At 58.2% G+C, this 919,741-nt stretch carries 818 protein-coding genes, 3 tRNA genes, 55 pseudogenes, 3 riboswitches and 1 other annotated feature (2 of these 880 running past the window's edge); of the genes and pseudogenes, 424 read left to right on the forward strand and 452 right to left on the reverse strand.

Annotation, left to right across the window (positions count from 1 at the left end; translation table 11 throughout):
• The 3 genes from F0P97_RS28005 to F0P97_RS11670 all read right to left on the reverse strand — a co-directional run.
• A protein-coding gene (locus F0P97_RS28005; RefSeq protein WP_420093902.1) for a type IV toxin-antitoxin system AbiEi family antitoxin domain-containing protein crosses the window boundary here: on the reverse strand, positions 1-556 show its 5' portion. It extends 479 nt beyond the left edge of the window; only the first 556 of its 1,035 coding nucleotides appear in the window; its start codon is at positions 554-556; its stop codon lies off the left edge, out of view.
• A 126-nt stretch (positions 557-682) separates the two neighbouring features.
• Positions 683-1,624 carry a hypothetical protein gene (locus F0P97_RS11665; RefSeq protein ID WP_182286845.1) on the reverse strand — a complete coding sequence of 314 codons (942 nt, stop codon included), beginning with the start codon at positions 1,622-1,624 and terminating at the stop codon, positions 683-685.
• A 1,133-nt stretch (positions 1,625-2,757) separates the two neighbouring features.
• The gene (locus F0P97_RS11670) at positions 2,758-3,357 is read right to left on the reverse strand and encodes an FMN-dependent NADH-azoreductase (RefSeq protein WP_182286846.1); all 600 of its coding nucleotides are present in this window, start codon (positions 3,355-3,357) and stop codon (positions 2,758-2,760) included.
• Positions 3,358-3,467: 110 nt separating this feature from the next.
• Between F0P97_RS11670 and F0P97_RS11675 the strand changes: the two genes are divergently transcribed.
• Together F0P97_RS11675 and F0P97_RS11680 are read left to right on the forward strand one after the other, a co-directional pair.
• Positions 3,468-4,379, forward strand: coding sequence for a LysR family transcriptional regulator (locus F0P97_RS11675; RefSeq protein WP_182286847.1), 912 nt, complete (start codon positions 3,468-3,470; stop codon positions 4,377-4,379).
• A gap of 208 nt (positions 4,380-4,587) precedes the next feature.
• A pseudogene (locus F0P97_RS11680) lies at positions 4,588-5,039 on the forward strand (NADPH-dependent FMN reductase); the annotation flags it as partial.
• Positions 5,040-5,261: 222 nt separating this feature from the next.
• Here F0P97_RS11680 and F0P97_RS11685 read toward each other — a convergent pair.
• Entirely contained in the window at positions 5,262-6,026 is a 765-nt protein-coding gene (locus F0P97_RS11685; RefSeq protein ID WP_420093903.1) for a LuxR C-terminal-related transcriptional regulator, read from the reverse strand.
• Positions 6,027-6,617: 591 nt separating this feature from the next.
• Here F0P97_RS11685 and F0P97_RS11690 point away from each other — a divergent pair.
• The 3 genes from F0P97_RS11690 (at position 6,618) to F0P97_RS11700 (ending at position 8,421) form a co-directional block, all read left to right on the forward strand.
• A complete protein-coding gene (locus F0P97_RS11690; RefSeq protein WP_232538210.1) occupies positions 6,618-7,241 on the forward strand; it encodes a hypothetical protein in 624 nt (207 codons plus the stop codon).
• 76 nt (positions 7,242-7,317) lie between these two features.
• On the forward strand, positions 7,318-8,058 hold the full coding sequence (locus tag F0P97_RS11695) for a hypothetical protein (protein WP_182286848.1): 741 nt from the start codon (positions 7,318-7,320) through the stop codon (positions 8,056-8,058).
• A 30-nt stretch (positions 8,059-8,088) separates the two neighbouring features.
• Entirely contained in the window at positions 8,089-8,421 is a 333-nt protein-coding gene (locus F0P97_RS11700) for a hypothetical protein (RefSeq protein WP_087866358.1), read from the forward strand.
• A 201-nt stretch (positions 8,422-8,622) separates the two neighbouring features.
• Here F0P97_RS11700 and F0P97_RS11705 read toward each other — a convergent pair.
• A pseudogene (locus tag F0P97_RS11705) lies at positions 8,623-9,293 on the reverse strand (transposase); the annotation flags it as partial.
• Positions 8,900-9,016, reverse strand: a sequence feature (AL1L pseudoknot). It overlaps the preceding pseudogene by 117 nt.
• Positions 9,294-9,606: 313 nt before the next feature.
• On the opposite strand from F0P97_RS11705, the gene F0P97_RS11710 reads away from it, so the two are divergent.
• Positions 9,607-10,824, forward strand: a complete 1,218-nt coding sequence (locus tag F0P97_RS11710; protein WP_182287183.1) for a GGDEF domain-containing protein — start codon at positions 9,607-9,609, stop codon at positions 10,822-10,824.
• Between the two features lie 648 nt (positions 10,825-11,472).
• Here the strand turns inward: F0P97_RS11710 and F0P97_RS11715 are convergent.
• A complete protein-coding gene (locus tag F0P97_RS11715; RefSeq protein WP_087866357.1) occupies positions 11,473-13,002 on the reverse strand; it encodes a catalase in 1,530 nt (509 codons plus the stop codon).
• A 131-nt stretch (positions 13,003-13,133) separates the two neighbouring features.
• Positions 13,134-13,609: pseudogene (locus F0P97_RS11720) on the reverse strand (transposase); the annotation flags it as partial.
• Between the two features lie 371 nt (positions 13,610-13,980).
• Here F0P97_RS11720 and F0P97_RS11725 point away from each other — a divergent pair.
• Entirely contained in the window at positions 13,981-14,256 is a 276-nt protein-coding gene (locus F0P97_RS11725; protein WP_087866356.1) for a hypothetical protein, read from the forward strand.
• A 284-nt stretch (positions 14,257-14,540) separates the two neighbouring features.
• Here the strand turns inward: F0P97_RS11725 and F0P97_RS11730 are convergent.
• From F0P97_RS11730 to F0P97_RS11750, 5 genes and pseudogenes are all read right to left on the reverse strand, one after another.
• Positions 14,541-14,669, reverse strand: a pseudogene (locus tag F0P97_RS11730) (transposase); the annotation flags it as partial.
• Positions 14,670-15,155: 486 nt separating this feature from the next.
• Entirely contained in the window at positions 15,156-15,608 is a 453-nt protein-coding gene (locus tag F0P97_RS11735) for a DUF4231 domain-containing protein (protein WP_182286849.1), read from the reverse strand.
• Positions 15,605-16,747, reverse strand: coding sequence for a nucleoside phosphorylase (locus tag F0P97_RS11740; RefSeq protein WP_182286850.1), 1,143 nt, complete (start codon positions 16,745-16,747; stop codon positions 15,605-15,607). Before F0P97_RS11740 ends, F0P97_RS11735 begins: the two co-directional genes overlap by 4 nt.
• Positions 16,744-17,193, reverse strand: a complete 450-nt coding sequence (locus F0P97_RS11745; RefSeq protein WP_182286851.1) for a response regulator — start codon at positions 17,191-17,193, stop codon at positions 16,744-16,746. Before F0P97_RS11745 ends, F0P97_RS11740 begins: the two co-directional genes overlap by 4 nt.
• Positions 17,190-20,177 carry a hypothetical protein gene (locus F0P97_RS11750; protein ID WP_182286852.1) on the reverse strand — a complete coding sequence of 996 codons (2,988 nt, stop codon included), beginning with the start codon at positions 20,175-20,177 and terminating at the stop codon, positions 17,190-17,192. The genes F0P97_RS11745 and F0P97_RS11750 overlap by 4 nt, the downstream gene beginning before the upstream one ends.
• Positions 20,178-20,830: 653 nt before the next feature.
• Here F0P97_RS11750 and F0P97_RS28010 point away from each other — a divergent pair.
• From F0P97_RS28010 to F0P97_RS27535, 7 genes and pseudogenes are all read left to right on the forward strand, one after another.
• The gene (locus F0P97_RS28010; RefSeq protein ID WP_420093911.1) at positions 20,831-21,310 is read left to right on the forward strand and encodes a hypothetical protein; all 480 of its coding nucleotides are present in this window, start codon (positions 20,831-20,833) and stop codon (positions 21,308-21,310) included.
• Between the two features lie 473 nt (positions 21,311-21,783).
• A complete protein-coding gene (locus F0P97_RS28015) occupies positions 21,784-22,125 on the forward strand; it encodes a Mov34/MPN/PAD-1 family protein (protein WP_420093912.1) in 342 nt (113 codons plus the stop codon).
• Between the two features lie 341 nt (positions 22,126-22,466).
• Positions 22,467-22,850, forward strand: a complete 384-nt coding sequence (locus F0P97_RS11760; RefSeq protein ID WP_182286854.1) for a helix-turn-helix domain-containing protein — start codon at positions 22,467-22,469, stop codon at positions 22,848-22,850.
• Between the two features lie 248 nt (positions 22,851-23,098).
• Positions 23,099-24,613: a site-specific integrase gene (locus F0P97_RS11765; RefSeq protein WP_182286855.1), complete on the forward strand. Its 1,515-nt coding sequence runs from the start codon at positions 23,099-23,101 to the stop codon at positions 24,611-24,613.
• Between the two features lie 26 nt (positions 24,614-24,639).
• Positions 24,640-26,676 (forward strand): integrase, encoded by a 2,037-nt coding sequence (locus F0P97_RS11770; protein ID WP_182286856.1) that lies wholly within the window; start codon positions 24,640-24,642, stop codon positions 26,674-26,676.
• On the forward strand, positions 26,654-27,148 hold the full coding sequence (locus F0P97_RS11775; protein ID WP_232538214.1) for a hypothetical protein: 495 nt from the start codon (positions 26,654-26,656) through the stop codon (positions 27,146-27,148). Before F0P97_RS11770 ends, F0P97_RS11775 begins: the two co-directional genes overlap by 23 nt.
• A 144-nt stretch (positions 27,149-27,292) precedes the next feature.
• Positions 27,293-27,456, forward strand: a pseudogene (locus F0P97_RS27535) (IS3 family transposase); the annotation flags it as partial.
• A 596-nt stretch (positions 27,457-28,052) separates the two neighbouring features.
• Here F0P97_RS27535 and cpaB (F0P97_RS11780) read toward each other — a convergent pair.
• From cpaB (F0P97_RS11780) to F0P97_RS11790, 3 genes and pseudogenes are all read right to left on the reverse strand, one after another.
• Positions 28,053-28,649 (reverse strand): annotated as a pseudogene (cpaB, locus tag F0P97_RS11780) (Flp pilus assembly protein CpaB); the annotation flags it as partial.
• Between the two features lie 32 nt (positions 28,650-28,681).
• Complete coding sequence (locus tag F0P97_RS11785) at positions 28,682-29,272, reverse strand: A24 family peptidase (protein WP_182286857.1); 591 nt, start codon at positions 29,270-29,272, stop codon at positions 28,682-28,684.
• A gap of 874 nt (positions 29,273-30,146) precedes the next feature.
• The gene (locus F0P97_RS11790) at positions 30,147-31,340 is read right to left on the reverse strand and encodes an MFS transporter (RefSeq protein WP_182286858.1); all 1,194 of its coding nucleotides are present in this window, start codon (positions 31,338-31,340) and stop codon (positions 30,147-30,149) included.
• A gap of 133 nt (positions 31,341-31,473) precedes the next feature.
• Here F0P97_RS11790 and F0P97_RS11795 point away from each other — a divergent pair, with 133 nt between their 5' ends.
• From F0P97_RS11795 to F0P97_RS11805, 3 genes are all read left to right on the forward strand, one after another.
• The gene (locus F0P97_RS11795; protein WP_182286859.1) at positions 31,474-32,754 is read left to right on the forward strand and encodes an XAC2610-related protein; all 1,281 of its coding nucleotides are present in this window, start codon (positions 31,474-31,476) and stop codon (positions 32,752-32,754) included.
• A gap of 154 nt (positions 32,755-32,908) precedes the next feature.
• A complete protein-coding gene (locus F0P97_RS11800; protein ID WP_182286860.1) occupies positions 32,909-35,134 on the forward strand; it encodes a TonB-dependent receptor in 2,226 nt (741 codons plus the stop codon).
• 16 nt (positions 35,135-35,150) lie between these two features.
• Positions 35,151-37,004 (forward strand): enterochelin esterase domain-containing protein, encoded by a 1,854-nt coding sequence (locus tag F0P97_RS11805; RefSeq protein WP_182286861.1) that lies wholly within the window; start codon positions 35,151-35,153, stop codon positions 37,002-37,004.
• A 91-nt stretch (positions 37,005-37,095) separates the two neighbouring features.
• On the opposite strand, the gene F0P97_RS11810 is transcribed toward F0P97_RS11805, so the two are convergent.
• The 5 genes and pseudogenes from F0P97_RS11810 to F0P97_RS11825 all read right to left on the reverse strand — a co-directional run bounded on the left by F0P97_RS11810 (position 37,096) and on the right by F0P97_RS11825 (position 41,934).
• Positions 37,096-38,745, reverse strand: coding sequence for a zinc ribbon domain-containing protein (locus tag F0P97_RS11810; RefSeq protein ID WP_182286862.1), 1,650 nt, complete (start codon positions 38,743-38,745; stop codon positions 37,096-37,098).
• A gap of 65 nt (positions 38,746-38,810) precedes the next feature.
• Positions 38,811-39,473, reverse strand: coding sequence for a hypothetical protein (locus tag F0P97_RS11815; RefSeq protein WP_182286863.1), 663 nt, complete (start codon positions 39,471-39,473; stop codon positions 38,811-38,813).
• 5 nt (positions 39,474-39,478) lie between these two features.
• Positions 39,479-40,018, reverse strand: coding sequence for a zinc ribbon domain-containing protein (locus F0P97_RS11820; protein WP_232538256.1), 540 nt, complete (start codon positions 40,016-40,018; stop codon positions 39,479-39,481).
• A gap of 177 nt (positions 40,019-40,195) precedes the next feature.
• Positions 40,196-40,402, reverse strand: a pseudogene (locus F0P97_RS27905) (zinc ribbon domain-containing protein); the annotation flags it as partial.
• A 353-nt stretch (positions 40,403-40,755) separates the two neighbouring features.
• Complete coding sequence (locus F0P97_RS11825; protein WP_182287185.1) at positions 40,756-41,934, reverse strand: metallophosphoesterase; 1,179 nt, start codon at positions 41,932-41,934, stop codon at positions 40,756-40,758.
• A 139-nt stretch (positions 41,935-42,073) separates the two neighbouring features.
• Between F0P97_RS11825 and hrpA the strand changes: the two genes are divergently transcribed.
• Positions 42,074-46,120, forward strand: coding sequence for an ATP-dependent RNA helicase HrpA (hrpA, locus tag F0P97_RS11830; protein WP_182286865.1), 4,047 nt, complete (start codon positions 42,074-42,076; stop codon positions 46,118-46,120).
• A gap of 38 nt (positions 46,121-46,158) precedes the next feature.
• Here the strand turns inward: hrpA and F0P97_RS11835 are convergent, their stop codons facing one another.
• Entirely contained in the window at positions 46,159-47,085 is a 927-nt protein-coding gene (locus F0P97_RS11835) for a LysR family transcriptional regulator (RefSeq protein WP_182286866.1), read from the reverse strand.
• 176 nt (positions 47,086-47,261) lie between these two features.
• Between F0P97_RS11835 and F0P97_RS11840 the strand changes: the two genes are divergently transcribed.
• The 6 genes from F0P97_RS11840 to F0P97_RS11865 all read left to right on the forward strand — a co-directional run bounded on the left by F0P97_RS11840 (position 47,262) and on the right by F0P97_RS11865 (position 56,444).
• Complete coding sequence (locus F0P97_RS11840; RefSeq protein ID WP_182286867.1) at positions 47,262-48,098, forward strand: alpha/beta hydrolase; 837 nt, start codon at positions 47,262-47,264, stop codon at positions 48,096-48,098.
• A gap of 181 nt (positions 48,099-48,279) precedes the next feature.
• Positions 48,280-49,521 (forward strand): efflux RND transporter periplasmic adaptor subunit, encoded by a 1,242-nt coding sequence (locus F0P97_RS11845; protein WP_182286868.1) that lies wholly within the window; start codon positions 48,280-48,282, stop codon positions 49,519-49,521.
• A gap of 22 nt (positions 49,522-49,543) precedes the next feature.
• On the forward strand, positions 49,544-52,774 hold the full coding sequence (locus F0P97_RS11850; protein WP_182286869.1) for an efflux RND transporter permease subunit: 3,231 nt from the start codon (positions 49,544-49,546) through the stop codon (positions 52,772-52,774).
• A gap of 12 nt (positions 52,775-52,786) precedes the next feature.
• Positions 52,787-54,250: an efflux transporter outer membrane subunit gene (locus F0P97_RS11855; protein WP_182286870.1), complete on the forward strand. Its 1,464-nt coding sequence runs from the start codon at positions 52,787-52,789 to the stop codon at positions 54,248-54,250.
• A gap of 197 nt (positions 54,251-54,447) precedes the next feature.
• Entirely contained in the window at positions 54,448-55,848 is a 1,401-nt protein-coding gene (locus F0P97_RS11860) for an MBL fold metallo-hydrolase RNA specificity domain-containing protein (RefSeq protein ID WP_182286871.1), read from the forward strand.
• Positions 55,849-55,925: 77 nt separating this feature from the next.
• Positions 55,926-56,444, forward strand: a complete 519-nt coding sequence (locus F0P97_RS11865; RefSeq protein WP_182286872.1) for a hypothetical protein — start codon at positions 55,926-55,928, stop codon at positions 56,442-56,444.
• Here F0P97_RS11865 and F0P97_RS11870 read toward each other — a convergent pair.
• The gene (locus tag F0P97_RS11870) at positions 56,441-56,953 is read right to left on the reverse strand and encodes a pyridoxamine 5'-phosphate oxidase (RefSeq protein WP_182287186.1); all 513 of its coding nucleotides are present in this window, start codon (positions 56,951-56,953) and stop codon (positions 56,441-56,443) included. The two genes, F0P97_RS11865 and F0P97_RS11870, sit on opposite strands and share 4 nt — an antisense overlap.
• 182 nt (positions 56,954-57,135) lie before the next feature.
• Here F0P97_RS11870 and F0P97_RS11875 point away from each other — a divergent pair, with 182 nt between their 5' ends.
• Positions 57,136-58,824: a long-chain fatty acid--CoA ligase gene (locus F0P97_RS11875; protein WP_182286873.1), complete on the forward strand. Its 1,689-nt coding sequence runs from the start codon at positions 57,136-57,138 to the stop codon at positions 58,822-58,824.
• 17 nt (positions 58,825-58,841) lie between these two features.
• Here F0P97_RS11875 and F0P97_RS11880 read toward each other — a convergent pair.
• The 8 genes from F0P97_RS11880 to F0P97_RS11915 form a co-directional block, all read right to left on the reverse strand.
• Positions 58,842-58,937 (reverse strand) — tRNA-Sec (locus tag F0P97_RS11880).
• A 184-nt stretch (positions 58,938-59,121) separates the two neighbouring features.
• Entirely contained in the window at positions 59,122-61,047 is a 1,926-nt protein-coding gene (gene selB, locus F0P97_RS11885) for a selenocysteine-specific translation elongation factor (protein ID WP_182286874.1), read from the reverse strand.
• A gap of 95 nt (positions 61,048-61,142) precedes the next feature.
• Positions 61,143-62,582: an L-seryl-tRNA(Sec) selenium transferase gene (selA, locus tag F0P97_RS11890; RefSeq protein WP_182286875.1), complete on the reverse strand. Its 1,440-nt coding sequence runs from the start codon at positions 62,580-62,582 to the stop codon at positions 61,143-61,145.
• Between the two features lie 89 nt (positions 62,583-62,671).
• A complete protein-coding gene (gene fdhE, locus F0P97_RS11895) occupies positions 62,672-63,637 on the reverse strand; it encodes a formate dehydrogenase accessory protein FdhE (protein ID WP_182286876.1) in 966 nt (321 codons plus the stop codon).
• Positions 63,638-63,719: 82 nt separating this feature from the next.
• Positions 63,720-64,346 carry a formate dehydrogenase subunit gamma gene (locus F0P97_RS11900; RefSeq protein WP_003066500.1) on the reverse strand — a complete coding sequence of 209 codons (627 nt, stop codon included), beginning with the start codon at positions 64,344-64,346 and terminating at the stop codon, positions 63,720-63,722.
• Positions 64,343-65,272: a formate dehydrogenase subunit beta gene (gene fdxH, locus F0P97_RS11905; RefSeq protein WP_182286877.1), complete on the reverse strand. Its 930-nt coding sequence runs from the start codon at positions 65,270-65,272 to the stop codon at positions 64,343-64,345. The genes F0P97_RS11900 and fdxH overlap by 4 nt, the downstream gene beginning before the upstream one ends.
• A gap of 12 nt (positions 65,273-65,284) precedes the next feature.
• Entirely contained in the window at positions 65,285-68,350 is a 3,066-nt protein-coding gene (fdnG, locus tag F0P97_RS11910; RefSeq protein WP_182286878.1) for a formate dehydrogenase-N subunit alpha, read from the reverse strand.
• A gap of 233 nt (positions 68,351-68,583) precedes the next feature.
• A complete protein-coding gene (locus F0P97_RS11915; protein ID WP_182286879.1) occupies positions 68,584-69,759 on the reverse strand; it encodes an AI-2E family transporter in 1,176 nt (391 codons plus the stop codon).
• Positions 69,760-69,979: 220 nt separating this feature from the next.
• On the opposite strand from F0P97_RS11915, the gene F0P97_RS11920 reads away from it, so the two are divergent.
• From F0P97_RS11920 to F0P97_RS11940, 5 genes are all read left to right on the forward strand, one after another.
• Positions 69,980-72,859 (forward strand): 2-oxoglutarate dehydrogenase E1 component, encoded by a 2,880-nt coding sequence (locus tag F0P97_RS11920; protein WP_182286880.1) that lies wholly within the window; start codon positions 69,980-69,982, stop codon positions 72,857-72,859.
• A 63-nt stretch (positions 72,860-72,922) separates the two neighbouring features.
• Entirely contained in the window at positions 72,923-74,167 is a 1,245-nt protein-coding gene (gene odhB / locus F0P97_RS11925; protein ID WP_182286881.1) for a 2-oxoglutarate dehydrogenase complex dihydrolipoyllysine-residue succinyltransferase, read from the forward strand.
• 81 nt (positions 74,168-74,248) lie between these two features.
• Positions 74,249-75,676, forward strand: a complete 1,428-nt coding sequence (gene lpdA, locus F0P97_RS11930; protein WP_182286882.1) for a dihydrolipoyl dehydrogenase — start codon at positions 74,249-74,251, stop codon at positions 75,674-75,676.
• A gap of 151 nt (positions 75,677-75,827) precedes the next feature.
• Positions 75,828-76,925 (forward strand): cell division protein ZapE, encoded by a 1,098-nt coding sequence (gene zapE, locus F0P97_RS11935; protein WP_034352349.1) that lies wholly within the window; start codon positions 75,828-75,830, stop codon positions 76,923-76,925.
• A gap of 67 nt (positions 76,926-76,992) precedes the next feature.
• A complete protein-coding gene (locus tag F0P97_RS11940; RefSeq protein WP_182286883.1) occupies positions 76,993-77,754 on the forward strand; it encodes a hypothetical protein in 762 nt (253 codons plus the stop codon).
• Between the two features lie 106 nt (positions 77,755-77,860).
• Here F0P97_RS11940 and F0P97_RS11945 read toward each other — a convergent pair whose 3' ends face one another.
• Positions 77,861-78,634: a PP2C family protein-serine/threonine phosphatase gene (locus F0P97_RS11945; protein ID WP_182286884.1), complete on the reverse strand. Its 774-nt coding sequence runs from the start codon at positions 78,632-78,634 to the stop codon at positions 77,861-77,863.
• A gap of 136 nt (positions 78,635-78,770) precedes the next feature.
• On the opposite strand from F0P97_RS11945, the gene F0P97_RS11950 reads away from it, so the two are divergent.
• Positions 78,771-80,855 (forward strand): ATP-dependent DNA helicase, encoded by a 2,085-nt coding sequence (locus F0P97_RS11950; RefSeq protein WP_182286885.1) that lies wholly within the window; start codon positions 78,771-78,773, stop codon positions 80,853-80,855.
• 51 nt (positions 80,856-80,906) lie between these two features.
• On the opposite strand, the gene F0P97_RS11955 is transcribed toward F0P97_RS11950, so the two are convergent.
• Positions 80,907-81,698, reverse strand: a complete 792-nt coding sequence (locus F0P97_RS11955) for an outer membrane protein assembly factor BamD (RefSeq protein ID WP_003069900.1) — start codon at positions 81,696-81,698, stop codon at positions 80,907-80,909.
• 240 nt (positions 81,699-81,938) lie between these two features.
• Between F0P97_RS11955 and dnaE (F0P97_RS11960) the strand changes: the two genes are divergently transcribed.
• The 3 genes from dnaE (F0P97_RS11960) to clpA all read left to right on the forward strand — a co-directional run bounded on the left by dnaE (F0P97_RS11960) (position 81,939) and on the right by clpA (position 88,424).
• Entirely contained in the window at positions 81,939-85,472 is a 3,534-nt protein-coding gene (dnaE, locus tag F0P97_RS11960) for a DNA polymerase III subunit alpha (protein WP_182286886.1), read from the forward strand.
• A 199-nt stretch (positions 85,473-85,671) separates the two neighbouring features.
• Positions 85,672-86,037 (forward strand): ATP-dependent Clp protease adapter ClpS, encoded by a 366-nt coding sequence (gene clpS / locus F0P97_RS11965; protein WP_034349666.1) that lies wholly within the window; start codon positions 85,672-85,674, stop codon positions 86,035-86,037.
• Between the two features lie 62 nt (positions 86,038-86,099).
• The gene (gene clpA, locus F0P97_RS11970) at positions 86,100-88,424 is read left to right on the forward strand and encodes an ATP-dependent Clp protease ATP-binding subunit ClpA (RefSeq protein ID WP_182286887.1); all 2,325 of its coding nucleotides are present in this window, start codon (positions 86,100-86,102) and stop codon (positions 88,422-88,424) included.
• Between the two features lie 156 nt (positions 88,425-88,580).
• On the opposite strand, the gene F0P97_RS11975 is transcribed toward clpA, so the two are convergent.
• From F0P97_RS11975 to cyoA, 9 genes are all read right to left on the reverse strand, one after another.
• Positions 88,581-88,832 (reverse strand): hypothetical protein, encoded by a 252-nt coding sequence (locus F0P97_RS11975; RefSeq protein WP_182286888.1) that lies wholly within the window; start codon positions 88,830-88,832, stop codon positions 88,581-88,583.
• Between the two features lie 79 nt (positions 88,833-88,911).
• Entirely contained in the window at positions 88,912-89,232 is a 321-nt protein-coding gene (locus F0P97_RS11980; RefSeq protein ID WP_232538217.1) for a polymerase, read from the reverse strand.
• A 260-nt stretch (positions 89,233-89,492) separates the two neighbouring features.
• Positions 89,493-90,029 carry a response regulator transcription factor gene (locus tag F0P97_RS11985; RefSeq protein WP_182286889.1) on the reverse strand — a complete coding sequence of 179 codons (537 nt, stop codon included), beginning with the start codon at positions 90,027-90,029 and terminating at the stop codon, positions 89,493-89,495.
• A gap of 15 nt (positions 90,030-90,044) precedes the next feature.
• Entirely contained in the window at positions 90,045-91,346 is a 1,302-nt protein-coding gene (locus F0P97_RS11990) for an ATP-binding protein (RefSeq protein ID WP_182286890.1), read from the reverse strand.
• Between the two features lie 121 nt (positions 91,347-91,467).
• Entirely contained in the window at positions 91,468-92,256 is a 789-nt protein-coding gene (locus tag F0P97_RS11995) for an SURF1 family protein (protein ID WP_182286891.1), read from the reverse strand.
• An 8-nt stretch (positions 92,257-92,264) separates the two neighbouring features.
• Entirely contained in the window at positions 92,265-92,681 is a 417-nt protein-coding gene (cyoD, locus tag F0P97_RS12000; protein ID WP_182286892.1) for a cytochrome o ubiquinol oxidase subunit IV, read from the reverse strand.
• The gene (cyoC, locus tag F0P97_RS12005; protein ID WP_182286893.1) at positions 92,682-93,314 is read right to left on the reverse strand and encodes a cytochrome o ubiquinol oxidase subunit III; all 633 of its coding nucleotides are present in this window, start codon (positions 93,312-93,314) and stop codon (positions 92,682-92,684) included.
• Positions 93,307-95,313, reverse strand: coding sequence for a cytochrome o ubiquinol oxidase subunit I (gene cyoB / locus F0P97_RS12010; RefSeq protein WP_182286894.1), 2,007 nt, complete (start codon positions 95,311-95,313; stop codon positions 93,307-93,309). The genes cyoC and cyoB overlap by 8 nt, the downstream gene beginning before the upstream one ends.
• 62 nt (positions 95,314-95,375) lie before the next feature.
• Positions 95,376-96,431, reverse strand: a complete 1,056-nt coding sequence (gene cyoA / locus F0P97_RS12015) for a ubiquinol oxidase subunit II (RefSeq protein ID WP_182286895.1) — start codon at positions 96,429-96,431, stop codon at positions 95,376-95,378.
• 338 nt (positions 96,432-96,769) lie between these two features.
• Between cyoA and F0P97_RS12020 the strand changes: the two genes are divergently transcribed.
• Positions 96,770-98,110: an MFS transporter gene (locus F0P97_RS12020; RefSeq protein ID WP_182286896.1), complete on the forward strand. Its 1,341-nt coding sequence runs from the start codon at positions 96,770-96,772 to the stop codon at positions 98,108-98,110.
• A 116-nt stretch (positions 98,111-98,226) separates the two neighbouring features.
• On the opposite strand, the gene F0P97_RS12025 is transcribed toward F0P97_RS12020, so the two are convergent.
• Positions 98,227-99,225, reverse strand: a complete 999-nt coding sequence (locus F0P97_RS12025) for a Bug family tripartite tricarboxylate transporter substrate binding protein (protein WP_182286897.1) — start codon at positions 99,223-99,225, stop codon at positions 98,227-98,229.
• Between the two features lie 188 nt (positions 99,226-99,413).
• On the opposite strand from F0P97_RS12025, the gene F0P97_RS12030 reads away from it, so the two are divergent.
• Positions 99,414-100,325 (forward strand): LysR family transcriptional regulator, encoded by a 912-nt coding sequence (locus F0P97_RS12030; protein ID WP_003055493.1) that lies wholly within the window; start codon positions 99,414-99,416, stop codon positions 100,323-100,325.
• Positions 100,326-100,471: 146 nt separating this feature from the next.
• On the opposite strand, the gene F0P97_RS12035 is transcribed toward F0P97_RS12030, so the two are convergent.
• Positions 100,472-101,260, reverse strand: a complete 789-nt coding sequence (locus F0P97_RS12035) for an IclR family transcriptional regulator domain-containing protein (RefSeq protein WP_182286898.1) — start codon at positions 101,258-101,260, stop codon at positions 100,472-100,474.
• Positions 101,261-101,440: 180 nt separating this feature from the next.
• Here F0P97_RS12035 and pobA point away from each other — a divergent pair, with 180 nt between their 5' ends.
• The 4 genes from pobA (at position 101,441) to F0P97_RS12055 (ending at position 104,851) form a co-directional block, all read left to right on the forward strand.
• Complete coding sequence (pobA, locus tag F0P97_RS12040; RefSeq protein ID WP_182286899.1) at positions 101,441-102,616, forward strand: 4-hydroxybenzoate 3-monooxygenase; 1,176 nt, start codon at positions 101,441-101,443, stop codon at positions 102,614-102,616.
• 198 nt (positions 102,617-102,814) lie between these two features.
• Positions 102,815-103,594: a 2OG-Fe dioxygenase family protein gene (locus F0P97_RS12045; RefSeq protein WP_182286900.1), complete on the forward strand. Its 780-nt coding sequence runs from the start codon at positions 102,815-102,817 to the stop codon at positions 103,592-103,594.
• A 189-nt stretch (positions 103,595-103,783) separates the two neighbouring features.
• Positions 103,784-104,257 (forward strand): hypothetical protein, encoded by a 474-nt coding sequence (locus F0P97_RS12050; RefSeq protein WP_182286901.1) that lies wholly within the window; start codon positions 103,784-103,786, stop codon positions 104,255-104,257.
• Positions 104,258-104,413: 156 nt separating this feature from the next.
• The gene (locus F0P97_RS12055) at positions 104,414-104,851 is read left to right on the forward strand and encodes a universal stress protein (RefSeq protein ID WP_182286902.1); all 438 of its coding nucleotides are present in this window, start codon (positions 104,414-104,416) and stop codon (positions 104,849-104,851) included.
• Positions 104,852-104,917: 66 nt separating this feature from the next.
• Here F0P97_RS12055 and F0P97_RS12060 read toward each other — a convergent pair whose 3' ends face one another.
• The 16 genes from F0P97_RS12060 to F0P97_RS12135 form a co-directional block, all read right to left on the reverse strand.
• Positions 104,918-105,433 carry a bacteriohemerythrin gene (locus F0P97_RS12060; RefSeq protein WP_182287187.1) on the reverse strand — a complete coding sequence of 172 codons (516 nt, stop codon included), beginning with the start codon at positions 105,431-105,433 and terminating at the stop codon, positions 104,918-104,920.
• A 139-nt stretch (positions 105,434-105,572) separates the two neighbouring features.
• On the reverse strand, positions 105,573-106,556 hold the full coding sequence (locus tag F0P97_RS12065; protein WP_182286903.1) for a Bug family tripartite tricarboxylate transporter substrate binding protein: 984 nt from the start codon (positions 106,554-106,556) through the stop codon (positions 105,573-105,575).
• Positions 106,557-107,079: 523 nt separating this feature from the next.
• Positions 107,080-107,844: an SDR family NAD(P)-dependent oxidoreductase gene (locus F0P97_RS12070; protein WP_182286904.1), complete on the reverse strand. Its 765-nt coding sequence runs from the start codon at positions 107,842-107,844 to the stop codon at positions 107,080-107,082.
• Between the two features lie 93 nt (positions 107,845-107,937).
• Positions 107,938-108,651: an ABC transporter ATP-binding protein gene (locus tag F0P97_RS12075; RefSeq protein ID WP_182286905.1), complete on the reverse strand. Its 714-nt coding sequence runs from the start codon at positions 108,649-108,651 to the stop codon at positions 107,938-107,940.
• A complete protein-coding gene (gene livG, locus F0P97_RS12080; RefSeq protein WP_003079486.1) occupies positions 108,651-109,418 on the reverse strand; it encodes a high-affinity branched-chain amino acid ABC transporter ATP-binding protein LivG in 768 nt (255 codons plus the stop codon). Before livG ends, F0P97_RS12075 begins: the two co-directional genes overlap by 1 nt.
• 55 nt (positions 109,419-109,473) lie before the next feature.
• Complete coding sequence (locus F0P97_RS12085; protein ID WP_182286906.1) at positions 109,474-110,712, reverse strand: high-affinity branched-chain amino acid ABC transporter permease LivM; 1,239 nt, start codon at positions 110,710-110,712, stop codon at positions 109,474-109,476.
• The gene (livH, locus tag F0P97_RS12090; protein ID WP_182286907.1) at positions 110,712-111,635 is read right to left on the reverse strand and encodes a high-affinity branched-chain amino acid ABC transporter permease LivH; all 924 of its coding nucleotides are present in this window, start codon (positions 111,633-111,635) and stop codon (positions 110,712-110,714) included. Before livH ends, F0P97_RS12085 begins: the two co-directional genes overlap by 1 nt.
• Before the next feature lie 96 nt (positions 111,636-111,731).
• Positions 111,732-112,853, reverse strand: coding sequence for a high-affinity branched-chain amino acid ABC transporter substrate-binding protein (locus tag F0P97_RS12095; RefSeq protein WP_182286908.1), 1,122 nt, complete (start codon positions 112,851-112,853; stop codon positions 111,732-111,734).
• 351 nt (positions 112,854-113,204) lie between these two features.
• Positions 113,205-113,867, reverse strand: coding sequence for an RluA family pseudouridine synthase (locus F0P97_RS12100; RefSeq protein ID WP_182286909.1), 663 nt, complete (start codon positions 113,865-113,867; stop codon positions 113,205-113,207).
• A 20-nt stretch (positions 113,868-113,887) separates the two neighbouring features.
• Positions 113,888-116,068, reverse strand: coding sequence for a PAS domain-containing hybrid sensor histidine kinase/response regulator (locus F0P97_RS12105; protein ID WP_232538219.1), 2,181 nt, complete (start codon positions 116,066-116,068; stop codon positions 113,888-113,890).
• 244 nt (positions 116,069-116,312) lie between these two features.
• A complete protein-coding gene (gene gcvP, locus F0P97_RS12110; protein ID WP_182286910.1) occupies positions 116,313-119,216 on the reverse strand; it encodes an aminomethyl-transferring glycine dehydrogenase in 2,904 nt (967 codons plus the stop codon).
• Between the two features lie 90 nt (positions 119,217-119,306).
• Positions 119,307-119,858, reverse strand: a complete 552-nt coding sequence (locus tag F0P97_RS12115; protein WP_182286911.1) for a MolR family transcriptional regulator — start codon at positions 119,856-119,858, stop codon at positions 119,307-119,309.
• Between the two features lie 47 nt (positions 119,859-119,905).
• A complete protein-coding gene (gene gcvH, locus F0P97_RS12120; RefSeq protein WP_182286912.1) occupies positions 119,906-120,280 on the reverse strand; it encodes a glycine cleavage system protein GcvH in 375 nt (124 codons plus the stop codon).
• Between the two features lie 123 nt (positions 120,281-120,403).
• Positions 120,404-121,540 (reverse strand): glycine cleavage system aminomethyltransferase GcvT, encoded by a 1,137-nt coding sequence (gene gcvT / locus F0P97_RS12125; protein WP_182286913.1) that lies wholly within the window; start codon positions 121,538-121,540, stop codon positions 120,404-120,406.
• 64 nt (positions 121,541-121,604) lie between these two features.
• Positions 121,605-121,730: riboswitch (glycine riboswitch) on the reverse strand.
• Between the two features lie 18 nt (positions 121,731-121,748).
• A riboswitch (glycine riboswitch) is annotated at positions 121,749-121,857 on the reverse strand.
• An 88-nt stretch (positions 121,858-121,945) separates the two neighbouring features.
• The gene (locus F0P97_RS12130) at positions 121,946-122,536 is read right to left on the reverse strand and encodes a hypothetical protein (protein WP_182286914.1); all 591 of its coding nucleotides are present in this window, start codon (positions 122,534-122,536) and stop codon (positions 121,946-121,948) included.
• A gap of 12 nt (positions 122,537-122,548) precedes the next feature.
• Complete coding sequence (locus tag F0P97_RS12135; protein ID WP_182286915.1) at positions 122,549-123,631, reverse strand: MBL fold metallo-hydrolase; 1,083 nt, start codon at positions 123,629-123,631, stop codon at positions 122,549-122,551.
• Between the two features lie 150 nt (positions 123,632-123,781).
• Between F0P97_RS12135 and F0P97_RS12140 the strand changes: the two genes are divergently transcribed.
• From F0P97_RS12140 to F0P97_RS12150, 3 genes and pseudogenes are all read left to right on the forward strand, one after another.
• Positions 123,782-124,129, forward strand: coding sequence for a hypothetical protein (locus tag F0P97_RS12140; protein ID WP_182286916.1), 348 nt, complete (start codon positions 123,782-123,784; stop codon positions 124,127-124,129).
• Positions 124,098-124,277 (forward strand): annotated as a pseudogene (locus F0P97_RS28020) (RHS repeat-associated core domain-containing protein); the annotation flags it as partial. The gene F0P97_RS12140 and the pseudogene F0P97_RS28020, both read left to right, overlap by 32 nt.
• A gap of 356 nt (positions 124,278-124,633) precedes the next feature.
• Positions 124,634-125,035 (forward strand): hypothetical protein, encoded by a 402-nt coding sequence (locus F0P97_RS12150; protein WP_182286917.1) that lies wholly within the window; start codon positions 124,634-124,636, stop codon positions 125,033-125,035.
• Positions 125,036-125,127: 92 nt separating this feature from the next.
• On the opposite strand, the pseudogene F0P97_RS28025 reads toward F0P97_RS12150, so the two are convergent.
• Positions 125,128-125,268: pseudogene (locus tag F0P97_RS28025) on the reverse strand (DUF7706 family protein); the annotation flags it as partial.
• Between the two features lie 666 nt (positions 125,269-125,934).
• On the opposite strand from F0P97_RS28025, the gene F0P97_RS12160 reads away from it, so the two are divergent.
• From F0P97_RS12160 to F0P97_RS12185, 6 genes are all read left to right on the forward strand, one after another.
• The gene (locus F0P97_RS12160; protein ID WP_232538221.1) at positions 125,935-126,276 is read left to right on the forward strand and encodes an RHS repeat-associated core domain-containing protein; all 342 of its coding nucleotides are present in this window, start codon (positions 125,935-125,937) and stop codon (positions 126,274-126,276) included.
• 221 nt (positions 126,277-126,497) lie between these two features.
• On the forward strand, positions 126,498-126,659 hold the full coding sequence (locus F0P97_RS28030) for an HNH/ENDO VII family nuclease (RefSeq protein WP_420093913.1): 162 nt from the start codon (positions 126,498-126,500) through the stop codon (positions 126,657-126,659).
• 11 nt (positions 126,660-126,670) lie between these two features.
• Complete coding sequence (locus F0P97_RS12170) at positions 126,671-127,261, forward strand: hypothetical protein (RefSeq protein WP_182286920.1); 591 nt, start codon at positions 126,671-126,673, stop codon at positions 127,259-127,261.
• A 135-nt stretch (positions 127,262-127,396) separates the two neighbouring features.
• Complete coding sequence (locus tag F0P97_RS12175) at positions 127,397-127,696, forward strand: hypothetical protein (protein ID WP_182286921.1); 300 nt, start codon at positions 127,397-127,399, stop codon at positions 127,694-127,696.
• A 22-nt stretch (positions 127,697-127,718) separates the two neighbouring features.
• Complete coding sequence (locus F0P97_RS12180) at positions 127,719-128,327, forward strand: hypothetical protein (RefSeq protein ID WP_182286922.1); 609 nt, start codon at positions 127,719-127,721, stop codon at positions 128,325-128,327.
• A gap of 450 nt (positions 128,328-128,777) precedes the next feature.
• Positions 128,778-129,134 (forward strand): Imm8 family immunity protein, encoded by a 357-nt coding sequence (locus F0P97_RS12185; protein WP_182286923.1) that lies wholly within the window; start codon positions 128,778-128,780, stop codon positions 129,132-129,134.
• A gap of 61 nt (positions 129,135-129,195) precedes the next feature.
• Here F0P97_RS12185 and F0P97_RS12190 read toward each other — a convergent pair whose 3' ends face one another.
• Positions 129,196-129,393 carry a DUF7706 family protein gene (locus F0P97_RS12190; RefSeq protein ID WP_182286924.1) on the reverse strand — a complete coding sequence of 66 codons (198 nt, stop codon included), beginning with the start codon at positions 129,391-129,393 and terminating at the stop codon, positions 129,196-129,198.
• 89 nt (positions 129,394-129,482) lie between these two features.
• Between F0P97_RS12190 and F0P97_RS27545 the strand changes: the two genes are divergently transcribed.
• The 7 genes and pseudogenes from F0P97_RS27545 to F0P97_RS12215 all read left to right on the forward strand — a co-directional run bounded on the left by F0P97_RS27545 (position 129,483) and on the right by F0P97_RS12215 (position 132,178).
• Positions 129,483-130,055 (forward strand): hypothetical protein, encoded by a 573-nt coding sequence (locus F0P97_RS27545; RefSeq protein WP_232538222.1) that lies wholly within the window; start codon positions 129,483-129,485, stop codon positions 130,053-130,055.
• Positions 129,998-130,477, forward strand: coding sequence for an RHS repeat-associated core domain-containing protein (locus F0P97_RS27390; protein WP_232538223.1), 480 nt, complete (start codon positions 129,998-130,000; stop codon positions 130,475-130,477). Before F0P97_RS27545 ends, F0P97_RS27390 begins: the two co-directional genes overlap by 58 nt.
• On the forward strand, positions 130,441-130,683 hold the full coding sequence (locus F0P97_RS28035; protein ID WP_198424714.1) for a hypothetical protein: 243 nt from the start codon (positions 130,441-130,443) through the stop codon (positions 130,681-130,683). The genes F0P97_RS27390 and F0P97_RS28035 overlap by 37 nt, the downstream gene beginning before the upstream one ends.
• A gap of 12 nt (positions 130,684-130,695) precedes the next feature.
• Positions 130,696-131,127, forward strand: coding sequence for a hypothetical protein (locus F0P97_RS12205; RefSeq protein WP_182286926.1), 432 nt, complete (start codon positions 130,696-130,698; stop codon positions 131,125-131,127).
• Positions 131,128-131,276: 149 nt separating this feature from the next.
• Positions 131,277-131,439: pseudogene (locus F0P97_RS28040) on the forward strand (RHS repeat-associated core domain-containing protein); the annotation flags it as partial.
• Positions 131,431-131,820: a polymorphic toxin type 30 domain-containing protein gene (locus tag F0P97_RS27550; protein WP_269780133.1), complete on the forward strand. Its 390-nt coding sequence runs from the start codon at positions 131,431-131,433 to the stop codon at positions 131,818-131,820. The pseudogene F0P97_RS28040 and the gene F0P97_RS27550, both read left to right, overlap by 9 nt.
• 76 nt (positions 131,821-131,896) lie before the next feature.
• Complete coding sequence (locus tag F0P97_RS12215; RefSeq protein WP_182286927.1) at positions 131,897-132,178, forward strand: hypothetical protein; 282 nt, start codon at positions 131,897-131,899, stop codon at positions 132,176-132,178.
• A gap of 80 nt (positions 132,179-132,258) precedes the next feature.
• Here F0P97_RS12215 and F0P97_RS12220 read toward each other — a convergent pair whose 3' ends face one another.
• Positions 132,259-132,450, reverse strand: coding sequence for a DUF7706 family protein (locus F0P97_RS12220; RefSeq protein ID WP_182286928.1), 192 nt, complete (start codon positions 132,448-132,450; stop codon positions 132,259-132,261).
• A gap of 207 nt (positions 132,451-132,657) precedes the next feature.
• Between F0P97_RS12220 and F0P97_RS12225 the strand changes: the two are divergent.
• A pseudogene (locus F0P97_RS12225) lies at positions 132,658-133,325 on the forward strand (IS5 family transposase); the annotation flags it as partial.
• 159 nt (positions 133,326-133,484) lie between these two features.
• On the opposite strand, the gene F0P97_RS12230 reads toward F0P97_RS12225, so the two are convergent.
• From F0P97_RS12230 to F0P97_RS12250, 5 genes are all read right to left on the reverse strand, one after another.
• On the reverse strand, positions 133,485-135,098 hold the full coding sequence (locus F0P97_RS12230) for a DHA2 family efflux MFS transporter permease subunit (RefSeq protein ID WP_269780127.1): 1,614 nt from the start codon (positions 135,096-135,098) through the stop codon (positions 133,485-133,487).
• A 15-nt stretch (positions 135,099-135,113) separates the two neighbouring features.
• Complete coding sequence (locus F0P97_RS12235) at positions 135,114-136,424, reverse strand: HlyD family efflux transporter periplasmic adaptor subunit (RefSeq protein ID WP_182286929.1); 1,311 nt, start codon at positions 136,422-136,424, stop codon at positions 135,114-135,116.
• Between the two features lie 151 nt (positions 136,425-136,575).
• A complete protein-coding gene (locus F0P97_RS12240) occupies positions 136,576-138,060 on the reverse strand; it encodes an efflux transporter outer membrane subunit (protein WP_182286930.1) in 1,485 nt (494 codons plus the stop codon).
• Positions 138,061-138,121: 61 nt separating this feature from the next.
• Positions 138,122-138,697: a MarR family winged helix-turn-helix transcriptional regulator gene (locus F0P97_RS12245; RefSeq protein ID WP_182286931.1), complete on the reverse strand. Its 576-nt coding sequence runs from the start codon at positions 138,695-138,697 to the stop codon at positions 138,122-138,124.
• A 218-nt stretch (positions 138,698-138,915) separates the two neighbouring features.
• Positions 138,916-139,386, reverse strand: coding sequence for a CopD family protein (locus tag F0P97_RS12250; RefSeq protein ID WP_182286932.1), 471 nt, complete (start codon positions 139,384-139,386; stop codon positions 138,916-138,918).
• 154 nt (positions 139,387-139,540) lie between these two features.
• Here F0P97_RS12250 and F0P97_RS12255 point away from each other — a divergent pair, with 154 nt between their 5' ends.
• On the forward strand, positions 139,541-139,789 hold the full coding sequence (locus F0P97_RS12255; protein WP_182286933.1) for a hypothetical protein: 249 nt from the start codon (positions 139,541-139,543) through the stop codon (positions 139,787-139,789).
• A 105-nt stretch (positions 139,790-139,894) separates the two neighbouring features.
• On the opposite strand, the gene katG is transcribed toward F0P97_RS12255, so the two are convergent.
• Together katG and F0P97_RS12265 are read right to left on the reverse strand one after the other, a co-directional pair.
• Positions 139,895-142,096: a catalase/peroxidase HPI gene (gene katG / locus F0P97_RS12260; protein WP_182286934.1), complete on the reverse strand. Its 2,202-nt coding sequence runs from the start codon at positions 142,094-142,096 to the stop codon at positions 139,895-139,897.
• Positions 142,097-142,439: 343 nt separating this feature from the next.
• A complete protein-coding gene (locus F0P97_RS12265) occupies positions 142,440-142,982 on the reverse strand; it encodes a PAS and helix-turn-helix domain-containing protein (RefSeq protein WP_003055436.1) in 543 nt (180 codons plus the stop codon).
• Between the two features lie 74 nt (positions 142,983-143,056).
• Between F0P97_RS12265 and F0P97_RS12270 the strand changes: the two genes are divergently transcribed.
• From F0P97_RS12270 to dnaE (F0P97_RS12295), 6 genes are all read left to right on the forward strand, one after another.
• Positions 143,057-143,758: a CoA transferase subunit A gene (locus tag F0P97_RS12270; RefSeq protein WP_182286935.1), complete on the forward strand. Its 702-nt coding sequence runs from the start codon at positions 143,057-143,059 to the stop codon at positions 143,756-143,758.
• A 9-nt stretch (positions 143,759-143,767) separates the two neighbouring features.
• Entirely contained in the window at positions 143,768-144,406 is a 639-nt protein-coding gene (locus F0P97_RS12275) for a 3-oxoacid CoA-transferase subunit B (RefSeq protein WP_012838252.1), read from the forward strand.
• A 197-nt stretch (positions 144,407-144,603) separates the two neighbouring features.
• The gene (locus F0P97_RS12280) at positions 144,604-145,956 is read left to right on the forward strand and encodes an HD-GYP domain-containing protein (RefSeq protein ID WP_182286936.1); all 1,353 of its coding nucleotides are present in this window, start codon (positions 144,604-144,606) and stop codon (positions 145,954-145,956) included.
• Between the two features lie 283 nt (positions 145,957-146,239).
• The gene (imuA, locus tag F0P97_RS12285) at positions 146,240-147,163 is read left to right on the forward strand and encodes a translesion DNA synthesis-associated protein ImuA (RefSeq protein WP_182286937.1); all 924 of its coding nucleotides are present in this window, start codon (positions 146,240-146,242) and stop codon (positions 147,161-147,163) included.
• 1 nt (position 147,164) lies between these two features.
• Complete coding sequence (locus F0P97_RS12290) at positions 147,165-148,685, forward strand: hypothetical protein (protein WP_182286938.1); 1,521 nt, start codon at positions 147,165-147,167, stop codon at positions 148,683-148,685.
• Complete coding sequence (gene dnaE / locus F0P97_RS12295; protein ID WP_182286939.1) at positions 148,678-152,088, forward strand: DNA polymerase III subunit alpha; 3,411 nt, start codon at positions 148,678-148,680, stop codon at positions 152,086-152,088. Before F0P97_RS12290 ends, dnaE (F0P97_RS12295) begins: the two co-directional genes overlap by 8 nt.
• Before the next feature lie 22 nt (positions 152,089-152,110).
• Here the strand turns inward: dnaE (F0P97_RS12295) and F0P97_RS12300 are convergent, their stop codons facing one another.
• Positions 152,111-153,019, reverse strand: coding sequence for a LysR substrate-binding domain-containing protein (locus tag F0P97_RS12300; RefSeq protein ID WP_182286940.1), 909 nt, complete (start codon positions 153,017-153,019; stop codon positions 152,111-152,113).
• A gap of 114 nt (positions 153,020-153,133) precedes the next feature.
• Between F0P97_RS12300 and F0P97_RS12305 the strand changes: the two genes are divergently transcribed.
• From F0P97_RS12305 to F0P97_RS12345, 9 genes are all read left to right on the forward strand, one after another.
• Positions 153,134-154,114, forward strand: a complete 981-nt coding sequence (locus F0P97_RS12305) for a Bug family tripartite tricarboxylate transporter substrate binding protein (RefSeq protein ID WP_182286941.1) — start codon at positions 153,134-153,136, stop codon at positions 154,112-154,114.
• On the forward strand, positions 154,111-155,358 hold the full coding sequence (locus F0P97_RS12310) for a CaiB/BaiF CoA transferase family protein (RefSeq protein ID WP_182286942.1): 1,248 nt from the start codon (positions 154,111-154,113) through the stop codon (positions 155,356-155,358). The genes F0P97_RS12305 and F0P97_RS12310 overlap by 4 nt, the downstream gene beginning before the upstream one ends.
• On the forward strand, positions 155,355-156,584 hold the full coding sequence (locus F0P97_RS12315) for a CaiB/BaiF CoA transferase family protein (RefSeq protein WP_182286943.1): 1,230 nt from the start codon (positions 155,355-155,357) through the stop codon (positions 156,582-156,584). Before F0P97_RS12310 ends, F0P97_RS12315 begins: the two co-directional genes overlap by 4 nt.
• A 25-nt stretch (positions 156,585-156,609) precedes the next feature.
• Positions 156,610-157,119 (forward strand): MaoC family dehydratase, encoded by a 510-nt coding sequence (locus F0P97_RS12320; RefSeq protein WP_182286944.1) that lies wholly within the window; start codon positions 156,610-156,612, stop codon positions 157,117-157,119.
• 79 nt (positions 157,120-157,198) lie between these two features.
• On the forward strand, positions 157,199-158,191 hold the full coding sequence (locus F0P97_RS12325) for a Bug family tripartite tricarboxylate transporter substrate binding protein (RefSeq protein ID WP_182286945.1): 993 nt from the start codon (positions 157,199-157,201) through the stop codon (positions 158,189-158,191).
• A gap of 14 nt (positions 158,192-158,205) precedes the next feature.
• Positions 158,206-159,363: an acyl-CoA dehydrogenase family protein gene (locus F0P97_RS12330; protein ID WP_182286946.1), complete on the forward strand. Its 1,158-nt coding sequence runs from the start codon at positions 158,206-158,208 to the stop codon at positions 159,361-159,363.
• Between the two features lie 14 nt (positions 159,364-159,377).
• The gene (locus F0P97_RS12335) at positions 159,378-160,415 is read left to right on the forward strand and encodes an acyl-CoA dehydrogenase family protein (RefSeq protein ID WP_182286947.1); all 1,038 of its coding nucleotides are present in this window, start codon (positions 159,378-159,380) and stop codon (positions 160,413-160,415) included.
• 30 nt (positions 160,416-160,445) lie between these two features.
• Positions 160,446-161,234: a crotonase/enoyl-CoA hydratase family protein gene (locus tag F0P97_RS12340; protein ID WP_182286948.1), complete on the forward strand. Its 789-nt coding sequence runs from the start codon at positions 160,446-160,448 to the stop codon at positions 161,232-161,234.
• A 276-nt stretch (positions 161,235-161,510) separates the two neighbouring features.
• A complete protein-coding gene (locus tag F0P97_RS12345; protein ID WP_182286949.1) occupies positions 161,511-163,061 on the forward strand; it encodes a methyl-accepting chemotaxis protein in 1,551 nt (516 codons plus the stop codon).
• 183 nt (positions 163,062-163,244) lie between these two features.
• Here F0P97_RS12345 and F0P97_RS12350 read toward each other — a convergent pair whose 3' ends face one another.
• Together F0P97_RS12350 and F0P97_RS12355 are read right to left on the reverse strand one after the other, a co-directional pair.
• On the reverse strand, positions 163,245-165,458 hold the full coding sequence (locus F0P97_RS12350; protein WP_182286950.1) for an AsmA family protein: 2,214 nt from the start codon (positions 165,456-165,458) through the stop codon (positions 163,245-163,247).
• Positions 165,459-165,487: 29 nt separating this feature from the next.
• Positions 165,488-165,922 (reverse strand): LysR substrate-binding domain-containing protein, encoded by a 435-nt coding sequence (locus F0P97_RS12355; protein ID WP_232538224.1) that lies wholly within the window; start codon positions 165,920-165,922, stop codon positions 165,488-165,490.
• A 257-nt stretch (positions 165,923-166,179) separates the two neighbouring features.
• Between F0P97_RS12355 and F0P97_RS28045 the strand changes: the two genes are divergently transcribed.
• From F0P97_RS28045 to F0P97_RS12385, 6 genes are all read left to right on the forward strand, one after another.
• Complete coding sequence (locus F0P97_RS28045; RefSeq protein WP_371878534.1) at positions 166,180-166,311, forward strand: hypothetical protein; 132 nt, start codon at positions 166,180-166,182, stop codon at positions 166,309-166,311.
• 124 nt (positions 166,312-166,435) lie between these two features.
• Positions 166,436-167,353, forward strand: a complete 918-nt coding sequence (locus tag F0P97_RS12365; protein ID WP_182286951.1) for a pseudouridine synthase — start codon at positions 166,436-166,438, stop codon at positions 167,351-167,353.
• A gap of 105 nt (positions 167,354-167,458) precedes the next feature.
• Positions 167,459-168,007 carry a TetR/AcrR family transcriptional regulator gene (locus tag F0P97_RS12370; RefSeq protein WP_182286952.1) on the forward strand — a complete coding sequence of 183 codons (549 nt, stop codon included), beginning with the start codon at positions 167,459-167,461 and terminating at the stop codon, positions 168,005-168,007.
• A 1-nt stretch (position 168,008) separates the two neighbouring features.
• Complete coding sequence (locus F0P97_RS12375) at positions 168,009-169,784, forward strand: MFS transporter (protein WP_182286953.1); 1,776 nt, start codon at positions 168,009-168,011, stop codon at positions 169,782-169,784.
• 29 nt (positions 169,785-169,813) lie between these two features.
• Positions 169,814-171,043 (forward strand): HlyD family secretion protein, encoded by a 1,230-nt coding sequence (locus F0P97_RS12380; RefSeq protein ID WP_182286954.1) that lies wholly within the window; start codon positions 169,814-169,816, stop codon positions 171,041-171,043.
• Positions 171,040-172,488 carry an efflux transporter outer membrane subunit gene (locus F0P97_RS12385; RefSeq protein WP_182286955.1) on the forward strand — a complete coding sequence of 483 codons (1,449 nt, stop codon included), beginning with the start codon at positions 171,040-171,042 and terminating at the stop codon, positions 172,486-172,488. Before F0P97_RS12380 ends, F0P97_RS12385 begins: the two co-directional genes overlap by 4 nt.
• 44 nt (positions 172,489-172,532) lie before the next feature.
• Here the strand turns inward: F0P97_RS12385 and F0P97_RS12390 are convergent, their stop codons facing one another.
• The 3 genes from F0P97_RS12390 to F0P97_RS12400 form a co-directional block, all read right to left on the reverse strand.
• On the reverse strand, positions 172,533-173,246 hold the full coding sequence (locus F0P97_RS12390; RefSeq protein ID WP_182286956.1) for a ribosomal protein L7/L12: 714 nt from the start codon (positions 173,244-173,246) through the stop codon (positions 172,533-172,535).
• A gap of 37 nt (positions 173,247-173,283) precedes the next feature.
• A complete protein-coding gene (locus tag F0P97_RS12395) occupies positions 173,284-174,048 on the reverse strand; it encodes a YwqG family protein (RefSeq protein WP_182286957.1) in 765 nt (254 codons plus the stop codon).
• Between the two features lie 126 nt (positions 174,049-174,174).
• Entirely contained in the window at positions 174,175-174,957 is a 783-nt protein-coding gene (locus tag F0P97_RS12400) for a type 1 glutamine amidotransferase (RefSeq protein ID WP_182286958.1), read from the reverse strand.
• A 218-nt stretch (positions 174,958-175,175) separates the two neighbouring features.
• Between F0P97_RS12400 and F0P97_RS12405 the strand changes: the two genes are divergently transcribed.
• The gene (locus F0P97_RS12405) at positions 175,176-177,089 is read left to right on the forward strand and encodes a potassium transporter Kup (protein ID WP_182286959.1); all 1,914 of its coding nucleotides are present in this window, start codon (positions 175,176-175,178) and stop codon (positions 177,087-177,089) included.
• A 51-nt stretch (positions 177,090-177,140) separates the two neighbouring features.
• Here F0P97_RS12405 and F0P97_RS12410 read toward each other — a convergent pair whose 3' ends face one another.
• Entirely contained in the window at positions 177,141-177,470 is a 330-nt protein-coding gene (locus F0P97_RS12410) for a carboxymuconolactone decarboxylase family protein (protein ID WP_182286960.1), read from the reverse strand.
• 213 nt (positions 177,471-177,683) lie between these two features.
• Between F0P97_RS12410 and F0P97_RS12415 the strand changes: the two genes are divergently transcribed.
• The 3 genes from F0P97_RS12415 (at position 177,684) to F0P97_RS12425 (ending at position 182,989) form a co-directional block, all read left to right on the forward strand.
• Positions 177,684-179,357, forward strand: coding sequence for a VRR-NUC domain-containing protein (locus F0P97_RS12415; protein WP_182287191.1), 1,674 nt, complete (start codon positions 177,684-177,686; stop codon positions 179,355-179,357).
• Positions 179,354-181,762 carry an ATP-dependent DNA helicase gene (locus F0P97_RS12420; RefSeq protein WP_182286961.1) on the forward strand — a complete coding sequence of 803 codons (2,409 nt, stop codon included), beginning with the start codon at positions 179,354-179,356 and terminating at the stop codon, positions 181,760-181,762. Before F0P97_RS12415 ends, F0P97_RS12420 begins: the two co-directional genes overlap by 4 nt.
• 99 nt (positions 181,763-181,861) lie before the next feature.
• Entirely contained in the window at positions 181,862-182,989 is a 1,128-nt protein-coding gene (locus tag F0P97_RS12425; protein ID WP_182286962.1) for a suppressor of fused domain protein, read from the forward strand.
• Between the two features lie 81 nt (positions 182,990-183,070).
• Here F0P97_RS12425 and tsaA read toward each other — a convergent pair whose 3' ends face one another.
• Positions 183,071-183,553: a tRNA (N6-threonylcarbamoyladenosine(37)-N6)-methyltransferase TrmO gene (tsaA, locus tag F0P97_RS12430; RefSeq protein ID WP_182286963.1), complete on the reverse strand. Its 483-nt coding sequence runs from the start codon at positions 183,551-183,553 to the stop codon at positions 183,071-183,073.
• Positions 183,553-183,978, reverse strand: coding sequence for a TOBE domain-containing protein (locus F0P97_RS12435; RefSeq protein ID WP_182286964.1), 426 nt, complete (start codon positions 183,976-183,978; stop codon positions 183,553-183,555). The genes tsaA and F0P97_RS12435 overlap by 1 nt, the downstream gene beginning before the upstream one ends.
• A 145-nt stretch (positions 183,979-184,123) precedes the next feature.
• On the opposite strand from F0P97_RS12435, the gene F0P97_RS12440 reads away from it, so the two are divergent.
• Complete coding sequence (locus F0P97_RS12440; RefSeq protein ID WP_182286965.1) at positions 184,124-184,657, forward strand: GNAT family N-acetyltransferase; 534 nt, start codon at positions 184,124-184,126, stop codon at positions 184,655-184,657.
• A gap of 478 nt (positions 184,658-185,135) precedes the next feature.
• Here the strand turns inward: F0P97_RS12440 and F0P97_RS12450 are convergent, their stop codons facing one another.
• Positions 185,136-186,053: a crotonase/enoyl-CoA hydratase family protein gene (locus tag F0P97_RS12450; RefSeq protein ID WP_182286966.1), complete on the reverse strand. Its 918-nt coding sequence runs from the start codon at positions 186,051-186,053 to the stop codon at positions 185,136-185,138.
• Positions 186,054-186,192: 139 nt separating this feature from the next.
• Between F0P97_RS12450 and F0P97_RS12455 the strand changes: the two genes are divergently transcribed.
• A complete protein-coding gene (locus tag F0P97_RS12455; RefSeq protein ID WP_182286967.1) occupies positions 186,193-186,825 on the forward strand; it encodes a TetR/AcrR family transcriptional regulator in 633 nt (210 codons plus the stop codon).
• A gap of 30 nt (positions 186,826-186,855) precedes the next feature.
• Complete coding sequence (locus F0P97_RS12460; RefSeq protein WP_182286968.1) at positions 186,856-188,505, forward strand: AMP-binding protein; 1,650 nt, start codon at positions 186,856-186,858, stop codon at positions 188,503-188,505.
• Positions 188,506-188,763: 258 nt separating this feature from the next.
• On the opposite strand, the pseudogene F0P97_RS12465 reads toward F0P97_RS12460, so the two are convergent.
• Positions 188,764-189,161: pseudogene (locus F0P97_RS12465) on the reverse strand (choloylglycine hydrolase); the annotation flags it as partial.
• Positions 189,162-189,264: 103 nt separating this feature from the next.
• On the opposite strand from F0P97_RS12465, the gene F0P97_RS12470 reads away from it, so the two are divergent.
• Positions 189,265-189,675, forward strand: a complete 411-nt coding sequence (locus tag F0P97_RS12470) for a hypothetical protein (RefSeq protein WP_182286969.1) — start codon at positions 189,265-189,267, stop codon at positions 189,673-189,675.
• Between the two features lie 172 nt (positions 189,676-189,847).
• On the opposite strand, the gene F0P97_RS12475 is transcribed toward F0P97_RS12470, so the two are convergent.
• Both F0P97_RS12475 and F0P97_RS12480 read right to left on the reverse strand, forming a co-directional pair.
• The gene (locus tag F0P97_RS12475) at positions 189,848-191,479 is read right to left on the reverse strand and encodes an ATP-binding cassette domain-containing protein (RefSeq protein ID WP_182286970.1); all 1,632 of its coding nucleotides are present in this window, start codon (positions 191,477-191,479) and stop codon (positions 189,848-189,850) included.
• A gap of 169 nt (positions 191,480-191,648) precedes the next feature.
• Entirely contained in the window at positions 191,649-192,566 is a 918-nt protein-coding gene (locus F0P97_RS12480; protein ID WP_182286971.1) for a LysR family transcriptional regulator, read from the reverse strand.
• Positions 192,567-193,004: 438 nt separating this feature from the next.
• On the opposite strand from F0P97_RS12480, the gene F0P97_RS12485 reads away from it, so the two are divergent.
• Together F0P97_RS12485 and F0P97_RS12490 are read left to right on the forward strand one after the other, a co-directional pair.
• The gene (locus F0P97_RS12485) at positions 193,005-193,427 is read left to right on the forward strand and encodes a VOC family protein (RefSeq protein WP_182286972.1); all 423 of its coding nucleotides are present in this window, start codon (positions 193,005-193,007) and stop codon (positions 193,425-193,427) included.
• A 115-nt stretch (positions 193,428-193,542) separates the two neighbouring features.
• Positions 193,543-194,172 (forward strand): DUF2625 domain-containing protein, encoded by a 630-nt coding sequence (locus tag F0P97_RS12490; RefSeq protein ID WP_182286973.1) that lies wholly within the window; start codon positions 193,543-193,545, stop codon positions 194,170-194,172.
• 88 nt (positions 194,173-194,260) lie between these two features.
• On the opposite strand, the gene F0P97_RS12495 is transcribed toward F0P97_RS12490, so the two are convergent.
• The 3 genes from F0P97_RS12495 to F0P97_RS12505 all read right to left on the reverse strand — a co-directional run bounded on the left by F0P97_RS12495 (position 194,261) and on the right by F0P97_RS12505 (position 196,402).
• Complete coding sequence (locus F0P97_RS12495; RefSeq protein ID WP_182286974.1) at positions 194,261-194,800, reverse strand: DUF1697 domain-containing protein; 540 nt, start codon at positions 194,798-194,800, stop codon at positions 194,261-194,263.
• Between the two features lie 316 nt (positions 194,801-195,116).
• Positions 195,117-195,865 (reverse strand): IS5 family transposase gene (locus F0P97_RS12500; protein ID WP_420093890.1). Its coding sequence is split into 2 segments (ribosomal slippage): positions 195,117-195,538 and positions 195,538-195,865, totalling 750 coding nucleotides; the frame shifts between segments, so codons are not numbered across the junction.
• Between the two features lie 147 nt (positions 195,866-196,012).
• Positions 196,013-196,402: a hypothetical protein gene (locus F0P97_RS12505; protein WP_232538225.1), complete on the reverse strand. Its 390-nt coding sequence runs from the start codon at positions 196,400-196,402 to the stop codon at positions 196,013-196,015.
• Here F0P97_RS12505 and F0P97_RS27820 point away from each other — a divergent pair.
• Positions 196,383-196,517 (forward strand): hypothetical protein, encoded by a 135-nt coding sequence (locus F0P97_RS27820; RefSeq protein ID WP_269780128.1) that lies wholly within the window; start codon positions 196,383-196,385, stop codon positions 196,515-196,517. The two genes, F0P97_RS12505 and F0P97_RS27820, sit on opposite strands and share 20 nt — an antisense overlap.
• 269 nt (positions 196,518-196,786) lie before the next feature.
• On the opposite strand, the gene F0P97_RS12510 is transcribed toward F0P97_RS27820, so the two are convergent.
• The 4 genes from F0P97_RS12510 to dsrO form a co-directional block, all read right to left on the reverse strand.
• Complete coding sequence (locus tag F0P97_RS12510) at positions 196,787-197,461, reverse strand: hypothetical protein (protein ID WP_182286976.1); 675 nt, start codon at positions 197,459-197,461, stop codon at positions 196,787-196,789.
• 731 nt (positions 197,462-198,192) lie between these two features.
• Positions 198,193-201,399: a tetrathionate reductase subunit A gene (locus tag F0P97_RS12515; RefSeq protein WP_182286977.1), complete on the reverse strand. Its 3,207-nt coding sequence runs from the start codon at positions 201,397-201,399 to the stop codon at positions 198,193-198,195.
• 107 nt (positions 201,400-201,506) lie between these two features.
• Positions 201,507-202,547: an NrfD/PsrC family molybdoenzyme membrane anchor subunit gene (gene nrfD / locus F0P97_RS12520; RefSeq protein WP_182286978.1), complete on the reverse strand. Its 1,041-nt coding sequence runs from the start codon at positions 202,545-202,547 to the stop codon at positions 201,507-201,509.
• A 13-nt stretch (positions 202,548-202,560) separates the two neighbouring features.
• Positions 202,561-203,409 (reverse strand): sulfate reduction electron transfer complex DsrMKJOP subunit DsrO, encoded by an 849-nt coding sequence (dsrO, locus tag F0P97_RS12525; protein ID WP_420093904.1) that lies wholly within the window; start codon positions 203,407-203,409, stop codon positions 202,561-202,563.
• Between the two features lie 593 nt (positions 203,410-204,002).
• Here dsrO and F0P97_RS12530 point away from each other — a divergent pair.
• Genes F0P97_RS12530 through F0P97_RS12540 form a run of 3 tightly spaced genes read left to right on the forward strand, consistent with a single transcriptional unit; the run spans position 204,003 to position 205,117 of the window.
• On the forward strand, positions 204,003-204,314 hold the full coding sequence (locus F0P97_RS12530) for a DUF883 domain-containing protein (RefSeq protein ID WP_003079290.1): 312 nt from the start codon (positions 204,003-204,005) through the stop codon (positions 204,312-204,314).
• Between the two features lie 25 nt (positions 204,315-204,339).
• Positions 204,340-204,741: a phage holin family protein gene (locus F0P97_RS12535; protein ID WP_182286979.1), complete on the forward strand. Its 402-nt coding sequence runs from the start codon at positions 204,340-204,342 to the stop codon at positions 204,739-204,741.
• A gap of 1 nt (position 204,742) precedes the next feature.
• Positions 204,743-205,117, forward strand: a complete 375-nt coding sequence (locus F0P97_RS12540; RefSeq protein ID WP_182286980.1) for a hypothetical protein — start codon at positions 204,743-204,745, stop codon at positions 205,115-205,117.
• A 72-nt stretch (positions 205,118-205,189) separates the two neighbouring features.
• Here F0P97_RS12540 and F0P97_RS12545 read toward each other — a convergent pair whose 3' ends face one another.
• Positions 205,190-206,248, reverse strand: a complete 1,059-nt coding sequence (locus tag F0P97_RS12545) for a quinone-dependent dihydroorotate dehydrogenase (RefSeq protein WP_182286981.1) — start codon at positions 206,246-206,248, stop codon at positions 205,190-205,192.
• A gap of 34 nt (positions 206,249-206,282) precedes the next feature.
• Between F0P97_RS12545 and rpiA the strand changes: the two genes are divergently transcribed.
• Complete coding sequence (gene rpiA / locus F0P97_RS12550; protein ID WP_182286982.1) at positions 206,283-206,981, forward strand: ribose-5-phosphate isomerase RpiA; 699 nt, start codon at positions 206,283-206,285, stop codon at positions 206,979-206,981.
• A 118-nt stretch (positions 206,982-207,099) separates the two neighbouring features.
• On the opposite strand, the gene F0P97_RS12555 is transcribed toward rpiA, so the two are convergent.
• The 5 genes from F0P97_RS12555 to F0P97_RS12575 all read right to left on the reverse strand — a co-directional run bounded on the left by F0P97_RS12555 (position 207,100) and on the right by F0P97_RS12575 (position 214,479).
• A complete protein-coding gene (locus tag F0P97_RS12555) occupies positions 207,100-207,798 on the reverse strand; it encodes a glutaredoxin family protein (protein WP_232538226.1) in 699 nt (232 codons plus the stop codon).
• 213 nt (positions 207,799-208,011) lie between these two features.
• Positions 208,012-210,063 carry a M3 family metallopeptidase gene (locus tag F0P97_RS12560; RefSeq protein ID WP_182286984.1) on the reverse strand — a complete coding sequence of 684 codons (2,052 nt, stop codon included), beginning with the start codon at positions 210,061-210,063 and terminating at the stop codon, positions 208,012-208,014.
• 195 nt (positions 210,064-210,258) lie between these two features.
• Positions 210,259-211,113: a bifunctional methylenetetrahydrofolate dehydrogenase/methenyltetrahydrofolate cyclohydrolase FolD gene (folD, locus tag F0P97_RS12565; RefSeq protein ID WP_182286985.1), complete on the reverse strand. Its 855-nt coding sequence runs from the start codon at positions 211,111-211,113 to the stop codon at positions 210,259-210,261.
• Between the two features lie 148 nt (positions 211,114-211,261).
• Positions 211,262-211,915, reverse strand: a complete 654-nt coding sequence (locus F0P97_RS12570; RefSeq protein WP_003055354.1) for a response regulator transcription factor — start codon at positions 211,913-211,915, stop codon at positions 211,262-211,264.
• A complete protein-coding gene (locus tag F0P97_RS12575) occupies positions 211,912-214,479 on the reverse strand; it encodes a PAS domain-containing sensor histidine kinase (RefSeq protein WP_182286986.1) in 2,568 nt (855 codons plus the stop codon). Before F0P97_RS12575 ends, F0P97_RS12570 begins: the two co-directional genes overlap by 4 nt.
• A gap of 310 nt (positions 214,480-214,789) precedes the next feature.
• On the opposite strand from F0P97_RS12575, the gene aceE reads away from it, so the two are divergent.
• The 5 genes from aceE (at position 214,790) to F0P97_RS12600 (ending at position 222,915) form a co-directional block, all read left to right on the forward strand.
• A complete protein-coding gene (gene aceE, locus F0P97_RS12580) occupies positions 214,790-217,504 on the forward strand; it encodes a pyruvate dehydrogenase (acetyl-transferring), homodimeric type (protein WP_182286987.1) in 2,715 nt (904 codons plus the stop codon).
• 18 nt (positions 217,505-217,522) lie between these two features.
• A complete protein-coding gene (aceF, locus tag F0P97_RS12585; RefSeq protein ID WP_182286988.1) occupies positions 217,523-219,214 on the forward strand; it encodes a dihydrolipoyllysine-residue acetyltransferase in 1,692 nt (563 codons plus the stop codon).
• A 115-nt stretch (positions 219,215-219,329) separates the two neighbouring features.
• Positions 219,330-220,205 (forward strand): hypothetical protein, encoded by an 876-nt coding sequence (locus F0P97_RS12590; protein ID WP_182286989.1) that lies wholly within the window; start codon positions 219,330-219,332, stop codon positions 220,203-220,205.
• Positions 220,206-220,299: 94 nt separating this feature from the next.
• The gene (lpdA, locus tag F0P97_RS12595; RefSeq protein WP_182286990.1) at positions 220,300-222,138 is read left to right on the forward strand and encodes a dihydrolipoyl dehydrogenase; all 1,839 of its coding nucleotides are present in this window, start codon (positions 220,300-220,302) and stop codon (positions 222,136-222,138) included.
• A gap of 300 nt (positions 222,139-222,438) precedes the next feature.
• Entirely contained in the window at positions 222,439-222,915 is a 477-nt protein-coding gene (locus F0P97_RS12600; protein ID WP_182286991.1) for a GFA family protein, read from the forward strand.
• A 141-nt stretch (positions 222,916-223,056) separates the two neighbouring features.
• On the opposite strand, the gene F0P97_RS12605 is transcribed toward F0P97_RS12600, so the two are convergent.
• The 3 genes from F0P97_RS12605 to F0P97_RS12615 all read right to left on the reverse strand — a co-directional run bounded on the left by F0P97_RS12605 (position 223,057) and on the right by F0P97_RS12615 (position 226,645).
• The gene (locus F0P97_RS12605; RefSeq protein ID WP_182286992.1) at positions 223,057-224,415 is read right to left on the reverse strand and encodes an MFS transporter; all 1,359 of its coding nucleotides are present in this window, start codon (positions 224,413-224,415) and stop codon (positions 223,057-223,059) included.
• 766 nt (positions 224,416-225,181) lie between these two features.
• A complete protein-coding gene (locus F0P97_RS12610) occupies positions 225,182-225,538 on the reverse strand; it encodes a zinc ribbon domain-containing protein YjdM (protein ID WP_182286993.1) in 357 nt (118 codons plus the stop codon).
• 195 nt (positions 225,539-225,733) lie between these two features.
• A complete protein-coding gene (locus F0P97_RS12615) occupies positions 225,734-226,645 on the reverse strand; it encodes a LysR family transcriptional regulator (protein ID WP_182286994.1) in 912 nt (303 codons plus the stop codon).
• An 88-nt stretch (positions 226,646-226,733) separates the two neighbouring features.
• Here F0P97_RS12615 and F0P97_RS12620 point away from each other — a divergent pair, with 88 nt between their 5' ends.
• Both F0P97_RS12620 and F0P97_RS12625 read left to right on the forward strand, forming a co-directional pair.
• Positions 226,734-228,128, forward strand: a complete 1,395-nt coding sequence (locus F0P97_RS12620; RefSeq protein ID WP_182286995.1) for an MFS transporter — start codon at positions 226,734-226,736, stop codon at positions 228,126-228,128.
• Complete coding sequence (locus F0P97_RS12625) at positions 228,088-228,489, forward strand: DUF4440 domain-containing protein (RefSeq protein ID WP_182286996.1); 402 nt, start codon at positions 228,088-228,090, stop codon at positions 228,487-228,489. The genes F0P97_RS12620 and F0P97_RS12625 overlap by 41 nt, the downstream gene beginning before the upstream one ends.
• A gap of 9 nt (positions 228,490-228,498) precedes the next feature.
• Here the strand turns inward: F0P97_RS12625 and F0P97_RS12630 are convergent, their stop codons facing one another.
• From F0P97_RS12630 to F0P97_RS12640, 3 genes are all read right to left on the reverse strand, one after another.
• Positions 228,499-230,355: a DUF2201 family putative metallopeptidase gene (locus tag F0P97_RS12630; protein ID WP_182286997.1), complete on the reverse strand. Its 1,857-nt coding sequence runs from the start codon at positions 230,353-230,355 to the stop codon at positions 228,499-228,501.
• Between the two features lie 6 nt (positions 230,356-230,361).
• Positions 230,362-231,429 carry an AAA family ATPase gene (locus tag F0P97_RS12635; RefSeq protein ID WP_182286998.1) on the reverse strand — a complete coding sequence of 356 codons (1,068 nt, stop codon included), beginning with the start codon at positions 231,427-231,429 and terminating at the stop codon, positions 230,362-230,364.
• 88 nt (positions 231,430-231,517) lie between these two features.
• A complete protein-coding gene (locus F0P97_RS12640) occupies positions 231,518-232,456 on the reverse strand; it encodes a LysR family transcriptional regulator (protein WP_182286999.1) in 939 nt (312 codons plus the stop codon).
• A gap of 177 nt (positions 232,457-232,633) precedes the next feature.
• Here F0P97_RS12640 and F0P97_RS12645 point away from each other — a divergent pair, with 177 nt between their 5' ends.
• The 5 genes from F0P97_RS12645 (at position 232,634) to F0P97_RS12665 (ending at position 239,406) form a co-directional block, all read left to right on the forward strand.
• Positions 232,634-233,977: a DUF3100 domain-containing protein gene (locus F0P97_RS12645; protein ID WP_182287000.1), complete on the forward strand. Its 1,344-nt coding sequence runs from the start codon at positions 232,634-232,636 to the stop codon at positions 233,975-233,977.
• A 15-nt stretch (positions 233,978-233,992) separates the two neighbouring features.
• Positions 233,993-235,168: a M20 aminoacylase family protein gene (locus tag F0P97_RS12650; protein ID WP_182287001.1), complete on the forward strand. Its 1,176-nt coding sequence runs from the start codon at positions 233,993-233,995 to the stop codon at positions 235,166-235,168.
• A 402-nt stretch (positions 235,169-235,570) separates the two neighbouring features.
• Positions 235,571-236,854 carry a cation:proton antiporter gene (locus F0P97_RS12655; protein WP_182287002.1) on the forward strand — a complete coding sequence of 428 codons (1,284 nt, stop codon included), beginning with the start codon at positions 235,571-235,573 and terminating at the stop codon, positions 236,852-236,854.
• Complete coding sequence (locus tag F0P97_RS12660; RefSeq protein ID WP_182287003.1) at positions 236,844-238,004, forward strand: YbdK family carboxylate-amine ligase; 1,161 nt, start codon at positions 236,844-236,846, stop codon at positions 238,002-238,004. Before F0P97_RS12655 ends, F0P97_RS12660 begins: the two co-directional genes overlap by 11 nt.
• A 172-nt stretch (positions 238,005-238,176) precedes the next feature.
• Entirely contained in the window at positions 238,177-239,406 is a 1,230-nt protein-coding gene (locus F0P97_RS12665) for a GGDEF domain-containing protein (RefSeq protein ID WP_182287004.1), read from the forward strand.
• A gap of 6 nt (positions 239,407-239,412) precedes the next feature.
• Here F0P97_RS12665 and F0P97_RS12670 read toward each other — a convergent pair whose 3' ends face one another.
• The 3 genes from F0P97_RS12670 to F0P97_RS12680 all read right to left on the reverse strand — a co-directional run bounded on the left by F0P97_RS12670 (position 239,413) and on the right by F0P97_RS12680 (position 241,480).
• Positions 239,413-239,727: a DUF2322 family protein gene (locus F0P97_RS12670; protein WP_182287005.1), complete on the reverse strand. Its 315-nt coding sequence runs from the start codon at positions 239,725-239,727 to the stop codon at positions 239,413-239,415.
• 61 nt (positions 239,728-239,788) lie between these two features.
• On the reverse strand, positions 239,789-240,541 hold the full coding sequence (locus F0P97_RS12675) for a hypothetical protein (protein WP_182287006.1): 753 nt from the start codon (positions 240,539-240,541) through the stop codon (positions 239,789-239,791).
• A gap of 87 nt (positions 240,542-240,628) precedes the next feature.
• Positions 240,629-241,480, reverse strand: coding sequence for a DUF2167 domain-containing protein (locus F0P97_RS12680; protein WP_182287007.1), 852 nt, complete (start codon positions 241,478-241,480; stop codon positions 240,629-240,631).
• 214 nt (positions 241,481-241,694) lie between these two features.
• Between F0P97_RS12680 and F0P97_RS12685 the strand changes: the two genes are divergently transcribed.
• From F0P97_RS12685 to F0P97_RS12695, 3 genes are all read left to right on the forward strand, one after another.
• On the forward strand, positions 241,695-242,534 hold the full coding sequence (locus tag F0P97_RS12685; protein WP_182287008.1) for an aldo/keto reductase: 840 nt from the start codon (positions 241,695-241,697) through the stop codon (positions 242,532-242,534).
• 320 nt (positions 242,535-242,854) lie between these two features.
• The gene (locus F0P97_RS12690) at positions 242,855-244,075 is read left to right on the forward strand and encodes a CynX/NimT family MFS transporter (RefSeq protein WP_182287009.1); all 1,221 of its coding nucleotides are present in this window, start codon (positions 242,855-242,857) and stop codon (positions 244,073-244,075) included.
• A 166-nt stretch (positions 244,076-244,241) separates the two neighbouring features.
• Positions 244,242-245,996 carry an amidohydrolase gene (locus tag F0P97_RS12695; protein WP_182287193.1) on the forward strand — a complete coding sequence of 585 codons (1,755 nt, stop codon included), beginning with the start codon at positions 244,242-244,244 and terminating at the stop codon, positions 245,994-245,996.
• A gap of 48 nt (positions 245,997-246,044) precedes the next feature.
• Here F0P97_RS12695 and F0P97_RS12700 read toward each other — a convergent pair whose 3' ends face one another.
• The 6 genes from F0P97_RS12700 to F0P97_RS12725 all read right to left on the reverse strand — a co-directional run bounded on the left by F0P97_RS12700 (position 246,045) and on the right by F0P97_RS12725 (position 251,196).
• A complete protein-coding gene (locus F0P97_RS12700; protein ID WP_232538228.1) occupies positions 246,045-247,115 on the reverse strand; it encodes an FUSC family protein in 1,071 nt (356 codons plus the stop codon).
• Between the two features lie 115 nt (positions 247,116-247,230).
• On the reverse strand, positions 247,231-248,643 hold the full coding sequence (locus F0P97_RS12705) for an APC family permease (protein WP_182287010.1): 1,413 nt from the start codon (positions 248,641-248,643) through the stop codon (positions 247,231-247,233).
• A gap of 283 nt (positions 248,644-248,926) precedes the next feature.
• Positions 248,927-249,421, reverse strand: a complete 495-nt coding sequence (locus tag F0P97_RS12710; protein WP_182287011.1) for an EVE domain-containing protein — start codon at positions 249,419-249,421, stop codon at positions 248,927-248,929.
• A gap of 29 nt (positions 249,422-249,450) precedes the next feature.
• Entirely contained in the window at positions 249,451-249,843 is a 393-nt protein-coding gene (locus F0P97_RS28050; protein WP_420093905.1) for a hypothetical protein, read from the reverse strand.
• Between the two features lie 279 nt (positions 249,844-250,122).
• Positions 250,123-250,374: a GlsB/YeaQ/YmgE family stress response membrane protein gene (locus F0P97_RS12720; RefSeq protein ID WP_003079200.1), complete on the reverse strand. Its 252-nt coding sequence runs from the start codon at positions 250,372-250,374 to the stop codon at positions 250,123-250,125.
• A 195-nt stretch (positions 250,375-250,569) separates the two neighbouring features.
• Positions 250,570-251,196, reverse strand: a complete 627-nt coding sequence (locus F0P97_RS12725; RefSeq protein WP_034349623.1) for a C40 family peptidase — start codon at positions 251,194-251,196, stop codon at positions 250,570-250,572.
• A 375-nt stretch (positions 251,197-251,571) separates the two neighbouring features.
• Between F0P97_RS12725 and F0P97_RS12730 the strand changes: the two genes are divergently transcribed.
• Positions 251,572-252,174, forward strand: a complete 603-nt coding sequence (locus tag F0P97_RS12730) for an isochorismatase family protein (protein ID WP_004340903.1) — start codon at positions 251,572-251,574, stop codon at positions 252,172-252,174.
• Positions 252,175-252,272: 98 nt separating this feature from the next.
• Here the strand turns inward: F0P97_RS12730 and F0P97_RS12735 are convergent, their stop codons facing one another.
• A complete protein-coding gene (locus F0P97_RS12735) occupies positions 252,273-252,608 on the reverse strand; it encodes a VOC family protein (protein ID WP_182287013.1) in 336 nt (111 codons plus the stop codon).
• Positions 252,609-252,691: 83 nt separating this feature from the next.
• Positions 252,692-253,498, reverse strand: a complete 807-nt coding sequence (locus F0P97_RS12740; protein ID WP_182287014.1) for a helix-turn-helix domain-containing protein — start codon at positions 253,496-253,498, stop codon at positions 252,692-252,694.
• Between the two features lie 180 nt (positions 253,499-253,678).
• On the opposite strand from F0P97_RS12740, the gene F0P97_RS27555 reads away from it, so the two are divergent.
• From F0P97_RS27555 to F0P97_RS12760, 4 genes are all read left to right on the forward strand, one after another.
• Entirely contained in the window at positions 253,679-254,104 is a 426-nt protein-coding gene (locus tag F0P97_RS27555; protein ID WP_232538229.1) for a hypothetical protein, read from the forward strand.
• 255 nt (positions 254,105-254,359) lie between these two features.
• Positions 254,360-256,252, forward strand: a complete 1,893-nt coding sequence (locus tag F0P97_RS12750; RefSeq protein ID WP_182287015.1) for a propionate--CoA ligase — start codon at positions 254,360-254,362, stop codon at positions 256,250-256,252.
• Between the two features lie 202 nt (positions 256,253-256,454).
• Positions 256,455-257,843, forward strand: coding sequence for a phosphomannomutase/phosphoglucomutase (locus F0P97_RS12755; RefSeq protein WP_182287016.1), 1,389 nt, complete (start codon positions 256,455-256,457; stop codon positions 257,841-257,843).
• A gap of 18 nt (positions 257,844-257,861) precedes the next feature.
• Positions 257,862-259,166, forward strand: a complete 1,305-nt coding sequence (locus F0P97_RS12760) for a 3-deoxy-D-manno-octulosonic acid transferase (RefSeq protein ID WP_182287017.1) — start codon at positions 257,862-257,864, stop codon at positions 259,164-259,166.
• A gap of 80 nt (positions 259,167-259,246) precedes the next feature.
• On the opposite strand, the gene F0P97_RS12765 is transcribed toward F0P97_RS12760, so the two are convergent.
• The 6 genes from F0P97_RS12765 to F0P97_RS12790 all read right to left on the reverse strand — a co-directional run bounded on the left by F0P97_RS12765 (position 259,247) and on the right by F0P97_RS12790 (position 267,162).
• Positions 259,247-260,713: a TolC family outer membrane protein gene (locus F0P97_RS12765; RefSeq protein ID WP_182287018.1), complete on the reverse strand. Its 1,467-nt coding sequence runs from the start codon at positions 260,711-260,713 to the stop codon at positions 259,247-259,249.
• A 72-nt stretch (positions 260,714-260,785) separates the two neighbouring features.
• Positions 260,786-261,133 (reverse strand): rhodanese-like domain-containing protein, encoded by a 348-nt coding sequence (locus F0P97_RS12770; RefSeq protein WP_182287019.1) that lies wholly within the window; start codon positions 261,131-261,133, stop codon positions 260,786-260,788.
• A 116-nt stretch (positions 261,134-261,249) separates the two neighbouring features.
• Positions 261,250-261,960: a protein-L-isoaspartate O-methyltransferase family protein gene (locus F0P97_RS12775; RefSeq protein ID WP_182287020.1), complete on the reverse strand. Its 711-nt coding sequence runs from the start codon at positions 261,958-261,960 to the stop codon at positions 261,250-261,252.
• Positions 261,961-261,982: 22 nt separating this feature from the next.
• Positions 261,983-265,237, reverse strand: coding sequence for an efflux RND transporter permease subunit (locus F0P97_RS12780; protein ID WP_182287021.1), 3,255 nt, complete (start codon positions 265,235-265,237; stop codon positions 261,983-261,985).
• The gene (locus tag F0P97_RS12785; RefSeq protein WP_182287022.1) at positions 265,238-266,524 is read right to left on the reverse strand and encodes an efflux RND transporter periplasmic adaptor subunit; all 1,287 of its coding nucleotides are present in this window, start codon (positions 266,522-266,524) and stop codon (positions 265,238-265,240) included.
• 365 nt (positions 266,525-266,889) lie between these two features.
• Positions 266,890-267,162, reverse strand: a complete 273-nt coding sequence (locus F0P97_RS12790; protein WP_182287023.1) for a helix-turn-helix domain-containing protein — start codon at positions 267,160-267,162, stop codon at positions 266,890-266,892.
• A 157-nt stretch (positions 267,163-267,319) separates the two neighbouring features.
• On the opposite strand from F0P97_RS12790, the gene F0P97_RS12795 reads away from it, so the two are divergent.
• Positions 267,320-268,132 carry a hypothetical protein gene (locus tag F0P97_RS12795; RefSeq protein WP_182287024.1) on the forward strand — a complete coding sequence of 271 codons (813 nt, stop codon included), beginning with the start codon at positions 267,320-267,322 and terminating at the stop codon, positions 268,130-268,132.
• A 102-nt stretch (positions 268,133-268,234) separates the two neighbouring features.
• A complete protein-coding gene (locus tag F0P97_RS12800) occupies positions 268,235-268,525 on the forward strand; it encodes a hypothetical protein (protein ID WP_182287025.1) in 291 nt (96 codons plus the stop codon).
• A 196-nt stretch (positions 268,526-268,721) separates the two neighbouring features.
• Here F0P97_RS12800 and F0P97_RS12805 read toward each other — a convergent pair whose 3' ends face one another.
• The 5 genes from F0P97_RS12805 to F0P97_RS12825 form a co-directional block, all read right to left on the reverse strand.
• Positions 268,722-270,146, reverse strand: coding sequence for a UvrD-helicase domain-containing protein (locus F0P97_RS12805; protein WP_182287026.1), 1,425 nt, complete (start codon positions 270,144-270,146; stop codon positions 268,722-268,724).
• Positions 270,133-271,869, reverse strand: coding sequence for an ATP-dependent nuclease (locus F0P97_RS12810; RefSeq protein WP_182287027.1), 1,737 nt, complete (start codon positions 271,867-271,869; stop codon positions 270,133-270,135). The genes F0P97_RS12805 and F0P97_RS12810 overlap by 14 nt, the downstream gene beginning before the upstream one ends.
• A 315-nt stretch (positions 271,870-272,184) precedes the next feature.
• The gene (locus F0P97_RS12815; protein ID WP_182287028.1) at positions 272,185-273,162 is read right to left on the reverse strand and encodes a relaxase/mobilization nuclease domain-containing protein; all 978 of its coding nucleotides are present in this window, start codon (positions 273,160-273,162) and stop codon (positions 272,185-272,187) included.
• Positions 273,162-273,494, reverse strand: a complete 333-nt coding sequence (gene mobC, locus F0P97_RS12820; RefSeq protein ID WP_182287029.1) for a plasmid mobilization relaxosome protein MobC — start codon at positions 273,492-273,494, stop codon at positions 273,162-273,164. The genes F0P97_RS12815 and mobC overlap by 1 nt, the downstream gene beginning before the upstream one ends.
• A 1,148-nt stretch (positions 273,495-274,642) precedes the next feature.
• On the reverse strand, positions 274,643-276,010 hold the full coding sequence (locus F0P97_RS12825) for a site-specific integrase (protein WP_182287030.1): 1,368 nt from the start codon (positions 276,008-276,010) through the stop codon (positions 274,643-274,645).
• A gap of 38 nt (positions 276,011-276,048) precedes the next feature.
• On the opposite strand from F0P97_RS12825, the gene msrA (F0P97_RS12830) reads away from it, so the two are divergent.
• The 3 genes from msrA (F0P97_RS12830) to F0P97_RS12840 all read left to right on the forward strand — a co-directional run bounded on the left by msrA (F0P97_RS12830) (position 276,049) and on the right by F0P97_RS12840 (position 279,497).
• Positions 276,049-276,603 (forward strand): peptide-methionine (S)-S-oxide reductase MsrA, encoded by a 555-nt coding sequence (gene msrA, locus F0P97_RS12830; RefSeq protein WP_182287031.1) that lies wholly within the window; start codon positions 276,049-276,051, stop codon positions 276,601-276,603.
• Between the two features lie 91 nt (positions 276,604-276,694).
• Entirely contained in the window at positions 276,695-277,201 is a 507-nt protein-coding gene (locus F0P97_RS12835) for a hypothetical protein (protein WP_232538230.1), read from the forward strand.
• A gap of 160 nt (positions 277,202-277,361) precedes the next feature.
• Positions 277,362-279,497 (forward strand): TonB-dependent receptor domain-containing protein, encoded by a 2,136-nt coding sequence (locus F0P97_RS12840; protein ID WP_182287032.1) that lies wholly within the window; start codon positions 277,362-277,364, stop codon positions 279,495-279,497.
• Positions 279,498-279,559: 62 nt separating this feature from the next.
• On the opposite strand, the gene F0P97_RS12845 is transcribed toward F0P97_RS12840, so the two are convergent.
• Complete coding sequence (locus tag F0P97_RS12845) at positions 279,560-280,639, reverse strand: tyrosine-type recombinase/integrase (protein ID WP_182287033.1); 1,080 nt, start codon at positions 280,637-280,639, stop codon at positions 279,560-279,562.
• A gap of 143 nt (positions 280,640-280,782) precedes the next feature.
• Positions 280,783-281,430, reverse strand: coding sequence for a pyridoxamine 5'-phosphate oxidase (pdxH, locus tag F0P97_RS12850; protein WP_182287034.1), 648 nt, complete (start codon positions 281,428-281,430; stop codon positions 280,783-280,785).
• A gap of 34 nt (positions 281,431-281,464) precedes the next feature.
• Between pdxH and F0P97_RS12855 the strand changes: the two genes are divergently transcribed.
• A complete protein-coding gene (locus F0P97_RS12855; RefSeq protein WP_182287196.1) occupies positions 281,465-282,097 on the forward strand; it encodes a nucleotidyltransferase family protein in 633 nt (210 codons plus the stop codon).
• 125 nt (positions 282,098-282,222) lie between these two features.
• On the opposite strand, the gene F0P97_RS12860 is transcribed toward F0P97_RS12855, so the two are convergent.
• On the reverse strand, positions 282,223-282,834 hold the full coding sequence (locus F0P97_RS12860) for a superoxide dismutase family protein (RefSeq protein WP_182287035.1): 612 nt from the start codon (positions 282,832-282,834) through the stop codon (positions 282,223-282,225).
• A 102-nt stretch (positions 282,835-282,936) separates the two neighbouring features.
• Positions 282,937-283,566: a gamma-glutamylcyclotransferase gene (locus tag F0P97_RS12865; RefSeq protein WP_182287036.1), complete on the reverse strand. Its 630-nt coding sequence runs from the start codon at positions 283,564-283,566 to the stop codon at positions 282,937-282,939.
• Between the two features lie 299 nt (positions 283,567-283,865).
• Between F0P97_RS12865 and F0P97_RS12870 the strand changes: the two genes are divergently transcribed.
• Positions 283,866-284,390, forward strand: coding sequence for an OmpA family protein (locus tag F0P97_RS12870; protein WP_182287037.1), 525 nt, complete (start codon positions 283,866-283,868; stop codon positions 284,388-284,390).
• A 78-nt stretch (positions 284,391-284,468) separates the two neighbouring features.
• Here the strand turns inward: F0P97_RS12870 and F0P97_RS12875 are convergent, their stop codons facing one another.
• The 3 genes from F0P97_RS12875 to F0P97_RS12885 form a co-directional block, all read right to left on the reverse strand.
• Entirely contained in the window at positions 284,469-284,996 is a 528-nt protein-coding gene (locus F0P97_RS12875) for a nuclear transport factor 2 family protein (protein WP_182287038.1), read from the reverse strand.
• A gap of 145 nt (positions 284,997-285,141) precedes the next feature.
• A complete protein-coding gene (gene gloA, locus F0P97_RS12880) occupies positions 285,142-285,558 on the reverse strand; it encodes a lactoylglutathione lyase (RefSeq protein WP_182287039.1) in 417 nt (138 codons plus the stop codon).
• A gap of 365 nt (positions 285,559-285,923) precedes the next feature.
• Entirely contained in the window at positions 285,924-286,103 is a 180-nt protein-coding gene (locus tag F0P97_RS12885) for a ClbS/DfsB family four-helix bundle protein (protein ID WP_182287040.1), read from the reverse strand.
• A 121-nt stretch (positions 286,104-286,224) separates the two neighbouring features.
• Between F0P97_RS12885 and F0P97_RS12890 the strand changes: the two genes are divergently transcribed.
• Positions 286,225-286,413 carry a hypothetical protein gene (locus F0P97_RS12890; protein ID WP_182287041.1) on the forward strand — a complete coding sequence of 63 codons (189 nt, stop codon included), beginning with the start codon at positions 286,225-286,227 and terminating at the stop codon, positions 286,411-286,413.
• 68 nt (positions 286,414-286,481) lie between these two features.
• Here the strand turns inward: F0P97_RS12890 and F0P97_RS12895 are convergent, their stop codons facing one another.
• The 4 genes from F0P97_RS12895 to F0P97_RS12910 all read right to left on the reverse strand — a co-directional run bounded on the left by F0P97_RS12895 (position 286,482) and on the right by F0P97_RS12910 (position 292,927).
• A complete protein-coding gene (locus F0P97_RS12895; RefSeq protein ID WP_182287042.1) occupies positions 286,482-287,135 on the reverse strand; it encodes a hypothetical protein in 654 nt (217 codons plus the stop codon).
• A 1,469-nt stretch (positions 287,136-288,604) separates the two neighbouring features.
• Positions 288,605-289,684 (reverse strand): hypothetical protein, encoded by a 1,080-nt coding sequence (locus F0P97_RS12900; RefSeq protein WP_054075960.1) that lies wholly within the window; start codon positions 289,682-289,684, stop codon positions 288,605-288,607.
• A 1-nt stretch (position 289,685) separates the two neighbouring features.
• Entirely contained in the window at positions 289,686-292,382 is a 2,697-nt protein-coding gene (mobH, locus tag F0P97_RS12905; protein WP_003062550.1) for a MobH family relaxase, read from the reverse strand.
• A complete protein-coding gene (locus F0P97_RS12910) occupies positions 292,379-292,927 on the reverse strand; it encodes a hypothetical protein (RefSeq protein WP_003062548.1) in 549 nt (182 codons plus the stop codon). Before F0P97_RS12910 ends, mobH begins: the two co-directional genes overlap by 4 nt.
• Positions 292,928-293,616: 689 nt before the next feature.
• Here F0P97_RS12910 and F0P97_RS27560 point away from each other — a divergent pair.
• The 22 genes from F0P97_RS27560 (at position 293,617) to F0P97_RS13020 (ending at position 317,306) form a co-directional block, all read left to right on the forward strand.
• Complete coding sequence (locus F0P97_RS27560; RefSeq protein WP_224651141.1) at positions 293,617-294,228, forward strand: HNH endonuclease; 612 nt, start codon at positions 293,617-293,619, stop codon at positions 294,226-294,228.
• Positions 294,229-294,437: 209 nt separating this feature from the next.
• On the forward strand, positions 294,438-297,434 hold the full coding sequence (locus F0P97_RS12920) for a TrlF family AAA-like ATPase (RefSeq protein WP_003062544.1): 2,997 nt from the start codon (positions 294,438-294,440) through the stop codon (positions 297,432-297,434).
• 556 nt (positions 297,435-297,990) lie between these two features.
• Positions 297,991-298,494, forward strand: a complete 504-nt coding sequence (locus F0P97_RS12925; protein ID WP_003062543.1) for a hypothetical protein — start codon at positions 297,991-297,993, stop codon at positions 298,492-298,494.
• Between the two features lie 2 nt (positions 298,495-298,496).
• Positions 298,497-299,861, forward strand: coding sequence for a hypothetical protein (locus tag F0P97_RS12930; RefSeq protein WP_224651044.1), 1,365 nt, complete (start codon positions 298,497-298,499; stop codon positions 299,859-299,861).
• A gap of 3 nt (positions 299,862-299,864) precedes the next feature.
• The gene (locus tag F0P97_RS12935) at positions 299,865-300,395 is read left to right on the forward strand and encodes a hypothetical protein (RefSeq protein ID WP_003062539.1); all 531 of its coding nucleotides are present in this window, start codon (positions 299,865-299,867) and stop codon (positions 300,393-300,395) included.
• A 1-nt stretch (position 300,396) separates the two neighbouring features.
• Positions 300,397-300,936, forward strand: a complete 540-nt coding sequence (locus tag F0P97_RS12940; protein ID WP_003062537.1) for a PFL_4695 family integrating conjugative element protein — start codon at positions 300,397-300,399, stop codon at positions 300,934-300,936.
• 178 nt (positions 300,937-301,114) lie between these two features.
• On the forward strand, positions 301,115-303,346 hold the full coding sequence (gene traD, locus F0P97_RS12945; RefSeq protein ID WP_003062535.1) for a type IV conjugative transfer system coupling protein TraD: 2,232 nt from the start codon (positions 301,115-301,117) through the stop codon (positions 303,344-303,346).
• Positions 303,343-304,119, forward strand: coding sequence for a TIGR03747 family integrating conjugative element membrane protein (locus tag F0P97_RS12950; protein ID WP_003055200.1), 777 nt, complete (start codon positions 303,343-303,345; stop codon positions 304,117-304,119). Before traD ends, F0P97_RS12950 begins: the two co-directional genes overlap by 4 nt.
• Positions 304,120-304,142: 23 nt before the next feature.
• Positions 304,143-304,457, forward strand: coding sequence for an RAQPRD family integrative conjugative element protein (locus F0P97_RS12955; protein ID WP_003055199.1), 315 nt, complete (start codon positions 304,143-304,145; stop codon positions 304,455-304,457).
• An 18-nt stretch (positions 304,458-304,475) separates the two neighbouring features.
• Positions 304,476-304,718, forward strand: a complete 243-nt coding sequence (locus F0P97_RS12960; protein WP_003062529.1) for a DUF3262 family protein — start codon at positions 304,476-304,478, stop codon at positions 304,716-304,718.
• Between the two features lie 26 nt (positions 304,719-304,744).
• Positions 304,745-305,128: a DUF2976 domain-containing protein gene (locus tag F0P97_RS12965; protein ID WP_003055198.1), complete on the forward strand. Its 384-nt coding sequence runs from the start codon at positions 304,745-304,747 to the stop codon at positions 305,126-305,128.
• A gap of 1 nt (position 305,129) precedes the next feature.
• On the forward strand, positions 305,130-305,558 hold the full coding sequence (locus tag F0P97_RS12970) for a TIGR03750 family conjugal transfer protein (RefSeq protein ID WP_003055197.1): 429 nt from the start codon (positions 305,130-305,132) through the stop codon (positions 305,556-305,558).
• Positions 305,558-306,298: a PFL_4703 family integrating conjugative element protein gene (locus F0P97_RS12975; protein ID WP_087865117.1), complete on the forward strand. Its 741-nt coding sequence runs from the start codon at positions 305,558-305,560 to the stop codon at positions 306,296-306,298. Before F0P97_RS12970 ends, F0P97_RS12975 begins: the two co-directional genes overlap by 1 nt.
• 5 nt (positions 306,299-306,303) lie before the next feature.
• Positions 306,304-307,392, forward strand: coding sequence for a TIGR03749 family integrating conjugative element protein (locus F0P97_RS12980; protein WP_003062523.1), 1,089 nt, complete (start codon positions 306,304-306,306; stop codon positions 307,390-307,392).
• A 7-nt stretch (positions 307,393-307,399) separates the two neighbouring features.
• Positions 307,400-308,818 (forward strand): TIGR03752 family integrating conjugative element protein, encoded by a 1,419-nt coding sequence (locus F0P97_RS12985; RefSeq protein WP_003055194.1) that lies wholly within the window; start codon positions 307,400-307,402, stop codon positions 308,816-308,818.
• Positions 308,805-309,290 carry a TIGR03751 family conjugal transfer lipoprotein gene (locus tag F0P97_RS12990; protein WP_003055191.1) on the forward strand — a complete coding sequence of 162 codons (486 nt, stop codon included), beginning with the start codon at positions 308,805-308,807 and terminating at the stop codon, positions 309,288-309,290. The genes F0P97_RS12985 and F0P97_RS12990 overlap by 14 nt, the downstream gene beginning before the upstream one ends.
• Positions 309,287-312,136: a conjugative transfer ATPase gene (locus F0P97_RS12995; RefSeq protein ID WP_003055189.1), complete on the forward strand. Its 2,850-nt coding sequence runs from the start codon at positions 309,287-309,289 to the stop codon at positions 312,134-312,136. The genes F0P97_RS12990 and F0P97_RS12995 overlap by 4 nt, the downstream gene beginning before the upstream one ends.
• Positions 312,133-312,579, forward strand: a complete 447-nt coding sequence (locus tag F0P97_RS13000; protein WP_003055187.1) for a TIGR03757 family integrating conjugative element protein — start codon at positions 312,133-312,135, stop codon at positions 312,577-312,579. The genes F0P97_RS12995 and F0P97_RS13000 overlap by 4 nt, the downstream gene beginning before the upstream one ends.
• 62 nt (positions 312,580-312,641) lie before the next feature.
• Entirely contained in the window at positions 312,642-313,871 is a 1,230-nt protein-coding gene (locus F0P97_RS13005) for a TraU family protein (protein ID WP_003062520.1), read from the forward strand.
• A 20-nt stretch (positions 313,872-313,891) separates the two neighbouring features.
• Positions 313,892-315,274 (forward strand): integrating conjugative element protein, encoded by a 1,383-nt coding sequence (locus F0P97_RS13010; RefSeq protein ID WP_087865399.1) that lies wholly within the window; start codon positions 313,892-313,894, stop codon positions 315,272-315,274.
• Complete coding sequence (locus F0P97_RS13015; RefSeq protein ID WP_003055181.1) at positions 315,271-315,684, forward strand: hypothetical protein; 414 nt, start codon at positions 315,271-315,273, stop codon at positions 315,682-315,684. The genes F0P97_RS13010 and F0P97_RS13015 overlap by 4 nt, the downstream gene beginning before the upstream one ends.
• 5 nt (positions 315,685-315,689) lie before the next feature.
• Positions 315,690-317,306, forward strand: coding sequence for a conjugal transfer protein TraG N-terminal domain-containing protein (locus F0P97_RS13020; RefSeq protein WP_182287043.1), 1,617 nt, complete (start codon positions 315,690-315,692; stop codon positions 317,304-317,306).
• A gap of 7 nt (positions 317,307-317,313) precedes the next feature.
• Here the strand turns inward: F0P97_RS13020 and F0P97_RS13025 are convergent, their stop codons facing one another.
• Both F0P97_RS13025 and cadR (F0P97_RS13030) read right to left on the reverse strand, forming a co-directional pair.
• A complete protein-coding gene (locus F0P97_RS13025; RefSeq protein ID WP_224648078.1) occupies positions 317,314-317,583 on the reverse strand; it encodes a hypothetical protein in 270 nt (89 codons plus the stop codon).
• A 253-nt stretch (positions 317,584-317,836) separates the two neighbouring features.
• Complete coding sequence (gene cadR, locus F0P97_RS13030; RefSeq protein ID WP_003079129.1) at positions 317,837-318,256, reverse strand: Cd(II)/Pb(II)-responsive transcriptional regulator; 420 nt, start codon at positions 318,254-318,256, stop codon at positions 317,837-317,839.
• 186 nt (positions 318,257-318,442) lie between these two features.
• Between cadR (F0P97_RS13030) and F0P97_RS13035 the strand changes: the two genes are divergently transcribed.
• The 4 genes from F0P97_RS13035 (at position 318,443) to F0P97_RS13050 (ending at position 324,937) form a co-directional block, all read left to right on the forward strand.
• A complete protein-coding gene (locus tag F0P97_RS13035) occupies positions 318,443-321,370 on the forward strand; it encodes a heavy metal translocating P-type ATPase (protein WP_003079126.1) in 2,928 nt (975 codons plus the stop codon).
• Complete coding sequence (gene lspA / locus F0P97_RS13040; RefSeq protein WP_003062512.1) at positions 321,360-321,866, forward strand: signal peptidase II; 507 nt, start codon at positions 321,360-321,362, stop codon at positions 321,864-321,866. Before F0P97_RS13035 ends, lspA begins: the two co-directional genes overlap by 11 nt.
• 87 nt (positions 321,867-321,953) lie before the next feature.
• Positions 321,954-322,757 (forward strand): undecaprenyl-diphosphate phosphatase, encoded by an 804-nt coding sequence (locus F0P97_RS13045; protein ID WP_003055168.1) that lies wholly within the window; start codon positions 321,954-321,956, stop codon positions 322,755-322,757.
• Positions 322,758-322,987: 230 nt separating this feature from the next.
• The gene (locus F0P97_RS13050) at positions 322,988-324,937 is read left to right on the forward strand and encodes a cytochrome c/FTR1 family iron permease (protein WP_003062510.1); all 1,950 of its coding nucleotides are present in this window, start codon (positions 322,988-322,990) and stop codon (positions 324,935-324,937) included.
• Between the two features lie 349 nt (positions 324,938-325,286).
• Here the strand turns inward: F0P97_RS13050 and F0P97_RS27565 are convergent, their stop codons facing one another.
• The 7 genes and pseudogenes from F0P97_RS27565 to F0P97_RS13080 form a co-directional block, all read right to left on the reverse strand.
• Positions 325,287-325,352 carry a hypothetical protein gene (locus tag F0P97_RS27565; RefSeq protein ID WP_224651146.1) on the reverse strand — a complete coding sequence of 22 codons (66 nt, stop codon included), beginning with the start codon at positions 325,350-325,352 and terminating at the stop codon, positions 325,287-325,289.
• Positions 325,353-325,384: 32 nt separating this feature from the next.
• Positions 325,385-325,678: pseudogene (locus tag F0P97_RS27570) on the reverse strand (IS3 family transposase); the annotation flags it as partial.
• Positions 325,679-325,820: 142 nt separating this feature from the next.
• The gene (locus F0P97_RS13060) at positions 325,821-327,464 is read right to left on the reverse strand and encodes a phosphoethanolamine transferase (protein ID WP_003062506.1); all 1,644 of its coding nucleotides are present in this window, start codon (positions 327,462-327,464) and stop codon (positions 325,821-325,823) included.
• A 191-nt stretch (positions 327,465-327,655) separates the two neighbouring features.
• On the reverse strand, positions 327,656-328,003 hold the full coding sequence (locus F0P97_RS13065; RefSeq protein ID WP_003079124.1) for a DUF4148 domain-containing protein: 348 nt from the start codon (positions 328,001-328,003) through the stop codon (positions 327,656-327,658).
• A gap of 207 nt (positions 328,004-328,210) precedes the next feature.
• Positions 328,211-331,384: an efflux RND transporter permease subunit gene (locus F0P97_RS13070; RefSeq protein WP_054075962.1), complete on the reverse strand. Its 3,174-nt coding sequence runs from the start codon at positions 331,382-331,384 to the stop codon at positions 328,211-328,213.
• 13 nt (positions 331,385-331,397) lie between these two features.
• On the reverse strand, positions 331,398-332,747 hold the full coding sequence (locus tag F0P97_RS13075; RefSeq protein WP_034349613.1) for an efflux RND transporter periplasmic adaptor subunit: 1,350 nt from the start codon (positions 332,745-332,747) through the stop codon (positions 331,398-331,400).
• A 22-nt stretch (positions 332,748-332,769) separates the two neighbouring features.
• Positions 332,770-334,047 (reverse strand): TolC family protein, encoded by a 1,278-nt coding sequence (locus F0P97_RS13080; RefSeq protein WP_081007852.1) that lies wholly within the window; start codon positions 334,045-334,047, stop codon positions 332,770-332,772.
• A gap of 175 nt (positions 334,048-334,222) precedes the next feature.
• Here F0P97_RS13080 and F0P97_RS13085 point away from each other — a divergent pair, with 175 nt between their 5' ends.
• Positions 334,223-334,915 carry a heavy metal response regulator transcription factor gene (locus tag F0P97_RS13085; protein WP_003062499.1) on the forward strand — a complete coding sequence of 231 codons (693 nt, stop codon included), beginning with the start codon at positions 334,223-334,225 and terminating at the stop codon, positions 334,913-334,915.
• Entirely contained in the window at positions 334,912-336,306 is a 1,395-nt protein-coding gene (locus F0P97_RS13090; protein WP_087865782.1) for a heavy metal sensor histidine kinase, read from the forward strand. Before F0P97_RS13085 ends, F0P97_RS13090 begins: the two co-directional genes overlap by 4 nt.
• A gap of 181 nt (positions 336,307-336,487) precedes the next feature.
• On the opposite strand, the pseudogene F0P97_RS13095 reads toward F0P97_RS13090, so the two are convergent.
• Positions 336,488-337,159 (reverse strand): annotated as a pseudogene (locus F0P97_RS13095) (IS3 family transposase); the annotation flags it as partial.
• 64 nt (positions 337,160-337,223) lie between these two features.
• Between F0P97_RS13095 and F0P97_RS13100 the strand changes: the two are divergent.
• A protein-coding gene (locus F0P97_RS13100) for an IS3 family transposase (protein ID WP_182287044.1) occupies positions 337,224-338,320 on the forward strand; the annotation gives its coding sequence in 2 pieces (ribosomal slippage) (positions 337,224-337,479 and positions 337,479-338,320; 1,098 coding nt in all).
• A gap of 18 nt (positions 338,321-338,338) precedes the next feature.
• On the opposite strand, the pseudogene F0P97_RS13105 reads toward F0P97_RS13100, so the two are convergent.
• A pseudogene (locus F0P97_RS13105) lies at positions 338,339-339,217 on the reverse strand (IS3 family transposase); the annotation flags it as partial.
• A 282-nt stretch (positions 339,218-339,499) separates the two neighbouring features.
• Between F0P97_RS13105 and F0P97_RS13110 the strand changes: the two are divergent.
• Both F0P97_RS13110 and mntP read left to right on the forward strand, forming a co-directional pair.
• A pseudogene (locus F0P97_RS13110) lies at positions 339,500-340,296 on the forward strand (IS5 family transposase).
• Positions 340,297-340,301: 5 nt separating this feature from the next.
• Positions 340,302-340,470: riboswitch (yybP-ykoY riboswitch) on the forward strand.
• 20 nt (positions 340,471-340,490) lie between these two features.
• Positions 340,491-341,059, forward strand: a pseudogene (gene mntP, locus F0P97_RS13115) (manganese efflux pump MntP).
• Between the two features lie 696 nt (positions 341,060-341,755).
• On the opposite strand, the gene F0P97_RS13120 reads toward mntP, so the two are convergent.
• The 6 genes from F0P97_RS13120 to F0P97_RS13140 all read right to left on the reverse strand — a co-directional run bounded on the left by F0P97_RS13120 (position 341,756) and on the right by F0P97_RS13140 (position 346,128).
• Complete coding sequence (locus F0P97_RS13120; RefSeq protein ID WP_046462816.1) at positions 341,756-342,157, reverse strand: diacylglycerol kinase; 402 nt, start codon at positions 342,155-342,157, stop codon at positions 341,756-341,758.
• Positions 342,126-342,860: a phosphatase PAP2 family protein gene (locus F0P97_RS13125; RefSeq protein WP_003069798.1), complete on the reverse strand. Its 735-nt coding sequence runs from the start codon at positions 342,858-342,860 to the stop codon at positions 342,126-342,128. Before F0P97_RS13125 ends, F0P97_RS13120 begins: the two co-directional genes overlap by 32 nt.
• Before the next feature lie 148 nt (positions 342,861-343,008).
• On the reverse strand, positions 343,009-343,392 hold the full coding sequence (flgB, locus tag F0P97_RS13130) for a flagellar basal body rod protein FlgB (RefSeq protein WP_003069800.1): 384 nt from the start codon (positions 343,390-343,392) through the stop codon (positions 343,009-343,011).
• A gap of 182 nt (positions 343,393-343,574) precedes the next feature.
• Positions 343,575-343,727, reverse strand: coding sequence for a double zinc ribbon domain-containing protein (locus tag F0P97_RS28055; RefSeq protein ID WP_223305788.1), 153 nt, complete (start codon positions 343,725-343,727; stop codon positions 343,575-343,577).
• Complete coding sequence (locus F0P97_RS13135) at positions 343,655-343,837, reverse strand: hypothetical protein (protein ID WP_003069802.1); 183 nt, start codon at positions 343,835-343,837, stop codon at positions 343,655-343,657. Before F0P97_RS13135 ends, F0P97_RS28055 begins: the two co-directional genes overlap by 73 nt.
• A gap of 59 nt (positions 343,838-343,896) precedes the next feature.
• Complete coding sequence (locus tag F0P97_RS13140; protein ID WP_003055024.1) at positions 343,897-346,128, reverse strand: heavy metal translocating P-type ATPase; 2,232 nt, start codon at positions 346,126-346,128, stop codon at positions 343,897-343,899.
• Between the two features lie 76 nt (positions 346,129-346,204).
• Between F0P97_RS13140 and cadR (F0P97_RS13145) the strand changes: the two genes are divergently transcribed.
• On the forward strand, positions 346,205-346,651 hold the full coding sequence (gene cadR, locus F0P97_RS13145; protein WP_080944588.1) for a Cd(II)/Pb(II)-responsive transcriptional regulator: 447 nt from the start codon (positions 346,205-346,207) through the stop codon (positions 346,649-346,651).
• A 79-nt stretch (positions 346,652-346,730) separates the two neighbouring features.
• Here cadR (F0P97_RS13145) and F0P97_RS13150 read toward each other — a convergent pair whose 3' ends face one another.
• On the reverse strand, positions 346,731-347,120 hold the full coding sequence (locus F0P97_RS13150; protein WP_182287045.1) for a CzcE family metal-binding protein: 390 nt from the start codon (positions 347,118-347,120) through the stop codon (positions 346,731-346,733).
• A gap of 251 nt (positions 347,121-347,371) precedes the next feature.
• Here F0P97_RS13150 and F0P97_RS27575 point away from each other — a divergent pair, with 251 nt between their 5' ends.
• On the forward strand, positions 347,372-349,132 hold the full coding sequence (locus F0P97_RS27575) for a phosphoethanolamine transferase (protein ID WP_228744756.1): 1,761 nt from the start codon (positions 347,372-347,374) through the stop codon (positions 349,130-349,132).
• A gap of 22 nt (positions 349,133-349,154) precedes the next feature.
• On the opposite strand, the pseudogene F0P97_RS13160 reads toward F0P97_RS27575, so the two are convergent.
• A pseudogene (locus F0P97_RS13160) lies at positions 349,155-349,594 on the reverse strand (transposase); the annotation flags it as partial.
• 130 nt (positions 349,595-349,724) lie between these two features.
• Between F0P97_RS13160 and F0P97_RS13165 the strand changes: the two are divergent.
• Positions 349,725-350,785 (forward strand): annotated as a pseudogene (locus tag F0P97_RS13165) (IS110 family transposase).
• Between the two features lie 309 nt (positions 350,786-351,094).
• Here F0P97_RS13165 and F0P97_RS13170 read toward each other — a convergent pair.
• The 3 genes and pseudogenes from F0P97_RS13170 to merR form a co-directional block, all read right to left on the reverse strand.
• Complete coding sequence (locus F0P97_RS13170; RefSeq protein ID WP_003067087.1) at positions 351,095-351,433, reverse strand: copper-binding protein; 339 nt, start codon at positions 351,431-351,433, stop codon at positions 351,095-351,097.
• A gap of 23 nt (positions 351,434-351,456) precedes the next feature.
• Positions 351,457-353,064 (reverse strand): annotated as a pseudogene (locus tag F0P97_RS13175) (efflux RND transporter permease subunit); the annotation flags it as partial.
• A 54-nt stretch (positions 353,065-353,118) separates the two neighbouring features.
• The gene (gene merR / locus F0P97_RS13180; RefSeq protein WP_001166628.1) at positions 353,119-353,574 is read right to left on the reverse strand and encodes an Hg(II)-responsive transcriptional regulator; all 456 of its coding nucleotides are present in this window, start codon (positions 353,572-353,574) and stop codon (positions 353,119-353,121) included.
• Positions 353,575-353,645: 71 nt separating this feature from the next.
• Between merR and F0P97_RS13185 the strand changes: the two genes are divergently transcribed.
• The 9 genes and pseudogenes from F0P97_RS13185 to F0P97_RS13225 all read left to right on the forward strand — a co-directional run bounded on the left by F0P97_RS13185 (position 353,646) and on the right by F0P97_RS13225 (position 360,998).
• Complete coding sequence (locus tag F0P97_RS13185; RefSeq protein WP_001294660.1) at positions 353,646-353,996, forward strand: mercuric transport protein MerT; 351 nt, start codon at positions 353,646-353,648, stop codon at positions 353,994-353,996.
• A 15-nt stretch (positions 353,997-354,011) separates the two neighbouring features.
• Positions 354,012-354,287 (forward strand): mercury resistance system periplasmic binding protein MerP, encoded by a 276-nt coding sequence (gene merP, locus F0P97_RS13190; RefSeq protein ID WP_000732276.1) that lies wholly within the window; start codon positions 354,012-354,014, stop codon positions 354,285-354,287.
• Positions 354,288-354,314: 27 nt separating this feature from the next.
• On the forward strand, positions 354,315-354,722 hold the full coding sequence (gene merC / locus F0P97_RS13195) for an organomercurial transporter MerC (protein ID WP_000522993.1): 408 nt from the start codon (positions 354,315-354,317) through the stop codon (positions 354,720-354,722).
• A 38-nt stretch (positions 354,723-354,760) separates the two neighbouring features.
• Complete coding sequence (merA, locus tag F0P97_RS13200) at positions 354,761-356,443, forward strand: mercury(II) reductase (RefSeq protein ID WP_003055149.1); 1,683 nt, start codon at positions 354,761-354,763, stop codon at positions 356,441-356,443.
• Between the two features lie 17 nt (positions 356,444-356,460).
• The gene (gene merD, locus F0P97_RS13205; protein WP_001277463.1) at positions 356,461-356,826 is read left to right on the forward strand and encodes a mercury resistance co-regulator MerD; all 366 of its coding nucleotides are present in this window, start codon (positions 356,461-356,463) and stop codon (positions 356,824-356,826) included.
• On the forward strand, positions 356,823-357,059 hold the full coding sequence (gene merE, locus F0P97_RS13210; protein WP_003055146.1) for a broad-spectrum mercury transporter MerE: 237 nt from the start codon (positions 356,823-356,825) through the stop codon (positions 357,057-357,059). The genes merD and merE overlap by 4 nt, the downstream gene beginning before the upstream one ends.
• 65 nt (positions 357,060-357,124) lie before the next feature.
• Positions 357,125-357,337: a DUF3330 domain-containing protein gene (locus tag F0P97_RS13215; protein WP_000993245.1), complete on the forward strand. Its 213-nt coding sequence runs from the start codon at positions 357,125-357,127 to the stop codon at positions 357,335-357,337.
• A 129-nt stretch (positions 357,338-357,466) separates the two neighbouring features.
• The gene (locus F0P97_RS13220) at positions 357,467-358,027 is read left to right on the forward strand and encodes a recombinase family protein (RefSeq protein ID WP_003055107.1); all 561 of its coding nucleotides are present in this window, start codon (positions 357,467-357,469) and stop codon (positions 358,025-358,027) included.
• A gap of 2 nt (positions 358,028-358,029) precedes the next feature.
• Positions 358,030-360,998, forward strand: a pseudogene (locus tag F0P97_RS13225) (Tn3 family transposase).
• A 52-nt stretch (positions 360,999-361,050) separates the two neighbouring features.
• Here F0P97_RS13225 and F0P97_RS13230 read toward each other — a convergent pair.
• Together F0P97_RS13230 and F0P97_RS13235 are read right to left on the reverse strand one after the other, a co-directional pair.
• Entirely contained in the window at positions 361,051-361,437 is a 387-nt protein-coding gene (locus tag F0P97_RS13230) for a type II toxin-antitoxin system VapC family toxin (RefSeq protein WP_003055100.1), read from the reverse strand.
• Positions 361,437-361,652 carry a DUF2191 domain-containing protein gene (locus F0P97_RS13235; RefSeq protein ID WP_003055097.1) on the reverse strand — a complete coding sequence of 72 codons (216 nt, stop codon included), beginning with the start codon at positions 361,650-361,652 and terminating at the stop codon, positions 361,437-361,439. Before F0P97_RS13235 ends, F0P97_RS13230 begins: the two co-directional genes overlap by 1 nt.
• An 85-nt stretch (positions 361,653-361,737) precedes the next feature.
• Here F0P97_RS13235 and F0P97_RS13240 point away from each other — a divergent pair, with 85 nt between their 5' ends.
• Positions 361,738-362,562 (forward strand): SprT-like domain-containing protein, encoded by an 825-nt coding sequence (locus tag F0P97_RS13240; RefSeq protein WP_003055094.1) that lies wholly within the window; start codon positions 361,738-361,740, stop codon positions 362,560-362,562.
• A gap of 314 nt (positions 362,563-362,876) precedes the next feature.
• Here the strand turns inward: F0P97_RS13240 and F0P97_RS13245 are convergent, their stop codons facing one another.
• The 5 genes from F0P97_RS13245 to F0P97_RS13265 all read right to left on the reverse strand — a co-directional run bounded on the left by F0P97_RS13245 (position 362,877) and on the right by F0P97_RS13265 (position 370,016).
• A complete protein-coding gene (locus F0P97_RS13245) occupies positions 362,877-365,381 on the reverse strand; it encodes a heavy metal translocating P-type ATPase (RefSeq protein WP_182287046.1) in 2,505 nt (834 codons plus the stop codon).
• A gap of 284 nt (positions 365,382-365,665) precedes the next feature.
• Positions 365,666-366,592, reverse strand: coding sequence for a copper homeostasis membrane protein CopD (copD, locus tag F0P97_RS13250; protein ID WP_003071641.1), 927 nt, complete (start codon positions 366,590-366,592; stop codon positions 365,666-365,668).
• A gap of 4 nt (positions 366,593-366,596) precedes the next feature.
• On the reverse strand, positions 366,597-366,983 hold the full coding sequence (gene copC / locus F0P97_RS13255; RefSeq protein ID WP_003078546.1) for a copper homeostasis periplasmic binding protein CopC: 387 nt from the start codon (positions 366,981-366,983) through the stop codon (positions 366,597-366,599).
• Positions 366,984-367,093: 110 nt separating this feature from the next.
• Positions 367,094-368,065, reverse strand: a complete 972-nt coding sequence (locus tag F0P97_RS13260; protein WP_003055078.1) for a copper resistance protein B — start codon at positions 368,063-368,065, stop codon at positions 367,094-367,096.
• Between the two features lie 25 nt (positions 368,066-368,090).
• Positions 368,091-370,016 carry a copper resistance system multicopper oxidase gene (locus F0P97_RS13265; RefSeq protein ID WP_087863794.1) on the reverse strand — a complete coding sequence of 642 codons (1,926 nt, stop codon included), beginning with the start codon at positions 370,014-370,016 and terminating at the stop codon, positions 368,091-368,093.
• 365 nt (positions 370,017-370,381) lie between these two features.
• Here F0P97_RS13265 and F0P97_RS13270 point away from each other — a divergent pair, with 365 nt between their 5' ends.
• Together F0P97_RS13270 and F0P97_RS13275 are read left to right on the forward strand one after the other, a co-directional pair.
• Positions 370,382-371,065, forward strand: coding sequence for a heavy metal response regulator transcription factor (locus F0P97_RS13270; protein ID WP_003062229.1), 684 nt, complete (start codon positions 370,382-370,384; stop codon positions 371,063-371,065).
• Complete coding sequence (locus F0P97_RS13275) at positions 371,066-372,469, forward strand: heavy metal sensor histidine kinase (protein ID WP_003081341.1); 1,404 nt, start codon at positions 371,066-371,068, stop codon at positions 372,467-372,469.
• Between the two features lie 40 nt (positions 372,470-372,509).
• On the opposite strand, the gene F0P97_RS13280 is transcribed toward F0P97_RS13275, so the two are convergent.
• Positions 372,510-372,794, reverse strand: a complete 285-nt coding sequence (locus F0P97_RS13280; protein WP_003055071.1) for a heavy-metal-associated domain-containing protein — start codon at positions 372,792-372,794, stop codon at positions 372,510-372,512.
• Positions 372,795-373,091: 297 nt separating this feature from the next.
• Here F0P97_RS13280 and F0P97_RS13285 point away from each other — a divergent pair, with 297 nt between their 5' ends.
• From F0P97_RS13285 to F0P97_RS13305, 5 genes are all read left to right on the forward strand, one after another.
• The gene (locus F0P97_RS13285) at positions 373,092-373,436 is read left to right on the forward strand and encodes a DUF4148 domain-containing protein (RefSeq protein WP_182287047.1); all 345 of its coding nucleotides are present in this window, start codon (positions 373,092-373,094) and stop codon (positions 373,434-373,436) included.
• Between the two features lie 920 nt (positions 373,437-374,356).
• Entirely contained in the window at positions 374,357-375,589 is a 1,233-nt protein-coding gene (locus F0P97_RS13290) for a TolC family protein (RefSeq protein ID WP_003080381.1), read from the forward strand.
• The gene (locus F0P97_RS13295; RefSeq protein ID WP_003080380.1) at positions 375,586-377,106 is read left to right on the forward strand and encodes an efflux RND transporter periplasmic adaptor subunit; all 1,521 of its coding nucleotides are present in this window, start codon (positions 375,586-375,588) and stop codon (positions 377,104-377,106) included. The genes F0P97_RS13290 and F0P97_RS13295 overlap by 4 nt, the downstream gene beginning before the upstream one ends.
• Complete coding sequence (locus tag F0P97_RS13300) at positions 377,103-380,285, forward strand: efflux RND transporter permease subunit (RefSeq protein WP_034359533.1); 3,183 nt, start codon at positions 377,103-377,105, stop codon at positions 380,283-380,285. The genes F0P97_RS13295 and F0P97_RS13300 overlap by 4 nt, the downstream gene beginning before the upstream one ends.
• A gap of 11 nt (positions 380,286-380,296) precedes the next feature.
• Positions 380,297-380,635, forward strand: a complete 339-nt coding sequence (locus tag F0P97_RS13305; RefSeq protein ID WP_003075106.1) for a copper-binding protein — start codon at positions 380,297-380,299, stop codon at positions 380,633-380,635.
• Between the two features lie 231 nt (positions 380,636-380,866).
• Here the strand turns inward: F0P97_RS13305 and F0P97_RS13310 are convergent, their stop codons facing one another.
• Positions 380,867-381,835 carry a tyrosine-type recombinase/integrase gene (locus tag F0P97_RS13310; RefSeq protein ID WP_232538231.1) on the reverse strand — a complete coding sequence of 323 codons (969 nt, stop codon included), beginning with the start codon at positions 381,833-381,835 and terminating at the stop codon, positions 380,867-380,869.
• Between the two features lie 216 nt (positions 381,836-382,051).
• Here F0P97_RS13310 and F0P97_RS13315 point away from each other — a divergent pair, with 216 nt between their 5' ends.
• Genes F0P97_RS13315 through F0P97_RS13370 form a run of 12 tightly spaced genes read left to right on the forward strand, consistent with a single transcriptional unit; the run spans position 382,052 to position 394,218 of the window.
• Entirely contained in the window at positions 382,052-382,813 is a 762-nt protein-coding gene (locus F0P97_RS13315; protein WP_003075104.1) for a DsbC family protein, read from the forward strand.
• Positions 382,810-383,382, forward strand: a complete 573-nt coding sequence (locus F0P97_RS13320; RefSeq protein WP_003075103.1) for a hypothetical protein — start codon at positions 382,810-382,812, stop codon at positions 383,380-383,382. Before F0P97_RS13315 ends, F0P97_RS13320 begins: the two co-directional genes overlap by 4 nt.
• A gap of 2 nt (positions 383,383-383,384) precedes the next feature.
• Entirely contained in the window at positions 383,385-384,281 is an 897-nt protein-coding gene (locus F0P97_RS13325) for a hypothetical protein (protein WP_224648116.1), read from the forward strand.
• Positions 384,282-384,288: 7 nt separating this feature from the next.
• Positions 384,289-384,870 carry a lytic transglycosylase domain-containing protein gene (locus F0P97_RS13330; RefSeq protein ID WP_003055011.1) on the forward strand — a complete coding sequence of 194 codons (582 nt, stop codon included), beginning with the start codon at positions 384,289-384,291 and terminating at the stop codon, positions 384,868-384,870.
• Positions 384,871-384,878: 8 nt separating this feature from the next.
• On the forward strand, positions 384,879-385,682 hold the full coding sequence (locus F0P97_RS13335; protein WP_224648119.1) for a TcpQ domain-containing protein: 804 nt from the start codon (positions 384,879-384,881) through the stop codon (positions 385,680-385,682).
• On the forward strand, positions 385,679-387,469 hold the full coding sequence (locus F0P97_RS13340) for a hypothetical protein (protein ID WP_003055007.1): 1,791 nt from the start codon (positions 385,679-385,681) through the stop codon (positions 387,467-387,469). The genes F0P97_RS13335 and F0P97_RS13340 overlap by 4 nt, the downstream gene beginning before the upstream one ends.
• A gap of 7 nt (positions 387,470-387,476) precedes the next feature.
• Complete coding sequence (pilO2, locus tag F0P97_RS13345; protein ID WP_003055006.1) at positions 387,477-388,820, forward strand: type 4b pilus protein PilO2; 1,344 nt, start codon at positions 387,477-387,479, stop codon at positions 388,818-388,820.
• The gene (locus F0P97_RS13350) at positions 388,807-389,259 is read left to right on the forward strand and encodes a hypothetical protein (RefSeq protein ID WP_003055003.1); all 453 of its coding nucleotides are present in this window, start codon (positions 388,807-388,809) and stop codon (positions 389,257-389,259) included. Before pilO2 ends, F0P97_RS13350 begins: the two co-directional genes overlap by 14 nt.
• Positions 389,260-389,269: 10 nt before the next feature.
• Entirely contained in the window at positions 389,270-391,060 is a 1,791-nt protein-coding gene (locus F0P97_RS13355; RefSeq protein ID WP_149356094.1) for an ATPase, T2SS/T4P/T4SS family, read from the forward strand.
• Positions 391,060-392,184: a hypothetical protein gene (locus F0P97_RS13360; RefSeq protein WP_003055000.1), complete on the forward strand. Its 1,125-nt coding sequence runs from the start codon at positions 391,060-391,062 to the stop codon at positions 392,182-392,184. Before F0P97_RS13355 ends, F0P97_RS13360 begins: the two co-directional genes overlap by 1 nt.
• A complete protein-coding gene (locus F0P97_RS13365) occupies positions 392,159-392,803 on the forward strand; it encodes a prepilin-type N-terminal cleavage/methylation domain-containing protein (RefSeq protein ID WP_232538232.1) in 645 nt (214 codons plus the stop codon). Before F0P97_RS13360 ends, F0P97_RS13365 begins: the two co-directional genes overlap by 26 nt.
• Before the next feature lie 44 nt (positions 392,804-392,847).
• On the forward strand, positions 392,848-394,218 hold the full coding sequence (locus tag F0P97_RS13370; RefSeq protein ID WP_182287048.1) for a type II secretion system protein: 1,371 nt from the start codon (positions 392,848-392,850) through the stop codon (positions 394,216-394,218).
• Positions 394,219-394,619: 401 nt separating this feature from the next.
• Here F0P97_RS13370 and F0P97_RS13375 read toward each other — a convergent pair whose 3' ends face one another.
• From F0P97_RS13375 to F0P97_RS13500, 26 genes are all read right to left on the reverse strand, one after another.
• Complete coding sequence (locus tag F0P97_RS13375) at positions 394,620-395,696, reverse strand: CAP domain-containing protein (protein WP_003054996.1); 1,077 nt, start codon at positions 395,694-395,696, stop codon at positions 394,620-394,622.
• A gap of 298 nt (positions 395,697-395,994) precedes the next feature.
• Positions 395,995-398,388 (reverse strand): DEAD/DEAH box helicase, encoded by a 2,394-nt coding sequence (locus tag F0P97_RS13380; protein ID WP_003054995.1) that lies wholly within the window; start codon positions 398,386-398,388, stop codon positions 395,995-395,997.
• Positions 398,389-398,489: 101 nt separating this feature from the next.
• On the reverse strand, positions 398,490-399,005 hold the full coding sequence (locus F0P97_RS13385; RefSeq protein ID WP_232536002.1) for a hypothetical protein: 516 nt from the start codon (positions 399,003-399,005) through the stop codon (positions 398,490-398,492).
• Positions 399,006-399,146: 141 nt separating this feature from the next.
• The gene (locus F0P97_RS13390; RefSeq protein WP_003054993.1) at positions 399,147-399,398 is read right to left on the reverse strand and encodes a hypothetical protein; all 252 of its coding nucleotides are present in this window, start codon (positions 399,396-399,398) and stop codon (positions 399,147-399,149) included.
• Positions 399,391-399,738: a hypothetical protein gene (locus tag F0P97_RS13395; RefSeq protein WP_003054992.1), complete on the reverse strand. Its 348-nt coding sequence runs from the start codon at positions 399,736-399,738 to the stop codon at positions 399,391-399,393. Before F0P97_RS13395 ends, F0P97_RS13390 begins: the two co-directional genes overlap by 8 nt.
• 222 nt (positions 399,739-399,960) lie before the next feature.
• On the reverse strand, positions 399,961-400,257 hold the full coding sequence (locus F0P97_RS13400) for a hypothetical protein (protein WP_232536003.1): 297 nt from the start codon (positions 400,255-400,257) through the stop codon (positions 399,961-399,963).
• 845 nt (positions 400,258-401,102) lie between these two features.
• The gene (locus F0P97_RS13405) at positions 401,103-402,230 is read right to left on the reverse strand and encodes a DUF6094 domain-containing protein (protein ID WP_003054986.1); all 1,128 of its coding nucleotides are present in this window, start codon (positions 402,228-402,230) and stop codon (positions 401,103-401,105) included.
• A gap of 77 nt (positions 402,231-402,307) precedes the next feature.
• The gene (locus tag F0P97_RS13410) at positions 402,308-402,868 is read right to left on the reverse strand and encodes a hypothetical protein (RefSeq protein ID WP_114862565.1); all 561 of its coding nucleotides are present in this window, start codon (positions 402,866-402,868) and stop codon (positions 402,308-402,310) included.
• A gap of 101 nt (positions 402,869-402,969) precedes the next feature.
• Positions 402,970-403,203, reverse strand: a complete 234-nt coding sequence (locus F0P97_RS13415; protein ID WP_003054981.1) for a hypothetical protein — start codon at positions 403,201-403,203, stop codon at positions 402,970-402,972.
• Positions 403,204-403,417: 214 nt separating this feature from the next.
• Positions 403,418-403,702 carry a hypothetical protein gene (locus tag F0P97_RS13420; protein WP_003054979.1) on the reverse strand — a complete coding sequence of 95 codons (285 nt, stop codon included), beginning with the start codon at positions 403,700-403,702 and terminating at the stop codon, positions 403,418-403,420.
• Positions 403,703-404,152: 450 nt separating this feature from the next.
• A complete protein-coding gene (locus tag F0P97_RS13425; protein WP_003054976.1) occupies positions 404,153-404,827 on the reverse strand; it encodes a DUF3275 family protein in 675 nt (224 codons plus the stop codon).
• 388 nt (positions 404,828-405,215) lie between these two features.
• Positions 405,216-405,950 (reverse strand): DUF3577 domain-containing protein, encoded by a 735-nt coding sequence (locus F0P97_RS13430; RefSeq protein ID WP_034400598.1) that lies wholly within the window; start codon positions 405,948-405,950, stop codon positions 405,216-405,218.
• A gap of 348 nt (positions 405,951-406,298) precedes the next feature.
• A complete protein-coding gene (locus tag F0P97_RS13435) occupies positions 406,299-407,357 on the reverse strand; it encodes an ArsO family NAD(P)H-dependent flavin-containing monooxygenase (protein ID WP_054076097.1) in 1,059 nt (352 codons plus the stop codon).
• 62 nt (positions 407,358-407,419) lie between these two features.
• The gene (gene arsH, locus F0P97_RS13440) at positions 407,420-408,136 is read right to left on the reverse strand and encodes an arsenical resistance protein ArsH (RefSeq protein WP_034400448.1); all 717 of its coding nucleotides are present in this window, start codon (positions 408,134-408,136) and stop codon (positions 407,420-407,422) included.
• A complete protein-coding gene (gene arsC, locus F0P97_RS13445; protein WP_003053833.1) occupies positions 408,123-408,554 on the reverse strand; it encodes an arsenate reductase (glutaredoxin) in 432 nt (143 codons plus the stop codon). Before arsC ends, arsH begins: the two co-directional genes overlap by 14 nt.
• A 25-nt stretch (positions 408,555-408,579) precedes the next feature.
• The gene (locus F0P97_RS13450; RefSeq protein ID WP_003053837.1) at positions 408,580-409,869 is read right to left on the reverse strand and encodes an arsenic transporter; all 1,290 of its coding nucleotides are present in this window, start codon (positions 409,867-409,869) and stop codon (positions 408,580-408,582) included.
• Positions 409,870-409,993: 124 nt separating this feature from the next.
• Positions 409,994-410,500, reverse strand: a complete 507-nt coding sequence (locus F0P97_RS13455) for an arsenate reductase ArsC (RefSeq protein WP_003053840.1) — start codon at positions 410,498-410,500, stop codon at positions 409,994-409,996.
• 6 nt (positions 410,501-410,506) lie between these two features.
• Positions 410,507-410,992 (reverse strand): ArsI/CadI family heavy metal resistance metalloenzyme, encoded by a 486-nt coding sequence (locus F0P97_RS13460; protein ID WP_003053843.1) that lies wholly within the window; start codon positions 410,990-410,992, stop codon positions 410,507-410,509.
• A 13-nt stretch (positions 410,993-411,005) separates the two neighbouring features.
• A complete protein-coding gene (locus tag F0P97_RS13465) occupies positions 411,006-411,329 on the reverse strand; it encodes an ArsR/SmtB family transcription factor (protein ID WP_080553873.1) in 324 nt (107 codons plus the stop codon).
• 380 nt (positions 411,330-411,709) lie between these two features.
• Positions 411,710-413,320 (reverse strand): PAS domain-containing methyl-accepting chemotaxis protein, encoded by a 1,611-nt coding sequence (locus F0P97_RS13470; protein ID WP_182287049.1) that lies wholly within the window; start codon positions 413,318-413,320, stop codon positions 411,710-411,712.
• A gap of 34 nt (positions 413,321-413,354) precedes the next feature.
• Entirely contained in the window at positions 413,355-415,856 is a 2,502-nt protein-coding gene (locus F0P97_RS13475; protein ID WP_232538233.1) for an EAL domain-containing protein, read from the reverse strand.
• Between the two features lie 601 nt (positions 415,857-416,457).
• Positions 416,458-416,892, reverse strand: a complete 435-nt coding sequence (locus F0P97_RS13480) for a hypothetical protein (RefSeq protein WP_034400596.1) — start codon at positions 416,890-416,892, stop codon at positions 416,458-416,460.
• A 107-nt stretch (positions 416,893-416,999) separates the two neighbouring features.
• Positions 417,000-417,986 carry a hypothetical protein gene (locus F0P97_RS13485; protein WP_003054969.1) on the reverse strand — a complete coding sequence of 329 codons (987 nt, stop codon included), beginning with the start codon at positions 417,984-417,986 and terminating at the stop codon, positions 417,000-417,002.
• A gap of 111 nt (positions 417,987-418,097) precedes the next feature.
• Positions 418,098-418,343 carry a hypothetical protein gene (locus F0P97_RS13490; RefSeq protein ID WP_003054968.1) on the reverse strand — a complete coding sequence of 82 codons (246 nt, stop codon included), beginning with the start codon at positions 418,341-418,343 and terminating at the stop codon, positions 418,098-418,100.
• A gap of 64 nt (positions 418,344-418,407) precedes the next feature.
• Positions 418,408-419,151: a hypothetical protein gene (locus F0P97_RS13495; protein ID WP_003054966.1), complete on the reverse strand. Its 744-nt coding sequence runs from the start codon at positions 419,149-419,151 to the stop codon at positions 418,408-418,410.
• A 77-nt stretch (positions 419,152-419,228) separates the two neighbouring features.
• Complete coding sequence (locus F0P97_RS13500) at positions 419,229-419,666, reverse strand: hypothetical protein (protein WP_003054965.1); 438 nt, start codon at positions 419,664-419,666, stop codon at positions 419,229-419,231.
• Positions 419,667-419,918: 252 nt separating this feature from the next.
• Here F0P97_RS13500 and F0P97_RS13505 point away from each other — a divergent pair, with 252 nt between their 5' ends.
• Both F0P97_RS13505 and F0P97_RS13510 read left to right on the forward strand, forming a co-directional pair.
• Positions 419,919-420,215: an H-NS family nucleoid-associated regulatory protein gene (locus tag F0P97_RS13505; protein ID WP_003054963.1), complete on the forward strand. Its 297-nt coding sequence runs from the start codon at positions 419,919-419,921 to the stop codon at positions 420,213-420,215.
• 101 nt (positions 420,216-420,316) lie between these two features.
• Positions 420,317-421,312 carry an IS5 family transposase gene (locus F0P97_RS13510; protein WP_182282812.1) on the forward strand — a complete coding sequence of 332 codons (996 nt, stop codon included), beginning with the start codon at positions 420,317-420,319 and terminating at the stop codon, positions 421,310-421,312.
• Positions 421,313-421,363: 51 nt separating this feature from the next.
• Here the strand turns inward: F0P97_RS13510 and F0P97_RS13515 are convergent.
• From F0P97_RS13515 to F0P97_RS13575, 13 genes are all read right to left on the reverse strand, one after another.
• A protein-coding gene (locus tag F0P97_RS13515; RefSeq protein ID WP_182287200.1) for an IS3 family transposase occupies positions 421,364-422,742 on the reverse strand; the annotation gives its coding sequence in 2 pieces (ribosomal slippage) (positions 421,364-422,250 and positions 422,250-422,742; 1,380 coding nt in all).
• 175 nt (positions 422,743-422,917) lie between these two features.
• The gene (locus tag F0P97_RS13520) at positions 422,918-424,768 is read right to left on the reverse strand and encodes a DEAD/DEAH box helicase (protein ID WP_059441057.1); all 1,851 of its coding nucleotides are present in this window, start codon (positions 424,766-424,768) and stop codon (positions 422,918-422,920) included.
• A 149-nt stretch (positions 424,769-424,917) separates the two neighbouring features.
• Positions 424,918-425,202, reverse strand: coding sequence for a hypothetical protein (locus F0P97_RS13525; protein WP_003065071.1), 285 nt, complete (start codon positions 425,200-425,202; stop codon positions 424,918-424,920).
• Between the two features lie 54 nt (positions 425,203-425,256).
• Positions 425,257-425,583 (reverse strand): hypothetical protein, encoded by a 327-nt coding sequence (locus F0P97_RS13530; RefSeq protein ID WP_003054957.1) that lies wholly within the window; start codon positions 425,581-425,583, stop codon positions 425,257-425,259.
• Between the two features lie 27 nt (positions 425,584-425,610).
• Positions 425,611-426,057: a single-stranded DNA-binding protein gene (locus F0P97_RS13535; protein ID WP_003054955.1), complete on the reverse strand. Its 447-nt coding sequence runs from the start codon at positions 426,055-426,057 to the stop codon at positions 425,611-425,613.
• A 66-nt stretch (positions 426,058-426,123) separates the two neighbouring features.
• Positions 426,124-426,744 carry a hypothetical protein gene (locus tag F0P97_RS13540; protein ID WP_230630078.1) on the reverse strand — a complete coding sequence of 207 codons (621 nt, stop codon included), beginning with the start codon at positions 426,742-426,744 and terminating at the stop codon, positions 426,124-426,126.
• Positions 426,689-427,813: a PFL_4669 family integrating conjugative element protein gene (locus F0P97_RS13545; RefSeq protein ID WP_003054951.1), complete on the reverse strand. Its 1,125-nt coding sequence runs from the start codon at positions 427,811-427,813 to the stop codon at positions 426,689-426,691. Before F0P97_RS13545 ends, F0P97_RS13540 begins: the two co-directional genes overlap by 56 nt.
• A 28-nt stretch (positions 427,814-427,841) precedes the next feature.
• On the reverse strand, positions 427,842-428,294 hold the full coding sequence (locus tag F0P97_RS13550; RefSeq protein ID WP_003054949.1) for a hypothetical protein: 453 nt from the start codon (positions 428,292-428,294) through the stop codon (positions 427,842-427,844).
• Positions 428,295-428,455: 161 nt separating this feature from the next.
• Positions 428,456-430,213, reverse strand: a complete 1,758-nt coding sequence (locus F0P97_RS13555; protein ID WP_003054947.1) for a hypothetical protein — start codon at positions 430,211-430,213, stop codon at positions 428,456-428,458.
• Between the two features lie 12 nt (positions 430,214-430,225).
• On the reverse strand, positions 430,226-430,672 hold the full coding sequence (locus F0P97_RS13560; RefSeq protein ID WP_003054945.1) for a hypothetical protein: 447 nt from the start codon (positions 430,670-430,672) through the stop codon (positions 430,226-430,228).
• A gap of 49 nt (positions 430,673-430,721) precedes the next feature.
• Entirely contained in the window at positions 430,722-431,345 is a 624-nt protein-coding gene (locus tag F0P97_RS13565) for an STY4526/YPO1902 family pathogenicity island replication protein (RefSeq protein WP_003054944.1), read from the reverse strand.
• A 16-nt stretch (positions 431,346-431,361) separates the two neighbouring features.
• Positions 431,362-433,050 carry a hypothetical protein gene (locus tag F0P97_RS13570; RefSeq protein WP_230630075.1) on the reverse strand — a complete coding sequence of 563 codons (1,689 nt, stop codon included), beginning with the start codon at positions 433,048-433,050 and terminating at the stop codon, positions 431,362-431,364.
• Positions 433,051-433,065: 15 nt separating this feature from the next.
• On the reverse strand, positions 433,066-433,959 hold the full coding sequence (locus F0P97_RS13575; protein ID WP_003054942.1) for a ParA family protein: 894 nt from the start codon (positions 433,957-433,959) through the stop codon (positions 433,066-433,068).
• Between the two features lie 683 nt (positions 433,960-434,642).
• Here F0P97_RS13575 and F0P97_RS13580 point away from each other — a divergent pair.
• Positions 434,643-434,837 (forward strand): integrase catalytic domain-containing protein, encoded by a 195-nt coding sequence (locus F0P97_RS13580; protein WP_232537920.1) that lies wholly within the window; start codon positions 434,643-434,645, stop codon positions 434,835-434,837.
• A gap of 535 nt (positions 434,838-435,372) precedes the next feature.
• On the opposite strand, the pseudogene F0P97_RS13585 reads toward F0P97_RS13580, so the two are convergent.
• A pseudogene (locus F0P97_RS13585) lies at positions 435,373-435,540 on the reverse strand (transposase); the annotation flags it as partial.
• Positions 435,541-435,652: 112 nt separating this feature from the next.
• Here F0P97_RS13585 and F0P97_RS13590 point away from each other — a divergent pair.
• Both F0P97_RS13590 and F0P97_RS13595 read left to right on the forward strand, forming a co-directional pair.
• Positions 435,653-435,877, forward strand: coding sequence for a hypothetical protein (locus tag F0P97_RS13590; RefSeq protein ID WP_182282813.1), 225 nt, complete (start codon positions 435,653-435,655; stop codon positions 435,875-435,877).
• The gene (locus tag F0P97_RS13595) at positions 435,874-436,803 is read left to right on the forward strand and encodes a VOC family protein (protein WP_182282814.1); all 930 of its coding nucleotides are present in this window, start codon (positions 435,874-435,876) and stop codon (positions 436,801-436,803) included. The genes F0P97_RS13590 and F0P97_RS13595 overlap by 4 nt, the downstream gene beginning before the upstream one ends.
• Positions 436,804-436,945: 142 nt before the next feature.
• Here F0P97_RS13595 and F0P97_RS13600 read toward each other — a convergent pair.
• Together F0P97_RS13600 and F0P97_RS13605 are read right to left on the reverse strand one after the other, a co-directional pair.
• Positions 436,946-437,319 (reverse strand): annotated as a pseudogene (locus F0P97_RS13600) (IS5/IS1182 family transposase); the annotation flags it as partial.
• A gap of 235 nt (positions 437,320-437,554) precedes the next feature.
• On the reverse strand, positions 437,555-438,538 hold the full coding sequence (locus F0P97_RS13605) for a DNA-binding protein (RefSeq protein WP_182282815.1): 984 nt from the start codon (positions 438,536-438,538) through the stop codon (positions 437,555-437,557).
• A gap of 391 nt (positions 438,539-438,929) precedes the next feature.
• Between F0P97_RS13605 and F0P97_RS13610 the strand changes: the two genes are divergently transcribed.
• Entirely contained in the window at positions 438,930-440,036 is a 1,107-nt protein-coding gene (locus F0P97_RS13610; RefSeq protein ID WP_182282816.1) for a site-specific integrase, read from the forward strand.
• Here F0P97_RS13610 and F0P97_RS13615 read toward each other — a convergent pair.
• A complete protein-coding gene (locus F0P97_RS13615) occupies positions 440,006-440,926 on the reverse strand; it encodes an alpha/beta hydrolase (protein ID WP_182282817.1) in 921 nt (306 codons plus the stop codon). The two genes, F0P97_RS13610 and F0P97_RS13615, sit on opposite strands and share 31 nt — an antisense overlap.
• Before the next feature lie 352 nt (positions 440,927-441,278).
• Here F0P97_RS13615 and F0P97_RS13620 point away from each other — a divergent pair, with 352 nt between their 5' ends.
• Positions 441,279-442,214: an OmpP1/FadL family transporter gene (locus F0P97_RS13620; RefSeq protein WP_232537921.1), complete on the forward strand. Its 936-nt coding sequence runs from the start codon at positions 441,279-441,281 to the stop codon at positions 442,212-442,214.
• A gap of 53 nt (positions 442,215-442,267) precedes the next feature.
• Here the strand turns inward: F0P97_RS13620 and F0P97_RS13625 are convergent, their stop codons facing one another.
• The 6 genes from F0P97_RS13625 to scpA all read right to left on the reverse strand — a co-directional run bounded on the left by F0P97_RS13625 (position 442,268) and on the right by scpA (position 450,668).
• Positions 442,268-442,732, reverse strand: coding sequence for a VOC family protein (locus tag F0P97_RS13625; protein WP_182282818.1), 465 nt, complete (start codon positions 442,730-442,732; stop codon positions 442,268-442,270).
• Positions 442,733-442,801: 69 nt separating this feature from the next.
• Positions 442,802-443,614 (reverse strand): YdcF family protein, encoded by an 813-nt coding sequence (locus F0P97_RS13630; protein ID WP_182282819.1) that lies wholly within the window; start codon positions 443,612-443,614, stop codon positions 442,802-442,804.
• Positions 443,615-443,759: 145 nt separating this feature from the next.
• Complete coding sequence (locus tag F0P97_RS13635) at positions 443,760-445,808, reverse strand: acetyl-CoA carboxylase biotin carboxylase subunit (RefSeq protein ID WP_182282820.1); 2,049 nt, start codon at positions 445,806-445,808, stop codon at positions 443,760-443,762.
• 27 nt (positions 445,809-445,835) lie between these two features.
• Positions 445,836-447,371: an acyl-CoA carboxylase subunit beta gene (locus tag F0P97_RS13640; RefSeq protein ID WP_003065036.1), complete on the reverse strand. Its 1,536-nt coding sequence runs from the start codon at positions 447,369-447,371 to the stop codon at positions 445,836-445,838.
• 80 nt (positions 447,372-447,451) lie between these two features.
• A complete protein-coding gene (meaB, locus tag F0P97_RS13645) occupies positions 447,452-448,441 on the reverse strand; it encodes a methylmalonyl Co-A mutase-associated GTPase MeaB (protein WP_232537922.1) in 990 nt (329 codons plus the stop codon).
• A gap of 52 nt (positions 448,442-448,493) precedes the next feature.
• On the reverse strand, positions 448,494-450,668 hold the full coding sequence (gene scpA / locus F0P97_RS13650; protein WP_182282822.1) for a methylmalonyl-CoA mutase: 2,175 nt from the start codon (positions 450,666-450,668) through the stop codon (positions 448,494-448,496).
• 122 nt (positions 450,669-450,790) lie between these two features.
• Here scpA and F0P97_RS13655 point away from each other — a divergent pair, with 122 nt between their 5' ends.
• From F0P97_RS13655 to F0P97_RS13675, 5 genes are all read left to right on the forward strand, one after another.
• Positions 450,791-451,426 carry a GntR family transcriptional regulator gene (locus tag F0P97_RS13655; RefSeq protein WP_182282823.1) on the forward strand — a complete coding sequence of 212 codons (636 nt, stop codon included), beginning with the start codon at positions 450,791-450,793 and terminating at the stop codon, positions 451,424-451,426.
• Between the two features lie 120 nt (positions 451,427-451,546).
• Positions 451,547-453,091 (forward strand): MHYT domain-containing protein, encoded by a 1,545-nt coding sequence (locus F0P97_RS13660; RefSeq protein ID WP_182282824.1) that lies wholly within the window; start codon positions 451,547-451,549, stop codon positions 453,089-453,091.
• Between the two features lie 76 nt (positions 453,092-453,167).
• Complete coding sequence (locus tag F0P97_RS13665) at positions 453,168-455,117, forward strand: AMP-dependent synthetase/ligase (RefSeq protein WP_182282825.1); 1,950 nt, start codon at positions 453,168-453,170, stop codon at positions 455,115-455,117.
• Between the two features lie 325 nt (positions 455,118-455,442).
• On the forward strand, positions 455,443-455,673 hold the full coding sequence (locus F0P97_RS13670; RefSeq protein ID WP_182282826.1) for a hypothetical protein: 231 nt from the start codon (positions 455,443-455,445) through the stop codon (positions 455,671-455,673).
• Between the two features lie 246 nt (positions 455,674-455,919).
• Complete coding sequence (locus F0P97_RS13675) at positions 455,920-457,542, forward strand: sensor domain-containing diguanylate cyclase (protein ID WP_232537923.1); 1,623 nt, start codon at positions 455,920-455,922, stop codon at positions 457,540-457,542.
• Positions 457,543-457,685: 143 nt separating this feature from the next.
• Here F0P97_RS13675 and F0P97_RS13680 read toward each other — a convergent pair whose 3' ends face one another.
• The gene (locus tag F0P97_RS13680; RefSeq protein ID WP_182282827.1) at positions 457,686-458,159 is read right to left on the reverse strand and encodes a hypothetical protein; all 474 of its coding nucleotides are present in this window, start codon (positions 458,157-458,159) and stop codon (positions 457,686-457,688) included.
• A gap of 362 nt (positions 458,160-458,521) precedes the next feature.
• Here F0P97_RS13680 and dusA point away from each other — a divergent pair, with 362 nt between their 5' ends.
• The 3 genes from dusA (at position 458,522) to rsxB (ending at position 461,852) form a co-directional block, all read left to right on the forward strand.
• Positions 458,522-459,556 (forward strand): tRNA dihydrouridine(20/20a) synthase DusA, encoded by a 1,035-nt coding sequence (gene dusA / locus F0P97_RS13685; protein ID WP_182282828.1) that lies wholly within the window; start codon positions 458,522-458,524, stop codon positions 459,554-459,556.
• Positions 459,557-459,726: 170 nt separating this feature from the next.
• On the forward strand, positions 459,727-461,160 hold the full coding sequence (locus F0P97_RS13690; protein WP_182282829.1) for a polyhydroxyalkanoate depolymerase: 1,434 nt from the start codon (positions 459,727-459,729) through the stop codon (positions 461,158-461,160).
• Between the two features lie 29 nt (positions 461,161-461,189).
• On the forward strand, positions 461,190-461,852 hold the full coding sequence (gene rsxB / locus F0P97_RS13695) for an electron transport complex subunit RsxB (RefSeq protein WP_182282830.1): 663 nt from the start codon (positions 461,190-461,192) through the stop codon (positions 461,850-461,852).
• Between the two features lie 89 nt (positions 461,853-461,941).
• Here the strand turns inward: rsxB and F0P97_RS13700 are convergent, their stop codons facing one another.
• Positions 461,942-463,435, reverse strand: coding sequence for a methyl-accepting chemotaxis protein (locus F0P97_RS13700; RefSeq protein WP_182282831.1), 1,494 nt, complete (start codon positions 463,433-463,435; stop codon positions 461,942-461,944).
• Between the two features lie 189 nt (positions 463,436-463,624).
• Here F0P97_RS13700 and dapC point away from each other — a divergent pair, with 189 nt between their 5' ends.
• The 5 genes from dapC (at position 463,625) to prmB (ending at position 469,307) form a co-directional block, all read left to right on the forward strand.
• Positions 463,625-464,830: a succinyldiaminopimelate transaminase gene (gene dapC / locus F0P97_RS13705; RefSeq protein WP_182282832.1), complete on the forward strand. Its 1,206-nt coding sequence runs from the start codon at positions 463,625-463,627 to the stop codon at positions 464,828-464,830.
• Between the two features lie 81 nt (positions 464,831-464,911).
• Positions 464,912-465,745 (forward strand): 2,3,4,5-tetrahydropyridine-2,6-dicarboxylate N-succinyltransferase, encoded by an 834-nt coding sequence (gene dapD / locus F0P97_RS13710; RefSeq protein ID WP_003054847.1) that lies wholly within the window; start codon positions 464,912-464,914, stop codon positions 465,743-465,745.
• 199 nt (positions 465,746-465,944) lie between these two features.
• Positions 465,945-467,114 (forward strand): PilT/PilU family type 4a pilus ATPase, encoded by a 1,170-nt coding sequence (locus tag F0P97_RS13715; RefSeq protein WP_182282833.1) that lies wholly within the window; start codon positions 465,945-465,947, stop codon positions 467,112-467,114.
• Between the two features lie 49 nt (positions 467,115-467,163).
• Positions 467,164-468,363: a succinyl-diaminopimelate desuccinylase gene (gene dapE / locus F0P97_RS13720; RefSeq protein ID WP_182282834.1), complete on the forward strand. Its 1,200-nt coding sequence runs from the start codon at positions 467,164-467,166 to the stop codon at positions 468,361-468,363.
• Entirely contained in the window at positions 468,360-469,307 is a 948-nt protein-coding gene (gene prmB, locus F0P97_RS13725; RefSeq protein WP_182282835.1) for a 50S ribosomal protein L3 N(5)-glutamine methyltransferase, read from the forward strand. The genes dapE and prmB overlap by 4 nt, the downstream gene beginning before the upstream one ends.
• 78 nt (positions 469,308-469,385) lie before the next feature.
• Here prmB and F0P97_RS13730 read toward each other — a convergent pair whose 3' ends face one another.
• From F0P97_RS13730 to F0P97_RS13740, 3 genes are all read right to left on the reverse strand, one after another.
• Positions 469,386-470,249 (reverse strand): class I SAM-dependent methyltransferase, encoded by an 864-nt coding sequence (locus tag F0P97_RS13730; protein ID WP_182282836.1) that lies wholly within the window; start codon positions 470,247-470,249, stop codon positions 469,386-469,388.
• A 59-nt stretch (positions 470,250-470,308) separates the two neighbouring features.
• A complete protein-coding gene (locus tag F0P97_RS13735) occupies positions 470,309-471,259 on the reverse strand; it encodes a MerR family transcriptional regulator (protein ID WP_232537925.1) in 951 nt (316 codons plus the stop codon).
• Between the two features lie 104 nt (positions 471,260-471,363).
• Positions 471,364-472,224 (reverse strand): ferritin-like domain-containing protein, encoded by an 861-nt coding sequence (locus F0P97_RS13740; protein ID WP_182287203.1) that lies wholly within the window; start codon positions 472,222-472,224, stop codon positions 471,364-471,366.
• A gap of 185 nt (positions 472,225-472,409) precedes the next feature.
• Between F0P97_RS13740 and F0P97_RS13745 the strand changes: the two are divergent.
• The 5 genes and pseudogenes from F0P97_RS13745 to F0P97_RS27825 all read left to right on the forward strand — a co-directional run.
• Positions 472,410-472,670: pseudogene (locus F0P97_RS13745) on the forward strand (LysR family transcriptional regulator); the annotation flags it as partial.
• Positions 472,671-472,692: 22 nt separating this feature from the next.
• A pseudogene (locus tag F0P97_RS13750) lies at positions 472,693-473,079 on the forward strand (AMP-binding protein); the annotation flags it as partial.
• Positions 473,080-473,096: 17 nt separating this feature from the next.
• Positions 473,097-473,228, forward strand: a pseudogene (locus tag F0P97_RS13755) (acyl-CoA dehydrogenase family protein); the annotation flags it as partial.
• Between the two features lie 56 nt (positions 473,229-473,284).
• Positions 473,285-475,333, forward strand: coding sequence for an ABC-F family ATP-binding cassette domain-containing protein (locus F0P97_RS13760; RefSeq protein ID WP_182282838.1), 2,049 nt, complete (start codon positions 473,285-473,287; stop codon positions 475,331-475,333).
• Between the two features lie 179 nt (positions 475,334-475,512).
• On the forward strand, positions 475,513-475,635 hold the full coding sequence (locus tag F0P97_RS27825) for a hypothetical protein (protein ID WP_256493583.1): 123 nt from the start codon (positions 475,513-475,515) through the stop codon (positions 475,633-475,635).
• A gap of 432 nt (positions 475,636-476,067) precedes the next feature.
• Here the strand turns inward: F0P97_RS27825 and phbB are convergent, their stop codons facing one another.
• From phbB to F0P97_RS13775, 3 genes are all read right to left on the reverse strand, one after another.
• Complete coding sequence (gene phbB, locus F0P97_RS13765; protein ID WP_003064980.1) at positions 476,068-476,805, reverse strand: acetoacetyl-CoA reductase; 738 nt, start codon at positions 476,803-476,805, stop codon at positions 476,068-476,070.
• 260 nt (positions 476,806-477,065) lie between these two features.
• Positions 477,066-478,247 (reverse strand): acetyl-CoA C-acetyltransferase, encoded by a 1,182-nt coding sequence (locus tag F0P97_RS13770; RefSeq protein WP_003064978.1) that lies wholly within the window; start codon positions 478,245-478,247, stop codon positions 477,066-477,068.
• Between the two features lie 145 nt (positions 478,248-478,392).
• Complete coding sequence (locus F0P97_RS13775; RefSeq protein WP_182282839.1) at positions 478,393-480,285, reverse strand: PHA/PHB synthase family protein; 1,893 nt, start codon at positions 480,283-480,285, stop codon at positions 478,393-478,395.
• A gap of 204 nt (positions 480,286-480,489) precedes the next feature.
• On the opposite strand from F0P97_RS13775, the gene F0P97_RS13780 reads away from it, so the two are divergent.
• On the forward strand, positions 480,490-480,804 hold the full coding sequence (locus tag F0P97_RS13780) for a hypothetical protein (RefSeq protein WP_182282840.1): 315 nt from the start codon (positions 480,490-480,492) through the stop codon (positions 480,802-480,804).
• On the opposite strand, the gene F0P97_RS13785 is transcribed toward F0P97_RS13780, so the two are convergent.
• Together F0P97_RS13785 and maiA are read right to left on the reverse strand one after the other, a co-directional pair.
• Positions 480,721-481,638, reverse strand: a complete 918-nt coding sequence (locus F0P97_RS13785) for a polyphenol oxidase family protein (RefSeq protein ID WP_182282841.1) — start codon at positions 481,636-481,638, stop codon at positions 480,721-480,723. The genes F0P97_RS13780 and F0P97_RS13785 overlap by 84 nt on opposite strands.
• A 10-nt stretch (positions 481,639-481,648) precedes the next feature.
• Positions 481,649-482,314 (reverse strand): maleylacetoacetate isomerase, encoded by a 666-nt coding sequence (maiA, locus tag F0P97_RS13790; protein WP_182287204.1) that lies wholly within the window; start codon positions 482,312-482,314, stop codon positions 481,649-481,651.
• Positions 482,315-482,476: 162 nt separating this feature from the next.
• Between maiA and F0P97_RS13795 the strand changes: the two genes are divergently transcribed.
• The 3 genes from F0P97_RS13795 to F0P97_RS13805 all read left to right on the forward strand — a co-directional run bounded on the left by F0P97_RS13795 (position 482,477) and on the right by F0P97_RS13805 (position 486,643).
• A complete protein-coding gene (locus F0P97_RS13795) occupies positions 482,477-483,172 on the forward strand; it encodes a fumarylacetoacetate hydrolase family protein (protein WP_182282842.1) in 696 nt (231 codons plus the stop codon).
• A gap of 138 nt (positions 483,173-483,310) precedes the next feature.
• On the forward strand, positions 483,311-483,871 hold the full coding sequence (locus tag F0P97_RS13800; RefSeq protein ID WP_182282843.1) for an NUDIX hydrolase: 561 nt from the start codon (positions 483,311-483,313) through the stop codon (positions 483,869-483,871).
• Positions 483,872-484,168: 297 nt separating this feature from the next.
• Positions 484,169-486,643, forward strand: coding sequence for a putative bifunctional diguanylate cyclase/phosphodiesterase (locus F0P97_RS13805; protein WP_182282844.1), 2,475 nt, complete (start codon positions 484,169-484,171; stop codon positions 486,641-486,643).
• 76 nt (positions 486,644-486,719) lie between these two features.
• Here F0P97_RS13805 and F0P97_RS13810 read toward each other — a convergent pair whose 3' ends face one another.
• The 6 genes from F0P97_RS13810 to F0P97_RS13835 all read right to left on the reverse strand — a co-directional run bounded on the left by F0P97_RS13810 (position 486,720) and on the right by F0P97_RS13835 (position 493,466).
• Positions 486,720-489,233 (reverse strand): YgiQ family radical SAM protein, encoded by a 2,514-nt coding sequence (locus F0P97_RS13810; protein WP_182282845.1) that lies wholly within the window; start codon positions 489,231-489,233, stop codon positions 486,720-486,722.
• 236 nt (positions 489,234-489,469) lie between these two features.
• The gene (locus tag F0P97_RS13815; protein ID WP_182282846.1) at positions 489,470-490,009 is read right to left on the reverse strand and encodes a PepSY domain-containing protein; all 540 of its coding nucleotides are present in this window, start codon (positions 490,007-490,009) and stop codon (positions 489,470-489,472) included.
• Between the two features lie 215 nt (positions 490,010-490,224).
• On the reverse strand, positions 490,225-490,413 hold the full coding sequence (locus F0P97_RS13820) for a DUF2783 domain-containing protein (protein WP_182282847.1): 189 nt from the start codon (positions 490,411-490,413) through the stop codon (positions 490,225-490,227).
• 12 nt (positions 490,414-490,425) lie between these two features.
• Positions 490,426-492,123 carry an FAD-dependent monooxygenase gene (locus F0P97_RS13825; RefSeq protein ID WP_182282848.1) on the reverse strand — a complete coding sequence of 566 codons (1,698 nt, stop codon included), beginning with the start codon at positions 492,121-492,123 and terminating at the stop codon, positions 490,426-490,428.
• 187 nt (positions 492,124-492,310) lie between these two features.
• A complete protein-coding gene (locus F0P97_RS13830) occupies positions 492,311-493,195 on the reverse strand; it encodes a helix-turn-helix transcriptional regulator (protein WP_182282849.1) in 885 nt (294 codons plus the stop codon).
• A 103-nt stretch (positions 493,196-493,298) separates the two neighbouring features.
• On the reverse strand, positions 493,299-493,466 hold the full coding sequence (locus tag F0P97_RS13835) for a hypothetical protein (protein ID WP_182282850.1): 168 nt from the start codon (positions 493,464-493,466) through the stop codon (positions 493,299-493,301).
• A 176-nt stretch (positions 493,467-493,642) separates the two neighbouring features.
• Between F0P97_RS13835 and F0P97_RS13840 the strand changes: the two genes are divergently transcribed.
• Positions 493,643-494,239 carry an IMPACT family protein gene (locus F0P97_RS13840; RefSeq protein WP_182282851.1) on the forward strand — a complete coding sequence of 199 codons (597 nt, stop codon included), beginning with the start codon at positions 493,643-493,645 and terminating at the stop codon, positions 494,237-494,239.
• 46 nt (positions 494,240-494,285) lie between these two features.
• On the opposite strand, the gene F0P97_RS13845 is transcribed toward F0P97_RS13840, so the two are convergent.
• The 3 genes from F0P97_RS13845 to F0P97_RS13855 form a co-directional block, all read right to left on the reverse strand.
• Positions 494,286-494,435, reverse strand: coding sequence for a hypothetical protein (locus F0P97_RS13845; protein ID WP_003064948.1), 150 nt, complete (start codon positions 494,433-494,435; stop codon positions 494,286-494,288).
• An 81-nt stretch (positions 494,436-494,516) separates the two neighbouring features.
• Positions 494,517-495,005, reverse strand: a complete 489-nt coding sequence (locus F0P97_RS13850) for a DUF6882 domain-containing protein (protein WP_182282852.1) — start codon at positions 495,003-495,005, stop codon at positions 494,517-494,519.
• Positions 495,006-495,094: 89 nt separating this feature from the next.
• A complete protein-coding gene (locus F0P97_RS13855; protein WP_182282853.1) occupies positions 495,095-495,994 on the reverse strand; it encodes a LysR substrate-binding domain-containing protein in 900 nt (299 codons plus the stop codon).
• Positions 495,995-496,169: 175 nt separating this feature from the next.
• On the opposite strand from F0P97_RS13855, the gene F0P97_RS13860 reads away from it, so the two are divergent.
• The 5 genes from F0P97_RS13860 to F0P97_RS13880 all read left to right on the forward strand — a co-directional run bounded on the left by F0P97_RS13860 (position 496,170) and on the right by F0P97_RS13880 (position 499,550).
• Positions 496,170-496,853 carry a LysE family translocator gene (locus tag F0P97_RS13860; RefSeq protein ID WP_182282854.1) on the forward strand — a complete coding sequence of 228 codons (684 nt, stop codon included), beginning with the start codon at positions 496,170-496,172 and terminating at the stop codon, positions 496,851-496,853.
• A 132-nt stretch (positions 496,854-496,985) separates the two neighbouring features.
• Positions 496,986-497,567 carry a peroxidase-related enzyme gene (locus tag F0P97_RS13865; protein WP_182282855.1) on the forward strand — a complete coding sequence of 194 codons (582 nt, stop codon included), beginning with the start codon at positions 496,986-496,988 and terminating at the stop codon, positions 497,565-497,567.
• A gap of 116 nt (positions 497,568-497,683) precedes the next feature.
• Complete coding sequence (locus F0P97_RS13870; protein ID WP_182282856.1) at positions 497,684-498,247, forward strand: YceI family protein; 564 nt, start codon at positions 497,684-497,686, stop codon at positions 498,245-498,247.
• The gene (locus tag F0P97_RS13875; RefSeq protein ID WP_182282857.1) at positions 498,244-498,966 is read left to right on the forward strand and encodes a YceI family protein; all 723 of its coding nucleotides are present in this window, start codon (positions 498,244-498,246) and stop codon (positions 498,964-498,966) included. The genes F0P97_RS13870 and F0P97_RS13875 overlap by 4 nt, the downstream gene beginning before the upstream one ends.
• Complete coding sequence (locus F0P97_RS13880) at positions 498,963-499,550, forward strand: SRPBCC family protein (RefSeq protein ID WP_182282858.1); 588 nt, start codon at positions 498,963-498,965, stop codon at positions 499,548-499,550. The genes F0P97_RS13875 and F0P97_RS13880 overlap by 4 nt, the downstream gene beginning before the upstream one ends.
• A 103-nt stretch (positions 499,551-499,653) precedes the next feature.
• Here the strand turns inward: F0P97_RS13880 and F0P97_RS13885 are convergent, their stop codons facing one another.
• Positions 499,654-500,190, reverse strand: a complete 537-nt coding sequence (locus F0P97_RS13885) for a YcxB family protein (RefSeq protein ID WP_182282859.1) — start codon at positions 500,188-500,190, stop codon at positions 499,654-499,656.
• 369 nt (positions 500,191-500,559) lie between these two features.
• Positions 500,560-502,038 carry an RtcB family protein gene (locus F0P97_RS13890; protein WP_182282860.1) on the reverse strand — a complete coding sequence of 493 codons (1,479 nt, stop codon included), beginning with the start codon at positions 502,036-502,038 and terminating at the stop codon, positions 500,560-500,562.
• A gap of 75 nt (positions 502,039-502,113) precedes the next feature.
• Here F0P97_RS13890 and F0P97_RS13895 point away from each other — a divergent pair, with 75 nt between their 5' ends.
• Entirely contained in the window at positions 502,114-502,686 is a 573-nt protein-coding gene (locus F0P97_RS13895; protein ID WP_182282861.1) for a hypothetical protein, read from the forward strand.
• Positions 502,687-502,749: 63 nt separating this feature from the next.
• Here F0P97_RS13895 and F0P97_RS13900 read toward each other — a convergent pair whose 3' ends face one another.
• The 7 genes from F0P97_RS13900 to F0P97_RS13930 all read right to left on the reverse strand — a co-directional run bounded on the left by F0P97_RS13900 (position 502,750) and on the right by F0P97_RS13930 (position 510,176).
• A complete protein-coding gene (locus F0P97_RS13900; RefSeq protein WP_182282862.1) occupies positions 502,750-503,139 on the reverse strand; it encodes a thiol-disulfide oxidoreductase DCC family protein in 390 nt (129 codons plus the stop codon).
• Entirely contained in the window at positions 503,136-503,681 is a 546-nt protein-coding gene (locus F0P97_RS13905; RefSeq protein ID WP_182282863.1) for a DUF4166 domain-containing protein, read from the reverse strand. Before F0P97_RS13905 ends, F0P97_RS13900 begins: the two co-directional genes overlap by 4 nt.
• Complete coding sequence (locus tag F0P97_RS13910) at positions 503,681-504,793, reverse strand: saccharopine dehydrogenase family protein (RefSeq protein WP_182282864.1); 1,113 nt, start codon at positions 504,791-504,793, stop codon at positions 503,681-503,683. Before F0P97_RS13910 ends, F0P97_RS13905 begins: the two co-directional genes overlap by 1 nt.
• Before the next feature lie 94 nt (positions 504,794-504,887).
• Positions 504,888-506,210: a sigma-54-dependent transcriptional regulator gene (locus F0P97_RS13915; protein WP_182282865.1), complete on the reverse strand. Its 1,323-nt coding sequence runs from the start codon at positions 506,208-506,210 to the stop codon at positions 504,888-504,890.
• A gap of 13 nt (positions 506,211-506,223) precedes the next feature.
• Positions 506,224-508,086, reverse strand: coding sequence for a sensor histidine kinase (locus F0P97_RS13920; RefSeq protein ID WP_232537927.1), 1,863 nt, complete (start codon positions 508,084-508,086; stop codon positions 506,224-506,226).
• Between the two features lie 62 nt (positions 508,087-508,148).
• Positions 508,149-509,444 carry a dicarboxylate/amino acid:cation symporter gene (locus F0P97_RS13925; RefSeq protein WP_182282867.1) on the reverse strand — a complete coding sequence of 432 codons (1,296 nt, stop codon included), beginning with the start codon at positions 509,442-509,444 and terminating at the stop codon, positions 508,149-508,151.
• 309 nt (positions 509,445-509,753) lie between these two features.
• Complete coding sequence (locus F0P97_RS13930; protein WP_182282868.1) at positions 509,754-510,176, reverse strand: acyl-CoA thioesterase; 423 nt, start codon at positions 510,174-510,176, stop codon at positions 509,754-509,756.
• A gap of 257 nt (positions 510,177-510,433) precedes the next feature.
• Between F0P97_RS13930 and F0P97_RS13935 the strand changes: the two genes are divergently transcribed.
• The 4 genes from F0P97_RS13935 to F0P97_RS13950 all read left to right on the forward strand — a co-directional run bounded on the left by F0P97_RS13935 (position 510,434) and on the right by F0P97_RS13950 (position 515,466).
• Positions 510,434-512,137 (forward strand): electron transfer flavoprotein-ubiquinone oxidoreductase, encoded by a 1,704-nt coding sequence (locus F0P97_RS13935; protein ID WP_182282869.1) that lies wholly within the window; start codon positions 510,434-510,436, stop codon positions 512,135-512,137.
• Between the two features lie 541 nt (positions 512,138-512,678).
• Positions 512,679-513,647 carry an ABC transporter substrate-binding protein gene (locus F0P97_RS13940; protein ID WP_039050780.1) on the forward strand — a complete coding sequence of 323 codons (969 nt, stop codon included), beginning with the start codon at positions 512,679-512,681 and terminating at the stop codon, positions 513,645-513,647.
• A gap of 116 nt (positions 513,648-513,763) precedes the next feature.
• A complete protein-coding gene (locus F0P97_RS13945; protein ID WP_003054767.1) occupies positions 513,764-514,648 on the forward strand; it encodes an ABC transporter permease in 885 nt (294 codons plus the stop codon).
• Between the two features lie 23 nt (positions 514,649-514,671).
• Positions 514,672-515,466: an ABC transporter ATP-binding protein gene (locus tag F0P97_RS13950; protein WP_003064901.1), complete on the forward strand. Its 795-nt coding sequence runs from the start codon at positions 514,672-514,674 to the stop codon at positions 515,464-515,466.
• A gap of 197 nt (positions 515,467-515,663) precedes the next feature.
• On the opposite strand, the gene F0P97_RS13955 is transcribed toward F0P97_RS13950, so the two are convergent.
• The 4 genes from F0P97_RS13955 to F0P97_RS27590 all read right to left on the reverse strand — a co-directional run bounded on the left by F0P97_RS13955 (position 515,664) and on the right by F0P97_RS27590 (position 517,655).
• Complete coding sequence (locus tag F0P97_RS13955) at positions 515,664-516,569, reverse strand: tyrosine-protein phosphatase (protein ID WP_182282870.1); 906 nt, start codon at positions 516,567-516,569, stop codon at positions 515,664-515,666.
• A 267-nt stretch (positions 516,570-516,836) separates the two neighbouring features.
• A complete protein-coding gene (locus F0P97_RS27580; RefSeq protein WP_232538288.1) occupies positions 516,837-517,082 on the reverse strand; it encodes a hypothetical protein in 246 nt (81 codons plus the stop codon).
• Positions 516,983-517,396 (reverse strand): sigma 54-interacting transcriptional regulator, encoded by a 414-nt coding sequence (locus F0P97_RS27585; protein WP_332839858.1) that lies wholly within the window; start codon positions 517,394-517,396, stop codon positions 516,983-516,985. Before F0P97_RS27585 ends, F0P97_RS27580 begins: the two co-directional genes overlap by 100 nt.
• Positions 517,311-517,655 carry a sigma 54-interacting transcriptional regulator gene (locus F0P97_RS27590; RefSeq protein ID WP_232537929.1) on the reverse strand — a complete coding sequence of 115 codons (345 nt, stop codon included), beginning with the start codon at positions 517,653-517,655 and terminating at the stop codon, positions 517,311-517,313. Before F0P97_RS27590 ends, F0P97_RS27585 begins: the two co-directional genes overlap by 86 nt.
• Before the next feature lie 14 nt (positions 517,656-517,669).
• Between F0P97_RS27590 and F0P97_RS27595 the strand changes: the two are divergent.
• From F0P97_RS27595 to F0P97_RS28060, 3 genes and pseudogenes are all read left to right on the forward strand, one after another.
• Positions 517,670-517,813, forward strand: a pseudogene (locus F0P97_RS27595) (ABC transporter ATP-binding protein); the annotation flags it as partial.
• Between the two features lie 537 nt (positions 517,814-518,350).
• Positions 518,351-519,826, forward strand: coding sequence for an amino acid permease (locus F0P97_RS13965; protein WP_182282871.1), 1,476 nt, complete (start codon positions 518,351-518,353; stop codon positions 519,824-519,826).
• 53 nt (positions 519,827-519,879) lie between these two features.
• Positions 519,880-520,121: pseudogene (locus F0P97_RS28060) on the forward strand (hypothetical protein); the annotation flags it as partial.
• An 89-nt stretch (positions 520,122-520,210) separates the two neighbouring features.
• On the opposite strand, the pseudogene F0P97_RS13975 reads toward F0P97_RS28060, so the two are convergent.
• The 12 genes and pseudogenes from F0P97_RS13975 to F0P97_RS14030 form a co-directional block, all read right to left on the reverse strand.
• Positions 520,211-521,517 (reverse strand): annotated as a pseudogene (locus F0P97_RS13975) (IS5 family transposase).
• A 116-nt stretch (positions 521,518-521,633) separates the two neighbouring features.
• Positions 521,634-522,089, reverse strand: a pseudogene (locus F0P97_RS13980) (IS5 family transposase); the annotation flags it as partial.
• A gap of 64 nt (positions 522,090-522,153) precedes the next feature.
• A complete protein-coding gene (locus tag F0P97_RS13985) occupies positions 522,154-522,741 on the reverse strand; it encodes a UbiX family flavin prenyltransferase (protein WP_182282872.1) in 588 nt (195 codons plus the stop codon).
• 50 nt (positions 522,742-522,791) lie between these two features.
• Positions 522,792-523,454 carry a LysE family translocator gene (locus F0P97_RS13990; RefSeq protein WP_232537930.1) on the reverse strand — a complete coding sequence of 221 codons (663 nt, stop codon included), beginning with the start codon at positions 523,452-523,454 and terminating at the stop codon, positions 522,792-522,794.
• Positions 523,455-523,466: 12 nt separating this feature from the next.
• Complete coding sequence (locus F0P97_RS13995) at positions 523,467-523,703, reverse strand: hypothetical protein (RefSeq protein ID WP_182282873.1); 237 nt, start codon at positions 523,701-523,703, stop codon at positions 523,467-523,469.
• 11 nt (positions 523,704-523,714) lie between these two features.
• On the reverse strand, positions 523,715-524,455 hold the full coding sequence (locus F0P97_RS14000) for a B3/4 domain-containing protein (RefSeq protein WP_182282874.1): 741 nt from the start codon (positions 524,453-524,455) through the stop codon (positions 523,715-523,717).
• Complete coding sequence (locus F0P97_RS14005; RefSeq protein WP_182282875.1) at positions 524,452-524,736, reverse strand: chorismate mutase; 285 nt, start codon at positions 524,734-524,736, stop codon at positions 524,452-524,454. Before F0P97_RS14005 ends, F0P97_RS14000 begins: the two co-directional genes overlap by 4 nt.
• Before the next feature lie 36 nt (positions 524,737-524,772).
• Complete coding sequence (locus F0P97_RS14010) at positions 524,773-525,426, reverse strand: flavodoxin family protein (protein ID WP_182282876.1); 654 nt, start codon at positions 525,424-525,426, stop codon at positions 524,773-524,775.
• A 35-nt stretch (positions 525,427-525,461) separates the two neighbouring features.
• Positions 525,462-526,853, reverse strand: a complete 1,392-nt coding sequence (locus F0P97_RS14015; protein WP_182282877.1) for a UbiD family decarboxylase — start codon at positions 526,851-526,853, stop codon at positions 525,462-525,464.
• A 21-nt stretch (positions 526,854-526,874) separates the two neighbouring features.
• Complete coding sequence (locus F0P97_RS14020; RefSeq protein WP_182282878.1) at positions 526,875-527,234, reverse strand: cupin domain-containing protein; 360 nt, start codon at positions 527,232-527,234, stop codon at positions 526,875-526,877.
• Positions 527,235-527,254: 20 nt separating this feature from the next.
• Positions 527,255-527,866: an anthranilate synthase component II gene (locus tag F0P97_RS14025; RefSeq protein WP_182282879.1), complete on the reverse strand. Its 612-nt coding sequence runs from the start codon at positions 527,864-527,866 to the stop codon at positions 527,255-527,257.
• Complete coding sequence (locus F0P97_RS14030; RefSeq protein WP_182282880.1) at positions 527,863-529,326, reverse strand: anthranilate synthase component I family protein; 1,464 nt, start codon at positions 529,324-529,326, stop codon at positions 527,863-527,865. The genes F0P97_RS14025 and F0P97_RS14030 overlap by 4 nt, the downstream gene beginning before the upstream one ends.
• Before the next feature lie 192 nt (positions 529,327-529,518).
• On the opposite strand from F0P97_RS14030, the gene F0P97_RS14035 reads away from it, so the two are divergent.
• The 8 genes and pseudogenes from F0P97_RS14035 (at position 529,519) to F0P97_RS14065 (ending at position 538,755) form a co-directional block, all read left to right on the forward strand.
• On the forward strand, positions 529,519-530,967 hold the full coding sequence (locus tag F0P97_RS14035) for a PLP-dependent aminotransferase family protein (RefSeq protein WP_182282881.1): 1,449 nt from the start codon (positions 529,519-529,521) through the stop codon (positions 530,965-530,967).
• Positions 530,968-531,291: 324 nt separating this feature from the next.
• A protein-coding gene (locus F0P97_RS14040) for an IS5 family transposase (RefSeq protein WP_182282882.1) occupies positions 531,292-532,291 on the forward strand; the annotation gives its coding sequence in 2 pieces (ribosomal slippage) (positions 531,292-531,834 and positions 531,836-532,291; 999 coding nt in all).
• Positions 532,292-532,353: 62 nt separating this feature from the next.
• Positions 532,354-532,470 (forward strand): annotated as a pseudogene (locus tag F0P97_RS27600) (IS5/IS1182 family transposase); the annotation flags it as partial.
• 195 nt (positions 532,471-532,665) lie between these two features.
• Positions 532,666-534,042: a DUF1329 domain-containing protein gene (locus F0P97_RS14045; RefSeq protein WP_182282883.1), complete on the forward strand. Its 1,377-nt coding sequence runs from the start codon at positions 532,666-532,668 to the stop codon at positions 534,040-534,042.
• A gap of 480 nt (positions 534,043-534,522) precedes the next feature.
• A complete protein-coding gene (locus F0P97_RS14050) occupies positions 534,523-536,238 on the forward strand; it encodes a SulP family inorganic anion transporter (protein ID WP_182287206.1) in 1,716 nt (571 codons plus the stop codon).
• 40 nt (positions 536,239-536,278) lie between these two features.
• Positions 536,279-537,073: a GGDEF domain-containing protein gene (locus tag F0P97_RS14055; RefSeq protein ID WP_003074940.1), complete on the forward strand. Its 795-nt coding sequence runs from the start codon at positions 536,279-536,281 to the stop codon at positions 537,071-537,073.
• Between the two features lie 4 nt (positions 537,074-537,077).
• The gene (locus F0P97_RS14060) at positions 537,078-537,929 is read left to right on the forward strand and encodes a MinD/ParA family protein (protein ID WP_042438298.1); all 852 of its coding nucleotides are present in this window, start codon (positions 537,078-537,080) and stop codon (positions 537,927-537,929) included.
• A 52-nt stretch (positions 537,930-537,981) separates the two neighbouring features.
• Entirely contained in the window at positions 537,982-538,755 is a 774-nt protein-coding gene (locus tag F0P97_RS14065) for a sulfurtransferase (protein ID WP_182282884.1), read from the forward strand.
• 134 nt (positions 538,756-538,889) lie between these two features.
• On the opposite strand, the gene F0P97_RS14070 is transcribed toward F0P97_RS14065, so the two are convergent.
• From F0P97_RS14070 to F0P97_RS14080, 3 genes are all read right to left on the reverse strand, one after another.
• On the reverse strand, positions 538,890-539,444 hold the full coding sequence (locus F0P97_RS14070) for a flavodoxin family protein (RefSeq protein ID WP_182282885.1): 555 nt from the start codon (positions 539,442-539,444) through the stop codon (positions 538,890-538,892).
• A 179-nt stretch (positions 539,445-539,623) separates the two neighbouring features.
• The gene (locus tag F0P97_RS14075) at positions 539,624-540,031 is read right to left on the reverse strand and encodes a DoxX family protein (RefSeq protein ID WP_182282886.1); all 408 of its coding nucleotides are present in this window, start codon (positions 540,029-540,031) and stop codon (positions 539,624-539,626) included.
• Between the two features lie 69 nt (positions 540,032-540,100).
• Complete coding sequence (locus F0P97_RS14080; RefSeq protein ID WP_182282887.1) at positions 540,101-540,802, reverse strand: pirin family protein; 702 nt, start codon at positions 540,800-540,802, stop codon at positions 540,101-540,103.
• Positions 540,803-540,923: 121 nt separating this feature from the next.
• Here F0P97_RS14080 and F0P97_RS14085 point away from each other — a divergent pair, with 121 nt between their 5' ends.
• The 4 genes from F0P97_RS14085 to trmB all read left to right on the forward strand — a co-directional run bounded on the left by F0P97_RS14085 (position 540,924) and on the right by trmB (position 544,975).
• A complete protein-coding gene (locus F0P97_RS14085; protein ID WP_182282888.1) occupies positions 540,924-541,862 on the forward strand; it encodes a LysR family transcriptional regulator in 939 nt (312 codons plus the stop codon).
• 133 nt (positions 541,863-541,995) lie between these two features.
• Positions 541,996-543,111, forward strand: a complete 1,116-nt coding sequence (locus F0P97_RS14090) for an NAD(P)/FAD-dependent oxidoreductase (RefSeq protein ID WP_182282889.1) — start codon at positions 541,996-541,998, stop codon at positions 543,109-543,111.
• 41 nt (positions 543,112-543,152) lie between these two features.
• A complete protein-coding gene (gene gluQRS / locus F0P97_RS14095) occupies positions 543,153-544,211 on the forward strand; it encodes a tRNA glutamyl-Q(34) synthetase GluQRS (protein ID WP_182282890.1) in 1,059 nt (352 codons plus the stop codon).
• A gap of 29 nt (positions 544,212-544,240) precedes the next feature.
• Positions 544,241-544,975: a tRNA (guanosine(46)-N7)-methyltransferase TrmB gene (trmB, locus tag F0P97_RS14100; protein WP_003074922.1), complete on the forward strand. Its 735-nt coding sequence runs from the start codon at positions 544,241-544,243 to the stop codon at positions 544,973-544,975.
• Positions 544,976-545,217: 242 nt separating this feature from the next.
• On the opposite strand, the gene alaS is transcribed toward trmB, so the two are convergent.
• A complete protein-coding gene (alaS, locus tag F0P97_RS14105; RefSeq protein ID WP_182282891.1) occupies positions 545,218-547,842 on the reverse strand; it encodes an alanine--tRNA ligase in 2,625 nt (874 codons plus the stop codon).
• A gap of 210 nt (positions 547,843-548,052) precedes the next feature.
• On the opposite strand from alaS, the gene F0P97_RS14110 reads away from it, so the two are divergent.
• Positions 548,053-548,346 carry a hypothetical protein gene (locus tag F0P97_RS14110; protein WP_182282892.1) on the forward strand — a complete coding sequence of 98 codons (294 nt, stop codon included), beginning with the start codon at positions 548,053-548,055 and terminating at the stop codon, positions 548,344-548,346.
• Between the two features lie 52 nt (positions 548,347-548,398).
• Here the strand turns inward: F0P97_RS14110 and F0P97_RS14115 are convergent, their stop codons facing one another.
• Together F0P97_RS14115 and smpB are read right to left on the reverse strand one after the other, a co-directional pair.
• On the reverse strand, positions 548,399-548,797 hold the full coding sequence (locus tag F0P97_RS14115; RefSeq protein ID WP_182282893.1) for a DUF4259 domain-containing protein: 399 nt from the start codon (positions 548,795-548,797) through the stop codon (positions 548,399-548,401).
• 103 nt (positions 548,798-548,900) lie between these two features.
• Entirely contained in the window at positions 548,901-549,374 is a 474-nt protein-coding gene (gene smpB / locus F0P97_RS14120; RefSeq protein ID WP_003054725.1) for an SsrA-binding protein SmpB, read from the reverse strand.
• A gap of 159 nt (positions 549,375-549,533) precedes the next feature.
• Between smpB and F0P97_RS14125 the strand changes: the two genes are divergently transcribed.
• Together F0P97_RS14125 and F0P97_RS14130 are read left to right on the forward strand one after the other, a co-directional pair.
• Positions 549,534-549,986 (forward strand): type II toxin-antitoxin system RatA family toxin, encoded by a 453-nt coding sequence (locus F0P97_RS14125; RefSeq protein WP_182282894.1) that lies wholly within the window; start codon positions 549,534-549,536, stop codon positions 549,984-549,986.
• Positions 549,979-550,344, forward strand: coding sequence for an RnfH family protein (locus tag F0P97_RS14130; RefSeq protein WP_182282895.1), 366 nt, complete (start codon positions 549,979-549,981; stop codon positions 550,342-550,344). Before F0P97_RS14125 ends, F0P97_RS14130 begins: the two co-directional genes overlap by 8 nt.
• An 85-nt stretch (positions 550,345-550,429) precedes the next feature.
• Here the strand turns inward: F0P97_RS14130 and F0P97_RS14135 are convergent, their stop codons facing one another.
• A complete protein-coding gene (locus tag F0P97_RS14135; RefSeq protein ID WP_182282896.1) occupies positions 550,430-550,933 on the reverse strand; it encodes a DUF4124 domain-containing protein in 504 nt (167 codons plus the stop codon).
• A gap of 97 nt (positions 550,934-551,030) precedes the next feature.
• Between F0P97_RS14135 and guaB the strand changes: the two genes are divergently transcribed.
• The 5 genes from guaB to F0P97_RS14160 all read left to right on the forward strand — a co-directional run bounded on the left by guaB (position 551,031) and on the right by F0P97_RS14160 (position 556,466).
• Positions 551,031-552,506, forward strand: coding sequence for an IMP dehydrogenase (gene guaB, locus F0P97_RS14140; protein WP_003074909.1), 1,476 nt, complete (start codon positions 551,031-551,033; stop codon positions 552,504-552,506).
• A gap of 98 nt (positions 552,507-552,604) precedes the next feature.
• The gene (locus F0P97_RS14145; protein ID WP_182282897.1) at positions 552,605-552,877 is read left to right on the forward strand and encodes a type II toxin-antitoxin system Phd/YefM family antitoxin; all 273 of its coding nucleotides are present in this window, start codon (positions 552,605-552,607) and stop codon (positions 552,875-552,877) included.
• Entirely contained in the window at positions 552,874-553,314 is a 441-nt protein-coding gene (locus F0P97_RS14150; RefSeq protein WP_182282898.1) for a type II toxin-antitoxin system VapC family toxin, read from the forward strand. The genes F0P97_RS14145 and F0P97_RS14150 overlap by 4 nt, the downstream gene beginning before the upstream one ends.
• A 32-nt stretch (positions 553,315-553,346) precedes the next feature.
• On the forward strand, positions 553,347-554,963 hold the full coding sequence (gene guaA, locus F0P97_RS14155) for a glutamine-hydrolyzing GMP synthase (protein WP_182282899.1): 1,617 nt from the start codon (positions 553,347-553,349) through the stop codon (positions 554,961-554,963).
• A 309-nt stretch (positions 554,964-555,272) separates the two neighbouring features.
• The gene (locus tag F0P97_RS14160; RefSeq protein ID WP_182282900.1) at positions 555,273-556,466 is read left to right on the forward strand and encodes a tyrosine-type recombinase/integrase; all 1,194 of its coding nucleotides are present in this window, start codon (positions 555,273-555,275) and stop codon (positions 556,464-556,466) included.
• A gap of 137 nt (positions 556,467-556,603) precedes the next feature.
• On the opposite strand, the gene F0P97_RS14165 is transcribed toward F0P97_RS14160, so the two are convergent.
• Entirely contained in the window at positions 556,604-556,876 is a 273-nt protein-coding gene (locus F0P97_RS14165; RefSeq protein WP_182282901.1) for a hypothetical protein, read from the reverse strand.
• Between the two features lie 238 nt (positions 556,877-557,114).
• Between F0P97_RS14165 and F0P97_RS14170 the strand changes: the two genes are divergently transcribed.
• A complete protein-coding gene (locus tag F0P97_RS14170) occupies positions 557,115-557,525 on the forward strand; it encodes a LexA family protein (protein ID WP_182282902.1) in 411 nt (136 codons plus the stop codon).
• A 140-nt stretch (positions 557,526-557,665) separates the two neighbouring features.
• Here the strand turns inward: F0P97_RS14170 and F0P97_RS14175 are convergent, their stop codons facing one another.
• Entirely contained in the window at positions 557,666-559,735 is a 2,070-nt protein-coding gene (locus F0P97_RS14175) for a hypothetical protein (protein WP_182282903.1), read from the reverse strand.
• 372 nt (positions 559,736-560,107) lie between these two features.
• On the opposite strand from F0P97_RS14175, the gene F0P97_RS14180 reads away from it, so the two are divergent.
• Both F0P97_RS14180 and F0P97_RS28065 read left to right on the forward strand, forming a co-directional pair.
• The gene (locus tag F0P97_RS14180) at positions 560,108-560,899 is read left to right on the forward strand and encodes a Rha family transcriptional regulator (RefSeq protein WP_182282904.1); all 792 of its coding nucleotides are present in this window, start codon (positions 560,108-560,110) and stop codon (positions 560,897-560,899) included.
• Positions 560,900-561,229: 330 nt separating this feature from the next.
• Positions 561,230-561,358 (forward strand): annotated as a pseudogene (locus tag F0P97_RS28065) (restriction endonuclease); the annotation flags it as partial.
• A gap of 176 nt (positions 561,359-561,534) precedes the next feature.
• Here the strand turns inward: F0P97_RS28065 and F0P97_RS14190 are convergent.
• A complete protein-coding gene (locus tag F0P97_RS14190; protein WP_182282906.1) occupies positions 561,535-561,687 on the reverse strand; it encodes a hypothetical protein in 153 nt (50 codons plus the stop codon).
• 169 nt (positions 561,688-561,856) lie between these two features.
• On the opposite strand from F0P97_RS14190, the gene F0P97_RS14195 reads away from it, so the two are divergent.
• On the forward strand, positions 561,857-562,411 hold the full coding sequence (locus F0P97_RS14195) for a hypothetical protein (RefSeq protein WP_182282907.1): 555 nt from the start codon (positions 561,857-561,859) through the stop codon (positions 562,409-562,411).
• A 2-nt stretch (positions 562,412-562,413) separates the two neighbouring features.
• Here the strand turns inward: F0P97_RS14195 and F0P97_RS14200 are convergent, their stop codons facing one another.
• From F0P97_RS14200 to F0P97_RS14305, 23 genes are all read right to left on the reverse strand, one after another.
• Positions 562,414-562,905, reverse strand: coding sequence for a hypothetical protein (locus F0P97_RS14200; protein WP_182282908.1), 492 nt, complete (start codon positions 562,903-562,905; stop codon positions 562,414-562,416).
• A complete protein-coding gene (locus F0P97_RS14205) occupies positions 562,902-563,372 on the reverse strand; it encodes a lysozyme (protein ID WP_182282909.1) in 471 nt (156 codons plus the stop codon). Before F0P97_RS14205 ends, F0P97_RS14200 begins: the two co-directional genes overlap by 4 nt.
• Positions 563,369-563,686 (reverse strand): hypothetical protein, encoded by a 318-nt coding sequence (locus F0P97_RS14210; protein ID WP_182282910.1) that lies wholly within the window; start codon positions 563,684-563,686, stop codon positions 563,369-563,371. The genes F0P97_RS14205 and F0P97_RS14210 overlap by 4 nt, the downstream gene beginning before the upstream one ends.
• An 18-nt stretch (positions 563,687-563,704) precedes the next feature.
• Positions 563,705-563,941 (reverse strand): hypothetical protein, encoded by a 237-nt coding sequence (locus F0P97_RS14215; RefSeq protein WP_182282911.1) that lies wholly within the window; start codon positions 563,939-563,941, stop codon positions 563,705-563,707.
• Positions 563,938-565,833, reverse strand: coding sequence for a hypothetical protein (locus F0P97_RS14220; protein WP_182282912.1), 1,896 nt, complete (start codon positions 565,831-565,833; stop codon positions 563,938-563,940). The genes F0P97_RS14215 and F0P97_RS14220 overlap by 4 nt, the downstream gene beginning before the upstream one ends.
• The gene (locus tag F0P97_RS14225; protein WP_182282913.1) at positions 565,833-566,228 is read right to left on the reverse strand and encodes a hypothetical protein; all 396 of its coding nucleotides are present in this window, start codon (positions 566,226-566,228) and stop codon (positions 565,833-565,835) included. The genes F0P97_RS14220 and F0P97_RS14225 overlap by 1 nt, the downstream gene beginning before the upstream one ends.
• Positions 566,225-567,952: a hypothetical protein gene (locus tag F0P97_RS14230; RefSeq protein ID WP_182282914.1), complete on the reverse strand. Its 1,728-nt coding sequence runs from the start codon at positions 567,950-567,952 to the stop codon at positions 566,225-566,227. The genes F0P97_RS14225 and F0P97_RS14230 overlap by 4 nt, the downstream gene beginning before the upstream one ends.
• A 1-nt stretch (position 567,953) precedes the next feature.
• A complete protein-coding gene (locus tag F0P97_RS14235) occupies positions 567,954-569,132 on the reverse strand; it encodes a hypothetical protein (RefSeq protein WP_182282915.1) in 1,179 nt (392 codons plus the stop codon).
• Positions 569,133-569,148: 16 nt separating this feature from the next.
• Positions 569,149-569,538 (reverse strand): hypothetical protein, encoded by a 390-nt coding sequence (locus F0P97_RS27605; protein ID WP_232537931.1) that lies wholly within the window; start codon positions 569,536-569,538, stop codon positions 569,149-569,151.
• A gap of 12 nt (positions 569,539-569,550) precedes the next feature.
• Positions 569,551-572,742, reverse strand: coding sequence for a hypothetical protein (locus F0P97_RS14240; protein ID WP_232537932.1), 3,192 nt, complete (start codon positions 572,740-572,742; stop codon positions 569,551-569,553).
• Between the two features lie 12 nt (positions 572,743-572,754).
• Positions 572,755-573,138 carry a hypothetical protein gene (locus tag F0P97_RS14245; RefSeq protein WP_232537933.1) on the reverse strand — a complete coding sequence of 128 codons (384 nt, stop codon included), beginning with the start codon at positions 573,136-573,138 and terminating at the stop codon, positions 572,755-572,757.
• A complete protein-coding gene (locus tag F0P97_RS14250) occupies positions 573,138-575,885 on the reverse strand; it encodes a phage tail tape measure protein (protein ID WP_182282916.1) in 2,748 nt (915 codons plus the stop codon). Before F0P97_RS14250 ends, F0P97_RS14245 begins: the two co-directional genes overlap by 1 nt.
• A 109-nt stretch (positions 575,886-575,994) precedes the next feature.
• Positions 575,995-576,792, reverse strand: a complete 798-nt coding sequence (locus F0P97_RS14255) for a hypothetical protein (RefSeq protein ID WP_182282917.1) — start codon at positions 576,790-576,792, stop codon at positions 575,995-575,997.
• Positions 576,793-576,827: 35 nt separating this feature from the next.
• On the reverse strand, positions 576,828-577,241 hold the full coding sequence (locus F0P97_RS14260) for a hypothetical protein (protein ID WP_182282918.1): 414 nt from the start codon (positions 577,239-577,241) through the stop codon (positions 576,828-576,830).
• Positions 577,242-577,246: 5 nt separating this feature from the next.
• Entirely contained in the window at positions 577,247-577,567 is a 321-nt protein-coding gene (locus F0P97_RS14265) for a hypothetical protein (protein ID WP_182282919.1), read from the reverse strand.
• A 2-nt stretch (positions 577,568-577,569) separates the two neighbouring features.
• On the reverse strand, positions 577,570-578,613 hold the full coding sequence (locus F0P97_RS14270; protein WP_182282920.1) for a major capsid protein: 1,044 nt from the start codon (positions 578,611-578,613) through the stop codon (positions 577,570-577,572).
• 28 nt (positions 578,614-578,641) lie between these two features.
• Positions 578,642-579,028 (reverse strand): head decoration protein, encoded by a 387-nt coding sequence (locus F0P97_RS14275; protein ID WP_182282921.1) that lies wholly within the window; start codon positions 579,026-579,028, stop codon positions 578,642-578,644.
• Positions 579,029-579,057: 29 nt separating this feature from the next.
• Positions 579,058-580,476: a S49 family peptidase gene (locus F0P97_RS14280; protein ID WP_232537934.1), complete on the reverse strand. Its 1,419-nt coding sequence runs from the start codon at positions 580,474-580,476 to the stop codon at positions 579,058-579,060.
• A complete protein-coding gene (locus F0P97_RS27610; RefSeq protein WP_232537935.1) occupies positions 580,473-582,089 on the reverse strand; it encodes a phage portal protein in 1,617 nt (538 codons plus the stop codon). Before F0P97_RS27610 ends, F0P97_RS14280 begins: the two co-directional genes overlap by 4 nt.
• A 2-nt stretch (positions 582,090-582,091) precedes the next feature.
• Positions 582,092-582,217 (reverse strand): hypothetical protein, encoded by a 126-nt coding sequence (locus F0P97_RS27830; RefSeq protein WP_269780040.1) that lies wholly within the window; start codon positions 582,215-582,217, stop codon positions 582,092-582,094.
• A gap of 238 nt (positions 582,218-582,455) precedes the next feature.
• Positions 582,456-582,902 carry a very short patch repair endonuclease gene (locus F0P97_RS14295; protein WP_182282922.1) on the reverse strand — a complete coding sequence of 149 codons (447 nt, stop codon included), beginning with the start codon at positions 582,900-582,902 and terminating at the stop codon, positions 582,456-582,458.
• A 21-nt stretch (positions 582,903-582,923) separates the two neighbouring features.
• Positions 582,924-584,033: a hypothetical protein gene (locus F0P97_RS14300; RefSeq protein WP_182282923.1), complete on the reverse strand. Its 1,110-nt coding sequence runs from the start codon at positions 584,031-584,033 to the stop codon at positions 582,924-582,926.
• Positions 583,993-585,522, reverse strand: coding sequence for a DNA cytosine methyltransferase (locus F0P97_RS14305; protein ID WP_182282924.1), 1,530 nt, complete (start codon positions 585,520-585,522; stop codon positions 583,993-583,995). Before F0P97_RS14305 ends, F0P97_RS14300 begins: the two co-directional genes overlap by 41 nt.
• 337 nt (positions 585,523-585,859) lie before the next feature.
• Between F0P97_RS14305 and F0P97_RS14310 the strand changes: the two genes are divergently transcribed.
• A complete protein-coding gene (locus F0P97_RS14310) occupies positions 585,860-586,627 on the forward strand; it encodes a hypothetical protein (RefSeq protein ID WP_182282925.1) in 768 nt (255 codons plus the stop codon).
• Between the two features lie 124 nt (positions 586,628-586,751).
• Here F0P97_RS14310 and F0P97_RS14315 read toward each other — a convergent pair whose 3' ends face one another.
• The gene (locus tag F0P97_RS14315; RefSeq protein ID WP_182282926.1) at positions 586,752-587,534 is read right to left on the reverse strand and encodes a Rha family transcriptional regulator; all 783 of its coding nucleotides are present in this window, start codon (positions 587,532-587,534) and stop codon (positions 586,752-586,754) included.
• Positions 587,535-588,429: 895 nt separating this feature from the next.
• Here F0P97_RS14315 and F0P97_RS14320 point away from each other — a divergent pair.
• Positions 588,430-589,599 (forward strand): reverse transcriptase family protein, encoded by a 1,170-nt coding sequence (locus F0P97_RS14320; RefSeq protein ID WP_182282927.1) that lies wholly within the window; start codon positions 588,430-588,432, stop codon positions 589,597-589,599.
• Complete coding sequence (locus F0P97_RS14325) at positions 589,586-589,816, forward strand: retron Se72 family effector protein (protein ID WP_182282928.1); 231 nt, start codon at positions 589,586-589,588, stop codon at positions 589,814-589,816. Before F0P97_RS14320 ends, F0P97_RS14325 begins: the two co-directional genes overlap by 14 nt.
• Positions 589,817-589,910: 94 nt before the next feature.
• Here F0P97_RS14325 and F0P97_RS14330 read toward each other — a convergent pair whose 3' ends face one another.
• The 8 genes from F0P97_RS14330 to F0P97_RS14370 all read right to left on the reverse strand — a co-directional run bounded on the left by F0P97_RS14330 (position 589,911) and on the right by F0P97_RS14370 (position 597,184).
• On the reverse strand, positions 589,911-590,234 hold the full coding sequence (locus F0P97_RS14330) for a Mor transcription activator family protein (RefSeq protein ID WP_232537936.1): 324 nt from the start codon (positions 590,232-590,234) through the stop codon (positions 589,911-589,913).
• A 51-nt stretch (positions 590,235-590,285) separates the two neighbouring features.
• A complete protein-coding gene (locus F0P97_RS27615) occupies positions 590,286-593,441 on the reverse strand; it encodes a terminase gpA endonuclease subunit (protein WP_232537937.1) in 3,156 nt (1,051 codons plus the stop codon).
• On the reverse strand, positions 593,438-593,986 hold the full coding sequence (locus F0P97_RS14345) for a hypothetical protein (RefSeq protein WP_232537938.1): 549 nt from the start codon (positions 593,984-593,986) through the stop codon (positions 593,438-593,440). The genes F0P97_RS27615 and F0P97_RS14345 overlap by 4 nt, the downstream gene beginning before the upstream one ends.
• A 136-nt stretch (positions 593,987-594,122) precedes the next feature.
• Positions 594,123-594,671 carry a hypothetical protein gene (locus F0P97_RS14350; protein ID WP_182282930.1) on the reverse strand — a complete coding sequence of 183 codons (549 nt, stop codon included), beginning with the start codon at positions 594,669-594,671 and terminating at the stop codon, positions 594,123-594,125.
• Positions 594,664-595,452, reverse strand: coding sequence for a helix-turn-helix domain-containing protein (locus F0P97_RS14355; protein WP_182282931.1), 789 nt, complete (start codon positions 595,450-595,452; stop codon positions 594,664-594,666). Before F0P97_RS14355 ends, F0P97_RS14350 begins: the two co-directional genes overlap by 8 nt.
• 13 nt (positions 595,453-595,465) lie before the next feature.
• Positions 595,466-595,807 (reverse strand): hypothetical protein, encoded by a 342-nt coding sequence (locus tag F0P97_RS14360; protein ID WP_182282932.1) that lies wholly within the window; start codon positions 595,805-595,807, stop codon positions 595,466-595,468.
• Between the two features lie 71 nt (positions 595,808-595,878).
• Positions 595,879-596,712 carry a hypothetical protein gene (locus F0P97_RS14365; RefSeq protein WP_182282933.1) on the reverse strand — a complete coding sequence of 278 codons (834 nt, stop codon included), beginning with the start codon at positions 596,710-596,712 and terminating at the stop codon, positions 595,879-595,881.
• A gap of 1 nt (position 596,713) precedes the next feature.
• A complete protein-coding gene (locus F0P97_RS14370) occupies positions 596,714-597,184 on the reverse strand; it encodes a phage regulatory CII family protein (RefSeq protein WP_232537939.1) in 471 nt (156 codons plus the stop codon).
• A 61-nt stretch (positions 597,185-597,245) separates the two neighbouring features.
• Here F0P97_RS14370 and F0P97_RS14375 point away from each other — a divergent pair, with 61 nt between their 5' ends.
• The 3 genes from F0P97_RS14375 (at position 597,246) to F0P97_RS14385 (ending at position 598,181) form a co-directional block, all read left to right on the forward strand.
• Positions 597,246-597,521 carry a hypothetical protein gene (locus F0P97_RS14375; RefSeq protein ID WP_114863923.1) on the forward strand — a complete coding sequence of 92 codons (276 nt, stop codon included), beginning with the start codon at positions 597,246-597,248 and terminating at the stop codon, positions 597,519-597,521.
• 75 nt (positions 597,522-597,596) lie between these two features.
• The gene (locus tag F0P97_RS14380) at positions 597,597-597,830 is read left to right on the forward strand and encodes a hypothetical protein (protein WP_182282935.1); all 234 of its coding nucleotides are present in this window, start codon (positions 597,597-597,599) and stop codon (positions 597,828-597,830) included.
• Between the two features lie 144 nt (positions 597,831-597,974).
• Entirely contained in the window at positions 597,975-598,181 is a 207-nt protein-coding gene (locus F0P97_RS14385) for a hypothetical protein (RefSeq protein ID WP_182282936.1), read from the forward strand.
• Here the strand turns inward: F0P97_RS14385 and F0P97_RS14390 are convergent.
• A complete protein-coding gene (locus tag F0P97_RS14390; RefSeq protein WP_182282937.1) occupies positions 598,162-598,545 on the reverse strand; it encodes a hypothetical protein in 384 nt (127 codons plus the stop codon). The genes F0P97_RS14385 and F0P97_RS14390 overlap by 20 nt on opposite strands.
• Positions 598,538-598,672, reverse strand: a complete 135-nt coding sequence (locus tag F0P97_RS27835) for a hypothetical protein (RefSeq protein ID WP_269780042.1) — start codon at positions 598,670-598,672, stop codon at positions 598,538-598,540. Before F0P97_RS27835 ends, F0P97_RS14390 begins: the two co-directional genes overlap by 8 nt.
• Between F0P97_RS27835 and F0P97_RS14395 the strand changes: the two genes are divergently transcribed.
• Positions 598,671-598,928: a hypothetical protein gene (locus tag F0P97_RS14395; protein WP_182282938.1), complete on the forward strand. Its 258-nt coding sequence runs from the start codon at positions 598,671-598,673 to the stop codon at positions 598,926-598,928. The two genes, F0P97_RS27835 and F0P97_RS14395, sit on opposite strands and share 2 nt — an antisense overlap.
• Positions 598,929-598,976: 48 nt before the next feature.
• Here F0P97_RS14395 and F0P97_RS14400 read toward each other — a convergent pair whose 3' ends face one another.
• Complete coding sequence (locus F0P97_RS14400; protein ID WP_182282939.1) at positions 598,977-599,213, reverse strand: hypothetical protein; 237 nt, start codon at positions 599,211-599,213, stop codon at positions 598,977-598,979.
• A gap of 67 nt (positions 599,214-599,280) precedes the next feature.
• On the opposite strand from F0P97_RS14400, the gene F0P97_RS14405 reads away from it, so the two are divergent.
• Positions 599,281-599,943, forward strand: a complete 663-nt coding sequence (locus F0P97_RS14405; RefSeq protein WP_087082932.1) for a S24 family peptidase — start codon at positions 599,281-599,283, stop codon at positions 599,941-599,943.
• Positions 599,944-600,160: 217 nt separating this feature from the next.
• Here the strand turns inward: F0P97_RS14405 and F0P97_RS14410 are convergent, their stop codons facing one another.
• The gene (locus tag F0P97_RS14410) at positions 600,161-600,745 is read right to left on the reverse strand and encodes an HNH endonuclease (protein ID WP_182282940.1); all 585 of its coding nucleotides are present in this window, start codon (positions 600,743-600,745) and stop codon (positions 600,161-600,163) included.
• A gap of 542 nt (positions 600,746-601,287) precedes the next feature.
• The gene (locus F0P97_RS14415; RefSeq protein ID WP_182282941.1) at positions 601,288-601,509 is read right to left on the reverse strand and encodes a hypothetical protein; all 222 of its coding nucleotides are present in this window, start codon (positions 601,507-601,509) and stop codon (positions 601,288-601,290) included.
• 448 nt (positions 601,510-601,957) lie between these two features.
• Here F0P97_RS14415 and F0P97_RS14420 point away from each other — a divergent pair, with 448 nt between their 5' ends.
• The 3 genes from F0P97_RS14420 to F0P97_RS14430 all read left to right on the forward strand — a co-directional run bounded on the left by F0P97_RS14420 (position 601,958) and on the right by F0P97_RS14430 (position 604,136).
• Complete coding sequence (locus F0P97_RS14420) at positions 601,958-602,947, forward strand: hypothetical protein (protein WP_182282942.1); 990 nt, start codon at positions 601,958-601,960, stop codon at positions 602,945-602,947.
• Positions 602,948-603,050: 103 nt separating this feature from the next.
• Complete coding sequence (locus F0P97_RS14425; RefSeq protein ID WP_182282943.1) at positions 603,051-603,752, forward strand: hypothetical protein; 702 nt, start codon at positions 603,051-603,053, stop codon at positions 603,750-603,752.
• Positions 603,753-603,779: 27 nt separating this feature from the next.
• Positions 603,780-604,136 (forward strand): hypothetical protein, encoded by a 357-nt coding sequence (locus tag F0P97_RS14430; protein ID WP_182282944.1) that lies wholly within the window; start codon positions 603,780-603,782, stop codon positions 604,134-604,136.
• Between the two features lie 15 nt (positions 604,137-604,151).
• Here the strand turns inward: F0P97_RS14430 and F0P97_RS14435 are convergent.
• A protein-coding gene (locus F0P97_RS14435; RefSeq protein WP_182287200.1) for an IS3 family transposase occupies positions 604,152-605,530 on the reverse strand; the annotation gives its coding sequence in 2 pieces (ribosomal slippage) (positions 604,152-605,038 and positions 605,038-605,530; 1,380 coding nt in all).
• Positions 605,531-605,620: 90 nt separating this feature from the next.
• Here F0P97_RS14435 and F0P97_RS14440 point away from each other — a divergent pair.
• The 8 genes and pseudogenes from F0P97_RS14440 to F0P97_RS27620 form a co-directional block, all read left to right on the forward strand.
• Positions 605,621-605,860 carry a hypothetical protein gene (locus F0P97_RS14440; RefSeq protein WP_182282945.1) on the forward strand — a complete coding sequence of 80 codons (240 nt, stop codon included), beginning with the start codon at positions 605,621-605,623 and terminating at the stop codon, positions 605,858-605,860.
• A gap of 133 nt (positions 605,861-605,993) precedes the next feature.
• Positions 605,994-606,224 carry a hypothetical protein gene (locus F0P97_RS14445; RefSeq protein WP_182282946.1) on the forward strand — a complete coding sequence of 77 codons (231 nt, stop codon included), beginning with the start codon at positions 605,994-605,996 and terminating at the stop codon, positions 606,222-606,224.
• The gene (locus F0P97_RS14450; protein WP_182282947.1) at positions 606,178-606,435 is read left to right on the forward strand and encodes a hypothetical protein; all 258 of its coding nucleotides are present in this window, start codon (positions 606,178-606,180) and stop codon (positions 606,433-606,435) included. The genes F0P97_RS14445 and F0P97_RS14450 overlap by 47 nt, the downstream gene beginning before the upstream one ends.
• Positions 606,428-606,625: a hypothetical protein gene (locus F0P97_RS14455; protein WP_182282948.1), complete on the forward strand. Its 198-nt coding sequence runs from the start codon at positions 606,428-606,430 to the stop codon at positions 606,623-606,625. Before F0P97_RS14450 ends, F0P97_RS14455 begins: the two co-directional genes overlap by 8 nt.
• 9 nt (positions 606,626-606,634) lie before the next feature.
• Positions 606,635-606,868 (forward strand): hypothetical protein, encoded by a 234-nt coding sequence (locus tag F0P97_RS14460; protein WP_182282949.1) that lies wholly within the window; start codon positions 606,635-606,637, stop codon positions 606,866-606,868.
• A 57-nt stretch (positions 606,869-606,925) separates the two neighbouring features.
• Positions 606,926-608,782: a DNA cytosine methyltransferase gene (locus tag F0P97_RS14465; RefSeq protein ID WP_182282950.1), complete on the forward strand. Its 1,857-nt coding sequence runs from the start codon at positions 606,926-606,928 to the stop codon at positions 608,780-608,782.
• Between the two features lie 56 nt (positions 608,783-608,838).
• Complete coding sequence (locus F0P97_RS28070) at positions 608,839-609,042, forward strand: AlpA family phage regulatory protein (protein ID WP_182282951.1); 204 nt, start codon at positions 608,839-608,841, stop codon at positions 609,040-609,042.
• A 252-nt stretch (positions 609,043-609,294) separates the two neighbouring features.
• A pseudogene (locus F0P97_RS27620) lies at positions 609,295-609,441 on the forward strand (transposase); the annotation flags it as partial.
• Between the two features lie 767 nt (positions 609,442-610,208).
• Here F0P97_RS27620 and F0P97_RS14480 read toward each other — a convergent pair.
• A complete protein-coding gene (locus F0P97_RS14480) occupies positions 610,209-610,427 on the reverse strand; it encodes a DUF7661 family protein (RefSeq protein ID WP_003064031.1) in 219 nt (72 codons plus the stop codon).
• 284 nt (positions 610,428-610,711) lie between these two features.
• Here F0P97_RS14480 and F0P97_RS14485 point away from each other — a divergent pair, with 284 nt between their 5' ends.
• Entirely contained in the window at positions 610,712-610,894 is a 183-nt protein-coding gene (locus tag F0P97_RS14485; RefSeq protein WP_182282952.1) for a hypothetical protein, read from the forward strand.
• A gap of 202 nt (positions 610,895-611,096) precedes the next feature.
• Positions 611,097-611,849, forward strand: a complete 753-nt coding sequence (locus tag F0P97_RS14490; protein ID WP_182282953.1) for an SDR family oxidoreductase — start codon at positions 611,097-611,099, stop codon at positions 611,847-611,849.
• 158 nt (positions 611,850-612,007) lie between these two features.
• Here the strand turns inward: F0P97_RS14490 and F0P97_RS14495 are convergent, their stop codons facing one another.
• The 3 genes from F0P97_RS14495 to F0P97_RS14505 form a co-directional block, all read right to left on the reverse strand.
• Complete coding sequence (locus tag F0P97_RS14495; RefSeq protein WP_182282954.1) at positions 612,008-612,187, reverse strand: hypothetical protein; 180 nt, start codon at positions 612,185-612,187, stop codon at positions 612,008-612,010.
• 472 nt (positions 612,188-612,659) lie between these two features.
• Entirely contained in the window at positions 612,660-612,974 is a 315-nt protein-coding gene (locus F0P97_RS14500; protein ID WP_182282955.1) for a hypothetical protein, read from the reverse strand.
• Between the two features lie 229 nt (positions 612,975-613,203).
• Entirely contained in the window at positions 613,204-614,067 is an 864-nt protein-coding gene (locus F0P97_RS14505; RefSeq protein WP_182287209.1) for a DMT family transporter, read from the reverse strand.
• Between the two features lie 324 nt (positions 614,068-614,391).
• Here F0P97_RS14505 and F0P97_RS14510 point away from each other — a divergent pair, with 324 nt between their 5' ends.
• The 5 genes from F0P97_RS14510 (at position 614,392) to F0P97_RS14530 (ending at position 617,893) form a co-directional block, all read left to right on the forward strand.
• Positions 614,392-614,580: a hypothetical protein gene (locus F0P97_RS14510; protein ID WP_232537940.1), complete on the forward strand. Its 189-nt coding sequence runs from the start codon at positions 614,392-614,394 to the stop codon at positions 614,578-614,580.
• 403 nt (positions 614,581-614,983) lie between these two features.
• The gene (locus F0P97_RS14515) at positions 614,984-616,186 is read left to right on the forward strand and encodes a sensor domain-containing diguanylate cyclase (RefSeq protein WP_182282956.1); all 1,203 of its coding nucleotides are present in this window, start codon (positions 614,984-614,986) and stop codon (positions 616,184-616,186) included.
• A gap of 250 nt (positions 616,187-616,436) precedes the next feature.
• The gene (locus F0P97_RS14520) at positions 616,437-616,964 is read left to right on the forward strand and encodes an NUDIX hydrolase (RefSeq protein ID WP_182282957.1); all 528 of its coding nucleotides are present in this window, start codon (positions 616,437-616,439) and stop codon (positions 616,962-616,964) included.
• Positions 616,965-617,251: 287 nt separating this feature from the next.
• The gene (locus tag F0P97_RS27840; RefSeq protein WP_256493655.1) at positions 617,252-617,377 is read left to right on the forward strand and encodes a hypothetical protein; all 126 of its coding nucleotides are present in this window, start codon (positions 617,252-617,254) and stop codon (positions 617,375-617,377) included.
• Positions 617,378-617,467: 90 nt separating this feature from the next.
• The gene (locus F0P97_RS14530) at positions 617,468-617,893 is read left to right on the forward strand and encodes an NUDIX hydrolase (protein ID WP_182282958.1); all 426 of its coding nucleotides are present in this window, start codon (positions 617,468-617,470) and stop codon (positions 617,891-617,893) included.
• 190 nt (positions 617,894-618,083) lie between these two features.
• Here F0P97_RS14530 and F0P97_RS14535 read toward each other — a convergent pair whose 3' ends face one another.
• From F0P97_RS14535 to F0P97_RS14545, 3 genes are all read right to left on the reverse strand, one after another.
• A complete protein-coding gene (locus F0P97_RS14535) occupies positions 618,084-619,601 on the reverse strand; it encodes a PepSY domain-containing protein (protein ID WP_182282959.1) in 1,518 nt (505 codons plus the stop codon).
• Positions 619,602-619,612: 11 nt separating this feature from the next.
• Entirely contained in the window at positions 619,613-621,799 is a 2,187-nt protein-coding gene (locus tag F0P97_RS14540; RefSeq protein ID WP_232537941.1) for a TonB-dependent receptor, read from the reverse strand.
• Between the two features lie 90 nt (positions 621,800-621,889).
• Positions 621,890-622,249 (reverse strand): DUF2946 family protein, encoded by a 360-nt coding sequence (locus F0P97_RS14545; RefSeq protein WP_182282960.1) that lies wholly within the window; start codon positions 622,247-622,249, stop codon positions 621,890-621,892.
• A gap of 133 nt (positions 622,250-622,382) precedes the next feature.
• Here F0P97_RS14545 and F0P97_RS14550 point away from each other — a divergent pair, with 133 nt between their 5' ends.
• Together F0P97_RS14550 and F0P97_RS14555 are read left to right on the forward strand one after the other, a co-directional pair.
• Entirely contained in the window at positions 622,383-622,661 is a 279-nt protein-coding gene (locus F0P97_RS14550) for a hypothetical protein (protein WP_182282961.1), read from the forward strand.
• Entirely contained in the window at positions 622,658-623,476 is an 819-nt protein-coding gene (locus F0P97_RS14555; protein ID WP_182282962.1) for a nucleotidyltransferase domain-containing protein, read from the forward strand. Before F0P97_RS14550 ends, F0P97_RS14555 begins: the two co-directional genes overlap by 4 nt.
• A 37-nt stretch (positions 623,477-623,513) precedes the next feature.
• Here F0P97_RS14555 and F0P97_RS14560 read toward each other — a convergent pair whose 3' ends face one another.
• Positions 623,514-624,140, reverse strand: coding sequence for a LysE family translocator (locus tag F0P97_RS14560; RefSeq protein WP_182282963.1), 627 nt, complete (start codon positions 624,138-624,140; stop codon positions 623,514-623,516).
• Positions 624,141-624,374: 234 nt separating this feature from the next.
• Between F0P97_RS14560 and F0P97_RS14565 the strand changes: the two genes are divergently transcribed.
• Positions 624,375-624,638 (forward strand): GNAT family N-acetyltransferase, encoded by a 264-nt coding sequence (locus tag F0P97_RS14565; RefSeq protein WP_232537942.1) that lies wholly within the window; start codon positions 624,375-624,377, stop codon positions 624,636-624,638.
• A 232-nt stretch (positions 624,639-624,870) separates the two neighbouring features.
• Complete coding sequence (locus tag F0P97_RS27625; RefSeq protein ID WP_232537943.1) at positions 624,871-625,461, forward strand: polysaccharide deacetylase family protein; 591 nt, start codon at positions 624,871-624,873, stop codon at positions 625,459-625,461.
• Positions 625,462-625,860: 399 nt separating this feature from the next.
• On the opposite strand, the gene F0P97_RS14575 is transcribed toward F0P97_RS27625, so the two are convergent.
• The gene (locus F0P97_RS14575) at positions 625,861-627,405 is read right to left on the reverse strand and encodes a PAS domain-containing methyl-accepting chemotaxis protein (protein ID WP_182282964.1); all 1,545 of its coding nucleotides are present in this window, start codon (positions 627,403-627,405) and stop codon (positions 625,861-625,863) included.
• A gap of 287 nt (positions 627,406-627,692) precedes the next feature.
• Between F0P97_RS14575 and F0P97_RS14580 the strand changes: the two genes are divergently transcribed.
• Together F0P97_RS14580 and F0P97_RS14585 are read left to right on the forward strand one after the other, a co-directional pair.
• Positions 627,693-628,466 (forward strand): MHYT domain-containing protein, encoded by a 774-nt coding sequence (locus F0P97_RS14580; protein WP_182282965.1) that lies wholly within the window; start codon positions 627,693-627,695, stop codon positions 628,464-628,466.
• Between the two features lie 225 nt (positions 628,467-628,691).
• On the forward strand, positions 628,692-629,090 hold the full coding sequence (locus F0P97_RS14585; RefSeq protein WP_182282966.1) for a BLUF domain-containing protein: 399 nt from the start codon (positions 628,692-628,694) through the stop codon (positions 629,088-629,090).
• Between the two features lie 110 nt (positions 629,091-629,200).
• On the opposite strand, the gene F0P97_RS14590 is transcribed toward F0P97_RS14585, so the two are convergent.
• The 3 genes from F0P97_RS14590 to F0P97_RS14600 all read right to left on the reverse strand — a co-directional run bounded on the left by F0P97_RS14590 (position 629,201) and on the right by F0P97_RS14600 (position 632,163).
• Positions 629,201-629,521: a DUF2750 domain-containing protein gene (locus tag F0P97_RS14590; RefSeq protein ID WP_182287211.1), complete on the reverse strand. Its 321-nt coding sequence runs from the start codon at positions 629,519-629,521 to the stop codon at positions 629,201-629,203.
• Between the two features lie 446 nt (positions 629,522-629,967).
• The gene (locus F0P97_RS14595; protein WP_182282967.1) at positions 629,968-630,390 is read right to left on the reverse strand and encodes an Imm10 family immunity protein; all 423 of its coding nucleotides are present in this window, start codon (positions 630,388-630,390) and stop codon (positions 629,968-629,970) included.
• Between the two features lie 831 nt (positions 630,391-631,221).
• Positions 631,222-632,163 carry a LysR family transcriptional regulator gene (locus F0P97_RS14600; protein ID WP_182282968.1) on the reverse strand — a complete coding sequence of 314 codons (942 nt, stop codon included), beginning with the start codon at positions 632,161-632,163 and terminating at the stop codon, positions 631,222-631,224.
• Positions 632,164-632,205: 42 nt separating this feature from the next.
• Between F0P97_RS14600 and F0P97_RS14605 the strand changes: the two genes are divergently transcribed.
• Positions 632,206-633,498 (forward strand): Zn-dependent hydrolase, encoded by a 1,293-nt coding sequence (locus tag F0P97_RS14605; protein ID WP_182282969.1) that lies wholly within the window; start codon positions 632,206-632,208, stop codon positions 633,496-633,498.
• 165 nt (positions 633,499-633,663) lie between these two features.
• On the opposite strand, the gene F0P97_RS14610 is transcribed toward F0P97_RS14605, so the two are convergent.
• Positions 633,664-634,194: an O-acetyl-ADP-ribose deacetylase gene (locus F0P97_RS14610; RefSeq protein ID WP_182282970.1), complete on the reverse strand. Its 531-nt coding sequence runs from the start codon at positions 634,192-634,194 to the stop codon at positions 633,664-633,666.
• A 1,038-nt stretch (positions 634,195-635,232) separates the two neighbouring features.
• On the opposite strand from F0P97_RS14610, the gene F0P97_RS14615 reads away from it, so the two are divergent.
• The 3 genes from F0P97_RS14615 to F0P97_RS14625 all read left to right on the forward strand — a co-directional run bounded on the left by F0P97_RS14615 (position 635,233) and on the right by F0P97_RS14625 (position 638,925).
• A complete protein-coding gene (locus F0P97_RS14615; protein WP_182282971.1) occupies positions 635,233-636,498 on the forward strand; it encodes an alpha/beta fold hydrolase in 1,266 nt (421 codons plus the stop codon).
• A gap of 158 nt (positions 636,499-636,656) precedes the next feature.
• Positions 636,657-637,751 carry a porin gene (locus F0P97_RS14620; protein WP_182282972.1) on the forward strand — a complete coding sequence of 365 codons (1,095 nt, stop codon included), beginning with the start codon at positions 636,657-636,659 and terminating at the stop codon, positions 637,749-637,751.
• Between the two features lie 394 nt (positions 637,752-638,145).
• The gene (locus tag F0P97_RS14625; RefSeq protein WP_182282973.1) at positions 638,146-638,925 is read left to right on the forward strand and encodes an alpha/beta fold hydrolase; all 780 of its coding nucleotides are present in this window, start codon (positions 638,146-638,148) and stop codon (positions 638,923-638,925) included.
• A 125-nt stretch (positions 638,926-639,050) separates the two neighbouring features.
• On the opposite strand, the gene F0P97_RS14630 is transcribed toward F0P97_RS14625, so the two are convergent.
• Both F0P97_RS14630 and F0P97_RS14635 read right to left on the reverse strand, forming a co-directional pair.
• Complete coding sequence (locus F0P97_RS14630; RefSeq protein WP_182287212.1) at positions 639,051-639,626, reverse strand: DinB family protein; 576 nt, start codon at positions 639,624-639,626, stop codon at positions 639,051-639,053.
• Between the two features lie 216 nt (positions 639,627-639,842).
• Complete coding sequence (locus F0P97_RS14635; RefSeq protein WP_182282974.1) at positions 639,843-640,247, reverse strand: VOC family protein; 405 nt, start codon at positions 640,245-640,247, stop codon at positions 639,843-639,845.
• A 138-nt stretch (positions 640,248-640,385) separates the two neighbouring features.
• Here F0P97_RS14635 and F0P97_RS14640 point away from each other — a divergent pair, with 138 nt between their 5' ends.
• On the forward strand, positions 640,386-641,732 hold the full coding sequence (locus F0P97_RS14640) for a PLP-dependent aminotransferase family protein (protein WP_182282975.1): 1,347 nt from the start codon (positions 640,386-640,388) through the stop codon (positions 641,730-641,732).
• Positions 641,733-641,875: 143 nt separating this feature from the next.
• On the opposite strand, the gene F0P97_RS14645 is transcribed toward F0P97_RS14640, so the two are convergent.
• Both F0P97_RS14645 and F0P97_RS14650 read right to left on the reverse strand, forming a co-directional pair.
• Complete coding sequence (locus F0P97_RS14645; RefSeq protein ID WP_182282976.1) at positions 641,876-643,048, reverse strand: MFS transporter; 1,173 nt, start codon at positions 643,046-643,048, stop codon at positions 641,876-641,878.
• Entirely contained in the window at positions 643,045-644,238 is a 1,194-nt protein-coding gene (locus tag F0P97_RS14650) for a serine hydrolase domain-containing protein (protein ID WP_182282977.1), read from the reverse strand. The genes F0P97_RS14645 and F0P97_RS14650 overlap by 4 nt, the downstream gene beginning before the upstream one ends.
• A gap of 116 nt (positions 644,239-644,354) precedes the next feature.
• Here F0P97_RS14650 and F0P97_RS14655 point away from each other — a divergent pair, with 116 nt between their 5' ends.
• Positions 644,355-645,245 carry a LysR family transcriptional regulator gene (locus F0P97_RS14655; protein WP_182282978.1) on the forward strand — a complete coding sequence of 297 codons (891 nt, stop codon included), beginning with the start codon at positions 644,355-644,357 and terminating at the stop codon, positions 645,243-645,245.
• A 99-nt stretch (positions 645,246-645,344) separates the two neighbouring features.
• On the opposite strand, the gene F0P97_RS14660 is transcribed toward F0P97_RS14655, so the two are convergent.
• The gene (locus tag F0P97_RS14660; RefSeq protein WP_198424697.1) at positions 645,345-646,247 is read right to left on the reverse strand and encodes a LysR family transcriptional regulator; all 903 of its coding nucleotides are present in this window, start codon (positions 646,245-646,247) and stop codon (positions 645,345-645,347) included.
• A gap of 97 nt (positions 646,248-646,344) precedes the next feature.
• On the opposite strand from F0P97_RS14660, the gene F0P97_RS14665 reads away from it, so the two are divergent.
• Both F0P97_RS14665 and F0P97_RS14670 read left to right on the forward strand, forming a co-directional pair.
• Positions 646,345-647,448 (forward strand): NAD-dependent epimerase/dehydratase family protein, encoded by a 1,104-nt coding sequence (locus F0P97_RS14665; protein WP_182282980.1) that lies wholly within the window; start codon positions 646,345-646,347, stop codon positions 647,446-647,448.
• Between the two features lie 701 nt (positions 647,449-648,149).
• Positions 648,150-648,545 (forward strand): YkvA family protein, encoded by a 396-nt coding sequence (locus F0P97_RS14670; RefSeq protein ID WP_182287213.1) that lies wholly within the window; start codon positions 648,150-648,152, stop codon positions 648,543-648,545.
• 631 nt (positions 648,546-649,176) lie between these two features.
• Here F0P97_RS14670 and speG read toward each other — a convergent pair.
• On the reverse strand, positions 649,177-649,692 hold the full coding sequence (speG, locus tag F0P97_RS14675) for a spermidine N1-acetyltransferase (protein ID WP_034374547.1): 516 nt from the start codon (positions 649,690-649,692) through the stop codon (positions 649,177-649,179).
• A 108-nt stretch (positions 649,693-649,800) separates the two neighbouring features.
• Here speG and F0P97_RS14680 point away from each other — a divergent pair, with 108 nt between their 5' ends.
• Positions 649,801-650,673, forward strand: a complete 873-nt coding sequence (locus tag F0P97_RS14680; protein ID WP_182282981.1) for a LysR family transcriptional regulator — start codon at positions 649,801-649,803, stop codon at positions 650,671-650,673.
• A 143-nt stretch (positions 650,674-650,816) separates the two neighbouring features.
• Here F0P97_RS14680 and F0P97_RS14685 read toward each other — a convergent pair whose 3' ends face one another.
• On the reverse strand, positions 650,817-651,335 hold the full coding sequence (locus F0P97_RS14685; protein ID WP_182282982.1) for a GNAT family N-acetyltransferase: 519 nt from the start codon (positions 651,333-651,335) through the stop codon (positions 650,817-650,819).
• A gap of 14 nt (positions 651,336-651,349) precedes the next feature.
• Here F0P97_RS14685 and F0P97_RS14690 point away from each other — a divergent pair, with 14 nt between their 5' ends.
• Together F0P97_RS14690 and F0P97_RS14695 are read left to right on the forward strand one after the other, a co-directional pair.
• Positions 651,350-651,970 (forward strand): LysR substrate-binding domain-containing protein, encoded by a 621-nt coding sequence (locus F0P97_RS14690; RefSeq protein ID WP_256493677.1) that lies wholly within the window; start codon positions 651,350-651,352, stop codon positions 651,968-651,970.
• Positions 651,971-652,321: 351 nt separating this feature from the next.
• Positions 652,322-652,762, forward strand: a complete 441-nt coding sequence (locus F0P97_RS14695) for a hypothetical protein (RefSeq protein ID WP_182282983.1) — start codon at positions 652,322-652,324, stop codon at positions 652,760-652,762.
• A 105-nt stretch (positions 652,763-652,867) separates the two neighbouring features.
• Here the strand turns inward: F0P97_RS14695 and F0P97_RS14700 are convergent, their stop codons facing one another.
• Together F0P97_RS14700 and F0P97_RS14705 are read right to left on the reverse strand one after the other, a co-directional pair.
• Positions 652,868-654,274, reverse strand: coding sequence for an IS30 family transposase (locus F0P97_RS14700; protein ID WP_232537945.1), 1,407 nt, complete (start codon positions 654,272-654,274; stop codon positions 652,868-652,870).
• Positions 654,275-654,485: 211 nt separating this feature from the next.
• Positions 654,486-655,424, reverse strand: coding sequence for a DMT family transporter (locus F0P97_RS14705; RefSeq protein ID WP_182282985.1), 939 nt, complete (start codon positions 655,422-655,424; stop codon positions 654,486-654,488).
• Between the two features lie 51 nt (positions 655,425-655,475).
• Here F0P97_RS14705 and F0P97_RS14710 point away from each other — a divergent pair, with 51 nt between their 5' ends.
• Positions 655,476-656,360, forward strand: coding sequence for a LysR family transcriptional regulator (locus F0P97_RS14710; protein ID WP_182282986.1), 885 nt, complete (start codon positions 655,476-655,478; stop codon positions 656,358-656,360).
• Between the two features lie 168 nt (positions 656,361-656,528).
• Here the strand turns inward: F0P97_RS14710 and F0P97_RS14715 are convergent, their stop codons facing one another.
• On the reverse strand, positions 656,529-656,762 hold the full coding sequence (locus tag F0P97_RS14715; RefSeq protein ID WP_182282987.1) for a hypothetical protein: 234 nt from the start codon (positions 656,760-656,762) through the stop codon (positions 656,529-656,531).
• 168 nt (positions 656,763-656,930) lie between these two features.
• On the opposite strand from F0P97_RS14715, the gene F0P97_RS14720 reads away from it, so the two are divergent.
• From F0P97_RS14720 to F0P97_RS14735, 4 genes are all read left to right on the forward strand, one after another.
• Positions 656,931-658,322: a PLP-dependent aminotransferase family protein gene (locus F0P97_RS14720; RefSeq protein ID WP_182282988.1), complete on the forward strand. Its 1,392-nt coding sequence runs from the start codon at positions 656,931-656,933 to the stop codon at positions 658,320-658,322.
• A gap of 240 nt (positions 658,323-658,562) precedes the next feature.
• Positions 658,563-660,221 carry a sensor domain-containing diguanylate cyclase gene (locus F0P97_RS14725; protein WP_182287214.1) on the forward strand — a complete coding sequence of 553 codons (1,659 nt, stop codon included), beginning with the start codon at positions 658,563-658,565 and terminating at the stop codon, positions 660,219-660,221.
• Between the two features lie 119 nt (positions 660,222-660,340).
• The gene (gene hchA / locus F0P97_RS14730) at positions 660,341-661,189 is read left to right on the forward strand and encodes a glyoxalase III HchA (protein ID WP_182282989.1); all 849 of its coding nucleotides are present in this window, start codon (positions 660,341-660,343) and stop codon (positions 661,187-661,189) included.
• A gap of 1 nt (position 661,190) precedes the next feature.
• Positions 661,191-661,910: a PA1136 family autoinducer-binding transcriptional regulator gene (locus F0P97_RS14735; protein ID WP_182282990.1), complete on the forward strand. Its 720-nt coding sequence runs from the start codon at positions 661,191-661,193 to the stop codon at positions 661,908-661,910.
• A 116-nt stretch (positions 661,911-662,026) separates the two neighbouring features.
• On the opposite strand, the gene blaOXA is transcribed toward F0P97_RS14735, so the two are convergent.
• The 3 genes from blaOXA to F0P97_RS14750 all read right to left on the reverse strand — a co-directional run bounded on the left by blaOXA (position 662,027) and on the right by F0P97_RS14750 (position 664,234).
• Positions 662,027-662,827, reverse strand: coding sequence for a class D beta-lactamase (blaOXA, locus tag F0P97_RS14740; protein ID WP_269780044.1), 801 nt, complete (start codon positions 662,825-662,827; stop codon positions 662,027-662,029).
• A 200-nt stretch (positions 662,828-663,027) separates the two neighbouring features.
• Positions 663,028-663,444, reverse strand: a complete 417-nt coding sequence (locus tag F0P97_RS14745) for a VOC family protein (protein WP_182282991.1) — start codon at positions 663,442-663,444, stop codon at positions 663,028-663,030.
• Between the two features lie 268 nt (positions 663,445-663,712).
• Complete coding sequence (locus F0P97_RS14750; RefSeq protein WP_182282992.1) at positions 663,713-664,234, reverse strand: DMT family transporter; 522 nt, start codon at positions 664,232-664,234, stop codon at positions 663,713-663,715.
• Between the two features lie 98 nt (positions 664,235-664,332).
• Here F0P97_RS14750 and F0P97_RS14755 point away from each other — a divergent pair, with 98 nt between their 5' ends.
• The 4 genes from F0P97_RS14755 to F0P97_RS14770 all read left to right on the forward strand — a co-directional run bounded on the left by F0P97_RS14755 (position 664,333) and on the right by F0P97_RS14770 (position 668,390).
• Complete coding sequence (locus tag F0P97_RS14755; protein WP_034396589.1) at positions 664,333-665,256, forward strand: LysR family transcriptional regulator; 924 nt, start codon at positions 664,333-664,335, stop codon at positions 665,254-665,256.
• Between the two features lie 128 nt (positions 665,257-665,384).
• Positions 665,385-665,726 (forward strand): hypothetical protein, encoded by a 342-nt coding sequence (locus F0P97_RS14760; RefSeq protein WP_182282993.1) that lies wholly within the window; start codon positions 665,385-665,387, stop codon positions 665,724-665,726.
• A gap of 148 nt (positions 665,727-665,874) precedes the next feature.
• Positions 665,875-666,207 carry a hypothetical protein gene (locus F0P97_RS14765; protein WP_182282994.1) on the forward strand — a complete coding sequence of 111 codons (333 nt, stop codon included), beginning with the start codon at positions 665,875-665,877 and terminating at the stop codon, positions 666,205-666,207.
• Between the two features lie 590 nt (positions 666,208-666,797).
• Positions 666,798-668,390: a glycosyltransferase family 39 protein gene (locus tag F0P97_RS14770; protein ID WP_182282995.1), complete on the forward strand. Its 1,593-nt coding sequence runs from the start codon at positions 666,798-666,800 to the stop codon at positions 668,388-668,390.
• 75 nt (positions 668,391-668,465) lie between these two features.
• Here the strand turns inward: F0P97_RS14770 and F0P97_RS14775 are convergent, their stop codons facing one another.
• On the reverse strand, positions 668,466-668,942 hold the full coding sequence (locus tag F0P97_RS14775) for a GNAT family N-acetyltransferase (RefSeq protein WP_182282996.1): 477 nt from the start codon (positions 668,940-668,942) through the stop codon (positions 668,466-668,468).
• Between the two features lie 972 nt (positions 668,943-669,914).
• Here F0P97_RS14775 and F0P97_RS14780 point away from each other — a divergent pair.
• The 9 genes and pseudogenes from F0P97_RS14780 (at position 669,915) to F0P97_RS27640 (ending at position 675,743) form a co-directional block, all read left to right on the forward strand.
• Positions 669,915-670,595: a hypothetical protein gene (locus F0P97_RS14780; protein WP_182282997.1), complete on the forward strand. Its 681-nt coding sequence runs from the start codon at positions 669,915-669,917 to the stop codon at positions 670,593-670,595.
• Positions 670,596-670,824: 229 nt separating this feature from the next.
• Positions 670,825-671,319, forward strand: a complete 495-nt coding sequence (locus F0P97_RS14785; protein WP_182282998.1) for a MarR family winged helix-turn-helix transcriptional regulator — start codon at positions 670,825-670,827, stop codon at positions 671,317-671,319.
• A complete protein-coding gene (locus F0P97_RS14790) occupies positions 671,316-672,089 on the forward strand; it encodes a DNA alkylation repair protein (RefSeq protein ID WP_182282999.1) in 774 nt (257 codons plus the stop codon). Before F0P97_RS14785 ends, F0P97_RS14790 begins: the two co-directional genes overlap by 4 nt.
• Positions 672,090-672,099: 10 nt before the next feature.
• Positions 672,100-672,438 carry a DUF6616 family protein gene (locus tag F0P97_RS14795; RefSeq protein WP_182283000.1) on the forward strand — a complete coding sequence of 113 codons (339 nt, stop codon included), beginning with the start codon at positions 672,100-672,102 and terminating at the stop codon, positions 672,436-672,438.
• Positions 672,439-672,717: 279 nt separating this feature from the next.
• Positions 672,718-673,128 carry a LexA family protein gene (locus F0P97_RS14800; protein WP_182283001.1) on the forward strand — a complete coding sequence of 137 codons (411 nt, stop codon included), beginning with the start codon at positions 672,718-672,720 and terminating at the stop codon, positions 673,126-673,128.
• Between the two features lie 324 nt (positions 673,129-673,452).
• Positions 673,453-673,866 carry a hypothetical protein gene (locus F0P97_RS14805; RefSeq protein WP_232537946.1) on the forward strand — a complete coding sequence of 138 codons (414 nt, stop codon included), beginning with the start codon at positions 673,453-673,455 and terminating at the stop codon, positions 673,864-673,866.
• Between the two features lie 92 nt (positions 673,867-673,958).
• A complete protein-coding gene (locus F0P97_RS14810) occupies positions 673,959-675,068 on the forward strand; it encodes a type I restriction endonuclease (protein WP_182283003.1) in 1,110 nt (369 codons plus the stop codon).
• A 14-nt stretch (positions 675,069-675,082) separates the two neighbouring features.
• Positions 675,083-675,241, forward strand: a pseudogene (locus F0P97_RS27635) (Rha family transcriptional regulator); the annotation flags it as partial.
• Positions 675,242-675,380: 139 nt separating this feature from the next.
• A complete protein-coding gene (locus F0P97_RS27640; protein ID WP_232538289.1) occupies positions 675,381-675,743 on the forward strand; it encodes a hypothetical protein in 363 nt (120 codons plus the stop codon).
• Positions 675,744-675,801: 58 nt separating this feature from the next.
• Here F0P97_RS27640 and F0P97_RS14820 read toward each other — a convergent pair whose 3' ends face one another.
• Together F0P97_RS14820 and F0P97_RS14825 are read right to left on the reverse strand one after the other, a co-directional pair.
• Entirely contained in the window at positions 675,802-676,236 is a 435-nt protein-coding gene (locus F0P97_RS14820; protein ID WP_182283004.1) for a hypothetical protein, read from the reverse strand.
• 134 nt (positions 676,237-676,370) lie between these two features.
• Entirely contained in the window at positions 676,371-676,928 is a 558-nt protein-coding gene (locus tag F0P97_RS14825; protein WP_182283005.1) for a DUF1003 domain-containing protein, read from the reverse strand.
• A 228-nt stretch (positions 676,929-677,156) separates the two neighbouring features.
• On the opposite strand from F0P97_RS14825, the gene F0P97_RS14830 reads away from it, so the two are divergent.
• Entirely contained in the window at positions 677,157-677,609 is a 453-nt protein-coding gene (locus F0P97_RS14830; RefSeq protein ID WP_182283006.1) for a universal stress protein, read from the forward strand.
• A gap of 170 nt (positions 677,610-677,779) precedes the next feature.
• Positions 677,780-678,235: a universal stress protein gene (locus F0P97_RS14835; protein ID WP_182283007.1), complete on the forward strand. Its 456-nt coding sequence runs from the start codon at positions 677,780-677,782 to the stop codon at positions 678,233-678,235.
• Positions 678,236-678,241: 6 nt separating this feature from the next.
• On the opposite strand, the gene F0P97_RS14840 is transcribed toward F0P97_RS14835, so the two are convergent.
• The 6 genes from F0P97_RS14840 to F0P97_RS14865 form a co-directional block, all read right to left on the reverse strand.
• Positions 678,242-678,391, reverse strand: coding sequence for a hypothetical protein (locus F0P97_RS14840; RefSeq protein ID WP_182283008.1), 150 nt, complete (start codon positions 678,389-678,391; stop codon positions 678,242-678,244).
• A 617-nt stretch (positions 678,392-679,008) separates the two neighbouring features.
• The gene (locus tag F0P97_RS14845) at positions 679,009-679,617 is read right to left on the reverse strand and encodes a DUF4337 domain-containing protein (RefSeq protein WP_182283009.1); all 609 of its coding nucleotides are present in this window, start codon (positions 679,615-679,617) and stop codon (positions 679,009-679,011) included.
• A gap of 312 nt (positions 679,618-679,929) precedes the next feature.
• Positions 679,930-681,150 (reverse strand): ISL3 family transposase, encoded by a 1,221-nt coding sequence (locus F0P97_RS14850; RefSeq protein WP_182283010.1) that lies wholly within the window; start codon positions 681,148-681,150, stop codon positions 679,930-679,932.
• 134 nt (positions 681,151-681,284) lie between these two features.
• Positions 681,285-681,536, reverse strand: a complete 252-nt coding sequence (locus F0P97_RS14855) for an RNA recognition motif domain-containing protein (RefSeq protein WP_182283011.1) — start codon at positions 681,534-681,536, stop codon at positions 681,285-681,287.
• Between the two features lie 60 nt (positions 681,537-681,596).
• Entirely contained in the window at positions 681,597-681,869 is a 273-nt protein-coding gene (gene infA, locus F0P97_RS14860; RefSeq protein WP_003077320.1) for a translation initiation factor IF-1, read from the reverse strand.
• Positions 681,870-681,900: 31 nt separating this feature from the next.
• Entirely contained in the window at positions 681,901-682,119 is a 219-nt protein-coding gene (locus F0P97_RS14865) for a hypothetical protein (RefSeq protein WP_182283012.1), read from the reverse strand.
• A gap of 403 nt (positions 682,120-682,522) precedes the next feature.
• On the opposite strand from F0P97_RS14865, the gene F0P97_RS14870 reads away from it, so the two are divergent.
• The 6 genes from F0P97_RS14870 (at position 682,523) to F0P97_RS27660 (ending at position 684,602) form a co-directional block, all read left to right on the forward strand.
• Positions 682,523-682,705: a hypothetical protein gene (locus F0P97_RS14870; protein ID WP_182283013.1), complete on the forward strand. Its 183-nt coding sequence runs from the start codon at positions 682,523-682,525 to the stop codon at positions 682,703-682,705.
• Positions 682,706-682,775: 70 nt separating this feature from the next.
• Positions 682,776-683,141 (forward strand): hypothetical protein, encoded by a 366-nt coding sequence (locus F0P97_RS14875; protein WP_232537947.1) that lies wholly within the window; start codon positions 682,776-682,778, stop codon positions 683,139-683,141.
• A 70-nt stretch (positions 683,142-683,211) separates the two neighbouring features.
• Positions 683,212-683,439 (forward strand): excisionase, encoded by a 228-nt coding sequence (locus F0P97_RS14880; protein WP_182283014.1) that lies wholly within the window; start codon positions 683,212-683,214, stop codon positions 683,437-683,439.
• Positions 683,440-683,523: 84 nt separating this feature from the next.
• Entirely contained in the window at positions 683,524-683,760 is a 237-nt protein-coding gene (locus F0P97_RS27650; RefSeq protein ID WP_232537948.1) for an Arm DNA-binding domain-containing protein, read from the forward strand.
• Positions 683,761-683,907: 147 nt separating this feature from the next.
• Positions 683,908-684,069: a hypothetical protein gene (locus F0P97_RS27655; protein WP_232537949.1), complete on the forward strand. Its 162-nt coding sequence runs from the start codon at positions 683,908-683,910 to the stop codon at positions 684,067-684,069.
• 38 nt (positions 684,070-684,107) lie between these two features.
• A complete protein-coding gene (locus tag F0P97_RS27660) occupies positions 684,108-684,602 on the forward strand; it encodes a tyrosine-type recombinase/integrase (protein ID WP_232537950.1) in 495 nt (164 codons plus the stop codon).
• Between the two features lie 365 nt (positions 684,603-684,967).
• Here the strand turns inward: F0P97_RS27660 and F0P97_RS14890 are convergent, their stop codons facing one another.
• On the reverse strand, positions 684,968-686,128 hold the full coding sequence (locus F0P97_RS14890) for an IS30 family transposase (RefSeq protein ID WP_003054631.1): 1,161 nt from the start codon (positions 686,126-686,128) through the stop codon (positions 684,968-684,970).
• A 607-nt stretch (positions 686,129-686,735) separates the two neighbouring features.
• Between F0P97_RS14890 and F0P97_RS14895 the strand changes: the two genes are divergently transcribed.
• Genes F0P97_RS14895 through F0P97_RS14910 form a run of 4 tightly spaced genes read left to right on the forward strand, consistent with a single transcriptional unit; the run spans position 686,736 to position 693,529 of the window.
• Positions 686,736-688,184: a metallophosphoesterase gene (locus F0P97_RS14895; RefSeq protein WP_003054629.1), complete on the forward strand. Its 1,449-nt coding sequence runs from the start codon at positions 686,736-686,738 to the stop codon at positions 688,182-688,184.
• Between the two features lie 5 nt (positions 688,185-688,189).
• Entirely contained in the window at positions 688,190-689,929 is a 1,740-nt protein-coding gene (locus tag F0P97_RS14900; protein ID WP_003054628.1) for an ABC-three component system protein, read from the forward strand.
• Positions 689,922-690,485 (forward strand): ABC-three component system middle component 1, encoded by a 564-nt coding sequence (locus tag F0P97_RS14905; RefSeq protein WP_003054627.1) that lies wholly within the window; start codon positions 689,922-689,924, stop codon positions 690,483-690,485. Before F0P97_RS14900 ends, F0P97_RS14905 begins: the two co-directional genes overlap by 8 nt.
• Positions 690,482-693,529, forward strand: coding sequence for an AAA family ATPase (locus tag F0P97_RS14910; protein WP_034400560.1), 3,048 nt, complete (start codon positions 690,482-690,484; stop codon positions 693,527-693,529). The genes F0P97_RS14905 and F0P97_RS14910 overlap by 4 nt, the downstream gene beginning before the upstream one ends.
• A gap of 367 nt (positions 693,530-693,896) precedes the next feature.
• On the opposite strand, the pseudogene F0P97_RS14915 reads toward F0P97_RS14910, so the two are convergent.
• Positions 693,897-694,847: pseudogene (locus F0P97_RS14915) on the reverse strand (IS481 family transposase); the annotation flags it as partial.
• A 342-nt stretch (positions 694,848-695,189) separates the two neighbouring features.
• A pseudogene (locus F0P97_RS14920) lies at positions 695,190-695,579 on the reverse strand (IS110 family transposase); the annotation flags it as partial.
• A 315-nt stretch (positions 695,580-695,894) separates the two neighbouring features.
• On the opposite strand from F0P97_RS14920, the gene F0P97_RS14925 reads away from it, so the two are divergent.
• The 5 genes from F0P97_RS14925 to F0P97_RS14945 all read left to right on the forward strand — a co-directional run bounded on the left by F0P97_RS14925 (position 695,895) and on the right by F0P97_RS14945 (position 700,872).
• Positions 695,895-697,169 carry an aromatic ring-hydroxylating dioxygenase subunit alpha gene (locus F0P97_RS14925; RefSeq protein ID WP_182283015.1) on the forward strand — a complete coding sequence of 425 codons (1,275 nt, stop codon included), beginning with the start codon at positions 695,895-695,897 and terminating at the stop codon, positions 697,167-697,169.
• Positions 697,170-697,210: 41 nt separating this feature from the next.
• Positions 697,211-698,197 carry a Bug family tripartite tricarboxylate transporter substrate binding protein gene (locus F0P97_RS14930; RefSeq protein WP_003054623.1) on the forward strand — a complete coding sequence of 329 codons (987 nt, stop codon included), beginning with the start codon at positions 697,211-697,213 and terminating at the stop codon, positions 698,195-698,197.
• A 3-nt stretch (positions 698,198-698,200) separates the two neighbouring features.
• On the forward strand, positions 698,201-698,980 hold the full coding sequence (locus F0P97_RS14935) for an SDR family NAD(P)-dependent oxidoreductase (RefSeq protein ID WP_003054621.1): 780 nt from the start codon (positions 698,201-698,203) through the stop codon (positions 698,978-698,980).
• 4 nt (positions 698,981-698,984) lie between these two features.
• Entirely contained in the window at positions 698,985-699,962 is a 978-nt protein-coding gene (locus tag F0P97_RS14940) for a PDR/VanB family oxidoreductase (RefSeq protein WP_003054619.1), read from the forward strand.
• 121 nt (positions 699,963-700,083) lie between these two features.
• Complete coding sequence (locus F0P97_RS14945) at positions 700,084-700,872, forward strand: IclR family transcriptional regulator (protein WP_003054617.1); 789 nt, start codon at positions 700,084-700,086, stop codon at positions 700,870-700,872.
• Positions 700,873-701,133: 261 nt separating this feature from the next.
• Here the strand turns inward: F0P97_RS14945 and F0P97_RS14950 are convergent.
• The 3 genes and pseudogenes from F0P97_RS14950 to F0P97_RS14960 form a co-directional block, all read right to left on the reverse strand.
• A pseudogene (locus tag F0P97_RS14950) lies at positions 701,134-701,217 on the reverse strand (IS5/IS1182 family transposase); the annotation flags it as partial.
• A pseudogene (locus tag F0P97_RS14955) lies at positions 701,217-701,433 on the reverse strand (IS3 family transposase); the annotation flags it as partial. The pseudogenes F0P97_RS14955 and F0P97_RS14950, both read right to left, overlap by 1 nt.
• A gap of 67 nt (positions 701,434-701,500) precedes the next feature.
• The gene (locus F0P97_RS14960; protein WP_050874090.1) at positions 701,501-702,265 is read right to left on the reverse strand and encodes an IclR family transcriptional regulator domain-containing protein; all 765 of its coding nucleotides are present in this window, start codon (positions 702,263-702,265) and stop codon (positions 701,501-701,503) included.
• Positions 702,266-702,374: 109 nt separating this feature from the next.
• Here F0P97_RS14960 and F0P97_RS14965 point away from each other — a divergent pair, with 109 nt between their 5' ends.
• Genes F0P97_RS14965 through F0P97_RS14985 form a run of 5 tightly spaced genes read left to right on the forward strand, consistent with a single transcriptional unit; the run spans position 702,375 to position 707,024 of the window.
• Entirely contained in the window at positions 702,375-703,343 is a 969-nt protein-coding gene (locus F0P97_RS14965; RefSeq protein WP_003054610.1) for a Bug family tripartite tricarboxylate transporter substrate binding protein, read from the forward strand.
• Between the two features lie 14 nt (positions 703,344-703,357).
• Positions 703,358-704,599 carry an aromatic ring-hydroxylating dioxygenase subunit alpha gene (locus tag F0P97_RS14970; protein ID WP_003054606.1) on the forward strand — a complete coding sequence of 414 codons (1,242 nt, stop codon included), beginning with the start codon at positions 703,358-703,360 and terminating at the stop codon, positions 704,597-704,599.
• Positions 704,596-705,060 (forward strand): aromatic-ring-hydroxylating dioxygenase subunit beta, encoded by a 465-nt coding sequence (locus tag F0P97_RS14975; protein ID WP_003054603.1) that lies wholly within the window; start codon positions 704,596-704,598, stop codon positions 705,058-705,060. Before F0P97_RS14970 ends, F0P97_RS14975 begins: the two co-directional genes overlap by 4 nt.
• The gene (locus F0P97_RS14980; RefSeq protein ID WP_003054601.1) at positions 705,057-706,004 is read left to right on the forward strand and encodes a PdxA family dehydrogenase; all 948 of its coding nucleotides are present in this window, start codon (positions 705,057-705,059) and stop codon (positions 706,002-706,004) included. The genes F0P97_RS14975 and F0P97_RS14980 overlap by 4 nt, the downstream gene beginning before the upstream one ends.
• A gap of 9 nt (positions 706,005-706,013) precedes the next feature.
• Entirely contained in the window at positions 706,014-707,024 is a 1,011-nt protein-coding gene (locus tag F0P97_RS14985; RefSeq protein ID WP_003054599.1) for an FAD-binding oxidoreductase, read from the forward strand.
• Between the two features lie 686 nt (positions 707,025-707,710).
• On the opposite strand, the gene F0P97_RS14990 is transcribed toward F0P97_RS14985, so the two are convergent.
• The 4 genes from F0P97_RS14990 to F0P97_RS15005 form a co-directional block, all read right to left on the reverse strand.
• On the reverse strand, positions 707,711-708,691 hold the full coding sequence (locus tag F0P97_RS14990; RefSeq protein WP_003054597.1) for a Bug family tripartite tricarboxylate transporter substrate binding protein: 981 nt from the start codon (positions 708,689-708,691) through the stop codon (positions 707,711-707,713).
• Between the two features lie 91 nt (positions 708,692-708,782).
• A complete protein-coding gene (locus tag F0P97_RS14995) occupies positions 708,783-709,556 on the reverse strand; it encodes an enoyl-CoA hydratase/isomerase family protein (protein ID WP_003054596.1) in 774 nt (257 codons plus the stop codon).
• Between the two features lie 7 nt (positions 709,557-709,563).
• The gene (locus tag F0P97_RS15000; protein WP_003054594.1) at positions 709,564-710,643 is read right to left on the reverse strand and encodes an acyl-CoA dehydrogenase; all 1,080 of its coding nucleotides are present in this window, start codon (positions 710,641-710,643) and stop codon (positions 709,564-709,566) included.
• A complete protein-coding gene (locus F0P97_RS15005; protein ID WP_003054593.1) occupies positions 710,640-711,779 on the reverse strand; it encodes an acyl-CoA dehydrogenase family protein in 1,140 nt (379 codons plus the stop codon). The genes F0P97_RS15000 and F0P97_RS15005 overlap by 4 nt, the downstream gene beginning before the upstream one ends.
• Positions 711,780-711,877: 98 nt before the next feature.
• Between F0P97_RS15005 and F0P97_RS15010 the strand changes: the two genes are divergently transcribed.
• Positions 711,878-713,047: a CaiB/BaiF CoA transferase family protein gene (locus F0P97_RS15010; RefSeq protein WP_003054591.1), complete on the forward strand. Its 1,170-nt coding sequence runs from the start codon at positions 711,878-711,880 to the stop codon at positions 713,045-713,047.
• Between the two features lie 9 nt (positions 713,048-713,056).
• Entirely contained in the window at positions 713,057-713,674 is a 618-nt protein-coding gene (locus F0P97_RS15015; RefSeq protein WP_080553882.1) for a TetR/AcrR family transcriptional regulator, read from the forward strand.
• 45 nt (positions 713,675-713,719) lie between these two features.
• Here F0P97_RS15015 and F0P97_RS15020 read toward each other — a convergent pair whose 3' ends face one another.
• The 6 genes from F0P97_RS15020 to F0P97_RS15045 all read right to left on the reverse strand — a co-directional run bounded on the left by F0P97_RS15020 (position 713,720) and on the right by F0P97_RS15045 (position 720,357).
• Complete coding sequence (locus F0P97_RS15020) at positions 713,720-714,676, reverse strand: tripartite tricarboxylate transporter substrate binding protein (protein WP_003054587.1); 957 nt, start codon at positions 714,674-714,676, stop codon at positions 713,720-713,722.
• Between the two features lie 117 nt (positions 714,677-714,793).
• Positions 714,794-715,756: a tripartite tricarboxylate transporter substrate binding protein gene (locus tag F0P97_RS15025; RefSeq protein ID WP_003054585.1), complete on the reverse strand. Its 963-nt coding sequence runs from the start codon at positions 715,754-715,756 to the stop codon at positions 714,794-714,796.
• A 206-nt stretch (positions 715,757-715,962) separates the two neighbouring features.
• Positions 715,963-716,949: a Bug family tripartite tricarboxylate transporter substrate binding protein gene (locus F0P97_RS15030; RefSeq protein ID WP_003054584.1), complete on the reverse strand. Its 987-nt coding sequence runs from the start codon at positions 716,947-716,949 to the stop codon at positions 715,963-715,965.
• Positions 716,950-717,010: 61 nt separating this feature from the next.
• Positions 717,011-718,183 (reverse strand): CaiB/BaiF CoA transferase family protein, encoded by a 1,173-nt coding sequence (locus F0P97_RS15035; RefSeq protein ID WP_003054583.1) that lies wholly within the window; start codon positions 718,181-718,183, stop codon positions 717,011-717,013.
• A gap of 20 nt (positions 718,184-718,203) precedes the next feature.
• On the reverse strand, positions 718,204-719,178 hold the full coding sequence (locus F0P97_RS15040) for an acyl-CoA dehydrogenase family protein (protein WP_003054582.1): 975 nt from the start codon (positions 719,176-719,178) through the stop codon (positions 718,204-718,206).
• Between the two features lie 9 nt (positions 719,179-719,187).
• The gene (locus tag F0P97_RS15045; RefSeq protein WP_034400553.1) at positions 719,188-720,357 is read right to left on the reverse strand and encodes an acyl-CoA dehydrogenase family protein; all 1,170 of its coding nucleotides are present in this window, start codon (positions 720,355-720,357) and stop codon (positions 719,188-719,190) included.
• Positions 720,358-720,546: 189 nt separating this feature from the next.
• On the opposite strand from F0P97_RS15045, the gene F0P97_RS15050 reads away from it, so the two are divergent.
• Positions 720,547-721,470 (forward strand): LysR family transcriptional regulator, encoded by a 924-nt coding sequence (locus F0P97_RS15050; protein WP_003054580.1) that lies wholly within the window; start codon positions 720,547-720,549, stop codon positions 721,468-721,470.
• On the opposite strand, the pseudogene F0P97_RS15055 reads toward F0P97_RS15050, so the two are convergent.
• From F0P97_RS15055 to F0P97_RS15065, 3 genes and pseudogenes are all read right to left on the reverse strand, one after another.
• A pseudogene (locus tag F0P97_RS15055) lies at positions 721,467-722,428 on the reverse strand (IS481 family transposase). The gene F0P97_RS15050 and the pseudogene F0P97_RS15055 sit on opposite strands and share 4 nt — an antisense overlap.
• A 172-nt stretch (positions 722,429-722,600) precedes the next feature.
• Positions 722,601-723,134: a hypothetical protein gene (locus tag F0P97_RS15060; RefSeq protein WP_003054578.1), complete on the reverse strand. Its 534-nt coding sequence runs from the start codon at positions 723,132-723,134 to the stop codon at positions 722,601-722,603.
• A 17-nt stretch (positions 723,135-723,151) separates the two neighbouring features.
• Positions 723,152-723,403 (reverse strand): hypothetical protein, encoded by a 252-nt coding sequence (locus F0P97_RS15065; RefSeq protein ID WP_182287330.1) that lies wholly within the window; start codon positions 723,401-723,403, stop codon positions 723,152-723,154.
• Positions 723,404-723,842: 439 nt separating this feature from the next.
• Here F0P97_RS15065 and F0P97_RS15070 point away from each other — a divergent pair, with 439 nt between their 5' ends.
• From F0P97_RS15070 to F0P97_RS15090, 5 genes are all read left to right on the forward strand, one after another.
• Positions 723,843-724,268 (forward strand): hypothetical protein, encoded by a 426-nt coding sequence (locus F0P97_RS15070; RefSeq protein ID WP_003054574.1) that lies wholly within the window; start codon positions 723,843-723,845, stop codon positions 724,266-724,268.
• Positions 724,269-724,452: 184 nt separating this feature from the next.
• Positions 724,453-725,046 carry a hypothetical protein gene (locus F0P97_RS15075; protein ID WP_150106959.1) on the forward strand — a complete coding sequence of 198 codons (594 nt, stop codon included), beginning with the start codon at positions 724,453-724,455 and terminating at the stop codon, positions 725,044-725,046.
• Positions 725,043-725,501 carry a hypothetical protein gene (locus F0P97_RS15080; RefSeq protein ID WP_003054572.1) on the forward strand — a complete coding sequence of 153 codons (459 nt, stop codon included), beginning with the start codon at positions 725,043-725,045 and terminating at the stop codon, positions 725,499-725,501. The genes F0P97_RS15075 and F0P97_RS15080 overlap by 4 nt, the downstream gene beginning before the upstream one ends.
• A gap of 1 nt (position 725,502) precedes the next feature.
• The gene (locus tag F0P97_RS15085; protein WP_003054570.1) at positions 725,503-725,973 is read left to right on the forward strand and encodes a hypothetical protein; all 471 of its coding nucleotides are present in this window, start codon (positions 725,503-725,505) and stop codon (positions 725,971-725,973) included.
• A gap of 316 nt (positions 725,974-726,289) precedes the next feature.
• Positions 726,290-726,553: a hypothetical protein gene (locus F0P97_RS15090; protein ID WP_003054568.1), complete on the forward strand. Its 264-nt coding sequence runs from the start codon at positions 726,290-726,292 to the stop codon at positions 726,551-726,553.
• A 3-nt stretch (positions 726,554-726,556) separates the two neighbouring features.
• Here the strand turns inward: F0P97_RS15090 and F0P97_RS15095 are convergent, their stop codons facing one another.
• Complete coding sequence (locus tag F0P97_RS15095) at positions 726,557-726,856, reverse strand: hypothetical protein (protein WP_150106958.1); 300 nt, start codon at positions 726,854-726,856, stop codon at positions 726,557-726,559.
• A 204-nt stretch (positions 726,857-727,060) separates the two neighbouring features.
• Positions 727,061-727,866, reverse strand: a pseudogene (locus tag F0P97_RS15100) (IS5 family transposase).
• A gap of 1,218 nt (positions 727,867-729,084) precedes the next feature.
• On the opposite strand from F0P97_RS15100, the gene F0P97_RS15105 reads away from it, so the two are divergent.
• The gene (locus F0P97_RS15105; RefSeq protein ID WP_003054554.1) at positions 729,085-731,547 is read left to right on the forward strand and encodes an EAL domain-containing protein; all 2,463 of its coding nucleotides are present in this window, start codon (positions 729,085-729,087) and stop codon (positions 731,545-731,547) included.
• Between the two features lie 329 nt (positions 731,548-731,876).
• Here F0P97_RS15105 and F0P97_RS15110 read toward each other — a convergent pair whose 3' ends face one another.
• From F0P97_RS15110 to F0P97_RS15130, 5 genes are all read right to left on the reverse strand, one after another.
• Complete coding sequence (locus F0P97_RS15110; protein ID WP_050873545.1) at positions 731,877-733,610, reverse strand: methyl-accepting chemotaxis protein; 1,734 nt, start codon at positions 733,608-733,610, stop codon at positions 731,877-731,879.
• Between the two features lie 210 nt (positions 733,611-733,820).
• On the reverse strand, positions 733,821-736,334 hold the full coding sequence (locus F0P97_RS15115) for a PAS domain-containing sensor histidine kinase (RefSeq protein WP_003054552.1): 2,514 nt from the start codon (positions 736,332-736,334) through the stop codon (positions 733,821-733,823).
• Positions 736,335-736,346: 12 nt separating this feature from the next.
• Complete coding sequence (locus F0P97_RS15120; RefSeq protein ID WP_182283016.1) at positions 736,347-737,168, reverse strand: ABC transporter substrate-binding protein; 822 nt, start codon at positions 737,166-737,168, stop codon at positions 736,347-736,349.
• 39 nt (positions 737,169-737,207) lie between these two features.
• Positions 737,208-737,984, reverse strand: a complete 777-nt coding sequence (locus F0P97_RS15125; protein ID WP_003054550.1) for an HD-GYP domain-containing protein — start codon at positions 737,982-737,984, stop codon at positions 737,208-737,210.
• Positions 737,981-738,355 carry a response regulator transcription factor gene (locus tag F0P97_RS15130; protein ID WP_003054549.1) on the reverse strand — a complete coding sequence of 125 codons (375 nt, stop codon included), beginning with the start codon at positions 738,353-738,355 and terminating at the stop codon, positions 737,981-737,983. The genes F0P97_RS15125 and F0P97_RS15130 overlap by 4 nt, the downstream gene beginning before the upstream one ends.
• A gap of 111 nt (positions 738,356-738,466) precedes the next feature.
• Between F0P97_RS15130 and F0P97_RS15135 the strand changes: the two genes are divergently transcribed.
• The gene (locus F0P97_RS15135) at positions 738,467-739,078 is read left to right on the forward strand and encodes a helix-turn-helix domain-containing protein (protein ID WP_034401015.1); all 612 of its coding nucleotides are present in this window, start codon (positions 738,467-738,469) and stop codon (positions 739,076-739,078) included.
• Positions 739,075-739,797: a response regulator gene (locus tag F0P97_RS15140; RefSeq protein ID WP_003054546.1), complete on the forward strand. Its 723-nt coding sequence runs from the start codon at positions 739,075-739,077 to the stop codon at positions 739,795-739,797. Before F0P97_RS15135 ends, F0P97_RS15140 begins: the two co-directional genes overlap by 4 nt.
• 197 nt (positions 739,798-739,994) lie before the next feature.
• Here F0P97_RS15140 and F0P97_RS15145 read toward each other — a convergent pair whose 3' ends face one another.
• Complete coding sequence (locus F0P97_RS15145; RefSeq protein WP_003054544.1) at positions 739,995-741,662, reverse strand: methyl-accepting chemotaxis protein; 1,668 nt, start codon at positions 741,660-741,662, stop codon at positions 739,995-739,997.
• A gap of 468 nt (positions 741,663-742,130) precedes the next feature.
• On the opposite strand from F0P97_RS15145, the gene F0P97_RS27915 reads away from it, so the two are divergent.
• Positions 742,131-742,286 (forward strand): diguanylate cyclase, encoded by a 156-nt coding sequence (locus tag F0P97_RS27915; protein WP_301280875.1) that lies wholly within the window; start codon positions 742,131-742,133, stop codon positions 742,284-742,286.
• 716 nt (positions 742,287-743,002) lie between these two features.
• On the opposite strand, the gene F0P97_RS15155 is transcribed toward F0P97_RS27915, so the two are convergent.
• The 4 genes from F0P97_RS15155 to F0P97_RS15175 all read right to left on the reverse strand — a co-directional run bounded on the left by F0P97_RS15155 (position 743,003) and on the right by F0P97_RS15175 (position 749,151).
• Positions 743,003-744,319 (reverse strand): L,D-transpeptidase family protein, encoded by a 1,317-nt coding sequence (locus tag F0P97_RS15155; protein WP_003054542.1) that lies wholly within the window; start codon positions 744,317-744,319, stop codon positions 743,003-743,005.
• Between the two features lie 35 nt (positions 744,320-744,354).
• Positions 744,355-745,590 carry a tetratricopeptide repeat protein gene (locus tag F0P97_RS15160; protein ID WP_003054540.1) on the reverse strand — a complete coding sequence of 412 codons (1,236 nt, stop codon included), beginning with the start codon at positions 745,588-745,590 and terminating at the stop codon, positions 744,355-744,357.
• Positions 745,591-747,132: 1,542 nt separating this feature from the next.
• Positions 747,133-747,468: a hypothetical protein gene (locus F0P97_RS15170; protein WP_003054538.1), complete on the reverse strand. Its 336-nt coding sequence runs from the start codon at positions 747,466-747,468 to the stop codon at positions 747,133-747,135.
• Between the two features lie 198 nt (positions 747,469-747,666).
• Positions 747,667-749,151, reverse strand: a complete 1,485-nt coding sequence (locus tag F0P97_RS15175; RefSeq protein WP_182283018.1) for a hypothetical protein — start codon at positions 749,149-749,151, stop codon at positions 747,667-747,669.
• Positions 749,152-749,381: 230 nt separating this feature from the next.
• Between F0P97_RS15175 and F0P97_RS15180 the strand changes: the two genes are divergently transcribed.
• From F0P97_RS15180 to F0P97_RS15275, 20 genes are all read left to right on the forward strand, one after another.
• Positions 749,382-749,894 carry an OmpA family protein gene (locus F0P97_RS15180; RefSeq protein WP_003054534.1) on the forward strand — a complete coding sequence of 171 codons (513 nt, stop codon included), beginning with the start codon at positions 749,382-749,384 and terminating at the stop codon, positions 749,892-749,894.
• A gap of 331 nt (positions 749,895-750,225) precedes the next feature.
• Positions 750,226-752,070 (forward strand): peptidase domain-containing ABC transporter, encoded by a 1,845-nt coding sequence (locus F0P97_RS15185; protein WP_034400545.1) that lies wholly within the window; start codon positions 750,226-750,228, stop codon positions 752,068-752,070.
• Positions 752,067-753,461, forward strand: coding sequence for an HlyD family type I secretion periplasmic adaptor subunit (locus F0P97_RS15190; RefSeq protein WP_003054530.1), 1,395 nt, complete (start codon positions 752,067-752,069; stop codon positions 753,459-753,461). The genes F0P97_RS15185 and F0P97_RS15190 overlap by 4 nt, the downstream gene beginning before the upstream one ends.
• Positions 753,462-753,658: 197 nt before the next feature.
• Positions 753,659-755,167, forward strand: a complete 1,509-nt coding sequence (locus F0P97_RS15195) for a TolC family protein (RefSeq protein ID WP_232537951.1) — start codon at positions 753,659-753,661, stop codon at positions 755,165-755,167.
• Positions 755,168-755,256: 89 nt separating this feature from the next.
• A complete protein-coding gene (locus tag F0P97_RS15200; protein ID WP_003054527.1) occupies positions 755,257-755,442 on the forward strand; it encodes a Flp family type IVb pilin in 186 nt (61 codons plus the stop codon).
• A 12-nt stretch (positions 755,443-755,454) separates the two neighbouring features.
• The gene (locus tag F0P97_RS15205) at positions 755,455-756,024 is read left to right on the forward strand and encodes an A24 family peptidase (RefSeq protein WP_003054526.1); all 570 of its coding nucleotides are present in this window, start codon (positions 755,455-755,457) and stop codon (positions 756,022-756,024) included.
• 140 nt (positions 756,025-756,164) lie between these two features.
• The gene (gene cpaB / locus F0P97_RS15210; protein ID WP_003054525.1) at positions 756,165-757,223 is read left to right on the forward strand and encodes a Flp pilus assembly protein CpaB; all 1,059 of its coding nucleotides are present in this window, start codon (positions 756,165-756,167) and stop codon (positions 757,221-757,223) included.
• 198 nt (positions 757,224-757,421) lie between these two features.
• Positions 757,422-758,825 (forward strand): type II and III secretion system protein family protein, encoded by a 1,404-nt coding sequence (locus F0P97_RS15215; RefSeq protein ID WP_003054524.1) that lies wholly within the window; start codon positions 757,422-757,424, stop codon positions 758,823-758,825.
• A gap of 23 nt (positions 758,826-758,848) precedes the next feature.
• Positions 758,849-760,384: an AAA family ATPase gene (locus F0P97_RS15220; RefSeq protein ID WP_003054523.1), complete on the forward strand. Its 1,536-nt coding sequence runs from the start codon at positions 758,849-758,851 to the stop codon at positions 760,382-760,384.
• Between the two features lie 7 nt (positions 760,385-760,391).
• Positions 760,392-761,714: a CpaF family protein gene (locus tag F0P97_RS15225; protein ID WP_003054522.1), complete on the forward strand. Its 1,323-nt coding sequence runs from the start codon at positions 760,392-760,394 to the stop codon at positions 761,712-761,714.
• Complete coding sequence (locus tag F0P97_RS15230; RefSeq protein WP_003054521.1) at positions 761,711-762,664, forward strand: type II secretion system F family protein; 954 nt, start codon at positions 761,711-761,713, stop codon at positions 762,662-762,664. The genes F0P97_RS15225 and F0P97_RS15230 overlap by 4 nt, the downstream gene beginning before the upstream one ends.
• 65 nt (positions 762,665-762,729) lie before the next feature.
• A complete protein-coding gene (locus tag F0P97_RS15235) occupies positions 762,730-763,746 on the forward strand; it encodes a type II secretion system F family protein (RefSeq protein ID WP_003054519.1) in 1,017 nt (338 codons plus the stop codon).
• A 1-nt stretch (position 763,747) separates the two neighbouring features.
• Positions 763,748-764,863 carry a tetratricopeptide repeat protein gene (locus F0P97_RS15240; RefSeq protein ID WP_150106957.1) on the forward strand — a complete coding sequence of 372 codons (1,116 nt, stop codon included), beginning with the start codon at positions 763,748-763,750 and terminating at the stop codon, positions 764,861-764,863.
• A gap of 19 nt (positions 764,864-764,882) precedes the next feature.
• Positions 764,883-765,320 carry a DUF3613 domain-containing protein gene (locus tag F0P97_RS15245; RefSeq protein WP_150106956.1) on the forward strand — a complete coding sequence of 146 codons (438 nt, stop codon included), beginning with the start codon at positions 764,883-764,885 and terminating at the stop codon, positions 765,318-765,320.
• Between the two features lie 19 nt (positions 765,321-765,339).
• On the forward strand, positions 765,340-765,858 hold the full coding sequence (locus F0P97_RS15250; protein ID WP_034400541.1) for a TadE/TadG family type IV pilus assembly protein: 519 nt from the start codon (positions 765,340-765,342) through the stop codon (positions 765,856-765,858).
• Between the two features lies 1 nt (position 765,859).
• Entirely contained in the window at positions 765,860-766,330 is a 471-nt protein-coding gene (locus F0P97_RS15255) for a TadE/TadG family type IV pilus assembly protein (RefSeq protein WP_003054514.1), read from the forward strand.
• Positions 766,331-766,428: 98 nt separating this feature from the next.
• Positions 766,429-768,600, forward strand: a complete 2,172-nt coding sequence (locus tag F0P97_RS15260; protein WP_003054512.1) for a pilus assembly protein TadG-related protein — start codon at positions 766,429-766,431, stop codon at positions 768,598-768,600.
• Positions 768,601-768,641: 41 nt separating this feature from the next.
• The gene (locus F0P97_RS15265) at positions 768,642-770,027 is read left to right on the forward strand and encodes a sigma 54-interacting transcriptional regulator (protein ID WP_003054511.1); all 1,386 of its coding nucleotides are present in this window, start codon (positions 768,642-768,644) and stop codon (positions 770,025-770,027) included.
• A gap of 122 nt (positions 770,028-770,149) precedes the next feature.
• On the forward strand, positions 770,150-771,406 hold the full coding sequence (locus F0P97_RS15270; RefSeq protein ID WP_003054509.1) for a glycosyltransferase: 1,257 nt from the start codon (positions 770,150-770,152) through the stop codon (positions 771,404-771,406).
• Between the two features lie 515 nt (positions 771,407-771,921).
• Positions 771,922-772,386 (forward strand): RrF2 family transcriptional regulator, encoded by a 465-nt coding sequence (locus F0P97_RS15275; protein ID WP_003054506.1) that lies wholly within the window; start codon positions 771,922-771,924, stop codon positions 772,384-772,386.
• A 724-nt stretch (positions 772,387-773,110) separates the two neighbouring features.
• On the opposite strand, the gene F0P97_RS15280 is transcribed toward F0P97_RS15275, so the two are convergent.
• The 18 genes and pseudogenes from F0P97_RS15280 to F0P97_RS15365 form a co-directional block, all read right to left on the reverse strand.
• A complete protein-coding gene (locus F0P97_RS15280) occupies positions 773,111-774,079 on the reverse strand; it encodes a glycosyltransferase (RefSeq protein WP_003054500.1) in 969 nt (322 codons plus the stop codon).
• Positions 774,079-775,005, reverse strand: coding sequence for a hypothetical protein (locus tag F0P97_RS15285; protein ID WP_003054498.1), 927 nt, complete (start codon positions 775,003-775,005; stop codon positions 774,079-774,081). Before F0P97_RS15285 ends, F0P97_RS15280 begins: the two co-directional genes overlap by 1 nt.
• Complete coding sequence (locus F0P97_RS15290; RefSeq protein WP_003054495.1) at positions 774,998-775,627, reverse strand: PIG-L deacetylase family protein; 630 nt, start codon at positions 775,625-775,627, stop codon at positions 774,998-775,000. The genes F0P97_RS15285 and F0P97_RS15290 overlap by 8 nt, the downstream gene beginning before the upstream one ends.
• Entirely contained in the window at positions 775,614-776,516 is a 903-nt protein-coding gene (locus F0P97_RS15295; RefSeq protein WP_003054494.1) for a glycosyltransferase family 2 protein, read from the reverse strand. Before F0P97_RS15295 ends, F0P97_RS15290 begins: the two co-directional genes overlap by 14 nt.
• A complete protein-coding gene (locus F0P97_RS15300; RefSeq protein ID WP_003054492.1) occupies positions 776,513-778,135 on the reverse strand; it encodes a carbamoyltransferase in 1,623 nt (540 codons plus the stop codon). The genes F0P97_RS15295 and F0P97_RS15300 overlap by 4 nt, the downstream gene beginning before the upstream one ends.
• 1 nt (position 778,136) lies before the next feature.
• On the reverse strand, positions 778,137-779,021 hold the full coding sequence (locus F0P97_RS15305) for a hypothetical protein (protein ID WP_034400534.1): 885 nt from the start codon (positions 779,019-779,021) through the stop codon (positions 778,137-778,139).
• Complete coding sequence (locus tag F0P97_RS15310) at positions 779,018-780,412, reverse strand: LOG family protein (protein ID WP_050785734.1); 1,395 nt, start codon at positions 780,410-780,412, stop codon at positions 779,018-779,020. Before F0P97_RS15310 ends, F0P97_RS15305 begins: the two co-directional genes overlap by 4 nt.
• Positions 780,390-781,082, reverse strand: coding sequence for an NAD(P)H-dependent oxidoreductase (locus F0P97_RS15315; protein WP_003054485.1), 693 nt, complete (start codon positions 781,080-781,082; stop codon positions 780,390-780,392). Before F0P97_RS15315 ends, F0P97_RS15310 begins: the two co-directional genes overlap by 23 nt.
• Before the next feature lie 533 nt (positions 781,083-781,615).
• Positions 781,616-781,795 (reverse strand): annotated as a pseudogene (locus tag F0P97_RS15320) (IS30 family transposase); the annotation flags it as partial.
• Between the two features lie 59 nt (positions 781,796-781,854).
• Positions 781,855-783,163, reverse strand: a pseudogene (locus F0P97_RS15325) (IS3 family transposase); the annotation flags it as partial.
• Positions 783,164-783,282: 119 nt separating this feature from the next.
• Positions 783,283-784,893 (reverse strand): PAS domain-containing methyl-accepting chemotaxis protein, encoded by a 1,611-nt coding sequence (locus F0P97_RS15330; protein ID WP_182283019.1) that lies wholly within the window; start codon positions 784,891-784,893, stop codon positions 783,283-783,285.
• A 34-nt stretch (positions 784,894-784,927) separates the two neighbouring features.
• Positions 784,928-787,429 (reverse strand): EAL domain-containing protein, encoded by a 2,502-nt coding sequence (locus F0P97_RS15335; RefSeq protein ID WP_182283020.1) that lies wholly within the window; start codon positions 787,427-787,429, stop codon positions 784,928-784,930.
• Positions 787,430-788,134: 705 nt separating this feature from the next.
• Positions 788,135-788,290 (reverse strand): hypothetical protein, encoded by a 156-nt coding sequence (locus tag F0P97_RS28075; RefSeq protein ID WP_172671687.1) that lies wholly within the window; start codon positions 788,288-788,290, stop codon positions 788,135-788,137.
• A 19-nt stretch (positions 788,291-788,309) separates the two neighbouring features.
• The gene (locus F0P97_RS15345; protein ID WP_003054465.1) at positions 788,310-788,546 is read right to left on the reverse strand and encodes a hypothetical protein; all 237 of its coding nucleotides are present in this window, start codon (positions 788,544-788,546) and stop codon (positions 788,310-788,312) included.
• A 219-nt stretch (positions 788,547-788,765) separates the two neighbouring features.
• Positions 788,766-789,725, reverse strand: coding sequence for a CobW family GTP-binding protein (locus F0P97_RS15350; RefSeq protein WP_003054463.1), 960 nt, complete (start codon positions 789,723-789,725; stop codon positions 788,766-788,768).
• A gap of 8 nt (positions 789,726-789,733) precedes the next feature.
• The gene (locus F0P97_RS15355; protein WP_003054461.1) at positions 789,734-790,516 is read right to left on the reverse strand and encodes an IclR family transcriptional regulator; all 783 of its coding nucleotides are present in this window, start codon (positions 790,514-790,516) and stop codon (positions 789,734-789,736) included.
• Positions 790,513-791,628: a zinc-dependent alcohol dehydrogenase gene (locus F0P97_RS15360; RefSeq protein WP_003054457.1), complete on the reverse strand. Its 1,116-nt coding sequence runs from the start codon at positions 791,626-791,628 to the stop codon at positions 790,513-790,515. Before F0P97_RS15360 ends, F0P97_RS15355 begins: the two co-directional genes overlap by 4 nt.
• Positions 791,625-792,911, reverse strand: coding sequence for an aromatic ring-hydroxylating dioxygenase subunit alpha (locus F0P97_RS15365; protein ID WP_003054454.1), 1,287 nt, complete (start codon positions 792,909-792,911; stop codon positions 791,625-791,627). The genes F0P97_RS15360 and F0P97_RS15365 overlap by 4 nt, the downstream gene beginning before the upstream one ends.
• A gap of 199 nt (positions 792,912-793,110) precedes the next feature.
• On the opposite strand from F0P97_RS15365, the gene F0P97_RS15370 reads away from it, so the two are divergent.
• Genes F0P97_RS15370 through F0P97_RS15380 form a run of 3 tightly spaced genes read left to right on the forward strand, consistent with a single transcriptional unit; the run spans position 793,111 to position 795,985 of the window.
• A complete protein-coding gene (locus tag F0P97_RS15370) occupies positions 793,111-794,010 on the forward strand; it encodes a tripartite tricarboxylate transporter substrate binding protein (protein ID WP_050785733.1) in 900 nt (299 codons plus the stop codon).
• 18 nt (positions 794,011-794,028) lie between these two features.
• Positions 794,029-795,018 carry an ABC transporter substrate-binding protein gene (locus F0P97_RS15375; RefSeq protein ID WP_003054448.1) on the forward strand — a complete coding sequence of 330 codons (990 nt, stop codon included), beginning with the start codon at positions 794,029-794,031 and terminating at the stop codon, positions 795,016-795,018.
• Between the two features lie 10 nt (positions 795,019-795,028).
• Positions 795,029-795,985: a PDR/VanB family oxidoreductase gene (locus tag F0P97_RS15380; RefSeq protein ID WP_003054445.1), complete on the forward strand. Its 957-nt coding sequence runs from the start codon at positions 795,029-795,031 to the stop codon at positions 795,983-795,985.
• A gap of 209 nt (positions 795,986-796,194) precedes the next feature.
• On the opposite strand, the gene F0P97_RS27680 is transcribed toward F0P97_RS15380, so the two are convergent.
• The 3 genes and pseudogenes from F0P97_RS27680 to F0P97_RS15395 all read right to left on the reverse strand — a co-directional run.
• The gene (locus F0P97_RS27680; RefSeq protein ID WP_034400986.1) at positions 796,195-796,815 is read right to left on the reverse strand and encodes a hypothetical protein; all 621 of its coding nucleotides are present in this window, start codon (positions 796,813-796,815) and stop codon (positions 796,195-796,197) included.
• A 1,268-nt stretch (positions 796,816-798,083) separates the two neighbouring features.
• Positions 798,084-798,935, reverse strand: coding sequence for a hypothetical protein (locus tag F0P97_RS15390; RefSeq protein ID WP_003054440.1), 852 nt, complete (start codon positions 798,933-798,935; stop codon positions 798,084-798,086).
• 91 nt (positions 798,936-799,026) lie between these two features.
• Positions 799,027-799,575: pseudogene (locus F0P97_RS15395) on the reverse strand (transposase); the annotation flags it as partial.
• Between the two features lie 410 nt (positions 799,576-799,985).
• Between F0P97_RS15395 and F0P97_RS28080 the strand changes: the two are divergent.
• From F0P97_RS28080 to F0P97_RS15405, 3 genes and pseudogenes are all read left to right on the forward strand, one after another.
• A pseudogene (locus F0P97_RS28080) lies at positions 799,986-800,111 on the forward strand (IS3 family transposase); the annotation flags it as partial.
• A gap of 204 nt (positions 800,112-800,315) precedes the next feature.
• Positions 800,316-801,290 (forward strand): IS110 family transposase, encoded by a 975-nt coding sequence (locus tag F0P97_RS15400; RefSeq protein WP_003054435.1) that lies wholly within the window; start codon positions 800,316-800,318, stop codon positions 801,288-801,290.
• 25 nt (positions 801,291-801,315) lie between these two features.
• A pseudogene (locus F0P97_RS15405) lies at positions 801,316-801,769 on the forward strand (IS3 family transposase); the annotation flags it as partial.
• Between the two features lie 212 nt (positions 801,770-801,981).
• Here the strand turns inward: F0P97_RS15405 and F0P97_RS15410 are convergent.
• Together F0P97_RS15410 and F0P97_RS15415 are read right to left on the reverse strand one after the other, a co-directional pair.
• Entirely contained in the window at positions 801,982-802,983 is a 1,002-nt protein-coding gene (locus tag F0P97_RS15410) for a PDR/VanB family oxidoreductase (RefSeq protein WP_003054430.1), read from the reverse strand.
• Positions 802,980-804,227 (reverse strand): annotated as a pseudogene (locus F0P97_RS15415) (Rieske 2Fe-2S domain-containing protein); the annotation flags it as partial. The pseudogene F0P97_RS15415 and the gene F0P97_RS15410, both read right to left, overlap by 4 nt.
• 10 nt (positions 804,228-804,237) lie before the next feature.
• Here F0P97_RS15415 and F0P97_RS15420 point away from each other — a divergent pair.
• A pseudogene (locus tag F0P97_RS15420) lies at positions 804,238-804,468 on the forward strand (IS5/IS1182 family transposase); the annotation flags it as partial.
• Between the two features lie 97 nt (positions 804,469-804,565).
• Here the strand turns inward: F0P97_RS15420 and F0P97_RS15425 are convergent.
• A complete protein-coding gene (locus F0P97_RS15425; RefSeq protein WP_003054426.1) occupies positions 804,566-805,690 on the reverse strand; it encodes a porin in 1,125 nt (374 codons plus the stop codon).
• 304 nt (positions 805,691-805,994) lie between these two features.
• Between F0P97_RS15425 and F0P97_RS15430 the strand changes: the two genes are divergently transcribed.
• Both F0P97_RS15430 and F0P97_RS15435 read left to right on the forward strand, forming a co-directional pair.
• Positions 805,995-806,156: a hypothetical protein gene (locus F0P97_RS15430; RefSeq protein ID WP_003054425.1), complete on the forward strand. Its 162-nt coding sequence runs from the start codon at positions 805,995-805,997 to the stop codon at positions 806,154-806,156.
• A 141-nt stretch (positions 806,157-806,297) separates the two neighbouring features.
• A pseudogene (locus tag F0P97_RS15435) lies at positions 806,298-806,948 on the forward strand (transposase); the annotation flags it as partial.
• A gap of 139 nt (positions 806,949-807,087) precedes the next feature.
• Here F0P97_RS15435 and F0P97_RS15440 read toward each other — a convergent pair.
• From F0P97_RS15440 to F0P97_RS15475, 8 genes and pseudogenes are all read right to left on the reverse strand, one after another.
• The gene (locus F0P97_RS15440) at positions 807,088-807,600 is read right to left on the reverse strand and encodes a MarR family winged helix-turn-helix transcriptional regulator (RefSeq protein WP_003054420.1); all 513 of its coding nucleotides are present in this window, start codon (positions 807,598-807,600) and stop codon (positions 807,088-807,090) included.
• A 332-nt stretch (positions 807,601-807,932) separates the two neighbouring features.
• Positions 807,933-808,646: pseudogene (locus F0P97_RS15445) on the reverse strand (IS3 family transposase); the annotation flags it as partial.
• 192 nt (positions 808,647-808,838) lie between these two features.
• Entirely contained in the window at positions 808,839-810,017 is a 1,179-nt protein-coding gene (locus F0P97_RS15450) for a Gfo/Idh/MocA family oxidoreductase (RefSeq protein WP_034400531.1), read from the reverse strand.
• Entirely contained in the window at positions 810,014-810,985 is a 972-nt protein-coding gene (locus F0P97_RS15455; RefSeq protein WP_003054414.1) for a PDR/VanB family oxidoreductase, read from the reverse strand. The genes F0P97_RS15450 and F0P97_RS15455 overlap by 4 nt, the downstream gene beginning before the upstream one ends.
• Positions 810,986-810,998: 13 nt before the next feature.
• Positions 810,999-811,976, reverse strand: coding sequence for a Bug family tripartite tricarboxylate transporter substrate binding protein (locus tag F0P97_RS15460; protein ID WP_003054412.1), 978 nt, complete (start codon positions 811,974-811,976; stop codon positions 810,999-811,001).
• A gap of 31 nt (positions 811,977-812,007) precedes the next feature.
• Positions 812,008-812,997 (reverse strand): ABC transporter substrate-binding protein, encoded by a 990-nt coding sequence (locus F0P97_RS15465; protein WP_034400529.1) that lies wholly within the window; start codon positions 812,995-812,997, stop codon positions 812,008-812,010.
• Positions 812,998-813,001: 4 nt separating this feature from the next.
• Positions 813,002-814,321 (reverse strand): Rieske 2Fe-2S domain-containing protein, encoded by a 1,320-nt coding sequence (locus F0P97_RS15470; protein WP_003054408.1) that lies wholly within the window; start codon positions 814,319-814,321, stop codon positions 813,002-813,004.
• A gap of 39 nt (positions 814,322-814,360) precedes the next feature.
• Positions 814,361-814,846, reverse strand: a complete 486-nt coding sequence (locus F0P97_RS15475; RefSeq protein WP_034400981.1) for a hemerythrin domain-containing protein — start codon at positions 814,844-814,846, stop codon at positions 814,361-814,363.
• A 175-nt stretch (positions 814,847-815,021) separates the two neighbouring features.
• On the opposite strand from F0P97_RS15475, the pseudogene F0P97_RS15480 reads away from it, so the two are divergent.
• Positions 815,022-815,321: pseudogene (locus F0P97_RS15480) on the forward strand (IS3 family transposase); the annotation flags it as partial.
• Between the two features lie 42 nt (positions 815,322-815,363).
• Here F0P97_RS15480 and F0P97_RS15485 read toward each other — a convergent pair.
• Both F0P97_RS15485 and F0P97_RS27685 read right to left on the reverse strand, forming a co-directional pair.
• Positions 815,364-815,633: pseudogene (locus F0P97_RS15485) on the reverse strand (IS3 family transposase); the annotation flags it as partial.
• Between the two features lie 59 nt (positions 815,634-815,692).
• Positions 815,693-816,185: pseudogene (locus F0P97_RS27685) on the reverse strand (IS5 family transposase); the annotation flags it as partial.
• A 39-nt stretch (positions 816,186-816,224) separates the two neighbouring features.
• Here F0P97_RS27685 and F0P97_RS15495 point away from each other — a divergent pair.
• Both F0P97_RS15495 and F0P97_RS15500 read left to right on the forward strand, forming a co-directional pair.
• Positions 816,225-817,163: pseudogene (locus F0P97_RS15495) on the forward strand (IS481 family transposase).
• 117 nt (positions 817,164-817,280) lie between these two features.
• Entirely contained in the window at positions 817,281-818,228 is a 948-nt protein-coding gene (locus F0P97_RS15500) for a LysR substrate-binding domain-containing protein (RefSeq protein WP_003054394.1), read from the forward strand.
• Between the two features lie 493 nt (positions 818,229-818,721).
• On the opposite strand, the gene F0P97_RS15505 is transcribed toward F0P97_RS15500, so the two are convergent.
• The 3 genes from F0P97_RS15505 to avs3a all read right to left on the reverse strand — a co-directional run bounded on the left by F0P97_RS15505 (position 818,722) and on the right by avs3a (position 826,497).
• On the reverse strand, positions 818,722-819,489 hold the full coding sequence (locus F0P97_RS15505; protein WP_003054390.1) for a hypothetical protein: 768 nt from the start codon (positions 819,487-819,489) through the stop codon (positions 818,722-818,724).
• Between the two features lie 83 nt (positions 819,490-819,572).
• The gene (avs3b, locus tag F0P97_RS15510; RefSeq protein WP_050873614.1) at positions 819,573-820,259 is read right to left on the reverse strand and encodes an AVAST type 3 anti-phage proein Avs3b; all 687 of its coding nucleotides are present in this window, start codon (positions 820,257-820,259) and stop codon (positions 819,573-819,575) included.
• The gene (gene avs3a, locus F0P97_RS15515; RefSeq protein ID WP_182283021.1) at positions 820,237-826,497 is read right to left on the reverse strand and encodes an AVAST type 3 anti-phage nuclease/ATPase Avs3a; all 6,261 of its coding nucleotides are present in this window, start codon (positions 826,495-826,497) and stop codon (positions 820,237-820,239) included. The genes avs3b and avs3a overlap by 23 nt, the downstream gene beginning before the upstream one ends.
• 1,135 nt (positions 826,498-827,632) lie before the next feature.
• Between avs3a and F0P97_RS15520 the strand changes: the two genes are divergently transcribed.
• Positions 827,633-828,130 (forward strand): HAD domain-containing protein, encoded by a 498-nt coding sequence (locus F0P97_RS15520; RefSeq protein WP_034400525.1) that lies wholly within the window; start codon positions 827,633-827,635, stop codon positions 828,128-828,130.
• A gap of 87 nt (positions 828,131-828,217) precedes the next feature.
• On the opposite strand, the pseudogene F0P97_RS27690 reads toward F0P97_RS15520, so the two are convergent.
• Together F0P97_RS27690 and F0P97_RS15525 are read right to left on the reverse strand one after the other, a co-directional pair.
• Positions 828,218-828,746, reverse strand: a pseudogene (locus F0P97_RS27690) (transposase); the annotation flags it as partial.
• Positions 828,747-828,816: 70 nt separating this feature from the next.
• A complete protein-coding gene (locus F0P97_RS15525) occupies positions 828,817-829,161 on the reverse strand; it encodes a helix-turn-helix transcriptional regulator (RefSeq protein ID WP_322518407.1) in 345 nt (114 codons plus the stop codon).
• A 157-nt stretch (positions 829,162-829,318) separates the two neighbouring features.
• Between F0P97_RS15525 and F0P97_RS15530 the strand changes: the two genes are divergently transcribed.
• From F0P97_RS15530 to F0P97_RS15560, 7 genes and pseudogenes are all read left to right on the forward strand, one after another.
• Positions 829,319-829,564: a hypothetical protein gene (locus F0P97_RS15530; protein WP_172671685.1), complete on the forward strand. Its 246-nt coding sequence runs from the start codon at positions 829,319-829,321 to the stop codon at positions 829,562-829,564.
• Entirely contained in the window at positions 829,488-829,808 is a 321-nt protein-coding gene (locus F0P97_RS15535) for a hypothetical protein (RefSeq protein ID WP_003054379.1), read from the forward strand. Before F0P97_RS15530 ends, F0P97_RS15535 begins: the two co-directional genes overlap by 77 nt.
• A 63-nt stretch (positions 829,809-829,871) precedes the next feature.
• Positions 829,872-830,915: a hypothetical protein gene (locus F0P97_RS15540; RefSeq protein WP_182283022.1), complete on the forward strand. Its 1,044-nt coding sequence runs from the start codon at positions 829,872-829,874 to the stop codon at positions 830,913-830,915.
• Between the two features lie 144 nt (positions 830,916-831,059).
• Positions 831,060-831,665, forward strand: coding sequence for a hypothetical protein (locus F0P97_RS15545; protein ID WP_182283023.1), 606 nt, complete (start codon positions 831,060-831,062; stop codon positions 831,663-831,665).
• Positions 831,666-831,709: 44 nt separating this feature from the next.
• Complete coding sequence (locus F0P97_RS15550) at positions 831,710-832,081, forward strand: hypothetical protein (protein WP_003054372.1); 372 nt, start codon at positions 831,710-831,712, stop codon at positions 832,079-832,081.
• A gap of 96 nt (positions 832,082-832,177) precedes the next feature.
• Positions 832,178-832,510, forward strand: coding sequence for a helix-turn-helix domain-containing protein (locus F0P97_RS15555; RefSeq protein ID WP_034400519.1), 333 nt, complete (start codon positions 832,178-832,180; stop codon positions 832,508-832,510).
• Positions 832,511-833,011: 501 nt separating this feature from the next.
• Positions 833,012-833,411: pseudogene (locus F0P97_RS15560) on the forward strand (transposase); the annotation flags it as partial.
• A 62-nt stretch (positions 833,412-833,473) separates the two neighbouring features.
• On the opposite strand, the gene F0P97_RS15565 reads toward F0P97_RS15560, so the two are convergent.
• On the reverse strand, positions 833,474-833,809 hold the full coding sequence (locus tag F0P97_RS15565; protein ID WP_003054368.1) for an H-NS histone family protein: 336 nt from the start codon (positions 833,807-833,809) through the stop codon (positions 833,474-833,476).
• A 293-nt stretch (positions 833,810-834,102) separates the two neighbouring features.
• On the opposite strand from F0P97_RS15565, the gene F0P97_RS15570 reads away from it, so the two are divergent.
• The 8 genes from F0P97_RS15570 (at position 834,103) to F0P97_RS15605 (ending at position 843,234) form a co-directional block, all read left to right on the forward strand.
• Complete coding sequence (locus tag F0P97_RS15570; RefSeq protein ID WP_003054366.1) at positions 834,103-834,804, forward strand: hypothetical protein; 702 nt, start codon at positions 834,103-834,105, stop codon at positions 834,802-834,804.
• 23 nt (positions 834,805-834,827) lie between these two features.
• Entirely contained in the window at positions 834,828-835,082 is a 255-nt protein-coding gene (locus F0P97_RS15575; protein WP_150106955.1) for a hypothetical protein, read from the forward strand.
• An 80-nt stretch (positions 835,083-835,162) separates the two neighbouring features.
• Positions 835,163-835,600, forward strand: a complete 438-nt coding sequence (locus F0P97_RS15580) for a hypothetical protein (RefSeq protein ID WP_003054362.1) — start codon at positions 835,163-835,165, stop codon at positions 835,598-835,600.
• Positions 835,601-836,204: 604 nt separating this feature from the next.
• Complete coding sequence (locus F0P97_RS15585) at positions 836,205-838,703, forward strand: DUF3854 domain-containing protein (RefSeq protein ID WP_003054360.1); 2,499 nt, start codon at positions 836,205-836,207, stop codon at positions 838,701-838,703.
• A 159-nt stretch (positions 838,704-838,862) separates the two neighbouring features.
• Entirely contained in the window at positions 838,863-841,163 is a 2,301-nt protein-coding gene (locus F0P97_RS15590; protein ID WP_003054358.1) for a DNA polymerase, read from the forward strand.
• A 57-nt stretch (positions 841,164-841,220) separates the two neighbouring features.
• The gene (locus F0P97_RS15595) at positions 841,221-841,574 is read left to right on the forward strand and encodes a hypothetical protein (protein WP_150106953.1); all 354 of its coding nucleotides are present in this window, start codon (positions 841,221-841,223) and stop codon (positions 841,572-841,574) included.
• A 74-nt stretch (positions 841,575-841,648) separates the two neighbouring features.
• On the forward strand, positions 841,649-841,879 hold the full coding sequence (locus F0P97_RS15600; RefSeq protein ID WP_080553877.1) for a hypothetical protein: 231 nt from the start codon (positions 841,649-841,651) through the stop codon (positions 841,877-841,879).
• Between the two features lie 65 nt (positions 841,880-841,944).
• A complete protein-coding gene (locus tag F0P97_RS15605) occupies positions 841,945-843,234 on the forward strand; it encodes a tyrosine-type recombinase/integrase (protein WP_182283024.1) in 1,290 nt (429 codons plus the stop codon).
• A 225-nt stretch (positions 843,235-843,459) separates the two neighbouring features.
• Here F0P97_RS15605 and F0P97_RS15610 read toward each other — a convergent pair.
• Positions 843,460-843,533: transfer RNA gene (locus F0P97_RS15610), tRNA-Gly, on the reverse strand.
• Positions 843,534-843,789: 256 nt separating this feature from the next.
• Complete coding sequence (locus F0P97_RS15615; RefSeq protein WP_182283025.1) at positions 843,790-844,032, reverse strand: hypothetical protein; 243 nt, start codon at positions 844,030-844,032, stop codon at positions 843,790-843,792.
• Positions 844,033-844,043: 11 nt separating this feature from the next.
• On the opposite strand from F0P97_RS15615, the gene F0P97_RS15620 reads away from it, so the two are divergent.
• Positions 844,044-845,222 (forward strand): COX15/CtaA family protein, encoded by a 1,179-nt coding sequence (locus F0P97_RS15620; protein WP_182283026.1) that lies wholly within the window; start codon positions 844,044-844,046, stop codon positions 845,220-845,222.
• 24 nt (positions 845,223-845,246) lie between these two features.
• On the forward strand, positions 845,247-846,152 hold the full coding sequence (gene cyoE / locus F0P97_RS15625) for a heme o synthase (protein ID WP_182283027.1): 906 nt from the start codon (positions 845,247-845,249) through the stop codon (positions 846,150-846,152).
• A gap of 287 nt (positions 846,153-846,439) precedes the next feature.
• On the opposite strand, the gene F0P97_RS15630 is transcribed toward cyoE, so the two are convergent.
• The 4 genes from F0P97_RS15630 to F0P97_RS15645 all read right to left on the reverse strand — a co-directional run bounded on the left by F0P97_RS15630 (position 846,440) and on the right by F0P97_RS15645 (position 850,834).
• Complete coding sequence (locus F0P97_RS15630) at positions 846,440-847,417, reverse strand: c-type cytochrome (RefSeq protein ID WP_182283028.1); 978 nt, start codon at positions 847,415-847,417, stop codon at positions 846,440-846,442.
• A gap of 17 nt (positions 847,418-847,434) precedes the next feature.
• Entirely contained in the window at positions 847,435-848,154 is a 720-nt protein-coding gene (locus F0P97_RS15635) for a c-type cytochrome (RefSeq protein ID WP_182283029.1), read from the reverse strand.
• Between the two features lie 182 nt (positions 848,155-848,336).
• Positions 848,337-850,160 carry an ATP-binding protein gene (locus tag F0P97_RS15640; RefSeq protein ID WP_182283030.1) on the reverse strand — a complete coding sequence of 608 codons (1,824 nt, stop codon included), beginning with the start codon at positions 850,158-850,160 and terminating at the stop codon, positions 848,337-848,339.
• Positions 850,160-850,834 carry a response regulator gene (locus tag F0P97_RS15645; protein WP_182283031.1) on the reverse strand — a complete coding sequence of 225 codons (675 nt, stop codon included), beginning with the start codon at positions 850,832-850,834 and terminating at the stop codon, positions 850,160-850,162. The genes F0P97_RS15640 and F0P97_RS15645 overlap by 1 nt, the downstream gene beginning before the upstream one ends.
• Positions 850,835-851,072: 238 nt before the next feature.
• On the opposite strand from F0P97_RS15645, the gene F0P97_RS15650 reads away from it, so the two are divergent.
• From F0P97_RS15650 to F0P97_RS15660, 3 genes are all read left to right on the forward strand, one after another.
• Positions 851,073-852,440 (forward strand): prolipoprotein diacylglyceryl transferase family protein, encoded by a 1,368-nt coding sequence (locus tag F0P97_RS15650; RefSeq protein ID WP_182283032.1) that lies wholly within the window; start codon positions 851,073-851,075, stop codon positions 852,438-852,440.
• A 23-nt stretch (positions 852,441-852,463) separates the two neighbouring features.
• Positions 852,464-853,342, forward strand: coding sequence for a thiol:disulfide interchange protein DsbG (gene dsbG / locus F0P97_RS15655; RefSeq protein WP_182283033.1), 879 nt, complete (start codon positions 852,464-852,466; stop codon positions 853,340-853,342).
• A gap of 76 nt (positions 853,343-853,418) precedes the next feature.
• Positions 853,419-853,769, forward strand: coding sequence for a hypothetical protein (locus F0P97_RS15660; protein ID WP_182283034.1), 351 nt, complete (start codon positions 853,419-853,421; stop codon positions 853,767-853,769).
• Positions 853,770-853,818: 49 nt separating this feature from the next.
• Here the strand turns inward: F0P97_RS15660 and F0P97_RS15665 are convergent, their stop codons facing one another.
• The 6 genes from F0P97_RS15665 to F0P97_RS15690 all read right to left on the reverse strand — a co-directional run bounded on the left by F0P97_RS15665 (position 853,819) and on the right by F0P97_RS15690 (position 865,777).
• Positions 853,819-854,865 (reverse strand): patatin-like phospholipase family protein, encoded by a 1,047-nt coding sequence (locus F0P97_RS15665; RefSeq protein ID WP_182283035.1) that lies wholly within the window; start codon positions 854,863-854,865, stop codon positions 853,819-853,821.
• Between the two features lie 30 nt (positions 854,866-854,895).
• Complete coding sequence (ligA, locus tag F0P97_RS15670; RefSeq protein WP_182283036.1) at positions 854,896-857,022, reverse strand: NAD-dependent DNA ligase LigA; 2,127 nt, start codon at positions 857,020-857,022, stop codon at positions 854,896-854,898.
• 64 nt (positions 857,023-857,086) lie between these two features.
• Positions 857,087-858,436, reverse strand: coding sequence for a cell division protein FtsZ (locus tag F0P97_RS15675; RefSeq protein ID WP_182283037.1), 1,350 nt, complete (start codon positions 858,434-858,436; stop codon positions 857,087-857,089).
• Positions 858,437-858,473: 37 nt separating this feature from the next.
• Positions 858,474-862,001: a chromosome segregation protein SMC gene (gene smc / locus F0P97_RS15680; RefSeq protein WP_182283038.1), complete on the reverse strand. Its 3,528-nt coding sequence runs from the start codon at positions 861,999-862,001 to the stop codon at positions 858,474-858,476.
• A 252-nt stretch (positions 862,002-862,253) separates the two neighbouring features.
• Positions 862,254-862,583, reverse strand: a complete 330-nt coding sequence (locus F0P97_RS15685) for a YnfA family protein (RefSeq protein WP_087864405.1) — start codon at positions 862,581-862,583, stop codon at positions 862,254-862,256.
• A 50-nt stretch (positions 862,584-862,633) separates the two neighbouring features.
• On the reverse strand, positions 862,634-865,777 hold the full coding sequence (locus tag F0P97_RS15690; RefSeq protein WP_182287216.1) for an EAL domain-containing protein: 3,144 nt from the start codon (positions 865,775-865,777) through the stop codon (positions 862,634-862,636).
• A 552-nt stretch (positions 865,778-866,329) separates the two neighbouring features.
• On the opposite strand from F0P97_RS15690, the gene F0P97_RS15695 reads away from it, so the two are divergent.
• The gene (locus tag F0P97_RS15695) at positions 866,330-866,830 is read left to right on the forward strand and encodes a flavodoxin family protein (protein WP_087864409.1); all 501 of its coding nucleotides are present in this window, start codon (positions 866,330-866,332) and stop codon (positions 866,828-866,830) included.
• A 171-nt stretch (positions 866,831-867,001) separates the two neighbouring features.
• Entirely contained in the window at positions 867,002-867,640 is a 639-nt protein-coding gene (locus tag F0P97_RS15700) for a TetR/AcrR family transcriptional regulator (protein WP_087864406.1), read from the forward strand.
• Positions 867,641-867,769: 129 nt separating this feature from the next.
• Here the strand turns inward: F0P97_RS15700 and F0P97_RS15705 are convergent, their stop codons facing one another.
• The 5 genes from F0P97_RS15705 to F0P97_RS15725 form a co-directional block, all read right to left on the reverse strand.
• Positions 867,770-869,209 (reverse strand): efflux transporter outer membrane subunit, encoded by a 1,440-nt coding sequence (locus tag F0P97_RS15705; protein WP_087864407.1) that lies wholly within the window; start codon positions 869,207-869,209, stop codon positions 867,770-867,772.
• The gene (locus F0P97_RS15710) at positions 869,206-872,373 is read right to left on the reverse strand and encodes an efflux RND transporter permease subunit (protein ID WP_182283039.1); all 3,168 of its coding nucleotides are present in this window, start codon (positions 872,371-872,373) and stop codon (positions 869,206-869,208) included. Before F0P97_RS15710 ends, F0P97_RS15705 begins: the two co-directional genes overlap by 4 nt.
• A gap of 18 nt (positions 872,374-872,391) precedes the next feature.
• The gene (locus F0P97_RS15715; protein WP_182283040.1) at positions 872,392-873,690 is read right to left on the reverse strand and encodes an efflux RND transporter periplasmic adaptor subunit; all 1,299 of its coding nucleotides are present in this window, start codon (positions 873,688-873,690) and stop codon (positions 872,392-872,394) included.
• A 288-nt stretch (positions 873,691-873,978) separates the two neighbouring features.
• On the reverse strand, positions 873,979-875,412 hold the full coding sequence (locus F0P97_RS15720; protein WP_182283041.1) for an MFS transporter: 1,434 nt from the start codon (positions 875,410-875,412) through the stop codon (positions 873,979-873,981).
• On the reverse strand, positions 875,405-876,604 hold the full coding sequence (locus F0P97_RS15725; protein WP_182283042.1) for a multidrug effflux MFS transporter: 1,200 nt from the start codon (positions 876,602-876,604) through the stop codon (positions 875,405-875,407). Before F0P97_RS15725 ends, F0P97_RS15720 begins: the two co-directional genes overlap by 8 nt.
• Before the next feature lie 266 nt (positions 876,605-876,870).
• Here F0P97_RS15725 and F0P97_RS15730 point away from each other — a divergent pair, with 266 nt between their 5' ends.
• On the forward strand, positions 876,871-877,431 hold the full coding sequence (locus tag F0P97_RS15730) for a DUF1566 domain-containing protein (RefSeq protein WP_420093914.1): 561 nt from the start codon (positions 876,871-876,873) through the stop codon (positions 877,429-877,431).
• 46 nt (positions 877,432-877,477) lie between these two features.
• On the opposite strand, the gene F0P97_RS15735 is transcribed toward F0P97_RS15730, so the two are convergent.
• The 5 genes from F0P97_RS15735 to F0P97_RS15755 form a co-directional block, all read right to left on the reverse strand.
• On the reverse strand, positions 877,478-878,383 hold the full coding sequence (locus F0P97_RS15735; RefSeq protein WP_034380838.1) for an SDR family oxidoreductase: 906 nt from the start codon (positions 878,381-878,383) through the stop codon (positions 877,478-877,480).
• A 206-nt stretch (positions 878,384-878,589) separates the two neighbouring features.
• On the reverse strand, positions 878,590-879,606 hold the full coding sequence (locus F0P97_RS15740) for an NADP-dependent oxidoreductase (protein ID WP_182283043.1): 1,017 nt from the start codon (positions 879,604-879,606) through the stop codon (positions 878,590-878,592).
• Positions 879,607-879,738: 132 nt separating this feature from the next.
• On the reverse strand, positions 879,739-880,161 hold the full coding sequence (locus tag F0P97_RS15745; protein WP_182283044.1) for a PaaI family thioesterase: 423 nt from the start codon (positions 880,159-880,161) through the stop codon (positions 879,739-879,741).
• A 126-nt stretch (positions 880,162-880,287) separates the two neighbouring features.
• Positions 880,288-881,079 carry an SDR family oxidoreductase gene (locus F0P97_RS15750; RefSeq protein ID WP_003062433.1) on the reverse strand — a complete coding sequence of 264 codons (792 nt, stop codon included), beginning with the start codon at positions 881,077-881,079 and terminating at the stop codon, positions 880,288-880,290.
• A 209-nt stretch (positions 881,080-881,288) separates the two neighbouring features.
• The gene (locus tag F0P97_RS15755) at positions 881,289-882,005 is read right to left on the reverse strand and encodes a methylated-DNA--[protein]-cysteine S-methyltransferase (RefSeq protein ID WP_182283045.1); all 717 of its coding nucleotides are present in this window, start codon (positions 882,003-882,005) and stop codon (positions 881,289-881,291) included.
• A 116-nt stretch (positions 882,006-882,121) separates the two neighbouring features.
• On the opposite strand from F0P97_RS15755, the gene F0P97_RS15760 reads away from it, so the two are divergent.
• From F0P97_RS15760 to F0P97_RS15780, 5 genes are all read left to right on the forward strand, one after another.
• Positions 882,122-882,427 (forward strand): hypothetical protein, encoded by a 306-nt coding sequence (locus tag F0P97_RS15760; protein ID WP_012838710.1) that lies wholly within the window; start codon positions 882,122-882,124, stop codon positions 882,425-882,427.
• A gap of 131 nt (positions 882,428-882,558) precedes the next feature.
• A complete protein-coding gene (locus F0P97_RS15765) occupies positions 882,559-883,515 on the forward strand; it encodes a class I SAM-dependent methyltransferase (RefSeq protein WP_182283046.1) in 957 nt (318 codons plus the stop codon).
• Positions 883,512-884,513, forward strand: coding sequence for an alpha/beta hydrolase fold domain-containing protein (locus F0P97_RS15770; protein WP_182283047.1), 1,002 nt, complete (start codon positions 883,512-883,514; stop codon positions 884,511-884,513). The genes F0P97_RS15765 and F0P97_RS15770 overlap by 4 nt, the downstream gene beginning before the upstream one ends.
• 175 nt (positions 884,514-884,688) lie before the next feature.
• Positions 884,689-885,129, forward strand: coding sequence for a nucleoside deaminase (locus tag F0P97_RS15775; RefSeq protein ID WP_182287218.1), 441 nt, complete (start codon positions 884,689-884,691; stop codon positions 885,127-885,129).
• 96 nt (positions 885,130-885,225) lie between these two features.
• Positions 885,226-886,458 (forward strand): cyanate transporter, encoded by a 1,233-nt coding sequence (locus F0P97_RS15780; RefSeq protein WP_182283048.1) that lies wholly within the window; start codon positions 885,226-885,228, stop codon positions 886,456-886,458.
• A 64-nt stretch (positions 886,459-886,522) separates the two neighbouring features.
• On the opposite strand, the gene F0P97_RS15785 is transcribed toward F0P97_RS15780, so the two are convergent.
• On the reverse strand, positions 886,523-887,668 hold the full coding sequence (locus F0P97_RS15785) for an AAA family ATPase (protein ID WP_182283049.1): 1,146 nt from the start codon (positions 887,666-887,668) through the stop codon (positions 886,523-886,525).
• Positions 887,669-887,740: 72 nt separating this feature from the next.
• A complete protein-coding gene (locus F0P97_RS15790) occupies positions 887,741-888,577 on the reverse strand; it encodes an RNA ligase family protein (RefSeq protein WP_182283050.1) in 837 nt (278 codons plus the stop codon).
• A 552-nt stretch (positions 888,578-889,129) separates the two neighbouring features.
• On the opposite strand from F0P97_RS15790, the gene F0P97_RS15795 reads away from it, so the two are divergent.
• The 4 genes from F0P97_RS15795 to phnE all read left to right on the forward strand — a co-directional run bounded on the left by F0P97_RS15795 (position 889,130) and on the right by phnE (position 894,694).
• Positions 889,130-891,106, forward strand: a complete 1,977-nt coding sequence (locus F0P97_RS15795) for a choice-of-anchor I family protein (RefSeq protein WP_182283051.1) — start codon at positions 889,130-889,132, stop codon at positions 891,104-891,106.
• A 225-nt stretch (positions 891,107-891,331) separates the two neighbouring features.
• Complete coding sequence (locus F0P97_RS15800) at positions 891,332-892,210, forward strand: putative selenate ABC transporter substrate-binding protein (RefSeq protein WP_182283052.1); 879 nt, start codon at positions 891,332-891,334, stop codon at positions 892,208-892,210.
• Between the two features lie 76 nt (positions 892,211-892,286).
• Positions 892,287-893,129, forward strand: a complete 843-nt coding sequence (locus F0P97_RS15805; RefSeq protein WP_182283053.1) for a phosphonate ABC transporter ATP-binding protein — start codon at positions 892,287-892,289, stop codon at positions 893,127-893,129.
• Positions 893,120-894,694: a phosphonate ABC transporter, permease protein PhnE gene (gene phnE / locus F0P97_RS15810; protein ID WP_182283054.1), complete on the forward strand. Its 1,575-nt coding sequence runs from the start codon at positions 893,120-893,122 to the stop codon at positions 894,692-894,694. Before F0P97_RS15805 ends, phnE begins: the two co-directional genes overlap by 10 nt.
• Before the next feature lie 165 nt (positions 894,695-894,859).
• Here phnE and F0P97_RS15815 read toward each other — a convergent pair whose 3' ends face one another.
• The 7 genes from F0P97_RS15815 to F0P97_RS15845 all read right to left on the reverse strand — a co-directional run bounded on the left by F0P97_RS15815 (position 894,860) and on the right by F0P97_RS15845 (position 902,178).
• A complete protein-coding gene (locus tag F0P97_RS15815) occupies positions 894,860-895,315 on the reverse strand; it encodes an Lrp/AsnC family transcriptional regulator (protein ID WP_003054244.1) in 456 nt (151 codons plus the stop codon).
• A 5-nt stretch (positions 895,316-895,320) separates the two neighbouring features.
• A complete protein-coding gene (locus tag F0P97_RS15820) occupies positions 895,321-895,602 on the reverse strand; it encodes a hypothetical protein (protein ID WP_182283055.1) in 282 nt (93 codons plus the stop codon).
• Positions 895,603-895,686: 84 nt separating this feature from the next.
• On the reverse strand, positions 895,687-897,066 hold the full coding sequence (locus F0P97_RS15825) for a cytochrome c (RefSeq protein WP_182283056.1): 1,380 nt from the start codon (positions 897,064-897,066) through the stop codon (positions 895,687-895,689).
• A gap of 12 nt (positions 897,067-897,078) precedes the next feature.
• Positions 897,079-898,848: a GMC family oxidoreductase gene (locus F0P97_RS15830; protein WP_182283057.1), complete on the reverse strand. Its 1,770-nt coding sequence runs from the start codon at positions 898,846-898,848 to the stop codon at positions 897,079-897,081.
• A gap of 3 nt (positions 898,849-898,851) precedes the next feature.
• Complete coding sequence (locus F0P97_RS15835; protein ID WP_182283058.1) at positions 898,852-899,550, reverse strand: gluconate 2-dehydrogenase subunit 3 family protein; 699 nt, start codon at positions 899,548-899,550, stop codon at positions 898,852-898,854.
• A 448-nt stretch (positions 899,551-899,998) separates the two neighbouring features.
• Positions 899,999-901,465, reverse strand: coding sequence for a sensor histidine kinase (locus F0P97_RS15840; RefSeq protein ID WP_182283059.1), 1,467 nt, complete (start codon positions 901,463-901,465; stop codon positions 899,999-900,001).
• Entirely contained in the window at positions 901,462-902,178 is a 717-nt protein-coding gene (locus tag F0P97_RS15845) for a response regulator transcription factor (RefSeq protein WP_182283060.1), read from the reverse strand. The genes F0P97_RS15840 and F0P97_RS15845 overlap by 4 nt, the downstream gene beginning before the upstream one ends.
• Before the next feature lie 177 nt (positions 902,179-902,355).
• On the opposite strand from F0P97_RS15845, the gene msrB reads away from it, so the two are divergent.
• The 5 genes from msrB to F0P97_RS15870 all read left to right on the forward strand — a co-directional run bounded on the left by msrB (position 902,356) and on the right by F0P97_RS15870 (position 906,515).
• Positions 902,356-902,847: a peptide-methionine (R)-S-oxide reductase MsrB gene (gene msrB / locus F0P97_RS15850; RefSeq protein WP_182283061.1), complete on the forward strand. Its 492-nt coding sequence runs from the start codon at positions 902,356-902,358 to the stop codon at positions 902,845-902,847.
• 13 nt (positions 902,848-902,860) lie between these two features.
• Positions 902,861-904,693, forward strand: a complete 1,833-nt coding sequence (locus tag F0P97_RS15855) for a cytochrome c biogenesis protein DipZ (protein ID WP_182283062.1) — start codon at positions 902,861-902,863, stop codon at positions 904,691-904,693.
• A gap of 4 nt (positions 904,694-904,697) precedes the next feature.
• Entirely contained in the window at positions 904,698-905,438 is a 741-nt protein-coding gene (msrA, locus tag F0P97_RS15860; RefSeq protein ID WP_182283063.1) for a peptide-methionine (S)-S-oxide reductase MsrA, read from the forward strand.
• Positions 905,439-905,701: 263 nt separating this feature from the next.
• Positions 905,702-906,196, forward strand: coding sequence for a nuclear transport factor 2 family protein (locus F0P97_RS15865; RefSeq protein WP_182283064.1), 495 nt, complete (start codon positions 905,702-905,704; stop codon positions 906,194-906,196).
• Entirely contained in the window at positions 906,174-906,515 is a 342-nt protein-coding gene (locus F0P97_RS15870) for a glutathione S-transferase (protein ID WP_182283065.1), read from the forward strand. The genes F0P97_RS15865 and F0P97_RS15870 overlap by 23 nt, the downstream gene beginning before the upstream one ends.
• A gap of 82 nt (positions 906,516-906,597) precedes the next feature.
• Here F0P97_RS15870 and F0P97_RS15875 read toward each other — a convergent pair whose 3' ends face one another.
• A complete protein-coding gene (locus tag F0P97_RS15875; protein ID WP_182283066.1) occupies positions 906,598-907,236 on the reverse strand; it encodes a TetR/AcrR family transcriptional regulator in 639 nt (212 codons plus the stop codon).
• 140 nt (positions 907,237-907,376) lie between these two features.
• On the opposite strand from F0P97_RS15875, the gene F0P97_RS15880 reads away from it, so the two are divergent.
• From F0P97_RS15880 to F0P97_RS15910, 7 genes are read left to right on the forward strand one after another with little or no spacing between them, the layout of a single operon-like run.
• The gene (locus tag F0P97_RS15880; protein WP_182283067.1) at positions 907,377-908,714 is read left to right on the forward strand and encodes an NAD(P)/FAD-dependent oxidoreductase; all 1,338 of its coding nucleotides are present in this window, start codon (positions 907,377-907,379) and stop codon (positions 908,712-908,714) included.
• Complete coding sequence (locus F0P97_RS15885) at positions 908,711-909,463, forward strand: DUF1365 domain-containing protein (RefSeq protein ID WP_182283068.1); 753 nt, start codon at positions 908,711-908,713, stop codon at positions 909,461-909,463. The genes F0P97_RS15880 and F0P97_RS15885 overlap by 4 nt, the downstream gene beginning before the upstream one ends.
• Complete coding sequence (locus tag F0P97_RS15890; RefSeq protein ID WP_182283069.1) at positions 909,460-910,734, forward strand: SAM-dependent methyltransferase; 1,275 nt, start codon at positions 909,460-909,462, stop codon at positions 910,732-910,734. Before F0P97_RS15885 ends, F0P97_RS15890 begins: the two co-directional genes overlap by 4 nt.
• On the forward strand, positions 910,731-911,321 hold the full coding sequence (locus tag F0P97_RS15895) for a chalcone isomerase family protein (protein WP_182283070.1): 591 nt from the start codon (positions 910,731-910,733) through the stop codon (positions 911,319-911,321). The genes F0P97_RS15890 and F0P97_RS15895 overlap by 4 nt, the downstream gene beginning before the upstream one ends.
• An 18-nt stretch (positions 911,322-911,339) precedes the next feature.
• Positions 911,340-912,629 carry an MFS transporter gene (locus F0P97_RS15900; RefSeq protein ID WP_182283071.1) on the forward strand — a complete coding sequence of 430 codons (1,290 nt, stop codon included), beginning with the start codon at positions 911,340-911,342 and terminating at the stop codon, positions 912,627-912,629.
• Positions 912,626-913,186, forward strand: a complete 561-nt coding sequence (locus tag F0P97_RS15905; protein WP_182283072.1) for a DUF3833 domain-containing protein — start codon at positions 912,626-912,628, stop codon at positions 913,184-913,186. The genes F0P97_RS15900 and F0P97_RS15905 overlap by 4 nt, the downstream gene beginning before the upstream one ends.
• 5 nt (positions 913,187-913,191) lie before the next feature.
• A complete protein-coding gene (locus F0P97_RS15910; protein WP_182283073.1) occupies positions 913,192-913,983 on the forward strand; it encodes an SDR family NAD(P)-dependent oxidoreductase in 792 nt (263 codons plus the stop codon).
• Positions 913,984-914,198: 215 nt separating this feature from the next.
• Here F0P97_RS15910 and F0P97_RS15915 read toward each other — a convergent pair.
• The 8 genes from F0P97_RS15915 to F0P97_RS15950 all read right to left on the reverse strand — a co-directional run.
• Positions 914,199-914,273 (reverse strand) — tRNA-Val (locus F0P97_RS15915).
• A 16-nt stretch (positions 914,274-914,289) separates the two neighbouring features.
• Positions 914,290-915,021, reverse strand: coding sequence for a DNA polymerase III subunit epsilon (gene dnaQ / locus F0P97_RS15920; RefSeq protein WP_182283074.1), 732 nt, complete (start codon positions 915,019-915,021; stop codon positions 914,290-914,292).
• Positions 915,022-915,180: 159 nt separating this feature from the next.
• Positions 915,181-915,519, reverse strand: coding sequence for an ISC system 2Fe-2S type ferredoxin (gene fdx / locus F0P97_RS15925; RefSeq protein WP_003054218.1), 339 nt, complete (start codon positions 915,517-915,519; stop codon positions 915,181-915,183).
• Positions 915,520-915,534: 15 nt separating this feature from the next.
• Positions 915,535-917,394, reverse strand: coding sequence for a Fe-S protein assembly chaperone HscA (hscA, locus tag F0P97_RS15930; RefSeq protein ID WP_182283075.1), 1,860 nt, complete (start codon positions 917,392-917,394; stop codon positions 915,535-915,537).
• 94 nt (positions 917,395-917,488) lie between these two features.
• Complete coding sequence (gene hscB, locus F0P97_RS15935; protein WP_182283076.1) at positions 917,489-918,007, reverse strand: Fe-S protein assembly co-chaperone HscB; 519 nt, start codon at positions 918,005-918,007, stop codon at positions 917,489-917,491.
• A 147-nt stretch (positions 918,008-918,154) separates the two neighbouring features.
• Positions 918,155-918,478, reverse strand: coding sequence for an iron-sulfur cluster assembly protein IscA (gene iscA, locus F0P97_RS15940; protein ID WP_003054214.1), 324 nt, complete (start codon positions 918,476-918,478; stop codon positions 918,155-918,157).
• Between the two features lie 4 nt (positions 918,479-918,482).
• A complete protein-coding gene (gene iscU, locus F0P97_RS15945; RefSeq protein ID WP_003054213.1) occupies positions 918,483-918,878 on the reverse strand; it encodes a Fe-S cluster assembly scaffold IscU in 396 nt (131 codons plus the stop codon).
• Positions 918,879-918,912: 34 nt separating this feature from the next.
• Positions 918,913-919,741 carry the 3' portion of an IscS subfamily cysteine desulfurase gene (locus F0P97_RS15950; protein WP_182283077.1) on the reverse strand. The gene runs 392 nt beyond the window's last position, so the window shows 829 of its 1,221 coding nt (coding positions 393-1,221); the start codon falls outside the window, past its right edge; the stop codon is at positions 918,913-918,915.

The following is a 919,741-nucleotide window of genomic DNA, read 5'->3' on the forward strand; positions in this document are numbered from 1 at the left end:
CTTGAGTTTCTTGGAGCGCAAAATTGGACGACCCCCAATAGCGCGCCGCAGACAATAGGGCCACGTAGTAGCTGGGCTCGATTCGCCTGAGGCAGTCGTCGATCCACCAAGTGACAGGCGGAGCACCATAGTGTGCTTGTTCAGCCGGCACAATAAGGTAGCCCGCTGGTCGTCGTGTGGCTAAGGTGATCAGCCCTTCCTGAGCGAGTCGGTAGAGGGCTTTCTTCACTCTAATGCTGTCGCCGTCTTGGCCTACGAGTCTGCCGAATTCTTCTGGCTCGAAAAAGTAACGGGCTGCCGATTGAATCTTCCTGATGGCCGCTTTCGCGGTGAGGGGTTCAGACCAAGAATCCTTGGAGCTCTCGGTATGAATTTTTTGCATGGTTGCTAAGGGCACGTTCTGAAGGCACAGCCCAATCCGCTGATTCCGACGGCTGAGCTCGATCAGAAGAGACAAGTTGTGGGCTATTGGTGGTGAGGATTCTTGGTAACTTGACCTAACGCATCGTAGGGCGGTCTCGATCAAATGCCGCCTATCCTGGGTCTCCGCCTGCATAAATCTCTCATACCTAGCCTTCAAATTCGAAGCAGATGAAGGACCTTAAATGCTCGCCATCGTACCTACGATAGTCTGTCAGTTTGAGGCGCTTGAGCGCTAGAGTGGCAAGATAAAGATGAACGCCTACCGAAGTGCATTGACTTCGGCGGACAGTATGTTGCTTCGAGCTTCAGCCACTTTGTATGCCTCGATAAGTCTGTTGAAGAGCGCAGAAAGCTCCTGAGATAACTTGACAGTCGCTTCATCCACTACTTGCACCTGTTGGCATTGGGAAACGTATTCCGGCGCCAGTGGTCCGTTAGGATCCAGCTGATTGCATAGCTCTTTTGCCTGTGCAAGGCTTCGGACCACCTGGTCCCTGGCAGCGTTGGCACTTGAGATCGAGTTTTCTACTTTTAGCTGGGTGCCGTTTAGATCCTTCGAGACCAGCCGGTCCATGGCATTAATGACCTGGATTCTTGCCACGCTGTTGGGCAAGGATCGAGCATGCACAGCCATCTTTTCCTGCTTGGCAAGCACGGCGCTGTAATGGGCGGGGATCTTGCTCAGGGCGGTCAGCGTATCGGTGCCTCTGATCTGGAATTCTCGAGCACGGTTAAGGGCTGCGTTTATGTTGCTCAAGCCAGACTTGGCACGCGCGGCGTCGCCAGCTTTCTTTGCGCGGGCAGTAAGCTCGGAGATCACCGCTTGCTCTTCGCGCTCGGACGATGCAATCAGACTACTTTGAAGACCCTCGCCGCCCGCAAACTGGATGCCCGTGTTTGTTCTAGTCCCGGAGAATGCGAGAGTCCCGCCTTCAAGCCAATGTCGATCAATCCGGCCTACAACTTGGTTACCATGGGCCGCCCCTGATACAGGGGCATCAAGAATGATCTTTGTGTCGGATTCCGAGACAGATATCTGTCGATGTCGCCCAAAAATGCTTCCCTCTTTCGTCTCCATCAGTTGCAGGGATGTGTAGTCGTTATTGTTTCCTTGCCCTAGGTACAGGCCCGACCAACTGGCAGCCATCGCTGGAGCTGCGGCACAAAGCAGTGAAACGATGGCGGATTTGAAGGGTGTCATGAGTCAGTCGATCCAATGACGGATACAGATTGTTTCTAATCGTATCCTATCGAGAGGATTGCGTCACATCATGTTCCTGCTACTACATTCAGCAAGCTTATGGGCTCAATTGTCCAAGGTGCGAGCAGACAAATCAGTCATCGCTGCAATTGCATACGCAAACAAGAATCAGGCACTCACAAACGCCTACTCCGGTTGAATTGACCACCCGAAACCGAATGATTTGACATGGAGCGTGTCTAGTGCGCCCCAAGCGCTGGATATAGACCAAACTCTTAGCCCCGTTCAAAGCCTAAGGAGTGCTATTACCGAGAATCAGAAAATGGTTCCATAGGGGAGTCATGTTGACAATGAAGATACTCTTGGATACATTTTGAATGCAGTTCAATCGAATTGCGGGCAAGTTGGCGCCTGCTAGTGCATTCGCCGGACTTTCCATGTCCGACAAGGCAAAGCCAGAGGTGCAGTACAAATCCACGGCTAGATGAACTCCTGGTGTTGATTTCCACCCAGAAGTGACCCACTAGCCCCCGGCGGGTCAGTTATGCGTGGAAATTAACAATCCACCGCCGCTTGAAGCCAGGAGCGCCGCTCGTTGTCATGCATCTGAGCTTTGATCAGGAGTCTGAACTACGACGCGTCTGGCTTTCGCGCTACGCAGCATTTGCGGCCTCTTCGGGCGTAGACCCTGCAAAGGCTCAAGCAGGTGCACGAGCGGTAGGTGAGCGGCTCGAAATCCTGTCACCGATACAGGACGAAGAACTGATGCGCAAAGCCGGCTTTAAGAGCATTTCCTTGTTCTACGCAGCTTTTACGTTCCGTGGGTGGGTAGCCTATGCCTAGTAATTGTCGCGGTTGGGGCTGCCTAACCAGTTGGTCAAGCCGACACCCACAAGTGGCGCTTGTGGGGGCTCTCCGTGCTCCGCACTCCGGCGCGTCTTATCGCAAGCGCTGAATGTCTGCTTCTTGATCCTACCAGCGGCGGCTCATGGCGGATCTGCGACTGTCGCTGACCGACCCGTTGCCGTCGTTTGAGCTTTGCTTGTCTACGTCTGCCGTGTAGTGTCAGGGGGGGCTATCTCACGTTGCTGTGAAAAAGTACTCCGATGGAGTGCTTTTTGTTTGCGTTTCGCTCAGGCCGTAAGTTCGGCGATCTGCGCATGGGCGTTGGCCATGCCTTGTTCTACGCCATGCGGGCGGATGTCCATGCCTTCCGCGTAGACGAATTCCACCTCGTTGATGCCCATGAGGCCGAGCACCGAGCGCAGATAGGGCGTGACGGCGTCGGTCATCTGCCCCAGGTGAATGCCGCCGCGCGAGCTGAAGACTACGGCGCTGACGCCTTCCACCAGACCTATCGGATAGGTTTCCGTGTAACGGAAGGTCTCGCGGGCGCGGGCCACCAGGTCGAACCAGTTCTTCAGTGCCGTCGGCACGTTCAGGTTGTACATGGGAGCGCCGATCAGCAGTAGGTCGCTGGACTTGAGTTCGGCGATGAGTTGGTCGGACAGCGCCACCCCTTGCTGGATACGCTGGCTGGAGTTTTCGGCACCGCGCAGGGCGTGGAACAGCTCGTCGTCCAGCACAGGCAGGTTCATGCCGGGCAGGTCGTGCACCACCACTTCATCGACATGGCCACGGGTCTTGCGCTCGGCGAGGAAGCTGTCGATAAGGTGGTTGGTCCTGGAATGGGTGCCGTTGATGCTGGACTGAAGAACGAGAATTTTGCTCACGGAAGTGCTCCATGCAGAGAAGTTTTATTGATGCATCAAGCTTATCAAGATCTTTTTGTCGCCGATGGTGATAGTATTTCCCGTAATTGGTTCCAAAAAAGATTCAATACATGGCTGGTAGCTTGAGCGGCATCGACGTTTTCGTGACCGTGGTCGAAGCCGGCAGCTTTGCCCAGGCGGCGCAGAGACTGCATATCACCCGCTCTGCGGTCGGCAAGAGCGTGGCCCGCTTGGAGCAGCGCCTGGGCGTGCTGCTGTTTCACCGCACCACGCGCAGCCAGAGTCTCACCGAGGAGGGCTCGCTGTTCTACGACCACTGCCTGCGAGCGCTGGAGGCGTTGCGTATCGGCGAGGCGGCATTGGAAAGAGGAAAGGGCCATGTCAACGGCCGACTGAGGGTTTCCATGCCGGTGCTGTTCGGGAATTTGTACATCGCGCCCATCCTGCTTGAGCTGGCGAGAGAGCATCCTGGGTTGACGCTGGAGCTGTACTTCAGCGATCGCATGGTGGACTTGGTGGAAGAGGGTCTAGACCTGGTCATCCGCAACGGCGTGCCGCCGGACAGCGGCGATCTCGCGGCCCGCCGGCTGGGCGAGCACCACATGGTGTTTTGTGCTGCGCCGTCCTATCTGCAAGGCCATAGTGAACCCGCCACGTTGCACGACTTGCAACAGCACGACGGGCTGGCCTATACCCGCCAGGGACGGGTGCATGACTGGCAGGTGCTGGTTGATGGGCAGGTGAAGGCCATCCGGCCCAAGGCCCGTTTTCAGATGGATGACTTGCGTGCCATCACCGACGCCGCGATTGCGGGCTTCGGCATTGCCTGGCTGCCATCATGGCTGGCACGCAAGCATCTGGACAGCGGCGAGTTGCGTGAAGTGCTGCCGGGCCAGCTCAGCGTGTCCTATGTGATCAATGCGCTGTGGCCGTACACCGTGCATCTGCCGTTGAAGACGCGACTGGCGGTGGATGAACTGGTGAAGAAGCTGCCACAGCGCCTAGCAGTGGCTGAAGGATAGGTTTCTTGCTCGTTCTGGAATCTTTGATTCGCCAATTTAGACCGCAAGCGCAAGATATGGCCATGCTGCATGGTGTGGTCTGCATTACGTTTGGCAACATCGGGCAGCCCTGTGTGATGCAGACGATCTTGGAGAAACTGGATGAATTAACAGAGCAAATCTCGGCTCCAAGATCATGCCGATTAGCAGCCTGGTCACGCTCCTCTTGCTGCATGTGCTTGCCAAGAAGGGCACGACCATTGGCTGGATCTCTCCCGAGCGTCGCGGTGCGATGACCAGTATTCTCAAAGCGCAGATCGACTGGATTCCCTTGTCGGTTGGCGCGGTACGACCGACGCAAGGCAAGACACTGGCGGTGATGCACGTCTCGGGGGCTCACAGTCCTTCAATGCTGCCAATCAGGTGCGTGTACTGGCTCGCTTGATGCGCATGATCACTATTCCGAATCTGTCATCCGTAGCCAAGGCGTTCGCGGAGTTCGATGAGGCTGGCCGAATGCAGCCGGCTTCGTATTACCAGAGGGTGGTGGATGTGATGGAAGAACTGATCAAGTTCACTCTGCTGACGCGAGTCTGTGCAGACTACTTAGTGGATCGCTATAGCGAGCGCCGTGAAAGCGCCGAAGAACTGTCCAAGCGAGTCAATCAACGTAGCATTTAAAGGAGTTCGAGAGATCACATGTCAAAGCACGTCAAGTGTTGCTGAACAGGTCATCCCTATAGATGAGGTGTCGGCACGGACTGCTCTGTCAAAGCCGATGCTTTACAAGCTCTTGCGGCACGACAAGTTTCCTCACCCTGCACCGATCAAAAATATTCAATCAAAGAATATCTGTAAGAATAATTCCATTTATCTCGAACTTAAAATTCAGAAAAAAAGAGTTTAAATGATACCGGTCAGCATCGCATATCTAACAGCTTGTGCTCTGGTTCTTACCTGCATTTTTCCGTAAATATTTTTTACATGCGTTGCCACAGTCAATGGGCTGATTTCCAGGTAGGACGCAACCTCTTGGGTGCTTTTCCCTTGAGCTATCAATTTCAATATATCTATTTCTCTTTCAGTCAGCGACTCGAATTTTTTATGCGTGAAGATTTCTTCTCCATGCATGGCTGCATTGAATATTTTGGGGATGATTTTCTTCGCCACCCGGGGAGATATCGCAGCCCCACCATTGGCTACTTCCAGCACAGCCTGCAAATAGCTGCCAAACCATGAATTCTTCACCAGGTATCCAACAGCGCCTCGCTTAAGAGCATCCATGGCCGCATCATCGTTTTCACTTGCAGAAATTGCGATGCATAGCACCTCAGGCCTTTTTAATTGAATCGACTCAAGCAGCTCAGCTCCTTGGCCTTCGCCAATGGACAGGTCGATGAGGAGTACATCGAACTCTTGAGAAAAGACGTTCTTGCGAGCCTCTTTGTAGCTGGAAGCCTGTCCTACCAGAAGAGTGCGCGGGTCACGCATGAGTTCCTGCGCGATCACGTTCCTGATGTGTCTGTCTTCATCGACCAGAAAGACTCGCACAGGTTGGCTCTGCTGACCTTTCATGTCGGACGGCCACATGCCACCGAAGGCAATAGATGCGCCTTCAGCTCTGCCGACGTCAGACCGCGAACTCATAGATGCGTCGGATAGATACATGTGACACCCCAGCAGATAGATAGATTGGTTGGCAGTCACGCGAAAAATAAAATCTGCTTTATTTAAAATCCACAAAAAACAATTAAAGAATAATTTTGTTTAAGTTTTTACATTTTAAAACTCTAATATATGGTACTGATTTCAGTAGAGGCGTGAAAAATAGATGTAAACCCTTTGTTCTTGAGGCAATAGATAAATAAAATAAAAAGAAATATAGATTACTTTTGTTAACACTGTAAGAATTTTTCCATGGTTGCTATTTATTCAGTAGCGCACCATGCAGATAAAACAATAACGCAATCATTTTTTGTTGAATTTATTTTGTTAAGAAAATATTTCTAAACAGGGTATTACTGTTTCTGAGTCATTTTCTGAAACTGGCCTCACCGAACGCCTGTTTTGGAACGTAACCAAGCACTCCAGAACTTGTTGACGGTTAACAGGGGCCTTTTGCATATCTACAAATGGTCTTTTGCTCACACACACTCTTTCTTTCACTTGTCTGAAAACTCGCTATTTAAAGGAACGATCATGAAAAAGTCTGTGATTGCCATGGCGGTTATTGCGTTGGCTGGTGTTGCATCTGCTGCTGTGAGCAGCTCAAGCATTGCAGCCACAAACACGACGTCGAGCGCATCGTCTGCCACGCTGTCGGGTGCGGCTAGCTCGGGTAACGGAAGTGCGCTGAGCATGAATAGCGCAACCTCCGGTGCAACGTCGAATGCAAACGCTGCTGGCGGCGCGATCGGCGCAGGCGGTTTTGGCATCGGTGGGGCTGCTGTCGGTGGTAGCGCAACTACTTTCGGTAATGTGAAGAGTCTTTCCGCTACCTCCGGCAACGGTGTTGCGGGCGGCGTAGCGGCTACCAATGCCAATGCGGGCTCGGCTGCTGCTGCCGGCTATAACGCAGGACCCGTCAACGGCACTGCCTTCGGCGGCGCCTCTTCTCAGACCGCGAATGTTGCTGCAACTGGCGCCGGCCCTGGCGGCGGCCTGGCTTACATCAACAACAATGCTGGTACCACCTCTGGCTACAACGCCACATCGGGAGCCGTTTCCTCACCTTGGGGCTCGTTGACCAATACCACATCGAACGCAGGCTCTGTGGGTACCGTCCACCAGAATGCCGGGGCATGGGGTAATGCCGGCTACCTCTCTAACGGCGGTGGCACCTCCGGTACTGCTGGTGCAGGCTCAACGGCCAATGCCAACTAAGGCAGCTATCCCAAGATAGTTGTGCTTGTCCCGGGCCTGGCTGGTTGGTCAGGCTCGGGCAACGTAGGAGCGAAGCATGAAATTCTCAATAGCTCTGTTAAGTCTTTGCGTTCCTTTGTGCAGTTATGCGCAAAGTGCCGACAGCAGCGCGCAAAGCTCCTCTAACTCTTCATCCGTAGGGGCACAACAGAATCAGTCGGTCACCATTGTCAATCCAGTTGCTGCTCCGGCAGAAAGTCGATCTGTCGCCACGATGGAAAGTAGATCCACTTCGACCTCCGATCAAAACATCACAACGAGCGGAACAACAACCCAGAACCTGAATAACACAGTGTCCGGAACGTCCAAGAACATTGTGGAGTACAGCGGCACCTACACCCTGAAGAACGTTCCTAGCGTGAGCGGACCCAACCTCACAACCAGCAATGACACCTGCATGGGCAGCAGCAGCGGCAGCGCCAACGGCCCTGGCTTTGGCGTGAGCTTCGGCACAACCTGGACGGACGAGCATTGCAAGCGCCTGAAAATGAGCCGTGAGCTCTGGAACAAGGGCATGAAGGCCGCCTCGCTGGCGATGGACTGCATGGACCCGGCAGCGCGCGTGGCCCTGGAGATCACGGGTTCGAAATGCCCTCAATCCATGACCGCAGATGAGCGCCGGAACAACTACGGGCCGGATGCTTCGGCACAAGGTAGCCCAACTCCTACTGCGCCCCCTTCAGAGGCTCAGTCAAGCTTTGCGCCTGAGGTCACTCGCCCCACGGCTATCACCTCTGTGATGGATGACCCACGTACAGCACGGCTGTATGGCAATTAGTGGGCGTGATTCCTAATCTAGGAGGCCGCTATGGGCAAGACTCTAGCTCTTTTAGCGATTGCACTATGCTGCGCTTCGTCTTTGGCTGCGCCCGATTCCAGGGCCATCAATGAACCGTTGAGCATTCAACGCCAGATCTTCGGAAGTGGCGAGCAAGGTGCAGCAGGCTCGCAGCAAGCCGAGCCAGTGGGCGACTATGGCGTCTGGCATGTGCCGCAGTACTTGCCTGGCTATCCGACGGCTGCAACGATATGGCCTCGCGCTATCCCTGTGAAATGCAAGGACGGGCAGTGCGAAGGCTATGTGATTACCCCGCAGATGGGGCCAGGTGAGTACCTGTTTTTTGTGCCTACAAGCGAATAGGCTGCACAGGGCCACAGCACTCCATGAGTGCTGGCTGCAACTCACCTAACAAGGGCGGGCTTCGTGCCGCCCTTGTTGATTTTGCTCTGCAAATACGCTGTCACTCAGCACCGAAACAGCCCAAGTATGACTTCAAGCTTAAAGACTTCCTGGTCGCTTCAGCTAAAGCGCCCCGGCTTTTGAGGAGGCTGTTTGGTTAAAGAGCGGACACGGTGCTTTGGCATCACCGGCGGTGGTGCACGACCTTGCCGCGCATCACACCATGCAGCCCCAGCTTGCGAATCAATCGCTCAACCGTGCAACGAGTCACGACAACGCCTTCGCGTGCAAGTTGCCGCCACACCTTGTTGGCGCCATAGACCTGCATGTTGGTCTGCCAGACATGTGCAATTTGTGGCATCAGCATCTCTTCGCGATGAGCGCAGGCACAGCGCTTATGTGGCTCGCGCAGCAGCGCCACATGCCTTCGATATGCCGACGGAGCGACCTGCAAGACCTTGCAGAGCGGCTCGACTCCGAAGGCATCACGATGCTTGTCGATGAAGGCCTTCAGGGCTTGAGGCAGCGGTCGAGCTCCGCCTGGGCGAAAAGCGCACTGGCCAGCTTCAGTATCTCGTTGGCCTGCCGCAGTTCTTTGACGTGGCGTTCAGCTCCTTGATCCGCGGTGCCTCGCTGGTCGTGACATTTTCACGCTAGCCGGCATCGATTTCAGAGCGCGTGACCCATTCGTTCAAGGTCTGCGGCACGCAGTTGATCTTTGGCGCAATGAACTCGATGGTCGTCCACAGCGATGGGCACTCCCCACGATGCTCATGCACCATCTTCACTGCCCGCTTACGGACTTCCGGCGAGAACTTGCTTGACTTCTTCATGGCTCAATCCTCTCAGAGTGCTGAGCCTCCTCAAAAGTCGAGGCGATCCACTCCAAGATCTATACCGATTCCCCCTTATGCCTTCTGAAGTAGACATCAACATGTTGACTCCAAGTCGTCAGCAAATGCAGAAATCGCAATTTTTGCGACCTAAAGTCAAAAAGTGAACTGTCAAAGGTCACAAGAATTTGTTACTTTCTGCGCCACAAGGCTAGTCACTTCCACACGGCCTGATGCTTTTGCGTTTGGCTTGGATTTGAGTTTTGGTCAGTTGGCACATCTGGTGGCAATCCTTATCGAAGGGGCTGAGAGTATGCACACAAGCAATGACTATATCTACGTGCTTATGCCATCGCTGCTCTTGCTCTTTCTAGCTGGCTTACTGGGTGTGTGCTGGATAGTTCAACGCCAACAGCGCTTTTTGCTTTGGCTATGTGCTGCTTACTTGCTGACGGCATTGTCCCTTAGTACTCGCAGTGCGCTGAAGCTAGAGACTTCAAATCATTTTGTGGCGCTCGTTAGCACACTGTTTCTGGCGGGGGCCTGGTGTCTAGCCAAAAGCTTTTCAGTTCGTCGAAATGTGTTTGTACCATCGGAGCCAAATGCATTGTTATGTGTCCTAGCGATGGCATCGTTTTACTATTTCGACCAGATTGACCCCAGTTTGGTCGGGCGACTGCATGCTGTCAGCATTGGAGGAGGCCTGATCCTATTAATGCCAGTCTCGGCAGTCCTGAAAAGAGGCCGCTCCAGTGACTGGCTAGACCAGGCGCTCTTATGGACATACCTCTCTAACGCCGTAGTCACTATCCTACGTCCCACACTTGTGCTGAGCTTGGGGGCTTCAGGCCTCAACGATGCCATGCAATTCAACTCCACTTACTGGACTACGACGTTGATGAGCATTTTGTTTTTTGCACTGCTCTTCACAGTGCTGATCTGCGCCTCAACCGCCAGAGACACAGTCGCCAAGTTACAAACTGAGCGCGACTTTGACATGTTGACCCAGATTCTGAATCGGCGGGGGTTCCATGAACTGGCACAGCGTAGGCTTGCGGATCAGCGCCTTTACCCTATGGCGATTCTCGTCGGCGATATCGATTACTTCAAACGAATCAACGACAACTGGGGGCATGCTAAAGGCGACGAAGTGCTACAGCGCGTTTCCGCGGTCATGCAACACAATGTGCGTAACCAGGATCTGCTGGCTCGTGTTGGAGGCGAGGAGTTTGTGATGCTGTTGACCCGAATTGATTTGCAGGGGGCAGAGCAAGTCGCCAAACGCATTGGACGAGAACTAAGGCACGATCAGGGAGGCGTGCTTCAGGGCGCTGTGGTGACGATGAGCTTTGGTCTCACTTCGATTACAAGAAAGGATCAGCTGGAAGGCGCACTGAAGCAGGCTGACCAGTTGCTGTATAACGCTAAAAATGCAGGGCGTGATCGTGTGCATGTAGAGGGCCGTTTTTACCCTGACATTAGATTTGAAGACACCAATCTTAATGACTACACCGTGCCGTCACTGCTATAAGCGCTTGGCAAAGCGAAGGCGAGAGGTGTCTCCGTAAACGCAATGCATCACTAGATTGGAAGTTTCCTCGACCACCTGCGCTAGTTGTGGTTGACCAAGCATTTTTTGATAGCGAGTATGTTCAGCCAGAAGCTGTGAGCCGCCATATTTTCATGGTGAGGTGGATGTCGCTTAAAACTTGGAAGTTCAAGCAGTCATCCCAAGAGACCTTCGGCACTCGATAGTGAGTCCTGGCAGGCCGTAACGGTGCTTATGTGCCACATCAATGGCAAATCGATCTATCCTCCAATCTCGCCCAACAATCGTTTCAGCTCACCTCGACAGAGACCCCGCTGGTAATTCTGCTGTCTCATGGCTTGGCGCTGGAGGACGCAGCAAGAGAGCTATGTATTCGCCTTAATACCGCAAGGGCTCGCTTGTACTCCATCTTCTCCAAGATTGGTGCCCGCTGCTAGAGCGAACTGGTACGAATTTTTCTCGATAGCGTGGTTTGATTAGGACGTGGAGTTGTTGCATAGATCGAATTTAAAGTGTGTCTTTCCACGCAAGACTGACACGCTGGGGATGCAAATAGCAAGACCCTGACGCCTCATACAAGACGCTCACTTCAAGCGCCTTGTATAGCCGCCAACTTTTAACTTAGGTTCGCTACGCTGGCAGCGCTACCAACGCGCTGCCGTACATGGGGTCGTCTTTTTTCGAGGCCAGAGCGGCAGTTAGATCGATGCCGAGAGCCATGGCTACGCCGGCGCCGTATGCTGGATCAGCCGCGTGGCAATTCCGGATGTGACGAAGCTTGATAAATTCAGGCGCATCACCCATCGCACGGCCGGTGTTGCCGAAAAGTGCTTCCTTCTGGCTGTTGCTCATCAAGCGGAATAACTTGCCAGGTTGCTCAAAGTAGTTGTGGTCATCCTTGTCGTAGCTCCAATGGGCGGCATTGCCTGTGAGCTTGAGTGGCGGCTCCATGAACTCAGGCTGACTTTGCCATTGTCCGAAGCTGTTAGGCTCGTAGTGCGGTAAGCCCCCGTAGTTGCCATCTACTCGACCTGGGCCATCGCGGTGGTTGCTGTGCACAGGGCAGCGAGCTTGGTTGACTGGAATCTGGTGATAGTTTGCCCCTAGGCGATAGCGTTGTGCATCGGCGTAGTTAAAGAGGCGAGCTTGAAGCATACGGTCAGGGCTAGCACCGATACCCGGAACCAGGTTGCTGGGAGCAAAGGCCACTTGCTCGACGTCGGCGAAGAAGTTTTCAGGGTTCTTGTTCAGCTCGAACTCGCCAACTTCAATAAGTGGGTAGTCGCCCTTGTACCAAACTTTCGTCAAGTCGAAAGGGTGCAGAGCGTACTTCTCAGCATCAGCCTCTGGCATGACTTGGATGGACATAGTCCACTTTGGATATTCGCCGCGTTCGATAGCGTCGTAGAGGTCGCGCTGATGGCTTTCGCGATCCTTGCTGACCAGCTCGGCCGCCTCAGCATCGGTGAGGTTCTTAATACCTTGCTGAGTCCGGAAGTGCATCTTGACCCAAAAGCGCTCGCCCGCCGTATTCCAGAAACTGTAGGTGTGCGAGCTGAAACCGTGCATGTGACGGTAGCTGGCAGGGATACCACGGTCGCTCATTACTACTGTCACTTGATGAAGGGCTTCGGGCAAGAGCGTCCAGTAGTCCCAGTTATTGGTCGCGCTGCGCATGTTCGTGCGTGGGTCACGCTTGACGGCCTTGTTAAGATCTGGGAATTGCCGAGGATCACGAATGAAGAACACGGGAGTGTTGTTCCCCACCATGTCCCAATTACCTTCTTCGGTATAGAACTTGAGGGCAAAACCTCGAATGTCGCGCTCGGCATCTGCCGCGCCGCGCTCGCCTGCCACCGTCGTGAAGCGGGCAAACATTTCCGTTGTCTTTCCCACCTCACTGAAAATTTTGGCGCGAGTGTACTGGGTGATGTCGTGCGTGACCGTGAATGTACCGAAGGCGCCGGAGCCTTTAGCGTGCATACGGCGTTCAGGAATAACCTCACGAACAAAATTTGCCAAACGCTCGTTCAACCATAGATCCTGCGCTAACAGCGGTCCACGAGGCCCCGCGGTAAGGCTGTCGCGGTTAGTAGAAACTGGTGCGCCGAAGTCGGTGGTCAAGTGAGTTACAGGGCACTTCTTAGTGTCATCACTCATACAGTTCTCCTAGCTGGTTGTGGGATCCAAAAAAATATAGGTCAAATGCAGTCGTGTCCAATATCGTTTTCATCTACCTGAAGGTGACAGCCTAAGTCGTAATTTACGTCTCGACGAACCTCCATCTAGCAGTCGTGCCTGTTGGCTCTGTTGACGAGGATCGCCAGCGGGATGCCTCTGGCATCTAGAACGAGGTGGCGCTTGGTGCCAAGCTTGCCTCGGTCCGTCGGATTGGGACCCGTTTCATGGCCCCCCAGGGGCTTGGTACTGAGGAGCCATCAATGCTGGCCCGATTCCACTCGATCTGGTCATGTACATGCAAGCGAGTCAGCATGGCCTAGTGAAACCGCTCACAAATAACCAGCAGCGTTCCAGTCGTGCAGGCGCCGCCAGCAAGTCATGTCGCAGCCGTATCCAAAGGATTGGGGAAGGTATTCCCATGGAATGCTTGTTTGCAGCACGAACAGGATGCTGTTGAGGGGGGCTTCATCGCTGACTGTGAGCTTGCGCGCACGGCCTTTGGCAGGAGGCACAAAGGCTGGGAGCAGGGGGGCTGTCGCCACTGTTCTTTGCTTACGGGGCGTCGTGCGACGAGGGCAGTGAGCATAACTGCTTTGCAGGGGCTATCGACGAAGTGGTGTTGGCCACTCTTACTCGGGGGCATAGGCTATGCACGCCACCATTCCGCATCTCATCTTGAGTTTATGGACTAGCTTGCGGTGACCGGCGATTTGAAAGGTAACGTCTTGGCCTGATCTTGAAGGTAGACTGAGACTCTACATGGTTTAGAGCCGCCTTAGCATCCTTTGATACAACTCCTTGATAACATCTAGTGGTGCGCTAGGCAAAGTGTGTTCTGGGCTTTGGATAGGCGCGTGTTTGCGATGTAAGTGCTGGAGGCTGCGAGGCGTGTGCATGCGCCCATTTACTACGATGCAGGTTCTTGTTCAAGCATCGAGTACCAGAAGGAAAAATTACATGACAGAGACGGAAGAGTTGCAAGCGCAAATCGAAGCTTTGCGGATGCTTGTAGTGAGCCTAATAGCGCAATCACCCACTGATGCACTTATCGCGGATGTAAAAAGTCGCTTTGATAATTGGGAGTACATGAACCCTCCCGCCGCCAGCGGTGATGGCTACCATGATCTGATGCTTACAGAAAGGGATCGCGCCCTTCAGTCCATGCAGATACTCAGGAAGCAATACGGCGAGCGAAGTGCTCAAGTGAGGCTTGACCTCCAAACCTCCTTGTGATGAGACATGAGAAGCATGTTAGGCACGTAAACTAAGAGTACCGATGGCACCCACGGCACTTGTACCGGGCTCTTGGGCGCTTCATTGTTTCGGGGCGATGAGACCACCCAGCAGTACTCATCACTTAAGCAACTCAGAATCAAGTCCAGTGGTGTGTGAGTACCATCAACAGACTGCTGTTGTATCGATCTGCTGATGAACTGCGACAGTCGAAACTCGCATCTGAGGCGTTTTCTACGTGATTGCTACAAGGTAGGATGCATCAGTTAGCTGTTTTGAGAGCGCCATGCCCTCAGCCGCGTCTCGTGCACATCTAGGTCGCGCTCAGCTTGCGTCACTGCAACGCCTCGCACGGCCACCAGCTTGACCGTTTCAACCTTGAATTCCCGGCTGAACTGCTGTCTCGTTCCCATAAACCACCTCCTGTTTCATTTTCCACCTTAACAGGGTGTCTTTTAAACCGGCAACAGTCCAGTTTTCTTAGCTGGATGTAGAGCATCACCAGGCGGATGCGATCCTCGTATGAATACATGAACTACCTCTCAGTAGCCCAAGATTTCATCCCCATCTCCGGTGCTATTCCAATAGCGTCGGTGTGCTCATCAGCTTCGCCATCGATACAAGAAGTGACGCAAATGGGCTTACGCAGTTATTATTGAAAATTTTATTGTGAAGGAAGAGGGTGTCTCGGATTTTAAGGTGAATAGTCTGAATTATACGAATAGCCTATGAATTCGGTGGTGCTTAAATCACACAGGGATGATTCGCTCGAGATAAGAGAGAATAGTTAATAGTATTATATGTGCTACACGACATCAAATAAATATCTGGTTATCCTCTCTGGCTGGGATAACTCGGATATAAGGAATTTTTATGAAAATACAGAATTAATCTGGAATTTAGGTAGTATGTTCAGATTCTTTTTTCATTACTGATTCAGGATTGGGGACTAATGGAAGCCATCGATTATGTGTATCCCAGGCGATTGCACGAGTCGAGTCAGCCAGTAGACGATTGTTATCTGATTCAGTGCCATTGAATTCTCCGAGATTGAAGTTGTATTTGCATAGCACATCTTCAATTTTCTTCTGGCTATCTCTATAAATTGCCCATAGATGCTGTGGCTTCCTGAGTTGTAGCCATGCAGTACTTGCGGCAACTATTAGAGATAGGCTTGAGGGGATTATTTTCCCCATAACGATACCTTCTCCGAGCATCACAAACATAGGGCTAAGCAAACTAAATAAAACAATGATTGAGAAGCAAAATAGTGACTCCCTTTTATTGTGATCTGCCTTCTTCCTATAATGAGCTATAGCGGAATTGGCAAGACTAACGGCATCGATTTTCATTTGGTGGCCTCAAAATGTTTTTTGAATGCGGATATCATGAAGTTCGCAGATATAAAGCTTCCGTAAGCATGCAAATCATCATTCTTCTCAGTTCCGCAAAGGTCGACTACGGTTTTTGCACATATGCAGGCTGGCGTGCATGTAGATAATTCCGCTGCACGCTGTATAGCATAGACCTCCATATCCAGCGCAGTTACTTTACGGTGGATCAATGCTACTTGCTGCAAGTAAGTATCGCTTGCTATTACCGCGGATCCACTTGTGAATATGCATACCTCCGGTGAGGTTTCAACTTTTGGTTTCTCGCCAGTAAATCCTGCCTCAAGGCTGCTAACAAGTTGATTTGAGGCCGCAAGTGCCCTCAGACGCACGAGAGTCAGGTGATCGGTAGAGACTTGATAAGGCTCATGTAGGAACCCATCAGATGACCATTTTCCTGACTGATATTCGTATGACATGCTTGATATAAGCAATTGTCCAAGATTCGTACGTTTCTCAAAGCCACCGCAGATACCGCTCATGCCGATTAAGGTTGGCCGAAATCGCTCTATACAAATAGCCGCAGTTATGGCCGCATTGACTAGCCCCATTTGCGGTAGTAATACTGCCGTTCCGCGGCGTCCATCAAGTGTGAAATCTAAGCAATCAATACCTGCTCTAATTACTGGTTGGCAATTAAGCAGCGTAGCATACGGGTTTCTTTCTTCTTGCAAAGCACAAAATACAACAAAATCAAATCGAGTATTCTTGCGCAACTGAACAAGTAAGTGGTCGAGGGTAGATTGCCAACTACGCTTATCTTCATAATTTGCCAGGATACAGCCATTCGCTTCATACATGCTTCTTAGCTCGGGAAATTCATCCGGGTGCGAGCTGATTGCAAGCAAGAGGGCATCGACCTTGCCAGCCTTAATTATTGACTGAAGAATAGCCTTTCCGTTAGGCTGAGCCTCTCCCCCATCTACATATGGAAGATAGAAGTCAATGATAAACAATCCAATTTCTGAGCCTAAATGAGCGGAAAAATCCGTCATTGTTTTCGCGTACAAGATGTCCTTGGCTGATATGCCTTTGGATTCCAGATATTTGGAAATAACGCGACGCTTCTTCTCATTATCCTCAATCAGCAGAATTTTCATAGACTGGCTCTCAGTATAGATTTTATTTTTTGAAGAGTTGCCTTTGATTTGTAATGATAAAGAACGGCCCCGATAACATTTTGGCTATACTTTTGTTTAATAATCTTGGGTGAGTCTTTTAGTTTTACCTTGGCGCCACCGATGTAAAAATCAGGATATTGAGTAACAATAATTATATTTGTCACTCCACCTTTGAGTTTTAACGCTCTGAGGACTTCAATGCCACCTTGAGCTTGATCATGACCTTTTTGTCGATCATCCGCACTTTCTCCAAAAGTAGAGAGAGCCATATCCAGTACGATTAAATCGTACTTTTCGCTCATAACGTTAAGAACCGCCTGACTGACGCCATCAACGATCTCAGGGGTTGCATGAAAAACTTCATTAATGCACTCGACTAACTCGTCACGCTTATGAGGTTCATCCTCAACAAGTAGAAGTTTCATGGTTTCTCCTCTGTTTCGTTCTTTTGCGCAGCCAATTCCCCTCTGATTGAGAACCCTAAGCTAATTCTCGAATCCGTAGGATCGGGGCTGCATCGCAAGGTGTGATAGCCCTCACTAGTGCGTGTGATGAACTTAATTTTTTTGATACCTGTGTAGCCTTCTGTGACCATATCTGCGCTGGTCTCAATCGCATTAACTGCCTTCATAATGCGATCTTGTGTTTCAGAGAATTTATCTTTTGGCACAGACGAAATGATATCGACTGTTACACTTTCTAGGGCGGTGGAAATTCCTATCGGATTCGAGTCTACGACGACTTGAATTGGGGCATCGCCAGCCCCATGCTTGACAGCATTTTGCAGAAGTACGGCTACGCAATCGTAGAGACGATGCACACTAATTCCAGTATATTTGGTTTCCACCGAATTTCCGCTGAAGGTCAGAGGGAGCGTTCGATTTAGATCATTGCTGATAATTTCACATAGTTCTCTAACCGATGCTGATATATATCCGGTTTGGGGAACTTGGAACCAGTCGGCTACTTTCTTGAAAATATCATTGACTGCCTCATGGAGCTCGGCCTTCATCTTGTTTTCAAGTATTCCGTAGAAACCTGAAAAATATTTGTCAATTGACGCATTAGCTTCGCGCAATAACGTTGTGCGAATGAACCTTGCCGCATTTTCAAGCTGTGGTCCAATCTGATTCCAGCAATATGCTATAACCAGCTCATTCATTAACTCTCGACCACCTGCTGTTCGCAGTGTGTTTACAAGGCTCCTCAAATTCTCCTTAGTGACAGAGTCTTCTAGGTCTAACGTTGATCGGAATAACGAGGAATTTGATTTAAATTGAAGATAATCTTTTTTTAGTTTTGTGATAATTCCGCGATAGGATTCCATCCACGCTGCGACGGTATTTCGCATATTTGCGTTGGTCATTACCGCCGTGTACTGAGGATTCGTTAGAACAGAATCTATTGAATCTGTTGTCACTCCATCCAACGTATTGTGTCGTATTCTTCGGCCAAGATACGACTGAATACCGAATTCTGGGTTTAAGCAAAATTGTTCGAATGCATCCTCTGCGATTTGAGTAACTAAATACTCGTTTTGACTGTTAAGTCGAATTATTACAATGCCTTCGTCGTTAGCGTTATCTCCTCCGAGTGAGGATATCTCGGCCTCTACCTGGGGATATAGTGAGCGATATTGCTCTGTAGAAACGGTGGGGTTAGTGTCAAGCCATTTCTTCATTGCAACACTATCCACATACATCCGGCTACTGTCGAAGTATTGTTGAAGCTTCGCGACTTTTGTTCTAGTTGTAATAGAATCGGCTTCAATAAAATATTCAATTCGATTTAGTTTGTGACCAACGGCTCGCAGAATATCACTTCGTACACTCGATGCTTGTGATACGTTCTTTATCAGTGAATAAAGCTTTTCAAGTGTCACTTCATCGAGACTGCCAACAATATAATTGGCTACTTGAGGGGAGTCATTAAGCAAATACTCAATAAAGTTGAGGATGTCTCCTTTGTGCTCGGCTTTTACGTGAGATACAAGATCTGTTCTGAATTCAAAATCTACATCCGGGTCTACAGACTTTTTTCGATAGAGTGCTAATGCCAATACCCCAACCAAGCTTTTCGCTTCAGCAGGTGCAGTTGTATATAAAGCACGCATTTCCTCCTCTGTGAGAAGTGCTTCCAAACCTACAGTATTTTCAAAAATGAAACGAATTTCATCTTTGGTAAGTAGTAGCATATTTGACCTGTTTCCCAAGAATCGTAGGAAGAGGTAAGTTCTATAGAAAGGATCGAGTGTTATCGGAATTGACTCATCGACAAAAGATAGATCAGGCGATAAAAGCAGACCCTTATTTTCAAAAGGCACAGAAATCTCAAAGATCTTTCCGTCGACAATTTCAGAAAGCAAGCGAGCACCTATGACTTTATCCATGCGATTTCTGAAAACAGCTATATTTTTTCTTTCTAAGAAAGCCGCAGAAACTCTGTAAAGTTCAAGTGTAGGGTAGCTGTCTATATTATTCTCTTCATAGTGCTCCGTTACTAGAGCACCATTACTCTCGCTCTGAGAGAATGCAATTAGTTCTGATAATGCCGCATTGACTGAACTATCAAGTCTATTTTCGATCTCGATGTGAGCAAGCTCATAATCTGGCAAATTTAGGACTACGATGAGTGAGTAAATTGCATCTATAAGGCTCGATTCCGTCGCACGCAGAAGATATCCAGAGAGATCTTCATAGTCTAAAGGAGTAGGTGCAAAATTGCTTAAAGATATTGCTTTTCTAATATCCCCCTCTACTCGACCGACAAGTCCACTGACTCTTCTCCTGGCAACCAAGAAAAGGGATATGCGCGAGCTAATATTCTCTAGGGCACTGAAATGAAAACCTGGACTCTCTCTGTGCGATATATCGTCTTCTATTTCGTTGACAATATCCATTTCGCGAGCACTTAAATCACGGGCGCTGCGAAGATATGCAAGCTTAAAAGATAGAAAATTTGATGCACCAGTTTTACCGCTAAGAGACTTTATTGCCGTCAAAGCATCTATTGAGCTCATCGACTCGATAAAAACAAGAGAGCGAATGTGCTCTATAAGTTCGAGCGCGTGTTTTTTGTGAGAATTAATATAACCAAGGGTATAGCAAAGCTCACTTCTCCAAATTAATGGAGGAAATGATGTTGTGCGGAATATTTCGTCACTTTTCTTTTTGTGGTTATTATTTTTCTTATTTAGAAGACCATGGGGACCTTTTAACAATGCTCCAATCACCATGCTGTCTCTGCTTGTGCAGCCTTTGCGAATGGACTGTGCGTCTTGAGCTCCCACTTCTGGTTTTGAGCAATAACCTCTCAGCAAATTTCTCTTTTCTTTACTATTAATTTGAGAAATAAGCTTGTATACCTCGGCAGGGCGCCACGCTTTTTTGCTTGAAATGTTCGAGTTCATTGCGCAAATTCTTCCCATGTTTGTGCACTAGATTTCTGCTTACCTAGCTGTCCGATTTCAACCACCAGTACACCGACTATTTTGTGACCTGTAACTCATTGTATGCGTGATCCTGTACGACCACGCGTCAAGACCTAGACAGCCGAATTTGAAAAATCGAGAATTGCTCTTTCAGACCAGAGAGGTCTCCAGCAATGCCATGGCATTAATCTTCATGATCTTGAGTGCTCACTTACGGACTTCACTGCGAACGTGCGCCAATGACCTCCTCAAGGTTCCTTGGAGCAAATCCTGTGTGGGAGCCATACAGCGGCAGAGAATAGTCAGACTTGTCGCAACTCATAGAAGTGACATGCTGAGCGGGCTATCGATGGCGGTTTCGATAATTTCGATAAACGTTTGAGTGCCTCTCAACGTGAAGTTGCTGGCACCAAGGCCGCCGTCTTGGCTGGCCAACTACAGCTACGCACAGCGTGCCTCAAGTCAACTCATCTTGTAGGCGGATGCAATTGCGCTCCTTCAGGAGCCGCTTGGCAGGCGAGCTCCTCATCGACCTGACCTTGTTATGCCTGATCGTGGCGAAGAGTCGATTCGCTTGGTCGGGGGGCTGAGCGTGTAGTTCGCCCTATGATGAAATCAACCAGCTATGGATGATGGATACCTGTGTCTCAGGTGAAAGACTTGCTGAGGCGCTTAGGCATCTGCGCGCACGTGGTTTCAAGCCCACCTGCAATCGGCACAGAATCAGGTCATTCGAAGGGGCGCGTCAATGCAAAGGGGATCCATCAGAATCCGGTTTGATATCTGGGACTGGGATTTCTTGGAGTACCCAGCAATCACCATTCTCGATTGATCAGCTGACTTTCCATCCTAAGTTCCACACTTGGATGAAAAGGGACCGCTGTGCTACTTCGCACATGGCTCGAGTGTGTTGGGTCAATACGATCCAGCTTCAGAGCTCACGCACCAATTTCCTTATAGCAAGGTCAACGCTCGCATCGATAACGTGCGCGATGTGTATGACCTTTTTGGCCTTGACCTGGCCATTGACGCCACTGGCGAAGAGTTGGTCAGTGAAATGGTCAACGCCAGGCGCGTGCGATCTGGCCTCAACACACCTGTCGTTCATGTGAGGATTCGTGGTAACGGCGAATGCGTGCAGACTTTCTGGACGCAAGGTGAATCTTATGCATGCTTCCGATGCCTAGTGCATGCCGGGCACAAGAACTACCGTGAGGAGCGATACCCTGTCTTAAAAGGGGAAGCTCAGCGTAATCGATCGGGTGTGGTGGCTTCACCCCATACGCCGTAAACGCTCCGATGTCCGCAGCAGCTTTGTGTATGGAGGTCGTCGTTGACTGGCTCCAAAGAGGGCACACTAGTCCACGGTTTCGTACCCGTGCAATGGCAAACGCTAATGTGTATGGAGTGAAGGATCAGGATGTAGCGCGTCTGCCGGCCTGTCCGGCTTGTGGAAAAGAACATGCTGTGCCCGCTACCGTTCGGGAATGATGAAGCAAAGCTGCTTGTGGAAGATCCTCTACTGGCAAGCTTGGCACCATATAGACAGCTCGCTTCATTCGAACCAGAGGCGGGAGGGATCCTGATGGGCTACAGGAGAGGTGCTCACATCCACATCACTGAAGCTACGTTTCCATCGAAGGATGATGTTAGAAACCGATTCAGATTCTTCCGGCACGCGAATCACCATCAAAGCATTGCTCTTCAACGATGGGAAGATACGGATAGAACTCTCGACTATGTCGGCGAGTGGCACACCCATCCAGAAGATGCTCCTGTGCCGTCGCACATTGACCTGAAGCATTGGCGCGAGATCGCTGTTGGCAGGCGCTGCCCAATGGTCTTTGTGATCGTTGGCCGGAGGAGCAACTGGATAGGAGTAGGTCATTTCGACCAAATCCACCAAGTCTCCCCGCTTCAAAAATAGCGAAAGCAAAAAAATATCTATAACAACGGAATTGTTACACAGCTTAATTTTCTAATAAACCTATAAATGCACGTTTGTGCAAATTTCTGGTGAATTTTTATAGTCTGTATAAGCTTAAATAGATGTTTGTCAATTAAGTTAAGTTACAGTTTAAATGCTAAAGTTTGATATATGCGATTTCTGGCTATATCAAATATCCATGTGCGTCAATAAATAACATTGACATCCTGAAAAAGATTGCTTAGTCTCCCGCGGTCGTAATAAGGGAGTATTTGATGCGTGTGGTCTTTATAAAAATAGTCTTGCTGAAAAAGTACACGTTCTGAAAAGCCGGGGGGGCCGTGAATCAGTTCAGTAAGTTTTTGCGAGATCTACGTATCAAGCGTGGGCTAATGCAAAAGGACGCCGCACACCTGCTTGGCTATGAGTCGAGCTATCTTTCGGCCTTGGAGCGTGGTTCCAGAGGCCTCCCCAAACAAGAATTCTTCACACGCCTGGTGCGTACATTAGAGCTGGATGAGGCAGAGCAGGTTGCACTCAATGAGGTGCTGCTGCAATCCCGACGGCAAATGCCCATACCGGAGACCACTAGCCGGGATGAGCAGGTCCTGTTGACCAAGCTACAGGCTAAGTTGGGTTGCTTGCAACCGCTTCAGATCCAAATCATCACCCTGGTTCTCTCAATGCCAGCTGCGTGCGCGCACACCACGGAGGAACTTTCATGACATAAACGAAAAGCGAGCCCGAAGGCCCGCCTCTCGAGGGTACCTATTGATACCACGTCCGCAAGCAAAGTATCGATTCCCTTCTGCCAGGCGTCAAGCCTTCCCCCCCACACCTTTACCGTTTTTCGCTAGTTTTTTAACTCGCGATGTTTTCCTGCGCCCAGATTTTTTGTGGTAAGGGAATAAAAGAATATATACGCGTGCTGGCGTAGGAGTAAGGCTATCCGGCCCGCGGAGGAAAGTAATGTATGCAAGATGCACTTAAAAATAATAATGAGTCTCCGGATGATTGGCACTTATCGAGTGCATGTCGCACGCGAAGTGGCGTAATTTTTGACGCAACTGCTGATCTTTGGGATTACCGTGATGGGTTAACTAACGTAAAAATAAACTTTGAGAAAATTAATGCTGCTGATGATTTCTTTAAAAGAGCCTTAAAAAGAGTAATGGCATCGGTTGCGATGGTCAACGGACCGGAAACTGTTGTGCTCTATTTTGACGCTGCTGTTGGATTTTTGTGCTCTATATATCAGTTCAGAGAGAGAATTAATGAAGTCAGTGGTGAAGATTTCTTGAGGTATAAGCTCTCACAGACGAATAACAGGGTTTCTTTGACTGTAAGGTCTGTTCTAAAAAAATGGGGGGAATTGAGTATAGGTGGTTTCTCAAAAAATTTGCTGCCGACATTGAATAACATAAGAATAAATTCCCCAAATTCTGGGGTGGCTGTTGCTACAAAGGATCCTTTAACTGGTCCATTTACAGACTTCGAGTTTGAGTCGATAAATAATGCAATGGCTAGAGAGTACGCAGATGGGGGAGTTTCGGTCACAACATACACAATGGCGCTGATTTTTATCGCGACAGGAGCTAGGCCTGTCCAGATAGCTGCAATGAAAGTTAAAGACGTGAAGGTTGTAGATTTGGGGACTGGGATAGATTACAGCATTGATGTACCACGAGCAAAGCAGAGGCGTGAACCGCGTTCGGAGTTTAGAAATAGGCCGTTAATAAAATCTGTCGGGAAACTAGTAAGTTTATACGCGGAAGCGGTTCGGTCTAAGTTCTCAAAGATTATGGATGATCCTCTTGAAGCACCACTGTTTCCTGGATATCAATGCAAAACTTCGGCTAAAGCTGGGTTTGCTCATCATCGTTTGTCGTCGTCAATTAGCCAAACTTTCAACAGAATAATGAGAAGATTAAAGGTCATATCAGAACGAACTGGAGGGCCGATTAATATAACCGCCATTCGATTCCGAAGAACCTTCGCGACGCGTGCTGCTCAGGAAGGGCACGGTTTGCTAGTAATTGCAGAGCTGCTAGATCACTCGAGTACAAGACATGCAGGCATCTATATTGACACACGCCCGGACATCGCGGAACGTATTGATAAGGCGGTCGCTTTAGAGTTGGCTCCCATTGCGCAAGCATTCGAAGGAAAAATTATTGTTGGCGATATGTATGCAGCAAGGAAAGAAGATAAATCCAGTCATATCCGCGACCTTCGGATTAGCAACTCACCTTTAGCGTCATGTGGGCAGTACGAATATTGCAATATGTGTGCCCCGGTTGCATGCTACACCTGTAATAGCTTTGAGCCTTGGTTGGATGGTGACCATGAGGCTGTATTAGATTACTTGCTGAAGAAACGTGGCACACAACTTAAAGAAATAGATGCTCGTATTGCAACCGTTAATGATAGAACAATTATTGCTGTGGCTCAAGTAGTTAATTTGTGCAGGCACCAACGCAGTATTTGAATCGTTTCTCAAAGGTCAGAGTAAAAATGAATAGTAATGTCATCCCATTCGTTCCAAAATCGGAGAAGGCAACGCTTGAAAATCTGGAGCAATTTGTGGCTTACTGCAAAGAGCAACTGTCCTCTCTGGGAGGAGATGTCGATTTTTATAGCAATATTTGGGATATATCAACATGGTTGAAAAAGAAAGGTGACAGCCATCGCGTAAGTATCCATTTCTGGAACTGGGAAAATAGGAATTTGAGAAATGATGGTTTGGTTTCTATGGCGGAGCCACTTTTATCTTTCGTTAAATCTTACTTTATATATAAATTTTTCTTAGGCGCCACGAGGAAATCGAATGCGATGTTGGCGGCTTTTCGGGTTCTGGAATTATCTTTGCTCGACGTTACCGGAAGTGCGAATCCAAATGATATTAATCAAACTGTGTTGAATCACGCTGCACAAATACTGAAGTCTAACTATTCCGAGGGCTCTGCATACGATTGCGGGAGGATCCTTTGCGCAATTAATAAGCTTGCATCCGATTACAGATTGCTCAAGGCGCCTAGCTTGTGGCGTAATCCGTTATCGCCTGATAAGGGATACTTGATTAGAGTGGGGAAGGAATATGAGAGAAGACGAAAGAGGAAAATACCTTCTCCTGCCGCTTTCAACGCACTAGGGGAAATTTTTCAAATCGGAAAGGCTCCAGATGACATCCTAGTCTCCTCAGTGTGTGCTCTTCTTTGCAGTGCTCCAAGTCGGATTGTCGAGATAACATTATTGCCATCCATATGTGAAGTTTATGATGTAGATCCTAAGACGGGAGATAAGGTATATGGAATACGTTTCTTGCCGGCTAAAGGTGGATCACCAATGGTTAAGTACATTGCCCGACCTATGTATAACGTGGTGAGAGAAGCAATAAAAAGGATACGTAATTTGAGTGAGCCTGCTATTGAAATTGCAAGATGGTATGAAAAAAATCCGTCGAAGCTTTTCTTGCCTCCTGAGCTTGAGCATCTCAGAGGTAAAAGAGACTTGAGCATGAGTGAAGTTGATAAAATAGTTTTTTTTGAAGCAACAAGGAATGTTAATAGAGGTAACCAATGGGTGAAACTAAATTTCGTACCTAGGTTTAAGAAGGATTCCGACAATAAGTTTTATGCGGATTTCTCCGATGTGGAGAAGGCTATTATAAAGATGTTGCCAAAAAACTTTCCATTTTTGAACAAATTAAGTAAGTTGAAATATAGTGAAGTTCTTATGTTGGTTAGAAAGAATGAGCTCAGTTCTAGGAAGTCTACCTACCGCTGCATGATTCATCAAATTATTGCGCAGGATATAGGGAATAGAATTTCTCGAGAATCCGAAAACAATCTGTTTAAGAAATATAGTTTCACCGAGGATGATGGGAGTGAAATTCTGGTGACTACACATGAATTTCGTCACTATCTAAATACAATTGCTCAGATTAATTTTATGGATCAGCTAGATATTGCACGCTGGTCAGGTCGAAAAAATGTTTACCAAAATGGCTACTATGACCATGTTTCAAGTAGAGAAATAACTGAAAAAATCCGTTTGGCTTATCTTGGGGAGGCTGCTGCGATTGGACCTATCACTAGTCTACATAAGGTTTCCTTAATTCGACGTGATGAATTCGCTTTGCAGAGAATTCCAACAGCTCATACCACAGCTTATGGATATTGCGTACATGATTACTCAATGTTGCCATGTCAGCTACACCAAGACTGCATGAACTGTGATGAGCAGGTATGTATAAAAGGGGAGGGGGATTGTAAGGAGGAAAATATTCGGGCCTTGAGAAGCGAGACTGAATTATTGCTAGCAAATGCTAAAGAGTCCCTCGGTAACGATGTATATGGTGCGGACAAGTGGGTAAGACATCAGCAATTGACACTTGACCGATTGAACAGCCTCTGCTCAATTCTAGATGACCCTAATGTCCCTGATCAGGCCGTTATTCGCCTCGACGATTCTCTGACTCAAGGTGTGATTGAACAAGCCATGGAGCGTCGTGCAATTGATCTGATGCATGATGAAGATTATGAGAGATAAGTCGTGGTCGCGTGCGCGGAATCTGAGTGATCTGGATATTAAAGAAATTGTTGATATTCTTGACGGTTGGGAGGGGAAGTTGAGTTGGGATTTGCTAGTTGAATCAATCAACAAGCGCTTAAATCAAAGGTACACTCGTCAAGCATTAAATAATCATAGCCGAATTGCTGATGCCTTTAAGCTAAGGAAGAGGAGCTTGTCTGCTCAGCCAATCAGGCAACGCTTGCCCATTGCCGCGGCTAAAATCGTCGATCAAGAAATCGATGTTATTCTTCAGCATAATCACTATCTTGAAGCCAAAGTACAAAGACTTGAAGCGGAAAACAATAGGATTCAGCAGCGACACGTACGTTGGGCCTACAACGCTGCTCTTAGGGGCCTGAATATGCATTTTCTGGACAGACCACTGCCGGTCATTGATCGTCAACAGACAGAGGTGACAATGGAGTCCCTTTCGAAGAAAACCCGATGAGTTTCTTCCGTGCTCGTTGTCTTTCGGGCGCATGATCCGTGCTAGCTATCACAGTTAGCTAGCTCAGTTCGTGGTGACAGTTACTCCAGATTGTCCCTCGGACTTGTTCACGTTTTGCTGGAGCGGCTATGTGGCAGATCGCAAAGCCCGAAACCGATCACCATGCCTTATGTTGCCAGCAGAGCAACGGCATGGCGTAAAGCATCGTCAACACCTTCAAGCGCGACTACATATGTCGCATCGATCTAGGTGATGCGCCGATGGCGCTGGCTCAATCGCCGCGTTCGTTCGAGTACTTTAACGAGATCTAGCCGCATTCGATTTTGAAGATGATGTCGCCCAGGGAGTTCTGATGAGTGCAGAGTCGCCCCGCACATGAGGGCCAACTTAGTGATTGAACTGTGTCCGAAACTACGGGAGCAAGATCAGCTACTTGCAAAGGCCGTGAAGTTCAAAGCTGTCACTTGACCTTTCTTGTCTTTCTGCAACAGGTTCTTGTCATCGAATCTGGTTCAGCGCAACGACTGGTGGCAGTTTGCTCGGAAATGCCAAAGGGTTCGGGGTAATGACTTTGCTGGTCAATCAGGGCCACCGACGATGGCGAGGCTCGTAATTCCTTGTCTATGGGGGAGTGCTTGGCTGGAGCGATAGCAGCTCCCCTACGTTAAAGCGAAAAGGAGCCAAGCCTGCTTCTAGGACCGCTCAGCATCATAGATATTTGTCACGGGGCCCGTTCGGAGCCGATAACTGTCACATCGCCTCCAACCGCGAGCGACATTTTCTTTTTGTAAACAAGTCCGCTGTAGTCGTCCAGTTGTTGACATAGGTGTTGGCGTGGGGCGTGCTATCGATAGTTCTCTCTAGACAAGTCGGCCTTGTTTACATAAATTTATGAACATAAGAATTTCTCGGCATCTTCGGGGCTCAGCTCGAGAGTGACGGCGCTCACCACCTTGGGCTTGGTTTCGTCGCGGTCGGCTTCCTGGGCCACGGCCAGGACCAGCACGTTTTCAAGTACGGTCTTGCTGATCTGGCGCGAATCCTCCATCCTGCCGGCCTGCTCCTGCTGGGCGTTGACCACCACATCCACGTAGTTGCCTGGCAGGGCGAAGCCCGCCACACCGACCACATCGTTGACGCGTACCGTCATGGCCCGCTTGCCCGGAGCGATGACGGCTGCCAGTCCGCCCTTGGTGCCGACCGGCGCCAGCTTGCCTTCGAGCACGGCCTCGCCGCGCAGCACGCCGACCTTGACCACTCGGTCCTGCAGCTGCTGCATGTCATGGAAGGCGCCATCGGGTATGGAGCCCCGCGGCCAGTCCACGGTGTTCAGCATGTTCGGCAAAATCTTGCCGCCCAGTGGAATGTCGGTGGCAGCAACGACCACCTTGTCGGCGTCCAGGCTGCCGCGCTGGGCGACCCAGTTGGCTGCATAGACTGCAGCCGCCAGACTGGCCAGTACGGCGAGGACAAACAGACCCAAAGCTTTGAGGTTTTTCATGGGAGGCTCCTGCTATGCCGTGATGTAAGTGACTAGACCCAGGTGAACTGTCGAGCGACCAGGAACGCCAGGGTTCCCAGGGCGATGCTGACGCCGTAAGGCAGCTTGCCTACCGAATGCGCCGAGCTGGAGCGGGCATCGGGAGCGATCCCTGCCGCGACATTGATGTAGAGCAGCTGGACGGCCTCGGCAGAGTTGCGCAGCAGCCTGCCGGCCATGCGGTGCCAGAGTGCGTAGCTGATGGCGGCTACACCGCCGGTGATGAAGACAAAGATCACGGCCTGCCAGGTGGCCTCGGGTCCGATAAAGCTGCCGACCATGGCCATCAGCTTGACGTCGCCGCCGCCCATGGCATGCAGCAGATACAGCGGCAGCATCATGACCAGACCCAGCGCCATGCCGCCCAGCGCCCAGAAAAAGCCGCCGCTATGGGGGTGGTGGGCCAGCAGACCATAGAGCAGGGCCAGGGTGATGCCACCAAAAGTCAGGCGATTGGGGATGCGCCGTGTGCGCAGATCGCTGATGCTGGCAGCCAGCAGGAGCAGCAGCAACATCAGCGAGCGCGGCTCGGTGAGCAGGCCGGCCATCAGCTCGGATGCTGCGCTGAGTTCGGAAGATGTCATGGTCAAACTCCAGTCCTGTGTTCAGCGAATCCTGTCCGGGCCTCAGAGTTGACGCTGGCTGTCTGCTGCGTTCAGCTCATCTGACTGGTTTCTGCAGGATCCGGGCGATATGTGACTAAATACAATTTCTCTATCAACTTCATTCTTTTGTTTAATTTTGTGGAAATACTATTCCTATAGAAATCACTTATCAATATTGGATCTCGTAAGGATTTTTCTAATCTGCATGAGATGCAAATGTGACGCCGTTGTAGGTTGCGTAAGCAGTGGTCTCATGCGCTTGCTGACGCAGATCGGTCTGCAGTGGGTGCCGGCTACAGAGGGTGCTCGCAAGGCCTTGCCCGGAGCTCGCTCAGAGGAGCCGGGGAGGCACAAGAGACGCTGCATGGCTTGAAGAGAGGCCGGGTCCGATGGAGCCTGGCGGTGCCTGTGGCCAGGCCGGAAGGCGCTGAAATGCGTTACGGGCGTTACGGGCGTTACCCATGTTCCGGGGCCTGAAGTGCCCGCTGCTGTATTGCGTGGCAGGCCCGGGGCGTCGGCATTACGGCCCGGGGCAAGGCCGTCGTGGGACTGAGTAGCCGCTTTTAGGGATGAGGCCGGGGTAGTCCTCGGCAAGCTGCAGCCCGGCAGCTTGCCGGCATTTCCTCCTGGCCTGCCGGTGGCGGTCTTGAAGACGGTTTGCTGAGAGCGCTGATCCGGTCTTCAGGCAACACCCGCTCGGTTCATTCACAGGGGATGTGTTGCTATATAAAATATAGCTTATAGCGCTTTTCCTGAATGGATTTCATCGTTGAAATAACTCTATTTCATTGATCGCAATGCGATACAAGCTTCTATTTTGATAGCTGTCTGAGGCGGAAAAATCGGCACAGCTTCAGGCGTTTGTCCTGCGCTGGCTGTGCAGGCCCAGCAGCACCAGCACGACGGCTACCAGGGGCAGCATGCCGATATTGATGCCGTTCCAGCCGGCGCTGTGCAGCAACTGCCCTGATCCGAACGAGGCCATGGCCACCGTGCCGAAGACCAGGAAATCGTTGAGTGCCTGCACCTTGGCGCGTTCCGAGGGACGGTAGCACTCGGTCAGCAGCGCCGTGGCACCGATGAAGCCGAAGTTCCAGCCCACGCCCAGCAAAATCAGCGAACTCCAGAAGTGGAAGATATCCAGGCCCATCAAGGCCAGCACGCCGGCCGCGCCTATCAACAGCAGGCCCAGAGCTGTCACGGGTCGCTTGCCATAGCGCGCAATCAGCTTGCCGGTAAAGAAGCTGGGTACGAACATGGCCAGCACATGCCATTGGATGCCCATGGCGGCTTCGCCCACGCTGTGGCCGCAGCCCACCATGGCCATGGGCGCAGCGGTCATCAGGAACGCCATCAGTCCGTAGCTGACCACACCCGCCGCGCAGGCCACGACGAACCGGGGCGTGCGGGCAATTTCGCCCAGCGGCCTGGCGTCGTCAGCCACGGCCTGTTTGCTCTGAGGAGGCGGCAGACGCAGGCCCATGAGCAGGGGCAGGGCCAGCAGGGCCAGCACCGCCTGGCTGTAGAAGCTGCCGGCAAACGGGGTGGCAGGCAGGGCGTCGCGCGTCCAGATCACCACCTGCGGGCCGATGATGGCGGCAATCAGGCCGCCGATCATCACGCGCGAAATGGCCTTGGCCTGTTGCGCGGGCTCGCTCACCATATCGGTGGCGGCGAAGCGGTAGCTCTGCACGCAGGCCGCATAAAAGCCGGCCAGCGCCGTGCCGATGCAGAAGGTGACGAAGTCGCTGTGAGCAATGCCCTGAGCGGCGACCACGCCGGAGATCACGCCCAGAATGGCTCCCAGCACATAGGCCGCGCGGCGGCCCATGCGGTTCATGATCCAGGCGGCCGGCAGGGTGGATAGCGCCAGCCCGAGCTGGTAGATGCTGACCGGCAAGGTGGACGCTGTGGGGTTGGACGACAGCTGCTGCCCGACCAGACCGCCCAGCGAGATGATGATGGGCGGAGAGGCACCTCCCAGGGATTGGGCTGCGACCAGCAGGCCCATATTGCGGCTTTGTTGTGTGTTGTTGTCTGATTGCATAAATCGCTTTGGCTGTCCATGCTTGTACGCAGATTTGTCACATCTTGCAGCATTCATATTGGCCGCACATTAAAAGGTTTGCTGCGGGCATGATGCAGTCACGAATCTGGTGATCGAAGTGAATGGGAGTGATATGACGCTGAAATGCCTGACTGGCCGGGCTGCGGGCCTGAACATCGCTATGGCGCTCATGGGCTGGGCGTCGATGGTGTATGCCGAGACGGCAGAAACCCCGCATGACGCGGTGGTCTGGTCGGCCAGCTATCGCGGCGAGATTGCCGGCAAGGCAGTCAAGCTGGAGCTGTGGCGGCTCGATGGCGCCGTCGGGGGAAGCTATTGCTATGAACCCTGCAATCGGCCCGGTGCAACACTTGACCTGGAAGGCTCGGCAAGCGGACAGCTGACCGAGACCCCGATGGCTGGAGCAAGCGATCCCAAGCCGTCTGGCCGCTGGTCGCTGGCGGCTTTGCCGGGCATGGCGCCGCCGCGCCTGCAGGGGCAGTGGCAGTCCATGGATGGCAAAAAGCGCTGGCCGGTCCACCTGCTGCGCCAGCCCCCGGCTTTCCCCCATGCGTTGAATTACGAGCTGCGCCTGCTGATGAATCAGAGGCTGCGCTCCCTGGCCGACTGCGGAGAACATACGGATCTGCAGGTTTCCGCCATTCAGGTCTATGAGCAGGGAAGCCTGAAGCAAAGCCTGCCGACCGCCGCCGTGGGCAGTTGCTGGCTGGTGCAGCCGCGCTGGGTGGATGCGAATTTTGACGGCTGGCCGGATCTGACCCAGGCGCTGGACCTGCCTGCCGGGCCGAATATTGCGCACCGCACCTGGCTTTACGACCCGAGTACGCAGAAGCTGGTGCTGGGGCCGCAGTCCCTGCAGGACATCAGCTCACCCGCCTTCGATGGCAAGGCCAAACGCATCTATAGCGAATGGCGTGCCAGCTGCTGCAGCCATGGCGTGGACATCTATGCTTGGAAGCCCGCGGGGCTGGAGCTGGTCGAGCAGGCCGAAAGCCATATGCTGCCGGTGCGCAAGGGTGGCAAGCTCATGGCCTGCTATCAGATGCCGGACTATGCGCAAGGCCATGTGTACTGGCCTAGCGGCCTGTACCAGCGCGGCGGCGAACTGAGTCTGGGGCAGGAGCCTACTGCCGACTGGTGCGATGCCGATCCCGCTGCCACCATGGGCCAGAACCAGGTACAGGTACTGGCCGAGCCCAGAGCCGGACAGCCACCCCGGGTCCTCAAGACCTATGGCGCAAGCTACCGTAAGGTCGATACGCCTCAAGGTGCCCGTTACTGCCCCGATATCGCGGTCTTCGATGCCGATGCCCGCAAGGTGGTGCGTGTGCTGATGAGCGAGAACGCCGAGCAGGACTGCGAGACGGAAGAGCCCGCTAGGACTCAGCCATGAGAACGGATTATCGCTATGCAGAGAAATAGATTGTTGCTATTGTTTTGAGAGGTTTTGCTTGTTATACAATCCATCCAATTGAGATTCATTCTCGATAAGCCTTAGCCACGCACTTCGTTTTAGCCATAGGAGATTGATCGAAAACGAGGTCTACATGGCAACCCCAGTTCGTGGCGGTGCAGGCAAGGCGCCGTCGGCTTCAGCGCTCGCATCCACGCAGTTTGCTCCATTCGTGCATTGGCTGTCTTCTGCGGCGTGCCGCAGCCCCCGCTCAGCCGTGGGGCTGGCAGTGTTGGTGGTTTTGAGTGCGGGCGCCCAGGCGCAGTCCCAGACGGCCGACCCGAAGGAAAAGCGCCTGAGCGAAGTCACGGTTTCCGGCAAACAGGACGGCAGCGCTCTGCCTGCGCTGGCCCCTGGTGCTCAGGTCGCCAAGGGTGCAGGCCTGGGGCTGCTGGGCAATGTGGATGTGATGGATGCTGCTTTCAACATCACCGCCTACTCCGAAGAGCTGATCCGCGACCAGAATGCGGCCACGGTGGCTGCCGTGCTGGAAAACGACTCTTCGGTGCGCTTCTCCACCAGTACCGGCCATGTCAACGAAAACTATGTGATTCGGGGCTTCGACGTCAATGCCAGTGAAGTGGCGTTCAACGGCCTGTATGGCCTGGCACCCGACAGCCATGTGCCGACCGAGATGATCGAGCGCGTGGAACTGCTCAAGGGCCCCGGTGCGCTGCTCGGCGGCATGGCTCCCAGTGGAGCGGTGGGAGGCGTGGTGAATGTGGTCAGCAAGAAGCCGCTGGCCGATGATCTGACGCGGCTGACCACGACTTTCACCTCGGGTTCTCAGTTGCAGGAGCATGTGGATGTATCGAGGCGCTTCGGCCCCGAGCGCCGCCTGGGCATACGCTTTAACGGCGCGCTGTCCAGCGGCGAGACCGAGGTCGACGACCAGAAGCGCCGTCGCCGTCTAGGTGCCGTGGCGCTTGACTATCAGGGCGATCGCTTCACGCTGGGACTGGATGCCTATCACTACAAGGTGAACCTGGACAACGGCAGCCCGGTGATGGTGAGCTTTGGAAAGATGAAGAATCTGATCGGCGCGCCGGATGCCAGCAACAATCTGTTCCGCGGCGTCAACACCGAAGTGGAGAATAAATCGGTGGCACTGCGCGGCAGTTTCGAGCTGAGTGACAGCTGGCAGCTCTACGGCAGCCTGGGCAAGGCCTGGCATGACTATGCTGGTCAGCCCACAGGCACGCGGGTGGTGCTCAATGCCGTGGGCGACGGCTCTGCCGTGGGTCAGACCTATAACCTTCAGGGCTATACCAACAGCACGGCGCTGGATGCGGGTTTGCGTGGCCGCTTCAAAACCGGCGATGTGGGCCATCAGCTGGTGTTCTCGTTCAACGAGCTGCAGCAGCAAAGCGGGCGCGCGCTGCCCATCGTGGTCAGCAGCAGCTACACCACCAATATCTACGATCCGGTGCTGCCGATTCTGGCCGGACCGCGCAATGCCGTGCGCCAGGAAAACGACAATGTGATCCGCAGTTTCGCCGTGGCCGATACTCTGAGCCTGCTGCAGGACAGGCTGCAGCTGACGCTGGGCGCACGCCACCAGCGCGTGAATCAGAAGATGAAGGGCTACGACGAGAGCGCTGTGACTCCCATGCTGGGTCTGGTGGCCAAGCCCTGGGGTGAGGATTTGTCCTTCTACGCCAACTACATCGAGGGGCTGAGTCCCGGTCTCGAGGTCGGCTCCACCTATGCCAATGCAGGCGAGACATTCGCTCCCTACAAATCCAAGCAGATGGAGGCGGGCGTGAAGTGGCGCCGCGCAGGCTGGACGAATACGCTGTCTCTGTTCCAGATCGAGAAGCCTTCGACCACCATCGATACGGCGGCCAATACCCTCAAGCTCAATGGCGAGCAGCGCAATCGCGGCGTGGAGTGGAATACCTTCGGTGCCGTGAGCTCCAGTTTGCGCGTATTGGGCGGCATCACGTACCTGCAGCCCAAGCTGACCAGCACCCAGGGCGCCAACAACGATGGCCATGATGCTTTCGGCGCAGCGCGCTGGGCGGCCAATCTGGCGGCAGACTGGGATGTGCCGGGTGTGGCCGGTCTGGCGCTGAACGCACGCATGGTGCATACAGGCAAGCAGTGGGTCAACTCGGCCAACACCTTGCGTGCACCGAGCTGGACGCGCTTTGATGTCGGCGCCCGCTACACCACGCGCGTTGCCGACAGGAAAGTGGTCTTGCGCGGTACGGTGGATAACGTCTTTGGTCGCAACTACTGGGCTGGAGCCTTTGCCGACAACTTCCTGACCGTGGGCGCCCCGCGCACCGTGCGCATCAGCGCTGCGGTGGACTTCTGAGGCGGAGGACGCATCAATGCATGGAAATCATCAAGGGTTGCCGGTGACGGTGACGGGCCACAGGCCATCGGGCAAAGGGCTGCGCTCCCTGCTTGTTCCAGGTCTGCTGGCTGCGGTCAGCGTCGGCATCGGCGGCCAGGCCGGTGCGGCCCGGCCCTTGCCGGCCGACACCGCTCAGAGCGCGGCCAAGGCGGCCTCTTTGCTTTCGGTGCGGCAGCCGCTCTCCGGCCGGCTGGTGCCGGGACAGAAGCTGAGCCTGCAGCTGGAGGCACCGGCCGGTGCCGTGGTGCGTGGCAATCTGCAGGCGTTGGGCGTGGTGCTGGATGTGGAAACGCCTGACGGACGCCATCTGCGGCGGCTGAGTCAGGGCGCAGGCGTCGATCACGCATTCACCTGGCAAAGCCGGGGCAAGGCGAAGGAGCGTCTGGTGCTGCGCGCAGAAAATTCCCAGCCTTATGCATCGTCAGCAAGCGGCATGTCGGCGGCGCAGGGCGGGCACAGCGTTGCTCCGACTTATGCTGCGCCCAGTCCTGGCGCCTACGAGCTGACGATCACCCAGGTGCTGGCGCCGCTGGCGGTCGACCATGCGCCGGCAGTAGAGCTCGAACCAGAGCCGCTGCGCAGTCCCAGGCTCAAGGCCTTGGAGGCGCGGCTGGCGCAGGGCGGCGACAGCCGCAGCTTCTGGCAGGAAATGGAACGCGAGGGCACGCCGCTGATCGAGCCCTGGGATGCGGAGCACCAGCTGGTGAGCTTTGTCTGGCGCGGCGCACGGCAGTCGGTGCGACTGTTCGGCAGTCCCTCGGGCAATCATGAGCCGCTGCAGCGCCTCGGAAGCAGCGATGTCTGGTGGGCCAGTTTCGTCATGCCCAGGGATGCACGCCTCAGCTATGGTTTTGCGCCCGATGTGCCTCAGGTCTCGGCCGATACCATGATTCAGCGCCGATCCATTCTGTCCACCTTGCAGCGCGACCCTCTCAATCGCCAGAGCTGGGGGCGGTCTGCGGATCTGCAGGCGGTGCAGGATCGCTTCGACGGGCGCTCCGTGCTGACACTGGCCAAGGCGCCGCCACAACCCTGGAGCCAGACCCGCGCCAGCGTGCCAACCGGCCAGTTGCAGCGTCACTGGCTGGGCAGCCAGGCGCTGGGCAATGGGCGCGACATCTGGATCTACAAGCCGCAGGGCTGGCAGCAGGCCGATGCGGCTGGGCGTTCCCTGCTGGTGCTGTTCGACGCCCAGGCCTATCTGCGCCAGGTTCCCACGCCCGCCATCATCGACAATCTGATGGCCGACGGCCTGCTGCCTGCAACAGCCGTCGTGCTGGTGGCCAATGGCGCAGGCGACGCGCGCAGCAGCGAGTTGCCGCCCAACCCGGTGTTTGCCGACTTCATGGGCAAGCAGCTCATGCCCTGGCTCAAGGCACAGGGCATAGCGGCAGGGGCCGAGCGCACGGTGATTGCAGGATCGAGCTATGGCGGCCTGGCTTCAAGCTATGTGGCGCTGCGTTATCCGCAGTGGTTTGGCAATGTGCTCAGTCTTTCGGGCTCCTACTGGTGGGCACCCAAGGGCGAGGCCCCCAATTGGCTTGCTCGCCAGTATGAGCAAACACCGCAACTGCCCATTCGCTTTTACTTTGATGCCGGCCTATATGAAGGGGCTCGCGGTGGTCAGGCAGGCATACGCGAAACCAGCCAGGAGCTGGGCGATGTGCTGCGTGCCAAGGGCAACAAGGTCGTGCAGCGTGTGCACAGCACCGGTCATGACTATGTGCACTGGCAGGGGGCGCTGGCCTGCGGGTTGCTGGCGCTGACGGGGCGTGAACCTTCGAGCGAGAGGCTTAAGGAGCAGGTCGCACAGTCCTGCGGGCTCTGAGTCCGGGAGGTACCAAAAAAGGGGCCTGAGGCCCCTTTTTACTGGGCCTGCAGCACTTGCTGGTGAAGCGCTGCAGGCTTTCACACAGCTTCTACCTGAGCTTGTTGCCGCATTCACCGCAGAACAGGTCATTGGCTGCCACGGGGGCTCTGCAGGCGGGGCAGCTTGGCGCTGCCGGGGTCTGGCGGGCTTTCTCGGCGGCCTCCGCTTCGGCGCGGACCCGGGCCGCTTCACGCTCGGCGGCCTGCTGTTCGGCCTGTGCCTTCAGACGCTGGGCCTCGGCCTGCTGACGCGCTTCTTTGGCAGCCTGGGCTGCGGCTCGTTCCTCAGCGGCCCTTTGCTGTGCCGCGCGCTCTGCGGCCTGCGCTTCAGCCCGCTGGCGTGCGGCCAGTTCCTGGGCTTCGGCAGCCTCGGCTTCAGCCTTCAGACGGGCTGCTTCGGCCTCGGCACGCTGGCGTGCTGCCTCGGCTTCGCTGCGCTGACGGGCAACAGCCTCTTCAGCGCTCTGACGTGCCTTGTCCGCCGCATCGGCGGCGGCACGCTCGCGCGCCTGCTGTTCGGCAAACGCCTGTTCGGTGGATGCCGCTGTGGCGGCAGTCAGACCTTCGGCCGCCGTTGCTGCGGCGCCTGCGCTGGCATTGCTGTCGGTGCCGGGCGGGGTGTCGGTGGCGGAGGGCTTGGCCGTGGCTTCCTGCAGGCGCTCGCTGGCAGCCTGCTTGGCGCGCTCGGCGGCAGCCATGGTGCGTTCTGCGGCAGCCATGGTCTGGGCCCTGGCTTCCTCGGCTTTTTTGCGAACATCGCCAATCAGGCTGTCCAGTGCACCCTCGGCCTCGGCTGGGTCCACGCTTTCACGAGCCTGCAGATAGATCAGATTCATGCCCATGATGGCCACCTGGGCCAGCAGTGCGCCCACCACGCAATAGAGAACGCCCAGGCCGGCGATGAGGCCGGTGCTGCCGCCACCCATCATGCCCATGGGATTGAAGCCGCCACCGTAGCCACGGCCGTAGCCGCCACCCATGAACATGCCGGCCATGGAGCCGCCATCTCCGGTAATGCTCATGGCCATCCCGGTCAGTGAAACGGTGGCTGGCACCAGTCCGGCAAACAGCATGAAGCAGACCAGGCCCAGAATGACATAGAGCACGACTTCCATCAGCACTACTTCGACCAGGCGCTTGCGCGCGATGCTCAGCACATTGGCCAGTGCAGCCTTGACGGACAGGCCGCTCCACAGCGCAGGACCCATCAAGGGACCGATGACCCAGATCATGGCGATCAGCAAGGCTGCGGCGACCAGCACCAGAATCGGGTGGGCCACAAAGGCCAGAATGCCGCCGAGCACGGGAATCTTGCAGATGAAGTAAATGACGGCAGCCAGCAGGTAGTAGGCCAGCGTGGCAACAAATATCGCCAGGCCGACCAGCAGGAATTTTGGAAGGCACAGCAGGCCGGCCGATGCCGCCGCCGAGAAGGAGCGTACGGGCTCGTTTCTGGCCTTGTCCATGAGCATGATGCCCACGCCCGAAGAACCGGCCAGCAGCGCGATGACGGACGCCAGCATGAAGATCAGGTACATGAAGAAGCCGGCCTTGACCAGCATCCAGGCCGCGCCTGCTATCAGTGCGCCGGTCAGCAGCAGTGTCAGAAAGCACAGCAGCAGCGGTCGCCACTGAGTCAGTCCTTCGGCGGCTCTGGCAAGAGTGCCAAAACGTATTTCTCCCAGGGGTTGCTCTCTCATTTTTCGTCCTGTCTTGTGGTTGAGGCTGGCTGCTCCGGCACGATGAGCCGCTGGCTCGCCGGGTGTCAAAGCTTGCCGCGGATCTCGCCGGCTTCGATGGTGTAGCGCTCCACGCCCGCGGGCAGACCAGTGTCAATCTTCTTGATGACAGTCACGGGTTTGCCACCCTTGGACTGGGTGGTTCCTGTGGCGGTATTCACACGCCCGGCCCTGACATCCTCGTCGGACTGATCGACCACGATGCTGGATGAGCCCCGGTTGTCGGCCAGTTCATTGGCCAGTTCCTTGAGCACATTCATGGCCTGGGTATATTCCTTGCGGCCCTTGGCGGCCAGGGGCATCTCCACGGTCAGTGCGGAGAAGCTGCGCATCTGGTGTGCCTGTCCCGACTGCCCGTCGGCAATGCTGACCGTCCTGGTCTGCACCGGACCGGCCACGGCACGTTGTTTGGCCGGCAGCTTCTGCATGGCCTGCACGGCCTGGGCCTGCATGCTCTGTGCTTGCTGGGTTTCCCGATCCAGAGCGGCCTGGAGACGCGCAAAGCGCTCGTTCTGCCCGCCAGAAACAGCGGTTGCGGGCGCGCCGCTGCCAGGGCCGCAACTGGGGTCTGCAGAATTGGTGACGCGCGAGAGCATGCAGCTCAGCGATGTGGATGCATCTTGCAAGGTGGCGCAGCCGCCAAGCAGGGTTGCGGCGCAGGCGAGCACAGTGAGTTTGAGTTTTTTCATGGCTTTCAATCCAGCAGGTCATCCAGTGATGGCGCGGTGTTCTTCTTGACTGGAGGTGTTCTTGCAGGGGCCGGCATGGGCGGTTTGCCCGATGCCGGAGCTGAGGGGAGCTCCGGGCTGGCTGCTGGCGCGGGGGTGACGCTGACAGTGTCTGGGGTCGTCACCACGGGGGCGACTGCGGTGGCGGGCGCGTTGTCTACGGCGCCGGCAATCGTGGCATTTTCGGCCGGCGTCGTTGGTGTTGCGGTACTGCCGCCCAGCGGGCCGACCAGGGCGTCGGCCTTGGCCTTGTCTTCGGGCGAAATCCCATCCTTGCCGGCTTGGGACGCACCGGATGCGCTATTGCCCGCGCCAGTCAGGCCCTTCATGTTGCTTGCCATCATCACACCGCCCGCAATGGCTGCAACCAGCAGTGCCAGCACCACCCATTTGATCCAGGCATTGCTGCCGCGCACCGGCTCCTGGGGAAAGGCCGGTGTGCGGTCGTTGCGCGGCGCAAATGCGGCAGGCTCCGGCTGTGGCGGCCTGGGTGCGGGTGTATCCATGGGCTCGATCAAGGGCGGGGCCAGGCTTGCGCCGGCAACCGTCTGCGAGGCGCCTGAAGTCATGGGCGGCGCAGTTGCCACCGCAGCAAGGTTAGCGTCGGGGCGCTCGAACACCATGCCGCATCGTGTACAGAAGCGGGCCTCGGGTTTGCAGACAGCCTGGCATTGGCTGCAGATTTTTTCAGCAGCAGTGATTGTCACTTCCGGTTCTTGTCTGGCGCCGCAGCTCGTGCAGAACTTGGCATTGGGAGAGAGCGGATTGCCGCATTGGGAACAATTCATGGTCTGCAATCGAGAAAAGAGTCCGCTGGAATGGCCGCTCGGAAGCATTGCTTGGAATATGGGCCGGTTTCTGCGCATCGGCATGGACCGGTACGGACCCATGAAAAATGATTTGTATCTTAGCGGCGCATTTGCCGCGACCTGTTGGATCGCTTTACGGGAATGTAAGCACGCGCGGCTTTGACAGCTTTTTGTCAGGCGCGGCAATCTATGGATGGGGTCTTGGTTAATGAGACTGCGCGCAGAGTATCAAGGGTTCTTTGGCGTAAGTGACTGATTTGAAAAGAAGGCAGTTAATCAGGTGCCTTATGGAAGCCTGGACTGCCAAGAAAAGCTCAAATCTCGAAATCTGTTTGATTTTTGCAATTGCTTCAAATGGTTGAGAGTGTTTTGCACTGCAAAGATTTCAACGAGATACAGGCCTCGCTGAACCTCGGATGCAGCCAGGCCGGTAATCACTGCCGCGCAACCAGCGTCAGCAGCTCGATTCGCGGTGCCACGCCAAGGCGTATGGCAAAACCGGCCCACAGACCCGCGCCGCTGCTGACCAGCAGTTTCATATTGCCGATCTCATATTCGCCGCGCACAAAGCCGTTGTTGACGGGAGCCACCAACCAGCGATCCATACCCAGGATCAGTCCGCCGTGGGTATGGCCCGATATCTGCAGATTAACGCCCTTGGCCGCGTTGTCGTGCGCGAATTTGGGCTGGTGTGCGAGCAGGATATGAAACGCTGCCCCTGCCTTGCGGGCCTGTGCTGCAACCGCATCCACATCGGGTGGGATACCTTCGGCGACCTCGGGGTCGGCGTTGTTGGGCGAGGTGCGGCCGAACACCGGGTCGCCGATGCCGGACAGGGCCAGCTTGCTGCCCTTGATGTTCAGCAGCTGCATGCGGTTTTCAAGCAGACTCAGGCCCAGGCGGCGGAACTCGGCCATCCAGGCGTTGTAGCCGCTGTAGTACTCGTGGTTGCCCGGTGCCGCCCAGACGCCGTAGCGTGCGCTCAAGGCGGCCAGCGGCGCCACATGGGCACGGCTGGTGGCGACATCGCCGTCCACCATATCGCCGGGCAGCACGATCAGGTCGGGTGTGGTGGCCAGGGTGCGCTGCACGATGGTCTGCACATAGCTTGCATCGTTGACCGGGCTGGCGTGGATATCGGCCAGCACGGCAATGCGCAGGCCCTGCAGGGCGGCTGGCAGGTTTCTGACCGCGATCTGCTGCTCATGCACCCTGGGCGGCTGCAGGGCGTTGAAGACGCCGATGGCGCTCAGGCCGCCGGTCGCGATCACAGCGGCCGTGGTGAGAGCGGGAAGGTGCAGCAGCTGCGCCAGGCCGGTACGGCCCATGAGCCGGGCGAGGAGCCACAGCAGGTCGCGCAGCAGCACGAACAGCGCCAACATCAGCAGCATGGCCAGAATCCAGCCGCCGGGAACCTGCAGGCGCGCCACCACGGCGTAGGGCAGGGCATTGGTCTGCACGGCCTTGAGCAGCAAGGCGGGAGCGATGCCCAGCATGCTCGTGATCAAAACTGCCAGCAGGCGTGCCAGACGGGACGTGCCGTTGAGGCTGGAGACAGGCCACCAGAGCCAGAGAGCCAGAAGAGGGATGACGAAAGCAGCAGTCGAAACCATGGACAGCGGAGAAACCAAAATTGCCGCGAGCATAGCAAGCGTTGCCGCAGCCACCGCAGGGCCTTGCATATCGCGCGGCACGGCTGCTTTTGCCATCACTGCGCAAGACTGGTCAAGGACGGGGATAATCCCAGCCCTTATGTCTTTGAAGATCAACTTCCCCGAGTCGCTCCCCGTATCCAGCCGTCGCCAGGAAATCATGGAGGCCATGGATCGCCATCAGGTCATCATCGTCTGTGGCGAGACCGGCTCGGGCAAGACCACGCAGCTGCCCAAGATCGCACTGGCGCTGGGCCGGGGCAGGCTCAATGCCGCGCCCGATGCCAATGGGCAGGTGCGTGGCCATCTGATCGGCCATACCCAGCCGCGCCGCATTGCCGCCAGCTCGGTGGCCAAGCGCATTGCCGAGGAGCTGAACACGCCGCTGGGCGAAGTGGTGGGCTACAAGGTGCGCTTTCAGGACACGCTGCAGAAGAACGCCTCCGTCAAGCTGATGACCGACGGCATCTTGCTGGCCGAGACCCAGACCGATCCGCTGCTCAAGGCCTACGACACGCTGATCATCGACGAGGCGCACGAGCGCAGCCTGAACATCGACTTTCTGCTCGGCTATCTCAAGCAGATCCTGCCCAAGCGCCCAGACTTGAAAGTGGTGGTGACCTCGGCAACCATCGATGCCGACCGCTTTGCCAAGCACTTCGAATCGAAGAGCGGTCCTGCGCCTGTGATCATGGTCTCGGGTCGTACCTATCCGGTGGAGATGCGCTATCGCCCGTTCGAGGGCGAGAAGGACAAGGATCTGAACGACGCCATTGCCGATGGCGTCGATGAGCTCTGGGCCGGCGGCAAGGGCGGCGATATCCTGATCTTCCTGCCCGGCGAGCGCGAGATTCGCGAAGCCGCCGACCATCTGCGCAAGCATCTGCAGCACTCGCCCACGCTGCGCAGCGCCGAGGTGCTGCCGCTGTTCTCGCGCCTGTCGCAGGCCGAGCAGGACCGTATCTTTGACGGCCATACGGGGCGGCGCATCGTGCTGGCCACCAATGTGGCCGAAACCTCGCTCACGGTGCCGGGCATTCGCTATGTGATCGACGCCGGTACGGCGCGCGTGAAGCGCTACTCCTTCCGCAGCAAGGTGGAGCAGTTGCTGGTCGAGCCGATCTCGCAGGCCGCAGCCAACCAGCGCGCGGGCCGTTGCGGCCGTGTGGCCAACGGCATCTGCATTCGCCTGTATGACGAAGAGAGCTTCGCCAGCCGCGACCGCTTCACCGACCCCGAAATCCTGCGCTCCTCGCTGGCCGGCGTGATCCTGCGCATGAAGTCACTGGGTCTGGGCGATGTGGTTCATTTCCCCTTCCTCGAAGCGCCCTCGGGCCGCGCCATTGCCGACGGCTATCAGCTGCTGGCCGAGCTGGGCGCGGTGGACGATCACGGCCATCTGCTGCCCATGGGCAAGGAGCTGTCGCGCCTGCCGCTGGACCCGCGCGTGGGCCGCATGATTCTGGAAGCGCGCGAGCGCCGCGCCCTGGCCGAGGTGCTGATCATTGCCTCGGCCTTGAGCGTGCAGGACGTGCGCGACCGGCCCATGGAAGCGCAACAGCAGGCCGACCAGGCACATGCCAAGTTCGACGACGAGAAAAGCGAATTCAGCGGCTATCTGCGTCTGTGGAAATGGCTGTCGGATGCGCGCGGCGGCAAGGTCGTGGCCAAGAGCCGCAAGGAGATGGCGGCCCAGCATGCGCCTGCGGCCAAGCTCAATGCGCGCAACCAGGCCTTCCTGCCCGTCAGTCAGCGTGCCAGCGGTGCGCAGGTCGAGGGTACGGTGGAGGAGCGGCTGGCGCTGTTCAACCCCGCCGAGCAGGCCGACGAGGCCACGCACAAGATCAGCAACCGCCAGTGGGAGCAGCTGCTGCGCCAGAACTTCATCAATATCCGCCGAGTGCGCGAGTGGCGCGATATCCATTCGCAGTTGCTGACCGTGGTCAAGGAGCAGAAATGGCTGCTCAACAACGAGGCGGCGGGCTATGAGGCCGTGCACCTGTCGATGCTGTCGGGGCTGCTCGGCAATATCGGCTACAAGGCCGAGGAAAGCGAGAGCTATCTGGGGGCGCACGGCATCAAGTTCCACCCGCACCCCGGCGCCCACCTGAGCAAGAAGCCCGGCCGCTGGATCGTGGCGGCCGAGCAGGTCGAGACCTCGCGCCTGTACGGCCGCGGCATTGCGGCCATAGAGCCGCAGTGGCTGGAAGAGGTGGGCGGCCATCTGCTCAAGAAGCAGCTGCTGGATCCGCACTGGAGCAAGAAGCAGGCCGATGTGGTGGCGCTGGAGCGCGCCACGCTCTACGGCCTGGTGGTCTATAACGGCCGCCGCGTCAGCTATGGCCGCGTCGATCCGCACGAGGCGCGCAATCTCTTCATCCGTCAGGCGCTGGTGGAGGGCGAGTGGGAAACCCAATGGCATTTCCTGCCCGCCAACCTCAAGCTCATGCGCAAGGTCGAGGAGCTGGAGCACAAGAGCCGACGCCAGGACGTGCTGGTCGACGACGAGCTGATCTTTGCCTTCTACGACCAGCATCTGCCCAGGGATGTGTACAGCGGTGCGACCTTCGACAAATGGTTCCGCGCCGAGAGCAGGAACCAGCCCGAGCTGCTGCGCCTGTCCAGGGATGAGCTGATGCGGCACGAGGCCGCCGGCATCACCACGGACAAATTCCCCAAGACCGTGAAGCTGGGCGGTGCCGATTGCAGCGCCAGCTATCTGCACAGCCCTGGTGATGCGCGCGACGGCATCACGGTCACCGTGCCGCTGTTCGTGCTCAACCAGGTGTCGGAGGAGCGCGCCGAGTGGCTGGTGCCGGGCATGCTCAAGGACAAGATCCAGGCGCTGCTCAAGAGCCTGCCCCAGCGCCCGCGCAGCCGTTTCGTGCCGCTGCCCGAGAGCGCGGCACGGCTGGCCGAGCTGTTCACGCAGAACGAGCGCTGGGCCCAGGGTGGGCTGATCGACGCCTTGCTCAAGCAGGTGCAGGGCGAGACTTCGCTGGATGTGAAGCGCGCCGACTTCAAGCTGGATATGCTGAGCCCGCACCTGTTCATGAACTTCCGCATCACGGACGAGCATGGCCGTCAGCTGGGTCAGGGCCGCAATCTGGGGGCGCTCAAGGCCGAGTGGGGCGCCAAGGCACGCGGTGCGTTCCAGGCACTTGCTTCATTAAAGATAGCTTCTGGCGTAAGTGATACAAGCGTTTCAGAGTCAAAGATATCTGAAAGTGATAAAAATAAAGCGCAAGCAGCTCCTGAAAATGATAAGGCTGTGGCGGGCAAGCCGGCCCAGTCTCATGACGCGCGCTACAAGGACTGGAGTTTCGGCGAGCTGCCCGAGCTCATGGAAATCAAGAAGGGCGGCACCACGCTGATCGGCTTTCCAGCCTTGATCGACCATGGCGACGCCGTCGGCATCGAGGTCTTTGACGAACCCGAAGCCGCTGCCGCAAGGCACCGCGTGGGTCTGCGCCGCCTGTTCGCGCTGCAGATTCGCGATGCGCTCAAGTATCTGGAAAAGAACATTCCCGATCTGCAGAAGATGGCCGTGGCCTATATGCCGCTGGGCACGCAGGAAGAGCTGCGCGGCCAGATCATCGACGTGGCCATTGACCGTGCCTTCCTGCAGGAGCCGTTGCCGAGCAACGAGGCCGACTTCAAGCAGCGCGTGCAGGACGGCCGTGGCCGCCTGACGCTGATTGCCAACGAGGTGGCTCGCATGTCGGCCACCATCCTTGCCGAGTACGCGGCCGCCGCGCGCAAGATCAAGGACACCAAGAACGCGCCGGAGGCCACCAAGGACGCGGGCGAGCAGCTGCAAAAGCTCATGCCCAAGAACTTCATCGCCGTGGCTCCCTGGGCGCAGCTCGGCCATTATGCGCGCTACCTCAAGGCGATTACCTCGCGCCTGGACAAGTACCGGGCCGATCCGGCGCGCGATGCCGCCAAGCTCAAGGAGCTGCTGCCGCTGGAGCAGCGCTACTGGCGGCTGGTGGCCGAGCGCAAGGGGCAGATCGATGCCCGCATGCAGGAGTACCGCTGGATGCTGGAGGAACTGCGCGTGAGCTTTTTTGCCCAGGAGCTGCGCACGCCCTATCCGGTCAGTGCCAAGAGGCTGGACAAGGTCTGGGCGCAGCTGCAGCAGTGATGCCGGCCTGACGGCCTGGCAAGTGCGGCCCTGCCTGCCTAGGCGGGCCGGCTTTCGCCCTGCAGCAGCGGATTGCGCGAAAACAGCTCCACCACCCAGTCCACAAAGGCGCGTACCTTGGCGCTGAGGTGGGAGTTGGGCGGATAGACCACGTAGATCGGCAGCAGGGGGTGCTTCCAGTCCTCCAGCACGCGTTGCAGCTGTCCGTTTTCCAGGTACTTGTGAATCTGGAAGCGGCTGAGCTGTCCTATGCCCTGACCGGCAAGGATGGCGCTGATATAGGCATTGCCTTCGTTGATACCCAGGTGGGCGGGACTGGCGATCTCTATCACTTCGCCGCCCTTGTGGAACTCCAGCGGATAGCGCCGCGCCGAGACCGGGGAGAAATAGATCACGTTGCGATGGCCGGACTCCAGATCGCGCGGATGCCGGGGCACGCCGTGGCGCTGCAGATAGTCGGGGGCGGCAACGGTGATGAATTCCAGATTGCCGATGCGGCGTGCCACCAGGGACTGGTCGGCCAGCTCGCCGCCACGGATCACGCAGTCCACGTTGTCGCTGATCAGGTCCACGGTGCGGTCGCTCACGCCCAGATCGATCTGTATCTCGGGGTAGCGGGACTGGAACTCGCTCAGATGGGGAATGATGAGCAGACGCGCCACCGTCGTTCCCACATCCACGCGCAGGCGCCCGCGCGGCGTGGTGCGCGCCTGGCTGACGCTGGCCTCGAGATCGTCGAAGTCGGCGAGCAGGCGCACGGCACGGTCGTAGTAGGCCGCACCATCGGCGGTCACGGTGACGCGACGCGTGGTACGGTTGAGCAGCTTCACGCGCAGGCGCTCTTCCAGCGCCTGAACGTTCTTGGTCACACTGGCTTTTGGCATATGCAGCGAATCGGCTGCACGCGTGAAAGTGCCGGCTTCCACGACCCGCGCGAAAATACGCATGGCCTGTATCTGATCCATGGGATCTCCTTGTCCTCGCGAAAACCCGGACTCGCCGAGGATGCGGGATTCTCACACACAGCTCACCCCGTCATTGTTCGAGAATTGGAAACAGTGTGGCCGCGTTTGCGGGGTTTATGCCGTCAATTGCTGTTGCTACATTTCTGTTCCATCACCCGGTCCTGTCCGGAAAATCCATGTCAAACACCAAAGCCACCGCATTGCAGCCGATTCCTCATACCGACACCACGATTTCCGTGGCCGACGGTGTGCAGGCCGATGTGCGCATATACGGCGGCAAGCGACGCGGCGAAGTGGTCCCGCTGGTGCTGCATTTCCATGGCGGCGCCTTTGTGGCGGGGGATCTGGATAACGGCTGCACCGTCGGCAGCTCGCTGGAGGCGGCCGGGGCCTGTGTGGTGTCGCTGGCCTATCCGCTGGCACCCGAGCATCCGTTTCCGCGTCCGCTGGAGCTGGGCTACGAGGTGCTGCTGTGGGCCTACAAGCAACGCACCAAGCTGGCCGGCAAGGGCGCTCCGCTCTATCTGGCCGGTGAAGAGGCGGGCGCCAATCTGGCGGCCGGCGTCTGCATGATGGCGCGCGATCAGCAGCAGCCGCCACTGGCCGGGCAGATTCTGATCTCTCCCATGCTGGACCCTTGCTCGGCCACGCCTTCGCAGCGTGCCGCCCAGGGCGAATCCGTCGAATGCAAATGGGCTTCGGGCTGGTGCCAGTACCTGGGCGAGCCGCATGATGCGGAGCACCCCTATGCGGTGCCGGCGCGGGCCCGCCGCCTCGCGGGACTGCCGCCGACGCTGATTCTGGTCGGCGAGGCCGACCCCATGCGCGATGAGGCACTGAACTATGGCGCGCGGCTGGAAGCTGCCGGCCTGAGCGTGTTTCGCCATGTGTTTGCAGAAGCGGGGCAATGGCCGCAGGCGCTGCTGGAGCAGCCGCCCGAGTCCTGCCCTTGCGCCGCGCAGTTGCAGGAGCAGCTGCGCCAGTTTTTCGAAACCACCCGATGTCGGTTCTGAGCTGATCTTGCCCTGCCCAGATCGCTGACCTGATCCGTCCCTGTGGGTCGGACGCAGCACGGCTGCGCTTTTTTTCTTCTCTTCCTCATTCGATTCCTGGCCTGAGCGCTGGAAGGGATGAGTCATGCCTGCCGCCGAAAGAGCCGCTACCGCTTTCAACCCTTGAACCAAAGACATTGCCATGAACGAGCACTCCAAACTCTCCAATCGCCGCCGGTGGGCCGCCGCCGGCGTCGCCGCTGCCGTGATCGCCACGACCGCCGCCATGCTGGGCCTGCAGGCATCGCACGCGGAAGCGCCGGCTGCGCAGGCCGCCGCGCCGGCCGTGCCGGTCTCGGCAGCCCAGGTTCTGCAGCAGGACGTGACGCTGTGGAATGAATTCTCCGGCCGCCTCGAAGCAGTGCAGCGCGTGGATGTGCAGCCGCGCGTCTCGGGCGCAGTGCAGGCCGTGCATTTCAAGGAAGGTGCGCTGGTCAAGGCCGGTGATCTGCTGTTCACCGTGGACCCGGCTCCCTATGTGGCAGAAGTCGATCGCGCCGAAGCCCAGGTCGTTGCCGCCAAGGCGCGCATGGCTTATACCCAGAGCGAGTCCGAGCGCGCCACGCGTCTGTGGGACGAGCGGGCGATCGCGCAGAAGGAATACGACGAGCGCGTGAATGCCCGGCGCGAGGCTGATGCGAATCTGCGCGCCGCCCAGGCGGCGCTGCAGACCGCCAAGCTGAATCTGGGCTACACCCAGGTCAAGGCTCCGGTGAGCGGGCGCGTGGGCCGCATCGAGGTCACGGTGGGCAATCTTGTGAGCTCGGGAGCCGGAGCGCCGGTGCTGACCACCCTGGTGTCGGTGGACCCGATGTATGCCAGCTTCGATGCCGACGAGCAGATCGTGGCCCAGGCGCTGCAGGGTCTGCAAAGCGCAAGCCAGGGACGCAGCACGCGTGCGCTGATTGAAACCATTCCCGTGCAGATGGGTGTGGGCACCAGCGGCGGCACACCCTATGCCGGTCATCTGCAGCTCATAGACAACCAGGTCGATGCCAAGAGTGGCACGGTGCGTGTGCGCGCCGTGTTCGGCAATGTGGACGGCACGCTCATGGCCGGCCAGTTCGCGCGGATCCGCATGGGTCAGCCACAGACCACCCAGGCCGTGCTCATCAACGAGCGCGCCGTGGGCACGGACCAGAGCAAGAAATTCGTGCTGGTGATTGGCGCCGACAACAAGGCCGAGTACCGGGAGGTGCAACTGGGCGCGCCGGTGGACGGCCTGCGCGTGGTCACTTCCGGCCTCAAGGCCGGCGAGCGCATCGTTGTCAACGGACTGCAGCGTGTGCGCCCCGGCGTGGTGGTCGCGCCGCAGGACGTGCCCATGGACGCCAAGGCCGAGCTGGCCGACGGCCGCGGCGCCGCCAAGCAGCCCACGGTCTGAGAACCCTTAATCCTCCGACACCATGAACCTTTCCCGATTTTTCATCGACCGCCCGATTTTTGCGGGTGTGCTGTCGGTGCTCATCTTTCTCGCTGGCCTGATCGCCATGCGAACGCTGCCGATCTCGGAATATCCCGAGGTCGCTCCCCCTTCGGTGGTGGTGCGAGCCCAGTACCCGGGCGCCAATCCCAAGGTGATTGCCGAAACCGTGGCCACGCCGCTGGAGGAATCCATCAACGGCGTGGAAGGCATGCTCTACATGGGCAGCCAGGCCACGACCGACGGCGTGATGACGCTGACCGTGACCTTCGCCCTGGGCACCGATCCCGACAAGGCCCAGCAGCTGGTGCAGAACCGCGTCTCCCAGGCCGAGCCGCGCCTGCCCGAGGAAGTGCGCCGCCTGGGCATCACCACGGTCAAGAGCGCGCCCGACCTGACCATGGTCGTGCACATGGTCTCGCCCAACGGGCGCTATGACATCGACTATCTGCGCAACTATGCCGTGCTCAATGTGAAGGACCGTCTGGCGCGCATCCAGGGCGTGGGCCAGGTGCAGATCTTCGGTGGCGGCGACTATTCCATGCGTGCCTGGCTGGACCCGCAGAAGGTGGCGCAGCGCGGTCTATCGGCCGCCGACGTGGTGGCCGCCATCCGCGGACAGAACGTGCAGGCCGCGGCCGGTGTGGTCGGCGCCTCGCCCGGCCTGCCCGGCGTGGACATGCAGCTGTCCATCAATGCCCAGGGCCGTCTGCAGACCGAGGAGGAGTTCGGCGACATCATCGTCAAGACCGGTGCCGACGGCGCCGTGACGCGCCTGCGCGACGTGGCGAGGCTGGAGCTGGGCGCGGCCGACTATTCCCTGCGCTCCCTGCTCAACAACGACCCCGCCGTGGGCATGGGCGTGTTCCAGGCCCCGGGCTCGAACGCCCTGGAGATCTCGGCCAATGTGCGCTCCACCATGGCCGAGCTGCAAAAGCACATGCCCGAGGGCGTCGAGTTCCGCATCGCCTACGACCCCACGCAGTTCGTGCGTGCCTCCATCAAGTCCGTGGTCCAGACCCTGCTGGAAGCCGTGGCCCTGGTGGTGGTGGTGGTGATTCTGTTCCTGCAGACCTGGCGCGCTTCCATCATTCCGCTGCTGGCCGTGCCGGTGTCGGTGGTGGGGACGTTTGCCGTGCTGCACCTGCTGGGCTTTTCCATCAACGCGCTGAGCCTGTTCGGCCTGGTGCTGGCCATCGGCATCGTGGTGGATGACGCCATCGTGGTGGTGGAGAACGTGGAACGCAACATCGAGGCCGGTCTGTCGCCGCGCCAGGCTACCTACCGTGCCATGCAGGAGGTGAGCGGGCCCATCATCGCCATCGCCCTGGTGCTGGTGGCCGTGTTTGTGCCGCTGGCCTTCATCAGCGGCCTCACGGGCCAGTTCTATCGACAGTTCGCGGTGACCATCGCCATCTCGACGGTGATCTCGGCCATCAACTCGCTGACCCTGTCGCCTGCGCTTTCCGCGCTGCTGCTGCGCGGCCACGATGCTCCCAAGGACGCACTGACACGCGGCATGGAGCGGGTGCTGGGCGGCTTTTTCCGCCGCTTCAATGCCTTGTTCCGCCGCGGCTCCGATGCCTATAGCGGCGGCGTGCAGCGCGTCATCGGTCGCAAGGCGCTGATGCTGGTGATCTATGCCGTGCTGGTGGGCGCGACCTGGGGTCTGTTCAAGCTGGTGCCCGGCGGTTTCGTGCCGGCCCAGGACAAGCAGTATCTGGTCGGCTTTGCCCAGCTGCCCGATGGCGCCACGCTGGACCGCACGGAAGACGTGATCCGCCGCATGGGCGAGATCGTCAAGAACAATCCCAATGTGGAAGACGCCATCGCCTTCCCCGGGCTGTCCATCAACGGCTTCACCAACAGCTCCAACTCGGGCATTGTCTTTGTCACGCTCAAGCCCTTTGCCGAGCGCACGCATGCCGACCAGAGCGGCGCTGCCGTGGCGGGCCAGCTCAACCAGGCCTTTGGCAGCATCCAGGAAGCCTTCATCGCCATGTTCCCGCCACCGCCCGTGGCTGGCCTAGGCACGACCGGCGGCTTCAAGCTGCAGATCGAGGACCGTGCCTCGCTGGGTTACGACGCCATGGACGCGGCCGTCAAGGCTTTCATGGCCAAGGCCTACCAGACGCCGGAGCTGGCAGGCCTGTTCACCAGCTGGCAGGTCAATGTGCCCCAGCTCTATGCCGCCATTGACCGCACCAAGGCGCGCCAGCTCGGCGTGCCCGTGACGGATATCTTCGAGACACTGCAGATCTACCTGGGCAGCCTGTACGCCAACGACTTCAACCAGTTTGGTCGCACCTACAGCGTGCGCGTCCAGGCCGATGCCGCCTACCGGGCGCGCGCCGAGGACGTGGGCCTGCTCAAGGTGCGCTCCACCACGGGCGAGATGGTACCGCTGTCGGCGCTGATGAAGCTCGAACCCAGCTTCGGGCCAGAACGCGCCATGCGCTACAACGGCTTTCTGGCCGCCGATGTGAATGGCGGGCCTGCGCCCGGCTTTTCCTCGGGCCAGGCCCAGGCAGCCGTCGAACGCATTGCCGCCGAAACCCTGCCGCCCGGCATAGGTTTCGAGTGGACCGAACTGACCTACCAGGAAATCCTGGCCGGCAATTCCGCCGTGCTGGTGTTCCCCATCGCCATCCTGCTGGTCTTCCTGGTGCTGGCGGCGCAGTACGAAAGCCTGACCCTGCCGATTGCCATCATCCTCATCGTGCCCATGGGCCTGCTGGCCGCCATGACCGGCGTGTGGCTGAGCGGCGGCGACAACAATGTGTTCACGCAGATCGGACTCATCGTGCTGGTGGGACTGTCGGCCAAGAACGCCATCCTGATCGTGGAGTTCGCCCGCGAGCTGGAATTTGCCGGCCGCTCGCCCGTGCAGGCCGCCATCGAGGCCAGCCGCCTGCGTCTGCGCCCCATCCTCATGACCTCGCTGGCCTTTGTCATGGGCGTGCTGCCCTTGGTGCTGTCCACGGGCGCGGGAGCCGAGATGCGCAGCGCCATGGGCGTGGCGGTGTTCGCCGGCATGATCGGTGTGACGGCCTTTGGCCTGTTCCTCACGCCCGTGTTCTACGTGGTGCTGCGCCGCCTGGCCGGCAACCGTCCGCTGCAGCAGCATGGCAGCCATGTGGCGCCGATCAGCGAGCCGGGTCACGGCGCCTCGGTCCTGCCCATGCCTGCTGCGCCGCGCGGCCATGACGAATAAGCCCAATCAACCATGGATTCCGATATGAAAACGATGCAAGGCATTCGATCCCTGATGCCGTCCCTGAGCGCGCTGGCGGCAGCCCTGGTGCTGGCGGGTTGCGCCAGTGCGCCGCCCACGGTGGCCGAGCATGCCGGCATTGCCGTGCCCGCTAGCTTCAGCGCCCAGGCCGCAGCCGCAGGCTGGACGCAGGCTGCCCCGGCCGAGGCCCAGCCGCGCGGTGCCTGGTGGCTGGTATTTGCCGACACCGAACTAAGCGCTCTGGTGGAGCGTGCGGGTGAAGCCAACACCGATGTGCAGACCGCTGCGGCACGTCTGGCCGAAGCGCGGGCACTGCTGCGCTCGGCCGATGCGCAGCGCCAGCCGCAGATCGCGACCGGGGGCGGTGCCGCCCGTCAGGCCGGAGTGAACACCGCGAACGGCATGCAGCCCGCAACCCTGGTCACGGCCGGCTTGAACTTCTCCTACGAAGCGGATCTGTTCGGCAGGCTGTCGCGGGCCAGCGAAGCGGCACGCGAGGATGCCAATGCACGCGAGGCCTTGCTGCAGAGCACGCGCCTGATGGTGCAGGCCGATGTGGCCCAGACCTATCTGCAGCTGCGTTCGCTGCAGACTGAGCGCCAACTGGTCGAGCAGAGTCTGGCGGCCTATCGCGAGACTCTGACGCTGATCGAGAAGCGCTACCGTGCCGGCGATGCCGCCGAGCTGGATGTGGCGCGCATGCAGACCGAGGTTTCGGCCACCGAGGCCGAGACGCTGGCGCTGGAGCGCCAGCAGGCGGCCCTCACGCATGCGCTGGCCGTGCTGGTCGGCGATGTGGCCAGCGGTTTTTCGCTGGCTTCGCAGCCGCAGGCGGCAACGCTGCCCGTGATTCCGGCAGGCGTGCCCGCCACGGTGCTGGCACGCCGCCCCGATGTGTCGGCGGCCCAGGCATCGGTGCTGGCGGCCCAGGCGCGCGTGGGCGTGGCCCAGGCCGCGTGGTTTCCCGCCATCACGCTCACGGGCAATGGCGGCTATGCCTCGCCGGAGCTCGGCGATCTGTTCAAGTGGTCTGCGCGCTCCTGGGGCATAGGCGCCTTGCTGTCCCTGCCCATCTTCGACGGCGGCCAGCGCGCTGCGCAGGAAGAGGGCGCCCGTGCGCGCCTGGAGGCCGCCGTGGCAGCCCAGCGCGGCCAGGTGCTCGCGGCCTTCCGGGAGGTCGAGGATCAGCTCAGTGCCTTGCGCCTGCTCTCGGGCCAGGCCCGTGTGCTGGGGCAGGCCGTGCAGTCTTCCGAGCGGGCCACGCACCTCTCGGATGTGCGCTATCGCAACGGTCTGGTCAGCCAGCTGGAGCTGCTGGATGCGCGCCGCAACGAGCTGCGTAACCGGCGCCAGGCCTTGCAGGTGCGTACTGCGCAGTACACGGCCACGGTGGCCCTGATTCGTGCACTGGGCGGAGGCTGGGGCAGCGGCGAGCCGCAGGCGGCTCGCGGATGAGGCGATAGCTGCGCTGTCCGCCCTGGCGGCCGGTTTGCCGGCTTGTGACGCCTGCTGCTCAGCCAGCCGGTATTTGCAGCGCCCGGACAGGCTCAGCGGTTTGATGGGCATCAAGGCAAGACTTGAGGCACTGGCGGTGCAGGCGCCAGTGGTGCTAGATTCATTGGCGGTCCATGTGGATCGTCAATGGATGCTTCATGAACATCACTTTTCACGGTGCGGCGCAGTCGGTCACGGGGTCCTGCTTTCTGGTCGAGGCGCATGGCTGTCGCTTTCTGATCGACTGCGGCATGGCCCAGGGCGGCCGCGAGGCTGACGAGCACAACCAGCAAGCCTTTGCCTTTGATGCCGCAGGCCTGGACTTCGTCGTTCTGACCCATGCGCATATCGACCACAGCGGCCTGCTGCCCAAGCTCGTGGCCCAGGGCTTCAAGGGCCCTATCTATGCCACGCTGTCCACCAAGGACTTGCTCGAGGTCTTGCTCAAGGACAGTGCCCATATCCAGATGATGGATGCCGAGCGTGCGGCGCGGCGTCGGCGTGAAGGCCGGGGGCGTGAGCGCGAGCTGACGGTTCCTCTGTATTCGCTGGCCCATGTGGCGAGCACGCTGGAGCAGGTCCAGGCCAGGGCCTATGGACAGAGCTTCGAACCCCATCCTGCGGTGACGTTACGTTTTCAGGATGCCGGGCATATTCTTGGCTCGGCCATTGTGGAGCTGTGGCTGGCAGATGGCCATGGCGGCACGCGCAAGCTGGTGGCCAGCGGCGATCTGGGCCAGCCGGGGCGGGTGATTCTGCGCGATCCCACGCCGATCATGGACGCCGATGTGCTGCTCATCGAGTCTACCTATGGCGATCGGCAGCACAAGAGCACGGGCGATACCCTGGAGGAGCTGGTCGATGTGGTCACGCGCACGGTTCCCCATGGCAATGTGGTCATCCCGGCATTTGCCGTGGGGCGCACGCAGGAGCTGCTCTATCACTTTCTGCAGCTGATCCAGCAGCGACGCCTGCCGCCGGTAGAGATATTTGTGGATTCGCCCATGGCGGTTGCGGCCACCGATATCACGCTGCGGCACTTCGGCGTGTTCGACGAGGAGGCCAGGCAGTTGCTGGGCAGCGTCAGGAGACTCAAGGAGTCGCCGCACATTCATTTCATCAGCGATGTGGAGGACTCCATCAAGCTCAACCGCATCAAGAGCGGCGCGGTCATCATCTCGGCCAGCGGCATGTGCGATGCGGGGCGGGTGCTGCATCATCTGAAGAACAATCTGTCGAGGCCCGAGTGTGCGGTGGTGATCTGCGGTTTTCAGGCTGAAGGTTCGCTGGGTCGCAGGCTGGTCGACGGTGCCACGCTGGTGCGCCTGTTTGGAGATGAGGTCGAGGTCCGTGCCGGCATCCATACCCTGGGTGGCTTTTCGGCCCATGCCGACCAGCAGGCCCTGTTGGACTGGGCGGCCGCGTTCACCCGCCCACCGCAGCAGACCTTTGTGGTGCATGGGGAGCCGCATGCCTCCCTGGCCTTGGCCACGCTGCTGCACGAGCGCCTGCATTTCTCGGTGCGGGTTCCGCAGCCGGGCCAGGTCTTCGAGTTCTAGAACCTGCCAGGAGTCTCCGAGATGCGGAATCCTCCTTGCGCGCGGCCTGTTGCATGATGTTCTGGAGGCGAAGCCTGATGCCGGTCGAGGCCGGTTTCGCGCAGCGGCTTTTCGGCACTACGCTGGATGAACTGCTGCCCGGCATGCGTCTGCATGTGCGGCGTCTGGGCGATACCAGGCGCGCGCTCTCCCTGGGCGGCGGGCGCATCTATCTGCCGCGCAGCTTTTTTGAGCACCGGGACCCGCATGAGCCGCTGCGGCTTGCCCACCCTGTGGTGGCAGGCGTCTTCGCCCATGAGTTGCTGCATCAGTGGCAGCGCCTGCAAGGCAGGGCGGTGACCTGGGAGGCGTTGGGCCTGCATCTGCGTGCGGCATGCCTGCGGCACAATCCCTATCACTATCAGGCCTGTGCAGATCCGCATCAGATGCTGAAGTGCTTTCTGGACGCAAGCGTGGAGCAGCAGGGGCAGATCTGGCAGGACCATGTTCAGGCCCTGGTGCAGGGCCAGCCGCTGGCCTGCATGTGCCTGATTGCCGAGCATGTGCTCAAGGCTCAAACTGGCCAATCCAGGTCGGGCCGAGCCAGAAAAGGCTAGGCAGCCGGGTTGAGTGCGGCTATGAGATCGTGTTCGTCCACATCGCGCGCCGCGCCGAAGCCCGCGACATGCCTGCCGCCTTGCGGCGTGATGCAGACAAAACGAAAGTCGCCCAGCGCCGTCATGGGCTCGGCTTCGGGAAAGCGCGTCAGATAGCTGGCACGGGCGCCTTGCCACAGGCCGCTGTCGCGCGGGGGCGTGGATGCCACGCCCCGAATGCTGATGCGCTCCAGCGCATGCACAGCTTCGCCAGCGGACTCTGGCCTGCTCACCAGCAGGCTGACGGCAGGATGCTGCTCCATGGCCTGTGTATGACTGGCCAGCGCACTGACATGCAGTATCAGGCAGCTGAATTCGCCACTCCAGGCCCAGGGCACCAGCGACAGGCCCGGGGCGGGGAGATATCCGGGGGCTGATGAGCCGGCCTGCGGCTGAACGGCCAGTGCGGCGGTACGCTGACTGGCGAGTAGCTGGCGCAGCGACTGCTGCAGGCGCGATTCATGAGGCATTTGCGCATGGTAAGCCAGTGCGCGGGGTCGGACCAGCTTGAGCCGCGTCAGGCCGCGCCGACCGTCACCTGCGTGACCGACTGTTGGGGCCATCCCGGATGCCGGGCCGAGGTTGCAGGCCTAGTCTTGCGGACTGATTAGTCCACCCGGACTATGTATACGCTTTTCTGATTGCCTGACTCATGCCCGCTCACCACAAGTTTTGGCCCAATCGGCTGCCACATTCCATCACCGTTCCCGTGACCAGTGTCTGGGAAAACCTTGCTATCAATGCCCGGCGTTATCCGGACAAGGCCGCGCTGGTGTTTCTGGGGCGCACCACGACCTACAGGCAACTGTGCGAGGGTACGGAGCGCATGGCCGCCTATCTGCATGGCCTGGGCGTGCAGAAAGGCGACCGCGTCATCGTGCTGATGCAAAACAGCTCGCAACTGGTACTGGCGCATTACGCCATTTTTCGAGCCAATGCGGTAGTTGTACCGGTCAACCCCATGAATACGGCGGAGGAGCTCAAGCACTACATCACGGATTCGGGCGCCAAGGTGGCCATCACCACGGCTGATCTGGCGCCGGAGCTGGCCAAGGCCAGCAATGCCTTGCCGCAGTCCGAAGCATTGCAGCACTTGCTGGTCACCCGATTCACCGACGGTTTTGATGCCGATGTGCAAGGGCCGGATGCACCGCCCGAAGCCTGGCGCAACTGGCTGCTGGGCGAGCGCGAGCCTGCCAGCCTGAACCACGGCCAGGTCCATGCCTGGACGCAGGCCCTGGCCTGTAGCGAGCTGCCGCCACCGCATACCGCGGGTCGTGACGACCTAGCCTTGCTGCCCTATACCAGCGGTACCACGGGCCAGCCCAAGGGCTGCATGCACCTGCACCGCAGCATCAACCACAACGCCGTCTCCGGTGCGCTGTGGGGCACGGGCACCAGCGAGAACGTGGTGCTCGCCGTCGTGCCCATGTTTCACATCACGGGCATGGTGTCCGTGCTGCACAGCGCCATCTACGTGGGGGCGACGCTGATCATCATGCCGCGCTGGGAGCGTGAGCTGGCCGGGCGCCTGATCTCGCACTATCAGGTCACCAGCTGGACCAATATCCCGACCATGGTGATCGATCTGCTGGCCAGCCCCAACTTCGCGTCCTTCGATCTGTCCAGCCTCAAATACATCGGCGGCGGCGGCGCCGCCATGCCCCAGGCCGTGGCCCAGCGACTGCTGGAGCAGTACGGCCTGCGCTTTTGCGAGGGCTATGGTCTGACCGAAACCGCCGCACCTTCACACAGCAATCCGCCCGACCATCCCAAGCAGCAATGTCTGGGCATACCCTTCATGAGCACCGATGCGCGCGTGATCAGCCCCGACACGCTGGAAGAGGTCGCCCAGGGGGAGCAGGGCGAGATCGTGGTCAACGGCCCCGAGGTGTTTGAAGGCTACTGGCAACGTCCCGAGGCGACCGAGCAAAGCTTTATGGAGCTGGATGGCAAGCGCTTTTTCCGCACCGGGGACCTGGGGCGCGTGGATGAGGATGGCTACTTCTTCATCACCGACCGGCTCAAGCGCATGATCAATGCCAGCGGCTTCAAGGTATGGCCGGCCGAGGTGGAATCGCTGATGTTCCGCCATCCCGCGATTCAGGAGGCCTGCGTGATCTCCGCCAAGGATGCCTATCGCGGCGAGACCGTCAAGGCCGTGGTCGTGTTGCGTGCCGGCCATGAGACTACGACGGCAGAGCAGATCATCCAGTGGTGCCATGACAATATGGCGGTCTACAAGGCACCGCGCCTGGTGCAGTTCGTGACGGCTTTGCCCAAGAGCGGCAGCGGCAAGGTGATGTGGCGAATGCTGCAGGAGCAGGAAGCCGCAGTCTGAAGTGCAAAGAGGGGGAATGGCGGAAAGCAGCTGGAGTCGAACCAACCCGGGAGCGGCTGACGCCCCCCACCGGGTTTGAAGCCCGGCCGCGCCACCGGGCACGATTGCCTTCCTTGGAGTCAAGAGTGGCAGCTGTCACTCTTGTAGAAGATAGGACAGTGATTGTAGCCACCAATCCGGCACTTGATGACAAGCTGCACGACAATGCCTCATGTCACGGTCTACTCTGATTTGATAGCTTGTAGCGTACGCTGGATAAGGAATCTGAATTGATTTCTACCTGTTTTCCTTTCAGGCTCAGCGTGGCGTGCTATTCCAATGCACATCAGGGCGCAGCAGATGGGCGTCGCGCACGCGGCGTGTGTAGCCGGTGCGGTCGAAGAATTCGAGAATCTGGATGGCGCGCTTGCGGCCCAGACCAGTGGCATCGCGGAATGCGCTGGCCTCCACTTCTCCCCTGGCGTGCCGGCTGGCGATGTCGGCAACCAGGGCGGCGAGTTCATCCATGCGCGCCGGTGCATAGAACAAATCCTTGACGACCTGGAACAGCTGGCCCTGGCGCGAAAGCTTTTTGAGCAGCTGGCGCACCAGTTCTTCGCCTGCGGCATGGTCGCGCGCCAGATCGCGCACCCAGGGCGGGTCATAGCGGCCTGCCGCGATGGCGGGCAGCAGTTTTTCGGCCAGCGTCTGCTCGGCACTGCTCAGTTGCACGCTGTGCTGCGGCAAATGCAGCCAGGCGCCGGTGCTGGCTAGCAGCTTGCTGCTGAGCAGGGCATCGAGCAGGCCTTGATAGAGTGCGTCGTAGCTGCCTTGCTGCAGGCCGGGCAAGGCCATGCGCCTTAGCCGGGCCGCGTTGACGCCGGGCTCGTCGGGCGATTTTTCGTGAAAGCGCGCCAGACTGTCGATGAGCTGGTTCTGCAACTGCTGCCAGCGCTGCAGGCCCAGCACCAGGGTATCGCCGCCTGCGATGGGCAACTGGATGGTGTCGGCAAGGCTGCCCTCGGAGAAGGCATGGCCGCTCAGACGCACCAGCTGCGAACGCGCAATGCCGTGCGGAGCCTGGGCGACCAGAGCCCTGAAGTCGCTGCGGGCTATGAGCTGCTCCATGGCGTCGAGGTAGGCCATGCGTTCTGCGCTGCGGCGCTTGCGGCTCGGGGCATAGGGGTCGAGCACCATGCCGCCGGCGATGGTGCGACTGGCCTGGGCGTTGCGCAGAATCAGGCGGTCGCCGGGCAGGGCGAAGACCGGTGCATCCAGCACCAGTTGCACGCGGGCCTCGGTACCGGGCTCTATGGCGTCGTCCTGCAGCAGGGCGACATGGCCTGTGGTGCGCTTGGTGCCAAGGTGCACATGGACAGGCGTCCACTGGGCCAGCGAGGGTGCTTCGCTGAGCAGATGCAGATGAATGTCGAGGCGATCCGTGGCCTGCAGCAGGCGCGGGTCCATGATCCAGTCGCCGCGTTCGATCTCGTCCTTGCCTATGCCTGCCAGGTTCAGTGCGCAGCGCTGGCCGGCGACGCCGCTGTCGCTGCTCTGGTTCTGTGCATGAATGCTGCGCACGCGCACGGTCTGACCGCTGGCAGAGTGTGCTAGCGTATCGCCCACCCGCACCTGGCCGTTGAAGACCGTGCCTGTGACCACCGTGCCCTGTCCCGGCAGCGTGAAGACGCGGTCCACGGCGAGCCGGAACAGGCCGTCCCGGGGGCGAGCCTGCATCATCTGGGCCTGCACCTGCAGATGTTCGCGCAGGACCTTTACGCCGGCGTTGCCGGGTTCTGCAGCATTGGTCTCGAAGATGGGGCTGCCCGCCAGCGCAGTGACGCCGAGAATGGCGTTGATTTCACGGTGTACGTCGGCAATGCGCTGCGGCAGAACGCGATCGACCTTGGTCAGCGCCACGCTGCCACGCCTGACACCCAGCAGCTGCAGAATTTCCAGGTGCTCTATGGTCTGGGGCATCACGCCGTCGTCGGCAGCCACGACCAGCAGGGCGTGATCAATGCCTACGGCACCGGCGGCCATGGTGTGGACGAATTTCTCGTGGCCCGGCACGTCGATGATGCCCAGCACATCGCCGTTGGGAAGCGGGCTGTAGGCATAGCCGAGTTCTATGGAGATGCCGCGGGCTTTCTCTTCCTTGAGGCGGTCGGTTTCCACCCCCGTGAGCGCACGCACCAGCGTGGTTTTGCCGTGGTCGATATGGCCTGCGGTTCCGATGATCATGGTGTGCTTGTAGTCTTGATAGCTGCTGGCGCTTGTGTCTCAAGCGATGCAAGGTGTTTCTGTATAAATTCCGGGGGCGGGGCCATGGGGCTGGCTCAGGCCAGCAGCGGCAGTTGCGCGGCAAACAGTGCCTGGGCCGGGTTTTCCAGGCAGCGCAGATCCAGCCACAGCGCATCGTCATGCAGCCGCCCGATCACCGGCCGCGGCAGGCCACGAAAGCGCGCTTCGAGCCGGGTCAGCTGCCGACCCGCCTGCTTGCCGCTGGCCGGATAAATCCTGAGGCCGAAGCTGGGCAGGTTTTCCACGGGAAGGGCGCCGCTGCCGATCTGGCTGTTCATGGCAGCGGTCTCCACCACATAGTCCTGGCCCAGTGCCTGCTGCAGCAGAGGCTGCAACTGCTCGGCCTGGGTCTGCATGTCGCTGGCCTTGCGCGTGAACAGGCGCAGCGTGGTCAGCTCCTGGGCGAGCTTTTCGGGGTTCAGGTACAGGCGCAGCGTGGGCTCCAGTGCCGCCAGCGTGATCTTGCCCACGCGAAGAGCGCGCTTGAGCGGATTTTTCTTGATTCTGGCGATCAGCTCCTTGCGGCCCACGATGATTCCGGCCTGCGGACCGCCAAGGAGCTTGTCACCGCTGAAAGTGACGATGTCGGCGCCGGACTCGACCGTCTCGCGCACCGTGACTTCATAGGGCAGGCCCCAGTCGCGCATGTCGATCAGCGTGCCGCTGCCCAGGTCGACAATCATCGGCAGATTGCTGTCGTGCGCAATGCGGGCGACATCGGCGTCGGTCACTGCCTTGGTAAAGCCGGTGATGGCGTAGTTGCTGCAATGCACCTTCATGAGCGCGGCCGTGTTCTCGCCTATGGCCTCTGCATAGTCTTTCTCATGCGTGCGGTTGGTGGTGCCGACCTCGACGAGCCGGGCGCCGGCGCGGGTCATGACATCGGGGATGCGGAAGGCTCCGCCGATTTCCACCAGCTCGCCGCGCGAGACCACGACTTCCCGGCCCGTGGCCATGGTGGACAGCACCAGCAGTACGGCAGCAGCGTTGTTGTTGACAACGGTGGTTGCTTCGGCACCGGTCAGCTCGCAGATCAGCGACTCGACCAGGTCGTCGCGATCGCCGCGGCCGCCGTCTTCAAGGTCATATTCCAGATTGGCCGGGGCGCTCATGGCCTGCAGCACGGCATCGATCGCGGCCTGCGGCAGCAATGCGCGGCCCAGGTTGGTGTGCAGCACCGTGCCGGTGAGATTGAAGACAGGCTGCAGGCGTGGCGCAAACCGGGCCTGAAGATGGCGCTGTGCAGCTTGCACAATGCTGCCGATGTCGGCCTGCACGCTCTGGCCGGGCTGATCGGCAAAACCCAGGAGCCGCTGGCGCAGTCCCGTCAGCACATCGCGGACTGCCTTGGTGCAGGCGTCCAGGCCGTAGGACTCGCGCAGCACCTGCATCTCGACCGCGAGCAAGACCTTGTCCACGGCGGGAAGCTGGGAGGGGTGCGAAATTTCAGGGGCGGTCGCTGCGGTATTGCTCATGGCCAAGGTGTGTCGGGTCGTCGAAAAAATGAAAAAGGCGGCAGGAGTTCCTGCCGCCTTCATTATGGTGGCGGTTGGAGCCGGCAGGTTTACGCCGCAGGGTCCACCAGTTCGTGGTCGGCCTCGCCTTGCTGCTCTTCGGCCACGGCCACAAACAACAGAGGATTGGCGCTGGCGCGCTGGAACTGGGTCTCGCTCATCAGCAGATCCAGCATCAGGCTGGCCAGATCGTCGACCAGGGGTTCGACCATGGGGTTTTTTTCCTGATTCACGATCTTGCGGTAGCTGCCGCATTCGTCGCAGGTCTCGGCCAGAACTTCTTCGCCCGCACCGTCAATGCCCTGGTAGTGGATGCCCTTGGTCGATTCGCAGTGTGTGCACTTGACACGAACCATATGCCATTCGCAGGCACAGGTGCCGCAATGAGCGTAGCGGTGACCGGCCATTTTGCCGCCAATGCGGATGACGCTGGCCACAGGCTCGCTGGCGCAGACGGGGCAGATGCTGGCGGGGTCTGTGTATGGAACGTCTCTGGGGCTGAGTTTGGACGAACGCTTGGCGAAAGCCACCTGCAATGCTGCCATGATGAAAGGGGCCAGGCCCACATGGCGTGCGGCTACTTCTTTTTGCAGCAGCTTTTTGGCAATGTCTTCTCGGGTTTCGGGCTCGAGCGCGCGTAGTTCCTTGAGCAGGGGCTGCAGGGGCTCGGGCAGACCCTCGCTGCTTTGCAGCGTGTCGAGCATATTGTCCAGCACTGTCTGCCAGACGGGATCGATGTTGTCCACAGCAGGCAGCAGGGGCATGGAATGCTCCTGGGCGCGTGCCATCAGGGTGGCATCGGCGAGTTCGACTTCCACGGCGCTCACGGCCTTGTGCTGTGCGTCCATGATCTGGGCCACAAACAGCAGATAGTCTGCAATGGGGTTGCCGTTGGCCAGCTGGCGCAGGCGTGCAGCGCGTTCGGCGAACAGACTGCTTACCTGGGGCAGCAAGATGCGGGGAAAGCTGGTGTGATCCAGTGCTTCGATTTCACCGGGTTGAAGAATGCGTTGCATTGACAGGGTTTCCAAATGAATCAGCCGCCGAGCGCCGATAAACGCTTGGCGGCTGGGTTGTTAGGGGAGAGGACTAAAAACCTTAGTCGTTGTCACCCGTCATCTTGCGGTACCAGCCGCGGTGGTGTTGCTTGGCCCAGGCTCGCGTTACTGTGCCATAAAGCATGGCGCGAATGGTGCCCCGGGTCCAGATGGCGGCATACACGTGCATGATGATCAGACCGATCATCCACACGGCAGCGATGGCGTGAACCACCGAAGCCGCTCGCACCACGTTGACCGGCAATGTCCACCAGGCGCGCCACATCAGAAAGCCGGTGATCACGATCAGCAGCATGCCGATTACCAGGCCCCAGAACAACAGCTTCTGACCACCGTTGTATTTGCCTTGTTCGGGCATGTCGTGGTCGTCGCCATCGATCATCTTGTTGACGTTCTTGAGCCATTCGATGTCGCGCGGCTCAACGATGTTGAGCTTGGCGAAACGGCAGGCCATGATGACGAAGAATGCGCCCATGACAACCCCGATGTAGGGGTGCAGGATGCGCGTCCAGGGGCCGCCACCGAACAGATTGGTCAACCAGAAGAAGGCCGGGTGAAAGAACGCCAGACCGGACAGGGCCAGCAAGATGAAGCAAATGCCTACCACCCAGTGGTTGGCGCGCTCCGATGCGTTGTAGCGCACGAGGTCGCGAGGATTGCGTTTCATTTGCCGTTCTCCTTGTTCAGCGCTTCGGCGTCCTTGCGCTCCATTTCATCCTCAAGCTCCTTGGACACGTCGTTGGGTCCCTTGGTGATGTAGTGGAACAGGCTGCCGATTGCGGCTGCACCCAGTGCGGCCATGGCCAGAGGCTTGGCGACACCCTTCCACAGCGACACCATGGGGCTGATGGACGGATCGTCCGGCAGGCCCTTGTACAGCGAAGGTTTGTCCGCGTGATGCAGAACGTACATCACGTGCGTGCCACCCACGCCCTGCGGGTCGTAGAGGCCTGCCTTTTCGTAGCCGCGTTCCTTGAGGTCCACGACACGGCGGGATGCTTGCTCCTGCATGGCTTCCTTGGTGCCAAACTGGATAGCTCCGGTGGGGCAGGTCTTGACGCAGGCGGGCTCCTGGCCAACAGCCACGCGATCCGAACACAAGGTGCACTTGTATGCCTTGTTGTCCTTCTTGGAGATGCGCGGAATGTTGAACGGGCAGCCCGTGACGCAGTAGCCGCAGCCCACGCACTGGTCTTGCTGGAAGTCCACGATGCCGTTGGCATATTGGACGATGGCACCGGGCGACGGGCAGGCCTTCAGGCAGCCTGGGTCTTCGCAGTGCATGCAGCCGTCCTTGCGGATCAGCCATTCCAGGTTGCCTGTGGCTTCGTTTTCGTATTCGGCAAAGCGCATCACGGTCCAAGACTCCGACGTCAGATCCGTCGGGTTGTCGTAGACGCCTGCGGCAACCGTGCCGATTTCGTCGCGAAGGTCGTTCCACTCCATGCAGGCTGTCTGGCAAGCCTTGCAGCCAATGCATTTGGAGACGTCGATCAGCTTGGCGACTTCACCCGCGTGCGCACCGCGTGCGCTGGGTGCGGGGGTCGTCGTGGCAGAACGGCGTTTGATATCGAGAGACATGGTTGAGGACATCAGCGTGGCTCCTTAGATCTTTTCCACCTTCACGAGGAAGGTCTTGGATTCAGGGGTCAAGCTGTTACCGTCACCCACGGAGGCTGTCAGGTTGTTCGCCAGATAGCCCTTGCGTCCCGTCGTGGAGAAGCCCCAGTGAATCGGCACACCCACGTGATGGATGGTCTTGCCATCGATCTTCATGGGCTTGATGCGCTTGGTCACCACAGCCACGGCCTTCACGAAACCGCGCTTGGACGAAACCTTGACCTTCTGGCCGGTCTCTATGCCCAGTTCCTTGCCCAGTGCCTCGCCGATTTCCACGAACTGCTCGGGCTGAACGATGTTGTTCAGCTGAACATGCTTGGTCCAGTAGTGGAAGTGCTCGGTCAGGCGGTAGGTCGTGCCTACATGCGGGTAGTCCTTGGGGTCGCCCTGCGTGTCCTTGGCAGTTGCCAGGATGCGCATCACGGGGCTGATGACGGCCTGCTTGTTGTTGGGGTACATGGGGTTGTAGCCCAGCGGGTTGTCAAACGCCTCATAGTGCGTGGGGAACGGACCTTCTGCCATGCCCTTGCGAGCAAACAGACGGGCCACCCCTTCGGGGTTCATGATGAAGGGATTGATCACCTCGGGATCCAGGCCTACGGCCACATCCGGCACGTCCGCTCCACCCCACTGCTTGCCATTCCATTTGATCAGCACGCGTTCGGGGTTGAAGGGCTTGCCCTGGCGGTCGCAAGACGCGCGGTTGTACAGCACACGGCGATTCGCAGGCCAGGCCCAGGCCCAGTTCAGCGTGTTGCCTATGCCTGTTGGATCGCTGTTGTCACGGCGAGCCATCTGGTTGCCGGAAGAAGTCCAGCTGCCAGCCCAGATCCAGCAGCCACCCAGGGTGGTGCCGTCATCGCGCATTTCGCCAAAGCCCGCCAGCTGCTCGCCGGCCTTGCGGATGAGCTTGCTGGGGTCCTTGGGGTCGAACAGATCCACCAGCGCACGACCGTTGTATTCCTTGGCCACTTCCTCGGAGGAGGGGTGATCGGCTTCGGCGTAAGGCCAGTACAGGTTGGTGATGGGCTCGGAGAACTTGCCGCCTTCCTTCTGATAGAGAGCCTTCAGGCGCAGGTGCAAACCGGACATGATGGCGATGTCGGTCTTGGCCTCTCCCGGAGGTTCGGCAGCCTTCCAGTGCCACTGCAGCACGCGCGAGGAGCTGACCACGGCACCGTCTTCTTCAGCGAAGCAGGTGGTAGGCAGGCGGAACACCTCGGTTTGAATCGAAGCCGAGTCCACGTCGTTGAATTCGCCGTGGTTCTTCCAGAACTCCGAAGTTTCCGTCACCAGCGGATCCATGATGACCAGGAACTTCAGCTTCTTGAGGCCTTCGCGCACGCTGTTGCTGTTAGCCAGAGCCGCCAAGGGGTTGAAGCCTTGAGCGATATAGCCGTTGACCTTGCCCTGCGTCATCATCTCGAAGATCTGGAGCATGTCGTACTGCTTGTCCAACTTGGGCAGATAGTCGAACGCCCAGTTGTTTTCAGCAGTTGCGGCCGGGCCCCACCACGCCTTCATCAGGCTGACATGGAACTTGGGCGTGTTCGACCAGTAATTCATCTGGCCAGGGCGCAGCAGCTTGGGCGTGCGAGTGGCGATGTACTGGTTGTAGTCCTGTTCGGCTTCGTTTGGCAGCGTCAGGTACCCGGGAAGCGAAGCAGACAGGATGCCCAGGTCCGTCAGGCCCTGGATGTTGGAGTGGCCGCGCAGCGCGTTCATGCCGCCGCCAGCGATACCGATATTGCCCAGCAGCAGCTGGATCATGGCACCGGTACGCAGGATCTGCGCACCCGTGGTGTGCTGAGTCCAGCCCAGTGCGTACAGGATGGTGGCAACACGGCCGGCTTCGGCAGTCGAAGCAAGCTTCTCGCACACGTGCAGGAATTTTTCCCTGGGTGTGCCGCAGATGGATTCCACCTTCTCGGGGGTATAGCCGGCGTAGTGCTTCTTGAGCCACTGATAGACGCAGCGAGGGTGTTCCAGAGTGGGGTCCACCTTCACGAAGCCATCTTCACCCAGTTCGTAGTCCCACGACGCCTTGTCATAGGTACGCTTTTCAGGGTTGTAGCCCGAGAAAATACCTTCGTCGAACGCAAAGTCCTCGCGCACGATGAATGAGAAGTCCGTGTAGTTCTTCACATACTCGTGGTGGATCCTGTCGTTTGTCAGCAGGTAATTGATCACGCCACCGAGGAAGACGATGTCCGAGCCGGAACGGATCGGCGCATAGAAGTCAGCCACGGATGCCGAGCGGTTGAAGCGCGGATCGACCACCATGAAGTGAGCCTTGTTGTGCTCCTTCGCTTCGGTCACCCACTTGAAGCCGCAGGGGTGTGCTTCGGCGGCATTGCCGCCCATGATCAAAATAACGTCCGCGTTCTTGATGTCGACCCAATGGTTCGTCATCGCTCCACGGCCAAACGTCGGGGCAAGACCTGCCACCGTCGGGCCGTGTCAGACACGTGCTTGGTTATCGAGTGCAAGAAGGCCCCAGGAGCGGGCCACTTTGTGCGTGATGTAGCCAGCTTCGTTGCTGGAAGCCGAAGCGGCCAGCATGCCGGTGGTCAGCCAGCGGTTGACCTTCTGGCCTTTTTCGTTGGTTTCAACGAAATTGGCGTCGCGGTCTTCCTTGAGCAGCTTGGCGATGCGGTTCAGTGCCTCGTCCCAGGACATGCGCTTCCACTCGGACGAGCCGGGGGCGCGGTATTCGGGGTACTTGAGGCGGCTGGGGCTGTGGACAAAGTCCAGCAGCGATGCACCCTTGGGACACAGCGTGCCGCGATTGACCGGATGATCCGGGTCGCCTTCCACGTGCATCACGGACAGACGGGAGTTTTTCCCGCCGTCGCCCAGGGAGTACATGAGGATGCCGCATCCTACGGAGCAGTAGGTGCAGGTTTGACGGGTTACGGTGGTGGCTGACAGTTTGTACTGTCGCACCTCAGCAAGGGCGGCTGTGGGTGAGAAGCCCATCAGCGCCAAGCTTGAACCCGCCAGAGTCGAACCAGTCACTTTCATGAACTGGCGTCTGGAGAATTGGTCCATTGTGGGGTACCTTTTCGTATGAACGCTTATGTGAAAGCAAATTTTACGACCCCCCCCATTTTTGATAGCAGTTACAAACCCTTAATTCTTGAGTAACGTTGAGCGACTTTGAGTTTTATTTTTCGTTTTTGTTTTTCTTAATGACAGCGATAGTTTTCAACCTGCGCCTCCCAAGCTATCAACTTTCAGCTCGAAAAGCCATCGGTCAGCAGGCCGGGTTGAACAGGAAATCCCTAATCTTTGTCGCTTTTCCGTGTTTCGGCAGGAGGGGGGGCGACAATGGGGGCGAGGCCTTCTACAGGCTGCTGCGGATCGCCTGCTGTGCGTTTTTGCGCGATTTCCCGGTTCAGCAGCTTCTCCTCCTGCCCCTGCATGGTGGCAAACAACTCCCAGGCAGCCATGAACAGGGCGGCGATGGCCGGGCCGAGCACAAAGCCCGAAAGACCGAACAAGGCCATGCCCCCCAGGGTGGAGATCAGCACCACGTAGTCAGGCATCTTGGTGTCCTTGCCGACCAGCAGGGGACGCAGCACGTTATCCACCAGGCCGATGACCAGCACGCCATAGGCCGCCAGGATCAAGCCCTTGGTGATGGCGCCCGTGGCCAGGAAATAAATGGCCACCGGCCCCCAGACCAGGCCCGCCCCCACCGCGGGCAGCAAGGACAGAAAAGCCATCACCACGGCCCAGAGTACGGCGCCCTGAATGCCCAGAATCCAGAAAATCAGTCCTCCCAGCGCGCCCTGGGCGGCTGCAACGGCCAGATTGCCCTTGACTGTGGCACGGATGACGGTAATGAACTTGGTGGCCAGCTCGCGCTTGTGCTCGGGGGCGAGCGGCGTGGCAGCCCAGATGCGTGCGACCAGCTCCTTGCCGTCGCGCAGCAGAAAGAAGATGAGATAGAGCATGACGCCGAAGCCCACGACAAAGCCCAGGGTGTTCTGTCCCAGTCCCACGGCCTTGGTGGCCGCCAGCTTGCTGGCCTGCAGCGCGATGTTGGAGAGCTTGGCCTGGATTTCCTCCAGAGTGCCCAGGTGCAGCTTTTCCATCCACGGCGTCAGCCAGGAGGGCAGTGCATTGAAGACTTGCTCCACATAGCTGCCGGCGGAGAGGTTGCCGCTGCTGACCTGGTCATAGATGGCCGAGGTCTCCTTGATGAGCGACAGCCCTATCAGAGACAGCGGCAAAATGACCATTACCAGACTAATTAGCAAGGTTGCCAACGCGGCCAGCGTGGGCTTGTTGGGCATGCGCATCAGCAGCTTGCGGTGCAGGGGCGCGAAGACGATGGCAAATACCACGCCCCAGAAGATAGCAACGGCATATTCCTCGAGAACCAAGCCGAATCCGGCAGTTACTGCTATCAAAAGAAGAATGAATGCACGTTTGTGAAGCGGCAAAAGCGGCATGCGAATCCTTGTTTATGGAGTTCCCGCAATGTAAGCGACTCCCAGGGGTGTAAACATCTTGTCTTTTATAAGACCAAGACTTTGAACAGTGGCACAATGGCTGCCGCAACTCAAGGCCCTTCCCCAGCCACAGTCGCATCCGCCAATCGGTACAGCCGTGTCGCGGGAGGTTCTACAAACCAGCTAATGCTTTCCGAAGGAAAGCGGAGGTCAGCGAGATATGAGCGATCAGTCAACGATCTATCAAGCCTATCAAGGCAACACCTATCTGTTCGGCGGCAATGCGCCCTATGTCGAAGAGATGTATGAGAACTACCTGGCCAACCCCGGTAGCGTCCCCGATTCCTGGCGTGAATACTTCGATGCCCTGCAGCATGTGCCTGCAGTGGACGGCACCGACAACAAGGACGTTCCTCACCTGCCCGTGATCAATGCTTTTGCCGAGCGTGCAAAGCAGGGCGGCACCAAGGTGGTGGTGGCTTCGGGCGCTGACTCCGAGCTGGGTCGCAAGCGCACGGCCGTGCAGCAACTGATTGCAGCCTACCGCAACGTGGGTCAGCGCTGGGCCGACCTGGATCCCCTGAAGCGCACCGAGCGCCCCGAAATTCCCGAGCTGGAGCCTTCCTTCTACGGCTTCACCGACGCCGACCAGGAAGTGGTGTTCAACACCAGCAACACCTTCTTCGGCAAGGAAACCATGACTTTGCGCGAGCTGATGAATGCTCTGCGCGAAACCTACTGCGGCACCCTGGGCGCCGAGTACATGTATGCCACCAACCAGAATCAAAAGCGCTGGTGGCAACAACGCCTGGAATCGATTCGTTCCAAGCCTGTCTTCAATGCCGACGAGAAGAAGCGCATCCTGGAGCGCCTGACCGCTGCCGAAGGCCTGGAGCGTTATCTGCACACCAAGTATGTGGGCCAGAAGCGCTTCTCGCTGGAAGGTGGCGAGTCCTTCATCGCCGCCATGGACGAGCTGATCAACTCCGCCAGCGCCAAGGGCGTGCAGGAAGTCGTGATCGGCATGGCTCACCGTGGCCGTCTGAACGTGCTGGTCAACACCCTGGGCAAGGCTCCCAAGGATCTGTTTGCCGAGTTCGATCACACCGCTCCCGAAGATCTGCCTGCCGGTGACGTGAAGTACCACCAGGGCTTCAGCTCCGACGTGTCTGCCAAGGGCGGCCCCGTTCACCTGTCGCTGGCCTTCAACCCCTCGCACCTGGAAATCGTCAACCCCGTGGTGGAAGGTTCGGTGCGCTCGCGCATGGACCGTCGCGACGACCCCATGGGCAAGCAAGTGCTGCCCGTGCTGGTGCACGGTGACGCAGCCTTCGCCGGCCAGGGCGTGAACCAGGAAACCCTGGCGCTGTCCGAAACCCGTGGCTACACCACCGGCGGCACGGTCCACATCATCATCAACAACCAGATCGGTTTCACGACCTCTGACCCCCGCGACCTGCGCTCCACGCTGTATTGCACCGACATCGTCAAGATGATCGAGTCGCCCGTGCTGCACGTGAATGGTGACGATCCCGAAGCCGTGTGCCTGGCCATGCAGCTGGCCCTGGAGTTCCGCATGGAGTTCTCCAAGGACGTGGTGGTCGACATCATCTGCTTCCGCAAGCTGGGTCACAACGAGCAGGACACTCCTGCTCTGACGCAGCCTCTGATGTACAAGAAGATTGCGGCCCACCCCGGCACGCGCAAGCTGTACGCGGACAAGCTGGCGACCCAGGGTCTGGGCGACACACTGGGCGACGATATGGTCAAGGCCTATCGTGCCGCCATGGACGAAGGCCGTCACACCCAGGACGTGGTGCTGACCAACTTCAAGAGCAAGTATGCAGTGGACTGGAGCCCCTTCGTGGGCAAGACCTGGACCGACGCCGGCGACACTGCCATCCCCCTGACCGAGTGGAAGCGTCTGGCCGAGAAGGTCACCACCCTGCCTGCGAGCGTGAACCCTCATGCTCTGGTCAAGAAGGTGTACGACGACCGTGCCGCCATGGGTCGCGGCGATGTCAACGTGGACTGGGGCATGGGCGAGACCATGGCTTTCGCATCGCTGGTCGCGTCTGGCTATCCCGTGCGCCTGTCGGGTGAAGACTCCGGTCGCGGCACCTTCACGCACCGTCATGCCGTGGTCCATGACCAGAAGCGCGAGAAGTGGGACGAAGGTACTTATATTCCCCTGCAGAACGCTGCCGAGAACCAGGCACCGTTCGTCGTCATCGACTCCATCCTGTCCGAAGAGGCAGTGCTGGGCTTCGAATACGGCTATGCATCGAACGATCCCAACACCCTGGTGGTGTGGGAAGCCCAGTTCGGCGATTTCGCCAACGGTGCCCAGGTGGTGATCGACCAGTTCATCGCATCCGGTGAAGTGAAGTGGGGTCGTGTCAACGGCCTGACACTGATGTTGCCTCACGGCTATGAAGGCCAGGGCCCCGAGCACAGCTCGGCGCGTCTGGAGCGCTTCATGCAGCTGGCTGCAGACACCAATATGCAGATCGTGCAGCCCACAACGGCCAGCCAGATCTTCCATGTGCTGCGTCGCCAGATGGTTCGTGGCCTGCGCAAGCCGCTGGTCATCATGACACCCAAGTCGCTGCTGCGTAACAAGGACGCCACCTCGCCCCTGTCCGAATTCACCTCTGGTGGTTTCCAGACCGTGATTCCCGAGCAGGACGAAACCATCGTCAAGAACGCTGCCAAGGTCAAGCGCATCATCGCCTGCTCGGGCAAGGTGTACTACGATCTGGTCAAGAAGCGTGCCGAGAAGGAATCCAAGGACGTCGCCATCATCCGCGTCGAGCAACTGTATCCCTTCCCCCACAAGGCGTTCGCCGCCGAAGTGAAGAAGTACGCCAACGCTACTGACATCGTGTGGTGCCAGGATGAGCCTCAGAACCAGGGCGCCTGGTTCTTCATCCAGCACAACATCCACGAGAACATGCGTGAAGGCCAGAAGCTGGGCTACTCCGGTCGCGCTGCGTCCGCCTCGCCCGCCGTTGGCTACGCACATCTGCACCAAGAGCAACAAAAGGCACTGGTGGAAGGCGCATTCGCCAAGCTCAAGGGCTTTGTCCTGACCAAGTAATACAGGCGACACCCCCTGTCCGAGGACAGGGGGCACAAGAAACATCTTTGGAAAGAATTCAAAATGGCAATCGTTGAAGTTAAAGTCCCCCAGCTGTCCGAATCCATCACTGAAGCCACCATGCTGACCTGGAAGAAAAAGGTCGGCGAGGCAGTGGCCATCGATGAAATCCTCATCGAAATCGAAACCGACAAGGTCGTGCTGGAAGTGCCCGCTCCCTCGGCTGGCGTGATCACCGAAATCCTGCAAGGCGACGGCGCAACCGTGGCTGCCGAGCAGGTGATCGCCAAGATCGACTCCGAAGCCGTCGCCGGCGCTGCTGCTGCTCCTGCTGCCGCCCCCGCTGCTGCTGCGACTCCTGCTGCTTCCCCCGTGGCTGCCGCTCCTGCCGGCGCCGACAAGAGCGGCGTGGCCATGCCTGCTGCTGCCAAGATCCTGGCCGACAACAACCTGTCCGCAGCCAACGTGGCTGGCACAGGCAAGGACGGCCGTGTGACAAAGGGTGACGCTCTGGGTGCCATCAAGGCCGGCGCAGCCATCCCCACCGGCGCTCCCAAGGCGGCTCTGCCTCAGGTGGCAGCTCCCGTGACCAAGGAAAACCTGGGCGATCGTCCCGAGCAGCGCGTGCCCATGACACGTCTGCGTGCCCGTATTGCCGAGCGTCTGCTGCAATCCCAGGCGACCAACGCCATCCTGACCACGTTCAACGAAGTGAACATGGCTCCCGTGATGGAACTGCGCAAGAAGTTCCAGGACCAGTTCACCAAGGAACATGGCGTCAAGCTGGGCTTCATGTCCTTCTTCGTCAAGGCTGCAGTGCATGCCCTGAAGAAGTTCCCCGCAGTCAACGCCTCCATCGACGGCAACGACATCGTCTACCACGGCTACTTCGACATCGGTATCGCTGTGAGCTCGCCCCGCGGTCTGGTGGTGCCCATCCTGCGCAATGCAGACCAGATGAGCTTCGCCGACATCGAAAAGAAGATTGTCGAATTCGGTCAGAAGGCCAAGGAAGGCAAGCTGGGCATTGAAGAAATGACCGGCGGTACCTTCTCCATCTCCAATGGCGGTACCTTCGGCTCGATGATGTCCACCCCCATCATCAACCCCCCTCAGTCCGCCATCCTGGGCGTGCACGCCACCAAGGACCGCGCCGTGGTCGAGAACGGTCAGATCGTGATCCGTCCCATGAACTATCTGGCCATGTCCTATGACCACCGCATCATCGACGGCCGCGAAGCCGTGCTGAGCCTGGTGGCCATGAAGGACGCGCTGGAAGATCCTTCTCGCCTCCTGTTTGATCTGTAATTCAGCAGATCGAGCTTCTACAAAGCCCACCACCAAAAGCGGTGGGCTTTTTTCGAGTTAAACAGAGAAAAGATTCAAATCATGAGCAAGCAATTTGACGTCGTCGTGATCGGCGCAGGCCCCGGCGGCTACATCGCTGCCATCCGCGCAGCACAACTGGGTTTCAACGTCGCCTGTATCGACGAGTGGAAGAACGCTGCCGGCGGCGCTGCTCCCGGCGGTACCTGCACCAACGTGGGCTGCATTCCCTCCAAGGCGCTGCTGCAGTCCTCCGAGCATTTCGAGCATGCCAAGCTGCACTTTGCCGACCATGGCATCTCCACCGGCAAGGTCGAGATGGATGTGGCGCAGATGATCGCCCGCAAGGACGCCATCGTGAAGCAGAACAACGACGGCATCCTGTACCTGTTCAAGAAGAACAAGGTCACTTTCTTCCACGGCCGCGGCTCCTTCGTCAAGGCGGTTGAGGGCGGCTATGAAATCAAGGTTGCCGGCAAGGAAGAAGAAGTCATCACCGGCAAGCAGATCGTGGTGGCCACCGGCTCCAACGCCCGTGTTCTGCCTGGCGTGGCCTTCGACGAAGAGAACATCCTGTCCAACGACGGCGCTCTGCGTCTGGGCAAGACTCCCAAGAAGCTGGGTCTGATCGGCGCCGGCGTGATCGGTCTGGAAATGGGCTCGGTCTGGCGCCGTCTGGGCACGGAAGTGACCGTGCTCGAAGGCATGGACAAGTTCCTGCCCGTGGTTGACGAGCAGATCGCCAAGGAAGCCAAGAAGGCTTTCGACAAGCAAGGTCTGAAGATCGAGCTGGGCGTGAAGATCGGTGAAGTCAAGTCCGGCAAGAAGGGCGTGACCGTGGCCTACACCAATGCCAAGGGCGAAGCCCAGACGCTGGAAGTGGACAAGCTGATCGTGTCCATCGGCCGTACCGCCAACACCAATGGCCTGAACGCCGAAGCCGTGGGCCTGGCCCTGGACGAGCGCGGCGCCATCGTGGTGGACGATCTGTGCAAGACCAATCTGCCTGGCGTGTGGGCCGTGGGCGACGTGGTGCGCGGCCCCATGCTGGCGCACAAGGCCGAGGAAGAAGCCGTGGCCGTGGCCGAGCGCATTGCCGGACAGCACGGTCATGTGAATTTCGCCACCATCCCCTGGGTGATCTACACCAGCCCTGAAATCGCATGGGTGGGCCGTACCGAGCAGCAGCTCAAGGCCGACGGCGTCAAGTACAAGGCAGGCTCCTTCCCCTTCCTGGCCAACGGCCGCGCGCGCGCCCTGGGCGACACGACCGGCATGGTCAAGTTCCTGGCCGATGCCGAGACTGACGAAATCCTGGGCGTGCACATGGTCGGCCCCATGGTGTCCGAGCTGATTTCCGAAGCCGTGGTGGCCATGGAGTTCAAGGCATCGAGCGAAGACATCGCCCGTATCTGCCACGCTCACCCCTCGCTGTCCGAATCCACCAAGGAAGCGGCACTGGCTGTGGATAAGCGCACCCTGAACTTCTAAGTTTTTTCAGTCTTGCGCGCAGGTTTTGACATGGCTGTGAAGTGCCCGTGCGCAGGCTGAGTTTCTTTTAGAATTCAGAACAAAATGGCTGCTAACGCTTAGTGCATAAGCGGTAGCAGCTATTGTTTTTTGAGCATCTGGAGACAAGACGGTGAATGTAAGACAAGCCTACGAGGCGGAGTTGGCCGCCAAGGGTTTCAAAAGCGATCCTGCTCAGTTACGTGCAGTCGATGCGTTGCAGCGCTGTGCCGACGAGTGGGCCGTGTACAAGGGCAAGCGCTCCAATGCTCTCAAGAAGCTGATCAATCACCCCGATCTGCCCAAGGGCGTCTATATGTACGGCGGGGTGGGGCGCGGCAAGAGCTTTCTGATGGAATGCTTCTTCAATGCCGTGCCCCTCAAGCGCAAGGTACGTCTGCACTTTCACGAATTCATGCGCGAAGTGCACCGCGAGATGCACCTGATGCAGGGCACGCAGAACCCGCTCGATGCCCTCGGCGCCAAGATCGCCAAGAAGTACAAGCTGATCTGTTTTGACGAGTTTCATGTCGCCGACATCACCGATGCCATGATTCTCTACAAGCTGCTCGAGTCGCTGTTTGCCAACGGCGTGGGCTTTGTGACGACCTCCAACTTCGAGCCCGATGGTCTCTATCCTGGTGGTTTGCACCGCGACCGGATCCTGCCTGCGATTGCCCTGCTCAAGGAGCGCATGGAAGTGGTGAATGTGGATAACGGCACCGACTATCGCCGCCGCACTCTCGAAGATGCCAAGCTCTATCATTGCCCGTTGGGCCCGGAAGCCGATGCTGCGATGCAGGAGACCTTCGATCGCCTGGCCGAAGCCCATGACGAAGAGCCGGTGATGCAGATCGAAACCCGCAAGATTGCGGCCAAGCGCCGTGCTGGCGGTGTCGTGTGGTTTGACTTCCGCGAACTCTGCGGCGGCCCGCGCTCGCAAAATGACTATCTGGAAATTGCCACGCAGTTTCACACCATCTTGCTGTCCGATGTGCCCGAGTTGCATGTGAACATGGCTTCGGCCGCGCGGCGCTTCACGCTGCTGGTGGACGTGCTCTACGATCGTCATGTCAAGCTCATCCTGTCGGCTGCAGTGCCGCCCGAGAAGATCTATACCGAAGGTCCTCTGTCCCACGAGTTCCCGCGCACCGTCTCGCGCCTCAACGAGATGCGCTCCAAGGAATATCTGGCGCTTGAGCGCCGCGTGGTGGACACCAGCTTGACCTGATCGCCTGCAGGCAGCTGCCCGCGGCTTTAAGATGCCAGCCTGTACTTCGAGTTCTGAGTTGATGACGATGTCCACTATCCTTGCCCAGCTGATCCGCCGCCGCATTGCAGGCTTTGCACTGGCGCCCCTGGCCGCCGTCTGGCTGGCTTGTGTGCCGGCCATGGCCCAGGTAAAGGCAGATTCGGCGCAGCAGACCGACAAGCAGGCGCAGAAGGATGTTGCCGAAAAGGCGCGCCAGCAACTGCACCATCAGCGCGAAGCCGAGCGCGACGAGATTCTCGGCAAGCGCGCCGTTATCGAGCAGCAGCGGGTGGCTGATGAAAAGCTCTGCTACCAGAAGTTTGCCGTGGAGGGCTGTCTGGCCGATGCCCGTAGGGCGGCACGTGAAAAAGATGCGCCCCTGCGTGCGCGCGAGCTGGAAATCAACGACGCGGAGCGCAAGGAGAAGGCTGCGGCCAAGCTGCAGGCCATTGAAGAGAAAAAAGCCGAAAACGCTGCTGTTCCCATGAAGTCTCAGCAACGCGAGAAGAACGGCAAGAGCCAGCCCCAGCCCACTGGCTCGGGCGCCAAACCAGCAGTTGACGAGCAGGCGGCGCAGGCCCAGCGCCAGATCGAGGCTCAGCAGCGTGCCAGCAAGCAGGCCGACTATGTGCGCCGCCACGAGCAAAACCGTGCCCAGGCCGATCAGGGGCGAGCCGAACGTGAAGCCAAGGCCCGGGCAGATCATGAGGCCAAGCTAAAGGCTGCAGCCGAACACAAGGCCAGGGCTTTGCAGCAGGCCAAGGAGCGCGGGCAGACGGCGGCGCCACTGCCAGCACCTGCCCCCTGATACATTGCGGATCGACAGTGCTCTGCAGCAGGGCGCTATCGAAAGCATTGCTGCAAGCGCCTGTTCCCAAGGCGCTCAAGCGGTCTTGTCTGGGCTGAGTAGCTCTTCAAGCGTTTGCTGCGGCGGCCGAGGTATCCAGCTTGAGTATTGCCAGCGAGAGGTTGTCACCACCCCCGGCCGCGCGCCGCCTGGCTTTTTCAATCAGAAATTGCGAGGCTTCGCGTGGCGAGAGTCCGTCCAGTACAGTGCCCAGCTCCTGTGCGGTGAAGTAATGCCACAAGCCGTCCGAGCAGGCCATCAAGCTGTCGCCCGGCAGCAGTTTCTCAATCATGTGGTGGCTCATGGGCGGCGGCGGCTCGGCACCCAGGCAGCCCAGCAAGATATTGGACTGCGGGTGGTACTGGGCCTCGGTTTCGGTGAGCTCGCCGCGGTCGACCAGTGCCTGTACATAGGAGTGATCAAGCGAACGGTGCATGAGGGAAGAGCCGCGAAAATGGTAGAGCCGTGAATCGCCGGAGTGCATGAAGTGGCAGCGACTGTCGGGCAGGACCACAAAGACCGCGATGGTGCTGTGGGGCTCCTGTTCCGCTGCTATGGCGGTAAGGCGAATGACGGTGTGGGCATCCTGCACAATGGTGCTCAGCATGCGTGTGCAGTCTTCCTTGGCGGGCTCAAAGCGCTCGAAAAGCTGTCGGGCCGTCAGCATGACCTGATCGGAAGCCTTTCTCCCGCCGCTGCGCCCGCCCATGCCATCGGCTACCACGCCGAGAATGCAGCCCTTGGCATAGGGATGCGCCATGAGCAGAACCTGGTCCTGCTGGTATTCTCGGTCACCGCGATGAATGCCGGTGGCCGCCTGAATGCGGTAGCTGGATGACATGAGTGTGTGCAAGTGCGCTCGCAGAGCGAGATTTAACGTTGCGTTACATTTTATCGGGCAGAGGCTGGGCCTCGGCGAATATTTGCGATCTTATGTGAGCTTGCGCTGACTTGGCTTGTTGGAAGGTGAAACGGTTTTGACTCATTTGCAGGAGGCGGTCGCGCAGGTGTTTGCACAGCAAGGTGCGCTCTCTCTGGCTGAACCCGCATTCACGCCACGCCCAGGCCAGACCCGTATGGCGCTGGCGGTGGCTCAGAGCATAGAGGAGGGCGGGGTGCTGGTGGTGGAGGCCGGCACGGGTGTTGGCAAGACCTACGCTTATCTGGTGCCTGCCTTGCTCAGCGGTCAGCGCGTGCTGGTGTCCACGGCCACCAAGGCGCTGCAGGACCAGTTGTTTGCCCGTGATCTTCCGCGCCTGGTTCATGGTCTGGGCCTGCCTCTGCGCATGGCCAGGCTCAAGGGGCGTTCTTCCTATCTATGTACGGAGCGGCTGGAGCGTGTGCGTCAGGGCCGTACGGCTCCCCAGGATCCGCAGGTGCTGCGCGCCGTGGCGGATGTGGAGCGCTGGGCCAGGGTCACGCGTACCGGCGATCTTGCGGAGCTGACGGCGCTGGATGAGCGCTCCCCTGTGATACCCTTGGTGAGCTCCACCAAGGACAATTGCATGGGGTCTGACTGCCCGCACTGGCAGGGCTGCCATGTCAATCAGGCGCGTCAGCAGGCGTTGGAGGCCGACGTGGTGGTGGTCAATCATCACCTGCTGTTTGCCGACCTCGATGTGCGCGACAGCGGCATGGCTCATCTTTTGCCCAATACCGGCGTGGTGGTGATCGATGAAGCCCATAGGCTCAACGACATCGGCGTGCAGTTTGCTGGAGAGGCTCTGTCCAGTCAGCAGTTGGTGGGGTATGCACGTGATGCCCTCAGGCTGACGCAGGAACATGCACGCGGCATGGCCGACTGGCTGGTGCTCTGTGCCACGCTGGAGCAGGCCATGCGCGAGCTGCGCCTGCAGGCCGGCAAGCCTCCGGTCGGAGGGCGGCTTGCGTGGCAAGCGGTGACCCCGCAGGGACTGGATGCGGTGAAATGGCGTGCGGCACTGGTGCGGCTGGGGCAGAGCCTGCGTGCCCTGTTGATTCCACTCTCAAGCCTGGAGGGTGCAGGGGCCGAGTTGCAGCGTCTGTATGAGCGCGGCGCAGAGTTGCTCGCGCGACTGGCACGCTTTGCTGCTCCAGCAGATGATGAATGCGTGCGCTGGCTGGAGGTCGGAGCTCAGTATCTGCGCATGCTGGAGTCTCCGCTGTCGATTGCCCGCATCATGCAGCAGCGACTGCTTCAGCGCTCGCTGGAGGTTGCAGGCGCGGATCAGGACAAGGAGCCCGATCCTTCAAGGAAGAAGGCCTGGATCTTCACCTCGGCCACATTGGGCAATGACGCCCAACTGAGCTGGTTTGTCGAGTCCTGCGGCCTGCGCGGAGCGCAGGTGCTGCAGGTGGAAAGCCCGTTTGACTACCATCGGCAAGCCGGTGTCTATGTGCCACAGCCCTTTGCTGCGGCCGGCAGCGCACAGCACAGCCAGCAGGTCGCCCAGTTGGTGCTGGATGCAGCGCAGCGCATAGGCGGCCGCACCCTGGTGCTGACTACCACCCTCAAGGCCCTGCATGCGATCAGCGCATCGCTGCGCACCAGCCTGGGCCTGTTTGCTGATCTCGATGTGCTGGTACAGGGCGAGGGGCCCAAGCTGGCCTTGATTCAGCGCTTTATGGCCGCCGGGGCAGTCGCCGGGCGAGGAGCTGTTCTCGTGGCTTCCGCCACTTTCTGGGAGGGGGTGGACCTGCCCGGCGACATGCTGCAGTTGGTGGTGATCGACAAGCTCCCGTTTCCGCCGCCTGACGACCCGCTGGTCGAAGCCCGTTCGCGACTGCTGGAGAGCGTGGGGCGAGGGGCGTTTCATGATTACATGCTGCCCGAGGCGGCACTGGCCCTCAAGCAAGGGGCCGGACGTCTGATCCGCAGTGAAGCCGATCGTGGCGTGCTGGTCATCTGCGACAGCCGCTTGATGACCATGGGATATGGAGCGGAGTTGATGTCGGCGTTGCCTCCCATGCGCGTGCTGGGCAGTCAGCTGGAGTTCGAGGCGGCGCTGGAGCAGTTGTCCGCGCAACACGCCAGGCGTGACGGCGATCAGGCGTCGGCGCAGGATTCAGAGGCGTGGAAATGAAAAAAGGATGCGTATGACGCATCCTTTTGTCCCCTGGGCGGAAAACGCTGCTTACCAGAGCTTCCACCAGGATTCTTTTTTCTTCTCCACGCTTTGCTCGGTGTTGGCGCCATAGCTGCTCTCCAGCACGCGCTGGGCGTCGTCACGCAGCTGAGTCATGCCCAGGGCGTCGTAGGATTTGACGAGGATCACCATGGCTTCGCGCACCGCTGGCACGTTCTGGTAGTCCTTGATGGCAGCCTGCGCACGGGCAATGGCCGCCACATAGGCGCCGCGACTGTAGTAGTACTTGGCGACATGGACTTCGTACTGGGCCAGCGAGTTCACGATGTACTGCATGCGCTGGCGGGCATCATCGGAGTACTTGGAATCTGGAAAGCGGGTCACCAGTTCGCGGAAGGACTCGAACGAATCCTTGGCGGCTTTCTGGTCGCGTTCGGACAGATCCTGGCGGGTCAGCCAGCCGAACATGCCCAGGTTGTCATTGAAGTTGACCAGGCCCTTGAGATAGAGGGCATAGTCCATGGCGGGGCTGGCAGGATGCAGCTTGGTGAAACGGTCCAGCGTGGCCAGAGCCTGCACTTTTTCGCCGGCCTTGTACTGGGCATAGGCTTTTTCCAGCTGGGCTTGCTGGGCCAGTGGCGTGCCGGCGGCACGGCCTTCGAGCTTTTCAAACAGCGGAACGGCCTTGTCATAGGCACCGGAGGAAGATTCATCGCGCGCTTCGGTATAGATGCGCTCGGGTGTCCACTTGGCCGTCGGGTCGTCCTTGGTGCTGGAGCATCCCGCCAGCGTGGCGGCGATTAACACGGCAGGGACTAGAGTCAGTGAAATACGCGGCATGGTGGACAGTTTTCTGACAATCATTAGCGGTAATAGGAGGCAGGCCCGTCGCATCTGGCGGCAAGGCGCAAAACCTACACCATACACCACCAGGCCCGGACCTTCCTGAAAAAGGATCGACGCATTGTAATGGGCAGCCGGATCGCGCTCGCGAGTTGCTGGCGTCTTTACGCTACGGCCACAGCGAATCTAGAGGCATTGAGTCCGCAGGGACGAAGCGCTCTTCCTACAATAGCGGCCATGTTTGTCCATCTGCGCCTGCACACCGAATTCTCCGTCGTCGACGGAACCACCCGCGTCAATGCCATGATCAAGGCCGCTGCCGAAGACGGGCAGGTGGCGATGGCCATTACCGACTTCAACAATCTGTTTGGCGGTATCAAGTTCTACCGCGAAGGCCGTGGCAAGGGTGTCAAGCCTCTGCTGGGGGCCGAGATCATGCTCGAAGGGCTGGGCGATGCGCCGCCTTCGCGGATCATCGTTCTTGTGCAGAGCAAGCAGGGCTACCACAATATTGCCGAGCTGCTGGCACGTGGCTGGACGCGCAATGTGGTGCGTGATCAGGCGCAGCACAAGTGGGAATGGCTGCAGGAGTTGGGCGAGGGACTGATCGTGCTGTCCGGTGCGCAAGCCGGCCCCGTGGGCATAGCCCTGACCCGTGGTGATGAAAAAGGGGCGGCCGAGATTGCCCAGCGCCTGGCCACCATGTTCCCGCACCGCTTCTATATCGAGTTGCAGCGCGCGGGCCGTGCCGATGACGAGTCGCATGTGCTGGCGGCCGTGAAGCTGGCCAGCCGCCTGAATCTGCCGGTGGTGGCGACCCACCCGATTCAGTATGCCAAGCCCGACGATTACGAGGCCCACGAGGCCCGCGTCTGCATCGCCGAAGGCGAGATCCTGGGCAATGCCAAGCGGGTGCGCAAGTTCACCCGCGACCAGTATTTCAAAACCGCTGCCGAAATGGAGCAGCTGTTTGCCGACATTCCGAGCGCGATCGAGAACACGGTGGAAATTGCCCGCCGCTGCAGCCTGACGCTGGAGCTGGGCAACCCGCAACTGCCCAACTTCCCCGTGCCCGATGGCATGAGCATGGACGAGTTCTTCCGTCACGAGTCCTATCTGGGGCTGGAAGAACGTCTGGCCCACCTCTATCCCGATGTGGCCAAACGCGACGCCCAGCGTTCGCGCTATGTGGAGCGGCTGGAGTTCGAGCTGGGAACCATCATGAAGATGGGCTTTCCGGGCTACTTCCTCATCGTGTCGGACTTTATCAAGTGGGCCAAGGCCAATGGCTGCCCGGTGGGGCCGGGCCGCGGCTCGGGGGCCGGTTCGCTGGTGGCCTATGTGCTCAAGGTGACCGACCTGGATCCGCTGGAATACAACCTGCTGTTCGAGCGTTTCCTGAACCCCGAGCGCGTGTCCATGCCCGACTTCGACGTGGACTTCTGCCAGCAGAACCGCGACCGCGTGATCGACTATGTGAAGGATCGCTATGGCCGCGATGCCGTGAGCCAGATCGCCACCTTCGGCACCATGGCCGCACGTGCGGCCATCCGCGACGTGGGCCGCGTGCTGGACATGAGCTACACCTTCTGCGACGGCATCTCCAAGCTGATCCCGAACAAGCCCGGCCTGCATGTCACGCTCAAGTACCCGCCCAACCCGCCCAAGGAAGGCGACAAATACACCTACGCCATCAAGGAGGAGCCTATCCTGGCCGAGCGCATCGAGCGCGAGGAAGACGTCAAGACCCTGATCGAGATGGCGCAGAGCCTGGAGGGCATGACCCGCAACATCGGCATGCATGCCGGCGGCGTGGTGATTGCGCCGGGCCGGCTGGCCGATTTCTGCCCGCTGTACCAGCAGCCCGGCAGCACCTCGGCCGTGGCCATGTACGACAAGGACGACGTGGAAGCCGTGGGCCTGGTGAAGTTCGACTTCCTGGGCCTGGCCACGCTGACGATCCTGGAGATTGCGCGCGAATTCATCATGAAGCGCCACAAGGGCCAGGAGAACTTCCAGTTCGAGAACATTCCGCTGGACGACTACCCGACCTACAAGCTGTTCTCCGACGGCAAGACCGAAGCCGTCTTCCAGTTTGAATCGCGCGGCATGCAGCAGATGCTCAAGGAGGCCAAGCCCTCGCGCCTGGAAGACCTGATTGCGCTGAACGCCCTCTACCGTCCAGGCCCCATGGACCTGATTCCCACCTTCATTGCCCGCAAGCATGGGCAGGAAGTCGTGGAGTACCCGCATCCGCTGGTCGAGTCGGTGCTGGCCGAAACCTACGGCATCATGGTCTACCAGGAGCAGGTGATGCAGACCGCCCAGGTGCTTGGCGGCTACTCGCTGGGCGGCGCCGACTTGCTGCGCCGGGCCATGGGCAAGAAGAAGGTCGAGGAGATGGTCAAGCACCGGGCCATCTTCCGCGAAGGCGCAGCCAAGAACGGACTAAGCGAGGAAAAGGCCGACGAGGTCTTCGACTTGATGGAGAAGTTCGCGGGCTACGGCTTCAACAAGTCGCACGCGGCAGCGTACTCCCTGCTGGCCTATCACACGGGCTGGCTCAAGGTGCATTACACGGCCGAGTTCTACTGCGGCAATATGACCGTGGAAATGGACAACACCGACAAGCTCAAGGTGTTGTACGAGGACGCGCTCAAGATGGGCATCACTTTCGAGATGCCCGATGTGAACCGCGGCGTGTACCGCTTTGAGCCGGTGACCGACAAGGTCATACGCTACGGCCTAGGCGCCATCAAGGGAACGGGGCAGGCAGCCATCGAAGCCATTGTGGCTGCGCGCAACGGCGAGGGCACAGGCCCCAACGGCCACGAGACGGGGCCGTTCAAGAGCCTGTTCGACTTCTGCCTGCGCGTGGACCGCAGCCGCATCAACAAGCGGACGGTGGAAGCGCTGATCAAGGGCGGCGCCTTCGACTCGATAGACATGAACCGCGCATCGTTGATGGCGACGCTGGACACGGCCTTCGGCTTTGCCGCCACATCGATTGCCAACGCCGACCAAGGTGGTCTGTTCGACATGATGGGCGATGACGCGCTGGGCTCGAGCACGGCGGAGCCACCCATGGCCGATGTGCTGCCCTGGGGCGTCAAGGAAAAGCTGACGCTGGAAAAAACGGCCATCGGCTTCTATCTGACAGGTCATCTGTTCGACGAAGTCGAGGCCGAAGTGCGCCGCTTCGTGCGCACCCCGATCGGCGAGATGCGCGACAGCCGCGAGCCGCAGACCATGGCCGGCATCATCGGCGGACTGCGCACCATCAACGGCCAGCGCGGCAAGCTGAGCATCTTCACGCTGGACGATAAGTCGGCAGTGATCGAAGCCTCGGTCGACGAAAAGACCATGGCTGCTTGTGCCGATGTGCTCAAGGAGGACGAGTTTGTCGTGGTTTCGGGCCGTCTTCAGCCCGACCGCTTCAGCGGCGGCCTGCGCATGAAGGTGCAACAGATGTGGAGTCTGGCCGATGCACGCTGCCGTTTTGCGCGCTATCTGCAGGTCAGCGTGGGAGAGAAAATGCCCGATGTGCCGGCGCTGCTGCGCCAGTTCCCGGCCAAGGTCGAGGAGACCGAGAGCGGCAATATCAACCATGGCGTGAAAGTACGTCTGGACCTGATCTGCCGGGATGAGCGTGGTTCGGCCAGTTGCGAGCTGGCGCTGGGCGAGAGCAGTCGCTTCTATCCCTCGGATGCCGCACTGGCCGCCTGGTATGGCTCGGCCGCTGCGGGCCAGGTCAAAGTGGTCTATGAATAAAAAGCATGGACTGCCTTTTCGAGCTGCTTGCACTCGAATGTCGGATAGGAGCCTGATTTTTTGATAGCGCATAGCGCTTGCTGGGCAAGGGATTCCCATGGATTTCCCTTGGTTCTGCCAATTTTGCTTTCAGCCGCCTTGAAATCCCTAACAATGCTATGCATATGCCAGCGCAAAAACATTGCAACGGCTCGCTAGAATGGATTTCATGGCTACCCAACTCCCATCAATTCCCCCGGTCTCGCCAGCGATCAGAACGCCTGACGATGGAGATTCCTTGGTGCTTGAACGGCGCCGCCAGCGGCTGCAGCCGCCACGCATGTATCAGGTGGTGATGCTCAATGACGACTTCACGCCCATGGAGTTCGTGATTGCCGTGCTGCAGGAGCTGTTCGGAAAGGACCGCGAATCGGCCACGCAGATCATGCTCAAGATTCATTTGGACGGCCGTGGTGTCTGCGGCGTCTACAGCCAGGATGTGGCGGCGACAAAAGTCGAGCAGGTGCTGCAGGCGGCCCAGAAAGCGGGCCATCCGTTGCAGGCCACATTCGAGCCTGTTGAATAAGCGCAGTCCGCCCTCAGATTAGTTAGCAGAGAGTCAACCAAGCAAGCCGAAAGGAGTCGCACATGATCGCTCAAGAACTGGAAGTCAGCTTGCACATGGCGTTTGTCGAGGCCCGTCAGCAGCGCCACGAGTTCATCACCGTGGAGCATCTGCTGCTCGCCCTGCTGGACAACCCAAGTGCAGCTGAAGTGCTGCGCGCATGCGCGGCCAATATCGACGACCTGCGTTCATCGCTGTCCAACTTCATCAAGGACAACACACCGCAGGTGGACGGCACCGAAGAGGTGGATACGCAGCCCACGCTGGGATTCCAGCGTGTGATTCAGCGCGCCATCATGCATGTGCAGTCCACAGGCAATGGCAAGAAGGAGGTGACGGGCGCCAATGTGCTCGTGGCCATCTTCGGCGAAAAGGACTCCCATGCCGTGTACTACCTGCACCAGCAGGGCGTGACGCGCCTGGACGTGGTCAACTACATTGCTCATGGCATCAAGAAGGGCGAGCCGCCCGAGCCTGCCAAGGCCGAGTCTCCCTCCGAGAGCGAAGAGGGCGCGACCGGAGAGCGCAATGAAAAGGCCTCGCCGCTGGAGCAGTTCACGCTGAACCTGAACCAGGCCGCCAAGGAAGGCAAGATCGATCCGCTGATCGGGCGCGAGTACGAGGTCGAGCGCACCATCCAGATCCTCTGCCGCCGCCGCAAGAACAACCCGCTGCTGGTGGGCGAGGCCGGTGTGGGCAAGACGGCCATTGCCGAGGGCCTGGCCTGGCGTATCACCGAAGGCACGGTGCCCGAGGTGCTCAAGGAAGGCGTGGTCTACTCGCTGGACATGGGCGCGCTGCTGGCCGGCACCAAGTACCGCGGCGATTTCGAGCAGCGCCTCAAGGGCGTGCTCAAGTCGCTCAAGGACAAGCCGCATGCCATCCTGTTCATCGACGAGATCCACACGCTGATCGGCGCCGGTGCGGCCTCGGGCGGCACGCTGGACGCGTCCAATCTGCTCAAGCCTGCGCTGTCCAGCGGCCAGTTGCGCTGCATCGGTGCGACCACCTTCACCGAATACCGTGGCATCTTCGAAAAAGACGCGGCCCTGTCGCGCCGTTTCCAGAAGGTGGATGTGGTCGAGCCTACGGTGGCCGAGACGGTGGACATCCTCAAGGGCCTGAAGTCGCGCTTCGAGGAACACCACAGCATCACCTATGCGCAGGAAGCCCTGCAGGCGGCGGCCGAGCTGTCGGCCAAGTACATCAATGACCGCCACCTGCCCGACAAGGCCATCGACGTGATCGACGAGGCGGGCGCTGCCCAGCGCATCGCGCCCGAAGCCCAGCGCAAGCAGACCATCGGCAAGGCCGAGATCGAGGCCATCGTGGCCAAGATCGCCCGCATTCCGCCGGCCAATGTCAGCAACGACGACCGCAGCAAGCTGCAGACGCTGGAGCGTGACCTGAAGAGCGTGGTCTTCGGCCAGGACAAGGCACTGGAAGTGCTGTCGTCGGCGGTGAAGATGGCGCGCTCGGGTCTGGGCAAGCCAGACAAGCCGATTGGCTCCTTCCTGTTCTCCGGCCCCACGGGCGTCGGCAAGACGGAAGCTGCCAAACAACTGGCCTACATCCTGGGTGTGGACCTGATCCGCTTCGACATGTCCGAGTACATGGAGCGCCATGCCGTCAGCCGACTGATTGGTGCGCCTCCCGGCTATGTAGGTTTTGATCAGGGCGGTCTGCTGACCGAGGCCGTGACGAAGAAGCCGCATTCGGTGCTGCTGCTCGACGAAATCGAGAAGGCGCATCCGGATATCTTCAACGTGCTGCTGCAAGTCATGGATCACGGCACGCTGACCGACAACAACGGACGCAAGGCCGACTTCCGCAACGTGATCATCATCATGACCACGAATGCGGGTGCCGAGACCATGAACAAGGCCACCATCGGTTTCACGAACCCGCGTGAGGCCGGTGATGAAATGGGCGATATCAAGCGCCTGTTCACGCCCGAGTTCCGCAACCGTCTGGATGCCATCGTCAGCTTCAAGCCGCTGGACGAGCAGATCATTCTGCGCGTGGTCGACAAGTTCCTGCTGCAACTGGAGCAGCAGCTGGCCGAGAAGAAGGTGGAGGTCACCTTCAGCGACGACCTGCGCAAGCACCTGGCCAAGAAGGGCTTCGATCCGCTCATGGGTGCACGCCCCATGCAGCGTCTGATTCAGGACACCATCCGCCGCTCGCTGGCCGACGAACTGCTGTTCGGTCGTCTGACCAATGGCGGACGCCTGGAGGTGGACTGGGACGAAGCGGGCAACGAAGGCAAGGGTGATGTCAAGCTCACCATTACCGAGCTGCCCAAGGACGCCCCCAAGGCCGAGCCCGAGCAGGCAGTGGCCGACTAAGGCCTTCGCCAGCGCCGCCTGAAGGGCGCTGATGCCAGAGACCGGCAGTGGAAACACTGCCGGTTTTTTCTTGGGCGCCTGGCCGGGGTTTGCTCTTCTTTTCGTCCTGTGGCCCACGATAGAGCCCTGCATGAATGCCAGGGCAGAGCTGCCTGATCAATCGCGCAGGTACAGCAGCAGCATGAAGACCGGTGTGCCGATCAGAACGCCGATGATGCAGAACAAGGGGCCGTAAACCAGCAGGCTTATCTCGAGGGCGCGCATGCACCCCGAGATGCCCTCATTGAAGCAGCTGACACCGTCGGGCGGCAGGAAGATGCTGTGAAACGGCAGAAAAAGCGCCGCCACGGCGATGCTGGCAAGCAGTGCCAGAAAGGCGGAGAAAACAAGTCGGCCCAGGGTTTTCATGATGTGCATCTCCGCAGCAACTATAGATGGTGGAGCCATGAATGCCGGGTTGCGGCGAGAAAACGGTACGGGAGCCTGCCTATGGCTTGCCTGCAGTGCCGCGTGCGGCCTGGCTGATGAAGTTGAGCGCAGCGACGATGATGCCCTTGGTCAGAGGCAGCAAGGCAAAGAACAAAAAGAAGAGGTGGTTGGCTTGCCACAGCGGCATGGTGCGCAGATGTGCGAGCCAGCTTTGAACATGGCCGCCGGCCACGGCGGTCGCGATGGCGGCGGCAAGCAGGGCCAGCAGCGTGACGGCCAGGGCCTTGGCACGCCTGGACGCGCGCTCGAAGGCAAGCGTGACAGGGCGGATGAGGCAGCAGCCAAAGACCAGGGCGCAGAGAAAAGGCACCAGGTCCACGGCTTCGCCCCCAAGCAGCCAGGGGCGGTCGCATACGACAGAAGCAGCAGGCCGAGGCCGGTGGCTCCTATGAGGCGCGGTGGCCGCTGTTGCTGCTGTTTCATGGGCGCCTGCCGGTGCATTGGGGCGAGGCCGCGAAACCAATGAAAAAAGGAGCTGTTATCGCTTGCTGCATAACGATTTCAGATACTTCTGTATTTGAAAGGCAATGCTGAAAAGCGGAGCCAGCTATCAACATTGCTGTTCGGGCTTGATGCCGCTCACTTGACCTGGCGCTTTTCCAGCTTGCGCGCCAGCGTGCGCCGGTGCATGCCCAGGCGGCGTGCGGCCTCGGAGATGTTGAAGCCGGACTCGGCCAGGGTCTCGTGAATATGCTCCCATTCCAGCGTCTTGATGGAGGTGGTCTGGCTGCTGACCTCCACGTCGGTGCGGCCCTCGACCCGCCCGAAGGCGGCTTCGATATCGTCGGTATTCGAGGGTTTGGCGAGGTAGTGGCAGGCGCCGAGCTTGACGGCTTCCACGGCCGTGGCAATGCTGGCGTAGCCGGTGAGCACCACGATCAGCGCATGGGGGTTGTGCAGATGCAGCATCTGCACGCAGTTCAGGCCCGATGCATTGCCGGCCAGCTTCAGATCCATGACCGCATATTGCGGCCGGTGCTGGGTCAGCAGCAGCTGCACTTCCTCGCCGCTGGTGGCATGCAGCACACGGTAACCCCGGCGCTCGAAGGAGCGCTTGAGGGTGCGTGCAAATGCCGCGTCATCTTCAACCAGCAGCAGTAAACGGTCTTCTTCCATGCAAACCACTATGTCTTAAATCGCGAGAGCGGACTGGGGCAGGCTGACCTCCACCAGAGCGCCGCCGCCTTGCTGAGCCGGCAGATTGCCGGCATGAACGCGGCCGCCCAGGGCGCGGGCCACGTTGGTGACAAGGAACAGGCCCAGGCCGCGACCGGGGCGCTCCTGCTTGGTGGAGACATGGCACTGGCCCAGCTGCTGCAGCACGGCGGCATCGAAGCCCGGGCCGTGGTCGCGCACCTGGATGCGTATCTGGTCGTGATCGCTGCTCAGGGTCAGCTCCACCCAGTCGGGCGAGGCTTCGAGGGCATTGTCCAGCAAATTGCAAATCATTTGCTGCAATGCAGTATCCGAGAGCATGGCGAAGTCCTTCACGCCCTGCTGGTGCAGCGCAAAGTGCTGCAGGCTGTTATGCGCCTGCCAGTGGCTGACCACGCCCTGCACAAAGCTCGCAAACGTGGTGCTTTCCGTGCCCTCGGCCCGGGTCTCGCCGGCAGACAGCAGCACGCCCGAGACGATGGACTTGCAGCGCAGCAGCTGGCGCTGCATTTCCTGCAGGTCTTCGCGCAGATCCTCGTCCTGCATGAGGGCCGGCATATGCTGCCAGTCGCCCAGGATCACGGACATGGTGGCCATGGGCGTGCCCAGCTCGTGGGCCGCGCCGGTGGCCAGCAGGCCCAGGCGCACGATGTGTTCCTCCTCGCTGGCGCGCTGGCGCATATTGGAGATGCGCTTGTCGCGGCGGCGCGTGTTCTCGACGATGCGGGTCAGAAAGACGATGGTCAGGATGCTGGTCAGCGCAAAACTGATGAGCACGCCCACCACGTAGAGGCTGGGCAAGCCTTCCTGACTGGCGAACTGCACATGCAGGGGCTGATGAAACAGGGTCAGGCCCATGACGCCGACAAAGGAGGCCGCGACCACGCACCAGGTGTAGTGGGCGGGCAGCAGCACGGCACTCAGAATGCCCTGCAGCAGATACAGATAGATAAAGGGGTTGCTGGCACCGCCGCTCAGGTACAGCTGGATCGTCAGGGCCAGCACATCGGCCAGCAGCGCATAGAAGACGCTGCGCGAGGTCACGGGGCGGTGCAGGCCCTGGCTCCAGTAGATATAGGCCAGGTTGGTGGCGACCAGGGCCACCAGCACCAGCGCCATGGGCAGCAGGGGCAGTGCAATCTGAAAGCCGTAGTGCACCAGCGAGATGGTGACGACCTGGCCGACCACGGCAATCCAGCGCAGCTGAATCAGCAGCTGCATGTTCTGCCGCTCGGTCAGGCGCTGTACGCGAAACAGGGAATCGGAAATTTGGCTCACCGTGCAATTGTCACCGAGCAGGCCTGCCACGGACGCTTCTGGGGCTATGCCTTTCTGATGTAGGAGCAGTCTGCAGGGGGCGAAAAAAAGCGCTCCGGGGAGCGCTTTTCAATGGTCGGCATCAGCTTCTGGCTGCGGCCTTGTCATGCCGGCGTACCAGCCAGGCCGCTCCCAGCACCATGATGGCCAGCCCATACCAGGTCAGGGCATAGACCAGATGGCTGTTCGGGAAGCGGATGACCGTCATGCCGGGGCGCAGGACTTCGCTGTCGGCGCCGGCCTGCGCCTGGGTATGGGCCGGGTTGCTGGCAGGCACGCCCTGGTCTATGAAGTAGGGTGCGGCCCGGCTCAGACCCTGGGCCTGGGCAATGGCGGCGACATCGCGCGAGTACCACTGGTTGTTGGCAGGGGCGTTCTTGCGCAGAAAACCGCCACCGGGCTCGCTCATGCGCATCAGGCCGATGACGGTGACAGTCTCGGCGGACGGGTCGGCCTCGGCGATCTGCTTGAGCCACTGGCCGCGCAGCTTCTCGGGCGTGAAGCCGCGGTTGACCAGAACCTGCGTGCCATCGGCCAGCTGCAGCGGCGTCATGAGCCAGAAGCCCGCGCCGGCCTCGGTCAAGGCCTTGGCCAGCACGCTTTGCTTGTCCAGCCAGCGGCCTTGCGCCTTGACGGGCAGGTACTCGTGGCTGGCGGCATTGATCTGCGGCCACTGGCCGGGCTCGGGCAAAGCCACGGGGGCGCTGTGCACGCGCTGCTCCACGCGCTCTATGAGATCAAGCTTCCAGGCGCGGCGCTGCACCTGCCAGGTGCCCAGAGCCATGAACCCTAAAAACAAGGCGATGCCCACAAACGCGAGCATCGCCTTGGCGAAGGGAGAGCGCTGCCGCGCAGCGCTCTGGTTCTTCATGAGGCCGGTCAAGGTGTGACAGCTGCGGGAGCCGTGTGACCTGTGTGATCTGCGGCCTGGTGCATTTCATGACCGGGCATCATGTTGGTGTTCATGTGGAACATGACCCAAAGCGTGCCGGAGATCGCAATCGCCAGGAAGATCACCGTGAAGATGGTGGACAGCATCGTCCAGCCGCCCTGGATCTTGCCGTTCATGTGCAGGAAGTACACCATGTGCACGAGCACCTGAACCACCGCGAACAGGCCCAGCACGGCCACGGCCGTGGTGCGGTCGGTGATGACGTTGTTCATGACCAGGTAGAAGGGGATGGCAGTCAGGATGACGGCCAGGATGAAGCCCTTCACATAGTCGCCCATGGTGACGTGCAGGTCATCGTGATCGTGGTGATCGTCATGACCGGCGTGGATATCGTGTGCGCTCATTTACAGCACCCCCATCAGATACACAAAGGTGAACACACCGATCCAGACCACGTCCAAGAAGTGCCAGAACATGGACAGGCAGTTGATACGGCGCACGTTCTCGTTGATCAGGCCGTGCTTCTTGATCTGGATCATCAGAGTGATCAGCCAGACCAGACCGAAGGTCACGTGGATACCGTGGGTGCCCACCAGCGTGAAGAAGGACGACAGGAAGGCGCTGCTCTGAGGCGTTGCACCTTGATGGATCAGGTGGTGGAACTCATAGAGTTCCACGGCCAGGAAGGCTGCGCCCAGCAGGCCGGTGACGGCCAGCCACAGCAGCGTGCCGTTCACGTTCTTCTTCTGCTTTTGCAGCATGGCAAAGCCGAAGGTGATGGACGACATCAGCAGGAAGGCCGTGTTGACCGCGACCAGTGACAGGTCGAACAGATCCTTGCCCGAGGGGCCGCCTGCATAGCTGCGGCCCAGCACGCCATAGGTGGCGAACAGTGCGGCAAAGATCAGGCAGTCGCTCATCAGGTAGAGCCAGAAGCCCAGCGAGGTGCCGTTTTCCGGATGGGGCTCGTGCGCGAGGTGGTACTCGCGAGTAGCCAGGGCGGCCGAGCCGCCAGCGTTGATATGTGTATTAGACATGGGCTGCTGCAAGCTGCTTGGTACGTGCTTCTTCCGATGTGGCCACTTCGACCGCAGGGATGTAGTAGTCACGCTTGTAGTTGAAGGTATGAATGATCGAGGCCAGGATGGTCGCGGCGAACGAAGCGATCACCAGAGGCCACATGTGCCAGATCAGAGCAAAGCCCAGAACGGTGGACAGGCCGGCAATCACCACGCCGGCGCCGGTATTGGCGGGCATGTGGATGGGCTCGAAGCCGCTCAGCGGACGCTGATAGCCGTGCTTCTTCATGTCGGTCCAGGCGTCGATGTCGTGCACCACGGGGGTGAAGGCGAAGTTGTACTGGGGAGGGGGCGAGGAGGTGGCCCATTCCAGGGTACGGCCTTCCCATGGGTCGCCGGTCACGTCACGCAGCTCGTCGCGCTTCCAGATGGACACGGCCAGCTGGATGAAGAAGCAGCCGATACCGGCAGCGATCAGGGCGGCACCGCAGGCAGCGATGATGAACCAGATCTGCAGCGAGGGATCGTCGAAGTGGTTGGCACGGCGAGTCACGCCCATCAGACCCAGGATGTACAGGGGAGTGAAGGCAACCCAGAAGCCGACCAGCCAGAACCAGAACGAAGCCTTGCCCCAGAACTCGTTGAGTCGGAAGCCGAAAGCCTTGGGGAACCAGTAGTTGATGCCGGCAAACACGGCAAACACCACGCCGCCGATGATCACGTTGTGGAAGTGGGCGATCAGGAACAGCGAGTTGTGCAGCACGAAGTCCGCGGGAGGAACGGCCAGCAGCACGCCGGTCATGCCGCCAATGGCGAAGGTGACCATGAAGCCCACCGTCCACAGCATGGGCACCGAGAAGCGGATGCGGCCGCGGTACATGGTGAACAGCCAGTTGAAGATCTTCGCGCCCGTGGGGATGGAGATGATCATCGTGGTGATACCGAAGAAGGTATTCACGCTGGCACCCGAGCCCATGGTGAAGAAGTGGTGCAGCCACACCAGGTAGGACAGGATGGTGATACACACGGTGGCGTAGACCATCGAGGTGTAGCCGAACAGACGCTTGCGGCTGAACGTTGCCACGATTTCGGAGAACACGCCGAAGCAGGGCAGGATCAGGATGTAGACCTCTGGGTGGCCCCAGATCCAGATCAGGTTCACGTACAGCATGGGGTTGCCGCCCAGCTCGTTCGTGAAGAAGTTGGTGCCGACGTAGCGGTCCAGCGACATCAGCACCAGGGCTGCGGTCAGCACGGGGAAGGAGGCCACGATCAGGGCGTTGGTGCACAGGGCCGTCCAGGTGAAGACGGGCATCTTCATCAGGTTCATGCCGGGAGCGCGCATCTTGATGATGGTCACGATCAGGTTGATACCTGACAAGGTCGTGCCCACACCGGCGACCTGCAGGCCCCAGATGTAGTAATCAAGACCCGTGCTGCCGCTCTGGTGACCCAGATTGGACAGAGCCAGCCAGCCGGAGGTGGAGAACTCGCCCAGGAACAGGGAGATCATGACCAGCACGGCGCCGCCGGTGGTCATCCAGAAGCTGAAGTTGTTCAGGAACGGGAAGGAGACGTCGCGTGCGCCGATCTGCAGAGGAACCAGATAGTTCATCAGGCCGGTCACGAAGGGCATCGCCACGAAGAAGATCATGATCACGCCGTGGGCCGTGAAGATCTGGTCGTAGTGGTGAGGAGGCAGGTAGCCCATGTTGTCGCCGAAGGCCATGGACTGCTGCAGGCGCATCATCACGGCATCGGCAAAGCCGCGCAGGAACATGACCAGACCGAGGATCATGTACATGATGCCGATCTTCTTGTGGTCGATGGAGGTGATCCAGTCGTTCCACAGCGGAGCCCAGAGGCGGAATTTGGTGATGCCGCCGACCACGACGAGGCCGCCAAGCACCACGGCAATAAAGGTCAAGAGCACGATGGGCTCGTGCGTCATGGGAATCTGGTCCCATGTGATACGGCCCAACAGCCAGTGGGAGGCCGGGGTTGTTGTTTCAGACATGTTGAGTCTCTTCTGTCGTATTGGAGCGGCTGAGCGGTGAGCGCATCCGCGCCGTGAACTACTTATTGCTGTGCGACAGCTCCGGAGGCGGCGACTTCGTCGAGCAGGGCGACAACGCGGTCAGCGTCTTTGGAAGTGCAGACATCCAGGGGCAGGGGAACGCTGGAGGTCTTGCTGTGGTGTGCAGGTGGTTTGCCGCCGGCGGCGTCGATGGCCATCATTTCGTTCATGCACATCTTGCCGTCTTCCACGCAGCGGTTGAGGACCTTGTGGTACAGGCCTTCGTCCACGCTGGCGAAGCGTTCAACGGGATTGCGCTCGCTGGGCTTGGCCAGATCGATATAGGCATCGCGCGTCAGGGCCTTGCCTTCGGTCTTGGCCTTGGCAATCCACTGATCAAACTGCTCGTTTTCCAGGCCGTGGAACTTGAAGGTCATGCCCGCAAAACCAGCGCCACTGTAGTGAGAGGACTTGCCGCCATAGACACCGGGCTTGTTGATCACGGCGTTCAGTTCGGTCTGCATGCCGGGCATGGTGTAGATCATGCCGGCCAGATCAGGAACGTAGAACGCGTTCATGGTGTGGGTGGAGGTCAGCTTGAAGTGAATGGGGCGATCCACCGGGGCAGCCACTTCATTGACGGTGGCAATGCCTTGCTCGGGGTAGAAGAACAGCCATTTCCAGTCCAGCGACACGACCTGGATCTCCAGAGGCTTGACGCTGGGGTCCAGAGCCTTGGTGGCGGAGATGCGGTCCAGGGGGCGATAGGGGTCGAGCTTGTGGGTGCTGATCCAGGTAATGGCGCCCAAAGCGATGATGATGAGCAGGGGGACCGTCCAGATCACCAGTTCCAGCGCGGTGGAGTGGTGCCATTCGGGGTCGTACTTGGCTTCGGTGTTGGACTGGCGGTATTTCCAGGCAAACAGCAGCGTCAAAAAGATGACGGGGACGATGATGAGCAACATCAACAAAGTGGCCGTAATGACCAGGTCGCCTTGCTGCTTGGCAACGTCGCCAGCTGGGTTGAGGACGACGGCCTTGCTGCAACCGGCGAGGGTTGCGGTCAAAGCGGCCGCTGAGAGCCACGCGGGCCCACGGATTTCCTTGATTTTTAACATGCTTTGGGCGTGACAAAGTCGCGCTTAGGTGTAAACGCGGATTACTGGATCTCGGCAAATGTAATACCAAACCGGGGGTTGTCCATTGGACATTTTGTCCAAGGTCAAGGGTTGGTGGTTGAAAATGCGCTATGCGACAAGGGTTTAGCCATGTTTGAAAGTGCGCAAACTTTGCGCCAACAGGGCTTGAAATTGTCAAATCAACCCTCAGAAACCGGGCCCGCACGGGGCTGGGCTGACAGTGCTCAGGGCAAAAACTCTATTGCAGCTGCACATGCTTGGGCGTAGAACGGAAAGCGTCCCCGGGACTGAAAAGTAAGACAAGGAGTTGTACCTTTATGACAAGCATGAACCCGTCCGTTGGTCTTACTCAGCAAGACTATGAGAACTCGGAAACCCTGGCCTATGCGGATACCGACGAGGATGTGACCCCCGGCGAGATTGCCGTGGGAGTGATCATCGGGCGCTCTTCCGAATACTTTGACTTCTTCGTGTTCGGCATCGCCTGCGTGCTGGTGTTTCCCTCGCTGCTGTTTCCCTACATGTCCAAGCTTGATGGCACGCTGGCTGCGTTTGCCATATTTTCGCTGGCCTTTGTGGCCCGCCCCGTGGGCACGGCGCTGTCCATGGCCGTGCAGCGCCGCTGGGGCCGTGCCACCAAGCTGACTCTGGCGCTGCTATTGCTGGGCGTCTGCACGGTGGGCATGACCTTTTTGCCCAGCTTTGAAGCCGCAGGCATGAAGGCCGTCTGGGCGCTTGTGATTCTGCGCATCGGTCAGGGTCTGGCACTGGGTGGTTCCTGGGACGGGCTGCCCTCGCTGCTGGCCATGTCCGCGCCGCAGAACAAGCGCGGCTGGTACTCGATGATCGGACAGCTCGGCGCGCCCCTGGGCTTCATCATCGCAGCAGCGCTGTTTGCCTATCTGTACTCCAGCCTGACGGCCGACGAGTTCATGAGCTATGGCTGGCGCTATCCCTTCTGCGTGGCTTTTGCCATCAACGTGGTGGCGCTGTTTGCCCGCCTGCGTCTGGTGGTGGGGCAGTCCTATACCCAGCTTCTGCAGGAGCGTGAGCTGGAGCCCATCAGCGTGACCAGCCTCATGGCCAACGAAGGCCGCAATGTGATGATCGGCGCCTTCGCCGCACTGGCCAGCTTTGCGCTGTTCCACCTGGTGACCGTGTTCCCGCTGTCCTGGATTTCCATGTACTCCGATCAGTCCATGACCGAAGTGCTGGTGGTGCAGATCATCGGCGCGCTGCTGGCAGGCGCGGCCATCATGCTGTCGGGCTGGCTGGCGGACCGAGTGGGGCGCCGCAACACCCTGGGCACCATGGCCTGCCTGATCGGCATCTTCAGCTTTCTCGCGCCCTGGCTGCTGGGCAGCGGCAGCACCGGCAACAATGTGTTCATCCTGGTGGGCTTTGTGCTGCTGGGTCTGTCCTACGGCCAGGCATCGGGCACGGTGACCTCCAACTTCTCGTCGCGCTACCGTTATACCGGTGCGGCCCTGTCCACGGACATGGCCTGGCTTATCGGTGCGGCATTTGCCCCGCTGGTAGCCCTGGGCGTTTCGGCCAAGTTCGGTCTGGTGGCCCTGGGCATCTATCTGCTGTCTGGCGCCTTGTGCACGCTGGCGGCCCTGGGCATCAACCGTGCCATCGAGGCGCGCGACCAGTAAGAGGCTGCAAGCTCCACTCAAAACGCCCGGTGCTTGCATCGGGCGTTTTTCTTGATGCCAGAGGACGTGAAAAAGCCGCCTTCAAGAGGCGGCTTCCTTATGGATGGGCGGCTCTATCAGTCCAGAGCCAGACCGGCCTTCTTGATCACCTCGCCAAAGCGCTTGCTCTCCGAAGCCATGAAGGCCTTGAATTCGGCAGGTGTGGGGTTGAAGGACTCGTAGCCGAAGGCGGCGAACTTGTCCTTGACGTCCTGGCCTGTCAGGGCCTGGCGCACATCGGTGCGGATCTTCTCGATCACGGCGGGAGGTGTGCCGGGACGCACGGCCAGGGCATTCCAGCCGATGGCAGTGAAGTCCTTGGGGCCGCCCGATTCGGACACCGTGGGCACGTTCTCGAAGCCGGCAATGCGGCTGGGAGCTGCCACAGCCAGGAAGCGCAGCTTGCCGCCACGCACCAGAGGGCCTGCCGTGCCCAGGGAGCCAAGGGCAAAAGTCAGCTCGCCATTGGCAACGCCCTGGTACAGCTGGCTGGTTTCCTTGTAGATCACATGTTCCATCTTGGTGCCGGTCTGGTTTTCCAGCAGGGCCGAGCCCAGGTGAACAGGGTTGCCCACGGACCAGGAGCCGTAGTTCAGCTTGCCGGGGTGCGCCTTGGCATCGGCAATCAGGTCGCCGATGGTCTTGTAGGGGCTGTTGACGGGCACGCAGACAAAGAAGAAGTTGCGGAACAAGGGCATCAGGATTTCGAAGTCCTTGTTCAAGTCATAGGGCAGCTTCTTGAACAGGTGGGGGTAGGCAGCGATGTGGACGTTGTCCAGCTGAATCATGTCCGTGCCATCGGTGGCACCGCGCTTGAATTCATTGATGGCGATGAAGCCGTTGCCGCCGGGACGATTTTCCACCACCACGGGCTGACCCCAGGCGCGGCCCAGCTTGTCGGCCACCAGGCGCGACAGGCCATCGGGGCCACCGCCTACGGGGAAGGGGTTGATGATGCGCGAGGACTTGGTGGGCCACTTGTCGCTCTGGGCGAAAGAGGGGGCGGCCACGGCAGCGGCAATGGCGCCGAGTGCGAATGCAGCTTGGCGACGGCTCATATTGAGCTTATGGGTCATTTTGTCTCCCTGGAAGGATGTCGATGATGAATTGCGTGTGGACCACGCATTGTTGATATCGTCGGCTGTTATTTTTAGATATTCAGGCCCAGTTAATTACATTGTGTCACTTGGGATATAAACACCTAGGTCTAGCTGAGGCTAGCAGCTATAGCAAAATAGCATAGCTTGTTTTGAAAGGTGTGAGCATGAATCTGCAGCAGATAGAGACCTTTGTTCGGGTGGCCGAAGTGGGGAGCTTCAGCAAGGCTGCAGTACTGCTGGACACCGCCCAGCCGGCGCTCAGCCGTCAGGTGCGGGCCCTGGAAACAGAGTTGCGCGAGACCCTGTTGATACGCACCGGGCGCGGCGTGACGCTTACCGATGCGGGGCGGCGCCTGCTCGAGCATGGTCACGCCATCATGCAGCGCGTGGCCATGGCCAAGGAGGATCTGGGCAGTCAGCGCGACGAGCCCGTGGGGCGTATCACCGTCGGCCTGCCGCCGAGCCTGGCTCGGCGCCTGACCTTGCCTCTGATCGACGGTTTCAGCCGCGAGATGCCCAAGGCCAGGCTGGCAGTGGTCGAGGGTTTCTCCATGAATATCTCGGAGTGGCTGACCTCGGGGCGCATGGATCTGGGCCTGGTATACACGCCGGAGCCGCATCCGCAGATCGAGGTCTCGCCTGTGCTTGAAGAGCGCCTGTGCCTGATCGGCCCGGCCAGCACGCTGGCAGGCCGCACCAGCATCCCGTTCGAGCATCTGGCCGAGTTCCCGCTGATCATGCCTCAGCACGGGCAGATTTTCCGCAAGCTGATGGAGGCGCAGGCCACGCTGTCCCAGGTCAAGCTCAATGTGGTCTGGGAGGTTTCCAGCGTGCCCGCCATTCTGGATCTGGTGCGCGGCGGCTATGGCTATGCGGCGCTGACCGACAGCGCCATGCACAGCCATGCCACCGATGCATCGCTGGTGGAAGTGCCCATCAAGTCGCCGCATATCGTCAGCACCTTGTGCCTGGTGCAGCCCGCCAAGAAGAAGTCCACGCCCCTGATGCGCCGCACGGCCGAGTTGCTGCGCCGCCTCAGCATGCAGGTCTGCTCGGTGGAAAGCGGTCATATCTGAGCGACCGGTCTGCACAGGGGGCATTGCCGCTGCGGATTCATGCTCCTGTTAGGGGAGCTGGTTACGCTTTTTGAGTAAGGATTTCAGATTTATTTGTACCTGAAGTCAATAAAAGACAAGCGCAATAAGCTTCTGAATTGATAGCTTCAAAGTTGGGGGCGCAAGGTTCTCGCGGCCTCCTGCAGCAGTGGCAGTATTTCCTGCTGCATGGTTTGAGGGCTCATGCGCTTGGCCGATGTCACCACATTCAGCGCTGCCACCGTGCGCCCCTGCATATTGCGCAGCGGCACGGCCACGGCCTGAATGGCCAGTTCATGCTCTTCTAGCGCCATGCAGTAGTCGAGACGGCGCACCTCGTCGAGCAAGCCCTTTAGCGCTGCACCATCGGACACCGTGTGTGCGGTGAGCTTGGGCAGGTCATAGGTGGCAAGCCAGTCGTCGAGCTCCGAGCTTGAGAGCGAGGCCAGCAGCACCCGGCCAGTGGACGTGGCGTGTGCCGGCAGACGCGTGCCCAGGTGCAGTCCATGGGCCATCAGCCGCTCGCCTTTTTCATGAACGGCGCTGCGCGCGACGATGACGACTTCACGGCCCTCGCGCACCACGCAGGAGTAGGACAGCCCGGTCTGTGCTGCCAGTCTGTGCAGCACGGGTTGCACGATGCGCGGCAGCCGGGCCGAGGCCAGATAGCTGCCCGACAGGCGCAGTACCTTGGGAGCCAGCCAGAAATAGCTGCCATCGGTTTCCAGATAGCCGAGATAGGCCAGCGTGAGCAGGTGGCGCCTGGCTGCGGCGCGGGTGATACCTGCGCGCTCGGCCGCCATGGTGGCATTCAGACGCTGGCGCTCGGTGTCGAAGCTCTCGAGTACGGCCAGGCCCTTGGCCAGGCCGGCAATGAAGTCTGCCGGGGCGATGGAGGGGGAAGCGGGGTCATTCATGGAGGGGGCCGTCGTTCTTGTTTTGCGCGATCATCGTTCTCATTGTGCGATTATCGCGCAAACAACGCTGCTCGCCTTTGTTTTGATGCAGCACAAAACTTAGTCTTGCTCCGTAGCGCAACCGGCGTCGTCACGCTCGCCGATTGACAGGTTTTTGAGCCATAACAAGGAGTCACAATCATGCGTACACAAGTCGCCATCATTGGTGCCGGTCCCTCGGGTCTGCTGCTGGGGCAGCTGCTCTACAAGGCGGGCATCGACAACATCATCATCGAGCAGCGCAGCGCCGACTATGTGCTGGGCCGCATCCGCGCCGGCGTGCTGGAGCAGGTGGCTGTGGATCTGCTCAAGCAGGCGGGTGCCGACAAGCGCATGAATGAGGAAGGACTGCCTCATGACGGCATCGAGCTGCTGTTCAAGGGCAAGCGTCACCGCATCAATCTGCATGACCTGACCGGCGGCAAGCGCGTGATGGTCTACGGCCAGACCGAAGTCACCCGCGATCTGATGGAAGTGCGCGCCCAGGAGGGGCTGACCACGGTCTACGAGGCCAGCAATGTGCAGCCCGTGGACTTCGAGAGCGACAAGCCCAAGGTGCGTTACGAAAAAGACGGCCAGTTGCACGAGATAGAGTGCGACTTCATCGCCGGCTGCGACGGCTTTCACGGCATCTGCCGTGCCAGCGCTCCTCAGGACAAGATCAAGACCTTCGAGAAGGTCTATCCCTTCGGCTGGCTGGGCCTGCTCTCCGATACGCCGCCCGTGTCGCATGAGCTGATCTACGCCAACACCGAGCGCGGCTTTGCCCTTTGCAGTCAGCGCAGCGCCACGCGCAGCCGCTACTATCTGCAGGTGCCGCTGACCGACAAGGTGGAGGACTGGAGCGACGAGGCGTTCTGGGAAGAGCTCAAGAAGCGCCTGGACCCCGAAGCCCGCGCCAATCTGGTGACTGGTCCTTCGCTGGAAAAAAGCATTGCGCCCCTGCGCAGCTTTGTGACCGAGCCCATGCGCTTCGGCCGCATGTTCCTGGCCGGAGACGCCGCCCACATCGTGCCTCCTACAGGCGCCAAGGGCCTGAACCTGGCGGCTTCCGACGTGGGCTATCTGTCGCAAGCCTTTGTCGAGTACTACAAGGAGCAGTCCGAGGCCGGTATCGACCGCTACTCCGAGCAGTGCCTGCGCCGCGTCTGGAAGGCCGAGCGCTTCTCCTGGTGGATGACCTCCATGCTGCACAACTTCCCTGGCGAGGGCGAGTTCAACACCAAGGTGCAGGAAGCGGAGCTGGACTACATCGTCAACTCCGAGGCCGGCTCGACCTCGCTGGCGGAGAACTATGTGGGCCTGCCCCTGGTGTAAGCCGGAGAACTGATTGCTCTCGTCACTGCCGTGATGAATGCCTGGCCTCTGATCTTGGCGCCAGGCTGTCTGCCTGCATCGCTATATGCGATGCAGGCATTTTTTTCATCCATGCAATTTGGTTGATGCTGCCTTGCGTAAATTTTGATGCCGAGCCACAAGCCGGCAGGGCCTGCGAGGAGTAAGCTTGCCGACCTTATGGCGCACATCATGTTTTCCCCTCCCTATATTGCCGCTGCCGAGGCAGCCCAGTCCTTGCGCACGCGTGGCTATGCCGTGCTGCAGCCCGAGGACTTTGCCCAGTGGATGGGCCTGAGCGTGAGCGATCTGCATGCCATGGATGCGGACTGGCAGGGTTTGCCGCCCGATGCTTTCCTCAAGGATGGCGGCCGCTATCGCCGCCGCCGCCATTCCTGTTTTGTCAGCGAAGGCGATCAGGTGCAGCAGGTGCCCCACCGCGCTCACTGGCAGCCCGTGGAGTACAACGCTCTGCATGGGGGCATGCAGCGCATGTTCGAGCCCATGCTCGACAGCACCACCACCAGCATGGCCTGGCTGGCGATGATCAACGCTCTGGGACAGCTGGCCGATCAGGTGTTCTGCACCGACGAGCTGCATGAGCGCTGGTTTGTCGAGGCGCACCAGTTCCGCATCGACACCACGGACGGCATTGGCCGGCCCACGCCCGAAGGCGCGCACCGCGATGGCGTCGATCTGGTCGCCGTGCTGCTGGTGGGGCGCAAGGGCGTCAAAGGAGGCGAGACTCGCGTGTTCGAGGCGACCGGTCCCAACGGCCAGCGTTTCACGTTGACCGAGCCATGGTCCGTGATGCTGCTCGACGATGCACGGATGATTCATGAAACCACGCCGATTCAACCCGTCGAGCACGGCGGCGTGCGCGATACGCTGGTGCTGACCTATCGTCGTGGCAGCTTCCAGGGCGCCGAGCTCCAGGAGCAGCAGGGCCAGGCCGCTTGATTGAGACGGACGGCTTTGTTCGAAAAATTTGAGCAAAACTGTAACATTCTCAATACGTCAAAGTGACGGCCTCAACACTGCATGATGCAGGCTCGTCGCGACGAAGCTTTCGCCTCTTCAAGTCTTCCCTGCATCCAGCAAGCCAGATCAACTGGCCGACACCACGCCCTGCGGGGCGTGGTTTTCTATATGAATCGCTTTTACGTCCTTGGCATTTCAGTACTGACAGCTCTTGTCACAGTAGCGGCCTGCAAGCCTTCGCAAGACCGCCCTGCGCAGGCGGCCTACATCAAGGAGCCCACGATCTACTTTCGCAATGGTCTCGAGATTACCCTTGGCGATGCCTCGGTGCCGATTCACGGCGTGGAGGAATGTCCATATGGCCTGGCCGCGCCGGCCGGGACTGTGGTCGAGTTCAATGATGCCAAGTGCATTCGACTGTCGGACGATACCGAGCAGATCGTCGTGATGCTGGACATGCCGGACGGCATCGTCCAGGAGGAATGGACCGTGCGCCGCGATGCGCCAAGCAAACCCCATGAGCCAGCCTTCAAGAATGTCTCCCTGTTGCGCCCGGACGGCTCTCGCATCACGATTACCGACAAGTCCGACAGACTGCTGGACAAATGCTACGAATACCAGGCGGCCCATGTCTGCATCTGAGCCAGACCTCGGTCGGTGTGAACTTCAGGGTTGATTCATGTCAACACGCTGAGGCATGATGAAGGCAGACTCTCGCTATCTCAAGAGCGGCATCTGCCCCGGGCCTCTGGCTTGAGGTCCTTGTCGCCTGCAACCTGAAAGGGGAAACATATGTCCATGTTCAATCACATTCTGGTTCCGGTCGACGGCTCCAAGCCATCCATGCTGGCGGCACGCAAGGCCGCCGAGCTCTCCAAGGTCTTCGGCTGCGCCGTGACGGCGGTGTATGTGGTCGATCCCTATCCTTTTACCGGCGTGGGCGCCGACTTTGCCTATGGCCAGTCACAGTATCTGAGTGCGGCCACCGCCGAGGCCAACACCGCCCTGGATGCGGTCAAGGCCATCATGGATGAGGCAGGCGTGCCCGTGAAGACCCTGGTGGGTGAGGGTCATGCAGTGCATGAAGGCATTGTGCGCACCATGGAAAGCGTGGGCGCAGACCTTGTCGTCATGGGCTCGCAGGGGCGTCGCGGCCTTGAGAAGCTGATGCTGGGCAGCGTCACGCAACGCGTGCTGGGCGCAGTCAAAATCCCGGTTCTTGTTGTGCGCGAGTAAGCGCAAGGCGGCTGCCCACGAAGCAACGGCTCCCCAAGGAGCCGTTTTGCTGGTGAATCAGAGTGCTCAGCGATTGAGCAGCCGGGCCAGCCAGCCCTTTTTCTTGCGCTGCAATTCCAGCTCCTGCAGCACTTCCGTTTTGAGCCGTTCTTTTTCTGCCGCGTGTCCGCTTTCTTTGGACATCATGCGTATATAGACCTTGGCCGAATCCACATAGCCATGGTCTTCGTTGCGGATGTGGTTGAACAGCCAGCGCGAGAGCATGCCGTGCAATTCGGCAGCCACATCCTCGCCCGCATCAAAGCGGGTCTGCATCTCGATCACGCGGCGCGTGAACAGCTCGTGCACTTTTTTGTGCGGCCCGGCGAACATGTAGCCAGCGCTTTCGATCAGGCTTTCCTCGAAGACGAAATGCGAGACGGTGTAGTCGATCATCTCGCCGATGACATCCCCCAGGCCCTCTCGGTCGGGCGAACTTCGCAGCTCGTAGAGCCGGTTGATGTAGTCGACGATGCGGCGGTGCTGCCGGTCGATCTCCGCAATCCCGGTGTCCAGCTCGGGGACCCAGACCAGCAATGCCATTGTGTTCTCCAGAAATTTGAGGATTTCCGAAGAAGTATTCACGAGCTTGTCATATGCCGCTTTGATGCAGATCAGTCCGATCCGCAGCCGGGCGTTGTAGGAGCGCGTGCTGGAATCCGCGCTCCGGCGCCCTTTGGCGTCACTCGATCTTGGCGCCCGAGGACTCGACGACCTGCTTGGACTGCCTGAAGTCGGCCTGGAACATCTTGTCGAAGCTGGCTGCGCTCATGGCTTGGGGCTCGGCGCCCTGGGTCAGAATGGCCTCGCGCACCTCGGGCACGGCCAGCAGCTTGTTGACTTCGACATTGACCTTGGTCACGATGGCTGTGGGTGTGCCCTTGGGCATGAACAGGCCGTACCAGGTGCTCACATCAAAGCCCTTGAGGCCGGACTCGGCCAGTGTTGGGGTGTCCGGCAGCGAGGACGAGCGCTTTGCGGAGGTTACGGCGATGGCGCGCAGCTTGCCGGCCTTGATCTGGGCTATGGCCGAGGGTACGGAGGACACCAGCAGATCCACATTGCCGGCCAGTGCATCCATCATCGCGGGGTTGGAGCCTTTGTAGGGCACGTGGGTCAGATGAATGTCCGAAGCCTTTTCCAGCATCACGCCGGCCAGGTGGATGCTGGTGCCGTTGCCGGGCGAGCCGTAGGTGATCTTGGACGGGTTCTTCTTGGCTGCAGCCACCACGTCGGCCAGCGTCTTGTACGGCGAGTTGGCGGCCGTGGCAATCACGATGGGTGTGTAGGCCACGTGAGCCACAGGGGTCAGATCCTTGCTGGGGTTCCAGGGCAGGTTCTTGTAGAGATAGGGGCCAAGGACCACATTGTCCTTCTGGCCCATGACCATGTCATAGCCCGTGGGGGCCGCCTTGACCGCTTCGGTGATGCCGATGGTGCCGCCTGCGCCAGCGCGGTTGTCGGGGACCACGGTCCACTTGCTGACTTCGGTGAGCTTGTTGGCAATCACGCGCGAGAGGATGTCGGTGCCGCCGCCAGGCGGGAAAGGCACGATCATGCGCACGGGCTTGTTGGGGTAGTCGGCAGCGGGGTCTTGTGCAGCGGCTGAAAAGCTCAGGCCCGTGCTTGCGATCACGGCTGTGCTGATGAGAATTTGGCGAATCATGAAAAAGAAGCTCCAGAGACGAACGGGGGAGCGCTGGCCCGCAAACAAGGGCGGCGCAGTCGCGGCTGGTACCTGAGCCTTGAGCTCGGAAGCCAGAGTCACGGAAGGTGGGCTTTTCGATGATCGGGGACGGTGGTTCCGCCATCAATGGGTATTTGTCTTTACCGGGGAGCGCGAGCCATGCCGTACGGACATGATCGCCATCCGCACGCGCTGCACGACAGGGTTGCTGCCGTTGCTAGCACGGGGGCAGCGTACCGATCGGGTGTCGCTGCCGATGTGGCCCACGGGTGCGGATTGTGGTTCTGCGCACAGCCTCAGAGGCTGCTGCAGACCAGTGGAAACATTCTGCCACGCATGAAAGACTTGCCAGGGCTTGGTTCGAGAATAGGCAGGGCCTGTTCCCAGATTTTTTGCCCGGTCCAGTCGTTCACGGCAGCAAGAGCTGCAGGCGCCTTTGGCCTTTGGTTTGGATAAGGCGGTTGCAGCCATGTGTTGGAGTCCGGCCGCTCCGGGTGCGATCTCAGGCCTGGCGTACGTCTGCAATCACCTGGTCGCCGAAGTCCGGTCGCTCCAGCCAGGCCAGCACGCGGGCTGCGGCGTCATCGGCCGAGCTCAGCTGCCCGTTGCTGTGCAGGCCTGCAAAACGGCCCACGTCGGGGAAGTCGCTTGAAGCTGCGCTGCGCAGTTGTACCTGCATATCGGTGTCGATGACGCCGGGTGCCAGAGACACAATGCGTGCGCCGTTGGGCTTGGCCGCCTCTTCCAGTGCCACACAGTTGCTGAACTGGTCCATGCCGGCCTTGGCCGTGCAGTAGCTGGCTTGCGAGGCCATGGCGCGGCGGCCCAGTCCCGAGGAGATATTGAGCACCTTGCGGGGGATCACCCAGCTTTCGGTCGTGCCGAGAAAGGCGCCGGTCAGGGCCATGGGCGCTTCAAGACCCACGCGCAGGGCATTGATCATGTCAGCGGCAGGCACCTGGGACAGCGGCGCAATCTGCGGCATGACGCCCGCATTGTTGATCAGGGTGATGCTGGTCCATTCACGGGGATCTAGCGTGCCCAGCCAGGTCGCCAGACGCTGCGCCGCCGCAGCGCTTTGTGCCAGGTCCTGCTCCCATTGCAATAGCTGTGCAGGCTTGCTGGCGCTGGAGGCGAGAGCGGTACTGGTCTTGCGGGCAATGCTCAGCAAGTGACGGCCTTGTCGCAGCAGCTGCTGTCCCATGGACAGACCCATGCCGCGAGAGCCACCGGTCAGAATCGTTAAATGCTTTGTCATGCCGGGCATCTTACGGGTGATTGAAGACAGAAAAAGAGCAGACCCCGCAAGACTGGCGTCCGGCGGGGCCTGGCGATGACCTCAGATGAGGTCAGCGGGCTGTCAATGACCCAGATAGGCCTTGCGCACCTCGTCATTGCTCAGCAGATTGACACCGCTGTCCTCCAGCACCACCTTGCCGGTTTCCAGCACATAGCCTCGGTCGGCAATCTGCAGGGCGCGGTTGGCATTCTGCTCGACCAGGAACACCGTCACACCTGCTGCGCGGATGGTCTGAATGATCTCGAAGATCTGCGCAATGATGAGTGGCGCCAGGCCCAGTGTGGGCTCGTCCAGCAGCAGCAGGCGCGGCTTGCTCATCAGTGCGCGGCCTATGGCCAGCATCTGCTGCTCGCCGCCGGACATGGTGCCCGCGCGTTGCGCCGCGCGTTCCTTCAAGCGAGGAAAGAGCTTGAACACATGCTCGACGCCGTCGGCGATCTCGGCCTTGTTCAGGAAAAAGCCGCCCATCTGCAGGTTCTCGGTCACCGTCAGGTCCTTGAAGACACGACGGCCTTCAGGTGAGACGGCAATGCCGCGGCGCATGATGTGATGAGTGGACATCTGGGTGATGTCCTCGCCCTCGAACAGAATGCGCCCGCTGCTGGCACGAGGGTTGCCGCACACCGTCATCAGAAGCGATGTCTTGCCCGCACCATTGCTGCCGATGAGGGTGACGATCTCGCCCTGATCGACATGCAGGCTGACATGATTGACCGCGCAGATCGCGCCGTAGTGGGTGGAGACCTGCTCCAGTTGCAACATATGCTGGCTCATCAGGCCTCTCCCAGATAGGCCTTGATGACCCGTTCATCATTGCGAATCGCCTCGGGCAGGCCCATGGCGATGGGCTTGCCGTATTCCATGACCAGAATGCGCTCGGACACTCCCATGACCAGGCCCATATCGTGCTCGATCAGCAGCACGGCCACGCCGTACTGTTTGCGCAGATCGTCGATCAGATGCTGCAGGTCTTTCTTCTCCTGCGGGTTCAGGCCGGCAGCGGGTTCGTCCAGCATCAGCACACGAGGCTTGGTGATCATGCAGCGCGCAATCTCCAGCCGGCGCTGGTGACCGTAGGCCAGATTGCCCGCCTCGCGGTTGGCAAACTGGCGCAGGCCCATGACGTCCAGCCATTGGAGCGCGTTGTCGATCTTTTCCTGTTCGGCACGGCGATAGCCTGGCGTGTTGAACAGGCCACCGAGCAGCGTCGCGCGCGACTGGCGGTGCTGTGCGACCAGCAGGTTTTCCAGCGCCGTCATGCTCTTGAACAGGCGCACGTTCTGGAATGTGCGCACCACGCCGTGGTTGGCGACCTGGTGGCTGCTGTGGCCTGCAATGCTCTGGCCGTCCAGAACGACCGAGCCGCCCGAAGGCTGGTAGAAACCGCTGATGCAGTTGAATACCGTGGTCTTGCCCGCGCCGTTGGGGCCGATGATGGCAAACACTTCCTGAGGGCGTACGTTAAAGCCCACGTTGTCCACGGCCAGCAGGCCGCCGAAGCGCATGCACAGGTCTTTGACTTCTAGCAAATACTCGCTCATGCGCTTGCCCTGCCTGTGGTTGTAGTTATTGAAATAATAGCGTTCAGGTGCTGCTTCATGACTTCACCTCCACTTGGTGTCGCTTCATGGGCAGCAGGCCCTGGGGGCGCCAGACCATCATCAAAATCATGACCAGGCCGAAGATCAGCATGCGGTATTCGGAGAACTCGCGTGCCAGTTCGGGCAGCACGGTCAGGATGATGGCAGCCACGATCACGCCCAGCTGAGAACCCATGCCGCCCAGCACCACGATGGCCAGAATCAGGGCCGACTCGATGAAGGTGAAGGACTCGGGATTGACGATGCCCTGGCGAGCGGCGAAGAAGGCGCCGCCGAAACCCGCGAACATTGCGCCCAGCGTGAAAGCCGAGAGCTTGATCTTCATGGGGTTGAGGCCCAGCGAACGGCAGGCGATTTCATCCTCGCGCAGTGCTTCCCAGGCGCGGCCTATGGGCATGCGGATCAGGCGGTTGCTGATGAACAGCGTCACCATGGCCAGCAGCAGGGCCATCAGATAGACGAAGATCACCATGTGCATGGAGTCGAACTCCAGACCGAAGAACTGATGAAAGGTCGTGCCATCCTCGGTCAGGGGCGAGCGGGTCATGGGCAGGCCCAGCACCGTAGGCTTGGGAATGCTGGAGATGCCGTCGGGACCGCCCGTGAAGCTGGTCAGATTGGTCAGCAGCAGGCGGATGATCTCACCGAAACCCAGCGTCACGATGGCCAGATAGTCACCGCGCAGGCGCAGCACGGGAAAGCCCAGCACAAAGCCGAACAGGGCCGAGGCAGCGCCGGCCAGCGGCAGCGCTTCCCAGAACGTCCAGCCAGCCCAGTGGAATAGCAGCGCATAGGTGTAGGCGCCCACGGCATAGAAGCCCACAAAGCCCAGGTCCAGCAGGCCGGCAAAGCCGACCACCACGTTCAGACCCAGGCCCAGCATGACGTAAATCATGGCCAGAGTCGCGATGTCGACGGCATTGCGGCCCGCGAAGAATGGCCAGGAGGCGGCCATCATCAGCACCACAAAGATGACGACGTTGCGTGTGCCGGACTTCATCTGCGGGACTGCCGGCAGATTGACCTTGGGCAGCTTGCCTGCGAGCAGGGGCTTGAGCATCTGCACGACGAAGATGGCAAGGCAAGCCCAGCCGGTCATGCTCCAGTCGGGAGTGATGATGGTGCGCACGCCGGCGCGCTCCAGGTGCAGGCTGAAGATGGGAGTGACGACGATGGCCGTCATCACGGTGGCGATCAGCGCATCGCGCAAAGCGGCAGAAAAGCTGTACTTCATCAGACTTTCTCCACTTCAGGTTTGCCCAGCAGGCCCGAGGGGCGGAACATCAGGATGGTCACCAGCAGGCCGAAAGCCACGATGTCCTTGTATTCCGACGAGATGTAGGCAGCAGCAAGGGTCTCGGCTACGCCCAGAATCACACCGCCCAGCATGGCGCCGGGGATGGAGCCTATGCCGCCCAGCACGGCGGCCGTAAAGGCCTTGATGCCGGCGAGGAAGCCGATGAAGGGATTGAGCTTGCCCACAGCCAGCGCAATCAGTACGCCACCCACGGCGGCCAGCACGGCTCCCAGCACAAAGGTGAAGGAGATGACCTTGTTGGTATCTATGCCCAGCAGATTGGCCATGTGCATATCCTGAGCGCAGGCGCGCGAGGCACGGCCCATGCGCGAATGCTTGATGTACATGGTCAGCGCAATCATCAGCACCACGGTCACCGCGATGATGAGCACGCGGGTATAGGGGATGAAGACTTCGAAATTGCCCATGTGGAAATTGATGGCGCCCGGCAGCAGCGAGGGCACGGCCATATCGCGCGCGCCCTGGCCCAGAGCCACCCAGTTCTGCAGGAATATGGACATGCCGATGGCCGAGATCAGCGCTACCAGACGCGGGCTCTGGCGCACGGGCTTGTAGGCCACCTGTTCGACCACCAGGCCATAGACTCCGGTGACGAATACGGCCACCACCAGCATCAGGCCGATGATGGCCCATACGGGAAGGCCGCTTTGCGTGCCAATCGCCGAAAGCGTCACGAGGCCTATATAGGCCCCGATCATGTAGATGTCACCGTGTGCGAAATTGATCATGCCGATGATGCCGTAGACCATGGTGTAGCCAATGGCGATCAAGGCGTAAATGGCTCCGAGTGAGAGCCCGTTGAATAGCTGTTGTATCAGCTGGGGGAAAAAGTCTGACATGTAACGCCACCCTTGAAACAGGAAAAGGCCCGAGGGCCAGATAACAAACATCCGGAGACATGGCCCCTGCCATTGCCTCCGGAGAGAGTGGTGGAATTACTTGGCGAGCGATTTGCTGCCGTCCTTGTGCCACTGGAAGACCTGGAAATCGAAGGAGTTCAGGTCACCCTGCTTGTTCCAGGACACGGGGCCCAGCACGGTGTCCACGCCGGTGGTCTTGTGCATCCAGTCCGCCACCTTGGCGGGGTTGTCGCCAGCGGCCTTGATGGCGGCCAGCAGCGATTGAGTTGCGGCAAACGAGGTCAGCTGGAAGGCACCCGAAGCATTGCGCTTCTTGTCCTGGAAGGCCTTGACCACGGCAGCGTTCTTGGGGTTGGCGGCAAAGTCGGCGGGCAGGGTCACCAGCATGCCTTCGACGGCAGGGCCGGCAATGGCGTTGACTTCGGGGTTGCCCACGCCTTCAGGGCCCATCATCTTGACCTTCAGACCTTGCTCGGCAGCCTGACGCAGCAGCAGACCCATTTCGGGGTGGTAGCCGCCGTAATAGACAAAGTCCACGCCTGCGCCCTTGAGCTTGGTGATGACGGCGGAGTAGTCGCTGTCGCCTGCGTTGATGCCCTCAAACAGTGCCACGTCGATCTTGGCCTTCTTCAGGTCATCGCGCACGGAAGAGGCAATGCCCTGGCCGTAAGACTGCTTGTCGTGCAGCACGGCAACCTTTTTGGGCTTGAGCTTCTCGGCAATGAACTTGGCGGCTGCCGGGCCCTGCTGGTCGTCACGGCCAATGGTGCGGAAGATGAAGTGGTAGCTCTTGCCGTCGGTCAGAGCGGGCGAGGTGGCAGAAGGAGTGACGACCACCACGCCTTCGTTGTTGTAGATGGGCGCTGCGGCAATCGAGGCACCCGAGCAGACGGGGCCGACCACATAGCCGATCTTGCTGTTGACCACGCGGTTGGCAGCGACGGGGCCTTGCTTGGGTTCGCAGGCATCGTCCACGGGTACCAGCTCGATCTTCTTGCCATTGACACCGCCAGCGGCATTGGCCATTTCAACGGCGGTGGTGGCGCCTTCCTTGACCATGTCGCCGTACTGGGTCAGCGCACCGGTGGTCGGAATGACCAGGGCGATCTTGATTTGGGCATGCGCGGTAGACACCAAGGCGGCACCGGCCAGGCCCAGGGCGGCAACAACGGTTTGCATGCGGAACGGAATGCTCATGAGGACTTCCTTAATCTCGAGAGATGTTCGAAAAGCGCGATTGCTGCCATAGCAGTTCGCGCAAAGAAGCTCAGGTTAATCGAGTGGTCAACGAAGGCAACAGGGTATGCAGGGGCTGGTGCAGGCTTTCGGTTTTTGCTATGTCGTGCATAGCAGCTAGTACGCCAGGGCTATGGCGTGGCCTGCATTTGTGATGTATATGCGCAGTCCATGCCTGAACTGTGCGACAAGTGTCTGCATCAGCGGTCTTTTTGTTCAGATTCCTGTCCTGCCTCAACGCAGTTCTGAAGGGTTTTCTGTTGCGGCGTGGCAACTTTGAGAGCTTGACGGATGCTGTCTATTTGAGGGGGATTAAAAAAGTGGATCGCTTTTTAGCTGCAGCAGTCCGCCGGTGACCGGGTGCACCAGCTCCAGTGCTGCCGCATGCAGCAACAGGCGTGGGCTGGCGCAGGCCACTGCTTCGCTGGCATATAGCGCATCGCCCAGCATGGGGTGGCCTATGGCCGCCATATGCAGGCGCAGTTGATGGGTGCGGCCCGTCAGCGGGCTCAGCAGAACCCGGGTGCGGGATATTCCTGGTTGAACGGTGTGCTCGATCACTCGCCACAGCGTCTGGCTGCTTTTGCCGGTTTCGTGGTTGATGACACGCAGCGGCCGACGTTCCCAGTCGGCCGCAATCGGCAGGTCTATCAGTTGCCAGCCCCCGGCATCCGCTGCTTCGCTGTGCGCCTGCAACTCACCGGCCACTACGGCGATATAGCGCTTGTCGACCTTGCGTTCGGCAAAGGCCTGGCTGAGCTGGCGTTGGACGGCCGGATTGCGAGCCATGACGACCAGACCCGACGTGGCCTGATCGAGCCGGTGCACGACCAGCGCATCGCCGAAATGCTGATGGGCACGCAAGCTCAGGCAGTCCTGCTTGTCGGGGCCGCGACCGGGCACGCACAGCAGGCCCGAGGGCTTGTCAAGCACCAGCAGGTGCTCGTCTTCATACACACAGTTCAACGCACTCATTCAAACAGCTATCGATTGTTTCAGGGGTTGAGCAGTTCATGCACAGTGGCGCAGAACTCCTGCACATCGTTGGGCTTGTGGATCAAGGCCCTGGCTCCGGCTGCAATCGCCGCCTGCTCGATTTCGGCTGTCACATAGCCGGAGGCCAGTGCAACCGGCAGTTGAGGGTTGATCTGCAGAGTCTGCCTGAGAAGGTCCAGGCCGCTGAAGCCGGGCATGTTGTAGTCGGTGACTATGAGGTCAAAACGCTGTGGCTCCTCATGCAGGGCGGCCATGGCCTCATGAGGATCGGTAAAGCCCGAGACTTCATAGCCGCGACGGCGCAGCAGGCGCTGAAACAGAAAGACCAGAGCCTGATCGTCGTCCACATACATGACATGGCTGGCGCGCGTGGCCAGGACCGGTTCGGGCAGCGGAGCTTCGGGCTTGTCCATGCGCATGGGCGGCAGCGCACAGTGGCCGGAATTCGGGTCGCTGAGAGGAAAGTACAGCGTGAAGCAACTGCCCTGGCCCAGTTCGCTGTGCACATCGACAGCGCCACCATGGGTGCGCATCACGCCATGTACGACCGAGAGGCCCAGGCCTGTGCCCTGGCCGACCGGTTTTGTGGTGAAAAAAGGCTCGAAGATGCGTCGCTGAGTCACGACGTCCATGCCGGGGCCGGAGTCCTGCACCATAAAGACCAGGTATTCGGCCACGGCCAGACCCAGGCGTTCGCATTGGTAGCTGTCGGGAGCAATGCGCATGGCCCGCATCTGGATGATGCCGCGCTGACTGCCAATGGCCTGCATGGCGTTGTTGCAGAGATTGAACAGAGCCTGTTCCACCTGAGTGGGGTCTGCCAGCAGCGGCGGCAGATCGTTGGACTCCTGCACCTGCAGCTCTATGGAGGGAGGCAGAGTCACGCGCAGCAGGCGAGCCGTGTCGGACATGACTTCCTGCACCTGAACCGGACGGCGTTCGGGCAGGTCATTGCGGCTGAAGGTCAGAATCTGGCGCACCAGGTCGCGGGCCCGGCGACCGGCTTTTTCGATCTCGCGCAGGCTTTCCATGGCAGCCGGGTTGCCGCAGCTATCGGCCTTGGCCAGCTCCACATTACCCAGGATTGCACCCACGATGTTGTTGAAGTCGTGGGCAATCCCGCCGGCCATGGTGCCTACGGCCTGCATCTTGTGGGACTCGCGCAGCTGGGTTTCCAGCGCATTGCGCTGGGCTTCGGCGCGATTGCGGCTGGTCAGGTCGCGCGCAAAGATAGTGGTGGTGTCGCCGCTGCTGTGGTGCTCGAAGGAGACGCTGATTTCCATGGGAATCTCACGCCCCGACAGGGTCAGTCCCGTCATCTCGCCCAGCACGGCCTGTGTGGTCAGCGAGGAAAAAGCCAGTGCCCGGGCGGCATCGGGTAAAAAGCGCTCCAGCGGGCTGCCCAGGGCATCCTGAGGCGAGCACAGAAACAGGGCTGCCGCCGTGGGGTTGAAGACTGTGATGCGCTGATGCTGGTCGACGCAGATGATGGCGTCCAGCGCGGAGTTGATGACCGACTCCAGCCGTCTCTCGCTGGCATAAAGCTGCTGGTTGCGCTCTTGTAGCGCCTTGCGCTCGGCAAGCAGCGGGCCCTGATTGACAACGGCACACAAATACTGCCAGGTGGCCGGACCGTTTTGCTGGGGTACAACCACGCCGGCCACATGCAGGTCGCCGCAGAGCTCAAATTCTTCGGTGATCTGGAACAGAACCTCGTGTACCTCGGCGCGTCCCAGCGCTTTGGCCTGCTCGAAGGCCGTAGTCACGCGCTCTGCGTCGTTGGCATGCACAAAGGGCTTGAAGTTGATCAGCAACCGGTCTTTTTCGGTGGGCTGAAATGCGCGGTGAGCCATGGCATTGGCCTGGACCACCATATCGTATTCATCAACCACCAGCAGCGGCAGCGGAATGCTTGCAAACAGCGTTTCAAACCGCTCCGATGCGCTCTCGGCGACGGCCTGGCTGTAATTGAGCACCTCGTTTTGCAGCTCCAGCTCGTGCTGGTAGTTGCGCAATTCCGCCACCAGGGCCTGCAGCGGGTCTTCATCCTCCGGCACCAATGGCTGGATGTTGGCGCTCGGGCCCAGCGGGGCCGCTCCGGGGGCCAGCAGGGCATGCAGGGGCAGGCCGCCATCAATGACAGGCAGCAAGGGTGGGGGAGTGGGTTCAGAGGAGCTCATGAGACAGGCAGAAGACCTCTGCAGTGTAAGCCGGTCCCCGCACTTGACCTTGAAAAAGGCGGGCAGTCAACCGGTATTCAGGCAACTCGATGCTCGGTTTGGCGGCAGCAACGCAGAGTGCATTGATGTCGTGAATGCATTCACTGCCGGCGAACAGCGATGGGTTGGCAGGTGTTCGATATTGACTGAGCATGAAAAAGCCAGTGCGGCAGAGCGCACTGGCTTGGGGTGGAGAGCTTGGCTATCAGTCTTCGTAGGCGTCCATGGGCACGCAGCTGCAAAACAGATTGCGGTCACCATAGACGTTATCCACGCGGCCCACGGGGCTCCAATACTTGGCGCGGCGCAGGGCAGGCACGGGATAGGCGGCGGTTTCTCGGCTGTAGCCATGTTGCCAGTCGGCGGCAAGCAAGGACTCTGCCGTATGGGGTGCGTTCTTGAGCGGGTTGTCATCCCGGGGCAGTCTGCCGGCCTCCACTTCGGCAATCTCGGCGCGGATGGCGATCATGGCTTCGATGAAGCGGTTTAGCTCATGCAGGCTTTCACTCTCGGTCGGCTCCACCATCAGCGTGTTGGGCACGGGGAAGGACAGTGTGGGTGCATGGAAGCCGTAGTCGATCAGGCGCTTGGCCACGTCCTCGGCCATCACGCCGCAGCTTTCCTTGAAGTGGCGCAGGTCCACAATGCATTCATGGGCCACATGACCATACTCGCCCGCGTAGAGCGTGGGGAAGTGGTCCTTGAGGCGCGCGCTGATGTAGTTGGCGTTGAGGATGGCGGTCTCCGTCGCCAGTTTCAGGCCCGGTTCGCCCATCATGCGGATATACATCCAGCTGATTGGCAGAACGGCAGCATTGCCTAGAGGCGCTGCACTGACAGCGCCCACCTGGCGGACGTCGCCCGCGGTGGCATGCCCCGGCAGAAAGGGCACCAGATCTTCGACCACGCACACGGGACCGACGCCGGGGCCGCCGCCGCCGTGAGGAATGCAGAAGGTCTTGTGCAAGTTCAGATGGCTGACATCGCCGCCGAACTCGCCGGGCGCGGCAAGACCTACCAGGGCGTTCATATTGGCGCCGTCCACATAGACGCGGCCGCCATGGCTGTGCACCAGCTGGCACAGCTCCTTCACCTGGGTCTCGAACACGCCGTGCGTGCTGGGGTAGGTGATCATGATGCAGGCCAGATTGGCGCTGTGCTTCTCGCAGGCCAGCTTCAGGTCAGCCATGTCCACGTTGCCGTTGTCGTCGCACTTGGTGACCACGACCTGCAGGCCCACCATTTGCGCGCTGGCCGGGTTGGTGCCGTGGGCACTGCTGGGAATCAGGCAGATATTGCGGTGCGCCTCGCCGCGCGATTGATGGAAGGCCTTGATGGCCAGCAGACCCGCGTATTCACCCTGGCTGCCTGCATTGGGCTGCAGGCTGATGCCCGCGTAGCCCGTGGCCTGGCACAGCCAGTCGCGCAGTTGCTGGTCCAGCTCGGCATAGCCTTGCAGCTGGCTGGCGGGCGCAAACGGGTGGATGTCGGCGAACTCTGGCCAGGTGATGGGAATCATCTCGCTGGTGGCATTGAGCTTCATGGTGCAACTGCCCAGCGGGATCATGCTGCGGTCCAGGGCCAGGTCCTTGTCGCTGAGGCTGCGTATATAGCGCAGCATGGCGGTTTCGGAGTGATGGGTGTTGAAGACCGGGTGGGTCAGGTAGGCCGTGCTGCGCAGCAGGGATTCGGGGATCAGCGAGGTCGGGCCTTCGTCCATGGCCTCGATGGTGGGCAGCGCCTGACCCTCCTGGGCAAAGATGCTCCAGAGCAGCTCGACATCGGCCCGGGTCGTGGTTTCGTCCAGGCTGATGCAGAGATATTCATCCCAGGCCTTGCGCAGATTGACACCTCGGGATACGGCACGAGCCGCCAGGGCATCGGTCGCCTCCCGGGTATGCAGGCTCAGTGTGTCGAAGGCTGTGTCGTGGTGATGGGCGCTGAAGCCCAGCCGGGCCAGACCACGGCTCAGAATCGCCGTCAAGCGTGCCACCCGCTGGGCAATGCGCTTCAGCCCCTGGGGGCCGTGGTAGACGGCATACATGCTGGCGATCACGGCCGGCAGGACCTGGGCCGTACAGATATTGGACGTCGCCTTTTCGCGGCGGATATGCTGCTCACGTGTCTGCAGCGCGAGGCGGTAGGCGGGCTTGCCGTGCACATCGACGCTGACACCCACCAGGCGGCCGGGCAGGCTGCGCTTGTATTCGTCGCGGCAGGCCATGAAGGCAGCGTGCGGGCCGCCTGCACCCATGGGCATGCCGAAGCGCTGGCTGTTGCCCACGACAATATCGGCATCCCACTCGCCGGGAGGTGTCAGCAGGGTCAGGGCCAGCAGGTCGGTGGCCACGATGGCGGCCGCCTGCTTGGCGTGAATGGCTTGCACGTCGGACTTCCAGTCCACGATCCAGCCGCTGGAGGCCGGGTACTGGATGACGGCGGCGAACAGGTCGCCAGCCAGAGCGGCCTCCCATTCCTGCTGGCTGTTGGCAATCACCACTTCGATGCCTATGGGTTGGGCGCGGGTCTCGATGACTTCAATCGTCTGCGGATGCAGATCGCCGGCCAGCACGATGCGATTGCTCCTGGATTTGACAGAGCGCCTGGCCAGCGTCATGGCCTCGGCGGCAGCCGTGGCTTCGTCCAGCATGGAAGCATTGGCGATAGGCATGCCGGTCAGGTCGGTCACCATGGTCTGGAAGTTGACCAGTGCCTCCATGCGGCCTTGTGAGATCTCGGCCTGATAGGGTGTGTAAGCAGTGTACCAGGCGGGGTTTTCGAGGATGTTGCGCAGGATGACGCCCGGCGTGTGCGTACCGTAGTAGCCCTGGCCGATAAAGCTCTTCAGCACCTGGTTCTTGCCGGCGATGGCCTTGAGTTCGGCCAGCGCCGCTGCTTCGGGAATCGGAGCCGGAAGATCCATGGGCCTGGCGCGAGCAATGGAGTCGGGCATCACATCGCGAATCAATGCGTCCAGCGTGGGCTTGCCGATGGCGGCCAGCATTTTTTGCTGCTCCTCGGCGTCCGGGCCTATATGCCGGGGGATGAATTCGTGGCTGTTTTCCAGCGCTTCCAGCGAAGCGACAGGGGCAGGAGGCGACATCAGCATGGGAGGGACCTATTCTCAAATACTGTGACTGACGGTTTGCATGCCAGGCATGCGTGAAAGCCGTATGCCTGAAGGCATACAGCCGGTGCTTCAAGCAGCGCTGGCTTGTTCCAGCGCGGTGTTCATCAGGGCCAGGCGTGCGCTTTCCTGGTCGGCATATTCCCAATCGGGATATTTGCTGCGTGCAACGGTGTTCAGCCATTGCTGGCAGGCCAGGGCAAGCAGGGCCTGCTTGTGCAGATCGGCATCGATGCTGCCCGTGATCTTGAGCTGACCAAAGGCTGTGGCCACGTGGGCGCGGCAGACCGAGAGGAGATAGCTCTGGTTCATGTCGTCGCTGGCCAGCCATTCGGCCTTGGCCGCATCGTCATGAGCCAGTATGTCCCTGGGCACGGGAAGATCCCAGTCGCATAGTTGCTGTTGCAGAAAGCGCAGGGTCTTGGCGGACTGGCCACCCGTCTGCTCCTGGTACCACTCTTCGAGTGAGGCCAGTGTGTCGCTGCCGTCATCGTTGCCGAAGGGGCTGAAGTCGTCACCGCAGTCGTAGAAGAAGTCCTGGGTCGCAATGCGCGCAAACGCAGGGTGGCTGGTCTCGCGGGCGAGACCGACTTCCGGATCGTCGAAATACAGAATGGTGCTCATGGCTGCATGCAAAAACGGCCTTCGCAATGCGAGGGCCGTTGATATGCTTAGTTGTCCTTGGCGAAATCGTTGTAGGCGGTCTCTTCCATCAGAGCTTCGAGCTCGCCCACATTGCTCATCTTGACCTTGAAGAACCAGCCAGCGGCCAGCGGGTCGCTGTTGGCCAGCGACGGGTCATCGCGCAGGGCTTCGTTGACTTCGACGATCTCGCCGGTCACGGGCATGTAGACATCGGCAGCGGCCTTGACGGACTCGACCACGCCAGCCACGTCGCCGGCCTGGAAGATGGAGCCCACGCCGGGAAGATCCACAAACACCACATCGCCCAGCGCATCCTGTGCGTGTACGGTGATGCCGACGATGGCGGCATTGGTGTCGGCGGCGTTGATCCACTCGTGTTCTTTGGAATACTTGATGCTCATGGAAAGCTCCAGATGGGGGGGATTCAGGGGAATCGGGTGTTGTTTGAGAAAGGTCCAGTGCGCACTTTAGCGGTGTTCTGGCTGCTGTTTGGCAAACTGGCCCGTCTCATGCGCGGAGGCAGACTAGCCGCGGTGATAGCGGGTGGGAACGAATGGTGTGGCGACCACCTTCATGGGCACCGGCTTGCCGCGCACCACGGCGAAGATTTCCGTATCGATGGCGGCGTAGTCGGGCTTGACATAGGCCAGCGCCACGGGCTGGTTGAGCGTGGGACTGAGCAGGCCGCTGGTGATGTGGCCGATATGCTGTCCGTCCATGTTTTCCAGCACGGCGGGCTCGCGCACGGGAATGCGCTCCAGCGCGATCAAGCCCACGCGCTTGCGGCGCAGCGACTGAGGGTTCTGCAATTGCTCCAGCACGATGGCCGCACCGGGAAAGCCGCCCTCGCGCTCGCCGCCGCTGCGGCGCACCTTCTGCATGGCCCAGTTCAGCGAGGCTTCCACCGGGGTGGTGCTGGTGTCTATGTCGTTGCCGTACAGGCAAAGCCCGGCTTCAAGGCGCAGCGAGTTGCGCGCGCCCAGGCCGATAGGGGCCACCTCGGGCTGGGCCAGCACAGCTTCGGCAAAGGCTGTTGCCGCTTCGCCGGGAAGTGAGATTTCGAAACCGTCCTCGCCCGTATAGCCGCTGCGCGTGATGTAGAGCGCATGGCCCTGCCAGTCGAAGTGGTTGCCGGTCATGAAGACCAGTTGCGTCACTCCAGGAATCAGGCGCGAGAGGGCGGTGGCAGCTTGCGGGCCTTGCAGGGCCAGCAGGGCGCGATCGGGCAATGGGACGACCTCGCAGCAGCTACCGATGCGGTTCTGGATATGAGCGATATCCGCCTCTTTGCAGGCACCGTTGACGATGAGGAACAGATCATCGCCGCGGTTGACGAACATCAGGTCGTCGAGAATTCCGCCTTGTTCATCGAGCAGCAGGCCGTAGCGCTGCTTGTGCAGGCCCAGGTCCATGACATCGACGGGCATCAGTGATTCGAGCGCGGCGGCGGCATCGGGGCCGCGCAATAGCAACTGGCCCATGTGCGAGACATCGAACAGGCCGGCAGCCTTGCGCGTGTGCAGATGCTCGGCCATCAGGCCTTGAGGGTATTGCACGGGCATTGAGTAGCCGGCAAACGGCACCATGCGGGCACCCAGTTTCTGGTGCAGGGCAAACAGCGGTGTGGAACGCAGATCGGAAGAAGTGTCAGCAGCAGTCACAGGCAAGCGCTCCGGTGGTCAAAACCAAATGAGTGGCCATGCATGACGGGGCCATGCTTGGCGGGCTTGCCCTGCTGTCCGCTTTACCTGAGAGATTCACTGCCTTTGTTTTCGCGGGCAGCTTGCTCCTTCGGTGGATGCTGGCACACATACGAAATGACGGCCTGCATCTCTCTCCAGCAAGGGACGCTGCAGGTTTGCACACCTGCAGCGCTTGTCAGTCCTTTTGCCTGAGCGTTTTGACTCCGGGTGGGGGTCTGCGCCTTCGGCGGTGCGGGGCAGCTTCAGCTGCAGGCACTCTCTCCTGACGCTGGCGATTCTAGCGGTGGGCAAGGGGCTTGCACCACCGAATCGTGCGGATTTTGGGGTTTTCGAGCACAGTTCGTCCGGATTGGGTCTGTGTACTCACCGTGTCTCGGTATTCAAGGACGGAGATTCTGGGGATTCGATCTCCTGGCGCGGAAACACCAGTTGGTAGGGCTGCTCGAAGCAGGCAGTCACGGCCTGGCCCTGGCGCATGCCGGGCTTGAATTTCCAGCGCTCGAGCGAGCGCATGATGGACTTCACGATGCGGGGATCGGTATCGGCGGGCTGATAGGCCACACGGCCGAGTTCGCCCTGAGCAGTGACCTCCAGGCGGAAGATCACCATGGTTTCCAGTCCTTGAGGAAACCAGCTGGCACTGATGATCGGCGTGGTGTGGCGGCGTGGCTGTGGTTGCCGATCGAGCTGGGCGACGGGTGTGCAATCTGCCTTGATCCATGCAGGCCATTCCATGCTCTGTGACCGCCTGTGCTGCGTGTCCAATGGCGGAGCCGGCGCAGGCTCCGGCCGCTCGGAAACCGTGCTCGCGGTGCCGGCGCCCGGAGGCAGCTTGGTCCGACTGCCATCGGAGAGGTGGGAGCAGGCACTGAGCAGCAAGGCGGTCAGTGACGCGGCGCAGGCTGCGCCAAGGTGTGAAATGCGCGAAATGTCCATGAGGGCATTGTCGGCCATGTCGGCAGCATTTCAGGGTTGCGCAGGGCGCAGGTCCAGTTCCTTGATATCGGCCTCGGCGCAGGCGCGCCACCAGGCCGAGCCCGCATGCGGAGCGCCCAGGTCCAGGCGCTCGCCCATCATGGGCGTGGCGATCTCTATGCCGTGCTGCCTGCCCAGACTCATAATCTGCTCGAAGGGGTCCCACCAGGCATGCATGGCCAGGTTGAAAGTGCCGTTGTGTATGGGCAGCAGCCATTGGCCGCCGAGATCCCGGTGTGCCTGCACGGTCTGGGCCGGATGCATATGGACATAGGGCCAGTGGGCATCGTAGGCGCCGGTTTCCATCAGCGTGACATCGAAGGGGCCGAAGTGCCTGCCGATTTCGGCAAAACCGTCGAAGTAGCCGCCATCGCCGCTGAAGAAGACGCGCAGCGGCCTGTCGGCCCGGTGATCTTCTATGGTCCAGGATGCCCATAGCGTGCGGTTGCCGTCGCGCAGGCTGCGTCCCGAGAAATGCTGGGCCGGCGTGGCCGTGAAACGCAGGCCGTCGAACTCGCTGCCTTGCCACCAGTCGTGCTGCACGATCTTGTCGGCCGGCACGCCCCAGGCTGCCAGTCTGTCTCCCACTCCCAAAGGGCACAGAAAAACGCCTACCTTGGGCGCGAGCACGCGGATGGTGGCGCGGTCCAGATGATCGTAGTGGTCATGCGAGAGCAGCACGCCGCGCAAGGCAGGCAACTTGTCCAGGGCGATCGGCGGGGCATGGAAGCGCTTGGGGCCGGCAAACGGCAGTGGGGAGGCTCGCTCGGAAAACACGGGGTCCGTCAGCCACCAGCCGCCGCGCAGCTTCATCAGCAAGGTCGAATGGCCCAGGCGATAGAGGCTGCGCTCGGGCGCGAGGTTCAGCTCGGCCGTGCTCAGTGGCAAAACGGGCAGTGCCTTGCCTGGCTGGGAATCGGCCGGCTTGTTGAATAAGAACTTCCATAGCGTCCCGGCATCGGGCTTGGGACTGTTGGCAGGACGTGGATACGTGTTGCGAAAGCGCCCGCCGGAATACTGGGGCGAGTCCTCGTAGTCGGAGATGGAGGTGGAGAGACTTGGTTTGCGAAACAAGATCAGGCGCCTTATTGAGACATTGGCCGCAGTTTGGGACGGTTTGCGGCGCTGCAAGAGCAGGATTGCAAGAGGCCGTATCGCCGGGACGGCCATTCCAATGATCCGACGGGGTGAATGCGACACTCGCTGTCTGAGGAGCAAATGCACATGAATCCCATGGTTCACAATCTGGAGAGCATGCTGGCGGCCGGCAAGGACGGTGCGCTGCTGCGCTATACCCTGGGCAAGGCCTATGCCGACGACGAGCAGATGGCCGTGGCGCGCGAGCATCTGCGCAAGGCCACGGCACTGGATGCCGAATACTCCGTCGCCTGGAAGCAGCTGGGCAAGGTGGAGCTGGCGCTGGGCGATGCGCAGGCGGCGCGAGCCGCCTGGCAGCAAGGGTTGAGCTGTGCCCTGGCCAGGGGCGATACCCAGGTCGTCAAGGAGTTGCAGGTTTTCCTGCGTCGCTTGACACCGGCATCAAAATCTGCGTTTGCAAGGGCAATACTTTGACCGGGAAACTGGATTACATTATAACCTGTTCAGGTATTATGACCCTGATATAGGACGGTTTACGCAGCAGGATCCGATTGGGTTGGCGGGGGGGAATTTGTATGCGTATGCACCGAATCCCCTTACTTGGATTGATCCGTTGGGGCTGAAATGCTGGAGTACAGCGAAGAAAGATTTCTGGAAAAATGAAGCGAAAACAAATCCCCATAAATATTCGCAGAAAAATCTAGAATTGATGAGTCAGGGTAACGCATCCTAAGATGCGGGTGCAGGTTTATAATAAAACAAAGGGATTATTGAGACAAAAGATATCCGAATGGAGATTCACCACAAATATTTACCACAGCGTAGTGGTTCTCCTAAAGCGCATGAAGTTTGGAACCTTGAACCGACAACGCCGTGGGGCCATGCTTCGATGGATCCATATAGGCATACGGGTTATGACTTAATTAAGATTATAAAAGGGACCAACTCATGGTAACGACTATTGATTTAAGAGAGTTCGTGAAAACAGATAGTTATATTAACTTGCTCAACAAGGTTACTGTTGACCTTTCGTTGAACGTAAATCCTGAGATACCACCAAGCCAAGTATTTAATATTGAAGCTGGAATGGTCAATAAATCCGGGCTATCACTTGAAGATCTAGGTCTCCTATGCACAAGCGATAAAGACAAGCTTGTCAAGTTCGTGGGAATGACGTTAGCAGAAGTGAGTGATGATGAGGATGATCAGGATAAAGACGAGGATGAACGAGACGAAGTTATAGAGGTTTTACCCTTTTATAATAGCTTTTTAGTTGGTTATTTAATCCGATATTACTTGTTAAAATATAAACCAGATCAACTTGATAATTACTTGAAGGCGCTGAGAATACCCAATCAAAAAAATTCTCGGCTGAGCTAAGAGATATTTACCGTCGGTTGTAGTAAGGCGAACATAAAAAACCGGAGGATCCTCGATCACTCCGGTTTTTTTATGCTTAATCCGCTGTTGCTCTATCGTGGCGCAAAGCCTGCCCAGGCCAATGTTTTTTGCAGTTGGTAGATAGCATCCCGGATCAGATAGGCTTCTTCGTCATTCACTGCATAAGCCCGCATACCGATCCAGTCCACCTGCTTGACGAACTGGGCCAGCGTCCAGGCTGATCGGGGGTGAGTTCCGGCTCGTTAATGATGATTGTCTGCATGCCTTCTTCCCCCTCCGATAATTAGCCCGCTGTGCTGTACAGGATGTACGAATACCGCGAGCGCAGGGATGCGCAGGAGCGGCCGCCTGCACCATCAATCCATTGATAATCAGTGCCAGTTGTTGCTATGCCGCTTCCGACAGGTGCGCTATTGCTGGAAGCAAAACGGATGCGCTGGCCAGCAACGGCGTTACAGCCGTGTTCAGTTTGGACAAGTCATCGAGTATACGGATGCCAAGGGCGGCACCAGCCAGTTTACCTATAACATGCGTGGGCAATTGGTCAAGAGTACTGAGTGTTCTGCACAACCTACCCATTATCGTGATGATAAACGGCATTTCTTGGTGGAAGTGACCGACGCACAGGATGAAAGCCTGCAGTATGACTACGATAAGGCAGGCCGCCCTATCGAAGCCCGGGGGGCGAGGGGGGCGCACCCGGCTGGTGGCCTTGCGCAATGAAAATGGCGAATCAAACACTATCAGGGTATCCGTTATCAGTACAGTGCACCGCGTAACTACCCGGAGAACGAAGTTACCGTCCCCACTGTTACCTCAGAGACCCGGTTTATCTGGGAGGGGCTGCGATTGCTGGCGGAAGAGCGCGACGGGTGCCGATGGTCTACGTCTATGAAGACCAGGAGAGCTATGCGCCACTGGCCCGGATAGATGGCAGGGAAACAGCCCAAGTCTATTATTATCACTGCCAGCCCAATGGCCTGCCAGAAGCGCTGACTGACGCCCAGGGCAACGAATACTGGCGGGGTACGTGCAACTCCTGGGGTAAAGCCAGCCTTGAAACGGGGGATGCCAACCTCCATCACCGGCATCAAAATCTGCGCTTGCAAGCGCAATACCTTGACCGGGAAACTGGATCACATTATAACCTGTTTAGGTATTATGACCCTGATATAAGACGGTTTACGCAGCAGGATCCGATTGGGTTGGCGGGGGGGTGAACCTCTATGCGTATGCGCCGAATCCGCTGGGTTGGGTCGACCCGTTGGGTCTTAAATGCGTGGAAGTTAAGTTTAAAAAATGGAAAAGAGGTGATGCAATTGACAAGCCTCTACCTGATGGAAGCACTCCGAGTTGGGATGTTGTAAGATCCCGATACTAGAAAAATAGACACGCTGCCACGAAAGGTACTAATGAATTTAGTCCTAAGAATATGGAAAGAATGAATCGAGGTAGTGCTCCTCTCGATAAAAATGGAAATCCGATAGAATTGCATCATCATAATCCACAGCGTAATGGTGGACCGGATGTAAACAATCCTATAAATCTTCGAGAAGTGACGCGAGAACAACATGCAGCACTTGACCCATATAGGTATTTATAATGGTAGAGAATATGAAACCTTTAGATATCATTTGTGGTTTTGTTCGAGGAGATATATCTCCTTCTGAATTTGAGTCGGCCTTATATAAGGATAAAGAGCTAGAGGAAAGTTTATCTAGAAATACACCTCTTCCTCCTTATGTAGGTGAAAATGAATTATATTATTTTTTGATTGAGAGAGATTACAAATCATTTGGAGAACTTTGGGATGTGCAGGAATTGCTAAGTCAGTTTTTAACTTGTCAGGGAATAAAAATAGAAAAAACACCAAAATATAAAGATATAGTTAAGCTGATTATGAAAGTGCAGCCTAAATGGCTGGATATTCCAGGTGGCTACATTGAATATCTTGTTGGTTTGTCTGACCATAATGGAAATAAAGAGCTTGAAGAGTTTTTAAAAAAACAGATAAAAGATAATTTTAAGTCATTAAAAAAACCACCAAAATGGCTTCAATCACCAAATTGGCCAATTGAAAATAACCATCCATTGATTTTTGTGGGGCAAATTGATATATCTGAAATTCGGCATGACATTTCATATTTATATATATTCCTGAATGAAGAAAAAGAGTCTTACGTGACCATTGAACAATCAATGTAATTAGATGCTGTTAAATAACTGGAAGCGAGCTTAACGCTCCTTCCTGCTTCGGCCTTTAGTGGAAATCGGGGCAGAAACAAAGCTGCACATGATATTAAACGGAATGGCTATAAAATCGTTGCTGAAGAAGTGACAATGAAAGTCAATGGTAAGAGAATTCGGGCTGACTTTGTGGCAATCGACTCAAAAGGGAATTACCACATCTTTGAAGCTAAGCATGGCTCTGGCGGGTTGACGAAAAATCAGAAAGGGGCGGGAGTCTTTGATATGAGTAGCCCATCGAATACAACGCAAGGGATCGGCGGTGGAACAATTAAGCCATCAGCAGGGCAACAGGGGAAATTTGAGATTGCTACCGGAAATGCTGGTATTAATGAAAAAATAGGCTCTAGAGGTTCTGTGCATGATGGCACATTCCACGTCTTGAAATATTAAAGAGGCCTATATTGATATGTCTATGGAATTACGGAAAATTTTTGAAAAAGAACTGCAAGACTACTTGAAGGATACTTTTTCCTCTTTTAAAAATGTAAAAGTGATCAGAAATGAAATTGGTGTCAAGGTTGGTGACGCCATTGGAAGAATAGGGTTTAGGTTTTTAAACAATGCTCAAGGTTATAATCTTTCAATGAGCGTATCTTTGCCAGAGCTACGCAATTTTTACATGGAGATCTCACCGCCATACAGACCAAATGTGGCAACTGATTTTGAACTTGTCATGAATACTTCAATGGAAATTGGGTTTAAGTCATTCGCTCCCAATATGGGGGGAACTGTTGATTTACCTCGAAATGAAGTGGAGCGAAAAAAGGCTTGTGAATGGATAGCGGGAAAGGTTCAAGATATTTATTTTCCCCGATTAATGAATGTCATTGAGCTGAAGCCAGCCCTGATCGACGATGTGCTAGCTCATCCTGATTACTACGCTTACCCGTTCTTAACGATTTTATACGTTATCAAAAAGAATAATATCCAGCTGGAAAGCTTGAATATGGAAGCCATTATGAGCAAAAGAATGATGGGAAATAAAGCGTTTGATAAAAATCTATTAGAGACGTTTTTATAACCTAAATATATTAAAAAGCCGGAGTTTATCTTATCCCGGCTTTTTTATTTAATCTGTTGTTGTGTTATCTCGGCGCAAATCCCACCACGGCCAGCGCTATCTGCAACTGATAGATCGCATCCCAGATCAGATAGGTCTCTTCCTCATTCATGGGGCTTTGTTGAATAAATCGAACTTTCAGGAGATTGCCGAATCTGATCGCTACAGATGCAAGAAAATTAGGAGAAGCTTTTGTTGGACCAGATTATAAAGTGGTTAAAGGTTATGGTTCTGATCTTTTAATTTCAGCGGATGGATTACGTCAATATAGGGGGCCTTCTCTCAAAAGAGGAGTTAACAGAATGACGGGAGAACCTTGGTCAAAAAACTGGTACGCAAGTTAACTTCCAAAACCGAAAAATTCCTGAAGGAACGTGGGATAATAATGTTCATTTAGATGTGGAGCTATAAATGAAAAATCAGAAAAAGAAATTTGAAGTCAAACATTATTGGTCTCCTGACATATATGATCCTTGGGGTTGGGAAGCGGAAAGTAACTCGGTTTTTTACTTGTTGGAAATGAATATAGGCCTTACCAATGATGATAAGTCTGATGTCTATTCGATTATTATTGCCACACCTGAAGGGATATTTAATCTGAAAGAGAATCAGATAAAAAAACCTAAATTATATAAGATGTTATTATTGGAAACATATGACTGGAATACGGTTAGAAGAACAATAGATAAAAGATTGTCTTGTATAAAATCATTAGACCCCATCCAATCTTCAAATGAATTGGCTGATATTTTTTTATTGGGAATATGAAGGAATGAAATAACTCAAAATCCGGAAAGATTCCCCGATCCTTCCGGCTATTTTTTAGCTGCTACCGTGGCGCATAGCCCACCTCAGCCAGTGCGTTCTGGAGCTTATGAACGGCATACTTTATCTCATAGGCTTCATCGTCACTGACGGCATAGGCGCGCAGTTCTGACCAGCTCAGGCGTTTGACCAGTTGGGCTAATGCGGTTGCGTCAGTGTGGGTTAAATAAATATTTTGTAAATCGGTAATGGCAAATTTCATAATAAGAACCTCGAGTTTATTGGCATAAATCATAAAGTGATAACTGTGTGGTAGCCGTTTAACACTTCAACTCGGGTTCAATAATCAACTTGCTTGCTCTGGATGAAATGCCCATTACCGAATTTACCCGTGACCGGCTGCACCATGAAACGGGCCGTACGATGGGGAAATTATCTGCTCACTTGCAGTATGACCGGTTGGGACGCGTGAGCAAACGCGCGGTATTCAAAACCCCTTATCCCGCACCGCCGGTGCAGGAGCAGAGCTGGCAATATGATCTGCGCCATAATCTCACGCGTGAACAACAGGCAACAGCCCCGTATGCCTGGCGTCACTATGATTATGATGCGGCCGATCGTCTGCAACAGCGTGAAAGCAATGCATTTTCACCGGAAACCTGGCACTACGACCTGGCCTCGAATTTGCTGGACACGCCAAGCTCAGGGCATTGGCAACATAATCAGCTCAAACAATATCAGGGTATCCGTTATCAGTACAGGGCACCGCGCGACTACCCGGAGAACGAAGTTACCGTCCCCATTGTCACCTCAGAGACCCGGTTTATCTGGGAGGGGCTGCGATTGCTGGCGGAAGAGCGCGACGGGTGCCGCTGGTCTACGTCTATGAAGACCAGAAGAGCTATGCGCCACTGGCCCGGATAGATGGCAGGGAAACAGCCCAAGTCTATTATTATCACTGCCAGCCCAATGGCCTGCCAGAAGCTCAGGGCAACGAATACTGGCGGGGTACGTGCAACTCCTGGGGTAAAGCCAGCCTTGAAACGGGGGATGCCAACCTCCATCACCGGCATCAAAATCTGCGCTTGCAAGGGCAATACCTTGACCAGGAAACTGGATTACATTATAACCTGTTTAGGTATTATGACCCTGATATAGGACGGTTTACGCAGCAGGATCCGATTGGGTTGGAAGGCGGGAGCAATCTTTATAGATTTACAAAGAACCCAATGGTTTGGGCTGATCCGTTTGGATTAGATGAGTTGTATGCATTAACTGCTCTTAAAGATGGTTGGTATGATGTTATGGAGTGGGGGGGAAATCACCTGTTGGTCAGGTGTTCTTAAAAAAAGGGGAGCTTTGGAAAATAGGTGAGACAAAAAACCCGACAAAACGATACTCTGCATCTTGGCTTAAGAGAATGGGACTTAAATATGAGACAATATTTAGTGGTAAAAATAAAAGCACTAATCGTTTTTGGGAACGATTGAAAATTAAGGGTTATGAATCTTGGAAAGGACACAAGCCCCCAGGAAAAAAATGTAGCCATTAAGTATGGAGTAATATGAAAATACAACAATCATCAGACACTTCTGGGTTGACATTGGTTTCTCTTATTTCTGAGGAACTAGAGTCTGTGTTTGAAAAAATAGAAAAAAAATATTCAAAATGTAATATTGAGATGTTCTTTGTTTTTCGATGCCTCCCTGATGAGTATAAAAGGGCCTCAAGCTTGAGATTCGTCAAAAAAGATAATACTCTTTACTGTGACATTACTGTCAGCGAGGATAAATATCAAACTCTTTCTAAAGATTGGCAACGATTTTATTTGAGCCATTATTTTTATGATTTCTTTTGTACTAAATTTAAGAAATATAAATTTGAAAATTTAGATGTGAAAGATTTTTTGGCTAATATGAATTTATGGTTAAAAGAAATAGGTTGGTTAAAGGAAGAAGTCGAAGTTTATGTTGATGAGTATGAGGTACCGAGATGAATTTGAGTTGCATATATACCCAAAATACTTCGAGTTGCTTGTAGGCGGCAAGCGATGGAGTCCCAGGTGCATAAATAGCTATATGGCTGGGATGATAGAGTGCAGCCAACACCCAAGTAACTCACCGGCATCAAAACCTGCGTTTTTAGGGGCAATACCTTGACCGGGAAACTGGATTACATTATAACCTGTTTAGGTATTATGACCCTGATATAGGACGGTTTACGCAGCAGGATCCTATAGGACTGGCGGGGAGTGAACCTGTATACATATGTGCCTAATTCTCTTACTTGGATTGATCCGTTGGGGCTGAAATGTACTCTATCAGGAAATAAAATCAAAAGAGTAGACGGCTCAGAACTTATTACCATTCCTGGTAATGCAAAAGTACGTAAATTGACCCCTCCAAAGGGCCATACCGGTGATTACGGATATGAGTATAAATGGAAAAATGCAGACGGTGGCACTACAACAGTCCGTATCCATAGGATAGATCCTTCAGCACCACCAGGCTACAATGCCAGTAAAGGATGGGTCGTCAGAATACTTGATGGTAAGAAGAGTATGGATGCGAGTGGGACTTATAACCCTCCTGGTGTATTTAATCCCAGCAGCCCACATTACAATTCAAAAACAAGTAATGACGTTCACATTCCGATAGAACAACCAACTAGGTTTCCCGGAGTTAACTGATGCCTGAAAATTATAATGATTTTTTAACAAAAAAATAAATGAAATACAGGATGGTATAGGTAAGAAAGAGACTGATGTGTTTGACTTAATTGGTTCTGTAAGGGATCTATTCTCGTCTCCTTATAATAATCATCCAATAGCCAGTGAAGGGATTATTGTAAAGCTATGGTGTTCATTGTTTGATGTTTTTATCGATGATACTGATTATGACAATCAATTTGATGCTCTGTCCACTATGAGCGATATTTTGATGTATGCAAAAAGGCAACACATTGAACTTAACTTGAACCCATTAAAAATGTGGAGGGAAAAGCATGACATTAATAGTACAACATCAGAGATATTAGAGTGTGCATGATGACATGCTACTTTGATAATATTCGGCTGCTAAACAAAGAGGCCAGCATTGCTGGCCTCTTTGAATATCTTACTCAGCGATTAGCGTGGCGCAAATCCCGCCACGGCCAGCACCGTCTGCAACTGATAGATCGCATCCCAGATCAGATAGGTCTCTTCCTCATTCATGGCACAAGCCCGCATGCCATCCCAGGTTAGCCGTTTGGTGAACTGTGCCAGTGCCCAGGCTTGATCGGGGGTGAGTTCCGGCTCGTTAATGATTATTGTCTTCATGTCTTTTCCCCCTCCGATAATTAGCCCGCTGTGCTGTACAGGATGTACGAATACCGCGAGCGCAGGGATGCGCAGGAGCGGCCTCCTGCACCATCAATCCATTAATAATCAGTGCCAGTTGTTGCTATGCCGCTTCCAACAGGTGCGCTATTGCTGGAAGAACACAGGTTAGAAGGGACCGTCACCCGTTATCAGTATGATCCCTGTGATCGTCCGGTCTCACGTTTCAGCACCCTGTGCCGGTGGCAGCGAGATTTGAATGTTTAGATTCCATACTCCCCCAGCAAAGCAGGCTTGCACCTGCTGGTTGATTCCACGGGCATCAAGTTTCTGGGTGAAGGCGAGTGGAAGTGCAAAAAGCACGGTGCTGAATACCGCCGTCAGTGGCGCAAGCTGCACATAGGCATTGATGCCGACACCTTGCAGATTCGAGCAATCTGCGTGACGAGCAATAACGTCAGTGATGCTTCGGTGCTATCAGACTTACTAGAGCAGTTACCGCCAGATGAAGCGCTCAAGAGCCTTACAGGCGATGGTGCCTACGACACACAGCCTGCCTACGAAGCGGTCGTCAGGCACGGCGCCATTGCCATCATTCCTCCGCGCAAGAATGCTCGAATCCGCAAGGGGGCTGTGTTTGGGTATCGCAATGCTGCGATTGACTCGTGCAGGCGGCTGGGTCGAAGCATCTGGAAGCGCTGGATTGGCTACCACCGGTGAAGCTTGGTGGAGACCAAGATGAACTGCATTAAACGATTGGGTGAACGAGTGATGTCTCGCACCTTTGAGCGCCAAGTCAACGAGCTGCAATCAGGGCAGCCATATTGAACCGATTCACTGAGCTGGGCAGTCCTCAGACGGCAGCCGTGGCCTAGCCACGGCCGGGTTTGGGGAGGCTCGCCTCAAACTTGATTTATGCAACAGCGCCCATTTTCACCGGAAACAAGCAGGCTGCCGGTAATTGAAAACTATCAAAAAAATAGCTGAAAGCGCTTGTTGTTCAAGCGTTTCCAGCCAATTTTTTCTAAAGTCCTTCAGTGTGCGCCGGCGGCCGCGTCGGCGCCTCCTGCGGCAGAGGCCGGGCGCTTGGTGAACCAGATCAGCACGATCAGGCTCAGGAACAGAAAGGACGATGCCAGAAAGATGTCGTCGGCGGCCCGCGTGAAGGCCTGCTGATCGATCAGCCGGTTGATCTGAGCATAGGCCTGCTCGGCACTCATGCCTGCTGCCTGCAGGTTTCTGACCGTGCTGGCAAACGTTCCCTGGCCCTGCACCAGCAGCTCGGTCAGATGCGCATGGTGCATGTAAGCCCGGCTTTCCCAGAGCGTGGTGGCAATCGAGGTGCCCATGGCGCCGGCCGTGATCCGCACGAAGTTGGACAGACCTGCGGCGGCAGGAATGCGGTCCGGCGTCAGTCCGCTCAGCGTGATGGTGGTCAGCGGAATGAAGAAGAAGGCCATGGCGCCGCCCTGGATCAGCGTGGGAATCAGGATATGGGCGAAGTCGGTCTCCACGGTGAACTTCGAGCGCATCCACAGCACCATGGCAAACACGATGAAGGCAATCGTGGCCATCTTGCGCGGGTCCCAGACACCGACCTTGCGGCCCACCATGGGCGTGAGCAGGATGGCCAGCAGGCCAACGGGCGCCAGGGCCAGGCCGGCCGAGGTGGAGGTGTAGCCCATCCATTGCTGCAGCCACAGCGGCAGCAGCACCACATTGCCGAAGAACAGACCATAGGCGATCGACAGCGCGATCGAGCCGGCCGCGAAGTTGCGCCTCTTGAACAGGCGCAGATCGACGACGGGATGGGCGTCGGTCAGCTCCCAGACCACGAACACGGCAAAAGCCACGACAGCGATCACCGCAAAGGCGATGATTTCATTGGAGGCAAACCAGTCCAGTTCCTTGCCCTTGTCCAGCATCAGCTGCAGCGCCGCCACCCAGAGCACGAGCAGGGACAGGCCCACGGTGTCGATAGGCAGCTTGCGGGTGGGCGTTTCGCGGTTGCGGTAGATGCTCCAGGTCATGAGGGCCGAGAGCAGGCCCACGGGCACGTTGATGTAGAAGATCCAGGGCCAGGAAATATTGTCCGTGATCCAGCCGCCCAGCAGCGGCCCCACCACGGGCGCGACCAGCGTGGTCACACCCCAGAGCGATAGCGCCACACCGGCCTTGGCGGGCGGATAGCTGGACAGCAGCAGAGTCTGCGACAGCGGAATCATGGGGCCGGCCACGGCGCCTTGCAGCACGCGGAACAGCACCAGCATCTCCAGCGACGAGGCAAAGCCGCAGAGCCAGGAGGTCAGCACGAACAGCAGCACGCTCATGGTGAACAGGCGCACGGCGCCGAAGCGCTGGGTGAGCCAGCCCGTCAGCGGCACGGAGATGGCATTGGCCACACCAAAGCTGGTGATGACCCAGGTGCCCTGGCTGGGGCTGACGCCCACATCGCCGGAGATGGCCGGAATGGCCACGTTGGCGATGGAGGAGTCCAGCACGTTCATGAAGGTGGCCAGCGATAGTGCCAGCGTGCCCAGGGCGAGCTGCGCGCCCTTGAGCGGGGCGATGGCTGGTGGCATGGGGCGGGCCGCCGGAGCCGGTGGCGAGGCGCCCGCACCGGGGTTGGCAGAGGTCGTGGAAGTCATGGCTGATTCCGCGTCTTATTGCGCAGGCTGGGCAGTGGGCTGGGCGGCAGCGGCCGGTGCCGGGGCGGGCAGATCGGCCAGCTGGGTCAGCGCAGGCAGCTTGTCGCCGGCGATGATGTGCTGGATGCGCTGCTCGGCCTGGGCCAGGCTGCCGTCATAGACGGTGGTCTGGGCCACGGGCTCGGTGCGCGGCGTGCTGGCCAGGGCCTGGCCATCCTTGTCGCGGATATCGACCTTCACGTCCATGGACAGGCCCACACGCAGCGGGTGCTGCTTGAGCGCTTCGGGCTCGAGGCTGATGCGCACGGGAACGCGCTGCACCACCTTGATCCAGTTGCCGGTGGCGTTCTGCGCGGGCAGCAGCGCAAACGCCGCACCCGTGCCCGCGCCCAGGCCCACGACCTTGCCTTCGTACGTGGTCTTGTCGCCGTAGACATCGGCGGTCAGCTCCACCTTCTGGCCCATGCGCAGATCGGCCAGCTGGCTTTCCTTGAAGTTGGCATCCACCCAGAGCTTGTGCAGATCGACCACGGTCAGCAGCGGCGAGCCGGCGGCCACGCGCTGGCCCAGCTGCACGCCGCGCTTGGCCACAAAACCGTCCACAGGGGCGATCAGCCGCGTGCGCTGCAGGGCCAGATAGGCCTCGCGCACCTTGGCTGCGGCCGCCATGACGGCAGGGAAGTCCTCGGCCGTCGTGCCCTTGGTCTGGGCTTCGGCGGCCGTTAGCTGGGCCTTGGCAGCGCGCACGGCGGCTTCGGCGGCCGCCACGGCGTTGCTGGCGGCCGTGGCCAGCGCCTTGGCATGGTCAAACTCTTCCTTGCCCACGGCGCCGGTGGCCGTGAGCGGGCGGCGGCGTGCCACATCGTCGTTGGCCTTGGCTGCATCGGCCTTGAGGCGCAGCAGATCGGCCTCGCGCTGGGCGACCTGGGCGGCCAGCGGGGCGTTGTTGGCATACAGGGTGCGGGTCTGGCGCGCGGTCTGGGCCAGCTGCGACTCGGCCTGGGCCAGTTGCACCAGATAGTCGGCAGGGTCCAGCTGCACCAGCAACTGGCCGGCCCGGACATAGTCGGTATCGTCGGCGCCGATGCTGATCACGGTGCCGCCGACCTGGGGCGTGATCTGCACCACATTGCCGGCCACATAGGCGTTGTCCGTGGTCTGGTAGTTGCGGGCCACCATCCAGTGCCAGCCGCCCCAGGCGATGGCGGCCACGGCGACCGCGGCCGCCACGATGGTCAGGCCCTTGCGGCGGCCCGCAGGGTTGGCGCTGGGCGTAGCTGCCGCAGGAGCTTGGGGAGCGTTCTGAGTAGGCTTGGTATCGGTCATGATGTTGGCGCTTTGTTATCTGTGAAGCGGTTTTGCGCTATTGAAAAAGAGGAGCTTCTGACGCTTGTCAATCAATGAATTGAGAGTGTTTCTGCCTTGAATTCAATGGCAGTAAAGCGGTAGCAGCTATTGATTTTTTTGAGCCCGATGTCTATTGCACGGCAACAGCCGGGGTGTCGTCGCTCCAGCCGCCGCCCAGGGCTGCGGCCAGGGCCACGCGGGTGTCCAGCTCGCGCGCCTGCAGGTCCACGGCCAGGCGACGCTGGTTGATGAGCTGGGTTTCGGTGTTGAGCACGGTGATCTGGCTGCCCAGGCCGGCCTGATAGCGCTGCACGGCAAAGTCATAGGCCCGCTCGGCCTTGGACAGCGACTCGGTTTGCAGCTGCTGCTGGCGCTGCAGTGATTGCACGGAGGCAATGGCGTCGCCCGCCTGTTTGACGGCATCGAGCACGGCGCCGTTGTACTGGGCGATGGCGGTGTCGAGATCGGCCTGTTTGCCGCGCAGCTGGGCGCGCAGGCGCTTGCCGTCGAAGATCGGCAGGCGCAGCGCAGGCGTGATGCCCATCTGGCGCGAGCTGCCCTGCAGCAGATTGTCCAGGCCCAGCGCGTTCAGACCCACAAAGGCCGTCAGATTCACATCGGGGTAGAAGTCGGCCCTGGCGGATTCAATGCCTTGTGTGGCCGCTTCCACGCGCCAGCGCGCGGCAACCACATCGGGCCGGCGGCCCAGCAGATCCGCGCCCAGAGCCTGGGGCACGGGCTGGATGCGCAGCACCGACAGTCGGGGCGAGAGCGTATTTTGCGCATCGGGCGCCTGGGCGCAGAGCACGGCAATCGTGCGGCGCGCCAGCGTGATCTGCTCGCCGAGCATCTCGATCTGGGTCTGGGCATCGGGCATGCCGGCCTGGGCCTGGGTCAGCTCCACCTGGCTGTCCAGGCCCGCCCTGGTGCGCTGCTCGCTCAGGTTCAGCAATGACTGGCGCTGGCCCAGCGTGCGCTCTGCCACATCCTTCTGGGCAATCAGCCGGGCCAGCGCGATATAGCTGCGCGCCACCTGTGCGGCCAGCTGGTTGGCGGCGGCGGCGCTGTCGGCCTTGGCCGCGCGTGCCTGGCCCAGTGCGGCCTGCAAGTCAGCGGCATGCTTGCCGAAGAAATCGGGCGACCAGGACAGGCCGGCCTGCAGATTGCCGCTGTTGTAGATATTGCCCGCAATGGGGGCGGGAATCATGCCGTTGGCCGTGTAGCGCTGGCGTGTGGCGTCGGCGCTCAGCGTTCCGTGCACATCGCCGGCCGTGCTGCTGGCCGTGGCCAGGGCTGCGGCTTTTTCAAAGCGGGCGTTGCTGGCGGCCAGGCTGGGGCTGCCGGCCAGGGCCTGATCGATGAGCTGGTTGAGCTGGGCATCGCCCAGACCTGTCCACCATTGGGAGGAGGTGAGGGCCGTGGCGTCCGCAGCGCTGAGGCTGGCGGAGTCGCTCAGGCCGACATCGGCCGAGCCCAGCCGTGCCAGCGGCTGGTGCGCCGGCCCTTGCGAGGCACAGCCTGCCAGCGCGAGCACGGCGGCCAGTGCTGCGATTGCCAGCAGCGAACGGCCGGGGGTGTACCCGGTGGCGGGTTTGCGTGAAGGTCTAGAGGTCATGGAAAAGTGCCAGTGGTTTTTATTGAAATAGGGCGGTGAAAGAAGCAGGCAGCAGGCCAGACTAGTCCCTGGGGACGCGGCCTGCCTCGTTCGTTTGGATGGGGGGCTTGTCCGGCTCCTGGGTCAGGGCCTCGCGCAGCGCATCGCCGTTGACCAGCATGCGCTGCAGCATGGACAGCATCAGCGTGCATTCGCTGTGGCTGAAGCCGCGCAAATGGCCGTTGAGCACCTTGGTCAGCACCTTGGGCACCTGGGTGGCGACGCTGCGCCCCTCCTCGGTGAGCACCAGATGCACCACGCGCCGGTCGGTGGTGGAGCGCTCGCGACGCAGCAGCCCCTTGGCCTCGATGCGGTCCAGCGCGCGCGTCACCGAAGCCGGGTCCATGCCCAGGTCCTTGGCCAGCGTGCTGCTATTGGTGTCGGAGCAGATCAGCAGCTTGTACAGCGGCAGCCACTGCACATAGGTCAGTCCTTGCTCGGCCAGCTGGGCGTCGGCCAGCTGCAGGATGGAGCTGAGTACGCGCCGCATGAGAAAGCCTATGCTTTTGTCCGGCGCGTAGACCCCTGCCTGGTAGAAGAAGCTGGACTCGTCCTGCGGGTCGATGATGGGGTCGGTCTGGTTTTGCAATGGCGCCACCAATATTTGTTTGATCAATGATTGAGTTGGCAATTATTGTGCAGCTGCAAAAAAATGTCAGCAAGGTTTTGAATGGAGCCTGGCCTGCCTGTGCAGTACCTGTTTTTGTTGCTATGAAAATAAAAGCAGTTTGCGCATTGTTGGTATACGCCAGAGCTTTTCCGGGCTCATAAAAAAGCCCGGCCATGAAGACCGGGCTCGCAAAGACTGCTTCAGGATCAGAGCGGCACGCGCAGCACGACCACGATCACCAGGCCCAGGGCCAGATTGAGCGAAACCCATTTGCGGATGCTCTCCAGCGCCTTGCCGCCCGCGGGCCAGTCCTTGAGTTGCACGGCCGCATCCAGGCGCTTGAACAGTGCGAAGCGGATATGACCGAACACGGCCATCATCACCAGGCCCAGAATGCTCATCACGATCCAGTTGACCGGCATGTTGAACCGGCCGCCGGCCTGGGCGGCCATGGCGTGAATGCTGCCAATCATGCCGATGCCGGTGGCCAGCACGACGACCACCAGCACCATGACCCAGGCAAAAAAGCGCTGCAGCACGCCATGCATCAGCGTCACGCGCTCGGGCGGCTGCAGACCCTGGACGGCAGGACGCAGAAAGAAGTGCGCGAAGAACATGCCGCCCACCCAGATGATGATGGCCAGAAGGTGCAGAAGTTTGAACAGAATGAAAAGCATGGTTTGTGGTGCCTGATTGCGGAGATGTCGCTAGCCTAACGGAGATCGTCCTACGGGCGGAACACACAGGCCGCCATAGCAGGACTTCGCCGAGCCCTGGCCTGATTAGACTTGGCTGCAACCAGCAACAGCCAACAATAGCGAAGGAGTCCTTATGTCAGAACAAGCCACCGTCGTCGCCTTCAAGCAGTCTTCCGGGCGGGTCGCCTTGCGTACCGGCAGCGGCCGCTATGTGCTGGCCGAGCAGACCGATTCCAGCGCGCTGCGCGAAGGACTGAGTCTGAACGGCAATATGAGCGAGTTCGGCCCCGAGGTCTGGAGCGATGACAGCGGACAGAACCAGTACCGTGTCTTTGTGCTGGGCTGGGATCTGTCGCAGGAAGCGGTCGAGCTGGAGATGTGATGTGTTGCTCCTGAAAAAAGAGCTGCCAGCGCTTGATTGACAGGCGCTGGCAGCTCTTTCTTTTGGGATTTTCTGGAGCCGGGGCTTTCACCCCGGCGCGCCCCATTACTTCCTCAGGTCGAAGCGGTCCAGTTCCATGACCTTGACCCAGGCAGCGACGAAGTCCTGGTAGAACTTCTGCTCGTTGCCCTTCTCGGCATAGACCTCGGCCACGGCGCGCAGAATGGCGTTCGAGCCGAAGACCAGATCCACGCGGGTGCCGGTCCACTTCCTGGCGCCGCTCTTGCGGTCCACGCCTTCGTAGTTGCCATCCTCCAGGGGCTGCCATTGTGTGCCCATGTCCAGCAGGTTGACGAAGAAGTCGTTCGTCAGCTTGCCCGGAGTCTGGGTCAGCACGCCGTGGTTGCCGGCGGTGTTGATGTTGATGGCACGCAGGCCGCCGATCAGCACGGTCATCTCGGGTGCCGTGAGCGTCAGCAACTGGGCCTTGTCGATCAGCAAGGCTTCGGCGGGTGCCGGGAAGCGTCCTTGCAGGTGGTTGCGGAAGCCGTCGGCCTTGGGCTCCAGCGGCGCGAAGGATTCGGCATCGGTCTGCTCGTCGCTGGCGTCGCCGCGACCGGGAGTGAAGGGCACGTTGATCTTCACTCCGGCGTCTGCGGCCGCTTTTTCAACGCCCGCGCTGCCGGCCAGCACGATCAGGTCGGCCAGCGAGATGCGCTTGTCGCCCTCGGCCGCCTTGTTGAACTCGCGCTGGATTTCCTCGAGCTTGCCCAGTACCTTGGTCAGTTGCGCGGGGTTGTTGGCTGCCCAGTCCTTTTGCGGAGCCAGGCGGATGCGGGCACCGTTGGCGCCGCCGCGCTTGTCCGAACCACGGAAGGTGGAGGCCGATGCCCAGGCCGTGGCCACCAGCTCCTGCACCGACAGGCCCGATGCCAGCAGCCTGGCCTTGAGGGCGGCCACATCGGCGTCGTTGACCAGTTCATGCTTGACCGCCGGGATGGGGTCTTGCCAGATCAGCTCTTCCCGGGGTACTTCGGGGCCCAGATAGCGTGCACGCGGGCCCATGTCGCGGTGGGTCAGCTTGAACCAGGCGCGGGCAAAGGCTTCGGCGAAAGCCTGCGGGTTTTCGAGGAAGCGGCGCGAGATCTTCTCGTAGGCCGGGTCCATGCGCAGCGACAGGTCGGTGGTCAGCATGGTGGGCTTTTTGTTGGGGCCGCCATGCGCGTCGGGGATGACATCGCCAGCGTCCTTGGCAACCCACTGAATGGCACCGGCAGGGCTTTTTTCCTGCACCCATTCGTACTTGAACAGGTTCTCGAAGAAGAAATTGCTCCACTGTGCAGGAGTCTGGGTCCAGGTCACTTCCAGGCCCGAGGTGATGGCGTCTCCGGCCTTGCCTGACTTGTAGCTGCTGGCCCAGCCCAGGCCCTGGGCTTCCAGGCCGGCGGCTTCGGGTTCGGCGCCCACATGGCTGGCGGGGCCCGCACCATGGGTCTTGCCGAAGGTGTGGCCACCGGCGATCAGCGCCACGGTTTCCTCGTCATCCATGGCCATGCGGGCAAAGGTGTCGCGGATGTCATGCGCGGCCGAAAGGGGGTCACCATTGCCGTCCGGGCCTTCGGGGTTGACATAGATCAGACCCATCTGCACGGCGGCCAGCGGGTTCTCGAGGTCGCGCTCGCCACTGTAGCGGCTGTGTGGGTTCTGGGTGGGGGCCAGCCATTCCTTCTCTGCGCCCCAGTACACGTCCTGATCGGGTTCCCAGGTGTCGACGCGGCCGCCGCCGAAGCCGAAGGTGCGGAATCCCATGGTTTCCAGTGCGACGTTGCCGCACAGCATCATCAGGTCGCCCCAGGAAATCTGGCTGCCGTACTTTTGCTTGATCGGCCACAGCAGGCGGCGCGACTTGTCGATGTTGACGTTGTCAGGCCAGCTGTTGAGCGGGGCAAAGCGCTGCTGGGCGCGGCCCGCGCCGCCTCGACCGTCCTGAATGCGATAGGTGCCGGCTGCGTGCCAGGCCATGCGGATGAACTGAGGGCCGTAGTGGCCGAAGTCTGCAGGCCACCAGTCCTGCGAGTCGGTCATCAGGGCACGCAGGTCGCGTTTGACGGCTTCATAGTCCAGCTTCTGGAAAGCCTGGGCGTAGTTGAAGTCTTCACCCAGGGGGTTGCTTTTGGCGGAGTGCTGGCTCAGCAAATCCACGCGCAGCTGATTGGGCCACCAGTCCTTGTTGCTGGTGGCGTTGCCTGCGGCGGCGGTTTCGCTGTTCTGTCCTTGGTGGAAGGGGCACTTGGATTCAGTAGTCATGGGGCTCTCCGTTTCAACGATCCGACAGGTCGGTAGGTCCAGGAAACAGATATCAATCAATGATTGATATCAATCAATTCAACTCAATAGCTATTAGCGATTGGCTGAGATGAATTATCGGTGCGCGGCTGGCCTGAAGGGCGTGTTGTGCTATTGAAATTACTAAGCAGCGCCATAGAAAGAAATATGGGTCGAGTCTTGAGCCGACGCAAAGTCGGGTTCAGGTACTTCGCAAAGTGACTGAGACTGTGACTTTTTGAGCGTATGCGAGCCTGCCTGTTTGCACAAGCATGAGCCATCAAATCAGGTCGTTGACCTACCTGGCCTCGACTGTGGCAGCGGCTCAGCCGGCTACCAGCTTGTGCACCAGATCGGCTGCGGTGGAGGCACCATATTTGCGCATCAGCCGGGCGCGGTAGATTTCCACGGTGCGATGGCTGATGGCCAGTGCCTTGCCGATTTCCTTGCTGGTCATGCCTTCGAGAAGACGTGCAGCCACTTCGCGTTCGCGGCCCGTGAGCTCGGCCTTGACGGGGCGATGGGCCGAGAGGTCCTCGAAGCTCCAGATGCCCGAGGCATGGGGGTCGTTGCGGTCCAGCGTGCGGCCGCTGACATGGCACCAGAACACCTCGCCATTGGCGCGCTTCATGATGCGGTTGTCGGAATAGATGCCCGTGGTGTTCAGGATGGGAGCGATGCGTGCGCCCAGACGCTCGTATTCGTCAACGCTGGGGTATAGCACCTGGAAGGTCTGTCCTATGAGTACCTCGCGCGAGGCATGGAACATTTCACACAATTGCCGATTACAGTCAATCATGATGCGGTTGCGCGAGATGACGAGACCTACAGGGGCGGCATCGAACGCCAGCCGGTAATCCACAACCATGGTACTGCTCTTTACGAAAAACTACTTACTCAAGTACGTAGTATCGTAGCGCATCCAATTTCAAGGAGACATGTGTGAAAAAGCTCTACCCATCCGCAGAAGCGGCGCTGCAGGGCGTGGTGGCCGACGGGCAATTGCTGGCTGTTGGCGGCTTCGGCCTGTGCGGCATTCCCGAGGCCCTGATCGATGCGGTTTGCGCCAGCGGCGTCAAGAACCTCACGGTGGCATCCAACAACGCCGGCGTGGACGGCTTTGGTCTGGGCAAGCTGCTGGACACCCGCCAGGTCAAGAAGATGATCTCCAGCTATGTGGGCGAGAACAAGGAGTTCGAGCGCCAGTACCTGGCCGGTGAGCTGGAGCTGGAGTTCACGCCTCAGGGCACGCTGGCCGAGAAGATGCGCGCCGGCGGCGCCGGCATTCCCGCCTTCTTCACCAAGACCGGTGTGGGCACGCTGGTGGCAGAGGGCAAGGAATTGCGCGAATTCGACGGCGAGACCTATGTGATGGAGCGCGCCATCGTGGCCGATGTGTCCCTGGTCAAGGCCTGGCGTGCGGACAAGAGCGGCAATCTGCAGTTCCGCCTGACGGCGCGCAACTTCAACCCTGCGGCAGCCACCTGCGGCAAGGTCTGCGTGGTGGAGGTCGAGGAACTGGTGGAAGTCGGCGAGATCGCCCCCGACGACATCCATCTGCCCGGCATCTATGTACACCGCATCGTGCACAACGCCAACCCCGAAAAGCGCATCGAAAAGCGCACCATCACCGAGAAGAAATAAGGAGCTGTCATGCCTTGGACCCAAGACCAGATGGCCGCGCGCGCGGCCCAAGAACTCGAAGACGGCTTCTACGTCAACCTCGGTATCGGCATTCCCACACTGGTGGCCAACCACACGGGTGACAAGGAAGTGTGGCTGCAGTCCGAGAACGGCATGCTGGGCATCGGCCCCTTCCCGACCGAAGACCAGGTCGACGCCGACCTGATCAACGCCGGCAAGCAGACCGTGACCACGCTTCCCGGCTCGGCCATCTTCGGCTCTGACCAGTCGTTTGCCATGATTCGCGGCGGCAAGATCAATCTGTCCATTCTGGGCGCCATGCAGGTGTCCGAAAAAGGCGATCTGGCCAACTGGATGATTCCCGGCAAGATGGTCAAGGGCATGGGCGGGGCCATGGACCTGGTGGCGGGCGTCAAGCGCGTCATCGTGCTCATGGAACATGTGGCCAAGAAAAAGGACGGCACGACCGACCTGAAGATCCTGCCCAGCTGCACCCTGCCGCTGACGGGTCTGGGCGTGGTGGATCGCATCATCACCGATCTGGGCGTGATGGACGTGACTCCCGAAGGTCTGAAGCTGGTGGAGCTGGCCGATGGCGTGAGCTTTGACGAGATCCAGTCCAAGACGGGTGTGACGCTGCTGAAATAAGCGGTGCCGCTCTCACGGGCAAGAACCGCTGCGGCGGTTCTTTTTTTGCGCCTTTTTCTGCCGCATTGGCAGAATTAATAGCTGTCGGGGTCGATAGGGCAAGCGATGCAAGCTGTTTTTGCTTTAATTGCGGCCCACAAATTATTGCAATCTGCAACAATTGGGTTTGATTGAGCAGACAGAAACAGAGCGCTTTGATGAGTGAGAACGCTGGTGCGCAAGGGCACGAGACCGATGTACATTTTTTGCGCACAGTCACCGATATGGCCGAGCATACGGAGGTGATGACGGGCGATGCAATCTATACCGACAAGGGCATGAAACTGGTAGACAAAGGCACACGTGTTGACAGTCGTCTCTATGACCGTCTGGTCATGCACAAGCTGCGTGACCCGATCGATGCCAACCTGATCACGGGCGATCTGGTCGACGTGGCGTCCCTGGTCGCGCTGGCGCGCCAGTTGTGCGAGCAGGTCGATCTGTTGCAGCGCATGGTGGCGTCCCTCGGCGATATCGAGCGTCTGCTGGCGCCGCTCAAGGGCCTGCTGCTGCCTCGGGCCATTGCCTTCAAGCTCACCGTCATGCGCGAGCAGCGCTCCGACCTCTACCAGCACAGCCTGCAGATGACGCTGGTGGCGATCTTTCTGGCGCTCAAGAACGGCTGGACCGAGCGCGAATGCGTGCCGCTGGCCACGGCCGCGCTGCTGCACGATGTGGGCATGCTCTACATGGACCCCGTCTGGACCGACCCGGACTATCGCTTGAGCGGCGAGGAGCGCAAGCATCTGGTCGCGCATTCCGTCACGGCCATGCTGGTGGTGCGCAGCACCGAACTGTATTCGCGTGCAGTGGAGATTGCCGTGCTCGAGCACCATGAGCGCATGGATGGTTCCGGCTATCCGCGTGGCATCAAGGGCCATGCCATTTCGTCCATGGGTCAGGTGCTGTTGCTGGCCGAGGTGGTCTCGGCCTTCTTCGAGAAATTCACGGAGATGCCGGGCCAGCGTCTGTCGCTGATGCTGCGCATGAACCACAAAAGCTATCCGGCCGATCTGGTGCACCAGATTCTGCCGCTGCTCTACGACGAAATCAGTCCCGGCAAGCCCTTGGCGCCGCTGCAGGCCGAGTTCTCGCACAGCATTGCGGCCCTGGAGGCTGCGCTGCGCAAATGGAGCGAACTCAGGCTCGATTTTCCCGAGCAATGGCAGCAAATGCCCGATGCACAGCCGGCGGTGGCCGTGGAGAGCAATCTTGCGCAGCTGCAAAAGCAACTGGCCGAAGCAGGCTCTCATCCCAGTCAGCAACTGGATGTCTTGAGATTCTTCAAGGATGACGCTCTGGGCATGAGCGAGCTGGCCCTGGTCAACCGTGAGGCCTTGTGGCAGTTGCAGGCCATCATGAACGACTGCCTGCGCCGCTGGCCCACGCTGGGGCAGGGAGGCTCCATGCTGGAGGTCGCCGTGGCCGAATGGTGCGAGGCCTGCGCCCAGTTGATGCCAGATGCCGGTCGCAATTCGGTCCTGAATGTTGACAGGGCGTCGCTGAATTGAAGGCATTGGCCACGAGTTCCGCCCGGGACGGCTGGCCTCAAGTTTGATAGCTGCAGGCGCTTGATTGACGGGCACTAAGCCGGTATTTCTTCAAAATTCTGTGCATCACGCCGCAGTGCGGCGTGCGTTGCCGCGTCTGCGTGCGTCATCCTGAAAAAGTATTTTTGATAGCGAACGACGTCCGGTCTACAAGAGCCGGCCGTATCTGCTGCCGATATTAAGGTCTTGTTTTGCGCTAAAACTTGAATAACTGTATATTTGTACAGTATTTAAGAATTTTCGCATGCACACCCAGTCCCTGACATCCTTTGCCCATCCTGGCTCACCGCCCGGAATGATGGAGTCTGTCCGGCAGCAAACAGGGGCAGAGCAGGGCGTGCGGCCAGGTCTGCCCGCTGCGGGCAGCCCGCATTTGTCCGCCATACGGATTCCCGGTGTCTGGCGCGGAACGGACTGGCAGGCCGGCGCCGGCCCTCAGGTCTGGCCCAGCGGTCATGCTGCGCTGGATGCCGAGTTGCCGGGCGGCGGCTGGCCCGGCAATGCCTTGATTCAGCTGCAGCAACCCGCGCACTGTCATGCGGAGTGGGCCTTGCTGTTGCCCGCGCTGGCCGCCCGTGTCCGGCAGCATGCGGCTTCACGCGGGGATGCGCGGATGGGGCAGCTGGTGCTGGTGGCTCCACCCTATCTGCCTTTTGCTCCGGCCTTGCAGGCCGCCGGTATTGACGCAAAGCGGCTGTGCGCGGTCAAGCCGGGGCGCGGTGCCCAGGAGCTGGCCTGGGCCTGCGAGCAGGCTCTGCATTGCCGGGATGTGCTGGCGGTGCTGGCCTGGTTGCCCGAGCTTCCCGCGTCCACGCTGCGCCGCTTGCAGTTGGCCGCCGCTTCGCAGGGCCGGCCTCTGTGGCTATGGCAGGAGCTGTCGGCCGAGCCGCTGAGCTCCCCCGCCGCATTGCGGTTGAGACTGGAGAGAGTTACGGCAGACACCGTTGCCCAGCAGGCACCGGGTTTGCGGATACAGCTTCTGAAGCGCCGTGGGCCTTTGCTGGAGCGCCCCATACAGCTCGCGCTTTCGCAGTGGGCCTGGCAGCCCGTGCTGCAGGCACAGGCCCAAAGACATGCGCGCCAAAGCGAGGAGGCCGCCATGCTCATGCAAGGGCGCATGACATCCGCCGCTCCTGCAACGGCCTCGCCTTGGATGACGGAGGCATGAGATGGGCAGTGCAGAGCACTGGATGGCCTGGCCTCTGGCCTGCCTGAGCGAGTCAAGCACGGTGGCTGAGAGTGCCTGCTGGTGGGCGCTGGAGTTTTCGCCGCGTGTGGCATTGCTCGAAGACGCCTTGCTCATGGAGACCAGCATGGTGCAGCGTCTTTGGGGCGGGAGAGAGGTCTTGCTGGCACGGCTGGACAGTGCTTTTGCGCAAGCCTGTCAGGCCGCTGTGCCCGGCCTGCCGGAGTCCGGGGGCGGCGATGCGGCATTGCAGCCGCTGCGCGGACAGGGCGACACGGCCTGGCAGGCTTTGGCTCGGCTGCGGCTGCAGCAGGGCCGGCCTTGCGGCTGCGTCCCTGTCTCCTTGCCCATGCCTGAGCCATCGCAGCATGCCGATGCGCTGCCGCTATGGACACTGAGCGCCCTGGAGCAGAACAGCGCCGTGCTGCTGCGCCTGGGCTGTCGGTGCTGGGGCGATGTGCGCGCACTGCCGCGCGCGGGGCTGTCGCGCCGTATTGGAGCCAAGGCTCTGCGTGCGCTCGACGAGGCCTATGGTCTGCTGCCCCAGCCGCTTGACTGGCTGCAGCTGCCTCAGCAGTTCGAGCTGCGCCACGACCTGGGTTATCCGGCTCACCATGCCGATGCCGTGCTTCATGCCGCGCAGCCGCTGTTGCGCGCGCTGCAGTCCTGGCTGCAGGCCCGTCACCATGCGGTGCTGGCGCTGCAATTGCGCTGGCACCATGACCTGCGCCGTATTGACGGCCAGGAGCTGCCAGCCTGGGAAGCCCTTGTCATCCGCACAGCCCAGCCCACGCAGGGCATGGCGCATTTGCAGCGCCTGCTGCGCGAGCACCTGGGCCAGCAGCGCTGGCTAGCACCCGTGGACATGCTGGAGTTGCAGGCGCTGGAGACGGTGCCCTGGGCGGCTGAGCCGCTGAGCTGCCTGCCTGCCGCCCAGGGTCAGAGCCCGTCGGACAGCCTTGCCTGGCATGAATGGGTGGAACGCCTGAGCGCCCGCTGGGGCGAGGAGGCCGTGCAGATGGTGCAGCCGCTGGCCGACCACCGCCCCGAGCGCATGCAGCGCTGGCAAGCTGCTGCACCTTTGCTGCAGAGCAAGAATCCGGCTGCTGCAAGAGACGCTACCCAGGCTGGAGCAGGAGCGCAGCTCAGGCAGCAAGCCATGCATCGCGGCCGTCAGCCCGATTGTTCCGACCCCTGGCAAGCCCTGTGGCCGCCCTGGCTGCTGCCCCAGCCCCAGGCCTTGCCCGTGCAGGGCAATCGTCCTCAATGGCATGGGCCGCTGCAGCTCAGGGCCGGGCCCTACAGGCTGGAGTCCGGCTGGTGGGATGCGGTTGGCGATGCCCAGGCCGGCGCGCCGGCCGGTCTCGTCGAGCGTGACTATTTCGTGGCCTATAACGCCGTGGTCGGACATGTCTGGATTTACCGCGAGCGCGCCCGTAGCGAACACCTGATGAGCATGACAGCCAGCCCTGCCAGCTGGTTTGCGCAAGGCATGTATGGCTGAGCAGATCATGGCCGAGCCACCGGCTCCCGCTCTGCGGCTGGCGGGGCCGCCGCCTGCCGCCATACCGGCCAGTCCCGTGGCTCAGGGTATGGGCAGGGGGCCGCTGGCCTATGCCGAGCTGCACTGTCTCTCGCATTTCAGTTTCCTGCGCGGTGCTTCATCGCCTGCCGAGCTGGTGCACCGGGCCAAAAGCCTGGGCTATGCGGCGCTGGCGCTGACCGACGAATGCTCGGTAGCCGGTGCCGTGCGCGCCTTTGAAGCGGCGCGGGACTGCGGCCTGCACCTGATTCAGGGTAGCGAATTCGCCTGGGGACCGCTCAGGATCGTGGTGCTGGTGCGTGATCTGCAGGGATGGGGCAATCTCTGTGAATTCATCACTGTTGCACGCAGCCGGACTGCCAAAGGGGAGTATCTGGTCGATGAATCCAGCCCCTGGCAGTTGCTGAATCAAGGCTGCGAGTGCCTGCTGCTGCCGCAGCGCGGGATGCTGGATGCATCGGATTTGATGGCTGTAATCGCTTGCTTGGAAAACGCTTCAGGCTATCTTGATGCCGGAAACCTCTGGCTGGGTGCGGAGCTGCACCTGGCGCCCGACGACAGCCTGTGGCTGCAGACTCTGCAGCAGGCGGGCGCGGCGCTGGGGCTGCGCTTGCTGGCCTGCGGGGATGTCCATATGCATGCGCGCTCGCGCAAGCCGCTGCAGGATGTGGTCACGGCGATCCGCATGGGGCGTACCGTGGCCGAATGTGGCTTTGCACTGCAGCCCAATGCCGAGCGGCATCTGCGCTCGCGTCTGCGGCTGGCTTCGCTCTATCCCAGGGCCATGCTGGAGGCGACGCTGGAGCTGGCCGGGCGTTGCAGCTTCAGTCTGGACGAGATCTGCTACCACTATCCGCAGGAGAGCGTGCTGCCCGGCATGACGGCCACGCAGACCCTGGCCTGGCTGACCTGGGAGGGCGCGGCGGGACGCTATCCCCAGGGCATTCCCAAGGACGTGCACGATCAACTGCACAAAGAGCTGGCGCTGATCGAGGATCAAAAGTACGAGATGTACTTTCTCACCGTGCATGACATCGTGCGCTATGCGCGCAGCGTCGGCATTCTCTGCCAGGGGCGCGGCTCGGCGGCCAATTCTGCGGTCTGCTACTGCCTGGGCATCACTGCGGTAAACCCGCATGGAGGCAATCTGCTGTTCGAGCGCTTCATCAGCAAGGAGCGCAGCGAGCCACCCGATATCGATGTGGACTTCGAGCATGCGCGGCGCGAAGAGGTCATCCAGTACATCTACGGCAAGTACGGGCGCGATCGCGCCGCGCTCACGGCCGTGGTCAGCTGCTGGCGCAGCCGCAGCGCGCTGCGCGATGTGGGCAAGGCGCTGGGCCTGCCTGCCGATCTGATCGATGCCCTGGCCAAGGGGCAGTACTGGTTCAGCGAGCATGCCCAGGCGCAAGCACAGACGCATGCCGAGGCAGCGGATTCGGCACAGGAGGATCAGACGCCCGAAGCACTGCCCGAAGACTGGGTGCAGCGCAAGCTCCAGGAGGCCGAGGTGCTGGCGCGCGAAATGCATTGCGCTGTGGGCACGCATCGGCTGCGCCTCTGGATAGAGCTGGCCTGGCAGCTCAAGGACAGCCCGCGCCACCTCAGCCAGCATGTGGGCGGTTTTGTGCTGACCGAGGGCAAGCTCACGCGGCTGGTGCCCGTGGAGCCTGCCACGATGGCCAGGCGCTCCGTCATTCAGTGGGACAAGGACGATCTCGATGTCGTGGGCCTGCTCAAGGTCGATGTACTGGCCCTGGGCATGCTCACCATGTTGCGCAATGCCCTGAACGAGCGCGCCCGCTGGCGTGGCGAGCCATGGGAGCTGCACCAGATTCCGCAGGAGGATGCCGCGACCTACGAGATGATCTGCCAGGCCGATACCGTGGGTACTTTCCAGATCGAAAGCCGCGCCCAGATGAGCATGCTGCCGCGCCTGCAGCCGCGCACTTTTTATGATTTGGTGGTAGAGGTCGCCATCGTGCGCCCCGGCCCGATTCAGGGCGGCATGGTCCATCCTTATCTGCTTGCGCGCGAGCGTGCACGTCGGAAGCTGCCGCTCAAGCTGGAAAAGCCGGAGCTCGAAAATGCGCTCAAGCGCACTTTGGGTGTGCCTATTTTCCAGGAGCAGGTGATGCAGATCGCCATGGATGCTGCCAAGTTCTCGGCCGGCAAGGCTGATGAGCTGCGCCGCTCCATGGCGGCCTGGAAGCGCAAGGGCGGCGTACACAAGTTCGAGCGCCCGTTGATCGACGGTATGGTGGCGCGTGGCTACAAGCTGGAATTCGCTCAGGCCATCTTTGCGCAGATGCTGGGCTTTGGCGAATATGGCTTCCCCGAAAGTCATGCCTACAGCTTTGCGCTGCTGGCCTATGCGAGCGCCTGGCTCAAGCGCCATGAGCCGGCCATCTTTCTGCAGGCGCTGCTCAATGCCCAGCCCATGGGCTTTTATTCGCCGTCCCAGCTGGTGCAGGATGCGCGCCGACACGGAGTGCGCGTGCTGCCGGTCGATGTCTGTCATAGCCACTGGCATTGCACGCTGGAAGCTCCTTTGCAAGCCATGCGCGGCGTGGCTCAGCCCCAGCCTGCCGTGCGCCTGGGGCTGAACCGGGTGGCCAGATTGGGCAAGGCTGCGGCACTACGCATTGAGGAGCAGGCGGGGAAATCCCCATTGGTGGATGTGGCCGATCTGGCCATCAGAGCCCGGCTGGACAAGGCGGATATGGAAGCCCTGGCCGCGGCCGATGCGCTGCGCAGCCTGGCCGGCCACCGCCGTCAGCAGATGTGGGATGCTGCTGCGCAGGCCAGTCTGCCGCCCATTTTTGCGCAGGCCGCCATTCATGAGCCGAGGCTTGAGCTGCCCCAGGCCGCCGAAGGCGAGGAAATCATGTTCGACTATGCCGCCACCGGCCTGAGCCTGCGACGCCATCCGCTGGCCTTGCTGCGTCCCCGGCTGGCGCGCCACGGGCTGAAAACTGCAGCCGAGCTGCGTCAGATGCTGCCAGGCCAGAAGGTGCGCGCCTGCGGCATCGTCACCGTGCGCCAGCGACCGCCTACCGCCAACGGCACACTGTTCATCACACTCGAAGACGAAACCGGCGTCATCAACCTGGTGGTCTGGAGCCAGACCTTTGCCCGCTGGCGCTCTGCATTGCTGGCCTCGCGTCTGCTGGCCGTGGAGGGCATCTGGCAGCGCAGCACGGCCCCGCAACTGGATGCGTCGGAATCAGCAGGGGATATGCCTGTGGTCCGGACAGGGGATGAACCTGCGGTTCGTCATCTGGTCGTGATGAAGGCCAGGAATGTGACCCGCTGGCTGGGGCGGTTTGCCGAGGTCGGACTGAACAGCCGGGATTTTCATTGAGCCCGCCGAGGCCGCTGCGGCTTCAGGACGCTGCCGGCAGCTTGGCATTTTGCAGCGCATGTTCAATGAGCTTTTCCACGGCCCGGCTGCCCGGCGCGGTCGAATGCACCAGTGCAATGCCCACATGAAATCCGGGCGGGTTGTCCAGCAGGGACAGGCATTTCACGCCGCGTGGCTGAACGAGGTGCGATACGCCTGCGACCAGTCCCACGCCCAGGCCGGAAGCCACCAGGCTCATGATGGTCTGCACCTGCATGGCCTCCTGGGCGATGCGAGGGGTGAAGCCCGATTGCTGGCAGCGTAGCTTGGCCAGCGCGGCGAGGCTGGGTACCGTGTCCTGCGGATACATCACAAAAGGTTCGTGTGCTGCCTCGGATAGAGCGATGGCATCGCGCTGCGCCAGGGGGCTGCTGTCCGAGACGGCCAGCACGAACTCGTCCTGATCCAGCGGCGTGAGTTCAATGCCTTCGTCAAGCTCCAGCACAGGGTAGCGAAGCAGGCCGGCATCAAAGCGCCGGGTCGTCAGCCCTTCCAGGATTTCGGCACTGGTCGCCTCATAGAACTCCAGGCCCACCTTGGGGTAGCAGTCGCGAAACGAGGGGATCAGGCGCGGCAGCAGTTCGTAGGTGGCCGAGCCGACAAAGCCCAGCCGTATCAGACCGCCTACGCCTTCCCTGGTATCGCGCACAGCCTGGCGACATTGCTCGGCATGAAACAGGGTGGCGCGTGCGCTCTCCAGAATGGCCTTGCCGGCAGGCGTCAGCACGACGCCGGTGCTGGTGCGATCGAACAGGGCGCTGCCCAGCTCCTCTTCCAGCTTGCGAATCGAGATGGACAGCGGCGGCTGAGCCATATGCAACTGCTCTGCGGCTCGGTGGAAGTTGCCGGTTTCGGCCAGAGCGATGAACTGGTTCAGTTGCTTCAGGTTCATTGATATTCAATGGATATCAGAAATGAAATTTTTAATATTAGACATTAATTTTGCGTCTGCCTAAAGTGAGCTCACAAGAAAAGCACGGCAGCAATTCCGTATCAGGAGACAAACTTGAAGCAAGCACGCAGATACCTGCTGGCGGCCTTGCTGGGCTACGGCCTGCTCGGCGCCGGCATGCCCTCCATGGCTCAGGCCCAGGCCTTCCCTTCCAAGCCGATCAAGCTCATCGTGCCCTTTGGTCCGGGTAGCGGCACCGACACCTCGGCACGCTATTTCGGGCGCAAGCTTCAGGAACTCACCGGCCAGCCCGTGGTCGTCGAAAACAAGGCAGGAGCCAACGGCTTCATCGCCGTCAAGCAGGTGCTGTCTGCGCCCGCGGATGGCTATACCGTGTTCATCGGCAGCAATTCGACGCTGGCGGTCAATGCGGCGCTGTTCAGGCATCTGCCCTACGATCCGTTAACGGACTTTGCGCCGCTGACCATGATGATGCGCTCGCCGGCCATGCTGGCCGTCATGCCCCAAGCGGCCTACTCCGACCTGAAGGGCCTGATCAGCCATGCCAGGGCCAACCCGGGGAAGGTGAATTTCGGGGCCGGCTCGGCAGGCTATCAGCTTATGGGCGAGCTGCTCAACGACGCTGCCAGGATCGAAACCGTGCATGTCCCGTTCAAGGGCGCAGGGGAAACCACCACGGCTGTCGCTTCAGGGACGGTGGACTACACCTTCGCGGAGGTCACGGCAGTGCAGGAGCTGGCCCGGGGAGGGCGTGTCAAGATCCTGGCGGTGGCCTCCGACAAGCGGGTGAGCACCTCCCCTGAGATACCCACGGCCACGGAGGCCGGTCTGCCCGGATTCGAGGCCTACACCTGGGTGGGAGCCATGGTGAGTGCCAAGACACCAGCCGCCGAGACTGCCAGGCTCGCCGAGCTTTTCACCGCCATCTCGAAGATGGATGAAACCCGTGCCTTCTACGAGCGTCTGGGGGCCATTCCCATGACCGGCGGCCCGGCACAGATGCATGAATTCCAGAAGAACGAAATCGCGCTGTGGAAGCGCATCGTCGTCAAGGCCAAGGTTCCCCTGCAATGAAAGCCAATGACAGCCAGCCGGCACAGGCGCTGCAGCACATCAAGGTGCTCGATCTTTCGCGGGTATTGGCGGGCCCGTGGGCGGCACAGACCCTGGGCGACCTGGGCGCCGAGGTGATCAAGGTGGAAAGACCCGGCAGCGGTGACGACACCCGTGCCTGGGGCCCGCCCTATGTGGCCGACCCCGAAGGCCTGCCGACGGGGGAGTCTGCCTACTATATGTGCACCAACCGCAACAAGCAGTCGATTGCGGTGGACTTCACCCGCGGCGAAGGTCAGGAGATCGTGCGCCAGCTGGCCGCTCAATGCGATGTGCTGATCGAAAACTTCAAGACTGGCGGTCTGGCGCAGTACGGGCTTGACTATGCGAGCCTCAGTGCCCTGAATCCCCGCCTTGTCTACTGCTCGGTCACGGGCTTCGGCCAGGACGGTCCCTATGCACATCGTGCGGGCTACGACTTTCTGATCCAGGGCATGGGGGGGCTGATGAGCATTTCGGGCCATGCCGATGGCCAGCCCGGAGGCGGCCCCATGAAGGTCGGTGTGGCGCTGACCGACATCCTCACCGGACTTTACGCCAGCACGGCGATTCTGGCGGCCCTGCAGGCCCGCGAGCATACGGGGCGCGGCCAGCACATAGATCTGGCTTTGCTCGATGTCGGCGTGGCCTGTCTGGCCAACCAGAGCATGAACTATCTGTACGGGGACCAGGTGCCGCAGCGCATGGGCAACGCGCATCCGAACACGGTGCCCTATCAGGAATTCCCGACCGAAGACGGCCACATGATCCTGGCCGTGGGCAATGACGGTCAGTTTGCCCGTTTCTGCCAGGCGGCAGGCAGGAGCGAATGGGCCGAGGACGAGCGCTTCCGGAGCAATGCGGCGCGGCTGGCCCATAGAGCCGAACTTGTGGAAATGATCCGCCGTGTGACGCTCACGCGCAGCACCAGGGCCTGGGTGCTGCTGCTGGAGCAGCACGCCGTGCCATGCGGTCCCATCAACACGGTGCGTGAGGTGTTCGAGGATCCGCAGGTCAGGGCTCGCGGCATGCAGATCGCCATGACACACCCCAAGGCGGGCCAGGTGCCGCTGGTCGCCAGTCCCATCCGTTTGTCGGACACACCGGTGACGTACCGCCATGCACCGCCTCAGCTGGGCCAGCACACAAAAGAGCTGCTGGAGCGCCATCTGGGTCTGTCTGTCCAGCAGATGCAGGCCTATCACGACAGTGGAGTATTGGGATGAACAGCCAGGAGTCGTTAAAGCACGCGCTCATCGCGGGCCAGGACGAAGCCCAGGGGGCCTTGTCAGGGGTGCGGGTGCTGGACCTTTCCAGCGTGATTTTCGGCCCCATGGCCAGCCAGGTGCTGGCCGACTACGGCGCCGAGGTGATCAAGATCGAGCCGCCGGAGGGCGACTCCACGCGCCACACCGGCCCGGCGCTGGAGCCTGGCATGGCGGCAATGTTCATGGGCTCCAACCGCAGCAAGAAAAGTGTGGTGCTGGACCTGAAACAAGAGAAGGCGCAGGCCGCGCTGCATGCGCTGCTGCAGGGGGCCGATGTGCTCATGCACAGCATGCGCCCGCAAAAGCTGGCCAGGCTAGGACTCGATCCGGACAGCCTGCGCAAGCAATACCCGCGCCTTATCTATGTGGGCCTGCACGGTTTTGGCGAAGACGGCCCCTATGCCGGGCAGCCTGCATATGACGACGTAATCCAGGGCATGAGCGGCCTGGCCGATCTCATGCAGCGCCAGACGGGCGAGGCCCGCTATCTGCCCACGATTGCGGCTGACAAGACCTGTGCTCTGGTAGCCGCGCATGCGGTGTTGGCGGCGCTCTACCAGCGCGAGCGCAGGGGCGAGGGCAGTTATGTGGAAGTGCCCATGTACGAAACCATGGCGGGCTTCAACCTGGTGGAGCATTTCTACGGCATGCATTTCACCCCCGCGCAGAGTGGCGCGGGCTATCCGCGCGTGATGGCGCCCTGGCGCAAGCCTTACAGGACACTGGACGGCCATGTCTGCCTGATGCCTTACACCGATGCGCACTGGCGCCGTTTCTTTGCGGCCGTCGGTCAGCCCCAGCTGGCACAGGACCAGCGTTTTGCCACCCAGGCGATGCGCACCCGCCACATCGCCGAGCTGCTGGAGACGATGAGCGGCTACGTGGCGCAAAAGGACACCGCCTATTGGCTGGCCAGCTGCGAACAGCTGGAGATTCCAGCAGCACCGGTCACTCGCATGGACGATCTGCCCCATGACCCGCATTTGCAAGCCACCGGCTTTTTTGTCGAGAAGAAAGACGCCGCAATGGGGGTTGTGAAATTTCCGCGTTCGTCCGTGCGCATCAACGGTACCCAGCTCCCCATAGGCATGCCCCCGCGCCTGGGCGAGCACACACAGGAATTGCTGCGCGAGGCAGGCTGGGACGACGCGCGCATTGCGGCCTTGCAGTCGAAGGACTGCTGAACAAACAGCATCAAGCGGAGACAGAATGAGCGTGAGCAATTTGATTTCTTCTACTGAAAACCGGGCCGCGACGCTGGCAGACACGCCGCGCATGGGCCAGGGTTTTGTCTGGCAGGACCTGCGCGTAGGCCAGCAACTGCGCACCTTTCGCCGTACGGTGACCGAGACCGATCTGGTCAACTTCATCAACACCACGGGCATGCTCGAAGCGATCTTCATCGAAGACGGCTACGACGGCGGCGCCATTCAGGGCCGCCCGGTGCCGGGCGCACTCACCTATACCTTGATCGAAGGCTTCATCCTCCAAAGCATGATCCAGGGCACAGGCCTGGCCATGCTCGAGCTGCACCAGAAGATTCTGGCTCCTGTACTGGTGGGCGACACCATTGAGGCGCTGGTCGAGGTGATCGACATCAAGCCAACGAGCAAAGGCGGTCGCGCGGTAGTGAGCTCGCGGATCGAGGTCTACAACCAGCGTCGCCAGCAGGTGATGGTCTATACCGCCGTACGTCTGCTGGCCGGCCGTGGAGCTTAGGTCCGCGCTGCTGCGGATGCCGTTGCACCGGTGTGCACTTCTCTGCGCGCCGAGATGAGAAAACTACAGGAGACACAAGATGAGTTATCGATTTTCACGTCGGTCGTCGCTGCTCGCCGTTGCCGCGCTGGCCGCTGCCGCGCTGGCCGTTTGCGGTGCGGCGCAGGCGCAGGACAGCTGGCCCAGCAAGCCGATCACGCTGATCGTCCCTTTCCCGCCTGGCGGTCCGACGGACATGGTGGCACGGGTGCTGGCGCAGCAGGTCGGCCAGCAGCTGGGGCAGTCGGTCATCGTGGACAACCGGCCTGGTGCCAACGGCAATATCGGCAATGCGCTGGTGGCCAAGGCGCCTGCCGACGGCTACACCGTGCTCTACAACACCTCCTCGATTGCGCTTAGCTCGTCGCTCTACAAGAAGATGAGCTATGACGTGACCAGGGACCTGCGTCCCGTGGCCTTGACGGCGGTGGTGCCGCTGGGACTTGTCGTCAATCCCAAGGTACCTGCCAACACCGTGCAGGAGCTCGTGAAGTACGCGCAGGACCACAAAGGCAAGCTCTCCTACGGCTCGGCGGGCAACGGCAATGTCACGCATCTGGCGGCTTTTCAGGTGGTACAGCACTACAACATGGATGCAAGTCATGTGCCTTATAAAGGCAGCGCCCCTGCCGATGTGGACCTGGTGGCAGGCCAGATCGATTTCATGACCGACACCATCAATTCGGTGGCGCCTTTCATCAAGGACGGCAGGCTCCGGCTGCTGGCCGTCAGCACGGCCGGACGGATTCCCAATTTCCCCAATGCGCCTACGCTGGCCGAAAGCGGCATGACCGGGTTCGAGGCCGGAGCCTGGCAAGGCGTGATGGTGCCTGCCAAAACGCCCGATGCGATTGTGGAGCGCCTGAATGCCGAGCTGATGAAGGCACTCAGGAACCCCGGGGTGCTGGAGAAGCTGCGCGTGCAGGGCACCGAGCCGCTGGGATCCACGCCCAAGGCCTACGGCGAATACATCCAGAGCGAAATCAAGCGCTGGGCAGGTGTTGTCAAAAGCACAGGCGTGTCCCTGGACTGAGAGAAAGCAAGACTATGACCATTCTCGATGGACTGAGCCTGACAGGCATCCCGCCGGAGGGGGAGGCACTGCGCGCCGAGGTGCGTGCATTTCTGCAGGATGCGGTCAAAGACATTCCTGCGCATGTCCGTGCCAAATCCTGGAGCGGATATGACCCGGCCCTCAGCCGCAAACTCGGTGAAAAGGGCTGGATCGGCATGACCTTGCCCAAGGCTTATGGCGGAGGCGAGCGCAGCGCGTTCGCCCGCTATGTGCTGGTGGAAGAGTGTCTGAACTTCGGCGCGCCGGTAGGTTCGCACTGGATTGCCGACCGTCAGAGTGCGCCGCTGATCCTCAAATACGGCACGGAAGCGCAAAAGCAGTTCTACATTCCCAGAGTTTGCCGGGGCGAGGTGTTTTTCTGTATCGGCATGAGCGAGCCCAATGCAGGTTCGGATCTGGCAGGTGTGAGGACTAGAGCGGTTCCCAACGAGCGGGGTTTCTTGCTCAATGGCCAGAAGATCTGGACCACCAACGCGCATCACTGCCAGTACATGATTGCTCTTGTGCGGACTTCCGGCAGTGCCGAGGACCGTCACAAGGGCTTGTCGCAAGTCATCGTGGACCTGACATTGCCCGGTGTGATGGTGCGTCCCATCCAGGATCTATCGGGTGACAGCCATTTCTGCGAGGTTTTTTTCGAGAATGTGCAGCTGTCTGCCGATGCGCTGATCGGTGCCGAAGGTCAGGGCTGGGAACAGGTTACCGCAGAACTTGCTTTCGAGCGCAGCGGCCCGGAGCGCCTGTTCTCCAGCATCGTGCTGTTCGATCAATGGCTGCAGTATGCACGCACGCCGCAGGGACGCACCGAGTCGGGCATACGGCTTGCGGGAAAGGTGCTGACGCAACTGGCACCGCTGCGCGCGATGTCGGTATCCGTGCAGCAGAAGCTGACCCAGGGAGCAAGTCCTGTTGTCGAAGCTGCGCTGGTCAAGGAGCTGGGCACGACACTGGAGCAGATGATCCCGGCGGCGATTGCCGAGGAGCTGTTTGCCCGGCCGGTCGAGGATGTGCCGGTGGAGCTGTTGCTGACGCTCAAGTACGTCACCGAAGCTTCTCCCTCGTTTTCCTTGCGCGGTGGCACGCGTGACATTCTGCGCGGCATGATCGCCCGCGGCCTGGGTTTGCGCTGATCGGAGACAAGTTCATGAGCAATAACGATTTGTTTGCAGATGCTGCGCGCAGGGTGCTGGCAGACTGGTGCACCCCTCAGGTGATTCGCGAGATCGAGAGCACTGGCAGCCGCTCAGCGGCCGTTGCCCGGCTATGGCAGCAGCTGGAGGAAACCGGCTTGGCCGATGCCTTGCTTGCCGAAGAAGAGGGCGGTGCCGGTCTGGGCCTGGGCGAGATATTTGGCGTGCTGGAGCAATGTGGAGCCCACGCCCTGCCTCTGCCTCTGGGAGAGACCATGCTGGCACGGGCTATGCTGGCGCAGGCGGATATGGCCTGCCCGGCTGGCAGCATTGCGCTGGCGCAGGGAGCGGTGCAGGTCGATGGCGGTGTGCATTGCGCGCTGGTGCGAGGCGGGCAAGTCGCGGACTCGGTGCTGGTTCAAGTGCAAGCAGAAGCCGGGGTCTGGCATCTGCTGAGTGTGTCTCAGGCTGGGCTTGCGCCGCACGCTCTGGTGCTTGACGCGTCGTTGACCTGGGCGCCGGAGCAGTTGCGGGCCGCAGGCGTCATCCGGCCCGGGTCGCAATTCGATGCCCGGAGCCTGCAGGCCGCCGTGGTGGCTGTGCAGATGGCGGGGGCCATGCGCGACGTGTTCCAGCGTAGCTTGCAATATGCGAACGAGCGTCAGCAGTTTGGGTGTGCTATCGGGAAGTTCCAGGCGATCCAGCATCAGCTGGCAGTCATGAGCGAGCATGTTTTTGCCGCCCGCATGGCGGCTCAGCTCGGTTGCAGCGGTGACGGCATCGTGCCTGACAGATTGCGTGTAGCCGTTGCCAAGGCTCGCTGCAGCGAGGCGGCTTTGGTTGTCACGGAGCTTGCGCATGCAATTCATGGCGCGATCGGCTTCACCGAGGAATATGACCTGCAGCTGTTTACCCGCAGATTGCACGCATGGCGGCTGACGGCCGGCAGCGAAGCCTATTGGCAGGCATTGGCAGGGCAGGCCCTGATGTCGCACGAGGGCATGACACTGGATCTGATTCGACGGATCACCGATGTCGAGGCCCTGGCTTGAAGCAGCTCAACAACTACGGAGATCTGGAGCATGGCATTTCTGAACATTGAACGCAATGGCGGTATCTTGACCGTCACCATGAATCAGCCTGAGACACGCAATGCGCTGACCGGCAATACGGCGGTGGCGGAATTCGTGCAGCTCTGCGCAGATGTGCGCCTGGACGCCAGCGTGAAGGTGCTGATCCTGACCGGCGCCGGCTCTATCTTCAGCTCCGGCGGCAATGTCAAGGACATGAGGCGCTATTTCGATGACGCACTCACTCCCGACATGATTCGCGAGGAATACCGTCAGGGAATTCAGCAAATTCCGAATGCCCTCTACCAGCTGGATGTTCCCGTGATCTGTGCCGTCAACGGCCCGGCCATCGGCGCGGGTCTGGATTTGAGCTGCATGTGCGATATCCGGATTGCGTCGGAGAATGCCACTTTTGCGGAGAGCTTTGTTCGTGTGGGCATTGTTCCCGGTGATGGCGGGGCCTGGTTGCTGCCGCGCGTGGTGGGGATGTCCAAGGCCAGCGAAATGGCTTTCACGGGAGAGGCGATCAGCGCTGCCCAGGCCTTGGCCTGCGGTCTCGTGAGTCAGGTGGTGCCTGCGGATGAGCTGCTGCCGGCCGCCAGGGTATTGGCGCTCAAGATTGCTGCCAATCCAGGCGGGGTGATGCGCATGACCAAGCGTCTGCTGCGCGAGGGCCAGAACGCCACGCTGGCCTCGCTGCTGGAAATATCGGCCGGCTATCAGGCGATTGCCCATAAAACGGCAGATCATCGTGAAGCTGTGACGGCCTTTATCGAGAAACGGGCACCCCGTTTCTCGTGAGTCAGCAGGCTCTCCTGAGCGGCTCGAGCAGCAGACATATCCAAGGGTGCATTTCGCGCCTTTGGGTCATTTGGCGAGGCTGTGATCCAAGGCTGGCGGCGTTCAGGTGTCAAGTCGCTCCATGTAGTGGTGCAAACCCTTGATAATGCTCATTACATTGTGTTGCGATTTGCGCTAAGCGAGTGACGCGGCAAGCGGCTTTGCGGATTGGCCCATTTCATGTATCGGAGTGGCCGCTTTGCCGGCTATTTACTTTGATATGGAATGGATGAAGCGATGAGATTGACCAAGCTGAACATTGGTGCCCGACTGGGCCTGGGGTTCGCAGTGGTGTTGGCATTTGCCGTGGCGATCACGGTTATCGGCATCTGGCAGTTGCACTCGGTGGGCAAGGCCACGCAGCAGATGATGCAGGAGCCGTTGACCAAGGAGCGCTTGATCAGCGACTGGAACAGCAATGTCAGCGTGGCCGTGGCACGCACCACGGCCATCGCCAAGAGCAGCGACGCAAGTCTGGTGCAGTTTCTGGCGGCGGATGCGGCTGCTACCACCAAGAGCACGGCCAATGTGCTCAAGCAGATAGAGCCCCTGATCTCCGAGCCTGCGGAGCGCGAGATCCTGGACAGGATCATGCAGGTGCGCAAGACCTATCTTGCCAGCCGCGACAAGGTCAGTCAGCTCAAGGCCGACGGCATGGCCGAAGAGGCTGAGTCCACGCTGATCAACAGCTATGTGCCGGCCGCACAGGGCTATCTGAAGCTGCTCGCAGAGCTGCTGAACCTGCAGCGCGCCAGCCTCGACGCCAAGGCGGCAGAGGTGGAGCAGATCGAAAGCAGCAGCAAGACATATTTCCTGGTCCTGGCCTTGTTGGCCCTGGCCATCGGCACCGTCAGCGCCTGGCGTCTGACGCAAGGCATCACCGCTCCGCTCAAGCATGCGGTCGGCGTGGCCCGTCGCGTGGCCGATGGTGACCTGACGGCCCAGATCCAGGTGAACAGCAGCGATGAAACCGGGCAGCTCATGCAGGCCTTGCACGATATGAACACCAGCCTGGATAGGCTGGTGGGGCAGGTGCGTCAGGGCACGGACAGCATTGCCACGGCATCCGGCCAGATTGCGGCGGGCAACCATGACCTGTCTGCGCGCACGGAAGAGCAGGCCAGTTCCTTGCAGCAGACGGCTGCATCCATGGAGCAGCTGACTTCTACCGTCAAGCAAAATGCCGATAACGCCGGTCAGGCCAATCGGCTGGCGCTGTCGGCCTCTGATGTGGCCGTCAAGGGCGGCATGGTGGTGTCACAGGTGGTGGAAACCATGGGGGCCATCAGCCAGTCTTCGCGCAAGATTTCCGACATCATCGGCGTGATCGACAGCATTGCCTTTCAGACCAATATCCTGGCGCTGAACGCCGCCGTGGAAGCGGCCCGTGCCGGCGAGCAAGGCCGTGGCTTTGCCGTCGTGGCATCGGAAGTGCGCTCCCTGGCCGGTCGCAGCGCTGAAGCGGCCAAGGAAATCAAGCAGCTGATTCAGGCTTCGGTCACCAAGGTGGAGGAGGGCAGCGCGCAGGTCAGTCAGGCTGGCCAGACCATGGATGAAATCGTCAGCAGCGTGCAGCGCGTGACGGACATCATGGGCGAGATCACTGCCGCCAGCCATGAGCAGACCAGCGGCATCGAGCAGATCAACCGTGCGGTGGCCGAGATGGATCTGGTGACCCAGCAGAATGCCGCCCTCGTGGAAGAGTCCACCGCTGCAGCCCAATCCATGCAGCAGCAGACCAGTGATCTGTCACGGATGGTCAGCGTCTTCCGGCTCAAGAGCGTCTGATTCCGTGACGCTGCCGCAGTCCAGGCTGAAAGGCCTGCTGCGGGCGCTTCTGCTTTGATGATCTCCGAGGCATGAAATATGGTGCGGAGCACTTCCGCCATATTTCGTCCGATTGGCTGCTTGTCTTCTTTGCAGTGGGCTAGGACTCGATGCCGAGATCGGGTTGTCAGCTGCTTGCCCGTCTTAGCGATTGCGTACCTGGGTCAGCAATTGCTTGCAGTTCACATCGTCTTCTGCCGCAGGCACGGTCAGCGGCACCAGTGCCAGTGCTGCTGGTGCAAAAACTGCTGCAGCTACTGCAGCCCCGGCACGGGCTGCCAAGGGGCCAGGCGCCAGGCCCACATCGGGCTTGGCGAAGCTGCCACGCACATACAGCGGCGTGCGCAGCGAGAAGAACTTCCACTTCAGCGATTCGGGGACGATGCGCAGATCGAGCTGCTCCTGTGCCAGATTGATCTCGCCCGCAGCTTCAACAACGGCTTCAGCCGTGGCCAGCTTGGCCATGCGCGGGCGGGCAATGCCTTGTTGCACATTGAGGTCGGCCACGGCACAGCGCAGTTGCACTTCCTTGTCGCTGCCAAACAGCTTGGCGATGACGATGGAGCCGACGTTCAGGCCTGCCAGGTCCAGCAGTTGCGCGCTGAAAGTGCCATCGCGCACATACAGGCGCAGCGAGCCGTTGCCTGTGCCCAGCCACTGTGCCAGTGACTCGCCTTGCCCGGTGAGGGCGACTGCGCCATCGAGCTGGCCCAGGCTTTTCTTCATCTTTTCGATCTTGGGAAACAGCGCGGAGAGCTTGAGCGACTGCACCTGTCCATTGAGGTTGGCAGCTACCGGCTTGGCATGGCTGTCCACGTGGGCGTCGATATTCAGCGTACCTTCGGCGAGGCCGAACTTCAGCGGCGACAGAGTGAGCTTGCCGTTGTCCAGCAGCGCATGCACGCTGAGGTTTTGCAGGGGCAGAGCTTCGGGCCGCAGGATATGGCTGCTTTCATAGCGCAGATCGAGATCCATCTTGTCCCAGTTCTCGGTCTGGAACCGGACCTGAGGCAGTACCTTGCCATTGACGGGCTGGGGCTTGTCGGGGCTGCCGGACGGGACTGCGCCGATGACCGGACCCAGATCCACCAGTCGCAGTTGTTTGGAGCTCAACTGCGCTGTCAGCTTGGGCCTAGGCTGGGCCGAGCGGTACTGGAGATCGCCGCTCAGATCGCTCTGTCCCAGCCTGCCCTGAAATTTTTCGTACTGCCAGACGGCCTTGCCTGGCTGAAGGCTGCCGATCAGGTGGCCGCTGGTCTCGAACGGGGGCGTGGCGGGCAGCAGCAGGCCGGTGAGCTCAAACAGGTCGGCCATGCTCTTGCCGAGAACCTTCACTTGAAAGTCCAGTCCGTCCAAGGTCTTGGGGTTGTCGAGAAACCCCTCAGCGAAGGCTTGCAGGCTACCGACCTTGGCCGAGATGCGCAGTGGAAAGCGCAGCCTGTCCTGGCGCAGATCAAGTACCTGCCCGGCCAGACCCTGGCCCTGAATCTGCGCGCGGGTCTTGCCCTGATGCAGATAGCCAGTGAGGCCGTAGCGCATGCCATAAGGCTGGTCAGCGCTGACCGGCCTGCGCAGCGTGTCGATACGGGCGCGCACGGCCATGTTCCTGATGGCGTCGGACCAACCCAGCACACCATCGCTGATGCGCAACTGGCCTATGTCAAAGCTCCACTTGGGGCCGCTGCTGGTGGGTTTGTCAAACGTCCAGTTGTTCTCGCCCTTGTCATTGCGGGCCAGCACCATATCCGGAGCCTGCAGCAGCAAGGAGTCGAGCTGCACATGGCGGGCCAATAGCGGCCAAAGGCGCAGGCTGGCCGTGGCATTCGCAGCGGTGATCATGGTGCGGGCATTGCGCTCGGGCGGTTGCCGGCCAGCATCGGCTATGGCGTCGTCGTCATCTGCGGCCGTTTTTTTCTCGTTCGCTGTCTGGCCTTGTCCGGGCAGGCGACCGGTGTTGAGTTCCTTGGGCGTCGCAGGCAATACCGGCTGCTTGTCATCGGCTTTTTCAGGCGCCTGTTGAACCAGCCAGCCCTGGGGCTGCGAAAGTGTCAGATCGCTGGCGCGCACCACCACGCCGGGCACCCAGTGGCGCCAGCCCGTATCGAGAGGCTGTGGCCAGGTCCACTGCAGCTGCAGATCGCCATTGATGGCGAATTCGCGGCCCGTGGAAGTGCTGACTTTTTCATTGATCCATGGCCTGAGCCTGTTCCAGTCCATGAAGGCAATCAGCAGTGCCGCCGCCAGAATCAAAGCCAGCAGCAGCGCCATCGCAAGGGCTGCCCAGCGCAGCCAGTGACGTGTCAGGCGCGAATGTGCAGGAGCGGATTCAGGGGCTGAAGTGCTGGTGGTATCGACCATGGCTGTTGCATCCTTTTTGTCGCATGCTATTACGCATAGGTGAAATGCCTCGTCATCCAATTGCCTGATGCATGTCCGCATGTGATCAGCTCGGACGTCGCCGCCATCGCGTAGCCCGTGCGCTGACAAGCGCAGCTGTGCAGCAGCGCTCCGGCATCGTGCAGCGCACGCCAGCTCAGGCGTTCGGCTGCCACGTCTTCCGCCACATTGTCCGGCAGCATGAAGGCAAGTGCCTGGCCGCTTGCCACCAGGCGCCGGGCCATGGGGATGCTGCTGGTTTGCACCAGCGGTAGGGCCTGGCTCAGCGCACCATCGCCCAGGCGCTCCAGCATGCTGCGCAACTCCATGTCGGCAGACATCATGATCAGTGGATAGACCAGGCAGTCACGCAGACGCAGCAGTTGCATGCGCAGAGGGTGATACGGAGCCATCACCACTCCCAGGGGCTGGGCCCAGGAGCGCATTTGTTGAAACCCGTGGCACCAGTAGCCTCTTCGCTGTTTGCGCTTGTCGCCCGCCCGGGTCTTGCTGCAGGCAGTGCGGACGATCTCATTGAACTTGCGCGTGCCTGGCCACGCTGCCCCAAACGCCAAGTCTTTCGGAGACACCGGCCCATCTGGAGGTCGAGGCCTGGCAAGGCCTGCTGGCTCCCGCTCATACGGATGTCCGTATCGTCAGGCGTCTGGCCGATGAAATCGCGGTCTTGCAAGCGGATCTCGAGATGGCCAGAAAACTGATGGAAGCCGGCTTCAAGCCCATGCGAATGGGGCATCCCCAGTTCCTGGTCTATCTGGAGCAGGAGAAAAGAGTTTTGGAGAACACCATTCGCAAAGCGAATATCCGAACGGATTAGCCGGCGCGAAGTCGCATCACTGTCTGGCCAGGGCACAGGCGATCGCTGATCGGGCTGCAGTTGCGCGGAGCATCCATGACGCCCCGAGTTCCAGGAATCAGGTCAGCCACTAAAATTCCGCGCCATGCATAACTCCTACGATCCCAAGGTTCTACCCATACGCGATGGCGTCAGCCCCAGCTGTGTGGTGTTGCCATCGCAGGGCGGGGGCCTGCTGATCGACTTCTTGTGCGAACGCCTGCCCGCTGTCGGGCGCGCAGACTGGCTGCGCCGTATGGCGGCCGGTCAAGTGGTCAGCGAAACCGGAGAGATGGCTGGTCCGGACGCCACATTCATGCCGGGCCTGCGCTACTACTACTACCGCGAGCTGCAGGCCGAGCCGCCCATTCCCTTCGAGGCCGAGGTCATCCATCGCGACGCGCATCTGCTCGTCGCCGACAAGCCGCATTTCCTACCCGTGGTGCCGGCCGGAAGGTACCTGCAGCAGACGCTGCTGGTGCGGCTCAAGCGCGAGTTCGACCTGCCCGAGCTGTCGCCCATTCACCGCATAGACCGCGATACGGCGGGGCTGGTGGTGTTCTCGGTGCAGCGCGCCACGCGCGGCATCTACCAGGCGCTGTTCCGCGACCGCGCCATCCACAAGACCTACGAGGCCGTCGCGCCCTGGCGCGAGGACGTGGTTTTCCCGCGCACGCATGAAAGCCGCATGGAGGAAAGCGGCCATTTCTTTCGCATGCACGAGGTGGCCGGCGCGCCCAACACCCGCACCCGCATGCAGGTGCTGGAGCAGTACGGCCCCTGGGCACGCTACCGGCTGGAGCCCGAAAGCGGCAAGCGCCACCAGCTGCGCGTGCACATGGCCGCCCTGGGCCTGCCGCTGTGGGGCGACGGCTTCTATCCCGAAGTGCATGACATGCCCGAGGGCGACTACTCGCGCCCGCTGCAGCTGCTGGCGCGCAGCCTGGCCTTCACCGATCCTCTGGACGGCCAGTCGCGGCGCTTTGACAGCCGCCGCCAGCTGCTGCCGCTGATCGACCTGTAGAGGCTTTTCCACTGCCGGAAACCGTTGGTTTTTTGCCCATGGCCCCGCCATGGGATAGGCCAGTTGCGGACATTTAACGGACAACTTTGTCCGATAATTGTTCGCATGACTTCCAAAAGACCCAGTGCCGATATCCGCCGCGCCCAGTTGCTGGACGCGGCCGATGCCGTGTTTTCCGAGCATGGCGTGACCGCGCCGCTGGACCTGGTGGTCGAGCGCGCCGAGGTCGGCCGCGCCACGCTGTACCGGCAGTTTCCTGACCGGCGCGCGCTGATGCTGGCGCTGCTGGAGCGTTCGCTGGACAACATGCGCCTCGCGGCCGAGGCCACGGCCGAGGACGACGATGCCTTCTACAAGCTGCTGTCGCGCCTGGCCGAGCGCATTGCGGTCTCGGCCCCCATCACCGATTACTGGCGCACGGTTGAGCGCGGTGACGAGGTCATCGCCCAGGCCCGCGTTGCCATGTGGCAGATCTTTCGGCCGGCCATGGACCGGGCCGTGGCCTGTGGCCATTGCCGCCAGCCGCTGACGCAGGCCGAGCTGTCCCTGGTCTTCGGCATGCTGGGCGCCTCGCTGCGCGGCGAGACGCCGCAGCAGCGGCGCACCCTGGCGCGCAAGGCGCTGCAGATCGTCTGGCAAGGCCTGAAGGCCTGACATGGCCACCACACCCACTCCACCGGGGCCCGTGCTGCCCCCGTCGCCCCCCGTCGTCTACCTCAAGCCCCCGCCGGACTGGGAAGAGCATGAGAAGCCCAGCCTGCCGGGCTCGCCGTCCATGCCGCTGCACCAGCCGGCTGTGCGCGCCGCCTATGGCCTGATTGCCGTGCTGGTTGCGCTGACGGGCGGCCTGGGCAATGCACTGTTCACGGCCAACCTGCCCACCATCCAGGGGCAGATGGGGCTGACGTCTTCCGAGGCCGGCTGGCTGACAGGCGCCTACGTCATGCTCAACATGACGGCCAACCTGCTGGTCTACAAGTTCCGCCAGCAGTTCGGCATGCGGCTGTTCGCCGAGATCGGCCTGGGCCTGTATGCGCTGCTGACACTGCTGCACCTGGTGCTGGGCAGCTACACCAGCCTGCTCATGCTGCGCGCGGCCAGCGGCCTGGCGGGCGCCACCTGCAGCACGCTGGGCACGCTCTACATGCTGCAGGCCGCGCCGCGCAAGCATGTGCTCAAGATGCTGGTGATCGGCGTGGGGCTGGGGCAGATCGCCACGCCGCTGGCCTGGATCCTCTCGCCGGGCCTGCTGTTCAACAGCGAGTGGCACAACCTCTACCTGTTCGAGGCCGGCCTGGCCCTGATCTCGTTCGCGGGCGTGGTGGTGCTCAAGCTGCCGCCGGGCGTGCACATCCGCAGCTTCGAGCGGCTGGACTTCCTGACCTTCTTCCTCATGGTGCCCGGCGTGGGCCTGCTGATCGCCGTGCTGGTGCAGGGCTACAACCACTGGTGGCTGGACACGCCCTGGCTGGCCTGGATGCTGATCGGCTCCATAGGCCTGCTGAGCGTGGCGCTGTACATCGAGCACCACCGCCGCAACCCCATGCTGCAGACGCGCTGGTTCGTGCTGGCGCCCACGGTGCGCTTCGTGATCGGTGCGCTGCTGCTGCGCTTTCTGACCACCGAGCAAACCTATGGAGTGATCGGCATGCAGCGCATGCTGGGCATGACGGTGGACCAGATGCAGCCGCTGTTCATCGTCATCCTGCTGGGCACCATCGCGGGCATTGCCGTGTCGGCGCTGACCTTCGGGCTGGAGAACATGGGCAAGCAGATCGTGGGCTCCATCGTGCTGTTCGCGCTGGCGGCCTGGCTGGACCACAGCCGCACCAGCCTGGCCCGGCCCGAGGACTTCTTCGGCAGCCAGTTCCTCATGGCAGTGGGCGCGGGCCTGTTCATGGGGCCGCTGATGCTGATCGGCGTGGTGCAGGGCCTGAAGTTCGGCGCGCACTACATGCTGACGGCCATCGTCACCATCTCCATGACGCAGGCCATGGGCGCGCTCATGGGCTCGGCCCTGCTGAGCACCTACCAGATGCACCGCGAGCAGGTGTATTCTGCCGCCATCGTGGCCGATGTCGATCCCACCGATCCCATCGTGGCCGACCGCCTGCGCCTGCAGCAGCAAAGCCTGGCCCGCGTCATTGCCGACCCGGCCCTGCGTGCGGCCCAGGGCACGGCCCAGCTGGCGCAGGCCGCACGACGCGAGGCCAATGTGCGCGCCTACAACGATGTGTTCGCCCTCACGGCCGGCGTGGCCGTGCTCTACCTGCTGTGGATGCTGGCCCTGGCCGGCCGCGCACGCCAGCGCGCCTTCGTGGAGCGCATGCGCGCCGCCGCAGCCGATGCCTCGGCCATGCGCGGCACCGATGCCGCCGCGCCGCAGGACGCACCGGGCCAGCCACCCACCCAACCCGTCGCCCGCGCCTGAAACCGTTCGCCCAGAGAAAAGACAACAACATGAGTGACTCCGAAAATTCCAATGGCGGCACGGCCGCCTCTGCCTCGCCTGCGCCGGCTCCTGCTGCGGCGCCTTCGCCTTCGCCTTCGCCCAAGCTCATCAAGCCCTCGCTGCGCAGCGTGCTCGTCATGCTTGCGGTGGCCCTGGCAGGCATGCTGCTCGTGCTGCGGGCCTGGAATCTGTGGCCCTTCAACAGCTCGGTGGTGACCACGGACAATGCCTATGTGCGCGGTGCCGTCACCGTGCTGGCACCGCAGGTCAATGGCTACGTGACCGAGGTGCTGGTCAAGGACTACGAGCAGGTCAAGGCCGGCCAGCCGCTGGTGCGCATCGATAGCCGCAGCTATGAAGCGGCCGTTGCCCAGGCGCAGGCGCAACTGGCCAATGCCCAGGCGCAGCTGAGCAATTCCGAACAGACACAGGCCCAGAACCGTGCCACGCTGAGTGCCAGCCGCGCCGGTCTGGCAGCCGTGGAGGCGGAGGCCCAGCGTTCGCAGGCGGAGCTCAAGCGTGTGCAGGAGCTGGCCGAGCGAGGCTCCGTGTCTCTGAACGAACGCGACAAGGTGCGTGCGACCTCGCGCCTGGCGGCAACCAATGTGGCCAAGGCCCAGGCCGACATCGCGATCAACCAGGAAAAGATCAAGGCCACGACCGTGGGCCGTGACTCTCTCAAGGCCCAGGTGCAGATGGCCGAAGCGCTGCTGCGTCAGGCCCAGATCAATCTGGACAACACCGTGGTCCATGCGCCCAGCGACGGGCAGGTCAGCGAGGTATCGGTGCGCAAGGGCCAGTATGTGGCGGCCGGTACGCGGCTCATGTACGTGGTGCCGCCCACTTACTGGGTGGTGGCCAACTACAAGGAAACCCAGACCGCCCGGGTGCAGATCGGCCAGCTCGTGAGCTTCAGCGTGGACGCGCTGGGCGGCTTGCGCCTCAAGGGCCATGTGCTGGAGATTGCTCCGGCCACGGGTTCGGAGTTCAGCGTGCTCAAGGCCGACAATGCCACGGGCAATTTCACCAAGGTCGTCCAGCGTCTGCCCATCAAGATAGCCATCGACGAAGGCCAGGCCGATGCGGCGCGCCTGCGCCCCGGCATGTCGGTCATCGTGCGCCTCGATACTGCGCAAAAAGTAGAGCATTCAGCGCAGAATCCACAAGCGATTGAGGCTGATTTGGCTCAAAAATCTCAAGCGCCCGCAGCTTCTGCATCCGAACAGGCCAAGCCATGAAGAACGTCTCCCATACCGTGCGTTCCTTGCCCCTGGTGCTTGCATGCCTGGTGGCTGGCTGCAGTGTGCCCAGTCTGACCCGGGCTCCAGACAGCGCTCAGCCTGCGGTGCGGGCCAGCTGGAGCGCGGAACGGGCCGCAGGTGCAGCCGGCGCAGTCCAGAGCGGTTGGTGGCTGGCCTTTGGTGATGCGCAGCTGAGTCGCTGGGTGGAACTGGCGCTTGCGCGCAACAACGATGTACTCACAGCCCTGGCCAGGGTGGAGGAGGCACGCGCGAACCTCGATGTGACGGGTTCGGCAACTGCACCGCAGCTGTCGCTCAGTGCACCGGGCTCGGCCAATCGCAGCCTGAGCGCGCGAACCGGCCAGATGGTGCATGTGCGTTCGGCCCAGCCCGTGCTGCAAGCGAGCTGGGAGCTGGATCTCTGGGACCGCCTGGGCAGTCTGAGCCGGGCTGCCGATCAGCGCCTGCAGGCCAGCCAGGCGGATCGCGACGCGGTACGCCTGACGGTGGCCGCGACCGTGGCGCAGGCCTATATCGCTCTGCGCTCGCTGCAGGCCCAACTGGCCGTGGCCGAGGACACGGTGAAGTCGCGCGAGGACGCGGTGCGTCTGCTCTCCGACCAGGTGCGTGTGGGCTATATATCGCAGCTGCAGCAGAGCCAGGCGCTGGCAGAGCTGGAAAGCGTGCGGCAATCGGTGCAACAGCTGTCTCTGGCGCTGCAGCGCCAGCGCATAGCGCTGATGCAACTGGTGGGTGGCAGCGGTGATGACCAGGCACAGGTCTTGGCCCATTCCACTTTGAACGACCATGCCGGGCTCGAGTCCATGAGCCTGCCCGCCATGCCTGCACCTGGCTTGCCATCTGGCTTGCTGGAGCGCCGCCCCGATATTGCACGGGCCCAGTTGCTGCTGGCGGCCAGCGACAGCAATCTTGCGGCACAGCGCGCGGCCTTTTTGCCTCAGGTGAGCCTGAGTGCGAACTTCGGCAGCCTGTTCGTCAACGCGCTGGATTACAACCCGGCCCGGGTTTGGTCGCTGGGCGGCAGCATTCTTGCCCCGCTGTTCAACGGCGGTCGCCTGCAGGGTCAGTTCGATGCGGCATCTGCCCAGCGCGATCAGGCCGCCTATGCCTATCGCGGTGTGGTCATCAAGGCCTTTGGCGATGTGGAAACAGCCCTGGTCAGTTCCCAGCAACTGCAAGCCCAGTGGGAGCATGCCAAGGAACGCGAAAAAGTGCTGGGTCGTACCCTGGGTTTTGCCAAGGATCGCTATGAGGCCGGCTACGCCAGCTATCTGGAGGAGCTGGATGCCCAGCGCAATCTGTTTGCCGTGCAGCAGGAAGTGCTGCGCCTGCGTCAGAGCCAGCTGGAAAACGCCGTGGCGCTGTACCAGGCGCTGGGTGGCGGCTGGCAGTTGGCCGATACGGCCGCCCGGGAACCTTGAGTTCGAGCCGAGAGCTCCTGAAAAGTGAGCTTTTCGCTTGTCTGCTATGGGTTCCAAGGCATCTTGAAGTAATACCAAAGGCCGGCGGCAGCCAGGGCCAGCACCAGCAGCCACAGATACCGGCCTTGCCCTCTGGGGACTTCGCCCGGTGATGGTGCTCCGGGCGGAAGGTGGTTTGGGGCGCTGGCCCACACCGATTGTCGTTGCAGGATCTGCCAGTCCAGCGCAATGCCATCCATGGCCGCATCGATATGGTCCTTGGCCTGGGCCAGACCCAGGCCCGTGGCGTCACGCAGCAGCTTGATGGCCTCGATCTTGTTGCCGCGTGCCATGGCGTCTTCCACCTCGGCCCTGGTTTCTGAGGGCACTGCGTTTGCGCCGGACATCAGCGCCTCTATGGTCTCTGCATGATCGCCGCTCACAGTGACGCGTGTGGCGGTCTTGCCATTGACGGTCGTGGTGGTGGTCTTGATGGAAGAGAAGGAGCTGCCGGGCGCGGTGTCGTCCCGATTCAGTTGCTCCAGCAGCAAGGTGGCATCTTTCATGCCCAGTTTTTCCAGCTGCTCGCGCAACTGCTGCATGGCCTGCGTCTGCTCTGCTGCGCCATGCTGGACAAAGTCCGGCTCGTCACTGGCTTCCAGCAGGTCTTTGGCTTCCTTCAGACCCAGCCTGCCTTGCTCACGCAGCTGTTTGATGGCTTCGATCTTGTGACCGTTTTGCCAGTGCATGAGGATCTCTGGTGGAATCCGTGTGGGCATGAGCTGCTCTTTATGGTTGTGGCTGTTGAACCAGGCGTCAGCCGCAGTCCACTTGCAGACGGCCGAAGTCCCAGGTGCGCAGCCTGGCATCCTCGATAAAGGCCATGAGGCGTGCGCCGTCCTGCCAGCACCAGTGGAATTCCTCATGCGACTGCAGTGTCAGTAGCGAGCGCCAGTGCGAGCTGCCGGGGTGTTCCTCGGCCTCGGGCGTGGGATCGTAGCCCAGGCTGTCCCAGGAGGGGCGGCCCAGCAGATAGTCGCGAGGCAGATCGCCGCTTTCCTCAAGCTCATGGAGCCACTCATGAAACTCATCGAACTCCACGGGCCAGTCCTTGCGCAGCTCCTCGTGACGAGGAAGGTCGACGCCGTTCTCAAACTGCAGCGCACGGCTGTCCGTGACCCACTGATGGGGAGCCTGGATTTCATGCATGTCGCTGATATCCGGCCAGTAGAACGCCTTTAGGTAGTCCTGGTCGCGCCAGAAGATGGCGTCGTCCTCGTCAAAGCCGTGGAACAGCGACAGCAGGCCGCTGGCTGGCAGCTCTGCTGGGCGGCCGGATCCGCCCGGGAGCTCGGCAAAGTTGATCTGTCCGACAAACAGGTAGTGGCCGTCCGGATGCGCGGGCCAGACAAAGCCCGCAGGCGCCATGGGCTGGCCGCCAAAGCGGCTTTGCAGGGGCGTACCCATGGCGTGGCCCAGGCGAATGGCCACGGCGGGCTGGGCCAGATTCAGGAAGTATTGCTTGTGCGCCTTCAGCACTGGCGAGGCATCCAGATGTCTTTCAAGCGTTGTGAAGTCCATGAAGCTTGGAGCAGTGAGTTTGCAGGCCATTCTGACCCAGACAGCGGCCGGGCCTTGCCAGAGACCGTCCGCTAGATGCAACAAAATGTCTGCTCATTCCATTCCTGGACTCCGATGCCTGCAAATTCATAGCTGCATGCGAAGGTATGCATTGGACTTGAGGCGAAATCGGCTCAAAGCTTCCGAGGAATTGCTGCACGAAACCGAAACCGGCCTGTCCAGCTGATCGGTCCATGCCTGGTAGGTACGCAGTGCCATGGCATGCAACTGGTCTATGTGCTGCGGCAGTCGGTCCAGGATCTGGGCCTCGCTCTGAACGGCCGGGCCCCGGGCCTGCAGCAGCTCATCGTGGCCCTCGCCGCACCATTGACGCACGCTGTCTGCGGTCACCTCCAGATGGCCTTGGAACGCCCATTGCCGGCCGTGGACAAAGCCTTTGTTCAGGCAGTGCTGTCCGTACATGGTGCGCCTGGCGGCCGTCGGAATGTCGAAAGTGTCGTAGTGCCAGTTGAAGATGGTGGCTTGCGCGGGCAGGTTCATCAGTTGCTGGGCGCTGGGGGTGATGCGGACTTCGCTCCAGCCGATATTCGCGCAGGGGTTGCGCCAGACGCCTGCGCCCATGGCGCGGGCCAGCATTTGCGCGCCAAAGCAGTGGCCCAGCACGGGGATGTCGTACTGCAGGGCACTTTGCAGCAGGCAGCGCTCTTCATCGATCCAGAGCAACTGCTCGTTGGCGCAATGGTTGCTGCCCAGCACGATGATGCCGCGATAGTCGCGCGCATTGGCCGGAGCCGCGCCTTCGACACAGGGATCTATGAGCACATGGGCAATGTCTTGCTGGAGCAGATGCTCGAGCAGGACGCCGGGGCCTTGCGATGCTTCATGCTGGAGGATGGCGACAGGCTTCATGGGAGGCGGGCTTGAAGGGCAAGCCGGTTGTTGCGAAGCCTTGAATCTAGAAAATCAGGCGTCAAGCCCTGGTATGGATTGTGGCTGCAGCTATCAAGATTGCATAAAGGAAGACAGCTCGCTCAGACGTCATCCAGGCTTTCCAATTTCCCTCAGCGTGCCATACTGAGCTGCCGCCGCCCGGCTGCGGTGGCCTTTATCACTGCAAAAACATGGCTATGTCACAAAGCAAACACGGGCTTCAGGGGGCTGGGAATACGGGGCAGGGCAGCAGCCAGTCGGCATTGACATTGGCGGCTTTGGGTGTTGTGTTCGGCGATATCGGCACCAGCCCGCTCTATGCGTTCAAGGAGGCTTTTACCGGCACACATGGGCTGACGGTGGGCCCCGAGAATGTGCTGGCCGCGCTCTCGGCCCTGCTGTGGGCCGTGATCGTCATCGTCGCCATCAAATATGTGTGGGTGGTGCTCAGCCACGATAACGATGGAGAGGGTGGTGTGCTGGCGCTGACGGCGCTGGCCCACCGCGTGATGGGCGATCAGTCGCGCCGCTCGCGCTTTGTGGTCGGGGCCGGCGTGTTTGCGGCTGCACTGTTCTATGGGGACGCCATCATCACGCCGGCGATTTCCGTGCTCTCTGCCGTGGAGGGCATGAGCATTGCCACGCCGGAGTTCGAGCATTTCATCGTACCTATCACGATAGGCATTCTGATCGGACTGTTTTCCATTCAGATGAAGGGCACCAGTGTGGTGGGGAGGCTGTTCGGCCCGGTCACCATCGTCTGGTTCCTCTGCATCGCCTGGGCAGGCGTGGCCAGCATTGTGCAGACGCCCATGGTGCTGCAGGCCGTCAACCCGCTTCATGCGCTTCGCTTCGCCGTGCAACACACGGACAAGGCCTTCTTCCTGCTATCGGCCGTGTTTCTTGCCATGACAGGTGCCGAGGCCCTTTATGCCGATATGGGCCACTTCGGCAGCCGGGCCGTGCGTCTGGGCTGGTATGGGCTGGTGTTTCCGGCCCTGATGCTCAATTACTTTGGCCAGGGCGCGCTGCTGTTGCGCGATGCGACTGCGGCCAGCAACCCCTTCTTTTTACTGGCTTCTCCCTCCTGGTTGCTGATTTTTGTGGTGCTGGCCACGGCTGCCACGGTGATTGCCTCGCAGGCGACCATCTCGGGGGCTTATTCCATGACGCTGCAGGCCAGCCGTCTGGGGTATTTGCCGCGTGTGCGTGTATTGCACACCTCCGATCAGGAGCAGGGGCAGATCTATATCCCCAGCGTGAACTGGTTGATGCTGCTGGCCGTGATCGCGCTGGTGCTGGCCTTCAAGTCCTCGGGGGCATTGGCGGCGGCCTATGGCATTGCCGTGTCGGGCACCATGCTGATCACCACCATGCTGGTGGGCTTTGTGGTCTATTTGGGGCGCAGCCGCGCAAGAGTTGTCACATTGGCAGCGCTGGCCTGTTTTGCGGTGCTGGAGATAGGCTTTTTTGCCTCCAACCTGACCAAGCTGGAGCAGGGCGGCTGGCTGCCGTTGACGCTGGGCGCCATCATCTTCATCGCGCTGACGACATGGCGCGACGGCACCCAGCTGGTGGCCGAACATCGCCGTCGCCTTGATATTCCCATGAGCGATCTGATGAGCTCGCCCATGAGCGGCGTGCCGGTGGTATCCGGCACGGCGGTCTATCTGACTTCCGATCCCAAGCTGGTGCCGAATGCGCTGTTTCACAACCTCAAGCATTTCAAGGTCATGCACGAGCAGACGGTGTTTCTCCATGTGATCAACGAGAACACACCCTATGTGCATGATGGCGAGCGCCTGCAACTGAAGCCCATGTGCAATGGGGTCTGGGCACTGGACATGCACTTCGGCTTTCGCGAGCAGCCTGATATTCCGGCGGCGCTCCAGCGGATTGCGCCGGACGTCGATGGCGAAATACCGAACCTCGACCCCATGACGACCAGTTTTTTTGTGGCCAGGGTGCAGGTTGTGGATGGGCCCGGCGGTCTTTCCGCCTGGCGCTGCGCTCTGTTTGGCTGGATGTCCCGGCAGTCGGCCAGCGCGGCGACTTACTACAAGTTGCCAGCCAACCAGGTGGTGGAGCTGGGCACGCAGGTTGTGCTTTGACGGCCAGGTATGGCTAGCCAGACAGGCGCTGGCTGCCATATCTTTAGGGTCTTATTCGTCCAAGGCGTCCAGGGCACGCGCCGAGTAGACCATGGCGGCGCCCGCATTCAAGGCCACCGCCACACCCAGGGCTTCGGCAATTTCTTCCCGACTGGCACCGGCTGCCTTGGCAGCCTTGGTATGCACGGCGATGCAGCCGTCGCAGCGCGTGGTCACCCCCACGGCAATGGCAATCAGCTCGCGTGTCTTGGCATCGAGATGACCGGTCTTCTTGCCCGCGCCGGACAGGGTCTTGTAGCCCTCCATGGTGCCTGGACTCAACTCGGAAAACTCTCCCAGCCTGCCTGCCAATTCCTTGCGGTATTCGTTCCAGTCCAGCATTGCCTGCTCCTTGTTGAATGAAGCTTTGATTGTGTGCCACTGTCATCGGGCATTCAAGCTGCAAGCATTTCGTCCGCTGAGCAGCGATCAATGGGTGGGTGAATCTGCAGGGATTTTCGAGCTGTATGAAAATACAGGTCTCATCGTAGGCATCCACCCATCTTCTCGCCGAGCATTTTGTAACGCGTCATCGTGACCGAATCCCAAGCCGCCATTCTTCCGCCGCACCGCTTCTACTATCTGCACAACTTCCAGCAGGCGCTGGACTGGTTGGCGCAGCGCTATGGCGATCTGCTTAGCGAGCAGGAAGCCGATTTCATCGCCGGCTTTGCGCGCTTGCCGCAGAACTCCAGGGCGCTGCTGGTACGCATGCTGATGCGGCGTGGGCCCTGGTTTCGCGCTGGCAAGCTGGCTTATGAGGAGATTCCGGTGACGGTCGATGCCGCTGCGCCCTTGCTGGAGCGTGGCTTGCTCAGTGCCACCGAGCCCATGGAGGTGGTCGAACTATTTGGCCTGCACACCAAACCCGAGCTGCTGCAGATCTTGACCGGCTTTGAGCTGTGCTCTTCCATGCCCAAGGCCGAGATGCTGCAACTGCTGGCCGAGAGACAACCCGAGTCCCGGCCTTATGCCGTCTGGCATCCTGAGGCCGTGGAACCTGTCTGGCGCGTCATGGTGGGCGACCTGGGAGCGCGTCTGCGGCTGATGTTCTTTGGCAATCTCTACCAGGACTGGTCGGAGTTCGTGCTGGCCGACCTCGGTATTTTCCGCTACGAGCCGGTGGCGCTGGATGCTGGCTCGCGTGCGTTTCAGCGCCGCGAAGATCTGGAATTCTATCTGGAAATATCGGCCCGGCGTCAGGCTCTCGATGAAGGCGTGGAGCCCGCACAATTGCTGCCTGCTCTTATTGAGAATAAGAGCGAGAACCCATGGCTGGACATGCGCAGGGCCAAGGTTTTGCTGAAGCTTGGCCAGGTTTGCGAGAGGCTGCAGGATTGGTCGCTGGCAGCTCAGGCCTATGGGGCCAGCCGCTATGCGGGTGCACGCCACCGTCATATTCGCGTGCTGGAGCGCATGCAGTGCTTTGATCAGGCGCTGGCTCTTGCCAGCCAGGCGCAAGCCGCGCCTGAAAGCGAGGAGGAGCGTCAGCGCGTGGCGCGCATGCTGCCGCGTCTGAGCCGCAGCCTGGGACTGGTGGCTGCGGGGCGCCAGCCTGCTCTGGCCCCGGCCGTGGCGGCCCTGCGCAGCGATGTGCAGCTGGACCGACCCGCCCAGTCCATGGCGGTGGAGTACGCGCTGCAAGCCTATTGGCATAGCGCCGATGCGCCCGTGTTCTATGTGGAGAACGCGTTGGTCAACTCTTTATTCGGTCTGCTGTGCTGGCCCGCCATCTTTGCGCCGCTGCCGGGGGCGTTTTTTCATCCTTTCCAGAGTGGGCCGGCCGATCTGGGCGCACCGGATTTTGTGCCGCGTCGCCAGCCCCTGTTTGGCGCCTGTCTGGCCGAGCTGGAGGACGGTCGCTATCGGGCCACGATTCGCCAGCGTTTTGCCGACAAGCAAGGCGTTCAGTCGCCGTTCGTGTTCTGGGGCACGTTGACGCAAGAGCTGCTGGAGCTGGCGCTCGATTGCATGCCTGCCGCCCATCTGCGGATTCTGTTCACACGGCTGCTGCTGGACGTGAAAGCCAACCGCACCGGCTTTCCCGATCTGGTGCGCTTCTGGCCCCGGCGGTCCGATGCCGATTCACGCTACGAGATGGTGGAAGTCAAAGCGCCGGGAGACAAGCTGCAGGACAACCAGATTCGCTGGCTGGCCTATTGCACGGAGCAGGGCATTCCCGTGCGCGTCTGCCATGTACAGTGGCGTGACGAAGGTAGCGCGCCATGAAGCCTGCGCTTAGCGTGGCAGTACGCACGCTGTGCGAGTTCACGGCGCGCAGCGGCGATCTGGATCTGCGCTTCACGCCCGCCCCCAGTGCGCTAGAGGGCATTGAAGGCCATGCCGTGGTGCAAAAACGGCGTGAGAAAGCGGGTGGCTACGAGGCGGAGTTGGCGCTCAGCGGCCGGTTCGAAGAGCTTCAGGTTCGCGGCCGGGCCGATGGCTTTGATGCCGCCAAGCAGCAACTCGAAGAGATCAAGACCTACCGGGGCCGGCTCGACGGCGTGCGCCCTCATCACCGGGCCTTGCATTGGGCCCAGGCCAGGGTCTACGGTCATTTGCTGTGTCAGGAGCGCGGCCTTGAGCGGATCAAGCTGGCGCTGGTTTATTTCCAGATCGGCAGCGCAGAGGAGACCGTGCTGGTGGAAGAGTGTTCTGCCACCGAACTGCAAGCCTTTTTCAAGTTGCAATGTGCCCGTTATCTCGACTGGGCACGCAGCGAGGCCGCCCATCGGAGGGCGCGCGATGCGGCCATGGCGCAGCTGCGGTTTCCCATGCCGGCCTTCAGAGCCGGGCAGCGGGAGCTGGCCGTGGCCGTCTATCGCACGGCTCATGCCAGCGCAGGCGGTCGCTGTTTGATGGCTCAGGCCCCGACCGGCATCGGCAAGACCCTGGCCACGATTTTTCCCATGCTCAAGAGCATGGCTGCAGTCACGGCCAAGAGTGCCTCGGAGGCTGATGCAGCCGGTCTGGACAAGCTGTTCTTTCTCACTGCCAAGGGCACCGGCCATGGACTGGCGCTGCATGCGCTAGTCCAGCTGCAGCAAGCCTTGCCGGCATCGGCATCGGCATCGGCATCGGTCGCTCCATTGCGCGTCCTGGACATGAAGGCGCGCGAAAAGACCTGTGAGCATCCCGACAAGGCCTGCCATGGAGAGTCCTGTCCGTTGGCGCACGGATTCTTTGATCGACTGCCTGCGGCCAGGCAACAGGCGCTGCAACTGCCGCTCTGGGATGCGCCGGCGTTGCGGACTCTGGCCTTGGAACATGGCATCTGTCCCTATTACCTGTCGCAGGAGTTGGCGCGCTGGGCCGATGTGGTGGTGGCCGACTACCACTATTACTACGACAGTGCCGCCATGCTTTATGCGCTGGCCTTGCAGCAGGACTGGCGCGTGGGCGTGCTGGTGGATGAGGCGCACAATCTGCTGGAGCGCGCGCGCAGCATGTACACGGCACCGCTGACCCAGTTTGATCTGGCGCAGGCCCGCCAAGGCGCGACGGGTGCTGTCAAAAAGGCACTCGATGCACTGCAGCGCCAGTGGCAGGCGTTGAACAAGGCCCAGGATCAGGCCAGTTACCAAAGCTACGAGAGCATTCCTGGCGCGCTGCTGGGCGCCATGCAGCGAGCCGCAGGTGCAATAGCGGATCAGCTGGCTGAGCAGGAGATAGCCGGTCATGCGGCCACAGGAGGGCAAACTGCGCTTGCCGACCATGCCTTGCTGGATTTTTACTGGGAACTGCTGCACTTTCAGGCGCTGGCCGATCAGTTCGGGCCTCATGCTCTGTTTGATATTCAACTGGCCACGCCGCTGCAGCGTGCGAGCAGAGTGCGTATGCCGGCATCCACGCTGTGCATTCGCAATGTGGTGCCCGCGCCGCATTTGTCGGCGCGCCATGGGGCTGCACAGGCCACGGTGCTGTTTTCGGGCACCCTGAGTCCACCACAGTTCTATCGCGATCTGCTGGGTCTGCCTGCGGATACGGCCTGGCTGGATGTTCCGGCGCCGTTTGCGGCCCGGCAGTTGCAGGTGCATATCGCAGGCCATATCTCTACACGCTGGCGAGATCGCGAGGCATCGCTGACCCCCATGGCCGAGCTGATTGCGCAGCAATATGCACGACAGCCTGGCAACTATCTGTGTTTTGTCAGCAGTTTTGACTATCTGCAGCAGGTTGCCGTCACTTTGGAACGTCTGCACCCGCAGTTGCCGCTATGGCTGCAGCAGCGCGGCATGGACGATGCCGGGCGTGCGAAATTCCTCGCCCGCTTTGTCGATGGCGGTCAGGGCCTGGGTCTGGCCGTTCTGGGCGGGGCATTCTCCGAAGGCGTGGATCTGCCCGGCAGCCGTCTGATCGGTGCTTTTGTTGCCACGCTGGGTCTGCCCCAGCTCAATCCCGTCAACGAAGCCATGCAGCGTGCCATGGATCAGGCCATGGGTGTGGGGCAGGGCTATGCCTACACCTATCTCTACCCGGGCCTGCGCAAGGTGGTGCAGGCGGCTGGCAGGGTCATACGCAGCGAGCACGATCGTGGCGTTCTGGTGCTGATGGACGACCGCTTCGCGCGTGCCGAGGTGCGAGCACTGCTGCCTGCCTGGTGGCAGGTCGAAGGGGACGACCGAGGTTCTTGAACGCATGGTTGTCAGAAACGCTCGCTCACATCTCCGTTTGTAATCCGGCCCGAACAGCTTTCGCCTGCCTTGATACTTGGGGCAAAGGAGAAAAAGGCCATGAATTCCCGCGAAACCTACGACTCTCAAACCCACGCTAACGGGCAAGAGGGCAGCCAGGGATGGGATGCAATCGATGGGGCGCTGCAGGCGGTTTATGGCGATCAGCAGCCCGCGCATTTCGGGACGCTGATCAAATTTCGTCTTGGAGGAGAAGATCCGCTGGACGGCGTCAGTGTCTATCGCAGCGAGCAGGGCGCACCGCACTGGCACTATGTCAGCTATGGCTTCAGTGACCTGTATGGCGATCTGGATGACAGCTACGACATCGCTCCAGGCAAGCCCAGTGGCTATGGTTTCGAGTTGAGCTTCAGGCTGATGCGTGCTGCCAGCGAGCAGGAGCCACCTAGTTGGCCTGTTAACTTTTTGCAAAATATTGCTCGATATGTATTCCGCACCGGCAATGTGCTGGCCCCAGGCCACTGGATGACGGCCAACGGCCCTATCAAGGCCGATGCCGACACGCTGCTGACCGAAATGGGCTTTGCACTGGATCCGGAGCTGCCGGCTATTCATACGCCCTATGGGGACCTGATGTTTCTACAGTTGGTGGGGCTGACCAGTGACGAGTTGCGCGAGGTACGCCGCTGGAATGTGCAGGGAGCGCTGCATTCCCTGCAGAGTTATATGCCGCTGTGGATCACCGATCTGGCGCGGCCCAGCCTGCATGATCTGCCCGATGTCCAGGCAGCCATTGACGCGGGAGCGGCACGAGAAGGCTCCAAGACGGGCGTGCTCTACAACGATGTGCTTGGCTTCAGTCATCGCAAGCGCCTGCTGCGCAGTCCGCAGACAGTGATTCGCCTGGGCAGCCTGGGCGTGCGCGACCTCAAGGCCATGCTGCCGGCTCGCCTGCCCCATGGCCGTCCGCTGATTCTGGCAGGCGATGGTTCCACGCTGGAGCTGGTACCTGCCGGTGACAGCGAAGGCGGGATGCTGGACTGGCATAGCGACCATGAGCTCAAGCTCAGCCTGACCCAGGCCCAGATGCAGGCCTGGAAGCAGGCCGTCAAGGGGCGCGACGGCGAGTACACCGTGCCAGGACTCGATGGTCTGGTCTGGCAGGTCAAGAGCAGTGTGGTGACGGATAGCCAGGGGCGCGTGACCGGCAGGTACGAAGAGCGCTAAGTGCCATGCCATGCATCAAGTAGCTGCATGCGCTTTGGAGATGGACGCATCGGCTGTTCCAGCTCGGAAAACAGATAGCTCTTAACGCATGCGCTCGTCGGAGAGTCTGTCCGGCAACTGATCCAGCCCTCTGGCAAACCAGCCTATGCGTTCTGTCTCGCGCACATCCAGTTGCGGCACATAGGGTTTGATGTCGAGCACGGGCGTGCCATCCAGCATGTCGTTACCGCGGAAATGCAGCCAGCATCCGTCCATGCCAAGGAGCTCGACAATGGACAGACCGATGCGGTTGGGCCTTGCCGGCGCTCTTGTAGCAAACACGCCATGGCTGCTGGTGTCCATGAAGGGTACGACTTCCAGCCTTTCTGCGGCTTCATGCAGGTGTGTGAGCAGGATCAGGTATTGAAACTCCTGCACATCGCGCAAGCCCGCGGCAAAAGGCGCAAAAACCTCTATCTTTCCCTCATGCTGCTGGGCAGCAACGGTCTGTATGGGCATGCCCACGGCATGCTTGAACGGGCTGTGTACGCGGCCTATCGGCTGCAGAACAATGGATTCGTTCATCAGGGCAGCACCGCCAGCACGACCTGAGAAGCCTTGAACAAGGCGGTGGCCGTCTTGCCCACGGCAAGGCCCAGGTTTTCGGTGCTCTCCTGCGTGACCATGGCCACCACCTGCAGACCCTGGGCTTCTATGGTCACTTCGACATTCACCGCGCCGGGCCTGATTCGGGTGACCTTGCCGTTGAGCTGGTTGCGCGCCGAAAAGCGCACGCCTTCGCAATTTGTCACAACCATCACGGACGGCGCCTTGACCATGGCGATCACCGCACTGCCGGCCTTCAGGCCCAGGCTGACAGCGCTGCCATGCGTGATGGTCGCCACCAGCTCCGCATTGTGTTCAGTACGGATCTGGACTTCATCGGTGACGATGCCGTGGCTGATATGGGAGACACTGCCCTTGAACTGGTTGCGTGCGCTGCTTTGCATGAGGGTTTCCTGAAAATACCGGCTGGAAGGAAGCCGGATTAATTCTTATAGCACCCAGGCCTGTGCAGTTAAACGCTGCGCAGGCCACGACTGCTTGGTCCTTGCCCATAATACCGTCTCTAATTTGGGTGCCTGAGGCCAAGAAATGAGTGATCTGAACATCGTGCAATGTACGCACGAACGCCACGCCGCTGCTATTTTGGACATTTTCAACGATGCCATCGTCAACTCCACGGCGCTCTACGACTACCAGCCGCGCACGACACACAACATGGTCAGCTGGTTCGAGGCCAAGCGTGCAGGCGCCTTCCCCGTCATCGGCATTGAAGATGCGCAAGGCCGGTTGCTGGGCTTTTGCAGCTGGGGAGGTTTTCGCGCCTACCCCGCCTATAAGTACACGGTCGAGCATTCGGTCTATGTCCATCCACAGCACCGGGGCCGAGGTTTGGGGCAGCAACTGATGGAGCTGCTGATTGCCGAGGCCAGGCAGCGTGGAGATGTGCATGTGCTCGTCGGTGCCATCGACGCCGCCAACGCGGGCAGCATTGCACTGCACAAGCGGTTAGGCTTCGAGTCCGTGGGCCTGATGCCTCAGGTGGGCTTCAAGTTCGGCCGCTGGCTGGATCTGGCCTTCTACCAGCTCACACTGCAGACGCCGCTGAATCCGGTGGATGGTTGAGTTGCTCCGAAAATCAGCTTGCAGCGATTGACTACGAAGCACTGCATTGAGTCTTTCCCGAATGGCTCGGGGGCCTGGATACATTTTGTGCCGCGAGAAAATGGCTGCGCTCCTGTTTGTCTGGACAGCGTCGCAAGCTGAAGGCTGGTGTTCCGTCGCTTTGATGGGGGCACCGCGATGTGGAACCGTTTGCTGAGTCGCTTTCGCAAAGAGCTGCTGCTTGCCTAGGCCGTGCTGCGCGACCCGCGCTCGCCCAGGGCCGCCAAGCTCGGGCTCTCTACCCCATCAGTCCCTAGACTACATGCCCGATACCATTCCTGTTCTGGGCTGGCTGGACGATTGCCTGATCGGTTTTTTGCTGCTGCAACTGGCTGTCGAACTGCTGGGCTCACTGTGTGAACGCTAAAGCTGCTTGCGCAGCTGTCCCTAAACCTTGGCTGCCAGCGTCGACACGTCGTGCATTGGTGGTTTTTTGGGTTCATTGCTTGGGCGTCAGACGGGTAACCTGGGTCTCCAGTCTTTCAATCTCGCGGCGTGCCTCGTCGCCTTCTGGTATGTTGCGGCCCGAGTCGCGCCACTGTACGGCAGCCTTGAAGCCTTCAGCCTGTGCATAGCGGCGAAACCACATGCCTTCGGGGTTGTGGCGTGTGATGCCGTCAAACACTGTTGCCAGCATTTGGCCTTGTTCCAGACCCATGGTCAGCATGGTCTGGTTGACTACCAGCTTGTGCATGGCCAAGTGTCCGCGCGGAACGGCGGCAATGCGGTTGGCTATCCGCATGGTGCAGGCCTCCAACTCGGATGCATCTACGGCTTCGGTGGCCAGCCCCCATTCAGCAGCTTGCGCACCGCTGATCACATCGCCTGTGAACATCATCTGCTTGGCGCGCATCGGTCCCAGACGCTGGGTCCACATTGCTGTGGTGGGGCATCCCCATACTCGTGTGGGCATATAGCCGATGCGGGCGTCATTAGCCATGATGAGCAGATCGCAGCACAGTGCAATATCGCTGCCACCAGCCACAGCGGCACCGTGTACCTTGGCAATCGTGGGTTTGCTGCAACGCCATAAGCTCATGAAGTCTTCGGTATTGCGCTTCATGAAAGCATAGTCTTCCATGGGGTCCCAAGGCGCTTTTTCCTGCTGACAGGGGTGCTCAATTTCCTGCTCGGCGGTTTCTGCCAAGTCATAGCCGCCGCAGAAGCCCTTGCCCGCACCCTCAACAACGATGACGTGGACGTTCGGATTGTCCTGAGCCCACTCCACGGCCTTGCGAATCTCGCGCGGCGTCTGGTTGTTGATCGCATTTAGGCGCTCTGGGCGATTGAGTAGGAGCCGTGCAATGCGTGGATTTTGGGCGTCTGTAGTGATCGACAAAGTGCTGTAGCTGGGCATGGGTAGTCTCCTGATTGAAATGTGAAATTTCAATCAACTATGGGTAATTAATTGATAAATAACTGTTTTTGACAGTCAGCATTGACTCTATGTGCATTTGTTTTTACAGTCAACTTAGACTGTCAATTTGGAGGTGAGTATGTCTAGCAACCTCAAGGCGGCTGAGAGCAGCACCTTGCGTGAGCAACAGAAGCAGGCGACACGTGCGCGCATTTTGAACAGCGCCGTGACCTGCCTGATGGATCTGGGCGTTGCGCGTACCACTACGCTGGAAGTGCAGCGCCGAGCGGCAGTCAGCCGCGGTGCATTGCTGCACCACTTTCCTACGCATGCAGAGCTGCTTTGTGCAGTCGTTGATGCCATCGTGGTGCGCAACGAAGAGGCAGTCCTCAAGCATCTGCGCCGCAAAGCAAGGCGTAGTGACCCTGTCGAGCATGCGATTCACACACTGGTCGATAGCATGAGAGAGCCTTCATTTATGGCCGAGCTGGAGCTGTGGGTGGTGGCACGTACCGATACTGAGCTGCGTGAAGCCCTGGTCGCTGCAGAGCGCAAAGCCTTGCGCGACAGGATGCGTGTACTTGATGAAATCTTCGCGCCACTGAGTGCCTTTCCAGCCTACGAGCTGGTAGTCAGCACCAGCGCTGAATTTGTGCGCGGTCTGGCGGTCTCTGGCATTTTGCGCAGCAACCCTCAGTCGGTGAAGGCTCTGACTCAGCAATGGATATGGGCAGTGAGGCAGCTGCTGCCACTGAAGCCGCCGGGTCAATGATTTTTCTCATCACACATGGAGATGACTTAAATGTCCCAGCTATCGAGCCCGCTGAACCGGTCCTACTGGCCTGCAGACACTTCGCGTGAGGTGCTTGACATCACCGAAGGGCAGGCCCTGCGTGAAGCGACCTTGAAGGCGCCTGAGCGATGGGCGCTAGTGGAAAAAATTCCTGCCGGTTGGACGTCGCTGACCGGCGTTGCCGAGACCGATAGACGCTGGACTTATGCGCAGTTGCTGGACGACGCTACGGCCTGCGCACATTGGCTGTTGCTGCGATATAAGCCTGGGCAGCGCATCTGCCTGTGGGCACCGAATGTACCGGAATGGGTAATTTTGCAATACGGTGCATCGCTGGCCGGTATGGTGTTGGTCACCGCCAACCCGGCGCTGCGCGCACAGGAGCTGCAATATGTGCTGCGCCAGTCTCGCTCATGTGCCCTGTTCCATATCGACCGGTTTCGCGGCAGCGATATGGCGGGTATGGCCAAGGCGACAGCTGAAGGGGAGGTGGGTATGGTCGATGTTATAAGCCTCAGCGGCTGGCTAGATGAGGTGAGACAGTGTCCGCGAGAAGGCTGCCTGCCCGAGGTGGACCCGCGCAGTCCTGCGCAAATCCAGTACACCTCGGGAACCACGGGCGAGCCCAAGGGCGCATTGTTGCATCGTATGGGTTTGGTCACCAATGCATGTTTCGTTGCCGCACGTGCGCAGCAGCATGAGGATGTGTATGTCAGCCCCATGCCACTGTTCCATACGGCAGGCTCGGTGATGAGTGTGCTTGGCTGTGTCACTACCTTGTCCACTCTGGTGCTGATCGTGGCTTTCGATCCAGATCTAGTCCTGCAGGCCATCGAGGACGAACGCGGCACACGCTTTGGCGGCGTACCCACTATGCTGCTCGCTTTGTTGGAGCAGTGCAAAACCAAAGACTATGACCTATCCAGCCTCCAGTTGGCCATGTCCGGCGGGGCTCCTATACCGGTGGCGCTGACCGAGCGCGTGCGTGCCGAGCTGGGTTGTGATTTAGTCACCGTCTATGGTCAGACCGAACTCAGTCCCATCGTCTGCCAGACTGCACCCGATGACAGTGCTGCAGACAAGGCCCAGACTGCAGGTCAGCCGCTATGGCAGGTCGAGGTTCGTATCGCAGGGCCACACGGCGAAGTCTTGCCTGTTGGTGAAGAAGGTGAGATTCAGGCGCGCGGCTATCAGGTCATGCTGGAATATTTCGAGCAGCCAGAAGTCACGGCTCAGACCTTGCTTGGCGATGGCTGGTTGCGCACGGGCGACCTGGGCATCATGGACGAACGCGGCTATTGCCGCGTCACCGGCAGGCTCAAGGACATGATTATTCGTGGCGGTGAAAATATCTACCCTGTGCAGGTAGAAGGCGTGTTGATGAAGCACCCGGCCGTGGCCGATGTTGCGGTGTTTGGCATGGCCGACGAGCACTGGGGTGAGCAGGTGGCAGCTGCGATCCGCTTCAAACCTGGAGTAGATGTTTGCCCGGCCGAGGAACTGAGACAGTTCTGCCGCCAACATATCGCGCCCCACAAAACGCCAGAGCATTGGTTCATCTGCGAGGCTTTTCCGTTGACGGGTTCTGGCAAGGTGCAGAAATTTCGTCTCAAGGAGCTTGTGCGCCATCAGCAATTGAGCACATTGCCTAGACATTGACTGTTTGAAAACGCTGGCTGCCAGCGCTTGTCTGCCAATGGCTCGCGCTGCAGGAAGCGGCCAAGGTGTGGATGCCACAGCTCCCGCACCTGTCGTGGTCTTGCAGTGCTTTGATGCTCTCGTCTGTCAAGCCCAGGGGCAAGACTTGGCTCACTGTGCATACGTCGAAAATTACCAGCCATCAAGATAATGCATGAGCCATAGATACGGGCCTACAGCTTGTAGTCAACAACTGGCGCCAAGGCAGCTTCTAATACATATTGATTGCGCCCAGGCGGCAATGGTCAGCCCGGGTTTGCTCTTGGCATCAAAGCTCGGATACCGGGACTCCACCAGCCACAGCAGGTTGGCGTTGAGACCGGCTTCATTGACGCCGTCCGTGGTCGAGATGTCATAGCCCGAAGTGATGACGCTGCCGTATTTGGACTTCCAGCGCAGCGTCTTCTGGCCGGCCTGACCGTTGCGTTCCATGCCGCGCTGCGGCCCTCAGAGATTGCTGACAATGTCGCTTTCTCAGTCCATGGAGTGGGCCGTCATGACCTGACCTGACCGTCGACACTGTGGAAGACCAAGCGGGTGCAGGCCCTGGCGCTGGTGGTAGCGGCCATCAGCAGGACGGCCAGTTGGGGGCGGATGCGCGGCATTCTGGATTTCATCAGATCTACTCCTTGGTCCGCAAGCATGATCGGAGACTGGCGTGAATGCTGCCGTGATTGAGCATGACAAGGCCTTGCCTGGCGGCTGGCATACTGGACTCTCATGATCGCAAAGCCCTTGTTTTCCTTTCTGTTGCTGGCGCTGGCCGCTCTTACGGGCTGTGATTCGGACGCGCCCCCAGCGCCTCTGAGCAAGCAGGCGCAGGCCACGCGTGATGCTGCGCCTGAGCAAGTCTTTAAGGGCGTGCTGGCAGGCCAGTCGGTATTCCTGTTGGTCCACGATTGCGAAGTCTTTCTTGTGGAGCCTTTGGAAAAGGGCGAAGTCCGCTGGGAAAAGGTGCTGGCGCCCGACCCATACCCGTTCTTCACATCCTGCCAGCGTCAATCCATCCGCTATGAGGCCGGCGTGCTTCGGGTCACACTGGGTCGAATGGCCTTGGGTGCAGGCGGTTGCTGTGCCACGGGTGGTGACTATCGCTCCACTGACGGAAGAAGCTGGAAAAAGAGCACCTGAACCTCTGAAGCCGAAAACAGGGGCAAGCGCGCGAATGGTCGGAACATGGTGTGCACTGTTGCCTCGTGCATTGCCGAACTGCGGGCAGGATGCACGGCGCTGCTCGACCGAGATTCAACCGAGAGCTGGCCCTGCCAGTCGGCAATGACCGTGACAGCGCCGGTTGCAGTGATCAGAGCGTTGTCAATGTCCATGTTTCAGCGGCAAAGCTCAGCTGGTGCGTCAACTTCAGCGCCTGGAGCAGCATGCTGTCGTGCGATACGATGATCAGCGTGCCCGCGTATTGGCACAACATGCTCTCCAGCGCCTGCAGGGATGGCAGATCCAGGTGGTTGTCGGGTTCGTCCAGCAGCAGCAATTGCGCTGGCTCGTCTCGGTAAAGTGCACAGGCCATGGCAGCCTTGAGGCGCTCGCCACCGCTGAGTTGTCCGCTAGGCTGATCGATATGGCGCGAGTCCAGCCCGATCTGTGCCAGGCGCATGCGCTGCAGCGATTCGGGCGTGCTCGGACTCTCGGTCAGCAACTGGCGAAGTACCGACGATGAAGGTTGCAGCAAGCTCTGGTGTTGGTCGAGCATGGCATGTGTCGCATTCAGCTTGCATTCACCCGTCAGCGGCTGCAACTGCCCGGCCAGCAGCTGCAACAGCATGGACTTGCCGCTGCCATTGGGGCCGCTGACAGCCATGCGCTGACCGCCGCGCAGCACCAGATTCAGAGGAGGGTACGGCCCAACATGAGGCAGTTGCACATCACGCAGCTCGGCAACGATGCGGTCTCCCTGGCTCCTTGGCTCTTGAGGCGCATGCCAGTAGATGCCGCTGGCCTGCCAGTCCACCTGGCGCTGCAGTGCCAGGGCGGCCTCGCGCACGCTTTGGTTCAGGGCTTCGCGCACTGCGGCCTGCTGGGTCGCCAGCTTGCCGCCCGAACTCTGGGCGCGTTCCTTGCTTGCGTCCAGCAGAATCTTGGCCTGATTGCCGTTCTTTCCCAGCCCTTCACCGCGTGCCTGCCTGCGGCTCTGGCGTTCCTGCTGTGTGCGCAAGGCTTGCTCGGCGCGGCTGCGCTCCAGCTTGAGGCGGGCCAGTTCGTCCTGTGCATTCTGGGTTTTCTGGCGTTGGACTTCTCTGTAGAAAGAGTAGTTTCCGCCATAGATGGTGATTGCGCTGGGGGTCAGTTCCGCAACAGAGTCCACGACCTTCAGCAAGACTCTGTCATGGCTGATCAGCAGCAGACCGCTGCGCCATTGCTGCAGTTGCTGCACCAGGGCAGAGCGGCTGGCTGCGTCCAGATGATTGCTGGGCTCATCCAGAATCAGAAAGTCGGCCTGTGCCAGTTGTGCGCCCAGCAGCGCCACGCGCATGGCCTGGCCGCCGCTGAGCTGGCTGGCAGGTGTTTGCGGTGCCAGCTGAGGCAGGCCGATCCGTTCGAGCTGCATCTGAAACTGCTGACGTATGTCCCAGCGCTCGGCCAGCAGTTCGTAGTCGCTGGCTTCGCAGCTGCCCTGTTCAATACGTTCCAGTGCCAGCAGCGTGTCGCTTAGGCCTGCCAGTGCAGCGATGCTCAGGTCCGGACGGGATGTCAGAGGGGCCTGTGGCAGATAGTGAATGCGGCCCGCGTAAGTTACGCCGCCGCTGCCGGGAGGCAACTCGCCAGCAAGAATGCGGGCCAGCACGGTTTTGCCCACTCCATTGCGGCCCACCAGCGCCGTGCGCTGTGAGCCGAAGTTGCAGCAAAGGTTGGAGAAGAGTGGCCGCCCATTGGGCAGTGTGTAAGAGACGCCATGCAGCGTCAGGCGAGTTTCTGTCATAAGACCATGCGATGGGTTGATGCCTAACATCCCCAGGCTGCACATGTGGACGGCAGCGATTGGGAGGAGGGGAGGTGGCCGTCAATCAGACGGCGGCATCAATGGCGCATGGGTGAAGAGTCTCGTTGGAAAGTGAAAGTACTCAATTTTAGGTAGTCCAGCGCTGGGGTCAAGCGAACTGTGGCGCGCATGCCGCTGCCTGATTGCCGAACTTTGCCAGCACCGTCAGCACGCTGGCGGTCGCAGGGTTCAGTGTTGGCAATTGGCGATGGGCGATAGCCATGGGGCGCATCAAGGTGGGTGACAGATGCCGTATCTGCACGCTGCTCTGTTGCTGCTGCTCTTCCATGGCTTCCAGCGGCAGCAGGGCTGCGGCCTGACCGGCAACTGCCAGGCTTTTTAGCGCCTCGGTATAGGTCAGGGCAACGAATGGGCGAGGACTCAGGCCTGCCTGGCCGAACCAGCCGGCAATCAGGCCGTGCATCTGCGTGGCGGAAGCAAAGCAGGCCCAGGGGCGGCTTGCCAGCCATTCGGGGCTTACCTGGTCGGGGACCTCCCAGGCTGCCGGCAACAGGGCCACCATGGGGTCGTTACGCCAGGGCGTGAGCATGATCTCGGCCGTCTCCGCCTGCGGGCTGGCGACCAGGGCGATATCGAGCGCTCCGGCCCTGAGGCGCTGCATGGAGTCGGCCGAGCCAACAGCCTCCAGCTTGATATCGATGCCCGGACTGTGGCGACTCAGGGCGTCGAGCATCAGCGGAAACAGCCGGATATTGACCCCGGCCGATACGCCTACCTTGACCAGGCCGGCGCGGCCGCTGGCGTGACGCTGCACCTGATCGATCAGGTCGTCGCCGGCCTCGAGCAGCTTGCGTCCTTTCTGCACCAGCACCTGGCCGGCCGATGTCAGTTCCGCCTGACGCCTGCCGCGTAGCAACAGCGTTGCATTCATGCGTGCCTCCAATTCCTTGATGTGCAGGCTGACTGTGGGTGGAGCCAGATGCAGCGCCTGGGCCGCTGCGGCGAAGGTGCCAAGATCGGCAATGGCAATCAGCGTCTGCAACTGGTCGAGATTGAGGTTTCGCATGGACTTTGAATCAGATTTTCTGAACTGAATGGTCAGATCATTCAACTTTACAGATGTTTGACCGCCAAAGACCATTGGCCGACCATGAAAAATCATCGAATTGAAGACCGCAGCAAGGGATATGACGCATTGAATGACGGGGCTTCAGCTGCGACCACCCACAGGCTTGAGGCGGCAGGGCCTGGGCATGCTCGCGCATGGCGCTGGCTCGCACAAGTCCGGAGCTGGCTGGAAGGCGCCGAGGCGCGAGTAGGGGCGGGATTCAGAGTGCCACCCAATGGAGGGTGAGGAGGAAGCAGATATTCTCGGAGATCGATTGCTTCTGGCTGCTGCGCGCATGCTTCTCAGGCGATCTCTGTTTCTGCATAACGCTTGCTTTTCAGCACCAGGCCAGCGCTATATTTGTGGACCGCTGTTTTGCAGAGTCCTAGATAGCTTATGTTGCTGAAGCAAATTGAATCCGTCGTGCTGTTTGTGCAAGATATTGATGCCGCTGCTATCTGGTATGCCGAGTTGTTTCAAACCGAGGTGCAATATGAGAATCATCACTACGCTTTTATCAGGACACCGGGATGCCTGATTGGTTTCCATCCGCAGGACAGCAAGTGTCCGGGGGGAGTTGGCGGGGCGACCGTCTATTGGGAGGTGGCTGATCTGCGGGAGGCGATACGGGAACTTGAACAAAGAGGGGCAGTTTTGTACCGAGGTCCTATCGTCACAAGCCTTGGTGCAACTGCGGCAATGCTGCTTGATCCCTTTGGCTGCACCTTAGGACTGCATCAGGCGCACCCTCATTCCGTGCAAGCGGTCCAGACACTGTCAGGCGCCAGCCAGCTGCCGGAGCCGATGCCTAGCGAATGAGCCATCACGTCAATGTTGAGTCATACAGCGATTGGAGGCCTTTCACGAGGCTTCCGGATACCAGAATCAAATGTCAGAATTCCGACGTTGTTGACTTTTGCATCAAGGAGGATCGATGCGTGCACTGGCAGAACTTTTGGAGCGCGACGAGCCGGCCTTGTCGCTGATACAAGCCTGGGCGCAGGACGCGAGCATTCCTGTCGAATGTCTTCCTCCCTCGGCTCAGAGAGACTCCGTGTTGCTAGCATTGCAGGTCACGACACGCTCGCCGCTGGGGGCCATGGCTCATGGAACCGGTGGAATTCTCGTTGACGGGGGCTGGCTCAGAATGCTGGGCTCGGGGCATCCTAGGCTCAGACGCGATCTCGCGGCATGGAATCACGCGCGTGGCAGCGGATTTTTGCTGATTGCCGACGATGCCGTGGGTGGATTCTTTGCCATCAATGGCGGGGGCCTGGGCGAGGATATGGGGGCTGTCCATTACCTGGCTCCAGACACCTGGGCCTGGGAATCTTTGGGGATGAGGCATACGGCTTTTGTGCAATGGGCTTTCACGGGTGGGCTGCGCGACTTCTACCGTGATTTGCGCTGGGAAGGCTGGGAAGCGGAGGTGGCCGGCATGGGCAATGATGCTTGCATGAGCTTCTATCCTTTTCTCTTCACGGAGCAGGGCTCCGTACATTCGAGTGCGCGCAAACCGGTGCCGGCAGCAGAACACTACGCATTCATGAGCAAGAGTGGATAGAAAGAGCCTGCCTGAGCCAAGACAATGGATGAGATATCAGGTGGCTGTGACGCTTTCACCGCCTGCGTGCGACTGGCGCAAGCGGATATCAGCGCTTTTTCCGTGTCGCAACCTCATGGCCTGCTACCGCCATTTCAACCAGCCGGGCAATCGTGTTGATATTTCTGGCCGTACCTTGGGCAGCTGCTGGAATCCTGAGCTTGGAATTGCCCATTCCAGCACCATAAGCCACATAGATCTCGCGCCGTCCCAACTGCAGTTGTTCGTCCTTGAGACCTTTGATCTGGGTCAGCGCGTCTGCAGGTGGTGCTTTATCGAGAAAGATGGCAACGGTGCGGTTGCCCGGGGATTCGGGAAAGGGGTTGTTGGCCAGCACCTCCTTCATCTCCCGGGCTGTGCGCACTATGACGTCCACGGGCTTACCGGCGTAACTGGCCAGGCGTCGCTCCAATGCCGACTTGAGCTGTTGCTCGGTGCAATCTGCATCCAGTACTACATTGCCGCTGGCAATATAGGTCTGTACCTGCGCAAACCCTTCGGCCTCGCACATGGACTTCAACTCCGCCATGGGGAGTTTGCCGGTTCCGCCGACATTGATGGCCCTCAGCAGAGCGACATAGATGGGCATGACGGATAAATGGGCTGAATCTGGAAGGGGCAGGCGGAGAAATCCCGCACGATGTGACGGAGCACCAAGGCGCAGAAGAGGATGCTAGCGTATCGCAAAAGCCCGCGAGATTGGGGTTGCCTGGATAGAGCGGATTCAGGAGGACTTGCAGTCCGCAATGGGTCAGGCTGAGGGGGCTACAGGGGCATGGTTTGAAGTGCAGCCAGCACTCGTCTGTGCTTGTATGGCTTTACCCTGCTTTTTTACATGAGACAGAAATTCCACAGCAGCACCAACCGTGCTTGGCTTGGGCCAAAGCACTAGGACGTGTTGAGATTTAACGTGAATTGATCACAGCCGATGCCAGCGTGATGACAGCAGCGAAGCTGCTGTCTGTCTTGTCGCTGCGCATTGCAATGCGCTTGAACTCCTTGAGCTTGCAAAAGAAGTTCTCGATCAAGTGCCGCCACTTGTAGACCTCTATATCAATCTGCAAGGGCGCTCGACGATTGGCCTTTTGTGCAATCACCACTTGGCAACCCTGTGCCAGCAAGTGTTGCTTCAGCCAGTCTGCGTCAAACGCTTTGTCGGCCAGCAATGTCCGCAGGTCTATGCCTTCGAGCAGCTGTTCTACACCTTGAAGATCATGCCGTTGGCCTGGCAGCAACACAAATCGGATCAAGTTTCCAAGGGCATCCGTCAGCGCCAATATCTTGGTGGTCAAACCACCTCGACTGCGACCTATGGCCTGGCTCGCAGACCCCCTTTTGCACCCTGTCCATGCCTGTGCACTCGCACAATCGTTGCATCCACCATCACGTATTCCATGTCCGGTTGATCGCTGACCGCGTCAAACAGCTTTTGAAAGACATCAGCTTTGACCCAGTCGCGAAACCGTTTGAAGACGGTGTTCCACTTGCCAAATTCAGGCGGCAGATCTCGCCAAGGGCTACCTGTACGCGCAACCCAAAGCACTGCTTCCAAGAACAGTCGATTGTTGGAGCCACTGCGTCCTCGATCCCCAATCTTCCCTAAACACAATGGGCTCATACGAGCCCATTGTTCATCTGTCAAAACGTATCGCATCACAGCGCGATTGTGACGCCACCCCGGAAGGTAAAAATCAAATCTCAACAGACCCTAGTCATTGCACGGATTGCTCCTGCATTTCACAGAATTCGCTCAGGCTCAGGCTGCCTTTGTGCCGCTCGCCAGGATTGGCCTGAGCGCTCGTCAGTTCGGATAGAGGCTTGCCGTTTGCCTGGGCTCTATTGCCTGCCAGAGGCTGGTGCCGGAAGCGGCCTGGGCGCTAGACGGTGCAGGACTGCCTTGTGCAGAAGCATCCGGCCCGTAGTTGTTCCGGCGCTCTTCTACGGTCATGGATTGAGGGCATTTCGAACCCGTGATCTCCAGTGCCGCGCGAGCGTCAGGATCCATGCAGTCCATAGCCAGCGAGGCTGCCTTCATGCCCTTGTTCCAGAGCTCACGGCTCATTTTCAGGCGTTTGCAATGCTCGTCCGTCCAGGTTGTGCCGAAGCGCACGCCAAAGCCAGGGCCGTTGGCACTGCCGCTGCTGCTGCCCATGCAGGTGTCGTTGCTGGTCGTGAGATTGGATCCGTTCACGCTGGGAACGTTCTTCACGGTGTATGTGCCGCTGTACTCGACGATGTTCCTGGATGTCCCGGCTACCGTGCTGTTCAGATTCTGGGTGGTGGTTCCGCTGGTCGTTATGTTTTGATCCGAGCTTGAAGTCGACCTGCTTTCGATGCAGGATACCGATCGGCTGTCCGCCGCAGCAACCGGATTCACGATGGTGATGGATTGATTCTGTTGTGCTCCCACTGACGAGGAGCTGGAGAGGCTTTGTGCACTGCTATCGAGCTGCACAAAGGGACACAAAGGCTTAGCAAGGCTATCGAGGCTTTCATGCTGTTTCTCCTTTGTCCCCGAGTCTTGACTTGGGAGGCCTCAACTCGGGGGCAATACAACTGAGTTCGCGGACCTTATCTAGTTGGCGGCCGAGTTCGCCCATCCATAAGCATTGCCCGAAGTTCCGCCACCATTGGAGCCTCCGAAGGCTGTACCCAGGCTGAAGCCGGCAGTTGTCGCGTTGCCGACAGAGGAGGCGCCAGAGTTGTTGCTGGTCGAGGTTCCTCCCGGGCCCGAGATCGCCTGCGAGTTCGCACCAAAGTAGGCGTTGGTATGGGCCGTGCTGTTCACCACCGCAATGCCGTTGCCGATGGACGCGGTTCCAGCCACATTGTTGGTGCTCGAGTTTGCGTAGCCTCCGGCGCCACCGCTGACCAACTTGCCGGGAGCGTGGCCGAGGTAATTGCTACCGACATCCGAATGTGCGTTGGCATTGGTGGTTCCGTAGCCGCCGGCAACGCCGCCGCCGCTGGTCGCAGCAAGACTGGTGACGGCTCCTGTGGTTGAGACGCTTCCGCCGACACTCGATTGGCCCGAGGCCGCAGGTCCCCAGGAACCGGTGGTGCCGGTGCTGGTTCCAAAGCCGCTTGCTTGAGCGCCGGCCGTCGCACTGTTGAAGCTCACAGCGCTGCCCGTGCCGGAGCTTGCAACCGAGGAATAGGTTCCCGAGGATGCATTGGTCCCCGTGTTGGTTGCAGCAGATGCCACACCAGCCAAGGCAGCAACCGCCATGACAATCAAAGACTTTTTCATGATCATTCCTTTGAACAGCGAGTTCTCAGACCTCCGGGATGAATTCAGGCGAAAGACCATTTGTCATTGCGCAATGATCAATGCCAACCGGAGTTGCGTTTTGGCTTCGCAGACGCTTGTTCCAAAACGTTCTTTCGGTTAATGGCAGTTTCAATAAGCCAGATGAAAACAGAAATACCTTGTTTGGACACGAAATAGGATTCTGCTGATCTGTTGTTGTTATTTTTGCAATTTATTGAAATATAGAACTGTATTGCTATCAATAATGAAGTGAAATCAAATAATTTCGATATTGTTTTTAAGTGTAATTTTCAAAACAATATAATTATTTATATTCAGATGGCTGTATGCGAGAATTTCCTGAGAAGAAGGAAGCCTTGTTTTCTTTGAATTTAAATACCAATATTGAGTGGTTTTTAATTGTAAAGAATGTACTGCACTTTTGATTGAATGGTGCTTCATGAATTCATAACCGTTTTTGAGTTTTCATGGAAGCTGAAAGACGGTCATCCGGGAATGGAGCTTGTGGTTTGCCATTTCCAATGTCGGGGCGAACCTGATCCCTAATCTGGCCTCGATTTTTGTTGCAAGCCAATGGGCGGCAATGCGGTTGCTCTCGGCAGGTTCAAGATATCGCAGCGGGTTGTTGGCAGTCGTTTCAAGGCCATCCCTCATATACGCGAGCGACGGGACTTTCTGCCCCGATCGCCCGCCAGAGTTTCAGGCCCTTATCAAGCTTTTCTCACTCTCACTGGTAATCCTTGCCTGACCACTGCCCCCGATACCCAGTCGATCCATACATTGTCCTTTTCAGGTCGGGTTGGATCGGCAAAGCCCAGAGCATTGAGGTTCACGCCATTGCCGTGCTGTGGGTTGGCATGGGTGGGCTGGCCGTCTACCTTGTGGGCCACGGTGCCTAGTTGCTTGTGACCGTAGCCATGCTCAATGGCGATCGCACCGGGCGCGATACCAGCGCGTACCAAGGCCACGCCTTGGAGCTTGCCGCCGGGGGTGCTGAGTTCGATGTGGTCGCCATTGGCGATGCCCAGCTTTGCCGCGTCGGCCTTGTTGATGCTCACAGGATTGTGCGGGTGCACCTGGCGCAGCCGTGAGGCGGCGATGGACATGCTGCTCATCAGGTTGGACTTGTAGCTGGTCATGGTCAGCGGCCAGTCTTGCTCGGAAAACACTTGGCGCATGTCCGAGCCATCGGCCAGACGCGTGGGGTACCAGGTGGGGCAGCCGCTGTAGCGCTCGCCGGTCATGGAGTGGCGCATCCGGGACAGACCTTCGTGCCAGAACGTCGCCGGGAACTTGGCCTGCAGCTTGAGCTGGTCGCCCTTCCAGGCGTCTTCGACCTTGTCGAAGCGACCGCCACGGCTCATGACCATGGCGACGCGGCGCACTTCCTCGGGGGCGACACGCTTTTGCAGCGACGGCATCCACTTCTCGAGGCCGGTGATCGCGATGTCGTCATCGCTGGCTTCGGGCACGGGTTTGCCCGCCTGGTAGGCGATATTGCAGATGCCGCGCAGATAGAAGTCTTCGGCATTTTCCAGATCGAGCGGCTCGCCGTCTTTGGTGGACATGGCGTTCTTGCCAAAACCAGGCAGACCCAGCTGCTTGGCAACGGCAAAGACAAAGCTCTCGAAGCTGATGGGCTGACCGTCGGCCGTTTTGGCGGTAGCGGCATCGACGGTGGGCCAGCGTACCGTGCTGCTCTTGGCGACCACGTCGGCCCATGGCGCGCCAATGCCCCAGCTCTCATAGGTGACAGTATCTGGCACGATGTAGTCGGCCAGGGCCGAGGTCTCATTGATGAAGGGATCCACCGAGACAAACAGCGGCAGCTTTTTCACGTCCTTGACCGAGTCGGCCAGTGCATTCTCGAAACCGCACATGGCGTAGATGGGGTTGCTGATGTGGTTGATCCAGGCCTTGACCGGGTAGGGGTAGCCCAGCATTCCGGCGGCCAGCATCTCGCTGGAAAGGCCGCCGGGCGCGGGGTACCAGGGGGCCTTGGCGGGGTAGGGGTTCTGGCCCGCTTCTTTTTTGCGTTGGAACTCGCTGGTTTTCTCGTAGGGGAACTTGGTGCGTGACAGGGCCACGCCCTTGGGTTTGACGGCACCTTCAAACTGCGCAAAGTTGTAGCGTGGGCCGGGGCCGAAGGGGCCAAAGGGCCCTGCGTCCATTACCCAGCCGCCGCGTACGTTCAAGTTGCCGATCAGGTTGTTGAGCATGGCGATGGCGTAGGCGGTGTAAAAGCCGGAGCCATTCATGGTGCCGCCGTGGGAGTTGGCCACTGCCTGTTTGCCATGGCTGGTGAACTCGCGCGCCAGGTCTTCGATTTCCTTCACGGGCACGGCGCAAAGAGCGGCGTATTCCTCCAGCGTCTTTTTGTGCGCTTCAGTGCGCAGTTTGACGAAGGCGGTGCAGACAGCAATTGGAGTCGGTTCTTCGGTCGCATCCGCAGCCTTGCGGGGAGTGAACTCATGCTCAACGATCAGCTCGGCGCTCTGGGCCACGGTGTGTGCGGCCAGCGATCCATCGGCCAGTTGCACCACGTAAACGTCTTCAGCAGGTGTTTTTTCGTCCACTGGCTCCGGCATGGGCAGGCCAATGTCCGCGCCGCGCAAGAACTGACCAAAGCGAGGGTGCTTGGGTTCGTTGATGAGCAAGTGCGTGGCGTTACTCCACGAGGCCTCGCCCACCGCCGCCATGGCGGCGGGGCCGGGCTGGGTCAGAAACTGCTTGTCATAGCGCTCGTTGTCGATGATCCAGCGGATCAGACCCATGGCCAGCGCCAGGTCGCTGCCGGGTTTGACGGGCAGCCAGCGGTTGTTGTCACCTGCCGCATGGCTGGACGAAGTGGGCAGCATGGGTGAGATCACCACGTATCGATAGGTGTTCTCGTTACGCGAACGGGCCTCGGCCAGCTCGCGCCCCACGCGCTGGAACGGGTTGCCGGACTGCGCCGGCGAGGTACCGATGAACAGGCCGAAGCGCGAATTCTTCCAGTCCGGCTTGCCGTGGGGCATGCCGGCCATATCGCCCAGCGCCGCACCCGTGCCCACCCGGTAGGTCTGACCACAGTAGGAGCCGTGGTTGGACACGTTGATGGTGCCGAACGATTGTTTGGCAAAGCGGTTGACCAGCGGGGTGCGGCCTTCGTTGGCGGCCTCCGTCACCAGCAATTGGTTGGACTTGGGACCGTATTCGGGATTGGCTTCGTCGATCAGTGTGTTGACGTCGCGGATGGCGCGCAGGCCGTCCACATGGCCTTCGCCGAAGAGGTCGCCGCCTTCGCAGATTTCCTGAACCAACTCTTCGAGCGTGATGCTCTTCCACTGGCCGGAGCCGCGTGGACCGACGCGCTTGAGCGGCTTGAGAACGCGGTGCGGTGCTTTTTGGTGCTCGAGCATGGCCGATCCACGGGCGCAACTGGTGGCACGTCCTTCCAGACCGTTGTCACCGCCCAGCATGGCATAGACCTCGCGAACCGGTGTTTCCATGGGCGCGGGGTGGGTGGTGGCCAGCGGGTGATAGGGGTTGCCCGCGATACGGATGATCCGGTTGTCGGCAGTATCGACGCGCACACGCACACCGCACTGTGTCCAGCAGCCCAGACACGAGGAGGGGCTGACCACCTGGCCGGGCTGGGTCGTCAGCTTGCCGCTGACGGGGTCTATGCGGAATTCGGGCGTCAGCGAGTTGCCCCGCGTGGCGCTTTGGGTGGTTTTGCCCGAGCTGCCGGTGATCAGTCCCTTGGCTCCCTTGGCCACGGTTTCGCCATAGCCTGCGGCAAAAGCCGCCAGGCCGCCCGCTACGGCACCGCCGCGCAGCAGCATGCGACGGCGACCGGCATCGGTGCGGCCGGCATCGGTGCGGCCGGCATCGGCGTCTTGGGATTGTTCGGGGGGGAGTTTCTTGTCAGTCATGGTCTTGCCCTTTGTGTGAGGGAAGGGCAAGCGCTGCAGAATTTCTATGGTTTTGATAGCTGCTGGCGCTTGCTGGTATTGCGTTGTATACGTACTTGGCTTGGTCTTCAGGCGGCGCTGGCGGGCTTGCGGGCCGGGAACAGTTCCAGCGCCCAGGTGGTCAGCGCAACCAGTGCCACGCACAGGCCTGCCATGCCCAGCATGCCCATCAGGCCTTCACCGCCCAGGGGCATGCTGTACAAATACAGTCCTGCTCCAAACTTGGGCACGCCCTGCACGCCCATGAACAGTGCCCAGCGGAAGGCCCAGGCAGATGCCGCCAGGCCGGTGCCCAGCACCAAGGTGTAGCCCTTGGCAGCCAGACGATGTTCGCCTCGCAGCAGGGCCATCACCACGGCTGCGCCAAACACGGCCGAACCCAGCATGGAGATGCGCCAGACAGGGAACTCATTGAACAGGCGCACAGCCATGTCAAATGAAGGGCTCTGGCCCGCGATGCCGGCAATTCCCCAGGTCAGGGCGCTGGCAATCAGGCCGGTGGCCAGCCACAGGCCTAGATTGCGCAACCCTTGCAGGGCTGCCGCATCAGGCTGCAAGGCCCGGGGCAGAAAGCGGTAGAGCACAAAGCCCATGCCCACGGTGGCCAGCCAGCCGCTGAGTGCCAGATTGATCGGTACCCACAGCGTGTTCCACAGCGGGCGCGAGCGGATGACCATGATTTCGGCGCCCGTGTAGACCACGATGCTGAGTGTGGACAGCACCAGTACAGGCACCAGAAGGCGCATCAACCGGTGCTTGCCCAGCCACCATAGCGCGCACATCAACACGCACAGCCCGACAAACGTGGGCATGAGCACGGCACCCAGGCTCATCCACGACCAGGGTGTGAGGTGGGCATAGAAATGCCAGAAGCGCGCTGGCTGGTGCAGGTCGGCCAGCAGGGCGACAGGTGCAGCAATTGCGCTCACGGCCAGCACCAGTACGGCAGTGGGCAGCAGGCGCTGGAGCAAGCCTCGGGCCTGGCCGAACGTACAGGCCGAAGTCAGCAGTGCGGCCCCCGTGGCCATGCCGACCAGAAAGAAATACTGCACGGCCCAAGGCAGCCATGCCGCTTCGTAGGCCGGGGTCAGGAGTTCAATGATTTGCATGAAGTCACTCCTTTCACAGATGTTCGGCAACAAGGCGAACCGTGGCCTGACCATCGACACCGTTCACAAACTCATCGGGCAGGCCGATGTAGAAGACGTGCGGCTTGGTCTTCATGCCGGGCTTGAGGACCTTGATATCGTCCTTGTGAGCATTGATGCGCTGGTTGATTTCGCTGTGTGCGTCGTTCAGGTCGCCAATCACGCGTGCACCGCCCACGCAGCTTTCCACGCAGGCGGGCAGCAGACCGGCTTCCAGGCGGTGTTCGCAGAAGGTGCATTTGTCGGCGGTCTGAGTTTCGTGATTGATGAAGCGCGCGTCGTAAGGGCAGGCCTGTACGCAATAGCCGCAGCCCACGCAGCGCTCGTTGTCGACAAGAACAATCCCGTCGGTGCGTTGAAATGTGGCTTGCACCGGGCAGACGGGCACGCAAGGCGGTTCGTCGCAGTGGTTGCACAGTCGCGGCAGACTGACCATGGCGGCAACCGTGTCGCCGGCCTGGTCGATTTCGTATTGCAGCACCGTGGTGCGGAACTGGCCGATGGGGGGCTGGTTTTCGACCGAGCAGCTCACTGTGCAGGCCTGGCAGCCAATGCATTTGCGCATATCGACCAGCATGCCGAAGCGCTTGCCTTTCATGCCGGGTCGGCGCAGGGGCTGGAAGCTGGGGTCGCCGGGCAGCGCCGCGCGGGCGCCGCCCGCAACACCAAGGCTGGCGGCCATGGCAATCAAATCCTGCAAAAAACCGCGCTTGGTGGGCGCTGTCACTGCCTGCTGAGGTGCCTGGGTAATGGATGGAGTGCTGCAGGTGCAGGCCGAACTGCTGGTTGAGCAGTCGGAGAGTTCTCGTATCTGAAGTGGCATGGCCCTTCCTTTCATCGTCGCACTGGCACCAGAAAACCCTGATGCTTTAAACATAAAAGAGTATTAAATTAATATCTCTTATGTCTAATTGACTATATGAAAGTTGCCGTCTGCGCCACTTGATTTGAGTCAAGTCTTCGCCTGCTTCAGAGTTTTTTGAATGGATATCCCGCAAGCAGATGACTTGTTGCCGAGCATGCATCCAATTTATTAATGAACTGTTAAGCAATCAGTGTGTCGCCGTATGTAATCCGCTTTGCTTAGTGGCAGATGCAGGAGATCAAGCTATGCATACATGGCATGCCTGAGCGCAGACTGAGGCCGATCTGGCGCGCGACCGCAAAGATTGCTGCAGCAAACAGATTGGTTTGGAGTCTTGAACGGCTTTATATTCCTTGATATGAGGCAGTTTCGCTGCTTTCCGACAGTGCAGCAGTCCCGCGAGTTTCTTGGAGGCGGTGGGTTTTCTGTAAGATGTTCACATGCTGCAGGTTTTATGAGCGGCCGGCCCTGATGCTTGCTGTCTCGCAGCTATCTTGGTGCACTGCCAAGTGCATGCGATATTCCAATTTCGTCACATTGAAAGGATCGATATGTCACGCTCTGTTTCCGACGCCGTTTCCACCGCCCAAGACGATCTGGAAAAACTGGTCAGCGATCTGCGTGGTCTGCTGTCTGCCCGTGAACTGGACAAGCTTCCTGAAATCGGCGTGCTTCGTCAGCGCATCGACGACGGCATGGCCAACGTGCGCGAGTCTGCCGTGCGTGCGGCTCAGGACGCCGCTCGCCAGGCACGTGAAGCTGCCGATGTGGCGGATCGTTACGCTCACGACGAACCCTGGCGCGTCGCCGGTGCCGCGCTGGCAGTGGGTGCACTGCTGGGCTTCATGCTGGGTCGTCGCTAAGCATTGCCGAGCTGCAAAAGGACAAGTGCCTGTGAATTTGATTTCACTACTAGGTCTTGATTCCCTGCTGGAGCGCTGGCGTGCCAATCTGAACGAGGCCGCAATCGCGGCCGAAGATCGGGTTGATCTTGCGCAGCTTGAGTGGCAGCAGCACAAGCGCAGCATGCAAGCGCTGGCGGTGCTGGCCATTGTGCTGGGCGCACTCACTGTGGTCGTGCTCATCGTCCTGTCCATGGCTGTGCTCGTGCAGTTCTGGGATAGCGAGCATCGTCAGCTGGTGGCGTGGCTGCTGGTCGGTGGCTGGGTTCTGGTCTGGGGCCTGGGGTTGTGGCGGCTGCTGGCAGCTGTCAATCAACTCTCCAGTCCTTTCAGGCTCACGCGGCGTGAGCTCAAATCGGATTGGCAAGCGCTGAAGGAGAGGATTTAGCATGAGCAGCATCTCTCCCGATTCGCGATCCGCAGAGTTGGAACCCGTCAAGCCCGCAGACATGGATGCTTTGCTCTGGGATGAAGCGACCACCGAGCAAAAGCTGGTGCTGTCGCGCATTGCCAAGCAACGTGCGCGCGTCAAGGCCCGAGCCGCGGCCAAGGCACAGGCGCTTGCCCTGCGCAGCACGCAAACTCCGCATGTGGACGCAGAGGCTCCCTTGCCTGAGCGACTGCTGTCTTTTGTTCGCCTGCATCCGCTGGCAACGGCGGCAGCGGGTGGCTTGCTCATGGTTCTGGGACCACGCAAGCTGATTCGCTGGGGCAGTGCAGCACTGCCCTGGATCCTCAAACTGCAGCAACGTGCACGCGGCTGAAGGGTCATAAAAAACAGCCCGTCAGGCTCAGGCATGACGGGCTGTTTCTTTGGGGTCAGGCTCAGTGCAACTTCAGTGCATGTGGGCGATGGCCTGGGCTGCCTCGGTGACCAGGTCGGGGCCGCGATAGATCAGGCCGCTGTAGATCTGCACCACATCGGCGCCCGCACGGATCTTGCTCACGGCGTCGGCACCGCTCAGGATGCCGCCCACGCCAATGATGGGAAAACGGCTGCCAAGGGCTGAGCGCAGCTGGCGAATGATCTGGTTGCTGGCTTCGAGCACGGGCGCGCCGGACAGGCCTCCGGCTTCTTCGGCATGCAGCAGACCCTTGACGGCATCGCGGCTGATGGTGGTGTTGGTGGCAATCACGCCATCCATGCCGTGGCGCTCCAGCGTCGCCGCAATCACGCCGACCTGCTCTTCATCGAGGTCGGGAGCGATCTTCACGAATACCGGCGTGCGCTTGCCATGCTGGCTGGAGAGCTGTTCGCGGCGATTGGCGACCGCACCCAGCAGCGCATCCAGCGCCTCGTCGCTTTGCAGCGCACGCAGATTCTTGGTGTTGGGCGAGCTGATGTTGACCGTCACATAGTCGGCATGAGGATACACGCCATCCAGCGCCTTGATGTAGTCGCTGGTGGCCTCCTCGATGGGGGTTGTGGCGTTCTTGCCGATATTCAGGCCCAGCAGCATGGCGCCGCCATTGTTTCCTGCTTTTGCGCGCACTTGCGAGCGACGCACATTGGCCAGGAACGCATCCAGGCCTTCGTTGTTGAAGCCCAGGCGGTTGATCAGCGCATTTTTTTCTGGGATGCGGAACATGCGCGGCTTGGGGTTGCCGGGCTGGGGGCGGGGCGTGACGGTGCCTACTTCCACAAAGCCGAAACCCATGGCGGCCAGCGCATCGATGCAGCGTGCATTCTTGTCCAGGCCTGCGGCCATGCCCACACGGTTCGGGAACCTGAGGCCGGCGAGCTCGATGGGGTCGCTGATCAGAGGGCGTGCCCAAGCTTTCTGGAGCAAGGTATTTTGACCCTTGGCCATGAAGTTCATGGTGAGGTCGTGGGCCGCTTCGGGGTCCATGCCGAAAAGAATAGGACGCGTCAGTGAGTAAGGAATAAGAGACATGGGGATAATCGCAGGATTACCTGGATTTTCCCTCATGACGACATCTGCTGCACCTCTTTCTCAAGATGAACTGAAAACTTTGGTCGGACAAGCTGCCCTGAAATATGTGGTCGCCGGTGAAATTGTGGGCGTGGGCACAGGCTCCACGGTCAACAAGTTCATTGATGCACTGGCCACCATCAAGGATCAGATTCCTGGCGCCGTCTCCAGCTCCGTGGCCAGTACCGAGCGCCTGAAGGCCCTGGGCATCAAGGTGTTCGATGCCAATGAAGTCACCAGTCTGGCCGTCTATATCGACGGTGCCGACGAGATCGACGGCAAGGGCTATATGGTCAAGGGCGGCGGTGCGGCGCTGACGCGCGAGAAGATCGTGGCGGCGCTGGCTCAGCGTTTTGTCTGTATTGCCGATGAATCCAAGCGCGTGCCGGTGCTGGGCAATTTTCCGCTGCCCGTGGAAGTCATTCCCATGGCTGCAGCACAGATCGCCCGTCGCTTTGAAGCCATGGGCGCTGACGTGACGGCGCAAATTCGCATGAAGGATGGTGCGCCGCTGGTGACCGACAACGGCCAGCATATTCTGGATGTCCGCGGCCTGAAGATCGCCGAGCCGCTGGCCTTCGAATCCGAAGTCAACCAGTGGCCAGGCGTGGTGACCGTCGGCGTGTTTGCCCATCAGAAGGCTGCGGTTTGCCTGCTGGGAACCGCGCAAGGCGTGCAGACGCTGGAATACTAAGCAGCAAGCAGCTGCCCGAAAGCCACCTGCTTGTGCAGGTGGCTTTTTTATGAAATTGATAGCTGCTAGCGCTTGATGGGTAAGCGTTAGAGCCTGATTATATTGAAATTCATGAATTCTAGAAGCGCAGGCCTGCGGGGTTGTCGGGGGTGGGTGCGCCAGGGGCGGGGGCTGCGGGCGTCGCGATGCGTGCAGGGGGGCGCTCTGCAGGCTTGACCGCATCGGTCGCGGCTGGCGCCGGTACGGTCAAGGGCTTGGCAGCGGGGGCTTTGTAGTTCTTCGGCAGCTGGGGCTGCTTGGGGTAGCCTGCGGCGCTCAGGTATTGGTCCCAGCTGTCGGCGCCAAAGCCCTTGAGGTGCTGGTTGCCGATGGTGGCAAAGGGCAGGTTGTCCTGTCCGCTGAGCTTGCGCAGCGCTGCAACATCGCTGCTGGTATCTATGGTGCGCTCGTTGAACGGGATTCCGCGGTTCTGTAGATGAGACCGTGCCTCGTCGCACGGGCCGCAGTCCTTGCCCGTATAGATCGTGACGGGGTAGCGGTTGGCCGTCTGGCGCAAGTCGTAAGGCAGTTGCGCGTTGGCCGAAGACGCCGGGCCATCGGCATTGCTCGCGGCTTCGCCACTGGGCTTGGCGTTGGGGCTGATGGCCCGGTCGGAATAAGTGACTCGCCCATCAGGGCCTACACTGCGATAAAGGTTCTGGGCCTGGCTGACTCCGCTCGCCAATGCGGCAAAGGCGGCTACAAGCATCGTCAGCTGCAGGGCGTTGCGGGAGGTCGGTTTCTGGGCCGAAGGCCGGGCAATGAAAGATCGTGGCATCTCAATCTTGATCAATGAAGTGCAATGAAGAGGTCTGAGGGCGCGAGCGCCAATGGACAGAGCATAGCCTGCATGAAGGACTGTCTGCTCCCACGCTCCGACTTGCCTTGATCAGGTTCCGGTGCGGGAGTCAGCCAGTGTCAGTTTATGGCAATCACCGGCATGAAAAAGCGCCCTTGGAAGGGCGCTTTTGAGGAGGCGGCAGCAGAAGACTCAGGCCGCCTGACTCATGCCTTGATGGCGCAGCAGCGCGTCGATCTGTGGCTCGCGGCCACGGAAGGCCTTGAAGGACTCCATGGCAGGACGGCTGCCGCCGGCCTCCAGGATCGACTCGCGGTACTTGCGGCCGGTCTCGGGATTGGGCGAGCCATCGGCCAGCATGGTTTCTTCGAAAGCCGCATAAGCGTCCGCGCTCAGCACTTCGGCCCATTTGTAGCTGTAGTAACCGGCGGCATAGCCACCGGCAAAGATATGGCTGAAGGTGTGGGCCATGCGGTTGTAGGCTGGTGATTGCAGCACGGACACCTCGGCGCGCACCTGGTTCAGCAGTGCCATGAAGTCGTCTGCCGGGTTGTGCTCGGTGTGCAGCAACATGTCGAACAGCGCGAACTCGATCTGGCGCAGGGTCTGCATGCCGGACTGGAAGTTCTTGGCGGCAATCATCTTGTCGTACAGCGTGCGGGGCAGGGCATCACCCGTGTCCACATGGGCGGTCATGTGCTTGAGCACATCCCATTCCCAGCAAAAGTTTTCCATGAACTGGCTGGGCAGCTCGACCGCATCCCATTCCACGCCGGCAATGCCCGAGACATCGCGTTCGTTGACCTGCGTGAGCATGTGGTGCAGTCCGTGGCCGGTTTCGTGGAACAGGGTGATTACGTCATCGTGTGTGAGCAGCGCGGGCTTGCCGTCCACGCCGGACGCGAAATTGCAGACCAGATGGGCCACAGGCGTTTGCAGCTTATGGGTGTCGGGGCGCAGCCAGCGCGTGCGCACATCATCCATCCAGGCGCCGCCACGCTTGCCCTTGCGCGCCTGAGGGTCCAGATAGAACTGGCCGACCAGCTGAGGGCCTTGTGCGGTGGAGCGCTCGATCCGGTAGAACTCCACGCAGGGGTTCCAGACTGGAGCTTCATCGCGGCGGATGGAGACTTCGAACAGCGTCTCGACAATCTTGAACAGGCCGGCCAGCACCTTGGGAGCCGGAAAGTACTGCTTGAGCTCCTGCTCGCTGAAGGAATAGCGGGCTTCCTTGAGCTTTTCGCCGATGAAGGCCCAGTCCCAGGGCTGCGGGTCGGCAATGCCGAGTTCAGCCTTGGCAAAGGCACGCAGATCGGCTGCATCCTTTTCAGCATAGGGGCGGGCACGTTTTGCCAGATCGCGCAGAAAGTCAATGACCTGCTGGGGCGAATCGGCCATCTTGGGCACGATCGAGACTTCGCCGAAGTTCCTGTAGCCCAGCAACTGGGATTCTTCCAGGCGCAGCGCGAGGATTTCCTTCATCACGGCAGTGTTGTCAAAGCGTTTGCCATCGCCCTCGGCCTGATCGGACGCTCGGGTCACATAGGCCTGATAGATTTTCTCGCGCAGTGCGCTGCTCTTGGCAAACTGCATCACGGGCAGATAGCTGGGCATCTTGAGCGTCAGCTTGTAGCCTTCCTTGCCATCGGCATCGGCGGCAGCCTTGGCCGCGGCGATCACATCGGCCGGAACGCCGTCCAGCTCGTCAATCCTGGCGTAGTAGGCAAAGGCATCGGTGGCGTCCAGCGCGTTCTCGCTGAATTTCTGGGCCAGCTCTGCCGAGCGTGCCTGAATCTGCGCAAAGCGTTCCTTGGCAGCTCCCTGCAGTTCGGCACCGGAGAGCACAAAGCCCCGCATGGCATGGTCCCAGGCGGCGCGCTGTTCCTTGTTGAGGCTGGCTGGGTCGATAGCTTTGTATTTGGCGTACAGGCGTTCGTCAGCGCCCAGATTGGTCCAGAACTCGGTGACTTTGGGCAGGGCTTCGTTATAGGCCGCGCGCAACTCTGGCGTGTCGGCCACACTGTTGAGGTGATTGATGGCCGACCAGGCGGTGCCAAGCTTTTCGGTCGCCACGTCCAGCACGGCAGAGATGGCTTCCCACTGTGCGGGGAAGTCCGGTGCAACCACGGTCTCCAGCGCCTCGCTGGCACGGGCCAGCAAAGTGTCGATGGCGGGGGCCACATCCGCAGGCTGAATGCGGTCAAACAAGGGCAGTGAGGAGGATTCGAGAAGTGGATTGCTCATGCTGTATTAGGTGCCGGCAAGGTCGGGAAAATCAAGCGCTCTCAGGGTATTTATTGCTATCGCCTTCATAGCGTCAGCCTGCGGTCAGAAGCGTGCTTGCGCCTGGGAAGCGAACAGGCGCCGCGCGGGGCAAGCCGTGGCCCTCTCGGGCGCTCGGCGTCAGAGAGGGGCAGGCCGCGAAGCGGCTCTGAAGGATCAGCCCGCGGCGCGCTCAGCAGACTCCATGGTGTTGACCAGCAGCATGGTAATCGTCATGGGGCCTACACCACCGGGCACAGGGGTGATGTAGCCCGCCACTTCCTTGACGCCGTTGAAGTCCACATCGCCGCAGAGCTTGCCTTCGGCGTTGCGGTTCATGCCCACGTCGATGACCACGGCACCGGGCTTGACCATGTCGGCTGTCAGCACGTCGACCTTGCCCACGGCTGCGACGACGATGTCGGCTTGGCGAGTCATGGCAGCCAGATCGGCAGTGCCGCTATGGGTGATGGTGACCGTTGCGTTGGCGGCCAGCAGCATCATGGCCATGGGCTTGCCCACGATGTTGGAGCGGCCGATGACCACGGCGTGCTTGCCGCGCAGATCCTTCATGCCGATGGATTCCAGCATCTTCATGCAGCCATAGGGCGTGCAGGCCTTGAAGCCGACTTCGCCGACCATCAGTGCGCCGGCGCTGGCCACGTGGAAGCCGTCCACATCCTTGGCGGGGGAGATGGTTTCGATGACCTTGTGGTCGTCGATGTGCTTGGGCAGGGGCAACTGCACCAGAATTCCGTGAATGCTGGGGTCGTTGTTCAGCGCTTCGACACGTGCCAGCAGTTCGGCTTCGGTCATGGAGGCATCGTACTTTTCCAGCACCGAGTGGAAGCCCACGTCTTCGCAGGCCTTGACCTTGTTGCGCACATAGACCTGGGAAGCCTGGTTGTCGCCCACCAGAACTACGGCCAGGCCGGGCGTGATGCCCTTGGCCTTGAGTGCTGCCGCGCGTGTGGCGACTTCCTTGCGCAGTTGTTCTGAGAGGGCTTTGCCGTCGATGAGTTGGGCTGTCATTGCTGGAGTACCAATAAAAAATGCTGCTAGCCCTTGAAGTACAAGCACTAGCAGCTATCAGAATAGGAGTTGGCTAAAGCGCGAGGCCTGGCCAGTGCTCCCTGGATTATCTCGCGATTGGAATGGCTTCCAATTTCGCGGGGAGCACTTAATTGACGGCTGCCGCCGCCTTGGCCGCAGCGCTGGTCTGGCCCTGGCCCAGCGCAATCTTGAGCAGATCGGCCACGGTGTTGGCGTTGAGCTTTTCCATGATGTTGGCGCGGTGGGCCTCCACGGTCTTGATGGAGATGCCCAGATCGTCGGCGATCTGCTTGTTCAGGCGGCCGGCGACGATGCGTTCGAGCACCTGGGCTTCGCGGCCCGTGAGCTTGGCCAGCAGCGCATCGCGGCTGGCGGCCTGCTGGTGGCCGGTAAAGGCTTCGCGGGCGTGATCCAGCATGCGCTCGACCAGACCCAGCAGCTCTTCTTCGTTGAAAGGCTTCTGGATGAAGTCCAGTGCGCCTTTCTTCATGGTGTTCACAGCCATGGGCACATCGCCGTGACCGGTGATGAACACAATGGGCAGAGGAGACTTGCGCTCGATCAGTCGGTCCTGCAGTTCCAGGCCGGTCATGCCGCCCATGCGGATGTCGACGATCAGGCAGGCCACTTCACGCGGGTCGTAGCGCGACAAAAAGGTCTCGGCTGAGTCAAAGCAACGCACGCGGTAGTCTTTGCCTTCCAGCAGCCATTGCAGCGAATCACGGACTGCTTCGTCGTCGTCAACTACGTAAACAGTGCCTTTTTTGGGAATCAAACTCATGCAATCGTCCTCTTTATGGGTTCGCTTGTCGTGGTGAGTGTTGTCGTCTCCACACCCGTTGCCAACGGTAGCCAGAATGAGAACCGGCAACCAGTGACTTCGCTTCCATTGTAGAGGTTCTCGGCATGCATTCGACCCTGATGTGATTCGACAATCGAGCGGCAAAGGTTCAGGCCTATGCCCATGCCTTCACTCTTGGTGGAGAAGAAGGCTTCGAACAAGTGTTCCAACACTTCCGGCGGCAGGCCCTTGCCCGTGTCTTCCACGGTGAACTCCACACCCGGCAGGCTTTCAAAGACCTGGGGGCGCACGCGCAATTCCACATTGCGCTGACCCAGAGGGCGGTCGGACATATCAATTGACTCAGCACTGTTTTTCATCAAATTGATGAGAACCTGCTCGATGAGGATGGCATCGGCCATTACCGGCGGCATGCGTTCGGCAATATGCGAGGTCAGCTGTACATTGCGGCGGCGCAACTCGATACCGGCAAGCTCCAGCGCCTCGCTCACCATTTCGCCCACCTGGGCCAGCATGCGATTGGGCTCGCTCTTTTTCACGAAGGAGCGGATGCGCTGAATGATCTGGCCGGCACGCTGGGCCTGATGTGCCGTCTTTTCCAGTGCGAACTTCATCTGCTCGGGTGTGAGCGTGCCGTTTTCCAGGCGTGTCAGCATGCCGGAGCTGTAATTGCTGATGGCGGTCAGGGGCTGGTTGAGCTCGTGCGCCACGCTGGATGCCATTTCGCCCATGGTGATGAGGCGGCTGGCGGTCTGGGCCTTTTCGGCCTGGGCCGCAGCCTGCTCCTCGGCCAGGCGGCGCTGGGTGATGTCGGTGGCAATCACCATCTGGGCCAGACGGCCGTCCACCCAGCTCAGATAGCGCGAGCGGACTTCCAGCCACTTGCCCAGGCTGGGCACGAAGATTTCAGCGTTTTCGCTGCGCGATTCGGTGATGGAGCCCGTGGGTAAACCCATCAGCCCGTCCTCGTTCTCGGCTTCGGGCTGGTGGCGAACCGGCAGCTTGCCGGCCTGCGCGACCAGTTGCAGATGCCCTTCGGTATGAGAGCCAAACCACTGGCGATACAGCTTGTTGGCAAACAGCAGCTCGGCGCTGCCCAGAGGGGCCACCGAAACAGAGGCATCCAGCGCTTCCAGCACGATGGTGAAGCGCTCGTATGAGGCGGAAAGCTGTTCGCGAATCCGGTTGGGCTCGGTAATGTCCGTCATGGACGACATCCAGCCTGTATGCTGGCCGTGGGCATCGATCAGCGGCGAGACATACAGGCGCGCGTCGAACAGGCTGCCGTTCTTGCGTTTCACACGTACCTGAAAGCCGCCAACGATGGTCTTGCCCGACAGCTCTTCGCGCAGCTGCGAATGCAGATTGTCGTAGTCGTTATCGGGCCAGTAGGAATAGGGCGGAACCTGGCCGACCAGATCCTTCTCGCTCCAGCCCGTCATCTGGCAGAAGGCCGCGTTCACATAGGTGATGCGGCCGTGCAGATCCAGTGCTCGCATGCCGGTCAACACGGAATTCTCCATGGCACGGCGGAAATTGGTCTCGGCCACCAGAGCCTCCTGGGCACGCTGACGGCGGCGCGTGTGGCGCCAGGTGGCCAGCAGCAGCCAGGCCGTCATGGCCGACAGCGTGCCCACCAGCCAGAACAGGCCGCTGCCGACAACGCCCAGCGAAGTCTGGTAGGCCTGGGCGCGCATCATCAGCGCCGTGCCCACAGGGGAGACTGGCACTTCGTATTCATTCGCTATGGCACGCCAGTGCAGCAGCTCGGTCGGTGTCTTGCGCGGTGCCAGTGGAGTGCCGGCCAGCACATGGTTGTCGGCATCGCGCATGGTGATGGCGTAACGGGCCATCACTTCCGTGGGTGTGCCATAGCGCAGCAGACTGTCCACCGAAAACTCGGCCAGCAGCTCGCCCTGGTAGCGGCTGTTGGAGCTGATGGGCACATGCAGCTGCAGCAGTGGCGGCAACTCATTGGGCTGGGCTTTTTCCTGAACATAGATGGGCTGCAGCATTTCGCGGGCCTGCTCATAGGCTTGCAGGGTTTCGCCTTGATGCAGGTTTTCGCCCACGGCACGCAGCTGATCCGTGGCCACCGTCGGAGCTGACTGGCTGTACACAACCTGACGCTTGTCATTGATCCAGGTAATCGATTGCAGCTCGGGGTACTGGCTGATCAGCGCTTCGGTGCGGCCGTCAAAGTCGGCTTTGCGCATCTCGCGGTTGCCGATGTCCCGGGCCATGCGCATCAGTTGCTCCTGGCGTTCCAACAGGCGCAGGCGCACGCGCTGCTGGGCGTATTCCACATCGCGGCGCAGTGCCTCTTGCTCGCGATCCACTTCTTCCGTGCGCAAATACCAGAACGACGCAATGATTGCAGCCATGAACATCAGCACCGATGCCAGCGGCGCGAGCGCGGCATAGCGATCCTGCCGGGTCGGCGACAGGCTACGCCACCAGCTGCGCCACCAGCGCACAGGGGATGCAACGGATTGCGCGCTTTTTGCGTCCTCTTTTTCTCGTTCGTGATTGCTTGTTTGCATGTCTCCAGTGTAGGGGAGAGACCTAGTGGAATCTGCGACTATTTCTGTCGCGTAAAAGACAATCTATAGAGGCTTCACTGTATGTGCATTTGCAGCATTTTTTTATATAGTGAAATCACAAAGCACAATTTGAAATTCAAAAAAAATGTGCGAAACTCGCCAGCGATCGACACAGTGAATCGGTTTAATCCGGGGAGCACCCGAAGGTGCTGTGCCACGCGTTATGCGGTGTGGCGCTTGCCGCACCCGTGTGATGCCGCACTCACTGCTTCGTGATAAAGCTACCCCCCTCTCGAAGGAGACACTCACAATGACAGCTCAGACTGATCCCAAAGGCGCTGGCTTTCCCGCCGGCCTGGACCAACAAGAATCGCGCGAGTGGATGGATGCCCTCTCTGCGGTGATCGACCGCGAAGGTGCGGACTATGCTCACAGGCTGATCGAGGATCTGCTTGAACACGCTCGCCAGAACAGCGTGGACATGCCTTTCTCGGCCAATACCGGCTACGTGAACACCATCGAAGTCGACCAGGAAGAAAAGTGCCCCGGCAACCTCGAAATCGAAGGTCGTCTGCGTGCCTATATGCGCTGGAACGCCATGGCCATGGTGGTCAAGGCCAACCGCATTCACCCCCCCGAAGGCGGTGATCTGGGCGGTCACATCGGCTCCTTCGCTTCGCTGGCCAATATGTTTGCGGCCGGTTTCAACCATTTCTGGCACGCGGAAAACGAAAACCACGGCGGCGACTGCCTGTACATCCAGGGGCATGTTTCGCCCGGCATCTATGCCCGCGCCTACCTGGAAGGTCGTATCTCCGAAGAGCAACTGCTGAACTTCCGCCAGGAAGTGGACGGCAAGGGTCTGTCGAGCTACCCCCACCCCAAGCTGATGCCCGACTTCTGGCAGTTCCCCACGGTGTCCATGGGTCTGGGCCCGCTGATGGCCATCTACCAGGCGCGTTTCCTGAAGTATCTGCACGCACGCGGCATTGCCAACACCGAAAACCGCAAGGTCTGGGTGTTCTGTGGCGACGGTGAAATGGACGAAGTGGAGTCCCTGGGCGCCATCGGTCTGGCCTCGCGCGAGAACCTGGACAACCTTATCTTCGTGATCAACTGCAATCTGCAGCGTCTGGACGGCCCCGTGCGCGGCAACGGCAAGATCATCCAGGAGCTGGAAGGCGAATTCCGCGGTGCCGGCTGGAACGTGATCAAGCTGCTGTGGGGCAAGGGCTGGGACGAGCTGCTGGCCAAGGACAAGGACGGCGTGCTCAAGAAGATCATGATGGAGTGCAACGACGGCGACTATCAGGCCTTCAAGGCCAACGACGGTGCCTATGTTCGCCAACATTTCTTCGGCCGCGATCCTCGCGCCCTGAAGATGGTCGAGCACATGTCCGACGACGAGATCTGGAATCTGCGCCGCGGCGGCCACGATTCGCAGAAGGTCTACGCAGCGTTTGCCGCTGCCAACGGCCACAAGGGTCAGCCTACCGTGCTGCTGATCAAGACCGTCAAGGGCTTCGGCATGGGCAAGGTCGGTGAAGGCAAGAACAACGTTCACCAGACCAAGAAGCTGAGCGACGAGGACATCAAGGCCTTCCGCGACCGCTTCAACATCCCGATCCCCGACAGCCAGATCGCGGACATTCCCTTCTACAAGCCGGCCGACGATACGCCGGAAATGAAGTACCTGCACGAGCGCCGCAAGGCCCTGGGCGGCTACCTGCCACATCGTCGCCAGCAGGCTGACGAGCAGTTCACCGCTCCTGCGCTGGACACCTTCAAGGCCATCCTGGAGCCCACACCCGAAGGCCGTGAGATCTCCACGACCCAGGCTTATGTGCGTTTCCTGACGCAGCTGCTGCGCGACAAGAACATCGGCCCCCGCGTGGTGCCCATCCTGGTGGACGAGGCCCGTACCTTCGGTATGGAAGGCCTGTTCCGTCAGGTCGGCATCTACAACCCCCACGGTCAGCAATACACCCCGGTCGACAAGGACCAGGTGATGTACTACCGCGAGGACAAGGCCGGCCAGATCCTGCAGGAAGGCATCAACGAAGCCGGCGGCATGTCCAGCTGGATCGCTGCAGCCACCAGCTACAGCCATAGCAACCGGGTCATGATCCCGTTCTATGTGTACTACTCGATGTTCGGCTTCCAGCGCATCGGCGACCTGGCCTGGGCGGCTGGCGACCTGCAAGCGCGCGGCTTCCTGCTGGGCGGCACCTCGGGCCGCACCACGCTGAACGGCGAAGGCCTGCAGCACGAAGACGGTCACAGCCACATCCTGGCCAATACCATCCCCAACTGCGTGACCTACGACCCCACCTTCGCTCACGAAGTGGCCGTGATCATGCAGGACGGTCTGCGTCGCATGGTGCAGAACCAGGAAAACATCTTCTACTACATCACGCTGCTGAACGAAAACTACCCCATGCCTGGCCTGCAAGCCGGCACGGAAGAGCAGATCCTCAAGGGCATGTACATGGTCAAGCCTGGCCAGAAGGTGCCCGAGAGCGGCCTGCGCGTTCAACTGCTGGGCTCCGGCACCATCCTGCGCGAATCCTTCTTCGCCCAGGAACTGCTGGAAAAGGACTGGGGCGTCGCTGCCGATGTCTGGAGCTGCCCGTCGTTCAACGAACTGACCCGCGAAGGTCAGGAAGTGGACCGCTTCAACATGCTGCATCCCCTGGAAGCCGCCAAGGTTCCGTTCGTGTCCCAGCAACTGGCTGCCCACCCCGGCCCCGTGATCGCTTCGACCGACTACATGAAGGCCTACGCCGAGCAGATCCGTCCCTACATGCCCAAGGGCCGTACCTACAAGGTGCTGGGTACCGACGGTTTCGGCCGTTCTGACTTCCGCGCCAAGCTGCGCGAGCACTTCGAAGTCAACCGTCACTACATCGTGGTGGCTGCACTGCGCGGCCTGGCCGATGAAGGCAAGATCAACGCCACGACCGTGGCCGAAGCGATCAAGAAGTACGGCATCAACGTCGACAAGATCAACCCGCTGCACGCCTAAGAAGGGGAGACAGACAACATGGCATTGACAGAAATCAAGGTCCCCGATATTGGCGACTTCTCCGAAGTCGGCGTGATCGAAGTGCTGGTCAAGGTGGGTGACACCATCAAGGTCGAGCAGTCCCTGATTACCGTGGAGTCCGACAAGGCCTCCATGGAAATCCCCTCCAGCCAGGCTGGCGTGGTCAAGGAAATCAAGGTTGCCCTGGGCGACAAGGTCAAGGAAGGCTCCGTGGTCGTGATGCTGGAAACCGCTGATGCGGCTCCCGCACCTGCCGCTGCAGCACCTGCACCTGTTGCCGCCCCCGTGGCTGCTGCACCTGCTCCTGTGGCTGCAGCCCCCGTTGCCGCCGCTCCTGCAGCGTCTTCCACCGTGGACATCAAGATTCCCGATATCGGCGACTTCAAGAACGTGGCCGTGATCGAGATGCTGGTCAAGGTGGGCGATACCGTGGCTGTCGAGCAATCGCTGTTCACCGTGGAGTCCGACAAGGCCTCGATGGAAATCCCCTCACCCTCGGCCGGCACCATCACGGCGCTGACCATCAAGCTGGGTGACACCGTCAACGTGGGCGACGTGGTCGGCCAGATGACGGTGCAGGGCGCAGCAGCCGCTCCCGTGCAGGCTGCAGCTCCCGTGGCGGCACCTGTTGCCGCCCCTGTGGCTGCAGCATCAGCACCTGTGGCCGCTGCTCCCGTGGTTGCAACTCCTGCTTCCGCACCTGTGGCAGCGCCTGCAGCCCACAACCCCACCGTCGCGCCTTCGGGTCAGCTGCCCCATGCCTCGCCTTCGGTGCGCAAGTTCGCTCGCGAACTGGGCGTGCCTCTGGCAGAAGTCAAGGGCTCGGGCAACAAGGGCCGCATCACGGCGGAAGACATCCAGTCCTTCACCAAGTCGGTGATGGCTGGCGCCGTGCAGACCCTGGCTCAGCAGGCTGTGGCTCCAAAGTCTTCCGGCGGCAATGTCGGTGGTCTGGAAGTGCTGGCCTGGCCCAAGGTCGACTTCGCCAAGTTTGGCGCTGTCGAGCGCAAGGAACTGTCGCGCATCAAGAAGATCTCGGGTGCTAACCTGCATCGCAACTGGGTGGTCATCCCTCACGTCACCAACAATGACGAGGCCGACATCACCGAGCTGGAAGCCTTCCGTGTGTCCACCAATGCCGAAAGCGCCAAGGCCAAGAGCGACGTCAAGGTGACGATGCTGGCTTTCGTGATCAAGGCCGTGGTGGCTGCGCTCAAGAAGTTCCCCGAGTTCAACGCCTCTCTGGACGGCGACACCCTGGTCTACAAGCAGTACTTCAACATTGGCTTTGCCGCCGACACGCCGAACGGCCTGGTCGTTCCCGTGCTCAAGGACGCCGACAAGAAGGGCATTCTGCAGATCAGCCAGGAAATGGGCGAGCTGGCCAAGAAGGCCCGCGACGGCAAGCTGGGCGCTGCAGACATGCAAGGCGGCTGCTTCTCGATCTCGTCTCTGGGCGGCATCGGTGGCACCAACTTCACGCCCATCATCAATGCGCCTGAAGTCGCCATTCTGGGGCTGTCCAAGGGCGCCATGAAGCCCGTGTGGGACGGCAAGCAGTTCGTGCCGCGCCTGATGCTGCCTCTGAGCCTGTCGTATGACCACCGCGTCATCGACGGCGCAGCTGCCGCACGTTTCAACGCCTATCTGGGCGCTGTGCTGGCCGACTACCGCCGTATCCTGCTCTAAGCAGCTGACAGGCAGGCCGATTTTTAGCGAAATCGGCCTGTAGCGCTTATCTGAATTGCGCAAGCAGCTATCTTTTTAGATGCCTTGCGCTTCACCTTGCCAGCCCATGAGTGAGATGAAGAACCTGAGACAGCATCCCATCGAGCATCTGCGTGGCGTCATTCCCGGTATCCGGCCTTTTCCGGATACGGCTGACGTTTTCGCCGAGCCGGTCGAGAAGTACGCGCGGCATTTTCTGCCGCTCGTCACCATCGATCTGGCCTTGCTCGACGATGCCTGGAGCGGGTCGATTCATCTTGTCGCCCCTTGCGAGCCCTACGAAGGGCAAGTCGGGGAGTGGGGGGGCGAGGAGTTTGGCAACGCGCTGCTCAAGCCTGACTGGCTGGCTTTCAAGCTCAACGATCAAGGCAGGTACGAGCTGCTGGGCGACTGGCGCTACTTCATGCTGGAGCAGGACAGGGCTGACTGGGCAGAGAAAACGCTGGACTGGCGCGAGGTACGCACCCAGCATCGTGAACTGGTCAAGCTGGGTGCGCAGCCTCCGTTCGAGCTGCACCACGAGGCCAAGTACTCATGGCGCGATGTGATGGAACTGCATTACGCAACCCAGCACGCGGCATATGAGCAGGCCAGACAGGACTTTCTGGCCCATGGCTGGAATGCGGCGAACGAGTGGGACGACCCCGCTGAAGTTGCCAAGCTGCCGCTGTATGAGCCAGGCACCGATTGCTACGAAACCAGTTCTGGACGTTATCTGCTTGGAGTGCTGGGTGGCCCTTCCTGGGGCGGCAACTGGAGCAATCTGACGAATGAGCTGCTGAGCGACACTGGCACGGACGATGGCATTCACCCCATCCACCCAGAAACCGGCGCGCACTTCGAGTTCATCTGCAGTGCCAATGCTGACGCCTTTGCCGCAAGCGGCACTGAAACCCTGCTGTTCTACGAGCCTGAAAGCCGTACCGTATTGCTGACTTTTGACTGGAGCTAAGGCGTCAGCCGCCAGGCTTCAACCCGGAAATACCGTTTTCAGCTGCCCGAGCGAATCGGGCGGCACAGAGACAAAAACCAAGATAGGAGCGCATATGAGCCTCATCGATATCAAGGTACCCAATATCGGCGACTTCGCCGAAGTGGGCGTTATCGAACTGCTGGTCAACCCCGGCGACACCGTGGCCGTGGACCAGTCCCTCATCACTGTGGAGAGCGACAAGGCCTCCATGGAGATTCCTTCCAGCCACGCCGGCGTCGTGAAGGAAATCAAGGTCAAGGTCGGCGACAAGGTTGCCGAAGGCTCGCTGGTGCTGACTTTGGAAGCCGCAGCCGGCGCCGCCGCACCTGCTCAGGCAGCAGCGCCTGCGCCCGTCGCTGCCGCTCCTGCACCTGTGGCAGCCCCCGTGGCTGCCGCTCCAGCTCCTGTGGCCAGCAACTTTGCCGGCACCGTGGACATGGACTGCGACGTCGTGGTTCTGGGCGGTGGCCCCGGCGGCTATTCGGCAGCCTTCCGTGCTGCCGACCTGGGTCTGAAGGTCGTGCTGGTCGAGCGCTACGCCACCCTGGGCGGCGTCTGCCTGAACGTGGGTTGCATTCCTTCCAAGGCTCTGTTGCATGTGGCTGCCGTGATGGACGAAGTCAAGCACCTGGAAGTGGCCGGCGTGAAGTTTGCCGCTCCTGAAGTGAACATCGACCAACTGCGCGGCCACAAGGAAAAGGTCATCGGCAAGCTGACCGGCGGTCTGGGCCAGATGGCCAAGATGCGTAAGGTCACCGTCGTGCGCGGCTACGGCAACTTCGTGTCGGCCAACCACATCGAAGTGGAAGAAACCACTGGTTCCGGCCAGGAAAAGACCGGCAGCAAGAAGATCGTTCAGTTCAAGAACGCCATCATCGCTGCAGGCTCGCAAGCCGTGCATCTGCCCTTCATGCCCAAGGACCCCCGCGTGGTCGATTCCACCGGTGCCCTGGATCTGAAGGAAGTGCCCAAGCGCATGTTGATTCTTGGCGGCGGCATCATCGGCCTGGAAATGGGCACCGTCTACAGCACGCTGGGCGCACGCCTGGACGTGGTGGAAATGATGGACGGCCTGATGCAGGGCGCCGACCGCGATCTGGTCAAGGTCTGGCAAAAGATGAATGCACCGCGTTTCGACAACATCATGGTCAACACCAAGACCGTGGGTGCCGAAGCCACGCCCGAAGGCATCAAGGTCACGTTCGCTCCTGCCAAGGACGGCGTCACCGTGCCCGAACCCCAGACCTACGACCTGGTTTTGCAAGCTGTTGGCCGCACGCCCAACGGCAAGAAGATCAGCGCCGAAAAGGCTGGCGTGGCCGTGACCGACCGCGGCTTCATCGACGTCGACATCCAGATGCGCACCAACGTGCCCAACATCTTCGCGATCGGAGACATCGTGGGCCAGCCGATGCTGGCGCACAAGGCCGTGCACGAAGCGCACGTGGCCGCAGAAGTCATTGCCGGCGAACTGCAAGGCAACAAGGAACTGGCTTCCGCTGCCTTCAACGCCCGCGTGATTCCTTCGGTCGCCTACACCGACCCCGAAGTGGCATGGGTGGGTCTGACCGAAGACCAGGCCAAGGCACAAGGCATCAAGGTCAAGAAGGGTCTGTTCCCCTGGGCTGCCTCGGGCCGCGCCATCGCCAACGGCCGCGACGAAGGCTTCACCAAGCTGCTGTTTGACGATTCCTCCGAAGCTCACGGCCACGGCCGTATCCTGGGCGGCGGCATGGTCGGCACGCATGCCGGCGACATGATCGGTGAAATCGCCCTGGCCATCGAAATGGGCGCCGACACCGTGGACATTGGCAAGACCATCCACCCCCACCCAACCCTTGGCGAGTCCATCGGCATGGCGGCGGAAGTGGCCCACGGTTCCTGCACGGACGTGCCACCTGCGCGCAAGTAAGCGCTGAGATCGGGTCTCGGGACCTGTTCGAAAACAAAGGCAGCTCATGGGCTGCCTTTTTTACTTTGATAGCTGCTCGCGCTTAATTGGCAAGCGCTGGAGGCATATTTGATTTTTATTTTTATCTATGCCTGCCGATCTTCAATTTGCCGATCGGCAACCATGATGCGCATTCGGGAAACTTCAAAACTTCATAGCTGCTTGCGCCAGATAAATATGCGCTTGAGCCTGATTTGAACGATATTGGATGCCGTTGATTTCAGTGCTTGCCTCAAAGCCCCCCTTGATGGAGACAAACCCATGCCCAGCCCCCGCCTTGATTTTTTCCGGCCGCTCCAAGCAGCCTGCCACTGCGGCGCAGTGCGCTTTACCGTTCTGCTAAGCGACGGCCTGAACACTGCGCGGCGCTGCAATTGCTCGTTTTGCCGCATGCGCGGTGCCGTGGCGGTGTCGGCCGAGCTGAGCGGAATCGAGGTGCTGCAAGGGCAGGATGCACTGACGCTCTACCAGTTCAACACCGGACAGGCCAAGCACTTCTTCTGCAAGCATTGCGGCATCTATACCTTTCATCAGCGGCGCTCGTCGCCGCATCAGTACGGCGTGAATGTGGCTTGTATTGACGGCATGAGCCCGTTCGACTTTGCCGAAGTGGTGGTGAGCGAAGGGCGCTCGCACCCCAACGACCGCCGCGCAGGCGCTGCTGCGGGCAAGTCTGTGGCGGCAGGCTGGCTGAGCTACAAGGCGAATCCCTTGGCCGAAGCACAGCTTGAAGAATGATTTTGATAGCTGCTAACGCTTGACAGATAGCGTTAGAGGTCTTTTTGTATGGTTTTTCTGCGTTCGGGACCGGAACAGCCAGTCGGATAGACCTGCAGAAGCTCGAGGTGAGGGTGCTGCCCGGCAAGCGCCGGGCATGGCTCATCCGCGCCTGGTCTTGGCGTCGCGCACCGCCACCATCAGCACCAGTGCCGAGAGGACCAGCATGACCAGCACCAGATAGATGCTGTAGTGCCTGTTGCCAGTGTACTGGGTCAGCAGGCCGGCCAGTGTGGGGCTGGCGGCCGAGCCCAGGTTGCCCAGGCTGCTGATGAGGGCGATGCCGCCCGCGGCCACGGCCGGTGACAGATAGTCGCTGACCAGGGCAAAGAACAGCGGGGGCAGGGCCGCCAGACCGATCAGCGTGAAGGCCAGGGCAGTCAGCGAGCCTTCGAGATGGCCATGCATCTGAAGGGTGACGATCAGGCCGGCAATGGCCATGCCGCAAGCGATGAACAGATGCCAGCGGCGGTCGCGGAACCGGTCGGAGCTGGCACCGAAGGCAATCATGCCGAAGAAGCCTGCGACAAAGGGAATGGCCGAGTAGATACCGACATGCAGCACGTCCTGCACGCCCAGGTCCTGAATCACGGTGGGCATCCAGAAGACAAACAGATAGGTGGCGCCGTGCATCATGAAGTACACCAGTGACAGGGCATAGACCTTGGGGTCGCGCAGCAACCGGCCCAGAGTGGCGCTGCTATGGGCGGCCTTGTGCCCGTGGCTGCCGTGTTGAGCTGCCTGACCGCTATCGTTGGCCAGGTTGTGCTGCAGCCGCGCTTTTTCGGCGTCTGTCAGCCATTTAGCGTCGGCTGGCCTGTCTTGCAGATAGAAGTAGAGGATCAGGCCCAGCATGCAGGCGGGCGGGCCCTGGATGAGAAACAGCCATTGCCAGCCATGCAGGCCGTCGATGCCATCCATGTATTTGAGAATGGCGCCGCACAGCGGGCCGGCCACAATCGCCATGGCCATGACGGCTGAGAGAAAGATGGAGATCACACGGCCGCGGCGCGCCGAGGGGTACCAGTAGGTGAAGTACAGAATGACGCCGGGAAAGAAGCCGGCCTCGAACGCGCCCAGCAGAAAGCGCGCCACATAGAACTGCATGGGAGTGAAGACCCAGGCCATGGCCGTGGCGATGAGGCCCCAGACCAGCATGATGCGCATCAGCGTCTTGCGCGTGCCTATCTTCTCCAGCAGCAGATTGCTGGGCACTTCAAACAGAAAGTAGCCGATGAAGAACAGACCCGCGCCAAAGCCGTAGGCAGCGTCGCCGAAATCCAGCGTCTGCTTCATCTGGATCTGGGCATAGCCGATGTTGATGCGGTCCAGGTAGGCGACCATGTAGCAGATCAGCAGCAGGGGCAGCAGCCGCCGGCTGACCTTGGCATACAGGGCGTTGTCTGCATCGATGTCTCGCCTGGGCGTTGCGCCCGAAATGGTCGTCGCGCTCGGGGTCATGCTTGTCTCTTGGAAGTTGGTATGGGGCACGGGGCGGATCCCTGCTGCACGAGTTGCAGGCATCACGGCGTAGACGCTGCAAGCCGCAGTGCTAGGACTAGGCAGGGCTTTTAGTTGTTGTCTTGATGCAGGGGGGGGACTGCGCAGGCCCACAGCGTCAAGCCTGTAAGGCTTTGGCTGCCAGGTCTTTGTGCCAGGACCTCGCCAGGCCAGTGCGGTGACTGTGACCAGTGATTGGTGTGCTTGCCGTCGACTTCCCGGTTCATTTCCTGCTATTGCCCTTCATGGTCTGGACCTGGCTGCGCACGGGGTATGCATCAGCCTGTCTTGACCTCTGCAGGGGCAGAAATCAAGGAGTTCGAGGGGCAATGTAGGGCCGGTGCCGTGAATGGACTTAACGCATGCCGCAATTTAATTGCCAGATCATGACAGCCGAGGGTAAGCCTTAGGGTCGGCCCTGCCGTGGCAAGGCGGTGGAAGAAGCGGCAGTTTTGCGCGGCGATGGCGTGCGCCATCGAGAGCCATGCTCCCCTGAGCTTGCAGTTGCACGGGGGACAGACAGCCGTTTCATGGGCGGATGGCTGATGTGGCTGAGTCTGTTTTTTGATACGGCAGCGCTTTGAGATCAGTGCAGGGGCCGATCGGGCTTCTATTTGCACCAGCGGATTGCCAGAACTTTTGAGCCGCCACATGCTGCTCGAAGGAACGCCCGGCATGGCTCCGGGCGTTGGGTGGATCGCAGGGGACAGCGATGGGGAGGGCCGCGTCAGGCCTTTTTCAGAAACTCGGATTTGAGAATGAATGGACCCTGATCCGTCTTGCAGTCCACGTCATGGTCGCCGTTGTCATAGACCAGGCGGATGCCTTTGATCTTGGTGCCTTTTTTGATGATGGTAGAGGAACCCTTGACTTTCAGGTCCTTGACCAGCAGCACGCTGTCGCCGTCGGCCAGCGGCGTGCCGTTGGCATCCTTGATGATGCGGGGGCCGTTGTCTTCATCGGCAATGGTTTTTGTATGGGCCGACCATTCATGGGCGCAATCGGGGCAGATCAGCAGATCGCCATCGGGATAGGTATTGTCCAGGCCGCATTGGGGGCAAGAGGGGAGGGTGGCTGTGCTCAAGGATTCGCTTCCGTTCAAAGAGTAAGCACCAAGCCTAGCTGCTAAACAGTAGTGTCCCGGATTGGTGCGGATTGCAAGACGGCCATGCCCGAGGCTAGGGCGCAGCCGCATGGCATGAATTCTACGTTTTTGATAGCTGCTGGCGCTTTCTGGGTAAGCGTCAGAGGTTGTTTTGTCTTGAGTTCTTGTGGGGAATCAACGCACCAGATGCTCGGCCAGAAAGTCGATGAACACCCGTGTCTTGCGTGGCAGGTGGCGGCTGCCGGGGAAGACCAGGTGAATCGGCTGGCTGGGCAGGGCGTACTCGGGCAGCACGCGCTGCAGCTGGCCGCTGCGCACATCGTCCTGCACCAGCCAGTCGGGCAGCACGGCTACACCCAGGCCCGCCAGCGACAGCGTACGAATCGCGCTCGATGAATTGGACTGGTGGGCGGCGCGGCCCTGCACCTCGGTCTGCTGACCCTGGGCGCTTTCCGGCACCCAGTGCGTGGGGCTGTCCAGATTGCTGTTGGCAATCCAGGGCAGATCGGCCAGGTCTTGCGGCTGCTGCACGGCTTGCAGGCCAGTCAACCGGGGCGATGCGACCAGCCAGATTTCATAATCCGCCAGCTTGCGGCTTTTGAGGCTGGAATCGGCGAGGCTGCCCAGGCGCACAACCAGGTCGAGCTTTTTGGCTACCAGATCGCTGAGCGAGGAATTGGCATCGTGGCTGATGGCAATGCCTGGGTAGCGCTGCACAAACTGCGGGATCAGCGGCAGCACATAGCGCTCGCCAAACTCGGCCGTGGTGCTGATGCGTAGCTGCCCGCGCAGGCGGCGGCTGCCGTGCTGGGCATTGTCAAATGCAGCTTCGATATGGCCGAAGATCTGCTTGAACTCGTCATAGAACTGCTGGCCGCTTTCCGTCAACGCCACCGACCGCGTGCTGCGCACCAGCAACGTAATGGACAGGGCTTCTTCCAGCGCCTTTACATGCAGGCTGGCCATGGCCTTGCTGATGTTCAGGTAGTCGGCGGCCTTGGTGTAGCTGCCCAGTTCCACCACGGCCAGAAAAGTCTGCACGCGGTGAAGCTGGGTGTGGATGGCAGTGCTTGTGGTGGCGGCCATTGTTCAGTTTGATCAAACAAAGTATCAAGCATAGCGGTATCGACGTGGGCAACTGCGCTGCCTACTATGCGCAGCTCAAAGGACAGACATGAGCTACCGTTACCGCATTGCCCTGGTGTTTTTGACCGGGTTTTTTATCGACTGCATCAATATCTTCATGCCCGCAGTCGCCTTGCCACGCCTGGCTGCCGAGTTCGAGACAGCCAGCCTGGACACCGCCTGGGTGGGCAATGCCTACATCCTGGGCCTGACCTTGGTGATTCCCATCAGCACGCGGCTGGCCGGCCGCTGGGGCGCGCGGCGTTTGCTGGCAGCTTCCATGCTGGTGTTTGCACTGGCTGTGGCGGCTTGCGGCATGGCGGGCAGTTTTACGGCCGTGGTGGTTTGGCGCTTCGTGCAGGGAATGGCCGGCGGGCTGTTGATTCCCGTGGGGCAGGCCATGGCCTTTGCCTTGTTTCAGGGGACGGAGCGTGCACGCATTTCCACCCTGGTCATGGCCGTGGCCCTGATTGCACCGGCTTTGTCACCGGGACTGGGCGGGCTGATTGTGGACAGCAGTTCCTGGCGCTGGGTGTTTTTTGCCAACATTCCGTTGGCTCTGGCAGCCGCGCTGCTGGCCTGGTGCTGGGTGCGCGATTCGGCAGAGTCATTCGAGCCGCCGGTTGCAGCCAAGCCGGATATGACCGGACTGCTGCTGATCGGCACGGCACTGACTGCCGTGCTCATGGGCATGTCGCTGTACGGTGCAGGCCGTGGCCGGGTTGGGGCGCTGCTGTGTCTTGCGCTGGGTCTGGCAGCCAGCGCGCTCTATCTGCGCCACTGGCGCAATGCGGCAGACCCAGTGGTCGAGCTGCGCTTGCTGCGCAGCCCACGCCTGCGGGTGTCCATGGCCGTGTACTACGCCGTGCCCGGCGTGTTTACCGGCGTCAATCTGCTGAGCCTGTTTTTTCTGCAAGACGTGCTGGCCCTGAGCGCCCAGCGCTCGGGCATGTTCATGCTGGTCTATGCCGGCGGCGCGCTGCTGGCCATGCTGATGTGCGGCCGCATCTACAACCGCGTGGGGGCGAGGCCGCTGTTTGTGGTCGGTCTGCTGCTGCACAGCCTGGGTATTGCCTGCCTGATGGCGGTGAACAGCACGGGCGATCTGCTAGCCCTGGTACTGGCCTATGCCCTGATGGGCCTGGGCGGCGGCCTGGCTGCCAACGCCGCGCAAACCACGGCGCTGATGGATTTTCATGGCTCGGAACTGCCCCAGGCCAGCGTGGTCTGGAACATCAACCGCCAGATGGCATTCAGCGTGGGCGCGGCCCTGTTTTTGATGATCTTCAACCTGCTGCAGCCGCATATCGGTGCGCTGGCGGCCTATCACGCAAGCTTTGCCGTTGCCGCCCTGGTGGGGCTGCTGCCGCTGACCTGTTTACACACCTTGAAAAAAGCCAGGCATGAACGACCAGAACCTCAAAGCCGCCGCACAAAGCATTAACGATGTGCATGCCCTGATCCAGACCGTTTTTACTCAAAAGGGCGATGCCGCCCAAGCTGCTGCCAAGGCGCTGATGCAGGTGTTTGCCGAAGGCTTCAGCATGGTCACCACAGGCGGCAGGATCGTGACGCGTGCCCAGGTACAGCAGATGTTTGAGGGCGCTGCTGGCGGCAGGCCCGGTTTGCAGATGGCGGTGGATGAGCTGACAAGCATCTGGCAGGTGGGCTCACATATCGCGCTGCGCTACCGCGAAACACATATGCTGGCCGGCGTTAGCCATGCGCGCTATTCCACGGCGATTCTGGAAGTCGCAGCTGACGGCGTGCTGTGGCATGCGCTGCACGAGACAGCTATTGCTTGATCTTGAATCTCAGTCCATCACAAAGATGGGCGCAGCTGTGCGAAACGGCAGCCTGCGGCCCGCAGGCAGCAGATAGGCATGCTCGCGTGGCACGCGCAGCGGGTCGCACTGGCCATCGGTGATGATGAGGATGGGGCCGTCCTTGGGAAAGTCGTCGGCCTGAAGCAGCAGATCCACGCCCGGTTGCAGCACGGTGCCGCCACGGCCTTTGAGGGCGATGCGCTGGGCAAGGTCGGCGGCCGGCAGATAGCCCAGGTCATAGGCCGCGGCATCGCAGCAGATCAGGCGCACAGCGGGCACATCCTTGGCCTCGGCATAGCTGGCGATGGCACCCAGTGCCTTGGCCAGCACATGGCGCTCCATGGAGCCCGAGGTGTCCAGCACCACGCCGAAGGTGCGGCCTTGCAGCCAGCGGCTGTCTGCCTGAATGCGGGGCCTGGGAATATCGGGCGTGGCGCTCTGGCGGCGGCTGATGCGGGCATAGCTGCGCCGCGTTTCAATGGGCGGAAAGTGGTGGTCGAACCAGCGTGCCAGCTCGACCTGCCAGTCAATCGGCGGCTGCAACAGAGCGCGGATTTCTTCGATCAGTCCCGCGGGCAGCAGCCCGCCTGCGCTTTGCTCGTGGCGCAGAAGGCCTTTACCCAGCTGGGTGCGGCAGAACTCGTCGATATCGGTGTAGTCGCCCGCGTTGCGCTGACCGCCCGCATTGCGCTCCAGCATGTCCCCCTGGCCACCGGCCAGGGTGCGCAGCTTGCGCATGCGGCGCAGATCGTTCGCGATGCGGTCGTAGACCTCTTCGGCGCTGAGCCCGCGCAGCTCGGGGTCGTAGAGCAGGCCAATGCCTGGCGGCTGGCCCACGTCCATCTGAATCAGCCAGTCGTTGATGACAAAGTCGCAGGCCACATTCCACAGAAACGGCTCACGCCCGCGTCGGCGCAGCAGATGTCGCAGTGCGACGTGCAGGACTTCGTGGGCGATGACAAAGCGCAGCTCCAGCTCGGACAGGTGAGGGCCGGGGTTGATGTAGATGGTGCGCAGCACTTCGTCGACCGCGGCGACGGAGATGTCCTCGCGCTCGCAGATGCTGGCGTCCTCGACGATGTCAAACGCAGCGACCATGCTGCCCAGCAGTGGAAAGCTGTCCATGAACCAGTGGCGTGCGCGGTCCAGCGCGCTGCTGGCAGGGCGGCTCTGGCCAAACTCGCGGCGCACGCCTGCGGCCATTTCCACGGACTGGGTGACGGAGCGGGCCAGGCCCGCGGCAAACATTTCGGGCCAGTTGCCGTACCTGCGCCAATACGGCTGAGGCTTGCTGGTGGAGGAGGCGGGCTGCGGCCATTGCTGCGGCAGGGCCAGGCTGGGGTGGGCGCCGCCCTGGCCGGGACCGGCCAGGCTCAGCGACTGCGCCCAGGCGGGTATGCCTTGTTCGCAGAACTGCACATACCACTGGGCCTCGTCGCGCTGGGGCAGTCCGTCGGGCAGTTCCATGCCTTCGGGCGGACGGCCCAGCTTGATGGTCTGGATGAAGCGGGCCGTGACCACATCGCAGGCCGCGCTCCATTGTGCCCAATGGCTGCGGTCACGCTGAAACAGCTCCAGCGCGTAGCTGAGCGTTGCCCGCCCCAGGCAATACGCCCATTCCTCGGGGCTGGCCATGCGTTTGGGATGGATGTCGATCTGGCCGGTAAAGCGCTGGTGGTTGAGGCTGGCCTGAGCCCAGCCATGGGCCGGACACAGGGAATGTGCGCTGCGCACAAAGCCCAGACTGCGGCTGAGCTCGGTGAAGATGGGGTGTGCCTGCAGCAAGGCCAGGCCCTGCGTATAGGCCTGGGTGGCCGGCGTTTCGCGCGTTGGGGCTTTGGCCATCAGGCGTCAGGCCCTGGCCGTTTCGCGCGCTTCGACCAGTCGCGGCAGGTCGCGCACGATTTCCACCATATACCAGGCGGGCAGGGTCTGGCCGTCGCTTTCGGCGGTGACGATCTGGGCCATTTCCAGGCTGATCTGGGCCAGCTCCTTGAGCATGGCCTTGGACCGGTGCACGTTTTGCTGCAACTCGCCGCCGCTTTGCTGCTTGTCGGCGGGCAGGATCTTGAGCAGACGCGCGCGGAAGGCCTGGGCCAGGAAATACAGCACATCTCGGTCCTGCGGCGCATGGGGCCAGTTGGCGTCGCCCTTGAAGATGGCGTCCAGACGATGGCGGTCCTCGGCGAGTTTGTAGAAGGCCTTGAACTGCGCCGCATGCTGGGGCGTGAGGCAGCCGCTGCTCAGGGCCTCGAACGTATGCAGGTTCAGCGCATCGCCATAGGACTGCAGGGCGTCGCTCAGCATATGCCAGGAGCGCGGCGTGGAAAACGCCTCCTCATGCTTGGGCGGCTGGCTCCACAGATGGTCGGGACGCTGGGCCAGGTATTCGAGCACCAGAGTATGCAACTGGGCCTGCTGTGCCCATTGCAGCCACTCGCTGGCGCTGACCTTGAGCTGCACATGAATCATGCGGTTGACCAGGGCGGAGGACATGGTGCGCACAATCGCGGAGTCCTGGGCGCGGTTGCCTGCCGCAATCACGATGGAGCCCTCGGGCATCAGGTATTCGCCCACGCGGCGCTCCAGAATCAGGCTGTAGAAAGCCTTTTGCACATCCTGGCTGCAGGCGTTGAGCTCGTCCAGGAACAGGCAATAGGGCTGCTCGCGCGCAATCATGGCGGGCGGGCAAAAGCGGGTCACGCCGTCAATGATCTGCGGCACGCCCAGCAAATCTTCTGGCGCGAGCTGGCTGCCCAGCAGGGACACGCAGTCAAGCCCCACGCTTTGCGCAAAGTTCTGTACCAGTGCCGACTTGCCGATGCCTGGCGGCCCCCAGATGAACACGGGGCGTACGGTGGCGACGTTGAGAAGGAATTCGCTCAGTTGCGACGGAGTGAGAGCCAGACTGGTTTGCATGCTGCGTGCAGTCTAAGGCAAGTGCAGCGGTGTCCTGAGTATGCTCAGGCGGCCATGACCCGGGGTCTCGCGCGTCGCCGGTCGTCGCTCAAGGCTCCTGGAACGCCTGCATGCCTTGCATGCAATACAGCAGAAAGCGATTGGCCGCCGGGGACAGATGGCGGCCGGTGCGGGTGATGAGTTGCATTTCGGCGTCAAGAAATGCAGGGTTGTGAATGGGAATGGCGCGCAGGCGCCCGCTTGCCAGCTCGGCCGTGACGGAGCAGGGCGGCAGCAGGGTCACGCCCTGACCGCTGGTGACAAAGGCCAGCAGTACGCTGATGAGATTGCTGGTCAGCGCGGGGCTGAGGTGGATCTTGTCCTTGTGTTCCGCATACTCCACGAGCTGGCGAATTCCATACACGCCTTGCAACATGGCAACAGGCCATTGGCTGAGCTCCCGCAGCGAGGTTTGCTCAGCGCTGGCCAGCGGGTGCTGCGCATGCACGATGGCATGCATGGGCTGGCGCGCCGCACCGCGCGCGGTGATATGACTGTCGGCGGGCGGGTAGTAGACCAGGCCGATCTCGGCAGCATCCTCGCGAATGCGGCGCATGATCTCGGTCGTGCCGTAGATTTCCAGCGAGATGCTGACGCCCGGATATTGCTGGCGAAAGTTGCGAATGGGTCCGTCGATCAGCTCCTGCGCAAAGCCCTCGCCACTGACCACGCTGACACTGCCGCTGTGCAGGCCGCGCAGCGCATCGACCTTGGCCAGCATGTCGTGACGGTGGGCCGTATGTTCGCGGTGATAGTCCAGCAGCAACTGGCCGGCCTCGGTGGGCACCACGCCGCTGCGATGGCGCTCCAGCAGGGTCAGGCCCAGTTCCTCTTCGAGCAGGCTGATCTGGCGGCTGACGGCCGAGGGCACGATGCCAAGTTTTTCGGCTGCGGCACGAACGGAGCCGCAGTAGACGGCTTCAAACAGATAGCGGGCGCGGGAGTCTTGAAAGGCGGGCATGCGGCGATTGTCGTCGCCAAATTGCATCTGTATTCATACGTATGTTCACTTTTTTAGAACAGAAAAAGAATGCATATGCAATAAATGCATTGTTATATTCAGCGCCCGCATGGGTGAGCGCCAGCTTGGGCTGGCCGTGCCCATTTTCAGGGTTCAAAGCTATTTCAGCGCGTCGGCAGCGGCCGTCGTGCGCAAGGAAAGTTGATGCGTACAGAGGTGCAGCCGGCCAAGGCCGCGTTGAATGTGGGCAGCGTGGTGCAGGTATTTGCGCTGGCGCTGGTGATTGCGGCATTGTCCGAGTGGCTGGGGCCGCTGCCCATTTCGCTGGGCGTGGGCAAGGTGGTGCTGCTGCCCATGATCTGGGCACTGCTTATCGGCCTGGTGCTGGGTCTGCTGCGCAAGCGCATGCCCGGCCCGCTGCAACTGGGCCTGTACAGCCAGAACCTGGCCGCTGCCGTGCTGTCTTGCGCGCTGTTTCTGTTCATTGCCAAGCTGGGTCTGCTGGTCGGTGGTTCGCTGCCCAAGCTGGCGGAAGTCGGCTGGGGACTGGTGTTGCAGGAGTTGGGCAATCTGGTCGGTTGCGTCGCCCTGGGCATGCCCGTGGCACTGCTGCTGGGCATCAAGCGCGAAGCCATTGGCGCGACGTTCTCCATCGGTCGTGAGCCGGGTCTGGCCATCATCGGCGAGCGTTTCGGCATGGATTCGCCCGAAGGCCGTGGCGTGCTGGCCGAGTACATCACCGGCACGCTGATCGGCGCCATTTTCATCTCGCTGCTGGCCGGCTTTGTCTCCAGCCTCAATATCTTCCACCCGCTGGCCCTGGGCATGGGCGCCGGCGTTGGCTCGGGCAGCATGACGGCTGCCGCTGTGGGCGCGATCGCCGCCCAGCATCCCGAGATGAGCGACCAGATCGCCACCTTTGCCGCTGCTGCCAATCTGATTGCGACGACGGTGGGCACTTATCTGACGCTGTTCATCTCGCTGCCCCTGGCCCTGCGTGCCTATCAATGGCTGGAGCCGATTCTGGGCCGCAAGCGCAAGCAGGCCGTGGTGGAGCAGGCGGTAGACCTGTCTGCCGCCAAGGACGAAGAACAGGCGCAGGTGCCGGCGCTGGGTCTGGGCATGCGCTTCGCTTCCTGGGTTCTGGTCGGCGCCATGGTGCTGATCGGCAACCGCATCGGCCATGGCGTGCCCGTGATGGATGCGCTGCCCGGCGTGCTGCTCATCATTGCCGCTGTGTTTGTCGGCGACCTGATCTATGTCGGCACGCGCCGCATGCTGCCCGCCGTGTGCTGGATTTCGTTCATCGCCATGGCCATGACCTTCCCGCTCACGCCTTATGCCGCCGAAGTGGCAGCTTTGACCGGCAAGGTCAACTTCCTGGCCATGATCACGCCCATGCTTACGTTTGCGGGCCTGTCGCTGGCCAAGGACATCCCGGCCTTCCGCCGTCTGGGCTGGCGCATCGTGGTGGTTTCGCTGCTGGCCAATGCCGGTGTGTTCCTGGCCGCGACGCTGATCGCCCAGACCTTTGTCCACACGCTGTAAAACCGGAGCAAGACCATGATGAACACCATCAAATGGCCCGGCCAGCAGGAGCTGCAAGCCTGGCGTCACGACTTTCATCGTCATCCCGAAACCGCGTTTCAGGAGCACCGTACCAGCGCACGCGTGGCTGAGCTCCTGAAGAGCTTCGGTCTCGAAGTGCACACCGGCCTGGCCGGTACCGGCGTGGTCGCCGTGCTCAATGGCAGTCTTGGCGTCGGACTCTCCATCGGCCTGCGCGCCGATATGGATGCGCTGAATGTGACGGAACTCAACCAGTGTGAGCATGCGTCCACGCACGCCGGTCGTATGCATGCCTGTGGCCATGACGGGCATACCAGCATGTTGCTGGGGGCGGCCCAGGCTCTGAGCTCGGCGCCCGATTTTGCGGGGACCGTGTATTTCATCTTCCAGCCCGCCGAGGAAAACGAAGGTGGCGCGCGCGCCATGATCGAAGAAGGGCTGTTCAAGCGCTTTCCCATGGACGCGGTCTACAGCATGCATAACTGGCCGGGTCTGCCGGTGGGTACGGCGGGCGTGCATTCCACAGCCGTGATGGCAGCCTTCGACATCTTTGACCTGACGCTGAGCGGCAAGGGCTGCCATGCCGCCATGCCGCATCTGGGCAAGGACGCGTTGCTGGCGGCCTGTCAGCTGGTGACGCAGCTGCCCGCGCTGATTGCGCGCGAACAGGAGGTTCACAAGCCGGCCGTGCTGAGCGTGACCAGCTTCAACGCCGGCGATACCTACAACGTGATGCCCGAAGTCATCAAGTTGCGCGGCACCGTGCGCTGCTTCGACATGCCTCAGCGCGCGCGCATCGAACAACGTTTTCGCGATGCGATTGCCGCGACCTGCGCGCTGCACGGCCTGGAGGCCCATCTAGACTACCGCGTCAGCTATCCAGCGACCATCAACAACCCCAGGCATGCGGAAGTCTGCGCCGAGGTGCTGACCAGCGTGCTGGGCGAAGGCAAGGTGCGCCGCGATATGGTTCCCAGCATGGCCTCGGAAGACTTTGCCTTCATGGCGCAGGAATGCCCGGGCGTCTATATCTGGCTGGGCAATGGCGAGGACAGCGCCTCTCTGCACAATCCCAAGTACGACTTCAATGATGCCAATCTCCCGCTGGGTATGCGTTACTGGGTGGCGCTGGTGGGTACGCTGCTGAAGGACGGCAAGCTGCCAGCCTGAGAGCGCAGTTTTTGCCATACATACCTACGCCGGGTCAACGCAGAGTTGAGCCCGGCGTTTTTTATGATTTGGCGGTTTGCAAAACTGCACCAAGCAATGCATTCGGTCACAGAAATGTCGGAAGGCTGACACCCTTTAACGCCATTGGATGCAGGGGCCCTATGATGTTTGTAGCGCTCCGAGATAGTTCCTGTCGTTATCTGAACGGGAACTGGGGCGTGCGTGGCGGCCACCTTGATCCTGTGGGTGAAGAGCTGGTTGCGCAATAGCAGGTGTTGCATTCTGGCGCATGGCCGGGATTTCACGCGGCGCTGACCGCATCTCTTTCGCAACGCTGCCTGCACCAACCCTGGTGCCACGACTTTGTCGCATTGTCCGGGTCTTGATACAGGAGGGCGCTATATGCCGTTCGGCAATCTGGAGGCGGGCATCTGGCCTGCCGGATTTCCACCGCTGCTGAGCTGGTGCGTGCTGGTTTCGGCCGCCGCCTTGCTCGGTCATCTGGTTCATCGCTTTACCGGCTATCCACGCATGCTTGGCTACACGATGGTCGGTCTGCTTGCCGGCTGGGTGGGGTTTGGTGACCTGCCCTGGCCTCTGCAGGGCAGTTCGGCGCTGTTGCTGGAGCTTGCCGTGGGCGCGAGCTTGTTGCTGGCTGCATCTCAGGTTTCTCTTCCCTGGCTGCTGCGTCAGCCCTGGCTGCTTCTGCAAAGCCTGGGTGAGTCCTTGTTGACTCTGATGGTGGTGACTGCCGCCTTGCTGGTCCTGGGGTGGGGCTGGGCCGTCGCGCTGGCCGTCGGCGTGATATCCATGGCGGCATCGCCGGCTGTACTGCTGCGCATTGCCGATGATTTGCGTGCCAGCGGTGCAGTGACGGATCGCAGTCTGCTGCTGGCAACCATCAGCACCTTGCTGGCGCTGCTGGGGGCGCTGGTGCTGACGGTGGTATTTGTTCCGGCCACGGCTGCGGCGGGCGGCGGCCTGCAGTTCTCGGCTGCGGGACTGGGGCGTTTGCTGCTCAGCCTGCTGTTGACCCTGTTCTGGGCCTTGCTGGTCACGGCCGCTTTCTGGCCGGTGTTGCGCTGGCAGTCATCGCGCAGCGACAGCACGGCCTTCTATCTGCTCGCGGCCATGACTGCGGTCTGCCTGCTTGCCGAGCAATGGGGCGGTTCGGCTGCGCTGGGCTTTATGGTCGCGGGGCTGATGCTGCGCAATCTCAGCCCCATGCCCTTGATCTGGCCCCAGGCCTTTCAGGCGGCCAATGCCATGCTCAATCTGCTGATGTTTGTACTGGTTGCCAGTATGGCCGCCCAGGTCGGCATGTCGTTCGCTCTTGTGTCGGTAGTGGCTAGCGCTGTACTGGCAAGGGCAGTCGGCAAATTCTCTGCGGTTTTGCTATTGGGACACGGTACGGCCATAGGCTGGCGCAGACAATGGCCCGTGGCCTGCGGACAGTTTGCGCTCTCGGGTGTGGCCCTGCTTATGGTCTCTGTCCTGGTGTTGCAGTGGACTGCCTTCAACGCCAGCGTGGCCCAGCAGCTCGCGGCCATTGCCTTGCCCATGATTGCCTTGTGCGAGGTACTGGGTGTGCTGTTGGCTGCAACGGCGCTGTGGCGCAGCGGCGATGCCCATCGTGGCGTGGGCCGCGCAGCCTTGCAAAGAGGGGAGAGACGTCATGACGCATGAAGTCGAACACATCCAACCGACTGCAGCAGAGGCTGGTGGCCTGGGCGAATTCGCTCCATCTCAGGCATTGACGCTGGGCGTGGAGCTGGAGCTGCAGCTGCTCAACACCCATCACTACGATATGACGCCTTATGCGCCCGATATGTTGGCGCTGCTCAAGAACGCCAAGGTTCCAGGCTCCATCGTTCCCGAGGTGACGGCCAGCATGATCGAAATCTCTACCGGCATTTGTAGCGATGCACAGGACGCGTATGAGCAGTTGGCGGTCACGCGCGATGCCCTGGTCAAGGCGGCTGACCGGCTCAATATCGCGCTGGCCGGTGGCGGTACGCACCCGTTTCAGCAATGGCACCAGCAGCGCATTTACGACAAGCCGCGCTTCAAGGAACTGACGGCGCTGTACGGCTATCTGACCAAGCAGTTCACCATCTTCGGCCAGCATGTGCATGTGGGCTGTCCCAGTGCTGATGATGCGCTGATGATGCTGCACCGGCTCTCGCGCTATATCCCGCATTTCATTGCGCTGTCCGCATCCAGCCCCTTTGTGCAGGGGCAGGACACGGCGTTTGACTCTGCGCGCCTGAACTCGGTGTTCGCATTTCCTCTCTCGGGGCGCGCGCCATTTGCCTTGCACTGGGAGGACTTCGAGCGCTACTTTGTCAAGATGGCTGCCACGGGCGTGATTCACAGCATGAAGGACTTCTACTGGGATATCCGTCCCAAGCCGGAGTTCGGCACTGTGGAAGTACGTGTCTTCGATACGCCATTGTCCATCCATCGCGCGGCGCAACTGGCGGCCTATGTTCAGGCGCTGGGCGCCTGGTTCCTCAGTGAGCAGCCCTTCGAACCCAGCGAAGACGACTATCTGGTCTACACCTATAACCGCTTCCAGGCCTGCCGGTTTGGTCTGGACGGCACCTATGTGGACCCCGCCTCCAGCGAGCAACTGCCGCTGCGCGAGCATATTGAGCAGACGCTGGAGCGCATCACCGCCCATTCGCCGGCATCCGGCAAGAGCGCTTTGCGGGAGCTGGCCCAGGTGCTGCAGGGCGGCAACGATGCGAGCTGGCTGCGCGGGAGCTATGCCCGGGTGCAGCAGTTGCCGGAGGTGGTACGCCAGGCTTCGCTCAGATTTGCCGGCAGGCCCTGATTGGCGTTGACATTATCGGCTCGGCGCAAGGCATTAGAGTTGCCAGCACTTAAGAGTGCGGGTTGATAAGGCTTGAGTAAAGCCTGTGCCAGTCCTGCTTTGACCCGCGGGTGCGGCTTTCCTCATGGCCTGAGCCAAGCGGCGCCTGCCTTTATCGGAAATGAGCGATTTCATGGTTGCGACCGTCATCCTTGGCATGCTCTGCGTGCATCTGTTGTGTTTTTGCGTGCTGTTCATGCTGATCAGTCGCAGGCTGCCCGGCAGAAAAATGGGCATGGAAGTCTTTGCTCTGGGCAATCTGCTGCTTGGCTGCGCGTATATATTGCAGCTGCTGGGCGGCAAGCCTGGCTGGAGTGTTATGAGCCTCGTCAATCACACGCTGACGCTGTGCGCGCCGGTAGTGTATGTGCTGGGCGCGATGCGGTTCTTCAATCAGCCGACCCCGGTATGGCGTCCGCTGGTGGTTCTGGCGCTGGCCTACAGTGCGGCTCAGGTGCTGGTGCAGTCTGCGCTGGGTCCGGAGGCGCGTCATGCCATGTTGGCTGCGGCCTGCGCTTTGCTGTTTCTCTGCATGACGATCGCTTTGCTCTGGGGAACGCGCAGCTTTGCCAGGAATATGGCCGTGGAGATGGTGGTGTTTGCCATCCTGATCGCGGGCATATGTGTTCTCAATGCCATGAAGTTCATGCTGATTCTGAAGGGGGGATTGCAGGCTTTGGACATGAACAGCCGGTTCCAGATGGTGTTCTATGTCTATATGTCTTTCCTCGGTACGGTGATTCCGCCAGGCGCTGTCTGGCTGGCCTTGCGCCGTCTGACCGATGAACTCGGCAGCATGGCAGCGCAGGACCCGCTGACCAAGCTGCTCAATCGTCGTGGTTTGCTAGATGGTCTGGAGGCGCATTTCGCAGCCAGGAAAGCCGAACCTGTCCACCTCTTGATCGTGGACATTGACCATTTCAAGCGCATCAACGACAACTATGGACACCAGTTTGGCGACAACGTGCTGTATCGCGTGGCAGAAGCGATTCAGCAGAGCACGCGCAGAAGTGATCTGAAATGTCGTCTGGGCGGCGAGGAGTTTCTGGTCCTTTGCCCGGGCCTGAAGGGCGATGAAGTTCTGCAACTGGCCGAAAGAATACGTGCGGCGATTGCAGCAATCGCGATACCTGGAATCAGCCTGCACGGCTCTGTCACTTGCACGGCGACGATTGGCGTTTCCAATCCGTTCATCACTTCTAAGGCATTTGACATCACGCTGCAGCAGGCCGATATTGCTCTTTATCGGGGCAAGAGCGCCGGGCGCAACCGCGTTCAGCGTGCGGACCCCGAATACCTTGTGCCTCAGGTGCCAGAAAGCAAGGCAAGAAGATCAAGCCTTTCTAACCGGGAAAGGGCCTGAGGGCAGTCAGGCGGCGATCACCGTCACGGCATAGCCCTTGCCGCTGGCAATCACGTCCAGAAGGCGATCGATATTGGGATGGGCACCGGGGCGTGCCTTGGCGTCTTCGGTATGCTCGGCAAACAGCTGCAGACCTTCTTCGGCAGCGGCGACATTGATGCTGCCATGTCTTGCGTAGAGCGCGTTGTAGACCGTGACCGAGCCGGCTTTGCCAGGCGCATTCGGGATGCTTGCGGCCAGCTTGCCCTCCGAGTCGATCAGCTGCAGCTCGGCGATATGGGCGATGGAGGGAAGTTGCTTGAGGTTGTCGGAAAAGGCCATGGTGTGCTCGCGATGGTCGCTATGATGGAACCCGCTATTGTGGGGCAGCCTGATGGCCTGTTCAGTTTCGGGCCTTGTTTTGCTCCAGCGCCCGCAGCGCCTGCTGCATCTGCGCAAGCGCTGGCGCATATTCGGGCAACTCGGCAATTTCATCCATTTCGCGCTGCATCAGTTGCTGAACCTGTGCTGCGAGGTCCTGCCACTGCGGGGCGCTCATGAGTGCCTGCGCCGCCTGCAAGAAATCAGCTTCAGTCTCGTAGGACAGCGAAAGCTTGCGCACCACATTGAGGGCAAATGGCGGGCACAGCAGAATCTGAAATGCAGTGGAGCGCGCGAAGGCACGATTGCTGTGGCCCTGCTTGCCGTGGCGCAGGGCAAGCCAGCTCAGGCAGGCGGTGCTGAGATAGATCAGCGCGAGTGCGATCAGCTGCAGCAGTTCGGAATGCAGCACCAGCAAGGCGGCGGGAAGACCGAGAAACAGCAGTGCCGCCAGCAGATACAGCGGCAGCGCAAACGCCTTGAAGCTGCGGGCATGTGCCTCCACTGCCTTTGAAAATACCGCGTCACCGGGCAGATGAATCCGGGTGGTGCTCCAGCGCTGCCGGTAGGCGGGCCGGTGCAGTGCAAAGACAGGCAGCCATAGCAGGCGGTTCTGACGCAGCTCGAAGCCCTGGCTGGCCAGTTGTGCCCGCCATCCCGATCGTAGCGGGCTCAGCAAACCCTCTTCTGGCTTGAGCAGCAAGGCAGTGTCATAAAGATAGAACAGTACGATGGCCAGAACTACCTGCAGCTGCGTGGAGATCGTGAAGTACAAGACGGCTTTCGTGACAAGACAAACCCCGCGATCTTAGCGATGCGCGGGGTGGGGTTGCAGGAGTGAAGCTGCGGCCGACCTAATGCTTTATTCAGCGGCTTTCTTGCGGCCAAGCAGTTTGCCTATGCCAGCGAACAGCGCGACCGCTGCGGCGGCGATGATCTTCCAGCCTGCAGCCAGAAAGCCTGCAATCGCACCCCAGAGGCCTTTCTTGGTGGCCACTGCGGCAGCACCGCCGAGTACCAGTGCACCCAGGCCGATGGCGGCGACCTTGTCACCGTTCTTGAACTCGGCATAGGTCTGGCCGCTGTTGTAGTCGAAGCCGGCGAGTACCTTTTTGAACTCATCGGTGTTCTGGGCGAGTGTGGCGGTGTCGGATACCAGGGTGGCTGTCATCACGCCGCTGCGGCCCAGAATGCGCGAGGTGTAGTTGACATTTTTCTCGCCCGACTCTCCGCGCAGACGCAGGCCCCACTCAAGTCGCTTGGTGGCGGTGTCGTAATGTGGGGGAACCTGCCAGCCATCGGTGTACAGCGCTTCAAGACCCAGCTTCTTGCGTTGCTCGTTGCCGGCCTTGTCGCCTGATTGCATGGATTTGAGCAAGTCGTTGGCATCGATCTTCTCGTCATCCTTCACGTAACCAGTTTCGTCATAGGAGAACACTGCAAACCAGTCCAGCGATTTGGGCGCAATCAAAAAGTGATCGCTGCTGGGCGGGTTGCCAAATGCCTGCAGCAGCTTGGACGTGTCGGCCTGTCCGAGAAAGGCATAGCCCGATGGAATCTTGATGCTGGCCTTGTCGGCGATTTCTCCCTTGCCGCTTTCCTGCCAGTGCAGGGCCTTGATTTCAGGAGGTAATTCCTGAGTGGCTTCAGTCTTGGCCGAGACGCCCAGAGAAAGTGACAGGCCGAGAACGGCGGCCGCGATGGACTTGAACATTCAATGAACTCCCGTGTTATGAATTTATTGAGGAAAGCTATTGGTAATAGCGAACTTGATTTCACATACATATTCGAATCATCGTCGTTGATTCGCAAGCGAAGCATAACGTGGCTCAAACTGAGCTGACACAAGTAGCCGGATTGATAGCGCAAAGCGTCAGTGATATCAGACAAACAGCATGTTTTTAGGAATTTTCTTGGAGATCGGTCATATGCACAGTGCCATAGCTTTCTTACAGGGACATGCCAGTCTGGGCATGGGTAGCTGGCATCTTGGCCAGGGGCGGCGTAGCTGGGACGAGGAGAAAGCGGCCTTGCTCACGGGGTTGCAGCTCGGCCTGAGCGTGATCGACACTGCCGAGATGTATGGCGACGGCCTATCCGAGAAACTGATTGGCGATGTGCTGCGTGAGTGGCCGTCCAGCAAGCCCCGGCCCTTTCTGGTCAGCAAGGTGCTGCCCATGCATGCTGGCCGCAAGGGAGTGATGCGTGCGTTCGGTGCCAGCTGCGAGCGCTTGGGAGTGGACTGCATGGACCTGTATTTGCTGCACTGGCGTGGCAGTACGCCGCTGGCCGAGACGGTGGCAGCGTTCGAGGACCTGAAGATGCAGGGCAAGATTCGCCATTGGGGCGTCTCCAATTTCGACACCGACGATATGAAGGAGCTGTGGCAAGTGCCGGGCGGACGCAACTGCGTGGTCAATCAGGTGCTCTACAACGTTTTCAGCCGCGGCATCGAATATGACTTGCTGCCCTGGTGCCAGAACAACGGCGTGACCGTGATGGCGTATTGCCCGCTTGGACATGGTGAGCTGATCGAGCAAAGTTTGCTGGCCGAAATCGGTGCTCGCCATGGTGTCAGTGCCAGTGTGGTGGCTCTGACCTGGGCGCTGCGCAGCGGCCATGTGCTGCCAATTCCCGAGAGCGGCTCGGCAGACCATATCCGAGACAACGTCTGCGCACTGCAGCTCAGGCTCAGTGCCGAGGAGCTGGCGCTGATCGATGCTGCATCGCCCCCGCCGCGCTTCAAGCAGCCGCTGGACATTCTCTGAGCAAGAAGGGCGTCAGCGTCGGTCGAGGTGGCGTTGCCGGTTGCGGTCCCTGCCTGTGCCGGCTCCCAGACCAATGCCCCTCGCTCCCATTTCTGCTCCCGGATCGCTGGCGCCTGCGTCATCATTGCCACCAGCACTCTGACCTTCGACGGCTTTGCTGATCCCTACGGCTGCCCCGTGCTCGGCCGTGTTCTTGCGCGATCCGGGCTAAGGGCTGCCTGTGTTGACAGTGCTTGCGAGCCTGCTTGTCTATCGGCCTCATGTTTTGTCATATGCTAGATAGTTGACATATCACCTAGCTGAGAAAAAGAGACAACGTGGTGGAGCCTGTGACTAGCCGGGGTCTGAACCCCTCATGGATCATCGTCGCTGCGGGCGTCAGTGCCTCGCTGCATGTGGGCAAGCTACCGCCCGCCGTACCCCTGCTGCAGCAGCAACTGGGCATGTCCCTGGTGCAGGCGGGATTCTTGCTCTCCACCGTCCAGGTGGCGGGCATGGTGCTGGGCCTGGTGGTGGGCCTGGGGGCAGACAAATGGGGGCTGCGTCGCAGCCTGCTGACAGGGCTGATGATGATGGCACTGTCCAGCTTGGTGGGGGCTGCGGCCACGGACTTCACCTGGCTGCTGGCGCTGCGCGCTCTGGAAGGTCTGGGTTTTTTGCTGGTTGCCATGCCTGCTCCAGGGCTGATTCGTCGCAGCGTCAAGCCGTCAGAACTGGGGGCGCGCATGGGCTGGTGGGGCTCTTATATGCCCATTGGCAGTGCCTTGGGCTTGCTGCTTGGGCCATGGGTGCTGCAGGCGACCAGTTGGCAGACTTGGTGGCTTGCACTGGGCTTTACTTCCGCCTTGGCGGCCTATGCCGTCTGGCGCATGGTGCCTGCGGATGCAACTGCAACTGCAGCCGTCGCAGCCACTGCCGATGAGAGATGGCGTCCGCGTCTGGCGCTCACATTGCGCAGCCCCGGCCCCTGGCTGGTGTCACTGGGCTTTATGGTGTATTCGGGTCAGTGGATGGGCATTGTCGGCTTTCTGCCCACGCTTTATTCGGAAGCAGGACTTAGTGCCAAGCTGGCGGGCCTGCTGACGGCCGTGGTCGCCGCCAGCAATATACTGGGCAATGTGGCGGCAGGCAGGTTGTTGCACCGCGGCTGGAGTCCTGCGCACTGCCTGCAGACCGGCTATGTGCTGATGGGGCTGACGGCGCTGCTGGCCTATGTGCAGATCGGGGGCGAGCCGCTGGCTCCTCTGTGGCTGCGCTTTGTGGCCGTGGCGCTGTTCTCTGCGACGGGCGGCCTGATACCGGCGACCCTGTTCACAACGGCCATGCATCTGGCGCCCAGCCAGGCCACGGTGTCCACCACCGTGGGTTTCATGCAGCAATGGTCTTGCGTGGGGCAATTCGCAGGTCCTCCGCTGGTGGCGGCCGTGGCCATGCAGATGGGAGGTTGGCAGTTCACCTGGATGGTGACGGGCAGCATGTGCGTGTTGGGCTGGTTGCTGGCGCTGGGAGTGGGTCGTTGCTGGAGCCACCTCAGGGATTGAGACCAGGGAATGATGCTCTGTATTGATGAGCTTGCAGTTCTTGTCGGATAGGCGCGGTAGCCCGATTTGATGCATTGTTTTGAGTTGACGCACAGGACCCAATTGCCAGCTCAAGCATGATTCGAGTCTGAACTGCGGTTACGCTGCAGTCTTGTGGAGGTCCATGATGCAAAAGCGCCAGTTTCTCGCCACCGCAGCCTCGCTGACGGTATTGTCATCAACGCCCTGGCTCGCGGGCTGTGCCTCGCGTCGTACCAAGACGGCGGTCAAGCCCGCCGAGCTGATCTATTACGGCGGCCCGATTCTCACCATGAACGACGCTCAGCCCCAGGTGGAGGCCGTGGCGGTGAGTGCCGGGATGATTGCCGCCATTGGCTCGGCTCAGGAACTGGAGGCCTTGCGCGGCGCTTCCACGCGCATGGTGGACTTGCAGGGGCGCACGCTGATTCCGGGTTTTGTGGATCCGCACAGCCATATCGGCGGCGTGGGGTTGCAGGCCATTTCGGCCAATCTGCTGCCTCCGCCCGACGGCGGCAACGCCTCTATCGCCGACCTGCAGCAGACGCTGCGTGAGTACATCAAGACTTCACCCGAGGTCAAGCAGCTTGGCATCGTGCTCGGCTTTGGTTATGACGATTCCCAGCTTCAGGAGCGGCGCCATCCCACACGTGACGACCTCGATGCCGTCTCCCGTGATCTGCCGATTGCCGTGATTCACCAGTCCGGGCACTTCGGTGCACTCAATTCCGCGGCCCTGGCCCGTGCCGGCATCGGGCCCGGCACTCCCAATCCAGAGGGCGGCGTGATCCGCCGCCGTGCCGGCAGCCCGGTGCCCAACGGGGTGCTGGAGGAGAACGCCTTCTTCCACAGCCTGGGCAGGATCATGCCCAAGCTCACGCTGGAGCAATCCATGGACTGGCTGGAAAAAGCCCAGCAGCTCTATCTGGAGTTCGGCTATACCACGGTGCAGGACGGTCGCTCCGACGCAGCTGCCATTGCCTCGGCCATGGCGGCTGCCGAGTCCCGTCGGCTGGTCATCGACGTGGTGTCCTATCCCGACATACTGCAACTGGGCGACGGCGCGCTGGCCAACAAGCTCAAGTTCAGCCGCAGCTATACCAATCGCTTCCGCATTGGCGGTGTCAAGCTCACGCTCGATGGCTCGCCCCAGGGCAAGACGGCCTGGCTGACCGAGCCCTATCTGGTACCGCCCGATGGCCAGCAGCCCGGCTACCGCGGCTACGGGGTGCTCAGCGATGTCAGGGCCAACGAGCAGGTGGCCAGGGCCATCCACAACGGCTGGCAGATTCTGGTGCATGGCAACGGCGATGCGGCGATCGATCAGTTCATTGCAGCCGTGCGAGCCAGCGGTCCCGTGGAGCAGGCGCGTGCTGTACGCCCGGTGCTGATCCACGGTCAGACGCTGCGGCGCGACCAGGTGAGCCAGCTCAAGGAGCTGGGCATTTTCCCGTCGCTGTTTCCCATGCATACCTTTTACTGGGGCGACTGGCACCACGACTCGGTGCTGGGCGATCCGCGTGCGCAGAACATCTCGCCGACAGGCTGGGTGCTGGGCGAGGGCATGGTGTTCACCTCTCACCACGATGCGCCTGTGGCCCTGCCATCGTCGATGCGCGTGCTCGATGCCACGGTGAATCGCACGACGCGCTCAGGGCGTGTGCTGGGGCCGGAGCATCGCGTCTCGCCCTGGGTGGCGCTCAAGGCGCAGACCATATGGTCGGCCTACCAGCATTTCGAGGAAGACCGCAAGGGCTCCATCGAGGTCGGCAAGCTGGCCGATCTGGTTGTGCTTTCGGACAACCCGCTGACCGTGCCGCCGCATCAGCTTGCCAATCTCCAGGTGCTGGAGACCATCAAGGAAGGGCGCACGGTTTACAAGCGCGACGGGTCAAACTTCTGATTTGAGGGCTGCCTGCGATGGATGGGTATGCGTTTGGGTGAATGTTTTTCACGCATCGCGCGAGCCGATAAGGGCGCGCAATGCACGCTCCAGTTGCTGGGCATTTTCGTGCACCAGCCGCCATTCGGGCTGAAGTACTTCTGTCGGTGCAGTTGATGCAGGGCAGCTGTCCATGGTCGCCAGTGGATCATCAGCCTTGAGCGCTACCACGGTTGGCTGGTTGGCCAGATCCAGACAGGCATGCGTCAGCCAGCGGCAGTAGTCGGCCATCGCCGCAGGCGGCGGCTTCCCGGTGTGGGCGGTGGCACGGTTCAGACTTTCGGCCAGCAGCAGAGCCGTGGCATAGACGCGCACGGCATGGCGGTCATAGCGGCGGGTGACAAAAGCCAGTCGCTCTGCATTGAGCCGTCCGCGCAATGACCAGCGGCGCGAGGAATGGGCCTGGCCTACGGCGGCGCGCAGGGCGGCCAGCGATTCATGGGCCAGTGATAGCTGGCCGAGGGCGGTTTCGGCCGCATCGGCTTTCTGCTGCTGGCAGGCCTTGAGAATCAGATCCAGACCGTTGGCAAGCTGCTTGAGAAAGATCGAGGCGGCCCGGCCCATATCCTTGATGGGATTGGAGGTCAGCAACACCTGGCTGAAGATAAGCCCGACCGCAGCACCGACCGTGACGTCCAGCAGACGGGCTCCGCCCGCCATGCTGGGGCCGAGCACCAGCACCAGAATCACCGAGACCCCGGCTTGAATCGGCACCACGGGCGCGGGGCCGATGATGGCGCCAAGCAGGATGGAGAGGAATGCGCCAAGACTCATGCGCAGCAACAGATGCTGCTCGGGCAACTGCCACAGCAGATCGCCGATCACGATACCCAGTGTGCAGCCTATGAGCAGACTGCGCGCCTGTTTCAGATGGCTGGGCAGTCCCGGGGCGAGGCAGATCACGGCAGTGACCACGGCGAAGGCGGGCTTGGGGTGGCCCCAAAGCTGCTGGGCGATGACCCAGGCCAGCATGCTGGCCAGTGCTGCAGCAATCGCATCACGCAGGGCCAGCCTGGCCCGCGATGGAAAAGTGGTCTTGGCACGACGCCAGGCCAGCATGAACGGGGTGCTCCAGCGCAATCTCAAACTCCTTGGCATGGCGGTCGATCAGACTCTGATTCAAGGATGTTAGAGGGCGCGGCGAGATTGCCCTGTGGGAAATACGCCACGCCACCCGAAAATGCTGCGCGGCGGATCAGTCCGCCGAGTCGTCATACTGGGGCGCAGTCTTGCGAAAGCCACTGGTGATGATGGCCAGATAGACAAGGCCGATGCTGCCCCAGATGAGGCCCGAACTCAGCGAGCTGGGCTCCACCTCCAGCCACATGGCGCCTACACTCATGAAGCCCAGCACCGGAGTGACAAGATAGCGCAGCAGGTCGCCCGGGGTGTGCCAGCGGCCCTGGCGCCATATATATTCAGCCAGCACCGACAGATTGACAAAACTGAAAGCCGTCAGCGCGCCGAAGCTGATCAGGGCGACCACATATTCCAGGCTCAGAAATCCAGCGGTCAGCGCTACCGCGCCCACCAGCAGAATGTTGTAGGAAGGCGTGAAGGACTTGGGGCTGACATGGCCGAAGAAACGCTTGTGGATCACGCCGTCGCGGCCCATCGCATACATCAGGCGCGATACACCAGCGTGAGCCGCGATGCCCGAGGCCATGACGGTGACGATGGCAAAGGACAGCACCACTGACTTGAACAGCGCGCCCCCCACCAGATAGAGGATCTCGGGTTGGGTTTCGTCCACGGCCTCGAAGTACTGTCTCGGGTTGCCGGGGAAATAGAGCTGCAGAAAATAAGTGGCCGCAATGAAGATCAGGCCGGAAATCAGCGCCGTCAGAAAAATGGCCTTGGGCAAGGTGTTTCGGGTGTCGTGGGTCTCTTCGGCCAGTGAACTCAGCGAGTCAAAGCCCGTGAACGAAAAACAGAGAATGGTGGCTCCGGTAATCAGTGCGCCGATTTCGGCCTGGGAGCTCCAGAAGGGCGACAGCGTCCACAGGCCCTGGCCGCCATGTTCGGCAATCGCGCCCAGGGCATTACGGCCTGCATGCAGATCGCGCCAGACCATGCAGGTGAAGATGGCGATGATGAGCAGTTGGAAGAACACGATCAAGCCATTGAAATGGGCGACAAAGCGAATGCCGCGCAGATTCACGCAGACCATCAGCGCGGTCAGGCAGACGATCCAGACCCAGTGGTTGACCTCGGGGAACATGGAGGTCAGATAGATCCTGGCCAGCAAGATATTGACCATGGGCGAGAGCAGGTAGTCCAGCAATGACGACCAGCCCACCATGAAGCCCACGTTGGGGTGAATGGCCTTTTGCGCATAGGTATAGGCCGAACCCGAGGATGGGTAGCGACGGATCATGTGGCCGTAGCTCAGCGAGGTCAGCAGCACGGCCAGCAAGGCGACAAAGTAGGAGGTGGGCACATGCTGCAGCGAATCGCGCGAGACCATGCCGAAAGTGTCCAGCAATGTCATCGGCTGGATATAGGCCAGGCCGATGATGATCACATGCCATAGCAGCAGAGTCTTTTGCAGGCGAACGGGGGAGGTGGTCGAGGCTGCCAAGGGCGGGCGATCAGTCAGTGCAGTCATCTTCTACAAGAACAAGAGAGCCGGCACAAAACCCGCACCGGCCTGCGCGTGGCAATGCGCCGCAGAGATGGGTCCCAGCTTGGTTGCCACTGTGTTATCAATGGTTTGGACATGCCCTGAAGCAGGGCGCCATTCTTGGGTTCCGCTGGGCCTCGGGTCAGGCAACAGCGAAAAGCCGGCATTATCGGATTTTGTTGCTGCCGAGGTTGCTTATGATGAGAAACGCATTAATTTCAGGCCGGTATCAGCGCAGCTTGCTATGACTGGAAGAGCATGAATATGCTCAGCCTCTACTCCCCTGCAGCAGAGACTGAATGCATTGCCATTCGGCTTCGGTCACGGGGGTAATGGAGAGACGATTGCCTTTTTGCAGCACGCGCATCTGCGCCAGTTGAGGTTGTTCGCGTAGTTCTGGCATCAGCAGTGGGCGGATCTTTTTCAGCGCCTGCACATCCAGCATAAGCCAGCGCGGTTTGTCTGCCTGGGACTTGGGGTCGTAATAGGGGTCCGCAGGGTCGAACTGGGAAGGGTCCACGCGCAGATTGCCGGCAATGCGGGCAATGCCGTAAATCCCAGGTTCGGCGCAACTGGAATGCCAATACAGCACGCCGTCACCCACCTGCATATCGTCACGCATGAAATTGCGTGCCTGGTAATTGCGCACGCCATTCCAGGCAATGGTCTGCTCGGGGGACGCCAGAGCATGGTCGATGGAATACTCGTCGGGCTCGTTCTTCATGAGCCAGTAACGATGGGCTTGGAGGCTGCTGTCGTTCATAGGTGCATTGTCTGCGAGAGGTTGCTGTCTCAGTCTTCACGGCCACGCTGCCAGGGACCTCGGTCTTGCTGCCAATTGCGCACCAGATCGCTATTGCGTTGCAGCAGATTTCGGGTGTCCAGCCAGCGGCCTGGAATGTCCAGCTCGGCCTCTTCCACCACCCGCATACAGTCCTGAATATGGCGCTCGCCCAGATAGCGCAGCGTCGCGTAGCCTATGGATGCAGCTGCGAGCTGGCCCAGTAGCGGCACATATCTGGCGGCCTGCCTGGTGCTCATGCGCAGTCCCATGGCTTTGCCGAGGCGCAGCACCATGTCGCGGGTGATGAACTTGCCGATCAGCACGGAGCCAACCATGGCGATTGCTTTCTGGACTTGCTCGCGCTTTCCTGGCGTGAGTTGGTCGAGTTGCTCTGGCGTCAACCCGAACTCCTGGTTGATGCGCGGATAGAGCTGTGCGAGCAGAGCGGCATCTGCAGCCCAGTCCAGACCGGGTATGGGAATGACACTGGCGGCAGCGCTGACGAGTGCCCGTCTTCTCAGTAGTTTGCGGGCCCGTTCAGCGGCTTGGGCAATGTCTTTGCGCTCCGCTCTGGTCGCACTAAGATTTCTGAAGCTCGGGTCTTTTTTCCACATATTCGATAAGGAGATGACGGAAATAGAAAAAGGGGCTTGTCGGCCCCTTTTGGTCGGAATTCAGATTCAGTTGGCCTTACCGCGTACCATGCCATAAATAAACAAAAGAATCACCGCACCAATGACCGATGCGATCCAGCCTGCGGTTTGTCCGGGCTGGTACCAGCCCATGGCCGAGCCCAGATAGGTAGCTACAAACGAGCCGACGATACCGAGAAGAATCGTCATGATCCAGCCCATGCTGTCATTGCCCGGCTTGATGGCCCGCGCGATCAAACCGACGATAAGACCGACGATGATGGTTCCGATGATGGACATATTCTGTTCCCTGTTGGTGCTCTAACGAAAGTGACTCTACCCGGCCCGATGGTTCGACTATGTCGGACGATTCTGAATGTAGGCGCGAGCGCGGTTCTTGCGTGAAAACACACGGAGGCTGGGCTACATCAGGGACCAAGGGAGAAACAAAAACGCCTGCAGAAGCAGGCGTTTTGGTCAGGCCCCGATTCGGAATCAGGGCTGCAATGGGCCCAGGGCGCTATATGCAGCAGCCGTGGTCGCCGAGGCGTCAGCGCCTTCGACGCGGCGGGCGCCGTCGAAGCGGCGCGCCCAGTAGGAGGTCTGCATGCTTTCCACACGCACGCTTGCGCCGGTGCGCGGTGCGTGGATGAATTTGCCGTCACCCACGTAGATGCCCACATGGCTGAATGTGCGGCGCATGGTGTTGAAGAAGACCAGATCACCAGGCTTGAGGTCGCTGCGGTCGATCTGCTGGGTGGCATTGGCCTGCTCAGCAGAGACGCGAGGCAGAACCTTGCCCATGGTCTGGGAGTAGATGGCGCGCACGAAACCGCTGCAGTCGAAGCCGGTTTCGGCGTTGGTTCCACCCAGGCGATAGGGAACGCCAAGGAAGCCCATGGCCGTTACCACCAGATCGGAGGTTTTTTCGGCCACGTTCTGACGTGCTTCGCGCACGAAGTCAGTCGTCTTCTCGGCCACAGAGTGGCGAGCTTCACGCAACTGGGTGATGAGGCCGCGGTTGACCAGCAACTGGGCCATGTCGTCGTCACGCTGCTCGCTAGGCGCCGCGTGCGCTGAGGTAACGCCGACAAATAGAAGTGCAATAAGCCATCGGGACATGGGGCGTGAGGGTAACACGTTCATTTGTAGGATGGGGGCTCTATTTCCATTTTTTTCTCTTGGTTTTTGATGCAGCACAGCAAGTGAGCTGCGGGCATAAGCTTATTGCGTGAGCTGCTCTCAAATTTGCAGCGTATTGCCGTACGTAATTTCCCCATTCTGGTGAATGAGGGTCGGGAATGCACCAATTCATGGTATTGACATGTGAAAGGCGTTGCATTGACGGACTTTCTACCCCGGCATGCGCTTGCAGCGACAATAGCGCCATCGATTGCAGCCGATGTGACGCGCTTCCTCAGCGCGCCGCGCGTCTGTCCTGTGCGAGCGCCGCTCTTTTTTGGCAGCGGCTTGACACGGTTTTAAGAAAGATTTGCCATGTTGTTAGAAGCTTCCGAGTCGCAACTGGTTCTGGTGGACTACCAGGACAAGCTGATGCCCGTCATTCACGAAGGCGCGCAAGCGCTGGCCAATGCGGTCAAACTGGCCAAGATGGCGCAGCTGCTGGATGTGCCTGTCTGGGGAACGGAGCAGAACCCCTCGCGCCTTGGCGCCAACAATGCGGAGCTTAAGGCGCTGTGCCAGAAGACGCTGGAGAAAATGTATTTCAGCGCCGTGCCGGAGGGGCTGGGCGAATGGCTGCGTCCTCCCGCCAAGCCCCAGGGCGGCAATGCGCGCAGCCTGCCCAAGCATCTGCAAAAGCCCCAGCAGCAGGCGCCCGAGCGCAATATGGTGGTGATTGCCGGCTGCGAAACCCATGTCTGCCTGTTGCAGACGGCGCTGGAGCTGCTGGAAGACGAGTTCGATGTGTGGGTGGTGACGGATGCCTGCGGCTCGCGTACCGAGCGCAACCGGGATGCAGCATTTGACCGTCTGGCAGGTGCCGGCGCCGAGCTGGTGACCACCGAGATGGTGATGTTCGAGTGGCTGCGCACCTGTGAAGACCCTGCCTTCAAGGAGATGCTGGCTCTGGTCAAGTAAGCCGAGGCGCGGGCCCCGGCCTTGCAGCCCTCAGGCGCTCTGCGGAGCGCCTTTTTTCATTTCAGCCTGCAGCACTCTGAACCAATGAGGATGGAGTCTCAAGCTTGGAATAGACCGAAACGCAACCCCTGCGGATCGCGGCAATTGTAGAAACGGCCGAATCCCGGCTCGCTGGAGCCGGGCTCATCGACTTCGCCGCCCAGCTCACGCACTTGCGCTGCCGATTTCTCGATGTCGCTCACGCGAAAATAAATCACGGCATGATTGCCGGCATCGTTTCCGTGAAGCCCTGCCTTGATGTTCGGTGTCTCGAACCAGCCATCGCCCTGGTTGCCCATGGCGTGAAACGGCCAATTGAAGAGATCTGCGAAGAACCGTGACGTGATTGCCGCTTCGCTGGCTCCAAACTCGATATAGCCCACTTCTCCATTCATACATTTTCTCCTGCGGCGGTGATGCCTGGCTGAGAAGGTAAACCCAGCTACGGGGGCGCGTATTGAATGAAAATGACCGGGCTCTAGCCTGCGGCTTTCTTCGCCGATGTCCCTGGCAGGTCAGAAAAGCGGGCTTTTCGGTGGGCATCCGGCGAACGGCCCGCAAACTCAAGGAACTCGCGCGTTAGGTGGCTCTGATCGGCGTAGCCACACACATATGCGATATCGGCTAACGATTCTCTCGAATCTTCTGCAAGACGACTGGCGCGGGCGAAACGCATCATGCGCATGGCTGTTTTGGGCAGGATGCCGGTTTCATGGCGAAAGCGTTGCCCGAAGTGACGACCGCTCCAGCCGATTTCATCTGCCAGTTCTCGGATCGAAGCACGGCCGTTGCCACTTTCCAGCTTTTCCCAGGCCCATTGGATTTCCGGACTGATGCGCCGCACTCCGGCACTGAGCCGACCCACAATGAACGCCTCGACCAAGGCAAGGCGGTTGTGCCAATCGGTGGCATCTGAGAGAGCTTCGAGCAATCGATCAGCACTCGAACCCGTCAGATCGGCAAGCGGCAATGGTTCATGGTGGAAGGGGCGGCCAAATGCGGCGACACCTGCCCAGGCAGGCAGATCGATTTCAACGCAGGTCAAGACGCCATCATGTCCTGCGCGTAGCGGTCCACAGGACGGACCAACTACAAAGGCCTTGTGCGTCGTCGGTGCGTCGCTCAGCCGACCGAGAGCAATGTCTTGCTGAGCCAGGATGATCTTGAGACGTGGCTGGCATGGCTCAAGGCGCGAAACTGAGCGGCCGGCAACTTCTGCAAAGCCAGCAAGGCCGAACACCACTCCATGAGCGGCTCGTCTCTGATAGATCGTTTCCGAGTTCAAATCCATTTTCCTTGCAAAAAGCATTGTGCTTGGGGCAATTGATCCGAAGGCAAGCGACCTCAATCGGCGCCGAGCTGGGCTGGTTGTCGACCACCCTGTTCCTGGCCACCTCGGGCAGCGCTTCGGTTGCCGATTATTTCTATGGCTCCGTCCACATCAATTCCTCCAATTACAAGGCCCATGGCATGGACTCCAGCGCTCACCCGGTCTGGGGCAGTTCATGCCTGGCGGCGACAGCCGCCGCGCCACGGAGGCTCCCTGGTACAGGGCTACCAGCCTCCCTCAGACTGGCGCCTGGAAGCCGAATACACCATGCCCAGGAGCAACGAGTTCACCAGCGGATCCACGCGCTTTCCCGCGAGCTTCAATCACCACAGCATCGGTTCGCTGCGCCTGATCGTCAATGCGTACAAGGATTTTCCCCTGAACGTGCAGTTTTCCGTGTACGGCACGCCAGGCCCGGGGCTGGCGCACCTGCAGTCCAGCAGCTGGCAAGGCAATGTGAACCGCCAGCACTTCAGCGATTCCCAGAACAATCTGGCTTATGTGCTGGTATTTGGCATCAGCTACTTACCGGTCCAGAAGGTCAGCATTAAGCTGGGCTAACGCTATGTGGGCATGGGCAAGACCCATGGCGTTGCCAACAATTTCACCCATGTCCGTGGCCTGCAGGGTGGGCAGATGCACGCCAAGCTGAGTTCCAGCCAGATCTCGGTCGGCCTGCGCTACAGCTTCTGAGTTCGACGGGCCCGTCTGTCTGTCCGCGCAGCGCGGAGTTGTCAGCTTTTGGCAAGCGCATTATGAATAATTATGAATTCAGAAAGCTCTCTGCAAAAGACGGAGAGTCAAGGAGACATATTCATGACCACGCGTTTCGAAGATTTTTATCAGCGTTCCATTGATGACCGCGACGGCTTCTGGGCAGAGCAGGCCGGGCTGATCGATTGGCAGCAGAAGCCCCAGCAGATCTGTGATTACAGCCAGCCGCCATTTGCCAAATGGTTTGTGGGCGGCACCACCAATCTCTGCCATAACGCAATCGACCGTCATCTGGCGGTGCGCGGCGATCAGAATGCGTTGATCGCCATTTCTACCGAAACCCGCACCGAAAAGGTCTATAACTACCGCGAGCTTCATGCGGAAGTCAACCGCATGGCCGCCGTGCTGCAGTCGCTGGGTGTGCAAAAAGGCGACCGGGTGCAGATCTATATGCCCATGGTTGCAGAGGCCTGCTTTGCCATGCTGGCCTGCGTGCGTCTGGGCGCCATTCACTCCGTGGTGTTCGGCGGCTTTGCCTCGGGCGCGCTGGCGTCGCGCATCGATGATGCCGAACCCAAGGTCATCATCAGCGCCGATGCGGGCTCGCGCGGCGGTCGCGTCGTGGCCTACAAGCCTTTGCTGGATGAAGCGCTCAGGCAGTCCAGCCACCAGCCCGCTGCCGTGCTGATGGTCAACCGCGGACTGGCCGAAATGCCCATGAAGGCGGGCCGCGACCATGACTGGTCGGCCTTGCGTTCCCGGCACTTGGATGCGCAGGTGGACTGCGTCTGGGTGGAATCAACTCATCCCAGCTACACCCTCTATACCAGCGGCACCACGGGCAAGCCCAAGGGCGTGCAGCGCGATACGGGTGGCTATACCGTGGCGCTGGCGGCCAGCATGCCGCACATCTTCGATGCCCAGGCCGGACAGACCTTCTTCTGCACCAGCGATATCGGCTGGGTCGTGGGTCATAGCTACATCATCTATGCGCCGCTGATTGCGGGCATGGCCACGGTGATGTACGAGGGGCTGCCGGTCAACCCCGATGCTGGCATCTGGTGGAGCATTGTCGAGAAATACAAGGTCACGCACATGTTCTCGGCGCCGACGGCGATTCGCGTGCTCAAAAAGCATGATGCGGATTACCTCAAGCGCTACGACATCTCCAGCCTCAGGGCCCTGTGGCTGGCTGGCGAGCCGCTGGACGAGCCCACGGCGACCTGGATCAGCCAGGCCATCAACAAGCCCATCATCGACAACTACTGGCAGACCGAGACCGGCTGGCCCATCATGACGCTGTGCAACGGCGTGCAAAAGCAGGCCACGCGTTTTGGCAGTCCGGGCCGGGCTGTCTATGGCTACAACGTCAAGCTCATCGATGACGCCAGCGGCGAGGAGTTGACCCGGGCGAATCAGAAGGGCGTGCTGGCGATTGAAGGTCCGCTGCCGCCCGGTTGCATGCAGACGGTCTGGCGTGACGACAACCGCTTTGTCAACACCTACTGGAAGAGCATTCCGGGTCGCCTGATCTACAGCACCTTCGACTGGGGCATCCGCGATGAAGACGGCTACTACTTCATCCTTGGCCGTACCGACGATGTGATCAATGTGGCTGGCCATCGCCTGGGCACGCGCGAGATCGAGGAGAGCATCTCAGCCCATGCCCAGATTGCCGAAGTGGCCGTGGTTGGCGTTGCCGACAATCTCAAGGGCCAGGCTGCGCTGGCCTTTGCCGTGGTGCGCGATGCTGCCTTGGTGGCCGATGAGGTCTCCAGCAAGGCCCTCGAAGCCGATGTGATGAAGCTGGTCGATTCGCGTCTGGGTGCGGTTGCGCGTCCGTCTCGCGTGATTTTCGTCACGGCCCTGCCCAAGACGCGCAGCGGCAAGCTGCTGCGCCGGGCCCTGCAGGCCGTGGCCGAAGGTCGTGATCCCGGTGACCTGAGTACGATGGAAGATCCGGCGGCTCTGACCCAGGTACAACAGCGGCTGTAACTTCCGCAGCGGTGGTTGCGGAGCTTCACTCCCGCGGCTAGCGACGGCGGGACGGCGCGCCGGGATTCCGGCGAATCCAAAGTTCAAGGCCTGCGACCATCAAGGCGCGGGCCTTGCTGTTTGCAGCCTAAAATCGCCCGATCACGCCACGCGGTCCGCTGCCTGGCGCCATGGAATTGAAAAACTTCGAGAAAGAGCTGTCGTGCAAGTTGCATCCTCCATCTTCAAGGCCTATGACATTCGCGGCATCGTGCCGTCGACACTGACTGAAGAAGTCGCCCGTGGCATCGGCCGCGCATTCGGCATGGCAGCGCTGGTTGCCGGTGAAAAAGCCGTGGCGGTGGGCCGCGATGGTCGTCTGTCGGGTCCCGCCTTGTCGGCTGCATTGATGCAGGGCCTGACCGAGGTGGGTGTGGATGTGATCGACATCGGCCTGGCCACCACGCCCATGCTGTACTTTGCCGCCGCCACCTTGTGCACCAGCGGCATTCAGGTGACCGGCAGCCACAATCCCAGGGATTACAACGGTTTCAAGATGGTGCTGGCAGGCCGTGCCATTTATGGCGAGGAAATCCAGGCCCTGCGCGTGCGCATGGAGACGGAGGACTGGACGATTACCGGTGCCGGGCAGATCAGCCGCGCCGATGTGCTGGCCGATTACACTGCCCGCATCGTGGGCGACGTGAAGCTGGCGCGGCCCATGAAGATTGTGGTGGACTGCGGCAACGGTGTGGCCGGTGCATCGGCACCCGCCATCTTCCGCCAACTGGGCTGCGAGGTGATCGAGCTGTTCTCCGAAGTCGACGGCAACTTCCCCAATCATCATCCCGATCCCAGCAAGCCCGAGAACCTGCGCGATGTGATCGAGGCCCTGCAGACAAGCGATGCCGAGCTGGGTCTGGCCTTTGACGGTGACGGCGACCGCCTGGGCATTGTGACCAAGGACGGCCAGAACATCTTCCCCGACCGGCAGATGATGTTGTTCGCCAAGGATGTGCTTTCGCGCGTGCCTGGCGGCTCCATCGTGTTCGACGTCAAGTGCACCCAGCGTCTGGCCCCCGAGATCGAAGCTGCCGGAGGCAAGGCAGTGATGTACAAGACCGGCCATTCGCTGGTCAAGGCTCGCATGAAGGAGCTGGATGCGCCGCTGGGTGGCGAGATGAGCGGCCATATCTTCTTCAAGGAGCGCTGGTACGGCTTTGACGATGGCACCTATGCGGGCTGCCGTCTGCTCGAAATCGTCAGCCGTGAAGCCGACCCCAGCGCACTGCTCAACGCATTGCCCACCAGCTTCTCCACGCCCGAACTCAATGTGGCCTGCGCCGAAGGCGAGCCCCATCGTCTGGCGGCCGAGTTGCAGACGCTCGCTGCCACGGAGTTTGCCGAACCTGCCCGGGTCAGCACCATTGACGGCCTGCGCGTGGACTGGGCTGACGGCTTCGGTCTGATCCGCGCCAGCAACACCACGCCCGTGCTGGTGCTGCGCTTTGAAGGCCATACACAGCAAGCCTTGCAGCGCATAGAAGCGCAGATGCTGGCCTTGCTCAAGCGCGTCAAGCCTGACGCCCAGGTGGGCGCGGCTGCGCACTGATCGGCGCGGCACTTCAGCATGGCCAAACCGGCTCCCATGGGCTTTGCCCGTGCGCTGTTCAGTGCGCTGGCCTGGGCGGTGCAGCCGCTGCTGCGGCGCAAGCTGCGGCGGCGCGCGCGCCTCGAGCCGGGCTACGGCGTGGCCGTGCCTGAGCGCTTCGGCCATTACCAGCCTGCAGATCTGGGGCGCGATGGACGCGGCCGATGGGTGTGGATTCATTCCGTGTCGCTGGGCGAGACCCGAGCTGCCGCCATCCTGGTCAAGGCCTTGCGCGAGCGCATGCCGGCCATGCGTCTGCTGCTGACGCACAGCACTGCGACCGGGCGAGAAGAGGGTGCAAAGCTGCTGCGCCCGGGCGATGTGCAGGTCTGGCTGCCCTGGGACTCCCTGGGCGCCACCAGGCGTTTTGTCGCGCAGTTCCAGCCTGCCGTGGGCGTGCTGATGGAAACCGAGATCTGGCCGAATCTGATTGCGGCGTGTGTCAACACGGGTATTCCTCTGGCCCTGGCCAATGCACGTCTCAACGAGAAATCCGAAGCCGGTGCTCTGAGAGTCAGGCCTTTGTCTCGCCCCGCATACGGCGCACTGACTGCCGTCTGGGCGCAGACCGAAGCCGATGCCGGGCGCCTGCGCAATGTAGGCGCCCACGTGGATGCGGTGCTGGGGAATCTCAAATTCGATGTGCAGCCCGATGCCGCCCAGATCGCTCAGGCCGGCCAATGGCGCACTGCGTTGGCGCGCCCCGTGCTGCTGTTTGCCAGCAGCCGCGAGGGCGAGGAAGCGATGTTCATCGATGCGCTCAAGACCCTGGGCCAGGCTGCAACGGCGGTGCAATGGCTGGTCGTTCCGCGTCATCCTCAGCGCTTTGACGAGGTGGAGAACTTGCTGGGCAAAGCAGGCTTTGCTGTGTCGCGGCGCAGCCAGTGGGAGCAGATGCCTCCCCGGCAGTCCGGCGCGATCTGGCTTGGCGATTCGCTGGGCGAGATGCCCCTGTATTACGGCCTGGCATCGGTGGCCCTGATGGGGGGGAGCTTTGCACCGCTGGGCGGGCAGAACCTCATCGAGGCGCTGGCCTGTGATTGCCCCGTGATACTGGGGCCGCATACCTTCAATTTCAGCCAGGCCTCCGAGCAGGCATTGCTGGCCGGCGCAGCCCTGGGCGTGCAGGATATGGAAGCGGGCTTGGGTCAGGCCCTGGACCTGGTGGCCAAGCCAGATCATCTGCAGGCTGCCGTACAAAGCTGTCGGCAGATGGTGCAGGGCAATCGCGGTGCGGCTGCGGCCACAGCCGAGGCGATTCAAGCGCTGATGATTGCTCCTTGATTAGGAGCGTTTGGCACCCTGTGGGTAAAGGTTTGAGTTTGATATGGCCTTGAACCCGAAAGCCTGCTTCTGAACCAGTCTTAACGTTTGAGCGTTCTGGCCGCAGGCTTTGCGGCAGCCATGCTGGTTGCGATGGCTGGCTTGGCTGCGGCATCAGGGGCAATGCCGGGCGTGCGTGTCAGCGCATCGATCATGCGCAGATCATCGTCGGTGAGCACTCCCGAGGCCTGGCGCAGCTTGAGCTGTCCCAGCAGCACTTGATAGCGCGCATTGGCCAGGTCGCGCTCGGTCTGGTAGACCTGACTCTGGGCGTTGAGCACATCGATATTGATACGCACGCCAACCTCATAGCCCATTTTGTTGGCTTCCAGCGCACTCCGGCTTGAAGCGAGAGCCGCTTCCAGCGCCTTGACCTGAGCCTGGCCGGATTGTACGCCCAGGAAGGCCGTGCGCGTAGCCTGCTCTACGTTGCGGCGGGCATCGTCGAGCTGGGCGCGGGCTTTTTCCTCCAGCGCCACGGTTTCACGGATGCGGTTTTGCACGGCAAAGCCCGCAAACAGCGGCATGTTCATGACCACACCAATCTGGGCCGCGTTGGTGCGATAGCTCAGGGGAATGGATGGCGTCATGGAGCCGTTGGGGTAACGGTTGACCACATAACCCGCCTGCAAGTCCACCGTGGGCTTGTGACCGGCCTCGGCCTTCTGCGTGTCCAGCCTGGCGATGTCCAGTGCCAGCTGGGCCTGGCGCAACTGGGGCTGGGCGGCCAATGCCTTGTCCACCCAGGCTTGCATATTGTCGGGCTCCACTCCGGGCAGGGTCAGAGGCGCAGCCAGCGGCGTGGGCTGAATGCCGACGCGGCCCACGAGCTGATCCAGGGCCACGCGCTTGACCTGCAGGTCATTTTGCGCGGCGATTTCCTGGGCTGTGACCAGGTCGAAGCGGGATTGGGCTTCGCGCGAATCGGTGATGGTGGCCGTGCCGACTTCGAAATTGCGCTTGGCCATCTCGAGCTGGGTGCTGATCGCCTGCTTTTGCGATTGGGCGACCTGCACGCTGTCCTGGGCGGCCAGCACATCGAAATAAGCCTGGGCCACGCGCACGATCAGGTTCTGTGCGGCCCCATCCAGCTGAGCCTGGGCGACATCCACGCCGCGCTGCCCCTGTTCGTAGGCAATCTTGTTGGCAGGGCGGTACAGCGGCTGCTGGGCGCTGAGCTGCAGGTTCTGCTGCGTGTTGTTGAAGCTGCTGGCCATGCCCGGCAGGGGCACGGAGGTATGGATGTCGACATGGGTGCGGTTGGCACCGGCCGACATGCCCACGTTGGGCAGCAGCCCGGACAAGGCCTGATCGGCGCGACTGGCCGCAGCCCTCGCATCGGCTTGTTGGGCCTGCCATGAAGCGTCATAGCCGCGGGCCTGGGCCACCAGCTCAGACAAGGTCTGCGCCTGTGTCTGAGCGCCGGCCCATGCCAGCAAAACTCCCAAGGAAATGGCACGCAGAGCGTGGGCGGAGGGGGCTTGCAGAGGCCTGGGCAGCTTGGTCATAGATGTCAGGTTTGGGCAGTCTCGATCACAAGGGGGAACTCAACAGGCAGGATGCAGGAGTGCCGAACGGTCTCAGTAGCGGGGCACACCGGGGTCGGCACTGAGCGACCAGGCATCAATGCCGCCGGTGATGTTGCTGACGTCCTCAAAGCCGTTGTTGACCAGAAACGCAGCCACGCTCATGCTGCGTGCGCCATGGTGGCACAGGCAGGCGACGGGGTGGTCCGGGTCCAGCTCCTGCAGACGGCCAGGGATATCGTGCATGGGAATGCAGCGCAACTCGAAGCCCTCACCGGGTTGAATACTGGCCAAGGTGACTTCCCAGGGTTCGCGCACATCCAGCACCACGGGCTTGACGCCGTTCGCGGCATGAGAGGCCAGCCATTGCTGGAACTGGGCGGGCAAGACCTGGGTCAACATAAAAACTCCTGGTGGCCGGCCTCCGAATCTGCGGGCCGGCCCTGACACTGAAAGATGGGCCCTGCCGGATGCACCGAAGTGACGGTTCCACAAAGCAGGGCGAACGCAGCAAGCGTTTAGAACGAGAAGCGCGAAGGCTCTTCAAAGCCTACGAGGCGCGTGGCGGCTGTATCCCAGGGTTGCTGGACTTCGAAGTTGTTGCCGTTTTTGGTCACCAGCGTGAAGCGCATCACGGGCATGTGACCGACGATGGCGGCAATGCGGCCACCTTCGTTGAGCTGGGCGTAAAGCGCATCGGGAACCTGGGCCACCGAGCCGCTGAGCAGGATCACGTCGAACGTGCCCTGTGCCAAGGAGGCGGTGGCACCGTTGGCCAATTTGACTTCGACGTTCTTGACGCCAGCGCTGAGCAGATTCTCACGGGCCATTTCGGCCAGCTCGGGGTCGATCTCCAGCGTTACCACTTCCTTGGCCTGGGCAGCCAGCAGGGCTGCCATATAGCCGGAGCCAGAGCCGATCTCAAGCACGCGGTCTGTGGGCTTGATCTTGGCGTCTTGCAGCATGCGCGCTTCGATCTTGGGTGCCAGCATATGCCAGCCCTTGGCGGCAGCTTCTTCGGCAGTGCCCTTCAAGGGGACTTCGATGTCCATATAGGCCATGTTCGCGTATTCGGGCGACACATAGTCTTCACGGTGGACCTTGCCCATCAGCTCCAGCACGGACTCGTCCAGCACGTTCCAGGGACGGATTTGCTGTTCGATCATGTTGAAACGAGCCTGCGCGTGCACATCGCGCGGGTCCACTTGGGCATTCATTGGCAGGGCCATGGTATCTCCGGGGAAAGACTTATCAGGACAAACCATCGATTCTACGAGCCTCGGAGGCTTCGTGCGGCGGCTCAGCGCTTTTTGAGGGGGCGCCAGACCATTTACGGCGCATCCAGTTGGCAAAATCATCGAGATAGCAGTAAACCACAGGCACCACGACCAGGGTCAGCAGCGAGGAAGTGATGACGCCGCCGATCACGGCCTGGCCCATGGGGGCGCGTTGCTCGGAGCCTTCGGTGACCGCAAAGGCCAGCGGCACCATGCCGAAGATCATGGCCAGCGTGGTCATCAGGATCGGGCGCAGGCGCACCCGGGCCGCCAGCAGCAGCGCTTCGTTGCGCGGCAGGCCTGGCTCGGTCTGGCCGCTGACCTCGTCGGTGCGGGGTTCGCGGGCGCGGATGGCAAAGTCCACCAGCAAAATGGCGTTCTTGGTCACCAGACCCATGAGCATGACCACTCCGATGATGGAGAACATGGACAGGGCCGAGCCGAACATCATCAGTGCCAGCACCACGCCTATCAGAGTCAGGGGCAGCGAGGTCATGAGCGCCAGGGGCTGGAGAAAGCTCTTGAACTGGCTGGCCAGAATCATGTAGATGAAGATGATGGCCAGCATCAGCGCGGAAATCGCGTAGCCAAAGGATTCGGCCATGTTCTTGGCCGCACCGCTGAACTGGTAGCTATAGCCGGGCGGCATGGGAATGGTGGCCAGTGCCTGCTTGATATCGGCCGTGACCTCGCCCGTGCTGCGCAGATAGACATTGGCGTTGATGGCGACCTCGCGGTTGAGATTGCGGCGGTTGATCTGGCTGGGGCCGGTGCTGTCCACCACGCTGGCAATCTGGTTGAGGCGCACGATGCGCATGCCGCCATCTCCGGCCGCCAGTGCAAACGGCAGGCGCTCCAGGTCCTGCGGCGTGGTGCGCACCTCGGGCTCGAGCCGCACGTTCACGTCATAGGTCTGGTCGTCGCTGGCCCGCCAGTTGCCCACGGTCTGGCCGGCCACCCAGGTGCGCAGCGCGCCGGCCATATTGCCTATCGACAGGCCCAGATCGGCCGCGGCATCGCGATGGACCTCGATATTGACCATGGGCTTGTTGGGCTTGAGGCTGGAGTCCAGGTCGACCAGGCCCGGAATATCGTCGATTCGCTCCTGCACGATCTGGCTCAGGCGGGCCAGTTCGTCCAGATCTGGGCCCATGAGAGAGAATTCGACCTGCTTTTGCCCGCCCACGGCCTCGCGCAGGCCCACATGGGTGAGCTTGATGCCCGCTATCGCCTGCAGCCTGGGGCGCAGATAGGCCGAAATCTCGTCCACATTGCGGTTGCGCTGATGGCGGTCAACCAGGCGCACATAGATATTGGCGTAGTTCTTGCCGTTGGCATTGCCGGTGTTGATGGTGGTCAGCGTGTAGCGCACCTCGGGCAAGGCGCGCAATATGTCCGTCACCTGTCTGGCCTTGGCTTCGGTGGCTTCGATCGAGGAGCCTTCGGGGGTGTTGAAGCTGATCGAAGTTTCCGAGAAGTCCGCCTTGGGTACAAATTCGGTGCCAAGCAAGGGTACAAGCGCGATGCTAGCTATGAAAATAATGAATGCCAGCGCCAGGGTGAGCAGCTTGTGGGCCAGCGACCAGCGCAGTATGCCCTGGTAGAAGTCCGAGAGCCGGTCGCTCATGCGCTCCACCCAGGCCGTCACGCGCCCCAGCGTGCGGTCGTACAGGCTTTTGCTGTCATGTTCGCCGTGGGCGTGGATCGCCGGGTCATGCCAGACGCTGGAAAGCATGGGGTCCAGCGTGAAGCTGACAAACATGGAGATCAGCACGGCAGCCACGATGGTGATGCCGAACTCATGGAAGAACTGCCCGATGATGCCGCCCATAAAGCCTATGGGCAGAAATACGGCGACGATGGAGAGCGTGGTGGCAAGCACGGCCAGCCCGATCTCCTGCGTGCCTTCCATGGCTGCCTGATAGGCGTTCTTGCCCATCTGTACATGGCGCACGATGTTCTCTCGCACCACGATGGCATCGTCGATCAGCAGGCCCACGCAAAGCGAGAGCGCCATCAGCGTGACCATATTGATGGAAAAGCCGAACCAGTACATGAAGAGGAAGGTGCCGATCAGCGCGATGGGCAGTGTCAGCCCCGTGATCACCGTGGAACGCCAGGAGTTCAGGAACAGAAACACGATGAGCACCGTGAGCAAGGCACCCTCGATCAGCGTCTGGCGAACGTTGTCCACGCCCACGCGGATGGCGCGCGAGTTGTCGGCAATCGCCTGCAGGCGCACGCCGGGCGGCAGCTCGGGAGCGATGGCTTTGATCGCTGCATTCAGGCCGTCGACCACCTCGATGGTGTTCTCGTCCTGGGCCTTTTGCACGGACATCAGCAGCGTACGGCTGCCGTTGTACAGCGCCAGGGTCTGCAGCTCCTGCGCATCGTCCTGCACGCGGGCCAGCTGGCCGACGCGGATCGGGGCGCCGTTGCGGTAGGCCACGATGATGCGGGCGAATTCCTCGGGGCGCTGAATGCGGGCATCGATCTGCACCACGCGTTCCTGGGCCTTGGATCGGATCGCCCCCACGGGCAGATCCTGGTTCTCGGCACGCACCGCCTGGGCAACCTGCTCGGGGGTGATGGCGTAGGCCTCGAGCGCCCGTGGGTCCAGATAGACATTGATCTCGCGCTTGGTGGCTCCCACCATGTTCACGGCGCCCACGCCGCGCACGTTCTCCAGCCGCTTTTTCAGCACCTGGTCGGCCCAACTGGTCAGTGCAATCGCATCGGGCGGCATCACGTTCTGGCCATCGGGGGCGGGCTCGCCGTGCAGGGCATGGGGGTCTGGCAGCACGGCCAGCGACCAGACTGCCGTGCTGGCCGGGTCGAAACGGATGACGCGCGGTTCCTTGACCTCGTCGCGCAGAGTGGGGCGCACCGAGGCGACCTTCTCGCGCACATCGTCGGCAGCGCGGCGCCCGTCTATATGCAGCTGGAACTCGATGATGACGACGCTGGTGCCTTCGTAGCTGCGCGAGGTCAGGGCATTGATGCCGGCGACCGAGTTGACGCTTTCCTCGATCTTCTTGGTGACCTCGCTCTCCACGATCTCGGGCGAGGCGCCCGGATATTCGACTGTCACCACCACCACGGGAAATTCGATGTTCGGGAACTGGTCGACCTTGAGCCGTTGGTAGGAAAAAATGCCCGACACCACAAATGCCAGCATGAGCATGGTGGCCAGAACCGGGTTTTTCAGGCTGATGCGCGTGAACCACATTTATGGGCTCCCGGGGCGACCTGCTTCCGCCTCCTTGGCACCGGGGGCCTTAACGGCAGCCTGGTTCGACTCCTCGACCAGCGTTCCTTCGCGCAGACCGCCGGTGCTGCCGGCCAGTATCCGGTCGCCCGCATTCAGGCCTTTGAGGATCTGAACCCAGGTTGCACCTTCATGGGCAGACTGGCGCCCCAGTTCCACGGTCTTGTGGATCACTCGAAGCTCTGTGCGGGCGGCCATCTCCTGGGCCGGCTGCGGTGCGACTGCGGCCACGGCCGGCTTGCCGGCTTGCAGCACCTGCACATAGGGCTGGGGCTTGTCGGTGCGCACGGCGGCCAGAGGCACGGCCAGTTGGCTGGCGTTGCCGGTCAGTAGGCTTCCTTGCAAAAATAGACCAGGGCGCAACTGGGGAGTGCGCTGGCTGCTATTGTTCTTGGCGGCTTCGTCCGCTTGTACTGCCAGATAGACGGCCACGGTGCGCGAGCCGGTCTGGGCGCTGGGGTTGATGCGCACCACCTTGGCGGTGATGGCGGTCATGTCCTGGGGGGCACCGGGCACTTGCAACTCGGCCATCTGGCCGACTTGAACCTGCACCGAATCTGCGGGAGCGAGCTGGGCCATGATTTCCAGCTTGCCTGGATCGACGACTTCGACGATGCGCGCTTCCACACCGACACGCTCCCCGTTCTGGACAAAGCGCTGGGCGATCCGACCGCTCATGGGGCTGGTGATGACGGCGTCCGTGACGGCCTTGCGGGCCGCATCGGCTGCGGCCTGGGCGGCAGCCAGATTGGCGCGGGCCGAATCCAGATTGGCCTGGGAGGTCAGCAGTGCCGTGGTGGAGATAAAGCCTTTTTGCACCAGGGCTGCATTGTTGTCCTGATTGCGCTGGGCAATCGCCAGCTGGGCTCTGGAGGCATCGGCCTGCTGCTGAGCCTGACGCCAGCGTGCCTCGGCTTCCGTAGCATCGACGCGCGCCAGCTGCTGTCCCTTGCTGACACTATCGCCTTCGCGTACCGTCAGGCCGCGCAGTTCGCCCGCGACATAAGCTTTGACCACGGCCGAGTTCACTGCTTGAACCACGCCGTTGAGGGGAACGCTCAAGGCAAGCTGAAGGGGCTGGGCCGTCAGAACCTCTTGGGTAGCCAGTTGTATGGGCAGTTCCAGCGGCGCCGAGCCGTTGACCATGGCCTGCTTTTTATGCTGCAGATTGACGACTGCGCGCCAGCCTGTGATGGCCAGCAAGCCGATCAGAGCCAGACTCAAGGCCCAGCGGCTGGAACGCTTCATGTTATGTATCCCTCTGAGGCAGGTTTCTTCTGTTCTATGCGCCCCATGGTAGGGCTTGTATTGCAACGCAGCAAGCAGTGTAGTGGGCGCCCTGCAGCATAGCGGGGCCGCAATCGCTGTCACTGGTGGAAATGGGTAGTTGATTTGAGCTACGCTTGACGCGTCTTAAAAACGAGGAGCCGGTGATGGCTGCGGAAACCATTTATCTGGGTGGAGGTTGCTTTTGGTGCACTGAAGCTGTTTTTTATAAAAAAGATAAATAAAAACAATGGTTTGTGAAATTGAAAAAGTGGAAATTTGTGAAATTTCCACTTCTTTCACAAGCTGCTATCACAAGTAGTTAAATTGACTTTTTTACTTTGCTACTAATTTTGATTGGACGTGAGGTCCACTTCATCAAGAGCTTTGAAGAACTCTGACGGCTTCATGTTCAAAGTCTTAATGATTCGGGCCGTGTTGACTAAGGCAAGGTTCCGCTCACCACGTTCAACTCCACCCATGTAGCTACGGTCAATGCCACATGCGTCGGCAAACTCTTCTTGCGTCATCCCAAGCTCCTTTCTGTACTGACGTACAGCCAAGCCAAATTTGACTAATACGAGCGGGCGTTCTTCTGAGGGTAAGGGTTTACGAGCCATCCTCCTATGTTTGTTGTTTGCGGTCCAAAAGACCACGGTTCATAAGAAGACGGTCCATAAGTTCGCGGACTATGAGTATCTTTTTTGTTAGCATCTGTGCTTGCTGATGCATGGTGCCCAGCTAGACACGGAGAACAAATTGTCAAAAACTAAGAACATGGCATTTTCAATTGCCATTGCCACACTCGCTATTACGGCTTCTGCTCAATCCTTTACTCCAGCGAAGCCGTTTTTCTCCCTATCTAAGTTTGGTGATACAAAGGTTGGAAATTCCAGTATTTGTTGGGAAGCTTATAAGCCTGACTTTACCTGTTCTGCAGGTGATACTAAGTGCAAGATTGCACTGGAAGAAATTGGCAGGGAGGGAACTGATTGTGATATGGCTTACGCTTGGACTTCTCCTAAATCTCGTTCAAATATGCCAGTTCCTCTTACACTGGCTGCATTTGAAAACGCAGTCCCAGATATTACATGGCCAAAAGGTTTAATGCCTCAAAACTTTCAAAGCTACGGCCAGTTGGAGTTTTTCTATCAAGCTTTGATGTATGTTCCTGCGTTGCCATCTGCAAGCATGAGCGCATCCGACATTAAAAAAGCAGTGGTTGCGCTTGATAGCAAGCTGAATAAAATTAACACTGACCGTGAGCGCATCTGGAATCGTGTTTTTGATAAAAATCAGACGTGGGGTTCTTGGAATAAAGCAAAAATTCAAACAACTTTGAAAGCCCAAGAAGCCTCCATCTTGAAGCGTCGGAATGCAATCAACTTCATGGCCTCTTCTGAAGACGCTTTCAAGCAATACAAAGCAGCATTCAATAAATTCTTTACCCCTCAGGGTGTTGAAGTTCCTGTTTTGAGTGCTTCTGCGGTTCAAGGTAAGTCCCTAAGTGCATATGAATGCCAGTTCTTGAATGCAACTGAAGACTTTCAAGCTCTCCAAGCTCAATACAAATTTTCTTGCTCTAAATAATTTTCTCAATGCAATAATAAAAAGCGCCTTCGGGCGCTTTTTATTTGACTTTATTGTTTTAATCTAATTAAAATTGAATATAGTAAATTTTAAGGAGATTGAATGAATATACCAAGAAATAAGAATGGAGCTATTGACTACATTTTGATAAATAAAATATATATTGTGTACGACCCCAAAGGGGTTCCTCTATTCGTTGTGGCTATTACAAATTCTAGCCATAAAACCGAAGTGGCGACAGTTAATTTAATCAATGAAATAAAGTCATCAAATATCTCATATGAAGAGAGCACTATTGAAGAGCATGTTTTATATTATCATCTCCATGGGAATAATCATGATTCAATGAATAATATGGAGCTTAAAATTCAAAGAAAGAGCTCTTTAAGGTAATATTTGCCGGCGTTAGTTATTTCTGACCAATATTCCGCTTCGAGTTGAGCGGCATGCTTAAGAGCCGCTGACACAACCCCGCAAATCGCAGATTCGCGGTTGGGATGCGGTGCGAAGCCGCAGGCAGTACAGGCGTACGACAAGGTAAAGCGACGATGTATCAAGGATTGTGTTAGCGGGTCTAAATGAGCGTTCGCTAGCGGTGCGCGAAGGGTGTTAGCAAAGGCGTTGACGAGCAAACCACGACTTGGCTTGCACCTCGCGTGAGAGCTACGTATAGGTGTTGAGCAGTCATGCGCTCGGGCTCAAGAATGACCGCGACGTCAGCCTCCAGACCTTTCAGAAGAAGCGTGCTTCCAACAGCGCGCCGGCCTAACGGACGCCCCAGATGGCGGTTTCGCTCGCGGGTCTGCATCGCCGCGCCAATGAACCCGCCTTCACCGCCGGCTGCTCTAAGCGCTGATATGCAGCAGTGCAGCACTTCGGGCCGGTAGACACGCGCACCGTGTTGGTTCGCGAGAGACTGGAGCAGGTCAATCGAGGTCATGTGGCTGGGAGTTGTTACGAACGCCACTGCGGCGGCTTCTGCAGGCGTCGGGGGCGTTCGGGCTCGGCCGCCTCGTATTGTGTCAACTCGCGTGAGCAAGTTTGCAGTCCCAACCGCGGTCATCAGTGAAGTCGCGAACTCGGCAAGTTGTCGTAGTGCGTTGGGACTCGCCAAATCGAACCGGTGGGCAAAATTCACTAGGTCTTTCAGGTCGACTGCCTCGACGGAAGTAGCTCCCGGCGTTTGCATAGTGAGTTGATGACGTCCATTGACATTCATGGAGTCGCCAATCACCAGAACGCGGCCGTCTCTGTTTGACGCTTCCGTCCGGGCGGCTATGAGTCGCTGCTGCATTTCCATGCCTTGGGTCAGTTGCACCCACTGAACACCATCTGGTACTACACGCAGGTCCACAGGTTGACCAGCTTCTAGTGATGCTCGGGCTTGAAGTAGCCAGGCACCCAATGCGTCCCTGCCTGCGAGGCGCCATCGCCAAGGAGTCTGCAGCGCACCGATGGGCGGAAACATCACCTGAGCTTGGCGCTCCCAGTGGACCAATGGGTCCCGGAAGCCGAATATTGCTTGCATTGGGTCGCCAAGGATGCACGTGGGCAATGTCTGCGCGATGGAACAGGCAATGGCGTGCTGCGTGATTGTGCAGTCCTGATACTCGTCGACAAGCAAGCGCGAGTATGTAGAGGCAATGGCGTCACTGATGTGACCGGCCTGTAGAAGTCCTTGCACGGCACTTCGGATAGCCGGGTAGTCGGTGTTCGGGTTGGCCAGTTCGAGAACGCGCGCGTCGAGGCCTGCACGGAATGGAAACTTGGCCGCTAACCGCATCGCGAAGCCGTCGATGGTCGACAACTTGTAGGCTGAGTTTGGGACGCCTCCTCGCTGGAGCCTCGCGCGTAAAGCGTTGACTCCAGCGTTGGTGTGCGTCAGCACCAAGACTGGCTTATTGTCGGTGTGCTGACTCAGGGAGTCCGCGATGAGCTGGGTCTTGCCACATCCAGCTGGGGCGGTAACTGAGCCTAGGCGCGCCTGAAAGATGTCGATTTCAGGTGGTGGCACTTGTCCACCCCCAAAGCTGCTGGTTCACTATTTGGATGAAGCCCGGTTCTGCATTCGCTATATGAGGGCCGACGATGTCCCTGGCGATTTCCTGGAAACCGCTCACAGACTTGAACCAACCGTTCTTATTGTTGCGAGCGGCAAGTCCCAGCAATGCGCGGCTCTCAGATGTGTAACCGCCATTCAGACGTTCGGCCTCTATGGCATCCAAAGTTACTTGACCGTGCGACTTCGATTTGACGTGCTCAGCCATTAGCTCGCGGCCGACTATTTCGTCCGCCTTATTCAGGAGCGCATGCACGGCGTCATTGCTCGAATGGCGGAACAGTTCGTCCTCAAGTGCTAAACCGGGCCGCCACGTGATGTACTGGCCGCCAGCTGCAGCGAATCTGTTGATGAGTCCAACGGTTGAAACAGGCTTGTCGGCGTCAACGAAGACGAGGACGCGATAACCTAACCTGAGAAACGCCTCCCCCCGTATGAAACATTGGTCGGGGCTCCCTCCGCCTGCGTCCACGTATGAGCCTCCCTGGGCCAAGAATGACGTCGCGCCACAGTGAACCCACCATTGGTCCATCCCGCGAGCGAATCCGACCTCACTGGCGCCTTCGCAGACGATGATTGACTTGGACAGGAAGGCCTCGGCCGCCTTGCGCAGTGTGCCCTGGATGTAGTCGTCCGTTCCGGCGCATGTCGTCGTGTGGATGCCCGAACGCTGGCGTACAACGAAAAGCTGGTCCCCAGCGAGCTCCCTGAGAGTCACCGGTGAATGGGTTGTCATAAAGACCTGCAGCGGTTGAGTCGCGTCCTTCGCACCGAGTGAGTCGAGCAGTCGCATGAGTCGGTGGGGCTCAAGTCCGTACTCCACTTCATCTACTAGGGCAACGGTGGCGGCTGCCGCCGCAGCCCTTTGCAGCCCTGCAACAAGGAGCCGCCCCGAACCGGTGCCCAATGACCGCAGTGGAATGCCAGTCTCGCTATGGAGTGCGATTGCACCATCACCAATCGATACCGAATGTGCATCAAGTAGCGCTTGAGCACTCGCACCGATGGCTACGCCTAGGTTGGTAGCTGTCTGGGTGACCACTTGCAGAGTCTGGGCGAGTTGAGGGCCAGCTTGCGCGCCGAAAGTGGCCCGGGCCGCACGTGCTGCGCTGGCGAGTTCTGAGCCAAGGTTCGCGCGCTCTTCTGTGAGCCGGTTCAACACCGAGCCTCTAGCCCAGGAAAGGTTCGTATTTGCGTAGGTTCCGATTCGTGCTGGTGTCAAGAGGCTGCGGTCTTTCCATACCAGAGACCGTTCCAGTTGCTGTTGGGCGGCTCGGTCGGAATGGAGCGTCCAACTCGGCTCGAGGTCGCTCTTGACCTCAAGCTTCAGTGTCAGAACCGTTTCTAGCCCCGCGCGTGGCTCGTCTTCAAGCAACCCTGTACTGGGGTCAAATCCGCGAAGAAACTCTCCGTAGATGTCAATGTTCTTCAGAGCGTCGGGTAGTGCGCCAAGCGTCACCGCAATCACGATGGTCCGCATGACGTCCAGGCTGAAGAAGTCCGTGTCGCCAAATGGTGCGCTCCTCCGCGCTCCAAGGGACAAGTCAAGGGCATCGAGAATGGTCGACTTGCCGCTGTCACCCGGGCCAATAAGGCAGTTCACACCGTTGGACGGCGTCCAATCGAGCGCCTGTATTGAGCGGAAATTGCGAATTTCAAGTCTACGGACGCGCGTCATGTTTCCTCTTCGTTAGTTTTGTAAATATCCCAAAGGAACGGGAAACTGCCGAAGGCATGCACTGGAACTCGTCAGGCTCCCTCACGTCAGCTTTCTCGGGACGACTGGTCAGCGATAGCCGGCACCGTTGTTCAGGTTAACCGGAATGCGCAAATATTTCCCTCATTTATTTTTTGCTTGTGAAAAATGGATGAGGCGCTGTCAGCAGACCTCTGACGCTGGAGCACGCACCGTTGGTGCCGATACCACCAATCAAAAGAGCCTTAGGTGCGGTGGCTAAGGCCACATGGGGCACATCCAGTTCGACCAAGCGAGTCACCACGGTCTATTTTTCGGATTGACTGGCAAAGCCTGTTGCTGTCGCGTCATCTCGGCCATAAGCCCGTCAAGCTTCGCCAGATGGCCACGAGTAGGAGGGTTTGAGCTACCAGTGCTTGGCGGGGCTTCTGGTGGCTTTGGCCTAGGTATCTTGTCGAGGTAGAAAGCAAGGCTTGCCCGCCTGTTCTTGATAGCTCTTGAGAGCCTTCTCTCAATGGCCTTGTGTTCCATCTCGGAAAGCTGGATAGCGACTGGGGCCGGTTGCTGGGCATAGTCAACAGAAGACGCAAAGGCGGGGCCTTTGAGCCTTACGGCCTTGTCTTCGCCGTGTTGCACGCTTAGGTAGTCATTGCCTTGGCGGGTGACTTTGAAGCCCTTTGCTTCACTCCATTTGATGAGGTCGTCGCGGGTCTTGATGACCCCCATCTGGCTCAACTTGGCGACCACCATTTCAAAGTATTCCTTGAGTTTTTCGCCCTTCCGGTACTTCAGCAGTAGCGGGCTTTTGTGGGGTCTCTTGCTGGTGACTTGAGGCCAGTTGTAGCGATGATTGACCAAGCTTTGAAAGTCTCTAAACATCTGTTGAAACTGCTGGCCAGGTGGGCAGATGTTGACCTGCTTGCCCGTGCGAGCGTCTTGCATAGGGGCCACGAAGTGCAGCTCGGTGTTGCCTTTGTCTCTGTGCAGAACCCAGAGAAGCGGGAACCTTGAGCTATCAAGGTTCGGGGCAAAAGTCCGTTCAAAGGCTCCCACGATTTCGCGTAGCTGCTCGGGTGTTGGGTTCTCTTCGTCCCTGAAGGCCAATACGCCTGACGTGTACTTGTATGCCCGCTGGTTGCTATCAATCAGCACTTGCAGGAGCTTAGAATCACCCGCAAAAATTTTGGCCGCTGGCTTTCTGTCTCGCTTGTTCAGCAGGTAGTTGAGAACGCCTTTTGACTTGCCCTTTCCTGTCTTGAAGGTGCTCACAATCATCAGAGCACCTCATCCATACGAGAATCAGCCAGAAGCCGAAGGTCTATCAGAACCATTCTCAAGCCCGTCAGAACCTCCGTACCTGTTGCTTGATGGCTGTTGAGTTGGAATGCAATTTGATTGACGTTCACGCCAATTTTTTTGAGCTGGTAGACGGTCTCGGCATAGGTCGCAACGGCCCGTTGCTTTTCCAGGCTGGTGCAGTCCTGTAGCAACTTCTCACGCACAAAGCGGGCAAGGGTTCCGCCTTCGCCCTTCATGTCCTGTAGCGCTTGAAGCTCATCTTCTGCAAGCCGTATTTCAAGGCTTTTGGTTCTTATTTTTCTTGCCATATCACTCTCCTTTTTTTGTTCTTCTGATGGCTGTTTGCTGGGTCCTAGGGGTGCAACCCCTAGCAAGGGAGAGGCTTGCCTCGTTATCAAAAACCGCAGGCTTTTTGATTACCCTTGCTCATACCATTTAAGCAAAATATTTTATGAAAGCAACACAGGATAGGTATGAAAGGAAAAAGCACCCAAAGGGTGCTTTTAAGCTACCTACACGGTAGTAGAACATGATTTAAATTTAAGTTGTTTTATAAACTACTTGCACTTTATAAACTATCTAAGCGATAGGACAATCATATTGTATTTTCAAGCCCCACACATGGGGTAAATATGATTATATAATACAAAAATAAAATAGTTTGTCAAGCGTATTTGATTGAATAAAAAAATATTCTTGAAATATTTACCCCTTCCGTCCCCTAAAGGGGAGACACTCTAAAGCCGTGGGGCCAAATATCAAATGACAGGCAAGCAGTCATTTAATATTTCTTTTTGTTTCGTTGCACTTCACTGAAAATATATTTCATTTATCTATATATAGAATATACCCAATAATACATATAAAGTTAGTTAAATCCTTTCCCGATACCCGCTCTTTCCAGAGCGTATATCGGCAAAGTCTTCCCTAACCCGCCAAAAATCATTAAATGTGACTTTATTAGGCTGGCTGGGACTTTACCGATATCACTCTGAAAAGAGCCTTGCTCTTTCCGTCGCTGACTCGGACTGATAACAATTTAAGCTGTATCAAGTTAGATAGTTCGTAGTGCTTTTACTACTCAAGCAGGGTCTATCTTTAGTCTTCCCTGTGGCTTTGCTTGATGTCCATTCTGACCACTTTCACCCCCTTTGGCTTTACTATCTTAATATCATTTAAAGCTTGGCTAGTCCGTTAGCCGATTATTAACAAGGCTATCACGCCTACATCACGAGTTTACCGGGTGTACAGGATGCGTTTCGAATCGAGAGAATAAACTGACGCATAAAAAAACATCCTACAGATTTGGCTGTGGATGTGAGATAGGCATTTGACTTTATATAAAATCTTTTATATTATTCTTACATACACAGCCGCTAAACTGTTGCATATATTTATATTGGATTTTTCTAAAAAGTCAAGTATGAATTAGAAAGGGACCATTTTGGTTCCTTTTTTATGATTGTTTTTTGAGTGAGAAATAGTGCTTGCTAGTTATGCTTGGGTTCTTGTGACCAATTGATTTAAGTATGCCTTGTTGAGTATCAAGAGTAGGGTGCTCTTTCTCTGCCTCTTTAATGGTTTTTTCTAAATGCCTGATGTTTGTGATACCAAGGATTTCTGCAATAAGCAAAGAGTTTTGTCCGCCAATCTGTTCAATGAAGTTTGAAACCGCTTCTTTTCTCAGTTTGTGAACTGTAATGTCTTCCATGTTATGAGATTTTAAAAGCTTGGTGTATGAGCCCTCAAATCCCGAAACAGTGTATTTGAATAATCTATCTTGTCTAGGTGTTTTGGGTATTTGGGTCAGAATATCTTTGGCTTTTTTTGTGAGGAATACGGTTCTTGGGTCTGTTTTTGTTGTCTCCAGTTCGATATAGCTGTCGTATATTTGAGACCATTTTAATAAAACTACTTCGCTTCGCCTCATTCCTGTGTGAAGCATGAGTTTAACGATATGGCTCATGTCTTTATTACTGTATGAGTCAATAACGCTTAGATATTTCTCTAATTGTTCTTCTTCAAACCTGAAAAATCGTTTCTTTGGTTTCTGTGAGAAGCTTAGTAATTTTTTATCAATTCTCAATACGGGATTATCATGCGAGAGATATTTTTCATTAAAATATTTAAGATTTGTGAATATATTGCTGATGAATGTTAACTCTCTCTCAATAGTTCCACGCCGTTTCTGCAATGAAGTGCGATTCACAATGTAAGAGTTCAAAACGTTAGGCGTTATCTCTTCAATCGTACAGTCGTTTAATCGTTTTTTCTCAGTGTTTAGTTTATGAAAAGCGCCGATGCCTTTGTCGGTACCTAATAAGATATATTGGCTTCCAATAATCTCATAAAATTTAACGATGTTGTAATACTGACGATAAAGCTTCTTATCTTCTGCTGTTTTAAATAGCTGAGAGTATCGCTTTGAACTAATCTTATTTATTAGGCGTTTCTTTTGCTCTTGATTGATGACAGGGCAAATAGTAGGGAATTTGGGCTCTATATATGTCTTGAGGTATTGTGTTACGTAATCTGAAAAATTCGGCTCTATATTACCTATCAGACGTTGCAAAATTAGCTGACCCTCATAGCTCTCCAATGATTTATTAACGTCAAAAACAAGAGGAACGGGTCGTAAGCCTAGCTTTTTTCTTTGCAAGTTGAGGAAGCTTGTAGCTGTCTCTAGGTCTGAGAAAAGCTTGTTGACCTTCAGTTCCTTTCGGTTCATCTGTACCCTGTAGGAGGTGACAACGATGCCTTCTAGGGTGGTCCTAGTGAGCTTTTGGACACCTTTCGGCAATTTGTAGATTTGTGAAATATTCATCAAATGTGTGAAATCTTAGTAAGCAATTTGGAGGCATTATGAATGAAATCAATGGCTTAAGTAAAGAAACTATATATCTAGGAGGAGGTTGCTTCTGGTGCACTGAAGCCGTATTCGACCGTGTGCGCGGCATTGTCGATGTGGAGAGCGGCTATGCCAATGGCCACCTGGATCATCCTGGCTACGACGATATCTGTACCGGGCAGACCGGCCATGCCGAGGTGGTGAAGCTCGACTTCGATCCTGCGGTCATCAGCCTGCGCGATGTGCTGCTGATCTTCTTCGGCACGCATGATCCGACCACGCTGAACCGCCAGGGCAACGACGTGGGCACGCAGTACCGCAGCGCGATCTTCACCACCGATGCGCGGCAAACGGCCCAGGCACAGGCCTTGCTGCAGGAAATGCAGAACGAAAAAGCGTTCGATGCTCCCATCGTCACCCAGATCGAGCCCCTGACCAACTACTGGCCCGCCGAAGACTATCACCAGGACTATTTCCTGCAGCACCCCGGCCAGGGGTACTGCGCTTTCGTGGTGGGCCCCAAGGTGCAGAAGTTCCAGAAAGCGTTTTCACGCTGGCTCAAGGATTAAGCCAGTCTGTCAGCGTATGGCCCGGAGTGCAGATACACTCTGCAACCCTTGGCCGCTTTCGCACCGTCCGAGGCCGAACTAGCTCCATAACGTGTCACTTCACTCCCATCTGCGTCGACCCACCCGCTCAGCCCGTGCTGACGGTCGTCTGTATCTGCGCGAAATCTGGGTGATGCGCTGGCTGATGGGCCTGCTGGCCCTGGCCATGGTGCTGGGGCCGACGCTGGGCCAGATGCACCGTGCCGTTCACCTGGGCAGCTCGCCCGGGGGCAAGATCTATGCGGCGCACAGCCATGCGGCACCGGCCCTATCGGCAGCCTCTGCCGAAGCGGCGGGAGACTGCCGGGCCGACCGCAGCAGTTGCGCCTCGGACCTTTCCTGGGTGCATGCGCTGTTTGCCGGTCACGGACCGGCAGAATGCCAGTTGCTGGATCAGGCCAATCATGGCTATGCCGGGCCTGTGGCCGTACTCGCTTTCAGTGCGCCGCCACCTGATAGCTTCATCCCCCGGCCTTTTGCTCCCGCGCCCAGAGTCGTCTTTATTGCAGCACCGCTGGCTGCACGCGCGCCCCCTCTGTCTCTCAGCTCCCTGGCCTAGGTTGAGGCCATGCTGCGGCATGGCTTTCCGCACAGGCCAGAAACTTCAGAATTGATAGCTATAAGCGCTTTATAAATAAGCGATTCAAGCTGTTTTTATTGAATATCCGTGCGTACTTTCTTTGATCGTCTGCGTGCGCACGGTTGTTTGTGGAACTGAGATGTCTCAACGTTTTTCGAATTCTTCCGCCCATTCCTTGCGCCGCTCTCCCAAGTCGGCTCTGGCCCGCGCCATCGAGGCGCTGCAGCCGGCAGGGCGCGGACTGGCCCTGGGCACAGGCCTGGGCCTGTTGGCCTGTTCACCCCTGGCCTTTGCGCAGTCCGATGCGGCCAAGCAGGAGTCCAGCCTGGCTGAGGTGACGGTGTCGGCGACCGGCATGGCCGCCGGCGATATGGCTACGCCCGTTCAGGTGCTCGGCGAAGAGGAGCTGCGCCTGCGCCGCGCTGCAACCCTGGGCGAGACCCTTGCGGCCGAGCCCGGCATCAATGCCAGCCATTTCGGTGCGGGAGCCAGCCGCCCGGTGATTCGCGGTATGGATGGTGCGCGGGTCTCCGTGCTCAGCGATGGCTCGGAGTTGCTCGACGCATCGACCGTCAGCCCCGACCATGCGGTGACCACCGAGCCTTTGCTGGCCCGGCAGATCGAAGTGCTGCGCGGCCCTTCGGCCTTGCTTTACAGCCCTGGCGCCATGGGAGGCGTGGTGAATGTGCTGGATGGCAAGATTCCGACCCAGGCGCCCGAGAAAGGCCTGGAAGGTTCGGCCGAGGTGCAGGCTGGCACAGCTGCAGGCATGTCGGCAGGTGCGTTCTCCCTGACCACTGCCACACCGCTGAAGAACGATAACGGCCAGCTGGTGCTGCATGCCGAAGGCGTGGCGCGCAACGCGGGAGACTATCGCGTGGGCAGTGGCTGGGGCCAGAGCAAGGTTCCTGGCAGTTTCAGCCGCGGCAACACGGGCAGCGTGGGTCTGTCCTGGGTAGGCAATCAGGGCTATCTGGGCCTGGCCTACACGCGGCAACAGGCCAAGTACGGCTTGCCCGGCCATCAGCACAGCTTCGAAGGCTGCCACGCACATGGCGATCATCTGCATTGCGGCTCGCATGACGGGCACGACCACGACCATGATCATGAGGAAAGCGGCAGCGTGCCGGTTGTCGATCTGACCAGCGAGCGCTGGGATCTGCGTGGCGAATGGCGCAAGCCCACCGCCGGTATTGCGGCGCTGCGTCTGCGAGGAGGCCTGACCAATTACCGTCACGACGAGATCGAGGACGGCAGCGTGGCCACCCAGTTCAGAAACAAGGCCCATGACCTGCGCCTGGAGATGGAGCATGAGCCCATCGCCGGCTGGCGTGGCACGCTGGGTCTGCAGACCCTCAAGCGCCGCTTCAGCGCCACCGGCGAAGAGGCCTATGTGCAGCCCACGGACACCCAGCGCCACAGCCTCTATCTGCTGGAGGAATACCGCTGGCAGGATTGGAGCTTTCAAGGGGCCTTGCGTCACGACCGCCAGCGTGTGGAGGCCGAGTTGAGCAACGAACGTCGCAGCCACAGCGCTACTTCGGCGTCGCTGGGCACGGTCTGGAAGTTCCAGCCCGGCTACAGTGCATCGGCTTCGTTCACCAGCGGCAGCCGCATGCCCACGGCGGAAGAGCTGTTTGCCAACGGCCTGCACATGGCCACGGCAACCTACGAGATCGGCAATCCCAATCTGTCGCGCGAGCGCTCGCAGGCACTGGACCTGGGCCTGGCCAAGACGGCTGGTGATACGACCTGGAAGCTCAATGCCTATCACTACCGTATCAAGGGCTATATCTACGGCGCCACGCTGGATGCCCACGAAGGGCTGCAACTGCTGCAATACACCCAGGGCAATGCGCGCTTTACGGGCTGGGAGGCTCAGCTGAGCCAGCGCCTGAGTCGTGAGTTGAGCCTGAGTGTGTTTGGTGACGGCGTGCGTGCGCGTCTGGAAGACGGCTCTGCGCTGCCACGCATTCCGGCCTTGCGTGCGGGCTTGCGTGTGAATGCACGTCTGGCCGGCTGGGACACCATGGCTGAATGGACCCAGGTGCTGCGCCAGAACCGCACGGCCCAGTACGAAACCCAGACGCCGGGCTACGGCATGCTGAACCTGGGCGCCAGCTACCTCTGGAAGACTGGTGGCAACCAGTGGCAGTTCTATGTCAAGGGCCAGAACCTCACCAACCGTCTGGCCTACGCTGCAACCTCGTTTATCAAGAGTGCTGCCCCGTTGACGGGTCGCAATCTGGTGGTCGGTCTGAGAATGGACTTCTGATCCGGCTCTTGGTGAGTCAAGCCGCATCCGGTCCAGGTTTTGGCCTGGGCCGGATACCATGGCTATAGATAGTGCTGCAGATGGCGCAGGGAACGAGTGCTGTCCACGCCTATCCTGGCAATCACCTCCGATTCGGGCACGCCGGCGCGCAGCCATTGCACGATGGCCGTGTTGCGCAAGACCTGCGGCCCCACACGCTGCAGCGGAAATTTCTGGCTGTCCTCGGGCTGGGCCTGATGGGCGCGCTGAATGATCTGCGAAGCCACATGGAACAGCATGCGTACCGACAACTCGCCGCCACGGCGCGAATAGAAGACGATATGGTTGCCGTCGATCACCGACGGCCCGCGCTGTGCGGCGCTGAATCTTCTCCAGCTTTGCAAGGCCTGGGCCACGGAGTCGGGCAGCTCAAGCAGCCTTTGCTGAGCATTTCTGCCGCCTTCTATCTGCAGGTAGCGGGGCAGGGGCGACTCTCCGTTCGCAATGCTTTCCGAGCTGCCAACCCAGACCTGATTTGCGCTTGAAAGCAGGTTCTTCCATAGCAGGCAGCGCACCTCTTCGGGGGCCAGAGCCATCTCGTAGAGCAGCAGCACAATGGCGCGGTCACGTGCGTCCTGATAACCATCTGCGCTGGGAAAGTGCCTTGGCAGTGACTGCCAGAGCAGGGGGGGCAGGCAATGGCCTTTGCCGTCTTCCGAGGGAGGTCGTTCGGCCGGCTCGAGACCGGTTGCAGGGTTGGCGCTGATCCAGCCGTGCTCCATCGCATGGTCGTAGATGCGCTCCAGCAGCCGCCAGTAGCGGCGGCGGGTGACCGGACTGATCTTGCGCTCGGGGTGGTGGTGCGCACGTTGGCCATCGCGTATCTGCAGGAAGCTCTGCACATCCAGCTTGCTTGCCTGATGCCAGGACTTTGAAGAATGCTGCCTGCGGGCAGGGCGCTCCTTGTCTGCGATCGGTGCCTGCCCGGACAGATGCATCAACCATGCCTGCCAGACCTTTTCATAATTGCCGCCTGGAGAGGTGTCCAGCGCATCCCAGCTCTTGCTGCCCTCATGCTCGAGCCAATCGCGAAACAGCTGGCTTCCAGTGGGCAGTGTGGATGGATCTGGGGACTGCTTATCCGGAATGTTCTTGTCTTGCATATGATGAGTTTAATGTAACTTACATGGATTATTTATCACTACCAACAAAAATGCATTCACTCAATCACAAGCCTGCAGTAATCAGCGAAGAGGGCGCTTTCTGTCCCAGCGCCCTCACATTTTCATGACGGAACCATTAAAACTCAGGGCGCCAGCCGTTCGCGAATCCAGTCCTTACCCTCCTGTCGGTAGCTCAGGCGGTCATGCAACCGGCTCTTGCGCCCCTGCCAGAACTCCCAACGCTCGGGCACCAGACGGAAACCGCCCCAGTGAGGAGGTCGGGGGGGATTGAGTAAAAACTGCGCGCTGTATTTGGCGGCATTGGCCATCAGCACGCCGCGACCACTGATGACCTGGCTTTGTGGACTGGCCCAGGCCCCGATCCTGGAGTCAAGCGGACGGCTGGCAAAGTAGGCATCGCTTTCCTCAGCGCTGACTTTTTCCACGCGGCCTTCGATGCGCACCACACGCTCCAGCTCCACCCAGTGAAATTGCAGGGCAGCGAATGGATTGCCCGCCAGTTGCTGACCCTTTCGGCTGTCGTAGTTGGTGTACCAGACAATGCCACGCTCGTCATAGCCTTTGATCAGCACGATGCGCGTGCTGGGTCGCAGGTCGCCGCTCACGGTCGCCACAGTCATGGCATTGGGCTCGGGTACCTGGGCTCTCACGGCTTCCTGCAGCCACTGGTCGAACTGCTGCAGGGGATTCAGGTTGGAAGCGGATTCGCTCAGCTCTGCGCGTTCATAGCTTTTGCGCAGATCGGCAATGGATGAAGATAGGCTGCTCATGTTCATATTGTGCCGCGCAGCCAAAGCCAGCGTTATGCTCGACAGCAATATGAATCAAGAAGTTTTGCCCGCTCCCATGGTTGATCCGGACCTGCCTTGTGTGCTGGTTCTCGCTGCGGGCAGGGGAGAACGCTTTCTCGCATCGGGCGGCTCCAGCCACAAGCTCCAGGCCATGCTGGGCCTGCAAACCGTTTTGCAGACCACGCTGGCTGCGGTGCAGGTCTCTGGCCTTCCCTGGCATCTGGAATGCGGGCCGCATCCCGGCATGGGCGACAGCATTGCGGCGGCCGTCAAGGCCACGGCCGGCGCCAATGGCTGGCTGATCCTGCCAGCAGATTTGCCTTTGATTCAGGCCGCTACGCTACACGAGTTGGCCTTGCAGCTAACGCGGCTGGATAGCCGTGAGCTGCATGTGATTCAACCCTTCTACCAGGGACGGAAGGGCCATCCCGTGGCTTTCAGCCGAGCAGCAGCTCCTGCACTCGCCCTGCTGAGCGGTGATCAGGGTGCGGCCTCCATCGTGCGCAATGCGGCGGAGAATCAGCGTCTGCAACGCTGGGACTGCGATGACATCGGCTGCGTGCTCGATGTGGACACCGTGCAGGCCTTGGAGGAAGCGCGCAGGATCTGGAATGACCGCAATTCACGGCCGCCAGAAAGCCCCTGAAGTAGGGACTAGGACTCGACAACCATTGACTTTGCCGAGCTCGTCTAGGTTTGCCGCTGTGTCTCAGCCAAGGCCTGGTCTTGCTGGCGCGTGTTCGCGGCTCTTTCCATGCGAGGGCGACGGCTTTACGCGCCGCGCTCGATCACGGCACAAGCCAGGCGCGCGCCGGAATTGCCGGTCGGCTGGGTCGTGTAGTCATCCGGATCATTGTGCACAATCAACGATCGGCCCAGAATACCGTTGCCGCCTCTGTCCAGTTTGAGCTCCTTGCTCACAAAATCGATGGTCGCCACGCCCAGGGTATCGGCGTCAAGGCTGGGCAGGTCACCGATGTGATGGGCCTTGGTGTCGCCGAATTTGCCATGCGCCTGTTGTCCAGGGTTGAAGTGGCCGCCGGCGCTCAAGCCATCGCCGCTGGAGCAGTCGCCTTTTTCATGGACGTGAAAGCCATGCTCGCTATTCGGCGCCAGCCCTTCCACGCGGCCTTGTACTCGAATGCTGCCGTCGGGCTGCGGGAAGAACTGCACCGTGCCCGTTACCTGGCTCCCCTTGGTGGCTTCCAGGCGTGCAATCGATTGCACGCCTTTGCTGCGAGTTGCTGCAGGGGCCGTCTCCGAAGAAGAGGGTGCGGCCGTGTTGCTGGTCGTGGAGCAGGCCGTCACGGCCAGGCTTGCGGCAAGCGCCAGACCTGTCCAGGCAGGGCGCGAAAAGAGGGCGGCAACACGGTTAAGGAGCATGGCAGTCTTTCCGAAATCAAAAGGCCATTGTGCCCCGGATCGCCAGAACTTCAAGCTTTTTTGCCTCGTATCCCAATACAGTAGAGCGATGTTAGCTACGTTTCAAATAGCAGCAACAGCTGAGCACCTGGCTTGCTGGAAGTCCGCATAGGCCAGCAGGCGCCTGAGTGCCTTGTCGTCAATGCCCAGCCGTTGCAACTCGTCAAAAGTGGCCTGGGCGTAGTCCAGTGTCGTGCCGTATATGCCCTGGGCCTGAGAGAAGATGCGCCGGTATTCATCCGGCGCCAGCTCGCCGGTATGGTGCGGGCTTTGGCGTGAGAGCGTGAATGCGAGGGCCTTCACAGCCCCATGCGGGGTGCGGCAAGGCAGCCAGCGCGGGTCATAGACGGCATTGGGCATCTCACGCAACCAGAGCTTGCGCATCACGGTATCGCCCTGGTTTCGCGGAATACGGAAGGCCATGCCCTGGCAACTGCCGCCCGAGAGCATGCCAAACACCAGGCCTGGTACCTGGGGCGTGCCACGGTTGATGGTGCTCCACATTTTCAGAGCACGATGCCAGCCATGTACATGGGCTGAACGGCGTTCGCTGAAGTCAAATTCGGGGCGCCAGATCAGAGAGCCATACCCAAAAATCCACAAATCCTCGTCACCTCCCCACTGCACCAGAGCCCGCTCCAGCATCTGGTCAGCATCACGCATGGAATGATTCAACAAAGGAAGGGCGGACATGGAAACTCCTCAAACCGGATTCAGAGCTGAATTGACTTTGATATATAACGCGCGGGCGCGCCTTCGGTGCACCTGTGCACGCACGAAGGCGTAAAAGCAACGCTTTGCCGCTGTGAAGCGGCTGAGATGAATCCTTTTTGCGATTGCCGTGAAGGCAGTCGTGAAGGCCTTTCACGGCAAACCTCTAGAATGCGTGGTTTTGTCGCTTTGTCGGCCTGAAGCATGTAGTCAGGCCGCAAAGTGTCATGAATACAGGTTTCGTACTTTCATAATCACCCGCACATACGGAGATTTCATTCATGTCCTTCAACAGCTCTGACGACGATAGCCAGCAACGCTTTGCCCTGGGTTTTCTGTTTGCCCTGATCGCTCTGGTTGTCTCCACCGTCGTTGGCACCGTCGTCTACAAGCGCGGCATTTCCCACGCTCCCAAGGCTGAAGCCGCTGTGTCCGCACCCAGCGCGACCAACGTACCTGTGGTGGTGGTTGAAGAGGCGGCCCGCGTGATCGTGGAAAACGGTGTGGTCAAGTTCTACTTTGTCTCTGGCAAGGCGGAAGTGGCCGCTGGCGCCAACGAAGCGCTGAGCGATGTGGTCAAGGGCGTGGCTGAAGGCAAGCGCGCCGTGATCTCCGGCTTCCATGATGCAACCGGCAGTGCTGAAATCAATGCGGAGCTGGCCAAGCACCGTGCGCAAGCCGTCCAGGCCGCTCTGGTGGCACTGGGCGTGGCGGAAGACAAGGTCGAGCTGAAGAAGCCCGAGCAATCTCAGGCCGACGGCTCCAATGCCGAAGCTCGCCGTGTGGAAGTGATTCTGGTCGACTGATAGACCCTGTTTTCTTGCACAAAGCCCGATATGGCATTCGCTGTATCGGGCTTTTTGATATTTGCGGCAGAGCAAGGATCAGTTGATTCCAATGAATCCAGCTGCCGGAGGCTTGCCCAGGGCAATGACTCTTTCAATACCGCCGGCATCGACCTGGCGCATGACAAACGATCCCCGCGCGAAGCGCATGGAACGGATCTGCCAGTAACCGTTGATTCGCTCGTACTCATCGCTGTACTGACCTGAGAGATTGACGATGGTGCGTTCCTTGACATTGACCTGGCAGAACTCCAGATCCCACAAGCCTTTTGCACTATCAGCTCCCATAAAGCTGATCTGAGGGTTATGGCCGTGGTGCATGTCCTGGATTGATGGGTTGGCAATTGCCAGTCTGCTGAAGGTTTCAACCCATTCTTCTCGATCCGTAAAAGCCGGAAAACCATCGGCTTCGATGACCGCACCATGCTCCACAAAGCACTCACGCATTGCATTCGGCTGCTTCTGGTCACAGGCTCGCAAGTACCGAGCCTTCAAAGCCTGTATCGACTGAATATCCTCAAGATGCCGCAAACGCTGCTGGAGTTGCTCCAGAACCGAGTCACTCATTGCCTGTCTCCTGATTGGTGTTGGAGTACCGAGTCTGGAATGCCGGCCAATGCCTGAAAACCCATGTTTGAACGATAGGTAGGCCGTTCAGGCAAAAAAAGCGGCACCCATGTGCCGCTCGGTTCAGGAATCTGAAGAAAAATAATCACCGCAGACCGGTGCCGGTGCCCAGGTCGTCTTTGCGTTGGATCAGTTCAATCTTGTAGCCGTCAGGATCCGTCACAAAGGCAATCACGGTACTGCCGCCTTTGACGGGACCTGCTTCACGGGTCACATTGCCGCCGGCAGCCTTGATTTTCTCGCAGGCTGCATAGGCATCGGGCACACCCAGAGCAATATGACCGTAAGCCGTGCCCATGTCGTAGCTCTCGGTTCCCCAGTTGTAAGTCAGCTCAATTTCCGCCTGACCCGGGTTACCACCTTCGAAGCCAAGAAAGGCCAACGAGTACTTGTACTCGGGGTTCTCGGACGTGCGCAGCAGTTGCATGCCGATGACGTTGGTGTAGAAATCAATAGAGCGCTGGAGATTGCCAACGCGCAACATCGTGTGGAGGAATCGCATGGTCTCCATTTTGCCAGCAGGTTCGAAGCTGCATATGATTTGACCATGCCGCGCGCCTTCATGGCCTTTGTGATACGAGCGAATCTAGCGGCCGAGGCGCGTTGTGGGGCGCGATGTATTCCAGACAAGACGGCCAAAAGGCAGCACCAGTTGCAGCGCCATTGCCTCTGCATGCTTCCTGAAACTTGCTGCTATTGCCATGATGCGCCGCCTTGCTTGGGCGGACTACTTGAAGCGTTGTGGTTGGAGCGCAGCAAGGGAGGGATAGGCCAGCTTTTTCGCTTTCTGAGTAGGGCAGTTGACTCTTACAATCTTCTCCTCGAAATCCCTTGGCGTCGGGCAGTCACTCATCCCGTTCCGCGCTGCTACCCCGGCCGCTGCTCGATCACCGGCCTCCACGGAGCCTTCCATAGCCCTTCGGCATGACCTTCGAGCGTCGATTCTCGCGCTCGCTCCGGTGGCACGTTGACGAGATCGGCCATCAGCTGCTGGTAGCTCTTGCGAATCGCGTCCAGCAATTCCTGTTTGCTTTGCGGCACAGCCATGCCAGTCCTCCTGAAGGTTTGGGCGGGATCTTCACTTACCGCTTGCATTGTCGCCCGGCTGCGGGTCGGAGCGCTGCTCTTCTGCAAAGGCCAGCCTGTTGGCTACTTTTTGGATTGGCGCATGCCGCTACGCCAGGCTCCAGAGCGACCACCGCAGACCGCGGCGAAGGACGAAACGCGCCAGGCGCCACAGCATCCCGTGCCGGTCACGCAGCCTGTCCAGCTGGCCCAGCAGCAGAAAAAGGACTTGGAGTACCTGGAGAGCCTGGTCATTCGCAATGCTCAGATACGCTCGAATCTCATGGAATGAACCGCATCAGCCTAGACGCCTGATGAGCTGCTCGCTCGTGTCCAAGAAGACAAATTGGGATTTGAGGTTCATCTATCGTATTTTGTTATCTTTGAATATTGGAAATATTCGTCGTTGTAGAGAGCATTGCGAAGCTTTGCTGTTAGTTCAGTAACCTGCTCATTGAGATGTGCTAAATCAGCATCGCTTAGAGCTCCGTCTTTTGTTGCAATGTTATAAGAAAAAAGACCTGCCCAGTCAAGTTCATTACACGCATTAGCGGCGCGAACAGAGGATAGAAAATATTTTCGATCTTGCTCTTTGCTTACCTTTATCGCTTTCATGAAGAACGTGGAATCGGCGAAAAATACACAGGAACACGCAATGCAAAGAAATACAGCGCCGAGCCCAGTTTGGGTACCTATAAATGCAGCCAGAGCAACCGCCAAAGACACTCCACCCATGACGCATAGAGCAACCCCTTTCATTAGGGAACGGCTTGCTTGTCGCTGAAGATCTAGTTGCTCTGAGGAGTTCCGTATTCCTTGAAGCTTATCGTCGAAGACTGACCAGTAGACGTTGTGGTTCTCGCTCTTCGGGTAGTAGTGGTGCAAGCTCTTCAAATAGAAGACAAGTTTCTCAATTTGATCGGGGCTCAGTCGCTGCAGCGCGGGAAGTGCGCTCTTAACAGCTGCATACAATTCTTGGTCTTCTTCTAAGTAAATGAGGTATTGATTTTCCATTGCCTATTATGTTCTGAACTTTAGCTCTGCATGAGATGTAGTGCACCGCATAAAGTGCTGTGCTCTATGATCTGACTCATAAGTGGAGGGGGAGGGTATGGGGCACTATGATCCTGGGAGTTGGAAGACGGAAAATCCGTTTGTAAGTGGCCGGAATGAAATGAGCTTTTTCACAAAGCTCGTTCTTACTGTTGCAGTGCTTTTGACTGGCGCGCTAGCGTATAGGTACCAGTCCGAAATACTGCGCTTCTTAGTTGGGCCTCCTCCGGCGGCTTCTCAACGACCTGTGCCTCGGCCTCCGCCGGAGCCGACTGTCGTTGCCCCAAGAGTCTTGGTACCTGAAGAGCCTCGCACCGAAGCTACAGGCCAGATTTATCGATGTGGAAATACCTACAGCAATACACCCTGCAAGGGCGGTCAACAGATAACGCAACAGAGCAGCCGTCCGGTGAATAGGTCGGAGACAAAGGAAATTTACCTCTGCAAAGACTTTCAAGATCGGCTCACATGGGAGAGCGTTCCGTGCTCAGCAAACGGTCGTTTTATGGATCGTATTGCACGTGTTCCTGCCCACGTATCTTGGGAAGAGCAGGTGGCAATCGCCAGACAGCAGAGAGATAAAGCCCACGCCATAGCTGCGGAGCAAGTCGTTCCAGTGGCTTCTCGATCTGCTTCTTCAACTCCGAGCGAATGCCAAATGCTTGAGCACCAGATTCGAGTGCTTGATGCCGAGTGCCGAGTGAATGCATGCGGGATGAAGAAACTCGATGACGTTAGGGCCGCACGAAAAGAAGCCCGAGACCGACAATTTCGTATCGGATGCTAGCCAATTTGGAAAATTGGTGCGTTTGCAGACGCAGTTTTATGCCTCGCAAGCTCCTTTTCCATGGTCAAGATTTGCTTGACAAGCCTAGCGTTTTTGCGCTTGATAGATTCAGCTAGTGCGTAGTTGCCCGCTGCATGATTGAAAGCGGTTGCGTCGATGGTAGAAATTCCCCATCGTGATTCCCAAAACAATGCCAAATGAACGGCGCGAGGAGCTTGCCCCACGTGCCGATATTTTTTGATAGTGGATGGCTTGAGGTCTAGGAGCCTAGCGAGCTGTGCATCGCTGTAGCGCAGATCATCAAGGATGTATCGCAGATGCGGCAGATGTGCGGGGTAAGGTGCTCTAAACATCACCCAGCATTTCGCATGCACAACCTCGAGATGCATACAGTGAAAGGGCGTACTGCTACAACTAGCCTAGCATTTATGATTAAACATAATATACATCGTATCTAGTAGATAAGCTCTAAAAATAGGAGCGCTAGAGCTCCAGTTTTTAAGGCTTTCAGTAGACCCATGGGACTACGTTTTTACCTCTTCCTCTTAACCAATTCCGCGAGAGTTACAAATAGCTCCCGTTGACGCACGGTTCGGACTCTAAGGACTTCGCTGCCAACTGTCAAACATTTTTGTTTGACCCGTCATCTTTTTCCGGCATCGGCGCTGCGTCCGCTGCTACAAAGTCGCAAGCACTGGACACGTTTCGAGCCCCCGCAGGAGCCGCACGGCATCCCGTCTGAGTCCACCATTGAATCGTTCACATTGTCGACGTCTCCACATCCAACTGGACACGTGTGTGGATCAAACCCATGGCTGCAAGAACCATCGTCACGCAGCATCTGCACGGTCTTCGCACGTTGAGCAGGCGTTGTGTAGCCGTGTTGAACAGCGATCTCGATGGCGCGATCGAGGTGCAGCTCGGGCACCTGCAGCAGCGCAAGGTCAATGCTGGCCCCCACGCGTAGCTCGTAGGTCTCGTACACCTGGCCACAGCCTTGGTTGGCAGCGTCCGACAAGGCTGCGCACTTCGCTGCCCAGTCGTTTTCCGAGAAGACTTGCGCCTCGCGAGCTGGTGCCACTTCGAGCGCTACGACGCTTGGAGACGTAGTAGTAGTTCTTTGTATAGAAGACCCTTGTATATAGAGTGCAGGAAACGGCAAATCCAGTTTGCAGGTTTCGGCAGACGTTTTGGGCTCAAGTTTGCAGGTTTCGGCAAGCGGTTTTGGGGCTTGCTTGATGAGTTGGCCAAGCCATTGGCCATCGACGTAATCGAGTAGCCCCTCCAGGACGGCATGCCGCTCGTCATCGGTCATGGGGCGACCTGGGCATTGCGTGGGCAAGGCCCCGCCAGATCCGCCGCAGTTCCTGCACTGGGTGCGATCGTGGCCGATGCTGTGGAGTGAGAAAATAGCGACCCGTGGCGCGGGCTGGTCGGAGTCCATCATGGTGCGATCGATGTGCTCAAGCTCGGCAATGACGGCTGGGCAGACCGGCATCAATCCATTGCCCGGTGGCCAGCGCTGCAGCCACATGACCTGATCCGGGTATTTGAGGCCGAGCTTGGCGTGGTGCCAGGTCAAGCTGCCCTCGGCAAAAGCACTGAGCACGTTCCATCGGTGCCGCAGCCGAAACCAGAAGCTACGCGATTTCCATAGCTCTAGGCGCTTGTCTGGCGCGGTGTTGTCGCCAATCTCGTAATCAGTTGAGCAGGTGGATTTCATATCAAACCATCTTCAATGCGGGATTGCTGGGGGGGATGGGCTGGACCCACCGGCCTGGGCTGGTGAGGACAACACAGGACAGATGGGCCACTACGGTGCCGCGGCTGTGGATCTCATAGCGGACGATGTTTGTGCGATTCGCGGCTGGCAGGTGCCAGCCACACTTGATGACCTCCCTCTGGGTCTTGGTGCTGAGCTCGTCGACGGTGAGATCCTCGTGGCCGTCCTCACGGTCGCCATGGCGTGCGTACTCCTTGAAGATCTTGGGCGATACCAGGGCCATGCCCTCCTCCACGAAGTGAATCGCCGCGCCGGTCTCGTTGAACTTGAGCTCGCGATTGACCAGCCCCATTTGCACCCACTGCATGAAAGCCAATGCCAAGGGGCTTGGCTCGGGTGGCGGCTTGTCGGGGTTTGCGTCGATGTCGGGCAGCGGCTGAAGCAGAAGAACCGGCCCTGGTGTCGCTGCGGCCGCCGGCGGCGCACTTGCAGTGGCGGTGCGCCCCTTGAGCACGGGCAGGTCGTCGAGCTCGTCCAGCTCAGCGGCCATGCGCTTGAACTCGGCACTCACGCTTTGAGAGCGCGGCACTTGGTCATGACGTAGCTCTTGGGCGGGATTCTTAGGTGCGCTTGGCGCTGGCGGCGGCGCAGCTGCTGCAGGTTTGACAGAAGGCGGCCTTGCGGCCGTAGTTGCGGCAGCTTGGGGCGGCTGGTGCAAGGTGGCGGGCTGAGGAGGCGCAGCTGGTGGTGGTGGCGGCACCGCTGCGGCATCCTGGAATGGTTGCTCCAAGGGCGCTGCGCCCTTCTCTGCCGGCTGTGGGTTCTTGGCCGGCTTGTTCTTTTTGCCAGGCTTGTCCGATGCTGTTGCAGATTCGGATGGATCGAGGAAGTAGCTGCCCTCGCTGTCGCCCAGCAAATACGCGGCTTCGCCGTTGTCGAGGCTGTCGTAGTCCAGCTTCAATGGGGTGGGCACGCCGGATCTCGATGCTGCCCCAGCTTCAAACTCGTCGTAGGCTGTATCAGCTTGGGTCTGCTGCACTGGCGCCGTAGGCGCCCTAACTGCCATGACTGCCGCAGTTTGGGATGGAGTTTCTGGTGCAGGTGTCTTGGCTACTGCCGCAGTGGTTGCCGCAGGCCTGGGCTTTGCCGCAGCATTCGGCGGCTTGGTGAAAGTAGGCTCCCGCATGATGGCGGCATGCTTTTTTGCTTCTGCCGCATCCTGGGGCCGTTGCTTCGCAGGCTTTGCCGCAACCTGGGATGGTTGGGCTGAGGATGCCGCAGCTGCTGGTGCATTGGCATCGATTGCTGCCGCAGATTCCGATGCACTGAGAGTTGCAGCAGCTTGTTGTTCGTCTTGCCCTGCTCCATCCTTGCGACGGTCGCGGATCTCCAGCCGCCCGCGCATGGCGGCCGGGTACTTGCTCTCGTGGTTGAACAGCTTGGCCAGAGGAAACTTGAGCATGGCAAAGTCATGCATGTAGGCCCCCTGCTCTGACCCATCTTCGGCGTAACCGTGCACTGTGACATGCCAGACGGCCTGGCCGCTGGCAGGGTTGAGCTCGATCGCGCCGTAGTCCTGCCAGGTGTCGAACAGCCGGTCGTTCTTTGCGTTGCCAGGCACGCTTTCATCGGGCTCGTTTGCTTGGATGTGCTCTCGCACGGTATCAGCGAGGCGCTTGGCCACGAACCAGATCGCCCCCTCGAACACCCACCCTGCCGCACCGTTGCGGTTCAGCGGGAGTTGTGTGCCAGCTTGGAGCATGGTCCTCATGGATTGCATCAGCAGCTCGATGAGAGGCACGGCCTTGGCCGTGGCGAAGCGGGCCTTGGAGCCTTTTTGCAAGGCGCGTTGCGTTGAAAGCTGGTCGGCCCGCTTGACGATCTTGGCGACGAGACTGTCCGTGTCCTGGCCGGTGAGGTATTGCTCCAGGGCATCCAAGGCGGTGGGCGTGTGCGCCAGGAATCGCAGCGCACTTTCTGGCGCAATGCGGGGTAGCAGCAGCTGGGCCAGCTTGGCATGGGCGCTGTAATCGCGCTGCCCCTTGGGCGCAAAGTCCACTAGGTACTCGGCAGTGCGTTGGCCAGCGATCTGCGACAGACTTCCGCCTGCAGGTGCCCAACGGATTGGATCGTTCTCGCCCACAGGACGCCACGCGATGCGTAGGTCAGTCATGGGCTTGGCGATGTCATGCAGCAAAGCGCAGAAGAACACCACATAGGTCCATTGATCGCGCTGGGCGTCAACGATCTCGATCTGGCTTCCGCCTGGCAGCAGATGAGCATTGCGCCAGGTCATGGCCGCGAGCAGCATTTCAATGGTGTGCGACAGCAGGCCGCCCGCGTGGGCGTGGTGGTGCGCTTCGGAGGCCGGCATTAGCTGCACGAACTCGGCGTATCGCCGAATCGCCGGTAGCAGGTCCCTCTCCCAAATGGCCTGCGACTGATGCGACTGGCTCCAAATCTGGGTGATAGCCCGTTCTGCGCGGACCGTGGCCAGCAGCTGCTGGGCATTGAGCACGCGCAACCATCCGGGCTCACTGCCCGCGATGTGGATCTCGTCTGGCTTGAGTGGCTGGTCTTGAGCCCCCCTCCCTACTGGCGCATCAGGCAACGGTAGCGGATCTGCAGGCGCAGGCAGCACGGGCTTGGCCTTGCTCCAGGGCACCATGGCAAGCAACTTTGAAGCAATACTCTTCACGCGCACTCCTCTTGGAGCAGGATTCGAGCGAAGTGCTGGGCACGCGCTGACTTGCCATCGGTGGGCGTCCAGATAGACAGCACCTCCCCCGGCTGGCCCAGTGCGAGGAAGTCCATGAATCTCTGCTGCAGCGGGTCCCATTTGATGCGTGAGGCGATGCCGTCGCGGCCCCAGTCACCGCATGTTTGCACGAACGGTTGAGCCACGACTCGCATGACGAAGCTGTGCCAATTCTTCTCTTGCTGAGGTTTGGGCACATGCGGCATTTTGGGATGGTCAGCAACCTGCTGCAGCAGGATTGAGCGCACGCTCAAGATTGGATCAAGCTCCTCTTCCAGATGCTGCTCCAGCCCCTCGAATCTTCCCAACCAGCGCATGAGCGGATTGGTTTTGCTGGCAAGGCCCAGCAGTTGCAAGCTGTCTGCGATAGCGAATATCGAGCAGCCACGATCGAGCGGATCTCTGCCTAGAAATGGTGGATCACTGTTGGCTCTCTGCTGGATGTGCTGACTATGTAGGTGCGGTGCGCGGGCGAGGTCGTCCATGGGGCGCAACCGTACCTAGTGCGCCCTCACCTGTCAGCGCGAAACCCTGCGGTGATGACCAGAGGCTTTTCGCTTGAAACTTACCGTGAAACATGTTAGTGAAATTACAAATAGCTACATGTTTTGTGCTTGATTGATCACCGCGTTACACTTGAGCAGACCACGGAAAGTTGCGGCGGAGTACCTTAAATGGCTAATGAATTATTGAGTCGTGTAATAGCATCCGCGCCGGTTCACTGCAGGAATGGACATTCATAAAACAACCACGACTCCAGGCCACGTAAAGAATGAGTAGAAAGTCTAAGTCGCAGGCCGGTACATCATGGGTACTTGACGAGGCAGCGGCCTCTAGCCATACACCTATTGGTTGGTCAATCCAGACGATTGAAATCAAACCGCGAGGCAAAGCGCCAGCCCACCACGGCCTACACACTTACCGCTTCGGTGCCGCTGAGACCTTAAGCGTCATCCTGCCTAGAAGAGGCTGGACCTTGGTGAAAAAGACTACCAAATACGTTTACCTCATTCCGCCCCCAGAGCAACTCCTCCCACCATTTCACATCTCTATCGCTGTCCCTTCTTCTGAAGAATGTCTAGCCCTTGCATCAAGGTGCTATTTACGTGGCGAAAGCTGGGATTACCAGTTGGGTGAGTGGCCCGCGTCGTATATGCATGAAAGAAATACTGATATGCAACTTTGGTCTCAGGATCCGACCACTGGGCAGCGAAAGATAGAGGTTCTCAAGCACAAGCCCATATCGAATCTGTTCATTGGCCAAGCGGGAGTTTGGGAATGCGTGGTCACAGGGGAAGATGGAGTCTTCGCGATAGGTCATCTACCTCCATCAAGCGCACTAGTTGCACCGCTACTACCCCCAACTTGGCCACTGCCTCCGCAATCACCAGTAAAAAGGGATGACAAGCCTACCTGTCGGTTATCTCCACTGGTGCTTACAGAGGGAACCCCTAAAACGCTGGAATTGACGGCCTACGAGCGCAATGCATCTGCGCGCAAACAATGTATCGCTCACTACGGGGCTACCTGTCAGGCATGTGGCCTGAGCTATGAAAAGAAGTACGGCATCATCGGAGCAAACCTAATTCACGTGCACCACCTCAAACCTCTATCGAGTATTGGTCACTTATATCAGGTCGATCCCATACATGATCTGGTGCCATTGTGTGCGACTTGTCATCACGTGGCGCATAGCCGTGATGACCCATACAGCGTGGCAGAGATTCGCGCAGCAATCGCTGAACAACAGGTACGTACCATAGACCTAGAGTACGGCCAGCAATAGATAGAACTAGCTGGTCTAAAAGCTCACCTGATGTCGGTGTCGGTCGAAAAAATTCTCTGCTGCTCGTAGGCGAGTTTGCGGCTATTGTCGTGTGCTCGATTGCGACTGGCAAAAAGTGGTTATCGCGCAGAATTCATATAAGGTGTTACAGGTTTTTCTGCACTGCTCACTGCGAACAACGTATTTAAGTATGGTTACAAGGACGGTAAATGGTCACGAAGAATGAGCAAGTGATAAGTCGGGGATCTGAATGGCGCCGCTGGGAACCGCATATACATGCGCCGGGAACCGTCCTGAATAATCAGTTTGGCGGCGACTCTCCTTGGGAAACCTATCTCACAAATCTTGAGACTGTGACCCCAAAGATTGAGGCGTTAGCGGTGACTGATTACTACCTTACTGACACCTACGAAGAGGTGGTAAGACAAAAGATGGCAGGCCGTTTGCCAGATGTACAGCTAATTTTTCCTAATGTCGAATTGCGCCTAGATGTCGCTGCAAAGTCTGGCTTTGTCAACGTGCACCTCCTAGTTAGCCCCGAGGACCCAAACCATATTGCAGAACTGCACCGCGTTCTTCAGCGACTTCAGTTCCATGCGCATGGTGACACGTTCAATTGCACCCGGCACGATCTGATGTCACTTGGGAAGAAAGCCGACTCCAGCATCGTCGATGATCGCGCTGCGCTTTCTCACGGTGCCACGCAGTTCAAGGTAAATTTCGACCAGCTTCGCCGCGTTATGCGCGAGAGCGATTGGGCTAAGGCCAACATTCTCATCGCGGTTGCAGGTGCGACAGGTGATGGAACTTCGGGTTTGCGCCAAGCCGCGGACGCAACCATGCGACAAGAGATTGAGAAGTTCGCCCACATCATCTTCTCGAGCAGTTCAGCACAGCGCGACTTCTGGTCTGGTCGCAAGGGCGTGACTTTCGAGCAGCTTAAGGAACGTTATGGCGGCTGTAAGCCCTGCCTGCACGGAAGCGATGCCCACGACCACAAAACCGTCGGTCAACCGGTTGAAGAGCGTTATTCTTGGATCAAGGGTGGTCTAGAGTTCGACGCCCTGCGTCAGGCGTGCATCGACCCTGAGGGGCGAGCGTATGTCGGCAATGAATCGCCGTCCACGGCCATGCCTTCCCAAGTAATCTCGAGCCTATCTGTCGCAGACGCCAGTTGGGCTGCAACCTCGGAAATCCCACTTAATCCTGGACTCGTCGCAATCATCGGCGCGCGAGGCTCGGGCAAGACCGCACTTGCGGACATGATCGCCGCCGGCTGCGACGCAATCACCCCTGATGCTTGGAGCGCGAGTGCAAGCATAAGCCCTTCATTTCTCGTTCGTGCCCGGCAGTTGCTAGGCAGTGCGACCACAACACTGACATGGGGTGGAGGCGCTTCAGTCACGCGCTTCCTGGACGGTCGTGATGCAAATGGCCACCTTGCCTTTCCACGCGCTCGGTACTTATCGCAGCAATTTGTAGAGGAGTTGTGTTCCTCTGCCGGAGTCTCGGATGGACTAATCGCGGAGATCGAACGCGTGATCTTCGATGCGCATCCGCATGACGATCTGGACGGCGCAATTGACTTTGCTGAATTAAGAGATTTCCGTACCGCGCGCTTCCAGCAGGCCCGAGAACGGGAGTCTGAGGCAATCGCCGACTTATCCGAGCGCATTGCCACTGAGATCGAGAAAGAAGCCTCTACCGCAAGCCTCGTGGTCCAGGTGACGCAAAAGACCGGCCAGATCAAGAGTTACAACGAAGATCTTGCCAAACTTATCGTTAAGGGTACGGAGGCGCAGGCTATCAGACACACCCAGCTTGGACAAGTCGTGCAGACATTACGCGGCACGATCCAGGCGTACAGTAATCAGCGCCGGACATTCATTGCTCTGCAAGATGAGGTTGTTAGCACTCGTACCACGAAGGCACCCGAGCTTCTGCGTCAAGCTAAGGAGCGACACAGTCACAGCCGGCTCAGCCAGCAGCAATGGGATGAATTCCTGTTGATCTATAAAGGCGACGTTGACAAGAGTTTGGCGAGCTACGTCGAATGGTCCGATCAGCAAATAGCGTTACTCACCGGCCCGGGCATTCCGGCCGGCGACCCTAACACACCACTCTTTCCAGACACCGCAGACATTTCGAAGTTAACGCTCAATACGCTGCTCGCTGAAATGAATCGGCTGGAGGCCCTATTAAACGCAGATAATGTAATTCGTGGTCAATACTCCACCCTGTCGAAACGCATCGCGCAAGAGAATGCCGCTCTCCTTAGTCTGCAATCACGCTTAGCAGACGCCCAAGGAGCGGCCGCGCGTCGTAAGGAGCTTCAGAACGAGCGCGATGCAGCCTATGGTCGAGTGTTTCAAGCAATCGTCAATGAACAGACTTCCCTTGCTGATCTTTACGCGCCGCTGATGACGCGCCTGACCGCATCGACTGGCACACTTCGCAAGCTCGGGTTCTCTGTTCGTCGAGTCGTTGACGTCACCGCCTGGGGAGCTATTGCCGAAGAAAAGCTTCTCGACAGGCGAAAGTCTGGACCATTTCAAGGCCGCGGGGCGCTAATCGCTTTAGTGGATGCAACCCTGCGTCCAGCCTGGGAAACAGGGTCAGCCGCTGACGTGGAGGCAGCGATGGCGAATTTCATCTCGGTATACATGCGGGATCTTATGAGCCAGGCTCCCTTTGGCCAAAACCAACATGTGGAGTTTCGTGGTTGGTTGAAGCAGTTCGCGCACTGGCTTTTCGCCACCGATCACATTTCTGTGCGGTACGAAATAGTCTATGACGGGATCGATATCCGCAAGCTATCGCCTGGAACACGAGGAATCGTACTTCTTCTTCTTTACTTGGCACTTGACGACGCAGACGATCGGCCGCTCATCATCGATCAACCAGAGGAGAACTTAGATCCAAAGTCTGTGTTCGAAGAGTTGGTAGCTTTGTTTATCGCAGCCAAGGCCAAACGCCAGGTAATCATGGTCACGCACAATGCTAACCTCGTCATCAACACCGACGCTGATCAGATCATCGTCGCCGACGCTGGCCCTCATCCTACCGGTGGCCTGCCCCCACTCCAATATACGTCTGGCGGTCTCGAGAACGCGGTAATTCGTAAGGCCGTTTGCGACATTTTGGAAGGTGGTGAAGAGGCCTTTCGCGAACGAGCACGCCGGTTGAGGGTTCGGCTGGATCGCTAAGCGAGGGATTTATCGGCGCTCTATCCCGGCGTCTTAGCTTTCGCTGCGCTGCTTTGCTCAGAGATGGGGCGATTGCCTTGAATGGTCTGCACAAGCACTCTAGGTATCTGGCCTAGGAAACACAGCCAACCATAAACGCTGTATGCATTTATTTGAAGGCCCTAGCTCTTCCGGAGAGCTGGGGCCTTCCCCGTTCCTGTACAGCCTTTTGTCTTCCCATTACCCGTAAATCCTTTGCGCATGCTCCGATTTTGAGGAGCATGCGCGCCCTTTGGGTAGGTCCTGTACCCAGTAGAGCCGTTTGCCCAGTATGCGAGCGGACCCTGACGCTCGCCTTCCTTTGCGTCCTTAAGTTACCAATCATTTATTCTCTTGTGTGTCAAGCGTAAACCGTTAGGTATGTAACGCACGGTTTCCGCTGGTGACAAAGCGGCAGCTCTAAGAACATTCGGCCCGGCGACTGACGCATTGCGTCGACACCCCCGGGCCACTGATCTTCTTCGCACACCTCCTCTTGGTTGTGGTCCGGGTTCTTTTTACGGAGTTCCTACGGTCCATGACCCGCATGCCCAGATTCTTTGCCAGCATGGCTTTGCTGGCCATGGCCTCAGCCCAGGCCACCCCTCAGCTTGTTGATGGCAACAAACGCCTGCAGTTGGGCCGCTACACCACTGCCGACGCCCTGCCGCAGCCGCATCTGAATGAGCCGCTGGCCCTGGTGGCCCAGCTCACATTCCCGCGCGAACAGGTGACGACCGTTGGCGAAGCCATCGAGTACACGCTGCTTCGCACGGGCTATGCCCTGGTGGATTCTCAATCACTGACTTCCGATGCGCGGCGCTTTCTCGGTCTGCCGCTGCCCGAGGCTCAGCGCACGCTGGGCCCGTTTTCTGTTCAAGACGTTCTGAACGTGCTCGTGGGTACGGCATGGCGCTGGCACACCGATCACATCACTCGCCGCGTTTGGTTCACCCTGGCCAACGCACCCAAGCCTCGCCGCCTGGAGCCCATCGTCAGCCCTAGCACTACGCCTCAGCCGAAGGCATCCGCCAAGGAGTGAGCATGTCGGAACAAAGCACTGTCGATGCAGACGTACAAGTGACTGAGCCAAGCGTGCCACCGCCGCCGCCTCCCGATGCGGCAGATTTGCCGCGCGCGGTTTCAGTGGCACCCGAGGTCACTGGTGTCGATGATTCGGCTGTCGATCATTCTTGGTTGAGCGAGCTTGAGACTGCCGCTCCTCTCAGTGCTGCCACTGCAACTGCGGCGGCAGCTGCTGCGCCTGTAGAGGCTCAAAAACGGCCAGGATTCCTCGCCCGCGCGTTTGGTCGCGCACCGGCTGCAGCAAGGCCACGCAAGGCCGAGGTGCCTGTGAGTGTTGAGTCCAGCGATATCCCCTCTCGACGCAAGCCGACGAACCCATGGGTGCTGCGCACAGTCGGCATTGCGGGTGTCGTGGGAATATTGGCAGTGGTGTACCTTCAGTACGGGCCGAAACGTCTACCAGCACTGGATCTGCTTGGCTCATCGCTTCCCGAGGCCGGCCTGGTGACGCCGCAGCCTGCTTTCGATGCTTCCGAGTTTGATCCGCGCCTGGCTGACACCTCCCCGCTGCCCCTTGCGCCCTTGGCTGATGCGGCTGCGGCACCTATCGGCGGAGCACCAGCTGGCGATGCGGACCCAATCCCCGTGGGCATGCAGCCAGAATTCGATCCAGAGGCGGTTATGCGTCAGTCTGCAGCTGATGCAGGCGTTGCCAGCCTGGGGGACGCGGGCGCTGTGCCGCAAGCCGTGGCCAACGTGGCCCTCCAGCGAAATGAGGCCGCTGCAGCAGCACCGGCTGGTAGTGCCCCTATTACTGCCGCACCAGCGCCGACTATGGCGGTGGCCCCCACGGCAGTAGCGACTGCAACACCAGTCGGCGTCGACCCCCAGGTGCTTGATCGCATGAAGCGCATGGAAGACATGATGTTGCTGATGTCCCAGCAGCTGGCCGCGATGCAGCAGGCCAACGCGCTTGCTGGCAAGACCTCTGCGGCACCGGCTCCCGCTCCTGCGGTAGCGCCTGCAGTGGCTCCAGCAGCCGCACAGGCCGCCCCCGTCGAGCAGCCGTCGCCGCGCCCAGCGCCCAAGCGCGTAATGGTGAAGGCGAAGCCCGCGACTCCCCGCCAAGCAGCAAAGGTCGTTGCCGCGAAGCCAGCTGCAGCTCCTGCAGGTGCCCAGCTTGTGTCCGTCGATATGTGGAACGGCGAGCCGTCGGTCGTGGTCGCGTCGGGCGTGCCCGGTGATCGCCGCGTGCGTGTCTTGCGCCCAGGTGATGTGGTCAATGGTCTGTCGCTCAAGTCGGCAGATCCTGTGTCTCGCACAGCCACATTCGTGGCTCCAGGCAGCCAAGGCCTGACCCTTTCAGTGAGCAATGGAGGCTGATTCATGAAAAAAACTGCCTTTATTGCCACCGTGGTCGCATTGCAGCTGAGCACGGGCGCCCTTGCGCAGCTGCGCACTGGCCGCACTGCAGAAGCGGGCTCGCTGCCCAGCACGACTCAACAGGGCCGCTCGCAACTGGACGAGACAGCGCGTGCAGTGCAACAGATGTGGGGTCTGACTGCCGATGAGATGCAGCGCGCCAAGGTGCTGTCGCTGGGACCTCGTGCTAATTTCTCGGTCAAGGAGCTCTCGCCCCTTGAGGTGCTGGGCATTCATGCTCGCAACGATGCAGAGCGCCGTCAGTATGCCGAGCGCATGGCGCGGATCTTCCACCAAGATGTGGAGCGAAGCATCTTGTGGGACCGTGAAATGCAGGCGGCTATGGCCCGCCTGTATCCCAACGAGCCGATGGTGAACTATGACGGCCTGCCGCGCGTGCAGTCGTCTGTAGGTGCAGCCGACATGCTGAACGTGCCGCGCACGCAGATCATCGAGCGTGCATCGCCAGCTCCTGCCAACCGCGGAAAACGCTGATATGCGCTGCCGGTTCGCCATCCTCGCCCTTGGATTCGCTTGCAGCGTGCCGGCCCTGGCCGGCGTGGAGCTGGAGATGATCCACGACAGCGGTAAGTCTGTGCCGTTGGCGCCCTATGTGGCCCAGATCGTGGGCGGCACAGATGAGGCGAATGTGCTCGACGGGCTGCGTTTCCCGTTTCGCAGCCAATTGCGCGGCGGTGTGCTCAAGCAAGACGGCGTGCAGGTCTTCAATGGCCAATGGCTGACTCAGCCCATGTTCGTGATCGGCGCGGACGACGCGTCTTTGCGCTGGGTAGCCTTCAATCACAAGAAGCTGATACAGCTCAATGCAGTCGGCATTGTGGTGCAGGCAGCAACGCCAGCCGCATTCAAGCTGCTGCAGCAAGTGGCCAGCCCCTTGCAATTGGCTCCTGATACAGGGGCATTCCTTGCAGACACATTGATCGCCAAGGGTGCGCCAGTTTTTCCCGTGCTGGTGCACAGCAATGGCCGCGCCTACCAGATCCTGCCTCAGCGCACGTTTGCGGAGGCTCCATGATCGGACTTGGCCTGGTGCATTTCGGATCGGAAGGCGCTGTGAAAGCATGCGCCAATGCTCGACTGTTGCGTGCTGGGCTGAGCCAGCTTGGAACGCCTTTTGTGGCTGCGCAGTCCCAAAATGTTCCAAGCCTTCACGGCATGTTCCAACTGGAGGGCATGCAGTGACTGACGGGACCATGGAAGGCGTGCTGAGGCCGCCAGTCGAAGCATTGAGCGCTGCCACAGCTTTTGGGATTGCTGGCGTGGCAGCAGCCGCACCATGGGCGCTGATGATGCCCCACTCGCTGGGCGCAGTCTCGGGTGCAATCGCTGCCGGCTTCGGTTGCGTGCGTGCGCGCCAGGCCTTCCAGGTCTATAGCTATCAACGCGGGCTGAAGTTCACCAAGATGACGCGCTTGGCCCCTCACAAGCTTCCTGTCAATCTCAAGGAGCATCTCTACCTGGGCGAAGGCTTTGAGTGGACGCAGTTGCACACCCAGCGCTTGCTGGACGCGCGTGAGACAGATGTTCAGCGCTTCGTGAAGGCCTCGCCAACCGAGCTCAAGCTCGCAGCGACCGGCGAAAAGATGCGCAAGTGGGCGCAGGCCAAGACCGACAGCCTGCTGGCCAGGGTACTGGAGCGTGCGCTTGATGTCGGCGGTACCGCCAACCCCTTCGCCACGGGCGTGGACCTGGGCGGCAACCCTGTGCTTCATGGCGTGGGAGTGCAGAACGAAAAGCCGGTGGTGTTGCGCCAAGGCTCGCGCTCTGGCCACTTGCTGGTGATGGGCACGACTCGCGTGGGCAAGACGCGCCTCTTGGAGCTTCTGTGCTCTCAGGACATTCATGCCGGCCATGTGGTGATCGTCATCGACCCCAAGGGCGACGCGGAGCTGATGCTACGCATGCACGCTGAGGCACGACGCGCTGGCCGCCTGGATCAGTTCTATATGTTCCATCTGGGCTACCCGGAGATTTCTGCACGCTACAACGGCATTGGCAATTTCGCGCGTATCACCGAAGTCGCTGGTCGTGCGACGAATGCCCTGCCCTCCTCGGGCAACTCGGCTGCATTCAAGGAGTTCAGCTGGCGGTTCACCAACATCGTGGCTCAGGCCCAGGTGGCACTCGGCCGCATTCCGACCTACGAGACGCTGCTCAAGGACGTGACTGGCATTGACCCGCTGTTCATGGACTACGCGGGCATGACGTTTCGTAAGCTCGCGATTGACCATCCCCAGCGCTTCGGCAGCTATCAGGACCGCCTGGTGGAGCTGGAGCGCGCTATCGTGGCAAAGAAGGCCCCGGTTCCTAGAAGCCTGCAGGATCGTTCGCCCGATCAGGTGGCGATGTATCTGCTCATCAAGGAAGCACGACTGGACGACAAGGTACTGGTCGGCCTGGCGGCCGCATTCAGCTACGAGCGTTCGTTCTACGAAAAGATCATTGCCAGCCTGGGGCCATTCCTCGAAAAGCTCACCTCTGGCGCAGTTGGCAAGCTCATCAGCCCGGACTACTTCGACCCGAACGACAAGCGGCCGATCTTCGACTGGATGACGGTGTTCCGCCAGGGCGGCATCGTGTATGCCGGCCTGGATGCCTTGTCTGACTCCGTGGTTTCGTCTGCCGTGGGTAATTCCATGCTGTCCGATCTCGTTTCGACCGGCGGCAAGCTCTACAAGACAGGCCTCGACCCACACGGCGACGGGAAGCTGCAGCTGCCGACTGTGTGTTGCCATTTCGATGAGGTCAACGAGATTGCAGGCCCCGAGTTCGTTCCGATGGTCAACAAGTTGGGCGGATCGGGCTTTCGCATCACTGCATACACCCAGTCGATGTTCGACATCGAGGCGAAGGTTGGTGACAAGGCCAAGGCTGGCCAGATCCTCGACAACTTCAACCACCTTTGCATGCTGCGGGTGCGCAGCAAGGCGACCGCGAGCCTGCTGACGGACCAGGTGCCACAGGTCAATGTAACGGTGCTCACGCCAGTATCGGGCGTGTCGGACACGGCTGCTCAGGGCAATGGCGTCGATTTCACCAGCCAGAACAACGACATAGCGAACAAGTCGAAGGCGCCGCTGATCGAGCCTTCGGACGTTCTTTCATTGCCACAGGGTCAAGCGTTTGCGCTGCTGGAAGGCAATCGCTGCCACAAGATTCGTATTCCTCTGGCTGATAGCAAGGACGACCCGTTCATACCAGCTTCGCTCAAGGCGGTTGCTGAGGACATGAAGCGCCGCTATCGCACGAGTGAGACGTGGGCCGCAGAAACCGATTGGCTCAGTACACAGCCCTTGGGCGCTGGTGCAGGTGGGCTGATCGACACGGATCTCGCCTCTGCCTTTGATGACGATATGCCTGGCTACGCCATGGCAGGTGCAACTTCGTCCGCCGTGGCCGGCAACGTGATGGGGCCCCACTTATGACGGCTCCGAACTCGTCCGCCAGAAAGCCAAGCACACACGGCCCTGTGGGGGTGGCCGTGTTGGTTGGCTTTGGACTATTCAGCGTGACAGTGTCCTCGTGGCTCATTGGTCTGGTGATTGAAGTCGGCGGTGGCTATTTCTTCTGGCATGGCCAGGGCATCCGCCATGCACAGGAGATGGTGCAGCAGGATCTGCGCTATATCGCAGCCGCTCCACGCAGTCTGCTAGTGCCAGACACCGTGGACTTTTCGCTGCGCATCGTGAAGTGGGTGCGTATGCCCTACGAGCGTCTTGGCGCGCTGCGCTGGTATCAGCGCAACTTGGCCGCCCAGCAGGCTGGTACAGATGCGGCTCTGCCTAGCTTTCTGGGTCAAAGCGTGCAGCCCCAACTCAAAGGGCTGGCCAAGGCCGGTTCGTCGTTCATCCACATGCTCAGTGAATGGGTGGTCATCAGCATGTTTGTCCTGCAGGACGTTCTGCTGCGCCTCTGCACTGCTGTTTTCGCGCTCCCCGCATTTGCGCTCGCTTGCCTGATGGGGGTGATCGACGGCCTGGTGCGCAGGGATCGGCGCCGTTGGCAAGGCGGCCGCGAATCCTCGTTCGTCTACCACCACGCCAAGCGCTATGTGGGCTGGGCGCTTACAGGTGGCTTTGGCTTGTACCTGTCCTGGCCATTCGGCGGCTTCAACCCGGCCTACATGGTTCTGGTGTTCACCGTGCTTGTGGCATTCACCCTATCGACAACGGTAGGCGCGTTCAAGAAATACGCATGACATTGATTTTGAAGGAGATATTGATGAAACGCTCACGACATTCGTTCTTTGCCCTCTTGGTGATTGGAGTGCTCTCCACCACTGCGATGGCCTGGGCAGATGTTACCGACGACGAGCTGGAGCGCGAGCGCTTGGCGCGCATCGCTGGCGAGATCGAGCAGGTGCAATTGATGGTTGCTGACGCGGAGAAAGCCGCGCCGACCGGCCAGCGCGTGAAGTTCCGCTACGACTGGCTGCAGCGCGACCTGGAGCTGCTGCGCCTCGGCGTAACAAACCACGTGGATGCACCTCGCCAGCCTCGCCCAGTCGCCCCATTGCGTGGTGACTATCGGCAATAACCAAAAGAAAAACAAACCATGCGTTCAGAAATGGCGACGGCATTCGTACAAGGCGCCGGCTTCAATCCTCAAAACTTGAAGTACCTGATTTTTGTCTTGGTGTTTGCGATAGTGTTTTCTGTCGGTGCATGGCTCGGGACACTGATATTGAAGGCCTTTGGGGATGGAGAGCTAGATACATCGGAGGCCATGAGGGCATGTATTGGTGTCGCTATTACCGTTTTATTAGTGACCGGAGTGCTTGGATCAATCATCCTATAGAAATCAATTAATCGACAGGAGAAATCATGAAGAAACACTTGAAAAAAATTAACTCTGGCATCGCATCTATCGCATTGGCTCCGGTTGTGCTGCTTGCAACCTGCCCTGCTTTTAGCGCTCTGCCAACAATTCAACCTCCAGCAGGTGGAAGTATCGGCGGCGGCACCACACAAGAAGGCGATATTCTTGGGATCATAGGCGCTTATCTGAAACTCGGATTTACCATCCTGGGTTTGGTCCTTGCGGTTGCCGCATTTTTATATGTGGTAATTGCTTCGCTGCAACGCTATCGCGACTACACCAAAGGCACTATTCAGCTTGGCGATCTAAAAGAGCACGTAATTGTTAGCGTCATTATTCTCAGCCTCGTGGTGTTGATGGTCAATTACGCTACTCAGACCCTGGCCTGACATGACAGCGAAAGACACCCGTCCTCAAGGCATGTCCATTGCTTCGGCTCCGCTGACCGATCGCGTGAACTCTGAGCCACCTATTATCAATGGCATGGCAGCAAGCGAAGCCGGGTACATTGGGGCCGTGTCTTTCGCCGCCAGCCTGTTTGTCGGAGGCGTGGTTGCATATATCTCGGGACTTTGGATCACTGTTCCAGTTATATGCATTATCGTGCCTTTCACAGTGCTGTGGTATTCATCACTGTACCTGCAAGAAGTAAAGAGAAACCGCCCTGAAGGCTACTACCTTCATTGGATGCATTTTTTTCTCGTGTCGCACAACTTGGCCAAGCCAAAATTTCTGGTTCATGACGGCCGGATGCAATTGGGTTGCAGCTATCGCTTGAATTCGATCAGGGCTGAAGCCAAATCATCGGAAACCAAATAATGAGCAGTGGTGATTATCTGGACGCACTTGCGTCCGAGCGCAGCCATAGCGCAAAGCTTACCAAAATCATATTTGGCATAGTAGGGCTGGCAGTGGCTGGCATGTGGTTCGCTTCGCGCGTTCCAAAGAATATCGACTTGCACGTTGCGCCAGATATTAAGGCGGGTGACACGATACGGGTTATTGATGGGCAGTCTCCAGTGCCGTCTACAAATGCCTACGGTTTTGCGTACTACATCTGGCAGCAGATTAATCGCTGGCAAAGCGATGGCTCTCAAGACTATGGCAAGCAGATTTATGCGATGCAGTTCTATCTGACGCCTCGTTGCCAGGCGCAACTGCAAACCGATATGCAGCAGCGTCATGCCAAAGGCGAGTTGCGCCGCCGTACTCGCCAGATCAGCGAGATCCCCGGATTCCCGTACAGCGAAAACCGCGTGATCCGTGAAGGCTCGGATGCCTGGACGGTGCTGCTGGACATGCAGGTTCAGGAGACCTTCGCAGGGCAGCCGGTCAAGGACGTATTCATTCGGTACCCGCTGCGCGTGGTGCGCTTCGATGTGGACCGTGAGCGCAACCCATGGCGTCTGGGCTTGGATTGCTTCGGCAGTAGCCAGCCCGCGCGCCTCAATCCTGCGGGGCTCAAGCCTGGCGCGCCGGTTCAAGCGGACCTGAAAGCACCGCGTCTGCCCGGAACTATTGCCCCTTCGAGCCTGCCTCGTGACACCTCTGTCGATTGATCCACATGATCCAACGTCGTTCTCTTTCGATCTGCCTCCTGGTCGCCCTGCAGCTTCTGCATGGCAGCGTCGCTGCTCAGCAGGTCGAATCGCTGGCGGGCAGTACCGAGACGCCCGAGTTCAATGAGCCTATTGACCTGGGCCAAACGGGTGCAGCAGCTACAACACCAGCTGCAGGAGCCAATGCAGGACGCGCCCCAGCTGGCGGGCGCATGGTGGCAGGCGTGAGCGTGCCCGCACCGCTGGCGAATACAGCCGTGGGCTCCGCCAGGCGCGCAGCTGCCGAAGCGTCTCTACGCCGCGTTGGCCCAGCTCCTTTGACTTCTGGCCCTGCCGAGCGTGCTGTGTTTGCGCGTGAGCCAGTCCGGGTGAATCTGACGGTCGGCCAGGAGCGCCTTGTGACCCTGCCAGCCGATGCGTTGCTGCGCATGCCCAGTGACATGGATAGCGTGGCGCGTATCGAGTCGATCGCCGGCACGATCTATGTGACTGCGCTCGTGCCATTCACGGCGATCCGAATCATTGCCGAGCTGGTGGATAGCGGCCAGCAGATTCCGATGGATCTGATTGCGGTAGCCGCTCCAGACGCTAAAGACTCCAAGGGCAAGGTCGTGTCCACGCAGTCCGCTAAAGGCGAGCTGCAGGTTTCTGTGATCGAGCCCACGACCGTGCCGAACCCCATTGGTGGAGCTGCATTGTCTGGCGGCCAGTCTCAACAGCAAGAGAGTGTTGCTGCGGACATGGTGCAGCTCACTCGACATGCTGCCCGCCAGCTCTACGCACCTCGACGCTTGGCTGGTGGCATGCCAGGTGTGAGCCAGGTTGGCGTAGGAACCGAGCCCGTGCCGACACTGTTCCGTGGCTCTGCCGTGGACGCTGCGCCCGTAGGCCAGTGGAAGTCGGGAAACCTGTATGTGACTGCGGTGCGCGTCACCAACCGCTCGAGCTTTGCCCTGGAGCTGCCCTTGGAGAGCTTGCGCGGGCGCTGGCTCTCGGCCACGGCCCAACATGGCCGGATCGGTGCTGCTGGCACTGACACCGACACCACGGCGGTCTACCTGGTGTGCGATCGCACTTTCGAGTCCTGTCTGTGAGGCCCCCATGGCAGTGAAAAGCAACAAACTCACCCCTGTTCTTGTCATTGTGGCCTTCGTCATCGTCGGCTCGGTCATCGTCATGCGCCAGAACAATGCACCGACCGCTGCGCCCATGGCAGCCGCCCCCCTGCCCAAAACGGCAGGCGCCGATGAGGACACGCCCAGCGAGACGCTGGCCACAGTGGTGGCCTCCAACAAGGATCTGCGTGCTGATATTCAGGATGTGCTCCGTGCTAACCAGGATTTCAACAAGCGCCTGGAGCGCTTGGAGAAAGGTGCACCTGCAGGCACCTCTTCTGCTGGTGCTGTTGGTGGTACCAGCAATGACACAGATCCAGCCCCAGTCGATGTCTTTAAGCCCATTGGCGACGCTATCGACTCTGTTACAGGGCTTGGTTCGAATGCCGCCGGCGGAGGTCATCGTCCCGCTGGTGGCTCCCAGGATCTAGGCTTGTCCGGTGGCAGCACTGCCTACAAGGTGGTTCCGCCCATGGGCTACACCACCGAGACAACCCAGCATCAAGGGAAGATGGTTACGCGCTACGTGCGGGTAGCCCCGGACGGCACGCAATCCATGCCCAGTGCGGTCAGCGCGGCCCAGGCCGCACAAGCTGCTCAGGCCACTCAGGCGTCCACGAAGCCGCAACCCGTGGCTTATTTCACGCTGCCGGAGAACTCCACGCTGGCGGGCGTCACCGCGATGACCAGTTTGATCGGCCGTGTGCCGGTCAATGGCCGTGTGACGGACCCCATGCAATTCAAAGCCATGGTCGGGCGCGACAACTTGGCCGCCAACGGCTGGGAGTTGCCCGAAGACCTCGCCGGGATGATCGTTACCGGCGTGGCCGTAGGCGATATGGCGCTGTCGTGCACCGAGGGAAAGATCCGCAGCATGACTTTCGTGTTCAACGATGGTGCGATCCATACGGTTTCGGCGCGTCGTGCGCCGCAGACCCAGGCAGGTGCCGGCGTCACAGCCATCGCTACCAATGGTTCCACAGACCTTGGATTCATCAGTGATCTGTACGGCAACCCCTGTATTCAAGGCAAGTTCGTGACCAATGCGCCGGCTTACCTGACCGACATCATTGGTGCCAAGGGCTTGGGCGTGGCCGCCGAGGCCTTGGCGCAGGCCCAGACCACCACCATGGCCAGCAGCAATGGCACCACCTCCTCGATCACCGGAAATGCCGGCAGTTTTGCACTGGGCCGCATGGGTTCTGGAGCCACCGATGAGCTGGTGCGCTGGCTGACTGAGCGCCTCAAGAGCTCGTTTGACGCGGTGGTCACGCCCGCTGGCCAGCAGCTGGTCGTGCATTTGGACCGCCAGATCGAAATCGACAAGCCCGCCGACCCAAGAAAGATCGTGCACCGCACGCAGTCCCCCAATGTCCTGTCTGGAGCCCGCTATGGCCTCGAATAATCCCCTTCTTCTTGCCATCGTGCTTCCCGCGCTACTGGCTGGTTGCACGGCTATTGGGTCGCGCGAGTCTCCGCTGAAGGAGGCTACGGCTGGCAGTCCGACCCTGGTGGATGTGTATCGGGGCAAGTTTCAGCCCCCGCAGTCAGCAGCTTCCTCTCGTGAGACGGCGCGGGACCGCCTGGAGCGTGCGTCGAGTGCGCGCCCGATCGCGCGCGGCGACGAAATGACGCAGCGCTACTGGTCAGCCCTGGAGCCTATGCAACAGCGCTTTGCACGCGTACCCAACCCGGATCTAGTCATGGTGGTCTATCCCCACCTGGCCAAGGGCCGTTACCCCGTGCCTGGCTATGTCACGGTTTTCCCAATGTATGAGTCAACGGAGTACGCCATGCCCGGTGAGGTGGCCGAAGAGCTGCAACAAGGCCGCGCCGCATTCTCACGCGGCCGCACTGCGCGGGAGGCTGGCCAATGAGCGGATTGCTGGAAATGCTGGGCCTGTCTGGGGGCACCAAAGGCAGGCACAAGCGCCGGCTCATGACAGCCGCCGACCGCAAGCAGATGGCCGCCCGTCCGCCCTCCTTCACTGAGCTGCTGCCTTGGGTCAAGTTTTCACCCAAAGACCGCAACTTTGTGATGCGCGACGGCAAGACCTTGGGCGCGCTGTTCGAGCTGGGGGCTGTCGCTACGGAGGCGCAGCCGCTGGAGTACCTGCAAGAGCACTGCCGCAAGATTCAAGAGGCTATCCAGGCGATTCCCGAGGTCGACTCTTCTCCTTGGGTGGTCCAGTTCTTCCTGAGCGATGACCGAAACATCGACGGGCTGAACCAATACCTTCACGACTACATCCTGTCCCAGCACAAGGACGCCAATCGCGCGCAGGCCATCATCGACTCGGAATACACGCAGTCCGTGCTGAAAGAGTTCCGCAGTCACCTGTCGCAGGTTTCCCGAGAGCAAGGGCTGTTCACCGACACCTTGGTGACGGGCCAGACCTGGCGCGGCCAGCAGCGCCGTGTTCGCTGCTGCATCTATCGCCAGTTTGATGACTTGGTCAATGAGCGCCGCCTGGCCGAGCAGCAGATGGAGGCGGTGGCCACAACCTTGCTTGCCACGCTGAACGAAGCCGGCGTGACGGCGCGGCGTGCCAACGGCAAGGACTTCTACGAGTGGATGCTTCCATTCTTCAACCGTAGCGTGCCCTGGGCCAGCACGGGCGCCGAGCTGTTCCGCGGCGCGCCCTATCCGGGTGATGAGGCTCCAGAGGGTATTTATGACTGGGATTTTTCCGAGTCGCTGAACCTTTCGGAGCCCTCGTGCAACCAGGAACAAGGCTGCTTCGAGTTCGATGGCCAGCCGGTGAAGTTCCTCACGCTGCAAAACCTTCGTGCTCACCCTAGCATCGGGCACTTCTCCGCAGAAAGCCGGATCGGGAACGAAGCCTATGCGCGGTTTGACCGACTGCCGCCTGGATCGATGCTGTCTGTGACGGTGACGATTGCAGCGCAGTACCAGGTCGAGCGCCACGTCGAAGACATCAAAAGGGCTTCCCGTGCTCAAAACGCCGTGGCGCAGGAGACCCATAGAGAGTCGGAGCAAGTGCTCCAGCACATGGCCACCGGGGACAAGCTGTATCCGATGTTCATGGGGCTGTACCTGAGCGGTAAGACCCATGCGGATCTGGATGCGGCTGTTTCCGAGGTCAATGCCCAGCTGACGCCGACCGGGATGCGCTTCATCGAATCCCGAGAGGACTTGGTGCCGCATGACGCCTTCCTGCGTGCACTGCCATTTGCATTCGATCCCTCGTTCGACCTTCGCAGCATGCGACGGTCGCGCCTGACTTTTGCGAGCCTGATCGCCGCCATTTTGCCGGTCTATGGGCGCTCACGCGGCACGGCCAACCCAGGCTTTTGGTTCTGGAATCGCGGCGGCGAGCCGTTGTGGATCGACCCACTCAACAAGATTGACCGTAAGAAGAACGCCCATATGGTGGTGTTCGGCCCCACAGGTGCGGGCAAGTCGGCGACGTTGAATTACCTGTCCATGCTGGTGATGGCCATCCACCGTCCACGCCTGGTGATTGCTGATGCAGGCAAGTCCTTCGATCTGATGGTCAAGGACATGGCCACTAAAGGCTTGAGCGTGCATCGCGTCAACTTGAGCGGCGATACAGACGTATCACTGCCTCCATTCGTGTACGGCAGCCAGCTGCTGCAGGACAAGGAGATCATGGAGTCCTTCAAGGCAGCGGAGGAATACTTCGGCGCTGGAGCGGGTATCCCCTCCGAAGAGGATGCTGAGCTCGTCGGTGCCGAGCGACTGATGGAGTCGGTCAATGAAGTGATGGAGCCTGCTGACGCCGACGACGACTCGGACGAAGAAAAGCGCGACTACCTGGGCGAGATGCTCATCTCGGCCATCATGATGATTACGGGCGGTGAAGACGCCGAGCTCAAACGCATGACGCGGGCCGACCGCTATCTGGTCACCAGAGCCATTATTCGAGCCGCAGTGCGCGTGTCCAAGGAAGGCAAGCCCCATCCTCTGACACAAGACGTTGCCCTGGAGCTGACGGCCATGGTCAAGGACGCATCTCTGTCGGAGCACCGCCGCTCGCGTGCCGAAGAGATGGGCCATTCGATGATGAGCTTCACCACAGGCCTGCGCGGCAAGCTCTTCAACCGCTTGGGCCAGGACTGGCCCGATGCCGATGTGACCCTCGTGGAAATGGGCACACTGACCAAAGACGGCTATGAGGATGCGCTTGCTGTGGCCTACACCAGCCTGCTGGACTCGGTGCAGTCGCGCGCAGAGGCCGCTCAGCATGAGGATCGCCCCCTCATCATGCTGACTGATGAAGGGCACTTGATTACCACCAACGAGCTGCTTGGCCCGAAGGTGGCCAAGGGCACCAAGATGTGGCGAAAGCTCAATGCCTGGTTCTGGTTGGCCACGCAAAACTTGAAGGACTTCCCAGGCAGTATGTCCCGCGTGCTGTCCATGTGCGAGTTCTGGATGCTGCTGACCATGGACAAGAACGAGATCGAGGAGATCGCGCGCTTTCGTTCGCTCACACCAGAGCAACGCCACATGATGGAGTCTGCCGTGAAGGAGCCGGCTAAGTACACCGAAGGTGTGCTCATCAGCGCGAACAATCAGTGGCTGTTCCGAAACGTGCCACCGGCATTGCCCATTGCCCTCGCAATGACCGAAGGCCACGAGAAAGCCGAGCGCCACCGCCTCATGAAAGAGCAAGGATGCACCGAGGTTGAAGCGGCCTACCGCGTGGCGGCACGCCTGCAGGAGGCACGCGCATGATGCGGTCATCCCTCACTGCCCTGGTGCTGGGCCTTTGCTCTCATGGCGTCCTGGCCCAAGGCTCCATCGGCCCTTCGGTGACGACGGTGGAAGTTTTCGCCAATTCGGCCACGGTGGTGCGGCCGCCATTTCGCCAGCCTGGCTACGTGCTCAAGGTCTATCGCGTGGACGCCATGGCTCAGCTTGAGCAGCAGCTCAATGCAGGGCTGCCCAAGAACGAGGCCGACGCCATGGCCTACATGCGTCAGCACGAGGGCGAGATCCGCCGCCGCTACAAGGACCAGATCACCAATGCGGCCTCCGGCATGACGCTGGCCGTCCAGTACCGATTGGACCGGCTCCCGGCCATCGTCATCAATCGCGCCAAGGTCATTTATGGAGTTGCGGATGTGGACCGCGCCATCGAACTATTCGCCGCGGCTCAGCAGAGGCCTTCCCGATGAAAAAACGAGCTTCCCTAAATCTCAGGCTGCGCCGTCTCGTCGCGGCCGTCAGTACGGCCTCGATGTGCGCCGTGCTCACACCGGCCACCACCATGGCAGGAACCACCACCCCGGCCATCATCGCGAATACGGCCAAGGCAGCCTTGTCTTGTGTGTCGTACTCCGTCGAGGGCGTGTGCTTTTTCTTGAGCTGCGGCTGGACCGGATGCTGGATTCGGACCTCGATCAAGATCTCCCACTATGTGCCAGACGTGGTGGTCAGCACCTACAACGAACCGCTGCGCCACCCTTGGACCGACATCGGCACGGTCGTGGCCACCACGTTGACAACGGCTGGATCTGCACTGACAGGACGGCTGCTGGACTCGTCCGCCGGCGGCCTGGACAGCAACTCGGCCATGGCGAACTTCAAAGGGGCGGATGCCATAGGCAATCCTGCCGGCATGTTTGCCAGCATGCTCGCGTCTGGCGGCATGTTCACAATGCCGAAGTCCATCGCATTTCCCACGGTTAGCGAGTTGGCCAAGTTCCCCTCGAAGGAGCTACCCAATATTGGGCGCCAGTGGACCCAAGTGCCTGCCAGCATTGCAGAAACTGTGGCATCTGATGCCAAGGGTCTGTTGAGCTCGGAATCATTGCTGGCCAGCCTTGGAACGATCCTCAAGACCATTGAGGGCGTGAAGCAGGTGATGGAGATTGCCGAGACAGTGCAGCAGATTCAGGCAGGCATCGCCGGTCTGCAGCAGCTCTCAGAAATACTCTCGGGCAGCACCGGAGGTGCCCTCTTCTGTCCTGGCGGAGCCAGCTATTTCAACCTGCACTTCCAAAGCGAGCTCGATGCGCCTTTCTGGCGCGGCATCGTGCCCGTGGAAATGATCTACCCGCAGGCCTGGGTGCCCGGATTAGGCGAGATCGGGTCTGGCTACACGCAGACCTGGGGCAACGTTTACCCACGCACCGGAGAAATCATCCAGTCGCACCCCGTGAAGGCCTCAGCCGTGCTGGCTGAGAGGGTCGCCTCGATCATCTACAAGGAGGCTCAGCCGCACATCTATTCGCGTGTCCAGCCCTCCGGTGGCTATCGCTACTTCAACTATGGGGAGAAACGCAAATGGCAGATGTTGTATCCGCAGGCTTGGTCCGGGTGCCAGCAGTTCGGCCAAAACGACTCGCTCTCACTGACCTCCTTTGGGGACGGTGCAACCAGTTCCGATGACGGCTACGCCTGGAATCTTTGGCAAAAGTACACCTGTTGCCGGCGCCGTGGTGTCTATCTCTATTCCGTGCCTTGACCTCCCACTCCAGTATCACTATGACAATCACACATTCCCCTTCTCTGCGCCTCAAGCGGATCTGCGTGGCCGTGAGCCTGGCCTGCGTGCTGGCTCCCTCGGTCGTGGCACCGGCTGCCGCACAGACGATTACGTCTTCAGGTCTTTATTACCGGATGGGAGGCGGCTCTCCAATCAGCGCTGCGCCCCATCGCAGTGCCTTGTCGATGCAGCTGGGCGCTGGCGTCCGCGCAAACTATTCCTGCGGAAAATTTGACATTGGCCTCTCCTGGTCGGATCTCATGAACAGCATTCAGAACCTGGGTGCAACCATCACTGGAGCCGTCCAGGCGGGCATCTCGGCCTTGCCGCTGTACTTCCTCCAGCGCGCACAGCCTGGCCTTTACCAACTCTTTCAGAACTTCAGCCAAAAGGCGGATCTATTGGTGTCCGCGTCGCTCAAGACCTGCGAAGAGATGGAGTCGATGATTAAGAATGGTCAAGACCCGTATGAGGAGTACATTGCTTTGGCAAAGGGCGATGCCTGGAAGGTAAAGGCCAACGCGGGCGGCAGCGTGGTGAATGCCAAGCTCGATATCAACAAGAACGAGTCTGGCCAGCGTGCGGGGCTGCCATGGGTGTTCGGTACCCGCGCTGGGGGTGCTGGCACGCCACCGATTCAGCCGATCCGTGACCTGGCGGTGGCTGGCTACAACGTCACGATCAACAAGGCTGCCAATTCGCTGGCAACGGCGAACTACGGTAGCTCCTCTCTGGCATCGACACGACTGGTCCAGGCTTTCAAGACACCTGAAGACTTAGCCCGTTGGAGTTCTGAGGTCCTTGGTGATCAGAAAATCTATATGTGCACCCAAGGCTCCGATTGCCCGAGCCCCACCATCACCTCGACGGCGACTGGCCTTGCACCGAAGTTTGAGCGCGAGCTGGACGAGGTACTGCCCACGATGCGCAATATGGGCTTCAGCACTTCAAGCAGCCATGCCGACCTGGCCAAGGTCAGCGCTCCCGGCATGGCCGTGAGCCCACAGCTGATGGACGCCGTGCGCAAGCTGCCGACCGATGTGCGGTCCGTGGCCATTAACCGCCTGGCCCAGGAGGTTGCGGTCTACAAGACCATCGACAAGGCACTGATCGCGCGTAACGCGCTGATCTCCGGTATGAGCCTGCCCGAGGCCACGGGCGCTGCTCCCGTTAGATCCGAGGTGCAGACGAAGATTGACCGCCTGACTCAGTACATCAACGACATGATGTTTGAGTTCCGCATTCGGAAAGAAATGACCGGCGAGACAGCTTTGTCGATTATGGGCAACCAGCAGCAAGCCGGGGCCGCGTCGATGGATGTGCAAGGCGGCACGCGTGCAGATCCTGCGCCGTTGGTCTACGGACGTGTGAGCACAAGATGACCGACACCGAAAAAGTCGTGGAAGCGTCTGAGTCGGTTCCAAAGCGTAAGGGGCGGCTTCGTCGTTGGCTGCCCTGGCTCATCTACGGTGCCTTGATCGTTTTGATTGGCGGCACCTTATTGACCTGGCTGCTCAAGCTGGAGCCCTCACAGGTCGTCTCTGTCTCAGCGTGGTTTCGCAAGGGCGCGCAACTCGGGACGCTTACTCAGACCGCCCTGTGCTGCTGGGTGATTGTCAGTTGGCGTCCGATCGTGGCCTGGGGATTCAGACGCGGCTACGTGGCCAAGCATGAGCTGCGGGCGGTGCTGGCGATGCGCTGGCGCGTTGCCGGCATGCTGACGATGTACCTGGCACTCGTGCCAATAGGCGCGGGCAATATTGCCCGATTCATCATGGGCCTTATCTCCTGATCGATATGCAGCTCGATAGCTATCTTGAACTTTTTACGACGCTCTACGGCTGGGCATTCGCCAACCTTCTCGGCGAAATTTTGACCGGAACCGGCCTGGCCGCCCTGCCCTTCGCGCTCATCGCGTTTAGCGCGTGGCATAGCGCTAAAGAAGAAGGCGCAGGGTTTAACGGCGTGCTGGCTCTCATCGAGTCCATACAGACCAAGCTGATTACAGCATTGCTGGTTATGGCCCTGTGCTTCGCCACCACGCCTCTCACCTCGCTGCACAACATCAATCTCAGCTACAAGCCAGAGCGAGCTGCAGATGGTTCTGAGCCTCAGGTCGTGTCGACACAGGGTGGGACGAACTCGGGCTACGACCGAGCGATGGCCGACGCGGTGAATGGGTCTTTTGCCCGATCTGGAAACCTGTCCTATGTCCCCTTGTGGTGGTACAGCGTCATGGGGCTGTCCTCTGGCATCAATGGCGCTTTTCGGGCGGGCATGACCAGCTCTGAACGCGATCTGCGCGTCGTAGCAGATCTGGCCAGGATGGCCACGATTGAAGATCCGGCTCTGTTGCACGATGTGCAGCGCTTCTACAGCGAGTGCTTTGTGCCTGCGCGCAGCCAGTATTTCTCGATGCACAAGAATCAGATCTCAGCAAACGGCCGAGGCATTCTCGCAGAGGGGAGCATCTATGGCCCCACGGATGTGGACTGGGTGGGCAGCCAGTTTTTCCGAACAGAGCCCGGTTTCTATGACGTGATGCGCTCATATAACCCGGTGCCTGGCTGGAGCATCGACTTCAATCGCGACAGCGAATACATGCAAGGTGGCGGTTCGGATCAGGGCTTTATGAACCCGGACTGGGGGCGCCCAACTTGCAAGCAATGGTGGGAAGCTGACGCTGCTACAGGAGGAGTGCGAGAGCGCCTCACCAGCAACACCTCGACATGGCGGAGTCTCTTGCAAGTCGCCCAAAACACTATCACGTTTAGTTCGACAGATGAGGCCAAGGATGCCATGGCAAAGCTAGCCTTTGAGAAGGCCAACCCGACATTTGTTAGTCCTGACAAGATGCTGGGCGACGACTATGGCAAGGGCACGAACGCGTGGCGTACTGTCACAGGGGGGATTAGTACCATCGGAGTAGGTAAACAGGCATTTGAATCCTCACTCGGCATGGTCCCATTGTTGAATATGCTTCCCATGCTCCAAGCACTTGTACTGATGGCGTTGTATATGTTCCTGCCATTGATCGTAGTGATTAGTTGCTACGATTTGAAAGTGATGGTGGTTGGTGGATTAGCAATATTCACAGTTAAGTTTTGGGCCGTCATGTGGTATGTGGCCCGATGGGTTGACGCCCATTTAATCGATGCGATGTACCCAGGTTTGACCGGATCTGCATTGATGCAAGAGATTACGCAAAGCGTGAGCTCCGGTCAGCCGCAACTATACAAGCGCATGATTCTTAACACTTTATTGGCAATGATGTTCATTGCACTTCCACTCATCTGGAGTTCCATGATGGCGTGGGCGGGCTATCGACTTGGGCTTGAAAACTCCAGCATTAACAAAGCAGACAACCTCTCTAACAAAGCTGGTAAGGGGTCTAGCGTTCGATTAAAACGTTGACAGCTAGTTAAAGGTCTTCTTCTTGTTCGCACCAATACTGAAGTTCACCCATACCAATTTCTCCATTTTGGAATGCAGTATGGGCATCGTAAGCGCAGGAGATCGAGGTGCTTTCCTCATCATCCGTCATGGGCGAAGTGAAGAAGGCCCAAGCAGCATTCCAGAGCGAGCCAAGCACTAGGCCTCCAACGATGAGGAGGACTCGCCAAAACAGGCCGATGAGTGCGATAAAGAACTTGAGCATAAGAAGCCCCAACGATGTGAAATGGATCTTCATGTTTCCCTGGGCGATCGTGCATTCCACACGATCCAAATTGAGTGACTTCCACATCCCTCGAAGGCTGGGCGTGAAGCTTCTATGTATCGAACCGACTGAGGTTCAGATTGTCAACGTTGCGCGATCAAATCAGAAGTACCAGTGCAAGTATGCGCAATACACTGAAAGTCCATCATCGATGCAGACGCCGCGTGTAAATCAAATCTCTTTCGAGTCAAACTCTTGGGTTCGCTGAGTAGACGGCCGATATTTTTCATAACATCGTTGGCACCGGACTTTGCAACGCCGACGACAGGCCATCAAGTATTCCACACAGCTCGACGACCTGCCCGGAACAGCATTGCGCTCTAAGAGCGATCAACTGTCCCTCGAGAGCCTTCAGCTCCTCAATGCGTTTGACTAACTGCAGGATATGTTTGTCCAGAAGCTCATTGACCTCGCCGCAAGGTTCACGCTGCCTATCTTTCAATTGAAGTAAAGACCGGATATCGTCCAGCCCAATATCCAACGAGCGGCAATTTCGCACAAACGCTAGTCGCTGGACGTGCGATTCGTCATATCGCCTGTAGTTGCCTGCCGTGCGCGCTGCAGGTGGCAGCAATCCCTCCTGCTCGTAGAAACGAATTGTTGGGATCTGCACCCCTGTCGCGCTGGCCAATTCACCGATCTTCACTCTGTATTCCCTGGCACTAGTTGCGGGTTTCCCTTGACTCTCAATCTGCTTTAGGGTTTTTAATGATGCGCTAGATAGGCTCCGAAGTCAAGTGACGGCGTGATGATCAATCAGAGTGCGCTGTCGCATCTGATGCCGTTACTACGTGCAGCGAACCAGCGATCAGGAATTCAAGGACAACTGACTATGAACAATGCAATGACGCAAGCAACTTGCGGCTCAACATGTGGGTGCGCTACAGGAATCACGAAAGCGACAGTTGCGCCGCTCGTGACGGGTTTTTTCATAGGCAATATGGACTGCCCTAGTGAGGAAGCCCAGATCCGCAAGCGGCTAGCGCAAATTGATGGCATCCAAGATGTAGTTTTTGACTTGCCCGCTCATTACGTGGAAGTAGTGCATGAGCCTGCCGGCCAAAATGCAATCCTGCGTGCACTTCACGACATTGGCATGCAGGCGGTCGTGCAGCCCAGGTCTTCGCAGCTTGTCTATCTCATCCAGCAAATGGATTGCCCCAGCGAAGAACGCCAGTTGCGCGCAACGCTGGAGCCTTTGGAAGGGGTACAGAAGTTGGACTTCGACCTGAAGGCCCACACGTTGACGGTATCCCATACGCTCACCGATACCACTCCGATTGCCCAGGCCATCGTGAATCTGGGTATGCAGCCGGTAGAAAAGACGGCGGGTAGCATGCCAATCGCTGTCGAAGCCCTCCCCCCTCGCATGGTGGCGTCTTCAATCCGGACACCAGTGCCAGGCAACGGTACACGCTTCCTTATTCCGAATATGGATTGCCCCACCGAAGAGGCAACAATCCGTAAGCGCCTGGGTGCAATCAACGGTATTGAGCGACTGGATTTCAACCTGATGGGGCGACGGCTGGATGTGCTGCATCATTTGCCGGACCCTGCGCCGATCCTCAAGGCGCTGAACGATGTCGGCATGAAGGCCAGCATCGAGCGCAGCGGCGACACCGCGCCGCAGGGCCAAGCCATCTACCTCATCGAAAAAATGGACTGTCCAACCGAGGAGGGGCTGTTGCGCAAGGCGCTCGAAGGTATGCCAGGGGTGAAAGCACTGAATTTCAATCTTATGGGTCGTACGCTTACCGTGAGCCACGATCTTGCCGATCTGGCTCCGGTGACGACCGCGATTGAGCGACTCGGCATGGCTCCAGTGCTCCAAAGCACCTCTGACCCAGAGCCATCTGCGCCCCGTGATTTCGGCACCAGCATCTCGCGCGGGCAATGGATTCGGATGGCGGTCTCCGGCGTACTAGCGCTCGGCGCAGAGGCCATGGTCTTTGCGGGGGCATCCGAGGCCTCCTGGCCCATCATTCTTGCGTGCCTCGTGGCCATCAGCTTGGGTGGGGTCGAGACCCTCAAAAAGGGCTGGATTGCGCTGAAGACGCGCTCGCTGAACATGAACCTGTTGATGACGGTCGCCGTCATCGGTGCGGCCCTGATTGGGCAGTGGCCTGAGGCAGCGGTGGTGATCTGGCTCTTCGGTATCGCTGAGATGATTGAGGCCTTGAGCCTGGATCGGGCCCGCAATGCCATCCGCAAGCTGATGGATCTGGCGCCGGAGAACGCATTGGTACGCCAGCCGGACGGGCAATGGCATGAAGTCAAGGCGGATTCCGTGCCACTCGGCAGCATTGTACGGGTGCGTCCGGGCGAACGCATCGCATTGGATGGTGAAGTCGTCGCGGGCCAATCATCGGTAAACCAGGCGCCGATCACCGGTGAGAGCATGCCCGTGGAGAAAACCGCCGGTGCCACGGTATTCGCCGGTACCATCAACGAGCGCGGCACGCTGGAGTTCCGCGTTACCTCTCGAAAGGGTGAAACCACTCTCGACCGTATTGCACGATCGGTGCAGGAAGCGCAGGGGCAACGCGCACCCACGCAGCGCTTCGTGGACAAGTTCGCCAGCATCTATACACCGGCGGTCTTCGCGGTTGCTCTCGCCGTTGCGGTCATTCCTCCGTTCGCTTTCGGGCAGCCCTGGTTCGAATGGGTCTACAAAGCGCTGGTGATGCTGGTCATTGCCTGCCCCTGCGCATTGGTGATCTCCACGCCGGTTACCGTGGTCAGCGGCCTGGCAGCGGCCGCACGCCGGGGCATTCTTGTCAAGGGCGGTCTTTACCTCGAACAAGGGCGACACCTGAAATCGGTGGCTTTGGACAAGACGGGGACCCTGACCCATGGTCGCCCTTCTCTGACCGATGTCGTACCGTTGCGTGGCCAGCCGAGGGAAGAAGTTCTGCGGATTGCTGCGAGCATCGATGCGCTGTCGGAGCATCCTGTGGCCTCTGCCATCGTGGCCAGCTACAACCAACCGCATGCTCAGGTGGGCAAGTTCGAAGCGATCCCTGGACGAGGCGTCAAAGGCAACGTCGATGGAGATGTCTATTACGTCGGCAACCACCGGCTGATCAAAGAGCTGGGACTTTCAACACTCGAGATCGAGACTCAGCTCGATGCGTTGGAGAACGAGGCCAAGACCGTTGTGCTCCTCGCAACTGACCAGCAAGTACTCGCCCTGCTGGCCGTGGCCGACACGGTGCGCGACACCAGCCGGCAAGCAATCGCCGAACTCAAGTCGCTGGGGATCGAGCCAGTCATGTTGACTGGCGATAATTCGAAAACCGCGCAAGCTGTGGCTGCGCAGGTGGGCATCACCGACGCCAAGGGCGAACTACTTCCGCAGGACAAACTGTTGGCAATCGAAGGGCTACTCGCACGCGGGCCAGTTGGTATGGTTGGGGATGGCGTTAACGATGCGCCAGCGTTGGCCAAGTCGAGCATAGGCTTTGCGATGGGCGCTGCTGGTACCGATACAGCGATCGAAACGGCTGACGTCGCCTTGATGCAAGACAACCTCCGCAAGCTTCCTGAGTTCATCCGGCTATCGCAACGCGTTGCAGGCATCTTGACGGCCAATATCGTGTTTGCGCTTGGGACAAAGGCGGTGTTCATGGCCTTGGCTTTTACTGGACATGCAAGTCTGTGGCTGGCGATTCTGGCCGACATGGGGGCTAGCCTGGCCGTCGTTTTCAATGGGATGCGCTTGCTGCGGTCGTCTGAGGAAATCAAGCCCCATGGCCATTAAGAGGACTAATTTGTGGGTATACCTGCTGGCCGTGACTGTGCTTACCGCCGACATAGCGACCAAGGCGGCCATCGTCGCGTGGATTCCTTTGTATGGCTCCCATGAAATCACACCATGGTTCAACATCGGGCATTGGCTGAATCCAGGTGCGGCCTTCAGCTTCTTGGCGCAGGCGGGTGGATGGCAACGCAGCTTTTTAGTTGCTCTTGGCATCGCTGCTTCTGCCTTTCTCACCTGGCTTATTGCCCGCGAGAAGACTGCAACACCTGAGGCTGTGGGCTATGCGGCAATTCTCGGAGGCGCGCTCGGCAATGTTATTGATCGCGTGCGGCACGGGGCCGTGGTGGACTGGCTCGATTTCCATTGGGGTGATTGGCACTGGCCGGCGTTCAATGCAGCCGACATTGGCATCACCCTGGGAGCGGGGTTTCTGCTGATCGCTGCTTTTCGCGGCCATGAACGAAACGGCGCAGATTCCCATACGCCAGCAAGATGATCCATCTTTTCATTGACACATGCGGAGCCGTGAACATCGCTTCGGAGAAACTGATGTCCCACTCGACTCTACCAATGCCGCCTGCAAATGCACGCTGAACTTGTTCTCAAGACGCTAATGATGGGCGTCGTCGAAGGCATCACGGAATTCTTGCCAGTCTCCTCGACAGGGCACTTGATCCTGGCGGGCAATGCGCTCTCATTCCTTGCGAAAGAGAAACGCGACGTCTTTGAAGTGTTCATCCAGTTCGGCGCGATGCTCGCGGTCATCTGGGAATATAGGGCTCGTCTGGCAAACGTTGTTGTCTCAGCGCGTGCCGATCAGGGCGCTCGCCGGTTCTTAGTGAACCTCGCCATTGCATTCATGCCTGCGGCAGTGCTCGGATTGCTGATTGGATCTCATGTGCAGAGGCTGCTATTTAGCCCAGGGCCAGTGGCCGTCGCACTCGTAATCGGTGGTATCGCGATTCTGTGGGCCGAGCGGCGGCCCGTGCATGTAAAGGCCGAGCGTGCCGAAGAGATCAGCCGAATCGACGCATTGAAGATTGGTTTCGTGCAGTGCCTTGCACTTTGGCCGGGTACTTCTCGCTCAGGCGCGACGATTATCGGCGGGCTATGGTTCGGGGCTTCACGCCAGGCGGCGACGGAGTTTTCGTTTTTCCTTGGCATTCCAGTCTTGGGGGCCGCCTCCGGATACAACCTCTTTAAGCACTGGAACGCATTGTCGAGCGACGACATCGGCGTTTTTGTAATGGGTCTCCTTGCCTCTTTCGTATTTGCGCTGCTTGCCATACGCCTTCTGATGCGCTATCTGACCGGACATGGATTTGGAGTTTTCGCGTGGTATCGCATTGCACTGGGAACACTAATCTTGGCAGTGCTCGTCACGTAATCGTTCAGCAACCATGACGAAGATGAATATGTTGCCTCTTATAGGCATTCAGCACAGTTGGCTGTGACTCGATCGATAAATGCAACCTAAGTTATGCGGCGTTTTTGGTTGAGTCATTTTTTGCCTACAACAAGCAAACCTCCTTTTTAGAAACTTATGCCGAACGGCCTTGAGCAACGCCCAGTGGGCCATATCCTGAATAAAATGAGAATCAATAACACTTCCATATCATGAAAATGCTTTCTCTTTACGCCAGAAGATTCCTGGCAATAGCCGCATTGTTTGTGCTCTGGTCTGCTTCTCCCGCCTGGGCTGCCGACCCTGCTGCCAGCGATCAGGCTAAGCAGACTTGGCAGTTGCTGGACTACCTGGCGGTTGACTACGGTGGCGCAGTAAGCAACGGCCAGATTCAAAGTGCGAGTGAATACGAAGAAATGAAGGAATTCGCGGCAACCGCTGTGCTGCAGCTAGCCGCATTGCCGAGCACTGCGGTGCTGCCCGAGTTGCAGCGGCAGGCCAAAGTGCTAGTAGACCTCATTGCCGCAAAGGCGGATGCCAAAGCAGTGGCCGACAGCGCCAATTCGCTGGCAGCGGCGTTGGTCAAAGCCTATCCGTTTCCGCTATCTCCGACTCAGCCACCGGATCTCGCACGCGCTAAGGTGCTGTTTGAAGCCAAGTGCGCGTCATGCCACGGGGCAACTGGTGCTGGCGACGGCCCACTCAGCACCAAGCTAGACCCGCCCCCGATCGCCTTCACCGATCATGATCGTGCCCGTTCGCGAAGTGTGCTCGCGCTGTACCAGGTCATTTCTCAAGGCGTGACCGGCACATCGATGCAGGGCTTCGGCACGCTCGCTGACGAGGATCGTTGGGCGCTGGCCTTCTTCACAGGAACACTGTCGCATGACGATGCCATGCGTGCTCGCGGCGAACAATCCTGGGTTCGAGACACCGCCGCCAAGACTGTCTTTCCCGATCTAGCTGCTGCAGCGACCTTGACCGAAGCCGCTTTATCCGAACTGATAGCACCAGACGCAGCTCGCGACCTCACCGCATATGTTCGTAGCCACCCAGAAGTCACCGCTGTTGCGAGCGGCTCTGGCGGACTAACCCTGGCCCGCTCACTCCTTCAGAAGAGCCTTGCCGCGGCGCGCGCGGGCGACCGGGCCAGCGCAACACGACTGGGCCTGTCGGCTTACTTGGATGGTTTTGAGCCGCTTGAGCCTGCATTGCGCGCACGCAACCAGGCACTTCTCACAGAAGTCGAAAACGCCATGCTGGCCTATCGCGGTGCGCTCGCCGGTGGGCGGTTGGAACAAGCCGATGCCACAGCACAGAAGCTGGACGATCTGTTTGCCCAGGTGGACGCCGAACTCGGCGCTAATAAGGCAGATCCATTAACCACCTTCGTTGCCTCCCTCACGATCCTGCTACGTGAAGGTGTTGAAGCGCTGTTGATCGTCGTGGGAATGCTGGCTTTCCTGAAGAAGGCAGAGCGACGCGATGTGCTGGGCTATGTGCATGGTGGTTGGGTGGCCGCACTGGCTTGCGGTGGTCTGACCTGGGCGGTGGCCACCTACTTCATGAGCATCAGCGGCGCAAGCCGTGAGGTAACCGAGGGGGTTTCATCACTGTTCGCGGCCGTTGTGCTGCTGAGCGTAGGGCTCTGGATGCACCAGAAAAGCGCAGCGGGCAAGTGGCAGGCCTACCTAAAGGACAAACTTTCGGCAGCCATGACGCGGCGTTCAGCGTGGGCATTGTTCGCCTTGTCGTTCATCGCCGTCTACCGCGAGGTGTTTGAGACCGTGTTGTTTTACTCTGCACTGACCAGTGACGGCAACAACAGTGCCTTGCTAGGCGGATTGGTATGCGGAGTGGCCATCCTGGCCGTCATTGCATGGCTTATGCTGCGGAGCAGTGCGCGCATGCCGATTGGTAAGTTCTTCAGCCTCAGTTCGATCCTGGTTGCGGTGCTCGCGGTAGTGCTCGCTGGCAAGGGGGTTGCTGGCCTCCAGGAGGCTGGCTGGTTGAGCGCGAGCCCGATCCATTGGCCGCGCATTGAAGTGCTTGGCATCTATCCGTCAGCGGAAACCGCGATTGCGCAAGCTTTGGTGCTTGCCATTGCCTTAGCGGGCTTTGCCATGAACGCCGTGAAGGCTCGGAACCCCCGAATCGTTTGAGATTAATAGGCCCCCTTGGTAGGGTGCTCCGACTATGCTCCGAGCACCCTGACTCTCAAAGATCTTCAGGCACCGGCAAAAACATGATCCATAGGGGAGTTTCAAACAGCAATAGCCTGAAGCACACACCTGTGCTGCCACTAATGGATGCCTGCTTTAGGCCAATCTTCGGCTGTTGGCAGAAAGTAAACGAAAGCCCACGATGACTTGCGAGTTTGGAGCTCTGCTAGTACGGTCTGCTGCCTAAACGAATGTCTTGAACAAAGAGCCTGCCGTGGACGGCAGGCTCTTTTCTATCAGCGACTTGGTTTCAGCTCCGTCACCATGCCTTGCCATTGATCACCTCTGCTTAGGACTTCACCTTATCTCCAACCTTTAGCATCTTCTTTTCGGATGCCGCGAAGCCCATGGTCATGGTCGGCTTAGCCTGGTTCGGAATATCGCCGTGACGCAAGACGACAAGGTTCCTCGACCCGTGTAACCTAAAACCCTTATCGTGGCAGCAATACAGTGATAGTGGACGAGGTAATGAGCAACCGCTGCCTGTCTTTGCTGCAGCGAATATTTCGGTGCTCTTGGCGCTTGGCTTACTGACAAATCCTGATACTTCAGGAAGTGCTGATACCAGCCTTTCAATGCGTTCTTGATTGGGTATCCCAACTGGCGAATTGTGGCCCTGATACGCAAGCCAAGCTTGAAGTAACGTTCAACTGCACGAATCCTGTCTTCGTATGAGAATATGAACTAAATCCTGGTAGTCCTAGCATTTGTTCGCATCCCCCTTCGGGCTACGCCCCTGTTTGCCACTGATAGCGACAAACCATGCTATGCCTTTATCCAACCAGATAGTCAGAAACCCATTTGCTCAACATCGCTTCAAAAATCAATACTTCCTGCATTTTTTAAAAATATCAAGATCAGGATTGTAGATCTCAGACTTTACATTCATCATTCCCAAAACCGAATGGAAATAATTATCATGACTTATCTTGGCATCAACGTCTAATAGAGCAGCACATCCATTTTCGTCGAATTTCTCGCGCTTAAATGATTCAGAGAACCAAGCGATCCAAGGAATCCGTTTCTGAGCATCGGGTGCCAAACTATAAGGTAGGCCATGGAGGTATATATTATTTTCTCCTAAAGACTCGCCATGATCTGAGACATACATCATTGCAGTTGGTCGATCTGGATATGTTTCCTTAATCCAATCAATTGCATTCGAAATGAAATAATCAGTCTCTCTTATGCTATTGTCATATGCATTAACTACTTGGTCTCGACTGCAGGTTTGCAGAGCTGAAGAGTCACACTCTGGGAAGTAGGCTTTTCTATCTGATGAAGAGCGCTTGTAATAGGCTGGACCATGGCTTCCCATTTGGTGAACTAGAATAACGGTTCCTTTAGCTTTGCCAGGTTTTGGCAAGTCTTCAATTTTCTTTTGGAGATTGTTCAACACTGCTGCATCAAAACAGCCATCATCTCTGCAATTGATATTACCTTCGATAATCTCTTGATTACTAGCAGGTATTCTCGCACATACCCCCTTACACCCTGATTGATTGTCAACCCAAAGGACATCCAATCCTGCCCTTTTTAGAACATCTAATAAATTTTCGTAATTTTCGCTTCGATCAAAAAATTCCTCTCTTGATAAATGAGAAAACATGCACGGCAATGACTCTGCGGTGCTCGTTCCACAAGCCCAGGCATTTTTAAATGACAAAATGTCTTTTCGACTTGATAGCAAAGGTGTGGTATCTCTTAAATAGCCATTCAACCCCAAATGATCTGAACGAGCGGTTTCTCCGACTACAAGAAATACTATAGGGTCTATAGTCCCTTCAATGTATGCTCCTTCTCCTATTTTTACCAAATCTTTAGATTTCCTCTTCTGGGAATCGTCAATTTTCTTGAAAACCGCATATAGTCCGTTGTATGGATTAATCAAATAGCGAATCTCCTTATGGTTCCTCATGGTTGAGGAGAACGCCTGAAAAGAAACAATTAGGCTTACCACTGCTATTGAAATCCCCAGGAGAGCAAGCATCAAACGTTGCAATATCAGTTTGCCAAAAGTAGATTTTGAGAAATTTCTGCGCCATATAAACCACAATGGAGGCAACGACAGCAGCAAGATCACGAAAATCATCTGCAAGTTAATCAGATCCGAGGCTTCATTGAAGTCTGTTTGAAGCACATTAGTTATCATATTGGAATCAATAACAATCCCGTATGCTTGCATGAAATAGGCACCTGAAGCCGCACCGACTACAAAGATGCTGGCAATTGGCCTTAAAAGCCACCCCCATCCCAAAACAGAAATCGAAAAAATATTCACACCAATCAATATAAAAACAAAAGATATTATTAAACTTATATTCGATTCTTCACCTAGTTTAGATATCTTCAGCCAAAGATAATAATTAGAAAAAATAGCAATCCATATACTAACTCCAATGATCATGCGTGTTGATTGCATGCCACTAGAGCGCAGGAATTCACTTATTTTATTTAAAGTCTTCATTTTACGAAAAGAATTTAATCAAGAACTATTCAGCTTCTCAATGAAACTATTTTTGAATTTATATAAACCCACAATCCTAGAGATAAAATCTGATCTGCACGATGACATTCCGATTACATTTTTGTCATTTTTTGAGCGAAAAAAAACGTGGATCGTGTTACCACGAATCCACGCCAAGAAAATATTACTGATTACCCAGCTATAGCTTGGTTACGAGCATCTCGCTGCGAAGGGGTTTCTTTAATCAGTTCGTCGATAACTTGCTGACGTGTCTTTTCGGGCTCCGTACCTTTCGCCTCAGCTGGGTAGTTTCCGCTGCGCAGTCGATTGTCCCCGCCCTCTCGTACGGCATTCGCTGCTTCTTCACGAACTTGGTCACGGGTTCGAGAGCTCTTGAAATGCTCGGGGTATACTTTTACACCAGCCTCATTATTTGTGGGGTGCCAGTACGTATCTGCGACTGCGACGCCAGGCATTGCCATAACGGTTGCCATTGCGGCTGCGGCGGTGAGAGATGCAAAAATTTTACGGTGAGCCATTTAATACTCCTTAAGTGAATTGATTTTCTTCTCCATCTAAGAAAGTCGTCTATTCAGAGAAGATGGCAGATGGCTTAAGTGTAGAAAATACCCACCGACAGATTGCCAACAGGAATGTGACAATGTTGTCATATTAAGTATTGTTACAAGAAAAAAGCCATGGCCTTAGAGGCCATGGCTTTTACGAGGTGAATTGAACTACTTGTATCAGGCTGGCTTTTCCTCAGTAGACGCCAATACCTGCTCATCCTCTGTCTCGGAGAGATCCTTGCGGTGTATCAAGCTATAGAGCAATGGCAACACGAGAAGGGTCAGCAAAGTCGACGACAAGATCCCGCCGATCACCACTGTGGCCAAGGGGCGCTGAACTTCCGCGCCTGTGCCCGTTGCGATGGCCATCGGAACAAAGCCTAGCGATGCAACCAACGCGGTCATCAGAACTGGCCGCAGTCGGGTCAAAGCACCTTCAGTGACTGCTTCATACAGGCGCTTTCCTTCTTCGCGCAGTGATCGGATGTAGGCAATCATCACCAAGCCATTGAGCACTGCCACGCCTGACAGTGCGATAAACCCGATCGCTGCCGAAATGGATAAAGGAATACCGCGCATCCAGAGCGCCAAGATGCCACCTGTCAGCGCAAACGGAATGCCCGTGAACACGATGAGACCATCACGAACATTGCCAAACATTGCAAACAGCAAGACAAAGACCATCAGCAATGCTGCCGGCACAACAATCGTCAAGCGTTTTCTAGCCGACTCGAGGTTCTCGAAGGTTCCGCCCCATCGGGTCCAGTAGCCGGCAGGCAGTTGCAGCGATTCGAGGCGTTGTTGTGCTTCTGTGACGAAAGATCCAATATCACGTCCGCGCACGTTGGCACTCACCACGATGCGGCGCTTACCATCCTCTCGGCTCACCTGGTTAGGGCCTGGTGCGATATCAAAACTAGCCACGGCCGAAAGCGGAACAAAACCAAGTCGGCCATCCGTACCGCGTGGAAGCGCGATAGGTAGGCGTCCTATCGCTTCCATGTCATTGCGCACTTCGTCCGGCAAGCGAACCTGAATGTCGAATCGCTTGTCGCCTTCGAAAACTGTGCCGGCTTCACGACCGCCCAGTGCCGTACTGATGGTGTCTTGCACGTCACCCATGTTCAAACCATAGCGCGAGGCCTTCTCACGGTCGATTTTCACGGTGAGCATTGGCAAGCCTGTGGTCTGTTCGACCTTGACTTCAGAGGCTCCAGAAATTTGCTGCAACATGCCTGCGACAGCTTGTGCGTTCTTCTCCAGCACGGTCATGTCGTCGCCAAAAATCTTTACAGCGACATCACTACGCACACCCGATATCAACTCATTGAAGCGCAGCTGAATGGGTTGAGAGAACTCGAAATTGTTGCCTGGAACTCGATCTGCGGCGGCCTGAATTGCTGCCAGCAAATCGTCTCGTGTACGTGCCGGATCCGGCCATTCGGACTGCGGCTTAAGCATGATGTAGCCGTCCGAGATGTTCGGTGGCATCGGGTCAGAGGCAATCTCCGCGGTACCTGAACGAGCAAATACCCTGTCGATCTCAGGAAACTCTTTCTTCAAGGTTTTCTCGATCTGCATTTGCATCTCAAGGGACTGGGTCAGGCTGGTTCCTGGAATCCGCAGAGCCTGAATGGCGAAGTCGCCCTCGTTGAGGTTTGGTGCAAATTCACTACCAAGACGCGTTGCCAGCAGCAGGCTTAACACCACCGCCACACCAGCGGCAGTCAGAACAACTGCAGGAGCTCTCATGACGCGATGAAGGGCTGGTGCATAAACGCGACGCGCCCAAACCATGAGGCGATTTTCCTTCTCCGCAACCTTGTTGCCCATGAAAAGAGCAATCGCCGCAGGAATGAAGGTAATGGACAGCAGCATTGCGCCAGCAAGCGCGATCACCACAGTCAGCGCCATGGGATGGAACATCTTGCCCTCTACACCCGTGAGCGCAAAGATTGGCAAATAGACCACCATGATGATCAATTGTCCAAACAACAATGGCCGACGCGCTTCCTTGGCTGCAGCAAATACTTCGTGGAAGCGTTCACTGCGCGTCAAAGAGCGTCCGCGTGCTTCTTGCGCGTGGGCAAGACGACGCACGCAGTTCTCCACAATGACCACCGCGCCATCAATGATGATGCCGAAGTCAAGAGCGCCCAGACTCATCAAGTTGGCACTGACTTTGTATTGCACCATGCCAGTAAAGGTGAACAGCATGGACAACGGAATGATCAGCGCTGTAATCAGGGCCGCGCGGAGGTTGCCTAGGAAAAGGAAGAGGATGACAACAACTAAAGCCGCACCTTCCACCAAATTCTTCTTGACCGTTGCGATGGCTTTATCGACGAGGTTTGTGCGATCGTAGACCGTGATCGCTTTCACGCCTTCAGGAAGACTGCGGTTAATCTGCTCCATACGTGCAGCCACAGCCTGCGAGACCACACGGCTGTTCTCCCCGATCAGCATGAAGACCGTGCCAAGCACGACCTCTCGGCCGTTATCCGTGGCAGCTCCAGTGCGAAGCTCACGACCCAAGCCAACCTCTGCCAAATCACGAATACGTATGGGCTGGCCTTGAGCCGAACCCACGATCACTTCTCGAATGTCAGCAATGCCAGAGACTTGACCTGGGGCACGGATCAAATACTGTTCACCTTGACGCTCAATGTATCCAGCTCCCACATTGGTATTGTTGCGTTCCAACGCAGCAACCAGGTCAGCAAGAGTGAAACCATAGGACGCCAGCTGTTCTGGGCGTGGCGAAACCAGATACTCTTTCGCGAACCCGCCAATAGAGTTGATTTCAGTGACACCAGGCACATTACGCAGTTGCGGTTTGATCACCCAGTCCTGTATCTCGCGCAGATCCATAGGTGTGTAAGGCGTTCCATCTGCCTTCTTTGCACCGTCCTCGGCCTCAACGGTCCAAAGATAGATCTCACCCAAACCTGTAGAGATAGGTCCCAGCGTGGGAGTGACACCAGCGGGAAGATTGTCACGGGCCTGTTGGATGCGTTCGTTGACTAACTGGCGAGCAAAGTAGATGTCAGTGCCATCTTTAAACACTACTGTCACTTGCGACAGGCCGTAGCGCGACAGCGAGCGAGTCTGTTCCAGATTGGGCAGGCCGGCCATCACCGTTTCAATTGGGTAAGTGACTCGCTGCTCAGTCTCAAGCGGTGAGTAGCCGCTGGCCTGCGTATTGATCTGTACCTGAACATTGGTAATGTCAGGTACAGCATCAATAGCGAGGCGTTGATAGTTGTATACGCCAAGAGCCGCTAGGGCCAGAACGGCAACCATGACCAGCCAGCGCTGCTCAATGGCAAATCGGATAATTCGTTCGAACATTTGCAGCCCTTGCTTAGTGTGCGTGCTCGGCTGTAGCCTTGCCCAGTTCGGCCTTAAGCATGAAGCTGCCTTCAGTCACATAGGACTGGCCGGACTTCAGCCCTTCAAGAATTTCTGTTGTCTGGGGATCTGAGCGACCAACGCGTACAGGTTGAGCTCGGAAACCCCCCTTGACGGGCACAAACACAACACTGTTTTGGCCGTCCAGACGCTGGATAGCACTGGAAGCTACCGCCACTGGCACTTGTTGCGAAGAGGCCGTCAACTCCACATTAACGAATAGACCTGGGCGCCACGCACCTTCAGGATTCTCTAGAGTGATTCGAGCAGGAGCGGTACGTGTTTCCTGGCCAATCAGAGCACCCACGTAAGCAACCACCCCAGTCGCAGACGACGAGAATGCTGTCGCTTTGACAGTTGCTTTTTCCCCTACCTTCACGGCGGGCAAGTCAGATGCTGCAACCCTCATTTCAGCCCAAACGGAGCGCAAGTCTGAGATTGTGAAAACTTGGGTAGTGTCCTGAACAGCTTCACCGACGGCGAGATGCTTCTCGACGATCACTCCGTCAAAAGGAGCCCTTAATTCAAATCGGTTTAGTGCACCGCCACCGCCTCCGGCGCCGTTGGCTGCCAATTTCTGTTGAGCATTTGAAACGGCAATTTCTGCCTCGCGCAGTGTCTGCCGAGCCTGCAAGTAATCCTGTTCAGCCGATACCTTCTCCTCCCACAGCTTTTGCTCTCTGGCATAGCTTGTACGCGCCAGTGCTAAGCGTTGGCTAGCGGCTTGAAGTTCACTTCGTTGCTCAGAAACAGCCGCACTGCTCAACACAGCCAGCAACTGCCCCTTCTTTACAACCTGCCCGAGATTGGCGGGTACCGAGTCGACGACGCCAGGGACTCGAGGGACAACGTGAGCCGTTTTGTCTTCGTTGAAGCGTATTTCCCCCGGAAGTTGCAGTACTGAGCGAACAGTTGCAGCGCCGACCTCTGCGGTTCGAATGCCTGCAGCCTGCATACGCTGCGAATCCATTTGGATTAGACCTTCATCGTCATCATGAGCACCTTCGGCGCTTTTCTTCTCTGCAGACTTGGCTCCGTCCTTTTGCTCTTTTTCATCATGGTGCTCACCATCTGCGTGTCCTTTTTCATCTTTGTGATCACCGCTTTGCTTCTCGCCGTGATGTTCTGTGTCTGCGTGGCTAGCGGCTTCTGAGTGCCCCTGACCTCCGGCACCTTTAGCACTGCTGCTGTCTGGACCACTGCGAAGAATTAGTGCAGCAGAAAGAGCGCCAACTACTAGGATTGCAGCAATTGCAATCTGAGTACGCCGAGTCCCAAATGGAGATGGTTTTGTATCGTTCATGTTGATGATCTGTGCAAAAAACTTACTCGTCTGTTGTGCCCAACAAGCGTTCGATATCGGCCGAAGCACGATGTGTGGCCATTAACTGGTCCAGGTATTGACTACGTACATCAAACAAAGAGCGTTGCGCGTCAAGTACGTCCAGATAGCCGAATTTCCCTAGCGCAAATCCTTTGCTTGCCGCCTCATAGGCGACTTGTGCAGTCGGCAGCACGCGTTCAGACAGTTGGATAGCTTGTTTACGACTTGCCTCTAGCGTCTCTCGCGCCGCATAAAGTTGAGACTGAAGTTCCAACCGGGTAGCTAGCAAGCGCTCTTCAGCTTGGTCAGCCAGGCGGAGGGCTTGCAACTGATTTCCTCGATTGGTATCGAGCACAGGCAAAGGAATGGAGACGCCGACTACGAGTTGATTGCCGGTCTCTTGAGCGCGCTTCATACCTAGACTCACCGTTGGGTCAGGAATTCGCTTTGCGCGCTCCAGATCTGCGGTCGCCCGGCTCTGTTCAACAGTGAAGCGAGCTTGCTGAATGGAAGGCGACTGCTCCAAGCGGCTTTGAAGAACCCCAATTTCCGGAACAGTAGGCAACGCGTCAAGTTTGCCTTGCGCATCACCAAATACAGGGCCTCCCTCTCCTATAAGGGCCTGTAATTGTTGACGAGCCACTCGTTTTGCGGCCTGAGCTTGGGCTTGCTCCAGCTCTGCACTGGACTCAGCGACACTGGCCCGGTTGGCCTCTAGGGGCGCTGCCTTGCCCGCTGCTACACGCTTCGATGCAGCCTCACGCGCGCTTCGAGCGATGTCAAGAGTTTGTCCTGCGAGGACTTCACGCTGCTGTGCGACTAACAACCCGAAGAATGCGAGTCGGACATCTGCGACAAGATTAGCTTTGGCGGCATCCAGCTCCGCCTCAGCCACATCTCGGCCACGTGCTGCAGCACGCATGCGCGCATCGCGCTTGCCACCGATTTCCAGCATTTGGGTCCATTGAACCGTCGTGGTACGTTTATCTCTGCTCGTATCTTCTTGTGAATACGAGAGCGCAGGGTTAGGCCTCGCCTTACTTTGCAGAACGGCTCCATCGCTTGCCTCAAGACCGCGCTGGGCAGCTCGTAAACGAGGGTGTTGGTCGATAGCGCGTGCTACTGCAGTGTCCAGAGTCAGTGGTGCCAGAGACGCCTTATTGGCAGGATTGTCCTGCGCTATGCCTGTCACGCCAGTTAAAGCCAAACTGGTGAACAACAACGCATGACGCAACGCACTAGCTGCTCGGCCAGCACGATGAGACGACGAAGAAATCATTGTTAAAACTCCTACCCGTGCAATCCAAAGTCAGCCGGGCGTTACATTGCCCAGGTGAGGAATAGAAAGCGGGTGGGCGCTGCCACTCTAATAAAGTGCTCCCCTCACCATCCTGACAGCCAGATGACAAATTTGTCATTTTCAAAATGCGTGCGCCTATCTCAGAATAGTCAGCATGAAAATCCTGGTTGTAGAAGATGAGATCAAGCTCGCCGATTACCTAAACAAGGGTCTGGCGGAAGAGGGCTTCACTGTGGATGTAGCCCACAACGGTATTGACGGTCTGCACCTGGCCAGTGAAATGGACTATGACCTGATCGTGCTTGACGGCATGCTTCCGGGCATCGATGGCCTAGCCGTGCTAGCTGCGCTGAGGCAAACGAAACAAACACCTGTACTGATGTTGACTGCCCGTGGCCAGGTTGAGGATCGCGTCAAGGGACTGCAGTGTGGCGCCGATGACTATCTCGTGAAGCCATTTGCATTTTCTGAACTGGTCGCACGCCTGCATGTTCTATTACGGCGCAGTGGCCCCAGCGTTGCCCAAGCCGCCCCCGAAGCGACGACTCTGCGCTTAGCTGACTTAGAGTTAGACCTAATTCGTCGTAGGGCCACGCGGGCGGGCCAGAGAATCGAGCTCACGGCCAAAGAGTTCAATTTGCTTAGCCTTCTATTACGCCGCCAAGGGGAAGTGTTAACACGAACAGAGTTGGCATCTCAGGTTTGGGATATGAATTTCGACAGTGAGACCAACGTGGTAGAGGTCGCTATCCGACGCCTGCGGCTAAAGCTTGATCAGCCTTTTGAGCAACATCTCCTCCACACCGTCCGTGGCATGGGCTATGTGCTCGAATCTCGCACAACATGAGCAAGACCGCTGCACCACATTTAGCTCGACGTTTAGCCCGCGCCTTAGCACTGCAAACCATTGTTGGCCTCGGTTTTGTATGCATTGCTGTCTATTTCGTGATCTCCGTCACGCTGTCGGAACGTCAGCAAGACACCTTAGATCACAAGAAAACAGCAATCGAGCACCTGTTAAGCGAGAGCCGAGGGGTTCACTCCCCGGAGGCCTTGAACCACATGCTTAACGACTTCGTCACGGGGCATGACGAACTGTCTTTACGCCTGGTGCCAACCTCCGGTAAAAGCGCATTTGAACTTTTGCGCCAACCTGAAGATGACGACCGGGTTGCAGTTCGCAAATTTTCAGTGGAAGTTCCGACAGTTAACGACGGCCTGCAGCCAATGCAAGCGGTCCTGTTGCTAGACCGTAGACCAGATGACCGACTGCTTAATCGTCTGGCCTGGACCCTGGGCATTGCCGCCGTGGCGGGTGCATTGCTGGTCTCATTTGCGAGCACATGGCTTGTTCGCATAGGACTCAAGCCTTTACGCCTACTGGTGGATCAAACGCGAAGCCTTTCTGCGCAAGACTTGCATCGCCGTTTAGATGATAGCCATCAACCTCAAGAATTAAGACCATTGATCGCACAGTTCAATGCATTGCTTGACCGACTGGCCATCGCCTATCAACAAATGGAGGCGTTCAATGCTGACGTGGCACACGAACTAAACACACCGTTGACCACCTTGATCAGTAGTTGCGAGTTGGCGCTTCGTAAACCGCGTAGTGCTGTTGAACTACAGGACATCTTGGCCTCCAACCTAGAGGATCTACAGCGCATGGCCGGAATCGTGGCTGACATGCTGTTTCTGTCACACGCAGACCGCGGTACTGAAGCGCGGCGATCCGCCAAAGTGAGTCTTGCAGAGCTTGCCTCAGAAGTGGCCGAGTTCCATGAGGCAGTGCTTCAAGAAGCGCACCTTCAAGTTCTAATCGATGGAGATGCAAGTGTTGCTGTGGATGCGCGTTTGGTTCGCCGTGCACTATCCAATCTTTTAGGCAACGCTTCACGCTATGCAGAAGCCGGATCAACGATCACTATCGAGATCTCCCAAAGCGTAGTGGAGACACCCGATGGCAAACGTGACAACGTTAGCATTGCGGTGATCAACCGAGGAGCGGAGATCGATCCCATCCATCTGCCACGCCTGTTTGATCGGTTCTATCGTGCTGATGCGTCCCGCGCACATGCAAATCTCAATCACGGCTTAGGACTGGCCATCGTTGCGGCTATAGCGCGGATGCACGGCGGTACCGCTTTCGCGACATCCTCAAGCGGGATCACCAAAATTGGGATCTCATTACCTGCTTCACCTAAGGCAACGCCACACATCTTTGAATCTCAGTCGTGAGATTCCAATTTGGATCGACCTGAGTTTCATAGCTAGTTCAGAGCCTCCTCGTTCCATCAGGAGTCCTTATGAGCTACCAACGTTGTCGAGAATGAAGCAGCCAGGCAAATCCTGGAGCACGACTGTTGATTTCCACTCAAAAGTGACCCACTGGGGGTGCGGATAAAAACTTGGACTGGTTTTATGCGGCTAGGACAAGTTTGTGCCGGTATTCCACAGGACTTAAACGTCCCAGAGATACCTTGATACGTTTTTCGTTGTACCAACGAATGTACGCATCGACAGCTTCGATGAACTGCTCAATCGTCGTTGATTGCCAGTTGCCGGGATAGAACAACTCTATTTTCAGCCTTCCAAAGAAGCCTTCGCATGCAGCATTGTCTGGCGAGCAACCTTTGCGAGACATCGAGCGAATCAGCTTTGCATCATGGATCCTCGAGAGCCAGCCCGGCCAGCGGTAGTGAGCTCCACGATCAGAATGAATCACAGGGCGGCTCTCACTGCCTTGAGCAGCATCAATGGCCGCATCCAGCATTGTGTTGACGAGATTTGCGTTGGGATGAGTCCCAATCGACCAGCTCACCACCAGCCCGTCAAAGCAATCAATGACTGGCGACAGGTAAACCTTGCCAGCAGGGATTTGGAATTCAGTAATGTCTGTGAGCCACTTCTCATTGGGCGCAGCAGCATGGAAGTCTCGATTGATGAGGTTTTGCGGGGCAGCACCTATCTCTCCAAGGTAGGAGTTATATCTGCGGCGTTTGGGCTTGGCCACGATCAACCCCTCCTGCTTCATCAGCCGACGAACCACCTTCTCTGAGATGCCCGTGCACTCCTTGAGCAGAGATGCCTGTGAAGCCTCCTCGAATCTTCGCGCCACTCAAAAGTAGAGAATCCACCCCCACGGAGGTCTCTGCATGAAGAAATCCAGATTCAGTGAAGCGCAAATCGTCGGCATCCTCAAAGAGGTCGAGCTCGGCGCCAAAGTCGGTGACACCTGCCGCAAGCACGGCATCAGCGATGCCACGTACTACAAGTGGAAGAGCCAGTATTCAGGGATGTCCGTATCCCATCTGGCCCAGATGCGGCTGCTGCAGGAAGAGAATGCCAAGCTCAAGCGCATGTATGCCGACTTGGCACTTATGCACCATGCGCTAAAGGATGTCGTTGAGCGAAAGCTCTGACCCCGGAGCGCCGTCGGTCCATCGTGCATGCGCTCATGAGCGAGCATCGCCTGAGCCAGCGCAGAGCTTGCCAAGCTGCGGGCCTGGCTCGCTCCACGCAGCGATATGCACGTGTGGTCTGCGACGACTCCGGGGTAATCGACTTCATCCAAAGATACGTGGCATTGAATCCTCGCCACGGGTTTGGGCTGCTTTACGACAGTGCCCGCTATCAAGCGCAGCCCTGGGGCAAGACTGTGCTTTGGCGTGTGTATTGCCAGCTCAAACTGAACCTGCCCAGGCGAGGCAAGAAGCGTTTGCCGCAGCGCATCAAGCAGCCCTTGGAGGCAGCCCCAACACCGAACCAGGGCTGGAGTTGTGACTTCATGTCCGATGCCCTGTGGTCAGGAAGACGGTTCAGAATCTTCAACGTCATTGACGAATTCAACCGGGAGTGCCTGCGTATCGAGATTGACACCAGCTTGCCCGCCGCTCGGGTGGTACGTGCCTTGGAGGAACTCGCTGAGGTCCGTGGGACACCGCAGTCCATTCGCCTGGACAACGGGCCCGAGTTCATCGCCCAGGCTTTAAAGCAATGGGCACAGCGCAAAGGCGTAGAGCTGCGCCACATTCAGCCGGGTAAACCGACGCAGAACGCTTACGTAGAACGTTTCAACAGAACCTATCGCACGGAGGTGCTCGACTGCTATGTCTTTGAATCGTTGCAGGAGGTGCGCTCGATGACCGAGGACTGGCTGCATCGCTATAACCACCATCGTCCACATGAATCGCTGGGCCGGATTCCGCCGGTCGCGTATCGTGTCAAACGTTTCCCCAACCTCTACTTTTAGGTGGCGCAGGAAACGAGGAAGCTTCACCTGTACCCTGCGGTACCCATAGCAACGGTAGTTGTTGTCGAAGATCTCTGTGATGCTTCGGCGTACATCCAAGTATTTGTCAGCCAGCTTCAGCCGGGCACGATGGTAAAAGTACGAGCTTCTAGCAAGGCCAACAAGAGAAAGCAGTTCTGGCAATTCATACTGACCGCGCAACGCTTCAACCAGCACAGCCTTATCTTTGTTTGCCAGGCTATGCAGATCAATGCCAGCCCCATTTTTTAAGATTTCATGGGCCTGTTTGAGAAGCTCCCGCTCTATCTTCAGCCGCCGAACATCCTGGCGCAATGATTCAACTTGGCGCCTGAGTGCTGCTTCATCCAACACTGGCGATCGCTTTGGACTGTGTTTCATCGAGGCAGGGGCACAAGGGCCAAGCAACTGATTTTTCCAGTTGTACAAGGTCCCCCTACACACCCCTAACTTGTCCGCAATCTCCTGTGCAGTTGATTGACGGGTACACAGTTGCACCACGCCCTCACACATCAAAGTATCAGGCTTTGTAGCCGGCCAAGATCTGCCTACTCTCGATTTGCAGGTGTCAGGGCAGTCTTGCCGAACCCACGCAGTCAACGTTCCTCGACCCGGATAACCCAAAGCCCTCATCGTTGCAGCAATACAGCGATCATGGGCGAGGTAATGAGCAACCGCCACCTCCCTTTGCTTCAGAGAATATTTTGGTGCTCTTGGAGCTTGGCTTGCTGGCAAATCCTGATGCTTCAGGTAGTGCTGATACCAGCCTTTCAATGCGTTCTTGGTTGGGTACCCCAACTGGCGAATCGTGGCTCTGGCACGCAAGCCAAGCTTGATGTAAAGCTCAACTGCACGAATCCTGTCTGCGTATGAATACATGAACTACCTCCTGGTAGTCCAAGTTTTTGTCCGCATCCCCACTAGCCCCCGGCGGGTCACTTTTGAGTGGAAATCAACAGGGGAGTGCATGGACAGCCCTAATGGCGGTATCGACGCATCTTTCTTGCTAGAGGCCAGCGCTTTGAAAATGCGAGCCATTTCTAATGCCCAGAACTCAAAAAAGGCTATGTTCCTCAAGCATTTTGATCGCTTGTAAGCTTTAGAGCCGCTAACACTACTTCCCATTGAGAGCGGCATGAAGCATTTATGCTTCATGCCCTCATGGCAATACAACCCGTTAGCAAAGAGCTGTGGCGACAGCTGCAGCCCCTGATCCCCGCCTTCAAACCTTCCGCACGCAAGCTCACCGTGAGCGATGAGGCAGCTCTCAACGGCATCCTGTTTGTGCTGCAAACAGGCATTCCTTGGGAAGATCTCCCCCAGGCCCTGGGCTACGGCAGTGGTATGACTTGCTGGCGGCGCTTACGTGATTGGAATGCCAACGGCGTCTGGCAGAAATTGCATCTGGCGATGCTGGTGCGACTGCGCGAACATGACCAGATTGATTGGAGCCGGGCCAGCATCGATGGCCCATCGGTACCAAGCCCCCGGGGGGCCAGGAAACGAGCCCCAACCCCACGGACAGAGGCAAGCTCGGCTCCAAACGACACCTCGTTGTAGATGCCAGAGGTATCCCGTTGGTGCTCCTCGTCAGCGGTGCTAATAGGCACGACGCCATGATGTTCGAGAAGTGCATGAATGCGATTCCAGCTATTGCTGGCCTGCTGGGGCGGGCACGCTAGCGACCTGCAAAGCTGCACGCGGACAAAGGCTACGACTACAAGCGCTGCCGTGCTTACTTGAGGCAGCGCGGTATCGCCAGCAGGATTGCCAGGCGTGGAGTCGAGAGCAGCGAAAAGCTGGGCAAACATCGCCGGGTCGTGGAGAGAACACACGGATGGTTTGCAGGCTTTGGCAAGCTGCGCATTCGCTTTGAAAGGCGACTGGATATCCATGAAGCGTTGCTGAAACTGGCCGCTGCGATCATCTGCGCACGCTTCGTGGATCGGTGGTGTTAGCCGCTCTTAGTCCCCTTGGGGAGTAGCCTGCTTCCACCCTGGAAGCGCATGCGTCAACATACTCGGCATTCAATTTGCTGTGGCGTATGCATCCGTTCTTCGGTTGGCGAGACCATCGGCATTTCATCGCGACGAGCTCGGGCCGCGGTGAGATGCCGTTGTGCTCATGCCCGACCGTTAAGAATGAATTCCCCATGAATGCCGCTTCTATCTTGCTCCTGGCCTTTGCCATGTCCACCGATGCCTTTGCCGCAGCCGTCGGCAAAGGTTCTGCGCTACTCAAACCGCGCTGGTCTGAAGCATTAAGGACTGGCGCCATCTTCGGTGTCATCGAAGCCATCACACCTTTGGTAGGCTGGGCGCTCGGCTATGCGGCTTCAGATTACGTCAAGGCCTGGGACAACTGGATCGCCTTTGTGCTGCTTCTGGTGCTAGGTGGAAGAATGCTGATCGGGGCAATCAAAGTGCCTGATGGTGAAGAGCCCAGCAAACCTGCACGACATGGCTTCGGCTATTAGTTGCAACTGGATTTGCAACAAGCATTGATGCCATGGCCGTGGGCGTAGGACTTGCTTTTCTGGACGTAAGCATCGCCACCGTTGCTCTCGCTATCGGCTTCGCAACATTCGCAATGGTGACGTTGGGCGTGATGGTCGGGCGTGTACTGGGGAATATTGCTGGGCGCTGGGCCGAAGCCATCGGCGGTGTCCTGCTGATCGGTATTGGCTCGATCATTTTGTACGAACATTTAGTCGCTATCTAATTCAATTGATTGAGATTTAGATGCCAGCTTCAGTTCGAGTGGGGTCGGCCACTCAGTACAGTCAGAGTAGGCAGTGAGCTAGGGCAGGAGCGGTCCACTTTTGCCCTAGCCAGTAGTATCTTCCTTGCCTACAACTGGCTCCGCTTCTGTTTGGAGCAGAGCAAATTCAGCACAGATATGAAGGCTCGGACCCTTTGTGGCACTGAGGAGTACAGCCACAAGTAGAAAGGTTCAGTAAAGCCGCTTCGGCCAGCGTGACCGGCACCGAGCCTACACCGGCGATCATCCACTGCGCCCACAGGTGCGATCACGCCAAGCCCAAGTTTCTCAGGCGCGGCACATGCTTTAAACACTCAAGGGTGCCTCTGGTCAGTCAGTTCAAAACCACCGGGAGGAGCGATACATATGGCGAAGCTCATCGCAGGCATTGCAAACTTTGCATCGAGTTAAAGCTCTGCTGCTCAGTGCAGGATCACCTTCATCGGTCTTTCCGTCACGGGCAACACGATGCCACTGCAAAAAGCAGCCGGCCTCACCGCGCGCAGAAATCCGTGAAATCTTCGCGAGGCATGAGCGGACATATTGGATGCTTTGCCCGACGAACAAGAGTTGGCATCACCCTGTAAGCGTGAAGACGCATGTTAAGCGATGCATGAGCTGCATCCCTGTAATGCATTCCAGCTGTTAGGCAGAAAATTAAATAAAGTTTTTATAAATTAAAGAAGACCAGATTATCAGACAAAAAATAATTGTCATTAATACGGAGGCACTTCCCAAATCTTTGGCTTTCCTGGAAAGTTCGTGATGTTGAAGTCCTACTCTATCTATTGCGGACTCTATCGCAGAATTAATTACCTCAACTATCATCAAAAACCAGATACAAGAGATCAGGAGCAATTTTTCCATCATGGATCTCCCAATCAATTGAGCCAATGGAAGCGAAATCACAAATAATATTACCTCAAGGCGGAATGCAGGCTCTAGCCACGCATCTTTTATGCCTGACCATGAGTATTTTGATGCATGCCAGACTCTAGAAAATCCTTTTCTATTCTTTTGAATATTATTAAAGATGTTGGATTTTGAGTTGTTTTTCATTTTTAACAGTATATTTCTTGATACTAAAGAATATAAACAAAAGAGTGGCGATCAACCAACAAATGAGAATCGTGACAATGTCATGAGAAATGAAATGGGCTCCTCTCAATTGTTGAGAGATACCAAATGTCAATCCAACCATAATGCCGCACAGCAATCCTAACCATCGATACTTAGGGATGATCATCTTAAAGAAGAAATATAAACCAACCCAGGCATAGCCAGCGCTCGCATGACCAGCCGGAAAGCATTTTCCGCTCCCCATCTCTTGAGGCCTGTGTTCGAAAAGACCAATAAAAGGGCGATCGCCACCAAATTGATTTAAGTTCCACGGGCAATCCATATTTGTCAATACCTTAAGAAGGCTCACCAAAATTACACTGACCAAACTGGATAAAATCAGGTAAAGCAATGGGGACCGCCATTTTTTCCGCTGTTCAGATTTGGAGGCAAGTACAAATATATATAGTGCAATGATCACAACGATTGCTAGGGTGCTCAGATGCTTCCCACCCTTATGAAGCAATTTGTTTGTAACCCAATGATCATTCAAAGACCATTCATAACCCTGCAGGGCATATATTTTCTCGGCAAAGAAAAAGTCCCCTCCAAGATACATGAAATAATAAAAAATTAGCGCCAGGAAAGTAATCGGAATCAGTAAGTGATTTACAAAGAATTCTCTATTTATATTATTTGGCATCTTCCAGCTTGTCACTTTTTGAAAATATTCATTATTTCAACCAACGAAATAGTTGGCAACTACTTTGTCGCGAATTTTATTCTTCTACTACCAGAATTAAAAAAAGAGCGCAAATAAATGCGCTCTATGAATGACCAACTAAATAAAATTAAACTAATTTCGACAGCATTTGCCCCATCTCTACATATTCATCGACAGCTTGATTCATAGCGAATTGTGTACGAATAGCATTAGCTGTAAATGATGCCCTCTCTTGATCGAGATCAACCGTATTTCTATCCATTGCATTCTGAGAGACAGGGCGAAATGCAATCTGAGGATCAATTGATGTTGGAGCAATGTTCCCAAGGTGGGACTTATTCGTAGACTGCACTGTCAGCATTTGCCTTTGCGTCTCTTCAAGCGCAGCCTTGAAGTCTATATCTTTCGCTTGGTATCCAGGAGTGTCAGCATTCGCAATATTGCTTGCTAATACTTCCATCCTCTTAACTCTAAGATATAGAGCGGCATCCTCGAATCTAAGAGAATCCATAGGATTTTTCTAGTAAATTTCGAAGCTTCAATGGTAGCGAAGTTGTCCTCTCAGCAAGATTACATTTTTGACACTATTCAGCCATTTACATGGTCTGAAGATTACATTTCTGACACCTTCTTGTAATCTGAGATCTCAGGAGAACAGAGATCACCCAGCCGATCATCTGCTCTCCCTAAGTTCTAAGCAGACTTTCCGCAGTTTGAGCAAAAACGCGATCCAAGCGCCATCTGCACGCCGCATGCGTTGCAGGCCTGGGGGGCTAGGCCGCTTCCGCACTGTTGACAGAACCGTGCTTGGGGAGAGCTTTGAGTTCGGCAGTTAGGACAAATGATCCCACCGGACACTCCTGGATCGTTGTAGGAGGCGGGTGTCCGTTTTTGATGATGACCATTCCCATGATGATCGCCACCAGATCGGTGATGGCCTCCGAGTAGGCGTTCAAAAAAGCTCATAACTATCCTCACAATTCAAGCTAGTGCACACGAAAACTCTCTGTCGAATTCAGGACTTGGGCACTTTTCCAAGCAGCCTTAGCCCATTGACTACAACTAGGAGACTTGCCCCCATATCTGCGAATACCGCCATCCACATGGATGCATTCCCGAACACTGCCAAGACTAGAAATACGGCCTTGATGCCAAGAGCAAGAGTGATGTTTTGCCAAAGGATCGCATGGGTGGATCGAGACAGCTTCACTGTCTCAGCAATCCTTCGCAAGTCATCATTCATCACGACGACGTCGGCTGCTTCCATAGCGGTATCTGTACCGGCGGCACCCATGGCAACCCCGACGTCTGCTTGGGCCAGCGCTGGGGCATCATTGATACCGTCGCCCGTCATTGCTGTGAGTCCATATTGGCCCTGGAGCGTTTTGATGGCAGCTAGCTTGTCCTCCGGCAACAAGTTTCCTCGTGCTTGCTCGATACCAGCTTCACTGGCTACTGAAGAGGCGGTGGCTTGGTTATCTCCAGTCAGCATGACTGGGGTGATACCAAGCGCTTTCAATTCAGATATAGCTTCACGAGAGGAGCCCTTAATCGTGTCGGCAACTGCAAACAGTGCGATGACTCGTTCCGGGTCGGCAAGCAATGTGACAGTACGGCCGGATTCTTCATGCCGCTTGAGCGTGGCTTCAAGCTCTGAGGAGCATTGGCCACGTTCCTCAATCAAGCGATGATTCCCTAGTACATAGACTGTTCCACTCAGTTCGGCCTGCACACCTCGTCCAGCAAGTGCCGTGAAGTTCTGAATGTCTGCGTTGTTAGGCTTCAGGCCCGCTGCGATGGCGCGCGACACAGGATGATCTGAGTGGCCAGCGAGAGCTGCTGCCACCGACTCCGCGGTATCAAGGCTGCTCGCGGCATCAACCAACGACCAGTCCACAAGGCGCGGCTTGCCCTCGGTAATTGTTCCGGTCTTGTCCAGCGCGATTGCCTTAAGCTTGCGCGCCTCTTCCAGATAGATACCGCCTTTGATCAAAATACCACGGCGGGCTGCTGCCGCTAAGCCGCTCACAATCGTCACTGGTGTGGAAATTACGAGTGCGCAGGGGCAAGCAATAACTAGCAGAACCAGTGCCTTATAGACGGCCTGCATCCACGTCCAGCCGAGTAGCCAGGGGCCTACCAATGCTACGACGACGGCGATAACGAAAATTGCAGGTGTGTAAATTGCAGCAAATCGATCAACGAACCCCTGAGTAGGCGCTCGAGTCGCTTGTGCTTGCTCAACGGCATGAATAATCCTCGCCAACGTCGAGTTGGAGGCCAATGCAGTAACTTCAAACTCAAAGGTTCCAGACTCGTTGATGGTGCCTGCAAACACTGGGTCACCCGCCGCCTTGTCAACGGGGATACTTTCACCAGTTACGGGGGCCTGGTTGATGCTCGTTTGTCCTGTCTGAACGACTCCATCCATAGGAACGCGCTCACCTGGCTTGACTCGCAGCGTCGAGCCCACTGCGATTTGTGCAACTGCGACGGTTAGCCAACTACCGTCACTTTGGAGAACCGATGCTTGGTCCGGAGCCATCGCAAGCAACCCCTGAATGGCATTGCGGGCCCGATCGACTGCTCTCGCCTCGATTGCCTCGGCGATGGCATACAACGCCATCACCATCGCCGCTTCAGGCCATTGACCGATGACGAACGCACCAGTCACTGCAACAGTCATTAATGCATTGATGTTCAGCTTGCCACGACGAAGTGCTCCAAACCCTTTTTTATAGACGTCAAAGCCCGCAAGCCAAATCGCAATCGCGGCGACCGCAAAGCCGGCGACTTTCCAAGCCATGGTTTCTGGCGCGAAGTAGCCGACACCTTCAGCAGCGATAGCAAGAGCAAGCGCCGCGACCAACTTTGGAGTTGTGCCACGCACAAGCTCATGGTCGTGGCCATCTCCAGCCGCATGGCTTGAGTCCGCCGTGTTTGATGAGATCAGCTTTGGCTCAAAGCCGGCTTCAGTGATGGCCAACAATGCGGCAGCAAGGGCATCAGTGTCCGCGTCAATTTTGAGAGTCCTCTGCGAGAGCTGGAATCGGAGTCCCCGGATACCTGGAATTGGTTCAAGTGCACGACGTATCTCAGCTTCCTCGCCCGCGCAGTCCATTGTCGGAATGCGGTAAGTTAGCCCTCTATCCAACGGAGCTGCCACCGGGCTCGGGGTAGTGTGTGAGCTGCAGCAATCCGTTGTGGCGGTACTAAGCGTGTTGTCATCAATGTTTGGGTGCTTCATACTCGATCTCCTGTTGACCATGTGGCAATTTAAAACCCTGTAGTTGGTATAGAGTCAACTCATTTCGAGGTGGTCCATGAAGATTGGTGAACTGGCTGAGGTCACTGGTACGGCGGTTGAGACCATTCGCTTTTATGAACGCGAGAAGTTGTTGCCTTCGGCTGCTAGAGCTGAAAACAACTACCGGATGTACTCGACGGAGCACATAGGCCAACTTGCCTTCATTCGACGCTGCCGATCACTGGATATGACACTTGATGAAGTACGTGCTTTGCTCTTGCTACGCGAGTCATCTGCGAAGGACTGTGCGGAAGTCAATGCACTCTTGGACACACACATAGAACATGTCACTCATCGCATTCAGGAACTGAATGCTCTCCTCACTGAACTCCAGACCATTCGTGCAAGCTGCAGCGCTCCAAAGGCGCTTTCTGAATGCGGCGTTCTCTCAAGACTGGAGACAGGCTCCACGACAAGCAGCGCGTCTACTCGCCCCCAGCGCCATATCGACGGCGCGCACTAGGGAGCCATGCGCCGACCAATTGACCGAGTGGATGCGGCAGGCGCTCATCGCTTTCTATTGTGGTAATCAAGAGGAGCATTCAATGGCGTTCGAGCTCATTGTTTGCAACGTAGATCTTTAGCGTGCTGCCTGCAAACGCGGCAGGTGCGATCTTCGACAACTCGATGGGCCTGTGACCCATCACATCAAATTTCCAGATGAACTGTTCCCCACCATTGGTGAACGCGACCGTCTCTCCACACACAAGATTGAGATATTGAGTGCTTCGTGTTGTGTCAACAACGCGTGTGACCTGAGACGCAGCACCTGCTCGTCCAAATGTTTTGTCTGCACCGCGTGTAGTCGAGTTGGTCTTTGCAGTCGTGCTTCCAGACTGACCGACGAAACTGCTTTCATTTGCCGATGCTGTCATCACGACGGTGGCTGAGGACAGCAGGATCGAAGCCAGAATTGCGAGATTAGTTTTCATGATGAAGAGTCCTTGATCAATTACTTGAAGAGTGTCTGAGCGCCTTTCTGCCCAGACACATCAAATATATAGACAGGCACGTTACGCAATATAGTCTGCAACATGATACTTTTGTAATCTACAGCGTAAATTAACCTGATTACTAAAATGTAATCTGGATGTCAGATTTCTGTCGGTATTGCACACATAGAGTTCTGTGCCCCTATTTCAAATCGAATTTCGATATTTCCATTAGGGTTAATAGGATTTCTATGAGCGCACCAGCATCCGAAGAGAATCTTAAATCTCACCGGTCAAGAATAGCATTGTTGTTTCAAAAATCTACCGATCGCCATAAGCTATGGGTAACTATTATTGCTCTGCTTGTGATGCAATTTGTTTTTGCATCTCTAGGATATGAAGGCAGAAAAATATTACAGATAAGCGTCCTACTTATACCGACTCTATTATTATTACTAATTCCAATCAATAACTCTAGATTAAATCTAATTAGAGCATTTATTGTTTGGAGTTTTGTTCTTGTATTTCTATTAGACTCAGCCGTCCGAGCGCATCTCATCTCAATGTATGCTGCTGCGCCAGATAGTACGATGGTGGTAAGTGCACTTGCTAACACAAATACATCGGAAATTGGAGGCTATATCTCCACACACATCCGTGATTTCAGTGGATCTAGCATTATTTTATTTATTTCAGCGGGTGTTGCTCTCTGGTTATCTTTAAAAGGGGCAAGAAAAAGAACGAAGGTCTCGAAGATTGAGCTGATTGCTTTATCCATCATCATTTTGATATCCGCCGTTTCATACATCAGCAAACCATGGAGAAGGATAAATCCTCTAATTTTTTGGTCTAATTTAGCTGGATCCGTAAAGAATACGAAAGATAGCTGGGCATCATATGGAAAAGAGCGCGCCTTAGCACAAAGGTCAGCAAAAAGTGAGATTCCTTCGATTGCTAGAAAAGACAAATCCACCGTAGTTCTTATTATTTCCGAGAGCATAAATCGAGATAACATGGGTATTTATGGCTACGAAAGAAATACGACACCAAGGCTTGAAAAGCTTCAAAAAGATATAGGCGATAAATTTCTCGTCATTCGTAATTCATGGTCCACGGAAGCAACTACTATTCCTGCCATTGATAGCATGATGAACTTCACAACTGGCGAAGGAGATAAAAAATTAAATATAATTGCCCTCGCAAAAGAAGCAGGATATAAGACTTGGTGGATAAGCAACCATGATGATATTGCAATTACGCAGAAGCATGCTGCCATGGCCGACGTGGTTTCCATGGAAAATAATAAGCCAGGGAGATCCAGCAATTCACTTGATGAAATTTTACTGCCTTCGTATGAGAGTGCCCTGAAAGATTCACACCCTCAAAAATTGATTGTTTTACATATGCTGGGAGCTCATCCTCATTATCGACTCCGGTACCCAGAGAATCAACCGAATTTTCCCGATGATGAAGTATCAAAAATAATGTCGGCGGCTGAACGATCAATGTGGGTTCAGCAGTTTAGAAATGACTACGATTCCGCTATTCTTTATCAAGACACTGTAGTTTCATCTGTCTTTGAAAAATTAAGAAGTTCCCCATCCAGTGCAGATGACTATAAGTCCATTATTTACGTATCAGATCACGGACAAGAAGTTGGGCATCAAACAAATAAAGTTGGTCACAGTCCAAGTACTGCATCCGGTTATAAAATCCCCACAATAATTTGGACATCGACTGGAACTGATGTTGCTTCTAAAATTATATCTGATAGACCATTTAGAGCTGACTGGCTCGCTTGGACCATGTCGGATCTAATGGCATTAAGATGGAATAGTTACGAGCCATCTCGAAGTATTATCAACCCAAGCTATAGCTGGGTTAGCCCAAGCTTACCTATAAAAGACCCAATAACTGGGGCGTTGTTGCACATATCAGCCCCAGGCCAGATTTCCCCAACCCCAGGCGTGGCTAGGCCACAGCCACCGTCTGCGGGCAGCCCAGTTCAGTAAACCGATTGGGGATGACGGCTCGAATGTGCAGTTCGGCAACTTGGCGGCGACACTCTGGCCCATGCTTTTTGCACTTCCACTCGGCTTCGTCCAGGAACTTGATGTCCGTGGAGTCGACCAGTAGGCGCAGGCCGGCGGAGCTGGACCGGTAAGACTGCGTTGGCGGTTGCACAACGTGCTGAAGTCGGGAACTGGTCACAGCAGTCCAGACAACGCCAGTAGTGTCAGAACAAAGCATGTGGTCTGCCGCAAGGTCAATCCAAAGAGGTTTGATGGTCAGGCCGTACTGGATGGCCGCATCGGAGAACTTCGGGCTGTGCCCGCGTTTGCCGCTGGCAGCTGCAAACCAGCCATGCCCTTGTCCAGCCAGATGGTCGGTGAGCCCCGCGCTTTGAGCGCTGCGTTGTATTGCTTCCAGTTGGTGGTGCGATAGCGGGGTTTGGACGACGGGGACTGACACATCGCACGAGGCTACCTAACCTTAGCCGGCAATTTGAATACGAAGGACTTCCCGCCATCTTGGTCTGCTGGATACGCAGTGTCACGTTGGATCGGCAAGCCAATTTCTTCGTCATTCATCAGGAGTCGTGCCATGCAAAACATCGTCCGTGTTGGGGTAGATCTCGCAAAGAATGTGCTGCAGGCCCATGCAGTCAATGCTCAAGGGAGGATGGTCACTAACCGGGCCATCCAGCGCAGCAAGTTCTTGGCATGGTGTGCGCAATTACCTGCAGGGTGCCTGATGGTCATGGAGGCTTGCGGTGGTGCGCACCACTGGTGTTCGGCAGTTGCTGCGCATGGACTTGGATGCACGCATGATGGCAGCAGCATTGGTTGCACCCTATCGCTTGCAGGGCAAGAGCGGAAACAAAATGCCAATTATGCCGCTGCCATTTGCGAGGCAGCCAGCCGTCCTCAGATGCGCCTTGTTCCCGTTAAGACTTCAGAGCAGCAGGGCATACTATGTGTGCATCAGCCGCGCGAAGGGTCAATGAGGAACGCACAGCATGCATCAAACGTATTCGAGAAATGCTCGCCGAGTTTGGCATCGTCCTGCCGCAAAGCCCCAGAGGCTTGCGCACCTATTTGCACGATATCTTGGAAGATGCGAGCAATGACCTCGCAGGCGCAGCCCGCATTGCGCTACAGCGTGCACTCATGCATTGACAAGAGCTCGATGAACATCTTCACTGGTGTGAGCAGCGTATTACAGCTCACTGTGAAGAAGATGCCCAGGTGCAGCGAGCTGCCGCCATCAAGGGCTTGGGATCACTCACTGCATTAGCGATGGTCGGCGACTTCAAGCAGTTTAGGAAGGGTGCACAGTTTGCCGCCTGGCTTGGGTTGACGCCCAGACAGAATTCCAGCGGAGGCAAATTCAACCTCGGAGCCATCACCAAGCGAGGCGATAGTTACCTGCGCACTTTGCTGGTGTAAGGAGCCAAGGCCGTAGTGCTGACCGGCAAACACAACCTCGACCCTATCTCCCAATCGGTAATGGCCTTGAGGCCGCGCAGTGGCTGGCAAAAGGCCGCCGTGGCTTTAGCCAACAAAAATGCACGCATCCTGTGGGCGCTCATGACACAGGAGCGCACCTGTAACGCAGGCCATGCCAGCGAACGCCCTAGACCACCCATTTCTGCCGTTGCCTGAGGCAAGCACTTCAACATGCCAGACGTGAAATCAAAGATGCAATGAACAGGTTAGATCAGCAGCAGGCAAGCTCGGTTGTTGCATTGTGAGTCGCAATACGTCACGAGATTTGAATAGCACCCTGCTGCGCGGTTTGTTTCAGGGGGCGCACACCTCGTGCCTAACACCGTCTGTAGATGTGCAGTCTGTTTCTCGTTTCAAGCACCTTGATCGTCTTGGCAGTCAGGTTAGTCAAAAGTTACTGATCAGCGCTTGCGTTGACGGGAAGTCCCTGTAGTGCAACAACGCCAATGACAGTCCCTTCTTCTATCAATGGTTCGGTTTCAATTCCGTGACCATAGCTTTGCCATTGATCGACTCTGCTTGGAACTTCACCTTATCGCCAACCTTTAAGCCGTCGAGCATCTTCTTATCGGATACCTCGAAGCCCATGGTCATGGCCGGCATCGCCAGGTTCGGAATATCTCCGTGACGCAGGACGACAAGGTTCTTTTGGATGTCAACCTTGCGGACTTCACCATCAACTAAGGGCATGGTGGAAGCTGATGCACTTGCAGCTGGCTTCTTTGGCATTTTCACGTCCTGAGCATGGACTGTTGTGAACGCTGCACATGTGAGGGCTGCGGCAAGTAAGTGAGTTGTTTTCATGGGTCTTTCTTTCAAAAAAATGGTTATGAAGCCTCGACTGAGGACGCTTTAAGGTTCGGAGAGTGGTGTTTAGTGATGGGGCGCTTCCGATGGATCAAGTACCAGGCAGCGGGGATGACAAGCATGCTCAATAGCGGGGCCGTGACCATCCCGCCGACCATGGGAGCAGCGATGCGGGTCATGACTTCAGAGCCGGTGCCATGTCCGATCAGGATGGGCAATAAGCCCGCCATAACCACGGCAACAGTCATGGCCTTCGGCCGCACGCGCATGACGGCGCCCTCGCGAATGGCGGCCAGTAGCGTCTCTTCATTGTCCGGCTCGCCTGCGGCCAGATGCTGTTTCCAGGCGTTCTGCAGGTAGACGAGCATCACGACGCCAAACTCGGCGGCAACGCCGGCCAGGGCAATGAACCCCACGGCAGAGGCCACCGACACCGCGTGACCGAGCGCCCAGATGAACCAGAACCCACCGACCAGCGAGAATGGAACCGCTGCCATGACCAATGCGGCATCGCCTCCACTGCGAAACAGGACGTAGAGCAGCATGAAGATGACGGCCAGAGTGAGTGGTACGACGACTTTCAGGCGTTCCGTGGCCCGCTCCAAATACTCGAACTGGCCAGACCACGACAGGGCATAGCCGGCAGGCATGGCCACCTGCTTGGCAACAATGGCTTGCATGTCATGGACGACGGAGCGCAAGTCCCGGCCACGTACATCGACATAGACCCAGCCCGAGAGCCGTGCGTTTTCACTGCGGATCATGGGTGGGCCTTCTGCGATGACGATCTTGGCGACGTCCTGCAGGAGCACGGTGGCACCCTTGTCTGTCACGAAAGGCAGCTTGCGCAGGCGTTCCAGTGAATCGCGGATTTCGCGCGGGTAGCGGACGTTCACCGGAAAGCGCTCTCGACCCTGAATGACTTCTCCGACATTCTCACCACCGATGGCTGTAGATATGACCGCCTGCACGTCTGCCACAGAAAGTCCGAACCGTGCAGCGGCTTGTCGGTCCACATCTACGTCAATGTACCGGCCCCCTGTCAAGCGTTCGGCCAACGCGGAAGAAACACCAGGCACTGCGCGCACGGCGGATTCAATCTGTGCCGCGAGCTTGTCGATGGTGGCGAGGTCTGGTCCGGCGACCTTGATGCCGACGGGACTCTTGATGCCGGTGGCCAGCATGTCGATGCGGTTGCGGATCGGGGGCACCCATACGTTTGATAGACCCGGAACCTTGACCACCCGGTCCAGTTCTTCAACCAGCTTCTCCGAGGTCATGCCAGGACGCCATTGCTCACGTGGCTTGAACTGGATGGTGGTCTCGAACATCTCCAGCGGCGCAGGATCGGTCGCAGTATCTGCTCGTCCTGCCTTGCCGAACACACGCTGAACCTCGGGCACTGTTTTGATAAGCCGGTCTGTCTGTTGCAACAACTCTGCGGCCTTTGAGACCGAAATACCAGGCAACGCCGAGGGCATGTACAGCAGGTCGCCTTCGTCCAGCGGCGGCATGAACTCACCGCCCAGCCGCATGACCGGAATTGCGGTGATGGCCAGGGCCAATGCCGCTGCCAGCAGCGTGGACTTAGGAAAACGCAAAACCAACTCCAAAGCAGGCCGGTAAATGGCGATAGGGCTTCTGTTGATGGGGTCGTCTCAGAATTCGGAAAATAAAGCACGCTAAGGCGTAGTCACCCCGTGACTCCCCCGCGCCGATGCAGCGAGCTTCGTTCCGTCTTGCAGTGACGCAATCAGCGGGCAGGAAACGTTCCCTTTCCGCGCATGGCAGGCGCACACCAGTTCAGACAGCACGGCCTCCATGCGTGCCAAGTCGGCCATCTTCTCGCGCACATCCTTGAGCTTGTGCTCGGCCAGGCCGCTGGCTTCCTCGCAATGGGTGCCATCCTCCAGCCGCAGTAGCTCGGCGATTTCGTCCAGGCTAAAGCCCAGCCGCTGGGCCGATTTCACGAACCGCACTCGTGTTACATCCGCCTCGCCATAGCGGCGAATGCTGCCATAGGGCTTGTCTGGCTCCGGCAGCAGGCCCTTGCGCTGGTAGAACCGGATGGTCTCCACATTGACCCCGGCCGCCTTGGCAAAAACGCCAATGGTCAGATTCTCAAAATTAATTTGCATATCGCTTGACTCCGTACATAACTACGGAAGTAAGCTTAAGCTATCCAAACCAAATTTGAAAGGACAAGCGTATGTCTGAACCACAAAACGGGCGCGGCGCGCTCTTCGCCGGTGGGCTGGCCGCCATTCTTGCGTCGGCCTGCTGCCTGGGGCCGCTGGTTTTGATCGCCTTGGGGTTCAGCGGGGCATGGATCGGCAACCTGACGGTGCTGGAACCCTATCGCCCGATCTTCATCGGCGCAGCGCTGGTCGCGCTGTTTTTCGCCTGGCGGCGCATCTACCGCCCGGCGCAAGCCTGCAAACCGGGTGAGGTCTGCGCGATTCCCCAAGTGCGAGCTACTTACAAGCTCATTTTCTGGATCGTGGCCGCGCTGGTCCTGGTCGCGCTCGGATTTCCCTACGTCATGCCATTTTTCTATTAATCACAGGAGTTCATCATGAAAAAACTGTTTGCCGCCCTCGCCCTCGCTGCCGTTGTTGCCCCCGTGTGGGCCGCCACCCAGACCGTCACGCTGTCCGTACCGGGCATGACCTGCTCCACCTGCCCGATCACCGTCAAGAAGGCGATTTCCAAGGTCGAAGGCGTCAGCAAAATTGACGTGACCTTCGAGACACGCGAAGCGGTTGTCACGTTCGATGATGCCAAGACCAGCGTGCAGAAGCTGACCAAGGCAACCGGAGACGCGGGCTATCCGTCCAGCGTCAAGCAGTGAGCCACTGAACCCGAACCTGGGGCGATCATGGGACTGATTACACGCATTGCCGACAAGGCTGGCGCGCTTGGCAGCGTTGTTTCCGCGATGGGATGCGCTGCCTGTTTCCCGGCTATCGCCAGCCTGGGCGCGGCCATCGGCCTTGGCTTTCTACAGGAATACGAAGGGTTGTTTATCTCCAAGCTGCTGCCGCTGTTCGCAGTCGTGGCTTTGCTGGCGAATGCACTGGGCTGGCTGAGTCATCGGCAATGGTACCGCAGCCTGCTCGGGATGGTCGGCCCAGCCATCGTGCTGGCGGCCATGCTCTTGTTTTTTGGCAATTGGTGGACGGCGAACCTCCTCTATGTCGGTCTGGCCTTGATGATCGGGGTGTCGATCTGGGATCTGCTCTCACCGGCCAACCGCCGCTGCGAACTACCACCCAAACACGGCTAACTGCATTGGCAGTTGCCGAAACGAAAAGGAACGATGCAATGTATTTGAATATCACCGGAATGACCTGCGACTCGTGCGCGACACATGTCAAGGACGCCCTGGAGAAAGTGCCGGGCGTGCTGTCGGCGCTCGTGTCCTACCCGAAAGGCTCCGCGCAACTCGCCACCGATCCCGGCACCTCGCCAGAGGCGCTGACCGCCGCTGTGGCCGGCCTCGGCTACAAGGCCACACCCGCCGATGCCCCATCCACTTCAGCGCGGGGCAGACTGCTTGGCAAGGCGCTGGGATGGCTGGGCGGTGGCGACAAGGCTGGTGGTGATGGGGACGGACTGCACGTCGCCGTTATTGGCAGCGGCGGAGCCGCGATGGCGGCGGCGCTGAAGGCCGTCGAGCAAGGTGCGAACGTCACGCTGATCGAGCGCGGCACCATCGGCGGTACTTGCGTCAATGTCGGCTGCGTGCCGTCCAAGATCATGATCCGCGCTGCCCATATCGCCCATTTGCGCCGTGAAAGCCCATTCGACAGTGGCATCGCGGCGACTGTGCCTGCGATTGATCGCAGCAAACTACTGGCCCAGCAGCAGGCGCGCGTCGATGAGCTGCGCCACGCCAAGTACGAAGGCATCCTGGACAGCAACCCGGCCATCACCGTGCTGCATGGTGAAGCGCGTTTCAAGGACGACCAGAGCCTTGCCGTCCGTTTAAACGATGGCGGCGAGCGTGTGGTGGCGTTCGACCGCTGCCTGGTCGCCACGGGTGCCAGCCCGGCCGTGCCGCCGATTCCGGGCCTGAAAGAGTCACCCTACTGGACTTCCACCGAGGCCCTGGTCAGCGACACCATTCCCGAGCGCCTGGCCGTGATCGGCTCGTCTGTGGTGGCGCTGGAACTGGCGCAAGCCTTTGCCCGGCTGGGCAGCAAAGTGACGATCCTGGCACGCAGCACGCTGTTCTTCCGCGAAGACCCGGCCATCGGCGAGGCCGTTACAGCCGCGTTCCGTGCCGAAGGGATCAAGGTATTGGAACACACGCAAGCCAGCCAGGTCGCGCATGTGGACGGCGAATTCGTGCTGACCACCGGGTACGGTGAAATACGCGCCGACCAGCTGCTGGTCGCCACTGGCAGGGCACCGAACACGCGCAGCCTGGCATTGGAAGCGGCGGGAGTCGCTGCCAATGCGCAGGGGGCCATCGTCATCGACAAGGGCATGCGCACCAGTACGCCACACATTTATGCGGCTGGCGACTGCACCGACCAGCCTCAGTTCGTCTATGTGGCGGCAGCGGCCGGCACCCGTGCTGCGATCAACATGACTGGCGGCGATGCGGCCCTGGACCTGACCGCAATGCCGGCCGTGGTGTTCACCGACCCGCAGGTCGCCACCGTGGGCTACAGCGAGGCGGAAGCACATCACGACGGGATCGAGACCGACAGTCGCACCTTGACCTTGGACAACGTGCCGCGTGCGCTTGCCAACTTCGACACACGCGGCTTCATCAAGCTGGTCATCGAGGAAGGTAGCGGACGGCTCATCGGCGTGCAAGCGGTGGCCCCGGAAGCGGGTGAACTGATCCAGACGGCGGTGCTCGCCATTCGCAACCGTATGACCGTGCAGGAACTGGCCGACCAATTGTTCCCCTACCTGACCATGGTCGAAGGGCTGAAGCTCGCGGCGCAGACCTTCAGCAAGGACGTGAAGCAGCTTTCGTGCTGCGCCGGATGAGGAAAAGGAGGTGTTCAATGAGCGCCTACACAGTGTCCCGGCTGGCCCTTGATGCCGGGGTGAGCGTGCATATCGTGCGCGACTACCTGCTGCGCGGATTGCTACGGCCGGTCGCGTGCACCACGGGCGGCTACGGCTTGTTCGATGACACCGCGTTGCAACGGCTGCGCTTTGTACGGGCTGCCTTCGAAGCGGGTATCGGCCTGGACGCACTGGCGCGGCTGTGCCGGGCGCTGGATGCTGCGGACGGTGACGGTGCGTCTGCGCAGCTTGCCGTGTTGCGGCAACTCGTCGAGCGTCGGCGCGAGGCCCTGGCCAGCCTCGAAATGCAACTGGCCGCCATGCCAACCGAACCGGCACAGCACGCGGAGAGTCTGCCATGAACAGCCCAGAGCACTTGCCGTCTGGGACGCACAAACCGATCACCGGCTACTTGTGGGGCGCGCTGGCCGTGCTCACCTGTCCCTGCCATTTGCCGATTCTCGCCATTGTGCTAGCCGGCACGACGGCCGGCGCGTTCATCGGGGAGCACTGGAGTATTGCAGCCCTCACGCTGACCGGCTTGTTTGTCCTGTCTGTGACGCGGCTGCTGCGGGCCTTCAAGGGAAGATCATGACCGCTTCCCAGCCAGCCGAGAGTGGGCAGCTTTGAGCTTCGCTACCAATCTGGAGGAGTACCACCATGAACGCAAACGCCCCGAACACTGCCAGTTGCACCACCTGCTGCGTATGCTGCAAAGAAATTCCGCTCGATGCCGCCTTCACCCCGGAAGGCGCGGAATACGTCGAACATTTCTGCGGGCTGGATTGCTATGAACGCTTCCAGGCACGCGCCAAGGCCGCGACAGAATCTGACATTGCGCCTGTCCCTGGCGGTTCGCAGCCGTCAGATTGAGGCATACCCTATCCTGATGTCAGGAGAAGCCACCCAGCAACGTCAGAATAGAGTTAACTTTTGTGTTTCTTGACACCTGCGGCGAAAGGTCATAGATTTCTTCCTGACACTTTCGTATTTGGAGGTATCTTGCAGGGTCAACGCATCGGCTACGTCCGGGTCAGCAGCTTCGACCAGAACCCGGAGCGGCAACTGGAGCATGTCGAAGTCGGCAGGGTGTTCACCGACAAGGCGTCGGGCAAGGACACCCAGCGGCCCGAGCTTGATTCGCTGCTGGCCTTCGTGCGCGAAGGCGACACCGTGGTGGTTCACAGCATGGATCGCTTGGCGCGCAACCTCGATGACTTGCGCCGCCTCGTACAAAAGCTGACCAAGCGCGGCGTGCGCATCGAGTTCGTCAAGGAAAGCCTGACCTTCACCGGCGAGGATTCACCGATGGCGAACCTGATGCTGTCGGTCATGGGGGCATTCGCCGAATTCGAGCGGGCCTTGATCCGTGAGCGGCAGCGCGAAGGCATCGCGCTCGCTAAGCAACGCGGAGCCTACCGAGGCCGAAAGAAGTCTCTGAGCGGTGAACAGATTGCTGAACTGAAACGGCGCGTCACGGCGGGCGAGCAAAAAGCGAAGCTGGCCCGTGAATTTGGTGTCAGCCGGGAGACCCTGTATCAATACTTGAAATTGGATCAATAAATATGCCTCGTCGTTCCATACTGTCCGCCGCCGAGCGGGAAAGCCTGTTGGCGTTGCCGGACACCAAGGACGACCTAATTCGACATTACACGTTCAGCGATACCGATCTCTCCATCATCCGCCAGCGGCGCGGGCCTGCGAATCGCTTGGGCTTTGCCGTGCAGCTCTGCTACCTGCGCTTTCCCGGAATCTTCCTTGGTGTCGATCAGGCGCCGTCTTTGCCCCTACTGAAACTGGTCGCCGACCAGCTCAAGGTCGGCGTCGAAAGCTGGGACGACTACGGGCAGCGGGAGCAGACCCGGCGCGAGCACCTGGTCGAGCTGCAAACGGTGTTTTGCTTCCAGCCGTTCACCATGAGCCACTACCGGCAGGCCGTGCACACGCTGACCGACCTGGCCATGCAAACCGACAAAGGCATCGTGCTGGCTAGAACCTTGGTTGAGCATCTGCGGCGACAGTCGATCATCCTGCCCGCGCTCAACGCCATCGAGCGCGCTAGCGCCGAGGCCATCACTCGCGCCAACCGGCGCATCTATGATGCCTTGGCCGAACCACTGTCGGACACGCATCGCCGCCGCCTCGACGATCTGCTCAGGCGCCGGGACAACGGCAAGACGACCTGGCTGGCCTGGCTGCGCCAGTCGCCGGTTAAACCGAACTCGCGGCACATGCTGGAACACATCGAACGCCTCAAGGCGTGGCAGGCGCTCGATCTGCCTTCCGGTATCGAGCGGTCGGTGCACCAGAACCGCCTGCTCAAGATCGCCCGTGAGGGTGGCCAGATGACGCCCGCCGACTTAGCCAAGTTCGAGCCGCAACGGCGCTACGCCACCCTCGTGGCGCTGGCCATCGAGGGCATGGCCACGGTCACCGACGAAATCATCGACTTGCACGACCGCATCCTGGGCAAGCTGTTCAACGCCGCCAAGAACAAGCATCAGCAGCAGTTTCAGGCATCCGGCAAGGCGATCAACGCCAAGGTGCGGCTGTTCGGGCGCATCGGCCAGGCGCTGATCGAGGCCAAGCAAGCTGGCCGCGATCCGTTCGCCGCCATCGAGGCCGTCATGTCCTGGGATGCCTTCGCCGAAAGCGTCACCGAGGCGCAGAAGCTCGCTCAGCCCGATGACTTCGATTTCCTGCACCGCATCGGCGAAAGTTACGCCACCTTGCGCCGCTACGCGCCGGAATTCCTTGCCGTGCTCAAGCTGCGGGCCGCACCCGCCGCCAAGAACGTGCTCGATGCCATCGAGGTACTGCGTGGCATGAACACCGACAACGCCCGCAAAGTGCCTGCCGATGCCCCGACCGACTTCATCAAGCCGCGCTGGCAGAAGCTGGTGATGACTGACGCGGGTATCGACCGGCGCTACTACGAGCTGTGCGCGCTGTCCGAGCTGAAGAACTCGCTGCGCTCGGGCGACATCTGGGTGCAGGGATCGCGCCAGTTCAAGGACTTCGAGGACTACCTGGTGCCGCCCGCGAAGTTCGCCAGCCTCAAGCAGTCCAGCGCATTGCCGCTGGCCGTGGCCACCGACTGCGACCGGTACCTGCACGACCGCCTGACGCTGCTTGAAGCGCAGCTTGCCACGGTCAACCGCATGGCAGCGGCCAACGACCTGCCGAATGCGATCATCACCGAGTCGGGCCTGAAGATCACGCCGCTGGATGCGGCGGTACCCGACACCGCGCAGGCGCTGATCGACCAGACAGCCATGATCCTGCCACACGTCAAGATCACCGAACTGCTGCTCGAAGTCGATGAGTGGACGGGCTTCACCCGCCACTTCACGCACCTGAAATCGGGCGATCTGGCCAAGGACAAAATCTGCTGTTGACCACCATCCTGGCCGACGCGATCAACCTGGGCCTGACCAAGATGGCCGAGTCCTGCCCCGGCACGACCTACGCCAAGCTCGCCTGGCTAAAAGCCTGGCATACCCGCGACGAAACCTATTCGACAGCGCTGGCCGAGTTGGTGAACGCCCAATTCCGGCATCCCTTCGCCGAACACTGGGGCGACGGCACCACGTCATCGTCGGACGGCCAGAACTTCCGAACCGGGAGCAAGGCCGAGAGTACCGGTCACATCAACCCGAAATATGGCAGCAGCCCTGGGCGAACCTTCTACACCCATATATCCGACCAGTACGCGCCGTTCCACACCAAGGTGGTCAATGTCGGCGTGCGCGACTCGACCTATGTACTTGACGGCCTGCTGTACCACGAGTCCGACCTGCGCATCGAGGAACACTACACCGACACGGCAGGCTTCACCGATCACGTCTTTGCCCTGATGCATCTCCTGGGCTTCCGCTTTGCGCCGCGCATCCGTGACCTGGGCGACACCAAGCTGTTCATCCCCAAGGGGGATACCGCCTATGACGCGCTCAAACCGATGATTAGCAGCGACAGGCTGAACATCAAGGCTATTCGTGCCCACTGGGATGAAATTCTGCGGCTGGCGACCTCGATCAAGCAGGGCACGGTGACAGCCTCGCTGATGCTTCGGAAACTCGGCAGCTATCCGCGCCAGAACGGCTTAGCCATCGCCCTGCGCGAGCTGGGGCGCATCGAACGCACGCTGTTCATCCTGGACTGGTTGCAAAGCGTGGAGCTGCGCCGCCGCGTCCACGCTGGACTGAACAAGGGCGAAGCGCGCAACGCGCTGGCCCGCGCCGTATTCTTCAACCGTCTGGGCGAAATCCGCGACCGCAGCTTCGAGCAGCAGCGCTACCGGGCCAGCGGCCTCAACCTGGTTACGGCGGCCGTCGTGTTGTGGAACACGGTCTATCTGGAGCGCGCAGCACATGCGTTGCGTGGCAACGGGCATGCTGTCGATGACGCGCTATTGCAATACCTGTCGCCGCTCGGCTGGGAACACATCAACCTGACCGGCGATTACCTCTGGCGCAGCAGCGCCAAGATCGGCGCGGGCAAGTTCAGGCCGCTACGACCGTTGCAACCGGCTTAGCGTGCTTTATTTTCCGTTTTCTGAGGCGACCCCGAGAAGGGCTTCCCGACTCTCAATGCGTTGGTATGGCATAGGCCACGCCAAGCTGAGCGGCCAACTCAGCAAGGCGTCGATCTGCAGTCCAAAGCAAAGCGCCTGGTGTGATTAGCGTCGAGGCGAGCAGCGATAGATCGACCAAGCCGCAGCCCTTACCGAATAGCTTGTTCTTCTCAAGGAAGGCCAAAGTCTCGGGAATTGAAGCTTCCTGGCTCGGCCGCAGCATGGCCAGGGCTGCGAGCGTATCGGCACGCGGCGCTGGCGGCGTGCCGCAGGCCAACTCTGCATGCACCATGGGATGCATCAGCACGCTGTCTTGCAACAGGAGCTCCTGCAGGTGAATGTCGGCCTCCCGAAAATGCCTCACCCACACCGATGTATCGACTAGAACGGACACCGGCATCAGCGAGAGCCTTCTGCCTCTGCCGCGCTGCCACGGCGTGGCACGTCAGGCATGTCTGGCGCGCTTCCGCCCAGGGCAGCCAAGCGCTTGCCTGCCTCGACGCGAGTGAAGGTCTCAAGTGCCAGGCGTACCAGTTCAGGCACAGCAATACCGGGCGCTGCAACAGCGCGGGCACGGTTCACGACTTCGTCGTCGATCGTAAAGGTCGATCTCATGGCTACTCCTTTAACATCAAGTTTGATGCATTGTCGCATCAAATGGGATGTTTGCGAATGATAATTTGTATTGCACAATACAAATATGACCCAGCAGCCAAACCAGCTTGACCTTGTGCCCACGCCCTCACCCCGCTTGGCACCTACGCAGGAAACCTACAACGAGCTGCAGATGGCCTACGACCATTTCAACGAGCGGCTGTTTGGGGGGCAGCTCCCGAGTTGCTTGATTACGCTGCAGCGGGAAAAGCGGACTTTCGGCTACTTCTCTGCAGCTCGCTTTGCCTCGTTGGACGGCTCAACCACAGATGAGATCGCGATGAATCCGACCTACTTTGCGGTCGTACCGATCATCGAAACACTCCAGACCCAAGTCCATGAAATGACGCACTTGTGGCAGCACCACTTTGGCAAGCCAGGCCGAGGCCGCTATCACAACGAGGAATGGGCACGAAAGATGGAAAGCATTGGGCTCATGCCCTCTTCTACCGGGCAACCTGGTGGTGCGCGAACCGGTGATAGCATGGCGGACTACGCCGTCGAGGGTGGCCGCTTCCTGGCTGCATGCGACGAGCTGCTGACCGCGAATTTCACACTCAGCTGGTACGACCGATTCCCCTCTGCAGATCATGTAATCGCTGGCCAAGCCAGCATGGCCAACCACATTCAAGGCATCGAAGGGACCAAGCCTCCAATGGCCAGCATCCCTGCCCTCGCCGAGGCAGTGAAGCCCACGGGCTTAGCTGTTGCCGCCACTGCAGGGGAAGACGGAGTGCTTACTACGCCCGCCAACAGATCCAATCGGGTGAAATACAGCTGCAGCGGATGCAAGAATCCGGTCTCAGTGTGGGGAAAGCCGGGCATTAAGCTGATATGTGGTGAGTGCAGAAAAAGTTTTGACGTTCAATAAATCATCAACGACTGGAGATTCATCGAGCGCGCACATAAACTTCGCTCGTTTGACCGGACTGGCTAACATCTGCCTGCATTCCATTCTGGCTTGCCTTAGAAAGAACAACTGACAATCATTCGGTTTCCTGTATGGGGACCGACTGGACTGCCCCGCTACAGTAGATAATTCCCAGCCTCTTGCCCAGGCACGCTCAAACGTTTTGAGAGCAGTCCGGCACCATCAAGCTCAGTGCTTGTATTCACCCGATGAATGACCCCGAGGCATTGAGCGAAACGGCCGCGTAAGTAGACTGAAAATCACCAATGCAACCGCTACCTTCTTAAACGCAGTGCATTGAAGATTACAGACGCCGAACTCAGGCTCATAGCGAGTGCTGCGATCATTGGCGACAGAAGCCACCCTGTGAACGGATACAGAACTCCCGCAGCAATCGGTACACCAATTCCGTTGTAGACGAAGGCAAATAGCAAGTTCTGACGCATGTTCCGTACTGTGTCAGTTGAAATTTCACGTGACTGTGCAATGCCACGCAAATCACCCTTGACCAGCGTGATCTGACCGCTGTTCATTGCTACGTCAGTCCCTGTTCCCATGGCTACACCTACATCAGCTTTTGCCAAGGCCGGCGCATCGTTGATCCCGTCACCAGCCATGGCAACCACATGGCCTTCACTTTGCAATCGCTCCACGAGAGCTAGCTTGTCGGCGGGCTTGACTTCGCCATGGACTTCATCAATTCCAAGCTTGGCACCAACAGCCTTGGCTGTGGTCAGACCATCTCCCGTTGCCATGACAATTCGCAAGCCGCTTGCATGAAGCGTTTGAATAGCATCCAAAGTGCTAGCTTTGATAGGGTCTGTTACTGCCAGGATGCCTGCGAACTTCCCATCAGCCGCTAAATGCATGATGCTTGCACCCTCTCCTCGCAGGCGTTCTCCGTCCGCTTGCAAGGAAGATACAGAAACGCCTTCTTGAGCCATCAGTGCGGTGTTGCCTAATGCCAAGCGCCGCCCCTCAACGGTTCCACGTACACCAATACCGCTGGCGGAATCGAAGTCCACAGGTTTAGCGAGTTGCAAGCCTTGTTCGCGTGCAGCTCGGACGATGGCATCCGCAAGCGGATGCTCGCTACCCTGATCCAAGCTAGCGGCAAGCCTCAAAACTTCGTCAGCCGTGAAATCTGGAGCAGGAATCGCTTTATCGAATGCAGGCCGACCTTCTGTCAGGGTGCCCGTTTTATCTACGATGAGCGTATCCACTTCACGCATTTTTTCGATGGCGCCTGCGTCACGGAACAAAACGCCTTGTTCTGCAGCGCGCCCTGTGGCCACCATTACTGACATGGGTGTGGCCAAACCTAGCGCGCATGGGCAGGCGATGATGAGTACCGCGACGGCATTGATCAACCCAAACACCCAACTGGGCTCTGGGCCAAAAATTCCCCAGACGAAGAAGGTGACTACAGCGACTAGCACGACAACCATAACGAACTTTCCAGCCACTACGTCGGCCATTCGCTGCATCGGTGCCTTCGACCGTTGGGCCGATGCAACCATCTGAACGATCTGGGAAAGCATGGTGGCAGCCCCCACCTTTTCTGACCTCATGACCAGAGCTCCACTCGTATTGAGTGTGGCGCCGATCAGTTTGTCGTCAACGCGCTTTGTCACAGGTATTGGCTCGCCCGTGAGCATCGATTCATCAACGGCGCTTTGACCTTCCGTGACAATGCCATCCACGGGTACTTTCTCGCCTGGACGTACGCGCAGCAGGTCTCCGACATGCACGTGGCTGAGGGGAACATCTTCCTCACTGCCATCTGCATTGATACGCCTTGCCGTCTTAGGAGCTAGGCTAAGCAATGATTTGATAGCGGCCGAGGTCTGAGAGCGAGCCTTCAGCTCAATGATCTGCCCCAACATGGTCAAAGAAATGATGACCACCGCTGCCTCGAAATAAACAGCTACACGGCCCATGGATACGAACGAGTCGGGAAACACACCAGGTGCCAGCGTCGCTACGAGGCTGTAGACAAAGGCGGCTCCCGATCCCAAGCTGATCAACGTCCACATGTTCGGACTGCGGTGGATGATTGACTGCCAGCCTCGAACAAAAAAGGGCCAGCCCGTCCATAGCACCACGGGCAGGGAAAGAGTCAACTCGACCCATGTTTGGGTCTGCATAGTGAACCAGCCGAACTTGTGTCCGAACATGGCCAGAGTGGTAACAATCAGGGTGAGTGGTAGCGTCCACCAGAATCGCCGTTGAAAGTCTTGCAACTCGCTGTTGTCCTCTTCTCCAACCGGGATCAGTGGCTCCAGAGTCATTCCGCATTTAGGGCAGTTTCCGGGATGATCTTGCCGGACCTCCGGATGCATCGGGCAGGTATAGATCGTTCCGGCGGGAACCACGCCCGAGTCATCAAACGATTTCTGATCTGAATGACTTGCAGCCACATGAGCATGTTCGTGCGAGCTGAGCAACTGGGCCTCAGGCACTAAATGCATTTGGCATTTAGGACAACGCCCCGGATGATCTTGATGGACTTCAGGATGCATTGGGCATACATAGACTGAGCCCTCTACTGCGTGATCCGCCTGCCCGCTACTCGATATGAATTGCGCAGGGGCATGAGCAAATTTTTGCTGGCAATCGGCACTACAGAAGCGATAGGTCCGTCCCTCGTGAACTATCTGATGGGCCGACTGTGGAGAGACAGTCATGCCGCAAACAGGATCTTGCAAAGGCTCGGCGTCAGTTTTGGTGTTTTCCAACTCTACTGATTCTGAAGAAGATCGATGCTGATGATGTTGCATGCAGATGGCCCTTCGCGATGTTGGATCGATTCTTGGCTCTTACACCATGTGAATGTCAAGCCAGAATCTGCTTGAGAAATAACTCTGTCCACCTCTTCTGAGGTACCGCAACCTGAGTACGGTGCTTGTGGCCATCTCAATCCAAGAAATGATTCTGGGGTTGAGGTGGCCTTTGTCATGACTACATGGCACGGAGATCATCCAAGCATGAATCCTCCGAAGCGATGCACCCTTCCTCTCCGTGTGCAGTCCCCGTGTCAGCTGTCGGTGGGTGATCTAAAGGTTCAAATTCCTTTTGGCGAAAGAATCCCTAACCAAGCCACACTCGCCAAAACCAGAACTGCCAGTGTTGCTTCCATGAACAGGCTCTGGCGTAGCTTAGAGACTGCTTGCGCGCGATTCCCTGAGCCCAATGATGCCTCCAGACTTGGACTAAGCCGGAATCGATTTGCTGCTGCCAATGCAAGCATTCCGAGAACCAGCATTAGCTTGCCTAGCAGCAACTGACCATAGAGTGTTGAAACAAGCGGATCAAGCGAAGGCCCTGCGATCAATACATAGTTGACTACGCCACTGGCTGCAAGAACGAAAACGATCAGAGTTCCGACATGGGCAAAGCCGTTTGATGTGCGGCTCAATATGGCTACGGTGTCCTGTGTCGCATTTGCCCTACTTGTGGCTAAGATCAAAAAAGCAAGCAACGCGCCGACCCATGCACCTGCTGCCCAGAGGTGGGAGATGTCTGAAGCAAGGTGGATGTATCCACGCATTCCGTCGTCCATCGCTCCATGACCAGCCCAGGCCAGTGTCGCCAGCGCTACACCGCTAGATACGGACATGGCAACGAAGCGAAACGTTGGATTGAACTTCACTAGGGCAATCAAGATGCAAAGCGCTAGCGCAAGAATACGAATGCACCAAGCAAGGCCCATGTGAGTGCCGGTGATGAGCATCTCGAAGATATGCGTTGACAACTCGGAGTAAGTTTGCGCACCGGACATGGCCTTGGCAAGGACTGTCATGCCAATCACTGACAGTCCAATCCCGATTACTGCACATACACCAACGCAAACGCGATAGCGACGCGCAATTGCCAAGGATCGCTCGTCGTGGCCAAGGGCATAGACGCTGAACATGGCGACGCCAAAACCTGCAGCCATGTCCAGATACAGCGCAAGGCGCAATACGATGGTGAACCAATCCTCGGCCATTTGCTTACTTCACCTGGAATGTGACGTTGCCATTGATAGGGTGTGTGTCTGACGACACTGCACGCCAATCCACGCGATAGGCACCGGGTTGAAGCGTCTGAGCGGGAGTAATGACCATGGTTTTGCCATCGCTAGCGCCAGAGACGCTTGCGCTGACCTTCATTGCGCCGTGGTTCGGCATTCCGGGCATCCCCGTCATGATCAAGTTCGCTGCCGAGAACTGAGGAACCAGCGTTTCCGAGAACTTCAACTCAATCGTGGCAGGTGCCGCGACCTGCGACTTATCCGCAGGAGAGGAGGAAACTAACGAAGGATGTGCAAATGCTGCGGAAGCGAACAGTGTTGCGGCAATTGGCGCGATGAACTTAGCGACCAGGTTTGAGCGGTTCATGAGAGACTCCTATCTAAGTGTGATGGTGGTTTGAAAACAGATGTCGAATCTAGGTCTGTAGAGTTGGCGCTCCCAAGGACGCGCCAACTAGGAAGGGGACATTGGTCTGGCTAGAACCAGAAGCGGACACCGGCCACCCAACGTGTTTGCTGAGCACGGCCACCGTCGGCACGAACGAGATCAGCGGTTCGCCCGAAACTTCCCGCACGTTCCACTCCGATATATGGAGCGAACTGACGGCTGAACTCGTAGCGCAGTCGCAGGCCCGCAGATGCTTCGGCTAGGCCCTTGCCGATATGCCGCTCTGGATCATCCTTGCCGTAAAACTGCATTTCAGCTCTTGGCTCAAGGATCAGGCGCTGAGTCAGCAATAGTTCGTAGCTTGCATTTAGGCGAAGCGCAGTTCTGCCGCCACTGCCAACATAGGCTGTGGCCTCCAGCTCGAACCAGTAAGGGGCCAGGCCCTGCACACCAAATGCCAGCCATTGACGGCTAGGTCCCACGCCGTTGTCTAAGCGCAGACCCAACTGTGTATCCCAATAGGTTGTGGCAGCACGGCTCCAAAGCAGTTCGGTGCGAGACTCTTCGAGCTTTCCTTTGGCGACGTCACCTTCTGCCTTCAAGACAGCTTTGTTGTATGAGGTCCCGTACCATGCTTGCAAGTCATAGGCCGTTGAATCATCACCTCTGCGTGAAAAACGGCGTTCCAGGGTCTCACCACGCAGCGAGGCAAAGGTATGCTCGTCCGCAAGCATCAAGCGCGGGACGCCAGGCACCGCGTAATCGCCCGATCCCAAGGTCAACCCATTGGAATACCCATGTGGGTCGCGAGCATCTGGAGGTGCGGATCCCCCTTGCATCTGCATGCTGCCGTGATCCATCGCAGGGCCGCTTGCAGCGCTGCCAGTCATAGCACCATGACCTGCATGTGGATCAGCTGCAGTTGTGGCAGGGCTTGCCGGTGCTTCCATTTGCATATTCGCTTGGCCATGCGATGAATGGTCGCTTTGCGCCTGGGCCGCAATACTCACCAGAGCGAGGAGCGCAGTGGACAATGCACGAATAGGGAGTGCTTTGGACATTTTTGATCTTCCTTGTGAGGTTTGTTCAAGACACTACGACTTCGCGGAACATGCCTGCATCCATGTGGAACATCAGGTGGCAATGCCATGCCCAGCGCCCCAGAGCATCTGCCGTCACCAAGAAGCTGATGCGTTGTGCAGGCTGTACTGGCAAGGTGTGTCGACGGGCGAGGAATCGACCATCAGGGCTCTCCAGTTCACTCCACATCCCATGCAAGTGCATAGGGTGAGTCATCATCGTGTCGTTGTGCAGGATGACTCGCAAACGCTCGCCGTGACGGAAGTGAACAGGCGTTGATTGCCCGAACTCCAATCCATCAAGAGACCAGGAATATCGCTCCATATTCCCCGTCAGGTGCAACTCCACCTCTCGTCCAGGACCGCGCGAGTCCATCGGACCTGAAGGTGTATGCAGATCTGCCAAGGTCAGCACCCGTCTGCCGTTATTGCGCAGACCGATACCGGGATCGTCAAGATTGGTGCGGGCCATATCGACTCGCATATCTGTTCTTGCGCCATATTCAGTGCGAGCATGGCGTGCGGTGGTGCTGGGCACTGCCAAGCTCCCAGCAGGCTTGACATGCTGACTATGGTCCATCGCCATACCACCGTGATTCATGCCGGCCATCGCACCATGATCCATGCCGGCCATTGCCCCCGACATACCAGCCATCCCGGCCATACCCGTCATCCCAGACATGCCGGTCATCCCAGACATGCCGGTCATCCCAGACATGCCGGTCATCCCAGACATGCCGGTCATGTCCATGTCGGCTCCAGAACTGCCATGGCTCATGGCGCCCATCATGTCGCTCATACCCAGCCATTCGACGGGATCGAGTGCGGGGACTGGAGCCTGCAGGCCTTCGCGCACTGCTAACGTAGCGCGTGCGTAGCCTGTTCGGTCCATCGACTGGGCAAAAATCGTATAGGCGTCATCACGTGGCTCGACAATCACGTCTATGGTTTCGCCAGGGCCGAATCGGAATTCATCGACAGTCACAGGCTCTACGTCGACACCGTCAACATGAACCACCGTGAGCTTCAGGCCCGGTATACGTACGTCATAGAAGGTATTGCCCGCGCCGTTGACCATGCGCAGCCGGACACGCTCGCCCGGACGGAAAAGAGCAGTCCAATTGCCTGCAGGTGTGACGCCATTTGCGAGGTAGGTCAGGGTCGCAGAAGAGAGGTCGGCTAAATCCGTTGGATTCATGCGCATCTCGTTCCACATCTTGCGCTTGTCTAATGCCGCTGACACGCCATCACGCGATGCATCACGGAAGAAATCAAAGACCGTGGGCTGGTTGTAATTGTAGTAGTCGCCCTGAACCTTGAGCTTTGCGAAAACGCGCATGGGGTCTTCGTCAGTCCAGTCAGAGAAGAGCACGACATGATCACGATCTGCACGGATAGTCTCAGGTCCTGCGGGATCAATGATGATCGCTCCATACATGCCGGTGAGTTCCTGCATGCCTGAATGTGAGTGATACCAGTAGGAACCGCTTTGCTGAACCTTGAAACGGTAGGTAAACGTCTCTCCAGGAGGAATGCCCGCAAAGCTGATGCCTGGAACTCCGTCCATCTGGTAGGGCAAGATAATGCCGTGCCAATGAATAGAAGTGGCCTCGCGCAGCTTGTTCGTGACGCGAATCGTCACCGTCTCCCCCTCTCGCCAGCGCAGGGTTGGTGCAGGAAGCGATCCATTGATCGTTGTCGCCATCCCTGGCTTGCCCGTAAAGTTCACGGCGGACTCGGCGATCACCAAATCGAACTCGTTACCCTTCAGCACCGGAGCGGCCCCGCGGACTGTGGAGCTCTGCTGTGCGAATGCCATGAGCGACTGCGTTGACAGGCCCGCCAGAACGCCTCCTGCGGCCAGCCCCTGAACGAAGCGCCGACGAGAGAACCCTTGAGTGGGAGTGACAAAAAATGGCGAATGACGCGGCATAAGGTGAAATCCTCCAGAGCTTCCAAGAAATTCGTTTTCGGCGACGCTTGCCTGATGCAATGAGCGCTCGATATGTTCAGTATGCTAGGGCGTGCTGAATTTCGGAGGAGTGACTCATTCATTACATTCATGTAATGCTCGCGTCATGTTTGGTGCGACGGAGGGCTTCTATCCAGAAATGCCTTCGATGCAGTCAAAAGGTTCACTCTGCTAGCCACGCTTGATGACTTCCCAGGAAGGAACAACGAGGCAGTGTTGGCCTTTCTATCGCCAGGATTTCAGGAACATTACATTTTTCTTATCTTCATGTCAGAGGGCTTCAAACTCGGCACACTCTTGATCGTCCACTGCAGCGGAGCGAGTACATGAGGATTTTGATTGTTGAAGATGAGCCTAAAACAGGTGAGTACCTGCGCCAGGGATTGACCGAGGCTGGCTACATTGCTGACCTCGTCCCAAATGGCTCAGACGGCTTACATCTGGCTTTGCAAGGGGAGTACTCCTTGGTGATCTTGGATGTTATGCTGCCGGGCCTCAATGGTTGGCAGGTGCTCCAGTCTTTGCGTGATCGAGGACTACATATGCCGGTCCTGTTTCTTACTGCACGGGACCATGTCGAGGACCGTGTCAAAGGACTAGAGCTCGGCGCTGATGATTACCTGGTAAAGCCGTTTTCTTTCGCAGAACTACTCGCCAGAGTTCGCATCATTCTTAGACGTGGACATCCGGCCAACGAAGGTACTACTCTGACTGTTGCAGATCTCGAGCTAGACCTGCTGCGTCGTCGCGTATCTCGCAATGGCAAACGTGTTGACCTCACAGCCAAAGAGTTCGGACTCTTAGAGTTGCTGATGCGCCGACATGGTGAAGTGCTGCCACGTTCATTGATCGCATCGCAGGTATGGGACATGAATTTCGACAGCGACACCAACGTCATTGAGGTGGCCATGCGCCGTCTGCGAGCCAAAATTGACGAAGGCCACTCGATCAAACTGATCCAGACCGTACGGGGAATGGGCTATGTGCTTGATGTCCCCGAGGAGGAATAGGTGCAGCGTCTCACTCGCAAGGTAAAGCTTTCTTTAACGAGTCGCTTGGCCCTCTGTTTCACGGTTGTTGCGGCAGCCGTAGTGCTAGGTTTAGGCGGCCTATTCCTAGTCGTTACAGAAGAGCATTTCGTGGAATTGGACCGAATGACGCTTCAGGACAAGCGCCATTTGATCGAGAAAATTCTCCAGAACACGAAGTCGGTCGATGATGCTCGTTGGCGTTTAAATGAGGCACTGAACTATCACGAGGATCTTCAAGTCCAGGTGAAAGATGCCCAAGGAGAAACCGTATTTCAATCGCCCGCATCCGGCTTTGCAGTGCCGGATCGCAACTCGGCTTCTATCGACAAGGAAGGATCGTTTGGGGTGTGGCGGCATGCAGACGCAGAATTCCACATCTTGAGCTTTGAGACGCTACCGGCCTACGCACCGTCACCATTAAAGGTACTGATCGCAGCAGACACCAAGCATCACATTCAATTCCTCAACGGAATTCGCACAAGCTTTGCCATTTATGTGATCGCAGCAATTTTGCTGTGCTCACTTCTGTCTTGGCTCGCCGCTCGACAAGGGCTGGCACCGCTGCGAGAGATGAAATCACGTGCGGCCGTTGTGACGGGACAGAAGATGAGTGAACGCATGCCGGTCCAGGCTGTACCCGTAGAAATGGCCGATTTGGCGCATGAGCTCAATCGCATGCTGGATCGGTTGCAGGACGATTTTCAGCGACTGACAGATTTCGCGTCTGATCTGGCCCATGAACTACGCACGCCCATCAGCAACCTGTTGACGCAGACTCAGGTTGTGCTGGCATCCAAGCGTGACGCCGCGACATACCGAGACATTCTTGCCTCTAATGCCGAAGAGTTTCAGCGTTTGGCTCGTATGGTGTCAGACATGCTTTTTCTGGCCAAAACTGAACGGGGCGTAAGCCTGCCGCGCAAGGAGCAATTTTCGGCACAGCAAGAATCGTATGCATTGCTGGAGTTCTACGAGGCTGTCGCTGAAGAAAAGCAAATTCATTTGAAGTTAAAAGGCGATGGACTCGTTGATGGTGATCGACTGATGTTCCATCGTGCTGTGAGTAATTTGCTATCTAATGCTTTGCGCTACACGCCGCATGCAGGCATGGTCACCATCGACATTGAGACCGCAGCTTCCTGGACACTTGTCACTGTGGAAAATACAGGGCAGGACATTGATCCCAAAGTCCTGCCCAGGTTATTTGACCGCTTCTACCGAGCTGACCCTTCCAGGGCTCATCCGGACTCAGACGGTAGCGGATTGGGTTTGGCCATCACCCGAGCAATTGCCGAAGCTCATGGAGGCTCCATTACCGCCACTTCAGCCGATGGACGAACTCGCTTCACCTTGAAATTCCCCACTCCGCAGCCGACTTCCTAAGCAGATCAGAAAACAGGCTTTTCTTGAAAGCAAGAAGACACTATCCGCAGCAAGATGTCTTTGCTGAAGTTGAGCCGCAGCATTTCGTCTGCGGCTTCTCAGCATTTGCCTGCTCGGCTTCGGCTAACGCCAATAATTCTGGAGTGTATCCAGCGGTCTGGATGGCCAACATGTAGTCGGCGTCGCTCAGATCGCCAGAGACTTGCACCGTTTTATCTCGCGCATTCACTCCGATCTTTGCTTCATCATCGATCGCCAAAATGGAGCGCTGAATCCGCGCGGCACAGGCACCACATTTCATGTCATTGATGCGAAAAATAGCCATTACGTACTCCTTTAAAGCTTGTGGCTAAAGTTTCATCCTTCACATGATGTGAATGTCAAGTATCTGTCTGCACATGCACTGGAGCACGCTGTGTACGTCAACTACGTTGGTCTTCGCTTTTCGCTTTGGGTTTATTGGTATGCAGATTTGGGGTAAGAGCTGCCGCGAAAAAGCTGACAACAATGTCACCGGACAGACCTGATTTTGTTGGGCTCCGACTCCTAAGATCAACCCATCTTCTCCTCACCTTGATCAAGGTCCAGGAGATGTGTTCATCAACTGTCTTAGGAGCCAACCATGTCTCAAAACCGCATCTCCATTTCCTCCGTACTCGCAAGCGTTGCTGCCGTTGTCACCCTGGCTCTTCCTGGAATGGCCTCTGCAGCCTACGAGCATCCAGCCAACAATGAACAAGGCGTGATCGTGCATCCGCAGCACTTTGAAAGCCAGAAAACCCGAGCTCAAGTCAAGGCAGAGACTGAAGCCGCCATGAAGCAGGGCCGCCTTTCTTACGGTGAAAGCAATTTCCCACGTGGAACTCCCGAGACAGGATCGAGCAAAACCCGCGAGCAAGTGATCAACGAAATGCGTAATGAAACGCCAACTGAGCGAGATGCTCGCCTCCAATCATTTGCAGGCTGATCTCCATCAAAGACGCATGCATCGCGGATGCAGCTCTTTCCTGCATTTTTGTTCCGATCTACCGCAGAGGCCTCAAGCAACAGAGGCCTCTGCATGTAGAACATCAGCTTGAGCGAACTACAAATTTCCCGGAAGAATTTCGGCCCAGATGATCGCAATCATCACTTAGGCGGGCGACACTGGGTTCAACGATGCGCGGACTCACCGAGGCGGATATCGCTACCGAGCATCACATTGCATGTTTCCTCATCCATTAACTTGAGGATGGGACAGGACACCGCCTTCTTCAGAACTGAGTTGTGCATACGGTGTCGCGCTTCCTTCAGACACAGCTGTAGCGTTTGCTCCTAGGATGCGAGTTAACCACTGGCTTGCCGAAGATCTGTAGCATTTAAAGATCGGTAGCAACGTATGGCCTTCACCGCGTACCCCTGGTAGATTGACTACACTAACTGCTGCCATGCTACGAAGTCGCATTCACCGCCTATCCACCGCAGTCCTTGTGGTGCTTTCGCTGCTGTTCGCACAGCTGGCGTTGGCGGGTTACGTCTGCCCACAGGAGGAAGGCGTTGATGCAATGACGGCCAGGATGGAGGCCGGCATACCATGCGAAGGTATGGACCAACAGCAACCGGTTCTGTGTCATCAGTACACCAATGCCCCGGATGTGACCTTCGAAGCAGTCAAACTGCCCGTGGCGTCATTACCTGCCATCGTGCAGGTGTTGGAGCTGCCGCTAGTGCTCGAATTTGATGCTGCACTTGCAGTGTCCTGGCCCATCACCTTGGAGGTTCGACCGCCTCCGGACCCTCTTTTTCTCTCTACTCTCAGACTCAGAGTCTGATCACTCCGTCGACTGACTGGTGCTGGCGTGGCTTGTCCATACGCCGGCAATGCCCTCGTTCGTCCACGGAGTTTCCATGTCCCCTATTTTTTTGCGAGCAGCCTCCTTGGCTGCCGTATTTCTGCCGGCCGTTGCTGCTGCAGAATCGATTTCATTCGACCAGGCAATAAGCTTGGCCGTCCAACGCTCCGAAGCAGCCCGCGCAGCCCAGGCGGCGATGCAAGGCTCTGTCCATTCCATACAGGCTGCGGGTCAGTTGCCAGATCCCATGCTGCGGGCCGGCATCGACAATTTGCCGGTTACCGGCTCAGACCGCTTCAGCGGTACCCGTGAGTCCATGACGATGAAGCGCATCGGTATCAGCCAAGAGTGGCTCTCCGCCGATAAACGAGCCGCACGCGAAGGTGCGGCTCGTGCACGGGCCGACCGCGATGCCGTACAAAAAGACATTGCCGAAGCCGAGGCTCGCCTGCAGGTCAGCATGGCGTATGTCGATGCTTGGTTCGCCACTGAAGCACTCAAGCTAACCACACAAACCGAGCATCACTTGCACGAGGAGCTGAATGCGGCAAAAAGCCGCATAGCAGCTGCCACAGGCAACAGCGCAGAAGCGTTGCAGCTCCTATCCGCCAAAGGGATTGCAGAGGATGAAAGCGAAGAGGTTCGCCAACAACAGTCTGCAGCCATGGTCAGTCTGCAACGCTGGATCGGCATTCTTCCCGATGCCCTCAACAAGCCACCTGCCTTCCCTGCTCCCGAGGAATGGGACTACGTGGCGAGATATCCAGCCGTCGCAGGCTTAAAAAGCGACGTCGAAATTGCTCGCCAGAGTGCAAACGTCGCAGCCAAGGAGCGCTCTCCCAACTGGACCTGGGAAGTGTCCTACGGCCAGCGCACTGGCTATTCCGATTTGGTTTCAGTCGGCGTCAGCATCCCGCTCCAAATCGCACCAAGCCAGCGCCAAGACCGCGAAACCTCGGCCAAGCTGGCCATGGTCGACAAAGCAGAGGCTGACCTGACGGAGGGAATGCGCGCAGCCATGGCCGATTACCGCACCTTGACTAGCGACGCCGCGCGCCTGCAGCAGCGTATCGAGAGATACCAAGGCTCCGTAGTGACTCCGGCCAGACAGCGCACTTCCGCCGCCCTGGCCGCCTACCGCTCAAATCAATTGGCCCTGACCGCCGTGTTTGAGGCACGACATGCCGAGGTCGAAGCTCAGAGAAAACTCCTCGCACTGCAGCGTGATTTGGTACGTACGCAGGCCCAACTAAACCTCAAACCCATCGCTCAGGGAGGTGCCCAATGAAGCGCACAGCACTGGTCACTTCATTGGTTACGGCAGGCGTACTGCTGGCAGCCGGTGGCTTCTTTATTGGCCGCTTGACCTCCGAAGGCGCTGCCCCCCAGGCCGTAGCCGCCTCGGAATCCAAGGCTCCCACAGGCGAGCGCAAGGTCCTCTACTGGCATGACCCCATGGTGCCGGGACCACGCTTTGACAAACCGGGCAAGTCGCCATTCATGGACATGCAATTGGTGCCCGTCTATGCGGACGATGCCAATGACACAGGTGTCAAAGTCAGTCCAACGGTGCAGCAGAACCTCGGCATTCGGACCGCGACGGTCAAGCGAGCCGACATCGGCGCGTCGTTCGACGCCGTTGGAACGGTGCAGTTCGATGAGCGTCTGAGTGTCGCCGTTCAGACCCGTGTTGCCGGTTATGTCGAGCATTTGGCTGTGCGCGCTCCCATGGAGCAGGTTCGCAAAGGTCAGGCTTTGGCCACCATTTTTGCGCCCGAGTGGCTGGGGCCACAAAACGAACTGCTCGCACTCAAGCGTTCAGGTGTACCTCAGGAGCTTATTACGGCAACCCGTGAGCGCATGCGCGCCATGTCCATCCCCGCAGAACTGGTACGCAAGAGTGAGGAAACCGGGGTCGCCCAAGCTCGCTATACCTTGCAGGCTCCGGTAAATGGCGTGGTGACGGAACTTGGTGTGCGAGATGGAGCCCAGGTGTCACCTGGCCTTACGTTGTTCCGTATCTCCGGCCTAGAGAAGGTCTGGGCCGTGGCTGAAGTGCCGGAAGCACAAGCCGTACGTCTGACGCGTGGCCAGAAGGTCAAGGCCGTTCTGCAAGCCGATGCATCCCAAACCTTCGAAGGCGAGTTGAAGGAAATCCTGCCACAGGTCAACGCCAGCACACGCACCCTGCAAGCGCGATTCGAGGTCGTTAACCGCAGCGGCAAACTGATACCCGGGTTGCTGCTGCGCCTGCAGGTCGGCGACGCTCCAGCCTCGCGCCTAGTCCTGCCTTCCGAAGCCGTCATCCGTACCGGCACCCGTGCATTGGTCATCGTCCGCAAGGAGTCTGGCAACTTCGAGCCTCGGGAAATCAAACTTGGCGAGGACTTGGGTGATCAATTGGAGGTGCTGCAAGGCTTGCGCGAAGGCGAAGAGGTGATTGCCAGCGGCCAATTCCTAGTGGACTCGGAAGCGCGGCTCAAGTCAGCTCTGGGAGCCATGGAGGCCGGGCAATCCCAGCCTGTGCCCGCTACGGCCACCGAAGCCCCCGACATCTTCCGCGCCGAGGGCAAGGTGGAAAGCATGGATGACGACGGGATCACGATCTCGCATGGCCCTGTGCCGGCTCTCAAGTGGCCCGCCATGACAATGAGCTTTGGCAAGGCCGACTCGATGACGCTCACGGGCTTGAAGCCAGGAGATCTGGTGCGCTTCGAGTTCCGAAAAGGCGGGCCCATGGATTGGGAAGTCATCTCCGTGCAGAAAAGCGGCAGCGCCGCTGGAACCACCGGAGGCGCCAAGTGATTGCTGCTCTGATCCGTTGGTCCATCACCAACCGCTTTCTAGTGCTGATTGCCACCGCGTTCCTCGTGGCGGTAGGCATCTGGTCGGCATCTCGCACCCCGGTCGATGCATTGCCGGACCTCAGCGACGTACAGGTGATCGTTCGCACCACCTACCCAGGCAAGCCGCCCCAGGTGGTGGAGGACCTCGTGACCTACCCGCTGACCACAACCATGCTGAGCGTACCTGGGGCTAAAACCGTCCGAGGCTATTCGTTCTTTGGCGACTCCTTCGTCTATATCCTGTTTGACGACAAGACCGATCCATACTGGGCACGGTCACGGGTGGTGGAGTATCTGAACCAGGTGCAAAGCCGCTTACCAGTAGGTGCGACAGCCGCGCTAGGCCCGGATGCCACTGGTGTGGGCTGGGTCTACGAGTACGCGCTGGTCGACCGCAGCGGCCATAACGATATTGGACAGCTGAGAGCCCTCAACGACTGGTTTCTGAAATTCGAGCTGAAAACCGTTCCGGATGTGGCGGAAGTCGCCAGCATCGGCGGCATGGTCCGCCAATACCAGGTGGTGCTCGACCCGGACCGCATGCGAACGCTCGCCATCACACAGTCCATGGTCGTGCAGGCCCTGCAGAAGGCCAATCAGTCGTCTGGCGGCTCGGTAGTGGAAATGGCCGAGACCGAGTACATGGTGCGCTCGCGCGGATTCCTTCAATCACTGGAGGACTTCCGTACCATCCCGATCACCCTCAGCGGAGCGACACCCGTGCTGCTGAGAGATGTGGCCATAGTCCAGATAGGCCCGGAAATGCGACGGGGCATCGCCGAACTAGATGGTGAGGGTGAAGTCACGGGAGGGGTAGTAGTCATGCGCTCCGGCAAGAATGCCCGAGCCACTATCGAAGCCGTCAAAGCCAGGCTGGAGACGCTCAAACCCAGTCTGCCCAAAGGCGTTGAGGTGGTGGAAACCTATGACCGCTCCAAACTCATTGATCGTGCAGTCGACAACCTGCGTGTCAAGCTTCTGGAGGAGTTCGCCGTCGTCGCCGTCGTCTGTGCCATCTTCCTATTCCACCTGCGCTCCGCGCTGGTGGCAGTTGTAACACTGCCTATTGGGGTGCTAGCGGCTTTTGGCGTGATGCACTGGCAAGGCGTGAGCGCGAACATTCTCTCGTTGGGCGGTGTGGCCATTGCTCTAGGGGCTATGGTCGATGCCTCGGTGGTCCTGGTCGAAGCTGCGCACAAGCATCTGGAGCACTTTGAAGAACGACATGGACGCCCATCGTCCGTGGCCGAGCGCTGGGAACTGATCGCGCAATCAGCCGTGGAGGTCGGTCCTGCGCTGTTCTTCTCGCTGCTGGTCATCACGCTGTCGTTCCTGCCCGTGTTCACCCTGGAGGCCCAGGAAGGACGGCTGTTCTCGCCACTGGCCTTCACCAAGACCTATGCGATGGCGGCTGCTGCTGGCTTGTCGGTGACTCTGGTTCCAGTGCTGATGGGATACCTCATTCGAGGACGCATTCCAAAGGAAACTGCGAACCCTATCAACAGAAGCCTTATCGCCATTTACCGGCCTGCTTTGGAGTTGGTTTTGCGTTTTCCTAAGTTCACGCTGCTGGCAGCGACGTTGGCCCTGGCCATCACCGCAATTCCGGTCATGCGGCTGGGCGGTGAGTTCATGCCGCCGCTGGACGAAGGCGATCTGTTGTACATGCCCTCGGCGTTACCTGGTATTTCGGTCTCAAAGGCCGCAGAGTTGTTGCAACAGACAGACCGGCTTATCAAAACAGTGCCCGAGGTTCAGCGTGTGTTCGGCAAGGCGGGACGGGCAGATACTGCGACCGATCCTGCGCCGCTGGAGATGTTCGAGACCACGATCCAGTTCAAGCCACGTGAGCAATGGCGTCCTGGCATGACCCCGGAGAAGCTGGTTGAAGAACTGGACCGGGTGGTCAAGGTTCCGGGTCTATCAAACGTGTGGGTGCCCCCGATCCGCAACCGCATCGACATGCTGGCCACCGGCATCAAGAGCCCCGTCGGCATCAAGGTCGCCGGACCAGACCTCGCCACCATCGACAAGCTCGCGGCACAGATTGAATCCGCCGTGCGCGGAGTGCCTGGTGTTTCTTCCGCGTTAGCCGAACGCTTGACAGGGGGCCGGTACATTGACGTGGATGTGGACCGACAAGCCGCTGCGCGGTTCGGACTTTCTGTGGCAGACGTGCAGGCGGTCATATCCACAGCCATCGGTGGTGAGAATGTCGGAGAAGTCATTCAGGGTCGAGAGCGTTTTCCAGTGAACGTCCGCTACCCGCGCGAAATCCGCGATTCGCTGGAACGCCTGCGCAAGCTGCCTTTCGTGACAGACAAGGGTGCCACTGTGCTCCTGCAGGACGTTGCCAAGATCGTCATCGCAGAAGGCCCACCCATGATCCGCAGCGAAAACGCAAGGCTCTCGGGCTGGGTCTATGTCGATGTACGTGGCCGGGACTTGCGCTCCGTCGTCCATGACATGCAAGCCATTGTTGCCAAGCAGGTGGCCATGCCTGCCGGCTATGCCTTGTCGTGGTCTGGCCAGTTCGAGTACTTGGAGCGGGCTACGGAACGCCTGAAAGTCGTCGTACCACTCACTCTGGCTGTCATCTTCATGCTGCTCTACGTCCTGTTTCGCAGTGCAGGCGATGCCGCATTGGTCATGGCAGCAGTTCCATTCTCGCTTGTCGGTGGATTCTGGTTCATCTGGGCGCTCGGTCACGCGGTGTCGGTGGCCTCTGCCGTGGGGTTCATTGCCCTGGCCGGCGTTGCCGCCGAGTTTGGCGTCGTGATGCTGGTCTACCTGCAGAACGCCTGGAGACAGCATCTAGCCTCAGGCGAGCCGGACAATGAAGAAACGTTGCTGGCTGCCATTCGCGAGGGAGCCGTCATGCGCGTGCGGCCAAAGGCCATGACCGTGGCTGTAGTCATGGCGGGTCTGCTTCCTATTCTGGTCGGACATGGCACGGGCTCGGAAGTCATGACCCGCATCGCCGCACCGATGGTCGGCGGTATGGTCACGGCCCCCCTCCTAAGCATGCTGGTCATCCCAGCTGCCTGGTACTTGATCCATCGCAGGCGTCCATCAACTGGGCGCCACGCTCCAAACCAGACCCCTCCCGCAATCGAAGCTTCCAAACCGCATTTTTGAAAGACAGACTCATGAAGGCAAACCACATTCTTGCCACAGTTCTCGCTCTGGTCGCGTTCGCGGTAGTCCACGCCCAGGACTTGAAAATGCAGATGGCGCCTGGAACTGGAGCCTCTGCAGCCACCATGCCCCTCGTTGATGGCGAAGTCCGCAAGATCGACGTCCAAAAGAACCTTATCGTCTTGCGTCATGGAGATATCCCGAACCTGGCTATGCCCGCCATGACCATGGGGTTTGAGGTGGCCGACAAAAAGATGCTCGACGGCCTGCAGGTCGGTGACAAGGTGAAGTTCCAGGCCAAGGTCATCAAGGGTAAGGCCATAGTTACGGAATTGAAACCGAGCCGCTAATAAAAAATAGACTGCCCTACCCATGACAGTCTATTTTCTGAAAAGCCTCGTTTATACCGCAAGACACAGCAGATACGCTGCATTGCCACAAATTGGAAGAATGGCGCTACACATGCTGATTTGCTGACAGTGCAGCGGGTAGTGCTTTGAGACAATGGCTCTGCGATATTCAAAAGCTCAGGCGCGTAGAAAACGCGGAAATGCTACCGATTCAGCCTCAACGGGACAAGACTACCAACGCACATAGCGCTCGAAATTCGCGCCACGTGGATGGTGCTGATCCGCCATGGCACGAATATCCTCATGCAAGATAGAGACATAGTGTGCAGTCGTCTCTTGACGCTCATGACCCAGCAGTAACTGGATAGTGTGAAGAGACGCTTTTCCCTGGTGCAGATGCGACGCAAAGGCGTGTCGCAATGCATGGGGTGTCAAGCGAAGGCCGCATTCGCGGCCGTAACGGCTGACCATTCTGCGCAACTGGTAGTAACGGTAGTCTGGATAGCGTCCGCTACTAACAAACAGTTTGGATGTGGATCTTTTGCCATGGCCTCCGGCTGCAAGGATCGCTTGTCGCGCCGCTTTGTATTGAGCAAGCCAATACCTAGCATGTTCTCCAACGACAACCAAACGCTCTTTGCTCCCCTTTCCCCATATCTGCATGGGCTTGCCGCTGGCGGGGACCTGATCGAGCGTGATGTTCAGCAGCTCTCCTGCACGTAGTCCAGATCCATAAAGCAGCTCCAAAGCTGCGCGATCTCGCATGCCGTTGGCAGTTTTCGTGTCCGGTAGCTCCATCAGCTTAGCGATCGCGTTACTCGATGGTGGGCGACGTGGGCGGCGCAAGCCTCCGCGCAGTGGTAGCAGCGCGCGGTGAACGCCAAGGTCCACGATGCCGGACTCTTTCGCCCAACGGTACAGCCGCTGCAGCATCCATTGTTTGAGTCGTAGCGCCGACACTGATCTGGTGTCTTTCCAGCTAAGTAGGAATACCTGCAAGTCGTCGACCGTAGCATGTTCCCAAGAGCGGCCGGTCGCTTCAAACAGCCATGCGTTGAAAGCTCGCAACTGGATCTGGAGCACCTGAAGAGTGCTATCTGCCAGGCCCTCTTGAAAAAATAGATCGGTTAGAAAATCTCCAAAACGGAAATCCCAGCCGGCGGGAACATCCATCGTGCCGGCAACAAGCAAATTATTCATTCATCTACCCGTGTGAATGCCCGCACGAAGAAGCCGCCTCATCGGCGCCTTCTTTGGCTGGCGAGACACACACCTCGACAGTTCAAAATATAGATCAATTCGGGTTTGATATGTCAAGCGGAAACCGTGATGTATGTAACGCACGGTTTCCGCTGGAGGCAACGCCGACCGCTCCCTACAGTGCGGTCCATGCAAAAGCAATCACATATCAAAGCAATGCCTCGCGTAGTGAGAGGCAGGCTTGCCGCAGCCGCGGCTTTGTTCGTTAGCCTGACGGCTGGAGCAATAGCTGCAGACGTATCAGAGAAGGTTGCGGCGCAGATCAAGGCTGGCGTCAACGCAAACACGAACGGAGCGGTGCGTGTAGAGCAAATCAATACAACACCACTCACCAACATTTATGAGGTGATTTCCGAAGGGGAGATATTCTATGTGAATGAAACGGGTCGTTACAGTTTTGTTGGCGGCTCGTTGATGGATTTGAAGAGCAAAACAGACCTGACCGCCTTGCAACAAGACAAGAGGATGGTCATCCCATTCAACAAGCTTCCCCTGCAGCACGCGATTAAGGAAGTGCACGGAGATGGAAGCCGTGTGATGGCGCTCTTCGAAGACCCGTTCTGCCCCATCTGCCGAGTCTTCACAAAGTTCGTCGACCAGATCGACAACGTGACGATCTATCGTTTCATCTTCCCTATCACTGACCGGCGAAGTCAATCTCTTGCACGTATGGCCTGGTGCTCACGCGACCGTGCCGGCGTGTGGAAAGCCATCATGGACGGCGCACGGCCGCAATTGCCCGAGTCGTGCAACACCGATGGTTTGGTTGAGATCCTCAAGCTCGGCGAGCGCTATGGCATGAACAACACGCCCACCGTGGTGCTGGCAAGCGGCAAGCGCTTGGTTGGCGCCACACCGCCCGAGCAATTCATGGATGAGTTGGAGCGTGGCGGTCGTTTGAAGGCGGACCAACGATGATCGCGCCCGCCTCCGTTCGCCCCCTCATTTCTGCCCTATTCCCTGCGCTTGCCATTGCCATGGCGACAAGCTCTCACGCGCAGTCCTGGGAGATCATGCGAGAAGTCGTCTTCGACAGCTCGGTGTTTTCGTCCACGGGTACAGCGGAGGACCGGGAGATCCTCAAGACAGTTTGGGCAACAGAGCTTTCCGCTCCACGACTGGGCAGTGCAGGAAAGCGCATGCCTGCGTTCGCGCTGCTGGGTGACGCCGCAACCGCTGAGGGCAAAGTCATCTTCAGCATGTTCGCCGCTGCGGGCAACACACTTTGCCTGGATGCACCAAATGGCGCGGCAGCCATGGACATCTACAGTGTCTGCACCATGCGTGTCATCGCTTGGCCGCCTCGGCCTGGACTGCGCGCCATTGAACTCCCCGGCTACTGCATGTTGTACGCCAATACCGACCGATCGCAGAACCGCGTCGAGTACCGCATAGAGCAGACCCAGCCAGCCCTGACGATTCGATTCCGCGCATGGCAGTTCGGCAAAGTCATTCCCGCATGCAATCGCGCCATGCGCCTGAGCTAGACATGAGCTGCCGCTTTTTCCCGCGACTATCCAAGCTTGTGTGGCTATTGCCAGCCGTGGCTCTGGCCGCCATCGTCAGCTCTGCAGACATTACCCAAGCCATTCAAAACTCGCCAAATGCGAGTGCCTGGCTAAAGCAGAACGCGCAGGCTGTGGCCAACCTCGCTATCAACGTTGAATCGGGCGGCAACACCAGCGCGTTCAACGGCAGCTGCTGCTATGGCGTCCTGCAGATGAACAGGACAAACATCGCCAAGTATGCAGGGGTGACGCCTGAACAGTATCGCCAGCTGCCCCTGCAGGCCCAGATCGATGCTTGGTCCCAACTGACCGCCGACGCCATGCGTTCCGGGGTGGTCCGCCAATTGATTGGCTTGGGCACTTTTGATGGGCGCGCCGTCGACGGGAATCTGGTGCTCGCTTGCGTGCAGCTTGGCATCGGCAACTGCCAGCGAATGATTAACTCAGGGTCTTGCCGTGGCTTTGCCGACAGCAATGGCACATCTATATGCGACATGGCCGCCAGGATGGCCAATGGACGACCTACCAACCCAGGCAACACCAACCCGCCCGGAAACGGCTCTGGAAGCACGGGTGGCAACGGTGGCACAGGGTTGAGTGGCAACAGCTGCCCGCGAGACGTCACCGGCGCATGCATGGAAGTTTCGGCGGCAATGCAGCAAGGCTTCCTGCAGGGCTCCGGGATACAGATGCCCAGCCTCAAGCAAATGCTGCTTGCAGGAAGCGGCGCGTTTTTCTTTCTTGTCACAGCCAGTGCCTTCAGCGGCCTTTACGGTCGCTACACCTCGGGACGTGTTGCCACGGGCGAGCTTGTGCACTATCTCGTGAAAGGCACAACAACCTTGCTCATTGGGCTGTTGGCCCTCTCGATGCTGTGAGGCGCGGATGTTTAGCCTAGCCCACATCACTCGCAATCTGCTATTAGCAGCCCTCGTCGCCGCACCTGGCCTGTCCCTGGCCCAGGTGCCGCCGAAAAAGCTCCCGACCTACGACTGCCTTCGCGGAAATTCCAGGTCTGCCCACTGTGAGCAACTGCTCCGCAACTATTGGCAGCACGAGCCGGCCATTCGCGCGATCGCTGTTCACTACGGACTGGAACCTGCGCTGCTAATGGCTCTCGTGGCTATCGAGAGCCAATTCAACTCGCGTGCGAGATCGCCTGCAGGTGCTCTCGGTCTCACTCAAGTCATGCCAGATACAGCCCGTGGCGAAGGCTTGCAGGACCCAAAGGTGAACCTGTATCAGCCCGAGCTTGGGCTGGCCACCGGCGCAGCTTACCTGCGAAAGATGTGGTTCGAGTTTAGAGACTGGGAGCTGGCACTCGCCGCATACAACGCCGGCCCTGGCGCCGTGCGTAAGCACAAAGGCATTCCGCCGTACCGCGAAACACAAGCCTACGTCCCCATGGTTCTCGCTTTGTACCGCGAGTTTGCCTGGGCAGACGCCATGGCCCGAGCAAGCAAATGAGGAACGCAATGAAATTTCATCACCTAGGACGATGCGTGGCAGCTGTCGCTGTTGCGCTTACTGCCTGGCCGACCATGGCACAGGAAGCTGAAGGCACCAGCGCCAAATCAACGCTCCTGCAATCAGAAATCGAAGTCACATGGCAGGACAAGGCGCAAGGCCTGGCTCAACTCTTGGCAGATCGGCTGGGCGTTCCCTTCAGCAGCCCAGTACCACTGGACACTCAGGTGTCCGTCAAACAGGCAGGCGGCTCCACGGTCGCCAATCTGATCTCGACGGTCAACAGCCAACTCCCTCCAGGGATCAAGCTTCAGCTCACCGAAACTGCTGCTGGCACCAAGCTGGAAGCAGTAGCAGCGAGCGCACCGACTACAGCGGTGGCCACTGCAGTGGTACAGGGAAGCGCACCATCGCGCGCGCAGATTGAGGGACTGTTCACAACCAGCGCAGTTCCAGGCTCGGGCTCGTGGGTGGACCAGGCGCGCCAACACTGGAAAGCCTCCTTCACTGACGGCTCTGGACAGCCTGCACGTCGCTGGGAGCTCAAGCTCCAGGACGTAACGCTGAACAAGGCCTTCACACGCTGGGCCGCAGAAGCCGGCTATCGCGTGCGCTGGGATGCGCGCAAGCATGTCGTGATCGGAAGCCCCGAGACCTACGAAATGCCATTCGAGCAGGCCGTGACCGCCGCCCTGTCGTCACCAGGCATTCAAGCGAGCGAATACCCGCTCGATGTCTGCTTCTACCCCAATAACCCGCCCTTGGCCCGTATCACCCGCCGTGGCGAGCAAGACAAGGAATGCACCCAATGATTCTGGCCAACCTAAAGCACAGCGTCGTACCCACGGCCCTCGTTTCTGCTCTGCTGCTCGCAGGATGTGTCTCGCCCGCAGTCACCCAGCAAGTTCGTGGCCACATTGACAGCTCCATGGAGGCCGCAGGTGTCATGAATCGGAGCCTGCGCGTAGAAGAGTCCACACAGGGCCACAAGACTGCCACAAATGCAGCGGCAGCCCGTCAGCTCTCGCCCATCGTTGCGCGCCGTGCATCGCGTCCATGGATCGGCTCGGAGATGATCGAGATCAGCTCCGAAGACTCCCTTCCCGCCATCTTCGATGAAACCTTCAAGCTCATCAGCTTTGAAGACAAAAGCACTGGCGGCAAGGTCAGCCTCGCAGTTTGGGCCGAACGCATGTCCCGCATAACTGGCGTTCCGTTTCGCATCAAGCAGGACGTATACAGCTCGGCGTCATCGGCAGTCGCCTCTAGCCCAAGCACCGCCCAGCCGGCCAAGCCCGCGACCGCCACAGTTGCAGGAATGAGCATGCCTGCACCTCTGGCCGCTGCTGGCCAGGCGAGCGTCGAGGTCATACGCCCTGGTCCAAACCTCCTGCTCGACACGGTTGAGATGGACTGGAAGAACAACACGCCGCGCGGCATCACTGAGTTCGTGACAGCCAGGCTGGGACTGTCCTATGCGTATCGCGATGGCGTGATCATTATTGAGCGCTACGTCACAGAAACCTTCGAGATCGCCGCTCTTGAAGGAAGCAAGGACTTTGCTATGAATTTGCAAGGTGGCTCAACCTCGGGCGCAAGCAGCACCACCGGCGCCACCGGCAATTCCCAGTCAAATTTCCGCATCGACGAAGCTGGATCACTGGACATCTTCAATTCATTCATGAATAGCCTGCAGCAGATGGTGGCTGCGGTGCCCGGATCATCCATCGCTATCAACCAGGGTACCGGTAGGTTCGCGGTGACGACGACCAAGGAAGCCATGCAGCGCATCCGCCAAGTGGTCAAGTCCGAGAACGAGTCGCTGACACGCCAGGTCCGCATTCAGATGGACATCTACTCCATCACGACGAAAGACGGCGACGAGAAAGGCGTGAACTGGGGCGTGGTGCTCAATTCGCTGACCTCCAAATGGGGCGCCACCATTGATTCGCCCACTTCGCTGGTGGGCGACACGGCTGGCCAATTCGGGATGACGATCCTCTCTTTGGCAAATGGAGGCAACCCGAACAGCGGCACGGTAGCACGCTGGGGAGGCTCACAGGCGGCCATTCAGGCGCTGAACGAGTATGGCACCAACATCCAGCATCGCCCCATTGAAATGCAGGCGATGAACCGCCAATGGGCTCGAAAGACCAACCTCAACGACCGTTCATACGTGTCTGAGACGCTGCCTTCAACCTCCACTGCAGCCGGCTCAGGGTCAGTGGGCATGAAGACTGCCAATGTCACTACGGGCGATCGCTTCATGATCCAACCCGCGATCTTGGACAACGGCTCAGTGCAGTTGAGATTCGGCATCAGCATGACCAACCTGGTGGCGATGACTGAGACGACCTCGGGCCAGGGTACTTCGATCTCAAGGGTCCAAAACCCCGAAAGGTCAGGCATCGACGATCAATCGACGGTCATGCTCAAAGCTGGCCAAGTCATGGTCCTCACCGGCATGGCCCGCTACAAAGCCAAAGACAACCGCCGCCGTCTGGCTGAAGGTTGGAGTTTGCTCGCTGGCGGCTCTGACGCGCAAAGCCTGGAACGTGAGGAATTCCTCGTTGTGGTTCGTCCTGTGCTCATGAACTGAGGCCACCATGAGCGCATACCTCATTGAGCGGCGCTATGTGATCGGCGTGACTTGGCAGCAGACTGTCCAAGCCGTGAATCTCAAGAAGCACGCACAACAACTTGCCCGCAAGGGGAAGGCGGACTACTACTGTACGGTAGCACCAGCCACCGTGGGCACCGCGAAACTCAAAGTCTCCAACCAGGGGGAAAAGCTCATCGCCTTGGCTACCGGCGTGGCCGCCTTCGCCAATGGCCATGTGTTTGCAGCCATCAGGCTCCCACAAGGGATCTGGATCTGCGCCGCAATCGACGGAGCACCAGCGACTGGCTTCGATGCGCTGGTGACGGACGAAGAAGCGGCTCGCGCGCGGCTGGCTGCATTTGAGCGCTTGGCCACCTCGTCCATCTCACTGTTCACGAGTGAGCCAGATTTACTTTACCCTGCCCCACAGGTTCAGCCCGTAACGCTGAGCCAGGTCATCAGCGCAGCAGCCAGTAATGAGGCAAGCGAGCCCTTGGCCAAGGTCGGCACCAGCATCCCTCCAGCTGTGCTCTACACCGTCGCCGGCGCGATCCTTTTGCTCGGGGGAGTTCGTGCTTGGGACTATTGGCAACTGGAGCAAAAACGCCAAGCAGAGCTCTTGGCCAACGCCAATGAGCTGGACCCCAAGACAGCATGGACTCAAGCCTTCCAAGCATATGCACAGGAAAAGTCTACCTACGGGCACGAAGCGCTACGCGCATTGCGCGAAGCCACTGAAAAACTACCCACCAGCATCGCGGGGTGGCGCCTAAAGGAGACCGACTGCAAGCCAAGCGCTGGCAGCACTTGGGGCTGCACGCTGAAATTCGAGCGCACCGCAGACGTGGGTCTCGACCCCACCAACGAGGACTTCGACCGCTTGCGCCCACGCGAGTGGACGGTCCGCTATTCCACAGTGGATGAAATAGAGGCTGTGATGCAAGTGTCAGCGCCTGCACGCCGCCTCAATTTCGATGAACTAACCCCACTGGCCACCCAGCAAGTACGTGGTCTCAGCTCGTTGCAGCTCATCTTGCGCGCTTTCAGCGGAAAAACCATCGGGCCATTCCAGCCGGAAGCAGTTCCTGCACCGCTCAACAAGGTCGGAGAGCCCGTGTCCATGCCTGCCGAGCTAGGGCTGGCCATCTACAAAGCTGCGTTGACCAACCTTAGCGGCCCCTTGCTCAGCGTGGATCTGCTGATCGCTCCAGAGGTGCCAGTGGCATGGACCTCATTCAAGGTTGACTTTGCCCGCCTGCCAAACGACTGGCAGGCCAACGGCGAAGCGTCTCTCAAGAAAAGCCTCATGACGGCCACATTGGCCGGAGAAATCTATGCAAAGAACTAAGCCCGCCGTTGCAGCCGCGCTGATTGGCTTCGCTATGCACGCTGCCGCCCAGGATCTCGCTGCGGCCGCATCGCAGCCACAGCCAGGCTATGGCTTTGCTCCAACCGTGAAGAAGCTCATGCAACTCGAAGCCGATAAAGCCGTTGAGGCTGCGCTCGGCCAAACGGGCGGCTCCGCTCCTTCAGCCGCGGCTCCACAAGCACCTGCACCAACGGTGCAGCCAGCCGTAGAAGTCCCGCCAGAGCCTCGCCCACTTCTTACCCTCGATGGCATCTACGGGCGCGGAGGCCGCTGGACGGCCGAGGTCGCTATCGACGGTCGAATCTACGCCTTTATGCCTGCAGAGACGAAGGCAGGCTACACAGCGAAGCGCATTGATGCGCGGTGCATCGAACTGCAGCACAACAAGTTCCCGCAGAAGCTCTGCAGCGACCGCTGAGGAACCAAAGATGCAGTGGCCATTCTTCTCACGTCAACGCTCAACAGTCCCAGCTCCACCGACTGCGACCACTTTCGTCCTCAGTCAACGTGTCATAAAGACCGAGACCGAGCTGCTCAAGGAAGTGAGCTTCCATCGCCCGCTCGGGAAGGACAAGGACATCAACCTGGCGGGAAGTCTGGCCCAGCACATCTGTCCTCTCGAAACACGAAAAGACAGCAAACAGTTCATTTTGCTCGTGAGCAACCGCCACCGAAGCTCGCAAGAACTACGGGCTACGACCGAGCTCCTCCTGTCCAAAAACTACCGTCTCGCACCAGGCGCCAACGTCTATCTGGTCGAGAGTGAAACCATCATCCATGCCGTCTCGCGTGGCCACATCGACGGGACCCAGGGGGAGCGCCTTCGCAACATCTTGGGCGACAGGGCAAAAGCCGGCTACTACCAGTCGTTCGAGGAACTGGTGCGTTACGGCGTAACCAACCGCGCCTCTGACATTCACCTGAACATCTTCACTGCCCAAGCACGCAGCGAGGTCCGGTTCACCATCGAGGGCAAGTACGTGGCCCCACCACGCTTCCACTTGCCAACTGCCACGCTTCTGTCCATCGCTGGAGTCGCGTACCAAACTGCCAAGGGCGTCAAAGACCCCGTTTTCAATGGCACTGTCGAATCCCAGTGCCGGATCTTCATCGATCTGGCCGAGTTTGGACAGTTCATGCTGCGCTGGGCGTCGATGGCCTGTGACGAAGGCCCGCAGATAACAATGCGGATCACGCCCATTAATGCCAAGAAAGAACCGCTGACGCTGGAGCAACTGGGCTACCTCCCTACACAGATCGCCATGCTGATGCGAGCCATGCGATCCGAGGGCGGTGCAATCATCCTCTCGGGGGTCGTTGACTCGGGCAAATCGACAACGATATCGACACTACTCAGTGGAGTTCCAAGCACGCGCAAAGTGATGACAGTGGAAGACCCGCGAGAAAACATCTTGCCTGGCAGTCACTTCCACCAGAACACAGTGAGTCGCGACCTTGAAAGCGATGAGGACCCTTTCAAGCCAAAGAAGAGAACATTAAAGCGAACCGCTCTTAACGATCTATTCATCGGCGAGATTCGTGACCAGCAAACCGCAGCACTGCTTCAAGATGCTATCGAATCGGGTACTAACTGCTACACGACTGTGCACGCTCGTAATTGCATGGGTATACCAGCACGCTTGATATCGCCAGGTATTGGCATTGACATCGATGTCGTTTCCACACCAGGGAACCTCAAGCTGCTGGGATATCAGGCGCTACTTCCGAAAAACTGCCCAGGCTGCAAGCTAAAGGCCACAAAGCTCCTCCAAGGTGAAGACGCAATAGAGTGGGAAGATTACTTCTCACGCATCAAACGTCTCTACGGCATTGAACCAGAGAAAATATATGTCAGAAACCCCGATGGATGCGATAAATGCCGGCGTGATGGATTGCCTGAACTGAATGGGCTACTTGGTCGCACCGTGGTCGCCGAGTTGGTCGAGCCTGACGACCATTTCCTAGAATGTATCCGCGACTCCAAAACAATTGAACTGAGCCGGTATCTGGCGTCATTGCGCACCTCACGATATGACGATCCAGATATGACCGGAAAATCTGCAATGGACTGTGCCATATACAAAATGAGCAAAGGTGAAATAGACCCTAGAGAGATCGAGCCTCGATTCATGTCATTCGTCACCGTAGAAAGACGCCGTGAAATGGCTGCAGCTCACACAAAGAATCTTCAATCAATTAAGAAGCTGCAGGCTGTGTGATGCGATCCATAATTGATTTTTTCTCGCCATTAAAACGCGCGGCACGACAATTTAGAAGGCATCGTGCCGACTATTACGAGTATCTCGCTGACGTGCTTTCAGATTCCGATGGGCGAATCCTTATGCACGACATATTCGTAAAGGATGCTCAACGCTACGCACCAAAGAACCGTTGGCAGAAGCTCCGTCCCCATCCCCGAGCAGTGCTTTCCGAATACTGGGCAGGCAAGTTTCTGGACACTGGCACAGACATCGGCGCAACTTGGCGAGGCACGCTGCCCGATGCAGACATGCTGATTATTGCGTCAGCAGCTAACCACGGAGGCACTGGATCAGTACCGGATGCATTGAAAGAGGCTGCGCGCTTGGTGAGAGTGGTTGATGAGGCCCGCAGCCTATTTCTCTCCATCATTGCTGTAGCAATATTCGCAATTATTGTTGTCCTTGCAACTCTCACAAGCGTGCCAGCTTTTGTGTGGCCACAAATTAAGGCTACCTTCGATTTTGTACCTGAAACACTTTATGGTCCGCATGCATTAGATCTGAACCATTTCTCCAAGGTCTTCGCCTCATACATCATTCCTCTAGCAATAGGAATACTAATACTTTGCATCGCATTTAGTTGGTCTTTGACACGTTGGAGCGGACGCTCTCGTCAATGGGCGGAAAAGCTCATTATCTACCGTGTCTACCGAAATTATCGCGGTGCGATGTTTCTTTCGACCTTATCTACCCTGGTGAAGCGAGGCTCAGGTCTCAACCTTCGAGAAGGCATACAGGCAATCTCATTGCAGGCTGAGCCTTGGCTGCAATGGTATTGCCAACGCATTCAAGAAAATATCGAACTCGGCATTGTGGACGGTAGGCTTTTCGATGTAGGTCTAATGGAGCCGGATGCTCTATATTACTTGTTTGATATTTCTGAAGCAAAGTCTTTAGAAGCCGGCCTTCAATTAACCGGTCGTCGCACAGAGCGCGATATGGGAAAGAGCATCAAAAAGCGTGCATTCATCCTTCGATGGGGCATTCTGTTTGTATCGTTAGCAATAGTCGGCTGGGTTGTTTTCAACACATTTTCTGCCATTCAAGAAATGACCGATGCCGCAAAAATGGTTTTCCTGTAAGTCTATTTCAACCTGCTTTATCAAGGAGCAAAAAACTATGCAAAGCTTTATTAATCAATCTCGTCGCCTGCGCAATACATTTCGACGTAAAGGAAAAGAAGACGGCTTCACGCTGATCGAATTGATGGTCGTTGCGGGCATTATCGTGATCCTCGCAGTGCTGGCATTTCCCGCGCTGCAAGGCCTATATCGTGAATATCGTGCGCCGTACTTTGCGCGAGACCTTGCCAAGGCCGTAGCGTCGATCCAGGGCGCAGCAAACACGGTGGCCACCGCGACGCCATATACAGGCGTGACAACGGCCACGCTGGCCAGCGCACTGAAAGACTCAGCTTTCAGCGTTTCCGGCGCTACTGCGACCCACTCCATACAAGCAACCGGATTGAACCCCCAGGCAATTGCCGTAACCGGCACGCCTGGCGCCAACCTGCTGGTCACGGTCTCAAAGGTGCACGAGAAGGCCTGCATGCCGATGATTACGCAGATGGTGCGAGCAGCTGAGAGCATCAAGGTTGGAACGGTCGTCGTAAAGGCCGCTGGTGGCCAACCTGCTATCGCGACGCTGCAAAGCAGCTGCGCGGTGCCGGCGGGCGTCGACATTGAGTACACCTTCCAATAACTCCCCCGCACGCCGTGCCACATCTGGCACGGCCAAAGGACACTATGCTGCGCAAGCGCCCTCATCGCAAACAACAGGCTGGCTTCCTCCTGCTTGAGCTCATCGCTGTGCTTGGCTTGACCGCTGTTCTCGGCGTCTATGCATCCAAGGAGGCAATCGACAAGATCAACAGCGGCCGCGCAGAAGCTACCGGCGTCTACCTCTCGACGCTCAAGGATGGACTGGACAAGTTCCTTAACCTCAATGCCCAGGCCCTTGCCATGGGATCGGTTGTGGCCGGCTTCTCCGACCCCCTCGCCCCCACGGTCGACGAGTTGCGCACTGCCAAGTATTTGCCTGTCTCATTTCCGCTCATCGACCCTATGAGACGCCGGCAACTCATCACGGTGGATCGATCTGGCTGCCCAGGATCGACATGCTCGCTGACCGCCTATTCGTATAGCCACCTACCACTGACTGCCAGCTGCAACGGATATGCAACCGATGGAGCCTGCGCGGCTGCTGCAACGGGCTCCGTTTGGCATGTGCAAGCTGAAGAGATCAGATCCGCTAGCCAGGGGTATGGCACTACGGTGACCTTGCTTGCCCCCAGTCGCCTGCGTGGGAGCAGCTGTGACTATCCAACTCCAGGGGGCGCAGGCCCAGCCACTTATGGCGTTTGCACGACCAGAACTGCAGCGATCTATTCTCAATTTGTACGCATCCGAGACGACCGCGATCCCGATCTGCAAGGCGACTTGAGCGTGGTGGGGAAAGTGAAGTCAGGCTCGCTCGTGTCTCAGTCGTTGTCGATCAGCAATGGACCAACCGAGATCACCAGCATCAACAGCAGCGGCGACGTGACGGTTAAGAACGGCTCTGGCATCCCAACAGCTGGCATATCGATGAGCGATGGATCTGGTCGAGCCTATGGCCAAGTCATCAAGCCAACTAGCATTCAAATCAAGGGTAACTGGTGCGCAGGAACAAATCAACAAGGCGATATTGCCCAAGACGCAAATGGCCAGGGGCTCGTGATGTGTATCGGCGGCTACTGGAAGGGAATATCGCCTCAGAAGGATGCAGTATCAGGCGGGTGGTGCCCACAGAATGGTGGAGTGGCGTGGAATACCCAGGACGTAGCCCTCTACTGTTCAGGCAATCAATGGGTGACTCTCGCAGATCGATTTGGGAAAAAGGTTTTCTCTGATTCCTACTCTGCATCGAACGGAAGCTGGATACCCAAACCGACATGCCAATCGGGTACTAGCGGATCAATGATTATGTTACTCCCAAAAAATCAGAGCACCGATGCAGTAAAACTAAACCATTATGCAGCTGATTATGGAAGTGCATGGGTAGTGTCAATTGTTGATAATGCTGGCAATGGTGCTGCCGGCGAGGCCATCGCCCAAACATACTGCATCTATTATTAGGAGAGATTATGATAGCCAAGAATATTCTAGCCTTCTATCTGGGCTTGCTCGTGGTGTCTGCAAGTGCTCAGACATATGACTCTACTGGTCCTGTAAGACTTTGGGCACCAAATAATTCCGGCGCTGGTGCGACTGAGATTGTTCAAGTCCCAGGATACGGATCATTCACTGAAGGAGGGGTAGTGAAGGGCTACGATATAGTTGAAAGCAACGCCGGTAACTGTTCCGCAAGTCAATATATTGGTGTCTGCTCCGCCAAAAAAGGCGCTCCTGGGTATAGATACTACCAATGGGAGGTTTGCCCGGTTGAAACTGTTAAAGTCCAGATTCATGTGGTAGGTACTTGGCATACCTGCGGAGATTAAAAAAGGGAGCTTAGGCTCCCTTTTTTATCTGTCTACTTAATTTTGCTTCCCTGTTTTGAAAGTGAAGCTGGTGGTAAACGGTTTAGCATCTGCAGTCCCACTAATTGCTACAGAGTAGCTTGTATCTTCTGCCAAAGGCAGATCAGGAATAGCGAAGGCTTCAGAGTTGGCAACCAGTTTATGTACGTCATCCGCTGAATTCAGGATCTTCACAGCCACGGATGTGCTTGCTCCAACTGCCGTAATAGATGCTTTGGAAATTTCAATGCTGCCTCCAGCTGCCGACGCAAGCATGATAGGGGTTCCCATGGGCGAAGCATTGAAATCACGAGCAGGATATGGGCTAGGAATCTCTGTTGTGAAAATTGGAGATACGCCGTCGATACCGTCGCAAGGGAAGCTGCGGATCTTCCCCCCCGTGTAAACCGGAGCATTGCTGCCTGCAGGCACTCCAAAGTTAACGACAGCAGCCGCATAGTACATGGTCTCACCGGGCAACGGTGTGAGATTTCCTGACGCGGAATATCCAATCCCCATTTCTGACCATTCTTTTGTAGCGCCGCTGAGATGATAAACAGTAGAAAACAAACTGTTGATCAACGCTTGTCCCGTTGGGGCATCTTTAGATATTTTGATACCTGACGGGCTTGTTCCGGCCAACAATGTTCCGCCGTTATTAGACCCTGCTATTTCGGCGAGCACAGAAGGCTGATAGCCAGCTGCATTAGCGCGATTGAGCAACGTCGCGCCCGTGAAATTAATGTTTCCGCTGTTCTGGGTGTGTCCGATCGTGCTATTTGATTGAAGATAAATAGCATGTCCATTAGCAGCGGTGTCAAGCAGGCTATTCTGCTTAATGGAGCTAAAGCCGCATGTCGTGCGGAAATTATTAATCGTCGAGTAAATATCAACCTTGTCTTTTTCGGTATAGGTTGACTTCTCAATTGCCGTCGGATAGGCACTATTAGACGGAGGAATGACCTCGGCCGGAGGTGTAGAACCGCCGTTGTTGTTGCTACCACCTCCACTGCTGCTGTCGCCGCCACCGCCACCGCCACATGCGGCGAGTACACAGGCAATTGCCACAATAGAAAGGGTGCTAGAAATCTTCATATGGAACCTCTGTTTCAAATATGGAGCCGCGCTCGATGTTTCAAGTAATCGAGGGCTAAGAACTTATGGGAGTCTTTGAAGTGATGCGACAGCCTGTATGGACTGTGCTTGGAAGAATATGGCGTTATTTCATTGGTACTCCGCGTGGGACATATCTTGTGGGCTTCTCACAAGGGGTGACGCGAAGATTTCCAACGAAGCCTTGTGTAACTGTGCGTGACAATTGTATGTCTGTCAAGTGCCTCCAAAATAAAAAAAATGACCACAAGCTGTGAAAACAGCTTGTGGTCAAAATGGGCTACATCGTCAAAAGGTCTCTCGCGAGAGCCATCTCAATGCTTTCGCCCTCGTTGTCATTGAGAACGTCCAGTCCACTTTCAGGCATATCTCCGGAGGTGGACTGCGATACCGCGATTTTCTTGGCCATGAGGCGCAGGCATTCCATTTGCGAAGTGCCGGCGTAGCCAAGGAAGATCACGCGAACATCATGCTTCTGACCAATGCGCCAGGAGCGCCTGGCCGCCTGAAGCATCGTGTAGACATTGAATCCCGATTGCATGAAAGCGATCGTTGGGAACTCAAGCAAATCCAGGCCAGTCTTCACCAGTTCGGGATTGGTGATGAGCACATCGATGCCTCGCTCTACCTGGTCTGCTACCCAGTCTTCACGCTTGGCCGCATCTACGCTGGCACGCAGCACAGCTACCTTGAACCCCCTGGCTTCGAGCAGCATGCGCAACCGGGCCGTGGTGTCGCGGGTGCCTGAATAGATTGAATAGACCAGGACCTTGCGGCCGAGGGCTTTCTCATCCATGCAGAGCTCAATGAGCTTGGCCTCTTTCGGAGTGCATTCCACATCATCGAACAGAGCCGGCTGCATGTGCAGCAGCTCCTTGCTTCTTGGATGCCTCACCGTTTCCGAACGAAAGCAGCATTCTGGCCATGCAAGCAATACGTTCATGACCACACCCAACAGCGTGCTGTCCTTCATGGCCAAGGCCTGCTTAAGGATCTGCACCAGTTTCATCGACATAGCGACGTATGCCTCGGCTTGGTCATCGCGCATTTGCACGTCAACAAAGGACTCGTCATACGCCGGCAGCACCTTCTGCCCAATGTCCCGCAGCTTTAGGAATACCGTAATGGGAAGCACGTAACGCAAGATACCCACAGGGCCGAACCCTGGAGCCTTGCTTGTGCGAACAGTCACGCCTTTGCCCTTGGCCGTGCGGTGGGAAGTAGTTGAGGTCTCTTTGTAGATGTCCTTAAGCACTCCATGCACGCGCATGAAGCCCATGGTCGCGGCAGCCATGGAGCCGGTCTTGGATGGCTTGAAGCCGTCCTCGATCAGCACCCTGGGATTGACGCGCCAGAGCAGGTGAAAAAGATCATCCGCATAGCCGCCCATGAGTGTGCCCGTCAGCAGCAGCACTTTTTCGCACTGGCTGGCCAACACGCCCATTGCCTGACCCTGGGCCGAGCCCTCGTTTTTGTACTCGTGTCCTTCATCGACCACCAGCAAACCAAAGTAGTTGGTCGGCAGATAGCGCTTGATGAACTCCGTGGGCTGATAGCCGCCCTGCCCGATTGAAAACTCGAACGTGGCCAGGCTTCGCTCCATGCGCTTCGCCTGCTTGTCGCTGAATACCAGCTCCCCGTTCTCGTCCATCAAGTTCAAGAACTCGTAGACGTTGTCCTCCAGCATCGCAGCCAGTGTTTTCTCTCCAAATTTGCTGAGCAGCCGCTTCGCAGAAACCGGGCCGATGGTTGGCATCTGCTGAAGTGCGTTGACCACCAGATCGGACATGGAGTCGATGGGCCGCCCATTGCGAATCAGCGTCCACAGCGTCGAGTTGCAGTGTTCGCACTTTCGCCGGCGGTCACTGAGGACCTGCTTGGCCAAGGGCACGGACATGGGCAAGGTCTCGTCGTCATCGCCCTTCGATTCGAGCGGCCGCATGCAGCAGGGGCAGCATGCAGCCACGAAACGCTGGCCACCAACGAGGATGGTGCGTTCGATAAAGGACGGACGCCAATGAAACCCCATACGCATCCGCACACGGCCCAGCACGAAGAACTCCGGCTGGCTCGTTGTGATGCCCAAGCGGGCACGCATCTGCAGCAGCTTGCGCAGTGTGTCCGGGCCATTCAAGATCCAGACCCGAGCGCCGGGTACCGTGTCAAGAATCTCGCGCCGCCACTTGTAGACAAGGTGCGGCGGTGAGATCACAAGCGTGCGCGGATTACGTCGCTGCAGCTGCTGAAGCAGCACAGACACGCAGATGGCCATCATGGTCTTGCCCGTGCCCATCTCCGCGTTTAACACCGCAGCCGGCTCGCCTCGATCAGCCAGGAGCTTTACGATGGCCTGAACCGCTTCGGATTGCTCTTTGAATGGCTTGCGCTTCAAATTGTCGAGGATCTGCTGGCGGGCCAGCCAGGCCTCGGACAGTTGGTCGCGCTGCGGTAAATAGACAGGCGGGTTCTGTGACCGGACCTGATCGAGCAGCCCTTGGCCAAACTCGCGTATGAAATCTCCAAGGGGCAGGGTTTCATCAATCACTTCGGCCAGGAAATCTGCGCCTTCGATCGTGCCAAGTTCATCTGCGACTTCCTGTACCACCAGGGCGGCCTTGGCCGCAGTAGTCGATGCCTCTGTCACAGCGGGCTCAGCAATTGCCAAATCGTTCATTGTTTGCTCCAAAAAAATGAGCGCACACCCCACAAAGGAGTGCGCGCCCAACGGTTAGATGAATGAAGGTGAGAAAGGCCTCTGGCGAGGCCTTGATGGAGTTAAGGAAGGAGAACGCGGTTGCGAACGCCCTCACTTACATGCCGAATGAAGTGATCAGAAATACTTACACGCAGCGCGCGAAGATTTCCGATGCGCGGATAGAGGCCACCCCCGAGCTCGTGGACAGCGCCCTTCTCTCGACACCAGGCAATCAAGGGTCCTTGCCAGTGATCGAGCAGCGCGATGGGAGCCAAGGTTTTCACCAGAGCCCACACCTTCGCCTCGATGCCGGCGTCGACGTTGGACACCACCCAGCCAATGCGGTTGGGCTTGTCGATCTCCTGTAAGCGTTTGTCGTAGACGAACAGATGGTTCAAAGATCCAAAGAGGTTCTGACGCGGTAGACGGCCGGTGAACTTTCCCAGGCGCTCCGCAGATCCAACCTGGACATGGTTACGCGTTCCTTCAGGGCTCACCAACGTGAAATCCGTGATTCCGTGGTCAGTCCTGCCCAGCTCCATAGCCGCGATGAACTGCATGGCAGAAGCATCGCGCCCATAGAACGAGAGAAACATGAGCTCGCCCTCATCGTTCCGCAGGCAAGCGTCGGCCCATAGATCCGCGAAACCCTCTATACGGTGAAGCGCTCTTTGCATGAAATGCTCCTTTTATGGAGCAGCCCACAAGGGGCGTGCCCCGTGTGGGTGGATGAAAGACTATGGATTCGGTATCCAGAGCCAGGCGGCGACGTAGGTACCGTCTTCCGCCGGCGCAACCAGCGGCAAGGGATCGATGACGCAATGGTCATCGGAGTGGATCTCCCTGGCACGGGCGATTGCATCGGCGCACTCAGCGCGATTCAGATCCTGGTTGTTGAGAAGCCTGCCGAGCTGCGTGACAGCACCGGCAAGGTCGCCCGACTCCCAGGAGTCAACGACATCCCGCGCTGCTTCCTCCAGCTCATGCATGGGCAGCCGCCTTGCGTTTTTCCAAGGCGTCGTAGTGCATCTCGACCTGCAGTTTGAGGTCCTCGATCTGGGTCAGCGCCTGCGTATGCTGTTCGCGGACAACCTTCTCAGTCACACGCTTAGGCTTTGAAGCCACGAGCGTCTTGCTGAAATCGCCATCGCCGCCGAAACCCATTACAAAGCGCTTGAAACCTCCCTCCACCAATGACACAGAGGCCGATGTGACGAGGGAGCTATTTAACTTACGTGTTAAGACGGTGAGCACACGCCGGTCGCCGAGATCAATCTCAGTGTTCCCGCGGTGGCCATCACGGATGTTGTTAGAGAAAGATGTGTTCATGGATCGCTCCTGGTTGAAGTGGATAGAGCGAGCCCCTCCCCTGCGGGAAAGGCCCGCACGGGTGGTTGAAGAAATGCCAAGGTCTCTCGACCTGGTGCGCTTTCGTGGCTCAGCGCGCCTTAAAACCGCTTCTGATAGGTCAAACGGTTTTCCGCAGCTCACCCTATAGGTAGGCTGGGGAAAACCGGCTGTAGCCGGTTCTCATGGGTTTAATGGGTCGTATCAGAATCCATCACTGATGCATGGCTTGCTGCTGGAAGCAAGCAGGCCAAGCGCCAGTGACAGATCGAGTGAAACCAGATTGCGAAACGTCCGGTCCGATTCCGTCATGCGCTCCCCGAGATGAAGCATGACGTTCTCAAGACTGGCTGATGCATCACATGCCTTGTTGAGCGCATCCAGGATCTGGGGGATCTTGGCGGGCAACTCTGCAAGCGCTTCGAGCATGAGCTCGTCCTGCGTCGTCAGCCCCTGCAGATGGAGGCTGAGGATGTGTTCAAGCAGCTGGACGGTATTCATCGAGCTCGCCATCAATATTCCGAGGGCAGCAAAATGGTCGTGACCGCCCAATCTGCGTCGGTTATGACCCATACCTTCTTATCGCCTACCGAGTAGGAAGACATGAGACGGCTTCTGTCTAAAAGCGCCCGTCGATTCAATGACTTATCTGACTCGTCTAAGTCCCCCCAATCCCCGCGCACATGCCTAGAGAGCAAGTCGTACGGATTGAGGGCGAGACGACGAAGTAGATCGTCGACTCCAACTGTGGCCACACAGCGGCCCAACTGAAAAAGTGGAGCTGCCGCCGTAGTAGGTGATTGTGTTTGCATGATGGTCCTCGTTTAAGAAATCGGGGACCACCGGCCCTAGGGGCTAGTGCCCCCAAGGGTGGTTAGATTTACAGCGTGTTTCCCGTAAGGAACTACGTTGCGCGTGCTTCAGCGCTCCATTCGGATGGAAGCATCAGCTTCGTCACCGACCAGTCAGCACTTGTCAGTACCCATACATACTCGCTGTTGACGAGAAATGCAGATAGTCGCTGGCCACGCGCCGCTTCCAAGTCGCGCGCAAGCATGACCAACTTCGTGTTGGCCAGCTCGCCTGGATCGCCACAGATGTGCCGCTGCAGGAGCTCGTGGGGATTGATGGTCCCCTGGCAAATTAGGTTGTCTAGGCCCAGCGTTGCTACGCATCGGCCCGGTCGAAACAGCGGTGTGTCATAACGCTGCGCTGGTTGTGCTGGCTTCACAGCATTTCTCAAGGTCATCTCCAATCAAGTGAATGAACGAGGACGACCTTCCCTGGGAAAGTGTCCCCAGGGGGTTGCGGTTCGCTGGCCGAGGCCAGCAGTGGTTAAAGAAAAACTATGCGACGTTGACGATCCGACCCAGCCGGTGGTCGGGTGTGAACTCGATGGCATTGATGACGGGGACGAATCGGTCCAGCATCACCGTGGTTTGCGATGCTTGACCTTTCTCGTCAAAGTCAACGGACACCTTGCGCTCCTTGCGCTTGTAGGTATCCCCCTTTATCAGGAGCGTTCTGCCGCCGGCGCCGTGGATCATTCCGACCACCTGGCCAGCCGCAAGGGCAAGCGCAAGGTGCCATGGCGTCAGATCGCGCAACGGCGGTCGACAAGCGCCGCCGACCTGACTGAACTGCGATGAAAGCCCGCTCCAAAGCAGACTCGATTCATACTTGTCCAGCTCGTCGCCGAGCTGCTCGGCATCGATCTGCACAGCGTGGAAGTCGAACTCCTGATCGACCTGCAGCGCAGGAATGACATATGGCTCCAACTCCCAGGAGTCTGGAATGACAGGGGCGCCCTCTTCCGAGGCCTGGGCCTCAGTCAGTGGCTGCAGGGCCGCCTTGGTGGCATGGGTTGCCCGGCAGCGCTTGCCAATCACAATGCATTGTCGAAACTGCTGCACTGGCGCCATGAAGATCCGCAGATCCTCAAAGTTGCGCACCAGGTAGCTGCGTATTTCGTCGTCGAGCGCGTAGTGCGGAATGATGTAGACAAGCACTCCGCCATAGGCGAGATATGGCAAGGTTTTCCGAAGAAAGGTTCGCTCCAGGCGCTCGGCCTTATCAGCCTCCGCCAACAGCGAGCGCTGGGCTGATTGATCGGCTACGCCGAAGCCATAAGGCGGATTTAGAAACAGCAGGCCCATGCTTCTCGGCTTGAGCACGACATCGTGCACGTCCGAATGAATCACACGGTCGAGGATTCCCTTTGCATGACGCGCTCTGTCACGGTCGAGCTCGATGCCAAAGGCCTCGGCACCGCCGATTCGCCCTCGATCGACGGTCAGTAGCTGCCGTAAATCGGCGAGCGCGCTGCCCTCGCCGCAGCAAGGGTCAAACATGCGTATACCCCCCTTCTCGGGCATCTGCAGCAGGTTTGAGATCCGGCGTATGGATTCCTCGTCCGTGGGGTAGTAGCCGTTTTTGACATAGTTGTGCGCCAGGCGCGAGAACATTAAGGCCATGGGCAGCTCCAGAAATAGAAAAGCCAGTCTCCTTATGGAGAGCTGGCTTGGTTAAAGAGGTGGTACGTCAGTACCGCTTAGAACGGGATCTCGTCAGGATCAAGACCCACGCCGGTAAGTTCTTGAACCTTTCCGTAGATGTCGAGGCGCGGCAATGCCCGCTTCAAGGCTTCTCGGTAGAGAGGGTTAGAGCGTGCATGCACCGCGATGACGGACGCTGCTGACTGCTGAGCAGGCAAGTCTTGAATGCGGCGAAAGGCCACGGTATCGGCAAGCGCCATTACGTCTTCAACGTCTGGCGACTGCAGCTCCTCAATCTCAGCACGCATCTCTAGGCGACGCATGATGTGAAAGAGCGCCTCATGATCGAACAGCCTCTGCACGGTCGACAGCATGCTGCCGCCTTCATGCATCCATATGCCATTGACATACCGGATCTGCTCCACGGTGCGGTCCATGAGACGACACTGGAAGGCTGTCAAGCCCAGCTCAGTTGCCTTAGCAATAGCGTCCTTCGCGATATAGAGCCGGTATTTCACCTCCATATGCGTGTCGTAGACCTCGTAGCGATGCGCGGGCTCATTCTGAGTCCACAGGAGAAGCTCTTTGAACGCAGCTTCATTTGCACTAATAGACATAGAGTCCTCCAAACAAGGCTCAGGGAACTCCAGCCCATAGGGACCAAAGCCCCATAGGGAAAGAAAATGCCAGCCCTGATTTCTCAGGGACTGGCACGGGTTTAAAGGTGGTCCTTCTGGGACCAGTGACCCTTCGCCCAGGCCTTTTCAGCCTTGGCTTGGGTATTCCAAGTCTCCAGAGATTCACGAGTGAACGGGCCACGCTCGGTACAAGTACCGAGGTAGAAGCCGCCTCCACTACGCAGAACCTGCATCGGCAGAACCTCGCCACATTGAGCAGCGAGAACGCCGTAAGTCACACCAGTAGTTGCTTGCGATTGAACGATTTGCGTCATGTCTTTTCTCCTGTTGATGGGGGAAAAGGACGAGCGCGCCCGAATGGGACACGGCCCATCCGGGGTTGAGAGAGGTTGAAAACGTGAGACACTTTCCAGATGACTGAAAAGCGTCCCCAGTTGAGAGTGATAACAGGGACTCCTCGTCTTGAGGAGCCTCTGGACCTAGTGCATCTTTTCGAGGAAATGGATGCGCGCGATGCGCTACCTATTCTTAGAAAGAGGATGCGTCAGCAGACGGCGGCGGCAAATTCCGCTCTTTCAATAGTTGAACCAAGCTCGACGGCATGCCGTCAAGCAGCTCCGGCTTTTGATAGCAAGAACTGATCAGCGTCACGATCGAACAAACCTGCCCTGGTGCAACCTGCTCGCGCAGTCGCATCAGTGCTTCGTAGTCCTGCTCGGTACACATCGCCACGAACTTGCGATAGGCGTCATGCATTTGCATGCGCTGGTCCTCAGACCAAGCAATGAGCTTAAGGCTGGAAGGTGTGCCCATGGAGACTCCTCCCGATAAGGAGCGGGCACGCCGGCCCTTGCGGACAGTTGTGCCCGCGAGGGTTATAGAAAAATGATGCCCATGGCATTGCTGCCTGCACTTTTCAAGGGCTCAAAGTGCGCGAAACCATATTGATGGTCAGATGGTTTCCCAGAAGATCCGCAATTGCTGCAGACACTCTGGGAACCCATCGGGCTCCCGGCATTGCCAGATTACAGTACCCAGGCCGCTAGGCTGGCCGGCTGTCACAACGGGCTCAGACAGCCAAGGAACGGCGCGGTCACGAGGCCGGCTTGGCTTTCACCGGACACGCACTATCGCAAAGCCGCTGCGCATCAGGTCGCAGCCACCCTAATTCCACCTTCCCGCTGCCTGGCTACCAGGCAGTAGGCTGATCCATATACGCGCGTTCACGCATATGGATCAGCCCGCTGATGCGGGCGATGGGCTTTATTTTGGATGCCAAGTTTGATCTTGGAACACAAATTTATAGGAGCCCAGTTGGCCGATGGCCTTGGTCTGCTCTCGCAACATCGAGCGATCGACAGTGGGATCGAGCTTCACTGGTTGAAGAGCGCGGATCTGATCCCAGTATTCCCGGAGCACTTCAGGAAGATCGGGCGTATCGACCTGACCTACATCTTCGACTGAGGACGCTTGTGCAATTGCTTGGGCTGGTTGCCCAGGGTTTCGCTTTATTCTCTCAATGCGCTCTCGCATCTGTTCGCCCAACCGCCTGGACCCCTCGGTCTTCGACTCGGTACTCGGCGCGGGCAGCGGAGCTGACCACACAGGCGTTTGAGACGCCAGGGATGGCGATTCAAGCAGTGGGTCGGGCTCGGCCAATTCCGTTTCGACAGGAGCGTCGGAGGCGCTATCGAGCTGCATGTCATGCAGCGTTGCTCTCATCTCCGTGACGGCTTTTCCAAACGCAATGTACTGGTGCAGAAAGATTCGGCTGATCCAAACAGTACCGTGATACTCGCCTTCTTCAAACTGATCCAGGAGTGAATCCTTGACCTTGAGTTCGCAGCACTGGTGGAATAGCTCCCCGACGCAGAAATCGCCGTAGCGGCCCCCTCGAATTTGTTTGACACGCAACGTCACGTTTTCGAGCTTTATCAAGCTTTTGCTCCATCAGATTGCGGAGCACCAGTCCAACGCGGGGCCAGGCCCGCGTGGGTGAAAGAAAAACACTCCACACGCATATGCCTGTGGAGTGCTGTTTGGAATCTCCAAAGGACTTCCGATCCTTTGGGAATGAGACAGAACACACCGGTTCGAGGTGTGCGTCAACGAGTGAAGTGTGTACCGTCTATAAGTGCCTCGGCCCGTAGGGCGCGCAAGTTTCAGAGGCTCACCTGCTTCGCTAGTTGCCTAGCATCCGGTTTGGTTTGAGTGATACCGGCAAACACTTGGAAAGGCTGAGAGCATAGCGCAATTCCAGGGAATTCGGGCCACAAATCACTCCCTGAATTGCTTTCGCAATTCAGGGGTGGGTGGCTACTGCTGATTACGCGTAATCATGTTCGCGTCGATCAGCATATCCGCCTTGCCGTTGATGGCCAGGCGTACTGCCGTACCCGCCAGAGCGGGCTGGCTGGCGCGTAGGCGCCGAAGGTGTACGGCCCTGCGGAGCAGGAGCACGATACTGAGGTTGCTGACGTGGAGCTGGAGCTTGTGCACGTTCCTGCGGTGCAGGTCCATGTGGTTGCTCATCCTGGCCGCCCTGCTCGGGACTGCCAACACCATGATCATCGTAGAACGCTTCATCGCCCTGCGGTTGACTGCCGACATGAGCAGCCTCCGCATTCGACTCGGCACGTTGATACACGAGCTGACCATCGACCCTCACCGAGTTCACAAGAATCAGACGGCCCTTGATGAGGCCGGCCAGTTCCTTCTTCCCGGTGGGGCGTCCCTTCTGATCACGCTCGTCTCGTTCATACGGGTGAGCATAGAGGTCAGCTATACGGAAAGAGATCAGCACCTTGCGGCGCTCATCAACTTCCTTTTGCAGACTTTCGATAAGCTCGATGGCCTCGGCAGAGGACACGCGCAAATCGAAGTAGGTGTAGTCAGGAGAATCCGCTGCCCCACGCAGCGCACTGATAGCGCAAGCGAGGAACGGTTCAGCCTTGCGACCACGACCAGTGGGCGTAACCCAACGAACACGGGACAAATATCCAATGCCGTTAGCGTGCAGGTTGAAAAACTCACGTTGAGCAGGTGCTTGTTGTTGCTGCATGATGACTCCAAATTTCCAATGTTTGGACGGAGCACAGCCACACCTGACCGCAAGGTCTGGATGGGGCGATGATCCCCATCCGGGTTGCGAGGTAATGCTTTGACCGATCCTTGGGGGATCGGTTGACGACTCTCAAAAGCTCAGTCGTCTATGTGTGCCCAAGGGCGTTCACGTGCAGGAGAATAAACGGTAGATTTCTGCCCGTCAAACAGTGTTGACAGTTGGCGCGGCGAGTTTGCGGGCGCTGGCCTTAATTGACCATCATTCCGAGACGTGATGACCGGCCTGCTTGTACTGACCACCGGCAGCAATCGACCCATTGCGGTCTTCCGAAATAAGGAGAAGCAGTCATTCGCTCCGTGATAGATGCTGCGCGATTTCACTTGCAGTGTCGCGAGCGGTACGCATGACGCCAATAAGCGTGGCAGATGCAGGTCCTGTCCATTCGCCATAGCCCACCAGCCACAGGCCGGGCCGGTCGCTTGCCCGCATGCCCTCCACGGCAACTTTGGAATCATTCACGAGGCCCAGCGATTCCAAAGGCTGTAGAGCGGGTCGGAACCCAGTACACCAAATGATCGCATCAAAGGCCTTTGAGCTCCCATCGGCCCATTGAGCTCCTTCTGTGGAGAGGCGCGCGAACGGCCCCACAGAATGCAGCACGCCACGATTCCGTGCGTCGAGGACCGGAGGAACCATCACGATGTCACCAAAGCCACCCGGCAGATTCTCTGGATCTTTGCCTTCCTGCAAGGCCTGCCAACGTGCGGTGGCCCTCTCAAAGAGCACTCGCCCATCGACCTCATCCGGTAGAAAAGCTGGAGGCTCCAACGTGACCCAGGTTGTGGACTCCGCTACGAGTGAGACTTCCGCCAAGATCTGAGCGCCGGAGTTTCCTCCCCCGACCACCATCACCCTCTTGCCTTTGAACGGCTCGGGAGATACGTACTGAGCTGAGTGCAGCTGTTGTCCTTTGAAGGACGCCATACCTTCAACTTCGGGCACAAATGGGTTTCGCCATGTACCCGTGGCGCATACAACGGCACGTGAATGCCAGCTTCTCGCACCCGCGTTGACCTGGAAACCTTGCTCCGTTGGCTCAATACTCGTGACCAGCACCGGCCGCTCAATCAGGAACTCGTAGCGCGTTTCGTACTTTCGGAGATAGTCGACTACATGGTCACGACTTGGATACTGCTCGCCAGAAGGCGGCATAGGCCATCCTGCGATGGAACTCCAGGAAGCAGGAGAAAAAAGCCTCAGCGAGTCCCATCCATGTTGCCAAGCTCCTCCACCAGCCTCCTCCGCATCAAGTAGCAGCACCGATAAGTTGGTACGACGCAGGAAATACGCTACCGATAAGCCTGCCTGGCCCGCACCAATGATGATCACATCGTGGAAAGACATCGTTTGCTTCCTATTGTTGTCGTTGCCCCCAGGCGCTCCCTCTACGCGCCATGTGTAACCGCTTAGATGCTGCGCTGATTGACCCGTTTAGACAGCTCTTCGGCGCTTTCGCGACGCTCGCTGTAGCGATCCACCAGGTAGTCCGAACAGTCTCGCGTCAGCAGAGTGAACTTGACCAACTCTTCCATCACGTCCACGACCCGTTCGTAATACGAAGAGGGCTTCATCCTGCCAGCCTCGTCGAACTCGGCAAATGCCTTGGCAACAGACGACTGATTCGGGATGGTGATCATGCGCATCCAGCGACCCAGCACCCGCATCTGGTTGACCGCATTGAAGGACTGCGAGCCACCCGAGACTTGCATTACTGCCAATGTCTTGCCTTGCGTCGGTCGCACGGCACCAGCGGACAATGGAATCCAGTCAATCTGCGCCTTGAGGATGCTGCTCATCGCACCATGACGCTCAGGAGACGTCCAGACCATGCCCTCGGCCCATACAGCCAGCTCACGCAGTTCCTTGACCTTCGGGTGATCGTCGGGGGCACCATCGGGCTGCGGAAGGCCACGCGGATCGAAGATCCTGGTCTCGGCACCCATCTTGCGCAGCAGGCGCGCCGCCTCTTCGGTCAGCAGTCGGCTATAGGAGCGGTCACGAACCGAGCCATACAGCAGCAGTATGCGCGGCGCGTGCGTCGCACGCTGTGCGGGCAGCAGGCCTTCCAGGCTGGGCTTTTCAAAGACTTGTTCGTCGAGGTTCGGTAGATCAGTGCTTGCCAATTCGGTTTCCTTTCGAGTCAATGACGGCTTCCCCATCCTCTTTGGAGAAGGCGGCCTGCTGAGGCTGCGGCAGGATGTCCAGCACGGCCTCCGAGGGACGGCACAAGCGGGCTCCCAGAGGGGTGACCACTATCGGGCGATTGATAAGAATGGGGTGCTGGAGCATGAAATCAATCAATTGCTCGTCCGTCCATTTGGGCTCGCCCAAGCCAAGCTCGTCATACGGCGTCCCTTTTTGGCGCAACAGATCGCGCGCTGGCATGCCCATGGCCTGGATCAGGCCCGCCAGCGTGGCGCGATCAGGAGGCGTCTTGAGGTATTCAATGACCGTGGGCTCTTCCCCGCTGTTGCGGATCAGGGCCAGAACATTGCGAGAGGTACCGCAAGCAGGGTTGTGGTAGATCGTGATGTCGCTCATAGCGCTAGATTCCCATTGCAAAGATTCAAGACGCCACGCTGAGCCGCAAGGCCAGCGCTGCAAGTGTGATGAGCAGCACGGGCATGGTCAGCACCGAGCCGACTTTGAAGTAGTAGCCCCAGCCAATGGTTGCGCCTTTCTTGGCGAGCACATGCAGCCACAGCAAGGTGGCCAAGCTGCCAATCGGCGTGATCTTGGGGCCGAGATCGCAGCCAATCACATTGGCATAGACCATGGCTTCCTTGACCGTCCCGCTGGCCGTGGATGCATCGATGGACAAGGCTCCGATCAAGACCGTGGGCATGTTGTTCATGATGGAAGACAGCACCGCAGACAGCACGCCTGTGCCCAGTGAAGCGGTCCACACGCCACCGGCTGCAAACTGGTTCAGCAACATGGCGATGTAATCCGTAAGCCCCGCGTTGCGCAGCCCATAGACCACCAGATACATACCCAGCGAGAACACCACGATCTGCCATGGAGCACCATGAAGCACCTTCCTGGTGCTGATGACATGGCCACGCGCAGCCACCGCCAACAAGATCGCAGCTCCCACGGCGGCCACGGCACTGACAGGGACGCCCAGGGGCTCCAGCGCGAAGAAGCCGACCAGCAGCAAGACCAGCACGACCCAGCCAGCCTGGAAGGTGGCCACATCCTTGATCGCAGCCGAGGGCTGTTTGAGCTGGGCCACGTCGTAGGTGGCAGGAATATCGCGTCGGAAAAACAGCAGCAGCACACCGAGGCTGGCCATAACCGAGACGATGTTGACCGGCACCATCACCGACGCGTAGTCGTTGAAGCCGATCTTGAAAAAGTCGGCGGAGACGATATTCACCAGATTGGAGACGATCAGCGGCAGGCTCGCTGTGTCGGCAATAAACCCGGCGGCCATGACAAACGCCAGCGTTGCTGCCGCAGAAAAGCCCAGCGCCACCAGCATGGCCATCACGATAGGCGTGAGAATCAGGGCTGCTCCGTCATTGGCGAACAAGGCCGAAACGGCGGCCCCCAGCAGCACGATGAAAGCAAACAGCTTGACTCCGCTGCCGCCACCCCAGCGGGCAAAGTGCAATGCGGCCCATTCGAAGAAACCGGCCTCGTCCAGCAAAAGGCTGATGATGATGACGGCAACAAAGGTCGCCGTGGCATTCCAGACGATATGCCAGACAACTGGAATATCAGCTAAGTGCACGACCCCCAGCAGCAGCGCGACAGCGGCGCCAATCGAGGCGCTCCAGCCAATGCCAAGGCCGCGCGGTTGCCAGATGACTAGCGTCAGTGTGAAGATGAAAATCAGGATGGCCGTCAACATGACGCATGGGTCCTAGAAAAGCTTGGATGTGGCATCGGGGCGAGACGTGGGCGTTCCCCCTGGCTTGAGGCCTCGGACGTTGGCATGAAGGCCTACGTCCGGGTGGTGCAAAGGCTGCGTCGATTCAGTGAGACGACAGCTCACGCGCTGTGGACTGGAGCATGGCCTGCTCCAGCTTTTGCGCGGGAAGATTGACCAACAACTCCAGACGGCGACGAATCATATGCATGGTCTGGCGGAAGGCTTCCAGCTTGGCTTCATCAGAGGCATCGCCTTCCGAGGGGTCCGGATAGCCCCAATGCGCCGTGGCGGGATGACCAGGCCAGAACGGACAGACTTCACCAGCGGCGTTGTCGCAGACCGTGATGATCAGATCCATGTGGGGTGCACCAGGCACGGCAAATTCATCCCAGCTCTTGCTACGCAGACCTTCCACAGAAACGCCAGCCTTTTGCAGCACTTGCAGGCCTAGCGGGTTAGGTTGCTGGTTGGTGCGCGGACTGCTGCCCGCCGAATAGGCCTTGAAGCGGCCTTGTCCCATATCGTTGAGCAAGGCCTCAGCCAGGATGCTGCGCGCCGAGTTGTGGGTGCACAGGAACAGGACATTCAGGGGAGCTTTGTTGTCAGACATGATGGATCAGCAGCAGGACTTAGAGGAGGAACTGGGGGTGCAGCAAGACGAGGCTTGTACTGGCGCGATATGAGGCGTGCAGCAGGTCGCGCTTTGTGCAACGACTCGCTCTGGTTCATTGAAGACTGGGATGTTGTCCAGCGTGTGAAAGTGTTCCCAGGCCACTCCCTGTGGATCGGTAACCCAGTGCTTTTCGCTGCGGGCATAGCAGCAAGAGGTTTCGCCTTCGTCAAGAAGTGCCATATCAGCGGCCTGCGCGCGCTGCTTGAGTTCAGCCAACTCGGTTGCCTCATCGGCCTGGAAGCCCAAGTGGTCAAGCCCTGATGCTTGGTTACCGCGCGTAGAGATGGCGAAATTCACGCGTGGGTCGTCCAGCATCCACTTTGCATAGTCACATTCCACTCGAGAGGGCTCAGCCCCGAATAACTTGGAATAGAAGTCAATGTTCTTGTTCAGATCGTCGACATGTAGGTGTACGTGAAAGCGTTTCATGATGAAGCTCCCTTTAGCAATGGCATGAAGTTGCCGTGTCAGAGGTGCAAACCACGCCTTGGCAGCAGTTCTCGGTGAGATACGCCAGCAGCTCATTCATGACAGGAAACGCTGCTCGATAGAGCACATTGCGCCCCTGCCGCTCCTGGCTTACCAGATCGGCATGAAAAAGCTCTTTCAGATGAAAGGACAGTGCATTCGGTGCGATGCCGAGCTGCTCAGCTATTGCACTAGGTGTCAGGCCTTCAGGTCCTGCAACAACAAGCGCACGAAATACGCGTAGCCGAGCTTCGTGCGCTAGAGCGGAGAGTGAGCGGATGACATTTGCTTCTTTCATAAATCAATAATACAACAAACATTGAATTAATGCATGAAGCTTCATTTCAGGCTAGTCGAAGTGACTTATCAATGTCGGCTTGTGATGAGACTTATGGAATGAAAACTCATGCCGCCGGTAGTAGCCAGTACCCAAGGACTGCTCGCAACCCAAAGCAGAAGTTCGAGAAAAGGCCTTCCAACGACCAGTTCGAAGTAGTGAAGCGCCCTCAGCCATCGGCACAAACCAAGGCCATTGGCACATTCAGCCTTCTACATCGTAGGAGAGAGCAATTTGCTCGTCACGCAAAACCCCAGGCGCTAACCGCCCTGGTCCTTCTGGGAGCCCAGGTCGCTCTAGAGGTCTCTAGACAGATAGACAAACACTACCTATTCTTTCATTTACCGCAGCCGATTTATTCGCCGCAGTTCCACTGCATTGGCTTGCGACAAAGGCGCTTCGCCGCGCTCGAGACGGAATAGGCGCATTGAGTTGCTCACACTGTTTACTTGACCTCGCAGCGATTGCGCGGCTGCGGCCAGTTCCTCCACCATCGCAGCGTTTTGTTGGGTGATCGAGTCCATGTGCGCCACAGCAGCGTTGACCTGTGAGATACCGGTTTGCTGCTCTATGGCTGCGGTACTAATTTCACCCAGCACAGCACTTACGCGTTGCACCGCTGACAATGCTTCGGCCATGCGCTCGCGCGCTTCGCCTGTAGCGGTGGCGCCCGATGCCACGCGCTCGGCCGAGTCGCCGATGAGCTGCTTAATATCGCGCGCTGCCTGGGCGGTGCGTGCAGATAGCGTGCGCACCTCCGACGCCACCACAGCAAAGCCCCGCCCAGCCCCTCCCGCACGCGCAGCTTCTACGGCCGCGTTCAGCGCAAGAATATTCGTCTGGAAGGCCACGCCCTCGATGAGGTGCACGATGTCTTCAATGTGTCGTGACGATTCAGCGATGCCCAGCATGGTCTGGCCCACGGCCTGCACGGCATCGTTGCTGCGTTGTGTGATGCTCGAAGCTTCTTCTGCAAAACAGGCGCCACGGCTGGCGGCTAGGGCGCTGTTATGCACTGTGCCATTAATCTGCTCCATGGATGCGGCAGTCTGCTCCAGGCTGCTGGCTTGAGTTTCGGTGCGGGACGACAGGTTGTGGTTGCCGCTGGCGATTTCCTGCACGGCAATCTCCAGGTGCCCTACCTCCTGGCGCACGTCGCTCACCACAGTGCGCAAGTTCACACTCAGTTGAAACAGTGCGCGCTGAAGATTTCCGACACTGCCGCTGGCACCTGTACGCATTGCGTGCGACAGGTCTCCAGATGCCAGCTGATTGGCATCGTGCACAAGTTCTTGCAGCGGCGCGATAGCCAGCGAGTGAGTCAGAAAAGACGACACAGCCACGGCCAACAAGGCCGCACTGCCCGTGACTAGCCAGGGGACATTCAGCCAGGTGAGCAGTAGCGGAAGCATTACAGCTAGCGTCAGTACCAGCAGCAGGCGCACAAACGTAGAAGGAGCCAGTAGCCGCATCAAGCGTCCACTCAGGTTTTGGCGCAGTACGGTGCCATGGCGTAGCGTGTGGACCACACGTCCGACCTCTGCCTCAGCACGCATGGTGGCATACAGCCTTTCTGCGATCAATATCTGTTCGCGCGTGGGTAGCGTGCGCACCGACAGGAAGCCCGTGACCTGCTCGCCGTCACGCAATGGCGTGATGTTGGCTTGTACCCAGTAAAAATCTCCGTTCTTGCGACGGTTTTTCACGATGCCGGTCCAAGGAAGGCCTGCCGATATGGTTTGCCACAAATCGCGGAAAGCCTCGGCGGGCATTTCAGGGTGGCGGATCAGGTTGTGGGGCTGGCCCAGCAACTCCTCGTGTGCGAAGCCGCTCACGTGAACGAATGCGGGGTTGCAATAAGTGATACGGCCCTTGGTATCCGTGACCGAGACCAGAGTGTCTCGCTCCGGAAACGTGAACTCATTGGTAGTGACTGGCAAATTGATCCGCATAGAATATTCTTTTTTATGGTGTTTTTGAGGAGGGTCAGAGGGACAGCCAGTCGCGTGTCAACTCGGCTGCGGGAACAGCTTTCGAGAAAAAGTAGCCTTGTACTTCGTCGCAGTGCAGGTCGCGAAGTTTGTCGAGTTGGCTTTGTGTTTCCACGCCTTCGGCCACCGTCCGCAGTTGCAGCGCATGGGCCAGGCCAATGACTGCTGTCACGATGGCGAGACTGCCAGGCTCGCTGAACATGCCGCGTACGAAAGACATGTCGATCTTGAGCCGAGAAACGGGAAAGCTCTGTAGCCGCGCCAGCGAAGAGTAGCCAGTGCCAAAGTCGTCGATAGATAGCGTGAAGCCCTGTTTCACTAACTGGGAAGCAACGCGCTTAGCCTTGGCAGGGTCATGCATCAGCGCCGACTCGGTGATCTCCAATTCGATGCATCGTGGGCTCACGCCGTGCGCGCGCATGATCGCCAAGGCACGCTCGGAGAAGGAGTCACTCATCATCTGCGCAGCCGATACGTTGACGGCAATCACAGGCGGCTGCGCTATGCCGGCAGAACTCCAGGCCCGCCACTGACGAGCTGCTGCGTCCAAGCTCCAGTCGCCGAGCGCGATGATGAGGCCGCGCTCCTCAGCAACGGAGATAAACTCGGCGGGGCTCACCCAGCCCCACTCTTCGTCGTGCCAACGTGCGAGCGCTTCTACGCCGTATAACGCATACGAATCTAAAGCTATCTTGGGCTGGAAGTGCAATTCCAAGCGTGATTGCGCGAGAGCCTCCTCCAGTTTTACACCAAGTGCAATGCGCCGCTGGAGCCGGTGGCCCATTTGTGCATCGTAGAGCTGGCAATTGCCGCCGCCTTGCGTTTTGGCTTGGTACATTGCGATATCGGCGCGCTGGAGCAACTCGTCTACGCTGTGACCGTGCGTGGGGTAAAGAGCTACTCCGACGCTTGCCCCCACTTCGAAGCAAAGATCGTCCACCCTCATGGGACTTGCCAATGTTGAGCAGACCTCATGGGCCAAGGCCATAGTATCGTTGCCTTCGGCGAGTGTGCGCACGAACATAAATTCATCGCCACCCAGGCGAGCCACCACACCCTCTCCCCCGAGCGTGCGTTCGCACCGCCTTGCCACTTCAGCAAGCAAGTCGTCTCCCACTAAATGGCCCTGCGAGTCGTTGATCTCCTTGAAGCGGTCGAGATCAACGAACAGCACCGTGGCCTGCTGACCTCGTTGGCCTGCGATGTCGAGCAGGCGTTGAGCCAAATCTATGCCGTGAAAGCGATTAGGTAACCCTGTGAGCGCATCGAAGAACGCCAGCTTCTCCATGCGCCGTTCGGTCCGTTTGCGCTCCGTGATGTCGAGTAGCGTGCCGTAGCCCCGGACCGGCTTGCCAGTCACGTCATGCTCGATCGTGCCAAGCGCATCCACCCAGCGGACGCTGGTGCCGTCCTGGATGCGCATTTCGAACGCGTAATGGCCAGTGGCAAGCCCTTTTTTCCATTGTGCATCTGCGTATGCGCGGTCTTCTGCATGCACGCAGCCAAGTAAATCAGCATATTTGAAAGGCTGGCCTACTGGCCAACCAAGGATACGTGCCGCTTGAGGCGTGAGGGAAGGCTTGCCGTCAAAGTATGAGAGCCAGGTACCGATGTTGGCCACCTCCTGGGCATTGAGCAAGTCACGATTGAGTTGCTCCTGTTTGCGCAGATCTTCAACGGTGATCAGCAACCGTGGCTGAGCGTGGCCGTCGGGCTGTTGCAGAGAGTGGACAGTGATGGAAACCGGGATCGCCAATGCTTGAGCGTGGAAATGCAGTTGCGACCTTCCCCTGGCATGTTGATGCTGTAGCGCTTGCTTCACCAATGCAGGTAAGCTGCCTACATCCATAAAGGCCGGTAGCGGGTCTCCTTTCGCTAGCGCCATTGGTGTTTGGCCTGCGAGTTGTGCGAAGGCCTGGTTGGCAAACACCACATTCAGCTCATCCGTGACCACAAGCGTGCCGTGCGGTAGGTGCGCGAAAGCTGCGCCATAGTCTCGAAGTTCGGCTATCAGCGTATCGCGATGTGTGATGTAGCTATCGATGGCCAGCCCGATATCCAGCAGGACCACCTTGATCAATGCCTGGATTGCGTCGTTACGCTGCTCTGGCGTCAGTTCGGGCAGTCTAGTAATTCGCGGAAGGAGCTCAGTGAGGTAGTGACTGTAGGCACCCAGATACCAGCCGGGCGACAGTCCAATACGAGCATGTGCCAAACCTACATGCTGACGCTCATCCCCATAGGCCTCGTCATAGGTACCTGCCGTGAGCCTGAGAAAGTAACGCATTTGTAGCGCCTTGAGCCGGTCCAGTGCCTCGTCGTCCGGCAGCAGTGCACGCATCTCAGGAAAGGAAAGCAGGTGACGGTAGAAGCCTTCCACGAAGCCATACGCCTGGTCGCCAAGAGCGTCGTCCAGGTTGCGCATAGCCTGCTCGTCCTCAACGGTGAGGCAGAGGAAATCCTTGCGACGTTGGAAGTTTTGGGAGATTTCTGTCAAGGGTTTTACTTATTTTCTTTAAAGAAAAACAATGTTAATAGATGTAACTTTCAAGACTCTGACCGATGGATAAACGCTCTTGATGCACATCAAGTTTTATGCAATCTGCTGCCGTTCCACGGCCATTACTCAGATCTATCGCTATTCTTCACCCGCACACCTCATCCACTTGCGGCTCTCGCGCACAAGCAGGAGAGAGATCGTGAACCTGCACAGCCTTGGACTCTATAACGCCTTCTAACTGGCATAGGTGCTGTCGCTGGATACCCATTAAATGAGTCCGCGCTAATTGAAGACCGGATTGGGGTAGGTCTCCAAATAGGTCCTGCTTCATCGTCTGACTGCTTCCTGACTTGGTTACATCGGCGTGAAGGGCCGCTCATGGCCGAACTCAGTCGGTCACGACCAGCAGACTGGCCAGCAGCAACCGGCACAGGCGGTCAGTTCGACCGGAATACGCAGCATATCGAGGTAACGTACCTTCTGCGCATCTTTCCGTGATCGACGGACGGCCAAGGAAACTAGGACAGCAGGCCCGGCACCACCAATGAAAAAAGCCCAGTCACAAGAACTTGTGAGCTGGGCTTTTTGGGTGTGGCAATTACATGCCAGGACTCAGAGAATCGTTAGTGACTTGCTTAAGCAATTGCTCGTGACGCAGGGTCACAAAGTCTGGGCATGTCAATGTAGCGATGTTGGCTTCAGCCTCGACGCCATCCCAACTATCGTTACACCAGGCACTGATGTCGAAGTCCGACGCAAGATCTGGGGAGTAGATGCCATTGGTTTCGTTGTAGAAGAAAACGACCTCTGGTTTTCCGTTGAACTCCGCTTTCAGGATCACATAGGGGCTATGTATCTCCTGAATGCCGGTCATCAAAGGCGCATCAGCGAGTAATGATGACGCGGCTGCTATCCACCCCTTAAAGGTGCGGAGATCGTGGCCAGCGATGGCAATGGCGACCTGTTCAGCAGTCAGTGCGTAGCTCTGACGATCCGCAGTTGTGCAAAGCGGCTGATTGTTAGTTGCGGTCATTTCCAACTCTCTAAATTGGAAAGGCGCGGCCCGACTGGGCGACAACGCCCGTCCGGGTTAAAAAATCGCTGGCCCTTGGCCAGCGCGAGGTTCAAATAGCTTGCGCTTTAGATGGCGATAACGGACGCAAAGCACACCTTCAGATACCCATCGGAATCCTGGTATCCAGGCCAGTCTTTACTGCAACTGCTCATATCACCTGGACGATAGTTGCAGTGGCCGCAAGATGCGCATAAGTCATCGTCAGCGATGCTTTTGACGCCAAATGACTGGACCTTGAGCAATGCACCGCTCGCCAAGGCATATGCCTCGTGAATAGGGATGCAGTTCTCGCCCTCCTCTGCTGTCACTTCACACGGCCCGAACACCTTTGCCGCGGAAAAGCCAGCCCAACTATCTCCAGCCCAAAAGCCCGTTTTATCTTGTACGAATTCGTGATCCGAGAAGACAACAAACAACTTGGATTCGAGCTGCAGAATTGGCGGCACAAAGCCCAGAATGCGGTTCAGAACCGATCCTATGCCTTCGCCAGGATGCTTTTGGAAAGCGCCCTTCAAGAGCCGCGCATGCATCGTGTCAAGACGCTTGAGCACATCCTGTTCATCGAGTACCGGCCATTCACCTTCTTGTGGCAAGACATCACAGAGCAGAGATGGCACATAGGCTTGATAGTCCTTGGATTGCAGCAAAGCATATGTGCCAAGATCTTCCTCGCTGTCAGTGAACCAAGCCCACACAGGGTTATCGGTTGGCAGCACGGACGGCATCTGTTGGCGAAAGCCCAGCTGTAGCAGTCGTCTGTCGGATTCCGTTTGCGTGTAAGGCTCGTGCTCGATGAAATCATTACTCCCATCGAACATTGCTTCGATAGCCAGGCGATCCATCATTTGGCGAGGGACTACTAAGCCATGCTCTGCAGTCACGGTGAGCAACCAGCCAGAGTCCTTCGACCCGAGCTCCACCAGTGAGGTGTAGTAAATGTCGCCTTCGGAATGAATATTGGCAAAGAATGAGCCTGTTGGGCGGTCGTAGCCGCATTCCAGAACCATTTCAATACCGTTCACGTTCGTTTGATTAATTAAGTGCTTGGACATGGGATTCCTTTCGTTGAAAGCAGAAAGGGCACCGTCCCCCCCAGGGGCATGACGGCGCCCCAAGGGTAAAAAGAGAGTTAGAAGAAGATTACCCAGTGAATACGGGACAAGTTACAGAACCCTGTCTTTCGCTGTGAGCGCTTTCTGGAGCATCGTGCGAAGATGATCCTGTTCCAGTACAACACGAGCCTTATATTTCTCTTTAGCAGATGGTTCCAAGGCATCGTTTGAAGCTAATGTCCAAATTGATGCAATCACCATTACCTGGTCCATCAACAATTCAATGCTCGGGTTTTTCTCTGTATGCACCATGGATTTGTAATTCCTTGGACGTTCAAAGGTGTTTTCGAGGCTCATATTCATCTCCAGTAGATAAGGAAGATGGACACTTGCCCCAGGGCATCTAGTGCCCATCAGGGATTTATAGGTTGACACCCAACTTGCTCATTGCCGCAGACGCCGAAGCCTGCACATTTGCTTTTCGGTATGCCAGGTACGCATCAATGTCTTTGGTACCCACGTACACGGACTTTTGATTGCTCATCAACTCAGAATGGTCCCTGCGACAATCGGAGGCGTAAACAAATGAATAGGCTACTGCCCGCATCCGTTCCTTCACGCTTTGTTTCTCATGAAAGGTCAGATATAGCGACAGGATAAATTCATTGGCTGGTACGTTGAGATACCGCTTATTCAAATGAAACCAATCACCAACGCAACTGCGCGTTTTGAAGTTGTCAGCCTCAAGCAATAACTCAAGCTCTAGCTGAAACTCCACTTCATCGCCATGCCAGCGTGCTTGCGCAAACGCATCGCATTCTTCATTCTGATCGGCAAGAACCGTCTTATCGTAGAACTCCTTATAGCTCTTAGCCCAATTTTCTAGCGGAACCAGCGACTCGGCGAGATCGCGCATCATCGTTGAGGCATCCTTCAATTGCTTCAATTGAGTTGGATTGAGGTTCTCGAAATTACTTTGAGCTTTCACCAATGAGGTGGCGGTTCGCTTCGCATGGGCAATCTGATGTTTGATCTTCGCAACGCCTCGGAGCTGAATTTCAAAGTACCAACGTTCAATGAGCTCCATATCCAATGACGCGCCACGCCTTGAAGCCTTCAATGGATGCAATTCGAGATAGCGTTCAAGGACTGATTTCTTATTCATATGGCCTCCAAATATTCGAACAAAGAAAAACCCACTACCCGACGAATTTCGGGTAATGGGTTGGTTAGAGCCTCTGCTTAGTTATCTGTGCCAGTTGCCTTGCGAGACAACGGGAGCATGATGACATTGGCAGAAGGAGCCGGTGGCTTAGGCGATTTATGGGACTTTTGCAGCTTGTACTCATTGAGAGCCACACGGGTCCAACGAGCAAAGCAAACGCTAAGCGACCAAAGGGCACGAAGCAACTCCAAACACTTTCGCTTGATTCGCGCAGTAGCCTGACCCACGTCATGAGCCTTTGCATATCGAATCTGCGAGCGCTTGACCGTCTCTTCCGCCATCAGATAGGCACCTAGGAACTGAAGTTTCAGATCCGGGTACATATCCAACGTGTTGAGAAATATGCGTGCTACGACAGGGTCGTTGACGCGAGAGATCATCTTCACCAGCAGCTGGCGATCCACGTCAAAAGGCGAGGATGCCGGCTTCTTGGCAGAACGTTGAGATTGATGCATGTGTTGCTCCTAGATGTTGGGCAACACGGTCCCCGACGGGATTGTGTTATCCCGTGGGGTTGAAGAATGTCCTCGCCAGCGTGAGCTGATGCGCATCTCTCAAGGACTCAGATGCTACAAAGCTCCGAAGAGCCAATGTGCGTCGATTTTAGCGCCGAAACTGAGTGCAACGCAATCCTTGCTTCCAGCAAAGCAACCATCATCTCTTAAAATGCCTCATAATATTTTCTGTCATTTTAATGGAGCATATTGATGTCTAACTCTGCGGTGTCGTACAAGGATCTGCTGGCCCAACGCGCAACACTCGAAGCCCAGATTGAAGCAGCACGTAAAAGCGAAATCGGCACAGCCGTGCAACAGATTAAGGGTTTGATCGCGACATATGGATTGACCCAAGACGATATATTCCCCCAAGCGAAAGCAAAAGCAATTCGCGGCTCTGTTGACCCCAAGTATCGTGACCCTGAGACTGGTCAAACTTGGACAGGCCGTGGCAAGCCTCCTGTCTGGATCAAAGATAAGGATCGCTCGCAATTCGAAATCAAATGATTGCAGCAGGTTTGATATTAGATGGCCACTAAGGAACCTCTGCATAAATCCCCAACGCATGTGCTTGCACATGCGTGCCGGGTGCGGCAGCATCCCGGCCTATGCAGCAATTTGATCTTGGCCTGAACCTTTCCACCAAAAAAACACGTAAACGCGAATTCCTGGAGCAGATGCAGCAAGTCGTTCCATGGCAAGAGTTGGTGGACTTGATTGCGCCATATGCACCTGAAGGTCGCAAAGGGCGGCCTCCATTTCCTGTGGAGATGCTGCTGCGCATTCACTTTATGCAGCAGTGGTTCAACCTCAGTGATCCAGCGATGGAAGAAGCGCTGCATGACATGCCCTTGTTTCGGGAATTCGTTGGCCTGTCATGGGGCAGTGCCACGCCTGATGAGAGCACTATCCTGCGGTTTCGTCATCTATTGGAAAGACACAAACTGGCCGAGCAAATTCTGAAGACGGTCACGGACTTGCTGGAGCGTAAAAAGCTGCTGCTTCGCACGGGAACCATTGTGGATGCGACGCTGATTGCAGCGCCCAGTTCAACCAAAAACAGCACCAAATCTCGTGATCCTGAAATGCACCAGACCAAGAAGGGCAATCAGTGGTACTTCGGCATGAAGGCCCATATTGGCGTGGATGCTGATTCTGGTCTGGTGCACACAGTGCGAGGCACATCGGCCAACGTCAGTGATGTCGTTGAAGCCAACAGCCTGCTGCATGGAAAAGAGGTTGATGGCTATGGCGATGCAGGCTACCAAGGTGCAGATAAACGCCCCGACATGCCGACGCCAGAACCTGAGCGCAAATTCCAATGGCATATCGCCATGAAGCGCAGCCAGCGCAAGGCTCTAGACCTTCAGCACCCGGTATCGGCCATGCAAGAGCAGCTTGAGCAGGTGAAGTCCAAAATCCGGGCCAAGGTCGAACACCCATTCAGAGTCATCAAGCGTCAGTTTGGCCACGTCAAAGTTCGCTACCGAGGCTTGAGAAAGAACACGCAGCAATTGCATACCCTGTTTGCCTTGGCGAACTTGTGGATGGCCCGTGGCCGTTTGCTGAAAAACAGCCAATCCAAGCCTGGTGTGGGTGCATAAAAAGCAAGATGCCCGCGAAATGAACTGACCCCTTAAAGTTGGACAGTTAAATTACGGGCACATGGCCTGAGTTCGGTATTGCACCGGGCTCAGGCCTTTTAACTTCATCTTGATTCGATGATGGTTGTAGTAACGGATGTAGTTCACCAACTCACCGCGCAGATGCTCGGCGCTTGTGAACTTCTGCATGTAAAACAACTCCGTCTTCACTGTCGCAAAGAAGCTCTCCATCGCAGCGTTGTCCAGGCAATTGCCCTTGCGTGACATGCTTTGGACCACACCTTTGGTGGCCAGGTGGCGGCGATAGGCCGGCATCTGGTATTGCCATCCCTGATCGGAATGCAGCACAGGCGCAGTCTGGCCTTTGAGTTTGCCAAGCGCCTTTTTCAGCATGTTGCCCACCAGTTGGAAGTCTGGCTTGTCACGCATCTCATAGGCCACGATCTCGCCGTTGTACAGGTCCATGACCGGCGACAGGTAAAGCTTGCTGCCACGAACATTGAACTCCGTCACATCCGTCACCCACTTCTGCTGCGGCGCATCCGCCTGGAATTGGCGCTGCAGCAGATGAGGCGCCTGAGCATTGACTGGGCCTCGGTAGGCACGGTACTTCTTGGGTCTGACCAGAGACTTCAAACCTTGCACCTGCATCAAGCGCTGGACGGCTTTGTGATTGATGACGCATCCCGCTTGGCGCAGATGCGCTGTGATGCGGCGATAGCCATACCGCCCCTTGTGCTTGTCGAAGATGCCTTGGATCTGGGCCTTTAGGCCCGCACAGGAGTCACCGCAGCGAAGCACCTGGCACTGGTAATAGAACGTGCTGCGAGCCAGCCTTGCAGCCTTGAGCAATTGCGCCACAGAGTATTCATGCCTCAGTTCAGTCACGGCTTGCGCTTTGTCAGCATTGCCTGTTGCTTTGCCCGAACCAAGGCATCCAATTTTTTTAGGTACGCCACCTCCGCGCGCAGGTATTCGTTTTCTTTGCGCAGTGCTTGCAGCGCTTTGGACTCGTCTACGGATGTGGACGAAGACTTGAGTGGCTTGGGAGGTTTGGGGGCGGGCATCTTCTTGGGGCGGCCACGGCGCTGGGGTTCAAGCGCCTCTGGGCCGCCCTCATGATACTGACGCTCCCACCTGGCAAGGATGCCTGTGCCGCCGCGCAGATTGAGTAAAGCGACTACCTGTCGGTACGTCAGGGCCTCACGCCACATGCGCTTGAGTGCTTGGAGCTTGAATTGAGCGCTGTAGTGCGCGCCCTGTCCTTTGCGGCACAGACCATCATCTCCATGCCACCGATAGACATCTACCCATTGGCGCACGGTGGAGCGGTCTATCCCATGCTTGGTTGCAAGCACTCTGAATCCACCAGTGCCATCCAAATATTCCCGGACTACGGTCCTTTTGAAATCTAAATCATGCCTCGCCATGAACAACACCTCTTCGGTTGGATCAGTGTCCAACTTTTGGGGTGCAGTTCAAAACGCGGGCATCTTGAGTGCCAGGGGCAAGGGAACATCACACTCGTTCAAGCACTATCACGCTTGAAATCGAGTTTTGCAGAGGTTCCCTAAGTGGTCATTTTTTATGAGCACTTAAAATAGATCAGGCATATTCAAGTGCCCGCACTTCCTCGCGAGCTTCATCTGGCACAGTTTCTACAGCCGCTCGTTGTTGGACAGGCAATGCTTTCTTGGCTGCCTCCACCACTTCTATTTCTGTGGTGTGCTTGTTCTCCTGCTGCTGCAGCACGCCCTCATCGATAGTGCCCTGGATGATGGGCACCAGGACCAGCACATCGCGGATCTGACCCAAGCGGTAGGCCCGGTCCTCTGCCTGGCGCATCAAGGCTGGCGTCCACGGCATGGAGGCAAATGCCACGATGTTGGCAGCCGTCAGCGTGATGCCCACGCCCGCAGCCATGGTGGTGCCAATGAATACCTTGATGCTTGCGTCCCTCTGGAACGCATCTACCGCAGCCTGCCGACGCTTCAAGCTATCTGAGCCGACCAGCGAGACACAGCCTACGCCAAGGCTGGCCAGGGCCTGTTTAAGGGCCTCCACGGTGCTCATGTACTCGCAGAAGATGATGAGCTTGTCGTCCTCTCCCATTGCCTGCACGGTTTCGACCAGGTACGGAACCTTCAGACCTTCAAGGCATTTACGCAGGCGAACGATCTTGGGCATGGCCTGCAGGGTCATGTCGCCATAGATCTCCTTGTAGACATCGAGCCCCTCTGGCGACAGAGGCACAAACTGCCTCGCCTTGTCACCCAGATCCTTGAGCACGTCCTTGCTGCGACGGATCATCCAGCCCTGGATCGCTGCAGCCAGTGCTGCTCGCTTCTCAGGGCTACCCGCGTAGCTCTTGCGGAACTCAGCCAGCGTGAGACTACCGAGGCGATGGCCCGTGATGCGCAGCAGTGTATGCATCTCAATCTCGCGATTGAGCAACGGCGTGCCGGTGACGACAAAGCATCGCTCTATCCGTGCTGCCAGCAGGAACACATTGCGCGTGCGGCCGCTCTTGTATTCCTTCAGGTAGTGGGCTTCATCCACGGCCATCACCGCGAACTCCAGCTCACTCTCGCGCACTAGGCCGCCCATGCGTTCGTAGTTGCCGATCACCCAGTCACAGCCAGCCAGCGTCGAAATCCGGTCCTCACCGATCATCCCGACGCGAGCGTCTGGGTAGACCATCTTGATCTCTCGCTCCCAGTTCAAACGTAGGGATGCAGGGCATACGATCAGGACCCGGCCGCTGCCAGCAGCCATCCGGGATGCCACGACCGTCTGGCGGCTTTTGCCCAGGCCCATGTCATCGCCCATGCAGGCGCCCGATTGGCGCAGCATATGTGCGACGCCTTCGGCCTGGTAGTCGCGCAGCACGCCACAGGCGACCAGGCTGGCCAGGGCCACCCGGTCATACGGCATGTCATCGACGTGGCCATGCTCAGTCGATAGGAAACCGGTGCCCTCTTCTTCACCAGGCCCGCCGCCCTCGCCCAGCGGTGGCGATGCAGCGGGCACGCTGATAGGCGAGCCTTCGTTGCCACTTGTGGTCAACTCTTCGATGACCACCGGCTGCTCATGGACGAATACGAACTCCGACGACACGCCGGCAATGCTGGCCAGCCGCTCCATGATGAGCTCAGGATCGGCTCTGACTTGCCACGCTGACGCATGCTTGTGGAAGTAGCCGCCCAACGAGCGCATCGCCTTCACGCATAGCGGGTCGTAGGTAAAGCTAACCGCCCATGAACCGCGTGCTAGGTCTCCCTTCACCAGCGGGAAGATCTGAACATCGAGCAACTGCGAGAAGTAGTCGGGATCAGGAGCTGCGACAGCGGCGCGCAGTTGCACATCGAGCTGCTCCATATCCACGAAGTGCCCAGCAAACGCATGCTTAATCACATCGTCGGCATAACTGGAGTCGGTAGTTTGAAGCAGCCACATGCGCCGAGCTCCACTCCACCAAGCATCGTAGTTTGCAAGTGGACGGCTCACACCTGGAACTGCCAGGAGCTGCAGGCCGAGCCTGCGTCCATCCGAGACGGCTTTGATAAGGAGATCCGGCGGGCGGATCGTGACGGGCCTAGGCAACATCAAAGCCCCTCGCGAACAACTCTTGTTGCTGGTGACTCATAACCCCAACCTTCGGCCATCCATAGCGCCCATGTGAGCGTTGAATCAGAAACCTGCAGCCCCGATATAAGCGGATCAAAATCGCTGGAACACTTCAAGATAAAAGTGTCGTAGGACTTCCCGATCAGAGCGATATTTTTATTGAACACATCCTGGCAAGTATTGGCCCATGCCACAGGATCGAAATTCGTATCGACTGGATCGGGAACAACGAGCCCCAAAAATTGATATTTTTCTTGCACCATATTCTCCTGTGGACTCAATTGGCGACTGAGCATGCGCCACAGGAAAACCGATATTTATTCTGTCATCTGGTAGCTGAAGTTATGACGGACAAGCCATAACCGCACCACCGCATCAACGCGACTATCAAAGTCGCCAATCAACATAGAGTCCGACTGCGACGATTCATCGTATGTGACCGTGAGACGCGTGTGCCAGGTACCATCAAACTGGAGCTTGCAATATCCCACGCATACATCCTTGCCATTGGAATCTCGCACGACTAAGAATGCGGGTGCGTTTTCTTCATTCACCTTTTGCGATGGCGCAACCACCATGGTGAATCGACCATCGACAAGCAATGTGATGTCGTCCGAGGCCTGTTGATCGGGATGTAAAGTCAAGATGTGCTCCTTGGTTAAAAACGGTCTTTAAGCAGGCTGGCCTGCGTGGTAGGGTTCCTGCACTTCGCCTGAGGAGCCATCCGACTGCTCCGTGGACGAGCGGCGTGAAGCCTCGAACTCAATGGTCTTCACACGCGACAGCAGAAGTGCGACATCCTGGGCCTCGATCTTGAACACCATCACTTGACCGCCAGTAGCCTCATCGCGCGCCATGTACTCAAGCTCTTCCCCCATCACTAGCACTCTGGCTCCCTTGCGCAGGAGCCGCGCGGCATCGCGAGCCTTCGCTCCGTAGATTTCCACCTCGCGCCAAAAACCGCCAACCTCTTCGATTCCGCCCTCCTCGGTGCGGCCGTATCGGCTGAACCGAACACGCATACTGGCGACATCAAACTCGCCGTTAGGCCCACCCTTGAGCGTCCTGAGACTAGGAGAACTACCCAGGTTTCCCTTGCCGATAAACAATTGCGACATATCCAATTTCCTTGCAGTGCTGATTGAATGCCCGAGCTGCTGCACCAGGTCAGCCCAGGCACGGACTTAGAGGGTCGAAATCGGGGAGCGTGGATAAAGAAAGACAGGAGCCTTGTCCACGCTCACGCGAATACGCTTGATATCGCCACGCGTCTGCTGGTGCTCCTCATTCAAGGCCACAGCGCGTTGGGACGCTGCCATGCACCATTGACGGAGTTCACTGGGCAGGCCTGACGCAAGCTCCTCCACCTCTTCAAAGCTCAAATGGCGGTTAGAGCCCATGCGTTGGCGCCAGCGCAGAAAGACATAGCCCGTTGTGCTTTTCTGGTGCACGACCAGATAGAAGCTCAGTCCTGGAACAGATTTCGACTTCTCGGACAAATCGCGCATCTGTTTCAGGATTGCGTCGATGCCGTCAAGTTTCTGGCGCAATCTGGACAGGGTGCCCCTACCCGTAAGGGCCTTTACGTCAGCTCGATCTTGACAGTCCTGATCCGCCAGGGCTTGACGACCCCACAGCACGTTGTTGACGACTCGGCCACGACCGGTGTGCTGCGAAGCCCCTTTTATTTCCAGATCCCTTTTCACACCAATCCCTTTCAATATCAGTTCCAAACGACTGCGCGCGGTCTTAATCAGCGGTGGCTGTAGCTTCTGGGCCAGTAGAAGCGGATGCATCGGAGCCATGCTCTTGCGCCTGCTGCAATTGGTCGCCAACTTGCTGCAGCAACGCACGTTCGGCTTCGCTGATGTTGATGAGCCGGCGCGAATGCGAAGGCTTCACTTCGGCCTTGTAAATCTGGGCTGGCACTGCACCAAACGTGCTCACCACAAACTGAATGCGCTTCGCAGCTTCCGGGTCTGCACTGAACCAGTCAGAACGGCTCAGCTCACGAATCTCTGGACGGCCAAGCCATTTGTCGAATCGGGCAGTGCCATAGAACACGCCAAGGATGGCGCGGCTCATTGCGCTCAGCACAGCACGCGCCTGCTCATCACTCAGCAAGTTCTTGCGCTGCAGCGTTTTCTGGATACGAACAAAGTAGTCGTAGTCCACGATCAACATGGAGATCGCATAGCCGTAAGGGCTGCGGAATCCGAGGTTCAGGGTCATAGGGCGAGCGGACTGAACGATGCTCAGGCTCAGGCCGCGCTTGCGCTGGCTCTCCAGCAGCTCCTCGGCTTTAGCGATTTGGGTGCGCAACGACTCTTGAACTTGCGAGATGCCGTACTCATGGCGTACCAGTGCCCAATCTGCATATGGGTTGTCACGGCTCGTCAGTACCCAAAGGTTCCGCAGAGAGGAAGCAACACGCTTGCCGCCAATGATCGCGTTCAAGCGCTTTTCAGGCTCCCCAGATCGCCCCTGAAAAAGTCGGTGGGCCTCGATGGTGTGAATCGTCATCTGGTCCACGCCTTCGTTCGTCAGCGGCCCGAGATCATCAATGCCTTGTGCTTCGGAGTTCGTCACCACCGCGTCCGCACCACGACGATCGCGTCGCTCCGCTTGCATCTTCTGGAATTGCTCTTTGCGATCTTCCAGCTCTACATAGCGATCAAACAAAGGATCGTCTTCAGACGCGCCAGCCTGGATGAATGCCGCCAAAGCAGCTTCTTCACCAGCAATTGAGTAGCCGTCACGAAATGGCGAATTCGGGTCGGTGGCGAATTTAATGCCTGGTGCACCTGCACCCAATACACCGGCCAGCATTACTGGCTGAAAGCCGGGGTCTGTTTTGATTCGATCAGTAGCCAAGGTCTTCTCCTTTAATTAAATACTTCGTCTATCCAGCGTCCGGGACTTCTCCCGACTTCCCGCCCTCGTCGGCACTGGCGTTCTCTATTGCCACTTGCGCAGCTTCTTTAGCGATGTCTTCATTCCAACCGTCGATAAATGGAAAGTGCTTCTTACTAACTGATGGCAGCCGCTCGGCAATGGGCTGTCTTAGCAAATCGAGTACCGCATCGCGATTCACGGTCACCAGCGTTTTCGTGTTCTTCTGCACGCGGACATTAATAAATCCGGTCTCTTGCAACCGCTGGAGAGTTCGTTTTACGGTGGGTAATGGAATGGTTCGGCACAGTTCGACTTCAGTGATCGACCCAGACGTAATGGCGATCTCTCCAATATCCCCCCGCTCTTTGAGTAAGACCCAAAGAACCGCAGCATCCGTGTAGCTTCTGAATTGCTGAACGAGCTGAATAAATAGATCGTTCCCTGATTTCTGATAGCTCATATTGCTTCTCTTGAAAATTGCTGTGGCTCATTTCGAGCTACATGGCACTAAGTGCCGCGTGGTTCATTTCGAGCCACATGGCACTAAGTGCCGTGTGGTTCATTTCGAGCTACTTGGCACTGAGTGCCATATGGCCCATCTCGGGTTATTCGGAAGTCAGCTCATTTCTTCGCCATTCCGACCTTCGCTGCCCGCTCATTGCGAAGAGCAAGCAACTTGGCACGCGCCGCTTCTTTGCCCAAAGGCCCATTGCCTTCGACCGCCACTCGCACTGGATTGGCGACGGCGTTGGCCGATCCTTCGTGAAAAGCTTTCAGCGATGCTTCTTTCTGGGCCTGTTGAGCATCGGCCTGTTTGGCTAACTCAATGCGCTCTGCAGCGATGACGGGGGCATACGCCCAGATGCATTCGCCGTCTCTATATTTCTTCACCACACTGTTTAGCCAGGCCACTGGCGACTTCACTTTATGAAATCGCCGGTTCGCACCTTCCATCTCGTCCAACGCTTGCTGTTGTTGCTCAAGGGGAAACTTGGCCAGCACCTTGGAGAGGGACGCGTGCAGTGACTTCTCAATCCAGGTGGGGAAGATGAGGCCAGAGGCAAGTCCGGCGTTCAGCTTGTCCGAACTCGAAGACTTACCACCCTCACCTGCCTGAACGTCAGCCGTGCTGCTGGTGTTCACCGGCGAAGTAGTAGTGGATTGAATAGAAGTCCTTTGAATATTGATTGCGGGAAACGGCAGATCAAGCCTGCAGGTTTCGTCCAAAGAGTCAGGCTCTTGTTTGCAGGAAACGGCAAACGATTCCTTCGCTCCACCCTCGCTACCCTTATCGCTAAAGCTCTTCGCTAACTCCTTGCTGGCATTGGAGATTTGCTCCGACTTGGCGGGCTGCTCACTGATCGAAGAAGTAGCTCCAGCTTGTCGGATTTCGACAGGTTTGTGAGGCACCAGATCGTCGTTCAAAAAAGACAGCAAGAGATCGCGCGGGCGGGGAGCAGGAGGGGTCGCGGACAGTCCAAGCGTCGCTTGCGAGAACGCGAATGAAAGGCCGGACAGGTCCAGCGTCTGGTTCGTGGCTGGAGCGCTATTTGACGGTGCAGCCTTCGTTGACGCCGCAGGAGTAGCCTTGTCCGCGTCAGCCTTGCGAGGCAAAGGCTTGATGCTTTGCCCACGCAGGCACAGCAGAATGGCGTCGAAGTTAATGCGGACCAACGCTCCGCCGATGCCGACCTCGTTAATGAATCCAGCCTTCTTCAGCCGCTCCCGAGCATTGCGCTGGACCTTCGGACCGAGCACAAGCGCTGTTGAGATTTCATCCTGGCTGACCGGGATAGCGCCATCGGTGAGCTGGCCTAGCTTCAGACACTCCCGGTGCCGCTGCAGCAGATAGGCCAAGTACAGCCCGCCTGCGATGCTTCCAGCCACATCAGCCAGGGGCTTGTAGTAGACCTTGCAGCCCTTGAACCAGCTACTTGCCAAGTCCCACGTAAGTTTCTGCCCCTTGCCGCGCATGGCCAGTGCCTTGGCGAGTGCAGGTACGTTCAGGCGGTAGTTCAGCACCGCAGGACGCCCAACGAGCATCTCTTCGAGAACGCCCTCGCCCATCAGCAGCTCGCGCACACTGGCTTGCTCGGTGCGGGTCAGCCCAATGGCCGACTTCCACTGCTGCAAGGACATAAAGAACCAGCCACCGCGCTCGGGATGGTTGCGGAGACTGTGGCGCGTCCAGTAGAGCGCCATGCCCACGAAGATGGCGGCTTTGTGGCCGAATTTTTCAGCCAGCACCGGATGAAATGGAACGAAACCTCGATCGTCCAGATGCAGAAAAATTTGCTCGGCACCCTGGTGGATCGGCGCATCCTCCGGCAGTTCATAACGAACTGTTGGAATTGCTGCGAGTGAAAGAGAGCCGCGCACTGACAAGCTCCATCAGTGCGCAGCTGCGGCTACGGAGGTTGTCGCTGCACTGCGCATTGCGCTGGCCAAGGGCATGGCTTGCTGCTGCAAAAGCTCAAGCAAGCGCCGCTTCGAGATCCGATAGGTAATGATGCGGCCCTGACCAGCTTGCTCATGCAGGATGCCCAAGTCCACGAGGGTCTTGCGGCAGGTTTGCTGCTGTGCCCTCGTTATGCCGGTGTCCTTGGTGCAGCATGACGATGACATAAGGATTTCGAAAAAATCCTCCGACTCGCTGCGACGTTCCCGCTCCATCGCATAGGTAAGCCAGAGTGCGCTCAAGACGTTACCAGTGAGATCCACGAATGCGCGATTGATGGTGATGGGCTCTTGGCCGATGAGTTCCAGAAACAGTGCGGACTTCAGAAATTCACTATCACTATTCGACAGCTGGGCGGATAAATTCTTGGTGTTCTTCATGTTCAAGCTATATCGATAATGGTTGTAAATAGAACGTCCTACGGCTGATTTATTTTCCGACCGGGAAAGCATTTCTCCTTGGAAGAGCCAGGCTATCCTCGTCTTCAAACTCTTTGAGTGTTGAATAAAGCGAGTCGATGGTGTACTCCGCAAAACGAGAATGCAGCTCGAAAATCCAATCACGTAGAGATTTCCCAGGCGCCGATTGGCTGGTAATTTCGGCCCAAGCTTGATGAATCTGATCCCGAACATCAAACTTCTTGGGTAATTTGGCCCTACCACCGGTGACGCTTCCTCCAACCAATTCACGCATCCTACGAATATCGTCTGCGGAGCGCTTAAAAAGCCGGGTAATCAGTGCACGCGATGCGCCATTACGCACAAAATATTCGCAAAGTGCATCGTCTTGCCGTTGTCGGTCCAGGCCTTCCAGTTGCTGCCGGAGTTCGCCAGGAGAAAATACGAGTTTAACCCTCGTTAACTTAGTAGAAATATCCAGAATATCGCGAGTCTTGCGATGCCGAAGTTGGTCAATCAGTTCGGCATCGCAACCCATCTGCAATAACTGATCTATTCCAACCTCGGTTTCGATAGCACGAATTACCTCCGTCAGCAGCAGAAAATTTAACTGCGGATTCGTGTGAATATCGACGGGAACAATATGATCTGTCATTGCTTAACTAACGTGTTTATTCCGTAAATAACGGTTTATAGGCTTCGCGGCTATCCTCTTGCACGGCGATATTAAATTCAGCGAGTGTTTGCATCAGTGCAGACAAGCATCTAGCAACCGCCGCATTGCCGAAGAGATACCCATAATGGTCAGAAGTGACATAAAGCTGCCCATTCTTCCCGCACAGAATTGCTCTATCTGTGCACTCCTGACGGAACGTATCAACGCCAGCCTGAATAGCCTTTACCCAGCGGCTTTCTGGGTCGCATTTCGAGAGTAGGTTTGCGTTGCACTGCCCGGTTTGCGTTGCAAGAAATGGCCAGAGATACACACGCAGAGTTTCGAGTTCTTCGGAGAGCTTTTGATCGCCCAAATACGACATACGTTCTGGAATATCCACCAAGAACCCGTATGGCAATGCCGGCATTGGCTTCACGAAGTCCGACAACGGTACGACAGCATTCAGATCCACAAGATTCTGCGATAGCCGTGCGGAAAACGCTGCCAGCTTGTCTGCTGGGCCAGCACCCGCCCCTTGCCGATCGGCCTTTGTGGTGGCTCTTTTACTGCTAGGCGATGCAGCCGCCGACACGCCGCCAAGCATTCCCGACAGTGGCGCCTGCTTGGCTTGCTGTTGCACCTTCTTGTTCTCGCTCTCTATCGAGCGCATGTCCTCAACAGAAAGCTTCGGGTCCTGGAGATAGGACTGGACGACTGACTCGATATGGTCGGCGGCAATACCAAAGTGCTTCGAGGATACAGACTGGATCTGGGTGAGCAGCGATTGAACATCCAACTTGACCTCTGTCCGGCTTGCAGGATCGGCCTCGGAGTTCGCTTGCTCCATGGCCTCAAGATCGGTCGCGTGCATCAAGAAGATTTCCTCGATGGAGTTTTTGACCTCATCACGCTTATCAAACTTAGATGCCATTTCGTGAAGTGCTGAAACGGTAGGACGAATATTTATATTCACGTCAGACGTTTGAAGCCAATTACCAATCAACGCGAGATTTTCGACAGCGAAGATGAAGTTTTGAACCATCCTCACGCCATAGCTCAATCCAACCTCTTTAAGTGCTTTATTAAGTTCGGTGGCGGAGAATGATTTAGCAGTCTCCTTCTCAATTTCACGCTTGTAATTCATCACGCCCTGAGCTCGCTCCCAGAACGAAATATCACTTCGATTGTCGTTTTCGCTCAAGTGCGCGGCAATGACAGCAGCCTCGCCAGGCCACTTTCGAGTAACGACATGGATGCGCCGCAGTTTCTCGACGCCTTCATTCACCAGCTCTTTTGCGATCTCCACACGAGTATTTCCGCCACCATATGGAAAATACTTCTCCGTGGGGTTTCGACGCGTAACCGAGAACATGTTGGTGATGCCATCGACCTTCATACTCGCTTTGATTTCCGCCCGCTGGGAATTAGCTTTCTTGCGAGGATTCAGCGAATATTCATCAATATCAAAAACATCCAAGACGATGATGGAGCCATCAATCTCATCCATCGGATCAAAACTGGTAGTTGATCTTTCAGAGTCTCGATGAAGAGCTGCTTTAGCCGCCTCAAGACGTGCTTGATTTGGAGTGAGCTTTGGTTTATCTGGTGCAGTCATAGCTGACGTCCCTTGCTTATTTCCAGGGGACGTAGTTAGGTTTAGCGAGGCTGCCCGTTCGCGAGCAGTCATGGTTTCAGGTGTACGCATGCTTTCCTCCTAAAATTAATTGGAGGGTGCGTTCAGATCGAGATATTGGGGGTGGTTAGATGCGTACATCTCCGACACGCTGGGCACAATTTCCCAAAGAAGGGAATGAAGCGTGTTGGAAGCTTTCACTGGATCAACCCAATGCACTGGAACTCCGGCACTGGCCGCTTTTTTCCAAGCCGTTGCATCGGGAACATCGGTATCCAGCATCGTGATTTTTCCGCTCAGCTCAATAAAGCTTTCGCGAATCATTGCGGACATTTCCTTGCTATCGCTAGTCTTCTGGCTTTTATTGAGAAATGCCTTCATCTGAGGCATCTTCAAGCCCATGCTAGACACGCTATCGTGGCGTTCAATGAGTGCCTTCACATTTGCGATGAACTCGCGAGCAGAGATCATGTCTGGCGTTGCAGGCACAAGAAGCAGATCAGCAGCAACCACTGCAGCATCTTGCAGATGACCCACAGCACCTTGGGTATCAATAATCACCACGTCATATGCGCTAGCGATTGCAGGGTGCTTCAAGGGATTCTTGAAGCTGAACTGCATGCTCACTGGATTGCGATTGGCCATCCAGACCTGCAAAGACGAGTCCTTGGCGTCAGAGCGAACGATATGCAGGCAACCGCCCTCGCTCTTAGGTGCCTTCTCAAGCTTGCCTTGATAGGAAGTCGGTGGCAGTTGGCAATGCGAGATGCAGTCCGGGGTCAGTGCACCAGACTGCACCAACTGCGTGAGCCCAAAAGGTGCCGCATAGCGCAGCTGGTAATAGCGTGAGAGCGACGGCTGAATATCGCCGTCGATCAGCAGCGTCCTAAAGCCGATGTCGTGCAGCAGGCCGCCCAGATTCGCAGCTGTAGTTGTCTTGCCGACTCCGCCCTTAGAAGCCAGAACAGTGATGATGAACATTGAAAGTCCTCGTTGAATGGTTGTTGATCCATTCAACGGGAGCTGAAGTTCGCTCGCGCATTGGTAGGCCGTTGCGACCCAAACTTAGGCCGCAGTGGCCCTCAGAAGCCACCCTTGATCGATGGTTATTTCGTAACCTTTTGTTGAATATCAGGCAAAAAGCCTTGACTTCCAGCTTAAAAAAGTGTCAGAAAATATACATCGTATATACCAAAAAAGAAACCTGGTCAAAACCTTTGCTGCCCTCCTGGCTGGCGCCCCTAACCAAACCCAGTTAATGATGAACTGAAAATGGCTGATCGTCACCTTCGATACTGGCGCGTCGGACAGCGGCAGCGGACCCGCAGGCGCAGACTGCAGGGACTTAGCCCTGCTCCAGAGCACCATGCCAAGCAACTTTGAAACAATACCCTTCACGCGCACTCTTCTTCGAGCAGGATTCAAGCGAAGTGCTGGGCACACGCTGACTTGCCATCGGTGGGTGTCCAGGTAGACAGCTCCTCTCCAGGCTGGCCCAGAGCAAGGAAGTCCATGAAACTCTGCTGCAGCGGGTGCCTTCTGATGCGTGAGACGATGCCATCGCGGCCCCAGCCCACGGATGTTTGCACGAAAGGCTGGACCACGACTCGCATGGCGAAGCTGTGTATTGACCCACTGAAAACCTGCTCAGGTGTTACCGTCGAATGGTGGCGCGCCTGCTGGGGTTCAACAAGAACACGGTGCAGCGCATCTCACGGTTCGAGACGCTCGGGCGCGTGCCAGCTCCGTTCCTACTGCGCTCGGACAATGGGCCGGTCTTCACCAGCCGCAGCTTCACGGCCCTGGTCAGAAGCTATGGCCTGCGTCAGGAATTCATCACGCGGTACAGCCCTGATTAGCGGCCTGACCTGCGCAGGTTCTGCTGGGTCAATACGGCAGGACATGTCGTGGCTTCGGGACTTCGCCAGTTTGACGAGGGACACTGCCACACCAGATAAGAGCACCCTCTTGCGCTTTCACCGCCTGCTGGAAACGCACAAGCTGGCCTAAAAATTCCTCACGACGGTAGCGGGAGGGAAAACGCTGTCGCTGCGTACGGGGCGCATCGTGAATGCCACGTTGATCGCAGCCCCATTCAAAGACCACTTCTTGCGGCGGTGCGATCAGTATGTCGTTAGCTCCTGTCTCTCCGAGAGCATTGGATTTGGAAGCGTCGAAGATGCGCCCGCAGAAGATATCGCTGCCCTGCCTTCGATTGCCTTCAGCGCCCTCATGTGGCTCGCCATGTAGATGAGATTGGCTTGGCGGGTAGACCTTGCTGATTTGCAACCAGTTTTCAATATCCACTCCGAACCAGCCAGTGCTTCTGTTGCTCATCGGCGTGGGAAGAGGAAATTTGTCCTGCCACAAGAGTTTTACAGCATTGATTTTGATAAGCTTTTCCCAAGGAATGCCTGTAGGCAGTGCGAACAGGATGCCGTTAAGGGTGGCTTGATCGCCGACTGCGAGCTTGCGCGCACCGCCTTTGGCAGAAGACACGAAGGCCGGGATCAGAGGTTGTAGTTGCTGCCACAGTTCTTTGCTTATGGGTCGTCGAGCCATGAGGGTAGCGCACGTAACCGCTCTGAGGGTCCCTCTGAGGCAATGGTGTTAGCCACTTTAATTCGGAGACCCGGATGCCCAGATCTATGGCGAATGTCGCGAAAAGGTCGCCGTGCTGAACGCTATTGGCAAGCACTTCCAGGTGCCACGTCGTGACATCTGCTTTTTCGACGATAACGTGCTCAATGCCCTCGATGCACACCTGGCCGGATTTCGATCACACTGGGCAGTCTGGGGCTACCACGCACCCGAGCACTTCGGGATTGCTAAAGCAGCGGGTCTTTTCGCAGCCGAACTAACAGACCTTATCCATCTGGGTGTGGAGGTAACGGCATGAAATACGCCCACGCCATGATCCGGGTGGGCAATCCGGAGCCATCGCTGCGCTTCTATCAGGACTTGATGGGCCTCAAGCTACTGCGGTGCAAGGAGAGCGAGATGGGTCGTTTCACCCTGTACTACCTCGCCAGCAGCGATGGCGAGCCAGAGATCGAACTAACTCACAATTGGGACCAGAGCAGCTACACGGGTGGCAACGCCTTCGGGCACTTGGCGTTTAGAGTGGAGGATGTTTATGCCACATGCAAGAGGCTGGCCGACGGCGGGGTGGACATCCTGCGTCCCCCAAGGGACGGCTACATGGCATTCGTGAAGGACCCCAGTGGTATCTCGATCGAGTTGCTGCAAATGGGAGATGCCTTGCCAACGCGAGAACCCTGGGTCTCCATGCCGTGGTTGCGCGGGGCTGGTGTCCTAGCCCTCTTGGCGGCGGGCGCAGTGCATGTCGCCAAGGCCTGTCTGGCCAATAGGTCGTTTATCCAGGATGTGCGCAACCCCTCCGTGGCGCCTTTTTTTGGCCAGATCGGCGTAGCCCTGGCATTGCTGGCAGAGATCCAGCAAGAGGTCCATGCCACGGCGGCCCAATTGGCCCTGTTCGGTAGTACCGCATTGGCGACCCTGAGTCTGGTACATGTTGCTTGGCTTGTCACCCTCAAGCGCCCGTCGTGGCGAGACGCTAGTCCATCTTGGCTGCTACCTTCCATTCAATACCTGTACCTCGGTGTACTGACTGATGGTGAGCACTTGGCCTGGATTCGTCCAGCGGCCTTAACATTGGGGGGGCATGAGCGCCACCATCGCCATCGCCTGTCTGGTCGCCCGCCTATGGAAGGGGCCAGAGTTGCCAGCGCCCGCCAGGCCTGCGCTGACTATCATGGTCGCGATTCCCTCGGTGGCTCTGTTGGCCGTACTACAACAGCCTGATCCATCCGGCTGGCTTACTACCACGGCCTTTGGCCTTAACCACTGCTGCCTTAGCATGCATGGGCCTGCAGCACATTTTAGCGGAAAGTCCTTCGTATTCAAATCCGTCTGAGGTTGAGTTACCCCCTGACCCCAGACGCAGCTATGCCACGGCCACTGTCTGCGGACGCCCTAGTTCAGTGAACCGATTGAGGATGGCTGCGCGGATGTGCAGTTCATTGACTGGCCGTTCAAAGGTTCTGGACATCACCCGCTCGCCCAGTCGTTTGATGCAGTTCATTTGGTCTCTACCAAGCTTTTCCGGTGGTAATGGCTCCACACTTTCCACATCCTTCGACCCAAACGCCGGCATGCGGCGACAGCCGCATTGAGCATAGCTTCGTTGCGTGGGACTTGCTTGAGCAGATCGGCGATGACTGCAGCATCACTTACTTCATTGCTGGTCACGCAAATTGCCCTCGTCAGGGGGGCACGAGCCTTTAGGGAGGAGTTGTACTGCTTCCAGTTGGTAGTGCGATAACGTTTCTTGGGTGTGTGCTGGCTCATGCACCGAGCCTACAGAGAGCAGGCTCTGTGTTTATGCAACAACGCCGGCGGCATCAAGACTCGCACCACAAATGCCGATTTGAAGAGCCCTGGCCCCGATATCCTGCTGGCAGGCGCGGATGCGGCCTATGTCGTGGACTACGGAAGTACAAGCGTCAGCAGAGTCATGCACAGTGGCCCACACAGCCCAGGCGCCGGCTACCGGTTAGCGCAAGGTTCGCCGGTTTATGGAGCGCCGGGTTGCCGCCAGATTGCTTCGACGCGCCAGGGGTTGGGTCACATTTGGATCCCCTGCATTGGCTGCAGCCGCCAGTCTTTGCTGTGCCTCCAGCAGGCTCTTGAGATCGGCTGCACGCTCTTGCGCCAATGCTGCCGTGTTCTGGGCGGTCTGCAACTGGGCATGCAGATTCAGGATCTCCTGCTCGGATTGTTCAAAACGAGTCAGCAGCTCCTGATAGCGAGACTCCGCCTTGCGCTCCTGGTCCTGCAGACTTTTTCGCGCTGCCGTGAGTTCCTGCCGCGCACGATCGACCTCGTTGAGCATATGGCGCTCGTTGCCCGCGTACTGCTCGGCCATGCGCTGGCGCTCAGCGGCGGCCGACTGAATTTCCTCGCTGTGCTTTTGCTGCTGCAACTCACGCTGGCGTACGGCATTGCTCAGCTCATCACGTAGTTCTTCCAGGCGCTGATCGCGTTCCTGTAGCGTCTGCTGCATTTCGTCAAGGCGCCGGGCCAAGTCTTGGGCGTGATTTTGAGCGGCCTGCAGGGCTTGATTGAGCGCATCTTTTTGCGCTTCCATGGTGGCCTGGCGCTGCGCGAGTTGCTCCTGTTGAGCCACAAAGGCCTGCTCTGCAGCTTTCAAAGCCTGTTCGCGAAGATCCAAAGCCTTGCTGGCTGCGGCTTTCGCCTCTTCCTGCGCCGTATTCCAAAGCTCTTCCGCAAGACGCTGTACAGGGTCCGGCACCGATTGCAACACAGACGGGTCCTGCTCTCCCGCCACGCCCAGACGACGGCCCAGTGTTGCAAACCAGGTCTCCAGCATGGGGCTGACCGTATTGGGGGAGCCGCGCCCTATCTGCTGACGCACCCGCTCTATGGTCGGGCGTAGCCCTTGTGCAATCAAAGCATCCGCTGCAGCCCAGACATCGGACTCCTGAACACCTCTGGGCGTAGTTTTGCTTGTATTCATATCTATTCTTCAAATAACTAACGATAAGTGATTGTTATCGTGATCTATATTTTATTTGCGTAATACACAATACATCTCATGTATTAAATATTACGTATTAAATTTTCATACAGATGACAACATACATTACCGTGTTTTCAGCATCTGAATTTGTGGATAGAGGGCGTTTTCCATTGAGCGAGAGAAATTTCTTTGATTTGCCTACATGCTCGGTGCCGTGTCGCTGGTGCAACTGCTTGCGTCGCTCATGCGCCTCAGCTTCGGCATGTCATGCCAGGTCTTGTTAGTCGCTCCTGGAACTTGCCGCTTGAAGCCGCTCGGCTTCTGCAGACTTCCTGACTGAGGCCAATCGACAGCGGTTGGCAGATGAAGTCAGGGCGAAAATAGCGCCATGGATTCAAGCAAGCCCTCGCCCTTCCCTACTCCCGTGACTTTTGATGCCGGCTGCCTGCAGATGCAGGATGTGCCGGAGTCCGCTCTTGCCCCCAAGGCGCATAAAGCCATCAAGGAGCTCATGCATGAAGGCGAATCCAGCAATACGCGCAGCAGCTATCAGAGCGCCATGCGTTACTGGGCAGCCTGGCATTTGCTGCGCCTTGGCCAGCCCATTCAACTGCCGCTGCAGGTTTCCACGGTGCTGCAATTCATCATCGACCATGCCCAGAGGCAGACCGGTGCGGGCTTGATCCATGAAATGCCGCCTGAAATCGATGAAGCCCTGGTTGCAGCCGGCTACAAGGGCAAAAAAGGGGCACCTTCACACAGCACGCTGGTACATCGCATGGCAGTGATGTCCAAGGCACATCAGGTGCATGCCATGCCCAATCCCTGTCAGGACGGGGCAGTTAAGGAGCTGATGTCGCGCACGCGCAAGGCTTATGCAAGGCGCGGCGAGTTGCCGCAGAAAAAAGAGGCGCTGACGCGCGATGTGCTAGAGGAGTTGCTGGCAAGCTGCGACGACAGTTTGCGTGGCCTGCGCGACCGGGCGCTGCTGCTGTTTGCCTGGGCCAGTGGCGGTCGTCGCCGCTCCGAAGTGGCTGGCGCCGATATGCGTTTCCTGCGCACCATGGCTAATGGGGAATTCATCTACACCCTCAGCCATAGCAAGACCAACCAGAGCGGCACCGATGCCCCCGAGAATCACAAGCCCGTTACCGGCCGTGCAGCCATTGCCTTGAGAGCATGGCTGGACGCAGCCGGGATCATCGAAGGTCCTATCTTCAGGTGCATCCGCAAAGGAGGCCATGTGGCAGAGCCACTGACTCCCGCTGCTGTACGCAACATCGTCAAAGAACGCTGTGCACTGGCCGGTGTGGAAGGAGACTTTTCGGCACACTCCCTGCGCTCGGGATTTGTGACCGAGGCCGGCAGACGCAATCTGCCGCTGGCTGACACCATGGCATTGACCGGACACCATAGCGTGAACACAGTACTCGGTTACTTCCGTGCCGACTCGGCACTCAACAATCAGGCCGCGCGCATGCTGGACGAGGACTGATCAAGCCTCATCAGCTGCAGAGCAGTCCGATGAATGGCGGATTGCGGGTCGGCCAGTTGCAGCGGCAAATCAAAGTGGTTGGTGGCCGGCGCCTCCACCCATTGCCCCGGCAGACAACGCGCCTGCCACGCAGCCAGGTATTCTCGCGACTGGCGCTTGAATTCATGGCTTTCAAACTCGCCACAACTCACGCGAAGCTGGCACTGAGCATGCGTACTCGCATCGGGAAGTAGAAAGCGCGGGCTGTTGCGTATGGCTGCAGCATCATCCAGCTGCATCCAGCCGTTGATATGGGTTGCCAGCAGCGGCTGCAGGTCGAACAGACCGCTCAAGGTCAATACCGATCGAGGCACGGCCTGCGCTGGCAGGTCATAGTCCTGCAGCCACCCCTTGGCCAGCAACATGGCTGCCAGGTGTCCTCCGGCCGAGCTTCCGCAGACACAGATATTGCGGGCATCACCGCCGTAGATGGCGATATTGCGCACCACCCAGGCATAGGCCTGGCGCATCTGATCGACGATATGCTCCAGTGTGACGGAAGGGGCCAGATCGTAGTCAGGCACTACGACGATAGCGCCCTCCCGCGTCAGCGCGGGGGCCATGAATGCCGAATCATCCTTGCTCAAGGCCTTCCAGTAGCCGCCGTGGATGAAGATGAAAACAGGCGCAGCTTGTACTTTCGCAGCCTGAGTTGGGGGCAGATAGATATCCAGAACATCCGCAGCCCTGGGGCTGTAGCGCTGATTGCGAACTGCGCCAGGCAATGCAAACGCAGCCTGGCTTTCCTGCGTGTAGCACGCCAGATACGCAAGCGGATCCTGCACGCTGGCGCGGGCGTTGTATTGGCGGTCGTAGTAAGCAGTCGTGAGGACGGTCGAGATGGAAGTCATTTTTCTGCGCGGCTTTGGGCTTCGGACGGCGATCACTCGCAGCGCACAGCATAAGCCACGCAAGTAGCTATCTGGAGCCTCGTAAGCGCCCGTTCTGCGAGTCTGCATCCTCCAATTAGACCTATGCGCCAGTCACTTAGACACATTAAATTACATTCATGCAACTGGAATCAGAGCGTTGGAGCAGGTGTTGAGAAAAGCAAAAATGGGGACTGGCTGCGCAGCCATGATGTGGGGCCTCTGCGCCCAGGCCGGCGGCCTTGATAGAACGGGCCAGGACCTTGGACCTTTGTTTGAAAACGGTCGCTATCTTTCTGTCGAAACTTATAGGGTCCAGCCTCGAATCGGGGGCATGGATGCCCTGGGAAAGTCCACCGGTCAGGTCGCTGATGATTACACCCAATGGGGCTTTGCATACAAGCAGGATGTGAATCCACGCATCTCGGTGCTGCTCATGCTGAGCAAGCCTTTTGGCCTTGACATTGCTTACAGCCCTCTGCAATCGCCTCTTTTTGGCGGCACTCAGGCCCGCGTGAGCAGCCATGAGCTCATGGGGTCCATACGCTACCGCTTGGATGAGCACTGGGCTGTCCATGGTGGGCTACGCCTGCAGCGCACCGAAGGACATGTCGCTCTGGGGGGAATGGTGTTTGGAGCGCTCGATGGATACCGGGTGGATTTCAGACCCAGTACCGAGCCTGGCTACTTGTTGGGCATGAGCTATGAGCGCCAGGATATGGCCCTGCGCGTTGCTGCGACCTATCACTCAGCCATCAAGCACAAGATCGCTACCCGTGAAAACCGACGGCCTGGCGAAACAAGGACGGCATCGACTGCCCCGCAAAGTTTCAACCTGGATATCCAGACAGGCATCGCGCCAGGCACCCTGCTCTTTGGGCAGATTCGCTGGACCGACTGGTCGCAATTCAGGCTGTATCCGCAGACCCTGGCGGCGGAACTCCCGGGCCACAGCCTGGCAGATATGGAGGACACCACCACCTACACGCTGGCGCTTGGGCAGAAGCTGGCGGAGAACTGGTCCGGCTTTGTCGCCGTAGCTTACGACAAGCGCAGCGACAAGGCCGCGCTGTCGCCATTGCGCCCCACCAATGGCCGTCTTGGCTACACGGTGGGGGTGAGCTATCTGCAAGGCCGGTTCAAGCTCACGCCCTGGCTGAGCTACCAGCGTCTGGGCTCGATAGATATCTCCAGCGGCGGCACGACACTGGCGAATTTTGATGCCGAGTCCGCCACAGCGTTCGGGATCAGGCTCGGCTATCAGTTCTGAGAACAATCGCAGCAATCACGCTGCTGCAATCTGTTAGCAGGCGCCCGGAACACTCAGCCCAGCGCCGCAATCACGTCGGCCGGAGCCTGCACCAGTTCGATCAGCACGCCTTCGCCAGCAATCGGAAACTCGTCATTGCTCTTGGGGTGCAGGAAAGTGATGTCATAGCCTGCCGCTCCCTTGCGGATACCGCCAGGAGCAAATCGCACGCCATTGGCCGTCAGCCATTCCACAGCCTTGGGCAGGTCGTCGATCCACAGGCCGATGTGATTCAGCGGTGTGGCGTGCACAGCGGGCTTTTTCTCGATGTCCATGGGCTGCATGATGTCCACTTCCACCTTCATCGCGCCTCGCCCCATGGCCAGGATGTCCTCGTCCACGTTTTCGCGCTCGCTCTGGAAGCTGCCGGTCTGCTCCAGACCCAGCATGTCCACCCACAGCTTTTTCATGCGCTGCTTGTCGGTGCCACCGATGGCGACTTGCTGAATGCCCAGAACCCTGAAAGGACGATTGCTCATGAATGACTCCTTGATTGATAGCTTAAAGCGTAATATTGGTAAGCGCTAGAGCCGATTTTTATTGAAATATCAGACCTCACCCAGCAACCAGCTGCTGACCATGGCAAAGTATTCCCGCAGCCAGGCATTGAAACGCGTGGCCAAAGGGGTCGGAGCCGCCACGGGATAGACCTGGGGCAGATCCTGGCGCTTTGCAATGTCCATGGCACGCATCAGGTGAAAGTCGCTGCTGACCATGGCCATGGGTGCATCTGCGGCCACGCCGCGATCGGCCAGCAAGGGCCGGCTGAGTTTGAGGTTCAGCTCGGTACTGGTGCTGAGCTTTTCCAGCACCAGCCGCTGCGCAGCAATACCGTGACGCTGCTGCAGATAGCGTGCCATGACCTCGGCCTCCGACTCTTTTTCACCCCAATCCACGCCGCCGCAAACGGCAACCAGAGCCTGGGGCTGCAACTTGGCCAGTTCTGCTGCCGTATCCAGTCGCGCAGCCAGAACCGGCCTGGGCTGACCATCGAGCGTGCCACTACCCAGCACCACGATGGATTGCACGGGCGGCACTTGCTGCGGCTCCAGACCCAGGCCGGACAGACGGCTCCAGAACCAGAAAAGGCTGATCAGCCACAGCACCAGGCCGGCCCAAGCCAGCGACCAGAGCCTTGCATGCAAGGGCCTGGCTGCCCGCCAGTGCTGTATGGCCCGCCATTTCCAGCTCAGCCACAAGGCCGCAGCGCCCAAGCCGGCGGGCAGCACCACCCCCACATTGAAGTGCCCCATGCCCATCAGTACCAGAGCATCGACAAGCAGCAGCGTCCCCCACAGAGCCAGCAGCGCACGCGCCAATCTGGCAGGGCGGGAAGTCGTTGTATCTGCTTTCAATGTCATAGCTACTAGCTGAGTCTGGATAAAGGATAGAGCCGATCTTATTGAAAATCAGAAAGCCCGCAGAGCCAAAGCCGTGCGGGCTTTTGCTTCGGGGCCTTGTGCTCAGACCATATCGGCTCTGAACAGAGGCCCCGAAAAGCTCTCATCACTCGAATTCCAGAATGATGTCGTCCACCGCCAGCGAGTCGCCCTTGGCGGCGCTGATCTTGCTGACCACACCATCCTGCGCTGCGAACAGGATGTTCTCCATCTTCATGGCTTCGATGACGGCCAGCTTCTCCCCGGCCTGCACCTTCTGGCCGGGCTGCACTGCCACATCGACCAACAGGCCAGGCATGGGCGAGAGCAGGAACTTGGACAGGTCGGGCGGGGCCTTGTAAGGCATGAGCTTGTGCATCTCGGCGCCCTTTGGCGAGAGCACCAGCACATCGGCTTGCGTGCCGTTGTGGATGACACGCAGAGCCAGCGGGTTCTTGCCATTGCCGCGCTCGATCTGGCAGGTGAACTCCTTGCCGTTGCACACGCCGCGCACCACCAGATCGCGAATATCGGCATTGCTGCGGAATTCGTAGGTCTTGTCGTCGATCACGACCTTGCAGACGCGAGCCTGGGCATCGAAGTCGGTCACCTCGCCGGTCACATACTGGTTCTTGCCTTCAGTCCCCAAAACCACGGCGGTGTACTTCTCGCCCACCTGCACCTGGTGGCCCTGCATTTGGCCGGTGATGGTCGATGCACGCGCGCGGTATCGGCGATTGCGGAACAGCGCCAGAGCCACCAGGAAGTCGGGATCATCGTGGGGCACGTCCTCGGCATGGAAGCCGTCGGCATAGTGCTGGGCGATAAAGCCGGTGTTGAACTTGCCCGAGACAAAGTCCGGGTGTGCCAGCAAGGCCGCCTGGAATGGAATGTTGGAGCTGATACCGCGGATGGCAAAGCCGTTGAGCGCTTCGCGGGCCTTGGCGATGGCGTCGTTGCGATCCTTGCCGTGCACGATGAGCTTGGCAATCATCGAGTCGTAGTACATGGGGATCTCGCCGCCGTCGTAGACGCCGGTATCCACACGCACGCCGTTCAGATGCTGGGTATCGGACTGCCACATGGTCTGCTCGGGCGGCGCAAAGCGCACCAGGCGGCCGGTCGAAGGCAGGAAATTGCGGAACGGGTCTTCGGCGTTGATACGGCACTCAATGGCCCAGCCGTCGCGCTTCACATCCGCTTGGGTGAAAGCCAGCTTTTCACCAGCGGCCACACGAATCATCTGCTCGACCAGATCGAGGCCGGTGATGCATTCGGTCACAGGGTGCTCCACCTGCAGACGGGTATTCATCTCCAGGAAGTAGAAGTCCTGGTCTTTGCCGACCACGAACTCCACGGTGCCGGCGCTCTGATACCTGACGGCCTTGGCCAGGGCCACGGCCTGCTCGCCCATGGCCTTGCGGGTGGCATCGCTGATGAAGGGCGAAGGCGCTTCCTCGATCACCTTCTGGTGACGGCGCTGTATCGAGCACTCACGCTCGTTCAGGTAAACCACATTGCCGTGGCTGTCGCCCAGAATCTGGATTTCGATATGGCGGGGCTCCTGCACGAACTTCTCGATGAAGATGCGGTCGTCGCCAAAGCTGTTGCGCGCTTCGTTCTGGCACGAGGCAAAGCCTTCAAAGGCTTCCTTGTCGTTGAAGGCTACGCGCAAACCCTTGCCGCCACCACCGGCCGAGGCCTTGATCATCACCGGGTAGCCAATGCCCTTGGCGATTTCCACGGCCTGCTCGGGGCCCGCGATGGCGTCGTTGTAGCCGGGAATGGTATTGACCTGGGCTTCGCCGGCCAGCTTCTTGGAAGCGATCTTGTCGCCCATGGCCGCAATGGAATGCGACTTGGGGCCGATGAAGGCAATGCCCTCTTCTTCGCAGCGCCTTGCAAAGCCCTCGTTTTCCGACAGGAAGCCATAGCCGGGGTGCACGGCCTGTGCACCGGTCTGCTTGCAGGCTTCAATGATTTTTTCGCCCAGCAGATAGGACTCTCGGCTGGGAGCAGGACCGAGGCGCACGGCCTCGTCGGCCAGCTTGACGTGGCGTGCGTCCTTGTCGGCGTCGGAATAGACCGCCACGGTCTGGATGCCCATCTTGCGCGCGGTGGCGATGACTCGGCAGGCGATCTCGCCACGGTTTGCGATCAGAATCTTGGTAAACATGGATATATCTCCTGGTTTTTCTTGTTCTTACAGGGGGATGTTCCCGTGCTTGCGCCAGGGGTTGTCCAGCTGCTTGTTCTTGAGCATCTCCAGCGAGCGGCAGATGCGCTTGCGCGTTTCGTGCGGCTGGATCACATCGTCGATAAAGCCACGGGCGCCGGCCACAAAGGGGTTGGCAAAGCGTTCCTTGTACTCCGCTTCGCGCGCAGCCAGCTTGACGGGATCGTTCTTGTCCTCACGGAAGATGATCTCCACCGCGCCCTTGGCGCCCATCACGGCAATTTCGGCATGGGGCCAGGCCAGGTTCACGTCACCGCGCAAATGCTTGGAAGCCATCACGTCGTAGGCGCCGCCATAGGCCTTGCGCGTGATGACGGTGATCTTCGGCACCGTGGCTTCGGCATACGCATACAGCAGCTTGGCGCCGTGCTTGATGATGCCGCCGTATTCCTGGGAAGTGCCAGGCATGAAACCGGGCACGTCCACGAAGGTGACCACGGGGATGTTGAAGGCATCGCAAAAGCGCACGAAGCGCGCCGCCTTGATGGAGGACTTGATGTCCAGGCAGCCGGCCAGCACCAGAGGCTGATTGGCCACGACGCCCACGGTCTGACCAGCCATGCGGGCAAAACCGATGATGATGTTCTTGGCGTACTCTGGCTGCAGCTCGAAGAAATCGCCATCGTCCACGGTCTTGAGAATCAGCTCCTTCATGTCGTAGGGCTTGTTGGCGTTTTCAGGCACCAGCGTATCCAGCGACATATCGGCGCGGCCCACGGGATCGGTGGTCTCGCGCACGGGAGCCTTTTCCTTGTTGTTCAAGGGCAGGTAGTTATAGAGGCGACGCAGCATCATCAGTGCTTCCACGTCGTTGTCGAAAGCCATGTCGGCCACGCCGCTCTTGGTGGTGTGGGTGATGGCCCCGCCCAGCTCTTCGGCCGTGACTTCCTCGTGCGTCACGGTCTTCACGACTTCGGGCCCGGTCACGAACATATAGGAACTGTCCTTGACCATGAAGATGAAGTCGGTCATGGCCGGCGAGTACACGGCACCGCCGGCACTGGGGCCCATGATCATGGAGATCTGGGGCACCACGCCCGAGGCCAACACATTCTTCTGGAACACATCAGCGTAGCCGCCCAAAGAGGCAACGCCCTCCTGGATACGCGCGCCGCCCGAATCGTTGAGGCCGATGACGGGAGCGCCGACCTTCATGGCCTGGTCCATCACCTTACAGATCTTCTCGGCATGGGTTTCGGACAGCGCACCGCCGAACACCGTGAAGTCCTGGCTGAACACAAAGACCAGACGGCCGTTGATCATGCCGTAGCCGGTGACCACGCCGTCTCCAGGGATCTTGGTGTTTTCCATGCCGAAGTCCGTGCAGCGGTGCTCCACGAACATGTCCCATTCTTCAAAAGTGCCGTCGTCCAGCAGCAGCTCGATACGCTCGCGCGCCGTCAGTTTGCCTTTCTTGTGCTGCGCATCGATGCGCTTTTGTCCCCCACCCAACCGAGCGAGTTCTCGCTTGGCTTCCAGCTGCTTCAGGATATCGTCTTGCATGCTTGTCCTCTAACGTGATTTGGGTTGCTTGTCTCGCAATGGTGATGCTGCGATGCTATGGTAATAAGAGCTTCTAGTGCCTACTGCATTTGGGCTAGAAGCAGATTTCTTGCTGCAGTACTGGCGGCGATGCGACCCGAGGCCACATCGTCCTGAAGGACGGGGAGCATGGCCTTGACCTGCGGATGCTGGCGAAACGCCTGCTTGAGGCCGAAGTCGATGCGCTCCCACATCCAGGCCAGGGCCTGCTTCTCGCGGCGCAGGGCCAGGCGGCCATTGGCGGTCTGCAGCTCCCTGAAGCTGCTGACGGCAGCCCAGAAGCCGTCGACCCCTTGGCCCAGCAAGGCACTGATCTGGAGCACACGCGGCTGCCACAGCGCTCCGGTGTTGGCGTGATCGGGGTTGCCGTGCATGCCCAGCAGGCGCAGGCTCGACGTGATCTGGGCCTGGGCGCGCGTGGCGGCATGGGGGTCGATGTCGGCCTTGTTGATGACCACCAGGTCGGCCAGCTCCATCACGCCCTTTTTGATAGCCTGCAGATCGTCGCCCGCGTTGGGCAGCTGTAGCACGCAGAACATGTCCGTCATGCCGTGCACGGCGATCTCGCTCTGGCCGACGCCCACGGTTTCGACGATGACCACGTCATAACCGGCGGCTTCGCAGACCAGCATGGCCTCGCGCGTCTTTTCGGCCACGCCGCCCAGCGTGCCGCTGCTGGGGCTGGGGCGGATATAGGCCTCCAGCCGCATGGACAGCTGCTCCATGCGGGTCTTGTCGCCGAGGATGGAGCCGCCCGAGACGGTACTGGACGGATCGATCGCCAGCACGGCCACACGCAGCCCCTTCTCTATCAGGTACAGGCCCAGGGCCTCGATGAAGGTGGATTTGCCGACGCCCGGCACGCCGCTGATGCCAAGGCGAAACGCCTTGCCCGTATGCGGCAGCAGAGCGGTGAGCAGGCCGTCAGCCTGTTCACGGTGGTCGGCCCGGGAGGATTCAAGCAAGGTAATGGCCTTGGCCATGGCCCGGCGCTGCACGGCAGGGTTGCCATGCAAAATACCGTTTTGCATTTGCTCAGGTGTCACTTCGCGATCGCCTTTGCTATCGATGCTTGCCGGCCGATCAGAGACCGTTGGCCTTCTTGATCTGCTCCAGCACATCCTTGGCGCTGGCAGGAATGGGAGTGCCGGGGCCATATACGCCCTTGACGCCTGCGTTGTAGAGGAAATCATAGTCCTGAGCGGGGATCACGCCGCCCACGAAGACGATGATGTCGTCCGCGCCCTGCTTCTTGAGCTCTTCAATGATGGCCGGCACCAGGGTCTTGTGACCGGCTGCCAGAGTGGAGACACCCACAGCGTGCACATCGTTCTCGATGGCCTGGCGAGCGCATTCTTCGGGGGTCTGGAACAGCGGCCCCATGTCCACGTCGAAACCCAGGTCCGCAAAGGCGGTGGCTACCACCTTGGCTCCACGATCATGGCCGTCCTGACCCAGCTTGGCGATCATCACGCGGGGGCGGCGCCCAATGACCTGCGAAGCGGAGTTGATTTCTTCCTTGAGCTTGTCCCAGCCTTCGGCCGAGTCATAAGCGGCAGCATACACACCGGTCACCTTCTGGGTATCGGCGCGGTGGCGGCCAAACGCCTTTTCCATCGCGTCGGAAACCTCACCTACCGTGGCACGCAGGCGCACGGCCTTGATGGACAGATCCAGCAAATTGCCCTCGCCTGATTCTGCAGCAGCAGTGATGGCGGCAAGCGCAGCCTCCACCTGCGCTGCATCGCGCTTCGCCTTGATATTCTTGAGTCGCGCAATCTGGCTGTCACGCACCTTGACATTGTCCACTTCCAGAATGTCGACCGGGTCTTCCTTGGCCAGCTTGTACTTGTTGACGCCGACGATGACTTCCTTGCCCGAATCGATACGCGCCTGCTTCTCGGCGGCGGCGGCTTCGATCTTGAGCTTGGCCCAGCCGCTGTCCACGGCCGCAGTCATGCCACCCATGGCATCGACTTCCTCGATGATGGCCCAGGCCTTGTCGGCCATTTCCTGGGTCAGCTTTTCCATCATGTAAGAGCCAGCCCAGGGGTCGATCACATTGGTGATATGGGTCTCTTCCTGAATGATCAGCTGTGTGTTGCGGGCAATGCGGGCAGAGAACTCCGTGGGCAGGGCAATGGCCTCGTCCAGCGCATTGGTGTGCAGGGACTGGGTGCCGCCGAACACGGCCGCCATGGCTTCGATGGTGGTTCGAACCACGTTGTTGTAGGGGTCCTGCTCGGTCAGCGACCAGCCCGACGTCTGACTGTGCGTGCGCAGCATCAGGCTCTTGGGGTTCTTGGCGTCAAAGCCCTTCATGATGCGGCACCACAGCAGGCGCGCGGCACGCATCTTGGCCACTTCCAGGTAGAAATTCATGCCCACGGCCCAGAAGAAGGACAGACGGCCCGCGAAAGCATCCACGTCCATGCCCTTGGCAATGGCTGTCTTCACATATTCCTTGCCGTCGGCCAGCGTGAAAGCCATCTCCAGCGCCTGGTTGGCGCCGGCTTCCTGCATGTGGTAGCCCGAGATCGAGATCGAGTTGAACTTTGGCATGTTCTGGCTCGTGTACTCGATGATGTCGCCAATGATCTTCATCGACGGCTTGGGCGGATAGATATAGGTGTTGCGCACCATGAACTCTTTCAGAATGTCGTTCTGAATCGTTCCGGCGAGCTGGTCCTGCGACACGCCCTGCTCTTCGGCGGCTACCACATAGCCAGCCAACACGGGCAGCACGGCGCCGTTCATAGTCATGGAAACAGACACCTTGTCCAGGGGGATCTCGTTGAAGAGGATCTTCATGTCCTCGACGGAGTCAATCGCCACACCGGCCTTGCCCACATCCCCCGTCACACGCGGATGGTCGGAGTCGTAGCCACGGTGCGTAGCCAGGTCAAAAGCAACGGAAACGCCTTGACCGCCGGCAGCCAGCGCCTTGCGATAGAAGGCGTTGGACTCTTCGGCGGTGGAGAAACCTGCGTACTGGCGAATGGTCCAGGGCCGGCCTGCATACATGGTGGCCTGGGGGCCGCGGATATAAGGGGCGAATCCCGGCAGCGTGTTGGTGAATGGCAGATCTTCCGTGTCTTCGGCCGTGTACAGCGGCTTGACGGTGATGCCGTCCGGCGTGACCCAGTTCAGGTTGTTGATGTCGCCACCGGGGGCCGCCTTGTTGGCGGCCTTGTTCCAGGCTTGCAGATCAGCGGGGGCAAATTCTTGTGGGTCCTGTGCCGGATTCTCTTGGCTCATGTTGTCTCTCGTATGCGGTGCGCGCAGTGAAGTTTGGAATTGCGGTGAACTACCTAGATGCGCCTAGTGTACATGATTCATAATTATGAATTCAAAATACTTGCAGCATATAATCTCGCGTAATGACAAGCAAAACACTTACTCCTCTTGCGCTATATGAGCAGGTCGCCGAGCAGTTGCGTCAACGCATCTTCCGGCGAGAGCTTGAGCCCGGAGCCTGGATCGACGAACTCAAGATTGCCGAGGAATACGGCATCAGCCGCACCCCCCTGCGCGAGGCACTGAAGGTATTGGCCGCCGAAGGTCTGGTGACCATGAAGCTGCGTCGAGGCGCTTACGTGACCGAGGTATCGCCCAAGGACATCTCCGACGTCTATCGATTGCTGAGTCTGCTGGAGGCAGATGCTGCGGCCGAGGTTGCCGGCAAGGCCACGGACGAACAATTGCAGCGTCTGCAGCAGACCCACGAGGAGTTAAAGCAGAACACAGCCGACGCCGAGCGTTTTTTTGCGCTCAACGAGAGCTTTCACATGCAGATTCTCGATATTGCCGACAACCGCTGGCGTAACCAGCTGGTAGCCGATTTGCGCAAGGTCATGAAGCTGAACCGTCACAAATCGCTGTTCAAGCAAGGCCGTATTGAAGACTCCCTGGCAGAGCACGAAGCCATCATGCAGGCACTGCTGAAGCGCGATCCGAAAATTGCCATGAGCGCAGTGCAGCAGCATTTCTCAAATGGACTCGACGCTGCGATCTAAAAGATCCACGTTCGATCCGTTCTAGTATTTATCCTAGATATTTGAAATATTGGATTACCCACTTCATGCGAAGCTTGCCAGGTAACTGAATGTGCTTTCAGTGTTACAGGATCATGATTCATGCTGGCGCAATTTTTCTGGAGCCCGTCTGCCGACGCTCACGTGCTTAAGGGTGAATATGACCCCTTCCTTGTGACCTTATCGCTGGCAGTTTGCTGGATTGCCTCTGGCCAAGCTTTGCGCCATGCTGCTTTCGCCAGACTGGCCACATCAAGGCAGTTGCGCAACTGGTCCATTGTGAGCGGGTCGCTGGCACTGGGCATAGGAATCTGGGCCATGCATTTCATCGGCATGCTCGCTTATTCGATGCATGCTGCAGTTCAGTATGATTTGCCGGTCACCGTCTTCTCCATCATTCCAGGTATCGCAGCATCAGCAGTGGCCCTTGCCTTGCTGGCTCACAATGAACTCAATCTCAGGCAATTGGCATTAGGTGGCTTGACGGTTGGTATCGGCATTGCTGCCATGCATTACAGCGGCATGGCAGCAATGCGCATGCCTGCCACGCACCAGTATTCACCACTCTGGTTTGCCATTTCTCTTATTGTTGGCGTAGCACTGGCCACCTTGGCGCTCTGGATTCGTTTCGGGCTGGCACGCTTCAACCTCAAACAAGACCACTGGCGCAAAACACTGGCGGCCATCATCATGGGCGCCGCGATCTCGGGCATGCATTACACAGCCATGCTGGCGCTGCGAGTCACGGCCGAACATGAAACACATGACGCGGCATCATCGAATGATCGTTTGATTCTGGCGCTGACCATTGCCGTGATAACTCTGCTATTTGGCGGATTGATTGCACAGGCCAATGCCTTGATTCAGTACCGCAGTCGCTGGCTGAAAGTGGATATGAATGAAGCCCGACTGCAAGCTTTGGTGAATATGGCAGCAGATGGAATTATCTGCATCGATAATCGGGGATGTGTAACTGATTACAACCCGGCAGCTGAGGTCATATTCGGCTGGAGCCCAGATGAAGTACTGGGCCAGAACGTGAAAATGCTCATGCCCGCTGCACTGTTCAACCAGCATGATCACTATCTGGAACAGCATGAAGCCGGCCAGCGAAACAACGCGCCACCTCTGGAGAACAAGATTTCAGAGGTGCTGGGTCAGCACAAGGACGGTACGCTGATCCCCATGCGCCTGGCGTTGAGCCAAGCCGAGGCACGGGGTCAGCGCATGTATGTAGGCCTTCTGACCGATCTCTCAGACCGTAAGCGAACCGAGCGGCAACTGCATATAGCTGCCACGGTATTCAATCATTCCTTCGAAGGCATGGTGGTTCTTGATGCGAACCGGAAAATTGTAGACATCAACCCGGCCTTTGCACGTATCAGCGGCTTGAACCGCCAAGCGGCGAAGAACAAGGAGTTTTCCAGTCTTTTCATCCATGGCGATGACAACACGTCTGTCCAGTGGCCGCAGATCTGGACGGAAATCGGTAAAAAAGGACACTGGCAAGGCATGCGCGTCATGCACCATGACAGGAACCGCCATCAGATTTCCCTGACGGCTGTGCGCGACGAGCAGCAGCGCTTGCACCATTACATCGCCGTCTGCTATCAAAGCATCGATATCCCGCTCGGAGCCACAATCTGAGTCCTATACCGGTCTGAATGTCTCTAGCGCTATCATTCACGTAGCGGGAAATTGCCCGCTTCCTGAAGGCAAGCGCATGAACCAAGCAAGTGAAACCGATGTACTGGGCCTCCAAGCAGAGAAACAGTATTTGACTATCGAGCAAGTGCAAACCTTGCCAGAGCTCCTGGCCATGCGCGTTCGCTGCACGCCATCGGCCGAGGCTTACCGGGAGTTCGATGAGAGCACAAATGCCTGGAAAAGCCTGAGCTGGGTCGAAACAGCGGAACGCGTCGCTCTGTGGAGCCACGCCTTATGCGCCTCGAATCTTCCTGTCGGTGCAAGGATTGCAATCTTGCTGCCCAATGGCTTTGATGCAATGACCATCGACCAGGCCTGTCTGCGCTGTGGTTACGTGCCAGTTCCTCTGCATGCCATCGACAATGCCGGAAGCATTGCATACATTTTGGCCGACTCGGGGGCTTCCTTGCTGGTCGTGGCCGACGTCAAGGCCTGGCAGAAAATTTGCGCAACAGGTCAGAACCTGCCCGAACTCCAGGCCGTGATTCACGCACAGCAAGGCCGACCGAACGACTCGTCGAACGCTTGCATCGTGCCTATCGAACAAGCAGAGCAGGACTCAGTCAAGGCCTTGCAGCGTAAGCCGGTCATTGTGTTGTCCGCCTGGCTTCAGGCCGGTCAGCGGCGTACCTCTGCCCTCCCCCTGCCACCAAAGAAAACGGAGTTGGCAGGCATTGTCTATACCTCCGGAACGACGGGAAAGCCCAAGGGCGTCATGCTCACTCACGACAACGTAGTCAGTGATTTACACGCGGTGATGCAGCGTGTGAAGGCCTTCCCTGAGGACGTCTTTCTCTCGTTTCTGCCGCTCTCACATACTTTCGAGCGAACTGCGGGCTACTACCTGGCCGTTGCTACCGGTTCCTGCGTCGCCTACGCACGCTCTGTTGCACAACTCGCACAGGATATGAAGCAGGTCAAGCCGACCGTACTGATCTCGGTGCCTCGCATCTATGAACGTGTTTATGCCAAGGTTCAAGAGTCGCTTGCTTCCAGCCCTCTTAAGCACAAGCTGTTTGACGCTGCAGTCAGCAAAGGCTGGAAGAGCTTCTGCGCTCATCAAGGCATGCCCTTGGGGGAGCAACTGGAAGTCAAGGCCAACTGGGCTTGCGCCTTGCCCGGCTGGCTTCTGCGCAAACTTGTCGCCCAACCCCTACTTGCACAGTTTGGAGGCCGGCTTCGCGTGGCTGTGAGTGGCGGAGCACCACTGTCTCCGACAATTGCGCGCACTTTTCTGGGCCTGGGCCTGCCCATGGTGCAAGGCTATGGCATGACCGAAACCGCTCCAGTTGTCAGCGCCAACGGACTCGACGATAACTGGCCCGATACCGTTGGTCGTGTACTGCCGGGCATTGAGGTCCGAATTGGCGAGGATCAGGAGTTGCAGGTGTCTGGCCCGGTAGTGATGCGCGGTTATTGGAATCGTCCGGAAGACACCGCCAAAGCCTTTACTGCCGATGGCTGGCTGAGAACCGGTGACCAGGCTTCAATCGAAAATGGCCGTATCCGAATCAAAGGTCGCATCAAGGAAATCATTGTGACATCGACGGGAGAGAAAGTGCCCCCCAATGATGTGGAACAGGCCATCCTCGTCGATCCCCTGTTTGAGCAAGTGTTCGTGATTGGCGAGGATCGTCCATTCATTGCCTGCATTGCGGTTGTTAGTCAAATGGAATGGGAAATGCTCGCCACGAGTGTTGGGCTGAACCCGAATGATGGATCCAGTCTGCACCATGCAGCAGCAGAGAGAGAAGTGCTTACCCGAATCGAAAAGCAGACACGCAACTTCGCTCGTTATGCAGTGCCCAGAGCCATCCACCTGGTCAGGGATAGCTGGAACATTGACAACGGCCTGATGACCCCTACCCTCAAGCTCAAGCGAAAAAACCTGATGGCTTGCTACGAAGACGCTATCGAGCAGATGTATGTCAAGCCTATTGACAGCTGGAAGACGAAGGCTCAGTAATTGACTGATACAGGGTTTAAGGGGCCCTGTGGAATAACATGTAAGTTACATAAAAAGCTTTCAATTCGGTGGGCGAATTTGATCTAGCCACTCGTCTTTCCCTTCTTACTCCCCTGTACAGCCTTCTCGGCACTAGCCCCTGCCTAAAAATCCACCTCCACCACAGATCAGCACCTAACTGTCATCAAGCAAAAGACGGACGGCCGCGCATTCCTGATCAAGCTGCCGGCAGACCCCCACGCCCAGTCCACCGAATGACGGAGCGCTGGGTCATCAGCGCCGACTACACGGAACTGCAGGTCGTTGAAGCACAGGAGGCACTGGCATGATCCCCGCCTATTCCGACCAGATCGTGCAAGAGCTGGTCGGCAAGGGCCTGCTGTCCGCAGACCTGCCCGCTTACGATGAGCTGCAGCACGGCGGCTTTGTAGGCTGGACGCATGTGACCGTCTGCGTGCAGAAGCATCAGGCGTTGCCCGTGCCTGCTTACCGCCTGGGATGCAACAAGAGCCAGTGGTTTATGGATACAAGCAAGCTGGCTACGTACATCGATTAAAAGAAGGCTCAGGCCGAGCAGGAGTGGAGAGCTGTGAGGTGCTGACTTGGGGGTCTCGCATTCTTGAGCAGCTACAGACAGCTGCGAGTAGATCCATGCAATCAAGCACACGGCTGCGAAGCCGTATAGCAACTTGCCAACGTTGCCCGCCACCGACAGGAAACGGACCTGTCAACAGTGACTGCACTTTTTACACAGGTACTAACCCTAGCAACCTCTCACACAACAGTAAAATAAACAAATAAATTGACCGATGTCGATAGTTTTTGTCAACGCTTGTTTTCTGGGTGCTCTGTGAAATTCAGCATACGCAAGATTTTTTGCAAAATGGATCTTAGGCGTTTGATCCTATTTCTCACGGTTACCAGCGCATTTATCTCCTTAGTTAATACATTTTACGCAGCCTATACTGTTCAACGCCAACAACTCATAGATGAAAATTTGAATGGAAATTTCGTCTATGCAACTAAACTGGCAAAGAGCACTGATGACTTCCTTAGAGCAGCTCAACAACAGCTAGCGGCAAGCTCAGTCTATTTATCAAAAAACTTCAATAACATCGAAGTACTAAAATCAGAGTCAGAAAGGCTCAAAACTCAGACTGAAAGCTTCAATTCCATCCTTATAGTTGATGCTCGCTCTAGTGTTTTAGCTTCTTCACCTGAAACTTTGAAACTCACGGGAAGAACTCTTACAACACCAGGCATTGTAGAGTCGATAAAAACGCAGAAGCCGCTGATTAGTGACTCATATATTTCCACCATTGGAAATTTGCTGGTATTCATCTCTCACCCTATTCACGACCCATCCGGCAACTATTTAGGCATGGTTGGGGGAACGATCTACCTCAACCAACAGAGCATCCTCAACCATCTGCTTGGCACACACTACTACAAAGATGGCTCATACTTGTATGTTGTCGATCAGAACAAAAAGCTTGTCTATCATCCTGATCAAAATCGAGTAGGAACACTCGTGAGCGGCAATGAAGTCATCGGGAAAATTCAAAATTCCGAATCCGGCAGCCAGATCGTTAAGAATACTCGTGGGGTTGAGATGATTTCAGGCTATGCAATTATTCCCACTACGAACTGGGGAGTAGTTGCACAGAGACCTCTGTCGGCAACCCTTGCTCCATTGGACTCGCTGATGAAGCAAGTAATTCTTAAGACGCTACCTATAGCGGTAATTTCTGTATTTCTGATCTGTTGGTGCGCAAACAGAATTGCCAAGCCGCTGCAATTGCTGTCTGAAGGTGCAAAAAACATTGGCGATCCAGAAACAGAAAAGAAAATACAGAAAATAAAATCGTGGTATGTAGAGTCCTATGAGTTGAAAAAGGCCATGTTAGTTGGCATTTCCTTGCTGAATAGAAATATTCAAAAACTTCAGGATGATATTAAAACTGATCCTTTGACCAAGCTTGGCAATCGTCGAAGCCTGGAAGCTGCATTGAAAACGCTCGAAGCGTCCAGCCAGATTTTCTCAGTGGTATCTATCGACATCGACCATTTCAAGAAGGTCAACGACACCTTTGGACATGATGCAGGTGACCTCGTCTTGCGTGACCTGGCCAAGCAAATGAAATCTGTCTCACGCGCAGATGACTTGCCTTGTCGCGTTGGTGGTGAGGAATTTTTGATTGTCTTGCCTCGAACCAGTGAAACGACCGCAGTTCAAGTCGCAGAGCGCTTGCGCAAGCAAGTGGAAGCAGCAGTGTTTGAAGGCGTTGGCCACGTCACCATTTCCCTGGGGGTGGCAAGCTGGCCGAACAGCTCTTCCGACATCCCAACGGTTATCAAATACGCCGACGAGATGCTCTACAAAGCCAAGCGTGACGGCAGAAACCGTGTGGCTGTCTATCGCTAATCAGCGATTGAAGAAATGCTGCCGACTTAATGGGAGTACTGGTCTTCCTAGATCACCATTCCCTATGAGGTGATGACCAAGCGGGCTTTAGCGTATGCGCTGCTCCAGGGGGTATTCTGAATTTCGATGGAAGCCAATCAATCTCAAGTAATTATCATTGAGTAACCATGTGCTTCACACCTGCTGAATTCCTTGCTTTCGCCAAGGTCGTGGAGCGTGGTCAGCAACGCAAACTCGAAGATCTGCAGCATGGGAATCGAGGGGCGAGTCTCCTGCCTGGCAAAGCACTCCCGCAATGCGGCCTCTTCCTCAGCCTTCAGGCGACGTATGCGCCGGCGTGGCTTGGAGATGATCTTGAGCCGCAGCAGCTCCTGCTTGGCCGCATCCAGCCCCTGCACCAGTTTGTTCATGCCGTAGCGCGTCACTGCGCCAAGGCAGGCTTGCCTCAGCCAAACGATGTCATTGAGCACTGTGGCCGGGCCTGCATCCTCTTCGGTGCGCCGCCACCTGGCGTACTCGATGAAGTCGATGGCACGCAGATGCCGGGCATCCCGGTGCGCCAGCTTGGCCTTCTGCAACCGGGTGATGTCGGCCGTCTTGGACCGCCCCCATGCCACGATGCCTTTTGCATCGCTGACATAATCCTGCAGTATCTGCTTGAGGGTGACGAAACCTTGAACAGGCCGGCCAGTTGCTTGGGCCTCCTCGATTTCTGCTTCACGTCTTCGCAGCCATTTCTGGGTAAGAGCGCGCCGGGTAAACGTCTTGGACTCGAAAAGAGTCAGTTCTCCGCCTTCCTTCAGACGGATCTAAGCCTGGAACGATCCGACACCCTTGACACTCTTTCGTTGGGTGATGGTTCCCATCAGTGCTCCATGAAATTCGTGGTGCACCAATGCAGCATTCAGCGTTAAAAACCCCGGCAAAACGGGGTAAAACAGGGTCAATTTTCAGTGCACTACAAGGCACTTTTCATAGTATGAGCACCGAACAAATCGTTAAAAAACAACTAGATAGCAACATGTGGCGTATGTCGGTGGCGCCAATGATGGACTGGACGGACAAGCATTGCCGCTACTTCCACCGCCTGCTCAGCCAGCACACCCTGCTCTATACCGAAATGGTGACAACCGGAGCTCTGGTGCATGGCGACGTGGCCCGCCATCTGCGGTTTGAAGCCGAAGAACATCCTGTGGCATTGCAATTGGGTGGCTCGGAGCCGGCCGATCTGGCGCATAGCGCACGCCTGGGTGAGCAATGGGGCTATGACGAGATCAACCTCAACTGCGGCTGCCCTAGCGAGCGTGTGCAACGCGGCGCTTTCGGTGCCTGTCTGATGAACGAGGCTGCACTGGTGGCCGATTGCGTCAGGGCCATGTCAGATGCAGTGTCCGTGCCGGTCACCGTCAAGCATCGAATCGGCATCGACAAAATTGAAAGCTACGACTTTGTGCGTGACTTCGTCGGAATTGTTGCCGACGCAGGTTGCCAGGTGTTTGTGGTTCACGCTCGCAACGCCTGGCTCAAAGGCCTCTCTCCCAAGGAAAACCGTGAAATCCCACCGCTGCGCTACGAAGTCGTGGCACAGCTCAAGCGTGACTTTCCGGGCCTGACAATCGCCGTCAACGGCGGCATCAAGACCGACGAAGTAGTGCGGCAGCAGCTGCAGCAGGTCGATGGAGTCATGGTGGGCCGCGAGGCCTATCACAACCCCTGGTGGATGTCGTCGTGGGACGCCCTTTACTATCAGGACGAGAGCAGGGAACGCACACGAGAGGATATTGAAGAACAGATGGTGCTGTATATGGAGCGCGAAGCGCTCGAGCATGGCACCCACTGGTATTCGATTGCCCGGCATATGCTGGGGCTTCGCAATGGCCTCGCCGGTGCACGCCGCTGGCGCCAGGTCTGGAGCGATCACCGCCTCAAGACCCTGCCGCCGCATGAGGTCATGAAACTGGCCCGCACCAAGCCGAACGAGATTCAGCGGGAACCCGCAGAGCAAATGCTTTGAGCACTCATGAAAGAGCTGACTTCGGTCAGCTTTTTTACTTTCAAACTCAGTGAGGTCCGGCCTGCGTTGCGCAATCCCAGCAGATCCGTCATTTGAAGGGAATTCACTACTTTGCATGTCAAACTCTGCTGTTATATTGCACTGCAACATAACCCGCAAAAGTGCGTACCATGCTCTATCAGATCTACGAAATGCAACGCGCAATGGTCGAGCCATTTGCAGACTTTGCCCAGGCCGCCTCCAAGTTCTACAACAACCCTCATTCGGTCTTCAGCCAGGTGCCCATCGCCCAGCGCATGGCTGCGGGCTTCAACCTCATGTATCGCCTGGGCAAGGACTACGAAAAGCCCGAGTTCGATCTGCATAACGTCGAAGTCAACGGCGTGGATGTCACCATTCGCGAGCGCGTGGAGGTCGACAAGCCGTTTTGTGAGCTGCGCCGCTTCAAGCGCTTCTCCGATGATCCAGAAACACTGGATCTCATGCTCAGCCAGCCCGTGGTGTTGATCGTCGCCCCGCTCTCGGGCCACTATGCCACCTTGCTGCGCGACACCGTGCAAAGCATGCTCGGAGGTCATAAGGTCTATATCACAGACTGGAAGAATGCCCGCACCGTGCCGCTGTCCGAGGGCGAGTTCCATCTGGACGACTATGTGAACTATGTGCAGGAATTCATTCGCTATCTGCAAGGGCGCTATGGTCAGTGTCATGTGGTCAGCGTCTGCCAGCCGACGGTGCCGGTGCTGGCGGCGGTCTCTCTGATGGCCAGCCGTGGCGAAGTCACACCGCTGTCCATGACCATGATGGGCGGTCCCATCGATGCGCGCCGCTCGCCGACGGCCGTGAACAACCTGGCCGAAACCCGCAGCTACGAGTGGTTCGAGAACAACGTCATTTACGAAGTACCGAACAATTACCCCGGTGCCGGCCGTCGCGTCTACCCCGGCTTTCTGCAGTACTCGGGCTTTGTGGCCATGAATCCCGACCGCCACGCCAACAGCCATTACGACTATTTCAAGGACCTGATCAAGGGTGATGAAGCCAGCGCCGAGCATCACCGCAAGTTCTATGACGAGTACAACGCCGTGCTGGACATGGACGCAGACTACTACCTGGAAACCATCGCCACAGTGTTTCAGGAGTACAAGCTGGTCAAGGGCACCTGGGAAGTCAGGAACGAGCAAGGCAAGACCGAACTGGTGCGTCCGCAGGACATCAAGAACACCGCCTTGCTGACGGTGGAAGGCGAGCTGGACGATATTTCGGGCGCCGGCCAAACCCGCGCCGCCCATGATCTATGCACTGGCATCGCTGCCGAGGCGCGCCACCATATCGAAGTGCAAGGCGCAGGGCATTACGGCATCTTCAGTGGCAGCCGCTGGCGCAAGACCGTCTACCCGCAAGTACGCGACTTCATCCTGGCACATCAGCCCCCAAGTGCCACCGCCGCCAGCGCCGCAGGCCATCTGAGCAGCGTCAGCGACGACGGCGCAGAGCTGGAAAGCAGCGAGGCTCATGCAGACAAGTCTGCCAAGGCGGTAAAAACAGGTCAAAATAGCGCCCCTGCCCAGAAAGGACGCGAGGCCCATCGCGCCAGGGCGTAAAGGCTCGCCTGACCAGAATGAAATCATCAATGTCCGCAGCCTCTTCGCTTCAAGCATTGGCTGCGAACATTGATGCAGCCCTGCCCCAGACACAGTGCACTCGCTGCGGCTACCCCGACTGCGCGTCCTATGCCGAGGCCATTGCCAGCGGAGAAGCCGCCATCAATCAATGCCCGCCAGGCGGCCAGGAAGGCGTTCGCCGTCTGGCTACCATCACTGGCAGGCTGGAGTTGCCGCTCAACGCCGAAAACGGCCTGGAAGCACCTCGCACCCTGGCCGTGATAGACGAGGCCTGGTGCATAGGCTGCACACTGTGCATCAAGGCCTGCCCTACCGATGCGATTCTGGGCGCCAACAAGCGCATGCATACCGTGATTGCCGAACATTGCACGGGCTGCGAGCTGTGCATTCCTGCCTGCCCCGTAGATTGCATAGAGCTGGTCAACGCCAGCGCTGAAGCCACAGGCTGGTCCGCCTGGAGTACTGCGCAGGCCGACCATGCCCGCAGCCGCTATGGCGCGCATTTGCTGCGTACGGGTCGCAAGGCCAACGCGCCGGTACGCACCACGGCACAAACCCCAGCTGAAGAAACTGGCGCTCAAGCCGACACACCGTCAGCGCCCACCACAGACAAAAAGGCCACGCTTGCCGCCATTCTGGCCAAGGCCAAAGCCCAGCGCGCAGGAGCCTGATACCCAATCAGCCTCTGGCGCTTGAGAAAAGCGCTTTCACTCCCGATGCAGCAAAAAATCAGTGGCGACAAGTGCCCATGAGGACCCCATTAGGCACTGATCAGGCTCTTGTAGACACCGCAGCCCCAGTACAGGCCTGCATGCTTGCAGACATAGGACATCTTGGTCTGCACCTGCTGGTTGCTGGGGTTGATGTAATCGTATTCCACCCAGCCCGGACGAAGCTCGGCCTGGGCCATGATGTCGGCCATCAGGCTATTGCCATCAATGCCGGGCACATCCTGAACGCGCAGCCCCACTTTGGCCGGATTACCGCCGAAGGCCCGGTACTCGCCCTCAGAAGACAAGGCAAACACATACATGTCGCGGTCGTGGAATGGCTGCGAAGGATCGGTGACGGTCTGCAGCAGGCTGGCAACACTGGGCGAGCTTCTGGCTTGTCTCATGGTCGCATTCACCAGAGCCACCGCCTCCTCGGCCGTGCCCTGCTGCAACCTGAAGCGCGACACCGCATCCGACAGATGCCGGGCGCGCAGCTGTAACTCCTGCGCCTGCTGAAGCGCCTGACCTACCATCTGCGCGTTGTGCTGGGTGATTCCATCGATCTGACGCACGGCATTGCTGATTTCCTGAAGACCCGAGCTCTGGCTGCTGGCCGTGTCCGCAAGCGTCCCCATATGGGCGACCACATCGTGAATGGCCCGCGTCCCCCCCTGGATCTCCTCGCCTGCACTACGTAGCTGCTGCGTGCTTTGAGTGACCTGCTGAACGGTCTCGCCGATCAGCAGCCGAATCTCCTTGGCTGCTTCGGCGCTGCGCTGGGCCAGCGTCCGCACCTCACTGGCCACCACGGCAAAGCCACGCCCCTGTTCACCGGCCCTGGCAGCCTCCACCGCTGCATTCAAGGCAAGAATATTGGTCTGGAATGCGATGCCGTCAATCACGCCAATGATTTCCCGCATACGCCCGGCATTGCGCTCGATCAGCTCCACCGACTGCACCGCATGCTGCATGGCTTGGGCGCCCTGATCGGCAGCGGCACAAACGCCATCAGCGCGGGAATGTGCTGCCTTGCTCACTTGCGCATTGTGCTCAACCGCTGCGGTGAGTTGCTCGACACTGACCACCGTCTGCGCCAGATTGCTCGCCTGCATCTCGGTTCGTTCAGACAAGGCCTGATGATCCTTGACCATGCTTTGTCCTGCCTGGGCCACCAGGGCAGCGTTGCTGCGAACATCGGCCACCATGGCCGACAGCGCATGCACCATGGACTTGGTGAGGCTTGATGCGGATACCCCTTGTTGCGGCTCTCCGGCAACGCCAAGACTCAGGTCTCCATGAGCGACTTTTTCAAGCGCAAGCTGCATGTCCAGCCACTGCTGCTGCCAGCTTCTGTGAAGAGCACCGACCCATAACAGCACTCCCAGGCCCCACAGCAGCAACCAACCCAGCAGCCATGTTCCGTTCAGGCCCAGCACTGGCAAAACAGGCCCCGCCAGCAACCATGGCAGCCCCAACCACGGCAGTCCGGAATTCCTCACTCGTACGCGGTTTTTTTTGTCGGGCAAGATGCGCTTTTGCATTGCCTGTCTCCATTCGTTTTTTGTTGTTGACTTCGTTTGCTGACCTCGCAGCACGCTCACGGTAGCCACTTGCTCTGTCGCCCAGCTTACGTAACAAATTGCAATTCCTGGAGCCTGCAAACCCGCAAACTCAAAACTATGAGCGCTGTTTTCTCATGCGAAAATGGCATCAGCCCATAATGTGCAACTATGAACCCCCTGCTCTCTCGCTTACAGCCTTATCCGTTTGAACGTCTTCGCCAACTGTTTGCCTCGGCTCGGCCACCTGAAGGCCTGCGCCCTATCAGTCTGGGCATCGGAGAGCCACGCCATGCCACGCCAGCGTTCATTGAAAAAGCATTGAGCAGCGAACTACAGGGCTTGTCCGTTTACCCTGCCACCGCCGGTCTGCCGGCCTTGCGCCAGGCCTGTGCGAAATGGGCCAACCAGCGCTACGGCATCGAGTTGAATGCTGCAACTCAGGTTCTGCCCGTCAATGGCTCGCGTGAGGCACTGTTTGCCTTCACCCAGGTCGTGGTGGACAACACCAAGGCCGGTGCACGCGTCATCTGCCCCAACCCCTTCTATCAAATCTACGAAGGCGCGACTCTGCTGGCCGGAGCCACCCCCTATTACGCCGCCAGCGATGCCGCGCGCAACTTTGCCGTGAACTGGGATGCAGTGCCCGAGGAGGTATGGCAACACACACAGCTGATTTTTGTGTGTTCGCCCGGCAATCCCACAGGCGCCGTGATGCCGCTCGGCGAATGGGAGAAGCTGTTTGCCCTGTCCGACAAGCATGGCTTCGTGATTGCCAGCGACGAGTGCTACAGCGAGATCTACTTTCAGGAAGAAGCCCCACTGGGCGGTCTGGAAGCCGCCCAAAAGCTGGGCCGCCATGACTTCAAGAATCTGGTGATGTTCACCAGCCTGTCCAAGCGCAGCAATGTTCCCGGACTGCGCAGTGGCTTTGTAGCGGGTGATGCGGCTCTGCTCAAGTCCTTCTTGCTCTATCGCACCTATCACGGCGGCGCCATGAGCCCCGTGGTGCAGACGGCATCGATTGCCGCCTGGGGCGACGAAGCCCATGTGCAGGAAAACCGCCGCCTTTATCGCGAGAAGTTTGCGCAGGTCACCCCCGTGCTGTCCAGAGTCATGGATGTGAAGCTGCCCGATGCCAGCTTCTATCTCTGGGCCGGCATTCCACCGGAGTTGGGCATGGATGATGCACAATTCGCAAAAGAGCTGTATATTCATACAGGCGTGACGGTCTTGCCGGGCAGCTACCTTGCGCGTGAGGCTCAGGGGTTCAACCCCGGCGCCAACCGCATTCGCATGGCTCTGGTGGCCGAAACGGCGGAATGCCTTGAAGCCGCGCAGCGTATTGCACAATTCATCGAATCCCGTACCCGCTGATCCGCATCTAAGGCCTGCCATGTGCGGGCCTTTCATGACCCAACGATTCACCTCAACTTTCGATCCTTGACCGAAAACATCATGACGCAACAACTGCAATCCATCATCGACAACGCCTGGGACAACCGTGCCAATATCTCGCCTTCCGCCGCCCCCAAGGAAGTGGTGGATGCCGTGGAGCACGTGATTGCCGAGCTCAACGACGGCAAGCTGCGCGTGGCCACCCGCGAAGGTGTGGGCCAGTGGACCGTGCATCAGTGGATCAAGAAAGCGGTGCTGCTGTCCTTCCGCCTCAAGGACAATGCCCTGATCAACGGCGGTGCACTGAACTTCTTCGACAAGGTTCCCACCAAGTTCGAAGGCATGAGCGAGGCTGAAATCGCCGCCACGGGCGTGCGCGTGGTGCCTCCGGCCGTTGCCCGTCGCGGCTCCTTCATCGCCAAGGGCGCCATCCTGATGCCTTCCTATGTGAACATCGGCGCCTATGTGGACGAAGGCACCATGGTCGACACCTGGGCCACCGTGGGCTCCTGCGCCCAAGTGGGCAAGAACGTGCACCTGTCCGGCGGCGTGGGCCTGGGCGGCGTGCTTGAGCCCCTGCAAGCCAACCCCACCATCATCGAAGACAACTGCTTCATCGGCGCTCGCTCCGAAGTGGTCGAAGGCGTGATCGTGGAAGAGAATTCCGTTCTGGGCATGGGCGTTTACATCGGCCAGTCCACCCCTCTTTTCAACCGTGAAACCGGCGAAATCACCTATGGCCGAGTGCCCAGCGGCTCGGTGGTGGTCAGCGGCAATATTCCCAAGCAGACCAAGGATGGCAAGGACTACTCCATGTATGCCGCCATCATCGTCAAGCGCGTGGATGCACAGACCCGCTCCAAGACCAGCATCAACGACCTGCTGCGCGACTGATGGGCTCCTGGCCATGCTTGCTCTGCCTTGATGCAGGCACCGCCGTGGCCGCCCCTGCTCACAAGCCTGCCCGCTCCCGAGCGTGCAGGCTTTTTTTCATGCCGGAGATCAGCTTTGCGCATCAAGCGCGACCTGCACCGAGTTGACACACGCTAACATGCGTGCATAGAGAGGCTGAGCGAAAAAGGATGAAGAAAAAATGAGCACCATGGAAAAAATTCTGCGTCTGATGTCCGAAAAAAAGGCCTCGGACGTCTATCTCTCGGCCCGTGCGCCAGCGCTGATCAAGATCAACGGCATCTGCATCCCCATCAACAATCAGGAGCTGCCGATCGAAGCTCCGCTGGCCTTGCTCTCCGAAGTCGTCAAGCCGGAAGCCATAGAAGAGCTCAAGCAGACGGGCGAGCTGAACATTGCCATTCCCATGAGCGGCATAGGACGTTTTCGTATCAGCGCCATGCGCCAGCGCGGCTCTTACGCAGTTGTCGTGCGCTTCATCTCGCAGCAGGTGCCCTCGCGCGACAGCCTGAACCTGCCGTCCATTGTCAGTGAGCTGGTCATGGAAAAGCGCGGCCTGGTGCTGATCGTTGGCGCCACGGGCTCGGGCAAGAGCACGACACTGGCGACGATGATCGACGAGCGCAACGAAACGCTCACCGGCCATATCCTCACGGTGGAAGACCCCATTGAATACCAGTTTCGCAACAAAAAATCCATCGTCAACCAGCGTGAGGTCGGCACCGATACCAGTACCCTAGCAATCGCACTCAAAAATGCGCTGCGCCAGGCACCCGATGTGATTCTGATCGGCGAAATCCGCGACCGCGAGACCATGTCGGCCGCACTGGCCTATGCCCAGTCCGGCCATCTATGCCTGGCGACCCTGCATGCCAACAACAGCTATCACACGCTCAATCGCATCCTGTCCTTCTTCCCCGAGGAGGTTCGCCCCAGCATGTTGGGCGAGCTGGCCGCCTCGCTCAAGGCCGTGATCTCTCAGCGCCTGGTCCGTACCGTCAACGGCACGCGCGTGCCGGCCGTGGAAGTCATGCTCAACACCAAGCTCATCAGCGACATGATCGTCAAGGGTGACTTCGGTGGCGTGAAGGAGGCCATGGAAAAATCCATGGCCGAAGGCTCGCAGACCTTCGAGGACGCACTGGCAGCCCTGGTGCGCAGTGGCACAATTGAGCGCAGTGAAGCGCTGGCCTATGCCGACTCGCCCACCAATCTGATGTGGCGCATGGATAATGACGTCAGCCACGCGGCCACTGCGGCCAACGCCCCGGCCGTCACCGATGTGATTCTGCCCGGCGATGACGATATGCCGTCCTTTACGGAAATCACCCTGGATGTCAGAACCGCCTGAGGCCGCCAGCCTAGGCGGCCTAGGCATTGTTTTAGTTTGAAGCCCCTCCATGTCCCGGACACTGCAACTGACCGAGCAGCTCATCAGCCTGCCCTCCGTCACCCCCGAAGATGCTGGCTGCCTTGAGCTGCTCGCCGATGCCCTGACGCCCATGGGGTTTACCTGCGAACGCCTCGATAGCGGCCCCGCAGACTTTCGCGTAAAAAACCTGTGGGCAAAACGCTCTCCAACGCAGAATCAATCTACACAAGACGCCATCGGTTCAGATAGGCCTGTGCTGGTCTTTGCCGGCCATACCGATGTGGTGCCGCCCGGCCCGCTCAAGGAATGGACCAGTCCGCCTTTCGTGCCCATGCACCGCGACGGCAAGCTCTACGGACGTGGTGCCAGCGATATGAAGACCTCGATCGCCGCCTTTGTCGTGGCGCTGGAAGAGTTTCTGCAGGCCACGCCCGAACCCGCCTTCGACATCGCCCTGCTGCTGACCAGCGACGAGGAAGGCCCCTCGATTGACGGCACCAAGGTCGTGGTCGAAGAGCTGCGCCAACGCGGCGAGCGCCTGGACTGGTGCATTGTTGGCGAGCCTACCTCGGTCAAACAGACCGGCGACATGATCAAGAACGGCCGCCGCGGCACCATGAGCGGCAAGCTCACCGTCAACGGCGTGCAAGGCCATATCGCCTACCCGCAGCTGGCACGCAACCCCATTCACGAGGCCTTGCCCGCACTCGCCGAACTCGCGGCCACTGTCTGGGACCGCGGCAATGCGTTCTTCCCGCCCACCAGCTGGCAGATCAGCAATATCCATGGCGGTACGGGCGCCAGCAACGTCATTCCCGGCCATGTGGTGATCGACTTCAATTTCCGTTTCTGCACCGAGTCCAGTTCCGACTCCCTGCAAAAGCGCGTGCATGAAATCCTGGACCGTCATGGCGTCGAATACTCGCTGGTCTGGACCGTGGGCGGACAGCCCTTTCTGACCACGCCGGGTACCCTGGTACAGGCCGTGCAGGCCGCCATCAAGGATGAGACCGGACTGAATACCGAGCTGTCCACCACCGGCGGCACCAGCGATGGCCGCTTCATCGCCCAGATATGCCCCCAGGTCATCGAGATGGGCCCGCCCAACGCCAGCATCCACAAGATCGACGAACACATCGCCGTGGCCGATATCGAGCCGCTGAAAAACATCTACCGCAAGACTCTGGAACAACTCCAGCGCCAGCAGACCGCAGCCCAGACCGCATGAGCAATACCAGCACACCCCCGATCTCGGGCAACACCGTTGCCGAACTGATTGCCAGCGGCGCTCAGGCTCTCAAAGCTGCCGGCGTGGCTTTTGGCCACGGCACGGCCACGGCCGAAGACGAAGCGGCCTGGCTGGTGCTCTGGAAGCTGGGCCTGCCCCTGGACAGCGAGCTCACTCCAGGTGCTCCGGAATCCGTAGAGAATCAGCCTGTATCCCTTGATATACAAGCGCAGACAGCTACTCTTTTTGAAGAACGTATCCGCAGCCGCAAGCCCGCCGCCTATCTGACGAACGAGGCCTGGCTGGTAGGTGTGCCCTTCTACATCGACGAACGCTCCATCGTGCCGCGCAGCTTCATCGCCGAACTGCTGGCCGATGGCAGCATTGATGGCTGGCTGTCCGACAAGACCGTACAGGTGCTCGACCTATGCACCGGCAATGGCTCTCTGGCCTGCCTGGCCGCCATGGCCTATCCCGAAGTCCGGGTGACCGGTGCCGATATCTCGACCGATGCCCTGGCCGTCGCCCGTATCAATGTAGACAAGCACGGGCTGCAGGATCGCGTGACGCTGCTGGAAAGCAACGGCATGAGCCAGGTGCCCGGCCCCTGGGATCTGGTACTGTGCAACCCGCCCTATGTGAACTCGGACAGCATGGGCAAGCTGCCTGCCGAGTACCAGGCTGAGCCCGAGCTGGCCCTGGCCGGCGGCGCCGACGGCATGGACTTCATCCGCCAGCTGCTTCAGGACTTGCCTGCGCGCCTGAACAAGGACGCCGTGGTGGTGCTGGAAATCGGCAATGAAAAGCCGTACTTCGAGGCAGCCTTCCCCGATCTGCCCGTGTTCTGGCTCGACACCAATTCGGGGGATGAGCAGGTGCTGCTGATTACCGAGGAGGCGCTGCGCCACTGGTCCGAGGGCAATACCGCAGCCCTGCAACTGTAAGTTCTTTGTCCCGCATGCAAGGCACAGGCTGCTCAAAGCCCTGTGCCTTTTTGTTTATGCAGGTCTTTGAACAAGCGCTCAATCCCGCTTGACTGCACTCAGATAGCGAAAGCCGCCGCCCGCAATCTGCAGACCATCGCACCTCCCCGCAAAGAAGCGGGCATTGAGCTGCGCTGGCCCCAGATCTTCTTCCACCTCGAAGCCCGCCGCGCCCAGCAGCCCCGCCATGCGCTGCGGCGTGCTGGATGCATGCCAGGGTTCGCCACCTGCGGCCATCATCTGCGCCGTAAACTGCATCATCAGCTGCTCCATGGGGCTGAGCTGCTGCTCATCCACTCTGTAGTCCAGCATGATGGTCGACCCTGTTGCCAGACGGCTCAGTACAGATATTTCACGCTCGACGGCCTCATCGCTCAAATACACCAGCAGGCCCAGTATCGACAGACTGACTGATGAATCGAGATCCATGCCGGCAGCCGTCAAGCCCTGCACAGTCCCCGTTTCACGCAGATCAATGCCAAACTGACGCAGGCTTGAGGGCAACTCCCAGCCATTGCGCTCATACAGCCGAGTCTTCCAGGTCCGCATTGCCGGCTGATCCAGCTCAAAGATGCGTACAGCAGGCAACTGAGCCGCCATGCGCAAGGCCCAGGTATCCAGGCCTGCACCCACGATGGCGTACTGAATGCATCCCGCAACCACGGCCTCCAGCAGACAGTCTTCGGCCCATCGTGCCCGGGCCACGATGCCGGCACGCAGCGACCGTGAAGCCACATCGTTATGCACCAGAGGCTGACGCAGCAGCTTTGCGGCCTCCGCGCTGCCGAGGGAGGCTACGGCAAAACGGTCAGCGAAAACCGGCTCGTCCTCCAAAATCTGATGAACGGCGCGTGCCATGGCAACACGCAGGGCCGAAGGGCTGGGACAATCAATCGCAGTCATCGCAAAACTCCTTGCTTTTCAACAAAGAGCACAGCTTCAGGCCTGACGTAGCGTGAGGGTCAAGCCTCGATGCTGTTCAGATAGTCCCTCAGCTTCGGCGATACAAAATGTCCGAGTGCCAGCACAGGCTCGGTGGCATAGGCCTGGGCCAGTTTGGCCGCCAGCAATAGATTGTTTCCGGCCGTCCGCAGTGATAGCTCCCGATAACGCACGCACAGTTGCCGTGCGACGGCAGTCTGGGATGCAACGCCCCGTGCCAGCAGCTTTTCGCCACTGGCGGCGAATACCTCCCAATCCGGCCCGGTAGAGCCGTCAAGCCCCTGCAGTTCCGCAGTCGTCAGATGACGCTGCAAGGCCGCCATCCTGAGGCCGATTGCCTGCTCCAGATAATTCAGCAGTTCAGGCTCAGGCCCTGCATGTCGAGCCGTCTGAGGCTCGTGTTCATGCATGCGGGCCCAGTTCTGGATCAGGCCCAAGCGTCCGCGAAAAACCGTCATCGCCACATTCATCCAGCGCTGTGCCAGCAGTTGCACCTGGGCGGTACCGACCCCCAGCCCCTCGGCACGGCACCTTAGCAGGGCATCGGCCACAGGCTGCCAGCGTGGCCTGGCCCTGCGCCAGCGTCCCAGCATCTGTCGTATGCCAGCAGCAGGCAGATACAGCTGATGAGCGTCCAGCAGCCGAATGCCAGCCAGCAAATCATCGAACGAGCCCTGCTGGCCAGAGACCGCATCCTCCAGAAACTGCAGCTTGTCCTTCAGCGCCCTGGCCTGGGTCAACATGCGCTGAGCCTCCTCTACCTGACGTTGCAACAAGTCCTTAGGCTCAATGCCCTGCCCCGCCAGCGCGGCAGCGATGGCCTCCAGACTCAAACCCAGCGATTTGAGCGATTGCACGGCATGCAGGCGCGCAATGTCTTGCGCACCATAGAGTCGATAGCCTGCTTCACTGCGCGCGTCTGGACGCAGCAGTCCAATGCTGTCGTAGTGATGCAAGGTGCGTACGCTCACGCCTGCACGCCTTGCCACTTCTCCGGTCGTGAGATAGGTTCATGCCATGGAAGTCGAATGCCCGGACAACTGGAGCTGGCCGGGCTTGTTTGCAGCTACAAGACTCAGTACGACATCATGCGTGTCGCCAGCTTGGAGATGGGTGTGCGCACCATGCCCTCCACGCGTGCTGGCAGCAGCATGGGCTTGAGCAGCATGCGCACGGCCAGGTCGGCAGGCAGGCGACGACTGACCAGCTCGTAAATGCGCTGGGCCATGTCTTCAAAACGAGTGCTGCTATCGGCGAAATAAGGGCCCTTGTGCGCCCAGACATGCCGCAGCGCGATATCCGAATCGCTCTCTCGCAACTCCTTGAGGCGGCCGTACAGAGCCTTGGCAATGCGCATGCGGCCCACAGGCGACTGCTGCTGCAGCTCCTTGAAGTACTTGAGGAAATGCTTGAAGTGGTTGACCTCGTCGTTGCGGATATTGCCCAGCAACTCGCTCAGAACCGGCTCGTCGCTGAGTTCGCGCAAGGTGTGGTAGTAGGCTGTAGTGCCGGTCTCCACCACGCAGCGCGCCACCATTTCCAGGCGCGGGTCGGGGTAGAGCTCTTCCATGGTGCATAGCTGTGAATATTCGGCGAAAAAACTGTCATAGGCTTTTTGCCAGGGAAACTCCGGCCACACGGCTTCCACATAGGCCCGCAGCGCGCGCCCGTGCTGTAGTTCTTCGGACTCCCATTGATCTTTGAGCCAGATCGCGATCTCGGGCCAGGCCGCGTAATGCTCGGCCAGGTTGGCCGCGTAAGTATCCGAGCCGGTCTCGATGAACGAGGCGCTCATCAGCAAAAAGAACAGGTCTTGATTGTTCTTTATGGCGCTGCGATCAATGGCAGAGAAGTCAATGTCTTCAATGCGCCAGTGGGCAGAGCCGTTTCTGCTCGGAGTGGTTGAAGGTGAAGAGAGGGACACGTTTTGCTGCATCAGTTGTAGGACCGACATACTGAATCTGTCGGACTTCAGACTTAGAGATATGCCATCTTGTCGACATCTGGCCCTTACGCCATGTCAGATTACACCGACATTACAGGAGACTAACAATTCTTCAAATAGCCTTCTACAGGCTTTCTTACCGGCTATCAAGCTGATTTTTCGAGTGGCAACCATGGATCTGCGTGCTGGAGGCCGGTTCGATCTCGCGGGCGGCCCATTCGCTCTATGTGGCCCAGCCGGCACTGACGGCGCAGATCAAGAAGCTGGAGTCAGAGCTCGGCGTCCAGTTGCTGGAGCGCAGCCATGCAGGAGTCACGGCCACGCCCGCAGGTACCCAGCTGTATGAGGATGCGCGCCGCCTGCTCTCCGATGCTGACGCCATGTGCGAACGCCTGCAGCGCCTACCCATGGGGCCGGAAGGATCGGTCAGTGCGGCGCAGCTTCATCAAGGATTTCCCCATGACCACTGCTTTGCCCACGGCCCCTACGCCGGGCGCCCCTATGCCGGGCGCCCCTATATCCCATGTCGGTGCACTCGTTGCGCGCTGCTGCCGTATGTACGCCGGCCACCTTGCGGTAACCAGCGCCAGCAAGTACCTCAGCTATGCCGCGCTGGAGCAGCGCAGCAACCGCCTTGCCAACGCCTTGCTGGCTCAGGGTCTGCATCGTGGCGACCGCGTGGGCATCTACCTTCCCAACTGCGCCGAAATCGTCGAAATCGAGCTGGCCTGCTACAAGGCCGGCCTGGTCAAGGCGCCGTTCAACGCCCGCCTTTCATCCCGTGAGGTGATCGAGATAGCCGACAACAGCGATGCAGCCCTCATCGTCACCACGGCGGAACATGCCTAGAGCTTTCGCGCACAAAGCGTTCGCGCGAGCTGGGCTTCTACGGCATGAGGCTGCCCAGTGCCATGGGCGGCGAAGAGCTCTCGGTGCTGGACCAGGCGCTGATCAAGGAAGCCATCTATGCCAGCGGTTCGCCGTTCGCGCCGCATGATCAATCCCGCAAGCTCATGGGTCTGCGGGCATTCGCGGATAATCGGCCCCAGTCATGATCAGTCTCAAGAACATCACGCTGCGCCGCGGCACCAAAGTCCTGCTCGACCAAGTCAGCACCACCATCAACCCGGGAGAGTCCGTCGGCCTTGTCGGCCGCAACGGTGCCGGCAAGTCCAGCCTGTTTGCCCTGCTCAATGGCAGCATCAGCGAAGACGGCGGTGATTTTTTCATCCCTCCTCAGTGGCGCATGGCACAGGTGGCCCAGCACATGCCGGAAACCGACGAATCTGCCACCCGGTTCGTACTGGATGGCGACACGCGCCTGGCCGAGCTGAACGCCCAGCTGGCTGCCGCCGAAGCCTCCGGCGACGGCATGGAGATCGCTCAGGCCTATGTGGATCTGGCCGATGCCGGTGCACATGATGCCGAATCGCGCGCGCAAGCCCTGATTCTGGGCCTGGGCTTCAAGGTGTCCGAGCTGGATCACCCCGTCAACAGCTTCTCGGGCGGCTGGCGCATGCGTCTGCAACTGGCTCGTGCACTGATGGCTCCCAGCGATCTGCTGCTGCTGGACGAACCCACCAACCACTTGGACCTGGATGCCCTGGTCTGGCTGGAGGCCTGGCTCAAGCGCTATAGCGGCACGATGATCGTCATCAGCCATGACCGCGAATTTCTGGACGCCATCACCAACGTCACACTGCAGATTCAGGGCGGGCAGATCAACCGCTACGGCGGCAACTACTCGCGCTTTGAAGAGCTGCGCGCCCAGCAGCTGGAATTGCAAGCAGCCAGCTTTGCCAAGCAGCAGGAAAAAATGGCTCACCTGCAGAAGTTCATCGACCGCTTCAAAGCCAAGGCCAGCAAGGCCAAGCAGGCACAAAGCCGGGTCAAGCAGCTGGAGCGAATGGAAAAGATCGGACCGGTGCTGGCCGAAGCCGAGTTCACCTTCGAATTCAAGGAACCCGCCAATCTGCCCAACCCGATGCTGGCGATTACCGATGCCAGCTTCGGCTATGAAGACGAAGACGGCAAGCAGACCACCATCTTGCGGGGCGTCAACCGTTCCGTGCTGGCAGGCCAGCGCATCGGCATTCTGGGGGCCAACGGCCAGGGTAAATCGACCCTGGTCAAGACCATTGCGCGCGAAATGAAGGCACTGGCCGGTACCGTGACCGAAGGCAAGGGCCTCAATATCGGCTACTTTGCCCAGCAGGAGCTGGACGTGCTGCGCCCCGGCGAAAACCCGCTGGAGCATATGATCCGTCTGGCCAAGGAACTCGGCGCTGCCGCACCTGCCGCCAGCCGCGAACAGGACTTGCGCAACTGGCTCGGCACTTTCAACTTCAGCGGCGACATGGTCAAACAGTCTGTAGGCAGCATGAGCGGCGGCGAAAAAGCCCGCCTGGTACTGGCCATGATCGTCTGGCAACGCCCCAATCTGCTGCTGCTGGACGAGCCTACCAACCACCTGGACCTGGCCACCCGCGAAGCGCTGGCCATGGCGCTCAACGACTTTGACGGTACCGTGATGCTGGTCTCCCACGACCGCCACCTGCTGCGCGCCGTATGTGAAGACTTCTGGATGGTGGGCCGCGGCGTTGTCGGCCCGTTCGATGGCGACCTGGACGATTACCAGCGCTATCTGCTGGAAGAGTCCAAGCGCCTGCGTGAAGAAGCACGCAATGCCGAACAGCAGGCCGCTAGCACGCCAAGGGTGCAAACTCTAGAAGAAATCAAGCCAAATCTGCCTGAAGCCTTTGCGCAAAAAGCACCGGATGCTCCTAAAGCGGAAGCATTCAGCGACAGCGTGGCCGACCCCAAGGAGGCCCGCCGCCTCGCCGCAGCGGCTCGTCAGCAACTGGCCGAGAAGACCAAGCCCTTCAAGAAGGAGCTGGAGCAGATCGACAAGACGCTACCCAAGCTCAATGCCCAGCGCAGCGCGCTGGAAGAAAAGCTGGCCACGCCCGGTCTGTCCGGTGGCGATATCGTGGAAGCCGGCAAGCAGTTGAGTACCGTCAACGCTGAAATCGATCAATTGGAGGAGCGCTGGCTGGAGCTTTCGGAGCAGATCGAAGCCCTGTCCATCGAAACCTGCTGAGACCGTAAAGCAAGCCCTGCCATCGCCCCGCCTTGGCAGGGCGCTATTCATTTTGAACAGGTGCAGCCGTTGCTGACAACATCAGCAAACGTGAGTTGCATTTTCTTGCGCTGTTGATTCAGCTTCTTGTCAACCTGCAGTTCAGGCCAGGCGTTGAACACGCAAAGGAGTGAACTGCAATGACCACCACTGTTACCGACACCGCCAAAGCCCAGCCCGCACAAGCCGCAGCAGCTATGTCTCTGATGGCTTGGCCCTGGGACGAACGCGATCGCAAGCGTGTCCCCGCATTTGCAGCCTGACTGTCACTGGATAAAAGAACAGGTAAAAAATTTCCAAAAAGCTGTCAACGAGCTGAATCCGTCAGACGTTAAACAGACATACAGGAGAGATTCCCATGCAAACCACGAACATCATGTCCATCTGGCCCGAAGACGAACGCGATCGCAAGCGCTAAGCGCTCGCCGCGCAGCACTGTGCAGACCAAAGCACAGTGCGTTGCAGCCAGGTGCCCGGGCAGTCGGCACTGATAGGCCAAAGAACCTACAAGCCTCACTGCCCCGCGCTCAATCAGCCGCTTGCGAAGCGGCATAAAAACTCAAGACCCGCATGAATGATCTCTGCGGGTCTTGTCATTTGAGGGCCTGCCGTTTCTTGCCCCTAGGCTCGCAGAGAGAAGCGCCACAGGCATGAAAAAAGGAGCCGAAGCTCCTTTTGCCGAAGCCTGAAAAGGCTTAATGCATGTGCAGGCCGCCGTTGACGGCAAAGTCCGCACCTGTGGAATAGCTGCCCTCTTCCGAAGCCAGCCAGGAGATGATGGAGGCAATCTCCGCAGGCTCACCCAGACGCTTGACGGGCACGCCCGCCACGATCTTCTCGAGCACATCGGGGCGAATGGCCTTGACCATATCGGTGCCGATGTAGCCAGGGCTGACTGTATTCACGGTCACACCCTTGGCGGCCAGCTCTTGCGCCAACGCCATGGTGAAGCCATGCATGCCTGCCTTGGCAGCCGAGTAGTTGGTCTGACCGGCCTGGCCCTTGGCGCCGTTGACCGAGCTGATGTTGATGATTCGGCCCCAGCCCTTTTCCACCATGTCTGCCACCACCTGCTTGGTGACGTTGAACATGGAGTTGAGGTTGGTTTCGATGACCGACTTCCAGTCGTCCGGCGTCATCTTGACGAACATGCGGTCGCGGGTGATACCCGCGTTGTTCACCAGCACATCGATGTTGCCGTGCTCTGCCTTGGTCTGGTTGAAGGCTTCGACGGTGGATTCCCAATCCCCCACATTGCCAACCGAGGCATAAAACGTGTAACCCAATTGCGCCTGCTCGTCCAGCCACTTGCGGTAGTCGCGCGATGGTCCGCAACCCGCGATCACCTTGAAGCCATCCTTATGCAAACGCTGGCAGATTGCGGTACCAATACCGCCCATGCCCCCCGTGACGTACGCTACTTTCTGACCCATTCATCTCTCCTGTCAATCAATGGTTATTTCACGATCACACTATCAACGATAAGAATTCTTAGAAATTGCTTATCGTTTTGAACGCCACACACCTTGCACGCTGGCCATGCCAGTATGCAATCGAGTAGGTCCCAATGAACCCGCTTTCGCCGTGGTTTACCTCGTGATCTTCCCTAGGGTCGACGGGAGGCTGGCATCAGCGGGCTTCCCAGACTGCACCGATCTTCAGGAGCACCGGAGCAGTCTGCAATCCTGAAGCCTCAGCAGGCTTCCACAGCCATAGCAACACCCATGCCACCGCCGATGCACAAGCCGGCCAGGCCCTTCTTGGCACCGCTGCGCTGCATTTCATGCAGCAGCGTCACCAGAATGCGGCAGCCCGATGCACCAATGGGGTGACCGATGGCAATGGCACCGCCGTTGACGTTGACCTTGGCAGTGTCAATGCCCAGATCCTGATTCACCGCGCAGGCCTGTGCGGCAAAGGCTTCGTTGAGTTCGAACAGGTCCACATCGGCCGCCTTCCAGCCGGCGCGATCCAGCGCCTTGCGCGTGGCATAGACAGGACCCAGACCCATGACCTCGGGGGCCAGGCCGCTGGTGGCATAAGACACGATCTTGGCCAGAGGCTTGAGGCCCAGAGCCTTGGCCTTGGCCGCCGTCATCACCACCACGGCCGCTGCGCCGTCGTTCAGACCCGAGGCATTGCCAGCCGTCACCGAGCCTGCCTTGTCGAAAGCGGGCTTGAGGGTGGCCAGCACATCGGCATTGGTCTTGCGGTTGACGTATTCGTCGCTGTCGAACACGATGGGGTCACCCTTGCGCTGGGGAATGCTCACTGGAACGATTTCGTCCTTGAACTTGCCCGCATCCTGCGCGGCCGCAGCCTTTTGCTGGCTGGCCAGCGCCAGCGCATCCTGCTGCGCGCGGCTGACGTTCTTTTCCTTGGCCACGTTCTCGGCAGTGATGCCCATGTGGTACTGGTTGTAGACATCCCACAGACCGTCCACGATCATGGTGTCCACCATCTTCCAGTCACCCATGCGCTGACCGTCGCGCGAATTGGGCACGGCATGGGGCGACAGGCTCATGTTTTCCTGGCCCCCGGCGACCACGATTTCGCTGTCGCCGGTTGCCACGGCCTGAGCCGCCAGCATCACGGCCTTCAGGCCGGAGCCGCAGACGGCATTGATCGTCAGCGCAGGTGTCTCCTTGGCAATGCCGGCTGCCATCATGGCCTGACGCGCAGGATTCTGTCCGGCCGCCGCCGTCAGCACCTGACCCATGATGACTTCACCGACCTGATCCTTGCCCACCTTGGCACGGGCCAGAGCCTCGGAAATCACGGTCGCACCCAGCTGGGTTGCAGGAATCTTGGCCAGAGAGCCGCCGAACTTGCCGACCGCCGTACGTACGGCGGAAACGATAACGATGTCTTCCATTGCTGACGAACCTTTCTAGGTTTCTTACAAGTGATGCATGCGTGCGGGTCGCATCCTGTTCATCGTGCCACCCGCCGCTTCCTATCACGGTGCAAGCCTTGCTTGCTGCACCGCAATATGGAACTGATTGTGCCTCAGGCCTCGCTCAGGCTTTTGACAGAACGTAGCGACCCGGTGCATCTTCGATGGCCTCATAGGCACGTGCACGGCCATAGCTCTTGGGAGCCGCAAGCTGCTTGCCTGCATGGCTGCCCAGCCAGGCACTCCAGTCCGTCCACCAACTGCCCGGATACTCCGTGGCCTCGGCCAGCCAATCGTTGAACGCACCCGGAAATTCGCCATCCTCACGCAGCCAATGGCTACGCTTGTTCTTTGCCGGCGGGTTGATGACGCCGGCGATATGGCCGGAGGCACCCATCACGAAACGACGCTCACCGCCCAGTACCTGCGACGAGGCATAGGCCGCCGCGACAGGAACGATGTGGTCCTCACGCGAGCCGTAGATATAGACCGGCATCTTGAGCTGGCTCATGTCGATCTTCTCGCCGCACACGGTCAGCACGCCGGGCTTGATCAGATTGTTCTCGAGGTAGAGATTGCGCAGATACCAGGCGTAGAACGGGCCGGGCAGATTGGTGGAGTCGCTGTTCCAGTAAAGCAGATCGAATGGCGGCGGCGTCTCGCCCTTGAGGTAGTTGCCCACCACATAGTTCCAGACCAGATCGTTCGGGCGCAGAAAGCTGAAGGTGGATGCCATGTCCTGGCCCTTCATCAGCCCGCCTTTGCCCATTTGCATCTCGCGCAGACGCACCATGTTTTCATCGATGAAGATGTCCAGAATGCCTGTGTCGCGGAAGTCGATCAATGTGGTCAGCAGCGTCATGCTGGCGACGGGAAAAACATGGGCCTCCACCTTGGCCGCAGCAGTTTTGCTGCCTGTCTTTGCAGCCGCAGCGCGGCTGCGGGGCTTGGCAGCTTGCGCCTGTCCATGCTCGCGGGCATGGCGTGCTGCCAGCACTGCCATGGCAGTGGATAGCATGGTGCCGCCCACGCAGAAACCCAGCACATTGATCTGCGGCGCCTCGCAGATATCCTGAACCGTGCTCACTGCCTTGAGTACGCCATCTTCGATGTAGTCATCCCAGCTCTTGTGAGCCTGGCTTTCGTCGGGATTGCGCCAACTGACCACAAAGGTGCGATGCCCCTGGCTGACGGCATAGCGAATGACGGAGTTGTCCGGCTGCAAGTCCAGAATGTAGAACTTGTTGATGCACGGCGGCACCATCAGAAAAGGCTTCTCGAATACCTTGGCAGTCAGCGGCTTGTATTCGATGAGCTGGAACAGTTCGTTCTCGAAAACCACCGCGCCCTCGGTGGTCGCCACGTTCTTTCCAACGGTGAACAGGCTTTCGTCGGTCATGGAGACATGACCCTGGCGCATGTCGGCCAGCAGATTGGCAATGCCCTGAGCCAGGCTCTCGCCCTTGGTTTCAACAACCTTGCTGAGCGCATCGGCGTTCAGCGCCAGAAAATTGCTGGGCGCCATGGCTGCCACCCATTGCTCGACCGCAAAGCGCACGCGATTGCGTGTTTTCTCATCGCCCTGCACCGCTTCGGCCATGCCGGTCAGCATGCGACTGCCCAGCAGGTAGTTGGCCGCGGCCATCGATGCAACGGGATTGGCGCTCCACTCGGGCTTGGCAAAGCGCTTGTCCCTGGACAGCAGGGCCTGAATCTGCTTGCCATCTGCCAACGACTGCACTGACTGCAGGTATTCCTGCTGCAACCCCTGCAGTTTGGCAGCATCGAACTGAACCGCTTGAGCCGGACCCGTTGCCATCTGGGGCATGGCCGATTGCATGGCGTCCATGACTCCGGCCCAAGGGTTGGGTGCTGCTCCCAGACCCGGCATGGCGCTGAGCCCCATGGGTGCACCGGACTGCATCTGCTGAAGCGTCTGGAGGCTCTTGCTCCACTGCTCCTGCCAGAATTGTTGAATGGATTGGCCAGCCTGGCCCCAGCTCGGGTCAAAATTCATGCTTACATCCTAGTCAAGGCAAGCGACCGGCGATCTCAGGGTCTAGGGACGCTTGCGGAATCTGCAATACGGCTCACACGGCGGCATTGTCACCTATGCGCCAGGCAGTTCCGACAAGAAGCAGCTTCATTTCGCCGTTATGAAGCTGTTTTGACACAAAACAACCCGGAGCCAGCATGCTTTCTGGCCCATTACAGAAACACCATGTACCTTATCGCCATCGCCTGGATGTACGTTGTCGTGATGATGACGATCGCCGAGGCTGCCAGCCCCGGCGGCACCCTGCTGGGTGCATTTTTCACCTTTGTGCTCTACGGTCTGCTGCCGCTTTCCATCGTGCTCTACATACTGGGCACGCCGGCCAGAAAGCGCCGCCTCAAAGCCCGACAGGAACAGGAAGCACTAGCTGCAGGACACGCGCCCCCCAGCCCCGGCTCAGGCGTCGCGCCAGATGCTGGCAGCCAGCCGCCCGCTGCCACCCAGACGGACGGCGTCACGCCGGTGCGAGAAGAAACGTGACGCATTGCTGACTGTGCACCAGGGGAGGCTGCCATCGTTACCGAAGACTGCAGCAATGCCCAATGCAGCAAGCCGCTGGCGTGCCAGTTGCGCCAGATCGGCCAGATATTTGGTGCTGCTGCCCGGTACAGGCACAAAGTGCCGTGCCGCATCTGCGTCATGCGCCATGAAGATATCGCGCACCTCGGCCCCCACTTCGAAGGACTCTGAGCCTATGCACGGGCCCAGCCAGGCCTGGGTGCGAGCGGCAATGCGGGATGGCTCCGTGTCGGTCGCTGAAAGCGATTGCTGCGCCTGAACTTTCCGGGAAAAGGACTCGAAGAGCATCTCCAGCACACCGCCGGGCAACGGCCCCTCGGACTGCTGCCTGCCGGGCGGCATGCCGGCCAGACCGCGCCAGCCAGCATGGGCCGCCCCCACGACCAGCCCCGAATCATGGGCCAGCAACACGGGCAGACAGTCCGCCACCATGATGGTGCAGACCACGCCTGCATCGCCGGTCACGCAGGCGTCGAAGGCTGCACCATTGGACTCCATCACATTGCCTGCATCCAGCGTCAGCACGTCCACGCCATGCACCTGCTGCAGGAACGCCGTGCAGGCACCGGGGGTGCGGGCCTGCAGCAACGCGTTGAACAGCTCGCGGTTGCGGCGCACGTGAGCGGGGTTGTCGCTCACGTGGTCGCCCAGGTTCATGCTGCCCCAGGGTGCCTGACTGACGCCGCCCTCGCGCGAGGTGCAGATGGCATGCACGCCGGGCAGAGCCGGCCAGTCGGGGACCAGCCAGGAGTCGGGCCACAGCTCCGGTGGACCCGGCCGATAGGTCTCGCTCATGGCGCCCTCTTCACTCTGCATCCGGACAGGCCGAGGGATGGGCCTGCTGGAAAGCCGGCAAGGCGTTGCAGCGCTCGACCACGCCCATCAGGCGCGGCAGCGCATCGAGATTCACATTGAAGCGCTGGGCGTTGTAGATCTGCGGCACGAGGCAGCATTCGGCCAGCGTGGGGGTGTCGCCCCAGCAAAACGTCGAAGGCGACAGACCTGAGGCCTTGCGTTCGGCATCCAGCAGCGCCAGCTGACGCTCGAAGGCTTCGAGGCCCGAACGCACCCAGTGCGCGTACCAGCCATTCTTGGCTTCGTCGCTGACCCCCATTTGGTGCACCAGGTACTTGAGCACGCGCAGATTGTTGAGCGGATGGATCTCGCAAGCCACCATCTGTGCCAACGCACGCACATGGGCACGGCCCAGAGCATCTCTGGGCAGCAATGGTGTTTGAGCATGGGTCTCATCGAGATATTCGATGATGGCCATGGACTGTGTGAGCCAGTGCCCCTCATCCGTCACCACTGCGGGCACCAGAGCGTCGCCCACATGGGAGGCATAGGCCGCAGCCTTTTGCTCGCCGCGCACCAGATGCACAGGCACGGAGTCATAGGAAAGCCCCTTTAGTTGCAGCGCAATGCGCACACGGTAAGAGGCGGAAGAACGGAAATAGGTATGCAGCTTCATGATGCGAGCAGCATAGCGCGAGCCGCGCGTGCTGGCATTTTCCCTAGGTCCGGAATACGTAAAAGCCGTCGTGCGGCGTGCCGTCGGCGCTGCCGCATCGTGGCACACTGCTTGCCACATCAACCATTGCTGATTTCAGCGCCTGTTCCTGCCGAGGACCTCATGAGTTACGTGTTCAATCCCCCTGCCGTTGCCAGCCTGCCTGTTGTGGGCCGCGGCGAGCGCTTTCCCATTCACCGCATCTACTGCGTGGGCCGCAACTATGAGGATCACGCCAAGGAAATGGGCTTTACCGGCCGCGAACCGCCGTTCTTCTTCATGAAGCCTGCGGACGCGACCGTGGCAGTGGAAGCCGGCAGCACCACCACTGTGGCCTATCCCACGCTGACCCAGAATCTGCATCATGAGATCGAGCTGGTCGTTGCCATCGGCAAGGCCGGCAAGAACATCAAGGCAGCCGATGCACAGCAGTACATCTACGGCTATGCCGTGGGTCTGGACATGACACGTCGCGACCTGCAAAACGACATGAAGAAGCAAGGCCGCCCCTGGTGTATCGGCAAGGCTTTCGAGCAATCTGCCCCCATAGGTCCCATCACCCCGGCCGATCAGGCGGCAGACATCGTCAACGCCGAGATTTCACTGCAGGTCAATGGCGACTATCGCCAGCGCAGCCACATCCACAAGCTGATCTGGAATATCGCCGAAACCATTGAGCATCTCTCCAGCGCCTGGGAGCTTCAGCCCGGCGATCTGATCATGACCGGCACCCCCGAGGGAGTGGCCGCCGTGGTCAAGGGAGATGTGCTGGAGGGCGCAGTCAGCGGACTTGAATCCATCAAGATCCAGCTCGCCTGAAAATCCTTGGCGTACAGGCAGTTAGCGCCGGCCAGGTACTCGGGGAGTCATGCCGCAATCAAGGTGTGACTCCCTTTTTCATAGCTGTTTGCACATGTTGTACCTGCGCTAGCGGCCTGATTTGCTTATAGTTGCGGAATGATTTTTCGCAGCCCCATCAAGTTCTGCCGCAATTGCGGCACCGCAGTCACCTACCGCGTTCCTGACGATGGGGATACTCGCGAACGTGCCGTTTGCCCAGCCTGCCACACCATCCACTATGAAAACCCGCTCAATGTGGTCGGCACCCTGCCCGTAACGGACGACGGCCGCGTGCTGCTGTGCAAGCGCAATATCGAGCCGCGCCGCGGCAAATGGACGCTGCCTGCAGGCTTTATGGAACTGGCCGAAACCACCAGCCGCGGGGCCCAGCGCGAAACCGACGAGGAAGCCGGAGCCGACATCGAGCTGGGCAGGCTGTTCAGTCTCATCAACGTGCCCCAGGTTGGGCAGGTCCATCTCTTCTATCTGGCCCGCCTCAGAAGCACGCAGTTCTACCCCGGCCCCGAGACCATGGAGGCCCAGTTGTTTGCCGAGGCAGACATTCCCTGGGAAGAAATCGCGTTTCGCACCGTCAAGGTCACCCTGGAGCGCTTCTTTGCCGACCGCAGGGCCGGCTTGCTGGAGCAGCCGCAGGTGCACTGCGTAGACCTGCACTGAATCTGCCAGACTGGTTACCCACTTTCTCACAGAAAACACCGCTCTGTCTTGGGAGGACAGAGGAAGTTGTCCGACGCCAGACTCACTTCTACAGGCCAAAAATTACCAATAAATACAAATTGCGTGTGATCTGACATACCTCCTACGCAATGCCGTGAAAGGTCAGGCCATGAGAGCGGGCATCGCGACGGTGTTCTGATTGTCAGCAGGCACATTGCCTCCTGGCTGTTTCATACCAGTCTGCCTTGTCGATGCCCGGAATCATGCATTTACAGTCAATTTACTGGATGAGGCGTCATGAAGGCATCTTTGAGCCCCGCACTGAAGTCTCAACAATTGCTGCAACGCGTCTGGGCTTTTGCGCTCCTGGCACTGGTCCTGATGCTCAGCGCCAGTTGCAGCCTCTATCTGCTCTCCGCCGTGCGAGCTTTTGTCAACGGAGAAAGTCTGTGGTCCAAGGCCCAGAAAGATGCGATTTACTCGCTTTCCCGCTACGCGGATGAAGGCAACCCGATCGACTTCGCCCACTATCAGCGGGCCTTGCAGGTGCCGCGTGGCGATGCCGAAGCACGTGTTGCCCTCTACGACAAGCCTCTGCGCCTGGACCTGGCCCGCAAAGGTATAGAGCAAGGCCAGAACCACCCCGACGATGTCAGCTCCCTCATCTGGCTGCTGCGCACATTCCGCTACTTCAGCTGGGTGCAGGAGCCCGTGGCGTACTGGAAGATGGGTGACGAATATCTGAATCAGCTCGATACATTGGCCCAGGAAATCCGACAAGGATACGAAGTCGGCAACATCAGCCGCGAAAACATTGCCACCTGGAAGCGCGAAATCGACCTGATCAACCAGGGCGTGACGGCATTAACCAAGGCATTCAGCGACTCCCTGGGAAAAAGCTCACGCAACATTGTCTGGCTGCTGCTCGCACTCAACGGTGCACTGGCTATCGGGCTGGTCGGTCTATGGATCTGGAATACCTGGCGCCTGATCCAGCTGCGAGAGCAGGTTCAAGACGGCCTCAACAGCGAAAAAGAGCGCGCGGAGACCACGCTGGCGGCGCTCAGCGATGCGGTCATCACCACCAATGCCAAGGGCATGGTCAACTATGTCAACCCCGCCGCCATAGGTCTGCTGGGTCTGCAAAAGCAAAGCTATCTGGACAAGCCCATCAAGCAGGTGCTGCAGTTCTACACCATGGACTCCTCCATCACCAGCGACGGCATGCTCGCGCAGCTTGTCAATGACGCCAAGGAGACCACCGTCGTGCGCGACGAACAGACGCACTGGGTTCGCCGCACCGACCACAGCATCGTGCCGGTCAAGGTACTGGGCTCCGCCATGCAGCGCGATGGCCAGGCATCGGGGGCCGTCTTCGTGCTGCGCGATGTGTCGCGCGAGCAGCAGTACATGGACCAGATCTCCTGGAATGCACGCCATGACACGCTGACGGGGCTGGAAAATCGCGAGGAATTCGAGCGAAGGCTGCAAAAGATGCTGACCCAGGGTCTGCACCAGGTCAAGCCCTACGCCCTGCTCTACATCGACCTGGACCAGTTCAAGCTCATCAACGAAACCAGTGGCCATGCCGCCGGTGATGAAGTGCTGTGTGAAGTCTCTCGGATGTTGCAGGCCAATCTGCGCGAAACCGATTGTCTGGCGCGCATGGGTGGTGACGAGTTTGCCGTGCTGCTGGAGAACTGCCCTCCTTCCAACGTCGCGAGCATTGCCGAGAAGCTGCGTCTGGCAGCCCAGCAACTGCAGACTACCTGGGGAGAGAAGATATTGCGCACCGGTTTTTCCATCGGTGCCGTGCATGTTCCGGGCGATGCGGTCAATGCCTCCGATCTGCTGCGCATGGTCGATATGGCCTGCTATCAGGCCAAGGAGCGCGGGCGCAACAAGGTCTTCTTCTACAAGGCCGAGGATGGAATCTACAGCCGCTATGTCAGCGAGATGGAATGGGCCACGCGCATTCGTACCGCAATGGAAGAAGACCGCTTCTGCCTGTATGCCCAGAGCATTGCACCGCTGCAGGCCCGCAAGAACAGCCGGCACAGCGGCATGCACTTCGAAGTCCTGCTGCGTCTGCGGGACGAAAGCGGCCAGATCCTGGCCCCCGGACATTTCATACCCGCCGCCGAGCGCTACGGCCTGATGCCATCGCTTGACCGCTGGGTGATCACCAGGGCCCTGCAGACACTGGCGCAGCAACCCGGACACGCCAAGCTGGTGGAAACCTGCGCCATCAATCTCTCCGGTCCCAGCCTGGACGACGATGGCCTGCTGGAATTTGTGAAGGAGCAGTTGCAGCAGCACGGAATTGCGCCGCAAAAGCTATGTTTCGAAATCACCGAAACCAGCGCCATTGGCAACCTCAGCAATGCCACACGGCTGATTCAGTCGCTGCGCGCCCTGGGTTGCCGTTTTGCCCTGGACGACTTCGGCGTCGGCATGTCGTCACTGACCTATCTGAAGCAGTTGCCCGTCGACTACCTCAAGATCGACGGCGGCTTTGTGCGCGACATGCTCAAGGACAAGGGAGACCACGCCATGGTGGAGATGATCAATCGCATCGGCCAGACCCTGGGCAAAAAGACCATCGCCGAGTTCGTCGAGAGCCGCGAGATCGCTGAGGAACTCATGACCATGGGCGTGGATTACGTGCAGGGCTACGCCATCGCCCGTCCCAAGCCCATGACGACCGAGTACTTTGCCTCCACACAGGAAAACCAGCTGCCGCAGTGGTGCGGGGCACTGGCAATCAGCTGAAAGCGGCGCACGCCAGCAACAAAAAACGACGCCTGAGGCGTCGTTTCCTTTTGAGGCTGCACTCAGGCTGCTGCCATCAGCGCGGCTTGCGCGAAGCCTGGCCCGCAGACTTGGCCGGTCTGGCTCCAGGCCTGACCTTGCCCGTCACACCGGCACGCGGCGGCAGACCCGTGTGCTGGGTCAGCATCTTGCCGGGCTGGGGCTGGCTGCTGCGAAAGCGCACATCGCCCTTGGGCTCCAGACTCGCCTCTTCGCTGCGGCGTCGCACGGCCACGGCCTTGCCGTCCTTGTTGGTGGTGTAGCCGATGCCGCCACCACTCTTGGACGAGGTACTGTTCTTCTTGCGGGCACTCTGATAGCTGCCGTCGACCAGAGGCTGGAAGGTCGGAATCAGATGCTGCTTGCCGTTGCCGATCAGATCGGCACGCCCCATGGTCTTGAGCGCCTCGCGCAGCAGTGGCCAGTTGTTCGGGTCGTGATAGCGCAGGAAAGCCTTGTGCAGACGACGGCGCTTTTCACCGCGCACGATGTCCACGCGCTCCTCGCCCTCGTCGCGCATCTGACGGCGCACCTTGGTCAGCGTGTTGCGACCGCTGTGGTACATGGCGGTAGCCGTGGCCATGGGGCTCGGGTAGAAGGTCTGCACCTGGTCGGCACGGAAGCCGTTCTTCTTGAGCCAGATGGCCAGATTCATCATGTCTTCATCACTGGTGCCAGGGTGGGCGGCAATGAAGTAGGGAATCAGGAACTGCTTCTTGCCGGCTTCCTCGCTGAACTTCTCGAACAGCTGCTTGAACTTGTCATAGCTGCCGATGCCCGGCTTCATCATCTTGGTCAGCGGGCCTTGCTCGGTATGCTCCGGGGCGATCTTGAGATAGCCGCCCACATGGTGCTGGACCAGCTCCTTGACATACTCGGGCGACTTGACGGCCAGGTCGTAGCGCAGGCCGGAGCCGATCAGAATCTTCTTGATGCCTGGCAGCTTGCGCGCGCGGCGGTAGATCTTGATCAGCGGCCCATGGTCGGTGTGCAGGTTCTGGCAGATGCCGGGGAAGACACAGCTGGGCTTGCGGCAGGCCGCTTCGATCTGCGGACTCTTGCAGCCCAGGCGGTACATATTGGCCGTGGGTCCGCCCAGGTCGGAGATGGTGCCGGTAAAGCCCTTGACCTTGTCGCGGATCTCTTCGAGCTCCTGGATGATGGAATCTTCGGAACGACTCTGGATGATGCGGCCTTCGTGCTCGGTGATGGAGCAGAAGGTGCAGCCGCCGAAACAGCCGCGCATGATGTTCACCGAGGTGCGAATCATCTCCCAGGCAGGAATCTTGGTGGCGCCCTCATGGCTGCCGCTTTCGTCGGCATAGGCAGGGTGCGGGCTGCGCGCGTACGGCAGGCCGAAGACCCAGTCCATCTCGGCCGTTGTGAGAGGAATGGGCGGCGGATTCATCCACACATCGCGGGCTGTGGTCCCCTCGCCGTGAGCCTGCACCAGAGCACGGGCATTGCCGGGGTTGGTTTCCAGGTGCAGCACGCGATTGGCGTGGGCATAGAGAATCGGATCGCTCTTGACTTCTTCGTAGCTGGGCAGGCGCAGCACGGTGCGCTCGCGCGCAGGCAACCTGGACTTGCTGCGCAGCGAGAGGTTGGGCACGAACTGGATAGGCTGGGCCGCAATCGGCTGCACCGATGCCATGGATTTGGCATCATTTGCACCGCCGCCACAGGCCGCCGCTGTGCTGTCGGCGCCTGATTTCGCAGCATCTTCCTTGGAGCAACTCTGGCCCTGGGCCTCGGCCTGCTCGCTGGTCGTCATATAGGGGTTGATGTGGGGCTCGACCTCGCCGGGCTCGTCCACCGTGGTGGAATCGACCTCGAACCAGCCCTCCTCCGAAGCACGGCGAAAGAACGAAGTGCCGCGCACATCGGTGATCTTCTCCACCGGCTCGCGCGCCGCGATGCGGTGGGCCACTTCGACCAGGGCACGTTCGGCATTGCCGTAGAGCAGGATGTCGCACTTGCTGTCCACCACGATGGAGCGACGCACCTTGTCGCTCCAGTAGTCGTAGTGGGCAATGCGACGCAGCGAGCCTTCGATGCCGCCCAGCACGATCGGCACATCCTTGTAGGCCTCGCGGCAGCGCTGGCAGTAGACGATGGCCGCACGATCGGGGCGCTTGCCGGCCACATCGCCGGGGGTATAGGCATCGTCGCTGCGGATCTTGCGATCAGCCGTGTAACGGTTGATCATCGAGTCCATGTTGCCGGCCGTCACGCCCCAGAACAGATTGGGCTTGCCCAGGGCCTTGAAGGCCTCGGCACTGGTCCAGTCGGGCTGGGCGATGATGCCCACGCGAAAGCCTTGTGCTTCCAGTACCCGGCCGATGACTGCCATGCCGAAGCTGGGGTGATCCACATAGGCGTCGCCCGTGACCAGAATGATGTCGCAGCTGTCCCAGCCGAGCTGATCCATCTCCGCACGGCTCATGGGCAGAAACGGCGCCGGGCCGAAGCGCTTGGCCCAGTACGGCTTGTAGCTGGTCAGCGGCTTGGCATCGCGGTGGAAAAAGGAAACATCAACCGGGGCGTTCATGTGGATGGGCTTTATATGGCCTCATGGCCTATTCGGAGAAACAACCCGTCAGTGTACTTTTCCGCCCTCAGCCTTGCACGAGCAAGGTCTTGCAGAAACAGGGTTGAACTCTGAACTTCATAGCGTCCAGCGCTTGCCTTCATTGAAACTTGATGCATAAAGCACCGTAGATCATTGACATGCAAGCGCTAGATACTCACTTCTTCATAGCACCAGAATCCAGACAACGCGCCGACTCAGTCCTTTTCCTGCCTCGTCACAGCGCCGGTGGCAGGATCAAGCCTGAGCTTCATGACCGTCTGATCGGCGCGCAGCATCTTGACCTTGTAGCTGGTCTTGCCCCAGTCCGAATCCAGCTGTGCCTCCAGCGGCTTGCCGGGCAAGGCGGCAATAGCGGCATCGACGGCCTGCACCAGCGTGATCCGGGCGTCGGCCAGACGCTTGGCATGCTTTCCCTCGGCCCGGCCCTTGTTCTCTTCCACCGCTGCATCGCCCGTGCTGGCATTAACGCGCAGCTTGATCTCCTCATTCACGGGGGAGATCAGGGTGACGGAGTAATAAGGCGCAGCGCCTTTCTTGCCCTCTTCCAGCTCGACATCGATCGCTTTTCCGGGAGCAACGGCCTGGGCTTTTTCGACGGCCTGACTCAAGCCGATCTGCACGGCACCTGTCAAGGCCAGCCATTCGGCAGCCGACTTGGCCAGTGCCGGAGCCGCACTCAATCCACTCAGGCTCAGGGCTGCAGATAGCAGCAAGGTGCTGGGATGCAATCTCATGGGCCAATCCTCCTACAGTGGCAATGGCTCCAGTCTGCCTCGATTCGGTGGCGCGGCCTTGTCGGATATCAAGCCATATCGACTTATGGAAAAGCCATCTCAAACTATTGGCAGGCATAGATTATCCGCTATGAAATCCGGAAATCGGCACGCAGAAAACCCGCCAGAACCAGGTCCGGGCGGGCCGGGGTGACGGCCACGGACAGGCCTGCTGATCAAAGATCTTGCCGGGCCGCCGCAATCATTTCGCCGAACTGGCGGGCATCGCCGAGCTGGTTGGCGGCCAGCAGCGCCAGCTTGACCAGCAGCAGCTCGGACTTTTCAGCGCCCACGGCGTCAATGGCGCCAGCCAGCTGGTCGTACACGGTCTCCAGACCGGCGATATCAAGAGGGGTTTGCGTCATTTGAATCTCTCCTCAGGCAGGCAAGGCTGCTTTGAATGCGGCTTGCAGACGATTGGCGTCCAGTGCCATCCATCGCGCACAGACATGCTGATCGGGGCGCAGCAGATAGGCAGCGCCATCGGCCATCACGCCATAGCGGGCGCGGCAGCGGCCTTCGCTGTCATCAAGTACCAGATCGGCACCTTCGATAGCGCTTGCAGCGTGGCCGCTGACGGCGATCAGGCGCACAGCAATGCTGCGAGCTCTGACCCCGGCCACGACCGCCTGCAGTTCGGCAGGAATCGCCTTGCCGCTCGTGAAATACAGCAGATCGAAGCCGCCGCCCAAATGGTCGAGCAGATAGCTGTCCGGCGCAAAGCGTACGTTGAGAGGCGGCGCCCCATGGCCGGGGCCGGCCTTGAACAGCAGATTGTCGTCGCCCATGCTGTTGAGCGGCGAGTTGCCGTACTCATGCGGGCGCGAGGTGCGCCAGTGGTAGAGCGGGCCGACAAAGGGCTGGCTCAGCGACAGGGACAGCACGGCGTCGCGCAGCAGCCTGAAGCCCCTGCTGGGCGGTGCCATGAAACGCGTGCTCTTGCCGGCTTCCTCCACAATCTCGCGGGCCGCGCCCACGCGCTCGCTGCTATAGCTTTGCAGCAGCGCTGCGCTGGCCGCGCCCTTGGCGACGAGTGCCAGACGCCAGCCCAGGCCCTGAGCGTCCTGAAAACCGGTGTTGGCGCCGCGCACGCCGAAGATGGGCAGCATATGGGCTGCATCGCCCGCAAAGATCACACGGCCATGCACATACTCGGGCAGGGTCAGCGCGCGGGCCGAGTAGACGGAGCTCCAGTCCATCTCCCAGGGTATGCCGCCAAAGCCGATCATCTCCAGCTGCGCATCGATGCGCGCCTTCAGCGACTCGGGCCTGAGCGCATCCTCGGGGTCTTCGCCGGCCGGCAGCTGGTAGTCCACGCGCCAGATGCCATGCGGCTCGCGGTGCATGAGAATGGTGTTGCCCGGGTTCCATGTGGGATCGAAGAACGCGAGACGCTCGGTGGGCAGGGGCAGGTCGATACGGATGTCGGCAATCACGAAGCGGCCTTCGTAGGAGGCACCTTCCATCAGCAGATTCATGGCGGTGCGAATCCCCGAGCGCGCGCCGTCGCAGGCCACCAGCCAGTCGGCCCGCAGCTCGTAGCTGCCTTCAGGGGTATCCACCTCCACCCAAACCTGCTCGCCCTTTTGCTCGACCTTGTTCACGCGATTGCCCCAGCGCAGCTCGATCAGCGGGTTGGCCTGCACTGCATCGACCAGGTATTCCTCCAGGTACTGCTGCTGCAGATTGATCATGGGAAAGAAGCGGTCGTCGTCGGCCCGCGCGTTCTCCATGCGAAACACGCGCTGGCCGCGGTAAATGCTGTTGCCGTAGCACCAGGGCAGTCCGGTCTCCGTCACGCGCTGGGCCACGCCCACCTGCTGCAGGATTTCCATGGAGCGGCGCGTGAACACGATGGCACGGCTGCCTTCGGAGACCTGCAATTCGGATTCGAGCACCACGCAACGCTGGCCGTGGCGGGCAATCTCCAGCGCCGTGGTCAGGCCCACGGGGCCGGTGCCGACGATAACGATGGGGTGGTTTTGCTCGCCCGGATGCCGGGAAGCAAGCCAGGGCTGATGAACCTGGTACTGGTAGTAGATGGAGCGGCGTGGCTCGGCAAATGGCTGATGCATGTTCTTGTCTCCTGGGGGCGCTGTCGTGGTCAAGCCGGTGCGCTTTCATCCCCTTGCGGTCTGGCTTGAGATGCAGTGTAGAAAAGCAGCTCGTGGCCGATGTCACCAGATGGAGACAATACCGACCAGCAACCGATATTCAAGTCGAATCAGCCTCCAGGCTTTACAGGGCAACCGCAAGCAGCTATCAAAGTTGACCATCGACGGCTTCAGCAGGCTCCATCAGCAGCGCAAACAGCTCGCGCTGCCCCTGCACGCCCAGCTTGGCGCAGACGCGTTTGACATAGGTACGTGCGCTGCTGACGGTAATGCCCAGGCGCTGCGCCAGCGCATCGGCATCCAGGCCCTGGGCCAGTGCGCGCACCACATCGAGATCGCGCGGCGTCAGTTGCTCGAAGCGCCGCGCCAGACGCGCCAGCACCAGCCCGACCAGGTCGTCCTGCAGCGTCTGCCCCGCGTAATGCAGACGCATGGCCTGCATGACCAGGGGCGCAAAGGACTCGATCCGGGCAATGGCTGCGGCGTCGAAGCAGCCATGCTCCTCGCCTCGATACAGGTTCACGGAAAGCCAGCGCGCGTTTTCCTGCAGCATCAGCAGCGACAGCCGCTCGGCAATGCGCGGCAGCTCATAGCAGACATGGCGGTACTCGGGGTGCTGCACATCGTGCGGCCCCTGGCGATGAAGCCAGACGCGCGGCCTGGCATGCGGGTCCCTGGCAAGGCGCGCCAGCTCGGCCCGCATCACGCGCTGTGAACCATCGAGCGGATAGAAGCGCTCGCTGTAATCCTGGGAGATCATGGGCAGCGCCCCCGTGCGCGCCCGGTCGCCCATGCCAACCACACGAGGCCTGGCCATGCCCTGGAAGGAGAAGATCGTGCACTGGGCCAGCGGCACATGGCGCCCCAGCAGTTGCAGGATCTGCTCGGCCACGGCGTCGCTGCTGCTGCGCCCCACTCTTTCCATCATGGCCGTCACATCGGCCAGGGCCACGGGTAGCTGCGCGGCCTGGGCGGCAGCCGGCAGCAGCATCCAGTGCGAGGAATCGGGAAACGGCGCAGAGCAAGCAGTCATGGGCTGCAATTTTCGCCGCTGCAGCGCGGCCGCGGACAGGAAAAACCGGCTCTCCCTTTCAGGAGCAACCGGTCTGGCTTTAGACAGAAAATGCAGCCAGGGCCTACCATTCGCCCACATTGCGTATGCGCTGCAGCAACTCCCATTCATCTTCGGGCGCCGCAGCCTGCAAACCCTGGGGCTCTGCCAGCTCCTGCGCCAGCGGAGGCGGCGTGAAGTGTTCGCGGCCAAAAGTATGTTCGCTCAGGGACTGTGGATGCGGATTGTTCATGACGGCCTCCTTTGCCCAAAGCTTAAGGCTCGAGGCTCCCCGAAATTGTAGGAATTGGCTTAAGCATACTGTCGAGCAATCCCCACAAGCCACGTCGTCATGTCATGGATATGTCACAACTGCTGTCCTCGGCCCAGGCTGCCCTGCCCTGACTTTGCGGTTATGCTGCCGCAGCTATGCCTCAGACTCTTCGTGCTCCCGTCTCCAGTGAACTGATCATCAAGAAAAGCCGCTTCATTGGCTGCGTGCAGCCTATGACGGACAGGGCCAGCGCTCAGGCCGTGGTGGACGCACTCTGGCGCAAGCACCCGGGGGCCGCCCATGTCTGCTGGGCCTTGCTGGCCGGCGGTCAATCGGCGGCCGTGGATGACGGCGAGCCCAGCGGCACGGCCGGTCGCCCCATGCTGGACGTGCTGCGCCACCAGGATCTGGAAGGCGTTCTGGCCACCGTGGTGCGCTATTTTGGTGGCGTCAAGCTCGGTGCAGGCGGACTGGTGCGCGCCTATACCGATGCCGTGGCTCAAGCCTTGCTGCAGGCTGAAAAAGTCGCCATCCAGCGCATGCAGACCCTGCAATGCACCTCCCCCTATCCGCTGGAGGGCCTGGTGCGGCGCATGGCCGATGCGGCGGGTGCCGAGCTGCTGGAGGTCGAACACGGCAGTCTGGTGAGCTTCAAGCTGCAGATGCCTGAGCCCGACGCCGCCGAATTTGTCAGCGCGCTCAATGAAAACGGTCAGGGCCGCATTGGCTGGCTCAAGCCGGACGAGCTGTAGATCGCAAAGAAAAACCCGCCTTTGGCGGGTTTCCGAGCTGGCAATTTCAGCAATTGCCTTTCTTGGCCTGGCCCGGCGGGCAGCCATGCGGGTGAGGCTTTTTGTAGCCATCGTCGTAGTATCCGCCGCGGCTGTCATAGACAGCGCAGCCGCTCAGCACAAACATGGCTGCTGCCAAGGCAAACATCGTTTTCATGGGGTGACCTTTTCAGATTTTTGAGGGTGCCAGTCTATAGGCGGCCCCGCCCGCATTCTGTCAACAATCCTGTAGCGGCTTTCAATTGGCCGGCTGCTGCTCGACCGCCAACTGCAGGTGCAGCAAGGTGAAGTACAGGGTTACATCGCCCTGCTGGTCGATGAAGGTACCTACGGCACGCTGCAGGCGGGCGGCAATGCACAGGCACTCCATGGCCTCAGGGCGGCCGCCGGGAATCCGGGCCGTGGTCAGCAATGCCAGCTGGTTCTGTCGGCCGAACTCATGCACGACTTCCAGCGCTTCGCCATGCTGCCTGGGAATGGCATCGTTGGCCCAGCTCCAGACGAAGCTGCCGTCCTGCTCGTTGCTGGTTCCCACCAGGCAGACCGTGGCAATCACCTCATGCAGCGGAGCTTCCAGCGCCAGCAGGGCGCGGTCGAGATCCCAGCGGTACCTGGGGCTGCCCTGCAAGCCAAATTCCTTGGGCCACTGTGCATTGCGGGCCTGCACCATTTCAACGGCCTCACGGCTCCAGGCGGCCCAGTCGGTGGTTTGTGCGTCGTTGCTCATTGCGTATCCATTGCCTTTCAACAGACCGCATTGTCAGGCAAGAAGCGGGCATGCCCAGGCCCGGAACCCTATGCCCCGTCGGTCTGCGCTCAACTCTTCATCTGCTGCGCTATCCAGTCGGCCAGACGCTGCTGCACCGAGCCCGCTCCCCAACTCTGTACGGCCAGCAGGCAGTATTGCGAGCCATCGGGCACAAAGCCCAGTGGAGCCACCAGCCGACCGGCGGCGATATCGTCCTCCACCAGCAGTTGCGGGCCCATGGCTACACCCAGGCCCGCTGCTGCTGCCTGCAAGCTCAGGTAGAAATGCTCAAGCACCAGATCACCGCCTGCTTGCGCCTGCCGGATCTGGGTGGGAGACCGATTTGGCCGGGTTTTCCACCAATCCTCCCAGGCCTTGGGACGCGTCTTGCTGTGCAACAGCGTTGCGTCGCCATGAAGCGCCAGACCGCCATCGGGCTGCAACGCAAAGAACTGCGCCAGGCTGTCAGGACGGCAGACCGGCCCCATGCGCTCTGCACATAGGGGCTGCATTTGGACATTGCGACCCCAGTCAAAGTCGTTGCGCCGAATGGCCAGATCGATGCCGCGCCCCCATTCCACGGCACCGCCGCCCGCTACCAGATGCACGGTGTGCTGCGGGTAGCGCGCCTGGAAGTCGCCCCAGCGCGGAATCAGCCAGCGCATCAGCAGCGTGGGCTCGCAGGACAGCAGCAGCGGCCTGCCTGCCACCTGCTGCCGCACCGCCTCGGCCGCACGTGCCATCTGGCCCAGGCCGGCATGTACCCCTTCGAACAAAAGCCTCCCCGCAGCATTGAGAAAGACACGGCGATTGCGGCGCTCAAACAACTGCGCCCCCAACTCTTCCTCCACCGAGCGCACCGCGCGGCTGATGGCTCCATGGGTCAGGTGCAGCTCATCGGCAGCGCGGCTGAAGCTCTCCAGCCGCGCTGCCGCTTCAAAACAGCGCAAAGCGACCAGCGAAGGCATCCGTGGTGGACTGCCAGCAGAAATATGTGAGTTTGAATCACTATTTTCTTGAGAAATCATCGTTATTCAAAAAACTCTGACCGCCCTAGAGTTCAAAGCTGTAGAGCACAGCTTGCCATTCTCGCGCAACAGAACCATCTCACAAACAGATATTTGAACTCAACCAACATACAGTATGAACGCCTGGCCCACCGTGATTCTCGTTACCTCTCTCGCCGTCATCAGCCCTGGCGCCGACTTCGCCATGGTCACCCGCACCAGCCTGATGGAATCGCGCCGTGCGGGTCTCTGGGTGGCGCTTGGCATTGGCTGTGGCGTTCTGATCCATGTGGCCTACACCCTGCTGGGACTGGGCATGGTCCTGCAACGCCTGCCCTGGCTTTTCAATCTGCTCAAATATGCGGGAGCAGCCTATCTGGTATGGCTCGGAATTTGTCTCTGGCGCGGCGCCAGCCGTGCAAATGGCGATCGGCCAGAGTCCCGATCCAGTGCCGAACCAGGCCAGCGCAATGCACGAAAAGGCCATGCGCCAGGCCGCTCGCTTTTTATCCTGGGCTTTCTGACCAATGCACTCAACCCCAAGACAGCGCTCTTCATCCTCAGCCTGTTCATGCAAATCGTCGGCCCTGCCGTGCCCATGCCCACCCAGTTGGCCTACGGCCTTTTCATCGCCGTGGCCCACGTGCTGTGGTTTGCGCTGGTAGCCTGTTTTTTCTCGGCCCCGGTGCTCCAGCCCAAAGTACAAGCCATACGCCCCTGGGTAGATCGCAGTCTGGGCTGCGTGCTGCTTGTCCTGGGCCTGCTGCTGATCGCCGCCGGCACACCGGCCACGTCGAATCTGATGAATGCCAGCATCTGACAGGAAAAGCCTGACAGGCCCAATGCAGCAATAGCAGCATCTGCAACGCAAACGACAGCTTTGGAGCGCCCACCCGTGCCATGCTTGTCATGGTTGGTACATATCAGCAAAACTCCAAAGGAGACAAGCACCATGAAAAGCCGCTACCCCTTTCCCGATCTGAACAGCCTGCCTGAAGACATCAGGCAACGCATCACCGAGGTACAGCAAAAGTCGGGCTTTATTCCCAATGTTTTTCTGGCCTTTGCTCGCCGGCCGGCCGAGTGGCGCGCCTTCTTTGCCTACCACGATGCGCTGATGCTCAAGGAGGACGGCAGTCTCAGCAAGGGCGAGCGCGAAATGATCGTCACCGCCACCAGCGCTGCCAATCAGTGCCTGTATTGCGTGGTGGCTCATGGCGCCATCTTGCGCATCTATGAGAAAAAGCCGCTGATTGCCGACCAGGTAGCGGTCAATTACCGCAAGGCCGACATCAGCCCGCGCGAGCGGGCCATGTTGGACTTTGCCATGAAGGTCTGTCTGCACAGCGCCGAAATCGACGATGCCGACTACGAAGCCTTGTACCCTCACGGTTTTGACGACGAGGATATCTGGGACATTGCGGCCATTACCGCCTTCTTCGGACTATCCAACCGGATGGCCAGCTTCGCGGGCATGCAGCCCAATCCCGAGTTCTATCTGATGGGCCGGGTGCCGCGCGAGAAAAAAGCCTGAAGCAACAAGCCGTAACTCGCTGCCTGCAATCGATGCAACTTGCATCGCAATGACGCATCATCCCTCGCAGAGCAGCGGCCAACCCGGCAAAACGCTGTTTGCCGGAGGTCATCCAGATGCGAAAACCCGTTTGCTGCCTCGCCACCCTTCTCACCACGCTGTGCTCCATTGCAGCTCATGCCACCTCGTGGGAGCTCAAGCCCGGTGGCGACAACAGACTGGAATTCACCGCCACTTTTGAGCAAACGCCGGTCACCGGCGTGTTCAAAGGCTTCCGGGTTCGCTTTGATTTCGACCCTCTAAAGCCAGGCAGCAACAGGCTGAATGTCAGTATTCGCATCAGCAGCGCCGACATGGCCAATCCAGACATCAACCAGGCCATTGCCGGCAAGGACTGGTTTGACTTTGTGCGTTATCCCGAGGCAGTCTTTGATGCCAAGGAGATTCTCGACGCCCCCGGTGCAGCCGGTTACCTGGCACGCTGCACCCTGCTGCTGAAAGGCCGCAGGCAGCCGCTTGTGCTGCCATTCAGCTGGAAGCCCGAGGAGCGCCGCATGGAAGGCGAATTTGTCACCCATCGCTCGATATTTGATATCGGTACAGGAGAGTGGAAGAGCAGCAATGCCGTGGGAGACGCCGTGACCGTCAAATTTCGCGTTCAGCTGCGCGAGTTGCCATGACATTGCGCAGACAGCTGATTGCAGTCCTGTTGACTCTGATCACGGGCTGCTCGCAGCCGGGCATCGAGCCAGAGCAGCCTCCCGGCCCGACGGCAAGGCCTGCGGACTTTCCTGCGGCCTTCTATGCCGATGCTGCTGCACGGGGCCAGTCGGTGCTTCAAATCGATTCCTCGCATTCCCTGGTCTCAATCACCGTTCGACGCGCTGGCGCTCTGGCCAGACTGGGGCACGACCATGTGATTGCCAGCCATGAGCTGCAAGGCTATGTGGCCCCTCAGCTTGGCCGCGCCGATCTCTATGTGGCGCTGGACAGGCTATCGGTTGACGAACCCGCCCTGCGCGCCAAGGCCGCTCTGGACACCCAGCCCAGCGCTGCCGATATTGAAGCGACCCGTGCCAATATGCTCAACAAGCTGCTGCAAACCTCGGTCCATCCGTTTGCACTGGTCCGGGCACATGCGCCTCCCGAAGCAGACGGCGATGTATTGCTGGCCCTGGAACTCACTCTTCACGGTGTCACACGCAGCCTGAGCGTACCGGCCCGGATCAGGAGGACGCCAGGCGAATTCCATATCAGCGGCTCGCTGAGCATCAATCAATCGAGCTTTGGCATCACGCCTTTGTCTATCCTGGGCGGTGCAATCCAGGTCCGCGACAGGCTCGAGTTGAACTTCGAAGTGCGCGCCGCTCCACCGCTGAAGCAGGAATCCCGGTCATGAAAACAGGACTTGTTGCTGCCTGCGGCGCAGCTCTGACTCTGCTCTGCGGCGGTTTGCAGGTTTCGGCACAAGAGCTGCGCATAGAGACTGCCGAGCACAATGAGGCATTGACGGTGAGCGCCTTGGCCGTCATGCAAGTCAGGCTCGCTACGGCCTGGAGCGTGATTTCCGACTACGACCATCTGGCCGACTTTGTACCGGATATGCAAAGTTCGCGTGTGCTGCAGCGCGACGGCAACCAGGTGCTGCTGGAGCAAAAAGGCAGTCTGGGGTTTCTGTTTTTTCGCCAGGCAATCGAGGTCAGACTGGCTGTGACCGAATGGCCACAGCAGCGCATCGCCGCACATGCAATAGGCGGCAATCTCAAGCAGATGGACGGCAGCTATACCCTGGAAACCCAAACCGACGGCCGGGTACGCTTGGCTTACAGCGCTCGCCTGGTCCCGGCTTTCGCCATCCCGCCGCTGGTTGGGAAGCCAGTGCTGCGCCAGTTGCTGAAACGCCAGTTCAGGGCACTGGTGGATGAAATCCAGCGACGCGAGGCCTTGACGCTTCAAGAGCAGAAACAGACACCCGGAAATTAGCGGCAGGCCACTACAAGGGCAAGATGGTATTGGACGCATGCAAGCCTGGCCCTTCGCCTCGGGTTGCCGTCATGACTGCGCCAGCATCTGCAAGAACAAAGACTTAAATCGCAGAGGCCCTGAGATGGCGCGTGAACTGCTCGAACTCTGCAGCCATGGGGGCAATGGCTGCCCTGGGCAGTATCAGAGCCTGCATAGCGTCGATGAACAGATAGTAGTTCACCTCATCTTCGGCAAGCGCCAGCACTCCTGACCACGGCAGCATCATGTCACCTCGAACCGAGGCTACCCTGATGGCGTCCGACGAGAGCGTGACCGTTTGCGGCGACAGAAACGCTCCATCCGGCAGGAGCATGAGCTTGCGCATGGATGCCTGCGACAGGTATGGCATCGTCACGACGGCGATCAAAGCGACGAGCAGAAGGCAGGCAACCACTCCCAGTGGGCGGGAGATCTCGGGAAACTCACGCATCAGTCGCGCGTAGGCTGCACCGGCCAGGCCAATGGAAAGCCACACCACAATCCGCAGGAGGAACGGCCAGGAAAGCATCCCTGCCTTCTGATGCCAGCGCCGCGAAACCACTTTCTGCAGGCGAACGAAGTCGGCGGGAGCGAGAGTAAAGCTGGCGGTCATGTTCATGGCTTGCTCAAGTGGCCACAGGTATGTGAGACCTGCAGCAGCGAGTATTGATCGAAAAGTGACTGTTGCATCTCACACGGTCGCTGGCTCTGACTCATGAATGAATACATTACCGGCACCATAAGCCAGCGCACCGGGCATTACAGGGTGCGACCAGATCTGTGCATGCGATGCATGCCCGCCCCATGCAGCCCGCAAGATGTGATATTGCAGCAAATCGAGACAGCCGTGGCTATGGTGTGGCGGGTTCGATGCATTGATCTGATTGTCTCCCACCTATCAATTTCACCCATCTTCCTCGAACTCCCGAATAGTCAAACAGCCTTGCCGCCAACACCTGGACGTCAGGCGCTGGCAGCAACTTCAACCTCAAGCCTTGAAAGTCAGCCAAGGCTTCAACCGCACACTCGCACGGATCAGCCCCGCCTCTTCCTGCGCCTGCAACACCGGCCCTACGGGTTTGTAGGCGCTGGGCGCTTCTTCGATCAGTCGCTCTTCACGCAAGGTGATGCATTGCCATACGGATTCGACCAGCGGCTGCTTCATGCGCCGCGTTTCCTGTCTGCGCACCTGGCGGCCCGCGCCGTGGCTGCAGGACCGCAGCCAGTCTTCATGGCCCAGACCTTTGACGAGGAAGGAGTAGTCGCCCATCGAGCCCGGAATCAGCGCCCACTGGCCGTCATGCGCGGGAGTGGAGCCCTTGCGGTGTACGTTGAACTCGCCCTCGGTCATCACCACGTTGTGGGGCACATCCACAATCAGGCGCGATGCATCGGGCGCGGCAATGCCCGCCAGCTCTTTGCGCACCAGCTCCGCCAGCGCCATGCGGTTGAACCACGCATAGCGCGCAGCCACACCCATCGCTTGCAGATAGTCCTGCGCCAGCGCGCCGCTCAGTCCATACAGACCATGCTGGGGGTGTTTGATGCCTTGCGGCCATTGCTGCCTGGCCAGTTCCATCCAGCGACGACCGACATAAAAACCGACATCGCGCGAGCCGGTGTGGATCATCACCGTGACATCGCCCTTCTTGAGTCCCGCGGCGTAGGCGGCATGACGATCGTAGACTTCCTCAACCACGCAGAACTCCAGAAAGTGGTTGCCGCTTCCCAGGTCCGCGGCAGACGGCGGGCGCAGCAGCTCGCGCGCCTGCAACAGGGCTTCAGGCGCGTAGCGACTCTGGCCCGCAAAGCCTTGCAGACCCACGCACTCGGCCAGTTCGGCTTGCAGGCGATCGCGGTTCACGCCTTGCCATAGACCCACGTCAGGCAACTGTTCAATAAAGGCCTGGGGCCCCTCATCAAACAGCGCCTTGAAGCCTGCGCTGCGCACGGGCACATCGCGCCCGTTCTGCAAGATGACGCGGGTCAGTCGCTGCACGATGGTGCTTTTGTGCAGCTCGGCCTGCGCCTGCGTCAGGCCCGTGCTCAGCAGGCGTATGCCGCAGTTGATATCCGTGCCGATGGCCGCAGGAATCACGAAATCTGGCGACGTGGCCACCACCGCCCCCACGGGCGCAATGCTGCCGGGGTGAAAGTCCGGAGTGGCACAGGCTTTGCAGACCACTCCATGGCCTTGCGGGTCCGCAACCGAAGCGAAGTCCAGCAGTTGACTAACGGCTTTGTGCTCCAGCGGCAGGCTGTCGGGCAGCAAAATGGTGGCTGCTGCCTGCTCGTTATGGATTTGATAGATATTGTCTCGGTAGGAGACCTGGATGCCCTGACGTGACAGAGCTTTTTGCAGTCGGGAAAGCTTCCCGGAAGAATGCGGCATGATGCTGATAAAAACAGGTACGCAACAGAGCATCTCCGAATCTGGGAGATGCAACGCACCTTCGAGCAGCAGCATCAAGAAGGACTGATAGACTGCAGATTCTAACGAGTAACTGCCGGGCCGCCTAACCGGCGTTGCTAATATGCTGCAATGCGCAATGCAATTCGGTCCTTTCAGATTCCCGCACCACTGCAGACTTTGTATGACACAGCTGCAGCCATGGGCCCGCTGTTCGGCCTGTCGCCCGAAGCCGTTTTTGGGGACTGTGGCCTGCGACTGGAGATCCCCCCTGTACCCAGTTACATCGATTGGTGCACGCCGCGCAATGTGATGACGTTTGCGACAACGGGCTGCGACAGCGTTCATTACAGCTATCTGGTCGATGAGCGCCTACCCGATAGCGTCTGCCCCATCGTCATGACACTGCCCTGCGTGAACGAATTGAGCTGGGTGATTGCCGAGAACTTTCAGGAGTTCTTTGACTACGGCTACTACGCGGGCTGGCTCGAACTGGAACAGCTGTACTACGAAGATGAAAAAGGCGAAGCCTGCTTTCACGAGGCAAGTCAGTCGTTGAAAAAGCTCGGCATGCAGCAACTGCCGCTGCTGCACGAAGCGCTGAATATGCAGGCTGTGCTGCCGACGCTGAAACGCTTTTGCGACCTGCAGAAAAAATACCAAGCCCTGTTGAATATTCCACCCATGCCGCCAGAGCATGCCTGATTGCGGATCCATCAATGGCATCGCTCCCATGTCCGCTGAGCGATGCCGCTCTTCATTCGGAATTCAGTCCAGAAAGCGGGCAGCCACAGCAGGGTCCGGCATCATGCACTGCTCGCTTTTGCCGAACCAGTGATAGCGGTTTCTGGCGATCATTCGGTAGAGCGCATCGCGCAATGCAGAGGGTATCAACCTGATCACCGCTGTCAGTCGCCACGGCCAGCCCAGGGCGTGCAGCACGCGCAGGATGGCATCCGTGTGCTGCCAGGAGCGCTGGCCGTCCACCAGCAGCAAGGTCTGCAGACCCTCTATGCGCAAGCCTGCATCGGCCAACAGCCTGCCGCCGACCTCGCCCTGTATGGCAGCGAACTGAAAAATGCCCTGCTTGTCGTGCTTGAGCAAGAACTGCACCCAGCCATTGCACAACAGACATTGCCCATCAAAGACCACAATCATGTTTTTTCCTCGGGCAGCAACAGATAGCCACGATAACTGGCCACCACGCCAATCAGGGGGACGGCCGCTTCGACATGAAATTGCATGTGCTTCCCGGCTCCGGCTTCTTCGGCCACGATGCGCGGCGCCAGCCAGCCCGGGCATGGGAAACCCAGAAAATACAGACGCTGCAGTCGCATGAGGAGCCGTCCATCTACCGCCTGCAAGGCAAAGCACAATCGCGCCAGGCCAAGGCGCTCGATCAGGTGGCCATTGTGCAACTGCATGGTTGAGCGCATGAGCTGCGAGGGGAAGATGCGAATCCAGGTTTCCGCCTCGGGACTGGCCTGCAGTTCGAAATGAATCGTCCCCTCGCTGGCGGCGCGTGGCGTGCCCAGAGCCAGCGCCAGCAGCTTGGCCGCCAGAGTCCGGGGGGCGCCGGTCTGCACCCTGCCCTGGAGCTGATGCTCACCCTGAAGGACGTGAAAGCGCTGCAGGGCGGCATCGAGCTTGCAGAACTCATCGCCCATGGCCTGCTGAAACAAAGAAGCGCTCTGCATCATCAATCCAGTCTCCGCATCTGAATATCCAGCCCCTGCGCTTCGTCCACAAAGTCCTGCAGCGTCAGCAGCCCCACGCAAGGCCTGGCGCCTGGCTCCAGCGGCGCACCCAAAGCCAGCTTGCGTACCAGCGCACTGGCAGCCAGCGTGGGAACATAGGGCCCGTCGCCCGAGCCTGCCATAAGCACCCAGCAGCGCTGGCAGGCTTGCCCCGTTGCATCCAGGCCACTGACCGTGACATGCATGGCCCCTGCATCGCTGCCCCAGCTCTTGAACCAGTCCGCCATGCGCTTGAGCCTGCGCGCATGTGCAGACCAGTCCCGCACCAGCCCTCTGTGAGCCAGCCAGGCCATGGCATTCATCCCACGCTGCAAGAACGACAGCTCAAGCCCGGCACCGAATCTGATGGAAGGACTTCCTTCATAGCGAAGCGGTAACAGCGCGAGATCCGGTATATCGCAGGCCGACAGCAGCCGCCGCCCAACAGGAGCCGGATAGTCATGCCCATAGCTGCGTAGCCAGCCAATCAAGGCTTGCTGCCCGGAACCAGGCAGCGGTTTGCCACAATAGCTGAGGATGGCAGCGACTGTAGACAGGCCTCTATCCGTACGATTGCCTGGGCTGATGCCTATGTCGAGATCGCTGACGCGAGCCATGCCCGAAGCCAGCGCATCCACAACCGCCGAGGACAGCGCAGGTACCGAGCTGGCACCACTGAGCAGCAGCACGCCCGCAGCTCTGGCCTGCGGATCGAGCACATCGATGCCGCAGACAAAGTCACGCCCATCGGCCAGGTCCACATAGTGGACGCCGGCGTCGGCGCAAGCTCGGGCCACGCGGTAGTCCTGCCCCTGAAACGGGCCCGAGGTGTGAATGAGCGCATCCACCTCCAGCGCCTTGAGCCTCTCCTCCAGGCCCCGCACCATCACGTCCAGCACTGCGTGGCTCAGGCTTGAGCAAGCATTCGGGGCCAGACTTTCAACCAGCGCCTGCGCCGCAGAGACCGAGCGCCCTGCCACCACAATGTGCAAACCGGTTTGCCTGGCCAGCCTGGCAACCAGCCGGCTGCCGAAGAAGCCGTAAGCACCGATGACCATGACCTTGTATTCACGCATGCCTCAGTGTAGCGGGATGCGGGTTTCGCTCCGGAGCGCAAGCCCGGCAACGGCGAGCCGGCTCTGCCGCGCTCATGGCTCGGCCACAGCCTGGTCAAAGCCCGTACTTGCGAATCTTGTCGTGCAGCGTTGTCTTGGGAGTGTGAAGCGCCTGGGCCGTGCGCGTCAGGCTACCTTCGTTGTTGCGCAAGGCCTCCGAAATCAGGGAACGCTCTATGGACTCCATGGTTGCCGCCAACGAAGCCGCTGCCTCGGGCGTCGTACCGGACGGGGACAGGCCGGCATCCAGCCCCAGCGTGATGCGCTCGGCCGTGTTGCGCAGCTCGCGCACATTGCCTGGCCAGTCGTGGGCAAGCAGTGCCTGCAGACGCTGCTGCGTCAGCTCTGCCACAGGGCGCTGGTGGCGGGCAGCGGCCTGCAACGCGAAATGCTCGAACAGCAGCGCAACATCCTCGCGGCGCTCGCGCAGCGGGGGCAGGTTCACGGTTACCACATTGAGACGGTAATAAAGATCGGAGCGAAACAGGCCCTGACGGCTGAGTTCCAGCAAATCGACCTTGGTTGCAGCAATCACACGGCAGTCGACGGGAATGAGCGTGTTCGAGCCCAGGCGCTCCAGCACTCTTTCCTGCAGCACGCGCAGCAGCTTGGCCTGCATGGCCAGGGGCATGCTTTCGATCTCGTCAAGAAACAAGGTGCCGCCGCTGGCATGTTCGATCTTGCCGATGCGCTTTTTGCCCGCGCCGGTAAAGGCCCCGGCCTCGCTGCCGAACATTTCGCTATCAAACAGCGTCTCCGGCAGGCCGCCGCAGTTGATCGCGACAAAATTGCCTCTCTTGCGCCGGCTGGATTCATGCAGGCTGCGCGCGACTCTTTCCTTGCCGGTGCCCGTTTCCCCCCAGATCAGCACATCGGCCTCGCTGGCCGCAAGGCTTTGCAATGTGCTGCGCAGCTGCTGCATGGGAAGCGAGCGCCCCAGCAACTGGTGCTGCAACACATCCCGACTTTGTAGCTGCTGGCGCAGGCTGCGCACCTCCAGCACCAGGCGACGGCGCTCCAGCGCACGGCGCACGGCGTCCACAAGGCGCTCGGGCGCAAACGGTTTCTCCAGAAAATCGGCAGCGCCATCCTTCATGGCTTGCACGGCCATGGAGATATCGCCATGACCTGTGATGAGAATCACGGGCAGCTCGGCATCCAGCACGCGGACGGCGGCCAGCAGCCCAAGGCCGCTCATCTGCGGCAAGCGGATGTCGCTGACCACGATGCCGGCAAAATCCGGGGACAGGTGCTTTTGCGCCTGCTCGGCACTGCTCACGCAGACGCAGTCCAGACCCTCGAGACGCATGGTCTGCTCGCAGGCCATGGCGACATCGGCATCGTCTTCAACGATCAGGACTTTGAGGGAAGGGTTCATGGGCTGCAGGCAATCAGGACAGCGGCCGAGTATCCACCAAGGGCAGGCTCAGCGTGAAGATGGCCCCGCCTTCCGGATGGTTGCCCCCCGTCAGGCTGCCGCCTGCGGCCTGGGCGATCTCGGCCGACAAAGGCAGGCCCAGACCCAAGCCCAGTCCCTCTGGCTTGGTCGTGAAAAAAGGCTCGAACAGTCTCGCTTGCGCCTGATCGCTGAGTCCGGGGCCATGGTCGCGCACCGTGATCTGCGCCCAGGCACCGGAACGCTTGCAGGCAATTTCCACGCACCGCGTATTGCCGCCCTGCACGGCGTCCAGCGCATTGCTCAACAGATTGATCAACACCTGCTGTACGCGATTGGCATCGCACCAGGCGCTCAGCGCGAGATCCGAGGGCTGTCGCACGATCATGGCGCCGCTTTGGGCAATGCGCGGCTCCATGAGGGACAGAGCGCCATCGACCACCTTGGCCAGTTCAACCGGCTCGGGCTGGCCTGCGGACTTGCGGGCAAAGTTGCGCAACTGCCCGGTAATACGTCCCATGCGCTCGGTCAGCTCCGCCATGCGCTGCAGATTGCTTTGCACCATCTCGCTCTGACCGCGTTCCAGAAAGCGCTGACTGTTACCGGCCAGCGCCCGCAAGGCCGCCAGGGGCTGATTAAGCTCATGGGCCACTTCCGTAGAGAGCTGACCGATGACGGCCAGTTTGCCAGCCTGTACCAACTCGTCCTGCGCAGCGCGCAGCGTGGTCTCGGCCTGCACGCGCTCCATCACCTCCTGCTGCAGCGCCACATTGGCACTCTGCAGATCGGCTGTGCGCTGCTGCACCTTGTTTTCCAGCACCTCGTTGGCCTGTTTCAGAGCTTGCTGGGCCGCCAGTTGCTCACGCACATGTCTGCGCCGCTGGTACAGCAAAGCTCCCAGCAAAAGCATCAATGCAATCAACGCCCCCGTCACCCAGGCGCGACTGGCCGCCAACTGCAGTGCAACGCTCAGGGGGGAGAGCACGGTAATCTGCCAGGGCGTGCCGGCCATAGGTCTGGACTGGGCCAGAAAGCGGCCTGCGCTCTGGTCTGCCGCAGCGTCCTTGACATCGGGAATGCTCACCTGCCTGACGCCCGTGACACTGCTCATGCCGCGCCAGCCCAGAGGCCGCAGGTTCAGGCGGTTGTATTTCTGCGAAGCTTCCAGCTCGGCACGCCTTGCCTCATCCAGCGGCAGCAAGGTGGCAAAGCGCCAGGCGGGCATGTTGCTGAGAATGACCACGGTATTTTCATCGCTGACCAGTACCGGAGACTCTGCGCTGGCCCAGGATTGTTCGAGCTGCGCCAGCCCGACCTTGACCACCACCACGCCATGCATCTCGCCCTGCCCCAAGGTAGTGGTCAAGTAATAGCCGGGCTCGCCGCGCGTGGTGCCCACGCCGAAGTAGCGCCCGCGCCCTTCTCGCAATGCCTGCTGGACATAGGGCCTGAAACCGAGGTTCTCGCCCACAAAACTGTCGGCGCGGCGCCAATTGCTGGCAGCCAGCACGTGACCGTCGTGATCGAGCATGTAGACGCTGAGGGTGCCCGCACGACGGCTCAGCTCCTCCAGATAGAGATTGGCGCGAGACTGCAGTCTTTCGTCGAGGGGCGATTGCAGCAGCGACAGGATCTCGGGCTGCAGGGCCACGACATCGGGCAGAAAGGCAAATTTGTCGATCTCGCGCCGCAGGCTGGCAGCATAGAGATCAAGGCGGTTGTTGCCGGCAGCCACCACAGTCTCGAGACCGATCTTGACAAAGCCCTGATAGCCCAGCCAGCCGCCCAGGCTGCTTGCAGCCAGCCAGAGCAGGATCAGCAAAACAGCACGCAGGCGCGGAGGCAGGAAAGCTAACATGGTGCGAACCATGGTAGCAGCGCCCGGCACCGCAGGGGACAGGAATCCGGGCAATAGGACGATCAGGCTCGGGCGCGAATGGGCTCGGGCACCAGGTGTGGCTCGACCGCCAGATCTGCGCAGGACTCCTGCTCTTCGCTGCCTTCCCATTTGGCAACCACGGCCGTGGCAATGGCATTGCCCAGCACATTGGTCAATGTACGGCCCATGTCCAGGAAATGGTCGATGCCCAGAATCAGCAGGATGCCCGCTTCCGGCAAACCGAACATGGGCAGCACGGCGGCAACCACCACCAGCGAGGCTCGAGGCACGCCGGCAATGCCCTTGCTGGAGATCATCAGCACCAGCAGCATGGTCAGCTGCGCGGTCAGTGTCATCTCGATGCCATAGGCCTGAGAGATGAAGATGGCCAGGAAGGTGGTGTAGATCATGGAGCCATCGAGGTTGAACGAGTAACCCAGAGGCAGCACAAAGCCGGTGATACGCGGCTTGATGCCGAATTTTTCCAGCTGCTCCATGAGCTTGGGCAGCGTGGATTCGCTGCTGGCCGTGAAAAAGCCCACCAGCACCGGGCCGCGAATCAGCGAGAGCAGACGGAAGACATCCTTGCCCAGCACCAGATAGCCGGCACCGATGAGCAGCACCCACAGCGCGGCCAGCGCAATATAGAAGCCCAGCAGGAATTTGCCAAACACCAGCAGCATGCCCAGTCCGTGGGTGGCAATGGTGCCGGCCACAGAGCCGAACACTCCAACGGGCGCAAAGCGCATCACGTAATCGGTCACGCGCAGCATGACATGCGAGGTCTCTTCCATCAGATCGACCAGCATGTGCTTTTTCTGGTGGTTCAGGTAGCCCAGAGCAATACCGAAGAACAGCGCAAACACAAGAATCTGCAACACCTCATTGGTGGCCATGGCCTCGAAGATGTTCTTGGGGAAGACATGGGTGATGAAATCCTTGAAATTCAGCGCACCTGTCTTCAGACCCAGGCTCTCGGCATTCGTGGGAAGCTCCACCGTCAGGCCATGGCCGGGCTGCAGCACATTGGCAAAAACCAGACCCAGAAACAGCGAGCAGAACGATGCCGCGATAAACCAGCCCAGCGCACGACCACCCACTCGGCCCACAGAGCCGGCATCGCCCATATTGGCCAGCCCTGCCACCAGCGTGGCAAACACCAAGGGCGCGATGATCATCTTGATCATGCGCAGAAATACGTCGGTGAGAATGCCGAAATAGCCGGCAATGTCTTTGGCTGTCTCCGGTGTCGCGGCGTTGGCGTGGACTAGATAGCCCACAACCACACCCAGAACCATGGCCAGCAGAACCATGATGGTCAGGCGGTTGGATTTCATTTCTTGGAATCTTGGTATGCGTTGTTTGAGCCACTACCTGAATCCAGGCCATGCAGGCACCGGGTTCTGGCAGCGACAACAAACCGAGACGGACCGCAGACGGAACCGAGGTTTCGTCAGCCAGGTCCAGTCCCAGTCTCACTTGGTCAGCCGCAATGAAGCGGCGTGCCGTCCTTTAAGCACATACCGTGCCAGCCAAGAAATCACGTCCAAGTCTTTGATTTGCTTATATTCAAAATACTTTTTTGCATAACCGTAATCGGATTTCCGGACGGTATCCGAATTGATGTACGGAATTCCGAACTGGACTCATGCCGTTACTGCCGAACGTATCCAGTCCGGAAGCGCAGCGGCTTTCTGCCGGGGGAGATCCACCCAGATCACCGTGCCTCCGCCAGCGGCGCAGATAACTCCCGGCTGTGCAACACGCTCCATGGTGGCCCAGGTCTCAAAGGTAGTGCGTGCGGGATCGCTGACAAACATCTTGAGCAGCACCTCGTCGGGATACGCAAGCTGCTGATAGAAGTTGCAAAAGGCGTTGACGATCACCGGCCCCTGCCCTGCGGGGTCCGGATTCAGGCCCATGCCACGCATCCAGTCGATACGGGCAGTTTCCAGATAGCGAAAGTACTGGGCGTTGTTGACATGCCCCATGGCGTCCATATCGCCCCAGCGTACGGGAAAGCGCGTTTCGTAGACCTGCTTCTTCAGCTCGGGCAGTTCGATTTTCATTCCGGTATGTCTCCTGATTGAACGAGATTTGCAACGGCATCATCGCCTTGTTCTAGTTGCTTTGAGGGATGGCACCCCCTGGGACGATCACTAGCCTATGGACTTTGTCGCAACACCGATTGATGCGCTGTCGCCAAATCTGCACGGTCGTGCCGGGCTGTCAGCATAGAATCGCCCGCATCGCGGTTTTTGCAGACGCACCTGCCAAGGCCGCGCACGCCAGTTTTCCCAATCCAATATCAAGCGAGACTTTCCCGATGACAAACGAAGAGATCCTGGCCCAGTACGGCCCGCGAGAGGCCATGGAATATGACGTGGTGGTGGTGGGCGGTGGCCCCGGTGGCCTGGCCACTGCCATTCGCCTCAAGCAGCTGGCGGCCGAAAAAGGTCAGGATGTCTCCGTAGTCGTGCTGGAAAAAGGCTCCGAGCCCGGCGCACACACGCTGTCTGGCGCCATCATGGATCCTCGCGCGCTGACCGAGCTGATACCCGACTGGAAGGCAAAGGGTGCTCCCCTGAACCAGCCGGTGACCGAAGACGCCATGGTCTTCCTCGGCGAGAAGAGCTCCTTGCGCACCCCCAACTGGCTGCTGCCCAAGTGCTTCCATAACGAAGGCAACTACATCGTTCGCCTGGGCTTTGTCACCAAGTGGCTGGCAGAGCAGGCCGAAGCCCTGGGTGTGGAAATCTTCCCCGGCTTCACTGCAGCCGAAGTGCTCTACAACGAAGACGGCTCCGTCAAGGGCGTGGCCACCGGCAATATGGGCATCAGCAAGGAAGGCGAGCCCACGGGCGACTTCCAGTTGGGCATGGAACTGCACGGCAAATACACCATCTTTGCCGAAGGTGCGCGCGGCCACCTCGGCAAGCAGATCATCTCCAAGTACTCCCTGGACGCCAACCGCGACCCTCAGACTTACGGTCTGGGCATCAAGGAGCTCTGGGAAATCGACCCCAAGCGCCACAAGCCCGGCATGGTGCTGCACACCGCAGGCTGGCCCATGAAGAGCGACACCTACGGCGGTGCCTTCCTCTATCACCTGGAAGACAATCTGGTCACACTGGGCTTCATCACCGGCCTGGATTACTCCAACCCCTATCTGTCTCCATTTGAGGAGATGCAGCGCTGGAAGACCCATCCCAATATCCGCTACTACCTGGAAGGCGACGAAGCCAATGGCATCAAGCCCGGCAAGCGTATCTCCTACGGTGCCCGCGCCATCACGGCCGGCGGCATCTCCAGCCTGCCCCGCTTTGTCTTCCCCGGCGGCGCACTGGTCGGCTGCGAGGCTGGCTTCCTCAACGTCAGCCGCATCAAGGGCAGCCATGCCGCGATCAAGACCGGCATGCTGGCCGCAGAAGCCGCTTACGCCGCCATCGCCGCAGGTCGCCAGAGTGACGAACTGACCGCCTACACCTATGCGTTCGAGAACAGCTGGCTGTATGAGGAACTGTGGAAGGCACGCAACTTCAAGGCCTGGTTCAAGAAGGGCCTGACCACCGCCTCGATCATGAACGGCCTGGAGCAGTTTGTGCTGCGCGGCAACATCCCCTGGACGCTGCATCGCAACAAACCCGACCATGCCTATCTGAAGCCTGCAGCCGATTGCACGCCCATCGAGTATCCCAGGCCCGATGGCAAGCTGACATTTGACCGCCTCTCCAGCGTCTTCATCAGCAGCACCAATCATGCAGAGAACCAACCAGCTCACCTGACGCTCAAGGATGCCAGCGTTCCCGTCGACGTGAACCTGACCAAGTTCGCCGGCCCCGAGCAGCGCTACTGCCCCGCAGGCGTCTACGAATTCGTGGAGGACGAAGCCAATGCCGGCAAGCAGCGCCTGCAGATCAATGCACAGAACTGCGTGCACTGCAAGACCTGCGACATCAAGGACCCGACACAGAACATCGTCTGGGTGACACCCGAAGGCGGCGGCGGGCCGAACTACTCAGGTATGTAATCCGCCCGCGATTGCATTCGGTGGCAGCAGTTGCTCCGGATGCTGCGCCACATAGCCTGCGCCAGCCATTGCTGCGCAGGCTTTTTTATGGGCTGAATGTTTTTAGCAACGCAGGCAGCCAAATGCCCACAAATTTGCAGCATCACGGAAAAAACGCATGCCACCGCAATCGCCGCGAATCACTCAATGAAGATCGCTTGCCAGCTCGGAAAGAGCAATGCTCAAAAAACAGGCAATTGCATCAATATGCCTGCCCATATCGCATCAGGCGCAGGAAAAATGCGATACAAAACCGAAATCAGGCCACGCTCAACGCAATATTGCGCGCCATTACCTTACATCCACACACACCAACTTCAGTCAAATAGCGCTTTGCGCAGCTTTCATGCCATTTTTTCGCGATCATCGTATAGGGATAAACAAGGTTATCTCAATCACGAAGACAGCTGGATCGGTGCAGTAGACTTTGCCGCGAGGCGACGCGCATCACGCACTGCCGTCTTAATTCACCTGCAACACACAACAAACGCTGGAGATACACATGAAGCAGCTGTCCTTGGCCCGCATGGGCGCACTGGCCCTGGCAATTTCCGCCATGTCGGGTGCCTATGCCGCCGATACCAAGTCCGTGGCCGTGACCGCCATTGTTGAACACCCCGCCCTGGATGCGGTGCGCGACGGCGTCAAGGATGCCCTGAAGGCAGCCGGCTACGAAGAAGGCAAGTCCCTGAAGTGGCAATACCAAAGCGCACAGGGCAATACCGGTACGGCTGCCCAGATCGCGCGCAAGTTCGTGGGTGACAAGCCCGATGCCATCGTCGCCATTGCCACCCCTTCCGCGCAGGCCGTGATCGCGTCGACCAAGACCGTGCCCGTCGTGTTCTCTGCCGTGACTGACCCCGTTGCTGCCAAGCTGGTCGCCAGCTGGGAACCCTCCAAGAACAATGTGACCGGCGTTTCCGACCTGCTGGCCCTGGACAAGCAGATGGATCTGGTCAAGCAGGTCGTGCCCAATGCCAAGCGCATCGGCATGGTCTACAACCCCGGTGAAGCCAACTCCGCCGTGGTCGTGAAGGAACTGCAGGCCCTGCTGCCCAAGATGGGCTGGACTCTGGTGACGGCTGCGGCGCCCCGTTCAGTGGACGTCTCCAGCGCCGCACGCTCGCTGGTAGGCAAGGTGGACGTGATCTACACCAACACCGACAACAACGTGGTGTCGGCCTACGAATCGCTGGTCAAGGTGGGCCAGGACGCCAAGATTCCTCTGGTGGCGTCTGACACCGACTCCGTCAAGCGCGGCGCCGTGGCCGCCTACGGCATCAACTACCGCGATCTGGGCGAACAGACAGGCCGCATGGTGGTGCGCATTCTCAAGGGCGAAAAGCCCGGTGACATCAAGCCCGAAGTCTCTACCAAGATGGAGCTGTTCGTGAATCCCGGTGCGGCTGAAAAGCAAGGTGTGAAGCTGTCCGACGCGCTGATCAAGTCCGCCGCTACCGTGGTCAAGTAATCCACTCCCTGTCGCCAGCACTGTCGCTCTCAGGCGGTGCCAGCGCAGCGGCAGGTGCCGTGGCAACATGGCCCTGCCGATTTTTTTAGACGTTTGCCGCGCCTGTCGCTCTCTCTATGTCCCTATTTTCCATTCTCGGTGCCATTGAAATTGGCCTGATCTTCAGCCTGGTGGCGCTGGGCGTCTTCATCTCCTTTCGCTTGCTGCGTTTTCCCGATCTGACGGTCGACGGCAGCTTCCCCCTCGGTGGTGCGGTCTGCGCCATTCTGATTTCCACGGGCACCAATCCCTGGCTGGCCACGCTGGCCGGCACGGCAGCCGGAGCCGTAGCCGGCTTCATCACAGGCTGGCTCAACGTCAAGCTCAAGATCATGGACCTGCTGGCCTCCATCCTGATGATGATCGGCCTGTACTCGGTCAATCTGCGCATCATGGGCGGCCCCAATGTGCCGCTGATCAACGAGCCAACACTGTTCACCATGCTGCAGCCGGCGAACATTGACGACTATGTAATGCGCCCCCTCATCATGCTGGGCTTTGTCATCGTGGCCAAGCTGGCTCTGGACTGGTTCTTTGCCACCGAACGCGGTCTGGCCATCCGCTCCACGGGCTCCAACGCGCGCATGGCCCGCGCTCAGGGCGTCAATACCGGCGCCATGATTCTGCTGGGCATGGCAATTTCCAATGGCCTGGTCGGTCTGGCCGGAGCGCTGTTCGTACAGACCCAGGGCGGCTCCGACATCTCCATGGGCATCGGCACCATCGTCATCGGTCTGGCGGCCGTGATCGTGGGCGAGACCATCCTGCCCTCGCGCAAGATCATCTGGGCCACGCTGGCCGTGGTGCTTGGTGCCGTGGTCTACCGCTTCTTCATCGCAGCGGCCCTCAATATCGATGCCATCGGCCTGAAGGCACAGGACTTGAATCTGGTGACGGCAGTCCTGGTGACCATCGCACTGGTGATTCCGCAAATCAAGAAAAAGCTGAGCAAGCGCAAGTAAGAAGAAGGACGGCGGAGAACACCATGCTGAACGCACAAAACCTCGAACTCACCTTCAATCCCGGCACGCCGATCGAAACCCGCGCCCTGCGCGGCCTGTCGCTGTCCATCCCCGACGGTCAGTTCGTGACCGTCATCGGCTCCAACGGCGCAGGCAAGTCCACATTTCTGAACTGCGTCTCGGGCGACCAGAGCGTGGACAAGGGCAAGATCGAAATTGCCGGCATCGACATGACGCGCATGCCTGTATGGTCCCGCTCCAAGCAGGTGGCCCGCGTGTTTCAGGACCCCATGGCCGGCACCTGTGAAGACCTTTCCATCGAAGAAAACATGGCGCTGGCGCACGAGCGAGGCAACCTCCGCGGCCTGTCCAAGGCAGTGAAGGCCAGCAATCGCGAGCTGTACCGCGACCGCCTGGCCACGCTGGGCCTGGGTCTGGAAAATCGCCTGACCGATCGCATCGGCCTGCTCTCGGGCGGGCAGCGCCAGGCCGTGAGCCTGCTGATGGCGGCGCTGCAGCCTTCGCGCATTCTGCTGCTGGACGAACACACGGCCGCCCTGGACCCGCGCACCGCAGACTTTGTGCTGCAGCTGACGGCACGTATCGTGCAGGAAGCCAATCTGACCACCATGATGGTGACACACAGCATGCGCCAGGCGCTGGATGTGGGCACACGTACCGTCATGCTTCACCAAGGCAATGTGGTGCTGGACGTCAGCGGCGAAGAGCGCTCCAAAATGGATGTACCCGACCTGCTGCATATGTTCGAGAAGGTACGTGGCGAGAAGCTGGCCGACGATGCACTGCTGCTGAGCTGAAACCCGGCCTGATCCCTACAAAAAGTCCGCCCTTGGCGGACTTTCTTTTTGATAGCCGCCAGCGCTTTAAAGCTGTATACATGAGATATTTTCATATCTGAAATCCATATATTTCAATCGCTGATAGCTCCTCTAAAATAGCTCCTCTAAAGATAGCATCCACCTCAACCCAGCAGCTTGGCGCGCAGCTGCGCGAGCTAGTCCGTGCCCAGACCCAGCCCTTCGCTCAGGTAGCAGCCCATCGAGCCGAAGCCGCGCTCCGCCTCGTCGAACTCCGCCTCCAGGTAGCTGCGCTGCACACCCAGCAGGGGCCAGTAGAGATCGGCTGCATCCTTGCCGTTGCGCGCCAGCATCTGCTGATAGGTGGCGTTCATCCAGGCCTCGGTGTAAGTATTGGTGAGCAGGTAGTCCTTCAGGATGGTTTCGCGCGGTACGCCGGCAATGGTGTGCAGCAGTGCCGCCACCCAACCCGTACGGTCCTTGCCGGCCGTGCAGTGAAACAGTTGCGCATCGGCGGTAGACGCCATGGTCCTGAGCAGTTGCCCCATGCGAGCGCGCATGCCGGCGTCGCGCACCATCACGCGGCCCATCTCCTCCATCGCGGCCTCGGTCTCCTTGGGCGTATGAAAGGGCGAGAACACCGGGTCGGCCGTGCCGAAGATGTTCATATACACATAGCGGATCCCCGGCGGCAGCCGGTCCGCGTCCTTGGCCGCCTCGTTCGTGGTGCGCAAATCGTAGACCGTACCAATGCCCAGGTTGCCCAGCGTCACTGCATCGGCCGTGTTGGGCAATACCGCATTGGAGCGGTAGAACACGCCGCGCTTCAGTGGCTGCCCTGCAGCGTTGCGGTAGACCGATGCGTCGTCCGCGCCAGCCACGTCTCGGAAGTTGAGCATGGACGACAACCTTGGCGTGGCCGCTTTCGGCTCCATGCCATCACCGCCGCCGCAGGCGGCCAACAGTCCGCCAGCACCCGTGGATACCAGTCCCAGCAGCCCCAGGTGCAAGACCCGGCGCCTGTCCACGCTGCGATCGATCTCCGCGAATGAAACCACTCCTGCCACCCCCTTCATGCCTGCTCCTTTATGAGTAAAGGCCATGTATCCACCCTCCATGGATCATTGACAGGCGCAGGCTATCAGCGATGGTTGGCTTTACCTACCGGCTGTAAACCTTAGTCCGATTGGTCTAAGTACAAGCCTGGCAGCCAGAGCAGGCACCGATGGTAGAGCTTGCACAATCCCCAGACGGTCGGGGCTGACGATCTCCCATTTGCTGCATGTGCCGATACACCCTGGCCCGGCTCAGCCCCAGGCTTCGCGCGGCCTCGGTCACACATTGCAGTGATGCGTCTTCAGCGCCTGCCGCTAAGCCGGGCGCTCGTCTTGCACCTGCGCCACCATGACCTCTTGCATGCCGTCCAGCGACAGCGTGCGCTCTGGCGGCAGCACAGGCGGCAGGCCGCCGTCGACTTGGGCCGGCAGATGTTCGGGATCAATGGCCTCGTCGCCGATCAGCGCCATGGCCGTGCGCAGCACGTTCTTGAGCGCACGGATATTGCCCTGCCAGTCGTGGCGCAGCAGCACCCGGCACGCGGCTTCGTTGATGGCCACGGCACGGCCCTAGAGCGGCAGACCGCTCCCCTCAACAGGCACTCGATCAGTGCGCACTTGTCTGCGCGGTCGCGCAGCGCCGGCAGCTCCAGCGTCACGCTGTGGAGACGGTAGTACAGATCGAGCCGGAACTCTACCTGGGCCACCATCTCCCGCAGGTCGCGTTGCGTGGCGCAGATCAGTTGCACATCGACGGAGATGGGCTGCTCCGAGCCCAGCGGGGTGACTTCACGCTCGGCCAACACGCGCGGCAGCCGCGTCTGCAAGGTCTGCATGCATGCCGTAGATCTCGCCGAGGAACAAGTCTCCGCCATGGGTCTGAGCGATCTTGCCGCCCGCGCCCTTGGCACAGGCGCCGGTGAAGGCGCCTTCGCGATAGCCGAAGAGCTCGCTCTCGATCAGAGTCTCGGGAATCGCCGCGCAGTTCACCGTCACGACGGGCTGGGCCCGACGTACGCAGGCCTCGTGGGTGGCCTTGGCAAAGGCCTCCTTGCCCGACCCCGATTCGCTGTGCAGCAGAATGGCCGAGCCCTTGTCAGGCACACGCAGCGCCTGCCGGGCATTGGTCTGCATCTGTGGGTCCAGCCCGGCCCGTGATGCGTCACCAGGGCCAGGTGGTGCTGGACTTCAGCGGCGAAGAGCATGCGAACATGGACATGCCCACCCTGCTGCATATGTTCGAGAAGGTACGTGGCGAGAAGCTCGCAGACGACGCCTTGCTGCTCAGCTGATTCAAGGCAGACGGCCTGACCTCACGCCGTTCACTATCAAAAAAGAAGCTGCCTTTCCTTGATAACTATTGGCTGGCGGCTCTTTTCATCTCAAGACAGAAACTATCGACATCCAACATTGACATTTCGATATTTATTTTTGACGAAATGAAAAATAAAACAATCAAATCGACAAAGCCCAACCGAATGCAGACTGAGGATGAAGCCACTCCCGCCGACGATTTGACGAAGATATAAGGATATTTTTCAGAATTTCCTATCCAGTCATTAATTCTGAAATATCAAACACTTAGATATCGATTCAACCCATGGCACCCCTAATCTGCAGCTCACACTGTACGGCTCCTGCGCAAATCGCTCACAATCTGCACCCTATCGGAAGCCACTGAGCACGATGCATGTCATCGCCGTTCACGCCGACCGCGTTGATATCCGGGGACTCCCGACATCAGGGCGCAACAAAAGGGCATGAGGCCAAGGCTTTCACCAGCAGGACCACCAAGGCTTCATGATCCGCAAAAAAAACCAATATCTCTCATGAGCGATAGCCAAGCAAAAACTGACAACGGTGGCTTGCACCGTTCCCTCAAGGCCCGACATATGTCGATGATCGCCATCGGCGGCTCCATCGGCACCGGTCTTTTTGTCGCCTCTGGCGCAACCATCTCGCAAGCAGGCCCCGGCGGCGCATTGCTGGCCTACATGATCGTGGGCCTGATGGTTTATTTCCTGATGACCAGTCTGGGCGAGATGGCCGCGCACATGCCCGTCTCCGGCTCTTTTGCCACCTATGGCGCCAAGTACGTGGATGAAGGCTTTGGCTTCGCCCTGGGCTGGAACTACTGGTACAACTGGGCCGTGACCATTGCCGTGGACCTGGTTGCGGCGCAACTGGTGATGGCCTACTGGTTCCCCGGCACCAACGGCGTGCTGTGGAGTGCATTGTTTCTGGCCCTGATGTTCGGCCTGAACGCACTGTCTGCCAAGGGCTTTGGCGAATCCGAATTCTGGTTTGCCGCCATCAAGGTCACCACAGTGCTGGTCTTCATCGCCATCGGCGTGCTGATGATCTTCGGTATTTTGCAAGGCGGCGCACCTGACGGAATCTGGGGCAATATTGCGAACCTGAGCACGGGCGATGCACCGTTTGCAGGCGGCTTTGCGGCCTTGATCGGCGTGGCCATGGTGGTGGGCTTTTCCTTCCAGGGCACGGAGCTGATCGGTATCGCCGCCGGCGAATCCGAAGATCCTGCCAAGAACGTGCCCAAGGCCGTGCGCAAGGTGTTCTGGCGCATTTTGCTGTTCTACGTCTTCGCCATTCTCATCATCGGCCTGCTGATTCCCTATACCGACCCCAAGCTGCTGCGCAACGATCTGGGCGATATCGCCGTCAGCCCCTTCACGCTGGTGTTCGAGCGTGCCGGCCTGCTGGGCGCTGCCGCCGTGATGAATGCCGTGGTGCTGACCTCGGTGCTGTCGGCCGGCAACTCCGGCATGTATGCCTCCACCCGCATGCTGTATGCGCTGGCCAAGCAAGGCATGGCGCCCAAGCTGTTTGCCCAGGTCAATACGCGTGGCGTGCCCGTGCTGGCATTGATCGCCACCACCGTGATCGCCGCCCTGTGCTTTCTGACCAATATTTTCAGCCCTGAAGTCGTCTATATCTGGCTGCTGAATCTGTCCGGCATGTGCGGCTTTGTCGCCTGGCTGGGCATCGCCATCAGCCACTACCGTTTCCGCAAGGGCTGCGAAGTGCAGAACTACGATATGAACCAGCTGCCCTACAAGGCAGCAGCCTTCCCCTTCGGCCCCATCTTCGCCTTTGTGCTGTGCCTGATCATCACCCTGGGCCAGAACTACGAGAATCTGATCAAGGACCAGATTGACTGGGTCGGCGCCATCGCCACCTATATCGGCCTGCCGCTGTTCCTGGCCATCTGGTTTGGCTACAAATGGGTCAAGGGCACCAAGATCGTCAAATACTCGGAGATGGATCTGAACGGTTCGCGTTAATACCTAGGATCTGTTGAGATTTGATCCTTTATCTCCGTGGCTACGTGACAATCATCGCGTTGATGCGATACGTTTTGACAGATGAACAATGGGCTCGTATGAGTCCATTGTGTTTGGGGAAGGTTGGCGACCGAGGACGCAGTGGCTCCAACAATCGACTCTCAATGATTGTGCGAGTGCACCGGCATGGTCAGGGTACAAAAGGGGGTCTGCGGGCCAGGCCATAGGTCGCAGTCGAGGTGGTTTGACCACCAAGATCTTGGCGCTGACAGATGCCCTTGGGAACTTGATCCGCCATGGCTGCGATCAAGCCACTGACCATAGTGGAGAGCACCTTGCCAAAGCGAAGCGACGGTAATCAGTCCGCCCTGAACAAATCCGTTCTCAACCGCAGGCAGGTCGGTTCTCGGCAGGAGCAGCGATCAACACGGCGATGATCGCCTGCACAGACAGCCCGAATCGGGCGCAATAAAGCCGCAGCGCGGCCAGGATCAGGCGTAGGTTGTGCCCAGCGCCGCACGTCACTGCATGCAGCGCATTGCCCAGCGCGCCCTTGAGCGGGTTGCGAGCGACGCGCCCATCCATCTTCATGTGCCCGATGGCCGGCTCGCGTCGCTTGATCATGGCCTTGAGCGTCCGGGTGATCCCACACTTTTGGCCTGACATCAAGATGCGTACCCCTTCGAGCTTCACCCCCTTGTAACCCTTGTCCACGATGGCCGTGGTCGGTGGCCTGTCTGTGCCAGTGAGGATGCCACCTGCTCCAATGTCTGAGCCAGCGTGTGGCCGTCGTAGGGGTTGCCCGGCATGGAGCGCATGCCCACCACCAGACCTTCCTTGAGCGTGGTGGCGATGCTGATCTTCACGCCGAACTCTTACGGTGTCCTGGCTTTTCCCTTGCTGATGCACTCCACCTCGGATGCATGCAGCGCGTACAGCTTGTTCTTGTCCTTGGTGCGCTGGGTCAGGATGCGGCCGGTGCGTTGCAGCAGATCCTGCACCTTGGCCCTGGCCGCTTCGGGCAGCACGTGCAACTGGCGGGCCACCTCTCGATGCACACGGCCCACGCGGGTGCGCAGCGTGCGCACTGCGCGGCGCATGCGCTTGAACTGCTTGGCATGAGGGGCCACACGGTTGTAGTTCTGACGCAGCCGCAGTCCGTTGTCTTCGGCTGCCTTGACTAGGTGCTGGCGGCTCTTGTCCAGCAAGCGGCTGTCGGTGGGATGAGCGATGGCCTTGGGCATGACGGTGGTATCGACGATGACTCGACCCACGCTGGACGCCTTCACAAGGCCGCCGCGCCGAGCAGCCTCGATGCTGGCCATGAGCAAGGTTTCCACGCCTTCCTCACCGATGCGCTTCCTCCATCGTGTCAGGCTGGACGGGTCGATGGGCAGTTCGGTCTGCAGGTAGGTCTCGTCACAGATGAACTGCCAGTACGGGTTCTCCAGCCAGGTGTTGACCACCGCTTCATCCGAGGCATCGACGGTGTGCTGCAGGTACAGCAGCCCAGCCACCAGACGCGGCGCCTAGGCGGCCACGGCCGGAAGTGAAAGACACCGCAAACGTGCGCTCGATCTCGGCCCAATCGATCAGCGCAGCTTGACCAGCGGGTGCTTCATGTTGATCTGCTCGTCCAGGCGTGGACAGAACAGCTCGGCCGTTTGCGGCTGCGAAGGCTTCGGACTCATCGAAGGAATTTGCAAGAAAACAGGCTCTGGCAGCACCATACCTTGCAAATCGTGCACTCATCCCTGCGAACAACTGCAAGCAACATCAACGGCTTACGGATTGTTCAGGGCGGACTATGTAGCTTGCGCCATTGGCGCCGGCGCTCAGAGCCGTGTTTCTTACACTTCCATTCGCCTTCGCCCAGGAACTTGATGCCCGTGGAATCAACGAGCAAATGCAGCCCTACCTGGCTAGAACGATACCGCACATGGACTTGCAAACTGCGCTGACTACGGCAGACGGTGCTGAAGTTGGGTACAGGCCAATCCAGCCCCGACAAATTCAAAAGGGATTCAACAAAGCCCATCGCCTGACGCAGCGCCAGACAGAACAAATTCTTGATGGTCAGGCAAAACTGGATGGCCGCATCGGAGAACTTCGGGCTGCGCTCGCGTTTGCCGCTAGTAGCGGCAAACCACTACATGTCCTTGTCGAGCAAGACAGTCAGTGAGCCGCGAGCTTTGAGTGCAGTGTTGTAGCTCTTCCAGTTCGTGGTTCGGTAGCGGGACTTGAAACGAAGCAACTCACTCATCTCGCAAGCCCACCGCAAGCGGCGGTTTATGCAACAACGCCTCTCGATGGCAATACACGATATCTCATTGATGGGAGCGAGGACGACCAATCCAGCGCTTCACAAGATCCGTCTCTATATCAAACAGATCTAAAAGTCTGCCAACGGTGTGGTTCACGATTTCGTCAATCGATGTTGGCTTTGTATAAAAAGCGGGTACTGGCGGCGCGATAACTGCACCCATTTCTGTTGCTGCTAGCATGTTCTTCAAATGGCCTGCATGTAGCGGCGTCTCCCTGACTGCCAGCACAACTCTACGTCGCTCTTTAAGGCAAACGTCAGCAGCCCTAGTCAACAAGTTAGTCGTGACGCCAGTAGCAATCTCAGCCAGCGAGCGCATTGAGCATGGAATTACCAGCATGCCATCAGTCTTAAAAGAACCAGAAGCTATAGAAGCACCGATGTCATTAATCGGATAGACGAAACTTGCCAACTTTCGCAGAGCATGTGGTTCTACAGCGCTTTCGCATATGATCGTCATATCGGCAGGCTTGGTCACGACCAAATGTGTTTCTATCGACACTTCGCGTAATGCCTGCAATACACACAAAGCATAGTTTATTCCCGTGGCACCGCTTACGCCGATGATCAATTTCTTTTGCTTTATTGACATATCTCATTTATTCAAAATCAAACAAACAACAATATTCATTATTAATTTTCTCAGTGAAGCTCACTGCGACGATAGAAGCTAAGCGCTATACCAATTCCGCCGAGCGTACAAGCACAGATACGATTCAGCAATGTAATCCCTTGATTAGATAAATATTTCATTGAGTGGTATCCACTTGCCGCATAAACACTCATTAAGACGATATCAATTAAAGCAGTTACCACTGCCAAAGTCAAATATTGAGTCGATATATGATTTCTAGTATCAATGAATTGAGGTAAAAATGCAGAAAAAAACAATAACCCTTTGGGATTGGATAAAGCCACAAATAACGAGCGTTTAAAAGCTGTTTTCCCATCCAAAGGAGTAGATGCTGAGGTGTGAACTTGAATGAAGTGAGCTGAAGACCTCCACAATCTCCAAGCCAAGTACATTAAGTATATTGCGCCTCCCCATTTAACAATTAAGAATATTTTTTCGGATGCCAACAAAACCCCGCCCAAGCCCAAAGCCACAGCACCAATCAATAACAAATCGGATAATGCTGCCCCTGCAATACCAAATAGCGCAATCCTCATGCCACCTTGAGCACCATTACTCAAGGCAAGCAGCATAGTTGGCCCTGGAATAAGCGTGACCGCCGAAACGGAAATTATATATAAAACAATAGTTGTCAATTCCATTGGGATAAATGAATAAAATTCAGCCGCCATCAAATTAAAAATTTATCCTGCGATGAAAGGGATTTCTGACAACCACCTCTCCAGATCGATATCAATATATGATTGATCCGTAAAATTGCCTGCAGCACGGCCTTGATAAGCACTCATCTCAAAGTGCTCATACCCGGATTTAGCATATCCCTCCCGCTTATAGCGTTGAGCCTCCCTTACCGCTACAATGTTGTACCAAGCGTGAGGAATTTGAGATTCTATAAAAATGAAGCGATTCGTCTGAGTCATTAGACTCTCCTTTAAGTGGGGTGGACATGCAGTGCAAAAGGATAAAAGATCCCCCTTGCAAGATCCTTTCCCGAAAGAATGTTCCCAACTGTTTTCACATTGGACCAATGCATAAGAAGATCGCGATTTAGTTCGTCTAAAATCTTCAAAAGATCATTTTTTGCATTGCAATGCAGTGCCTCTGCAACAATAATTACTTCCTTTGTATCTGTGCTTATCGCTGAATAACTGCTTTGCTTGTGCGACCATCTCCTTGCATGTGCGCGTCCAGCGTCATCCTCAAATGTCACCTCACCAGCAGGCACTATTGCACATGAACCATCAAAGCCTGAATATTGACTTTTCCCGGATGCCAAACACACGCGTAATCTTCCTTCAATACGTGATGCATCTAGTGCCGCCACAGGTATTGCATATCGCGCCGAGAATGAATTGCAGAGTGCAACTAATGGATGCAGGTCCTCCGTGAAATCTCCCCTAGTGCGTAATCTTCGAAGAATCGACTCAGCTGCCATACGAAATTTTGTCGGATCAGTGTGAAGCTTACGGTATGCCATTCGCCACTTCTGAATCGACTCAATCTTACTTTCAGAGCCAAACTCCAAAAGCAATCTGCGAGCCTCATCTATATTTTTCTTTATGCTTGAATTCACGACGGCATTAATTGACATACCGCTAATGAATAGAATCATTGAATGAAGTTCATTGTGCTCCTTAATCAAATCTCCTGAGTAGCAGAATTGGCTAATCATTTTTGAATCATTCCTTTCTCTTGAAGCTGCATCTCCGTTAGTTTCTGAATAATAAAAGCATATATATCAACAATGGCGTCAACATTCCCGTCAACTTTGCGGGCCCGCTCTGCTACAGAATCCAGAACGATCTTTACCCGATTACAACCGCGAACCTCGGCTACCGTATGCTTATAGCGCGAAGCTTCTAGAGCTAAACCAATGCGTTTTGCGAGCAATGGTACGACCTGATCGTCTATGGCATCTATGGAATTACGAATTTCATTCAACTTTCTTTGCATTTCAACCTCCATATAAAGAAATAATTCCAACTCAGCTTAAGCAGCACGCTCGTTTACAGTCTCTGCGTGGAGGTAAGTCTGAAGTAACTGTTGCGGAGTGTTTTTCAGTAGTCGCGCCATTCCGATCATGCGCAAAATATGAGCGTTTAGTGACGCTAGACCTTCTACATCCCGCATCCCTGATCCGGGTGCCCCACCATGTATGACAGTAGGATAGCCGCTTCCTACAAGGATCATTCGATTGAGTAGAATATTATTTATTAGCTGGTGGTAAACAGCCTCATGTGCATAACGCCGCCCCATAACGACAGCACCAGCGACCTTGTTTGCCAGTGGTCGCTCGAAACGTAAGTAACCAACACCTGCACGCTCTATAAAAATCTGCATCGGATGAGCCAAACCATATCCATGAACTGGGGCAGCATATATAACAGCATCTGCCTGTTGTATGCGTTTAATAATTGATGGCATGTCATCAGCAATCTCGCAAGGCTGCGTGCGAATATTGCATTCGCCGCAAGCTCCACATGGCTTTATGTGGTAGTCCCTCAGATAAATTATGTCTATTGAACAGTGTTGATCCGCTAAAAAGTCGCTGGTGTAGTGAGTAATTTGATCTGTATTACCATCAGATCTTTCAGATCCTGCAATAATAACAAAATGAAGTGACAAATCTTCATTTAGTTTCATATTAATTCCCTTTAAATCCAGACAAAATTATTTATCTAAACACGCATAAATGCAGAGCGCATTTGTATTGGCACCGTTAAATCTATTAGATATTTATCAGTTATTGGTGCATGGGGATCGAGGTAGCCCATACTCTGAGATGGGTCAAGCGGGAAGCCTTTTGATCGCCCCTGAATATGTAGGTCGCGACTGGGCTGAAATCTCGTAGCGAATGCCCATAGCAAGTCTTCAGGAGAATGAATATCAGTGTCTTCATCAACCATAATAACTACCTTAGTCAAGGCATGACAAGCAATAACACTGTCGCGAATACTCGCCAATAATTTTTCGCATTCGTATATTTTTCGTACTCTCAATGCAACCATTAATTGACCACCACCTGGCGCCAAGTAGTGAACATCAAGGATCTCAATGTCCCCCTTAAAGAGCTGCTTAAGATTTTTTAGTACCCCTGCTTCGGTCTGCAAGGCAAGCATTTCAGCTTGTTCTTTGCCAGGACCAAGAAGCGTTTGATAGATAGCATCTGAGCGATGAAACACACCTGAGACCTCAATTAAAGGCAACGCTGCTTGGGCTTTCCCCATGTATCCCAGAAACTCGGGCATGCCATAACGGCATAATGGATCTGAGAACTCCTCTGCCATCTCACCTCTAATGAAACCCTCTATAACGATTTCACTTTCCGCGATGCAAAAAGTTTCAGATGTAATGCATCGTGTTATTGCAAGTGGCTGCTGCAATATTGCACCAGCCGCTTCCAACTCTCCCGAGCCTGGCTTGACGAATGGTTTACTAAGTGAGGATGTAATATATAAGGCAGGAGGGACTCCAATATTTATTGATACAGGTAGAGGACGCCCTTCGGAAACAGCTTGGTGGTATAGGGTTTCAAGATCTCGCCCCGGAAGCATCCATATTGTTAAGTGCCGACTATCCACTAAACGCATTCGATGAATAGACACATTGTAAAAACCCATTTCTGGACTACCCGCGCATACCACGCCTGATGTCAAATAGGGGCCAGCATCCTTTGATGTTGTAGTCAAAATAGGTAGCGCATTGAGATTTTTTTCTGCCCGATGTTCATGACAAGGTGCATTTGAAATCCAAATGGGCTGAATAGGAGATGAGAAGCATTTGGCTAAGTGATGCACTCCCTGCTCGGGTTGAGCTCCAAGCAGATATTCATTTCTTCTACGAGAGCCAAACATCCCCATTAAAACAGGAAAATTAAACCCTGCCGGCTTATAAATAACGATTGGCTCCTCACCACTACGCTGAACAGCTGGTGATGTTGCGAATCTTCTTCGGTAATGCTCTGCAATCCCCAAATGCGGATCCAAGGCACTTTCAATTTCAATCACTTTCTCACCATTTTTCCGCAGATTGAATAGTGCATCTCTCATTGAAATAGGTGATTTCAGCATAAAATATGTATCTTATTATTATTAATTTATATCAATTAATGCCTGAGCTGTAGTATCCACAACGAATACCAATGTACGACCTTCCTGGGTACCTTTAGATCGATGGCGAACGCCATCTGGAATTGAGAATGCCATGCCTGGACAGCAATCAAATGAGGCATCATCGAAAATTATGGTGAAGCAACCTTCTAAAACATAGCCTTGATGACCGATCAAGCACCAATGCTGTTCATCAAACCCCGCTGGGAGCTCAAGCAAGCGCAAGCGCTTACCATTGGAATTGAATATCTTTACTCGCCCGTTTGCTCCAGGCTTTGACCACGACTCCCAAGAGGATTTTTTAGCATCAAAGACTACGGCATCATAAGATTTTCTCGCCATTACACACTCCTTATTTAAAATCAAGCAACCACTTGGACATGAGGAACTATGCTTGAAAAAACATATTCCTCAATAAAACACGAAAATATTGAGGCCCCATCCTTGGTTGCAATGCTCTCGGGATGAAATTGAACACCTTCAATTGGCATAAATCGATGCCGTAATCCCATTATCTGATGATCATCATTCGCATATCCGCTAACTACTAGATCCGCAGGTAAATTTTTTTCGCTCACCACAAGTGAATGGTATCGGGTTGCAGCGAAGGGCTTCCCTCCATTATTTCTGAAAACACCAAGACCATCATTAATAATTCTGCTTGTTTTGCCATGCATACATGTGTTGGAACGAATGATCTCCCCACCGAATGCCATGCCAATTGCTTGATGACCTAAGCAGACGCCCAAAATTGGTATGACACCTTTGTATTGGTCGATGATTTGTAGGTATCCGGCTTCTTCTGGTCGTCCGGGGCCTGGACCAAGTACCACAAATGAAGGTCTAATAGTCAGCTCCGAGAATAGCTCAGAATCATCGCAACGCATAACCTTGGTCACCAACCCAAGCGTCCGCAGATAGTGATCAATGGTGTAGATAAAACTGTCGTAGGCATCTACTAGAATGACATTCATGAAATTATCTCCTTATTGGTTAGCGTCCGATACAATAACCGCATCTTTGTCAGCGTCTCCTGCCATTCTCGCTCTGGATTGGAGTCATACACAATGCCGGCACTCGCACGAATTTGGTAATTCCCGTCTTTATGACAAGCCATTCGAATACAAAGTGCCATATTCATTGAGCCATCGAAGCCGATAAATCCGATTGCGCCCGCATACTGTCCACGAGGTGAGTTCTCTAGATCTTCAATAATCTCCATTGCTCTAATCTTAGGTGCTCCAACCATGGTTCCAGCGGGAAATGTAGCCATAAGCACATCAACAGGATCGACCTCAGGTTGCAAGTTACCCTCTACAGTAGATATAAGGTGATATAGTGAAGGGAATTCTTCCATTTTCATCAAGCTGGAAACGGTGAGTGTTCCGGGTTCACACAGTCGCCCAACATCATTTCTACAAAGATCCACAAGCATTATGTGTTCTGCATTTTCCTTTTGTGATGAAGTGAGTTCTGCATAGAGCTTCTGAGCATCTAGATCCTCAGATTTACCCAACGTCCCTGCAATTGGACGCATTGAAAGACGTCGACCTTCTACACGAACATAGTTCTCTGGACTGGCCCCAACAAGATCCATATCTGGAGCTTGGTGCAGGAACATATACGGCGAAGGATTTTGCTCTCGTAATAATGCGTAAAAAGCACTTGGAGGCATCTCGTTTCTAATATCTATGCTGTGACCAAGTTGAACTTGGTATATATCTCCAGCATGAATGTGCTCCAGAGCTTTATGGCAAGCCAAAAGATACTCTTCTTTAGTGGACGAAAAATTTACATCAACATTTTTTGGTAGAATTTTGAGGGGCTGCTCTGCCGGTGTAAATAGTGCTTTCAAGTCTGCCACAACTGGGTCACCAAAGCCGCTGGCACGATTTACATATAGGAAAATGCAGTCCTCTTGAAATACAGCAGTATGCTGAAAGAGATCAAGTCGAATAAGTGGTGAAGATTTTCTCGGCATACGCCAAGAAAAATCCTCGATGAATGCTGCCGCATCGTAGTCAATACGAGCTACGAAACCAGCGTGAAATCCGTTGCTGGCCAGGTCCGATCTATAACTTGATGCGGTCAGTGCTCTGAGCACGTCCCAAATCTGCTTCTTCGATTTTATTTTCGCCTCACCAGACGCACTAAACTGAATTTCAGCCTCTAATGATGATTCAATTGTTTTTATTAGATTTTTTGAGATGACATCGTTTGCATTAACACTAATAGCATCTTGATTAATGCTAATAGTTGCAAGGTGGCCAATTGCCACTAGTGAATTCCGGCAATCCTCCAATGGGCCACTAATTGACTCAGCGAGGAAAGCATGTTCGTTGCCATATTGCAGAACTGATCGACGATAGACTGAAAATGGATCTATTCCTGGCGATTTTTCCAGCTTAAAAACTTCTGTCAGTATCGTTTGCATGCTTTGGATCCAACACTAGTAAGTAGTTCGTTCGTGCTCAATCTTCTATGTTGTTGCCTTAGCATGCTAGACACAAGAAAACCAGTTCAGATCAGTACAGCTAGGACAAATTACAATCTGTACTCATGCGATCTGGCTTGAGCTGTACTTGTTCGAGCTGGCTCAGTTCAGGAAATTCTCAAGATTCTAAAAATGTCGAACCACTTCACCCCGAGGATTCCCAAGTACAAAAAGCTCGCAGACGATATCGAGGCAGCTATACGGATTGGTACCTATGAGCCAGGGGAGCGCCTCCCATCTTTGAGACAGACAGCCCTCACCCACGCGGTCTCGCTGTCAACGGTGCTGGAGGCATATCGTTGCCTTGAAGATGCTCAGTTGATTGAGACTCGGCCCAAAGCTGGTCACTTCGTCACGCGATGGCCTGGGGGCCTTCTTGAGCCAGAAGTCAGTACTCCTCCAGCATATGCAGCGCCAGTCGCAGTCGCAGAACTCATCGAGATGGTGATGAACTCTGCTGGGATGCCCGACCTGATCTCTTTTGGCTCTGGGTATCCAACAGTGACACAGCTCCCAACAGGCAAGATTGAACGTGCGATGACAAAAGCCATTCAGCAAAGTGCTGGAGCGCTAAGCCGATATCCAGTTGCTTTAGGCCACGATGGTCTGCGTAAAACTATTGCACAGCGCAGTCTTTCGCTGGGTTGCATTCTTGACCCTAATGAAATAGTGCTTACGACCGGAGCTACAGAAGCGATTAGCTTGTGTCTTTGTGCCTTGCTTAAGCCTGGTGACACGGTCGCGCTTGAGTCACCAACTTCATTTGGATTTCTTCAGATTCTTGAAGCATTAAAGCTCCGCGCGCTGGAGATCCCAACTCACCCTAGATATGGTCTATCTGTTGATGCACTTTCACTAGCTTTGCGGGATTTAAAGGTAGATGCCATACTTGCCACGCCGACGCTATCAAATCCAATGGGGACTAGTATGCCAATTGGTGAGCGGAAGCGTCTTGCGGAGTTAGTCACTCAACGACAAATTCCCTTGATAGAGGACGTAATATATAATGATCTGTCCCCAAGTGACACACTTCGTCGAGCGGTAAAATCGTTTGACAAAGATGGTTGGGTGCTTACGTGCAGCTCATACTCGAAGACAGTTGCACCAGGACTACGAATTGGATGGTTGCAAGCTGGCCGTTTCAGTGAGAGAGTAAGAATGTTAAAGACAGCTTTTTCTGGTGGAAACTGCGCAATCAATGAAATTACGTTGATGACATTGCTCGCAGAGTCTAGTTATAGTCGTCAGTTGCGCAGGCTGCATAAAATAAATCATCAGGTCTTGCAAGAGGCACGCCAAATTATAGAGAGCTCATTCCCGCCAGGTACTCGTGTCACAAACCCTGATGGCGGATCCACTCTATGGCTTGAGCTACCGAGCAATTTGGATTCACAAATCCTTTTCAAGGCATGTCTCGATGATCGAATTTTAATTGTTCCCGGAACAATATTTAGTGCTTCAAGATCGTATCTGAACTGTATCCGACTTAATATTCCAGGGAGTTTTGAGATTTTACACATCCGGGCTTTACAGCGGATTGGAGAGATCGCATCATCTCTATTGGGAAAATTTGATCTATGAATGTGAATCGCCCCGGCTTTTGAGGAGACTCAACACCCTGAGAGGATTAAGCCATGAAGAAGTCAAACAAGTTCTCGCCGGAAGTAAGTCTTGCAAGCCGCTCCGTCGGCATATCGAAGATATGTGGAGCTGCTGCGCGAGCCACATAAGCACTGTACCCACGCTCATTGCGACCAGAAAATTGAACGTGTCTGGCAGGCCAACATGCAGGTCTATGGCGCCGACAAAGTGTGGTGGCAACCGCCACGCCAGCTAGGGAATCTCTGAATAAATCCTCAACGCATGTGCTTGCACTGCGTGCCGGGTGCGTCAGCATTCCGGCCCATGCAGCAAACTGATCTCGGCCTGAACCTCTCCACCAAGAAGACACGCAAACGCGAATTCCTTGAACAGATGCAGCAGGTTGTGCCCTGGAGGGATATGCTGGCACTGATTGCACCATACGCTCCAGAAGGGCGCAAAGGCCGACCACCGTTTCCCGTTGAGATGTTGCTGCGCATCCACTTCATGCAGCAGTGGTTTATTACCCTCAGCGATCCTGCCATGGAGGAAGCGCTGCATGACATGCCACTGTTCCGGGACTTTGCGGGCTTGTCATGGGACAGCGCTACACCCGATGAGAGCACCATCCTGCGCTTTCGCCATTTGCTGGAAACGCACAAGCTGGCGGAGCAGATTCTGCAAACCGTCACAGACCTGCTGGAGGGCAAAAAGCTACTGCTTCGTACCGGCACCATCGTGGATGCCACACTAATTGCAGCGCCCAGTTCCACCAAGAACAGCACCAGGTCTCGTGATCCAGAGATGCACCAGACCAAGAAAGGTAACCAGTGGCACTTTGGTATGAAGGCCCACATTGGCGTGGATGGCAGACTCAAGGTTGGTGCACACCGTACGAGGCACCGCAGCCAACATCAACGATGTAGTTGAAGCCAACAGTTTGCTACACGGACAAGAAACCAATGGATATGGCGACGCTGGCTACCAAGGTGCTGATAAGCGTCCCGACATGCCTGCGGCCACACCTGAGCGCAAACTGCGTTGGCATATTGCGATGAAGCGCAGCAAGCGCAAGGCCCTGGATCTGATGGAGCCGATCTCCGCCTTGCAGGAGCAACTTGAGCAGGTCAAATCCAAGATACGGGCCAAGGTCGAGCACCCATTCCGGGTCATCAAGCGGCAATTTGGTCATGTCAAAGTTCGCTACCGAGGCTTGAGCAAGAACACTCAGCAGTTGCATACCTTGTTTGCCTTGACCAACTTATGGATGGCCCGTGGCCGGTTGCTTGTGAACATCCAATCCAAGCCAGTGATAACAGCCTAAAAAGGCAATATGCCCGCGAAGCGCGGGCATATTGGCGGGAGAGGAGAGTCGCCAAAAAATTCGAGAACTTCTTTTGCAAGCTCAAGGAGTTCAAACGTATTGCAATGCGCTGCGACAAGGCAGACAGCAGCTTTGCTGCTGCCATCACGTTGGCATCGGCTGTGATCAATTCACGTTAAATCTCAACACGCCCTAGTCATTTTTGACCCGGCCCAAGGCAGCTCCGGCAACGGCGCTGCCTTTTTTGCGTCCTGGGCTTGCCTCGGATGCTGTCGATTAGTCCCAACAGACGATTCATGTCATGACAAATATCTGAAGAATAAATGCTCACAGGCCATGGCCTGCACCATTTTTTCACCAGGAAAACAAGAGCAATGCAACAAAAGACGATGAGCACAGCGCTGATGCTGTGCATAGGTTTGCTGAGCGCAGGAGCCGCCTGTGCCAAGGTTCCCGCCGCGGAAGCCGACAAGCTGGGTAAGGAGCTGACCTGCACCGGCGCCATCAAGGCCGGCAATGCCGATGGCAGCATTCCGCCATTCACGGGCAAGATACTGGGCGTGCCGCCCGGCGTGAAGTTCACCAGGTCCGTGGGACAGTTCCAGCCCGATATCTACGCCAATGAAAAGCCGCTGTTCGAGATCACGGCCGCCAACATGGCGCAATATGGCGACAAGCTCAGCGCCGGCCAGAAGGCGCTGCTCAGCAAGTTCCCCGCCACCATGCGCATTCCCGTCTATCCGGGCCACCGCGACTTCCGTTATGACGACGATATCTGCGCCGTCATCAAGCGCAATGCGCTGGAAGCCGAGGTAGTCAACGACGGCAATGGCGTCAAGGGCTTCATGGGCGCTCTGCCCTTCCCCATTCCCAAGACCGGCCTGGAACTGCTCTGGAACAACCTCATGCCCAGCCGCGCCAGCACCGAAGAGGTGGAACGCGACATGGCTCTGGTGGGCGCGAGCGGCGATATTGCCTGGGGCCGCACCAGCTATATCCAGCTCAGTCGTTATGACTCCAAGGAAAATCTGGGCAAGCCCAACGAAGGCAAATACGCTTATGTGACCAATTTCTCCATCCTGCCCGAGCGCGAAAAAGGTGGTGTGATTCTGTCCATCGAGCCCATGAACTTTGGCACGGACAAGCGCCTGGCCTGGAATTACGATCCCGGCACTCGCCGCGTGCGACAACTGCCCGAGTTCGGCTATGACCAGCCCTCCCCCGGCACCAGCGGCAAGGCGACCATCGACTCAGAACGCCTGTTCAATGGCGGCTCCGAGCGCTACGAGTGGACCATGCACGGCAAGCGCGAGATGTTCATTCCTGCGAACACCTTCCGCATCAACCAGCAGATGAAATACGCCGATCTGCTCAAGCCAGGTCACCCCAACCCTGCCTACACCCGCTATGAGCTGCGCCGTGTCTGGGTGCTGGAGGGCAAGCTCAAGCCCGGCTTCCGTCACCTGTACTCCAAGCGCGTGATGTTCATCGACGAAGACACCGGCCACGCCGTCTCGGGCGACTTCTACGACGCACGCGGCCAGTTGTGGCAGCACGGTGAAATCAACTACTACTATGCCTACGACATCAAGAAATGGCATGCGGGCACATCGTTCTACTATGACCTGAATGCCGGCTCCTATGTGAGCATGAATCTGGTCCAGGAGCGCCCCAAGGCACCGATTCTGGGCAAGGACGACCTCAAACCCAGCCAGTACACTCCCGAGGCGATTCGCAACCTGGGCAACTGACAAACAGCAGGTGGCTCAGCTACCGCGCGCACCACACCACAAGGTGTACAGAGAGGCCATGAGCCTCTCTTTTTTATGGCCGCTCCCGCCCCGAAACGGGAGCGCTGCCCAGCATATGCGCGGGCAGCGTGCTAGGATGAAACAAGGCATCAACATTGAAAATGCATAGCAGTTGGCGCCGTTTTCTCTGTCTTCGAGTCGATTTCAACGTGGGCATCATTCACAAGCAGCCAGCGACCCACCCGGTCGCATGGCAGGGCGCGGATCTGGCGGGCACCCCCTCCCGTACTCATCGGCCATCCGCCGACCCCTTGCCGCCATCGATGCCATGCCGGCCCGGTTTGGGCAACGCGCCTCGAGTCACTTTGGAACAAGGCGTCCCCTCGGCCAATGTCGTAGCCTCGTCCTGTTTTTAATCCCTGCACAACAAAGCCCGACTAAGCTTGCAGAGGATTTAGTTCTGCCGCAATCATGACTTCCATGCAATCCCTGGCCCGATGGCTGCCCTTTCTCAATTGGCCCAAACCGACTTTCGGCCTGCTGCGCGGCGAGTTCTGGGCCGGCCTGACCGTGGGCCTGATGCTGCTGCCCCAGGGCGTGGCTTACGCCGCGCTGGCGGGCATGCCGCTGATTACCGGCATCTATGCCTCCATCATTCCGGCCGCAGTGGCCATTCTCTTCAGCCCCTCACCCCGGCTGGGCGTGGGGCCTACGGCGCTGAGCGCCTTGCTGATCGGCGCCTCTCTGACCGGCATGGCCGAACCGGGCTCGGCCCAGTGGGTGGTGCTCGCTGCGTGGATGGCCATTCTGTCGGGCCTGGTTCAATGGAGTCTGGGCGTGGTACGCGCGGGCTGGCTGCTCAACCTGGTCACCTCCCCCGTACTGGCAGGCTTCACCCAGGCAGCAGCCCTGCTGATTCTGGCCTCGCAGCTGCCCACTCTTCTGGGCATGCGCGCTGACTGGTCCACCGTCTGGCACTCGCCGTCCATCTATCTGTTCAGCATCCAATCCATCGCCTACGGCCTGGTCAGCATGGCTCTTTTGATGCTGGCCAAGAAATGGCGTCCTGCTTTTCCCTCGGCCATTTTCATCATCGGCCTGAGCGGCTTCATCAGCTGGATCACGGGTTTTGCCGATGCGGGCGGAGCCGTGATTGGCCACCTGCCAGCGGGACTGCCCAGCTTCCAGTGGCCCGGCATGCTGGACTGGGAGCAGTTCGGCGCCCTGATCATGCCAGTGCTGGTCATCTCCCTGGTCAGCTTTCTGGAAACCGCGTCCAGTGCCCAGGTCGAGCATCAGCAGGCCGGCACGCGCTGGAACGAGAATCAGGATCTGATTGCCCAGGGACTGTCCAAGATCAGCGCCGGCCTGTTCGGCAGCTTTGCCACCAGCGCTTCATTCTCGCGCTCTGCCGTCAACCTGCTCGCAGGTGCCAGGACCGGCTACGCCAACGTCTTTTCCATTTTGCTGGTGGTTGTGGTCGTGCTCTGGTTCATACCCTGGCTCTACCATGTGCCTCAGGCAACGCTGGCTGCCATCGTGATCACCGCCGTGCTCAACCTGGTCAAGCCCAGCGCCATTCTCAAGCTTTTCAGGATTTCCAAGGTCGAAGCCTGCATCAGCGTCGCCACGCTGGTGCTGACCATCGTCACCGCCCCGCGCATGTACTGGGGTGTGTTCGCGGGCATCATGCTCAGCCAGGCTTACTACCTCTATCACCACCTGCACCCGCGCATCATCGAGGTCGGCGAGCATCCCGACGGCAGCCTGCGCAGCCGCCAGCTTTGGCAATTGCCCCCCCTGGCACCTGAAGTCGTGGCTCTGCGCATGGATGCAGACCTGGACTTTGCCACGGCCACGGCACTTGAGCGCTACGCGGCCGACGCCCTGCAGCAAGCGCCCCAGGCCAAAGACCTGGCGCTGCTGATGCAGTCCATCAACAGCATAGACATCACCGGAGTCGAAACCTTTGCCCGACTGGAACGCCTGGTCGCATTGCGCGGCGGTCTGCTGCACGTGGTGGGGTTGAAGCTGCCGGCCGAGCAAAGGCTGGAGCGCGCCGGCCTGCTGCATAAGGAAGGCAGCCCCATCAGGCTCTACCGCACGGATGCCGACTTTCTGCGAACGCTTGGCAATTTCCCCACAGAACTCACTCAGATCAACGCTGACGAAAAGCCTACATCCACAAAAAGATAGGGGGCGCTGCTACACTGACGGTCATCATTGATAGTTTGTCGTGACCTCATCCGCCCCTCACCAATCCGTGTTTTTGCGCGATCTGCGCCTTGCCACCGCACACAATCTGGTGACTCGCGCGGGCGGTAGTGATAACCGTCTGCCCACTGACACTCCCACCCATTACCTGCAAGCACTGATTGATGGCTTGTGCGCACTGTCTTTGCGCGACCCCCTCACGGGGCTGGCCAACCGACGCCATTTCCGCTCCGTGATCGAGCGCGAGATCGACCGCGTGGCCCGCTCCGGAGAAACCGCACTGCTGCTGATGCTGGACATCGACCATTTCAAGCAGATCAACGACGAGCACGGTCATATTGCTGGCGATATGGTGTTGCAGTCCGTGGCACAGACCCTGTCCGAAATCATTCGCCCCATGGACACCCTGGCGCGCTTCGGTGGCGAGGAATTCGCCATAGTGCTGCCGGTCTGTCCTGCGCATCAAGGCCGTGCGGTCGCCGAACGCCTGCGCCAGGCCATCGAAAGCAACTCCATCGCCGTGTCCTCCGGCCAGTCGCTGAAGGTCACGGTGAGTATTGGCGGGGTCTACGCCCAGCAATGGATTCGCAGCACGGCGCAACTGTGGACCGAGCGTGCCGATCGCCAGCTCTATCTGGCCAAATCCGCGGGACGCAACTGCGTCTGCGTGGAGGATCCGCCCGACAGTACGGTGAGTGCCGAGGAAAAAAGCCTGCTTTTCAGCCCTTTGCCTGCCGCTTCGTTAGAGGAAAATGTCTCTGACAATACAGCACCAGACGTAAACACCGACGCCGCAAGCCAGGTCATAACGCCTTGAGACGATGGACACCTTGGCCCCTCACCCTACTTTGCCCGCTCATATATCCATGGAAGATGCCCTGCGGGCGCCTGGCCGCAACAAGCAGGCCCACATCATTGCCGTCACCAGCGGCAAAGGCGGTGTCGGCAAGACTTTCGTCTCCGCCAATCTGGCTGCTGCGCTGACGCGTCATGGCTTCAACGTGCTGGTATTGGACGCGGACCTGGGCCTGGCCAATCTGGATGTAGTGCTCAACCTCTACCCCAAGGTCACGCTGCACGATGTGTTCACAGGTCGATCCACGCTGGAAGATGCCATCCTGACCACGCCGGGCGGCTATTCGGTGCTGCTGGCAGGCTCGGGCATGATCGAGTACTCGCGCCTCACCCCCGAGATTCGTTCCCAGTTCATGCGCACGGTGGAGCTGCTGCGCCCGCGCTACGACATCATCCTGCTCGACACCGGTGCCGGCATCTCGGATGTGGTGCTGTTCTCCGTGTCTCTGGCGACCGAGGTGCTGGTCGTGGCCACGCCCGAGCCCACTTCGCTGACCGATGCCTACGCCGCCATCAAGGTGCTGGCCCTGCAGCAAAAGCGCCAGCAGATCCGTCTGGTCATCAACCAGGCGCAACGCCCCGGCGATGGCCGCGCCATCACGGGCCAGCTGCAGCAGGTGCTCAACCGCTTCGTGACCACCGAGTCCGGCCAGCCGCTGCAGCTGACCCACTGGGGCGATATTCCGGTCGACTCCGCCGTGCGCGAGGCCGTGATGCGCCGCCAGCTGCTGCTGCAGGCCATGCCCGGAGCACCCGCATCCCTCGCAGTGGCACAGCTGTCCAATAAAATCAAGGCAGAGCTGACGGCCCCGGTCTGAGCTGCATCACCGTCGATGCAGCAGCCGCGCGGCCGCCCCCCCGGATATCGACGTGGCCGACATACTCAACATCTCCTGCTACAAATTCACGCCCCTGCCCGACGCCGACCAGCTGCGCCAGACGCTGCTGGAGCGTGCGCATGACCTGAGCCTCAAGGGCACGGTGCTGCTGGCCGAAGAAGGCATCAACTTTTTCCTGGCCGGCCCTGCCGAAGCCGTACGCGACTTTGTGGAGCAGCTGAAACAAGACCCGCGTTTTGCCGACCTGGCGCCCAAGGAAAGCTGGTCCGAGACCGTGCCCTTTCGCAAAATGCTGGTCAAGGTCAAGAACGAGATCATCCGCATGGATCATCCCGCCATACGACCCGCCCATGGCCGTGCGCCATCGGTCAGCCCGGCCACGCTGCGCCGCTGGCTGGAGCAAGGCCATGACGACGAGGGCCGCGAGGTGGTGACGCTGGACACGCGCAACGACTACGAAGTGGACGAAGGCGCATTTGCCGGCACGATCGACTGGCGCCTGACCAAGTTCACCGAATTCCCGCCGGCACTGCGCGAGCACAAGGACGAATTCGCCGGCAAGACCGTGGTCAGCTACTGCACTGGCGGCATCCGCTGCGAAAAGGCCGCCATCCTCATGCAGGACGAAGGCATCGAAAACGTCTACCAGCTCGAAGGCGGCATCCTCAAATATTTCGAGGAAACCGACGGCAAGTTCTACGACGGCGGCTGCTTTGTCTTTGATGGTCGCGACTCGCTGGGCGCCGATCTGTCGCGTACCGAGCTGGTTCACCCCCGCCCCATCAAAAAGCATTTGATGGAATAGGCCGGCATTCTTCACCCACTATCAAAAACAAAGCGGCTGGCGCTTGCTCATTGCCGATTTCAGAAGACTTGATCTCTGAGATCGTTTGATGATCAACGCCAGCCGCTTTTGATTTGATAGCAGCTCAACGCTGCTTACCTTGCCCAGCGTGCTGCTGCCTTGGCCACGCGCTCGCCAAACTGGCGTGCGGTTTCCAGATCGCCTGCGGCCATCTCGCCGGCCGAAGAGTCAGAGGGGGACTGCGCCATGGCACCGCAGAAACTGCCCATCCAGTTCACATCGTTGCGCTGGGCGGCCTTGGTGTTCGAAGGCAGCAGGCCCAGCCCCACCCACACGCCGCCATGCTGCATGGCCAGGTGGTAGAAATAATCGAGCGTGACCTGCTTGTCGCCCTGCACGCTCGCGCTGTTGGTGAAGCCGGCAAACAGCTTGTCCTTCCAGGCCTGGGCAAACCAGGCCTTGGACGAGGCATCGGCAAATTTCTTGAATTGCCAGCTCGGAGCGGCCATATAGGTGGGCGCGCCGAAGACGATGGCATCGGCCGCAGCCAGTTGCTCCCAGCCACCTTCGGGCAAATTGCCATCGGCGTCGATGGCCAGCAGTTGCGCGCCCGCGCCCTGGGCCACGGATTGCGCCATGCGCTGGGTATGGCCGTAGCCGGAGTGGTAGACCACAACGATATTGCTCATGATTTCTTCTTTCCTGCTTTTCCTGCTTGTATCGGCGCAGCCATCCGCCGCGCCATCGTGAATCTGTGCCAAATAAAGGCCCGCCGGATTGACACCCGGCGGGCCTTGTCTTGCGAGAGCGCGCTAGCTTATCAAAGCCATGACCGCTTGCGCACTTTCAGCCTGCGCGGCCTCATGCTTCAGCCTTTGCGGCCGTCCATGCTCCAGGCGCCTGCCCCATGGGCGGCGTAGCCAAGCAGGCCCCCGACCACGGCGATGTTCTTCCAGAACAGCAGCTGCTGCATCATGGCGGCTTCTGCAGGCACGCCCCAGAAGTTATGGAAGAAGAAGCTGGCGATCAGCGTGAAAAATCCCAGGATCAAGGCCGCGCAGCGCGTGTGCCAGCCAAGCAGGATGGCCAGACCGCCCACGATCTCGATCACCAGGCCCACCGCCACCGCGACCTGGGGCATGGGCATGCCCACCGACGCGGCATAACCCACGGTGCCCGCAAAGCCGCTGATTTTCTGAATGCCCGCAGGCAGGAACAGCAGGGCAATCAGCACACGGCCCGCCAGGTCCAGAGGATTTCGCAATTGATTCAACATCTCAACTCCAGTCATTGCGACCCAGGGCCGCGTTGGTTCATATCAGTACAAGCCTTGAAATCGTCAGACTCAAGGTTCCAGGTCAAACACCAGAACTTCCGCAGCCCGGCCATTGGCAAGGCGCAGGCGCTCCTCATTTTCAATAAGTGCGGCGTCGCCGCTTGTCAGCTTTTGTCCATTCACGTCCAGCTCGCCACGCACCAGGTGCACATAGGTCTTGCGACCGGCCGGCAGGGCCACATCGGCAGCCTCTGCGCCGTCGAACAGACCGGCATACAAGCGTGCATCCGCGTTCATGGGAACCGAGCCCTCGGCACCATCGGGTGAAGCCACCAGACACAGACGCCCGCGCTTTTGCACCTCGCTGAATGTCTTCTGGGCATAGCCTGGCTCGATACCTGTCCGAGCGGGCAGCAGCCAGATCTGCAGAAAGTGCGTGGTCTGCTCCTTGGCATAGTTCTGCTCGCTGTGCACCACCCCCGAGCCAGCGCTCATGCGCTGCACCTCTCCAGGCAGGATGGGGGTTTCATTGCCCATGCTGTCCTTGTGCGAGAGCGCACCTTCGAGCACATAGCTGATGATTTCCATGTCGCGGTGGCCGTGCGAGCCAAAGCCCGTGCCGGGGGCAATCCTGTCTTCGTTGATCACGCGCAGATTGCCGAAACCCATATGGCGCGGGTCGTAGTAACCGGCAAACGAAAAGCTGTGATAGGACTTGAGCCAGCCGTGGTCGGCGTAGCCGCGTTCCTGGGATTTGCGCAGAGTCATCATGGTGTGCTTCCTTTCGTTCAAGTGACTGTCTCTATGGGCTCTACTGTAGAAGTCGCCTGTCAGGCCGTGGCTGAACGGCGTTGATGGCATCATTCAAACTGTTTGAATCATCAATCTCACCATGCCCAGCTCCCGCGATGTGCTCACCCCCGACAGCCTGGCCATGCTGCAGGCCATTGCCGAAACCGGCAGCTTTGCCGCCGCTGCGCGCTCCCTGGGCCTGGTGCCCAGCGCGCTGACCTACCGCGTGCGCCAGATCGAAGACGCGCTCGATGTGCTGCTGTTTGACCGCAGCTCGCGCCATGCCCAGGCCACGGAGGCCGGCCAGGCCTTGCTGCGCGAAGGCGCCCGCCTGCTGCAGGAGATCGACGCCGTGGCGCACCGCGTCAAGCGCGTGGCCACGGGCTGGGAGCCGCAGCTGACCATCGTCATCGACGGGGCCGTGGCCCGCACGCCCATCTTCGAGCTGGTCGAAGCCTTTTATGCGCTGAACCCGCCCACCACGCTCAAGCTGCGCGACGGCATTCTCAACGGCACGCTGGAAGTACTGACCAGCGGCCATGCCGATCTGGCCATTGGCGTGGCGGTCAACACCAGCAATGTCTCCGAACTGCAGAAGCGCGAAATCGGGGAGATTGATTTCGTCTTCGCCGTCGCGCCGCACCACCCGCTGGCCGGACTCGATGAGCCGCTGTCTGACGAGTTGCTGCTGCAGCACCGCATGGTGGCCGTGGCCGACTCGGGCGTGCGCAGCAACTCCAGCTTTGGCCTGGTCAACGGCCAGGACGTGCTCACCGTGGACAGCATGCAGGCCAAGCTGGAGGCTCAGATACGCGGCATTGGCGCCGGCTTTCTGCCACGCGGCATGGTTCAGGCCTATCTGGATGCCGGCCTGCTGGTCACAAGACAGGTGCAGCGCGCCAGTCGCAATCTGCGCCTGCACTATGCATGGCCCGGCCCCGCCCACCGCACTCCCGGACGCGCCCTTCAGTGGTGGCTGACGCAACTCGAAAGCCCCGCCACGCGCAAGGCGCTTATGGAAAACCATCACCGTCAATAAGCTGCTGCGCGTCGCAGCCATCACGTGGGAGGTGTAGAGTGAGTTGCGCTGCAACAATTCAGCACAAGCAGCACTTGCTATCCTTTGGATAGCTGCTACGCTAGAACTCAAACGGTGTCGAAAAGGCTTTTTCATGAATGCTTCCCGCACTCGCGCGTCCGCAACTGCCTCCGCTTCTTCCTCCTCCCTGCATACCGGTGCCAAGCGCATTGCCGTCATCGGCGCGGGCATTGCCGGTCTGGCCTGTGCCCGCACGCTGATGCAGGCCGGGCACGACGTCCATGTCTACGAGCGCCTGACCCAGGCCGGCGGACGTATGCGCTCGGTCAGCGGCCCCTACGGCAGCTTTGACATCGGCGCACAGTTCTTCACCGTGCGCGACCCGCGCTTTCAGCAAGTGCTGGACATCACGCCCGGCAATCTGCGCGCCTGGAGCCTGAACAGCGTTCAGACCCGCAACGCCCAGGGCCGCAGAGTCGACAAGCACACGCCGGTGCGCGAGACCCACTGGGTCGGCATGCCCGATATGCAATCGCTGCCACTGGCCTGGGCAGCGCCGCTATGGGATGCCGGGCGCCTGCACCTGGGACAGTCCCTGCGCGCCATGAGCCACCACATTGCCAGCGGCAGCCACCACAGCCGCCATCAGTGGTCCCTGATGCTGGATACCGAAGACCACGGCCCGCAGATTGCAGCCGACTTCGATGCCGTGGTGCTGGCCGTGCCGGCGCCCGTGGCCGCGCAACTGCTGCAGACAGCGCCGCAGGGTGCTGCCCTGGCCAGGACCCTGGCCCCCGTGGAAATGGCCCCCTGCTGGGCCATGACGCTGTCCTACCCCATGGCCGCACAGGCCGGGCTGACCACGCTGGGCCCGCAGTGGAATGCCGCACGCAGCACGCATGAGCGCGTTGCCTGGGTGGCCCGCGAGTCCTCCAAACCCGGCCGCGCCCAGACCGAGCGCTGGACGATTCATGCCAATCCGCTGTGGTCCAACGAGCACCGCCATGACGACGCCACGCGTGTGCTTGCCAAGCTGCAAAAGGCCTTTGGCGAAATCACCGGCATCCGCGTTGCGCCGCGCCATGCCAGCGTCTACCTCTGGCAGCATGCCCAGACGCTGGCGCCCCTGGGCAGACCGTTCAGCCACGACCCCTCGGCAGGCCTGGGCCTGTGCGGGGACTGGTGCATAGGCATGCGGGTGGAAGACGCTTTTGTCTCGGGTCTGGAAATGGGGCTGGCCCTGGCCTGAGCCAACTGCGCGCAGTCAAGGGGCGTAAGATGGCGTCCCTCATGACAGCGGCCCTCTCCCGTCCCTCCTCCAGCGCTCCCAGCACGGGGCCATATATCGGGCGCTTTGCGCCCTCTCCCACCGGACCGCTGCATGCCGGCTCTCTGGTCGCGGCGCTGGCCAGCTGGCTGGATGCACGCGCCCAAGGCGGACGCTGGCTGATTCGCATCGAAGACATCGATCCGCCACGCTGCCAGCCTGGTGCCGACCAGGAAATCCTGCGCCAGCTGGCCGCCTGTGGCCTGCACTCCGATGCCCCCGTGGTCTGGCAGTCGCAGCGTCATGCACTCTATGAAAAAGCGCTGCAACAGCTGCAGGCGCAAAAAATGGCCTACCCCTGCGGCTGCACGCGCAAAGACATCGAAGCCGCCTGGCAGGCACAGGGACTGACTCACGAGCGACATGTGGAACGGCCCTACCCCGGAACCTGCCGTCATGGCCTGCAAGGCAAGCCCGCCCGGGCCTGGCGCTTTGCACTGGAGCAGCAGGTGCATGAATTACAAGAGAACCAGTTCAAAACAACCATTCCAAAAGCGCAAACAGCTACACAAAGCATAGCACCCAGACAACACTGCCTGGAAAGCAGACGCCCCGTGCTGCACTGGCAGGACCGGCGTCTGGGCGCGCAGCAGCAGAACCTGATCAACAGCGTGGGCGACTTTGTGCTGCGCCGCGCGGACGGGCTCTGGGCCTACCAGCTGGCCGTGGTCGTTGACGACGCCGAGCAAGGCATCACCGATGTGGTGCGCGGTGAAGACCTGGCAGACAACACTCCGCGCCAGCTGCTGCTGCAGCGCGCCCTGGGCCTGACCCAGCCGCGCTATCTGCACACACCGCTGGTCTGCATGGACAACGGAGAAAAGCTCTCCAAACAGCATGGCGCACCCGCCGTGGATGTCAGCCAGCCGCTGACCGTGCTGTCTGCCGCGGCACAGCGGCTCGGCCTGCCACAAGCGCCCGCAGACGCATCCTGCAGCAGCGAAAGCCCCGCAAGCGCCTTGCCTTTGGCGCTGGACTTCTGGGTCCGGTGCTGGCGCCAAACCTACAATATCGCCCCGTGACTTCTTCTAATCCAACACCTACCACCGATATGGCCGAAAACGTGCCAGCCGCTGACGCATCCGCAGCATCCCAAGGCCAGGCACCCGAAGGCGTGGCCTATCCCAAGACCATCAAAAGCTATGTGCGCCGCGCCGGCCGCACCACTACGGGCCAGGCCAAGGCTTTTGAAGAACTGGGTCCGCGCTTCCTGCTGCAATACCAGAAGGCTCCTCTGGACGCCGCAGCCGCCTATGGCCGCGACGGCAAGCTGATTCTGGAAATCGGCTTCGGCATGGGTGAAGCCACCGCCCATATCGCCCGCGTGCGCCCCGACGATAATTTCCTGTGCTGCGAAGTGCACGAACCCGGCGTGGGCGCGCTGCTCAAGCGCATTGGCGAGCAGGAGATCGAGAACATCCGCATCCTGCAACACGATGCCGTGGAAGTCATCGACAACATGCTGCCCGAAGCCTCGATCGACGGCGTGCACATCTTCTTCCCCGATCCCTGGCACAAGAAAAAGCACAACAAGCGTCGCCTGATCCAGAGCCCGCTGATCGCCAAGCTGGCCGCTCGCATCAAGCCCGGTGGCTACATCCACTGCGCCACCGACTGGGAGCCCTACGCGGTGCAGATCCTGGAAGTGCTGAACGCAGAACCCATGCTGCAGAACACGGCCGAGAACTACGCCGAAAAGCCCGACTACCGGCCGCTAACCAAATTCGAAAACCGCGGCATCCGCCTCGGTCATGGCGTCTGGGACCTGGTGTTCAGGAAGAAGTAACCCCCTGAGGCACTTTGCGCCTTCCCCTAGCCGGGCGCCCCCTTTTCTCTACGCGCTTCGCGCTAAGGAAAGGGGGACGACACCCTCGGTGCGGGGCGGCCCTTCCTCGGTGTCTCCGACTTGGGTTATGCCAGTTTCCAAGGGTTCGCTCCAACAATAAAAAACGCTCCTCATTGAGGAGCGTTTTGTTTTGGGACAAGGCAGCCTTGGCCGCCCCTGTCTTGCGCTTACAGGCGCTCGGCTCAGAGGCGCTCGGCCGCCCAGGCCTGGACGCTGGCCAGCGCTGCGGGCACGGCTGCGGCATCGGTGCCGCCGGCCATGGCCATATCGGGCTTGCCACCGCCCTTGCCGCCCACTTGCTGGGCCACAAAGTTCACCAGTTCGCCGGCCTTGACCTTGGCGGTCTCGGCCTTGGTCACGCCGGCAGCCAGCTGCACCTTGTCGCCATCCACGGCGGCCAGCACGATCACGGCCGCGCCCAGCTTGTCCTTGAGCTTGTCCATGGTGTCGCGCAAGGTCTTGGCATCGGCGCCTTCGAGCTTGGCGGCCAGCACCTTGACGCCCTTGACGTCGGCAGCCTGCGTGACCAGCTCGTCGCCCTGGCTGGAAGCCAGCTTGCCCTTGAGCGCAGCGATTTCCTTTTCCAGTGCCTTGATCTGATCCAGTGCACCGCCGATGCGGTTGGTCAGCTCGGCTGCAGGAGCCTTGAAAGCGGCCGCAGCCTGGTCCACGGTGGACTCCAGCGACTGCAGATAGGCCAGCGCGTTCTCGCCCGTAATGCCTTCGATACGACGCACGCCAGCGGCCACGCCGGATTCGCCCACCACCTTGAACAGGCCGATGTCGCCGGTACGGCTGACATGGGTGCCACCGCAGAGCTCGCGGCTGGAGCCGATGTCCAGCACGCGCACGGTTTCGCCGTACTTCTCGCCGAACAGCATCATCGCGCCGGTCTTCTGGGCCGACTCGATATCCATCACGCGTGCATCGGTGGCGGTGTTGGCCAGCACCTCGGCATTGACGCGGGCTTCGATCTCGCGGATCTGCTCGGCAGTCACCGGGGCGTTGTGCGCAAAGTCGAAGCGGGTACGCTCGGCATTGACCAGCGAGCCCTTTTGCTGCACATGGGCGCCCAGCACTTCGCGCAAGGCCTTGTGCATGATGTGTGTGACCGAGTGGTTGCGCATGGTTGCAGCGCGCACGGCGGTGTCCACCTGTGCTTCAACGGCATCGCCCACCTTCAGGCTGCCGGCTTCCAGCACGCCGTGGTGACCGAATACATCGGCCTTGATCTTGAGCGTGTCTTCCACGGCAAAGCGGTTGCCACCCGCAACAATCACGCCCTGATCGCCGACCTGGCCACCGGATTCTGCATAAAAAGGAGTGGCATCCAGAACAACCACGCCGTTTTGACCTGCTTTCAGCTCGGAAACAGATACACCGTCAGCGTAAAGCGCTACGATTTTTGCAGATTCTGCCAGCTTGTCGTAGCCCACGAAGGTGTTGCCCTGTCCGGTGTACTCCAGCGCGCGATCCATCTTGAACTTGCCGGCTGCGCGGGCAGTTTCCTTCTGGTGCTGCATGGCGGCGTTGAAGCCGGCCTCGTCCACCGTCACGCCACGCTCGCGCGCCACGTCGTTGGACAGGTCCAGCGGGAAGCCGTAGGTGTCATGCAACTTGAAGGCCACATCGCCGGGCAGCACCTTGACGTCGCCGGCCAGTGCGCTGTCCAGGATTTCCATGCCGTTGGCCAGGGTCTCGAAGAAACGCTCTTCCTCGGCCTTGAGCACGCTGGTGATATGCGCTTCCTGCTCCTTGAGCTTGGGATAGGCATCGCCCATCTGTACGACCAGGTCGGCCACCAGCTTGTGGAAGAAGGGAGTCTTCTGGCCCAGCTTGTAACCGTGACGGATGGCGCGGCGGATGATGCGGCGCTGCACATAGCCACGACCTTCGTTGGAAGGAATCACGCCGTCGGACACCAGGAAGGAGGTCGCGCGGATATGGTCGGCAATCACCTTCAGCGAAGGAGTGCTCAGATCTTCGGTATGGGTTTCGCGGCCGGCTGCCTTGATCAATGCCTGGAACAGGTCGATCTCGTAGTTGCTGTGCACATGCTGCAGGATGGCAGCCAGGCGCTCCAGGCCCATGCCGGTGTCCACGCAAGGTGCAGGCAGCTTGACCACGGAGCCGTCTTCCTTCATGTCGAACTGCATGAACACGTGGTTCCAGATCTCGATGAAACGGTCGCCGTCTTCTTCCGGGCTGCCGGGAGGGCCGCCGGCAATGTGCTCGCCGTGGTCGTAGAAGATTTCCGAGCAGGGGCCGCAGGGGCCTGTGTCGGCCATCATCCAGAAGTTGTCGCTCTTGTACTTGCCGCCCTTGTTGTCGCCGATGCGGATGATGCGCTCGGCAGGCAGGCCGATGACGTTCTTCCAGATGTCATAGGCTTCGTCGTCTTCGTGATAGACCGTGGCCAGCAGCTTCTCGGCGGGCAGGCCGAAAACCTTGGTCAGCAGCTCCCAGCCCCACTCGATGGACTCCTTCTTGAAGTAGTCGCCGAAGGACCAGTTGCCCAGCATTTCGAAGAACGTGTGATGGCGCGCGGTGTAGCCCACGTTTTCCAGGTCGTTGTGCTTGCCGCCGGCGCGCAGGCAGGCCTGCACCGAAGTTGCGCGATTGTAGGGACGCTTGTCCGTGCCCAGGAACACATCCTTGAACTGCACCATGCCGGAGTTGGTGAACATCAGCGTCGGATCGTTGCCGGGAACCAGCGAACTGGACGCGACAACCGTGTGGCCCTTGGAAGCGTAGAAATCCAGGAACGTCTTGCGGATGTCCGCAACGGAAAAAGTGGGTGTACTCATGGTGTTTGGTATGAAGACGCCTGCATGACGCCTGCGATCAGTACGGCCCGGCGCTGCTTTTTCAGGAGCTGCGCAGACAGGCAAATCAGCCGAACATTATAGGTTTGCGGCTACATACCCACGCGGCCTTGTGCCGATAACAGCGATCATGAATTTTCATGCGTTGCATTAATGTCTTCATCATCGGCTTGCGGATAATCGGCAACCACTATGAGCGACACACCCCAAACCGAGACCTCCAAGCCCGCAGCCCCTGCCAAAAACCGCCTGGTGGTCTGGCTCATCGCCCTGCCCGTGATCATCTTTGGCGCGCTCATGCTCATCGGCCAGTTCATGGACGATCCGCTAAGCAAGCAGCGCTGGACGGAAGCAGAAACCATCAAGATCTGCTGGAAACAGACGGCCAAGCCCGAGGCCGAACGCAAGACCCAGGAGTTCAAAACCACTCAGGACTGCGAACGCCTGGAGTTCGATTTCAAGACCCGCTACGGCGAAAACCCGTAAGACAGCTGCCGCGGCGCAAGCCGGAAGCCTGCGCCGTGCATGACTGCCGCACTTATTCTTCGCCCCAGTCTTCGTCAGCGCCTTCTTCCTCTGCTGCTGCAGCCAGCGCGATCATGCGATCGAAGGTCTCGATGATCGCTATGCGACGGTCCTGCTTGTAGCCCTCCTCGGGCTCCAGCTCGTCGATGCTCTGGTCCCAGGCCTGCAGATAAGTGGCTTTCCAATGCTCCAGCGTCTGCAGATCCGGCCACAGCGGATGCATGCCGCCCTCGGCCATGGCGCACAGCAGCTCGATGCGGCAGGGAACCAGATCCGACTCCGGCTCGCCCGCCTGCAAGGCCTCGGGCGAGTCCAGGACCTCGGCAATTTCATCGATGAGCTGGCCCGTGATATCGGCCAGCCAGTCCAATGCGGTGTCGTTATCGAAATTGCCGTGCGACCAAGTGCCCATGACCAAACTCCTTGCTGCGATATGTCAGTAAAGCAAGGCCCAACATAGCGGGCCTTGATGTCAGAACTGTGTCAGTGCGGAAGATAGATCCAGGCGCGGCAGGTCAACGGTTGCGGTTTTTCATGGCGCGCTCCACCTCGCGCTTGCCTTCGCGGTCCTTGATCACATCGCGCTTGTCATGCTCGGCCTTGCCCTTGGCCAGGGCAATCTCGCATTTCACGTAACCGTTCTTCCAGTGCAGATTGATGGGCACCAGGGTATAGCCCTTTTGCTCGACCTTGCCGACAAGGCGCTTGATCTCATCCTTTTTCAGGAGCAGCTTCTTGATGCGTGCCGAGTCGGGATTGACGTGGGTGGAAGCGGTCTTGAGCGGGTTGATCTGGCAGCCCAGCAGGAACAGCTCGCCGTCCTTGATCAGCACATAGCCATCGGTGAGCTGCACCTTGCCGCTGCGCAGGGCCTTGACCTCCCAGCCGTGCAGCACCATGCCGGCTTCGTGGCGCTCCTCGAAGAAATAGTTGAAAGCTGCTTTTTTATTGTCGGCAATGCGCGACGAAGTTTCTGGTTTCTTGGCCATGGAATATTAGTTGCAGGCGGACCGGAGATGAAAGCTCTCCCTACAATACTGGATTGCCGTCTCGCCTCTGAGCGATGATTTTAGTTTCGCATCGCGCCTCTGGGTGTATTGGCCTAGGCCAATTCCCTGCTCTTGCGCCCTGCTGATTGCTCTTTGTTCATGAAAAACGTCAACAAGTCCGTCCTCATCTGGTACAGCCCCAAAGAAATGTTTGCTCTCGTGACGGACGTGGCCCACTATGCCGACTTTCTGCCCTGGTGCGATCATGCCAAGATTCTGGAGCAGGACGACACAGGCATGACAGCCGAGGTAGGTATTGCGTTCAGCGGACTGCGCAAGTCTTTCGTGACGCGCAACACGAACAGTAGCATGGATGACGGCGGCAAGCAGGTCAGCATGCGTCTGGTCAAGGGACCTTTCTCGCGTCTTGAAGGCCACTGGCGCTTTCATCCTGTAGGCGACGGCACGCAACGCGCCTGCAAGGTCGAGCTGCAGCTGGATTACGGCTTCGAGAACGCAGCCGTAGCCGCCATCATCGGCCCGGTCTTTGACCGCATCGCAGGCTCCATGGTCGACGCCTTCATCAAGCGAGCCGAACAAATCTATGGCTGATGCTCTGCCCGAGGTGATCGACATCACGGTCTGCATCTCGCCCTGCTCCGGCACCGTGCAGGAAGCCTTGTTGCAGCTTGCCGCGGGCAGCACTGTCCAGCAAGCTCTGGATGCAGTGACCGCCTCAGCAGCCTTGCCTGACCTGCAACTGCCCGACCCCTTGGCTGCCGACATGCTCGGTATCTGGGGCAAAGTCGCGAATCCTGGCCAGATTCTCAAACATGGCGATCGCCTGGAAGTCTATCGCCCGTTGACAGTAGACCCCAAGGTTGCCCGACGCGAACGCTTTGCCCGCCAGGGCGCGCGCGGCGCCGGACTTTTCAAACGCCAGAGAGACGGAGCCAAGGCGGGCTATTAGCCAGCAGCCGGCAACCAGCAGGACTCAAAAAAAAGCGCCTTCTGACGGCGCTTTTTTATCGAGATTTCGGCGAAGATCCCGGCGACTATTGCGCCGGCTCTGCCATGGGCCCGCAATCGGAAGCAATCACGGCATCGGCACGCTTGATCTCGGCATCGCGCGCGGCCTCATCCATGAAGCCACGCTCACCCTTGGCATTCACATGGGAGAGCAAGCGGCCCGATGCCAGGGTTGCCTTGGCCTGCCTGGCACGGTTGCAGTTGTCCTGGCGCTGCTTTTCCTTCTGCAGTTTTTCGGCCTGGGTCTTGGCTGCTTCCTGCTCCTGCATCTTGCGCTTTTGCTCTTCCAGCCCTTTGTCCACGCCGGCTTCCGCAACGGGCTTGGCCGCGCCGACCTCCGGTATTGCAGAAGGTGCTACAGGCCTGGCACCGCCAGGGCTGCGCAAAATATTCTTGACAGGGATATCGGCCGGCGGAGCCCTGTCGCTGAACACCTTGCGCCCCTGACCATCTATCCATTGCCACTGGGCAATTGCGGGGACCGTGCAGCAGGCAATGGCTGCAAACAAAGCGAACTTGATGGCGTTCATGGAGTCAATAAGTCTTGGACTGGCGTTGGGGATTCTGGGTCACGAGCCCACATTGTGCGGCAAGTCACAGGTACAATCTTTCTTTTGGAGCCATCACATGCGCCTTCTCGGAAAAGCACTGACCTTTGACGACGTCCTGCTCGTTCCCGCCTACTCCGAAGTCCTGCCCAAGGACGTTTCCCTCGCCACCCAATTCACTCGCAATATCCGCCTGAACCTGCCCCTGGTGTCTGCCGCCATGGACACGGTGACAGAAGCGCGTCTGGCCATCGCCATTGCGCAAGAAGGCGGTATCGGCGTGATCCACAAGAACATGACTGCCGAGCAGCAAGCCGCTGAAGTGTCCAAGGTCAAGCGCCACGAATCCGGTGTGGTGCACGACCCTGTGGTCATCACCCCCGAACACACCGTGCTGCAAGTGCTGCAGCTGTCGGAAGAACGCGGCATTTCGGGCTTCCCCGTGTGCGACGGCGGCAAGGTGGTCGGCATCGTGACCAGCCGCGATCTGCGCTTCGAGACCCGCTACGACGTCAAGGTCAGCCAGATCATGACGCCCCGCGAAAAGCTGATCACGGTCAATGAAAAAGACGGCACCAGCCCTGCAGAAGCCAAGGCTTTGCTGAACAAGCACAAGCTCGAACGAATCCTGGTGGTCAACGACGCCTTTGAGCTCAAGGGCCTGATCACTGTCAAGGACATCACCAAGCAAACCACCTTCCCCAATGCCGCACGTGACGCATCGGGCCGCCTTCGCGTGGCTGCCGCTGTCGGCGTGGGCGCTGGCACCGAAGAGCGCGTGGAGCTGCTGGTCAAGGCCGGCGTGGACGCGATCGTGGTGGACACGGCTCACGGCCACTCCAAGGGCGTGATCGACCGCGTGCGCTGGGTCAAGCAGAACTACCCCCAGGTGGACGTCATCGGCGGCAATATTGCCACCGGCGCTGCCGCCCTGGCTCTGGTGGAAGCCGGTGCCGATGCGGTCAAGGTCGGTATCGGCCCCGGCTCCATCTGCACCACCCGTATCGTGGCTGGTGTGGGCGTGCCCCAGATCATGGCCATCTCCAATGTGGCCGACGCCCTGAAGGGCACCGGCGTGCCCCTGATCGGCGACGGCGGCATCCGCTTCTCCGGCGACATCTCCAAGGCTCTGGCCGCAGGTGCTTCCACCATCATGATGGGCGGCATGTTTGCCGGCACCGAAGAAGCTCCTGGTGAAGTGATTCTGTACCAGGGTCGCTCGTACAAGAGCTACCGCGGCATGGGCTCCATCGGTGCCATGCAGCAAGGCTCGGCCGACCGCTACTTCCAGGAATCGTCCACCGGCAACCCCAATGCCGACAAGCTGGTTCCCGAAGGCATCGAAGGCCGCGTCCCCTACAAGGGCTCCATGGTCTCCATCGTCTACCAGATGGCCGGCGGCGTGCGCGCCTCCATGGGCTACTGCGGTTGCGCCACGATCTCCGAGATGAACCAGAAGGCCGAGTTTGTGGAAATCACCGCAGCCGGCATCCGTGAATCTCACGTGCATGACGTGCAGATCACCAAGGAAGCGCCCAACTACCGCGCTGACTGAGCAAGCCCCTTGAAATCTGACCAGATTGAAAAATCTGGTCAGAATGCTAAAATCTGGCCTGAACTGCTGGTTCTAGCCAGATTTTTTTGTTTTCCGCCATGCAATCTATCGGTATCTACGAAGCCAAAAGCCGCTTTTCCGCCCTGGTCGAAATGGTCGAGCAAGGCGAGGAAGTGCGCATCACGCGCCACGGCAAGGAAGTCGTGCGCATGCTGCCCATGCGCCGCAAGCCAGTGATCACCGATGAGCAGATTGCACGCGAGCTGGAGCAGATCTCGGCTCTGCAGCAGACGGTGAAAGCGCCAGCAACTGCAACGAACGCCGCTGACAGCATCACCGGCCTGCGCCACACAGGACGGAACCAGGCATGAGCGCCACCGCTTTTGTGCTCGATGCATCCGTCACCGCCGCCTGGTTGCTGCCTGACGACGCCAGCGAGCACACCAGACGCCTCTACACCCGTATCCGCCGCGATGAAGTGGACCCGCAAGCCCCCAACCTCTGGCAGTGGGAATGCGGCAACCTGATTGCATCAGGCGTGAATAATGGCCGTATCCCGCAGACATCGGTCGAAGGTCTGTGGGGCGTACTGGAAGCCATTCGCCATCGCGTGGAGCTGCACGACCTGGCTCCTGCACAGCACAAGGCCGTGCTGGATGTGGCGCTGGATACCGGCCTGCCCACCTACGATGCCGCATACCTGTGGCTGGCGCAGTCGCTGCGCCTGCCACTGGCCACATTCGATACAGCCCAGATCGCGGCCGCCCGCAAAAGCGGCGTCACCGTCTGGGCTCCCGAAGATTTCTAATCCCTTTTGCCACCCTCTTGCCCTTGATCACCATGCAACACGACAAGATTCTTATTCTGGACTTCGGCTCCCAGGTCACGCAGCTGATTGCTCGCCGCGTGCGCGAAGCCAATGTCTACTGCGAAGTCCACCCCTGCGATGTGAGCAGCGACTGGGTGCGCGAGTTTGCCGCCGACGGCAAGCTCAAGGGCATCATCCTGTCGGGCAGCCATGCCTCCGTCTACGAAGTGGACGACCGCGCTCCCGACGCCGTGTTCGAGCTGAACCTGCCCGTGCTGGGTATTTGCTACGGCATGCAGACCATGGCCACCCAGCTGGGCGGCAAGGTCGAAGGCTCCAACACCCGCGAATTCGGTTACGCCGAAGTGCGCGCCCATGGCCACACCAAGCTGCTGGAAGGCATCGAAGACTTCGCCACAGCCGAAGGCCACGGCATGCTCAAGGTCTGGATGAGCCACGGCGACAAGGTCACCGAGCTGCCTCCGGGCTTCAAGGTCATGGCCTCCACGCCGTCCTGCCCCATTGCCGGCATGGCCGACGAAGCGCGTCGCTACTACGCCGTGCAGTTCCACCCCGAAGTCACGCACACCGTGCAGGGCCAGGCGCTGCTCAACCGCTTTGTGCTCGACATCTGCGGCACGCAGGCAGACTGGATCATGGGCGACTACATCGAAGAAGCCGTGGCCAGGATCCGCGAACAGGTGGGCGATGAAGAAGTGATCCTGGGCCTGTCCGGCGGCGTGGATTCGTCCGTAGCTGCTGCCCTGATCCACCGCGCCATCGGCGACCAGCTGACCTGCGTGTTCGTCGATCACGGTCTGTTGCGCCTGAACGAAGGCGATATGGTCATGGACATGTTCGAAGGCAAGCTTCACGCCAAGGTCGTGCGCGTCGATGCCTCCGCTCTGTTCCTGGGCGAGCTGGCCGGCGTGTCCGAGCCCGAGCAAAAGCGCAAGATCATCGGCCGCCTGTTCGTGGACGTATTCAAGGCCGAGGCCGAAAAGCTCAAGGCCGCCAACGCTGGCTCCAAGGGCGCCACCTTCCTGGCCCAGGGCACCATCTATCCTGACGTGATCGAGTCCGGCGGCGCCAAGAGCAAGAAGGCCGTCACGATCAAGAGCCACCACAACGTCGGCGGCCTGCCCGAGCAGCTGGGCCTGAAGCTGCTGGAGCCCCTGCGCGACCTGTTCAAGGACGAAGTGCGCGAACTGGGCGTGGCCCTGGGCCTGCCCCGCGGCATGGTCTACCGCCACCCCTTCCCCGGCCCCGGCCTGGGCGTGCGCATTCTGGGCGAAGTGAAGAAGGAATATGCCGACCTGCTGCGCCGCGCAGATGCCATCTTCATCGAAGAGCTGAACAACTGGATCGACGAAAAGACCGGCAAGAGCTGGTACGACCTGACCAGCCAGGCCTTTACCGTGTTCCTGCCCGTCAAGAGCGTGGGCGTGATGGGTGACGGCCGCACCTACGACTACGTCGTGGCCCTGCGCGCCGTGGTCACCAGCGACTTCATGACTGCCGACTGGGCCGAGCTGCCCTACGGCCTGCTCAAGAAGGTCTCCGGCCGCATCATCAACGAAGTGCGCGGCATCAACCGCGTCACCTATGACGTGAGCACCAAGCCACCAGCAACCATCGAGTGGGAATAAAGGGCTGTCGTGAACTGACTCGCAACCTTTAGACTTTTTTCTCATGTAAGCCCGTGTTTTCACGGGCTTTTTTCATTTCTATCTAGCTCTATCTGGAACTAGCCGGTCTTACGAAGTCGGTGGGTTTCGATGGCACTTTGCATGGTACCGAGCGTCGCCCATACCATCCGCCTCGTCGATACCATCAACCCTGCTTTCTGCAGTTGATGGTATCAAAATCACCTAAGTCTTTGATTTTAAAGACGATACCATGCACAAAAACGCACTTGTTTGCTGATGGTATCGAAGCAGTGAAAACGAGGCTAAACCATGCTCACCGATACCAAGATCCGCTCTCTCAAGCCCACTGGCAAGCTGTACAAAGTCTCCGATCGAGATGGCCTCTATGTGGCCGTAACCGCTAGTGGAGCAATAAGCTTTCGCTATAACTATAGGATCAATGGGCGCCAGGAGACGCTCACGATCGGCGCGTATGGTATCGGCGGAATCACGCTTGCTGAAGCGCGTGAAAAACAGCTGGCAGCAAAGAAGCTGGTTCAAGAAGGCATCAGCCCTGCCCGCGAGAAGATCCGCACCAAGTCACGTGATGAAGCGGGCGGGACGTTTGGCGAATGGGCCGACAAATGGATGAAGGGCCACAAGATGGCCGACAGTACCCGAGATATGCGCCGATCCGTCTATGAGCGCGATGTCCAGGGCCGGTTCGGCAAGCTGCAACTGCGGGAGATCACCGGGGAGGATGTGCGCGCCATGGCTGATGCCATCGTCGCCCGCGGCGCTCCAGCAACTGCCGTGCACGCCCGAGAGATCACTCTTCTGGTGTTTCGCTATGCCATCGAGCGCGGACAGAAGGTTCTCAACCCCGCTGAAGAAGTGGCACCAAGCACCATCGCGACCTTTGAGCCCAAAGATCGCGCCCTCTCCAAAGAGGAAATCGGACTCTTCTACAAGTACCTCGAAAAAGTGGGCACAACACCCAGCATTCGCGCGGCATGCAAGCTGTTGCTCCTCACCCTGCTACGCAAGGGCGAACTGACCAACGCCATGTGGACGAATGTGAGCTTCACCGAAGGCACCCTCACCATCCCGGCGGCCAGAATGAAGGCTCGTCGCCCTCATGTGGTGTTTCTCTCTCAACAGGCTGTCGACCTGCTGCACGCCTTGAAAATGTTCGCTGGCAGTTCTGAATATGTCTTTCCGAGCCGCTACGAATCCCACCGCCCGATGAGCGCTGCTACTCTGAACCGGGTCATGACCTCCAGCTGGGAATATGCCCAGAAGGACCATCAGCCGCTGGGAAAGTTTGGCCCGCACGATATGCGCCGCACAGGTTCCACGATCCTGCATGAGGCGGGCTACAACTCGGACTGGATTGAGAAGGCCCTGGCTCACGAGCAAAAAGGCGTGCGCGCCGTCTACAACAAGGCTGAGTACCGGGAGCAGCGCAAAGAGATGCTCCAAGACTGGGCCAACATGATCGACTCCTGGACAAAGACCCAGTGATGTATCCGTGTTACCAACGCCCTCAGACTCGTCGTGGAGCTTCAGACGGGGTTCGTGGATAACCAACAAAAGATCAGCACGTCAAGAACTCGAGTCAATTGCCCAAGGGAATTGGCAAGGGAGATGCAGGACCGCAGTCAGATGCCATAGGCTGACTCAACTTCCTGCACTGTGCGCGGAAGGTGTTGATTCCAAATAGAAATTGCAGCATTCATGTTTACAGCCCACTCTTGGGCATTCACGAACCCCAGCTTGCACTTCTTAGAAATTTGCTCGTACAACTGATCGTCACTAACGCCTGCGACCGACTTCAAAGCATAGTAGAGCCCCAAGCTGGGGTGCGAGCTGTTTGTTTCGCCTTCAACAATGCCAGCGTCGCTCGGATGAACAAAGGTGAGTGGTTTAGTCATGCCTCATATTACTCGGCATGCTGTCCCTCATCGCTTTCATAGCCATCAGCTTCAAGCACATTTGTTTGCGCTGGCCGTTTGACAGATACAGAGCGACCTGCATCGGCTTAATAGAATACAGCTCCTTCCAAGCTCAACATGCGGCAGGCATGCATTCACCGTCAAAAGGGTCACAGAGGGGTTGATGGTGGCCAACCGCTACACTGTACATATGCACAGTCATCGTCTCATGAGTGGTATGCCCGTCCAACTGATCGCGTCCCCGGTTACTTTGCCGCTGGCTGATTGCAGCGCGCGCGCAGGCTCGCCCGCCAATGACTTTGCAGGCAAGCGGCTGGATATTACCGACCTGCTGGTCACGCACCCCAAGGCCACATTTGTGCTGCGTGTGGCCGGCCCGTCCATGCAGGAACACGGCATCGATGACGGCGATATCGTCGTGGTGGACAGGGAGCTGCGCGCTCGAGATGGCAGCATCGTCGTGGCGGTTGTCGAGCGCGAACTCGTCATCAGAGTGCTGGACGGCGAGGGCAACACCTGCAAGCTCAGGGCAGGCGCCCCCACCTACCCCGATATCGTGCCGCCAGAAGGACAGACGCTGGAAATATGGGGTGTGGTCACCAGCTGCATCAAGCGCTTTGCAAGATAAACACATGCGCCCCGACGACACGCGCGGCTGCAGCGTTGAGCAGCCCCAGCAAAGTTGGCAGCGCCGGGCTGATGTACTGCTTTGCGACCAACTGACCAACGTGTCAGCGCGGGCCTCGGCCCGCTCAAGTTCTCCCAGCGCTACTCCTCGTCATTGCGGCGCGAAAAGCCGGAGATGATAGCAACCAGCAGCAGGCTGCTCACCCAGCCAAACAACGTTTCAAACCAAGCCACAGCGCGCACCAAGTAGCCCCAACGCCAATACAAAACAGACTCTTCTGCTGCAGTTTCATCAGGAGAGGGTATATAGGAGCTCCAAGATTTCTCCTGCCCTAAATCCACAACAGGCAACAGCAAGTCCAAGGAGTAGGCAAATGGGCTGAATGTTGAGTACTCTCCGGGCATCTCAGAGCAGAAAGGCCAATTGCCAGTTATCCGCTCAGCGAATATTTTTTGCGTTTTAACAGAATCGGACTGCTTATCTTGCGTTGGCCTGCATTCACTATAACGAGCGTCTTGGAAAACCAATGGATCTGAAGGTGCCATGGCATTAAATGGCGATCGAGCAAGAGCCCAATAAATTCCGCCGCATAATAACCACACCGCAAGCATCCACATTACCAAGTTGACAGGACGATAACCGTACCCGGCTAACTTCCCAAATATGTAATGGGCAGTACGAGTAACCATGCCCTTAAAACCGCGAACCAGGTCGCAAGGATCATTTGGCCACAGCCCCATACGACCAATTTTGCGCAAATGATCCTCAAATGCAATGCCCACCTGCTTTGCATCTTCCGTATGCCCCATCTCTCGCAACACGCGCTGTAATTGACGCCATGGTTGCGGACGAAACTCGGCATTTCCTAGATGGTCTGGTAGCTGCCTATCCAACCACTTTAGCCGCTCTTGCCCACTGGTAGATACGTTCCCGCTAAGTACTCCGTAGCGGAAGCCATCTAAAACACTGCCGACACACCAAACATCTAAATCATCTTCAAGCACACCTACATCCGCGTGGGACATATCAATGCAGGCCGGTACACTTAGCTTCCTTAAAGCAAAGATGCCTCTAACAACTGCAGAATTAAGAGACAAGGCGATACCACTCTTTGGAGTAAGCGATGCATTATGACAAGAGAAGTCGCCGCCAATCTGCACACCTCTCAAATCAACAAGCCCATTTGCCTTGAAATTATTTCTTAGAAAAACGCTTCCAACAATATTGGCACGATAAGCATTAATCGTCGCCCCCTTATCCGCCTCGAAACTTCCACCATTGAACGATAAACTACCGCCAATAAAAGCACCTAAAAATCTCACCGATCCCGTTGCTTTGAAATTGTTATTCAGGAATACATCTCCTTTTATATTAGTGCGATCTGCAGATAAAGAATTTTTTGAGGTGTTCTCAAATTCACCACCTCCGCAAAATAAATCTCCTCCGATCTTGGCACCGACTAACCTAACTTCCCCTTTCGCTTTAAAACCACCGCATAGGCAGATGTCACCATTAATGTCAGAGCCATCAAAACCTAAGGCGACTCCATTTTTTCCTTCAAAAAATCCGTCAGTACAGTCGACATTACCTCCAATGCTAGCACCTAAAAATTTAATTTCCCCGATCGCTTTGAACCCATTACGAAGGTTCATGCTTCTACCGATCTTGGCACCATCGGCTAACAATGCCCTCCCTTTAGCGCTTTCAAACTGCCCGCTCTCACACGAGAGTTCACCACCAATCTCTGCGCCTGACAGATGGACTGCCGATTTTGTCATGACGTCATCAAGGATAACGCTGCCTGTGCAATGCAAGCGATCCGCAAAAATCCCTTTCTCAAGATAACTACCTACCAAGCAAAGTACGCCATCTAGACTTGCATCTGGCGCAGAAATCTCTTGCTTGAAATGACAGGACAGCAAACCAAATCCATTAGGAATACTGCAGCCATCCAGATCAAGCTTATCCTCAAAATAGGCCCCTTGCAGCTGCACACCGGCTTCATGCACAGGCGCTTGCCCATCCCCCCCCAGTAACAAGAATCGAAGAAATCCGGCGCGAACGCTGTTTTTATCAGTCGGTTTATCTGGCACTTCATCGCCCAGCACTGCCATTTCACCCACACTGCACGTTTCCAGTAGCAGCTTTTCTCCTGGATTCAGCTCCCCAAAATCACTCAGACTGCGACCAAATGGCTTAAAAGGTTCCACGCGCGCTCCCCCTTGCTCATACTTTTATGTTGACGCCGGATGTTAGCCGCACCTCGGTGCGAGATTGATGACGCTTGCCAGCCAAAACGCACCCGCTATACTTGGCATACCTCGCAAGAGGAGGAGCGTAAGAACTCCTAAGGTACAGCGGAAGAACCGCATCCGATAACTGGCGGTTTTTTTGCGCCCGGACACTGCACGCCTGCACTCTTGCAGACGGTTGGTTTATGGCCGGGAGGGCGACGGATACAAGACCCGCAAGGGGAAGAAGTCCGCCTGGCTGTACCCAGGTTCTTAACCTCCCGGCCGCCTTATTGCAGTGCGTAAGAACGCTGCGATAAGGCTTCACAAGTCTCGTACAGGAGCAGCACCATGTCTCAGCCCGCACTGGCTATCTCTCCCGCCGTCACCATCGTTGACGGCATCCCCACCACTCTCAGCACCGATCTGGCCAGCCACTTTGGCAAACGCCATGACGACGTGTTGCGCGGCATTCGCAATCTCTGCGCTCAGTTGCCCGAAGGGGGTGTCCGCAATTTTGCGGAGACCTCAGTCACCGGCGAGCAAAACGGACAAACCTACCCCGCCTACCGGCTGACCCGCGACGGCTTTACGCTGCTGGCCATGGGCTTTACGGGCAAGAAGGCGCTGGCCTTCAAGCTGGCCTATATCGATGCCTTTAACCGCATGGAAGCCGCGCTGCACCAGCCGGCTGACACGCAGCGCATGGAGCTGGCCTTCTCTCTGGCCGCAGAGGCTGCGGCGCAGGTGCACCGCACGGTGTTCAATGCGGTGATGGAAGGCGATGCAGACGAGTGGCAGCACAGCCGCTATTTGCTGAACCTGAACTACGACAGCCAGGGCCGCCCCACTCTGCCCCATGCCCAGCCGATTGCGACCGACCAGATGGTGGTGTCCTTCAGCAGCCTGCCGCAGCGCATTGCCGAGGGCGAGATCATGAGCGCGACCGATGCGCAACTGGCCACGCTGGCAACGGCCTGCACGCAGCGGCTGACCCAGCACGCCCAGCACCGCGAAAAGCAGGTGATGCTGCCGGTGTACCCTGGCAATTCCCCCGGCCGGCGCCCCGCGTCTGCACCGGCCCGGTCAGCCAAGCAGCCCCCTGCGCCCGATGAAGGCCTGCTGCGCATGACATTCAAGTAGTCTGCTTTTGATAGCTTCCAGCGCTTGAGTAGAAAAGGCCATCCTGGCATGGCCTTTCTTGTTTTTGCAACAGCAGGGTTGCATCGCTGCGCACTTTTGGAGAAACTTCAGCCGTTCGGGAAGCGAACCCTACCGCATTTGGTCTTTCCAATGCACAGCCGACACAGCTTCTGGTCAGCGCCTTGTACGCACCATCTTTTGGGCTCTTGGAACAGCAAAACTTCACCTGCTTCGGCAGGCGTCTTTTCTGGATCCATGGCCAAACTCCAAACACTTCGCCAACGCGCTTTTATTGCTCAAAACGGTTGCTGCTTCTACTGCAACCTGCCCATGTGGGAGCGTGCCAATCAACCAGCGTTTGCCCGCCAATACCGGCTCTCCAGCAAGCTTCTTGCTTTGTGCCAAAGCACGGCAGAGCATCTGCATGCCAGGCAAGATGGCGGCCAAGACGCTGAGCACAACATTGCCGCCGCATGCAGGTTCTGCAATGCCACTCGGCATAAAGGCCGCACGGACAATGCACCTAGCCCGCAGCAATACAAAGCCCAAATTCAACGCCGCATTGCGCAAGGAAAATGGCATCCGGCTTTAGCCTTGCTGCAGCAAGGTACAGTCAGAGAGTCCGTAGCATCGCGTCACCACCAACGAATGGCTGCGATCAAGCCGGCCAAGCCTGCGGCGGCGATGCCCAATGCGGCCAGCACATTGGCCACGGCGATACGGCGGGCATAGCGTTCTGCCGCGGTGGCATTCAATGGTGCAGTGACGGTCACTTTGGAAAACATCATCAGCGGTCTGATCCTTGGGCTTTCAAGGGTTGGGAATGAAAGCCCCAGGCGCTCGTAACGCCTGGGGCATTCGCCTTTTCTGGGTTCTGCGCAGTGGATTGTCAGCAAGGGCTACGAGTCGCTGGTGCTGCTGTGCGTTGCTACGAATCTGCTCAGATAGACTAGCGTCATGCCTCAACAACTCCCCACTGGGTTCAATGACCAACCATGGATAGGCCGGGACTTCAAAACTACTGGCATTCTGGTGTTGGGTGAGTCTTGGTATGGCGACTGGGGAGCTGAGTACAACAGTGATGCCAGCTATATACAGGCTTATCTGGATGGGAAGCTTTCCGACCGGATGTATACAAAGATCGCTAATGCTTGCCAGTCAAGTAAAGAGTCTTTCTGGCAAAGCGTCATGTTCACAAATCTTGTGATTTGGGCTGGGGCGAGCTCGAAAGATCGCCCTACCACGCACATGTACCTGGATGGATATTTCAGACTTCGTCGCTTGCTGGAAAAGTACAAACCCAGAGGGGTATGGCTTTTAGGCAAGGAGCAAGCGCAGTTTTCATCACACTTGCTGATAAGCGAAGAAATTCCGTTTTCAACATCCGTACATCCAACTGCTGTCGGCGTAACGACAGCACACCTTTCTCAAAGCTGGCAGGAGTTACTGACTAAACTTGCAAGAACTCAAGGATCGAACTCAAAGGCTTCAGCCAAAAGAAGCGAGATCTAATGTCAGTCACCAACTAGCAGTTGCCGATCGACCTGCACCTGTCCTTTCAGGGCGTCGACCTGGGCGTCTCGCCGTTCGACCAGTCCGACAAGCTGGCCAACCACGCCCGCGCCTTCGCCAGCAAGGGCTGCGAGTCGCTGGTGCCGATCTGCGAGATCTCGGCAGGCAGCGGCGTCACCGGCAAGCTGGGCGCTCCTGGTGGCGGCGCCCCTGATGTCGTGCTGCAGGCCGGCAATGCGGGCAGCATCAGCAGCGCGGCCAGCCGCCAGGCGGGCCATTTCTTGCGTGTAGTCATGGGTGTTTTCCTGTTGAGCGGCGCCGTGCGTCAACACGGCAACCGCTTTCGTTTCAGTAACTGCTTGCGATTGCTGGGCAATCTCTGCAGCCTGCTTTGCCTGAGCAACCTCAACCTTGGCCAGTCGCTGGGTCTGCAGGGCCAGCAGCAGGGCAAGGGCCAAGGCCAGCCAGGGCCAGATGCGGGATGCGCCGGTCATGCCAGCCCCGCCTCGCAAAGTTGCCGCTCTGCCGCGCGGCGCTTGACCAGGCCGGGCAGTTGCTTGCCGCCGGCGTAAGTCCAGCGGCTGAGTTCGGCACAAGCGCCATTGATGTCGCCGCTATTTGCCTTGCGCACCAGGGTGCTGCGGCAGAATGCGTCGTCACCCACGTTAAAGGCAAAGCTCACAAAGGCGGCGCGCTGGCCGTCGGTCAGCGGCACGGTGACGCAGCTCAGCGCATCGGCATGTCTGGCCAGGTCCTGGTAGAGCATTTCCTCGCACTGCTCACGGGTGAACGTCTGCCCATCGCGCAGCTCGGGGCCGGTATGTCCCGTGCAACTGGTCAACACGTTGACCGGGTCTCGGTAGCTGCGCAGCACCGTGCCTTCGTACTTTTGCACCAGGGGCACAGCCAGAGCTACCGCGCCGGCACCGATGGCGGCCATGAGTTTTTCTTTCCAGTTCATCGGCTGGCACCTCCTTTGACGGCCGTCCAGAAGGCCACGCAGGCCCCGCCCAGCATGACGATGGCGGCCAGCGGCTTGGCGATCTTGCCAACCCAGTTGAGCACCTTGAAGGCGCCTTTCATGGCGGTGAAGAACTCCAGCAGCTCGGCCATCTGCTGGTTGCGCTGGTGCAGTTCCTGCCGCACCTCATGCAAGCCCTGGGTTGCGGCTTTCAGATCTCGTTCGATGGCAGCCATGCGTTCACTCCCCTGGTTAAAGCGTTTGTTGACTTGCTGCAGCGTGGTGGCCGGCAGCTCGTTGCCGTAGTCGTCCATTCCCCTTCCTTTCTTCTTTCAGACTTCGATCAGCACATAGGGCATGGCGGGCGCGGGGCCGGTGACGGCGCCGCCTTGCACATAGACGCGCACGCCGTTGGCCGTGCCCAGCGGGTTGCGCACGCGCAGCAGGCCTGCGGCACCTTCCAGCGCGACCAGCGCGGTGCCGTCGACAAACACGGCGCTGATTTGCCCGGTCATGACGGGGTCGTCGGGCAGCAAAGCCTTGAGGCGCTTGTAGAGGTTGGTGCTCATGCGGCCACCCTTTCAACGGTGACCTGCTGGCGCACCCGGGGCATGGAGGCGCTGACGTGGACGCCGCGCACCAGGCCGCGCCAGGTGCCGTCGGTATCGGCCACCTCCAGCAGCTGACCGGGGTTCAAGATGCCGGGGTTGGTGCCGCCGGTGAGCACGGGCATGCTGATGCTGTGCTGCAGCTTGTTGCCGCTGGCGGCCAGCGCCCAGCTGCCGCGCATGCGGGCGGCGTCGGCATGGGTGATGAGGTCGTCCTGAATCTGCGGGGCCAGCTTGTCGCGCGCGCCGAGGCTGCGCACCACATGGCCCAGCACGCCGCCCACGCTGCCGCCGGCGACATAGATGGCGTTGTATTCAGCACGCGGATCGGGGCGCAGTTCGTCGGTGACGATGATGGCTGCCGGCATTTGCACATCGGGCACGGCCGCCCCCCACTCCCACGGCAGCACCGGGTAGCGCGGCGCAACAATCAACTGCTCTGCCGTGCGGTGGCTGCGCACCACGGCATTGACCGAATCAGCCATGCGCAGCACAGCCTGCAGCGGCGTGCCCTGAAAGCTCCAGGCTCCGGCGGGCACCTGCCAGTCTGGGATTTGCCAATCCAGATCAACGCCACTGAACTCCAGCGCGCCTACTGCGAGCTGCTGCGCCGTTGCCACCGAGGAAGAAAGCCAAGCCTGCTTGGGCATGTAAGGGCTGCCCAGCATGGCCGTGACGCTGATGCCTTGCACGGCCACGCGACGGCGGTCAAACGAACGGCTGCGCGCCGTGCTGGTTACGGCAAAGACAAACTGCATGCCGTCGATACCGACCAGCAGCCGCTGCGGCAGCCCGCCCACGGGCGCGAGCTGGTCGAGCAGATGCTCGGGGCCGTTGGCCGACAGGCTCCAGCAGTAGCTGTCGTCGTCGGCGGCAATGGAAACGTCAGTGAGCACTACGGGCTCAAGGCTGGGCAGCAAATGCGCCGTGAGGTGGTGGACTTGCATATAGACGGGCAGCAGAGGAATGACGAACTGGGGTTGCGGCTCTGGCCCGACGGCCTTGCAGCACATGAACAGCAAATCTGCCGAAGCGGCCCAGGATCTGCAGAACAGCAAACGAATGGGGCCGCCCACCAGTTGCTCATAGCAACCGGGCTTTTCCGGCTCTGGCGGTTTGGTCTGCGACTTGCCAGCGGGCGGCTTCATGGCCTGCTGGTAGCAGCCATGGAAGCCCCGGTACAGCGGCACCGATGGACCTGCACCCGTGGTGAAGAGGTATTGCAGGCGCATCGCATCCTGGGCTGTTACGTCGACCATGCGGCGGCGGTCGCGCAGGCTTTCCTGAAACCGCACGGCCCAACCTTCCCGCACGGGCGCGGCATCCTGCGCCGTGGCCTGCAGGCCCACGCGCACGCCCTGGGCCTCCTGCCAGCGGGCCTGGGTTGTTGCTCCAGGTAGAGGCTGGGCCTGCTGAAACCTGCCCTGTACAGCCACCCCTTGTCGCTGGCCGTCCTGCCAGGCAATGCCAAACTGCTCTTGCAAAGGCATGGCGTCCTGAGCGGTCGACACCCAGCCCGCAGGCAGTGCATCCGTGTCTTGCCATCCCGTGGCCCAGCCCTGTGCTACAGGCTGCGCCTGCTGGGCACTGGCTGCCACCTCGGCCACCACGGGCCGGGGCGTGTCGGTGTTGTAGCGCACGACGGCGCTGCAGCGAAGACCGGGCATGCGGCCCGCAGCGACCAGATCCTTGCGCACATGCACCAGGGAGCGGACCCGCAGGCCCGGCATGCGCGCGGCAACGACCAGCGCAGCATTGGGCACCTGCCCGCCGCCGCCATCGTCGCCAAACACCAGCTCGACCGGGTTGCCGGTCTTGAAGGCGCGGCTAAAGATCAGGTCGACGGCGGCCATCAGGCTATCCTTGTCTCGCCCAGGATGGCCTTGCCGCCCGCATAGAGCTGGGTGCCGGTACTGCCCAGCAGCTTGAAGTGCCCAGCGCCCGCCTCATCCGTGACCAGTCCGCGCCCCACCAGCTTGCCGTCGCTGGTGCTCCAGACGCCGATAGCGGCCTGCCCACTGGTCAAGATCATGTCGCCGCCGCCGCTGGCCTGGGTCAACACCAGGTAGCCCGCCTCGGTGATCTGGCCGCAAGGCTTGGTGAGCGTCAGAGTGACGAGCAGTTGCTCAGCTGCGTCATACAGCGAAATGCGCGAGGCGTCTGGGCCGGAGTCCGCAAATGCCAGAGTGGCCTGCAGGCGGGCGACCGCATGGGCCTGCGAGATCTCGAATTCGGGCAAGCCGCTCATGGCATGACCTCCGCCAACTGGTTATTGGCGACGGTCGAGTACTCCTGCAGCTCGTGATCCCAGGCGATGACATCCCACTCGTAGCGCGTGGAGATTTCGCGGAACTCATAGGAGCCATCGGCCTTGCTCCATGTTTCCCGAGCGAGATAGCCGTCGACGCTGCGATGCAGGCGCACCCGACGACGCAATGGGGCATTTGTGGGTGTGAGCTTGCGCGATACAGTGCCATAGATGCGGCCCTGGCCGCCGCATTCCACGTCAAGCAGCTTGGCTGTGGTGAGCTGCGCCGTGTTGAGTACCCCTTGGGTCAGCGGTGGCGTGTCGCTGAGCCTCCGCGTTCCACGCGTCGACAAAGTTCGCAACGGCGGCTTGATGTAAATCGGGTCTTCTGTGGCACGCAGCAACAGGTTTCTGGAGCTGTTGAGATAGACCCCGGCCAGTAGCAAACGCCCATCCGCACTTACGGCGCAGCCATTCCATTGCCCAACTCCTTGACTCCTCTGTGAGGCCCAGGTGGCTCCGCCGTCGACCGACAAGTTCAGATAGCCGTCTGAAGACGACTTGGTGCTGCCAACAAGAATCACCCTTCCATCTGCGGAGATGGCACAACGACCCCATACATCGGCCCCGGCATTCGTGAGCGCTGTCCATGTCACTCCACCATCTTTCGACAGCTGCAGATACCCATTGGCGGTACTGGCGCTATAGGCTCCAACAAGCATGAGCTGCCCATCAGGGGACATCGCGCAGCCATACCAGTAACCGGCACCGGCTGATGTGATTGCGGACCAAGTTGCCCCTCCGTTCCTTGACACTCGCACGTATCCGCTGCTGTCTCCGCTTTCTGATGCAAGCAGCACTTGACCATCCTCAGACACCGCGCCTTGAAACCAACGTCTCGCCCCAGCACTGATCTGGGCTGCCCAGGTCTCTCCTCCATCTTTTGACAACCACAAGTAACCGCTGCCGCCGAGGTCACCACCGGCTAGCAATACCTTGCCGTCCTTAGACAATGCACAAAAACGCCAGTACAGGCTCCCCGCAGCAGTCTGCGCAGTCCAGGTGACCCCGCCATCCTTTGACAGCCACAAGTAGCTATTGCTTGAACCCGCACTTCCCGCAAGCAGCACTTTTCCGTCTGCAGACACCCCGCAGCTATACCAGGAGCGATCTCCCAGAGTTGTTGCGGCCCAGGTCGCACCACCGTCCTTCGACAACTGCACGGAGTCTGCACGGGCTGCCAATTGCACGCGGCCATCCGCCGACATTGCGCAGCTTTGCCAGTAGCCCGCTCCCGCCGCAGTTTTCGCCTCCCAGGTCGTTGGGGTATCCCAATTCGCAGGCACCGTCGGCGCCGGACTCAGTACATCAGTACCCTGCCACTTCACAGCAGCGAGTGCACAAGAGCCAGCAGGGCCATTGAGTAGATGACCGAAGACCCACGTAGTGGGACTCGGGCCAGCAAAGCGAATTCCCCACAAGCCAGAGGCTTCTGCGACCGTGATCGTCAGCGCAAATCCCGGCTGGCGTACATCGGCGGCTGCAAATCTGACCGTGCTGGGGTCGTCAAGCAGCAAGTTGTCAACAGAGCCAGACGCAGGAGCCAGTGTGGCAGTGACAGACAACAGCGTCATGGCACCGCTAGCGCCCCAAGGCAACAACCGGCTCAGTATCAAATCAGCGCCTTGCGTCTCGATGCCTGTCACTCGGAAGGTGGCGGCCATATCAAGACCTCCAGGGGCCGGTCACGTCCAGGAATCCGACCCCCTGGTTGCCGCTTGCAGGCGAGCCAACCTGAACGCTCAGCAGCATCGTGCCGAGAAAAGCCCCTTGGCCTTTGGTCATTGCCACGTCCCAGCCGAAGCCGGCGAGTGCACCAGTCTGCGGGCAATGAAATGCCCCAGGCGCGATGCCCCGAGGCCCCGCCGTCGCAGGACCATCGCTGAGCAAAATCGGGGATAGATGCAGACCGTTGTCTACCGTCGAGGGGAAAGCGCCCAGATACGCGTCGTTCCCTGAGAAACTCGATACGCTGCCAAACACTTTTCGCGTTGCTTGCACAGCGCTGCCGATCCCGTGAGCCAGGCGTTTAAGCGTAAAGCCTGTGCTTCCGCTAGCGCTATACACGCACCCTGCGGTGTTGTTGTAGTTTTGGGTATCCGCCCCTGTCACCATGGCGCACCAGGCGTCGCCGCTACGGTAGCTATTCAAATCGCCCATGTACTGGGACACGAGCGCAACATTGTTATTGCTTGCTGGCGTCGAGGAGGTATTGGGTGCCACCAGGAAGTAGAAACCGCGCGAATCACCAGCCAGCACCCAGTACGAAGACGCACTGCCGCTGCCGCGCTTGTGCCAGTAGTACCCACCCGAGATGGTCAGTGGTGCCGCCCCTGCTCCGTTGTCCACGTCCGTCATGGACTCGTACATTTGCACCCGGGCATACAGAGCGTTGCTGTCGTCCACGCGGTAATAGCTCCGGGTCGACGCCGGGTCGGTCTGGCGGTAAACGGCCACATTGGTCTTGCTGTAGACCTTCTCCCAACCCAGGGGCGCCATCTTGAAACTGATGGAGCCGGTAACGGCACCGTCGGGCAAGTCGGTCTTGAACTCCACCCAGGCATTGGCGACAGCCGTTACCTTCTGCTCGCCGTTCAGGGCCGAGGGCGTTGCGCCGGTCACCGCAATGACGGCATGGGCCTCTGCCGCACTCTTGCCGCTGGCAAAGTTCAGGCGGCAGATGCCGTTGCTGATGACTGCCGAATCCACGGCCTTTGCGCCCCAGCCGTTGACCAGGAACGCATCGAGTGCGCCGATCAGGGAGCCGACCGTGCCGCCGATGGCCGGAGCCCCGGCCATGGAGCTGTATGCGTGCTTGACTGAGGTATCTACAGGGGATGCCATATCTCTCTCCGGGAATTCAGTTTGATTGCGGGCGGTTCACATCGCCGCGCGCCAGGATGGAAAAGCTGTGCTCGATGCCGGTCTCAGGCCCCGGCTGGATGGTGCGCACCACCCAGAACGGGTAGATGGCCCCCACCGTGTTGATGCGCAGGATGTTTCCCACGGCCCAGCCGCTGCCCCAGCCCAGCGGCTGGATCGTGAAATAAGGCTTGCCCGTGGCCGGGTTCACGGGCGAGCAGACGCTGTTGATGTCGCCCGTGGCAATCACGCCCACATGCTCGCCAATCACACGAAACTGCGTGGTGCTGGTGAACTGCAGCACCCAGCGCTCGGTGCTGCCGCCCGCATTGGTGATCTCAATGGGCGTGACACCCTGGTCGTACTTGGCGGGCGGCTCCTGCCCCATCAGGGCGTCAGACTAGGCGTTATCGACCCAGGTCTTTTGCGCAAAGGCCAGGCTCACCCGAGCACGGCGGTCGCTGGCCTGCAGGGCGCTGGAAACATAGGTGCCGTCCTTGGGGTAGTCATGGGTCAGCGCCCGGTTGAAAGTGATCTCGCCCGAGATCTGCACATCCGTGGCCGTGGCCATGTCCTCGATGCGATCCTCAATCGTCACCGGCATGGTCATTGCCGACACATCGGTAAAGGTGACCAAGCCGGCCTCCAGATCGACGGAGTAGCCGGTGTTCAGGGTCTTGCCGTTGGCATCCCTCACCACCACGCGAGACAGTCGCACGCGGGCCAGATTGACGGTCTGGTTGTTGCTGACGTTGAGCTGGGCGCTGGTCTTGGTGTGTCCCACCACGCATAGCGAGCCAGGCCGGAAGATGGGCACCTTGCCGTCGCTGGGCAGGCGCACAGGGTCGATGCCGATGATGTCGGCATTCATGGGCAGATAGGCATAGGCCACCGCCGTGTAGCGCAAGGCACTGGCGACCACGGGCTGCGGTTTAAAGATCCTGCCGTCCGGCTGCACGTTGGCCGCGTCATACCAGGGCTCAGCCTCATTGCCTGCGGCCACGACCAGGGCACCGAAGCCCAGGCGCACCAGGCCGGTTTCGTAGTCCACCGTGCCGACCACGCCGGGGGCCGTGATGGTGCCGTCAATGGCTGCACTGACGTTTTGCGATCCGCCCGAGGCCCTGGGAACCTGCACTGTGAGGGAGCCAGGACGAAGGGGAGCCGCCGCCGTGCGGAACACATAGGCGCTGCTGATGGCATCGCCCAGCGTGGTGATGCAGCCTGCACGGCGCAGCGTATTCGCATTGCCCGGCGTCCACGAGGTGAGACCCACACGGCCCGTGGCGTAGTTGATGCTGCCGCGCGTCACAAAGCCGCCTGAGGTCAGCACTCGCAGCACGCCCCTGCCGTCGTCGCTCCAGGGCTGACCGCTGGAGGGCATCAGCACAACCGAGCCAGGCACCACCGGGGCCTGCACGCCCGTGACCAGGTCGAACTCGGGCGCAAACGTGACCTGCAGCGTGCGGCGCGTGGCGCTGCCCGTGGTGCGGAAGCGGATCTTGACGTAGCCGCTTTCGTCATTGGGATAGATCGAGGGGGCATTCAGGTACTCGATGCCCTCATAGTTCAGGCGGTACTTGGCGACCTCGCCATCGAAGCCGCCGCCGCTGACCTGGCTGGACGAGTACACCGGCTTGGGGATCTTGATGACCACATCGGGATTGAAGTCCACCGCGCCCGTGCTGTAGTTGACCGTACCGACCTGCACGCCATTCAACGTCAGCTTGCCGTTGCCGTCATCGCGGGCGAGCTGGGTGGGGTCGACCAGCGTCACGCCCATTTCCTTGAGCTGGTCGCGGGTGTAGAGACCCAGCACGCTCTGGTCGGTCAGCGTGTTCCACTCCACCTCGACCGTGAACGGCACCAAAGCGCCTTGGCCCGCCGAAACGGCCAGGCGGCCCTGACCGTTGCGCGAGGGATGCGGCAGATTCACCTCCACCGCAGGAGCCGTGTCGACCGTGACATCCAGCACCGTGCCCACGGCGGGCAGCAGCTTCGGAGCAAACAGCACTTCGGAGCGGCCCACCCTCACCTCGCCCGTGGCGTCTCCCTGGAGCTGCCAGGCAGCGGTTGCCGTGGCGGTGCGCTGCGTAGTGCCATCCATCCACTTGATATCAAAAGCGCCGGGATAGAGCGCCTGCCCTGCAGGCAAGGCCAGGACGATGGTCTGGCTGATCAGCAGATCGGCGGCAGGCTGCACGGTTTCCTGCGTGGGCACGCCCCAGTGCTGGACGATGGAACTGCCCACATCGGGCAAGGCCCCCAGCGTGACGACAAAGCTGCCAGTCTCGGCGCTATAGGTGCCCGCACCATAGCTGGAGTCGGTACCGCGCAGGGTGCCGTCGCCCGAGTCCGAGAGCACATACCAGCGGCCCTGTGCCCGATAGCTAAAGCTCAGCGTGCCGCGTGCCGGCAGCGGTGTGATGAAGCCGGTGTAGCTCTGGCTGCGGTTCTCCGCCGTGATGCGGATCTCGCTGGACTGCGGCATGCGCTGCATATAGGCGGCGGGCCGGTAGCTGATGGTCTTGCTGCCCGAGTAGTCGCCAGAGTTGGAGGTAACAATGCCGTTGGCATAGTCCACCAGCCCGATTTGCTGGGTGCCCGACATCAGAATGCCGCCCTTGTCGGTGAAGGTGACGCCGCCCATCACGATGGAGAGCGAACCCGGCAGGCAGCCGCCCGGCAAGGCCAGGCTGGTGGTGGTATTCCAGGTCTGCGAGGTACTGAAGGTCACGGCCTCGGCAGCAGAGACAGGGAAGCCCGCCGCCGCATACGGAATGGCTGCAGGAATCGGCGTCTCGCTCTGCGCCGAAGGCACGATCTGGGTCATGATCGTCTGGGCAATGATGGTGAAGTCGCCCAGGGCTGCAGCCTTCTGCAGGGGCGTGACGCCCACATAACTGCCCGCGTCGGCCACCACGGTATCGCGCAGATGGGCGCTATTGCCCTGGCGTGTGAACTGGCGGCTGGCAGGAGATCCGGTGAAGTCAAAGCGCAAGGCGTCGGACAGCTCCATGGTCACCACCAAGGCCTTGTAGTCCTTGTCCGCGTCATAGGTGAAAGTGCGCTCCAGGCTCGTCACGCGAATGGCGCGGACATATTGCTCCTGCTCGTTGGCCAGGCCTTCATTGCCCACCAGCACCAGTGTCTTGCCCACGGCGGGCAGCTCGGTGCCGGGGCGCTGGAAGATCTGAATGACGCGCTGGCCCTTGATGTGGTTCTCATAGAGATAGCCTGCCCATTCAGCCCCCTTGTTCAAGTAGGCCTCCAGCCGGGCCTGTGCCTGGGCGCGGGTGTCATAAACCCCGCCCGTGGAAAACAGGGTGATGGAGACATTGGGGTCCTCGGGGGGCTTGGCCACAATGACATTGCTGCCCTGGTAGGTGTCGCGGTCTTGGGTGTCCACGCCCACATGCACCTGACGCAGGTTGGCGCGGCCCGTGGCCCGATCCATCTCGGAAATGTCGGGCATCACGGCGTTTTCTTGCCCGGACGCGATCACGACGTTGGACGGCCCGCCGCCGCCCTCAGGTACATCGTCCATGACGCGGCTGGCTCGCAGCTGGATATCGCCTTGCAAAATGGGCATTGTTTTTCTCGCTTAAACAGTGATCAGCCGCAGCGTGGCGACATAGGGATGGGTTGCGGCAGGCAGCTCAGGCCGGGAGATGGGCGTGGCGGCAATCGGGTCGTCTGCAGCAAACTGCACGGTGAACTCACGGCCATCAGCCAGCTTCAGCGGGTACTGCGCGTCTGGCACATCGGCCATGGCCTGCACGGTCAGCAGCGTTGCGCGACGAATCCAGCCCTGGTCTTCAACGGCCTGCAAGGTGATGGGGCGTCCTTCGATACGCGATGCGGCGTCGATGATCTGGGCGCCGGTGATGCCGCGCTCGACCGTCTTCTGCACGGCAGACCAGTTGAATTCGTCCACCCACAACATGCCGCGCGGCAGCTCGATGCCCGCGAGAAAATGACCCGCCATCAGTGCACACCCCCAGACAAATTGGCATCCCGCTCCAGCGCGGCCATCAGCTGCTGCATCTCCGAGCTGCCCGCCGCATCCGTGCCCACGTTGTATTGACGACCGCCAATCACGACCTCGTGCCTGTGGGTGATGACGGATTGGGGTGCTGCTGCGGCAGGGGCAGCAGCAGGCGCCGGCGCCTGAGGCACTGAGCTGGGAACACTCGCCTTGCGCTCGGCCTCCTGCTTGGGACGGGCATTGGCGGCGGCCTGCTGCAGGTCGATTGCCCTGCCCGCCTGCGTGACCGCAAACTGGGTCAGGTCATATTGATAGTTGCCCAGTGCGCCGCTGCTCTTGACCGAGAAAGGGTTGTCCTGCGCATACTGGTTCTGCCATTGCTTCCACCAGGCATCCAGCTCCTGGCGGGTCTGGAACTGCGGCACTAGGCTCAGCGGCCCGGTGTTCTGGTGCATGATCCCTTGCGAACCTTGCACGCCTGCATTGCGCTCCTCGACAAAGTTTCGCGGGCCGCCCTGCTCCCACGCACGCGCGGCGTGGGCGGCGCGGCCGGATGCATGCTCGATGCCGCGCATGCTCTCCTGCACGCCGTCGGCTGCATCGCGCACCCGGCCCATGCCGTTGACCATGCTGCTGACGGCCCTGGCCGTGGCCCGGTCGGTGTTGAGCACGGCCTTGCCCGCATCGTCCACCGCTACTTCGTAACCTTTGACGGCGGCCTGGGTCTTGAGCCACTCAGGCGCGATACCACCATTGGCCGCAATCACCTTGTCGGCCATGGCTTTCCAGGCCTCAGCAATGCGCAGGGGCGGCTGCTTGCCGTCCTTTTCCAACTGATCAAACGCAGCCCGCGCCTGCTTGGCCATGCGCTGCAGATCCTCGTTGGTGGTCATGCCCAGGTCTTTGTAGGCCTGCTCCAGCAGCGCAGTGGACTGCGCCGCATCCTGGGCCGTGCTGGCTGCTGCGCGCTGGGCCTTGGCAATTTCCTGCAGCTTGCGCCCGGCTGCATCCAGATTGCCGCTGGAAATCAGCTGCTGATATTCGGCCTTGAGCTGCTTCAGGTTCTCGGCCGCAATGCGGTCGGCCTCAGCCTTGGCTGCAGCCTCCTTGGCCGCTTTAGCGGCTGCCTTGCCCGTGGCCTCTATGCCAGCGGCTACCGTCTCGATGGAGGGAGCCGCAGCTGCGGCAACATTGCCCGCCGCCTCCACTGCGCCCGTCAACCCATCCCAGGCATCACGCGCTGTCTGGGCTCCATCGGCCATGCCCTGCAGGGACTCCGCAGCCTTGGCCTTGAGGGCATCGGCAGACGCCGCAAAAGCGCCCGCCATCTCCTCGGCATCAGCAGCCGCCAGGCGAAAGCTCTCGCTCAGGCCGCCAAAGGTGACGGATGCCAGGCCGCTGCGCAGCTGGGCCACGCCTTCCATCACCTTCGAGGCGATCTGTGCAAACGCCGCGCCCAGCCCGTAGATAGCAGTCAGCACGCCGTTGACGCCCGCCGTCATCACGCCCCAGGCGAGCTGCACCGTATTGCCAGCGTTGGTGGCGTACTGGCCGATGCGTTGCAGCGTCTCGCCCGTCTCGCTGGCAAAGACCTGCAGGCGCAGCACCACAGCGTCGAAGTTGACGTTGGCTGCAAACGCGCGGAAGAACTTGAGGCCGTTCTCAAAGGCCGTGGCCAGGGTCTGACCAAAGCGCTCAACCAAGCCGTTGTCGACAGCCTTGCGAAGCGCGCCGGTCAGCTCGTCCACGCCTTTGCGCACCGCCGGCAACACGGGCTTTCCCAGCACCTGGGTCACCGTCTCCCACATGCTGCCCAGGCCTTTGAGGGAGCCGTTGAGGTTGTCGGCCATGGTCCTGGCCGTGGCCTCGGCGCTGCCGCCCGCCTCCCGCAGCTTGCCCGTCAGCTCATCCAGAGCACCCATGCCCTGATTGAGCAAGGCGCGCAGCGCAGGGCCAGACTCCAGGCCCACGGCATTGATGGCTTTCTCACCGTCCTTGCCCTTGGCGGCCAGCTGGTGCAAGGCTTCCTCAAAGTTGGTGGTGACAATGCCGGCTGCGCCCAGCTCCTTGCGGAACTTGCTGGTCGGATCGGCAAACTGACTCATGACGGAGTTCAGCGCCGTACCCGCGCGGCTGGCGTCAATGCCTGCGTCAGCAAACTTGCCGATGATGGCGATCGTGCTCTCCAGGCTCACGCCAAGGGAGTTGGCAACGGGCGCTGCATAGCTCAGCGCCTGGGCCAGCCCTTCCACGCTGGTGTTGGTGGCGTTGGCGCCCTTGGCCAGCACATCGGCCACACGGCCGGCATCCTCAAAGGCCAAGCCCATGCCCATCACGGCCTTGGTCACGTACTCGCTGGACTTGCCCAGCTCGATATCGCCAGCCTGGGCCAGGGCCAGCACGGCAGGCAGCGCCTTGACGGAGTCGCCCGCACTCAGGCCTGCCTTGGCCAGGTTCTCCAGCGCACCAGCCGCCTGCACTGAGGTGTACTTGGTATTGCTGCCCGCAGCCTGCGCGGCCTTTGTCAGCGCGGCCATTTCTGCGGCCGAGCCTTCGGTGGCAGCCTTGACCCGGCTCATGGCCGCTTCAAAGTCTGCCGCGCTCTGCACCACGCCCGCAAACGCCTTGATGCCGAAGTAGCCGGCAATCGTAGCGCCCAGCAGCTTCACATTGCGCCCAAGGCGGCTCAGCACCGCAGACGCATCGTCCTTGGCGTTGATCACAATCTGAATGGGCTTGAAGGCCATGGCGTGGGTGCTTGAATGAAAGTGGTTGCTTCGGTTTGCGCTGCAGCCGGCGCTGGCTGGCCGTAGTGCAAACCGCCCCGGCAAGCCGGGAGGTCTGGATGGAGATGGGTTAAGGAATCAGCGCTGCACGGCCGTCCACATAGACGGCTTCGCCGTTGTCGGGCTTGAGCACTTCCACATCGAAGCCGAACTGGCTGTAGTCCGTGCCGTCCTGAATCAGCGGCAGCTCGCCCGTGGGCGACAGCGCTACGCTGGGGAACCACCAGTCACGGTTGGTGCCGTGGGCGTTGTCGGCAATCAGCTGCAACGCGCCCTTGAGATCCGCGCCGTTGCCGGACTTGATGCGCTCCCAGCTGGTCTCGGCTGCCGTGTAGCCCACCAGCACCTCGGTGGCCGCATCGATCTCGCCGCCCTCCGCGATCTGAAGCAGGCCCAGGTCGGCGTCCACGGTGTAGTCGGTGCCCGCTGCAAAGGTCGTGGTGCCGTCCTTGCTTTTGACGGTGACGGCACTCAGCTTGCGTGCACCCGTGGGGGCCGCTGGGGTCACGCCCAGGCGGTAGATGCCGCCCGGCTCCACCGTGTGCGCCTCGTCCGTCACTGTGGCCGTGGCCTGCGTGTGGGTCTGTGCCGTGCCGGACAGAAACATGCGCAGATTGCTGCCGCTGATGTTGTCGGTGGTGATGGCCGCCTTGCGGGTGATCTCGATCAGGACTTCTTCGTCCTTCTCGCGCAGGCCGCCCTGCGAGCTGTAATGTGGGGCCTTGTCGCCCTCCACGCTCAAAGAGAAGGCCGGGCAGTTGCCGAACTGCCGACCGCCCAGCAGGCGGCCCGCCGCATCGAATGGATAGAAAACAAGGCGTCCACGCGGAATCTGGTATTCCTTTTTGACGCGGGGCAATGCAGCCATGGCTAGCTCCTTTGAAAGATTGAACGGCGCCGGCCTCAGGCGTCCAGCGACTCGAAAACAGACACGGTGGTGAACTCCACCGCGTAGCCGACCAGGCCGGCATCCACAAACTCGGCCTCGCGCACGCCGGCGGCGCGCAGCTCGGACCAGGCCCGGCCACCCGGCACCGCAGGCCGCCAGCCATGCAGGCAGCCCACCACCTCCTCCATGGCCGCATCCAGCTCGGCGGCAGCGGTGGCGCTGCGCTTGGCAACCAGCACGCAAGACCAGCGCGGCTCCAGCTGGGCGGCCTCGCGCGACACGTCGCCCAGGCCTGCGCCAGACATGCGCACCTCAACGGCCGGCACCTGCGTGCGGTCGCACAGCTCAGAAGCACCGCGCACCTGCCAGGCGGCCAGCGCACTGCGCCCTGCCAGGCGCGACTTGATGACTTGTTCAAGCAACAACATGGCGGTCAGTTCAGAAAGACGATGGGGAACACGGCCCAGCCGCTGGCGTCCTGCACCACCGGCCCGGTGACCTGGCAGGGTTGGCCGCCCACTAGCAGGCCGGTGCTGCCCTCGGCAATGCCGGGGGCATCGGCAACGGGCATTGCCACGGTGTGGCGCTCGGCGGTGGCGGCATCGGTCAGAAAGCCTTCCAGCGGCGTGCGGTTGAACACAACGCCAAAGGGCTTGCCGCCCTGCCAGCTGGCCGTGGCGTTGGCCAGCAGCTGGCTCACGCCCAGGTTGATCAGCGCATCCACCTGCGCAAAAGGTTCAGTACTTGCCAGCATGCTCAAGCCTTGCGCTTGGCACGCTGCAGCATGCCGGGGCGGGTGCACATGAACAGCGGATAGCTGTACACCTCGGGGCGCACATAGGCCTGGCGCGCCAGATCGGGCACCACCATGGCGTATACGTCCTGGCCGGGCGTGTTGACGAAAGGCAGAAACTCCGCCGGCGAGAAGCCAGCCTTGAAGGCATCGGGCGCGCCCACTGGAAAGAATTGGCATTCGTCGTTGTGGACGGCCACGGTGCTCTTGTCGTCCGTGCCTCGGTAGTTGATGAACAGGATGTTGCCGTAGCGGAAACTGCCAAACGCCTGCCCCACCTCGTTGCGCAGGTCAGTCGCTTCCTGCTGGTTCAGGTAGGTGCTGCGGGTTTCGGCATTACTGGTCAGGTCGTCAAAGAAGTTGTCGCCGCACAGGCCCACCGCATAGGTCTGGCCGGGCAGCCAGGCACCGTGGCTACCGCGCATCATGGCGCGGATGACCTCATTGCACTTCACGCGCACCCTGCCTTCATCGGCGGTTGCAGTCGCAAAGTCAAAGTTGAGGGTTGCGGGGCGGGCAATGCCGAACTGCTCAAACCAGTCATACAACTGGCTTCCGTCCGCATCCATCACCTTGCCCTGCACTGCGCCCAGGCGCATGTGCTCATGCGTCAGTTCAACAGCAGCACGCAGGCCGGTCTTGCCGTTCATGATCTCGGCCACCTCGTTCTGCACGGCCTGCATCTCGCTGGTGCTGCCAAAGGCGCGAATGTTCTGCACCTCGGCCGCATACAGCGTCTTGCCGCGTGCAATGCGCGTGGTGGTGAAATGACGGATGTCACGCTTTTCGCCCTTGCCTTCTTCAAGAGGAGCACCGCGCTCGCTTGTGGGGATCAGCGACAGCACGCCGCCCTTTTGCTCCACGGCAATGGTGGTGGTGCGCACGCGGTCAGGTGTGAAGATGCCCAGTTGCCCCAGCAGCTGCGGCGCATAGGGCGCTTGCTGAATGGCAGTGGAGAGCGACGTCATATTGAATGCGCCGTGGTTGAAGACGTTCAGATCAGCCATGTGTTGTGCCTTGTTCTTTCTGCGCGCCTTAGCGCGCAACAATGCCCACGGCGGCCAGTTGGGCCAGGGCAGCGGTTTTCTGGGGTTCGGTCGTGCCTGCGGGCCAGGCCAGCGCATGGGCGGCCACTTCGGCGTCGCGGGCGGTAATCACGCCGGGCTTTTCAGCGGCGGTGGTGTCCACTGCGGCAAACAGCACGGCCACGGCGGTTTGGCTGCCGTCGGGCGTGCCGCCTTCGCCGCTGCCATTGGCGGGGTCTACGGCTACGTATTTGCCGGTGGCAGTGACCTTGCCCAGCACAGCGCCGGGCAGCAGGTTCTTCCCCTGCGCGATAGTGACCACTTCGCGCGAGCGGGCGCCGTTGGCCTCGCTGACCAGATAGCAGGCCGTGCCGGGGCCGAGTTCTTGCACTTGCATGGTGTGTGCTCCTATGGGTGGGGGTTGGGTTACGGTGCGGTGCCAAAGGCCTTGCCCCAGCCGGCTGCGGCCTGGGTGGCCGCCTGTGCAGAGCCGTCGGGGCTGGCCGCCTCGACGCCCGAGACATTGGGGTTGCCCAGCGCCACCATGGCCTGCGCAAACTGGTTGGTGGCTGCGGGCGCCAAAGCGGCCACGGCAGCCGCCGGTGCGGCATCCAGCACGCCCTGGGCCTGCTCTGCCGTCAGGCCGCCAGCAATGCAGGTCTGCGCCAGGGTGGGGTTGGCTGCGGCATTGGCATGGCCCAGGATGGCGCTGACGCGGGCACGCTCGGCCTGTGCGCCTTCGGCGCGGGCTTGCTCCAGGCCTTGCGGGGCAGCCGCAGCAGCAGATGCCGCAGGCGCAGCAGCCGACGCAGCAGCGGGGGCCGCAACCGTTGCCGTGGAAGGTTCGGCAGGCGCAGCCGCCGCCGGTTGGATGGTTTGGGGGTCGCCCATAGAAGCTCCTTGAAGTTGAATTGACATTCCCGCCCCTGCGGGGTAACTACGAGCGCGGCGCGCAGACAGGTCGGCAATCACGGCATCTGCCGTGCCAATGCGGTCGGCCAGACGTGCAGCCACACCGGCCACACCCCGGTACACGGCGGCGCGCGTGTCGCGCACGGTCTGCACTTCCATGCCCCGGTGCCTGGCCACGGCCTGCACAAACATCTGGTACAGGCCCTCGATGTCTGCCTGCAGGTGCTCGCGCACCGAGGTGGGCAGGGGCTGGTAGGGGTTGCCGTCCACCTTGTGCTCGCCGGCAAAGATGTGGCTGACGTTGATGCCCTCATTGGCCAGCGCGCGGCTGTAGTCCACATGGCGCATCACCACGCCGATGGAGCCCACGTAAGAAGTCGTGGTCAGCACCACCTCGTCTGCCGCGCTGGCGGCCAGATAGGCAGCACTGGCCGCCATGCCGTCGGCCACGGCCACGATGGGCTTGCGCCCGCGCGCGGCGTAGATGCGGTCTGCCAGCTCGAAGGCGCCCGACACCTCGCCGCCCGGGCTGTCCAGCACCAGGGCAATGGCGTGCACCTCGGGCTGGGCCAGGGCGTCTTCCAGGTCGGCGGCCAGGTCGTTGTAGCCAATCAGCAGGCTGCTGTCGGCCTCCAGCCGGGTGCGGTGCACCAGGGCGCCCATGGCGCTGATGACGGCCACGCCCTCGTTCACGCGGTAGCCGCGTTCGGTGCGCTCGCCCTTGCGGGTGGTGAACATCTCTGCGGGCAAAGCCGCGCGGGGGCTGATGGCGGCTGCATCGATCTGCAAGCCCTCGGTGCCCAGCAGGCGCTGGCCCAGGCCGGCGATGATGGCGTCCAGCTTTTGCGGGTGCAGCAGCAGCGGGGTGTTGAACAGGCGGTCGGCCAGGTGCGGATAGGGTCGGCTCATCTGGCGGTTAATTTGGCGGTTCATGGCGCATCCTTTCGGGCGGGTGCGCCCTCTTCCTTGTCGCTGCCGTGGTCTGCGGTATTGGCAATCCAGGTGGTGGCACCGGGCTCGGGCAGGCCGTGCTCGCGGCGGCACTCCGCCTCCAGGCGCTGCTGGTGCAGCACCTCTTCCCAGTCCAGGCCTTGCTCGGCGCATTCCTGCTCCAGGGTGGAGACGCCAATCTCCAGCCGCAGCTTGGCGGCCTGCACTTCCTTGACAGGGTCCACCCAGCCCTTGCCGCCAAACACAAAGCGGCAGCGCGTATAGGCATAGCGGTTGGCGTAAAAGCCGGGCGCGTCGATCACGCCCGCGTTCACCGCCTCTTCCAGCCACAGCTCGTAGATAGGTCGCAGCCAGGTAGTGGTCAGCCAGCGGCGGCGGCCGTGAAAGTAGCGCCATGCCTCCAGCAGCGCGGCGCGGGCGCTGCTGTAGTTCACGCGGCTGAAGTCTTTGGCAAACAGCTCGTACGGCAGGTTCATGCCTGCGGCAATGCGCCTCTCCACCGCCAGCATGAAGGCCTCGAAGGCCACATTGGGGCGGCCCGGCGCAAACGACTGCAGCCGCGCGCCCACGGGCAGCGGAATGACCGCCCCGGCCTGCAGCCTGCCGATGCTGCGCGACTGCATGACGGACTCCTTCCACACATCGCGTGCCTGATCGCCGAACAGGGCCGAGGCGGCCTCCTGGCTCAGATCCGACTCCAGAAACGCCGCCACCAGCGAATTGGCCAGGCTGGCCTGCAGCTCGTTCTGGGCGTACTTGCCCGCCATGTGAAACTCGCGCATCACGGCGCTGACGATGGGCTTGCCCCGGCTCTGGCCTGTGCGCTCCTTGGCGTGCAGGTGCACCACGCGGCGGCGGCCCCAGGGGGTAAAGGCGGGCACGCGCTCCCAGCGGTTCAGGTCCTGCGCCTCGTCGCCGCGCAGGTACAGCGCATCGCCAGGGTGCGCAGCACGAAAGTGGTAGGCCACGGGCGCGCCCTCTCCGTCCAGCTCCACGCCACGGCGAATGCGGGCCATGCCCTCCAGGTGGGGCGGGGTCTCCAGCCGGTCGGCCTCGATCACGCTCAGCCGCGTGGCCCAGGGGCTGTCGGGCCGGGGCAGCCATTTGGGGATGGCCACGGCATCGCCGTTCACCATCTCGCCGCCCAGGGCCAGCACCGTCAGGCCCAGCAAATCCAGCGTGCGGGCCGCATCGCAATCGGTGGTGTCGGCCCAGCTGCGAAAGTGCGCCTCCACCTTGTTGCCCCACTCGCGGGCCTGCTCGGGCGTCCAGCCCAGCAGGCGGTAGTCGGGCACGGCCGACAGGCGCAGCACTGCACCCACCACGTTGTCGCGGTGGGTCTGCAGGCCGCCGGCCATCAGCCCGTCATTGCGGGCCAGGTCGCGGGCGCGGCTGGTCAGCGTGCCCAGCTCGGGCAGCAGGTCGGCATCGGCGCTGCCCGCCATGGGCTGCCAGTCGCTCAGCGCCAGGTCGGTGTGCGATGCGCCCTGGTAGGCCGACATGGCCGCGCCGCCCTTCAATGGCGCTGCGCCCAGCGACGCCGCAAACGACGTGCGGCTGCGACTTTGGCGGCTTAGTTGGTTCTTGCGGCCCATGCTTACACCAGGTAGATGGGCTTGCGCACGGCCTGGCCGCTGCGCTGGGCCAGTTCGGCGTTGATATCGTCAATGGCGCGGCGCAGCTGCGTCGTGTCGGCATTGAACTGCACGGAGCGCGCGCCCACGCCGTCGGTGCTGTGGCTGGCCTGCGTGGGGCCGGTCAGGCGCGCATCGATGGCGGCCAGATAACTGTCGTGAGCTGTTCGGTGGTGAGGTGGCTGTAGAGACCCATGCGCCGATGGTCGGCGGATGGCTGCGACAAGTCACTGCGACATATGTCTCTAAATCATGTCGCAGCTGTCTAGTGCTTATGCAGCAAGGATCTAAACAATCAATTTGATAGCAACTCAAGCCATACGAGCATCAGGCACGCAGTTCGATGCATGAATCGGTTGAACCAATTGCTGCGATCAACCGGTCCGCCAGGACCTTGTCATCTTTTGTCTGGCGGAGAAAGCACTCCCAGACCACAAGAACTCGCCATCCATCTGCCTGCAGGCCGGCCACGGCAGCCATGTCCCGCCGGGCGTTGCCCTGGAGCTTCTGCGTCCAGAACTCCGTACGGGTGGATGGCATCTTTGCCAGCTTGCAGCCCTGATGCCCATGCCAGAAGCACCCATGCACGAAGATTGCAAGCCTGAGGCGCGGCAGGACCACATCAGGGCTGCCCGGGAGATCCTTCCTGTGCAGCCTGTACCTGTACCCGGCTGCATGCAACACCTGACGCACCCGCATTTCGGGCCTGGTGCCCTTGCCACGGATGCCGGACATCATCTGGCTACGCTTTGACGGAGAGACGATGTCCACCATTCAGGTGCCCTGTGATGCGGATCAGTCCTCGGCCTCGATCACATGCACGGCAGGATCGAAGTCAAAGAAGCCAGGCTTGAAAGTCAACGAGTCGACCTGAGCACCTTCAGGACAGGCGTCAATGAATGCCTGTACCGGCTTCAGTTTCTCCCGGACATCATGGGCCACCCTCATCCGTGCACCCGCGGCCTTCACTTCGAAAAGCCGATAGATGTCATAGGGGCGCTCGCTAGAGGTGGCGTACCGGATCTCGCCAGCTGACAGATGAAGCGGGGTCTCGAACTTTCCAGAGGTGCTTTTTGCATCAGCCTCCCTGGTCAATCCAGCCTGCTCGATCCGGAAATCGAAAGGAGCAATTGCATTGGTGATCGAAACCCATTCATGTGATGTGACGCCCTGCAGGGTTCCGGACAGCCACTGGTCCATCAACTTCTCACCCAGCTCACCGGTCAACGCAGCTGCAGCAAGCGATTCTTTGAAATCATCAGGACTGATACCGCGCCCGGGACGACTCGCGTTGAGTTGACGGATTGCCTCAGGATTGCCGACTGCAGCCTCTTCCAGCAGCACCCCGTCCAGCCACTCCAGAATCGGATGTCCAGCGACTGGAGCAGCTTCATTCACGGCACTGCGCAGAAGCTCCTCTGTCAGGGGAGTCATCGAGTCAGCTGCATTCGGCAAAAGCTTCCGGAAAGCAGCGTACAGCCCCGAGTCCGGCTCACTGGCGGAAGATACAAGCACTACCTTCACGACGCTTGGCAAGCCGGTCCCGACGAACTCGATGACAGCAAAATCATCGGGCATCATGCTCGCAAAACGCCCCGTCTGGCCCTCCGGATCATGAACATACTCGCCATTGAGGCGAATGTTCTTGGCGTCAATCTTCACCCGCCTGACCAGCGTTTCCATCGGCGCAAGGCCTGGCCCCTGCAGCGTCAGTTCGACAAACGTGCCCTTCTTAGGCAGCGGCTCCAGCAAGGTACGGAGCCCCGGATAGAAAGCGGGGCTCTCCATGACCTTCACGTCCAGATTGAACGCTTTCTGTTTTGCAGTTCCCTCTTTCTCGAAGCGGGCCTTGAAAAAAGACAGGTCAGACGGTTTCAGCTTCTTCAGCGCGAGTTTTCTCGACATTTTTCTCCCTCAGCAAACCCATGATGTTATCCGCCAGGGCCTTGGCCAACAACGCGGGGACAGCGTTGCCGATCTGCTTGAAGGCAGGATTCATCGAGCCGGAGAGAACAAAACCGTCAGGGAACGACTGCAGGCGTGCGGCTTCGCGCACGGAGATCGTCCGCGCCTGGGTGCTGTCATAGTGAATGTGCGAGTAACCATCCTTGCCCAGGTGCGCCATCAGCGTGCGGGCAGGCGCATCCGCCTCCATCTTGCGCCACTTGTTCGGGAACTTGGTCGCGTCATACGGCGGTACCGTTGCTGCCCACAGGTCCTGGTACTCGCGAGACTTCTCGCCAAGCACCTTGCCCGTCTTCTTGCGCAAGGCCTCGATACGCTCTTCAAAGAGCTGGACGGCATGTGCATGCGCTTCAGGGTATTGGTCCCCGGGGTTCATGCGCTCAAAGATGGCGTAGTCCCGCGGCAGGAAACGGATCACATGATCCTTCACACCGATGCGATTTTCGAAGCCGGACCATGTCCGCATCAGCTTTGCATAGGCATTCAGCTTGCCCGCCGGGTACTCCATCACGGTGTCGAACCTGCGTGCACCCTTCTTGAGCTTGCCCTCCAGGTGCTCCGTGAGTCTGGGCAGATCCTTCAACGCATCTTCTGCAGTCACCGCAGGCAGGCATTTCTTGCGGTCCGCCACCGGGGGCTCGTGAAAGAACGAATCCTGCTCGAACAGCCCACGGCGCACTGTCTGCAGTGCAACCTGACGGGTACCTTCATACCCTTTGGGCATGTCGATCCAGTGCGTGGGAGTGGGAAAGACGATCCTGTCGGCCACGGATCTGGCCACGGCAATCAGGAACATGCGCTCCCGCATCTGCGGGGCACCGAAGTACACCGAATTGAGCAGCGTATAGCCGCAGCGATATCCCATCTCGGTCAGGATCTCGCAGGTCTCCTCGGCAACATTGTGGCCGCCGTAGTTCAGCACATCCGGAACATTTTCCATCAGCAATGCGATGGGTTTGAGCTTGTTCACATAGTGCAGATAACGCAGATAAAGGTTGCCTCTGGGGTCCTTGAGGAATGCCTCGGGATGGTCCGCGACTTCACGCAGCTTGGCACGGCCGACCCGTGCAAACGCCTGACATGGGGGGCCGCCCACAATCACGTCCACATGCCCGGTTGCATCACCCTCGCACCCGAGCATGGCCAGCAGCTCCTCGGGCTCGGTCTTCGTGATGTCCTTGGCCTGTGCATGCACCTCGAACAGTTCGTGCGGTACATCGGACATGAAATTGATGGCGTGCGAACGCGCTGCATCCGGATCGAACTCGACTGCACCAATCGAGTGGAAGCCCGCAGCATCGAAGCCCAGCGACAGCCCGCCGCAGCCGGCAAAAAGATCGAGAGTGCGTGGAGCATTTCCGGCCAGGATGCGTTCGTGCTTGCGATCGACAAGGTCCTGAGGAAGCGGCGTGAAGTGGTTGTTGGACATTCTTGTATTTCGGTGTCTGGTGCAGCCAGGTATTTTTTGGCCTTTCGGGCACGAAGGGTAGCAAACAGATCATGCTCCACTTGCCGAGGGGGTCAATGTTCGACCATGAAAGCTCTTCAACCAGAAGGCAGCCAAGCCTCTGCTGCTACAAAAATCTGATTCTACAGCTAATGCTGTATAAAGATACAGCATCAGATGATGTACCAGACGCGGACATCAATCAGCGCCTGGCAGATGCAACAAGCAGAGCTTTCCAGGCACACGGCCGGGCGATGCGGACACAGTCAATTTGATAGCAAAACCAGAATCGTACAAACAACAGTCAGGAGGAAATCGTTTGGACAAGTATTACGAACTGGCCAGCAAGTACTTTGAAACCTTCGAAGGCAGACACCTGTACCCCAGGCTGCTGAGCTGGCAATGGATTCTCTGGGCCATTTTTGGCATCTGCTTTGTCGGAGCCATCTGCATGTCTCTCTGGCTGCGCACACGGCCATGGATTGCGTCCATCTATGTTGCTGAAGTTCTTTTTTTAAGCATGGGCTTCGCCATGGTCCATCACCGCAAGAAACGACTTGACGAGCGCTTTGGCCTGACTGACGAGAACAGATCGACTCGCTTTAGAGCAATGCAGAAGATGCACCTGCAGTTTTTGACCAACAAACAGGCCACAGAATTTGCAGGCATCGTCAAGGAAATCGCAGACCTGCGCAGCAATCTGGACCGTTTTTCCCCTCCAAAAATCAACTACTTCAGGCTGATTTACGACCTGGATGCCAAGGCTCGCCTGATCTCCATCACGCTCGCGTCGCTCGCGCTGTTTGTGGCATTGGCCAGTCGAACAACCGATGCCGAGTTGCTCAACCTCCTGGAATTGATAGCCCACCCCGCCTTTGGCGTATACCTTCAAAATCTGCTCTGGATTTCCGTAGCCATCTTTGCTGTTGGCGTCGGCATGTACTACAGCTACCTTGAGTCGAAAGCTTTCCTCCTTAGCTGGATGGCAAGGCTTGGCAGAAACAAAAAAGCCAATGAACTGGCTCTCGAATACTTTGTGACTGCACTCATTGAACAGCACGACCCAACTCCTCTGGACAAGAAGTAGCCGCAACCCAGCCAGAAGGCCCTGCCAGCCAACACCAGCAGGGGCTTTTTCATTGCGCCAAGAGATTCAAGCCAGATCGACCTCTAGCGCTTATCCATCAAGCGCTAGCAGCTATCAAAACTGACTATTTGAAGGTCATCATCAGCGTGCCAGGCGGCATGCTGGGTGCGGGTTGCACTGCGGTAAGGCCGGGCTTGGCAGCCTGCTTTTCGCGGTGCTGGGCGCGTTGGGTGAGGCGCTGGGTGCAGGCTGTGGCCAGGGTGGCGAGCTGGGCATCGGTGGCAGAAAGGATCTCGCCACTGGCGATGCGCTCGGGCAGCGCGTTGAAGGAGACGATCATCTGGTCGTCGCCAATGGGCTGGGCATGGGGCACGCTGGGCTGGCCTTCGCGGTCGTAGCCCAGGTTGAGCAGATAGCGGGCATGGCGCCAGTCGGTGTTGTCTGCGGCCATGACGGCGTCGAACACGGCCTGTGTGACCTGGGCTGCTGCCTGGGTGGCCAGACGCTGGGCAAGCTGAATGCGCTGCGGGTCTTGCGCGGGCTTTTGCAGCTCGGCTTCCATGCGGTTAAAGGCGGCGATATAGGCCAGCTTCCAGCGCAGCGCCTCTTTGCCGGTAAAGCCCATAGCCAGCAGCATGAAGCCTTCGCGGGTCATGCGGTAGGCACCTTCTTCACGTGATGCGCCGCTGCCGATTTCAACGACATGAACCATGCGCGCAAAATTGCGCGCATGGTCCTCGGGCATCTCTGCAGTCAAGCTGCGGATAGCGCGCATCACATCGCGATGGCGTTTGCCAAAGAACTGAGCGACTTGAAGACTTGTGGTGGTGACGGTGCCGTCGTGAATGGAAAGCTCGGGGCGAGCAGATACGACGGATGCAGAAGAACCGGTAGAGATGTCAGCCATGGTCAGGCTCCTGTTGATGGACTTTGAGCCATCACCTCCCCTGCCAAGAGAAGGTGGTGGACCGTGCAGGGTTGGCAGACCGGCAACAGGCACCGGCACACCCTCGCGGGTGTCCCCACACGGCCCACCGTAAAGCGGAGCCATGTGCACGCAGACATGCTCTAGAAAGCAAAAAGCCGCTGACCATCTTTGTATGGCGCGGCCGCTGCGCCTGTTGTTTCCGGGCTGCCAAGCCCAGATCACGCTTACGGGCGTGATGGCGCTTTATATCATAAAAATCACAAAAAAATAAATAAGCGAGTACTTAAGAGCGATAAGTATTGATAGACAAAAAACTGTTTGTTACAGTGACTCCGCACTAGGCGAAATCGTCTAGGCTGCATTACCGAAAGTTTAGAACAGAAAAGAGAAGCTAAAGTTTTCCTTTCAAGGAAATCGTTCTGCAAAAAGAACCTTACCGGCACCTCGCGAGGCTCGCCGCCGGACGCAAACCAGTCGTGGGGCGCGAATGGCGCAAGCTCTGAGAGTCGGTTGTTGTGCTAAAAGGAAGTACCTGAGTCAGTTGCTAGTTGTTATTCTCTTGGAGCCGATTGAGTGTTGTGCGGCGCATTAATTTTGATGCGCCATAACTCATGAGGTACCAAAATGGGAAATACCCAAACGCAAAACTGTTCAAAAATCGAAATCATTAATAGCAATATTAATGTGAACGTAACGGTAAAAGTGATTTACGTGCGAGAGCAGGTAAATCATAAAAGCAGCGCTCGCAGCTGGCTCGGCTGGAAGAAAGTTGGCGAAATCCTTCTTCCTTTCATGCTTAAATCCTTAACAGAGGTAGACTGGTCTAACATCCTGTCATACTTTTAAATAAGGTAGGTACTTTACCTTTCTTGATATGCGCCCAATTTTCAATAAGAAATCTATTGGCTCAATTGAAGCTCTATCTGATGCACTTCAGGTAAATAAGCACATCCTTCAGAATACTGCAGACAATATATTCCAGCACTACCATCCTTACGAGATTAAGAAGAAGGATGGCGGAACTCGGTTGATTCATATACCCACGCTGCATTTAAAAATAATTCAAAAAAGAATTAATAAAAATATTTTTGACAATGTCACCTATCCCGACTATCTGCACGGAGGTATTGAGGATAAAGATTATGTCAAAAATGCACTTTCTCATGCAAATGCAGAGGCAATCATTTGCCTAGACATCAAGAATTTCTACCCTTCAATTACTCAAACTAGAGTAAGCAAGATATTTCAGTATTTTTTCAAGTTTCCCGAAGACGTATCAAACTTGCTTGCAAAGCTATGCTGCCATGAAGAACGGGTACCACAGGGCGCTTGCACTAGCTCACATTTAGCGAATTTGGCTTTTTTTGATTCCGAATACCATTTTGCATCGTTCTGTAAAAGCAAAAAATACACCTACACCAGATTGCTAGATGATATTACGATCTCAAAATCGAGTGCTTTCTCGGATACTGAGATAAGTAAAGCGATTGCCAGTGTCAAATCCATAATCTCCCCACACGGGATAAAGCTAAATAACAAGAAGCAAAAAATTGTCTCAAGGTCCAACCCTAAAGACTTAATGGAAGTCACTGGCCTGTGGCTAAATCGAGGTCGCCCTAGAGCGCATCGTAGCTATCGTAAAGTCGTGCGACTCGAAATGCACATTTGCGAAAAGATGGCGAAAACCGATAGATTTAGCGAAGAATATCACAAACTTCATAATAGAGTATCAGGAAAAGTTTCAAAGCTTTCCTATCTTGGCCATCACGAAGCGACAAATTACCGAGATACATTACAGAAGATTTTGCCTTTGTACGATATACATAAGGCAACCAATCTACATAAAAATGCTCTAATTCTAAGCAAAGTAAACGCAAATATCAGAAAGAAATTTGCATACTTTAAACGATATTCAAAAATCAACTACGAGCTAAATATCCTAGCAAGAAACAACAAACCTCTTAGCAAGACAATTCGAAATATTCTAAGCAACTGCAAACCCAGCGGTTTACGCGACGATCTTCTTTACAATGAACCAATCTGAAAAAGAAAATTCCTTCACAATCGGAACGATTAAGTGCTATTTTCCATTAAAAGGATTTGGCTTCATAACCAGAGAAAAAGGAAAGGATGTCTTTTTTTTCTTCCAGAACGTCGCAGATGAAAGCCATATTATCGAGGGGGCAAAGGTTCAATTTAAATTGAATAAAAATGAAACCGGGAAAGGCCCCTTTGCTACCGAAATTGAAAGAATCGGTTAATTTTTCAAGGCTGAACATCAGACATAAAAACATTTAATAAAAAGATATGTAACTTCTAAGCTAGAAAGCATTACTAAAAAATGTGCAGACAGGTTTAGTTTTGCATGAGAATCCGCTGCACCTGTCTCACGCTTAGACCAAACCGCCCCGCAAGCTCCCGCGCATTGCACCCGTCAAAGCTGGCGCGGATCTCCTGAGCCACCCGCTCGCGCTCCCTCACCCGCTCATTGCGCACATAAACATTGAGCCCACCCAGCCGCTGCACATAACGGCGCACCAGCTCTTCCGTCAGATCCTCCACCCGCTCCACGCCATGGCATAGCGCGGCGGCGGCCAGTTCTTCGCGCAGCACGGCAATGGGGTCCAGCTTGTTGTGGCTGGATACCGAAGGGGTGGCGGTTGCGTTCTTATCGTTCATTGTTTTGATAGCTGGGTGCGCTTGCTGTGCCTGCGTTTGCATTGGTTTTTATCAATAGAGGCTGATGGGGCTGAAAAGCTCTTCGTCCGCCAGCTGGCGCGACGGGCTGGGCCGCGCTGGCGCGCGTGGCGGTGCGGCTTCATCGCCCTGCGGCTGTGGCTTGTTGGCCTGCGCCGGGGCGGTGTTGAAGAGGTCTTGCGGGGGCTGCACGGTTTGCTCCAGCTGCAGCCAGCGGGCCTCGGGCCATTTGTGGATGCCAAGGCACATGGCGGCGTGCAGGGCGTAGTTGCGGCAGTTGCCCGCAATAAAGGTCTTGCCTCCACGGCGCAGGATCAAAGTGCCGTTGGGAACCGTGGCGCAGTACACACGCCCTTCGTATTGCACGATCTGCCCTATGTAGCCGCGCTTGCCGTTGCCGCCGCCATCCAGATAGGCGCGTGAGGCTAGGCGCTCATAGACGTGGTACTGGAGCTTTGGAATCGCTGGCGACTCATGCCCTCTGATGATGGGGCGGTGCTTGGGCTGCACCAAGCGCATCGATGCTGCGTTTCCAATTTTGATAAACAACTCCTGCATGTCATCCGCCAGCAAGCGAGACGTTGTGGCATAGGCGCGGCTTGGTCGATGGTGGTTCTCACGCTGCTGGACCCAGCCATCACCAGCAATGGCCGCAGTGAGGAATGCCTCTATAACGCTAGGCTTGGCATCCTTGATCCACTGAGGCACCCGGCGCTCATGCTGCAAGCGCCCCAGCGGTGCAACCAGGTCGTAGGCTTGCATGCAGGTGAGGATGTACCTGTCCGGGGAGATATGGAAGTTCCATGGCAGACGGGACAGCAGTGCTTCGATCTCGCGGCGGCGCTCTGGCTTGACTTGGTGAAGCGTGACACGCCTGCGCACATTGCCCTGTGTTTTGCTACGCACTTCCTGCACAGAGCCTTCGGACACCCACCACCCGAAGAAGGCCGCCATGTCGTGGGCATCGACAACCACCTCTGGCAAGAGAATGCGGTTTTGCGAGGACACGGACTGGGGGATGACATAGGTGTCCGACTGATCCCCTGTCCAGGTCGAAGCAATCTTGAGTGCATGGTGCACGGTCAGGTCTTTGGCCAGCGTGATTTGCGGCGGCACATCAAAGTCCCATTTACGCACACCGGGAGCAATGGTTTTTTGCTGCTTTTTCAGGGTCACCATGCGATGGCCGGGCGTGACCAGGACATCAATGGACTTGCCTTTGAGTTGCACCATGTCACCGCTGTAGGGCTTGTCGATCAGTAGCGATGGCTTTTGGTACTCAATCAGATCGGTAGAGAGGTCTACCGTCGCGAACAGGTCTTCGTACCCTACATCTGTCCAACGCCGCCAGCCGCCGTGCGTGAGAACTTCGGTTTCAGCGTCAAAGCAGTCCAACACCTCGTTCCGAGGCCTGCGCTTGACCCAGCGGTACACATCCTTGCCGTTGACCTTGACGAGCACGCGCTGCTCTGCGGTGAGCTGCTCGTACCATTCTCGCGGCAGCTTCTGGCTGGTGTGCACGTAGCCGGGGCCGGGTTTGTCGATGGCGAGCTGGCCCAGCAGCAGGTCTTTGGCGCTGTCCACGCCCACCAGCCAGAGCTTGATACCGTGCGATATCTTGCGGCCGCGGTAGTTGACTTCTTGCAGGCTGCTGGGGCCGACGATGTTGCGGTTGTCGTTGTTGTCGCCCTTGATGGCGCGCAGGCCGGCAAGCTGCCCTTGCGCGCTGCGCACCCAGTTGTAGACGGCCTGGGTCTGGTCGGACGAGTCGATGCTGATGGCACTGAGGCCCAGGCTGCCGCCGTGCCAGGCCTGCACATAGCGCTGCTGCAGGTATTGGGTGACGGGCTCCCAGTCGGCCTCGCTAGCGGGGTTGCCCTGTATGACCTGGTGGGCGATGGCCCAGCTTTCCAGACCACGGCCCCAGGCCCAGATGGCGATCTCCCACCGGTCGCGCTGCACGTCGACCCCGGCGGTGAGCAGCAGCGCGCCGGCGGGCACGCGGCCCAGGGGGTAGTCTTCGGCCCGGGCTTGCAGGGCGTGTTCGTCGCTGCTGTCGCCCTTGAGCTCCCAGGTCTCGCCCAGGGTTTCGTTGGTGAAGCCGGTCATGGGCGCCACGTCGCCTGCCTGCAGGGCGCGGTGGGCTTTTTCAAATTCATCGACGATGCTGACCCAGGTGCGCTGGGGACTGTAGGCGGCCCAGACATGCACGCCCAGGGTGCGCGGCGGGCGGCAGGGCTGGCCCGCAGCGTCGCGCCAGATGCGGTCTGCGCCGTAGCGGCGGCCGGTCTTTTTGCAGACCCAGGTGCCGGTGAGCGGCCAGCCGCCGGGCAGGTAGTCGGCCTGGGTGATGCTCTCCAGGCAATGCGGGCAGACGTGATGCACGCTGGCGGGCTGGCCTTTGACCCATTTGAAGCCGTAGGGCAGCTCTTTGCTGCCCCAGACGAGCGGGTGCTCCGCGCCGCAGCGCGGGCATTCGATGTGGTACTGGACGTAGGCGTCGGATTCTTCGCAGGCGCGCTCCACATGGCACATGCCTTTGACGCGGGGTGTGCTGCCGCCGACGAACTTGGGGTATGGCGCGCCCTCCAGCCGGCCTTTGGCCAGGCTGCCGGGGTCGCCGGATTTCTCGATGCTCTGGTCGAAGGCGCTCCATTCGTCGAGGATGGATACGGCCACGGTGATGCGGCGATAGGCCCGCGCGGCCTTGCCGCCCAGCAGGTGCAGCACGCTGTCGCGGAAGGGCTTGTATTTGATGGTGTCCTCCACCCCCTTACCCTGGCGGCGCGCGGCCTGCACGGCGGCCACGCCGTCGAGCACGGGCTCGATCTCGCTCTTGACGTAGCTGTCGCGGTCGTCGTCGGTGGGCTGCCACAGCGCCTGCTTGCGGCGGCGGTGGGCGATGTTGTAGGCGACGAAGGCGGTGATCATCTTGGTATACCCGATACGTTTACTCTTGCGAACCGCCAGCTCCTCGATGCGGTCGTCGCTCATGAAGTCGAGAATTCCGAGCTGAAACGGCCAGCCGACCCAGCCGCCCTTCTGGTGGCTGGATTCGCCGGCCAGCAGAAAGTGCTCTGCCGCCCATTCGCTGAGGGTTTGCGGCGCATCGGCCCGCAGGCTGGACAGGCCCAGCGCGGCTGCGGCCTGAATGGCAGCCATGGCCTCGGGGCTGAGAGGTGCGCTCATGCGGCGTCGCCCTCCTCTTCGCTGCCAGCTCTGATATCAAATGCTGCAGTCTCGTCTGCGTCGAGCTGCGCCATGGCTTCGACCTCTTTGTTGACCAGCTGGGAGGTGGAGCGGATCCATTCGTTGCGCGCGTCGGCCATGATGCGCAGCACGATCAGCAGCACCTCTTGGGGCAGGTCGGGGCAGGCCTTGCGCACCTGGCCTTCGAACTGGTCCATCCGATCGACGATGGCCGAGCTGGCCAGCCCGAGCACGTCGGCCAGGATGCCAATGGGCGCGTACTCGCCACGGGCCACTTGGTTCTTCAACTCCTGCGCCTCGCGCTGGGCCCTGGCCAGGCCGGCTCGTTCTTGGACCAGGTCGAGGCCCAGGGTCTCGCCGATCCGGCCCGCGGCCTGGTCGCGCAGGTGCTCGCAGTAGCCCACCAGCCAGGCGTGGACGTTTTCACCACGAGTCAGCACGCCTTCGCTCACGCGCTTGCTGATGCTGGCTTCGCTGACACCCACCATCTGCGCAAACTCTGCTTGCGAAACGATAGCATCCAAATAAGGCAGAACCTTCACTTAACCCCCTTAGGAAACTCACGCAACAGTCCGACAACGCGGCTCGAATTACCCGCTTCAGAGGCTCGCCGGAAGGACCCGCGACCCTCACCCTGCCTATTTTTTGTGCAATGCAACATCAGACCTTGACCTCCAGGCCCAGGGCCATTCGTGCGGACTTGCCGGCGTAGTACGAGATGCTGGTGTCGCCACCCTCCATGCGGGCCACGATGCGGCGTGCCCAGTCCTTGCCGTCGTTGCGCTCCTGCAGGTTGACCTTCACAGGCGGCGCGGCCACGGGCGCAGGCAAGGCAGGCAGGCCCTGCTGCTGGGCATAGGTCTGGCGCGGCATGACGGCATCGCACATCAGCTCGAACTGCGGCAGGTTGGGCGGGAAGTCGGGGTGCTCGGCAGCCAGGCGGGCGGCCGCGGCCTCCAGCACATCGGCAGGAAAGCGCCCCAGGCGCGCCTGCCAGACGTTCATGGCCGCACGGATGCCCTTGTCGTGGCCCAGGCCGTCCTTCAGGCCCGTGGCGAACTTGCTGAGGAACAGGCTGCCGTAGCTGCCCTGCAGCAGCACGAACAGCTTGCGCACCGCCGGGCCGGCCCGCAGCCCGTCGGCCGGATCTGCGGCGCGTGCCTGCGCTTGCTGGATCGCTTCAGCCGTCAACGTCGCCACGTCATGCATCCCACACTCCGTCGAAAATCGTTGCCGCAGCAGCAGCGTGCTTGTTCGCGTTGAACGCCGGCGCACGACCGCCCGCCGGCGCTGCAGCAGGCCTGAGCCATGCGGCCTGCAGCCCTTGCGAGCCGCGTATGCACCACAGCTGCAGAAAGGCCTCCAGCGTCATGCCGGCCTTGGCAGCCTCTGCCTTGGCGCCCTTCAGCACGGTCTCCGTCACCGGTGCCCGTTTGACCTTGCGCAGCTGCAGCCAGTCGGCCCAGGTCTGGTCGGTCACATCCTCCGGTTGAGCAACAGGTCCTGCGCGCTCAAGCGCAGGTGTGTTGGTTCTTTGATGGTTCCTATGACGGTTCAATGATGATTTGGGTGCGCTTGGTTCACCCCTGGGGTGCGCCTGGTGCGGGGGTACAGGTGCGCCTGGTTCACCACCTGGTGCGCCTGGTGCGGGGGGTGCGCTATCTGCGGGGGGTGCGCCATCTGCACCACCTGCCTTGCTCCGACTGCGACCGACAGGTGCCTTCGTCGGGTCAAAACTGCCCGGTGTGATGGTGTAGCTGGTGCTGGCGTTCAGGCGATATTCCCGAAAGACCAGACCGACCTTCTGCAGCCACGACAGCGCCTCTTGCACGGCCCGCTCAGACAGGCAGGTACGCCTGGCAATGGTGCCGACACCGGGCCAGCACACGCCGTCGTCATTCGACTGATCCGCCAGCGATATCAGAACTGCCTTTTGCGCTGCGGACATGCCCTGCAGCGGCCAGCAGGCCGACATGATGATGGTGCTCATACTTCTCTCCCGATCAGGCCAAGGCCGTTTGGCGCGCCTTGCAGCGCACAGGCATCACGTCACGCTGGCGTGGCGACAGGCTGCAGCGGCGCGCAGTGCCCTCCTCCAGCCGTCCGGCCGCCAGCAGGGCATTGACCGTGCTGGCCACGCTGCACAGCTCCAGCCACTCGCCCGTCTGGGTGTTGTGGTAATCGCGCAGCTCGCGCCGGCTCATGTCGCGCACGCCTTGCTGGTGGGCATGGCGCAGCGACTCGTACAGGCGCTCGTGCAGACGGCGGCGCGTTTCGTTGCCCAGAGCGGCAAACGCCTCGGCGCTGGTGTCGCGCCCGGTCACCACGGATTGGGGTTGCTGCATGGTCAAACCTCCTGATATCTGCACGGGCGGCTGCGCGCCTGCGCTCAAATTCGTTGCTGGGTTCATGGAAGTCATACGCCTGCGGCCTCGCGCAAGCGGTAGCGGATGCGGCGCTCCAGATAGGCCGTGGCGTCGGCGCGCTTGGCCACCTTGTCCATGTCAAAGCGCGGCAGGTAGCCAAGCTTTGGCTTCACAAACAGCAAGACGGGGCGAACAAGCGCGCCGCCTGTGCCGCTGACGGCCCAGATGCCGCGAGCCAGATGAGCTGTGCGCCCGTCCGGCTCACCCTTGCGGTTGGTGCGCGGCGAATCGCGCTCGCTGCCATAGGCAATGAAATAGCGCCGGCCAGCCTGCTTCTTGGTGCCACGGTGCACGCGCAGATAGCCCTTGGCGTTCATATTGGCCTTGTAGCCCTGCTCGCCAAACGCCTGGAAGTAGCTGATCAGTTGCACCAGAAACGGCCCGCGCAGGTTGCCCTTGCCGTCATCGCTGCCGGGGTAAGGGCCACCTCTGGCCTCATCGGGTATCGCCGTCTGATAACCAGCAGGCAGGATGCCCGCACGCTTCAGTGCCACCTCACTGCGTTTGTCGCGCCGGCGGCCGCCCCAGGTCTGGGCATCCAGAATCTTTTGCGGATCGATCCCCTTTCCGCCCATATAGGTCGGCTCGATCGTCACGCTCAGCCTGGCGGCCGTGGCCATGCGCACAAACGGGCTGCGCAGGATGTAATCCGTAGGCCGGTCGAACACCGCACGCATCTCGTCCTGCATGGCACGGCGGATCTCGAAGCCCGTATCGTTCAGCGCCTTGGCATAGGCCTTGGCCGCCTGCGGGCCCGCCAGCCCGTGGATCTGCCGCAGCAGCTCCGCCTGGTTCAGCACTCGCGCGCTCAGCTGGATATGCATATCAGCCCTCCTCCACCGACGCCGGCACACGCGCTGCCGCCGTGGCCAGCAGCTGGTTCAAGGCAGATATCAGCTCGTTGTAGCGGTACTGCAGCCGCTTGATCTCGTTGCGGCTCACCATGGCCTTGCCGCCACGAAAGGCGTCTGCCGCGGCGGATGTGAACTCGCCCACCTCCTGCTGCAGGGCCACAAACGCCTCCACCGGGTCGCCCTCTGCCTGGTCGGGCAGCGCGGGCACGCAGGTGTAGCCCAGGGCCGCTGCCATGGCGCGCAAGATAGCCGGGTTGCCCGCCATCACCTGCAGCGCCACAGACTCGCGCAGCGTCAGGTGGTGCGTCGTGTTGTTCGGGTTCAGCTTGTTCTGCAGCGTATTGGCGCTCACACCCATGCGCTCGGCCAGCACTCGCACACCGCCGGGATGTTTGTGCGCAATGAGATAGGCCGCATCCGCAACATCGACTGGTATTGGCATGTCGGCCTGAGCATCCAATTCGCCATTGTTTGTGTAGGGAGGAAAAGAGACACTGCTTCTCATGACCACACCTCACTTCTCAGGCGAATCGCTGACGGCCGCTGCACAGACAGCCAAGCAGACTCCCATCGTCCCCACACCCGAGTGGGCCCACGCCATGGAGCTGCTGCTGCAGCAAATCGTCTTTGTCCTAGACGTCGAAGGCCGCGACAGCTTCACCACCCGCAAAGTCGCCCGCTGGAACAACCAGTGCATCCACGAAATGCTGCGCACCGGCAGCGTGCCCCTGCCCGTCATCGAAGAGCTGCAGCGCGTGGCGGTGCGGGTGCTGACGTGAGGCTTCAGGCCCGAAATAGAGCCCACCCCCTCTTTGAATACGATCGAACTCTCAACACCATTACCCATGTGAACCATGGGCAATAAACCTTTGAATGAAGACATTCACTACCTCAACGGCCAGATTGATGCGTTGACGGCACTGGTGCTTGCAATTGCAAACTGCACTGTGGACAAGGACGACTTCCGCACGGAAGGTCTTGAGAGGCTGCAATCTGTTGAGACGGCATTGCTTCATCAGGCGGTCCCTGAAAGCCGACTGATCGCGATAGATCACATGAAGCAATGGCTGGAGAGCGTGACAAGCTGAGGCGGTAACGCAAAGACGCCGCCGCGCGCTCCTGCAATGGATCAAGCCAAGCCATAAGAACCTCCTGGCACAAAGGTGCCCGCCCCACACTTGGTTACGATGGCGGCGACCAAACCTTTACCAACTGCACCAAGGAAGACGGACATGACCAAGGAAAAAATGATGAGCGGCGCCGAGTTCAAGGCCCACTTCAAAGATCTGGTGGATTCGCTCAAGGACGACGACCTGGTGTACTTCGGCTCGGCCGACCTGAGCATGTATCGCGTCAAAGAGCGCGGCCCACTCCAAGGACCGCGCATGGTGCAGATCGAGTTCAACGAAACATACGAAGTCACGACAGTTCCCGACTGAGCCGATCTCGCAACTCGTTCACCAGCTTTTCAACTTCACCCGCAACCCGCAGGTCTTGCATGGCGGCGTACGACGCATCGCGTGCTCCCATGCAGGTGCTGGTGATTCGCACTAGTCCGCCCGGCAGCAAATCCAGGGCCACTTGCGCGATTGGCAAGGCTTTGCTGGGCGACTGGACACCGCACCTGCCCAGATAAGCCGCAGCGGTATCCACCAAACCATGAGCGCTTTCCACCGGCAGCCGTATGCGCAGCACCTCAGCGTCACACGCAAACGAGAAGCAGATCCAGCCGTCGCTTACCGGCGTCGTGCCACGCCACAGCACAGGCTGATAACGATCAAGATGAGACGCGGGCTTAGTCATGAGATTCCCGCTCCACCACTTCAGGCACTTGCCGTGGTTGCGCCTGCTTCACGCAGATTTCCGGCGGCGCGAAGTAATCCGGCCAGAAGCGATGCAACGCACCAGCCTTCACCAGCACAGTCGACATGAACATGCTCAACGAGAAAATGATCCATAAAAGACGTTCACCAGAGTTCACAGACACCTACCTTCGTTTGTTGAGCGGCCAAGCCCCTGCCCCAGAAGACTGGGAAGCGGCAGCCGAATTGATAGAAGCAGGAATGGCCACAGGCCACGTGCATCGCAGCAGCCAGACTGCTGCCAATGAAATTGACGCGCTCGTTGCATTCGCGCCCACATTGCAGGGGCGCCTGTATGCACAGCAACTGCTTGAAACCATGTAGGCAATCGATCGCTGAGCGGCAAGCTTGCGACCACGTCGTGTTGTGCATTCAGTCATGCGCAGACTCCGGCACTGAAATCAGGCTGCTTCCAGCCAGAAGGTCTTGAGCAAGGAAGTGGTCAAGCAGCGGCTGAATAGTGTTCACGCGCGGGTCCTTGCGCCCGCCATAGAAGAACTTGCGGATGAAGCTGACCTTCACGCCCGTCTCAATAGCAAGTTGGTCAAACCCACTCGTACCGACTTCGGTCAGCTTCTGATGGAGATATTCAGTGATTGGCACGTTCATCAATAAACCTATAAACCGATTTCGGTACAAGTATGACATACCGATATCGGTACATCAAGATCGAACAATGTTTGATATGGATAAAGCAGCCAATCAGACACTCGCCGACAACGTAGCCATGCTCATCAAAGGCAAGGCAATTGGGCGTCTACGTGATGAGATGAAGACCGCTGGCTACGCCATCGGTCAGGGCACGCTTGCCAGGATCATTGCTGGCGACACCGGCGTGAGAATGGAGTCAATTCAGAAATTTGCAGACTTCTTCGGGATCAGCACGGGCACTCTCCTTCATGAATCGATAGAAGATGGCGAGAACGACTTTGTACCGGTCTCTAAGCTGAGCGTTCAGGTCGGTGCAGGCAACGGGCGTCATGTGGGTGTAGTCGCCAGTTTGGGGTTACTCCAGTTTCGTAGGGATTTTCTGAAGTCTGCAGGTGTAAGCCCTATCAATGCGGCGGTTGTCACCGTCAAGGGTGTAAGCATGGAACCCACCATCCGCGATGGCTCTATCTTGCTGCTTAACAAAGCAGACCGCGAACCACGCGCAGGCCAGATCTACGCTTTCTCGTGGGATGGTGAGATGCTTGTGAAGCGTTTTCAAACTATCGGAGGCGTGTGGCGGGCGGTATCAGACAACGCGGACAAGAGCGAATACCCAGACATCATCATTGATGGCAAAGCCGAAACACTCATACAAGGGCGGGCCATCTGGGTAGGCTCAAAGCTGTAGCTACAACGATTTCTCATCTGGGGCCTTATGGCCCTTTTTTGTTGTCTTTGTACCGAACTCTAAGCTGGTACACAAAAAAATATCACCAATGTACCGAATTCGGTATTGCTCTTTTATACCGATATCGGTACATTCAGCTCGTCGCAGCAGTGTGACGGGCACCACGGCATCGACCGGGTCACGCCCGGTCTTTAAAAAGAGAGTGGATGGGAAAGGGTCAGGCCGGTGGATCTGCTTCAAAAAGCTTTGCCAACTCTGGTGGCAAGCCAATAGAGACAGACATGGACGCTTCATGATCCTTCTCAGGCATACCGAGAAAATCAGGGTGGTCTTCATCGTGCAAGAGCTGACCGACCAACGTTGGAGAAACACCCAACCCGATCAAATAGCCTGCCGGATCAGCACGCCAGGCGTCCCAGTCAAACACGAAGTTGAACAGCTCATGCTGGCGGTCGAGAAACGGCTGAAGGCGACTCAGCTCTTCAGGCGTGTAGAAGGCTTCGGGGTCTTGGTCTAGCTTTGTGCCATTGCATCTGCGGCAAAGTGACACAAGATTGCCAGGTACCAGATGCCCGCCATGCGCCATTGGCACATGGTGGTCGATACAAAGAACCTTCAGTCCTCTAGTGCCTTGCACGTATGTTTCGGGTTGGCCGCATTTAAAACAACGCGTACCGAACAAGGCAAAGAATTTTTCCCTGTAAATAGCCTCCACAGCAGGGATTGCAAAACGACTGAGTAACTGACGCCGCTCTTTCTGGCGCTGATCCGGATACAGCTCAACCGAGGCCTTGCCTCCCATATGGGATCCCTCCTGTAAGAAGTCTGTGATGTCGGAATCCAGATGTTATTACAGCGAGCGGATCCCGCCCTTTTCCATCCACTCTTGCACCGCCTGCCCATGTTGTTCGCTCCACCCATGCGGAGCGTCCCCGGGCAACATCGCATCAGCGGGCACGGCCGCTGCTCTGCGCGGCATCCCTGCCGTAACCAGCCGTCAAAGCACGTACACGGTCAAAAGGGTGAGGCGAAGGCGGCCAAGAGCAAGAACGGTCATGCCGGTTGGAATCCCGGTACCGCCCGCCCCATGCGCGACGAGGCAAACCAAAGCGCCTTGCACCAGGGCGCTGCGGTTTAGGTCAGATTGCTTCATGTGCTAAAACCCCCTGTAGATCAGGGAGGAAACACATGAAGACACGCCAGCAAGTACTGGCTGCAGCTGCCTTGGCATTCGCCGCAATCACCCCCGCTTTGGCCCAGGTGAAGTGCTCGATGCCAAATCAGAAAGTCATTACGCTACAGACGGCTAGCAGATGCCCGCCAGATGCCTTGAAAGCAGAAACGCTAGATGGTCGGGACATCACACCGCCAGCCAGCCAGCCAGCGACCATCACCACCTCGAACAAGCGTTCCACAGAAGGCCGAGACACCCAAGCCAATCGAGAACCATATCGTCAGGCCGAGGAAAGAAGAGTACGTCGAGCCGTTTGATGCCGCTCGCAGAATCTGCTCTGTCGTCACCGATTCAAAGTCGGCCTGTGCAGCATTGATCAGGAACAGCGACAAGGCAAATGGCCTAGCATTCGAGTGATAACAGACGGCACAGCCGGCGAACTACGCCAGCTGTGCCAAATGCTTGCCAAATCTGCTCAGGACATAAGCAAAGGCAGCATGCGTGATCGCTCCTGGTCAATAAAAGTCTTCTCCCGTCACGACATCTTCACCGCCGTAGCGAGCTGCGACGTATAGAGTAATTTGCGCCATGTCGATTGCTTTTGTTGGATCTCATGCTTACAATCACTACGCGCTGACCGTCAGATGAAATAGGTCGCTTATTTGCAATGGCGCTTTTCCGACCATTCCCTGCACTTGCGTTTTTTCGTTTGGTTGGCAGGAGAAAAAGTCTCGTTTCTGACACCGGACAATTGTGCTCAGGCACAAAAACGTCACCTCTACGCGCCTTAGCGTTGAATGGCTTCTCCAATTTACGCCGACCTCTAGAACGAGGATGCATATGCATGCGTATTTCAATGACGACGACCTGTTCGTCGATGGCGTTGACTTCAAGCGGGTCGCCCGCAACATCAGCAAGCTGGGCCTTCCTGATGTCAAGGACCGCAACGACGCCCTCAACTTAGCGGCAACACTTTTTGGCTTTCGCAACTATCATCAGTTGCGCAAAGAGGGAGACCGCCCCCTGTCCGCTCGCAAGATTCCGTACTCTCTCATGTCCAAACACATGCGTGAAGAATGTGATTTGGCAGACGTGAAGCGTCTTGCTGTCGAGCCACTCGGCGTCACATTCAAGGATCAGTGTTTGCCCAACCACTTCGGTAAGCAATGGCAGAGCAGCGTCATGGCGTTACTGCATCGCGCCATTGCCGGTGCTCGTGATAAGCCCGGACACCTCGTGATAGTTGTAGGCAAGAGCAAGTCTGGCAAGACGATTGCGTTGAAGAACCTTGCAGCAATATCTAACGGTGTTATTTTTGACAATGCGTTCAGCTACCTTCCGATCTACGAAACGATTCTGAGTGGAGCTAAGCGAAAACTGAAGGTGCCCGAAATCTATATTTTCGACGGCGGTCTGTCACACACAGAAGCACGCCATGGATATGACAACTTTCGTGCTGTCCACGAGAGCTTCAAGCATGCCATGCCCGACCCAGTGCACAAAGATGGCAAGCCTTTTTTCTATACTTTGAACAGCAAGTTAACCTGGGGCCACGGCCCTTCTGTTCGGTATTTTGGCGACAAGACACCACAACGGACTCCCTGGAAGAAAGAGATAGATGGCGTCGTACGTCTGCTTTCGGTGAGTTCTGTGCATGAAGCTAACCGCGGTATTTTCGGCCCCTCTATTCGTCTGAACGCTGAAGATCCGTTTGAGATCGAAGTCGCGACCATCGTCAATCTGGACTCGATGGAACTGACCTACCAACACACCCCGAAGAAGGGAACGGCAGAGTTTGAAGCAGTGATGAAGGATTTCTTTATGCTGTAGAAAAGCGGTGCACCACCTGCTTTTTTAACCTACCTCCGCATATCCACTGAGCCCGCCAGCTATTGCTGTGCGGGCTTTTTTTGTCTCATGAACAGGAGCCACCTTGCCATCTGTCCACGACCTTATGCGCCGCCTGCATTGCGGCCCGAATGAGTTGCGCCAAGTCTTGAGCGCGAATTTCAGAGCTCTGGGCATGGTGTTTGCCTGCGACGGCGGTGCATTGATTGCCATCCCCGAAGACGATGCGCCGATCTGCACCTCAACGCCCACGAAATCCATGGAACCGAGCCTTGACCGACTGCACATGCAGTTCGTAGAGACGCCCAAAACCGCGTGGCGTGAATTTGCGCCTCTGCTGGCGCACCCCAAACTGCAGGATCTGGAGACATGCCCTAAATGCAAGGGATCACACTGGATCACGCGATCGACCTGCTCAACATGCCAGGGCGGCGACTTCTCCCCCTGCTATGTGTGCCACGACACAGGCCACATTGAGACGCCTAGCGCTGATGTACTTGGCGCATACCCATGCGAACTGTGCAGGGGTGCTGGCGATATCCCGAGGGAGCGATTTGCAAATCGGTACTGCAATATCCCGCTGCCCGATATTCCCCACTGCTTCGGCGTGGATGCCAAGCATGTGCGACTGCTGGCTCAGTTGCCCGGCGCTCAATGGGCGCCACCCGAGCGCCTTGGTGAACACGACTGCGGCGCCATCCTTGTGCGCTTCGATCAAGGCTGGGGCGCAATCATGCCCTTGCGCGAGTTTGTCATCGTCACCCGCCACCACCAAGCCCGCCACTGAGCGGGCTTTTTCATGGAGCCAATGACCATGTCAACAACCGCCACCACGGAGCGAAAAGCCCCCGCCCGTCGCCGCGCCCCCAAGGCCGAGCACTTGAGCATGGCTTACCCCCGTCCATGCCCAGCATTCCACCCCCATTTCTGGATTGCTTCCTACCTCGCCGATCTGGCAGAGAGAGTCGCAATGGAGCACCTGCGACACAAGGTCCATTCAAAGGTCGACAACGTGACCCAAATGGCTCTGTGCAGATCGGACACGCATTACTTTCACAGCATGAATGAAAGCGTTCGATATGTACGCGACCACGGCCTGCTGCTCTACGCATGGCCGGGAACCAAGCTGTTCACCAACCCCGAAGCCCGCCACTGTGAACTGACCCCTTAAAGTTGGACAGTTAAATTACGGGCACATGGCCTGAGTTCGGTATTGCACCGGGCTCAGGCCTTTTAACTTCATCTTGATTCGATGATGGTTGTAGTAACGGATGTAGTTCACCAACTCACCGCGCAGATGCTCGGCGCTTGTGAACTTCTGCATGTAAAACAACTCCGTCTTCACTGTCGCAAAGAAGCTCTCCATCGCAGCGTTGTCCAGGCAATTGCCCTTGCGTGACATGCTTTGGACCACACCTTTGGTGGCCAGGTGGCGGCGATAGGCCGGCATCTGGTATTGCCATCCCTGATCGGAATGCAGCACAGGCGCAGTCTGGCCTTTGAGTTTGCCAAGCGCCTTTTTCAGCATGTTGCCCACCAGTTGGAAGTCTGGCTTGTCACGCATCTCATAGGCCACGATCTCGCCGTTGTACAGGTCCATGACCGGCGACAGGTAAAGCTTGCTGCCACGAACATTGAACTCCGTCACATCCGTCACCCACTTCTGCTGCGGCGCATCCGCCTGGAATTGGCGCTGCAGCAGATGAGGCGCCTGAGCATTGACTGGGCCTCGGTAGGCACGGTACTTCTTGGGTCTGACCAGAGACTTCAAACCTTGCACCTGCATCAAGCGCTGGACGGCTTTGTGATTGATGACGCATCCCGCTTGGCGCAGATGCGCTGTGATGCGGCGATAGCCATACCGCCCCTTGTGCTTGTCGAAGATGCCTTGGATCTGGGCCTTTAGGCCCGCACAGGAGTCACCGCAGCGAAGCACCTGGCACTGGTAATAGAACGTGCTGCGAGCCAGCCTTGCAGCCTTGAGCAATTGCGCCACAGAGTATTCATGCCTCAGTTCAGTCACGGCTTGCGCTTTGTCAGCATTGCCTGTTGCTTTGCCCGAACCAAGGCATCCAATTTTTTTAGGTACGCCACCTCCGCGCGCAGGTATTCGTTTTCTTTGCGCAGTGCTTGCAGCGCTTTGGACTCGTCTACGGATGTGGACGAAGACTTGAGTGGCTTGGGAGGTTTGGGGGCGGGCATCTTCTTGGGGCGGCCACGGCGCTGGGGTTCAAGCGCCTCTGGGCCGCCCTCATGATACTGACGCTCCCACCTGGCAAGGATGCCTGTGCCGCCGCGCAGATTGAGTAAAGCGACTACCTGTCGGTACGTCAGGGCCTCACGCCACATGCGCTTGAGTGCTTGGAGCTTGAATTGAGCGCTGTAGTGCGCGCCCTGTCCTTTGCGGCACAGACCATCATCTCCATGCCACCGATAGACATCTACCCATTGGCGCACGGTGGAGCGGTCTATCCCATGCTTGGTTGCAAGCACTCTGAATCCACCAGTGCCATCCAAATATTCCCGGACTACGGTCCTTTTGAAATCTAAATCATGCCTCGCCATGAACAACACCTCTTCGGTTGGATCAGTGTCCAACTTTTGGGGTGCAGTTCAACTGAGCGGGCTTTTCTTTTGCCCTCAACCGGAGAACCCATGCAAGCAGCACGCCACACCTTGCCCAGCGTCCCGATCACCAGCGCGGCATTCCAGTACATCCATTCAACCAGCACCAACATTGCTGACACCTTCGCCAAGGCCCGCGAGCACATCGCAGCCGAGCAGGCAGCCCAGGCCAAGAAGCCGCGCCGCCGCACCCAGCACACCCCGGCGCTGATGACGATCAACCGTGTGCGCGCCGGCACCACCAACCACCTGAATTTGCAGCTGTTCTAGGAGCCCCCGCCATGCGACTCTTTGTCCTGACATGCGGTTGCGTCTCCATCCAGCACATAGCCCGCAGCACCGCCGAAGCTTTCGAGCACGGCTTCAACGAGCTGGGTCATCTAGGCATGGGGATCTCCTGCCGATGCATCCGATAGACACCGTGCTGCACGAGCTGCAGCACCGCGACCGACAGCGCAGCCGCCTGCTGCGCCTCATGCAGAGCCAGGCAGCAACCGCCGCCACGCCTGCACCCTCTCTCAATACCTACTTTCAAACCGAGCTGCAGCAAGCGCTGCGCGCCATGAAGCATGCAAAGGAGCAACGCCATGTCCACCCGTTCTATCGTGATCTTCGGCCCTCGCGGCTGCGGTAAAGCCAGCCAGGCAGCACGCCTGCAGCAGCACTTCGGCCTCAGCAAGGTTTACGACACCGACTGCGAAGGCCTGACCAGCGCCCGCCAGCTGCCACGCCATGACACGCTGATCCTGGCCAACACCCAGCCGCAGCACTGCCCCGTGCGCAGCATGAGCTTTGAGCAAGCCGTGCGCCAGATGGACCAGGCACCCAGCCACGCCCATGGCTGAAGCCTTCAAGACCACATGGGCCGGTGGCGAGGTGCTGATTCCCAAAGCCCAGGTGGAGGCCGAAGCCCGCGAGGCCTACTACGCATGCCGCGATGCCAATGAGGCCTGCCCCTATCCCTTCCACACCGACGCCGCCCTGCACTGGCTGGCGACCTTCAACCTCTGCATCCCGCTACCCGTCAACAGGTAGCCATACCCCATGACCACCACCCACATTCCCAAAGGCGGCATGTGCACAACCTGCACCGATGGCTCCAAAGCCTGCGCAGATCTGCAGTTCGAGAGCATGCAGCCGGTCCAGCGCTACCCCGACGGCATCACTGCCGTGAAGTGCACCAGCCACAGCGCACCTGCTGCCGCACCGCCGCTCTGCATCAGCTGCGGCGCACGCAACAACCCGCTGCCCGACGGCAGCCTGCCCTGCGGTCACTGACCGCGCCACCAATCACAGCCCGCCAACTGCGCGGGCTTTGTCATTTCTGGAGCCCTAATGCTTACCCCTCAATTTGTGCTGGCACTGTCTGCCAAGCTGGTGATTGACCTGTTTGCCGGTGGCGGCGGAGCCAGCACAGGCATTGAGCAGGCCATCGGCCGACCAGTTGACATTGCAATCAACCATGACGCCGACGCCATCGGCATGCATGAGGCCAATCACCCCCAGACGCGCCATTACCGCGCCGACATCTGGGAGGTCTGCCCCCGTCAAGCCACGGGCGGGCAGCCGGTGGGCCTGCTGCATGCATCCCCGGATTGCACCCACCACAGCCAGGCGCTGGGCGGCCAGCCGCGCAGCAAGGAAATTCGCTCTCTGGCCTGGGTGGTACCGCGCTGGGGCGGCATTGCCAAGCCTGATGTCATCACCCTGGAGAACGTGGAGCAGATGCTGCTCTGGTGCAGGCTAATTGCCAAGCGCTGCCCAGAAACCGGCCGCGTCATCACCCTGGACAAGATCAAGGATGCCAAGGGCAAGACCACCTACCGCGTTGCAGACCCTGGCGAGCGTGTGCCACGCAATAACCAGTATCTGGTGCCAGACAAGAAGCAACTGGGCAAGACCTGGAATCGCTTTGTGCAGATGCTGCGCAATCAGGGCTATGTCGTGCAGTGGCGCGTGATCTGCAATGCAGACCTGGGCTGCCACAGCACCCGGACGCGCCTATACATGATCGCCCGACGCGACGGCCTGCCCATCATCTGGCCCGAGAAGACCCACGCCAAGAAGCCAGTAGGCAAGCTCAAGCCCCACAAGCCTGCTGCCGACTGCATCGACTGGAGTATTCCTGGCACAAGCATCTTTGGCCGAAAGAAGCCATTGGCCGAGGCGACAATGCGCCGCATCCAGCACGGCATGCAGAAATATGTGCTGGGAAGCAAGGAGCCGTTCATTGTTGAAGGGGCCGCCCGTGCATTCACTCCGGTGACCCACACCCGAGACATTTCGTACAACGTCCAAGACCCCATGCGGACCATCACAACCGCAAAGGGTGGCGAGACTGCGCTGATGTCCGCGCACATCGTACAAGTGGGCGACGGTGAGCGACAGGGCCAAGAGCCGCGCGCCATGGACATTCAATCCGCCATCGGCACGGTAGTCGCGGGCAGCGTCAAACATGCTGTGGCGTCGGCATATCTCGTGCAGGCCGGGCACGGCGAAGGCTCAGGCACCACAAAGCGCCGCAGCCATGGGACGAACGACATCACGGGACCCGTGGGCACAGTGACCGCCAGCGGCGGCGGGCAAAGCTTGGCAACGGCGTTCATGGTGCAGGCTAATGGCGGGTTCAACACCACGCCGGCCCGTGATCTGCGCGGTGGCATGTCCACGGTGACGACAAGCGGCAGTCAGCAACAGCTGGCGGTGGCCCATCTGACCACCCTGCGCCGCAATAGCGTCGGCAAGTCTCTGGCCGAGCCCCTGCCAGTTGTTTGTGCTGGTGGCGAGCATCATGGCCTGGTGCAGTACGAACTGAGCCAGGACGATGAAGCCGGTGCATTGCGTTGTGCGGCCTTTCTGATGCGCTACCACGGCAGCGGCGGGCAATGGGCGGATCTACGCGAACCAACCACGACTGTCACGACGCGCGACCGCCTGGCTCTGGTGACGGTCTGGCTCAAGGGCGAACCGTGGGTAATCGTAGACATCACGCTGCGCATGCTTGTGCCGCGCGAGCTCTACAACGCTCAGGACTTCCCGCCTAACTACATCATTGATCGCACGGCAGCAGGCAAACCCCTGACGAAAACGGCACAGGTGCGAATGGCCGGCAACAGCGTCAGCCCCCTACCGATGCGACTGATCGTCGCCGCGAACTACATCGAAGCAGGCCAGCTCCGCAAAGTAGCCTGAACACCAACACCCCAGCCCGCAGCCGCAGGCTTTCGTATTCTTTATGGAGAACAAAAATGAAGCTCTTGGACCGCAAAGCTCTTTGCTCTAAAGTACCCTACTCTGATCGCTATATTCTCAAGCTGGAGTCCATTGGCCAGTTCCCGAAACGAATAGTCCTATCGCCGCGTAGAGTGGCATGGGATGAGGCAGAAGTAGACGCCTGGATCGAGGAGCGCCGCCAAGCCAATATGAAGGCGTCAGCGCCTCTCGGACAATAGACTAACCAAGTCAATATTATTCATGGTATCTGGGATGGTATCTGGCGCAGGCGCAGCGCCACATACCGCACCGGATAAGGATTTCAGAGCCGTATGAATATTTGAGTGGGAATAAAGCGCTGTCGTGAACTGACTGACACGCAAGCTTTAGACTTTTTTCTCATGTAAGCCCGTGTTTTCACGGGCTTTTTTCATTTCCATGCAACTCTATCTGGAACGACACTGGCAATGGTCACCACTGTGGGCAAGTTCAAGCAATTCAAGAACGGTGCACAGTTTGCTGCCTGGCTTGGTTTGAGGCCCAGACAGAATTCCAGCGCAGGCAAATCCAATCTAGGTGCCATCACCAAACGAGGCGATAGCTACCTGCGCACTTTGCTGGTGCAAGGGGCCAAGGCCGCTGTGCCGACCGGCAAACACAACCTACAACCTCGACCCTATCTCCCAATGGGTGATGGCCTTGAGGCAGCGCAGTGGCTGGCAAGAAACCTCCGTGGCTTTAGCCAACAAAAATGCACGCATCCTTTGGGCGCTCATGACACAGGAGCGTACCTACGAAGCAGCCCATATCACCGAACGCCCCAGGCCACCCGTCTTTGCCGTTGCCTGAGACAGGCACTTCAACATGCAAGACGTGAAATCAAAGATGCAATGAACAGGTCAGACCAGCAGCAGGCAAGCTCGGTTGTTGCATTGTGAGTCGCAAGACGTCACGAGATTTGAATGGAGCCCTGCTGCGCGGTTTGTTTCTAGGGGTGCACACCTCGTGCCTAACCCCGTCCGTAGATGTGCAGCCTGTTCCTCGTTTCAAGCACCTGAGTCGTCCTGGCAGCCAGGTCAGTCACAAGTTACTGAGCAGCGCTTGCGTTGATGGGAAGTCCCTGTAATGCAACAACGCCATTCGCGGGCTTAAGCAGCTACACATTGGGCTGCTCTATCGGATCGACCGGCAGTTCTGCAGGCGGCTGATCATTTGGCGGATCAATCGGATCCGGCTTGGGCTCCGGTTCTTTGAGCGGGTTCTTCTGAAGAGTCATGGCGGCAATCTCCTTGCAATGATGAAGTAGGTGCCGAAAAGATTGGCGAAGGAGTCACAGACACAATGGGTAGCAGCGCCATAGATATCTGACATCTCTGACGAGCTGTGGGCAGCATTCGGATGAGACTCAGGATATCTCGAAAATGTCGCCATCCGACAATGCCGCGCTCTCATGGTAGATGTCGTAGAGGTACTGAGGCAGCTCCTCATGAGTGATCTCGGGGGGAACGACCAGATCCACCGGGCCAAGCTTTCCATCGAGTCCAACCGCAAAGCAGCGCCATCCCGAGTTGCTGCGCTCTATGGCCAGGATGTCGCCAAACACATTGAATCGGTACTTTTCCATAGCTGCTCCACTGTTGAGCCTTGCATGCTAGCCGCATCTGCTCGCCAGTCTCGGACAGCCTGTGGCACCTGAATTGCAGAACCTGTGCATCAAGAGCCATCAGCCCGAAGCCTTGTCAGCGTCGATGGAAAGGAAGCATCGCGTTTTTCTTGGCAGTCGCATCCATCCTGCTTATGCACCAAAGCTGACGTTTTACTTATTGGATAGGGCTTCAAGGTTATTAAAAAGAGTACTGTGGCTCTTGGCGATCGATCTTGATTCGTCATCCAGGACTGGAGGTCTATATGCCAGATAGCCGTATTCCCCCGCCAATCCAGAAGTTCTGGGAAACCACCAAGGAGATGTTCTCCATGGACAAGGATTTCCCTGCGCCGCCCCAACTAGACCCGCAAGAGCCCACAGACATGGAAAAAAAGCAGGAGGAAGAGAGACTGCTGCGCATGCGCCACAACTACCGACACTGGTAGCCCCGTCTCCTGAATCCAGCCTTGCGATTGGTTTTCAACCACCTCTAAAGGTGGTTTTTTGTTGCCTTGAGATACAAAAGCATGAGCACTTGGACCGGATCATGCCTAGGCCGCAGAAGAAATGCAGCGATAAGATGAATCGAGAACCGTGAAGCTGGAGACGAAACTCACAGCAGTATCAAGTGGAACACCAAGGAGCCCCATGAAAAACAAAGTCGTGCTCATCACCGGAGGCAGCCGAGGCATTGGTGCAGCCACCGCCCTGCAAGCAGCAGCGGCAGGCTGGGATGTACTGCTCAGCTTCAATACAGACCAGACGGCAGCCGATGCGGTTGTCTCGCAAATCACGGAGATGGGCAGGCACGCCATGGCCATTCAGGCGGATATGGGCTGCGAAGAGCAGATTCGCCGTCTCTTTGCCGTGGCAGATGTACAGTTCGGGCGCCTGGACGCCCTGGTCAACAACGCAGGTATTGTGGACACGGCACAGACGCTGGCCGAGTTCAGTTTGCAGCGCCTTGAGCGAATGTTTCGAATCAACACCATAGGCGCTTTTCTTTGCGCTCGCGAAGCGGTGCATCGTATGAGCACTGCCAATGGCGGCCATGGTGGAGCCATCGTGAATGTGTCCAGCATTGCAGCAAGACTTGGCGCGCCACGCCAGTACGTCGACTACGCGGCATCCAAGGGTGCTGTGGATGTGATGACTCTGGGGCTGGCCAAGGAAGTGGCGGCGGAAGGCATCCGTGTCAACGCTGTCCGTCCCGGTCTCATTGAAACGGATATTCATGCCAGCGGGGGACAGCCGGACAGGGTTCAGCGCCTGGCCGCCGGCATTCCCATGAAGCGCGGAGGAACGGCTCTGGAGGTTGCCAATGCAATCGTATGGCTCATCTCGGACGAGTCGCCGTACACCACAGGTAGCCTGATCGAAATTTCGGGCGGCAACCTCTAACCGGGCAGCCGCCCAACCACGGCCTGCCCCCTGGTAGTCACACCAGGTGACACGGCGTTTTGCGTCAACCCGGACGTGTTGGCTCGCTGTCCCATGAACTGGCAAATCGCGGCGTTATCTGTTTTCAGCCTTCGCTCGACCGCGCCAGTCGAGGCCTGTCAATCAGCGATGGCCATGACCATGACCGCCATCTGGGCGATGGCCTCCATGCGGTGGACGGTGATTTCCATGCCCTCCGTGGCCTGGATGAGACCTGTGGTGCGGTGGACGGTGCGCGTGATGATGGTGATAGTACCCAGGCCTATATGCAGGCCGCCCATAGTAGTACGAGCCGCCATAAGGCTGATAGATGTAGGTATCGCTATACCCGTAGCTGTATCCAGGGCCTGCCGCGTAGCAGCCCGACAAAAGCAAGACGAGCGCACAGACTCCAAACAGTTTCTTCATGTGCGAAGTTTAGACGGACCGAAATCGCGCAGGTTTTCAATGTGTAAGCCCGGCTTTGTGCACACAATTGCCGGCGTCTCAAGGAGCTTTCTTTTGCCATGCTCCACGACGTCCGCCCGCTGGCGAAGGCGCGCCGGTTGCATCCGGGAAATGCCTGCAAATGGCCGGATGGCCGCTTGAAGGCAAGCCGGCCTGCTTTTGCAGGCTTCCGCCTGGTCACCGCAGCTGCTGGGAATGGCAGCTATGCCCTGCACTCGCCCCAGCAAAGGCACTGCGCAATAGGTTCACCCGCCCAGGAGTGCATACCCTGTTGCCGAACTACCGTACTGCAACACTGCGTAATGTTTGACCCGTAACGCTGCACTAATAGCCCCAGCTTTGGCCCCCTGGGTAAGTGCGCCCGCCACTCAATCCGGAACCCGGCCACGGCCACAGGCTGCCTTGATTCTCATGGCCCTCGTTTCCGCGGTCACGAAAGTGATCCCGGTCCCAGTCGTTTTCAAAGTCGATTGAGCGATCCCGCTGTTGAATATCGTTGTTTCGAAGATCCTGATCCGCATTCTTCTCGACCTGGTGGGAACCTGGATCCACTCCTTGCCCATTGACCGGCCTCTGCATCACGCATCCGGTCAATATCAAGGTCAAGGCAAACGCGGTCAGTGCAACTAGCTCTTTCATGGCGGCCCTTTCTACAGGTGGCACTGACAGCCTATTCCTGCCCACGGATACCCGTGTAAAGCGATGTTCTGCGGCACGACAGGAAGCTCGCGCATTGGAGCCTCTGCATCGAACAGATCCTGCATCGCCCTGCCCCTCCATTCAGACTCGTGACATTCGCAGCAGTGCAAAGATGCAGGAAGCACTGTTCTCCCAGCTCCTGGAGGGCTCTCGGAAAAAGATCGCGCGACTACTCTTTTGCCACGGCAGGCTTGCCGCCAAATCGGGTGACCACAACCAATGAGATACCGCCAAGTATGGCAGCGCCAGCCAGGGTCAGCCGCATGGTCCAGGGCTCTCCCAGCAGGGAAACGGCACCGATGGCGGCCAGCAAGGGAACGCTCAGCTGTATGGATGCAGCAGCACCCGCCTTCAGCTGGGGTAGCGCCGCATACCATGCGACGTAGCCCAATCCGGAAGTCAGCATTCCGGAGCACAGCGCATACATCAATCCTGCCGTGCTCAATGAGGCTTGCCCCTGCACCAACACGAGCATCAGCAGCGAAAGCGGTACCGTCCGTAAGAAATTTCCTGCCGTCACGCCAACCGGATCGGTTGCGCCCTTGCCGAGCAAGGAATACAGCCCCCAGGCAACCCCTGCCAGGAGCATGAGCAAAGCCGCCCCCAGGGGCGGTGCCGAGAGTCCGGGTCGCAGCAACACCACCAGGCCGCCGAAAGCCAGCACCAATCCGCCCCATTGTCGGGGTGCGAGTGTCTCGCCGCGACAAAGGCCCACGCCCACCATCGTCGCCTGCACCGCGCCAAAAAGCAGCAAGGCACCGACGCCGGCCGACAGACTCCCATAGGCGAAGGAAAACAATGCGGCATAAGCGAACAACAAGCCCGCCGACATCCAGTTGCCAACGCCAGTAGAGGGAGCGCGTTTCAGGCTCACGACCAGCGCCAGCATTGCCGCACCCGAAGCCAGGCGCACTGCCGTAAAGCTCGCGGCATCAATGGAGTGGGATTGGAGCGCAAGGCGGCACAACAGCGAGTTGCCGGCAAAGGCCAGCATCGCCAGACCAGTCAACACAGTGGTGTGAAACAAGGGCATCACAACCTCGTAGATAGACCAACCCCGGTATTTTTCCATTTCATCCGCCCGTAACCAAACAACTGCTGTCTTGATGGAGATAGCACCCGCCTTGCTGCAGGCGCCAGCCCTGCGCCGGGGGATCTGAGATTCAGCCCGGCGGACTGCAGGTGCCAGTGAAGACGCATCGGCAGCACTGTCGATGACAGCCGGAAATTCGCCACAGTCCTTTGATGACTCTGCCCGACTTCGAATCACCAGGCACTCGGCTGGGTGCAGCAGGCGACAGCTGCAGTCACCATAATTCCCCAAACTTGACATGCATCATGAAAGAGGAAGGGTTGGATGGAGTTCCTAGGTAATCAAAGCGCCCAGCCGAGGACGATGAAATGCCAGATCCTGGCGCAGGAAGCACTTCCCATTGCCCTGATCGAAACGCTGGATGACAACAAAAAAAAGCAATCTGCCACACAACCTCAGCCAGCGCGCCGAAGAGATCAAGGCGGAGGTCTTGAACTCGATGGCTACAGATGATCTCTACGAGCGCCTGCTGGAGCGCCTTGACAGATATTCAAAGACCGTCAACTTGCGCCGCTGACTTGTTGCACAACAGAGACCTGCCCGCCATGACGCGGGCTATTTCTTTGGCGGCTTGCATGATGCTGGCTGGATGGGCCACAGCGTCAAATCATCTTCCCAAGCCGCATGGCAGCACACGATTCCAAGGACAGAAGCTCCAACACCGGCATCGCCTGAGCGGACTCGCGGGTTTGCTCACATTTGAATCCGGGTGACGTAGACCAGACACAAGGTATGGCAAGAGCTTGTGAGATCACACGCCAGGATGTATGAATGCTGGCTGCTGGTTGTCGCTTTGCAATCCAGGAACAGGCAATGCCGCTCCGTTTCGATCTTTGATCGAGGAGGCTCTGGTCAGATGTTCTCGAACAATGACTTCATCTTGGTTCTGACGCCGTCGCTGGCGATACTGGTTCTGGCTGCCATATTGATCGTTGTCTGGCTTGTCCAACGATCACAGCGCTTTCTGCTTTGGCAAGCTTGCGCCTATTCACTCACAGCACTGCCTCTCGGAGCGCAAAGCCTGCTCCCTCTCGAAGAGCTCAATCGCTATGCCCTACTCATCGGCGGCTTCTACCTGCTTAGCGCGTGGTGTCTTGCCAGAAGCTGGGCAGAGCGCTGGCGTGTATCCACCCAACCGCATGCAGCATTACTCATTGTCATAGTCACCCTGGCTGCGCTTTACCAATTCAGCAGGGTCGAGCCGAATGTCTGGGCTCGGGTGAGCTCTTTCAGTGTCGGTTCCGGTCTTGTTTTACTGCTGCCTATTTTGCAGATCCGCTCAAGGAGGAACTCATTCGACTGGCTCGATCAATCGCTGCTCTGGCTGAGCATCCTCTTCACCGCCTACACCTTCACTCGACCCGTCTTGATCTGGCTGCTGGGATATTCCGATCTCCGTTCCCTGCCAGGTTCGCCCTATTGGGTCTTGACACAGCTGAGCATTCTGAACTTCTCGCTGCTTTTCACCGTGGTGATGACCGCGATTGCCGTGAAGGAAACGGTTGGCAATCTGCGCAAGGAACGTGACTTTGATGCTTTGACGCAGGTACTGAATCGCCGCTCCTTTCAGGAATATGCCCAGAAACGTCTTGCCAACCTAAGGCTCTATCCCATGGCGGTGCTAGCCTGCGATATAGATCACTTCAAACGCATCAACGACGCCTGGGGCCACGAGCGCGGTGACAAGGTGCTGCAGCTTGTTTCGGCGATTCTGCAAAGCAATATGCGAGAACACGACCTTGTCGCCCGGTTTGGCGGTGAAGAGTTTGTGATCTTGCTGACGAACATTGCGCTGAAGGATGCCGAAGCCATTGCCAGGCAAATCCAGCGTGACATCGGCTCAAGCAATGACATTCTGCCATCCGGCACCAGAATGACCATGAGCTTTGGGCTTTCATCGATCACCCAGGCATTTCAATTTGAGCGGGCCCTTAAGGAAGCGGATCAGCTCCTCTACCAAGCAAAGAATGCCGGGCGTGATCGGGTACATGTGTCTGGAGTGGACTATCCGGATATGCCGATCGAAAGCCCCCGGCAGTCGGACAAAATTGCAGCTTGATCCGCCGCGCCGATTCCTGATCCCCCGAAGTAAGGGGTTCTCACTTGGTCCTCGGCCATCGCCACATGCCGCAGCCTGCCGAGCAGCAAAGAGAATGCGGCGCGGTCCGCATCGCTATCCAGCCCTTTCCAGCCAGCCGCGTATTGCATTTGAATCGACCGCCGGTGCTGGTAGCGGCCGGCCAGAAGCAGTCCTTCGTTCAGGCATGCACAATGCACGCAACCAGATTCGGATTATTCAGAGACAACGCATGTACACAAGCAAGTGGAGGCCTGCCGCATCCATAAAAGTCAAGGCGCTTGGACTTCACTGGCGAGAAGGCAAGTTGTTGGCTGCCGAGGTATTGGATGACCAGGGCCACCTGAAAGGTGTTCGCCCCCTGGGAGGCAGTATCGAATTCGGCGAGCACTGGCAATCAGCGCTGATACGTGAGTTCAAGGAGGAGCTGGGCGTCGACGCTGAAATAGTGGGTACTCCACTCGTGATGGAGAACATCTATACCCATGAAGGGGAGCCTGGCCACGAAGTGCTGTTCATTTGCGAGGTACTGTTCAGCATCGCGAATTCTGAAAACCAAAGCAGCATTGAGTTTCATGAAGACAGTGGAGCGCAATGCACCGCCAGATGGTTTGATTTGGCCGAACTCGACTTGCCTGAAGGACCTGCACTCTTGCCTGTGGGTCTGAAGAAAGCCCTTCAGGGCAAGCATCATTGCCAGGCAGATACTGCCACTGGCAGTCCTGTTTGCGCTGAAGCGCCTTGCACTGTCGCTGAATGACTGAAATAGACCATGCTCTGGCTCTGCTGCGGTCAAGAATTCTCCCTCGAAGGAATGCCCCAGCATGGAAGTCAACACATCACATATTCCCAGATATTCAACTGCCGATCTGGGCAGCGCATTCAGCTTCTGACAACCAATGGATGGTCTCACCGCATCCCGGACCGCCAATTTCTTGAGCGCCTTGTCTCAGCATCTCAACGAGTGGTCGTGGCCGTCTCCCAAGAGCAATGGTCAGTTTTTGCGCGCGCAATCACTGGACTGTCCAATGGCTATCTATCGATGGCATGGAGTCATTGATTCATGCCGCTGTCATTCCCCCCGGGACGCCACACCCGATCCAGAAGACCGAGCAGGCCATCGTGGAGATGCTGATGGGCTATCTCTGTGGCGGCTCGCGGCGCATCACATGAAGGTTGGGCTTTAGGGAGAACCTGCAGCGGCTGGCTTCGGTGCGTGGGTATTCGCGAGAGCAGCCAAGGCCCTGGCATGAAAATAGTTCCATGAAATCGGAAACTCCATTGCGCCCGAACAAGGCCTGTCCAGTGGTCATTCGGGACCGAGACACCATCGAAATATTGGCATTTGAGCACCCGCTGGCAGGTCTGCAACTTGTCAAAGGCACGATTGAACCGGGCGAAAGCTCCAGAGAGGCGGCATTGCGCGAATTGCGCGAAGAAAGTGGACTTGAAGCATCTGAAGTCTTGCTGAATCTGGGAGTATGGGCATCTGGCTATGAGGACCAGATCTGGGCATTCCATCTGTGTGCTGTGGAAAGTTCACCCGAATCCTGGACATATCGGACCGGCGATGATGGCGGTCATGACTTCAAGTTCTTCTGGCATCCGCTTGCACAGCCGCCAGATGAGCGATGGCACCAGGTGTTTCACGGTGCGCTGGAATACATCGCAAGCAAGTTATCCGCTTGACGTAGTTGACTGCTCTGATGTGGACTTTTCCCGCAGTCGGCCTCATTGCAGACTGCGGGACAAGACATCGGATGGAAGCCGGATGAGGCAATTGCCTGCCTGGCTTGCGTCCGAAGCTCCGCTAGGCAAGATCGCTCGGTTCTTGAGGCAGGCCGTAAAGCAACGCTCTCCGACCGCACCATCCCCAAGATCAAAATCGGCGCCTGTGCCCGATGAACAGCTTCAGTCTCCTGTAGCCCAGCACGATGCCGGTCAGTGCCAGAGCCAGCGTACCAATGCTCAGCAAAACGAGGATGGCATCACGTGGCCAAGCGTGGCGCAGCATCCACGGCAGGTCCCAACTGTGCAGGAAATTGAACAGCCACCGCCCTGTACGCTGCCGTTGGTCCAGGCTCAGCACAACATCACCGGAGTCCGGGCTGATGTAAACGATAGTGTTTCCCGGATCTCCAAACTGCACCCGAAGCACAGGCAGGCCACGCGCCGCAGCTGAATACATAGAGGCTTCGCCCCGACGGTAATAGTAGGCGTCGTACTCGTTCAGCAACGTGGTCGAGCGAATGGCAAAAGGAAACAGCTTCTTCGCCGCCTGCTCCAGTCTCGAGCGGTCAAGTTCCCTCTCTACCTGCGGCGCAGCAAGGTTTGCGGACAGGACGCGGGTCTGCCCCACTCCATTGAAGGCCAGCAGGTAGGGCTGCCCATCCAGTACTTTCCATTCGACCTCGCGCGTGTCAAACCCCTCGGCACTGAGCAATGTCAGCGCTTCGTGCGTGGTGAGCCTGAAGGGATTGCTTCCTGGACTTGCATGCTGGTAGGCATGCAGATCGGGACGAGGTCCTTGCGGGCTGAAGATCCCCAGCGGATTCATGGACATCAGGCCGCTGAAGATCCAGCAGATCATCATCGCTCCAAATACGAGGCCGGTGATGTGATGCCAGCGCATCTGGAACTCCCGATACGGCGTCTTGGCTCCGGATTTGTAGCGACCGTTGAAGCGCCATCGCCAGATGCCCACCAAGGCACCGGCAATGGCGGAGACGGTTCCCAATGCCGAGAGCCCGATGACCATCCAGCTCCACACAGGGTCCTTGGAGCCTTCACGCACGATATACACCCAGTGAAGCCAGGCTCCCACATAGTTCCAGTAGCGTTGATGGCGCGGTACATCCATGACCACCTCGGCAGTGGTCGACGAGATGTACAGCAGGCTTGATGCGGAATCATCCATCAGGGCCTTGATGAGAGGCCGATGGGGATCGAGCGAGGCGGAATGCGTCCAGCGATCGTCTTGCGTACGACCTTGCAGCACTCCATTTGCCCCGGGCAGGAAGGCCTTGGCGCTGCGCAAGGCTGCTGCGTCGTCGGGCGGCGGCGCAACAACGCCCGTGCCGGCATCCACCACACGCAGCGTGCCGTCTGCCTCCATGAGCCGGTAACCAGGGCGGCCCGCAATAGTGGTGAGGATGATCTGCTGCACCTTGTCAGCAGACTGGCTTTGCTTCAGAGCTGCCTCAACAGGCAGGTAGCTCTGCTCAGAGCTCAGGGAAGGCAATGCCTGCAGGCGCTCGGTAGGCAGCAGTTTGGGGTAGCCGACAAAGAGCATCACCACCCCGCTGAAGAGCCATAGCGCCATCAACACACATGCAGCCACCCCGGTCCATCGATGCACCAGAAACACAAGCCGTTTGGCATGAGCGGAAGTCCACATCGGCGGCCCGCTCAGAAACGATGGTTCAGTGTCAGCTCAACACGTCGCCCTTCCCCGACGAGCCACTGCGTGTTGGTGTAGTAGGAGGTCGTGAAGTAGTGCTTGTCGAAAATGTTGAATCCGCGCAGCGTGAACGTGGTGGCCTTGGTAGCCTTCCATTGCAGCGCCAGGTCTGCCGTGGTGTAGGCAGGCAGCTTCAAAGTGTTCGCATTGTCTGAATAGCGCTTTCCCACATGACGAAGGCCGCCGGACAGCGTCCAATCAGGCACGACTTTCCAGCTCACCCAGACATTGGCAACACGCTCCGGCACGTCGGTGGGAATATTGCCATTGCGTGAAACAGCGATGCCGCCCACGGACTCGCTGAAATCGTCATAGCGAGCCTTGAGCAGCGCAAAGTTGGCATCAATCTGCACGGCCTTGCTGACTTGCATCGATAGTGTGCTCTCGATGCCCTTGGAGGAGCGTTCGCCAACCTGTATGCGCAGAGCGGGGTTTGCAGGGTCTCGCGTCAACAAGTTGTTTTTGGTGATGGAGTACGCTGCAAGCGTCCAGTCACCCTTGCCTTCCCAGAAGGATTGCTTGATACCGACCTCAAACTGTTTGCCGCTCGATACGTCGAAGGCAGAATTAGCCGCCGACAACATCAGCAGCCCGCTCACTGGATCTGCGGCCTTGGATGCCTGCGCATACAGCGACAGCTGAAGACTTAGCTTGTAGACCGAACCAAGTCGCCAACCGGTGTTGGAGTAGCTGCGTTTGAACGCCTGATTGCCCGCCACCAGGTCCTGGCGCGATAGGTTCGCATGGTCGAAGCGGGTGCCCGCCACGACAGACCAGCGATCCGTCAGTTCAAGCCGGTCTTCAGCAAACAGCGCATATTGCTCGGCCTTGTTTTGATAGCGGGGAATGAAGGGTACGGAGCTGCTGTAGTAGCCCGGGACGGGGTTGTAGGGATCGACCGGACCGGAGCTGCCGGTATAAGTGTTGTTGGTGTGCTGAAACGATGCGCGGTTCACGTCGAAGCCCACGGAGAGCTGGTTTGAACGTCCGAGCAAGCTGCCGTTGAAGGTCACATCCGTGGTGTTGCCTGTCTGCGTCTGGTCGTGATTGATCTCGGTGTTGTCCGAGCGGTCGATCAATCCCGTAGCAGCGTTGTACCGGTACGCTTCAGCATTGCGCCAATAGCGGTCGCTGCCAATGTGGTAGAGCTTGCTTCGTACGACGATATTGCTGCCGGGTGCCCACTGAGCGGCCAGCTCGGTCCAGCGATCCTTGAACTGGATGCGGCTGTCGGCAACGTTGTAGTTGCGCTCTCGGATCGCAGGGTCTTGTACTCCGTTGATCAGCGGTGTACCGAAGTAGCGCATGGGCTTTTGCCGGCCCTGTGCGTGTGACAGTTGCAGATTGAGGTCAGGTGTCACATCCCAGCGCAGAGCGCCGGAAATCGTGCGATTGCTGGAATCGCCACGATCCACCCACCCGTCCGATTGGTCGCCACTGACATCCAGGCGATAGGACCATTGCTCATTGATCGCGCCTCCGCTGCCAAAGGCCAATGCACGTTTGCCTTTTGTTCCCACCGTAGCCTGGACTTCATTCTGAACAGGACCGCGCGTGGGCTTTTTGGGAATCACGTTGACCACGCCACCAATCGCGCCGTCACCGTAGATCACGGATGCGGGTCCGCGCAGTACTTCGATGCGGTCGATCGACCAGGTGTCGAAGGGAAAACTCACACCGACTCCCCCGTATTGGCGCGTACCGTCGTATAGACGCATGACCGAGGTGGAGTCCGTGAAACCTCGTGCCGAGAGCGCGCTGCCACTGTTGCCCGGATGTCCCAGACTGGTGATGCCGGTAGATCGCGTGATTGCGTCAACCAGAGAAGTGTCGCCGCGAGCTTCCAGTTGCTCGCGCGTGGTCACCTCGACACTGGCCGGAGTGTCGCGTGCACTGAGGTCAAGTCGGCTGCCGGTGCCCACTGAACGCTCCAAAGGAGTGTCCCCCGATGAACGTACGGTAACCGTGTCCAGGGTGACGTCGGTTTGTGCCCAACTGGCAGAGCTCGCTACTACAAGAGGAACAGCCAATAGCAGATGGACCACAGCCAGGACCACGCTGTTGCGTTGAAAGAAGGCGAGCGAAAGAGAACTCGCGTTGCCATTGGGCATCGCGCCATAAAAGGGATGGGTCATGAACTACCTGCGTGCAAGTGAAATCGGCCGGGCAGGACTGAGCCCGACGGCGATAGGCTGTATCCGCCATTGATTGGCGGCACAGTGGACTTACACGAGCGTTGGCGGCCCTCGCGGAGGCAGGGGTGCCCCCACCAGCGCGGCAATGCGTGCTGAAACTACTGGCCGTAGCGCCAAGCCGAGTGGCTGAGGCTGCTCAAGATGCGGTGATGAATAGCTCGGCGGTGTCGTGATGGTCAGACACAAGGGGCAGTCCAGCGAATGATGCAGCCCTGGCGCGGCCTGGCCGTCCTCATCAAGCATGATCACCTGCATGCTGCCACTTGAGGTACAGACCACTTCGATGGCTTTTGGATGCACTATGGGCGAAGCCATTGCAATACTCAACGTCAGCATGAACCACGCCAGAATCAGGCGGGTCAGTGACAGGGAGCTACGCAGCGCTTGCATGATTGGCATTATGAGGCCTCCGACGAAGGCCGAGAGTTGTCGATTTCTCGTTACTTCGCGCTATCGAGGAGATGCAGCCGTGTGCCGCCGCGTCCCCGAGTCCTCGCAACAGAAAAATTGCAGTTTTTGAGCGATGGTGACCGTTGCAAAACCACTGTTCTTCCAGGCAGTCGGCCGTGTCCGAATCCGGAAGGCGGACATTCATGGGCTGAGCTTTGCAGGGCGAGCACGCAGACGTGTCCGTGACATGCGAACGGGCGAGCCGCACTACTCTGAAAAGATGTCGAAATCAGCGCACCTTCTCGGTGCCGGTTACTTCGCGGAAGAAATCATCGATCGCATCGACCATTTTCGACAGCTGCAAGCAGCCCTCAGTGGTTGGCTGCTGCCGGCCGGGGCGGCATTCGAATGAACCACTGCGCTATCCTTGACCTGATGAAAAGCTGTCTTGACGCCGCTCCCACCTTCATCAAGGTTCTCCCAGTCAGACCTCTACAATCCGAGTTCGTCAACCTGATTGACGAGGCGCGTGACAGTCTGGTGCAGGAACTCGGGGCAATCCTAGACAGTCTGTATCTGTACGGCAGCGTGCCCAGAGCGATGGCCAAACCTGGAAAGTCGGACTTGGATTTGATGTTGGTGCTTTCGAGACCGCTTTCCACACCAGAGGCTGAATCTCTTGAGCGTGTCCGTTCCAACCTGGAGGCTGGCCATCCTGAAGTCACCAAGATCGATTTGGATCTGGGTGTACTTGAAGATGTGCTTAGCCCGGCCAATTTGTATAGCTGGGGCTACTGGCTCAAGCATGAGTGCCGCTGTATTTATGGTTCAGATCTGGCACTTCGGTTTCAGGCATTTCAGCCCTCACCTGCAGTTGCGAAAGCAGTCAATGGGGACTATGTCCAGGTTCTCCGCAACTACGTGACGCACATCTCTCAAGCACATGACGAAGACGCAACGAGACGGCTGAAAAAAGAGGCTGCAAAAAAGCTGGTTCGCGCAACCAACGTCCTGCGCCTTGAGGCAGACCGTCTATGGCCTGAATCTCTGGAGGAATACACCACGTTTTTTTCGGTCCGATTTCCCGAAATGGCTGAACAAATGGAGTTCTTTCTTGAGCATGCCAAAACGCCCTCGGCAACGAACAACGTTTTCAATCAGAGGCTGGTGTTCTTTGTCGATTGGATGCAAGGGCTCCAGTGTTCATCCGCGTCTGCTCAGTACTAAACAGCAACGGCAGCAACCGGCCAGAAGCAGCCGCTCGTTAACGCTCTTGCAGCGCAACCTTCAGACCGAGGGCGAGATAAATTGCACCAATCGCTTTGCCTTGCCAGCGGGTAAATCTGCTCAAGCTCTTTAGAGCCTTACCCATGGGCTTCACTGTGAGTGCTATCAGTGTTGTGTAAATAGCGCTCAGGGTCACGAAGATGAGGCCAAGAACAATGAGTTGAGTGAAGCCAGAACCTGCTTCTGGCCGAACGAACTGGGGCAGAAAGGCCAAGAAAAAGAGTGCAGTCTTGGGGTTCAATACTTCAGCAGGTATTGCCTCAAAGAAAGCCCGCCATGCTCCAATAGGCGCAACTTTAGGCAGTGTTGGGTCATAGGGCTTTGCCATGATGGCACGTACCCCTAAATAGATGAGGTACGCAGCGCCAACGTACTTCACAACGCTAAACGCCAGTGCGGAAGTCATCAACAGTGCGGACAGACCGACTGCTGCCAACAGCGTATGAATGAAATCTCCCGTCGCAATGCCTAGACCGCTTGCAATCCCCACGTTGCGACCACCTTCAACGGTGCGGCTAAAGACAAGAAGAACTGCTGGGCCTGGTATCAAGAACAGGCCAAGTACAACGGCAACAAATCCAGCGAGGGTAGAGAAGTCAGGCATAGCTTTTAGGGTGTGAATATGCCGTGAGCATAGCTGCCTAGTGCCCGCTATGGGTCGATTGCTGGCCGACACGAACGACAGCAACGGGTCGAACAGAGACAGTAGCTCTCGGCCACAAACAGTCCACGTGCTTCCAGCAGAATATGCTCTCGCCTTTGGAATGCCAGAAATTGGAGACAGCAGAGAGAGCCGCCCTACCGCCCTAGCACTATGAATCAGATATCTATCCGACCAATGAGCATTGGGGACTACGACAGCGTCACCGCAATGATGAAGAAAACAGACGGGGTTACTTTTCGGGATGCAGATTCACGGGAAGCGACTCAGCGCTACCTGTTGCGCAACCCTGGTTTGAGCTTTGTTGCGTTAGAAGGCGAGCATATCGTCGGATGCATCATGTCAGGCCACGATGGTCGTCGCGGCTACTTGCAGCGCCTCGTAGCCCTGCCTACACACCGAAAACGCGGCATTGCTTCAGGGCTGCCTGGATGGACTTGAAAGACTCGGCATTCATAAGAGTCACATTGATGTTCTCCAAGAGAACCATGCTGCCCACGCTTATTGGGAAGGCAGAGGATGGAAGCTGAGGGCGGACATTCGCCGGTATTCTTTCGTGCGCTCTGGCAGTGATAACGCTTAGAGGCAAGCAGCAGACATCCTCGAACGTCTGCAATGGCTCTATTCACAGCCAACGACTTGCAGGTACTGAACGCGTGTTTCACAAGCTCTCATGCCAACCATTCTTCGCGCTATTGCATCGCTGGCCGTTCTGCTTTTTTCATCCCTGGGCTTTGCCCAGACGTTGAGTTTGACCTTTGATGATGGACTGAACCCCGACAAGCAGATCCAGGCGCAGGTTTGGAATCAGCAGATCATTACCAGCCTCAAAGACTCTGGCATCACAGCGATGGTATTCCCCTCGCTCATTCGCATGGGCGGTGATCGAGGAATGGGGCTCGTCATGGATTGGGCCAAGGCAGGTCATGCGGTAGGCAACCATACGGCGACACACCGCAGTCTTGCATCCACAGAGATGACATTGAACGAGTTCATTGCGGATGTGAAAAAGGCCGATGCAGCTCTGCGTCACATTCCGACTTGGGTGCCGATGCTTCGTTTTCCTTACCTGAAAGAAGGTGATACGCTGGAAAAGCGTGACGGTATCCGGTCCTGGATGAAATCAAATGGATATAGACCGGCTCCAGTCTCCATTGATGCCAGCGATTGGTACTACAACAAGATCTATTCCTCGCTGCTACGAGCTGGTTCACACGACAAGGCTGTCCGGGTCAAGTTGGCCTACATTGAACCACTTGCTTGACCGGGCTACTTACTATGAAGGCCTGGCCAGGCAGGTACTTGGTCGAAGCCCTGCGCATGTGATGCTGCTGCACACCAATGAGATCAATGCGGCAACCATGCCTGAATCGTTTCGGCCTTTCGCAAGCAAGGCTGGACGTTCGTACCAGCAACAACCGCCTTCAAAGATCCTGTCTACTCTTCGCAGCCTGACATATTGCCTGCTGGCGAAAGCGTCGTATGGGCAAGCGCGAAAGCGCGCGGCATTTCTGGCCTGCGCTATCCCGCCGAGGACTCGGTCTATGAAGAACCCAAGCTCCGCCTGGAGTCACTAGTACCTTAGCAGTCCTCTTAGGGGCGTTCAGAGACGGCCGCCCGCCGGCCAGAAGCAGTTGTCAGGATTGTTCGCTGGTGCGGCCGCTCACCGGAACACGCCAATCGCTTCCACGAGATTTTTCACCTGCCATTGCAGGCTGCTCGACGCCTGCGTCCCCTGGGTCACCAGCTGCGCGTTCTGCTGCGTCAGATAGTCCATGTCCGCCACCGACTTCCCGACCTGGCTGATCTCCTCGCTTTGTTCGCGCGTGGCCTTGCTGATCTCGGCAATGAAGTCCGCCACGCTGCGCGCCTGAGAGACGATATCCCCGATATTGCTCCCCGCATCGCTGACCACCAGAGAGCCCGCCTCGACGGTGGCCGTGCTGGCCTGAATCAGCGCCTTGATCTCCTTGGCGGCATCGGCGCTGCGCTGCGCCAGGGCCCGCACCTCACCGGCAACCACGGCAAACCCCCTGCCATGCTCGCCTGCGCGGGCGGCCTCCACGGCCGCATTCAGCGCCAGCAAGTTGGTTTGAAAGGCAATGCTGTCAATCACGCCGACGATGTCGGCAATGCGGCGGGAGTTGGCCGTAATCGACTCCATGGTGGAGACGATCTGATCCATGGACTGGCCCCCGCGCAAGGCCGCCGCGCTGGCTTCGCTGGCCAGCACACCGGCTTTTTGGGCTGTATCGGCGCTGGACTGAACCCGGGCCGTGATCTGCTCCATGGAGGCCGAGGTCTGGGCCACATTCACCGCCAACTGCTCCGTCTGCCCGTGCAGATAGCTGTTGCCCTGCTCGATCTCGTTACAGGCCTGCTGAACATTGAGCGCCTGCTGATTCACATCGTCCACCAGCCAGCGGAACATGAGACCGATCTGGTTGACCGTGCGCAGCGTGGTGCCGATTTCATCCGTGCGCTGCAGGTATTGCGTCTGCCGGTTGTTGCCGGTGGCCACGTTCAGCGACTGACGCTTGAGCAGCTCCAGCGGCGTGGCGAACTGGCTCTCGAGCAATAGCGTCATCACCATCAGGGCCACCGTCATGAAGGCCGCCATCGACAGGAACTGCATCTGGCTTTGAGCCAGCAGCCAGGCCCCAAGCACCAGAGCGCCCCACAAGGCCAGCGAGTTCAGGCGAATGCGCCGGCGCACCCCCATGTGCCGCCAGATCGACAGCAGCTTCCCCAGCCCCTTCTGGGAGACTATGCCTTTGTGCAGCTCGGGAGCTGAACCGCCCTTGTCGTGCATGGACTCATACAGCTTTTGCGCCGCCTCGACCTCTTTGCGCTCGGGCTGGGTGCGCACCGACATATAGCCCTTGGCCTTGTCATTGCGGATGATGGGAATGGCATTGGCCCGAACCCAGTAGTGGTCCCCGTTCTTGCGCCGGTTCTTGACCAGTGCGCTCCAGGGCTCGCCGCTTTTGAGCGTGGCCCACATGTCGGCAAAAGCGGCCGGGGGCATGTCCGGGTGGCGCACCAGATTGTGCGTCTGCCCGAGGATCTCTTGCGGCTCGAAGCCGCTGACCTCCATGAACGCCTGATTGGCATATTTGATGTAGCTCTCCGTGTCCGTGGTGGACATCAGAGTTGCATGCTCATCAAAGCTGTACTCCCGCTGTGTCACTGGTGCGTTCACTCTCATATGTGCCTTCTGTGGTCAATGGCCTGACAAAACGAGATACCGCCCAGATTGAGTGAAGCCGGCACGCCTTGGGCACCCGTGCGATCGCTCCTTGAGCGCTTGCTTGTATCAAGTGCTTACATATTCCTTGACTGGTCTCAATTTTTGAATAGAGATCAGATCTGATGTATCTACCTAGCATCTAATCAGATCTGATTCATCAAATCACCTTGATGGCTCTGAATTAATTTGATACAAGTCAATTTACAAATTCTGGATTCTTCTTGTTCGGCAACCAGGAGAGGCTCATGGATGCAATGGTCAGCACCAGCTACAGCATGGAATTGGTTGTACTGTCGTACGCGATTTCAATGATTGGCGCCTTCATTGCGCTGATCTCCGCCAGGCGACTTGAGCCGGAGATTGATGACCGTCAGAGCTATCTGATGAGCCTTGGCAGCACAGGGATTGCCCTGGGCGGCATTGGCGTATGGTCGATGCATTTCATTGCCATGCTTGCGCTGCGCATGGACCTTGGGACCGGCTACTCGGTATGGGAGACAGGCGTGTCGCTCATTGCCGCGGTGGCAATCTCGGCTCTGGCTTTTCATATCGTGGCTCGCAACCCGCGCAGCATTGGTCGTTTGTTGCTGGCCGGATCCATGCTCGGGCTGGGCGCCGTTGTCATGCACTACCTAGGCATGTATGGCATGCGTTTTGGAGGCCACCTGGAGTGGGACTATGAGCGAATCGCCATGTCGGTGCTTATTGCTCTGGTGGCTGCAACTGCGGCGCTGTGGCTGGCATTTCATACCGCACAGACAAGCATGCGCCTGCTTGCAGCAGCGATCATGGCCCTTGCCGTTTGTGCCATGCACTACACGGGCATGAGTGCGGCCGAGTTCATTTGCACCACGGAAAATCGCCTTGCAATTCCTTCGGGAAGGTATGTGCTCAGCGCGCTTGGACTGCCGATGGTGGTGGCTGTACTGGCCCTGGGCATGTCGATGGTTCTGCTGATGGACCTGGCGCTGGTATCTTTCCAAAAGAGCAGCACAAGAGCAGGCATCCCTCGCAAATGAATTGCGGCAGCAGACTCGTGCCCCTTTTTATGGAGCTTACTTCGCATTGCGCCACCATCAATCTCGACCTGTCTCGTTGGCGCATGTCGCTCGGTGACGAGCAAGCGGACCATTGATCACCACTCCAACTCTGTCTGCAAGGAATAGGTTTTCGGTACCTGGCTTGAGACGATCTCGATACCGGCACCAACCGCATCTATGCAGCGCTGAAAGCAAGAGGATACCTTGAAACACCTGCTCGGATGTTTTCTTTATCACAGTGAAATCGCCAGTGACGCCAGCACGAGCTGTGTCGCAGATATCACCAGAGTCTCACGTCGCTTCAATGAGGCTCATGGGATCACAGGAATCCTGATTTTTGACGGTCAGCGCTTCGTCCAATACATGGAGGGTCCTCAGCAGCAGGTGGTTGCACTGGCCCAAAAGATATCCCTGGACAATCGCCATACCAATTTCACTCCGCAGCACGAGGCAAGAGGTATAACAAGCCGCCTTTTCTCCGGTTGGACCATGGCTTACCTCTCGGTGGAAGATGCCGAGCCGTTGGCCCAAATGTGGGTTGTCGACGGAGATGCCGCAATGAGCTGCCTGCAGCAACTATTGCCAATGCTGGATGCTGCATAGCAGCTCCATTCAATCTCCTTGCTGCTGAAGCACTCTGATTTGCGCCGGTTCGAAGAGCGTGCCGAAACTGCCGCCTACAGGCCGGAAGCGGAATTTCAAACTGCTTTCATTCACTCCAGGCAAGACAGTTCTTCTTCGATACCCCTTTGCAGCTGACGCGGCGAAACGACTACCCCCTGCATTGTTGGCGTAGGGAATACGGCCGCAAGCATGCCGTCCTTTTCCATACCGGGAAGCCAACGACTCAGGAAATGGTGAACATCGATGCTTGCAGGGGAATTGCCAGCCCATTCGCCAACTGCACAAGCAATCGCGTAATCGGGATGTGGCCAAAAGGGGGCCACAGGATTTCCGTTGCGGTCCGAGGCTGTCACCCATCCACCCTCATTTCTCAGTCCCCACACCAATTGCCAGTCCGATACTCGGCCGATGAAATGTCGATAACGCTGATGACTGGCAAGTGCCGAAACCGCTTAGAGCTGCTGTCGATTCAGTGGATAAGACTTTTCCATGTGAGAACTGGAGCTGTATGAATGAGGCATTCTGTCACCAGGTTGGAGCCGAAGGGCCGGTCGCTCCAGCAATGATGAATTGGCGATAGCGCCGATGCACATGCCCGCTGTGGATCGAACAGTGGCAGCCGCAACCATGAACAGCCGGAAGCGGGCTGCCAGCAGATTTTCTTCTTGACCGCGTTGAGTCCTGATCCGCCTCCCCGTCTCAGCTACCCACCACAACCGCCCTGCTCGGCCACACGCTCATGCTGGCCAAAAGCCAGCCGGACCGGTATGGGCACCATGACCATCAAGGCTGCGCCGCATCAGCCCTGCCCTTGATGACGTATCCAGAGCGAAGGGCCCGGACTCGTTCGCCACGCCTATGCAGCCCCGATAGACTGGCCATCCGTTATCTCGAAGCAGCTCTCCCCGGCAAAGATATTCGTCAAGGCGGCTTTCAGTTCCTCGTACTCGCCGGCCGAAAGATCAAAGGCGATGGACATTTGCTTCAGTTCATCGATGTCCTTCGCAGCCTCGCGCTTGAACGTGACCTCCGCACCGGTACGCTTCAGCACAAACCGCTCAATGCCGCCATAGCGAGGTCTCTGCTGCCCGCACCACTCGACATGATAGGTATCCATGCACAGCTCTTCATCCTGCTCGTCTTCATCCTCTTCGAAGGAGCGTTGGAGCATCAGGTAATGCTTGGTGTCGTGCTTCTTGTCGGCGAAGCCGACAAGGTGGCAGAAGTCCTCCGGGTCTTTTGTGGCGATGCAGGCTGCGTGAAAGGAGAGAGTGTTCATTTGGGTGTTCTTGAGGGTTCAGGGCTGCAACAGGCTTGGAGCTGGAATCCTATGCCGGGAAGGCCCTGATCACGAGCGCCGTAGATCGGCCGGCAGCAGTCTCCCGGCGTTTGCAGAATATGTGCTACAACGGCTTCATTGCTGCTTGACCTATTCGGTGGATGAGCCTCGACGCACCGACTCGACTACCGGCGGCTCCAAGATAGATGTTGGTTACTGGCGGAGCAGCCGTGATGTTCTGTGGACAGATTATCTGGGGCCTTCTTGCGACCTGGTCCATCGGGCCGGAGCCACCAGGCTCAAACCCGATGGCCCAATACCCTGCAGGTATTCAGTTCATGGTCGGGGTAGTGATGATGCCATTCATCGAGACGCTTGCAGGGCAAGGCAATCACTGCCAATTCAGGTCATCCGTCGTCTGCTGACATCCTCATGGTGGATTGCCGGACTGGTCTCCGTGATCGTATTCACTGCGATGCATGGCTGCACAGGCCGTTTTGCTGTCACCATCTCGCTCGGAGCCATAGTGCTTTCTGCCGTTTTCGCCATAGAGGCGAAAAGGAATGGGAGACCTGTCCTTTGCACATACCTCACTCATGTGGCTGCAAACTTCAAGGTCTTCAGCCTTCAGTTCCTCTGACGTAGGTCAGCTCAGGGCCATGTGCCGCAGCTGCTTTCGGCCGGAAACGGCTGCCCACGCAGAAGACCTGGCAGCAGAAGAGCCAGCGGGCATCAATCGATGGCCCCGATGCAACAGGCAGTGAGTTACTGCCTCGCCGATGACAGACATCGGTACCGGCGCAGAAAGAATAGATTAGATACAAACCATCTTCACAACTCCGGTTGCTGCATCCAGGCTGCACAATGCGCCTGAATACTCTGGCAGACCATCGACAGGGAACGGCTCAATGGCTTGTCCTTGCGCAACACCATTGCCAGTGTTCGCTGCAATCCTGGTGTGAGCGGGCGTGAGACCAGATCATCGCGCGCGCCTCGCCCCAGCATGGCCATGCGTGGAATCACAGCATAACCCAGGCCTATGGCGGCCATCTCCTTGAGCGCCTCGACGCTGTCGAGCTCCATCTGAGGGTGCGGCAGTTCACCGGCACGGCGCAGCCAGGCATCGACCACCCCGCGCGTGCTGGCTGATTTCTGCAAGGCAAGCAGAGGCAGGGATCTCAGCTCGGGCGCAGCAACCGCATCACCCGGCATCAGCATCTCCGGGCGGGCTACGGCCACCAGCTCGTCGTGCAGAACGGGAGTGGCCAGCAAGGCGCGGCGGTTTACTGGCAAGGTGACCAGGGCCAGATCCAGACTGTTGTCTTCCACGCGCTTTACACACTCCTCGGTATTGCCAGTGACCACCACGATGTCGATGCCCGGATGGCTGGCCCGTATCTGGCGCAGCACGGCAGGCAGAAGATAGAGGCACACGGTCAGGCCTGTACCTATACGCACCTGCCCATTCACCTCGCGCGCATGGGCACTCAGCGCATGAGCCAGGCCTTCCAGCGCCACGCTCACGGCGGGCAGTTGGCCCAGCAAGGCCTTCCCGGCAGCCGTCGGCACAGCACACCTCCCCACTCGCTCTATGAGGCGTGTGCCGAGATGGCGTTCCAGTTGACGCACTTGCAGGCTGACTGCCGGCTGGGACAGTTGCAGCAGCTCCGCTGCCTGAGAAAAACTGCCCTCCTGAATGACCAGACAAAAGCTCCTCAACAGCATCAAACCAGGGGCATTAGCCAAAGTTTCACTAATACCTTGCATAAACATCAAAAGATTCCTTATTGGTAAATCTCGGGCGAAGATTACTCCATGCAGCACGCTTCTACTTGCTCCCCCCTTCTTTCCCCGGCTCTGCCGCCGATCGACAGCGACCGTCTGTGGCGCCGCCTCGAAGACCTCGCCAAATTCACCCGAGCCGATATGCCCTGGACCCGCCGCGCCTTCAGCGCGGAATACCAGGCCGCACGCGCCTGGCTGCGCGAAGCTTTCGAAGCCGCGGGCCTGCAGGTGCGCCTGGATGCCGCAGGCAACCTCATTGGCCGCCGTCCCGGCCTGCGCGATGATCTGAAGCCCCTGGCCACGGGCTCGCACACCGACACGGTGAATGCCGGAGGACGCTTCGACGGCATTCTGGGTGTGCTGGCAGGCCTGGAAGTGGCCCATGCCCTGCAGGACGCGAACATCACGCTGAAGCACCCCTTCGAGGTCATAGATTTCCTCTGCGAAGAGCCCAGTGACTACGGCATCTCCTGTGTGGGCAGCCGCGCCATGGCCGGTCAGCTCAGTGCCGACATGCTGGCCGCCCGCGACGGCCAGGGCGACACCCTGGGCCAGGCCCTGAAGCGCCTGGGCGCCCGCCCCGAAGCTCTGTCCGAGGCCGACCGCCGGCAGGACGGCTTTGCGGCCTTTGTGGAGCTGCACATAGAACAAGGGCCTGTGCTTGAGCGCGAAGGCCTGGACATAGGCGCCGTGACCGACATCGTTGGCATACGCCGCGCTCAGTTGTTCTTCGAAGGTCGACCCGATCATGCCGGCACCACTCCCATGAATGAACGTAGCGATGCTCTCGTGGCTGCAGCAATAATGATCCGCCAGGCCCAGCGCCTGGCGCTGCAATGGAGCCGCAGCACACCTCACTACGTGGTTGCCACGGTAGGTCGTATGAACGTCTACCCCAACGCCAGCAACACCGTTCCTGGCCAGGTGGACCTGACGCTGGAGGTACGAAGCAACCATGCCCCGATGCTGCAGGAGTTCTGGGAAATTCTGGCGCGGCGCTGCGGCCCGGCTATCGGGCGATTGGGCGTGAAGTGGCGCGTGGAGCCTCGCACCCATGTCGACCCCGTTGCCTGCGCGCCGCTGATTGCTGCTGCCGTGGAGCAATCCGCCCAGCGCCTGGGCCTGGGCTGTCGACGCATGCCGAGCGGGGCCGGCCACGATGCCATGTACTTGGCCCAGACCGGACACTCGGGGATGATCTTCATCCCGTGTCTTGATGGGCGCAGCCATAGCGCGGTGGAATGGGCTTCACCGGACCAGGTTCTGGCCGGCACCCAGGTGCTTGCCGCTACGCTGCTGAACCTGGATGAGCAAATGGACTAGCTGCAATCACGAATGCGAGTGGACCAGGCTCGTCCTGGTCCCTGCCTGTCATTCGTAGATGGGGCCTTGGATGGCTTCCGGGTTCGCGACGCAGCAATGATCGGCTTTTCAGGCTCACACTGCCGGCCAGGAGGGGGCATGAAAACTGGGCCCAAGGCTCAGGTGCTACTCGGGTCCGGATGGCGGCAGTCGATTCAAAATCAATTCATACTGAAGCAAGTCAGCAGGTGAAAAGCAACAGAAGACAACCTCTTCAATTGGCGAATGTTCCGACAGACTGTCCTGGACGGTCCTGACAGCCACTTGCGCAGCCAGTTCGATCGGGTACCCGTATATGCCGGTGCTGATACTTGGGAAAGCAATCGAGGCAACCGCCTTCTCCTCCGCCAACTCTATGCATCGGCGATAACAGCCGGCGAGCAGCTCTGCTTCACCGCTTTCCCCTCCTCTCCACACGGGTCCGACGGTGTGAATGATGTAGTGGGCTGATAGGCGATAAGCCTTGGTCACCTTTGCATCGCCAGTCTTGCAGCCTCCGAGCAGCCGGCATTCATGCACAAGGTCTGGACCTGCCGCACGATGGATTGCACCGTCGACGCCACCTCCGCCAAGAAGAGACGAATTTGCTGCATTGACAATGGCTCCCACATGAAGCGTTGTGATGTCAGAGCAGATGGCATGAAGGCGTGTGGGCATATCTGTACAGAGAAAGAACGGGCAGGCAGCCGATACTGCAATGGCAGACCTGTTTTGTAAACGCGTTGCCTGCGTAAGTGCCGATGAGCGATGCCGTTGTGCGCAACCCCATTCCCGAAGTGCCTTGAATCAGGAAGATCGCAATTTTGAGCGATCTTGACCGCTGCATGACTTCTGTTCTTGCGAGCATTCGATTGTCTGCACTGGGTCGATCTGCGACTTTCGCAGTCCGGCCAGAAGCAGACTCTTCTGTAATCGATCGCCAGTTCTGGTGAAAGCCCATCCGAACTAGCCACTGCCTGGCGCCTGAACCACAGCAAACCCCACAACACCAGCCCTTGGGCTCCATGTGTCCCGAGCGGCTGCCCGGCTGAACGTTCGACAGCGCGGCTCGCGCCGGCATCCTCATTTCGACCTGTGGCAGCCGTTGGACCTCGAATATCACTTGCACTGGATGCACTGCGAAGCAACGTCTTGGCGGCTGAAGCCAGCGAGAACGCTGCATTGAGAGTCATGCACCGAACGAAGCATGGGCGAATGGTGCTGGCTGCACGTAGCTACTCCATTTCGTCATCTAGCTAGCGTTTTACCGCAAGGGAAAGCACCAAGCAAAAGTAGCGCTTTTTTCCTTGAATTACTTATGAAAAATAAACAAAATTCATCCGGAATTGATTATGAAAAATATTCAAATAAGTATTGATAGGAAGCAAGCTTTGGTAACTCCCCGAACATAAAAAGACCGCGCCGCAGCGACTCAATCGAGCACCGGCCCGAACGCTGCAATAACTCCAGCCGGAGCTCTTCTCCCGAAGTTTTCCAAACAAACGCTTGAGCTGTGCCCATGGCACGGCAAGGAGATGCTGCGCCCAAAAAAAGTCTACGACTCAACGGATATCCACGAATCCGCGCACTACGGCAACAGCAGCTCCAACCTGCTGTTGAACCACACGTTTCAAACACAACAACAGGAGACAGCGTGTTCATGTATCGCCGCAATTTCATTCAAACATTCCCTCGTAAAGCAAATCCGCTTCACGGATGAGCCCAAAACAACAAAGAACGGAACATTTCAGTATGGCTAAGAACAGCAATTGGATTTCGGTTGGGATTCTGGCGTCGGCAATTGCAGCATCCGCTGCAGTATTGGTAGGGTGCGGGGGCAATGACGGCAACGCCCACGCTGGCGTGTTGCCAGCAGTCTCTGAAGGCCCGTCTGGTAGTGCGTTCTGGGATGTCTACCGGCAGCCCGATGCTCAGGCAAAGGTTGGCTCGATTTACTGGGCTCAAGAGCGCTCGGATGCTCCAGCAGGCTCAAGAGCGTGGAACATCGTTTACGTATCGGAGATCGTGAATGGCGTAAAAAAATATGTGTCAGGTGAGATCTACGTGCCTACTGCCGCGACACAAGGGCCTCGCGACGTGGTTCTGTGGAATCACGAAACGACGGGCGTAGCAGATATATGTGCTCCGTCGCGGCGCAACCTGGTTGTGGACGGCGTGAGCCGGGTTCCCGGCATCAAGGATTTGCTTGCCAAAGGCTATGTTGTGGCCATGAGCGACTATCCAGGGCAGGGGTTGCCGGGCCCTGCCTGGTATATGTCCGGTCAGCCCAATGCGCGTGCATCACTCGATGTACTCCGAGCCGTGCAGAACTTCCCTGAAGCCAAGGCCTCTCAGCGCTACGTCATGTATGGCTGGTCTCAGGGGGGCCAAACGACCATGTGGACGGACGCCATTGCCTCAACCTATGCGCCTGAATTCACGGGATTGGGGGCTGCGTTGATCGCTCCGGCAGTGCGCATCCGGGAATTGACGCTCAACTCCATGACGCGGACAGAGCTCGCCGGCTATGTCATCTCCACCTTGCCGGGTATCAAGGCCGCACACCCGGAGCTCAAATATGGTGATTTTCTGACCACTGAAGGTCTGGAACAGTTCCCGGCAATGGCCGATGGTTGCTTCGATATCTGGGAAACGGCATCCACTGTGACCAATCCCTATCAGGCTCAGGCACTGACACCAGGCAGTTCCTGGTGGAATGCGATGACCAGCGTCGACAACTTCACTCCTCGAGGAAAGACTCCGTTCGTCATCTACCAAGGCACGGATGATGTCCCGGTTCCAGCTCGCCTGACGGCGAAGGAGCGCCAGGCTCTGTGCAATGCGGGATCCAAGGTTGACTACAAAGAGTTCGCTGGTCTGGACCATGAAACCGTGGTTCCTGAAGCTGCAAAGCAGTTCCCTTCTTGGGCTCAAGAGCGCTTTGTCGGACAAGCCGCAGCCAGCAACTGCCCTGCTTCCTGAGAACAGGATTCTTGAAACGAGCGGTAGGTCGCGGACGGCCAGTTCGCGCCCTGCTGCCCACCTGCATTTGATGCAGCAGCTGAAAAGGAGGACGGCAACAAAGAAATCAAAGCATGGAGACTTCCTGTAATTCAAAGATTCATATAACGGAGACAAAGTTGTTTAGAAAAATAGCAAGCACATTTGCGCTGATGAGCCTGGGAGGGCTCGCACACGCACAATCATCTGTCCAGATCTACGGGATCGTGGATACGGCCGTCGAAACCATGAACAACGTGGGCGCAACCAAGTCCAGCCTCACACGCATGCCCAATCTGACGGGCAGCGTTCCATCACGCCTGGGCTTTCGCGGCCGCGAGGAGCTGGGAGGCGGATTGAGCGCATCCTTCACGCTGGAGATGGGTATCGGCCCCGACAGCGGAGCTCTCAACCAGGGCGGTCGCGGTTTCGGCCGCCAGTCCTTCGTCAGCCTCAACGGCCCCTGGGGATCGCTGGGGCTGGGTCGTCAATACACCATGCTGTTCTGGTCCGTACTCGACGCTGACGTGATCGGCCCGAGCCTGCACAGCATGGCCAGTCTGGACAACTACTTTCCCAATGCACGTGCCGACAATGCGATCTCCTACAAAGGCACGTTCTCGGGCCTGACGATCGGCGCGACCTATAGCTTTGGCCGCGATGCCGTCAATGCGGGCCCCAGTCCCGGCGGCACCAACTGCGCGGGAGAAAGCAGCACCGACTCCAAGACCTGCCGCGAGTGGTCGGCCATGCTCAAGTACGACACAGCGGCATGGGGGGCGGCGCTGGCACATGACGAGCTGCGCGGCGGCCCCGGTGCTTTCGCGGGGCTGACCAGCAGCGACAAAGTCGACAAGCGCACCATGCTCAACGGCTATGTGAAGCTTGGCGGCGCCAAGATTGGTGGTGGCTATATGCGTCGCAAGAATGACGGATATATCGCATCGCCGCGCAACGACCTGTGGTTTGTGGGCGTGGCCTACCCCATTGGGCAATGGACCGTGGACGCCCAGTACAACCAGCTCAAGTACAAGGACAACGCGGACAAGGGTCAGTTGCTGGTACTGCGCGGCACCTACAACCTGTCCAAGCGCACTGCGGCCTATGCCTCGCTGGGCTATATGAAGAACAGCGGCAATGCGGCCTTTGGAGCAAGCAGCGCTCAAGCTGGTGGAACGCCAATGCCTGGCGTCAATCAGACTGGCTTTGGCATGGGCCTGCGCCATATGTTCTGAGGTTGGAGCACAAATAGAGCGGGTGCGGGTAGCCTGGTGGCCCCCACTCGCTTGGTGCATGGAGCCGAATTCCGGATGAGTCTCTTGTGTCGATGCTCGTCCCAGCTTCCAGCCAGGACGCGACCATTCGTGCGCTGAGTCGTGCGTATTTCAGTCAGTAGAGCGGGTGCGAGACAATATCTCCGAATGACTCTCAGGCATGGCGGATTCAATCGGTCAATGCAACACATGCGCTGAACATCTCAGCGGCTGCGCACGACCTACAAGGCATATCCGCCCTCCCCACAAGCCGAAACTGCCCTATTCCAGCCGCCATGGAACAAGTTCCTTTGACCTTTAAATTAGACTATTCAAAGTGCTGTAATGGACCGGGTTGCAACTACCGCCCCCGGCCATGAACAGCCTTTCAGCAGGATTCTCTGATTTGCAGTCGCCCTCTCTTGCCGAGGTAGGGCCCGTGGTCCTTGTTCTCCTTCCTGGAATGGATGGCACGGGTGAGCTTTTCGCACCGTTCGTTGCCGCATTGGGAAAGACGACGCCCATCGTCGTGGTGAGCTATCCAACTTCCGGCGCGCCGCAGACCTATACCGATCTGGCGGAACTTGCCACATCAGCCTTGCCGCGCAATGGCCGTTTGGTATTGTTGGGAGAGTCTTTCTCGGGACCTATTGCCATTTCGCTGGCAGCGGCATACCCGGGGCGCGTTGTGGGCGTTGTTCTGTGCTGCTCGTTCGTTCGCAATCCAAGGCCGGGTCTTCGCTGGCTCAGCGGCCTGGCGACCATGCCCGTTCCGCTTCCCCCTGCTCCAATACTGAACCTGATGCTTCTGGGCCGGTTTGCGACGCCGAGCCTGCGGGTTATGCTGCGCTCCGCCCTGGCCAAGGTTCAAACAGCGGTTCTACGTTCAAGGCTGAGAGCGGTGGTATCCGTAGATGTGCGAGCACATGCCAAAGCAATTGACGCTCCGGTTCTCTACTTGAAAGGGATACGTGACCGCCTGGTGCCGCAGTCTTCCGTGTCTGATGCAGAGCAGTGTCTTCGAAAGATAAGAGTTCAGGCGTTTGATGCTCCACACTGCCTACTGCAAGCCATTCCGCAAGAGGCCGCTGCGGTGGTGGCTGACTTCGTTCGGAACCTTGCAACACCACGAGAGAATTCGGGAGTACATGAATAGTGATTCGAGAGCATGGGCGCTGTGCCAGACCCCATGTCGCGCTGGCCTGCGCTGGCGCGGTCCGATGCACTCCCCCTACGATCGACACCTTACGATTTCAGAGCACCGCGTCGAAATTGAATGCCTCACCGAGTGCTGCGATAGTGATCTCGGATGAATACGGGCAGATCGTTTGATGGCGGCGTAAAAGGTATCTGATACATCATGTCGCCAACAAAACCTCGGTGATAAGTGCTGTGATTCACGATATGCAGCACGATTTGCTCACGCGTCTTGATGCCTTGTCCGCCTCCTACAAACTCGAAATGGACGACTTTCACAAGATCTTCGTCCGACCAGGTATCGACAAGCCTGGTGTACCAGGAATCCATTTCCTGAACCGCCTGCCATAGATCGTCAACCGCAGGCGTATGGTCTGTATTGCGTGCGGTGTAGCGGTGCTTCCTGCCTTGCAGGTGGTGCCTGAAGATATCGTCCACCACATAGACGTGGTTCAACGTATGCACCATGTTCCCGAACCGCGTCGGTCTTTGCCGAAGAGCCTCGCCTTCCGGTAGCTCCATCACGTTCTTGAACGTCAGGCCATTTGCCCAGGCCTTGTAGCGCACCAGCATTCTCAATGTGTCTACTGCCGATGCGGACAGCGTGGCGCGCTCGTTGAATGAGGATGGGTTGTGTGGGTGCGGAAGGGTTGCGGACATAATCGAGAGTTCCTTGGAGGTCTTCAAAAACTGTGGAGACATGGAGGCACTCTGTGACCGGGTCTTCGACGATGGCGCCCAGATGGTCGTAGAAGAAGGCTCGTGCCTGCGTCGGCAGCATCACCTCTTCGGCATGAGGCCCAATCACGCCGATAGACGAGTGCGATTTGGCTGTCGGCCATGTCGGCTCCTCCAGATATACGCACATCTCTTGCTTCAGGGCTGGAGGTCGGCTCGATGCACGATATGGATTTTGTTGCCATCGGGATCGCGCAGATAGGCGCCGTAGTAGCCTTCTCCATAGTGAGGACGTGGTCCGGGAGCCCCTGCGTCCCGGCCACAGTGCACCAGTCCATCGGCGTAGGCGGAGTCCACTGCTGCTGCTGACGGAGCCAGAAATGCCGCCATGTTGCCATTGCCGACGGTCGCTGGTTCTCCGTTGTACGGGCTGTAGACATAGAAGCGAGGCAGACTCGCATGTGCGCTTACCCAGCAAAGCGCCGCCGGCCCACCATCTGGCACCACGATCCGGCGCGTCAGACCAAGCGGTACAAGCACCGCGTCGTAAAAGCGGCCTGACCGTTCAAGGTCACGCGTTCCAACAGTCACGTGGCTAAACATCTCGTTCTCCTTGCTTTCCGTCATCGCCGCAGGGCACTTTTCACCAGGAGGCAGTCATGCAGAGGCATTTGCGAGAACGTTACACTATTAAATAATCAAATAGTGTCACGAGACACTCTTTTTGTTGAGACTGCAAACATGCTCCTCCAATCCCCTTGGCAGCCTCGCCTTGCAAACCTTGAAGCCAATGCGGCCGAACGACTCGCACTTGCACTGGCCGACGACATCGTCGAGGGCCGGCTGGCGGGAGGTGACCGTCTGCCTGCACATCGAGATCTTGCAGAGAAGCTGCAAATCGGTCTTGGCTCGGTGACGAAGGCCTATGCCGCTCTGGAGCGCAGAGGTCTGACGCGCAGTGTCAAAGGGCGGGGAACATTTGTCGCGATTCAGCAGGCGCATGGTGATCGCCTGATTGACCTGTCGTCCAATGCGCCGCCGGCCGCGCTCAACGCACGCATCCTGGCACGGGCATTGACAGGCATCGCTCGCAAAATCGACGCGGACCATTTCAATTTCTATGCACCTCCTGGCGGACATCTGGAACATCGTCGTGTCCTCGCCCGCTGGCTGATGACACTTGGCTTGGTCGCCGATCCGTCGCTTCTGCTTTTGACGAGCGGCGCGCGCCAGGCGCTGTCGTTGGCTTTTGATCTGGCTTGCAGCCCGCAAGGATTGCTTGTGACCGAGCGGATCACCTATCCCGGCGCTATTGCCCTGGCCCGGCGCAAAGGCTATCGGATGCAAGGTGTCGAGATCGATGCCGAAGGGATGGTGCCGCAAGCGCTTGCGGACGCACTTGGCAGTGTCACGCCAACCGATGGCAAGGCGGTCTACCTCACCCCGACGCTGCACAACCCGACAACTGCCACGATGAGCCTGGAGCGAAGGCAGGCCATCGTGGATGTATGCCGGAAAACGGGAGCATGGATCATCGAAGACGGGGTCTATTCCGCCGCTCTCCCTGATCTACCCCAGTTGTCGGCACTGGCGCCCGATATCTCATTGCATGTGAACGGGCTCTCCAAGTCGCTTGGGCCGGGGCTGCAGATCGGCATGTTGCTGGTCCCAAAAGAACTGGGCGGCGCTGCGCAAGAACTGGTGCAGGATGTGCCGATGGCACCATCAGCATTTTCCTGTGCGGTAGTCGATGAATGGCTGGCCACCGGCGTGATCGCCTCGATCCAGAGGGATCTGCGCCATGAGTCCCGGCGACGTGCCAGGCTTGCCGCTTCGCTTCTCGGGACTGGCGAGCCTGTCTGGCATCCCCATGCCTACAACGTCTGGCTGCCGATGAAGCGCGAGGCCGCCAATAGTCTTGTCGCTGCAGCCGCAGAAATCGGTTTGAAGCTGACCCTGCCGGAATCCATGATGGTGGACCCGCAGGATGGGAGGAGCGGTCTTCGGATTTGCCTGGGCGCTCCCGGCTTCGAAGACCTGGGCGACGCGCTGAAGCTGCTGGCAGAGCTGCTCAAGCCGCAAGCTTGAGTGCGGTGCCGACGCAGGACTGCCGAAGAAGACAAGTGAGAGATGCCCGGCAATCCATCCACCCTGCCGCTGCAGGTACGGCTGAAGCAGGAGTTCTTCGAACTGCGCAAGGAATGGAGCAGATACCGAAGAACTCCCCCGCCTTATCTTTGTACAACTGGAAAGCCGTGGCTCCTGGCTGCCCACACAACAGCCAGCGTTGCAGCTAGCAGCATCAGGAGTACCGGAGGGAATGCGGCGACGCCGAGATAATCCAGCAAGGCACCGCCAATCAGCCCTCCACTTGCAATCGCGATGTTCCAGGCTGTGACCAGCATGGACTGCGCAACGTCGGCCGCGTTGCCCGCCGCCTTGGCGATGGCTGTTTGAAGCAGTGTCGCCACACCGCCAAAAGCCAGGCCCCAGACGGCCACTGCCGCATACACCACGGCAGGCGCATCGCCCATCAGGCCGAGTGCCAGCGCCGACAGGCCGAACAAAAGCGTACTGCCCAGCGTCAGGGCGCGCAGATGGCGATCGATCAGCACGCCGATGACCCAGATACCCAGCAGCGAAGTGATGCCGAACATGAGCAGGACCAGGTCTGTTCGTTTCGCCATGTCTGCCGCCGCGAGAAATGGCGCGATATAGGTATACAGGATGTTGTGTGCCAGAACGAAGGCCAGCACCACGAACAGCACCGGACGTACACCCGGGAAAGTGAACACATGCCCCAGAGACAGGCGTTTGCTCGCCGCCTGGCCCGCGAAATCTGGCAGCTTGACCTGTACCCATGCCATGAGCGCCAGTGCCAGTCCGCTCATGATGCCGAAGCACATCCGCCAGCCCAGCAAATTGCCTAGAAAGGTACCCGCCGGCACCCCAAGTGACAACGCCAATGGTGTACCCACCATCGCGATGGCGATGGCTCGGCCCTGCTGGTGCTCGGGCACCATGCGCGCGGCATAGCCCGCCAGCATCGCCCAAAGCAGACCGGCAGACACGCCCGCCAGAAAGCGCGCGATCATCGTCAGGACATAGTTGCTGGACAGGGCCGTGACAGTGTTGGTGATGGCAAAGCCTGCAATGGCCGCCAGCAGCAGTGGACGGCGGCGCACGCCCTGGGTGGCAGCGGTCAACGGGATGGCGGCTGCCAGCGAGCCCATGGCATAGATCGTGACCGTTTGTCCTGTCCAGGCTTCGGACACCATCAAGCCCTTCGCCATCTGAGGTAGCAGCCCTGCCGGCAGCGCTTCGGTCAGGATGGTGATGAACGCGGCCATTGCCAGCGCCAGCAATGATGCAATGGGCATGCGGTCTTGATGTGCGGCGGTCATTGCACGACCTCCAGCGCACCATAGACTGCGTCGCGCAGCTCGGTGACGAAGCGACCGGACATGCCCTCGTACAGCGTATTGGTGAAGGCGACCACGCTGAGGCCGCGCGCCCTATCCACAAACCAGGCATGGCCGTAGGCGCCACCCCAGCGCCATGTACCTACCGATTCTGGCGACGCGGCGCGCAGCGGGTCCCGCAGGACTGAAAAGCCGAGGCCAAAACCAAAGCCCGGTGCATCCGGCAGCTCCAGTCCACCAGTCTGGTCCCGCCCCATCTCGTTGATCAGCTCATCGGGAAGCAATGCTCCCCTACCCTGCCGCAAGGCCTCCAGCAGTTGCAGAAAGTCTCCGGCCGTGCCTGCCATTCCAGCTCCGCCAGAAGGGAAAGCCAGGGCATCGAAGATACGATCCGGGCTGTATCTGATGCCGACTGCGCCCTCGAATGGCGAAACCACTTCTCCTTCGGCCAGCGGATGTGGCTGGGGCGTATCGCTTACGTAAGCAGTGGCCACGCGCTGCGGATCGCGCACCAGGAAACCCGTATCGCTCATGCCCAAGGGACCTGTTACCCATTGGTTGACTGCTTCGTCCAGTGACGCACCGTGGATGTGTTCAATCAATGCCCCCAACACATCGGTTGCCAGCGAATAGCCCCAGGAGGTACCCGGCGCATACAGCAGCGGCACGCTGGCGATACGACGCAGGTTCTCAGCCAGATTGAAGTTGACTCTGTCCATGCCGTCCGAGGCACCAGCCCGGGCATAGGGGCCATCGGCATCGGCCTCGATAAAGCGATAGCCCAGCCCTGCTGTGTGGCTAAGCAACTGCCTGGCAGTGATGCGTGCTGGGCTGCCATCAATCAACCGGGGCTGGAACCCTGGGAGCCAGCGGCCGATGCCCTCATCGAGATCGAGGCGGCCTTGCGCAACCAGCGCAAGCGCAGTGGCCGAAACGATGGGCTTGCTCACCGATGCCAGCCGGAAGATGGTCGTCAGCTCCATCGGGCGCGCGCTCTCGCGGTCGGCATGGCCGGCGGCCTGCTGGTGGATCAGTTCGCCGTTGTGTGCCACCAGCACGACGGCACCGACCAGCCGCCGCTCATCCAGAGCCTGCTGAATGACTGCATGGATGTGGGTGGACAGATGTAGGGGCGGAATGCCCGGGCGTAAAGGAAAGACGGGATAAGTCACGGAAGTGCCCTTGATTCAATGGATCACACCGTGACGATAGAAAGTCTGAGATTAAAGAAAAAGTAGGCTACAGTTCCTTTTAATGCGGACAAAGATGTCTTCAATCATGGTACGTTATGGACAGCTTGAATGGTTTCGCCGTGTTTGTGCAGGTTGCCGAAACGCGAAGTTTTGTTGCCGCCGGGCGACTGTTGGGCGTGTCGGCCTCAGCCATAGGCAAGAGCGTGGCGCGACTGGAAGATCGGCTGGGCGTACGCCTGTTTCACCGCAGCACGCGCAGTGTCACGTTGACAGCCGAGGGCATGCTGTTCCTGGAGCGCAGCCGACGTATCCTGGCCGAGATCGAAGCGGCAGAGCTCGAACTGGCGCAGGCCAGCAGTGCACCACGCGGGCGCTTGAGAGTGAGTTTGCCGCTGGTTAGCTCGCTGGTGCTGCCGGTGCTCGGCGAGTTCATGCGCGAGTACCCGGAGATCGAGCTGGATCTGGACTTCACCGACCAGATAGTTGACGTGATCGAGGAAGGCTTCGACGCCGTGGTGCGCACGGGCGAGCCCAGCGACTCTCGCCTCACGGCGCGCAGGCTGGGGGCTTTCCGTTCGCTGCTGGTGGCTTCACCAGATTATCTGGCACGGCGAGGGACACCTCGGGAGCCTGCTGATCTGATGCAACACCATTGTCTGCACTACCGCTTCCCGCATAGCGGCAAGCTGGAGCCATGGACTCTGCGAACCATGTCCGGCGAAACCGAGTTGCAGCTGCCCACCTCGATGATCTGCAACAACATCGAGACGCGCGTGTGCTTTGCCTTGCAGGGACTGGGGATAGCCTATCTGCCGGAATTTTCCATTCGCGAACAACTGGCTGATGGCCGGTTGCTACCGCTCCTTACCGACCATATGGAGCGCAGAGGCGTTTTTTATGTGCTGTGGCCGGCAAGCAAGCACCCGTCGCCTAAGGTACGGGCTCTGGTTGATTTCTTGTGCGCACGCGTGTTCCCTGCTGCCTGATTTGCTCAGGATTCACGTCGTTTCCGGGGGCTGATAGCAGAGTCAGGTTCTTCTGTCATTGGCAAACAACCGCATCAGGCCCAGCGCAGTGTCGACCGGCTAGGAAGTCATGTAGTCTTGCAGCCCCTTCAACAGCGCATCAAATGTCACCTTGCAGCTCGGATTGTTGCGCAGATCTTCGTGCATGGTGAGCCAGGTCTCCAGGCTCAATGGAATGCTTCCAGGCAATATGTTCACCAGATTCCGGTCGCGCGCCGCTAGATTCACCTGGCACACGCCAATACCGCAGCCAGCTCGTATCAGCGCCATCTGTGCCATGTCGTTGTCGGTGCGCACCGCGAAGTTTTCGCGGCTCCAGATCGGGAACGCCTTGCGTGCGGCACGCACGAACGGCGTCTCTTCATCAAAGCCAATCAGCGCATGCTGCGCCAGATCGGCCAGCGAGGCGGGCGTCCCGTGCTTGTCCAGATAAAGCCTGTGCGCATGCAGACCAAGTGACATCACCCCAACGCGCCGGGCAATCAGCTGCTCCTGCCTGGGTTGAGTCATGCGCACGGCGATGTCGGCCTCGCGCTGCAACAGGTCCTGTACGCGGCTGGTCAGCACCAATTCCACCGTCAGGTCCGGGTGTGTGTCCTGCAGTTGCGCAAGGATAGGTGGCAATACCTCTTGCCCTATCACCTCGCTGGCCGTCACGCGCACTGTGCCCTGGATGCCCGAGCCTTGGCTTTCGGCCACACGTTTTAGCGCAGCGGCAGCGCTGTGCATGGTCTTAGCAAACGGCTTCAGCGCAAGCGCCGCCTCCGTGGGTAGAAGGCCCATTTGCGAACGTGTAAACAGCGTCACACCCAGCGCTTTTTCCAGCGCGTCCACATGCCGCCCCACGGTGGGCTGGGCAATTCCCATGGCGCGCGCCGCGCCGGACAATGAGCCCTCTTCCAGCACGCCCAAATAGGAGCGGTACAGCTCCCAGCCTATCTCGGTGGTGTTGTCGTTAGCCATACAAAAATGTATGGCGGCTACCATATGTTGGTCAATTGCTTAATAGCCATGCCAGCCTGAAACTTCCTCTCATCGCAACAAATTCAGGGGTAATGAGATGGCAAGCAACACTGCCTTGGTTCTAGGCGCCACCGGCGGTATCGGTGGCGAAATGGCACGGCAACTACGCTACGCAGGCTGGACAGTGCGCGCATTGCGCCGCGGTGGTGAGCAGCAAATTGAGCAGCGCGACGGTATGCTCTGGATGCGCGGCGACGCGATGAACCGCGACGATGTGCTGGCCGCCGCCGAAGGCTGCTCCGTCATTGTGCATGCCGTCAACCCGCCCGGCTACCGTCGCTGGGGTGAGCTGGTGCTGCCCATGCTGGACAACTCCATCGTCGCCGCGCAGGCTAACGGCGCCACCATCGTGCTGCCTGGCACAGTCTACAACTATGGACCCAGCGCCCTTCCCACGTTACATGAAGATTCGCTGCAGCAGCCCGTCACCCGCAAGGGTGCCATCCGTGTGGAGATGGAGCGGCGCCTGCAGCAGGCCAGCAGCCGGGGCTGCCGAGTGATCGTCGTGCGCGCGGGGGACTTCTTCGGACCCAAGCCGGGCAATAGCTGGTTCTCACAGGGCATGCTAAAGCCCGGCCAACCGGTCAAGTCCATCAGCATGCCCAACGCACCCGGGGTGGGCCACCAATGGTCTTACCTTCCCGACGTAGCCAGAGCCATGGTGGAGCTGGTGCAGCAGCGCGACACACTGGCTCCCTTTGCCACCTTCCACATGGCAGGCCACTGGGACGCCGACGGCACCCAGTTGGCCGCGGCGATCTGCCGTGTGGTCGTCAGGCGCGGTGGAGTCCAGCCCAAAGTGAGAGCCTTTCACTGGTGGCTTACCGCACTTGCAGCGCCCTTTGTACCGACCTTGCGTGAGCTGCGTGAGATGCGCTATTTGTGGAGCACGCGGGTGGAGATGAGCAACGCCAAGCTGGTCTCGACGCTCGGACATGAGCCGCATACGCCGCTGGATGAGGCGGTGGAGGCCGCCTTGGAAGGTATGGGGTGCTTGCCGGCGACACCTGCACGCGAGTTAAGCGCCGTCAAAAAAACTCTCACCACAGCAGTGGTTGCGCTGGCCGTTGGCCTCTGTCTCTACACGAGCGATGTGCGTGCGGAACACCTGTTTGCGAATTTGCCAAGTATCGGTCGGTGATCTGACCTGGCAGCGATGGCGAACGACAGCTGTAGCGCATGCAGCCGAATTCAAGCATTGGTTCGATAGCATCAGTACGTTCCGAACTTGATCTGTCGTTCATCGCTGCAGCCTGGATCTGCCGTTCGCGGCCAGGCAGAGATCCAATGCCGACGTCTGGCGTCGCCATCAATCTTCGTCGTCATCCTCACGCCAGCCTCGATGATGGTGTCTGTGCCACCTGTTCCAGCGTCGGCCGTCCTCCTGCCAGCGCCATCCCGGAACAGCTTCTGGCGGCGGCGCGACTATCACGGGCCGAGGGGCGTAGACTGGCCGCGGAATGTATTGAACAGCCGGTGGTCCATATTGAACGGGCGGTGCCGCGTAATAGTACGAAGGCGAAGGCGCCGCAACGTAGGGAGCTGGAGCACCGTAGCCTATACCCAGGTAGACCTCTGCATGACCAGGTGCCGCAGCCATGGCAAGTGCAGCAAACAGCGAGAGTGACGTGTAGTTCATCAAGTGACTTTCAAGGCAATGGCGCTCGCCATGCTTGGTCTCTTTAACGAGGCGGATTTAGGAGCGTTGACCAGGCATTTGTAACTTGATACGCATAGATGCTTCGTATTTTTCCGACTGCCGAAAATTCATCGGCAGCTATAGGAACATGCGTGACCGTCATCGATAAGGAGCGAAAATTCCAACCTGTCCTCGGAATTTTTATGAATCTCAATGGCAACCTGAAGGTTTGGGCAAAGCGGATCAAGCGCGATGGCGTGACACTCTGGTTCGCCGGAAGACACCCCGACACGCCTTGGCATGCGAAAGCGCTGGGGCTTCTTGTCGTGGCTTATGCGCTCAGCCCGATTGATCTGATTCCTGATTTCATCCCGGTTCTTGGATATGTGGACGACGTCCTCTTGCTTCCGGCGCTGATTTGGCTGACTGTCAAGCTGCTACCCGAATCGGTTCTGGCTGAATGCCGTGGTCAAGCCGATGCATGGATGGCCGAAAAAGGGGCGAAGCCAAGCAGTCGCGCGGGGGCGATCATGATCATCGCGTTGTGGGCCGCCATGGGGATCGCTGCATGGCTCTGGCTGAATCCTCAGTCGCTCTGAGACGGTTGCCTACCGGGCGTTTGCGGACACACGGACATCGCGCAAAATACTGCCACGACGGTCTTCTTCGGAACCCCATTTCCCAGCTCAATACGCCGCTCACGCAACTACCCCTGTGTTTTGCCCAAACTGCTCAGCAGAACCCAGATTTCAAGAACATTCTGAATGCTGGAATTGCCAGGCGAGCTTTGCGAACGGTAGTGTTTGGAAGCCAATAGCATCCCCTATCGGAGAGTTCGGACCATTTCGGAAGCTTATTTCCAAAGTGGCTCCCGAAGCGCCCGCCGTTGACTCCACCGGAGAAAAAATCGCGAATGGCATCGGCCTGACCATATTGGGGATTTTCTTTGGGTGCTACAGGCCTTGTGATTCTGGTGATCATTCTGATCGTCAGCTTAAATCCATGCCTTATATGCAGGTAGGTCAGGCACTCTATTGTCCGTACCTTGTGTCTGGCCGGTCATGCCGATCTACAGACACCTCGCAGCAGGGTATCGCCTGTCACCTTCAATGACGACGGCTATTACCAAGAACACTCGAGTCGCTGTACGTCGAACACAGCTCGGCGCCCTGTAGTGACCAAAGAAAAGCCCCGGACGAGCGCCAGCAGGAGTCAGTTACTCGCCTGAATCTAGGCCTTATTCAGGTAGCTCTTCTGCAGCATGTACATACGCAACACGCTCCGATATTGGCCGTTGGCAAAAAATTCATCGACCAATTCGCCTTCCGGCTGAAAGCCAAGCTTCGTATAGACATGGATAGCCTTGGCATTCTCCTTGTCCACATGCAAAAAGATCTTGTGCAGATTTAGAACCTTGAAGCCATAGTCAAGCGCCAGACGAGTAGCACGAGTGGCAATCCCCTTGCCCTGCTGATCAGGAGCAACAATGATCTGAAACTCCGCTCGGCGATGTACCAGGTCGATTTCCACCAACTCAACCAACCCCCCGCGAGCCCCTTCATGTTCGACTACAAAGCGACGTTCAGTTTGGTCGTGAACGTGTGAGTCGTAGAGGCTGGTCAGTTCATCAAAGGTCGCATAAGGCTCTTCAAACCAATACCGCATGATGCTGGCGTTGTTATCCAGGTGGTGCACAAAGCGCAAATCGTCGCGCTCCAATGGTCTTAGCTGAAGGGATGTCGTCATGGGTTCTTTCATTCAAATGTTTGGGAGGCCGCTTGAAGCGACCACGCTGCCAATGATCAATCAATTTCTTACTTGCGAAAAGTTCAGATCAATCATTAAAATTGATCGATGGAGTGGACACTCGAACGTTTGAGCCAATTCGTCGCCGTGGCGGACTGTGGCTCCATGACTCAAGCCGCTCGGCGCCAGGGCCGTACTCAATCTTCAGTGAGCATGGCCATGGGACTGCTGGAAGCGGATCTCGGGCTGGAGTTGTTTCAACGTATAGGCCGATCGGTGCGACTCACGCAGGCTGGCGAAGTCATCTTGCTGGAGGCACGGGCCCTGCTCAATCAGGCCCAGGCGCTAGACCTGCGCGCGCGCAAGCTGTCACATGGCCAAACTGCCAAGCTTTGCGTGGCTATTGACGAGGCTCTGCCCTATCCACCGATTGCGAGGCTGCTGCAGGAATTGGCGCAACAGTTCCCAGCTCTGGAGTTGACCTTGCTCAATGGCACGGCGGCCGAAGCCGCACACCAGGTGCAATCTGGTCGTGCGGAACTTGCCTTTCAGTTTGACCGAGGTCCAGCAGGCGCTCAGTTTGCTCAACACTATGTGGCCGGAGTGCCGCAGATGGTGTTCGTATCGCGTGACCATGAGTTGGCCAAGTGCAATGGAGTCAAGCGCGAGGACCTTGCCGCTTATCGGCAGTTGGTGATGCACATCGAGGGTGTTGAAGACCTCGTGATCAGTCCGAGTATCTGGCGCTCGGAGAGCTTCTACGTGCTTGCTGACATGCTGGCCGACGGCATAGGCTGGGGAATTCTGCCGCGCAATATCGCGCAAGCGCCCGATATAGAGCCCCGCATCGTGACACTGGACTGCCCGGAATTGCAGCTTCCTCCGCTAGCTGTGCGTATGCTCAGTTTGCAAGGTAAAGCGCTGGGCGATACGGCCTTATGGATCGAGCAACGGCTTGCAACGCTGCTGCGTTCGAATTGACCAAGATTGAGCCTTGGAGAATTTCGAAGCTGTAGTTTCCAGTTCATCGTGAGAAACTGCATCAGATCGATCAGCGACAGTCCTGGATCGCCAGAAGAAACAGTCGTGGACCGCGATCCCTGAGCCTTCGAAGTTCATGCAGTTCACAGGGCCATGACCATTTCGTGCCAGGCCATGCCACCGTGGTCTGACTCCGAAGGACGCTGGTATTGGAATCCCAGGCGAGAGTACAGCACCACATGTCGCTCCTTGCACATCAGGTGGATGCTTCTCTTGCCCTCGGCGCGCATCTGCTCGACAAAGGTATGCATCATGGTGGTGGCGCAGCCCCGGCCTTGGAAGGCCGGATCGATCACCACGGACATGATGACCACGTTAGGTGCGGCAGCGTCATGCCCGACCAGCTCCTTGAACTCTTCATCAGACATGCGCACCTCGTAGGCGCAGCCGCAGTTGATGAAGCCAATGATCTGTCCATCGTGTTCCGTGATCAGGAAGCCATGCGGATATTCACGAATACGTTTGGTGATCTTGGCAAGCGTGGCTGCTTCATCACCTTCGTAGGCACCGGCTTCGATGACATAGCAGCGATCGGCGTCTTCTGGTCGGGCATGGCGGAACGTGAGATCTGGTGTCATGGCGGAGGTCATTTCAAGGCTCATAAATCCTCAATTTCATGATCGCTGCAACCGACTTCACCACCTTTGCTTTGATGCCTGCGTTGATCTCCAGGATCGAGCAGGAGGCTCCTCATGTGCGCCTGCGCGTGGTTCATTCGCGTCATCGGGACGCCTACAGCGACCTGGTGCAAGAAGGAGCCCATTTCGTCATGGGCTTTTCAGACGAATTCAGCCCCGTACAAGAAGGCGTGGAAGTCTTGCAGGGACATACCGATGCCTATGTCGTCGTTGCACGCAGAGATCATCCTCGCATCGGCAAGAGGCTCTCCATGGCGCAATATCTGGCGGAACACCATGTGGTCGTGAAACCCTGGCAGGAGGAGAAAGGCGTCATAGACGCAGCTTTGAGCAAGGGCGGGTGGACTCGCGAGATTGCGATAGAGCTGCCCAGTGTCATGGCCGCGCCCTTTATCGTGGCAAATTCGGATTTGCTCATCACCCTGCCCCGCCTGGCGGCACAGCAGTTGGAGGCATCGGCAGCGACTGCGATCTTCAAAGCACCTTTTGAAGTGCCGTCATACACCCTGAATGTGTATTTTCAGCACCGGCATCTGAGCAGTCCATGGCATCGCTGGATGCGCGTTCGTCTCGAGAGCGTATTGCGCCCAAAAGGGTGACTAAGGCGTGTGAGCGATTGACCTTTTGGGTCGAAGCTGCTTTAGATCTCTGGCGGCTCTCGGCCAGGAGCAGCCGTTCGAGAAGGCTGCTTGGCCGACTGCTTCAAGCTGACAGCTGATGCAGGGGCTTCAACACCGAATGTCGGCGGCGATCAACAGCTCAACTTGATGAACTCTGGCTGCAATCTCCAAGAATCGGCATTCAAGGATGTCCGCAGCCATTGTCGGAGACCGCCACGACCCGGCCCCTTGACGACGATTCACCGTGCCTTCAGGCAAAATCCAGATGATCGGGGCAAGCCTGGCGTCAGGTCTGCCGGGAAGCCCACCTTGAAGAATGGAGCAACATCAATGGCACTGACGAAGAAGGGCGAGTTCTGGTACGGGACGACGTCCGGCGACACCCAAGCCGAGCTGCGCAGCTACAGCGTTGCGAATCGCCATGAGGCCGTCCGGTTTGCCTCGTCCAAATGCAATTGCGGGTGCCGGACTTTTGCGCTGCAGACCGACGAAGAAGCCGGCGTGGCAATCCGTACCTGCACCGACTGCGGGCAGAAACACCTGATGGGCGACAGCGCGGACCACGTTGAAGAGGCAGCCCCCGAGGCGCACGAATGCGTGTGCGAGAACGAGGTGTTCGAGTTGATGTCCGGCGTCTCCGTGTACGAAGGCACACATGACGTACGCTGGTATTACATCGCTTGCCACTGCGTGGAATGCAATCTGGTCGGAGTCTTCGCAGACTGGAAGTGTGAAGCAGGTGATGCGGCGGCCTTCCTCGCCAAGGTATGAGCGCGCGCGCCCTTCACAGATCCTGCTCACAGGCTCGAGTGGCCGAAGAGTGTCATGAGGTGGTTGGTGTATTGCAGCGACCGATTGAATCCACCCAGCCCGCATTCAACGAGTCGTCGCAACACTGCGTCTGTTTGTCGAGCGTAGCAACTCATTGAAGGCCTCTGCGGGCGTCTGCCATCCGAGCGTCTTGCGCGGTCTTGTGTTCAAGGCCAGCGCCACTGCCTGCAGATCGGTTGCTCGATGCGCGCTGAGGTCCGTGCCCTTTGGGAAGTATTGGCGTAGCAGCCCGTTGGTGTTCTCGTTGGTGCCTCTTTGCCAAGGACTCTGCGGGTCGCAGAAGTAGACCTGCAGGCCAGTGTGCATCGAGAGTTGCACATGCTGGGCCATCTCCGCACCCTGGTCCCAAGTCAGAGACTTCTTCAACTGCTTCGGCAGCGAACTCATGGCTTTGGTGATCGCCTCTCGCACCGCCTCGGCACCGTGACCAGCCAATGCGGGGCCGTGCTTGTCTCGTGGCTGCTGACGATGGCCAGGCATAGACGGCAGGTGCAGCAGCATCGTGAAGCGCGTCGTCCTCTCAACCAGCGTGCCAATCGCCGAGCTATCCAGGCCAAGGATGAGGTCACCTTCCCAGTGGCCTGGTACTGCGCGATCTTCAACGCTGGCCGGTCGCTCGCTGATCATGATCTCTGGCGTGACGAACGACTTCCCGCGGCCTCTGACACGCTCTCTGGGCACGCGCAGAGCACGGCCCGTGCGCAGGCACGCCGTTAATTCACGCTGCAGCGCTCCACGGCCCTGCACGTACAACGCTTGATAGATTGCCTCGTGGCTGATGCGCATCGAAGTGTCCTTGGGGAAGTCGATTGGTAGCCTATTGGAGATCTGTTGAGGGCTCCACGCGCGCGACCATCTGCGCGCTTGCCGGCGCCCCTGCCGCCGACCGTTCCAAGGCACCTGCGGCCCGGCAATCGTTCGCCCGCCAGGCGTCGCGATGTTCCCGGCAAGCCGATCTTGAACGTACTTGCGTAGCGCGTGGTTGCTCACCAGCTTGACCTCCTTGGGCCTTCTCGCTGCACGGTCCGCATGCCATTGCGCTGTATGCGAACGGTACTCCAGATTGCCGCCACGCGTCGCCGCATTGCGCTGCAGCTCGCGTGAGATCGTCGAGGCAGCACGCCCGAGTTGACGGGCGATCTCCCGGACACCGTCGCCGCGGGCACGCGCCAGCGCGATCTCCTCACGCTCGGCAAACGACAAGTAGCGGCCTGTGGGCTGCGCAGCGGACGGTGCAAGATGGGAAGGCGGCATACCGCCAGATTGTCGGAACCACCGGGCTCCAACAGCCATGGACACCCCTGCAACAGCGGCCGCGTCCTCACTGCTGAGCCCACGTGCGATTGCCTGCCAAAACGGCCATCGCGCTGCACGATGCAGAACCGGTGGTCGTCCGGGGGAGCGCAACTTTGCGCGCAGCGACGCGCTCGCCTTCCTTATCTTCACATTCATTCAACACCTCCGAATAAGACGTGTTGCAACGATGGGTTGAACTCACCAAGTAAACCATGTTCGGTACTGGAGTGAGGACCACTCCAAGGGAAACAAGGCCGAAAGCAAGCCAATTCTCAAAGCCAGGCATGATGGTTTCTCACGTGTTATTGCCTTTGAATACATCAGTCGAGATCTGCTTCTGGCCGAAAGCAGCAGCGCTTGACCCGAATCAGGCAGCCGCCGAGTGAGCGGCTCTCTCCAGTCGTATGCGCCCGATATTCATCAACAACATGCCAAAGATGGCCATGGTGCCGCCGCCCAGCAGCGAGCTGGTAATGGGCTCTCCGAGCCAGAAGCTGGACAGCAGCATGCCAAACAGCGGCACCAGGGACATATACGCGGCTGCGGCGCCAGCACCCAGCTCCTGGATACCCTTCAAGTACCAGGCGTAAGCCAATGCCGTAGCGCCCAGGGCCAGGGCCACAACGCTGTACCAGGCGACGGCAGGGGCTTTTGCCAGGGCAGTCCAGGCGGATGGGCCCTCAAGGGCAATGCTGGCCATAAGAAGCAGTGCAGCGCCAATGAGCGTGGTCACCGTCGTCGTCGTCAGCGCATCCACGCGGGTTAGAACGATGCGTCCTATCAGGGTATAGGCAACCCAACATGCGGCGCAACCAAGCAGCAGCCACTCTCCCATGCCGGACGAGGAAGACACCAGGTCCCCCAAAGCACCGTCACTCAGCGCATACAGGGCGCCCGTCACGGCCAGCACCAAGCCCAGGCACATGATGGCGTTCACGCGTTCACGAAACAGCAGCGCTGCGAACAGCATGGTCAGAACCGGGTTGAGTGCCACCACCATGGCCGCCTTGCCCGCAGGCACGGTCTTGAGTGCCAGCAAGAAGAACACGGAGTAGCCCAGAACACCTACGGCAGAAGCGCAGGCCAGGCCCGCCCATTGGCGAGGCCCCAGGACACGCAATGCACCCATGCGCTCGCTGCGGTACAACCAAAGCATCAGCAGGAGCCCAGCCAGGAAGAAGCGCAGGCTGGCCGCAGCCAGTGGAGGCATGGCTTGCGCGACGATGCGTCCCCAGGGCCAGGAAGCACCCCACAGGGCAGCCATGCCAATCAATCCCAAATGAGTGGAGGTTCGCAATGTATTCATGAGACGTTACTATCTGATAATCAGTATTCATCGTCGAATGAGTAAAAGCTCATGACATTCACGCAACTCGAAGTCTTTGCTGCGCTCGCCCGGGTCGGCAGCTTCTCGCGCGCAGCGGGTGTGCTGGGTATTTCCCAGAGCGGAGTCAGCCATGCCATCAAGCAGTTGGAGACAGAGCTCGGCGTCTCGCTTTTCAAACGAGAAGGAGCAGCGGCAACACTGACCGAAGTGGGCGCCAGGCTACTGAGCCGCGCCAATGACATCCTTCAGCAAAAAGAGGCATTGCAGCAGGAAGCCGATGCGGAGCATGGCATTGCCCGGGGCACCTTGCGCATTGCATCTTTTGGTGCCACCTCGTCGCTGCGTCTGCTGCCGAGGCTCCTGGCACGCTTTCAGCAGAGGCACCCCCTGGTCGAGGTGCACATCGAGGAAGCCATAGATAGCACGGTCGTTCAGTGGTTGCTGGAACGGCGCGTGGAACTGGGCTTTGTCGTCTTGCCCGACGAACGCTTCGATACCCTGACCCTGGCCGAAGACGAGTTGGTGGCGGTGCTGCCTGCTGCGCACCCTCTTGCGTCCCAATCGGCCATTGCTGCCATGAGCTTTCATGGACAGCCCTTTATCCGTACCAGCGCAGGCTCAGGCCCCCATATCGATGCTTTTTTGGCCAGCCAGGGCGCTTCACCCAGAACTCTGTTCAGGTTTGAGCAGCTCACCTCGATGATGGGCTTTGTCGCGCAAGGCGAGGCAGTCACCATTGCCGCACGTCTGGCTCTGCCCGAGCCCCCGGCAGGTGTTGTCTACCGCCCGTTAAAGCCCTGTTGTCGCCGGAAAATCGCGTTGGCCGCGCTGAGCTTTGACAAGCTCTCGCCCGCTGCATTGGCTTTTGTCGAGCTGGCCCGGAAAAGCAGGACCAGCCTGACGGTTGAGTACTGAGCGACCTCGTCATCCGAAGCAAGTGGTCTCCCGAATGCCTGGGGCCAAAGGTAGTCTGCAAAGGCCACGCAAGGCAGATTGCCGTCTTCGATAAGGCAACAAGTTATGGCCGAGCGATGATTGCAAGGTTCATTGCATTGCTGGATATCGGGCGACCAGCCTTTGCCGTCATGGGAGGCTCAAGTCCATACCGAGCATCCTGGCAAGGCCGAAGGTGAACAGCAACACACACAGCAGCGCCAGCATGAAGGCGGCAGCCACCTTGCTGCCCGTGCGCAGCAGCGCGCGCCTGTCCATTCCCTTCTTTCCTTGGTCGTAATGCCACTTGATGGCGAAGAACATGCACGCGCCGAAGATGAGAACCTTGAACGTAACAAAGATTACAGGGACCCAATCGATCATTTTGAGAATTTCCAGCTATGACTTGACACTGTCTACCGTGAGGAACACCGCTTCCTGAAGGAGAGAGGCGAAAACGTCAGCGATTGCCATACAAGAATGGGATCGCTACACGCTCTGAGGCATATTACTTAAAAACAATTTCCATACATTGAGACAAAATGTCTGCGTATGAAAACCATACAAGATGACAGTTTGCCAGTTTGGCTGCCGCGATTGGCCGTGCATGGCGGGCCGCGCTTCTTGCAGATTGCGGATGCCTTGCAGGCGGCAATGGCAGATGGATCCCTGAAGCCGGGTGATCGTCTGCCTCCGCAGCGTCAGCTGGCAGCACAGCTGAACCTCGACCTGACGACGGTCACGCGCGCATACGACGAAGCCAGACGCCGCCATCTGCTTGAGGGCCGCGGCGCGCGAGGTACTTATGTCGCGGCACCGAAAGTTGAACTGACCTCGGTCCTCGACCTGAGCATGAACACGCCCCCCCCGCCCGCTGGCGTGGACTTCGACGATCTGCTGAAGCAAGGCCTTTCTCAGGTGATGATGGGGGCAGACACCGCATTGCTGATGACTTACCACCTGGGCGGAGGAAGCGACTCCGACCGTAAGGCAGGAGCCAGATGGCTGGAGCCGATGTTTGGATCCCTGGATTCAGCGCAGGTTGTTGTCTGCCCGGGCGCGCAAGCGGCAATTGCCGCATTGATCCTGGCGCTGACGAAGCCTGGCGATGTGATATTGGCAGAGCCAGCAAGTTATCCGGGCCTGCGTACTGCAGCAACCCAGTTGGGCCGGTGCATCGTGGCGGTGGAAGCGGACCAGCACGGGATGGTGCCCGAGATGCTGGAGCAGGCCTGCCATCGGCACCAGCCTGGGCTGGTCTACCTCAACCCCACATTGCAGAACCCGACCGCCATCACCATTCCGGAGCGTCGGCGCAAGGAGTTGGCCGGCATCGCGAAGCGCTGCAATGTACGCATCGTTGAAGATGACCCCTACTGGCTGCTTGCCGATGCACCGCCACCACCTATTGCCACGTTTGCCCCGGAACAGGTGTGCTACATCTCGACCCTGTCGAAATGCCTGACCCCCGGTTTGCGTGTCGCCTTCGTGCTCATGCGTGACCAGTTTGAACGCGAACGTTTCCTGGTCGCGCTCAGGTCATTTGCGCTGATGGTCGCTCCTCTGACGGCCGCACTGGCCACACAGTGGATCCTCGACGGTTCGGCTGCTGCGTTGATGGAAGGCGTACGCAAGGAGGCGCGTCTGCGCCACTGGATGGCCAGGGATATTCTTGCGGGGAGGTACAGCGGCACTGGAGACGGCCTGCATGTATGGCTCGAGTTGCCAGGGTATTGGAGCTCCTCACAGCTTGCGCGCGCAGCCGACAGCGAGGGCATCGCAGTCACTCCGGCTGAGGCATTCGCCACCGGCAACAACTCCGTCAATGCCATTCGCATCTCGTTGGGCAGCATCAAGGACCGCGGACGCTTGCAGACGGGCCTTCAAAGGCTGTCTCATCTGCTTGCACGAAGGCCCGAACCGTTCAGCGCTGCGGTGGTATAGATGCCCGGGAAAGACGGTGCACCATTCAGGAGCCCCCTCAATGCGGTCGCATCCAGGCCGGTTCAGCCATTGACTGCTCCAGCTTTTTTCCGCAGAGGACTCATACGGCCGCGACACCTGCTTCACCGATGACATTTCCTGACTTTTCACTCCAGACGCACTTGTTACCATGCGTTCAAAACAGCCTGGAGGGAGTACGTGGACAAGGCACTACCGCTGCATGCTCAGCACAAACAGTCCATGCTCCCCACCGTGCGCATGGCCACACTAGTCATGGCCGCTGCGTGGCTGACCTTGGTGGCTGGTCTGGGGTGGTGGATGTCAAAGCGAGTCGTGGGTGCAGAGCTGGATCGCCTGGCTGCCAGCGCCGAATACGAAGCCGAGACGACCGCACGCATCATGGATCGGCTGTTCACGGAAATGTTGAGTGTGGCCAATATGGTGGCGCGCCAGGGCTCGGTGATCCAGTTGGCCACCCGGTATCGCGACGATCCGCCAAGTCTGGCCAGGCTCACGCGCCAGCAGCGCGCGGCACAACTCACGCAGGATCCGTTGGTGCGCAAAGTCGGCAACTTCATGCATGAACTCTCCAGCGATCTGCGCTATGCCCGCATCTACATGAACAATATGTCGGACGACACAGTGACTGCCAGCAACTGGGACGAGCCTGACAGCATCGTGGGCATGATCTACTCCGGCCGTCCCTATCTGATTGATGCATTGCGTGACGGCAATGGCCATTCGTTCGGTATCGCCCGGCTGAACAAGACACCGTCCTATTTTGTAGCCAGCCGCATTGAGAACGAAGACGACATGCCTCTGGGCTCCGTCACGGTGAAGTTCGATGCCCCGGAAATAGCGCTCTACCTGACTGGACACCACATTGCACTGATCGTGGATCGCCAGGGAAGAGTGACTACCGCTTCGTCCGCTCCATTCATGCTCCGCAATGCGGCAGGGCTTCTTTCGCCGGGTACTGCGCAGTCTTCCAGCACGCCCTCTTCGCCAGACAATGGAGAAGATCCAGGAATAGCTCTGGATGTGCAGGCCATGGCCAGCTCTGGTCATGCTGATCAGTGGCTCATCGATGGAAAACCCTATCTGCTGCGGCGTGAGCCGCTATCCAAAACACAGTACCAGCTGATCACGATGGCAGCCCTGGATCACCTGCCTGCCATGCGTCGACAGCACTATTGGATCGCAGGGCTGGTTGCGGCGATCGGCCTGCTTTTCATCCTGCTCTGCAGCCACGTGATCGGACAAGTGGTGGTGCGGCGGCAGGACGAGCGGCATGCGGCGAACCATGATGCACTGACCAATCTGCCGAACCGGCGCAATGTGATGGCTCAACTGGATCGGCTATTCGCTTTGGCAGGCCGCACGCAGCAATGGGTCCTGGTGGCCTTCATCGATCTGGATGGGTTCAAGGCGATCAACGATACCTACGGACATGTGGTCGGTGACCAATTCCTTGTCGAAGTCGGCCGGCGCATGTCTGCGGGTCTGCGCAAGAGCGACATGCTGGGGCGGCTAGGTGGTGATGAATTCGTCGTCATCGGACTGATTGCTCCGCCTGACCCCATGGATCAGGACAAGGCTCTTGAAGCCATGCGCAGTCGATTGGCACCGCTGCTGATCGGAACCTATAGATTTGCCGAGTGCAGCTTCGACTATCCAGGAGCAAGCTTTGGCATTGTGAGTGCCGATCCATCCGCCAGCTCTTCGCAGGCTGTGCTCAAGGAGGCTGATCGGTGCATGTATGCGGACAAACAGGCTAGGCGCGCATCGCAAATGCAGTCGGCCCAAAGTGATTCAGCAAGTGATTCAACCGTTGAGACACGCGAATTGCCGGAGCGACGCCAGGCTTCTGCTCCCGACTTTGGCACTGTGCAAGCCTGAAACAGGCCGGGGGCAAAATTCCGGCTTCGCCCGACTCTCATTGACGGAAATCCCTCATTGCCACAGGTTTCTTGCCGCCGCATTGTTGTGCACTCCGCAAACTACCCCAGAGGTGCCCCATGGCTGAATCATCGACTTCCGACAAGCAACCGCAACCCGATCCGGCCGAACTCAATGCGTTCTTTCCCTCCTCCTACTCGCTCAGCCAGTTCACGTCGCCCAAGTCCGACCTGAGCGGGGCCGACTACGCGAAAACCTACCAAGGCAGCAAGAAGATCCTGATGATCGGCGCAGACGAGCGCTACCTGCTGACCGATAACGGCAGCTTCTTCTCAACCGGCAACCACCCGGTCGAGACACTGCTGCCCATGTACCACCTTGACAGGGCGGGCTTCGCGTTCGATGTGGCAACGGTGTCGGGAAATCCCGTCAAGTTCGAGTTCTGGGCAATGCCTTCCGAAGACGAGACGGTCAAGGGCTTCTTCAACAAGTACCACTCGCAATTCAAGGAGCCGCTGCGCCTGTCGACGGTGCTTGAGCAAGGGCTGGAGCAGTATGCCGCCATCTTCGTACCCGGCGGGCATGGCGCGCTGATCGGCATCCCCGACAGCCGTGACGTAGGTGCGGTGCTGGAATGGGCTGCGGCCAACAACCGATTCGTCATCTCCCTGTGCCATGGACCTGCGGCCTTCCTCGCGGTTGGCGACAGCGACATCTACCGAGGCTACAAGATCTGCGCCTTCCCCGATGCACTTGATGCGCAGACCCCGGCCATCGGCTACATGCCGGGTCACCTGACCTGGAAGTTCGGCGAAAGGCTCAAGGCCCTGGGCTTCCAGATCGTCAACGACGGCATCTCGGGTGCCGTGCACCGGGACCGCCAGCTGATCACCGGAGACAGCCCTCTGGCTGGCAATGCGCTTGGCAAGCTCGCGGCCGAAACCTTGCTCAAGGAAGTCACGGCCTGAGATGAGCACCGCAATAGTGCAGGCGGCATTCAACGGAGCCCTCGCCATCGAGGGCGCCCGCAGCCTCGCCGCAATCCAGGATACGGTGCGTGCGGTCGGCGCGCCGCTGGGGTACGACCGTTTTGTGCTGTTCTCGGCTTCCAGCGCTCGGGACGATGCGGTGGAGCGCATCTACTGGATCGAAGGCGACTGGTTCGGCACGGGCGCGCCTGTCGATGCTGAAAACTACGTGCGGCACTGCCCGGTGACGCACCATATCCTGGAAACGAACCAGCCCTTTTTCTGGAGCAAGACGAACGGCGCTCAGGGCGAGCGTTACAGCGTCGTCCGCGCGCCGCAGGGCCCGGGTATCCACGGTCTGCAAGTGCCTGTATTCGGCCTCCTGGGGCTGGAAGGCGCGATGAGCCTGGGCGGCGAGCGCATCGATGCCTCGCCACAGGCCCGGCTGGCGCTGGAGCTGATCGCCCAAACCGCATTCCGCACGGCGCGCAGGCTGCTGGAACTGCCCGCGCAAGAGGAGCTCGGCCCCCTATCCGATCGCGAACGTGAGGTGCTCGCATGGACGGCCGCCGGCCGGCGGCAGACGGAGATTGCCGCAACCCTCGGTCTATCCGAACGCACTGTGGAAAACCACCTGCGCCGCATCCGCAAGCGCCTGGGCGTTGCCACGACGGCGCAGGCCATTCGCGTGGCGATCCGCAACGGAGAGATTGTCGCCTGACTATCCATGTCGGCTCACATCTCAAGCGTCCCCATGGAACATGCAAACGGGGGCAGAAACCGGCCGCAAGAGCTCTTCAAGACATGGCTCTGTCGGCTTCTGCTCCCGGTTCAGATCTATGCTGAAGTGGGTAGCGCTTTAATGGAGCGCAGAACATTGCGTGTGATGCTTTGCCGTTTGGCAAGGTCGGCAAGTCTGTTGGGAGTGTCTATGTTCAAGGCGAAGAAGACGGGGCCGCTGGGCCACTCTACCCAGCCCACCCACCAGCCGATTTTTCCGGTCCAGCCCGTTTTTGCACGCAGTATCCAGTCAGGCCCTGCTTCATTGACCATCACGTCCTTCACAAGCCGCTGGTGCTCGACCTGGAAAGGCAATTGATTGCGGTAAAGCCGTTGCAAGAAAGCAATCTGCTCGAAGGATGAGATGGCGAGGTCGCCCTCAACCCAGAATGGCTTGTCGCCAGTGGCGACCGCATTGCCATACCCAATCTTTCGCATATAGGCGGTCTCGCCTGCATCACCGAGTTCCTTGGCGAAGCGCTCATACACCCAGACGGTGGAGTTCCTCATCGCGGAGCGCAGATTCTGGTCCACGTTCCAGGCCTCCACAGGTCGTTTCACACCATCCCATTGAATGAGCTGAAACTCGTCGCGCAGCAACCCTGCATCAAGCGCAAACAGGCTGTGCGGAATCTTGAAGGTAGAGGCTGGCGAGTAACGCCGGCCGGAACGCGACACGTTGTAGACGTGAGTAATTTCAGAGCTATCGCGTGCATCGAGAACAACGATGCTGCCTTGCGCATCAGCTTCTGTGAAGAACCGAGACCACTCGGTCATTTCTTGAGGCTGGGGGCCTGCCGCCGTCACTTGAGCAAACCCTGCGGCCAGGGCGGATAAGAGCAGACTACGTCGATTCATGCGGCTAGTTTAAAGGTCAAACGAACCCGTCCTGAGGTGGCAGGGACAGTGACGATGCCACCTGGTGGCTATGGGAAGCGCCTCTTGCGGGCCGGACAACGACAGCCACAATCGCTTCAATCCACAACCAGAGGCTGTCTTTCGAGCAACCCAATCGGGCATAGCGAGCACTCAGGGAGTTCGGACTGCCGCCTGAGTTGTCAATCGGCGCTCGCAGGCCCTTTAAGTTCAAGCTGATTGCCGTCCGGGTCTTTGCAGTAAATGGACGGGCCCATGCCATCAGCGCCAAAGCGTCGCACCGCCCCATCCGCCTCGAGACCATGGCTCGCCAAATGGGTGAGTATGGCTTGCTCATCAAAAGGCTCGATACGCAGGCAAAAATGATCGACGTTTCTGCGCTCGCTTGAGGCCGCAGCTCCGCCCGCACGGCCTAACGGGCCCTCAACATCCACCAGATCAATCATGGATGCACCAGCTCGCAGGTGAACCATACCCAAATCCTCGCGACGCTTCACCAAGGTACAGCCCAGGACCGCTTGGTAGAAGCGGATGCTGCGCTCCAGGTCGGTGACGCGCAACACGATGTGATCAATGTGCTGAATACTGAATTTGCTCATGGCGATCTCCTGCTCCAGGCATGCACACTCCTAATCGTAGGCACCTGGTGTGATGAAACCCCAGACGTTCGGCGAGCGTCAGGGACATTTTTTTGATAGGAAGGCATGTGTTTGCTTGATCTTGTCAGGCAGCTATGGCACGGGGCCGTCAATGTCCAACCAAGGGCTCGCATTGAGCATTTCGGCGTGAGGCGCTGATTTCCATTTCCTTTCGAGCAGTGCTTAGCGCACTGGCGCCGCGCCAGTGGGTCAATCACTATTTTTGTGCTCAAGCCAAGCCCACGCTGGAGGCGACGGGGATCGCTGTGACGGCAGGTCTGGCTGCTCCTGCTCCCTGGATCAAAAACACCCCGCCAAGAATCAGGAGAACGCCCAGCACACGCATGACGTTGATGGGCTTGGGCTCCAGCCCCATGACACCGAAGTGATCGATCAATACAGCCACGACCATCTGTCCTGCGACCACGGCAACCAGAAATCCGCCGGCACCCAGTTTGGGTATCAGGGCTGCAGCACTGGCGACGTAAACAGCCCCCAGGACACCGCCGATCCAGAACCACCAGGGACCGTGAAACGCATTGCTGAAGTTCGGCATGGGGGCTTTGACCAGAATCAGCATGGGCACCATCACGGCCAGGCTGATCACCAGCGATGTGGTGGCCCCCCAGAAAGGGTGACCAAGAGCACTGCCTACGTTGGCATTTGCAGCGGCCTGAAAAGGCAGGATGGCCCCTGCCAGCAAGGCCATGCCCAGTGAGGCGACCGTCATCAATGCCATCTTGCTGTTCATATCTGCTACTCCTTCAAACCTTTACAAGCAATGTTTGAATGGTCTTGCATACGGATTAATTATGGAAATTGTTTATATGCACGTGTACTATTCTTCGCATGGATGATTTGCGCCGTATCGACCTCAATCTGCTGCTGGCACTTCACGCGTTGCTGACTGAGAAGCACGTGACCAGGGCTGCCATGCGCCTGCACAAGAGCCAACCGGCAGTGAGTCATTCGCTAGCTCAGTTGCGCGAGCATTTCAATGACCCATTGCTGGTGCGCAAGCAGGGAAAGCTGGAGCTGACGGCCCGAGGCAATGCGCTGCTGCAACCGCTCTCGGAGGCTTTGGGCAGCCTCAATACTCTGCTGGGAACGCCTCAGTTCGATCCACTGCAGGCACAGCGACGATTCAGGCTGTCACTGTCCGACTATGCGGCTCGTCTGGTACTTCCGGACCTGATGCGATATGTCCGCAAACATGCGCCCGGCTTTGACTTCGCCATCAGTCAGGCCAGCCGGGATGCCATGCTGGTACAGCTAGCCGATGGTGAATTGGATCTGGCTCTGGGAATCTTTCCCGATCTTGCACAAGACATCCAGGTCGAAACACTGTTCGAAGAGGATTTCATCTGTCTCGCAGACAAGGCCGTCAGTCCGGAAAAAGGAGGACTGTCGCTAGAGGAATGGCTGACGCGCCCTCATGTCATGCTGGCATTGAGGCCGGATGCGAACGACGAGATCGAGCGCGCACTCGCAGCCAAGGGACTTAAAAGGAGGATTGCGGTGGCCTTGCCACACTGGAGCGCTGCGGTTGAATTGCTGCCAGGTACCGATCTGGTTCTGACGATTGCCCGTCGTGCTGTAGGCCCGTTGCGCTCATTCAAGAATCTACGGCAGTTTGCGCCTCCACGCCAATTGCAATTACCGAAAATGGCATATCAACAGGCCTGGCATGCGCGAAAGCACAATGATCCCGCGTTGGCCTGGCTCAGGCTTGCTGTGATGAACAGCTGCAAACCGAATGCTGGCGAGCAGTGAGTTGCCATAAGTCGCGACTTTTGCGGTCATTTTTCTTCAGTCTCCTGGACGCTGCCGATGACTGCAACGGGTGGCGGATTCAATCGGACAATAGCGGTCCTTTGCTCATTGCAACCTGGTATGTGACGATGAACGCCAAACAATTTGTTGAAAACTGGGTCAAGCTCAAATCAGAACTTCTTTTGTCTTTCATGAATGCTCATGAGGAGTCGGAGGTCGCAGCGAGGATCGAAGCTCTAGAGCTCACGCCCAAGCAGCACGAGCAACTTCGAGCGATTCTGGATTCGGTGCTGAGAGACACCATGTATACCTTGCTGCTGGGACTTGATGGCGCCGCGAGCATTGGAGGTGAGCAACAAACGTATACGCTTCATGATGAGAGCGGCAACCTCATCTCTGATTGCGGTGAACTGGAAGCAGCTGCATGGGAAGCCTTTCACGGGCAGGAACAGGCACCTGAGGGCGATTGACAAACCATGCCCAGAAGGTGGTCTGGGTCATTTGCAGTCCTGAATTCATTAGTGAAGTAGGCGTAACTACGCGCTCTTGGTGCTTGCATCTCTTCAATGTGCTCGACTATGCTGGTTACATTGAGTCACACAGCGCCAGGAGGGAACTTTGCCAAGCATTGAAGTTTTTGAAAAGCTCACTGGTCGCAAATTTTCGGATGCAGAGCTCTTGCATACAAAGGTGCTCTCTTTCCCCGAAGAGGGAAAAAAGAGAGTTGTCTATGGACTGCTGGCCGAGGCTATGGACATTGACTACTCTCAAAAGTCACTTTCTGAGCTTGGCGAGCAAATAAGGCTCGCCCTGTCCAATATTGAGCGCCTTGCACCCAAAGCCTTTGTTGGTCAGAAAATTCGTGTGTACGAGGGCAGCAACCACCTGGACATCATCAATGATGGGGTTGGGAGCATGGGCTGGTTGATTGTGGAAGACCACCTGACTTGATTGGACCTCAACGACCCGGAATTCAGAAGCGCAGCAATCCCTTGTCCGGCTTCTGATGCCTGTTGGCTGTCTGCGCAAACGTCTCCGCGCTATCCGCTGCACCGCTCTGGAGGTCGTTGCTTGCGAAAGAAGTTTTTAACTTAGCGCATCCAATTGATCTGAACTGGCTGAATCAGAAAGGCTCCTAAAGGAGCCTCTTTGCCTAGACAGAAGAACTGTTTAATCCACAGCAACCATTCCCGACGACGCTTTGATGACGGCATATGCGTTGTCGCCCTCCTTGGGCACACGATTTTTTGTATCGCTGAGGCTCACTGATTGACGACCAAAAAATATGTGGAGGCTCGCTGTATCAGATTGACATATCAAGTAAGCACCTTAAGCGCGTGCGCCTTAAGAAATTGATAAGTTGCGAAGCCTAGATTCCAGCCAGCAATAACAGCGGTGAGCTGCCAAGTCCAAGCCCATCACGACCTGTTTAGCCAAAGGAGTCGGTGATGCTGCTAGTAAAGATGCAAAGGTTTGAGGTTGCAGCCAGAAGCAAATGCGCTGCAACCTTTGTTATTTCGCTCTGCGGTCTGATCTAGCCCGTGCAAACCGTCATCCCTCTGGGCGTGAAGGCCTTCAGCCGCAAGATCGACGACACAATCCTTTGCGGTTTAGCAATGGCGCTGTGGCTCTTGGCCCTTGCGTGGATTCGTCCATTGAGCAACCCGGATGAGGGACGCTATGCCGTTATTGCCTTAGATATGCTGCGCACCGGCAATTGGGTGACGCCTCATCTCAACGGGCTTCCCTTCTTTCACAAGCCGCCTCTGTACTACTGGCTTGCAGCCACAGGCTATGAGGTGTTCGGCGTGCACGCATGGGTGGCGCGCCTGCCGTCCATGCTGGGAGCATGGCTGGCGTCGATGAGTCTACTGGCTCTGACCAGACGCTATGCGAGTACATCGACCACCGTAACCACGGTGATCATCTTCCTCACAATGCCATTTACCTTTCTGGCTGCCCAGTATGCCAATATGGACATGCTACTGGCCGGCTGTATGTGTGCCTGCGCCACATGTGCATTCATTGCCACGATAGAGTTGCAATTTGGCAAATCCTGGCATAGCTGGATCATGGCGGCGGGTGTATTTGCCGGTCTTGGCTTCCTAGCCAAAGGACTCATTGGCCTAGTCTTGCCCGGCTTGGTGTGGTGTATGTGGATTGTCTGGGAGCGTCGCTGGAACCAATTGGTACTGCCCCTGTACCCTCCAGCATGGCTCGCCATACTTGCGATTGCGGGGCCATGGGTATGGTTTGCGCAAAAGCAGCATCCGCAGTTTTTTCATTATTTCTTTGTCACACAGCATTTCCAGCGTTATACCGAAACGGGCTTCAACAACCCGCAATCATGGTGGTTCTATCTGGCAGTGATCACACTGGCATGTCTTCCTTGGACTCTGACTGGAATCTATATGCTGTTCAGGCGGTGGCGGACTCGGCAAGAGTTCATGCCCAAGTCTGACTCACACCCTGCACAAATGAGCCTCGATCGATATATGGTGGTTTGGCTATTGGCTGTGATGGCATTCTTTTCGATTCCCAGCAGCAAGATCGTGGGCTATGTGCTGCCGGCACTCCCACCTCTGGCCTACCTGATCGCTCGCATGTGGCAAACAGCTTTCGCTGGCGGCGAGCTGCATTTACCGCAGCTGACGTCTAAGCTCGCTATCAACATGGGAGTTTCAGCAGCTCTTTGCGCGGCGCTTGCCATCGGCTTCGGCATCAAAGGTGTTCCTCAAAAAGCTCGTTGGGACCGCCTGGCTGCGTTACCGGTGCAACCTGGCGATCGAATCATGATGCTCGGACAACTTTACTACGGCGTGCGTTTCTACATGCACACGGACCAGGTCGCTTGGATCGTCGATGACTGGCAAGCAGCCAAAGCATCAAAGTCAGACAACTGGAGGAAAGAACTGCTGGATGCCGCAGATTTCTCTCCAAATAGCGCTAGTCATTTACTCCTGGGAAAGCAAGATGCAAACCATGCTTTGTGCACAACCAAGCACAGGGTATGGGTTGTCGGAGAACCCGAGACAGCAAATCAGATGACTCCATCACTATCCAGCTCTAAACCGATGCTTGAACTGGGCTCTCGCGCTGTTTGGCTCTGGACACCTGACAAGGCAAAGTGTTGATGGCCTGATTCTGGCACTATTGCGACAGCCGCCCCCCCAAGCTGCCACCTCATCGCACCTGCATGGCGTGTCGGGCTACAACTCATGGCTGTAAACGATAAATCCGCTATGTCTGGCCAACTTGTCGTAGAGCGCGCGGCCGGCTTCATTGGTTGCTTGCGTTTGCCAGTAGACGCGGCTCGCACCAGCCAGCGTGGCTTGCTCGTAGACGTTGTTGATGAGGGCCTTGCCAATTCCGAGCTTGCGCCGTGTGGGGGCGGTGAAAAGATCCTGCAGGTAGCAGACCGGGGCAAGCCTGGTCGTGCTGCGGTGAAACAGGTAATGAGCCAGGCCAACTACCTCTCCTTCATGTTCCGCCACCACCGCAAACACTGGCTCGATGGGATTGAAGAAACGTTCCCAGGTTGTCTCGGTAATTTCTCGGGGCAGCCCGGAAGCTCCGGCCCGTCCGTAGAAAGCGTTGTAGCCGTCCCAGAGCGAGAGCCACTGATCAAAGTCTTTGGGTTGAATGGCTCTTGCCACGACACCAGCTACCACATTATTTTCAGGCATAGGACAGACTTTCTTGGCATGTGCCAGATTGATATTCGATCGTCTTTGCCGGCAGAGCCGGCTCTGCTTGACTCACCGCGGCCGTTCAAGGCCGCCCCCTTTGCCGGCCTCTTAGCAAAAAGTAACCTGCCAAGGCCAAGCTGAAGCCTAATAGCAAGTAGATTGATCCCGCCGCGGCGGCCCCAAACTCCGGGGTAAAAAGCTCTGCAAGCAAGAGCAAGATCCCGCATATTGCCTTGCAGCTGGTTCCTTCGACATGGATCGCACCGCGAATTAAAATGGCGCTTCCATTCACAATCCCGAACACACCAAGAACCAAGATAAACCCACCAAAGACCATAGCCTCACGACGCATGTCTGACCTTCGAAAATTCTGGTGGAAAAATAATTGCTGCTGAGTGTAGCTGGTAGCCCTAAAGGACAGCTATTGGCCGAATGCAACGGCAGCGCACAAACCCAAAGAGAAATTGATTAACGAAGGAAAATGGCACTTTTTCAGACCTCTGCCAAATTTATTAAGGATCGAGCCAATAATCAGGCTCCCTCCGTAACAACCGAGACCTTGGATGTCACCATTCTGGCTCTTTGCGCTCGCCGTGTTTTTTGGCTACTTGGCCTACGACGCATTTCAGTTTCACCATTCGGCGAATCATCGGGTTTGGGCTGTTCCCCCAGCGTCAGGCAGAGCTGTGAACGCCGCCCCCTTGTCGGTACGAGAGCAAGGGACTTCTCGCTCTCACAAGTACACAGGGGCCGAAGGCATTCCGGGCTTGCACTGGGTCTTCTTGGTGATGGCTTTGGCATGTGCTGCTGCGGGTGCTTATCTCTGGATATTTGATTGAAGCAGTGCTAGTCCACTGCCTCATCTGCAGACAGCCCGCTGCGCCTGGCCCAACTCGCTGCCCCATCCATATTGCCGCTGACACAGCCTTGCGTTAGCCTGCGTGCTCCACATTTGCTCAGGAGCCTGCCATGTCCCGTCGTTTGGTTCTTTCTGCCAGCACCGCCCTCGCGGCGGCCGCACTGATCGTGGGTTGCGGCGCCATGGGGGCGTCGGGCGGCAACCCCATGAGCTTCTTCATTACCAGCACCAACCCCGGCAAGGGCGGCGACCTGGGCGGGCTGGCCGGGGCCGACCGCTACTGCCAGTCGCTGGCCGCAAGCGTGGGCGCAGGCAACAAGACCTGGCGCGCTTACCTGAGCAATGCGGCACTGAACGGACAACCGGCCGTCAATGCGCGCGACCGCATCGGCAACGGACCGTGGCGCAACGCCAAGGGCGTGGTCATTGCCACCAGCGTGGCCGACCTGCACAGCGCCAATGCCAAGGTCGGCAAGGACACCTCACTGACCGAAAAGGGCGAAGTCGTCTCGGGCTTTGGAGATGAGGTCAACCGCCACGACATCCTGACCGGCTCGCGCCCTGACGGCACCCTGGCCTTGCCCGAGCCCGGCAAGGACACCACCTGCGGCAACTGGACCAAGAGCGACGGCGGCTCTGCCATCGTGGGCCACCACGACCACCAAGGCACCAACCCCGACCCTGTGGCCAATGCCTCGTGGAACTCGTCGCACGGCACGCGCGGCTGCAGCGTTGAGCAGCTCCAGCAAAGCGGCAGCGCCGGGCTGATGTACTGCTTTGCCACCAACTGATCGGGATGAAAGTGCGGGCCTCGGCCCGCGCCGGTTGATGACAGGCAAGCGCCGCCCCGGAACGACCCTGATGGTTCAATACCCTACTCTGCCTGGTCATTGAATCAGCGCTCAGCCAGGCCAAAGTCTGCAATCGACAAGCCGGCATCTGTGAAGTGATGCTTGGCCCACTATTCATGCAGTGATCTCGCTCATATAATTAGCCACCATATTATATTTTGGCTAACTAATGAAGCTTGAACAGAAGTACCAGGCGCTAATTGAAGAAGCGCAAAAACGCAAACTTCCCGATGTGGATGGCATCCAGCTGTGTTTTCAAGTGCTGTCTATGGCTGCAAACATCGACCGCGACTGCGCTGCTTTGCTGGCTCCTCATGGTTTGTCTGAGGGGCGCTTTGTGCTGTTGTTCCTTCTCGATGTGGCGCCTGACGGACTCGCACCCAACGCGCTGGCCGAACGGGCTGGCGTGACCCGCGCCACGGTGACCGGCCTCTTAGACGGACTGGAGCGCGAGGGTCTGATTGAACGTCACGCCAACGCCGAAGACCGCCGCGCACTTTGCATTCGACTGACCTCAAAAGGAAAACAACTTGCCAGTACCGTTATCAATCAGCATGGCCGGTGGATTGCAGGCCTGTTTGGCAACCTGTCTGTAGATGAGCGAAAGCAGCTGGCAGCGTTGCTGGAGAAAGTACGAGGCCCTGAATCGGACGTTGAATCATGAGGGATCAAGTCCGCAAGGGTGCGACGCGCACCGTTGACATTCCTCGGGACGTTCTGCATGCGCTATCGCACGGGGAGTTGCAATGCGCGACGCTGGCTGAGTGCCTAGCAGTCGACCAGGCCGTACTGGCACGAACACTCTTTCCGGCACTTACGGCTCGCGCACTGAACACGATCGATGAAGCCTGCCAGCTGGGTGTGCTCAAACGCATGGCCCGTATCGGCGCAGTCTTGCTGGAGGACTTGGGTACTGGGGGCATCGCACAATGCCGAACGCACCACGCAGATATGGCACGAGGCTGGGCGTGTTTCATGATCGGTGCGCAGCCTAATGTAGATCTCGGTGTACGGCTGGCCACAATGCGCCCGCTGGCAGATGATGCCCATTTTGGTGTGCGTGAATGGGCTTGGATGGCGATGCGGCCGCACCTGGTGCAAGACCTAGCGACGGCTATCGCTCAGCTGATGCCATGGACACAAGATCCTTCTGACCGTATCCGACGATTCGCGTGCGAGGATTTGCGTCCCCGCGGGGTGTGGAGCACACATATCTCACAGCTCAAATGCTCGCCCGAGCAAGCGCTGCCTTTGCTCTCAGCTCTGAAGAGCGACCCTTCGGTCTACGTGCAGGACTCGGTCGCCAATTGGCTCAATGATGCCGCCAAGGACCAGCCAGCCTGGGTACGTGACATCTGTGCCCAATGGCTTCAAAGCTCCCAAGCCGCCACCACACATCGTATATGTCAACGCGCACTGCGCAATCTCAAGTGAAAGTGGAACCATGTCTCATTACCTCGTAGAGCTCTACACCCCCAATTCGGCTTGGCTCGCACTGCCTGCCGACCAAAGGCAACACTTTCTTGGCGGCATCGGACTCGCATTGAATCAACTCTCCAGCCTCGGTGTCGAAGTTCTCTCTCTGGCAGAAACGGACTCCAACATTGACCAGGGAACCGCGCATACATTCCTTGGTATTTGGCGCTTTCCTGACCAGGCCGCTCGTGACGCCCTGCTGGCGGGCATCAAGGCCAGCGGCTGGTACGATTACTTTGACCATGTGAATGCGGCCAGCACTCAAGGGGCTGCGGATATTCACTTGGCTGCTCTAGCCGCCGCGTAGCGCAGTCATTCCGATAATGCCGTTATGCATCTGCAATGCATGCGGCTAGTCATTTTCTAGTGCCTGATAATGCCCACTTAATGGCCGCCCGCCACAGTCGCCACTGCGGGCCGGCCAGCCTTCGGCATAGCAGATGCAACTCAACATGGATCCCCGACTCCGCACAGAGCCGGACGCAAGATCGAGTACAAAGCATGCGACATCAACGTGGATTCATGACACCTGATCCTCATCAACCGCTACACTGTACATATGAACAGTCATCGTCTCATGAGTGGTATGCCCGTCCAACTGATCGCGTCCCCGGTTACTTTGCCGCTGGCTGATTGCAGCGCGCGCGCAGGCTCGCCCGCCAATGACTTTGCTGGCAAGCGGCTGGATATTACAGACCTGCTGGTCACGCACTCCAAGGCCACATTTGTGCTGCGTGTGGCCGGTCCGTCCATGCAGGAACACGGCATCGATGACGGCGATATCGTCGTGGTGGACAGGGAGTTGCGCGCTCGTGATGGGAGCATCGTCGTGGCGGTTGTCGAGCGCGAACTCGTCATCAGAGTGCTGGAGGGCGATGGCGACACCTGCAAGCTCAAGGCAGGCGCCCCCACCTACCCCGACACCGTGCCGCAGGAAGGACAGGCTCTGGAAATATGGGGTGTGGTCACCAGTTGCATCAAGCGCTTTGCAAGATAGACACATGCGCACGCCAGCCCAACGCAGGCTGTCGTTGAAATTTGATTAGCCCTCCCCCAAAAAGCACCTGCTAACGCACAAAGGCAATGTAGTTCTTTACACTGCCTTTTTCTTTGCTTTATTACAGTTAGCCAACATCGCGCCGCGGGCCGGGGTTAATATCTCGGTAACTAATTTTTACAGATAATGCTCCGCATGCATTTTCTGCTTGCATTGACTGCCGCAGCATTTTTGCTGTCAGCCACCGCTACCTCTCCGGCCATAGCGCAGCCCATCTATCGCTGCGGTAATGCCTATTCTCAAGAGGCATGCAAAGGCGGCAAAGTGGTGGAAGACAAAACCACCACCCTGCACAGCGGCCACTCCAGCAGCACCGTTTATCTGTGCAAAGGCCATGGCGGCGGGCTGTTCTGGAGCAGCCATTCATGCGGCCAGCACAACGCCTTTCTGGAACGCACGGAAACCGTACCCTCCGGCCTGCCCTGGGATCAGAAAGTGGCCCATGCCGAATCCCAATGGCGCAAAACCCAGCGCAATACCGCAGCCCCTGCAGTTGTCTATCAAAACCGCCCTGCCCAGCCTGCCGAGCCCGGCAAAAAACAAGTCTGCGATGCGCTGGAAGAACGCGTCAAAGCATTGGACAGCATGGGGCGAGCTGGCAGCCAGTATTACGATCTGGATTGGGTGCGGAGGGAGCGCAAGGTTGCTCGGGATGAGCAGTATCGGCTGAAATGTTGAGACTCGAAATATGCAAGCGCCAAAAGCAATTGGGAAAATCCCATGCAAGCACTTATATATGATGCCCTCACAAACAACTTGAAGGAGAAAATGTGGAGCTCTACGAAAGCCTTAACAACCTTGCCGCAAAGATCCGACAGCAGGGCCAAAACATCTCAACAGAGGAAGCGACAAAAACGGCATTCGTCATGCCTTTTATTCAATCCGTATTGGGGTATGACGTTTTCAATCCTTCCGAAGTTGTTCCAGAATTCATCTGCGATGTAGGCACCAAGAAAGGTGAAAAGATCGACTATGCCATTTTCAAAGATGGTCAAGTCCAAATGCTGATCGAATGCAAAAAGCTCGGTGAGCCACTGAATGTCAACCATGCAAGCCAGCTTTTCCGCTACTTTCACGTAACGACCGCAAGAATCTCTATCCTCACGAATGGACGGGTCTACAAGTTTTTCACAGACCTGGACGCCCCCAACAAAATGGATGAAAAGCCATTTTTGGAGCTTGATCTACTGGATATCGATGAGCATGCGGCACCAGAGCTTCGCAATCTCACGCGCTCCGCATTTGACGTTGACTCCATCATCAGTGCAGCGGGCGAACTGAAATATATCGGTCAGCTCAAACGTGAATTGGCCAATCAGTTCAGCGACCCATGCGAAGAATTTCTTCGATTTTTTACTGCCCGTGTCTATGACGGAGCAATCACTGCGCGTGTGCGTGAACAGTTCCAGCCACTGCTACTTAAAGCAGTCACCCAGTTCACCGGCGATTTGGTCAATGATCGATTGAAGTCAGCTATTACTGGAGTTGCACCACAGACTCTGGTGGCTCAGCCACTTGCTACAGATGATGCTGTGAAGTCGGAGAAATCGACCGACAAGCCACCAGCATCACAAGATGAGGAAGCCGCTCGCATCGCAACGACCCCTGAGGAGATGGAAGGGTTCTTCATTGTGAAATCGATTGTGCGAACAAGCGTCGAGCCAGAACGAATTGGTCACAGGGACACACAGAGCTATTTCGGCATTTTGCTGGATGACAACAACCGCAAGCCCGTTTGTCGCCTCCACTTCAATCGCAGCCAAAAATACCTTGGAATTTTGGATGCGGAAAAAAAGGAAGTGCGCCACCCTCTTAGCAAACTGGACGATATCTACAACTTTTCCACGGAGCTTATAGCTGCGACAAAGCTTGTGGCGTAACGATAGCCACGCTGATGTGGTTCGCGCCATCAAAAGACTCGACGCCCCCTGCCGAATTCACTGAACGCAATTTTGCGTTGAGCGATTTCACTGACTCAACAGGACGCACGCTTCCGGCTCACCGAATCACTCGCGACGGTTTTACGCTGCTGGCCATGGGCTTTACCGGCAAGGAAGCACTGCGCAGGAAGGTCGCCTATATCGACGCCTTTAACCGCATGGAAGCCGCGCTGCACCCGCCTGCAGACTCGCAGCGTAGGGAACTGGCCTTTTTCTCTGGCCGCAGAGGCCGCGGCGCAGGTACACCGCACGGTGTTCAATGCCGTGATGCAGGGCGATGCAGACGAGTGGCAGCACAGCCGCTACTTGCTGAACCTGAACTACGACAGCCAGGGCCGCCCCACCCAGCCCTATGCCAAGCCGATTGCGACGGACCAGATGGTGGTGTCCTTCAGCAGCCTGCCGCAGCGCATTGCCGACGGCGAGATCATCGGCGCGACCGATGCCCAGCTGGCCACGCCGGCAACGGCCTGCACGCAGCGCCTGACCCTGCGCGCCCAGCACCGCGAAAAGCAGGTGGCGCTGCCGGTGTACCCCGACCAGCGCCGGCGCTGTCAGCCAAGCAGCCCCCAGCGCCCGATGAAGGCCTGCTTGCTGCGCATGACGTTCCGATAGTCTGCTCTGAAGCCCGAAGCGCTGTGCCATACAAAAAGCCCCTGGCTGGGGCTTTTGTTCAGGCCTCAGGCGAGGAGGGCCAGAACATCTCTCGCACTTCGGGAGAGTAGTACGGCAATGCGAGTACCGCGCCAAACAGCGCAAAGCCCAAGGCCGATGTCGCGTTCCCCAGGCCGGACAGCACAATCGGCGGGCTGAAGCATGTGACGACCCACGTCGCGGCAGAAGACCACAGGGCAAACCGAGGTGCCCATGCTCTGAACCGCAGCAGCCCATAAAACCCGTAAAAGGAAATGAGGCCGAGCACCACGAGCACCGAAAGCGCCAGCAAGAAGATCCAGTCCGTGGGGCCGACTTCCGACTGCATCAGCAGGCTCTGGGAAAGATCGGTCAGCTCATGAGGCACCAGATCGAAGCCATATTCCGCCAGCATTCCGAATAATGGGATGCCCAGCGAAGCAATCACCAATGCGCGATACGTCGATTTGCCCATACCCACTCCAAGTTGCGATTGGCGAATCGTACTACCGCCCTCCCGCTTTTAGCGACCTGCACCGCGAATGCGCAAGCCCCGTGTTGCACTGGCTAGGCGCAGGCAGCGCCACAGACTACCCAAAACCTGCGCAGTTAAACGGACCGCTGCCCGTCCGCCAGCCGGCGCAGCAGCTGCAGCTGCTCGCTCTGGATGGTGATAAGTTCGCTCCACTGCGTTTTCTGCAGCTCGTCGATTTTTTCGTGCAGCAGCATGATTTCCAGCTCGGCCTTGAGGTTGACTTCGTAGTCGTGCTCTCCGCGAATGCGGTCCTTGTCTGCCTGCCGGTTCTGCGACATGAGAATGATGGGCGCCTGTATGGCCGCCAGCATGGACAGAAACAGGTTCAGCAGAATATAGGGGTACGGGTCGAAGGTGGAGCCGCGCGCCCACAGCAGCAAAGAGTTGAGGCCCACCCAGACCAGCATGGTTGCGCAAAACAGCGCCACAAAGGCCCAGGAGCCGCCAAAGGTGGCGACGGCATCGGCTGCGCGCTGGCCGAAGGTGGGCGGCGTTTGATCCAGCTCCTGATCCACATTGCGCGAAATGTGCTTGCGCCGGGCAATGTGCTGGGCGACCTTGAGCGCTCTGGCGTCCAAGGTATCTGCGGAGGCGCCAAACAGCCTCTTCGCAACGGTATCCGTATTGAGCATGGGACTTCCTTGTCATTCGAAGGATGAAGACATCGTCAGCATGCTACCCAAGCCTGGCGCCTGCCTTGCGCCCTGTCGCGCCGCCGCCACCGTCATGCGGCAACAAGCACAAGCGGGGGAATGCTTGAATATTGACGCCAGGTGTTGCAATGGCTGCCCCGGAGTGTGAGTATGGGTAGGCAATCGTTCGGATTGCGTTGCTACCGCTGATGCCCAAGGAGGCTGAAAATGTTCAAGCACATTCTGATTCCGACAGACGGCTCGAAACTCTCCGAAGCTGCACTGCGTGCAGGCTTGCAGCTGGCCAAGGAGCAAGGCTCCGACGTGACGGTGCTTTATGTGATGCCGGACTATTCGGCCCTGATGTATAGCGGCGAGGGGATGGTGGCCTACAACCCCAGCGAGATGCGCCGGGACGCCGAGCTAACGGCCGACACCGTGCTAAAGACGGTGCAGGACATTGCCGAGGCCGAGGGAGTGGACTGCAAGTTGGAGCGGACGATGAACTTTTCGGTGCACCAGGCCATCATCCAACAGGCCAAGGACAGCCACTGCGACCTGATCTGCATGGCATCGCACGGTCGCAAGGGCCTTGCCGGCATTTTGCTGGGCAGCGAAACCCAGCGCGTGCTGGTGAACAGCGGCATTCCGGTGCTGGTGCACAGGCCTGCGGCCAATTAGGTCAGAGCCGATTTCCACTGGATTTCAGGCCTTTGCTTGCCCATCAAAAAAACCGCCTGAATACCTACTTCTGGGTGTTGCATTAGCCATCCCGGAGTGTGAGTATGGGTTTGGCAATCGTTCGGATTGCGTGGCAATCCCACAGGCGCTGGCGCGCAAGGAGGCTAAAAATGTTCAAGCACATTCTGATTCCTACGGACGGCTCGAAACTCTCCGAAGCCGCGCTGCGTGCGGGCATGGAGTTTGCCAAGGAGCAAGACTCCCAGGTGACGGTGCTGTACGTGATGCCAGACTATGCCGCCTTGATGTACAGCGGCGAGGCGATGATGACCTACAACACCAGCGACCTGAACAAGGACGCCGAGAGAACGGCCGACAAGGTGTTGCAAGAGGTGCAGGACATTGCCAGGGCCGAGGGGGTGTATTGCAGGACGGCACGAGCCATGAACGCCTCGGTGCACAAGGCCATCATCCATCAAGCCGAGGAAAGCCACTGCGACCTGATCTGCATGGCATCGCACGGCCGCAAAGGCATTGCCGGCATTCTGCTGGGCAGCGAAACCCAGCGCGTGCTGGTGAACAGCCACATTCCGGTGCTGGTGCACAGGCCTGTGGTCAAAGAGTAAAACTGCTTACCACCAGCGGATAGCCAGCACCAGGGCGGCCAGCCCGGCGGCCGCAACGCCACATGCTGCAATGACATAGGCGATGGCGATGCGGCGGGCATGGCGTTCTGCTGCGGCGGCATTCAATGGCGCGGTGACGGTTATTTTGGAAGACATCATCAGCCCTGATGAGCATCAACCGCGTGCGCGCCGGCACCACCAACCACCTGAACCTGCAGCTTTTCGAGGAGCAGTCGCCATGCGCATCTTTGTTCTGAAATGTGGCTGCGCTTCCACCCATCACATTGCCCGCAGCGCCGCCGAAGCGCTTGACCACGGCTTTGCCGAGCTGGGCCACCTGGGCTTGGGAGTCTCCTGCCGATGCATCCGATAGACACCGTGCTGCAGGAGCTGCAGCACCGCGAGCGCCAGCGCAGCCGCCTGCTTCACGCTATGGAAAGCAAAGCAGCTACCGCCAGCCCAGCAATGCTATCGGCAGCAAACTACTATCAAATGTAGCTAGAGCAAGCGCAACGTGCTCATAAATTGAGAAGCCACTACCCCAACAAAAGCCCGCAAGGTTCAAGACCCGGGGGGCTTTTTTGATCACCAAGGGGTTCTGATGACCGATACCTCTGACCGCGATGAACTGGTGCGGCAGCCCGCGTGCCGCTTTGTGTGGCCGGCGAAAATCGTCGGGAGTGTAAGAACTGCGAGCGGCTGCTCAGCAGCAGCCCGCTGTTTGCCCATCTCTCGTTCCTGGCGATTCTGCTCAGAAGATCGAAAAAACGCTCTCAGATATGCAGCATCGCCAGCCCGCCCACGCCCAGGCCGAGCGCGGCCACGCCAAGCATCCCGTATTCGAGCCATTTCTTCTTGGTCAGCAGTGCAATGGCTGCAAGGGCAATGGCGACCTGCAGCGCGGTGGTGGCCTGAGCCCAGCGGTGATGCAGGTGCATCTGCATCTCGGACTGCTCGTCCCAATGCCGGGCCTCCGCTTCCAGACGCTCGGCATCGCGCTTGATGTCGTCCTTTTCCTTCTCGTAGCGCTCCACCTTGGCCTGGTAGGCAGCCCGCTTGTCCTCAGTGGCCACCAGATCGCGCGCAAACTCGGACATCGACTGCTTGGTGCTCTTGGCCTGATAGAAGGCCCACTGATTCGCCGCCTCGGTCTTCTTGATGGCTGCGTCGTTCTTGTACAGCCCGGCACTGGCCTGGGTGGCACCGCCCATGTACGAGAAGATGGCGCCCACCGTGGCGATAACGGCGGTGCACATGGCGATCTGGTTGGTCAGGCTGCCGCCGCCGATGCCGTGATGGGCGGTTTCGCCATGTTCGCCCTGGGCGGCATGTTCGAGTTCGTGATCGTGCGGGCCGTGGACGTGAAAGCCGTTGGAAGACATAGGTGGCAAATTCTTGATAGCAATGGGTGGCGCATTATGGGGCCGGCATGACCGCCACCAGGGCTTCAGAGCCCACTGGTACGCCGAAGGCGCTGCCTTGCTGGACAGGCTTCGCGACCGGCATCAGCAAGTGGCCATGGGCAATTAGCGACCAGCAGAGCTGGCCAAGCTGACGGGGATCACTTGAGTCCCCACTCCCCTTCCCTCTCACACAAAAGCCCGCCAGGTTTGCACCTGGCGGGCTTTTGTGTGCCTGTGACGCTTTACTCAAAAAACGGCCAGCAGCAAGTATCGCCCCCCAAAGAAAAAGGTTCATCGCGCATTACCGGGGAAGGCTGCGCGAATCTTCAGAAAGAAATAGTCCTGATCGCGGTAGCCATAGGCCCGGCGCTTGATGACCTTGATGGTGTTGTTGATGCCCTCGACAACACTTGTGTTCAACGGATGCCGGCATCGGGCGATGATCCCGTGCAGGTAGCTTTGCAAGCGCTGAGCAAAGGTGCTCAGTGCTGTAATACCGCTTTGGCGCGCTTGCTCACACCAGTGCTGCCAGGCGCGATGCGCCCAAGCCGGACGACGGTAAAACCACAGCTGTTTTAGCTCATCGCGCAAGACGTATACCGCCATTAATGGCTCATTGGCCGCCAGCAGCTCCTTGAGCTGCACTGCTTGTTGAGCCTGCAGCTTGTTGCGATTGCGCAGTAGCAACCAGCGGCTGGACTTGAGCACCTTGCGCGCCAAGGGCTGTTGGCGCAGCAAGTTGGCCTGATCGACACGCACTCGGTCGATAACCTCCCGGCCATACTTGGCCACGACATGGAACAGGTCATAGACGATCTCGGCGTTGGGGCAGTTGGCCTGGATCTCCAGCTCGTAGGCAGTAGTCATGTCGATAGCAACCGCGCGAATGCGCTGGGCAACGCCAACGGGCAACTGCTCGAAGAACTGGCGGGCCGTCTCGCGTGAGCGCCCTTGCCCCACCCACAGCACCTGCCGGCTGATGGGGTCGATGACGACTGTGGCGTAGCGATGGCCCTTGTGCAACGCAAACTCGTCCATTGCCAAGTACTCGATCCGCTCCCATTGCGGCTGCGCGGTAGTGGCCAGCAATAAGGTCTTGTCGATGGACTTGACCGTGTGCCACCCAAGATCGAAGAAGGCCGCGACTGCCTTGATGCTGCTGCTGCGAAGCAACTGGCTGCACGCCTGTGCCAGACGGTCTGTGACGCGCTGGTAGCGACCGAGCCAGCTGAGTTTCTCCAGGCGCGGGCCACCACAGCTATCGCACCACAGACGCCGACGCGGCACATGCAGCACCACCTTGTACTCGAACAATGCCAGATCGCGCACGCGCCGTGTCGTGGTCTCATGGACTTGGCTGCACTGCGCACCGCAGCGCTCGCAATGCATGATGCTGGCCTGCGGCTTCAGATAGATCGACACGGTGCGGCTATCGCCCTGGGGCCACTGCACACGTTCAACCTCGTAGCCCTCCCAGCCGCCAAGAGCCTGCAATAACTTCGAGTCCAGCATTTGATTTGTTCTCCGATGTCAGCTTCGCTGCCGTCAGATTACAAAACGAACGGGCTCATCTCCACGGAATTCCTCGATGAACCAAGAAAAAGCCCACGCTTTTGGCGTGGGCCCTTCTTACAGATCGAAGAAGATTATTTGCGTGGACGGGCCAGGGCCACTCCCACAGCACGACCGCCCAGCGGTTGGTCGTTCAGCTCCTGGATGGCTTTCTGCGCTTGCTCGGGAGTGCTCATTTCCACAAAGCCGAAGCCGCGCGAACGGCCGGTTTCACGATCCATGATGACGTCGGCGGCAACGACATCGCCGCAGCTGCCGAAATGGGCGCGCAGGGCATCGCTGTCAACCGTGTAGCTGAGATTGGTCACATAGAGATTGGATTCCATGGTGTTCTTTCAAAGTGGGCTCATGCATTTCAGCGATGAGCGAATAGGAGGTTGAGAGGGTCAGCGACGACGCTTGAAGGCAGGGTTGCCACCAGGAGCGCCGCCAGTGCGTGGAGCAAGATGGCGAAAGGTCACTCGTCCCTTGTTCAAGTCGTAGGGCGACATTTCAACGGTCACTTTGTCGCCAGCCAGAACGCGAATACGGTGCTTGCGCATCTTTCCGCCGCTGTATGCGATGAGCTGATGGCCGTTCTCCAGAGTCACGCGAAATCGCGCATCCGGCAGCACTTCATCAACTCGTCCTGACATCTCGATTAGTTCTTCTTTTGCCAAAGTAGCTCCTGTGAGTGAAGGATTCAGCCGCTCAATTCAGACTGTGGTTCAGCACCATGTTGCGCCCCTCGATCAGGGCATAGTTAGAGGCGAGCGACTCGTTAGAAAACTGAGGGACAAATCGAATGACGCGGTCATAAGCGCCGCGGCGAATGGAAACGGCAGCCAGGAATTGGCCGCTGGTGCTCGGCTGTGTCAGAGGTGTGACCACGTAGCGGCCAATCTGCTCTGTAATGTTTTTGTGCAGCATGAAAACGGACGGCCGCACGCACGATTGCGCAGACCATCAAGTGAGATAGGGAAGGCCCGCTGTGAATTCAGGGGGCAACGCAGATCCATAAGAATGTTCAGGATCTGGGGGGTTCGCCTAGAGGGGAGTGACCACCGCGTGCTTTGCTAGAAGAGCGGCTACCTGCGGCCAAGGGGCGGCAATGGTGTCAGACAGGCACTGTTGGGGCGAACGGCCTAAACAGCGAGTGGAACCAGTATAGGTGAACTGAAAGACCTTTGGTTGACAACATGCAACACCGGCAAAGGGGTGGTGCTTGAGCCAGATCTCCCCCTGCTCTTTCGAACAAGAAATCTATAGACCTGCCCGCGGTAACCCTGTACCGTGGGATCAACTGATCTGCAATCTACTGAGAGTCTTAGCCATGAGTCCAACTAAAAAGCCCGCCGTCCACCATATCGTGGAGGCCAAGCGATGGGAGCTCAGCCGGGAGAAAGAGCGCATCACCTACCCGACCGACCATGCCGGCCCCGTCCGGATGGACTGGCGCAAGCGCGAGAACTACTCTGCCACCGATCTCGACTATCGAGGCCGAAACAAGACCTAGAGATCCTTCCACCCCATTGCCATTGCCCGCCTTCGTGCGGGCTTTTTTATTGCCAAAACAGGAGGCATGCATGCGCCATACCGGAACGCTTTTCCTCAGCCGCCCCCCGCCGCCACAGGCCAGCACGGCGCTGTGCGGCGCTTTTCAGCTGCAGTTGCAGCTGCTGGACCGCCTGGGCCCGCACCACACCGAGCCGTGGCGCGCCACCTGGACGGGCGTAGCAGCGCAGCGCTTTTGGCAAACACACCATGCCGCCCTGCTGCCCGGCACCGCCCTGGTGGTGGAGCTGGAGCGCGCCCACATCCACACGCTGGCCTGCCGCCCGCCACGTAGTGAGGTGCATACCCGCGTCGTCCACTGCGCACTGGTACCGGCGCGCAGCCAGGAGCCTGCCAGTGCTTCAACGCGGTATGCGCACCCGCAGCACGCAATGTGACCCACGCAATCGATCGATCAACCCCGAGCCCTGCCACTGAGCAGGGTTCTTCTTTTTCAGGAGGTATGACATGGACTCTTTTCTCAGCAGCACCCAGCCGCCACCGGTCTTTCTGGCACCGGATCGCTTTGCCACGATCAAGATTTTTGCGGCCATCTCGGGCTTCACCGAGAAAGCCATTCGCCGAAAGATCGAGAGCGGTGTCTGGATCGAGCGGCGCGAGTACTTCAGGTCGCCCGATTCGCACATTTCTATCGACCGTGAAGGGGTCCGGAAATGGGTAATGCGCGGGATGTAGAGATTCGCGAGAGCGGCATTCGGCTCTCGTTTTCCTTCCGGGGAGAGCGCATCCGCCGCACTCTTCTGGCAGAGGGCAAGACCATTGCACCAGCACCCGCCAACGCCAGCCAAGGCCCGCCAACGCCCGCCAACGCCCGCCAACATCAAACACGCCATCAGGCTGCTTGCCGAAATCAAGCTCAAGATCCGTGGAAGCAACTTTGTGATGCGCGAGTACTTTCCGGAAGGCGGCACGGTGGCTGCCGGCAAGACCGTTGCCCAGCCGCTGGATCACTGGCTGTCCGTGAAGGTGGCAGAGCATTCGACGCTGGCGGGCTAACTGAGCGCGGTCAAGTTCTGGAAGCCGTTCATTGGCGAAAAGCAGGTCTCCGCCCTGAAGCATCCGGACATTCTTCGCGCCATCAAGACACGACCGGGTCTGAGCGGCAAGACCGTCAACAACTATGTGTCGGCCCTCAGGTCTGCGATGGACCTGGCCGTGCTCGACAAGCTGCTGACCGAGGACCCGGTCGCGGCGGTCACCAGCGCCAAGTGGCAACGGGAGCCGCCCGACCCGTTCGACCATGAGGAAGTCGAAAGAATCATTGACTGTGCGCGCGACACTTTGCGCCCACGATTGCCAATCTGATCGCATTTCGATTCTTCTCAGGCCTGCGCACCAGCGAGATGGTGGCCCTGCGCTGGCACAGCATCGACTGGAGCAAAAAACAGGTGCTGATCCATGAGGCGGTCGTCAAGGGTCTGCGCAAGCAGACCAAGACCAACAAGGCCCGCATCGTCAGCCTGAACAGCCGGGCCCTGGATGCGCTGGAAAGGCAGAAGGAGCAGGCCCCGAGGGCGCAACTCGGCAGCCTGGTCAGCGACGTCATGAGCCAGGCCGCGCCCAAGGATTCTCAGGCGGTCTTGGTCGACCAGACACATGGCGAGCCCTGGGCAGACGACAAGCGGTTTCGCAACCCCTTCTGGATGCCGATGCTCAGGGCGCTGGGCATTCGTTACCGCCCGCCCAACAACATGCGCCACACCTATGCGACGATGCTGCTCATGGCAGGAGCCACGCCGGCCTATGCAGCCAAGCAGATGGGGCATTCTGTGGAGATGTTTTTGAACGTCTATTCCAAGTGGCTGGACGACGGCCAGGGGGATACCGAGCAGGCGTAGCTGGAGTCCTTCATCGGACAAAACTCCCCTGGAACTCCCCCGAAAAAACAAAGATCGTGACAAGTCTTTGTTTTAGAAGGGTAAATCTGGAGCGGGCGATGGGAATCGAACCCGGTTCAGCATGCTTATTTTTTAGCCATAGGCCTGGGCTCTCCTCTGAAGTACCATTTACATGCAACGTGTCAATGCCCCTGCTTCCCCCTTATTTCCCCTTTTTTTGCCCAAAAATTTGCCCAAAACTATAGGTCTTCCCTAGCACCCATTTCGCTATGAAACCAGCGGCCTATTTACGCAAAAAACCGCAGCAACTGACTCATTGGTACCGTTCAAGCACCGCAGATCAACGACAGCCTTGCAGTGTGGATTCAACCGATCGATGCAACACATTCGTTAAACATCTCAGCCGGGGTTCTGTACCCCAAGGTCTTCCTGGGCCGCTCGTTTAATTTTCTTGCAATCGCATCTAATTCATCTTGCGAGTAGCCAGAGATGTCGATGCCCTTGGGTAGATACTGCCTAAGTAGCCCATTGGTGTTCTCGTTCGTTCCGCGCTGCCATGGGTTTTGTGGATCGCAGAAGTAGACCAGGATGTCGGTAGCCACAGTGAATCGTTTGTGCCCCGCCATTTCCGATCCTCGATCCCAGGTCAAGGAACGATAGAGCTCTTGTGGCAAGGTCTGCGCATGCCTGGCCAGCGCTGCCGCCACGGTGTACGAGTCCTTGTCCACTAGCTTGACCAACATTACGTAGCGGGTGTGCCGCTCTACTAGCGTTGCCACCTGGCTGTAGGCATCGCCAAACAACAGATCGCCCTCCCAATAGCCCGGCACTGCTCGATCCTCTATGCAGGCTGGGCGCTCGCTCATGGGCACTGCATCGACGATCCGGCCATGGATCGGCGTCTTCTGGGTGTAATGGCGTGAGCGTCGCATTCCTCTGGTACGCCGCAAATGCTCCAGAAGCTCTTTCTTCAAGGCTCCGCGTGTTTGAACGAAGAGCGTGCGATAGATGGCTTCGTGAGACACCTGCATGTCCTTTGCGCTCGGGTAAGTTCGTTTGAGCCACCCTGCTATTTGCTCGGGCGACCATTGACTTTGTAATTTACCCGCCACGATCTGCGCCAACGCAGGATTGCAGGCCAACTTGCACGTCTTTGGGCGGTGCGCTCGCTGCCAGGCTGCCTCATCTGCTTTTGTAGCTCGGTAGCAGGTTTTGCCGCCATTGCGCATGAGTTCTCGACTGATGGTGGATGCTGCTCGCTTCAAGCGCCTGGCAACGCAGCGGATGGATTCACCGGCAGCCAAGCTGCGCGATATCTCCTCGCGCTCAGCCAAAGACAAGGCCAAACGCGGCCGATGCCTTGCTGGTGGCCGGATGCCCCCTGTCGCACTCAGGATGTTGTGAATCGAGGTGTGCGGTCGCTCAAACAGCTTGCCGATCTCGTGCAAGGTATCGCCAGCTTTCCAGCGATCCCACATCAGGGCCTTCTGAGCTTCGGTGTAGTAAATCCGCGGTCTTTGCTTCATGCCAACACTCCTTGCGCCAGAGGCGATCATTGTGTTGCATTGACCAGTTGAATCCACAAGCGATTGCCGTCTTTCATATCGCTGAACGCACTACCTAGAAAAGGTCGTTCACCCCTCAAGCTGCGGGTGCTCGCTTGCCCAATGGATCGTCAGTACTGCCGTTGGTCGACGATGTCATGCTTGCTTAGGGTCAGACTAGGAGTTACTGCAGGAAGACCGCGCTGAAGTTGGGCACCGACCACCCCAGAATTGACAAATGCAAAAGGGACTCCACACAGCACATGGTTTGGCGTAACGCTAGATATGAACAAGCACTTGTTTGTCTGATAAAACTGGACGGCTGCGTCAGAGAACTTCGGGCTGCGCCCGCATTAACCCTTCGTGTAGCCAAACCACTGCACATACTTGTTAAGCCAGAAAGTCAGTGCCCCTGGGGCTTTGAGTGTAGCGTTGTAGCACTTCCATTTCGTTTTTCGGTAGCGGCAGTTGAGACGAAGCTGCTCACTCATCTCCCAAGCCTACCTGCTGGCAAGCTGTAATTTGCGCAACAGTGCCAAAGACAAGCAAAGTGTTAGGATGAGATATTTACAAAAAGTAACTGCAAAAAATGCGGCTATTCGTCATTTCAGACTTGCATCTTGGTGGGCGTCCACATACCGACTCCGGGGCCATAGGATCACAAATTTGCCAAGCTTACATCGAGCTGATAAGTTTCATTGACTGGGTTCGAAAGCAGGCGAAGGGAAAAGGGTCTGTCGAGCTGGTTATCAATGGAGACATTGTCGACTTTTTGATGGAAGACGATTATGGCGATGCGAACGCAGCATCACCCTGGACCTCTGACGAGTCACTTGTCCTTGAAAAACTCAAGCTCATAATTGATCGAACTAGAAATGGTACCGAATATGGCCCCTTCGATGCCATGGCAGCTCTGCTAGCAGCTGGACAAAATCTCACGTTTCTGCTTGGAAATCACGATGTCGAGTTGTCCCTACCGGCAGTACGTCGCTACCTTGAACAACAATTAGGTGGAACCGGGCGTTTCAGATTTATCTACGATGGTGAAGCGTATGTGAAGGGCGATCTGCTTATCGAACACGGCAATCGCTATGACAGCTGGAATATCATTAATCACAGCGCTTTACGCCAAGAACGTTCTATGCTTTCTCGTGGCTTAGGGAAGCGCATGCAACAGCGCACATCGGATGCGTTCACGCCGCCACCAGGGTCGTTCATGGTGATCAAGGTCATCAATGAGATCAAGCGAAAATTCCGATTTGTCGATCTTCTAAAGCCGGAGACAGAAGCGGTACTCCCTATTTTGCTGGCACTACATCCGAACCTCCAGCATGCACTGCAAGCAGCTTTGCGAGCAGGCTATCAATCGGCAAACGAATTCGTTACATCTGCTGAACCATCCAATGCGGGTCAACTTTCAACACAGAGTCAAGTTGCGATACCTACGCTTGCTACGACTCTGAAAAAGGTAGTTGGTGCAGAAGACGCCTCAAAGTTCTCTGTCCAGGCCACTAATGGTGGAGAGCTCGGCGCAGCAGACTCTTTGCAGAAATTGCGAGAGCTCAGCGCAAATATCAAAGCATTCATTGATGGAAAAGCCAGCCTGTTTTCGGAACATACTGCCGGAGCACGAGATGAACTTCTTCGGATGGGGCTAAATGCTTGGCGAGGAAAGCTGTCTCGTGATGAGCAACGAGAGGTTTCGCCGTACCGCGATGCTGCGGAAGAACTAGTAACTGAAGGCAAGTTCAAGTGTGTAGTTTTTGGTCACACTCACTTACCTAAAAGAGAAGTCATTGCCCTAGATGAAACTTCCGCGATCTATATAAACACCGGCACTTGGACCGACACAATGCAGATTCCATTGAATTTACTTGAGCCCGGCGCTGCGGCTAGCGCCGACTTCCGTAATTTCTTAGGAGACCTTAAGGCGAACCGATTGGACAAATATCTCGAACGCCGTCTGTCTTATGCAGACATCACGCTGGATGATGATGATCACGTCTTGAGTGCAGATCTTAAACGCTACCTGATATAAAAATAATGTTGGCACGTAAAGTCGCCCGCTTGATGGCAGGCACAGAACACCAAGGCTCAGCCTGGCTAATCTGCGGAGAGTACGCGTTGACAGCACTTCATTGTGTGCAAAGCGACGACGGCTTCGCTCGAACTGACTTGACACTTGTTTTCCATGGCCAGTCGCTTCAAATTGAGGCAGACATCTTAGAAACTGCAGACGATATTGATGTCGCGCTCCTGAAACTGAAGACGCCGATCACCGACCTCCGCAATGTCATAAGCCTATCACGCAGTAAAGTTGAGCTAAGTGACGAATTAGGACTACATGGCCATCCCGCAGCAGCGATATCCTCCCCGCAGGGCATTAGCGTATTTTGCACCGTCATCGATCCGGCTCATCCCTATGTAGGAACTAAAGACACTCTCAAGGTCAACACGATTGCGATGCACTCTGAGAGTACGACTCCAGCCCTGTCAGGTGTTCAACCGACAAGTGGCTTAAAAGGAGCGTCTGGAGGCGTTATAGCGAGAAAGTTGGGCAACGACTCCGAAAGTGCAGTCGGTCTTCTGATTGAGGATTCACTGAGCGGAAATGCTCTTCACGCGGTACCAATTTTCGAGATCGCTAGATGCTTTCCGCAGGTTCAGGCCGCGCTCGAACGCTCCCCTCATGTAGACCGTAGGTCTCCCCGCATCGTCCTGCGCGCGGGGGAGTCGGGACGAATTCAATGGTCCGGCTCACTCGCTCCTACGGAGATTAGTGAGCTCTGGGACATAGATGCAACGAAACAAGGCGTCTTACGAATCTTGGTCACGGCAAAGTTGCGCGAACTCGGATCACTAGACGACGCCCTAGTTCGCCTTAGCGCATACGCAAATCTAAAATCGCTTCGAGTACCGGATCAAGATGCTTGGGCGCGCCGACTGCAGTCGTTAATCGACTCACATCGAGAACCAGATAAATCACTCACATTCGATACCAGCTCCAATGAGGAACATTGTCCGAGCGCGTGGCAAGATTTTGATAAGGACGAATTATCTAACCTGATTCATCAGGAGCTTGATCGCAAGATGTTAGCTTGGCTTAGCGACGAATTATACGGTTGCCTTAAGAATGGTAAAGCTACGGACATTGGCGAAAAAATTGAGGGTAATCTGAGTAGTGCGATGTGGACCCGTTGGGAGAGTTGGGAAGTAGCGCTCCAAGGCGACGCTGAATTGCTCAGGCACTTCCTAAGTCGAGTATTTGATGTCGATGCAAACGCGCCCGTTGCCAAATCAAATTTCGTAAGCATCGGCTTCTGCACAAACGTACGCAAACAATTGTTACTCGCCACTCTGTTTGCCTTAGCGCTGGATGCTGCAGGCATTTCTACTACCCCCAGGGCTCGAGACATCGGAAACCTTGATGTTGCAGAACAATCCGGTCACGCATGTGGAATTTCGAGGCGCAGCCAACAAGATCTTCGGCGATTTGCCACCTCGCTTGATTGGAAGTCTGACGTAGTCTTCCTTCCATATCTTCAGACTTCCCTACTCCACCTCTACTTGAGATCCGTATCCATGACTCGAACAGAGGGAACAGAGGATCATTCACTCACCCAAACACTTCCTATTGCCTTAACTGCTGAGGACGATTTTTTGGACGCACTTGCGCGTGGGGCTAAGGATGTGCACGATTTCTACGAACGAAAACGCGCTGAAAGAGATTCGCGTTTGTCAGCCCTTGCGTTGCCAAGCAGAACGGAGCCGCTAAATGCTTGAATCATTCGATAGTCTCATCATGAATGCTGCGACGGCAGCTGGCTGCACCAGGGTTTTTCAAGAGGAGAACACTCCGACAATTTGGCTAGATTTCCACGCGGTTTGGACTAGCGCTCTACCTGCCGAGTGTAATCGCCAACAGGTATTAGATACCGTCGATGCGATGCTAAACAATGTGCTTGAGATGCGCAAATCCTTGAAGGCTACGCCGTCGAGCGACCTATATGTCATGTTGGCGGCACCATATGGAAGCGCAGACAATTCGGAATGGAATGCATTAGCTGCCGAAATTGAACGCGATGACAGACTAGCCCGAAAGCACGTATGGCTTCCTGATGACGCTGGCAAAAATTTTGACGCTTTCATTGAAACTACATTCCTCGCACGTCCATGGGCTGTCGATGGCGACGACCAAGCCCGAGCAGACGCTTTGCAGCTGCTTACAAAACAAGTCTCAATTCCAGCAGGATGGCAAGAGGTTTTGCTAGACGACGATCTACAGGGCGAAGATTTGGTTCACAAATTATTGAGCATAGAAATGGAACAGGCATCGTGAGTGACGTCTATCTTGAAAAACTAAAAATTAAAGGCTTTCGCTCGTACAAGAGCGAAACGGACGTGACGTTCTCAGCCGGCCCCGGGCTTACAGTTATCGTCGGGCCAAATGGCCTCGGAAAGAGCACTTTATTCGACGCCGTAGAGTGGGGACTTACAGGGGAACTGCGCCGCCTCAACGGAATGGATGCAAAGGCTGCTGAAAAAAAAGCTGCGCTCGGTAAGAAACCTGAAGTACAGTTGTGGTTTAGTGACTCTGCACATGTCTATCGAAGTCTAACCACGGGCACGATTAACAAGGTCGGAGAAACCAAAATTGAAGATTGGCTCACCGCAGAACAGTGGCGAGGCGTAAGTAGCATTGCAGACTGCTTGCAACTCACTCACTTCTTGGGGCAGTCATCTCGCCAGATGTTTGTCCATCTCGACGGAAAGCAGCGATGGGGGTTGTTAGAAGGACCTGCGGGGCTGCAGTCGCTCTGGAAGGTTCAAAGTACGCTAGGTAGAAAACAGACCGACATAGGTTTCGATCGAGTGAGGGAGGGGTTTGCGCGCGAGGAAACCAAGCTTGAAGAAGAATTGAGCCTCATCGACGACCTCCAGGAGCAGTTACGCTCGAAACGCGAATTGGAACGCGCCGATGAAATCTTGGCGCCTGAAGAGATACTAGCGCGCGGTCAGCACATAAGCGACGAACTAGCAGCCGAACTTGGAACGACTGCGCTTTCTCAACAAGATTCCGACCTAAGCGGCAATGACGTTGATAGATTCTTGCAACGCATGCGCATGAGTCTTGAGTTGGCTCAGCAGAATCTCGCGAACCAACGTGCGCAATTAACGCAATGGTCAAGCCTGGCACAGAACTATGCGGACGCGATAGCAAAGCAAGCTTCACTACATAAAGAAAAGGACTTGGCAACAAGAGAATTTGAGATTGCGGAAACTAACGCATCGACGGCGGTATTCCAAGCCACATCAACTCGCGCTAATCACCAATTGCTTGTTGATGAAAATTCAGCACTGCAAACAGCTCGAGATATCGCGGTCTCGGAAATCGAGCGGATGCGTCAAATCTTGGCGACGGACGTAAAACTGGAAGCGGCTAAACGACTTTCGATCGATCTGACAAAGAAACACAGTGAGCAAATACAATTACTTGCAACTAACCGGGCGCTATTAGAAACAATCGATCTTCAACGCAGCCAGCAAACTGCATTAATCGACCAAAGCACCTCGCTGAAAGCTGGGCTTACACAAGCCGAAAAGCTGCTGAAAGACGATGCTATCCGACGTGCCGCGCTACTTGAACTTGTTGCGTTCCCTGAATCCCAATCGACCCTAGCAACGTCGATCAATGACGAGCGTCAGGTGCTAGCGCGACTTGAAGCCGAAGCAAATTCTTTGAAGCTCGAGAAAGATGCAGCATTCGCTGTCAGTAACGCTATTTCAACCGGTGTAGCGCAGATTGCAACAGCACTCCGCGAGGAGGACTGTATTTGTCCTGTTTGCCAAACAACGTTCATGGTCACTGGCCGTCTAAAGCAACTCGCAGCCCAACAAGCGCACGAAGCAGATCAAAGGCTAGTAGGTATCGAGGAGAGGATATCGCAGCAAGCCGACAAAATTCAAACGACTAAGCAGAAGCTCTTTGATCTAAATGCCAACGCCATTCAACTGAAGCAGAGACAAGAGGACCTTAATAAACTGGTTCTCGCAACTGACCAATTGGAAAACACGCTGCGTGGCACACCTCTTTTGTCCGATCTAGAAATTAAAGAGTTTATTCCCACGTTGACCTCAGCGTTGAAACAAAATCAGGATGCGGCTAAAGCGTTGATCGCATCTATCGCTTTGAACCCGGAGGCCAGCACGGTTCGTGCTGATATTCAACGGCTTAACGATTTACAAATCGAGACGACTTCCGAGCGAGAAAGAACGGCCACAGTTCTAGCTAGTTTGGAGCGAGAGCTCGAGCAGCTTCGGAATATCGCATCATCAGGGATGACTGCAGAGCAATTACAAGCTACCGTACTTGAACATGATTTCACTTTACTTACGAATTCTGGACGAATCTTAGAATCCCAGGCAAAACTTGATGCGACCAACCGGAACGAAACGGCATCGAGGATTACCTTGGCCGGCAAGAAAAATCTGCTGGATGAAATCGATGCAAAAATATCCTCGCAGTTTCAAACCGGAAAAGACTTGACTGAACGCTGGACTAGGCAGGGGTACACAGGCCTTCCGATTCCAGAAAATGTGCAACGCATCGATGAATCACATGTGAATAGCGAAATCCGTCTGCGGCGTATTTCGCAAGAGCACAGTACTCTATTGGAAGGACGTCGCCGCTACTTAGCACACGTGGACCTTCAGCAAATTGAAGCTAGCTTAAAAGCTCAGTGCGAGAAACACGAAGTGCAAGAAATTGACGGTGCGATTTTGAAAATCAACGCCCAGCTGGCCACGCTAAAGAAACAGCAGGACTCGTTATCGACTGTTCTGCAAAAGCGGACTCACTTGCTAAGCCAATTGAACCAAAAGGCAGCAGATATTCGTAATTCGGTCAGTGAGCCGCTAAATTCCAACACCGAAAAATTCTGCGCAGCCCTCATGTCGGATCGGAACTCTCCAGTCAACTTGAGTGCGGTTGCCAGTGCGACTACGGCTCAAGCGCTCCTGAGTTTCCAACCGGACGGGAAAGGCGAAGCCAAAAATCCACTGCTATATATGAGCGAAGGACAACTCGCAGCAACTAGCCTTTGCTTGCTGTTTGGTGCCTCTGCAACTTATCCGTGGAGCAGATGGAAAGGTCTCTTGATGGATGATCCTCTGCACCATAACGATAGCATTCATGCGGCTGCATTTATCGACGTCGTACGCAATCTCATAAGGTCTCAAGGCTATCAAATCATCGTTTCAACGCACGATATGGAGCAGGCAGGCTATTTCCTTCGAAAGTGCCGTAATGCAGGCATTAATGCTCGATACCATCACTTATATGGCCGAGCCGAAGATGGTACGGCACTTGTGCAAAGCGCATAGCGCCGGTGCAAATCGGTTAAATTGCCGCTCAAAAACAGCCAATGTGCCAGGTCCACCCCAGCGCACAATCCCTTAACCTTTCAAGGGTGCGCTCGGTTTAGACACGGTGCGGCGGTTACTGATGGATGGCATCTCTCACTGTCTTTTAATCATCAGCGCGTCCCTGATAGTCCATGGGTGCACAGCGATGGAAGATCTCGACACTTCGCAAGGCTGAACGCGCCTCGATGCGTTCATCCCTAAGATGAAAGGGGACGAAATACCAAGCGCCGTTGACCGGCGAATGGTAGTTGGGGTCACGGCCTCCTGCAGTTGGTGGCGACGAATCGCCCGCCGGGTGGGTGTAAAGCGGCACTAAGATGTTCAGCCCCACAGTGAACTGGTGCGGATGCAGTCTAAAGCGGCTTGGCTCTTTTTCCCACGCCTCGCACATCGCACGGAATGGTGTCTTCCACCTGAGCGCTTTCAAGTGCTTGCCGAAGTTGTAGCTTTGAACAAATGCCTGGACATGCTCCCGTAGTTGCTCCAGGCCCTCGTACTCGTACGCCTTGATCGTGGATTCCTTGATGGTCCGGTTCATGCGCTCGACCATGCCGTTAGTCCAAGGGTGGTACGGCTTGGTATGTCGTTTCTCGATTCCATTGAACTTGCAGATGCGCTCGAAGATGTGACCGATGCATGTGTCGGTGACGCCGCCTCTGAAGCGTTCTTGCCCTGTGAAGGCCATGCCGTTGTCCGTCAGAACGGTATGTATGCGGTACGGGAAGACCACGAGCACCTGCCGAAGGAACTGCGCTGCGTTGGCTTTCGTGGCCCTGTCAAAGAACGCAACATGCGTGAACTTTGTGACGCGGTCTATGGCAACAAACATGTGCTGTCTGCCGCTGGAGATCTTCATTTCGGCACTGTCGATGTGCACGAAGCCCAGCGTTGTTTCTTCAAACTTTCCGTGCCTTCGCGGCACCTGCGTTGCGGGCTGTCGGCTGATGCCGTGTCGCTGCAGGCAACGATGTAAGGCGCTGCGGCTGAGCTTGGGTGCCGTCTCCAGGAGCTGCCCCATGAGATCGTCCAGCGACAGATGCCCTTGCTTGCGTAATGCAATTGCCAGGTGTTCTTGCTCTTGAGAAAGATGCTGGCTTGCTCTGTCCCGAGGACCCATGGGCTCATCGAGAACAGAGGTGCGCGCACGCCACTTGGCCACGGTCTTGGGGTTGAGGCCATAGAGCTTGGCCAAAGACCGATGGGATCCGGTGGCTAGCTGGAGTTCTGCGCGGATACGCGGCGTCGTGCGAGCGCTGCCATGCAGGCGGATTGCCATAGTGCTTTCTCCTGTTCCAGGCTAAAGAATGCACCATGACTTCCTGGGACCATACATCTTAAGAGTGGCTTATATGGAAGCCTCCCGGATTACAAGCAACCCTTGTGCATGAAGAGTCAGGAGGCAGGGCTGCAGTCTTATATCTGGCCTATTGTGCAGGCTAGTACACCTGCTGGCCCTGATGGCATTCGCTGATGAGGCTCCCATCTAACACTCGAACTGAGCGCTCTTGGCTCTTATCGGAGTGTCCTCATCTCGGTCCGACCTGTCTGGCCCATCACACATTTCGGATCGCTTGCTCTCCTTCAAAACGTCAGATTCGCAATCAATTCTTCGTGCTCTTCAGTGCGCGCCTTGCCAAGCTTGCGCATTCCACGCTTGCCCTTTGGCAAGCACAGCCCAGATGGTCCTGGCCAGCTTGTTGGCAACTGCCGCAACAACTACGTTGTAGGGCCTGCGTTTGAGCAACGTTTGCAGCCACGGCCATGCGGACGCCTCGTGGCTTTTAAGCACAACAGATCTCGCCGCGTGCATCAACAGCGTTCGCAGATATGCGTCCCCACGTTTGCTGATGCCCATTTGCCGCACTCGACCACCTGTGCAGCTTTGGCGTGGCACCAATCCGACCCACGCTGAGAACTCTCTCGCGTCCTTGAACGCCTGGGCATTACCCATGCTGGCAACAACTGCGGTCGCCGTGAGCAGGCCAATGCCAAGCACCTGTTTGATCCTTCCTGATGCTGGCCATGACGTCGCCATTGAGCTCCTGAAGGGCTCCCAGACATAGCGCTGTTGCTCCGGTCCGCCTCAGGCAGCGTACTCCCATTCGGTTTCAGTCGGCAGGCGCTTGCGCGTGCTCTTAGTGGAGAGGTTGAGGCCGGACTCCCTTACTTATGAAACCTCTCAAGTGAAACCTTGCTGCTGCGCAGTCTATCCACAGAGTGGACAGATTTAATAAATTTGACACACATCCAGAAATCCATAAAATGGACATCAGTCTCATCAGACGAACACCATCGAAATCAAACCACCTCACGGAGACAAGGCATGAACAAGGAAATGTCCGAGACGCTCACCCGCGTCGGCCCCAATACACGAATGGGAAATTTGCTGCGCCGCTACTGGGTGCCAGCACTGATGTCCAGCGAGATCGCCGAAGCGGACGGTCCGCAGGTACGGGTCCAACTGCTAGGCGAAAAGCTGCTGGCCTTTCGAAATACGGACGGCAAGGCCTGCCTGATCAGCGAGTTCTGCTCTCATCGCGGCGTGTCGCTCTACTTTGGTCGCAACGAAGAGAACGGCATTCGCTGTGCCTACCATGGCGTCAAGTTCGACGGCGATGGACAGTGCGTGGATGTTCCTTCGTCGCCGCAATCCTGCGCCCGCATGCATATCAAGGGCTATCCGTGCGTGGAGCGCGGGGGCATCGTCTGGACCTACATGGGCCCCGAGGAGCACAAACCATCTCCTCCAGAGTTGGAGTGGTGTACCCTGCCGCCGGAGCATGTATTTGTCTCCAAACGCCTGCAATACAGTAACTGGCTGCAGGCCATGGAAGGCGGTATAGACACTGCCCATGTGTCATATGTGCACCGCTTCGAGGTGGATACGGATCCCATGCACCAGGGCGTCAAGGCGCTGGACTACATCAAGGCCGACGGCAATGTGAAGTTCGAGATCGAACAGACGCCTTTTGGTCTGAGCCTATTCGGCCGTCGCAATGGTGAGCCTGACTCTTACTACTGGCGCATCACGCAGTGGCTGTTCCCCTGGTTCACGCTCATTGCACCGTTCGGCAACCATGCACTGGGCGGTCATGTGTGGGTGCCTATCGACGACCACAACTGCTGGGCTTGGAGCATCAACTGGCAGCCGGACCAGCCGCTCACTAAGGAAGAGCGGCAGTCCATGGAGGAAGGCAAAGGCATACATGTGGAGTACGAAGAGCCCGACAGCTTCATCCCCAAGGCCAATCGCAACAATGACTATGGCATGGACCGGGTTGCACAGCGCGAGGAGCGTTCCTACAGCGGAATTTTCGGTTTCTCCGCGCAGGACTATTCGCTGCAGGAAAGCATGGGTCCCATCCAGGACCATGCCGCAGAGAGACTGCTGCCTACGGACAAGGCCATTGTGATGGCTCGCCGCATGCTCAATGAAGCGGCCTTGGGCCTCGAGCAGGGTGAGACACCTCCCGCCCTTGACGCAAGCGAGCAGCACGTGCGCCCTGCAGGCGTGCTGCTGCCCCGCGACCAGGACCCCGTGGCCTGGGCCCGCGAGGAACTGGCGGATGCGACGAAGAAGCCAGTCTTCAGCCTCTGAACGAGAAACACCAAGACAAGAAATGACGGAGACAAAAAAACATGAAATTCCCTATGACACTCAAGGCTGCCCTGGTCGCAGGAGCCTGCGCGGCAACTGCGGCCTGGGGTCAGGCTGCCGCTGCGCCCGAATGGCGCCCCACCAAGCCAGTGCGCATCGTGGTGCCCATTACAGGCAGCACGAATGATGTGTTGGCGCGCCTGATTGCGCCCAAGCTGCAGGAGGCGCTGGGCCAGCCCTTCGTGGTTGAGAACAAGCCTGGTGCAGGCGGGAACATCGGCGCCTACGAAGTCAGCCGCTCCGTGCCGGACGGCCATACCTTGCTGATTGGCTACAACGGGCCTCTGGCAATCAATGTCACCCTGTTCGACAAGATGCCCTATGACCCACTCAAGGACCTGGCTCCCATCACGCTGGCGGTGAAGTCGCCCCAATACCTGGTGGTCAACCCCAAGGCCGGATTCAAGGACGTGAAGGACTTCATCGCCAAGGCCAAGGCGAACCCCAGCAAGTACTCTTATGGCTCGGTGGCCATGGGCAGCGCTTCGCACCTCACCATGGAGATGATGAAATCGGCTGCTGGCTTCCAGATGACTCATGTTCCTTACAAAGGGGCGGGGCCTGCGGTGACAGATCTGATCGCTGGCAATGTTCAAAGCGGTTTCTTTGTTCCGGGCAATGTGCAGGGATTCGTCAAGGAAGGTCGGTTGAAGCTGTTGGCCTCCACGGGAGCTAAGCGTTTCCCCAGTACACCCACGATTCCCACACTGGCGGAATCTGGTCTCAAGGACTTTGAGGCCACGTCCTGGATCGGTCTATTGGCGCCTGCCGGAACACCGCCTGCCGTCATTAACACCTACCACCAAGCCATGGTGCGTATTCTCAACTCACCGGACGTACGCAAGCATCTGGATGAGATGGAGTTTGAGACCATTGCTAGCACTCCCAAGCAATTCAATGACTGGATAGCAACCGAAATCGGGCGCTGGGGCAAGGTCATCAAGGCAACGAATGCAAAGGCGGATTGAACAATGAGCGAATCCAGAATGGCGGGACGCACCGCCTTGATTACCGGCGCCGGTGCGGGCATAGGCGCCGCCGCCTCCCATCTCTTCTGCAAGGAAGGGGCTGCAGTGCTGATGGTGGACGCAAACGCTGAGGCTCTGGAACGCACGCGTGAAGCCATTTTGCAGGCCGTGCCGGGAGCCCGGCTGGCATGCGTCATGGCCGATGTGTCGGACGAATCGGCTGCAGCGGCAGCCGTAGGGCAGTGCGTGCAACAGTGGGGCGGTCTCGATACCCTGGTGAACAACGCAGCCATGCGCAACTACAGTGCCGCAGCCGATGCCACTGCTGCCGAATGGCAGGCCATGGTCGGCGTCAATCTGGTGGGCATGTCCAACTACTGCAGGGCTGCGCTTCCTGCACTGAGGCAGTCGGGAACCGGCAGCATCGTCAACGTGTCCTCCTGCTACGCGGTCACGGGTCGCAAGGGCATGGCCCTGTATGACGCGACCAAGGCGGCGCAACTGGCCTATACCCGTAGCCTGGCATTCGAGGAAGCCGCTCACGGCGTACGCGCCAATGCGGTGTGCCCGGGCTCCACGTTGACCGACTTCCACGTCGGCAGGGCACGCAACGCGGGCAAGAGCGTGGAGCAGCTCAGGACGGAGCGCAAGGACACATCGCTCATAGGGCGCTGGGCGTCGCCGGAGGAAATCGCCTGGCCCATCTTCTGGCTGGCTTCCCGCGAAGCGTCTTTCATCACCGGGACCACCCTGATGGTCGATGGTGGCCTGCACATCATGTAACGCCATGGCCTCTACATATCTTCAGGCGCGCGTCCACCAGATGCGCTACGAAGCGGCAGGCACCCTCAGCGTGGAGCTGCGGCCGCTTGTTGTGGCAGAGGAGTTTGCCCAGCCCGTGCAGGCGGGTGCCCATATCGACCTGCACCTGGCCGATGGGTTGATCCGAAGCTATTCGCTGATCAATCCGGGGGAAAGTCATCGCTATGTGGTGGCGGTTTCCCTGGACCCAGCCAGCCGTGGCGGTTCACGCTTTGTCCATCAAAGGCTGAGGGTCGGGGACGTCATCCAGATTGGCGGGCCGCGCAATCATTTCCCCCTGGTCGAGACTGCCCCCCATAGCGTGCTGGTAGCCGGAGGGATCGGCATCACGCCTGTTCTTGCCATGCTCAGGAGGCTGGATGCCCTGGGCAGGACGGCGCACCTCATCTATTGCGCATCCAGCCGCGCGAGCGCCGCCTTTGTGCCGGAGATCGAGGCCATTGCAGCTCAGGTCGGCGGCAGGGTGACTGTCGACTGGCACTTCAAGGAAGAAAAAGGTGTGCGTGCCGATCTGCACAACCTTCTCCAGGGACATGCCGAAGGCGCGCACTTCTATGCCTGTGGGCCCCTGGCCTTTCTGGATTCGTATGAAGACAGTTGCGGGAAACTGGGGCTGGCGCATGTACACCTGGAGCGCTTTGCTGCCGCGCCGCTGGCAGCCCCCCGGACGCCGGAAGTCGGCTATGCCGTCGAATTGCGCAGGACCGGCAGGACCGTGCAGGTGGCTGCAGGGACTTCTTTGCTGGATACCTTGATCAACGCGGGCATGAACCCCGAGTACAGCTGCCGTGAAGGTGTATGCGGGGCCTGTGAGGTCCGGGTCATTTCCGGTGATGTGGATCACCGCGACCAGATACTGAGCGAGCAGGAGCGGGCCGCGAACAAGAGCATGATGATCTGCGTCTCTGGATGCCGTTCAGGCAACCTGGTCCTGGATTGCTGAGCGGCATGGGAACAGTGTGCGGATGGCAGGAAGGGGTGGCAGTGTCCAGGGAATGACGCCAGCCTTTTTCTCTTCCATGTTTCCTGTCCATCAGATGGACAATTGCAGGTAGAGTATCGGCATGAATCAGAAAACCGTTGACATAGCCGAATCCGAAAAATCCGAAGGCGGGGTGCGCGCGGTCCAGAGGGCCCTTGACGTGCTTCTTGCTTTCAGGCCTGGGGACGATGGATTGCTGGTGGCCGAACTACTAAAGCGGGTCGACCTGAGCCGGCCGACCCTCTATCGCTTGCTCGATACGCTCAACACTAAGGGGTTTCTCGTTTCCGAGGGCGAACCCCAGCGATTCCGGCTCGGCCCTGCAGTCGCCCAGATGGCCCATGCCTGGTCCGCAGGCATGAGCTACGAAACCGTTGCCCAACCAATGATGCGCCGCCTGTGGGAGAAAACCCGTGAGACCGTTTCCCTGCATGTGCAGGAAGGTGTCTCCAGGACATGTGTTGCCGAACTCCCCAGTACACAGCCCCTGAGTTTCAAGCGCGGCGTGGGCTACCGTGAGAATCTGGTGCGGGGGGCCAGTGGACGGTCCATTCTCGCCTGGCTGAACGTGGACAAGCAGGATCTTTCTGTCTACGGAGCGGAAGGTACCGAAGAAACCAAGCGGTGCACGGAGCAACTGAGGCAAATTCGCATCGAAGGCTATGCAACAAGCCGTGATGAGCTGATTCAGGGAGCCGTCGCCATTGCCGCACCATTTTTCGACAGTAGCGGTCGTGTGGTGGGATCACTTGGGTTGTTTGGCCCTAGCGCAAGACTCAGCGAAGAGGTTGTTCGGGGCTATGCTGTGCTCCTCAGGGAGGAGGCGGCCCAGCTTTCAGCGGCACTGGGATTCAAGAGCCTGGAGCCATGATGTCCAGTCTCATACTGGACGGTGTTGCCGTTTCGGAAATCTTTACCGATCTCTTTTTTCAAGAGGGATCTGCGAAGACCACGCTCTAGGTGCTGCAAATTTAGTTGAGGGTTTGAGACCGCCTAGCTGTTGGAGTCGATCGGACGCTCTTGGATGTATGTATGACGCCTATCTTTTATCTCCTAGAGACGGGTAGCAACGGCGCCAAGTCTGCTATTCGAGGAAACCTTGAGGTCAGAGCGCACAACACTAAGAGTCTGTTCAAAGTCTTTTGAGCAATAGAACCCAGAAGGCCAAATGGACAAACTGCAAGCTAGCATTGAGCAGCCGCTCGCAGTCCTTCCATATTCCACAGGGCTTAAACGTCCCAGAGATACCACGATACGTTTTTTCGTTGTACCAAAGAATGCAAGTATCGACAGCTTCGATGAACTGCCCAATCGTCGTTGATTGCCAATTGCCGGGATAAAACAGCTCCATTTTCAGCCTTCCGAAGAAGCCTTCACATGCAGCATTGTCTGGCGAGCACCCTTTGCGGGACATCGAGCGAACCAACTTTGCAGCCAGCAGGAATCTGGAATTCAGTAGTGCCGGTGATTCATCTCAGCGGGTCAGCTTTGCGTGTAAATCAACAGGACGGATATAGTTTTTTTTCCAATTCATTGCGAGCGCGCTTCAACGGCATCAAAAAAGTCTCTTTGAACTCGCTCATACTGAGTCTCTCGGCCCTAACTGCAATGCTCATGGCAGCAATAGTGTTGCCTTGAGGGTCGCGCACCGGCGCTGCCATAGAGCGCACCCCCAGCTCCAGCTCTCCGTCGCTGCATGACCACCCTGATTGCCGGCAAGTTTCAAGCAGACCTAGCAGCTCCTCCAAGTCAGTCACCGTCTGAGGGGTCAGAGCCACCCGCTCGATCATCTCTAGCCTTGCACGCGCCTCATGTTGAGGCAGTCCTGACAGCAGCGTCCGACCAATCGCAGAGCAGTACACCGGCAACCTAGATCCTATTCCTAGACCCGTGCTCAAGCTGCGCCGAGCGGTCGAACGCCCAATGATGATGGCATCGTCCTCCAACAAAGTACCAAGCGAAGCGGATTCTCTGGTGCGCTCCGACAGTGCATCCAGTAAAGGCTGAGCCAACGCAGGCATGGGGCGCGATGACAGAAATGAATAGGCGATCAGCAGTGACTTGGGCTGCATCCAAAACAGCTTTCCGTCACTCTCTAAATAGCCGAGCTGTACCAGTGTGCTGAGCGAACGTCTGGCTGATGCTGGCGTGGACTGCGTGAGCCTGGCCACCTCCGACAGCGTGAGCCGGGTATGCCGACGGTCAAAGCAAGTCAGTACGCCCAATCCCTTGCGCAGCGATTCCACAAAGTTCTTGTCCTGCATAGCGATCAAATCAAGGTGTTTTCAACATTTTTGCGCATAGCGCAAAAACAGGTTTAACACAAAGTACGACATCCCCATACTGCAGTTCCCCACACAAGAAGGAGACAAGATGCGCAACGCATCCATTCGCAGACGCGAAGCATTGATCGGCATTGCCGCTGCGGTCGCTGCAACAGGTAGCCTGGCTCAGTCAAATCAACCTCTCAAGATTGTCGTGCCTTTCTCAGCCGGAGGTACCGCCGATGTACTGCCGCGCCTAGTAGCCGAAAAAATCCGCGCGGACTACGCAGGTGGCGTGATCATTGAAAACAAGCCCGGGGCCGGCGGAAACATCGGTGCCGATCTAGTGTTCCGGGCACAACCGGACGGAATGACAGTGCTGGCCTCCCCTCCGGGGCCCATCGCCATCAACCACAACCTCTATCAAAAGCTTAGCTTCGACCCTACTCGCTGGGTGCCAGTAACGATTTTGGCCACAGTGCCCAACGTCTTGGCCATCAACCCCAAGTTACCGACTAAGTCACTTGGCGAGTTCATTGCATACGCCAAAGCCAACCCCAAAAAAGTGACTGTGGCGACGCAAGGCGACGGCTCTACATCCCACCTGACTGCAGCCATGTTCATGCAGCTGACTGGTGTTGAGTTAACCGTCATTCCCTACAAGGGGACAGCCCCGGCACTGATCGACCTGATCGGCGGCAATGTGGATGTGTTTTTCGACAACATCAGCTCATCGGCAACTTACCACCAAGCCGGCAAGGTGCGCATTCTGGCCATTGCCGACGAGCAGCGCTCTCAAATATTGCCCCAGGTCCCCACCTTCGCGGAGCAGCAATGGCCAGCCATGCAAGCAGTGACGTTCTTTTCTGTCGTCGCGCCCCCAGGCACGAGCTCAGAAATCGCTCAGAAGCTTCAGAAGCAGATGGCCCTGGCTCTGTCATCGAACGACATCCGCAAGCACTTTCAGGAACAGGGCGCCGTGCCCTGCGGCTGGGATCCCACCAAGACTGCTCAGTTCATCCGTCAGGAAACCGAGAAGTGGAAGAAGGTGCTGAAGGCCGCCAACGTCAAGCTCTAATCCCAGGAACCAACATGCAAGAATCCATCATCCAGTGGCATGGGGCCACTAATACACGCGTGCCTTTCGGTATCTACACTGACACAGCCAATGCTGATCAAGAACAGCAGCGCATCTATCGCGGCGAGGTCTGGAACTACCTGTGCCTGGAATCTGAAATCCCCGAGGCTGGTGATTTCCGTACTACCTTTGCCGGTGAAACACCGATAGTTGTCGTACGGGATGCCGACCAGGAAATCTACGCCTTCGAGAACCGCTGCGCGCATCGCGGCGCTCTCATCGCTCTGGAGAAATCGGGACGTACGGATAGTTTCCAGTGCGTCTATCACGCCTGGAGCTACAACCGACAGGGAGATCTGACCGGCGTTGCCTTCGAGAAAGGTGTCAAGGGCCAGGGTGGCATGCCGGCCTCATTCTGCAAAGAAGAGCATGGCCCGCGCAAGCTCCGCGTGGCTGTCTTTTGCGGTTTGGTCTTTGGCAGTTTTTCCGAGGACGTACCCAGCATTGAGGATTACCTTGGCCCTGAGATTTGCGAGCGCATAGAGCGCGTGCTGCACAAGCCCGTAGAAGTCATCGGTCGCTTCACGCAAAAGCTGCCTAACAACTGGAAGCTCTACTTCGAGAACGTGAAGGACAGCTATCACGCCAGCCTCCTGCATATGTTCTTCACCACCTTCGAGCTGAATCGCCTCTCACAAAAAGGCGGAGTCATCGTCGACGAGTCGGGTGGCCACCATGTGAGCTATTCCATGATTGATCGTAGCGCCAAAGACGACTCGTACAAGGACCAGGCCATCCGCTCCGACAACGAGCGTTACCGGCTCAAAGATCCCAGCCTTCTAGAGGGCTTCGAGGAGTTCGAGGACGGCGTGACCCTGCAGATCCTTTCTGTGTTCCCTGGCTTTGTGCTGCAGCAGATTCAGAACAGCATCGCCGTGCGTCAGTTGTTGCCCAAGAGCATCTCCAGCTCGGAACTCAACTGGACCTATCTTGGCTATGCAGATGACAGTGCAGAGCAGCGCAAGGTCAGACTCAAACAGGCCAACCTCATCGGCCCTGCAGGATTTATTTCCATGGAGGACGGAGCTGTCGGTGGATTCGTGCAGCGTGGCATCGCAGGCGCTGCCAACCTTGATGCGGTCATCGAGATGGGCGGAGACCACGAAGGCTCTAGCGAGGGCCGCGCCACAGAAACCTCGGTACGCGGCTTTTGGAAGGCCTACCGCAAGCATATGGGACAGGAGATGCAAGCATGATCCATGAAATTCAAATCGCGGCCTTCAATGCCGCTTACGCGAAGACCATAGACAGTGACGTTATGGAGCAATGGCCAACCTTCTTCACGAAGGATTGCCATTATCGCGTCACCAATGTCGACAACCATGCTGAAGGACTTGCTGCTGGCATTGTCTGGGCGGATTCGCAGGACATGCTCACCGACCGAATTTCTGCGCTGCGCGAAGCCAATATCTACGAGCGCCACCGCTATCGCCATATCCTGGGTCTGCCTTCGATCCAGTCAGCCGATGCAACACAGGCCAGTGCTTCCACGCCATTCCTGGTGCTGCGCATCATGCATACCGGGGAAACAGAGGTCTTTGCCAGCGGTGAGTACCACGACAAATTCACCACGATCGATGGAAAGTTACGTCTGCAAGAGCGCGTCGCGGTTTGCGACAGCACGGTGACGGACACGCTGATGTCATTGCCGCTATGACAATAGTGCACCGTAGATTGGCTTTGGCCATCGGCGATCCCCACGGCATTGGCCCAGAAATCGCACTGAAAGCTCTTCAGCAGTTGTCTGCCACCGAAAGATCCCTGATCAAGGTCTATGGACCGTGGAGCGCTCTTGAACAAGCAGCGCAGATCTGCCAAATGGAGTCCCTTCTTCAAGACCTCATTCATGAGGAAGCCGGCTCGCTTGCACAACCAGTGCAATGCGGAGAGATCACCCCGCAGGCAGGCCTATCCACGGTGCAATCCGCAACAGCAGCCATCCGGGCGTGCGAAAGCGGCGAGGTCGATGCCGTCATTGCCTGCCCCCACCATGAGACGGCCATTCACCGTGCAGGCATAGCGTTCAGCGGCTACCCATCTTTGCTCGCCAATGTTCTTGGCATGAACGAAGACGAGGTATTCCTGATGCTGGTAGGGGCTGGACTGCGCATCGTGCATGTCACCTTGCATGAGAGCGTGCGTAGCGCACTAGAGCGGCTCTCACCTCAGTTGGTTATCAACGCGGTGGATGCCGCCGTGCAGACATGCACCCTACTCGGGGTGCCTAAACCGCAAGTCGCTGTATTCGGGATCAACCCTCATGCATCCGAAGGACAGTTGTTCGGCCTGGAGGACTCGCAGATCACCGTTCCTGCCGTCGAGACACTGCGCAAGCGCGGCCTGACGGTAGACGGCCCCATGGGAGCAGACATGGTTCTGGCACAGCGCAAGCACGACTTGTATGTGGCCATGCTGCATGACCAAGGGCACATTCCCATCAAGCTGCTGGCTCCTAACGGAGCCAGTGCGCTCTCCATCGGCGGCAGGGTGGTGCTTTCCAGCGTGGGCCATGGCAGCGCCATGGACATTGCCGGCCGTGGCGTGGCTGACGCCACGGCCCTCCTACGCACAATCGCCCTACTCGGAGCCCAACCGGTCTGAGGACTCTCTATGAACCACCAGATCCATATCCACGACTCTGATATCGCGTTCCCCTGCGCGCCTGGGCAATCCGTACTGGATGCAGCCCTGCAGGCCGGCATCGAGCTGCCCTATTCCTGCCGCAAAGGTAGCTGTGGCAACTGTGCGAGTACGCTGCTCGACGGAAATATTACTTCCTTCAATGGCATGGCCGTGCGCAGCGAACTCTGCACCTCGGAGCAGGTATTGCTGTGCGGCTGCACCGCCGCCAGCGATATACGTATCCAGCCGAGCTCCTTTCGCCGTCTCGACCCGGAAGCCCGCAAACGTTTTACGGCCAAGGTGTACAGCAATACACTGGCGGCACCCGATGTCTCGCTACTGCGCCTGCGCCTGCCTGTGGGCAAGCGCGCCAAATTTGAAGCCGGCCAATACCTGCTGATTCACCTCGACGGCGGGGAAAGCCGCAGCTACTCTATGGCCAACCCACCCCATGAGAGCGATGGCATCACATTGCATATCAGGCATGTACCGGGTGGTCGCTTCAGCACTATCGTTCAGCAGTTGAAGTCTGGTGACACATTGGATATCGAACTGCCATTCGGCAGCATCGCGTTGAAGCCTGACGACAGCAGACCCCTAGTTTGCGTTGCAGGAGGCACCGGATTTGCACCCATCAAGTCCGTTCTGGATGACCTGGCCAAACGCAAGGTACAGCGCGACATCACGCTGATTTGGGGTGCTCGCAACCCCTCTGGCCTGTATCTTCCTAGCGCCATCGACAAGTGGCGCAAAGCTTGGCCGCAGTTTCGCTACATTGCAGCCATCACTGACCTAAGCAACGTGCCTGCGGATGCTCACGCCGGTCGGGTGGATGACGCGCTACGCATGCACTTTGACAACCTACACGATCATGTTGTCCACTGCTGTGGCTCACCAGCCCTCGTTCAATCTGTGCGCACAGCAGCCTCCAATATGGGCCTGCTAGCACAAGACTTTCATGCGGATGTGTTCGCTACAGACCCGACTGGCAACCATTAGAAGTAGCTATCCATTCGATATCAACACGGCGGGATTAAGGCAGGTATAAATGCATTCACGGCATTGACAGCGTACTTGCTTCCTTGCAGCCTGTGTTGATATTGACGCCAATGGTCGGGCCTTTCTAGCTAGCCCGGGCTACAGGTTTTTCCGCCGCAAATCGTCGCCGATCTCGAAGCTGCTGCACTGTTCGACGACCGTTTGCGTGCTGACGCCCTCCTCTCTTGACATTCGTGTTGCCTTTGACTTGCTACATCGACTCCATCATCGCCGGCTTGAATGCCACTTTGCTTACTAACGCTGGATTCGCCGGCGCATACACATCGCCACGAGCGTGCATGATTACATTCGCTACCGAGAGCATCTAGCTCAGATTGCAAGGACCGAGCCCGGCGGGATACCCGCTGAGAAACACCGCCTGCTCGGTGGCAGCGTAACCGTCCAACTCCTTAGGATCAATTCAAACCTGAGGCAATTTACAGTGCAACCTGACTCTGACAGTGATGGCCTGCTGGTAGCACAGCCAGTGGTTTTTCTTCAGGCAAATATGAGCGCCATGGGGGATTAATGATTAAGGAGGAGAATAGGATCTATTGGAGCGCATCGTTTCTTACTTTGTAGCTCCGAACCTCAAGGGCTAAGCCGTTGTCCGGAGCTTCTCAGAGGACCATTCAGTGAACGCAAGCTCACAGCTTTTCCAGGCCAGCCTCGGCAGCTGTTTTCTCCCACATCCCCTTTTCCTCGACCACGAATTGGCGAAAAGCCTGATTCTTCAAGGGCAGCACGCTCTGACCCGAGGCTTCCAGCGATTGCTTGAACTCGCTGCTTTTCAGCACCGCCTCCATGGCATCTCCCAGCTTCCGGCTCACGGCGGCATCGGTTCCCGTCAGCGCCACGATCCCGCTCCAAGCCTTGACATCCAGGCCGTCAATCTTCTGGAGCTTATTGGCATATGCGCCGGTGAGCACACCCGTCACGCCAATGGCTTTGATGCGCCCCGACTCGATCATCGGCACCGCCACGCTGGGAGAAATGAAGGCAAAGTCCAGAGAGCCTCCGCCAATGTCATTGATGGCGTGCGCATCGCCCCGATACGGAACGCCTGTCGCAACCACTCCCAGTTTCTTCTTGAACAGCGCAAGCGTCAGCTCCTGGGTATTGCTGACCGTACCTGCACTCAGCCCATCCTTGGCCTGCCGGGACTGGCTGATCAGCTCAGGGAGCGTGTTGAACGAGGAACCCTTGTTGGTGACCAAGATGGACGGATAGGAGGCAACGGCGCCGATGTATTCGAAGTCCTTCTCCACGTTGTAGGGAAGATTCCTGTAGCGCGCCGGCGCCACGCTTAGGCTGCCGCTGGTGATGAACAGCAGGGTGTAGCCATCGGGCTTGGCCCGCTTGAGCTCGCTAATGGCATTTTGGCCGTTGGCACCGGGCTTGTTCTCGATCACAACCGAGGTGCCCAGCTTCTTGCCGACTCCCTCGGCCACGAATCTGGCGGCCGAGTCCGTTGGGCCGCCCGGCGCGAACCCCACGATCATGCGTATGGGCCTGGCAGGCCAGGCTTCACCCGCGCTGGCTACGCCTGCCGAAGCGACCAGCACGGAAAATGCGCAAAGCGCAGAAACGGCCGCCCTGGAGGTGCTGTTCTTGAAGATATGGCTCATCGTCTTGTCTCCACCTTGGAGCCGCTGCGGCATGGGCATTCACTGCAACGCCCGTGCCGCGCAGGCCTCTGTTTTCGGGTTCTGGAAAGCCTCAGTCTTTGAAGACCGGATCGCGCCGGTCCCGTGCCGCAGCCACGCCTTCCTGTAGGTCTTGCGATGTCATCTGACCGGCCTGCACCTCGCTCTCGCGAGCCACGGCTTGGCGTATTCGCTCCAGCCGGCCACCCAGCAAAGTGGCCCTCGTGGTCTGCACGGCTCGCGGTGAGGAAACGGCAATCTCACGCGCCCATTGCATGGCCGTGGCGCGTACCTGGTCTGACGCCACGAGCGCATCGACCAGCCCCAGTTCCAGGGCCTTCAGGCCGTCGATGCGCGCACCTGTGTAGAACATCCATGCCGCCTTCTGTTGGCCTATCAGCTGCGGCAGCGTGTACGACAGCGCAAAGCCGGGGTGAAAGCCAAGGCGGTTGAAGTTGGCGGAAAAACGGGCCTGCTCGCAGGCGATGCGAAAGTCGGCAGTCAGAGCCATGCCCAAGCCACCGCCAATCGCGGGCCCTTCAATCGCCGCCACCACCGGCTTAGTGCAGGCAAACATCCGGATCGCTTCCTGGTAGATAGGATTGAGCTGGCGTGGGCTGCGCTCCTTTGTGACGTTTTCCCGCTTCGAGAAATCAGCCCCGGCGCAAAACGACTTGCCGCTGGAACACAGCACGATGGCGCGCACCCTAGGATTGAGTTCAAAGTCCTCCCAGGCATCAGCAATAGCTGCAATCAACTCAACATCGAAAAAATTGTGCGGCGGCTTGTTGATCTCCACCACCCCGACGGAGCCGTCGACGGAAATATTCAAAATAGCTTCAGTCATGGAGTCCTCAGGCAGGTATGACACGCTCTGTCAAGGAGTGCCAGAAGCCCTCCCCCGGCTGCTTGGCAAAGGCCTGGCCCAACAGGCCCGCCCAGAACGCAGCATTGCCGAAATCCCCCCGCCAGGCCCAGAGGCGGCGCGTGGCGAAGTTCAGCGTATGCTCATAGGTGAAGCCGATGGCCCCATGCACCTGATGCGCAATAGAGGTACCGTTGGTCACGGCTTCGCCCGCGCAGACCTTGGCTGCAGCCACGCTGAATTCTGCGCTGGGTGCCACCAGGCGGTTGACATGGGGCATGTCCTTGCAGGCCATGACCGCGCTGGCGCGGGCCACGGCGACCTCTCCGGCCATCAGGGCCAGTTGCTGCTGGATGGCTTGGTTCTTGCCAATTGGCTTGCCGAACTGCACGCGGTCCTTGGCGTATTGCACCGATTGGTCCAGGGCGAACTCCAAAGCCCCCACCATCATGGCGGCGCGGGCTCCCGCGCCCAGCACCTTCACCGGATCGGCCAGATTGGTAAAGGGATTCGTGAACAGCGTATGTACGGGGGCCTTAGACAGAACCAGCCGGTCGGCCGCCATCTTGGAGGTATCCGTGCCCTGCTCCACGCACACGCCGGCCGCTGACAGATCGACCACGACCAGTTGCCCGGCATTGATGCCAATGACGACGAAGCCGGCGTGGCGCACCCATTTCACATTGCACAGTACTCCGGTGAGCGTCGCGGCATCGGCGTCCAGGACCAGAGACTGCTGCGCCTGGTCGTATGAAGCGATGGCCATGGGCCGGTCCGTGGTAAGGCCGACATTCCCGGCCGACAGGAGCAGATGGGCGATGGCGGTCTCGGCCACCGGCACAGGCGCCTGGTAGTAACCAAGGTTGTGGAGCACCGGGTAGGCATCTTCCCAGGTGGCTTCGATGCCGCCCATTTCTTCCTTGCTGAACAAGGACGTGAAGCCCGAGGCTACGACCTGGAGCCACAGTTCTTTCGGGAAGTCGCCCGCTTCCACTTTTTCAATCAAGCCTTTGTCGACTTCATTGGCAAACAGCCTCTTGGCTGCATCGGCGATAAATTCGTTACTCATCTCAGTCCCATTCCCCTGGCAATGATTCCACGCAAGATCTCCCGGGTACCGCCTCTCAACGAGAACGAGGGAGATGCCATCAGCAGGAAGTTCATGACCTTCTCCAGGTTCGACCCCGTGCCAATGTGTTCTCCGAATTTGTCGTGGGCGATGTTGGGAATGGACTGCTCCATCAGAGCACCCTGATCCTTGACCACCGAGGCGGCCAGGGCCGGGTCTTCTCCCCTGGACATCATCAGCGCAATGCCTTGTGACATCTGGCGCAGGGCTGCGTACTTGGCGATCAACTTGCCGATGGCCACCGTTTGATCGGTGGACTGCGGGTCAGCCGCATCGATCATTTCAATCAGAAGCTGCGTGCTGCTCAGAAAGCGCTCCGGCCCGGAGCGCTCGAACTTCAGTTCGCTGGTCACCTGCTTCCAGCCCTCGCCCTCCGTGCCTATGAGGTTCTCGTCGGGCACGAAGACATCGTCCAGCACCACCTCGTTGAAGATATGGGTGCCCAGTTGCGAGTAGATGGGATTGACCTTCAGCCCCGGGCGATCCATCTCCACAAGGAACTGGGTCATGCCGGCATGTCGGTCCTCGGTCTTGTCCCGCGTGCGGACCAGCGCCACCATGTACTGCGCATGGTGGGCGCCAGAGGTCCAGACCTTGGTGCCGTTGATCTTCCAACCGCCCTCCACCTTGACGGCCCTGGTACGGATCGAGGCCAAATCGGAGCCCGAGTCGGGCTCACTCATGCCGATGCAGAACGCGCATTCGCCGCTGACGATCCTGGGAACGATCCTCGGCGCCAGCGTCTCGGCCGCGTAGCGCATCAGCAAGGGCCCCATCTGCCGGTCTGCCGACCAGTGCGCCCCCATGGGTGCCCCTACCGCCAGCATCTCCTCCAGCATCACGTAGCGCTCCAGCATGGAGCGCTCAGCCCCGCCGTACTTGCGGGGCCAGGTCATACCCAGCCAGCCCTGCTGGGCCATTTTCCGGGTCATTCCGGAATCGCGTCCCGTCCAGTTATGGGCACGCTGCTCCTTGGAATAAGCAGCCATATGCTCGGCAATGAAGGCGCGAACCTCTTGCCTCAATGTCTCGCATTCCGGTGGCAGCTCACCCAGTTCGATGTGCAGTCCGTCCATGTTTCTCCCAACTTGTTTGCCGTCAAACAAATATATATATTCACAACATCGACTGTCAACTCAGTAGAAACGTGAGCCAACACATTCAAGGAGCAAGCATGGGACCTCTCAAGGGCATTCGCGTCATCGACCTCACCTCCGTGGTGCTGGGGCCGATGGCCACACAGGTACTGGCCGACTACGGCGCAGACGTCATCAAGCTTGAAGCGGTAGAAGGAGACCTGATGCGCGCCAACGGGCTGTCGCGCAACCGCGGCATGAGCTCCACCTTCATGAACCTCAATCGCAACAAGCGGTCCGTGGCGCTCAACCTTAAGACCTCCGAAGGTCTGGAGGCCGCCAAGGCCTTGATTCAGTCAGCAGATGTACTGGTCCACAACATGCGAACCAAAGCGATCAACAAGCTCGGTCTGGGTTATGAAGATGTGGCCCGGATCAACCCCAGCATCGTGTATTGCGCGGCGACCGGCTTTGGCGACGATGGCACATATTCGGGCCAGCCCGCCTTCGATGATGTGATCCAAGGCGCTTGCGGGCTGGCCAGCCTTGTCGGCCACGAAACGGGCAAGCCCGAGTACCCTCCCACACTATTGGCCGACAAGGTCGCAGGCCTTGCGACGGCCAACGCCGTAATGGGTGCACTGGTGCACAAGATCCGCTCCGGCGAAGGCCAATACGTGGAGGTGCCCATGTTCGAGACCATGGTCGCCTTCACCATGACCGAGCACATGGGAGGGAATGGTTTTCAGCCTTCTATCGGACCCGCCGGCTACTCTCGCCTACTCAAGGGAGGCCGCAAGCCGACTCCCACCAAGGACGGCTATCTGGCGCTGCTGCCTTATACGGAAAACCACTGGAAAGCGTTCTTCTCGGCCCTGGGCCGACAGGATCTGTTCGACAAATACGACCTGACGAACCGACATGAACGCAACAAGCGCATTCAAGAGCTGTATGCCGATCTTCGCTCCGTCACCGTCAACTTCACCAGCCAGGAATTGATGACTCTGTGCCGCAAGCTGGACATTCCCGTCACGGAAATCTTCAGCATAGACAACATCCACGAACACGAGCACCTCAGAAGCGTGCAATTGTTCGAAGTCCTGGAACACCCGACAGAAGGCAACGTGGTGGCCATTCGCCCTACGGCCCTCTTCAGCAAAACACCCTCTAGAATTACCCGCCATGCGCCCAACATCGGCGAACAGACCGATGAAGTACTCGGCGAGCTGGGCTACTCCGCGGACTTCATCCTCCAGACCCGAAAATAAGAATCCGTAATGTCTGCAGAACTGAAAACCTCGAAAACACAGATCCAACGCAAAGAAGAAGCTATTCGAAAAATTCTCGATGCAGCCGTTGACCTGATCGTGGTCCGTGGAGTTAAGGATTTGACCATGGCGGAAATCGGCGTCCATGCCGGCTACAGCCGCGGCCTGCCGCACCAGCATTTCGGCTCCAAGGAAAACCTGATCGAGGCAGTTCTGCATGCCATCATTGGCCGCTTCAACCAGCGACTCAGGGGGCGGCAACCGCCTGCGCCCGGCATGGAAAGCATCAAGTCGCTGGTTTCGACCTATCTGGAACGCGATGCCGAAGGCTGGAAGGCCTCCAAGGCCTTCATCATCCTGATGGCCGATGCTTCACTCATCAGCACCCGGCACAAGACCCTGATTCAGAAGCACAACCAGAAAAATATTGAATTCATCCTGAAGCATCTGGAAATTGAGAAGACCCAGCGCCATATCGAGTTCAAGATTCAGGAAAAAGACATCGCCACGATCATCATGGGCACAATGCGAGGACTGGCCTTGCATGCACTTAATGAAGAGGAAGTCGATTTCTCCTTGACCGCCCAATCGCTCAATTATCTGCTTGATGACTTGATGGTCAAGTAGGGCATCCTGCCTGCCGCTTTCAATGCGCCAGGGCCTTCACCATACTCAGACTTTCCTAGATTTCTCCAGGATGGACTTGAAACGGTTGAATTCCTTGCGCTGGAACTCTCCCATCTCATCCATGGAAATGGACAAAAATTCTCCGGGGCGTGATGCCTCATATGCCTTGCCTGCATCGGAAGCCTGAAATTTTGCCACTGCAGCGGCAAACTCCTTGATCCAGCCCACGTCCGTTCCCTTTTTCATATAAAGGGAAGTCCAGACGTATGTTTCGAAATCTTTATATCCCAGCTCCATCATGGTCGGGACCTTGGGCAACTCCTTGTCGCGCTTGTTCCCCGTAGTGGCCAAGACATTCAACTTACCGCCCCGGTACATCTGCAAGATGCCACCTATATCATTCAACCCCATTTCCAGCCGGTTGCCAATGATATCCGTCACCATAGGCGACCCACCCTTGTAATTCACCGGCGACACCTCGACACCCAATGCCTGGGAAAGCCACTCGGAAATCAGGCGGTATCCATCCGAATAATTACCCACAGCCAGCGGCGCTTTGATTTTTCTGTATTTTTCCTGAATATCCTTTATCTCATTGATGTCCGAGCCTTTTCCAGAAATCATGGCCACCGAAGAAATTCCCATGCCGTGCACCGGCACAATTTCCTTGAACGGGTCATAACCCAGGTTGGGATTGACGGCCGGATTGACCGAAACCACTGAGTTGCTGGCCAGCAGAACGGTGTTCCCGTCCGCCGGTTCAGCCAAGACAGTTTTCACGGCAATCAAGCCACTAGCGCCCGGCTTGTTTTCTACAACAATACTCCTATTAAGTATCTCACCCAATTTTTCGGCATAGAAGCGAGCCCCCTCATCCGATCCACTTCCTGCCGTGAAGGGAACGATGATTCTGATCGTTTTAGGGGCTGCGGCAACCACTTGCGGTATCAGGAAACTCCCCGCACCAGCCAGCAGCGATGTATTAAATATCCGTCTCTCCATCACTATATCCTTTGAAGATTCACGAAACACAGGATATCCCGCCAAGACAATCGATTAATAAAGTTCATTTTTCACAAATGATCCAGGCAGGGAAATAATTCTCATCCAGCCAACGCTTCACGCAGGATTTATTTTCGCCTTCTCTGCCACTTTTCTGAAACGTTCGTATTCAGCGCGTTGAAATAATCCAAGAGCTTCCAGTTTTTTGTCCAAAAACTTTCCTGCGCGCGCCCCCTGATAATCCTTGGCTTCCTTGGTCTTCTGCGACTCAGAAATAGCCGTTGCCAAATCCTCCATGACGGATCTTGGCGTTCCCATCTTCATCGAAAAAGCAGACCACACATAGGACTCCATTTCCATATACCCCAGTTCACGCATCGTTGGAATATGGGGTAAAAGATGGTCACGATCCTTACCAGTGATGGCTAGGATCTTGATTTTTTTTGATTTCTCCAAGGGAGCCACACCGGTAATATCGTTGAGCCCGATATCCAATCGATTTCCAATGACGTCTGTGACCATTGCCGCGCCGCCCTTGTACGGTACGGGAATTGACTGGATATTCAGTACTTGGGACAACCACTCGCCCACTAGCCGATATCCTTCCGAATAATTTCCGATAGAAATGGGGGACTGGCTATTTTTGTAGCGGGTCGTCAGATCGGAAAAGGAGTTAATTCCGGATTCATTGCCGGTCAATACCGCAGGCGACGAAATGGCCAGTCCATGCAAGGGCAGGAGCTGTTTGAAAGGGTCGTACCCAAGATTTTTCACCATCACCGGATTAACCGAGATCAGGGAATTGCTGCCCAACAAAATGGTATTGCCATCTGCAGGCTGCCCAATGACCTCCTTCACCGCCAGCAACCCACTGGCGCCGGGTTTGTTTTCGACAATCACCGCCCGCTTGATGGTCCTGGAAAGCTGATCTGCATAGAAGCGCGCGCCGTCATCCGAACCGCTACCGGCACTGAACGGCACGATGATCCGGATGGCCTTGCCCTGCGCCAGGGACAAATATGGGAAAACCATGGCCGACGTTGTCAGTGCCAAGTTCTTGGAAAAATCTCTACGTTTCAACTCGACTCCTTCGGGTCTGCGCGCTCACCATGAAACCCTCAAGTGACGCGAACTGAGCAATTTTCTAAATATTTGCTTGTTGGATAACAAACATAAATTTACATACAAACCATGCGCACCAAAACTAGTAAAAACACCACAAACCTCAGGTCTGTGCTTGCTCTGGATCAAGCAAGCCGGACCATGCACAAGCTTGCTCCTGGACCTTATTGCTTCTCGATTCCAGCTTCGCGGAGGGACTTGGCCAGGCTCACCTGCTCACTGGCTAGGAACCGGCCATAGTCCTCAGGACTCCCTCCATAAGGCTCCGCGCCGCTGGCTTCAAGCTTCTTCAGGAATACCGGATCTTTGATGGCCTCGTTGACGACCGTATTGAGCCGTTTCACAATTTCCTTGGGCACCCCCACAGGGGCCACGATACCGTTCCATGCTGTCAGTTCGATATCAGGGATGCCTGTGGCCTCCGCCACAGTGGGAATGGTCGGCAGCAAAGAGGTCCGTACTTTGGATCCCACCGCCAAGGCCGTCAGTTGCTTACTCTGCAGGAAAGGGAGCACCGTGTTAAGCGTAGTCATAAAAGTGTCGGTCTGGCCACCCACTAGGTCTGTGAGCGCAGGAGCTGTGCCCTTGTATGGAACATGTGTCAGCTTCATACCCAGACGCGACTCCAGCATCGCAAAGGCCAAGTGGTCAATCGTCCCTGCACCTGAGGACGCATAGTTCATCGTGCCTGGTTTGCTCTTAGTCAGCACAACAAACTCCTGGATGCTCTTCGCGGCCACTTTAGGGTGCACCGCGATTACTAGCGGAACTCCCACAGTCCGCACTACTGGCACAAAATCCTTCATCGGATTGTGGGTAGCTGACTTGTAGGCCAATGCGCCCAGCAGGAAGGATGACGTGTTATAGAGCAGCGTGTACCCATCCTTGGGCGCATTCGCCGCCATCGTCGAAGCAACGTTCCCGCCTGCACCGGGACGGTTTTCCACCACCACCGGTTGCCCCAGCCTCTCACCCATGTACTGAGCAAAGAGCCGCGCATTCACGTCGGTGGGTCCACCTGCCGGAAACGCTACCAGCATCCGAATGGGTTTGTCGGGATAAGTATTGCCTTGCGAGAGCGCAAGGTCAGCTCTTAACAAGGCAGCACCCGCGACCGCACCTACCACAATAAGTTTGTATATGGCACTCATGATTGTCTCCTGTCGTTGTAATGGCTCGACGTCAAAGGTCGTCGCCTGCGCAAATCCGGCTCTAGGACGCAATGCGGCCTGACATACATGCAGATACCTCTTCGAGGACCTCATCGGTGTGTTCGCCAAGCAACGGCACCGGGCGCGCCATGACCGGAGGTGTTCGCGACCAGTTACCCAGACCAGCCATCTCGATCAGTGGACCTTCGGTCGGGTGGTTGCGATACTTAAAAAATTCCACAGCCTCCAGGTGCGGGTCGTGCATCAAGGTCTCCAGCGTATGCAGAGGCATCACGGGAATATCCTGATCCGCAAGCGCCTCCAACCAATAGGCGCTCGGCTTGGTGCACAGATAGCTAGCAACCTCGCCGTAAAGCTCGTTGATGTGGCTGGTGCGAGCTTCGATGGTTGCAACCCTAGGGTCATTGCGGTACTTTTCGTCTGCCCCCACCAACTCAAAGAAGGAACGCCAGTGCTTGGTGGCGTACAAAACGGTGCAGACGTGACCGTCGGCAGTGGCAAAGGCCTTCCGCGATGGTGACAGCAGCCGTTTGTAGCCCATGTCACCTGCGGGAGGCTCATAGGTATGCCCAGCCATGTGCTCGCTCATAACGTAGGGCACCATCGTCTCAAACATCGGGATCTCTACCGCCTGCCCTTCCCCGGTTTTCAGCCGGTGGATGTATGCCGCCAAAATAGCCGTCGCCGCAGCCTGGCCCACAACTCTGTCCACGATGGCCAACGGCACATAGTGCGGCACCCCATCTCCCACTTCCGCAATCAAGCTCGGTATCGCGCATACCGCCTGGATCATGTCGTCGTAAGCCGCGCGGGACGCATATGGACCCTTCTGACCATAGCCAACCAACGTGACATAGATGATGGAAGGATTTACTCGGGCGAAGTCTTCATGGGACAAGCCCAGCCGAGCGAGCGCTGCCGGCCGAATGTTGCTCACAAAGACGTCAGACGTCCGCGCGATGTCCAACAGAGATTTGTGAGCCTGAGCGTCCTTCACATCCAGTACAACACTGCGCTTGTTGCGGTTAACGTGCAGAAAGCCAGCGCTCATCCCTGGATTCCTCATCGGCCCCAGATGGCGGATCGTATCGCCCTCCGGGGGCTCGACCTTGATGACATCAGCCCCCAGATCCGCAAGTATCTGCGTCGCAAAAGGCCCCATCAGAACAGAAGTCATGTCCAGAACGCGCAGCCCATTCAGTGATCCTGCCATATAGCTCTCATCTCCCTAACTTATATCGCCTGCACGAACTCGCAAAACGATGCTTGCTGCCCAAGTGCACCCTCACCCACCCGCCGATACCAGTACGTCTCAGAGCCGTGAGTGATTCGCCATTCATGCAGACGGCGCGTAAAGAGTTGCAAGTCATACTCGGCAGTGATGCCGATGGCTCCATGCAGTGCGTGTGCCGTATTGGCCACTAACAGGGCCGCCTCACTGGCTCGCCCTTTAGCGATAGCGGCCAAAATCATGTCCGGTACCAACCTATCCCCACTGAAGGCCACTTGCGTCGCCAAGCTCGCGGCCACAATATGCTCGGCCATGACCGCCAACTGATGCTGAACTGCCTGAAACTTGCCCAGGGGTTTACCAAACTGCACCCGGTCGTTGCAGTACTGCATCGTCAGGCGGAATACTTGCTCCATGGCACCACATAGCATGGCGGCGTAACTTGTCGCGACGAAAGCACTTAGCTCCGCACCAGTGCCAGAGATAGGCACGCACACATCTGCCGGCCAATCAAACGAGGCCAGTTGGCTACCCCACAACCCAGCGGCCGAGCAAGAAGCAGAGGCCACTGGCAGCAAAACCAGCCCTAGCCCTCTCGGAGCAAGCACATGTCCAGCCACGGCGCCAAAAGACACATTTGCACAACGCACGCCGCCGTCCGGCAATGCCACTGACGAAGATGCCAGTGCGATAGGCCCACTCGGCAGGCTGGCAGGCGTGGCCGTCAGCACTCTCGCGATAATGGTGTCGGCCAACGGCAGTGGTGTCGCATGTGCTCCCAGCAGATGGAAAATACCGTACAAGTCCGACAGGGACAGGCCCGCACCGCCCTGCGCCTCCGGCACCAAGAGCTCCAGATAACCCGCTTCCTCTAAAACATCCCAACCCCTGCCCATCGCACTCCCCGCTTCCACCTTTCGCACGTATTCGGGAGTCACCTCAGCCTGCAAGATCCTCTGTAATGCTTCAACAAACATAACAACTCCTCAGCGAAGGCCCAGACCGCGAGCAACCATGCCACGCAGAATCTCTCGCGTTCCCCCACGCAGGGAGAAGGATGGCGCAATCAGGCTCAGATAATTCAGTGCGCGCAGCAACTGAGGCTCAACCTCTTCCGGAGCTATTGACCCCAACACGGCCTCCAGCACCGCAGGTATCGACTGTTCGAACTCCGTGCCCAAATCCTTCATGAGCGCCGCCTCGATCAATGGACTCTCGCCTGCAGCGAGCTTAGTGGTCAGCGCAATGGACATTTGCCGTAGGGCAGTCATATGGGCAGCAAACCGCCCCAGCACCACCAATTCCTCACCACTTACGGCACGCGAGCCTTGCTGAATACGCAGAAAGTCCATCCATGCATTCAATAGGACGGCACTTGAATAGAAACGTTCAGGACCGCTGCGCTCCAAGGCCAACTCCGCGTTCACCTGGGTCCATCCCTGGCCTACCTGACCAACCAGTGCCTCGTCAGGCACGAAGACATCGTCAAGCATCACTTCATTGAAGTGGGCATCGCCGGACAAATCGACTAGAGGGCGTACCTCTACGCGCGGCGATTTCATGTTTACGATGAATTGAGACAGCCCCTCCTGCCGGTCTTCAGGGACGCCGGAGGTCCGCAACAGAGCAATCATGTAATCGCAATGCTGTGCGTTAGTGGTCCATATCTTTCGCCCCTGCAGCTTCCACCCGCCCGGCACACGTGTGGCACGTGAGCGAATACTTGCCAGATCGGAGCCCGAGTTGGGCTCACTCATCCCAATGCAGAAAAAGGCTTTCCCTGCGCAAATGCGCGGCAAATAGAAATCGCGCTGCTCTTGCGAGCCAAATTTCAGGATAAGAGGCCCACTTTGCCGTTCGGCCACCCAGTGCGCGGCGACAGGCGCGCCGACACTGAGCAACTCCTCCACTAGCACAAACCGCTGCAAAGGTGTCATGTGCGCGCCGCCATATTCCTTTGGCAACGTCACACCAACCCAGCCCCGTTTGGCCAAGCGCCAACTGAAATCAGCATCGAACCCCATCCAGCTACGCGCTCGTCGATCTACGGACGGATTGCCAAGATGTTCGCGTAGAAAACTTCGGACCTCTTCACGCAGGACCTCAACGTCAGAAGGCAAGGAGGCAAACTTGAGAGAGACTAGCAAATCAACCATCGGCTTGAAAGCACGTCGTGCCCGCAGTTACTTTGATGGGCGAATGCTATTGGAGGAGCTTCCCGCTTGTCTAATATCGTATTTCTCCGCCACCATACCGAGTCAGTATGACTATTCATGGTTTTCCAGTAACGCCTATATGGCGAGGCCCTGCCAGGGAATGGCTGTGCCTCCGTGGAGCCGCCGCCTATGATGGACCTCAAGCGCATTCGAAACTTCGTCACCTTAGCCGAGGCTGGCAGCTTCCGGCGGGCCTCTGAGCGACTACACCTAGCACAACCACCCCTATCAGTCTCCATTCAGAAGCTCGAGGCTGAACTTGGCACTAGGCTCTTTGATCGTGGCCCAGCCGGAGTGACTCTCACCGTTGCAGGAGAATCCGTGCTGCGGGAAGCAAAACGCCTGCTTTTTTTTGAACGCCAAGTGATCACTGCGGCCCACGACGCTATCTCCGGGATCGGAGGCACGCTCCGCATCGGATTCGTAGGGACTACCACATTCGGCATGCTCCAGCGTCTGCTGCCGGCCTACCGGGCGCAATATCCCGCCGTCGAGCTCAAACTGCAGGAAGCACCATCCGTCTCCATTGTTGAGCAACTTGAGCACGGCTCGCTGGACTTGGGCCTTGTACGCGCACCAGTGATGGCTGCGACCTCTACCACGCTCGTTTCCTTGGAACGTGAGAGCCTCATCGCCGCCTTGCCCAAGGACCATTTCTTGGCCAAGCACACTGCCATTCGTCTGAACGATTTGTCCGGAGAGGCATTTCTTATGTATGCCGAGGGAGCCGCCACAAGCCTGCGCTCCCTTGTGATGGCCGCCTGCCAGCGCGCGGGGTTCATTCCCCGAATCACCCAGGAAGCCACCCAGGTGCAAACCATACTGGCCCTTGTCGAAAGCGGCCTGGGCGTCGCACTCGTGCCATCAGTCATGCGCCGCTACGCCAGTGACGTAATTGCCTATCGGGAAATTTCAGACTTGGGGCACGACAGCTGGATGGGCCTGTCGCTTGCCTACATGGCGGATGCCGAGCCACCTGCTGCAGTCAAGTTCAGAGAAGTTGCACTGCAAACAATGGCAACTGAGGTTGCCCCTGAAAACCGGAGTATTTAGATGTTCAGTCCCACAGTGAGCTGGTGCGGATGAAGTCTAAAGCGGCTTAGATCTTTTTCCCACGCCTCGCACATCGCACGGAATGGTGTCTTCCACCTGAGCGCTTTCAAGTGCTTGCCGAAGTTGTAGCTTTGAACAATGCCTGGACATGCTTCCGTAGCTGCTCCAGGCCCTCATACTCATACACCTTGATCGTGGATTCCTTGATGGTCCGGTTCATACGCTCGACCATGCCGTTAGTCCAAGGGTGGTACGGCTTGGTATGTCGTTTCTCGATTCCATTGAACTTGCAGATGCGCTCGAAGATGTGACCGATGCATGTGTCGGTGACGCCGCCTCTGAAGCGTTCTTGCCCTGTGAAGGCCATGCCGTTGTCCGTCAGAACGGTATGTATGCGGTACGGGAAGACCACGAGCACCTGCCGAAGGAACTGCGCTGCGTTGGCTTTCGTGGCCCTGTCAAAGAACGCAACATGCGTGAATTTTGTGACGCGGTCTATGGCAACAAACATGTGCTGTCTGCCGCTGGAGATCTTCATTTCGGCACTGTCGATGTGCACGAAGCCCAGCGTCGTTTCTTCAAACTTTCCGTGCCTTCGCGGCACCTGCGTTGCGGGCTGTCGGCTGATGCCGTGTCGCTGCAGGCAACGATGCAAGGCGCTGCGGCTGAGCTTGGGTGCCGTCTCCAGGAGCTGCCCCATGAGATCGTCCAGCGACAGATGCCCTTGCTTGCGTAATGCAATTGCCAGGTGTTCTTGCTCTTGAGAAAGATGCTGGCTTGCTCTGTCCCGAGGACCCATGGGCTCATCGAGAACAGAGGTGCGCGCACGCCACTTGGCCACGGTCTTGGGGTTGAGGCCATAGAGCTTGGCCAAAGACCGATGGGAGCCGGTCGCTAGCAGGAGTTCTGCGCGGATACGCGGCGTCGTGCGGGCGCTGCCATGCAGGCGGATTGCCATAGTGCTTTCTCCTGTTCCAGGCTAAAGAATGCACCATGACTTCCTGGGACCATACATCTAAGCAACCTTTTCGCCATGAAATGAGCAGCTAACTCGCGAAAAAGCCGGCACTAACCATCACCAAATCTTGTGAATAAGCGACCGATTCAGAATACCTTAAGGAGAATAACCACTAACGCGCTACTAAACTATTGGGCGTAGGCCATATATAAGCGTCGTAGACCGAATCAGCTACTCTTTTAAATACAACACATGCATCTTTTTCATGTAAGAAAGATTTTAGTGAAAGATCTGAATCGAGCTGTTCATGAAGATATCCAAGTTTTTCAAGTTTATGTACGTTTAGACGGCGTCGCCAATCGTAACCAAATATCTCCTCAGCCCGAATCGATGTAATGTGTTTACGTGATTTTCCATGCTCATTCCTATAAGTTTTAGATTGAGTTAGAACAATACGATCATCTTTTCTACCATTGACATAAATATCCGGATTCCTACAGCCTACTTTCCTAAAATCTTCTTCCGAAACGCGGGCCATGACTTTATTTTTTGTTTCGTGAGTTACCTCCACCCAAGCATTGAATCGGATAATATCCAGCTTGGTGCTCTCTTTATTAGAGAGACACAAATCCAAATGAATTATATTCAGTAATTCATAACTGTTTATTTCTTTTATAAAAGTTTGCATTTTCTGATTAATTTTCATTTGAGTATAGCAGATTTTCAGGCTAAGAATTGGGGCCTTTTTAGTATTTCTGCTTGTCTGAGCATCTCCATCGCTTTAATCGCTTTTTCTATCTGAGATAAAGTTTCTGCTACGGCAGGATTTTTCTCTATAGACAGTTTTTTGGACTGAGCTCCAAAGCTGATGTGTTTAGCCTGCCACGGCGCATATCCAAGAGCTGCTGCATCTGCAATTTCATCTGCTGAGTAGCCTTCGTTGTGCATGTCATGTAGAAAATCCCAATCGCTCATCTCATATCTCCTAGATTCGGCTATTAATGCTGTAGAGGATGCAAAGCTGTCCGATATATTTCTTAAGAAGAAGATGCTATGAAATTGACGAACTTGCTCGTTAAGTTCAAGGCGCTATCAAACGGAGCATCGTAACACTTGGTAAGGTATCCTTGCGAAAGGCGCAAAGCCTTCCATCTTTCCGATATGCGCACACGCCGAACCGAAGCATCATCTCAGCAGAAAACAACAATTAAGCCCTTGGTAGCGGCTCTCCACGCTACATCTTGTCTTGAGAGTACGAAGGTCGAACTGAGGCTATCTCTGTTCCAACACTCCTTAGCTAAGCCCACAAAATAAACTGCACATAAATCAGCGGAGCGTCTCCAATTAATTTTTGGAACATCTACTATTGACACATGAGCTAAATAGATAGATCAAACAACCAAAGGAGCAAAAAATGCATATTGCAAGAATTTTTCGTGAGACTAAAGGTGGTCATAAGACTTACCGCGCATTTATTATCAACAACCTCGGAAATGGTGCACGCACTTGCCGCATCTGCATTGATGATGATAGCGATATCGAGGTCGGCGCTAGTGTTTATGCACTCGTTGCTAGTAGAAGCAAGCCCACAGCGTCACCATTTCAACACTACGTTGTTATTGAGCGTGTCAGTGATGCCGCTGGTGCTGAGTACCTCGAAAAAAACTCTGAAGTTAAGAAAGCTTATAAAGCTTTGTGCACAGCGACAAAGCATATTGAAGCAGGTAAGCTCAAATCTCCTGCTATCAAAACTGTCAAAGAACTCGCATTGAATATGCCATTTTTCAAGGCAGAATCTGAAGAAATTTTGGATACTCTCGCTGAGAAGCAAAAAAATTAAGCAAGCATAATTAACGAAAACCCAGCAGACGCAAAAGCACGCAGCGTCAACGAAAAACTGGCTCGCAGCCGAGAAATCTTCGCTCGCGCATCCAAGGCAGCGAAGCCACTCCCACTCACCACCGCATCTGGCGGGGTGAGCCTGGCTTGGCTCAAAGAGAAGACTGATCTCGAGCGCCAAGGCCGTGAATATTAAAAGCAATTCTGATATCAGGAGCTATCAAATCAACACCAAAAAATTCAATGCGCTGGCCGCCAAGCTTGCTGTCACCCGCCCCGACATCGGACATCCCGATGTCGTGGAAAGGATCTTGAAAAAGGCTCGAGATGCTGGCGCTGCCGGTTTGCTGATCACCCCCATCGCAGATGGAGGGCTCGCTGTGCGAGCTGCTGAGTGCCCAGACCACATCCCCGCAGCACTGATCTCTCTCCCTGGAGGGCCATCTCTGCTGCTGAGTACAGACTCGGATGCTACAGACGCTACAGATCTGCTCATGTATCTCCAAATGCTAAGTGCAAAACTGCCTGTACCGCCGTTTTACATCGTGTCTGCAGCCATGAGTGCTGTCGCTGCAATTCGCATCGACACAGGAATGTCTGCGTTGAGCTACGTCCAACGCTGGGGTGCTCAACAAAACCCTGCGGTTGCCGGCCAGCGGCCCGAAGATGTTTGGCACACGCCAGCGAATCATGCAGCTCTTACATATCTAGTTCGTTTGTCTGTTGCTGCCCGCAGCGCTACAGCTGCAAACGACAGATTCTGGAGGAAATCAGCATGAATCACGACTCCAGCACCACTACCTCAACGCTGGAATCTGAATTCCAGCGCATTGCGGCCAAGTACGGATACGACGACCTCTCGAGCATCAGCAGATCCTTGGATGATACAGAGCTACAACGCAAGGACGCTAGGGGTTTGCTCATGGACCTTGGGAAGCCATTGTCACAGCTCAACACTAGAGATGTTATGCGTGCTCGCGGCATAGGAGACAAACCCATGCCACGGACAGCTGATGAAGCCGCTATGCAAGCAGCGATGGAAGTCGTTATGCAAATCCTGAAAACACTTTTTGGGATTCGTACTGCCGATGACCTCGAGCGAGATCTCGAACAGCTCGAGCAAACCCGACTAGCTCTCAATCTGGAGCGCAACCACGCACAGGCAATACAGATGATGAGCGACGCAGCAAACGATGACGAATTCCGCGCAAGATCAACGCGCAGGAGGCCCTGACATGGCCCGCAAACCCTCCCCACGCCGAACTCTGACTGGCATGACCAAGGAACGAGCCGGCCGGTTCCTTAACCGCCTTGCCGAGGTCCGCAGTCTGGGTTTCCAGCGCCTCTACATCACATGCAACTGGGAGAATAGACGTTTCGTCATCGAATCCTGCGCAATCGAACCCCCGGCTAGCGAAAACGAAAACATAATCGCAATTGACACTAATATCGAAATCGAAACTTTCGTCAACGTAATAATTAAGTTTGGAGCGAAGCGAGAATACCATTATCGAAATAGAAAAAATGACGATATCGAAAATGTATTATCTGCTGACGACATGCTAATACATTTAGTGCCCGCATATTCTCACATCGCATTATGTAAGCAAAAATCGATTCTGTGGAGTTCGGCGCTTAAATACACGCCAGATCCTGAGATTTGGTGCCCGGATTGCGGTGCTGCATTTCGCGATCGAGATGATTGAAGATGACGAAATATGAACCACCAGAGCCCGGAAATTCCGGGGCTCTTTTCGTTTGCGGAGAGTGTTTCGTTGACTAAAATTGGTGCGTTGCCGAGATAAGCGAAACCGCAGGTACAGGGCCGCAATAACTGAGTAAAAAAGTGCTTCTGGTTACGTTACTGTTAAGTTTGGCACAGGGGGTGCACTACCTCAAAACAGGGGGTGTACTGTGTATCTAAACAGCCATATCTGCATTTTTAAAATTAGCTGCGAGAGAGTAGAGTTGGACCTACATCACAGAGCTGTTGTAGGGTTCTGTCTACACAGGAGATCTCACATGTCATTCGTCAACGCCGGCCAAATTCTGGATATGCAGCTCAACGCCTTTGGGGTCGCATATTCATCTCTTATTAACAGCCTGGAGCACGATAAAATCAAGCGAGAGATTCGCACAGAGGTTAATCAATACAATGCGCTCGTGAATAAATATAACGAACTGCATTATCGAGCGACTAATACAGTTAGCATTCTGCATCATGAAAATATGCTGCTTGAAATAGAAAACGCCAAGCTCAAGAAGACACTTGGCATCTCACGTTAAAAATTACAAGCTCGGCTTGTTGCCCTTAGCTTTGTTAACTTCCTCTGCTTGCTTTGCACGTGCGCCATCCTGTTCGGACGCTTTTTGCATCTTAAGCTCGTTGAAAATTTGCTGCACGTCAGATAGCGTAGCTGTGTAATATCTCAATGGGTTAGATGAATCAAAAATATATCCAAGCGCCTTTTTGCAATGGCGCATGTATTCTGTGAATTGGTCAACACCTGCACAATCGCCGACCATAAATTGTCCTGATGTTTGCTGATCGGGTTGACCATATTTATTTTTCAGCTCAGAAACAAACACGTCTTGCGTTATATTAACGCCTCGTACTCTGCGCTACATAAGCCATGTTTTGCCGGTTGCGGTGCTAAATGCTATTTTTTTAAAATTATCTGTGCAGCTTCCGTTACATGCATTTTCGCTTTAGATTTGACTGAATACACAACTCCATACTGCGATGCAGGTATACTTTCAAGCGTGACATCAGGCTAATTTTTCTTAGAACGGCTAACACCACCGATCCACGAAGGGTTCACAGATGATCGCAGCGGCCAGTTTCAGCAATGCGTCGTGGATATCTAGCCGCCTTTCAAAGCGGATGCGCAACTTGCCAAAGCCTGCAACCATCCGTGTGTTCTCTCCACGACCCAGCGATGCTTGCCCAATCTTTCGCTGCTTTCGATACCTCGCCTGGCAATCCGACTGGCGATGCCTCGTCGCCTCAGATAGGCACCGCAGCGCTTGTAGTCGCAGCCTTTGTCCTCATGCAGCTTCGCCAGCCACTTGCGTACCCGCCCTCGCACGCCTGCAACGACTGGAATCGCATCCATGCACTTCTCGAACAGCATGGAGTCGTGCCTGTTGGCAGCGCTGACGAGGATCACCAGTGGGATGCCTCTGGCATCTACGACGATATGTCGTTTGGAGCCGAGCTTGCCTCTGTCGGCTGGATTGAGGCTCATCTCCTGGCCCTCCGGGGCTTGGCACCGAGGAGCCATCTATGCTTGCTCGGCTCCAATCAATCTGGTCATGCTCGCGCAGACGTACCAGCATAGCTTGGTACAAACGCTGCCAAACGCCATTGGCATTCCAGTCACGCAAGCGCCGCCAGCAGGTCATACCACTGCGTAACCCAAGGACTGAGGCAAGTTTTCCCATGGGATGCCTGTTTGCAGCACTAACAGAATGCCATTGAGCGCTGCTTCATCGCTCACGGTGGGCTTGCGTGCGCCACCTCTGACGGAAGGGATGAAGGCTGGGATCAGGGGCTGCAGCTGTCGCCACGGTTCATTGCTAACGGGTTGTCTTGCCATGAGGTCCAGATGCATAAATGCTTCTGGCTGATCCCAAAGCGAAGTGGCATTAGCGGCTCTTATACAAGCTATATGTCAACACCCCTTAGCGGGCTTGCGGCTCCAACTACCGAGAGCCTCTTCTCAGTGACTTGCTTGACCACTTCTTCCTTGAATTCCAGCGTAAACCTCCATGCCCTCCTATGCTCAAAGATAGACCGGGTAGGCAGCCTCACTTGAACGCTACCCCTACATGTTACGTAACACAGCCGTGCCACTCACTTGAAATCGCCCTTAAGAAAATAAAATTCCAATAAAAATCAATTATTTAACTACAAAAAAAACATTAAACTTTTTTGGCACAAATTTTGCTTAGAAAGAGTATAGATACCCATCATCAATACCTAGTGACAATTGATTGATCAGGAAAAATTATGCTCACATTAAAGAGATATGTCTCCGGCTTTTATCAGCCTCTTCAACAATGGATGACAAGTGGAATCTTTCGTCAACTCGAAAGAGCAGACATACCTTCAGAGCCGACCTTTCAAGCATCAAATGAAGAATCTCCCCCTCAGGCTAGGCTTCTCCAAAGCAGCGAAGGCGTTCTTATTCTACGCGACGGTTATGCGCACTCCGCACATTCAGGACTTCTCCTTCAACTTGGTGACCGCGTGATGGTCCCTAGGCAAGGCCAGGCTCAATTCATATTTCATGAACAGGGGAGTAAAGCTTTGCTTGGTCGCTTTGAAGGAGGAAGCATTGCCTCCTTGGTCCATTTCAGTAAGGAAGATGGGGCTTGTTCAGTCGCCTTTGACGTACTGAGCGGCAAAGTACACCTATTCATGGAAGCTATTGGTGGAAACTGTCTTTGGGTTGGACGCAACACATCGGGCCAAACCACCGTCGGAATTTACTGCGCCCCATCTCGGACCTGATTATGGTTAACAGTCACCAAATTTCGCTGACGTAACTTTTACTCCCCTTCTACCTTTTTGCTAATTAGCTTCGTGAGGCTTGAATACTCCTTAGGTGTGATTATACCTTCGGTTTATTAGAAGTAAATAATTTGCAGGCTTCGGATAACCAAGTGATTGATTAGTAATCCGGAATTTTTAACAGACAGTCAAATCTAATCTCATTGCTTACAAAGAACAATAATTACGAAAATCATGAGATTTAATCGAATTGATTTTATAACACTGACATGAGACAAAGTGCAAACGTTCGGACAACAGCATGCAATATGACTTTCCTGTGATCGTCCTGACAACAGTGATCTGCACGGTCGCTTTGTTTACCTCCATATATCTTCTGGATCGCATCAGTATAACCACTCGTAAGGTATGGCTCAGCGTGGCAGGAATTGCCACGGGATTCGGCATCTGGGCCACTTACTTCATTGCGATGCTCACTTATTCTCCAAGAATACAGAATAGCTATAACACCACCCTAGTTTTAGTCTCTCTATCCGCTGCCATCCTTCTGGCAATCCTGAGCTTTGCGGTCACCTCTGGTCTCCCGCAGAGATTGGGCCGTGAGAAAGGTGGACTGTTGGTAGGCTGCGGAATTGCTATCATGCACTATAGTGGCATGGCTGCATTCGAGGTCCCTGGTCGTATTCTGTGGAACCCATCAATGATGGTTATATCCATTGTGCTGGGAAGCCTATTCTCCACCTTCGCATTGCCGACAGAATTACGCAAGAAAACACACCGCACCATCACCTCTGGAGCTCTGCTGCTGACCCTGGTCATTTGCAATCACCACTTTGCTGCGATGGCGACTGCGGATCTGATTCAGGATCAATCCATCACGGTTTCAACCAACGCAACTCCCGTTTACTGGCTAGCGATCACGGTAACCATTGCCTGCCTTCTGATCTTTTTGCTGACCCTGATAGTTTTTACACTGAATGTCTGGAATCTTCATCTGGCCACTCGCGAAATGGAACATTTAAACAGCTTGGCCAATGCAGCATTCGAAGGCCTACTCGTATATGAGGACGGTGTGATAACTATGGCTAATACCAGCCTCGCTAAGTTGGCCGGTTGCAGCGCCGAAGAGCTTACTCACCGTGACCTCTCTTTAATTTTTCCTGACGCTATGGCGCGCAATTGGCTGGAAGAAAAGCCGTGCATTGCACTCAAGACTATGCTCCACCCGCTTAGCGGCGAAGATTCCATAGTGGTCGAGGCGACATCTCGTTCCGTCATTTATGCCCGGAAACTGCAAAAAATCGTTGCTATTCGCGACCTGCGAGATCACATAAAGGCCGAGCGGGACATTCACTATCTATTCAATCACGATACGTTGACGGGCCTAATCAACCGCAAAGCATTTAACCAAGAGCTGGAAAAGTTGCTGCAAGACCATGGGGCGAACGGGCGACTCTGTGGCAAGCATCTGGCCGTGCTGTGCTTAGACCTAGATCGATTCAAAGAAGTCAATGACCTTTTCGGTCATGCAGCCGGCGATGGTCTTTTGCAAACTGTGGCCCGCAGGGCGCAGCAAACGCTGCGCAGTGATCAATTGATGGCGCGCCTGGGAGGTGACGAGTTCGCGATCATTGCACCTGGGCTAAGCGATCCGCAACAGGCCGAGCGAATTGCGCAAAAGCTATTCAGTGTATTCGCCGATGCAAACCGCTCAGCCTCAACATCCTGCGCCACCATCTCCATCAACATCGGCATAGCTATCTTCCCTCAGCATGGACATAACAGTCCCTCTATAATGAGGTGCGCTGCTAAAGCACTCTGTCAAGCCAAAGCCGATGGCCGTGGGGTTTACCGCTTTTTCGATGTTACGCTGGACCAGCAAATGCGTGATCGCCAGCGCCTAGAGCATGATCTACGCTTAGCCATTGCGAATCAGGAGCTATCATTGGTCTACCAGCCACTGGTTCAGACCAAAAGCCGAGAAGTTGTAGGCTTTGAAACCCTGTTGCGCTGGAAACATCAAAAGCGCGGTTTAGTGCCTCCAAGTGTCTTCATTCCAATCGCAGAAGAATGCGGGCAGATCTTGCAGATTGGAGAATGGGTATTGCACCAGGCTTGCAAAGAGGCATCAAGTTGGAAACGCCACTTGAATATTGCGGTGAATGTGTCGGCCGTGCAGTTACACAGCCCACAGTTTGTGCAGATAACCCGTGAGATCCTGAAGCAAACCAAACTACCGCCGAGCCGCCTCGAGCTGGAAATCACGGAAACAGCACTGATCCGAGATCCAGATATTGCATTATCTACCATACGTCAACTCAAGGAAATCGGCGTGCGCATCGCCATGGACGACTTCGGCACGGGATACTCCTCTCTATCTCACCTACTGACCTTTCCCTTCGACAAGATCAAGATTGATGGCTCATTCATCAAATCTGTTCACGTCAACCCGCGAGCGGCAACAATTGTGCGCGCAGTCTTAGAGCTTGGACGTGGCTTGGAGTTGCCAGTGCTTGCTGAAGGGGTAGAGACTGAAGAAGAGCTCGCTTTCCTAAGCGCAGAATCATGCGAGGAAGTTCAAGGCTATCTATTTGGAAAACCTGAGAGCATCGAGAGGTACTTGCAACTCACAACACGGGCACTCCAAGTCCCCAGATATACGGGGCCGATCGCACCAAAGGGTCCCGTTCGTGAAGACACGTGCCACCACACAAAGTTGCTCAAACAGGACGCGGATCTTGAGCACCAGATCATTCGCGTTTGAGAAGTCAAAGTCCCAACCATCCTACTTTGAGCAAGCCCCCTAAGGCACCCTAAATGCTTCAATCCGGCAAGTTTCCATACTTTTTGGTAGGCACTGACAAACAGACCGATACATTAGTAAGACCAAGCATAGTCCTATGTTTTGGAATACGCATGCTACATGCCATCGGCGATACAGCCACTGCAAAGCTGACCTAGGAGCCAGAAATCACCTTCAGGTTGAACTGGGACAGTTGACAGTGAAAATCCAGAAAGCACGGAGTCGTCGGATTCACTAGACAATACTCAGCCACGCACTCAAATATCCTCCAATGCGGCTTGTGACTACCCTCAGAAAGCCTTCCACTCACCGTCACGCATTCCCGCAGATCTTGGTGTTCCTGAGATAGCAACTGCGTGACGCTGCGTTGAAAACGTGGCCGTAGCGCCAAACTTTTGAAGCGGCTCTACCGCCTTTGTAGCTTTCACCAGATTCGTCTTGCTGAGTGTGGTCACGGACCTTGCAATGCGGACTACCTGTTCAGCCTCTGACAGCTTGAAAACTGCCACAGCTTCAACCAAAGATTGAGCTTGGTGGCTCAAGCTGCTCGCTGCGGCAGCCATTTCCTCAACTAGTGCAGCGTTCTGTTGAGTGGTCTGATCCATCTGCGTCACAGCTTCGCCAACCTGTGCTATTCCTTGACTTTGCTCTTGGCTAGCAGCGCTGATATCGCCCATGATGTGGCTAACTCTGCGAATAGCCGAGACCACATCGATCATCGTCTTACCTGCCTTATCCACGAGCATAGAGCCTTGTTCGACACGCTCGACACCAGTAGTAATCAAGGCTTTGATTTCTTTGGCTGCTTCTGCCGAACGTCCAGCTAGTGCCCGTACTTCGCTCGCAACGACTGCAAAGCCGCGGCCGTGTTCACCGGCCCGAGCAGCCTCGACTGCTGCGTTCAATGCCAGGATATTGGTCTGAAAGGCGATGCTGTCGATGACGCTGATGATATCGGCAATCTTGTTGCTGCTTTCATCGATGCTCTTCATCGTTGCTACCACTTCAGCCACCACTTCACCACCCTCAGCTGCTACGGCAGACGCTTTCCTAGCCATCTGGCTTGCTTGGTTAGCGTTCTCTGCACTTTGTTTGACAGTGGAACCCAACTGCTCCATGGATGCAGCAGTTTGCTCGAGTGCGCTGGCCTGTTCTTCCGTTCTACCCGACAAATCATTGTTGCCTGCGGCAATCTGAGCGCTCGCGGCAGCTACGCCTTGCGCGTTGGAGCGCACTGTCGTCACAGTAGTCTTCAGGCTTTGCTGCATACGCTCAAGCGCTCCAAGCAGAAGGCCCATTTCATCCCTAGACTTGACTGCAATTGAGGCACTAAGATCCCCGCTAGCCACACGGTTTGTCACCTCCACAGCTAGGCTCAACGGGCGAGTAATCGAGCGAATGATGGCCAAGGCTAAAAAAACGGCAATACTCGTGGCAACCCCACCAGTGACCAGGACCTCTAGCACTAGTTGACGCGCAGCCCTCTCCGCCTGCTGACTGGCATTTTCCGCGCGCTGAGTCTGATCGGCTAACAATTCGTGAATGACTCGCTGATACTCAAGCTGAGTCGGGCGTAGCTTATCCTCAAGCATCGCCATAGCCTCATCATGCTGATTACCATCAACAAGTGCAATGAATTCATCGCCTTGCTGAATGAACTTCGTCCGTTGTAGCAGCAAGTGCGCCAACAAGAATTTACCTTTCTCCGAGCTTATCAATTGGGTCAAGGTCTTTACCTGCTCCGCGATGTCAGTGCGTGCCTCTAGGATTCTGGTGTGCGCAGCCTTCTGAATGCTCTCTGATTTGAATAACACCAAGTTTCGAAATTGGATGGCTTGTTCGTTAGTGCCATCAATAATGACATTTAATGCTCGACTGAGAGGGATTCTTCTCAGGGTAATCTCGTCGATAGCTGAGCGCTGAATGGAAGATCCAAAGAGTGCAACACCGCCCAGTACGGCAAGAAGCAGAACCATCAGTGTGAATGAGATGGTCAGTCGGGTAGATATCTTGAAACGTTCCATAATAACCCAATATTTCATAAGCACTAATTTATTTATTAGAAAATATTCAATTTAAATATTATCTAAAAAATATTCTTATTTAAGACAAAGTTTAGTATTTAAATACGCACTTATGCATTCTATTGATAATTCCTTAAAATCAGATAAGAAATACTTATCCCGATAGATAATCAAACAATACAGCAAAAATATTTACTGAATGACGCTTGACTAGATCAGCTCCCCAGGTTGAGTTTCATATACAGAGCGACTAGGAAGCGTTATTCTAAATATGGCTCCACCATCAGGCTTGTTTTTTGCCGAAATAGTCCCATCCATTGCATCAATAATTTTTCTGCATATGGCAAGCCCCAGACCAGTTCCACCAGAACCATCTTTTGTCTTGCTCGATTGCACAAACGGCTGAAATATTTGATCAAGCTCCTGAGGCGGAATACCTGGGCCTTGGTCGGAAAAATCAATGCAAATATTTCCATGATCATCGAATCGACCAATGACATCAACTCGTCCATGATTAGGCGAAAATTTGATCGCGTTGGCCAACATATTTCGAACCACTTGCTGAAAGCGTACAGGATCAGCTTTTGCGATCATCGGGAAATTTTCCAAATCGAGTCGTAGATCTATCTGCTTTTGATGCTGCAGTGGCTCCAGTTCACGAGCAATGGGCCTTATCAATCCTCTTAAGTCAATTCTCTCTAAATGTATGACCCCCACGGCGCTCTCAAGCTTGGCGACATCTAAAAGGTCATTGACCAAAGCCAGCATGCGTTGTCCCGCCGAGTGAATGTCATTGAACATTTCGCTAAACTGTGGTGATTTGCGTGATCGCAGGTGACCAAGCTCTGCGAATCCAATGATAGATTGCAATGGAGTACGCAACTCGTGGCTCATATTGGCAACAAACTCTGACTTGACACGAAATGCCTCCTCTGCCGCATCACGTGCCTCCCGTGTCGCCTGCTCCGCTGCCCGAAAATCGGTGACATCAACAAAAATACTTAAAACACCTGTCGCTTTACCCCTGGAATCCTTAATTGCAGCCTTGGTAATTTGCATATCGCGATAATATCCGTTTGCATGAATTATCTTGGCATCAATGACCGCTTTTTGACCTGAATCCAATACCTTCTGATTGATCATCAACTGCATCGATGCGTTATCGCATGAGCAAACATCCTTTAAATACTTCCCCATAATTTGCAGGGCGCTGACACCAGAGAACTCTTCCCATGCCCTATTTACCAATGTAATAGAATTCTTTTCATCAGTAATTAACAAAGGTAGCGGTGTCGTTTCAAAAAGCAGATGTTGAAAAGCCAATTGCGTCTGCAAATCATGCTGCGCTTTCCAACGAGCCGTCACATCGACAGCGCTTCCCGCAAAACCAACAATTTGGCCTTTTTTTATAAGTGGAACGACAGCAATTTCGCACAGAATTTCTTTTCCATTTGGTAAAGAGAAGAAAGCTTGACATGTGCGTAAGCTCTGCTGACTATTGGCATCAAGCAAAACCTTCACTTGATTTCGACATTGCGGTTCTACTATTTTTTCGAAGCGTAGTCCAAGTGCCATCTTACTTGATTGACCGGTTAGCATTTCCCAGCGAGCATTCACGAATGTCAAAAGTCCATCTTTGTCAGTGCGGAAAATTAACTCTTGAACACTTCGCATCAGTACAGCTAACTCTTGCTCACTTCTGGCAAGGCGTGCCTGAGAGCGATCCATAGCTTGGCGGGCTACTCTTTGGAGCTTTCGGGTCTTTCGTACAGAATGACCAAGTCCCACGACTAATAAAAATACAGCAGGGGTAATTATAAAAAAAATGAAAACCCTATCCTTCCAGCGTTTCAGCGCCGCCGAATAAGGCTCTTCCACAAGTATCCATAAAGGCCAATGGCGTACAGCACGGTAAGAGACTATTTCTCGTTCACCGAGCATTCCCTTACCAAGGTATGAAGCATGCTCGATATTCGTATCAATAGACGACTGCATCGCCATGGTGAGTGGCAATGTTGGCCCTACGTTGGTGCTGGCTAGAAGGCTTCCCTCATAGCTCAATAAAAAAGCATCATAGCTTGATGACTCCAAAGTAGATTTATAGAAATTAGCAATTGCATCCGGATTGATTAGCCCCACTAAATAGGCGACCGTTCTATCATCTTGCTCAAAACAGAAAACATGAGGAAGAAAACTAACACCTCGTGGTGCTATCTTCCAGCTAGAAGTCAATGCAGAAAGATCTCGCCCTAAAATCATATCCCCCAGTCTTATCTCACCTGGCTTGGGAATCAATTTTTTTCCTCCTACTAACCGTTCAATTGATATAGATATGCCTGACTCTCCAGGCTGAGTGCTGGCAATGACTTCGCCTTTAACATTTACCAGAGACACTCCACGAAGGAAAGGGATCTGCGACACAACCTGGGCTAAAGCGGCCTCACGCTCTTTGAGCGAGATAGCATGGCCAAAAACCATGGGATTTACTGCCAAACTGGTCAATGCAACTTCACTAGTCTCAAATGTTCTGGACGTTTGCTCTTCTAGAACGCGCGCAAGAAGCATTGACTGAGACTTGCTATTCGCGACTTGCGCATTCAGTTGGCCCCATAAGAATATTGATAAGGATCCAAGCACACAAAGCGAGAAAACCAAGATTAATGCTTTGACATGTGCGCTGTGCTTTACCCCAAAAAATTCACGAGTAGCAACTCTGTATGGCATAATATTTGCTCTCTATTGACCAGCATCATTAACCATAATAGTGGTCAAGCCATTGTTTTGCGCAGCTCTAGCAAGACGCCCATCACGCTTGATGTCTGCAACAAATCGGTTTAGCCTAGCAAGCCATTGCGGGTCATTGGGATTAACTGCATATCCGTACGGTAATATATAAAATGGCTTTGGAGGAACAATCAATTGAGCCCAGTCCGCCCCATCAAGTAGTCGACGACTGTATGGATAGTCGGTCATGAATACATCTACTCGTCCCGCCATGAGCTCCTTTTCGCGAGTCTGAGGCAGCTCAACGGCCACAACATTCGCATAATTGAGCGATTGCCTCATCACTGGCTCCATAAAAGTTCCGCGCTGCACTGCCACCTGCACACCTGGCTTATCTATATCCGCCCATTTCTTCACAGCGGGGTTGGTTTTGGTGCTAATCCCATAAATATCACTTCTCAAATAAGGGGCCGTGAAGTTCAATTTTTCCTTTCGCTGGGGCAGCATACCAACGGCAAACATTGCAACATCACAGCGTAAACCCAAGAGATCTGGAATTATTTTCAAAAATGAAGAATCAACATATTCTAAACGTACCCCCAAATCCTTTGCGAGCTCAGCAGACAACTCGATGTCAATTCCTTTCAGACTCCCTGAACAAGGATCTCTAAATGTCACTCCATAATAGTCCGGCCATATGCAAACCTTAACTATTCCACGCGATTGGACACGATCAAAAATAGGGCCCGCAGATATACTTATCGAATTCAGACATAGCGAGCTTAGGATCCCCATTTTTGCAACAAAGCGTTGAATAGCGGTAAATGACTTCATATACTAATATTTAGAGATTTTTGGTCACTCATTAATTATTTAAGGCGTATCAATTAAATCCGCAAATGTTGGTGCTTGACGGATTAGTGAGAGTCGTATATTCTCCAATTCATCTATATGCTTCAAAAATGTGTCGACAATTCTTGGCCCCAATGCCTTACCATGCTCAGCCTGAATTAACTTGAGAGCGTCATTTAGTGCAAATGCTGGTCGATATACTCTATCCATTGTTAATGCATCATATATATCCACGATTGAAGTAATCTGTGCGGATAGTGGGATTTCATCCCCCGAGATTCCGTTCGGATATCCTTTGCCATCAAATCTTTCATGATGAAAAGCAGCGATTTCAGAAGCCATCTGAAAAACCGGGATGCGTGACTGCCCTAACAATTTCGCGCCAATATCCGTATGCGTATTCATGCAAGCACGCTCCTCCGGCGTCAACGGACCACGCTTTTTAAGAATGCTGTCTGGTATGCCAACCTTTCCGATGTCATGCATCGGAGCCGCTTTACGAAGTAGGCTGGCAAAATCAGGTCGGCAACCTAAGTACAAAGCAAGTGCTTCAGCTAAAAAGCCAATACGGATGATGTGCGCCCCCGTGTCGTCATCTTTAAACTCGGCTGCCATAGCCAAGCGCAGTAGAGTCTCGTGATGAGCACGAGTGACTTCTTTGAGCAATTGGTTGCGCTCCCGGTACATATACCCGAAGTCACGAATAAGCTGCTCCATTTGATCGACGGCCGCTGGGTCAAAGCGCAGCGACTCAGACTCACACTCAGATTCAAATTCGTCACTGAGGATTTCAGTCATCGGATGCTCCCTTCTAAGCTTTCGATGACCTCTAGGAGCTTCAGTGTGCTGAAGGGCTTGACCAGGTACTCATCAGCCCCTGCGTTCAGGCCAGCCTGACGATCGTCGGCACTGCCCCTTGCTGTCAGCAAAATCACCTGGGTGCTACAGAGCTCATTGCTCTCTTTTATCAAGCGACAAACATCCAAGCCGCTGAAGGCACCCGGCATCATGATGTCAAGGAGCACAACATCTGGTCTGACTTGTCGGACAACCTTCCATGCATCCTCACCGTTGGAGACATCAAGCACTTCAAAGTCGCTGAACTCAAGAGTCATGCGGAGCAGTTTGCGTATGTCTGCGTGATCTTCAACGATGAGTATTTTTTTCATAAGGAGAGCATTCAGGTAATACCAGCAATTCTTAACAAATTGTATCCAATTTATCAATTCTATCAAATTTACGTCAAATTCTTCAAGCCGATTTAAGGCAGAATGCCGTCCATGTCTGAAATCAGCACACCTCTAGACGACCTTCCTCACTTCACAACCGCGGAAGTTGCAAAATTGTTAGGACTGGCAATTCGCTCTGTACAGCTGATGGTTGACCGCGGCGAGCTCCAAGCGTGGAAGACTCCAGGCGGCCATCGTCGAATCACTCGAGCCTCCGTTGAGGCATGGCGAAGTCGGCAATCAAGCTCTGCTGAACAAGCGACATCTGTCGCCACATCGCACCTCAGTACCAAAGTTCGGATCTTGCTGATCGAGGATTCGGTACATTTTCAGAACCTTGTGCAGTTGTTAGTTCAGCGTCACTTCCCAGATGTCGAACTACATGTTGCTCACGATGGAATCACAGGCATGGCCTTGTTTGGAAAGGTTCAACCTCATGTGATGCTGGTAGACATCCTTCTGCCCGACATCAATGGAGCGGCTCTCATCACCGCTTTACGCACAAATCCGCAGTTCTCCACATGCAGGCTGCTAGTTATCACATCACTGGATCAGGAAGAGCGAAAAACATATGATTTCGCCCTAGAGGGAGTACGAGTCTTGCACAAGCCGAAGCTTGTTCAAGAATTTTCTCAAGCCTTGAATGAGCTGTTGACCTCATGAACTCGACCCCAGCAGTTGTCTTGTTGGTTGAAGATGACCCATCGATTGCTCGCTTTGTTGGACTAGCATTGGAGGGGCTTCCGTTAGAACTCATCACATGTACTAGTGCTGAAGAGGCACAGCTTGTTTTGCCTGAGCGGCCATGTGTAATGCTCATCACCGACCTTATGTTGCCAGGTATATCCGGCCTTAAGCTCATCGAATGGCTACGCAGCTCAACTTCAGCCACTTGCCAAGTAGTGGTGTTCAGCGCGGGAGTGGACTATGCAATCGCCCAACAGCTTGATCATCTGAAAGTCCATCAGATATTGCGTAAACCCGTATCAGTCATTGAGCTGGTGACATGCGTTCAGAATGTTTTGGAATCCTGCTCAAACCGCTCAACAACAGTCACTTCGCCAAACAATACAAAGCCAGATGCTATCGACAAATTTTTTTGCGGCGATCGCGAATTGTTTCTGAGCTATCGAGCGTCATGCTCACTCCAGATGCCTGCTGACCAAGCCGAAGGCTCTAAACATGTGAGTGCGCGCGATAGCGCCGCACTGCGACGACTGGCGCACAGCCTTAAAAGCGTTTTCAGACTTCTGGGGCAAGAGCAAGCTTTTAGCATCGCGCAAAGCTTGGAACAGGCATGCTTACGCGAAGACTGGGTAATACTTGATAAGCTCTGGATGCAGCTTGAAAACGAAATGCAAATCGCGTCCTCCTGGCACTGAAAGTTTGGAAAAGACTTTTCAATAAAAAGTCACTCGTCATAATTTCACAGCATTGGCATAGATATTCTTCCAGCAAATCGACGCAGCAAGCCAACAGCGGTACGACAATCAGCAGCCTATTCACCTGGCTCTCAGGTGCCTCATCGACATGCCTTGACAGCAGATGCTGCCAAGGCATTTTCTAGCTCTAGGCAGAGTCAATACATGAGTTCACCTTGCCGCTGTCTACTAGGAGATTCGGCCAATTGCCTGCCCAGGTCACTACTCAGAAGTACAACTACATGCTTCTCCCTAGGAGGCGAAGGGCTCGGAACCGTTACTCCAAGCTCGAAGGTCGCCACCACCTTAACCAGCTCAGTGGCCTGCTCTCTGAGACTGCTCGCCGCAGCCGATACCTCTTCTACAAGTGCCGCATTTTGCTGCGTGACTTGATCCATCTGTGTAAGCGCCTCGCCTACTTGCAAAACACCATGGCTCTGCTCATCACTCGCAGCACTGATTTCGCTCATGAGCACAGTTACGCGTTTAACACTAGCCACAATCTCCTGCATCGTGTTGCCTGCTTGATTGGCCAGCCGATTTCCCCGCTCTACGCGCTGAACACTGTCATTGATAAGGCACGTAATTTCCTTGGCTGCTCCAGCAGAACGAATAGCCAGACTACGGACTTCAGAGGCCACAACTGCGAAACCACGACCTTGCTCACCAGCTCTGGCAGCCTCCACTGCGGCATTGAGAGCAAGTATATTGGTCTGGAAAGCGATGCTGTCGATGACATCGATAATCTCGCTAATCTTCTTGCTTGATGTAGAAATTCCCTGCATCGTGTTAACGACTTCGGCCACCAATTCTGCACCTTGTGTGGCGATATCGCTGGCACCTTGAGCGAAGGTGCTCGCCTCACGAGCACTATCTGCATTCTGTCCCACAGTCGCCGACAACTGTTCCATCGATGCTGCAGTCTCCTCAAGAGCTGCTGCCTGCTCTTCAGTACGCTGCGACAGATCCAAATTGCCTTGCGCAATTTCTGTACTAGCAGTGGCCACCGATTCAGAGCCGGTGCGCACCACACTGACAACCTTTACCAGCTCGTGCTGCATCTCGTTCAGGGAGTTCAGAAGCTCACCAACTTCATCTTGACTCTGAACCTCAATGGCTGTGTTGAGATCACCTGCTGCAACTGCTCGAGCAATATTGACGGCATGTCGAACTGGCCTCGTAATAGAGCGCACGATCCAGACACCTAATGTCACCGATATAACAATAGACAGCAATATGGCAATCAGAGTCGTAATCTGCAACGATCTCACCTCCTTGACGGCCTCAATCGACGAATCGTTTGCCAAATCAGATTGAAATTGAATGCTGCCATCCAAAATGCGTAGGTACTCAAGTTGAACAGGACGCAGCCCCTCAAGCAAATATATGACAGCTTTATTTTTCTCACCAGATTCAATCAATGAAAAATATCGATCAACATCAGACGAAAACCTCTTTCGAGCATTCACTGTTTGATTCAGCAATTCCTTCCCTTTAGCGGCATGAATCTCTTGACTAAGAAGATTTATTAATTTTTCTGACTTTTTTCGAGACTCTATTACAGCTTGATGCTCTATGTCTATTTTTGACTTATCATCAATAATCACCATGTTTCTTAAAAATCGTGACTGACGATTTACCTCAAGACGCAGATCATTAAGATGTGATATAAGAACCATGCGCCGCTGGGTAATATCTATAATTCTATTTTGCACCGCAGAGGCTTTAATAATACTCTCCGCCCCAATACCGATGGTTAGCAACAATAGTATTCCAAGTGTAATTATTAATCTCGAACCTATTTTTAAATTACGCAGCAATTTCATTTTTATATGAATTCAAATAGTTTCAATTTATATCAAATTTGACTAGAAATATATTACAACTCATCGAAATGAAAGTAATTCCCATTAATTTCATGTTTTAGATAGTCAAATTATTTTTTGCGATTATTTCACAGATAGCCAAGGAAAAATATGACTATTGAAATTTAAGAGACAAAAGCAACGATAATTGGAAAAATATTCGCTGTTTGATTAGCCACTATCTTTAAGCAAGGTCTGCGTAAGGTTAATAGATGCAATCAACTGACACCAACCATGCGTACAGATCAATCTTGTCCCGAGCCATAAACTTGTGGCATGGGTTTTGACAGAAGTTCTCCACATCCATCGGCACATAAGGTCAGTCGATATCAAGTAACCCTTCAGTCCAAATTGACGCTGCATCTTGAGTCCTTAGCGGGCAAGGATGCATTGACAAGTCTTGTAAACCGTAGATGATTTGATGGGGTTATTGAGTCCGAATGGCGCAAAGTCCACCGGTCTGAGGAAGCGCTCTCACTACTCATACTGGGCGTAGATCACTTCAAGCCCCTCATCGATAGCTACGCTCATCCTTTTGGCGACAAGGTGCTCAAATGTGTTGCAAGTGTTCTAGTGCACCCGTAACGCGCGCCCGAAGTTTAGTTGTACGATACGGAGGAGAAGAGTTTACAGTGCTCCTGCCGAGCATAGACTTTCTAGTGCAACTATGCTCGCTGAATCCATCAGGCAACACGTTGAATCCATGTCACTTGGTGACGAGTAATTCACGTGACTAACAATAACAATCAGTATTGGCGTTGCATATGCCAGCGAGTCAGCATTTGATTCTCCTTGCATTTATGCTTGTAGATGCCTCTGACAAGGATTTATACGAAGCCAAGCGGAATGGTCATAATCAAGTAGCTGTTGCCAGGTCAGAATTTTCCGAATGCGCTGGGATGTAAAATCAGCGCAAGTCTTACGTTGCTCATGCAGCAGTCCGGACTGTTGGTCAACAGCGATAAAGCAATCGGCCAATAGCGAAGCATTAGTTCGTCTTTTAATTCAAAGATCTAATTGTTCGAGGTAGTCTTCAATACTCCTCTATCTCATGATCCAACTGGCGATGTATAAGTGTTTTCCACTTTTTTCACTCTACTTTTCTGCCAGCTATAACATAGTGCACAGCTTGCCTAATGTTAGAAAACGCAATTTTAATTAGCAACCTAGCTTTTTGAAAATTCAAGCTCGTGTGAAGAGTCTCTAGCCCAGAATAGCTAACAGGTGAGTCTGAAAGGCAAATAAATTGCGAACCTTGGTCAAGGGAATTTTTATTATCGTAAATCACAACTGTAAAATTCTCAGCTACCTACGACCTCTTCCGAAAACAGCCTCCACCGATTTCCAACCATGCGCCAGTAAAGTCTCAGCCGCAAATCCTCTGCAAATGCCGTACTTCTAACCCTCAAATTCACAATCCGAATATCTCCCTTTTCATCATTCCATGCATAGACAGATAATTTTTGCAGCGATACATCTGAGGCTCCTGTGAAGTACGCAGACAAACGCATTTTTGATGAGATACGATGCTCCGACTCAGGCAGATCGGCTAAATAGATGCTGGCCAGTCGGTTCGCATCCTTACTTCGCCAAGCCTGCCTCCAATCATCAAGCACTTGCAGAAAGGGTCCTACAGATTTTTCTTGTGCTGGCCGCTCTTTAGAAGGAACCCAATGCAAACTGCTTCTGATCAACACCGGTGTTTGTCGCTCTACTGTCTGCATCAGAAAGTCTAGATCCGGGTTGGCCAGAACCACACAGCCATCACTGGCCTCAGGCAAACGGGCATATTGATCAGGTGGTGTGCCATGTAGCCATATCCCACTACCTGAACGACCAACCACGCGATCCCAATCATTAGGGTAATTCATGGTCAACGCTCCCAGACCATAAAACTCTGGTAGTTTCATACCCGGAATCTGACGCCCTATAAAATAAAGCCCTTGGGGGGTACGCTGATCGCCCTCCTCTTTCTTGCCAAGACCTAGCTTGCCTACAGAAACATAAAAATTCCCTACGACACGAAAACGACCATCTTCATTGGCGAATAAATATAGCCTCGACTTGCTAGCATCTATAGCTATAGCCTGTCTTACTGATGCATCTAACATCAGAAACTCGCTAGGAATACTGCCAGTTTCTGGAACACTGTCAGCTCCTTGAACACGACGTCTAATCTCATCGTGGAGACCTGCAAGTTGCAAGTGAAGCTCTTTAGGTAAAGGCGCACTTGAAGCAGAACTTTTCACCGACGAAAGCACCCCCGCAAAGTCTTGAAATGGAACTCTCGATACGCCACTCTTGAAGCGCAGCAAATCTGCATAGACCAGTTGTGCTGCATGAAAATTAGGCACATCATTGGTCAATTCGGATGCAGAAATAAGCGCCCCATTTAAATCTTTCCGCTCAACTTGAGCAATTATGTTAAGCAGTCGCCTCTCATCATCCCGTTGCTTCACGCTCCTTGTTACAAATGATTTTTTTGCTGAAAAATTAGCCTTTCCATGATTTTTTTTGGAATTAATAGGATTAAATTCCTGAGCATAAACTCCCAAAAACATCAAAGACGACACAATAGATATTATCAATCGTCTAAAATTCAGTCTATCTTTCGACATACTGTAATTCTCTAAATTTCGATAAAATTCGGATATCAAGCTCCGGTTGCCTCATTAATAATTCTCCAATAGCCATTTTCATATTGAAATTTCAATGTCTTTTTAGTTGTAGTTTTCAAAGAATCCGCCGCGTAGTTCTGTCGAAATTTGGCAGTTGCCGTATCGCCATCAATTCGTACTACAGTATCGAGGATAACGACGGTAATTGCAGACTTGCTCACGATGCGCTGACGACGTATCTCTTTCCACTTGGCAAGACTCGTGCCATCAGAGGGAGTGAAATGATCGCTATATGCACCCAAGTATCGATCCAGATCTTGACCCGCCCAAGCCGCAGCCCAAGATGCCACCGCTTTTTCAACAGCCTGCACTGATACATCCTTCGAGTCCTTAACATCAACCGATTGCTTGGTTGCAGTTATCACATCGGGCTCAACACGCTTACTACTCTGATTCTTCTGGGATTGTGACGCTTTGTCTGCGGCTGCAGGCTTTATCTCGGTTTTGACTTCCAACGGCACACGGGCGCGTGTGTCTTCTATATTGATGATCTGCGAAGCAACTTCTCCACCCCTCACTCGCGAAGCAGTAGGAGTGGCCGGGAGAGGGCTAGCGGACGATAACAACTTAGCCTCATCCACCTTGGTTGGCCTAACAGGAAGCACAGAACCTGCCGCGCCCTTAACTTCCGCAATTTTTGAAACTGCCTCCGGCTGGGGGAATATCTGTGTAATCAAAGCCAACTTAGGCTGTATAGCTTGTCGCCGACTATCTAGCTGCAATGCCTTCGAATAAGCCTCACTCGCCATACGAGCGTATAGATCACCCAAGTTTTCATGCGCGGTCGCATAGCTGGGATTAGTCCTAATCGCCAACTCTAGGATTTCAGATGCTTTACGCTCCTTGCCTTCTGCAGCATAAAGAACTGCCAAATTATTATACGGTTCCGGCAGATTTGGATAATCCTGAGTCAGTGCTGTAAATACTTTGATGGCCTGAGAATTTTTCTTCTGTTCTGCAGCAATCACCCCCTGCAAGAAACGCATTTGAATATTTCCAGGATTTTGCTTCAGATAACTGTCCGCCTGCTTTGAAGCCTGCGCCACTTTGCCTTGCTCTACTAACTTGGCAACTTCATCGATCGCCTCCTGAGAGGCATATGCAGACCCACAAGCCCCCCCCAAACCGATGACTAGGGCCGCCAAGGGCCTAAAAACTAAAGAAACACCGTGCCCTGACATGACTGACAGGAATCGAGACGCATTCAGCATAAGGGTAGGAACCTTCTACGCGACAGATTGTTTAGCAAAAGCTGCAGTTTTTAAACACAGACATGCGCTTGCTTTGAAAAAGCATCGATTCTAAGTGCAGAAGCAGTTGACAAGATCTATTCGGAAGGATCTATCAATCTTGTTCAAGAACCTTTCAAGCTCCAAGGCCGAGCTGCAGAACGTTACGGAACAAGCAACGTAACAACAGCCGTAACACTAACCTTCAAACCTACCAAGACAGCAGTACAAAAACGACCCAAAGAATAAAAGCTAATAAAAATCAATAGGTTATAAATTAACACTAATCTCCAGATGAAACCAGCAGATATGGCACGCATGTTGCTGTGTAGTCCGCTGATCAATCTCGCAGCCTCAGAGGCTCCATTCAGCCTTCGGGCTCATCACCCCCTGGAGAGAAAAATGTCCGCTCAATCAACACAGCCAACAACAATTGCATCAATAAGCAATGCACAGTTGGGTGGGAATGCACCGATTACGAACGTCGCCCAACTCGACGCTTCGAACATGTCCTCCGCCGCTGCAATAAATGGAGGATCTGCTCAAGCTGCCAAGATGGCTCAGGCGTCAGAAGGAGTTCAGATCATTCGCAATGGAGTAGCTCTTCCTGCGTCAACTGGCACAACACTGCAGTTGGGCGACAAAATCATCGTGCCCGCCAATGGCACCGCCAAAGCTGTCTTCAATGGGCAAGATGGTCAGGCAATTGTCGGGACTTTTGCCGGAGGTACAGAGGCAACTCTGACAGATGGCGGTGCTGGAACTACGCTGCTGGATTTAGCATCGGGTGATGTCGATGTCGCTCCAGCCAGCGACAGTGATGCTGTCGGCCTTATCGTGGCCAAGGACGCTGGCGGCTCTGTGCTAAGCGACTTCCTACTTGCGGGCTTGATTGGCGCGGGAGGTGCAGCCCTGATAGCTGCCGCAAATAACGATGACGAGTCCAGCCCTACAGGTGCGCCAACCAACCCTACCGATCCCACTGACGGCCCTACCGATCCCACTGACGGCCCTACCGATCCCACTGACGGCCCTACCGATCCCACTGACGGCCCTACCGATCCCACTGACGGACCTACCGATCCCACTGACGGCCCTACCGATCCCACTGACGGCCCTACCGATCCCACCGACGGCCCTACCGATCCCACTGACGGCCCTACCGATCCCACTGATGGCCCTACCGATCCCACTGATGGCCCTACCGATCCCACTGATGGCCCTACCGATCCCACTGATGGCCCTACCGATCCCACTGATAGTCACGGCCTGATCACATCAGTCCAGGATGTAGTCGCCGGACTGGCTGGCGGTACATTGATTGAACCGGTCTCTGAATTACTGGACTCTCTGCTAAATCCTAATGAAGGGTCCCTTTCCTCCATAACAAGTATTCTAGAGAGTCTCACAAACACAGAAGGCGGGGCCTTGGGTGTGGTCACTGACTTGGTGGATGGACTGGTCAATATTCCAGAACAATCCCTAGAGCCACTTATTAGCACACTGAATGACTTGCTTGCAGGCTTAGCAAACCCAGGAAATGACGGAATAGGCGGTGTGGTTCATAGCGTCCTTGGTGGTCTTTTGGGCAAAGATGGAGTCTTGGATGGTCTGCTTTCCAGCGTCGGCGACGTCCTGGGCCAAGATGGCCTGCTGGGCGGCATCCTCGGCCAGGATGGCTTGCTGGGCAATGTCGTCGGTGACAACGGTTTGCTCGGCGGTGTTCTCGGTGGCAGCGGTGGCTTGCTTGGAGGCATCTCTGGAGGAAACGGAGGAACTGCCGAAAGCGGCTTGATCACAACTGTTCAGGATGTCCTTAGCAACTTGTCTGGCGGCACAGTTATCGAACCTGTTGGTCAACTGCTCAATACGCTGATTGATCCTTCTGAGGGTTCGCTGAGCACCGTAACCGGTCTCTTGGAAGACCTGACCTCCGTTAACGATGGTCCTTTGGGCGTACTAACCGAGCTAGTAAATGGCCTAACTACCGTGGAAGACAAGGCATTGGAGCCTGTAATCAGCACACTTAACGAGCTGATTGCTGGCCTAACCCAGGGCCTAACTGACGGAGGAAGCTTGAATAGCGACCTCATCAACAATGTGGTTGGAGATGTTCTCGGCGGCAATGGCGGTCTGCTCGGCGGCGTCCTCGGCCAGGATGGCTTGCTGGGCAATGTCGTCGGTGACAACGGTCTGCTCGGCGGTGTTCTCGGCGGCAATGACGGCTTGCTGAGCGGCGTCCTCGGCCAGGATGGCTTGCTGAGCAATGTCGTCGGCGACAACGGTCTGCTCGGCGGTGTTCTCGGTGGCAATGACGGCTTGCTCGGCGGCGTCCTCGGCCAGGATGGCTTGCTGGGCAATGTCGTCGGTGACAACGGTCTGCTCGGCGGTGTTCTCGGCGGCAATGACGGCTTGCTCGGCGGCGTCCTCGGCCAGGATGGCTTGCTGGGCAATGTCGTCGGCGACAACGGTCTGCTCGGCGGTGTTCTCGGTGGCAATGGCGGTCTGCTCGGCGGCGTCCTCGGCCAGGATGGCTTGCTGGGCCATGTCGTCGGTGACAACGGTCTGCTCGGCGGTGTTCTCGGCGGCAATGGCGGTCTGCTCGGCGGCGTCCTCGGCCAGGATGGCTTGCTGGGCAATGTCGTCGGCGACAACGGTCTGCTCGGCGGTGTTCTCGGCGGCAATGGCGGCTTGCTGAGCGGCGTCCTCGGCCAGGATGGCTTGCTGGGCAATGTCGTCGGTGACAACGGTCTGCTCGGCGGTGTTCTCGGCGGCAATGGCGGTCTGCTCGGCGGCGTCCTCGGCCAGGATGGCTTGCTGGGCAATGTCGTCGGTGACAACGGTCTGCTCGGCGGTGTTCTCGGCGGCAATGGCGGCTTGCTGAGCGGCGTCCTCGGCCAGGATGGCTTGCTGGGCAATGTCGTCGGTGACAACGGCCTGCTCGGCGGTGTTCTCGGCGGCAATGACGGCTTGCTGAGCGGCGTCCTCGGCCAGGATGGCTTGCTGGGCAATGTCGTCGGCGACAACGGTCTGCTCGGCGGTGTTCTCGGCGGCAATGACGGCTTGCTGAGCGGCGTCCTCGGCCAGGATGGCTTGCTGGGCAATGTCGTCGGTGACAACGGTCTGCTCGGCGGTGTTCTCGGTGGCAATGGCGGTCTGCTCGGCGGCGTCCTCGGCCAGGATGGTTTGCTGGGCCATGTCGTCGGTGACAACGGTCTGCTCGGCGGTGTTCTCGGCGGCAATGGCGGTCTGCTCGGCGGCGTCCTCGGCCAGGATGGTTTGCTGGGCCATGTCGTCGGTGACAACGGTCTGCTCGGCGGCAATGACGGCTTGCTGAGCGGCGTCCTCGGCCAGGATGGCTTGCTGGGCAATGTCGTCGGCGACAACGGTCTGCTCGGCGGTGTTCTCGGCGGCAATGGCGGTCTGCTCGGCGGCGTCCTCGGCCAGGATGGCTTGCTGGGCAATGTCGTCGGTGACAACGGTCTGCTCGGCGGTGTTCATGGCGGCAATGGCGGTCTGCTCGGCGGCATCCTCGGTGGCCAATCAATTGCAGTGCCCTCCATTGTCAACACAGCGATAACGGACCTGTCCTCAATAGCAACGGCTATTAATAGTCAAGCGGACACAGGCGGATATTTGACCGCAGACGTTTTGTCCCTGACACATCAACTGCAAAGCCAAGTGATTTAACACGTTTTCTGCGGCTCAGCATGCCGCATTCCCATGCCACGACTTCCCCAAAAAAGTCGTGGCATGGCTAAAGGAAAATTTTCATGCATAAAAATTACAGGCTTTGCGCCGCACTATTGCTTTCTCTCGGCTTGATAGCCTGCAGTTCAGCACCAACATCCAACAAAACGTCTCACCACTACGCGTATGGGCGCCCCACCGTTAGTACAGCAAGTGGCGTCGCACCAATAGTGGCTACCTCTCAGTCAGGCAAAAAAGGCCCCGCCAACGCCGCGCATATTGTCTATTTCGACTTTGACTCATACACCGTGCGTCCATCTGACCGGGGAATCGTCGAAAGCCATGCCCAATGGATGCGAAACAACCCAAGACAAGCGCTCATTTTGCGCGGTCATACTGACTCTCGGGGAGGCACTGAATACAACCTGGCACTGGGTCAAAAACGTTCCGAGTCAGTGCTCCAAAGCTTACAAATTCTGGGCATCGACCCTAGCAGAGTTGAAGCAATTAGCTATGGCAAAGAACGCCTCGTTGATCTAGGTAGCAGTAATGACGCCCACCAACTCAATCGACGTGTGGAGTTTGAATACCGCTAGGCGGAACCCGCACCTCTTTGCAATCGGCAGATGACCTTCACAAAGCTGCGACTCGCGCAGCCCTCTATCTGCCGTACCTAACGCTCCCGCCATATCTACAGATTGGGCTGCCTTTGCTACTTTTAGGTAGCTTTTATCGTTACCACAGTTATTAAAAGCACGAAATCCAAATACCACAAATAGAAATCGAAATCAGAAAAAATATTAAAAATAAATGAAATGAATTGATCTATGTCAATTAATAGTCTTAGTATTATTTGATACAATTGATACATTTGCTAAAGTAAATAGCAGAAAATCTAGTTTTTTAAAATTCCATACGTTAACCCTAATGATCCGATACTTACTTCCTCGTCAACTGGCATCTACTGCTAGTTATCCGGCGGATGTCAATGAGTTAGGGCCATACGCAACGGCAATCACCGACTCTTTTCGAAGCGCTTCTGTGCATTTACACAGCGCAGCATGGCTTTCTCTACCCATCAGTCTGCTAGGCCTACTTCCCTCCATTTTTTTGTTGCAGGTCTACAACCGCGTCCTTTCACGAGGAGGTACAGCCACTCTGACAGCAATGGTGGCTGGAGTCGTCTGTTTTTTGTGCCTTGAGTGGTGGCTGCGTCGCAGGCGCTCACGAGCCTTGCGCGAGGCTGGAGCCATGATTGACCGGGATGTATCTCAGGCACTAATGCAGTCAATGCTCAGGCACCCGCTGATAACGCTAGAGCAGCGCTCTGCAAGTCAGTGGCTACAGCTTTTTCGTGATGTAAGTGCCATGCGTGCAGGCATCTCCGGAGGACTCGCCACCTCCATTCTTGACCTGCCAATGGCCCTACTAGCATTGATCGTCATCAGCATCGTTGCTTGGCCAGTGCTTCCCGTCATTCTTGTCGCCATGGTTTCACTTGGAGTCCTAGCGTGGTGGTGGGCCGACGAATTACGCAGCGGACGTATCGAGGAAGTTGCTAAAGCCCGCGCACTGGATCGCAGCACCGCCGAAGTCTGCAATGCGCGCTCGACGCTCAAGGTATTGGGCTATGACACCGCTGCGAAACAGTCTTGGCAAGCTGGATATGACCACTGGCTGGCCGAAAGTTTTTGCAAAAACGGCGAGCTGGAAAATGCAAGGGAAACCAGTCATGTCCTGCTCACCTTTTTCTCCATCTCGGTCATTACCGTGGGAGCGATTGCTATCAATGCTCAATGGATGAGCATCGGCAGTCTCATGGCCGTAAACTTGCTCGCGACTAAAGCACTTGCACCCATCGCCCAGTTGGCAAGTAACTGGCGTTCCATGGCTCGAGCCAACGAGGCAGCTGAGCGCTTGCAAGCCACATTGCAAGAGCCTCTCGAAGTTCAGGGACAAACAGTGGAGTTGCCACGACCACGCGGTCACTTTCGTCTTGACCAAGTTAGCTTCCAATACCCTTCCGGCAAGTCCTCACTGGAGCAGGTTTCCCTAGAAATTGGTCCCGGTGGCATCCACGCAATTTTGGGTCGGAATGGCGCTGGTAAATCCACACTGGCTAAGCTCCTTGCGGGTCTCTATAAGCCAACTCAGGGGCGCATCTTTGTCGATGAATATGACATGGCCCAATTCCCACGTAGTGACCTCTACCAATGGATCGGCTGTCTAGCGCAGGAAGTCTACTGGTTTAGCGGGCCAATTGTGGATTGCTTGCGCATGGTCAACCCCGAAGCCGATGACAAAAACATCATCGCAGCATGCCATCTCGCTGGAGCACATAGCTTCATCAGTCGACTGCCTAATGGCTATCAGACAGTTCTTGGAGAAGGCGGCGCCGGCCTGTCCGCTGGTGAATTACGCAAGCTGGCACTTGCCCAATTGTTTCTGCGCAATCCCTCGATCCTGATTCTCGATGAGCCCAGTAACGACCTCGACTTTGAAAGTGAAACAGCGCTATTGAAAACCTTGAAGCAAATAGCACTGAAACACACCGTCATTGTAATTACACACTCCTCACGCGTAGCTTCGCTAGCGCAGCATATCTACCATGTGCGCGGCGACGGCAGTGTTGAGCATGGCTCTCCCATGCAATTGTTGCCCCATTTGTTCGGTGTCGCACAAGACATCGCACCTTATCAACCCGGAACAGCCCGCCCCGCCTCCACGTCTGGGCACAATCACGCTCAGCCGCAGGAGGTCAGTTCATCATGAAGATCTGGCACGACAGCGAGCTCCCACTGGCTTTACGCCAGTCACAGGATGTGGATTCCGACCGACACCCGAATCCAGTGTCAGCCTTGCGAACTGCAGCGGATGCAGCGCAGGCAAATGAACGAGCAGGTCTCTGGCGTCACCTGAGCCGCAAGCAAAAGCTGCTAGGAGGGGGCATTGCCGCCTTAGTCTTGTTCGGCCTTTTCTATCCTGTTGAAAACGTGGTCGTAGCCAGCGGCCAAGTCATCCCGTCTGATCGCGTCCAGACTGTCCAACACTTGGAAGGCGGTATTGTGACCAAGGTCCATGTGCGCGAAGGTCAGGCTGTAACCCGGTCTCAGCCTCTACTCGAAATAGACCTCGGTGGCTCCAGCCTCAACCTCGAGCAACTCACGGCTCGCCAGGCTACAGCAGAGGCAGTCAAAACACGCCTAACAGCCGAGAGCCAAGGCCATGTGCTGAAGGCCGAATACTTTCCTACTAGTCTTGATCCGCAAATCGTTCAAGCTGAGATTGGTGCCTTTGCCTCCCGGACCTTAGAACATCAAGGCACACAAGCCTCTGCACAAGCCCAGCTTATGCAGGCACAAGGAGATGTTGCTCAAGCTCAAGCACGCATTCAAGGCCTTGAAACAAGTCTTCGTCTTCACGAACAAGAAGCCGCCATTTCACGACAATTGGCTGCTGAGCAGCTCATCGGTCAGCTAGAAGTAATTGATAAACAGCGGGCCTTGGAGCTGGTACGTACTGATCTAGCTGCAGCGCGCCAAATCCTAGTCAGCAACCGAGCCAAAATTGAACAGGCTCAGGCCAAAAAACTGGAAACCCAAGGTGCCTTCCGCCGCCGTGCATCAGATGAACTGGCACAAACAGAGCGAGAGCTGTTAAGTCTGGCTGAAGATATCTCCCGCGCCAAGAGCCAGCGTACCCGCACTATCGTTCTTGCTCCTACCGAAGGGGTGGTCAAAGGGCTGCGCAGTTCTGGCACAGGTTGGGTCGTTAAACCCGGTGAAGCCATTCTCGAGGTTGTTCCCGTCAAAGACGAAGTCATTGTCGAAGCTCAACTCAACCCTGCAGACCGTGGCTATGTCCATACCGGTCAATCCACCAAGGTCAAAATTTCAGCCTACGACTTTCTGCGCTACGGCTATGTCAAAGGTCATGTCACGCTGGTTTCCGCAGATGCTGATCGCGACCGCAGCCAGCCTAATGCATCGTCCTACTTTCGGATTCAAGCGAGCTTGGATCAACCGTGGGTGGGCCGCACCGACAACCGCATTACAACAGGCATGCAAGCTGAGCTGGACCTGCTTCTAGGTCATGAGCCTTTTATCTGGTATCTGCTGCGCCCAATGCTGCGTATTCAGAGTGAAGCATTCCGGGAGCCATGATGACCAAGCGCATCCCTCCCACCTCAAACCGTATCACTACGAAGTCACTGCTCAGGCCAACATCTTTGACACTGCTGCTTGGTGGGCTGCATTTCATGGCGTCTACAGCTATCGCGCAGTCCATCCAATATGGCATGGCACCGGCCACGACACAGCAAGCACTCGTCGTTCGCCAGACAGCAGCATCAGGCTTGCGCATGGCCCACCAACTCAGTCCAGCCACTCTAGCTAGCGACCATGCCAGCCGCCACCTGATTGATGCTCTGCATGCGATGCTCAATGAATACCCCGATGTGCTCAAGGCTCGCGCAGCACTGGAGTCAGCTGGTCATGATGTCAATTCTGCACGCGGCGCGCGCTGGCCCACGTTCAAGGTAGGAACCTCCGGCGGAGATGCCCAGATGCGACAGGGCACTCGAGCCAGTTATACCACCGTCAATGCAGAGGTACGCATGAGTCTGCTCGACGGTGGAGCAATTGGTGCAGGCATACGCTCTGCAGAGTCCTCGGAAGCCGCACAAAGCAGCGCACTCTATGCAACTCGGCAGAACGTGCTACTCGACGCACTGACAGCCATGCAGGAACTTCAGCGCTTTGGTAGCAAAGCTACTATTGCCGCAGAGTCCGCACGCATCATCGGCCAGCTAGCCCGACTTGAAGAGCGGCGTGCAGAACTAGGTGCCGTGGGCCGCAACGACTTGCGCCAAGCCTCTTCGCGCCAAGCCAGCGCACTGGCGCAGCAGCAAGCGCTCGAATCCCAGCGCCTGGATGCCCAGGCACGCTTTACCCGCTATTTCGGCTTCACCCCTGAAAGTGGCTGGCTACCGCAACTTCATGTTCCTCTGCAATGGATGCCTGCCAATGAGAGCGGTGCACTGCAAGCTGCAGAAAACAACAGCACGGAGCTTCAGGAGATTGAGCAACAGATTGCGCGCGCTACGGCCGAAGTCGAGCGTAGCAAGGCTCAACGTTATCCAACTCTAGCGGCTGTCGTGACGCATAACCGCGACCCTAAGGGCGTGCTTTACGCCGACGGGACACGCTATGGCGTGGAGCTGAACTGGAACTTCGGCAACGGCTTTGAACTACGCGACCGCATTCTGAAGGCTATTAATGAATTGCAGGCTCAAGAGGCTCAGCAGGAGGCGGTTCGCCGCCAGGTTCGGGAAACCACATCTGCCACATGGGGTCGCACTCTGACAGGCAGGCAACGCGAAGTCCAGCTCGCTGGAGCCGTACGCGAAGCACGCGCAGCCTTTGAAGGCCGTCGCCGTCTGCTTGAAGCTGGTCGCGGCAGTCTCTCTCAAGTGCTTGACGCCCAACTCGACATGCAACGCCTCATGCTTGAGGAGGCTGATGCTATTTATGACCAGCGCATCAATGAGCTGCGCCTAGTGCGTGCCACTGGCAAGCTGCTGCCCTCCCCTATGCCCAATCAATGGCTGGGCCTGCTGTTTGCACAGCAAAGCCAAACACCTGCCCCCTCGACCAGCCAAGGCTCAGCCATCGCATCTAAAGCGAGGCTCGAGCTATCTCCCAAATCACCGGCGATGACCACGGTAAGCACAGACAAAGATTTGAACTCTGCAACTGCGCGCACTGTGCCAACCGCACAGCACATACGACTGAGGCTGGAGCCTCGTCTAGCCACCGAGCAATTGTCCCGACCCCAAAACCAGATTAAGACGACCACCGCCCAGTGGTAGCGGCCAAGCTTTTTTTACGCAGTGGTCGGCGCTTGCCCATAGCCGACCATTGGATTTTTTATGGGCTTTTTTACTAACTGGAAATCATCATGACCAACTTCATCAAGACCTTCTGCAAAGATGAAAAAGGCGCTACTGCTATCGAATATGGACTGATTGCGGGTTTGGTTGCCGTCGGCATCATCTTTGCGCTGACTAGTTTAGGCACAGAGCTTTCGGCTCTTTTTGATCGTGTATCGGAAAAGCTCAAGGGAGCTACTGGTACCAAGCCCTAAACATCTTTCAAGATGACAAACCTCAGTCCCATCCTGTTGCTATGGCTTGTTGTCATAGTGGTAATGGATTTACGCATCCGCAAAGTGCGCAACTGGATGGTGCTGCTTGGCCTAATTGCAGGTCTGGCAGTGCTGTTCAGCAGCAAACAACCTTTTCAGGTTTCTGTCTGGAATGGACTGGTCGGTATGTGTTTGGCCTTTGTCGCCTTGATGCCGTTTTATGCACTGCGCTGGATGGGAGCCGGGGATGTCAAATTTGCCGCCGTCATCGGCCTGTGGTTTGGTTTTTCTCACCATCTACTGGTTATCTGGCTAGGAGGCAGTCTACTGGCAGGCCTGCATGGCCTGCTGGTACTAGCCTGGCATAGCGTGTGGCGCAGTCCTTATACCGACTGGATGCTGGCATGGTTGCCTAGTCGTCTGGCCACGGCGCTTGCATCTGCTGCATCTGCGCAGCCACTGGCCGGCCCTCCTATCACGAGCGGTGAACACCGCATACCACTCTGCATTCCCTATGCGGGCTATATGGCCATCGTCGCCATCTGGGTGGTGATACATACCGAGCCGCCATTGGCGACTTAGACCTTACCTCTAAACACAGGCACCACGATCACCAACGGGTGCTTTGCCATCGTCACGCTCACAGCCTCCAGGCTTGCGTGCCCGTTGCAAAGCGTCTGCTTCAAGCATTTTCACAATTAAAAATCAAGGGAATACAAGCAATGAACCTCACCAAGATTCTTGCCGGCCTGCTGGTTGTGCTCGCTATCGCCTTAGCCATCATGGCCTGGATCATGGGGCGCCAACCCCAGCGCGCCGTGGCTCCTGCACCCTCATCAATCAATGCTATTGACACAAATATCAGCGCCGAGGCATCCAAACCACGACCAGCCCCCATGCATGATGTAGTGGTAACAGCAAAGCCCGTTGCCGCAGGTCAGAAGCTCACTGCAGAAGATCTGAAGCTAGTGTCTAAGACTGCTGCCGTGGCTGACGGCGTGCTCTCCGCCGAGGCTGCCGTAGGCCGCACCACACTCACCGCACTGGCGGCTGATGCACCACTACTGGAACAGCAATTAATCAGTGGCCTATCCCTTCAAATCGAACCCGGCCAGCGCGCGCTCTCGATTGCCGTCAAGGAACCCATGGCCGCAGGTAACCATGTACGTCCCGGCGATTTTGTCGATGTGTACTTCACATTGGACAGCAAGAGTAATGCTGCCGATGACAAGCTCAATGTTGATACCCAGACCCGCCTGCTATTGGCTCGTAGTCGTGTGCTGGCTTATGGCGCCAGCAACGTGGAAGTACCTCCACCCACAGCGGCCCAGCGCCTCAAGGCGCAGCAGGAAGAAGAAGCCGGAAACAAAGGCCAGCGCCGAAATACCGGCAACGACCAACGCTCTCAGCAGTCCGCAAACACCGCCGTGCTGGCCGTGCCGCTGGACGATGTGGAGCGCCTTACGCTTGCCGAGAAATACGGCCAACTCACTCTGGCCCTGCGTCACCCCGATGACTTATCCGTGCCCGAGGCTGCGCTGTTTGCCACTCTACCCACCGCTTTGCTGCCCGTGGCCGGTCGACTGGCTAAGGGCGAGACCTTGAAGGGCGCAGATCGCTCATTTGCGGGTCTGCGCTTCAAGGATTTGGCCACCGGTGCTGCTGCCAGAAATACCTCCCAAAGTAGCGCGCCTGCAGCGCCGCGTAACCAGCTCCAAGCTCCACGACAACAGACCGTACAGGTCCATCAGGGTGCAGCCATGCAGACGCTGAGCTACTAAAACAGCCCTACGCATGAATAAGAAAGATAGCCAAATATTCATAAAAAGCCGAGCTTGCCGGCAAATGACGTCGCAATAAAAAGTTTTGACGTCGTTATCGATAAGCGAACAGAACAATTTCTAACCCTGAATGCAAAAGGCATTTTCCGCTCTGTGCGCTAAGGACACCGCTTGCAACGCCAAAGAGAGAGAAAGAACATGACCCGCCCCCCTTGCTTTACCGCACTCGGCCTTGCCAGCAGCGCTATTCTGTCCACCTTTGCAACATCAGCCATGGCACAGACCGCTGCGGCGGACAATGTCCGCGCTGGCGTGGTCTCTGTGGCTACACCCACTGGTGCAGCTTCCCCACTACCTCTGACTATGGGTAGCCAGCACGTGCTGCTGCCTGCCATGCCTTTGGCCCGCCTAGCCGTCGGTGATCCTAATGTGCTCGATGTCAAGGTGTTGCGCTCGACAGGCAACTCTTCTGCGCCAGAGTTGCTGCTAACGCCCAAGGCACCTGGCAGCACGACCTTATCCATCTGGTCCACACGCGGTCTGTCGCAAAGCTGGCAGGTAGAGGTCAGCAGTCCCAGTCTTCTCCTGAAAAAGAACCTTGACTCCGTTCATGACCATGCGCTGGAGCTCGCTAGTCTTCGCCTCAAAGCGGCAAAGGATACGGCGCTGCTCGACCGCTCACAGATCTCCGTGCGCAGCAACACTGTGCAGGTTGATGTGCAAGTAGTGGAGTTCAAAAAGACGGCGCTTAAGCGCGCAGGTATCAACTTGTTCAGCGGAGGCTCCAACAATCATGGTTTCAGCTTTGGGATGTATACACCCGGCGCCAGCAGTTCTTCAGGATCGGGGAGTAGCTCTGGAGGTTCAGGTGATGGAGGTGCCTCTGGAGGCTCCACTGCGCTTTCTAGCGCCATGAATCTAGTGCTGGGGTTTAGCAAGGCGTTTAGCGGTGCCGGCATCAGCGCCCAGTTGGGTTTTCTCGAAGGCAATGGTCTGGCCCGTGTACTGGCCAAGCCCACTTTGGTCGCGCATACCGGCCAGAGCGCCAGTTTTCTAGCTGGCGGCGAAATCCCCATTCCCGTCCCCAGCACTAGCAGCAACAATATTTCCATCCGCTACAAGGAGTTTGGCGTCAAGCTACAGCTGACCCCGACAGTTCTGTCCAACGAGCGAATTGCCCTCAAGGTCGCCCCCGAGGCCAGCGACCTGGATTACACCAGCGGCGTGACCATTGCTGGAGTGGCCGTGCCCGCCATCGCCACGCGCCGCGCCGACACCATGGTAGAGCTTGCCGATGGCGAAAGCTTTGTGATCGGCGGCTTGGTCAGCCGGTCCACCAGCTCCAGCGTCAATAAAGTACCTCTACTGGGCGACCTGCCTATTCTGGGTCCATTTTTCAAGAACCTGAACTATTCGCAGGACGAAAAAGAGCTGGTCATCATCGTCACTCCGCGGTTGGTGCAGCCTCTACCGGTTCAGACCGATCTGGAAGCCCTACTACCTGGCGGCCGCTCCGAACAGCGCAATGCCAACCAAGTCTGGGGACCCTACCTGAGTGGCGCCTTGCATACCAATGTCGCTCTGCCTGGTTTCTCCAATTAATTGGATCTGAGCATCAGCCCTACATGAATACTCAGCCCCCTATCCCGAACAGGCAGCCTGCAGCCTCGCATGAGAGAGTAGCAGGCCTGCCACCACTGGACACGCCTGCCACACTGGAAGCCTTGCTCTCACTGCGTCCGACAACATCCAGAGAAGTCCCTTTTCCCGTAGAACCGGTCGATATGCAGAGGCAAACTCGGACCGGGTTACTTCCTGATGTAGAGAGCACGAATCAAGTTACCTTGGATGATGTCATCCCAGCAGTTCTGCAGACTTTCACCGATGCACAAACTCACTTCCTGTTTATCCACGCAGGAACGACAGAGAGTGCCCTGGTCAACATTTGGCTACAGAGCGTTCTGGGTAGTGACAACCTACACGCGACAAGCTTTGTGGAAAACGCACTCGAGCAGCTGATGCAGCTGATGCCGCATATGGTGCTGGTAGATTTCGAGTCCACGTCCACAGAAGCAGCCTCAGAGTTGGTTGTGCAAATGCGCGGCCAACTACCGCAAGTGCTCATAGTGGCTGTTGGGCGAAGCCGCGATCCTCAATGCATGCTCGCGGCCTTGCGGGCCGGCGTACAAGATTTTCTCGATGTCGATGGCTCTATTCAGTCTGCTCAGCAAACGATGAAGGATTTGCTGCGGCGCAGTAGCTCCATACAGAGCAGTGTTTCCTGCGCCCCTTTGTCAGTCATTCTTTCCGCACGTGCCGGCCTAGGAGCCAGCCTCCTGGCATCACACCTAGCATGCTATCTACAGCAGTACCTGCGCATGCACTCTGCGGAAAGTTCTCCCTCAACTGCGACCTATGAGACTGCGAAACTGGATGGTCTTTTGATTGACCTGGGGCATCCCAGTGGCGATTGCTCCTTATACCTAAATACTCCTAGCGAGTTTGATTTCATGCAGGCTCTCGGCAATCTGCACCGCTTTGACCGTCGTCTCGCGTCCTCGGGGCTTAGTCGCCATATCAACGGACTTCGCTTGTTGTCGTTACCTCGCAAGACGGATATTCCAAGTGACACATCACGCTCCGACACGGAGGGACTGCTGCAACGCTTGCGTCAGTTTTTCCGCCATGTGGTGGTAGACCTGGGTGCCTCGTCACCAGCACTATGGACTAGTGATGTGATGCGCCATGCCAGCAATATATGGGTGTTGTGTGACCAGAGCGTGCCTAGCGTGGTCTCTACAACCGAAATGTTGCAACAACTAAGCGCACAGAAGATCGCCTCCGAGAAGTTGCAACTAATTGTCAGCCGCTATGACAGTCAGCTAGAGCTGAATGCTCAGCAGATCGCGCAACAACTGGATCTCCCCTTACTGGCCGTCATTCCCGAATGTCGCAGGGAGCTAGCTCATGCTGTTAATCAAGGTCAGCTTCTGAGCAGCGAACAACGACGAGACCCTTATGTGCAGGCTGTCACCAAGCTTAGTACCAGCTTGCTATCAGCTCACCATCCGGGAGTTGCAGTTGGACCCGAATCTGCAAGCTCCGCATCCATGTCAGCCAGACTGCTGACCCCTCTCATTCAACGCCTCAGAAGAAGCTGAACGCATCATGAAGACTTCAGTTTATGCCTCCTCGACAGAGAGCTCGAGCAGTGAATTCGAGCGCAGTGCGCTGTATGCAGAGCTAAAAAATAGCACTTATGAACATCTGCTCAATCGCATTGAAGAACTAGGTGCCGAGTTCGGCCGCTGGTCACAAGCCGCCATTGCACAGTTTGTGCTGATGGAGCTCGATAGTTTTATCCGCTTGCATTCTGTGCCAGTGAACGAGCAGGAAGCATTGCTCGTGGCCAGATCACTTACCAGAGAGCTCACAGGTCTGGGACCGCTACAGCCGCTGCTGGAAGATGCACATGTCGAAGATATCTTGATCAATGGCTACCGCAACATCTATGTCTCGCGCGGCGGCATGCTGCAGCGCGAAGACCTGCACTTCAAGGACGATGAACATGTGCTTCGCATTGTGCGGCGCATTCTTGCTCCACTTGGTCGACGACTGGACGAGTCCAGCCCCATGGTGGATGCCCGTCTGCCCGACGGGGGGCGTATTAATGTCATCATTGCTCCCCTGTCTATCGACGGACCTTCCGTCTCCATCCGCAAGTTCCGCAAGGATCCACTGACCCCCGCAGAACTAGTTTCGCTGGGGACCTTTAACAGTGACATCTGCCGCATCTTAGAGATGGCCGTGCAGGCACGCTGCAACATTCTTGTCAGCGGTGGGACCAGCTCGGGTAAAACTTCGCTACTTAATGCTCTGGCAAGCTTCATCCCCAGCAGCGAACGCATCGTATCGATCGAGGACACGGCCGAACTATCACTAAATCATAGTCATGTGGTCAGATTGGAAAGTCGGCCCGGCGGCTTTGAAAGCTTAGGACAGGTCAGCATTCGCGATCTGCTGCGCAACAGCCTGCGCATGCGTCCTGACCGCATCATCGTGGGCGAAGTACGCAGTGGTGAAGTCCTGGATCTACTCCAAGCCATGAACACCGGACACGATGGGTCGATGGGCACCATTCACGCCAGTTCACCACGCGAATGTCTGTATCGCGCTGAAATGCTGGCCGGATTTGCCGGCTTTCAGGGTAGCGAAATCAGCCTGCGCCGCCAGATTGCAAACGCAGTGGACTTTGTAGTTCAAATCGGTCGACTCTCGAATGGCCGCCGACGGCTGATCTCACTTACCGAAGTAACCGGCATGACAGACAACATGATTTCCATGCAGGAACTGTACCGCTACGAACCGCAGGTGACTGCTGACGGCCAAGAGATTGACAACTGGGTCTCAATGGGAATTTCTCCACACTCCCCCAAGCTGCTGAACTGGTGGCGTATGCAACAGCAAGCGGGCAATGGAGGTACAAGATGAGCCCGGCCACATTACTTCTGCTCGGCCTTGCCTGCCTACTGCTATCTTTTGCACTCTGGCTATGGGCACGTATGCAAAACAAAGCGCATACCCAATCAGTGCAAAGCCATCTGCAACGCAGCTTGGAAACACAGCGTCCACGCAATGCAGCATTCGATGGCCTGCCCGGAACACAGGCTACATACCAGCCTTTGTCCACTTCTGAACAACGCCCGCTAACTCAATGGCTGGAGCGTCACCTGAATCTGGATGCTTGGGACATAACACCCCGTACGCTGGCTCTGCTGACTGCTTTCGGCTTGTTGCTGGCCCTGCTCGCGGCTCTCAAAGGTGGCTTGCTGCTGGGCCTGATAGCAATGTCAATCTATGGCCTAGTGTGCAGCTTTGGCCTCTGGCGCCGCCTGAGCAAGCGCCGCGAACAGCTTCTACAACAGTTGCCCAGCTTTCTGGACAACATGGTGCGCCTCATAACTATCGGAAACTCGCCCCACGCAGCTTTTCAGCTAGCCGTGGTCAATGTACCAGCTCCGCTTGGAGACGCGCTGCAGCAAGCTTCAGCCTCATTGAGAGCATCACCAGACTTAGGACATGCAATGGGTCTGCTCGAGCGTAGCTGGCGTCTGTCCGAATTCGGTTTGCTTGCCGCCGTGTTTCGTATGAGCACCCGCTACGGCGGAAGGGCCGATCAGGTTTTGGAGCGTGTATCGGCCTATATCCGCGACCGACAGTCGGCCGAGCGTGAGCTTCACGCCCTGTCGGCTGAAGTTCGTCTCTCAGCCTGGATACTGGCTCTACTTCCCGTTGCCGTTGGCGGGCTAATCATGATACTTAACCAAGGCTATTTCATGACCATGTGGCAGGACGAAACTGGTCGCAAGATGGTATTGGGAGCTGCGGGCCTGGAAGCTCTGGGCTCTTTTTTTCTTTACCGCTTGGCACGGCTTAAATAAGAAACAAAAGAAGAGCCCATGAAGCCAGTCCCCCCTCATTCACCACATTAGGAAAGTAGCGCTGTATGACATCGCATTTGCTCTGGATTCTGAGCCTATGTCTTGGTGCACTTGGTGTAGGGATTTTTGCCTACATCATGATTGCACGCTTGCACCTTTCAACGAAAGCCGCGCAGCAGGTGATCAAGCTGCTGCGGTTGCATTCCACAACTACGGTACCGTCCACAACGACAACGTCGTTCCACACTTCTGCCAGCCTTCCCGGCTTTACAGCCGGTACGACAACAGAAATAGCCTTTGGCATGAGCAGCGATACAGCTCAGCAACTAGCTGCCAGTCTGCAGCCGCCTGCATGGCTTAACTCTGGTATTGCGAAGTCTTTGCTAGCCGATGAAGACCGCAAGCTGTTGGATCAGGCCGGCATAAGCCTACGTAATGGTGGGTCAGTCTTTGTGGCTAGTCGCATGATTCTGGCTGTCGCCATGCCATTGCTGGCGATTCTGGTTTTTCAACCTAGAGGTATCCACCTGCTGATGTACGGTTTCTTTGGATTTGGCGGAGGCTTGATGCTGCCCAAATGGCTCGTCAGCTACAAATCAAGCCAGCGACGCGAACAGGTGGTCGAGGAGCTTCCGTTGTTTGTGGACCTGCTGCGTCTACTGCAAGGCGTAGGCCTAAGCATTGACCAGAGTCTGCAGATTCTGTCTCAGGAGTTCGGCAGCGTGCTGCCTGTTCTGAGCAGCGAACTAGCCATGGCCAACCAGTTGTATGCCAGCGGCCGAAGCCGTGATCAATCACTGCAAAGGCTAACTCACTTGAGTGACGATCAGGACATGACTGCCGTAGTCAATCTACTGGTGCAGGTGGACCGGCATGGCGGCGCAGTACAGGGTCCACTGCAGGATTTCGGTATTCGTTTGCGCGAAAAGCGCCAGGCAAGGTTCAAGGAAAAAATCGGCGCTATCACCGTCAAGATGACAGGGGTCATGGTTCTCACCCTGCTGCCTGCCCTCATGGTGATCACCGCAGGTCCAGGGTTCATGGCAGTGATTCGCTCACTTTCAAGTATGGGAGGACGCTGAAATGTCCTTAGCCCTTCTAATACCTTCACGCTGGCAAACTGCTGCCACATTTACTGGACTAGCTTTTCTTGTCGGCTGTGCCAACACATCAGCACCACAAGGCTACGGCGTAAACCAAGAAAGCACAGTAGCAGAGGCCCAACGGCAAATGCGGCAGGCCGAGCAATCCACCAAGGTAGATACGGCTCAGACCTATCTAGGTTTGATCGCGCAAATGCAGCAAGCCGGCAAGTGGTACGCATCACTTGCACATACTGAAGCGTTTGAGCAGCAGTACAGTGGTACCAGTACATCTGTTTATCTACAGGTCAAACTGCTGCGCGCCGACGCCTTACGCAATACCAACCAAGACCAGCTGGCACGACAGGCATATGGAGAGCTGTTGACCGCTCATGACAACAGCACAGTGGCGCGCGCAAGGCGTGGCCTGGGTCTGCTGGACGCTAGCCAGGGACAATACACCCAGGCGGTTACACAGTTGGAGATGGCACGCAAACTTGACCCGACCGATTCCAGCGTGCTGAGCGATCTTGCCTATGCGCATATGCTGACCGGTCAACTTGATCTTGCCCAGCTCCCCGCACTGCAGGCTGCACAACTGGCGCCCACAAACGCCAGGGCGCAACTCAACCTTACCCTCTACTGGCTGGCAAGTGGCAACAAAGCCGAGGCCAATCGCCTGCTCGAAGAACTCACCCTGCCACGCGCTAACAACGAGCCGCCACTGATCGACCAAAAGTCGCTGCAGACACTGGAAGCCCAGTTGACTCGCGTCAGACAAGCCATACAGGCTCATGCGACAAATTCGCCGATTTCACATCGCGCCGTGCCTCAGGAAACATTGGCTTTGTCACAAGAGCAATCACCGAACATCAACACGTCATCAGTCTTAGCACAACCTGCAATTTCAGAAGCAGTATCGGAGAAAGTCCTTGCCGCTGAGCAACCCGAAAGCGTTAAGTCAGCCCGGGGCGAAGAATTAACACAAGTTCCGGCCCAAGCATCGCTGCGGATGGAAACCCAAATTATCAGTGTCACGCCCAACCTCATGGTCAGGCGTCAGATGTACTTGCCTGCCATACCTGGCAACACCACTGCCCCCTCCGTCACAAGATAAACCATCTTAAGGAACACTCGTGCCCCACTCTCTTTTTTCTTTTTTTCCTTCCCTTCTGCTCGCCATATTGCTTTACTGCGCTGCAGCTACGGCTATGGCTCAGAGTTTCACCGGCCAGCCAGAAACCGCCGCGTCACGTTCAGTCACTGCAGTTGAAGCGGGCCTACCTATGAGCCCCTCGACCTTTGAATATGTGGCGACAAAACCCGACTCCACCGCCATCCAAGCCAGTGTTGTAGCCCCAGTGCAGCCAGTGCAAGTCCCCCCCCAGCTGCGCGAACACACTGTTATTGGTAGCGCCACCGAACACTTGTTTTCCATGCAGAGAACACTGGCAGCTCAACGGCCCAGGCCTATTGACGGCGAGCAAGCCAGCCGTAGCTATCAGCGCTACCTCAAGAGCTTTGAAACCACCATTCCCGAGCAATTCGAAATGGGCTTAGATGTAAAGCGGTAACTCAAAGAAAGAAGACATCATGAATCCGCGACATCGGCCAGCGGCGTTAAGCACTTGTCCGCGCGGCCCCCAAAGCGGCGTATATGCGCTGGAGTGGGCAATTATTTTTCCAGTATTTTTTATATTGCTGTACGCCTGCATCAGTTATGGCTTCGCATTCTTAGTGCGTGAATCTATGCAGCTTGCTGCCGAAGATGGTGTGCGTGCGGCCTTGCAGTATCAAGCCAATCGTGACTCTCGCATGCAAAAGGCAAAAAAGACCGTCGAAGAAAAGCTAAGTTGGCTTCCTTCTTCGTTGCACCCCATCTCAAAATCCATCAATGTGGACGTCTGCCGTGTCGGCGCACCGAGTATTTGCTCGCCTGAACTGAAGTGCGGCGTCGCCATGACAGAGCGCTGCATGGTTCGGCTGAATTTCAGCATTCCCTATGGGTCATCGCCTTTGACTCCTAGCCTGAGCATGCTCGGCATGCACTTCTTCAACCCTTCAGAACTGTCTGCCAGTGCGACCATCCTTGTAGATCAAGGAGGAATCTAAGATGTACCACCGATTTTCTCTTTTCTACCCCTCTTTACGCAGGACGCAAACAGGCGTGGCTGCCGTGGAATTTGCTCTGCTCGTCAGCATATTGCTGACTATATTTTTCGGTATTTTTGTGTACTGGCATGCACTACAAGCACAGCAGTCCGTAGTTCGTGCGGCAGGTGATGGAGCGCGTTATGTCCATGAACTTTACTTTGGCAGCAAATTTAAAAATATCGATCTAGAGCATGAGGCCAAGACAGTGGTCGAACATAGTCTGATCCAAAGCGGGTTGAGCCTGTCTCATTTGGAGTCACAAGATCAGGAAAATCTGGTCACGCTGATTCAAACCCCTCAAGACATCACTCTTACCGTTTCATACCCGCTTCAATTACTACCTGGAGACAGCAGTCACGCGCTGAAAGGCCTGCTGGGCACCCCTCAAAAATTGCAGGCACAAAGCGTGCTCCTGCTGGCACATCAATGAGAAGGTGAGCCATGCATTCGAGCAAATCACTTCAGTTACATCGTTCACACGGGAGATTTCTTCCTAAAAGTAAGCGCCAGCAACGCGGGAGTCTTCTTGTGCAGTTTGCACTGGTTGCCGGCGTCATTTTCTCCATGCTTGGCGTTGTGGATCTTGGCTATATGTATTACGCAAAACGTAATCTTCAGCGCATTGCTGACTTGGCAGCTTTGGAAGCAGCGCAAAGCATCAATGCGGAGCAGGATAACTACTCAGAATGCCAAACAACTGGAGAAACCAGTCTGGATCGTCATTGGCCTGGCTTGGCCGAGCGCTCGGTGGTATGCGGGAACTGGAGTGCTCAATGGAGTGCCCCCAAGCACTTTACCAATGACATAACCCTACACCCTGTCAATGCAGCCTATGCAGTAGCAAAAGGACAATCCCCCACTCTCTCGCTTTTTCCCTGGGATCGCACTCTCTTTGCCGAAGCCATTGCCACTCGCAAGACTCCTGTTGCTGCATTCCAAGTCGGCTCTCAATTGCTAAGTCTCAATGAGGAAGCACCACTTGGCAGATTACTCAAATTAGTAGGCCTAGATGTCGATCAATTGACCGTGCTCGACTCCGAAGGTCTGGCCAATGCCAAGATAACCCCTTCTGGCCTTCTTAAAGCGTTGGGCATCGACTTGGGAGTTGGCGGCCTATCCGCGCTCTCTCCTGATCAGTTACTCCAGCTCAACAACCTGACCTTGCTGAACATAATAGATGCCTCAGTGGAGGCCGTTTCAGACAGCACAGCTAAGGCCAGTCTGAAGGCTATCATCGATATTCTTAATGAGGGGAAAATAGACTCTATAAAGCTCTTGGATCTGCAAACGCCGCTTATGAACGGCTCCAGCAACCCTGGCATCCTGGCCTTCCTCTCTACAGGCTCGGATAAATCACCCAACGACGCTGCACTAGATCTGCAACTGGGTGTGAGCGATCTGATTAAAACCGCCATCATGGTGGGTGCTAATGGACATGCAATCTCCATCCCTGAGCTTAATGTGCTGAACCTTGTAAAAGCCAAACTGACTGTGGTCGAACCCCCCAGTATTGGTGTTGGCCCCATTGGAACCAAAGCCAATAGCGCACAGGTTCGTCTCGATCTCGATATTGATTCCAAGCGCATGACTCTGCTCGGCCCTCTTCTCAGCATGATTGGCCTGCGAGTCAACTTACCAATTAAGGTTGAAGCTGTCCATGCAGAAGCCACACTGGATGCCGTGTACTGCTCTAACCCCAGTCGCAACAGCCAGCCTGCTATTGATCTAGGTGTCAATTCACGTCTGGCTCGAATCATCATCGGACATACCGATAAAAGTGCAACCGACGAAGAAAACATTCTGATTAAGACACCTCTGTCTTTGAATGTTCGTGGCCCAATTATCACCAATGTGCTCCAGGATCACGACGACATCAACAATCTGGTCGTGGATTTACCCCAATGGACCCGGGAAAACCGCCTATTCCTAGGTGATACGGTGGATGCACTGCTCAATACTGTATTCAATCTGCTAGGCGGCCTTTTTTCCCCTCCTATTCTTAGCTCCGACTGGGACGGCATGCATACCGATGGCAATCCTGAAGATGTTCGCAATGCACAGATTGAAATGCTGGCCAAGCTCTATTTGGAAGAAACCAAGGTCAACGGCTTCTATAACGTAAAAAATGCCACCGATCTGATTCTCAACGGCAAAGGCAAGCCTGGAACAGAAGGGGCTCTGGGAAAGCTGGTTGGAAGTGACTTTACTTTTGACAATGCGATTCCTCAGTCTTGCGCGCTTTTTGTCTGCCCTCCCAGTTCGTGGAAGCCCGGAACTTTCTCAGCAGCTTTTTATGCTTACACCAGCACCCCTTATAGCCTGCTGGACGTTGTTGGCATTCCCACCTTAGGCAATGGCTATATCAGTTGCTCGGGCTTGCTGACCTCTTTGCTAGCCTGGAATTCCTGCACATTAAGTAACCTGAACAATTTACTCAAACGTAACCAAAATCAAGTCGCACTGACGAATAGCAATGCGTTAGTTAACTCCCTCAAAGACAGGAGCTCCGACAGCGTCACTTGCGGTGGTGCTCTATGTGCACTCCTTCAACCTTTACTCAAGCCCATTAAATGGGTACTTAATCAATTGGGCAGTTCGTTGCTCTCTCCACTGCTTACCAAAGTTCTTGGACTGGACTTGGGAAAAAGTGAAGTTAAGGCTATTGAAGTCAACTGCAACTCAGCTCAATTGGTGTACTGATTTTGTTAGGCATTCATGATTCAACAACAAGGAACCCCACAGTGAATCTGGACGAGCTGGTCATCTATGTCTGGGAAGGACAGGCCGATATTGCAGAACGGGTAGAACGCTGCATGCTCAATCTAGGCGTAGAAGTAATCGTCGCCGACGGTTTGAGTCGGCCTGTCGTTACCGGAGAACTAGGCAATGCGATTGCAGTAGTCAGCGTCTCAACTCTTGAGGGGGCGCGTTTCACGCGCCAAGGTGTGGAAGGGACTTTCGGCATGCCAGTGCTGTGGGTCAGTGCGAACCAGCGCGAAGCCAACCCCGGCAGCTACGCAACCGAATACTCACATGTACTACCCTTTGACTTCACCGGTGCCGAGCTACGAGCTATGCTTGTGCGAATGCTTCGGCGCATGCAAAGTCATCAGCAACAAGTTGAACGCTCGGGTGACATCATTGCAGTATCCGATTGCATGCAGCAGCTGCTGCACGATGTAGATACCTTTGCCGACTGTGAGCACAGTGTGCTCATCATCGGTGAAACGGGCGTGGGTAAGGAGCGTATTGCCGAGCGACTCCATGAACACAACAGCCGTTATGGTCAAGGCCCGTTTATAGTCGTAAATTGTGGCGCCATTCCCGACGGACTATTCGAATCGCTGTTCTTCGGTCATGCCAAGGGCTCTTTTACCGGAGCTGTCTCCGCACACAAAGGCTTCCTTGAGCAAGCTAACGGCGGCACGCTCTTTCTAGACGAAATCGCCGACCTGCCGCTATATCAGCAGGTTAAACTCCTGCGTGTACTTGAGGAGCGTTCAGTAACGCGCCTTGGAGCGACTACTCCAGTCCGTCTGGATTTTCGTCTGGTTACGGCCACCAACAGGCCTCTACGCGGACTTGTACATGAAGGTAAATTCCGCGCCGACCTATTCTTTCGTCTAGCCGTGATCGAACTGAAGATCCCTAGCCTTGAAGAGCGTGGGGAGCAGGACAAGTTAGCGATTTTCCAAAGCATTTTGTCCAATGTAGTCGGCGAAACCATGATGACCGAACTGGGAACCCCGCCCTTCTTCATTATGGATGCAGTGGCTCAAATGTACTTTCCTGGCAATGTGCGTGAGTTACGCAATCTGGCAGAACGCATTGGTGTTGCTGCACGTCAGACACGCACTTGGGGAGAGGAAAGTGCCATTGAGCGCATTATCCAATACGCTCAAAGTCACTCTGCAAACACATTTCCACCAGAAACGGTTAATGAACCTGTTCTGGCCAATCGTAGTAACTGGGATATGGATGAGCGTAATCGCATTATCTCTGCACTCAGTGCACATGATTGGAAGCGGCAGAATACGGCTCAGCATCTGGGTATCAGTCGCAAAGTGCTTTGGGAAAAGATGCGTAAATACCAGATCAGCGACGGGGAGCCAGAAGTTCCTGTTTGAAATTCCTGTCTGAGATTTACTGAATTCAACGCCCTTAGTGCCACAACTTTAAACGGTCTCATCTGGCCGCCACTGCGCGGCCAAATTCAGGATCGTCAAGCTCAATTAAGACCGTCTATTCCATGCAGGAAAAACCCGTCATTATATTTATCGGTGCTGTATATCCTAGCCAATACACTTTACTATGCAGCCATTTACGTAATACCGGCATGGCAGATAGCTGGTTTATGACTACTCCCGGCCATAAGGCTCGTCATGAGCATGAGTGCGATCATCTACTCTCCTTCCAGCCTGACGGAAAAATTGTTGGTCCCCAAAGCTATTATTACTCCAGCAAGTTAGAGCGCTCTGCCCGTATTTGCCGGGGTGTACTTCAGGCATTGCAAACCTTCGAAAAGGAAAACTGCAAGCGCATTGATCTGGTGGTATGTCATTCACTATGGGGAGCCCCTAATTGGCTTTATGACGAGTTGAGTGCGGCAGTAGTCAGTTATATAGAATTTCCAAGCTATAGGCAGCATGGCTGGGATACTGCATATCCACCGGACCCTTCGCAACGAATGGCAGATCGCAATCAAGAAATGTTGCACTTCCATCAGGTCCTCCTTAGCGATCTAACCATCACACCCAGCCACCATGCTCGATCGATGTTTCCACCACAGTTGCAAGGAAGCATCGCTGTCCAATTTGAAGGGTTCGATATCCCCCCTCCACTGCGGGAGTCTCACGCAGCCATCCGGCACGAAAATGAACGATTCACTGTTGCATTTACTGCCCGTGATCTCTCCAGTGCCAAGGGTTTGGAGACATATATCCGCCTAGTTGATCGCCTTGTGCGTGAGGGAGACGGAGAGGATATGCGGTTTATCGCTATTGGTGATGCTAAAGCCATGACCTATGGATATGAACCGCAGTGGGTGCAGCGGCGTTATCAAGGCAAGGTGGGTAGTTTTCAAGAGCATCTGCTCAAAATTTATCCCGCCGCACAGGTTATTGAGTTTACCGGTTGTTTGCCATACCGAGATTTTTCGCGAATACTAGCCGAAGTAGACTTGTTTCTATATCCACTTCGCTATGGCGTTGCAAACTGGGGATTGATGGAAATTCTGGCTCGAGGTGGTTGCGTGATAGGCTCCAACTGGGGATTTGTTCCTGAACTTGTACAGCATGATGTTAACGGAATGCTGATGCCCGACAATGACGATGCTTGGATCTTCGCAATTCGCCAACTAAAGACAGACCCAAAACGACGCGAGCGCTACTCCAGTGCAGCACTAAAAACAGGTAAGAAATTCCACATCGCAAACGTAGCTCCTCGCTTCATGGAGTTGTTCAAGCTAGCTATGGCCCGTAAAAAAGTAAAGTCCTTGCAGGCATAGAGCTTGGAACGTTTGATTCATCTTCAGCTTATCCAAGCAGAGCATCAATAACGATTTCTATGCTCGGCACATCGCCTTGCGATTCACTGTCTGCCAAGCTATCAACCATCTTGGGGACTGCAGAGATCCGAGCAATTGTTGATGCTACAAGTTACAGCTCCTATCTAGCTGACTGGACATTGTCCGTCGGCTATGTGATCGGCATAGCTGGCTTTGCAGTGCTGTTCATCGACATGATGACGCGTACAGTGCTGAGCCATCTGGGTCAGTAGTTGCGCATTGACAGAGTCATATATGGGCTGCTGCTCGCCACCACGTTGTTGCGCATGCTGGCATTCCCGTCAGCGGGTGGCCTCAAGCCCACGCTGAATGCATCGACTCTGACACGGAGACCAGCCTTTGCTTTGTACCGGTGGCGCATTGCGCCATTGCTAATTTGACAAAACCGGCCACCTGCCGGCCCTCAGGACGCGTCGCGATCAAGTCCTGAAAATCTGTTTGAACGGAATCCGTCAATGCGTCTTACCTTAATGACTGACTATGCGCTGCGACTGCTTATGCACGTGGCCCAGCGACCCGAGCGGCTGTGTACGATTTCCGAGATCTCGCAGGCTTATGGTATTTCCGAGGCGCACATGATGAAAGTGACACACCAACTAGCCCAGCAGGGGTGGATAAAGACGGTTCGTGGCAAGGGCGGCGGCATGCGCCTTGCCCATGAGCCGCAGCAGATCAATCTCGGGGCCGTGGTACGTGGAATGGAGCCAGACTTTGCGCTGGTCGAATGCTTTACCAATGACAATCGCTGCATGCTAGCTGGTGACTGCCGCCTAACTGGTCTGCTTCAGGGTGCGCTACACAGCTTCATGGCACATCTGGACGGCTTCACTCTAGCGACTCTTCTGATCCCACAAGCATCGGCCAACGAATTGCCGCCGTTATCGGTTATACGACTGCGAAGAGAAGCGATGCAAACATGAGCTACAGACCGTTTATCACACTCATCTATTGGGCGGAGTTCAGGAACAGGTAATTGAAGTCCTGATCGAGCTGTGCCGGCACGCCGTCCACAACGCGCACGTCAGGAGGCGGAGAATGCGTTTTCTTGCATCCTTCCACGTGGTCGACTTTTCTGTGAGTCATCGGCTGAACCCATGCTTGGAGGCTCAACAAAAATCTATGCGTCTAAACCAATCTCAGTTGGGCCAAACGGCACAAGAAACGACAAAGGCACGAACAACTCACCGAGCGAGCGGACCGCATCAGTACCCGGCGCCAACTCGGAAGGCTCCGGTAACGCATGATTCCCAGGCAAATGGCGAAGGACATGCGCATTCATGAACCGAACAGTGAACGCCGTCCGCAAATGCATGTGGTATTGCTTGCTGATCCACCAAGCGATAGCGGCTGAACGGGATCGTCCCGCCCAGCAATGCACGAATACGTGAGCATACCTCCCACGCTCCAGCCAACGATCGCACCATGCCACCAGATCACTTGCCTGATCCGGCGTGAAGCATTCGGCGACGCGCGGCACTGCCTCCCGGGCTGGATCGACGTCCGAAAACCGCAGGCGTAGCACAGCCGCAAAGCCGGGCTCGACCTCGGCCTCATAAAAGCGGTCGGAAATCGAAATAACCAGCGCCTCAGGCCCTGGTCGTACCCACTGGAACTGCTCATACGAGAGAAACCACACTCCACCCATCATTCCCCCACATGCCCAGAAGCCGACATCGACTGCAACTGAGCGACCATGTGCTTGGCCTGATCAACGAGCGCATACCGCCCGGCGACGTAGCCAGTCCATCGATGTTTTTGAACGTGTTGAAGGCGCTCGACTGCTTCGGCGGACGTGCACACCAGGATGTCCGCCGGCCATGCACGTTCCGCGCCAGGATAGGTCAGCACCACGGCATCAAGGCCCATGGCCAGAGCCTCCCCGATCGCGTAGCCAAAGCTCTCGAACATCGAGGTAGACAGCAGGACGTCCTTGTCGGCAAGCCATTGGGGCATGTCGTCAACCACCCCGTCGAAGTGCACGACGTCCTGCAACCCGAGTTTTGCAACTAAATCGAGCAGGTGCAGGCGTACCCTAAGGCTTTTCCAGGCCCCGGCAAATGCCAGGCTTGCTTCGCCGCCCGCACGACGGAAATCGGCCAGGATCCGCAAGGCAAGCGCCGGGTCTTTTTTCGGCGCTAGGTCGCCTACCCAGGCAATCTTAGGAGCCTGCCTAGAGCCTGGCTGGTCGTAGTTGACCTTGAACCGGTGCAGATCGATACCGTTCTCGATTACGCACACATGACATCGCGCCATGCCTGCGCAACGTTCGTGCGCGATGCCGAGAATGGTCTCGCTGACCGCCACGCAGGTTGACACATTGGCCCAGTCGATGCGTTCGATGCAGTCGGTATCCAGCGCCTCATAGGAATGCAGCCGCACCAGCAGGGGCTTGCGTGCTAGGCGATTGAGCTTGGAGGCGAGCACAGCATGCTCTGTGGACCAGTCCACCCACAGGATGTCGGCTAAGGCCAGTGCCGGCGCGACCATTCCCAGCGGGGCATACTCGTGTAGCTCGACCCGGTAATACTGTTCCAGAGTTAGTAGCAGGGGCCGCACGAAGGACGTGCCTGGCGCCTTGACCGGATCGAGGATGATCAATAGAGGCTTGTACATCACCGCTGCCACATTCGCTGCAAAGCATCCAGCACTGCCGTCTCAGCCGCGGCATGTCTGTTGCAGGCTTGCCGCTGGAACTCGGCAATGCGGCGCGGCACATCATCCGAGCATAGTTGCCGTACCTGGTCCACGACATCGGCGACAGTCGCTACGCCGGCTTGCATGACAGGCCACCCCAGCCCTCCCAACACCGAGCGCACCTTCGCACCATCCCGGATCTGGTCGATGGCCAAGGTTGGCGTGCCCTTTGCTAGACTGAGCAAGCCGCCGTGCATGCGAGTCGTGATTACTAGGTCGACCGCTTCGAAAGCATGCTCAATCGCCTGCGCTTTTGCAATTTGGCCGTGCAAACGGGTATCGAGGACGACCACCGTTCCCCCAAGCATGTTTATGGCGGCGCGCACCAGCGCATCGGCGGCATCATGCAGTGAAGCATCGGCACCATATTCGCGTTGCGCGTGCCGAAGGCATAATCCGATCCGTTGCATCGCTTGCGGCGCGCGCGGCGGCTGCGGCCGAAAGCCAGCTAGGTCGCCCAAGCATGGCTCGATGCCGTCCCTTGCGATCGTGACGTCGAACGGATTCCAGGACTCTCCATCCTGCGCGGTCAGGACGCTGACGCCGGCAGCCATGCTTGGCACGCTGGCATAGCGGGCCATCAGTGCCGCAAAGGCCGCAGACTCACCGATCAGCGGTCCGCAGACGAACAGCAGCAAGTCCACCTCGCAGGGGGCGAGCGCATCCCACTGAACGCAATCGAACTCGCGCAGTTCCCGGTACATTACATTAGTGCCCACGCTGACTTTATATCCTGCCTGCTCCGCAAGTCGGCAGACGCGCACAACAGCATACAGGTCGCCGATCGTTTCACCGCCGCGCGCCAATGCACCCCACCACGCGATCAGGCACCGCTTCTTATTCATGGTTTTTCTCATCCAATAATGCCAAGTCTGGTGCTAAGGCCAACAGCCGGACCATTGCCTGCGCCGTGCCAGAAAATGCTTCGCTCGGGCCGCACACAGCAGCCAACGATGCGATGACGGTGGCCTGGCTCACGTACACCGCAAGCGCCGCCTGCTTGGCATGGCCCCAGCGAGACACGAAGCGCTGCCTCAGGGTACCGTCGTGTGCCTCCCTGGGCTGGTCAAACGGAGCGAACGCCAGAAACGGCACGTCATGCGTCCGTGTCCAACGAGCTACCAGCGCTGCGCATTGCGTATGGTGGCGATGCCGATGCAGTTCTCCATCCGCACCATGGCTCAGCACCAGCGACGGCCGCAAGACATGCAGCCAGTCAGCAAGCGTGCCATCGTCGAGGGACAATTCCGCGCGTTTGTTGTCAGCCAAGTCGAACATCGTGGGGCGAGCTCCCAGTGCCAAGCAGGCCCGCGCGAACTCATCCCGCCTGACTGGATTGCCGCCATTGGTCGCGGACACCACCTCGACCCGCTGCCCAGCCGCGGCGAGCGCGGCAATTGTTGCCCCGCACCAGATCGTTTCGTCGTCCGGATGAGCGACGACCACCAGTACGTCACATTGGTCCATGCGCCGCGACTTTCTCATCCTTGAGCCGTTGCAAGTGGGATTTGCGGTAGGCTTCGACGAATAGCGCATCGATCACGGGATGCTCCTTCACCTCTAGTGGCAGGAGAAAATCCGCATCCCTATCGTGCAGGGCAACGTCGTAGGCACTGGTGGCAAGCTTGTGAGTTCCGTCGCCGTCGAAGCCGATATTATTTACCAGCGAGACCGGCGGATACAGGAACAAGCCGTCGGCCAAGGCCACAGAGGCAAACCACATAGGCGACCAGGAATTGTCCTGGCCGAGCACGCCCTGGCGTAGCCTATTGGTCATCGACATCCCGCCCTCGGGGTCAAGGAATGCGGCTAAGCCAGTGGACGCGATCCGTTCCAACAAGCGCTCACGGGAGCGGTCCAGCCGGCGCCAAGATCGGGCCCACACGGCCCAACCCCAGCATGCCGCGCGGCGCGAAAATACAGCGCGTTCGCCGAGCGACCCGCGCAGGTCTTGCATGACATATCCCGATATGCCCATCACCTCCGCGTCGCCACCATATGCCTGCAGGCCTCGGTTCATGAAAGTCAGGAAGCCCGGAGCGACCAGCAGGTCATCCTCGACCACGATCGCGCATTCATACTTGGCAAGCATCGTATCGATCGCTGCCACCACCGCCTGTGCCATACCTGCGTTCCACTCGCGTTCGGCCACATGGACTGCTGCGAAGCCGCGCGCGGTGCGGCACAACGCTGCCACCTGCTGCGTCAGTAGCGCCTCGCCTTTGTCGCGAGGACCGTCGACGAACACGTGCAGTTCGCTGTCCCGGGCTTCCGGGCAATCCGCCAAGGCCGCCAAGCAGTACGCGGTCAGGGCCGGGCGCCGGTGTGCGACCAAGCAGATGGGCACCGGGTTCATGGCAGTTCCTGCGCGAGATAGCGTTTTTCGAGCAGTACATCGTCAAGCAACAACGCATCCAATGCCGAGTTCAGGAAGCAGCGCACAGCATCAGCCGGGCTTTCCACCAACGGTTCGCCGGCGATATTGAACGATGTATTCAACAGAACCGGGACGCCACTGAGTCGGCCGAACTCCGCTAGGAGCCGGCGAAGTTTCGGGTTCTGGTCGTGCGCCAGGGTCTGGGGCCGTGAGCTCCCGTCGATATGCGTGACGGCGGCGAGCCGCTCGCGCCAGCGCTCGCGTACTGGGCACACATACAGCATGTACGGGCTCGCGATGCCTAGGCTGAAGTATTCTTCCGCATCCTCGAGCCGCACCACCGGCGCGAACGGGCGAAACGGTTCACGGCGCTTGACGATGCGGTTGAGGTGCTCACGATTGGCGGCGGTGAAAGGGCTCATCAGAATCGAGCGGTGGCCCAGTGCACGCGGCCCCATCTCCGAGCGTCCCTGGAACAGCGCCACGCTACGCCCTTTCGCCAGCAAGGCTGTCGCCTTCTCGTCGGGGGCGTCGGTATGCACGAGCGCTGCACCGCTGTCCTGCGCCATGGCCACCGCTGCTTGGTAATGAGAGGCTCCGTATCTCGGACCGGTATAGGGCGAGACGTCCTCGTAGACTCGCTCCACGCCAAGTTCCACGTGCAGCCCCCATAAGGCAGCGCCTAGTGCGATGCCGGTATCCGAGCAAGCCGGGTTGATGAAGACTTGCTCGAAAATCCCGGAGCGCAGGATCCGGAAATTGGCGACGCCGTTCAAGGCAACCCCGCCACCCAGGCACAGATTGACTTCACCGGTCTCGCGGCGGGCCCATTCGGCGAGATGTAGCATGACTCGTTCGCACTCCTGCTGCACGGCCAAGGCTACGGTGGCGCGTTGGTTCTCGTCCCCTAGCGGCCCGAGATCGACATACAGTTCGTCGTCGCGGCCGCACAAAGAGCCGTAATCGGTCAAGATGCCATCGAAATCGGCCTTAAACGCCGTCGATAGCCGGAGGTCGTTGCAGCCAAATGGTGCCAATCCCATAGTCTTGCCGGCTTCAAGCGGACCGAAACCAATGCGACGGGTGACGGCTTCATACAGGAGGCCAATACCATTTGCGCTGGTACGCGCCACCAACTCGAGCGAGTGGCCGCGACCAACCCAGAGCGACTGCGTTTCGTATTCGGAGCCGCGGCCGTCGACGACGAGCACCGCGGCGCGCTCGAACGGCGAGGTGAAGAAACTGGCGGCCGCATGGCAGGCATGGTGCCGCACCATGCGCAAACGCTGGGCGTCGATCACATTCAGAAAGACGTCCGTGCGGCAGGAATTGCGCCGGAAATCGCGGCGCCAGTCTTGCCCATTCATGGTCCAGTCCAACACCACCAGGTCCGCCTCGCGCGGATCACTCATACCGAGTTCGGCTAGGCAGGCCGCAGTCGACAGCGCCGGGAATGCGCGGCTACTTTTTTCGCGGTCGAGCCGTTCTTCATTGCAGTGCGCGATTAGGCGTCTGCCATCCGCCCCCACGGTAACGACCGCAGCGCCGGTGTCATGCCAGCGATCCTTGTGCAGGCCTAATACGATTGGGGTATTCACATCATAATCCAGTTGTTTGACGGGCCAGTTCGCGATACACGCGCCAGCATGCGACCGAATCGTTGTCCGGCAGCGTCGTTGCCCACGGCTTGTCTTTTCCGACGAAGTGCAAGACCCTCACGCGGCCGAACGGGCCGACAAGTTTGGGTAGGCCACGCCGGTCCCATCCGGCGATGCGATTCGGTGCGAGGCCGGGAGCGCGACGATAGGAGTGCCGGGTGTTGTAGATATGGCCGGGGTCGATGTATGGGCGGCTACGGTTGGCAGCATATGCTGCAAAGTTCATGATGGCCATGTCGTTCCCCCAAAATAGCTCATGGTGCGGCAACAGGCGATCGACGAAGGGACGCATTCGCTCTTCGTAATATCGCGCATCGACTGCGAACACGCCACCGTTGAACGTCCGCGAGTCGAGGTCAGCGCCGGGCACAGCCCCATCCAAGGCATCGCGTGCGCCCGCCAGTTCACCAAGTTGATAGGCGAGCGTCAGCTCAGGGTAGTCCGGCACGCCGCAAATACCTGGATCTGCGACCGCCGCTGCAGCCAGATCGTCGAGCTTGCCCAGTACCACAGCATCGGCGTCGAGATGGATCGTGACCGGATACAGGTGGTCATGCACCGAAAAAAAACCATAGACGGCGCTCGTGTAGTAATGGCGCATTACTTCGGGGATGACGAAACCCCGGTCGACCGCGGCCACGAGTTTGACACCCTCATGCCGCAATATCGCTGCTCGCTGCGGTAGAGTTAGCCCGCAATCGACAACCGTTATCGGCCATGCCGGATGCCAGACCCGCAGGCTTGCCAGCAAGGCATTAATACCATCAAAAAATTGCGCATCGGCCTTGGTGACGACCCCCGTTTGAGCAGACGTGCTTTCCATCATGCCGCCTTGCGCGCTCCGAGCGCGAGAATCATTGGCGCGCCATCGGCCAGCTTGGGCCAGGCCCAGCGTCCGTCACTTTGCATTGTCATCGAACGATGGAAGCGGTAAGATGAGCTTGGACGCTCCTCCATCAAAACCAGCTCCAGACCTGCCAACAGCATTGCGGTGACGATGGCGTGCAGCGGATGCGCATAGGCTGTCAAGGCGCCGAACTCGGCGCCGGTCGCATAAGACGCACCTCTTTCGTGCGTCATGGTCTGAGCGCAATAAGCGGCGTTACTGTCAGTTTCACACCGCATCAGCCATTTTGCGACCGGGTGCACTTCGACCAGATACATCATGCCGCCGGGACGCAGCACGGCGCAGGCCTGCATGAAATAGTCATGCAGATCGGCAACCCAGTCCAGCACGCCGTAACTTGCGAATACGGTATCAAATTGCCTTTCGCCGACGCATTGTGCGAGATCGCCACCATTCGCATCCCACTCGACAAAGATGGCATCAGCTGCGCAGCGCTCCGCGAGGGCTCGGGCGGCGGCCAGCGCCGGGACGCAGTTGTCAGCGCCGACTGCGCGCGCGCCAAGGCGAGCCAGGCTGATCGTGTCCAGCCCAAAGTTGCATTGCAAGTGCAGTACGTCCTTGCCATCGAGAGGGCCAAGCGCGAGTAGGTCATCCTCGCCGATCGTCAGGCGGGCTAGATCGACCACGAAACCAGGCAGGTCGTAATACTCGCTAGCTAGGTGATCGTGTAGAGCGCGTTCCCACCAGCCGGCGTTGTCTATCGTTGCCGGAACGGGATTCGAGCTGTCTGTGACCCCGAAGAAGGCTTCGACCTCTTGAGAGTGGGTAGCGAAGGTCACGCAATGCAGCGTGTCGTTGCGCCGGAAGGCTAGATTACCTGCGCCGCTGACACGCAACCACTCTTTCCAGTGATTACCCAGGAAGAGCATGGGTCGGCGCGATCCGAAGCCACGATCCGTCGACCACAAGGCGGCCGCGATTTCAACGATACTGCCGATGCCGCCGGGCAGGATGATAAAGGCGTCCGCCACCTCAATCAGTATGCGCAGCCTTTCCCAATGATCGGTGGCGGGAAAGACCAGATCAAAATGTTCATAGGCGATGGCGTCTTCCAGATTCGCACATGGCACCCCGATCGCCGTACCGCCAGCGCGCCGCACCGCGCTTGCGCTGGCCGTCATGGTGCCCTGGTAACCGCCATTGACGATTGCCGTGCCAGGACGCACCAACGAGCGCATGCAAGTCTCCAGTAAGCAAGTTGTCGCAGTGTCACCAGCGCTCACGGAGCTACCGAATACGACATATAGGAACGTGGCGCTCCGCGCCGCCGCTTGCTGGCGAACTGCTTCAGCCTTGGGATGGACTTCCATTGGTGTGTTTCCTGCCCCTAGTATTCAATGAGATGAGTACTGCCAGCTTCTGCGCTTCGTGTTTCGCCCTCAACGCGAAATCGTCCGCGGTGTCCTTTTCGACTGCGCAAAGGACTTCACGCACACCGAGTTCGAATCCGACATATCGCATTGGCAGGTCGAAACAGGCTTGCAGAAGCAGATCGAGTGGAATGTGTTTACCGTACTCTGTGTAATCGTCGCGGTCGGCAGCGGCCGTTATCAAGGCGTGGACAGTCTTGCCAGCCATACCGCCGGTGCCGTATTCCATGGTACCGCCATACGCGAAACCGCGGGCCAATACCCTCTCGACCCAACCTTTTAACACCGCCGGCATGCCGAAGAACCAGATCGGAAAGATAAATACGACATGGTCTGCCCACATCAGATTGTCTTGCTCGATCCTGATATCCGTTGCAAAGCCATCGCACCGCACTGCCAGCTTTTGTGAGGCTCGATAGCTGGGTTGGAATGGCAGAGTCGGTAGGAAGTCTAAGGGGCCTGCGATTGGATTGAAGCGGCTAGCGGCAAGGTCGCTTAAACGATACGCAATGCCGACTCGCTCCAGTGCACCTGTTATCGCCTCCGCTAGCACGCCGCCTTTAGTGTGCGGCGTGGTGTGGCAACATATGATGAAGACGCGGATGGTCATATGATGGACAGGGTTCAATATGCTGCCAGTTTCAGCCCTTGAATGAGTGTTGTGATTTCTTTCTAGGAAAGCACTCCCTCTGCAATGAGTTGTTCGAGGAGAGTCCGCCACTCATCTGCTTTCCACTCTTCATCATTGAATTTGTTCTTTTCTGGCATTTATCTTCCCTGGGGCGAGCATGCTGACAAGCTTGGTTGCCTCAGAAGTGGGTCTTGCTAGGGATGCTATGTACAAATCGCTTTCCTAGAAGTCAAACAATGGCGAACAAGTGCCTGTAAGTCTCGAGATACATAGTTTACATTTTATCGAAACTGAATAGAACAACGCAAACGATCTCGCATCCCCCTGCCTGAATCGCCCCCAGACTCCATATATCCTTCCGAGCTCCAACTGCAATAGGTGTTCAACCAATTCGATGAAGTACAGGAAAGTTGATTGGGATTCACTCGGCATCCGCAAATATGAATGAGCTCCATTTCACCTGCGGCCAATGCCCTAGAGATTTCTTCTCGCTCAGACATGGTCAATGCTCAGCGAGACCGACGCCTCGCTGGTGGCCGGATGCCGCCCGTCGCACTCAAGATGGTGTGAATGAAGGTGTGTGGTCGATCAAACAGCTTGCCGATCTCGTGCAAGGTATCGCCAACTTTCCAGCAATCCCACATCAGGGCTTTCTGCACTTCGGTGTAGTAAATCCGCAGTCTTTGCTTCATGCCAACGCTCCTTGCGCCAGTGGCGGTCATTGTGTTGCATTGACCATTTGAATATATACCGGTGAGTAGCCTTTGCGTGACATTGAGCGCACTAACTTGGCATCCGCGATGTGTGACAACCATCCTGGCCAGCGATAGTGGGCGCCTCGGTCGGAGTGAACCACAGGTTGCACCTCGCTGTCATTCAGCTTGGCGATCGCGGCATCCAGCATCGTGTTGACCAGTTCAGCGTCAGGGCGTGTTCCGATAGACCCGCTCACCACCAATTCATCGAAGCAATCGATCATGGGCGAGAGATAGACTTTGCCGGCTGGCAGTTGGAACTCCGAGATGTCGGTCAGCCACTTCTGGTTAGGTGCAGTGGCATTGAAGTTACGGTTCAGCAAGTTCTCAGGGGCCGGGCTGATCTCTCCCAAGTAGGAGCCAGTTTGGGCGCAGCTGCCACCAGCCCTTCCTGCTTCATCAGGCGCCGAACCACCTTCTCCGAGATCCACACGCATTGCCTGACCAGTGAGGCCTGGATGCGACGGCAGCCATAGCGCTATGGTTGCGCTCGAAGGTGTCGGTGATCGTTCGGCGCACAGCGACATACTTCTCGCCAGCGTTGGACCGAGCTCGATGGTAGAAGTACGTGCTGCGAGCCAGGACTAGCGAGGCGAGCAACTCGGCAAGCGAGTACACATGGCGCAGGGCATCAACCAGAAGTGTCTGTTCCCGATTGCTAAGGAGATGAAGGATGATGCCCTGATTCTTTTTTAGGAGCTCATTCGCCTTCTTCAATAGCTCCTGCTCCAACTGCAACCGTCTCACTTCACGGCGTAGTGTCTGGAGTTGCTGCTCCAACTGAGGCAGCTCCGAACTCGTTGAAGAATCATTGAAGCGCTTCATCGATGCGAGAGCCTCTGGCCCCAATAGTTCATTGCGCCAGTTGTACAGCGTCTCTCGACACACACCAACATCGTCAGCAATGGCTTGGGCACTTCCTTACCGTGTGCACAGCGCAAGCACCGCAGCGTGCTTGTTCTCGTTCAACGATGCTCCGAGCATGCGTGGCCGAGCCCGGGGATTGAGCTCTTGAACCCAAGCGTGAAGTGAGGCCCTCCCGGGATAGCCAAGAGCCTTGATTGTGAAAGCCACGCAGCGCCCGTGCGTCAGATAGTGCTCGACGGCCCGAGCCTTTTGCTCCCGGGTGAACTTCGGCGGGCGAACAACCGCGGTCTTCAAGTCCCGATCCTGCTCGTACTCGCAGTGCCTGCCCTTGAGCGAATTCTTGCAGGGATAGCCCAACTGCTGAATGGTTGCCGCGACTCGTTTGCCTAGCTTGATGTAGAGCATCACCGAGCGGATTCGATCTTCGTATGAATACATGAACTACCTCTCAGTAGTCCAAGTTTTTGTCCGCATCCCCCAATACCATCTGTTTTTCGAACGCATGGGCTGGTTGGAAGGTCTCTAGGCAGATAGACAAACACTACCTATTCTTTCATTTACCGCAGCCGATTTATTCGCCGCAGTTCCACTGCATTGGCTTGCGACAAAGGCGCTTCGCCGCGCTCGAGACGGAATAGGCGCATTGAGTTGCTCACACTGTTTACTTGACCTCGCAGCGATTGCGCGGCTGCGGCCAGTTCCTCCACCATCGCAGCGTTTTGTTGGGTGATCGAGTCCATGTGCGCCACAGCAGCGTTGACCTGTGAGATACCGGTTTGCTGCTCTATGGCTGCGGTACTAATTTCACCCAGCACAGCACTTACGCGTTGCACCGCTGACAATGCTTCGGCCATGCGCTCGCGCGCTTCGCCTGTAGCGGTGGCGCCCGATGCCACGCGCTCGGCCGAGTCGCCGATGAGCTGCTTAATATCGCGCGCTGCCTGGGCGGTGCGTGCAGATAGCGTGCGCACCTCCGACGCCACCACAGCAAAGCCCCGCCCAGCCCCTCCCGCACGCGCAGCTTCTACGGCCGCGTTCAGCGCAAGAATATTCGTCTGGAAGGCCACGCCCTCGATGAGGTGCACGATGTCTTCAATGTGTCGTGACGATTCAGCGATGCCCAGCATGGTCTGGCCCACGGCCTGCACGGCATCGTTGCTGCGTTGTGTGATGCTCGAAGCTTCTTCTGCAAAACAGGCGCCACGGCTGGCGGCTAGGGCGCTGTTATGCACTGTGCCATTAATCTGCTCCATGGATGCGGCAGTCTGCTCCAGGCTGCTGGCTTGAGTTTCGGTGCGGGACGACAGGTTGTGGTTGCCGCTGGCGATTTCCTGCACGGCAATCTCCAGGTGCCCTACCTCCTGGCGCACGTCGCTCACCACAGTGCGCAAGTTCACACTCAGTTGAAACAGTGCGCGCTGAAGATTTCCGACACTGCCGCTGGCACCTGTACGCATTGCGTGCGACAGGTCTCCAGATGCCAGCTGATTGGCATCGTGCACAAGTTCTTGCAGCGGCGCGATAGCCAGCGAGTGAGTCAGAAAAGACGACACAGCCACGGCCAACAAGGCCGCACTGCCCGTGACTAGCCAGGGGACATTCAGCCACGTGAGCAGTAGCGGAAGCATTACAGCTAGCGTCAGTACCAGCAGCAGGCGCACAAACGTAGAAGGAGCCAGTAGCCGCGTCAAGCGTCCACTCAGATTTTGGCGCAGTACGGCTCCATGGTGTAGCGTATGGACGGCACATCCAGCTTCCGCCTCGGCACGCATGGTGGCATAGAGCCTTTCTGCGACAAGCACATGTTCGCGCACAGGAAACGTGCGCACCGACAGGAAGCCCGTGATCTGCTCGCCGTCACGCAAGGGTGTGATGTTGGCCTGTACCCAGTAAAAATCTCCATTCTTGCGGCGATTTTTCACGATGCCGGTCCAAGGAAGGCCTGCCGATATGGTTTGCCACAAATCGCGGAAAGCCTCGGCGGGCATTTCAGGGTGGCGGATCAGGTTGTGGGGCTGGCCCAGCAACTCCTCGTGTGCGAAGCCGCTCACGTGAACGAATGCGGGGTTGCAATAAGTGATACGGCCCTTGGTATCCGTGACCGAGACCAGAGTGTCTCGCTCCGGAAACGTGAACTCATTGGTAGTGACTGGCAAATTGATCCGCATAGAATATTCTTTTTTATGGTGTTTTTGAGGAGGGTCAGAGGGACAGCCAGTCGCGTGTCAACTCGGCTGCGGGAACAGCTTTCGAGAAAAAGTAGCCTTGTACTTCGTCGCAGTGCAGGTCGCGAAGTTTGTCGAGTTGGCTTTGTGTTTCCACGCCTTCGGCCACCGTCCGCAGTTGCAGCGCATGGGCCAGGCCAATGACTGCTGTCACGATGGCGAGACTGCCAGGCTCGCTGAACATGCCGCGTACGAAAGACATGTCGATCTTGAGCCGAGAAACGGGAAAGCTCTGTAGCCGCGCCAGCGAAGAGTAGCCAGTGCCAAAGTCGTCGATAGATAGCGTGAAGCCCTGTTTCACTAACTGGGAAGCAACGCGCTTAGCCTTGGCAGGGTCATGCATCAGCGCCGACTCGGTGATCTCCAATTCGATGCATCGTGGGCTCACGCCGTGCGCGCGCATGATCGCCAAGGCACGCTCGGAGAAGGAGTCACTCATCATCTGCGCAGCCGATACGTTGACGGCAATCACAGGCGGCTGCGCTATGCCGGCAGAACTCCAGGCCCGCCACTGACGAGCTGCTGCGTCCAAGCTCCAGTCGCCGAGCGCGATGATGAGGCCGCGCTCCTCAGCAACGGAGATAAACTCGGCGGGGCTCACCCAGCCCCACTCTTCGTCGTGCCAACGTGCGAGCGCTTCTACGCCGTATAACGCATACGAATCTAAAGCTATCTTGGGCTGGAAGTGCAATTCCAAGCGTGATTGCGCGAGAGCCTCCTCCAGTTTTACACCAAGTGCAATGCGCCGCTGGAGCCGGTGGCCCATTTGTGCATCGTAGAGCTGGCAATTGCCGCCGCCTTGCGTTTTGGCTTGGTACATTGCGATATCGGCGCGCTGGAGCAACTCGTCTACGCTGTGACCGTGCGTGGGGTAAAGAGCTACTCCGACGCTTGCCCCCACTTCGAAGCAAAGATCGTCCACCCTCATGGGACTTGCCAATGTTGAGCAGACCTCATGGGCCAAGGCCATAGTATCGTTGCCTTCGGCGAGTGTGCGCACGAACATAAATTCATCGCCACCCAGGCGAGCCACCACACCCTCTCCCCCGAGCGTGCGTTCGCACCGCCTTGCCACTTCAGCAAGCAAGTCGTCTCCCACTAAATGGCCCTGCGAGTCGTTGATCTCCTTGAAGCGGTCGAGATCAACGAACAGCACCGTGGCCTGCTGACCTCGTTGGCCTGCGATGTCGAGCAGGCGTTGAGCCAAATCTATGCCGTGAAAGCGATTAGGTAACCCTGTGAGCGCATCGAAGAACGCCAGCTTCTCCATGCGCCGTTCGGTCCGTTTGCGCTCCGTGATGTCGAGTAGCGTGCCGTAGCCCCGGACCGGCTTGCCAGTCACGTCATGCTCGATCGTGCCAAGCGCATCCACCCAGCGGACGCTGGTGCCGTCCTGGATGCGCATTTCGAACGCGTAATGGCCAGTGGCAAGCCCTTTTTTCCATTGTGCATCTGCGTATGCGCGGTCTTCTGCATGCACGCAGCCAAGTAAATCAGCATATTTGAAAGGCTGGCCTACTGGCCAACCAAGGATACGTGCCGCTTGAGGCGTGAGGGAAGGCTTGCCGTCAAAGTATGAGAGCCAGGTACCGATGTTGGCCACCTCCTGGGCATTGAGCAAGTCACGATTGAGTTGCTCCTGTTTGCGCAGATCTTCAACGGTGATCAGCAACCGTGGCTGAGCGTGGCCGTCGGGCTGTTGCAGAGAGTGGACAGTGATGGAAACCGGGATCGCCAATGCTTGAGCGTGGAAATGCAGTTGCGACCTTCCCCTGGCATGTTGATGCTGTAGCGCTTGCTTCACCAATGCAGGTAAGCTGCCTACATCCATAAAGGCCGGTAGCGGGTCTCCTTTCGCTAGCGCCATTGGTGTTTGGCCTGCGAGTTGTGCGAAGGCCTGGTTGGCAAACACCACATTCAGCTCATCCGTGACCACAAGCGTGCCGTGCGGTAGGTGCGCGAAAGCTGCGCCATAGTCTCGAAGTTCGGCTATCAGCGTATCGCGATGTGTGATGTAGCTATCGATGGCCAGCCCGATATCCAGCAGGACCACCTTGATCAATGCCTGGATTGCGTCGTTACGCTGCTCTGGCGTCAGTTCGGGCAGTCTAGTAATTCGCGGAAGGAGCTCAGTGAGGTAGTGACTGTAGGCACCCAGATACCAGCCGGGCGACAGTCCAATACGCGCATGAGCCAAACCCACATGTTGGCGCTCATCTCCATAGGCCTCGTCATAGGTGCCTTTTGTGAGCCTGAGAAAGTAACGCATTTGTAGCGTCTTGAGCCTGTGCAGTGCCTCGTCGTCCGGCAGCAATGCACGCATCTCAGGAAAGGAAAGCAGGTGACGGTAGAAGCCTTCCACGAAGCCGTGTGCCTGGGTGCCAAGGGCGTCGTGCAGACTCCGCATGGCATGCTCATCCTGAACGGTGAGGCAGAGAAAGTCTTTACGGCGTTTGAAAGTTTGGAAGGTTTCTGTCAAGGATTTTTCTTATTTTCTTTGAAGAAAAACAATGTTATTAGATGTAACTTTCGAAATTCTGACCGATGGATGCAAGCTCTTGATGTATATCAAGTTTTATGCGATCTGCTACCGCTCAATCGCCAATATTCAGATCTATTGCTGTTCCTCACTCGCTACACCTCATCCACTTTGCGGCTCTCGCGCACAAGCGGGAGCGTGAGGTCGTGAACCTGCATAGGCTTGGTCTGCTTAACGACCTCCAACTGACATAAGTGCTGTCTCGGAACACCTAGTAATGAGTCGACGCTAATTGAGGGCCGAATTGGGGTAGATCTGCAAATAGGTTCTGCTTCATCGTCTTACTGCTTCCAGACTTGATGTGTCACAAAGTTACGTCGGCGTGAAGGGGCGCTCATGAGTGGTAGTTTGAGTTCTCGGATGGGCCAAGAAACAGACATCCTGAGACGTGCGCACGAATGTGCGGATTCCGGCTGAGTTGACCACCTGTGCCGGTTGCGACTGACAAGGCTGCTGTTCGTGACCGACTGAGTTCGGCCATGAGCAGACTCCCATAGTGCACCTCCGAACTACAACTTCAGTCTGATCTGAGTCATTCATGGCCCAGTGCCTGAGCCACAACAAGGGCCAACACCAGTCGTTGAGCGCAGTCTGTCCTGAACGGCCGCTTCACCCTCGGGACCCGCCACTCGATTGCGCGGTTTGCTAAGTACTGGCTCGAAGGACCGCTTCTACGTGCCGCCACGGCCTGGGGGCAGCCAAGCGACCATAATGAGCCAACAAGACCGCATCAATGGCATCCGTCTTGCGGAGCATGCCCAGGCCTCGCGCTAGCGAACGAACCTGCGCAGGATTGACCACCGAGACAAGTAGGCCCGCGTCATACAGCCGCGTTGCGGCGATCCACGGCGATAGAGCGAGCCCAGGTGATCAAGTCCAGAACGCCCTGACCATCATTGACAAAGGTTCGCGGTCGCTTGACACGCTGACCCTGCTCGTCAAGAACCGCACAGTCCAATTTGTCGCGGGACACAACGAGGTCAACCAGCGCGTGATCGCCAATGCTGATGACAAGTTCCGCTTTGGAGACATCTACTCCGATAAAGGTCGCTTGCATAAAAGCACCTCCAACAAAGACAATGACTTCGTCGAGGCGCCTGCTCCACCCAAGTGCGTTGGCTTGCCTTCAGATCGGTAGTCATGCAGAGTCCAAAGATTGCATGCTGCTCAGTTTTATATCGACGCTATTAGGTGGGGTGGGAGGGGTCGTCTGCGCAAGCAGCCATCTATGCATAGCCTCTGCCAAATCCAAACACCCACCCAATGGCCGATTCGCTCACTGCGAGTGTATTTCCGTGAGCCCAGGCGATGGGCAAGAACCTTCGAAGGGTTGCAAGAGCGGATACTCATCGCCCTGTGACCACTGGACCAGCAGCGGTAAGCCCTCGTCCAATAACACTACCCCCTTGAGACGCAGCAGGTGCGCCCCCAACCGTGAACCAAGCCAGGCCTTCCATGCATCAAGCGCCATGGGCTGCGGCAAGGGAATGAAGCGGCTTTGGACGCCATGCACAGACTCGCCTATCGGCGCATAGCCCGAACGTCCGCCGAGACGGACCGCTGCGAATCCAGCTCCACGAGGCACGGCCGCGGATAAGCGGTTGCCGAGCGACCGACCCGGAGTGGCGGCGGCCATGTCATTCCAGTCGAGAGAAGCCATCGCCGACTGCAAAACTCGGGCCTGAGGCGCATATGCTTGGATCAAAGTGGACAGCGACGCGATGGCAGCGGGTTCGGCACGATCCACTTTGGTGAACACCACCGTATCCGCCGCTTGAAGTTGTTCACGGGCTTGCGTCTGGGCTTCGATGCCCTCGCACCCGGCCGTGGCACTCACGGTCGTCACAACGGCATGCAGCACATAGCGCTCCCGCAAAAGCGGCACCAGTTCGAAGAGTTGGCTGATCGGCCCCGGCGCGGCCAAGCCCGTCGTCTCGATCACTACAGTATCGAAGTGGGGCCGCTCGCGCCGCAGCCGTGCCCACCAAAGCTCGGTCAGCGTCCCCTCCAGGCCGGGCAGGCCGTTGCAGCAGATGCACTGGTTGGCCAAAAGCGTCGAGGCGCTATCGGCGCTGCGAGACAGGATGTGGTCATCGAGCCCAACTTCCCCAATTTCATTGATGATCAGCACCGCATGCGCCAGCCCGGCGTGGCGCAGCCATCGGTTCAGCAATGTGGTCTTGCCGCTGCCCAGATAGCCTGTGACGACCCAGACGGGAATGGGGGAGTTTTTCATAGCAGGGATCAGGACTCGTGGCCGAGCCGCTGCGAGATCGCGTGCGCCGTCTCGATCACCATGCTCGTGAATTGATTCGTTTTGGCTTTCGGAAAGCGCGAAGTCGGCACAGCCAGGCCCACCGCGGCCACCACGGCCCCGGATGCATCGAAGATCGGTGCAGCAGCGCCCCTCATCCCCTCTTCGCTTTCCTCGTCGTCCACGGCACATCCGGCGCCATGCACTTTTTCCAGCAAATGGGCCAGCTTTGCCTTGTCGGTCACGGTATTCGATGTCCGTGCCTCCAGGGGGCCACGCAATATCTTGGCCTGTACCGTGGGTGGGCTGAAGGCAAGCAGGGCTCGGCCTTCGCTGGTACAGAACGCCGGTTTGCGCACGCCCAGATAGGAACGCGGACGAATGGCATGCCGGCTTTCAATGTTGCGCAGATACAGGATTTCACTGCCGTGCAGCACCGCGAGATGCACGGTTTCACCGCTTTGCTCGCCCAGCGCATGCAGCAGCGGTGCAGCCTCCTCCGCAACATTCATGCGCCGCCGCACCAAGGTTCCCATCGCGAAAAGCAGCAGGCCCAGGCGGTAACCGCTGCCCGTCGGAATGCGCTCAAGAAATCCCTCGGCAACCAAGGTCGCCGCGAGCCGATGGGCCGTGCTTTTGGCGACACCAAGACGCCTAGCAAGCTCGGTGATGCCCAGTTCGGGCTCTTCGGCCGTGAATGTCTTCAGCAGGCGCAGTGCCGCGCCTACCGAAGACAGGTTGCGGCTTTCGTCAGTGTTGTCTTTCGTGCTCAACGTTCAGGATCAATGGTTGTATGGATCGCCCCTTCCACTCCGTCACCCACCAGAGACCTAAGGGCAAGATCGGTCTCCTCCAGGGAAAAGGTGTGCGTACACATCTTCGTGACGCCATGGCGATTACCTGCAATCAATTGCAGCGCCAGTTCGACCGACTCATAAGAGTGCCCGCGCATCCCTTTAACAGTGAGGAAGTTGGCAATGATACTGTCACTGTCAAACGCGGGAACAGGCTGCCTTTTCTGGCCCGCGAGGATGACCGTGCCTCGCTTGCGGGCGAGCTGGATGGCACTGGAAACCGAAGCCGGCCCGCCTGAGGCGCAATCGATCACGAGATCGGCCATGTGGCCACCCGTGATGTCTGCGACGGTCTCCAACAGATCCTCCTGCTCGATGTCAATCGTATGGTGCGCGCCAAGTTCCCTGGCCAGGGCAAGGCGCTGCCGGTCCGTTTCGTTCGACAGCCCTGTGACGATCACGCACTGTGCGCCAGCCTCCCGGGCAGCAACAGCACAGGCAAGTCCTTGCTGTCCCGGTCCCTGGATCACCACCGTCTGACCTGGACCTGCGCCCCCCTGGAGATAGGCCCACTCGATGCCGTTGGACAACGGCAACGCCAGCGCCGCATGCCGGGGCGTCACCCCCGTTGGAACACGATGAAACACGGTGTTGAGATGCAAGTGCTGAGCCTGTGCGAAGCCGCCCCACAACCCCGGTTCCTTGCTCAAGGCCGTCGCGCCATAGCGCATGCCGCCCAGCCTCCAATCGGTCGCATGACACAGGCGGAACTCGCCGGAGCGGCAGTACTCGCAGTGCCCGCACGGCAGGTACTCCTCCAGTGCGACTAGTTCGCCTTCCTTGACTTTCCACTGCTGAGCGGCAAGGGAGCCGATCCGCTCCACGTAGCCAACAGTTTCATGCCCTAGGATCAGCGGTCCGCGCGAGCGCGGCAGGTTCTGGTAGTAACCCCAATCGCTTCCGCAGACACCTGTAATGGCGACCCGCAAAAGCCCGGAGTCGGCGCCGGGCTCCGGCACCTTCAGTTCCTGAATCTCGGTGCGCCCAGGCTCGACAGCGACCGCTGCCCGGATGATGGAACGATCAGTCATACGGTAGCGTGCGGTTTGCCGGGTTCTGCGCGCAGCGCATCGCGCGCGGCTTCGTGGAAGACTGCGCCTTCGGGCAACACAATTGCCACGGAACGCACCTTCTGCTGGCTTGGCTCGGTGCCCGGAGGCGGTGTTCCCGATTCGGCCAGTGCCATGGCTGCCGCCATGAGGCGCCGCCGGGCCTGAACAATGCCGCGATCCGTGCCGGTGAGGTTTTCACGCGTGCGGTCCTGGATAGGCCCCATGCTTTCCTGCAGCGAGGAGTCCTGAATCGCGATGCTTTCAACCCCACTGTACAGCTCGCCGGTTCTCTGCTTTTCGCGATCCATCAGGTAATCGTTGGACTTGTTTGCCAATGGAATAAACGTTCCGGGAACGTACTTGCAGTGAATCCCGGCGCCGTTGTGCATGGCCTCCACCTCCTGCTCCGTAAGCGGCCGGGTGGGGTGATAGTCAAAGCTCCAGGCCCAGCAATTTTCATCGTCGATAGGCACCCAGAAGTGACCGTGTACGGGGTGGTCGCCGCGCGGAGGCACCATGGTGAAGCAGGGAAGAATCCACGGCGTGATGCGCCAATAGAGCGAACCGGGCTCGGCCTTGCGCCGCACGCCGATGAACAGGCCGCCGTCAGCCTCCGCCACCTCGAACTGCGGGCGCAAGTCGTTCATGTTGTATTCATTGCCCTTGGCGCCCTTGAACAAGGGGTCGTGCTGCAATCCGCCGCTGTGCAGAAAGGAGACGTGGCTCGAATCAATGCCGCCTTCAAGGGCCTGCAGCCAGTTGCACTCCTGCAGACGCTTGGACATGAAGCTCTGATTGGCGGGCACGGTGGCGAACTCCCACTCGGGTGCAGGAGGCTGTAGCTCGGGCGGTCCCATGTAGATCCATACCACGCCACCGCGTTCGATCAGCGGATAGGACTTGAGCTTGATGCGCTCGCAATACCGGCTGCCTTCCGGTTCCGAAGGAACTTCCACGCATCGGCCGGAGACGTCGTACTTCCAGCCGTGATAAGGGCAGCGAATGCCGTTGTCCTCATTGCGTCCGAACCAAAGTGACACGCCGCGATGGGCGCAGAACTCATCCATCACCCCCAGACGCCCCTGCGTGTCACGGATCGCGATCAGTGACTCGCCCAGCAGCTTGACCCGCACCGGAGGACAGTCCGGCGCGGGCAGTTCCTGCGACAGCAGCGCCGGCAGCCAATAGCGCCTGAACACCTCCCCCATCGGGGTTCCCGCATTCGTTCGAGTCACCAATTCATTCTGCTCTTGCTTCAACATTGCACATCTCCTTTTTGTTCCATATAGAAGAACTGTTTTCCTTATGAAAGAACGATGATACATTCCTTCCCAAGCCGGAGCAAGCGGCTGAACACAAGAAAAGGAGACTTTGATGATGGAAAGAATCACCCGCCGAGCCTTGCTTTGCGCCGGCGTTTTGGGCTCCCTGGCCCTAAATTCAAATGCACAGAGCCCGGAGGTGGCAACCTGGCCCAACAAGGCAGTACGCATCGTCGTGCCCTATGTTCCGGGCGGAACGGCGGACGCACTGGGCCGCGCAATCGCCCAGCATCTGCAAACGGTCTACAAGCAGCCTTTCGTCGTCGATAACCGCGCGGGCGGAGCCGGCACCATCGGTTCGGCGCAGGTGGCCAAGGCCGTACCGGACGGCTATACCCTGGTGCTCTCTGGTGTCGGCTCGCACGTCATCGCTCCCGTGGACATCAAGGCTTTTGATCCAGTAGCCGACTTCACGCACATAGCGATGCTGGGGGGACCGCCCACGGTGCTGGTAGTGCATCCGTCGCTTCCCGCAAAGACGCTCGCCGAGTTCGTGGCCTATGCACGCGGGCTGCAAGGCGGCCTGAGTTGGGGCTCTCCCGGCCTGGGCACACACGGTGATCTGATCGGTTCGGTCTTCGCGCACAACGCGAAGTACAAACAGACCAGAGTGGGCTACAAGGGCGCCAACCCAGCAGTGACGGATCTGCTGGGCGGCCAGATTCCAGCGGCGTTCGTAACCTACCGCACGGCAAGCGCCTATATCAAGGCCGGCAAGCTCAACGCGCTTGCCATCACCTCGCCGGCGCGCCTGCCCGACATGCCTTCACTGCCGACATTCGCGGAGCTGGGCTACCCCTCCCTGACAGCGACGACCTGGTTTGCCCTGTCCGGTCCTGCAGGCATGGCACCGGCCCTGGTAACCAAGATCAATGAGGAAGTGCGGCGGGGGCTCAAGTCCGATGCAATGCAGAAGCTGTATGCGTCAGAAGGCATCGAGCCACAGGACTGGAACGCCTCAACATTCACGCGCTACGTCCAGACCGAAATCTCCCGCTGGACACCCCTGGCGAAATCCACCAGCAAATCGGCCCCCTAATCTGACACAGGAAACACCATGAACAAACTCCGACTCTCGGTCGCCATGGGCGACTACGACCGCACGCGCCCCCTCTACGACGGGCGGGTGCAAATCGATGGCGTGGACCCGGTATTCATGCTTCTCAATCCAGAGGAAATGTTTTTCCGCGCCATGCGGAGCCAGGATTTCGACATCACGGAAATTTCCTTCTCCAGCTATCTGGTCAAGCATTCCCAAGACTCCTGCCCCTATATCGGGATTCCAGTCTTTGTCTCACGAGCCTTTCGCCACACGTCAATCTACGTTCGCAAGGATCGCATCCAACGGCCCGAGGATCTCAAGGGAAAGCGCATCGGCTTGCCGGAATACCAACTCACGGCTAATGTCTGGGCTCGCGCCATCCTGGAAGCAGATCATGGTGTTCGCCCCTGTGATGTGCATTGGGTCCGCGGAGGAATTGAGACGGCAGCACGGCCGGAAAAAATCAAACTGGCCCTGCCCAGCGACATCCATATCGAAAACGCTCCGGAGGGCGAAACCATCTCCGCCCTGCTGGACCGTGGCGACATCGACGGATTCATCGGTCCACGCCCACCAGCCAGCACTGCCTTGCGCAACCCCAACATCGGCTGGCTCTACGACGATCCGACAGCCGCGGCCAAGGACTATTACCGCCGCACGGGCATTTTTCCGATCATGCACATCGTGGGTATCCGCAAGGAACTCGCCGCTCAGCACCCATGGCTGCCCTCGGCCGTATTCAAGGCATTTTCGCAAGCCAAGCAGGCAGCGCTCGACTTGCTGGAGGACACCTCCGCGACCAAGGTCACTCTGCCGTTCGTTGAAGAGCAGATACGCGCCGCGAAATCCACTCTGGGCGACGACTACTGGCCCTACGGCGTGGCCGCTTCGCGCCGAACCCTGGAGGCCTTCGTCCGCCACCACCATGCCCAAGGCCTCTCGGCCCGCCTGATGGCTGTGGAAGAACTCTTCCACCCCTCCACCTACGAGACCTACAGCATCTGAAAGTACCCTCATGACTGCCGCCACTCTGAGGGTTAGGGTTGCCCGCAAGACCCAGGAAACACCGGACATCTGCAGCCTTGAACTGGTCCATGCCGACGGAGAACTTCTACCCTCTTTCTCCGCAGGCTCCCATATCGATGTCCATCTGCCCAACGGACTCATACGGCAGTACTCGCTGCTCAACGATCCCGCCGAGCAGCACCGCTACATGATCGCCATCCTCAGGGATCCTAGCTCGCGCGGAGGCTCCCAGGCCGTCCACGACCTAGTGCAGGAAGGTCAGGCGATCACCATCGGCATGCCCCGCAACCTGTTCCCGCTGGCGCCTGTCGCGGGCCACAGCCTGCTGCTGGCTGGCGGCATCGGCATCACGCCCATTGTCTGCATGGCTCACCACCTGTCGTCGCAGCAGGCCGACTTCACGCTGCACTACTGCACCCGCTCACGCGAGCGCACGGCCTTCCGAGACAGCATTGCGCAATCTGCCTTTGCACCCCAGACCCGCTTCCACCATGATGATGAGCATCCTGCCGGCCTGCCCGCACTGATCGGCGATCCGACCCCCGACCGGCACTTGTATGTCTGCGGACCCAGAGGGTTCATGGACGCGGTGCTGGAAACGGCCCGCCGCCAGGGCTGGGCGGAGCAGAACCTGCACTACGAATTCTTCAGCGCCAGCACTGTGTCTCACGACACCGATGCGGCCTTCGACATCAAGCTTGCCCATACCGGACGCGTGATTCCGGTGCTGAAGGACCAGTCCGTAACGCAGGCGCTGGCCGCTGCAGGAGTCGCACTTTCGACCTCCTGCGAGCAAGGGGTCTGCGGAACCTGCCTCACCCGCGTATTGGAGGGAGAGCCGGACCATCGGGACATGTTTCTCTCCCCGGTTGAACAAAAGCGCAACGACAGCTTTCTGCCGTGCTGCTCGCGCTCGCGCACCCCCATGCTCGTGCTGGATATGTAGCCCCAGACCGGAATCGAATTCAACCGCCAAGGATGCTGACTTCAACCCAGAAGTAACACACTAGCCCCGGCGGGTCAGTTTTGCGTGGAAATTAACACCCTTCGCATCAGTAACTCACAAAATGCCGTTCACCCGCTTAAGTGAACGGCATTATCTCGTTGAGCGCTACCTTATGGCTATCCTGAATAGATCAGGGCATCAAGCCCCAATCACTGTTTGAACAAGCGTTCGTGTATCCAACCGTTATTGGTAAGGATAAGCGCAGCCTTGCTTTTAATGTCACCTTTCGACTGCTCCGCAATGTTTTTGTAACTGGTACGCAGTGCTTCAGACTTCGCCCAATCGGCGATCCCATCGACCTTGTAGCGGTAGTTCACCCGAGACACCTTCATACCCATCATGTCGCTTGGCTCGGTGAAGTTGTCCACGTCAACCATCACATACTTGCCAGAACAGAAGGCGTCTTGCCGCCCCAAGGTATCAGCCGCCTTGGGAGTGAGATGTGTTTTCCCAAAATCGGAAACTTGGTACTCGGTGGCGGGCTCCATCCTGTTGCCAAACATGGCCTTGATTTCGGTATCCCGCTTTGTCAGCAATCCTGCGTCTACCAGAGCGTCTGCGCGCTTTTTGGCATCCGCATTGAACCCACCTTTATTCTCCAGGGTGAACGGCACTTCCATCGCAGGGAGGGCAGCACATAGCCCGTGCTGCGTATCTAGGTAGGCCTGGATGGACTTGCTGAAATTGCTCTTGGTCGCATCCTTCGGATTGCCGCACGCTGCGAGGATCAAGGCCAAGCCTCCCATGACGGCGATTTTTCCTGTCTTCATCTTCTCTTTCTGTACCAGTGCAAGCCGCACTGCAAAGCCCAGAGAGCTTTACGCTGAAGCCTGTGCTGGGGAGAGACATATTGCAGCCGCCAGTTACTCATAAGACGGTAAGTTGCGGAGCACATCTCGACAATGAAACCTGCCTGCATACGGGTTCCAAGTTGGTCTGTGACTCTCCAAGTCACTGACTTCCCGGTAAGTTAACACATGAATTTGAGGCCATCCGGTGTTTTGCCTATCCTGCAATAGTGAACAATCCTAGCGGCAGTTCAGAATCACAGAGGCTCCATGATTTTCAAACATGGAGTCAATGACGAAATAATCCCCCCGAAGTAGCAAGCAAGCAGTGCGCCTAGTGTTGAAGCATCGTGACGAACACACCTCGTCACAGGACTCGATCTCTCAAACTACACCAACAGTCATTTTCCAGGAAAGTACAGCCACATCTTGAAAATACCGAAACCAGACCGAAACCAGACCGAAACCAGACCGAAACCAGACCGAAACCAGACCGAAACCAGACCGAAACCAGACCGAAACCAGGAATATAAACAAAAAAGCTCGCCACAAAAATTAGCAGGCTTTTAAATACCAGAAATGGCTATCTGGTAGGGCGTGGCGGACTTGAACCGACGACCAAAGGATTATGAGTTCGGCAAAAAAGGACTGCCAATCCTTTTGTCTCGTCCATCAAACCTTGTACCGCAAGGCCTCCACAACTCGTCTGGTCCGTCGTCGGTCCACGATTGCTGCACTAGACAAGTACCAGACACCCAGCTATGGACCGGAAAACGACCGGCAGCTAATGCAGATTCCGGTCTTAGTTGAGCACCCATTCCAGTGCTCCGTAGACAGGCCGCTGAAATTACATGGACCGTGAACCACAATTTGGTGGCCATATAGACCGTAACTTTAACGGCTGCTTCGACCGAGGCTGTGTAAAAACTCGTTCAACTAAGAAATTCAGGGGTCTTCTAACCATTCCCTAGGGCAAGAAAAACGCATACAGAGCGATCTGAGAAGTCAGTTTTTGCCGAGCTCAGTGCTTGATCCGTTTTCACACAGCCTCGATCCTTAGCAGTCACTCAGCTAGTGGCAACGTTGCATTACCGGGAGTAAAAAGCACCTCAAAAGGCGCTTTTTTTAATGAAGTTTAGCCTACCCGTTTGAGGCGGTAGCCCTCGCCTTCAATACAGAGTTTTTTGAACCAGGCTTACTCACCTGGTGGCATTTTTTTATTGGACTTTATTTAGTACTCGCACTTGGCATCAGTGCTTGTTGCGACTATTAAATCGGTCCTCTTGCTGACGGCAAAGATCAGAGAGGGTTGTGGCAAACGCCGTCACGAACTCACGGTTAGGAGTTCCTCCTGAAAAATAAAGATCGTTGGCGAGATAGCCGAAGCCGTTCGTGAATGGGCCTACACAGACAAGAGAAACGGCCTCTGTGGGCTTGAGCCGACCAACCTTGCGGGAAACCTCTCGATGAAGCATGTCCGTCGCCGGTATCGACCGAACGGGTTTTTTGGCCGCATTGATGTCCAGAATGTCGATTCGGATGCTTTTGGTTTTGTATTCTGATGCCTCGCCTGCCATGCGGCGGATGTCGATCGTGCGAATCGCTCTAAGTTGTCTGCTTCTTTCTCCCAAAACAGTGTCATATGGAAGATCAGGCGATTTTGGAAGCGCAGTAGGTTCACTGGATACCTCATAACCTTGGTTATTGAGTTTTATGCCCGCGGCGAGAGCGACTTCTTTCGTTTGCCACATTTGATTGAACATCGCGAAGAACTCAATTCGATACTTTCCGTCTGGAAAAGAATATGCATCCAGACTGCCATATCGCTTAATAGTTGCTTTAAACGAACGATCGTTAGCAACAAAAATGTTCTCTACGGTCTTCATTGTGTGGCGATCTCGGTCCAGCGGCTTACCGTCGATGCTTATCACTGTTGCCCACATTTTTGTACCCGGAGGAATGATGTTGGCGACCCCTTCCACTACGATCGATGAACTCGTTCGTTCGTACTTCTGAACCACGATGACTGGAGAGCCTTGCGCACATGCAAGGGTGGAGGCGATAAGAAATACAGAGAGCAGTGGCAGTTGGGTGAATTTCATGGTCAATTCTGTGACTTTGAGTCAGTAGGCTCGGCACGGTGGAGTATGGGGTTCGGTAACCCCCCGAATTCCGTCGCTCCGAGAAGTAGAGCTATGCGGCCATGACCAGTAGCTGTTTCGGGGTGATACCGCCCAAGGCCATGTTTGGACGTTCATGCTTGCAGCTCCACATCTACTGCGTAGCGAACTCCCACACCTCGTCAATGTCGCTCCAATCATACTGGGACAGCCATTCATAGCGGACCGTTCTGTTGAAGCGCTCCACGTAGGCGTTTTGTTGCGGTTTGCCTGGTTGGATGTGTTCAATACGAATGCCCTGGCTGCAGGCAATGTGGCACTGATGTATTCCGGCCCGTTTTCACAACGAATCACTTCAGGTTTGCCACTCCAGGCCATGATCTGCGTCAGCACCCGGATCACACGATACGATGGCAGTGAGAAGTCCACCTCCATGCCTAGCGCCTCGCGGTTGAAGTCATCGATGACATTGAGCAACCTGATGCTACGGCCATCCTCAAGCATGCTCATACCAGACCGCATTGCAGTTTTCGGGCACCGTCAGAGGCTCGGGCTTTTCCCGCAACAATCGTTTGCTGGGCTTGATACGCAGGTTCAGTTCTAGCTCCCGGTAGACACGATAGAAGAGCGTGCCAAGGACAGGCACTTCCGGACCAACGGAGAACACGCCACGTGCACCGGATTGGATTCGTAGCGAAGGCAAGGAGAGCACCTTGTATCGGATATCCATTTCCAACATAGAGAACACCGCATCGAGCGCCGTGTTTTTAAGCTGGATGAAGTTGTCCAGGCTGCCCGCCACTGTGCCGATACTAATGTTCAGTTTGCCGCCCAGCAGGTTTGCCAGGAATCCGAAGACTGAGCCTGTTTTGTCACCACGGGCAACCTCATACACGATGCCACGCACAGGCACTTCACCGGTGGCCACATCGACTTGCGGCAGCAGCTCTTGCAGCTTGTCAATTTCACGCTAAAAGCCGGAGAACAGCAACGCATCGGCATCCTGGTCGATAAGCGCCGCAGCAGAGCCGCTACAAAGCGCCACGGTACATTGCAGGCCGGCCTTCAATCATTGCTCCGAACCATCTGCAGCGGCCGTTCACGGTGGATGCCCCAGACAAGGCCTGGGTCACTGACATAACCTTGTATCTTGCTGTGTGACGATTCGCTATCGTCACACGAGGCGGGGTCAGCACGGACATCACGTAAGGCACCGAGCCTGGAATGTAGATGTAGCGCCCCGCCTCACCTTTGCGCCATTCAGAGATCGGACGGTAGCAGAGGCCCCGCTCGGCGCGGTGAGCCTGCATTGACAAGGTAGATCGGCCCAGAGGGCATGGCGCAATAACCAGGAGTGTTGTCATGCTTAATTTCGGTATCGATGTGTCCCGCGACAAATTGGACTGTGCGGTTCTTGACGAGCAGGGTCAGCCTGTCAAGCGACCGCGAACCTTTGTCAATGATGCTCAGGGCGTTCTGGACTTGATCACCTGGGCTCGCTCTATTGCCGTGGATCAACTGCGGCGCTTTGTCATGGAGGCAACAGCCGCCTATCACGAAATCGCCGCAACGCGGCTGTATGACGCGGGCCTGCTTGTCTCGGTGGTCAATCCTGCGCAGGTTCGTTCGCTAGCGCGAGGCCTGGGCATGCTCAGCAAGACGGATGCCATTGATGCGGTCTTGTTGGCTCACTATGGCCGCTTGGCTGCCCCCAGGCCGTGGCGACCGGTACGACAAGACTTGGCACAGTTCAATGCCATGCTAATGCGCCTTGACTGCGTTGAGGCAGATCTGCGGCGCGAGCAGAATCGGCGGGAGCAAGCCTCAGTTCGCCGCTCAGCGGCTTGCGTTCTGCTCTCAATTGACCAGAGCATCGAGTTCCTTCGAGGTCAGCGCAAATCTCTGCGCAAGCTGATCGACAGCCTCATTGAATCCAGCCCTACTCTGAGCGAGAACGTGGCGCGCCTTCGGACCATTCCCGCTGTCGGCGAGAAGACAGCCAATCGAATGGCCGCTGTTCTTGGCGCAAACACCTTCGTCAGTGCCAAGGAGGCCGCAGCCTTTCTTGGCCTAGTTCCGGTCAAGGTGGAATCGGGTGTAAGCGTCAAAGGACGCGCTCGCCTGTCGAAGGCTGGGAATCCCCGCGTGCGTGCCTCGCTATACATGGCAGCTGTTGTTGCCAAGAAAGTAAACCCGGAAATCAAGGCACTGTACGAGCGGCTATGCGCGCAGGGAAAGTCCAAGATGTCAGCACTCGGCGCCTGCATGCGAAAGTTGGTTCATCTGTGTTTCGGTGTACTTAAGTCTGGCAAGGACTATGCGCCACCCGAGCAGTGAAACATTGCAAGCACTTGACTTTCAAGACGGTATCTACATTCGCACTGAGCAAGGTTGGTTGTACCTGGCTGCCGTGGTGGACCTGTACTCACGCAAGGTGGTGGGATGGTCCATGAAGGCCACCCTCAACCGTAAGCATCGTGCTCGATGCGTTGCTGGCTGCAGCTTGGTGGCACAGGCCAGCAGTCGAGGTCTTGGTCCATTCCGATCAGGGCAGCCAAGGCGGATTCAAACGTTTCTGCCAAGCCCAGGGTCTGGTGCCCAGCATGAGTCGCAGAGGCAACTGCTGGGACAATGCCGTCATGGAGTTGTTCTTCAGCAGCCTGATGAAGGAACGCATTCGCAAGCGGATCTACAAGACCCGGGACATGGCCCGGGCCGATGTGTTTGACTACATCGAGGTGTTCTACAACCGCTCACGCAGTCACAGTCATCTGGGTGGCATCAGCCCCGAGGCGTTTGCGCGCGCCCGGGCTTGAGGCTGGGAATTGTCTACTGGAGTGGGGGCAGACCAGTCCCTGTAATGCAACAACGCCCCTCCGAGCGACAGCTGAATCTGCCGCGCAAAGCCGTCGTCGGCTGTAGGCCAAAAGCGGACTCTCAAGAGATTGGCTAGCGACGAAGCTGGACTGGCAGTGCTCTCTTTTTTTCGCTGCCCGCCGGCCAACAACACCAAAGACTCGCTTGCTTGCTAAAGGTCCAGCACCAAGCATTTGCTCTTGGCGCGAGAAACGCAAGCAGTCATGCAGTGCGTGCGCTCCTCGTCCGTCAGGATGTAGTCTTGATGGTCTACTTCACCCTCCAGGACCTCTACCTTGCAGGCGCCACACAGGCCAGAAAGGCAAGATGTGGCAACCCGATGGCCCGCAAGTTCCAGCGCGCGAACGATGGTTTGGTCGGGTAACACCTGAACCGTTTCGCCGGACTTGGCAAGCTTGACCTCGAAACTCCCAGCCGGGGTGTCGTCCGACTTTGGACGCTCTGGTGCCTTAAAGTGTTCACAGTGCACCGTACCCGATGGCCAATGCTTTGCGGCTTCCGTACATGCGTCCATGAAGCCGCTAGGTCCGCAGTAGTAGACGTGCGTCCCCGGTGCTGCGGACTTCAGCAGTTTGATCAGGTCGAGTGCTTTGGCACGGTCCCCACCGTCGTGATGCATGTGAAGGCGCTCGGCAGACACCAAAGAGCGCAATTCATCCATGAATGCCGCGTGTTTCGGCGTTCGAGAGCAGTAGTGCAGTTCGAAAGACTCGCCCCTGCTTGCAAGCGTATGGGCCATCGCTTTCAGTGGCGTGATGCCGATGCCGCCTGCCACGAGGATGCTATGAGCAGCCCCGGTAGCCAGCTTGAAAGCATTTCGAGGCCAGCCAATTTTCACGGTGTCGCCGACCCGAAGCGACTCGTGCATCGCCTTGGAGCCTCCGCGCCCCTTTAACTCTCGGAGCACACCAAGAGTCCAGTGTGTCCGGTGAGCTGGGTCTCCGGCCAACGAATAGGAGCGCACAACTCCGCCAGGCAGATGAACATCCACATGGGCTCCGGCTTCTACAGCCGGTAGCTCAAGGCCGTCCGACTGCACTAGCTCGAAGGAGTGAATGCCCTCGGCCTGCATCCGGATTGCGCGCACGACCATCTCGATGGGCTCGCCCTCCTTGTAGGGGGCAAGCGCTTCAAATACCACTGGGGCATTCATGCCATTCTCCGTGCTAGCACTTCCTGCTGCAGGTCTTCAAGTTTGCCCTTGATGAATGTGGTGCGCTCTGCACCCCGAAGAGAGTCGGACTCAGTGATGATGTTCACCACTTGCTTGGCAAGGTAGCGGCGAAGAGTGACCTCTTCGTCCTTGGTGCGGCCGACGGGCAAGTCGAAAACGTTACCCGAGCAGTAGCTGTTGGGTTCGCCATCGAAGTCGCGGAGCCATTCAGCGAACGCTTCCGGACTGGCCTTCGGATTGTTACCGCGAATTGCATCGCGGAGCAGCTTACGGAACATGTAGAGCCCCGCGTCGAACTTGATTGGGTTCTCCAGAGCATGCACGGCGATGGGGCGCTGCGAGATGATGGCCTCGTAGTCGCCAGGTGCGTATTGGCACTCCTTGTAGTTCTCGCGGGCGCGGTGGTCTGCGGGAATCGGAGGGATGTCTTCGAGCTTGTACTTGCCGAAACGCTCCGGCCGGCGCATGGCCACCTGGCCCTCCAGGAAGTCGATGGTCTCGTAACCGACCATGCTCTTGTCGCCGATGCCACGGGTGTCGATACCAGGGCCCATGACGCGCCAGCCAATCATCTTGCTATTCACGTCGTCGACCGGCACCGTCCATCGAATCATGTGGAAGCGGCCGAAAAGCTTCTTGGCATGACCGTCTTCCGAGGTGTAGGCGTGCAGGCTGAAGTTGGGCAGCACCTGGTGCTGCACGCGGATGTACATGTGGTCGTCGTCCGACCGACGGGCGCCCGTACATGCCAGTCCCCGGCCGCCATGGATGGGCACGAACTGCATGTCCGGCGGAACCTCCATGGACGCGGCACCCACCTCGTCGAACGTGGTGCCCTGGTAGTTCTCGCCCGTCACTTGACGCTTCGCGTGCAGCGCCATCGTGTGATAGTTGTCAGCCGAGTTGTCCTGCACCTGCAGCCAGTTTGCATGCTGGAAGTTGCTGTAGGGCACCAGTTCATCGCCCTCAGCGCAGGTGAAGTTGCCTTCCCATGCCGGGAACGGTGGCTCCTGTTCCGGTGGGCCCATGTAGGCGAACACCAGGCCGTGGCGTTCGACGGTCTTGTAGGCGCCCTGGCGAATGGAACAGCGATACCTCTCGCCTTCCTCCTCTTCGCCCTCAGGGAAGGGCACTTCCAGGCAGGTGCCATCGACGTCGAACTTCATGCCGTGATAGCAGCACGAGATGCCGTGCTCTTCAATCTTGCCGTATTCGAGCGACGCCTTTACGCATCGCAATGCGGCAATAGCTGCATGCAGGCTGTTTGGGAGAAAGATATGGAAAGTCTGGAGCGGCTACCACCGAAGAAGTTTGGTGGGGACCAAGATGAACTGCATCAAGCGACTGGGTGAGCGAGCAATGTCTCGAACCTTTGAGCGCCAAGTCAATGAACTGCACATCCGGGCAGCTATCTTGAATCGATTTACTGAACTGGGCCGTCCTCAGACGGTGGCCGTGGCCTAGCCACGGCTGGGGTTGGGACGGTTCGCCTCAAGCAAGATACTTTCTGTTAGGCCCATCAAAGCATTGAAGGGATGCCAAGTTGCGCCGCGATCAGCTTTCAGAAGTTGTGCCGAACTCCCATGTAGATATTTCGCGAGGCTCCGTTCGCCGAGCCTACTAGCATTGCAGGGCCTTGAGCAGTTCCGGTACCCAGTACGTACTGCGATCCGTTCTTGTTGGTAATCCTCGCGACGCCGAAGTAGAGACGCGTCCGCTTAGACAGGTCATAGTCACCACCAAGGGCAATCCAATTGGCATCACGATTGCCAGTCGAGGCCGTGTAGTCGGAGCGGTCATTCACTCGGGTGAACTGGGCAATGGTGGTGAATGGCCCGAATGGCACGCGCATGCCGACGTTGGTCAACCTGAACTCGCTCATGAAAGTTCCTGGCAGTCGGGCAATGGCGCCGGTGCAGGTGCTGCAAGAGTTCTTCTCAACCGTCGTACCGAGGAAAAATTTGGCGAAGCGGGCATCGTAGGATCCGCCAAGCACCATTGCCGAGATCTTGCCCGAGGCAGTGTTGTCCGCACCCTCCTGCCGCTGGAAGCCCGCATTGAGGTCGAAGCCGCCAACTTGGTAGCGCGCAGATACGCCATAACCGCGCCCGATCGTCGCAGACTTCTCACCAAAGGAATACTGCCCACGCAACTCAAGGCCACCCCAGCGCGGAGACACATAACTGATGGCGTTGTCCTGACGCGCCGCTACACCCATCGGCAACACCTGACGCTGCGTGGTTGCGTTGATGTTCCGGGTGAGCGAAAGCAGCCCTCCAGCCCCCTCCCAGATGAAGGCATCTACATTACTCTGGACGGAATAGTAGGGTGTAGGAACACGCCCCATCTGCACGGTACCGAGCCTTGTATCGCTGAGGCCCACCGATGCTTCGCGCCCGAAAGCACGCCCGCCTTGGGCCAAGGTACCTTCATCGAGGTTGAGGCCTTGCTCTAGGCGAAAAACGGCTGAGAGCCCTCCCCCCAAGTTCTCTACACCTCGGAAACCGAGGCTACTACCAGCACTTCCGCCCGAATACACGCGATTGATGCTGGAGCCGCCAGAGCGAGGTGAGTCCACGCCAGAGTCCATGCGTCCGTAAATGGTGACACCTCCTTGCGCGTTCGCTGCTGGGCAAATGTTGAGCAACACAGCGCATGCCACAGCATGCTTGGCCAGTCCGATCATTGATGTCTCCTTCATTTTGTTTAGGGCCTTTTACCCCAGGTCCTCTTCTTCACAATGCGCTTGATTCTTCATGGGCAGCCCCAAGCACAGTCTTACAGCGTCCACATCCTCAGATGAATCTCAATTTCATCGTGGCTCCTCTGGTTCACGAAGTATAGGTAGCCATCTAACAATTTTGATAGCCCTCTAAGTAAATATCCCAGATTCAGAATGCCCAACTGTGGCGAAGGTGCCACGCTTTATCTGCAAGGGGGCTAGTGGTTCACTTATGGGTGGAAATCAACAGCTTGCTATTGGAGACCTCATGAAAGCCTCCAGCCTCACCAGATGCTCGCTGTGCGCGACATCAGCTTTGGTCATCGCATTCCTTGGCCATACGGCCATTGCACAAGAATACTATCCGGCTAAACCGGTCACACTTGTCGTGTCCTTCACACCTGCAAGTCGCAACGACGTGATCGCCTGAGTAATCGGCATGCGACATAGTCCCAGCAGCTTCCTCTGCGACTCATGCTGGGTACTCGGCCATGGGCTCGGTACAAGCGTTTGAAGTCATCGCTACTGTATTGGGCGGATTCAACCGGTCGTCGCAACGCCTTCAATCATGGAGGTGATGATCTCCAATCGACCTGCAGAGGCAGAAGATCGTGCCGTGCCGGGGCACTGGGAAGGAGATTTAATCATCGGGTTGGACAGGTTCGCCATCGGAACATTGGTGGAGCGGTCAAGCCGCTTCACCATGCTCGTGTATTTGCCTCGCGAGGTGGGCTATGGACTGATTCCACGGACGAAGAACGGTCCTGTGCTCGCAGGCTACGGAGCCGTCACCATGGCTAATGCGCTCAAGAGAGTGGTGACCACGTTGCCAGCCCAGTTGTGGCAATCATTGACATGGGATCGTGGCAAGGAAGTGTCCGACCATGCCCGATTCACGATCGAGTCCGGGGTGAAGGTCTTCTTTGCCGACCCTCACAGCCCTTGGCAACTTGGCAACTTGGCAACTTGGCAACTTGGCAACTTGGCAACTTGGCAACTTGGCAACTTGGCAACTTGGCACCAACGAGAACACAAACGGGCGCTGCGCCAATACTTCCCCAAAGGCACTGACCTGTCTCGCTGGAGCGAGCAAGAGATTCAAGCCGGGGCTCGGGCTTTGAACAACAGGCCGCGCAAAACGCTGGGCGGGAAGACACCCGCTGAGACTTTGAATGAGTGTCTAAAATCCGCGCAGCGACCCGGTGTTGCGACGACCGATTGAATCTGCCCCTGCACTTTGCGATATCCATAGCAACGGTAGCTGTTTTCGAAGATAGCCTATGTGTCAAGATTCTCAACAGCGCCCTGCTCTACACAAGCCAACTGAAGACAGTTAGACATGAGGGTTGGGATAGCACTGGTTAAGGCTTCTGGGAACCCTGAGCAGCCGCTCGCTTCGCGTCATCTTGAAGGCACTCGTCAGTTGCCAAGTTCTCGATAATCTTCAGTAGCGAACGCCGCACGATGACGATATGCGCATCCGACAGAGACTTGACGGCCAGTGCGTTAACCTCCTCGGCCATAGGCACCAGCTTCGCCTTGAGGCGCTTGCCTGCAGGCGTGAGGAACACGTACATACTCTTACGATTGTCGGGCCGGTGCCTTCGCACGACATATCCCAGCTCCTCCATCGCTTTCAATGCAATGGCCGTCGTGGGCGCCATTACCCCTGCTTCAGCGCTCAACTCCGCCTGGGTGAGCCCATCCCTTTCCCAGAGAATCCGCAGAAATGTCCAATGGCCGAGCTGGACATCGTAGCGTGCCAGACGGTTCTGCAGTGACCGTAGAAATGCGCGCGTCGCGTCTTTAACCAGATGAGCCAGGCGATCGTCAGGAACGCCCTCCTGCCAGTGCTGCAGGATTCGGCTCGCCATCTCTGCTGATTCTGCCTTTGCTTTCTTAGCCAATGTCAACCCCTCAATGCATGCCAACAGACGCTTTGCCTAGTCTATTCCCCGCAACACAGGCAACGAGCGACTACGCCTCAACGAGTCGACAATCACAAACAAGTGAGAGAAGTATGAAGATGTACGGAACCAAGCCAAGCGAGCCTAGCAAATATAGCACTCCACATTCCGCTGCTCCGCACTCCACCACTGCAGAAACAGATCGCGCTGCGATACGGCTCCACTGGCAGAATTGAAAGCGCACCCGAGCGGCAGCCGTGCAAGCTGTCCGCTTTGGACTTCCCCCTCAAAGGGCATCACCAAAGCCGATTCGGTGCCTCAGGGGTAAAGCGCCACTGCACCAATTCCGGTGCAACTGTGGCGACTGTCGGTGGTGACCACGAACTGGCGCTTGGTCTTGGCCCGAATGCCGTGCTGCTGCATGAGCTTGCGAACCCGGTCTTTGCCAACACGAATGCCCCTGGCTGCCACTGCCTTGTGCATGCGGAGCCAGCCATATTCGCCTTTGACCTCGGCATGGGTCGATCGGATGTGGGCCAGCAGGGCTTTGTCGCTGTAGCGTGCGCCAAGCCCTGGTCGAACTGAATCCCGGCGGCGCAGCCAGCTGAAATATCCGCTGGCACTCACATCCACCACCTCGTATGCCAAGCTCACCGGGTAGCGTGCTCTCATTTGGTGAATCCAGGCGTACCTCGCAGCATGTCCTAGGCTAAGTACGCCCTAGCCTTTTTTGATATCTCGAGCTCCATCCGAAGTCAGGCATTCTCGGCTCGCAGACGAGCTACTTCCATTTTCTCCTACGTGATCTTGGCCGTACTCCCGCTGCCAGCACCGTCCAATTCCCCTTTGGCCGACTGCCGCGCCCAGTTGTCCAAACTCGCCCTCGGGATATCCAGCACCTTCGCTATCACCGCAATCGATTGGCCCGCTCGCAGCTGCCGAACAGCCTCCAGCTTTAACTCTTGCGTGTACTGCGCACTTGCATGTCTGTCATTTCTTGATTCCTTGCCGATATTTTTCAACAAGACCAAGAACTCCACGTCTCAGGCGCAACCTCAGTAAGGCAGGACACATCGTATGGGGACCGGGCCAAAGGAGGCGCTCAGAGCACCGACGTCTTGCTCGTCCGCAGCCATCGCAGAAGAGACAGCTCATAGGGCGGAACATCCAACCGATCCGCCCGTGACTTCTACTGTGCAAGCACTTCAGCGCGGCAGTTCCACGTCTTTACCCGAACCGGCCGAGTCGAGCAACGCTAGACATACCTCAAGCGTGGCGCGCGCCCATACGCCGTCATGCAGCGGCTTGATCTCGTTCACCACAGCGTGGTACAGCTCATCGATAACCTCGAAACGGGGCACCACCGGCCGCTGCAACGACCGCCGCTCCTTGGCGAGGTCTGCGTACACGCAGACACTGTCCGGTAACGGGCGTATGTCTCCGCGCTCGCACGACACCACTATCGGGCCAAAATGTTGGTGCCAGATAGGCTGCGCATCCGTTGCGGCAGCCACATATCCAGGACCTCCATAGGTAGCAGCAGCCTTGAGGTTCGCCTCCTCCTGTGCTGAGCCCACGGTAGCCAGCTTGCGGCGGGCGGCGCCATATGCCTCAGGAGACTTGTCACCGCCCATCTCGCCAATCCAGTCGCACCACTCGTCGGAGTCGAAGTGCCCGTAGCCGTTATAGGAGATGCTGGCGAACGCGCCACCCTCGAACCACAGCAGCGCCGAATAGGCACCCTGGGTAGGACGCATAGGATCCCAGTCACCCGTGATGGCTCGCACCCTCCTGACCCGAGTGCCAACCAGCAAGCGCACAATGTCGACTTGGTGAGCAGCCTGACTGAACACCACGCCACCGCCCTCTTCAGTGCGCAGCTCCTCGGGACGACGCGGTCGGTAGAGAAAGTCGGTGTAATTCAACGCGTGGACCATACGCACGGGCCCCAGTTCCCCGCTCTGCACGATCTCTCGAGCGCTCAGGTAGGGTGTGTCAAAGCTGTGACAATGACCCACGATCAGGTGTACCCCTGCATCACGGCAGTGCTGGATCATCTCGTCGCAGTCGCCAAGGGACAGCGCCATCGGTTTTTCCACAAGAACATGCTTGCCGTGACGTGCTGCAATGCGTGCCTGCTGCGCATGAAATTGGTGTGGGCTGGCGATATAGATAGCCTCTACATCCGGATTAGATGCCAGGCCTTCAATGTCCGGGTACACCGGAGCACGGAAGTCGCTCGCAAATTGAGCCCGCGCCGATCCGCGCGGATCACAAGCAGCCACCAGCTTTATCCGCGGGTCCTGCTGGAGTGTCGGCAGCATAAGCGTGAAGGCGCGCCCGAGTCCGGCGACACCCAGTCGAAGTTGGTGGCCGGCGTTCACAGGTCGATCACCAATTCGTCTGACTTAGCCCGAGAGACGCAGATCATGATTTGCTTGTCCATCTCCTCGGGCAGCAATACCATGTCTCGATGATCTGCCTCGCCACTAAGTAGATTCGTGCGGCAGGTGCCGCAAGTACCGCTCTCGCAAGACGCCGCTGCATTACAGCCATGCTCACGAAGCACAGACAGAATCGACTTGCCGACTGGTACCTCAAACGCCGCGCCGGAGTTGGCCAGTTTTACCATGAAAGGCTTGTCGTCTGGCCGCACGCCTCCGCCTTCGTTAAAGCTCTCGAAATGTACGTTGGCCGGCGACCAGTGCCCAGTCATGTCGCGCACAGCTTCCATCAGCGGGCGGGGGCCGCAGCAGTATACGTGGGCGGAATTAGGCTTTTCAAGCTCGGGCCACAGGTCGAAGACGCGCTCAGCGTCCCCGTGACTGTGGTGGATCCGCACTCGCCCCTTGAGTTCGGGGGCTCCAAGCTCTTCACGGAAGGCTGTGTTTTCGGGAAAACGCGTCAGATAGATTAGCTTCCACGGCGCAGGCGGCAACTCACCGAACGAACGGATCATGGAAAGGATCGGCGTGATGCCAATACCCCCTGCGATAAAAAGGTAGCGCTTGGCGTTATCCACCAGCGGAAATGCGTTGGAAGGAAGCGATGTAGGCAGCGTGTCGCCTTCCTGCAGTTGCTCATGCATTGAAAGTGAACCGCCCTGCCCTTCGGGGTCGCGCTTGACGGCAATAACATAGCGCTTTCGCTCTGTCGGGTCATTGCAGAGCGAATATTTTCGCAGCATGCCGTTAGGGGTTTGAACCTTTACATGCGAGCCGGGAGTGAAGGGGGGTAGATCGCTGCCATCGTCATGCACCAACTCAAAGCTGCGGATGTCGAGCGCCAAGTCGATGATGCGAGACACCCTCAACGGCATCTGCGTATCGGAGTGAGTATGCGTAGAAGACATTGTGAAATCTCTATTATTCAGCCTTGAGTTGGGCCCGCTTAGCCGCGTCTGTGACCTGCGTCTTCTCGGCGCGTAGTGCCTGCACCAATTGGTCCACTGAGCCACCTACTGGGTCAACACCGGCAGTGCGTAACTGTTCAATGACATCGGGCATCTTCACGATCTTGTCAATCTCAGCATTAATGCGACTAACCACTGCTTCTGGTGTGCCCTTCTTTCCCAACACTGCAACCGTAAAGGCAAAGTCAAAGCCAGGAATTTTTTCGGCCAGCGAAGGCATTTGTGGCACTAGAAGGGAGCGGGCTGAGGAATTAGTGGCCAAAAGCCGAGCTTGTCCCGATTTGACAAACCCCATGAGAGATGGTGGCGAAGCGAAAACCATGTCGACCTGCCCCCCGATCATCGCAGGCACCGAGTTGGCGCTCCCCTTAAACGGGACGTGTGTCATCGTGAGGCCCAAGCTAGCATTCATGGCCTCTGCCGTGAGGTGGTGGATGCTGCCTGTGCCAGCTGAGCCATAGTTAAGCTCTCCCGGCTTGGCCTTCGCCAGCGCGATGAGCTCCTCCAGCGTCTTCGCCTTAACCTTCGCATTGACAGCAAGGAACAGCGGAGCCTTGCCGACGAGCGAAACCGGGACGAAGTCTCGACCAGCGTCGTAGCTAATCTTCTTTGTAAGCAGCGGGGTGATCGACAACATCGGTCCATCGGTCACAAGCAGCGTGTAGCCATCTGCAGGCACCTGCAGTATCGCTGATGCTGCCACCGCGCCACCGGCGCCGGGCCGATTATCGACGTAGACCGACTGCCCCAATACATCGCCCAACGGACGAGAGAGGATACGAGCCACTGTGTCAGGAAGGCCACCTGCAGAGTAGGGAACGACCAACTTGATGGCGCGGGTCGGGTAGTTTTGAGCGTACGCGCTGGAGCTAAATGCAAAGGGAGCCAGAAAGGCGATCCCAAGCAACTTGATTAGGGTTTTGCGTCTCATGAGGTTTGTCTCCACTTATGTTTTTTTGGATTTAGATGCTGTAGCTCTCATAGGTTGCGGGATGGAACAGCTCACTAACTGAAACCAGTCTGGATGACAGACCTTGCTCGTAATGACTACGAACGAAGGTCTCCAGGGTCCTACTTGCCGGCGCCACACCATAGGACCAGAAATCCTCACCCATAGCCACGCGTGCAGCGTGCAGTTGCTCTTCAACGAATGGAAGCGTGACCTTGGTGGCTGAGGTATCGGAAAGAAGCTCCAAAGCCACAGCCTTGGACTGGGTGAAAGCCTTCACAATCGCAGCTGCCAGCCAAGGGTGCTTGGCCGCCAGATCTTTTTTAATTGCCGCCACATGCATGATCGGAAAGACGCCAGTACGACGGTAATAGTCCTTGGCTACCGCAGTCGGATCGTCGAAGAGCCAGCCAATATTTGGGTTGGCCAGCGCTGCCCGACTGGGTGGACGGGGGGCCATAAAAGCGTCGATCTCTCCTGAATCGAGCATTTGCGAAATCGTTGCCCCCTCGGGAGCCTGTTCAATACGGATATCAGCTGGAAGCTGCAGTTTGACTTTCTCAGGGCGACCGGGCGTCTCAATGCCTCCGCGTACCCAGGTCACATCGGAGGGACTGACTCCGAAATCGTCTTGCAAGACCGCTCGTGCCCATACATTAGCGGTAAGTTGATACTCAGGTACACCAATGCGCTTGCCCTTCAGGTCAGAAGGCTCCCTAATACGGTCCTTGCGGACGTAGATTGATGTGTGCCGAAAAGCCCGCGACAGAAAGACCGGCAGCGCGATATAGGGACACTCACCGCGCGAGTGTTTCACCAAGTAGCTGGAGAAAGAAAGCTCGGTGACGTCGAAGTCAATGCTACGCATCGCTCGGAAGAACATCTCCTCGGGATTGAGGAGCATATACACTGGGTCGACGCCATCTATTTGCACACGGCCATCGAACAATGCTCGAGTACGGTCGTAGTCGCCCATAGCGACGGAAAGTTGGAGTTTACTCATGGGATCAGGACTTCACGGAATAGGAGGGTTCGAACTCGGGGCGATCCTGGCCATCCAGCCAGACATAGTGAGCGTCATATGTGCGCCAGTCGGTCGTCTTTGGGACGATGGCTTGGAAGGAACAGACCGTTGGCGTCGCCGCCTCGACCCCCGTCCCGATGGCAGGTGCCCCTTGCTCGAAGGCCTTCACCGCGTCGAGCATCTGCTTGCGAAATTCCACGATAGCCAGATCGCTTGCGCCCAGGCGGTCATGGGTACGGTCGGCGATGGGCCCCATAGTCAGCCACATCGCGACATCTTGGTTAGGGAAACCAGTGATGCCAGTGAAGTTACCGGCCTTCATAGCGTTACGGTCCTGCCAGAATTTGTTTGCTTCATTGCGCAAGGGACGGTAGTTTTGATCCAGGTCGACCCCCACCGTCTGACGCAAAAACTTGCGCCAGGTTTCAGTCTCCGGCGTTTGCGACGGATGGCCCCACGCGATGAAATAGAACGCCGTGTTTGTGTCATCCATCGGCACGTTAATGTTGGCCACGTTATAGAGGTTGTTTGGCGGGATCAGCGCAGTAGCCGGGGCCACGAAAACCGTGGAGCGCACGTAATCGTTCTCCGCAGCATTCGAGAGCGGCCGGCGCAACGCGGCATAGCGAAAACCGTAACCGGTACGCTGCACCTGCATGCGCGGAGCCTTGTCGGTCGAGGGACGCAGCCAAGTCTTGTCGGTGGCCTTCGCGCCATCGACCCGAGCCGGCACCATATCTGAGGAATGGAGACTGGAGCTATGGGCTGAGTCGATAGCGCCTTCGAGAATCTGCGCCCAGTTGCACGGCAGTAGCACCTTCGCGATGCTCACCCGCGTGTCGGCCGTTGGCGCCCATGCCGGCGGCAGGAATTCAGGCATGGTTTCCTTCGGCCCCATGTAAGCCCACACCATACCGGCCCACTCTTGGGTCGGATACGCGGTGTGCTTAACCTTGTCAACCATGCCGCTGGCTGCTGGCTCGGACGCCATCTCCAGCACGTTGCCATCGACATCCATCTTCCAGCCGTGGTAGAGGCAGCGCAGACCTCCCTCCTCGTTGCGACCGTACACCAGCGAGGCTCGGCGGTGAGGGCAATACTCGTCCATGACACCGACGCGGCCCTCACTGTCGCGAAAGACCACCAGATCCTCGCCGAACGCACGCGCTTTCACTGGCGTACCGTCGGGCTCACCCACCTCCTCCACTAGGCAGATGGGCGTCCAATGGCGACGCATGAGACGCCCCATCGGGGCGTCGCCTTCAACGCGACAAAGCAGCTCGTTTTCTTCGTGGGTCATCATGATGAATTCTCTACAGGGGTGATTAAAAAAGGGGTTGAATTAGGTCGCCAAGGCAGCCGCAGATTTGCGCACCTTGCGCAGCACTATCGGTTTAGCGCCGTGCTGCAGCTTGCAAAGCCAATGGGAAAGGGCCGAATCGAGGTGCTGGACATGGGCAGGGAACCAGGCAGCCAACTCATCCGCCAACCTGTATGCGACGCTGATTTCGTCGCTGCAATCCAGACGCCGGAGCACACCCCGAAGCGTCGAAAGCACGGCATCGTGCTCACGAATGTGACAGTCGCGCGGAGGAAATTGCGTACCAACCATCAGCTCGTTCTCAGCTGCGAAGTGCGATGCAGCATGCGCGATTACCGCTTCGAGCGCTTGCGCCATATCGGAAGCACTGGCGCGCTGCATGCGCTCGATTAGCCAAGCGAGCCGCTCGTGCTCATCATCGATTGGCACTTGCCCCAGCAACAGCGCCTCTGACCAGAGCGGCGGCTGCTCAGTTGACTTCGGAATAATCAAAGCAGACATCGACATACACAGTTGATCCGTATTTTTTATTAGATACCTAACAATTATATTGATGCACATTCATATCAACAATGGATTCCATCCCCGTGGTTTCCCTAGAATAGTTTTACAACTAACAATTACCCAAACCACATTCACACACGACCTTGGGCCACAATCGGTGGTCCACAAGCGCCTCTAACGGGTCATGGCGCGGCATCAATTGCTGCTGCCAAAGACGCCCAGTCGGCGGTATTCGAGCCTCATTCACGATGGCCAGGTCAGTGTGCCGATGAGCAACATGCGCTGGTGCTCTGACGGCTTTGAGATCAAGTGCGCTTCGGGCGAGACGGTCACAGCCACCTTCGCCAAGGACTGCTGCGACCGGGAGATCCTGGCCTGGCGCGCTTGGGAGGGCAAGGGACTTGCGGGAGAGCCTGTGCACGACATGCTGGCGGAAGCCGTGGAGCGGCGCCTTGGCACAGTTGAAGCTGTGCTCCAATGGGAGTGGACGGCCCCTACTCCAGTAGACAAATTCCCAGCCTCAAGACCGGATACGCTCAAACGCTTCGGGACTAATGCCACCCAGATGACTGTGGCGGCGTGAGCGGTTGTAGAACACCTCGATGTAGTCAAACACATCGGCCCGGGCCATGTCCCGGGTCTTGTAGATCCGCTTGCGAATGCGCTCCTTCTTCAGACTGCTGAAGAGCGATTCCATGACGACATTGTCCCAGCAGCTTCCTCTGCGACTCATGCTGGGTACTCGGCCATGGGCTCGGTACAAGCGTTTGGAGTCAACGCTGCTGTATTGGACGGATTCAACCGGTCGTCGCAACATCTTCAATCATGGAGGTGTTACGGGAAGACTTACAGGGCAGATGCAGAAGTCAACGGGGCGCTCAACAATGCCCACAGATCTACGCCTTCAAGAAGCTGCTCTACACCTTGAAGATCATGCCGTTGGACTGGCAACAAAACAAATCGCATCAAGTTCCCGAGGGCATCTGTCAGCGCCAAGATCTTGGTGGACAAACCACCTCGACTGCGACCTGTGGCCTGGCCCGCAGACCCCCTTTTGCACCCTGACCATGCCGGTGCACTCGCACAATCGTTGCATCCACCATCACGTATTCCATGTCCGGTTGATCGCTGACTGCATCAAACAGCTTTTGAAAACCATCAGCTTTGACCCAGTCGCGAAACCGCTGGAAGACGGTGTTCCACTTGCCAAACTCAGGCGGCAAATCTCGCCAAGGGCTACCTGTTCGTGTAATCCAAAGCACTGCTTCCAAGAAGAGTCGATTGTTGGAGCCACTGCGTCCTCGGTCTCCAACTGTTTGATCCCAGGTTTTGATGGTGCAATCTTTTCCCATGAATGGAAGGAAGCGCTATGGCCTAAGTTCTGCACGGGAGCGCCACCACGAAAGAGGCGATCCGTCGAGCGGTGCAACATAGTCAAGAGAGCCTGAGAGCGCTTTCTGCGCGCTATGACATCGGTCAGAAGACGGTGGCGAAGTGGAAGAAACGGACCTCAATCACGGATCTGCTAACAGCGCCTAGGCAGTCGTACTCCAGCGCTTTGTCCGCTGAGGATGAAGCCGCGATCGTCGCCTTTCGCAGGTATACCCTGCTGCCGCTGGACGACTGCCTCTACGCGCTGCAGCCGACTATCTCACATCTGACACGCTCGTCGTTGCACCGCTGCTTGCAGCGGCACGGTATCTCGCGGCTGCCCTAGGTGCAGGGCGACAAACCAGCCAAGAAGCGGTTCAAGAGCTACCTCATCGGCTACGTCCATATCGACATCGCCGAAGTGCTGACAGCCGAAGGTAAGCTCTATCTCTTCATGACCATCGACAGGACGTCCAAGTTCGCACTCACCGAACTCCATCCCTCGGCCGACAAGATGACTGCTGCGCAGTTCCTCCGCAATATGATCGCGGTGGTGCCATATGCCCTGCATACGGTGCTTATCAATAACGGCATCCAGTTTGCCAACCGCAGATCAAACCGGTACGCTTTCCAGCACATCTTTGGTCGGGCCTGCGAGGAGCATGGTATCGAAAACCGCCTGACCAAAGTCAAGCATCCGTGGACCAATGGGCATGTTGAGCGGATGCACAGGACCATCAAGGAAGCCACCGTCAAGCGCTTCCACTATGACGATCATGCGCAGTTGCGGCAGCACCTCGCCAACTTTATCGTCGCCTACAACTTCGGCCTCAGGCTCAAGACCCTTAAGAGACTGACGCCCTACGAATTCATCTGCAAACAGCGGACATCCGAGCCCGAGCGTTTCAGGATGGACCCGATCCATCTAATGCTGGGACTAAACACCTAGTCAAAAGTTACTGATCAGCGCTCGCGTTGATGGGAAGTCTCTGTAATGCAACAACGCCGGATTTATGCAGAGATTCCTTAATGGTGGCAAGATCGCGCTCTGTTGAAGGCCGAGTACATGCGCAAAATCCCCAACTTCGTGCTTCTTCGTGCGTTCGAGGCTGCTGCCAGAAAAGGCAGCTTCGCATCAGCAGCGGCCGAGCTGAACTTGACGCCCTCCGCCATCAGCCATCAGGTCAAAGAACTTGAGGAGGTGTTTGGCAAACCGCTGTTCCATCGCCTTCACCGCCGTGTGGACCTCACAGCCGAGGGGGCTCGTTTAGCCGATGGTCTGACGCGCGTCATGGACGCACTGGAAGCAAGCTGTTCGGAAGTCCGCCTGGCTCCGTCAGGCCAGGTCCTGTCGCTTTACTGCGCACCGAGCTTTGCTGCGAAGTGGCTTAGTCCGAGGCTTGCTGACTTCGCCCTGAACCATCCGGGAATCGCTATTCGGCTCACCAGTGCGGCAGAGCCGCTTGACCTCATACGAGCTCGAGAAATAGACGTTGCGATTTCGTACGGCTCCGCAGTTCAAAGGCCAGGTATCGATGTGACTGCGCTTGGGAAAGAGGCCATCGTTCCTCTGTGCTCTCCTACCCTCATCTCGAGGAAGCGCACTGCTCGCGAACTCATCAGCGAATGCAACCTCATAGATTCGCAGCTGAGCCGGGTCACCTGGCGTGATTGGTTCGCCATGAACGGACTGACTACAGCCCCGAAGGTGAATCAGTCATTCGACCGTGCTGCCTTGGCCATCTCCGCCGCTGTTGATGGACTTGGCATCACCTTGGAATCAACCCGTTTTGCCGAGAAGGAACTGGCACGCGGAGACCTCGTGGAGCTTGGCACGAAAGAGTTTCCTCGGGTCTCGCGCGAGACGCACTTTTTCTCTGTTCGCACAGAAGAACAAGAGTTGCAGAAGATTCAAGTCTTCCGGACCTGGCTGATGAAGTCCCTCGGGAAAAAGCCTGCTAAGGGCAGAAAGGCAATAACATCGGCGTTGTTGCATTACAGAGACTTCTCATAAAAGCAAGCGCTGATGGGTTTTCTTTTGATAGACCTGTATGCCGTGATGATCAAGGCGCGTAAAACGAGGAACAGACTGCACATCTACAGACGGGGTTGTGCACCTAGTGTGCACCCCAAGAAACAAACCATCCCCCTTCAAATCTCGTGATGTCTTGCGGCCCACAATGCCACAAGCAAGCTTGTCTGCTGCTGGTCTGACCTGTCTATTGCATCTTTGATCTCACGTCAGGGGGATGTGGACAAAAACTTGGACTACCATGAGATAGTTCATGTACTCATACGCAGACAGGATTCGTGCAATTGGGCTTTACATCAAGCTTGGCTTGCGTGTCAGAGCCACGATTCACTAGTTGGGGTACCCAACCAAGAACGCATTGAAAGGTTAGTTGTTGATTTGGGGATGCGGCTTGAAGTGAAGCGATTCAGCCTCAGCACCGTGCACTCACGCCTTCGTCAAACTCGTCGTGAGGATTCCAAGGGGAGCGCGATCTTCACGGCATCCACCCGGTCAGCTCTCCATCCTCAAACTTGATTAACCGCCCATGCCCGACCGTGATGTCAAAGTAGGCAATGTGCGTCGTCGAGCTTGCGATAATGAATCCGGTCCCTACCACCTTTCCGTCGCGCGTGAGCTCCGTACAGATGCTGTGCTTGCCTTCGCGCTGGCAACCCTTTTGGATATCCCCCTCCTTATTCTCTGCCCATTTCCCGGCTGCATGCTCACCGATGATGGGAGCCATAGCGAGCGCGATGAAGGCAGCGAAGAATAGGTAGTACAGAAGGACCGCGATAAGCCCTGATATGCCAAAGGACTCGAAAAGGCTCTTGAGCGACCGAGGCAAGCGATCGGCGTTACGCTTTAGCCATTTGCCCACCCTGGTGTCTCCAGGCGGATTCTTTTCAATCAGCGAGGTGGCCCAGATCTGGATACCACCCATGATGAAGATCCCCAACAGGAGCAACGCACCCACTTGTCCATTCAGCAGCGTGTGGATGTTCTCGAAGACGGCCATATAGCCGTAATGCACACGGTTGCTGGTGTCCAGCGGCAGCATGCCGTCGTCGAATCCCCAGTGACCAAGATAGCGTGCATAGGCTTCTTGGCCAATGAAGTTGAAAGCCGTTGCAGTTGCACCGACAGCAGCGGCCCCCACCTTGGCCAGCGACGACCAAGAGATGGACTTCGTCGTCGGAGCCGACTGACCAGAGGATGGCTCTGTCGACTTGGTTGGCACCAGCGCTGTATCTGCTTCGTTCATGTGTGCCTGATCCCTGAGTTGAGAGCTACGGCGGCTACTACCCGAGCGAGAACTACCAACCGGCACTTTGGCCCCTGACGAGCTCATAAGGTGACTCCCGATTCCTCGATGTCTTTCGGAAGCGCTTTTCTCATCTCGTCGGCCAGAGATAGGGCAGCGTTCGCAAAACTCTCCAGTCGATCGATTCGATCAAGGACAGCCTGTTGCTTGACTGCGTCCAGGTTCTTCAACAGGCACTCTTCGGTAAACCTCGCAATCTGCAATTCAACTGCGGCTTCCAGGTTGCCTCTAAAAGCCTCTTCCAGCCACGGCTTTACCAGATCGACCGACCGCTCGGAGGCAACGCTGAGCGCGTAACGAATGAGCTCCCTAGCTACGTGATCGATGCCGATTGCGAACTCGAAGAGCTCCTTCTCGTCTTCGGTTGCACCTTCAAGCTCTTCGCTGCTAGGTGGACGAGAGAAGAACCGGAGCTCAATTGCATCATTCACACCCAAGGAGTTGAGGGTGCGCAGCAGGGGGTCTAGTTCTCTCAGCGGTCGCATATAGGGGGGCAATGTGTAGCGGTGTGCCCAGAGTTTCAGGATGAAATTCACGCACTCTGATACTGCTATATCTCGGAGTGGGTCGGACGCTTCCTCAGCAAGGGAGATTTTCTCGGCGACCAAATGTGCCATCCATTGGGCAGTGACATCATCGCCGAGCTTCAAGCCGGCAACGATCCGCTTGCCGAGCTCGATGACTGCCTTAGAGCGATCTAATGGTTCCATCTTGTTCGATCAGGTAATAACGGCTGTAGGGATAGTTGTAATAGGAGAGTTCATCGTTGTCGGTCCTGTCCTTCGGTGGCTTGCGACGGACTTTGACGCAGACGATCAGAGATGTGTCTGGGTGCCCATCCAATAGTGCGCGAATGAACTTTTCGTCGGCGCTGAGCCGAGTGCCTGTTAGGAGGTCGCGCTCCTCACCGTAGCCAGCGCTGCGCGACCACGATTCACTTCTCAGCCTCCCGCCAGTTGGCAGCGTCCATGATCGTGTGTCGGGATCAGTCATCGGATTCAAGACATCGAGGATTTCCTGGCAAGGGCGCAGCCCCGGGCTGCTGATCTTGCCAGCCCATGGGTCATATTCATCAAGGCTCAACGAGTCGCTACCCGACTTTACCCAACCAAGCACCCTCAGCTCTGGATCTTCGATCTCCTCCCGATAGTCGATGTGATCCGCATCTGGAAGGTAGACATCTCCTGGGCAAGGGCTAGTCTGCATAGCGGTCAGCAAGGCGGCCGCGTGACGAGAAGGAACAAGCACGGAACCCACTGACACCGTTTCACCGTCAACCGCATCGGTAGTCGTCCAATGGCCCCAGAGAGCCGTCATGCCATCGTCCGTTGTCAGTTGGTCATCAAGGTACTGTCTATCGACTTGCCAACACCATGTGGCATCAGATCGAGCGCCTCTCACTGGGCCTGCCTTCAGTATCTCGGGGTCGCGGCGATCCGCAAGCCACCAGCCATCACCGCGAGTGAGCAACCGCCCTTTCAACCAGCTGTCGAACAGATTCTCCTTCTCATCAGCGCGACGGCGCACCGGTTTGGTCTCCAAGAGCAATCCAGCGACGAACATCATGGCGTGATAAGACTGATAGACGGCAATGTCCTCCACCTCCGGCATGTTGCTGTGTCTGTATGTTGTCTTTCGTCCTCGAAAAAGTTCGCGCTTATAGCGCTGATCATCGGCACGGTGATATAGCCCTAACGACATGCGGCCACCTAAGACTGCGCGTGCTCGCCATTCAATCGACTGCTCCTTCAGTCCAAAGACACGGCCCAACGGAGCGAACCAATACGGGCCGATGTCGATGCCGAAGAAGTACCTCTCGTCATCGTCTGCCGCCTCTTCATCCTCAACACCGTCATCAATGCTCATGTATTCACCAGAGCCATAGACCTCCGGGGCTAGCGCAGGGCGGTTTGCGCCATTTGCGATTTCGAGTAACGCCGTAGGCAGTGCACTGACTTCGTTAAAGCGAATCAATGCATCAGAGGCAAAGTGCCGGATGACGACATGCTTTTCCCTCGCGGAGGCCTCAAGAAACACGAGAAAAGGTGCGATGGCAAGGGGCGTATCCATCGCACCGCGTGCTAATGCAATACAAAGCCACTGGCGCGCATGCCACTCATAGAAAACCAGGCCACAGTCAACGAACGGGTGCGGGTCAACGCTGGATGAGCGCATAGCCAGTGCGGACAGCAGGGATTGCCAGTCAAGCTCAAGGCCGTTCCGGACGCAGTGGGCATGCTCCCAGCGATCTGCAGCGGACGGACGTGCCAAACCCGCCCACAAGTAGCCGGCCAATGCCTCAACGCAAGACAGTGACGGAGCAAGCGAATCGTTCCAAGGGCCATCGCCGTCTTCACTCCCTAGAGCTTCTTCGAGCAAGTCGAAGCCGAAATTCAACACTTCATCGGCCTCATTACTAGTCAAGCATCGCGAGAGCGGATTCACCAGCCCAAACAAGTCGTTCGCACCAAGTATGTCAAGATGTGACAAATAACCCTTAATCTGAGCTAGCGCGACATCCCTCTCCAAGACGATACCCTCTGTATAGAGTTCATCAAAGGGGCCTTCATGACCCCAGCCGCGGCGCCCCACACGATTAGGTTCGCGCGTAGCCAACGAAAGCGCTGTTTTCCTGAGTTCGCTGCGGACGGATAAGAGCTTCTTACTCGCTTTGGGGAGGTGACTGATGACATCTCTGAAGCTGAACACGTTGAACCTGTTGTCTGAATGGATCGCACGGAGGTATCCGTCGACCTCCGACAGTGTCGCGCGCCGACAGCCTTGCACATAGAACTCGCGAACGTAAGAGCGATGGTCAATCTTCTTGAGCGATCGCCTCGCCGTTAGCACCGCAGTGGCATCGCGGAGATCGACCCCGTGGAAAACGGCATCCCAGTCGGGCTCCTGGATCTCTTTGTGTGGTGCCGAGAAAGGAGCGGGGGAGACAATCACAGAATCACTGATTCCTTTGGCTTTAGATGCCTGAAGCAGCCTATCCAAATCTGGAAGTGAGATAGCCAGTGAGTCGGCCAGGATCTTGAGTTTGTGCCAAGTGGATGCTTCATGAGCTTGGATGCGGAGGAATCGGTAGGCGATCCGCAGAATCGATCTTTTTCGATTGTGGTCAACCTCTGCTTCGATAGCCGCTGTGACGTCGTTTACGCGCCTCCATCCCGTCCCGGTGCCACTTAGGACGACTGCAGCCATTTTGGGAAGGAGCCCACGGTCAATCAGACTGTAGATTGCGACCGGGAATAACTCGCTTGCAAAGCCAAACTCGCGATCCCGCCAGCGGCTCAGAATTGCAAGGCTGGATGAGGGGCAGAGGCCGACCAGGCCCTCGACCAACCGGTCCCAGTCCATGTACTTGTCCCTGGCCATGTGTTCATAGCTAAGCTCGGCAATCCTTGCCAGCCGATAGGCGGTCCGAGGTCTTGTCTCTCCAGGACGATGTACGGCGTCCGCCAGCTCCAGGAACGTTGTCCATCGAGAGAGGTGTTCCTCTCCGATCTTGCTGGCGATGTCGATTGCCTTGTCAAAATAGGCTGCCGCTTCCGACTTGCTTACGCAAAAAATGGCACGTGCCAGCACCTGAAGCTCGTCTACACGTGTCTCCGCATCGCTGCGAGACACCGCGATCTGATCGAACACTTTGGAGCTGAGTTGTAGAGAGAGGTCCTCCAGACCTTCTGTCCGCGCGCTCACGCGGCACATCCTCGTGAGAGTGCTAGAGTAGATCCGGTCGTTCTTGTCGACCCACTTCAACAGCGCGTCGACCTGAGCTGGCTGAATAGGACCTGCATCGCGCAGGATTTGCACCCACTCGATGGCAGCTGCCTTCTCCAAATTAAAGTTCCGCTGATAGTCGCGCGAAGAAGCAGATTTCGTGTGTTCTAGTGCAAGCTCAATTTCGCGCTCAAGATTGGCTGGAACACGGCCACAGGCGATCTCAGCGGCCAAGATGAACCAGGGCAGGACGCCTCCTGTCACATGCTCTAGCCGGGAGGCTTGTTGGCTTTTGAATGAAGACCTCTTTGCCTCGAGTTCAGCACGAACCTCCTTTGGTGCAAGATCAATCAACTTAATCCGCTTGCCACGCAGCGCGGCTTCCAAAGCATAGGCTTGGACAAACGTCGCGCGCTCGGCGTCGAAGTCATGGAACTGGTGAGGCGGATCTAACGGCAAATACCGGCGCAACGTCTCTGCCCAAGTCGCATAGTCGCGCGGCAGGCATTTGAGTGCTAGCGTGATTGCAGACCGGACTCCATTCAATACGCCGCTTTCAGAGTTCCATGAGACATTTACCTCGGTCAACTTGACCTTAGGGTCGACCAAGATGCCCATCAGATGGCGCACCGGCTCCATCGGTAAAAGATGTGCGACACGGGCTGCCTCTGTAGCCAGGCCCAGCATCATCCATACATCCCCCTTGGCATGCTCTGCGAGTTCATCGAGCCGCTTGAAGTCGCCAACGTCCACAAGTCGGGAGGCCACGAGCATTGTGGTTCTCAGTACAGTGGGCTTGGGGCGCCATGCTTTCAGGAATGTCGCGGCCTCGACAGGACCTCGCAATCTCAGTGTACCGAGAGCGAACTCAGCGATATCAGCGTCTTCAATCTTCTCGTCCCGACTATGCTTGGATGACTGCTTACTCCAAGCGATCAACGACTCTCGGGCCATGCGCAATCTGCTTCTCGCTTCAGGGATGAGGTCATCATTTCCGGCGAGCAGCACTGCCTCGTACGAGTGATGCGAGCCATGGAATCCGCCTCCAAATGTGCGCCGAGAGACCATTTCTTCGATGCGATCGGCCGCAAGCAGAACGCCAGAAATGTCAGTGTTCTGCTGGATTAGCGTGTTCTGGCGTGCTTCACCAGCCACCTCGCCACCGACCTTGAGCGCAAGCTTGGCTGCTGCAACGTGACGCCCCTGCTGTAAACATGCCCTAAGCGCGAACATCAGTCGTTGTAGCTCGACATCTCGTCGCTCCAGAGGATTGAGTTCCGGTAAGCTTTCATTCGATAGTGCCAGCGCGATCAATTCGTCCATCCGGCCGGCTGACAGCAGCAACTGCGGCAGCGCAGCAGCTACGTAAGAGCTGGTCGTTGCGAGCGGCTTCAACTTCGCAAGAAACGCATCGAGCGAGGCCGCATCGGGCTTGAATGTCTCGTTGAACCAAGTCTCTGCTGGTTCGTCCATGAAATGTAGACCTGAGTCCTTGACAAACAGCGGCCGCCCGAACTCTGTGGCAAACGTTCGGACGGCGCTCTCAGGAACTTCGGCGATCTGGGCCAAGATGAATATCGGCACCATCGGCCGGAGCACCGCGAGGCCATTACAGATGAGGTCAATCTGATTCGCCTCTGTCGGGCCCCACTCGGCCTTCAGCTTGTCGATGGCCTTGGTCAGCAGGCCTCCTATCGCACGCTGGACCGTTGTGGGTGTTGGCCCCAGGGCCCTCAGCATGTCGCCAATTGGTGGGGCTCCCTCCATCGCCAGTGCTTGAACGCGCGGGTTATCGCTACTTAGAAAAGCGAATTCTGCGACCTCTGCGTCCGTTGCCTCGGGATAGCTCAGTCGTAGGTGCGTGGCAGTCTCAGCCTTGGAGAACGGCTCCAGCTTGATCACCGTGGCGTCCAGCGGAGCTCTCAGGTGACCCTGGCGGTGTGATCGGCATGTGAATGCCAGCCGCACCCCGTCGGGCATATCCGTGTTGATCAAGTCATGGACAAAGGCACGCTCACCGATCTCTTGCGCAGCCATATATGCGTTGTCGGCCGCGTCGATAATGATGCAAAGGCTCGCCTGAGGCGTACGGGCTCTAAGGAGATCAATAGCTTGTTTGAGCCGAGAGACGAAGGCCCGCATGAACTGTTTGGGATCCGTTCCACCGGAAGGAATCAATGGCAGGCAAAGTTGTTGTCCCGCGAGCTCGTTCGCAATCTGAACGAGGGCATCACGGTATCGATGGCGATACTTCAACGCTTGGCGATAAGTCCCGTCACCGAAGCAGTCATACAGTACCGCCACCGACCCAGCAGGAATGGCACGAGCTAGGTGAGCAGAAAGAGTTGACTTTCCTACACCACCATCAGCGTGGATGACCACCGGACGTTGTGTGGTGAGAAGCGTGGAAAGGATGTCTGCCTGTTGTGCTCGGGGCAGCACCTGTTTCGGTTCCGAGATCAATGAGGGCGCCGGTAGGAGATCGATTTCGGTCACCCGCAGTGCGCGGAGTACGTTATAGAGCCGGATTGAGCGGTCTTTCTCTCCCTCCTCGCTTGCTCGGCGGGTGACCAGTTCCTTCAGTTGGAGCGTAGCCTCAGTATCCGGCTCGGACAGATATGCTTTCAGATCCTGGTTGAGAAGGTTACGCTGCTCCCATAGATCTGGCTCACCAGCCTCAGCCAAGAAGGTGGTAAAGAAGCTCGATACATTGCAGCCGGTTGACGCCGCGTAGCGTTTCAGCAATTCGTCAATTTCACGGTGCCTCGGTACTGTCGATTTCGCACCGATATCGGCAATCGCTTCAAGAACAGCCCCATCTATGGGTCTATTCGTTAAAAAAGTGAATTGGACTTTCTTCGTCAGGACATCCAAGCCAAGCGTTGCCTCCAACTCCTTGAAACGCCCTGCGAAGCCCTCAATAGTCCCTTTGAGGCCGCTTACTGTCCAAGGGGTATGAGCTTTCTTGGTGGAGTGTTTGAGCTGCATATAGCGGATGGACCTTGCCGCCATGATGTCCTCGCTTCCGTAGTAAAGGGCGACATCAATTACCTCTTCACCGACGCTCGTAGATGCATCCCCCTCGTCCAACGACGCTCCTTCAATCGCCACTGCCACTAGGCCATCTGCCCCGGCAAGCAGCCCCAGACATTGTCGAGCAGCCCATTGGTAATGGAACTGGTCGCCGCTCCTGGAGGGGCCTACAGATCCCTGCTTCGCCATATTTTTAGCACTCCCTGCATCCTTCTTTCAAAGCAGTTTACAAGCGCAGGATTTTCTTGGCGGGCCTGTCTGCGATCAGTTCCATGATCAAAACTTTGTAGGTCGGCTTTCGGGCATCGAGTTTGGTTAAGTGCAAGACAGCAATCGCTGCACAGGAGACATCTGCTGGTAATGATTGCACGGCAGCAATGAGTCGTCGCCACCAGTTCGCAGCTTACGAAATACCGTAAGCAGCCCAAGAAGCTCATTGTGAGATGGGGATCAAGAGAGCCAGCCCCGCATCCAGCGCTCGACGGGAAGTTCTTCGCCCCCCTGTGAACACCTGCCTATGTGAAAGAGAAACGATGGACTGTGTCCGGGGACTCAGGGGACGATCTCGAGAAGATGCAGCCCCGTTTTACCCATCAAGAAAGTACGCAATCCTCCGGGTCCACCTCTGCGTAATTAGGGTCGACTCACTGGGCTTAGGCCGAAAGCTTCACCGCATTTAATCTCACGGTATATGATTTCCATTCAAACTTAATAGCGGCCATGGGGCTGAACCCTCTTCCCTGGTTTCATCTGCTTGACTTTTCGGCAATCGATAGCGGAGACACGAACACAGGCAAGGTTGTGGGTTCCAGGTTGGCTCCCAGTTCATTGACCATCTATCGCCCTTTTCTTTCTAACATCTGCATCATGAGCGTTTGGAACGTAGCTCCTGTTGATAGCCAACCAGAATTCACATTGATCCGCTGGCAAATGATCGAAGTTCAAATGGCTGACGTCAACAGCACGATCTAGTCGGCTATTGCCTCCAAAACAATGAAGGCCGGGTGACCTCTGCCGTTTCCCATTTCAACCCGACGTCTTTGACAGCGGTGACTCACTCAGGTTGTACCTACCAACTCTCAGTGCCTCCAGGTAATGATCGTGATGCATGCCATGTATGGGAGCGTTTAGCCGCCAATTCGGGCATTACCGAGTGGACTGATACGGCAGAACAGATTTGGCTAGCGTATGAACGGACTCAAATGACTTCAGCAGCCTGAACATTGCGAGCAAAAAGAGCGGTGCAATCCTGTGGCGTAAGAAGCCACACATGCATGGCCTCCAAGAGCCTGACGAACGCGGCTGAAATATCGATTGAACGGCATTGAAAGCGATTCTTTATCTTGACTATGACGGCGTCCTGCACCCGGAGCCCGTCTACCGTTCCCCTCGAGGCGGAATGCACTTTAGTGTTGACCAAGCTGGACATAGCTTGTTCGAAAACTCAGGCATCCTAGTTGAAGCACTCGCGCCGTACCCTGAAGTCGCCATCGTTCTGTCTACTTCTTGGGTACGTGTATTAAGCTATTCCCAGGCGAAGGCCTACCTTCCCGACGCTCTGCGCTCACGAGTGATTGGTGCAACCTTTCACAGCGCCATGAACAAGTTTGAGTTCGATGCCATGACCCGAGGCGCACAAGTGTTGGCCGACGCCACACGCCGTGAAGTGACTGGCTGGGTTGCGCTGGATGATGACGACGAAGGATGGATTGGCCCAGCCTCTAAGCATCTTGTGCTGACCAACGGGCACAAAGGACTCTCTGAGCCGGAGACTGTTGCCGAGCTCTCGGATAAGTTGAGAGAGCAATGCAAGCCACGATAGCTGCCTATTCAGAAATCATGTGCGGTCAGCATGCTGCCCAGACAGGCCCTGCTGCATAAGACCATCTGGGAACGAACCCTCAAACCCTCAGGTACAGCTATGCCACGGCCCCCTTGGGCGGTTTCCCAGTTTTGTGAATCGGTTGAGGGTGGATGCACGGATATTGAGGCCGCTCACACGAGCCTGGCCATCACTTTCTCAGAAACAATTTATCCCCGTCTCCACGAGTGCCCTCAGCGGTAGCCGCTCCAGTGTTTCCAGATAGCACGGTCAAGCTGCTAGCACGCCTTGACAGCCTCGTTGCGATGCGCATGCGCGAATGCTGCCCTTTCCTCTGCCGTGCAACCTTGAGGAAGGGATGATGGTGATGGCTCCTCGCCTATGACAGGCCTCGTGCACATATTGCGTTTTGTACGCTGCATCGCCCGTGAAGCTGGCAACCGTTTCATGGCTCGGCTTTTGGGCGAGTAGCTCGGCAGCTACTGGTGAATCGCCCACTACGTGGTGGTCACGGGCTCGAATCTGCAAAGTATCAGCATCACAGCCCAGATGCACTTTTGCGCCATTGACGGCGCCGCTCAGCACCGCGCTTCTTGGTTTTCCACGCACCGTCACCAGAAACTGAATGCCTGCGCGTGTTGATTTCTGGTGCTCACGGTCAGGAGCAGACTGCTCTGAAGTACCTATCAGGGCTTGGATTTGCTTTTACGTTCGGCTAAAGCAGCAGGAGTCGGACCATCTAGTGCTTCAAAAAACTCCGACGGCTGCAGATTCAAGGTCGCAATGATCTTGAGGATGTTGATCAAGGCCAAATTGTGCTCACCTCTTTCTATCCCCCCGATGTAGCTGCGATCAATGCCGCATGCATCGCCAAATGCCTCCTGTGAGTAGCCACACGCTTTTCTTCTAGCTCTTACGGCCTCTCCAAAACGCACGAGTTCTGGGACCTTGTTCTTCAGTGATTCTTTCGCTCTAACCATCTCTTGATGGTGTTGCTCTGCGTGAAAAGAATCCACGGGATTTAGTTTCACGGTATATGATTACCAAAAACACATTCCAAAACACCTCAAGAGCAACCGGGAGAAGACATGCCGAACGTCAGTCAAAGAGCATTGAGATCAACAACGGTTGGCCTTGATCTGCCCTCTTCCAAGCAACTGACAAGAGTGCCGCTCTCTGCACGCTGTGGTGATCGCCATCCACGAACAAAGGCGATCTCAGCTGCAGCTTGAGCAGTCCTATTTCGCTTCTCTGCAAAGCGAATTTTTTTCATGGTTTGAATCTCTGCGCACCGGCAATAGCTTTGCCGGTTTCTCAAGCTGCGCCTTGTTGGCGCTTATTTTTCAGGAAGTACGTGATGAAGCCTTTGCATGCTCTGACAGCTCTCGTTTTGACCGCCAGCTCGATTACCGCTATCGCAGCAACAGCCTCTGAAGTTGCATCCGTCGCCTCGACGAATTCCAGCCCGAACCCCGGCCAACATATTCAGTGCGCCGCCCCAGCCGAGCCCGCACAGCTGGATGAACTACTGTCACTGACAGACGGGCGGCTGGCCTTCAAGGTTTCAACGTTCTCCCAAGCTTATGCAGGGATAGCGGATATCACCGATCCCAAACATTCCATGGAAAAGCAGGTTCTGGCGCTACAAGGACAGAAGTATTTCTGCCTGCAGGACTGAAACATCGGAAATACAAGCAATACACGCCTTGATTTGAATTCGTGGCCTCTTCAGAACTCCCCCATGGATGATCACACCCAAACCATGAATGTTCAGCGCATGACGGCACTCAATGCCGTCATGCTGACCGGATGCACACTGGTCGGAATCTTTTCCAATATCTTCGGGCACCTGTTCGCCAGCAAAGCCAGCGTTCTGATCGCCTTGCTGGCCTGGTTGATTGCCATCGGATTGGCTCTCTATTTTTCCGGCAGAGCGGCTCTTGGCAAGCAAGCCACCAGTATGTTTGGCAGCGTGCGCCAAGGAATCAGAACTGCCCGCCATGACAAGGTGTTCTCGATCATCTTGTTCGTGCTGAGCGTAGGAGCTATCTACTCTGCATACAGCGCAAATAAAGCAGTCAACCTGCAGCAGCTTCATGACGTGGGTCTGCAAACCAAAGAGGACACCAGCCGCATCATTCAGAAACTGGAGCAAGCAGTGCCTCCTGTCGAAGCCTTGGCCAAGCTGGCCTATTCCATGTCCCAAGCCGATATTTGTCGGACTATCTCAGATGGCAACAGGAAAGCCATGGCAATCGTGACCCAAATTTCCGACACACCCATCAAGCTCAGTAAGGCAGAAGGTGAAGGCCAGTATTCGTTCTGCTTAGAAGAGCTGCTGATCTCCGGCAATGCGCATGCAGCCATGTTGAACAAGAGCGAAGGTCTTGTGTTTGATGGCAAGGATTTGAGCCGGCTCTATGCCGCTGAAGGCGTAGGTCCCGAATCGCCAGGCAAGATCGATATCAACGTCATTGCCAAGCAGGCAGGGGCAGCAGGCAACAGCGCTCAGCTCCTGGAAGTACATGCCACGCCCATGATGTTTGCGGTATGGGGGGCTAATTCAGCCGCTGTCAAAGCCCTGATCTCCCAAAGTGCAGATGTCAATGCTGCCTCAAGACTGATGACGGTGACCAAATCAAACGCCAGCCCCATGCCTGCGCTGTACGACATTTTGATCACTCCACTGGCTGAGGCCAAGCGTCTGCAGCTCACCGACATCACGGATGCACTGACCCAGGCGGGCGCCCAAGCGTCCAGTCAAGCCAGGCCCAAAACGCTGTAAACGCAGCCATGCCTGGGCGCCTTGGTACGCAAGCCCAGGCACATCGATTCTTCCCGAGCACCTTATTCAGACGGGTCTAAGGATGCCTCCTGCCCGCAGGCATCCCCTCAAGCCCATCGCATGTGAAATAAACAGAGAGGAAATATGGAAACCATTGAGTTCAGAGGCAAGCATATTGATTTTCAGCACTTCCGCGGCACCGTGATTGATCAACGCAAGCATGAAACAGTGACGGTCAGCAGTGAAGTCGATCCAATGCGTGGCGTCAACGTAGGTGGATCGTATCTCCCAGGTGAAAAGATCACGTCGGAAGTAAATTCTCATCACGATATTTGGATGATGCTGGATTCTGGAATAGAAAAATCCATCTCTCTCACAAATATTGATCTCAAACTGCGCACGGGTCAAAGTGCTACGTTTATCACAGCGACCAACCGTGAAACACAGAAAACCGTCAACTGCGGCGTTTTCAATCACAACGCTGATGAATATACAAGAATACGATATCCGGCAAGAATTAATGATGACCTCAAGGTTCATCATGTCAGATTTTTGGGAATCATACTGACCATCGTCATTTGGCTGGCTACTTTAATCATTACATCCAGCATTTGGATCGCAGCGATTGTTACTTTGATATATATATTCACTCTCTGTATTCCGAAAATACAGAGAGTTCGGAGACTCAACAAGCAGATCGAGGAAACTCTTGACACCTACATCTCCAACGTCCGTGCTCTGAAAGCGTAGATTACTTCTTAAACATCCATCCATTAGAATCAAAAAAACATCTCATGAAAACTCTACTGATCGCATTTGCGTATTTAGCCTCTGCAAACGTCGCATTGGCAGCCAATCCAGCGCACTACAGAATTCCGACCAGCCTGCCAAAAGACAAAGCGATGACCGCTAAAGGCATGAGTGAAACTGAGTTTGAAGATTTTAAATGCGCTAATAAAAATGATGGGCCCGTTATCATTACGCACAAGACCACGGATCAAAAAGGTATCGTGAAATACACTTTTTTAGCGCCAAAGAATTTCAACCCGATTGAAAAAGGCGAGTTCAAGGCCGGCAAACCTTCCAAAACCTCAAAGTCACAGAAGTTTGTTGATGAATACTCAGGGGAAATTCCCGGATTCATTTGTGCTCAGCCCGATCAATGAACGCCAGCGCAACAACTATCTCAGACAGTTCACAATCTATCAAATTTCATAGGTTAGTTTGAAATTACCAAGGTAACCTACAAATTTTCATAGCTTATGCAGCTCTTCAAAACGCCCGATGAACTTGAGATAGCGCTGGGTGAACAGCTTCGAGCCGAGCGCCTTCGTCAAAATCTGACCATGCACGATATCGCTCTCAGAGCCGGAATTTCAGAGCAAACAATTCGTTCATTAGAGAGCGGCTCTGGCGGACGATTGAACTCGTTCATTCGAGTGATAAAAGCCCTGGGTAAAGAAGAGTGGCTAGGAACATTTCGCCCGGCGGTGCGCATCAGCCCTATGGATATTGCCAAACGTGCGGGCAAGCAGCGCCTGCGAGCCACACGCAGTTTGATTGGTCACCCCTTCTCAAAGAAGGACCATTCATAGAAAGCCGGTTATCCTGCATGCTGTGCGCGCACATTTCAGTACGTTGGCTCCCACAACAGTAGTTGCACTAATCAACCCGATGCTCGCTCTGACGACACCTGAGTGCCGGAAGCCGAGACGGAAACAAGCACAACGCAGCTGTGTTTCAAGTTCAATCTTCATGCTTCAAGCCACCACAACAGAGCCTGTCACACAACGCACCTATTTCGGCCTTCAAGTCATAGATGGAAGATATGTTTTGCAATCTAAGATTGCCCAACTTCCGTTTTTTGATTTCTGGCGACAGTCATCCAGAGGCAGTACCTGTTTAGGGACACCGAACGGGGATGTATTGGTTTTTCTGTACGACTGGGAGGCCTTTGCCCGCCTATTCATCGAGACAGGAAGGCATCGCTATCAAAAACTAAGCTCTGAGACCTTCCAGTATTTGACTGATCGACGCCCCCCGAATTTGAGTAGCGTCTGACTCTGGAGTCCAATCCCGAAGACAGGAGATTGGACGTGAAAAAGAGATTTACAGAAGAACAGATCATTGGCTTCCTGCGAGAAGCGGAGTCTGGGCTGCCAGTGACAGAGCTGTGCCGTCGGCACGGTTTCTCTGAGTCCAGCTACTACCTCTGGCGTAACAAGTTCGGCGGCATGAGCGCCTCAGACGCAAAAACGGCTCAGGGAGCTAGAGCTTGAAAACGCCCGTCTCAAGCGGCAGCTGGCCGAGTTCATGTTGGAGAACGAGGTGACGAAAAAAGCGTTGAGGAAAGGTGGCGAGCGCACCTGCACGGCGCGAGCTGGTGCGCCCCATGATGGGCTGTGGACTCAGCGAACGCCGCTCACTGCTCGTCATCCGCAGAGCGCCAGCGCTTACCGTTACAAGCCCGTTGGAAACCGAAATGGAGCACTCCGTGCTCCGCACATAGAAAAAAGTGACCTCTTGGGTCGCTTGCCTTTCATTGGCTAGGGCTTCGCTTACTGCACTGGAAACGGGTTGGACTCATCGCGCGGGCCGCTGAAGTCATACCTTGGAGTGGTATCGATTTCGAACTGAGTACGGTCTTTGTCAGTGATCCAGCTTGGAGGCTTGCCTCGGCCGCTCCATGACTTGCCCGTGCTGGGGTCGTAGTATTTGGCGGGGGCTTTTTTGGGCATCGTTGGTAGCGGGAAAACCTCCTGAAGAGTAAATCCAAAAGTCTCAACCAGGCTTCGGATCTGGGTCAGCGCTGCTGTTCTTTCTGTGGAAAGGGCCTCAGCAATGCGCCGATCCAGCTCTGCTTTTTTAGCCAGAAGTTCGCTGTAGGTTGTCATGGGTAGATCCGTTGTCGTCGACGCAATCTCGATGCGAGAGCATCTAATGTGAACGAGGTTGAGTAGAACCGCTTTCGCAGGTGCTTCTTAGATTGTACTGACGATCTCTAATCCACCAGTCTGGAAAGTTCGTAGTGGTGAGCCGCTAAGTACATCATTACGATGGTTGTGTTAGTACGACATCAGCATGTATCACGATTTTTGATTTCAACAAAATCCAGCTGTTGTGCTTGCACCAACTGCAAGCAGATAGTGGATTTTGAAAAAAATCTTAAAGCGTAAACACTCTCTGCATGACACACAACATTAGCATCAAAAACTACAGCCATCCCGATGAGTACCGCCCATCGGAGTTCATTATTGATGGTGTGCTGCATGCCATTAAAGCAGCTGAAGTGCACGGACTGCGCGTACGGGTTACTCACGCACAGTCATTGACTGATGGCGCGACGAACAATCATGGAACGTTTTACAAACGCACTGATGTCCAGCTGAGCGCAAGCACATTAAATCGCATAGAGCGAATTTTGTATGTCTGTGCTGCAAAATTGGCATTTTGTATGTTGTATAGCCAATTACGAAACGGTGCGAGCGCGAACACGGCGGCTGTGCCTCGACACATTACAGACAGAGCGATTCGGATGAATTTCAATCATCTCGACATAGCGACAGCAAATTCTGTCGCTATGCGTATATACACAGCTATTGCGATCGAACGCTTCAGAGTGAAAGATGAAGCCCTGGCTATTTTTGGTGAAGATTTACTATACGTAAAAATAAATCCAGCATCCGTAAATATAAAAGAAGTACGCTTTGAACTGACAGACGTGCTTGTAAAGCGACTAGAAGAAGAATCAGGCCTTCTAGAGAAAGTGATGCAGCTCAGAAATTTCCCAGAACGAAACTGCATCATTTCTAAAATGAAAGCGCTAGAGCCGGCAATCCAGGCCAAGCGCCAAGCATGCAACACACTGAAAGATATTTTAGGGACCTGACAATGCCATTCAACTTCCAGATCATGAACATCGAAGATGATGCAAGGGTCGCACGCGTAAAGTTCACTTACGAAGAGTCTGGGTATGTCTTCGAGCACTGTGCTGACGTGCTTTTTGTCGTCAACGGAATTGCAGTTCGTGTACTGTGCGTCGAGTTCGACATCTTCGATAACGACAGCATCATGGAGCTTTTCGATCGCGCACCTGGGCAGTCCAGAGTCCAGTTACAGGAGCAACTTGGCATGCTTATCACTTCACGACAAGGAGTTTTGCATTGAAGAAAATTAGCGTACGCGCCCACCTTGCAAGGCAGGCGAAGTAGTTGTGCAACAAATATTTTTGGTGAATGAGAGCTTGTATGGCTAGCTTAGAAACGGCACGGCGTACCGTACTTGCGCTGTACCCCAAAGATCATTTCGAGGATGAAGCGGCTCTCGATCTCGAAGTCAAAATCGTGCGCGCAAGACTGACTATTCGCGAAGTTTTTGCACCACTTTTGGATAACCCGGATCCTCTTTTAAATCTCGAATTCGAAACTTCCGTGTGCAGCACCGATGATTTTGAATGGACATCGTACTTTGATGATTGGGGCTGCGCAATAATGCTGCGACGTTTGCAAAACGCTAAGCTTCGGAGTGACATCATCGACGTTGAATACGATACGCCCAGTAGTACACTAATGCTTTTGAAAAATGAGCTGTCGATGGTCAGAGACGGCGCACACTACGCTCGCGCAATAGCAGCAGAAGAAGCGAACAAGGATGTGCTGCAGGAAGTTCTAAAGTTCCATCAATAAACCCAGTTCAGCAAGGGGATACCGTTCCTTGGAACCTATCCTCCATCGTTGCCGTCCAAGCACAAGCATTCAAGCCGTACCTTTGATAGCAGGTGCCAGCGTCTTGGCGAGCAATATTAGTTGAAGCTCACGCATTTACGCTTTTCGTAAAAACAAAAACAGGACCGTAAATTTCACAAAGCTGTGATTTCTGGCTTAGATGCTTGGTTTTCACCTTTAAGGATTCATATTTACGGTTTTACACATATCTTTCCTCGTCATGTAAGAGAAATATTTAATTAATAGACTTCTAGTATTTTATTCAAAGAGGTTGGGCCAACGTAAAACCGTAAGAATCCAAGAAATATTGGCTGTACCGGCTAAATTTAACCTTGATAGACTTATTTACGATCTCTGGTGGAACCGTAATACCGAAAATTTTCACGCACAACGCATCTCTACCCTTTCGAGTATTTCGACTCCGTTTGGATGTCTGCAAAAAATTAGGTTTAAAAATCCACTGTTTTCGCACAAGCAGAAAAATTGTGTTCAAAATAGTCACATAGATCGATTAACGCTGCTGCACACAGACATCGATCATTACTGCATTAAACGGAGTACAACCATGCTGACTAATGAACATGCCAAGTCGCTGGCAGATAGAGCCATTGACACTAAAGCCGCTAACCAAAATCAACTCGAAACAGTCGCAGCGGCATCAGCCGCGTCTGCGTTGGGTATGACGGGTGGAGTGTACGGTGATGCTATCCGCATTCCTTATATGAATATTGATGGGTCCCCGTATATGAATGAAGATGGGACTCAGCATGTTCGGTTCAGGGTATTTGACACTCGAACAGACGCAGAACTGATTGGAAAAAAGCGCCAGCGTTACATCGGACGCACAGGAGCCGGTGCAATACCCTACATCCCCCATGGGGCCGCTGAGCTGAGTGCTCTTGGAGCAGAGTTCATCGTCATCACTGAAGGTGAATTCAAAGCGATCTCAGCAACGTCCATTGGAGTGCCAACTATCGCCATCCCAGGCGTCACGATGTGGTCCGATGGATCTGGCTCACTCGGAGCTGACAGCACTATCGCAAATGAAATCATTGAGACGATTCATAGTATGTGCGCCACGGGCGTGATTGTTTTGGCTGATAGTGATGCGAGCGAAAACGTACTGGTATCAAATGCAATGAACGCCTTTACGGGTGCTCTCAAATGCAGCATCGCCATTCCCGTAATGTATGCACATGTACCCGCAAAAACCACGCGAGATGGCCGCAGAAAGCTCTCAGAAAAACAAGGTCTCGATGACTGGATCGTCAATGCGGGCGCGGAGAGCGTACGCGGTATGCTACGCCACCTTTGGAATTCAGAATTGCGCCGCATCCAAGCGAGGAGTGGCGGCGGGTACGATGCTCTTGGATACAAAGATGAGTCAAATTTTGTGTGGTCTAGAGCTAAAAGTAGAGTTTTCTCTCTGACCGCCAACGCGATTACATCGGCCTCGTCATTGATGAATATCGTAGGTGGCTATAAATATTGTGAAGCGGAATACGGGGAGGTGAACCCGAAAAATGGCGCCATCACAGTCAACTTCACTCGCATGGGGGGTGATCTTGTTGAGAGGTGCTGGAATGCCGGCGTGTTCAATCCCGACTCATTGTGCGGCTCCGGTGTCTGGATGAATGCGAACGGCGGTATCTCCATCAATAGTGCTGAACATTTTTGGAACGCCGACGGCACTTCAGCAGACCGCATCCAGAACGAGGACGATCGCATTTATCAGGCGTCAATACCTCTAGGTATCACACCTGAATCTGAGGTTGGCACGACTGAAGATGCACAGTTTATTTTCGATGGCATGGGCACATGGAATTTTCGCAGCCTGTCAGACAGGACGCTGATGTATGGCTGGCTCATGCTCAGCTACCTTGCCGCAGCGGCTCCGTGGCGCCCACATGCATCTCTTACAGCGCCTCCCGGCTCCGGAAAATCTACTCTGCAACTCGCCTTCAAAAACCTGCTAGGTAAAGCGTGCTGTTACCTTGAGGGCGCCCAGAGCTCCGCTGCAGGCATCATGCAGGGGTTGAATCAGGATGCGATCGCCGTGATCGTGGGCGAATCCGAGTCCAACACTGAAAAGGCTGCGGAGAAAGTTAAGGATCTCCTGACTTTCTTACGTAGTTGCTCAGACGGAACTGTAGGCATCAAAGGGACAGCCACGCACAACGCAAAAAGGTTTTTGCTGCGCTCAATGGGCATGGTTGCCGGTGTCACCTCACCCTCGATGACAGCCGCTGATGAGTCTCGTTTTCTTTGCATAGAAATCAACCCTCGTCATGACAGTGACGCGGAGGTGCATTTGCTGGCAAGCAAGGAGCCTCTGGATCAACGAGAAGTTCAAAGACTTGGTCGCAGGATGTTCATGCGAATGATTAACTCTTGGCCACGACTCGTCGCAGCAGAGAAGGAACTGCGAAAGTCTATGCGTGGATCTAGTCGCTTCCTCGATACTTTTACTCCACTGATCGCTGCCTCTTGGGTCGCAATGAATGACGGTTCATTGAGCGAGCAAGCGGCAGCAGATCTGCTTAAATCCATCGAACTGGATGACCAGCGCGATCGTATTGATGATGCGATGTCGAGCAACGACATTATCGATACTCTCATGACCTCACATATCTATGCTGAAGGGGCTGCATACACCGTCGCGACGGTAGTTGAAGAGGCTCGGAATGAGGCACAGACGGGCCGTCTGGGTAAATATCAGAATGCGCTTGGCTTGTATGGCATGCGCGTTTTCATTCCCATCGTTAACAGAAATGGGAAATTCGTAAAACTGTCCAGCAATCCGATGCTGTACATTCATCCCGCCTCAGCACTGAAATTGATCAACAACAATTTCGATAATGAAAGCACGTTCAAAAAACAGCTCAAGAAGAGCCCTTATATTGCAACCACAAGAACGCCACAATCAATCGGCGGGGTTACGCGACGGGTGCTTGAATTGAATATCAAGAGTAACGCCGCAAAACGTAGGCCCGTGACCTCGCTCGCGGCAAACGATCGCGAATACAACAGATATTCAAGCGTTGCGGCCATTTCATCGAAATGAACCACATGCATCAACGCCAGCAAGATAAAATCTTGCTTGGCGATTTCACCATTCAAATGTGCCGAAAAAACAAAACCCCGGCAACTGCATATTACCGGGGTTAAACAGTGCTGATCCACTGCGGAGTAAATAACCTAGTTAAATACAAATCATCTTTGTATGATTCGGTTAATTATATTACCTCCTGCCAATATCTGCAAAATTTTTTCTAAAAATGAAATGAGAAAAGATCAGATTAATGCCAACGAAATGTCAAGTGTCGATATCGAACGCATCAGGCGTCAACGAGACAATATTACGTCATCGAAAAACGCTTCTCCACTGCGAATAATATCGGCAACGAAAGATGTTATCGATATCGAAGAACGTCGCAGACGAATACTTTTCGCGAGCGAGAAGGATTTCGTTTTTGAAAACACAGGATTCCTTGTCGCATACACAGATGAGATGCGAAAAAAAATCAGTGAAGCAGATTTTTTGAGCTTGTCTTTCAGGGCTACGGCAGAAGCACCTAGCGCACGAACGCTGGCTGTTGGAAAGAGCACGGAGATCGGCCCTGGATGCAATTGGGATCGTTATAGAAAGCTCGCTAATGCTGCTGGATACATACCAGGCGTGATCAGCACTACCAGAATGAGGGCATGGGTTGTTGGGCTGCCAGGCGGTGATGTGATGGTGTGGGATCTTGATGTGCTAGACGCATCAGCCGTCACCTCATTGATATCAGACAGCATCAATTCCAAAAACCTTTATTGCTACAACGCAGCTGAGCTCCTCACATGGGCTATGAGTACTGCAAGGGCCGCAAACATGGCGCCAGCAGCGGTCTACGACCCTCTCTGGCATGTCAGGTACGTAGATCCGGATCGGATCTACGACATTTCAAGGCGCGCGGTCATCGAACAAGCCGCCGCAGCGCTTGTGAAAGCGCATAAAAAGTCATCCCCACCCACATCGCTGGAAGCCATCATGCATGGGGCTGGCATGAATGCTCGCGCAGTTAAAGCTGCCCACGACAGAGCATGGTCCGTCGCGCCGCTAAGCACATGGCACTACAGAAATGCAGTGTTGGGCCATGCGGATCCACACAGAGTCATGATGAACCGTGGCTGGGAAGTTTGCGCGACGAACCTGCCGACACAGTTGGTACAGATCAGCTGCAATGGGATGCCAGTTGATATTGACCGCCTGGAATCGATTAGATGTGATGCGGCGGCGGTAGTTGCCAAGGCTGCAAGTACTGTAGTTGAGCACATCCCGTCGTTGTACGAAATCCAGGCACGTCTATCCGCTATGTCCGGAGGAGCTACTGATGAGATCCGCTTAGCAGTCGGAGAGTACGCCAGATCAACGGGTGTTGAGCTTGATGCCAGTGACAATGGCCTTCCATCCATCAGCCTAAAGTCACTATCAAACAAGGGGGCTATAGCGCTACCCGGCATCGCCGCATGGCGTGACCTGTGTGATGCAAGACGTACCTTGGCGTCATGTGATGATTTGATTGCATCAGTGTCACCGAATGGACGGCTCCACCCCCTATTCGGATACGACACCGTAACAGGCCGGCTAACAGCAAAACGGCCCGCTTCTATGGCGATGGATCAGCGCCTCAGGAGTGCTGTGACGGCTCCTGAAGGGTCTGTGATCATTAGTGCCGATTACAGTCAAATCGAACTGCGCATCGCCGCATGTTTCGCAGAAAAAATGCGGGCAGGCACTGGACTCCCTGGAATGCTGGCAACTGCCTTCAGGACTGGCGTTGACCCCCATCTCACCACAGCATTGCAGTCTGTCCGGCAGCGTGGAGATATCGATTTCACCGGCAATGCCGCTGCGTACATTGCTGGACTATGCGACGAGGAACGCTGTGAACTGAAGTCCAGACTCTTCGTTGAACGAGACACTGCCAAAGCTCAGAATTTCGGACTGCTCTACGGTATGAAAGATTCATCGTTCTGGGAATACGGGCGGCTAGCTTATGGGCTCACATGGACATTTGAAGAGGCACAAGCGGCAAGGGATGCGTGGTTCAAGATGTACCCGGAAATTGCTCTGTTACACGACTCGTACCAGAGCACGTTCAGCGCAGCGGCAAAGGAAACACTGTTTCTGAAAGCGCATGACGGTGTCTTTCAGACCACCACCTCTCGGGTTGTCAGCGGTGCCACATTGAGCGGCAGGAAGGTTACTGCAACCTCTCCTTTTCTGCTACTGAGCTACGCGTGTCAAGGCACAGGCGCAGACATCATCATTAGCGCCATTGCATCGATGGATCACGGCACCAGGCGGCACCTCGTGAATGTGGTTCACGATGAGCTTGTCCTGTGTGTACCAGAGTCATGTTCGCAACGAGAGGCCGCAGAGGTTCGAAGAGCGATGCTCAGCGCTGAAGATGCTGTTTTTGCACAGTACAACATCCCTGCTTCTGTCGACATCACAGTGGGCAACTCCTGGTCCTGAGCTGATAGCAGCTGATACCGTAAAGTACCACCCGACACTCATAAAAGGTACTGACTCATGGCTACAAAGAAAAAATCCGGTGCGGGAGCTGATGAACAAGGCCTACGTTTGGTCGTCGTTGGACGCGGAGAGACGCGTGGCCGTCGGCCTCATCTGCTCAGACTGCGTGAATCGCTATACCAAGAATTGAAAACGGTTGCGGATGGGCAGACGTACTTGCTCATTGAGATTGCTATGCGCCGCTTAATCAATGAGCTCAAGGCACGTCCGGTCAATCCCGTTGAGATAGTGCAAGCACAGGATCTCGACGCAACGCAGCTCGATGAACACTTGCTTGAGCAGTTTTCATCTCCAGCTGCAGCAGCTTCCCGCAGAGCGCCCTCAAGAGTTGCAAAGAAAGATCCACAGTAGAAGGGCTTGAGCTTCCTGGCACCTTCACCGCCCTGCCCATCTTTTCGTCACCGACACATCAAAGCGTTGAAGTCATGAAACCCACAAAAAAATCCACTCCTCTGGCGGCAATCCCTGAATTGCAGGTCCTCGTCACGGTCCGCGCGGCAGCAGCGCAGACAGGACTGACTGAAAAAGCAATTCGACGCAAGATCGAATCTGGAGTCTGGCTTGCAACTGTCGAGTTCAGCCGTGCGCCAAATGGTCAAATTTTCATTGATCTGCAAGCTGTTGCGCGCTGGCAGCGCGGCCTGCGTCGCTTTTGAGATTTTCTCGATTTTTTAGACAATCTGATATCAACAAATATCATTAGATTTCAGGAGTGCAAAGCATGGCGACAGCAGTGAAAAAAGTGAAGGCAATCCCAGGCGTCGAAGTACGCGACGCATCGATACGCATCCGTATAAACATGCGAGGCACAAGCGTCATCCAACGACTGAATGCGCCGGACGGCAGCGCTCTACTCCCCACTCTGCAGAACGTGATGTACGCAACCCAGCTTGTCACAAAAATCAAGGCCGACATCAGACTTGGAACGTACGAACACGAGAACTATTTCGCAACCGAAAATTTGACTTCGGAAACGAAGCCTATACCGACTCTCATCGAGCAAATTGATCATTGGTTCAACACGCTAGATCTCGCAAAGTCGACAATGCGCGGCTACGCTGTTTGCTGCAATTTCTGGCGCCGTACAACAATTGAAGTCACAGTCGGTAGAGGGAAGAAAGCTCGCGTCGAAGAAGTGAAGATCGCAGACATTCCGCTCGACAAGTTGACGCTGTCACATCTGCAACTGGCGCGCAAAAAAGCTTCAGCGCTAAGCGGCAAAACGTTCAACAACTACCTGAGTGCTGTCAGCTCGGCGCTCGCGCTGGCAGTGCAGGATGGAATTCTCACTGAAGCCGTTTCTACAGCTCGTGCGCATAAAAAGTGGCAGAAAAAGCAAGCCGATCCGTTCTCTCTGAATGAGATCAACAGTATCGTTTCGTACATGCGCGAACGATACGACGAACGCATTGCGAATCTCGTTGAATTTTGGTCCCTCACAGGCCTGCGCTCTTCTGAGTTGTACGGACTGCGCTGGGGCTCAGTGGATTTCAATAGAGCTGAAATCAAGGTCCACGAAGCGCTGGTTTTTGGTGAGCACAAAGCGAGCACAAAAACGGACTCATCGAGAATGGTGCTGCTGACCAAGCGAGCCATCGAGCTACTGAGGCTCCAAAAGAAGTTCACGTTTATGGGAGGCAACGATGCGTTCGTTTTCACGAACCCTTACGACGATCTTCCATGGCACTCAGAAAAGTCGATAAGAAACAAATACTGGATACCGACACTTCGCGCATTAGGTATCCGCTACCGCCGACCATACAACATGCGTCACACAAACGCGACGATGCGCCTAATGGCAGGTCAAAAAATTGGCTACGCTGCAGGACAGATGGGGCACAGCATTGAGATGTTCACGCGCACGTATGCGCGCTGGCTTAACGGTGAGCAAGATCGAGTAGAACTCGAAAAGTTTGAGTTGCTAACAGAAGCGCAGCATGGTCAGCAGCAAGCTGCAGCGTACGTTCGACATGTACGCGGTATAGCAGGGCAGCAATCGCCGCGCACCTGACACGCATCGCAGAGACAAAAAAGCCGCTCATCGAGCGGCTTTTTCCATGAGGTTCTGAGCGGCCGTGATAGGCATCAGTTGTAAGCGTAGAAAATGTGTCGTGACACGCTCTTCTGCGCACGCCCCCTAATCATAGCGCTCAACTTTAAATCAGACAAATTTGCCCAAAATTTTGCCCAGCGAACCACTCAGCACAGATAACCATTTGATTAAATTGAGAAAGTCTGGAGCGGGTGATGGGAATCGAACCCACGTTATTTGCTTGGGAAGCAAGAGTCCTACCATTGAACGACGCCCGCGTCTGCGACGAAGCCACGACTGCAGCTGTCTTTGACAGGCTCACAGTTCCAGGCTGTGAGCTTGGGCTATCGTACATCAAGGCTGTGCAGCCTCCGTTCAAAATCGGAGCATTTTGGCAATTTTTTGCCTCGGAGTTTTCCCGAAAGCCGGGTTTTGAGGGCAAGCCTTTCTTCCTCTTTGTTAGGGACACTCAGGTCACGACTGCCTAGCCTCAAATCACATGGGTAAAATTGTGCGGGATCAAAGAGCCTGCATTCAACTGCTGCTCCAAGCGTCGAGCAGAGTCCCGGCCCTGGAGCGCTCAAGGCTCGATACGAGCAAGCAGGTTTTTCTCTCGTTTTGCGCTTGACCAAGATCTTCAATAATTTCTGTAAATACTGGCCAAGTACTGACCGTCCCAGCCAAACCATGCCACTTTGCCTTTGCGATTTTGCCCTGACCGTTGACCGCGCCGACCTGTCTGAATTGCAGGCGGCCAAGCAATGGAAGATGGCCCATGGAGCAGTGGCATGACAGAGCAACAGCTATACGACCTGGCTCCTGCACTGGAGCTGATGGCTTTTGGTCTGGCGCTGGCCCTGGGACCTTTATGCTGGGTCTGGTGGCGCAATCGCGGCACAGGTTCCGGCAGGCGCCTTCAGGCGCTATGCGTGCTGACATTGTTCTTGACCTTCGATCTGGTTCTATTCGGCGCCTTCACACGTCTGACAGACTCGGGCCTGGGCTGCCCTGACTGGCCTGGCTGCTATGGCACGGCCAGCCCTATCGCAGCGCATGCCCAAATCTCCGAAGCGCAAGCTGCCATGCCGACCGGCCCGGTCACCCATGGCAAGGCCTGGGTGGAAATGATTCACCGCTATCTGGCGACCACGGTCGGCGTGCTCATCATTGCAATGACAGTCATGAGCTGGAAGCAGGCACGTGCAGCCAGGCTAACGGGCCAACACGCCTGTTTCAGAGGCGCTGCCAACCCCTGCTGGCCGACTCTGGCTCTGGTATGGGTCTGCATACAAGGCGCTTTCGGAGCGCTGACAGTCACCATGAAATTGTTTCCAGCCATCGTCACGCTGCACCTGCTGGGCGGTACCGGCTTGCTGGCATTGCTGGCCATTCCTGCAGCGGGCCTGAGCCAGCAGCAAGCTGGCCGCTCTCCGGCCCTGATCGCCAGACGCTTGCGCATCGTGCTGTGGCTTTGCCTGGCGCTGCTCATCGTCCAGGTCAGCCTGGGCGGCTGGGTCAGCACCAATTACGCCGTGCTGGCCTGCACGACCTTCCCTGGCTGTCAGGGTAGCTGGTGGCCTGCCATGAATTTTGCCGAAGCGCTGCAGATCTGGCGCCCTCTGGGCATGCTCAAGGACGGCAGCCACATCAGCTTCGAAGCGCTGACCGCCATTCACTACACCCACCGTCTGGCGGCCTATGTGGTGGTTCTGGCACTGGCTGGTCTGTGGTGGGCATTGCGCCATGCTCCTGCACTGGCCAAGCAGCGCCGGCTGCTGGGATTTTTTGCGGTGCTGCAAGTTCTGACGGGTCTGTCCAACGTGGTCTTGGACTGGCCCCTGGTTGCGGCCGTGCTTCACACCGGTGGAGCCGCGGCCCTGGTAACGATTGTGGTCTGGAGTCTGGCCGTGACGCGCGCAAATGCCGTCGCCGCCCCCGGGCCCGAAATGGCGCGCCGCCCAGCCTGAGGCATAGCGTAAAAGAGTGATTGCATGAGTCAAAGTGAAGCCTTGTTGAATAACACCTCGCGAATCAGCCAGTTCTATGCACTGACCAAGCCGCGCGTGGTGCAGCTCATCGTGTTCTGCGCCCTGATCGGCATGGTGCTGGCCGTTCCCGGCTGGCCCACGGCCAATCAGTGGGTGCATATGGGCGTTGCCTGCGTCGGCATCTGGCTGGTAGCGGCTGCAGCAGCGGCCTTCAACTGCCTGGTGGAGCGTCATATCGACGCCAAGATGAAGCGCACATCCTGGCGCCCCACGGCGCGCGGCGAACTCTCCAGTCAGCAGGCTCTGGCCTTCTCGGCCATTCTCTGCATGATTGGCGCCACGATCTTGCTGGTCTGGACCAATGCGCTGACGATGTGGCTGACACTCGCCACCTTTGTCGGCTATGCGGTGATCTACACCGTGGTTCTCAAGCCCGCCACGCCACAGAACATCGTCATCGGCGGAGCCTCTGGCGCCATGCCGCCCGTGCTGGGCTGGGCCGCCATGACAGGCAATGTTGGCCCCGAGGCGCTGATTCTGTTCCTCATCATCTTCCTCTGGACTCCGCCCCACTTCTGGGCCTTAGCCCTGTACCGCGTGGAGGACTACCGCCAATCCGGCCTGCCCATGCTGCCCGTGACCCATGGCAGCGAATACACGCGCCTGCAGATTCTGCTCTACACCGTTGTGCTGTTTGCGGCCGGTCTGCTGCCCTTCATGTACGGCATGAGCAGCTGGCTGTATCTGTTCGCAGCTGTCGTTCTGGGTGCAGGCTTCATCGCCTATGCCGTGGCCCTGTACCGTAATTACTCGGACGAGCTGTCGCGCCGCACCTTCCGTTTTTCACTGCTTCACCTGAGCCTGCTGTTTCTCGCCCTGCTCGTGGATCACTACCTGTTCATGGCCTGATCTTTCAAGCCCTGCCATTGCAAAAGCCCGGCTCGCCGGGCTTTTCTACGTCCGTCGGGAAGTGATCTTCCCGCGCTTTCCGAGTCTAGGTTTGAGTGCGGATTCAATGGGCCTTGTGCAGCCCTGCCAAACCCTGAGCTCCGAGTCCAGGGCGCAACGTACCGCCGACGGCTCAACGGCGGCTTGGCCGGACACCCACTCTGATCACCCCGATCACCAAAAAAGGCCAACCCCGATTACAGGGCTGGCCTTGAGCCTGCATCCGGCAGACCTAATCAAGCGCCCATTTACAGACCCTTGAGCAGCTTGCCGTTCACTTCCTTGCCGTACATGGAGTATTTGCCATGGTGCTTTTCAGCCGTGGCCTGCAGATTGCCGTTGAAGCGCGGATCCTGGCCACGCTCCTGGCTGTTGATGAAGGTTGCCACATCCCAGGCTTCCTGATCGCTCAGCGTTGCATTGCCGTAGGGCATGTTGTTCTTGATGAAGTTGGCCGCCTTGTCGATGTCATGCATGCCGGCACCCCAGTTATAGGAGTCCTTGCCCCACAGCGGCGGGAACACGGCCACATCGCCGACAAACTGGCCCTTGCCGTCTGCAGCGTGGCATAGCGCGCACTTGGCTTCATAAACCTTGGCACCGGCTTCATAGGTGGGAGTCTCTTCGGGCTTGCCCGCCTTCTTGAAACCTGCACCGGGCAGCTTCTCGCCCGTGGGGGCCTTCTGTGCCATCCAGTAGGCATAGGACTCCAGCGCCACCAGAATGTCATGACCGTCGTCCGGTGCCTTGCCGTTCATGGAGTACATGAAGCAGCCGCGCACGCGCTCGGCAAAAGTGTCCACATGGTCGGTCTTCTTGCGATAGGCCGGGTACATGGGGTAGGCCCCCCACATGGGGGCTGCGCCCTTCAAACGACCAGCGTCGAGGTGGCAATTGGTGCAGCTCAGCGGATTGCCCGAGAAGCCTACGGCATTGACCGGCGTGCGTGTGAAGATCGCTTCGCCACGGCGCACCCAATCGCCCATGGGGCCTTCCGGGTAGTCGCTGACGCCGGGAGGTGTGAATTCGCCGGGCTTGACAGCCACAGTCACGGCCTTGGCGTCTGCGGCAGGCGCAGCCACCTTGGCCGGTTCTGCGGCCTTCTTGGGGCTGCTGATGCTCATGCCATACCAGAGCGCGCCGCCCAGACCTGCGAACAGGCAGGCCACCACGGCGTATTCAGCGAGATTGGAGCTTTTGGAAGCAGTTTGTTGTTTGTCCGACATTGTCAACTCCCGAACTCTTAAGGCTTGGCGGTTGCTGCTGCAGCAGCGGGGTTGTGCAGGCGCTGGTAGTACGCTGCAACGGCCTTGACGTCATCGGCCGTGAGCTTCTTGGCCACAGCCCCCATCAGACCCAGTGGGCCGGCCTCGCGCTGCCCCTTGTTCCAGGCATCGATCTGACTTTGCATATAGTCGGCTGTCAGATGGCCGATGGCTGGAAAGTCCTTGCCCACGCCTACTCCGCCTGGGCCATGGCACTGCGCACAGGCAGGAATGCCGTCGGCCCAGCGGCCGCGCTCGACCAGCCAGGCACCGCCATCGTCGCTCTTGCCGGGCAAGGCACCGCGCACGCTCTTGATAGGCAGTTGCAGGCTGGCGTAATAGACGGCCACATCGGCGCGCTCCTGCTCGCTCAAGGCCTTGGCCATGGGAGCCATGACAGCGGACTGACGGGCACCAGCCGCCAGCTGGCTCAACTGACGCTCCAGGTAACCGGCGTGCTGGCCCGCCAGTGCGGGGAAGCCAGGCTGGCCCTCGCCCTTGGCACCATGGCAGGTGACGCAGGCAGCCGCACCGCCGGCCGAGCCGGACTGAGCGATCTTTGCACCGGCAGCGGCATTGCCGTTCAATGCAGCCTTGGCGGCAGCAGGTTCTTGTGCCCAGGCGCTGGTCGCCATCAGCATGGAAATGCCGACAGCCACCCACGACCGGGGCAGAGTCTTTGTGTTCAAGCGATTCATCTTGGGAATGGAGGTTTAAGCGGCTCAGATCTGCCGCACATCAGGCGTGTGCTGAACGCCGACGTCTGACCTGGAATGTCACGAGCCAAAGCAGCCCAATGACAGCAAGCACATTGCCCGAAGATACTTATAGAAGATTAAGAGCCAATTAATGCTGCAAACAATCGGCTCCCCAGAGGCGACTAATCAGGCTGCGCAGCACAGGACTTCACCGGCAGGCATAAGCGCACCACCAGCCCTGTCGCCGCTTCTGGCGCCAGGCCGTTGTGCACCTGCTCGAATGCGTGGCCCTTATGCTGCTGCCACCGGGCCAAGGGCAGCAGCTCCAGCTCACCGTCGCTGCACTGTGCAATGCGCTGCACAATCGCCAGCCCCAGACCGCTGCCATGGGCCTGATGCTGTTTGCGCCAGAAGCGCTGGGTCGCAACGGCACAGTCCTCGCTGCTCAGCCCGGGCCCATGGTCAATCACCGTGAACTCCACATAACCGGCAGGATTGACAGGCATCGCCTGCGGCTTGTCGCCGCCGACCTGCGCCAGCTGCGGAATGTGGCGCAGGCCGAGCTGCACCGCAGAGTCGCCCGGCTCGCCACTTGCCTGCTGCCCATAGCGCAAGGCGTTTTCCATCAGATTGCGCAATGCCGACACCAGCAGGGGCTGAGGCACTGCTACACGCAAGTCCTGCAGCCTGGCGTCATTCAGGGCTTGCTGAGGCAACCAGCGCAGGCGCAGCGAGCCTGACGGAATGGCCGTGGCGGCCAATCCCCAGGCTTTTTCCAGAGCCTCCCAGGCACAGGCGGGCTCGCTACCGCAGGCCATGGCACGAGAACCTCCTGCATCTTCGTTCACCGGCTGACAATCCAGCCTGGCCAAGAGCAGCAATTGTTCCAGCGTGTGCTGCAAATGCTCCACGCCCTCCCCCGCCTGCTCCAGCGCCTGCCGGGTCATCTGCCACTGCGCGGTTTCCGAAATCGGCCTGGGCGCGGCATTGTCTTTGCCGGCGCCGGGCTGATCCCTCAAAGCCACCATCTGATACCCCGCATTGGCCACCGCCATCTGCGCTACCTGCACATGGGTTTTGACGGCAGTCAGCGGAGTGCGCAGCTCATGGGCGGCATCGTCGCTCCAGCGACGTTCGCGCTCAATGGCTCTGTGCACGCGCTGCAGCAGGTGATTGATGGTCTGCACCAGTGGCGCCAGCTCCTTGACCTGCCGGCCTTGCGCCACGGGCGAATCATCTCCGGGCGGACGCTCGCTCAACTCCTGGCGCAGCGACTCAAGGGGGTGCAGGCCGCGTGTCACCCCCCACCACATCAACACCATGCTGGCCAGCAGCGCCAGCACAAAGGGCAGGATGATGGTGTAGGCGAAACCATGGATCAGTCCCTCGCGCACATCGATGCGGTCGGCCGTGGCAATGCGTACGCCATGCTCCTCAAGCACATAGGTACGCCAGGGCTTGCCGCCTTTGGTGATGCTCGAGAAGCCCAGCGGCAGCGGCCCCTGGAAGCTGGGCGCACCCGCAGTGCGAGCCAGCACCTGAGAATCGGCAGGCTCGGTAGCCCGCTCGGAAGCCGCATCTGCGGAATCAACGGCGCGACCGGTCTTTGCGGTTTTGGTGCGCGGTGCATCCAGCGGAGATGCCGGAATCAGTGCCGGGCGAGCCGCCTTGTCGCTCGCCTCGTCCGACACAGCATTTGCATCCGGATCCACACCATCATGTGTAGGTGCGGTATGCACTTCGCTGCGAATCATGCTGACCTCGCAAGCCACTCCATCACGTGCCACCACATTGAGCATGGGACCCCAGTCCTCGGGACTGGTGTTGTGCGGCTTGAACTGGTGGACAATGCCCGCCACCATGCGGGCCGATGCAATCAGTCGGTCGTCGAGCACGGAACGCAGCTCATGCCTCATGCCGGCAAACATCCAGGCGGCCACACCGCCCCACAGAGTGCACAGCGCCAGACACAGCCAGACCAGCAAACGGACCCGCAGGCTGCGCATCAGCAACTGCCTCCCTGCACCCGCCCTAATCTGAAACCCACACCACGCACGGTCTCCACCATGTCCGAGCCCAGTTTGCGACGCAGATGGTGCACATGTACATTGACCGCGTTGCTCTCCACATCAAGGCTGTAGCCATAGAGGCTGTCGCGCAGTTGCTCCAGGCTCAGCACTCGCCCCGGCGACTGCAGCAGCGCGCGCAGCAACGCCCATTCACGACGCGACAGGTCCACGATGCTGCCCTCCCGTATGGCCTGGCCGGCGGCCAGATCCACTTTGACATCACCCAACGCAATCCAGTCCACGGTACGCCCCGCCGCCCGTCGCAGCAGCGCGTGCAGTCGCGCCGCCAGCTCGTGCAGATCGAAGGGCTTGACCAGATAGTCGTCAGCACCGGTCTGCAGGCCTTCGATGCGCTGGTCCACTGCATCACGTGCGGTCAGCACCAGCACCGGCAGCTCCAGCCCCTGACTGCGCCACCGTGCCAGCAGATGCAGACCGTCCTCATCGGGCAGACCCAGATCCAGCACACACACATCGAAGTGGGAGGATTTGAGCGCCGCATCAGCCTGGCTGGCGCAACCCACCACGTCCACGCCAAAGCCCTGTAGCTGCAGGCCCGCCTTCACCCCGCTGGCGACCAAAGCGTTATCTTCCACTAACAGCACATGCATTTTTTCACTGCGCAACCGCCACCCGCACCATCACATCCAGAGATGTGAGTACCCGTTACGCACCTTGTTTATCCGAATCGGCCGAGCATCGCAGATTTATCTTTTCGCAGCGTTAACCCCTGCTTAATCCCTTGCATCCAAGATGCGGGGCTGCCTCATCCAAGACACTCAGCCACCACCATTCATGTCTCTTCGCTCTGCCGCAGCCCTAGTTTTGCTTTCAGTCCTGCTGACGGGGATGACTGCCTGGGCACAGCCGCTGAACCTGCCCAGCCTGAGTGCCGCCAAGCCCGCTGCGCAACCCGAAGTCCTGACTGCCGAACAGGCTTTCGAGCTGGTCCACGCCGAGCAAAGCGCCATCAAGACAGAGGCTGATGGCCGCCGCCTGCTGGAGCTGCGCTGGAACATTGCTCCAGGCCACTATCTCTACCGCGACCAATTGCGCCTGCTCGATGCTCAAGGTCAGCCAATACCACTGCAGATTCCTGAAGGTCGGACCCTGAGCGATGCCTTTTTTGGCCATGTACAGGTCTTTCACCGGGAGTTGCGCATTCAGGCTGCACTGCCTGAACAGTCGACGCGATGGCCGCTGGAGCTGCAATGGCAGGGCTGTGCCGAGATAGGCATCTGCTACCCGGTACAGCAGCAGAGCATCAGCGCCGCTCAAGCAGGCATGGACAGGAATGCGGATGCCCGGGCTCCAGCCCTGAGCGAAGGCAATACCGAAGCAGCTCAACCCGGCTTTTTGCAGGCACTGGCCTTGCCCGCCAGTGTGCGGATAGGCCCTCTCGCTCTGCCAACAATGGCTCTTGCCGCATTTCTGGCATTGCTTGCCAGCCAGTGGTGGGCGCGACTCAGGCAGCGGCAAAGCAATCAGCCTGTAGAGACTCTGCTGCTTCACGCCACGCTTGCTGGACTGGTGGCGGCGCGCGCGGCATACGTCGTGCAATGGTGGCCCGAGTACTGGGCGCCCGTGAGCGCATCTCCCGCAAGCGTGTTGCAGATTCTGGATATTCGCGACGGTGGCTGGAACCTCTGGGCCGGACTGCTGGTAGCGGCTGTCTGGGCAGCCTGGAGCTGCCGCAGCAATGCACTCCTGACACGTGGCGTGTTGCAGTCCCTGGGCGTGGGTGCCTTCATCCTGATGGCAGCTTACACACTGCGAAATTGGGTTGAGCCTCCAGAGTCTTCACTCCCCTCCTTGACGCTGGTCAGCGCTGCCGCTCAGCCCAGGGATCTGCGCAGCTACGGTGGTCAACCGCTGGTCATCAACCTCTGGGCCAGTTGGTGCCCGCCCTGCAAGCGCGAGATGCCGGTACTGGCCCAAGCGCAAAAAGACCATCCAGGCGTGCGTTTCATCTGGATCAACCAGGGTGAAGACGCTGCTGAAGTGCTGCGCTATTTGCAGTCCATGCCTCTTCCCCCAGCCCAGGTGCTCCTGGACCCTGAGCAGCTCGCCGGTCAGCACTGGCAGCAACGCGCCCTGCCATCCACCTATTTCTATGACGCGAACGGACGCCTGCGGTCCACTCGTACGGGGGAGCTCTCCCGCGCCAGTCTGAGCGAGCAGTTGCGCATCATTGCGCCTCCAACACAGGCCCCATGACTCAAGATGGACAAAGGTTTATCGTGCCACGTTTACAGCTCCTGTCACGCCAATTGGCGGCGCTGACGCTCCCCATCCTCGCTGCAGCCGCAGCCACCGTGGTGGCCGTGGCCTATACCCGCGACGTGATTGCCGCCAGCAGCGCTGCAGCAAGCAGTGCGGCAAGCTGCGACCTGCCTTCTGCACAGTTTCTCGCCGAGCAAGGCCTGCAGATCGTGGGCCCCATGCAAAGCTCCGGCGGCCTCAAGGCCTGGGCCGCCTACCGCGACCAGCAGCCCATCCCCATCTATCGCATGCCTGACGGCAAGCACTGGGTGATTGGCACCGTCATTGATGCCCAGGGCAAGGATGTCAACGCCAAAGCCTTGCACAATGCCGTGCAAAAGCCCATGGGTCAGGGGTTCTGGGCCGATCTGGAGCGTACACACTGGATTGGCGACGGCAGGCCCGATGCCGCCCGCATCGCCTATGTGTTCACCGACCCCAACTGCCCCTATTGCAACCAGCTCTGGCGCGATGCCAGGCCACTGGTGCAAGCCGGCCAGTTGCAGTTGCGCCATATTCTGGTGGGCATGCTGCGCCCCAGCAGCGAAGGCAAGGCCGCCGCCATTCTGGCCTCCAAGGCACCCGAGCAAGCTCTTGCCAGCCACGCCATGGCCTATGCCGACGCTCATGGCAAGAATCCCGATGCCCTGGGTATCGCACCGCTGCAGCGCATCCCCCTGTCGGCCCGCGATGCACTGGCCAGCAACGCCGCACTGATGAGCAGTGCAGGCCTAGGTGCCACACCCGCGACGATCTGGAAGAATGCCCAGGGACTGGTGCAGATCCGCACCGGCATGCCACCCGGGCTGCTGGACGAGTTGATGGACAAAGCTCCCGCCAAGTCGCCCGCACGTTAGGATTCAGGCCGCCGTATAGCCCTTACACAGAATCTGCAAGCAGCTACCATTGCAATAGCAAATCTGCCCCAACACCATGAGCCGACCTGACTGGAACACCCTGCTGCCCGCCCTGCGCCCCGGCACACGCATCGTGCTGCACGCCCCCAGCACGCAAGCGCTGCTGCGCGCACGCGGCAACTTCAAGAACCTGAAAACTGCCAACCCCGAGTTGGAGGTCTGGATTGTCGTCAACGCCCAGGCCGTGCAAGCCGTGCTGGACCAGCCCGACGATATGGGCCCGGCTCTGGCAAATGTGCTGCTGTGCCCCAACACACTCAGGAACGCCGGCATCAGCGCACCGGACAATATTCAGGTGCTGCCCATGGGCGCCGTCGAAGCCATCGCCCGCATGCAGCAGGATGGCTGGACCTATATCCGCAGCTGAGCAGACAGCGTTTTCGACACTCCAGAGCTGCGCGCACCCCAACCCCTGGCTAAAGGCCCCAGTCCTTGAGCGCAGGCAACGCCAGCTGGGTTGCGGCATAGCCCTCATCGATGGACTCGCGCCCACGGTAGAAATCCATCAGCCCGACATGCGAGAGACGCGGAGCAATCAGCACCTCGGCCGGGTCACCTGCCATGCGGCTGCGGGTGATGCGCATCTGCATGATGTTGACACTGGCCATGACCACATTGACCAACGAGGGCACAGGCACAGAAGCATCGTCCTCGGCATCTCCCTCCCCCTTGCGGCCCCTGCGCATGACGGATGAGGACAATGTCTTCACGCTCGTCATGCTGCGCTTCCATGCGCCCGTCCAGCCGAGCGGTGAGCCATTCGCCGCCAGAGCTTCGGGAATCTGGCCCAGCGGTACCGGAGGCTCCTCCTCTTCCAGATGCAACTGCGAGACCCTGAGCTCGCGGGCATGCAGGTTGAGCTCGCTTTCGCTCATGTCCACGGGCTTTATATGCCTGCGCATGATGTCGGCATTCAGATCGACGGCGATGACGATGTCAGCACCCATGGCGCGCGCCAAAGACACCGGCACCGGGTTGACCAGACCGCCATCGACCAGCAGCCGCCCCTCCCGCATCACGGGAGTAAACAGGCCGGGCAAGGCGATGGACGCGCGCACGGCCTCGGCAATCGAGCCCTTGCGCAGCCAGACCTCGGCTCCTGTCTGCAGATCGGTGGCAACGCAGCCGAACGGCGTTCCCAGTTGCTCCACGGTTTCCTGGACGAAATTCTCGCGCCAGAACTCGATGATCTTCTCGCCCTTGAGCAATCCGCCGCCCAGATTGAAGTCCATGAAGCCGAAGACCTTGCGCTTGCCCAGGCCCAGTACCCAGCTCTCGAAGGCATCCATTTCGCCGGCCGCGTAGGTTGCACCGACCAATGAGCCAATGGAGGTGCCGCAGATGATGTCGGGGCTGACACCGGCCTCGCGCAGCGCGCGCAGCACGCCAAAATGCGCCCAGCCTCTTGCAGAGCCGCTGCCCAGGGCCAGCCCCACCACGGGTTTGCGTCGCAATTTGTTCATGTGGCCTTCCTTGCTGCTTCTACAGTCGACTCAACCGGGCTGCTCGCCCCTCAGCAGTGCCAGCATGCCAGCTTCATCCAGCACGGGCACGCCCAACTCCTCGGCCTTGGCCAACTTGCTGCCCGCCTCCGCCCCTGCGACCACATAGCTGGTCTTTTTGCTGACCGAACCCGAAACCTTGGCACCCGCCGCCTCCAGCATATCCTTGGCGGTATCGCGGCCCAGCGTGGGCAAGGTGCCGGTCAGCACCACGGTCAGGCCAGCCAGAATCTGAGGCGCCTTCTCGGCCGGCTCACCTTCCTCCCAGTGCACACCGCAGGCGCGCAACTGCTCCACCACCTCGCGGTTATGGGGTTGAGCAAAAAAGGTGTGAATGCTGTCGGCCACCACTGGCCCGACATCCTTGACCTGCAGCAACTCTTCCACGCTGGCGTCCATGATGGCGTCAAGCTTGCCGAAATGCTTGACCAGATCCCTGGCCGTGGATTCGCCTACATTGCGAATGCCCAGACCAAACAAAAAGCGCTGCAGCGTGGTGCTTTTGGATTTCTCCAGGGCAGCCAGCACGTTCTGGGCCGATTTCTCGGCCATGCGATCCAGCGCTGCCAGCGAGCTCAGGCCCAGCCTGTAGAGGTCAGGCAACACGCGCACCACCTGGGCATCCACGAGCTGATCGACCAGCTTGTCGCCCAGACCTTCGATGTCCATGGCTCGGCGGTGTGCAAAGTGCAAGATTGCTTCCTTGCGCTGCGCGCCACAGAACAGGCCGCCCGTGCAGCGGTGATTGGCCTCGCCTTTTTCACGCACCACCTCGCTGCCGCAGATGGGGCAGGTCTTGGGCATACGGAAGTTGGGCACATAAACAGGCCGCTCGCCCGGCACCCGGCCCACCACCTCGGGGATCACGTCGCCCGCGCGGCGCACTATGACCTGATCGCCCACGCGCACGCCCTTCTTGCGGATGTCGAACAGATTGGACAGCGTGGCATTGGTCACCACCACACCACCCACTTGCACAGGAGCCAGGCGCGCCACAGGCGTCAGCTTGCCCGTGCGCCCCACCTGCACGTCGATGGCTTCCATCAGCGTGGACATCTCCTGCGCCGGATACTTGTGCGCCACGGCCCAGCGAGGCTCGCGCGACTTGAAGCCCAGCTGACGCTGCAGGGCCAGGCTGTTGACCTTGTAGACCACGCCGTCGATTTCATAGGGCAGATTGGCACGCTCGGCACCGATGCGCTCGTGAAACGCGACCAGTTCAGAAGCGCCCAGCGCAATACTGACTTGCGGTGCAACCGGAAAGCCCCAGGATTTCAGCGTCTGCAGCATGGCGTAATGCGTGCGGAAGTCCGGCCCGCCCTGCTCCGGCGGTGTGATCTCGCCCAGACCGTAGGCAAAGAACGACAGCGGACGCTGGGCCGCGATATTCGAATCAAGCTGACGGACCGATCCGGCTGCCGCATTGCGCGGGTTGGCAAAGGTCTTGGCGCCGGCGGCCAGCTGCCGTGCGTTGAGCTTGTCAAGATCGGCCTTGGCCATATGCACCTCGCCACGCACCTCCACCACGGGCGGCACATCGCGGCCTGCGGACAGGGACAGTGGAATCTGGCGAATGGTACGGATGTTGTGCGTGACGTCTTCCCCCACCTCGCCATCGCCGCGCGTGGTGGCCTGCACCAGACGGCCGTTTTCATAGCGCAGATTCATGGCCAGGCCATCGAACTTGGGCTCGGCCACATATTCAATGGCAGCAGCGGACTCATCCAGCCCCAGCTCCTTGCGCACACGCTGGTCGAAGGCAATGGCACCCGTGGCCTCGTTATCGGTCTCTGTCTGGATGCTCAGCATGGGAACGGCATGGCGAACCGGAGTCAAACCGTCCAGCACCGCACCGATCACGCGCTGCGTGGGCGAATCCGGAGTGATGAGAGCCGGGTAAGCCCCCTCCAGTGCTTCGAGTTGCTGATAGACGCGGTCATATTCCCCGTCTGGCACCGTGGGCGCATCAAGCACATAGTACTCATGTGCCCATTGATGGAGTTGGGCGCGCAATGCCGCGACCTTGCTCGTCACGCTTTCAGGCACCCCTGCATTGATAGCTGCCGACGGCTTCTGGCTCTGTGGTTCAGCGGAAAAAAGGTCTAAATTCTCGGTCATGCTCTGCCCGCTGGAAATTCAAGGTCCGGGATAAAAAAGGCCAACATCGTTGGCCCTGTTTGTTTTAGCTGAAAAGCCTTCTGGCGAGAAGTGAGCCGGCCGACAGCTCTGCGCTGTCGAGCTTGTCGTAGAGCAACTCCAGGTCATGCTGAATCGGGTCCAGCGCCGAGACCGGCAGCAGATAGCCGTTCTGGTCGCAGAGCACGCCGTCCATGGTCTGGCACAGTTGCTCCGCCACCTGGCGCAGGCGTGCAAACGGCTGCTGGCCGCGCGGCACCTGGGCCACATCCAGGCTGAGCAGGAACTCGCGCACGACGGACTGATCCAGATCGTCGCCCATGGCAGCCTGGGGATCGTAGTTCAGCACCAGCACGGGCGGCAGGCCCTGGATGGGCGAGGCAAGCACCATACGGCCGGGCATGGGCGTGATGACAAAGCCCAGGCGCTGGGCATTTTGCTGCACATAACCAGCACTCCAGGATGCCTGACGCGCACGCAGCATAAAGCTCAGCTGCGCATCGTGCTCGCTGGCGAACTGATCGAGCTCGCGTGCACGCGAGACCTCGTTGAGCATATTGGGCACGTCTGCCATGGCGCCCAGCGCATCGGCAAAGCGCTGCACCTTGGTGACAAATTCCGAAAACTCGATCTCGTTGAGTGCGCCGGTGCGATTGGCCAGTTGGACACCTGCCTGAAAGCCCAGATAGCGCTGGCCGGTCTGCAACGGCTCCCACTGCTTGCTGTCCTGGTTCATGCCCTCGATGGCAAAGGGCTTGTTTCCGGCACGGCGGGTGCTGGGCTGAGCCTGCAAGGCCACTTCACCAGGAACAATCTGGGCCACGGTAATCGGAGCAATTGCATCGATCAGCGCATCCAGATGGCCGCGACGCTCCACTGACGGGGCGGGAGGAATCGAAGTGGCCAGAGGAGCGTCCGTCAGCACAGGCTCCACAGCCTGCGCGGCCTGCTCAGTCACTGCAGCAATGGCTGCATCCGTGCCCTGAGCGTTCACCTCTTGCACAGCATGCGCAGCCTCATTCGCCTCGGCTTTGTACTGGGCGGCAGCCAGGGCTTCCTGGCGCTGCACTTCCTCATGGGCTTCGCGCGCCACCAGGCGGGCCAGCTCGGCATCGGCTTCGGCAAAGCGACCTGCGGATTCGGGCATCTGCAGGGGCTCGGTACCGGGAATGGCCTTGCCGAAATCACCCAGCACGGGCTCATGCTGGTATTTGGTCAGGTCCGCACCATGACCGACGGTGTTCATTCCGGGCTCGAGGCGCTGAGGATCTGTGCTGTCTTCCTCAGGCTCGGCCCGCTTGGGCGCATTGCGACGCGCAGTCCAGGAGTTGTAGGCAACGATCAGCGCCAACAGCACCACACCCAGGACGGCCAGACTGATTTGCAAGTTACTCATGTGAGAAAACGGTTCTTCAATAGGGGGATGACCGGGCTCAGGATAGCTCAGCCATGGAGAGGGCGGACTCCATGTCCACCGCAACAATTCGTGAAACGCCCTGTTCCTGCATGGTCACACCAATCAGCTGTTCAGCCATCTCCATGGCGATCTTGTTGTGACTGATGAACAGGAACTGGGTTCCCTTGCTCATGCTGTAAACCAGCTTGGCATAACGTTCGGTATTGGCGTCGTCCAGCGGCGCATCCACCTCGTCCAGCAGACAGAATGGCGCTGGGTTGAGCTGGAAGATGGCAAACACCAGCGCAATCGCAGTCAGCGCCTTCTCGCCGCCCGAGAGCAGGTGAATGGTCTGGTTCTTCTTGCCGGGCGGCTGGGCAATCACCTGCACCCCGGCATCGAGAATTTCGTCGCCGGTGATCACCAGCTTGGCCTGACCGCCGCCGAACAGTTCGGGAAACATGCGGCCAAAATGGCGATTGACGATGTCGAAGGTGCCGGTCAGCAAATCCCGCGTCTCGGCATCGATCTTGCGAATGGCCTCTTCCAAGGTGTTCATGGCCTTGGTCAGATCATCCATCTGTGCATCGAGGAAGGTCTTGCGCTCACGCGCCAGGGTCAACTCATCCAGCGCGGCCAGATTCACGGCCCCCAGGGCCTGGATTTCGCGGTGCAGGCGGTCGATTTCGCCTTGCAGGCCGTGCATGCGCACATTGCCTTCGGCAATCGACTGGGCCACAGCAGCCAGATCGGCCTCGGCTTCGGTCAGCAGATTGCTGTACTGCTCCAGACCCAGGCGCGCGGCCTGCTCCTTGAGCTGGAATTCTGTGATGCGCTGACGCAGCGGGTCCAGTGCCTTTTCCAGGCTCTGACGGCGCTCGTCGCTGGCACGCAGCTTGTTGGTCAGATCCTCATATTCGCTGCGGCGCTCGGCGACGTCTTTTTCGCGCTGCATCTTCAGATCCAGAGCATCCTGCAGACCGCCCTGCGCCGCGGCATCAGACAGTCTTGCCAGTTCGTCCTGAGCGCGCTGCTGCTCCTCGGCCAGGGACTTGGCCTGCTGGCTGGCGGTTTCGATGGTACGTGACAGCTCGGCACGGCGAGCATGCAGCGTGCGCTGCGAGAAGGTCGCTTCCTGGGCCTGACGCTCCAGGCTGCGCAACTGCTCGCGCGATTCGTTCAGGCGGCGCTCGGCCTCCAGCACGCGATCTCCCAGCTGGGCATGGCGCTCCTGGCTGTCGGCCAGCTGCATGTCCAGCTCTTCAAAGCGTGCCTCTGCGGCGACCTTGCGCTCTTCGATATCGGAGAGCTGGGTTTCGACTTCGGACAGATCCGCCGAAATTTGCGCGTTGCGTGCCCGCGCCTGCTCGGCCAGTTGAGACAGGCGCAAGGTCTCGACCTGCAGCTCATGGGCACGACTTTGCGACTCGCTCGCTTCGCGACGTGCGGACACCAGACGCTGCGAAGCATCGGCATAAGCGCTTTCGGCGCGCACCAGAGCCGAACGCGATTCATCGGCGATCAGCGCCTGGGCGCGGACCTCCTTTTCCAGGTGCTCGATTTCCTGCGCCCGCGCCAGCAGCCCCGATTGTTCGGAGTCCTGCGCATAAAAGGTCACGCTGTGGGCGGTCACCGCATGGCCGGTGGGCACATAAATGGTCTCGCCAGCCTGCAGATCGGCGCGCTTGGCCAGGGCCTCGTCGAGCGTGGGCGCGGTATAGCAGCCCGTCAGCCAGTCCACCAGCACGGCGCGCAGGCCGGCGTCACTGATCTTGAGCAGATCGCTGAGACGCGCAAAGCGCGAAGCTGACGGGGCGCCGGCTGCCTGAGCCTGGCTGAAGAAGGCCAGCCGGGCCGGCGGAGCATCCTGCCCCCCCGAGCCCAGAAAACCGCGCACCATGTCGAGGCGACCGACTTCCAGCGCACCCAGGCGTTCGCGCAGTGCGGCCTCCAGCGCATTTTCCCAGCCCGACTCGATGGCTATGCGGCTCCACAGGCCTTGCATGCCGTCCAACCCATGCTTGGCCAGCCAGGGCTGAAGCTTGCCATCGGTCTTGACCTTTTCCTGCAAGGCCTTGAGCGCATCCAGCCGTGCCGACAGGTCGGCGTGACGACTGTTTTCGGCATTCACGGCCTGCTGGCGTGCGCGCCGGTCCTCGTCGAGCTGCGGCACGCTGTCCTGCAACTCGTTGAGGACGGCATCGGCCATCTCGGCCAGCTCCTGCGCCTCGGCCAGTTGCGCCTGCAGATTGTTCAGACGCGCTTCGTCCGGCGTTTCCAGTGCATTGCGGTCGGCCCGCAAGCGCTCATAACGGGTTTCAAACTGGCGACGCTGCTCATCGAGACTGCGCTGCTCGGCGGCCAGCACCTGAATCTGCTGCTGCACCTGCACCACCGAGTTGCGCTGGTCGGCATCGGCTTTCTGCGCCTTGTGCAGAGAGTCTTCCAGATCGGGCAGGCGGGTGCTTTGCTCCTCGAGCTGGGCTGCCAGCATCTCGGCCTGCTCTTCGGCATCCATGCCCGCACCTTCGATGTTCTCGATCTCGCCCTGGGCCTCTTCGCTGCGGCTGCTCCACAGCAGCAGTTGCTCGGCCAGTTGCTGCAGACGCAGCTGCACGCGCTGGCGACCTTCGACCACATAGCGGATTTCGGCCTCCAGCTTGCCGACCTCGGCCGTGGCTTCGTAGAGCTTGCTCTGCGCCTGGTTGACCTGATCGCTGGCGTCGTAGTGCGACTGGCGCAGGGTCTCGAGTCCGCTCTCGTTGTTGCGGATATCGGCCATGCGCTCTTCGAGCTCGTTGACGACCTTGAGGCCTTCGATGCGCACGCGGTCCTGCTCGGCCTCGGCCTCGGCCCGCTTCATGAACCACAGCTGGTGCTGCTTGAGCGTGACCTGGGCGTTCAGGCCGTTGTACTTGGCCGCAACTTCGGCCTGCTTTTCCAGCTTGTCCAGATTGGCATTGAGCTCGCGCAGAATGTCTTCCACACGGGTGAGGTTCTCGGTCGTGGCCGAGAGGCGGTTTTCCGTCTCACGACGACGCTCCTTGTACTTGGAAACCCCGGCCGCTTCTTCGAGGAACAGGCGCAGCTCTTCAGGGCGCGACTCGATGATGCGGCTGATCGTGCCCTGGCCGATGATGGCGTAAGCACGCGGTCCCAGACCCGTGCCCAGAAACACGTCCTGAACGTCGCGACGACGCACGGGCTGGTTGTTGATGAAGTAGCTGCTATTGCCCTCTCGCGTGAGCACGCGCTTGACGGCGATCTCGCCAAACTGCCCCCACTGGCCGCCCGCACGGTGGTCGCTGTTGTCGAAGGTCAGCTCCACGCTGGCGCGACTGGAAGGCTTTCGATGCGTGGTGCCGTTGAAGATCACGTCCTGCATGGACTCGCCGCGCAGCTCGCTGGCCTTGCTTTCCCCCAGCACCCAGCGCACTGCATCCATGATGTTGGACTTGCCGCAACCGTTGGGCCCCACCACGCCGACCATCTGCCCCGGCAGAATGAAGTTGGTGGGCTCGGCAAAGGATTTGAAGCCGGAGAGCTTGATGGAATTCAGGCGCACGGTGTCGGTGTCGGTCTAGAGGCTGGCCAGCAAAGGCTTGTGATTGGGAAAGAAAAACGGCAAAAGCGGTTGCACAAACGCAAAACTTGAAAAAGCCCTGTTCTTGCTCGCAACCGTCAACAGACGGGAATCATAACGCGGCCTGCCCCCTCGTCAGCCAAGATTGCTGCATACACGCAAACCATAGCTGCCTGCGCTGGATCGGCAAGAGATTGGGGGGGATTCCGACCAGATAAGAGAGCAGCGAACGCCTCAGGCGCGCGGCTGAAAAGCGATCAGACCCGCCCCCAGCAGACAGACGGCCACCCCACCCATATCCCAGGCGCTTGGTTTGATGCCATCCACCAGCCACAGCCACAGAAGCGCCACGCTGATGTAGATGCCGCCGTAGGCCGCATAGATACGACCAGAGGCCGAGGGATGCAAAGTCAGCAGCCAGACAAACAAGGCCAGGCTGACCGCAGCGGGCAGCAGCAGCCAGGCACTGCCGCCCTGCTTGAGCCAGAGCCAGGGCAGGTAGCAGCCCACGATCTCAGCCACGGCGGTCAAGGCAAACAGCAGCAAGGTCTTGATTTCAGGCAATTCGAACTCTCACACAGCGAAAAGCAGGCATTGTAGAGACCGCAACTGCCTCAGCGCATGGACACCGGGCTGAGAGCCGGCGTCGGAGATCCCGGCACATTGCCATTGGTGACCAGGCTCTCGAACTCGCTGACGGGCACGGGAGGACTCATCAGATAGCCCTGCCACGCATAGCAGCGTATGCCTTCGAGAAAACGGCACTGCGCCTGCGTCTCCACACCTTCGGCGATCACATGCAGACCCAGACTCTTGGCCAGGGCCACAATGGTGCGGGCAATGGCCGCGTCATTGGGATCGGTCAGAACGTCACGCACAAAGCTGCGGTCGATCTTGAGCTGGTCCAGCGGCAGCCGTTTCAGATAGGACAGTGAGGAATAGCCGGTGCCAAAGTCGTCCAGCGAAAATCCTAAGCCGTAGGACTTCAGACGCATCATCTTGGCGATGGTGTCATCCACATCGGAGACCAGCATGCCTTCGGTCAGTTCCAGCTTGAGCCGACGCGCATCGGCCCCATGCTCGGCCAGCGCCTTGAGCACCTGCTCGACAAAGCCGCTCTGGTGGAACTGCTTGGGACTGACGTTGACCGAGAGTACCAGTTGCGCATAACGTGGATGCTTGGCCCATTTTGCCAGTTGCTGGCAGGCGGCCTGCAGCACCCAGTCGCCCAGGGGCAGGATGATGCCGGTTTCCTCGGCCAGCGGAATGAAATGCGCAGGCGGGACGAAGCCTTTTTCGGGATGCTTCCAACGCAGCAGACCTTCGGCACCAATCACCTTGCCCATTTCCACCTGGGGTTGATAGAACAGCTCGAACTCACCGGCCTGCAGACCGGCACGCATGTCCTGCTCAAGCGTACGGCGCTCCTGCAGCGCCGATTGCAGCTGGGGATCAAAGAAGCAACTGACATTGCGCCCCTGGCTCTTGGCCTGGTACATGGCCATTTCAGCACGACGCTGCACTTCTTCACCCGTCAGTTCTGGCTCGCCAAACAGGCTCAGGCCCATGCTGACGGTGATTGAGCGCGAAATGCCACCGATCTCTATGGGCTCACGCAAGCGGCTCAGCCACTGGTCGGCCTGCTGCTCCAGCCTGGCGGCAGCCGCCACTGAATCGCTGCCAAGGTCCTCGATCAGCAGCACAAAATCATCGCCGCCCTGACGGGCAATCGTTGCCCCTGAAGGAAGCAGACCACGGATGCGCTGACTCATCGACTGCAGCAGCAAATCGCCCTGATCCAGGCCATAGGTCTCGTTGAAGGCCTTGAAGTTGTCGATATCCAGCAGCACCACACCACCAAAATGGGCCTTGCGCTGGGCCACGGCCAGAGCCTGTTGCAGCCGATCAGCCAGCAGGCGCCGGTTGGGCAGACCAGTCAAGGCATCGTAGAAGGCCAGACGGCGAACCTCCTGCTCGGCTGCCATGCGCTGGCTCTGATCCTGCAGCACCATCAAGCACCCCTCGGCCTGCAACACGGCACTGACGGCGACAGGACGGCGCAGACCGTCTATCCCCCTGAGCATCAATGTCTGCGCAGACACCGTGCAAGCCGACGCCTCGGTGGCGAGCTCGTCCCACTGAGCCTCCGCACCATCGACACGCTCGGATTGGCGCAGCTGCAACGTCCCGCGGGCCTGAGCCTTGGCGACTTCCCAGCGCTGGATGATGCGCTCGCGCTCAGCGGCATCGGGGAACATGCGCTCCCACCACTGATGGGTGGATACGCTGGGCTTGCCCCCATGACCGGCCAGACGCAGAAACTCTTCGTTCCAGTAGACCAAGCGTCCATCCAGATCCTCCATGACCAGACCCACCGGAAGTCTTTGCATGAGATTGCGCAACTGCTGATGACCCAACCGCTCCATCTGTTCGAGGCGCTTGCGCCCGCTGATGTCCTGCACCAGCACCTGCAGGCGCCGGGATTCATGACGTCCGGTCAGAAACGCATTGAGCTCAACCCAGACCGGCGCGCCCCCCTTGGAACGCAGACAGAACTCGCCCGCATTGTGCTGGAAGTGCTGCAGGTCCAGTCCTTCAAGCAGTTGCGCGCAGTGCACCTGGTCTTCGGGCATGACCAGCTCCAGAACGCTGCGTCTGTGAATCTCCCGGGCCTCGTAGCCCAGCAACCGACAGAAATGCTGGTTGACCTTGAGTATGCTGCGCGTGGCGATATCAAGCTCGACCACGCCCATGGCAGCCTGTTCGCACATGGCATGAAAGCGCGCATCGCTCTCCTGGCGGGCCTGAGCACTGAACTTGAGGCGCCGACTCCAGCTCCAGCGGCTTTGCCACCAGCCCGAGACCCAGGCGGCCAACACCAGCCCCGCCAGCAGGCCCAGACCCAGCACCAGCCAGGGCAGATACCTCTCCTCAAGCCTTCTCTGAGTGCTGAGTGCGGGCTTGAACTGCAGCGACCAGATACGGTCATACACCTGTATCTGCCGCTCCAGAGGCTTGATCAAGGCGAATTCAGGATGGGTTTCCGCCTCCGCCCACAGCGAGCCGGTGAACAAAACCTCCGAACCGCCGGCAAGCATCGACAGCGGCGTGGTCAGTCTCTTGTGGTCCCCACCGGCCTTTGGCGATGGATCGGCTGGGCTGAGATCCACCAGTTTGAATGCTACCTGAGGGTAGAGGTTGGCCGGAACCAGTCCCCTCGCAAATTCGCCCAGACGGATCCCTGCATTGAGCGTTCCGAGCGGCTTTCCGGAAGATCTCCCGATAGCGGCGGTGCCCCCCTCCTCTTCTGCAGCCCACAACGGAGCCCGCAACACCACGCCCCTGGGGCTATCGGGCAGTTGCAGAAAGCGGAATGGAGCCGACATCGACATCTGGCGAGAGTTCCATGCCTGCATCAGGGAATGAAATGCAGCCACCGGCTGACGCGCGTTGCTTCCCGCCAGTGCCTCGTTACCTATCAGCGGCCAGACGTAGGAAACCTCGAAGGCCTGTGAATCCCGTGCAAGATCGGTGTGCAGCTCCGCAGTCACTGCGCGGGTCAGACTCAGGGCCTGAAGCCCCACCAGACTATCCTCACTGAGCAGAGCATGGGCATGCTGGGCAAACACCTGCTGGCCAGCATCCGCGTTGCTCGCCATTTGCTCGGCGAGCTTGACGAGCAGACGGTCATAACTACCCAGGCGTTGCTCCAGGGCTCGCGCCGCCATATCGGCACTGAGCTGCAAACGCTGTTGCATGCGCGACTCCTGGCGCTGGTGGAGCATCCAGCCCCCCAAACCGCCGCAGGAAATGCCAAAACCCAATGCCAGCAGTGCCAACCAGGGTTTGCGCACTTTCATCACTGGCTGAGTTGCGAATTGCGACATGCAAAAAACACAAGATTCCTGAGTTGCGAGGTGGCTCCAGTCGTCAATGGCGCCTTGCAGCAAAGGCTGCAGCACCATGAGCCAACATGAGGAGCGACATAGTTTGTAGGAATAAACCTACATCCAAGGAACATTCACACCAAGTGATTACCCTGAAAGACTTGGCATGATTGCATCTGGATTTAGATCAAATCATAGGCATAAGCTTGTATATCCATCACAAAGCGCTGCAAAATCAAGAGCAACTCCAGGCTTCAAAATTGACAAATGTCAATATTTGCCGGAGCTTAGTCCCATTCAGGCCGCATCACAAACCACGACAACCCGTATCTTTTTAGCAACAACCAAACAGAACCACAGCGCTCTGCCCGGTTATTTCCACGCGCAAGCGCCTGCGGTTTGTCCAGCGGCAACAAGGCAACCATGTCACAACGCACGACTCTGCTGATCGTCTACCACTCGCTGACTGGCGGCACCTTCCAGATGGTTGAAGCAGCCAGCACCGGCGCCCGGCAGGAGAAATCCGTCGAGGTCCGCGTACTGCATGCCTCCCAGGCCGGCCCACAAGACCTGTTGCAAGCTCAGGGCTATCTGTTTGCCACGCCCGAGAATCTGGCCGCCATCAGCGGTCTGATGAAGGACTTCTTCGATCGAAGCTATTACGGTGTGCTTGACCGGATACAGGGCCGCCCCTATGCCAGTCTGGTCTGCGCCGGCAGCGACGGCCATAGTGCGGCAAGGCAGATGGAACGCATTGCCACCGGCTGGCGCCTGAAGGCCGTGGCAGAGCCGCTCATCATCTGCACCCATGCTCAGACGCCGGAGGCCATACTCGCCCCCAAACAGATCCCGGCTGCCGATTTGCAGCGCTGCGAAGAATTGGGGCAGTCGCTGGCCACAGGGCTAGCCTTGGGCATTTTCTAGAGCCAGCAAGGGTTTACCTGCATCATCCCGGGCAGGACAGGCTCTGTACAAAGGCAAGAATGAGGCCTTCGAATCGAGCCTTATAAATGTGCCATCATTGGGAACGCATGCTTTTTGTTAATGCGCGCTCCCATGCAGGCATAGTCTGCGACTCCACCAGCTCTTGCGTCCATGATTGAACCAGACACCGCACGCCCCAAGCGCACGCCACGCGGCCCCAGTCCGCAAAAGACCCAGGCAACACGCCGCTCCATCGTGGCGGCTGCGTTTGCAGAATTTCTGGAACACGGCTATGCGCGTGGCACCACGGCTTCGGTTGCACAGCGCGCAGGGCTGTCCAAGGTCACGCTGTTTCGCTATTTCGATAGCAAGGAAGCCTTGTTCGAGGCAGTGATCCAGACACATATTGCCTCGGCCGCAGTGGCCTTGCAGTCGAGCCCCATGGACGAGCATGAATCCGTGGGCGAGTATCTGCTGCGCACGGTAGGTACCGCAGCAGAGGTCATCGACAGCAGCGGCCGCTCTGCCACGGCCAGGCTGGTCGTCGCCGAAGGCCTGGAGTTTCCGCTGCTGGCGCAGATGTATCGCCGCTACGTGCATGATGCCTTGCTCGAGCATTTCACCCGGCTCGCGCAGCTGGCCGCCAAACGTGGCGAACTCAAGGCACCCGAGCTGGTGCAGCACCCGGAATTGCTGCTCGCACCGCTGTGGCTGGCGATGATGAACAACACCGTCATCCATCCCGAAGTGCCCATGAATGCCGGAACCCTGTTCCGACTCCAGGTGGCTCTGCTGTTCAAGATGCCTTGACCTTGGATGTTGGCGCGCCGGAATCTCAATGGAATCCGGCTCAATCGCTTACTGGTAAAGCGCCAGTAGCTATCAAAAAAAGCCACAGTCTTTCAGGCTGCGGCTTTGTTCATTGAGCGAGATCGCCCATCAACCCTGCTGTGTGGCCTCTTCTCCACCCAGAGCCTTCCACAAGGTCACGCGGTTGAGCTGCTCAGACAGGCGCAGGGCTATCAGGGTCTGCTGTGCGCTATAGAGGCTGCGCTGCGCATCCAGTACCGTCAGATAGTTGTCCACGCCGGCCTTGAAGCGAGCATTCGACAAGTCGAAGGCTTTCTGGGTATTGGCCACCATGCTGATCTGTGCGGCCAGCCGCTCATCCCACTGGGCGCGGTCAGCCAGAACATCCGCCACCTCCTTGAAAGCCGTCTGCACGGACTTCTCGTACTGACTCAGCGCAATGCGCTGATTGCTTTCGGCCACCTGTACATTGGCGCGGTTGCGGCCGCCATCAAAAATCGGCAGCTTGACCAGAGGGATGAAACTCCAGGTGCTGTTGTTGTTGCCGAACAGACGGTCCAGCTCGTTGCTGCCGGTGCCGACACTGCCGGTGAGCGTGATGCTGGGAAACAGCGCCGCTCTGGCTGCACCGATATTGGCATTCATGGCCTGCAGATTGCGCTCCGCAGCCTGCACATCCGGACGCTTGAGCAGTACCGACGAGGGCAGAGGTACGGGCACGACCTTGAGAGCCGCCGTGTCTGCCGCACCCGCCAGGGTCTGGGCGTTGGGCAGCAGCTGTGCAGGCACCGGACCACCTGCCAGCAGTTGCAGGGCATTGCGATCCCTGTCGACCTGGGAGGTGTAGCTGGCCACATCACCGCGTGCCGTATCGACCGTGGTCTGGTTCTGGGCCAGCACCAAACCGGAGGTCGAGCCCAGCTCATGCATGCGCCGTGTCAGCTCAAAAGCCTTGATACGGCTGTCCAGCGTGTCCCTGGCCAGTTGCAGGCGCGCCTGGTCGGCCGCCAGCGTCAGCCAGGCATTGGCAACATCGGCCACCAGACCGATCTGCACATTGCGCCGGTTGTCCTGGCTTTGCAGAAACTGCTGCAGCGAGGCTTCGCTCAGATTGCGGATGCGTCCCCACAGATCCAGCTCGTAGCTGGCGAAACCCAGCTGGGCCGTGTATTGCTCGGTGACGCTGGAGCGCCCTGCCGTCGTCAGATCCCCTGCGGTGCGCGTGCGATTGCTCTGCGCCTGGGCCGTGATGCCCGGCAGCAGATCGGCTCTTGTGATGCCGTACTGGGCCCGGGCCTTCTCGATGTTCTCCAGCGCGACGCGCAGATCGCGATTGTTGCTCAGTGCCAGCGCCACCACCTCGCGCAGCTGCGGCGACTGCAACCATTGCAGCGCCTGGGCCTGTTGCAGCGCAGCCTCGCTGGCCTGGGCCGGCACGGCGTTGCCGGACACGGTCTCGGGTACGGGCAGATCAGGCGCTTTATAGGCCGGAGCCAGGTTGCAGCCTGCCAGCAAGGCCGTCACTGCGGCTGCGGCCAAGGTCGAAAGTTTCATGCTCGGGCGCCTCATGCTGCGCTCTCCTTGTTGACGTCAGCCGTCTCATCGCTGCGCGAGCGGCTCTTGAACCAGCTGCGCACCAGCAGGAAGAACACCGGCACGAGGAAGATACCCAGTACCGTCGATGCCACCATGCCGCCCAATACGGCCGTGCCGATGGCATTGCGACCACCAGCGCCAGCGCCGGTGCCGATGGCCAGCGGAATCACGCCGAAACCGAAGGCCAGAGAAGTCATCAGGATGGGACGCAGACGCAGACGCACGGCTTCCACCGTCGCGTCGAACAGCTTCTTGCCCTGCTCCTGCAGCTGCACCGCAAACTCCACGATCAGGATCGCGTTCTTTGCCGCGAGACCCACGGTGGTGAGCAGGCCGACCTGGAAATACACGTCGTTGGTCAAGCCACGGGTATAGGTCGCCAGCAGCGCCCCCACCACGCCCAGCGGCACGGCCAGCATCACCGACAGCGGCACCGTCCAGCTTTCATACAGCGCAGCCAGGCACAGGAAGACGAACAGAATCGAGATGGCATACAGCATGGGCGCCTGCGCACCGGACTGGCGCTCCTGCAGCGAAGCTCCCGTCCATTCGTAGGCAATGCCGTTGGGCAGCTTCTTCAAGATGTCTTCCACCGTCTCCATGGCCGTACCCGAGCTGATGCCCGCTGCGGCACGGCCTTCAAACTCATAGGCCGGACTGCCGTTATAGCGCAGCAGCTGGGGAGAACCATAGGCCCAGTAGGTTTTGGAGAACGAACCAAACGGCACCATCTCGCCCTTGTTGTTGCGTACCGTCCATTTGGCGATATCGCCAGGCAGCATGCGGTACTGGGCATCGCCCATGATGTAGACACGCTTGACGCGACCGTTGTTCAAGAAGTCGTTCACATAGGTGCCGCCCATGGCGCTGGAGAGCACGCTGTTGATGTCGCTATACGCCAGCCCCAGAGCAGCAGCCTTGCGGTCATCCACATCCACGCGCAGCTCGCTGGCGTCTTCCAGATTGGTCGTGCGCACGGCCGTCAGCAGATTGTTGGCGCGCATTTCGCTCAGAACCTGATCACGCGCGGCGAGCAGTGCTTCATGGCCCGCACCATTGATGTCCTTGATCATGAAGTTGTAGCCGGAACTCGAACCCAGGCCGCGCACCGCCGGTGGCAACACCACTTGCACGCGCGCATCGCGGATGCTGGCCAGATCCTTGGTCGCCTTGTTCGCAATGGCCGCAGCCGATTGCGAAGGCAGCGGACGCATGCTCCAGGGTTTCAGACGGATAAAGCCGCGCGCCGAACTCTGGTCGCCGTTGAGGCCCGAAACCTGGTTGAAGCTGATCACATCCGGCTGCTTGGCCAGATACTCGCGCACCTGGTCCAGGACCTCCTGCAGACGGGCGTCAGAAGCGCCAGACGGCAGATTGACGTTGACATAGACAAAGCCCTGGTCCTCATCGGGCAGAAAGGAGGTGGGCAGCTTGGCCATCAGCAACCAGACTGCGGCCAGAACCGCCAGGAAGATCAGCATCATGCGCTTGGCCCGGCCCAGGCTGAAAGCCACTGTGCTCTGGTAACGATTGGCCGAAGCATCGAAATTGCGGTTGAACCAGCGAAAGAATCGGTCGTTGATGCCCAGCACCCCGGAGCGTATGGGGCGCTCATGGCCGTCGCCATGGCTGCGATCCGGAGCCTTGAGAAGCGTTGCGCACAGCGCCGGTGTCAGCGTCAGGGCCACGAACACGGACAGCGCCATGGCCGCCACAATGGTGATGGAGAACTGGCGGTAGATCACACCGGTCGAGCCGCCGAAGAAAGCCATGGGCACGAACACCGCCGACAGCGTGACCCCGATGCCGACCAGCGCGGGCGTGATTTCCTTCATGGACTGGCGCGTCGCCTCCTTGGGAGACTTGCCCGTCTCGTGCATCACCCGCTCCACGTTCTCGACCACCACGATGGCATCGTCCACCAGCAGGCCGATGGCCAGCACCATGGCGAACATCGTCAGGGTGTTGATGGAGAAGCCCGCGACGGACAGCACGCCGAAGGTGCCCAGCAGCACCACCGGCACGGCAATGGCGGGGATCAGCGTGGCACGGAAGTTCTGCAGGAACACGAACATCACGATCACCACCAGCACCATGGCCTCGCCCAGCGCATGCACCACCTCGCTGATTGATGCCCGTACAAAGGGCGTGGAGTCCGAGCTCACGAAGTAGTCGATCTGGTTGGGAAAGAAGGGCTTGAGCTCGGCCAGCTTGGCGGCCACTGCATCCGACACCGCCATGGCGTTGGCACCATCGGCCAGGATGATGCCCATGCCCGCACCTGGCATGCCGTTGAGCTTGGCCTGAATGGAAAGATTGTCGGCCCCCAGTTCCACCCGAGCCACGTCCTTGATGGTGACGACAGAGCCGTCATTCGAAGACTTGAGCACGATGCTCTCGAACTGCTCCACCGTCTTGAGCTTGGTACGCGCCGTAATGGTTGCGTTCAGCTGCTGGTTCTGCACCGCCGGCAGAGCTCCCAGCTGGCCTGCAGAGACCTGGGCATTCTGCGCGTTGAGCGCGCTGCTCAGATCGGAGGGAATCAGCCCGTATTTCTCCATCTTGGCCGGGTCCATCCAGATGCGCATCGCATAGGGCGTACCGAAGACGTTGATGTCACCGACACCCTCGATACGCCCGATGATGTCCACCAGATTGCTGTTGATGTAATCGCCGATGTCCACGGCGGTCACGTCCTCATCGGGCGAATAGAAGCTGTAGGTAACCAGAAAGTCCTGGCCTCCCTTGTTGATGAAGACACCACGCGTCTTCACAGCGTCCGGCAGGCGGTTGACCGCGCCCTGAATCTTGTTTTGCACCTGCACCTGCGCCACGTCGACATTGGTTCCCGGGGCAAATGTCAGCGTGATACGCGCCTGACCCGACGCATTGCTGGTCGAGCTCATATAGAGCATGTTGTCGATGCCCTTGATCTGCTGCTCGATGATCTGCGTCACCGAGTTTTCTACCGTCTCGGCCGAAGCACCCGTGTACTGTGCGCCGATGGTCACTCGGGGCGGAGCGATTTCGGGGTACTGCTCCAGCGGCAGCAGCTTGATTGACAAAGCCCCGGCCAGCATGATGATGATGGCGATGACCCACGCAAAGATAGGCCGGTTGATGAAGAACTGAGCCATGTGTGTCGCCTGCCTTGCTTACTTCTTGGCAGGGGCATCGGCAGCGGCCTGCACGGGCGGCGCGCCCCGCAGGCTCTTGCGCTCGGCCTTGGCCTTCAGATCCACCTCCACGGCCTGGACCTTGTCGCCTGGCTTGATGCGCTGAAAGCCATCCACCATCACACGCTCGCCGGCTTTCAGGCCCGTCTTGAGCAACCAGAAAGCGCCCACGGCGCGGTCCAGTTCCACGTCTCGCTTTTCAACCACATCGCCGTCCTTGACGACCATGACATTGGCACGCCCGGTCAGATCGCGGGTGACCGACTGCTGCGGGACCAGCAATGCATCCGGTGCCAGAGCCGTTGGCAGCAGGGCCTTCACATACATGCCGGGCATGAGCATGCCGTCGGGATTGGGCACCTCGGCACGCAGGGTCAGCGTGCCGGTCGTGTCGTTGACGATCACGCCCGCAAAGGCCAGCTTGCCCTGATGCGGGTAGTCGCTGCCGTCGTCGAGCTGGATGCGCACGGGAATCTTGTTGCCTTCCACCTTCTGGTAGCGGCCGGAATCCAGATCGCGCTTGAGCTGCATCAGATCGGTGCTGGACTGGGTGAAGTCCACATACATGGGATCCAGCCGCACGATGGTGGTGAGCGCCGTGGCCTGATTGGCCGTGACCAGCGCACCGGGCGTGACGGCAGACAGCGCGATGCGACCGCCGATCGGTGCTTCGATCCGGCTGTACTTGAGATTGATGCGTGCGGTTTCCAGATTGGCCTTGGCCACGGCCACATCCGATGCGGACTGGGCCGCCGCCGCCTGGCTTTCGTCAAACGCCTGCTTGCTGATCGCGTCGATCTTGACCAGCTCGGCATTGCGCCGTGCCGTTGCAGCCAGCGTGCGCTGGCTGGCTTCGGCCTTGGCCACGGCTGCCGCAGCGCTGGTCTCGGCAGCCTTCAACGATGCGGCGTCGATCTGATAGAGCTGCTGACCTTGTTTGACCAGAGCACCTTCGGTGAACAAGCGCTGCTGAATGATGCCCGAGACCTGGGGACGCACTTCGGCCGTCATGAAGGCACGGGTGCGCCCCGGCAGGCTGGCATCCAACTGCTGACTTTGCGACTGCAAGGTAACCACGCCGACTTTGGGCTCGGACCTGGGCGGGCCTTTTTGCTCTGCCTCGGGCTTGGAGCAGCCCGCCAGCGCAGCGGCAATCAGCATGGCTCCCAAAGCCAGTGTCCAGCGCTGCTGGCGATGACCTTGCTGGCTTGCACTGGGCAGGCAAGAAAAATGCGCCTCTCGGCGCGGGCTCAGCGAAGCGGGCTGATCAATCTTCATACGTGGAGCGGTCTGAACTAAAGAACTTGTCAACATTGTGCGCCGACAATATTAATAAAATGTAAAGCGGCCAAGGGCGCAATGACATGCTGGCAATCACCCGCCTGCCATTCTCCTGTCATGCTGGCATGCGGCGTCGCAGCACCCGCTGGCTTGAGACACCACTGTAGAAAACCTTGGCAGCAAGGCTCCTCGTCATAACGGACTAGAGCCAGCACCCGCAAAACGCCGAAACCGGCAACTGGCTGCGCTCTCAATATCAGGACAGAAGCCGCTTCTGCTGCCAAATCAATGCTGCGGCTTGCCCGGGCGTATGCGCAAGATGCTGAAAACTCCGGCCAGCGCCGCAAAACCGCCGGCCACAGCCAGCGCCAGCAGTTCAGCATTGCCGCCATGCCCGCCCGAGATGGCAAAGATGGTGGCCAGCACCACGGCACCCAGTGTCTGACCTGTCATGCGGGCAGAACTCAGCATGCCACCCGCTGCACCACTGCGCGACATGGGGGCCGAAGTGACGATGGTGTGATTGTTGGGCGACTGGTAGAGCGCGAAGCCGCTGCCCGCCAGCAGCATGCGCCAGACCATGTCCCAGTGCGCCACATCGACCGGCATGGCCGCCAGCAGCCACAGTCCACAGGCAAACATGGCCATGCCGATACCGCCCAGCAGCCCGTCGGGATACTTGCCGATCAGGCGCCCGGCCACCGGCGCCGTCAGCATGGTGGCCGCCGGCCAGGCCGTGATCAGCATGCCTGCCTCCATGGGTGACAGACCGCGCGCCTCCAGCAGCAGGAACGGCAGGGCCAGATACGACAGCATCTGCGCGCAGAAGGCAGAGACCGAGCCGCACATCGACAGCCGGAACACGGGAATGCGCATCAGATCGACGGGGAACAGCGGAGCTGTCTTGTGCCACTGGCGGCGCAGATAGACGTAGCCGACCACCAGCCCGCCGCCCAGCAGCCACCAGCCCGAAGGCATCAGCGGGCTGCCCGCAGCGCCCTGATCCTGCCCCATGCGCACGCCCAGTTGCTCACCGCCCAGAAAAAGCAGGGTGAACATCAGAATATTGAGCAATACGTCAAGCGCCGCTATCGGCTCGCCATCCTTGCGCACCACGGGGTTGGCCGGCAGCGCCTTGCGCCCCATCCACAAGGTGATCAAGCCCAGCGGCACATTGATGGCAAACAGCCAGGGCCAGTTGGCAACCGACAGGATGGCAGCGGCCACCGAAGGCCCGGCCATGGACGAGGTCGCCACCACCAGCGAGTTGATGGCCATGCCGCGTCCCAGCATCGCGCGCGGATAGGTCAGGCGCACCAGCGCCGCATTGACGCTCATGATGCCCGCTGCACCCATGCCTTGAAACACGCGCGCTGCAATCAGCGTGCTCAGCGAGCTGGCCAGCGTGGCCGCCACCGAGGCAATGACAAACACCGTCATGCCCAGCAGATAGATGCGCCGATAACCCAGGCGCTCGCCCAGGGCTGCCAGCGGCAGCAGCAGCACCAGGCCGGCAAGCTGATAGGCGTTGACCACCCATAGCGTCAGGGACGAGCTGGCCTGCAGCTCGCGCGCAATGGCGGGCAAGGCCAGATTGACGATGCTGCTGTCCAGCACCGACAGCGTCAGCCCCAGAATGATGACCAGCATGGCGCGGCCACGCGCACCGTCAGGCAGGCCGTCGTAGGCAGGGGAAGCTTGGGCAGTGCTCTCAGTCATGGGCGACTCGGTGCACACGGCCCAGCGTGATCCAGGTCAGCGCCACGCCCACAAGGGCCCCTGTCGCCATGCCCACCACCATGGGCAGAGGCTTGCCGTTGGAAAAATGCCCCACGATCTGCATGGCCGCCGCCCCGCTCAGCATCTGCAGCGTTCCCAGCAAGGCAGAGGCCGTGCCCGCAATCTCGCCATGCTCTTCCAGGGCCAGCACCGAGGTCGTGGGAATCACCAGACCCATGAAGGCGCTGGCAATGAAATACAGCACGATCAGCACCGCCAGCTTCTCACCGCCCAGCAGGTAATAGAGCAGCAATGCGGCCATGGTCAGGCCCGAAGCAGAAGCCGCAGCCTTGACCACATTGACCAGGCCAAAGCGCTGGCCCAGCCGCCCCGTCAGCTGCGCCGCGCCTATAAAGGCGATGGAGTTCAGCGCGAACGCCATGCTGTACTGGGTGGACGAGAGGCCGTAGTAGTTGATGAGCACAAAGGGCGAGCCCGCCAAGTAGACGAAAAAGCCCGCCATGGCGCAGCCGCCGATGAACACCAGGCCCAGATAATGCCAGTCACGCAACAGGACCAGATAGGCCTTGAGTGCGCCGACCAGGCTGCTGTCCAGCCGCGCCTCGGCGCTGCGGGTTTCCTCCACGCCTCGCCAGGTGGCGATCAGGCCCAGCACGGCTGCGGCAGCCACGACCCAGAACACGGCACGCCAGCCGGCCAGGGCAATCACGCCACTGCCGGCCAGCGGCGCCAGGATCGGCGAGACGCTGAACACCAGCATCAGCAGCGACATCATTCGCGCGGCGGCGTGGCCGGTATGCAGGTCGCGCACCACGGCACGCGGCACAGCCATGCAGGCCGCAGCGCCCAGGCCCTGCACAAAGCGAAACGCCACCAGGATCTCGATATTGGGTGCCAGCGCGCACCCCACGCTGGCGGCGGCAAAGACCGTCAGACCAAAATACAGCGGGGGCTTGCGGCCCAGCATGTCGGAGACCGGACCATAGAGCAGTTGGCCCACGCCGATGGAGAGAAAAAATGCGGTCAGGCTGGCTTGCACGGCGCCGACCTGGGCACCCAGGCTGGCGCCGATCTGCGGCAAGGCCGGCAGATACATATCGATGGCGAAAGGCCCGATGGCCGACAACAGGCCCAGGATCAGAACCAGACGCAGGGAAACAGAAGCTTGCATAGGGGTGTGATTGTCGTGGTAACTTGATTTATGTGCTGAGCAGTTGCCGGTTTCCTGCATGACGTTGCAGGCTCACGCCAGTCCGCCGGGCAGCGCCTGTGTCTAAGCCCTCAATTACGAGGCTTTAGACCCGGTCATCCAGGTCATGACCGCATGGGCAACAAGCACAATGGACTCAACTACCCCTTCCTACTCTCGCCGTGATTGCTGCAAGCTCCTCCCCACGCCTGCCCTCTCCCCTGCTGACCTCGCTCGCCGTGCTGTGCCTGGCTGCTCAGCCGGCCAGCGCGCAGCCCGTCGTCTCTGCCGCCCCGGCCTTTCAGCTCTCACCGGATGCAAGCATGGTGATAGACACACGTGCCAGGCTGGCCTGGCCGCGCTGCGCCGAGGGCATGAGCTGGAATGGCAAGACCTGCAGTGGCCAAGCCGAGGTCTTCAGCCACAAGCAGGCCATGAGCCATGCTGCAGAACGCAGCAAGGCCGAAAACCTGCGCTGGCGGCTGCCGCGCGTCAATGAGCTCAAGCGCCTGCTGGACCGCAGCAGCAAGCCCCAGGGCCTGAACCCGGAACTCTTTCCCAATGCGCCGCGCGACTGGCACTGGACGGGCACGGCGGCCGTGAATACCCAGCGCCTGAACACCTACAACTACGCCCAGGTGGACAAATCCAGCAGCATCTCCGGCCTCTCGGCCCAGCAGGCCTGGGCGGTCAACACCGAGACACTGCAGGCCGTGCCCGATATGGGCAAGGGCAATGCCTTGCTGCTGCGCCTGGTGCGCCCTGCCACCGAGGCCGAGCTCGGTACCCAGGCTCCGGCCACACCATGAAAAAAGCCTTGCCGCTTTGGCAAGGCTTTTTTCAACTCCCGCACGCTCAGCCTGCGCGCAGCGCCGCCTTGAGGCTCTCGCCCAGTTCGGGCTTGTGCGCAAACGGATCCGTGGGGTTGCGGCCCTGCACCACATCTTCCAGGCGCACCTGCACCGAACCCAGGGCCTGCGGATGGCTGTAGATATAGAACTGGCCCGACGCAATGGCATCGAACACCTTCTGCGCCACCTCGGTCGCCGTGACCTTGCCCGAGCCCACGGCCTTGTCGGTCATGGCCTGGCCTATCTTCTGGCTGGCCGTCAAAGGCTGCGCCTCCAGGCCCTGAGGACGATTGCGCTCACTGTGACCTATGCCCGTGGGCACGAAGAAGGGGCAGAGCAGACTGGCACTGACCTGGTCCGAGACCAGGGCCAGGTCCTGGTACAGCGTCTCGGTCAGCGACACCACCGCGTGCTTGCTGACGTTGTATATGCCCATGTTCGGCGGCGCCAGCAGACCCGCCATGCTGGCAGTGTTGACGATATGACCTTCATAGGCGGGATCGGCCTTGGCGGCCTCCAGCATCATGGGCGTGAACAAGCGCACGCCATGGATCACGCCCCAGACGTTGACGCCCAGCACCCATTGCCAGTCGGCAACCGTGTTTTCCCAGACCAGGCCGCCCGCGCCGACGCCCGCGTTGTTGAAGACAAAGTGCGGCGCACCAAAGGTTTCCTTGACTTCGGCAGCAAGTCGCTCCATCTGGGCCGCATCCGACACATCGACCCTGCGCGCCAGCACCTTGGCACCGGCAGCCTTGAGCTCGGCCTCGGCCTTGTCCAGCGCCTCCTGCTGCACATCGACCAGCACCAGATTCATGCCTCTGGCGGCTCCGATGCGCGCGCACTCCAGCCCGAAGCCCGAGCCAGCGCCCGTCAAAACCGCCGTCTTTCCCGCGAAATTCGTGATCATTCTTGTCTCCGTATTTATTTGGACGCAGCTCAAATGCGTTTCCACACTCGAAACCGGCACGGCACAACCAGGGGACAGCAAGCAAGGGCCTATGCCGGCCGCGCCGCCCCGCAGTGAGGCTGTCGCCCCACTCCGTTGCGCGCAGAGAAAGGGGGCGCCCGGCATGGGGAAGGCGCGGGGCCGCCCAGGCAAAGCGCCTCAGGGGGTTAGAGCAGCTTCACCAGCTGCTTGCCAAAGTTCTTGCCCTTGAGCAGGCCCAGAAACGCGCCGGGCGCCGAGGCCAGACCTTGGGAAATCGTCTCGCGCGGCTTGAGCTTGCCGGCAGCCACCAGGCCGCCCAGCTCGGTCAGGGCCTCACCCCAGACTTCCATGTGCTCGCTGACGATAAAGCCTTCGAGCTTGATGCGGTTGACCAGCAGCAGCGCCGGGTTGGCCAGCGGCAGGGGCTGGCCGTCATAGCCGGCAATCATTCCGCACAGGGCCACACGCGCAAAGGCATTGGTGCGCAGCAACACGGCATCGAAGATATAGCCGCCCACGTTCTCGAAATAGCCGTCGATGCCGTTCGGGCAGGCATCCTTCAAGGCCTTGGCCATGGTCTTGACATCGGGGTGCTCGCGGTAATCGATGCAGGCATCAAAGCCCAGCTCATGCACGGCGTAGCGGCATTTCTCGCCGCCCCCCGCAATGCCCACCACGCGGCAGCCGCGCGCCTTGGCCAGCGCCACAAAGGCGCTGCCCACGGCACCGGTCGCGGCGCTGACGACCATGGTTTCACCGGCCTTGGGATTGATGATCTTGACCAGGCCATACCAGGCCGTCACGCCCGGCATGCCCACGGCACCCAGATAGTAGGACAGCGGCACATGGGTGGTGTCGACCTTGCGCAGCGCGCCGGGCACGCTGGGATCGAGCAGCGAGTACTCCTGCCAGCCACCCATGCCGACCACCTTGTCGCCGGCCTTGAACTTGGGGTGGCGGCTTTCGACAATCTCGCCTACCGTGCCACCCTGCATGACCTCGCCCAGCGGCTGGGGCTGGGCATAGCTCTTGGAGTCATTCATGCGGCCGCGCATGTAAGGGTCCAGGCTCAGATAGTGGTGGCGCACCAGCACCTGGCCCTCGCCCACCGTGGGCAGCGGCGACTGCACCAGCTTGAAATTGCTCTCCACCGCCTCGCCCTGGGGGCGGTTGTCCAGAAGGATTTGCTGATTGACCGTCATATCTGTCTCCTATTTGAACTTCAATTTGATAGCTATCATCGCCTTATCACCAAGGATCTGAAAGCATTTTTCATCTCAAACACAGATTGAAAAAGCGCGACATGCTCATCAAAAAGTAGCAGCCTATCTATCTCAATCTGTGGCCAAAGCCTGCAACTCGCCGTCCGCCTTGTGCTTGCGCTTCATGTACTTGAAGGTGCCCGTGGCATGTACGCAGAGTCGGCCCTGTGCATCGTAGATGCGGCCTTCGGTAAAAGCCATGGTGCCGGTGCGATGCAGCAGCACGCCCTTGCCCACCAGCGGGCCATTGGCCGCCTGCATGAACGAGGTTTTCATCTCGATGGTGACCACGCCCTGATCGAAATCCACGCTGCGCGCAGCCACGGCCATGGTCACATCCATCAGTGTCATCGAGGCTCCGCCATGGGTGACGCCGAAGGAATTCAGATGTTCGGGACGCGGTGTGAAGTGCAGCTCGGACTCACCGTTCTCCATCTTGTGGAGGGTGAAGCCCAGCTCATGCACAAAGGGAATCTCAGGACCAAATGACAACACCGCGAAACCTTTCAGAAGAGTGATGCGCCGCAGACCGCAGCAGCAAAACCGTGAATGTAAGCGCGGCGGACAGCCTCAGAATGCTGCGCCCCACAAAAAACATGACTCACCCTTCATCCGCCACCATCAACCACCGACCAGAGCGCTCACACCGCCATCCACTGCCATCCACTGGCCCGTGATGTGCTTGCCGGCGTCGCTGGCATAGAGCAGCGTCAGCCCCTTGAGATCCTCATCGTCACCCAGGCGGCGCAGCGGGGCATGGGAGCGCATTTCGTCCTCGCCCAGCGTCTCGATCAGCACGGCCGCCATCTTGGTCTTGAAAAAGCCCGGGCAGATGGCGTTGACGGTGATGCCGTGCTCGCCCCACTCGCCGGCCAGCGCGCGCGTGAAATTGATGACGGCGCCCTTGGAGGTGTTGTAGGCAATGGTCTTCATGCCCGTGGGATTGCCGCCCAGGCCGGCGATCGAGGCCAGATTGATGATGCGGCCGCTCTTGCGCTCCAGCATGGACAGGCGGGCGATCTGCTGGCTCAGCAGAAAATAGCCGCGTACATTCAGGTTCATCACCTTGTCCCAGGCCGCTGTCGGGTGGTCCTCGGCAGGAGCACCCCAGCTGGCTCCGGCATTGTTGATCAGAATGTCCACATGGCCGAGACGCTGCACGGCCTCCTTGGCCAGGCGTGTGATATCGGCCTCGTCCGAGCAGTCGGCGGCAATCCAGTCGGCCTCTATGCCAGCGGCCTTGAGTTCGGCTGCGGCCTCTTCCAGATCCTTGGCCTTGCGCGAGCTCAGCAGAATCTTCGCGCCGGCCTCGCCCAGCGCATGCGCCATCTGCAGACCCAGGCCACGCGAGCCGCCGGTCACCAGGGCCGTCTTGCCCGAGAGATCGAAAAGTTGCTGCACCGTACGTGTCATTCTCATGTCTCCTGTTTGTTTTCAAGGTTCAAACCGGGTGCGCAGTGCCTTGCAAGGCCTGCCCGTCAAAAGCTGCATGAATTGTGCGGGCGCCTCCAGCCCGTTGTTGTCACCTGCGTGTCGGCGCTGTCCCGCAGGTGGCAGAGCCCACGCTGGCGCGGCTTGCAGGGTCTGCCGGCAGCCGCCAGGCGAAGCTCATCCGGGCGCCTTCAATCGGCAAACAGCGACTGCGTGCCGCCCCAGGCCCCGCCTTCGATCTCCAGCATGCGCAGCTTGGTCAAAGCGCCCTGACCGCCCGAGAAGCCGCCCGGTGCCCGCCCTGCCGCCAGCACCCGATGGCAGGGAACAATCGGCGCAAATGGATTCGCACCCAGAGCCTGGCCCACGGCGCGCGCAGCACCGGCCTCACCCAGCGCTGCCGCGACTTCGCCATAAGTGCTGGTCCGCCCTGGCGCCAGGGCGCGCGTGAAGGCATAGACCCGGCAATGAAATGCAGGCACGGCGAACTCGTCGAGTGCAATCTCCTGCAAGTCAGGCAGAACACCAACTGCGCCTTGCACCCTCTGCTGCCGCATATCTCCCAGCACGCCGGCAGCCACGGCCTCTGCGCTGGGCTGCGCCCAGCCCGGCTCGATCTGCGCATTCACTCCGGCCAGCAAACACTGAACCCCGGCCATGGCCTGCACGGCAAAGCCTGGAACAGCGGAGATGGAGGCCACGGCGCCATATGCCGCAAGCCCGCGCTGCGGCTGCAGCGCATGGCGTTTGGACAGGCCCAGCAGCATGCGCTCCCGGGTCTCGCCCCAGCTGGCCTCGGGCAATTGCACGGCGCAGACGGCAGCGGCATTCCAGGCCAGTCCACAGGCACCGATGCGCGTGACAAACAGGGCATGACCGGGAAATGGCAACGAAGCAGCGTGATTCATGGCCACAGTCTACAAAACGCAGCCAGAGGGGGGGCTTAAAAAATTCTCAAGAACTGGATACAAAAACAGTTAATTACTGTATATTTAAACAGTCAAAACACTGTGGATATACGGACATGCAAGAAGCCCATTTCACCGTCTCTCTTTGCGACTACCCCGAGCTGCCCGAGGACAAGCGCCAGCAGGCCGAGGCACGCTATGCGCGTGTACTGGCCCGCCAGCTCGGCGGAGAGGAACAGGTCGGACAAGCCCTGTCGCTGGTGCAAGGCCTGGAGGACACCCCGCCCGAGGAAATCACCGATGACGCCAAGCTCACCTTCCAGCGCTGGATGAAAGCCGCCCGCGCCGCTGCCGAAGCCGGCCTGCAAGGCATTGGCGGCACCGAAAGCTGTTTTTTCGATGTGCGGCGCATCTACCACTGAGTGAACGGACGCGGGCGGCGCGAGTCCGGAGGCCGCCAAGCATTGCAAGGGACATGTGCCGCCCTGACCACCGGAGCTCGCTGCAATGCCTACACTGGCGACTTGTTTGACCGTGTGACTGCTCTCTATCCATGCAAGCCCTGCTAGCCGCCATTGCCCAGATGCCCTTCCCCACCGATGCCCAGCGCATCTTTCATGGCCGCGGCGGGCGGTATCCGGGCTGCGAGCAGATCTCGCTGGATGCTTTTGCGCCCGTCATCGTGCTGACCAGCTTTGCCCCCATGGAGGAGGCCCAGCTGAGCCAGATCGGTCAGGCTCTGGAGCAGCGCTGGCAGCAGATCGCCCCGGCCGGACAGCCTCTGACCTGGGCCTTCCAGACCCGCGAAAGCGGCGGCAAGGTCGAAACCCGCGTCATGGCCGGCGAGCTGCCCGAGCCGCATGTGGTGACCGAGAACGGCGCCCGCTATCTGATCCATATCACGCGCGGGCAGAACCACGGCCTGTTCCTCGACATGGCTGCCGGCCGAGACTGGGTGCGCCGGCAGGTGCTGGCCCATGAGCGGCCCGCGCGCATGAAAGTGCTCAATCTGTTTGCCTATACCTGTGCGTTCTCGGTCGTGGCCAAGCTGGCCGGCGCGGGCCAGGTTCTCAATATGGACATGAGCAAGGGCGCACTGGCCACCGGCCAGCACAACCATCAGCTCAACGGCGTCAAGGCTGGCGCCAGCTTTGCCGCCCACGATATTTTCAGCAGCTGGGGCAAGATCAACCGCAGCGGGCCTTACGACCTGATCGTCGTGGACCCGCCCAGCTACCAGAAAGGCAGCTTCATCGCCACCAAGGACTATGCACGCCTGATGCGCCGCCTGCCCGATTTGCTGGTGCCTGGCGGCCAGGTCCTGCTGTGCCTGAACGCACCTGAGCTGGGCACGGCCTTCCTGCGCGAGCAGATGGCGGAAATCGCTCCCGAGCTGCAGTTTGTCGAGCGCCTGGCCAACCCGGCCGTTTTTGCCGATGTGGATGAAGAACGCAGCCTCAAGGTCATGGTCTACCACGCGCCGGCGCTGACAGCGACCCAGCAACCATGAACGGCGGTACAGACAATCTCCACGGCTTGCCTCTGCAGCCCGTGGACCCGGCTCTGGCACGCACCTTACAGCGCTTTGCCCGGCTCGACGCGGACACGCCGACCCCGCAACTCGACTATGTGCAACGCCGGCGTCTGCTCAGCGAGCTGCAGGCCGGGCTGATTCGCTCCGCCCTGCCCGGCATTTCCAGGACCGAGCATTTTGTGGCCGCCGAGGGCCGCGAGATCTGCGTGCGCAGCTATCGCAAGCAAGGTACGGGCAGCGGCCGGACGCTGGTCTGGCTGCATGGCGGCGGCTGGATGGTAGGCGATCTCAACACCCATGACGACCTGTGCGAGCATCTGGCCCAGTTCACCGGCCATACCGTGCTGTCTGTGCATTACCGCCGCACGCCGGAGAGCCGATTTCCCGCACCGCTGGACGACGTGATGGCCGTGCTTCAGTGGCTGAGCGATATGCGCGGGCTGCTGCCTTTTGCGGCTGAGCAGGTCCTGCTCGGCGGCGATAGCGCTGGCGCCCATCTGGCACTGGCAGCAGCGGTGCGCCAGATTCAGCAACCTACCGATGCGGCCCGCATTGCAGGCCTGCTGCTGCTCTACCCGCCGCTTGAGCCTGATCAGGACAATGACAGCATGCGCAGCTTTGACGCAGGCTTCGGGCTCACACCGGCGGCCATGCAGCGCTACTGGCAGGAACTCGGCCGACCCGAGGGCCTGGCCGCGCAATGGCTGACGCCGGGCTGCTGCAGCGCAGCCATCGCCGCTTTGCCGCCCACGCTGCTGATGACGGCCAGCCACGATATTCTGCGCGACGAGGCCGAAGCCTTTGCCCACGCAGCCCAGGCCCTGGGCGCACCGCTGCAGCTTTTGCGCGCGCCGGCCATGGTTCACGGCTTTGCGCGCTTGCTGGCTGCCAGCCCGGCGGCACGCCAGCAAGTCGAGCTCGCCTGCTCGGCCTGGGTGGAACTAATAGGGCGCCAGCGTCCTCAGAGCAAATAAGCTTTGCTCTGAGGGCGGGTAGCGGCATGGCCGTGCAGGTGTACGCTGCACGGCGCCGGGCCCCGCCCCGCCCCTTTCAAACACAATACCTCGACGCTGATGCATCAAGCATCCGGCGCTCGCCGCCATATCTTTCTTAGTCATGAGCCCAACTTCCGCCACCCCACAACAACTGATGCGCCTGGCCGTGGATCTGGCCCATGCCAACCGCCTCAAGGGCGGGCGCCCGTTCGGTGCCGTGCTCGCCCAGGGAAATGAAGTCGTTGCCACCGGCGTCAACGAAATCATTGCCAGCCGCGACCCCAGCACCCATGCCGAAATGCAGGCCATACGCGCGGGCACGCAGCAGCGCGCCAATCCCAGCCTTGCGGGCCTGTCCATCTATGCCAGCGGCCACCCCTGTCCCATGTGCCTGGCAGCCCTGGTCATGAATGGCGCCGAGCAGGTGTTCTTCGCCTTCGACAACCAAGACGCCGCGCCCTATGGTCTGTCCAGCGAGAGCAGCTACCAGCGTCTGCGCCTGTCGCTGACGCCGCAGCCGCTGCCCATCACCCGCATCGACATCGGCATCCGCGCGGCCCAGCTCTATGGGGATGAGGCCTGGCCAGACGCCTGATCCTCGTTGCCGCCAAAACCATAACAACAAACCGGGCTGCCCAGGGCGAGCGGCGCGCGCACCGGCGCGCCGCAGCGCAGCCAGCCCCCGAGCTTCATGACATCGACATCCTCCCGAACACACCGCGTGCCGCCATTGCTGTGGCTGGCCGTGGTGATACTCGTCACCATCAATCTGCGCCCCTTTCTGACGGCTCCGGGTCCCTTGGCACCGACCATACAGCAGGCCACGGGCATGGATTTGCGCAGCTTTTCCTGGCTCACGCTGCTGCCCATGGCGCTGATGGGCATTGGTGGCTGGCTCGCTCCCACGGCATTGCGACGCTGGGGGGCGCGCGCCGCCATCTGCACCTCGCTGCTGCTGATCGCGCTGGGCTGCGCCCTGCGCCTGACGCCTGCAGGAGCTGCGACCGGTAGTCTTCTGATCGTCACGGCCGGCCTCTGCGGCACGGGCGTGGCGCTGGCACAAAGCATTCTGCCGGGGCTGATCAAGCGCCAGTCTCCCCACAACGTGGCGCCCATGATGGGTCTGTATTCGGCGGCGCTCATGGGCGGCGGTGCCCTCAGCGCCCAGCTCTCGCCAGTGGCCATGCAGCTGGGTCTGAGCTGGCAGGCTTCGCTGGCCATCTGGACCATTCCGGTGCTGCTGGCATTGCCGCTGGCCTGGCATGCGCTGACCCTGATGCGCGAGCCCGTTGCCCCTGCACCCTCCGCGCCCCCGATACAAGCCGACAGCGACACTGGCTGGCTGCTGCACCGCGGCCGCGCCTGGCTGCTGCTGATCAGTTTTGGCCTGATGAACGGCGGCTATGGCTCCACCGTCGCCTGGCTTGCTCCGTTCTATCAAACCCATGGCTGGACGGCCACGCAAAGCGGCTCGCTGCTGGCCATTCTGTCGATTGCACAGGCCGCATCGGCGCTGGCCATGCCCGCCCTGGCGCGCAGCAGTCTGGACCGTCGCTCCTGGGTTGTGCTGGCCTTGCTGCTGCAGATCATCGGCTTTGCCGGCCTCGGACTCTGGCCCGATGCCATTCCCACGCTCAATGCCATCGTGCTGGGGCTGGGTCTTGGCGGTTGTTTTTCGCTCTTCATGCTGGTGGCGCTGGATCATCTTCCCTCGCCCACGCAGGCCGGCGCCCTGAACTCGCTGATGCAGGGAGGCGGCTTCATCCTCGCCGCACTGGCCCCTCTGGTCATGGCGCAATTGCACCAGATCAGCGGTAGCTGGACGGCCGGCTGGCTCTATCAGGCCGGTGTGGCGGCGCTGGTCTGCCTGCTGGTGACACGCTTCAATCCCAAGGGCTACCCACAAGCCATGCAGCGGCCTTGAACGCGCCATCTCACCCCTCAAAAAAGGCCTGGAAATATCCAGGCCTTTTTTGTTTTGGCTTGAACTACTCGTTGGCCAGCAGTTGCAGCCCATGCGCTTCGGTCGGCAATGGCACCTCCCATCTGTGCAACATGCCCAGCAATGCGGCATTACCGAGTGTGGTGTCGCGCTTGCTGTTGCGCGCCAGCAAGGTGGACCGGGTGGCCTCCAGATGCACCAGCTCCACCTGTGCACCATAGGCCAGGCACAGGTCCAGCGTCTTGCCGCGCATCTGCCTGGACAGATGCGTGGCGTTCCAGACAAAGGCAGCCTTGGCGCGCAGCAGGCTCTTGGCCTTGTCCACGGCTCGGTGGGCAGCAGCGCCCTCGTTCTCGCCATGGCGCAGGCCCAGCTCGGCGCGCGCATCGTCGAACGACACCACAGGCAAGCCCGGATGATGCTGGGCAACCCAGTGGTTCTTGCCTGATGCAGGCAGACCGCACATGACGATGACGCGCGAGCCCGGCTCTTCATGCAAGGCGTAGTCCGGGTGCAGCTCGGCACCGCGGAAATAGCGTACTGCCGTCTCGGCCGAAGCAAAGCTGCGCGGCTTGCGCAAACAGCCCTCTTCCAGCGCCAGCTCCCTGAACAGCTCGATATTCACCAGCACATTGCCCACATCGGGGCAGATGCGGCCACGAATATCGGCCCGGGCCAGCAGCACCAGCAAATGCAGATCGACCTGCCAGGACAGCTCACGAACCACGAACTCGGGCGAGACGCCTCGGCGCGAATTGGCAAAGGCGAAGAAAGGCACCTGATGCACCGCAATCAGGCGGCAGACCGCCTCCCGCCAAGCCACAGGCGCGCCCGCCTCCCAGAGCATGAGCCGCACATCCAGCGCGCCCCTGCGTGAATGGCCGGGCTGCGAGATGCGGCCGTCGTCGGCTATCTGCGTGGTCGAGCACTTGGCCACATCGTGCAGCAGCGCAGCCAGAAAGACGGTCTCGCGCTCCTCGTTGGTGAGCCGTGCATAGTCGCTGTCCTGCAGCAACTCGGTCACCACCATCTGCGTATGCGTCCAGACATCGCCTTCGGCATGGTAGTGCGGGTCCTGCGGCGTGGTCTTGGCAAGCTCCAGTTGCGGGAAGGCGTCCAGGCAGGCCGCCCAGTCCACCGAGTCGTGAGCGGAATGCGGCACCAGGGCCGCAATCTGTTTCCAGCTCCACATAAGTTCTCCTTTCACCGTAGCTTCATCACGCAACTACGGTTTTGATAGCTATCAATGCTTTCTGGTAAAGCCCTACCAGCTTTTGGGGATCACATTGGCAAAGATATCGACGCCTGCACGCAGACCGTTGGCGACGATGGGCCGCTCGCTGTGGTGCGAGCCCGACTCCAGGATCACCTGCACGAAGTCGGAGCGCACGAACTTGTAGCGCTCCACGGTCTGGCCGTTCTCCTCGACCTTGATATACAGACCTTCGGCAAGTTCGGATCTGTCGGTCTGGCGCCAGGCCAACGGCAAATCCAGCTTCTGCCTTTGCACCTGATCCTCGAACACCGCCTTCCAGCGCGCACTGCGCCCCAGGGACGGTGTCAGCAATGCCAGCAAATCCTGCAAGCGCCTCGGTGCGATACCGGCGTAGAGCACGGGCACGGACACCACAGGCACACCGGCCAGCAGCGCATGGCGCTGCGGCGTATCCAGAAACTGCTGCGCCACGCGGTCCCAGACGTCGAACTCGCAAAACCAGTGCGGCAACGCGTCGTAGTACAGAGAATGCTTGGCATACAGCCATTCGCCATACATCACATAGCGTTCGTCCAGCAAGGCCATCAGTGCCCCTTCATGGGCTCTGGCCCATTGCTTGTAGGCATTGAACTGACGCTCGCGCCCGCCCATCTGATCGGCTTGCAGATAGTGGCCGCGCGACTGCAGCAGCAAGCTGCCGTCGGCGCCAAAGCTCAGCGCCGCATTGGCGCCATCCAGCTTTTCCTCGACCACGATATGGCGGCCGGCCAGGGCTTCATAGGACACGGCGTCGGCCTGATCACCGACCTGCAGTCGCGAGCCACGCAGATGCGGCGTGCGAGGATATTTGAGAATCTCCAGATTGAATAAATGGGAAGTAGTCATGTTGTGCTTTCCAAAAAGGGAATAAGCCACGCACCAAAAGGCATGGCAGACAAACCAAGGACAACGAAAGCGGCACTCGCCGCCACCATCGGGCGAAGACAAAGACACCTGGCCGCCATGCAAAGAACAGGCCGGGATTCAGGGAGTGGAAGAGCGCAGGACCAAGGCGTGAGCCAGGTCAGAAACGCCAGGCAAGGGCTTGCTCACCGCGAAGGCGCAAGTGCCCCCTCAGGGCGACATGCAACGGGAAAGTAGGAGGCAGCCCGAGTCAGGCACCTCCGGGGGTTATATATCCACACCGCAGCGCACACGTGAGAGATCAGCGTGTGACGAAGTCGTTTAGCGCAAACGAATGCGGCAGGACATGGTGCACCTCGAAAATGAGAGCGAATAACGCAAGTGGGGTATGGCTGGCGAGTGTATTGGCTTGTGACAGCAGCTGCCAAGCGATTTGCAGTCTCTGTGGTGCAAAGACCACGAATCTGTTTCACAGGGATGAAACAGAGGCTGGTTACAAATCGTAGTTTTCTTCCTGCACCTGCCAAACTCTCAATGACATCTGCACAGACCTTGCGCCAACATCTTCTGATTTCCCTGATTGCAGCCGCTGCCCTAACCGCCTGCGGTGGTGACGACAACAACACGAACAGCACCACCCCAACACCTGCTCCGGTTCCTGAAGGCCCGGCACCGGCTCCCGAGCCCGAGAAGACGCCTGTCTCGCTCCTGCTCGAAAAAATCGGCAGCTATCAGTCGGGCATTTTTTTGCAGAGCGCCGCCGAAATTACGGCTTTCGATCCCGTCACCAAGCGCGGCTTTGTGGTCAACGCCCAGAAAGGTGCGCTGGATGTGCTGGACATGAGCAACCCCGCCGCACCGCGCATGCTCGCCAGTCTGGATGCCACCAAGCTCTCGCTGGGTGCAGGGGCCTCCATCAACAGCGTGGCCGTGCATGGCGGCCTGGTGGCCGCAGCCGTGCAGGCATCGGTCAAGACGGACAAGGGCATGGTTGTCATCTATGACGCCGACAAGCTCGGCGTGATCGCAGAAGTGCCCGTGGGCGCCCTGCCCGATATGTTGACCTTCACCCCCGACGGCAAGACCATTCTGGTCGCCAACGAGGGCGAGCCCAGCGATGACTACCAGATCGACCCCGAAGGCTCGATCAGCGTGATCGACGTGAGCACGCCCGCCAAGCCTGTGGCTCGCACTGCCGACTTCAAGGCCTTCAACAGCCAGAAGGCCCAGTTGCTGGCCAAGGGCGTGCGCATCTTCGGCCCGACCGCAGACGGCCAGGGAACGGCCGCCGTGGCCAACGACCTGGAGCCCGAATACATCGCCGTGGCCCCCGATGGCAAGACGGCCTGGGTGACACTGCAGGAAAACAATGCGCTGGCCATCGTGGACATTGCCAGCGCCACCGTGAACGAGGTGGTGGCTCTGGGCTACAAGGATCATGGCGCTGTTGGCAACGAGCTGGACTTCGCCGACAGTGACGGCAAGAGCCCGGTCATCGACATCACCCGGGCCCCCAACGTCTACGGCATGTTCCAGCCGGACTCCATCGCCGCCTACAAGGCCGCAGACGGTGCAACCTATCTGGTCACGGCCAACGAAGGCGATGCACGTGCCTGGGGTGAAGGCAACAAAAGCTATTTCGGCACCGCCGCCGACAAAACAAGCGGCACCCCGGCTGCGGCAGGCGATGTGACCAAGGGCTTTGTGGAAGAGTGGCGCATCAAGCATCTGGTGCACAAGGACGGCTTTCTGCGCCGTGCGGGCGACGACCTGCCCGCTCATCTGGCCAGGCTGGCCAGCGGCGCCTATCTGAGTGGCGCCAACTTTGCCTGGTGCGGCGCAGTCGGCACAGACCCCAAGACCTGCCGCGACGACGACAAACTGGGCCGCCTCAAGGTCACCTGGACCATGGGCTACCAGACCGACAGCAGCGGCAACCCCGTCAAGGATGGCAAGGGATATCTGACCTATGACAGGCTATACGCCTATGGAGGTCGCTCCATCTCCATCTGGGATGCCAAGGGCAAGCAGGTCTGGGACTCTGGCGCTGCCATCGAAAAATTCATCGCCAGCCCCGAATGCAAGCTGGGCGCCAAACGTGACATTGCCTGCGCCGCCTACTTCAACACCGGTCATGACGAAACGGCCAGGCTCGATGCGCGCAGCAGCGCCAAGGGTCCCGAGCCCGAAGGCCTGACCGTGGGCCAGATCGGCACCAAGACCTTTGTCTTTGTGGGCCTGGAACGCATGGGCGGCATTCTGGTGTTCGACATCACCGACCCCAAGGCACCCAAGCAGATCGACTATCTGAACACTCGCGAGAACTGGAGCGCCGGCTTTGACAGCAAGTCCGCGCTGGCAGGCACCGCACTCAGCGATGTGGGCGATCTGGGCCCCGAAGGCCTGCACTTCATTTCCGCGGCCAAGTCACCCAACGGCAAGCCCCTGCTGATGGTGGGCAACGAGGTCAGCGGAACCACAGCCATCTACCAGCTCAATCTGCAGTATTGAACCCTCCAGACAAGCAGTCGCTTTCATGCCAGGCCCCGTTCCCACGGGGCTTTTTGCTATTCAAATCAAGCAAAGACTGCGCCGAGGGTTTCTCAATTACGTAACAATAAGCGCCAGCGGTCGGTGTACCGCCTATGGGTCCCCATTCGTCGCAAGCCAGACGCTTGCGACCTACTAAACCGCCGTGTATCCGGACGGCGGTGGCTTTTTTGAACGGAGCACTTAATGACGCACTCTTTCGCTCGCCGCCAGGCGCTGCGCGGCTTGGCCGTGGCAGCTCTCGCCTCCTCCTTGCTGTCCGTAGCGCATGCAGACACCCCCGCGGTGCTGCGCGTCTCGGCCATTCCCGACGAGGCACCGACCGAGCTGCAGCGCAAGTTCAAGCCCCTGGGCGAATACCTCTCGCAAGCCACCGGCATGAAGGTGGTGTTCACCCCCGTCTCCGACTACGCGGCCGTGGTCGAGTCTCTGGCCACCCGCAAGCTGGATCTGGCCTGGCTGGGCGGCTTCACCTATGTGCAGGCCAAGATTCGCACCAACGGCACGGCCATCCCCATCGTGCAGCGGGCCGAGGATGCGGTCTTCACCAGCAAGTTCATCACGGCCGACCCCGCCATCAAGACGCTGGCCGACCTCAAGGGCAAGACCTTTGCCTTTGGCGCCCCCTCCTCCACTTCGGGCAGCCTGATGCCGCGCTTCTTTCTGCAGCAGGACGGCCTGAACCCCGAAAAAGACTTCAAGACCGTGGCCTACTCGGGCGCGCATGACGCCACCGTGGCCTTTGTAGCCGCAGGCAAGGCCGAGGCCGGCGTGCTCAACACTTCGGTGTGGGACAAGCTGGTCGAATCCAAGAAGGTGGACACCAGCAAGGTACGCGTGTTCGCCACGACGCCCACCTACTTTGACTACAACTGGACAGTGCGCGGCGACCTGGACCCGGCCATCGTCAAGAAGCTGACCGCTGCCTTCCTGGCACTGGACCCCAGCAAGCCAGAGCACAAGGCCATCATGGACCTGCAGCGCGCCTCCAAGTTCATCGCCACCGGCTCCAAGAACTACGACGGCATCGAAGCTGCCGCCAAGTCCGCCGGTTTGTTGAAGTAAGAAATTCAGCTCTTTTTTGACTGCCAACGCTTATATATCAGGCGTTGGCAGCTATTGTTTTCAGAGTATTCGTCTCATGAGCTTCATGCTGGACGATGTGGGCCTGACCCACAGCAACGGCTTTACCGCCCTGTCCCATATTTCCTTGTACGCCACCCAGGGCGAGAGCATTGCGCTCATCGGCCCCTCCGGTGCCGGCAAGACTTCGCTGCTCAGCACCATAGGCACAGCCTACCTGCCCACGGCAGGTCGCATGCAGGTGCTGGGCCAGACCGTGTCTGCGCAATCCGCAGCCCGCGAACTCAAGGCCCTGCGCAGCCGCATCGGCACCGTGCACCAGGCCGCCCCCATTCCACTGCGTCAACGTGTGGTCACGGCCGTGCTGGCCGGCAAGCTCGGCCAGTGGCCGATGTGGAAGGCGCTGGCATCGCTGGCCTACCCGCAGGACATTGCGGGCGCCCGCGAAGCCCTGGCCCGCGTACAGCTTGACGACAAGCTGTTTGCACGCTGCGATCAGCTCTCTGGCGGCCAGTTGCAGCGCGTGGGCATTGCCCGCGTGCTCTACCAGCAGGCCGGCCTGATTCTGGCCGACGAGCCTGTATCCGCTCTGGACCCTGCGCTCTCGCAGGCCACGGTGCAATTGCTGGTTCAGGAAGCTGCCACGCGCAAGGCCACCCTGGTGGCCAGCCTGCATGCCGTCGATCTGGCTCTGGCCAACTTTGGCCGCATCGTCGGCGTGCGCGATGGCCGGCTGGCCTTTGACCTGCCAGCCGCGCAGGTCGGCGACACCCAGTTGCAAGCGCTCTATGCCCATGCCGATGGCAGAGCGGCCGACCTGCCCATGCTGCACAACCGCCTGGCTCAGAGCGACCTCGTCAGCGCCGCGCCCACTCCCATCCAGGTGAACGCATGCCGGTAGACATGCCCGATCCAGCCCGGCCATCACGCCATGACCCCTCCGCTCGCGGCCGCCTGAGCGCTCTGATCCTGACGCTGGCCGTGCTCTGGCCCATGCTGCAGACCTCGGGCTTTTCGCTCAGGCCGTTTTTCGATGTAGACAATCTCAAAGTCATCGGCGGCTTTCTCGCGCAGTTTCTGCCGCCCGAAACCAATGCAGAGTTCCTGACCTACCTGGGTCAGGCCACGCTGGAGACCCTGGCCATCGCCACGGCCGGTATGGCGCTGGCCTTCGTGATTGCCGTACCCATGGCCTATCTGTCCACGGGCGCGGCGCGCGAGAGGGTCACGCTCAACCCCATCGCCCGCAGCGTGCTCACCATCCTGCGCGGCATTCCCGAGCTGGTCTGGGCTCTGGTGTTTGTGCGCGTCTTCGGTCTGGGCCCCGCAGCCGGTGTGCTGGCCCTGGGCCTGACCTATGGCGGCATGCTGGCCAAGGTCTATGCTGAAATTCTCGAATCCACAGCCCCCGCTCCGGCCCGCGCCCTGCGTGCCAGCGGCGCCGGCCGTATCCAGGCCCTGCTCTACGGCCTGCTGCCGCAGGCGGCCACGGAGCTGACGTCCTACACCGTCTACCGCTGGGAATGCGCGATCCGTGCCTCGGTGGTCATGGGCTTTGTCGGGGCGGGAGGCCTGGGCCAGCTCATGGATCAGGCCATGAAGATGCTCAACGGCGGCGAAGCCGCCAGCATTTTGCTGGCCTTCATGCTGCTGGTGGCAGCGGCCGATCTGCTTTCCTGGTGGCTGCGTCGCACGCTCGACGCTGCGCCTGCGGCGCGCCCCCGGCCCTTCGGCTGGCGAACCGGCACATTTGTGCTGGCTGCCTGTGCGGCCCTGTGGGCCAGCCTGCGGCTTCTGGATATTGATTTCTCGGCGCTGTTCACGGCAGATGCCGCCGCCAGCATGGGCGACTTTGTACGCGGTTTTTTCCCGCCCGATCTAAGCCAGCCCTGGCTGCTCAAGGTGCTGCAAGGCATCTGGGAGACTCTGGCCATCTCCATCGTCGGCACCTTGCTGGCCGCGATCGCTGGCCTGCTGCTGGCCCTGCCGCGCTGGCGTGCGCCATGGAATGTGCTGCTCAATGTGCTGCGCTCGGTGCCCGAACTGGTCTGGGCCACGATCACTGCGCTGGCCGTGGGCCTTGGCCCGTTTGCAGGTGCGCTGGCCCTGTCCCTGCATACCACCGGCGTGCTGGGCCGCCTGTTTGCCGAGGCCTTGCAGAATACTCCGGCAGCTCCCGCGAATGCGCTCAAGCTCAGCGGCAGCAATCGCCTGCTGGCATTTTGCTACGGCACCCTTCCTGGCGCTGCGCCGCAACTGCTGGCGTACACGCTGTACCGCTGGGAGATGAATATCCGCATGGCGGCGATTCTGGGCTTTGTAGGAGCAGGCGGGCTGGGCCAGCTGCTGTACTTCGAGCTTTCGCTGTTCCACTATGCCCAGGCCAGCACCGTGATCATCGCCATGCTCTTGCTGAGCATCGCCGTGGACTGGAGCAGCGCTGCCTTGCGCCGCGCCATGCGTTGACACGGCTGGCTCCGCGTCAGCTTCCTCAGCTCCCCCGCCAATTCACTACGCAGCCGCCTCCGATGGGCCAGCGCTGGCAGCGGCCCGGCCCGCATCCAGGTCTCGATGAGAGCTGAAACCTGAATGACTTCAGCCGCATCTGGCACAGCTTAGGGCGATGCCGCTTCAGACCCCCAGAGGCAGATCGGCTTTTTTCAGCGTGCGCAGCACAAAGCTGGACTGGCTATGGCGTATGCCCTTGATCTTGTAGAGCTTCTCGCGCAGCAGGCGCTCGTAATCGCGCGTGTCCTTGACAACGATACGCAGCAGATAGTCGTACTCGCCCGAAACCAGATGCGCTTCCACCACTTCGGGAATGGTGGCCAGCACCTCGCCGAACTTTTCCAGCGTGTTGTCCGAGTGGCTGTCCAGCGTGACCATGACCAGAACCGAATCGGCCAATCCCAGCGCCTGCGGGTTCAGACGCACGGTATAGCCCTCGATCACGCCGGCCTCCTCCATCTTCTTGATGCGAGCCCAGCATGGTGACGCACTCAGACCCACGGCTGCGCCAATGTCTTGCAGACTGGCACGCGCGTTAGCCTGCAATGCAGCAAGAATCTTTTTATCCAGAGTATCCATATCCTTTAATTTACCGCCAAAATACCAATAACGGAAAAATTTTCTGTAGCAACAGCATATTTGCAGAATTTGAAGCAACATTTTCTGCACTGCAAAATGCACACTTGAGTCCATGGAAGCACGTTTACCGACGCAGCAAAACCATTCAACATACCGCGCCGTTTACCGTCAGCATCCGGTTGGTTGATCCGCAACACGCATACGCAACAGGCCGCATCACTTAAGCACAGTGGTGCGGCCTGTTGATTTTTGGACGTCTCAATCGCCTCGGCAAACGGCAGCTGCATGAAAAAACCCGGCCGGATTTACATCGGGCCGGGTTTTCGGGAGCCGGCCCGGCGCACAAGGCACCTGGCGGATGTTCATGCTGTTTACAGGGATCGCTGCGGAGCAGCATCGGCCTGTACGTGCCTGCGCACCTTGCTGACCAGGCTTTCGCTCACATCCGAAGCCTGGTTGCCCCAGCCCTTGCGCAGGAAGCTGGCCAGTGCAGCCACTTCACCGTCGGTCAGGCGGTCGGCATAGCCCTGCATCACCAGATGCATGGGACGACGCTCTGTAGCGGGCGAGGAAGCGCCCTTGAGAATCACCGACACCAGCGGGCTGGCATCCTTGCCCACTACCATGGCATTGCCTTGCAGCTCGGGGAAGATCTCGGGAGCACCCTTGCCGCTGACAAAGTGGCAGGCTGCGCAGTTGTCGAGATACAGGCGAGCACCCAAAGACATGTCGGGCGCTGCGGACTTCAGCAGTTCCGCCGTGGCTTCTCCAGCTTTATCAGCCCTGGCAACCGCAGTGCTGCGCGGACCCGGTGTCGCCACTTTTTCAGGGGCCGCATCTGCGGCCTGGCCGTCCATGGTCTTGAGGAACTTGGCCATGGCGTTCAAATCGGCATCGGTCATGTACTGCATGGAGTGCTCGACCACCAGCGCCATTTCTCCGTTGGCCACCGCATGGGCGTTGCGGCCGGTTGCCAGATAGGCGGCTACCTGCTCGGTCGTCCATTGCTGAACACGCGAATCCTTGCCGCGCAGTGCAGGAGCAGACCAGTCGTCCACCATGCCGCCGGCAAGGAAGCCGGAGTCGAGCAGGCGTGTGCCGTTCTGCGCCATGAAGGCAGTGCGGGGGCTGTGACAGGCGGCACAGTGACCTGCACCCTCGACCAGGTACTGACCGCGAATCTGCTGATCGTCACCGGCCATGGGCTTGAAGTCTGCATCACCCGACAGCGCAAGCCAGTTCCAGGCACGGATGCCGAAGCGCATATTGAACGGGAAGCTCAGGCTGGTGGCCTGTACCTCGTTCCTGACGGGCTTCACCTCGGTCTGGAGGTAGTCGAACAGCGCGCGAATATCGCTTTCCTTCATGAAGCGATAGTTCTCGTAGGGCATGGCCGGGTACAGCTGCTGGCCATGACCACCGATGCCGTCCACCATTGCGGCACGGAACTGCTCCAGAGTCCAGCTGCCGATACCGGTTTCCTTGTCCGGCGTGATGTTGGAGGACCAGATGGTGCCCATGGGGCTTTCAATGCCGCGACCGCCGGCCATGGGCTCACCCCCCTTGGCAGTATGACAGGCCATGCAGTCACTGGCACGCATGACATATTCGCCGCGGCCGGCTTCTGCCTTCCAGTCGGCAGCCAGCGCTTCATTCGCGGGCGTGGGCTTGAAAGGGACGTAGATCAGCGCCAGCGCCGCCACAACGCCCAGAACGATCAGCGCAATCAGAATGCTGAGGATTTTCTTCATGTCTTGCTCTCCTCAGACCAGCGGACGTGGGTTTTTCAGATACATGGTGCGGATCGCATGCAGCGTCCAGTACGCCAGGCCGCCGACCATGCCGGTGGGGTTGTACTGGGTGTTCTGCACGAAGTTGCCGGCACCGAAGACGAACACGTTGTGCTTGTCCCAGGCCTGGCAATAGCGATTCACCACGCCTTCCGTGGGCTTGTCGGACATGATGTGACCACCGGTGTTGTGCGTGGTCTGGTAGGGACGCACGTCGAACTTCGCACCGATATTCTTGAAACCTGACTGCAGCAGATCCGGCTTCAAGGCGTTGCCCACCTCCTCGGCCTTGATCTTCTGGTACTGGGTCATCCGGATGTCGTTGTCCTGCCAGTTGAAGGTCATGCGCATCAAGGGACGACCATGCGGATCCTTGTAGGTGGGGTCCAGATCAAGATGGTTGTTGCGGTAGGACATGTGCGAGCCGTGCGTGCCGATCGACATGGAATGGCCATACCACTCGCCAATGCCCTTCTTCCAGCCTGCGCCCCAGCCCGGCGTGCCCTTGGGCAACGGCATGGAACGGATGGGCTGACCATTCATGGTGCCCACGCGCCAGTAGGCGCCGCCAATGAAGCCCAGCTTGCCGAAGTCGTTCTGGTTGATGCCGTAGTCGTCGATACACATGCCGTTGGAGCCGTGACCGATGAAGGGATTGAAGTTCTCCTCCTTGAAGAACAGGGTCACGCCACCATTCATCTGGTAGGCGTAGTTCTTGCCTGTCACCCCGGTGTCGGTCTTGGGATCGTAAGGCTTGCCGATGCCTGAGACCAGCAGCAGGTGGACGTTGTTGAGCTGAAAGGACGACAGAATCACCAGGTCAGCGGGCTGGAACACTTCTTCGTTCGTGTTGGAGTCAAAGTAGGTCACGCCGGTTGATGTCTTGCCGTCTTCCGAGCTTTCCACTCGCAGAACCTCGCAGTGCGTGCGATAGGAGAAATTCTTCTTGCGCTTGAGCGCATCCAGCACCGCCGTCTGGGGCGAGGACTTGGAGTACTGGTAGCAACCAAAACGCTCGCAGAAGCCGCAGAAGTTGCAGGGAGCCATCTGCATGCCATAGGGGTTCACGTAGGACGTGGACGCAATGCCGGCAGGAGCCGGGAAGGGATGCAGGCCCATGCTCCTGGCACAGGCTTCGAACTTGCTGGCGTCATAGGTCGATGGAAGAGCAGGCATGGGGTACTCTTTCGAGCGCCAGCCTTCAAACGGGTTGCCGCCAGCCTGAATCTGGCCCTTGATATTGCCGGCCTTGCCCGATACACCTGCCACTTCGTCAAACCGGGTAAAGAAGGGCTCCAGCTCGTCGTAGCTGACGGGGTAATCCATCAGGTTCATGCCTTCCGGAATGATGGACTCGCCCCATTTTTCCCTCACATAGCTGCGCAGCTTGATTTCCTCGGGCTGAGGGCGCCACAGCAAACCATTCCAGTGCGTGCCGGCACCGCCCACGCCATTCGCAGGCAGGAAGGAACCCATCGAACGGTAAGGCAGAGCGATCTCGCTGTCGTCGCGACGCACCGTCACGGTCGCCTGACGCGGGTGCTGCATGTTCTTCAGGCGCACGCCATAGGTCAGCTCGTCGATCTGGTTGGGGTACTTGAACTCAGGCACCGTGTTCTGGTCGCCGCCGCGCTCCAGTGCCACGATCTCCAGGCCCTCTGCCGCCAGCTCCATGCCGGCGATGGAGCCCGTCCAGCCCAGGCCAACGATGACTACGTCTTTTTTCTTTTCAATGCGTGCCATGACTCAGGCCCTTTCACCCTTGATGGAAACCGGTCCCAATGGGTACTTCTTGTTGTGTTGATCCACCCACTCCATATAGCTCGCTCGAGCGCCTGGGAAGCCGATGTATTTCCAGGACTGCATGCCGTGATTGCCGCCATGCACGGGGTCGGCGAAATAGCCTTCCTTGGTATTGGCCAACAAGGTGGCAAAGAAAAGACTCAGTTCAGGGTCTAGCTTGATCTCGCCCTTTTGCAGCGCGGTCAGAGCTTCGTCCTGCTGCTCTGTGGCAAGGCTTTTGAACTCCTTGCCAAAGCGCTCCGTGCAAGCCGCATTGAAGGCGGGAATGGCCTTGCGATAGAGCTGCGCAGGGTTCAGAGGCGATTGCCAGCCCCGGTCGGGTGTGGCGACCGGGTCGTGCGGGCCTTCCATGTACCAGATCTCGGCATTGCCGTAGTAGCCCTTGAGCTGGCGATCGATGAACACCGGCACATGAGCTTCGATCGCTCCAGGTCCATCCCCTTCTGAAGGGATCAGGCGAGCTGTTGCCGCCAGAACAAAGGCCCACTCGTCCGCATTGAAGTACTCGGGCCTGTATGCATCCAGTTTGAGCGCAGGCTCCTTGGAGTTGGCATGCATTGCCACGGCCGTTCCAGCCAGTGCGACGCCAGCACCGGAGGCGAACAGAAAGGATCTGCGGCTTGGTGGGGAAAAGTTGGACATTGTGCGATTCCTACATCGTGTGAACCTCGGCCATGCGCAGCCAGTTGCGCAATGAACGAGTGTTCAGGTTCTTTGAATCAGCGGTGGGTTTCGGGTCAGTTTGGAAGAAGCACACACCCAAAGAAAATGCCCGCAAAGCGGGCACTCGTACGCAGAGCCAGAGCCTTTTTCAAGCCGGCCCATACCGCCTTAACAATTTGATAATAGTTGTGCTGGCAAGTATCTGTACCTGGCAAGCAGCTTGCCCACCAGCAGGTCGTAGTTTTTCATTGGAGTGCGCAACTGGGGTTTTCACTTAGATATAAGACATAAGACTGCCTGCCACTCTGGGCCCAAGACGATGCGAGGCAGTGCTGCCAGACTCAGGGCAGTGGAGGTGCCGAGGCTCGCCCCCAACTACTTGCCCATACGGCGAACAGATGGAAGGTGACGGTGCGCTTTGTCGACACTAAGCTGGAGCCCGTGGCAATGAAAACCGGAACGTGGTGCCCTGTCCGTCACCCTCGACAAGATGGATGGAGACTCCGTGCAGCTCCAGCATCTGGTGCACGATTCTCAAGCCCAGGCCTCCGTCGCGGCGGGCACCACCTACGGTAAAGGGACGCCTGAACAGGCCTTCACGCAACTCTGGCGGGATGCCTGGGCCGGAGTCACTGATAGTCACCTCCAGCTCTTGGCCCACAGCTCTTATGGCTATCCTGATCGCCCCGCCTTCGGGGGTATAGCGCAGGGCGTTATCCAGCAGATTGCTCAGGACGCGCTCTATCATTCCCAGATCTGCACGAACTGCCGGAAGTTGAGGGGCAAGGTCCGCCTGCAAGGAGATATGGCGCGACTCTGCCGCAAGCTCGAACTTCTGGAAAACGTCCTGCACCAGATCAACCAGAGAGAATGATTCAAGCTCCGGCTGCACAAAGCCGTATTCCAGCCTGGCCAGCTCGAACAGGCTTTGGGACAGGGCCCCCACCCTTCGACTCTGGTCAAGCGCAATGCCAAGGTAGCGCCTGCGCTCTGCAGGCTCCAGGCTAGCATCCTTCAGAAGCAAGGTCTCCAGATACCCATGCAAGGACGACAGCGGTGTGCGCAGATCGTGGGAAATATTCGCGATCAATTCCCGGCGCTCCTGATCCTGCCGCGTGAGAGCCTCCCATTGCTCGCTGATGCGCAGCACCATCTGCCGATAGGCAGTGTCCAGCACTGCAATCTCGTCACGGCTGTGATCGGCCACATCCGGGGAGCGTTCAGGCATCTCGGGAGGAACGCCATGCATGTCAAACTGCCGAACCGACTCGGTCAGACGCCGCAAGGGACGCGTGATCAAGGTGAAGGCGACAAGGCCCGCAGCGAGACAGAGCAGTCCGACCATGCCAATCGACAGCAGTGCCGTCTTCAACACCGCATCTGCCGAGCCTCTGGCTGCAAGAAGATCATGGGCCTCACCAAGCAGCACCACATAGATGAAGCCGACTTGCCGCCCGTTTACGCTCAAAGGGGCCGCACTGAAGACCTTGCGGCCATCGCGGCTGCGCGGATCATCCCCCAAAATGGGCAGCATCTGTCCATCGATGAATCGATGAACCGGCTCAAGATCGACCCGGTCGCGACGCAAACGCCCCTCGGGTGCTGCATGACCGGCAATGCGGCCGTCGGGCTCCAGCAGGTAGACCTCCACACTCGGGTTCACCATCATCAGCTGGTTGAAGAGATTTCGTACCGCGTCAGGCATCAAGCCATTCGCATCGGTCAGCTGTGCATCGCGAGCAATACTCTCGGCGACGTCTCGGGACAAGGCTTGCACCACCTCCAGCTCATGCATGCGGTTGGAGCGAAGCTGCAGCCAGGCCGAGGTACCGCTGCAGACCAGGAGCAACAGGGCAAACACGATCGCCAACCGCTGGGTCAGAGTCAGGTTCATTCGCCCTCTCCAGTTTCAGCGAACTTGTAGCCGCGCCCCCAGACCGTGAGGATCCGCGTCGGCTGTGCTGGATTGACCTCCACCTTGGCACGAAGCCGGTTGATATGGGTGTTGACGGTGTGCTCGTAACCCTCGTGCTGATAGCCCCAGACCGCATTGAGCAGGTCCATACGCGAAAACACCTTGCCGGACTGGCGAGCAAAGAAATACAGAAGATCGAACTCACGGGGCGTGAGATCGAGACGGCGTCCGTTAAGACATGCATCTCTTGCCACCGGATCCATGACCAGCCCATTGACCGACAGGCTGCCCGACTCCAGGCGCGCACTCTGAGCCAGGGCATCGACCCGGCGCAGCAGAGCCTTCACCCGCGCCACGAGTTCCAGAACGGAAAACGGCTTGGCCAGATAGTCGTCCGCGCCGATCTCCAGCCCCAGAATGCGATGTACCTCACTGGAGCGGGCGCTGATGATGATGATCGGCGTGTAGCGTGTCATGGCACGCGCACGCCTGCATATCTCCAAGCCGTCCACGCCAGGCAACATCAGATCCAGCACCAGCGCATCCCAGCCACCGCGCTCCAGATGCGCGAGGCCGTCATCGCCACGGGCGCAATGCACCACCTCCAGCCCCTCGTCCCGAAGGTGGAGCGAAAGCAGATCGGCGATGTGGGCGTCGTCCTCGACCAGCAGAATGCGACGGGCGATAGTCATGAGTAATAAGGTCTCCGGCAGGGACGGTTGATGCAGCACTGTGGAGCACAGCCACGTGATTTCACATTGTGCTCAAACTGCTCGCATGGAGTTATCACGTTTTTTTTAACTTTGCGTGAGGACTTCGGGATCGCCACTCCATAAGCTCGATGTCATCGAACCCAGAAAGCCGATGCCATGACCACCCGACGCCATATGCTGCTGGGCGCAGCAGCCTCCGCCGCCGCGCTTGCCACCGGAATCTTCCAGCGCCATGCGACTGCAGCGACAGAGACCTTCGAAATCAGCTACACCGATGCCCAGTGGCGTGCCCGGCTCAGTCCTCAGCAATATGCGGTGCTGCGCCAGGAGGCGACGGAGCCGCCCGGCAGCAGCCCGCTCAACAAGGAGCATCGTCCTGGAACATTTTCCTGCGCCGGCTGTTCCTTGCCCTTGTTTGCCTCCTCCACCAAGTTCGACAGTGGCACCGGCTGGCCCAGTTTCTGGAAGCCGCTGGACAACGCCGTCGCCACCCGAAAGGACCGAAGCTACGGCATGGTGCGTGTCGAAGCGCACTGCCGGCGCTGTGGCGGTCACCTTGGCCATGTATTCGAAGACGGACCAGCTCCTACTGGTCTGCGCTACTGCATGAATGGCCTTGCCTTGGCTTTCACGCCCAAACCCGCCTGAGGAGAAGCAAGCCATGCTGCTGATCGTCCTTGCCTATCTGGGTGGTGTGCTGACCATCGTCAGCCCCTGCATCCTGCCCGTGCTGCCTTTTGTGTTCTCTCGCGCGAACCAGCCCTTTGTGCGCAACGGCCTGCCATTGCTGGCTGGCATGGCATTGACCTTTGCGATCGTTGCCTCTCTCGCCGCCATAGGCGGCGGCTGGGTGGTGGCTGCCAATCAGTATGGCCGCTGGCTGGCACTGGCTCTGGTGGCGGTTTTCGGGCTGACACTGCTGCTGCCGCATCTGTCGGAACGGTTGACCCGCCCATTGGTGGCTGTCGGCGCACGCCTGTCGGAGTCGGCACAGATCGGCGGCGCACCGCAAATAGGATCCTCTGTCATGCTGGGAATCGCGACGGGGCTTCTATGGGCTCCATGCGCCGGACCCATCCTGGGACTGATACTGACCGGTGCGGCCCTGCAGGGCGCCAACACCACCTCGACCCTGCTGCTGCTGGCCTACGCAGCCGGGGCCGCGACTTCCATGGCCGCAGCTCTGCTGCTCGGCGGTCGGGTATTTGCCGCGCTCAAGCGCTCGCTGGGTGCCGGTGAATGGGTGCGGCGCGGTCTCGGGGCAGCCATGCTCGCGGGCGTGGCTGCCATCGCCCTGGGGGTCGATACCGGCGTACTGGCCCGACTGTCAACCGCCTCCACCGGTGGCCTGGAGCAGAAACTGGTCGAGCGCCTGAACCAGCCTCATGGCGAAGACCCCAGGACCATGCGTGGCAATCCGGGCACGATGATGCAGGGACCATCCCTAGCACCTGCTGAAGGGGCTGCCATGATGTCTGCAGGAGCTGCAATGCGCATGAGCGGACCATCGAGTGCAGCTCCTGCGCTGCCCGATGAAGGCATCGCACCGTCCCTTGGCGGAGCGACCCAATGGCTCAACTCCAAGCCTCTGAGCGGGCAAGACCTGCGTGGCAAGGTGGTGCTGGTGGATTTCTGGACCTACTCCTGCATCAACTGCCTGCGCACCCTTCCCTATGTGAAGGCCTGGGCCGAAAAATACCGCGACCAGGGCCTGATTGTGATTGGTGTGCACGCACCCGAGTTCGCTTTTGAGCGCGACATCGGCAACGTGAGCAAGGCCATGAAAGACCTGGGCATCAACTATCCGGTGGCCGTTGACAACCAGTATGCAATCTGGCGCGCATTCAAGAACCAGTATTGGCCTGCTCACTACTTCATCGATGCCACGGGACGCATCCGCCACCACCACTTTGGCGAAGGCGGCTACGCGGAATCGGAACGGGTGATACAGCAGCTTCTCCAAGAAGCGGGCAGCTCCCAGTCGGCCATGGGCCTGACGGAGGTAGATGCCGGGGGCGTGCAACTGGCCGCCAACATGGATGAGGTCGCATCTCCCGAGACCTATCTGGGTTATGAGCGTGCCGAGAACTTTCTCTCCACACCCAAGGCCGTTCCCGACAGGGCGGCAACCTATCTGGAACCGGAACGGCCCAGGCTGAACACCTGGGGCCTTGCCGGGCAATGGATGGTTGGAGCGGAAAGCGCCTTGCTGACCGGACCATCGGGCCGCATCGTCTACCGGTTCAAGGCGCGGGACCTGCACCTGGTGCTGAGCCCGGGCCCTGACGGAAAGCCCGTGCGCTTCAAAGTCCGCATTGACGGCAAACCACCCGGCACCGCCCACGGTGTGGACGTGTCCGCTGACGGCAGCGGCACTGTCACCGGCCAGCGGCTTTACCAGTTGGTGCGCCAGTCCGGAGTCATTACCGAGCATACCTTCAGCATCGAGTTCCTGGACAGCGGCGTTTCTGCCTATGCCTTCACTTTCGGATAGCCATATGAACACACGCATCATCTCACTGGCCGCGTCGAATCGGCGTAGCCTGCTCCAGACACTGGCCGGCAGCATCGTTTTGCTGGGCGGCGGACTGTTCTGGCAACCGACGGCCTTCTCGGCCGAAGAAGCGGTTCGCCTTCCTGCCCCTTCCCTGGACTCCCCGGCTACCGGACCGTCCTCGCAACGCGCGATCTTTGCTGGCGGTTGCTTCTGGGGAGTACAGGGCGTGTTCCAGCACGTAAAGGGCGTGCAGCGCGCGGTCTCCGGCTATAGCGGAGGTGCTGCATCCACCGCCTCCTACGAGCTGGTCAGCCGCGGCAACACCGGCCATGCAGAATCGGTCGAGGTCACCTTCGATCCGACCCAGGTGAGCTATGGAACTCTGTTGCAGATATTTTTCTCTGTCGTCCACGATCCCACCCAGCTCAACCGACAGGGTCCGGACACGGGAACGCAGTATCGCTCGGCAATTTTCGCAACCAGCCCGGCCCAGCTCAAGACAGCGCAGGCCTATATCGCTCAGCTTGACGCAACACACCTGTACCCCAAGCCCATAGTCACCCGCCTCGAGGACAAGGCCAGCTTCTATCCGGCCGAGCTCTACCACCAGGATTTCATGACCGAAAACCCGCGTCACCCCTATATCGTCTTCAATGATTTGCCCAAGGTAAACAACCTCAAGCGCTTCTTCCCAGACCGCTACCGGAGCGAGCCGGTGCTGACCAAGAAAGCGCACCCGTAGCAGTCTGGCGAAATATGCTGCAAGCGTGCACCGCACGGAGACCGCTTGCAGCGTACCCACCGAAAATCAGGGCGATCAGCGCCAGCGCCAGCGCCCAGCGTGAAGACCCAGTCTCCCCGAGAACGGGAAGCCTGACAGGGCATCAGCGCTATGCGCCAGGCTGCGGAGGGTTCACGCCAGGCAGCCATGGATCACCGGAAGCGCAAGACAGCCGTGGCGCAGCCGCCACGGGGATGCGCAGCAGTTTGCCTACAATTTGATGCATGCAGCAAAGCCCCTCCTCCTCAACCGATGTTGCTGCTGCAGTTGAGCGGCTTGTCCAGTTGTACGAACAGCTGACCCCTGGCCACCTGCTGCAACTCGACAGCTATTACGCAAGTGATGCGCACTTCAAGGACCCCTTCAATGAAGTGCGTGGTGTGACAGCCATCGCCGGCATATTCGCCCATATGTTCGACACGCTGCAAGAGCCGCGCTTTGTCGTCACCCAGCGCCTGGTACAGGGCCGGCAGGCTTTCCTGGCCTGGGAATTTCACTTTCGCTTTCGACGCAGGCGGCCCGGCTCCGAGCAATGCATTCGTGGCGCCACCTTGTTGAATTTCAATGCACAAGGTCTGGTCTGCCAGCATCGCGATTACTGGGATGCGGCCGAAGAACTCTATGAAAAGCTGCCACTGCTTGGATCCTTGATGCGCTGGCTGCGCAAAGCAGGTTCTGCGTCCAGGAAGACGCCCCATGCTCACCGTTCATCACCTTGAAACTTCGCTTTCGCAGCGCATGCTCTGGCCGCTTCAGGAGCTCGATGCTCCTTACGAACTGCGTCGCTGCCAGCGCGATCCCCGGACCCACCTCGCGCCACCGGAGCTCAAGCGCGTGCATCCGCCGGGCAAATCGCCGGTGATCACCGATGTGGAGACAGCGCTGGCCTTCATGGATGAGCATCTGGCAAAGCATCGCTGGTCTGCAGGCGAGCATCTGAGCATGGCCGACCTCCAGATGAACTCTGCCGTTGAGCATGAGCGTGCGGCATACCAGCGAGCCTTGAGCAAGAGCGAGCCGGTCATCATGCAATCCTGAGCCGGAAACAGACTTCTCCAGACAGCGCTGATTGCCCGTTTCGAGTGCGCCAGGACTTGGCGTATTTGTTCACGCCGCCCCGTCAACCCGCCGCAGCCAGCCCGTCAAACGTGGTACTCGTCACCCAGTCGATGATCTGCGCATGCGTGTACTGCCCCGACTCCTTGAGCAGGGCAACGACAGGGTCGCAAGCCCGTGCAAACAGCGTATACAGCACCAGTTCTGGGGGCAGCGCGGCATGCAGCTGGCCGCTGGTCTGGGCTTCGGTGATCCAGATGCTGAGCCGGTTGCTCAGGGCAATCAGCCGGTCCATATAGGCATCGTTGGATTGCAAAGAAGCACTTAGATTCGAGTTCTGTGCCGGCAGCGAAGGCATTTCACCCTCCAGCTGCGTCTGCATGGCCCAGCGCGTCACGGCCTTGAGCTGATCCAGCGGGCGCATGGGAGCACCTGTCTCGGCCGCCTGGCTTGCTTCGTCGCGCAAGCCGTCCACGAAGGCCAGGGCACGATCCAGCACGCCGATCATGGCGGCTCCCGCCAGTTCCTCCTTGGAGGTGAACAGCTTGTAGAGGCTGGCCTTGGCCATGCCGGCTTCGGCAGCGACCTCGTCCACCGTCATGGCGTCATAACCCTTGGTGGCCAGCAGCCGGTTGACGGCCACCACGATGGCCTGCTCACGCACGCGCTGTATCTGCTGTTTGATGGAGGAGCGGCTTGTCATGGGCTTATTTTAGACCTGATAGGCCACACCTCATACTAGATAGTGCAAAGTGGAAATGTTTGGTTTATAGTTTGAACTCATCAGTTCATGATTTGACCTTGCTGGTGCAAACGGACTGATAAACCAGGAAAGGCATTCGCATGCATCGCATTGCAGTCATAGGGTCTGGGATTGCGGGTCTGGCCGCTGCCCGTCGTCTGACAGGCGCGCCTGGCCAGCATCGCGTGACATTGCTGGAAGCGGGCCACCATTTCGGCGGGCATGCCAACACCGTCGATATGACGCTGAATGGCGTGAGCCAGGGTGTGGACACGGGCTTTCTCGTCTTCAATCACCGTACCTATCCGCTTTTGACGCAGCTGTTCGAAGAGCTGCAGGTGCCTACGGCGGCCGCCGAGATGTCGTTTTCCGTGCAGGTGCCGCAGGCCGATGGCAGGCCGGGCCTGGAGTGGAGCGGCAGCTCGCTGAACGGCGTATTCGCGCAGCGCCGCAACCTGCTGCGTCCCCGTTTTCTGAAGATGCTGGCGGAGATCCTGCGCTTCAACCGGCTGGCCACACGCATTGCGCAGGAAGGCGATGAAGCGCGGCTGCGCAGCTCCATCGAAGTCTTTCTGGATGAACACGGCTTCGGTGCCGCCTTCCGCCAGGACTATCTGCTGCCCATGATGGGCTGCATCTGGTCCTGCCCTATTGACCAGATGCTGCGCTTTCCCGTGGCCACGCTGATCCGCTTCTGCCACAACCATGGCCTGATCCAGGTCTCCGACCGGCCCCAGTGGTACACCGTGCGGGGCGGCTCGCGCCAGTATGTGCGGCGCATGCTGGCCGCGCTGCAGCACGATGGCCGCCACGAGGCCCGTCTGAACGCGCCCGTGCTGGGCCTGCGCCGCGTGGAACATGGCGTGTTGCTGCAGATGGCGCATGGCACGGAGCACTTCGATGCCGTGGTGCTGGCCTGCCACAGCGACCAGGCCCTGCACCTGCTGGGCCTCGATGCCACGCTGCAGGAGCGCAGCGTGCTGGGAGCCATCCGCTACCAGCCCAATCAGGCCGTGCTGCACACCGATGCCAGCGTGCTGCCCAGCCGCCAGGCGGCCTGGTCCGCCTGGAACTACGAACGCGCGGCCGATGCGGGTTGCAACCGGATAGGCGTCTGCCTGCACTATCTGATCAACCGGCTGCAGCCTCTGCCGTGGCAGCAGCCAGTGATGGTCTCCTTGAATCCGGTGCGCCCCATCGACGACAGCCAGGTCCACGCGCGCATCGAGTACAGCCACCCTGTGTTCGATCTGGCCGCCATCGAGGCCCAGGGCCAGGTCGCAGCTCTGCAAGGCCAGCGCCGGACCTGGTTCTGCGGTGCCTGGTGTGGCTACGGCTTTCACGAAGATGGTCTGCGGTCGGGGCTCGACGCGGCCGATGGCCTGCTGGACGTCTTGCCCAGGCTGCCCGTCAGCCCTGCCATCAGGGGGGCAGCATGAACGCTCGGCCCCTCATCGGCTTCGGCCATGTCTGGCATCGACGTCTGCGCCCCGTCGAACATGCCTTCCGATATTCGGGCTACTTCCTCATGCTGCCAATGCGCAGCTTGCGCATGCAGCCCGATAACGTGCTGCGGCGCAACCGGCTCGGCTGGATCAGCTTTCACGACAGCGACCACGGCGAGGGCGGAGCCGATGCCCTGGACTGGTTCGAGCAACTGCTGCACAGCGAAGGCATTGGCGATGCCGATGGTGAAGTCTGGCTGCACACCTTCCCGCGCGTGCTGGGCTACGTCTTCAAGCCCGTAAGTTTCTGGTATGCGCACCGCAGCGATGGCTCGCTGGCCGCCGTGCTGGCGGAAGTCAACAACACCTTTGGCGAGCGCCATGCCTATCTGCTGGCAGGCCCCGACCTGGCCTGGGGCCGCGAGCAGATGGCACGCAAGCAGTTCCATGTCTCGCCGTTCTGCGAAGTGCGTGGCGAGTACCGCTTCCGCTTCGAGCGCAGCGAGAAACGCACCCTGGCGCGCGTGGATCTGCATGACGAAGACGGCCCTCTGCTACAGACCAGCGTAGGCGGCACGCTGCATCCGTTGGATGCGACCACCGTGCGCCGCGCCTTCTTCGGCACTCCCTTGATGACGCTGGGCGTCATCGCCCGCATCCACTGGCAGGCGCTGCTCCTCTGGGCCAAGCGCCTGCCCTTCCATGGCAAACCCACCAAGCCCGAGCGCTTCGTCACACGATGAACACCACCGCCGCCCCCTTGCTGAGCCCCGCCGCCGCAGCACCGCGCCGCACGCCTGCGCGGGCACGCCGTGTACTCCATCTTCTCGAACGCCTGCCACACGGGCGGCTGGACCTGGAGCAGCCCGATGGCCGGCTGCTGCACCTGCCCCAGCCCCGGCCTGCACCCGGCCCTGCCGACGCGCACTTCGTGCTGCATGACTGGCAGGCGCTGGAGCGCACCCTGAAATCGGGTGACATCGGTCTGGCCGAAGGCTACATCGCCGGCGAATGGGACAGTCCCGACCTGGCTGCGCTGCTGCGCCTGTGCATGACCAACCGCGACCATATGCAAAGCCTGGTCTACGGCAGTTGGTGGGGTCGGCTGGGCTATCGCCTGCGCCACCTGCTGCAGCGCAATACGCGGGCCGGCAGTGCCAGGAACATCCATGCTCACTACGACCTTGGCAATGATTTCTACCGCCTTTGGCTGGACCCGGGCATGAACTACAGCGCGGCCTGGTTCGAGGGCCGCACGGGCAAGGCCTTGCACCACGCCAACCTGCAGGACGCCCAGCAGGCCAAGCTCAGGCGCACGCTGAACGAGGTGAGTCTGCAGCCCGGCCAGCGCCTGCTGGAAATCGGCTGCGGCTGGGGTGGCCTGGCAGAGACTGCGGCCCGCGAATGCGGTGCCCGGGTCACGGGCGTGACGCTGTCGCGCGAGCAACTGATCTGGGGACAGCAGCGCATGCTGCATGCAGGGCTGGCCGATGCCGTGGAGCTGCGCTACCAGGACTACCGCGACCTGCCGGCCCTGCATGCGGGCCAGCCCTTCGACGCCATCGTCTCCATCGAGATGTTCGAGGCCGTGGGCCGCGAATACTGGCGCGGCTACTTCCAGATGCTGCGGGACTGCCTCAAACCCGGCGGCCTGGCCTGCATACAGACCATCACGCTGCGCGAAGACCTGTTCGAGCGCTATCTGCGCTCCACCGACTTCATACAGCAGTACATCTTCCCGGGCGGGCTGCTGCCCAGCATTTCCGCCTTCGAGCAGGAAGCTCGGCGTGCCGGCCTGGTGGTGGAGCGCCGCATGGCCTTCGGCCGCGACTATGCGGAAACGCTGCGGCGCTGGCGTCAGTCCTTCGAGCAACAGCTCGACGCCGTGCGCGCCCAGGACTTCGACGAACGCTTTGTGCGCATCTGGCGCTTCTACCTCGCCTACTGCGAGGCGGCCTTCGACGCCGGCAACACCGATGTCGTGCAGTTCACGCTGCGCAAGCCCCTGCCATGACGGCCCCACCCCTGCGTCCACACCGCCGCCAGGCCCTGGCCTGGGGCGCGGCCCTTGCCCTTGCACCTTCATTGACCACCATGTCCAACGCACTCCACGCCAAGACCCCTGCTGCAGACCTTCCGGCCGAGCTGCGCAGTGCCCTGCCGGCCGCGCGTCTGATGGGCACCGGCGTGCTGCGCTTCTTTGGTCTGCGCGTCTACGAGGCACGGCTGTGGGCCGCGCCCGGCTCGCTGCCAGATGACTACGCCCTCCACCCGTTTGCGCTGGAGCTGGTCTATGACCGCAAGCTCGAAGGCGCGGCCATTGCCGAGCGCTCCATCGCCGAAATGCGCAGGGTGGGCAGCTTCACCGACGAGCAAGCCCGCCGATGGTTGGCCCTGATGAAGCAGGCCTTCCCCGATGTGGTGGCCCAGGACCGGCTGCTGGGGCTGAACGACGGCCAGGGCGAGGTGCGCTTCTTCCACAACGGTCGCCAGACCGCACAGCTGCGCGATGCTGACTACGCTCGCCTGTTCTTCGGCATCTGGCTGGCGCCGCAGACCTCGGCACCAGCCATGCGCAGCTCGCTGCTGGGCCTGGGCTGAGCGCCAACGGACCCCGCCATGGCCACACACCCTGCCGCTGTCTCCACGCTGCCCTGGCGCACGGGGCTGGCCTATGGCTCTCTGGCTGCGCCGCTGGCGTTCGTGTCCCTGCCGCTGTATGTGAACCTGCCCTACCACTACGCCAGTGTGGCCGGTGCGCCGCTGGCGGGGCTGGGTGCCGTGCTGCTGGCCACGCGCGGCTTGGACGCCCTGGTGGACCCCGCCATCGGCCGCCAGGCCGACAGGCTGCTGCGCCTGGGTACGCGCCCGGCCTGGTGCGCTGCAGCGCTGGCCAGCCTGCTGATGGCGCTGGGCTTCTGGGCGCTGTGGCATCCGCCGCGCGGTGGCCAGGCCGCCATGCTGGGCTGGCTGGCCTGCAGCCTGCTGGTGTGCACGCTGGCCTACAGCTTCGTCACCATTCTCCACCAGGCCTGGGGCACGCGCTGGGGCGGTCAACCCGCCTGGCGTGCCCGCGTCACGGCGTGGCGCGAGGGCTCCACGCTGGCTGGCGTGCTGCTGGCCAGCGTGCTGCCGGCATGGATGGGTTTTGACGCCACCAGCGCCATGCTGACGCTGGGCCTGGCGCTGGGGCTGCTGGGGCTGTACCGGCTCAAGGCGCCCGTGACGTCAGTGACGCAGGTGCAGCAGGCCGCGGCTGACGCCTCTCAGATCTCACCGTGGGCGGATGCCGGATTTCGGCGGCTGCTGGCCGTGTTCATGCTCAACGGCGTGGCCGCTGCCATTCCCGCCACCTTGCTGCCCTTCTTCGTGGCCGACAGATTGCAGACGCCCGAACTGCAGCCCTTGCTGCTGCTGTGCTTTTTTGGTGCGGCGGCCCTGGGCCTGCCGCTGTGGGTGAAGGCCGTCTCGCACTGGGGCCTGGCGCCCAGTTGGCGCGCAGGCATGCTGGCCAGCGTGCTGGCCTTCGGCTTCACACCCTGGCTGGGCACGGGCGACGGCCTGGCCTTTGCCGTGATCTGCCTGGCCAGCGGTCTGGCCCTGGGCGCGGACCTGGCCCTGCCGGGCGCACTGCTCACGGGCGTGATCCACGAGTCCGGCCAGGGCGGCCGGGGCGAGGGCCGCTACCTGGGCTGGTGGACCTGCGCCACCAAGCTAAACCTGGCCCTGGCCGCAGGCCTGACCTTGCCCCTGCTCTCTGCCGCAGGCTACCGCAGCGGCGACAGCGATGAGGCCGGCCTGCAGGCGCTGGCCTGGGCCTATGGCGGCCTGCCCTGCCTGCTCAAGCTGGCGGCGGCGCTGCTGCTCTGGCGCGCCGAGCGACGCCATTCTTCCTGGAGGCACACATGAGCAACATCATCCGATCCACCTCGTTTTCGCCGCTGTGGCATGCCTGCCTGGGCGCAGCATTGGCGCTGAGCCTTGCAGGCTGCGCCGGGCCTTCCGTGCAGGACTATGCCAAGGAGCAGCCGCAACTGGACCTGCGCCAGTACTTCAACGGGCCGCTGACGGCACACGGCATGTTCACGGACCGCTCAGGCAAGGTGGTCAAGCGCTTCACGGTGCGCATGACAGGGAGCTGGAAGGGCGACGAGGGCACGCTGGACGAGCACTTTGTCTACAGCGACGGCAGCACGCAGCAACGCGTCTGGCATATCCGCCATCTGGGCGACGGGCGCTACAGCGGCCGCGCCGACGACGTGGTGGGTGAAGCCCAGGGCCAGAGCGCCGGCAATGCCATCCGCTGGAGCTATGTGCTGGCCCTGCCCGTGAATGGAAGAGTCTGGAATGTCAGCATGGATGACTGGATGTACCTGATCGACGGACGCACCCTGCTCAACCGCACCGCCATGAGCAAGCTGGGCCTGCATCTGGGCGATGTGACACTTGCCATCGTCAAGGAGTGAAGATCATGTCGCTGCTCTGTGCACGGCTGAACCCGCCACTGCGCGACTGGCAGGGTCGCTCGGCCTGGATTCTGGGAGCCTCCTCGGGCATAGGTCGCGCCACGGCCGACGCGCTGCACAGGCGGGGAGCCAGGGTGATCGTTTCCGCGCGCCAGGGCGACGCCCTGCGGGATTTCGTGCGCAGCCACGACGGCTGTCTGGCCCTGCCACTGGACGTGACCGACGCCGCTGCCGTGACTGCAGCAGCCCGGGAGGTGCAGGTTCATTGCGGCAAGGCTCCCGACCTGATTCTCTATTGCGCAGGCCGCTACAAGCCCCAACGCGCCACGGAGTTCGAGCTCCCCGAAATGCAGCGCCACCTGGCCGTGAACTATGGCGGCGCCCTGCATTTGCTCGATGCCGTGCTTCCGATGCTGCTTGCGGCGGGGCAAGGCCATCTGGCACTGGTCGGCTCGGTGGCCGGCTATCGCGGGCTGCCGATGTCCCTTGCCTACGGCCCGACCAAGGCAGCACTCAACAACCTGGCCGAAAACCTCTATCTGGACCTGCACGACCGGGGGCTGGGCGTATCCATCATCAACCCCGGCTTTGTCGATACACCGCTGACGGCGCAGAACCAATTCAGCATGCCCGCACTGATCGATGCCGACGAGGCCGCCCGGCATATGCTGCAAGGCTGGGCCCTGGGACGTTTCGAGATGAATTTTCCGCGACGCTTCACCCGCTGGATGCGTCTGCTGCGCTGCCTGCCCGATGCCTGGTACTTCTTGGCTGTGCGCCGCATCACCGGCAACTGACTGCCTGGTCCTGCGCGAGCTGCTGAGGCTGAGCAAACGCTCTGCCACGGAGTCATGCTCTTGGGCACACGGCGCCCGCCAGGTTCCAATGGCTCGCACGCGAGCCCGAACACCACAGGTCTGAAGCAGCTCGGCATGCATCAACAGGATGAATGCGGCCCGCAGCCCAAAACAAAAAGCCCTCTTGAATCAGTGATTCAAGAGGGCTTGCTATCTGGTGGGTGATACATGGATCGAACATGTGACCCCTGCCGTGTGAAGGCAGTGCTCTACCGCTGAGCTAATCACCCGATGAGCGTCATTGTATCAGGGATTGGCGCTCACATTTTCAAAGCTGCGCCAAGCGGTCTTGCCGCCGCTTGATTTATCCATCTGCTTGAGCACATCGTCGTGGGCCGCCTGCTCCTGCTCGTTGGCACGCAGCACCGGCAGCTTGAAGCTGCTCAGGTCCACAGAGGCAACGATCATCGTCCCGGCCGCCGGGGCATCTGCAGGCTCCTCTGTCATGAGCAAGGCATCTTGCCCGCGCGTCAAATTGATGTAGACATCCGCCAGCAGCTCCGCATCGAGCAAGGCACCGTGCAGCGTACGGTTGGAGTTGTCGACACCCAGACGATCACACAACGAGTCCAGCGAGTTGCGCTTGCCCGGGTACATCTCCTTGGCCATGACCAGGGTGTCAATGACGCCCCCCACGCACTGCTTGAGCGGCGGACGCCTGGCCAGCTTGAGCTCGTTGTTCAGAAAGCCCAGGTCGAACGGTGCATTGTGGATGATGAGTTCTGCGCCTTGCAGATACTCCCAGATCTCGTCGATCTTCTCCTCGAAGCGCGGCTTGTCCTTGAGGAACTCCGTGGTGATGCCGTGCACGCGCAAGGCATCGGGGTGGCTGTCGCGACCCGCATTGAAGTACAGATGCAGATTGTTGCCGGTGAGCTTGCGGTTGACCAGCTCCACGCAGCCCAGCTCGATCAGACGATCGCCATCGATGGCCGACAGGCCGGTGGTTTCCGTATCCAGAACAATTTGGCGCGACATTCAATTTCTCCCAATTACCTGCGGCGCTCACATCGCCCAACAATTTCTAAAACAAGCGCGCACCAAGGCCAGGACACCGAGGTAGCGCCGCCGCGCTCCGAGGGTGTCGTCCCCCTCCGCGTAGAGAGAGGGGAAGGCGCAAAGCGCCTCAGGGGGTGCTTAATGATTCTCTTTGGCGTGATTGATGGAGTACTTGGGGATCTCCACCGTCACATTCTCGCGCGCCAGAATGGCTTGGCAGGACAGGCGCGACTGAGGCTGCAGGCCCCAGGCCTTGTCGAGCAGGTCCTCTTCCTCTTCCTCCGCCTCGTTCAGGGAGTTGAAGCCCTCCTTGACGATGACATGGCAGGTCGTGCAGGCGCAGCTCATATCACAGGCATGCTCGATATTGATGCCGTTGTCCAGCATGGCTTCACAGATCGAAGTGCCGACGGGAGCTTCGATCTCTGTACCGTTGGGGCAGTACTCGGCGTGAGGAAGAATTTTGATGATGGGCATTGTTCTGTTTATGAATTAAATGGTGTTGACACTCTTGCCAGCCAGCGCCTGCTGGATGCTGCGATTCATGCGTTCGGCCGCAAACGACTCGGTTCCCTTGGCCAGGGCCTGCGTCGCGCCTTCCACAACGGCCGGATCATCGCTGGCGACGGCCGCGCGTAGCGCTGTCATCAGGCCCTCGATGCTGTCGCGCTGCTCGGCGCTGAGCACATCCCCGTCCACGTCCAGCGCGCTCTGCGTGGCCAGCAGCATGCGATCGGCATCCACGCGGGCCTCGACCAGGGCGCGGGCTTTCATGTCTTCCTGGGCCGTGGCAAAACCGTCCTGCAGCATCTGGGCGATCTGGTCGTCGGAAATGCCGTAGGAAGGCTTGACATTGATATGTGCTTCGACGCCGCTGGTCTGCTCCTTGGCGCTGACGGACAGCAGGCCGTCGGCATCGACCGTGAAGGTCACGCGGATGCGCGCCGCACCGGCAGCCATGGGCGGAATGCCGCGCAGCTCGAAACGCGCCAGACTGCGGCAGTCCGCCACCAGATCACGCTCGCCTTGCACCACATGAATGGCCAGAGCGGTCTGACCGTCCTTGTACGTCGTGAAATCCTGCGCACGAGCCGTGGGAATGGTCTCGTTGCGCGTGATGATGCGCTCGGACAGGCCACCCATGGTTTCCACACCCAGCGACAGCGGGATCACATCCAGCAGCAGCAGGTCGCCGGCGGTATTGTTGCCGGCCAGTTGATTGGCCTGAATGGCAGCGCCCAAGGCCACCACTTCGTCGGGGTTGAGATTGGTCAGCGGCTCGCTGCCAAAGAAGTCGGCCACGGCCTGGCGAATCTGGGGCATGCGGGTGGAGCCGCCGACCATGACCACGCCCTGCACCTCATCGCGGCCCAGGCCTGCATCCTTGAGCGCGCGGCGCACGGCCGCAAGGCTCTTACTGGTTAAGTGAGCAGTCAGCGCAATGAACTCCTCACGCTTGACATCAAAAGACACTGAACCCGAGGAAACATCAGCGGTAAACGCTACAACTTCTGATTCAGTCAGGGCCTGCTTGCAATGGCGCGCAGCAATGCGCCAGGCGGTCTTGTCTGCTGCCGACTCCAGCTGCGTGCCGGTCTTCTCCGCCACCCAGGCTGCCAGCGCGTCATCGTAGTCATCGCCGCCCAATGCCGAGTCACCACCTGTGGCGATCACTTCGAACACGCCTTGCGAAAGACGCAGCACCGAGATATCGAAGGTGCCGCCACCCAGATCGTAGACGGCATAGACGCCCTCTGCCGCGTTGTCCAGGCCGTAGGCAATGGCTGCCGCAGTGGGCTCGTTGATCAGGCGCAGCAGATTGATGCCGGCCAGCTTGGCCGCATCCTTGGTGGCCTGACGCTGAGCATCGTCAAAGTACGCAGGCACGGTGATGACTGCACCATAGAGATCGTCGTCAAACGTGTCTTCGGCACGGAAACGCAAAGTTGCCAGAATTTCGGCACTGATTTCCACGGCCGTCTTGGCGCCGTCCACGGTTTCGACGGAGATGACGCTGCTGTCATCGGTCTTGAAGCGATAAGGCAGCTTCTCGGGCGATTCGATATCGGCCAGGCTTCGCCCCATGAAGCGCTTGGCCGAGCTGATAGTGTTGGCAGCATCCTGCGACTGTGCGGCCTTGGCATCAAAACCGATCTGTCGGCGGCCCATTTCCATGTAACGCACCACCGATGGCAGCAGCACACGCCCCTGATCGTCGGGCAGGCATTCGGCCACGCCGTTGCGCACTGCAGCGACCAGAGAGTGCGTGGTGCCCAGGTCGATACCTACTGCAATGCGTCGCTGGTGGGGATCGGGGGATTGGCCGGGCTCGGAAATCTGCAAAAGCGCCATGAAATTCTTCTTTTGAAACATCAGAGGCCAGCGTGGCTGGCCCGCTCAAGGTGGATACGCTGCGTGCCTGGGGCACGGCGCGTTGCTCTGGCTCTTATTGTCCCAGTTGATCGCGACGGCGATCCACATCTTGCGCAAATCGCGCAACAAACATGAGGGCTCTCACCTGCTGCACGGCAGCGGCGGCATCGCCAGCCTCGTCCAGCAACCGGCCACATTCGCCAAGCATCTGCTTTTTGGCAGCGAGCATCTCGGCCTCCAGAGCATCGAGCTCCTGCTCGCTGGCAGCGTCTTCCAGCGCTTCGCGCCACTCCATCTGCTGCATCAGAAATGCCGCAGGCATGGCCGTGTTGTCTTCGGCCCGCACCGGTGCTCCCGCCAGCTCGCACAGATAGGCGGCGCGCTTGAGCGGATCCTTGAGGCGCTGATAGGCCTCATTGATACGCACCGACCATTGCATGGCTACACGCTGTGCAGCTGCGCCCTGGGCGGCAAAGCGGTCGGGGTGCGCTTCGCGCTGCAGCTCTTTCCAGCGTGCGTCGATCTGGCTGCGCTCCTGCGCAAACTTGCGCGGCAGGCCAAACAATTCAAAGTCGTCAGATTGCAGATTCATGGCATTAAAAAACCGCCTGCAGCAAAGCTGAGGCGGTTCCGTTCTTACGCTTGGGCGCTTCACACGCCAGGGACACCGAGCAAGAGCCGCCTCGCAGCGAAGGTGTCGTCCTCTTGGGAGGAAGGCGCGAAGCGACTCAGGGGGAAATCAAATCCTGAAACTCTCGCCACAACCGCAGCGATCACGCTCATTGGGATTGTGGAACTTGAAGCCCTCGTTCAGGCCTTCGCGCACAAAATCCAGTTCCGTGCCATCGATATAGGCCAGGCTCTTGGGGTCGATCAGCACCTTGATGCCATGGTCTTCAAACACCACGTCATCGGGCTGGACTTCGTCCACATACTCCAGCTTGTAGGCCAAGCCGGAACAGCCCGTGGTCTTCACGCCGAGGCGCACGCCAATCCCCTTGCCGCGACGCGAAAGGTAGCGGTTCACATGACGGGCAGCCGCCTCGGTCATTGAGATGGCCATGGCCTTAGGCTTCCGTCGCCGTGCGCTTTGCGCGGTAGTCGTTCACGGCTGCCTTGATGGCATCTTCAGCCAGGATGGAGCAGTGAACCTTGACCGGTGGCAGCGCCAGCTCTTCGGCGATCTGGCTGTTCTTCAGGGCTGCAGCCTCATCCAGCGTCTTGCCCTTGACCCATTCGGTCACCAACGAAGACGAGGCGATGGCAGAGCCGCAGCCATAGGTCTTGAAGCGTGCATCTTCGATCACGCCGGTGGCAGGATTGACCTTGATCTGCAGCTTCATCACGTCGCCGCAAGCGGGCGCACCCACCATACCCGTGCCCACGGAGTCATCGCTCTTGTCGAACGAGCCCACGTTGCGGGGGTTTTCATAGTGGTCAACAACTTTTTCGGAGTAAGCCATGGTGTCTACCTCTTGAACTCTTTGTAATCTATGCTTAGTGTGCAGCCCATTGAATAGTGCTGAGGTCGATGCCGTCTTTGTACATCTCCCACAGAGGGCTCAGCTCGCGCAGCTTCAGCACGTTTTCGCGGATCGACTTGATCGCGTAGTCAATTTCTTCTTCCGTCGTGAAGCGACCAAAGGTCATGCGCAAAGAGCTGTGTGCCAGCTCATCGCTGCGGCCCAGGGCACGCAGCACATAGCTGGGCTCCAGGCTGGCGGATGTGCAGGCGGAACCCGAGGACACGGCCAGCCCCTTGATGCCCATGATCAACGATTCGCCTTCGACGAAGTTGAAGCTCATGTTCAGGTAATGGGGAACACCGTTGTCCATATCGCCGTTCACGAACACCTGTTCCAGATCCTTCAGACCATCGAGCAGACGCTGGCGCAGCGCACGTGCGTGCTCCATATCCTTGGCCATCTCCTCCTTGGCAATGCGGAAGGCTTCGCCCATGCCCACGATCTGGTGGGTTGCCAGCGTGCCGGAACGCATGCCGCGTTCATGACCGCCGCCGTGCATCTGAGCTTCCAGGCGCACGCGTGGCTTGCGGCGCACGTACAGAGCGCCGATACCCTTGGGGCCGTAGGTCTTGTGCGAAGCCAGGCTCATCAGGTCGATGGGCATGGTCTGCATGTTCAGCTCCATCTTGCCCGAAGCCTGAGCCGCATCGACGTGGAAGATGATGCCCTTCTCACGGCACAGAGCGCCAATGGTGTTCAGATCCTGAACCACACCGATCTCGTTGTTCACGGCCATCACGCTGGCGAGGATGGTGTCGGGGCGGATCGCGGCCTTGAACACTTCGATGTCCAGCAGACCG

Source organism: Comamonas testosteroni, assembly GCF_014076415.1.
Lineage (GTDB): Bacteria > Pseudomonadota > Gammaproteobacteria > Burkholderiales > Burkholderiaceae_C > Comamonas > Comamonas testosteroni_F.

What these genes read in the sequence shown, in the direction of transcription:
- F0P97_RS11665 (WP_182286845.1), bottom strand. Translation starts at nt 1,624, where the DNA reads ATGACACCCTTCAAATCCGCCATCGTTTCACTGCTTTGTGCCGCAGCT.
- F0P97_RS11675 (WP_182286847.1), top strand. Translation starts at nt 3,468, where the DNA reads ATGGCTGGTAGCTTGAGCGGCATCGACGTTTTCGTGACCGTGGTCGAA.
- F0P97_RS11685 (WP_420093903.1), bottom strand. Translation starts at nt 6,026, where the DNA reads ATGTATCTATCCGACGCATCTATGAGTTCGCGGTCTGACGTCGGCAGA.
- F0P97_RS11695 (WP_182286848.1), top strand. Translation starts at nt 7,318, where the DNA reads ATGAAATTCTCAATAGCTCTGTTAAGTCTTTGCGTTCCTTTGTGCAGT.
- F0P97_RS11700 (WP_087866358.1), top strand. Translation starts at nt 8,089, where the DNA reads ATGGGCAAGACTCTAGCTCTTTTAGCGATTGCACTATGCTGCGCTTCG.
- F0P97_RS11710 (WP_182287183.1), top strand. Translation starts at nt 9,607, where the DNA reads ATGCACACAAGCAATGACTATATCTACGTGCTTATGCCATCGCTGCTC.
- F0P97_RS11715 (WP_087866357.1), bottom strand. Translation starts at nt 13,002, where the DNA reads ATGAGTGATGACACTAAGAAGTGCCCTGTAACTCACTTGACCACCGAC.
- F0P97_RS11725 (WP_087866356.1), top strand. Translation starts at nt 13,981, where the DNA reads ATGACAGAGACGGAAGAGTTGCAAGCGCAAATCGAAGCTTTGCGGATG.
- F0P97_RS11735 (WP_182286849.1), bottom strand. Translation starts at nt 15,608, where the DNA reads ATGAAAATCGATGCCGTTAGTCTTGCCAATTCCGCTATAGCTCATTAT.
- F0P97_RS11740 (WP_182286850.1), bottom strand. Translation starts at nt 16,747, where the DNA reads ATGAAAATTCTGCTGATTGAGGATAATGAGAAGAAGCGTCGCGTTATT.
- F0P97_RS11745 (WP_182286851.1), bottom strand. Translation starts at nt 17,193, where the DNA reads ATGAAACTTCTACTTGTTGAGGATGAACCTCATAAGCGTGACGAGTTA.
- F0P97_RS11750 (WP_182286852.1), bottom strand. Translation starts at nt 20,177, where the DNA reads ATGAACTCGAACATTTCAAGCAAAAAAGCGTGGCGCCCTGCCGAGGTA.
- F0P97_RS28010 (WP_420093911.1), top strand. Translation starts at nt 20,831, where the DNA reads ATGGATACCTGTGTCTCAGGTGAAAGACTTGCTGAGGCGCTTAGGCAT.
- F0P97_RS28015 (WP_420093912.1), top strand. Translation starts at nt 21,784, where the DNA reads ATGGGCTACAGGAGAGGTGCTCACATCCACATCACTGAAGCTACGTTT.
- F0P97_RS11765 (WP_182286855.1), top strand. Translation starts at nt 23,099, where the DNA reads ATGCAAGATGCACTTAAAAATAATAATGAGTCTCCGGATGATTGGCAC.
- F0P97_RS11770 (WP_182286856.1), top strand. Translation starts at nt 24,640, where the DNA reads ATGAATAGTAATGTCATCCCATTCGTTCCAAAATCGGAGAAGGCAACG.
- F0P97_RS11775 (WP_232538214.1), top strand. Translation starts at nt 26,654, where the DNA reads ATGATGAAGATTATGAGAGATAAGTCGTGGTCGCGTGCGCGGAATCTG.
- F0P97_RS11785 (WP_182286857.1), bottom strand. Translation starts at nt 29,272, where the DNA reads ATGACATCTTCCGAACTCAGCGCAGCATCCGAGCTGATGGCCGGCCTG.
- F0P97_RS11790 (WP_182286858.1), bottom strand. Translation starts at nt 31,340, where the DNA reads ATGCAATCAGACAACAACACACAACAAAGCCGCAATATGGGCCTGCTG.
- F0P97_RS11795 (WP_182286859.1), top strand. Translation starts at nt 31,474, where the DNA reads ATGACGCTGAAATGCCTGACTGGCCGGGCTGCGGGCCTGAACATCGCT.
- F0P97_RS11800 (WP_182286860.1), top strand. Translation starts at nt 32,909, where the DNA reads ATGGCAACCCCAGTTCGTGGCGGTGCAGGCAAGGCGCCGTCGGCTTCA.
- F0P97_RS11805 (WP_182286861.1), top strand. Translation starts at nt 35,151, where the DNA reads ATGCATGGAAATCATCAAGGGTTGCCGGTGACGGTGACGGGCCACAGG.
- F0P97_RS11810 (WP_182286862.1), bottom strand. Translation starts at nt 38,745, where the DNA reads ATGAGAGAGCAACCCCTGGGAGAAATACGTTTTGGCACTCTTGCCAGA.
- F0P97_RS11815 (WP_182286863.1), bottom strand. Translation starts at nt 39,473, where the DNA reads ATGAAAAAACTCAAACTCACTGTGCTCGCCTGCGCCGCAACCCTGCTT.
- F0P97_RS11820 (WP_232538256.1), bottom strand. Translation starts at nt 40,018, where the DNA reads ATGGATACACCCGCACCCAGGCCGCCACAGCCGGAGCCTGCCGCATTT.
- F0P97_RS11825 (WP_182287185.1), bottom strand. Translation starts at nt 41,934, where the DNA reads ATGGTTTCGACTGCTGCTTTCGTCATCCCTCTTCTGGCTCTCTGGCTC.
- hrpA (WP_182286865.1), top strand. Translation starts at nt 42,074, where the DNA reads ATGTCTTTGAAGATCAACTTCCCCGAGTCGCTCCCCGTATCCAGCCGT.
- F0P97_RS11835 (WP_182286866.1), bottom strand. Translation starts at nt 47,085, where the DNA reads ATGGATCAGATACAGGCCATGCGTATTTTCGCGCGGGTCGTGGAAGCC.
- F0P97_RS11840 (WP_182286867.1), top strand. Translation starts at nt 47,262, where the DNA reads ATGTCAAACACCAAAGCCACCGCATTGCAGCCGATTCCTCATACCGAC.
- F0P97_RS11845 (WP_182286868.1), top strand. Translation starts at nt 48,280, where the DNA reads ATGAACGAGCACTCCAAACTCTCCAATCGCCGCCGGTGGGCCGCCGCC.
- F0P97_RS11850 (WP_182286869.1), top strand. Translation starts at nt 49,544, where the DNA reads ATGAACCTTTCCCGATTTTTCATCGACCGCCCGATTTTTGCGGGTGTG.
- F0P97_RS11855 (WP_182286870.1), top strand. Translation starts at nt 52,787, where the DNA reads ATGGATTCCGATATGAAAACGATGCAAGGCATTCGATCCCTGATGCCG.
- F0P97_RS11860 (WP_182286871.1), top strand. Translation starts at nt 54,448, where the DNA reads ATGAACATCACTTTTCACGGTGCGGCGCAGTCGGTCACGGGGTCCTGC.
- F0P97_RS11865 (WP_182286872.1), top strand. Translation starts at nt 55,926, where the DNA reads ATGCCGGTCGAGGCCGGTTTCGCGCAGCGGCTTTTCGGCACTACGCTG.
- F0P97_RS11870 (WP_182287186.1), bottom strand. Translation starts at nt 56,953, where the DNA reads ATGCCTCATGAATCGCGCCTGCAGCAGTCGCTGCGCCAGCTACTCGCC.
- F0P97_RS11875 (WP_182286873.1), top strand. Translation starts at nt 57,136, where the DNA reads ATGCCCGCTCACCACAAGTTTTGGCCCAATCGGCTGCCACATTCCATC.
- selB (WP_182286874.1), bottom strand. Translation starts at nt 61,047, where the DNA reads ATGATCATCGGAACCGCAGGCCATATCGACCACGGCAAAACCACGCTG.
- selA (WP_182286875.1), bottom strand. Translation starts at nt 62,582, where the DNA reads ATGAGCAATACCGCAGCGACCGCCCCTGAAATTTCGCACCCCTCCCAG.
- fdhE (WP_182286876.1), bottom strand. Translation starts at nt 63,637, where the DNA reads ATGCAACGCATTCTTCAACCCGGTGAAATCGAAGCACTGGATCACACC.
- F0P97_RS11900 (WP_003066500.1), bottom strand. Translation starts at nt 64,346, where the DNA reads ATGAAACGCAATCCTCGCGACCTCGTGCGCTACAACGCATCGGAGCGC.
- fdxH (WP_182286877.1), bottom strand. Translation starts at nt 65,272, where the DNA reads ATGTCCTCAACCATGTCTCTCGATATCAAACGCCGTTCTGCCACGACG.
- F0P97_RS11915 (WP_182286879.1), bottom strand. Translation starts at nt 69,759, where the DNA reads ATGCCGCTTTTGCCGCTTCACAAACGTGCATTCATTCTTCTTTTGATA.
- F0P97_RS11920 (WP_182286880.1), top strand. Translation starts at nt 69,980, where the DNA reads ATGAGCGATCAGTCAACGATCTATCAAGCCTATCAAGGCAACACCTAT.
- odhB (WP_182286881.1), top strand. Translation starts at nt 72,923, where the DNA reads ATGGCAATCGTTGAAGTTAAAGTCCCCCAGCTGTCCGAATCCATCACT.
- lpdA (WP_182286882.1), top strand. Translation starts at nt 74,249, where the DNA reads ATGAGCAAGCAATTTGACGTCGTCGTGATCGGCGCAGGCCCCGGCGGC.
- F0P97_RS11940 (WP_182286883.1), top strand. Translation starts at nt 76,993, where the DNA reads ATGTCCACTATCCTTGCCCAGCTGATCCGCCGCCGCATTGCAGGCTTT.
- F0P97_RS11945 (WP_182286884.1), bottom strand. Translation starts at nt 78,634, where the DNA reads ATGTCATCCAGCTACCGCATTCAGGCGGCCACCGGCATTCATCGCGGT.
- F0P97_RS11955 (WP_003069900.1), bottom strand. Translation starts at nt 81,698, where the DNA reads ATGCCGCGTATTTCACTGACTCTAGTCCCTGCCGTGTTAATCGCCGCC.
- dnaE (WP_182286886.1), top strand. Translation starts at nt 81,939, where the DNA reads ATGTTTGTCCATCTGCGCCTGCACACCGAATTCTCCGTCGTCGACGGA.
- clpS (WP_034349666.1), top strand. Translation starts at nt 85,672, where the DNA reads ATGGATTTCATGGCTACCCAACTCCCATCAATTCCCCCGGTCTCGCCA.
- clpA (WP_182286887.1), top strand. Translation starts at nt 86,100, where the DNA reads ATGATCGCTCAAGAACTGGAAGTCAGCTTGCACATGGCGTTTGTCGAG.
- F0P97_RS11975 (WP_182286888.1), bottom strand. Translation starts at nt 88,832, where the DNA reads ATGAAAACCCTGGGCCGACTTGTTTTCTCCGCCTTTCTGGCACTGCTT.
- F0P97_RS11985 (WP_182286889.1), bottom strand. Translation starts at nt 90,029, where the DNA reads ATGGAAGAAGACCGTTTACTGCTGCTGGTTGAAGATGACGCGGCATTT.
- F0P97_RS11995 (WP_182286891.1), bottom strand. Translation starts at nt 92,256, where the DNA reads ATGAAGAACCAGAGCGCTGCGCGGCAGCGCTCTCCCTTCGCCAAGGCG.
- cyoD (WP_182286892.1), bottom strand. Translation starts at nt 92,681, where the DNA reads ATGAGCGCACACGATATCCACGCCGGTCATGACGATCACCACGATCAC.
- cyoC (WP_182286893.1), bottom strand. Translation starts at nt 93,314, where the DNA reads ATGTCTAATACACATATCAACGCTGGCGGCTCGGCCGCCCTGGCTACT.
- cyoB (WP_182286894.1), bottom strand. Translation starts at nt 95,313, where the DNA reads ATGTCTGAAACAACAACCCCGGCCTCCCACTGGCTGTTGGGCCGTATC.
- cyoA (WP_182286895.1), bottom strand. Translation starts at nt 96,431, where the DNA reads ATGTTAAAAATCAAGGAAATCCGTGGGCCCGCGTGGCTCTCAGCGGCC.
- F0P97_RS12020 (WP_182286896.1), top strand. Translation starts at nt 96,770, where the DNA reads ATGACAAGCATGAACCCGTCCGTTGGTCTTACTCAGCAAGACTATGAG.
- F0P97_RS12025 (WP_182286897.1), bottom strand. Translation starts at nt 99,225, where the DNA reads ATGACCCATAAGCTCAATATGAGCCGTCGCCAAGCTGCATTCGCACTC.
- F0P97_RS12030 (WP_003055493.1), top strand. Translation starts at nt 99,414, where the DNA reads ATGAATCTGCAGCAGATAGAGACCTTTGTTCGGGTGGCCGAAGTGGGG.
- F0P97_RS12035 (WP_182286898.1), bottom strand. Translation starts at nt 101,260, where the DNA reads ATGAATGACCCCGCTTCCCCCTCCATCGCCCCGGCAGACTTCATTGCC.
- pobA (WP_182286899.1), top strand. Translation starts at nt 101,441, where the DNA reads ATGCGTACACAAGTCGCCATCATTGGTGCCGGTCCCTCGGGTCTGCTG.
- F0P97_RS12045 (WP_182286900.1), top strand. Translation starts at nt 102,815, where the DNA reads ATGGCGCACATCATGTTTTCCCCTCCCTATATTGCCGCTGCCGAGGCA.
- F0P97_RS12050 (WP_182286901.1), top strand. Translation starts at nt 103,784, where the DNA reads ATGAATCGCTTTTACGTCCTTGGCATTTCAGTACTGACAGCTCTTGTC.
- F0P97_RS12055 (WP_182286902.1), top strand. Translation starts at nt 104,414, where the DNA reads ATGTTCAATCACATTCTGGTTCCGGTCGACGGCTCCAAGCCATCCATG.
- F0P97_RS12060 (WP_182287187.1), bottom strand. Translation starts at nt 105,433, where the DNA reads ATGGCATTGCTGGTCTGGGTCCCCGAGCTGGACACCGGGATTGCGGAG.
- F0P97_RS12065 (WP_182286903.1), bottom strand. Translation starts at nt 106,556, where the DNA reads ATGATTCGCCAAATTCTCATCAGCACAGCCGTGATCGCAAGCACGGGC.
- F0P97_RS12070 (WP_182286904.1), bottom strand. Translation starts at nt 107,844, where the DNA reads ATGCCCGGCATGACAAAGCATTTAACGATTCTGACCGGTGGCTCTCGC.
- F0P97_RS12075 (WP_182286905.1), bottom strand. Translation starts at nt 108,651, where the DNA reads ATGAGCCAGCATATGTTGCAACTGGAGCAGGTCTCCACCCACTACGGC.
- livG (WP_003079486.1), bottom strand. Translation starts at nt 109,418, where the DNA reads ATGAGCGAGTATTTGCTAGAAGTCAAAGACCTGTGCATGCGCTTCGGC.
- F0P97_RS12085 (WP_182286906.1), bottom strand. Translation starts at nt 110,712, where the DNA reads ATGAAGTACAGCTTTTCTGCCGCTTTGCGCGATGCGCTGATCGCCACC.
- livH (WP_182286907.1), bottom strand. Translation starts at nt 111,635, where the DNA reads ATGTCAGACTTTTTCCCCCAGCTGATACAACAGCTATTCAACGGGCTC.
- F0P97_RS12095 (WP_182286908.1), bottom strand. Translation starts at nt 112,853, where the DNA reads ATGAGCATTCCGTTCCGCATGCAAACCGTTGTTGCCGCCCTGGGCCTG.
- F0P97_RS12100 (WP_182286909.1), bottom strand. Translation starts at nt 113,867, where the DNA reads ATGAGTGCGTTGAACTGTGTGTATGAAGACGAGCACCTGCTGGTGCTT.
- F0P97_RS12105 (WP_232538219.1), bottom strand. Translation starts at nt 116,068, where the DNA reads ATGAGCTCCTCTGAACCCACTCCCCCACCCTTGCTGCCTGTCATTGAT.
- gcvP (WP_182286910.1), bottom strand. Translation starts at nt 119,216, where the DNA reads ATGCTGATGTCGCCTCCTGCCCCTGTCGCTTCGCTGGAAGCGCTGGAA.
- F0P97_RS12115 (WP_182286911.1), bottom strand. Translation starts at nt 119,858, where the DNA reads ATGAGCACCATTCTGTATTTCGACGATCCGGAAGTCGGTCTCGCCCGC.
- gcvH (WP_182286912.1), bottom strand. Translation starts at nt 120,280, where the DNA reads ATGAGCATCAAGTATTCCAAAGAACACGAGTGGATCAACGCCGCCGAC.
- F0P97_RS12130 (WP_182286914.1), bottom strand. Translation starts at nt 122,536, where the DNA reads ATGGCCGACAATGCCCTCATGGACATTTCGCGCATTTCACACCTTGGC.
- F0P97_RS12140 (WP_182286916.1), top strand. Translation starts at nt 123,782, where the DNA reads ATGAATCCCATGGTTCACAATCTGGAGAGCATGCTGGCGGCCGGCAAG.
- F0P97_RS12160 (WP_232538221.1), top strand. Translation starts at nt 125,935, where the DNA reads ATGGTCTACGTCTATGAAGACCAGGAGAGCTATGCGCCACTGGCCCGG.
- F0P97_RS28030 (WP_420093913.1), top strand. Translation starts at nt 126,498, where the DNA reads ATGAATCGAGGTAGTGCTCCTCTCGATAAAAATGGAAATCCGATAGAA.
- F0P97_RS12170 (WP_182286920.1), top strand. Translation starts at nt 126,671, where the DNA reads ATGAAACCTTTAGATATCATTTGTGGTTTTGTTCGAGGAGATATATCT.
- F0P97_RS12175 (WP_182286921.1), top strand. Translation starts at nt 127,397, where the DNA reads ATGAAAGTCAATGGTAAGAGAATTCGGGCTGACTTTGTGGCAATCGAC.
- F0P97_RS12180 (WP_182286922.1), top strand. Translation starts at nt 127,719, where the DNA reads ATGGAATTACGGAAAATTTTTGAAAAAGAACTGCAAGACTACTTGAAG.
- F0P97_RS12185 (WP_182286923.1), top strand. Translation starts at nt 128,778, where the DNA reads ATGAAAAATCAGAAAAAGAAATTTGAAGTCAAACATTATTGGTCTCCT.
- F0P97_RS12190 (WP_182286924.1), bottom strand. Translation starts at nt 129,393, where the DNA reads ATGAAATTTGCCATTACCGATTTACAAAATATTTATTTAACCCACACT.
- F0P97_RS12205 (WP_182286926.1), top strand. Translation starts at nt 130,696, where the DNA reads ATGAAAATACAACAATCATCAGACACTTCTGGGTTGACATTGGTTTCT.
- F0P97_RS12220 (WP_182286928.1), bottom strand. Translation starts at nt 132,450, where the DNA reads ATGAAGACAATAATCATTAACGAGCCGGAACTCACCCCCGATCAAGCC.
- F0P97_RS12230 (WP_269780127.1), bottom strand. Translation starts at nt 135,098, where the DNA reads ATGACTTCCACGACCTCTGCCAACCCCGGTGCGGGCGCCTCGCCACCG.
- F0P97_RS12235 (WP_182286929.1), bottom strand. Translation starts at nt 136,424, where the DNA reads ATGACCGATACCAAGCCTACTCAGAACGCTCCCCAAGCTCCTGCGGCA.
- F0P97_RS12240 (WP_182286930.1), bottom strand. Translation starts at nt 138,060, where the DNA reads ATGACCTCTAGACCTTCACGCAAACCCGCCACCGGGTACACCCCCGGC.
- F0P97_RS12250 (WP_182286932.1), bottom strand. Translation starts at nt 139,386, where the DNA reads ATGCTTTTCATTCTGTTCAAACTTCTGCACCTTCTGGCCATCATCATC.
- F0P97_RS12255 (WP_182286933.1), top strand. Translation starts at nt 139,541, where the DNA reads ATGTCAGAACAAGCCACCGTCGTCGCCTTCAAGCAGTCTTCCGGGCGG.
- katG (WP_182286934.1), bottom strand. Translation starts at nt 142,096, where the DNA reads ATGACTACTGAATCCAAGTGCCCCTTCCACCAAGGACAGAACAGCGAA.
- F0P97_RS12265 (WP_003055436.1), bottom strand. Translation starts at nt 142,982, where the DNA reads ATGGTTGTGGATTACCGGCTGGCGTTCGATGCCGCCCCTGTAGGTCTC.
- F0P97_RS12275 (WP_012838252.1), top strand. Translation starts at nt 143,768, where the DNA reads ATGCCTTGGACCCAAGACCAGATGGCCGCGCGCGCGGCCCAAGAACTC.
- F0P97_RS12280 (WP_182286936.1), top strand. Translation starts at nt 144,604, where the DNA reads ATGAGTGAGAACGCTGGTGCGCAAGGGCACGAGACCGATGTACATTTT.
- imuA (WP_182286937.1), top strand. Translation starts at nt 146,240, where the DNA reads ATGCACACCCAGTCCCTGACATCCTTTGCCCATCCTGGCTCACCGCCC.
- F0P97_RS12290 (WP_182286938.1), top strand. Translation starts at nt 147,165, where the DNA reads ATGGGCAGTGCAGAGCACTGGATGGCCTGGCCTCTGGCCTGCCTGAGC.
- dnaE (WP_182286939.1), top strand. Translation starts at nt 148,678, where the DNA reads ATGGCTGAGCAGATCATGGCCGAGCCACCGGCTCCCGCTCTGCGGCTG.
- F0P97_RS12300 (WP_182286940.1), bottom strand. Translation starts at nt 153,019, where the DNA reads ATGAACCTGAAGCAACTGAACCAGTTCATCGCTCTGGCCGAAACCGGC.
- F0P97_RS12310 (WP_182286942.1), top strand. Translation starts at nt 154,111, where the DNA reads ATGAAAGCCAATGACAGCCAGCCGGCACAGGCGCTGCAGCACATCAAG.
- F0P97_RS12315 (WP_182286943.1), top strand. Translation starts at nt 155,355, where the DNA reads ATGAACAGCCAGGAGTCGTTAAAGCACGCGCTCATCGCGGGCCAGGAC.
- F0P97_RS12320 (WP_182286944.1), top strand. Translation starts at nt 156,610, where the DNA reads ATGAGCGTGAGCAATTTGATTTCTTCTACTGAAAACCGGGCCGCGACG.
- F0P97_RS12325 (WP_182286945.1), top strand. Translation starts at nt 157,199, where the DNA reads ATGAGTTATCGATTTTCACGTCGGTCGTCGCTGCTCGCCGTTGCCGCG.
- F0P97_RS12330 (WP_182286946.1), top strand. Translation starts at nt 158,206, where the DNA reads ATGACCATTCTCGATGGACTGAGCCTGACAGGCATCCCGCCGGAGGGG.
- F0P97_RS12335 (WP_182286947.1), top strand. Translation starts at nt 159,378, where the DNA reads ATGAGCAATAACGATTTGTTTGCAGATGCTGCGCGCAGGGTGCTGGCA.
- F0P97_RS12340 (WP_182286948.1), top strand. Translation starts at nt 160,446, where the DNA reads ATGGCATTTCTGAACATTGAACGCAATGGCGGTATCTTGACCGTCACC.
- F0P97_RS12345 (WP_182286949.1), top strand. Translation starts at nt 161,511, where the DNA reads ATGAGATTGACCAAGCTGAACATTGGTGCCCGACTGGGCCTGGGGTTC.
- F0P97_RS12350 (WP_182286950.1), bottom strand. Translation starts at nt 165,458, where the DNA reads ATGGTCGATACCACCAGCACTTCAGCCCCTGAATCCGCTCCTGCACAT.
- F0P97_RS12355 (WP_232538224.1), bottom strand. Translation starts at nt 165,922, where the DNA reads ATGCGCTCCTGGGCCCAGCCCCTGGGAGTGGTGATGGCTCCGTATCAC.
- F0P97_RS28045 (WP_371878534.1), top strand. Translation starts at nt 166,180, where the DNA reads ATGGCCAGAAAACTGATGGAAGCCGGCTTCAAGCCCATGCGAATGGGG.
- F0P97_RS12365 (WP_182286951.1), top strand. Translation starts at nt 166,436, where the DNA reads ATGCATAACTCCTACGATCCCAAGGTTCTACCCATACGCGATGGCGTC.
- F0P97_RS12370 (WP_182286952.1), top strand. Translation starts at nt 167,459, where the DNA reads ATGACTTCCAAAAGACCCAGTGCCGATATCCGCCGCGCCCAGTTGCTG.
- F0P97_RS12375 (WP_182286953.1), top strand. Translation starts at nt 168,009, where the DNA reads ATGGCCACCACACCCACTCCACCGGGGCCCGTGCTGCCCCCGTCGCCC.
- F0P97_RS12380 (WP_182286954.1), top strand. Translation starts at nt 169,814, where the DNA reads ATGAGTGACTCCGAAAATTCCAATGGCGGCACGGCCGCCTCTGCCTCG.
- F0P97_RS12385 (WP_182286955.1), top strand. Translation starts at nt 171,040, where the DNA reads ATGAAGAACGTCTCCCATACCGTGCGTTCCTTGCCCCTGGTGCTTGCA.
- F0P97_RS12390 (WP_182286956.1), bottom strand. Translation starts at nt 173,246, where the DNA reads ATGCCCACACGGATTCCACCAGAGATCCTCATGCACTGGCAAAACGGT.
- F0P97_RS12395 (WP_182286957.1), bottom strand. Translation starts at nt 174,048, where the DNA reads ATGGACTTCACAACGCTTGAAAGACATCTGGATGCCTCGCCAGTGCTG.
- F0P97_RS12400 (WP_182286958.1), bottom strand. Translation starts at nt 174,957, where the DNA reads ATGAAGCCTGTCGCCATCCTCCAGCATGAAGCATCGCAAGGCCCCGGC.
- F0P97_RS12405 (WP_182286959.1), top strand. Translation starts at nt 175,176, where the DNA reads ATGTCACAAAGCAAACACGGGCTTCAGGGGGCTGGGAATACGGGGCAG.
- F0P97_RS12410 (WP_182286960.1), bottom strand. Translation starts at nt 177,470, where the DNA reads ATGCTGGACTGGAACGAATACCGCAAGGAATTGGCAGGCAGGCTGGGA.
- F0P97_RS12420 (WP_182286961.1), top strand. Translation starts at nt 179,354, where the DNA reads ATGAAGCCTGCGCTTAGCGTGGCAGTACGCACGCTGTGCGAGTTCACG.
- F0P97_RS12425 (WP_182286962.1), top strand. Translation starts at nt 181,862, where the DNA reads ATGAATTCCCGCGAAACCTACGACTCTCAAACCCACGCTAACGGGCAA.
- tsaA (WP_182286963.1), bottom strand. Translation starts at nt 183,553, where the DNA reads ATGAACGAATCCATTGTTCTGCAGCCGATAGGCCGCGTACACAGCCCG.
- F0P97_RS12435 (WP_182286964.1), bottom strand. Translation starts at nt 183,978, where the DNA reads ATGCAAAGCAGCGCACGCAACCAGTTCAAGGGCAGTGTCTCCCATATC.
- F0P97_RS12440 (WP_182286965.1), top strand. Translation starts at nt 184,124, where the DNA reads ATGAGTGATCTGAACATCGTGCAATGTACGCACGAACGCCACGCCGCT.
- F0P97_RS12450 (WP_182286966.1), bottom strand. Translation starts at nt 186,053, where the DNA reads ATGCCCAGCTACAGCACTTTGTCGATCACTACAGACGCCCAAAATCCA.
- F0P97_RS12455 (WP_182286967.1), top strand. Translation starts at nt 186,193, where the DNA reads ATGTCTAGCAACCTCAAGGCGGCTGAGAGCAGCACCTTGCGTGAGCAA.
- F0P97_RS12460 (WP_182286968.1), top strand. Translation starts at nt 186,856, where the DNA reads ATGTCCCAGCTATCGAGCCCGCTGAACCGGTCCTACTGGCCTGCAGAC.
- F0P97_RS12470 (WP_182286969.1), top strand. Translation starts at nt 189,265, where the DNA reads ATGATCGCAAAGCCCTTGTTTTCCTTTCTGTTGCTGGCGCTGGCCGCT.
- F0P97_RS12475 (WP_182286970.1), bottom strand. Translation starts at nt 191,479, where the DNA reads ATGACAGAAACTCGCCTGACGCTGCATGGCGTCTCTTACACACTGCCC.
- F0P97_RS12480 (WP_182286971.1), bottom strand. Translation starts at nt 192,566, where the DNA reads ATGCGAAACCTCAATCTCGACCAGTTGCAGACGCTGATTGCCATTGCC.
- F0P97_RS12485 (WP_182286972.1), top strand. Translation starts at nt 193,005, where the DNA reads ATGTTGCTGAAGCAAATTGAATCCGTCGTGCTGTTTGTGCAAGATATT.
- F0P97_RS12490 (WP_182286973.1), top strand. Translation starts at nt 193,543, where the DNA reads ATGCGTGCACTGGCAGAACTTTTGGAGCGCGACGAGCCGGCCTTGTCG.
- F0P97_RS12495 (WP_182286974.1), bottom strand. Translation starts at nt 194,800, where the DNA reads ATGCCCATCTATGTCGCTCTGCTGAGGGCCATCAATGTCGGCGGAACC.
- F0P97_RS12510 (WP_182286976.1), bottom strand. Translation starts at nt 197,461, where the DNA reads ATGAAAAAGTCTTTGATTGTCATGGCGGTTGCTGCCTTGGCTGGTGTG.
- F0P97_RS12515 (WP_182286977.1), bottom strand. Translation starts at nt 201,399, where the DNA reads ATGACTGACAAGAAACTCCCCCCCGAACAATCCCAAGACGCCGATGCC.
- nrfD (WP_182286978.1), bottom strand. Translation starts at nt 202,547, where the DNA reads ATGCAAATCATTGAACTCCTGACCCCGGCCTACGAAGCGGCATGGCTG.
- dsrO (WP_420093904.1), bottom strand. Translation starts at nt 203,409, where the DNA reads ATGCCACTTCAGATACGAGAACTCTCCGACTGCTCAACCAGCAGTTCG.
- F0P97_RS12530 (WP_003079290.1), top strand. Translation starts at nt 204,003, where the DNA reads ATGTCACGCTCTGTTTCCGACGCCGTTTCCACCGCCCAAGACGATCTG.
- F0P97_RS12540 (WP_182286980.1), top strand. Translation starts at nt 204,743, where the DNA reads ATGAGCAGCATCTCTCCCGATTCGCGATCCGCAGAGTTGGAACCCGTC.
- F0P97_RS12545 (WP_182286981.1), bottom strand. Translation starts at nt 206,248, where the DNA reads ATGTCTCTTATTCCTTACTCACTGACGCGTCCTATTCTTTTCGGCATG.
- rpiA (WP_182286982.1), top strand. Translation starts at nt 206,283, where the DNA reads ATGACGACATCTGCTGCACCTCTTTCTCAAGATGAACTGAAAACTTTG.
- F0P97_RS12555 (WP_232538226.1), bottom strand. Translation starts at nt 207,798, where the DNA reads ATGCCACGATCTTTCATTGCCCGGCCTTCGGCCCAGAAACCGACCTCC.
- F0P97_RS12560 (WP_182286984.1), bottom strand. Translation starts at nt 210,063, where the DNA reads ATGAGCAATCCACTTCTCGAATCCTCCTCACTGCCCTTGTTTGACCGC.
- folD (WP_182286985.1), bottom strand. Translation starts at nt 211,113, where the DNA reads ATGACAGCCCAACTCATCGACGGCAAAGCCCTCTCAGAACAACTGCGC.
- F0P97_RS12570 (WP_003055354.1), bottom strand. Translation starts at nt 211,915, where the DNA reads ATGAGTTTGATTCCCAAAAAAGGCACTGTTTACGTAGTTGACGACGAC.
- F0P97_RS12575 (WP_182286986.1), bottom strand. Translation starts at nt 214,479, where the DNA reads ATGCAAACAAGCAATCACGAACGAGAAAAAGAGGACGCAAAAAGCGCG.
- aceE (WP_182286987.1), top strand. Translation starts at nt 214,790, where the DNA reads ATGACAGCTCAGACTGATCCCAAAGGCGCTGGCTTTCCCGCCGGCCTG.
- aceF (WP_182286988.1), top strand. Translation starts at nt 217,523, where the DNA reads ATGGCATTGACAGAAATCAAGGTCCCCGATATTGGCGACTTCTCCGAA.
- F0P97_RS12590 (WP_182286989.1), top strand. Translation starts at nt 219,330, where the DNA reads ATGAAGAACCTGAGACAGCATCCCATCGAGCATCTGCGTGGCGTCATT.
- lpdA (WP_182286990.1), top strand. Translation starts at nt 220,300, where the DNA reads ATGAGCCTCATCGATATCAAGGTACCCAATATCGGCGACTTCGCCGAA.
- F0P97_RS12600 (WP_182286991.1), top strand. Translation starts at nt 222,439, where the DNA reads ATGCCCAGCCCCCGCCTTGATTTTTTCCGGCCGCTCCAAGCAGCCTGC.
- F0P97_RS12605 (WP_182286992.1), bottom strand. Translation starts at nt 224,415, where the DNA reads ATGACCCCGAGCGCGACGACCATTTCGGGCGCAACGCCCAGGCGAGAC.
- F0P97_RS12615 (WP_182286994.1), bottom strand. Translation starts at nt 226,645, where the DNA reads ATGGCCGCCACCACAAGCACTGCCATCCACACCCAGCTTCACCGCGTG.
- F0P97_RS12620 (WP_182286995.1), top strand. Translation starts at nt 226,734, where the DNA reads ATGAGCTACCGTTACCGCATTGCCCTGGTGTTTTTGACCGGGTTTTTT.
- F0P97_RS12625 (WP_182286996.1), top strand. Translation starts at nt 228,088, where the DNA reads ATGAACGACCAGAACCTCAAAGCCGCCGCACAAAGCATTAACGATGTG.
- F0P97_RS12630 (WP_182286997.1), bottom strand. Translation starts at nt 230,355, where the DNA reads ATGGCCAAAGCCCCAACGCGCGAAACGCCGGCCACCCAGGCCTATACG.
- F0P97_RS12635 (WP_182286998.1), bottom strand. Translation starts at nt 231,429, where the DNA reads ATGCAAACCAGTCTGGCTCTCACTCCGTCGCAACTGAGCGAATTCCTT.
- F0P97_RS12640 (WP_182286999.1), bottom strand. Translation starts at nt 232,456, where the DNA reads ATGCAATTTGGCGACGACAATCGCCGCATGCCCGCCTTTCAAGACTCC.
- F0P97_RS12645 (WP_182287000.1), top strand. Translation starts at nt 232,634, where the DNA reads ATGCGTACAGAGGTGCAGCCGGCCAAGGCCGCGTTGAATGTGGGCAGC.
- F0P97_RS12650 (WP_182287001.1), top strand. Translation starts at nt 233,993, where the DNA reads ATGATGAACACCATCAAATGGCCCGGCCAGCAGGAGCTGCAAGCCTGG.
- F0P97_RS12655 (WP_182287002.1), top strand. Translation starts at nt 235,571, where the DNA reads ATGCCGTTCGGCAATCTGGAGGCGGGCATCTGGCCTGCCGGATTTCCA.
- F0P97_RS12660 (WP_182287003.1), top strand. Translation starts at nt 236,844, where the DNA reads ATGACGCATGAAGTCGAACACATCCAACCGACTGCAGCAGAGGCTGGT.
- F0P97_RS12665 (WP_182287004.1), top strand. Translation starts at nt 238,177, where the DNA reads ATGGTTGCGACCGTCATCCTTGGCATGCTCTGCGTGCATCTGTTGTGT.
- F0P97_RS12670 (WP_182287005.1), bottom strand. Translation starts at nt 239,727, where the DNA reads ATGGCCTTTTCCGACAACCTCAAGCAACTTCCCTCCATCGCCCATATC.
- F0P97_RS12680 (WP_182287007.1), bottom strand. Translation starts at nt 241,480, where the DNA reads ATGTTCAAGTCCATCGCGGCCGCCGTTCTCGGCCTGTCACTTTCTCTG.
- F0P97_RS12685 (WP_182287008.1), top strand. Translation starts at nt 241,695, where the DNA reads ATGCACAGTGCCATAGCTTTCTTACAGGGACATGCCAGTCTGGGCATG.
- F0P97_RS12695 (WP_182287193.1), top strand. Translation starts at nt 244,242, where the DNA reads ATGCAAAAGCGCCAGTTTCTCGCCACCGCAGCCTCGCTGACGGTATTG.
- F0P97_RS12705 (WP_182287010.1), bottom strand. Translation starts at nt 248,643, where the DNA reads ATGACTGCACTGACTGATCGCCCGCCCTTGGCAGCCTCGACCACCTCC.
- F0P97_RS12710 (WP_182287011.1), bottom strand. Translation starts at nt 249,421, where the DNA reads ATGAACGACAGCAGCCTCCAAGCCCATCGTTACTGGCTCATGAAGAAC.
- F0P97_RS12720 (WP_003079200.1), bottom strand. Translation starts at nt 250,374, where the DNA reads ATGTCCATCATCGGAACCATCATCGTCGGTCTTATCGTCGGTTTGATC.
- F0P97_RS12725 (WP_034349623.1), bottom strand. Translation starts at nt 251,196, where the DNA reads ATGTCCCGATGGCTTATTGCACTTCTATTTGTCGGCGTTACCTCAGCG.
- F0P97_RS12730 (WP_004340903.1), top strand. Translation starts at nt 251,572, where the DNA reads ATGTTGTTAGAAGCTTCCGAGTCGCAACTGGTTCTGGTGGACTACCAG.
- F0P97_RS12735 (WP_182287013.1), bottom strand. Translation starts at nt 252,608, where the DNA reads ATGAATGGAGAAGTGGGCTATATCGAGTTTGGAGCCAGCGAAGCGGCA.
- F0P97_RS27555 (WP_232538229.1), top strand. Translation starts at nt 253,679, where the DNA reads ATGGCATGGACTCCAGCGCTCACCCGGTCTGGGGCAGTTCATGCCTGG.
- F0P97_RS12750 (WP_182287015.1), top strand. Translation starts at nt 254,360, where the DNA reads ATGACCACGCGTTTCGAAGATTTTTATCAGCGTTCCATTGATGACCGC.
- F0P97_RS12760 (WP_182287017.1), top strand. Translation starts at nt 257,862, where the DNA reads ATGGCCAAACCGGCTCCCATGGGCTTTGCCCGTGCGCTGTTCAGTGCG.
- F0P97_RS12765 (WP_182287018.1), bottom strand. Translation starts at nt 260,713, where the DNA reads ATGACCAAGCTGCCCAGGCCTCTGCAAGCCCCCTCCGCCCACGCTCTG.
- F0P97_RS12770 (WP_182287019.1), bottom strand. Translation starts at nt 261,133, where the DNA reads ATGTTGACCCAGGTCTTGCCCGCCCAGTTCCAGCAATGGCTGGCCTCT.
- F0P97_RS12775 (WP_182287020.1), bottom strand. Translation starts at nt 261,960, where the DNA reads ATGGCCCTGCCAATGAATGCCCAAGTGGACCCGCGCGATGTGCACGCG.
- F0P97_RS12780 (WP_182287021.1), bottom strand. Translation starts at nt 265,237, where the DNA reads ATGTGGTTCACGCGCATCAGCCTGAAAAACCCGGTTCTGGCCACCATG.
- F0P97_RS12785 (WP_182287022.1), bottom strand. Translation starts at nt 266,524, where the DNA reads ATGAAGCGTTCCAGCCGCTGGGCCTTGAGTCTGGCTCTGATCGGCTTG.
- F0P97_RS12790 (WP_182287023.1), bottom strand. Translation starts at nt 267,162, where the DNA reads ATGGCTCGTAAACCCTTACCCTCAGAAGAACGCCCGCTCGTATTAGTC.
- F0P97_RS12795 (WP_182287024.1), top strand. Translation starts at nt 267,320, where the DNA reads ATGGCATTTTCAATTGCCATTGCCACACTCGCTATTACGGCTTCTGCT.
- F0P97_RS12800 (WP_182287025.1), top strand. Translation starts at nt 268,235, where the DNA reads ATGAATATACCAAGAAATAAGAATGGAGCTATTGACTACATTTTGATA.
- F0P97_RS12810 (WP_182287027.1), bottom strand. Translation starts at nt 271,869, where the DNA reads ATGACGCGCGTCCGTAGACTTGAAATTCGCAATTTCCGCTCAATACAG.
- F0P97_RS12815 (WP_182287028.1), bottom strand. Translation starts at nt 273,162, where the DNA reads ATGATTGTGAGCACCTTCAAGACAGGAAAGGGCAAGTCAAAAGGCGTT.
- mobC (WP_182287029.1), bottom strand. Translation starts at nt 273,494, where the DNA reads ATGGCAAGAAAAATAAGAACCAAAAGCCTTGAAATACGGCTTGCAGAA.
- F0P97_RS12825 (WP_182287030.1), bottom strand. Translation starts at nt 276,010, where the DNA reads ATGAATATTTCACAAATCTACAAATTGCCGAAAGGTGTCCAAAAGCTC.
- msrA (WP_182287031.1), top strand. Translation starts at nt 276,049, where the DNA reads ATGAATGAAATCAATGGCTTAAGTAAAGAAACTATATATCTAGGAGGA.
- F0P97_RS12840 (WP_182287032.1), top strand. Translation starts at nt 277,362, where the DNA reads ATGTCTCAACGTTTTTCGAATTCTTCCGCCCATTCCTTGCGCCGCTCT.
- F0P97_RS12845 (WP_182287033.1), bottom strand. Translation starts at nt 280,639, where the DNA reads ATGCAAGACAAGAACATTCCGGATAAGCAGTCCCCAGATCCATCCACA.
- pdxH (WP_182287034.1), bottom strand. Translation starts at nt 281,430, where the DNA reads ATGAGCAGCCTATCTTCATCCATTGCCGATCTGCGCAAAAGCTATGAA.
- F0P97_RS12855 (WP_182287196.1), top strand. Translation starts at nt 281,465, where the DNA reads ATGCTCGACAGCAATATGAATCAAGAAGTTTTGCCCGCTCCCATGGTT.
- F0P97_RS12860 (WP_182287035.1), bottom strand. Translation starts at nt 282,834, where the DNA reads ATGCTCCTTAACCGTGTTGCCGCCCTCTTTTCGCGCCCTGCCTGGACA.
- F0P97_RS12865 (WP_182287036.1), bottom strand. Translation starts at nt 283,566, where the DNA reads ATGTCCGCCCTTCCTTTGTTGAATCATTCCATGCGTGATGCTGACCAG.
- F0P97_RS12870 (WP_182287037.1), top strand. Translation starts at nt 283,866, where the DNA reads ATGTCCTTCAACAGCTCTGACGACGATAGCCAGCAACGCTTTGCCCTG.
- F0P97_RS12875 (WP_182287038.1), bottom strand. Translation starts at nt 284,996, where the DNA reads ATGAGTGACTCGGTTCTGGAGCAACTCCAGCAGCGTTTGCGGCATCTT.
- gloA (WP_182287039.1), bottom strand. Translation starts at nt 285,558, where the DNA reads ATGCGATTCCTCCACACGATGTTGCGCGTTGGCAATCTCCAGCGCTCT.
- F0P97_RS12885 (WP_182287040.1), bottom strand. Translation starts at nt 286,103, where the DNA reads ATGGCTGTGCCGCAAAGCAAACAGGAATTGCTGGACGCGATTCGCAAG.
- F0P97_RS12890 (WP_182287041.1), top strand. Translation starts at nt 286,225, where the DNA reads ATGCCGCTACGCCAGGCTCCAGAGCGACCACCGCAGACCGCGGCGAAG.
- F0P97_RS12895 (WP_182287042.1), bottom strand. Translation starts at nt 287,135, where the DNA reads ATGGAAAATCAATACCTCATTTACTTAGAAGAAGACCAAGAATTGTAT.
- F0P97_RS12900 (WP_054075960.1), bottom strand. Translation starts at nt 289,684, where the DNA reads ATGAAATCCACCTGCTCAACTGATTACGAGATTGGCGACAACACCGCG.
- F0P97_RS12910 (WP_003062548.1), bottom strand. Translation starts at nt 292,927, where the DNA reads ATGGACGACCTCGCCCGCGCACCGCACCTACATAGTCAGCACATCCAG.
- F0P97_RS27560 (WP_224651141.1), top strand. Translation starts at nt 293,617, where the DNA reads ATGCAACTTTGGTCTCAGGATCCGACCACTGGGCAGCGAAAGATAGAG.
- F0P97_RS12920 (WP_003062544.1), top strand. Translation starts at nt 294,438, where the DNA reads ATGGTCACGAAGAATGAGCAAGTGATAAGTCGGGGATCTGAATGGCGC.
- F0P97_RS12925 (WP_003062543.1), top strand. Translation starts at nt 297,991, where the DNA reads ATGACCCGCATGCCCAGATTCTTTGCCAGCATGGCTTTGCTGGCCATG.
- F0P97_RS12930 (WP_224651044.1), top strand. Translation starts at nt 298,497, where the DNA reads ATGTCGGAACAAAGCACTGTCGATGCAGACGTACAAGTGACTGAGCCA.
- F0P97_RS12935 (WP_003062539.1), top strand. Translation starts at nt 299,865, where the DNA reads ATGAAAAAAACTGCCTTTATTGCCACCGTGGTCGCATTGCAGCTGAGC.
- F0P97_RS12940 (WP_003062537.1), top strand. Translation starts at nt 300,397, where the DNA reads ATGCGCTGCCGGTTCGCCATCCTCGCCCTTGGATTCGCTTGCAGCGTG.
- traD (WP_003062535.1), top strand. Translation starts at nt 301,115, where the DNA reads ATGGAAGGCGTGCTGAGGCCGCCAGTCGAAGCATTGAGCGCTGCCACA.
- F0P97_RS12950 (WP_003055200.1), top strand. Translation starts at nt 303,343, where the DNA reads ATGACGGCTCCGAACTCGTCCGCCAGAAAGCCAAGCACACACGGCCCT.
- F0P97_RS12955 (WP_003055199.1), top strand. Translation starts at nt 304,143, where the DNA reads ATGAAACGCTCACGACATTCGTTCTTTGCCCTCTTGGTGATTGGAGTG.
- F0P97_RS12960 (WP_003062529.1), top strand. Translation starts at nt 304,476, where the DNA reads ATGCGTTCAGAAATGGCGACGGCATTCGTACAAGGCGCCGGCTTCAAT.
- F0P97_RS12965 (WP_003055198.1), top strand. Translation starts at nt 304,745, where the DNA reads ATGAAGAAACACTTGAAAAAAATTAACTCTGGCATCGCATCTATCGCA.
- F0P97_RS12970 (WP_003055197.1), top strand. Translation starts at nt 305,130, where the DNA reads ATGACAGCGAAAGACACCCGTCCTCAAGGCATGTCCATTGCTTCGGCT.
- F0P97_RS12975 (WP_087865117.1), top strand. Translation starts at nt 305,558, where the DNA reads ATGAGCAGTGGTGATTATCTGGACGCACTTGCGTCCGAGCGCAGCCAT.
- F0P97_RS12980 (WP_003062523.1), top strand. Translation starts at nt 306,304, where the DNA reads ATGATCCAACGTCGTTCTCTTTCGATCTGCCTCCTGGTCGCCCTGCAG.
- F0P97_RS12985 (WP_003055194.1), top strand. Translation starts at nt 307,400, where the DNA reads ATGGCAGTGAAAAGCAACAAACTCACCCCTGTTCTTGTCATTGTGGCC.
- F0P97_RS12990 (WP_003055191.1), top strand. Translation starts at nt 308,805, where the DNA reads ATGGCCTCGAATAATCCCCTTCTTCTTGCCATCGTGCTTCCCGCGCTA.
- F0P97_RS12995 (WP_003055189.1), top strand. Translation starts at nt 309,287, where the DNA reads ATGAGCGGATTGCTGGAAATGCTGGGCCTGTCTGGGGGCACCAAAGGC.
- F0P97_RS13000 (WP_003055187.1), top strand. Translation starts at nt 312,133, where the DNA reads ATGATGCGGTCATCCCTCACTGCCCTGGTGCTGGGCCTTTGCTCTCAT.
- F0P97_RS13005 (WP_003062520.1), top strand. Translation starts at nt 312,642, where the DNA reads ATGTGCGCCGTGCTCACACCGGCCACCACCATGGCAGGAACCACCACC.
- F0P97_RS13010 (WP_087865399.1), top strand. Translation starts at nt 313,892, where the DNA reads ATGACAATCACACATTCCCCTTCTCTGCGCCTCAAGCGGATCTGCGTG.
- F0P97_RS13015 (WP_003055181.1), top strand. Translation starts at nt 315,271, where the DNA reads ATGACCGACACCGAAAAAGTCGTGGAAGCGTCTGAGTCGGTTCCAAAG.
- F0P97_RS13020 (WP_182287043.1), top strand. Translation starts at nt 315,690, where the DNA reads ATGCAGCTCGATAGCTATCTTGAACTTTTTACGACGCTCTACGGCTGG.
- F0P97_RS13025 (WP_224648078.1), bottom strand. Translation starts at nt 317,583, where the DNA reads ATGAAGATCCATTTCACATCGTTGGGGCTTCTTATGCTCAAGTTCTTT.
- F0P97_RS13035 (WP_003079126.1), top strand. Translation starts at nt 318,443, where the DNA reads ATGAACAATGCAATGACGCAAGCAACTTGCGGCTCAACATGTGGGTGC.
- lspA (WP_003062512.1), top strand. Translation starts at nt 321,360, where the DNA reads ATGGCCATTAAGAGGACTAATTTGTGGGTATACCTGCTGGCCGTGACT.
- F0P97_RS13045 (WP_003055168.1), top strand. Translation starts at nt 321,954, where the DNA reads ATGCACGCTGAACTTGTTCTCAAGACGCTAATGATGGGCGTCGTCGAA.
- F0P97_RS13050 (WP_003062510.1), top strand. Translation starts at nt 322,988, where the DNA reads ATGAAAATGCTTTCTCTTTACGCCAGAAGATTCCTGGCAATAGCCGCA.
- F0P97_RS13060 (WP_003062506.1), bottom strand. Translation starts at nt 327,464, where the DNA reads ATGAAGACTTTAAATAAAATAAGTGAATTCCTGCGCTCTAGTGGCATG.
- F0P97_RS13065 (WP_003079124.1), bottom strand. Translation starts at nt 328,003, where the DNA reads ATGGCTCACCGTAAAATTTTTGCATCTCTCACCGCCGCAGCCGCAATG.
- F0P97_RS13070 (WP_054075962.1), bottom strand. Translation starts at nt 331,384, where the DNA reads ATGTTCGAACGAATTATCCGATTTGCCATTGAGCAGCGCTGGCTGGTC.
- F0P97_RS13075 (WP_034349613.1), bottom strand. Translation starts at nt 332,747, where the DNA reads ATGAACGATACAAAACCATCTCCATTTGGGACTCGGCGTACTCAGATT.
- F0P97_RS13080 (WP_081007852.1), bottom strand. Translation starts at nt 334,047, where the DNA reads ATGATTTCTTCGTCGTCTCATCGTGCTGGCCGAGCAGCTAGTGCGTTG.
- F0P97_RS13085 (WP_003062499.1), top strand. Translation starts at nt 334,223, where the DNA reads ATGAAAATCCTGGTTGTAGAAGATGAGATCAAGCTCGCCGATTACCTA.
- F0P97_RS13090 (WP_087865782.1), top strand. Translation starts at nt 334,912, where the DNA reads ATGAGCAAGACCGCTGCACCACATTTAGCTCGACGTTTAGCCCGCGCC.
- F0P97_RS13120 (WP_046462816.1), bottom strand. Translation starts at nt 342,157, where the DNA reads ATGAAAAACAACTCAAAATCCAACATCTTTAATAATATTCAAAAGAAT.
- F0P97_RS13125 (WP_003069798.1), bottom strand. Translation starts at nt 342,860, where the DNA reads ATGCCAAATAATATAAATAGAGAATTCTTTGTAAATCACTTACTGATT.
- flgB (WP_003069800.1), bottom strand. Translation starts at nt 343,392, where the DNA reads ATGGATTCTCTTAGATTCGAGGATGCCGCTCTATATCTTAGAGTTAAG.
- F0P97_RS13140 (WP_003055024.1), bottom strand. Translation starts at nt 346,128, where the DNA reads ATGAAGCACCCAAACATTGATGACAACACGCTTAGTACCGCCACAACG.
- cadR (WP_080944588.1), top strand. Translation starts at nt 346,205, where the DNA reads ATGAAGATTGGTGAACTGGCTGAGGTCACTGGTACGGCGGTTGAGACC.
- F0P97_RS13150 (WP_182287045.1), bottom strand. Translation starts at nt 347,120, where the DNA reads ATGAAAACTAATCTCGCAATTCTGGCTTCGATCCTGCTGTCCTCAGCC.
- F0P97_RS27575 (WP_228744756.1), top strand. Translation starts at nt 347,372, where the DNA reads ATGAGCGCACCAGCATCCGAAGAGAATCTTAAATCTCACCGGTCAAGA.
- F0P97_RS13170 (WP_003067087.1), bottom strand. Translation starts at nt 351,433, where the DNA reads ATGAAAACAACTCACTTACTTGCCGCAGCCCTCACATGTGCAGCGTTC.
- merR (WP_001166628.1), bottom strand. Translation starts at nt 353,574, where the DNA reads ATGCAAATTAATTTTGAGAATCTGACCATTGGCGTTTTTGCCAAGGCG.
- F0P97_RS13185 (WP_001294660.1), top strand. Translation starts at nt 353,646, where the DNA reads ATGTCTGAACCACAAAACGGGCGCGGCGCGCTCTTCGCCGGTGGGCTG.
- merP (WP_000732276.1), top strand. Translation starts at nt 354,012, where the DNA reads ATGAAAAAACTGTTTGCCGCCCTCGCCCTCGCTGCCGTTGTTGCCCCC.
- merC (WP_000522993.1), top strand. Translation starts at nt 354,315, where the DNA reads ATGGGACTGATTACACGCATTGCCGACAAGGCTGGCGCGCTTGGCAGC.
- merA (WP_003055149.1), top strand. Translation starts at nt 354,761, where the DNA reads ATGTATTTGAATATCACCGGAATGACCTGCGACTCGTGCGCGACACAT.
- merD (WP_001277463.1), top strand. Translation starts at nt 356,461, where the DNA reads ATGAGCGCCTACACAGTGTCCCGGCTGGCCCTTGATGCCGGGGTGAGC.
- merE (WP_003055146.1), top strand. Translation starts at nt 356,823, where the DNA reads ATGAACAGCCCAGAGCACTTGCCGTCTGGGACGCACAAACCGATCACC.
- F0P97_RS13215 (WP_000993245.1), top strand. Translation starts at nt 357,125, where the DNA reads ATGAACGCAAACGCCCCGAACACTGCCAGTTGCACCACCTGCTGCGTA.
- F0P97_RS13230 (WP_003055100.1), bottom strand. Translation starts at nt 361,437, where the DNA reads ATGCCGGTGTCCGTTCTAGTCGATACATCGGTGTGGGTGAGGCATTTT.
- F0P97_RS13235 (WP_003055097.1), bottom strand. Translation starts at nt 361,652, where the DNA reads ATGAGATCGACCTTTACGATCGACGACGAAGTCGTGAACCGTGCCCGC.
- F0P97_RS13240 (WP_003055094.1), top strand. Translation starts at nt 361,738, where the DNA reads ATGACCCAGCAGCCAAACCAGCTTGACCTTGTGCCCACGCCCTCACCC.
- F0P97_RS13245 (WP_182287046.1), bottom strand. Translation starts at nt 365,381, where the DNA reads ATGCAACATCATCAGCATCGATCTTCTTCAGAATCAGTAGAGTTGGAA.
- copD (WP_003071641.1), bottom strand. Translation starts at nt 366,592, where the DNA reads ATGGCCGAGGATTGGTTCACCATCGTATTGCGCCTTGCGCTGTATCTG.
- copC (WP_003078546.1), bottom strand. Translation starts at nt 366,983, where the DNA reads ATGAACCGCTCAAACCTGGTCGCTAAGTTCATCGCGCCAATTGCCGCA.
- F0P97_RS13260 (WP_003055078.1), bottom strand. Translation starts at nt 368,065, where the DNA reads ATGTCCAAAGCACTCCCTATTCGTGCATTGTCCACTGCGCTCCTCGCT.
- F0P97_RS13265 (WP_087863794.1), bottom strand. Translation starts at nt 370,016, where the DNA reads ATGCCGCGTCATTCGCCATTTTTTGTCACTCCCACTCAAGGGTTCTCT.
- F0P97_RS13270 (WP_003062229.1), top strand. Translation starts at nt 370,382, where the DNA reads ATGAGGATTTTGATTGTTGAAGATGAGCCTAAAACAGGTGAGTACCTG.
- F0P97_RS13280 (WP_003055071.1), bottom strand. Translation starts at nt 372,794, where the DNA reads ATGGCTATTTTTCGCATCAATGACATGAAATGTGGTGCCTGTGCCGCG.
- F0P97_RS13285 (WP_182287047.1), top strand. Translation starts at nt 373,092, where the DNA reads ATGTCTCAAAACCGCATCTCCATTTCCTCCGTACTCGCAAGCGTTGCT.
- F0P97_RS13290 (WP_003080381.1), top strand. Translation starts at nt 374,357, where the DNA reads ATGTCCCCTATTTTTTTGCGAGCAGCCTCCTTGGCTGCCGTATTTCTG.
- F0P97_RS13295 (WP_003080380.1), top strand. Translation starts at nt 375,586, where the DNA reads ATGAAGCGCACAGCACTGGTCACTTCATTGGTTACGGCAGGCGTACTG.
- F0P97_RS13305 (WP_003075106.1), top strand. Translation starts at nt 380,297, where the DNA reads ATGAAGGCAAACCACATTCTTGCCACAGTTCTCGCTCTGGTCGCGTTC.
- F0P97_RS13310 (WP_232538231.1), bottom strand. Translation starts at nt 381,835, where the DNA reads ATGAATAATTTGCTTGTTGCCGGCACGATGGATGTTCCCGCCGGCTGG.
- F0P97_RS13315 (WP_003075104.1), top strand. Translation starts at nt 382,052, where the DNA reads ATGCCTCGCGTAGTGAGAGGCAGGCTTGCCGCAGCCGCGGCTTTGTTC.
- F0P97_RS13320 (WP_003075103.1), top strand. Translation starts at nt 382,810, where the DNA reads ATGATCGCGCCCGCCTCCGTTCGCCCCCTCATTTCTGCCCTATTCCCT.
- F0P97_RS13325 (WP_224648116.1), top strand. Translation starts at nt 383,385, where the DNA reads ATGAGCTGCCGCTTTTTCCCGCGACTATCCAAGCTTGTGTGGCTATTG.
- F0P97_RS13330 (WP_003055011.1), top strand. Translation starts at nt 384,289, where the DNA reads ATGTTTAGCCTAGCCCACATCACTCGCAATCTGCTATTAGCAGCCCTC.
- F0P97_RS13335 (WP_224648119.1), top strand. Translation starts at nt 384,879, where the DNA reads ATGAAATTTCATCACCTAGGACGATGCGTGGCAGCTGTCGCTGTTGCG.
- F0P97_RS13340 (WP_003055007.1), top strand. Translation starts at nt 385,679, where the DNA reads ATGATTCTGGCCAACCTAAAGCACAGCGTCGTACCCACGGCCCTCGTT.
- pilO2 (WP_003055006.1), top strand. Translation starts at nt 387,477, where the DNA reads ATGAGCGCATACCTCATTGAGCGGCGCTATGTGATCGGCGTGACTTGG.
- F0P97_RS13350 (WP_003055003.1), top strand. Translation starts at nt 388,807, where the DNA reads ATGCAAAGAACTAAGCCCGCCGTTGCAGCCGCGCTGATTGGCTTCGCT.
- F0P97_RS13355 (WP_149356094.1), top strand. Translation starts at nt 389,270, where the DNA reads ATGCAGTGGCCATTCTTCTCACGTCAACGCTCAACAGTCCCAGCTCCA.
- F0P97_RS13360 (WP_003055000.1), top strand. Translation starts at nt 391,060, where the DNA reads ATGCGATCCATAATTGATTTTTTCTCGCCATTAAAACGCGCGGCACGA.
- F0P97_RS13365 (WP_232538232.1), top strand. Translation starts at nt 392,159, where the DNA reads ATGCCGCAAAAATGGTTTTCCTGTAAGTCTATTTCAACCTGCTTTATC.
- F0P97_RS13370 (WP_182287048.1), top strand. Translation starts at nt 392,848, where the DNA reads ATGCTGCGCAAGCGCCCTCATCGCAAACAACAGGCTGGCTTCCTCCTG.
- F0P97_RS13375 (WP_003054996.1), bottom strand. Translation starts at nt 395,696, where the DNA reads ATGAAGATTTCTAGCACCCTTTCTATTGTGGCAATTGCCTGTGTACTC.
- F0P97_RS13380 (WP_003054995.1), bottom strand. Translation starts at nt 398,388, where the DNA reads ATGAACGATTTGGCAATTGCTGAGCCCGCTGTGACAGAGGCATCGACT.
- F0P97_RS13385 (WP_232536002.1), bottom strand. Translation starts at nt 399,005, where the DNA reads ATGTTTCTCTCGTTCTATGGGCGCGATGCTTCTGCCATGCAGTTCATC.
- F0P97_RS13390 (WP_003054993.1), bottom strand. Translation starts at nt 399,398, where the DNA reads ATGCATGAGCTGGAGGAAGCAGCGCGGGATGTCGTTGACTCCTGGGAG.
- F0P97_RS13395 (WP_003054992.1), bottom strand. Translation starts at nt 399,738, where the DNA reads ATGAACACATCTTTCTCTAACAACATCCGTGATGGCCACCGCGGGAAC.
- F0P97_RS13400 (WP_232536003.1), bottom strand. Translation starts at nt 400,257, where the DNA reads ATGAATACCGTCCAGCTGCTTGAACACATCCTCAGCCTCCATCTGCAG.
- F0P97_RS13405 (WP_003054986.1), bottom strand. Translation starts at nt 402,230, where the DNA reads ATGGCCTTAATGTTCTCGCGCCTGGCGCACAACTATGTCAAAAACGGC.
- F0P97_RS13410 (WP_114862565.1), bottom strand. Translation starts at nt 402,868, where the DNA reads ATGTCTATTAGTGCAAATGAAGCTGCGTTCAAAGAGCTTCTCCTGTGG.
- F0P97_RS13415 (WP_003054981.1), bottom strand. Translation starts at nt 403,203, where the DNA reads ATGACGCAAATCGTTCAATCGCAAGCAACTACTGGTGTGACTTACGGC.
- F0P97_RS13420 (WP_003054979.1), bottom strand. Translation starts at nt 403,702, where the DNA reads ATGGGCACACCTTCCAGCCTTAAGCTCATTGCTTGGTCTGAGGACCAG.
- F0P97_RS13430 (WP_034400598.1), bottom strand. Translation starts at nt 405,950, where the DNA reads ATGCAGCAACAACAAGCACCTGCTCAACGTGAGTTTTTCAACCTGCAC.
- F0P97_RS13435 (WP_054076097.1), bottom strand. Translation starts at nt 407,357, where the DNA reads ATGTCTTTCCACGATGTGATCATCATTGGTGCGGGCCAGGCAGGCTTA.
- arsC (WP_003053833.1), bottom strand. Translation starts at nt 408,554, where the DNA reads ATGAGCGACATCACGATCTACCACAACCCTGCTTGCGGTACCTCTCGC.
- F0P97_RS13450 (WP_003053837.1), bottom strand. Translation starts at nt 409,869, where the DNA reads ATGTTGACGGCCATCCTGATTTTCATCTTCACACTGACGCTAGTCATC.
- F0P97_RS13455 (WP_003053840.1), bottom strand. Translation starts at nt 410,500, where the DNA reads ATGTCTGACAACAAAGCTCCCCTGAATGTCCTGTTCCTGTGCACCCAC.
- F0P97_RS13460 (WP_003053843.1), bottom strand. Translation starts at nt 410,992, where the DNA reads ATGAAACGCTTTCACGTACACCTACATGTCGACGATCTGAACAAGAAC.
- F0P97_RS13465 (WP_080553873.1), bottom strand. Translation starts at nt 411,329, where the DNA reads ATGAAAGAAGCAAATGTCATCCGCTCACTCTCCGCTCTAGCGCACGAA.
- F0P97_RS13470 (WP_182287049.1), bottom strand. Translation starts at nt 413,320, where the DNA reads ATGCGGATCAATTTGCCAGTCACTACCAATGAGTTCACGTTTCCGGAG.
- F0P97_RS13480 (WP_034400596.1), bottom strand. Translation starts at nt 416,892, where the DNA reads ATGACCGCAACTAACAATCAGCCGCTTTGCACAACTGCGGATCGTCAG.
- F0P97_RS13485 (WP_003054969.1), bottom strand. Translation starts at nt 417,986, where the DNA reads ATGTCCAAGCACTTAATTAATCAAACGAACGTGAACGGTATTGAAATG.
- F0P97_RS13490 (WP_003054968.1), bottom strand. Translation starts at nt 418,343, where the DNA reads ATGAGCCTCGAAAACACCTTTGAACGTCCAAGGAATTACAAATCCATG.
- F0P97_RS13495 (WP_003054966.1), bottom strand. Translation starts at nt 419,151, where the DNA reads ATGAATAAGAAATCAGTCCTTGAACGCTATCTCGAATTGCATCCATTG.
- F0P97_RS13500 (WP_003054965.1), bottom strand. Translation starts at nt 419,666, where the DNA reads ATGCATCAATCTCAACGTTCTGCCAAGAAGCCGGCATCCTCGCCTTTT.
- F0P97_RS13505 (WP_003054963.1), top strand. Translation starts at nt 419,919, where the DNA reads ATGTCTAACTCTGCGGTGTCGTACAAGGATCTGCTGGCCCAACGCGCA.
- F0P97_RS13510 (WP_182282812.1), top strand. Translation starts at nt 420,317, where the DNA reads ATGCAGCAATTTGATCTTGGCCTGAACCTTTCCACCAAAAAAACACGT.
- F0P97_RS13520 (WP_059441057.1), bottom strand. Translation starts at nt 424,768, where the DNA reads ATGTGGCTGCTTCAAACTACCGACTCCAGTTATGCCGACGATGTGATT.
- F0P97_RS13525 (WP_003065071.1), bottom strand. Translation starts at nt 425,202, where the DNA reads ATGGTGCAAGAAAAATATCAATTTTTGGGGCTCGTTGTTCCCGATCCA.
- F0P97_RS13535 (WP_003054955.1), bottom strand. Translation starts at nt 426,057, where the DNA reads ATGTCGCAATTGTTTATCGGCAAGGGAAACCTGGGTAGTTCTCCTAGT.
- F0P97_RS13540 (WP_230630078.1), bottom strand. Translation starts at nt 426,744, where the DNA reads ATGGCTCCGATGCATCCGCTTCTACTGGCCCAGAAGCTACAGCCACCG.
- F0P97_RS13550 (WP_003054949.1), bottom strand. Translation starts at nt 428,294, where the DNA reads ATGAGCTATCAGAAATCAGGGAACGATCTATTTATTCAGCTCGTTCAG.
- F0P97_RS13560 (WP_003054945.1), bottom strand. Translation starts at nt 430,672, where the DNA reads ATGAAGAACACCAAGAATTTATCCGCCCAGCTGTCGAATAGTGATAGT.
- F0P97_RS13565 (WP_003054944.1), bottom strand. Translation starts at nt 431,345, where the DNA reads ATGACAGATCATATTGTTCCCGTCGATATTCACACGAATCCGCAGTTA.
- F0P97_RS13570 (WP_230630075.1), bottom strand. Translation starts at nt 433,050, where the DNA reads ATGCGTACACCTGAAACCATGACTGCTCGCGAACGGGCAGCCTCGCTA.
- F0P97_RS13575 (WP_003054942.1), bottom strand. Translation starts at nt 433,959, where the DNA reads ATGTTCATCATCACTGTTCTGGCTTCTAAGGGCGGAGTCGGCAAGACA.
- F0P97_RS13580 (WP_232537920.1), top strand. Translation starts at nt 434,643, where the DNA reads ATGGTGGCGCGCCTGCTGGGGTTCAACAAGAACACGGTGCAGCGCATC.
- F0P97_RS13595 (WP_182282814.1), top strand. Translation starts at nt 435,874, where the DNA reads ATGAAATACGCCCACGCCATGATCCGGGTGGGCAATCCGGAGCCATCG.
- F0P97_RS13605 (WP_182282815.1), bottom strand. Translation starts at nt 438,538, where the DNA reads ATGAATACAAGCAAAACTACGCCCAGAGGTGTTCAGGAGTCCGATGTC.
- F0P97_RS13610 (WP_182282816.1), top strand. Translation starts at nt 438,930, where the DNA reads ATGGATTCAAGCAAGCCCTCGCCCTTCCCTACTCCCGTGACTTTTGAT.
- F0P97_RS13615 (WP_182282817.1), bottom strand. Translation starts at nt 440,926, where the DNA reads ATGACTTCCATCTCGACCGTCCTCACGACTGCTTACTACGACCGCCAA.
- F0P97_RS13620 (WP_232537921.1), top strand. Translation starts at nt 441,279, where the DNA reads ATGGATGCCCTGGGAAAGTCCACCGGTCAGGTCGCTGATGATTACACC.
- F0P97_RS13625 (WP_182282818.1), bottom strand. Translation starts at nt 442,732, where the DNA reads ATGAGCAATCGTCCTTTCAGGGTTCTGGGCATTCAGCAAGTCGCCATC.
- F0P97_RS13630 (WP_182282819.1), bottom strand. Translation starts at nt 443,614, where the DNA reads ATGACATTGAAAGCAGATACAACGACTTCCCGCCCTGCCAGATTGGCG.
- F0P97_RS13635 (WP_182282820.1), bottom strand. Translation starts at nt 445,808, where the DNA reads ATGTTTACCAAGATTCTGATCGCAAACCGTGGCGAGATCGCCTGCCGA.
- F0P97_RS13640 (WP_003065036.1), bottom strand. Translation starts at nt 447,371, where the DNA reads ATGCAAGACGATATCCTGAAGCAGCTGGAAGCCAAGCGAGAACTCGCT.
- meaB (WP_232537922.1), bottom strand. Translation starts at nt 448,441, where the DNA reads ATGCAAAACGGTATTTTGCATGGCAACCCTGCCGTGCAGCGCCGGGCC.
- scpA (WP_182282822.1), bottom strand. Translation starts at nt 450,668, where the DNA reads ATGAGCCAAGAGAATCCGGCACAGGACCCACAAGAATTTGCCCCCGCT.
- F0P97_RS13655 (WP_182282823.1), top strand. Translation starts at nt 450,791, where the DNA reads ATGACAAGCAAAACACTTACTCCTCTTGCGCTATATGAGCAGGTCGCC.
- F0P97_RS13660 (WP_182282824.1), top strand. Translation starts at nt 451,547, where the DNA reads ATGCTGGCGCAATTTTTCTGGAGCCCGTCTGCCGACGCTCACGTGCTT.
- F0P97_RS13665 (WP_182282825.1), top strand. Translation starts at nt 453,168, where the DNA reads ATGAACCAAGCAAGTGAAACCGATGTACTGGGCCTCCAAGCAGAGAAA.
- F0P97_RS13670 (WP_182282826.1), top strand. Translation starts at nt 455,443, where the DNA reads ATGATCCCCGCCTATTCCGACCAGATCGTGCAAGAGCTGGTCGGCAAG.
- dusA (WP_182282828.1), top strand. Translation starts at nt 458,522, where the DNA reads ATGAGCACCGAACAAATCGTTAAAAAACAACTAGATAGCAACATGTGG.
- F0P97_RS13690 (WP_182282829.1), top strand. Translation starts at nt 459,727, where the DNA reads ATGCTCTATCAGATCTACGAAATGCAACGCGCAATGGTCGAGCCATTT.
- rsxB (WP_182282830.1), top strand. Translation starts at nt 461,190, where the DNA reads ATGTCCGCAGCCTCTTCGCTTCAAGCATTGGCTGCGAACATTGATGCA.
- F0P97_RS13700 (WP_182282831.1), bottom strand. Translation starts at nt 463,435, where the DNA reads ATGCAAAAGCGCATCTTGCCCGACAAAAAAAACCGCGTACGAGTGAGG.
- dapC (WP_182282832.1), top strand. Translation starts at nt 463,625, where the DNA reads ATGAACCCCCTGCTCTCTCGCTTACAGCCTTATCCGTTTGAACGTCTT.
- dapD (WP_003054847.1), top strand. Translation starts at nt 464,912, where the DNA reads ATGACGCAACAACTGCAATCCATCATCGACAACGCCTGGGACAACCGT.
- F0P97_RS13715 (WP_182282833.1), top strand. Translation starts at nt 465,945, where the DNA reads ATGAGCACCATGGAAAAAATTCTGCGTCTGATGTCCGAAAAAAAGGCC.
- dapE (WP_182282834.1), top strand. Translation starts at nt 467,164, where the DNA reads ATGTCCCGGACACTGCAACTGACCGAGCAGCTCATCAGCCTGCCCTCC.
- prmB (WP_182282835.1), top strand. Translation starts at nt 468,360, where the DNA reads ATGAGCAATACCAGCACACCCCCGATCTCGGGCAACACCGTTGCCGAA.
- F0P97_RS13730 (WP_182282836.1), bottom strand. Translation starts at nt 470,249, where the DNA reads ATGACTGCGATTGATTGTCCCAGCCCTTCGGCCCTGCGTGTTGCCATG.
- F0P97_RS13740 (WP_182287203.1), bottom strand. Translation starts at nt 472,224, where the DNA reads ATGCAGCAAAACGTGTCCCTCTCTTCACCTTCAACCACTCCGAGCAGA.
- F0P97_RS13760 (WP_182282838.1), top strand. Translation starts at nt 473,285, where the DNA reads ATGATCAGTCTCAAGAACATCACGCTGCGCCGCGGCACCAAAGTCCTG.
- F0P97_RS27825 (WP_256493583.1), top strand. Translation starts at nt 475,513, where the DNA reads ATGACCACCACTGTTACCGACACCGCCAAAGCCCAGCCCGCACAAGCC.
- phbB (WP_003064980.1), bottom strand. Translation starts at nt 476,805, where the DNA reads ATGGGTCAGAAAGTAGCGTACGTCACGGGGGGCATGGGCGGTATTGGT.
- F0P97_RS13770 (WP_003064978.1), bottom strand. Translation starts at nt 478,247, where the DNA reads ATGGAAGACATCGTTATCGTTTCCGCCGTACGTACGGCGGTCGGCAAG.
- F0P97_RS13775 (WP_182282839.1), bottom strand. Translation starts at nt 480,285, where the DNA reads ATGAATTTTGACCCGAGCTGGGGCCAGGCTGGCCAATCCATTCAACAA.
- F0P97_RS13780 (WP_182282840.1), top strand. Translation starts at nt 480,490, where the DNA reads ATGTACCTTATCGCCATCGCCTGGATGTACGTTGTCGTGATGATGACG.
- F0P97_RS13785 (WP_182282841.1), bottom strand. Translation starts at nt 481,638, where the DNA reads ATGAGCGAGACCTATCGGCCGGGTCCACCGGAGCTGTGGCCCGACTCC.
- maiA (WP_182287204.1), bottom strand. Translation starts at nt 482,314, where the DNA reads ATGAAGCTGCATACCTATTTCCGTTCTTCCGCCTCTTACCGTGTGCGC.
- F0P97_RS13795 (WP_182282842.1), top strand. Translation starts at nt 482,477, where the DNA reads ATGAGTTACGTGTTCAATCCCCCTGCCGTTGCCAGCCTGCCTGTTGTG.
- F0P97_RS13800 (WP_182282843.1), top strand. Translation starts at nt 483,311, where the DNA reads ATGATTTTTCGCAGCCCCATCAAGTTCTGCCGCAATTGCGGCACCGCA.
- F0P97_RS13805 (WP_182282844.1), top strand. Translation starts at nt 484,169, where the DNA reads ATGAAGGCATCTTTGAGCCCCGCACTGAAGTCTCAACAATTGCTGCAA.
- F0P97_RS13810 (WP_182282845.1), bottom strand. Translation starts at nt 489,233, where the DNA reads ATGAACGCCCCGGTTGATGTTTCCTTTTTCCACCGCGATGCCAAGCCG.
- F0P97_RS13815 (WP_182282846.1), bottom strand. Translation starts at nt 490,009, where the DNA reads ATGAGATTGCATCCCAGCACCTTGCTGCTATCTGCAGCCCTGAGCCTG.
- F0P97_RS13820 (WP_182282847.1), bottom strand. Translation starts at nt 490,413, where the DNA reads ATGACGCAAACCCCTCTTGATATCGCCGGTCTGGAGACCGTGTACGAC.
- F0P97_RS13825 (WP_182282848.1), bottom strand. Translation starts at nt 492,123, where the DNA reads ATGCATCAGCCATTTGCCGAGCCACGCCGCTCCATCTACTACCAGTAC.
- F0P97_RS13830 (WP_182282849.1), bottom strand. Translation starts at nt 493,195, where the DNA reads ATGACTGCTTGCTCTGCGCCGTTTCCCGATTCCTCGCACTGGATGCTG.
- F0P97_RS13835 (WP_182282850.1), bottom strand. Translation starts at nt 493,466, where the DNA reads ATGAACAATCCGCATCCACAGTCCCTGAGCGAACATACTTTTGGCCGC.
- F0P97_RS13840 (WP_182282851.1), top strand. Translation starts at nt 493,643, where the DNA reads ATGCCTCAGACTCTTCGTGCTCCCGTCTCCAGTGAACTGATCATCAAG.
- F0P97_RS13845 (WP_003064948.1), bottom strand. Translation starts at nt 494,435, where the DNA reads ATGAAAACGATGTTTGCCTTGGCAGCAGCCATGTTTGTGCTGAGCGGC.
- F0P97_RS13850 (WP_182282852.1), bottom strand. Translation starts at nt 495,005, where the DNA reads ATGAGCAACGACGCACAAACCACCGACTGGGCCGCCTGGAGCCGTGAG.
- F0P97_RS13855 (WP_182282853.1), bottom strand. Translation starts at nt 495,994, where the DNA reads ATGCCTTCGCTGGTCGCTTTGCGCTGTTTTGAAGCGGCAGCGCGGCTG.
- F0P97_RS13860 (WP_182282854.1), top strand. Translation starts at nt 496,170, where the DNA reads ATGAACGCCTGGCCCACCGTGATTCTCGTTACCTCTCTCGCCGTCATC.
- F0P97_RS13865 (WP_182282855.1), top strand. Translation starts at nt 496,986, where the DNA reads ATGAAAAGCCGCTACCCCTTTCCCGATCTGAACAGCCTGCCTGAAGAC.
- F0P97_RS13870 (WP_182282856.1), top strand. Translation starts at nt 497,684, where the DNA reads ATGCGAAAACCCGTTTGCTGCCTCGCCACCCTTCTCACCACGCTGTGC.
- F0P97_RS13875 (WP_182282857.1), top strand. Translation starts at nt 498,244, where the DNA reads ATGACATTGCGCAGACAGCTGATTGCAGTCCTGTTGACTCTGATCACG.
- F0P97_RS13880 (WP_182282858.1), top strand. Translation starts at nt 498,963, where the DNA reads ATGAAAACAGGACTTGTTGCTGCCTGCGGCGCAGCTCTGACTCTGCTC.
- F0P97_RS13885 (WP_182282859.1), bottom strand. Translation starts at nt 500,190, where the DNA reads ATGAACATGACCGCCAGCTTTACTCTCGCTCCCGCCGACTTCGTTCGC.
- F0P97_RS13890 (WP_182282860.1), bottom strand. Translation starts at nt 502,038, where the DNA reads ATGCTGCTGCTCGAAGGTGCGTTGCATCTCCCAGATTCGGAGATGCTC.
- F0P97_RS13895 (WP_182282861.1), top strand. Translation starts at nt 502,114, where the DNA reads ATGCGCAATGCAATTCGGTCCTTTCAGATTCCCGCACCACTGCAGACT.
- F0P97_RS13900 (WP_182282862.1), bottom strand. Translation starts at nt 503,139, where the DNA reads ATGATTGTGGTCTTTGATGGGCAATGTCTGTTGTGCAATGGCTGGGTG.
- F0P97_RS13905 (WP_182282863.1), bottom strand. Translation starts at nt 503,681, where the DNA reads ATGATGCAGAGCGCTTCTTTGTTTCAGCAGGCCATGGGCGATGAGTTC.
- F0P97_RS13910 (WP_182282864.1), bottom strand. Translation starts at nt 504,793, where the DNA reads ATGCGTGAATACAAGGTCATGGTCATCGGTGCTTACGGCTTCTTCGGC.
- F0P97_RS13915 (WP_182282865.1), bottom strand. Translation starts at nt 506,210, where the DNA reads ATGAACCCTTCCCTCAAAGTCCTGATCGTTGAAGACGATGCCGATGTC.
- F0P97_RS13920 (WP_232537927.1), bottom strand. Translation starts at nt 508,086, where the DNA reads ATGTTAGCTTTCCTGCCTCCGCGCCTGCGTGCTGTTTTGCTGATCCTG.
- F0P97_RS13925 (WP_182282867.1), bottom strand. Translation starts at nt 509,444, where the DNA reads ATGAAATCCAACCGCCTGACCATCATGGTTCTGCTGGCCATGGTTCTG.
- F0P97_RS13930 (WP_182282868.1), bottom strand. Translation starts at nt 510,176, where the DNA reads ATGAAAATCGAACTGCCCGAGCTGAAGAAGCAGGTCTACGAAACGCGC.
- F0P97_RS13935 (WP_182282869.1), top strand. Translation starts at nt 510,434, where the DNA reads ATGACAAACGAAGAGATCCTGGCCCAGTACGGCCCGCGAGAGGCCATG.
- F0P97_RS13940 (WP_039050780.1), top strand. Translation starts at nt 512,679, where the DNA reads ATGAAGCAGCTGTCCTTGGCCCGCATGGGCGCACTGGCCCTGGCAATT.
- F0P97_RS13945 (WP_003054767.1), top strand. Translation starts at nt 513,764, where the DNA reads ATGTCCCTATTTTCCATTCTCGGTGCCATTGAAATTGGCCTGATCTTC.
- F0P97_RS13950 (WP_003064901.1), top strand. Translation starts at nt 514,672, where the DNA reads ATGCTGAACGCACAAAACCTCGAACTCACCTTCAATCCCGGCACGCCG.
- F0P97_RS13955 (WP_182282870.1), bottom strand. Translation starts at nt 516,569, where the DNA reads ATGGCCTTTACTCATAAAGGAGCAGGCATGAAGGGGGTGGCAGGAGTG.
- F0P97_RS27585 (WP_332839858.1), bottom strand. Translation starts at nt 517,396, where the DNA reads ATGGCGGAGACTTGTTCCTCGGCGAGATCTACGGCATGCATGCAGACC.
- F0P97_RS27590 (WP_232537929.1), bottom strand. Translation starts at nt 517,655, where the DNA reads ATGCAGACCAATGCCCGGCAGGCGCTGCGTGTGCCTGACAAGGGCTCG.
- F0P97_RS13965 (WP_182282871.1), top strand. Translation starts at nt 518,351, where the DNA reads ATGAGCGATAGCCAAGCAAAAACTGACAACGGTGGCTTGCACCGTTCC.
- F0P97_RS13985 (WP_182282872.1), bottom strand. Translation starts at nt 522,741, where the DNA reads ATGTCAATAAAGCAAAAGAAATTGATCATCGGCGTAAGCGGTGCCACG.
- F0P97_RS13990 (WP_232537930.1), bottom strand. Translation starts at nt 523,454, where the DNA reads ATGGCGGCTGAATTTTATTCATTTATCCCAATGGAATTGACAACTATT.
- F0P97_RS13995 (WP_182282873.1), bottom strand. Translation starts at nt 523,703, where the DNA reads ATGACTCAGACGAATCGCTTCATTTTTATAGAATCTCAAATTCCTCAC.
- F0P97_RS14000 (WP_182282874.1), bottom strand. Translation starts at nt 524,455, where the DNA reads ATGATTAGCCAATTCTGCTACTCAGGAGATTTGATTAAGGAGCACAAT.
- F0P97_RS14005 (WP_182282875.1), bottom strand. Translation starts at nt 524,736, where the DNA reads ATGCAAAGAAAGTTGAATGAAATTCGTAATTCCATAGATGCCATAGAC.
- F0P97_RS14010 (WP_182282876.1), bottom strand. Translation starts at nt 525,426, where the DNA reads ATGAAACTAAATGAAGATTTGTCACTTCATTTTGTTATTATTGCAGGA.
- F0P97_RS14015 (WP_182282877.1), bottom strand. Translation starts at nt 526,853, where the DNA reads ATGCTGAAATCACCTATTTCAATGAGAGATGCACTATTCAATCTGCGG.
- F0P97_RS14020 (WP_182282878.1), bottom strand. Translation starts at nt 527,234, where the DNA reads ATGGCGAGAAAATCTTATGATGCCGTAGTCTTTGATGCTAAAAAATCC.
- F0P97_RS14025 (WP_182282879.1), bottom strand. Translation starts at nt 527,866, where the DNA reads ATGAATGTCATTCTAGTAGATGCCTACGACAGTTTTATCTACACCATT.
- F0P97_RS14030 (WP_182282880.1), bottom strand. Translation starts at nt 529,326, where the DNA reads ATGCAAACGATACTGACAGAAGTTTTTAAGCTGGAAAAATCGCCAGGA.
- F0P97_RS14035 (WP_182282881.1), top strand. Translation starts at nt 529,519, where the DNA reads ATGTCGAACCACTTCACCCCGAGGATTCCCAAGTACAAAAAGCTCGCA.
- F0P97_RS14045 (WP_182282883.1), top strand. Translation starts at nt 532,666, where the DNA reads ATGCAACAAAAGACGATGAGCACAGCGCTGATGCTGTGCATAGGTTTG.
- F0P97_RS14050 (WP_182287206.1), top strand. Translation starts at nt 534,523, where the DNA reads ATGCAATCCCTGGCCCGATGGCTGCCCTTTCTCAATTGGCCCAAACCG.
- F0P97_RS14060 (WP_042438298.1), top strand. Translation starts at nt 537,078, where the DNA reads ATGGACACCTTGGCCCCTCACCCTACTTTGCCCGCTCATATATCCATG.
- F0P97_RS14070 (WP_182282885.1), bottom strand. Translation starts at nt 539,444, where the DNA reads ATGAGCAATATCGTTGTGGTCTACCACTCCGGCTACGGCCATACCCAG.
- F0P97_RS14075 (WP_182282886.1), bottom strand. Translation starts at nt 540,031, where the DNA reads ATGTTGAATCAATTGCGAAATCCTCTGGACCTGGCGGGCCGTGTGCTG.
- F0P97_RS14080 (WP_182282887.1), bottom strand. Translation starts at nt 540,802, where the DNA reads ATGATGACTCTGCGCAAATCCCAGGAACGCGGCTACGCCGACCACGGC.
- F0P97_RS14085 (WP_182282888.1), top strand. Translation starts at nt 540,924, where the DNA reads ATGCCCAGCTCCCGCGATGTGCTCACCCCCGACAGCCTGGCCATGCTG.
- F0P97_RS14090 (WP_182282889.1), top strand. Translation starts at nt 541,996, where the DNA reads ATGAATGCTTCCCGCACTCGCGCGTCCGCAACTGCCTCCGCTTCTTCC.
- gluQRS (WP_182282890.1), top strand. Translation starts at nt 543,153, where the DNA reads ATGACAGCGGCCCTCTCCCGTCCCTCCTCCAGCGCTCCCAGCACGGGG.
- trmB (WP_003074922.1), top strand. Translation starts at nt 544,241, where the DNA reads ATGGCCGAAAACGTGCCAGCCGCTGACGCATCCGCAGCATCCCAAGGC.
- alaS (WP_182282891.1), bottom strand. Translation starts at nt 547,842, where the DNA reads ATGAGTACACCCACTTTTTCCGTTGCGGACATCCGCAAGACGTTCCTG.
- F0P97_RS14110 (WP_182282892.1), top strand. Translation starts at nt 548,053, where the DNA reads ATGAGCGACACACCCCAAACCGAGACCTCCAAGCCCGCAGCCCCTGCC.
- F0P97_RS14115 (WP_182282893.1), bottom strand. Translation starts at nt 548,797, where the DNA reads ATGGGCACTTGGTCGCACGGCAATTTCGATAACGACACCGCATTGGAC.
- smpB (WP_003054725.1), bottom strand. Translation starts at nt 549,374, where the DNA reads ATGGCCAAGAAACCAGAAACTTCGTCGCGCATTGCCGACAATAAAAAA.
- F0P97_RS14125 (WP_182282894.1), top strand. Translation starts at nt 549,534, where the DNA reads ATGAAAAACGTCAACAAGTCCGTCCTCATCTGGTACAGCCCCAAAGAA.
- F0P97_RS14130 (WP_182282895.1), top strand. Translation starts at nt 549,979, where the DNA reads ATGGCTGATGCTCTGCCCGAGGTGATCGACATCACGGTCTGCATCTCG.
- F0P97_RS14135 (WP_182282896.1), bottom strand. Translation starts at nt 550,933, where the DNA reads ATGAACGCCATCAAGTTCGCTTTGTTTGCAGCCATTGCCTGCTGCACG.
- guaB (WP_003074909.1), top strand. Translation starts at nt 551,031, where the DNA reads ATGCGCCTTCTCGGAAAAGCACTGACCTTTGACGACGTCCTGCTCGTT.
- F0P97_RS14145 (WP_182282897.1), top strand. Translation starts at nt 552,605, where the DNA reads ATGCAATCTATCGGTATCTACGAAGCCAAAAGCCGCTTTTCCGCCCTG.
- F0P97_RS14150 (WP_182282898.1), top strand. Translation starts at nt 552,874, where the DNA reads ATGAGCGCCACCGCTTTTGTGCTCGATGCATCCGTCACCGCCGCCTGG.
- guaA (WP_182282899.1), top strand. Translation starts at nt 553,347, where the DNA reads ATGCAACACGACAAGATTCTTATTCTGGACTTCGGCTCCCAGGTCACG.
- F0P97_RS14160 (WP_182282900.1), top strand. Translation starts at nt 555,273, where the DNA reads ATGCTCACCGATACCAAGATCCGCTCTCTCAAGCCCACTGGCAAGCTG.
- F0P97_RS14165 (WP_182282901.1), bottom strand. Translation starts at nt 556,876, where the DNA reads ATGACTAAACCACTCACCTTTGTTCATCCGAGCGACGCTGGCATTGTT.
- F0P97_RS14170 (WP_182282902.1), top strand. Translation starts at nt 557,115, where the DNA reads ATGCCCGTCCAACTGATCGCGTCCCCGGTTACTTTGCCGCTGGCTGAT.
- F0P97_RS14180 (WP_182282904.1), top strand. Translation starts at nt 560,108, where the DNA reads ATGTCTCAGCCCGCACTGGCTATCTCTCCCGCCGTCACCATCGTTGAC.
- F0P97_RS14190 (WP_182282906.1), bottom strand. Translation starts at nt 561,687, where the DNA reads ATGATGTTTTCCAAAGTGACCGTCACTGCACCATTGAATGCCACCGCG.
- F0P97_RS14195 (WP_182282907.1), top strand. Translation starts at nt 561,857, where the DNA reads ATGCCTCAACAACTCCCCACTGGGTTCAATGACCAACCATGGATAGGC.
- F0P97_RS14200 (WP_182282908.1), bottom strand. Translation starts at nt 562,905, where the DNA reads ATGACCGGCGCATCCCGCATCTGGCCCTGGCTGGCCTTGGCCCTTGCC.
- F0P97_RS14205 (WP_182282909.1), bottom strand. Translation starts at nt 563,372, where the DNA reads ATGAACTGGAAAGAAAAACTCATGGCCGCCATCGGTGCCGGCGCGGTA.
- F0P97_RS14210 (WP_182282910.1), bottom strand. Translation starts at nt 563,686, where the DNA reads ATGGACGACTACGGCAACGAGCTGCCGGCCACCACGCTGCAGCAAGTC.
- F0P97_RS14215 (WP_182282911.1), bottom strand. Translation starts at nt 563,941, where the DNA reads ATGAGCACCAACCTCTACAAGCGCCTCAAGGCTTTGCTGCCCGACGAC.
- F0P97_RS14220 (WP_182282912.1), bottom strand. Translation starts at nt 565,833, where the DNA reads ATGGCCGCCGTCGACCTGATCTTTAGCCGCGCCTTCAAGACCGGCAAC.
- F0P97_RS14225 (WP_182282913.1), bottom strand. Translation starts at nt 566,228, where the DNA reads ATGAGCGGCTTGCCCGAATTCGAGATCTCGCAGGCCCATGCGGTCGCC.
- F0P97_RS14230 (WP_182282914.1), bottom strand. Translation starts at nt 567,952, where the DNA reads ATGGCCGCCACCTTCCGAGTGACAGGCATCGAGACGCAAGGCGCTGAT.
- F0P97_RS14235 (WP_182282915.1), bottom strand. Translation starts at nt 569,132, where the DNA reads ATGGCATCCCCTGTAGATACCTCAGTCAAGCACGCATACAGCTCCATG.
- F0P97_RS27605 (WP_232537931.1), bottom strand. Translation starts at nt 569,538, where the DNA reads ATGGGGCAGGAGCCGCCCGCCAAGTACGACCAGGGTGTCACGCCCATT.
- F0P97_RS14240 (WP_232537932.1), bottom strand. Translation starts at nt 572,742, where the DNA reads ATGCCCATTTTGCAAGGCGATATCCAGCTGCGAGCCAGCCGCGTCATG.
- F0P97_RS14245 (WP_232537933.1), bottom strand. Translation starts at nt 573,138, where the DNA reads ATGGCGGGTCATTTTCTCGCGGGCATCGAGCTGCCGCGCGGCATGTTG.
- F0P97_RS14250 (WP_182282916.1), bottom strand. Translation starts at nt 575,885, where the DNA reads ATGGCCTTCAAGCCCATTCAGATTGTGATCAACGCCAAGGACGATGCG.
- F0P97_RS14255 (WP_182282917.1), bottom strand. Translation starts at nt 576,792, where the DNA reads ATGGCTGCATTGCCCCGCGTCAAAAAGGAATACCAGATTCCGCGTGGA.
- F0P97_RS14260 (WP_182282918.1), bottom strand. Translation starts at nt 577,241, where the DNA reads ATGTTGTTGCTTGAACAAGTCATCAAGTCGCGCCTGGCAGGGCGCAGT.
- F0P97_RS14265 (WP_182282919.1), bottom strand. Translation starts at nt 577,567, where the DNA reads ATGCTGGCAAGTACTGAACCTTTTGCGCAGGTGGATGCGCTGATCAAC.
- F0P97_RS14270 (WP_182282920.1), bottom strand. Translation starts at nt 578,613, where the DNA reads ATGGCTGATCTGAACGTCTTCAACCACGGCGCATTCAATATGACGTCG.
- F0P97_RS14275 (WP_182282921.1), bottom strand. Translation starts at nt 579,028, where the DNA reads ATGCAAGTGCAAGAACTCGGCCCCGGCACGGCCTGCTATCTGGTCAGC.
- F0P97_RS14280 (WP_232537934.1), bottom strand. Translation starts at nt 580,476, where the DNA reads ATGAACCGCCAAATTAACCGCCAGATGAGCCGACCCTATCCGCACCTG.
- F0P97_RS27610 (WP_232537935.1), bottom strand. Translation starts at nt 582,089, where the DNA reads ATGGGCCGCAAGAACCAACTAAGCCGCCAAAGTCGCAGCCGCACGTCG.
- F0P97_RS14295 (WP_182282922.1), bottom strand. Translation starts at nt 582,902, where the DNA reads ATGGTGGACATCGTCTCTCCGTCAAAGCGTAGCCAGATGATGTCCGGC.
- F0P97_RS14300 (WP_182282923.1), bottom strand. Translation starts at nt 584,033, where the DNA reads ATGTCGAGAAAACTCGCGCTGAAGAAGCTGAAACCGTCTGACCTGTCT.
- F0P97_RS14305 (WP_182282924.1), bottom strand. Translation starts at nt 585,522, where the DNA reads ATGTCCAACAACCACTTCACGCCGCTTCCTCAGGACCTTGTCGATCGC.
- F0P97_RS14315 (WP_182282926.1), bottom strand. Translation starts at nt 587,534, where the DNA reads ATGGCTGACATCTCTACCGGTTCTTCTGCATCCGTCGTATCTGCTCGC.
- F0P97_RS14320 (WP_182282927.1), top strand. Translation starts at nt 588,430, where the DNA reads ATGCGCCCAATTTTCAATAAGAAATCTATTGGCTCAATTGAAGCTCTA.
- F0P97_RS14325 (WP_182282928.1), top strand. Translation starts at nt 589,586, where the DNA reads ATGAACCAATCTGAAAAAGAAAATTCCTTCACAATCGGAACGATTAAG.
- F0P97_RS14330 (WP_232537936.1), bottom strand. Translation starts at nt 590,234, where the DNA reads ATGAACGATAAGAACGCAACCGCCACCCCTTCGGTATCCAGCCACAAC.
- F0P97_RS27615 (WP_232537937.1), bottom strand. Translation starts at nt 593,441, where the DNA reads ATGAGCGCACCTCTCAGCCCCGAGGCCATGGCTGCCATTCAGGCCGCA.
- F0P97_RS14350 (WP_182282930.1), bottom strand. Translation starts at nt 594,671, where the DNA reads ATGCATGACGTGGCGACGTTGACGGCTGAAGCGATCCAGCAAGCGCAG.
- F0P97_RS14355 (WP_182282931.1), bottom strand. Translation starts at nt 595,452, where the DNA reads ATGAGCACCATCATCATGTCGGCCTGCTGGCCGCTGCAGGGCATGTCC.
- F0P97_RS14360 (WP_182282932.1), bottom strand. Translation starts at nt 595,807, where the DNA reads ATGCAGCAACCCCAATCCGTGGTGACCGGGCGCGACACCAGCGCCGAG.
- F0P97_RS14365 (WP_182282933.1), bottom strand. Translation starts at nt 596,712, where the DNA reads ATGCATATCCAGCTGAGCGCGCGAGTGCTGAACCAGGCGGAGCTGCTG.
- F0P97_RS14370 (WP_232537939.1), bottom strand. Translation starts at nt 597,184, where the DNA reads ATGCCAATACCAGTCGATGTTGCGGATGCGGCCTATCTCATTGCGCAC.
- F0P97_RS14375 (WP_114863923.1), top strand. Translation starts at nt 597,246, where the DNA reads ATGACCACACCTCACTTCTCAGGCGAATCGCTGACGGCCGCTGCACAG.
- F0P97_RS14380 (WP_182282935.1), top strand. Translation starts at nt 597,597, where the DNA reads ATGGGCAATAAACCTTTGAATGAAGACATTCACTACCTCAACGGCCAG.
- F0P97_RS14385 (WP_182282936.1), top strand. Translation starts at nt 597,975, where the DNA reads ATGACCAAGGAAAAAATGATGAGCGGCGCCGAGTTCAAGGCCCACTTC.
- F0P97_RS14390 (WP_182282937.1), bottom strand. Translation starts at nt 598,545, where the DNA reads ATGACTAAGCCCGCGTCTCATCTTGATCGTTATCAGCCTGTGCTGTGG.
- F0P97_RS14395 (WP_182282938.1), top strand. Translation starts at nt 598,671, where the DNA reads ATGAACATGCTCAACGAGAAAATGATCCATAAAAGACGTTCACCAGAG.
- F0P97_RS27835 (WP_269780042.1), bottom strand. Translation starts at nt 598,672, where the DNA reads ATGTCGACTGTGCTGGTGAAGGCTGGTGCGTTGCATCGCTTCTGGCCG.
- F0P97_RS14400 (WP_182282939.1), bottom strand. Translation starts at nt 599,213, where the DNA reads ATGAACGTGCCAATCACTGAATATCTCCATCAGAAGCTGACCGAAGTC.
- F0P97_RS14405 (WP_087082932.1), top strand. Translation starts at nt 599,281, where the DNA reads ATGTTTGATATGGATAAAGCAGCCAATCAGACACTCGCCGACAACGTA.
- F0P97_RS14410 (WP_182282940.1), bottom strand. Translation starts at nt 600,745, where the DNA reads ATGGGAGGCAAGGCCTCGGTTGAGCTGTATCCGGATCAGCGCCAGAAA.
- F0P97_RS14420 (WP_182282942.1), top strand. Translation starts at nt 601,958, where the DNA reads ATGCATGCGTATTTCAATGACGACGACCTGTTCGTCGATGGCGTTGAC.
- F0P97_RS14430 (WP_182282944.1), top strand. Translation starts at nt 603,780, where the DNA reads ATGTCAACAACCGCCACCACGGAGCGAAAAGCCCCCGCCCGTCGCCGC.
- F0P97_RS14440 (WP_182282945.1), top strand. Translation starts at nt 605,621, where the DNA reads ATGCAAGCAGCACGCCACACCTTGCCCAGCGTCCCGATCACCAGCGCG.
- F0P97_RS14445 (WP_182282946.1), top strand. Translation starts at nt 605,994, where the DNA reads ATGCATCCGATAGACACCGTGCTGCACGAGCTGCAGCACCGCGACCGA.
- F0P97_RS14450 (WP_182282947.1), top strand. Translation starts at nt 606,178, where the DNA reads ATGTCCACCCGTTCTATCGTGATCTTCGGCCCTCGCGGCTGCGGTAAA.
- F0P97_RS14455 (WP_182282948.1), top strand. Translation starts at nt 606,428, where the DNA reads ATGGCTGAAGCCTTCAAGACCACATGGGCCGGTGGCGAGGTGCTGATT.
- F0P97_RS14460 (WP_182282949.1), top strand. Translation starts at nt 606,635, where the DNA reads ATGACCACCACCCACATTCCCAAAGGCGGCATGTGCACAACCTGCACC.
- F0P97_RS14465 (WP_182282950.1), top strand. Translation starts at nt 606,926, where the DNA reads ATGCTTACCCCTCAATTTGTGCTGGCACTGTCTGCCAAGCTGGTGATT.
- F0P97_RS28070 (WP_182282951.1), top strand. Translation starts at nt 608,839, where the DNA reads ATGAAGCTCTTGGACCGCAAAGCTCTTTGCTCTAAAGTACCCTACTCT.
- F0P97_RS14480 (WP_003064031.1), bottom strand. Translation starts at nt 610,427, where the DNA reads ATGGAAAAGTACCGATTCAATGTGTTTGGCGACATCCTGGCCATAGAG.
- F0P97_RS14485 (WP_182282952.1), top strand. Translation starts at nt 610,712, where the DNA reads ATGCCAGATAGCCGTATTCCCCCGCCAATCCAGAAGTTCTGGGAAACC.
- F0P97_RS14490 (WP_182282953.1), top strand. Translation starts at nt 611,097, where the DNA reads ATGAAAAACAAAGTCGTGCTCATCACCGGAGGCAGCCGAGGCATTGGT.
- F0P97_RS14495 (WP_182282954.1), bottom strand. Translation starts at nt 612,187, where the DNA reads ATGGCGGCTCGTACTACTATGGGCGGCCTGCATATAGGCCTGGGTACT.
- F0P97_RS14500 (WP_182282955.1), bottom strand. Translation starts at nt 612,974, where the DNA reads ATGAAAGAGCTAGTTGCACTGACCGCGTTTGCCTTGACCTTGATATTG.
- F0P97_RS14505 (WP_182287209.1), bottom strand. Translation starts at nt 614,067, where the DNA reads ATGCCCTTGTTTCACACCACTGTGTTGACTGGTCTGGCGATGCTGGCC.
- F0P97_RS14510 (WP_232537940.1), top strand. Translation starts at nt 614,392, where the DNA reads ATGGAGTTCCTAGGTAATCAAAGCGCCCAGCCGAGGACGATGAAATGC.
- F0P97_RS14515 (WP_182282956.1), top strand. Translation starts at nt 614,984, where the DNA reads ATGTTCTCGAACAATGACTTCATCTTGGTTCTGACGCCGTCGCTGGCG.
- F0P97_RS14520 (WP_182282957.1), top strand. Translation starts at nt 616,437, where the DNA reads ATGTACACAAGCAAGTGGAGGCCTGCCGCATCCATAAAAGTCAAGGCG.
- F0P97_RS27840 (WP_256493655.1), top strand. Translation starts at nt 617,252, where the DNA reads ATGGAGTCATTGATTCATGCCGCTGTCATTCCCCCCGGGACGCCACAC.
- F0P97_RS14530 (WP_182282958.1), top strand. Translation starts at nt 617,468, where the DNA reads ATGAAATCGGAAACTCCATTGCGCCCGAACAAGGCCTGTCCAGTGGTC.
- F0P97_RS14535 (WP_182282959.1), bottom strand. Translation starts at nt 619,601, where the DNA reads ATGTGGACTTCCGCTCATGCCAAACGGCTTGTGTTTCTGGTGCATCGA.
- F0P97_RS14540 (WP_232537941.1), bottom strand. Translation starts at nt 621,799, where the DNA reads ATGACCCATCCCTTTTATGGCGCGATGCCCAATGGCAACGCGAGTTCT.
- F0P97_RS14545 (WP_182282960.1), bottom strand. Translation starts at nt 622,249, where the DNA reads ATGCAAGCGCTGCGTAGCTCCCTGTCACTGACCCGCCTGATTCTGGCG.
- F0P97_RS14550 (WP_182282961.1), top strand. Translation starts at nt 622,383, where the DNA reads ATGGTGACCGTTGCAAAACCACTGTTCTTCCAGGCAGTCGGCCGTGTC.
- F0P97_RS14555 (WP_182282962.1), top strand. Translation starts at nt 622,658, where the DNA reads ATGAACCACTGCGCTATCCTTGACCTGATGAAAAGCTGTCTTGACGCC.
- F0P97_RS14560 (WP_182282963.1), bottom strand. Translation starts at nt 624,140, where the DNA reads ATGCCTGACTTCTCTACCCTCGCTGGATTTGTTGCCGTTGTACTTGGC.
- F0P97_RS14565 (WP_232537942.1), top strand. Translation starts at nt 624,375, where the DNA reads ATGAGCATTGGGGACTACGACAGCGTCACCGCAATGATGAAGAAAACA.
- F0P97_RS27625 (WP_232537943.1), top strand. Translation starts at nt 624,871, where the DNA reads ATGCCAACCATTCTTCGCGCTATTGCATCGCTGGCCGTTCTGCTTTTT.
- F0P97_RS14575 (WP_182282964.1), bottom strand. Translation starts at nt 627,405, where the DNA reads ATGAGAGTGAACGCACCAGTGACACAGCGGGAGTACAGCTTTGATGAG.
- F0P97_RS14580 (WP_182282965.1), top strand. Translation starts at nt 627,693, where the DNA reads ATGGATGCAATGGTCAGCACCAGCTACAGCATGGAATTGGTTGTACTG.
- F0P97_RS14595 (WP_182282967.1), bottom strand. Translation starts at nt 630,390, where the DNA reads ATGAACACTCTCTCCTTTCACGCAGCCTGCATCGCCACAAAAGACCCG.
- F0P97_RS14600 (WP_182282968.1), bottom strand. Translation starts at nt 632,163, where the DNA reads ATGTTTATGCAAGGTATTAGTGAAACTTTGGCTAATGCCCCTGGTTTG.
- F0P97_RS14605 (WP_182282969.1), top strand. Translation starts at nt 632,206, where the DNA reads ATGCAGCACGCTTCTACTTGCTCCCCCCTTCTTTCCCCGGCTCTGCCG.
- F0P97_RS14610 (WP_182282970.1), bottom strand. Translation starts at nt 634,194, where the DNA reads ATGCCCACACGCCTTCATGCCATCTGCTCTGACATCACAACGCTTCAT.
- F0P97_RS14615 (WP_182282971.1), top strand. Translation starts at nt 635,233, where the DNA reads ATGAGCCCAAAACAACAAAGAACGGAACATTTCAGTATGGCTAAGAAC.
- F0P97_RS14625 (WP_182282973.1), top strand. Translation starts at nt 638,146, where the DNA reads ATGAACAGCCTTTCAGCAGGATTCTCTGATTTGCAGTCGCCCTCTCTT.
- F0P97_RS14630 (WP_182287212.1), bottom strand. Translation starts at nt 639,626, where the DNA reads ATGTCCGCAACCCTTCCGCACCCACACAACCCATCCTCATTCAACGAG.
- F0P97_RS14635 (WP_182282974.1), bottom strand. Translation starts at nt 640,247, where the DNA reads ATGTTTAGCCACGTGACTGTTGGAACGCGTGACCTTGAACGGTCAGGC.
- F0P97_RS14640 (WP_182282975.1), top strand. Translation starts at nt 640,386, where the DNA reads ATGCTCCTCCAATCCCCTTGGCAGCCTCGCCTTGCAAACCTTGAAGCC.
- F0P97_RS14645 (WP_182282976.1), bottom strand. Translation starts at nt 643,048, where the DNA reads ATGACCGCCGCACATCAAGACCGCATGCCCATTGCATCATTGCTGGCG.
- F0P97_RS14655 (WP_182282978.1), top strand. Translation starts at nt 644,355, where the DNA reads ATGGACAGCTTGAATGGTTTCGCCGTGTTTGTGCAGGTTGCCGAAACG.
- F0P97_RS14660 (WP_198424697.1), bottom strand. Translation starts at nt 646,247, where the DNA reads ATGGCTAACGACAACACCACCGAGATAGGCTGGGAGCTGTACCGCTCC.
- F0P97_RS14665 (WP_182282980.1), top strand. Translation starts at nt 646,345, where the DNA reads ATGGCAAGCAACACTGCCTTGGTTCTAGGCGCCACCGGCGGTATCGGT.
- F0P97_RS14670 (WP_182287213.1), top strand. Translation starts at nt 648,150, where the DNA reads ATGAATCTCAATGGCAACCTGAAGGTTTGGGCAAAGCGGATCAAGCGC.
- speG (WP_034374547.1), bottom strand. Translation starts at nt 649,692, where the DNA reads ATGACGACATCCCTTCAGCTAAGACCATTGGAGCGCGACGATTTGCGC.
- F0P97_RS14680 (WP_182282981.1), top strand. Translation starts at nt 649,801, where the DNA reads ATGGAGTGGACACTCGAACGTTTGAGCCAATTCGTCGCCGTGGCGGAC.
- F0P97_RS14685 (WP_182282982.1), bottom strand. Translation starts at nt 651,335, where the DNA reads ATGAGCCTTGAAATGACCTCCGCCATGACACCAGATCTCACGTTCCGC.
- F0P97_RS14690 (WP_256493677.1), top strand. Translation starts at nt 651,350, where the DNA reads ATGATCGCTGCAACCGACTTCACCACCTTTGCTTTGATGCCTGCGTTG.
- F0P97_RS14695 (WP_182282983.1), top strand. Translation starts at nt 652,322, where the DNA reads ATGGCACTGACGAAGAAGGGCGAGTTCTGGTACGGGACGACGTCCGGC.
- F0P97_RS14700 (WP_232537945.1), bottom strand. Translation starts at nt 654,274, where the DNA reads ATGAATGTGAAGATAAGGAAGGCGAGCGCGTCGCTGCGCGCAAAGTTG.
- F0P97_RS14705 (WP_182282985.1), bottom strand. Translation starts at nt 655,424, where the DNA reads ATGAATACATTGCGAACCTCCACTCATTTGGGATTGATTGGCATGGCT.
- F0P97_RS14710 (WP_182282986.1), top strand. Translation starts at nt 655,476, where the DNA reads ATGACATTCACGCAACTCGAAGTCTTTGCTGCGCTCGCCCGGGTCGGC.
- F0P97_RS14715 (WP_182282987.1), bottom strand. Translation starts at nt 656,762, where the DNA reads ATGATCGATTGGGTCCCTGTAATCTTTGTTACGTTCAAGGTTCTCATC.
- F0P97_RS14720 (WP_182282988.1), top strand. Translation starts at nt 656,931, where the DNA reads ATGAAAACCATACAAGATGACAGTTTGCCAGTTTGGCTGCCGCGATTG.
- F0P97_RS14725 (WP_182287214.1), top strand. Translation starts at nt 658,563, where the DNA reads ATGCTCCCCACCGTGCGCATGGCCACACTAGTCATGGCCGCTGCGTGG.
- hchA (WP_182282989.1), top strand. Translation starts at nt 660,341, where the DNA reads ATGGCTGAATCATCGACTTCCGACAAGCAACCGCAACCCGATCCGGCC.
- F0P97_RS14735 (WP_182282990.1), top strand. Translation starts at nt 661,191, where the DNA reads ATGAGCACCGCAATAGTGCAGGCGGCATTCAACGGAGCCCTCGCCATC.
- blaOXA (WP_269780044.1), bottom strand. Translation starts at nt 662,827, where the DNA reads ATGAATCGACGTAGTCTGCTCTTATCCGCCCTGGCCGCAGGGTTTGCT.
- F0P97_RS14745 (WP_182282991.1), bottom strand. Translation starts at nt 663,444, where the DNA reads ATGAGCAAATTCAGTATTCAGCACATTGATCACATCGTGTTGCGCGTC.
- F0P97_RS14750 (WP_182282992.1), bottom strand. Translation starts at nt 664,234, where the DNA reads ATGAACAGCAAGATGGCATTGATGACGGTCGCCTCACTGGGCATGGCC.
- F0P97_RS14755 (WP_034396589.1), top strand. Translation starts at nt 664,333, where the DNA reads ATGGATGATTTGCGCCGTATCGACCTCAATCTGCTGCTGGCACTTCAC.
- F0P97_RS14760 (WP_182282993.1), top strand. Translation starts at nt 665,385, where the DNA reads ATGAACGCCAAACAATTTGTTGAAAACTGGGTCAAGCTCAAATCAGAA.
- F0P97_RS14775 (WP_182282996.1), bottom strand. Translation starts at nt 668,942, where the DNA reads ATGCCTGAAAATAATGTGGTAGCTGGTGTCGTGGCAAGAGCCATTCAA.
- F0P97_RS14780 (WP_182282997.1), top strand. Translation starts at nt 669,915, where the DNA reads ATGTCCCGTCGTTTGGTTCTTTCTGCCAGCACCGCCCTCGCGGCGGCC.
- F0P97_RS14785 (WP_182282998.1), top strand. Translation starts at nt 670,825, where the DNA reads ATGAAGCTTGAACAGAAGTACCAGGCGCTAATTGAAGAAGCGCAAAAA.
- F0P97_RS14790 (WP_182282999.1), top strand. Translation starts at nt 671,316, where the DNA reads ATGAGGGATCAAGTCCGCAAGGGTGCGACGCGCACCGTTGACATTCCT.
- F0P97_RS14795 (WP_182283000.1), top strand. Translation starts at nt 672,100, where the DNA reads ATGTCTCATTACCTCGTAGAGCTCTACACCCCCAATTCGGCTTGGCTC.
- F0P97_RS14800 (WP_182283001.1), top strand. Translation starts at nt 672,718, where the DNA reads ATGCCCGTCCAACTGATCGCGTCCCCGGTTACTTTGCCGCTGGCTGAT.
- F0P97_RS14820 (WP_182283004.1), bottom strand. Translation starts at nt 676,236, where the DNA reads ATGGGCAAATCGACGTATCGCGCATTGGTGATTGCTTCGCTGGGCATC.
- F0P97_RS14825 (WP_182283005.1), bottom strand. Translation starts at nt 676,928, where the DNA reads ATGCTCAATACGGATACCGTTGCGAAGAGGCTGTTTGGCGCCTCCGCA.
- F0P97_RS14830 (WP_182283006.1), top strand. Translation starts at nt 677,157, where the DNA reads ATGTTCAAGCACATTCTGATTCCGACAGACGGCTCGAAACTCTCCGAA.
- F0P97_RS14835 (WP_182283007.1), top strand. Translation starts at nt 677,780, where the DNA reads ATGTTCAAGCACATTCTGATTCCTACGGACGGCTCGAAACTCTCCGAA.
- F0P97_RS14840 (WP_182283008.1), bottom strand. Translation starts at nt 678,391, where the DNA reads ATGTCTTCCAAAATAACCGTCACCGCGCCATTGAATGCCGCCGCAGCA.
- F0P97_RS14845 (WP_182283009.1), bottom strand. Translation starts at nt 679,617, where the DNA reads ATGTCTTCCAACGGCTTTCACGTCCACGGCCCGCACGATCACGAACTC.
- F0P97_RS14850 (WP_182283010.1), bottom strand. Translation starts at nt 681,150, where the DNA reads ATGCTGGACTCGAAGTTATTGCAGGCTCTTGGCGGCTGGGAGGGCTAC.
- F0P97_RS14855 (WP_182283011.1), bottom strand. Translation starts at nt 681,536, where the DNA reads ATGGAATCCAATCTCTATGTGACCAATCTCAGCTACACGGTTGACAGC.
- F0P97_RS14865 (WP_182283012.1), bottom strand. Translation starts at nt 682,119, where the DNA reads ATGCTGCACAAAAACATTACAGAGCAGATTGGCCGCTACGTGGTCACA.
- F0P97_RS14870 (WP_182283013.1), top strand. Translation starts at nt 682,523, where the DNA reads ATGAGTCCAACTAAAAAGCCCGCCGTCCACCATATCGTGGAGGCCAAG.
- F0P97_RS14875 (WP_232537947.1), top strand. Translation starts at nt 682,776, where the DNA reads ATGCGCCATACCGGAACGCTTTTCCTCAGCCGCCCCCCGCCGCCACAG.
- F0P97_RS14880 (WP_182283014.1), top strand. Translation starts at nt 683,212, where the DNA reads ATGGACTCTTTTCTCAGCAGCACCCAGCCGCCACCGGTCTTTCTGGCA.
- F0P97_RS27655 (WP_232537949.1), top strand. Translation starts at nt 683,908, where the DNA reads ATGGACCTGGCCGTGCTCGACAAGCTGCTGACCGAGGACCCGGTCGCG.
- F0P97_RS27660 (WP_232537950.1), top strand. Translation starts at nt 684,108, where the DNA reads ATGGTGGCCCTGCGCTGGCACAGCATCGACTGGAGCAAAAAACAGGTG.
- F0P97_RS14890 (WP_003054631.1), bottom strand. Translation starts at nt 686,128, where the DNA reads ATGAAGCAAAGACCGCGGATTTACTACACCGAAGCTCAGAAGGCCCTG.
- F0P97_RS14895 (WP_003054629.1), top strand. Translation starts at nt 686,736, where the DNA reads ATGCGGCTATTCGTCATTTCAGACTTGCATCTTGGTGGGCGTCCACAT.
- F0P97_RS14900 (WP_003054628.1), top strand. Translation starts at nt 688,190, where the DNA reads ATGTTGGCACGTAAAGTCGCCCGCTTGATGGCAGGCACAGAACACCAA.
- F0P97_RS14905 (WP_003054627.1), top strand. Translation starts at nt 689,922, where the DNA reads ATGCTTGAATCATTCGATAGTCTCATCATGAATGCTGCGACGGCAGCT.
- F0P97_RS14925 (WP_182283015.1), top strand. Translation starts at nt 695,895, where the DNA reads ATGAACAAGGAAATGTCCGAGACGCTCACCCGCGTCGGCCCCAATACA.
- F0P97_RS14930 (WP_003054623.1), top strand. Translation starts at nt 697,211, where the DNA reads ATGAAATTCCCTATGACACTCAAGGCTGCCCTGGTCGCAGGAGCCTGC.
- F0P97_RS14935 (WP_003054621.1), top strand. Translation starts at nt 698,201, where the DNA reads ATGAGCGAATCCAGAATGGCGGGACGCACCGCCTTGATTACCGGCGCC.
- F0P97_RS14940 (WP_003054619.1), top strand. Translation starts at nt 698,985, where the DNA reads ATGGCCTCTACATATCTTCAGGCGCGCGTCCACCAGATGCGCTACGAA.
- F0P97_RS14945 (WP_003054617.1), top strand. Translation starts at nt 700,084, where the DNA reads ATGAATCAGAAAACCGTTGACATAGCCGAATCCGAAAAATCCGAAGGC.
- F0P97_RS14960 (WP_050874090.1), bottom strand. Translation starts at nt 702,265, where the DNA reads ATGCAGGACAAGAACTTTGTGGAATCGCTGCGCAAGGGATTGGGCGTA.
- F0P97_RS14965 (WP_003054610.1), top strand. Translation starts at nt 702,375, where the DNA reads ATGCGCAACGCATCCATTCGCAGACGCGAAGCATTGATCGGCATTGCC.
- F0P97_RS14970 (WP_003054606.1), top strand. Translation starts at nt 703,358, where the DNA reads ATGCAAGAATCCATCATCCAGTGGCATGGGGCCACTAATACACGCGTG.
- F0P97_RS14975 (WP_003054603.1), top strand. Translation starts at nt 704,596, where the DNA reads ATGATCCATGAAATTCAAATCGCGGCCTTCAATGCCGCTTACGCGAAG.
- F0P97_RS14980 (WP_003054601.1), top strand. Translation starts at nt 705,057, where the DNA reads ATGACAATAGTGCACCGTAGATTGGCTTTGGCCATCGGCGATCCCCAC.
- F0P97_RS14985 (WP_003054599.1), top strand. Translation starts at nt 706,014, where the DNA reads ATGAACCACCAGATCCATATCCACGACTCTGATATCGCGTTCCCCTGC.
- F0P97_RS14990 (WP_003054597.1), bottom strand. Translation starts at nt 708,691, where the DNA reads ATGAGCCATATCTTCAAGAACAGCACCTCCAGGGCGGCCGTTTCTGCG.
- F0P97_RS14995 (WP_003054596.1), bottom strand. Translation starts at nt 709,556, where the DNA reads ATGACTGAAGCTATTTTGAATATTTCCGTCGACGGCTCCGTCGGGGTG.
- F0P97_RS15000 (WP_003054594.1), bottom strand. Translation starts at nt 710,643, where the DNA reads ATGAGTAACGAATTTATCGCCGATGCAGCCAAGAGGCTGTTTGCCAAT.
- F0P97_RS15005 (WP_003054593.1), bottom strand. Translation starts at nt 711,779, where the DNA reads ATGGACGGACTGCACATCGAACTGGGTGAGCTGCCACCGGAATGCGAG.
- F0P97_RS15010 (WP_003054591.1), top strand. Translation starts at nt 711,878, where the DNA reads ATGGGACCTCTCAAGGGCATTCGCGTCATCGACCTCACCTCCGTGGTG.
- F0P97_RS15015 (WP_080553882.1), top strand. Translation starts at nt 713,057, where the DNA reads ATGTCTGCAGAACTGAAAACCTCGAAAACACAGATCCAACGCAAAGAA.
- F0P97_RS15020 (WP_003054587.1), bottom strand. Translation starts at nt 714,676, where the DNA reads ATGGAGAGACGGATATTTAATACATCGCTGCTGGCTGGTGCGGGGAGT.
- F0P97_RS15030 (WP_003054584.1), bottom strand. Translation starts at nt 716,949, where the DNA reads ATGAGTGCCATATACAAACTTATTGTGGTAGGTGCGGTCGCGGGTGCT.
- F0P97_RS15035 (WP_003054583.1), bottom strand. Translation starts at nt 718,183, where the DNA reads ATGGCAGGATCACTGAATGGGCTGCGCGTTCTGGACATGACTTCTGTT.
- F0P97_RS15040 (WP_003054582.1), bottom strand. Translation starts at nt 719,178, where the DNA reads ATGTTTGTTGAAGCATTACAGAGGATCTTGCAGGCTGAGGTGACTCCC.
- F0P97_RS15045 (WP_034400553.1), bottom strand. Translation starts at nt 720,357, where the DNA reads ATGGTTGATTTGCTAGTCTCTCTCAAGTTTGCCTCCTTGCCTTCTGAC.
- F0P97_RS15050 (WP_003054580.1), top strand. Translation starts at nt 720,547, where the DNA reads ATGATGGACCTCAAGCGCATTCGAAACTTCGTCACCTTAGCCGAGGCT.
- F0P97_RS15060 (WP_003054578.1), bottom strand. Translation starts at nt 723,134, where the DNA reads ATGAAAATTAATCAGAAAATGCAAACTTTTATAAAAGAAATAAACAGT.
- F0P97_RS15065 (WP_182287330.1), bottom strand. Translation starts at nt 723,403, where the DNA reads ATGAGCGATTGGGATTTTCTACATGACATGCACAACGAAGGCTACTCA.
- F0P97_RS15070 (WP_003054574.1), top strand. Translation starts at nt 723,843, where the DNA reads ATGCATATTGCAAGAATTTTTCGTGAGACTAAAGGTGGTCATAAGACT.
- F0P97_RS15080 (WP_003054572.1), top strand. Translation starts at nt 725,043, where the DNA reads ATGAATCACGACTCCAGCACCACTACCTCAACGCTGGAATCTGAATTC.
- F0P97_RS15085 (WP_003054570.1), top strand. Translation starts at nt 725,503, where the DNA reads ATGGCCCGCAAACCCTCCCCACGCCGAACTCTGACTGGCATGACCAAG.
- F0P97_RS15090 (WP_003054568.1), top strand. Translation starts at nt 726,290, where the DNA reads ATGTCATTCGTCAACGCCGGCCAAATTCTGGATATGCAGCTCAACGCC.
- F0P97_RS15105 (WP_003054554.1), top strand. Translation starts at nt 729,085, where the DNA reads ATGCAATATGACTTTCCTGTGATCGTCCTGACAACAGTGATCTGCACG.
- F0P97_RS15110 (WP_050873545.1), bottom strand. Translation starts at nt 733,610, where the DNA reads ATGGAACGTTTCAAGATATCTACCCGACTGACCATCTCATTCACACTG.
- F0P97_RS15115 (WP_003054552.1), bottom strand. Translation starts at nt 736,334, where the DNA reads ATGCCATACAGAGTTGCTACTCGTGAATTTTTTGGGGTAAAGCACAGC.
- F0P97_RS15120 (WP_182283016.1), bottom strand. Translation starts at nt 737,168, where the DNA reads ATGAAGTCATTTACCGCTATTCAACGCTTTGTTGCAAAAATGGGGATC.
- F0P97_RS15125 (WP_003054550.1), bottom strand. Translation starts at nt 737,984, where the DNA reads ATGACTGAAATCCTCAGTGACGAATTTGAATCTGAGTGTGAGTCTGAG.
- F0P97_RS15130 (WP_003054549.1), bottom strand. Translation starts at nt 738,355, where the DNA reads ATGAAAAAAATACTCATCGTTGAAGATCACGCAGACATACGCAAACTG.
- F0P97_RS15135 (WP_034401015.1), top strand. Translation starts at nt 738,467, where the DNA reads ATGTCTGAAATCAGCACACCTCTAGACGACCTTCCTCACTTCACAACC.
- F0P97_RS15140 (WP_003054546.1), top strand. Translation starts at nt 739,075, where the DNA reads ATGAACTCGACCCCAGCAGTTGTCTTGTTGGTTGAAGATGACCCATCG.
- F0P97_RS15145 (WP_003054544.1), bottom strand. Translation starts at nt 741,662, where the DNA reads ATGAAATTGCTGCGTAATTTAAAAATAGGTTCGAGATTAATAATTACA.
- F0P97_RS15155 (WP_003054542.1), bottom strand. Translation starts at nt 744,319, where the DNA reads ATGTCGAAAGATAGACTGAATTTTAGACGATTGATAATATCTATTGTG.
- F0P97_RS15160 (WP_003054540.1), bottom strand. Translation starts at nt 745,590, where the DNA reads ATGCTGAATGCGTCTCGATTCCTGTCAGTCATGTCAGGGCACGGTGTT.
- F0P97_RS15180 (WP_003054534.1), top strand. Translation starts at nt 749,382, where the DNA reads ATGCATAAAAATTACAGGCTTTGCGCCGCACTATTGCTTTCTCTCGGC.
- F0P97_RS15185 (WP_034400545.1), top strand. Translation starts at nt 750,226, where the DNA reads ATGATCCGATACTTACTTCCTCGTCAACTGGCATCTACTGCTAGTTAT.
- F0P97_RS15190 (WP_003054530.1), top strand. Translation starts at nt 752,067, where the DNA reads ATGAAGATCTGGCACGACAGCGAGCTCCCACTGGCTTTACGCCAGTCA.
- F0P97_RS15195 (WP_232537951.1), top strand. Translation starts at nt 753,659, where the DNA reads ATGGCCCACCAACTCAGTCCAGCCACTCTAGCTAGCGACCATGCCAGC.
- F0P97_RS15200 (WP_003054527.1), top strand. Translation starts at nt 755,257, where the DNA reads ATGACCAACTTCATCAAGACCTTCTGCAAAGATGAAAAAGGCGCTACT.
- F0P97_RS15205 (WP_003054526.1), top strand. Translation starts at nt 755,455, where the DNA reads ATGACAAACCTCAGTCCCATCCTGTTGCTATGGCTTGTTGTCATAGTG.
- cpaB (WP_003054525.1), top strand. Translation starts at nt 756,165, where the DNA reads ATGAACCTCACCAAGATTCTTGCCGGCCTGCTGGTTGTGCTCGCTATC.
- F0P97_RS15215 (WP_003054524.1), top strand. Translation starts at nt 757,422, where the DNA reads ATGACCCGCCCCCCTTGCTTTACCGCACTCGGCCTTGCCAGCAGCGCT.
- F0P97_RS15220 (WP_003054523.1), top strand. Translation starts at nt 758,849, where the DNA reads ATGAATACTCAGCCCCCTATCCCGAACAGGCAGCCTGCAGCCTCGCAT.
- F0P97_RS15225 (WP_003054522.1), top strand. Translation starts at nt 760,392, where the DNA reads ATGAAGACTTCAGTTTATGCCTCCTCGACAGAGAGCTCGAGCAGTGAA.
- F0P97_RS15230 (WP_003054521.1), top strand. Translation starts at nt 761,711, where the DNA reads ATGAGCCCGGCCACATTACTTCTGCTCGGCCTTGCCTGCCTACTGCTA.
- F0P97_RS15235 (WP_003054519.1), top strand. Translation starts at nt 762,730, where the DNA reads ATGACATCGCATTTGCTCTGGATTCTGAGCCTATGTCTTGGTGCACTT.
- F0P97_RS15240 (WP_150106957.1), top strand. Translation starts at nt 763,748, where the DNA reads ATGTCCTTAGCCCTTCTAATACCTTCACGCTGGCAAACTGCTGCCACA.
- F0P97_RS15250 (WP_034400541.1), top strand. Translation starts at nt 765,340, where the DNA reads ATGAATCCGCGACATCGGCCAGCGGCGTTAAGCACTTGTCCGCGCGGC.
- F0P97_RS15255 (WP_003054514.1), top strand. Translation starts at nt 765,860, where the DNA reads ATGTACCACCGATTTTCTCTTTTCTACCCCTCTTTACGCAGGACGCAA.
- F0P97_RS15270 (WP_003054509.1), top strand. Translation starts at nt 770,150, where the DNA reads ATGCAGGAAAAACCCGTCATTATATTTATCGGTGCTGTATATCCTAGC.
- F0P97_RS15275 (WP_003054506.1), top strand. Translation starts at nt 771,922, where the DNA reads ATGCGTCTTACCTTAATGACTGACTATGCGCTGCGACTGCTTATGCAC.
- F0P97_RS15280 (WP_003054500.1), bottom strand. Translation starts at nt 774,079, where the DNA reads ATGTACAAGCCTCTATTGATCATCCTCGATCCGGTCAAGGCGCCAGGC.
- F0P97_RS15285 (WP_003054498.1), bottom strand. Translation starts at nt 775,005, where the DNA reads ATGAATAAGAAGCGGTGCCTGATCGCGTGGTGGGGTGCATTGGCGCGC.
- F0P97_RS15290 (WP_003054495.1), bottom strand. Translation starts at nt 775,627, where the DNA reads ATGGACCAATGTGACGTACTGGTGGTCGTCGCTCATCCGGACGACGAA.
- F0P97_RS15295 (WP_003054494.1), bottom strand. Translation starts at nt 776,516, where the DNA reads ATGAACCCGGTGCCCATCTGCTTGGTCGCACACCGGCGCCCGGCCCTG.
- F0P97_RS15305 (WP_034400534.1), bottom strand. Translation starts at nt 779,021, where the DNA reads ATGATGGAAAGCACGTCTGCTCAAACGGGGGTCGTCACCAAGGCCGAT.
- F0P97_RS15310 (WP_050785734.1), bottom strand. Translation starts at nt 780,412, where the DNA reads ATGGAAGTCCATCCCAAGGCTGAAGCAGTTCGCCAGCAAGCGGCGGCG.
- F0P97_RS15315 (WP_003054485.1), bottom strand. Translation starts at nt 781,082, where the DNA reads ATGACCATCCGCGTCTTCATCATATGTTGCCACACCACGCCGCACACT.
- F0P97_RS15330 (WP_182283019.1), bottom strand. Translation starts at nt 784,893, where the DNA reads ATGCGGATCAATTTGCCAGTCACTACCAATGAGTTCACGTTTCCGGAG.
- F0P97_RS15345 (WP_003054465.1), bottom strand. Translation starts at nt 788,546, where the DNA reads ATGCAAGCGACCTTTATCGGAGTAGATGTCTCCAAAGCGGAACTTGTC.
- F0P97_RS15350 (WP_003054463.1), bottom strand. Translation starts at nt 789,725, where the DNA reads ATGAAAAACTCCCCCATTCCCGTCTGGGTCGTCACAGGCTATCTGGGC.
- F0P97_RS15360 (WP_003054457.1), bottom strand. Translation starts at nt 791,628, where the DNA reads ATGACTGATCGTTCCATCATCCGGGCAGCGGTCGCTGTCGAGCCTGGG.
- F0P97_RS15365 (WP_003054454.1), bottom strand. Translation starts at nt 792,911, where the DNA reads ATGTTGAAGCAAGAGCAGAATGAATTGGTGACTCGAACGAATGCGGGA.
- F0P97_RS15375 (WP_003054448.1), top strand. Translation starts at nt 794,029, where the DNA reads ATGAACAAACTCCGACTCTCGGTCGCCATGGGCGACTACGACCGCACG.
- F0P97_RS15380 (WP_003054445.1), top strand. Translation starts at nt 795,029, where the DNA reads ATGACTGCCGCCACTCTGAGGGTTAGGGTTGCCCGCAAGACCCAGGAA.
- F0P97_RS27680 (WP_034400986.1), bottom strand. Translation starts at nt 796,815, where the DNA reads ATGAAGACAGGAAAAATCGCCGTCATGGGAGGCTTGGCCTTGATCCTC.
- F0P97_RS15390 (WP_003054440.1), bottom strand. Translation starts at nt 798,935, where the DNA reads ATGAAATTCACCCAACTGCCACTGCTCTCTGTATTTCTTATCGCCTCC.
- F0P97_RS15400 (WP_003054435.1), top strand. Translation starts at nt 800,316, where the DNA reads ATGCTTAATTTCGGTATCGATGTGTCCCGCGACAAATTGGACTGTGCG.
- F0P97_RS15410 (WP_003054430.1), bottom strand. Translation starts at nt 802,983, where the DNA reads ATGAATGCCCCAGTGGTATTTGAAGCGCTTGCCCCCTACAAGGAGGGC.
- F0P97_RS15425 (WP_003054426.1), bottom strand. Translation starts at nt 805,690, where the DNA reads ATGATCGGACTGGCCAAGCATGCTGTGGCATGCGCTGTGTTGCTCAAC.
- F0P97_RS15430 (WP_003054425.1), top strand. Translation starts at nt 805,995, where the DNA reads ATGAAAGCCTCCAGCCTCACCAGATGCTCGCTGTGCGCGACATCAGCT.
- F0P97_RS15440 (WP_003054420.1), bottom strand. Translation starts at nt 807,600, where the DNA reads ATGGCGAGCCGAATCCTGCAGCACTGGCAGGAGGGCGTTCCTGACGAT.
- F0P97_RS15455 (WP_003054414.1), bottom strand. Translation starts at nt 810,985, where the DNA reads ATGTCTTCTACGCATACTCACTCCGATACGCAGATGCCGTTGAGGGTG.
- F0P97_RS15460 (WP_003054412.1), bottom strand. Translation starts at nt 811,976, where the DNA reads ATGAGACGCAAAACCCTAATCAAGTTGCTTGGGATCGCCTTTCTGGCT.
- F0P97_RS15465 (WP_034400529.1), bottom strand. Translation starts at nt 812,997, where the DNA reads ATGAGTAAACTCCAACTTTCCGTCGCTATGGGCGACTACGACCGTACT.
- F0P97_RS15470 (WP_003054408.1), bottom strand. Translation starts at nt 814,321, where the DNA reads ATGATGACCCACGAAGAAAACGAGCTGCTTTGTCGCGTTGAAGGCGAC.
- F0P97_RS15475 (WP_034400981.1), bottom strand. Translation starts at nt 814,846, where the DNA reads ATGTCGATGTCTGCTTTGATTATTCCGAAGTCAACTGAGCAGCCGCCG.
- F0P97_RS15500 (WP_003054394.1), top strand. Translation starts at nt 817,281, where the DNA reads ATGCGCAAAATCCCCAACTTCGTGCTTCTTCGTGCGTTCGAGGCTGCT.
- F0P97_RS15505 (WP_003054390.1), bottom strand. Translation starts at nt 819,489, where the DNA reads ATGAACGAAGCAGATACAGCGCTGGTGCCAACCAAGTCGACAGAGCCA.
- avs3b (WP_050873614.1), bottom strand. Translation starts at nt 820,259, where the DNA reads ATGGAACCATTAGATCGCTCTAAGGCAGTCATCGAGCTCGGCAAGCGG.
- avs3a (WP_182283021.1), bottom strand. Translation starts at nt 826,497, where the DNA reads ATGGCGAAGCAGGGATCTGTAGGCCCCTCCAGGAGCGGCGACCAGTTC.
- F0P97_RS15535 (WP_003054379.1), top strand. Translation starts at nt 829,488, where the DNA reads ATGAAGCCTTTGCATGCTCTGACAGCTCTCGTTTTGACCGCCAGCTCG.
- F0P97_RS15540 (WP_182283022.1), top strand. Translation starts at nt 829,872, where the DNA reads ATGGATGATCACACCCAAACCATGAATGTTCAGCGCATGACGGCACTC.
- F0P97_RS15545 (WP_182283023.1), top strand. Translation starts at nt 831,060, where the DNA reads ATGGAAACCATTGAGTTCAGAGGCAAGCATATTGATTTTCAGCACTTC.
- F0P97_RS15550 (WP_003054372.1), top strand. Translation starts at nt 831,710, where the DNA reads ATGAAAACTCTACTGATCGCATTTGCGTATTTAGCCTCTGCAAACGTC.
- F0P97_RS15555 (WP_034400519.1), top strand. Translation starts at nt 832,178, where the DNA reads ATGCAGCTCTTCAAAACGCCCGATGAACTTGAGATAGCGCTGGGTGAA.
- F0P97_RS15565 (WP_003054368.1), bottom strand. Translation starts at nt 833,809, where the DNA reads ATGACAACCTACAGCGAACTTCTGGCTAAAAAAGCAGAGCTGGATCGG.
- F0P97_RS15570 (WP_003054366.1), top strand. Translation starts at nt 834,103, where the DNA reads ATGACACACAACATTAGCATCAAAAACTACAGCCATCCCGATGAGTAC.
- F0P97_RS15575 (WP_150106955.1), top strand. Translation starts at nt 834,828, where the DNA reads ATGAACATCGAAGATGATGCAAGGGTCGCACGCGTAAAGTTCACTTAC.
- F0P97_RS15580 (WP_003054362.1), top strand. Translation starts at nt 835,163, where the DNA reads ATGGCTAGCTTAGAAACGGCACGGCGTACCGTACTTGCGCTGTACCCC.
- F0P97_RS15585 (WP_003054360.1), top strand. Translation starts at nt 836,205, where the DNA reads ATGCTGACTAATGAACATGCCAAGTCGCTGGCAGATAGAGCCATTGAC.
- F0P97_RS15590 (WP_003054358.1), top strand. Translation starts at nt 838,863, where the DNA reads ATGATTCGGTTAATTATATTACCTCCTGCCAATATCTGCAAAATTTTT.
- F0P97_RS15595 (WP_150106953.1), top strand. Translation starts at nt 841,221, where the DNA reads ATGGCTACAAAGAAAAAATCCGGTGCGGGAGCTGATGAACAAGGCCTA.
- F0P97_RS15600 (WP_080553877.1), top strand. Translation starts at nt 841,649, where the DNA reads ATGAAACCCACAAAAAAATCCACTCCTCTGGCGGCAATCCCTGAATTG.
- F0P97_RS15605 (WP_182283024.1), top strand. Translation starts at nt 841,945, where the DNA reads ATGGCGACAGCAGTGAAAAAAGTGAAGGCAATCCCAGGCGTCGAAGTA.
- F0P97_RS15615 (WP_182283025.1), bottom strand. Translation starts at nt 844,032, where the DNA reads ATGGGCCATCTTCCATTGCTTGGCCGCCTGCAATTCAGACAGGTCGGC.
- F0P97_RS15620 (WP_182283026.1), top strand. Translation starts at nt 844,044, where the DNA reads ATGACAGAGCAACAGCTATACGACCTGGCTCCTGCACTGGAGCTGATG.
- cyoE (WP_182283027.1), top strand. Translation starts at nt 845,247, where the DNA reads ATGAGTCAAAGTGAAGCCTTGTTGAATAACACCTCGCGAATCAGCCAG.
- F0P97_RS15630 (WP_182283028.1), bottom strand. Translation starts at nt 847,417, where the DNA reads ATGTCGGACAAACAACAAACTGCTTCCAAAAGCTCCAATCTCGCTGAA.
- F0P97_RS15635 (WP_182283029.1), bottom strand. Translation starts at nt 848,154, where the DNA reads ATGAATCGCTTGAACACAAAGACTCTGCCCCGGTCGTGGGTGGCTGTC.
- F0P97_RS15640 (WP_182283030.1), bottom strand. Translation starts at nt 850,160, where the DNA reads ATGCGCAGCCTGCGGGTCCGTTTGCTGGTCTGGCTGTGTCTGGCGCTG.
- F0P97_RS15645 (WP_182283031.1), bottom strand. Translation starts at nt 850,834, where the DNA reads ATGCATGTGCTGTTAGTGGAAGATAACGCTTTGGTCGCCAGCGGGGTG.
- F0P97_RS15650 (WP_182283032.1), top strand. Translation starts at nt 851,073, where the DNA reads ATGACTGCCTGGGCACAGCCGCTGAACCTGCCCAGCCTGAGTGCCGCC.
- F0P97_RS15660 (WP_182283034.1), top strand. Translation starts at nt 853,419, where the DNA reads ATGAGCCGACCTGACTGGAACACCCTGCTGCCCGCCCTGCGCCCCGGC.
- F0P97_RS15665 (WP_182283035.1), bottom strand. Translation starts at nt 854,865, where the DNA reads ATGAACAAATTGCGACGCAAACCCGTGGTGGGGCTGGCCCTGGGCAGC.
- ligA (WP_182283036.1), bottom strand. Translation starts at nt 857,022, where the DNA reads ATGACCGAGAATTTAGACCTTTTTTCCGCTGAACCACAGAGCCAGAAG.
- F0P97_RS15675 (WP_182283037.1), bottom strand. Translation starts at nt 858,436, where the DNA reads ATGAGTAACTTGCAAATCAGTCTGGCCGTCCTGGGTGTGGTGCTGTTG.
- F0P97_RS15690 (WP_182287216.1), bottom strand. Translation starts at nt 865,777, where the DNA reads ATGCAACAGCGTTTGCAGCTCAGTGCCGATATGGCGGCGCGAGCCCTG.
- F0P97_RS15695 (WP_087864409.1), top strand. Translation starts at nt 866,330, where the DNA reads ATGTCACAACGCACGACTCTGCTGATCGTCTACCACTCGCTGACTGGC.
- F0P97_RS15700 (WP_087864406.1), top strand. Translation starts at nt 867,002, where the DNA reads ATGATTGAACCAGACACCGCACGCCCCAAGCGCACGCCACGCGGCCCC.
- F0P97_RS15705 (WP_087864407.1), bottom strand. Translation starts at nt 869,209, where the DNA reads ATGAGGCGCCCGAGCATGAAACTTTCGACCTTGGCCGCAGCCGCAGTG.
- F0P97_RS15710 (WP_182283039.1), bottom strand. Translation starts at nt 872,373, where the DNA reads ATGGCTCAGTTCTTCATCAACCGGCCTATCTTTGCGTGGGTCATCGCC.
- F0P97_RS15715 (WP_182283040.1), bottom strand. Translation starts at nt 873,690, where the DNA reads ATGAAGATTGATCAGCCCGCTTCGCTGAGCCCGCGCCGAGAGGCGCAT.
- F0P97_RS15720 (WP_182283041.1), bottom strand. Translation starts at nt 875,412, where the DNA reads ATGACTGAGAGCACTGCCCAAGCTTCCCCTGCCTACGACGGCCTGCCT.
- F0P97_RS15725 (WP_182283042.1), bottom strand. Translation starts at nt 876,604, where the DNA reads ATGCAAGCTTCTGTTTCCCTGCGTCTGGTTCTGATCCTGGGCCTGTTG.
- F0P97_RS15735 (WP_034380838.1), bottom strand. Translation starts at nt 878,383, where the DNA reads ATGATCACGAATTTCGCGGGAAAGACGGCGGTTTTGACGGGCGCTGGC.
- F0P97_RS15740 (WP_182283043.1), bottom strand. Translation starts at nt 879,606, where the DNA reads ATGACGGTCAATCAGCAAATCCTTCTGGACAACCGCCCCCAGGGCGAG.
- F0P97_RS15750 (WP_003062433.1), bottom strand. Translation starts at nt 881,079, where the DNA reads ATGACACGTACGGTGCAGCAACTTTTCGATCTCTCGGGCAAGACGGCC.
- F0P97_RS15755 (WP_182283045.1), bottom strand. Translation starts at nt 882,005, where the DNA reads ATGAATCACGCTGCTTCGTTGCCATTTCCCGGTCATGCCCTGTTTGTC.
- F0P97_RS15760 (WP_012838710.1), top strand. Translation starts at nt 882,122, where the DNA reads ATGCAAGAAGCCCATTTCACCGTCTCTCTTTGCGACTACCCCGAGCTG.
- F0P97_RS15765 (WP_182283046.1), top strand. Translation starts at nt 882,559, where the DNA reads ATGCAAGCCCTGCTAGCCGCCATTGCCCAGATGCCCTTCCCCACCGAT.
- F0P97_RS15770 (WP_182283047.1), top strand. Translation starts at nt 883,512, where the DNA reads ATGAACGGCGGTACAGACAATCTCCACGGCTTGCCTCTGCAGCCCGTG.
- F0P97_RS15775 (WP_182287218.1), top strand. Translation starts at nt 884,689, where the DNA reads ATGCGCCTGGCCGTGGATCTGGCCCATGCCAACCGCCTCAAGGGCGGG.
- F0P97_RS15780 (WP_182283048.1), top strand. Translation starts at nt 885,226, where the DNA reads ATGACATCGACATCCTCCCGAACACACCGCGTGCCGCCATTGCTGTGG.
- F0P97_RS15785 (WP_182283049.1), bottom strand. Translation starts at nt 887,668, where the DNA reads ATGTGGAGCTGGAAACAGATTGCGGCCCTGGTGCCGCATTCCGCTCAC.
- F0P97_RS15790 (WP_182283050.1), bottom strand. Translation starts at nt 888,577, where the DNA reads ATGACTACTTCCCATTTATTCAATCTGGAGATTCTCAAATATCCTCGC.
- F0P97_RS15795 (WP_182283051.1), top strand. Translation starts at nt 889,130, where the DNA reads ATGACATCTGCACAGACCTTGCGCCAACATCTTCTGATTTCCCTGATT.
- F0P97_RS15800 (WP_182283052.1), top strand. Translation starts at nt 891,332, where the DNA reads ATGACGCACTCTTTCGCTCGCCGCCAGGCGCTGCGCGGCTTGGCCGTG.
- F0P97_RS15805 (WP_182283053.1), top strand. Translation starts at nt 892,287, where the DNA reads ATGAGCTTCATGCTGGACGATGTGGGCCTGACCCACAGCAACGGCTTT.
- phnE (WP_182283054.1), top strand. Translation starts at nt 893,120, where the DNA reads ATGCCGGTAGACATGCCCGATCCAGCCCGGCCATCACGCCATGACCCC.
- F0P97_RS15815 (WP_003054244.1), bottom strand. Translation starts at nt 895,315, where the DNA reads ATGGATACTCTGGATAAAAAGATTCTTGCTGCATTGCAGGCTAACGCG.
- F0P97_RS15820 (WP_182283055.1), bottom strand. Translation starts at nt 895,602, where the DNA reads ATGCAGCTGCCGTTTGCCGAGGCGATTGAGACGTCCAAAAATCAACAG.
- F0P97_RS15825 (WP_182283056.1), bottom strand. Translation starts at nt 897,066, where the DNA reads ATGAAGAAAATCCTCAGCATTCTGATTGCGCTGATCGTTCTGGGCGTT.
- F0P97_RS15830 (WP_182283057.1), bottom strand. Translation starts at nt 898,848, where the DNA reads ATGGCACGCATTGAAAAGAAAAAAGACGTAGTCATCGTTGGCCTGGGC.
- F0P97_RS15835 (WP_182283058.1), bottom strand. Translation starts at nt 899,550, where the DNA reads ATGTCCAACTTTTCCCCACCAAGCCGCAGATCCTTTCTGTTCGCCTCC.
- F0P97_RS15840 (WP_182283059.1), bottom strand. Translation starts at nt 901,465, where the DNA reads ATGAACCTGACTCTGACCCAGCGGTTGGCGATCGTGTTTGCCCTGTTG.
- F0P97_RS15845 (WP_182283060.1), bottom strand. Translation starts at nt 902,178, where the DNA reads ATGACTATCGCCCGTCGCATTCTGCTGGTCGAGGACGACGCCCACATC.
- msrB (WP_182283061.1), top strand. Translation starts at nt 902,356, where the DNA reads ATGACCACCCGACGCCATATGCTGCTGGGCGCAGCAGCCTCCGCCGCC.
- F0P97_RS15855 (WP_182283062.1), top strand. Translation starts at nt 902,861, where the DNA reads ATGCTGCTGATCGTCCTTGCCTATCTGGGTGGTGTGCTGACCATCGTC.
- msrA (WP_182283063.1), top strand. Translation starts at nt 904,698, where the DNA reads ATGAACACACGCATCATCTCACTGGCCGCGTCGAATCGGCGTAGCCTG.
- F0P97_RS15865 (WP_182283064.1), top strand. Translation starts at nt 905,702, where the DNA reads ATGCAGCAAAGCCCCTCCTCCTCAACCGATGTTGCTGCTGCAGTTGAG.
- F0P97_RS15870 (WP_182283065.1), top strand. Translation starts at nt 906,174, where the DNA reads ATGCTCACCGTTCATCACCTTGAAACTTCGCTTTCGCAGCGCATGCTC.
- F0P97_RS15875 (WP_182283066.1), bottom strand. Translation starts at nt 907,236, where the DNA reads ATGACAAGCCGCTCCTCCATCAAACAGCAGATACAGCGCGTGCGTGAG.
- F0P97_RS15880 (WP_182283067.1), top strand. Translation starts at nt 907,377, where the DNA reads ATGCATCGCATTGCAGTCATAGGGTCTGGGATTGCGGGTCTGGCCGCT.
- F0P97_RS15885 (WP_182283068.1), top strand. Translation starts at nt 908,711, where the DNA reads ATGAACGCTCGGCCCCTCATCGGCTTCGGCCATGTCTGGCATCGACGT.
- F0P97_RS15890 (WP_182283069.1), top strand. Translation starts at nt 909,460, where the DNA reads ATGAACACCACCGCCGCCCCCTTGCTGAGCCCCGCCGCCGCAGCACCG.
- F0P97_RS15895 (WP_182283070.1), top strand. Translation starts at nt 910,731, where the DNA reads ATGACGGCCCCACCCCTGCGTCCACACCGCCGCCAGGCCCTGGCCTGG.
- F0P97_RS15900 (WP_182283071.1), top strand. Translation starts at nt 911,340, where the DNA reads ATGGCCACACACCCTGCCGCTGTCTCCACGCTGCCCTGGCGCACGGGG.
- F0P97_RS15905 (WP_182283072.1), top strand. Translation starts at nt 912,626, where the DNA reads ATGAGCAACATCATCCGATCCACCTCGTTTTCGCCGCTGTGGCATGCC.
- F0P97_RS15910 (WP_182283073.1), top strand. Translation starts at nt 913,192, where the DNA reads ATGTCGCTGCTCTGTGCACGGCTGAACCCGCCACTGCGCGACTGGCAG.
- dnaQ (WP_182283074.1), bottom strand. Translation starts at nt 915,021, where the DNA reads ATGTCGCGCCAAATTGTTCTGGATACGGAAACCACCGGCCTGTCGGCC.
- fdx (WP_003054218.1), bottom strand. Translation starts at nt 915,519, where the DNA reads ATGCCCATCATCAAAATTCTTCCTCACGCCGAGTACTGCCCCAACGGT.
- hscA (WP_182283075.1), bottom strand. Translation starts at nt 917,394, where the DNA reads ATGGCGCTTTTGCAGATTTCCGAGCCCGGCCAATCCCCCGATCCCCAC.
- hscB (WP_182283076.1), bottom strand. Translation starts at nt 918,007, where the DNA reads ATGAATCTGCAATCTGACGACTTTGAATTGTTTGGCCTGCCGCGCAAG.
- iscA (WP_003054214.1), bottom strand. Translation starts at nt 918,478, where the DNA reads ATGGCCATCTCAATGACCGAGGCGGCTGCCCGTCATGTGAACCGCTAC.
- iscU (WP_003054213.1), bottom strand. Translation starts at nt 918,878, where the DNA reads ATGGCTTACTCCGAAAAAGTTGTTGACCACTATGAAAACCCCCGCAAC.